Source organism: Bacillus sp. ILBB4, from assembly GCF_035064545.1.
Lineage (GTDB): Bacteria > Bacillota > Bacilli > Bacillales > Bacillaceae_H > Priestia.
In genome coordinates this window covers 364,896-1,130,838 of record NZ_JAIQVD010000002.1, presented here as the reverse complement: position 1 = coordinate 1,130,838, position 765,943 = coordinate 364,896, and the positions used below count along the sequence as shown (strand labels likewise).

At 38.1% G+C, this 765,943-nt stretch carries 724 protein-coding genes, 3 tRNA genes, 8 pseudogenes, 15 riboswitches and 1 other annotated feature (1 of these 751 running past the window's edge); of the genes and pseudogenes, 520 read left to right on the top strand and 215 right to left on the bottom strand.

Annotated features, from left to right (window positions below; genetic code table 11):
* The 4 genes from LAV82_RS11790 to aceA all read left to right on the top strand — a co-directional run bounded on the left by LAV82_RS11790 (window position 1) and on the right by aceA (window position 3,296).
* Window positions 1-75 (top strand) — tRNA-Asn (locus LAV82_RS11790).
* A gap of 4 nt (window positions 76-79) precedes the next feature.
* Window positions 80-151 (top strand) — tRNA-Glu (locus tag LAV82_RS11785).
* Between the two features lie 209 nt (window positions 152-360).
* Complete coding sequence (locus LAV82_RS11780; RefSeq protein ID WP_025749943.1) at window positions 361-1,620, top strand: M48 family metallopeptidase; 1,260 nt, start codon at window positions 361-363, stop codon at window positions 1,618-1,620.
* Window positions 1,621-2,012: 392 nt separating this feature from the next.
* Window positions 2,013-3,296 (top strand): isocitrate lyase, encoded by a 1,284-nt coding sequence (aceA, locus tag LAV82_RS11775; protein ID WP_016762997.1) that lies wholly within the window; start codon window positions 2,013-2,015, stop codon window positions 3,294-3,296.
* Between the two features lie 196 nt (window positions 3,297-3,492).
* Here the strand turns inward: aceA and LAV82_RS11770 are convergent, their stop codons facing one another.
* On the bottom strand, window positions 3,493-3,729 hold the full coding sequence (locus tag LAV82_RS11770; RefSeq protein WP_211078266.1) for an IDEAL domain-containing protein: 237 nt from the start codon (window positions 3,727-3,729) through the stop codon (window positions 3,493-3,495).
* 176 nt (window positions 3,730-3,905) lie between these two features.
* Between LAV82_RS11770 and LAV82_RS11765 the strand changes: the two genes are divergently transcribed.
* From LAV82_RS11765 to hlpB, 8 genes are all read left to right on the top strand, one after another.
* Entirely contained in the window at window positions 3,906-5,885 is a 1,980-nt protein-coding gene (locus LAV82_RS11765) for a S9 family peptidase (protein ID WP_211078267.1), read from the top strand.
* Between the two features lie 162 nt (window positions 5,886-6,047).
* Window positions 6,048-6,665: a TVP38/TMEM64 family protein gene (locus LAV82_RS11760; protein WP_013081701.1), complete on the top strand. Its 618-nt coding sequence runs from the start codon at window positions 6,048-6,050 to the stop codon at window positions 6,663-6,665.
* Window positions 6,666-7,245: 580 nt separating this feature from the next.
* The gene (gene fabG / locus LAV82_RS11755; RefSeq protein ID WP_013055347.1) at window positions 7,246-7,986 is read left to right on the top strand and encodes a 3-oxoacyl-ACP reductase FabG; all 741 of its coding nucleotides are present in this window, start codon (window positions 7,246-7,248) and stop codon (window positions 7,984-7,986) included.
* Window positions 7,987-8,247: 261 nt separating this feature from the next.
* Window positions 8,248-11,748: a helicase-exonuclease AddAB subunit AddB gene (gene addB, locus LAV82_RS11750; protein ID WP_499716126.1), complete on the top strand. Its 3,501-nt coding sequence runs from the start codon at window positions 8,248-8,250 to the stop codon at window positions 11,746-11,748.
* Window positions 11,741-15,478: a helicase-exonuclease AddAB subunit AddA gene (gene addA, locus LAV82_RS11745; RefSeq protein ID WP_499716124.1), complete on the top strand. Its 3,738-nt coding sequence runs from the start codon at window positions 11,741-11,743 to the stop codon at window positions 15,476-15,478. Before addB ends, addA begins: the two co-directional genes overlap by 8 nt.
* 53 nt (window positions 15,479-15,531) lie before the next feature.
* Entirely contained in the window at window positions 15,532-16,716 is a 1,185-nt protein-coding gene (locus LAV82_RS11740) for an exonuclease SbcCD subunit D (RefSeq protein WP_499716123.1), read from the top strand.
* Complete coding sequence (locus tag LAV82_RS11735; protein WP_499716121.1) at window positions 16,713-20,105, top strand: AAA family ATPase; 3,393 nt, start codon at window positions 16,713-16,715, stop codon at window positions 20,103-20,105. Before LAV82_RS11740 ends, LAV82_RS11735 begins: the two co-directional genes overlap by 4 nt.
* A gap of 14 nt (window positions 20,106-20,119) precedes the next feature.
* A complete protein-coding gene (hlpB, locus tag LAV82_RS11730; protein WP_013081707.1) occupies window positions 20,120-20,425 on the top strand; it encodes an HNH nuclease-like protein HlpB in 306 nt (101 codons plus the stop codon).
* 46 nt (window positions 20,426-20,471) lie between these two features.
* On the opposite strand, the gene LAV82_RS11725 is transcribed toward hlpB, so the two are convergent.
* From LAV82_RS11725 to LAV82_RS11700, 6 genes are all read right to left on the bottom strand, one after another.
* Complete coding sequence (locus tag LAV82_RS11725) at window positions 20,472-20,690, bottom strand: spore germination protein (RefSeq protein WP_013055353.1); 219 nt, start codon at window positions 20,688-20,690, stop codon at window positions 20,472-20,474.
* A 51-nt stretch (window positions 20,691-20,741) separates the two neighbouring features.
* The gene (locus LAV82_RS11720) at window positions 20,742-21,182 is read right to left on the bottom strand and encodes a spore germination protein GerPE (protein WP_258357009.1); all 441 of its coding nucleotides are present in this window, start codon (window positions 21,180-21,182) and stop codon (window positions 20,742-20,744) included.
* Window positions 21,183-21,194: 12 nt separating this feature from the next.
* On the bottom strand, window positions 21,195-21,371 hold the full coding sequence (locus tag LAV82_RS11715; RefSeq protein ID WP_013055355.1) for a spore germination protein GerPD: 177 nt from the start codon (window positions 21,369-21,371) through the stop codon (window positions 21,195-21,197).
* Window positions 21,368-22,084 carry a spore germination protein GerPC gene (gerPC, locus tag LAV82_RS11710; protein WP_013081710.1) on the bottom strand — a complete coding sequence of 239 codons (717 nt, stop codon included), beginning with the start codon at window positions 22,082-22,084 and terminating at the stop codon, window positions 21,368-21,370. Before gerPC ends, LAV82_RS11715 begins: the two co-directional genes overlap by 4 nt.
* An 89-nt stretch (window positions 22,085-22,173) precedes the next feature.
* On the bottom strand, window positions 22,174-22,449 hold the full coding sequence (locus LAV82_RS11705; protein WP_016763006.1) for a spore germination protein GerPB: 276 nt from the start codon (window positions 22,447-22,449) through the stop codon (window positions 22,174-22,176).
* Between the two features lie 30 nt (window positions 22,450-22,479).
* Window positions 22,480-22,701, bottom strand: coding sequence for a spore germination protein (locus LAV82_RS11700; RefSeq protein ID WP_013055358.1), 222 nt, complete (start codon window positions 22,699-22,701; stop codon window positions 22,480-22,482).
* A 198-nt stretch (window positions 22,702-22,899) separates the two neighbouring features.
* On the opposite strand from LAV82_RS11700, the gene LAV82_RS11695 reads away from it, so the two are divergent.
* The gene (locus tag LAV82_RS11695) at window positions 22,900-24,072 is read left to right on the top strand and encodes a DUF418 domain-containing protein (RefSeq protein WP_499716119.1); all 1,173 of its coding nucleotides are present in this window, start codon (window positions 22,900-22,902) and stop codon (window positions 24,070-24,072) included.
* Window positions 24,073-24,150: 78 nt separating this feature from the next.
* Window positions 24,151-24,498 (top strand): DUF1516 family protein, encoded by a 348-nt coding sequence (locus tag LAV82_RS11690; RefSeq protein ID WP_013055360.1) that lies wholly within the window; start codon window positions 24,151-24,153, stop codon window positions 24,496-24,498.
* A 41-nt stretch (window positions 24,499-24,539) separates the two neighbouring features.
* Here the strand turns inward: LAV82_RS11690 and LAV82_RS11685 are convergent, their stop codons facing one another.
* Entirely contained in the window at window positions 24,540-25,100 is a 561-nt protein-coding gene (locus tag LAV82_RS11685; RefSeq protein WP_013055361.1) for a DUF2777 domain-containing protein, read from the bottom strand.
* 171 nt (window positions 25,101-25,271) lie between these two features.
* On the opposite strand from LAV82_RS11685, the gene asnB reads away from it, so the two are divergent.
* The 10 genes from asnB to LAV82_RS11635 all read left to right on the top strand — a co-directional run bounded on the left by asnB (window position 25,272) and on the right by LAV82_RS11635 (window position 40,742).
* The gene (asnB, locus tag LAV82_RS11680) at window positions 25,272-27,119 is read left to right on the top strand and encodes an asparagine synthase (glutamine-hydrolyzing) (protein ID WP_025749930.1); all 1,848 of its coding nucleotides are present in this window, start codon (window positions 25,272-25,274) and stop codon (window positions 27,117-27,119) included.
* A gap of 315 nt (window positions 27,120-27,434) precedes the next feature.
* Window positions 27,435-28,967, top strand: coding sequence for a phytoene desaturase family protein (locus tag LAV82_RS11675; RefSeq protein WP_499716118.1), 1,533 nt, complete (start codon window positions 27,435-27,437; stop codon window positions 28,965-28,967).
* The gene (locus LAV82_RS11670; protein ID WP_499716117.1) at window positions 28,964-30,421 is read left to right on the top strand and encodes a phytoene desaturase family protein; all 1,458 of its coding nucleotides are present in this window, start codon (window positions 28,964-28,966) and stop codon (window positions 30,419-30,421) included. The genes LAV82_RS11675 and LAV82_RS11670 overlap by 4 nt, the downstream gene beginning before the upstream one ends.
* Before the next feature lie 58 nt (window positions 30,422-30,479).
* Entirely contained in the window at window positions 30,480-31,328 is an 849-nt protein-coding gene (locus LAV82_RS11665) for a phytoene/squalene synthase family protein (RefSeq protein ID WP_499716116.1), read from the top strand.
* Between the two features lie 427 nt (window positions 31,329-31,755).
* On the top strand, window positions 31,756-33,270 hold the full coding sequence (locus LAV82_RS11660) for an alpha-amylase family glycosyl hydrolase (RefSeq protein WP_499716115.1): 1,515 nt from the start codon (window positions 31,756-31,758) through the stop codon (window positions 33,268-33,270).
* A 57-nt stretch (window positions 33,271-33,327) separates the two neighbouring features.
* Window positions 33,328-34,362 carry a LacI family DNA-binding transcriptional regulator gene (locus LAV82_RS11655; RefSeq protein WP_013055369.1) on the top strand — a complete coding sequence of 345 codons (1,035 nt, stop codon included), beginning with the start codon at window positions 33,328-33,330 and terminating at the stop codon, window positions 34,360-34,362.
* Between the two features lie 378 nt (window positions 34,363-34,740).
* The gene (gene pruA, locus LAV82_RS11650; RefSeq protein ID WP_013055370.1) at window positions 34,741-36,288 is read left to right on the top strand and encodes an L-glutamate gamma-semialdehyde dehydrogenase; all 1,548 of its coding nucleotides are present in this window, start codon (window positions 34,741-34,743) and stop codon (window positions 36,286-36,288) included.
* Between the two features lie 23 nt (window positions 36,289-36,311).
* Window positions 36,312-37,517, top strand: a complete 1,206-nt coding sequence (locus LAV82_RS11645; protein ID WP_013055371.1) for an ornithine--oxo-acid transaminase — start codon at window positions 36,312-36,314, stop codon at window positions 37,515-37,517.
* A 103-nt stretch (window positions 37,518-37,620) separates the two neighbouring features.
* Window positions 37,621-39,300 (top strand): M20/M25/M40 family metallo-hydrolase, encoded by a 1,680-nt coding sequence (locus LAV82_RS11640; RefSeq protein ID WP_499716114.1) that lies wholly within the window; start codon window positions 37,621-37,623, stop codon window positions 39,298-39,300.
* 23 nt (window positions 39,301-39,323) lie between these two features.
* A complete protein-coding gene (locus LAV82_RS11635) occupies window positions 39,324-40,742 on the top strand; it encodes an amino acid permease (protein WP_013055373.1) in 1,419 nt (472 codons plus the stop codon).
* 27 nt (window positions 40,743-40,769) lie between these two features.
* On the opposite strand, the gene LAV82_RS11630 is transcribed toward LAV82_RS11635, so the two are convergent.
* The 3 genes from LAV82_RS11630 to LAV82_RS11620 form a co-directional block, all read right to left on the bottom strand.
* Window positions 40,770-42,182 carry a sigma-54 interaction domain-containing protein gene (locus LAV82_RS11630; RefSeq protein ID WP_013055374.1) on the bottom strand — a complete coding sequence of 471 codons (1,413 nt, stop codon included), beginning with the start codon at window positions 42,180-42,182 and terminating at the stop codon, window positions 40,770-40,772.
* Between the two features lie 104 nt (window positions 42,183-42,286).
* Window positions 42,287-43,150: an SDR family oxidoreductase gene (locus LAV82_RS11625; RefSeq protein ID WP_013055375.1), complete on the bottom strand. Its 864-nt coding sequence runs from the start codon at window positions 43,148-43,150 to the stop codon at window positions 42,287-42,289.
* Between the two features lie 140 nt (window positions 43,151-43,290).
* The gene (locus LAV82_RS11620; RefSeq protein ID WP_211078277.1) at window positions 43,291-43,782 is read right to left on the bottom strand and encodes a YajQ family cyclic di-GMP-binding protein; all 492 of its coding nucleotides are present in this window, start codon (window positions 43,780-43,782) and stop codon (window positions 43,291-43,293) included.
* A gap of 255 nt (window positions 43,783-44,037) precedes the next feature.
* Between LAV82_RS11620 and LAV82_RS11615 the strand changes: the two genes are divergently transcribed.
* Window positions 44,038-44,901 (top strand): CvfB family protein, encoded by an 864-nt coding sequence (locus LAV82_RS11615; protein ID WP_013055377.1) that lies wholly within the window; start codon window positions 44,038-44,040, stop codon window positions 44,899-44,901.
* A gap of 34 nt (window positions 44,902-44,935) precedes the next feature.
* Here LAV82_RS11615 and LAV82_RS11610 read toward each other — a convergent pair whose 3' ends face one another.
* Together LAV82_RS11610 and LAV82_RS11605 are read right to left on the bottom strand one after the other, a co-directional pair.
* Window positions 44,936-45,067: a DUF3941 domain-containing protein gene (locus tag LAV82_RS11610; protein WP_013055378.1), complete on the bottom strand. Its 132-nt coding sequence runs from the start codon at window positions 45,065-45,067 to the stop codon at window positions 44,936-44,938.
* A 52-nt stretch (window positions 45,068-45,119) separates the two neighbouring features.
* On the bottom strand, window positions 45,120-45,980 hold the full coding sequence (locus LAV82_RS11605) for a DegV family protein (protein WP_499716113.1): 861 nt from the start codon (window positions 45,978-45,980) through the stop codon (window positions 45,120-45,122).
* Between the two features lie 256 nt (window positions 45,981-46,236).
* On the opposite strand from LAV82_RS11605, the gene LAV82_RS11600 reads away from it, so the two are divergent.
* A complete protein-coding gene (locus LAV82_RS11600; RefSeq protein WP_211078531.1) occupies window positions 46,237-47,076 on the top strand; it encodes a YitT family protein in 840 nt (279 codons plus the stop codon).
* A gap of 37 nt (window positions 47,077-47,113) precedes the next feature.
* Here LAV82_RS11600 and LAV82_RS11595 read toward each other — a convergent pair whose 3' ends face one another.
* The 3 genes from LAV82_RS11595 to LAV82_RS11585 form a co-directional block, all read right to left on the bottom strand.
* Window positions 47,114-47,875 carry a DUF3813 family protein gene (locus LAV82_RS11595; protein WP_013055381.1) on the bottom strand — a complete coding sequence of 254 codons (762 nt, stop codon included), beginning with the start codon at window positions 47,873-47,875 and terminating at the stop codon, window positions 47,114-47,116.
* A gap of 3 nt (window positions 47,876-47,878) precedes the next feature.
* Window positions 47,879-48,028, bottom strand: coding sequence for a hypothetical protein (locus tag LAV82_RS11590; RefSeq protein WP_013081728.1), 150 nt, complete (start codon window positions 48,026-48,028; stop codon window positions 47,879-47,881).
* Window positions 48,029-48,149: 121 nt separating this feature from the next.
* Window positions 48,150-48,962: a Cof-type HAD-IIB family hydrolase gene (locus LAV82_RS11585; protein WP_499716112.1), complete on the bottom strand. Its 813-nt coding sequence runs from the start codon at window positions 48,960-48,962 to the stop codon at window positions 48,150-48,152.
* Window positions 48,963-49,197: 235 nt separating this feature from the next.
* On the opposite strand from LAV82_RS11585, the gene LAV82_RS11580 reads away from it, so the two are divergent.
* Window positions 49,198-49,506 (top strand): metal-sulfur cluster assembly factor, encoded by a 309-nt coding sequence (locus tag LAV82_RS11580; RefSeq protein WP_013055384.1) that lies wholly within the window; start codon window positions 49,198-49,200, stop codon window positions 49,504-49,506.
* 30 nt (window positions 49,507-49,536) lie between these two features.
* On the opposite strand, the gene LAV82_RS11575 is transcribed toward LAV82_RS11580, so the two are convergent.
* Window positions 49,537-50,235: a Crp/Fnr family transcriptional regulator gene (locus LAV82_RS11575; protein ID WP_211078281.1), complete on the bottom strand. Its 699-nt coding sequence runs from the start codon at window positions 50,233-50,235 to the stop codon at window positions 49,537-49,539.
* Between the two features lie 351 nt (window positions 50,236-50,586).
* Between LAV82_RS11575 and argC the strand changes: the two genes are divergently transcribed.
* From argC to LAV82_RS11520, 11 genes are all read left to right on the top strand, one after another.
* Window positions 50,587-51,630 carry an N-acetyl-gamma-glutamyl-phosphate reductase gene (gene argC / locus LAV82_RS11570; protein WP_211078282.1) on the top strand — a complete coding sequence of 348 codons (1,044 nt, stop codon included), beginning with the start codon at window positions 50,587-50,589 and terminating at the stop codon, window positions 51,628-51,630.
* Window positions 51,631-51,675: 45 nt separating this feature from the next.
* Complete coding sequence (gene argJ, locus LAV82_RS11565; RefSeq protein WP_499716110.1) at window positions 51,676-52,911, top strand: bifunctional ornithine acetyltransferase/N-acetylglutamate synthase; 1,236 nt, start codon at window positions 51,676-51,678, stop codon at window positions 52,909-52,911.
* 12 nt (window positions 52,912-52,923) lie between these two features.
* Window positions 52,924-53,748: an acetylglutamate kinase gene (gene argB, locus LAV82_RS11560; protein WP_013055388.1), complete on the top strand. Its 825-nt coding sequence runs from the start codon at window positions 52,924-52,926 to the stop codon at window positions 53,746-53,748.
* Window positions 53,714-54,868, top strand: coding sequence for an acetylornithine transaminase (gene argD, locus LAV82_RS11555; protein WP_057274286.1), 1,155 nt, complete (start codon window positions 53,714-53,716; stop codon window positions 54,866-54,868). The genes argB and argD overlap by 35 nt, the downstream gene beginning before the upstream one ends.
* A 70-nt stretch (window positions 54,869-54,938) precedes the next feature.
* Window positions 54,939-56,012, top strand: coding sequence for a carbamoyl phosphate synthase small subunit (locus tag LAV82_RS11550; RefSeq protein WP_013055390.1), 1,074 nt, complete (start codon window positions 54,939-54,941; stop codon window positions 56,010-56,012).
* Complete coding sequence (gene carB, locus LAV82_RS11545) at window positions 56,005-59,115, top strand: carbamoyl-phosphate synthase (glutamine-hydrolyzing) large subunit (RefSeq protein WP_211078284.1); 3,111 nt, start codon at window positions 56,005-56,007, stop codon at window positions 59,113-59,115. The genes LAV82_RS11550 and carB overlap by 8 nt, the downstream gene beginning before the upstream one ends.
* Window positions 59,112-60,062, top strand: coding sequence for an ornithine carbamoyltransferase (gene argF / locus LAV82_RS11540; RefSeq protein WP_013055392.1), 951 nt, complete (start codon window positions 59,112-59,114; stop codon window positions 60,060-60,062). The genes carB and argF overlap by 4 nt, the downstream gene beginning before the upstream one ends.
* Window positions 60,063-60,165: 103 nt before the next feature.
* Entirely contained in the window at window positions 60,166-60,810 is a 645-nt protein-coding gene (locus tag LAV82_RS11535) for an SDR family oxidoreductase (RefSeq protein WP_499716108.1), read from the top strand.
* 129 nt (window positions 60,811-60,939) lie between these two features.
* On the top strand, window positions 60,940-61,119 hold the full coding sequence (locus LAV82_RS11530; protein ID WP_013055394.1) for a YjzC family protein: 180 nt from the start codon (window positions 60,940-60,942) through the stop codon (window positions 61,117-61,119).
* 114 nt (window positions 61,120-61,233) lie between these two features.
* Window positions 61,234-63,837 (top strand): ATP-dependent chaperone ClpB, encoded by a 2,604-nt coding sequence (gene clpB / locus LAV82_RS11525; protein ID WP_499716107.1) that lies wholly within the window; start codon window positions 61,234-61,236, stop codon window positions 63,835-63,837.
* A 199-nt stretch (window positions 63,838-64,036) separates the two neighbouring features.
* On the top strand, window positions 64,037-64,288 hold the full coding sequence (locus tag LAV82_RS11520) for a hypothetical protein (protein WP_029324741.1): 252 nt from the start codon (window positions 64,037-64,039) through the stop codon (window positions 64,286-64,288).
* A 28-nt stretch (window positions 64,289-64,316) separates the two neighbouring features.
* On the opposite strand, the gene LAV82_RS11515 is transcribed toward LAV82_RS11520, so the two are convergent.
* Entirely contained in the window at window positions 64,317-65,210 is an 894-nt protein-coding gene (locus LAV82_RS11515) for a helix-turn-helix domain-containing protein (protein WP_013081740.1), read from the bottom strand.
* A gap of 338 nt (window positions 65,211-65,548) precedes the next feature.
* Here LAV82_RS11515 and LAV82_RS11510 point away from each other — a divergent pair, with 338 nt between their 5' ends.
* Both LAV82_RS11510 and galT read left to right on the top strand, forming a co-directional pair.
* Window positions 65,549-66,727 carry a galactokinase gene (locus tag LAV82_RS11510; RefSeq protein WP_057239519.1) on the top strand — a complete coding sequence of 393 codons (1,179 nt, stop codon included), beginning with the start codon at window positions 65,549-65,551 and terminating at the stop codon, window positions 66,725-66,727.
* Between the two features lie 30 nt (window positions 66,728-66,757).
* The gene (gene galT, locus LAV82_RS11505; RefSeq protein WP_211078287.1) at window positions 66,758-68,281 is read left to right on the top strand and encodes a UDP-glucose--hexose-1-phosphate uridylyltransferase; all 1,524 of its coding nucleotides are present in this window, start codon (window positions 66,758-66,760) and stop codon (window positions 68,279-68,281) included.
* Between the two features lie 42 nt (window positions 68,282-68,323).
* Here galT and LAV82_RS11500 read toward each other — a convergent pair whose 3' ends face one another.
* Window positions 68,324-69,208: an NAD(P)-dependent oxidoreductase gene (locus tag LAV82_RS11500; protein ID WP_013055399.1), complete on the bottom strand. Its 885-nt coding sequence runs from the start codon at window positions 69,206-69,208 to the stop codon at window positions 68,324-68,326.
* A gap of 203 nt (window positions 69,209-69,411) precedes the next feature.
* Window positions 69,412-69,600: a YjzD family protein gene (locus tag LAV82_RS11495; RefSeq protein ID WP_013055400.1), complete on the bottom strand. Its 189-nt coding sequence runs from the start codon at window positions 69,598-69,600 to the stop codon at window positions 69,412-69,414.
* Window positions 69,601-69,809: 209 nt separating this feature from the next.
* On the opposite strand from LAV82_RS11495, the gene LAV82_RS11490 reads away from it, so the two are divergent.
* The 3 genes from LAV82_RS11490 to LAV82_RS11480 all read left to right on the top strand — a co-directional run bounded on the left by LAV82_RS11490 (window position 69,810) and on the right by LAV82_RS11480 (window position 71,890).
* Window positions 69,810-70,550, top strand: a complete 741-nt coding sequence (locus LAV82_RS11490; RefSeq protein ID WP_155660582.1) for an alpha/beta hydrolase — start codon at window positions 69,810-69,812, stop codon at window positions 70,548-70,550.
* 182 nt (window positions 70,551-70,732) lie between these two features.
* On the top strand, window positions 70,733-71,617 hold the full coding sequence (locus tag LAV82_RS11485) for an NAD-dependent epimerase/dehydratase family protein (RefSeq protein WP_499716106.1): 885 nt from the start codon (window positions 70,733-70,735) through the stop codon (window positions 71,615-71,617).
* A gap of 78 nt (window positions 71,618-71,695) precedes the next feature.
* Window positions 71,696-71,890 (top strand): ComZ family protein, encoded by a 195-nt coding sequence (locus LAV82_RS11480; protein ID WP_029324748.1) that lies wholly within the window; start codon window positions 71,696-71,698, stop codon window positions 71,888-71,890.
* Between the two features lie 28 nt (window positions 71,891-71,918).
* Here the strand turns inward: LAV82_RS11480 and LAV82_RS11475 are convergent, their stop codons facing one another.
* Window positions 71,919-72,119 (bottom strand): hypothetical protein, encoded by a 201-nt coding sequence (locus LAV82_RS11475; RefSeq protein WP_211078289.1) that lies wholly within the window; start codon window positions 72,117-72,119, stop codon window positions 71,919-71,921.
* A gap of 256 nt (window positions 72,120-72,375) precedes the next feature.
* Between LAV82_RS11475 and LAV82_RS11470 the strand changes: the two genes are divergently transcribed.
* The 9 genes from LAV82_RS11470 (at window position 72,376) to LAV82_RS11430 (ending at window position 82,459) form a co-directional block, all read left to right on the top strand.
* Window positions 72,376-73,314, top strand: coding sequence for a beta-ketoacyl-ACP synthase III (locus LAV82_RS11470; RefSeq protein ID WP_013081747.1), 939 nt, complete (start codon window positions 72,376-72,378; stop codon window positions 73,312-73,314).
* 39 nt (window positions 73,315-73,353) lie between these two features.
* Window positions 73,354-74,595, top strand: coding sequence for a beta-ketoacyl-ACP synthase II (fabF, locus tag LAV82_RS11465; protein WP_013055405.1), 1,242 nt, complete (start codon window positions 73,354-73,356; stop codon window positions 74,593-74,595).
* A 105-nt stretch (window positions 74,596-74,700) separates the two neighbouring features.
* Window positions 74,701-75,474 (top strand): DUF2268 domain-containing putative Zn-dependent protease, encoded by a 774-nt coding sequence (locus tag LAV82_RS11460; RefSeq protein ID WP_211078290.1) that lies wholly within the window; start codon window positions 74,701-74,703, stop codon window positions 75,472-75,474.
* A 226-nt stretch (window positions 75,475-75,700) separates the two neighbouring features.
* Window positions 75,701-76,723, top strand: a complete 1,023-nt coding sequence (locus tag LAV82_RS11455) for an ABC transporter ATP-binding protein (protein WP_013055407.1) — start codon at window positions 75,701-75,703, stop codon at window positions 76,721-76,723.
* Window positions 76,723-77,706 carry an ABC transporter ATP-binding protein gene (locus LAV82_RS11450; RefSeq protein WP_211078291.1) on the top strand — a complete coding sequence of 328 codons (984 nt, stop codon included), beginning with the start codon at window positions 76,723-76,725 and terminating at the stop codon, window positions 77,704-77,706. Before LAV82_RS11455 ends, LAV82_RS11450 begins: the two co-directional genes overlap by 1 nt.
* A gap of 43 nt (window positions 77,707-77,749) precedes the next feature.
* Complete coding sequence (gene opp4A / locus LAV82_RS11445; RefSeq protein WP_499716105.1) at window positions 77,750-79,489, top strand: oligopeptide ABC transporter substrate-binding protein; 1,740 nt, start codon at window positions 77,750-77,752, stop codon at window positions 79,487-79,489.
* Between the two features lie 28 nt (window positions 79,490-79,517).
* The gene (gene opp4B / locus LAV82_RS11440; RefSeq protein ID WP_013055410.1) at window positions 79,518-80,483 is read left to right on the top strand and encodes an oligopeptide ABC transporter permease; all 966 of its coding nucleotides are present in this window, start codon (window positions 79,518-79,520) and stop codon (window positions 80,481-80,483) included.
* An 11-nt stretch (window positions 80,484-80,494) separates the two neighbouring features.
* On the top strand, window positions 80,495-81,409 hold the full coding sequence (gene opp4C / locus LAV82_RS11435) for an oligopeptide ABC transporter permease (protein WP_013055411.1): 915 nt from the start codon (window positions 80,495-80,497) through the stop codon (window positions 81,407-81,409).
* 300 nt (window positions 81,410-81,709) lie between these two features.
* Window positions 81,710-82,459 (top strand): YjbA family protein, encoded by a 750-nt coding sequence (locus tag LAV82_RS11430; protein WP_013055412.1) that lies wholly within the window; start codon window positions 81,710-81,712, stop codon window positions 82,457-82,459.
* A gap of 27 nt (window positions 82,460-82,486) precedes the next feature.
* Here LAV82_RS11430 and trpS read toward each other — a convergent pair whose 3' ends face one another.
* The gene (gene trpS / locus LAV82_RS11425; RefSeq protein ID WP_211078293.1) at window positions 82,487-83,476 is read right to left on the bottom strand and encodes a tryptophan--tRNA ligase; all 990 of its coding nucleotides are present in this window, start codon (window positions 83,474-83,476) and stop codon (window positions 82,487-82,489) included.
* 76 nt (window positions 83,477-83,552) lie between these two features.
* Window positions 83,553-83,757: a binding site (T-box leader), on the bottom strand.
* Window positions 83,758-84,423: 666 nt separating this feature from the next.
* Here trpS and LAV82_RS11420 point away from each other — a divergent pair.
* The 5 genes from LAV82_RS11420 to LAV82_RS11400 all read left to right on the top strand — a co-directional run bounded on the left by LAV82_RS11420 (window position 84,424) and on the right by LAV82_RS11400 (window position 90,036).
* On the top strand, window positions 84,424-86,070 hold the full coding sequence (locus LAV82_RS11420; RefSeq protein ID WP_013055414.1) for a peptide ABC transporter substrate-binding protein: 1,647 nt from the start codon (window positions 84,424-84,426) through the stop codon (window positions 86,068-86,070).
* A 97-nt stretch (window positions 86,071-86,167) separates the two neighbouring features.
* Window positions 86,168-87,103 (top strand): ABC transporter permease, encoded by a 936-nt coding sequence (locus LAV82_RS11415; protein WP_013055415.1) that lies wholly within the window; start codon window positions 86,168-86,170, stop codon window positions 87,101-87,103.
* Between the two features lie 2 nt (window positions 87,104-87,105).
* Window positions 87,106-88,032, top strand: a complete 927-nt coding sequence (locus LAV82_RS11410) for an ABC transporter permease (protein ID WP_013055416.1) — start codon at window positions 87,106-87,108, stop codon at window positions 88,030-88,032.
* A gap of 14 nt (window positions 88,033-88,046) precedes the next feature.
* Window positions 88,047-89,117, top strand: coding sequence for an ABC transporter ATP-binding protein (locus LAV82_RS11405; protein ID WP_013055417.1), 1,071 nt, complete (start codon window positions 88,047-88,049; stop codon window positions 89,115-89,117).
* 1 nt (window position 89,118) lies between these two features.
* Window positions 89,119-90,036 (top strand): ABC transporter ATP-binding protein, encoded by a 918-nt coding sequence (locus LAV82_RS11400; protein ID WP_029324759.1) that lies wholly within the window; start codon window positions 89,119-89,121, stop codon window positions 90,034-90,036.
* A gap of 282 nt (window positions 90,037-90,318) precedes the next feature.
* Here LAV82_RS11400 and LAV82_RS11395 read toward each other — a convergent pair whose 3' ends face one another.
* A complete protein-coding gene (locus LAV82_RS11395; RefSeq protein ID WP_499716104.1) occupies window positions 90,319-90,894 on the bottom strand; it encodes a GNAT family N-acetyltransferase in 576 nt (191 codons plus the stop codon).
* Between the two features lie 450 nt (window positions 90,895-91,344).
* Here LAV82_RS11395 and LAV82_RS11390 point away from each other — a divergent pair, with 450 nt between their 5' ends.
* From LAV82_RS11390 to madM, 7 genes are all read left to right on the top strand, one after another.
* Entirely contained in the window at window positions 91,345-92,709 is a 1,365-nt protein-coding gene (locus tag LAV82_RS11390; protein WP_057239488.1) for an amino acid permease, read from the top strand.
* A gap of 137 nt (window positions 92,710-92,846) precedes the next feature.
* On the top strand, window positions 92,847-92,972 hold the full coding sequence (locus tag LAV82_RS11385) for a hypothetical protein (RefSeq protein WP_255260804.1): 126 nt from the start codon (window positions 92,847-92,849) through the stop codon (window positions 92,970-92,972).
* Window positions 92,973-93,231: 259 nt separating this feature from the next.
* Entirely contained in the window at window positions 93,232-94,635 is a 1,404-nt protein-coding gene (locus LAV82_RS11380; RefSeq protein WP_057239483.1) for an amino acid permease, read from the top strand.
* Window positions 94,636-95,054: 419 nt separating this feature from the next.
* Window positions 95,055-95,453, top strand: a complete 399-nt coding sequence (gene spxA / locus LAV82_RS11375; protein ID WP_013055422.1) for a transcriptional regulator SpxA — start codon at window positions 95,055-95,057, stop codon at window positions 95,451-95,453.
* Between the two features lie 201 nt (window positions 95,454-95,654).
* Window positions 95,655-96,551 (top strand): LysR family transcriptional regulator, encoded by an 897-nt coding sequence (locus tag LAV82_RS11370; protein ID WP_057239482.1) that lies wholly within the window; start codon window positions 95,655-95,657, stop codon window positions 96,549-96,551.
* Between the two features lie 195 nt (window positions 96,552-96,746).
* Window positions 96,747-97,160 (top strand): malonate transporter subunit MadL, encoded by a 414-nt coding sequence (gene madL, locus LAV82_RS11365; RefSeq protein WP_013055424.1) that lies wholly within the window; start codon window positions 96,747-96,749, stop codon window positions 97,158-97,160.
* Entirely contained in the window at window positions 97,157-97,918 is a 762-nt protein-coding gene (gene madM / locus LAV82_RS11360) for a malonate transporter subunit MadM (RefSeq protein ID WP_029324768.1), read from the top strand. The genes madL and madM overlap by 4 nt, the downstream gene beginning before the upstream one ends.
* Before the next feature lie 96 nt (window positions 97,919-98,014).
* On the opposite strand, the gene LAV82_RS11355 is transcribed toward madM, so the two are convergent.
* Entirely contained in the window at window positions 98,015-98,680 is a 666-nt protein-coding gene (locus LAV82_RS11355; RefSeq protein WP_057239481.1) for a TerC family protein, read from the bottom strand.
* Between the two features lie 360 nt (window positions 98,681-99,040).
* On the opposite strand from LAV82_RS11355, the gene mecA reads away from it, so the two are divergent.
* The 4 genes from mecA to pepF all read left to right on the top strand — a co-directional run bounded on the left by mecA (window position 99,041) and on the right by pepF (window position 104,735).
* The gene (mecA, locus tag LAV82_RS11350) at window positions 99,041-99,721 is read left to right on the top strand and encodes an adaptor protein MecA (RefSeq protein WP_057239667.1); all 681 of its coding nucleotides are present in this window, start codon (window positions 99,041-99,043) and stop codon (window positions 99,719-99,721) included.
* Between the two features lie 214 nt (window positions 99,722-99,935).
* Entirely contained in the window at window positions 99,936-101,453 is a 1,518-nt protein-coding gene (gene cls, locus LAV82_RS11345) for a cardiolipin synthase (protein WP_211078296.1), read from the top strand.
* Window positions 101,454-101,572: 119 nt separating this feature from the next.
* A complete protein-coding gene (locus LAV82_RS11340) occupies window positions 101,573-102,754 on the top strand; it encodes a competence protein CoiA (protein ID WP_211078297.1) in 1,182 nt (393 codons plus the stop codon).
* Between the two features lie 163 nt (window positions 102,755-102,917).
* Window positions 102,918-104,735 carry an oligoendopeptidase F gene (gene pepF, locus LAV82_RS11335; RefSeq protein WP_211078298.1) on the top strand — a complete coding sequence of 606 codons (1,818 nt, stop codon included), beginning with the start codon at window positions 102,918-102,920 and terminating at the stop codon, window positions 104,733-104,735.
* A gap of 31 nt (window positions 104,736-104,766) precedes the next feature.
* On the opposite strand, the gene LAV82_RS11330 is transcribed toward pepF, so the two are convergent.
* The 5 genes from LAV82_RS11330 to LAV82_RS11310 all read right to left on the bottom strand — a co-directional run bounded on the left by LAV82_RS11330 (window position 104,767) and on the right by LAV82_RS11310 (window position 108,100).
* Window positions 104,767-104,946: a hypothetical protein gene (locus LAV82_RS11330; protein ID WP_013055431.1), complete on the bottom strand. Its 180-nt coding sequence runs from the start codon at window positions 104,944-104,946 to the stop codon at window positions 104,767-104,769.
* A gap of 294 nt (window positions 104,947-105,240) precedes the next feature.
* Window positions 105,241-106,092 (bottom strand): ClpXP adapter SpxH family protein, encoded by an 852-nt coding sequence (locus LAV82_RS11325; RefSeq protein WP_013055432.1) that lies wholly within the window; start codon window positions 106,090-106,092, stop codon window positions 105,241-105,243.
* A 26-nt stretch (window positions 106,093-106,118) separates the two neighbouring features.
* Window positions 106,119-106,529, bottom strand: coding sequence for a globin domain-containing protein (locus LAV82_RS11320; RefSeq protein ID WP_013055433.1), 411 nt, complete (start codon window positions 106,527-106,529; stop codon window positions 106,119-106,121).
* Between the two features lie 286 nt (window positions 106,530-106,815).
* Window positions 106,816-107,505: a lytic transglycosylase domain-containing protein gene (locus LAV82_RS11315; protein WP_499716103.1), complete on the bottom strand. Its 690-nt coding sequence runs from the start codon at window positions 107,503-107,505 to the stop codon at window positions 106,816-106,818.
* Between the two features lie 4 nt (window positions 107,506-107,509).
* A complete protein-coding gene (locus tag LAV82_RS11310) occupies window positions 107,510-108,100 on the bottom strand; it encodes a CYTH domain-containing protein (RefSeq protein WP_029324774.1) in 591 nt (196 codons plus the stop codon).
* Window positions 108,101-108,316: 216 nt separating this feature from the next.
* On the opposite strand from LAV82_RS11310, the gene LAV82_RS11305 reads away from it, so the two are divergent.
* The 4 genes from LAV82_RS11305 to LAV82_RS11290 all read left to right on the top strand — a co-directional run bounded on the left by LAV82_RS11305 (window position 108,317) and on the right by LAV82_RS11290 (window position 111,148).
* On the top strand, window positions 108,317-108,703 hold the full coding sequence (locus LAV82_RS11305; protein WP_013055436.1) for a UPF0738 family protein: 387 nt from the start codon (window positions 108,317-108,319) through the stop codon (window positions 108,701-108,703).
* Window positions 108,704-108,730: 27 nt separating this feature from the next.
* Window positions 108,731-109,366: a GTP diphosphokinase gene (gene yjbM / locus LAV82_RS11300; RefSeq protein WP_014461566.1), complete on the top strand. Its 636-nt coding sequence runs from the start codon at window positions 108,731-108,733 to the stop codon at window positions 109,364-109,366.
* Between the two features lie 61 nt (window positions 109,367-109,427).
* Window positions 109,428-110,225, top strand: coding sequence for an NAD kinase (locus tag LAV82_RS11295; RefSeq protein WP_025749877.1), 798 nt, complete (start codon window positions 109,428-109,430; stop codon window positions 110,223-110,225).
* Between the two features lie 14 nt (window positions 110,226-110,239).
* Entirely contained in the window at window positions 110,240-111,148 is a 909-nt protein-coding gene (locus tag LAV82_RS11290) for an RluA family pseudouridine synthase (protein WP_499716101.1), read from the top strand.
* 18 nt (window positions 111,149-111,166) lie between these two features.
* Here LAV82_RS11290 and prpE read toward each other — a convergent pair whose 3' ends face one another.
* On the bottom strand, window positions 111,167-111,907 hold the full coding sequence (gene prpE / locus LAV82_RS11285) for a bis(5'-nucleosyl)-tetraphosphatase PrpE (protein WP_025749875.1): 741 nt from the start codon (window positions 111,905-111,907) through the stop codon (window positions 111,167-111,169).
* Between the two features lie 177 nt (window positions 111,908-112,084).
* Between prpE and mgtE the strand changes: the two genes are divergently transcribed.
* From mgtE to LAV82_RS11265, 4 genes are all read left to right on the top strand, one after another.
* On the top strand, window positions 112,085-113,461 hold the full coding sequence (gene mgtE, locus LAV82_RS11280) for a magnesium transporter (protein ID WP_057274299.1): 1,377 nt from the start codon (window positions 112,085-112,087) through the stop codon (window positions 113,459-113,461).
* Window positions 113,462-113,619: 158 nt separating this feature from the next.
* A complete protein-coding gene (locus tag LAV82_RS11275) occupies window positions 113,620-115,479 on the top strand; it encodes a monovalent cation:proton antiporter family protein (protein ID WP_499716100.1) in 1,860 nt (619 codons plus the stop codon).
* Between the two features lie 354 nt (window positions 115,480-115,833).
* On the top strand, window positions 115,834-116,490 hold the full coding sequence (locus tag LAV82_RS11270) for a CotO family spore coat protein (RefSeq protein WP_499716099.1): 657 nt from the start codon (window positions 115,834-115,836) through the stop codon (window positions 116,488-116,490).
* A gap of 77 nt (window positions 116,491-116,567) precedes the next feature.
* A complete protein-coding gene (locus tag LAV82_RS11265) occupies window positions 116,568-116,903 on the top strand; it encodes a DUF1360 domain-containing protein (protein WP_207371893.1) in 336 nt (111 codons plus the stop codon).
* A gap of 47 nt (window positions 116,904-116,950) precedes the next feature.
* Here LAV82_RS11265 and LAV82_RS11260 read toward each other — a convergent pair whose 3' ends face one another.
* Both LAV82_RS11260 and LAV82_RS11255 read right to left on the bottom strand, forming a co-directional pair.
* On the bottom strand, window positions 116,951-117,784 hold the full coding sequence (locus LAV82_RS11260) for a hypothetical protein (RefSeq protein ID WP_211078304.1): 834 nt from the start codon (window positions 117,782-117,784) through the stop codon (window positions 116,951-116,953).
* A gap of 138 nt (window positions 117,785-117,922) precedes the next feature.
* On the bottom strand, window positions 117,923-118,654 hold the full coding sequence (locus tag LAV82_RS11255) for a BMQ_0737 family morphogenetic spore coat protein (RefSeq protein WP_098196977.1): 732 nt from the start codon (window positions 118,652-118,654) through the stop codon (window positions 117,923-117,925).
* Window positions 118,655-118,915: 261 nt separating this feature from the next.
* On the opposite strand from LAV82_RS11255, the gene LAV82_RS11250 reads away from it, so the two are divergent.
* The 5 genes from LAV82_RS11250 (at window position 118,916) to spoVIF (ending at window position 120,388) form a co-directional block, all read left to right on the top strand.
* A complete protein-coding gene (locus LAV82_RS11250) occupies window positions 118,916-119,302 on the top strand; it encodes a hypothetical protein (RefSeq protein ID WP_211078305.1) in 387 nt (128 codons plus the stop codon).
* Between the two features lie 67 nt (window positions 119,303-119,369).
* The gene (locus LAV82_RS11245; RefSeq protein ID WP_171843268.1) at window positions 119,370-119,546 is read left to right on the top strand and encodes a vWA domain-containing protein; all 177 of its coding nucleotides are present in this window, start codon (window positions 119,370-119,372) and stop codon (window positions 119,544-119,546) included.
* 61 nt (window positions 119,547-119,607) lie between these two features.
* Window positions 119,608-119,787: a hypothetical protein gene (locus tag LAV82_RS11240; RefSeq protein ID WP_499716098.1), complete on the top strand. Its 180-nt coding sequence runs from the start codon at window positions 119,608-119,610 to the stop codon at window positions 119,785-119,787.
* Window positions 119,788-119,874: 87 nt separating this feature from the next.
* Window positions 119,875-119,997 carry a YjcZ family sporulation protein gene (locus LAV82_RS11235; protein ID WP_013055448.1) on the top strand — a complete coding sequence of 41 codons (123 nt, stop codon included), beginning with the start codon at window positions 119,875-119,877 and terminating at the stop codon, window positions 119,995-119,997.
* 133 nt (window positions 119,998-120,130) lie between these two features.
* On the top strand, window positions 120,131-120,388 hold the full coding sequence (spoVIF, locus tag LAV82_RS11230; protein WP_013055449.1) for a sporulation-specific transcription regulator SpoVIF: 258 nt from the start codon (window positions 120,131-120,133) through the stop codon (window positions 120,386-120,388).
* Between the two features lie 47 nt (window positions 120,389-120,435).
* On the opposite strand, the gene LAV82_RS11225 is transcribed toward spoVIF, so the two are convergent.
* Together LAV82_RS11225 and LAV82_RS11220 are read right to left on the bottom strand one after the other, a co-directional pair.
* On the bottom strand, window positions 120,436-120,567 hold the full coding sequence (locus tag LAV82_RS11225) for a hypothetical protein (RefSeq protein WP_274609586.1): 132 nt from the start codon (window positions 120,565-120,567) through the stop codon (window positions 120,436-120,438).
* Between the two features lie 15 nt (window positions 120,568-120,582).
* Window positions 120,583-121,224, bottom strand: coding sequence for a M48 family metallopeptidase (locus LAV82_RS11220; RefSeq protein WP_499716097.1), 642 nt, complete (start codon window positions 121,222-121,224; stop codon window positions 120,583-120,585).
* 86 nt (window positions 121,225-121,310) lie between these two features.
* On the opposite strand from LAV82_RS11220, the gene LAV82_RS11215 reads away from it, so the two are divergent.
* Window positions 121,311-121,484: a hypothetical protein gene (locus LAV82_RS11215; protein ID WP_155660581.1), complete on the top strand. Its 174-nt coding sequence runs from the start codon at window positions 121,311-121,313 to the stop codon at window positions 121,482-121,484.
* Between the two features lie 117 nt (window positions 121,485-121,601).
* Here LAV82_RS11215 and LAV82_RS11210 read toward each other — a convergent pair whose 3' ends face one another.
* Entirely contained in the window at window positions 121,602-123,920 is a 2,319-nt protein-coding gene (locus LAV82_RS11210) for an ATP-dependent helicase (RefSeq protein WP_499716096.1), read from the bottom strand.
* Between the two features lie 378 nt (window positions 123,921-124,298).
* Here LAV82_RS11210 and LAV82_RS11205 point away from each other — a divergent pair, with 378 nt between their 5' ends.
* Window positions 124,299-124,550, top strand: a complete 252-nt coding sequence (locus LAV82_RS11205) for a hypothetical protein (protein ID WP_211078307.1) — start codon at window positions 124,299-124,301, stop codon at window positions 124,548-124,550.
* A gap of 76 nt (window positions 124,551-124,626) precedes the next feature.
* Here the strand turns inward: LAV82_RS11205 and LAV82_RS11200 are convergent, their stop codons facing one another.
* The 5 genes from LAV82_RS11200 to LAV82_RS11180 all read right to left on the bottom strand — a co-directional run bounded on the left by LAV82_RS11200 (window position 124,627) and on the right by LAV82_RS11180 (window position 127,703).
* Window positions 124,627-125,304 carry a DUF421 domain-containing protein gene (locus tag LAV82_RS11200; RefSeq protein WP_499716094.1) on the bottom strand — a complete coding sequence of 226 codons (678 nt, stop codon included), beginning with the start codon at window positions 125,302-125,304 and terminating at the stop codon, window positions 124,627-124,629.
* A gap of 89 nt (window positions 125,305-125,393) precedes the next feature.
* The gene (locus LAV82_RS11195; RefSeq protein WP_013055454.1) at window positions 125,394-125,828 is read right to left on the bottom strand and encodes a GNAT family N-acetyltransferase; all 435 of its coding nucleotides are present in this window, start codon (window positions 125,826-125,828) and stop codon (window positions 125,394-125,396) included.
* Window positions 125,829-125,833: 5 nt separating this feature from the next.
* Window positions 125,834-126,346, bottom strand: coding sequence for a YjcG family protein (locus LAV82_RS11190; RefSeq protein ID WP_013055455.1), 513 nt, complete (start codon window positions 126,344-126,346; stop codon window positions 125,834-125,836).
* An 82-nt stretch (window positions 126,347-126,428) separates the two neighbouring features.
* Complete coding sequence (locus tag LAV82_RS11185; RefSeq protein ID WP_211078309.1) at window positions 126,429-127,154, bottom strand: alpha/beta hydrolase; 726 nt, start codon at window positions 127,152-127,154, stop codon at window positions 126,429-126,431.
* Between the two features lie 162 nt (window positions 127,155-127,316).
* A complete protein-coding gene (locus LAV82_RS11180; RefSeq protein ID WP_029324785.1) occupies window positions 127,317-127,703 on the bottom strand; it encodes a hypothetical protein in 387 nt (128 codons plus the stop codon).
* 173 nt (window positions 127,704-127,876) lie between these two features.
* On the opposite strand from LAV82_RS11180, the gene LAV82_RS11175 reads away from it, so the two are divergent.
* Complete coding sequence (locus LAV82_RS11175; RefSeq protein WP_013055458.1) at window positions 127,877-128,413, top strand: phosphatidylglycerophosphatase A family protein; 537 nt, start codon at window positions 127,877-127,879, stop codon at window positions 128,411-128,413.
* A gap of 124 nt (window positions 128,414-128,537) precedes the next feature.
* Here LAV82_RS11175 and LAV82_RS11170 read toward each other — a convergent pair whose 3' ends face one another.
* Window positions 128,538-129,017: a GNAT family N-acetyltransferase gene (locus LAV82_RS11170; protein WP_025749861.1), complete on the bottom strand. Its 480-nt coding sequence runs from the start codon at window positions 129,015-129,017 to the stop codon at window positions 128,538-128,540.
* A 169-nt stretch (window positions 129,018-129,186) separates the two neighbouring features.
* Window positions 129,187-130,032, bottom strand: coding sequence for a MurR/RpiR family transcriptional regulator (locus LAV82_RS11165; protein WP_013055460.1), 846 nt, complete (start codon window positions 130,030-130,032; stop codon window positions 129,187-129,189).
* Window positions 130,033-130,182: 150 nt separating this feature from the next.
* Between LAV82_RS11165 and gnd (LAV82_RS11160) the strand changes: the two genes are divergently transcribed.
* From gnd (LAV82_RS11160) to LAV82_RS11140, 5 genes are all read left to right on the top strand, one after another.
* Window positions 130,183-131,082: a phosphogluconate dehydrogenase (NAD(+)-dependent, decarboxylating) gene (gene gnd, locus LAV82_RS11160; protein WP_211078311.1), complete on the top strand. Its 900-nt coding sequence runs from the start codon at window positions 130,183-130,185 to the stop codon at window positions 131,080-131,082.
* 25 nt (window positions 131,083-131,107) lie between these two features.
* Window positions 131,108-132,649 (top strand): gluconokinase, encoded by a 1,542-nt coding sequence (gene gntK, locus LAV82_RS11155; protein ID WP_499716091.1) that lies wholly within the window; start codon window positions 131,108-131,110, stop codon window positions 132,647-132,649.
* 278 nt (window positions 132,650-132,927) lie between these two features.
* Window positions 132,928-134,454, top strand: coding sequence for an NCS1 family nucleobase:cation symporter-1 (locus LAV82_RS11150; RefSeq protein WP_499716090.1), 1,527 nt, complete (start codon window positions 132,928-132,930; stop codon window positions 134,452-134,454).
* Window positions 134,455-134,724: 270 nt separating this feature from the next.
* Entirely contained in the window at window positions 134,725-136,053 is a 1,329-nt protein-coding gene (locus LAV82_RS11145) for a GntT/GntP/DsdX family permease (RefSeq protein ID WP_028407501.1), read from the top strand.
* Window positions 136,054-136,207: 154 nt separating this feature from the next.
* Window positions 136,208-136,819, top strand: a complete 612-nt coding sequence (locus LAV82_RS11140; protein WP_013055465.1) for a DUF1349 domain-containing protein — start codon at window positions 136,208-136,210, stop codon at window positions 136,817-136,819.
* 38 nt (window positions 136,820-136,857) lie between these two features.
* Here the strand turns inward: LAV82_RS11140 and LAV82_RS11135 are convergent, their stop codons facing one another.
* Window positions 136,858-137,478 carry a YitT family protein gene (locus LAV82_RS11135; protein ID WP_029324789.1) on the bottom strand — a complete coding sequence of 207 codons (621 nt, stop codon included), beginning with the start codon at window positions 137,476-137,478 and terminating at the stop codon, window positions 136,858-136,860.
* Between the two features lie 172 nt (window positions 137,479-137,650).
* Here LAV82_RS11135 and LAV82_RS11130 point away from each other — a divergent pair, with 172 nt between their 5' ends.
* The gene (locus tag LAV82_RS11130; protein ID WP_013055467.1) at window positions 137,651-138,100 is read left to right on the top strand and encodes an Lrp/AsnC family transcriptional regulator; all 450 of its coding nucleotides are present in this window, start codon (window positions 137,651-137,653) and stop codon (window positions 138,098-138,100) included.
* Window positions 138,101-138,127: 27 nt separating this feature from the next.
* On the opposite strand, the gene LAV82_RS11125 is transcribed toward LAV82_RS11130, so the two are convergent.
* Both LAV82_RS11125 and LAV82_RS11120 read right to left on the bottom strand, forming a co-directional pair.
* Window positions 138,128-138,883, bottom strand: a complete 756-nt coding sequence (locus LAV82_RS11125; protein ID WP_013055468.1) for an arylamine N-acetyltransferase family protein — start codon at window positions 138,881-138,883, stop codon at window positions 138,128-138,130.
* A gap of 20 nt (window positions 138,884-138,903) precedes the next feature.
* Complete coding sequence (locus tag LAV82_RS11120; protein WP_499716087.1) at window positions 138,904-139,515, bottom strand: DsbA family oxidoreductase; 612 nt, start codon at window positions 139,513-139,515, stop codon at window positions 138,904-138,906.
* Window positions 139,516-139,645: 130 nt separating this feature from the next.
* On the opposite strand from LAV82_RS11120, the gene LAV82_RS11115 reads away from it, so the two are divergent.
* The 3 genes from LAV82_RS11115 to LAV82_RS11105 all read left to right on the top strand — a co-directional run bounded on the left by LAV82_RS11115 (window position 139,646) and on the right by LAV82_RS11105 (window position 142,025).
* A tRNA-Val gene (locus tag LAV82_RS11115) sits at window positions 139,646-139,717 on the top strand.
* A gap of 168 nt (window positions 139,718-139,885) precedes the next feature.
* A complete protein-coding gene (locus tag LAV82_RS11110) occupies window positions 139,886-141,331 on the top strand; it encodes a DEAD/DEAH box helicase (RefSeq protein ID WP_029324792.1) in 1,446 nt (481 codons plus the stop codon).
* A gap of 64 nt (window positions 141,332-141,395) precedes the next feature.
* Complete coding sequence (locus tag LAV82_RS11105) at window positions 141,396-142,025, top strand: copper homeostasis protein CutC (protein WP_013055471.1); 630 nt, start codon at window positions 141,396-141,398, stop codon at window positions 142,023-142,025.
* A 288-nt stretch (window positions 142,026-142,313) separates the two neighbouring features.
* Here LAV82_RS11105 and LAV82_RS11100 read toward each other — a convergent pair whose 3' ends face one another.
* A complete protein-coding gene (locus tag LAV82_RS11100) occupies window positions 142,314-143,648 on the bottom strand; it encodes an amino acid permease (RefSeq protein WP_499716136.1) in 1,335 nt (444 codons plus the stop codon).
* A gap of 506 nt (window positions 143,649-144,154) precedes the next feature.
* Here LAV82_RS11100 and LAV82_RS11095 point away from each other — a divergent pair.
* From LAV82_RS11095 to lrgB, 12 genes are all read left to right on the top strand, one after another.
* On the top strand, window positions 144,155-144,493 hold the full coding sequence (locus LAV82_RS11095) for a YflT domain-containing protein (RefSeq protein WP_499716086.1): 339 nt from the start codon (window positions 144,155-144,157) through the stop codon (window positions 144,491-144,493).
* Window positions 144,494-144,626: 133 nt separating this feature from the next.
* Window positions 144,627-145,349: an MBL fold metallo-hydrolase gene (locus LAV82_RS11090; RefSeq protein WP_499716085.1), complete on the top strand. Its 723-nt coding sequence runs from the start codon at window positions 144,627-144,629 to the stop codon at window positions 145,347-145,349.
* 4 nt (window positions 145,350-145,353) lie between these two features.
* The gene (locus tag LAV82_RS11085) at window positions 145,354-145,932 is read left to right on the top strand and encodes a TetR/AcrR family transcriptional regulator (protein ID WP_211078341.1); all 579 of its coding nucleotides are present in this window, start codon (window positions 145,354-145,356) and stop codon (window positions 145,930-145,932) included.
* 260 nt (window positions 145,933-146,192) lie between these two features.
* Complete coding sequence (locus tag LAV82_RS11080) at window positions 146,193-148,142, top strand: BglG family transcription antiterminator (RefSeq protein ID WP_499716084.1); 1,950 nt, start codon at window positions 146,193-146,195, stop codon at window positions 148,140-148,142.
* A 162-nt stretch (window positions 148,143-148,304) separates the two neighbouring features.
* Window positions 148,305-148,610 (top strand): PTS sugar transporter subunit IIB, encoded by a 306-nt coding sequence (locus LAV82_RS11075; RefSeq protein WP_013055477.1) that lies wholly within the window; start codon window positions 148,305-148,307, stop codon window positions 148,608-148,610.
* A 13-nt stretch (window positions 148,611-148,623) separates the two neighbouring features.
* Window positions 148,624-149,982, top strand: a complete 1,359-nt coding sequence (gene celB, locus LAV82_RS11070) for a PTS cellobiose transporter subunit IIC (RefSeq protein WP_499716082.1) — start codon at window positions 148,624-148,626, stop codon at window positions 149,980-149,982.
* A gap of 13 nt (window positions 149,983-149,995) precedes the next feature.
* Window positions 149,996-150,325, top strand: coding sequence for a PTS lactose/cellobiose transporter subunit IIA (locus LAV82_RS11065; RefSeq protein ID WP_013081807.1), 330 nt, complete (start codon window positions 149,996-149,998; stop codon window positions 150,323-150,325).
* Window positions 150,322-151,650, top strand: a complete 1,329-nt coding sequence (locus tag LAV82_RS11060; protein WP_499716081.1) for a 6-phospho-beta-glucosidase — start codon at window positions 150,322-150,324, stop codon at window positions 151,648-151,650. The genes LAV82_RS11065 and LAV82_RS11060 overlap by 4 nt, the downstream gene beginning before the upstream one ends.
* Before the next feature lie 121 nt (window positions 151,651-151,771).
* A complete protein-coding gene (locus tag LAV82_RS11055) occupies window positions 151,772-153,523 on the top strand; it encodes a sensor histidine kinase (protein ID WP_057274330.1) in 1,752 nt (583 codons plus the stop codon).
* Window position 153,524: 1 nt separating this feature from the next.
* Window positions 153,525-154,265: a LytR/AlgR family response regulator transcription factor gene (locus tag LAV82_RS11050; RefSeq protein ID WP_499716080.1), complete on the top strand. Its 741-nt coding sequence runs from the start codon at window positions 153,525-153,527 to the stop codon at window positions 154,263-154,265.
* A 162-nt stretch (window positions 154,266-154,427) separates the two neighbouring features.
* Window positions 154,428-154,862 (top strand): antiholin-like murein hydrolase modulator LrgA, encoded by a 435-nt coding sequence (lrgA, locus tag LAV82_RS11045; protein WP_499716079.1) that lies wholly within the window; start codon window positions 154,428-154,430, stop codon window positions 154,860-154,862.
* Between the two features lie 33 nt (window positions 154,863-154,895).
* Window positions 154,896-155,576 (top strand): antiholin-like protein LrgB, encoded by a 681-nt coding sequence (lrgB, locus tag LAV82_RS11040; RefSeq protein ID WP_013055484.1) that lies wholly within the window; start codon window positions 154,896-154,898, stop codon window positions 155,574-155,576.
* Window positions 155,577-155,631: 55 nt separating this feature from the next.
* Here the strand turns inward: lrgB and LAV82_RS11035 are convergent, their stop codons facing one another.
* Complete coding sequence (locus LAV82_RS11035; protein ID WP_025749838.1) at window positions 155,632-156,066, bottom strand: hypothetical protein; 435 nt, start codon at window positions 156,064-156,066, stop codon at window positions 155,632-155,634.
* A gap of 337 nt (window positions 156,067-156,403) precedes the next feature.
* On the opposite strand from LAV82_RS11035, the gene nirB (LAV82_RS11030) reads away from it, so the two are divergent.
* Window positions 156,404-158,749 (top strand): nitrite reductase large subunit NirB, encoded by a 2,346-nt coding sequence (gene nirB, locus LAV82_RS11030; RefSeq protein WP_499716078.1) that lies wholly within the window; start codon window positions 156,404-156,406, stop codon window positions 158,747-158,749.
* A 19-nt stretch (window positions 158,750-158,768) separates the two neighbouring features.
* Window positions 158,769-160,919 carry an assimilatory nitrate reductase catalytic subunit NasC gene (nasC, locus tag LAV82_RS11025; RefSeq protein ID WP_098287295.1) on the top strand — a complete coding sequence of 717 codons (2,151 nt, stop codon included), beginning with the start codon at window positions 158,769-158,771 and terminating at the stop codon, window positions 160,917-160,919.
* 49 nt (window positions 160,920-160,968) lie between these two features.
* Here the strand turns inward: nasC and LAV82_RS11020 are convergent, their stop codons facing one another.
* Window positions 160,969-162,150, bottom strand: coding sequence for an MFS transporter (locus LAV82_RS11020; protein ID WP_098278240.1), 1,182 nt, complete (start codon window positions 162,148-162,150; stop codon window positions 160,969-160,971).
* Between the two features lie 417 nt (window positions 162,151-162,567).
* Here LAV82_RS11020 and speE point away from each other — a divergent pair, with 417 nt between their 5' ends.
* On the top strand, window positions 162,568-163,407 hold the full coding sequence (gene speE / locus LAV82_RS11015; protein WP_499716076.1) for a polyamine aminopropyltransferase: 840 nt from the start codon (window positions 162,568-162,570) through the stop codon (window positions 163,405-163,407).
* Window positions 163,408-163,410: 3 nt separating this feature from the next.
* Here speE and LAV82_RS11010 read toward each other — a convergent pair whose 3' ends face one another.
* Window positions 163,411-164,085, bottom strand: coding sequence for a hypothetical protein (locus LAV82_RS11010; RefSeq protein WP_211078354.1), 675 nt, complete (start codon window positions 164,083-164,085; stop codon window positions 163,411-163,413).
* A gap of 245 nt (window positions 164,086-164,330) precedes the next feature.
* On the opposite strand from LAV82_RS11010, the gene LAV82_RS11005 reads away from it, so the two are divergent.
* The 6 genes from LAV82_RS11005 to LAV82_RS10980 are packed head-to-tail and all read left to right on the top strand — an operon-like array spanning window position 164,331 to window position 173,276.
* The gene (locus LAV82_RS11005; protein WP_211078355.1) at window positions 164,331-166,952 is read left to right on the top strand and encodes a putative amidoligase domain-containing protein; all 2,622 of its coding nucleotides are present in this window, start codon (window positions 164,331-164,333) and stop codon (window positions 166,950-166,952) included.
* On the top strand, window positions 166,949-168,358 hold the full coding sequence (locus LAV82_RS11000; RefSeq protein ID WP_211078356.1) for a Mur ligase family protein: 1,410 nt from the start codon (window positions 166,949-166,951) through the stop codon (window positions 168,356-168,358). Before LAV82_RS11005 ends, LAV82_RS11000 begins: the two co-directional genes overlap by 4 nt.
* 13 nt (window positions 168,359-168,371) lie before the next feature.
* Window positions 168,372-169,889 (top strand): phosphoenolpyruvate mutase, encoded by a 1,518-nt coding sequence (gene aepX / locus LAV82_RS10995; protein ID WP_013055492.1) that lies wholly within the window; start codon window positions 168,372-168,374, stop codon window positions 169,887-169,889.
* A complete protein-coding gene (gene aepY, locus LAV82_RS10990; RefSeq protein WP_013055493.1) occupies window positions 169,882-171,012 on the top strand; it encodes a phosphonopyruvate decarboxylase in 1,131 nt (376 codons plus the stop codon). Before aepX ends, aepY begins: the two co-directional genes overlap by 8 nt.
* Window positions 171,005-172,846, top strand: a complete 1,842-nt coding sequence (locus LAV82_RS10985) for a 2-aminoethylphosphonate aminotransferase (RefSeq protein WP_499716075.1) — start codon at window positions 171,005-171,007, stop codon at window positions 172,844-172,846. Before aepY ends, LAV82_RS10985 begins: the two co-directional genes overlap by 8 nt.
* Window positions 172,847-172,853: 7 nt before the next feature.
* Window positions 172,854-173,276, top strand: coding sequence for an NUDIX hydrolase (locus tag LAV82_RS10980; RefSeq protein WP_013055495.1), 423 nt, complete (start codon window positions 172,854-172,856; stop codon window positions 173,274-173,276).
* A gap of 111 nt (window positions 173,277-173,387) precedes the next feature.
* Here the strand turns inward: LAV82_RS10980 and budA are convergent, their stop codons facing one another.
* The 6 genes from budA to LAV82_RS10950 form a co-directional block, all read right to left on the bottom strand.
* Window positions 173,388-174,101 carry an acetolactate decarboxylase gene (budA, locus tag LAV82_RS10975; protein ID WP_211078360.1) on the bottom strand — a complete coding sequence of 238 codons (714 nt, stop codon included), beginning with the start codon at window positions 174,099-174,101 and terminating at the stop codon, window positions 173,388-173,390.
* A gap of 16 nt (window positions 174,102-174,117) precedes the next feature.
* A complete protein-coding gene (gene alsS, locus LAV82_RS10970; RefSeq protein WP_499716074.1) occupies window positions 174,118-175,797 on the bottom strand; it encodes an acetolactate synthase AlsS in 1,680 nt (559 codons plus the stop codon).
* A 225-nt stretch (window positions 175,798-176,022) separates the two neighbouring features.
* Entirely contained in the window at window positions 176,023-176,187 is a 165-nt protein-coding gene (locus LAV82_RS10965) for an aspartyl-phosphate phosphatase Spo0E family protein (protein ID WP_078081481.1), read from the bottom strand.
* Window positions 176,188-177,056: 869 nt separating this feature from the next.
* Window positions 177,057-177,254 (bottom strand): YwbE family protein, encoded by a 198-nt coding sequence (locus tag LAV82_RS10960; RefSeq protein WP_013055498.1) that lies wholly within the window; start codon window positions 177,252-177,254, stop codon window positions 177,057-177,059.
* Window positions 177,254-177,433 (bottom strand): hypothetical protein, encoded by a 180-nt coding sequence (locus LAV82_RS10955; protein WP_013055499.1) that lies wholly within the window; start codon window positions 177,431-177,433, stop codon window positions 177,254-177,256. Before LAV82_RS10955 ends, LAV82_RS10960 begins: the two co-directional genes overlap by 1 nt.
* Before the next feature lie 84 nt (window positions 177,434-177,517).
* The gene (locus LAV82_RS10950; RefSeq protein ID WP_013055500.1) at window positions 177,518-177,886 is read right to left on the bottom strand and encodes a winged helix-turn-helix transcriptional regulator; all 369 of its coding nucleotides are present in this window, start codon (window positions 177,884-177,886) and stop codon (window positions 177,518-177,520) included.
* 329 nt (window positions 177,887-178,215) lie between these two features.
* On the opposite strand from LAV82_RS10950, the gene LAV82_RS10945 reads away from it, so the two are divergent.
* The 8 genes from LAV82_RS10945 (at window position 178,216) to LAV82_RS10910 (ending at window position 186,959) form a co-directional block, all read left to right on the top strand.
* Window positions 178,216-179,415, top strand: a complete 1,200-nt coding sequence (locus tag LAV82_RS10945; RefSeq protein ID WP_211078362.1) for an MFS transporter — start codon at window positions 178,216-178,218, stop codon at window positions 179,413-179,415.
* A gap of 57 nt (window positions 179,416-179,472) precedes the next feature.
* Window positions 179,473-180,429: an LLM class oxidoreductase gene (locus LAV82_RS10940; RefSeq protein ID WP_499716071.1), complete on the top strand. Its 957-nt coding sequence runs from the start codon at window positions 179,473-179,475 to the stop codon at window positions 180,427-180,429.
* A gap of 432 nt (window positions 180,430-180,861) precedes the next feature.
* Window positions 180,862-181,788 (top strand): malonate decarboxylase subunit epsilon, encoded by a 927-nt coding sequence (mdcH, locus tag LAV82_RS10935; protein WP_053486855.1) that lies wholly within the window; start codon window positions 180,862-180,864, stop codon window positions 181,786-181,788.
* A 37-nt stretch (window positions 181,789-181,825) separates the two neighbouring features.
* A complete protein-coding gene (gene mdcA, locus LAV82_RS10930) occupies window positions 181,826-183,478 on the top strand; it encodes a malonate decarboxylase subunit alpha (RefSeq protein WP_098448925.1) in 1,653 nt (550 codons plus the stop codon).
* A 5-nt stretch (window positions 183,479-183,483) separates the two neighbouring features.
* Entirely contained in the window at window positions 183,484-184,350 is an 867-nt protein-coding gene (locus tag LAV82_RS10925) for a triphosphoribosyl-dephospho-CoA synthase (protein WP_211078364.1), read from the top strand.
* 23 nt (window positions 184,351-184,373) lie between these two features.
* Window positions 184,374-184,676 (top strand): malonate decarboxylase subunit delta, encoded by a 303-nt coding sequence (locus LAV82_RS10920; protein WP_013055506.1) that lies wholly within the window; start codon window positions 184,374-184,376, stop codon window positions 184,674-184,676.
* On the top strand, window positions 184,663-186,363 hold the full coding sequence (gene mdcD, locus LAV82_RS10915; protein ID WP_211078365.1) for a biotin-independent malonate decarboxylase subunit beta: 1,701 nt from the start codon (window positions 184,663-184,665) through the stop codon (window positions 186,361-186,363). Before LAV82_RS10920 ends, mdcD begins: the two co-directional genes overlap by 14 nt.
* Window positions 186,351-186,959: a malonate decarboxylase holo-ACP synthase gene (locus LAV82_RS10910; RefSeq protein ID WP_013055508.1), complete on the top strand. Its 609-nt coding sequence runs from the start codon at window positions 186,351-186,353 to the stop codon at window positions 186,957-186,959. Before mdcD ends, LAV82_RS10910 begins: the two co-directional genes overlap by 13 nt.
* Before the next feature lie 39 nt (window positions 186,960-186,998).
* Here LAV82_RS10910 and LAV82_RS10905 read toward each other — a convergent pair whose 3' ends face one another.
* On the bottom strand, window positions 186,999-187,937 hold the full coding sequence (locus tag LAV82_RS10905) for a response regulator (RefSeq protein WP_013055509.1): 939 nt from the start codon (window positions 187,935-187,937) through the stop codon (window positions 186,999-187,001).
* A 4-nt stretch (window positions 187,938-187,941) separates the two neighbouring features.
* Complete coding sequence (locus LAV82_RS10900; RefSeq protein ID WP_499716135.1) at window positions 187,942-189,192, bottom strand: ATP-binding protein; 1,251 nt, start codon at window positions 189,190-189,192, stop codon at window positions 187,942-187,944.
* A gap of 266 nt (window positions 189,193-189,458) precedes the next feature.
* On the opposite strand from LAV82_RS10900, the gene LAV82_RS10895 reads away from it, so the two are divergent.
* Both LAV82_RS10895 and LAV82_RS10890 read left to right on the top strand, forming a co-directional pair.
* Window positions 189,459-190,448, top strand: a complete 990-nt coding sequence (locus LAV82_RS10895) for a glutaminase (RefSeq protein ID WP_035439364.1) — start codon at window positions 189,459-189,461, stop codon at window positions 190,446-190,448.
* A gap of 103 nt (window positions 190,449-190,551) precedes the next feature.
* Window positions 190,552-191,982 (top strand): annotated as a pseudogene (locus LAV82_RS10890) (alanine/glycine:cation symporter family protein).
* Between the two features lie 30 nt (window positions 191,983-192,012).
* Here LAV82_RS10890 and LAV82_RS10885 read toward each other — a convergent pair.
* The 3 genes from LAV82_RS10885 to LAV82_RS10875 all read right to left on the bottom strand — a co-directional run bounded on the left by LAV82_RS10885 (window position 192,013) and on the right by LAV82_RS10875 (window position 194,594).
* Window positions 192,013-193,512 carry a sodium:solute symporter family protein gene (locus tag LAV82_RS10885; protein ID WP_029324819.1) on the bottom strand — a complete coding sequence of 500 codons (1,500 nt, stop codon included), beginning with the start codon at window positions 193,510-193,512 and terminating at the stop codon, window positions 192,013-192,015.
* The gene (locus tag LAV82_RS10880) at window positions 193,512-193,715 is read right to left on the bottom strand and encodes a DUF3311 domain-containing protein (RefSeq protein WP_013055514.1); all 204 of its coding nucleotides are present in this window, start codon (window positions 193,713-193,715) and stop codon (window positions 193,512-193,514) included. Before LAV82_RS10880 ends, LAV82_RS10885 begins: the two co-directional genes overlap by 1 nt.
* 378 nt (window positions 193,716-194,093) lie before the next feature.
* Complete coding sequence (locus LAV82_RS10875) at window positions 194,094-194,594, bottom strand: cupin domain-containing protein (RefSeq protein WP_156622807.1); 501 nt, start codon at window positions 194,592-194,594, stop codon at window positions 194,094-194,096.
* Between the two features lie 485 nt (window positions 194,595-195,079).
* Window positions 195,080-195,158: riboswitch (ZMP/ZTP riboswitch) on the top strand.
* 56 nt (window positions 195,159-195,214) lie between these two features.
* Here LAV82_RS10875 and aimA point away from each other — a divergent pair.
* From aimA to LAV82_RS10840, 7 genes are all read left to right on the top strand, one after another.
* The gene (aimA, locus tag LAV82_RS10870; protein WP_499716070.1) at window positions 195,215-196,810 is read left to right on the top strand and encodes a glutamate/serine transporter AimA; all 1,596 of its coding nucleotides are present in this window, start codon (window positions 195,215-195,217) and stop codon (window positions 196,808-196,810) included.
* Window positions 196,811-196,993: 183 nt separating this feature from the next.
* On the top strand, window positions 196,994-198,040 hold the full coding sequence (locus LAV82_RS10865) for a DUF5105 domain-containing protein (RefSeq protein WP_499716134.1): 1,047 nt from the start codon (window positions 196,994-196,996) through the stop codon (window positions 198,038-198,040).
* Between the two features lie 151 nt (window positions 198,041-198,191).
* Window positions 198,192-198,701: an acyl-CoA thioesterase gene (locus LAV82_RS10860; RefSeq protein ID WP_013055518.1), complete on the top strand. Its 510-nt coding sequence runs from the start codon at window positions 198,192-198,194 to the stop codon at window positions 198,699-198,701.
* A gap of 149 nt (window positions 198,702-198,850) precedes the next feature.
* Window positions 198,851-198,985: a hypothetical protein gene (locus tag LAV82_RS10855; RefSeq protein WP_499716069.1), complete on the top strand. Its 135-nt coding sequence runs from the start codon at window positions 198,851-198,853 to the stop codon at window positions 198,983-198,985.
* Between the two features lie 179 nt (window positions 198,986-199,164).
* A complete protein-coding gene (ppc, locus tag LAV82_RS10850) occupies window positions 199,165-201,933 on the top strand; it encodes a phosphoenolpyruvate carboxylase (RefSeq protein WP_013055519.1) in 2,769 nt (922 codons plus the stop codon).
* A gap of 217 nt (window positions 201,934-202,150) precedes the next feature.
* Window positions 202,151-202,594: a hypothetical protein gene (locus LAV82_RS10845; protein ID WP_211078369.1), complete on the top strand. Its 444-nt coding sequence runs from the start codon at window positions 202,151-202,153 to the stop codon at window positions 202,592-202,594.
* A gap of 392 nt (window positions 202,595-202,986) precedes the next feature.
* Window positions 202,987-203,994, top strand: coding sequence for an aromatic ring-hydroxylating dioxygenase subunit alpha (locus tag LAV82_RS10840; protein ID WP_013055521.1), 1,008 nt, complete (start codon window positions 202,987-202,989; stop codon window positions 203,992-203,994).
* Between the two features lie 30 nt (window positions 203,995-204,024).
* Here LAV82_RS10840 and LAV82_RS10835 read toward each other — a convergent pair whose 3' ends face one another.
* The 3 genes from LAV82_RS10835 to LAV82_RS10825 all read right to left on the bottom strand — a co-directional run bounded on the left by LAV82_RS10835 (window position 204,025) and on the right by LAV82_RS10825 (window position 206,919).
* Window positions 204,025-204,780, bottom strand: coding sequence for an ABC transporter permease (locus LAV82_RS10835; RefSeq protein ID WP_013055522.1), 756 nt, complete (start codon window positions 204,778-204,780; stop codon window positions 204,025-204,027).
* Window positions 204,777-205,514, bottom strand: coding sequence for an ABC transporter ATP-binding protein (locus LAV82_RS10830; protein WP_029324823.1), 738 nt, complete (start codon window positions 205,512-205,514; stop codon window positions 204,777-204,779). The genes LAV82_RS10835 and LAV82_RS10830 overlap by 4 nt, the downstream gene beginning before the upstream one ends.
* A 97-nt stretch (window positions 205,515-205,611) precedes the next feature.
* Complete coding sequence (locus tag LAV82_RS10825) at window positions 205,612-206,919, bottom strand: homocysteine synthase (RefSeq protein WP_499716066.1); 1,308 nt, start codon at window positions 206,917-206,919, stop codon at window positions 205,612-205,614.
* 344 nt (window positions 206,920-207,263) lie between these two features.
* Here LAV82_RS10825 and yknW point away from each other — a divergent pair, with 344 nt between their 5' ends.
* The 4 genes from yknW to LAV82_RS10805 are packed head-to-tail and all read left to right on the top strand — an operon-like array spanning window position 207,264 to window position 210,960.
* On the top strand, window positions 207,264-207,950 hold the full coding sequence (gene yknW, locus LAV82_RS10820) for a YknW family membrane protein (protein WP_057274352.1): 687 nt from the start codon (window positions 207,264-207,266) through the stop codon (window positions 207,948-207,950).
* Complete coding sequence (locus LAV82_RS10815) at window positions 207,951-209,081, top strand: efflux RND transporter periplasmic adaptor subunit (RefSeq protein ID WP_013055526.1); 1,131 nt, start codon at window positions 207,951-207,953, stop codon at window positions 209,079-209,081.
* The gene (locus LAV82_RS10810; protein WP_013055527.1) at window positions 209,078-209,767 is read left to right on the top strand and encodes an ABC transporter ATP-binding protein; all 690 of its coding nucleotides are present in this window, start codon (window positions 209,078-209,080) and stop codon (window positions 209,765-209,767) included. Before LAV82_RS10815 ends, LAV82_RS10810 begins: the two co-directional genes overlap by 4 nt.
* A complete protein-coding gene (locus LAV82_RS10805; protein ID WP_211078372.1) occupies window positions 209,764-210,960 on the top strand; it encodes an ABC transporter permease in 1,197 nt (398 codons plus the stop codon). The genes LAV82_RS10810 and LAV82_RS10805 overlap by 4 nt, the downstream gene beginning before the upstream one ends.
* A gap of 69 nt (window positions 210,961-211,029) precedes the next feature.
* Here LAV82_RS10805 and LAV82_RS10800 read toward each other — a convergent pair whose 3' ends face one another.
* Window positions 211,030-212,016 carry a S8 family peptidase gene (locus tag LAV82_RS10800; protein ID WP_013055529.1) on the bottom strand — a complete coding sequence of 329 codons (987 nt, stop codon included), beginning with the start codon at window positions 212,014-212,016 and terminating at the stop codon, window positions 211,030-211,032.
* Window positions 212,017-212,369: 353 nt separating this feature from the next.
* Between LAV82_RS10800 and folP the strand changes: the two genes are divergently transcribed.
* The 3 genes and pseudogenes from folP to LAV82_RS10785 all read left to right on the top strand — a co-directional run bounded on the left by folP (window position 212,370) and on the right by LAV82_RS10785 (window position 214,363).
* Window positions 212,370-213,218 (top strand): dihydropteroate synthase, encoded by an 849-nt coding sequence (gene folP / locus LAV82_RS10795; RefSeq protein WP_013055530.1) that lies wholly within the window; start codon window positions 212,370-212,372, stop codon window positions 213,216-213,218.
* A 118-nt stretch (window positions 213,219-213,336) separates the two neighbouring features.
* Window positions 213,337-213,798 (top strand): annotated as a pseudogene (locus tag LAV82_RS10790) (alcohol dehydrogenase catalytic domain-containing protein); the annotation flags it as partial.
* Between the two features lie 370 nt (window positions 213,799-214,168).
* A complete protein-coding gene (locus LAV82_RS10785) occupies window positions 214,169-214,363 on the top strand; it encodes a hypothetical protein (RefSeq protein ID WP_013055532.1) in 195 nt (64 codons plus the stop codon).
* A 26-nt stretch (window positions 214,364-214,389) separates the two neighbouring features.
* On the opposite strand, the gene liaG is transcribed toward LAV82_RS10785, so the two are convergent.
* Complete coding sequence (gene liaG, locus LAV82_RS10780) at window positions 214,390-215,259, bottom strand: LiaG family protein (protein WP_211078374.1); 870 nt, start codon at window positions 215,257-215,259, stop codon at window positions 214,390-214,392.
* A gap of 387 nt (window positions 215,260-215,646) precedes the next feature.
* A riboswitch (purine riboswitch) is annotated at window positions 215,647-215,748 on the top strand.
* A 138-nt stretch (window positions 215,749-215,886) separates the two neighbouring features.
* On the opposite strand from liaG, the gene LAV82_RS10775 reads away from it, so the two are divergent.
* The 6 genes from LAV82_RS10775 to LAV82_RS10750 all read left to right on the top strand — a co-directional run bounded on the left by LAV82_RS10775 (window position 215,887) and on the right by LAV82_RS10750 (window position 221,899).
* The gene (locus tag LAV82_RS10775; RefSeq protein WP_013055534.1) at window positions 215,887-217,080 is read left to right on the top strand and encodes a NupC/NupG family nucleoside CNT transporter; all 1,194 of its coding nucleotides are present in this window, start codon (window positions 215,887-215,889) and stop codon (window positions 217,078-217,080) included.
* A 316-nt stretch (window positions 217,081-217,396) separates the two neighbouring features.
* Window positions 217,397-218,833: an amino acid permease gene (locus LAV82_RS10770; protein ID WP_211078375.1), complete on the top strand. Its 1,437-nt coding sequence runs from the start codon at window positions 217,397-217,399 to the stop codon at window positions 218,831-218,833.
* 137 nt (window positions 218,834-218,970) lie between these two features.
* Window positions 218,971-219,534: a biotin transporter BioY gene (locus LAV82_RS10765; protein ID WP_499716063.1), complete on the top strand. Its 564-nt coding sequence runs from the start codon at window positions 218,971-218,973 to the stop codon at window positions 219,532-219,534.
* Between the two features lie 32 nt (window positions 219,535-219,566).
* Entirely contained in the window at window positions 219,567-220,289 is a 723-nt protein-coding gene (bioD, locus tag LAV82_RS10760) for a dethiobiotin synthase (protein WP_211078376.1), read from the top strand.
* The gene (gene bioA, locus LAV82_RS10755) at window positions 220,270-221,643 is read left to right on the top strand and encodes an adenosylmethionine--8-amino-7-oxononanoate transaminase (RefSeq protein ID WP_211078377.1); all 1,374 of its coding nucleotides are present in this window, start codon (window positions 220,270-220,272) and stop codon (window positions 221,641-221,643) included. The genes bioD and bioA overlap by 20 nt, the downstream gene beginning before the upstream one ends.
* A gap of 121 nt (window positions 221,644-221,764) precedes the next feature.
* A complete protein-coding gene (locus LAV82_RS10750) occupies window positions 221,765-221,899 on the top strand; it encodes a hypothetical protein (RefSeq protein ID WP_255286047.1) in 135 nt (44 codons plus the stop codon).
* Between the two features lie 81 nt (window positions 221,900-221,980).
* Here LAV82_RS10750 and LAV82_RS10745 read toward each other — a convergent pair whose 3' ends face one another.
* Window positions 221,981-222,163 carry a YolD-like family protein gene (locus tag LAV82_RS10745; protein ID WP_013081858.1) on the bottom strand — a complete coding sequence of 61 codons (183 nt, stop codon included), beginning with the start codon at window positions 222,161-222,163 and terminating at the stop codon, window positions 221,981-221,983.
* Between the two features lie 376 nt (window positions 222,164-222,539).
* Here LAV82_RS10745 and LAV82_RS10740 point away from each other — a divergent pair, with 376 nt between their 5' ends.
* Window positions 222,540-223,205 carry a TerC family protein gene (locus tag LAV82_RS10740; RefSeq protein WP_016763134.1) on the top strand — a complete coding sequence of 222 codons (666 nt, stop codon included), beginning with the start codon at window positions 222,540-222,542 and terminating at the stop codon, window positions 223,203-223,205.
* 133 nt (window positions 223,206-223,338) lie between these two features.
* Complete coding sequence (locus LAV82_RS10735; RefSeq protein WP_165802478.1) at window positions 223,339-223,476, top strand: hypothetical protein; 138 nt, start codon at window positions 223,339-223,341, stop codon at window positions 223,474-223,476.
* A gap of 75 nt (window positions 223,477-223,551) precedes the next feature.
* Here LAV82_RS10735 and LAV82_RS10730 read toward each other — a convergent pair whose 3' ends face one another.
* A complete protein-coding gene (locus LAV82_RS10730; protein ID WP_013081860.1) occupies window positions 223,552-224,820 on the bottom strand; it encodes a dicarboxylate/amino acid:cation symporter in 1,269 nt (422 codons plus the stop codon).
* Window positions 224,821-224,965: 145 nt separating this feature from the next.
* Entirely contained in the window at window positions 224,966-226,024 is a 1,059-nt protein-coding gene (locus LAV82_RS10725; RefSeq protein WP_042451772.1) for a DctP family TRAP transporter solute-binding subunit, read from the bottom strand.
* Between the two features lie 108 nt (window positions 226,025-226,132).
* Here LAV82_RS10725 and LAV82_RS10720 point away from each other — a divergent pair, with 108 nt between their 5' ends.
* The 4 genes from LAV82_RS10720 to gdh (LAV82_RS10705) all read left to right on the top strand — a co-directional run bounded on the left by LAV82_RS10720 (window position 226,133) and on the right by gdh (LAV82_RS10705) (window position 230,283).
* Entirely contained in the window at window positions 226,133-227,701 is a 1,569-nt protein-coding gene (locus tag LAV82_RS10720) for an ATP-binding protein (RefSeq protein WP_211078379.1), read from the top strand.
* Window positions 227,702-227,713: 12 nt separating this feature from the next.
* On the top strand, window positions 227,714-228,400 hold the full coding sequence (locus LAV82_RS10715) for a response regulator (RefSeq protein ID WP_499716062.1): 687 nt from the start codon (window positions 227,714-227,716) through the stop codon (window positions 228,398-228,400).
* A 219-nt stretch (window positions 228,401-228,619) separates the two neighbouring features.
* Window positions 228,620-229,480, top strand: a complete 861-nt coding sequence (locus LAV82_RS10710; RefSeq protein WP_013081864.1) for a RhaT/GlcU family sugar-proton symporter — start codon at window positions 228,620-228,622, stop codon at window positions 229,478-229,480.
* A 17-nt stretch (window positions 229,481-229,497) separates the two neighbouring features.
* A complete protein-coding gene (gene gdh, locus LAV82_RS10705; protein ID WP_013055546.1) occupies window positions 229,498-230,283 on the top strand; it encodes a glucose 1-dehydrogenase in 786 nt (261 codons plus the stop codon).
* Between the two features lie 32 nt (window positions 230,284-230,315).
* On the opposite strand, the gene LAV82_RS10700 is transcribed toward gdh (LAV82_RS10705), so the two are convergent.
* The 6 genes from LAV82_RS10700 to LAV82_RS10675 form a co-directional block, all read right to left on the bottom strand.
* On the bottom strand, window positions 230,316-230,894 hold the full coding sequence (locus LAV82_RS10700) for a ferric reductase-like transmembrane domain-containing protein (RefSeq protein ID WP_211078381.1): 579 nt from the start codon (window positions 230,892-230,894) through the stop codon (window positions 230,316-230,318).
* On the bottom strand, window positions 230,869-231,792 hold the full coding sequence (locus LAV82_RS10695) for an FAD:protein FMN transferase (protein WP_499716060.1): 924 nt from the start codon (window positions 231,790-231,792) through the stop codon (window positions 230,869-230,871). The genes LAV82_RS10700 and LAV82_RS10695 overlap by 26 nt, the downstream gene beginning before the upstream one ends.
* Before the next feature lie 12 nt (window positions 231,793-231,804).
* Window positions 231,805-232,191 (bottom strand): hypothetical protein, encoded by a 387-nt coding sequence (locus LAV82_RS10690; RefSeq protein ID WP_499716059.1) that lies wholly within the window; start codon window positions 232,189-232,191, stop codon window positions 231,805-231,807.
* Window positions 232,192-232,405: 214 nt separating this feature from the next.
* Window positions 232,406-232,873 (bottom strand): DUF2178 domain-containing protein, encoded by a 468-nt coding sequence (locus LAV82_RS10685; RefSeq protein WP_244856603.1) that lies wholly within the window; start codon window positions 232,871-232,873, stop codon window positions 232,406-232,408.
* On the bottom strand, window positions 232,866-233,084 hold the full coding sequence (locus LAV82_RS10680) for a helix-turn-helix transcriptional regulator (protein ID WP_013055551.1): 219 nt from the start codon (window positions 233,082-233,084) through the stop codon (window positions 232,866-232,868). The genes LAV82_RS10685 and LAV82_RS10680 overlap by 8 nt, the downstream gene beginning before the upstream one ends.
* 148 nt (window positions 233,085-233,232) lie before the next feature.
* Window positions 233,233-233,415, bottom strand: coding sequence for a YolD-like family protein (locus tag LAV82_RS10675; RefSeq protein WP_013081871.1), 183 nt, complete (start codon window positions 233,413-233,415; stop codon window positions 233,233-233,235).
* 394 nt (window positions 233,416-233,809) lie between these two features.
* Here LAV82_RS10675 and ltaS point away from each other — a divergent pair, with 394 nt between their 5' ends.
* Complete coding sequence (ltaS, locus tag LAV82_RS10670; protein ID WP_211078382.1) at window positions 233,810-235,738, top strand: lipoteichoic acid synthase; 1,929 nt, start codon at window positions 233,810-233,812, stop codon at window positions 235,736-235,738.
* A 76-nt stretch (window positions 235,739-235,814) separates the two neighbouring features.
* Here the strand turns inward: ltaS and LAV82_RS10665 are convergent, their stop codons facing one another.
* Both LAV82_RS10665 and LAV82_RS10660 read right to left on the bottom strand, forming a co-directional pair.
* The gene (locus LAV82_RS10665) at window positions 235,815-236,015 is read right to left on the bottom strand and encodes a YolD-like family protein (RefSeq protein ID WP_074893948.1); all 201 of its coding nucleotides are present in this window, start codon (window positions 236,013-236,015) and stop codon (window positions 235,815-235,817) included.
* Between the two features lie 229 nt (window positions 236,016-236,244).
* A complete protein-coding gene (locus LAV82_RS10660) occupies window positions 236,245-236,715 on the bottom strand; it encodes a GNAT family N-acetyltransferase (RefSeq protein WP_029324837.1) in 471 nt (156 codons plus the stop codon).
* Window positions 236,716-236,826: 111 nt separating this feature from the next.
* On the opposite strand from LAV82_RS10660, the gene pdxR reads away from it, so the two are divergent.
* The 9 genes from pdxR (at window position 236,827) to LAV82_RS10615 (ending at window position 247,177) form a co-directional block, all read left to right on the top strand.
* Window positions 236,827-238,224 (top strand): MocR-like pyridoxine biosynthesis transcription factor PdxR, encoded by a 1,398-nt coding sequence (gene pdxR / locus LAV82_RS10655; protein WP_013055554.1) that lies wholly within the window; start codon window positions 236,827-236,829, stop codon window positions 238,222-238,224.
* A 134-nt stretch (window positions 238,225-238,358) separates the two neighbouring features.
* The gene (mmuM, locus tag LAV82_RS10650; RefSeq protein ID WP_211078384.1) at window positions 238,359-239,294 is read left to right on the top strand and encodes a homocysteine S-methyltransferase; all 936 of its coding nucleotides are present in this window, start codon (window positions 238,359-238,361) and stop codon (window positions 239,292-239,294) included.
* 330 nt (window positions 239,295-239,624) lie between these two features.
* On the top strand, window positions 239,625-240,257 hold the full coding sequence (locus LAV82_RS10645) for a fumarylacetoacetate hydrolase family protein (protein ID WP_035439371.1): 633 nt from the start codon (window positions 239,625-239,627) through the stop codon (window positions 240,255-240,257).
* A gap of 976 nt (window positions 240,258-241,233) precedes the next feature.
* Window positions 241,234-241,797 carry an ImmA/IrrE family metallo-endopeptidase gene (locus LAV82_RS10640; RefSeq protein WP_211078387.1) on the top strand — a complete coding sequence of 188 codons (564 nt, stop codon included), beginning with the start codon at window positions 241,234-241,236 and terminating at the stop codon, window positions 241,795-241,797.
* A gap of 328 nt (window positions 241,798-242,125) precedes the next feature.
* Window positions 242,126-243,430, top strand: a complete 1,305-nt coding sequence (locus LAV82_RS10635; RefSeq protein ID WP_013055558.1) for a CitMHS family transporter — start codon at window positions 242,126-242,128, stop codon at window positions 243,428-243,430.
* Between the two features lie 153 nt (window positions 243,431-243,583).
* Window positions 243,584-245,173: an ATP-binding protein gene (locus LAV82_RS10630; protein WP_211078388.1), complete on the top strand. Its 1,590-nt coding sequence runs from the start codon at window positions 243,584-243,586 to the stop codon at window positions 245,171-245,173.
* Between the two features lie 27 nt (window positions 245,174-245,200).
* Window positions 245,201-245,872, top strand: coding sequence for a response regulator (locus tag LAV82_RS10625; protein ID WP_499716058.1), 672 nt, complete (start codon window positions 245,201-245,203; stop codon window positions 245,870-245,872).
* Window positions 245,873-245,896: 24 nt separating this feature from the next.
* Window positions 245,897-246,865 (top strand): tripartite tricarboxylate transporter substrate binding protein, encoded by a 969-nt coding sequence (locus LAV82_RS10620; protein ID WP_499716057.1) that lies wholly within the window; start codon window positions 245,897-245,899, stop codon window positions 246,863-246,865.
* Between the two features lie 180 nt (window positions 246,866-247,045).
* Window positions 247,046-247,177: a hypothetical protein gene (locus tag LAV82_RS10615; RefSeq protein WP_499716137.1), complete on the top strand. Its 132-nt coding sequence runs from the start codon at window positions 247,046-247,048 to the stop codon at window positions 247,175-247,177.
* Between the two features lie 31 nt (window positions 247,178-247,208).
* Here LAV82_RS10615 and LAV82_RS10610 read toward each other — a convergent pair whose 3' ends face one another.
* On the bottom strand, window positions 247,209-248,081 hold the full coding sequence (locus tag LAV82_RS10610) for a LysR family transcriptional regulator (protein ID WP_013055563.1): 873 nt from the start codon (window positions 248,079-248,081) through the stop codon (window positions 247,209-247,211).
* 140 nt (window positions 248,082-248,221) lie between these two features.
* Here LAV82_RS10610 and LAV82_RS10605 point away from each other — a divergent pair, with 140 nt between their 5' ends.
* Together LAV82_RS10605 and LAV82_RS10600 are read left to right on the top strand one after the other, a co-directional pair.
* Complete coding sequence (locus LAV82_RS10605; RefSeq protein ID WP_013055564.1) at window positions 248,222-249,340, top strand: AbrB family transcriptional regulator; 1,119 nt, start codon at window positions 248,222-248,224, stop codon at window positions 249,338-249,340.
* Window positions 249,341-249,405: 65 nt separating this feature from the next.
* Complete coding sequence (locus LAV82_RS10600) at window positions 249,406-250,179, top strand: class I SAM-dependent methyltransferase (RefSeq protein ID WP_013055565.1); 774 nt, start codon at window positions 249,406-249,408, stop codon at window positions 250,177-250,179.
* A 37-nt stretch (window positions 250,180-250,216) separates the two neighbouring features.
* Here LAV82_RS10600 and LAV82_RS10595 read toward each other — a convergent pair whose 3' ends face one another.
* The 3 genes from LAV82_RS10595 to LAV82_RS10585 are packed head-to-tail and all read right to left on the bottom strand — an operon-like array spanning window position 250,217 to window position 253,159.
* Window positions 250,217-251,062 (bottom strand): ABC transporter permease, encoded by an 846-nt coding sequence (locus LAV82_RS10595; protein WP_499716055.1) that lies wholly within the window; start codon window positions 251,060-251,062, stop codon window positions 250,217-250,219.
* The gene (gene proV / locus LAV82_RS10590) at window positions 251,055-252,260 is read right to left on the bottom strand and encodes a glycine betaine/L-proline ABC transporter ATP-binding protein ProV (RefSeq protein ID WP_013055567.1); all 1,206 of its coding nucleotides are present in this window, start codon (window positions 252,258-252,260) and stop codon (window positions 251,055-251,057) included. The genes LAV82_RS10595 and proV overlap by 8 nt, the downstream gene beginning before the upstream one ends.
* Before the next feature lie 35 nt (window positions 252,261-252,295).
* Window positions 252,296-253,159: a glycine betaine ABC transporter substrate-binding protein gene (locus LAV82_RS10585; protein ID WP_251441921.1), complete on the bottom strand. Its 864-nt coding sequence runs from the start codon at window positions 253,157-253,159 to the stop codon at window positions 252,296-252,298.
* 596 nt (window positions 253,160-253,755) lie between these two features.
* Between LAV82_RS10585 and LAV82_RS10580 the strand changes: the two genes are divergently transcribed.
* The 6 genes from LAV82_RS10580 to LAV82_RS10555 all read left to right on the top strand — a co-directional run bounded on the left by LAV82_RS10580 (window position 253,756) and on the right by LAV82_RS10555 (window position 260,899).
* Entirely contained in the window at window positions 253,756-254,343 is a 588-nt protein-coding gene (locus LAV82_RS10580) for a TetR/AcrR family transcriptional regulator (protein WP_029324845.1), read from the top strand.
* Between the two features lie 135 nt (window positions 254,344-254,478).
* Window positions 254,479-255,966 carry an aldehyde dehydrogenase family protein gene (locus LAV82_RS10575; RefSeq protein WP_499716054.1) on the top strand — a complete coding sequence of 496 codons (1,488 nt, stop codon included), beginning with the start codon at window positions 254,479-254,481 and terminating at the stop codon, window positions 255,964-255,966.
* Window positions 255,967-255,991: 25 nt separating this feature from the next.
* Window positions 255,992-257,368, top strand: coding sequence for a putrescine aminotransferase (locus LAV82_RS10570; RefSeq protein ID WP_013055571.1), 1,377 nt, complete (start codon window positions 255,992-255,994; stop codon window positions 257,366-257,368).
* Between the two features lie 122 nt (window positions 257,369-257,490).
* Window positions 257,491-258,447, top strand: a complete 957-nt coding sequence (speB, locus tag LAV82_RS10565) for an agmatinase (protein ID WP_029324846.1) — start codon at window positions 257,491-257,493, stop codon at window positions 258,445-258,447.
* A gap of 299 nt (window positions 258,448-258,746) precedes the next feature.
* A complete protein-coding gene (locus LAV82_RS10560) occupies window positions 258,747-260,126 on the top strand; it encodes an APC family permease (protein WP_499716053.1) in 1,380 nt (459 codons plus the stop codon).
* 116 nt (window positions 260,127-260,242) lie between these two features.
* Complete coding sequence (locus LAV82_RS10555) at window positions 260,243-260,899, top strand: HAD family hydrolase (RefSeq protein ID WP_029324848.1); 657 nt, start codon at window positions 260,243-260,245, stop codon at window positions 260,897-260,899.
* Between the two features lie 44 nt (window positions 260,900-260,943).
* Here the strand turns inward: LAV82_RS10555 and LAV82_RS10550 are convergent, their stop codons facing one another.
* From LAV82_RS10550 to LAV82_RS10540, 3 genes are read right to left on the bottom strand one after another with little or no spacing between them, the layout of a single operon-like run.
* The gene (locus LAV82_RS10550; protein ID WP_499716052.1) at window positions 260,944-261,792 is read right to left on the bottom strand and encodes a MetQ/NlpA family ABC transporter substrate-binding protein; all 849 of its coding nucleotides are present in this window, start codon (window positions 261,790-261,792) and stop codon (window positions 260,944-260,946) included.
* A 33-nt stretch (window positions 261,793-261,825) separates the two neighbouring features.
* The gene (locus tag LAV82_RS10545; RefSeq protein WP_328247681.1) at window positions 261,826-262,476 is read right to left on the bottom strand and encodes a methionine ABC transporter permease; all 651 of its coding nucleotides are present in this window, start codon (window positions 262,474-262,476) and stop codon (window positions 261,826-261,828) included.
* 21 nt (window positions 262,477-262,497) lie between these two features.
* Window positions 262,498-263,547 (bottom strand): methionine ABC transporter ATP-binding protein, encoded by a 1,050-nt coding sequence (locus LAV82_RS10540; protein WP_353636454.1) that lies wholly within the window; start codon window positions 263,545-263,547, stop codon window positions 262,498-262,500.
* A 251-nt stretch (window positions 263,548-263,798) separates the two neighbouring features.
* Between LAV82_RS10540 and LAV82_RS10535 the strand changes: the two genes are divergently transcribed.
* The 7 genes from LAV82_RS10535 to LAV82_RS10505 all read left to right on the top strand — a co-directional run bounded on the left by LAV82_RS10535 (window position 263,799) and on the right by LAV82_RS10505 (window position 272,235).
* On the top strand, window positions 263,799-265,184 hold the full coding sequence (locus LAV82_RS10535) for an LLM class flavin-dependent oxidoreductase (RefSeq protein ID WP_499716051.1): 1,386 nt from the start codon (window positions 263,799-263,801) through the stop codon (window positions 265,182-265,184).
* Window positions 265,181-266,362 (top strand): acyl-CoA dehydrogenase family protein, encoded by a 1,182-nt coding sequence (locus LAV82_RS10530; RefSeq protein WP_499716050.1) that lies wholly within the window; start codon window positions 265,181-265,183, stop codon window positions 266,360-266,362. Before LAV82_RS10535 ends, LAV82_RS10530 begins: the two co-directional genes overlap by 4 nt.
* Before the next feature lie 107 nt (window positions 266,363-266,469).
* Complete coding sequence (gene ssuD / locus LAV82_RS10525) at window positions 266,470-267,603, top strand: FMNH2-dependent alkanesulfonate monooxygenase (protein WP_211078396.1); 1,134 nt, start codon at window positions 266,470-266,472, stop codon at window positions 267,601-267,603.
* 15 nt (window positions 267,604-267,618) lie between these two features.
* Window positions 267,619-268,809 (top strand): acyl-CoA dehydrogenase family protein, encoded by a 1,191-nt coding sequence (locus tag LAV82_RS10520; RefSeq protein ID WP_013055581.1) that lies wholly within the window; start codon window positions 267,619-267,621, stop codon window positions 268,807-268,809.
* A 345-nt stretch (window positions 268,810-269,154) separates the two neighbouring features.
* A complete protein-coding gene (locus LAV82_RS10515) occupies window positions 269,155-270,099 on the top strand; it encodes an ABC transporter substrate-binding protein (protein ID WP_499716049.1) in 945 nt (314 codons plus the stop codon).
* A 79-nt stretch (window positions 270,100-270,178) separates the two neighbouring features.
* Window positions 270,179-271,213 carry a FecCD family ABC transporter permease gene (locus LAV82_RS10510; RefSeq protein ID WP_211078397.1) on the top strand — a complete coding sequence of 345 codons (1,035 nt, stop codon included), beginning with the start codon at window positions 270,179-270,181 and terminating at the stop codon, window positions 271,211-271,213.
* Window positions 271,214-271,218: 5 nt separating this feature from the next.
* Window positions 271,219-272,235 carry a FecCD family ABC transporter permease gene (locus LAV82_RS10505; RefSeq protein ID WP_211078398.1) on the top strand — a complete coding sequence of 339 codons (1,017 nt, stop codon included), beginning with the start codon at window positions 271,219-271,221 and terminating at the stop codon, window positions 272,233-272,235.
* A gap of 180 nt (window positions 272,236-272,415) precedes the next feature.
* Here the strand turns inward: LAV82_RS10505 and LAV82_RS10500 are convergent, their stop codons facing one another.
* A complete protein-coding gene (locus LAV82_RS10500; protein WP_211078399.1) occupies window positions 272,416-273,417 on the bottom strand; it encodes a DUF3231 family protein in 1,002 nt (333 codons plus the stop codon).
* A 249-nt stretch (window positions 273,418-273,666) separates the two neighbouring features.
* Here LAV82_RS10500 and nei point away from each other — a divergent pair, with 249 nt between their 5' ends.
* From nei to LAV82_RS10440, 12 genes and pseudogenes are all read left to right on the top strand, one after another.
* A complete protein-coding gene (nei, locus tag LAV82_RS10495; protein WP_499716048.1) occupies window positions 273,667-274,485 on the top strand; it encodes an endonuclease VIII in 819 nt (272 codons plus the stop codon).
* A 104-nt stretch (window positions 274,486-274,589) separates the two neighbouring features.
* Complete coding sequence (locus LAV82_RS10490; protein ID WP_013055587.1) at window positions 274,590-274,967, top strand: FAS1-like dehydratase domain-containing protein; 378 nt, start codon at window positions 274,590-274,592, stop codon at window positions 274,965-274,967.
* A 278-nt stretch (window positions 274,968-275,245) separates the two neighbouring features.
* Window positions 275,246-275,647: pseudogene (locus LAV82_RS10485) on the top strand (N-acetylmuramic acid 6-phosphate etherase family protein); the annotation flags it as partial.
* A gap of 12 nt (window positions 275,648-275,659) precedes the next feature.
* Window positions 275,660-276,514, top strand: coding sequence for a MurR/RpiR family transcriptional regulator (locus LAV82_RS10480; protein ID WP_499716047.1), 855 nt, complete (start codon window positions 275,660-275,662; stop codon window positions 276,512-276,514).
* Between the two features lie 88 nt (window positions 276,515-276,602).
* Complete coding sequence (locus LAV82_RS10475; RefSeq protein WP_499716045.1) at window positions 276,603-277,964, top strand: PTS transporter subunit EIIC; 1,362 nt, start codon at window positions 276,603-276,605, stop codon at window positions 277,962-277,964.
* Window positions 277,961-278,971, top strand: coding sequence for a MupG family TIM beta-alpha barrel fold protein (locus LAV82_RS10470; RefSeq protein ID WP_211078403.1), 1,011 nt, complete (start codon window positions 277,961-277,963; stop codon window positions 278,969-278,971). Before LAV82_RS10475 ends, LAV82_RS10470 begins: the two co-directional genes overlap by 4 nt.
* A 219-nt stretch (window positions 278,972-279,190) precedes the next feature.
* Window positions 279,191-279,293, top strand: a riboswitch (TPP riboswitch).
* 114 nt (window positions 279,294-279,407) lie between these two features.
* Entirely contained in the window at window positions 279,408-280,685 is a 1,278-nt protein-coding gene (locus LAV82_RS10465) for an acetylornithine deacetylase (protein ID WP_499716044.1), read from the top strand.
* 5 nt (window positions 280,686-280,690) lie between these two features.
* On the top strand, window positions 280,691-281,362 hold the full coding sequence (gene tenA / locus LAV82_RS10460; protein WP_013055593.1) for a thiaminase II: 672 nt from the start codon (window positions 280,691-280,693) through the stop codon (window positions 281,360-281,362).
* Window positions 281,355-282,119 (top strand): ABC transporter ATP-binding protein, encoded by a 765-nt coding sequence (locus tag LAV82_RS10455; RefSeq protein ID WP_499716042.1) that lies wholly within the window; start codon window positions 281,355-281,357, stop codon window positions 282,117-282,119. The genes tenA and LAV82_RS10455 overlap by 8 nt, the downstream gene beginning before the upstream one ends.
* Window positions 282,116-282,859, top strand: coding sequence for an ABC transporter permease (locus LAV82_RS10450; RefSeq protein ID WP_013055595.1), 744 nt, complete (start codon window positions 282,116-282,118; stop codon window positions 282,857-282,859). Before LAV82_RS10455 ends, LAV82_RS10450 begins: the two co-directional genes overlap by 4 nt.
* Window positions 282,856-283,866, top strand: a complete 1,011-nt coding sequence (locus tag LAV82_RS10445) for an ABC transporter substrate-binding protein (protein ID WP_013055596.1) — start codon at window positions 282,856-282,858, stop codon at window positions 283,864-283,866. Before LAV82_RS10450 ends, LAV82_RS10445 begins: the two co-directional genes overlap by 4 nt.
* 86 nt (window positions 283,867-283,952) lie before the next feature.
* Window positions 283,953-284,198 (top strand): ferredoxin, encoded by a 246-nt coding sequence (locus tag LAV82_RS10440; RefSeq protein ID WP_013055597.1) that lies wholly within the window; start codon window positions 283,953-283,955, stop codon window positions 284,196-284,198.
* Between the two features lie 123 nt (window positions 284,199-284,321).
* On the opposite strand, the gene hxlB is transcribed toward LAV82_RS10440, so the two are convergent.
* The 3 genes from hxlB to hxlR all read right to left on the bottom strand — a co-directional run bounded on the left by hxlB (window position 284,322) and on the right by hxlR (window position 286,153).
* The gene (hxlB, locus tag LAV82_RS10435; RefSeq protein ID WP_499716040.1) at window positions 284,322-284,879 is read right to left on the bottom strand and encodes a 6-phospho-3-hexuloisomerase; all 558 of its coding nucleotides are present in this window, start codon (window positions 284,877-284,879) and stop codon (window positions 284,322-284,324) included.
* Between the two features lie 10 nt (window positions 284,880-284,889).
* Entirely contained in the window at window positions 284,890-285,519 is a 630-nt protein-coding gene (hxlA, locus tag LAV82_RS10430) for a 3-hexulose-6-phosphate synthase (RefSeq protein ID WP_211078406.1), read from the bottom strand.
* Window positions 285,520-285,787: 268 nt separating this feature from the next.
* Window positions 285,788-286,153, bottom strand: a complete 366-nt coding sequence (gene hxlR / locus LAV82_RS10425) for a transcriptional activator HxlR (RefSeq protein ID WP_013055600.1) — start codon at window positions 286,151-286,153, stop codon at window positions 285,788-285,790.
* A gap of 256 nt (window positions 286,154-286,409) precedes the next feature.
* Between hxlR and LAV82_RS10420 the strand changes: the two genes are divergently transcribed.
* Together LAV82_RS10420 and LAV82_RS10415 are read left to right on the top strand one after the other, a co-directional pair.
* Window positions 286,410-286,991, top strand: coding sequence for a hypothetical protein (locus tag LAV82_RS10420; protein WP_013055601.1), 582 nt, complete (start codon window positions 286,410-286,412; stop codon window positions 286,989-286,991).
* Between the two features lie 16 nt (window positions 286,992-287,007).
* The gene (locus tag LAV82_RS10415) at window positions 287,008-287,331 is read left to right on the top strand and encodes a DUF3243 domain-containing protein (RefSeq protein ID WP_211078407.1); all 324 of its coding nucleotides are present in this window, start codon (window positions 287,008-287,010) and stop codon (window positions 287,329-287,331) included.
* 43 nt (window positions 287,332-287,374) lie between these two features.
* Here LAV82_RS10415 and LAV82_RS10410 read toward each other — a convergent pair whose 3' ends face one another.
* The 3 genes from LAV82_RS10410 to LAV82_RS10400 are packed head-to-tail and all read right to left on the bottom strand — an operon-like array spanning window position 287,375 to window position 289,770.
* Window positions 287,375-287,560 carry a FeoB-associated Cys-rich membrane protein gene (locus tag LAV82_RS10410; RefSeq protein ID WP_013055603.1) on the bottom strand — a complete coding sequence of 62 codons (186 nt, stop codon included), beginning with the start codon at window positions 287,558-287,560 and terminating at the stop codon, window positions 287,375-287,377.
* A gap of 15 nt (window positions 287,561-287,575) precedes the next feature.
* Window positions 287,576-289,546 (bottom strand): ferrous iron transport protein B, encoded by a 1,971-nt coding sequence (gene feoB, locus LAV82_RS10405; RefSeq protein ID WP_499716039.1) that lies wholly within the window; start codon window positions 289,544-289,546, stop codon window positions 287,576-287,578.
* Window positions 289,543-289,770, bottom strand: a complete 228-nt coding sequence (locus tag LAV82_RS10400) for a FeoA family protein (RefSeq protein WP_025749730.1) — start codon at window positions 289,768-289,770, stop codon at window positions 289,543-289,545. Before LAV82_RS10400 ends, feoB begins: the two co-directional genes overlap by 4 nt.
* A gap of 178 nt (window positions 289,771-289,948) precedes the next feature.
* Here LAV82_RS10400 and LAV82_RS10395 point away from each other — a divergent pair, with 178 nt between their 5' ends.
* The 3 genes from LAV82_RS10395 (at window position 289,949) to LAV82_RS10385 (ending at window position 293,947) form a co-directional block, all read left to right on the top strand.
* Window positions 289,949-290,434 (top strand): GNAT family N-acetyltransferase, encoded by a 486-nt coding sequence (locus tag LAV82_RS10395; RefSeq protein WP_211078409.1) that lies wholly within the window; start codon window positions 289,949-289,951, stop codon window positions 290,432-290,434.
* A 187-nt stretch (window positions 290,435-290,621) separates the two neighbouring features.
* Entirely contained in the window at window positions 290,622-292,997 is a 2,376-nt protein-coding gene (locus LAV82_RS10390; RefSeq protein WP_211078410.1) for a YhgE/Pip domain-containing protein, read from the top strand.
* Window positions 292,998-293,095: 98 nt separating this feature from the next.
* Window positions 293,096-293,947 carry a class I SAM-dependent methyltransferase gene (locus LAV82_RS10385; protein ID WP_098287312.1) on the top strand — a complete coding sequence of 284 codons (852 nt, stop codon included), beginning with the start codon at window positions 293,096-293,098 and terminating at the stop codon, window positions 293,945-293,947.
* Window positions 293,948-294,004: 57 nt separating this feature from the next.
* Here LAV82_RS10385 and rpoN read toward each other — a convergent pair whose 3' ends face one another.
* Together rpoN and LAV82_RS10375 are read right to left on the bottom strand one after the other, a co-directional pair.
* On the bottom strand, window positions 294,005-295,339 hold the full coding sequence (gene rpoN / locus LAV82_RS10380) for an RNA polymerase factor sigma-54 (protein ID WP_211078411.1): 1,335 nt from the start codon (window positions 295,337-295,339) through the stop codon (window positions 294,005-294,007).
* Between the two features lie 215 nt (window positions 295,340-295,554).
* Complete coding sequence (locus tag LAV82_RS10375) at window positions 295,555-295,902, bottom strand: winged helix-turn-helix transcriptional regulator (protein ID WP_034668472.1); 348 nt, start codon at window positions 295,900-295,902, stop codon at window positions 295,555-295,557.
* 163 nt (window positions 295,903-296,065) lie between these two features.
* Between LAV82_RS10375 and LAV82_RS10370 the strand changes: the two genes are divergently transcribed.
* The gene (locus LAV82_RS10370) at window positions 296,066-297,049 is read left to right on the top strand and encodes a zinc-binding dehydrogenase (protein ID WP_499716038.1); all 984 of its coding nucleotides are present in this window, start codon (window positions 296,066-296,068) and stop codon (window positions 297,047-297,049) included.
* A gap of 87 nt (window positions 297,050-297,136) precedes the next feature.
* Here LAV82_RS10370 and LAV82_RS10365 read toward each other — a convergent pair whose 3' ends face one another.
* From LAV82_RS10365 to LAV82_RS10355, 3 genes are all read right to left on the bottom strand, one after another.
* Window positions 297,137-297,271, bottom strand: coding sequence for a hypothetical protein (locus LAV82_RS10365; RefSeq protein WP_013055612.1), 135 nt, complete (start codon window positions 297,269-297,271; stop codon window positions 297,137-297,139).
* A 113-nt stretch (window positions 297,272-297,384) separates the two neighbouring features.
* On the bottom strand, window positions 297,385-299,169 hold the full coding sequence (locus LAV82_RS10360; protein ID WP_035439422.1) for an ABC transporter ATP-binding protein: 1,785 nt from the start codon (window positions 299,167-299,169) through the stop codon (window positions 297,385-297,387).
* A gap of 16 nt (window positions 299,170-299,185) precedes the next feature.
* Entirely contained in the window at window positions 299,186-300,928 is a 1,743-nt protein-coding gene (locus LAV82_RS10355) for an ABC transporter ATP-binding protein (RefSeq protein ID WP_013055614.1), read from the bottom strand.
* Between the two features lie 126 nt (window positions 300,929-301,054).
* On the opposite strand from LAV82_RS10355, the gene LAV82_RS10350 reads away from it, so the two are divergent.
* Window positions 301,055-301,540: a DUF6985 domain-containing protein gene (locus LAV82_RS10350; protein WP_013055615.1), complete on the top strand. Its 486-nt coding sequence runs from the start codon at window positions 301,055-301,057 to the stop codon at window positions 301,538-301,540.
* Between the two features lie 40 nt (window positions 301,541-301,580).
* Here the strand turns inward: LAV82_RS10350 and LAV82_RS10345 are convergent, their stop codons facing one another.
* Both LAV82_RS10345 and LAV82_RS10340 read right to left on the bottom strand, forming a co-directional pair.
* A complete protein-coding gene (locus LAV82_RS10345) occupies window positions 301,581-303,131 on the bottom strand; it encodes a solute symporter family protein (RefSeq protein WP_013081928.1) in 1,551 nt (516 codons plus the stop codon).
* 16 nt (window positions 303,132-303,147) lie between these two features.
* Window positions 303,148-303,483 carry a DUF485 domain-containing protein gene (locus LAV82_RS10340; RefSeq protein WP_034275644.1) on the bottom strand — a complete coding sequence of 112 codons (336 nt, stop codon included), beginning with the start codon at window positions 303,481-303,483 and terminating at the stop codon, window positions 303,148-303,150.
* Between the two features lie 499 nt (window positions 303,484-303,982).
* Between LAV82_RS10340 and LAV82_RS10335 the strand changes: the two genes are divergently transcribed.
* The 4 genes from LAV82_RS10335 to LAV82_RS10320 all read left to right on the top strand — a co-directional run bounded on the left by LAV82_RS10335 (window position 303,983) and on the right by LAV82_RS10320 (window position 307,006).
* Window positions 303,983-304,291: a hypothetical protein gene (locus tag LAV82_RS10335; RefSeq protein ID WP_499716037.1), complete on the top strand. Its 309-nt coding sequence runs from the start codon at window positions 303,983-303,985 to the stop codon at window positions 304,289-304,291.
* 217 nt (window positions 304,292-304,508) lie between these two features.
* Window positions 304,509-305,264, top strand: a complete 756-nt coding sequence (locus tag LAV82_RS10330) for an IclR family transcriptional regulator (protein ID WP_013055619.1) — start codon at window positions 304,509-304,511, stop codon at window positions 305,262-305,264.
* A gap of 31 nt (window positions 305,265-305,295) precedes the next feature.
* Window positions 305,296-306,123, top strand: a complete 828-nt coding sequence (gene pgoN, locus LAV82_RS10325; RefSeq protein ID WP_013055620.1) for a glyoxal/methylglyoxal reductase — start codon at window positions 305,296-305,298, stop codon at window positions 306,121-306,123.
* 121 nt (window positions 306,124-306,244) lie between these two features.
* Complete coding sequence (locus LAV82_RS10320; protein ID WP_499716036.1) at window positions 306,245-307,006, top strand: SDR family oxidoreductase; 762 nt, start codon at window positions 306,245-306,247, stop codon at window positions 307,004-307,006.
* Between the two features lie 93 nt (window positions 307,007-307,099).
* Here the strand turns inward: LAV82_RS10320 and LAV82_RS10315 are convergent, their stop codons facing one another.
* Window positions 307,100-307,555 carry a MarR family winged helix-turn-helix transcriptional regulator gene (locus tag LAV82_RS10315; protein WP_013055623.1) on the bottom strand — a complete coding sequence of 152 codons (456 nt, stop codon included), beginning with the start codon at window positions 307,553-307,555 and terminating at the stop codon, window positions 307,100-307,102.
* Between the two features lie 352 nt (window positions 307,556-307,907).
* Here LAV82_RS10315 and LAV82_RS10310 point away from each other — a divergent pair, with 352 nt between their 5' ends.
* The 17 genes from LAV82_RS10310 (at window position 307,908) to LAV82_RS10230 (ending at window position 324,481) form a co-directional block, all read left to right on the top strand.
* Entirely contained in the window at window positions 307,908-308,546 is a 639-nt protein-coding gene (locus tag LAV82_RS10310; protein WP_013055624.1) for a biotin/lipoyl-containing protein, read from the top strand.
* Between the two features lie 42 nt (window positions 308,547-308,588).
* Complete coding sequence (locus LAV82_RS10305) at window positions 308,589-310,214, top strand: DHA2 family efflux MFS transporter permease subunit (RefSeq protein WP_098278263.1); 1,626 nt, start codon at window positions 308,589-308,591, stop codon at window positions 310,212-310,214.
* Between the two features lie 18 nt (window positions 310,215-310,232).
* Window positions 310,233-310,763 (top strand): NAD(P)H-dependent oxidoreductase, encoded by a 531-nt coding sequence (locus LAV82_RS10300; protein WP_211078418.1) that lies wholly within the window; start codon window positions 310,233-310,235, stop codon window positions 310,761-310,763.
* Between the two features lie 8 nt (window positions 310,764-310,771).
* Complete coding sequence (locus tag LAV82_RS10295; protein WP_211078419.1) at window positions 310,772-311,182, top strand: hypothetical protein; 411 nt, start codon at window positions 310,772-310,774, stop codon at window positions 311,180-311,182.
* Between the two features lie 162 nt (window positions 311,183-311,344).
* Window positions 311,345-311,770, top strand: a complete 426-nt coding sequence (locus tag LAV82_RS10290; RefSeq protein ID WP_013055628.1) for a MarR family winged helix-turn-helix transcriptional regulator — start codon at window positions 311,345-311,347, stop codon at window positions 311,768-311,770.
* 116 nt (window positions 311,771-311,886) lie between these two features.
* Window positions 311,887-312,876: a LacI family DNA-binding transcriptional regulator gene (locus tag LAV82_RS10285; protein WP_211078420.1), complete on the top strand. Its 990-nt coding sequence runs from the start codon at window positions 311,887-311,889 to the stop codon at window positions 312,874-312,876.
* Window positions 312,869-313,747: a ribokinase gene (gene rbsK / locus LAV82_RS10280; protein ID WP_050689237.1), complete on the top strand. Its 879-nt coding sequence runs from the start codon at window positions 312,869-312,871 to the stop codon at window positions 313,745-313,747. The genes LAV82_RS10285 and rbsK overlap by 8 nt, the downstream gene beginning before the upstream one ends.
* Window positions 313,748-314,137: a D-ribose pyranase gene (rbsD, locus tag LAV82_RS10275; RefSeq protein WP_193426467.1), complete on the top strand. Its 390-nt coding sequence runs from the start codon at window positions 313,748-313,750 to the stop codon at window positions 314,135-314,137.
* Between the two features lie 14 nt (window positions 314,138-314,151).
* Window positions 314,152-315,633 (top strand): sugar ABC transporter ATP-binding protein, encoded by a 1,482-nt coding sequence (locus tag LAV82_RS10270; protein WP_211078421.1) that lies wholly within the window; start codon window positions 314,152-314,154, stop codon window positions 315,631-315,633.
* 1 nt (window position 315,634) lies between these two features.
* Window positions 315,635-316,594, top strand: coding sequence for a ribose ABC transporter permease RbsC (gene rbsC / locus LAV82_RS10265; RefSeq protein ID WP_013055633.1), 960 nt, complete (start codon window positions 315,635-315,637; stop codon window positions 316,592-316,594).
* A gap of 11 nt (window positions 316,595-316,605) precedes the next feature.
* Window positions 316,606-317,526 (top strand): ribose ABC transporter substrate-binding protein RbsB, encoded by a 921-nt coding sequence (rbsB, locus tag LAV82_RS10260; RefSeq protein ID WP_013055634.1) that lies wholly within the window; start codon window positions 316,606-316,608, stop codon window positions 317,524-317,526.
* 439 nt (window positions 317,527-317,965) lie between these two features.
* Entirely contained in the window at window positions 317,966-319,234 is a 1,269-nt protein-coding gene (locus LAV82_RS10255) for a PcsB-like coiled-coil domain-containing protein (protein WP_499716035.1), read from the top strand.
* Between the two features lie 418 nt (window positions 319,235-319,652).
* Window positions 319,653-320,264, top strand: coding sequence for a flavin reductase family protein (locus LAV82_RS10250; RefSeq protein ID WP_025749707.1), 612 nt, complete (start codon window positions 319,653-319,655; stop codon window positions 320,262-320,264).
* A 351-nt stretch (window positions 320,265-320,615) separates the two neighbouring features.
* Window positions 320,616-321,893, top strand: coding sequence for an ABC transporter substrate-binding protein (locus LAV82_RS10245; RefSeq protein ID WP_499716034.1), 1,278 nt, complete (start codon window positions 320,616-320,618; stop codon window positions 321,891-321,893).
* Between the two features lie 72 nt (window positions 321,894-321,965).
* Window positions 321,966-322,820 carry a carbohydrate ABC transporter permease gene (locus LAV82_RS10240; RefSeq protein ID WP_013055639.1) on the top strand — a complete coding sequence of 285 codons (855 nt, stop codon included), beginning with the start codon at window positions 321,966-321,968 and terminating at the stop codon, window positions 322,818-322,820.
* A 68-nt stretch (window positions 322,821-322,888) separates the two neighbouring features.
* On the top strand, window positions 322,889-323,695 hold the full coding sequence (locus LAV82_RS10235) for a carbohydrate ABC transporter permease (protein ID WP_013055640.1): 807 nt from the start codon (window positions 322,889-322,891) through the stop codon (window positions 323,693-323,695).
* Between the two features lie 51 nt (window positions 323,696-323,746).
* On the top strand, window positions 323,747-324,481 hold the full coding sequence (locus LAV82_RS10230; RefSeq protein ID WP_211078425.1) for a sugar phosphate isomerase/epimerase family protein: 735 nt from the start codon (window positions 323,747-323,749) through the stop codon (window positions 324,479-324,481).
* Window positions 324,482-324,511: 30 nt separating this feature from the next.
* Here LAV82_RS10230 and LAV82_RS10225 read toward each other — a convergent pair whose 3' ends face one another.
* The gene (locus tag LAV82_RS10225; RefSeq protein WP_013055642.1) at window positions 324,512-325,027 is read right to left on the bottom strand and encodes a GNAT family protein; all 516 of its coding nucleotides are present in this window, start codon (window positions 325,025-325,027) and stop codon (window positions 324,512-324,514) included.
* Window positions 325,028-325,512: 485 nt separating this feature from the next.
* Here LAV82_RS10225 and LAV82_RS10220 point away from each other — a divergent pair, with 485 nt between their 5' ends.
* The 10 genes from LAV82_RS10220 to LAV82_RS10175 all read left to right on the top strand — a co-directional run bounded on the left by LAV82_RS10220 (window position 325,513) and on the right by LAV82_RS10175 (window position 340,005).
* Entirely contained in the window at window positions 325,513-327,120 is a 1,608-nt protein-coding gene (locus LAV82_RS10220; RefSeq protein WP_499716033.1) for a GGDEF domain-containing response regulator, read from the top strand.
* Window positions 327,121-328,170, top strand: a complete 1,050-nt coding sequence (locus LAV82_RS10215; RefSeq protein WP_499716032.1) for a HEAT repeat domain-containing protein — start codon at window positions 327,121-327,123, stop codon at window positions 328,168-328,170.
* Window positions 328,160-329,569: a glycosyltransferase family 2 protein gene (locus LAV82_RS10210; protein ID WP_013055645.1), complete on the top strand. Its 1,410-nt coding sequence runs from the start codon at window positions 328,160-328,162 to the stop codon at window positions 329,567-329,569. Before LAV82_RS10215 ends, LAV82_RS10210 begins: the two co-directional genes overlap by 11 nt.
* A complete protein-coding gene (locus tag LAV82_RS10205; protein WP_499716031.1) occupies window positions 329,566-332,814 on the top strand; it encodes a hypothetical protein in 3,249 nt (1,082 codons plus the stop codon). Before LAV82_RS10210 ends, LAV82_RS10205 begins: the two co-directional genes overlap by 4 nt.
* 2 nt (window positions 332,815-332,816) lie before the next feature.
* Window positions 332,817-333,185, top strand: coding sequence for a response regulator transcription factor (locus tag LAV82_RS10200; protein WP_013055647.1), 369 nt, complete (start codon window positions 332,817-332,819; stop codon window positions 333,183-333,185).
* Window positions 333,175-336,051, top strand: a complete 2,877-nt coding sequence (locus LAV82_RS10195) for an ATP-binding protein (RefSeq protein ID WP_499716030.1) — start codon at window positions 333,175-333,177, stop codon at window positions 336,049-336,051. The genes LAV82_RS10200 and LAV82_RS10195 overlap by 11 nt, the downstream gene beginning before the upstream one ends.
* 456 nt (window positions 336,052-336,507) lie before the next feature.
* Window positions 336,508-336,882 carry a DnaJ family domain-containing protein gene (locus LAV82_RS10190; protein ID WP_211078431.1) on the top strand — a complete coding sequence of 125 codons (375 nt, stop codon included), beginning with the start codon at window positions 336,508-336,510 and terminating at the stop codon, window positions 336,880-336,882.
* A 36-nt stretch (window positions 336,883-336,918) separates the two neighbouring features.
* The gene (locus LAV82_RS10185) at window positions 336,919-337,725 is read left to right on the top strand and encodes an alpha/beta fold hydrolase (protein WP_013081956.1); all 807 of its coding nucleotides are present in this window, start codon (window positions 336,919-336,921) and stop codon (window positions 337,723-337,725) included.
* 12 nt (window positions 337,726-337,737) lie between these two features.
* Window positions 337,738-338,325, top strand: coding sequence for a histidine phosphatase family protein (locus LAV82_RS10180; protein ID WP_028407650.1), 588 nt, complete (start codon window positions 337,738-337,740; stop codon window positions 338,323-338,325).
* Between the two features lie 360 nt (window positions 338,326-338,685).
* Window positions 338,686-340,005 (top strand): aspartate aminotransferase family protein, encoded by a 1,320-nt coding sequence (locus LAV82_RS10175; protein WP_499716029.1) that lies wholly within the window; start codon window positions 338,686-338,688, stop codon window positions 340,003-340,005.
* A 159-nt stretch (window positions 340,006-340,164) separates the two neighbouring features.
* A riboswitch (SAM riboswitch) is annotated at window positions 340,165-340,264 on the top strand.
* A gap of 243 nt (window positions 340,265-340,507) precedes the next feature.
* Here LAV82_RS10175 and LAV82_RS10170 read toward each other — a convergent pair.
* Complete coding sequence (locus LAV82_RS10170; RefSeq protein ID WP_499716028.1) at window positions 340,508-341,137, bottom strand: hypothetical protein; 630 nt, start codon at window positions 341,135-341,137, stop codon at window positions 340,508-340,510.
* A gap of 53 nt (window positions 341,138-341,190) precedes the next feature.
* Window positions 341,191-341,769 carry a YkoF family thiamine/hydroxymethylpyrimidine-binding protein gene (locus tag LAV82_RS10165; protein ID WP_223268958.1) on the bottom strand — a complete coding sequence of 193 codons (579 nt, stop codon included), beginning with the start codon at window positions 341,767-341,769 and terminating at the stop codon, window positions 341,191-341,193.
* A 513-nt stretch (window positions 341,770-342,282) separates the two neighbouring features.
* Between LAV82_RS10165 and LAV82_RS10160 the strand changes: the two genes are divergently transcribed.
* The 3 genes from LAV82_RS10160 to LAV82_RS10150 all read left to right on the top strand — a co-directional run bounded on the left by LAV82_RS10160 (window position 342,283) and on the right by LAV82_RS10150 (window position 346,680).
* Window positions 342,283-343,626 (top strand): 5'-deoxyadenosine deaminase, encoded by a 1,344-nt coding sequence (locus tag LAV82_RS10160; RefSeq protein ID WP_211078435.1) that lies wholly within the window; start codon window positions 342,283-342,285, stop codon window positions 343,624-343,626.
* Window positions 343,627-344,170: 544 nt separating this feature from the next.
* Window positions 344,171-345,496 carry an NCS2 family permease gene (locus LAV82_RS10155; RefSeq protein ID WP_013055656.1) on the top strand — a complete coding sequence of 442 codons (1,326 nt, stop codon included), beginning with the start codon at window positions 344,171-344,173 and terminating at the stop codon, window positions 345,494-345,496.
* A 149-nt stretch (window positions 345,497-345,645) separates the two neighbouring features.
* Complete coding sequence (locus LAV82_RS10150) at window positions 345,646-346,680, top strand: LacI family DNA-binding transcriptional regulator (RefSeq protein ID WP_013055658.1); 1,035 nt, start codon at window positions 345,646-345,648, stop codon at window positions 346,678-346,680.
* A gap of 21 nt (window positions 346,681-346,701) precedes the next feature.
* On the opposite strand, the gene LAV82_RS10145 is transcribed toward LAV82_RS10150, so the two are convergent.
* The gene (locus tag LAV82_RS10145) at window positions 346,702-347,259 is read right to left on the bottom strand and encodes a shikimate kinase (protein ID WP_013055659.1); all 558 of its coding nucleotides are present in this window, start codon (window positions 347,257-347,259) and stop codon (window positions 346,702-346,704) included.
* A gap of 547 nt (window positions 347,260-347,806) precedes the next feature.
* Between LAV82_RS10145 and LAV82_RS10140 the strand changes: the two genes are divergently transcribed.
* From LAV82_RS10140 to aroD, 3 genes are all read left to right on the top strand, one after another.
* Window positions 347,807-349,237, top strand: coding sequence for an aldehyde dehydrogenase family protein (locus LAV82_RS10140; RefSeq protein WP_211078436.1), 1,431 nt, complete (start codon window positions 347,807-347,809; stop codon window positions 349,235-349,237).
* 51 nt (window positions 349,238-349,288) lie between these two features.
* On the top strand, window positions 349,289-351,046 hold the full coding sequence (locus LAV82_RS10135; RefSeq protein ID WP_499716027.1) for a thiamine pyrophosphate-binding protein: 1,758 nt from the start codon (window positions 349,289-349,291) through the stop codon (window positions 351,044-351,046).
* A 66-nt stretch (window positions 351,047-351,112) separates the two neighbouring features.
* Entirely contained in the window at window positions 351,113-351,898 is a 786-nt protein-coding gene (gene aroD, locus LAV82_RS10130; RefSeq protein ID WP_029324895.1) for a type I 3-dehydroquinate dehydratase, read from the top strand.
* Window positions 351,899-351,936: 38 nt separating this feature from the next.
* Here aroD and LAV82_RS10125 read toward each other — a convergent pair whose 3' ends face one another.
* On the bottom strand, window positions 351,937-352,113 hold the full coding sequence (locus tag LAV82_RS10125) for a YvzF family protein (protein WP_211078438.1): 177 nt from the start codon (window positions 352,111-352,113) through the stop codon (window positions 351,937-351,939).
* A 199-nt stretch (window positions 352,114-352,312) separates the two neighbouring features.
* Between LAV82_RS10125 and treP the strand changes: the two genes are divergently transcribed.
* From treP to LAV82_RS10090, 7 genes are all read left to right on the top strand, one after another.
* Window positions 352,313-353,776 (top strand): PTS system trehalose-specific EIIBC component, encoded by a 1,464-nt coding sequence (treP, locus tag LAV82_RS10120; RefSeq protein ID WP_274156030.1) that lies wholly within the window; start codon window positions 352,313-352,315, stop codon window positions 353,774-353,776.
* Between the two features lie 15 nt (window positions 353,777-353,791).
* Window positions 353,792-355,477, top strand: coding sequence for an alpha,alpha-phosphotrehalase (treC, locus tag LAV82_RS10115; protein WP_274156029.1), 1,686 nt, complete (start codon window positions 353,792-353,794; stop codon window positions 355,475-355,477).
* Between the two features lie 88 nt (window positions 355,478-355,565).
* Window positions 355,566-356,282 carry a trehalose operon repressor gene (gene treR, locus LAV82_RS10110; RefSeq protein ID WP_274156027.1) on the top strand — a complete coding sequence of 239 codons (717 nt, stop codon included), beginning with the start codon at window positions 355,566-355,568 and terminating at the stop codon, window positions 356,280-356,282.
* A gap of 356 nt (window positions 356,283-356,638) precedes the next feature.
* Window positions 356,639-357,361, top strand: a complete 723-nt coding sequence (gene pxpB, locus LAV82_RS10105) for a 5-oxoprolinase subunit PxpB (protein WP_274156026.1) — start codon at window positions 356,639-356,641, stop codon at window positions 357,359-357,361.
* Window positions 357,351-358,349, top strand: a complete 999-nt coding sequence (locus LAV82_RS10100) for a 5-oxoprolinase subunit C family protein (RefSeq protein ID WP_274156025.1) — start codon at window positions 357,351-357,353, stop codon at window positions 358,347-358,349. The genes pxpB and LAV82_RS10100 overlap by 11 nt, the downstream gene beginning before the upstream one ends.
* Window positions 358,350-358,361: 12 nt before the next feature.
* A complete protein-coding gene (locus LAV82_RS10095) occupies window positions 358,362-359,117 on the top strand; it encodes a LamB/YcsF family protein (protein ID WP_274156023.1) in 756 nt (251 codons plus the stop codon).
* A 9-nt stretch (window positions 359,118-359,126) separates the two neighbouring features.
* A complete protein-coding gene (locus LAV82_RS10090; RefSeq protein WP_499716026.1) occupies window positions 359,127-360,314 on the top strand; it encodes an NRAMP family divalent metal transporter in 1,188 nt (395 codons plus the stop codon).
* A gap of 42 nt (window positions 360,315-360,356) precedes the next feature.
* Here the strand turns inward: LAV82_RS10090 and trhA are convergent, their stop codons facing one another.
* Window positions 360,357-361,007, bottom strand: coding sequence for a PAQR family membrane homeostasis protein TrhA (gene trhA / locus LAV82_RS10085; RefSeq protein ID WP_013055671.1), 651 nt, complete (start codon window positions 361,005-361,007; stop codon window positions 360,357-360,359).
* Between the two features lie 382 nt (window positions 361,008-361,389).
* Here trhA and LAV82_RS10080 point away from each other — a divergent pair, with 382 nt between their 5' ends.
* From LAV82_RS10080 to LAV82_RS10065, 4 genes are all read left to right on the top strand, one after another.
* Window positions 361,390-362,028 (top strand): DUF1643 domain-containing protein, encoded by a 639-nt coding sequence (locus LAV82_RS10080; protein ID WP_230183673.1) that lies wholly within the window; start codon window positions 361,390-361,392, stop codon window positions 362,026-362,028.
* Between the two features lie 101 nt (window positions 362,029-362,129).
* Window positions 362,130-362,549: a hypothetical protein gene (locus tag LAV82_RS10075; RefSeq protein ID WP_116515271.1), complete on the top strand. Its 420-nt coding sequence runs from the start codon at window positions 362,130-362,132 to the stop codon at window positions 362,547-362,549.
* Window positions 362,550-363,013: 464 nt separating this feature from the next.
* Entirely contained in the window at window positions 363,014-363,667 is a 654-nt protein-coding gene (gene bluB / locus LAV82_RS10070) for a 5,6-dimethylbenzimidazole synthase (RefSeq protein ID WP_499716025.1), read from the top strand.
* 168 nt (window positions 363,668-363,835) lie between these two features.
* On the top strand, window positions 363,836-364,867 hold the full coding sequence (locus tag LAV82_RS10065; protein WP_274156019.1) for an AI-2E family transporter: 1,032 nt from the start codon (window positions 363,836-363,838) through the stop codon (window positions 364,865-364,867).
* Here the strand turns inward: LAV82_RS10065 and LAV82_RS10060 are convergent.
* On the bottom strand, window positions 364,864-365,742 hold the full coding sequence (locus LAV82_RS10060; RefSeq protein ID WP_274156018.1) for a LysR family transcriptional regulator: 879 nt from the start codon (window positions 365,740-365,742) through the stop codon (window positions 364,864-364,866). The two genes, LAV82_RS10065 and LAV82_RS10060, sit on opposite strands and share 4 nt — an antisense overlap.
* 161 nt (window positions 365,743-365,903) lie before the next feature.
* On the opposite strand from LAV82_RS10060, the gene LAV82_RS10055 reads away from it, so the two are divergent.
* The 8 genes from LAV82_RS10055 to LAV82_RS10020 all read left to right on the top strand — a co-directional run bounded on the left by LAV82_RS10055 (window position 365,904) and on the right by LAV82_RS10020 (window position 375,885).
* Window positions 365,904-366,884: a zinc-binding dehydrogenase gene (locus tag LAV82_RS10055; RefSeq protein WP_499716024.1), complete on the top strand. Its 981-nt coding sequence runs from the start codon at window positions 365,904-365,906 to the stop codon at window positions 366,882-366,884.
* 235 nt (window positions 366,885-367,119) lie between these two features.
* The gene (locus tag LAV82_RS10050) at window positions 367,120-367,698 is read left to right on the top strand and encodes a DedA family protein (protein ID WP_016763242.1); all 579 of its coding nucleotides are present in this window, start codon (window positions 367,120-367,122) and stop codon (window positions 367,696-367,698) included.
* 515 nt (window positions 367,699-368,213) lie between these two features.
* Entirely contained in the window at window positions 368,214-369,110 is an 897-nt protein-coding gene (locus tag LAV82_RS10045; protein WP_499716023.1) for a shikimate dehydrogenase, read from the top strand.
* 639 nt (window positions 369,111-369,749) lie between these two features.
* A complete protein-coding gene (locus tag LAV82_RS10040) occupies window positions 369,750-371,054 on the top strand; it encodes an MFS transporter (protein ID WP_013081988.1) in 1,305 nt (434 codons plus the stop codon).
* Window positions 371,055-371,165: 111 nt separating this feature from the next.
* Window positions 371,166-372,374: a CaiB/BaiF CoA transferase family protein gene (locus LAV82_RS10035; RefSeq protein ID WP_499716022.1), complete on the top strand. Its 1,209-nt coding sequence runs from the start codon at window positions 371,166-371,168 to the stop codon at window positions 372,372-372,374.
* Window positions 372,374-373,330, top strand: coding sequence for a hydroxymethylglutaryl-CoA lyase (locus tag LAV82_RS10030; protein ID WP_034653992.1), 957 nt, complete (start codon window positions 372,374-372,376; stop codon window positions 373,328-373,330). The genes LAV82_RS10035 and LAV82_RS10030 overlap by 1 nt, the downstream gene beginning before the upstream one ends.
* A 151-nt stretch (window positions 373,331-373,481) precedes the next feature.
* A complete protein-coding gene (locus LAV82_RS10025; RefSeq protein ID WP_499716021.1) occupies window positions 373,482-374,930 on the top strand; it encodes an aldehyde dehydrogenase family protein in 1,449 nt (482 codons plus the stop codon).
* 91 nt (window positions 374,931-375,021) lie between these two features.
* Window positions 375,022-375,885, top strand: a complete 864-nt coding sequence (locus tag LAV82_RS10020; RefSeq protein WP_499716020.1) for a sugar phosphate isomerase/epimerase family protein — start codon at window positions 375,022-375,024, stop codon at window positions 375,883-375,885.
* A 252-nt stretch (window positions 375,886-376,137) separates the two neighbouring features.
* On the opposite strand, the gene atzF is transcribed toward LAV82_RS10020, so the two are convergent.
* The 5 genes from atzF to LAV82_RS09995 all read right to left on the bottom strand — a co-directional run bounded on the left by atzF (window position 376,138) and on the right by LAV82_RS09995 (window position 384,568).
* Entirely contained in the window at window positions 376,138-377,889 is a 1,752-nt protein-coding gene (gene atzF, locus LAV82_RS10015) for an allophanate hydrolase (protein ID WP_499716019.1), read from the bottom strand.
* Window positions 377,890-377,903: 14 nt separating this feature from the next.
* Window positions 377,904-381,515 (bottom strand): urea carboxylase, encoded by a 3,612-nt coding sequence (gene uca, locus LAV82_RS10010; protein ID WP_499716018.1) that lies wholly within the window; start codon window positions 381,513-381,515, stop codon window positions 377,904-377,906.
* A 16-nt stretch (window positions 381,516-381,531) separates the two neighbouring features.
* Entirely contained in the window at window positions 381,532-382,185 is a 654-nt protein-coding gene (locus LAV82_RS10005; protein WP_274156011.1) for an urea amidolyase associated protein UAAP2, read from the bottom strand.
* Between the two features lie 19 nt (window positions 382,186-382,204).
* On the bottom strand, window positions 382,205-382,942 hold the full coding sequence (locus LAV82_RS10000; protein WP_499716017.1) for an urea amidolyase associated protein UAAP1: 738 nt from the start codon (window positions 382,940-382,942) through the stop codon (window positions 382,205-382,207).
* Between the two features lie 47 nt (window positions 382,943-382,989).
* A riboswitch (guanidine-I (ykkC/yxkD leader) is annotated at window positions 382,990-383,094 on the bottom strand.
* A gap of 124 nt (window positions 383,095-383,218) precedes the next feature.
* The gene (locus tag LAV82_RS09995) at window positions 383,219-384,568 is read right to left on the bottom strand and encodes an APC family permease (RefSeq protein ID WP_499716016.1); all 1,350 of its coding nucleotides are present in this window, start codon (window positions 384,566-384,568) and stop codon (window positions 383,219-383,221) included.
* Window positions 384,569-384,631: 63 nt separating this feature from the next.
* A riboswitch (guanidine-I (ykkC/yxkD leader) is annotated at window positions 384,632-384,734 on the bottom strand.
* A gap of 212 nt (window positions 384,735-384,946) precedes the next feature.
* A riboswitch (purine riboswitch) is annotated at window positions 384,947-385,048 on the top strand.
* A 506-nt stretch (window positions 385,049-385,554) separates the two neighbouring features.
* On the opposite strand from LAV82_RS09995, the gene LAV82_RS09990 reads away from it, so the two are divergent.
* Entirely contained in the window at window positions 385,555-386,883 is a 1,329-nt protein-coding gene (locus LAV82_RS09990; RefSeq protein WP_016763252.1) for an amidohydrolase family protein, read from the top strand.
* Between the two features lie 47 nt (window positions 386,884-386,930).
* Here LAV82_RS09990 and cspD read toward each other — a convergent pair whose 3' ends face one another.
* Window positions 386,931-387,128, bottom strand: a complete 198-nt coding sequence (gene cspD / locus LAV82_RS09985; RefSeq protein WP_211078450.1) for a cold-shock protein — start codon at window positions 387,126-387,128, stop codon at window positions 386,931-386,933.
* A gap of 424 nt (window positions 387,129-387,552) precedes the next feature.
* On the opposite strand from cspD, the gene LAV82_RS09980 reads away from it, so the two are divergent.
* The 9 genes from LAV82_RS09980 to LAV82_RS09940 all read left to right on the top strand — a co-directional run bounded on the left by LAV82_RS09980 (window position 387,553) and on the right by LAV82_RS09940 (window position 394,409).
* Window positions 387,553-388,185 carry an NAD(P)-dependent oxidoreductase gene (locus LAV82_RS09980; RefSeq protein WP_499716015.1) on the top strand — a complete coding sequence of 211 codons (633 nt, stop codon included), beginning with the start codon at window positions 387,553-387,555 and terminating at the stop codon, window positions 388,183-388,185.
* A 172-nt stretch (window positions 388,186-388,357) separates the two neighbouring features.
* Entirely contained in the window at window positions 388,358-389,344 is a 987-nt protein-coding gene (locus LAV82_RS09975; protein ID WP_499716014.1) for a Gfo/Idh/MocA family protein, read from the top strand.
* 612 nt (window positions 389,345-389,956) lie between these two features.
* Complete coding sequence (locus LAV82_RS09970) at window positions 389,957-390,499, top strand: peroxiredoxin (RefSeq protein WP_013082001.1); 543 nt, start codon at window positions 389,957-389,959, stop codon at window positions 390,497-390,499.
* A 119-nt stretch (window positions 390,500-390,618) separates the two neighbouring features.
* Entirely contained in the window at window positions 390,619-391,062 is a 444-nt protein-coding gene (locus LAV82_RS09965; protein ID WP_013055693.1) for a TlpA family protein disulfide reductase, read from the top strand.
* A gap of 460 nt (window positions 391,063-391,522) precedes the next feature.
* Window positions 391,523-392,134, top strand: coding sequence for a sigma-70 family RNA polymerase sigma factor (locus LAV82_RS09960; protein ID WP_499716013.1), 612 nt, complete (start codon window positions 391,523-391,525; stop codon window positions 392,132-392,134).
* The gene (locus LAV82_RS09955; protein WP_013082003.1) at window positions 392,127-392,273 is read left to right on the top strand and encodes a YvrJ family protein; all 147 of its coding nucleotides are present in this window, start codon (window positions 392,127-392,129) and stop codon (window positions 392,271-392,273) included. Before LAV82_RS09960 ends, LAV82_RS09955 begins: the two co-directional genes overlap by 8 nt.
* A gap of 4 nt (window positions 392,274-392,277) precedes the next feature.
* Window positions 392,278-392,505: a helix-turn-helix domain-containing protein gene (locus tag LAV82_RS09950; protein ID WP_025749662.1), complete on the top strand. Its 228-nt coding sequence runs from the start codon at window positions 392,278-392,280 to the stop codon at window positions 392,503-392,505.
* Between the two features lie 372 nt (window positions 392,506-392,877).
* A complete protein-coding gene (locus LAV82_RS09945; protein ID WP_274156002.1) occupies window positions 392,878-394,056 on the top strand; it encodes a LytS/YhcK type 5TM receptor domain-containing protein in 1,179 nt (392 codons plus the stop codon).
* Entirely contained in the window at window positions 393,945-394,409 is a 465-nt protein-coding gene (locus tag LAV82_RS09940; protein ID WP_274156001.1) for a diguanylate cyclase, read from the top strand. The genes LAV82_RS09945 and LAV82_RS09940 overlap by 112 nt, the downstream gene beginning before the upstream one ends.
* 28 nt (window positions 394,410-394,437) lie before the next feature.
* Here LAV82_RS09940 and LAV82_RS09935 read toward each other — a convergent pair whose 3' ends face one another.
* The 6 genes from LAV82_RS09935 to LAV82_RS09910 all read right to left on the bottom strand — a co-directional run bounded on the left by LAV82_RS09935 (window position 394,438) and on the right by LAV82_RS09910 (window position 396,712).
* A complete protein-coding gene (locus tag LAV82_RS09935) occupies window positions 394,438-394,611 on the bottom strand; it encodes a twin-arginine translocase TatA/TatE family subunit (protein WP_013055701.1) in 174 nt (57 codons plus the stop codon).
* Window positions 394,612-394,684: 73 nt separating this feature from the next.
* Window positions 394,685-394,999, bottom strand: a complete 315-nt coding sequence (locus LAV82_RS09930) for a DMT family transporter (protein WP_274156000.1) — start codon at window positions 394,997-394,999, stop codon at window positions 394,685-394,687.
* Window position 395,000: 1 nt separating this feature from the next.
* Window positions 395,001-395,342, bottom strand: a complete 342-nt coding sequence (gene sugE / locus LAV82_RS09925; protein WP_098906988.1) for a quaternary ammonium compound efflux SMR transporter SugE — start codon at window positions 395,340-395,342, stop codon at window positions 395,001-395,003.
* 42 nt (window positions 395,343-395,384) lie between these two features.
* On the bottom strand, window positions 395,385-395,696 hold the full coding sequence (locus tag LAV82_RS09920; RefSeq protein WP_499716012.1) for a hypothetical protein: 312 nt from the start codon (window positions 395,694-395,696) through the stop codon (window positions 395,385-395,387).
* A gap of 30 nt (window positions 395,697-395,726) precedes the next feature.
* Complete coding sequence (locus LAV82_RS09915; RefSeq protein ID WP_499716011.1) at window positions 395,727-395,975, bottom strand: TetR/AcrR family transcriptional regulator; 249 nt, start codon at window positions 395,973-395,975, stop codon at window positions 395,727-395,729.
* 83 nt (window positions 395,976-396,058) lie between these two features.
* A complete protein-coding gene (locus tag LAV82_RS09910) occupies window positions 396,059-396,712 on the bottom strand; it encodes a hypothetical protein (RefSeq protein WP_499716010.1) in 654 nt (217 codons plus the stop codon).
* A gap of 908 nt (window positions 396,713-397,620) precedes the next feature.
* On the opposite strand from LAV82_RS09910, the gene pgsB reads away from it, so the two are divergent.
* From pgsB to LAV82_RS09880, 6 genes are all read left to right on the top strand, one after another.
* Window positions 397,621-398,802 carry a poly-gamma-glutamate synthase PgsB gene (gene pgsB / locus LAV82_RS09905; RefSeq protein ID WP_274155996.1) on the top strand — a complete coding sequence of 394 codons (1,182 nt, stop codon included), beginning with the start codon at window positions 397,621-397,623 and terminating at the stop codon, window positions 398,800-398,802.
* 16 nt (window positions 398,803-398,818) lie between these two features.
* The gene (pgsC, locus tag LAV82_RS09900; protein ID WP_013055707.1) at window positions 398,819-399,268 is read left to right on the top strand and encodes a poly-gamma-glutamate biosynthesis protein PgsC; all 450 of its coding nucleotides are present in this window, start codon (window positions 398,819-398,821) and stop codon (window positions 399,266-399,268) included.
* Between the two features lie 40 nt (window positions 399,269-399,308).
* Window positions 399,309-400,505: a CapA family protein gene (locus tag LAV82_RS09895; protein ID WP_013082012.1), complete on the top strand. Its 1,197-nt coding sequence runs from the start codon at window positions 399,309-399,311 to the stop codon at window positions 400,503-400,505.
* A gap of 29 nt (window positions 400,506-400,534) precedes the next feature.
* A complete protein-coding gene (locus tag LAV82_RS09890) occupies window positions 400,535-402,097 on the top strand; it encodes a gamma-glutamyltransferase family protein (protein ID WP_499716009.1) in 1,563 nt (520 codons plus the stop codon).
* 20 nt (window positions 402,098-402,117) lie between these two features.
* Window positions 402,118-402,321, top strand: a complete 204-nt coding sequence (locus tag LAV82_RS09885) for a CapE family protein (protein ID WP_013082014.1) — start codon at window positions 402,118-402,120, stop codon at window positions 402,319-402,321.
* A 124-nt stretch (window positions 402,322-402,445) separates the two neighbouring features.
* Complete coding sequence (locus LAV82_RS09880; RefSeq protein ID WP_499716008.1) at window positions 402,446-404,008, top strand: gamma-glutamyltransferase family protein; 1,563 nt, start codon at window positions 402,446-402,448, stop codon at window positions 404,006-404,008.
* A 26-nt stretch (window positions 404,009-404,034) separates the two neighbouring features.
* Here LAV82_RS09880 and LAV82_RS09875 read toward each other — a convergent pair whose 3' ends face one another.
* A complete protein-coding gene (locus LAV82_RS09875; protein WP_028407691.1) occupies window positions 404,035-404,484 on the bottom strand; it encodes a staygreen family protein in 450 nt (149 codons plus the stop codon).
* A 148-nt stretch (window positions 404,485-404,632) separates the two neighbouring features.
* Between LAV82_RS09875 and LAV82_RS09870 the strand changes: the two genes are divergently transcribed.
* From LAV82_RS09870 to LAV82_RS09860, 3 genes are all read left to right on the top strand, one after another.
* Window positions 404,633-404,800, top strand: a complete 168-nt coding sequence (locus LAV82_RS09870) for a hypothetical protein (RefSeq protein ID WP_013055713.1) — start codon at window positions 404,633-404,635, stop codon at window positions 404,798-404,800.
* A gap of 192 nt (window positions 404,801-404,992) precedes the next feature.
* On the top strand, window positions 404,993-405,466 hold the full coding sequence (locus LAV82_RS09865; protein ID WP_013082017.1) for a hypothetical protein: 474 nt from the start codon (window positions 404,993-404,995) through the stop codon (window positions 405,464-405,466).
* A gap of 129 nt (window positions 405,467-405,595) precedes the next feature.
* Window positions 405,596-406,255, top strand: a complete 660-nt coding sequence (locus LAV82_RS09860) for a haloacid dehalogenase type II (protein ID WP_274155993.1) — start codon at window positions 405,596-405,598, stop codon at window positions 406,253-406,255.
* A 30-nt stretch (window positions 406,256-406,285) separates the two neighbouring features.
* On the opposite strand, the gene LAV82_RS09855 is transcribed toward LAV82_RS09860, so the two are convergent.
* From LAV82_RS09855 to LAV82_RS09845, 3 genes are all read right to left on the bottom strand, one after another.
* Window positions 406,286-406,468, bottom strand: a complete 183-nt coding sequence (locus LAV82_RS09855) for a CsbD family protein (RefSeq protein WP_013082019.1) — start codon at window positions 406,466-406,468, stop codon at window positions 406,286-406,288.
* A 143-nt stretch (window positions 406,469-406,611) separates the two neighbouring features.
* On the bottom strand, window positions 406,612-407,106 hold the full coding sequence (locus LAV82_RS09850; RefSeq protein ID WP_013055717.1) for an NUDIX hydrolase: 495 nt from the start codon (window positions 407,104-407,106) through the stop codon (window positions 406,612-406,614).
* A gap of 90 nt (window positions 407,107-407,196) precedes the next feature.
* Window positions 407,197-408,747: a glycoside hydrolase family 10-like protein gene (locus tag LAV82_RS09845; protein ID WP_499716007.1), complete on the bottom strand. Its 1,551-nt coding sequence runs from the start codon at window positions 408,745-408,747 to the stop codon at window positions 407,197-407,199.
* 215 nt (window positions 408,748-408,962) lie between these two features.
* On the opposite strand from LAV82_RS09845, the gene LAV82_RS09840 reads away from it, so the two are divergent.
* From LAV82_RS09840 to rpiA, 16 genes are all read left to right on the top strand, one after another.
* Window positions 408,963-409,817, top strand: a complete 855-nt coding sequence (locus LAV82_RS09840; RefSeq protein ID WP_499716006.1) for a MurR/RpiR family transcriptional regulator — start codon at window positions 408,963-408,965, stop codon at window positions 409,815-409,817.
* Between the two features lie 14 nt (window positions 409,818-409,831).
* Entirely contained in the window at window positions 409,832-410,137 is a 306-nt protein-coding gene (locus tag LAV82_RS09835) for a PTS sugar transporter subunit IIB (RefSeq protein ID WP_028412249.1), read from the top strand.
* Between the two features lie 80 nt (window positions 410,138-410,217).
* The gene (locus tag LAV82_RS09830) at window positions 410,218-411,519 is read left to right on the top strand and encodes a PTS sugar transporter subunit IIC (RefSeq protein WP_013082024.1); all 1,302 of its coding nucleotides are present in this window, start codon (window positions 410,218-410,220) and stop codon (window positions 411,517-411,519) included.
* 54 nt (window positions 411,520-411,573) lie between these two features.
* On the top strand, window positions 411,574-411,840 hold the full coding sequence (locus LAV82_RS09825; protein WP_013082025.1) for a hypothetical protein: 267 nt from the start codon (window positions 411,574-411,576) through the stop codon (window positions 411,838-411,840).
* A gap of 16 nt (window positions 411,841-411,856) precedes the next feature.
* Window positions 411,857-413,173, top strand: coding sequence for a 6-phospho-beta-glucosidase (locus LAV82_RS09820; protein WP_499716005.1), 1,317 nt, complete (start codon window positions 411,857-411,859; stop codon window positions 413,171-413,173).
* A gap of 1 nt (window position 413,174) precedes the next feature.
* Window positions 413,175-414,320, top strand: coding sequence for an anhydro-N-acetylmuramic acid kinase AnmK (anmK, locus tag LAV82_RS09815; RefSeq protein ID WP_274155986.1), 1,146 nt, complete (start codon window positions 413,175-413,177; stop codon window positions 414,318-414,320).
* A gap of 17 nt (window positions 414,321-414,337) precedes the next feature.
* Complete coding sequence (locus LAV82_RS09810) at window positions 414,338-414,673, top strand: PTS lactose/cellobiose transporter subunit IIA (protein WP_013055725.1); 336 nt, start codon at window positions 414,338-414,340, stop codon at window positions 414,671-414,673.
* Complete coding sequence (locus tag LAV82_RS09805) at window positions 414,670-415,758, top strand: DUF871 domain-containing protein (protein ID WP_074894051.1); 1,089 nt, start codon at window positions 414,670-414,672, stop codon at window positions 415,756-415,758. Before LAV82_RS09810 ends, LAV82_RS09805 begins: the two co-directional genes overlap by 4 nt.
* Window positions 415,715-416,656, top strand: a complete 942-nt coding sequence (locus tag LAV82_RS09800) for a BadF/BadG/BcrA/BcrD ATPase family protein (protein ID WP_499716004.1) — start codon at window positions 415,715-415,717, stop codon at window positions 416,654-416,656. Before LAV82_RS09805 ends, LAV82_RS09800 begins: the two co-directional genes overlap by 44 nt.
* 35 nt (window positions 416,657-416,691) lie before the next feature.
* The gene (murQ, locus tag LAV82_RS09795) at window positions 416,692-417,606 is read left to right on the top strand and encodes an N-acetylmuramic acid 6-phosphate etherase (protein WP_499716003.1); all 915 of its coding nucleotides are present in this window, start codon (window positions 416,692-416,694) and stop codon (window positions 417,604-417,606) included.
* A 168-nt stretch (window positions 417,607-417,774) separates the two neighbouring features.
* The gene (locus LAV82_RS09790; protein ID WP_013055729.1) at window positions 417,775-419,793 is read left to right on the top strand and encodes a BglG family transcription antiterminator; all 2,019 of its coding nucleotides are present in this window, start codon (window positions 417,775-417,777) and stop codon (window positions 419,791-419,793) included.
* Window positions 419,794-419,808: 15 nt separating this feature from the next.
* On the top strand, window positions 419,809-420,084 hold the full coding sequence (locus LAV82_RS09785) for a PTS sugar transporter subunit IIB (RefSeq protein ID WP_013055730.1): 276 nt from the start codon (window positions 419,809-419,811) through the stop codon (window positions 420,082-420,084).
* Between the two features lie 3 nt (window positions 420,085-420,087).
* Window positions 420,088-421,350, top strand: a complete 1,263-nt coding sequence (gene ulaA, locus LAV82_RS09780) for a PTS ascorbate transporter subunit IIC (RefSeq protein WP_013055731.1) — start codon at window positions 420,088-420,090, stop codon at window positions 421,348-421,350.
* A gap of 67 nt (window positions 421,351-421,417) precedes the next feature.
* Window positions 421,418-422,176: a carbon-nitrogen hydrolase family protein gene (locus LAV82_RS09775; protein ID WP_499716002.1), complete on the top strand. Its 759-nt coding sequence runs from the start codon at window positions 421,418-421,420 to the stop codon at window positions 422,174-422,176.
* Window positions 422,177-422,308: 132 nt separating this feature from the next.
* Window positions 422,309-422,899: a YvcA-related protein gene (locus LAV82_RS09770; protein WP_499716001.1), complete on the top strand. Its 591-nt coding sequence runs from the start codon at window positions 422,309-422,311 to the stop codon at window positions 422,897-422,899.
* A gap of 82 nt (window positions 422,900-422,981) precedes the next feature.
* Window positions 422,982-423,650: a ribose-5-phosphate isomerase RpiA gene (gene rpiA, locus LAV82_RS09765; RefSeq protein ID WP_499716000.1), complete on the top strand. Its 669-nt coding sequence runs from the start codon at window positions 422,982-422,984 to the stop codon at window positions 423,648-423,650.
* A 32-nt stretch (window positions 423,651-423,682) separates the two neighbouring features.
* Here rpiA and LAV82_RS09760 read toward each other — a convergent pair whose 3' ends face one another.
* Entirely contained in the window at window positions 423,683-424,276 is a 594-nt protein-coding gene (locus LAV82_RS09760; RefSeq protein ID WP_013055735.1) for a YdbC family protein, read from the bottom strand.
* A 136-nt stretch (window positions 424,277-424,412) separates the two neighbouring features.
* Here LAV82_RS09760 and LAV82_RS09755 point away from each other — a divergent pair, with 136 nt between their 5' ends.
* Window positions 424,413-426,344 (top strand): hypothetical protein, encoded by a 1,932-nt coding sequence (locus tag LAV82_RS09755; protein ID WP_499715998.1) that lies wholly within the window; start codon window positions 424,413-424,415, stop codon window positions 426,342-426,344.
* A gap of 66 nt (window positions 426,345-426,410) precedes the next feature.
* On the opposite strand, the gene LAV82_RS09750 is transcribed toward LAV82_RS09755, so the two are convergent.
* Window positions 426,411-427,475, bottom strand: coding sequence for a L,D-transpeptidase family protein (locus LAV82_RS09750; protein WP_274155979.1), 1,065 nt, complete (start codon window positions 427,473-427,475; stop codon window positions 426,411-426,413).
* Between the two features lie 563 nt (window positions 427,476-428,038).
* A complete protein-coding gene (locus LAV82_RS09745) occupies window positions 428,039-428,713 on the bottom strand; it encodes a class I SAM-dependent methyltransferase (protein WP_499715997.1) in 675 nt (224 codons plus the stop codon).
* Window positions 428,714-428,844: 131 nt separating this feature from the next.
* Here LAV82_RS09745 and LAV82_RS09740 point away from each other — a divergent pair, with 131 nt between their 5' ends.
* Both LAV82_RS09740 and LAV82_RS09735 read left to right on the top strand, forming a co-directional pair.
* Window positions 428,845-429,714 carry a LysR family transcriptional regulator gene (locus LAV82_RS09740; protein WP_499715996.1) on the top strand — a complete coding sequence of 290 codons (870 nt, stop codon included), beginning with the start codon at window positions 428,845-428,847 and terminating at the stop codon, window positions 429,712-429,714.
* A 32-nt stretch (window positions 429,715-429,746) separates the two neighbouring features.
* Window positions 429,747-430,100 (top strand): DUF4181 domain-containing protein, encoded by a 354-nt coding sequence (locus LAV82_RS09735; protein ID WP_013055740.1) that lies wholly within the window; start codon window positions 429,747-429,749, stop codon window positions 430,098-430,100.
* Window positions 430,101-430,137: 37 nt separating this feature from the next.
* Here LAV82_RS09735 and LAV82_RS09730 read toward each other — a convergent pair whose 3' ends face one another.
* The 3 genes from LAV82_RS09730 to LAV82_RS09720 all read right to left on the bottom strand — a co-directional run bounded on the left by LAV82_RS09730 (window position 430,138) and on the right by LAV82_RS09720 (window position 432,828).
* Window positions 430,138-431,070: an aldo/keto reductase gene (locus LAV82_RS09730; protein ID WP_025749635.1), complete on the bottom strand. Its 933-nt coding sequence runs from the start codon at window positions 431,068-431,070 to the stop codon at window positions 430,138-430,140.
* Between the two features lie 185 nt (window positions 431,071-431,255).
* Window positions 431,256-431,978 carry a suppressor of fused domain protein gene (locus tag LAV82_RS09725; protein WP_235565481.1) on the bottom strand — a complete coding sequence of 241 codons (723 nt, stop codon included), beginning with the start codon at window positions 431,976-431,978 and terminating at the stop codon, window positions 431,256-431,258.
* Between the two features lie 139 nt (window positions 431,979-432,117).
* Complete coding sequence (locus tag LAV82_RS09720; RefSeq protein WP_053486909.1) at window positions 432,118-432,828, bottom strand: M50 family metallopeptidase; 711 nt, start codon at window positions 432,826-432,828, stop codon at window positions 432,118-432,120.
* A gap of 203 nt (window positions 432,829-433,031) precedes the next feature.
* Between LAV82_RS09720 and LAV82_RS09715 the strand changes: the two genes are divergently transcribed.
* The 13 genes and pseudogenes from LAV82_RS09715 to LAV82_RS09655 all read left to right on the top strand — a co-directional run bounded on the left by LAV82_RS09715 (window position 433,032) and on the right by LAV82_RS09655 (window position 444,639).
* Window positions 433,032-434,231 (top strand): amidase, encoded by a 1,200-nt coding sequence (locus tag LAV82_RS09715; protein ID WP_211078473.1) that lies wholly within the window; start codon window positions 433,032-433,034, stop codon window positions 434,229-434,231.
* Window positions 434,228-435,112 (top strand): fumarylacetoacetate hydrolase family protein, encoded by an 885-nt coding sequence (locus tag LAV82_RS09710; RefSeq protein ID WP_211078474.1) that lies wholly within the window; start codon window positions 434,228-434,230, stop codon window positions 435,110-435,112. The genes LAV82_RS09715 and LAV82_RS09710 overlap by 4 nt, the downstream gene beginning before the upstream one ends.
* 198 nt (window positions 435,113-435,310) lie before the next feature.
* The gene (gene galE / locus LAV82_RS09705) at window positions 435,311-436,291 is read left to right on the top strand and encodes a UDP-glucose 4-epimerase GalE (RefSeq protein WP_013055746.1); all 981 of its coding nucleotides are present in this window, start codon (window positions 435,311-435,313) and stop codon (window positions 436,289-436,291) included.
* Between the two features lie 229 nt (window positions 436,292-436,520).
* Window positions 436,521-436,703, top strand: a complete 183-nt coding sequence (locus tag LAV82_RS09700; RefSeq protein ID WP_013055747.1) for a DUF3973 domain-containing protein — start codon at window positions 436,521-436,523, stop codon at window positions 436,701-436,703.
* A gap of 205 nt (window positions 436,704-436,908) precedes the next feature.
* Complete coding sequence (locus LAV82_RS09695) at window positions 436,909-437,298, top strand: PepSY domain-containing protein (protein ID WP_211078475.1); 390 nt, start codon at window positions 436,909-436,911, stop codon at window positions 437,296-437,298.
* A gap of 258 nt (window positions 437,299-437,556) precedes the next feature.
* Window positions 437,557-438,246: a YvcA-related protein gene (locus LAV82_RS09690; RefSeq protein WP_211078476.1), complete on the top strand. Its 690-nt coding sequence runs from the start codon at window positions 437,557-437,559 to the stop codon at window positions 438,244-438,246.
* The gene (locus LAV82_RS09685; protein WP_244856605.1) at window positions 438,239-439,144 is read left to right on the top strand and encodes a DUF6792 domain-containing protein; all 906 of its coding nucleotides are present in this window, start codon (window positions 438,239-438,241) and stop codon (window positions 439,142-439,144) included. Before LAV82_RS09690 ends, LAV82_RS09685 begins: the two co-directional genes overlap by 8 nt.
* A gap of 72 nt (window positions 439,145-439,216) precedes the next feature.
* Window positions 439,217-439,840 carry a hypothetical protein gene (locus LAV82_RS09680; RefSeq protein ID WP_244856606.1) on the top strand — a complete coding sequence of 208 codons (624 nt, stop codon included), beginning with the start codon at window positions 439,217-439,219 and terminating at the stop codon, window positions 439,838-439,840.
* A complete protein-coding gene (locus LAV82_RS09675) occupies window positions 439,841-440,203 on the top strand; it encodes a hypothetical protein (RefSeq protein ID WP_499715995.1) in 363 nt (120 codons plus the stop codon). It begins immediately after the preceding gene.
* Between the two features lie 106 nt (window positions 440,204-440,309).
* Window positions 440,310-440,987 (top strand): annotated as a pseudogene (locus tag LAV82_RS09670) (YvcA-related protein).
* 239 nt (window positions 440,988-441,226) lie between these two features.
* On the top strand, window positions 441,227-441,454 hold the full coding sequence (locus LAV82_RS09665; RefSeq protein ID WP_211078478.1) for a hypothetical protein: 228 nt from the start codon (window positions 441,227-441,229) through the stop codon (window positions 441,452-441,454).
* Between the two features lie 214 nt (window positions 441,455-441,668).
* Entirely contained in the window at window positions 441,669-442,442 is a 774-nt protein-coding gene (locus tag LAV82_RS09660; protein WP_211078479.1) for an EAL domain-containing protein, read from the top strand.
* A 223-nt stretch (window positions 442,443-442,665) separates the two neighbouring features.
* A complete protein-coding gene (locus LAV82_RS09655; RefSeq protein ID WP_499715994.1) occupies window positions 442,666-444,639 on the top strand; it encodes a sensor domain-containing protein in 1,974 nt (657 codons plus the stop codon).
* A gap of 22 nt (window positions 444,640-444,661) precedes the next feature.
* Here LAV82_RS09655 and LAV82_RS09650 read toward each other — a convergent pair whose 3' ends face one another.
* Complete coding sequence (locus tag LAV82_RS09650) at window positions 444,662-444,976, bottom strand: winged helix-turn-helix transcriptional regulator (protein WP_013055757.1); 315 nt, start codon at window positions 444,974-444,976, stop codon at window positions 444,662-444,664.
* 289 nt (window positions 444,977-445,265) lie between these two features.
* Here LAV82_RS09650 and LAV82_RS09645 point away from each other — a divergent pair, with 289 nt between their 5' ends.
* Together LAV82_RS09645 and gdh (LAV82_RS09640) are read left to right on the top strand one after the other, a co-directional pair.
* A complete protein-coding gene (locus LAV82_RS09645; RefSeq protein WP_013055758.1) occupies window positions 445,266-446,117 on the top strand; it encodes a RhaT/GlcU family sugar-proton symporter in 852 nt (283 codons plus the stop codon).
* A 62-nt stretch (window positions 446,118-446,179) separates the two neighbouring features.
* Complete coding sequence (gene gdh / locus LAV82_RS09640; protein WP_013055759.1) at window positions 446,180-446,965, top strand: glucose 1-dehydrogenase; 786 nt, start codon at window positions 446,180-446,182, stop codon at window positions 446,963-446,965.
* 157 nt (window positions 446,966-447,122) lie between these two features.
* Here the strand turns inward: gdh (LAV82_RS09640) and LAV82_RS09635 are convergent, their stop codons facing one another.
* Window positions 447,123-448,085, bottom strand: a complete 963-nt coding sequence (locus tag LAV82_RS09635; protein ID WP_013055760.1) for a bile acid:sodium symporter family protein — start codon at window positions 448,083-448,085, stop codon at window positions 447,123-447,125.
* 201 nt (window positions 448,086-448,286) lie between these two features.
* On the opposite strand from LAV82_RS09635, the gene LAV82_RS09630 reads away from it, so the two are divergent.
* From LAV82_RS09630 to LAV82_RS09570, 13 genes and pseudogenes are all read left to right on the top strand, one after another.
* Window positions 448,287-448,487, top strand: coding sequence for a DUF3311 domain-containing protein (locus LAV82_RS09630; protein ID WP_013055761.1), 201 nt, complete (start codon window positions 448,287-448,289; stop codon window positions 448,485-448,487).
* Window positions 448,484-449,947, top strand: a complete 1,464-nt coding sequence (locus LAV82_RS09625) for a sodium:solute symporter family protein (protein ID WP_098966248.1) — start codon at window positions 448,484-448,486, stop codon at window positions 449,945-449,947. Before LAV82_RS09630 ends, LAV82_RS09625 begins: the two co-directional genes overlap by 4 nt.
* Before the next feature lie 85 nt (window positions 449,948-450,032).
* On the top strand, window positions 450,033-450,287 hold the full coding sequence (locus LAV82_RS09620; protein ID WP_328254995.1) for a hypothetical protein: 255 nt from the start codon (window positions 450,033-450,035) through the stop codon (window positions 450,285-450,287).
* Between the two features lie 486 nt (window positions 450,288-450,773).
* Window positions 450,774-452,081, top strand: coding sequence for a sensor histidine kinase (locus tag LAV82_RS09615; RefSeq protein WP_499715993.1), 1,308 nt, complete (start codon window positions 450,774-450,776; stop codon window positions 452,079-452,081).
* 1 nt (window position 452,082) lies between these two features.
* On the top strand, window positions 452,083-453,006 hold the full coding sequence (locus LAV82_RS09610; protein ID WP_034653912.1) for a response regulator: 924 nt from the start codon (window positions 452,083-452,085) through the stop codon (window positions 453,004-453,006).
* 217 nt (window positions 453,007-453,223) lie between these two features.
* A complete protein-coding gene (locus LAV82_RS09605) occupies window positions 453,224-454,495 on the top strand; it encodes a cation:dicarboxylate symporter family transporter (RefSeq protein ID WP_028407730.1) in 1,272 nt (423 codons plus the stop codon).
* Between the two features lie 337 nt (window positions 454,496-454,832).
* The gene (locus LAV82_RS09600) at window positions 454,833-455,012 is read left to right on the top strand and encodes a YfhD family protein (protein WP_013055768.1); all 180 of its coding nucleotides are present in this window, start codon (window positions 454,833-454,835) and stop codon (window positions 455,010-455,012) included.
* A 463-nt stretch (window positions 455,013-455,475) separates the two neighbouring features.
* Window positions 455,476-455,808: pseudogene (locus LAV82_RS09595) on the top strand (C40 family peptidase); the annotation flags it as partial.
* A gap of 196 nt (window positions 455,809-456,004) precedes the next feature.
* The gene (locus tag LAV82_RS09590; protein ID WP_499715991.1) at window positions 456,005-456,880 is read left to right on the top strand and encodes an N-acetylmuramoyl-L-alanine amidase family protein; all 876 of its coding nucleotides are present in this window, start codon (window positions 456,005-456,007) and stop codon (window positions 456,878-456,880) included.
* A 218-nt stretch (window positions 456,881-457,098) separates the two neighbouring features.
* Complete coding sequence (locus LAV82_RS09585) at window positions 457,099-460,413, top strand: Ig-like domain-containing protein (protein WP_499715990.1); 3,315 nt, start codon at window positions 457,099-457,101, stop codon at window positions 460,411-460,413.
* Window positions 460,414-460,598: 185 nt separating this feature from the next.
* Window positions 460,599-461,441 (top strand): aldo/keto reductase, encoded by an 843-nt coding sequence (locus LAV82_RS09580; RefSeq protein ID WP_029324962.1) that lies wholly within the window; start codon window positions 460,599-460,601, stop codon window positions 461,439-461,441.
* A 264-nt stretch (window positions 461,442-461,705) separates the two neighbouring features.
* Window positions 461,706-461,873 (top strand): Fur-regulated basic protein FbpA, encoded by a 168-nt coding sequence (locus LAV82_RS09575; RefSeq protein ID WP_013055774.1) that lies wholly within the window; start codon window positions 461,706-461,708, stop codon window positions 461,871-461,873.
* A gap of 49 nt (window positions 461,874-461,922) precedes the next feature.
* Complete coding sequence (locus LAV82_RS09570; protein ID WP_016766443.1) at window positions 461,923-462,126, top strand: IDEAL domain-containing protein; 204 nt, start codon at window positions 461,923-461,925, stop codon at window positions 462,124-462,126.
* 527 nt (window positions 462,127-462,653) lie between these two features.
* On the opposite strand, the gene LAV82_RS09565 is transcribed toward LAV82_RS09570, so the two are convergent.
* The 4 genes from LAV82_RS09565 to LAV82_RS09550 form a co-directional block, all read right to left on the bottom strand.
* Window positions 462,654-464,009: an arsenic transporter gene (locus LAV82_RS09565; protein WP_029324963.1), complete on the bottom strand. Its 1,356-nt coding sequence runs from the start codon at window positions 464,007-464,009 to the stop codon at window positions 462,654-462,656.
* Window positions 464,010-464,440: 431 nt separating this feature from the next.
* Window positions 464,441-465,550 carry an o-succinylbenzoate synthase gene (menC, locus tag LAV82_RS09560; protein WP_211078490.1) on the bottom strand — a complete coding sequence of 370 codons (1,110 nt, stop codon included), beginning with the start codon at window positions 465,548-465,550 and terminating at the stop codon, window positions 464,441-464,443.
* Complete coding sequence (locus LAV82_RS09555; RefSeq protein ID WP_499715989.1) at window positions 465,547-466,374, bottom strand: GNAT family N-acetyltransferase; 828 nt, start codon at window positions 466,372-466,374, stop codon at window positions 465,547-465,549. The genes menC and LAV82_RS09555 overlap by 4 nt, the downstream gene beginning before the upstream one ends.
* A gap of 22 nt (window positions 466,375-466,396) precedes the next feature.
* Entirely contained in the window at window positions 466,397-467,203 is an 807-nt protein-coding gene (locus tag LAV82_RS09550; RefSeq protein WP_499715988.1) for a MurR/RpiR family transcriptional regulator, read from the bottom strand.
* Window positions 467,204-467,392: 189 nt separating this feature from the next.
* Between LAV82_RS09550 and LAV82_RS09545 the strand changes: the two genes are divergently transcribed.
* From LAV82_RS09545 to LAV82_RS09505, 9 genes are all read left to right on the top strand, one after another.
* Window positions 467,393-468,763 carry a sigma-54 interaction domain-containing protein gene (locus tag LAV82_RS09545; protein WP_236658119.1) on the top strand — a complete coding sequence of 457 codons (1,371 nt, stop codon included), beginning with the start codon at window positions 467,393-467,395 and terminating at the stop codon, window positions 468,761-468,763.
* 73 nt (window positions 468,764-468,836) lie between these two features.
* Window positions 468,837-470,153, top strand: a complete 1,317-nt coding sequence (locus LAV82_RS09540; RefSeq protein WP_499715987.1) for an aspartate aminotransferase family protein — start codon at window positions 468,837-468,839, stop codon at window positions 470,151-470,153.
* 64 nt (window positions 470,154-470,217) lie between these two features.
* Window positions 470,218-471,627, top strand: coding sequence for a sodium:solute symporter family protein (locus LAV82_RS09535; protein WP_179880347.1), 1,410 nt, complete (start codon window positions 470,218-470,220; stop codon window positions 471,625-471,627).
* 110 nt (window positions 471,628-471,737) lie between these two features.
* Window positions 471,738-472,202 (top strand): CBO0543 family protein, encoded by a 465-nt coding sequence (locus LAV82_RS09530; RefSeq protein ID WP_029324970.1) that lies wholly within the window; start codon window positions 471,738-471,740, stop codon window positions 472,200-472,202.
* Between the two features lie 99 nt (window positions 472,203-472,301).
* Window positions 472,302-473,639 (top strand): MFS transporter, encoded by a 1,338-nt coding sequence (locus LAV82_RS09525; protein ID WP_499715986.1) that lies wholly within the window; start codon window positions 472,302-472,304, stop codon window positions 473,637-473,639.
* Between the two features lie 319 nt (window positions 473,640-473,958).
* Window positions 473,959-476,988 (top strand): efflux RND transporter permease subunit, encoded by a 3,030-nt coding sequence (locus LAV82_RS09520; protein ID WP_499715985.1) that lies wholly within the window; start codon window positions 473,959-473,961, stop codon window positions 476,986-476,988.
* A 263-nt stretch (window positions 476,989-477,251) separates the two neighbouring features.
* Entirely contained in the window at window positions 477,252-477,428 is a 177-nt protein-coding gene (locus tag LAV82_RS09515; RefSeq protein ID WP_372585237.1) for a Fe3+ hydroxamate ABC transporter substrate-binding protein, read from the top strand.
* 71 nt (window positions 477,429-477,499) lie between these two features.
* Window positions 477,500-477,763: an autorepressor SdpR family transcription factor gene (locus tag LAV82_RS09510; protein ID WP_013082079.1), complete on the top strand. Its 264-nt coding sequence runs from the start codon at window positions 477,500-477,502 to the stop codon at window positions 477,761-477,763.
* Window positions 477,764-478,402: an SdpI family protein gene (locus LAV82_RS09505; protein ID WP_499715983.1), complete on the top strand. Its 639-nt coding sequence runs from the start codon at window positions 477,764-477,766 to the stop codon at window positions 478,400-478,402.
* Between the two features lie 148 nt (window positions 478,403-478,550).
* Here LAV82_RS09505 and LAV82_RS09500 read toward each other — a convergent pair whose 3' ends face one another.
* Complete coding sequence (locus LAV82_RS09500) at window positions 478,551-479,543, bottom strand: DUF3231 family protein (protein ID WP_499715982.1); 993 nt, start codon at window positions 479,541-479,543, stop codon at window positions 478,551-478,553.
* A 309-nt stretch (window positions 479,544-479,852) separates the two neighbouring features.
* On the opposite strand from LAV82_RS09500, the gene LAV82_RS09495 reads away from it, so the two are divergent.
* The 5 genes from LAV82_RS09495 (at window position 479,853) to LAV82_RS09475 (ending at window position 484,821) form a co-directional block, all read left to right on the top strand.
* Window positions 479,853-480,071 carry a hypothetical protein gene (locus LAV82_RS09495; protein WP_211078496.1) on the top strand — a complete coding sequence of 73 codons (219 nt, stop codon included), beginning with the start codon at window positions 479,853-479,855 and terminating at the stop codon, window positions 480,069-480,071.
* Window positions 480,068-480,328, top strand: coding sequence for a hypothetical protein (locus tag LAV82_RS09490; protein WP_211078497.1), 261 nt, complete (start codon window positions 480,068-480,070; stop codon window positions 480,326-480,328). The genes LAV82_RS09495 and LAV82_RS09490 overlap by 4 nt, the downstream gene beginning before the upstream one ends.
* Window positions 480,329-480,609: 281 nt before the next feature.
* Entirely contained in the window at window positions 480,610-483,141 is a 2,532-nt protein-coding gene (locus LAV82_RS09485) for a putative bifunctional diguanylate cyclase/phosphodiesterase (protein WP_499715981.1), read from the top strand.
* A gap of 57 nt (window positions 483,142-483,198) precedes the next feature.
* On the top strand, window positions 483,199-483,843 hold the full coding sequence (gene folE, locus LAV82_RS09480) for a GTP cyclohydrolase I FolE (RefSeq protein ID WP_013055793.1): 645 nt from the start codon (window positions 483,199-483,201) through the stop codon (window positions 483,841-483,843).
* A gap of 48 nt (window positions 483,844-483,891) precedes the next feature.
* On the top strand, window positions 483,892-484,821 hold the full coding sequence (locus tag LAV82_RS09475; RefSeq protein WP_013055794.1) for an NAD(P)/FAD-dependent oxidoreductase: 930 nt from the start codon (window positions 483,892-483,894) through the stop codon (window positions 484,819-484,821).
* Between the two features lie 140 nt (window positions 484,822-484,961).
* Here the strand turns inward: LAV82_RS09475 and LAV82_RS09470 are convergent, their stop codons facing one another.
* Window positions 484,962-485,135 (bottom strand): hypothetical protein, encoded by a 174-nt coding sequence (locus tag LAV82_RS09470; protein ID WP_499715979.1) that lies wholly within the window; start codon window positions 485,133-485,135, stop codon window positions 484,962-484,964.
* A gap of 206 nt (window positions 485,136-485,341) precedes the next feature.
* Between LAV82_RS09470 and LAV82_RS09465 the strand changes: the two genes are divergently transcribed.
* The 4 genes from LAV82_RS09465 (at window position 485,342) to LAV82_RS09450 (ending at window position 491,758) form a co-directional block, all read left to right on the top strand.
* Complete coding sequence (locus LAV82_RS09465; protein ID WP_499715977.1) at window positions 485,342-487,786, top strand: sensor domain-containing protein; 2,445 nt, start codon at window positions 485,342-485,344, stop codon at window positions 487,784-487,786.
* 507 nt (window positions 487,787-488,293) lie between these two features.
* Window positions 488,294-489,673: an APC family permease gene (locus tag LAV82_RS09460; protein WP_499715976.1), complete on the top strand. Its 1,380-nt coding sequence runs from the start codon at window positions 488,294-488,296 to the stop codon at window positions 489,671-489,673.
* Window positions 489,674-489,725: 52 nt separating this feature from the next.
* On the top strand, window positions 489,726-490,598 hold the full coding sequence (locus tag LAV82_RS09455; protein WP_499715975.1) for a carbon-nitrogen hydrolase: 873 nt from the start codon (window positions 489,726-489,728) through the stop codon (window positions 490,596-490,598).
* A gap of 38 nt (window positions 490,599-490,636) precedes the next feature.
* Window positions 490,637-491,758: a class II histone deacetylase gene (locus tag LAV82_RS09450; protein ID WP_499715974.1), complete on the top strand. Its 1,122-nt coding sequence runs from the start codon at window positions 490,637-490,639 to the stop codon at window positions 491,756-491,758.
* Window positions 491,759-491,864: 106 nt separating this feature from the next.
* Here the strand turns inward: LAV82_RS09450 and LAV82_RS09445 are convergent, their stop codons facing one another.
* From LAV82_RS09445 to LAV82_RS09425, 5 genes are all read right to left on the bottom strand, one after another.
* Window positions 491,865-491,966: a flagellin gene (locus LAV82_RS09445; RefSeq protein WP_371388510.1), complete on the bottom strand. Its 102-nt coding sequence runs from the start codon at window positions 491,964-491,966 to the stop codon at window positions 491,865-491,867.
* A 358-nt stretch (window positions 491,967-492,324) separates the two neighbouring features.
* A complete protein-coding gene (locus tag LAV82_RS09440; protein WP_499715973.1) occupies window positions 492,325-493,053 on the bottom strand; it encodes a flagellin N-terminal helical domain-containing protein in 729 nt (242 codons plus the stop codon).
* 229 nt (window positions 493,054-493,282) lie between these two features.
* Window positions 493,283-493,924: a pyroglutamyl-peptidase I gene (gene pcp, locus LAV82_RS09435; RefSeq protein ID WP_029324991.1), complete on the bottom strand. Its 642-nt coding sequence runs from the start codon at window positions 493,922-493,924 to the stop codon at window positions 493,283-493,285.
* A gap of 14 nt (window positions 493,925-493,938) precedes the next feature.
* Window positions 493,939-494,904 carry a DUF979 domain-containing protein gene (locus LAV82_RS09430; protein WP_055989202.1) on the bottom strand — a complete coding sequence of 322 codons (966 nt, stop codon included), beginning with the start codon at window positions 494,902-494,904 and terminating at the stop codon, window positions 493,939-493,941.
* Window positions 494,905-495,609, bottom strand: a complete 705-nt coding sequence (locus LAV82_RS09425) for a DUF969 domain-containing protein (protein ID WP_013055804.1) — start codon at window positions 495,607-495,609, stop codon at window positions 494,905-494,907.
* A gap of 375 nt (window positions 495,610-495,984) precedes the next feature.
* Between LAV82_RS09425 and LAV82_RS09420 the strand changes: the two genes are divergently transcribed.
* Both LAV82_RS09420 and LAV82_RS09415 read left to right on the top strand, forming a co-directional pair.
* Window positions 495,985-496,896, top strand: a complete 912-nt coding sequence (locus LAV82_RS09420) for a zinc ribbon domain-containing protein (RefSeq protein ID WP_499715972.1) — start codon at window positions 495,985-495,987, stop codon at window positions 496,894-496,896.
* A gap of 64 nt (window positions 496,897-496,960) precedes the next feature.
* The gene (locus LAV82_RS09415) at window positions 496,961-498,418 is read left to right on the top strand and encodes a zinc ribbon domain-containing protein (protein ID WP_499715971.1); all 1,458 of its coding nucleotides are present in this window, start codon (window positions 496,961-496,963) and stop codon (window positions 498,416-498,418) included.
* Between the two features lie 98 nt (window positions 498,419-498,516).
* Here LAV82_RS09415 and LAV82_RS09410 read toward each other — a convergent pair whose 3' ends face one another.
* On the bottom strand, window positions 498,517-499,074 hold the full coding sequence (locus LAV82_RS09410; RefSeq protein ID WP_499715970.1) for an HPP family protein: 558 nt from the start codon (window positions 499,072-499,074) through the stop codon (window positions 498,517-498,519).
* Between the two features lie 231 nt (window positions 499,075-499,305).
* Here LAV82_RS09410 and LAV82_RS09405 point away from each other — a divergent pair, with 231 nt between their 5' ends.
* Window positions 499,306-500,100, top strand: a complete 795-nt coding sequence (locus LAV82_RS09405) for a histidinol-phosphatase HisJ family protein (RefSeq protein ID WP_211078507.1) — start codon at window positions 499,306-499,308, stop codon at window positions 500,098-500,100.
* Between the two features lie 74 nt (window positions 500,101-500,174).
* On the opposite strand, the gene LAV82_RS09400 is transcribed toward LAV82_RS09405, so the two are convergent.
* Window positions 500,175-500,297, bottom strand: a complete 123-nt coding sequence (locus LAV82_RS09400) for an anti-repressor SinI family protein (RefSeq protein WP_013055809.1) — start codon at window positions 500,295-500,297, stop codon at window positions 500,175-500,177.
* 20 nt (window positions 500,298-500,317) lie between these two features.
* Window positions 500,318-500,404, bottom strand: a riboswitch (cyclic di-GMP riboswitch).
* 112 nt (window positions 500,405-500,516) lie between these two features.
* The gene (locus LAV82_RS09395; protein ID WP_211078509.1) at window positions 500,517-500,852 is read right to left on the bottom strand and encodes a helix-turn-helix domain-containing protein; all 336 of its coding nucleotides are present in this window, start codon (window positions 500,850-500,852) and stop codon (window positions 500,517-500,519) included.
* A gap of 324 nt (window positions 500,853-501,176) precedes the next feature.
* Here LAV82_RS09395 and LAV82_RS09390 point away from each other — a divergent pair, with 324 nt between their 5' ends.
* The 12 genes from LAV82_RS09390 (at window position 501,177) to LAV82_RS09335 (ending at window position 513,728) form a co-directional block, all read left to right on the top strand.
* Window positions 501,177-502,349 carry an acyltransferase family protein gene (locus tag LAV82_RS09390; RefSeq protein WP_499715969.1) on the top strand — a complete coding sequence of 391 codons (1,173 nt, stop codon included), beginning with the start codon at window positions 501,177-501,179 and terminating at the stop codon, window positions 502,347-502,349.
* A 41-nt stretch (window positions 502,350-502,390) separates the two neighbouring features.
* Window positions 502,391-503,125, top strand: a complete 735-nt coding sequence (locus LAV82_RS09385; protein ID WP_499715968.1) for a YveK family protein — start codon at window positions 502,391-502,393, stop codon at window positions 503,123-503,125.
* Window positions 503,115-503,747, top strand: a complete 633-nt coding sequence (locus tag LAV82_RS09380; RefSeq protein WP_211078511.1) for a CpsD/CapB family tyrosine-protein kinase — start codon at window positions 503,115-503,117, stop codon at window positions 503,745-503,747. Before LAV82_RS09385 ends, LAV82_RS09380 begins: the two co-directional genes overlap by 11 nt.
* Window positions 503,748-503,778: 31 nt before the next feature.
* Entirely contained in the window at window positions 503,779-504,417 is a 639-nt protein-coding gene (locus LAV82_RS09375) for a sugar transferase (protein ID WP_013055814.1), read from the top strand.
* A 12-nt stretch (window positions 504,418-504,429) separates the two neighbouring features.
* On the top strand, window positions 504,430-505,380 hold the full coding sequence (locus LAV82_RS09370) for an NAD-dependent epimerase/dehydratase family protein (protein WP_499715966.1): 951 nt from the start codon (window positions 504,430-504,432) through the stop codon (window positions 505,378-505,380).
* Between the two features lie 9 nt (window positions 505,381-505,389).
* Window positions 505,390-506,835 carry an oligosaccharide flippase family protein gene (locus tag LAV82_RS09365; protein ID WP_207371931.1) on the top strand — a complete coding sequence of 482 codons (1,446 nt, stop codon included), beginning with the start codon at window positions 505,390-505,392 and terminating at the stop codon, window positions 506,833-506,835.
* Entirely contained in the window at window positions 506,828-508,030 is a 1,203-nt protein-coding gene (locus LAV82_RS09360; protein WP_013055817.1) for an O-antigen ligase family protein, read from the top strand. Before LAV82_RS09365 ends, LAV82_RS09360 begins: the two co-directional genes overlap by 8 nt.
* Window positions 508,027-508,812, top strand: a complete 786-nt coding sequence (locus tag LAV82_RS09355; RefSeq protein ID WP_499715965.1) for a glycosyltransferase family 2 protein — start codon at window positions 508,027-508,029, stop codon at window positions 508,810-508,812. The genes LAV82_RS09360 and LAV82_RS09355 overlap by 4 nt, the downstream gene beginning before the upstream one ends.
* Before the next feature lie 13 nt (window positions 508,813-508,825).
* On the top strand, window positions 508,826-509,893 hold the full coding sequence (locus tag LAV82_RS09350) for a glycosyltransferase family 4 protein (RefSeq protein WP_499715964.1): 1,068 nt from the start codon (window positions 508,826-508,828) through the stop codon (window positions 509,891-509,893).
* 100 nt (window positions 509,894-509,993) lie between these two features.
* The gene (locus tag LAV82_RS09345; protein ID WP_499715962.1) at window positions 509,994-511,526 is read left to right on the top strand and encodes a pectate lyase family protein; all 1,533 of its coding nucleotides are present in this window, start codon (window positions 509,994-509,996) and stop codon (window positions 511,524-511,526) included.
* Window positions 511,527-511,974: 448 nt separating this feature from the next.
* A complete protein-coding gene (gene rfbB / locus LAV82_RS09340; RefSeq protein WP_499715961.1) occupies window positions 511,975-512,970 on the top strand; it encodes a dTDP-glucose 4,6-dehydratase in 996 nt (331 codons plus the stop codon).
* Window positions 512,971-513,179: 209 nt separating this feature from the next.
* Window positions 513,180-513,728, top strand: coding sequence for an acyltransferase (locus tag LAV82_RS09335; RefSeq protein ID WP_034264091.1), 549 nt, complete (start codon window positions 513,180-513,182; stop codon window positions 513,726-513,728).
* Window positions 513,729-513,789: 61 nt separating this feature from the next.
* Here the strand turns inward: LAV82_RS09335 and LAV82_RS09330 are convergent, their stop codons facing one another.
* Entirely contained in the window at window positions 513,790-515,265 is a 1,476-nt protein-coding gene (locus LAV82_RS09330) for a glycosyl hydrolase (RefSeq protein WP_499715960.1), read from the bottom strand.
* Window positions 515,266-515,569: 304 nt separating this feature from the next.
* The gene (locus LAV82_RS09325) at window positions 515,570-516,034 is read right to left on the bottom strand and encodes a VanZ family protein (protein WP_499715959.1); all 465 of its coding nucleotides are present in this window, start codon (window positions 516,032-516,034) and stop codon (window positions 515,570-515,572) included.
* A gap of 1,127 nt (window positions 516,035-517,161) precedes the next feature.
* Here LAV82_RS09325 and LAV82_RS09320 point away from each other — a divergent pair.
* The 11 genes from LAV82_RS09320 to LAV82_RS09270 all read left to right on the top strand — a co-directional run bounded on the left by LAV82_RS09320 (window position 517,162) and on the right by LAV82_RS09270 (window position 529,485).
* Window positions 517,162-518,988 (top strand): polysaccharide biosynthesis protein, encoded by a 1,827-nt coding sequence (locus LAV82_RS09320; protein WP_499715958.1) that lies wholly within the window; start codon window positions 517,162-517,164, stop codon window positions 518,986-518,988.
* Between the two features lie 47 nt (window positions 518,989-519,035).
* Window positions 519,036-520,148 (top strand): DegT/DnrJ/EryC1/StrS family aminotransferase, encoded by a 1,113-nt coding sequence (locus LAV82_RS09315; RefSeq protein ID WP_499715957.1) that lies wholly within the window; start codon window positions 519,036-519,038, stop codon window positions 520,146-520,148.
* A gap of 3 nt (window positions 520,149-520,151) precedes the next feature.
* Window positions 520,152-520,763 carry a sugar transferase gene (locus tag LAV82_RS09310; RefSeq protein WP_499715956.1) on the top strand — a complete coding sequence of 204 codons (612 nt, stop codon included), beginning with the start codon at window positions 520,152-520,154 and terminating at the stop codon, window positions 520,761-520,763.
* Window positions 520,764-520,827: 64 nt separating this feature from the next.
* A complete protein-coding gene (locus LAV82_RS09305) occupies window positions 520,828-521,343 on the top strand; it encodes a GNAT family N-acetyltransferase (RefSeq protein WP_499715955.1) in 516 nt (171 codons plus the stop codon).
* Between the two features lie 66 nt (window positions 521,344-521,409).
* On the top strand, window positions 521,410-522,387 hold the full coding sequence (locus tag LAV82_RS09300) for an ATP-grasp domain-containing protein (protein WP_499715954.1): 978 nt from the start codon (window positions 521,410-521,412) through the stop codon (window positions 522,385-522,387).
* A gap of 219 nt (window positions 522,388-522,606) precedes the next feature.
* Entirely contained in the window at window positions 522,607-523,809 is a 1,203-nt protein-coding gene (locus LAV82_RS09295) for a glycosyltransferase family 4 protein (RefSeq protein ID WP_499715953.1), read from the top strand.
* A 16-nt stretch (window positions 523,810-523,825) separates the two neighbouring features.
* Complete coding sequence (locus tag LAV82_RS09290) at window positions 523,826-524,863, top strand: polysaccharide biosynthesis protein (RefSeq protein WP_499715952.1); 1,038 nt, start codon at window positions 523,826-523,828, stop codon at window positions 524,861-524,863.
* A 16-nt stretch (window positions 524,864-524,879) separates the two neighbouring features.
* Window positions 524,880-525,989, top strand: coding sequence for a capsular polysaccharide biosynthesis protein CapF (locus tag LAV82_RS09285; RefSeq protein ID WP_499715951.1), 1,110 nt, complete (start codon window positions 524,880-524,882; stop codon window positions 525,987-525,989).
* A gap of 5 nt (window positions 525,990-525,994) precedes the next feature.
* Entirely contained in the window at window positions 525,995-527,122 is a 1,128-nt protein-coding gene (wecB, locus tag LAV82_RS09280; RefSeq protein ID WP_499715950.1) for a non-hydrolyzing UDP-N-acetylglucosamine 2-epimerase, read from the top strand.
* Window positions 527,119-528,237 (top strand): glycosyltransferase, encoded by a 1,119-nt coding sequence (locus tag LAV82_RS09275; RefSeq protein ID WP_499715949.1) that lies wholly within the window; start codon window positions 527,119-527,121, stop codon window positions 528,235-528,237. Before wecB ends, LAV82_RS09275 begins: the two co-directional genes overlap by 4 nt.
* Window positions 528,238-528,246: 9 nt before the next feature.
* Window positions 528,247-529,485, top strand: coding sequence for an oligosaccharide flippase family protein (locus LAV82_RS09270; protein ID WP_499715948.1), 1,239 nt, complete (start codon window positions 528,247-528,249; stop codon window positions 529,483-529,485).
* A gap of 519 nt (window positions 529,486-530,004) precedes the next feature.
* Here LAV82_RS09270 and LAV82_RS09265 read toward each other — a convergent pair.
* A pseudogene (locus LAV82_RS09265) lies at window positions 530,005-530,175 on the bottom strand (DDE-type integrase/transposase/recombinase); the annotation flags it as partial.
* Between the two features lie 227 nt (window positions 530,176-530,402).
* Here LAV82_RS09265 and LAV82_RS09260 point away from each other — a divergent pair.
* The 18 genes from LAV82_RS09260 (at window position 530,403) to LAV82_RS09175 (ending at window position 553,020) form a co-directional block, all read left to right on the top strand.
* Entirely contained in the window at window positions 530,403-531,551 is a 1,149-nt protein-coding gene (locus tag LAV82_RS09260) for an O-antigen ligase family protein (RefSeq protein ID WP_499715947.1), read from the top strand.
* A 611-nt stretch (window positions 531,552-532,162) separates the two neighbouring features.
* Window positions 532,163-532,906 (top strand): YveK family protein, encoded by a 744-nt coding sequence (locus LAV82_RS09255; protein WP_499715946.1) that lies wholly within the window; start codon window positions 532,163-532,165, stop codon window positions 532,904-532,906.
* Window positions 532,907-532,943: 37 nt separating this feature from the next.
* On the top strand, window positions 532,944-533,612 hold the full coding sequence (locus LAV82_RS09250; RefSeq protein WP_499716133.1) for a CpsD/CapB family tyrosine-protein kinase: 669 nt from the start codon (window positions 532,944-532,946) through the stop codon (window positions 533,610-533,612).
* A gap of 1,072 nt (window positions 533,613-534,684) precedes the next feature.
* Window positions 534,685-535,110, top strand: coding sequence for a VanZ family protein (locus LAV82_RS09245; RefSeq protein WP_499715945.1), 426 nt, complete (start codon window positions 534,685-534,687; stop codon window positions 535,108-535,110).
* Between the two features lie 734 nt (window positions 535,111-535,844).
* Entirely contained in the window at window positions 535,845-537,710 is a 1,866-nt protein-coding gene (locus LAV82_RS09240; protein ID WP_499715944.1) for an SH3 domain-containing protein, read from the top strand.
* 602 nt (window positions 537,711-538,312) lie between these two features.
* Window positions 538,313-539,080 (top strand): tyrosine-protein phosphatase, encoded by a 768-nt coding sequence (locus LAV82_RS09235; RefSeq protein ID WP_377536098.1) that lies wholly within the window; start codon window positions 538,313-538,315, stop codon window positions 539,078-539,080.
* Window positions 539,081-539,383: 303 nt separating this feature from the next.
* Window positions 539,384-540,277, top strand: coding sequence for a UTP--glucose-1-phosphate uridylyltransferase GalU (galU, locus tag LAV82_RS09230; protein ID WP_034263780.1), 894 nt, complete (start codon window positions 539,384-539,386; stop codon window positions 540,275-540,277).
* Between the two features lie 38 nt (window positions 540,278-540,315).
* Entirely contained in the window at window positions 540,316-540,993 is a 678-nt protein-coding gene (locus LAV82_RS09225; protein WP_499716132.1) for a sugar transferase, read from the top strand.
* Between the two features lie 29 nt (window positions 540,994-541,022).
* A complete protein-coding gene (locus LAV82_RS09220; RefSeq protein ID WP_499715943.1) occupies window positions 541,023-542,540 on the top strand; it encodes an O-antigen ligase family protein in 1,518 nt (505 codons plus the stop codon).
* Window positions 542,537-543,565 (top strand): polysaccharide pyruvyl transferase family protein, encoded by a 1,029-nt coding sequence (locus LAV82_RS09215; RefSeq protein WP_499715942.1) that lies wholly within the window; start codon window positions 542,537-542,539, stop codon window positions 543,563-543,565. The genes LAV82_RS09220 and LAV82_RS09215 overlap by 4 nt, the downstream gene beginning before the upstream one ends.
* Before the next feature lie 14 nt (window positions 543,566-543,579).
* Window positions 543,580-545,082, top strand: coding sequence for a flippase (locus LAV82_RS09210; protein WP_499715941.1), 1,503 nt, complete (start codon window positions 543,580-543,582; stop codon window positions 545,080-545,082).
* Between the two features lie 54 nt (window positions 545,083-545,136).
* Window positions 545,137-546,348 carry a glycosyltransferase gene (locus LAV82_RS09205; protein ID WP_407819105.1) on the top strand — a complete coding sequence of 404 codons (1,212 nt, stop codon included), beginning with the start codon at window positions 545,137-545,139 and terminating at the stop codon, window positions 546,346-546,348.
* Between the two features lie 5 nt (window positions 546,349-546,353).
* The gene (locus LAV82_RS09200; protein ID WP_377536090.1) at window positions 546,354-547,130 is read left to right on the top strand and encodes a WecB/TagA/CpsF family glycosyltransferase; all 777 of its coding nucleotides are present in this window, start codon (window positions 546,354-546,356) and stop codon (window positions 547,128-547,130) included.
* Window positions 547,131-548,510, top strand: a complete 1,380-nt coding sequence (locus LAV82_RS09195) for a sugar phosphate nucleotidyltransferase (RefSeq protein ID WP_499715940.1) — start codon at window positions 547,131-547,133, stop codon at window positions 548,508-548,510.
* Window positions 548,511-548,673: 163 nt separating this feature from the next.
* Entirely contained in the window at window positions 548,674-549,681 is a 1,008-nt protein-coding gene (manA, locus tag LAV82_RS09190) for a mannose-6-phosphate isomerase, class I (RefSeq protein WP_377536103.1), read from the top strand.
* Window positions 549,641-551,389, top strand: coding sequence for a phospho-sugar mutase (locus LAV82_RS09185; RefSeq protein ID WP_499715939.1), 1,749 nt, complete (start codon window positions 549,641-549,643; stop codon window positions 551,387-551,389). Before manA ends, LAV82_RS09185 begins: the two co-directional genes overlap by 41 nt.
* Before the next feature lie 178 nt (window positions 551,390-551,567).
* The gene (locus LAV82_RS09180) at window positions 551,568-552,323 is read left to right on the top strand and encodes a YveK family protein (protein ID WP_439866563.1); all 756 of its coding nucleotides are present in this window, start codon (window positions 551,568-551,570) and stop codon (window positions 552,321-552,323) included.
* On the top strand, window positions 552,313-553,020 hold the full coding sequence (locus LAV82_RS09175; RefSeq protein ID WP_499715938.1) for a CpsD/CapB family tyrosine-protein kinase: 708 nt from the start codon (window positions 552,313-552,315) through the stop codon (window positions 553,018-553,020). Before LAV82_RS09180 ends, LAV82_RS09175 begins: the two co-directional genes overlap by 11 nt.
* A gap of 196 nt (window positions 553,021-553,216) precedes the next feature.
* Here LAV82_RS09175 and tagU read toward each other — a convergent pair whose 3' ends face one another.
* Window positions 553,217-554,173 carry a polyisoprenyl-teichoic acid--peptidoglycan teichoic acid transferase TagU gene (gene tagU / locus LAV82_RS09170; protein WP_499715937.1) on the bottom strand — a complete coding sequence of 319 codons (957 nt, stop codon included), beginning with the start codon at window positions 554,171-554,173 and terminating at the stop codon, window positions 553,217-553,219.
* A 179-nt stretch (window positions 554,174-554,352) separates the two neighbouring features.
* On the opposite strand from tagU, the gene LAV82_RS09165 reads away from it, so the two are divergent.
* The 6 genes from LAV82_RS09165 to LAV82_RS09140 all read left to right on the top strand — a co-directional run bounded on the left by LAV82_RS09165 (window position 554,353) and on the right by LAV82_RS09140 (window position 561,456).
* On the top strand, window positions 554,353-555,132 hold the full coding sequence (locus LAV82_RS09165) for an SGNH/GDSL hydrolase family protein (RefSeq protein WP_499715936.1): 780 nt from the start codon (window positions 554,353-554,355) through the stop codon (window positions 555,130-555,132).
* Between the two features lie 192 nt (window positions 555,133-555,324).
* On the top strand, window positions 555,325-556,086 hold the full coding sequence (locus LAV82_RS09160) for a tyrosine-protein phosphatase (protein ID WP_499715935.1): 762 nt from the start codon (window positions 555,325-555,327) through the stop codon (window positions 556,084-556,086).
* A 139-nt stretch (window positions 556,087-556,225) separates the two neighbouring features.
* Window positions 556,226-556,963, top strand: coding sequence for a CpsB/CapC family capsule biosynthesis tyrosine phosphatase (locus LAV82_RS09155; RefSeq protein WP_499715934.1), 738 nt, complete (start codon window positions 556,226-556,228; stop codon window positions 556,961-556,963).
* A gap of 279 nt (window positions 556,964-557,242) precedes the next feature.
* Entirely contained in the window at window positions 557,243-558,010 is a 768-nt protein-coding gene (locus LAV82_RS09150; RefSeq protein WP_499715933.1) for a tyrosine-protein phosphatase, read from the top strand.
* A 100-nt stretch (window positions 558,011-558,110) separates the two neighbouring features.
* A complete protein-coding gene (locus tag LAV82_RS09145) occupies window positions 558,111-559,832 on the top strand; it encodes a pyruvate oxidase (RefSeq protein ID WP_499715932.1) in 1,722 nt (573 codons plus the stop codon).
* 43 nt (window positions 559,833-559,875) lie between these two features.
* Window positions 559,876-561,456: an FMN-binding glutamate synthase family protein gene (locus LAV82_RS09140; protein ID WP_499715931.1), complete on the top strand. Its 1,581-nt coding sequence runs from the start codon at window positions 559,876-559,878 to the stop codon at window positions 561,454-561,456.
* A 23-nt stretch (window positions 561,457-561,479) separates the two neighbouring features.
* Here LAV82_RS09140 and LAV82_RS09135 read toward each other — a convergent pair whose 3' ends face one another.
* Entirely contained in the window at window positions 561,480-562,106 is a 627-nt protein-coding gene (locus tag LAV82_RS09135; protein ID WP_095379802.1) for a GntR family transcriptional regulator, read from the bottom strand.
* Window positions 562,107-562,399: 293 nt separating this feature from the next.
* Here LAV82_RS09135 and garR point away from each other — a divergent pair, with 293 nt between their 5' ends.
* The 4 genes from garR to LAV82_RS09115 all read left to right on the top strand — a co-directional run bounded on the left by garR (window position 562,400) and on the right by LAV82_RS09115 (window position 566,823).
* Entirely contained in the window at window positions 562,400-563,302 is a 903-nt protein-coding gene (gene garR, locus LAV82_RS09130) for a 2-hydroxy-3-oxopropionate reductase (protein WP_211078234.1), read from the top strand.
* Window positions 563,299-564,738: a four-carbon acid sugar kinase family protein gene (locus tag LAV82_RS09125; protein WP_499715930.1), complete on the top strand. Its 1,440-nt coding sequence runs from the start codon at window positions 563,299-563,301 to the stop codon at window positions 564,736-564,738. Before garR ends, LAV82_RS09125 begins: the two co-directional genes overlap by 4 nt.
* 106 nt (window positions 564,739-564,844) lie before the next feature.
* On the top strand, window positions 564,845-566,203 hold the full coding sequence (locus tag LAV82_RS09120) for a GntT/GntP/DsdX family permease (RefSeq protein WP_013055857.1): 1,359 nt from the start codon (window positions 564,845-564,847) through the stop codon (window positions 566,201-566,203).
* Window positions 566,204-566,343: 140 nt separating this feature from the next.
* Window positions 566,344-566,823 carry a competence protein ComK gene (locus LAV82_RS09115; RefSeq protein ID WP_499715929.1) on the top strand — a complete coding sequence of 160 codons (480 nt, stop codon included), beginning with the start codon at window positions 566,344-566,346 and terminating at the stop codon, window positions 566,821-566,823.
* 126 nt (window positions 566,824-566,949) lie between these two features.
* Here the strand turns inward: LAV82_RS09115 and LAV82_RS09110 are convergent, their stop codons facing one another.
* A complete protein-coding gene (locus LAV82_RS09110; protein WP_499715927.1) occupies window positions 566,950-567,441 on the bottom strand; it encodes a sigma-70 family RNA polymerase sigma factor in 492 nt (163 codons plus the stop codon).
* Between the two features lie 449 nt (window positions 567,442-567,890).
* On the opposite strand from LAV82_RS09110, the gene LAV82_RS09105 reads away from it, so the two are divergent.
* The 5 genes from LAV82_RS09105 to LAV82_RS09085 all read left to right on the top strand — a co-directional run bounded on the left by LAV82_RS09105 (window position 567,891) and on the right by LAV82_RS09085 (window position 573,708).
* A complete protein-coding gene (locus LAV82_RS09105) occupies window positions 567,891-568,637 on the top strand; it encodes an SGNH/GDSL hydrolase family protein (RefSeq protein WP_499715926.1) in 747 nt (248 codons plus the stop codon).
* 608 nt (window positions 568,638-569,245) lie between these two features.
* A complete protein-coding gene (nirB, locus tag LAV82_RS09100; RefSeq protein WP_499715925.1) occupies window positions 569,246-571,660 on the top strand; it encodes a nitrite reductase large subunit NirB in 2,415 nt (804 codons plus the stop codon).
* Between the two features lie 18 nt (window positions 571,661-571,678).
* On the top strand, window positions 571,679-572,005 hold the full coding sequence (gene nirD / locus LAV82_RS09095; RefSeq protein ID WP_013055862.1) for a nitrite reductase small subunit NirD: 327 nt from the start codon (window positions 571,679-571,681) through the stop codon (window positions 572,003-572,005).
* Window positions 572,006-572,076: 71 nt separating this feature from the next.
* Entirely contained in the window at window positions 572,077-572,847 is a 771-nt protein-coding gene (gene cobA, locus LAV82_RS09090; protein ID WP_328125785.1) for a uroporphyrinogen-III C-methyltransferase, read from the top strand.
* A gap of 24 nt (window positions 572,848-572,871) precedes the next feature.
* Window positions 572,872-573,708 (top strand): formate/nitrite transporter family protein, encoded by an 837-nt coding sequence (locus tag LAV82_RS09085; protein ID WP_499715924.1) that lies wholly within the window; start codon window positions 572,872-572,874, stop codon window positions 573,706-573,708.
* A 215-nt stretch (window positions 573,709-573,923) separates the two neighbouring features.
* On the opposite strand, the gene LAV82_RS09080 is transcribed toward LAV82_RS09085, so the two are convergent.
* Window positions 573,924-574,250: a cyclic-phosphate processing receiver domain-containing protein gene (locus LAV82_RS09080; RefSeq protein WP_025749520.1), complete on the bottom strand. Its 327-nt coding sequence runs from the start codon at window positions 574,248-574,250 to the stop codon at window positions 573,924-573,926.
* 461 nt (window positions 574,251-574,711) lie between these two features.
* Here LAV82_RS09080 and LAV82_RS09075 point away from each other — a divergent pair, with 461 nt between their 5' ends.
* From LAV82_RS09075 to LAV82_RS09045, 7 genes are all read left to right on the top strand, one after another.
* On the top strand, window positions 574,712-575,689 hold the full coding sequence (locus LAV82_RS09075; protein ID WP_029325030.1) for a carbohydrate kinase family protein: 978 nt from the start codon (window positions 574,712-574,714) through the stop codon (window positions 575,687-575,689).
* A gap of 408 nt (window positions 575,690-576,097) precedes the next feature.
* Window positions 576,098-576,961, top strand: a complete 864-nt coding sequence (locus tag LAV82_RS09070; protein WP_013055866.1) for a GRP family sugar transporter — start codon at window positions 576,098-576,100, stop codon at window positions 576,959-576,961.
* 263 nt (window positions 576,962-577,224) lie between these two features.
* Complete coding sequence (locus LAV82_RS09065; RefSeq protein WP_499715923.1) at window positions 577,225-577,671, top strand: VOC family protein; 447 nt, start codon at window positions 577,225-577,227, stop codon at window positions 577,669-577,671.
* A gap of 99 nt (window positions 577,672-577,770) precedes the next feature.
* The gene (locus tag LAV82_RS09060; RefSeq protein WP_170959564.1) at window positions 577,771-577,908 is read left to right on the top strand and encodes a hypothetical protein; all 138 of its coding nucleotides are present in this window, start codon (window positions 577,771-577,773) and stop codon (window positions 577,906-577,908) included.
* Between the two features lie 166 nt (window positions 577,909-578,074).
* Window positions 578,075-579,208: a DUF2087 domain-containing protein gene (locus tag LAV82_RS09055; protein ID WP_499715922.1), complete on the top strand. Its 1,134-nt coding sequence runs from the start codon at window positions 578,075-578,077 to the stop codon at window positions 579,206-579,208.
* 62 nt (window positions 579,209-579,270) lie between these two features.
* Entirely contained in the window at window positions 579,271-580,593 is a 1,323-nt protein-coding gene (locus LAV82_RS09050) for an MATE family efflux transporter (RefSeq protein WP_199866500.1), read from the top strand.
* A gap of 110 nt (window positions 580,594-580,703) precedes the next feature.
* On the top strand, window positions 580,704-581,339 hold the full coding sequence (locus LAV82_RS09045; RefSeq protein ID WP_055989084.1) for a cupin domain-containing protein: 636 nt from the start codon (window positions 580,704-580,706) through the stop codon (window positions 581,337-581,339).
* Window positions 581,340-581,390: 51 nt separating this feature from the next.
* On the opposite strand, the gene LAV82_RS09040 is transcribed toward LAV82_RS09045, so the two are convergent.
* Window positions 581,391-582,221: an LCP family glycopolymer transferase gene (locus LAV82_RS09040; protein ID WP_211078262.1), complete on the bottom strand. Its 831-nt coding sequence runs from the start codon at window positions 582,219-582,221 to the stop codon at window positions 581,391-581,393.
* Between the two features lie 76 nt (window positions 582,222-582,297).
* Window positions 582,298-582,669: a PilZ domain-containing protein gene (locus tag LAV82_RS09035; RefSeq protein WP_034270461.1), complete on the bottom strand. Its 372-nt coding sequence runs from the start codon at window positions 582,667-582,669 to the stop codon at window positions 582,298-582,300.
* Window positions 582,670-583,166: 497 nt separating this feature from the next.
* Here LAV82_RS09035 and corA point away from each other — a divergent pair, with 497 nt between their 5' ends.
* Complete coding sequence (corA, locus tag LAV82_RS09030) at window positions 583,167-584,138, top strand: magnesium/cobalt transporter CorA (protein WP_013055874.1); 972 nt, start codon at window positions 583,167-583,169, stop codon at window positions 584,136-584,138.
* 39 nt (window positions 584,139-584,177) lie between these two features.
* Here the strand turns inward: corA and LAV82_RS09025 are convergent, their stop codons facing one another.
* Complete coding sequence (locus LAV82_RS09025; RefSeq protein WP_499715921.1) at window positions 584,178-587,366, bottom strand: S8 family peptidase; 3,189 nt, start codon at window positions 587,364-587,366, stop codon at window positions 584,178-584,180.
* A gap of 454 nt (window positions 587,367-587,820) precedes the next feature.
* Between LAV82_RS09025 and LAV82_RS09020 the strand changes: the two genes are divergently transcribed.
* The 3 genes from LAV82_RS09020 (at window position 587,821) to LAV82_RS09010 (ending at window position 589,201) form a co-directional block, all read left to right on the top strand.
* Window positions 587,821-588,330, top strand: a complete 510-nt coding sequence (locus LAV82_RS09020) for an SUKH-4 family immunity protein (protein WP_231101795.1) — start codon at window positions 587,821-587,823, stop codon at window positions 588,328-588,330.
* Between the two features lie 132 nt (window positions 588,331-588,462).
* Window positions 588,463-588,741: a YesK family protein gene (locus LAV82_RS09015; protein ID WP_377535827.1), complete on the top strand. Its 279-nt coding sequence runs from the start codon at window positions 588,463-588,465 to the stop codon at window positions 588,739-588,741.
* Between the two features lies 1 nt (window position 588,742).
* Window positions 588,743-589,201, top strand: a complete 459-nt coding sequence (locus LAV82_RS09010) for a GNAT family N-acetyltransferase (protein WP_499715919.1) — start codon at window positions 588,743-588,745, stop codon at window positions 589,199-589,201.
* A gap of 748 nt (window positions 589,202-589,949) precedes the next feature.
* Here the strand turns inward: LAV82_RS09010 and LAV82_RS09005 are convergent.
* The 4 genes from LAV82_RS09005 to nagA form a co-directional block, all read right to left on the bottom strand.
* The gene (locus tag LAV82_RS09005; protein WP_211078218.1) at window positions 589,950-590,675 is read right to left on the bottom strand and encodes an SIS domain-containing protein; all 726 of its coding nucleotides are present in this window, start codon (window positions 590,673-590,675) and stop codon (window positions 589,950-589,952) included.
* Window positions 590,676-590,690: 15 nt separating this feature from the next.
* Window positions 590,691-591,416 carry a GntR family transcriptional regulator gene (locus LAV82_RS09000; RefSeq protein WP_211078217.1) on the bottom strand — a complete coding sequence of 242 codons (726 nt, stop codon included), beginning with the start codon at window positions 591,414-591,416 and terminating at the stop codon, window positions 590,691-590,693.
* Between the two features lie 144 nt (window positions 591,417-591,560).
* Window positions 591,561-592,292, bottom strand: a complete 732-nt coding sequence (gene nagB / locus LAV82_RS08995; protein WP_029325042.1) for a glucosamine-6-phosphate deaminase — start codon at window positions 592,290-592,292, stop codon at window positions 591,561-591,563.
* Window positions 592,293-592,294: 2 nt separating this feature from the next.
* Entirely contained in the window at window positions 592,295-593,479 is a 1,185-nt protein-coding gene (nagA, locus tag LAV82_RS08990) for an N-acetylglucosamine-6-phosphate deacetylase (protein WP_499715918.1), read from the bottom strand.
* Between the two features lie 328 nt (window positions 593,480-593,807).
* Here nagA and nagE point away from each other — a divergent pair, with 328 nt between their 5' ends.
* Window positions 593,808-595,685: an N-acetylglucosamine-specific PTS transporter subunit IIBC gene (gene nagE / locus LAV82_RS08985; RefSeq protein WP_211078215.1), complete on the top strand. Its 1,878-nt coding sequence runs from the start codon at window positions 593,808-593,810 to the stop codon at window positions 595,683-595,685.
* A 163-nt stretch (window positions 595,686-595,848) separates the two neighbouring features.
* On the top strand, window positions 595,849-596,568 hold the full coding sequence (locus LAV82_RS08980; protein ID WP_211078261.1) for a DUF554 domain-containing protein: 720 nt from the start codon (window positions 595,849-595,851) through the stop codon (window positions 596,566-596,568).
* A 52-nt stretch (window positions 596,569-596,620) separates the two neighbouring features.
* Here the strand turns inward: LAV82_RS08980 and LAV82_RS08975 are convergent, their stop codons facing one another.
* Window positions 596,621-598,291 carry an alpha-keto acid decarboxylase family protein gene (locus LAV82_RS08975; protein WP_499715917.1) on the bottom strand — a complete coding sequence of 557 codons (1,671 nt, stop codon included), beginning with the start codon at window positions 598,289-598,291 and terminating at the stop codon, window positions 596,621-596,623.
* 160 nt (window positions 598,292-598,451) lie between these two features.
* On the opposite strand from LAV82_RS08975, the gene LAV82_RS08970 reads away from it, so the two are divergent.
* On the top strand, window positions 598,452-598,922 hold the full coding sequence (locus LAV82_RS08970) for a MarR family winged helix-turn-helix transcriptional regulator (RefSeq protein WP_029325046.1): 471 nt from the start codon (window positions 598,452-598,454) through the stop codon (window positions 598,920-598,922).
* A gap of 15 nt (window positions 598,923-598,937) precedes the next feature.
* Entirely contained in the window at window positions 598,938-599,255 is a 318-nt protein-coding gene (locus LAV82_RS08965) for a hypothetical protein (protein WP_013055887.1), read from the top strand.
* A gap of 55 nt (window positions 599,256-599,310) precedes the next feature.
* Here LAV82_RS08965 and LAV82_RS08960 read toward each other — a convergent pair whose 3' ends face one another.
* Window positions 599,311-599,628, bottom strand: coding sequence for an iron-sulfur cluster biosynthesis family protein (locus tag LAV82_RS08960; RefSeq protein WP_028414219.1), 318 nt, complete (start codon window positions 599,626-599,628; stop codon window positions 599,311-599,313).
* Between the two features lie 516 nt (window positions 599,629-600,144).
* Between LAV82_RS08960 and LAV82_RS08955 the strand changes: the two genes are divergently transcribed.
* Genes LAV82_RS08955 through LAV82_RS08940 form a run of 4 tightly spaced genes read left to right on the top strand, consistent with a single transcriptional unit; the run spans window position 600,145 to window position 604,923 of the window.
* The gene (locus LAV82_RS08955) at window positions 600,145-601,839 is read left to right on the top strand and encodes a hypothetical protein (protein ID WP_499715916.1); all 1,695 of its coding nucleotides are present in this window, start codon (window positions 600,145-600,147) and stop codon (window positions 601,837-601,839) included.
* A gap of 14 nt (window positions 601,840-601,853) precedes the next feature.
* The gene (locus LAV82_RS08950) at window positions 601,854-603,077 is read left to right on the top strand and encodes an ABC transporter permease (protein ID WP_499715915.1); all 1,224 of its coding nucleotides are present in this window, start codon (window positions 601,854-601,856) and stop codon (window positions 603,075-603,077) included.
* On the top strand, window positions 603,074-604,216 hold the full coding sequence (locus LAV82_RS08945) for an ABC transporter permease (RefSeq protein WP_499715914.1): 1,143 nt from the start codon (window positions 603,074-603,076) through the stop codon (window positions 604,214-604,216). The genes LAV82_RS08950 and LAV82_RS08945 overlap by 4 nt, the downstream gene beginning before the upstream one ends.
* Window positions 604,213-604,923 carry an ABC transporter ATP-binding protein gene (locus LAV82_RS08940; protein WP_013055892.1) on the top strand — a complete coding sequence of 237 codons (711 nt, stop codon included), beginning with the start codon at window positions 604,213-604,215 and terminating at the stop codon, window positions 604,921-604,923. The genes LAV82_RS08945 and LAV82_RS08940 overlap by 4 nt, the downstream gene beginning before the upstream one ends.
* Before the next feature lie 50 nt (window positions 604,924-604,973).
* Here the strand turns inward: LAV82_RS08940 and LAV82_RS08935 are convergent, their stop codons facing one another.
* The 3 genes from LAV82_RS08935 to LAV82_RS08925 all read right to left on the bottom strand — a co-directional run bounded on the left by LAV82_RS08935 (window position 604,974) and on the right by LAV82_RS08925 (window position 607,181).
* On the bottom strand, window positions 604,974-606,329 hold the full coding sequence (locus LAV82_RS08935) for a hemolysin family protein (protein WP_013055893.1): 1,356 nt from the start codon (window positions 606,327-606,329) through the stop codon (window positions 604,974-604,976).
* Between the two features lie 59 nt (window positions 606,330-606,388).
* A complete protein-coding gene (locus LAV82_RS08930; RefSeq protein WP_499715913.1) occupies window positions 606,389-606,754 on the bottom strand; it encodes a MerR family transcriptional regulator in 366 nt (121 codons plus the stop codon).
* A 226-nt stretch (window positions 606,755-606,980) separates the two neighbouring features.
* Window positions 606,981-607,181: a hypothetical protein gene (locus LAV82_RS08925; RefSeq protein ID WP_013055895.1), complete on the bottom strand. Its 201-nt coding sequence runs from the start codon at window positions 607,179-607,181 to the stop codon at window positions 606,981-606,983.
* Window positions 607,182-607,328: 147 nt separating this feature from the next.
* Here LAV82_RS08925 and gloA2 point away from each other — a divergent pair, with 147 nt between their 5' ends.
* Both gloA2 and LAV82_RS08915 read left to right on the top strand, forming a co-directional pair.
* Window positions 607,329-607,727 (top strand): SMU1112c/YaeR family gloxylase I-like metalloprotein, encoded by a 399-nt coding sequence (gloA2, locus tag LAV82_RS08920; protein WP_211078209.1) that lies wholly within the window; start codon window positions 607,329-607,331, stop codon window positions 607,725-607,727.
* Window positions 607,728-607,732: 5 nt separating this feature from the next.
* Entirely contained in the window at window positions 607,733-608,599 is an 867-nt protein-coding gene (locus LAV82_RS08915; protein ID WP_211078208.1) for a gamma-glutamylcyclotransferase family protein, read from the top strand.
* Window positions 608,600-608,743: 144 nt separating this feature from the next.
* Here LAV82_RS08915 and LAV82_RS08910 read toward each other — a convergent pair whose 3' ends face one another.
* Complete coding sequence (locus LAV82_RS08910; protein ID WP_499715912.1) at window positions 608,744-609,619, bottom strand: aldose 1-epimerase family protein; 876 nt, start codon at window positions 609,617-609,619, stop codon at window positions 608,744-608,746.
* Between the two features lie 140 nt (window positions 609,620-609,759).
* Here LAV82_RS08910 and LAV82_RS08905 point away from each other — a divergent pair, with 140 nt between their 5' ends.
* Window positions 609,760-610,206, top strand: coding sequence for a YndM family protein (locus tag LAV82_RS08905; protein WP_016763336.1), 447 nt, complete (start codon window positions 609,760-609,762; stop codon window positions 610,204-610,206).
* A gap of 35 nt (window positions 610,207-610,241) precedes the next feature.
* Here the strand turns inward: LAV82_RS08905 and lepB are convergent, their stop codons facing one another.
* The 3 genes from lepB to LAV82_RS08890 all read right to left on the bottom strand — a co-directional run bounded on the left by lepB (window position 610,242) and on the right by LAV82_RS08890 (window position 612,052).
* Window positions 610,242-610,793: a signal peptidase I gene (gene lepB, locus LAV82_RS08900; protein WP_013055900.1), complete on the bottom strand. Its 552-nt coding sequence runs from the start codon at window positions 610,791-610,793 to the stop codon at window positions 610,242-610,244.
* A gap of 190 nt (window positions 610,794-610,983) precedes the next feature.
* Window positions 610,984-611,319, bottom strand: coding sequence for a LapA family protein (locus LAV82_RS08895; protein WP_013055901.1), 336 nt, complete (start codon window positions 611,317-611,319; stop codon window positions 610,984-610,986).
* Window positions 611,320-611,713: 394 nt separating this feature from the next.
* Window positions 611,714-612,052, bottom strand: coding sequence for a YmaF family protein (locus LAV82_RS08890; RefSeq protein ID WP_013055902.1), 339 nt, complete (start codon window positions 612,050-612,052; stop codon window positions 611,714-611,716).
* Window positions 612,053-612,305: 253 nt separating this feature from the next.
* On the opposite strand from LAV82_RS08890, the pseudogene LAV82_RS08885 reads away from it, so the two are divergent.
* Window positions 612,306-612,719, top strand: a pseudogene (locus LAV82_RS08885) (DUF1259 domain-containing protein).
* Between the two features lie 212 nt (window positions 612,720-612,931).
* Here the strand turns inward: LAV82_RS08885 and LAV82_RS08880 are convergent.
* The gene (locus LAV82_RS08880) at window positions 612,932-613,684 is read right to left on the bottom strand and encodes a M48 family metallopeptidase (RefSeq protein ID WP_211078206.1); all 753 of its coding nucleotides are present in this window, start codon (window positions 613,682-613,684) and stop codon (window positions 612,932-612,934) included.
* A 231-nt stretch (window positions 613,685-613,915) separates the two neighbouring features.
* Here LAV82_RS08880 and LAV82_RS08875 point away from each other — a divergent pair, with 231 nt between their 5' ends.
* The 5 genes from LAV82_RS08875 (at window position 613,916) to LAV82_RS08855 (ending at window position 619,989) form a co-directional block, all read left to right on the top strand.
* Window positions 613,916-615,190, top strand: a complete 1,275-nt coding sequence (locus tag LAV82_RS08875; protein ID WP_499715910.1) for a methyl-accepting chemotaxis protein — start codon at window positions 613,916-613,918, stop codon at window positions 615,188-615,190.
* Window positions 615,191-615,722: 532 nt separating this feature from the next.
* Window positions 615,723-616,229, top strand: a complete 507-nt coding sequence (locus LAV82_RS08870; RefSeq protein ID WP_499715909.1) for a GNAT family N-acetyltransferase — start codon at window positions 615,723-615,725, stop codon at window positions 616,227-616,229.
* A gap of 47 nt (window positions 616,230-616,276) precedes the next feature.
* Window positions 616,277-617,431 (top strand): M20 peptidase aminoacylase family protein, encoded by a 1,155-nt coding sequence (locus LAV82_RS08865; protein ID WP_499715908.1) that lies wholly within the window; start codon window positions 616,277-616,279, stop codon window positions 617,429-617,431.
* Between the two features lie 63 nt (window positions 617,432-617,494).
* A riboswitch (SAM riboswitch) is annotated at window positions 617,495-617,596 on the top strand.
* Between the two features lie 67 nt (window positions 617,597-617,663).
* Window positions 617,664-617,906 (top strand): hypothetical protein, encoded by a 243-nt coding sequence (locus LAV82_RS08860; RefSeq protein ID WP_028414204.1) that lies wholly within the window; start codon window positions 617,664-617,666, stop codon window positions 617,904-617,906.
* Window positions 617,907-618,375: 469 nt separating this feature from the next.
* On the top strand, window positions 618,376-619,989 hold the full coding sequence (locus LAV82_RS08855) for a M20/M25/M40 family metallo-hydrolase (RefSeq protein WP_499715907.1): 1,614 nt from the start codon (window positions 618,376-618,378) through the stop codon (window positions 619,987-619,989).
* Window positions 619,990-620,007: 18 nt separating this feature from the next.
* Here the strand turns inward: LAV82_RS08855 and LAV82_RS08850 are convergent, their stop codons facing one another.
* Complete coding sequence (locus LAV82_RS08850; RefSeq protein ID WP_211078201.1) at window positions 620,008-620,805, bottom strand: VOC family protein; 798 nt, start codon at window positions 620,803-620,805, stop codon at window positions 620,008-620,010.
* A 147-nt stretch (window positions 620,806-620,952) separates the two neighbouring features.
* Window positions 620,953-621,354: a CotG/ExsB N-terminal domain-containing protein gene (locus tag LAV82_RS08845; RefSeq protein ID WP_499715906.1), complete on the bottom strand. Its 402-nt coding sequence runs from the start codon at window positions 621,352-621,354 to the stop codon at window positions 620,953-620,955.
* A gap of 113 nt (window positions 621,355-621,467) precedes the next feature.
* On the opposite strand from LAV82_RS08845, the gene LAV82_RS08840 reads away from it, so the two are divergent.
* The gene (locus LAV82_RS08840; protein ID WP_053486997.1) at window positions 621,468-621,914 is read left to right on the top strand and encodes a GNAT family N-acetyltransferase; all 447 of its coding nucleotides are present in this window, start codon (window positions 621,468-621,470) and stop codon (window positions 621,912-621,914) included.
* Here LAV82_RS08840 and LAV82_RS08835 read toward each other — a convergent pair.
* Complete coding sequence (locus LAV82_RS08835; protein WP_499715904.1) at window positions 621,842-622,129, bottom strand: hypothetical protein; 288 nt, start codon at window positions 622,127-622,129, stop codon at window positions 621,842-621,844. The two genes, LAV82_RS08840 and LAV82_RS08835, sit on opposite strands and share 73 nt — an antisense overlap.
* A 59-nt stretch (window positions 622,130-622,188) precedes the next feature.
* Window positions 622,189-623,358: an MFS transporter gene (locus LAV82_RS08830; protein ID WP_013055914.1), complete on the bottom strand. Its 1,170-nt coding sequence runs from the start codon at window positions 623,356-623,358 to the stop codon at window positions 622,189-622,191.
* A 174-nt stretch (window positions 623,359-623,532) separates the two neighbouring features.
* On the opposite strand from LAV82_RS08830, the gene LAV82_RS08825 reads away from it, so the two are divergent.
* Window positions 623,533-623,727, top strand: a complete 195-nt coding sequence (locus LAV82_RS08825; RefSeq protein WP_013082184.1) for a hypothetical protein — start codon at window positions 623,533-623,535, stop codon at window positions 623,725-623,727.
* Between the two features lie 31 nt (window positions 623,728-623,758).
* Here LAV82_RS08825 and LAV82_RS08820 read toward each other — a convergent pair whose 3' ends face one another.
* The 3 genes from LAV82_RS08820 to LAV82_RS08810 form a co-directional block, all read right to left on the bottom strand.
* Window positions 623,759-625,060 (bottom strand): NCS2 family permease, encoded by a 1,302-nt coding sequence (locus LAV82_RS08820; protein ID WP_013055916.1) that lies wholly within the window; start codon window positions 625,058-625,060, stop codon window positions 623,759-623,761.
* 219 nt (window positions 625,061-625,279) lie between these two features.
* Window positions 625,280-626,230, bottom strand: coding sequence for a sensor histidine kinase (locus tag LAV82_RS08815; RefSeq protein WP_211078197.1), 951 nt, complete (start codon window positions 626,228-626,230; stop codon window positions 625,280-625,282).
* Between the two features lie 17 nt (window positions 626,231-626,247).
* On the bottom strand, window positions 626,248-626,946 hold the full coding sequence (locus tag LAV82_RS08810; protein WP_499715902.1) for a LytR/AlgR family response regulator transcription factor: 699 nt from the start codon (window positions 626,944-626,946) through the stop codon (window positions 626,248-626,250).
* Window positions 626,947-627,121: 175 nt separating this feature from the next.
* Here LAV82_RS08810 and LAV82_RS08805 point away from each other — a divergent pair, with 175 nt between their 5' ends.
* From LAV82_RS08805 to msrB, 7 genes and pseudogenes are all read left to right on the top strand, one after another.
* Window positions 627,122-627,859, top strand: a complete 738-nt coding sequence (locus LAV82_RS08805; RefSeq protein WP_013055919.1) for an ABC transporter ATP-binding protein — start codon at window positions 627,122-627,124, stop codon at window positions 627,857-627,859.
* Between the two features lies 1 nt (window position 627,860).
* Window positions 627,861-629,027: an ABC transporter permease gene (locus LAV82_RS08800; RefSeq protein ID WP_053487001.1), complete on the top strand. Its 1,167-nt coding sequence runs from the start codon at window positions 627,861-627,863 to the stop codon at window positions 629,025-629,027.
* Window positions 629,028-629,345: 318 nt separating this feature from the next.
* On the top strand, window positions 629,346-629,792 hold the full coding sequence (locus LAV82_RS08795) for an aminoglycoside phosphotransferase family protein (RefSeq protein WP_236658123.1): 447 nt from the start codon (window positions 629,346-629,348) through the stop codon (window positions 629,790-629,792).
* Window positions 629,793-629,929: 137 nt separating this feature from the next.
* The gene (locus LAV82_RS08790; RefSeq protein WP_013055922.1) at window positions 629,930-630,430 is read left to right on the top strand and encodes a MerR family transcriptional regulator; all 501 of its coding nucleotides are present in this window, start codon (window positions 629,930-629,932) and stop codon (window positions 630,428-630,430) included.
* 202 nt (window positions 630,431-630,632) lie between these two features.
* Complete coding sequence (locus LAV82_RS08785; RefSeq protein WP_013082191.1) at window positions 630,633-631,061, top strand: MarR family winged helix-turn-helix transcriptional regulator; 429 nt, start codon at window positions 630,633-630,635, stop codon at window positions 631,059-631,061.
* Between the two features lie 135 nt (window positions 631,062-631,196).
* A pseudogene (gene msrA, locus LAV82_RS08780) lies at window positions 631,197-631,736 on the top strand (peptide-methionine (S)-S-oxide reductase MsrA); the annotation flags it as partial.
* Window positions 631,722-632,177, top strand: coding sequence for a peptide-methionine (R)-S-oxide reductase MsrB (msrB, locus tag LAV82_RS08775; protein WP_499716131.1), 456 nt, complete (start codon window positions 631,722-631,724; stop codon window positions 632,175-632,177). The pseudogene msrA and the gene msrB, both read left to right, overlap by 15 nt.
* 25 nt (window positions 632,178-632,202) lie before the next feature.
* Here the strand turns inward: msrB and LAV82_RS08770 are convergent, their stop codons facing one another.
* From LAV82_RS08770 to LAV82_RS08760, 3 genes are read right to left on the bottom strand one after another with little or no spacing between them, the layout of a single operon-like run.
* Entirely contained in the window at window positions 632,203-633,327 is a 1,125-nt protein-coding gene (locus LAV82_RS08770) for a GerAB/ArcD/ProY family transporter (RefSeq protein ID WP_075420698.1), read from the bottom strand.
* 12 nt (window positions 633,328-633,339) lie between these two features.
* Window positions 633,340-634,425, bottom strand: a complete 1,086-nt coding sequence (locus LAV82_RS08765) for a Ger(x)C family spore germination protein (RefSeq protein WP_075420697.1) — start codon at window positions 634,423-634,425, stop codon at window positions 633,340-633,342.
* A 14-nt stretch (window positions 634,426-634,439) separates the two neighbouring features.
* On the bottom strand, window positions 634,440-635,960 hold the full coding sequence (locus LAV82_RS08760; RefSeq protein ID WP_075420696.1) for a spore germination protein: 1,521 nt from the start codon (window positions 635,958-635,960) through the stop codon (window positions 634,440-634,442).
* A gap of 202 nt (window positions 635,961-636,162) precedes the next feature.
* Between LAV82_RS08760 and LAV82_RS08755 the strand changes: the two genes are divergently transcribed.
* The 5 genes from LAV82_RS08755 to sigI all read left to right on the top strand — a co-directional run bounded on the left by LAV82_RS08755 (window position 636,163) and on the right by sigI (window position 644,660).
* Window positions 636,163-637,818, top strand: coding sequence for an alkaline phosphatase (locus LAV82_RS08755; protein WP_499715898.1), 1,656 nt, complete (start codon window positions 636,163-636,165; stop codon window positions 637,816-637,818).
* A 750-nt stretch (window positions 637,819-638,568) separates the two neighbouring features.
* Window positions 638,569-639,312, top strand: a complete 744-nt coding sequence (locus tag LAV82_RS08750) for a LytR/AlgR family response regulator transcription factor (RefSeq protein WP_013055929.1) — start codon at window positions 638,569-638,571, stop codon at window positions 639,310-639,312.
* Window positions 639,313-639,456: 144 nt separating this feature from the next.
* On the top strand, window positions 639,457-642,495 hold the full coding sequence (locus tag LAV82_RS08745; protein ID WP_499715896.1) for a PAS domain S-box protein: 3,039 nt from the start codon (window positions 639,457-639,459) through the stop codon (window positions 642,493-642,495).
* 76 nt (window positions 642,496-642,571) lie between these two features.
* Window positions 642,572-642,667, top strand: a riboswitch (yybP-ykoY riboswitch).
* A 96-nt stretch (window positions 642,668-642,763) separates the two neighbouring features.
* Complete coding sequence (locus tag LAV82_RS08740) at window positions 642,764-643,579, top strand: TerC family protein (protein ID WP_013055931.1); 816 nt, start codon at window positions 642,764-642,766, stop codon at window positions 643,577-643,579.
* Window positions 643,580-643,949: 370 nt separating this feature from the next.
* Window positions 643,950-644,660, top strand: a complete 711-nt coding sequence (sigI, locus tag LAV82_RS08735) for an RNA polymerase sigma factor SigI (protein ID WP_097813247.1) — start codon at window positions 643,950-643,952, stop codon at window positions 644,658-644,660.
* 50 nt (window positions 644,661-644,710) lie between these two features.
* On the opposite strand, the gene LAV82_RS08730 is transcribed toward sigI, so the two are convergent.
* The 3 genes from LAV82_RS08730 to phaQ all read right to left on the bottom strand — a co-directional run bounded on the left by LAV82_RS08730 (window position 644,711) and on the right by phaQ (window position 646,173).
* On the bottom strand, window positions 644,711-644,908 hold the full coding sequence (locus tag LAV82_RS08730) for an alpha/beta-type small acid-soluble spore protein (protein WP_013055933.1): 198 nt from the start codon (window positions 644,906-644,908) through the stop codon (window positions 644,711-644,713).
* Between the two features lie 143 nt (window positions 644,909-645,051).
* Window positions 645,052-645,564 (bottom strand): polyhydroxyalkanoic acid inclusion protein PhaP, encoded by a 513-nt coding sequence (phaP, locus tag LAV82_RS08725; RefSeq protein ID WP_013055934.1) that lies wholly within the window; start codon window positions 645,562-645,564, stop codon window positions 645,052-645,054.
* A 168-nt stretch (window positions 645,565-645,732) separates the two neighbouring features.
* Entirely contained in the window at window positions 645,733-646,173 is a 441-nt protein-coding gene (gene phaQ, locus LAV82_RS08720; RefSeq protein ID WP_013055935.1) for a poly-beta-hydroxybutyrate-responsive repressor, read from the bottom strand.
* A gap of 392 nt (window positions 646,174-646,565) precedes the next feature.
* Here phaQ and phaR point away from each other — a divergent pair, with 392 nt between their 5' ends.
* The 7 genes from phaR to ykzE all read left to right on the top strand — a co-directional run bounded on the left by phaR (window position 646,566) and on the right by ykzE (window position 651,683).
* A complete protein-coding gene (phaR, locus tag LAV82_RS08715) occupies window positions 646,566-647,165 on the top strand; it encodes a polyhydroxyalkanoic acid synthase subunit PhaR (protein WP_013055937.1) in 600 nt (199 codons plus the stop codon).
* 81 nt (window positions 647,166-647,246) lie between these two features.
* The gene (locus LAV82_RS08710) at window positions 647,247-647,990 is read left to right on the top strand and encodes an acetoacetyl-CoA reductase (protein WP_013055938.1); all 744 of its coding nucleotides are present in this window, start codon (window positions 647,247-647,249) and stop codon (window positions 647,988-647,990) included.
* A gap of 76 nt (window positions 647,991-648,066) precedes the next feature.
* A complete protein-coding gene (locus LAV82_RS08705) occupies window positions 648,067-649,155 on the top strand; it encodes a class III poly(R)-hydroxyalkanoic acid synthase subunit PhaC (protein ID WP_013055939.1) in 1,089 nt (362 codons plus the stop codon).
* 120 nt (window positions 649,156-649,275) lie between these two features.
* Entirely contained in the window at window positions 649,276-649,455 is a 180-nt protein-coding gene (locus LAV82_RS08700) for a hypothetical protein (RefSeq protein WP_499715892.1), read from the top strand.
* Between the two features lie 223 nt (window positions 649,456-649,678).
* Window positions 649,679-651,058 (top strand): TrkH family potassium uptake protein, encoded by a 1,380-nt coding sequence (locus tag LAV82_RS08695; RefSeq protein ID WP_255256020.1) that lies wholly within the window; start codon window positions 649,679-649,681, stop codon window positions 651,056-651,058.
* Window positions 651,059-651,345: 287 nt separating this feature from the next.
* Window positions 651,346-651,507 carry a protein YkzP gene (ykzP, locus tag LAV82_RS08690; RefSeq protein ID WP_013055942.1) on the top strand — a complete coding sequence of 54 codons (162 nt, stop codon included), beginning with the start codon at window positions 651,346-651,348 and terminating at the stop codon, window positions 651,505-651,507.
* A 2-nt stretch (window positions 651,508-651,509) separates the two neighbouring features.
* The gene (gene ykzE / locus LAV82_RS08685; protein ID WP_013055943.1) at window positions 651,510-651,683 is read left to right on the top strand and encodes a protein YkzE; all 174 of its coding nucleotides are present in this window, start codon (window positions 651,510-651,512) and stop codon (window positions 651,681-651,683) included.
* 27 nt (window positions 651,684-651,710) lie between these two features.
* On the opposite strand, the gene LAV82_RS08680 is transcribed toward ykzE, so the two are convergent.
* Window positions 651,711-653,480 carry a B12-binding domain-containing radical SAM protein gene (locus LAV82_RS08680; protein WP_499715891.1) on the bottom strand — a complete coding sequence of 590 codons (1,770 nt, stop codon included), beginning with the start codon at window positions 653,478-653,480 and terminating at the stop codon, window positions 651,711-651,713.
* 193 nt (window positions 653,481-653,673) lie between these two features.
* On the opposite strand from LAV82_RS08680, the gene LAV82_RS08675 reads away from it, so the two are divergent.
* The 8 genes from LAV82_RS08675 to LAV82_RS08640 all read left to right on the top strand — a co-directional run bounded on the left by LAV82_RS08675 (window position 653,674) and on the right by LAV82_RS08640 (window position 663,191).
* Window positions 653,674-654,393 carry a FadR/GntR family transcriptional regulator gene (locus tag LAV82_RS08675; protein WP_499715890.1) on the top strand — a complete coding sequence of 240 codons (720 nt, stop codon included), beginning with the start codon at window positions 653,674-653,676 and terminating at the stop codon, window positions 654,391-654,393.
* A 138-nt stretch (window positions 654,394-654,531) separates the two neighbouring features.
* The gene (locus tag LAV82_RS08670; protein WP_499715888.1) at window positions 654,532-656,052 is read left to right on the top strand and encodes a nicotinate phosphoribosyltransferase; all 1,521 of its coding nucleotides are present in this window, start codon (window positions 654,532-654,534) and stop codon (window positions 656,050-656,052) included.
* A 35-nt stretch (window positions 656,053-656,087) separates the two neighbouring features.
* Complete coding sequence (gene nadE / locus LAV82_RS08665) at window positions 656,088-656,918, top strand: NAD(+) synthase (RefSeq protein WP_013082209.1); 831 nt, start codon at window positions 656,088-656,090, stop codon at window positions 656,916-656,918.
* A gap of 283 nt (window positions 656,919-657,201) precedes the next feature.
* Window positions 657,202-657,921: a (Fe-S)-binding protein gene (locus LAV82_RS08660; protein WP_211078258.1), complete on the top strand. Its 720-nt coding sequence runs from the start codon at window positions 657,202-657,204 to the stop codon at window positions 657,919-657,921.
* Window positions 657,922-657,938: 17 nt separating this feature from the next.
* Complete coding sequence (locus LAV82_RS08655) at window positions 657,939-659,378, top strand: LutB/LldF family L-lactate oxidation iron-sulfur protein (RefSeq protein WP_013055949.1); 1,440 nt, start codon at window positions 657,939-657,941, stop codon at window positions 659,376-659,378.
* A complete protein-coding gene (locus LAV82_RS08650) occupies window positions 659,353-660,069 on the top strand; it encodes a LutC/YkgG family protein (RefSeq protein WP_041816513.1) in 717 nt (238 codons plus the stop codon). The genes LAV82_RS08655 and LAV82_RS08650 overlap by 26 nt, the downstream gene beginning before the upstream one ends.
* A gap of 419 nt (window positions 660,070-660,488) precedes the next feature.
* Window positions 660,489-662,669 (top strand): PAS domain-containing sensor histidine kinase, encoded by a 2,181-nt coding sequence (locus LAV82_RS08645; protein ID WP_029325074.1) that lies wholly within the window; start codon window positions 660,489-660,491, stop codon window positions 662,667-662,669.
* Window positions 662,670-662,687: 18 nt separating this feature from the next.
* Window positions 662,688-663,191, top strand: a complete 504-nt coding sequence (locus LAV82_RS08640; RefSeq protein ID WP_029325075.1) for a methylated-DNA--[protein]-cysteine S-methyltransferase — start codon at window positions 662,688-662,690, stop codon at window positions 663,189-663,191.
* On the opposite strand, the gene LAV82_RS08635 is transcribed toward LAV82_RS08640, so the two are convergent.
* The 4 genes from LAV82_RS08635 to LAV82_RS08620 form a co-directional block, all read right to left on the bottom strand.
* Entirely contained in the window at window positions 663,192-663,356 is a 165-nt protein-coding gene (locus LAV82_RS08635; RefSeq protein WP_013055953.1) for a hypothetical protein, read from the bottom strand.
* Between the two features lie 133 nt (window positions 663,357-663,489).
* Window positions 663,490-664,548, bottom strand: a complete 1,059-nt coding sequence (gene mtnA / locus LAV82_RS08630) for an S-methyl-5-thioribose-1-phosphate isomerase (protein ID WP_013055954.1) — start codon at window positions 664,546-664,548, stop codon at window positions 663,490-663,492.
* 35 nt (window positions 664,549-664,583) lie between these two features.
* Window positions 664,584-665,756 (bottom strand): S-methyl-5-thioribose kinase, encoded by a 1,173-nt coding sequence (gene mtnK, locus LAV82_RS08625; protein WP_211078188.1) that lies wholly within the window; start codon window positions 665,754-665,756, stop codon window positions 664,584-664,586.
* Between the two features lie 135 nt (window positions 665,757-665,891).
* Window positions 665,892-666,042: riboswitch (SAM riboswitch) on the bottom strand.
* Window positions 666,043-666,133: 91 nt separating this feature from the next.
* Entirely contained in the window at window positions 666,134-666,916 is a 783-nt protein-coding gene (locus LAV82_RS08620) for a carbon-nitrogen family hydrolase (protein WP_013055956.1), read from the bottom strand.
* A gap of 112 nt (window positions 666,917-667,028) precedes the next feature.
* Between LAV82_RS08620 and LAV82_RS08615 the strand changes: the two genes are divergently transcribed.
* From LAV82_RS08615 to LAV82_RS08570, 10 genes are all read left to right on the top strand, one after another.
* Complete coding sequence (locus LAV82_RS08615; protein ID WP_053487010.1) at window positions 667,029-668,201, top strand: pyridoxal phosphate-dependent aminotransferase; 1,173 nt, start codon at window positions 667,029-667,031, stop codon at window positions 668,199-668,201.
* A 130-nt stretch (window positions 668,202-668,331) separates the two neighbouring features.
* Window positions 668,332-668,438, top strand: a riboswitch (SAM riboswitch).
* 79 nt (window positions 668,439-668,517) lie between these two features.
* Entirely contained in the window at window positions 668,518-669,762 is a 1,245-nt protein-coding gene (gene mtnW, locus LAV82_RS08610; RefSeq protein ID WP_499715887.1) for a 2,3-diketo-5-methylthiopentyl-1-phosphate enolase, read from the top strand.
* On the top strand, window positions 669,759-670,424 hold the full coding sequence (locus LAV82_RS08605; protein ID WP_013055959.1) for a 2-hydroxy-3-keto-5-methylthiopentenyl-1-phosphate phosphatase: 666 nt from the start codon (window positions 669,759-669,761) through the stop codon (window positions 670,422-670,424). Before mtnW ends, LAV82_RS08605 begins: the two co-directional genes overlap by 4 nt.
* Window positions 670,421-671,059: a methylthioribulose 1-phosphate dehydratase gene (locus LAV82_RS08600; RefSeq protein WP_013055960.1), complete on the top strand. Its 639-nt coding sequence runs from the start codon at window positions 670,421-670,423 to the stop codon at window positions 671,057-671,059. Before LAV82_RS08605 ends, LAV82_RS08600 begins: the two co-directional genes overlap by 4 nt.
* A gap of 15 nt (window positions 671,060-671,074) precedes the next feature.
* Window positions 671,075-671,590 (top strand): 1,2-dihydroxy-3-keto-5-methylthiopentene dioxygenase, encoded by a 516-nt coding sequence (locus tag LAV82_RS08595; protein ID WP_499715885.1) that lies wholly within the window; start codon window positions 671,075-671,077, stop codon window positions 671,588-671,590.
* 122 nt (window positions 671,591-671,712) lie between these two features.
* Window positions 671,713-672,789, top strand: coding sequence for a sugar ABC transporter substrate-binding protein (locus LAV82_RS08590; protein ID WP_499715883.1), 1,077 nt, complete (start codon window positions 671,713-671,715; stop codon window positions 672,787-672,789).
* A 16-nt stretch (window positions 672,790-672,805) separates the two neighbouring features.
* On the top strand, window positions 672,806-674,311 hold the full coding sequence (locus LAV82_RS08585) for a sugar ABC transporter ATP-binding protein (protein WP_499715882.1): 1,506 nt from the start codon (window positions 672,806-672,808) through the stop codon (window positions 674,309-674,311).
* Entirely contained in the window at window positions 674,308-675,342 is a 1,035-nt protein-coding gene (locus LAV82_RS08580; protein ID WP_063670934.1) for an ABC transporter permease, read from the top strand. The genes LAV82_RS08585 and LAV82_RS08580 overlap by 4 nt, the downstream gene beginning before the upstream one ends.
* 86 nt (window positions 675,343-675,428) lie before the next feature.
* Window positions 675,429-676,769: a CoA-disulfide reductase gene (locus tag LAV82_RS08575; protein WP_499715881.1), complete on the top strand. Its 1,341-nt coding sequence runs from the start codon at window positions 675,429-675,431 to the stop codon at window positions 676,767-676,769.
* Between the two features lie 440 nt (window positions 676,770-677,209).
* Window positions 677,210-677,449 (top strand): aspartyl-phosphate phosphatase Spo0E family protein, encoded by a 240-nt coding sequence (locus LAV82_RS08570; RefSeq protein WP_013055966.1) that lies wholly within the window; start codon window positions 677,210-677,212, stop codon window positions 677,447-677,449.
* 64 nt (window positions 677,450-677,513) lie between these two features.
* On the opposite strand, the gene LAV82_RS08565 is transcribed toward LAV82_RS08570, so the two are convergent.
* Both LAV82_RS08565 and LAV82_RS08560 read right to left on the bottom strand, forming a co-directional pair.
* Complete coding sequence (locus LAV82_RS08565; RefSeq protein ID WP_029325085.1) at window positions 677,514-678,245, bottom strand: ZIP family metal transporter; 732 nt, start codon at window positions 678,243-678,245, stop codon at window positions 677,514-677,516.
* Between the two features lie 157 nt (window positions 678,246-678,402).
* Window positions 678,403-679,170, bottom strand: a complete 768-nt coding sequence (locus LAV82_RS08560) for a DUF4931 domain-containing protein (RefSeq protein WP_013055968.1) — start codon at window positions 679,168-679,170, stop codon at window positions 678,403-678,405.
* Window positions 679,171-679,369: 199 nt separating this feature from the next.
* On the opposite strand from LAV82_RS08560, the gene LAV82_RS08555 reads away from it, so the two are divergent.
* Both LAV82_RS08555 and LAV82_RS08550 read left to right on the top strand, forming a co-directional pair.
* Window positions 679,370-679,840, top strand: coding sequence for a MarR family winged helix-turn-helix transcriptional regulator (locus tag LAV82_RS08555; protein ID WP_013055969.1), 471 nt, complete (start codon window positions 679,370-679,372; stop codon window positions 679,838-679,840).
* 169 nt (window positions 679,841-680,009) lie between these two features.
* On the top strand, window positions 680,010-681,704 hold the full coding sequence (locus LAV82_RS08550; protein WP_211078182.1) for a M3 family oligoendopeptidase: 1,695 nt from the start codon (window positions 680,010-680,012) through the stop codon (window positions 681,702-681,704).
* A 24-nt stretch (window positions 681,705-681,728) separates the two neighbouring features.
* Here LAV82_RS08550 and LAV82_RS08545 read toward each other — a convergent pair whose 3' ends face one another.
* Window positions 681,729-683,312 carry a PAS domain S-box protein gene (locus tag LAV82_RS08545; RefSeq protein WP_499715880.1) on the bottom strand — a complete coding sequence of 528 codons (1,584 nt, stop codon included), beginning with the start codon at window positions 683,310-683,312 and terminating at the stop codon, window positions 681,729-681,731.
* A 340-nt stretch (window positions 683,313-683,652) separates the two neighbouring features.
* Between LAV82_RS08545 and LAV82_RS08540 the strand changes: the two genes are divergently transcribed.
* Window positions 683,653-683,919, top strand: a complete 267-nt coding sequence (locus tag LAV82_RS08540; RefSeq protein ID WP_013055972.1) for a hypothetical protein — start codon at window positions 683,653-683,655, stop codon at window positions 683,917-683,919.
* Window positions 683,920-683,970: 51 nt separating this feature from the next.
* On the opposite strand, the gene LAV82_RS08535 is transcribed toward LAV82_RS08540, so the two are convergent.
* Window positions 683,971-686,085, bottom strand: a complete 2,115-nt coding sequence (locus LAV82_RS08535; protein ID WP_013055973.1) for an ATP-dependent Clp protease ATP-binding subunit — start codon at window positions 686,083-686,085, stop codon at window positions 683,971-683,973.
* Window positions 686,086-686,506: 421 nt separating this feature from the next.
* Here LAV82_RS08535 and nhaC point away from each other — a divergent pair, with 421 nt between their 5' ends.
* From nhaC to LAV82_RS08520, 3 genes are all read left to right on the top strand, one after another.
* A complete protein-coding gene (gene nhaC / locus LAV82_RS08530; protein ID WP_499715879.1) occupies window positions 686,507-687,889 on the top strand; it encodes a Na+/H+ antiporter NhaC in 1,383 nt (460 codons plus the stop codon).
* A gap of 293 nt (window positions 687,890-688,182) precedes the next feature.
* Window positions 688,183-689,064: an alpha/beta hydrolase family protein gene (locus LAV82_RS08525; RefSeq protein WP_013055975.1), complete on the top strand. Its 882-nt coding sequence runs from the start codon at window positions 688,183-688,185 to the stop codon at window positions 689,062-689,064.
* Between the two features lie 87 nt (window positions 689,065-689,151).
* On the top strand, window positions 689,152-689,277 hold the full coding sequence (locus LAV82_RS08520) for a DUF6254 family protein (RefSeq protein WP_013055976.1): 126 nt from the start codon (window positions 689,152-689,154) through the stop codon (window positions 689,275-689,277).
* A gap of 65 nt (window positions 689,278-689,342) precedes the next feature.
* Here the strand turns inward: LAV82_RS08520 and LAV82_RS08515 are convergent, their stop codons facing one another.
* Window positions 689,343-690,062 carry a 3-ketoacyl-ACP reductase gene (locus LAV82_RS08515; RefSeq protein WP_098278371.1) on the bottom strand — a complete coding sequence of 240 codons (720 nt, stop codon included), beginning with the start codon at window positions 690,060-690,062 and terminating at the stop codon, window positions 689,343-689,345.
* A 207-nt stretch (window positions 690,063-690,269) separates the two neighbouring features.
* Here LAV82_RS08515 and LAV82_RS08510 point away from each other — a divergent pair, with 207 nt between their 5' ends.
* From LAV82_RS08510 to LAV82_RS08470, 9 genes are all read left to right on the top strand, one after another.
* The gene (locus LAV82_RS08510) at window positions 690,270-691,868 is read left to right on the top strand and encodes a spore germination protein (protein WP_499715876.1); all 1,599 of its coding nucleotides are present in this window, start codon (window positions 690,270-690,272) and stop codon (window positions 691,866-691,868) included.
* A 24-nt stretch (window positions 691,869-691,892) separates the two neighbouring features.
* Window positions 691,893-693,092 carry a Ger(x)C family spore germination protein gene (locus tag LAV82_RS08505; protein ID WP_499715875.1) on the top strand — a complete coding sequence of 400 codons (1,200 nt, stop codon included), beginning with the start codon at window positions 691,893-691,895 and terminating at the stop codon, window positions 693,090-693,092.
* An 11-nt stretch (window positions 693,093-693,103) separates the two neighbouring features.
* The gene (locus tag LAV82_RS08500; RefSeq protein ID WP_029325091.1) at window positions 693,104-693,340 is read left to right on the top strand and encodes a hypothetical protein; all 237 of its coding nucleotides are present in this window, start codon (window positions 693,104-693,106) and stop codon (window positions 693,338-693,340) included.
* A 26-nt stretch (window positions 693,341-693,366) separates the two neighbouring features.
* A complete protein-coding gene (locus tag LAV82_RS08495; RefSeq protein WP_029325092.1) occupies window positions 693,367-694,488 on the top strand; it encodes a GerAB/ArcD/ProY family transporter in 1,122 nt (373 codons plus the stop codon).
* A gap of 70 nt (window positions 694,489-694,558) precedes the next feature.
* A riboswitch (PreQ1 riboswitch) is annotated at window positions 694,559-694,602 on the top strand.
* A 233-nt stretch (window positions 694,603-694,835) separates the two neighbouring features.
* Window positions 694,836-695,498: a 7-cyano-7-deazaguanine synthase QueC gene (gene queC, locus LAV82_RS08490; protein ID WP_013055982.1), complete on the top strand. Its 663-nt coding sequence runs from the start codon at window positions 694,836-694,838 to the stop codon at window positions 695,496-695,498.
* On the top strand, window positions 695,498-695,938 hold the full coding sequence (gene queD, locus LAV82_RS08485; protein WP_013055983.1) for a 6-carboxytetrahydropterin synthase QueD: 441 nt from the start codon (window positions 695,498-695,500) through the stop codon (window positions 695,936-695,938). The genes queC and queD overlap by 1 nt, the downstream gene beginning before the upstream one ends.
* Entirely contained in the window at window positions 695,931-696,662 is a 732-nt protein-coding gene (queE, locus tag LAV82_RS08480; protein ID WP_025749424.1) for a 7-carboxy-7-deazaguanine synthase QueE, read from the top strand. Before queD ends, queE begins: the two co-directional genes overlap by 8 nt.
* Window positions 696,663-696,760: 98 nt before the next feature.
* Window positions 696,761-697,258, top strand: a complete 498-nt coding sequence (gene queF / locus LAV82_RS08475; RefSeq protein WP_013055985.1) for a preQ(1) synthase — start codon at window positions 696,761-696,763, stop codon at window positions 697,256-697,258.
* Between the two features lie 68 nt (window positions 697,259-697,326).
* The gene (locus LAV82_RS08470; protein ID WP_013055986.1) at window positions 697,327-698,028 is read left to right on the top strand and encodes an NAD(P)H-binding protein; all 702 of its coding nucleotides are present in this window, start codon (window positions 697,327-697,329) and stop codon (window positions 698,026-698,028) included.
* A 33-nt stretch (window positions 698,029-698,061) separates the two neighbouring features.
* Here LAV82_RS08470 and LAV82_RS08465 read toward each other — a convergent pair whose 3' ends face one another.
* Both LAV82_RS08465 and LAV82_RS08460 read right to left on the bottom strand, forming a co-directional pair.
* The gene (locus LAV82_RS08465; protein ID WP_499715873.1) at window positions 698,062-698,289 is read right to left on the bottom strand and encodes a hypothetical protein; all 228 of its coding nucleotides are present in this window, start codon (window positions 698,287-698,289) and stop codon (window positions 698,062-698,064) included.
* A gap of 316 nt (window positions 698,290-698,605) precedes the next feature.
* Window positions 698,606-698,791 carry a YkvS family protein gene (locus LAV82_RS08460; protein WP_013055988.1) on the bottom strand — a complete coding sequence of 62 codons (186 nt, stop codon included), beginning with the start codon at window positions 698,789-698,791 and terminating at the stop codon, window positions 698,606-698,608.
* A gap of 307 nt (window positions 698,792-699,098) precedes the next feature.
* On the opposite strand from LAV82_RS08460, the gene LAV82_RS08455 reads away from it, so the two are divergent.
* The 4 genes from LAV82_RS08455 to LAV82_RS08440 all read left to right on the top strand — a co-directional run bounded on the left by LAV82_RS08455 (window position 699,099) and on the right by LAV82_RS08440 (window position 701,644).
* On the top strand, window positions 699,099-699,944 hold the full coding sequence (locus LAV82_RS08455; protein WP_499715872.1) for a patatin-like phospholipase family protein: 846 nt from the start codon (window positions 699,099-699,101) through the stop codon (window positions 699,942-699,944).
* A gap of 17 nt (window positions 699,945-699,961) precedes the next feature.
* Entirely contained in the window at window positions 699,962-700,156 is a 195-nt protein-coding gene (gene ykzS / locus LAV82_RS08450; RefSeq protein ID WP_013055990.1) for a protein YkzS, read from the top strand.
* 147 nt (window positions 700,157-700,303) lie between these two features.
* On the top strand, window positions 700,304-700,630 hold the full coding sequence (locus tag LAV82_RS08445; RefSeq protein ID WP_013055991.1) for a hypothetical protein: 327 nt from the start codon (window positions 700,304-700,306) through the stop codon (window positions 700,628-700,630).
* Between the two features lie 312 nt (window positions 700,631-700,942).
* A complete protein-coding gene (locus tag LAV82_RS08440; protein WP_053487018.1) occupies window positions 700,943-701,644 on the top strand; it encodes a cell wall hydrolase in 702 nt (233 codons plus the stop codon).
* A 24-nt stretch (window positions 701,645-701,668) separates the two neighbouring features.
* Here LAV82_RS08440 and LAV82_RS08435 read toward each other — a convergent pair whose 3' ends face one another.
* Entirely contained in the window at window positions 701,669-702,028 is a 360-nt protein-coding gene (locus LAV82_RS08435) for a YueI family protein (RefSeq protein ID WP_014461047.1), read from the bottom strand.
* A 675-nt stretch (window positions 702,029-702,703) separates the two neighbouring features.
* Here LAV82_RS08435 and ymaG point away from each other — a divergent pair.
* From ymaG to LAV82_RS08410, 5 genes are all read left to right on the top strand, one after another.
* Window positions 702,704-703,021: an inner spore coat protein YmaG gene (gene ymaG / locus LAV82_RS08430; protein WP_499715871.1), complete on the top strand. Its 318-nt coding sequence runs from the start codon at window positions 702,704-702,706 to the stop codon at window positions 703,019-703,021.
* Window positions 703,022-703,251: 230 nt separating this feature from the next.
* Window positions 703,252-704,550, top strand: a complete 1,299-nt coding sequence (locus LAV82_RS08425; RefSeq protein ID WP_013055996.1) for an NCS2 family permease — start codon at window positions 703,252-703,254, stop codon at window positions 704,548-704,550.
* 174 nt (window positions 704,551-704,724) lie between these two features.
* The gene (locus tag LAV82_RS08420) at window positions 704,725-705,099 is read left to right on the top strand and encodes a cbb3-type cytochrome c oxidase subunit I (protein WP_029325096.1); all 375 of its coding nucleotides are present in this window, start codon (window positions 704,725-704,727) and stop codon (window positions 705,097-705,099) included.
* 204 nt (window positions 705,100-705,303) lie between these two features.
* Window positions 705,304-705,567: a hypothetical protein gene (locus tag LAV82_RS08415; protein ID WP_013055998.1), complete on the top strand. Its 264-nt coding sequence runs from the start codon at window positions 705,304-705,306 to the stop codon at window positions 705,565-705,567.
* 48 nt (window positions 705,568-705,615) lie between these two features.
* The gene (locus LAV82_RS08410; RefSeq protein ID WP_013055999.1) at window positions 705,616-705,822 is read left to right on the top strand and encodes a hypothetical protein; all 207 of its coding nucleotides are present in this window, start codon (window positions 705,616-705,618) and stop codon (window positions 705,820-705,822) included.
* A 57-nt stretch (window positions 705,823-705,879) separates the two neighbouring features.
* Here LAV82_RS08410 and LAV82_RS08405 read toward each other — a convergent pair whose 3' ends face one another.
* From LAV82_RS08405 to LAV82_RS08395, 3 genes are all read right to left on the bottom strand, one after another.
* The gene (locus tag LAV82_RS08405; protein ID WP_029325097.1) at window positions 705,880-706,677 is read right to left on the bottom strand and encodes a Cof-type HAD-IIB family hydrolase; all 798 of its coding nucleotides are present in this window, start codon (window positions 706,675-706,677) and stop codon (window positions 705,880-705,882) included.
* Window positions 706,678-707,056: 379 nt separating this feature from the next.
* Window positions 707,057-710,500, bottom strand: a complete 3,444-nt coding sequence (gene metH / locus LAV82_RS08400; RefSeq protein ID WP_097824007.1) for a methionine synthase — start codon at window positions 710,498-710,500, stop codon at window positions 707,057-707,059.
* On the bottom strand, window positions 710,501-712,339 hold the full coding sequence (locus tag LAV82_RS08395) for a bifunctional homocysteine S-methyltransferase/methylenetetrahydrofolate reductase (RefSeq protein ID WP_499715870.1): 1,839 nt from the start codon (window positions 712,337-712,339) through the stop codon (window positions 710,501-710,503).
* A 107-nt stretch (window positions 712,340-712,446) separates the two neighbouring features.
* Window positions 712,447-712,553, bottom strand: a riboswitch (SAM riboswitch).
* Between the two features lie 344 nt (window positions 712,554-712,897).
* On the opposite strand from LAV82_RS08395, the gene LAV82_RS08390 reads away from it, so the two are divergent.
* The 9 genes from LAV82_RS08390 to ptsP all read left to right on the top strand — a co-directional run bounded on the left by LAV82_RS08390 (window position 712,898) and on the right by ptsP (window position 723,521).
* Complete coding sequence (locus LAV82_RS08390) at window positions 712,898-713,932, top strand: YkvI family membrane protein (RefSeq protein ID WP_244856592.1); 1,035 nt, start codon at window positions 712,898-712,900, stop codon at window positions 713,930-713,932.
* A gap of 107 nt (window positions 713,933-714,039) precedes the next feature.
* Window positions 714,040-714,190: riboswitch (FMN riboswitch) on the top strand.
* Window positions 714,191-714,468: 278 nt separating this feature from the next.
* Entirely contained in the window at window positions 714,469-715,128 is a 660-nt protein-coding gene (ribE, locus tag LAV82_RS08385; RefSeq protein ID WP_013056005.1) for a riboflavin synthase, read from the top strand.
* 16 nt (window positions 715,129-715,144) lie between these two features.
* On the top strand, window positions 715,145-716,338 hold the full coding sequence (locus tag LAV82_RS08380) for a bifunctional 3,4-dihydroxy-2-butanone-4-phosphate synthase/GTP cyclohydrolase II (protein ID WP_211078257.1): 1,194 nt from the start codon (window positions 715,145-715,147) through the stop codon (window positions 716,336-716,338).
* A gap of 91 nt (window positions 716,339-716,429) precedes the next feature.
* Complete coding sequence (gene ribH / locus LAV82_RS08375; RefSeq protein WP_013056007.1) at window positions 716,430-716,900, top strand: 6,7-dimethyl-8-ribityllumazine synthase; 471 nt, start codon at window positions 716,430-716,432, stop codon at window positions 716,898-716,900.
* A gap of 436 nt (window positions 716,901-717,336) precedes the next feature.
* Window positions 717,337-718,209, top strand: coding sequence for a hypothetical protein (locus LAV82_RS08370; protein WP_013056008.1), 873 nt, complete (start codon window positions 717,337-717,339; stop codon window positions 718,207-718,209).
* A gap of 131 nt (window positions 718,210-718,340) precedes the next feature.
* Window positions 718,341-719,189, top strand: coding sequence for a glucose PTS transporter transcription antiterminator GlcT (gene glcT, locus LAV82_RS08365; RefSeq protein WP_013056009.1), 849 nt, complete (start codon window positions 718,341-718,343; stop codon window positions 719,187-719,189).
* A gap of 271 nt (window positions 719,190-719,460) precedes the next feature.
* Window positions 719,461-721,515, top strand: a complete 2,055-nt coding sequence (gene ptsG / locus LAV82_RS08360) for a glucose-specific PTS transporter subunit IIBC (RefSeq protein WP_013056010.1) — start codon at window positions 719,461-719,463, stop codon at window positions 721,513-721,515.
* 18 nt (window positions 721,516-721,533) lie between these two features.
* On the top strand, window positions 721,534-721,800 hold the full coding sequence (locus LAV82_RS08355; protein ID WP_013056011.1) for a phosphocarrier protein HPr: 267 nt from the start codon (window positions 721,534-721,536) through the stop codon (window positions 721,798-721,800).
* Window positions 721,800-723,521, top strand: a complete 1,722-nt coding sequence (ptsP, locus tag LAV82_RS08350) for a phosphoenolpyruvate--protein phosphotransferase (protein ID WP_013082261.1) — start codon at window positions 721,800-721,802, stop codon at window positions 723,519-723,521. The genes LAV82_RS08355 and ptsP overlap by 1 nt, the downstream gene beginning before the upstream one ends.
* 41 nt (window positions 723,522-723,562) lie before the next feature.
* Here the strand turns inward: ptsP and LAV82_RS08345 are convergent, their stop codons facing one another.
* Together LAV82_RS08345 and LAV82_RS08340 are read right to left on the bottom strand one after the other, a co-directional pair.
* The gene (locus LAV82_RS08345) at window positions 723,563-724,249 is read right to left on the bottom strand and encodes an LrgB family protein (RefSeq protein WP_013056013.1); all 687 of its coding nucleotides are present in this window, start codon (window positions 724,247-724,249) and stop codon (window positions 723,563-723,565) included.
* Window positions 724,246-724,614 carry a CidA/LrgA family holin-like protein gene (locus LAV82_RS08340; protein WP_013082263.1) on the bottom strand — a complete coding sequence of 123 codons (369 nt, stop codon included), beginning with the start codon at window positions 724,612-724,614 and terminating at the stop codon, window positions 724,246-724,248. Before LAV82_RS08340 ends, LAV82_RS08345 begins: the two co-directional genes overlap by 4 nt.
* A gap of 390 nt (window positions 724,615-725,004) precedes the next feature.
* Here LAV82_RS08340 and LAV82_RS08335 point away from each other — a divergent pair, with 390 nt between their 5' ends.
* On the top strand, window positions 725,005-725,199 hold the full coding sequence (locus tag LAV82_RS08335) for a hypothetical protein (RefSeq protein WP_499715868.1): 195 nt from the start codon (window positions 725,005-725,007) through the stop codon (window positions 725,197-725,199).
* Between the two features lie 50 nt (window positions 725,200-725,249).
* On the opposite strand, the gene LAV82_RS08330 is transcribed toward LAV82_RS08335, so the two are convergent.
* Entirely contained in the window at window positions 725,250-726,125 is an 876-nt protein-coding gene (locus LAV82_RS08330) for a LysR family transcriptional regulator (protein ID WP_013056015.1), read from the bottom strand.
* A 240-nt stretch (window positions 726,126-726,365) separates the two neighbouring features.
* Here LAV82_RS08330 and LAV82_RS08325 point away from each other — a divergent pair, with 240 nt between their 5' ends.
* Window positions 726,366-727,142, top strand: coding sequence for a hypothetical protein (locus tag LAV82_RS08325; protein ID WP_013056016.1), 777 nt, complete (start codon window positions 726,366-726,368; stop codon window positions 727,140-727,142).
* A gap of 297 nt (window positions 727,143-727,439) precedes the next feature.
* Here the strand turns inward: LAV82_RS08325 and LAV82_RS08320 are convergent, their stop codons facing one another.
* The gene (locus LAV82_RS08320) at window positions 727,440-728,135 is read right to left on the bottom strand and encodes a GNAT family N-acetyltransferase (protein ID WP_499715867.1); all 696 of its coding nucleotides are present in this window, start codon (window positions 728,133-728,135) and stop codon (window positions 727,440-727,442) included.
* A gap of 144 nt (window positions 728,136-728,279) precedes the next feature.
* Here LAV82_RS08320 and LAV82_RS08315 point away from each other — a divergent pair, with 144 nt between their 5' ends.
* Window positions 728,280-729,065 carry an SDR family oxidoreductase gene (locus LAV82_RS08315; RefSeq protein ID WP_029325103.1) on the top strand — a complete coding sequence of 262 codons (786 nt, stop codon included), beginning with the start codon at window positions 728,280-728,282 and terminating at the stop codon, window positions 729,063-729,065.
* A 36-nt stretch (window positions 729,066-729,101) separates the two neighbouring features.
* Here the strand turns inward: LAV82_RS08315 and LAV82_RS08310 are convergent, their stop codons facing one another.
* The 5 genes from LAV82_RS08310 to LAV82_RS08290 all read right to left on the bottom strand — a co-directional run bounded on the left by LAV82_RS08310 (window position 729,102) and on the right by LAV82_RS08290 (window position 732,459).
* Window positions 729,102-729,713 (bottom strand): nitroreductase family protein, encoded by a 612-nt coding sequence (locus tag LAV82_RS08310; RefSeq protein ID WP_013056019.1) that lies wholly within the window; start codon window positions 729,711-729,713, stop codon window positions 729,102-729,104.
* A 152-nt stretch (window positions 729,714-729,865) separates the two neighbouring features.
* Window positions 729,866-731,029 carry an aminotransferase A gene (locus LAV82_RS08305; RefSeq protein ID WP_057274560.1) on the bottom strand — a complete coding sequence of 388 codons (1,164 nt, stop codon included), beginning with the start codon at window positions 731,027-731,029 and terminating at the stop codon, window positions 729,866-729,868.
* A 96-nt stretch (window positions 731,030-731,125) separates the two neighbouring features.
* Complete coding sequence (locus LAV82_RS08300; protein WP_013056021.1) at window positions 731,126-731,347, bottom strand: IDEAL domain-containing protein; 222 nt, start codon at window positions 731,345-731,347, stop codon at window positions 731,126-731,128.
* A 204-nt stretch (window positions 731,348-731,551) separates the two neighbouring features.
* Window positions 731,552-731,746 (bottom strand): protein YkzT, encoded by a 195-nt coding sequence (locus LAV82_RS08295; protein WP_013056022.1) that lies wholly within the window; start codon window positions 731,744-731,746, stop codon window positions 731,552-731,554.
* Window positions 731,747-731,859: 113 nt separating this feature from the next.
* Entirely contained in the window at window positions 731,860-732,459 is a 600-nt protein-coding gene (locus LAV82_RS08290) for a TetR/AcrR family transcriptional regulator (RefSeq protein WP_499715866.1), read from the bottom strand.
* A gap of 296 nt (window positions 732,460-732,755) precedes the next feature.
* Here LAV82_RS08290 and LAV82_RS08285 point away from each other — a divergent pair, with 296 nt between their 5' ends.
* Window positions 732,756-733,661, top strand: a complete 906-nt coding sequence (locus LAV82_RS08285) for a chemotaxis protein (protein ID WP_013056024.1) — start codon at window positions 732,756-732,758, stop codon at window positions 733,659-733,661.
* Window positions 733,662-733,711: 50 nt separating this feature from the next.
* On the opposite strand, the gene LAV82_RS08280 is transcribed toward LAV82_RS08285, so the two are convergent.
* On the bottom strand, window positions 733,712-734,179 hold the full coding sequence (locus tag LAV82_RS08280) for a YkyB family protein (RefSeq protein ID WP_013056025.1): 468 nt from the start codon (window positions 734,177-734,179) through the stop codon (window positions 733,712-733,714).
* Between the two features lie 254 nt (window positions 734,180-734,433).
* On the bottom strand, window positions 734,434-734,946 hold the full coding sequence (locus LAV82_RS08275) for a L,D-transpeptidase family protein (RefSeq protein ID WP_211078166.1): 513 nt from the start codon (window positions 734,944-734,946) through the stop codon (window positions 734,434-734,436).
* A 109-nt stretch (window positions 734,947-735,055) separates the two neighbouring features.
* Here LAV82_RS08275 and LAV82_RS08270 point away from each other — a divergent pair, with 109 nt between their 5' ends.
* A complete protein-coding gene (locus LAV82_RS08270) occupies window positions 735,056-736,582 on the top strand; it encodes a Ppx/GppA family phosphatase (protein ID WP_211078165.1) in 1,527 nt (508 codons plus the stop codon).
* A 73-nt stretch (window positions 736,583-736,655) separates the two neighbouring features.
* Complete coding sequence (locus LAV82_RS08265; protein WP_211078164.1) at window positions 736,656-738,779, top strand: RNA degradosome polyphosphate kinase; 2,124 nt, start codon at window positions 736,656-736,658, stop codon at window positions 738,777-738,779.
* 39 nt (window positions 738,780-738,818) lie between these two features.
* Here the strand turns inward: LAV82_RS08265 and LAV82_RS08260 are convergent, their stop codons facing one another.
* Window positions 738,819-739,157: a hypothetical protein gene (locus tag LAV82_RS08260; RefSeq protein WP_029325109.1), complete on the bottom strand. Its 339-nt coding sequence runs from the start codon at window positions 739,155-739,157 to the stop codon at window positions 738,819-738,821.
* A gap of 145 nt (window positions 739,158-739,302) precedes the next feature.
* A complete protein-coding gene (locus LAV82_RS08255; RefSeq protein WP_013056030.1) occupies window positions 739,303-740,169 on the bottom strand; it encodes a metallophosphoesterase in 867 nt (288 codons plus the stop codon).
* A 171-nt stretch (window positions 740,170-740,340) separates the two neighbouring features.
* Here LAV82_RS08255 and fadH point away from each other — a divergent pair, with 171 nt between their 5' ends.
* The 3 genes from fadH to LAV82_RS08240 all read left to right on the top strand — a co-directional run bounded on the left by fadH (window position 740,341) and on the right by LAV82_RS08240 (window position 743,052).
* Window positions 740,341-741,105, top strand: a complete 765-nt coding sequence (gene fadH, locus LAV82_RS08250; RefSeq protein WP_013056031.1) for a 2,4-dienoyl-CoA reductase — start codon at window positions 740,341-740,343, stop codon at window positions 741,103-741,105.
* A gap of 105 nt (window positions 741,106-741,210) precedes the next feature.
* Window positions 741,211-742,422: an EAL domain-containing protein gene (locus LAV82_RS08245; protein ID WP_013056032.1), complete on the top strand. Its 1,212-nt coding sequence runs from the start codon at window positions 741,211-741,213 to the stop codon at window positions 742,420-742,422.
* A 156-nt stretch (window positions 742,423-742,578) separates the two neighbouring features.
* Window positions 742,579-743,052 (top strand): DUF3993 domain-containing protein, encoded by a 474-nt coding sequence (locus tag LAV82_RS08240; protein ID WP_057274565.1) that lies wholly within the window; start codon window positions 742,579-742,581, stop codon window positions 743,050-743,052.
* 41 nt (window positions 743,053-743,093) lie between these two features.
* Here LAV82_RS08240 and LAV82_RS08235 read toward each other — a convergent pair whose 3' ends face one another.
* Window positions 743,094-743,330 carry a glutaredoxin domain-containing protein gene (locus LAV82_RS08235; RefSeq protein WP_013056034.1) on the bottom strand — a complete coding sequence of 79 codons (237 nt, stop codon included), beginning with the start codon at window positions 743,328-743,330 and terminating at the stop codon, window positions 743,094-743,096.
* A gap of 280 nt (window positions 743,331-743,610) precedes the next feature.
* Here LAV82_RS08235 and LAV82_RS08230 point away from each other — a divergent pair, with 280 nt between their 5' ends.
* The 6 genes from LAV82_RS08230 (at window position 743,611) to LAV82_RS08205 (ending at window position 748,086) form a co-directional block, all read left to right on the top strand.
* The gene (locus LAV82_RS08230) at window positions 743,611-743,847 is read left to right on the top strand and encodes a YkuJ family protein (protein WP_013056035.1); all 237 of its coding nucleotides are present in this window, start codon (window positions 743,611-743,613) and stop codon (window positions 743,845-743,847) included.
* Between the two features lie 382 nt (window positions 743,848-744,229).
* Window positions 744,230-744,685: a cyclic-di-AMP-binding protein CbpB gene (gene cbpB / locus LAV82_RS08225; protein WP_013056036.1), complete on the top strand. Its 456-nt coding sequence runs from the start codon at window positions 744,230-744,232 to the stop codon at window positions 744,683-744,685.
* Window positions 744,686-744,784: 99 nt separating this feature from the next.
* On the top strand, window positions 744,785-745,663 hold the full coding sequence (gene ccpC / locus LAV82_RS08220; protein WP_013056037.1) for a transcriptional regulator CcpC: 879 nt from the start codon (window positions 744,785-744,787) through the stop codon (window positions 745,661-745,663).
* 129 nt (window positions 745,664-745,792) lie between these two features.
* Complete coding sequence (dapD, locus tag LAV82_RS08215) at window positions 745,793-746,512, top strand: 2,3,4,5-tetrahydropyridine-2,6-dicarboxylate N-acetyltransferase (protein WP_057238656.1); 720 nt, start codon at window positions 745,793-745,795, stop codon at window positions 746,510-746,512.
* Window positions 746,513-746,656: 144 nt separating this feature from the next.
* Window positions 746,657-747,784: an N-acetyldiaminopimelate deacetylase gene (locus tag LAV82_RS08210; protein ID WP_057238655.1), complete on the top strand. Its 1,128-nt coding sequence runs from the start codon at window positions 746,657-746,659 to the stop codon at window positions 747,782-747,784.
* Between the two features lie 56 nt (window positions 747,785-747,840).
* A complete protein-coding gene (locus LAV82_RS08205; protein WP_013056040.1) occupies window positions 747,841-748,086 on the top strand; it encodes a YkuS family protein in 246 nt (81 codons plus the stop codon).
* Window positions 748,087-748,121: 35 nt separating this feature from the next.
* Here LAV82_RS08205 and LAV82_RS08200 read toward each other — a convergent pair whose 3' ends face one another.
* On the bottom strand, window positions 748,122-748,985 hold the full coding sequence (locus tag LAV82_RS08200) for a mechanosensitive ion channel family protein (RefSeq protein ID WP_013082282.1): 864 nt from the start codon (window positions 748,983-748,985) through the stop codon (window positions 748,122-748,124).
* A 356-nt stretch (window positions 748,986-749,341) separates the two neighbouring features.
* Between LAV82_RS08200 and LAV82_RS08195 the strand changes: the two genes are divergently transcribed.
* The 6 genes from LAV82_RS08195 (at window position 749,342) to LAV82_RS08170 (ending at window position 756,279) form a co-directional block, all read left to right on the top strand.
* Complete coding sequence (locus tag LAV82_RS08195) at window positions 749,342-749,890, top strand: peroxiredoxin (RefSeq protein WP_013082283.1); 549 nt, start codon at window positions 749,342-749,344, stop codon at window positions 749,888-749,890.
* Between the two features lie 101 nt (window positions 749,891-749,991).
* Entirely contained in the window at window positions 749,992-750,438 is a 447-nt protein-coding gene (locus LAV82_RS08190; RefSeq protein WP_045292727.1) for a TlpA family protein disulfide reductase, read from the top strand.
* Between the two features lie 187 nt (window positions 750,439-750,625).
* A complete protein-coding gene (gnd, locus tag LAV82_RS08185) occupies window positions 750,626-751,522 on the top strand; it encodes a phosphogluconate dehydrogenase (NAD(+)-dependent, decarboxylating) (RefSeq protein ID WP_013056044.1) in 897 nt (298 codons plus the stop codon).
* A gap of 385 nt (window positions 751,523-751,907) precedes the next feature.
* Window positions 751,908-753,644 carry an ABC transporter ATP-binding protein gene (locus tag LAV82_RS08180; protein ID WP_211078162.1) on the top strand — a complete coding sequence of 579 codons (1,737 nt, stop codon included), beginning with the start codon at window positions 751,908-751,910 and terminating at the stop codon, window positions 753,642-753,644.
* A 15-nt stretch (window positions 753,645-753,659) separates the two neighbouring features.
* Window positions 753,660-755,465, top strand: a complete 1,806-nt coding sequence (locus LAV82_RS08175; RefSeq protein ID WP_499715865.1) for an ABC transporter ATP-binding protein — start codon at window positions 753,660-753,662, stop codon at window positions 755,463-755,465.
* Between the two features lie 151 nt (window positions 755,466-755,616).
* Window positions 755,617-756,279 carry a potassium channel family protein gene (locus LAV82_RS08170; RefSeq protein ID WP_029325114.1) on the top strand — a complete coding sequence of 221 codons (663 nt, stop codon included), beginning with the start codon at window positions 755,617-755,619 and terminating at the stop codon, window positions 756,277-756,279.
* 42 nt (window positions 756,280-756,321) lie between these two features.
* Here LAV82_RS08170 and rnjA read toward each other — a convergent pair whose 3' ends face one another.
* The gene (gene rnjA, locus LAV82_RS08165; RefSeq protein ID WP_013056048.1) at window positions 756,322-757,989 is read right to left on the bottom strand and encodes a ribonuclease J1; all 1,668 of its coding nucleotides are present in this window, start codon (window positions 757,987-757,989) and stop codon (window positions 756,322-756,324) included.
* A 5-nt stretch (window positions 757,990-757,994) separates the two neighbouring features.
* Window positions 757,995-758,204, bottom strand: coding sequence for a DNA-dependent RNA polymerase subunit epsilon (locus LAV82_RS08160; protein WP_013056049.1), 210 nt, complete (start codon window positions 758,202-758,204; stop codon window positions 757,995-757,997).
* A gap of 550 nt (window positions 758,205-758,754) precedes the next feature.
* On the opposite strand from LAV82_RS08160, the gene LAV82_RS08155 reads away from it, so the two are divergent.
* Window positions 758,755-759,537: a Cof-type HAD-IIB family hydrolase gene (locus tag LAV82_RS08155; RefSeq protein ID WP_499715863.1), complete on the top strand. Its 783-nt coding sequence runs from the start codon at window positions 758,755-758,757 to the stop codon at window positions 759,535-759,537.
* 28 nt (window positions 759,538-759,565) lie between these two features.
* On the opposite strand, the gene def is transcribed toward LAV82_RS08155, so the two are convergent.
* Both def and LAV82_RS08145 read right to left on the bottom strand, forming a co-directional pair.
* Window positions 759,566-760,120 (bottom strand): peptide deformylase, encoded by a 555-nt coding sequence (gene def, locus LAV82_RS08150; RefSeq protein ID WP_013056051.1) that lies wholly within the window; start codon window positions 760,118-760,120, stop codon window positions 759,566-759,568.
* Window positions 760,121-760,294: 174 nt separating this feature from the next.
* Window positions 760,295-760,405 (bottom strand): YjcZ family sporulation protein, encoded by a 111-nt coding sequence (locus LAV82_RS08145; RefSeq protein ID WP_078081608.1) that lies wholly within the window; start codon window positions 760,403-760,405, stop codon window positions 760,295-760,297.
* Between the two features lie 169 nt (window positions 760,406-760,574).
* Here LAV82_RS08145 and LAV82_RS08140 point away from each other — a divergent pair, with 169 nt between their 5' ends.
* The 5 genes from LAV82_RS08140 to lpdA all read left to right on the top strand — a co-directional run.
* Window positions 760,575-761,240 (top strand): YkyA family protein, encoded by a 666-nt coding sequence (locus tag LAV82_RS08140; RefSeq protein WP_499715861.1) that lies wholly within the window; start codon window positions 760,575-760,577, stop codon window positions 761,238-761,240.
* Window positions 761,241-761,820: 580 nt separating this feature from the next.
* On the top strand, window positions 761,821-762,936 hold the full coding sequence (gene pdhA, locus LAV82_RS08135; protein WP_013082293.1) for a pyruvate dehydrogenase (acetyl-transferring) E1 component subunit alpha: 1,116 nt from the start codon (window positions 761,821-761,823) through the stop codon (window positions 762,934-762,936).
* A 3-nt stretch (window positions 762,937-762,939) separates the two neighbouring features.
* Window positions 762,940-763,917 (top strand): alpha-ketoacid dehydrogenase subunit beta, encoded by a 978-nt coding sequence (locus LAV82_RS08130; RefSeq protein WP_013056055.1) that lies wholly within the window; start codon window positions 762,940-762,942, stop codon window positions 763,915-763,917.
* A 102-nt stretch (window positions 763,918-764,019) separates the two neighbouring features.
* On the top strand, window positions 764,020-765,321 hold the full coding sequence (locus LAV82_RS08125) for a dihydrolipoamide acetyltransferase family protein (protein WP_499715860.1): 1,302 nt from the start codon (window positions 764,020-764,022) through the stop codon (window positions 765,319-765,321).
* A gap of 3 nt (window positions 765,322-765,324) precedes the next feature.
* A protein-coding gene (lpdA, locus tag LAV82_RS08120; protein ID WP_013082295.1) for a dihydrolipoyl dehydrogenase crosses the window boundary here: on the top strand, window positions 765,325-765,943 show its beginning. The gene runs 794 nt beyond the window's last position; only the first 619 of its 1,413 coding nucleotides appear in the window; it begins with the start codon at window positions 765,325-765,327; the stop codon falls past the right edge of the window.

Genomic DNA, 765,943 nt, shown 5'->3' with positions numbered 1-765,943 from the left:
TCCACAGTAGCTCAGTGGTAGAGCTATCGGCTGTTAACCGATCGGTCGTAGGTTCGAGTCCTACCTGTGGAGCCATACTGGCCCGTTGGTCAAGCGGTTAAGACACCGCCCTTTCACGGCGGTAACACGGGTTCGAATCCCGTACGGGTCATCTTAAAAGCAGTTTGCATATGCAAACTGCTTTTTTTGTTTGGAAACAGAGTTTATTCTTTTGTCTAAACTCTATTTTTCGTTTTTCTATGATTTCCTCGCCCTAAATTGCATTTCTTATAGCACATCTATAAACGCTTGTTCTAAATTTCGAAAAAAAACCTACAATAGTAATAACGGCATACTGTTTGTACAAAAGGAGGGGAATGCGTGAAAAAAATTGTTTGGTGGTCCATCGGAGTTTTTCTTGTGTATGGAGCGTGTATTTGGGTGTATTTATTCTATATAAGCGATACCTCTATTCCACAATCATTAAAAGGCACCAGCGTAGACCCGGCTACGTTTATGAATGCACGAGAACTTATGTTAACCGAAAAATATTCAAAAATTAGAGATGCGCTCTTTTTTATCCGAATTCCATATGAGTGGCTAGGGTTTATTTTAATTTTAGTGTTAGGTGTGTCTAAGAAAGTTAATAAGTGGTCTAAAGACGTCAGCCGTTTCAGTCTTCTCCAAACTGCTATTTATGTATTTTGGTTATCTGTTCTGCTGCTGATCTATTCTTTTCCTATGGACTGGATTAGCTATAAGCTTTCAAAGGCTTATCATATTACGACGCAACCTTTCCAGGGATGGATGAAGGATCTTTTTACAGATTTTTGGGTGAACTATGCCACCATGTTTTTAGTGATTGCTGTGTTATATGCATTCATTCGTAAGTTTTCAAAAAGATGGTGGCTGTATGCGTGGCTAGTATCTATTCCATTTACGCTATTTTTGACATTTATTCAACCAGTGGTTATCGATCCGTTATATAACGATTTTTATCCATTAAAGAATAAAGAGCTGGAAACGAAAATTTTGCATTTAGCAGACGAAGCTCATATACCTGCTAAGCATGTATATGAAGTAAACATGTCTGAAAAAACGAATTCCCTTAATGCATATGTGACGGGAATAGGTTCTAATTCAAGAATTGTGTTATGGGATACTACTCTTAATAAATTAACGGAACGTGAAATTTTGTTTATCATGGCGCATGAAATGGGTCATTATGTAAAGAAACATATTTATGTGGGGATTGCTTCAGCATTAGTTTTATCGATCGTAGGCTTATGGCTAACGAAACATTTAGCCAGCTTTGTGATTAAGAGATGGGGGAAAGCATTAAAAATTACTTCTCTTAGTGATTTAAATTCTTTACCGCTTATTCTACTTATTTTTTCTATTCTTACATTTGCTGTGAGTCCGTTAACAAATATGCAGTCGCGTCATCATGAACTTCAATCTGACACGTACGCTATGGACCTAACAGGAGATAAGCAAGCTGCTATTAAAACGTTTCAGGACTTAACGAAATCAGGACTATCTCAGGTAAATCCGCCGTATTTAGTGAAGATTTTCCGATATGGTCACCCAACAATACTGGAAAGAATTTCATTTGTTGAGAAGTATGAAAGAAATGAATAAGTGATATAAGAAAAAGTAAAGGATATATGAAGCCTTTTATACGTAGGTATTAATAGAAAAGCCTCCTTGCGAGTAGGAAAAAAATTCTAAAAGGAGGTTTCATTTTCGAAAGTACTGTTATATAATAACGTATGTAAAATAAAAACTGTTTTATAACAATAGGGAAGAATAGTTATTTGTGATTGAAAAGATAGCAGTCAAAATTCTCAGCGTATATTCACCTCAGCTAAGTCTTACTACATGTCCTTCAACTACTTACTTATTTCATCTACGTTCTTGCTAGCATTATGGCAAGCTGCTAATTTACTTCATCATGAAACAGACATATTCTAACTGCTGCGTTTTATATTTTTATGAATATAGAATTTTAAATTCATTAGGGGGTATAAAGAATGAAAGACATTCGTGTAAAAAATCTTGAAGAGAACTGGAAAAGCGATGAGCGTTGGAAAGGAATTGAACGTCCATATTCTGCAGAAAAAGTCATTGGGCTAAGAGGGTCCATTGATATTGAACATACGCTTGCTAGAAGAGGAGCTGAAAAGTTCTGGAACTTATTAAAAACAGAGCCATACGTTCATGCCTTAGGAGCTTTAACAGGAAATCAAGCAGTACAACAGGTAAAAGCAGGGCTAAAAGCAATTTACTTAAGCGGATGGCAAGTAGCTGCAGATGCAAATCTTTCAGGAAACATGTATCCTGATCAAAGTTTATACCCGGCAAACAGCGTGCCGCATGTTGTGAAACGAATCAATCAAGCGCTGCAGCGTGCCGATCAAATTCAGCATTTAGAAGGAGAAGGGGATATCGATTACTTTGCTCCAATTGTAGCAGATGCAGAAGCAGGATTTGGAGGACAGTTAAACGTATTTGAACTCATGAAAGGAATGATTGAGTCGGGAGCATCTGCCGTACACTTTGAAGATCAATTATCCTCTGAGAAAAAGTGTGGTCATCTCGGCGGCAAGGTATTGCTTCCAACTCAAACCGCTGTGAAAAACTTGATTGCTGCTCGTTTAGCTGCTGATGTAATGGGTGTTCCAACACTTCTGATTGCTCGTACCGATGCTGATGCCGCTGATTTAATTACAAGTGATGTTGATCCTGTAGATCGCCAGTTTATTACAGGTGAACGCACCGCTGAAGGTTTTTATCGCACGAGAGCCGGAATCGATCAAGCTATTGCTCGCGGCTTAGCATATGCGCCATATGCGGATCTAGTATGGTGTGAGACGTCTGAACCAAACTTGGAACAAGCACAAAAATTTGCAGATGCTATTCATGAAAAATTCCCAGGTAAAATGCTTGCTTATAACTGTTCACCATCTTTCAACTGGAAGAAAAAATTAGATAAGAAAACGATTGAAAAATTCCAAAGAGAAATCGCAAAAATGGGCTACAAATTCCAATTCGTTACGCTTGCTGGCTTCCACGCTTTAAATCACAGCATGTTTGAGCTGGCACGAGGATATAAAACAAGAGGAATGGCAGCTTATTCAGAGTTACAAGAAAGAGAGTTTGCTAGTGAAGTAAATGGATATACAGCTACCAGACATCAGCGTGAAGTAGGAACGGGCTATTTTGATGAAGTGGCACAAGTAGTTTCTGGTGGGACTTCTTCTACAACAGCTTTAAAAGGTTCCACAGAAGAAGAGCAGTTTCAGACGCATAAATAACAAAAAAACCTATGAGTGGAATGGGCGGTTACGTCCACTCATAGGAAAGATTCTACTAAAAAAGATTCTTACAGGTGTAAGAATCTTTTTTTATGTAGTAAACACGATTTAACAGACAGCTGTTCTTCCTGAGAAGAAAGGATCTGCCTGTTAAACGTACATATAAATCGTTAATATGAATTAAGCTCCTGAAATATTAAGTAGATGTTTGAAGCAGGGATTGGTACTGTGCTGATAGCTCATAAAAAGCAGTTTCATCACGTTGATCTAATGCCGCGTTAATGTTTGTTTCTAACAGTTCTTTTTGACGCTTAAAAAGCGATTCATCAATTACCATTTCGATATAAACATCCAACATACTCACAGTATCAATTACTTTTTTCTTGCGAGCGAGGGACTTCATCATTTCCGTGTACGATTTTTCATTGTTCATACCTCATCACCTCTGCACCCTTTTTATTATTATATAGATTAAAAGGAGAAAAAACAACTAATTTTCTAAATTTTTAGATTTTTATTTTTAGAAATGATAAAGTAAAAGGGAAACGCTATTTTTGTTTTTATCAATTGACTATTTGGTTTAAAAATGAGTGCTTGGGGGCGAAGAAATTGAATGATTTAAAAAAGCGTACGGTAACGATAGAGGATTTGTATGAATTGAAGTCTGTTTATAATCCTCAGATTTCTCCAGATAGAAAAAGTGTAGTTTATACGGTTCGAGAAACGAAGAAAATAGAAAACGCGTATGAAACGCAGCTGTTTATGCTAGATCTTGAAACGAAAGAAACTAAGCAATTAACGTACTACAAAGGAAATAATCATTCTCCAGTATGGTCTCCTGATGGCAAGTGGATTGCTTTTTTATCCGATCGCAGTCAAGCCGTTCAGCTCCACCTATTAGCAGCGACAGGCGGGGAAGCAGAAGCACTCACAGATCTTGAAAAAGGCGTTAGTAATCCGGTGTGGTCTCCTTATAGTGACGAAATTATGTTTTCTACAAAAGTAGGAGAAAAAGCTGTAAGAGTTGAACAAAATCATGAACATCCCCAGCCGTATGAAGTGGAACGTTTACTTTACAAATCCGATGTTAGCGGTTATTTAAAAGGTGAATATGCTCAAGTTGCCGTCGTTAAACTTAAAAACAAAGAAGTGACGTTTTTAACGGATGGACCTTATCATCACTCTGTTGGGTGCTGGTCCCCTGATGCAAACTCAATTGTATTTTGCAGCAGCCGAGGAGAGAATCCGGATTTATCATTAACTATGGACGTGTTTATTTTGCATCGCGAGACTAAAAAAGTAACATCTATTACAGGAGAAACAGGATATTTTCATCAAGTTTCGTGGTCACCGGATGGGTCATACATAGCATACATTGGAAATGAACGTACATATGGATCAGCTTCAATGAATGACATATACATTTATCAGATCTCTAACCAAAAAACAGCTTGTATCACTGCTGGCATAGACTTAGAAGTAGGAGATATGGTAGCAGGAGATTTTCACTTTGGCAGAACCGCAGCGGGAATTATGTGGGGCAGTAATGAAGAATTTTATTTTGTCGTAAGTGAAAAGGGTTCTGTAGGCATATATAAAGGAAATGTGAATGGAAAGTTAGACTCTGTACTTATGGATAATGCTCACGTATATGCAGTATCTGTTCTTCCAAATTGTGAGGAAGCTATCATGGCAATCAGTACATTTACACATCCCGGAGATCTTTATTCTCTAAATTTAAAAACAGAGGAATTAGTGAAGCTGACAAACGTTAATGACTCATTTTTAAAGCATGTGCAGCTCACACAAGCAGAATCTTTTTACGCGACTTCTACGGACAGTATACATATCCACAGTTGGGTAGTAAAAGCTGCTGCTACCAATGATGTATCTCCAACCATTTTAGAAATCCATGGAGGTCCGCATCTTATGTATGGTCATACATTTATGTTTGAATTCCAAGTACTTGCATCAAAAGGGTTCAATATCCTCTTTTCTAATCCAAGAGGCGGCAGAGGATATGGTCAAGCATTTACAGATGCGGTTCGAGGAGATTATGGAGGCATGGATTATACGGACTTGATGGCAGTAACTGACGAAGCAGTTAAGCGCTACTCTTATATTAATGAAGATAAGCTTGGCGTAACAGGAGGAAGCTACGGAGGGTTTATGACAAACTGGATTGTAGGAAGTACAAATCGGTTTAAAGCAGCGGTAACGCAACGGTCTATTTCAAATTGGACAAGTTTTTACGGCGTTAGTGATATTGGCTATTATTTTACCGAATGGGAATTAAAAGCTGATATTTATGAAAATCCGGAAAAACTTTGGAACCACTCGCCGCTTCGTTTAGCGGAGAACGTTAAAACACCGCTGTTAATCTTGCATAGCGAACAGGATTATAGATGTCCAATTGAACAAGCTGAACAGCTTTATGTGGCATTGAAAAGAAAAAATAAGGAAGTAGAATTTATTCGTTTTCCCCAGTCTAATCATGAACTCTCTAGAAGCGGTAAGCCTAATTTACGAACGGCAAGACTAAAATATTTAACAAGCTGGTTTAAACGTTATTTAAAACAGTCTCAGTAAAAAGTGCATGGCTGTTCAACCAAATATGTGTGCGTAAATAAAGGCTGTATGACAAACGTAAAAGGACAGGAAAGGTAAAACGCTGTAAAACTTTTGTTTGGTAAAGGAAAGTAGTACAATAAGTGAAAAGTAGCACAGTTGTTTAAATAAGGAGAACATTCGATGGATTTTGAAACATTAAAGCATTATTTGACATTAGACGGCGTCCTCGAGTTATTAAAACAATATCAATCATTTGGAATCATTCCAGGGCTGCTGTTGCCTATTTTAGAAGCGTTCATCCCCATCTTGCCGCTTTTTGCGTTTGTAATGGCCAATGCTGCCGCTTTTGGCTTATGGTTAGGTTTTTTAATTTCATGGGTTGGCAGCTGCGTTGGATCACTGCTTGTCTTTTTGATTTTTAGAAAATATGGACAGGCGAGGTTTTTACATTTCATCAGCCGGCATGCACAAATTCGAAAGATTATGATTTGGGTAGAAAGACACGGGTTCGGACCGCTGTTTATTATGCTTTGTTTCCCTTTTACCCCGTCTTCGGCGATTAATGTAGTAGCAGGGCTATCACGTGTTAGTATGGCTCAGTTTATGCTTGCTGTATTAGCCGGTAAAATGGTGATGATATTTATGATGAGCTTTATTGGGGCCGATTTTGTTTCATTTGTGAAACAGCCTCTAAAAGCAGTACTTGTTTTAGTCATCATTTTTGTTCTATGGCTTGTTGGAAAACAAATTGAACGAAGATTAAATGAAAAATCTAAAGTGAAACAGTATGACAAATAGTTTGTTTATATATAACAAATAGTGATGAAAGACTGCTTTTTAATAGGCAGTCTTTTGTTATACATACAGCCAAAAGGGGTATTGTAAACTATAGAAAAGCCTTTTCTTATAGGGATACAACAGCATTTTTGAAAGGATCTTAAAATTTTTCTTAAAGAAGTTATTTGTCTGTTTATTCGGTTGGCAGAACAATGCACATACAGAGTATCTGTCCAGTAATGAACAAGTTTTTTGTTTATCAATTGTGAGAAATATGCTAAAATAAAAGAAAAAACTGGGAATAAATTAGACGTCTATTCCTAGTTGCACCTAAGTAATGAACCCTTTGTTTTCTAGAGATATACGTGTTTTTTCTCAACATGTATTATCACCTCATGTATTTCAAAACGTTTTCTTAAAAATTATATGAATGATTTTTGAGCTTGACTACTAAGATGTAAGTAGAGGGATCATTACTAGAAAAGCACCGAATGATCATTAAGACGTGCTTGGCGTCGTTTTGAGGAGGGGAATGCGCTACTAAGATTCAAGCGACTTGCTGATTAATCGTTGTTAGTAAGCATCTTATAGCGCGGGTGACATGAGATTAAAAGATAAAGTGGCAATTATTACGGGTGCAGCAAATGGATTAGGGTTCGAAGCTTCTCGAATATTCGCACAAGAGGGTGCAAAGGTCGCTATGGTTGACTACGATGCAAAAACGGGAGAAGAACGAGCAGCTCAGCTAAAAGAAGAAGGCGGAGATGTAGCATTTTTTCAAGTGAACGTAGCGGATCGAGACAGTGTAGATGCAATGGTAGAAGAAGTAGTGAAACGCTACTCTAAAATAGATATTTTAATTAACAATGCAGGTATCACCAGAGATGGAATGTTAACCAAATTATCAGTTGAAAATTTTCAAGCAGTAATCAACGTAAACCTTACAGGCGTTTTTCACTGTACACAAGCAGTGGTACCGCATATGATTGCTCAAGGTAAAGGGAAAATTATTAGCACATCTTCGGTATCTGGCGTATATGGAAATGTTGGTCAAACAAACTATGCGGCGACAAAGGCAGGCGTAGTAGGAATGACAAAAACATGGGCTAAAGAGCTGGGGCGAAAAGGAATTAATGTAAACGCTGTAGCTCCCGGGTTTATTGAGACGGATATGGTGAAGGCCATGCCAGACAAAATCATTGATCAAATGAAATCCACTATTCCTTTACAAAGATTAGGTCAGCCTTCTGACATTGGTTATGCGTATCTGTATTTAGCATCTGATGAGTCCAACTATATTAATGGTACAACACTTCATGTAGATGGTGGAATCATGATGTAAAAGTAGAAAATAATTCGCTTTTCTAAAACTTTTCAGTGGTCTTTTGACTACTGAAAAGTTTTTTTGTTGCATCCAGCATTTCACATATCGGCAAAGTGGAATTTTGTCTGCAAGTTCAGTAAAATAATAAGGAGAGAGATAGAGAGATTTAGATGATTATCACTATAAAATTTTGACGACTGCGTCACGTGTTTACGTGGCGTTTATCCATTTTGTACTTAAACAAATGAAAACATAGAGAAAAAATGAAGGGGTGAAAACGTGGGGCTACAGTTTTTATTAGGACGTTCAGGAAGCGGGAAAACGGAATATCTTTTAAATAGCATGCGCCAAGAGCTGTTAAATGCTCCGCTTGGGCATCCACTTATTTATATTGTACCTGAACAGATGACATTTCAGTCGGAGTATGCGCTTGTTCAAACACCTGGGTTAGAAGGCATGATGCGTGCTCAAGTTTATAGTTTTACACGTCTTGCATGGCGTATCCTGCAAGAAGTGGGAGGTATTAGCCGCTATCATGTGGATCAAACAGGTATTCATATGATGCTTAAAAAAATTATCGAACATCAAAAAGAAGAGCTTCGACTGTTTGCGAATTCTTCAGAACAAGCAGGGTTTATTGAAGAACTAGAAAAAATGGTTAAAGAATTTAAACAGTACACAGTAGATGCCCCGTCTCTCGAAGAGATGAAGAAAAAGCTTCAAGCAGAAGATGAGAAAGTCCTTGCTGATAAATTACATGATTTACATCTCATTTACGGAGAATTAGAAAAACAGCTGATGACGAAATATGTAGATGGAGAAGATTATTTGAAGCTGCTGAGTGAAAAAGTAGCGTCTTCTGCCTACCTTGCTCAAGCAACGATTTATGTAGATGGATTTCATCACTATACTCCTCAAGAATTAACCGTATTAGTAGAGCTGATGAAAGTTTGTAGAGAAGTAAAAATAGCGGTGACTTCTGATTATTCATATCAAGATTTTATTCCAAATGACTTGCACTTGTTTCGATTAACGAGCGAAACGTACCAAGAACTAATGGGCCTGGCGGCTGAAAACGGGATAGAGATTCAAGAGCCAATCGTATTTAACGAACAAAAAAGGCATCAAAACAGTCCAGAGCTTGCCTATTTAGAACGATATTATGATGAACGGCCAACGCCGGAATTTCAGTCAGAGCCCGAGAACATTCAGCTGCTGCCGGCTGTTAGCCGAAGAGCAGAAGTTGAAGGGATTGCAAGAGAAGTGCTTTCACTTGTACGCGATCGCGGCTATCGCTACCGTGATATCGCCTTGATTGTTAGAAATGCAGAAGACTACCATGACTTGCTTCAAACCATTTTTCGAGATTATGAAATTCCGTACTTTATTGACCAAAAGCGAGCGATGTTTCACCATCCACTCGTTGAATTTGTTCGCTCAGTCTTAGAGGTGGTAAGCGGGTCATGGCGATATGAAACCATCTTTCGAGCAGTGAAAACAGATCTTTTATTTCCTTTGTCATCTGATGTGCACCAGCTTCGCGAAGAGATGGATGAATTAGAAAATTATGTACTTGCTTACGGTATTCAAGGATCTAAGTGGACGAGCAAGGAACCATTTACCTACAGAAAATATCGTTCACTTGAAGACATGAACCTTGGGAAAACGGACGAAGAGCTTGCTTTTGAGCAAAAAATAAATGAATTAAAAAATATGATTGTTCCTCCTATTTATTCGCTTCAGCAAAAATTAAAACAAGGGAAAATAGGAAAAGAAAAAGCAGAAGCGCTCTATCGTTTTTTAACGAATTTAGATATTCCACAAAAGATAGAAGCGCTGCGCAATCGATGTGAAGAAGAAGGAAAGCTTCAAGAAGCAAGAGAGCACGAGCAGGTATGGAAAGCAATTCTTCACTTATTTGATCAGTTTGTTGAAATGATGGGAGAAGAGAAAGTATCGATTTCTTTGTTCGCAGATCTATTTGAGACAGGGCTTGACGGCATGCAGTTTGCACTTGTTCCGCCTGCGCTGGATCAAGTGGTTGTGGCAAGTTTTGAGCGTTCGCGTTTATCCGATATCAAAGCAAGCTTTGTGTTAGGTGTAAATGACGGTGTGATTCCAGCTAAACCAAAAAGCGATGGCCTGTTATCTGAGAAGGAGAGAGAGCAGCTGCTTGAATCAGGTTTATTACTTGCGCCAACCGGAAGACAAAAGCTGTTTGACGAACAATTTCTCATTTATTTAGCACTTTCCAGCTCTTCGGAAAAACTTTATGTTTCGTATCCTCTTGCCAATGAGGAAGGGAAGACCCTGCTGCCTTCACTCGTTATTAATCGAGTAAAAGAGCTATTTCCGCTCCTGCAGGAAAAGCTGTTAATGACGGAACCTACAGATTTAGAAGAAGAAAAGCAAGTTGATTATATAACAAATCCTTTAACGAGCATCGCGCATTTAGCCAGCCAGCTGCAAGGATGGAAACGCCATTATCCGATGAGTTCCGCTTGGTGGGATGTGTATAATTTTTATGTGAAAAATCCAGATTGGAACTCATACAGTGAGAAAGTACTAAGCAGCTTATTTTATCAAAATGAAGCAAAACGGTTAACAAAGAAAACTAGTCAGCGTCTGTATGGAAAGCATATTCAAGCAAGCGTATCCAGAATGGAAAAATTTGAAGCCTGTCCATATGCGCATTTTGCTTCTCATGGGCTCAAGCTTAAAGAACGAAAAGTTTTCAAATTGGCGGCTCCTGACATAGGCGAGTTATTTCACGCGGCGTTGAAAATGATTTCAGACGAACTTCGCGGCGGTCAAAAAGAATGGAAGAACTTAACGAGAAAAGACTGTCAGCAGCTTTCTACGGCTGCGGTGCATGAACTTGCTCCGCGCTTGCAAAATGAGATTTTATTGAGCTCGAATCGCCACCACTATTTAACACATAAGCTGCAGCAAATTATTGAACGTGCGTCGTTTGTGTTAAGTGAGCACGCTAAGATGAGCGGCTTTGTTCCTGTTGGATTGGAGCTTGGATTTGGACCTAGCGCAGAGCTGCCTTCTATGCAGTTCACACTGCCAAATGGCCATACGATGGAACTCGTTGGCCGAATTGACAGGGTAGATAAAGCGGAAAGCTCAAAAGGACTTTTACTGCGTATTGTCGACTATAAATCAAGCGATAAAGCATTAAACTTAGTGGAAGTGTACTACGGTTTATCTCTTCAAATTTTAGCTTATTTAGACATAGTCGTGACGTATGCTGAACAGCTTCTTCATGATAATAGAGGAGCATTGCCTGCTGGCGTTCTTTATTTCCACGTTCATAACCCAATGATCAACAGTACTAAAGCATTACAGCCTGATCAAATTGAAGCTGAAATCTTCAAGAAGTTTAAAATGAAAGGACTGCTTGTAGGAGACGAGGAAGCAGTAAGGTTAATGGACGAAACGTTAGAATCAGGGCACTCACAGGTTATATCAGCTGGCATTAAAAAGACAGGGGGCTTTTATTCCAATTCTTCGGTTGCGAGCGAAGAAGATTTTACACATCTCCGTCAGTATGTGCGAGGTAAATTTGTGGAGGCAGGTACAGAGATTACAAATGGGAAAATTGATATTTCGCCTTATAAACTAAAAGATAAAACACCATGTGCGTTTTGTGAATACCGCTCAATTTGTCAGTTCGATGAATCAATGGAAAACAACGAATATCGTCAGCTTAGTACAGAGAGTCAAAGTGTTATTTTAGATAAAATTCGAGAGGAGGCCAAACGAGATGAGTGAAGATATACACGTAAAACCGGCCGACTCCCAGTGGACGGATGATCAGTGGAACGCCATTGTTTCATCCGGTCAAGATATATTAGTAGCCGCGGCGGCTGGCTCAGGAAAAACAGCGGTTTTAGTTGAACGTATTATTAAAAAGATTACGATGGGTGATGAGCCAATCGATGTTGATAGATTACTCGTTGCTACGTTCACAAATGCTTCTGCAGCCGAAATGAGAAATCGAATTGGAGAAGCATTGGAAAAAGAGTTAAAAAAGAATCCATCTTCTTTGCACTTGCGCAGACAGCTTAATTTATTAAACCGTGCGTCGATTTCTACGCTCCATTCTTTTTGTTTAGAAGTCATTCGAACGTATTATTATTTGATCGATGTAGACCCTGGTTTTCGGATTGCAGATGATACGGAAGCGGATCTTCTGCGTGAAGAAGTATTAGAAGAATTGTTTGAAGAACAGTACAGTATTGAACAGAACGAGCGATTCTTTGATTTAATTGATCGTTATACAAGTGACAGAAATGACTTAGATATTCAGCTTATGGTAAGAAAGCTGTATGACTTTGCAAGAGCTAACCCTGACCCAAACGGCTGGCTTGAAATGATCGTGAGTCAATATGATGTGACAGAAGACTCTTCTATTGATTCACTTCCGTTTCTATCTTTTCTTCTACAAGAAGTAACAACGCAGCTGATGGGCATTGAGTCGATTTTAAAACAGGGCTTAGAGTTAACAAAGCTGCCAGGAGGGCCTGCTCCTCGCGCCGTTAATGCAGAGGAAGACCTGGCTCAAATTCATCGGCTGATCAGCGCTTCTAAGCATTCTTTTGCTGATTTGCATGAGGAAATGCAGAATTTGAATTTTACTCGTTTAAAGCCATGTAAAGGAGAAGCATACGACTCGCAGCTTTTAGATGATTTCGGAGAGCTTCGCAAAAAAGCTAAAACAAGTCTTGAAAAACTTCATGCTGATTTGTTTTCTAGGCCTTTGCACGGCTACATGGCTGATTTTGAGAAAATGAAGCCCGTTATTGAAACGCTAATCTTTTTAGTTCAGCGCTTCGGTGAACGATATGAATATATGAAAAAAGAGAAAGGGTTAGTGGACTTTTCTGATTTAGAACATTATTGCCTGCAAATCTTGAGTGTAAAAGAAGATGGAGTGCTTAAGCCTTCGTCCATTGCCCAAAAATATCGCACTCAGTTTGAAGAGGTGCTTGTTGACGAATATCAAGATACAAATATGGTTCAAGAAACACTGATTAAATTAGTGACGAGAGATAGCGAAGAACAAGGGAATTTATTTATGGTTGGAGATGTAAAACAATCCATTTACCGCTTTCGTTTAGCGGAGCCATTTTTGTTTTTAACAAAGTACAAGCGCTTTACACAAGATGGTCGCCAGTTCGGAAAACGTATCGATTTGAATAAAAACTTCCGCAGTCGTTCTCAAGTGCTTGATGCTACAAACTTTATTTTTAATCAGCTGATGGATGAAGAAGTAGGAGAAATTGCATATGACGATGATGCTTCTTTAAAATTAGGAGCATCGTATCCAAAAGTGGAAGGAATGGAAACGGAGCTTCTGCTCATTGCAAAAGAAAATGCAGAAGAAGGAGGGGAAGAAGAATCGGATTCTTCTCTCGTCGCTTTTTCAGAAGCAGAGCTTGAAACGGCTCAGTTAGAGGCAAGAGCAATGGCGCGTAAAATCAAAGAACTCGTTCAAAACCGCTTTCAAATATATGATCGCAAGCTCGATATCATGAGAAATGTGACGTATCGTGACTTTGTTATTTTGCTTCGTTCCATGCCTTGGGCTGCGCAGATTATGGATGAATTTAAGCAAGAAGGCGTGCCCATTTATGCCAATTTATCAACAGGTTATTTTGATGCTACTGAAGTGATGATTATGATGTCTTTATTAAAAGTAGTAGATAACCCGCATCAAGACATTCCGTTAGCTTCTGTTCTTCGCTCACCGGTAGTAGGGCTTTCAGATGAAGAGTTAGCTACACTGAGAGCAGAGCAAAAGAAAGGAACGTATTACGATGCGTTAAAAACGTACTTAGCGGTTTCAGATGATGAAGAACTTCGCGATAAAGTAAAGTATTTCTATGAGCAGTTAAAAGCATGGAGAACACAAGCTAGACAAAGCTCTTTGTCAGAACTGGTATGGCAAATTTACCGCGATACGGGTTTCTTTGAATTTGTTGGCGGACTTCCTGGCGGGAAACAGCGTCAAGCCAATTTACGTGCTCTTTACGATCGCGCTCGCCAGTACGAGGCAACTTCATTTAGAGGTCTGTTTCGATTTTTACGCTTTATTGAACGCATGCAGGACCGAGGCAACGATTTAGGAGCTGCTCGAGCACTGGGAGAACAAGAAGATGTGGTGCGTTTGATGACGATCCACAGCAGTAAAGGTCTTGAGTTTCCTGTTGTTTTTGTAGCTGGTCTTGCTCGCCAGTTTAACTTAATGGACTTGAATAAAGCATATTTACTCGATAAAGAACTAGGTTTTGGATCTAAATATATTGATCCAAAACTGCGTATTACGTACCCTACTCTTCTTCAGCAGACCATGAAGAAAAAAATGAAAAAAGAAAGCATGGCAGAGGAAATGCGGGTATTATACGTAGCTTTGACGCGTGCGAAAGAAAAACTTATTTTAGTTGGAACAGTAAAAGATGCACCAGAAAAGCTCAGACAATGGAGCTCCGTTATGGCACATGAAGATTGGACGCTTCCAGCTCACGTGAGAAGAGATGCAAAATGTTATTTAGACTGGATTGGACCTTCTTTAATTCGTCACCAAAATGTTAGTCATATGGTTGAAGGAGAGGTCCAGCCGGCTGAGATGATTCATCAGCATGCTTCAAGCTGGAAACTTTCAACGTTATTAGCAGGTGATTTAGCCGAACAGCCTCTTGAAGAGCAGCAGCATCATGAAGAGCTTTTAAACGCTCTTCAAAAGCATGAGCCAGTTTCAGAATCGAGCGATTATAAAGACGAAGTGTATAGACGCTTAAATTGGTCTTATGATTATCGTGTAGCTTCCGTTCATCGTTCGAAGCAATCTGTTTCTGAATTAAAAAGGCAGCAGCAGCTGACGGATGCAGGTGGAAGCGACGATCTCGTTCGGGGATCTAAAGCAGCTCTTGAAAATCGTCCGCTGTTTCTTCAAGAGAAATCTCTCACAGGAGCTGAAAGAGGAACAGCTACACATGCCGTTATGCAGCAGCTTCCATTAAATAAAGCTTATACCCTTGAAATGGTTCAAGACTTTATTCAATCAATGGTTACCAAAGAATTATTGACGCAAGAACAAGCGGATGCTGTTGATGCAAATGATGTAGCAGACTTTCTAGACAGTGACATTGCACAAGGTATTCGAACGGCTCGCACGGTTTATAGAGAGATGCCTTTTAGTTTAGGTGTCTCCGCTAAAGAAATCTATGATCACTGGGAGCAGGAAGACGAAACAATTTTAGTGCAAGGTATTATTGATTGTTTGTATGAAACGGAAGAAGGCCTCGTTTTACTTGATTTTAAAACGGATAATATTTCGGATCGTTTTCAAGGGGATTTTGAACGAGCAAAACCATTTCTAATTGACAGATACCGCATTCAGTTAGAGCTTTACGCAAAGGCCATTGAGCGGATTGTAAAACAACCTGTGCAGCATCGCTATCTGTACTTTTTAGATGGTGGACATGCTGTTGAAATATAAAAAAAGAAGAAGGCCCTAGTCTTCTTCTTTTTCAACAATAAGGAGAGAGTAACATGCGTTTATTACATACAGCGGATTGGCATTTAGGGCGAACGTTAGAAGGTCGAAGCCGTCTGGCTGAGCAAGCACAGTTTTTAGATGAACTGGCAGACATTGTGGAAGAAGAAAAGATAGATGCTATTCTCATGGCGGGAGATGCCTTTGATACGGTTAACCCTCCAGCAGCGGCAGAGCAGCTTTTTTACGAAAGTATGTCTAGGTTGAGCAACAATGGAAGACGTCCGATTATTGTTATTGCAGGTAATCATGATAACCCAGATCGGCTGTCGGCGGCTTCTCCATTAGCTGTTCATCAAAATATTACGCTTCTTGGTTTGCCTACTACCGATGTAGAAAGCATTCACATTCCTACATCAGATGAAATGTTAAAGGTTGCGGCTCTTCCTTACCCATCTGAATCAAGGTTAAAGGAACTGTTAGCAGAAGAAAATGATGAGCTGGCTCTTCGAAACTCATATGATGCCAGAGTAAAAGGTATTTTCGATAAAATGAGTGAACAGTTCACAACAGATAGCGTTAATATTGCCATGAGTCATATTTACGTAGCAGGCGGAAGTTCAACGGACTCAGAACGTCCAATTGAAGTAGGAGGAGCTTATACGGTGGCGGCAACTAGTTTACCTGCTAATGCTCAATATGTAGCTCTAGGACATTTGCATCGCCCGCAAATGATCAATCGCGCCAGCACCCTTGCAAGATATTCCGGTTCACCTCTTGCTTATAGTTTTTCAGAGTCAGGATATGCAAAGTCCGTTACCATTTTAGACGCTAAGCCAGGAAAAGAGATTGAGATGACTGAAATTCCATTATCTAGTGGAAAGCCTTTGGCACGTTGGAAAGCGAAAAACGGATTGGCAGAAGTATATACGTGGCTTGATGAGCAAAAAGATACGCAGGCATGGGTTGATTTAGAAGTTCACGTAGAAGATGCACTTTCACTAGAAGAAATCCATCGCCTTCGCAAGCTTCATCCAGGCTTTATTCATATTCGTCCGGTATTCAAAGCAGAAGAACTAGCACTTGAAACACGTTCACAGCGCGAAGTGCCGATCGAAGAACTGTTTACAAAGTTCTACAGCAGGCAAACCGGCGGAGGGGTACCAGATACTGAATTAGTCAAACTGTTTTTAACCTTGATTAACGATGAAGAAGTATCGGGAAAGGAGGATGAAAAATGAAACCTATTAACTTGACCGTTTCGGGGCTTCACAGTTTTAGAGAAAAACAAACTGTCGATTTTGAAGCGCTGTGTTCAGGCGGTGTGTTTGGAATATTTGGTCCTACAGGAAGCGGGAAATCTTCCATTTTGGATGCCATTACACTAGCTTTATACGGAAAAGTAGAGCGTGCAGCCAATAATACACAAGGAATTTTAAATCACGGGGAAAATGAACTGAAAGTATCGTTTACGTTCGAGCTGGAAAACGCTAATCATAAAAAACGCTATACTGTTGAACGAAGCTTTAAACGGACGGATGAGCTTCGTGTAAAATCAGCTTCAAGTCGATTGATTGAAATCGAAGATGAAACGTACGTATTAGCAGATAAAACAAATGATGTAAACCAGCAGGTACAGGAGCTTCTTGGTTTAACAATTGATGATTTTACAAGAGCTGTTGTATTACCGCAAGGAAAATTTGCGGAGTTTTTATCGTTAAAAGGAACGGAGCGTCGTCAAATGCTGCAGCGTCTTTTTAATCTCGAGCAGTACGGAGATCAGCTCAGTAAGAAAATACGCTATCAAGTTCAGCAGCTAAAGACAGACCTAGATAAAATCACGGCAGAACAAACGGGATTAGGTGAAGCTTCAACAGAGAAAGTAACGGAAGCGGAGCAGCTTGTAAGTGATAGCATTGTACTTTTGGAAAAACGAGAAAAAGCAGCGTCTGATTTGCAGGAAAGATACGATCAGCAGGCGTCTCTTTGGAAAGCGCAGCAGGAAAAAGCACTGATAGAAGAAAAACTAGTGCGTGCTTCTAAGAAGGAAGAGGAGATTAGACAAAAGCAAGATGTGGTGACGAAAGCTCAGCAGGCAGAACGTCTTTTTCCCTATTTAGAAACATTTGAACAAGCTGAAAAGCAGCAGAAGCTTTACGAAGATAAAGTAGAAAAACTAAAAGTACAAATTGTTCAAAAGAGTGAGGAATATAAGCGATCGAATAGTTTATATGAGCAGGCTCGCTTACAAAAAAATGAACAGCAGCCCAAATTAGTTGTTCAAAAAGAACAGCTTCAACAAGCTTCTGATCTTCAAAAACAAATTAAAGAAGGACAGCAAGAAATAAAAGAAGCGGAAGTTTCTCTTCAGCAAAAGCAGCAGGCACTTCAAGCGAAAAATGATGAATTAATGGAAGCAGATAAGCGGTATAAGCAAGGCTTGACTCTTCAAAAAGAGTTAAAAGAAGCATTAACAAAAGTGGAAATTCAACCTGATTATCGGCAGGCTGTTCAGCAAGCATTTTATCGTTATCAAGTATGGAATAACGATAAAAAAAATCTAGATGAAGGTCAAAAAACGTATAAAGAAAAAGCCGAACAGCTTAAGCATTTGCACACACAAAAACAAACACACCAAGAGAGATATCAGCAAATAATAGAACAAAGTAAAGGGTTATTTTCAGATATTCAAGGCTTGTATCACACTGTATGTGAGCGGGAAAAAGAGTTTCAGCAGCTTTTTCAACAAGCAGATCGTTTAATGAGCGATCTAAAAAGACGCAAAGAAAAAGAATGGTCGCGCCGTCTGGCTCATCAATTAGCTGAGCAGCTGACCCAAGGTGAGCCTTGTCCAGTTTGTGGCTCTGAGCATCACCCTAACCCCGTATTACACCAACAAGAAGATGACATCACAACTGAATCAGCGGATCAGTTCGAAGATCAAGTTAATCAATTGCGTGAACAGCGATTTAGCTATTCGTCGCTCAAAATGCAGCTTCAACAGCTAGCTAAACCTCTTGTTGAAAAAATACCTGAGTTAGCTGAGTTTATGAACGACGCTGGCGAAGTTCCTGCTTTAGGAGAAATGGATACAGATGCCTTTGGGCATTATGCTAAGAAAATAGAAGTTGAAATCAAATCTCTTGAGCAGGATTATTTGCAGGTAAGTGAAAAACAGCAAGCAATTCTCGGGCAGGTACAAAAGGTCCAGCAAAGTCTTGAAAAGATTGAATTAGAGCTTGCTCATTATCAAAAAGAACAAGCTGAATTAGAAGGAAAAGTAAATCAGCAAAAACAGGCGCTACAAGCAGGAAAAGAAGCTTTTCAACAAGACTATCCTTCCTTTGTATTTGAAGAGATGGAAAAAATTAATGAAAGGCTGACTGAAAGAGAAAAAGAAGAGCAGACAATAAAGGCTCGAATTGAAAAAAGCAGCGTATTTTTTGAAAATCAGCAAAAGAAAATCGAACGTCTAAAAGAAGAGAAATATGCGGGCGAAAAAGAATTTACAGAATTAAAAGCAATGCTGTCTCATAAACAATCTCTTGTTCACTCGCAAATTGAACGCTTGCGTACGCTTACAGATCAAGAAGATATTGAACAGGCGCTGCAAAAAACAGTTCTTTTACTTGCGGAGTTAGAGACGAATGAACAGCAGGCATATCAACATTGGCAGACTGTTCAAAAAGCGTATCAAACGCTGCAAATGGATGAAAAAGCAGCGAGCGAATCTCTAGAAACAGCTTATATGCAGTATAAAAAAGCAGCTGAAAAATGGGAAGAAGCTATAGGGAATTCTTTATTCAGCGAAGGAAAAGAAGTTCAGCAAGCTTTGTTATCACATGATGAGATGAAATTGTTGGATGAAACTGTTCAGGCTTATTGGGACAACATAAAACAGATGAAGTCATCAATTGAACAGTTAAATATCCAGCTGAATCACCAGTCCATAGAAGAGCAGCAATTTGAAGAAACTCAGCAGCTGCTTCATGATATAAAAGCGGCTGTGAAAGAAGCCGTTCAGCTCAAGGGAGCAGCTGAGCAAACGTTAAAAAGCGTTAAAGAACGACATGAGCGATTTTTAGTGCTTGAACAAGACCGTGAAGAAAAACAAGCGTTATTTGAACAGTATCAAAAGCTTCAAACAGTATTTAAAGGAAATGCTTTCGTGGAATATATTGCTGAAGAACAGCTGATGTCCGTTAGCCGAGATGCTTCAGAGCGTCTGGGTATATTAACACGTCAGCGCTATGCGATTGAAGTTGATTCCCAAGGCGGCTTTATTATGAGAGATGATGCAAATGGAGGCGTAAAACGTCCGGTTTCAACTTTATCTGGTGGAGAGACGTTTTTAACTTCGCTGGCTTTAGCCCTTTCATTATCTGCACAAATTCAGCTAAGAGGAGAATATCCACTGCAGTTTTTCTTTTTAGATGAAGGATTTGGAACACTTGATGGAGAGCTTCTTGATACGGTTGTTACAGCGCTTGAAAAGCTTCAATCAAATAATTTATCAATTGGAGTCATCAGTCACGTTCAAGAACTTCGCGCTCGTCTGCCAAAACGTTTAATTGTTGAGCCATCCGAGCCTTCTGGCAAAGGAACTAGTGTAAGAGTAGAAACTTTATAGGGAAGGAAATCTATATGAAGAAAAAAGACAGGCGGATAGGAACATGCGAATTATGCGGAAGGCAGGATGTCTTGACGACCGTACATCATTTAACGCCAAAGGAAATGGGCGGAGCGTTTGAACCAACGGCAAACTTATGTATTCCGTGTCATAAACAAATTCATGCATTATATACAAATGATGAATTAGCCATTCGTCTTAATACGATTTCTTTATTACAAGCTGATTCTAAAATTAGCTCTTTTATTAAATGGATTCGTAAACAGCCTTCTTCTAAATTACCTAAAACCAAGAAATCAAACAGCCGAAAATCCAAGTGAATAAAAAACCCCTTATCCGCTTTAGTAGCAAAGATAAGGGGTTTTTTTAAGCATTTGCCGCTATATTTTGATCGAATAAATCTGGATCTAACGTATTTGTTCCTGAAATGCCGTTATTGGTATTAACAAAGTTACCTGTATTTAAGGAACCAGAGCCTGAGGCTGTTTTAGCAGCGCTTTTTGGAGAGACGTAGAACGTATCTCCAAACGTTACGACACCGCCTCCGACGCTCGTGATACTAACGGGTCCGATTATTGCTGGCATGAGGTTCACACCCTTTTTTTCGTGATATCAGTTTAGTATATGAGCAGCTTGTTAAAAGGTTCGCTCACTGCCGCTAGCTTGTGAAGAAGCACTACTGGATGTTCCTGTTTCAGCTTCCTTTGAAGGTTCATCGTTGATCAGTTCGCGAATATGCTTAATGCGGGCTTCTGCATAAACATTGCACGTTGATCCAATATGAATAACTGATGAGAATGAGCACCCTTTTATATCAATTCTGTTAACACGGATCAAAGGTATTTCATTCCATGTTTGAACGGGAATAGGTTCGTAATCGCCATGAGGAATAGGCTCATTAAAGATAGCGTAATCATCAAAGTTTCCTTCTCGACCGTAGAAAAACGGATACTGTCTCCGATCAGCTAAAGCTTTATTAAGTAGATGAATTTCTGTTGAATCTCCAATTTGGCAAAAGGAGCTCGCCGACAAGGAATTAATTTCTATATAATTAACAGAAGATGTGCGTGAAAGCATAGGTAAGCTCCTTTATGATAACGATAGTGGAACATAAGGGCCGATAATCAAAGATTCAGCCGGCGTATCAAATGTTGAGGATAGAGAGATGTAATTGGCATCACCAATTAAAAAAAGAGAAGAAGAAGATACGCCTGTAATACTAACGTCTCCAACAAGCAATTCGCGGTTTACAACGTTAAAGTTCATGAAGGGGGTCCACCTTTCTTTAAAGATTCAGGTAAATACGTTAAAAATGCGTCAATTCCTTTTTTCATATCTTCATAAAGTTTACCGATAATTTGAGGTTTAATTTGTTCGAAATTTCGTTCCATTTCTTCCGGCTGAACTTGCTGTATATAAAAAGTGATCCGCTGCTGCAGCTGCTTTTTAATATCTTCTAAAATAAACTCGTAGTACGATTCATCAATCATCATCGAGCGCTCATCAAGCACATGTTGAACCATAGAAAATCCATATTGATTAAGTTCAGCTAAAATCGTTTCGTGGATATCAGAGACCCACTGTTTTTCTAGCTGGCGGTCCAATGGTTTTAAGCTAGGATTTTGCGGTCCAGGACCTCCGGGTTGTCCCGGCTGCTCACCTTGAGGCGGCTGCCCTTGTGGCTGAGCTCCTTGCGAAAACGTTACTTCTGGTTTCTCATTGATAATGATATCTTCTAAATTATCAGGCGTAAGAGGGTTTAATCCAATATTTAATGTTCCATCTAATGAATCAATTTTTAACTGTTCAAATTTATATTCAATTTTATCAATTTTAATAGGTGGCTGTTCACCTAACTCTTTTATTTTTTTCTGAAGTTCTTGTACGTTTTTTTCAAGCTGAGCAATGCGTCCTTCTTGCTGCTGAATATACGAAGACATTTGCTGAACATACTGATGTACCTGCTGAATATAGTCCATGTTATCCACCTTCAATCACCTCGATTCCCTTATCTTCTGATAAAGAAAATAGTTATATATATACATATGGCGATGAAGGTTGTAACATGTCAGTCGTTGTCTCGAACTGGGGGAGTTAACGACTGTGAGAAAGGAGCTGGGGCAGTGCCCGCGCCGGTTCCGGGAGTAAAGGTAGAAGGAGAAACAGACCCAAGAATGCCTTTTTTTGTTTCAGTAGGTGCAGCCCCTGTAAACCCTCCTGTATTAAAGAGATTTGAGTTTGGTTTAATGACACCGACGCTTCCAATTTGAAGTACCGAAGAGTTACTTACAGCACTGATTTTCATACTTTGAATACAGATACTTTGATTCACATAAAAGTTCATAAGCATCCTCCTGTATGAGCTTCATTTCTATTATAGATTTCCAGCGACATTTTGATCATTTACGTCATTGTCTGACGTATTGGTTGAGCTCTGCTGATTCACAACATATAATCCGTCACCTGTATTAAACGAACCTGCGCCAGCAAATGTTTTAGCAGTGGAAATAGGGGCTATTGTATAAACATCTCCAATATGAAAGACGCTGGCTGAACCAACACTGTTAAGATTAACAACACCAACAATGGCAGGCATAGGCAAACACCCTTTTAATTTAGTCTAGTAACAGCATATGAAGCCTAGACAAAAAGGTGATTAATGCTTTTTCTTTATCTATATGCCGAGAGTAAGCAAAACATTAAAGAGAGGAATGGAAATAGTAAACATTGAAGAAAAACTTTTGCGTTCGATATAATGTGAAAGCAATAATGAAATAATGTAAGGTGTGAAAGAATGAAACGTTTCAAAATGAACGCAGCTGATAAAGAACAGCGTATTGAGGCAGCGGATGTATTAAAAGGAATCGCGCTTATTGGTATTTTGCTCATGAACATGCCGGATTTTTATTCACCTGCTTCCTATTACGACCATAATTTGTTGGACGGTTCAAGAATGAATTATGTTGCTAATGGATTAGTTGATGTAGTTGTAGGGCAGACAGGCTACGCGCTGCTCGCTATTTTGTTTGGATTTGATTTTATGAAAATGTTCCAGCGTACATACGAAAGGCAAGTAAGCTTTACTCCTTTTTATGTACGAAGAATCACGGCTTTGCTTCTCATTGGGGCTATTCATGCTTTATTTATTTGGCACGGTGATATGATTGTGATGTACAGCTTCTTTGCTTTGATCATGCTGTTTTTTCAAGAAGCAAAGAAAGAAGTGTTATTAGCGTGGGGAACCGGAATATTTAGCATTTATGCTGTGATTATGATTGTTATTTTAACAGCAGCGGCTTTGGTTAATGAAGGAGATACAGCAGCGGGAATTCACCAGCCTATTATTGACCAAGCGCTTCAAGCATATGGACACGGAAGTTTTGCGTCAATCTTTCATCAGCGCTTGCTTGATTGGTACTACGCGTATAATTTAAATACGGTTCCTTTTCTGTTTTTATCGCTATTTCCACTGTTTTTATTAGGCGGTTTTATGGCAAAAAGCGAGTGGTTCAAAGAAATAGAAGAATATATAGTGGAGACAAAGTGGCTTTGTCTTATTTCATTCATCGTGTATGCAGCATCATCTGTATTGCCGTATGTTTTAGATCACAATGTAGCGACATCTTATATTCACGATACAATCGGAGGAACGGCAGGAGCAATTTTTATTGTAACGTTGGTCACATTAGCTATGCGAAGCGTATCTATTCAAAAAGTCATGCAGCCATTTGCCTTTTTGGGGAGAATGATTTTAACTAATTATATTGTCCAGTCCATTGTATGTACATTTCTTTTTTACTCATATGGGTTAGGATACTATGGACATATTTCGATTGTAGAAGGCTTGGCTATTGCGGGGATTATCATTTTTGTTCAACTGCTGGGAAGCTGGATATGGATGAGCCTATTTTCAGATGGACCCCTTGAAAAACTCATTCGGTATGCTACTTATGGAAGCAGCCGCTAAAAATCCTTTTCCTTCCTTATATCATTGGTGAAGGAAAGGTTTTCATGATATGATATTTTCAGAAAGGACGTGAGATAAATGGCTCCACTACATATTCATGTAACGCTTTGGACATTATTAATTATCTCGTTTGTGGTTTCGTTGATTTTACATCGAGCAGGTAAAGCTAAAGGTCAAAAAATCCTACATATGGTGGCGAGACTCCTATACTTATTAGTATTAGTATCAGGTCTGCATATGTTAGCAGCTTGGTACCATTTTCAAGGCGCAGCGCTCATTAAAGGGATTGCAGGCGTGTTAGTGCTTGTGGGAATGGAAATGGTACTTGTTCGTACTGAAAAAAGAAAGCGTACAGGCGTTGCTTGGGCAGTTCTTGTAATTGCGCTTATCTTAGTATTCTATTACGGATATGTCGTACTAGGATAAGAAAAAAGCTATCTTGGATAAGATAGCTTTTTTCTTTTGCTTTAATCTAAAAAAAGATTCATTGAACGTTCTCCATCATTAACGGTATATTCAAATCGATCTAGGTGATGCGTGCCTCGTTCGAATAAATGCTGAACGGCACAAATTTTTTCCTCATTGTCATAAATGATAAAATTAGCACCTTTTGTATCACCGTCTGTCGGTAAAAAACATAATGTGTTGTGACAGTAAATACAATCATAAAGAGAGAATTTTAATGAATTTAAGTGCTGAGTGAATGATAAAAAGGTCTCTTTCGGTAGTGATTGAAGAAGCTGTTCGTATGCATAAGGTAGCTTTTTAGTCAGTCTTAGCTTATCCCCATTTCGCAATAAATACGTTCCATCGTGAAGCTTTATTTGACGGTCATCAACCATAATGGCTTTTTCCCAGCGTGTATCAATAAGAAGTTCTAATGTATCATCCATTACTTCATGGAGCATGGAAGCTTCGTCACTTTCATCTTCAAAGAAAATCCACTGTGAATCAACACATTCAACCGTACCAATCACGAAGGAACGCGGCTGATTGTTCAGAGCTTGTTGTTTAGAATAATGATTCATAATCAAACCTCCGTGTGAAATTTATCCATATTTTTTTATTGCCTAAAAAAGCTCTCTTTATAACTCGAAAGTGAAAATAAAATATAAGGACAATTCAACTGTAACTATTGCGTGCATACAATGGCATTATTTCATTCATAAACAAGAGCGTGAAAGAAAGGATGATAAACGATGTGTGGTATAACGGGTTGGGTCGACTTAAAGCGATCGCTTTTAAATGAAACAGCAACAATAACAAAAATGGCTGACACTTTATCGAAAAGAGGTCCTGATGACACCAACGTATGGACACAGCAGCATGTTGCTTTTGGGCACAAACGCTTAGTTGTAGTAGATCCTCAAGGCGGAAGACAGCCGATGACAAGAGAAAAAAATGAACAGCTCTATACGCTTTGCTATAATGGAGAGCTTTACAACACGGAAGATATTCGGAAAGAATTACTAAAAAGAGGTTATCAATTTCAGGGACATTCAGATACGGAAGTACTTCTAACATCTTATATAGAATGGAAAGAATCATGCGTAGATCATTTTAACGGTATCTTTGCTTTTTCAATCTGGGACGAAGCCAATGAAAAGTTATTTATAGCACGCGACAGAATGGGAGTGAAGCCCTTATTCTATCGATCTTATGAAGGTGGAATTCAATTTGCATCGGAATTAAAAGCGATATTAGCTCATCCTGAGGTGAAAGCCGAAGTAGGATTAGATGGATTAGCAGAAGTGTTTGGCTTAGGACCTTCTCGTTCTCCCGGCCACGGCGTATTTAAAGAAATAAATGAATTGCGCCCGGCTCACGCCCTCACGCTTACGCGTAACGGGTTGAAGATTTGGCGATACTGGAACGTAAAAAGTGAGCAGCATACAGATGATTTAGGTGAAACTACAGAAAAAGTTAAATTTTTAGTGCAAGACGCGATTGTAAGACAGCTAGTGTCCGATGTCCCGGTTTGTACATTTTTATCAGGTGGAGTAGATTCAAGCGCCATTACAGCAATTGCTGCAAATGCGTTCAAAGAAAGCGGCAAGGGCTCTCTTCATACGTATTCTATCGATTATGAAGACAATGATAAATTTTTTAAAGCAAATGAGTTTCAGCCCAATTCTGATGGAACTTATATCAAGCTCATGTCGGATACGTTTCAAACAAATCATCACCGCTGCATTATTTCAACGGAGGACCTTGTGCAGCATTTAACAGAGGCTGTAGAGGTGAGAGACCTTCCTGGAATGGCTGATGTAGATTCATCGCTGCTTTGGTTTTGCCGTGAAATCAAACAAGATTTTGTTGTGAGCTTATCGGGAGAATGTGCGGATGAAATTTTTGGAGGATATCCGTGGTTTCACCGAAAACATGATTTGTCTTCGGATACCTTCCCATGGATGCGTTCATTAGATGCTCGAATTGATTTGCTGCAAAGTTCATGGAGAAAGAAATTACAGTTAGAAGATTATGTGCGTGCAAGATATGAAGAAACATTAAAGGAAGTGCCTGAATTAGAAGGTGAATCGTTAGAAGATGCGCAGCGAAGAAAGCTGTTTTATTTAAATCAGATTTGGTTTATGACAACTTTATTAGATCGTAAAGATCGTATGAGCATGGGCGCGAGCTTAGAAGTACGCGTACCTTTTGCAGATCATCGCCTTGTGGAATATGCATGGAATATTCCGTGGGAGATGAAAATGACGGGCAATAAAGAGAAGGGGATTTTACGAAAAGCGCTTGAAGGAATTTTGCCTCATGATGTTCTTTATCGCAAGAAAAGCCCTTATCCTAAAACGCATAACCCAGCTTATACAAAAGCTGTAACTGTATGGCTTCAATCTCTTTTACAAGATAAACAGTCACCTCTTCATGAATTTTTTGATAAGCAGCAGTTAAAGCATATTATTGATACAGGCGGAGAAGGATTTAAAGCACCTTGGTTTGGTCAATTAATGACAGGACCTCAGCTGCTAGCTCATCTAGCTCAAATTCACGTCTGGTTTACTCACAATAATATTCAAATTGTTGAATGACAGGACCCTCTCAGTACAGAGGGTTTTTTTTATGAAATAAGTCATCTGTTTCTCTTTTTTATACGTTTAACTAGAGAAGAAGACCGCAGTCTATTTTTGTATAACTTTACATAGATATAAAATAAAAGCTTGAAAGCACCGAATAAAGGGAAAGTGTACTGAAACCCTGGGAAAATGGTACAAACGTCATGTTTTAATGGTTTAGTTATTGGTAATTTTATGATTCGAATAAAGACAAGCAGTTTATCGTTGTGTTTAATAATAAAGATTTGTATAATGTTTGTATAACTATTGTATAGGGTTAGGAGTGTATGTATGCAAAAAAACGTAATCGTGATTGGAGCAGGTCCAGGAGGACTAGCGGCAGCGATGCTGTTAGCAAGTCATGGCTATAAAGTAGATGTATATGAAAAGCAAGGATACGTGGGCGGGCGAAATTCAGCGATTAAAATGTCAGGTTATACGTTTGATATGGGTCCTACATTTTTGAGCATGCCACAGATTTTTGAAGAATTATTTCAAGCTGCTAATCGCAATGCGCATGATTATATGGACTTAAAACGTCTAAATCTCATGTATGAGCTTATTTTCGATGATGCGCAGATTCAGATGACGGATAACCATAAAAAGATGAAAGAAGAAATCGAACGTTTATACCCAGGAAACGGAGAAGGCTATGAGCGCTTTATGAAAGACACCGAAGCAAAGATGGCGGCTTTGCTGCCTTTATTGCAGGGCGAGATGGATCGTTTTCATCACTATTTAAAGCCTGAAGCAATTCGAGCACTGCCGCATTTATCCTTAGGTAAAACGCTCTATGATGTACTTGGCAAGTATTTCACTGATGAGAAATTGAAATTAGCTTTTACTTTTCAATCTAAGTACTTGGGAATGTCCCCTTGGGAATGTCCAGGAGCCTTTTCTATTTTATCGTTTATGGAACACGCTTACGGTATCTTCCATCCAATAGGAGGAGTAAACCAACTATCTCAAGCAATGGCAAAAGTAGTGGAAGAACATCAAGGGCACATCCACTTAAACCAAGGTGTCCAAAAACTATGGATTGAAAATAAGAGAGTAAAAGGAATTATTCTAGAAAATGGAGAGCGAATAGGGGCAGACGACGTCATTATCAATGGAGATTTTGCTCATGCCATGACGAATTTAATAGATGAAGGTACCCTTAAAAAATATGCAGTTAAAAAACTTGAAAAGAAAAAATACTCTTGTTCTACTTTCATGATTTATCTAGGCATAGACAAACTGTACAAAGATCTGCCTCATCACACGATTGTGTTCGCTGAAGATTATAAAAAAAATGTAGAAGAGATCACAAAAACGCTAGCCCTTTCAGAGGACCCTTCTATCTACATCCAAAACCCAGGTGTAACAGACCCAACTTTAGCACCAGAAGGAAAGTCTGCTCTTTATATTTTAGCGCCGGTTCCAAATAATTTCAGCGGTGTAAACTGGGATGAAAAACAAAAAGATTTTCGGGATGCAGTATTAAAAATTGTAGAAAAGAAAACGGGTTTCAAAGATTTAGAGAGTCATATTGAAGTTGAAAAAATCATTTCACCAAAGCAGTGGGAAGAAGACGTGCTGGTCTATAAAGGAGCGACATTTAACCTTGGACATCAGCTCACTCAAATGATGGTGCTGCGTCCGCATAATAAATTTGAAGAATTAGAAAACTGCTGGCTAGTTGGAGGAGGAACTCATCCAGGAAGCGGTCTACCAACTATTCTCGAATCATCTCGCATTACGACAAAGCTCATCTTAAAAAGAGACGGACAATTACTGAATGAGCCGTTTAAAACCATGAAGGAAATGGAGAGTGCATTATGAGAACAGCAATTATTGGAGGCGGCATAGGCGGTTTAATTACCGCTTTGTTATTAAGCAAACGAGGATTTTCTGTTGATATTTTCGAAAAAGAAAACAAGCTTGGCGGCCGGTTGGCGTTTGTAGAAAAAGACGGTTATAAAATTGATGAAGGTCCCACGATTGTCTTACTGCCTTTAATGCTTGAACGTATTTTAGATGAAGCAGGCATTTCTGCTTCTCAATATGAACTAATACGCTGTGATCCACTTTATGATATTCATTTTCCAGACGGTACGACCTATACAAAAAAAGCGACTGAAAAAGATCAGTTAGAGGAGATTAGCCGTTTGTTTCCAGGCGAAGAGCAAAACTACCGGCGTTTTATGACTGAATTAAAAAAGCGATTTGAATTAGGAAGTAAGGCATTTTTGGAAAAAACATTTGTAAATAAACGAGATTTTTGGACATGGCAAAACATCAAGGCATTAAAAAAAATGAATGCAAATAAATCAATGAGAAAATTTGTTTCAACGTATTTCCATGATGAACGTCTAGTAGATGCCTATTCCCTGCAATCTCTCTATATTGGAGGAAATCCTTATTCGGCGCCAGCTATTTATTCCCTTGTTCCTTACAGTGAGCATGCTCATGGCATCTATTACGTAAAAGGCGGATACGCAAGTCTTGTGCCACTTCTTGAAAAGGCGCTGATAGAGCAAGGTGTAAACATTCATTTGAATAAGGCGGTTCAAGAGCTTTCTATATCAGGAGACAAGACGGAAGGGGTTATTGTTGACGAAAAACTTTATCCGTTTGATCAAGTTGTTTTAAATGGCGACTTTCCTAATATGGCGAAAATTGCTCGAAAAAAAGAAAAGAAGTATGTGCCTTCGTCCAGCTGTCTGCTGCTTTATCTTGGTTTGAAGAGAAAATATGATCATCACAATGTGCATCAATACTTTATGGGCAATGATTTAGCTAAACATATGGAAGCAGTGTTTAAGCATAAAACGATTCCTGAAGATCCCGCTATTTATACATTTAATCCCTCTGTTATTGATCCATCGTTAGCCCCTGAAGGGAAAAGTGTGCTATATGCACTTGTACCGGTTCCATCAGGTGGCCACATTGATTGGAGCAATCAGCAAGATTTTGTTGATGGAATCATTCGAACTTTAGAAGAAAAAGGGTTTGAAGAGCTTCGTAAAGAAATAGAGTGGGTAAAAGTACGCACGCCAAATGATGCTCAAGCATTTGGACTTTACGAAGGAGGAAGCTTTGGTATTGCTCCTGAGCTGTTTCAATCGGGCGTATTCAGACCCCAGTACCAGCCGTACGAATATAAAAATGTTTTTGCGGTCGGAGCATCTATTCATCCAGGCGGAGGCGTGCCAATTGTTATGCAAGGAGCAAAAATGTTAGCTGATCATCTTATTGAACAATCATCTGTTCAAACGGTTGCAAAGCTTTCTTAAGATCTTGTAAGCCATAAGGAAATGATGGTTTATCCTTTAATAGAGAAAGGGGTCCTATATGATGAACATTTCGTTAGACAAAGCGTACAATCAGCGTGAAGAAATTATTAAAGAAAACTCAAAAACGTTTTACAAAGCTTTTTCCATGCTGCCGTCAAAACAAAGAAAGGCAGTATGGGCAGTATATGCATTTTGCCGTCAAGTCGATGATATTGTAGATGAAGGATGCAACCCTGAAATAGAGCTGCAGCAATTCGAATCAGAATTTGCCCGATTTAAAAATGGAGAACTATTAAACGAAAGCGCCATGTGGGTAGCTCTGCGCAATGTATTTGAACAATATGAGATGAATGTTCAAGCGTTTGATGATATGATTACCGGCCAGAGAATGGATTTAGTAAAAAAAGAATACGATACGCTTGATGAAGTGAAAACATACTCTTATCACGTAGCGAGTACGGTAGGGTTAATGCTTTTACCGATTTTAGCTCCAACTACTCATAAAGAATTAGAAGAAGAAGTAGTTGCATTAGGCATTGCGATGCAGCTGACCAACATTTTAAGAGACGTTGGGGAAGACTTAGAGCGAGGGCGCATTTATTTACCGAAAGACCTTATGAATTCTTACGGATATACGCGCATGCTATTAGAGAACCGGTGGGTCACTTCTGAATTCATAGAGATGTGGGAGCACCTGGCCAAAGAAGCGGAAATGTATTATATAAAAGGACTTCAGTCGATTCATAAATATCCGGTGGCTTCTCGTTTGCCTCTTACAGGAGCGGCGCATTTATACCGAGCGATTCTTGATAAAATTCGAAAAGAAAATTATGACGTATTTACAGAAAAGCACTTTGTCACAAGTCAAGTGAAAAAGAAAATTATGACATCTATTTCTACGGGGTAACGCAAAGGAATTACTTTTTCTTTGCGTTACTTTTTTTTGAAAAGATATGAAAGCGTTAACTATTATGTAAATAAGAAAAAAGTCTCAGCCAAGAAGAAATTGCTGGTTTAGATTTTGCTGAACACGGTTCATCCGCATACGAATTTCGTGAAAGTTTCGTAGCGAAATGAGATGGTAACCTTCATCCTGAATTTGGTGTTGGATTGATTGATCGATTAAATAAAGTTGGTAAAGTATCGGATAAACCTCATATATCGAACGTAAATGAGACGGTATAGCAGTATATAGATGGAAAAAAGTGATTAAAAGTAAAAACTTTTAATCACTTTTTTTGTTTTTATCAACTTATTTAACAATAATGTAAGCGTTAACGTTATAATGGAAACAAAAGTGAGTTTGAAACAGTTCGTCTATAGGAGGGGAATAGATGAAATGGAAAAGGACAAGTATGCTACTTATACTATTATTGCTTTTTGGAAGCAGTGCCTCAGCGCAAGATCATAAAGATATACGTGATGAGGTAATATACTCATTGATGATCAACCGTTTTTATAACGGAAGTGAACAGAATGATCGAAATGTTAACTATGAACGCTCAGATGCCTATTATGGAGGCGATTTACAGGGAATAGCACAAAAGTTAGACTATATTCAAGAGATGGGATTTACCGCTGTTTTATTAACTCCTTTTATGGAAAATGATGAGACAGGCTATCATGGATATGCGGTGACCAACCATTATAAAATAGACGATCATTTTGGAACGTTAAAAGACTTACAAAATCTTGTGAAGAAAGCACATGAGCGCAATATAAAAATTATGGTCGAATTTCCTTTGACAATCAGTAACAATCATACCTGGGTAGCAGATAAAGGAAAACAAACATGGATAAGTAATGAATCCGGTACAGATAACGAAGTAATTAAAGTATTGCCTCACCTTAATTTAAAAGAAAGTGCTGTGCAGAAATACCTTATTAAAAATGCTGCTTGGTGGAGCAAACAAGCAGATATTGACGGATATTACGTTAAAGATATCGATCAAGCTCCTTCTGCATTTATTTCATCCTTTTCTAAGACGCTAAAAAGCATGGATCCTTCTTTTCTATTAATAGGAGAAATAAACGGGCAACCATTAAAAAAAAATGAGCAGGCTGATTCGTTAGGAGTAGATTTGCTTGTAGATAGAACGCTAGCCGAAGCCACTGCTGCTACGTTTAGCGGTACTAATCGTCCGCAGAAAATGTTGTATGACAAGTGGGGGAAAAGAAGTAATCAGCCTTTAGCCAATTTTTTAGATGATGTTCATAGCACACGTTTTACAGCACAAGCATTAAAGAGTGAAAATCATCCTGGAGCCCGAACAAAGCAAGGGCTTTCCTACCTTTATACTTCGCCGAGTGTACCAATCGTTTTTTATGGAACGGAAATTGCGCTGAATGGGGGAAAGGGAGCAGAAAATTATGGCATGATGAATTTTTTAGCTAATCCCGATATTATAGATCATTTAAAAAAACTGGCTGAACTTAGAGCAAAGTCGCCTTCTCTTCGAAAAGGAAGCTTTACCCTTGTGTCTGAGCAAAAAGGTGTGGCTGTATACAAGAGAAGGTATAAGGACGAAACGACGTTTGTTGTGATTAATAATACAAAGGAAACGTCGGTCATTAATGTCCCGCTTGAAAAAGTTGGAAAAGAAAATGAACTAAGAGGGTTAATAACGGAAGGAATTATACGACCTGTTGACGATGTGTACAACATTTCATCGGAGCCTGAGACCACAAATGTATATAAAGTAGTGAAAAAGTCAGGGTTTAATATTGGATATATCGCAGCGGTTGCTGCTGTTTATACGGGATTTGGCATCTTTTTGTACAAAGCATCTTCAAAAAGAAGAAAAGAAAAGAAAATTTCTCAATCTCGTAAAAAGGACAGCGCGTCGTAGTTGTCAAATTATATTGGATAAGTATTAATGAAGAAAACATAATTAAGAGGTGGAATTATGGGTGTAACAATAAAAGATGTGGCAAATTTAGCAAATGTAGCCCCTTCGACGGTATCTCGCGTCATTGCAGACAGCTCAAGAATTAGTGAAAAAACAAAACAGCGCGTGCGATCGGCTATGAAAGAACTTGGTTATCACCCAAATATTATTGCGCGAAGTCTAGCAAATCAAACGACAGAGGCAGTCGGCCTAGTGATGCCGAGCTCAGCAGACAAGGTGTTTCAAAATCCATTCTTTCCCGAAGTGCTAAGAGGAATCAGCACCGGAGCTCACGAAAACAAAAGAGCGATTTATATGTCCACTGGAGAAACGGAAGAAGAGATTTTTGCAGAAGTTGTTCAAATGGTACAGGGGAGACGAGTGGATGGATTAATTTTGCTGTACTCCAAAGTTGATGATCAAGTACTTTCTTATTTGCAAGAACAGAGCGTGCCGTTTGTAGTTATTGGAAAGCCGTTTAAACATAGTGAAAGCATCACGTTTGTTGATAATGATAATTTTAAAGCTGGAAAAGAAGCGACGGAATATTTAATTGAATCTGGGCATGAGCGTATTGCTTTTATTGGCGGAAGTCTTGAATTAGTCGTTACCATTGACCGTTTAACAGGCTATGATAAAGCGATTCAAAAAGCAAACATTCCTTACCGGGACGAGTATGTGATTCATGAAGAATTTCTACAGAAGGGAGGAAAAGAAGCTGTTTGCGAACTTTTATCTCTAAAAGAACGTCCAACGGCTTTGGTAGTAGCAGACGATCTAATGGCATTAGGCGTTTTAAATACATTGGATGAAATGGGGATTTCAGTTCCTGAAGACATTTCGATTGTCAGTTTTAATAATGTTCTGATCGCCGAAATGGCTAGACCTGCTCTCACATCTATTGATATTAATATTTTTGAACTTGGTTATCAGGCTGTACGCTGCTTGATTAAGCAGATTGAAACGCCATATGCTGTTGCAGAACAAGTGCGCGTTCCTCACAAAATGATTAAAAGACAGTCCTGTAAAACTATTCAAATGACGAAGAGATAACTTTATATACAAATAGAAAAGAGGCTGGAACAAAAGTATTGTAGTTGAAGGAAGATCCGAACGAGTTTGATTCTTGATGGAGAATCAAACTTGTTCGGATTTTTTCGTTGGGAGGGTAAACGTAGGTAGCTGCTTCTTAGATGTTGATTGGGTTGATTTAGGTATGTCTCAATATATTCTTTATGCCAAATATATTGGCATTTAAAGTGCAAAACAAATATACACATGCCAATTATTTTTTCCTTTATCAAAAAGAAAGAATGATATAAGTGGTGAAAACCTTGATGACAAATAGACTGTAAAGTTTTATTAAAAGTTGGCACGCTATTTGCATAACTATAAAGTAAACAAAGATTTGCATACTAGGAGGTATATATCATGGTAGTTTCTTATTCTCATGAACCATTTACAAATTTTAAGGAAGAAAACAATAAAAAGGCATTTCAAGAAGCATTAACATATGTAAATACACAGCTTGGCAAAACGTACCCACTTGTGATCGACGGTGAAAAAGTGGAAACTGAAGAGAAAATTACGTCTGTTAACCCAGCGAATATAAAAGAAGTGATTGGATATGTCTCTACAGTAAATAAAGATCTAGCAGAGCAAGCGATGCAGTCAGCTTTAAAAGCTTTTGAAACGTGGAAAAAATGGAAAGTAGAACATCGAGCAGATATTCTTTTCCGTGCAGCGGCCATCATCCGTCGCAGAAAGCATGAATTTTCTAGCTATCTTGTAAAAGAAGCAGGAAAGCCTTGGAACGAAGCAGATGCTGATACAGCAGAAGCAATTGATTTTTTAGAGTACTATGCACGTCAAGTCCTGACGTTAAAAGATGGTTCTCCAGTACAGAGTCGAGACGGTGAGTATAATCAGTACAATTATATTCCGCTTGGCGTAGGTATTATCATTTCACCATTTAACTTCCCGTTAGCTATCATGGCTGGAACAGCAGTAGCAGCTATCGTAACAGGCAACACGATTTTATTAAAGCCAGCTGATGCCACTCCTGTAGTAGCAGCGAAATTTGTAGAAGTAATGGAAGAAGCAGGTTTACCGAAAGGCGTATTAAACTTTATTCCTGGTGCTACACCTGAAATCGGTGACTACTTAGTTGAACATCCAAAAACACGCTTTGTTTCATTTACCGGCTCGCGCGCAGTAGGTTGCCGCATTTACGAAAGAGCAGCAAAAGTACAGCCGGGCCAAAAATGGCTAAAACGCGTTATTGCTGAAATGGGGGGAAAAGATACGGTGGTTGTAGACAAAGATGCGGATCTTGATTTAGCTGCTTCTTCAATCGTATACTCTGCATTTGGTTTTGCAGGGCAAAAGTGCTCCGCTGGTTCTCGTGCTGTTGTGCATCAAGATGTGTATGATGAAGTGCTTGAAAAAGCAGTTGCGCTAACAAAAACATTAACTGTTGGAACCCCGGAAGAAGTTTCAACTTATATGGGACCTGTTATTCATGAGGCGTCGTATAACAAAGTATTATCGTATATTGAAATTGGAAAAGAAGAAGGACGGCTTGTTGCGGGAGGAGAAGCAGACAATTCAACTGGATACTTTATTCAGCCAACTATTTTTGCGGATGTAGATGAAAAAGCTCGTCTCATGCAAGAAGAAATTTTTGGTCCGGTAGTAGCATTCTCTAAAGCGCGAGATTTTGATCATATGATGGAGATTGCAAACAATACAGAATATGCATTAACAGGCGCTTTATTATCAAACAACCGCGAGCATATTGAGCGCGCTCGTGAAGAGTTCCATGTTGGAAATCTGTATTTTAACAGAGGATGTACAGGAGCGATTGTTGGTTACCAGCCTTTTGGCGGATTTAATATGTCAGGAACGGATTCAAAAGCAGGCGGACCGGATTATCTTGTTCTTCACATGCAAGCAAAAACAACATCTGAAACATTCTAATTGGAAAATAAGGAGGAGTAAATATGACAACTGAAACACAAAAAACGGTGAAAATCATTGAGCAAACAGAAAAATTTGGGGCACACAACTATCATCCGCTGCCGATTGTAATTGAAAAGGCAGAAGGCGTATGGGTACATGATCCAGAAAATAATAAATATATGGATATGCTAAGTGCTTATTCCGCTGTTAACCAAGGACATCGTCATCCAAAAATTATTGAAGCATTAAAACGTCAAGCTGATAAAGTAACGTTAACGTCACGAGCGTTTCATAATGATCAGCTTGGTCCATGGTATGAAAAGATTTGTAAATTAACAAATAAAAATATGGCTCTTCCAATGAATACGGGAGCAGAAGCGGTGGAAACAGCCATTAAAGCTGCACGCCGCTGGGCTTACGATGTGAAAGGCGTTGCTGAAAATCAAGCACAAATCATCGCATGTGTGGGCAACTTCCACGGTCGTACAATGACAGCTGTTTCCTTATCGTCTGAAGCAGAATATCAACGTGGTTTTGGACCGATGCTTCCAGGGCTTCAAACCATTCCTTATGGTGATTTAGAAGCGTTAAAAGCTGCTATTACACCAAATACAGCCGCATTTTTAATTGAGCCAATTCAAGGTGAAGCAGGTATCGTTTTACCTCCAGAAGGCTTCTTAAAAGCTGCAGCTGATTTATGTAAAGAACATAATGTGCTATTTATTGCTGATGAAATCCAAGTTGGCTTAGCGCGTACAGGCAAAATGTTTGCTTGTGATTGGGAAGGCGTAGAACCAGATATGCTGATTTTAGGTAAAGCGCTTGGAGGAGGAGTTTTCCCTATTTCTTGCGTAGTGGCTAACGAAGACATTTTAAGTGTCTTTAACCCTGGCTCTCATGGTTCAACATTTGGAGGAAACCCGCTTGCTTGTGCCGTATCATTAGCTGCTTTGGAAGTAATTGAAGATGAAGAACTTCCAGCGCGTTCATTAGAATTAGGTTCTTATTTCAAGCAGAAGCTCCAAAGCTTAAGCAATCCAGTTATTAAAGAAGTGCGCGGCCGAGGTCTATTCATCGGGGTAGAATTACACGAAGAAGCTCGTCCTTATTGTGAAAAATTAAAAGATCAAGGTTTGCTTTGTAAAGAAACGCACAGTACGGTTATTCGTTTTGCTCCGCCGCTAACGATTTCAAAAGAAGAGTTAGACTGGGCAATTGAACGAATTGAAAAAGTATTTGCTGAGTAATCGGTTTAAAATAAATAAAAATAGTCCGATATATACATATCGGACTATTTTTATTCATATGCAGCTAAATGACGTTTTTATTTGATAGGCAGGAGGAATAGAAGTGTATATCCAACTCTCACAGCTAAGCATGGAAGAGCAAGTGGAATGTTTAACAAAAACGTTAGTGAAAATCAAAAGTATCAATGGGACAAGCGGCGAAGTAAAGATTGCTGATTTCATTAAAAACACGCTTCAAAGTTTTCCTTATTTCAAAGAAAATCCCCTTCACGTTTGGGAACAGAAAATTAATGGCGATACGCTAGGTAGAAAAAATGTATTTGCTTTTATTCAAGGTAGCAAAAAAAATGCTCAAACAATGATTTATCACGCTCACTTAGATACGGTTGGCATTGAAGATTTTGGTCCATTAAAAGACATAGCATTAGACCCAGAAGAACTTCAGCGCTATTTCTCTATGCATAACATTAATGAAGATGTACAGCGAGATGCTCGCTCAGGTGAATGGATGTTTGGAAGAGGAGCCGTTGATATGCAAAGTGGAATTGCTGTACATTTAGCCAATGTGCTGCATTTTACTAAGCATCCAAATAAATTAGAAGGAAACGTCCTTTTTATGGTCAACCCAGATGAGGAAAGTCAGCATGCTGGAATTATTTCTGCTGTTTCTGAACTGAACCGTTTGAAAAAAGAAAAAAATCTTTCATATGTAGCAGCGATTAATACCGACTTTATTACACCTCTTTACGATGGAGATTCCACGCGCTATATTTATACAGGAGCCGCTGGGAAACTGCTTCCATGTTTTTATATTTACGGAAGGGAGGTACACGTAGGAGATACGCTTGCTGGTATAGATCCTAATTTGATTGCATCTGAGATTACGGGAAGCATCCATAACAATATTAATCTAGCTGAAAATATTGAAGGAGAGCTGGTACTGCCACCTTCCTGTCTATATCAACGAGATAATAAAGAGGCTTATAATGTGCAAACTGCTGTAAGCAGTCATTTGTATTTTAACTATTTCATCTATGAACGAACGGCAAAAGAAGTGATGAGTCAATTAATTGGATTATCAATCGAAGCATGTGAAAAAGTGGAGAAAAAACTTTCTGATTATTACGAACTTTTTGTTCGGAGAACGAATTTACCAAAGCGAAACTTGTCTTGGAAAGTGGATGTTGTGAGTTTGGAAGATTACCTAGAAGAATTGGATCAAAAAGGGATAAATGCTCAGGCTTGTATTGAACGAGCTTTCGAACAGTATGCGCATTTAGAACTTAGAACAAGGTGCTTTAAAGTAATTGAAGAACTTCAAAAGTTAGATCCGCATCAAAGTCCGCGCGTAATTATCTTTTTTGCACCGCCTTACTTGCCTCATAATCACTTGAAGAAAGACGAAAGCAGAGATCAGCAGCTTCTTTATCCCTTGCAAGCAGCTGTGGAGAAGGTTGGAAAACAGACGGGAGAGACGTTTCAGTTTAAAAAATTTTTTCCCTACCTAGCAGATGGCAGCTTTTTATCTCTTCATGAGACAGATGAGGAAATCGATGCTTTTACACGTAACTTTCCGGGGTGGGGGATTGCAGGGGCGATTCCTTTCCGTGAAATTCGAGAGTTAAATATTCCGTCCATCAATATAGGAGTATATGGGAAAGACGGACATAAGTGGACAGAGCGAGTGTATAAGCCTTATTCGTTCGGAGTTCTTCCTAAGTTGATTCAAGAAACAACTGTTCAGATGCTAAAAAGTAGGCATGCTTGTACAAACCACATATAAGAAAATGAAGAACGGAGGTACCGATGAATAGACATACAGAACAAAACCAATTACAGAGAACAATGAAAAGCAGACATTTATTTATGATTGCGTTAGGAGGCGTGATTGGAACAGGCCTATTTTTAGGTTCGGGTTTTACTATTAGCCAGGCAGGGCCGGGAGGAGCCATTCTTGCATATATAATAGGCGGCTTCCTCATGTACTTAGTTATGCTTTGTTTAGGAGAGCTAGCGGTAGCAATGCCGGTTTCAGGTTCCTTTCAAGAATACGCTACAAGGTTTTTAGGGCCTTCTACAGGCTTTATGATTGGATGGCTGTACTGGTTCAGCTGGGCAAATACGACAGGGCTTGAATTTACGTCAGCAGGAATTTTAATGCAGAGATGGTTTCCTGATGTACCTGTATGGTCTTGGTGCTTGATTTTTGGCGTCATTACATTTTTAATTAACGCTCTTTCTGCTCGAAGCTATGCTGAAACTGAGTTTTGGTTTTCGAGTATTAAAGTTACGGCTATTATTCTATTTATTTTAATTGGAGGAGCTGCTGTCTTTGGTTTTATCGACTTCAAGGGAGGAGAACCCGCACCGTTTCTTTCGCATTTCACGCAAGGTGCAGGTCTTTTTCCAAATGGAATACTGGCAGTTCTATTGACTTTAGTAACGGTTAACTTTTCGTTTCAAGGAACGGAGCTTGTCGGCATTGCAGCAGGAGAAAGTGAAAGTCCTGAGAAAACGTTGCCGAGATCTATTCGAAACGTCATTTGGAGAACGCTGTTTTTCTTTGTGTTAGCTATGTTTGTTTTAGTCTCTATTCTGCCATACAAAACAGCAGGCGTCATTGAAAGTCCTTTTGTTGCCGTATTAGATCAAATTGGCATTCCATACGCAGCGGATATCATGAACTTTGTCATTTTAACAGCCGTTCTATCAGTGGCGAACTCCGGCGTTTATGCTGCTTCTCGTATGCTTTGGTCACTGTCAAACAGCAATATGGGGCCAAAATCTTTGAAGAAATTATCTTCAAAAGGTGTTCCAATTAACGCATTAATTGTGACAATGATTATTTCAGGGTGCTCGTTGATTACAAGCATCGTGGCTGCTGAAACCGTATATCTTTGGTTTATTTCGATTTCAGGAATGGTGACCATTATTGTTTGGATGTCCATTTGTGCCTCTCAATTTATGTTCCGCCGTCGTTTTTTAGCGGAAGGAGGAGACATAAAGGAACTGAAATTTAAAACGCCGCTTTATCCGTTCGTTCCTATTCTAGGTTTTTGTTTGTATGGACTTGTATTAATCAGCTTAATTTTTATTCCGGATCAACGAATTGGTCTTTACTGTGGTGTCCCTTTAATCATTGTACTCTACGTGTATTATCACGTAGGAATCAAGAAAAATATTGATCAAAAACAATCGGATTCACCGGTTTATAAAGCAAAATAAAAAAGAAGTGCACTGTGCACTTCTTTTTTATTTAGAGCGGATGTTTAATCGTTTCATACGATACTGCAAGCTTTGTCTGGTCAGCCCTAGTATCTTAGCACTTTTTGAGATGTTGTGTCTGTGTTGTTCAAGCGTTTGTTTAATACATTCTGCTTCGAACGCTAACAGCTGTTCCTTTAAAGGAAGAGAAGGGTGAAAAGCGCTTGGATAAGAAGTTGCGTCACTGCTTGCTTTATTTTCAAAATGTTCATGCTGCTTTAGCTGGAACTTCGTTCTGTATTGGAAAGGAAGGTGAGAATAGTGAATAACATCTTCGTCCATTACCAAGTTCATTGCACCTTCAATAATGTGTTCTAATTCCCGTACGTTCCCTGGCCAGTCATAAGAGAGAAAAGAAGACATGACTTGGTGATCTACGGTTTTTACATTCATCTGAAACAAATCATTGTATTTTTTGATGAAAAACTTTGTCAATTCAATAATATCTTCTTTTCGTTCACGAAGAGGAGGAATAAAAAGCGTCACGACGCCAAGTCGATAATATAAGTCTTTGCGTAATCGGTTTTCTGCAATTGCATCGATTGGATCTTCATTCATGTTCGCAATCACTCGAACGTTAACCGGTTTGTCCACTGTATCCCCAATTCTTCGTACGGTTTTTTCCTGCAGCACTCGAAGAAGCTTAGCCTGAAGGTTTGGGTTTAACGAGTTGATTTCATCTAGCAGTAATGTGCCTCCTTGCGCTTGTTCGAAAAGACCAGGATTATCCATTGCACCTGTAAAAGCTCCGCGTTTCGTACCGAACAAAAGGCTTTCAATTAAATTATCCGGTAGCGCAGCACAGTTTTGTGAAATAAAAGGAGCAGAAGAGCGGCTGCTGCCATTATGTATGCTCTGAGCAAACAGTTCTTTCCCTGTGCCTGTTTCTCCAATAATTAAGACATAAGAAGGAGTTCTAGTTGCACGCTTGGCATCTTCAATCACATCGTGAACCGCTTGACTGCTTCCGATGATGCTATCAAACGTAAAGCGTGTGTTTCCTTTTTGCCTAATGTTTTGCCGGATTAGACGCTCTAGTTTCGTCACGTCCTGAGCAATTTCAACCGCTCCTTGAATGACCCCGTCTTTTAAAATAGGGAAGGTATTATTAATCGTCGTGATTTCTTGTCCTTGATTGTTGAAATAAGTTTGCTTGACGTTAACCGTTTCTTTTCCTTTTTGCAGCGCCTGTACAAGCGTGCTTTGCTGATTTTCTTTGAACATAAACACATCTAACAAGTTTTTATGTAAAACGTCTTGTTCATCCATCAGCTCCATCTTTGTCATCTTTTCATTATAAATAATAGTTTTTCCTGTTTCATCGACCGCATGGATACCGGCATCGACTTTATTTAAAATGGTTTCGTATATATGTTTAAGAGTGCTTAATGTATCGGTCATTCAAATACTCTCCTTTAGCGGTGTTCATATCTCTATTTAAACAAAAATAGCTGAATTCTGATAGTGTTTCCACATAAAAATAAATGAATGACCGAAGAGAAATGTTATCCGTTTACAATGGATCCCCCATTAATGTGCAGAACTTGCCCGGACATATAAGAAGAATCAGAGCTTGCCAAGTATACATAGGCCGGTCCGAGCTCAGAAGGCTGTCCTGCCCGTTTCATAGGTGTATTAGACCCAAATGTCGCAACTTGCTGTTCGTCGAACGTAGACGGAATAAGAGGTGTCCAAATGGGTCCCGGAGCTACGCCGTTTACGCGAATGCCTTTTGTTGCGAGCGAAGCTGATAAAGAACGTGTAAAAGCAACGATAGCACCTTTGGTTGAAGAGTAATCAATCAGCTGATCATGCCCATGGTAAGCTGTCACAGACGTTGTATTAATAATAGCACTTCCTTGTTTTAAATGAGGCAATGCAGCTTTGGTCAGATGAAAAATTGAAAAAATATTCGTTTGAAACGTACGAGTAAGCTGTTCAGTCGTAATATCCGTAATACTTTTTTGAGGATGCTGTTCAGCTGCATTATTGACTAAGATGTCTATTTTTCCGAAAGTCTGAATCGCCTTTGAGACGACTTCTTGACAAAAATGCTCATCTCCTATATCGCCAGCAAGCAATAAACAAGAAGCTTCCATTCGTTCAACTTGTTTTTTGGTTTCATTTGCATCATCATGTTCATTAAGATAGGTTATGACAACATTTGCGCCTTCTTTAGCGTAATGATAAGCGACGGAACGTCCAATGCCGCTGTCTCCTCCGGTGATAATGGCTACTTTGTTCTGTAATTTTCCGCTTGCCTTATAGTCTGGAGCGATAGAGGTAGGGATTGGATGCATATCTTTCTCAATACCTGGCTGAGTTTGCTGATGCTGAGGAGGGAAGTTTTGTTTTTGATTTTGATTCATTGGTATACACTCCTTAATTAATATGAGTATGTAAGCGTATACTAGTATTTGTTAAGAAAGTGTATCTATGCATAGGAATAAGCCTGAACGAATAAAAAAAGGCTTTAAAAGAAAAAATGAATGCCGGGGCATCCATTTTTTTAGCGGTAATTAATAAATTGTACGTCAACAGGTAAATCAGCGCTGCGAATAGCTGAAATAATTTGCTGCAGGTCATCACGATTTTTACCGCTTACGCGAAGCTGATCATCTTGGATCTGGCTTTTTACTTTTAAACCAGTATTTTTAATAATTGTATTTAGCTTTTTAGCGTTGTCTTTGTCGATACCTTGAATTAGCTTGGCGCGTTGTCTAACCGTTCCTCCAGAGGCGTTCTCAATTTTTCCATATGAGATATTGCGTGTAGGTACGCCGCGTTTAATAAGCTTAGAGATCAGTACGTCTTTTAACTGTTCAAGCTTAAATTCATCATCAGAAATAAGAACAAGCTCTTCGTTTTCAAGCGAGATTTCGCTTTTACTGCCTTTAAAATCGTAGCGGGTTTTAATTTCTTTTGTTGCCATGGTAATGCCGTTTGTTACCTCCGATAAATCGACTTGTGACACAATGTCAAATGAACTATCTTTAGCCATAATAACCTCCATATGTAAAGAGTTTGTTCTTTTATTATAAATAAAACACAAACTGTATACAACTGATATTGAATAGAGAGCCGGTAATTGATACAATACAAGTTATGCTTTTTGTTGTAAGCTATAGAAGCAGCTTTTTTAAACAATGCATGCATTTAAGTTGATCTGAAATTTAAAATGCTGTTCGATGCAAAGTGAGAAGGTATGTGGTGACGGAATAGTCACTACTAATTTATATAAAGGATGGATAGAACGATGAATGTAGAAGCTGGGATGAAAGCGTATTTAACAGTAAACCGGGAAACGCCGATTGGTTATATGTTAGCAGAAGGTGAAGAAGAAATTTTGCTACATAAAAATGAAACAACAAGAGAACTTGCTGAAGGAGAAGAAGTAGAAGTTTTTCTATACCTTGATCAGCATGACCGTTTAACGGCAACGATGCACTTACCTCTTGTTGAAGAAGGTGTTTATGAGTGGGTCGAGGTCGTAGATGTTAATCCAGGTTTGGGCGTGTTTGTAAATATCGGCATGAACAAAGATATGTTAATTGGTTCAACAGACTTACCTGCGCTAGAAGATCTGTGGCCAGAAGTCGGAAACAAGGTTTACTGTACAATGAAGATTTCAAAGCGCGGTAAGATGTACGGAAAAATTGCTACAGACGATGTGATGAAAGCAATGGCATTAGATGCTCCGCCCGAACTTTTTAATCGTGAAGTGAGCGGATACATCTATCGCGTACTGCGCGTAGGTTCATTTATTATGACAGATGAAGGATATGTTGGATTTATTCATGAAAGCGAGAGACGCAAAGAACCAAAGCTTGGTACGTATGTAACAGGCCGCGTAATTAATGTAAAAGAAGACGGAACGCTAAACGTATCGCTTCTTCCGCGCAAGCAAGAAAGCATGGATGAAGATGCACAAGTACTATACGATTACATGGAAAGCCGCGGTGGCGTTATGCCATTTTGGGATAAAAGCTATCCGGAAGATATTCGCGAGCGCTTTAATATGAGTAAAGCTGCGTTCAAACGTGCGCTTGGTAAACTGATGAAAGAAGGAAAAGTTTATCAAGAAGAAGGATGGACATATTTTAAAAAAGAAGAAAACTAAAAGGAGAAGCCGCTGAAAATTCAGCGGCTTCTTTTTATAAGTGATCAGTTTTTTTAGAAAATGAATGTTTTCCAAGCTCACGGTTATGCTTAGCTTGCAGATTCTTTTCGTGAAGCTTTGCGTTATTATCTTTTGCTTTTTTATCGTTATCGCTCGTTTTTGGCATTGTGATACACCCCTTTTTGATCGTACCTTTAGAATGCCCTGACCTCTTTAAATTATTCGATGGTTTCGTTCAAAAAGAAGACTGCAATCGTCCCTGGGCCAGAGTGAGAACCTATGGCTGCACCAATAATATTAATAATAAAATGTTTGGTTCCAAAACGTTCTTGAATCATCTCTTTCAGCTGAAGAGCTGTTTCTAAATCATCTCCATGGCTAATTCCAATGATTTGAGAAGAGAGGTTTTTTCCTCGCTCTTCCATTACATCAAGCATGCGCTTAAATACTTTTTTACGGCCGCGGATTTTTTCGATTGGAATCAATTTTCCATCTTCCACATGAAGCAGCGGCTTAATATTAAGCAGACCTCCTACAAAAGCAGAAGCTTTGCTCACGCGTCCTCCTTGAGCAAGAAAATCTAAGTCATCGACCGTAAAAATATGTTCCATACGCAGCGCGTATTGTTTTATTTTTTCTGTCATCTCTACTAGTGAGAGGTTTTGTTGTAGTAATTGTGCTGCATAATAAGTAACTACTCCCTGGCCAAGAGATGCACATTTCGTATCGATTATCTCTAATTGGAAATCGGGATACTTTTCTAGGAGTTCTTCTCGAATCATCATTGCTGTTTGATATGTACCGGATAATTCTGAAGAAAAAGCTAAATAAACGCAAGAATCACCTGATTTAGCTATGTCCTCAAAGACTTCATACATAGTAGTTGGAGCCGCTTGAGATGTTTTTGGCATCTTGCCTTTACGGATGGCTTCGTAGACAGAAGCTGGCTCAATCGTTTGTAGATCTAAAAATTCTTGATTATCCAGGCTTACGCGAAGCGGTAAAAAGCCAACGTTATTTTCTTGAAAAAAGGATAAAGGCAAATCGCTTGCACTATCGGTTAAAAGTTTAATTGACATAAATGTCACCTTCCTAATTGCATTTATAAAATATTAAATGAATTTGATGTATAAACATTGAGAAGCGTTATATACGACATAGTATTAGTGTATAAGCACTTTGAGGAAAATACAATTTTTGAATAAGTTTTTTTAATTCTGCCAAATCGTACATACTATATGTACTAACTATTTTAAAGATGCTGACTTTATTCATTTTATAAATGGGTATAGGAGAGTAAGAAGTTTTAAAAAAGCGGAGGTCGGTCATTTGAATATGTGGCTTGAAACAAAAAAAGCGATAGTCGTCTTGGTAGGAGCATTATTGAATGCGCTTGCGCTCAACTTGTTTTTGATACCTGCTAATGTATATTCGAGCGGCTTTACAGGAGTAGCGCAGCTTGTATCGAGTATCGTGACAGATTACACCCCTTTTACTATTTCCACGGGAGTGCTGCTGTTGTTGTTAAATATTCCTGTAACTATTTTAGGGTGGAAAAAAGTTGGGAAGTCATTTACTGTTTACAGCTTTATCAGCGTTGCTGCAACAACTTTGTTTCTTGGAATTATTCCTATTCAAGCACTTTCTAAAGACATCATCCTTAACGCAGTTTTTGGAGGCGTTATTTTAGCGGTAGGGGTAGGAATTACGTTAAAATTTGGAGCTTCAACTGGTGGGCTCGATATTATTGCCCTGATTTTGTCTCGAGTAAAAGACCGACCAATTGGCACTTATATGTTCATATTAAACGCAATTATTATCGTGCTAGCAGGTCTTTTATATGGGGCTGAGAAGTCACTCTATACGCTTGTGACGCTTTATACAACTACTCGCGTCATTGATGTTATTCATACGCGTCATGTCAAACTCACAGCAATGATCGTAACGAAAAAAGGAGTGGAGCTAAGAAAGGCGATTCACGCCAAACTCGTGCGGGGGATTACGGCGGTACCGGCTAAAGGCGGCTTTACAAACGAAGATAAAGAAATGCTAATGATTGTTTTGACCAGATATGAATTATTTGACTTGGAACGAGTGATTAAAGAGGTAGATCCTAAAGCATTTACCAATATCGTTCAGACAATGGGAATCTTTGGTTTGTTTCGCAAGGATTAAAAAAGGGTCCAGGTATTAATTACCTGGACCCTTTGTATTAATGTGTACCTTTTAAGTCATTAGAAAGTTCTTGAAGCTGAGCTTGTTCTTCAGGAGAAGCATTTTGCTGCGCATGGGACAGCATATCAGCTGCAATGTTTTCATCAGAAGCTGCAGACGTATGAGCCTGAGACGTTTGATGATTTTGACCAGCAGCTCCCAATGTATTCTGAAGCTGCTGAAGCTGAGCTTGTTCTTCAGGAGAAGCGCTTTGCTGTGCATGAGACAGCATATCAGCTGCTACGTTTTCACTAGACGTGTGAGCTTCACCGTGAGCATGAGGCTGACCGCCTTCTAAAGTGCTTTGAAGCTGTTCAAGCTGGCTCTTTTCTTCAGGAGAAGCATTTTGCTGTGCATGAGATAATATATCAGCTGCCACGCTTTCACTGGACGTGTGAGCTTTACCGTGAGCGTGAGACTGACCGCCTTCTAAAGTGTTTTGAAGCTGTTCAAGCTGTGCCTTCTCTTCAGGAGAAGCATTCTGAACGATATGAGACAGCGTATCAGACGTAATGTCTGCGCTTTTCTCTTGTGAATGTGATTCTCCATCTGTATCATACGCTTGATGCAATGAGTTTTGGAATTGCTTCAGCTGCTCTTGCTCCTCAGGAGAAGCGTTAGAAGCAATACTATTTAATACGCCTTCTGAAATATCAAGCTCACCATTGCCGTGCTTTTGACGGTGAAGCTGATCTTCTGAATGGCCGGATACTGCATTTCGAATCGCATCTTTTACTTGACCAAAAAGTGAATTTTTCATAAGTTACTGTCCTCCATGAGGAGTTTGGCGCTGCTGAGCTTGAAATGCTTCTGCCTCTGCCATAGTCATATGATAAGGAATTCGTTCATCATGTTTTTGAACTGCATCTGCACCTTGTTTCACAAAACGTTTTGATCGATTGCCTCTGCCCATCATAAATTCCTCCTCGTAATATAAATAAAACCGACACCTTAAGAAGTGTCGGTTATAGTGTGTGCTAAATAAAAAAAATGATAGCGATAAAAATTTACCTTGCTTTTCAAAAAAAGCTAAGTTATAAATTTAACGTTTTTTCCAAATAATAAGCAATACCATCATTTTCATTCGATTTTGTTACTTCACGCGCTAGCTGTTTTAATTCGCTAATACCATTTTCCATGGCGATACCGTGTCCTGCAAATTTAATCATTTCAAAATCATTGTCTTCATCTCCAAACGCAATAATTCGTTCGCGTGGAATTTGATAATGATTAGCTACGCGCTCAAGACCTACAGCTTTATTAAGTCCTTTTTTTACAATTTCAACGACATGCCAAGGTGCTCCCCAGCGTCTATGTTCTAGTACTTCTGCATGAACATCTGAAAGGTGAGAGCGTATATCTTGTACCTGTTCTTCATCTGCGTGAATTAAAATAGACGTTGGATCGTGCTGCAGCGTATGACGCAAATCACCCGTTTGTAATTTAGGATCCCCTAGGCTAAGTACATCCATTAATTTTCGATCTTCAAAATGAAGATACACATCATCTTGTACTTCTGCCATGATATTGTTGATGCGATAGTCTTGCATAGCTGTCACAATGTCATGGACAGTGCGGCGGTTTAAAGGTTCGTGATGCGTGCCGAAATCAGGCTGAAGGGGGTGATGGACAAGCGCTCCGTTAAAGTTTACGATAGGTGTGGATAAATCTAATTCGCTGTAATACATAGCACTGGAACGATAAGGTCTACCAGTTGCAATCATTACAATATGTCCTTCTTGTTTGGCTTTTTCTAATACCCGTTTTGTTGTAGGTGAAATGGTTTTTTCATTCGTTAACAATGTTCCATCCAGATCTAAGGCGATTAAGTGTTGATCGTTTCTCATATAGGGCTCCTTTTAAATTGAAGTAGTTATACGATTATATTGAATTCTACTAATATTCATGCTTGTATTCCCATATTTTACACAACTTTTCCTTAGGAGCAAAGCAGAACGATTGACATGTAAAAGCTGTCTTGTTACGGTGTAAGACATAGTTATTGATTGCTTACGATAAATTGTTTAAGGGTATATTTAATACGTGAAGATAATTACGGAAGTAAAAGAAAGGAGAATGAATATGGATAAACAGTTAGAAGATAAAATCATGGAATCACTAGAAGAAGTAATTGATCCAGAGCTTGGCGTTGATATCGTAAATTTAGGCTTAGTGTATGGTGTAGAAATGGAAGAAAACAACACGGTTATCGTGACGATGACGTTAACTTCTATCGGCTGCCCGCTAGCTGGTGTGATTGGCGAACAAGTGAAAAAACAATTAATTTCGCTTGAAGAAGTAGAAAATGTAGAAGTGAATATCACATTTAATCCGCCATGGGATAAAGATCGCATGACGCGCTATGCTAAAATTGCATTAGGTGTTCAATAAGAAAAAAGCCATCAACGATGGCTTTTTTTCTTATTCAATTCTGCACAATTCCACAGGGCAGTCCTCACAGTCTATTTCTTTCTTTAAAAAAGAAAGCTTATGAATGATAATTTTTCCATCTGCCATTGAAATCACTTCGTTTTTTCGCAACTCAGCGAGCATGCGGTTGACCACTTCTCTAGATGTCCCGCATAGATTGGCGATTTCTTGATTTGTCAACGTTACGTTTAGTAAAATACCATTTGGCTTCATTACTCCAAAGCTATTAGACATGCGGATCAGAGTAGAATAGAGAGCACCTTTTTTTCCATTTAGAATTAAGTCTCTAAATTTTGTCTGCATTCGCTTAATTTGTAGTCCCATCCACTTCATATACTCCATAGAAAGAGCAGGGTATTGTGCTAGTTCGTTTTCTAACACCCCTTTTTGAATATTGATTGCCGTACAAGGTTCAATAGCTTTTGCTTGAAGCATATGGGGAGTAGATCCGCAAAATAGCATGACTTCCCCGACTAAGTCTCCTGAACTCGCCAGCTGAAGCGTCAGCTCGCGTCCTTCCGGTGTCACTTTACCTACTTGCACGGCCCCTGACGTAATAAAAAATAAATGAGTTGAAGTCGAACCTTCTTGAAAGAGAAAGTCACCTTTTTTAAACGAAATTTTATGATCAAAGTTCATAAAAAATTGCTGCAGCTCATTCGAAAAAGAATCCGTTGTGATGTTCATCATGTTATCACCTTTTAATTAAAATTTTTTCGACTGCTACTTATTAATCTATTAAGTTAGAACAGTCTGTATATGCTGTACGTCCACTAGCCGTATAAAAAATATCATACGGATGATTTTTATCGATATTCTTATTATACACAAAAACAACCAGTGTTTTCCAAAACTATCTGTGAACAATTTCTAAACAAAAATAGAAAGGTAGGTATAAAAATAAAAACTTATGAATAAATAAAAATGTTTAAAAATATAGAATAAAGTGTTGGATTTTTTAAATATTCATTTGATTTTATTTTTATACGGTATTATAATGATAAATAATTCAAATAGATACGTGGAAAAAGGAGTTTTAAAATGAAAGAATACAAGGTAGGAATTGTTGGAGCAACAGGGTATGGAGGAGTAGAACTGATTCGTTTGTTAGCGAATCACCCACATTTTCATGTTTATGCAGTTTATTCATCATCTCAGGATGGGACAGAACTAGCAGAAGTTTATCCTCACCTTTCTAATACTGTATATACACTGCAAGATATAAACCCTAAGAATATGGCTGAAGAATTAGATTTAGTGTTTACAGCAACTCCGTCCGGTGTTTCTAGCAAACTTGTACCTCAATTAATAGAAGAAGGAATAAAAGTGGTAGATCTATCTGGAGATTTTAGATTAAAAACAGAAGCGCTTTATGAAAAATGGTACAAAAAGCCTGCTGCAGCCGAAGCGTTTTTACAACAGTCTGTGTATGGATTATCAGAATGGTTTGCAGATGAAGTCGAAAGCAGTACATTCGTTGCGAACCCGGGTTGTTATCCAACAGCTACACTGCTTGGGCTAGCTCCCCTCGTTAGTAAACAAATGGTGAAATCAAACTCTATTATCATTGATGCAAAGTCCGGAATCTCAGGAGCAGGACGCGGTCTTTCGCAAATGGCTCATTATGCTGAAATCAATGAAAATATAAAAATATACAAAGTTAACCAACATCAGCATATCCCAGAAATCGAATCTATTTTAGAAAGGTGGGATGAGGAAATTGGCCACGTTACGTTCAGTACGCACTTAGTTCCAATGACGCGAGGGATTATGAGTACAATATACGCTGAACTTTCTGAAGAAAGCTCAGTACAAGAACTTCATCAGCTATATGTAGATACATATCAAAACTCCCCGTTCGTTCGCGTTCGAAAAGCTGGTGAATTTCCGTCTACTAAAGAAGTAAGTGCATCAAATTATTGCGATATCGGTGTTGCATTTGACGAACGAACAAAGCGTGTCACGATTGTTTCTGTCATTGATAACTTAGTTAAAGGGGCAGCCGGTCAGGCCATTCAAAATGCCAATATCATGATGGGATTTGAACAGCAAGCGGGTATCGGGCTACTGCCTGTCTTCCCATAAAGACACAGCATCACTAATCACGATAAAAGCAGGAGGGAACGTATAGTGATTACGGTTAAACAAACGAAAGAAAAGATAAAGAAAATAGAGAACGGTACAATTGTAACGCCGCTAGGTTTTTCAGCAGATGGCGTTCACGCTGGTTTACGTTATGCTAAAAAAGATTTAGGAGTTATTGTAAGCGACGTGCCAGCTAATTGCGCAGCTGTTTACACGCTTAATGCCTTTCAAGCAGCGCCTTTAGCTGTTACAAAAGAAAGTGTAGCGGTGGAGCAGAAGCTGCAAGCGATCGTTGTGAACAGCGCATGTGCAAATGCATGTACTGGAGAACAAGGATTAAAAGATGCATACCAAATGCGAAATACATGTGCAGAAAAGCTTAATATCCTACCTCATCATGTAGCGGTAGCTTCTACAGGCGTAATTGGAGAGCTTCTAGATATGGAAAAAGTTGTTAAAGGCATTGGGTTATTAAGTCCTTCGTCGAACAAAGAAAAAGCAGAAGAATTTCAAACGGCTATTTTAACAACAGATACAGTGATGAAGTCAGCTTGCTATGAAACAAAAATTGACGGCAAAGTAGTTACCATTGGCGGCACAGCGAAAGGATCAGGCATGATTCATCCAAATATGGCTACGATGCTTAGCTTTATCACAACGGATGCTAAGGTTGAAGCTTCAGTGCTACAAGATGCGCTAGGTTCTATTACAAATAAAAGCTTTAATCAAATTACAGTGGATGGTGATACGTCAACCAACGATATGGTTATTGTTTTAGCAAATGGAAAAGCTGGTCACCAGTCGCTTACACCAGATCATCCTGAATGGAATTCGTTTTATGAAGCACTGCGCTTGACGTGTGAAGATTTAGCCAAACAAATTGCACGCGACGGTGAAGGAGCAACAAAACTAATTGAAGTAAACGTATCTGGTGCTCATACAAACGAAGAAGCAAATGTGATTGCTAAACAAATTGTGGGCTCGAACCTAGTGAAAACGGCCATGTATGGAGCCGATGCTAATTGGGGACGAATTATTTGTTCAGTTGGGTACAGCGGAGTAGCGCTTAATCCAGAAACAGTGAATGTTTCGTTAGGCAATATCCAGATGTTAGAAAACAGTCAGCCTGTTTCATTTAGTGAAGAAGAAGCAAAGGCTTATCTAGAAAATGATACGGTCGAAGTCTATGTTGACTTGCAGCAGGGAAATGGAATTGGCAAGGCGTGGGGCTGCGATTTGACTTACGATTATGTCAAAATCAACGCCAGTTATCGAACGTAAGGAGAGAGTGAAATGAGCAGTGAAAAAATCGTCGTTGTAAAATGCGGAGGCAGCATTGTCAATCAGTTAACAAGCGCTTTTTTTGAAAGTATTCAGCAGTTAAAAGCGAGTGGATATCAAATCATTGTTGTGCACGGAGGCGGGCCTGATATTCAAGATACGCTTACCAAACTTCACATTGAAACGGAATTTGTAGATGGGCTTCGAAAAACGTCCAAAGAAGCATTAGAAGTTGTGACGATGGTATTAGCAGGCAAGGTTAATAAGCAGCTTGTAAAAGAACTACAAAAAGCGAACTTAAAAGCGGTAGGACTATCAGGAATTGATGGATTATTGCTTAAAGCAGAGGCTATCGATGTTGAACGTCTAGGTTACGTTGGAGAAGTAAAAGGCGTAAATGATACATTATTAAAACAACTAACTGACAGTCAGTATATTCCAGTTATTTCTTCCATTGGAGCCGATGAAGAAGGCAATAGCTATAATATTAATGCTGACGTGGCAGCCGGAGCCGTTGCACAAGCAGTAAATGCTGAAAAGCTGATGTTTGTAACGGATGTAAAAGGTGTGTTAAAGGATGGAGCATTGCTTCCTGAGCTTACAAAGTCAGAGATTGATGCACTTATTGAAGAAAAAGTAATTTACGGCGGAATGATTCCGAAAGTAACATCAGCGGTAAATGCGTTATCTCCTTTGCTTGAAGAAGTTCATATTATTAGCGGAACTGATGGATTTTTAGATAAGGAAGGAAAGCTGATTGGTACAGCAATTAAATATAGTGGAAAAGGTGGAGAAGATAGCGATGAGTTCATTGTTTCCAACATATCAACGGTTTGATATCCATGTGGAAGAGGCGCAAGGAACAAAATTAATAGATAACAAAGGAAATGAGTATTTAGATTTTATTTCAGGTATCGCTGTTTGTAACGTAGGTCATCGTCATCCTGATGTTCAAAAAGCGGTCGAAGAGCAGTTAAATAAAGTGTGGCACGTGTCAAATTTATTTCATCAATCGATTCAAGAAGACGTAGCAGGTAAGCTTGTGGAACACTCAAACGGTGATGCAGTATTTTTTTGTAACAGCGGTGCAGAAGCCAACGAAGCGGCGATTAAATTAGCGCGCAAGTACACGCAAAAACACAAAATTATTACGTTTACAAAATCATTTCATGGACGTACATTTGCTACAATGACAGCTACAGGGCAGGCAAAAATTCATGATGGCTTCGGTCCTCTTGTTAATGAGTTTGTTTACGTGCCATACAATGATGAAGAAGCATTAAAACAGGAAATGGACGATAGCGTAGCAGCAATTATGGTTGAAGTCATTCAAGGAGAAGGCGGAGTGGTTCCAGGAACCGAAGCATTTTTATTAACCATTCAAGAGCTGTGTAAAAAGCACGAAGCACTGTTTATAGTCGATGAAGTGCAAACTGGAATCGGCAGAACAGGAAAACCGTTCGCTTATCAGCATTTTAACGTGTCACCAGACATTATTACAGCAGCCAAAGGGTTAGGAAGCGGAATGCCGGTTGGTGCGATGATTGGAAAAGGCTATCTCAAAGATGCATTTGGACCTGGTACTCACGGAACAACCTTTGGAGGAAACCCAATTGCACTAGCTTCAGCCAAAGCAACCTTAAACATTATTTTTAATGAAGCATTTTTGGCAGAGGTTACAGAAAAAAGCCTTTATTTTACCAATGCTTTGAAAAATAGCATAGCAGATTATTCATTTGTAACCGATGTTCGTGGAAAAGGTTTTATGATTGGAATTGAATGCGGAGAACATCAGTCAGCATTGCTTGCAGCTATGCGTGAAAAAGGATTGCTAGCACTGGGAGCAGGACCGCACGTAGTACGATTGCTGCCGCCTTTAACTGTAACAAAAGAAGAGTTGGACCAAGCGATTCATATCATTGAAGAAGCGTTTAGCAAAACAAAAATTACTTCATAATACAAATTTTTTTGAATATGTTTGTATAAAAATTCTGTTTTATAAATAATTATTCGAAGAGGGATGCACAATGAACGGATATTTACACTTAGCAAACGGCGATTCGTTCGCCGGACACATTGAACATACAGCAACGCACCAGGCAGAAGGAGAAATTGTTTTCTTTACTGGAATGACTGGTTATCAAGAAGTTGTGACTGATCCATCTTACAAAGATCAAATTATCGTCTTTACGTACCCTTTGATTGGGAACTATGGTATCAATGAAAAAGATTATGAAAGCAAAAAGCCTCATGTAGCAGGCGTTGTCGTATACGAATGTTCAGATGAAGGGTTCCATTACGAAGCGATGTACAGCTTTAAACAATATTTAAAGAAATGGAACATTCCGCTTATTACACATGTGGATACGAGAGCGGTCGTAAAACGAATTCGAAAAGAAGGTACGATGCAATCTGCCTTTTCGACATCTGCTGAGCCGCCAGCATTTACTGCTGAATGCGATGGATATGTAGTAAAAGAAGTATCAACAAAAGAGCCTGTTACTTACGGAAACGGTGAAAAACACGTTGTATTAATGGACTTTGGTTATAAAAAATCAATTTTACAAGAGCTGTTAAATCGAGAGTGCAAAGTAACAGTTGTTCCCTATTCTACAAGTTCTTCAAAAGTAAAAGAACTGCAGCCGGATGGCATTGTCTTATCAAACGGACCTGGAGATCCAACTCAAGTGAGCAGTCAGCTGGATGAATTAAAAGAAATTATTTCATCTTATCCAACTTTGGGAATTTGCTTTGGACATCAGTTAATTGGGCTTGCTTTTGGGGCACAAACCAAAAAGCTGGCGTTCGGTCACCGAGGAGCTAATCAGCCTGTAATTGATTTAACGAATAACAAAGTGTGTATGACGTCTCAAAACCATAGCTATGTCGTAGACGAACAGACGATTACGTCTACGCCATTAAACGTTCGATTTAAAAATGTGAATGACGGATCGGTTGAAGGTTTAATGCATAAAGACCTTCCTGTTATGTCGGTTCAATACCATCCAGAAGCACATCCTGGACCAAGTGACAGCACGTATATCTTTGATGAATTTATGACGAAAGTACAGCAAGTAGGGAGCGGAAAAGTATATGCCTAAAGACCAAACGTTAAAAAAGATTTTAGTAATCGGATCAGGACCAATCGTAATCGGGCAAGCAGCAGAATTTGATTATTCAGGAACTCAGGCATGCTTGTCATTAAAAGAAGAAGGTTATGAAGTTATCTTAATCAATAATAATCCAGCTACAATTATGACGGACACTCACGTAGCAGATCGAATCTATTTTGAACCATTAACAGTAGACTGCGTGGAGAAAATTATTGCAAAAGAAAAGCCGGATGGTTTGTTAGCCACATTAGGCGGACAGACGGGTTTAAACTTAGCCCTTGAGCTTCATGAACAAAACATTTTGCCGAAATACGATGTGAAACTTTTAGGAACACCGATTGAATCAATCAAAAAAGGTGAAAGCCGTGAAGAGTTCCGTGCATTGATGAATGAACTGAATGAACCGGTGCCGGAAAGTGAAGTTGTCACAAAAGTAGAAGAAGCGTTAGCTTTTGCCGAGAAAATTGGTTTTCCTGTTATTGTACGTCCTGCTTATACGTTAGGCGGAACGGGCGGAGGAATTGCTCATTCTATGGAAGAGCTTGAAAAGCTTTCAGCGTCAGGTTTGCGTGAAAGTGCTATTACTCAATGCTTAATTGAAAAAAGCATCGCTGGATTTAAAGAGGTTGAGTACGAGGTTATGCGTGACGTGAACAATACGTGCATCACAATTTGTAATATGGAAAACATCGATCCCGTAGGCGTCCATACTGGAGATTCGGTAGTCGTTGCTCCTTCTCAAACGTTAACAGACGTGGAATATCAAATGCTTCGCTCTGCTTCAGTTAAAATTATTTCATCGCTTGGCATTATTGGGGGCTGCAACATCCAGTTTGCGCTTGATCCAAAAAGCAAGCAGTATTATCTAATTGAAGTAAATCCGCGTGTGAGCCGTTCGTCTGCTCTTGCATCAAAAGCAACGGGCTATCCGATTGCCAAAATTGCTGCAAAGCTATCGGTAGGCTACACGCTTCATGAGTTATTAAATCCTGTCACAGGAGACACGTATGCAAGTTTTGAACCTGCTCTTGACTACGTAGTAGTGAAATTTCCAAGATGGCCGTTTGACAAGTTTTTCTACGCTGAAAGAACGCTTGGTACGCAAATGAAAGCAACTGGAGAAGTAATGGCTATTGACCGTAACTTTACACGTAGCTTCCAAAAAGCATTGTCTTCTTTAGAAATTGACTTACAAGGATTAGAAGTAGAAGAACTGCAAGAACTTTCAACGGATGAATTAAAAAGCAAGCTTAGCGAACAAAGCGATGAACGTATTTTTATTATCTTAGAGCTTTTACGCCGTGGCACAACGCCTGAGTATATCCATGAAGTAACGCAAATTGATTATTTCTATTTAACACACTTTGCACAGCTGATTAAAATGGAAGCCTCTTTAAAGGAAGTGCGTTTTGATTCGATTACAGCTGAACACTTCAAGCAAGTGAAAGAGCATGGATTTACAGATGCGTATCTAGCAAACGTATGGAATGTGCCTGAGCTTGACGTAAGAGCGAAGCGTAAAGCACTACATATTACGCCGAGTTATAAAATGGTGGATACATGTGCAGCGGAGTTTGAATCTTCAACGGCTTATTTCTATTCCAGTTATTACGGAGAGAGCGAAATTGAACCATCAACGAATAAAAAAGTTGCGATTATCGGTTCCGGACCAATTCGTATCGGGCAAGGAGTAGAGTTCGACTACAGCTCTGTACATGGTGTGCTAGCTCTTGAAAAAGAAGGATACGAAACGATTTTAATTAACAATAATCCAGAAACGGTAAGTACGGATTTTGAAGTAGCAGATCGCTTATATTTTGAACCTGTAACAGTAGAAGACGTATTAAATGTTCTTGATGCTGAAAATGTGAAGGATGTAATTGTTCAATACGGAGGTCAAACAGCTATTTCGCTTGTTAAAGGGCTAGAAGAAGCTGGCGTCAATTTACTAGGGATTACAAATGATGTCATTGATGCACTTGAAGATCGTGACTTGTTTTACAAGCTTTTAGATGAGTGTGATATCCCTCATATCCCAGGTGAAATGGCGAAAGATGAGCAAGAGCTTGTCCAAAAAGCAAAAGATATGGGATTCCCATTACTTATTCGTCCTTCTTACGTAATTGGCGGAAAAGGGATGCTGACAATTCAAAACGAAACAGAGCTTCAGGCTTGTTTACCGGCTATTAAAGCGTCTCATTTCCCAATGCTTATTGATGCTTACTTCCCTGGGAAAGAAGCAGAAGTTGATGTGGTAGCAGATGGAAAAGATGTGTTGATTCCGACAATCGTTGAACATATTGAAAAAGCCGGCGTTCATTCAGGAGACAGCTATGCGCTTTTACCAGCAAAAACAATAGAAAAAGCACATAAAGAAAAAATGGTGAGCTACGCTCAAAAAATTGTAAACAAACTCCAATATAAAGGGATTATGAATATCCAATATGTTATTTACAACGATGAAGTCTACATGCTGGAAGTTAACCCGCGTGCCAGCCGTACAGTGCCTGTAGTAAGCAAAGTGTGCAACACGCCGCTTGTTTCGCTATCAACTCAAATATTGCTTGGGAAATCATTGTCGGAAATTAGTGAAAAGCTAGGTTTATTGCCGGATCCGGCTTACACAACTATCAAGTTTCCAGTGTTTTCGACAAGTAAATTATCAGGAGTTGATCCACTTGTTGGACCGGAAATGAAGTCAACTGGTGAAGGAATTGCAATTTCTTCAACGATTGAAGAAGCAGCAAAAAAAGTATTCCATCAGTATGTGTTAAGTAAAAACGGTGCTGCGGAAGTATATATCAACGGAGAAGCGCAAGGTCTTGAAGCACTTGTGCAAAGCGCGGGCTTAACTCTTGTTAAAGATAAAGAAGTTAGTGAATGGGTGAAAACGAAAGAAGCTTTATTATACGTAAGCTTACAGCCTGAAGATAAAGAAAGCCGTATGTCAGCATTAAAACACGGTTTGATGGTCATGACGGAGGCAGAAACGGCATCGCTATTTTTCCAATCGTTCCAAGTCGATGAATATCAGGTTTCATCACTACAAGAATGGTTTCAAAAAACTAAAAAGGAAGTGACAGTATCATGAGTACAGTATCGGTAAATACCAATTTAAAAGGAAAAGATTTGCTTACGCTTAAAGATTTATCATCAGACGATATTATGTCACTTTTGGAAAGCGCCATTGAGCTGAAACAAAAGCATAAAAATGGTGAAATCGTAACATCGTTAAAAGGAAAAACGCTGGGGCTCATTTTTGAAAAATCTTCAACAAGAACAAGAGTTTCATTTGAAGCGGGAATGATGCAGCTTGGAGGAAACGCCCTCTTTTTAAGCAGCCAAGATTTACAGATTGGACGCGGAGAAACGATTGCTGATACAGCACGCGTACTATCTGAATTCATCGATGCTATAATGATTCGTACATTTGAACATAGCAAGATCGAAGAGCTTGCAGATTACGCATCTATTCCCGTTATTAATGGTTTGACAGATGATTATCATCCTTGTCAGGCTCTAGCTGATTTATTAACGATTTACGAGCACAAGAAATCATTTGAAGGGCTAAAAGTAGCTTATGTTGGAGACGGAAATAATGTAGCGCATTCGTTAATGATTGCATGTGCAAAAATGGGGATAGATATTTCAATTGGATGCCCTGATGGTTATGAGCCAAAAGACTTTGTAACAGCTTATGTTAATGAAATAGCTGCTACAACAGGTGCGAAGGTTACGATTACAAAAGATCCTGTAGAGGCTGTGAAAAATGCCGATGCTATTTATGCAGACGTATGGACAAGTATGGGACAGGAAGAAGAAGCACAGCAGCGCTTGAAAATATTTGCTCCTTATCAAGTAAATGAAGAACTAGCTGCCTATGCTAAGTCAGACTATTTATTTCTGCACTGTTTGCCTGCGCATCGTGAAGAAGAAGTAACAGCAAGCATTATTGACGGACCAAATTCTGTTGTCTTTCAGCAGGCTGGAAATCGTATGCATGTACAAAAAGCTTTGCTGCAAGCCATTTTAGCTTAAGAGAAAAACCCTTTCTGAGAATATCAGAAGGGGTTTTTTGTTTAAAGGGAATTAATTGAGGGAACACCCATTGTATACTAAACAGAACGAAAGGTGATTTATGATGAAAGTATTAGTTGTTGGAGCAAACGGAACAACGGGAAAACAAGTGGTAGAAAAAGTTGCAAACAGCAAGCAGCACGAAGCTTATGCGATGGTTCGCGACGAAAAGCAAGCAGACGCGTTAAAGAAGCTAGGTGCCAATGTTGTGCTTGCTGACTTGGAGCAAGATGTTTCAGATGCTTTAAGAGGTATGGACGCTGTCATATTTGCAGCAGGTTCTGGAGGACATACCGGAGACAAAAAGACAATCGCTGTAGATCAAAACGGTGCTAAAAATATCATTGATGAAGCAAAAAATCAAGGTGTAAAGCGCTTTGTTATGTTAAGTTCAATGGGAACAGACGCACCTGAGCAAGGACCAGAAGGCTTACAGCTTTACCTGCGTGCTAAAGCGATAGCGGATGAATACCTAAAGCAGTCTAATCTACAGTATACAATTGTACGACCAGGAACTTTATCGAATGATCAAGCTACTGGGAAAATTGATATCAATAATGATATTGAAGATAAATCTCAGACGATTCCCCGAGCAGATGTAGCAACCGTGCTTGTAGAATGCCTAAACGAAGAAGCTACGATAGGAAAAACGTTTGAAATGCTAGCTGGAGAAACTGAAATCGAAAAAGCTATTAAATTTACTCATTAATATAAAAGAGCGGATCTAAAGGTCTGCTCTTTTTCTCTTCCTAATATGAAAACATCTCCATTATGAAACAGAAATCTTAAGGGAATAGTATAGGAGAACATTTCATTTCAGGAATGAGGAGGCAGGACAATGGGACAAAATCGTCATTTTACACCGGGTCAAAAAGCTCCTAATAACGGAGTGTATATTGAAATTGGTGAAACAGGAAGCAACGTAAATAATCCTCAAAAGGTTAAATTAAAAGCAGGAGAGCGTTTTCCAGAGACGGCCAACGATGATCGCCACTGGACGTACATGCGCAAGCCTTAAATAGTAAAAAATAAAGAAGCCATTCTAAATTGAATGGCTTTACTTGTTTTCCTATTGCTGGGTATAATGAAATAAAGGTCAATAAAGGTCAAATGTATCGAAGGAGGATGTTCAATGGATATAAATAAAATGACCCAAAAATTGCAAGAAGGCGTGATGGAAGCACAGTCCGAAGCTATTAAACGAAATCAGCAGGAAGTGGATATTGCTCATTTGCTTTATACGCTCATTCATCAGCAAGATGGTATTGCTCCTCGCATATTAGATCATTTACATATAGATCATCAATCTTTTCAGCAGCAGGTAAATCAATTGCTTGCGAAAAAACCAGCCGTTACAGGAAGTGGTGCTGAAGCAGGGAAGGTTTATATTACGAATAAACTTCAGCAGCTGTTTGTTAAAGCTCAAGAAGAAGCATCTCGTTTGCAAGATGATTATGTTTCAGTTGAGCACATCTTTTTAGCATTAGCACAGGAACCGTCTTCTAGTGAATATGGCAAGTTATTTTCAAGTCACGGTATAACAAAAAAAGCTCTGCAAGATGTGCTTACCAGCCTTCGAGGAAATCAGCGAATTACAAGTCAAAATCCCGAAGTCACATATGAAGCGTTAGCTAAATATGGAAGAGACTTAGTAGCAGAGGTACGAGCAGGGAACATTGATCCAGTCATTGGACGAGACGGAGAAATTCGCCGCGTTATCCGCATTTTATCGCGAAAAACAAAAAACAATCCAGTTTTGATCGGAGAACCTGGCGTTGGTAAAACAGCGATTGTTGAAGGTTTAGCACAGCGTATTGTTCGCCGAGATGTACCTGAAGGATTAAAAGATAAAACCATCTTTTCATTAGATATGGGAGCTTTAGTAGCAGGAGCGAAATTCAGGGGAGAATTTGAAGAGCGTTTAAAAGCTGTTCTTCAAGAAGTTAAGAAAAGCAACGGTCAAATTCTTTTATTCATTGACGAGCTTCATACAATCGTTGGAGCAGGCCGTACGGATGGAGCGATGGATGCAGGGAATATTTTAAAACCAATGCTTGCTAGAGGAGAACTTCACTGTATAGGAGCTACAACTCTTGATGAGTACCGTCAGTATATTGAAAAAGATCCAGCGCTTGAAAGACGCTTTCAACAGGTGCTGGTTGAAGAACCTTCAGTAGAAGATACAATCTCTATTTTGCGTGGTTTAAAAGAACGATTTGAAATTCATCACGGCGTGAATATTCACGACCGAGCGATTGTTTCAGCAGCGGTTATGTCTGATCGTTATATCTCAGACCGCTTTTTACCTGATAAAGCAATTGATTTAATTGATGAAGCATGCGCAACCATTCGAACAGAAATAGATTCGATGCCATCAGAATTAGATGAAGTAACACGACGTGTCATGCAGCTTGAAATTGAAGAAGCGGCATTAAGTAAAGAAACAGATCAAGCAAGCATCACAAGGTTAGAGGCAATTCGAAAAGAAGTCTCTGATTTAAAAGAACGTGCAGATACAATGAAGCTGCAGTGGGAAAAAGAAAAGCAGTCGATTCAAACGGTGCAAGATGTCCGGGAGCAGCTTGAGAAAGCGAAGCGAGACCTAGAAGAAGCTGAAGGGAAATATGATTTAAATAAAGCAGCTGAACTTCGCCACGGACGCATTCCAGCTCTTGAAAAAGAACTAAAACAGCTGGAAGAAACAGCTGCTGAAAAAGCACAAGAAAACCGTTTATTAAGAGAAGAAGTAACAGAAGAAGAAATTGCTGAAATTGTAGGAAGATGGACGGGAATTCCGGTATCAAAACTAGTTGAAGGGGAAAGAGAAAAGCTGTTGAAGCTTGAGTCAATTTTACAGCAGCGTGTGATTGGACAAGACGAAGCCGTATCCTTAGTGACGGATGCTGTGATTCGCGCACGGGCAGGCATTAAAGACCCGAACCGTCCGATTGGGTCATTTATTTTCCTAGGACCTACCGGAGTAGGAAAAACGGAGCTAGCCAAAACATTGGCACATTCTTTATTTGACAGTGAAGAACAAATGGTTCGTATTGATATGTCTGAGTACATGGAAAAGCATGCGGTCTCTAGGCTTATAGGAGCGCCTCCTGGCTATGTAGGATATGAAGAAGGCGGCCAGCTAACAGAAGCGGTGAGACGCAAGCCTTATTCAGTCGTTTTGTTGGATGAAATTGAAAAAGCCCATCCCGAAGTATTTAATGTGCTCCTTCAAATACTAGATGATGGAAGAGCAACAGATTCAAAAGGAAAAGTCATTGATTTTAAAAATACAGTCATTATTATGACGTCGAATATCGGTTCTCAATTTTTATTAGACGCTTTAACAAGTGAAGGCGAGATTACTGAAAAAGCCAGAGAGCAAGTGATGGCTCAATTAAGACAGCATTTTCGCCCAGAATTCTTAAATCGAGTAGACGACACGATTTTATTCAAACCGCTAACTGTTCATGAAGTAAAAGGGATTATTGATAAGCTATTGCTTCAGCTTGAAAAGCGTTTATCCGATCGTCATATTTCGTTAACGTTAACAGAAGAAGCAAAAAATTATATTGCAGCCTCCGGGTTTGATCCGGTATACGGAGCTCGCCCTTTAAAAAGGTTTATTCAAAAATATATTGAAACAAAAATTGCCAGAGAATTAATTGCAGGGCAAATTGAAGATTATAGTCAAGTGACAGTTGATGTAAAAGATGATGAGTTTGTTGTCAGCGTATAAGTTTTCTAAAAAGGCCATTCATGATAAATTGAATGGTCTTTTTTTGCTATTAAAAGCAGCTCTCTTTTTTAAAAAAATAAAAAGAAATGAAAGAAAATACGTGAGAGCTAAGCGTAAAAACTTATACAGTTTTAGGTTGTAGAATATATCTAATTCATTTATGATAATACAAAATGGGCAAAGGAGCATGAATGAGCACATGAAGGACCGTATAGAGCTTATATATGACGAAGCATACGATTTTATAGATCAGGCATTAGCTAAAATAAGAGCGCTGGATAAAAATGATCTTCAAGCTGAAAATGAAGAAGTGCAGGAAAAGGCAGAACGGACAGAGTTTGCACTTCAAGCTGCACGAGATATTTTAGAAAATATGATTATCCCGGGTAAAAAATTGACTTTTATTTACGAAAAAGGTTCTGTGGTAGTAGAAATTCCCGATAAAAAATAAAAACGACTTCCTTTTATGAAAGTCGTTTTTATTTTGGCAATGCAAAGTGCTCATCAATGGATGCATCACTTTTTCGATACTGTCCGGGTGTCATATTGGTTGTTTTGCGAAATACTTTTGTTAAATAATTGGCATTTGCATAGCCGACGTTTTCAGCAATTTCTTCGATTGAATACTTGGTTTGATGCAATAGCTCGGCCGCTTTTTGAATGCGAAGCTTCGTTAAATATTGAATCGGCGTAATTCCAGTTGTTTGTTTGAATAACCGGCTAAAATGATAGCGAGATAAATGAGCTGCATCTGCCATTTCATCCGGACCGATTTCTTCATGATAATGATTACGGGCAAATAAAATAGAGCTAATGATACTTTCAGGCCAATCTTCTGTAAAACTGTCCATGCTTTTAATATATTGGTACAGCTCCATTACAAAGCGGTAAGATAAGCTTGAGGCATGAAATGGATCTGCTATATGTTTTTCACTTGCCCGCTTATATATTTGAGCAAGCAGCTGAACAGGTGCTGATTCAGGATGAAACCTAATTACAGGGGAGTGGGTTGACTGAATATAATCCCAGCATTTTTGTACTTCATCTCCGTATAATGTAAGAAAAATAAACTCCCAGTTTTCACTTTCCTTTGGTAAGTAATAGCGATAATTTCCAGGTATATTGACGATGAATGCTTTACCAGCATCCACTTTATATTCTTGTCCATCTATTTCAATCATCCCGTACCCAGAAACCGTGTATTGAAAAATATATTTCCCTACGTCTTTTCGCTGATTTCCGCTCCAGTTATAAAGGGGAGAGAAAACTTCATCCCACCCAACCGACCATAGCTGCGCAACTTCGTTTGTGCGGGATTCTAAAAACCTGTATGCGTACGTTGAATATTCTTGAGCTTGGAAATGTGAGAGCAAATTTTCACCTTCTTTTTGAAATAAAGTAGTACTTAATTCTTACTTTAACGTAATCGCTTTCATTTTTCTATAATTTTTTGAAAATATCGTGATTATTTTTAGAGAATGTCTCTAAATCTATTATTTTCTTATCATTTGCAAGTCAAGGCTCACATAAAGATAACACCTTTTTGGCGTAAGAGTAGTTCATCGTCAATTCAAAAGAATCATTTTTAAGGTGATAAGCAAAAAAGTACCGATTATCGATAGTAATTTTACCATTGAGGCAAGGAAAATTGGACTTTACAATGTACATATGAATCCGTTTCCAAAAAACTACTTAAAATAGGTGATAATAAATGCTGGGAAAATTAATCGAAGAGTTCAAACAAATATTTCATTCGTCAGAAGCTATTCGCTGCTTTTTTGCGCCAGGGCGTGTCAATTTAATTGGAGAACATACTGATTATAATGGAGGGCATGTTTTTCCTTGTTCATTGAGTATAGGAACGTATGCGGTAGTACAAAAACGTCATGATCGAAAAATACGTATGTACTCTAAAAACTTCTCTGAAGCAGGCGTTATTGAATCCTCTTTAGAGCAATTAACGTACAAAACCGAAGATGATTGGGCTAATTATCCAAAAGGAGTAATGGACACCTTTAAAAAGCACGGATATGATCTTCCTTTTGGTTTTGATATCTTGTTTTTCGGCAACATTCCTAACGGAGCAGGGCTTTCATCGTCGGCATCAATTGAGTTAGTCACATGCGTACTTTTAAATAAAATTCTTGAATTGAATATTGATATGATGGACCTTGTAAAAATGGCGCAGCAAGCTGAAAATGAATTTATCGGCGTAAGCTGCGGGATTATGGATCAGTTTGCAATTGGAATGGGAAAGGAAAATCAAGCCGTATTGTTAAACTGTCAAACTCTTGAATACCAGTATAGCCCGCTGCAATTAACAGATGCTGTGCTCGTTATTTCTAATACAAATAAGCGAAGAGGGCTGGCAGACTCAAAATATAATGAACGCCGCATGGAGTGTGAAAGAGCGCTGTCAGACTTGCAAACTTCACTTTCCATTAATTCGCTTGGAGATTTAACCAAAGAGCAATTTGAAAAGCACAAATCTTTGATACAAAACGAAGTAGATTGTAAGCGCGCTAAACATGCGGTATATGAAAATGAACGCACAAAAGAAGCGGTTGCTAAATTGCAAAACGGTGATTTAAAAGGGTTTGGCCAATTGATGAATGAATCGCACTGCTCACTGCGAGATGACTATGAAGTAAGTGGGAAAGAACTAGATGCTCTTGTAGAAGCAGCTTGGCTGCAAGAAGGCGTGATTGGATCACGCATGACAGGTGCAGGTTTTGGCGGCTGTACAATTAGCATCGTACAAAAAGCACAGGTTGATAGGTTTGTTGAAAAAGTAAGGAATACCTATTATGAGAAAACGAGTTTAGAAGCTGAATTTTATGTGGTGACGGTTGGAGAAGGAGCGCGTGAACTCACATTAGAAGCAGTATAAGAGAAAACAGATAGAGAAAGGAACGAGTGTATGTCAGTCAACATTCATGAAGAAATCACCCGACTTATTCAATATGGTTTACAAAAGAATCTATTAACAAAATGGGATATAGATGTGGTGAGAAATAAACTGCTGGAAGTGTTAAGGCTCGACGAATGTATTATAGTAGAAGTCAATGAAGAACGTCTGGAACATCCAGCTGCTATTTTAGACAACATGCTTGATTGGGCTGCAGAAAACAATCGAATCGCCGAGAATTCTATCACGTATAGAGATTTATTCGATACCAAAATAATGGGATGCTTTGCAAGCATGCCTTCAGAGGTTAATCGGACATTTTATGACCACTATCAGCAAAGCCCTCAAAAAGCCACAAGCTATTATTATAAGCTGTCAAAAGACATTCACTATATTCGCAGAGATCGAATTGCTAAAAACGAAAGATGGGTAACAAACACTGACTTTGGAGAACTTGAAATTACCATCAACTTATCAAAGCCGGAAAAAGATCCAAAAGCTATTGCAGCAAGCAAATCATTGAAGGAAAGCAACTATCCGCTGTGCCTTCTCTGTAAAGAAAATGCTGGTTATGCAGGTCGCATTAACCACCCAGCTCGTCAAAATCACCGGATTATTCCTGTGGAATTGCAGGAAGAGCTGTGGTACATGCAGTTTTCACCTTATGTTTATTATAATGAACATGCCATTGTTTTTGCGAGTGAACATACACCCATGTATATTTCAAAGCAAACGTTTAAGCGGCTGCTTGCCTTCGTTGAACAATTTCCACATTATTTTTTAGGATCAAATGCAGATCTACCCATCGTAGGAGGATCTATTTTAACTCATGACCACTTTCAAGGCGGCTATCATGATTTTCCTATGGCTAAAGCAAAAATAAATAAATTGTTCTCTCTTAAAGCATATCCAGACGTGAAAGCTGGAATTGTTCATTGGCCGATGTCGGTCGTTCGTCTTCAAAGTTCGCGCCTTGTACCATTAGTGGAAGCAGCGGATTTCATTTTGAAGAAATGGAAATCATATAGTGATCAAAGTGCTGATATTTTAGCTTTTACAGATCAAACTCCTCACAACACGGTCACGCCTATTGCTCGAAAAAGAGGAGATTTGTATGAATTAGATTTAGTACTGCGAAACAATCGAACAAACGCCAAACACCCAGATGGCATTTATCATCCGCATGCAGAAGTTCATCATATCAAAAAAGAGAACATAGGTTTAATTGAAGTAATGGGGCTTGCGGTTTTACCCGGTCGTTTGAAAGACGAAATGAGTCTAGTGGCCAAAGGGTTAGTTCAGAATAACCTGAGCGAATTAGCCAGCAGACATGATCAAGTGAAAAAACACGTGAAGTGGGCCGAACAAATCAAGAAAAAATATCCACATATTGAAGCAGAAAATGTCCAAAGCATTCTCCAACAAGAGCTCGGTTTGGTCTTTGCAACTATTTTAGAACATGCAGGTGTATTTAAACAAACTGCTGAAGGGCAGCTCGCATTCAGTCGTTTTATGAATTCGTTAAATGAAGCGTAAATCATTAATAAAAACAGGCAGCTCGTAATGAGCTGCCTGTTTTTATACAGTTAGGGCATGCTGTTTTAAAAGGGTATACAGAGCCTGTGTTCCTTTATTATCATCGCCTTGTTTTTCGAGCTGTTCATAAAGCGATTTTGCTAATTTTAGCCCTGGTGTATACAGCTCCATTTCTTCAGCTGATTCAATGGCAATCTTCATATCTTTAAGGAAGTGTTTAATATAAAAACCTGGTTCGAAGTCTCCTTTAATCATGCGAGGAGCTAAATTACTTAACGACCAGCTTCCCGCTGCGCCTGTTTCAATACTTTTTAGAACAGTATTCGGATCTAATCCGGCTTTTTCAGCATAAAGTATAGCTTCGCATACACCCATCATATTAGAGGCAATAGCGATTTGATTGCACATTTTTGTATGTTGACCAGCACCAGCGCTTCCTTGAAGAACGATATTTGTCCCCATTTTTTCAAGTATAGGCGTAACGGCAGAGAATGCTTCAGAATCGCCTCCTACCATAATCGCTAATGTTGCTTTCTGAGCCCCAATATCGCCTCCTGAAACAGGAGCGTCAAGCGCATGAATGTGCTTCTCTTTTGCTGCTTGATAAATCTCACGAGCAAGTATAGGGCTCGATGTCGTCATATCAATTGTATAGCAGCCTTTCTTTGCATTATGTATAATGCCGTCTTTGCCTAAATAAATCTCTTTTACATCGTGAGGGTAGCCTACCATGGTGATAATAACATCAGATTGTTCGGCCACTTCTCGAACGGTTTCTTTCCATTTGGCCCCTTTTTCAAGTAATGCTTGAGCACGAGTTTTTGTTCGTGTATAAACAAGGACTTCATATCCTGCGTCAATTAAATGCCCGGCCATGCTTTGACCCATAACGCCTGTTCCGATAAAACCAATTTTTTCTTTAGTCACAGCAGTATTCACTCCTAAAGTTAATAGTTTGATTATTCTAAAATTATATAGTTAAAGTTTGGGATAATCAATGATTCCGACTATATACAAATCAAGAAAAGTACTCTCAGTCCTGTGTCTTGAATACGAGGTAAGGAAAGAAAGTACTGAGAAGAGCCTATGCCAAAAGATAAAAAAAGCGCTGGCTTTACAGCCAACACTTTTTAGTGGTGATTATTTGCTGGTTTATTCGGTACACCCAGTTCTCCAATCAAAATTACAACTAGCGTGAAAACTACTCCAAGGATGGAAGCGGTTGCGAAACTGTAAGTACCGCCCGTCATTGCAGAGATTACGTACACTGCCATATTCATTAGTAAAAAGCCCCAAACAAAAGCCATTACGACACGCATTCTATTCACCTCGTTTACAGTACAGTTTGATTTCATTTTAGCATATAGCAGTCAAATAAGAAATTGAATTTTTTATGAATAAATAAGGGGCGTGTTCCTATATAGAAACAAAAGAGCAATAAGTCAGAAATAGGCATTATTCTAGTGCGCTTTTTGATGGTTCTATCATACACTGTATGGAACAACTAGTAAGTTACGGAGGAAGAGCTATGATACATCGACGCTTTTTTAGCTTAGATACGCAATGGAATGTCGTACATGTCCCTGAACGACCGAATGGTTTCGGTGTGTTAGTATTGGGTGATAAAGATCATTTTGTTGAAAGTTCAACTAGCTTATGGATTCAGCACGGCGGAAGGTCACAGCTGTTGCAATGTTTACAAGATGAAGGATATACAGTATTTTATTCCAATTTATATGGCCGGCATTGGGGGTCTCCTGAAGCATATCACCTTGCAAAACAACTTTATCATTTAGTAATGAAACAAGAAATTTTAAATAAACGAATTCATATTTTAGCTGAAGGAATGGGGGCTCTGTTAGCGCTGCAGCTAATGGAAAATGACGGGAATACGTTCATTCGATCAGCCGGTTTACTAAATCCATGTATTGATCTTCATACGCATGCAGAACATGAAAAAACCAATAAATTCTTTTATAAACAATTCACGAAGGACTTGACTCAAGCTTATAAAGTGGAACGCAAGCAAGTATCAAAGCTAATTAAGGAGTACCCTTCTGTTACAGAATTAAAATCAACGCTGCCCGTGAAGATATGGACCGCGCCTAATGCCTCTACTCACTATCCAATTGCACATAGTAAAAAATATGAACTACATCGTGAAGAACTTCACTCTCCGATTATGCTTTCACTTTATTTGCCGGAAAAAAACTATTTGTTTGAACGGTCCCTTCTCCAATTTTATAAACAGCATGAAAAAGTGTTATAAGCAAAGCTTCTATGATTATACATATCATAGGGGCTTTTTGTATAAGAGATAAAAGGAAAAAAAGAGTTCGTGATGCTTTTACAGATGAACTTCTTTGAAATAAGGAATGAGTACTCTCTATAACTATAGGGCTTTAAGCTTTTTGTTGAATAAATGATGAATGAAGAATTGGAGGAAGCGATATGGGAAATGTAGTAGTAATAGGGGCAAACCGCTTTATTGGTTTTCATTTATGTATGGCTTTTTTAGACGAAGGTACAGAAGTAAAAGGATATATACATTCTGCTCATAAAGAAGAAGATGATTTGCAGGAAGAGATGAAATTTTTCTTAGGGCGAAACGCTAATTATGCATCGACTGAAGTAGGAGAGTCATTAGATATGATTACCTCAGAAACGGATATTGTCTACTTCACGTATTTCGATGGAGGAGATTTTTATCATCCTGATTTTTTAAGACAAGAAATGCAAAAAGCCCAGCAAGTGCTCATTCAAGCACTTAACAAATGCCGTCAATTCAACATTCGATTTGTGTTTGTTTCTACCATGCGCGTATTTGGAGACCAGCAGCGAAAGATTGAAGAAACAACGATTCCAGAACCGGACAGTAGTGAAGGAAGGCTATACGTTCATTTTGAACGAATAATAGAAAAATATAAAGATGATGGATGGCCCATTATAATTGTCAGAACGCCGACTCTTTACGGACCTTGGCAGCCTTTGTCAATGTGCTATTCTAAAAATATTGCCGGGTACGAAGAAGCTTTTAACATTATGGAAGGCACGGATTTTATTATTTATATTGAAGATGCCGTCAGTGCACTTAGACTCTGTAAAACTGCTGCATATTCATATGAAGTGGTTCATTTAGTTGAAGAAAAGTTACAGCCTTGGAGCGCAGGAGCAAACATTACTCATATGGAGGTGAAGGAAGAAGCGGCTCAAGAAAAATATGAAATCAGCAGGAAAGCGAAAGAACTGCTGCATTTTTCTTCAAGAGTAACGGCTAAAGAAGGCATTTATCTGCAAAAAAAACATATGAGAACATTCTTTTTACCTCTTCATTAAAAGGAGAAAGTTGTACTTATAGAATAGATTCGCTAATATAAGGAGGAATAAATGTTTTTTAATAAAGGAGATTTCACTATGGAAGAGCAAAATATGCAATTCATGCAAATTGCAATGAAGTACTTGCCAGAAGCAAAGCAGATCTTAGATGAAACAGGCGTTGAGTTATCAATGGAGCACGTGCAGCCGGTATTGACATTACTAACAAAAGTAATGAGCGACGCCTATGAGCTTGGCAAGCAAGATGCATTAGCTGAAAATGAAAACAACTAAAGAAAACAGCTCGGTAGAATCCGAGCTGTTATTTTTGTTTGGAAAATAAATCGACTAAAGGGGCAAACTGCTTAAGAAGAGGAGCTAGTTCTTCGACGGCGATTACAATTTCATCGATTTGTTTAAATAATCTTTCCCACTCCTCTCGCTCTCTTTCTTCTCTTGATTTTCTGCCCCTAGCTCCAAACATAAAATCAGAAAAAGCTTCATTTCTTTGTCTTCTTGCCATGATACTCATTCCTTTCACTATTTTAATGGTGGGTAAGTTCTTACCTAATGTCCCATACTAGAGTAAGAGGGTCCCGTATGATTACTATATGTAGCATGATAGATACCTGAGTAGGACGAACACCTATATAGACAAAAAATAAAAAATGAAGTAAAATTAGTACCAACTCATAATAATTGATTATATAATCGATAAATGAAATGACGGATATAGGTTTTATAGGAATATAAGCCTTTTATTTAAAGGAGAGGTTGATATGAACGCTGGTGTTCTAGGAATTGGACGTTATGTACCAGAGAAAGTTGTAACAAATTTAGATCTTGAAAAAGTAATGGATACATCAGATGAGTGGATTCGTACGCGCACAGGTATTCAAGAGCGCCGAATTGCAGCCGATAACGAGGACACATCTGATTTAGCTTATAAAGCAGCAGTTGAAGCTTTACATAAAGCTAACGTCGAGGCAGAAGATATTGACATGATCATTGTTGCTACGGTAACGCCAGATCAACCGTTTCCTACAGTATCATGTATGCTGCAAGAAAAATTGGGAGCAAAAAAAGCAGCTTCTTACGATGTGAGTGCCGCATGTGCAGGGTTTATGTACGGCATGATTACAGCTAAGCAATTTATTGAAACCAATGCTTACAAGCATATATTAGTGGTCGGTGTAGAAAAGCTTTCTAAGATTACAGATTGGGACGACCGTAACACGGCTGTTTTATTCGGAGACGGAGCAGGTGCAGTTGTAATGGGACCTGTATCAGAAGGACGAGGTATTTTATCCTTTGAACTAGGGTCCGACGGTACGGGAGGCAAGCACTTGTATCAAAACGAGCTTGATCATATTGTCATGAACGGACGTGAAGTATTTAAGTTTGCTGTTCGACAAATGGGGGAATCTGCTGTTAATGTAATTGAAAAAGCAGGTTTAACAAAAGAGGATGTTGATTTTCTTGTACCTCATCAAGCGAATATTCGTATTATGGAAGCTGCAAGACAGCGATTAGACTTGCCTGAAGAAAAAATGTCTAAAACAATCCAATACTACGGCAATACATCAGCAGCATCGATTCCAATTTCAATTGTTCATGAGCTTGAAGCAGGGAAAATTCAAGATGATGATTTAATTGTAATGGTTGGCTTCGGAGGCGGCTTAACATGGGGAGCTATTGCTATTAGATGGGGAAAATAACACTACATTTTTAAAGCAACTGAAGGAGATGAATGTACGATGAATAAAAAACGTGTAGTTGTAACAGGACTTGGTGGGCTTACACCAATTGGAAATGATGTAGAAACAGCTTGGAAAAACGCAGTAGCAGGCGTGTCTGGCGTTGGTCCTTTAACAAGACTAGATGCAGATGAATTCCCGGCTAAAGTAGCGGCTGAAGTAAAAGATTTTAACGTGGAAGATTTTATTGACCGCAAAGAGGCTCGTAAGATGGATCGCTTTACTCAATATGCAATGGTAGCTGCATTGGCGGCTGTTAAAGATGCGGATTTGACTATTACAGAAGAAATTGCTCCAAACGTTGGCGTTTGGATTGGTTCTGGAATTGGCGGTATGGAAACGTTTGAAAACCAATATTCAACGTTATTAGAAAAAGGTGCCCGCCGTGTAAGTCCATTCTTCATTCCGATGATGATTCCTGATATGGCAACAGGACAAGTTTCTATTGCTTTAGGGGCGAAAGGCGTGAACTCTTGTACGGTAACGGCATGTGCAACAGGTACAAACTCTATTGGTGATGCGTTTAAAGTAATTCAACGCGGAGATGCAGACGTGATGGTGACGGGCGGTACGGAAGCGCCAATCACGCGTTTATCTATTGCTGGTTTCTGTGCGAATAAAGCACTTTCTACAAATCCAGATCCTGCAACAGCATCTCGTCCGTTTGATAAAGACCGCGACGGCTTCGTTATGGGAGAAGGTGCGGGTGTTATTGTGCTTGAAGAGCTTGAACATGCACTAGCGCGCGGCGCACGTATTTATGCTGAAATTGTGGGCTATGGTTCGACAGGAGATGCTCACCATATCACAGCGCCAGCTCCAGGAGGAGAAGGCGGGGTTCGTGCAATGCGTCATGCGATTGAAGATGCAGGCCTACAGCCAAGTGATATTGATTACATCAATGCTCACGGTACAAGTACAGGATACAATGATAAATTTGAAACAATGGCTATTAAAGAAGTATTTGGTGACCACGCTCAAAAAGTAGCAATTAGTTCAACAAAGTCAATGACTGGCCACTTGTTAGGAGCTGCTGGTGGAGTAGAAGCTATTTTTAGTGTGAAAGCAATCCAAGACGGTATTCTTCCTCCAACAATTAACTATCAAACACCTGATGAAGAGTGCGATTTAGACTACATTCCAAACAAAGCGCGTAAGCAGGAAGTAAAAGCGGTGCTAAGCAACTCACTTGGATTTGGCGGTCACAATGCAACAATCATCTTTAAAAAATACGAAGCATAATGAAAAATTCTAGGCTGATGCCTAGAATTTTTTTATTTTTAATAACCAAAAGAGTAGCAGTGAACATATCATGAAACAAAAGGATGAAGAAAGTGAGGGGAAAACATGCCGATTGTTTCAACTTCTACTTGGACGGAGCCGAAAGAAATAAGCCGTTATCTTGCGCGCTATTTTAAGAAATTAAAAGAAAAAGAATATATGGAATTACTTTTTAACTATGGAATGTGTCCGCCTTCTTTAATGTTTATAAAAGAACTAGAAGAAATGAAGAAAAGACAGGTTTGGAAGAAAGTTAAAGCACATTACGAGAAGCTTAAAAAAGCATGGAATGGGCCCGATGTAGCGGTGTTAGTGCTTCCAAGCAATCCTAGAAATCGAAAAATGCAGCGTGAATTTAACGGAAGAGCAGGTGTCGCTTTTACCGATAAATTATTTGTGTTTATGACAAGTCATACATCCGATGAAGAAATGTTAGCGGTACTTACCCATGAATACCATCACGTTTGCAGGCTAAAAGCCATTAATAAATCTGATGAAACGATTACTTTGTTAGACGCTATGATGATGGAAGGGTTAGCTGAAAGAGCTGTAGAGGAGTATTGTGGTGAAAAATATTTAGCTCCTTGGACAAATTATTATACCATTGAAGAAGCTAAAAAAATGTGGGAAAAGCATGTTAAACCTTATTACAATCTGCACGCTGACGAAAAGAAATATGATCAACTGTTATTCGGTCAAAATTGGTATCCAGAAATGATGGGCTACAATATTGGTTATCATCTTGTTACTTCATGTATGAAGCCTCACACTTTAACTACTACCCAGCTGCTTCCTCTTAGCACCAATACTATCTTAAAAAAATCTGCGTTCCAACTGTAAAAAAACAAGTTCTATATACCTGAAGTTAAAAATAGTAAATTTTATCCTATTTTCAACAAAAAATTAGGAGGTTTATGCGTTAAAGTGCCGAAGAGATATTCAGAAATCATTATTTTAAAAATAAAAAATATAATTAATTTTCAAAATATATTGATTTTGTAATAAAATTGTAATAATATCTTATTCAAATATAACAATTTTTAGAAAAATGAGGTGTGCACTATAAATGGATAAAAAGCCCGTCGAATCAACACCTTTACTAGAAGTGAAAAATTTACAAACTGCTTTTTCCATTAATGATTCCTGGCATAATGCTGTGGACGACGTGTCGTTTCAAGTCGGACGAAAGCGAATTGTAGGAGTTGTAGGAGAATCTGGCTGTGGAAAAAGCGTATTGTCTTTATCCGTTATTGGGCTATTACCTAAAGTGAATAGTCAAATTAGAAGCGGAAGCGTTTTATTTAAAGGAAAGAATCTTACGCACTTATCAGAAGATGAGATGAATGATGTGCGGGGGAAAGATATCTCAATGATTTTCCAAGAACCGATGACATCCCTTAATCCTGTGTTAACCATTGGGTATCAGCTGCAGGAAGTATTGTTTAACCATATGAATATATCGAAAGCGGAAGCGCGTGAAAAAAGCATTGCGCTTTTAAAAAGCGTTGGTATTTCGAGATCTGAAAAGCTCGTCGATGAATATCCGCATCAGCTGTCAGGAGGAATGAGGCAGCGTGTCATGATTGCCATGGCGGTAGCTTGTCAGCCTAAACTTTTAATTGCTGATGAGCCGACAACAGCCCTAGATGTTACGGTTCAAGCTCAAATTTTAGAATTGCTAAAAGAGATTCAAGAAAGCAATGATATGTCTATTATTATGATTACACATGATTTAGGAGTAGTTGCTGAGATGTGTGATGAAGTGATTGTCATGTATGGAGGAAAAATTGTTGAGCATACAGATGTTGATACGTTATTTTATGCCCCAAAACATCCGTACACGAAAGCGCTTCTTCACTCAATTCCACGCATGGAAGATGATGTAGAAGTATTAAATACGATCAAAGGAATTGTGCCTTCTCTTGTAAACATGCCGCGGACAGGCTGTCGTTTCGTTAACCGATGTCCTCATGCAATGGAAGACTGCAGTTCCGTTACGCCTGTTCTTCGCCAGGATTCACAGGGGCATGATGTCGCATGTCTGCTGTATAAAAATAGCTATCCGTCAAAAGGAGTGAAGACAAGCTAATGACTAAAGCGGTGAAAGATGTATTGCTAGAAGTTCAGCATTTAAAAACCTACTATCCTATTCACGGCGGATTTTTTCGAAAGAAAATTGGTGATGTAAAAGCAGTTGACGGTATTTCTTTTGCTATTCGAAAAGGAGAAACGCTCGGTCTAGTAGGAGAATCTGGCTGTGGAAAATCCACGGCAGGAAGAACGATTCTAAGACTGTTGGAACCAACTAGCGGGAAAATTATTTTCGATGGTAAAGATATCACAGAAGTAAAAGGAACTTCTCTCCGTAAAATTAGACAAGATTTTCAAATGGTTTTTCAAGATCCCTATGCTTCCCTCAATCCAATGCAAATGGTTGGAGATGTTATTTCTGAACCAATTCGGAATTTTACAGGAAAATCAACCAATCAATTAAGATCAGAAGTTATGAATCTACTTACAAAAGTAGGGTTACCGGAAGATGCATACTATAAATATCCTCACGAATTTTCCGGTGGACAGCGTCAGCGGATTGGAATTGCACGTGCACTTGCACTTCGTCCAAAACTTATTATTGCTGATGAACCGGTATCGGCACTCGACGTTTCTGTCCAATCACAAGTTTTAAACCTTCTTAAAGAACTTCAACAAGAATTCGACCTAACCTTTTTATTTATTGCCCATGATTTGAGTGTTGTTAAACATATGAGTGACCGTATCGGTGTTATGTACCTAGGCGGTTTAGTGGAAATTGCTGATAAGAAAAGTCTATACGCAGAGCCATTGCACCCTTATACGCAAGCGCTTGTATCGGCTATACCTGAACCAGATCCGCGAAAGAAAAAACAGCGTATTATTTTACAGGGAGATGTCCCAAGTCCAATTGATCCGCCAAAAGGCTGTGCGTTTCATCCTCGCTGTATACATGCCATGGCAGAGTGCAGCCAAACGAAACCTGCCTTAAAGGAGGTGAGACCTGGCCATCAAGTAGCTTGCCATTTATATAACTCGTAAAAGCTACATACGAACAGATTATTAGTTAAATAGGGGGAACGTCATGATGAAAAAGAAATCGTTTTTATCACTTGTTTCCATTTTGCTTGTGCTATCGCTTTTTCTAGCAGCATGCAGCGGTGGAAGCAGTTCTTCATCTTCTAGTAATAAAGAAGGCGGAGAAACAAAAACTGAAGGTGCAAAAACAGACAAACCAAAAGATGGGGGAACGATTACGTATGGGATTGACGGAGCGCCGGAAGGGCTTTTTGAGTACGCATTGTATGGTAGTGCATATGATAGCCAAATCTTAGAATTTATCAATGAAGGTCTCTTTACTTATGATAAGAAATTAAAGATTAAATCTGACTTAGCTACTTGGGACGTGAGTGGTGATAAATTAACTTACACGTTTAAATTAAAGAAGGGCATTAAGTGGCATAACGGAGATCCATTAACTGCAGATGATTTTAAATATACGTATGAAACGATTGCCGATAAAGACTATACAGGTCCACGCTATGTAAACGTTGAGCATATTAAAGGCGCTCAAGAATATCACGACGGCAAAGCGGATTCTATTTCTGGAGTTGAAGTAGTAGATCCGCAAACATTTAAAGTAACGTTTAAAGAAGTTCGTGTAAATAACTTAGACAATCTGTGGCCGTATCCAATGCCGAAAAAGTACTATGAAGGAATTGCTGTAAAAGATCTTGCAGAGTCCAAACAAGTTCGTAAAGAGCCTATTGGTGTTGGACCGTTTAAAGTGAAAAAAGTGGTAGCAAGTGAATATGTCCAAATGGAACGTAATGATGATTATTGGAAAGGTAAACCTCACCTTGATGGTGTTGTTGTAAAAGTACTGGATCCATCTGTTTCCGCCGGAGCATTGAAAAAAGGCGATGTCGACATTATGGATGTTCGCCCAGCTGATCTAGGGCAAGTTGAAAAAACAGAAAACTTAGACTTTTTGGAAGGGAAATCAACTAGTTATTCGTATATTGGTCTACGATTTGGACATCGTGATCAAAAAGCTGGTAAAAACGTAGATGATTACGAAAAGTTCAAAGATCTAAAACTTCGTCAAGCATTGCTTTATGCAATAGATAGAAAAGCAATGGTAAAAGCATTTATGAACGACAAAGCGGTTGTTTCTAACACAGTTATTCCGTCTGTATTCTGGATTGCTGCTGACCAAAAAGATTTAACAAAGTACAAGTATAGTCCTGAAAAAGCTAAAAAATTATTAGCTGAAGCTGGTTATAAAGACAAGAATAATGACGGTTTTGTAGAAGATCCAAACGGAAAACCATTTACGATCTCATTCGGTCACTATGCTGGTCCAGCCAACTTCGAGGGTCGTGCGAAGGCTATTATGCAAGCATGGAATGATATTGGTATTAAAACAAAATTAGCAACGGGTTCACTTGTTGAATTTAACTTGTACAATGAAATGAAAGATAACGACGATAAGGCGTTAGAAGCGTTCTTTGGTTCTTGGGACACTGGTTCAGATCCAGATCCTACAGGATTATGGAGCTCTGAAGCTGAATGGAACTATGGCCGTTGGGTAAATAAGGAATCTGATGAAATGCTTAAGGACGGTTTGAGTGAAAAATCATTTGATGATAAATACCGTAAAGATGTATATGTAAAATGGCAAAAATTCTTTAATGAGCAGCTGCCAGCACTTCCTTTATGGGAAAATATCAATATTTATGCTGTGAATAAGCGTGTGAAAAACGTAACTCTAGATCCATCAACGGTAGTTGTAGATCCGGAGAAATGGTCTGTAACGGAATAAGTATTTTACATGTAAAGGAGAGTCAACGATGCTGCAATACTCACTAAGACGTATTTTAGGGATGATTCCAATGTTGATTCTGATCTCCTTTGTTGTGTTTTCCCTGGCAAAAATGATGCCAGGGGACCCTTTTGGGGGAGAAATCAACCCTAGTAATACAGATCCAAAATACATTGAGGAAATGCGTGATAAGCTAGGATATAACGATCCTATCTACGTTCAATATTGGAACTGGGTAAAGGGAGTGGCACAAGGAGATTTAGGAAAGTCAACAACTCATAAGTTACCGACATTAGATATTATTTTAGAGCGTATGCCTAATACTATCTTTTTAGCTTTGACTTCGCTTTTGATTACGTATGTGTTTGCATTTATTTTAGGTATGTATGCAGGAAGAAAACCGTATACCTTAGCAGATAACTTTATTGCAGGATATAATTACTTTGCATTAGCGGTTCCATCGTTTATCGCAGGAATCGTAGGCATTTATTTATTTTCCTTTCAGTTAGGTTGGTTTCCATTTAGCGGTTCTGTTGAAGTAGGATTGAAAGAGGGATCATGGGAATTTATTCAAAGTAGAATTCATCACGTTATATTACCCGCGCTGATTCTTGGCTTGATGTCGACCGCGCAGTATACCCAATTTTTGCGCAATGATATTATTGAAAACAGTCGCAAAGATTTTGTACGCACAGCTAGAGCAAAAGGGACAAAAGAATCTAAAATTTATAATGTTCATATCTTACGCAACTCAATGATTCCGCTTATTACGTTTTTAGGGTTTGATCTTGTAACAATCATTAGCGGTTCTATCATTACAGAAACGATCTTTACGTATCCAGGAATCGGAAAGTTGTTTGTTGACTCTGTAGCAACTCGTGACTACTCAGTTATGATGTCGCTTACAATGTTGTTTTCAATTTTAACACTGGTTGGGAATCTGGTTGCTGATTTGTTATACGGCGTAGCAGATCCGCGTATTCGTTTGGATTAGGAGGAGAAAGTATGGAAATTGTAACGAAAAAAGATGTACAGCCAGAAGTGAATATGAAAGCTCCTAAAAACCTTTCTCCATGGGCGATTGCGCGAAAGAAGTTTGTTAAAAATAAACTAGCCATGATAAGTTTAGCTTTTATGATTGTGATTACGCTTCTTGCCATTTTTGCACCGCTTCTTACAAAAGCAGATATTACACGTATCGACTATATGGCGATGAATGCAGCGCCTTCTAGTGAGCATTGGTTTGGAACGGATACTAATGGGCGAGACGTATTTGCACGTACATTGTATGGAGGAAGAACTTCGTTACTGATTGGAGTTGCTTGTACAACACTCGTTATTTTAATCGGAACTCTTATTGGTTCGATTGCGGGTTATTACGGAGGCAAAGTGGATCAATTCTTAATGCGTTTTACAGACTTTGTATTAAACTTTCCGCTAATTGTTTTCGTTGTAGTGCTAAATACAATCCTAATTGGAAAGATCTCAGGCGTTTGGACGCTTATCCTAGTTGTTAGTTTCCTAAGCTGGGGAAGTACGGCCCGGTTGGTTCGAAGCAAAATCTTGGCTGAAAAAGAAAATGAATATGTGCTTTCAGCTGTTTCCATTGGGTGCAGCCCGTTTAAAATCATCTTTAAACATTTGCTGCCAAATGTATTTTCAACGATTGTGGTTCAAGCCAGTTTGCAAATGGCGATCCTTATTGTGTTTGAGTCAGCGATTAGCTTTATCGGTTTTGGCGTGCCGGCTGATACGCCAAGCTGGGGGAATATGCTGACAGAAGCAAGGGAATCAGATGTGCTGCAGAATAAGCCTTGGATGTGGGTTCCGCCAGGTTTAGCTATTACATTTACGATCCTAGCTATCAACTTCATTGGTGAAGGATTAAAAGATGCTTTGAATCCCAAATCTCTTCGTTAAAAATCTATCACAAAAGTGTGATAGATTTTTTTAGGTTTGTCAGACCTCCTGACAAACCTATTACTATAGAAGAAACTCGGATTTTTTTCTGCTTATAGGGGTGGATATAGCTCATGAAGCCTTTAGTAATCATTAGCACTGGCGTTATATCTGAGCTTCGAAATAAGTGCATTTGAATAATAGCCAAAAACGAAGGCATTTTACAATTGATTTTTAGAAAAATAACATCATTTGGAATAAAAATTCCTTTCTCTGCCTATACTGATGGATAACAAACAGATAGTAAGTGAGGGGTAAATTATGCTATATCTTCATGATGTATGGGTTAATTGGTTTGAAGGCGAAGAAAACGGTTATAATGTGTGTCATTTCCATGAGTGGAGAAAAGACGATTGTGTAGAACTGCTCGATCAAGCACCATTATTAAAAGTAAATCCGCTTTTATTTCATTACATTGAAAATGATCTTTCCGAGCTACCTCAACAACTACTACAAGATGTCTATCAGAAAGCATACATTCGGAAAAATCATGAACGCACGCAGGTTGAATATTGTTTTATCGTTACAGATGGAACGAATATTTTAGCAATTGATACGATGGGATATCATATTCCGATTCGAAAAAGCCGCTTAATTCCAAGACAAGAACAGTTAGTCTATGAGATGATTGCGGATCAAGAAGAGCTAGAATATAAGTTCAGTGAAGACGAGCTGAATAAAAAAGAGCATCATATTCTTTCGCCGTCTCCTGAAACGATGAGAGGACTAACACGTAAAGAACGTCAGCTAAAACAGCTGTTATTTATGGCACTTGATCAGCTACATACAACAAAAAATACAGCTCAAATCCGCTACTGGTACACAGAGTGGAATCCAACGAAGTACGAAGACATTCAAGAGATGTCGTTTCAAGACGTATGGAATCAGCTATACGATGAAACGAAGTCAGGGTGGTCACCGAAGCATAAATTATTATGCGAGCGCTTAGTAAAAGGACAACCTTTCTTTGAAAAACTTTGGGAAATTGAACAAGAGCCAAAAGTTAATTAAAAAAACGACTGCATAGCAGTCGTTTTTTTAACGTTTACGGCCAATTCCCATTGCGTTTCGCATTTTGCGAAGCATTTTATTAGCCGTTGCATTTGCTTTATCGGCACCTTGATCTAAAATATTATCTAGCTCGCTAGAATCAACTAATTCATAATATCTTTCTTGAATTGGAGCGAGTGCTTCAGCTACTACTTTAGCTGTGTCAGCTTTAAAGTCACCATAACCTTTGCCTTCGTACATTGCTTCAATGTCTTCGATCGATTTATTGGCTAGGATTGAATAAATACTTAATAAGTTTGAAATACCTGGCTTATTTTCTTTATCATAGCGAACAATACCTTCTGAATCCGTTACGGCACTTTTGATTTTCTTTTCAATTGTTTTTGCGTCATCCAAGAGCGTAATGAAAGCTTTTTGGTTTGGATCGGACTTGCTCATTTTTTTCGTAGGATCTTGAAGAGACATGACGCGTGCGCCCACTTTTGGAATACGTACTTCAGGAATAGTGAAGATATCATTGTATTTTTTGTTGAAGCGTTCAGCTAAATCACGCGTTAATTCTAAATGCTGCTTTTGATCTTCACCAACTGGAACCAAATCGGTGTTGTATAAAAGAATATCAGCTGCCATTAATGGAGGATAAGTTAGTAATCCTGCTGATACTGCTTCTTTTCCAGCGGACTTATCTTTAAACTGAGTCATACGTTCAAGTTCACCGATATACGCTACGCACTGTAGCATCCATCCCGCTTCTGTGTGGGCGGGCACTTCTGATTGAATAAATAAAGTCGATTTTGCTGGATCAATTCCTACTGCTACATACAGAGCAGCAAGGCTGCGAATGTTTTTACGAAGTGCTAAACGATCTTGAGGCGTTGTAATCGCATGCTGATCTACAATACAAAAATGACAGTTATAGTCATGTTGAAGTTCAACAAATTGCTTCATCGCTCCAATGTAGTTACCTAAAGTGATTGTACCGCTTGGTTGAATACCTGAAAAAATTGTTTTCATCAAATCTTCCTTTCATCTGCACATATATGATGCTAATTTACGGATACAACATAAAAAGGCCCATCCGCTCCTAGCATAAGCTAGGGGCGAATGGACCGCGTTGCCACCCTAATTAGCACACATAATTGTGAACTATCTTTATTCATATAACGTTGAGGTCAACGTTCAAGCTTTGCACTTGAAAGCTCCAAAGTCCATTCTGCAGGTTTCAATGTTTGTTCTCACCAGCCACAAACTCTCTAAAAATGAAAATTCTGCATACTACTCTTTTTCACAGCTTTAATTATATAGTTATTCGTTATTATAACGCGAAAAAGCAGGAATTTAAACATCTTATCGCTAAAAAGTTTTATAAGACAATTTACTGGAATTTTTCAGCGGCAAAAAAAGACAAAAACCTTTTAATTAAAGCATTTCTTAATGAAAATTTGGTGGAGGATTTGGTAAAAATCTTTTATTTAGTATTTCTAATGGCTTTGTAATACTATTGTAATACCTATACTACAAAAAAGATTTTGGACGTCTGACAAGTAGGCACAATCCTTATAAGATAAGGTTTTTTCCCTCGTGACAAAAAAATACCATTAAATAATAGTATTGCAATAAATTTTTAAAATATTTATAATAGGCGTAACAAACATATTTTTTACAAAGGTATTACAATTTCTTAAGTTTTCAGAAAACACAAAATAGACAATGTTTTGTTTCAATTAGCGAATTTTGTAATGAATGAGTCTTCTACATATTAAGCGCATACATTGGATTTACAGCATGTAAACAATTGATGACAGTTTCATAGGGTAGAAGAATAATTTTGCAGTGAGGTCTTTAATGCTCTACTACGCAAAAAAATAACTGATTATTTTGTATTGAAAGAGGATTAAGAAATTAGTACATATCAAAAAAATATGGTTGCCACACAAACAAAATTTAATAGGGGGTAACACGCAATGAAGAAAAGGTTGTCGATTCTTTTCAGTTTGCTGCTTGTAATGAGCTTGTTTTTAGCTGCATGTGGATTTAACAAAGAATCTGGTGGCAGTGAAAATGCTAGCAGTGATGGCGGCGACAAGAAGAAAGAGCAAGAGCTTCGCGTAAACATTAAAACTGAGCCTTTTTCACTGAACCCAGGCTTAGCTAATGATTCAACGTCATCAAACGTATTATTACAAACATTTGAGGGTTTAACTCGTATCGGTAAAGATGGAAAACCTGAAAATGCAATGGCGAAAGATGTGAAGGTCAGCGATGATCAAACTAAATATACGTTTACTATTCGCGACGATGCAAAATGGTCAAATGGTGACCCTGTAACAGCAAAAGATTTCGAATATGCATGGAAATGGGCGTTAGATCCTAAAAACGAATCTCAATATGCATATCAATTATACTATGTTAAAAATGCACAAGCTGCCAATGAAGGAAAAGGTTCATTAGATGATGTTGCCGTTAAAGCAACAGATGATAAAACGCTTGAGGTAACATTAGAAAACCCAACGCCATATTTCTTAGAATTAACAGCTTTCTATACGTACTTCCCAGTGAATACGAAAATTGCTGAATCAAATGAAAAATGGTACACAAATGCAGGCGAAAACTATACGTCAAACGGTCCTTTCAAGCTTAAAACTTGGAAACATAATGACAAAATCGAGTTAGTTCCTAATGAAAACTATTGGGATAAAGATGCTGTAAAACTTAAAAAAGTTGAAATGTACATGATCAATGATAACAACACTGAACTTTCAATGTTCAAAAACGGTGAATTAGACTGGGCGGGTATGCCTACTGGTCAATTACCGGCTGATGCACTTCCTGAATTAAAGAAAGACGGTTCATTAAACATTCAAGAGATTGCAGGTACTTACTGGTACAAGTTTAATACAGAACAAAAACCTTTAGACAATGTGAACATTCGTAAAGCATTAGCTTATGCAATTGATCGTAAAGGTATTACAGAACAAATTACAAAAGACGGTTCAGTTCCAGCGATGGCGGCTGTACCACCAACAATGTTTGAAGATAACAAAAAAGGCTACTTCAAAGACAATGATGTGAAAAAAGCAAAAGAATATTTAGAAAAAGGCTTGAAAGAAATGGGCCTTAAAGATGCTTCAGAACTACCAGCAATTAAGGTTTCATACAACACGGATGAAAAACATGCAAAAATTGCACAAGCTGTTCAAGATATGTGGAAGAAAAACCTTGGCATTAAAGTACAGTTAGACAACTCTGAGTGGGCTGTTTACATTGAAAAGTTACACCAAGGAGATTATCAAGTTGGACGTATGGGCTGGTTAGGAGATTTTAACGATCCAATTAACTTCTTAGAATTGTTCCGTGATAAAAAAGGCGGAAACAATGATACAAACTGGGAAAACCCAGAATATAAAAAGTTATTAATTGACTCTCAAAAAGAAACAGATCCTAAAAAACGTCTGGAAATGTTGAAAAAAGCAGAAGGTATCTTCATGGATGAAATGCCAGTGGCACCAATCTACTTCTACACAAACGCTTGGGTACAAGACAAGCAGCTGAAAGATGTTGTGATGTCTGGACTTGGAGACATTCAGATTAAGTGGGCTCATTTTGAGTAAGTAACATCAATTGTGACAAAGGGTATATGGGGCCTGGTGCTCCATATACTTTTCTTTCTTGTGCGCGAATTTTGTAAAAATATGGAGGTGTGTCAGGGTGTTCAAATATATAGGAAAACGACTTATTTATATGTTTCTATCATTATGGCTGATCGTAACAGCGACCTTTTTCTTAATGCGTGCTGTTCCAGGAGGTCCATTCACATCAGAAAAGCAGCTTCCCCCTGAAATTCAAAAAAATCTAAATCAGTATTACGGTTTAGACCAGCCTTGGTACCATCAGTACTTTGATTATTTAACATCAATTTTAAAGTGGGATTTTGGTCCATCTTTCAAATATAAAGGCCAAACGGTAAATGATTTGATTAACGGCGGATTCCCTGTTTCATTCATGCTAGGGATGGAAGCTATTTTAATAGCAATTGCTATTGGTGTAGTACTTGGTGTTATTGCTGCTTTAAAACATAATAAGTGGCAAGATTACACGGCGATGGTTATTGCAGTTCTAGGAATCTCAGTTCCGAGTTTTATCATGGCAGCGGTATTACAATACGTTCTGGCTATGAAACTACAAATTTTTCCGGTTGCACGCTGGGAATCTTGGGCACACACGGTGTTACCAGCTCTCGCGCTTGCTTCAACCCCTATGGCATTTATCGCACGATTGACTCGTTCGAGTATGCTTGAAGTATTAAGCAATGATTATATTCGTACAGCGAAAGCAAAAGGTTTAAGCAGAGGCGTTATTACAGTTAAGCACGCCATGCGAAATGCGATGCTTCCAGTCGTATCCTATATGGGACCTTTAGTAGCAGGGATTTTAACGGGTAGCTTTGTTATTGAAAAAATATTTGGTATCCCGGGATTAGGTTCACACTTTGTACTCAGTATCTCAAACCGAGATTACACAACGATTATGGGCGTAACGGTGTTCTACAGTATTTTACTACTTTTTTGTATCTTGCTTGTAGATATTGCATACGGCTTCATTGACCCTCGAATTAAACTTACAGGTGCTAAGAAAGGAGAGTAACTATGCAGCAACTTCCGAAAATTCCTAAAGAAATGTTTGAAACAGCAGGGATTGACCGCGCTCAGGCAGAAAAGATTGAAAAACCGAGTCTTTCATTCTGGCAAGATGTTTTTATTCGTTTTCGCAAAAACAAGCTTGCTATGTTTGGTGTAGTACTAATGGTTCTCCTTGTTTTTATGGCTATATTTGGTCCATTGATGGTGAAATATGATTATGCAACCAATGATTTACTGAATGCTAATCAGGCTCCATCTTCTGAGCACTGGTTCGGTACAGATGAATTAGGGCGTGATGTTTTTGCTCGTACGTGGGAAGGCGCTCGTATTTCATTATTTATCGGGTTAGCAGCAGCTTTAATTGATTTATTCATCGGCGTAGTTTGGGGAAGCATCTCTGGATACCGCGGCGGCCGTACGGATGAAACAATGATGCGTGTTGCGGATATCTTATATGGTGTTCCTTACCTTTTACTGGTTATTATTTTAATGGTTATGCTTGGCCAAGGGTTAGGCACGATGATTTTAGCGATGACCATTACCGGCTGGATTAACATGGCCCGTATTGTGCGTGGACAGGTATTGCAGTTGAAAAACCAAGAGTACGTAATGGCTTCACAAACATTAGGAGCAACAACAAAACGTATTTTATTTAAACATCTTATTCCTAACGCAACAGGTCCAATTTTAGTAACAATGACACTAACGATTCCTTCAGCAATCTTTACAGAAGCATTTTTAAGCTACTTGGGACTAGGCGTTCCGGCACCGCTTGCAAGCTGGGGAACAATGGCTTCAGAAGGCTTACCTGCTTTGGAATACTATCCTTGGCGCTTATTTTTCCCAGGTTTGTTTATCTGTTTAACAATCTTAGCGTTCAACGTAATTGGTGATGGATTACGAGATGCGTTAGATCCAAAACTACGTAAGTAAGGAAGTGAACTCATATGTCACGTTTATTAGAAGTAAAAAATTTAGCTGTATCATTTAAAACATATGGCGGAGAAGTTCAAGCTGTTCGCGGCGTTAACTTCCACTTAAATAAAGGTGAAACTTTAGCAATTGTTGGTGAATCAGGATCTGGTAAAAGTGTAACTTCACAAACGATCATGCGCCTTATTCCGATGCCTCCTGGCCGAATCAAAAGCGGCGAAATGCTGTTTGACGGCATTGATTTAGCTAAGAAAACGGATAAAGAAATGGAAGCTATTCGCGGTAAAGATATCGGTATGATCTTCCAAGATCCGATGACTTCCTTAAATCCAACGATGAAAGTTGGGGCTCAAATTGGTGAAGTCGTAATCAAGCATTCCAAAGTGTCTAAAGCAGAAGCAAAAAAACGGGCAGTCGAGTTATTAACGCTTGTAGGAATTCCTTTTCCAGAACAGCGTGTGAATCAATATCCGCATGAATTCAGCGGCGGGATGAGACAGCGTGTTGTCATTGCGATGGCTCTTGCTTCTAATCCGAAGCTATTGATCGCTGATGAACCAACAACGGCGCTTGATGTAACAATTCAAGCTCAAATTTTAGAATTGATGAAAGACATTCAGAAAAAAACGGATACATCTATTATCTTTATTACCCATGATCTTGGTGTAGTAGCAAATGTAGCAGATCGAGTAGCCGTTATGTATGCTGGTCAAATTGTTGAAATGGGCACAGTGGATGAAGTGTTTTACGATCCAAAACATCCGTATACGTGGGGACTGCTAGCTTCTATGCCAAGCTTAGATAACGAGGCAGAAGAAGAGCTGGCTGCTATTCCTGGAACGCCGCCAGATTTAACGAATCCTCCAAAAGGAGATGCATTTGCAGCGCGAAATCCATACGCAATGAAAATCGATTTTGAGCAAGAACCTCCAATGTTCAAAATATCTGATACGCACTATGCGAAAACATGGCTGTTACATCCCGATGCACCAAAAGTAGAGCCGCCTGCTTCAGTTCAGCGCCGCATGCGTAAAGTTGATAATGTATACCGGACACCTGTACTCGTAGCGAAGGATGGTGAATAACATGACAGATAAATTATTAGAGATTAAAGGCTTAAAGCAACATTTTTTCACAAGTAAAGGAACAATTAAAGCAGTTGATGGTCTGACGTTTGACATCTTCCGCGGAGAAACATTAGGGCTTGTAGGTGAATCCGGTTGCGGAAAGTCAACGACAGGCAGAACGATTATTCGTTTATATGACGCTACTAGCGGTGAGGTGCTATTTAATGGCGAAAATGTACATGGTCGCAAATCTCGCTCAGAGCTTAAAAAATTCAATCGTAAAATGCAAATGATTTTCCAAGACCCATATGCGTCGCTTAACCCTCGTATGACCGTAGCAGATATCATAGCAGAAGGCATTGATATTCACGGTTTAGCTAAGACGAGAAAGGAGCGTATGGCAAAGGTTCACGAGCTTCTTGAAACAGTGGGGCTTAACAAAGAACATGCAAATCGCTATCCACATGAGTTTAGTGGCGGCCAGCGTCAGCGTATCGGTATCGCAAGAGCACTGGCAGTAGAACCTGATTTTATCATCGCAGATGAACCAATCTCAGCTTTGGACGTGTCTATACAAGCTCAAGTTGTTAACTTAATGAAGAAGTTACAGCGTGAACGTGGACTAACATATTTATTTATCGCCCATGATTTGTCAATGGTAAAATACATCAGTGACCGCATCGGCGTTATGTACAGAGGTAAGATTGTAGAGCTTGCACCAAGTGATGAACTTTATCGAAACCCTGTTCATCCATATACAAAAGCGTTGCTTTCAGCTATTCCGCTTCCCGATCCTGACAGTGAAAAAACGCGTCAGCGCAAAATTTATGATCCAAGTATCCATGACTATAACGGTGAAGAACCGGAACTTAGAGAAGTATCTCCAGGTCACTACGTGTCTTGTTCTCAAGCAGAGTTTGCCACATATACAACCTAACAAAAACGATCTCACAACGAGGTCGTTTTTTATTTAGTTATCAAAGAACACTAAGCTTCAAGTTGCAAAAAACATGTAAGAACAAGTAACATTAGCGCTTTACAGGTATTATACAGTAAAGGATTGAAAAATACTATTGAAAATTTTCAGAATTTTATATTTAAGACAAAATATCTATGTATAAATCTTATAACTAAAGGAATATAAGTGGTTAATAATGTTTTATTTTGAATAATAATTCAAAAAATATAAAAAGAAGGTAGACACATGTCTACCTTCTTTTTATAAGTCTGCTAAGATATCGCCGTCTTTACGATTTTTGTCAATTTTCAATACTTGATCTGCCGGCTGATAGGACGCACCATATATTTCTTTGTCTTTGTACGTATGAATTAACTCGTACGTTTTTTTCATTTTATTTAAAATGCTTTCCTCTGTTTCAGAGGTAGGAGACCAGTATAGAATTTTCATCTGGTTAATTTCATTTGTAGCTAATGACCGGCGGTTATAGCCAATTGTTTGAGCATGCTTAAAGTCTGCACGTTTATAAAAATGCAGTCGTTTTGCTGAGTCTGAATCTTTATAGTCTACAGGCTCTACTTCTAAGATAATGGGTTTGTTATGCTGTTTTAACTCATCAATTAATTTACCGCCAAGCCCTTGACCTCGAGCGTCTTTTGAAACAAAGAGGTAATCAATAAAGATAAATTGGTCTGTTTCCACATACATTAATACGTGATGAGGTCCTTCATTTTTATGATAAATATCGCTGCGTTCTTGTAAAAGCGTTTCGATATGCTTCTTTGATTTCATTTCTTCAATGGGAAAATATTGACTTAGTTTTTCATACCAATTCATAGCACCCTCCTACTGATCTTTTCATGATGATGTTCATAATAGTGTTTAAACAGTTATCTTATCTTTACCCTTTTTAGGGAAAAGTAAGCATCTATAATTGAAAATATAGAAGAATAATCGATTTATTATTCTTAATATTTAGATAATTATAGTGTAATAAGAACATATAATGTAAAAAATGGTTTTTATTATATTTCGATCATAAGTTTATTTGTGAAAATCACAAAAAACTATCGCATTTTTTGTGATTTTTGATAAAATGAACAAAGTGAAGTTTTTTTAATATTGTATTTTACAGATGTGATAGCGGTAAAAGTGCAGGTGTGAAACTTGCAATATCAGATTTTTAGTACATACACTGCTAGAATTATTTGGCTGAAAAATAAGTTAATACTATACACGTAGCCGCTATCGCTATTAAATGAAATGGATATGTTAGGAGAGAGAATTATGCAAGGGAACACGCAAGAAAAAGAATTAAGCCGTGGACTTGAGGAAAGACATATTAGCTTAATGTCTTTAGGTGCAGCTATCGGAGTTGGACTGTTTTTAGGTTCTGCATCCGCTATTCGGTTAGCGGGTCCTGGTATTCTTATCATGTATGGAATCAGTGGTCTTGTTATGTTTTTTATTATGAGAGCGCTAGGTGAAATGGCAGTACAAAATCCAGTAGCCGGTTCTTTTAGTAAGTATGCTAACGATTATTTAGGGCCACTTGCTGGTTATTTAACAGGCTGGAACTACTGGTTTATGTGGATTATTACATGTATGGCTGAAATTACAGCTGTTGGAGTATATATGGAGTTTTGGTTCCCGGGTGTACCTCAGTGGATATGGGCACTTGCAGCACTCGTTATCATGACAGGGGTTAACTTTTTAGCTGTAAAAGCATATGGCGAACTAGAGTTTTGGTTTTCTCTTATTAAAGTAGTAACGATTATCCTTATGATTGTGCTGGGACTGGGCATGATTATCTTTGGAATTGGAAATGGCGGTATTGCAACAGGAATCAGTAATTTATGGAGTCACGGGGGCTTTTTCCCGAATGGTATGAAAGGTGTTCTTTTATCACTTCAAATGGTTATGTTTGCTTACCTTGGTATTGAAATGATTGGGGTAACAGCAGGAGAGGTGAAAAATCCGGAAAAAACACTAACAAAAGCAATTGATAATGTACTGTGGAGAATTTTGATTTTTTACATCGGAGCTTTGTTTGTTATTATGTCTATTTATCCTTGGCCAGAGATTGGAACACAAGGAAGTCCATTTGTTTTAACATTTGATAAAGCTGGAATACCCGCTGCAGCAGGGATTATAAACTTTGTAGTGTTAACAGCGGCTTTATCTTCTTGTAACAGTGGAATTTTTAGTACGGGCCGTATGTTATTTAATTTAGCTCAGCACGGAGAAGCTCCAAAACGCTATGCCAACTTAACAAAAGGCGGCGTGCCTGGTGCAGCAGTTATTGCTTCAGCTGTTGTACTGCTAATCGGAGTTGGCTTAAACTATGTTGTTCCTGATAAGGTGTTCACGTGGGTGACGAGTATTGCCACTATTGGAGCAATTTGGACATGGGGAATTATTTTACTTTCTCAAATTCGCTTCCGCAAGGGATTAAGCGATCAGCAAGTAAGTGATTTAAAATATAAGCTTCCGTTCTTCCCGTATACGTCATATCTCTCTCTTGCTTTCTTAGCGGGAGTAGTAGTGGTGATGGGTTTTTCTTCTGATACAAGAATAGCCCTTATTGTAGGTCCGATATGGTTTATTTTATTGGTTGTTGTCTACTATTCAAAAGGTTTTCATAAAAGATAAAAAATGAGGCTCGGACAAAAGTAGTTTCGTTGAAGAAAGATCCGAACGAGTTGAATTCTTGATTAAGAATCCAACTCGTTCGGATTTTTTTATGGTGATGGTGAACGTAGGTTTACTGTATGTAGGGCTTCTAGCTGTTGATTGGAGGGCAAGGCGAAGACTCCTGCGGGAAAAGCGAGACCCCGCAGGAGCGGAAGCAACGAGAAGGCTCACCGCCCGCCCGCGGAAAGCGAAGTCTTGCACGGAAATCAGCAGCGGTGTAACAAGCGCGATCCATACGAACTCATATATCCCATTTGTTCACCTTTAGATTGATGTAGTTGTGTCCCACCCGCATTTTTTTCCAAAAGAAAATGAAGGATTTATTATTTCACTTTTCGCTTTAGTGTGCTAATATATTATATTGTTAAACAAATGAAGAGATGAATGAAGAAACAAATAATTTTTACGTGTTAATAGATTAGCATCGAGCTTTCTATCTCAAAAGTTTAAGCTTTTAGAAAGCAAAAGGAGACAGAGCAAATGAAAGATAAAAAATGGGGACTTTGGTTTTTAACAGCCTTTGTAGTTGGTAATATGGTAGGCGGCGGAGTATTTATGCTTCCTTCTAATTTAGCAAACGTATCAAGTCCAATCGGTTCAACACTTGCTTGGATTGCAACAGGTCTTGGCGTATTCATGATTGCTCTTGTATTCGGGAATTTAGTCATGAGAAAGCCCGAATTAAAAGGAGGGCCTCAAAGTTATGCAGCGAATCTTTTTTCATCGCCTAAAGCAGGTAAAGTAGCAGGGTATAGCATGGCTTGGGGCTATTGGGCAGCTAACTGGGCTGCAACAGCATCTGTCATCATATCATTTGCGGGATATTTAACAACGTTCTTTCCAGTAATGGAGAGTAAGGATATTTTATTTTCAGTCGGAAATTTTCAATTAGAAGCTGGAAAATTCATTACGTTTTTAGTATGTTCTATTGTCCTATGGGGAATTCAAGCTATTTTGCAGCGAGATATTAATAGCGCCGGTAATATTAACTTTATCACAACGGCAGCTAAAATTATTGGATTCGGTTTATTTATTGTTGTGGCGCTATCGCTATTTAGCGCATCCAACCTGGTCAGTACAGAATTTGTTAATTCAAAGGGTATAAATGTAGGATTGGGAAGTCAGGTCAATGGGGCAGCCATTGCTACGCTGTGGGCGTTTATCGGAATTGAATCGGCTGTACTGTTATCTAACCGTGCAAAATCACAAAAAGTAGTGAAGAAAGCAACGCTGCTTGGATTATTGATCTCGATGGTTATCTATGTGGGGATTACGCTTCTAGCTATGGGGATTCTTTCAACAGCTCAGCTTCAGCAGTCTCAAAAACCTTTGGTAGATACGTTAGAAATGGTGATTGGACATAAAGGTGCTTACGTAATGGCTATTTTAGCACTTATTTCTTTATTAGGTTCTACTGTTGGATGGATTGTTGTTAGTGCAGAAGTTCCTTATCAAGCAGCAAAATCAGGGTTGTTTCCACAGTGGTTTGCTAAAACGAATCAGAACAATAGTCCAGCCCGCTCACTAACATTAACAAATGGCTTAACACAGTTGTTTTTGTTCGCGACTATTTCAGGTACAGTTTCGCAAGCCTATAATTTCGCTATCGTTGTAGCTACTCTCGCTTATTTAGTTCCTTATTTCGTGACGACAGTTTATCAATTAAAGCTTATTGTGACGGGTGAGACGTACGGCACGATTAAAGGATCGCGAGTAAAAGACGGAATCATCGCCTCGTTAGCACTTATTTATTCGCTTTGGGTGATTAAGACAGGGACAGCTGATTTAAAAACATTTTTCTTAGGTATGGGCTTATTTGTAATCGGGCTGTTACTGTATCCTATCTTAATGAGACGAGGAAAAAGCACATCAGCTATTAAATAAATAAGAGGTTATCTCAAAAGCTTTGCAGAAAAGTCAGTTCTTCTGCAAGGCTTTTTTAGTGACTGAAAAATTTGAGGAATTTGTAAAAGAAAAAAATAATAAAAAAAATGAAACTAATCTACAGGTTTATTCGTAATAGTAGTGTGGTAAATAAATAATGAAGAAAATCGGCAATGAAAATAATGACAGTGAAGGAACGAACTAATGTACTAGTTCACTTTAAAAAGTATATCATTCCGATGAAGTTTATAGTATAATGCAAATAGATATTATTTTTTAAAAGTAATTATAAAGTAGTATCGATTTTCATTATCAGTCATTAAATATTTACACTCGTTGAAGTTTGTATAAAACAACATGATTTACAGTTCATGTTTTAAATGTTATGACCGATTATGATAGAAGGAGTGAAGGAGTAAATGGTTACATTATATACATCACCAAGTTGTACATCTTGTCGTAAAGCGAAAGCTTGGTTAGAGGAAAATGATATTGGATATACAGAGCGTAATATCTTTTCAGAGCCGTTATCAATCGACGAGATTAAAGAAATTTTACGTATGACAGAAGATGGAACAGATGAAATCATTTCAACACGTTCGAAAACTTTCCAAAAACTAGACGTTCAGGTAGACGCTATGCCTTTGCAAGATTTGTATGAATTAATTCAGCAAAATCCCGGCTTATTGCGCCGTCCGATTATCATTGATGAAAAACGTCTACAAGTTGGTTACAATGAAGACGAGATCCGTCGTTTCTTACCACGTAAAGTGCGTACTTTCCAACTTCGCGAAGCTCAAAGACTTGTGAATGGTTAATTTTTATATTTGTCTGTTTAAGATTTAAATAAGAAACCAACCAAGTAACGTTTGCTTGAAGTTGGTATATAAAAAATAAGCAGCAGGGAGCCAAATGGCCTCTGCTGCTTATTTTTTGTCGAAATAGCAGGGAAAATGAAGTATATATGTAATTAGTAAAGAAAGAGAGTATCTAAACATATAAAAGTGGTGGTGAACGGATTGGAGCTTTTACAGCTAAAATATTTCCAAGTAGTTGCTAGATTAGAACATATCAGTAAAGCAGCCGAAGAGCTATACGTATCTCAGCCTGCTCTCAGCAAAACGATTTCACAGTTAGAAAAAGAGCTAGGCATTCGTTTGTTTGATCGAAACGGTAAATACATTAAATTAAATCGGTATGGTAAAGCATTCTGTGCCAAAGTAGAACTTGCTTTAAAAACATTGGAAGACGCAAAGCACGAGCTAAAGGATATGTCGAACGATCCATGTGAAGAAATTCGCCTTGTTGTATTAGCTAGTTCACATTTACTTCCAGAGCTATTAAGCAGGTTTCGTGAGCAATATCCTCAGGTGCGTTTTCGACTGATGCAGCATTTGACTAATTCTAATTCACAGCCTGATTTTGATTTATGTATTTCAGCTTTTCCATTAACAACCCGTCAGATCGAACATACTCCTTTGCTTCGTGAATCGATTTTGCTTGCAGTGCCTCTTGATCATTCTTTAGCCAAGCAATCACGTGTAAAGTTAAATGAACTTAAAAATGAGAAATTTATTGTGCTAAAGAAAGGGAAAGAGCTAAGGAAAATAACGGATGTAATTTGTAAGGAACAGAATTTTGTACCTCAAATTACGTTTGAAAGCGATGATCCAGCAACAGTGAGAGGTTTGATTAGAGCGAAGCAAGGAATAGGTTTTATTCCTGAAGTAACTTGGGGAGGTTCTACAGGCAAAGATGTAAAACTGCTGAAAATTGAAGAGGAAACATTTGAACGTACTATCTTTTTAGCTTGGAACAATGGAGGCTACGTGACGGATTTACAACAAATCTTCAGGCAGTTTGTGATTGATTATTTTAAACATTTACGCTCCGGTATGCCTCATGAATACATATAAGAATCATGACTAAATGTCATGATTTTTATTTCTTTTTCGAATAAATCTAAAGTGAACAGTAGAGAAAAACTGCATTATGTCATTTTTGATATAAGTATATAACTAAAAATGCATAGGTTATTCAACTTTTTTCCTTTACACTATTTTTAAATCATAAAGTAAACGCTCTCAATTATGGAGTGGGGAGGAAGTAATATGATAATCTTCGGTGTAGCGCTGCTGTCTATTTGCATGTTGATAGGGGTAATTGTAGGGGACGCCTTAGGAGGGCTGATGGGAGTAGAAGCCAACGTTGGAGGAGTAGGGGTATCCATGCTTCTTCTTGTACTAGCGGTGGATTATTTAAAGAAGAAAAATAAGCTCCAAGTAAAATCCGAAGAAGGCATTGCTTTTTGGGGAGGTATTTATATTCCTATCGTGGTAGCAATGTCTGCACAGCAAAATGTTGTAGCTGCTCTTGATGGAGGAGGCATGGCGCTTCTTGCAGGGGTGGTAGTGGTCGTAGTAGGCTTTTTATCCATACCATTTATCAGCAGAATAGGAGAGAAAGCGAAGGTGAAAGAACAAGAAATAGAGCTTTCTATTTTACCTAAGGAGCAGATAAAATGATGAATATGATCAAAGAAGGATTAGAAAATAACGGGCTGATTACGGCATTTGCTATTATTGGGATTGTCATGTATATTGCTTATTTTTTATCAGATAAATTAACAAAAGGAAGAGTTCACGGATCTGCTATTGCTATTATGTTTGGATTAATCCTTGCTTATATCGGTGGAGTGAACACAGGAGGAGAGAAAGGAATTTCTGATATACAGTTATTTTCAGGAATTGGTTTAATGGGCGGAGGGATGCTGCGAGATTTTGCCATTATTGCTACTGCGTTCGGCGCCAATTTTAGCGAAGTCAAAAAAACGGGAATCAGCGGGATTACGGCCTTGTTTTTTGGGGTTTTCTATTCCTTTGTAATAGGTGTAATTATTGCTCTTTGTTTTGGATATAGAGATCCCGTTGCTTTGACCACAATCGGAGGAGGAGCCGTGACCTATATTGTGGGGCCGGTTTCTGGAACTGCGATTGGAGCCTCTTCTGATATTATCGCGTTAAGTATAGCTGTAGGATTAATTAAATCCATTTCAGTTATGATTTTGACACCGATATTTGCTAAGAAAATCAAATTAAACAACCCTCGTACAGCAATGATCTATGGAGGAGTTATGGGGACGACGAGCGGTGTAGCAGCTGGTTTAGCCGCGACAGATGTAAAACTTGTACCTTACGGAGCCATGACAGCTACATTTTATACAGGTCTTGGTTGCTTACTCGTACCATCTATTCTTTTTTTACTCACAGAGATTATTTTTTAACTGTACAAAGTGTTTTATGAATAAAAGACTGCTGTGCTCATTAAACTAAAGAAAAGGCCATACTAAATAAAAATGTTTAGTATGGCCTTTTCTTTATCATTTAGTTGAACGAAAGCTATTAACAACCATGCCGCTTATCAGCACAACAGCAATTGTTATAAACGGAATAAATGTTCCTAGAGATGTATGGTCTGCAAAGAATGAATGTAAGTTCTTTTCATGTCCAACCATATTTCCAGCAGTATAAGCTAAAATAGCTGCTCCCCCATAAACGAGCAGGGGAAATCGTTCCATCAAATACAAAATGAGCTTGCTTCCCCAAACAATAATGGGGACGGATACGAGTAATCCGGTGACAACCAAGATAATATTTCCATGAGCTGCGCCTGCTACAGCTATTACATTATCTAGTCCCATTACAATATCAGCAAATACAATCGTTCTTACAGCGGCGCCTAATGTCACACCTGCACGGATTGAAGATGTATCATCACCTTCTGATACAAGAAGCTTAAAGGCAATGATCACTAATAAAAAACCGCCGATGAGCTGCAAGTAAGGAATAGTTAGTAAATAAACAGCTAAAATAGTAAGTACAATGCGAACTATCACAGCTAAGCCAGTCCCTAAAAAAATAGCTTTATTTCGCTGATATTCAGGTAAGTTGCGGCTTGCTAAGGCAATAACAATAGCGTTGTCTCCACCTAATACAATATCGATACCGATAATAAGAAGAATGGAGGTTATTAATTCTAAATCCAATAGTCTTCCCTCCCAATATGTAAGGATAAGTAGCTCATATTGCTTTATCTGTGTTCATTTTTAACAAAAAGCGTTCATAGGGTAAAGAGATTATGTATATAACAAAGTAAGGTGTAAGGTGGCTATGAGTTGTCAGAGTATTTTTTATTTCCTTTCTTTCGCATTTTGTCATAAAATAGATATACAAGGTTCACTCAAATAGTGTATGCTTGTATATCCCAAGTTAGAATGCTTTACAAAGTGAGAAAGTACATGTAATATTGCTTTAACACGGGGGTAAAATAGTCCCTTCATCGTTTAAGGGTAATGTTCGAAATGGCCGGATTACCTTCACTGATTTTTCCGAAGGGAGAGATGATAATGGAAATCGAACGCATTAATGAAAACACAGTAAAATTCTTTGTCACTTACGTAGATATTGAAGAACGTGGATTTGATCGCAATGAAATTTGGTTTAGCCGAGAGCGCAGTGAAGAGCTATTCTGGGAGATGATGGACGAAATTCATCAAGAAGAAGAGTTTATAGCAGAAGGTCCTCTTTGGATTCAAGTACATGCGCTTGAGAAGGGGCTAGAGGTTATTGTAACAAGAGCACAAGTTTCAAAAGACGGTCAAAAGTTCGAAGTACCTGTTGGTGAAAATGATAAAATCGATATCCCTGTAGATGGAAAAATTGAAGCGTTGCTTGATCATCAAGCGAATCAAAATAAAAAAGCTGATTTTGAAGAAGAAATTATAGAAGACGAAGGGCTACAGTTCGTCGCACGCTTTCAAGACTTAGAACATTTAATTTCCTTAAGTCACCATTTAGAGTTAGATGATATTATCAACAGCATGTACGTGTTTGAAGGAAAATATTATTTATACGTTGAGTTTACAGATGATGAAGACTTTGTAGCTGAAATTGATAACATTTTAAGTATCATTTTAGAATATGCAAATGAATCAAATGTAACCGTTCATCGTTTAATGGAATATGGAAAAGAATTAATCAGTGAAAATGCACTTGAACAAGTAAAACAGTATTTTCCTTTACGATAATAGCAGCCGATTTCATGTATATGAAATCGGTCTTTGTTTTGCCCTCTTTTTTGGAAATGCTCTCCGCTCATATCGAACAATATAGGTGGAAAAAGCAGGCGGCTGCTTCCTACACGGGAAAGTGTAGTGTTAAAATAACAAGTTTGAGGATAATAACGGCATAGAGACCTGTTATTAATGATGAAAGATTGGTTTTAGGATAGGTGAAAACAAGTTGAAAAATAGATTACAGCTTTTAATTTTTGTTATTGGTATTATTGCTTTGCTTTATTTTACAAAAGGGTATTGGGACGGTAAATTTATTGGCGTGCTAAGTATCTTAATTACGATTAGTGTTGTTTTCATCGGTCTTGTTATTTCATTAGAAAACCGTCATCCAACTCAAACGCTAACGTGGCTCGTAGTATTAGGCGGTTTCCCGGTAATAGGGTTCTTTTTTTATTTGTTATTTGGACGCAATACGCGAAAACGGCGTTTATTTGCTAAAAAAGCAAAGCTGGATGAACAGGTGCTTTTAAAGATGGAAAGAGATTCCGGTATATTAGAAAATCCCTTTGAGCAGTTGGGCACCAGTAGAAAGCAAATGCTGAAGCTAGCCGTCAGGCTTAGCAAGAGTCCAATTTCTTTTTCATCAGATACGCGCGCATTGACGAATGGAAAAGAGACGTTTCACGAAATTATGGAATCATTAAAGCATGCAAGGCATCATATCCACTTAGAGTATTACATCGTACGACATGATCACTTAGGAGAACAAATTAAAGATATTTTAATTCAGAAGGTACAAGAAGGAGTTTATGTACGTTTCTTGTATGATGCCGTGGGCAGTTTTCAGCTTTCACCGCATTATATTCACGAGTTAAGAAACGCGGGCGTAGAAATGATTCCGTTCTTGCCGGTCAGACTTCCATTTCTCAATAATAAAATCAACTTCCGTAATCATCGTAAAATTGTAGTCATTGATGGAACAATTGGATTTGTAGGAGGTTTGAACATTGGTGATGAATATCTCGGGAAAAGTCGGCATTTTGGCTTTTGGAGAGATACCCATTTGATGGTGAAGGGTGAGGCAGTCCGTTCATTGCAGCTTATTTTCTTGCAAGACTGGTATTATATGACAGGTCAGACGATGCTTACTCAAACGTATCTATCGCCGGATTTAATTGACATTGATATGGAAAAGTGCGGCGGTGTTCAAATGATTGCTGGCGGACCAGACCGTGAGTGGGAAATTATCAAACACTTATTTTTTTCGATGATTACGTCTGCGAAAGAGTCCATTTGGATTGCTTCTCCTTACTTCATACCTGATGAAGATATTTTTACTTCCCTCAAAGTAGCTGCTCTAAGCGGTATAGATGTAAGGCTTCTTGTACCTCAGAAGCCCGATAAAAAAATTGTTTTTCATGCATCACGCTCTTATTTTCCGGAGCTGCTAGAAGCAGGTGTGAAAATTTACGAGTATAAAAAAGGATTTATGCACAGCAAGATTGTGATTGTTGATAGAGAAATTGCCTCTATTGGAACAGCTAACATGGACATGAGAAGCTTTCATTTGAATTTTGAAGTAAATGCTTTTTTATATCGCACAGCTAGTACTCAAAAGCTTGTATATGAATATATGCAAGATTTAGAAGAAACTAATGAGCTTCACTTTAAAGACTTTGAAAAGCGGCCATTTATACAGCGGCTATTTGAATCAACAGCCCGTTTGCTTTCACCGCTATTATAATCGCTGTAAACCACATTGCGTATGCTGTAATGTGGTTTTTTTCTGAAAGAAAAGGGTTTAGTAGAAAAGTGTCGAATACAAGGATATAGCTCGCTACTATAGGAAGGAGAAATGTACGATTGTTAGTTGCACAAACAGAAGAAGGCCTCATTTCACTAGCTCAGCGCTTTTCGCTTGAACAGCTTAAGCTGTGGAAAAAAGAAAAGCAGTTCTACTGTCCCTCTTGTCAATCCCCTGTACAGTTAAAGGCAGGTACAAAAAAAATCCCTCATTTTGCTCACCTGAAAAAAACATGCGTCGCTCAGCATGAAGGTGAAACAGATTATCATCTCGACGGAAAACGAAAGCTGTTTCACTGGTTTAGTTCTCATCTTGAAGTCGGGTTAGAAAGTTATCTTCCTGACATTATGCAGCGTCCAGATCTTCTTGTAGATACGCCCTCGCAAAAATATGCAATCGAATTTCAATGTGCTTCCTTATCTTCCTCAGCGCTAACCAAACGTTCTATTCATTATGAGAAAGGAAATTATATGCCCCTTTGGATTATGGGGGCAAAAAGAATGAAGCGCTTATCCACTTATATGTATCAACTTTCTTTTCAAGAGTGGCAGTTTCTTACTCTTTCCGATTATACGCCCACACTTCTTTATTTTTCACCTTCTACTAATCAACTGTTGAAACTTGAACATCTTATTCCTTTTTCATCTCAGATTTGTTATGCACAGCTTGTCGTGCTCTCTCCTCACGAGCATACCTTTCATGATCTTTTTTCTACACATACACAACCTCAATTTTTCTCTTCATGGATAAAGAAAAAGAAGGCATGGAGAACGCATTATATCCTCTATCCTAATCAGAAGCTTCAGCCTTTTTTACACGCTCTTTATGAAAATAATATTCCTCCCTCCCATATTCCAGCAGAAGCAGGCATGCCGCTGCCTTCTTTATACATGGTTGAAACGTCTGCTACTATATGGCAAACGTGGCTGCTTCTCGATTTAATGCAGCAGAAGCAAGTAGGGGATTTAGTTACAGAAAAAGAGTTAGGCCGGCTATGGCTCTACAGAATTCGTAAGAGGCATATTGTATTTCGGTCTTTGCCGATGGCCCCTGTTGCTGTGGAACAGCCCCTGTTTGAGTATATAGAGGTATTATGCCGGCTAGGGATGCTAACGTATATAACTTCTGGGGTATACAAAATCAGAAGGCCCTACACGATTCCAAAGCAAACGTCTGATGCTTTTTTAGAAGATGGACAAATGATGAAAAGGTGGTTAAATCAAGCAAAAGAAGTGACATAATCACTGAAAATCAGTACGCTTAAGAAAGAATCCTTTTTTCAAAAGCGTACTGACTTTTGATTAATTCTTTTAAAACAACATACAATAACGAAAGAAATAAAAAGGATTCGCCTTAGAAAAAGCGAACAGTTATAGACAGGTAGAAAAAGATGGAGGGATGACCATGAGTGAACAATCAAAAGTAAAAAAGTTACCAAATAGAAGCGAGATAAAAGTAGAAGATACGTGGAAACTAGAGGATATTTTTGCTTCAGATGACGCATGGGAAAAAGAATTTGAAGAAGTAAAAGCTCTTATTCCGCAAATGGAAAAATTCAAAGGGAAACTTGGAGAGTCCGCTCAAACTTTATACGACGCTCTTCAAGAGCAAGACGAGCTCACAATGCGCGTTAGTAAACTTTATACATATGCTCATATGCGCTACGATCAAGATACCACTAACTCTTTTTATCAAGGGTTAAATGATCGTATCAAAACACTTTATACCCAAATTGCAAGTGCACTATCGTATGTAACACCAGAAATTTTGTCTATTGAAGAATCAAAAATTAAACAATACATGGCGGAACATAAAGAGCTAAAGTTATATGCTCATGCATTAGATGAAATTACTCGCGAGCGTCCGCACATTTTATCAGAAAGCGAAGAAGCGCTTCTTGCTCAGGCTTCTGAAGTGCTAGGATCTTCAAGCAACACGTTTGGAATGTTAAACAACGCAGATTTAGAATTTCCTTCCATTAAAGATGAAAATGGAGAAGAAGTAGAAATTACGCACGGGCGCTATATTCGTTTCCTAGAAAGCAGCGATCGCCGCGTACGAAAAGAAGCGTTTAAAGCGGTGTACGAAACGTACGGTAAATTTAAAAATACGTTTGCAAGTACGTTAAGCGGCACGGTGAAGAAAGATAATTTTAGCGCCCGCGTTCGTCACTATAATTCAGCTCGTCACTCAGCTCTTAGCACAAATAACATTCCAGAAGAAGTATACGATAACTTAGTTAAAACAGTGAACGATAATTTGCATTTATTGCATCGATATATTGATTTACGTAAGAAAGTATTGGGAATTGAAGAGCTTCATATGTATGATCTCTATACGCCTTTAGTAAAAGACGTAAAAATGGAAGTAACCTATGAAGAAGCAAAAGATTATATTTTAAAAGGCCTGAAACCACTGGGTGAAGACTATCTTAACGTGTTAAAAGAAGGATTTGAAAACCGTTGGGTAGACGTTCATGAGAACAAAGGCAAGCGAAGCGGTGCTTATTCTTCAGGAACGTACGGCACCAATCCTTATATCTTAATGAACTGGCAGGATAATGTAAATAACTTGTTTACACTAGCCCATGAATTTGGCCATTCTGTACACAGTTATTACACAAGAAAAACGCAGCCATATCCTTACGGAGATTATTCAATCTTTGTGGCAGAAGTAGCTTCAACGTGTAATGAAGCGCTTCTAAACGATTATTTACTAAAAACGATTGATGATGAAAAGCAGCGCTTGTACTTGCTTAACCATTATCTAGAAGGATTCCGCGGTACGGTATTCCGTCAAACGATGTTTGCTGAATTTGAGCACGATGTGCACGTGCGTGCTCAAAACGGAGAGCCGCTTACACCTGAATTATTAACAAAATTATATTATGACTTAAATAAAAAGTATTTTGGAGACAACTTAGTAATTGACGAAGAGATTGGATTAGAATGGGCTCGTATTCCGCATTTCTACTACAATTACTACGTTTATCAATATGCTACAGGGTTCAGTGCAGCAGCGGCATTAAGCAAGCAAATCCTTGAAGAAGGAGATGCGGCTGTTGAGCGCTATGTAGGTTTCTTAAAGTCAGGAAGCTCTGATTATCCAATTGAAGTGTTGAAAAAAGCAGGAGTAGACATGACAACGTCTCAGCCTATTGAAGAAGCGCTAGCTGTATTTGAAGAGAAATTAACGGAAATGGAACGTTTATTAAATCAATAAAATTAAAATGAAGCAGGAGCTGTATCCTGCTTCATTTTTTAAATCCTCGAAATTTGTTGTGATTGTTAAGCAATGTAAAAATAATAAGAATAGCTAAAAATAAGAGAGGGCCTGCGATAATGAGAGGAACAAGCTGCATAAGAGATAAAATATAGAATAAAAAAGAAACCAAAAGAATAACAACCCCTAGAGTAATTCCAGCAATTTTCATAGTTAACACCTCTATTAAAAGCATAATTGGTTGTACTATATGAGTGAATCTGGCTGTTTATGAAGTTTTTTTATAAAAAAGTGAATAAAATTGAAAAAAGGGGTTGCCAAAAGTCGACATAATTTGCTATAGTATTAATCGTGAAGTTTATCACAAAACAAACATATACCCCTTTGTTTGACCGTGAAAAATTTCTCCCATCCCCTTGTTGTCTTAAGACAAACGAAAAGACTTGGCGAAAGCCAAGTCTTTTTTGTTTAGTTGATGCTTAGGATAAGCATCAACATTTAATGATTAACAGCTCTTTTCAGTACTTCTCCAAAAGGTGCCGTATTTGACAGGAACTCTCTCAACCACTTGCTGAAGCTGAAGTTTTTTCAATTCTTTTTCAGCCTCTTCTAATGATAAACCATACACAACCGCAACTTCTTTTGAAGCAACAAATTGAAAATAGCTTAAAAATGAACGAAGAGGCGGAAGACAAGCTGGATCTGGGTCAATTTCTAACATCTCTTTAATGATGTGTACATATGTTTCGTACGAATAGTATCCTGATATCTTAATGCCTTCTTCTTCAACTTTTTCGTTGAAGAACACAAGAGTTGGAATTTCATCGACATCCATTTCCGACGTGATTTTTAAATCACATTGAAAGGCCTTCGCAGCGTAATCTGAATGCAAATCTTTTACAAATTCATTAACATCTAGCCCCACATGTTTTGCACATTGTATTAAGACAGATTCTTCTGTAACATTTTGTTTTTCTAAAAATACTACTTCTTGAAGTCTTCTCAAAAAGCGAATGCCCTGTTTCTTTCCTTGCAGACCGGCCGCTTTAATCGCAATTGATGCAGCGTAAGGAGTATCGATTGGGTTTTCAAGCCACAGATTGCCGTCACATGACATACCGGAGCGGCTTCCAGTTTTCTCCCACGATTTTGCAATATGTTCAAATTTTTGCTGTGCTCCAATATTTAATTGCTGTAAGTTTCCGCCAAGCACATGCTTGAGGGATAACAGCTGACCATATTCTATTTGTAACTTCTTTAGAATAGGCTCGAGTGCCCAGCATTCCGGGCAAAGAGGGTCAACAAATACATAGATTTCAAGCGGTTTTTTATTTGAACCTTGACAAAGCTGATGCAAGGATGGGTATTGGCTATTTAGATTACTCAATGTGAAAATCCTTTCTCATCTGTCTGTTCCGGTGAATTAATCATGTGTTGGGCAGTTAAAATAAGACGATGATAAAGTTCATCTCTCTCAGGGCCTTCTAAATTAATTTCGTCCATTGCTTCATGCATACATGTCAGCCAGGCTTTGGCTCTTGACGGTGTAATTTCAAAAGGAAGATGCCTAGCTCTCAGCATAGGGTGACCATGCTCTTCAGTGTATAATGAAGGCCCTCCTAAATATTGTGTCAGAAATTGCTTTTGCTTTCGTGCTGTTTCTGTTAAATCATCAGGAAAAATTGGCGCGAGCTCAGGATGTTGTCCAACGCGTGTATAAAAAGCATCAACAAGTTTTGAAATCGTATGTTCACCGCCTAATAATTCGTAAGGGGAGTGGATTTTTTCTCTCATGTTGATAACTCCTTTGTTATAAGAAATATACGTCTTAACTCTTTGGTGTTTTTTACTTTCCTTAATTTTAGCAGTGTCATTTCGTTAACTCAAACTATCCGCTTACTTCTTCTACTGGAAAAGAGATAAAGTCGAATTTTACATAAGAAAAGTCTATGATGCTGTGGCGAATCACTAATTATGAGAAACAAAGGAATACTTTCACAAACGTTTCCTTCTATTTATATAGTGTAACCTCGACAAACTACAGCCATTCCATGTTCGAGTGGCGAATGCTTTGGCTCATTTACACAAGATAAGAAGACATAATTTTATTTACATATTTTTGCGTTTCCTGAAAAGGGGGTACTCCGCCGTATTTATCAACGTTACCTGGTCCAGCATTATAGGCCGCCAATGCTAATTTCACGTTTCCGTTGTATTTATCTAACATTTGTCGAAGATATTTGGCTCCTCCAAACACATTTTGCTTGGAGTCATACGGATCTTCTACACCAAGAGCTTTAGCGGTTTCTGGCATTAGCTGCATAAGCCCAGCCGCTCCTACAGAACTTTTGGCAGATGGATTAAAGTTTGATTCTTGTTTAATAACAGAACGAATAAGTTTAGGATCCAGCTGGTAGCGTGCAGCTGCTTCTGTAATTATCGTTTGTACATCCTGGGAACTGGCCTTTGCCGTTTCATTTTTTTGTGCAGGTAAGGCAGCATTTGAAGCCGCTGCCTTACTTGAGGAAGAAATAGATGGCTCGGACTGCATTTGAACCGCCGTAGATGGAAACATCTGCGCTGCCTTCAAGTAAAGATTGGTACTCATTTGAGGCTCTTGATTGACGTAGTCTTGAAAAAGCTGAGCAAATACAGAGAGTAAAGTTGTACCAAGCATCACGTTAGCTGTTGGCATCTGGTTGTTAACTGAAAATGGCTGAGTTCCAGGAAATTGAACGGAAGACATGTAATTGTTAATATTCATGCTCATGAATTTATTCTCCATCCATTAACGTATACTTTCGCTTGTAAAACCGTCGAATTTTGTTTTCCGTTGGTTTCTTTTTAATATCAAGCTCCGTAAGCAATTGCTCAAAATATTTTGCTCCTTCATTGGCATCGGTTACTTCGTATTCAAGTTCATAATCCTCAGCACCTAGATAAAAGCTATGATCGAGTACAAGTAACCCGTTTTTATATGGAATTTCTGCTCGACTTGTACGCAAAGTGCCAAAATAAGTTAGCGCATGGCTATCGACTTGTAAATCAGTAATAAGCTGTTGAATTGTTGACGGAATCTTGGCGCTGCCATCTCGCAATTCTTTAGCTTGTTCATTTGTTAATGCTTCATGTGTTTCTAAAAGACCCTCTTGATGAGGCTGTTTGAGCGTGAGAACGGACTTATCTTTTTTGCTTCTAATTCGCAGGGCAGCCCCGCAGTCTTTTAATGAGAAAGCAGGTGTATCAAAATAGTGGTTTTCTTGAGAAACAAACTGATCTTCAGTTAGTTGAAAGTGTGAGCGGAGACGATCAAACTCTTCTTTCGTTACTATATTTTTAAATTCAATTTCAATTTCTTGTTTCAATGAAATCATCCTTTTAATTTAGGTCTTTTGGTAAGGCACTTTCCATCTTAATTTATCACACTTTTTGAGACAGTAAAACTACATTTCCTAACAGGAATATCCATATGGGGAACTTGGAAAATGAAGAAATACGGATTGTTTAGGTTTTACCTTTATTAAACGTTCCTGGAATGTGTTAAAATAGTAACGAATTGTATAGTTGGAAGGAGTTTATTTATGCACAATCGAATTGACATCACTACCTGTGTGATGAAATCAAATGAATTACATTTAAAAGCAGACCCTATTGAGACGGAAATTGAACAATTGGAAGATACAAAACAAATGCTTGTTGACTCAGATAACATGTCATTTGTATATGTTGTAGATATTAATGATCAATTTATGTATGTTGGCCTTAGTGATAATATTTGGGCAAATTTAAAGCACGTCTTACATAAAGATATGAAAGTATTTTTAGAAATTAATAAGAAAGTAATTGAGCTATCAGCCGTTAAAGAAGAGCTATCTTATCTCATCAGTAACATCGAAGGAAATGTGAATTATGGAGACGAGATGGTAGCAAGAGTAGAGGAAGTTTTTTTAGATAAAGAAAATAAGTAATAGAGAGAAAAAAGGGGGGTGTTATTAATGATCAGGCATTGGGATTTATTTTTAGCACCGTATAAACAAGCCGTTGAAGAACTTAAGGTGAAATTAAAGGGAATTCGTTCACAGTATGATATGAAGTCTACACATTCACCTATTGAATTCGTGACGGGACGAGTAAAGCCTATCGCCAGTATTTTGGATAAAGCGACTCGAAAAGGAATTTCTCTCGATCGCTTAGAGGAAGAGATGCAGGACATTGCGGGACTCCGTATGATGTGTCAATTTACGGACGATATTAAAGCGGTCGTAGAGCTCCTTCGTCAGCGAACAGACTTTGAATTGATTGAAGAAAGAGATTATATTCTTCATAAAAAAGAAAGCGGCTATCGTTCATATCATGTGGTCGTATGTTATCCTGTTCAAACAATTAAAGGTGAAAAGAAAATTTTAGTGGAAATTCAAATTCGTACACTGGCTATGAATTTTTGGGCTACAATTGAGCATTCTTTAAATTATAAGTACAGCGGGAAATTTCCTGAGAATATCAAAAAACGACTTCAGCGTGCTTCTGAAGCGGCTACTCAGCTCGATGAAGAAATGTCTCAAATACGAGGTGAGATTCAAGAAGCTCAGGCTATTTTCTCACGAAAAAAAGAATCGGCGGAAGAATCTTAGGTATGACTCAGCAACAGCTTTGTACATTGGATGGATAGGGGGAGAGAATTAGGTGGAGAAAATAAAATTTGCTATTACATCAAAAGGCAACCAAATATCAAATACGCTTATGCAAAAAATGAAAACGTATTTATTAGATTTTCATTTAGAATATGATGAAAACCAGCCTGATATTGTAGTGTCAGTAGGAGGGGATGGAACGCTTCTCTACGCGTTTCACCGCTATCGAAACCGACTTGACAAGACGGCTTTTATTGGGGTTCATACCGGCCATTTAGGCTTTTACGCAGATTGGACACCTGATGAGATTGAGAAGCTGGTGATTGCTATTGCAAAGACACCCTATCAGACTGTAGAGTATCCACTGCTCGAAGTGATTATTCGCTACACAAACGGTGGACGTGAAGCTCGATACTTAGCTCTGAATGAATGTACGGTAAAAAGTGTAGAAGGTTCTTTAGTAATGGATGTGGAAATTAAAGGGCAGCGATTTGAGACATTCCGAGGAGACGGCCTTTGCGTATCCACTCCCTCGGGAAGTACAGCTTACAACAAATCCCTTGGAGGCGCGATTTTACATCCTTCGCTTCAAGCTATTCAAATTGCTGAAATGGCTTCTATTAACAATCGAGTGTTCCGTACGATAGGTTCTCCATTGGTTCTTCCTGGACATCATACAGCGCTGTTAAAGCCTGTCAACGACGCAGACTTTCAAATTACCATTGATCATTTAACTCTTTTACATAAAGATGTAAAGTCGATTCAATTTCGGGTAGCAAGCGAAAAAATTCGATTTGCTCGCTTTCGTGCGTTTCCTTTCTGGCAGCGTGTCAGAGATTCTTTTGTATGTGATGATTAAAGGCAGGGAAGAGAATGAAACAAGTTTTTACGTTGAGTTGGACCGTAGATAATTCTTTCGAGGGTGTAGCGGTTCGTGAATTTTTAAAAGAACATGATATTTCCAAAGCTTCTCTGACGGACATTAAGTTCAGAGGAGGAGCAATTGAAGTAAATGGAAAGCATGCAACGGTTCGATATATTCTGCAAAAAGGTGACGAAATCAAGGTGGCGTTTCCACCAGAAAAAGCAAGTGAAAGTCTTCTTCCTAGAGCTATACCTTTGGATATTGTATACGAAGATGAGTATATATTAGTTTTGAATAAGCAGCCAAACATGCCAAGTATACCTTCTCGAGAACATCTAACGTGGTCACTAAGTAATGCTGTGCTCTATTATTATGAGGAAAATAACATTAACTCGACTGTTCATCTTGTGAATAGGTTGGACAGAGACACATCTGGGCTGCTTATTGTCGCTAAGCATAGGCACGTTCATTACTTATTCTCTAAAGCACAAAAAGAACATGAAATTAAACGCGTGTACCGAGCTTTTGTTCATGGTAAGCTTGTTGGCAAAGAAACGATAGAGGCACCGATTGGCCGAAAAGAGTCAAGTATCATTGAACGGGAAGTAAGAGAAGATGGGCAGTTTGCTATTACACACTATACGGCGCTTCGTCAGTATTCTTCTTTTACAGAAGTTACTCTTTCGCTTGAGACCGGGAGAACTCACCAAATTCGTGTTCATATGGCTTATAAAGGATATCCACTGCTTGGAGATACCTTATATGGCGGAACGAATCATCTTATTTCTCGTCAAGCTCTTCACAGCTATGAGCTCACTTTTTTTCATCCTTTTTTACAAAAAACTTTGTCTTTTACAGCACCTTTGCCGCCAGATATGCAGAAACTTCAAATCGTAAAAGAAAGTCGCTTTTTTTAATGAAAAGCGACTTTCTTTTTACACGAAGTGATTAAATTTTTCCTCTACGTAAGGCATAGATGAAGGCACCGATATAATATTCCTTTCAGGATACTGAAACGCCGTTAAAGCCCCTCCAAAAACTGCGCCTGTATCAATATTAATGGTATTATGAATTTTTCTGGCTTTTACTACGGGTGTATGCCCATACACGATAAAAGGTTTTCCATTATAATGTTGGGCCCAATCCCGTCGGACAGGCATGCCGTTTAGATGTTTTTCACCCGTAATGTCTCCGTATAGCACAAAGGTTTTTACTTTTTTATCCGTTCTGCCGATGTATTCAGCTTTAAGACCGGCGTGAGCAATAATTAATTGGTTTTGATCAAGCTGCACATATAGAGGTGATTGCTCATAAAGCTCAATGAACTTTTTCTTAATGAATTTCTGTTCTCTTGAAGGTAAAGCTTCGTACTCAGCAACGGTCGTTTCTAACCCATGAGTAATTTGCACTTTGTTACCGCAAAAGAAGCGATATAGCTTATTGCAGTGATTGCCTGGACAGTAGTAAGCTTGCTGATGCTTTATTACAAGTGACCATACGAGCTCAATCACTTTTAGTGAATGAGGTCCTCGGTCTGTTAAATCACCTACAAATCCAAGGCGCCGTCCGTCAGAGTGGACAGGAATCCCGTCTTGCCACTCATACCCAAGTTTTTCTGTTAACGCTTTTAATTCATCATAGCATCCATGGATATCGCCTATTATATCTACTTTCATCTTTTATCCACATCCTTAAAAGGTTTTTCCTTTGACGATATAAAATTACCCTTATATGGAGCAAACTATGTGTAAAACTTATATATTATTGGGAAAAGAGTAAAGAGCTGTGAGTTGAAAAAAAACAAAATTCATCATAAAGTTAAATGAGTTTTGTGCGACAGGGAGGTTGAAGACATGACAGATTCAATTGAAAAAGAAGAAAAGGCATGGTTCGCCGAACATTTATTATCACTTTTAGAAAAAAATGAAATCGATGCATTTCGTGAAGAATTTTTACATATGCATACGTATGACCAAGCTCAATTTTTTGAAGAATTAGATGAGCGTTCTAGATTTGCGCTGTACGAGATGTTATCTCCGGAAGAAATGGCGGATATCTTTGAAAATGTAGAGATACGAGAAGAAGATTATCAAGAAATTCTCTCAGAGATGCATCCCAATTTTGCAGCAGACATGCTGTCGGAAATGTCGGCGGATGATGCCGTTGACGTATTAAATGAATTGGATAAAGAACAAGTGGCGAGCTATTTAACGATTATGGATGAAGAAGCAGCCGATGAAATTAAAGAGTTGCTTCATTACGAGGAATATACCGCTGGAAGTATTATGACGACTGAGTTTGTGTCCATTCGTGAAAATCAAACCGTACATTCAGCCATGCACATTCTACGCAGGGAAGCTCCAGAAGCGGAAACGATTTACTATGTATTTGTTATTGATGAACAAAAGCATCTAGCAGGTGTTATTTCTCTTCGTGATTTAATTATAGCAGATGAAGATACGATGATAAGCGAAGTTATGAATGAACGAGTCGTATCTGTGTCAGTAGCAGAAGACCAAGAAGAAGTTGCGCGTATTATGCGCGATTACAACTTTCTTGCGCTTCCAGTTGTTGATTTTCAGCAGCATCTTCTCGGGATCATTACGGTTGATGATGTGATGGACGTTCTTGATGAAGAGGCATCGGATGACTATTCTAAATTAGCGGGTATTAGTGATGTAGATGATACGATTGACCACAATCCTTTAGTAGCGGCCAAAAAGAGGCTGCCTTGGCTTATCATTTTGCTGTTTTTAGGAATGATGACAGCGAGTTTAATTGGACGTTTTGAAGATACGTTGAATCAAGTAGCTATTTTAGCTGTATTTATACCTTTGATTGGCGGTATGGCTGGTAATACAGGAACACAGGCACTAGCCGTTGCGGTTCGCGGACTGGCGACGGGAGAAATCGAAGAAGAAAGCAAATTTAAGCTGTTAATCCGAGAAGCAGCTACCGGAATGATTACGGGCGCATCATGCGGACTTTTAGTTGTATTAATTGTTTATATTTGGCAAGGAGATCTTATTTTAGGCGCTTTGGTAGGCGTCTCTGTATTTTCAACATTGATTGTGGCTACACTAGCAGGAGCGTTTATCCCGCTTCTCATGCACAGGTTCAAAATTGACCCTGCAGTCGCATCAGGACCATTTATTACAACGATCAATGATCTTATCAGTATTTTAATTTACTTCGGTCTAGCGACAACATTTATGAGTTATTTAAAATAATGAAAGGACTTTAGAATTCGACATGAGTAATCATGTCGGATTTTCATTATCAGTTCATATAGTTGACAGAGAACCTTCAAGCTTTTATGATTAACCTTTAATTTTGAATACTAACGTCTTCGTTTTATAAATAGCGAAGGTAAAAGGAGGGGAATCTAATGGAACAGCACGCGTCCTTTACATCACTTGTTATCGTCATTAGTTTGGCCTTTTTAACGCCTATACTGTTGCATCGGTTTAAACTCAACATTATACCTGTAGTCGTAGCTGAAATTATTATGGGATTAATTATAGGGAAAAGTGGTTTTGACCTTGTGGAGCAGGATATGTGGCTTGAAACACTTTCCACTCTAGGCTTTATCTTTTTGATGTTTTTAAGTGGTTTAGAAATTGATTTTTCTGCTTTTGCTGGAGGAAATTCAAAAGACAAAAAGGTATCAGGAGCGAAGGTGCCAAATGCTTTTTCCATTTCTATACTAGTGTTTGCAGCTATCTTTGCGGTTTCACTATTTTTGTCCTATGTTTTTGTATGGACAGGTTTTATTGATAACGCCTTTTTGATGACGCTTATTATTTCTACCATTTCACTAGGAGTAGTAGTGCCGACATTAAAAGATGCACAGATTATGAAAAAGCCGATTGGACAAACCATTTTATTGATTGCGGTTATTGCGGACTTAGTCACGATGATTTTACTAGCCGTATTTGCTTCCGTCTATGATAAATCAGGAAATAGCAATACATGGTTGATTTTAATCTTATTTGGAGTAGGAGTGATTTTATACTTCATAGGGAAGCAGTTTAAAAACCGATCGTTTCTTGAGACAATGTCTAAAGGTACAATTCAAATCGACACGCGCGCGGTATTTGCACTCATTATTATTCTGGTGGGTCTTTCGGAGTCAATTGGTGTTGAAAACATTTTAGGCGCTTTTTTAGCGGGATCACTCGTTTCTCTTCTTGCGCCTAACAAAAACTTAGTTCATAAATTAGATTCGTTTGGCTACGGATTTTTAATTCCTATCTTTTTCGTGATGGTAGGAGTGAAGCTTGACGTTTGGTCATTGTTCAGTGATAAAAAAGTGCTGATATTAATGCCTTTATTATTCATTGCACTGTTGATATCAAAGCTAGTCCCAGCGTTAATCTTAAGAAAATGGTATGATATGAAAACCGTTTTGGCATCGGGTTTTCTTTTAACATCGACTTTATCACTCGTTATTGCGGCAGCAACGGTTGGTGAAAATATTGGTGTTATTGATTCACAAATGTCCGGTGCGCTGATTTTGGTGGCGATTATTACATGTATTATTACACCTATTATCTTTAGAAAGCTGTTTCCAAAGCCAGAAATCAGTGACAGAAAGCTGAAGGTTAATATGCTCGGTGCAAATCAATTTACACTCCCGGTTATTCGAGAAATGGATCCTGATTTATATGATGTTACGATTTATCATCCTACTCAGGACAAAATTGAAAACCGTACGTCGGATTCCATTTTTAATATCGTCGACATCGATGGATATAGTAAGGAAACTTTAATACGTATGGGGATTTTAGATGCGGATGTATTAGTTGTAACAACAGGGGAAGAAGAAAGAAATAGCGACATTGCTCTATTTGCAAAAGAATATGGTACAGAACGGGTTATTGCCCGCGTAGAAAGTCCTGTATTAGATGAAAAGATGAAAGAAAATAACATTGAAGTTTTTTCTGTGCTGTTATCTACGACTGCATTGCTAAAAGCTTTAATCGAATCGCCAAATATTTTAAATATCTTAACGAATCAAGAAACAGCACTTTATCAAATTAATATGCGTAACCCTAAATACGAGGGGGTAGAGCTTCGTAAGTTCCCATTTACAGGAGATGTGATTTTTGTTCGAATCTTTAGAGGCAAAGATTCCATTGTACCTCATGGCGATACAGAGCTTGAATTTGATGATCGTTTGATTGTAACGGGGTCTCGTTCGTATGTGAATGAATTGCGTATGCTTCTTGAGTATAAAATTAGATAAAGGTATCTAGATAGATGTAGGTTTCTACCTTATTGAGTGAGGGGAAGAGGCTGGGACAAAAGTATTTTAGCTCAAGTAAAAAACGAACCACTGATCAAAATTTTTGATTAGTGGTTCGTTTTTTTGTTGCGGTGTGACAAGCCGTTCAGCTCATGTGTCCCATTTGTGCGTCTTTAGATTGAATTAATTTCGTTATGTCTCAACCTCTTTTATTGTGTTTTCTCAAATGCTGGAAATAAAAGTACAGCGCTGCTTTTGGTGTTAAAAAGGCTACCGCAAAAAAATAAACAAGTTTTTCCGTGTTCAAGCATACATTTTTAAAAGAACGATAACAAGCAATTGGAGGTATGCTTCATGACTAACTCAAAATCTAAGTCAGAAGAAAACGAGCCGCTAATGTACATTGTCCAGCCAAACGCTACGCAAAATCAGCGTTCTATGCAATATTATTTTAGTTCAAAAGAGCAAGACAATAAAGGAATAGAGAAAGAGCATGTATTAAAAGAAGAGCCCAGCTTTTCTTCTATTCAAGAAGTTAACGAGCCTGAGGTAGAAAAAGTGGAAGAAATTAAGCAGGAAGAAGATATAGAAATTAAGAAAGAAATTAAGCAGGAAAAAGATATAGGAATTAAGAAGGAAATTAAGCAGGAAAAAGATATAGAAATTAAGAAGGAAATTAAGCAGGAAAAAGATATAGGAATTAAAAAGGAAATTAAGCAGGAAAAAGGTGTAGAACATTCAATTGTTCCTGTGAATATACCGCAATCAGAGACTAAAAAGCCAAATAAGATGTTTCAGTCTATGACGATCAAAGAGAAAATTGAGTTTCTATGCAGTTTTCCAGCTCATATGTCTCAACCTATTTGTGAAATTGTGTGTCAAAATCAAAAATATATAGGAACAATTTTAGAACTCAAAGAAGGAAGTTTGTACGTAAGCATCCCTCCTAATAGAGAGAAGAAAGTGTTGACATTTAATGATATCCAGACCATATCTATCATTAAAATTTAAGTAAGCCTAAAAGCTAACAGTGAAAAAGCACGTTAGCTTTTATTTTCATAAGCTTGGGAATGCACGGAGGAATGAAGATGACATGGATTTATCTAACGTTATTTGTCTTTGCGACGTTTCGGCTCACTCGCCTAATCGTTTTTGATAAAATTACGGCTTTTATTCGTAAACCGTTTCACAAAATTGTAGAAGATCAAGATGAAGAAGGAAATAGGATAACATATTTAGAGATAAAAGGTAAAGGATTGCAGAGATGGATTGGAGAGCTGCTCAGCTGTTTTTGGTGTACGGGCATATGGTGTGCAGTAGGAATTTATTTTAGTTATGTAGCTGTTCCGCACATTGCTATTCCTGTCATTACGATCTTAGCTATTGCGGGATGTGCGGGAATTATAGAAACTTTTATGAAATAAATGGACGAGTTAAAAGACATATTGAACATCAATATGTCTTTTAATAATTAAGGGAAATTTAGCACGACTTTATTTAAAAAAGGAATGCCTTCTTGCCACTCTTCACTATAGAAAAAGCCTTCGAGAATAAATGAGGTCGTATCAGAGGATAGAGGAATAACTACTTGGAAAGAGTCAAATAGTAATTTGTCCTTTGGCTTTAATAATGTTTGCTTAATAGGTTTGATCCAATGCTCACCGTCATTTTGAATTTTTTCGTTCCATTTTGGATGAGCGTAGCGCCATTCTAAAGAAGAAGATGGAATACTAGAAGCCTCAATGCTTTTCTCATCAACAATCTTCCCGCTTAATGTGGACGAAGCGACGGGTTTCATCTTTAAGCAAAGCACGGGAGAGTGTAAAGTACTGCTCGTTTGATTTTGAATAATTACGTTGCCGAATATCATCAGCTCTCTTTCACTTTGTTCTGGCAGCAGTATAGAATGTTGAAAAAAACAGAGAATATCACTCTTTTCAAACCTTTCTACGGGCTTTTCTACAACTTTTTCGATTATTTTTTCCACGATCTTTTCTTCAATAACCGGCTGTTTTCTTGATGCCTTCTCTCGAAATGCTTCGGCAATAATTTTTTGTTCGGAAAGCTCGTTTCTCAGTAAATCCAGCTCTCTTTCTAACCCTTCAATTTCTACTTCTTTTTCAGATGTAGAAAGCGTCTCAGCGTGTTTTTTCTTCCAAAATGATGTATTTTCTTTTTCTCGCTCTAAAGCTCGTTCATAGCTTTTTAATTGGTTTTGTACGTGCCGAATTTCCGATTTATAGTGAATGAGCTTTTGTTTTAATTGAGTTAAATCATCTTTAGGAGAAGGGGAGTTACGACTCATCTACTAGTCTCCTTTCCTGCTGAGCTATGAACCAGCTTTGTAAAACAGAGCCGCTCACAGCAGTTTTATTTATATGTATGCACAAAGCTTGTAAACGATGAAAAAAGAGGAGAAATATTCTCCTCTGAGGTTATCCAGTTAATCAAAGTCACTTTCAAAATCACTTTCGAAGTCACTTTCATCAGAATCACGATAAGGTCTTCCAGGGAAGATAGCTTCACACTGAGGTGGATATTCAATCGGTGAGAAACCGCTTGTAGAAATAACTTCGGGGCGAGGATAACAGAAGCTTCCTTCTACTTCAATCTTAACATCTTTTTCAATTTGCACACTTAGACCTAACACAAGATCGAAGCTTAGCTGCTGTAAGTGAATGTCTGATAATCTAATAGAACCATCAGTTCCTTCAAAAGAATCAAGGTGTACAACAGGTTCTGTTCCTTCAGGTGCGCAAAGATAGAATGTTTGATGTATTTTCCAAGGAATAACGCTAGATTCGACATCGCTGTATTTATGATGTCCACCTAAATTAATTAACCTAATTTTATAAAAACCGCTAATTGATAATTTTACTTCATGAAGAATAACAATTTCTCCGTCTGGTAAAATGACCTTCTTAGGTTTGCGACCACCTTGTGGTACAAGCTCAATTACATGATCGAGCGCCTCTTCATCAGAAACGTCTACCGAGTGTCCTTTACTATCAGTTAAAATAACTTCTACTTCTACATCATGGCCTAAATCTTCAAGCGCCTCTTCATCAAATAGTGAAGCGTCATTAGTAAAGATTTGTGGCAAAACCACTTGACGTCTGACCCAATCGTACACTTTAGGTACGCGGATACACAATGCTTCAAAATGTTCTCCCATTTTTAAACCTCCTAATTGTAATTGTCCTTCCTTTACGCTGTTCGTTACTAGGTATCGGACTACTATAGTGTATGAATGACTTACTTTTATGTTCCTTAGTAAAAGCGGAATTTATAGCAATAATTTCTGGATGAAGCGAGCATAAAAAATGAAGGAAATAATAAACTCAATTACAGCATATTCATGTTAGTAAAAAGTGTTATTCATCTTTAATTGATTTTCAGAGGTTTGTGCATTGTTTATAATGAAGGAGTGAGCAGTATGAGTGAGGAAAAAGTGAAACAAAAGATCTCTTCATTAAAGTCAGAGCTGGCTTTTTATAAGGAAGAATATCAAAAGTTCAAGCACCAAGAATTTGAATATGAAGATATGAAAGAAGAGTTAGCTGAATTAAAGGAAAAGCATGAACAAGAAAAAAGAAAGCTGCAAGAAAAAATAGATTGGCTTAAGGCATGTGTCAATGAACAAAAATTAAAAAATGAACAGTCTATTGTGCAGTATGATGATCATGCACGAGAAACGATTCAGGAGCTAGAGAGTAGGCTGGGAGAAGTGACAGAGCAAGAAAGGGTGGAAGCACCAAGAGCAAGGAAACCAAAAAGCAGCACCGATTTATTTTTGTCCATGCAGCGTAAAATGGACAAATAAGAGAGAACGTCTTTCTTTAGTCCTGAATATAATGTTATAGATAGGATGCTGTAAAAAGGAGGGAAACATGATGTATTATAATTATAATCCTAATCCTAATCAATACCCTCAGCCCCTGCCTTATCATCCACAACCAATGACAAAACAATCAGTAAAGAAAGGGCAGTCTATTCCTAAGCCAGTCCAGTACCCTTCTCCAAAACAAGGTGGTTGCGGCTGTGGTTCAAAGTTACCAAAGCGATAAGCAATAGAAGCATTGTCACTCGGACAATGCTTTTTTACATAGAGTGGAGAGAGGTGTAGAGATGCCGGATTTTTTCGATGAATTTGAACGTTTTTTTGAACAGCATATGATGGGAGAACATCGAAAGAGAATGAATGAAGTAGAAAAAGCAGAAAAGCAGATGGAACAGCAAGAGAGGAAACTGCAGCAAAATGTAAAAAGAATTGATGAGCAAGATGCTGAAGATCCGTTAGGACAATGAAATTTAATGTACACAGTTGAAAAGCCCATACAAAATCATATGAGTGAACATACAGTATAGAGAGTAAAACAGAGGGGGTGTAATATTATGGGCTGCGGATTTGGCTACGGTGGTTGTGGTTACGGTGGTGGCTACGGCGGTGGTTTTGCGTTAATCGTTGTATTATTCATTCTATTAATTATTGTTGGTTGTGTTTGTTTTTACAATTAATCCCTTCTATGAATAAGGCACCGAAAAATGCGGGTGAAGCTTTACTCGCACTTTATTTTTTTATTAAATGTAAAGGGCACCATCTAGGCACATGGTGCATACGATGAAGTATAAATAAAGGAGGTCATGCAAAATGGATAATAATATGTTTAAAAATATAGAAAAGAAAACAGGCGTTAATATGAAGGATATTTTTGAACTTGCGAATTCTGTACAAAATGCTAATTTTAAAGATGAGCAAACGGTGCGTAATATTGTGAAGCGAGTAGCACAAATTGCGAATAAGCCAATTTCAAAACAAAAGGAAGAACAAATTGTTAAGGCGATTGCAAACAATAATCAATCCATTGATTTTGCGACCATCGCTAAAATGCTAAATGAGAAAAAATAATTTAATGTTTTTATATAAAGCCCTGACACGTCAGGGCTTTTTTCCATTTATGCAATTTCATTTGTTTGAAACGCGTTAGAATCAAGATCAAACAGTTCCGGATGCTGTGCTAAGTAATTAATTTCTTTAATACGATGAGCGATAGGGGGGTGAGTTGAAGTAGCTTGATTCAACCACATAAAAAAACCTTTTTCTTATGAGTGCGTATGAACAAATTCCTCCTGATTTACTTTTTTATTTAGACAATGACCAACCGCAAGTATAGTGAGTGCTTGAGTGGCAGCTTTTGCATCACCAATCGCAACGGTAGCTATGCGATCACACGTATATTCACAGGCCCTAGAGTAAGCTTTTCCTAAAAAAGGAACCCAAAGAGCAGGTAGAATAAGTGAGTGGTAGAGTGTATGCTTACGTTTGATATGAACTAATTCGTGGGCAATAATAAAAGAAAGTTCTTTTTCTTGATTATCTTCAATCATTTCAACAATGTCCGAGTATAAAACGACAAAGTGTCGTTCAAAAAAACGTGTAGCAAACGCGTTTAACAAGCCGCCTGATTGAACAATATAAATATCAGGCAGCTCCAAATCCAGCTCTGAAGATAACTGTTTTGCCTGATGATAAGTGTGCGGGAACTGCTTTTCTGTCAATCTAACCCCATTATTGCGAATTTGAGCAATAGAGAAGCCGTGGAGTATAAATGTAATTAAAAAACCAATTACAAGGTAGATAATACCAATGAGTGAAATGATTAAAAAGAAATAGGTTAATAAGCTGATAACCATACACAGAATGAAAAAAATCTTTTCATTTTCATGAATAAGCTTTGTGTTCAATAATGGAGCCCCCTAAAATATAGTAGTACAGTACATAACGTAGTGTAACGCATCTATTTATGAATATCTACCTCTTGGTGGAATATTTGGTTAATAATAGAAGTTTAGACGTAACGAAATCAATCCAATTTAAAGACGAGCCAATTGGATACATGAGCTTGTATGGATCATTTGTTACACCGCTGTTGATTTCCGTGCAAGGCTTTGCTTTCCGCTGGAGTCTTCGCCTCACCCTCCAATCAACAGCTAGAAGCAACTAAACATATTAAATCTACATTTATATGACAATAAAAAATACGAACCGTTAATCAATAATTCTGATTAACAGTTCGTACTTCAATTTAACTAAAATACTTTTGTCCCAGCCTCTTTTTCCTTTATACTTTTTTTATAAAAGACTTTAGGAACCTTGAAGGATAAGCGGTTTTACCTCTTCTAGTTTGCGGAACAGATAAATAAAGTGAATTCTGTGCACGCGTCATTGCTACATATAAAAGACGGCGTTCTTCTTGAAGCGGCACATCATCTCCGCCTCGATAAGCTTCGAGTGCATAATCATGAGGCAATCCTCCGTCTACGCTGCTCAGTACGTATACATGCTTATATTCAAGACCCTTTGCTCGGTGAATAGTGGTTAGCTGAATACTTTCATTGAATTGCTTGCTTAAAGCTTTCATCTCTGTGTTCATGGCAATCATATGATCCACATGCTCTAACAGTTCAGGTACGGTTTTGAATTTACGTGCTACAACTTTTAAATCCCGCACGTCATCCGAACCTTTTTCCATCATATTTCCTTCATTTCCGCGTTTTTTGACAAAATCATCGAATCCCATATCTTTAGAAATCGTCTCAAGTGCCAAAGAAGGAGACAGTGATTTTAGCGACTTGAATAAAGGAATTACTTTCTTGAGCTTTTTTTGCTGAAATGGTTTTAAATCTTGAAGATATTCAAGCGCATCAATAAATGTACCATCATGAAGAATACTTGCTGCTTTTAAGTCGTTGACTGCTGTTTTCTTTAAAAAGAGTGCGTTTACTAAATCTTGCAGCGAACTTGCGTCATTTGGATTCACGCTCAAACGTAGAAATGAAAGTAAACTTCGAACCATTCGTCTTTTATAAAACGAATCCGCATCTTGTTCGATTGAAAATGGCAGGTTTGACTGCGATAAACGTTCAAAGATGGCGCGTGAAGAAGCGTGAGTTCGGTACAAGACCGCGAAGTCAGTTGGAGAAGCTCCTTGCTTAATCTTTTCTTTCATATCCGTTACAATCATTGTTGCTTCTTCTTCCTCGTCATATGGAAAGAAGAAGGTAGGTCGCAACTCATTATCAAACTGGGCAGCCATTTCTTTTTGTCGGCGCGCTGTATTTCGTGCAATGACTTTATTAGCGGAAGAAACGATGGCGTGAGCTGAACGATAATTTTGGTTTAACGTAATAACAGTTGTATTAGCAAAATCTTTTTCGAAATTTAAAATGAACGAAGGGTCGCTTCCGCGGAAAGCGTAAATTGATTGATCATCATCTCCTACGACACATAAGTTTTTAGAGTCTTCACTTAGCATTTTCATAATTTTATATTGAACTTTATTGATATCTTGAAATTCGTCAATTAAAAAATAGCGAAACCTTTTTTGATAACGAGTTAGTAAATCGGGATTTTGTTTTAGCATTTCATAACATCCATACAGCATGTCATCAAAATCGAATAGCTGTTTTTGCTTTTTGACTTCTTCATAGCGACGATATAAAAAGTGCACATCTTGTTCCCACTTGTCTTTTGGGCGCACATCTTTCACGCCAACAAGCGTATTTTTCCAATAGCCGATTTGCTGAAGTGCCTGATCAAATGGAAAATCTTTTTCATCCACGTGGAGCTCTCTTGCTGCTTCTTTCACGATCTGTTCTTTTTGCCACTCCCATTTTAGCAGGCGGTCCATTTGCCACGCTTGAGGATTATGATGAACAATCATACGTAAGAAAATGCTGTGAAAAGTTCCAACTAGCATTTGACGAAGATGTAAGCCGGACATCTTTGGGTATGTAGCCAATCGTTCTTTCATTTCTTTAGCTGATTTAGCCGTGAAAGTCACCAGCATAATGGATTTTGGATCAATTTGTTTTTCCTGTATCATATATGCGGTGCGCGCTGTTAATACACGCGTTTTTCCGCTTCCTGCACCGGCTAGAATAAGGAGCGGTCCCTCTGAATGTGTAACAGCTTTCCATTGGTTCGAATCTAATTCAATACCGCTCTCTTTAAATTCATTTAAATAAGGAGAGTCAGAGTGTTTAGGAACAGCTGGTTTTAAGCGAAAAGCAGGAACGCTTGAAAAAGGTGCGGAAGACCTCCATGTCGCTTTCTCTTTTACAGTTGAACTTTTCTCACCAATAGCTCGTCCTTTAGGAATACGAAATCCATTAGTTTTTCTGTATTCAGCCGGATTTTCTTTTATTTGTTGTACAGCTGTTGTTTCTGATAGTGTGTCTGAACACTCTTCTCTTTCATGAGGAACTTGAGCATGATAAAAGTAAGGAGAATGCTCAATCCCCAGATATAATTTAACTGGTTCTCCGCAGTGAGCACACGTCATTTCTCCTCGGAGACTAGCTTCATATAAATATTGAAATCGGTCTCTAGCCGTTATAGCAAGATTAAGTATCTGATTTTGATAAAGTGCACGTTGCAAAAAACATGGCCTCCTTTTTAAAACATGAACAATCAATAGTAAATAAGAGGGAGTTAAAGCAAGAAGCCGCTCTCGTTCTACATCGATATAGATGTGTGTATACGCACAGTTTTTGTTTTATAGTCAAAGTCTATCATATCAAAATCACCTTTTTTTAAAAAGAGCACGGATATTTTTAGAGGGATAGGATGTAAAAAAGGGTATATATTGAATAAGACCTCGCATATGTTCAAAAAAGGCGGTATAGATACAAGGCGTCATCTGTTTTGAACAAGTCTAAAGTAGAGGGTTTAAGTGACCTGTTTCAATGTCGATACTTCTTGAGAAAAATACTGAGGTCTGGGAGTAGAATGTATCTTGAAAAAGAGGAGGGTTCATATGGGATATATACTGCCTGTCACGCCTTATCAATCTATTCAATATGCAAATCGCCTTCAAAAAAATAATGCTTCTTTTTCAAATCGTATTTGGCCTATTGAGAAAAAAAGCTTTGACGAAGAGTTTGAATCGCGTTCTCACTCACTGGAATTGACGCCAAGTTCATTACAAAAGCGGAGAAAGCTTCAAGCAGCAGAGCGTGTATACAGCAAGCTGACAAATAAGGGCCTAGTGATTAATACACGGGCATAATAGAAAAAATCGTGAACGCAGCAGAATAAATGCGCTCACGATTTTTTCACAAATTAATGAACAAGTAAAAAACACCTTAGTAAGATTCAATAAAAAGAGTACTGCCCTGCTGCCATTCAGCATAAAGCACCTGTTTATAATCGGTAAATCCCTGTTTTTTCAACTGTGTCTTTAGCCAGTCTTCATCAAAGCCTGACTGAATCAAGTTTTTCAAAAGCAAACGTCCATCACTGACGAAGGCGATAGATAAAACAGGTTCAGAAGGAGGGAGCTGCAGGTCGCTTCTTGTTGGCTTAGCATAATCAGATTTTGGCAATACGCTTAGTGATCCATCTGTTTCTAAAATCGCATATTCAACTTCACGAATGGAAAATATGTCTTTTGAACGAAGCATATGAAGAAGCTGATCGATATCTAATCGATTTTTGCTAAGTTCTTTGTACGAAATTTTCCCTTTTCGAATAATAATAGATGGCCGTCCTTCTAAAAACAAGCGCAGGCGAATATTTTTTTGAGTAACAACTTCGGTGATATAAATAAGCGCTCCCCAAAAGATAACAGCAAATAAAATTTTGCCTATTCCTACTTCTGAGTCATATAACGCATTTCCTACTAACTCTCCTAATACAAGAGCAGAGATAAAATCAAAAGTGGTAAGCTGAGTTATCGTCGCTCTGCCTAAAAATTTAGTTAAAATAAACAAGCAGATAAATCCGATAAAGAGTTCTAGTGCAATTCCGATAAGTTCATCCATATTTTCACCTAATTCACATGATTAGGTATTAGTATAAGCAAAGCGAAGGTTCTTATCCTTTAAAAAAGCAAAAACACCAGGTTCAATTCCTAGTGTTTTTTACTTAGTTTCTTTACCATCTCTACATGTGGAATTCCAGCATCCATAAACTCACCCGAAACCGTTACGTAGCCTAGCTTTTTATAAAATCCTTCCGCATGCGTTTGAGCATGCAGCTTAATCTTTTCAATCTCATGCTCTGCTGCGAGCTCTTCTAACTTATCCATCAAAAGCTTTCCTACACCGTCTTTTCGATAAGAAGAAAGAACGCAGATTCGTTCGGCTTTTCCATAGTCCTCTACCATACGGAAGCGTCCTGCACCAATTGGTGCAGTTCCTTTGTATACAACTAAATGCAGGGCTTCAGAATCGTATTCATCGATTTCTTGCTCTACATCAACCTGCTGTTCTTCTACAAATACTTTTTGACGTACGAAGTAAGCATCAGAATGATCTTGTTTGTTCGTTAGTACCTTGATGTTCACGTATCTTATCCCTTTCCAAGACGAAATGTTTCAAACACAGTCCATGTTTCATTTTCAAGCTGGTACATTAAATGAAAGCGATCCACTGTTTCTTCATGAGCGACATCCACAAGTTTCAACTGGCTATACACATCTAAGTGCTCATCATCTGAAAGGCGTTGACCAATTGTAATATGTGGAATAAATGAATATTCAGTTGGCTGTTCAAGATTGCCTTCATGAAGTTTATTGTAAAGTGACGTCAGTTCTGGCTTTTGTTCCACTTTTAAGTAAATAACGTTATTGGCTGGTGAAAATGAGCTTACTTTCGTTACATTTAATGTAAATGGATTTGTTTCTTCGGCAATTTTACGCAAGTTAGCCGCAATTTCATCAATTTGGTCTTCTGTAGCTTCAAAGACTTCTTTTAATGTAAGATGAGGCGGAATTAATGAATAGTGAGAATCATAGCGCTTTCGATAAGAATTCGCTACATCTTGCAATTTTTTAGATGGAAAAAGTACAACGCCAAATTTCATAAAAAATCCCTCCAAAGTAAGATCATAAAATATGTATAAAGCGAGCTTATTATAACAAATTTTCAAAAAATATGATATCTTTCTACTTCAACATATATTGAAGCGACCGCTTTACGTCTTTTTGCCAGTATTTCCACGTATGATTTCCATTAAATTCTTCGTAGAAAACAGAATATCCACGCTGCTTCATTTGTTCGTGCAACAGGCGGTTAGGCTCAATAAAATCCAATATACCATCTTGTGTTGTTTTGACAGCCGTTTCTTCAGTTCCAATAACATGATACAAATCCAGAAGTGAAGGAGAAGCAAATGAGTTGACCGTTTGTAATACAGCATCGTTCACGAAAGGAGAATGCATAATTACTTTCCCGAACGTGTGAGGATACGCAATGGCCGTCAGCAGTGAAACTGTAGCAGCAAGCGAATCACCAATTAGAACACGTGATTTTCCCATTTGATATGTAGGATATGTTTTATCCAAAAATGGCACAAGTTCATGTGCTAAAAAGCGAATGTAAGCATCTACTTGATTTCCTTCTGGATGATACTTATCACGTCTGTCTTCCACGCTTTTATATGGAATTCCAACAAAAATAGTACGATCGATTTCCGACTCGTTCATTAAATCATCAATTAAACGAGGTGTCCGTCCGTACATAACATAATCTTTTCCGTCTTGGGCAATAAGTAAGGAATACTTATAGAGCGTAGAATAGTTTGACGGCAAATAGACTAGTAACGTGACATCTTCTTGCAGTGCGTCACTATAAAAAGAAATTTCTTCTAACTTCCGCTTACTTTCTGACATGAATAATCGACTCCTATGCATTTGAATGAAAGCGTTACCTTTATTGTAACACATTTTCTAATAACCGTTCTTTATTTTATTGTAACGAATTTTTTAGCGAATGACGAGAAAGAGGCATGCGTCATTAAAAAAGCGCTTCAGAATCGACTGAAGCGCTTTTGGTTAATCTAATTTTTTCATTTTTTTAAACATAGCTTTTTCCGCTTGGCTGGCTTTTTCTAGCGGCTTCTTCGTATATTCTTCTTCTTTTTCATCAATCGAAACCAATTCTGTATCATTTTTTACATAACTTCGGATATTGCGAGCACCGAAATAGCCGTTTACATCTTCTAAAATAGGCTTGTTTTCTTTTTGATCATAAAGAGTATATGAATTCTCTTCCTTAACGATAGCGTAGTGATTCCCTGCTAGAAGAGCTACGGCTTCTTTTTCGCTTTTTCCAAAAGTAGACATGAGAAACAGAACGATTAAGACGATAAAGAAAAGGGCTGTTGCGCCAATGAAAAATAATAATAAGCCTCTGCTAAATTTACTTTGTTTTTCTTCCACAGTAGACAAACCTCCTGATTAGATAATTTTATTATAGCAAGTAAATGTAATGAGCGCCTAAAGAGATATGTGACGAGTTTATGAATTCAGGTGGATGAAACAAAAAAGGTTTTTAGCGCCTCTCATCGAATTTAATATAAAGAGAGACAACAACTTGAAAAGGAGAGAGAGACATGACAGCGAAAAAAATCCCAACGAGCAAAGAAGTAGCAAAGGCAACATTTGATTTGCTAGAAGAGCGTGGCGTAACAGTTTTAGATATTGCTGAAATTGTGTATGATTTACAGCTTCCTTATCATCCAGCTCTAACCATTCAGGAATGCGCTGAAAGCGTAGAAAGAGTACTGCAAAAGAGAGAAATTCAGCATGCGCTTCTAGTTGGAATCGAACTTGATAAGTTAGCTGAGCAAAATAAATTATCAGAACCTCTTCAAAGTATTGTAGAACAAGACGAAGGGTTGTTTGGTGTTGACGAAACGATTGCTTTAGGTGCCGTTTTAACCTATGGCAGTATCGCTGTTACGACCTTTGGCTATTTAGATAAAGTAAAAGTAGGCATTATTGAAAAGCTAGACTGTAAAAAAGAAAAAGGAGTTAATACCTTTTTAGATGATTTAGTAGCGAGTGTGGCTTCTAGTGCGGCAAGTCGTTTAGCTCACCGTCAGCGTGATGAACAAGAACAGCTGCAAGAAGGCAATCCGGCTACGTAATAAATTTCTTTTAGTATGTATATAAGCTGCGTAAATTAGCACGCCGAATGATTTAGTCTTTTATTTGAATAACGGAGACAAGGCACGTATCACCTGCGTGTCTAGTCTCCGTTAATGGAACGATTTATGGCTGTAGTGAAGTAGTCATAAGATAGCTTAAGTTTTTCAGCCCAAGACTTTCATAAAAAGCACGTGCTTTCTCGTTAAATGCCCATACGGTAAGCTGGAGGTCATTTGCTCCTTTTTGTACAGCCCACTGTTTCGTAGCAGAAAAAAGACTTTTTCCTACGCCATAATTTTGAAAGCCTTTCTTAACGCCAAAATATTGGATGTACGCTGTGTAGGAAAGAGGAGCTAATGTAGTGGGAGGGTTATATTTTAATTCAACAACAGACGCCCCAATAATTTGATTTCGATATTGAGCTACAAGAATATCAATGGTTGCATAATAAAGAGTAGCTTGATATTGTTCGGGAGATAAAACAGCCATCTGATTATCAAACATAGAAGGAAGCGCATTTGCGTGGAGTTCTAGTGATTCCCCTAATATTTTATTTACTTCTGTATAATCATCGAGTTTTGCAGTGCGATAGATAATCTCCATACACACTTCACCTACTTTTTAAAAGTTGTGCTTTATCATATGTAGCAACTTAAAAAATGTTAAATGAGAATTAAAACTTGAAAATTTTAAGGGAAGAACTGCACTAAACAGAGCATATATTCTATGCTCTGTTTGATGTTATAGGTGAAGAATATATAAGGGCGAAACGTTAAATTCTAGTTTCAGCAATGGCATCGCGTACTTTTTCAAGCGAATGTTTAGAGGCATCTTTATTCGCAATCATTACATTAACGTACAAAGCATCAATGAGGCTTAGCTGTCCAATTCTTGAGGCAAGAGCTTCAGATCGATATTCTGTTTCTTCTGAACTCGTATAAAGAGAAACATCGACATTTTGGCTTAATGGAGATTTTGGAAAACCCGTAATACCGATCGTTTTGGCACCGTTCGCTTTTGCTGTATTTAAAATGTTCATCGTGTCTTTATTTGTTCCAGAATGAGAAATCACTACCGCTACATCCTGTTTTGTTAATTGAGAAGCGGACATAAGCTGGAAGTGGGAATCAATAAATGCAAACGTTTTAATTCCTGTTCGAACAAATTTATGAAAAGCATCCATAGCCACTACGGAAGAACCGCCCGTGCCATAAAACTGAACTTTATCCGCCTTCATAAGAAGTTTGACGGCTTTTTCAATAGCGTTGCTTTCTAGTATTTGTAATGTATTTTCAAGCGTTCGCACATTGGAGCGAAAGATTTTTTCAGCAATCGTTTTTTCATTATCCGTTTCAGCAATTTCCTCGTGAATCTGCTGAATAGGCGTCATAATTTCAGCAGCCAGCGCTATTTTCATCGCTTGATAGCCCTTGAAGCCAATTCGTTTACAAAAGCGAAAGACTGTTGCATCAGCTACATTTAAATCGTCTGCCACTTCGTTAATGGTACTGTGAATAATTTGTTCCGGCTGTTCTAAAATATAATTTGCTATTTTTTTCTCTTTTTCACTGAATCTAGCATAGTGAGAACGAATTTTTCCTAAGCAATTTTGCGTCATAACTGATGTTCCTTTCCACGAATTTAGTAGTAAAAAGAGTATAGCACAAAAATATGAGTGAAAAAAATTTTCTTGTAAACGATTGCAAAATGAAAAATAATTCGTATAATGGAGGTAATGTGAAATTTTTTTTCAAAGGGAGTTTGTAAAATGAAAATTGGATTAATCGGTTTAGGAAAAATGGGATATAATTTATCATTAAATTTAATGGACAACCATCATGAAGTAGTAGCTTATGATGTAAATAAAGAAGCGGTAGAAAAACTTGCAAATGAAGGAGCAACTGGGGCCTTTACTGTTGAAGAGTTAGTTAATGAACTTCCTCTTTCACCTAAAGTTGTATGGATTATGGTTCCGGCTGGAGAAGTAACGGAAAATGTTATTACAGAACTAAAAGAACTTCTGTCAGAAGGAGATATTATAATAGATGGAGGAAACTCTAATTATAAAGAATCTGTTCGACGTGCTCAGGATCTTCAGGAAAAAGGTATTTACTTCTTTGATGTAGGGACAAGCGGCGGAATGGAAGGCGCAAGAAACGGAGCGTGTACAATGATCGGTGGAGATGCGGAAGTATTCCGTACAATTGAACCGGTTTTTAATGATATTTGCGTAGAAAATGGATTTATGTACGCAGGTAAAAGCGGAAGCGGTCACTTTTTAAAAATGGTTCACAATGGTGTAGAATATGGAATGATGCAATCCATTGCTGAAGGATTTGAAGTTCTGGAAAAAAGTCAGTTTGATTTCGACTATGAAGCCGTAGCACGCGTTTGGAATAACGGATCTGTTGTTCGTTCTTGGTTGATGGAACTAACGGAAAATGCGTTTTCAAAAGATCCTAAACTAGACAGTATTAAAGGAGTCATGCAGTCTTCCGGAGAAGGGAAATGGACCGTAGAGACTGCTCTTGATCTTCAAACGGCCACTCCTGTTATTGCTTTATCGCTAATGATGCGCTATCGTTCATTAGAGGAAGATACATTTACAGGAAAAGTTGTAGCAGCACTTCGAAACGAATTCGGCGGCCACGGTGTTGTAAATAAGTAAAGTAGTAAAGTAGGGGGACAGCAGCATGAGCAAAAAATATGCAATAGGTGTAGATATCGGAACAACGAGTACAAAGTCTGTATTGTTTTCAGTAGACGGTACAGTCATTGCAAATCATGGGATTGAGTATCCATTATACTCGCCGACGCCCGCGATGGCTGAGCAAGATCCTGAAGAAATTTTTCAAGCAGTTGTACGTACAATTCAAACGGTTGTAAAAACGAGCGATGTAAAACCTGATGATATTTTATGCGTTTCGTTCAGCTCAGCTATGCACAGTGTTATTGCCGTTGATCAGCAGGGAAAACCGCTGACAAAATGTATCACGTGGGCGGATAATAGAAGTGCAGAATGGACGGAAAAAATTAAAAATGAATACAATGGTCATGAAATTTATTTGCGTACGGGTACGCCTATTCATCCGATGTCGCCGCTTTCCAAGCTAACATGGCTTTCTAATGAACAGCCTGAATTAGTGAAGGGAACGCATAAGTTTATTTCGATTAAAGAATATGTATTCTTTAAGTTGTTTAACGAATATGTTATCGACTATTCGATTGCATCAGCAACGGGTTTGTTTAATCTGAAAAATCTTGCGTGGGATGAAGAAGCACTTAAAGTAGCAGGTGTTACAACCGATCAGTTATCTACTCCTGTTTCAACAATGCATCAGTTAAAAGGGTTAAACCCAGAGCTTGCAGTTGACATGCATTTACTTCCAAATACGCCCTTTATTGTAGGTGCAAGTGACGGTGTATTATCAAATTTAGGCGTAAATGCAATTGAACCAGGCGTTGTGGCTGTGACAATCGGGACAAGCGGAGCTATTCGAGCAGTGACTGACAAGCCAGTAGTCGATCCCAAAGGTCGTATTTTCTGTTATGCGTTGACAGAAGACCACTGGGTAATTGGCGGCCCTGTAAATAACGGCGGTATGATTTTCAGATGGGCTCGCGATCAGTTTGGAGCGTCGGAAGTAGAAACAGCTAAACGCCTTGGAAAAGATCCGTATGAAGTATTAACGGATATTGCAGCTTTAGTGAAACCGGGAGCGGACGGCTTATTGTTTCACCCATACCTTTCAGGAGAGCGTGCGCCGCTTTGGGATGCAAATGCTAAAGGTTCATTCTTTGGCCTAGGTTTGCATCATAAAAAAGAACATATGATTCGTGCTGTATTAGAAGGCGTTATTTTTAACTTGTATACGGTATTATTGGCACTTGAAGAGTTAATTGGAGAGCCTACAAAAATTCAGGCAACGGGCGGATTTGCACGTTCCGCACTTTGGCGTCAAATGATGGCAGATATTTTTAACCAAGAAGTATCCGTGCCGGAAAGTTTTGAAAGTTCATGTCTAGGAGCAGTTATCCTTGGCTTATATAGCCTTGGCGAAGTTGACTCATTAAACGTTGTTTCTGATATGGTTGGAGCGACTAATCATCATTATCCAATCAAAGAAAACAGTGAAGTATATAAAGAGTTAACGGCTATCTATATTCGTTTGGCTCGCTTATTTAAAGAAGAATACGAAAGCATTACGGCTTTTCAAAAAAAATATGTACATTAAGTTCAAAAATCATCGCTTGAAGTTTTCAAGCGATGATTTTTTGTGTGTTAGGTTATCTAACAACCAAAAGAGTTGACACTACACAATATATAAAAGTTCCCTCAAATAATGTTACAATTTGTCCAGTGTATCCCCGTTTCTCATTAAATATAATAAGGAATAACGTTAGTATTTATCACATACTAGAAGGAATCGTCACAAACGCCTTTATATTTCAGAAAATTCAAATAAAATTTGTTTTTTGAAATGAACTTATTTTATGAAAAGGGGTTTTATGGATGAAAACACAAATTGAGCAAGATGGAATTGTGACGCTCACAGATGAGACGCACAATCAGCTGAGCGGCAGTGACCTTTGGAATGAGGATTTACGTCCGACTACGATGAAAGAGCATTCTTGGAAAGGAGTTAACTTTGCCACGCTTTGGATTGGGATGTGTCTGTGTATTCCAGCTTACACAATGGCGAGTGGAATGATGACGCTTGGAATGAACTGGTGGCAAGCAATTGGTACAATCTTTTTAGGAAATGTTATTGTTCTTATTCCTATTTTGCTTAATTCTCACGCTGGAACCAAGTTTGGTATTCCTTATCCAGTATTTGCCCGCCTGTGGTTTGGAGATAAAGGAGCACATATCCCAGCACTGGCTAGGGCCATCGTGGCTGCTGGGTGGTTTGGAATTAATACATGGATTGGAACGGAAGCAATTGATACACTTCTAAGCGCTTCGTTTTCATCTTGGAACGGCTTAGCTGGTCATACAGCCATTGTATTTGCTCTTTTTTGGCTTTTAAATGTAGGAGTGGCATATAAAGGACCGCAAGCGATTAAAGTATTAGGAGCGATTGCTGCTCCGGTTATTGGTATTTCAGCTATTATTCTTTTTATATGGGCTTATACAAACTCGGGAGGGTGGGGGCCCATTTTATCTACGCCTTCTAAATTTACATCAACCAGAGAATTTCTAGCTGTATTTTTCCCTGCTTTAACCGGAGTCATTGCATTTTGGGCGACGCTCGCTTTGAACATTCCTGATTTTTGTCGATATGCTAGAAGTCAAAAATCTCAAATGGTTGCGCAAACCTTCTCTTTGCCATTGACGATGAGTATTTTTTCATTTATTGGAATTGCTGTTACCTCAGCAACAATCGTTATATTTGGAGAAACTATTTGGGATCCAGTGGCCTTGGTAGCTAAATTCCCTCCTTTTATCATTTTCTTAGGAACAATCGTTATCGTGCTTTCTTCTTTAACGATTAATGTGGGAGCAAATATCGTCGCACCAGCCCGTGCAATTGAGAATCTGAATCCAAAGAAAATCACGTTTGCGATGGGGGCGCTAGTGACCGGTATTTTTGCTATTTTACTTCAGCCATGGTACATCATGTCTAATTTCGGGAACTATATTTTCGGCTGGCTTGGAACATACGGAGCGCTGCTTGGCCCTATAGACGGCATCGCCATTGCTGACTACTGGCTTGTAAGAAGGAGACAGATGGCATTAAAGGATTTATATGAGGTAAACGGTCGCTACAGTTATTCAACAGGTTTTAATAAAAACGGTATTTATGCATTAGTAATTGGCGTGGCCATACCCGTTTTAGGCTTACTGATTCCTGGACTGCGCTTTTTATGGGATAATGCCTGGACATTTGGTCTATTCATTTCTATCATCGCTTACACGTATCTCATGAGAGGAGATAAAAGTGTATTAGCGCCGGGGGAATATGAAGAAATAACGTTAAAAACAAGCGAAAAAACGATTATCGACAGTCAAACGGCTGATCCAACCATCACCAAATAAACAAGACGAATCCAATCATTAACATGATTGGATTTTTTTATGTGTTAAAACTGTATGGAAGAAAATTGATAAAATTTTTTTGAGTTTTTTTGTTGATTTAAGAATTTTTTTTTCATATAATTTAAGTAATAAAAAAATGAAATCGTTTTCTAAAATAATTAATGTAAACGATTTCGATAATTGGAACTTATTTTTTAAAAAATTCACAGGATGTAGAGCTTTTTTGCTACATAGAGAAAGCGTTTACTTAAAGGGAAGGTGGAAAGCAAGATGGATGCATACTTATTAGCTATTACAGTTGCCGCAATTGTTATTGTTATTGTAGGTGTTTCAGTTTTTAAATGGCATGCGTTTATTAGTTTAACGGTTGCGAGTTTGTTTTTGGCAATTGCTTCTGGGTTATCAATGGATAAAATTGTTGGCGCTTACGAAACGGGAGTGGGCGGTGTTTTAGGCCATTTAGTAGGAATTTTAGCGCTGGGAACAATTTTAGGTAAGCTGATGGCCGATTCAGGTGCCGGCATGCAGGTAGCGGATTATTTCGTAAGAATATTCGGTGTGAAAAGACTGCCATGGGCGATGCTAGTAGCAGGTTTCATTATTGGTATTCCTGTTTTCTTCGAAGTAGGAATTTTAATTCTACTGCCTTTAGTTATTTCCATTCATAAAACAACAAAACAAAATATATTATTGATTGCTCTGCCGGTTATTGCGGGATTATCAATTGTTCACGGTCTCGTTCCTCCTCATCCAGGAGCGATGGCAGCTATTAGTATTTACGGAGCAAATACGGGGAAAGTGCTTTTATATGCATTAATCATTTCAATTCCAGCTGCAGTTATCGCTGGACCAGTTTTTGCAAAATGGGTTCACAAACGAGTGATTCCAGAAGGAGAACCTGATCTAATTCGTATTACGACAACATCAAAAGATCTTCCTGGTACAGGCGTTTCATTCTTTGTCATTTTACTGCCCGTTCTATTAATGATCTTAGCAGCTATAGCACCTGTTATTAACGGATTGCCAAGCGGCGTAGTGAAGTTTGTAGAATTAATAGGAAGTCCATTAATTGCACTTTTAATTGCTTGTTTTGCAGCGTTTTACCTGCTTGGAAAACGTCAAGGCATGACCAAAGATGTGATTAAAAAACTAACGGAAGAATGTTTGCTTCCTGTAGGATCCATTGTCTTAATTATTGGTGCAGGGGGTGGCTTCAAACAAGTATTAATCGATAGCGGAGTAGGTACAACGATTGGTCAAATGTCTGAACATCTATCTCTATCACCACTTGTGCTTGCATTTTTAATTGCTGGATTAATCCGTATTGCTACAGGTTCAGCAACAGTTGCATTAACAACAGCGGCTGGTATTGTCTCACCAATCATTGAGCACATGTCCGGTGTTAACTTAGAACTGCTTGTTATCGTTACGGGGGCGGGTTCACTAATGTTCTCTCACGTTAATGATGCTGGCTTCTGGATGGTGAAGGAGTATTTAGGATTAACAGTGAAAGAAACGTTCAAAACATGGACCGTTCTGGAAACGCTTCTATCCTTTATTGCTTTTGCAGGAGCACTTATTCTAAATGCATTAATTTAAAAATAAGACTCTTTTACTCTATGTAAAAGAGTCTTATTTTTTTATGAAAGAAAAGAATTTACAAGAAAAATAATCAAAATATTTTATTTATTCGTTAAATTATGGCAAAATAGAAATAGAAGAATAATAGCTTCTAAGAAGGGAATGACAGAGAGTGAGTAATCAACTAGTATTTTTCACAAACTTTTCAGAAGGAAAATTAGATTCAGACGTTTCTTGGTATTGTCCACCAGCTCAATTTCAAATTGACACAGAAACGAATCGATTAGTGATTAAAACAGACGCTAAAACGGATTTTTGGCAGCGTACTCATTATGGCTTTGAAGCGGACAATGGACACTTTCTTTACCGTGAAGTAGAAGGCGACTTTGAAATCATGACAAAGGTGCATACATATCCAGTTAATCGCTACGATCAAGCAGGTCTCATGATTCGTGTATCAAAAGATACGTGGATCAAAACGTCAGTTGAATACAATCCCGATGGTCCTAACCAATTAGGAGCAGTCGTAACCAACCAGGGTTTCTCAGATTGGTCCAGTCAAAATTTTACTCAAAACAAATCAGCGCTTTATTTTAAAATTCAGCGCAAAAACGATGATTACACCGTTTGTTATTCAAGTGATGGAGATTCTTGGACTCAGCTCCGACTCGCTCACTTATTGAACTCAGCCAAAGAACCTGTTCAAGTTGGTATTTATGCCTGTAGTCCTCAAGGAGCAGGGTATGAAGCCCAATTTGATTTTATAAAAGTAGAAAAAATGTAAATAAAAACCACGATTTAGCCACAGCTAAATCGTGGTTTTTATTTAGAAAGCGCATTATCTAAAGGCTGTGTGGCAGAAGCGGATGTCGGTTGATTGTGTAAAGCAATTTTTTGCTTGAAGTAGCTGATGACAAAACCTGTAATTGCAATGGATATAACAGAGAAAATTCCTTTTGAAAGTCCAATTGAATACATGCTCGACAGCACGACAAGGAAATCAAATGAAAAATTCACTTTTCCAGGATCCCAGCCGAATTTTCGCTGTGCGAATAACGCTAGAATATTAGCACCGCCGAGAGAAGCTCCGTTCATAAATAAAATGGATAAGCCAAGGCCGGCAATTAGTCCGCCCGTAACAGCACCCATCAGGCTGGGAAGTGTAAAAGAAGGAAGCAAGTGATCGAGTGAAGTGAGAAGCGATAGCAAAGACACTGATCCTATAGTTGTGGCGGTAAATTTCCATCCCATTTGAAAGAAGGAAAAGAGATAAAAAGGAATATTAATGAGAAAAAAGATCACCGCAAACGATAAGGGAAGGGCATATGACAAGCTAAGAGACAGACCAGCTGTTCCCCCCGTCACTACGTGAGAGTGCCGCAAGATAAGAACACCAATACTTGCAATCGTACATCCAAGAATAATCCATAAAACTTTTTTCATAAATAAACCCCTTTGTTTGTCTTTTCGGAATTTTCATTTTCAATCATCTACTTTAATGATAGGATATTAAATAAAGAAAACACATGTATAAATGAAGGAAATAATACTTGTTCTGTTATCAACTTGAATAAAGATTTTATTTATTATATTCATTTTGAAAGGAAAGGTTTGTATGGATCAAATCGATGCACAACTATTGTCTATTTTGCAAAGGGACGGACGTATGACGATTAGTGATTTATCAAAAAAGCTGGCTCTTAGCCGTCCAAGCGTATCAGAAAGACTTCAGCGTCTTCAGGAACGAGGAGTGATCCAGCGTTTTAGCGCTACGGTGTCTCCAAAAGCTTTAGGAAGAGATACACAGCTGTTTATTCAAGTAAGCGAATTAAAAAGAAAACCGGAGGAATTTGAAGACTTTATTGAGCAAAATGAAGACGTGCTTGAATGTCATCGCGTAACTGGACCGGTTTCTTACTTTATCAAAGCAGCCGTGTCTGGAATGGATGGACTTAGAATGCTAGTGGATGAACTGATTCCTTATGGAAATGTGAATACCTCAATTATTTTAAAGTCGCCTGTAGAAAACAGGATGATTACTCCTGTACAAAAACCGGCCCCATAAGAGGCCGGTTTTTCGTGTAAGGAGATATTAATAAAATCCTTTAATAATATAAAAATGATTTTGTAAAATATCAGGTATTTCTTCTTCTGAAACGTTCCTTTTCGTCTTTTTTTCTCCATCTGTTACAGTTAGCGTTTCACCAGAGAGGGTAATGCGCCCTATAGGGGTTGCGATCGTAACAAGACGTTTGTGTACAAACGGAGAATCGGCTGACGTTTGATTGAACTCACACATGGGAGTAAAGTCAGTCAGTTTCTTAGGAAGCGTAGACACACGGTACAGCGTTTTCCATACATCATCTTCCCATCGCTGCAAATCATACATATGCTCAGCAACGTTTGTCATACGATAAGAGCCGCTTACATCTCTTACTACTTCGCCATTTAGAGGCATTGGTTTGCGCACAGAATCTCCGAATCCAACGTCTACGATGTAAGATTGATTTTCAACCATCACAAGGTTTGTAGCGTGACTTCCTTCAATGGTCCACGTGCCGTCTGGTTTTTTGACGGTAGCTGAAACGTAAGAGACTTCATATCCGCTTTCTTTTAACAGCCAGCCAAATAGACCGTTTAATTCGTAGCAAAATCCTCCACGCAAATTTACAATTACTTTTTGAAAAATTCGTTCTAAATCAATTATAATAGGGGTTTGAGACAAAACATCTAAGTTCTCAAAAGGAACATGAAGCATGTGTTTGTTCTGTAAAGCAGCTAAGCTTTCATACGTTGGGCTATCCGGTTTCTTAGCTAAAAACCGACTAAAATAATAATTAATATTCATCAAATGCACCTCTTAGTAAATCATTTCTCTCTGTCTTTAGCAGAACGTTCATGGAACAGCGCTTTTTCGAGTGTCTCTTTGGAAGCGAATCCTTGAAATACACGGCTGCCAATTTTTAAAGTTGGGACTTTCGTTACATAAGTATCTTCATACGCATGAACTAAGCTATCTTTATGAACTTGTTCGAACGTCCGGTCTTTTAAGATACGTGTAAATATTTCTTGATCTAAATGCAAGGAATCAGCGATTTCTGCTAAGACTTCAATCTGGCTAATATCTTTTTCCTCTTCCCAATAAGCTTTAAAAACAGCATCTACATAGGCAATTTCTTGACCATGTTTTTTAGCAAAATGAAAGCCTTCATGTGCTAAATGAGTGCGCGGGACTGGAGGCATGTCCGGCATATTTATTTCTACGTGCAGCTGTTGTGCTAAGGGAGCTATCGATTGATTCCAAGGTCTCTCTAAAAAATCTTCTATTTGCTCCATCTGCTGGGCTGGCTCAGGACAAAGTTCAAAAGGCTTCCATTCAATCTCAGCTTTTTGTTCTTTAATGACTTCTCTTAAAGGCTTAGTGGCTAGAAAACATAGTGGACAGACAAAATCAAAATAAAATTCAATATGCGCTTTCATCCCGTCACGCTCCTTTATGGCATGTTTTTATTTTATCAAAAGTAAAGACGATCCTTCCAACTTGGGAACTGTGGAAAAATAGTTGACAAAATTGGATAACTCTTTCTATAATAAAGTCAATACATATCACGAGCGATTAGTTCAGTGGGAGAATACATCCTTGACAGGGATGGGGTCGGGGGTTCGAATCCCTCATCGCTCATACCAAAGCCGTTTTCTTATTAATAAGAGAGCGGCTTTTCTCTTTTGTTTGACAAATCAATGCTATATTAAATCTTGAGCGCGTATAGAAGAATTAAAGTATAATGAAACATAGTGCATCAGGTCATGATAAAGATAATCACTAATTTAAAATAAATGAGGGTACAAAATGAATCAAAGAAGTTTTAGTCAATATGGTCTTAGTGACAAGGTAGCTAAGGCGCTTTCTAGCCTGCAATACAATCATCCCACGGAAGTACAAAGCAAGGTGCTTCCCATCGCGCTAGAAGAAAGAGATGTGGTCGTGAAGTCTCAAACAGGAAGTGGAAAAACGGCTTCCTTTGGTATTCCACTGTGTGAATTAGTTAATTGGGAAGAAAATAAGCCCCAGGCCTTAGTGTTAACACCGACACGAGAGCTGGCTGCACAGGTAAAAGAAGATATTACTAATATCGGCCGTTTTAAGCGAATTAAAGCAGCAGCTGTCTACGGAAAATCACCATTTGCCAAGCAAAAAGTAGAGTTAAAGCAAAAAACACATATTGTTGTAGGTACGCCTGGACGAGTGCTTGATCATATAGAAAAAGAAACGCTTGCATTAGAGAAAATTCGTTATTTGGTTATTGATGAAGCAGATGAAATGCTAAATATGGGTTTTATTGACCAAGTAGAAGCAATTATTCAACATCTTCCTAGTGAGCGTGTAACGATGCTTTTCTCCGCTACGCTTCCTGAAGATATTGAAGAGCTTTCTCGCAAGTATATGAAAAAGCCGGTTGATGTTGAAATCAAAGCAAATGGATTAACGACAAGTACGATTGACCATTCTGTTATATCAGTAGAAAACGAATATAAATTTGAACTGCTAAAAGACGTAACCACAGTAGAAAACCCTGACAGCTGCATCATTTTTTGCCGCACGCAAGAGCAGGTAAATACGCTGTTAGATGATTTAGATGATTTTGGGTATCCTTGTGATAAAATTCACGGGGCAATGGTGCAAGAAGACCGTTTTGAGGTTATGAATGATTTCAAAAAAGGTAAATTCCGCTATTTAGTGGCGACAGATGTAGCTGCGAGAGGAATTGATATTGATAATATCACACACGTTATTAACTACGATCTTCCGTTAGAAAAAGAAAGCTACGTTCACCGTACAGGAAGAACGGGACGTGCCGGTAAAAAAGGGAAGGCTATCACATTTGTAACGCCTTATGAAAAGAGAATGCTATCGGAAATTGAGGAATATATCGGCTTTTCAATTCCAACATCTACTCCTCCTTCTAAAGAAGAAGTACAGCAGGCAGCATCCGCTTTTACTGAAAAAATTAATGAGCGTCCAGAAGTTAAAAAAGATAAAAGCGAGTCATTAAATAAAGACATTATGAAGCTGTATTTTAACGGAGGAAAGAAAAAGAAAATTCGAGCGGTCGATTTTGTAGGAACAATTGCGAAATTAGACGGAGTAACCGCGGACGATATTGGAATTATTACGATTCAAGAAAATGTCTCTTATGTGGAGATTCTGAATGGAAAAGGTACCAAAGTGTTACAAGCAATGAAGAACAAGACAATTAAAGGAAAGAAATTAAAAGTTCATAAAGCGATTAAATAGCAGAGGGAAGTCCATCTTTTTAAAGATGGGCTTTATTTATACAGCCAATAAAGGAGTTGAGAGTATGAAGTACATAAAAGAAGCGTGTGTAGAAGGGTATGAGCAGGCAAAAAAAGCAGAGAAGCTAGGAGCAGACCGCATTGAATTATGTGACAATCTCAGTCAAGGAGGCACTACGCCAAGTTACGGCACCATTCAATATGCAAGCGAACATCTTGATACAGATATCAACGTGATTATTCGCCCAAGAAGCGGTGATTTTATATATTCCGAAGCAGAATTTCAAATTATGAAAAAAGACGTTAAAGCATGTAAAGACCTTGGAGTAAACGGAGTAGTATTTGGCATTTTAACAGAAGAAGCTGAAATCGATTACGGACGCACTAAAGAGTTAATAGCAGAAGCTCATCCTTTAAGCGTTACGTTTCATATGGCATTTGATGAGATTAAAGATAAATACAAAGCCATTGATATACTTAGTGAATTGGGAGCAGACCGTATTTTGACCAAAGGAGGGAAAGGATCTGCTTTGCAAAATCTGCATATGATCCGAGAATTGATCACATATGCTAATGAACGTATTATTATTTTGCCCGGCGGAGGAATTCATGAAGGCAACGCAGAGCGGGTTATGAAAGAAACAAAAGCAGCTGAATTACACGGAACAAAAATTGTAGGAGATTTATCTCCTTAAATAAAAAGAGGCTGGGACAAAAGCATTTTAGTCCAAGTGAAAAACGAACCATTAATCAATATGTTTGATTCGTGGTTCGTTTTTTTTGATGGTGAATATAGTTTCATCTGTTTCGTTCCTTCTAGCAGGTGATTGGAGGGCAAGGCGAAGACTCCTGCGGGCTCAGCGGCCGCCCGCGGAAAGCGAAGCCTTGCACGGAAATCAATTGCGGTGTAATAAGCAGTCCAGCTCATCTATCTCATTTGTTCATCTTTAGGTTGGATTCATTTAGTTATGTCTCAACCTCTTTTATTTTGATGTATTTTCTTTTGTTGCTAAGCCGCTCGTCACTTTTGTACGCTGAAAGAAAAAAGAACCTACGACGAGTACAGCAATTAAAAGAGTTAAGAAGAACTGAGAACGTAATGAATCAATAAATGCCATGGCAATAAAAATACTAGTGATGGCAAGGATTGTAGCGTAAGTTAAGTAAGGAAATAACCACATTTTAATTTTTAATGCTTCAGGATTTTCTTTTTCATATTTTTTTCTCATTTTAATCTGTGAAAATGCAATAACAAGATATACAAGAAGCGCTACGCCGCCTGATGCATTCACTAAAAACAAAAAGATTTTGTCCGGTGAAATGTAGTTAAAGATAACGCTAATGTACGAGATAACTGTACATGCTAATATCGCACTAACTGGCACGCCTTTTTTATTTAATTTTGAAAAACTTTTTGGCGCATCGCCGTTTTGAGACATGGAAAACAGCATGCGAGAACTTGTATACAGACCAGAATTCAGACAGGAAAGAACGGCTGTTAAAATAATAAAGTTCATAATTTGAGCTGCGGCCGGTACATTTACTAATTCAAGAATAGATACAAATGGGCTTTTCATTAGGCTTGACGAATTCCACGGAAGAACCGTTACTAAAATAAAAATAGAGCCTAAATAGAAAAACAAAATGCGATAAATAACGGTATTGGTGGCGATGGTAATGGCTTTTTCAGGCTGAGACGATTCACCTGCTGCGGTTGCGACAATTTCTGTTCCCATAAAGGAGAACATGACAAGGGCAATTCCTAAAAATACAGAGCTAATTCCATTCGGTAAAAAGCCGCCTTTGTGCAAAAGGTTGGAAGTGCCGGGAGAATCAATTCCTGGAATGAATCCACAAATAATAGCTATACCTAAAAGTAAAAAAAGAACGATACTGACGACTTTAATGAGGGAAAACCAATATTCAAATTCTCCGAAAGATTTAACAGAGTACAGATTGGTCATCGTTAATAAAAAAGTAAGAGCCAGGCTTACTCCCCAAGACGGCAAAGACGGGAACCAGTATTGAATAATATTTGCACCTGCAATAGCTTCAACAGCAATAACGATAACCCAGAAAAACCAGTAGAGCCAGCCAATCGTGTAGCCTGCCCAAGGGCCTAATGCCTCTTTTGCATAAGTGGAAAAAGAACCGCTGGAAGGATTTGCAGTAGACATTTCTCCAAGCATCCGCATAACTAAAATAACGAGCAAGCCGGCAAATGCGTACGAAAAAATAGAGCCCGGTCCAGCGGTGTTAATAAGTGATCCGCTTCCGATAAACAATCCAGCCCCAATAATTCCTCCAAGAGAAATCATGGTGATGTGCCTGATCTTTAACTCTTTTTTTAACTGTGGCTGTGTATCGCTGTTCAATCGTAAAACCCCCTAATGTAATCTGAATTTTTAGTTGATATGGAGAATTATAGTATGTTGTCAGGCACAAGGACAGGATATTGTTAGAAGTTCTTTCATATAAAACACCGGATATGAATTGTTGCATTCATATCCGGCTTACTCTGACACAGACATTCATTATGCGTATAAAGTACCTGATTAGCGTCTTTTTTCTTTACTATGATAAGAAATCTAGATGAATGTCTTATGAATGTTAGCTGAAAATCAGCTGAATGATCGTTTTAGATATTTTAATCGAAAGAGGTATAAATCCAAGTAAAGGATACTGCAGAATAAGTTTCAAACTCTCTGCAAAGCGCTAAATGCGGGTTTCCCTTTCTGAAAACGGGTATATATAGTAGTAAGAAGTTTATTCTTTTGCTAAGTATAAAAGAAAGATGTGCTATAGAAACAGGAGGTTATAAATAATGAAACATGTTGAAGTAGTAGAAAACAGAGCGAATATTAACGAAGCAGTTAATCAATTTGCAGATAAAGGTTTTGAGAAAAATGAAGTATACGTGTTTACCTATGACAAGGAAAATTCTAAAAATTTAACAGAAGTAACGGACACAAATATTATTCGACTGTCTGAAGAAGGTCCTTTACATTCAGCAGCGAGTTTATTTTTAACAAGAGAAGATGAGCTTCGAACAAAAATGGCTTCACTAGGCTTATCAAAAGACGAAACAAAAAAATATGAAGAAGAGTTAAAGAAAGGCAGTGCGATTGTAGTGGCTGCTACAGGAGAAAGAAAAGACGTTTAATTTTGATAGATAGGTGCTGGTGCATCTATCTTTTTTGTTGTTTTTTCCAATATATGATTGATAAAACTAATAGCATTAGTTAAAATAAAAACTAATACCATTAGTTTTTATTTTGATAATAGGGGATGAGGAAATGAGAATAGTTCGTGAGAAAATGTTGTATCAACTAACGTTTTTGCCTCGCTTTTTTCCAGTGAATTGTTATTTAGTAGAAGAGAAAGACAGTCTTACATTAATTGATGCAGCTCTTCCTTACAGCGCGTCAGGTATTTTGAAAGCTGCAGATCAAATTGGAAAACCGATTACTCGAATTGTTTTTACACATACTCATGAAGATCACATCGGAGCGATTGATAATTTGAAGAAAAGTTTGCCGAATGCTTCTGTTTATATGTCGCAAAGAGATTATCGATTATTTTCAGGAGATTTCACACTCGATTCTGAAGAACCTCAAAACCCAATCCGTGGAGGAATACCAAAACTAGGAAAGATTTTAACTGAAATTGATCATTTCATCGAAGAAGAGTCTTATATAGGCTCACTTGCTCCTATTTTTACACCCGGACATACACCCGGGTCTATGTCTTTTTTGGACCAGAGAACGAACGCATTAATTGCCGGAGATTCTTTCCAAGTGCGAGGAGGAATTGCGGTATCAGGTCAGTTAAAACCGCTGTTTCCGTTTCCTGCCTTTGGAACGTGGAGCAAGGAGCTAGCCCTTAAAAGTGCAGAAAAGCTGCATGAACTAAACCCGTCACTTCTTGCTGTTGGACACGGAAGAATTCTTTCTCAGCCGCTAAAATTGATGGAAAAAGCAATACAACAAGCAAAAGTAAAAATAGAAAAAAGGAGATGAAGGGATGTCGCCACGACAAGGACTAGATTTCAAAAAGGTGATTCAAACAGGTGGAAATTTGGCCAATCGTGAAGGATTTTATGCTGTTACAATTGCTTCATTGGCCAAAGAACTAAATGTTCGTCCACCGTCTTTATATAACCATATAAAAGGATTAGAAGAGCTGCGAAAAGAACTGGCTTTAAGTGGCCTGCAGCAGCTATATCATCTTTTAAAAAGTGCTGTTGAGCACGCTTCTAGAGAGGAAGCTGTTTATCAGCTAAGTAAAGCATACGTTTCATTTGTAAGGGAATCTCCGGGACTATATGAAGCAACGGCAACGGTAGCACCAAGGATACAAGATGAAGAAGTACAAAAAGCATCTGATAACATTGTGCTTTTAGTGCTGGATGTGTTGAAACCGTATCATCTTCCAGAAGATGAAGCCCTTCATGCTGTTAGAAGTCTTCGCAGCATTTTACATGGATTTGCTTCTTTGGAGCAAAAAGGGGGATTTGGAATGCCTTTAAGCACTGATGAGACCCTGGACTTTTTAATTCGTACGTTTGTATTGGGGCTACATCGGTATGAAGAGACCACATAAATTCTATTAATGCTACTAAGCCTAACGCTTTAGTTAAAATTGAAAAAAAAGAGAAAGAATGATAGATTACAAATAAAGACATTTATTCCTATTGTTTTAGGGTTGTTACTGATGAAGCAGGCAAAACCTAAGCTGCAAGGACAGAAAAGGTAGTTTCTGTTTGTTGCTGTTTAGGTATTTTTTGTTTTTGTTTAAAATAACCGGCCCTTTTAATTTGTTTTATAAGGGGGGAAATCTTCTGAGAATGGAGAGAAGCAAACATGCTTAATTCAAGAATGATCGTCATATTAAGAGAACTAATGTCCGTACAGTCTACATTATCAACCGTTACGAGCGAATATTTGGCAACAGTAAATCAAGTATCTTCTCGAACTATTCGAACGGATATAAAACAGCTAGATGACATTTTGTCTCAGTACGGGGCTAAAATTAAATCAGCTCGAGGGACAGGATATGAACTTAGCGTTTTAGATGAAAAACAGTTTCATCAGCTATTAAAAGAACTTTCAGCTAATCAATTATTTGATACAGCGTCTATTCCAACCGTTCCTGATGACCGCGTGCATTATTTGATCAAAAGATTGCTGCTAGCAGACGGATATTTGAAGCTCGAAGATTTAGCAGACGAGTTGTATATTAGCAAGTCAACGGTTCAAAACGATTTAAGAGATGTTAAAAAACAGCTGTGTAAGTATGATATCCTTTTAGAAAAACGTCCTAACTATGGCTTGAAAGCTAAAGGGGACGAAATGAAAATGAGATTTTGTATGTCTGAGTACATATTCAACCGAAAAGATAAAGAAGTAGATATGGTACACAATGAAATATCTATCCTGCCCCAAGAATCAATCTTAACGATTAAAGCCCACATTTTAAATCAAATAAAAAGATACAATATTATGGTTTCAGACATTGGATTAAACAATTTAATCATTCATTTAGCTATAGCTTGTAAGCGAATACAAGAAGAAAATTTTATCTCTTTGTATTCAGAAGACCTGCTTGAGATTATGGAGCACAAAGAATATGAAGTAGCAGCTGAAATTGTACGAGAAATTGAAAAGGCATTCAAGGTTCGTTTTCCGAAGTCAGAAACAGCGTATATCGCCATTCATTTGTTAGGGACAAAAATGCTCAATAATGGCAATCATGAAGAAAAAGAAGTGAAGCAGTTTATTGATACAAATATTTATGAATTAACAGCGGCTATATTAGAAGCAATTGAAAAGGAGCTTCATTTAGAAATTAGTGAAGATTCAGAGCTGATCCTTGGTATGAGCTTGCATTTGAAACCGGCTATCAACCGCTATAAATATGGAATGAATCTACGAAACCCAATGCTTGAAGGGATTAAGAGCCATTACCCTCTGGCTTTTGAAGCTGGAATTATAGCTGGAAAGGTACTAAAAAATCGCCTTGAAATCGACATGCATGAAACAGAAATTGGCTATTTAGCTTTACATATTGGAGGTGCCATTGAACGTCGGAAAATTATCAATCAGCCTAAGCGCTGTTTGATTGTATGCGCATCGGGAGTAGGGAGTGCCAAGCTATTATCATATAAGCTGCAGGCTACGTTTGGATTAAATCTGACTATTTTAGGAACAACGCAGTATTATAAGCTTCACCAAATGTCACTGCATTCTTTAGATTTTATTGTTAGTACCATTCCAATTCCAGATCATCTTCCGGTTCCTGTAGTAGAAGTAAGTACCATTCTAGGAAACAGTGATTTTAAAAAAATTGAATGTTTAATGAAGAACAAACCGCAGCCTTCGTTAGAATACACGAAAAAAGAATTAGTATATTTACAGCAAGAATTTCAAACAAGAGAAGAAGTGCTTCATTTTTTAGGAGAGAAATTAACTCATCTAGGACTAGCTTCTTCTCAATTTATAGAATCCGTTTTTGAAAGAGAAGCAGCATCACCAACAAGTTTTGGAAATCTCGTTGCCATTCCTCATCCTATGGTTCCTCAAACGGATACGACGTTTTGGGCCATTTGCACGTTGAAAAAACCGATTATGTGGGAAGGAAATCTTGTACAATTTATTTGCCTTTTAAGTGTGAAAGCGAATAATCAAGGCGATTTGCAAAAAATGTACAGTTTATTAGTTCAAGTTGTAGATGATAAGCAGGTCGTGCAGCGTTTAGTAAAGTGTAAGGAATATGAGGAGTTTATAGAGGTATTTATGAAAAATATCAGATAAAAAAAGAAGTCCAAGAGAGGGACTTCTTTTTTTATCTGAATGTTCAAATATAATTTTTCCGTTAGTAGCGGAAAAAGGTTGTGTATAAATGTAAGCGCTTTTATTTTAAGATAAAACTATCAACAAAACAGATAGCAAAATAAAAAAGCGGGGGAATGACAGATGAATATTCTATTATGTTGTGCAGCTGGAATGTCTACAAGTTTACTAGTAACAAAAATGGAAAAAAGCGCTCAGGAGCAAAGCACGGAGTATAAAATTTGGGCGGTCCCTGGTGACTCTGTTCGCAACCATATTGATCAAGCGGATGTTCTTTTATTAGGACCTCAAGTGCGCTACTTGCTGCCGCAGCTTAAAAAGCTAGGTGAAGAAAAAGGAGTACCAGTTGACGTTATTAATCCTGTTCACTACGGGACGTGCAATGGAGAACAAGTGTTAAAATTTGCGGTTCAACTAGTTTCAAAATAGGAGCGTGAACTACATGAGCAAATTTAATAGTATGCTTGAAAACAAAGTAATGCCTATCGCCGGAAAAATGGCGGGTCAACGCCATTTACAAGCACTTCGAGACGGTATTGTTCTGACAATGCCGCTCATTATTATCGGTTCAGTATTTTTAATTTTATCCAATCTACCGATACCAGGTTACAACGACTTTATGGCAGGAATTTTCGGAAAAGAATGGGCAACAAAAATGGCCTATCCAGTTGGAGCTACATTCGATATTATGGCGCTGCTTGCTTGTTTCGGAATAGCTTATCGGTTAGCTGAAAAATATGGGGTGGATGCTTTGTCCGCAGGGGCAATTTCACTTGCTGCTTTTTTACTTGCTACTCCGTATAAAGTGTCCTTTCTTCCAAGTGGAGCCAAAGAAGCTATTTTAGTAGACGGCGGAATTCCAACTGCTTTAATGGGCAGTAAAGGGCTCTTTGTAGCCATGATTGTCGCGATTCTCTCTACAGAAATTTACAGATGGTTTATTCAAAAAGATATTGTCATCAAGATGCCTGATGGAGTTCCTCCTGCTGTTGGAAAATCGTTTGCTGCTCTTATTCCTGGCTTTACGGTAATAGCATTTATTTGGATTTTACGTTTGTTAGTAGAACAAACGCATTTTGGAAGTCTGCATAATATCGTTGGAGAATTGCTTGGAAAGCCTTTAGGTGTGCTAGGCGGCAGTTTAGGCGGTACGCTAGTTGCCGAACTTGTTATTATGCTCATGTGGTCTTGTGGACTTCATGGAGCGAATATTGTCGGTGGAATTATGGCCCCCATTTGGTATGGAGCTATGGATGAAAACCGAATTGCATTTGCTAATCATGAAGCATTACCCAATATTTTTACACAGCAGTTCTTTGATATTTGGATCAATATCGGAGGCAGCGGAGCAACGTTAGCTCTAGTTGTAGCTATGATTTTAAAAGCACGCAGTCAACAAATGAAGCAGCTTGGTAAGTTAGGAATAGGACCAGCTCTTTTTAATATCAATGAGCCGATCATCTTTGGACTTCCGATGGTGATGAACCCAATGATGCTTATTCCGTTTATTATTACCCCTCTTGTGACGGTAGTAGCAACCTATATTGCGATGTCGACAGGACTGGTAGCAAAACCAGCGGGTATTGCGGTTCCTTGGACCATGCCTCCGATTATTTCTGGCTATTTGGCAACAGGAGGAAAGTTATCGGGCGCAGTTATGCAAGCTATTAATATCGGAATCTCTGTTTGCATTTATTATCCTTTCTTTAGAATGTGGGATAAACAAAAATTCACTGAAGAAAATGGTATACAGCCTGCCGCTGAAGGGGTACAAAGTGATACAAAGAAAGATATTGTGTGAGGAGGGATAAAGGATGGAAAGCATTCAAGAATATATTTTTAAATTAATCTTACACGGTGGAAACGGCAGAAGTTCAGCCATGGAAGCGATAGCAGCTGCCAAAAGCGGAAATTTTTCAGAAGCACGTGAAAAGCTTACACAAGCTGCAGAAGAATTAAATGCTGCTCATCATATCCAAACGTCGTTAATTCAAGGTGAAATTAGAGGGGAAAGCACAGAAATATCTCTGCTCATGATTCATGCTCAAGATCATTTAATGAATGCGATGACGGTAAAAGAAATGGCTACTGAATTTGTAGATTTATATGAAGCAATCAAAATTTCTGGGGGGATTACACTATGACAAAAGGTATTAAGATTGTAACGATTGGCGGAGGTTCAAGCTATACGCCTGAACTAATAGAAGGATTTATTAAACGATACGATGAACTTCCAGTTCGAGAACTGTGGCTAGTAGACGTTGAAGAAGGAAAAGAAAAGCTAGAGATTGTTGGTAATTTAGCGAAACGAATGGTGAAAAAATCAGGTTTGCCAATTAATGTTCATTTAACGTTAGATCGAAGAGAAGCACTAAAAGATGCGGATTTCGTAACGACTCAATTTCGCGTTGGTTTGTTAGATGCACGAGCGAAAGATGAAAGAATACCGCTAAAATACGGGGTGCTTGGTCAAGAAACAAATGGACCGGGTGGATTATTTAAAGGACTTCGCACGATTCCCGTTATTTTAGATATCTGCCGTGACATTGAAGAGTTATGTCCAGAAGCTTGGCTGATTAACTTCACAAATCCTGCAGGCATGGTAACAGAAGCTGTGCTCCGCTATAGTAACATTAAAAAGATTGTAGGACTTTGTAATGTACCAATCGGAATGGAAATGGGGATTGCTAAGCTGCTTGATGTAGATCACTCTCGCATTCGAATTGATTTTGCTGGTTTAAATCACATGGTCTATGGATTAGATGTATATGTAGATGGTGTAAGCGTTAAAGATCAAGTTATTGATTTATTGAGTGATCCAACTAACAGCAGCTTTGTGAAAAATGTAGCGGGACTTGGATGGGAGCCAGAATTTACAAAAGCCCTAAATGCGTTAACGTGTCCATATCACATGTACTATTATAAAACGCGTGAAATGGTAGAAAAAGAGCTTGTTAATTATGAAAAAGGTGAAACGAGAGCAGAAGTCGTAAAACAGTTGGAAAAAGAGCTGTTCGAACTGTATAAAGATCCTAATCTAGACATTAAACCGCCTCAATTAGAACAGCGCGGCGGAGCCTATTATAGTGATGCAGCCGTTCGATTGATTACATCCATTTACACAGATAAAGGCGATATTCAGCCTGTAAATACTATCAATAATGGTGCCATAGCAAGCATTCCTGCTGATTCTGCCGTAGAAGTAAGCTGTATCATTACAAAAGATGGACCGAAGCCAATTTCAGTCGGCGACCTTCCTGTACCTGTGCGAGGTCTTGTTCAAACAATTAAGTCATTTGAGCGGATTGCAGCTGAAGCAGCAGTGACCGGAAATTATGATAAAGCTATTTTAGCATTAACCATTAATCCTCTTGTGGCTTCTGATAAGCTAGCTAAGCAAATTGTCGATGAGATGTTAGAAGCTCATAAAGATTACTTGCCTCAATTTTTTAAACCTGTTCAAGCTTAAAGTCAAGCTGTTCGAATACAGTACGTATTCGAACAGCTTTTTTTCTATTTGTAAAGCTAGATTTCTGCCACCATCAATGTAACAATATAAAATAGAAACGGACAGCAAAGGGTGGCTAGAAATGATTCATTTATTAATTATGATGGTAGAACGAGTCGGAGTTATTGTCATCTTAGGTTTTTTGCTGGCACATACAAAAGTTTTTCGGCAATTTCTCCGCAAACAGCAAGGGTATAAAGGAAAAGCTGTACTTATTTTTATTTTTTCTCTTTTTAGCATTATTAGTAACTACACGGGAATTGAAATTCAAGGAACAATTATTCGAAATGAAGACTTATTATTAAAAGTAGATCCATCAAGCTCGATTGCAAATACACGAATTATGGGTGTGGAAATGGGCGGTCTGCTTGGCGGTCCATTTGTTGGTTTAGGAGTAGGAATACTTGCTGGCGTTCATCGTTTTATGTTAGGAGGGAGTACGGCATTTAGCTGTGCAGTTTCATCCGTTTTGGCAGGTGTGTTAACTGGATATATCGGCTATGCCTACCGGAAAAAACATCGAACGATTACACCGCGCTTTGCTGCACTTGTAGGCATAGCGATGGAAACGCTTCAGATGCTGATTATTTTATTATTTGCTAAACCGTTTGATTCGGCATGGACGCTAGTGAGTATTATTGCTATTCCAATGATTATTGTAAATGGCACGGGAAGCTATATTTTCTTATCTATTATTCAGTCCATTTTACGGCAAGAGGAACAAATGAGAGCGCTTCAGACACACAAAGTATTATTAATCGCGGATCAAACTCTTCCACATTTTCGTCAGGGTCTTACTAGTGAATCATGTGAAAATGTTGCAAATATTATTCATCGCTTCACAGGTACGGATGCTGTTTCGCTAACTGATACGCACAAAATTTTAGCTCATGTAGGGGAAGGAATTGATCATCACGTTCCTTCGCATAGTTTAATTACCGGGCTGTCTCACGAAGTGCTGGAGACAGGAAAAATTATGAAAGCAAAATCGAGAGAACAAATTGATTGTCAGCATAAAGACTGCCCGCTTCATGCCGCTATTGTGATGCCGCTTACTTCTCACGGTACTACCATTGGAACACTAAAAATGTACTTTAAAGATGCGAGCGGGTTAAGCCGGGTGGAGGAAGAGCTGGCAGAAGGATTGGCTAAACTTTTTTCAACTCAGCTAGAGCTCGGCGAAGCAGAGCTTCGAAGTAAATTGCTAAAAGATGCGGAGATTAAAGCTTTACAGGCACAGGTGAATCCTCACTTTTTATTTAATGCCATTAATACGATATCGGCGCTGTGCAGACAGGACGTAGAAAAAGCCAGAAAGCTGCTTTTGCAGTTAAGCATTTATTTTCGTTCCAATTTGCAAGGTGCAAGGCAGCTGTTGATTCCGTTATCAAAAGAGCTTGATCATGTCCACGCGTACTTATCGCTTGAACAAGCCAGGTTCCCTAATAAATACGAAATTGACATGTATATTGAAGAAGGGCTAGATGATGTCTTGCTTCCGCCATTTATTCTTCAAGTACTTGTGGAAAATGCCATTCGGCACGCGTTTCCGCGTAAACAAAAGCACTGTCGCGTAGAAGTTTATATTGAGACAAAAGATAAATATGTATACGTAAAGGTAAAAGACAATGGACAAGGTATAGACACAAAACGATTGCAAATGCTTGGCAATCAGCCCGTTTTTTCAGAAAAAGGAACGGGGACGGCTCTTTACAATATTAAACAACGTTTGCATGGATTGTTTGGAAAAGAAACAACACTGGAGTTTGACGTAACAGAAGGAACAGCGGTTTCGTTTGTTATACCAATTGAATTAAAAAGCGAGGGTATGTAATATGCTGCGAGTACTAATAGTAGATGATGAAATGTTAGCGCGAGATGAATTAAAATATTTATTACATCGAACGAAAGAAGTAGACTTCATTGAAGAAGCTGAAAGTATCGAAGAGGCGTTGGATAAAATGATGGATGAAAAGCCGGATTTATTATTTTTAGATATACAATTGTCAGATGACAGCGGTTTTGATATTGCTAAAAGGCTTAAAAAAATGAAAAATCCGCCAGCTATTATATTTGCAACCGCGTACGATCAGTACGCTTTACAAGCCTTTGAAGTAGATGCAATTGATTACATTTTGAAGCCTTTTGATGAAGAAAGAGTGATGCAGGCTATTCATAAATATAAAAAAATGCGTGTTCCTCATCCCGGTGTGAAAGAAGAAGAATCGATAGGAGAGTCTTCTTCTCAAACTGGAAAGTTAGCGATTTCTGTAGATGATTCGATTGTGTTGGTGAATATAAAGGACATCTTGTTTGTAGGATTAATAGAAGGAGAAGTCACCATTCAGACCATAACAGAATCCTACCATACTGCTGATACGCTTGCTATGCTAGAAAAAAAGCTCCCTTCTCAGTCGTTTAGTCGTGTGCACAGGGGGTATATCGTCAACGTAAATCATATTTCCGAAGTACAGCCTTGGTTTAATTCTACGTATAATTTAGTAATGAAAAACGATGAGCGAGTTCCTGTCAGCCGTACATATGCTAAAGAATTGAAGAAACGTTTAGGAATTTAAGGAAAAAGCAGCTTGCGTATGCATTTTGGCAAGCTGTTTTTTGCATTTCAAGGCTCGATTTTTGTAAGTGAGCACAAATATTTGACTCTTTAATTTGAAAACGCTTTCTTATTGATTTTCATTTTATATAATGAAGTCAACAAACAGAGAGAGGTGAAAGAAATGAGTGCTAAAAAAGTGTATGGCTTTTTAACACAAGCATTTATTTTTTCCGTAATTATGTTGATTTCAGATTTTATTGCAGAGCATTTGCCTTTTCCAATGCCTGCTTCAGTCATTGGACTTGTGCTGTTATTTCTTGCACTCTGCTTGAAGATGATTAAACTAGAGCAAGTTGAATCACTGGGAACGGCTTTAACTTCTTTGATCGGATTTTTATTTGTACCAGCAGGTATTTCTGTTATGAATTCATTAGGTGTTATGCAGCAGTACGGCATTCAAATTTGTTTAGTTATCATCGTGGCAACGATTATTTTGTTAGGTGTTACAGGCTTATTTTCACAGCTTATACTTGGTATGACAAAAGATAATAAAGCAAAAGAAGAAATAAAAGATGCAGATATGAGTGAAAAAACGAAAAAACAAGGTATTGCTTAACATCAATTATAAAGAGACAAGGTGGTTGGAAAGATGAATCCGTATTTTGGAATCGTGGTTTCTTTAGCTGCGTACGGCATTGGAACGTATTTATTTAAAAAGTCAAAAGGTTTTTTCTTATTTACGCCTTTATTTGTGGCAATGGTACTCGGAATTGCTTTTTTGAAAATTGGTCATTTTTCTTATGAGGAATATAGCAGCGGCGGGAAGATTATCAGCTTCTTTTTAGAACCGGCAACAATTGCTTTTGCCATCCCTTTATATAAGCAAGCCGATAAATTAAAAAAGTACTGGTGGCAAATTCTTTCTTCTATTGCGGTAGGGTCAGTTTGTTCGGTAGCGATTATTTTTGCGATTGCTAAAGGTATTCATATGGATGAAGTTGTGATGAAATCAATGCTTCCACAAGCAGCTACAACAGCGATTGCGCTGCCATTGTCTCAAGATATTGGAGGGATTCCTGCTATTACTTCCTTTGCCGTTATTTTTAATGCAGTCATCGTATATGCGCTGGGCGCTTTATTTTTAAAAGTATTCAAGGTGAAAAATCCAATTTCAAAAGGATTAGCTCTTGGAACTTCTGGACATGCGTTAGGGGTAGCCGTAGGGATTGAAATGGGAGAAGTAGAGGCAGCCATGGCAAGTATTGCAGTTGTTATTGTAGGCGTCGTCACAGTTGCCGTTATTCCACTTTTTGTTCAGCTAGTCATGTAACAAAAGCCTGAAGGAGTCAGAGATTTTCTGACTCCTTCAGGCTTTTGTTTGTTAATTAATACACCACTCCAAAATGTCGTGATGCGCAGTTTTGACAGGTTGTATGGTCAAAAAGACTCTCAGGAATGATAAATTCAAAACAAAATTGACATTGTTTGAATTGACTTTGTCTATAAAACATTGTCTCTAAGAAAATAGCTGTAATATGTTCGGTTATGTGCTTATGGGAACGTCGTTCTAAAGTGGACCATGGAATAGACTGATGCTCTATGTAAATCGGACAGGAAGTATAGGGTGTATCCCATTGAATGGCTTGATATCCAAACGTAAGGCCATGATGAGCTGCTGATGTAAATATGATTAGGTTTTGATGGAATTCTGGCAGAGGTAATTCTAGTTTTTGATCTTTAAGCGATCTCGTTTTGGAATGAAGGTTATACAATTTAATTTGAAAATGAATCCACTGAGTGGCGTGAACGGTTATTGACATGTTTTAAACCTCCAATTCAGACTCTTTCTTTTATCATAATTGATTTCAAAATAAATAAATAGTAGGCAAAAAGAAGATAACAAAATTTTATATAGATTACTTATAAGGCGTAGGGAAAGGTGATATAAGCATAGCATCCTTTTTTCTACCCCTTTTTAAAGTATATTAATCTTCTATATAAAAGCTTGCTTTCAACGAATGGTATCGGCGTATTCCTACGCTTTAAACAGATTTTAATGTTAGAAGTTATAACAAGGTTCATTTCTTTTAGAGAAGTTTATGAAATAATAAAAACTGTATATTTTACGGTCTGAATCTATGTGTTGGAGGTTTTTATATGACAAAACAAAAGCTGATATTAATCGGAAATGGAATGGCAGGAATGCGCTGTATTGAAGAAATTCTTATTCATTCTCCAGATTGTTTTGATATTACTGTTTTTGGAAGTGAGCCTCACGTTAACTATAACCGAATTTTATTATCAACCGTTTTACAAGGCAGTACAAAGCTTGAAGATATCAATATTCATTCTTTGGCATGGTATAAGGAAAATAATATCACTTTATTTAAAGGAGAAAGCGTTACGCACATAGACACCAAGAGAAAAATAATAAAAACAGATAAAAACAGAGAGACGATGTACGACAAGCTTATTCTTGCTACTGGCTCGAGCCCGTATATGCTCCCCGTTAAAGGGTCTGACAAAGAAGGTGTCCTCGGTTTTCGTACCATCGAAGACTGTCAGGAAATGATTAAAATTTCTAAACAGTATAAAAAAGCAGCGGTTATTGGAGGGGGTCTGTTAGGGCTGGAAGCTGCTAGGGGACTATTAAATTTGGGAATGGATGTTCAAGTCATTCATCATTCGGGTTTCTTAATGGAGCGACAGTTAGACAGAGCAGCATCTGCTATGTTAAGAGAAGAGTTAGAAAAGCAAGGCATGAGTTTTCTATTAAACAAACATACGGATGAGATTATAGGGGAAAATCGAGCAGAAGGCGTCCGATTTACCGATAGCAGCAAAATTGCAGCTGATTTAGTTGTAATGGCTACAGGAGTGAGGCCAAATGTTAATCTAGCTAAAAAAAGCGGAATAGAAACAAATAGAGCAATCATCGTAAATGATTATTTAGAAACGAGCATCCCGGATATCTATGCAGTAGGTGAATGCGCGGAACATCGAGGGATGACATACGGCCTTGTTGCTCCTCTTTACGAACAAGGAAAAGTCTTAGCGCGACACCTTTGCCAAATAAAAAACGATGGTTATCGCGGGTCCGTTCTTTCCACTCAATTAAAAATATCAGGAATAGACGTTTACTCAGTCGGAGAGTTCAAGGGAAATCAAGGTGCAAAAGCCATTACGATTTCGAATATGTTAGATGGTATATACAAAAAAGTCGTTTTTCGCGAAGGGAAAATAGTGGGAGCTGTTCTTTTTGGAGATACCAGTGAGGCTATAAAGCTATCACAAATGATTAATGAAAAAAAGGATTTGTCGCAAGCGGAAAAAGTACAATTATTTCCTTCTCAACATGAAAAAGAAAATGCAGTAACTTCTATGTCACTTACGGGTATCATATGCAACTGTAACAGTGTAACAAAGGGAGCCATTATTGAAGCAGTACAGAAAAATGATTTAACGACAGTAGATGAAATAAGAAATTGCACGAAAGCTTCTGGTTCATGTGGAGGATGCAAACCCCTTGTAACAGATCTTTTAACATATATTCAAAGCGATGAGTTTGATGAAATCATTGAACAAAAAACCTTTTGTACATGTACACATTTATCAGAAGATGAGCTGGTAAGAGAAATGCAGCAATATCAATTTGAGACGGTTCAGCAAGTAAGAGAAATATTAAAGTTTAAAGACATGAAAGGCTGTTCGTTATGTGAAGGCGGTCTTCATTACTATTTAGATATGATGAATCCTCATTATGAAAACAATCGACATTCTTTATTTACTACGGAGAATGAACAGGCCGTTTTTCTTCACGATGGGACTTATGCAGTGGTACCGCAAATTCACGGTGGTCTGACAAATGTACAGGAATTAAGGAACATAGCAAATGTAGCTGAAAGGTACAACATCTCTAATATTCGTTTAACAAGTGATCAGCGCATTCAACTTATTGGAGTGAAAAAAGAATATCTTCCGTTGATAAGTGAGGAAATAGATAGAGGACTTCAGCAGCTATATGAACGTACAGTTAAAAATGTATCTGTTTATATAGGAAAAGGAACGTGTATTTGTCAGTATGAACCTGCTCTTGCTTTATCAAATGAATTAGATAAACAGCTTGAATATGTAAAGACCCCATGTGATATCAAAATCAGTATTGCTTCGTGCTCTCACATTGCAGAGAATGTAACAACAAGTGATATAGGATTAAGAAGAATAGACAGAGGATGGGAAATATATGCCGGCGGAAGCAGCGCAGAAGCCAGAAGCGGGGAGCTGTTTTATGTGGCCGAAACAAACGAAGAAGCAGTAGAAATCAGCTGTTCTTTGATTCAATATTACCGTGAAACGGGGAACTATTTAGAAACTGTCGGGAGCTGGATCGAGCGAGTAGGAATTGTTCATGTCAGAGAAGTTTTGTTTGAGGTAGACAATCGAGAGTATTTAATGAAGCGGCTCAGCTCAGAACGCTCTCGTGCAATCACATATTTATTATAGGAAAGAAGGGTGACCTACGATGACTGAGATGCTATTGAAATATTTTCGTGAGCAGCAAAAGCAAGTTGAAACCGAGCGTATCTATAATACTCAGTGTCCTTACTGCAGCATGCAGTGCAAAATGCAGTTAGTTGAACAAACACATGTAAAAAGGAAAACGTATAAAACAATTGGAACAGATAACCCTACTTCTCAAGGAAGGTTATGTATCAAAGGAATGAATGCGCATCAGCATCCTTTGCATAAAGATCGGATTCAATATCCTTTATTAAAAGTAAACGGAGAGTTTGTAAAGATTTCTTGGAAAGAAGCTCTTCACTATATTAAAGAAAACGTTACAGAGATTCAAGAGAAGAATGGAGCAGATGCGCTAGGTGTTTATGGAAGTGCCTCTATTACAAATGAAGAAGCTTATTTATTAGGGAAATTTGCTCGAGTTGCGTTAAAAACAAAGTATATTGATTACAATGGACGCTTATGTATGTCGGCTGCTGCTTCTGCTGCTAGTAAAACATTTGGCATGGACAGAGGATTTACGAATAGCTTGCAAGAGATTCCGTTTACTGAATGTATTATGTTAGCTGGAACAAATATTGCGGAATGTCAGCCAACGATTATGCCTTATTTTGAGAAAGCAAAAGAAAACGGAGCTTTTATTATTGCAATTGATCCAAGAGAAACAGCTACAACTAAAATAGCTGATTTACACTTGAAACTTAAGCCGGGGAGCGACGCGGCATTAGCCAATGGAATCTTGAAGGTCCTTATCGAAGAAAATTATCTAGATGAACGATTTCTACAAGAACGTGTCAATGGATTTGAAGAAGTAATTCAATATGTGGCTTCTCTGGAATTTAATATCATTGAAGAAATAACGGGAGTGCCACTTGAAGAGGTGTACCAAGCTGCCCGTATGTTTGGCCAAAGAAAAACGGGAATGATTTTTACTGCTAGAGGGGTAGAGCAGCAAACAGACGGAAGTGCTGCGGTGCAAAATTTTTTGAATATTCTACTTTCTGTTGGGAAAATTGGTAAACCTGGCTGCGGATATGGGGCCATTACTGGTCAAGGAAATGGGCAAGGAGCCCGAGAGCATGGTCAAAAAGCGGATCAGCTTCCAGGCTACCGTTCAATCGAAAACCACGAGCACCGGATGTATATAGCGGATGTGTGGAACATAGAGGAGAAAGATCTTCCTAGAAAAGGTGTTTCTGCATATGAGATGATTGAAAAAATTCATGATGGTGAAATTAAAGGGTTGTTTTTGATGTGTTCAAATCCAACAGTTTCAAATCCAAACGCTAATTTTGTTAAGAAGGCTTTTGAAAAGCTTGAATTTCTAGTAGTAGCAGATATGTTTGAATCAGAAACGGCAAAATTAGCAAACTTGATCTTACCAGCATCTTCCTACTTGGAAGATGAAGGAACCATGACAAATATAGAAGGAAGAGTTACATTACGCGAAGCTAGCTTTCCATGCCATGGCGAAATCAAACACGACTGGGAAATACTATGTGAAATTGCTAAAGTTTTAGGAAAAGAGGAACATTTTTCATTTGCATCAGCTGAAGAAATATTTAATGAACTGCGAATAGCAAGTAAAGGAGGGATCGCCGATTACTCCGGTATTACGTACGAACGATTACGAGAGGAAAAAGGAATTTTATGGCCATGCAGAAGCTTAACAGATAAAGGAACCGAGCGCCTGTTTGAGACGCGTTTTGCTCATAGTGATGGAAAAGCGATGATGGTCCCTGTCTCGAATCAAGCAATTGTTCCTAAAGCAAAAATAACCGAAAAATATCCTCTCTATTTAACAACGGGGAGAGTGATGTCGCACTATTTAACGGGTGTACAAACGCGAAAAAGCGCGTCTTTATCTGCTAGAAATTTCGAATCTTTTATGGAAATCCACCCTTCAACAGCGAAAAAATATGAAATTTCGAATCAAGAATTAGTACAAATTGAATCTTCATATGGAAGGATTGTGGTAAGAAGCAAATTTTCAGAGGGCATTCGGCCAGATACCGTATTTGTTCCTTTTCACTGGGCGGATTCTCAAAATGTTAATAACCTTGTCTCTGAGAAATTAGATCCTGCCTGTAAGATGCCAGGGTTTAAAGTAAGTGCTGTGAATATTAGCCCTTCTGTAAAAAGAAGCAGCTATTAAAAATGCTGATGCAAAAAGCCTCTTGAAAAAAGAGGCTTTTTACATGGAATCAGGCAAGGTGCTTTTGGTTAATACGTACATCTTGTTTTTTGAATCCAGAATAATTCAGTAAGAGACAGAATAGGGCAAAAAGCGCTAGTAAGGAAAAACCGACAACGTAATCTCCGCTTGTATCTTTTATAAAGCCTAGCACAATAGGGGGAAAGAAGCCGCCTACTCCTCCGAATGCGCCTACGATCCCGGTAACAGCTCCAATATTTCCTGTTGAAACAGATGGAACCATTTTAAAAACAGCTCCATTTCCGATACCAAGAGTAATGGCTGCAAGTAAACAACCTACGCTAAATAAGGAGAAGGCAGTGATGGTAAATGCAATAAATAACCCTATTAGTAGCATTCCGGTAAAGACGAAGGTGAGTACTTTTTTTGCTCCGAAGACATCCGATAAATAACCTCCAAGAGGTCGTACAAACGTTGCTAGTACGACAAATCCAGCTGTTTTTAGCCCACTGTCTACAGTTGAAGCATTAAATTGATCATGCAAAATGGTAGGGAGATAGATGCTGAACGTTACAAATCCACCAAATGTTAAAAAATAGAAAATGGATAAAAACCACGTTTCTTTAAATCTTAATACCGATAAAGATTCCTGCAGCGTTTTGGGGGAAGCAGCAGAAGGGTGGTCTGAAGTTCCTACCCATAATAAAAGAGCCATTAAGGCTACCGCAATTGCTAAACTCCAAAATACCCAAGGCAAGCCAAAAGAAGAAAAGATAAGTGGAATACTAAAGCTTGCTACCGCCGATCCTAAGTTGCCCATCCCGGCAATTCCTAAAATAAAACCTTGCTTTTGAGGTGAATACCATTTAGAGACATATGTAATGGAAATAGCAAATGTTGTTCCAGCCATGCCGATAAAAAATGCCCAAAAGAGCAGCATGGAATAAGAATGAGTAAAGCCTGCACAAATGGTAGGGAGTAAAAGAGCCAGCATAGTCAAAGAATAGACTTTTCTTCCCCCGAAGCGATCTGTTAAAATCCCCATCGGAATTCGCATGAGGGAACCTAATAAGACGGGAGTGGCAATTAAGATACTTTTTTCAGCATTGGTTAATGAATACATCACTTGAATATCTGCAGCGATAGGCGCGAAGACAGACCATACTGAAAAAGCAATAATCATAGATAAAGTCGAGATAAGAAGTACAGATAAGGGCCGTTTAGAAAACATTGCTTAAAAACCTCCTTTTTTATATGCAGCGTAAAGCTGTTGCAATATGGTAATTATGATACTACGCTTTCTTTCTTATGTATCATTCTGTGTTAGGTTTTCTTCCGTACTTTTGCTGGAGAACGGACGCAGATAAAAGTGGAGAGATAACTTAGACTTACACTCTATCTAAGTGCTGATGAAGAAACGGTTAAAAAGCTTTGAAAGAACAGTAAGTAGAAATATTGTCGAAAGAATGGAAGAAAAATTGAAATTAGAAGAGATTAATAGAGTAAGCATCTATAAATTTGTGCTATCGAATTATAGCGAAATAAAAAATAATTCATATTTTATATAGAACACAAATTTTTGAAATAGAAGGTGGAAAAAGTGACAGAAAAGCATCCTCTTTCAGGTTATAAAAAGGATGATAACGGAGTGCTCTGGATATGGAGTTACGTTGGACAGGCTAGAGTGAAAATGGGGTATAAAGTAAAAAGTCTGCTTCACTATGAGCAATCTTCCTATCAACAAATCAGTATTGTGGATACAAAATGGTATGGGAAAATGTTGGTGCTAGATGGTACTCCACAAATTTCAACAGGAGAAGGGTTTATTTATAATGAAATGATTAGCCATGTGCCGATTATAACGCATTCAAATCCCAAAAAAGTTGCGATGATTGGCGGTGGAGACTGCGGTCCTGCACGGGAGGCCATGAAGTATGACGGAATTCAACAAATTGATGTAGTCGAAATCGATCCAAAAGTTACAGAAATCTGCCGCACATGGCTAACTCCGGCTTCTTGTTATGATGGTGAAACCAGGCTCAATATAATACATCGCGATGGAATAGATTGGATTCAAGAACACAAGGGAGTTTATGATGTTCTCATAATTGATCGGCCTGACCCTGTTGGACCGGGAAAAAAACTATTTCAACCTGATTTTTATCAATATGTCTACAACAGCCTTAAGGATGATGGCGTGGTTGTTTTTCAATCAGGATCTCCTTACTACAATACTTCTACATTACAAGGCACAATTAAAAATCTAAAGGAGCTATTTCCAATTGTCCGCACATATTTAGTGACTATACCTCTTTTCCCTTGCGGCATTTGGAGTTTTACGATTGCTTCTAAAAAAATGGATCCTCTTCAGGCCGATTTGACGAAGCTAGAGCATACAGATACTCAATATATTGATCCTGAAATTTTCCGTGCATCATTTGTTTTACCTAAATATATAAAAGAAATAGTAGACGGAAAAGATTCCTAAAAACTAAGTAGCGACGAATGTTTGTTGAAAGTCATCAATAATCTCGGAAAATATATTTGTTATAGTAGTTCTGTGTTTGCTGCGCAGGGTCCGGGATAATTCAATTTGAAATGTATTAAAATTATGACTGTAACCTAGATAGCCGCTGTTGTCGCCTTGTCTGTGAAAGGCAATTGATTCGTTTCCAACAAATTTATTATCAAATATTACATGGATTTTCGGGAACGAATCTTCAGATTTTTTAGTCAGCGCCTGTTGAAACCAATCTTTAACTTCCTTTGAGCAAGATTGTCCATATAAAGTCCCCACTTCAATTGCATAAGGTCCGTAATGTGTATCCTTCATTCCATGAAAAGATAAATGCAAATAGGGCGTTAGAAGGCGATTATTACTATCTATTATTTTCAAATATTTAACAATTTCTTGGATTGTTCTTCTATATTCATGTATCCCCTCATAGTTTGTTTCATTTAGATTTCTATTTAAATCTGCTATGGTTCTGGAAACCGTACTAACGATTCCTGCACATCCTGTTTTCTTGACTAAATTTTCTACAACTTTATCCGTAAATAAATCAGCAGCAGGTGGTTCTGCATGAAGTGCATCCGCATGACAGCTTATAAAACCAGTTCCTTTGTTGTATTTTAAGTAGTTTCCATGAATGAATTTTAATGTCATTGACTATTTCTCCTTTTATATCGTTTGAAATCTATCCTTTCTATAATAAATGCAGTAAAAATAAAATCGGTGAATTATTACACGTGTTAAATACATACATAAAAAGTTTTTAGAGATGGTGGAGATAAATAGATAAATGTACAGGATTATTTTGGATAGTTACATACTATATGAGTAGCTGATTATTGTCATAGGGCATTAAAGTAGCAAAATACGATAGAAAGTTCTAATTAGGAGGCTTTAAAATGGATCCAATGAGAGAAGAGTTAGGGATATTATCTGATAAAGAAATGACGTTGCAAACTCTTAATCTGAATAATATACCGTCTGTTGAATTAGTTGACCCCAAAACCTGTTCATATCCAGTGATAGGGAGGAAGTATGGTCACCATAGCGGAAGAGATATTGTTATCGTAAATACAAAGGATCAAGCAATATATGAAGGATATGACTATTTTACGAAAATATATGCAATAGACAAAGAATATTGTCTAGAAGTAGAAGGACTGAGCGTAAAAACAGTACAAGTAGTGACCAGTGAACATGTTGTATTTAATGAAATACCCATTCGAACGCAAGCCTTCGGCTGGAAATTAGAACAGGTAAACGGCATGGATGTACCGGAAATGCTGATGAACGTAGCCATTCGAGCGCTCTACGTAACGGGAGCTAAAAGCGGCTTTGTCAAAATGGGGGTATTAGAAAATGGAGAGTGTATCGTCACAGATATTAACTCATCAGAAAGTGAATGGATAGAAAATCCATTAAAGCCTAGCGTTCCTTTTAGCATGGGTGCTGACGTTGAGTTTATGTTAAGTTGTGATGGAGAGCTTCTACCAGCTTCTACTTTTTTTTCTGTTGAAGGTCCGGTAGGCTGTGATGAAAGACAAATAGAGCAAGATAGCGGTGAGTATGCATTAGTAGAAGTTAGGCCTGAAAAAGCAAATTCATCAACAGAACTATTTGAGAATATCCAAAAGTTAATAGAAAAAGCATCTGCACAGGTACCATATGAAAATATTCATTTTCGGGCAGGCAGCATGCCGTTTTCAGGGTATCAATGTGGAGGACATATTCATTTTGGTATTCCGCTTTCTTTATCCTTATTAAGAGCTCTTGACCACTACCTTGCTATTCCAGTAGCGCTGATAGAAGAATCTAAGACCGCTAAACTCAGACGGAAAACGAACCATGGAGGTCTTGGACGCTATCGTGAGAAACCGTATGGATTTGAGTATTTAACTTTAAGCTCTTGGATTATCGACCCTAGAATTACTCTCTCCACTTTAGCTCTTGCTCAGCTAGTTGCTACCCATCATCATGAATTAAAAAGCGAATTTTTATTTCATCCACTTACGCAGCGTGCCTACTATCAAGGGAATAAAATCTTTCTTAAACGAATGTGGAAAGATATCAAAGCCAATCTTATGAAAACATCCAGCTATCCACACTATCAAAATGAACTATCTTTTCTATTTGAAATGATAGAAAAAGAAATTCCTTGTGATGAATCAAATGATATTCGCAGGAATTGGAATGTGAAGATTTCTAAAGAAATCTATGACCGAGGACATATTATCCAAATCCCCAAAAAACTCCGTTTAAAATACGGCCTCAAAGAGGGGCAGTCTACGATTGTTAGTGCAGGAAAGGCAATATCAACTGCAACTGTTCATTCTTATCCTTTTTCATTTCGCCATCCAAATATGGTTCAACTCTCTAAATCTCTCCGTGATAAACTATCTCTCCCGAAAGATTGGTGCCCCAAGCTATCAGCTTCAGAAGGCATCATAACTTTAGGTCCTATCATTGGCATTCTTGCTAACCGTCCTTTTGAAAGACAAACAACCTATTTCCATCATCTATGTCGCTTAGCAAATGAAAAGCGAATGCTTGTATATGTGTTTGAACCCGAAGATATTGATTGGGAGAAAAAATTGGTTAAAGGAACAACCATTAACGGTGAAGGGCTTTTTCCTTTTCCTGCTGTTATCTATGACCGTTATTTCATAGATAGTAGAAAAAATATTTTAATAGATGAAGTAAGGGCAAAACTTCAGGCGATTTATAAAATTCCTTTTGTTAATTCTTCAAATTTGTTTCAGCTCACGGGAGATAAGTGGGCAACATATGAACTTCTTATGAAAGAATATGAAGAATTTCTTCCAGAGTCACGTCTCGTACAAAAATCTGCTGACATTGCAGAAATGCTTGATAGCTACGGAGAAGTCTATTTAAAACCGCTTGGCGGGGCCTTAAGTAAAGGAGTCATGCGTATCGTTCGCCGACCAACAGGCATCTTTTGGTTTGATCTTAATAAAGAAGAGCTGCATCAATTCAGTAATATGGAAGAATTATTTACTTTGCTCTCTCCTTTGATGAAAAACAATCCTTATCTTGTTCAAGAAGGAATTCGCAGAAAACAGCATAAAGATAAAAATTTAGAAATACGGGTTTATATGCAAAAAAATGAAAAGCAAATTTGGCTTCGAACGGGTATGGTTGCGCGTCTCACCGGTGAAGATGTGCTAACGGAAGATTCTGAAACGAATATGCGCCTCAGTAAAATATTAAACAGTTTATATCCTGATCCAACAGACAGAAGGCTCATTATAAACCAATTAGCTAAAATATCTAAAAATATTGTTGCAACAGTAGAGGAGAAAGTGGGTCCTTTTGGGGAGCTGGCGGTAGATTTATGTATAGATCAGTACGGTTCCATAAAGTTACTTGAAATAAATGCAAAACCAGATAGTCTATTCTCACAAATTAGAGCCTATAAGCTGCGTACTTTGGCGGGGATTCGTCTGCTCAATTATGCGTCTTCACTGGCTGGCTACGAAGAAGAAAAGGAGGATTTAACATGAAGCACTTCACATTAAATAAAATCCTTAAACAAACGGGGGGAGACCTTTGTTATGGATCAGGAAATCCTGTTATTAAACATGCTATAAACTACGCTAAAAAGGATATAGAGGATCATACACTCATCTTTCATTTAGATAGAGAACCGATTAGAGGGAAGTATTGGAAAGAAAATCATTCAATTGTCGTTATAACAGATCACCCTGAGCTGTGCACGAACTTAGAGGGAAATATTATTCTTGTTAAAACAGCTCAATTAGAAGAGGCTTATTGGAAATTTATCGAATACTACCGAGGGCTTTTTGATCTTCCTGTTATTGGTGTTACAGGAACTTGTGGAAAAACGACCACGAAAGAGATGATCCGACAAATATTAATTGAAGATTATAAAGTGAAAGCTACGTGGATGAGTATGAATTCTATGTCTGTAAATCTACGTTATTTAACAGGTATTGATGATACGACAGAAGTAGCTGTTTTTGAAATGCCGGTCGCTTATCCGGGCTATTTAAAAGTTGCGTGTCGCTACTTTCAGCCACAAATACGAATTCTATTAAATATAGGCGTGCACCATCTCGCTGATTGTGAAACACCTGAAGAATATATGAAAGCAAAAGCCGAAATTGTAGAAGGCTTAGATCCAAATAGCGGCATTTTGATTTTAAACGCAGATGATGAAAATATTAAGAGAGTGCTTGATGTTAGTCATCTTCAAGGTGTTGTATATATAGGTAAAGGTGATGATTCCCAATTTCAAGCAAAAGATATTAAATATGCTAAGGGAGGAATGGCTTTCACTTTAAAGTACCAAAACAAAGAGTACGATGCCTTTATCCCTGGATATGGTGAACATAATGTGTATAATGCACTGGCTGCCATTGCTGCAGTATTTTATGTGGGCGTTGATATTTCCGTTGCCATACAAAGACTTAACTTATTTGAACAAGTAGAAGAACATTTGGAATTTAAAAGAGGACTGAATGAATGTACGGTAATTAACGACACATGGAACTCTTCACCTTTATCGATGGCTACAGCTCTTGGAGTTCTTAGTGATATGTCAAAAGAGAAACAGTCTATCGCTTTATTAGGCTACATGCCTCAACTAGGAGAAGGGCCATATGCAATTAAACAATATGAAGATATGGGAAAAAAAGCAGCGGAATCCAAAATTGACATTCTAGTTGTAGTAGGAGATGAAGCAAAAGCTATTGGAACAGGAGCTTTAAAATGTGGAATGGACCCTAATAAAGTCTATTTTTGCAAGACTGGTGATGAAGTATACAATGTGCTAGCTCCATATTTAAATGAAAATACAATAATTTTATTAAAAGTAACGCACCGTGTTATGACAAAACCTACTTTTAAAGAATTAAGAAATAAACTTATTCCAGACAACGAAGAGTAAAAGGAGGATAGACATGAAGAAGACTAAACAGCTAAGAGAGTTGATAGAAAGTAAACAGCTAGAGTTTATTATGGAGGCTCACAGTGCGCTATCTGCAAAGATTGTAGAAGAAGCAGGGTTCAAAGGGATATGGGCCAGCGGCCTGTCATTATCTGCAGCACTGGGTGTAAGAGATAATAACGAGGCTTCATGGACACAGGTGTTAGACATCTTAGAGTTTATGAGTGACGCAACGTCCGTTCCGATTCTTCTTGATGGTGATACAGGCTATGGGAACTTTAATAATGCAAGAAGATTAGTTAAGAAATTGGAGCAGCGAGACATTCCAGGCGTATGTATTGAAGATAAATTGTTTCCAAAAACAAACTCATTTATTAAAGGTGAAGCACAGCCGCTTGCAGATATTAATGAATTTTGCGGCAAAATTAAAGCAATGAAAGATAGCCAAAATGACGAAGATTTTGTAGTGGTATCGCGTGTAGAAGCTTTTATTGCAGGGTGGGGGCTGAAGGAAGCTTTAAAGCGTGCAGAAGCTTATCGCCAAGCAGGAACCGACGCCGTTTTGATTCATAGTAAAAGGTCAGATATGACAGAGATTGAAGCTTTTATGAAAGAGTGGGGAAACAGGCTTCCGGTTATTATTGTTCCAACCAAATATTATTCGGTTCCAACTGATAAATTTAGTGATTTAGGAATTAGCTTGAGCATTTGGGCCAACCATAACTTAAGATCTTCCATTACAGCTATGCAAAAAACGTCCGCTCAGATTTATTGCGATAAAAGTTTGATTAATGTAGAAAAAAATGTCTCTCCGCTTGAGGAAGTTTTCCGTCTTCAAAAAGCTGAAGAGCTCGATATGGCAGAGAAACTTTATTTAAGCTCTGCCAATCATAGCACGAACGCTATGATTCTGGTAAAAGAATCAGCAAATGAAGCTTTGATAACCGAGCAGATAAATCAGTTAAAAAAAGTCGGCGTGACAAATAGTATAAAAGCAGGTTCCAACAAAGCTATGGAAGATAAGGCGTTTCCTAATAAAGGAGAATTATATCATCTCTATGCTGCAAGAGATAAGCTAGGAACGGCTACTTTAATAAGCGATAGTAACATCGTATATAAAACACATGTTTTTGAGGAGTTAATTCATGAAAGTGGCGATATCACTATCGTAGCAGGAGCTGATTATGAGTTAAAAGGGAATCAAACATCTTATGTAACTGCTAAACTTCCCTATTCCAAGCAGCTGTATTCTAAAACAGTAGACTTGATTCAAATGTCGTGCAATCCAAATTCTAACAACATTCATGGTGAATTCATTGGTCTTTGGAAAGTTTCTGGAAAAGGCACTGAGGTTGTAAAAAAAGCTTTGGAAGAACTGGCACAAAGAAAAGATTTTGCTCAGCTCACGTTTTCTGATTTCTTTAATTATATTAATCTAATTCACCCAGTTGCTGTTAAATATACGATGGGGTCATGGATAGATACCGAAACGTATACAAAGATTCAAAAAGATGGTGGGAAAAATGATTAGTACGTCCGTATTTGGAACTCAATTAAAAAAACTAGGTTTTCAATTTTATAGCGGGGTTCCTTGTTCCTATCTTAAACATCTTATTAACTACGCTATCAACGAATGTGAATATGTTGCAGCAGCAAACGAAGGAGAAGCGGTAGCGATTGCTGCTGGGGCATCAATTGCTGGCAACAAAGCGGTTGTTTTAATGCAGAACTCCGGATTAGCAAATGCTGTTTCCCCTTTAACCTCTCTTATTCATCCGTTTAAAATTCCTGTCCTTGGATTTGTCAGTTTTCGCGGAGAACCTGGATGTCCAGATGAACCACAGCATGAATTAATGGGAGAAATTACTCCTGCCCTACTAAATACGATGAAAATAAAATGGGAATACTTATCTTTTGATTTTGCGGAAGTTAAAAAACAATTACAGCGGGCTAATCAAGCTGTTGAAAATAATGAAAGCTACTTCTTTATTGTAAAAAAAGGAACGTTTGAGCCAGTTAAGCTTTTAGAAAAATCAATAAAAAACGTTACTCCTAAAATGAAAAGTGAACAGATAACAACCGACGAGTTACCTTCAAGGTATGAGGCATTACAAGTAGTTAATTCATTAAAAGACAACGATACTATTCAATTGGCCGCTACAGGAAAAACAGGAAGAGAGCTTTACGAAATAGAAGACGCAAGAAATAATTTTTATATGGTTGGATCTATGGGGTGCGTTAGTTCCATTGGTTTAGGCTTAGCTTTGAGCAGAAATGAAAAGAACATCATTACAATTGATGGAGACGGAGCGTTGCTTATGCGCATGGGAAATCTAGCAACCAACGGATACTACTGTCCAGCAAATTTATTACACATTCTTTTAGACAATCAAACCCATGACTCTACAGGGGGACAACATACGGTCTCTCATAACATTAATTTTGTAGATATTGCTTCTTCCTGTGGGTATCAAAATTCCATTCATGTTCATAACTTATATGAGTTAGAGACGTATATCAAACAGTGGAAAAGTGATAAAAAATTAACGTTTTTATATCTTAAAATAGCGAAAGGATCTAAAAAGAACCTGGGGCGTCCTGAAATGAAGCCTTATGAAGTCAGAGAAAGACTGCAGGTGTTTTTAGATGATTAAAACAGCTGTTATTCTAGCTGCAGGGATGGGGAGCAGGATTCGTAAAAGAGCTGGAAACCGGCCTAAAGGTTTTTTGATGATTGATGAAAAATCGATTATTGAACATTCCATTTCCAAGTTAATAGAAGCAGGAGTCAAGACGATTTTTATTGGAACAGGTTATATGAAAGAAGAATATGAAAAGCTAATGGTTAGATATCCTCAAATAAAATGTGTTTATAATTCTAGATACGAAACAACGGGAAGTCTGTTTACGCTGTATCAATTTAAAAATTATATTAAAGAAGATTTTTTACTATTGGAATCGGATGTAATTTATGAAAAGAATGCGTTGGAAACATTAGTAAATCATTCGAGATCAGATGTCATACTAGCGAGTAAATTGAACGGTGCTGGCGATGAAGTTTATATTGAAGCTGATGAAGATAATAACCTTAAGAATATGTCAAAACAAAAAGAAGAGTTGAATAGTATCTATGCAGAACTAGTTGGTTTAACCAAACTCTCTTATGCTACATTTCAGAGACTTTGTGATGAAGCAAATACGCTGTTTCAGTTTAATCAAACGATCGATTATGAATATGGCCTCGTTAAAATTTCCGAAAAAGCAAATGTGTATGTTCATAAACTGGATAATTTGGCATGGTGTGAAGTGGATGATGAAGATCACTGGGCAAGAGCAACTACTATTGTTTATCCGATTATTAAAGCTCGAGAAGGTATTCCACATACAGTTAAGAGAAATATACTCCTAAACCCCGGACCGGCAACTACAACAGATACCGTCAAATATGCTCAAATAGTGGAGGACATTTGCCCGAGAGAAAAACAATTTGGAGAGACAATGGAATTTATCTCTGCTGAACTAACAAAATTTGTTGGGAATCCAGAGAAGTATACTACGGTATTATTCGGCGGATCTGGAACGGCGGCAGTGGAATCGATTTTAAGTTCAGTAATTGATAACGGTACGGTTGTTATTATCAATAATGGTCCATACGGTGAAAGAATGTGTAAAATCGCTGAAATTTATGGACTGAATTATTTAGAATATAAAAGCTCCGCCGAGCAGGCTATTGATATGAACGACTTAAAAATTTTTATAAAAAAGATTTCAACGAACGTTTCCTATCTGGCGCTTGTTCACTGTGAAACTTCCACGGGGCTTCTTAATGATATTGAACAAATTGGGGAATTTTGTGCAGTGGAAAATATCGAAATGATTGTGGATGCAATGAGTTCGTATGCAGCTGTTCCAATTGACATGCAAAAAATGAATATAAGCTATCTGGCCGCAAGTGCAAATAAGAACCTTCAAGGAATGGCAGGCGTGTCGTTTGTTATAGCAAATAAAGACCGGTTAGAAAAAACGGAGCAAATAAAGCCTCGTAACCTTTATCTTCATTTATATGATCAGTATCGATATTTCCAAATGAATAAACAAATGCGTTTTACTCCTCCTGTTCAGACTATGTACGCCTTAAAACAGGCAATTATAGAAACTCAGTGGGAAGGAATTGAGAAACGATATGAACGCTACTCAAAATCATGGACTACTTTAACGGATGGAATTACTCGGCTTGGGTTAACCTATTTGGTTCCTGAAACACATCATTCTAGAATTATTACCTCTATCATCGAGCCTTCCAATAGAAAGTATAATTTTGATATTATGCATGATTTTTTTTATAAACAAGGATTCACCATTTATCCTGGTAAAATTGATAAATTAGAAACGTTTCGAATAGCAAATATTGGTGATATCACATATAGAGATATAGAAAGATTTCTTCACCTTCTTGAACAATATCTTAAAGCTTTAAAAGGAGAGTGAGAAAAAGTTGAATCAAAAATTAGCTGTAGCAGTTATGGTGGTAAATCAAGATCATCACGTGCTTCTAGTCAAGAACCATAGACGGGGATGGGAATTTCCAGGCGGTTTTGTTGAAGCAGGTGAATCAATAAAAGATGCGGGGATACGAGAAGTTAAAGAAGAATCTGGAATTGTTATTGAAGTGACCAACTTTCTAGGAGTAGAACAAGATGTTAAACGATCTACTACTGTTATTTTATTAAAGGGAAAAGCGATTAGCGGAAAAATTTCTGTCTCCAATGAAACGCAGGATGTGGGATATTTTACGTTAGAAGAAGCAAAAAATATAATTAAATTAGATAACTTTAAGGATCGAATGGCTAGATGTCTAAAAGAGACTGAAATACCATTTTTCTATGTTTTAAAAGACACGGGCTCCTTTTACGTATAGGCGGAAGGTTTCTGTGTTGTGCTAGAAATGAAGCCTGAACGCGATTAAATAAAAAACGCTCATCGTCATGCGTGACGATGAGCGTTTTTTTATCAGTAAAAGAATGGTTGTTTATTCAGCCGTGGCAATTTCTTCTTCTACATCATGGTCTTCTAAATTAGCACTTAAAAATTCACTTGTTTCCGATAAATTGAGATCTAATTTCGTTTTTTTGCAGATTTGAATTGTAACATCCTGAACGGAGACATCTAAAACATGCCCCCCTTCTTTTTTATATTCATCAATAAAGTGCAGGTGGTAGCCGGGAACACCGATGCCTGAAGAATATTCTGGCGTGTAAAAACCTGCTAGTGTTCCATTTGCATCTGAAGATGTAAATGTAGGCTGATCAGCAGCCGCATCTACCATAGAAGGATAGGGCTTTTCTTGCTTTGCAACCGTGCGCGTTTTTACTTCTTTAAACTTGCCGTCAATGCGAACTGCATAGAATAAATTCGGGCTAGGAATAAGCTCGTTCATTAAGGTTTCTAGTTGTTCACGATTCATTTCCTTTTCTACACGATAAGAGATATCTTCATAAAAGGTTGTCATAATGGCAAAAGGTGTTTTTGCATCTTCACTAATAGGTGCGGCTTTACCATCAGCAATATGATAAAATTCTCCGTCAAAGGCAATCATTTCACCATCCAATTGATTAAACGTACCGATGCCGAAATCCCCTTTCTTAGCTAAATCCTTGTATGTGACAACACCGTCAAATACTCCGTCTAATAAAGCGATCATAGTGGAAGTTTGGTGAATCGTTAATTTTTCTTTATTGCTCATTCTTTACTCAGTCCTTTCAGTTAATTTGATCTGGCAGTAGCTGTGTATTTAATTTTTCATTATCTTTATAATCTACAGGAACATCGATGATAACGGGGCCCTGTTCACGAAAAGCGCTTGCTAGAGTGTCCGAAAATTCTTCTGGGGAGTTAACTCTAAATCCTTTGGCACCAAAACTTTCAGCAAGCGTAACAAAGTCTACACTGCCAAACTCTACTGCAGATTTTCGGCCATATTTAATCTGCTGTTGAAAGCCAACCATATCGTAGGTTTGATCGTTCCAGATAATGTGAACAATTGGTAAGTTTAACCGAACGGCTGTCTCGAGCTCCATAGCTGAAAATAAAAACCCGCCGTCTCCAGACATGGACAGAACTTTTTTATGGGGGCGAACGAGTGCAGCTGAAATAGCCCAAGGCAAAGCAACACCTAGTGTCTGCATGCCGTTGCTGAATAGTAAACGCTGAGGTTCATAGGAACGAAAATAACGAGCCATCCATATGTAATGCGAACCAACGTCACATGTGATGGTAGTATCATCTTCAACAAAGTTCTGCAGAGCTTCAATTAATTGTAGGGGATGAAGGTGAGTGTCATTAGAAAACTCGTACTGATCGTCAGGTTGTTCAAGTTTGCTTTTTAGCGTTTTTAAAAAAGAAGCACTTTCTTTTGAACGTATTAAATGTGGGAGTTTATCCGCTAATATGTCAATTGTGCTTGGAATATTCCCTACTAACTCAATTTCCGGCTGATAATGGTGGTCAGCTTGTGCTTGTAAATCATCTAAATGAATAATGCTTCTTTGACTTTCTGAGTTCCAAAGAGAAGGAGGGTATTCAACTGGGTCATATCCGATTGTTAAGACGACGTCAGCATGCTTCAATAACACGTCTCCAGGCTGATTGCGAAAAAGACCTACTCGCCCAAAAAAGTGAGTTTCAAGCTCTCGTGAAACAGCTCCCGCACCTTGGAACGTTTCCACCACAGGAAGGCCATGTTCTGCTATAAGCTGACGGATTGATTCCACTGCTTTAGATTTACTTGCTCTCATACCTAAAAGTAAAACAGGTAGTTTTGCTGTGCGAATAGTGTGTATAGCTTGGGCAACAGCGTCTAAATTAGCAGCGCCAATCGTAGGAGCTTTTAAAACGGATAGAGTGGAAGCTGATGTTTCGTTATCCATTACATCCTGCGGCAAGCTGACAAAAGATGCTCCTGAAGGAGAAGAAACAGCTTCGCGAAAGGCGTCTGTTATCACTTCTGGAACGTTTGCAGCGTCTTCTACCTCAACGCTGAATTTGGCGATAGATTTAAATAGTCCTTCATTATCCATTGATTGATGCGTCTTTTTTAATCGATCTGCTCTTGGAACGGCTCCTGCTAGGGCTACCACTGGATCACCTTCAGAAGTAGCAGTGACAAGGCCAGTGGCTAAGTTAGCGGCACCTGGACCTGATGTGACAAGGCAAACACCCGGCGTACCTGTCAGTCTTCCCATAGCAGCTGCCATAAACGCAGCATTTTGTTCATGGCGGCAAACAATTACTTCTGGTCCTCTTTCTTTCAAAACATCAAATACGCCATCAATTTTGGCTCCTGGAATGCCAAAAATATAAGGCATATTCTGACTTGCCAAACTTTCTACTAGTAAGTCGGCGCCTTTTTTTGTTTCGGTAGTATCAGCATTACTCATCATGCACTCTCTCCTTTATATTTCTTAGATAGGTTTTAAGGCCTACTGATTGGATACCCAATTTGTATGACAACTAACCTGAGGAAAGGAGAAGGTTTTAATTTTCTAAATAAAAAACTTCCCTATTAATTAGGGAAGCAGAGATATACCTATTGCGAATAAAACATATCTGTTTTATTTGTAGTTTATGGTACTTGAGGGATAGCAAGTGAAAGTCCTACGCGGCTCTTATTTGGTACGGTTAAAAAGCTTTTGGTAACTAACAATTTTTTGATCTAGCTTTTGACTTAATTTTAAAATCTCACCGTGAGAATAGCTGCTTGTTTTTTTAGCTAATTGGTAAATATCTGATTGTAAGGCTCGAATTTCTTTTTCTAACTGAGGTTGCTTCATTGAAATCCTCTCCAAGTCAGAATACTTCTATCTTCTATGTTGTATCTTTTATCTAATAGTATGAAATTCCTTCATATTTGTAAAATGTTTTTTGTTTTGAAAAATATGACATAGGTGAAGAGCTGCTGACAAGCTTTGTCGAACACTTTTTTTACCTGTTTTCAACAAGTATGATATACTGAGGCTAGGAAAAATGATAATCTGGAGCGCACGTTCAGTTATTCTTAACAAGTGAATGAATTCTTAGCTTTGACAAGTTTAGCTTGTAAGGTGAAGAAATTCATCACATAATCTTATTAGATCTGAACCTTGTTAGCCCGGATGAGGATTTGTCGAAAACGATTCACTAGAAAAAACCTTCGAGACCGCCAACTCGGAGGTTTTTTATTTTTGTGTATGGGAAGTGAAAAAAAGACATAGACTAATAAAGAAAAAGGTCCCGCACCCATAATCGGCCGTAGTTGATTACACCTTGTCCATTTCTGCAAGGAAGCTGTCTTTTTACTATAGGGAAGTGCCGCCAAACACCATTCCCTAAAGACAATCAGCACACGAGCCTTATGGATGAAGAACCTTTTAGACGATACTTATCGGTGATTACTTATTTTACTACTGGAAAAATAGCAAAATAAGAGCGACTATGGCTCCTAAAAGCTCTACGTAAGCCGTTAGGAGCTGAACATTCTCAGCATCCAGGAAAAATGACTTGAGGATTCGTCTCAGACTATCCACCACCTTTTTCTTCCTTGCGTGAATTCCCAAGGGAAAGAAAGGGGACGACAGTGCTTCTTTATTTTAACAAAAGTAGGAAATGATAAGTAGATTTATTTGAAGTGTAAATTAAAAAAGCATGTAGAATACATGCTTTTTTAATTTGGATAAATTTCTTTTATGCGTCCGACTTGTCCATCTGTTAAACGGACTTTGATGCCGTGTGGGTGAAAGCTTGAATTGGTCAGAATGTCTTTGACCGTTCCGTGTGTAAGTTTTCCAGAACGCTGATCTGCTTTTAAAACAATGTCGACTTCAATTCCAGGAGCTACGTCTTTTCTATTTTGTCCGTTCATTATACACCTGTTCTCTTTCGCTGATTATTCGTTTTTTTTGTTTGTTGACTCGTCAGCTTTTTGGTTGCTTGATTGGTGCTGCTATTTTGAGCTTTACTTGAAGATTGATTTTTCTTATTAGCAAGCTGCTGTTTGATAGCATCTTGAAGACTAATTTTCTTTTTAAGTTGTTCTGTCATATGGGTTCCTCCTGAATATATACATCATCTGAAAAAACAAAGAAAGTAAGGGAATGAAAAAGCTGACTAGATAGTCAGCTTTTTTTAATTAGAAACAGTGACTTCTTCTACAGGCTGCATAAGTACAGCTTCTTTATCAGGATACGTTTTTTCAATATGATGTTCTCCCCAAGAGCATAATGAATCAAGAATGCTTTTTAAAGACCATCCGTAATCTGTTAAAGAGTATTCTACTCGAGGCGGCATTTCATTGTACATTTTTCTAACAATGATGCCGTCTGCTTCAAGTTCGCGAAGCTGCTGCGTTAATACTTTTTGCGTAACGCGCGGCATAATTCTTTTTAATTCTCCAGGGCGCTTTGTCCCTTTAATTAAGTGGCAAAGAATAACGACTTTCCACTTGCCTCCAATGACTTCTAGTGCCGCTTCCACTGGAATATTATATTTTTTCACGTTAACAACTCTCCTTGTTCTAGAGATAACGGTCAAATGCATGTTTTCGCATTTTTTCTGATGTTTATCATATCACTATAGAGCAAAATTTTCTAGGTGTAAGCATTTTTTTAGAATACCCAATAGTTCATGACTTTAGTATTTACGCTTATTGTAACCTCCAGGTGCCTATATCACTTGAAAGTGCGTACTTTTTCTTTGGTTTTACATCGCTCATAATAACAATTGTTGATGGCGAGTTAGCGAATATATGAAAGGTACCTAAGCTAATCAGCCGTAAGAGAAGCTATTATGAAGAAGTTATCATAACGAACAGGAGGCGTTAAGAAGTGAACACACTTTCACAAACACAACAAAGTAAAAAAAGCGGTGCTTTGCCGCTATTAGCGCTAGCTATTAGCGCCTTTGGAATCGGGACTACAGAGTTTGTTCCAGTAGGTTTATTATCATCGCTTGCAGATGATTTAAATATTTCCATTACACTAGCAGGGTTATTAATTTCAGGATACGCAATGGGAGTTGCATTTGGAGCTCCCGTATTAACAGCTTTAACAAGTAAAATGAGCAGAAAATCACTGTTGATGCTATTGATGGTTATTTTTATCGTAGGAAACTCAGTAGCAGCTTTATCAACAAGCTTTGGGCTGCTGCTTATAGCACGAATTATTACTGCATTTTCACACGGAATTTTCTTTTCCATCGGTGCGACTATCGCTGCTGATTTGGTGCCGGAAGATAAGCGAGCAAGTGCCATTGCTTTAATGTTTACAGGTTTGACAGTTGCAACTGTTACAGGTGTTCCGCTTGGTACATTTATCGGACAAGCTTTCGGCTGGAGAGCAACATTTTGGGGAGTAGCGTTACTTGGGGTTATTGCCATTATTGCAAGTGCTCTTTTAGTGCCTAAAAACTTAAAGGAAGCGCCGCCAGCAAAGTTTAGTGATCAATTGGAAATTTTGAAAAACGGGCCGCTTTTACTATCGTTTGCTATTACCGCCTTAGGATATGGCGGAACGTTTGTAGCTTATACGTATTTAGCACCTATTCTTGAAAAACTAACAGGATACGCACCAAGTGCGGTTAGTATCTTGCTACTGGTATACGGTGTAGCAGTAGCCATCGGAAATACGACCGGAGGAAAAGCTGCGAATAAAAACCCGTTAAAAGCATTATTTTGGATGTTTTTAATTCAAGCAGTTATCTTATTTATTTTATCGTTTACTGCATCGTTTAAAGTAGCGGGAACAATTACGATTTTTGCCATGGGCTTATTGGCATTTATGAACGTACCTGGACTGCAAGTACTGGTTGTGAACTTAGCTGAAAAGTATGTCCCTTCAGCTGTGAACGTAGCCTCTGCGCTTAATATTGCTGCATTTAACGTTGGAATTGCTATTGGTTCTTTTGTAGGCGGCCTGATTGTTGATTCGATTGGTCTTGTTCATACTCCTTGGATTGGGGGAGTTATGGTTTTAGGAGCGGTCTTATTAACAGCATGGAGCCGCTCAATAGAAGCAAAAGCAAAATAAAACAAGAGATCATCGCCTTTTGCGATGATCTCTTAGCTATAAAAGGAGAGGAAGCAAATGACTACATTTCAACATCATAAGGCATATCGTCGTATGTACAAGAAGAATGAGTTAACGTTAGGTTTGCATATGCCACTTGAAAATTATCAATATGCCACGCCTACGATGGAGAAACAAGTAGAGCTCACGCAGCTTGCAGAACAATATGGATTTACAAGCTTATGGTTCCGCGATGTCCTTCTTCAAGATCCATCATTTGGCGATCCAGCCACGGGTCAAATTTATGATTTGCTTATTTATTTGACTTATCTGGCCAGTCAAACAAAAGAAATTGCTCTTAGTACAGCTGCTATTGTGCTGCCTTTGCGCCATCCGCTTCGCGTAGCTAAAGAAATGGCAACCATTGATCAGCTTTTTCCTGAGCGTTTGATTATGGGCGTATCTTCTGGAGACCGTCAAGCAGATTTTCGAGGGTTAGGTATTCCACATGAAGAAAGAGGAAAGCGATTTGCAGAAGCTTTTCATTATTTAGAAGAAGCGTTAAATAAAGAATTTCCATCTATCCAGTCTGCTTTGGGATCCATTCAAGGAGCAAATGTCGTTCCTAAGCCAACGAAACGTATTCCAACGATGATCACGGGATACAGTCAGCAAAATATGGAGTGGTTTGCACAGTATGGAGACGGCTGGATGTATTATCCTCGTCACCCCCATTTTCAAGCAGAAGCTATTACACAATGGAGGAAACTGGTTGACATCTATCATCCAGGCGTTTTTAAACCTTTTACACAACCTATCCATCTAGATTTGGCAGAAGATCCAAATGAAATGCCAACGCCGATTCGTTTAGGATTTCGAGCAGGGCGCAATGCATTAGTTGAGCTTCTTTCTATTTATAAAGAAATAGGAGTTAATCACCTGTTTTTTGCTCTTTTTGATAGTAAGCGTCCGGCTGAGGAAGTCATACATGAGCTTGGTGAAGAAGTGCTTCCGCATTTTCCGTCTCATATGTAGTAAAAAGAGGCTGGGACAAAAGTAGTTTAGTTAAAGGGAAATCCGAACGATGAATCGAGATTCTTAATGGAGAATCTAACTCGTTCGGATTTTTTTATTGGTAGGATGAACGTAGCATTTATGTATGTAGTTGCTTCTAGCGGCTGATTGGAAGACAAGACGAAGACTCTGGGGGGCTCGCGGGCCGCCCGCGGAAAGCGAAGTCTTGCACGGAAGTCAACCGTGATGGAACAAGCGACCCATATGAGCTCCTTTATCCAATTAGTTCGTCTTTAGATTCCATTGATTTCGTTATGTCTCAATCCCTTTTTATATAGATTTCAAGTTATAGGATATATAAGAAATATGTATTAGAGTTATTGATCCTATGTTCTTTATAATAAAATTATCCATTATCTCCTTGGATGATATAAAGTCGAAAGGAGAAACACGATGAGTGTTGCATTTCTATTTCCAGGACAAGGCGCACAATACGCTGGTATGCTTCATGATATAAAAAATAAATGGGGATTATCCCCTACGTTTGAAGAAGCAAGTGAGGTTTTAAATCAAGACGTATTATCATTAGATTCGTCAGAAAAATTAAAATGTAATAAAAATGTTCAGATATGTCTTTTTATTGCAGGAGTGGCTACGGTTAGGTCGTTTAAAAACAAAGGATACTCGCCAGACGTGGTAGGAGGGCATTCTATAGGGGCGTTTGGAGCAGCAGTTGCATCTGAAGTGTTATCTTTTAAAGAAGCTCTTCTTCTTGTGAAAAAAAGAGGGGAACTGATGGAAAATGCTTATCCTGATGGTTATGGTATGGGGGTTGTGATGGGACTGCGTGAACATCAGATTCTCTCTATTGTACATGAACTATCAACTGATGCAGCTCCTGTGTACGTAGCGAATCTAAATTCTCCTGATCAAATAACGATTTCTGGCACCCTAAAAGCAATTGAGAAAGTTCTTGAAAAAGCATCTAAAAAAGGGGCTAGAAAAACTAAAATGCTTCATGTAACGGTGCCTTCTCACTGTCCTCTTATGGAAGGAGTTTCGAGTGAATTACGAAAAACCATAACGGAAGTGAAAGGAAAGGACCCGGCCGTTCCTTTTATAGGTAATTGTAAAGCTCGGAAATTATGGAAAGCTGCTGATATTAAGGAAGATTTGGCAGCGAGTGTTGCCCTGCCCGTCCGTTGGCATGATACGACGGAAGTTATGTATGAAATGGGCACAAGATTATATATTGAAATGGCTCCAGGAAGAGTGCTAACGGATTTGGCTGCTAAGAGTTTCCCTGAAGCAAGGGCTATTTCGGCAGCCGAATCTACGATGAAAACTTTGCTGATTTTAATGGAAAAAGAAAAAATGTAAGCGTATTAATTTAGAAGTGTCAGAAAGGAGATAGAACATGAGTGGCATAAAAAAAACTTCCAAATCATGGACAACTCGCCGAGATCAAAAAGCAGTTCGCCTTGCGAAAATAGACCATCTTCTTAAAGGAAAGTTATTGGGTAATGAACAAATTATTGAAGCGTTAGAATTGCTTATATCACCCGGAGATAAAGTAGTGCTTGAAGGAGACAATCAAAAGCAAGCATCTTTTTTATCAAAGGCGCTGAATGAAGTAAGCGCTGATAAAATAAACGGCCTTCATATGATTATGTCTAGTATTTCACGTCCGGAACATCTCGACATATTTGAAAAAGGAATTGCTGAAAAAATTGATTTTTCGTACGCCGGTGCTCAAAGCCTTCGCGTGTCTCAAATGATTGAAGATGAGACGTTAAAAATGGGAGAAATTCATACATATCTAGAGCTTTACGGACGCCTTTTCATTGATTTAATTCCGAACATTGCCTTAGTGGCTGCTGACAAAGCGGATGAACAAGGTAATTTATATACAGGAGCAAATACGGAAGAAACACCAACCATTATCGAAGCAACCGCGTTTAAGGATGGAATTGTTATTGTGCAGGTAAATGAACTTGTTGAAGAACTTCCGCGAGTTGATATTCCGGCTTCTTGGATTGATTGTATCGTCGTGGCGGATCAGCCTTATCAATTGGAAGCTTTATTTACGCGAGATCCTCGTCATATTACAGAACTCCAAATTTTAATGGCTATGATGACGATTCGAGGTATCTATGAGCGCCACAGCGTACAATCATTAAATCATGGCATTGGCTTTAATACCGCTGCAATTGAGCTTTTGCTGCCTACTTATGGAGAAAAGTTAGGACTGAAAGGTAAAATATGCAAGCACTGGGCTCTGAATCCTCACCCCACGTTAATTCCGGCTATTGAAAGCGGATGGATTGAGAGCGTGCACTGCTTTGGCGGAGAAGTAGGAATGGAACAATACACAGCAGCGCGTCCAGATGTGTTTTTTACAGGACGCGACGGCAGCCTGCGCTCAAACCGTGCGATGTGTCAAGTGGCTGGTCAATATGCGGTAGATGCTTTTGTAGGATCAACTTTGCAAATAGATGGAGAAGGAAATTCTTCTACCGTCACATCTGGACGTTTGTCAGGGTTTGGCGGAGCGCCTAATATGGGGCATGACCCTAGAGGCCGCCGACATTCTACGCCTGCTTGGCTGGATATGATAAACGAGCAGCACGAACTAGCAAGAGGCAGAAAGCTAGTTGTTCAAATGGTTGAAACCTTTCAATCAGGAAATGAGCCTGTTTTTGTGGAGTCTTTGGATGCGATAAAGGTAGCGAAACAAGCAGGCTTAGCTACTGCTCCTGTCATGATTTACGGGGATGATGTGACGCATGTTGTGACGGAAGAAGGAATTGCTTATTTATATAAAGCACAAAGCTTGGACGAAAGAAAAGCAGCGCTTGAAGCAGTAGCAGGGGTAACACCTATAGGCCTGCGACATAACCAAAATAAAGTGGAAAAGATGCGCAGAGATGGCCTAGTGGCTTTTCCCGAAGATTTACAGATTCGCCGTACAGAAGCAAAGCGTTCATTATTGGCAGCAAGAAGTGTCGAAGATTTAGTAGAATGGTCGGATGGCTTGTATAATCCGCCTGCTAAATTTAGGAACTGGTAAGGAATATGCGTATTCAAAGTATTCAAAAAGAGCCAAGACCAGCTGTGTTTTACTCATGTCTAATAGCTAAAATGGCAGTTACCGCTCTGGTTGATGAAGCGGTGCTTACACCTAAGCCTGGGCTTGTGGATGCAGCAACAACTGGATCTCATCAAGATATGAATATTGAGACGCTGTTAACTTCTGCTTATGCTTTACAACCGACCTTTTTACAGATTGCATTATATAGTCAAGGAAAGCAGCCAAGTCAGATGCTAAGGGAAGAAATTGCTCGAATTGGACGCGAGGGCGAACAAATTATGTACGCGGCTACGGATGGTGTTAATACACACAAAGGAGCCATTTGGGCATTAGGCCTACTTGCGTCTGCAACAGCGGTTTTCGGCATTCAAGCATCACCTGCATCCATCACAGAAGCTGCAGGACAAATTGCTCGTTATGCAGATCGTTTTTGTCCTCTGCATTCATCTAATGGACTTCGTGTGAAAAAGCAGTATGGCGCAAAAGGGGCAACTGGAGAGGCGAAGCAAGGATTTCCTCACGTAATTCATATAGGCTTGCCTGCTTTACATAAAGCTCGCAAGCTAGGCATACATGAAACATCAGCAAGGATTGATACTTTAGTAACACTAATCGCCAACCTTGATGATACGTGTATTTTGCATCGTGCTGGTCTGGTTGTGTTAGAGGAGGTTAAAATGGCGGCATCCAATGTGTTAGAAGCTGGAGGGGTATCTACATCAATGGGAAAACAGCGGCTAGAAGCGTTAGATCATATACTTCTATCATCTAACGCTTCTCCAGGCGGAAGTGCAGATTTGCTGGCTGCTGTATTATTTTTAGATCGAATATCTCTTTTTAAAGAATCGTAAACGTCTGCAGGGAGGAGTAGCTAATGGAAACGTTAGTGTTTAAATATAAAGCCGATCGAAAGTTAACTCAGCGCGCACATGTAGGTGTTGTTGGTTCAGGGGATTTAGAAATTTTAATGGTTCCTTCTGATGAAGAACATGCTCACGTATCAGTACGAACAGGAAGTGAAGGGTTTAGCGAAACCTGGAAAGCCGTATTAGACCGGTTCTTTAGTGTTCATACCATTCAAGCGAAAATTGTAATTAATGATTTTGGTGCTACGCCTGGTGTAGTCGCCTTGCGTCTTGCACAAGCTTTGGAGGTGAGTGAAAATGGGAGTGAATAATCAAAGCTTTATTGAGTTAAATGGAAGAGAACGAGCGCAGGCAATCTTAGATCAAGGAACATTCTTTGAGCTGCTTGGGCCCTTTGACGGAATCGAATCGCCTCATTTACCTAAGCAAAATATTGTTCCTCAAAGCGATGATGGTGTCATTATAGCAGGTGGGCTGATAGCAGGAGAGCCAGCCGTTGTCATTTCAATAGAAGGAGGGTTTCAAGGGGGAGGCATTGGTGAAGTATCGGGAGCTAAAATTTCAGGAGCTTTAGAACTAGCCCTTAATAATCACAAAAAAGGTATTCCTGTTAGACCTGTTTTTCTATTCGATACAGGAGGGGTAAGGCTCCAAGAAGCGAATTATGGACTTTTGTCGATATCTGAAATTGGCTCAGCTGTGGTTGCTTTGCGTGAGCATACACCTGTTGTCGGAGTTATTTCAGGAAATGTAGGCTGCTTTGGAGGAATGTCCATCACTGCTTCACTCTTTAGTTATCTCATTATGACAAAAGAAGCAAGGTTTGGCCTTAACGGCCCTGAAGTGATCGAACAAGAAGCAGGGGTTGAAGAGTTTGATGCAAGAGACCGAAGCTTAATCTGGAAAACGATTGGCGGTATTCAACGCTATGAAACCGGGTTTGCAGATGCCTTAGCACAGGATGATGTCACTGCTATTCAACGAGCGGTTCAAGAAACGTTTCAGAAGAAAGAAAAAGTAACTAGTAAAACAGAACAAGTAGATTTTTACAGACATTTGCTTAGTAAGGTTGACCCTTCAGAAAAACTGGCTTCTGATCAGTTTCAAGAATTGTATAAAGCAACAAAAAATGAACCTATCCCTTCAACAGTCTCTTACTCGCTAAATGAAGTTCCAGGTAACATGCCCAACAGCCGCGGTCGCGTGTGGATCAACGCCTTAATAAATGATGAAGAAGCAGATTTTGAAATTCCTTCCGTTCTTTATAAAGACGCATTGCTAGGAAGAGAAAAGGTCCGATATATCTCCGTTGTACCTAATCCTTATAATCGTTTCTTACGTGCACGGAAAGGGGAAGTAGGACTAGATGAAGGCTGGGCAATTGCCAAGCACGTTCGTGAAGTAATAAAAGAAGATCGAAATCAATCTCCGCGCCCTATAATCGCCATTGTGGACGTACCGAGTCAAGCGTATGGCTATCATGAAGAACTTCTAGGTATTCACTATGCTTGCGGTGCTGCGGCTGATGCTTATGCAGCAGCGCGCTTAGCAGGTCATCCGGTTATTACGTTAATTGTCGGAAAAGCAATTTCAGGAGCATTTCTGGCTCATGGATACCAATCAAATCGAATTGTGGCTTTAAAAGACGAAGGAGTGAATGTTCACGCCATGTCCAAACAGTCAGCAGCGCGCATTACTAAAAGAAGTATAAAAGAACTTGAAGAAGCTTCAAAGAAAGTCCCGTCCATGGCTTATGATATTGAATCATTTGCCTCACTTGGCGCTTTATATGAGCTGGTTAGCGGTATTCAAGCAGAGCAGCCCACAGATCGCGACGTTCAAACGATTCAAGATATTTTGACTGGAGCGGTAGAAAATGTACGCCGTGAAGGTGTGTACGATTTAAGCAGCCGGCTATACAGTGAGCAAGCAAGGAAGGAAGGGCGTAAAGCTTCTTTAGTAGTAAGAGGTGAGTTGGAAAGACAATGGAATATATAGCTCATGATTTGCTTCAGTTAAAAGAGGAAGCAAAGCTTATCAGTTATACACCTATCCCCGAGTGGGTGGAGCATTCTTTAGCGAAGGCTCCGTTTGTAGTTGTAAGGCGGGCTGTTCACCGAGATAGCCTGATACCTGTTGGAGTAAGAGGAGAAAGAAGAAATCAGCGTTTTGGAGCATTTGTATCTGAGCAGGCCGTTAAACAAAGAATTAGGCCGGAAGATCTCGTTTCTATTTTTCAAAACGGGCACTTTAGAAACATGCCAGCCATAGGTGCTTTAAAAGAAGTCGCTATTATTTTAAAAGATTTTGCGTGGGGACCAACCGGCAGTGTGGGATTCGAATTTGCAAGTGGTGCCGAAGTTATTACAACAACTAGTGATTTGGATATACTTATTCGCCTTTCTTCTTATTTGTCGGTGGAACAAGCGCAACTGATAGTTAATCAGTTAAAAGAGTGTCCAGTTTCTGTAGATGTACAGGTAGAAACAGAAAAAGGAGCATTTTCTCTGGTGGAATATGCAAGGGGAGAAAAGACGCTGCTTCTGCGTACTGTATATGGACCTTCCTTAGTAAAACTGAATCAATTAGTATAAAAGACGGAAGAGGTATTTGCACCTTTTCCGTCTTTTCTGTCAATACCAGCTTTTTTCCTTGCTTAACAAGCGCTTTGCTTCAAAAAAGAATATTTGAATAAATTTTTTGGTGTTAATGCGAATCGGCAAAATTTTAGAATCTCCCTGTAATTCTTTCATTTTTTTACGAACAGCTGTAAAGTCAAAAAACTTAGAAGCATAATTTTCAAATTTCGGATTTGAAAAGTCTGTTAATCCAATAGAAGCAAAGTGATTTAGTGAGTGAGTAACTGCTCGTCTTATTCGCTGTTCACAGGCTTTGGTTTCGCGATTAATTTCAATGGAAGACGCGTGAGCTCCTAATTTTTTCTCAGCCACATTCACAAAAATATTTTTTAGAGAAGGGAAATGTTTTTCCACACTTTCTCTTTGGTCATAAGTGTACAGAAACTGTAAAATATCCAGTAAATCTTTTGCACCATTTTCTCCTACAATACCTAACTCGGCTAATAAGAATTTACCTACATCGTATAGATGGGCTTGTTTCGTTACCGGCTGACTTGAAGGGAGGGGGTGATGAGCTGTCGCTAAACTATTCAAGGAGGTTTTAATATCATCGATTGATTTCTCAAGGGAGATTCGTTCCATTACTTTTCGAATAACCGTTAAAATTTCAATTCGGTTAATTGGTTTTGTAATATAGTATTCAATTCCTAATGAGTAGGCCTCTCCTATCAATTCTTTGGACTCTACCTGTGAAATCATAATCATTTTTCCTTTAAATGAATCTTTTAAATGACGGATCGTTTCGATTCCGTCCCGTCCTGGCATAAGTAAATCGATAAATAAAATATCAATTTGTTTTAAATTTAACGTAGAGGCATCTAAAAAGCTTCCGTCGACGACTTCTTCTACAACTTCTCCTAAATCCTCATCTTCAATCAGCTGACTGAGCGTTGAACGAATAGCTGAATCGTCATCTGTAATACAAAATCGCATAAACTCATCCTTTCTGAATTAGATTACGAAGGGGGATTTGAATGATAAACGTCATTCCGCTGTCTTCTTGTGTAGCTTTAATCGTACCTTCAAGTTCTTGAACAATATCTTTTACATAAGAAAGACCAATGCCAGTAGAGGGGTTTCCAAATTGATCGTACTTTGAGGTGAAACCAGGCTCAAAGATAGCTTTTTCGTACTTTAAAGGTACTCCAGGACCGTTGTCTTGTACATGAAATTCTACATGTTCAGCTTGTCTATGTACCGATAAAACAATCCTTCCTTCATCTTTAATAGCTTCCACTGCGTTGGCTACCAAGTTATTAATGATCGATAAAATGGTGTAAACGTGGTAGCTGAAATGTTCCCCGTTTACAGAAGAAAAAAAGGTAATTTGTTTGTGAAGAGAATCGGCATATTTTTTGTTGATGCGTACGATCAGCTCGATTAATTCCTCTGCTTTCATATAATTTTGGAAACTTTCATTTGAAATTGTTTTAGATAAGCCCGCAAAAATACGCTGGTTGTCTTTTTTTACTTCGTGAATATCTCCGGCAATCCGAAGCGCTTTTTTACTGAGCGTTTGGTTTAGCACAGAATGATCTTTTTCCTGCTGATTTAATACACGGTATAAATCGTACGAAGCTTTTGTAATCGCTTCTGTATTATGAAGGGTCTTTTTTAAATGAACGGTTTCTTCATAAAGGCTTGTAATGAGCATTAGCATGTGCTCATTTTGTTTGCGAATTTGACGTTCTCGTGACTGTGATTCATAAATCGTCATCATATTAAAAAAGCTAAGTACAATGAAGCTGTGAGCAAAAGCAATAACCGCCATGTCAGATAATGAATCGACATGGATTGTTGTGTGCAAAACTATATACTGCGCAGTTAGTTCCACTATATCAGCAGCAATTTCAATGATGAGTCCAATCAATCCAATTACAATAGCACTATAGTTCATGCGGCTTACCTTAAAAACAAAAAATAAAAGTGCATACATAAAGTAGAAGAAAAACGTAGGGTAATGCGTATGTGCAGAAGCCGCAAATTGAAAATGATCGAGCATGATATAATCGAGCATGATGCGAAAGAGAACGACGCTTAAAGCGGTTAACAAGCCCCCGGCTAAAACTGTTTTCCGTTTTAAAAGCAACAGGAAAAAGAAAAATGTAGGAGCTCCAAATGTAATTCGAAATGTTTCATTTAACGGATAAAATTTTAACTCTCCCGCAAGGGGGACAGTAATGAGCATGAGCAATAAAATGTACGGATCTTTTCGAATGAAAGATTTAAAATTCAGATAATTACACCTCCTGAAGTGATTCGTGAATTAGTATACATTGTGACAGCGTCCAGCACAATGGAGAAGAGTGCCAAAGATAAAAATATAATTCCAAAAAGTTTTGTAGGTTTTTGTATGCTCTCGTAGGTTGCATTGTACATTAAAAACGAAAATGAAATCTCGCTTTATGAAAGCGTTTTAAAATAAAAAGTTAATTAAGTGATGAGGTGATTTTAATGAAAAGAGAAATTGAACAGGAAATGTCTTACTTACAGGTCACTGCAAAAGAGCAGTTACATGAGTGGGTAGAGCAAATAAAAGAATTTTCTTCAGAAGGAAAAACGGCTGATTACATTCCAGCTCTGAAAGATATGGACTCGTCTCAATTAGGTATTTGTTTGATTGGTGCTGACGGTACTGTTATCCAGTCTGGAGATTATGAATCGGTATTTACTCTTCAAAGTATCTCTAAAGTTATTAGCTTTATAGCAGCTTGCTTATGCTGCGGCATTCCTTATGTGCTAGAGAGAGTGGATGTAGAGCCAACTGGAGATGCATTTAATTCTATTATAAGACTGGAAATGCATAAACCAGGAAAGCCGTTCAATCCTATGATTAACGCCGGTGCTTTAACGGTTTCATCTCTTTTATCTGGGGAGACGGCAAAAGAAAAATTAAGCTATTTGTTTGATGTGATAACAATGCTTACCGGGAAAACACCACTCATTAATGAAACGGTCTTTGAATCAGAATGGCAAACGTCTCATCGAAATCGTGCGCTTGCCTACTATTTAAAAGAAACGAACTACTTACAAGGAGAAGTAGAAGAGGTTCTAGAGGTTTACTTAAAGCAGTGCTCAATTGAAGTAACGACTGAAGATATTGCACTGATTGGATTAATTCTGTCATTAGACGGATATCATCCAGTGTTTCACAAACAAGTAATTCCAAAAGAAGTAGCTAAATTAACAAAAGCGCTCATGCTTACATGCGGTATGTATAATGCTTCAGGAAAGTTTGCGGCATTTGTTGGTATGCCAGCTAAAAGCGGTGTATCGGGAGGAATCATGTCATTGGTGCCGCCTAATACGAAAAAGCAGTCTCCATTTCCAGACGGATGCGGTATCGGAATATACAGTCCAGCTATTGATGAGTACGGGAATAGCGTAAAAGGCGTTACGCTGCTAAAAAAAATCGCAAAAGAATGGGATTTGAGTATTTTTTAGTCTATTTACGTACTCTTCATTCGCTTCAATAATATAAACACCAAGAGAAAAAACTTTCATGTTTTGCATTTGTTCTACCAAATTTTTTAATGAGGTGATAGGCATGCAACAAGCAGTTGAAAGTGTGATTAGCGTCATCAATGATTTTTTTTGGTCGAATTTATTAATTATTTTACTTGTATCAATTGGTATTTATTTTACGATTCGCTCTCGTTTTTTGCAGTTTCGCATGTTGAAAGAAATGGTACTTGTTTTGAAAGAAGGACGAGCGGCTAAAGGTGGAGGAGTCTCCCCGTTTCAAGCTTTTTGCATAAGCATGGCAGCTCGAGTAGGAACGTGAAATATTACAGGGATAGCGATTGCTATTGCACTTGGTGGCCCGGGTGCTGTATTTTGGATGTGGATTATTGCCATTATCGGTTCAGTATCAAGTTTTGTAGAAAGTACACTCGCTCAAATTTATAAAGTAAAAGGATCAAACGGGTTTCGAGGAGGGCCCGCTTATTATATGGAAAAAGGGTTAAATAAAAGGTGGATGGGCGGGCTATTTGCTGTACTCATTACACTATCATTTGGCCTGGTGTTTAACGCTGTGCAGTCTAATACGATTACGCTAGCATTTGAGAACTCTTTTGGAACGAGCCGCTTGTTGATTGGGATTATTATGACAGTTATATTTGCGATAATTATTTTTGGCGGAATCAAACGCATCGCCAAGATATCGGAATACATCGTGGTCGTATTAGCCGTTTTATACATTGGAATGGCTCTGTTCCTTATCTTTAAAAATATTGATCAAATGCCTGCGGTTCTATCTCTAATTGTGAAAAATGCATTTGGGTTTGAACAGGCGCTTGGGGGATCAATTGGTGCAACGTTAATCAACGGAGTAAAGCGCGGACTGTTTTCCAATGAAGCAGGAATGGGAAGTGCTCCCAACGCCGCGGCAACTGCAGTGACGAGTCATCCAGTTAAACAAGGTCTTATCCAAGCATTTGGTGTCTTGACGGATACACTCGTGATTTGTACAAGCACAGCATTTATCGTTCTCTTATCCCCCGCCTATAAGCAGGGACTAAGCGGCATTGAATTAACGCAGGCTTCTCTTAGTACCCATATCGGCTCTTGGGCATCAGGGTTTTTAGCTATTATGGTATTTCTATTTGCTTTTAGTACGTTAATTGGGAATTATTATTATGGAGAAACGAATATTGAATTTTTAAATTCAAATAAGGTGTGGCTCTGGTCTTATCGTGTAGGTGTTTTAGCGATGGTTATTTTTGGATCGGTCGCTCAGCTTCAGCTTGTATGGAATTTGGCAGACTTATTTATGGGGATGATGGTAGTCGTGAACTTGATTGCTATTTTTCTATTATCGAAAGTGGCATTTTCTGCTTTGCATGACTATACTCAGCAGAAAAAGGAAGGGGAAAATCCAGTCTTTTATAGAGATACGCTAGAAAACAATCAAAATATTGAATGTTGGGAAAGAGAATCTACTCCATCCTCTTCTGAAAAAGAGAATATTATCTAAAAAAAGTTCAGCCAATTGGCTGAACTTTTTTTATGCGTTTTTCTTTAATTCAGATTGCACAGTGTCTTTAGAAAATAATGTTTCTTTCACACCGTTAGTTGCTGCTTTCGTTTTTACCGCAAAAATTGGATTTAAAATAACAACTACGAGTAAGTTAGATAACAATCCCCAAAACCCTTCATAAAGACCAAATGAATTTCCTGTGGCATGAACGGTAAACGTTACAACCAGCCCTACTACTAATCCAGCAATCGTACTTTCTTTCGATTGATTTCTCCAAAACAGGCTGATAACGATAGCCGGGAAGATTTGTACCATACCGGATACCCCTAGTAACTGTAGGGAAACAAGTGCTTGAGGGAATAATAAACCAAATAAAAGTGCCAGTCCAATAACAACGAAAACCATAGAACGAGTAACCATTGTTAATGTTTTACCCTGTACATTTGGATTAATTAAATCTCTAAATATATTATTTGCAAATAAGTTAGACGCTCCGATAGCCATGATAGAGCATGGAATTAATGAAGCAAGAGCAATCGTTGCATAAGCTAACCCTTGGCCAATGCCGCCATATGAATATTGAATTAAGGTTAATAATGCTAATCTAGGATCCGTCGTATCTTGAGGTAATACTTGATAAGCAATAAATCCTAAGAAGATGACTAGAATTAAAACGATATTGTAAAGCGGTAAGAAAATAGCATTTTTACGAAGCGAATCTGCACTTTTAGCAGTGAAAACACCTGTAGCAGCGTGGGCCCACATGAATAAAGCTAAAGCAGATACGAGTGATGCTGTAATAAACCATGGAATGCCTTTAGGTCCTTGTGTTGGGATCGTTAATAGCTGAGGTGCATCCTTTGCAACATTGTCGATCATGTTGCCCCAGCTTCCAAAATGCATAATTGGCAGAGAAACAACCATAAATAACATAATCGCCCATACTAAAATATCTTTAATAATTGCCGTATATGTGGGACCTTTAATTCCGCTGAAAAAGGTATAAAGAGCCACAAGAAAGAATGAAAGAATAACGACAGCTTTTACGTTAATGTAGCCAGTTCCTGCAACGCGAAGAGTATCTTGAATACCGCTAAGCTGAAGATCAATATATGGAATGAGCATCAATACACCTACTATGGCAATTAAAGAGGAGAGAAATTTACTGCTAAAACGTTCTCTGGCATAATCAGCAAGCGTAGTAAGTTTGTGCTTTTTAGCAACAGTCCAAAGCTTTGGAAGAAAAAAGTATGAAATTAAAAAGGCTAAAACAGAGTAAGGAATGGCAAAAAATGCGATGCTTCCTCCCTGATAAGCTGTACTCGTAAGACCTAGGAATGTATAAGCAGTATATAAATCTGCTCCTACTAAAAGCCAGACGAGCAGACTTCCAAAACGTCTTCCACCTACAGCCCACTCTTCAACTGAGCTTCTAGATGATTTGTCACGTCCCGCTATAAAGCCAATTGCGATAACGACAAGAACAATTGCTGATGTGATTAAAAGTGCGGTTAAATTTCCTTGCATTATTCAATGTCCCCCCAAGATTTTTGTAAACGATAAATAATAAATGTACACACAGGCGTTAAGAAGACCCATAAAAATAACCATAAATGCAAAAGAGGTAATCCAAAAATAATTGGATGAATGTTATTTACAAAAGGTAAAAAAGCGAATTGAGCAATAAATGGAATGATAAATAAAATAAAAATTATGAATTTTCTGTTCAATTTTACTCCTCCTACTAAAAATTTATCTAACAATGTTCACTATGATAGCAAGTCTGACATGGTAAAGCAATAAGTTTTTTGAAAATTTAGTTATAATCTATGAAAATTTTTTTAGGAAAACAAAAAAGAGCTTATGGTAGGAGTATATTTGAAATGATTATGCAAGAAAAAAAGGGGGATAATCTAAGCGAAGTTGCTCTTGAAGCAAAAAAGAGAACGGAAAAGAAGAAATTTAGTTTTGACCGGGAAGTTTTTGTTATTTCGCTGAGATAAAGTATATTGCTATTGCATCATAAGAAAAGAATTTGTATGTTCAAATAGAGATTCATGGAAAGAATAATACAAAGCAAATAAAAAAACTAGACAATAAGTGCTTGTCTAGTTCCACCACTCTGTCAATGGTCCTTTGTCGCCATAAACAGGATCTGTTGTAGGAATAGGTACTTGTGCAATTTCATCAAATACGTGAGGGCGATCAGTTTGTTTTCCTGTTCGTAAATTGTACTCCATGCCCTCTGGATAAGCTCCAACCACTTTAAAATCAGCAGTTGACTGCAGACGCATATGCCCTGTACCTGCAGGAAGTACGAGCACATCACCAGCATGCACCACGATATTTTCTCCCATATGTCCACCTAGTTTTAAACGTGCAGATCCGCTAATTACACCTAGTGCTTCATGAGAATTGCTGTGGTAATGGTGAAAATCATATATGCCGCCTACCCAGCTATTTTTCCAGTCGTGAGAATTAAAAATGCTTTCCACTTTCTCTTTCTTACTAATAAATACGTGTTCATACAACAAAACTGGAAGACGAGGGTGATTTGGAATGGTTCCGTCGTCATCAAAATAAAGAACTTTTACATTTGCATAATTCATAAGCATCCCTCTAACAATCTTTTTTTCGTAATTTTCCCTGTTTTTTGCTGGCGTAAACAGAGAAGTTTGCTCGAAGTACTTCATTTGTTGCGAAGTGCATGATATGTAGGTTTTAACGTTTTCCTAAAAGAAGTCTCCCACTTCAAGCGTAGCTATGTGGTGGGCAGTTCCCTTTAGTATCTTTTCTTCATATTGTATATAAGTAAAGGGTCTAGTGCAAGAATTCTATGGATATATAGCTGTTAATTCTTATTTTGCAAATGAATAATGTATATTAATATAATTTTTAGAAGGTGATCTGCTCGTGGGGTAAAAGAATCAAATAATAGAAAAAGTTAGGATTTTAGTTCTTTTTATAATTAAAAAGAGATTTTCAGAAGATTAATTCGGAATTTTACGAATAATTTATTATTTTTGGAAAAGTAATGTAAACATTTTTGTGTATTGAGTAATAGTAATGAATGTTATATACTGATAAAAAATATATTCCTATATGTGACTGGCGCAACATGGATGACCATGGGGGAGCATATAGCGTATAAGCCGCGCGCCTGGGCAAACACTTGAGAAAATTTCGCAAGTGTTTTTTTTATTTTCCTAGGGAAGAGGAGTAGATTTGGATGAGCAATATGCAAAGGAAGATGGGAACATTTGCTTTAACCATGACAGGCATAGGTTCGATTATCGGTTCAGGATGGCTGTTTGGAGCATGGAAAGCAGCTCAAATTGCGGGACCCGCGGCTATTTTTTCATGGGTTATTGGAATGGTGGTTATTTTGACCATTGCTCTATCATATGCTGAACTGGGCGCGATGTTTCCACAAGCAGGGGGGATGGTCAAATATCCTCAGTATTCACACGGATCATTTATTGGTTTTTTGGCTGCTTGGGCTAACTGGATTTCAATCGCTTCAACGATAACAGTGGAGGCTATTGCATCTGTGCAATATATGAGTACTTGGCCGTGGAAATGGGCTCGCTGGACTCATGAATTAGTAGACAATGGCATTTTAACGTCCAAGGGGTTGGCAGTTGCGTCTTTGTTATTATTCGTTTACTTTTTTGTGAACTATTGGACGGTAAATCTCTTTGCTAAAGCAAACTCATTTATTACGATTGTTAAATTAATTATTCCTGGTTTAACGGCAGGGGCTTTATTTTTTGCTGGTTTTCATAGTGGAAACTTTTCAAGTGAGCATGGGGTAGCACCTTACGGATGGGCCAGTGTTTTAACGGCAGTGGCAACATCAGGTATTGTGTTTGCATTTAATGGGTTTCAAAGTCCTATAAATATGGCAGGAGAAGCAAAATCACCTAATAAATCGATTCCGATAGCTGTAATTGGTTCAATTTTTATTGCAGGAATTGTATACATTATATTGCAAATTGTCTTTATCGGAGCAGTAAGTCCGTCATCAATTGCTGATGGATGGAATCATTTGAATTTTAACTCTCCTTTTGCTGATTTAGCGATTGCGCTTGGAATTAACTGGCTAACAATTGTGTTATACGCAGACGCATTTGTTTCTCCTTCCGGCACAGGTGCTACATATACGGCAACTACTTCTAGAATGTTATACGGGATGCAGCAAAATGGATACTTGCCAAAGATATTTGGTACTCTTCATCCACTTTACAATGTCCCGCGCCCAGCTATGTGGCTAAATTTAGCAGCTTGCTTCTTGTTTCTCTTTTTATTTAGAGGATGGGGTGTCTTAGCAGAAGTGATCTCAGTAGCGACGCTTATCTCTTATATTATGGGTCCTGTAGCGCTTATAACATTAAGAAAAACGGCTTCACACTTTTACCGTCCATTTTATTTAAAAGGGGCATCAGTTATTGCGCCATGCGGCTTCGTTTTTGCTTCCTTGACGCTTTACTGGGCAAGGTGGCCACTTACAGGTGAAGTGATCTTTATTATGGCAATTGGCCTGCCTGTTTATTTTTATTACCAAGTGAAAAATAAATGGGTGGGCTTTAAAAAAGAATTTTTAACCGGGGCTTGGATGCTTATCTATTTAGCGTGCATGATTTTTATTTCCTACATAGGAAGCGAAAAATTCGGAGGAAAAAATATTTTGCCTTTCGGATGGGATATGCTAGTGATTGCTTGCGTATCATTAGCTTTTTATTACTGGGGAATTAAAAGCGGCAAATCTAACCGATATATGAAAGAAGCTGAACAAATCAATCAAGAAAATTTTAAATCTAAATAAAAAAACACGAGCCCGTGCTCGTGTTTTTTTTATTTAGGTGAGTAGAGAATTTAGACTTATTTTTTATCAAAATATTGTAAAAAATATAGATTTTAAGATTTGAGTATTTATACAGAGGGATCCTTTATTTGGGATAAAGTTCTAAAAAAACAAAATAAAGGGGATTAGGCAGCTGTGAAAAAAATGAATGTTTTGGCTTTGGCTTTTGTACTTATGCTAGTATTAGCGGCTTGCAACAGTTCTAAGGAAACGGGAGGATCCACTTCGGCTAAAAATAAGGCGATTGAAGCATCCATTGACAGCGCATCTTATATTTTAGTAGATAGTGATGAAGGAGCTACAAGTGAAGAAAAAGGGCTGTTGAAAGTTGATTTAAAAGTGAAAAATGTATCCAAAAACAGTATATCTTTATCGGATTATGACGGTGTGTATTTATACGAAGGAGATGAACAGCTGTCTCCAAAAACGGGAGTGAACAGTCGTGAGCTTGGACTAGAAAGCAGTGCATCTGACAAGATTGGCGCTGGAAAGCAAAAAAATTTAACGTTTGTCTTTGAAGTCAAAAAAGATAAAAAGTACAAAATTGAGCTTCAGCCAAAATCATCTGATTATGATGAAGAAATTGACGAAGTGACATTAACACTGGATACGAAAAAGTACGCGAAAAGCTATAATAAGCTGCAAGACCCAGAAAAAGCTCTGCAAGCTTACACAGAAGTCCTTTACTTAAACAAAGAAAACGTAGACTATGATAAATATGTAACAGCAGATAAAACAGCTGTCATAGAAGAACAGAAAAAAGCGTTTAATGAGGAATTAAAAGGTGCGTTTTCTAACAGTTTAACCGACAAAGCAAAAAAAGATTTTTTTAACATTTATAAAGATGTTTTAAAAGAAAAAGCAAGTGTGAAAACAAATGTGATTGCGAATGCAAATAATAAAGCCGTAGTAGAAGTGGAGTACACTACTCTTGATTTATCAGACTTATATTCATACGTATCGCAGCTTAAGCGAGCATACACAGATGAAACGAAAGATTACGATACACAACACTCTGAAGAGTTTGCTGCTTCTAAATTCAAAGATATTGTAAATGAATTAGAAACGAAAGAAGGAAGTCGTCCCCTACGAATTTTTATGGTGAAAGAAGATGGGAAATGGACTGTAAAGTCAAGTGACCTATACAGTGATTCTTTAGATAAAACGTTTGGATCAAGCTATATTCGATAGACAAAAAAGAGAAGAATTTTTCTTCTCTTTTTTGTTTTCTGTAAATAAATCAACGAGTTTTTTGTAAAGCTAAATTTATCAAAATATGCTAGTATAGGTTCATTCATTCTTTTATTCTTATTATGATAGGCATCAATGGAGGTTCTTACTAATGAAAGCAAATTATTGTAAAGATACAAAGGCCGTTCGAACGAGCCGCATTTTTCCTAATGATATTAATAATCACAATACGTTATTTGGCGGAAAGTTAATGAGTGATATTGATATGATTGCGTCCATTTCAGCTTATCGTCACAGTCGTACAGAGTGTGTGACAGCTTCAGCAGACTCTATTCATTTTCTGCACCCTATTACGCCTCAGGATTCTGTATGTTTGGAGTCATACGTATCATGGACAGGTCGTTCATCCATGGAAGTGTTTGTGAAAGTGATTAAAGAAAATTTAAAAACCGGGGAGCGTCAAATTGCAGCTACATCATTTTTAACTTTTGTGGCAATGGATGATGATGGAAAGCCCCGCGCAGTACCGGAGCTTATTCCAGAAACAGAAGAAGAAAAATACCTGTTTCAAACGGGGGCAGATCGCGCTGCCACGCGTAAACAAGTGCGTAAAAAAAGCAATGAACTAGCCTCGGTATTGGATTTAGGACAACCTTGGTAGCATAAAAGAGAGGCCGAGACAAAAGTATTTTAGCTCAAATGAAAAACGAACTATTAATCAAAATGTTTGATTAGCGGTTCGTTTTTTTTGTTATGGTGAACGTAGGTTTCATCTGTTTCTTTTCTTCTAGCAGTTGATTGGAGGGCAAGATGAAGACTCCCGGGGGGAAAAGCGGAAGCGACGAGGAGGCTCAGCGACCACCTGCGGAAAGCAAAGTCTTGCACAGAAATCAACTGCGGCGTCACAAGCGGTTCGGCTTATGTATCCCATTTGTTCGTCTTTAGATTGGATTCATTTAGTTATGTCTTAACCTCTCTTTTATATTTGATGAATCTCCTCTCCTGAACGAGAGGAGGAAATAAAATTATATGAAATTTATTTTCGTTCATGGTAATATGAATTTAATATAATTTTCTAAAAAGTTTAAAAAGTACAATATTTATGAAGAAAGGTGTCGTGTCTAATGGTAACAGTAGAAGCAGCAGAAAGACAAAACAGCAGCACTGCCCTGCGCCGTGATGTAAAGTTTCTCGGTCAATTGTTAGGGAAAGTTCTGGTTCACCAAGGTGGAGAAGAACTGCTCAGCAAAGTAGAAAAAATACGCGAAGTAGCAAAATCACTTAGAGAAAACAAAGATGAAGTTATCTATAAAGAAATAAAAAATGAAATCGTTACTCTTGAACAGCCGATGCGCGAGCAGGTTATTCGGGCGTTTGCAGTTTATTTTCATTTAGTTAATATTGCAGAACAAAATCATCGAATTCGTCGCAGACGCGAATATCAGCAGCAAGAAGATTCTATTATGCAGCCGGGCTCATTGGAAAGTGCCGTTGTTTCGCTTAAAAATAATGGCGTGGCGCCAGACGTAATTGCTAACTTGCTTCAAACTCTATCTCTAGAGCTCATCATCACTGCTCATCCAACAGAAGCCACTAGACGAAGTGTCCTTGATATTCATAAACGAATGGCTGAGCTTCTGAAAAACTTAGATAATCCAACGTTAACAAAACGCGAACGTACGGAAATTGAAGAAAGACTGTTTAGCGAAGTATTAATTTTATGGCAAACAAATGAACTGCGAGATCGCAAGCCGACTGTGATGGATGAAGTATCCAATGGATTATATTATTTTGATGAAACGTTATTTGAAGTGCTTCCTCAACTTCATCAGGAGTTAGAAAATTCATTGCAGGAGAATTACCCTGAAGAAAATTGGAAGGTGCCTAATATTCTTCGATTTGGTTCATGGATTGGCGGAGACCGAGATGGAAATCCAAACGTAACTCCTAAAGTAACGTGGCAAACGCTTGTCAAACAAAGGAAGTTAGCTATTCGTAAATATAAAGAGTCGCTTACTCAATTGAGACAAAGGTTAAGTCAGTCTACAAAAAGAGTCGCAGTTTCAGATAATCTTCTTGATTCTATTAATCAAGAAATATCGCTGCTGCCTGAGAAAAAGCGATGGAGAATCAAACACGAAGTATATCGCTGCAAGCTTACGATTATGCTTCATAAATTAAATTTAGTTGGAGAATCGGAAGCAGGCTATCAAAGGTCGGAAGAACTTCTACATGATTTATTTCTAATCAAAGATAGCTTGCAAAAGCACCAGCCTCAGGATTATCAGTTAAAAAGCTTATGTAAATTAATTCGCCAAGTTGAGCTGTTTGGTTTTCATTTAGCAACGCTTGATATCCGTAATCACAGCGGGGAACATGAAGCGGCAATCAAAGAAATTTTCCATGCTGTTTCTTTAGCTGAAGATTATTCAGCGTTAACGGAAGAGAAAAAAGTTGAGCTGCTAGGGAAAGTTCTTCAAGACCCAAGACCTGTGATATCTTTTGTAGAGAATTACTCTAAAGAAACGCAGCAAGTAATTGAAGTATTTAATATGATACATCGAGCACATAAAGAATTTGGAGAAAGATCTATTGAAGTCTACTTAATCAGTATGACGCAGTCTGCAAGTGATTTATTAGAAGTCATGGTACTCGCCAAAGAAGCGGGTATTTATCGCCTTCATGCAGATGGCCGCATTGAAAGTAAGTTAAATATAGCTCCGCTGCTTGAAACGATTGATGATCTCACAGCAGGTCCTAAAATCATGGAACAGCTATTTCAATTAGATTTTTATCGAGAGCACTTAAGGAAACAGCAGGATTTGCAGGAAATTATGCTTGGCTACTCAGATGGAAGTAAAGACGGAGGAACGCTTACTGCTAATTGGAAGCTCTATAAAGCGCAGCAGGAAATTCACGATATGGCGAGGAAGTATCAAGTTCGTCTGAAGTTTTTCCATGGCCGAGGCGGCTCACTAGGCCGAGGAGGTGGGCCGTTAAACCGAAGCATTTTATCTCAGCCTGTTGAGACGCTAGGAGACGGCGTCAAAATTACAGAGCAAGGAGAAGTTCTTTCTTCTAGATACTCTTTATATGACATTGCTTACCGAAGCCTTGAACAAGCGGTTTCAGCTCTTCTTACAGCGGCAGCAAATGTTTCTCAAGAAGCTGAACAATGTGATATTCGCACACATGAATGGGAAGAAACAATGGACGAGATTTCAACTGCTTCTTTACGTAAGTATCAAGAGCTTGTTTTCAAAGATCCAGACTTTTTAACGTACTTTAAACAAGCTACACCTCTTCCTGAGCTGGGGGCTTTAAATATTGGGTCACGTCCAATGAGTCGAAAAGGAAGTGATCGCTTTGAAGACTTGCGAGCAATTCCGTGGGTATTTGCATGGACGCAAAGCAGACAGCTGCTTCCAGCCTGGTACGCTGCAGGTACAGGCTTACAGCATTTAGTAGAGAAATCCGGAGATATACAGCTTCTTCAGCAAATGTATAAAGAATGGCCATTCTTCCGCTCGACCGTCGATAATCTGCAAATGGCCTTAACAAAAGCAGATTTAATGGCAGCAAAAGAATACACGGAAATGGTACAAGATCCAGTTATTTCAGAGCGGATTTTTACCGCCATTAAAAAAGAGTATAATCTCACAAAAGAAATGATTCTTCAAATCACAGGTCAAAAAGAACTAATGGATCATCTTCCAACGATTAAAGAATCTATTAAATTACGAAATCCGTATGTGGACCCTCTAACGTTCTTACAAGTTAAAGTCATTTCCAAGCTGCGTGAAGATGAGGCTGGAACGTTAAATGAAGAACTTTTAAAAGAAGCGTTATTAACGATTAATGGCATTGCAGCAGGGTTGCGTAACACAGGCTGATGATACTAAAAGACACCTCAACAAAATAAAAGAGGTGTCTTTTGTTTATTCTTCTCACATAAAGAACTGCCTGCCAGTTCCCTCTCTTTTAAAGAGAACTTCCGCTTGCGAAATAGGCATTGAGAAAAATCAATGATAGAATAGAGAAGGAATGGAAATATTATACAAATAGGTGCGGGTGACGGGATAACTAGATTGAATATGGAGGACGAGGACAATGGTAAAAAATTCGCAAATCTTCATTGAAGCTGACTCCGAGAATTCTATATTTATTGGACTGGAATTTTGTAAGTATACACAAAAAATGAATCCTACTTGTTTGTCCAAACAGCATATAAATGTGTTTATTCATCCAGAAGAACTCACTTTGGAATTTAAGAAAACAAAAAGTGATAGAACTACCGACGATTTTCATCTGATGCATATCGTTCCGGTTCATTGCTTTAATTATTTATTATGTTCGATTTCGCAAGGTATTGTTACAGATGTTCAGCTGAAAGCGGTCGGTCATCAGGGAGAAACGTTGTTTGAAGAAAATCTTACATTGAAGTTTCATGAAAAAGCGACGGATTATGAAGAAACCCTCTCATTTTTCAAACATTTAAATCAAGAAATACAAAAGCAGACGAAAAAATATACAGCCAGTTATATGAGCTCATAATAAAGCAAGCTGCGGTTTTAAAAACCGCAGCTTTTATTCGTTTAACCGAAAAAATTATGTTAAAGATGCTTACAAAGCAAGAGATTTTTCCTTGGGAAATTGATAAAGTAAAACTAAGAGAAATCAGTGGACAGAAAAGCTTTTATCGGCTGGCCGCTCTTTATTCAATATATAAGGGTTAGATTTTAAGATTAAGAAAATAGCGATGAATACGTATTGTCATTGTAGATGAAGTGCTAAGGTCGCTCTATCTGCAATCATGTAGAATCTTCGCGCGCTTATAGTCTGTTTTACGGAACGAAAAAGCTGCGGAATTAGAAGCACTCCTTCTATTTCTGCGGTTTTTTTTATAAACAAGAAATAAATTTACTTATTGTACGGAGGCGATGCAGATGATTAAAGATTTAGTATTGGCTAAGGAATGGCTGCCTGCAGCTTATTCACATGATTTAACAGATCAGCCCTTGCAAGTAACGATTTTAGAAGAGCGAGTTGTGCTTTTTCGCACAACTAATGCCATTAAAGCATTTAAAGATTTGTGCATCCACCGCGGTGCAGCGTTATCTCTTGGAAAAGTGGTAGATGATTGCATTGTATGCCCTTATCACGGATGGAAATACGATGATGCCGGGGCTTGTGTGAAAATTCCTCAACAGCCGCCGGGAAGAGCTATTCCTTCAAAAGCAAAAGCACAGGTATATGCCTGCGTTGAAAAGTACGGGATTATATGGGTGAAGATGAACAGCGAGGCAGGTGATACTCCTCTTCCCTTTTATGATGAACATCTTAACTCCGGATTCAAAACGGTTTGCGCCAACCCTCATACTCTGCAGGCAGCAGCTCCTCGTGTCGTAGAAAACTTCCTAGATGTAAGCCATTTGGCTTTTGTTCACGAAGGAAGCCTTGGACACTCTGACTACGCTGAAATTCCTGATTATAAGGTGCATTGGAAAGATAACCGATACGTTTCTGATGAAATCGCTGTGTACGCAGATGCAGATGGTACGGGTAACTTTGCGACTATTTATTATACCTTTGAAATTCTTCGTCCTACCGTTGCAAGGTTGAAAAAAGTGAACTACGAAACGGGTGAAATCTTTTCAATGCTGTTTGCGGTTTTACCTGAAGAGGAAAGGAAGTCCACGGTGTTTGCGCTGGTTTCTAGAAACTATTCGTTTGATGCACCTGATCAATATTTCCGCGATTTTCAGCAGCTTATTATTGAGCAAGATACCAGTATTGTGGAAAGTCAAAAACCAGAAGAGCTGCCGCTTGACTTACAAGCAGAGCTTCATTTGAATCCGGACCGACTGAGTATTGCGTATAGAAGATGGCTCGGCGATTTAGGAGTAACCTTTGGAAGTGACATAGGATCAAGATTAAAAAAAGCTGCTCAATAAAAAAAGAAGAAAGGAGTTTCCTTTCTTTTTTTATGTATGCTCACGGATAAGCTGCTGATAGCTATTAAAAAGGGTAGGGTATGTTAATCGGCTTAAGATGACGCAGGAAAGCGTAGCAGACGCTAGAATAGTAAAAACGATAAGCAGCTGGAATTTGACAGCTTGTATCGGATCTGCCCCTCCAATAATCTGGCCTGTCATCATACCCGGAAGCTGAACGAGTCCAATTGTTTTTTGACTTTCTACAGTAGGAATCATGCTAGCTTTGATTGCGGCATTTAAAATACTATGAATAGCTTGTTGAGGAGTGCCGCCAAGCGCCAGAATCAATTGAATTTCGTCTCGTCTTCTATTTACTTCAGCATCTAACCGATTTAAAAATAAATTGGCCAAAATCATCGAATTTCCAATAATCATACCACTGACAGGAATGATATATCGCGGAGTAGCAGGGATAATATGTAGTCCGAGCATAACGCTTTGGGTCAGGATTTCTACAATAAAAAGAGTGACAAATACACGAAAGAAAGCCTTAAATCCTTGCTTTTTTTTCTTTACAACATTTTGGGAAGCGACCGTCAGCATAACGAATAAAATGAGAATCATAAAAGCAGGGTGATTCGCGTCAAGAATAAAAGATAAAACATATCCTATCACTAACAGCTGAACGGCTGCTCGAATACTGGCAATGATAATATCTTTTTCGAGTCCTATCCGAAAAGATTTTGATAAAAAAAGAGCAATAAAAACAAAAATGATTGTAAAAATCAGTGAAAGTGAACTCATAGAAAGGCTCCTTCAATAAATTGTTTTGTTTCAGCTTTTACAGGAGCATGAAAAAAGGTCTCCGTCTTCGCTTTTTCTACAATCACTCCGTTCATTAAAAGCCAGACTTCCTCTCCTAAACGTTTCGCTTGATCTAAATTATGGGTAACCCAAATAATCGTTTTATTCTGCTCTTTATGTAAATGAGAAATAAGCTGTTCAATTTCATGAGCAGAAGTGGCATCCAAAGCGGAAGTGATTTCGTCTAAAAGTAAAAGGTCAGATCCGTTCGACAGCGTGCGGGCTAATGATAACCTTTGTCTTTGACCACCGGATAAATCTCTTGCATCCTGCTCTAACAAGTCAGGGGAAAGACCGGTTAAGGCACAGAGTTCTTCAGGCATAATATCCTGCTTGCCATGCAGTTTTTGAACAAGCATCATATTATCACGCACTGTTCCATCAATAACAGGAGCTGATTGAAAAGCAATACCCACTTTTTTTCGTAAATCAGAAATATTCCATTTGCTAATGTCTTTTCCATATACTTCAATGCTTCCTTCATCAGGTGCGGAAAGTAAATTGCACATGGAAAGAAGGGTGCTTTTTCCGGATCCTGATGGTCCTACCATCATGACGAGCGAGCCTTGCATCACTGTACCCGATATGCCTTTTAAAACACTATGTTCTTTATCCTTAAATGTTTTATGAACGTCTGTAAATGTGATAGCAGGTATTGAATTGAACGTGTTCATAGTAACTCCTTTTTCATTCGTTTTGTTTATTGTAGCATAAGCGAAAGTATAAAAAGTTATTGGATGATATAAAAAAAGCTGTGAAAAATCACAGCTTTTAAACAGTTGTATTCACTTTTTGGCTGGCTTTTAAGGCATAATCTAAATCTTCAAGAAGGTCGTCGATTGCTTCTGTTCCAACCGATAAACGAATGAGTTCTGGCATCACACCCGAAGCTTTTTGTTCGTCTTTAGATAGCTGTTGATGAGTGGTGCTTGCCGGGTGAATAATGAGTGATTTAGAGTCGCCGATATTGGCTAAATGAGAAAATAACTGAACCGAATCAATTAACTTAGCCGCAGCGTTTTTTCCTCCCCTTACACCAAAGGTTAAAATTGCTCCTTGCCCTTTAGGCAAGTATTTTTGTGCCAAAGAATAGGAAGGGTGGGAAGGAAGCCCCGCATAATTTACCCATTCTACTAATTCATGCTGCTCTAAAAATTTCGCTACCTTTAATGCGTTTTCGCTGTGACGCTCTAATCGCAGATGGAGTGTTTCTACCCCTTGAAGGAGTAAAAAGGAATTAAAAGGTGATAAAGCAGCTCCAATATCTCGTAAAAGCTGAACGCGTGCTTTTGTAATATAAGCAGCTTCACCGGCAGCTTCTGTGTATACAAGGCCATGGTAACTTGGATCTGGAGTTGTTAAGTCTGGGAATTTCCCGCTCGCTTCCCAATCAAATTTTCCACTGTCTACGATAACACCCCCAATTGCTGTTCCATGCCCTCCAAGAAACTTAGTAGCAGAATGAACGACAATATCTGCTCCGAAATCGATGGGACGAAGAAGGTAAGGGCTTGGAACCGTATTATCAATAATAAGAGGAATTCCATGTTCATGGGCAATGTCTGCAACTGCTTCGATGTCTAGCACATTTCCCTGCGGGTTTCCAACGGATTCAGCATAAATTGCCTTTGTTTTGGAAGTGATTGCACTTCTAAAATTTTCTGGATTATCGGCGTTTACAAATTTGACGGTAATGCCCAGTTTAGGAAGCGTAGACGAAAAGAGGTTGTATGTTCCCCCATATAAACTGCTTGCTGATACAATTTCATCTCCTGCGGAAGCGATATTCAAAATGGAAAAGGTAGTAGCTGACTGACCCGAAGCTACTCCTAGAGCACCTACCCCGCCTTCTAACTCAGCAATTCGCTGTTCAAAAACGTCCGTAGTAGGGTTTACAATTCGAGTGTAGATGTAGCCTTGTTCACTTAAATTAAATAAAGATGCAGCGTGCTCCGTATCTTTAAAACCAAATGAGCTTGTTTGATAAATAGGTACCGCACGCGAAAAAGTAGCCGGGTCAAGCTGTTGGCCAGAATGGATGGCTTGTGTTTCAGGACGAAATGGTTTCTTAGCAGACATTGAAACTCCTCCTTAAATATAAAACTTACAAAAAACATAGGAATAATAAACTTTAATCATAATATACGAATTATATTGAACGATGTCAAATTATAATTAGAATATTTAGAAAATATAAATAAAATTAATACTGTAATTCAGCATTAAGACATCTCTTTAATTTCTAAAAATACCATAAAAAATATAAAATGTAAGAAAAATGTAAATTTATTTGTATAATTATGTTAGAATATTAGGTGTTTGAGAGTTTCTTAGAGAGAGCCGATTTTGCTAGAAGACTTTAAAAAATAGTAAAAGACGGGTCTTAAGAGCTAATAACGAAACGAAATAAAAGGAGTTTGATTATGAGCACAGAAGTCAATGTATCTTCGGAAGTCCAAGAGAAAGGAAAGCCTTCTATTTTTGGTTTTATTACGAGTCCGGTTGTACAGTTTGAGAAAATGAAAAGCAGCCCGGTCATCTGGGGACCTCTTTTTCTTATCCTCATCTTAACAGCTGCAACAACGATTCTAGCCGTCTATACCCCTCAGGGACAAGAAGCGCTGCAACAGCAAAAAGAAGCTGGCATTGAAGTTAATTCAACATTTAGTATGATTGGCGGAGCGATTGGAGGAGTTATTGCAGTAGTTGCTACACTGGCATTCACAAGTTTGATTCTGTTTTTAATTGCAAAGTTAGGGACTGGAAAAACAACTTACCGCCAAATGTTTAGTTTGAATTTGTTTGTTACGTTCATCACAGCAATCGGTCAGCTAATTAATACGGGAGTAGCTGCACTAGCCCATACTTCAGCTAATGTGACTTCGTTAAATGGAATGGTTGGTGCTAAAGGTGCTATGGGAGGAGTATTTACTTCCATTGAAATCTTTTCTATCTGGGGACTTATTCTGACAGCAGTAGGACTACAAAAAGTGGCAAATGTATCAAAAGCTGCTTCTATTATTACAGTGATTATTTTATTCATCTTAGGAGCCGCTATTTCAGGAGTTGGAGGAGCTGCTTCAGAAGCGCTTAAAGGAGCAGGGTTGTAAATGAAAAAAGGAATAATTATTACAGCTGTAGCAGTTGTTATTGTTGCGGTTATTGGGATTAACGTATATCGTGCACAAAGTGTAAGTGGGAAAGCAGTCAATGTTCACGTAGCAAATATAAAGGAAAAAAAGTTAAGAAATACAGTTATGGTTCCGGGTACGTTAAAGCTTGCTGATGAACAATATGTCTATTTTGATGCTGAAAAAGGCGAGGTTGAACGATTTCACGTAACAGAAGGCTCTCGTGTACAGCAGGGCACCTCTCTTGTAACATACGAGAGCGATGCGCTTGATTTAGAGCAAGAACAAAACAATCTAGAAAAAAAATCCAGTCAGCTGCAAATTGACTCAGTAAGTAAACAGCTTTCTAATTTAAATAAAAAACAAAAAGAATTGGAAAAAGAAATGAGTAAGCAAGAAGCGAGAGATCAAATCGATACAGAGCGTACGCAGCTCAATCTCGATTTAGAAACGGCTAAAATTGATTTAGAACGAAACAAACTAGAAGCCAAATCAATTGCTAAAAAAGAACGTAATTTAGACGTAGCGAGTGATATTAATGGGACGGTGCTAGAAGTAGATAAAGAAGCGGTTAATAACACAAGTGACGTTCAAAAACCGCTTATACATATTGGTAATACCGATGAATACTTAGCTACTGGCGTGCTGTCTGAGTATGATGCATTAAAAATTAAAACCGGTCAAGCTGTTAAAATTACATCAGATGTGCTGCCTGATAAAGAATGGGCAGGGAGCGTCAAACAAATTGACTATCTACCTCAGCAGCAGGCATCAGCAGAAGCGGGCAATGATGCGGCTAATCAATATCCAATTGAAGTAAAAGTAGATGACCAGGATATCACGATGATTAAGCCGGGATTTAAGCTGCTGCTTGAAATTGAAACAAGCAGTAAAAAAGCTTCATCTTTGCCGATAAAAGCAGTTGTAAATGAAGACGGAGAAAAATATGTATATGTAGTGAAAGATAAAAAGGCGGTTCGTAAGGAAGTAAAGATTGGAGAAACAACAAATAAATTTATTGAAATCAAAAGCGGCGTATCTTCTAAAGACAAAGTCATTACAAATCCTACAAAGAACTTAACTGACGGTGCGGAAGTGACTGTTCAATGATTGAGCTTGTGAATATTCATAAAAGTTATCATCTTGGCAAAGAGGAAGTGCTAATTTTAAAAGATATTAATTTGAAGATTTATGACGGTGAATTTGTTGCGATTATGGGACCTTCTGGCTCAGGTAAATCAACGCTAATGAACATTATCGGATGTTTAGACCGTGCGTCTTCAGGGTCCTATTTATTAAATGAACAAGAAATCTCTACTTATAGTGATGAGCAGCTTGCAAAAGTAAGGAATATTCATATCGGTTTTGTTTTTCAGCAATTTCAGCTGTTGCCGCGTTTAACAGCGGTAGAAAACGTAGAGCTTCCAATGGTATACGCCGGTGTAACGCGTAAGGAAAGACGAGCCAGAGCAGAAGCTGCGCTTGAAAAAGTAGGGCTGAGTGAGCGGATGAAACATTTACCGAGCGAGTTATCAGGAGGGCAAAAGCAGCGTGTTGCTATTGCTCGTTCTATTGTTAATAATCCGACGCTTATTTTAGCGGATGAACCAACAGGAGCTCTAGATACAAAAACAAGTGCTGATATTATGGAACAATTTTCTAAACTTAATGCAGATGGCACAACAGTGGTAGTCATTACCCATGAACCTGAAGTGGCAGAATACACATCGCGTACAGTTATCGTTCGTGACGGTAAAGTGCTAAGTCATAGCGATAAGGAGAACGATAGCTTATGAGTTTGATAGAAAATATTCGTATGGCTCTCTCTTCGGTTCTTGCTCATAAAATGCGCTCTATTTTGACGATGCTTGGTATTATCATTGGCGTAGCGGCTGTTATTATCGTTGTAGCCATTGGTCAAGGCGGAGAACAAATGATTAAGTCGGAAATAACAGGAGCAAGCAATACAGTTGATGTATACTATCAGCCTCCTGAAGACGAGATGCAAACTGATGACCTTTCAATGACGGGTGAGCCCATCTTTACAGAGGATGATATTAAAGCTCTTTCGACTATTCCCGGAGTGAAGAATGTGGTGGCTTCTAGCTCAATGGGGATGGGGATAAGATATAGAGACAAGGAATCTGATACGACTGTTAATGCTATTAACGAAGGATATATTGAAGTTAATCAGCTGGAAGTTTCAAAAGGAAGAATGTTAGACAGCTCTGACTTTTTATCAGGTAATCGAGTAGGTGTTATCACAAGCGATATGAAAAAAGAGCTATTTGATAAGAAAGAAGCTCTTGGGCAAGTAGTATGGGTTCAAGGACAGCCTATCAAAATTATTGGTGTCACAAAAAAGGCAACGGGCTTTTTAGCATTTGAAATACCGACCATTTATATTCCGAATAATACGTATAAATCAAGCTTCGGTAAGCTCGATTACACCAACCTTAGTGTTCAAGCAAAAAGCTCTGATCAACTAAAAAAAGTAGGCAATGACGCAACGGATTTGTTAAATAATTTGCATGATGCGGAAGATGCTTACCAAGTGCAGAACTTAGAAGAAATAGCAGATAGCATTGGAAATGTAACGCGAATTATGACAACGATTATTGGATCGATTGCAGGCATTTCACTGCTTGTTGGCGGGATTGGCGTTATGAACATTATGCTGGTTTCTGTAACGGAACGTACAAGAGAAATTGGTATTCGTAAAGCGTTGGGAGCATCTAAAAGACAAATTCTAACTCAGTTTTTGATTGAATCCATTACCCTCACGTTAATTGGTGGTTTGCTTGGAATTGGCCTCGGCGCGGGCGGGGCAGCTCTTGTTTCGTTATTTGCTGGCTGGCCGTCATTAATTTCGTGGCAAGTAGTACTTGGAGGAGTGTTGTTTTCCATGACGATTGGCATTGTATTCGGCATGCTTCCTGCAAACAAAGCGGCAAAGCTAGATCCAATCGAAGCATTAAGATATGAATAAAGACATGCGTTCGCATGTCTTTATTTCAATTTAACGAGAACCAAGAAGATTTCTCGTTTTTCTTATTTATTACTTACTAGGACTGATGCGGGCTACGTTAATAATATCATGTATTTTTTCTACCAAATCGAGCATGAGAAATCCGTTTCCTTCAGAGCTTTTTCGATATCCTAGAGGAAGCGTCCTTTTTACAAGTTGAGCATAGATTTCAGCTTCAATTAAAGACCGGCCAAATTCCTTCTCACATAAGTTAATCAATAGAGCTAAAGCTCCAGCCACGTGGGGAGTTGCCATTGAAGTTCCTGAAAGAGTAGCATATTTACCTTCTAAAAAAGTAGAGATGATGTTAACTCCGGGTGCGACTAAGTCTACTTCTTCATTGACATTGGTAAAAGGAGCTAAACTTAAGCTGCTGTCTACAGCTCCTACTTGAATGACTTCGTTATAACTTCCCGGATATGAATATTCAAAGGTTTCTTCACGGTCATCACCTTCATTTCCAGCTGCAACAACAACAGAAACGTCTTTATTCACAGCGTTTTGAACAGCTTCGTGAAGTTCTGGAACGTCCTGTGGTCCGCCGAGTGACATGGAAATAACTCGTGCTCGTTCATTGTTAGGGCCCCGCCATTCGACGGCGTAGTTAATAGCGTCAATAATCCATTCGTAATTTCCGGATCCTTCACTGGTAAGTACTTTTAAGCTGAGAATTTTTGCTTTGGGTGCCACTCCTACTACCCCTTCATTGTTGAGTGCAGCAGCAATGGTACCAGACACGTGAGTACCGTGCCCATTATTATCTTCAAATACAGAAGAATCCCCGTTATGATCCGAAGTGAAGTTTCTTCCTCCTATAATACAATCTTTTAAGTCAGGATGATTTGTGTCAACACCAGTGTCGATAACTGCAATTACAATGCCTTCTCCTTGATTGCTTTGTTCCCAAATAGCAGGTGCTTGAATTAAGCTTACTCCTTTAGGCGTTTCGTTTGTTGAGTCGATAATCGACTCAATTGTATAAGGAATTAATTTGACTTGTAACGGTTGTTGAGTCATAGTCATCCTCCTTAAAATGAATTCCATAAAAATGGAAGTTACTTAATTATAAATTCCCAACTATTGTTATAAATTAAACGCTTTTCATGCGAATCCTTTCTTTTTGAATAAAAAGACTCACAAAAGATGTGAGAAGAGGAAAAAAGACCCTAAAGACAAGCCCGATAGAGATTTTTAATGTTATCTGTGTATTCACTTTTAACGTTTATCTCACACTATAGAAGAAAGAAACTCCAAGAAAAATGACATAGGACTGGTGACTTTTGATATAATTACGAACGGTATGACATTCTCAAAATACATGATATTTATAAATATACATCAATTTGCAAATTACGAAGGGGCTGAGGATAGTGTCAACTTTAACGTCTCAATCCGTCATTAAATGCGGAAAGTATGAACTAAATTATGCAGACCGTACGCTTATTATGGGGATTTTAAACGTAAACCCGGATTCATTTTCAGATGGCGGAAAATACTACGATGTAGATAAAGCGGTTGCTCATGCTGAGGAAATGGTGAAGCAAGGAGCAGACATCATTGATATCGGGGGAGAATCAACTCGTCCTGGTTATACAAGAATTAGCGATGAAGAAGAGATTAAACGGATTGTGCCTGTTATTTCTGAAGTGGCTAAGCGCGTAGAGGTGCCCATTTCTGTAGATACATACAAGTCGGAAGTGGCCAAGCATGCGCTAAAAGCAGGAGCACATATTATTAACGATATATGGGGCGCAAAGGCTGATCCCAAAATGGCTCAAGTTGCAGCTGACTATAATGTTCCTATTATTTTAATGCATAACCGTCATGAGCCCAATTATACAAATCTGATTACAGATATGATAAGTGATTTGGAAGAAAGCATATCAATTGCAAAAGCTGCAGGAGTTCGAGATGATCAAATTATTTTAGATCCAGGCATTGGCTTTGGAAAAACGGCTGCGCATAATGTAGAAGCGATTCAGCATCTAGATCAGCTGACAAAGATGGGCTATCCTGTCCTGCTTGCTACTTCTCGTAAAGGATTTATTGGGCAAATAGTCGATGCTCCTCCTACGGAAAGAATGGAAGGAACTGCAGCTACTGTATATGCAGGGATTGCACAAGGCGTTCAAATGGTTCGAGTTCATGACGTATTAGAAATCAAGCGCTTTGTAAAGATGGCAGATGTACTGGTAGGAAAACATTTATTTCAGTTTTAATAATCATTTAAGCAGACGCGTAAGCGCTGCTTTTTTATTTTCCTTGATTTCTCCGGATAGAATACATGCCTTTAGATAAATTCAAGTAATATGAAGGTTGTAAAAATGGAGGGTGAAAATGAGAGCGGTAACGTATCAAGGGCCTAATCAGGTAAAAGTAGCAGAAGTAGAAGATGCGAAGTTAGAGAAGAAAGATGACATTGTCATTAAAATAACGTCAACGGCTATTTGTGGTTCTGATCTGCATTTATATCAAGGAAGCATGCCATTGCCTCACGGTTATATTATTGGTCATGAACCAATGGGGATTGTGGAAGAAGTAGGACCGGATGTTACAAAAGTAAAAAAAGGAGATCGCGTTATTATTCCGTTTAACGTAGCATGCGGACAGTGTGCATACTGTAAGGATGATTTAACGAGCCAATGTGATAATTCTAATCCACATTACGATTCTGGCGGCTATTTCGGTTATACTGAAAAGTTTGGAAATCATCCAGGAGGTCAAGCTGAATATTTAAAAGTGCCATTTGGAAATTTTACACCATTTGTCATTCCGGTTATGCCGAAATTGTATGATCAAATTGTAAAAGGAGAATTCGATCCAAAAGAAATTATTACTCATAAAGTCGCTTTAGAAGACGCAGCTGATGCCTACAAAATCTTTAATGATCATCAAGATAACTGCATTAAAGTCATTTTAAAACCTTAAAATGCCATTTCTATTAGGTGAAGATTCCTGAGCAGTGAAGCTCGAGAATTTTTTATGTATGTAAAGTGGTGGAGGAAAATAATGCACGATTGGATGGTTGATTTTACATAATTTAGCTTTATGATAGAAAGAGAAGATATAACGCTTTCATATTCTGATTAAATCGTGCTGCTTAAAATGAAATAAATAACATCATGGTATTCAGTCTTATTCAATCACCGAAATATGGAGGAGAGAATGAATGAAATTAGCATTGCTTCTTGTCATTATTATCGGCGTTGCTGCCCTTGCAGGTACGATCAGTGCTGCAAAGAAAGTAGATGAAGATTACGGAAAATCTAAAAAGAAAAGTATAGTGAATTTATCTATTATTTACGGAGTCGTATTCATAGGATCAATCGTAGGAGTAGCGTGGTATATTGCAGTGAGACCATAAATAAAACGAACACTTCCGTGTTCGTTTTATTTTGATTTTAACGTTAATTCTCCGCTTGAAACAGCTGCATCAATAGGATATTTTCCATTTCCATGCTTTCCTTTTAATACATCTTCTGTTACGGTTGCATTGCTTAACTTAAAGTCATTGTTTATATCACCGCTGCTTACTTTTCCATTCACTTTAAAACCAGCGCTTTTCGGAAGAACCAGCACGGCATCTCCAGATCCTACATCTACAGAAACGGCCTCTTCTAGCTTTTTAAAACCCATATAAAGATCACCAGATCCAATGCGCGCCTGAAGTTTTCCTTTATAGTTTGTTCCTTTAATTTCCCCAGAGCCTACAGCAAATTTAGCCGTTTGGCTTTCAACATCACTCAGCTGTAAATCTCCAGAATTGACATCCGTGCGAAGAGAGGTGCTAATCAAGTTTGAAATACTTGCATTTCCAGAACCTACTTTAATCGAAACATCTTTCAGCTGAAGCGCTTGCTCAGGCTGTGCAGCAACTTGAAGGCCCCCAGAACCTACCGTAAGCGCAAGGTTGTGGTGATAATCTCTAGGAATGTAGATTGTCACTTTTGTGTTTGAAAAAATAGAAAGCCATTGAAAAGGACTTTTTTGATAAGTGACGACTAGGGTGTCTCCATTTTGCTTTACATCTACTATTCCTTTCCCTTCTACTTTTGTTTTAATATCTTGACGATCTTGCGGCACGACAGTTGTACTAATGCTTGGAGAGTCAATTTGAATATGCTGAATATCACTTGATAACGCTGCTTCAGACTTGGACGTCTTGAATGAACTTAACGACCAAGAGGAAGGTGCAAACGCAGTAGAAAAGAGGACTGCCGTACCACCTATCACTAAAATAAAAGCCAATATTTTTTTCACGTTATAACCCGCTTTCTACCTAAATTAAATTTGTTTTCTTCTACCATAAAGTGTAAATTGAAAAGCGGTTAATTTCAACGAACAGCAGGATTATTTTTTTCTACGCCTCAAGTCGTAAAAACGAAACATTTTTTTGAGGAATTAAATGAAAAGCGAAGTAGATATTTAAACATACTCATCAAAGAATCAATTTCTTTGCTTCAAAAATAGGAAAATAATTGAGTTAAAAGAATGATTAAATTCACTTTTTTTGTGTGATTTTGGGATAAGTAGTTCAAAAGAAGTGATAAATAAATAGAATTTTCATACCAATTTTATTATTCCGAAAAACTTTTAAAGTGTTGATTATTAAAAAAATAAAGGGTAGAATTTGTTCATATCAATTGAATACAGCTAAGATTACGATCTTGTATATTATCAGTAATATGGTCTGATAGTCTCTACCTAGTAACCGTAAAAAACTAGACTACAAGAAAGTTTGGATATAAGCAGCAAAAAGAAGGGCGTATTATCATAGATACAGCCTTCTTTCAAAGCTCTTACTTTTCATACTTTCTGTTATTGTCAGAATTTATGAAAAGTAAGAGCTTTTTTTGGTTTTCAAATACACAACTGGGAGTGGCTTGCATGTACTTTTTATTAAATTTATTAGGCGTTTTTGTAGTAATGGGTGTCGTCTTCTTATGTTCTCCTAAAAAGAAAGAAATAAAGTGGCGTCCTATTGCTTCACTGTTGGTCGTTGAAGTGCTCATTACTTGGTTTATGTTAGGAACTTCAATCGGAACATGGATCATTAATAAAATTGCTTCGTTCTTTACTTGGCTAATTTCCTGTGCTAACGATGGAATTGCTTTTGCGTTCCCATCCGTAATGGGAAATGAAACGGTTGACTTTTTCTTCAGTGCATTACTGCCTATCATCTTTGTCGTGACATTTTTTGATATTTTATCTTACTTTGGTATTTTAACGTGGATTATCGATAAAGTAGGCTGGGTCATTTCGAAAGTTTCTCGTTTGCCTAAATTAGAAAGCTTTTTCGCTATTCAAATGATGTTTTTAGGAAACACGGAAGCATTGGCTGTTATTCGTAATCAACTTTCTGTGTTAAAAGACAACCGTTTGCTTACGTTTGGAATTATGAGTATGAGCAGTATTAGCGGATCTATTATCGGTGCTTATTTAACGATGGTTCCCGCTACGTACGTGTTTACAGCAATTCCACTGAACTGTTTAAACGCGCTTATTTTAGTGAGCTTATTGAATCCAGTTCATGTTACAAAAGAAGAAGATATGATTTACGTACCGCCAAAGTCGGAGAAAAAAGACTTTTTCTCTACCATTTCAAACAGTATGTTAGTCGGAATGAACATGGTTATTGTTATTTTAGCGATGGTTATTGGATATGTAGCTCTTACATCTGCGCTTAACGGTATTTTAGGCGTTATCGTAGACGGCTTGACTGTACAAAAGATTTTCTCTTATATCTTTAGTCCATTCGCATTCTTACTAGGGCTCACGGGGCATGATGCAATGTACGTAGCTCAGCTGATGGGTATCAAGCTAGCAACAAATGAATTCGTCGCGATGATGGATTTGAAGAAAAATCTAGATACACTTCCACCGCATACGATTGCAGTTGCTACAACATTCTTAACATCTTTTGCTAACTTCAGTACGGTGGGTATGATTTATGGAACGTATAATTCTACGTTATCAGAAGGTAAATCAACGATTATTGGAAAAAACGTATGGAAACTGCTTGTGAGCGGTATCGCTGTTTCATTATTAAGTGCTATGATTGTTGGATTGTTTGTTTGGTAAAAAGTGTGAAAAAGCTGTGCTTTCGTCTTCGAAAGCACAGCTTTTTTCTTGTTGCATCCTCTATTCATTTGAAGAAAAGCGGTTATGAATATCAACAGTAAAAGAAAATTACACTATTCAAGAAAAATTCATTTTACTTTTGCAGAAAAACATTTTAAATCTAGTGAGCATTATGTTAAGATTACAAAAGGCTGTTTCATTTAAATTGAGAACACCGTATAAATATGTAAGTAAATATGCATAGAAAACAAAGGTTTATTAATTTTTTTCTAGGTAATATCTCGTAATAAATAGGTTGAAAGGAAATGTCGTTAATATGATAGAAGGACAACAGCAAACAAATGAATTAAAAAAGACGATGAAAAGCAGACATTTGTTTATGATTTCGCTCGGCGGGGTTATCGGTACCGGTTTCTTTTTAGGAACAGGATACACGATTAGCCAAGCAGGAGCGATTGGAGCTATCCTTTCGTTTATCGTAGGTGGCTTCATTATGTACTTAACAATGCTTTGCTTGGGGGAACTTGCAGTAGCAATGCCAGTTTCCGGTTCGTTTCAGACATATACAACAAAATTTATTGGCCCTGGTGTTGGTTTCGCTTTTGGATGGTTATATTGGTTGGGCTGGGCTGTAACGGTTGCATTAGAATTTTTGTCAGCAGGTCAGCTCATGCAAAGATGGTTTCCTGATTCTCCTGTATGGATCTGGTGTGCTATATTTGCACTTTTATTATTCTCATTAAATGCACTGTCAGCTAAAGCGTTTGGTGAAGCGGAGTTTTGGTTTGCCAGCATTAAAGTGTTAGCTATTATTTTATTTATCGTGCTTGGTGGAGCTGCTATGTTTGGTTTTCTTCCATTAAGTAATGGAGACAGCGCACCGCTTTTCTCTAATTATACGGCTCACGGCGTGTTTCCTCACGGAATTAGTACCGTGTTGATTACCATGATTACAGTTAATTTTTCATTCCAAGGCACGGAGCTTATTGGTGTAGCGGCTGGGGAAAGTGAAAACCCAGACAAGACTGTACCAAGAGCAATTAAACAAACGGTATGGAGAACGCTTGTATTTTTTGTACTAGCTGTAGCTGTCTTAGCGGGTATGATTCCGCTTGAAAAAGCAGGCGTAGTTGAGAGTCCATTTGTTGTTGTATTTGACCAAATTGGTATTCCATATGCAGCAGATATTATGAACTTTGTTATCCTAACGGCACTGTTATCTGTAGCTAACTCAGGTCTTTATGCAGCAACGCGTATGCTGTATTCATTGTCAAAAGATAACATGGCAAGTTCAGCTTTCATGAAAGTAAATAAACGCGGTGTGCCGATGAATGCCCTGCTTTTAACATTAGGCATTGCGCTTTTATCTTTACTTTCAGGATTCTTTGCTCAAGAAACAGTATTTGTATGGCTCATTTCTGCAGCGGGTTTAGGTGCACAAATCGGCTGGATTACGATTGCTGCATCACTGCTTGCATTTAGAAAAAGATATATCAATCAAGGAGGGCAAATCGAGGATTTAAAATTTAAAGTCCCTCTTTACCCGGTATTACCTTTAATCGCATTAGTATTAAATACAATCGTATTGGGAAGCATGGCATTTGATGCAGAACAGCGAATGGCACTGTATGTTGGTATTCCACTAGCGCTGCTGTTTTATGCTTATTATCATGCCCGTGTAAAAAAGAAAGTTGATTTATCTATCAGCCGTCAAGAAGTGCAGCTTAAAGACAACAAAAAAGTAATTTTATAAAAATCAAAAAGACGCAAAAGCCCAGGTTTTTGCGTCTTTTTTTATTATTTATTTGTAAACTTAAAATAAAATTAAGTTGACAAATAAAAAGAAATTATTGCAAACTTAAAGCAACGAAAAGAGAAAGGAGGGTGAATATGAAACCGAAAACAATGGCGTATGTTTCCTTATTTGCAGCTTTAACGGCGATCGGTGCATTTATAAAAATTCCTATTCCCTACATACCGTTTACTCTTCAAATTGTTCCTGTTTATTTAGCCGGTGCGCTGCTAGGTCCGCGTTTAGGCTTGTATAGTCAGCTATGCTACATAGGTATTGGGTTAATCGGTGTTCCGGTTTTTGCAGAAGGAGGAGGTATAGGGTATATCTTCAAACCAACGTTTGGCTATTTAATTGGCTATGCTGCAGGTTCATTTATGAACGGCTATCTTATTCAAAAATATGACTTAAAGAAACCCTTTTCTATCTTTTCAGCTAATTTATCTACGTTAGCTATTGTGTACGCAGTCGGCTGCTTCTGGCTTTACGGAGCAATGAAATGGATAATTGAAAAGCCTCTTTCACTGAGTGATACACTTCTTTTTGGAGCTGTTTTGCCAATGCCTGGAGATCTTTTATTGTGTATTTTATGTTCAGTGCTGATTCACCGAATACAGCCTCAATTTAGTCGTTTGTCATCAAAGCGGGTTAAAGCAGGGTAACTAAGACATAGAAAAAAAGGAGAAAAAAGAAAATGGGCAAAGCGTATTTTATTACGGGAACTGGAACAGATATTGGAAAAACCCTGGTTACAAGTATTTTGTATAAAGTACTTGGTCGTCTAGGAATAAAAACGACAATTTGCAAACCATTTCAAACCGGCTACCAAGACGAAATTGGAGGTTATCCGGATATTCACTGGTTTGAAACAAGGCTCGGAGTAGCAGATACGGGTATTTATCAGTTAAAGCCGGAGACGTCTCCTCATTTGGCTATTGCACTGAGCAACAAGCAAGTAGAGCCTTCAATCGTCTTAAAACGCATTAATGAATTAAAAAAGAAATTTGATGTAGTGCTCGTGGAAGGAGCGGGGGGTCTTGCCGTACCTTTAATTGAGGAGGAAACAACATTCTATATGACAAAAGATTTGATCATAGATGCACAAATGCCGGTTATTGCTGTTGGAACAACGGGGTTAGGAGCCATTCACGACGCGCTTTCTACCTTTTCATATGCAAGTGAGCATCACCTTAAAATCAACGAACTCATTTTTAATCGTTTTAATCACAGCAGTATCATTCATAATGATAATGTTCGAACGATTGAAAAGCTGCTTCAAATATCATCTCTAATGACCGTTCCAGTATTCACACATATCGATGAAGAGTTAGATGCATATATTGAGAAAATGATGAGGCAAAAAAGTGTTATTCAACATATTCAGGAGGTGTTTGACTGTGCCGTATCAAAAAGCTGAGCTGGAGAAATGGGATAAAGAATATGTATGGCATCCGTTTACACAAATGAAAGCTTATCGTCAATCGAATCCTCTTATTATTGAAAGAGGAGAAGGAAGCTATTTATATGATGTAGAGGGAAACAAATATTTAGATGGATACGCTTCTCTATGGGTGAACGTGCATGGACATAATGATCCGGAATTAAATACAGCTTTACATATACAAGTGGAAAGATTAGCGCATTCTACGCTGCTTGGATCGGCAAACGTTCCATCCATTTTGTTAGCCAAAAAGCTAGCGGAAATTACTCCTGGCAGCTTATCGAAAGTCTTCTACTCTGATACAGGCTCCGCCGCTGTTGAAATTGCGTTGAAAATTGCCTATCAATATTGGCAAAATCTCGACTCTGTAAAGTACAAAAACAAAAGTAAATTTATCTCATTGAATGAGGCATATCACGGAGATACAATCGGGGCAGTCAGTGTAGGAGGCATGGATTTATTTCATCGCATCTTTAAGCCATTGCTGTTTGAACGAATTCCCGCACCTTCTCCTTATACTTACCGTATGGAAGGATTTGAAACGGAAGAGCAAGCTTCAGCTTACTGTATTCACCAGCTAGAGAAGCTCTTGCAGAACAAAGGGGAAGAAGTAGCCGGGTTGATTATTGAACCGCTTGTGCAAGGAGCAGCGGGTATTATTACACATCCTCCCGGTTTTTTAAAACAAGTAGAGCTGCTGTGCAAAGCGTACGGGGTATTGCTGATTTGTGACGAAGTAGCCGTTGGATTTGGACGAACAGGAACGCTGTTTGCATGTGAGCAAGAAGATGTTGTACCGGATATTATGTGTGTAGGAAAAGGGATAACAGGAGGGTATATGCCGCTTGCTGCTACGTTAACAACCGAACAGATATTTAATGCTTTTTTAGCTCATCCAGATGAAAATAAAACCTTCTTTCATGGACATACGTATACGGGAAATCAATTAGCCTGTGCAGTAGCGCTTAGAAATATTGAACTGATAGAAGAAAGAGAGTTAATCCGTAGTGTAAAAGAAAAGGCAAAAGTTTTTAAACGTTATCTATTAAAGCTTTATGAACTGCCTAACGTGGGAGACATTAGACAAAGAGGATTAATGGCAGGAATCGAAGTTGTGAAAGACCGCCAAACAAAATCTGTTTTTGAAGATAAAAAAGTGATGGGAGACATTATTTTAGCGGCTCGCCAAAAAGGTTTAATTATTAGAGAACTAGGTCCTGTGGTTACAATGATGCCTATTCTTTCAATGACGGACGAAGAATTAAAAAGAATGGTTGAAATTGTATATGAATCAATTAAAGAAGTAATCGCACGCTATAAAGTGAGCTAAATAAAAAGAGGGTAAGACAAAAGTATTTTATTTAATTGAAAGAAGATCCGAACGATTCATCGTTCGGATCTTTTTATGGTTATGATAACGTGAATTTACTCTATTTAGCTGCTTCTAGCGGTTGATTGGAAGGCAAGGCGAAGGCTCCTGCGGGAAAAGCGGAACAGGTGAGAACCCGCAGGAGCGTAAGCGGCGAGAAGGCTCAACGGCCGCCCGCGGAAAGCGAAGTCTTGCACGGAAATCAACAGCGGTGTAACAAGCAGTCCAGATCATTTGTCCAATTTGTACGTCTTTAGATGGAGTTGGTGTAGTTATGTCTAAATCTCTTCTTTTTTTATCAATAAATATTTTTAATACTTGATAGGCGAAGTGATCGTACATGCTGATTTTCATCTTTTAATAGAAGAGTTTGTTCAAGTAAGTTTAAGTTTTGAATATAACCTTTTACCGTTTGAACAAAACCATTGTTTTGATAGTTAATAGTTAATAATTTATTTGTTTTTAGCGCTTTTAAAATCATACCTATTTTCTCCCTTCTTATGTCGTAGCGGTCGAAAAACTACAAAATAACGAAGAAGCATTGGAGGCTTGTATTATTTATAAAAATTACTCTATTTTTTATAAATGCTCTCCTGCTACTAATAGTAGAGGGTGATGGTGAAAAATAGATGAAAGATAAAGGATAAGGTTTGATTTATTGTAATGAACTGACTTTTCCTTTACAAATACCTATTTCAAATTTCTTTTTAGTGATAAAATACTGTTAGTGAAATAACTACTTCTCTTCATTAAAGAGTAAGAACGGGTTATATTGATAGAGTTTTAGTTCTCTATTTCTAGTAATGAAATAAGAGATAGAGAAATAGACTAATAAAAATCAATCAAGGAGTTTTTTTATGGATCAGAGTTTTATTTTAAATCTTTTAGAAATTTTACTGATTAACATTGTACTGAGTGGCGATAACGCAGTCGTGATTGCTTTAGCTTGTCGGAATCTTCCGGACGAGCATCGAAACAAAGCGGTTGTTTTCGGTACATTAGGAGCGGTTGTATTACGTGTAGGGCTAACGTTTGTCGCTGTATATTTATTAACAATCCCATTTTTAAATTTCATCGGAGGGCTGCTTCTTCTATGGATTGCTATTAGTCTTTTAAAAGGTGAAGATGATGGAGATATTAAAGCGAATTCAACTCTAGCAGGTGCTATTAAAACAATTATTATAGCGGACCTTGTTATGAGTTTAGATAACGTAGTAGCGGTTGCGGGTGCGGCTAACGGCAATATTCTACTCATTATCCTTGGTCTTGTTATCAGCATTCCGTTAATCATTTGGGGAAGTCAGCTTTTAATGAAAATTATGGAAAAATTCCCAATTATCATCATTGCTGGAGCAGCGCTTCTTGGCTATACTGCTGGTGAAATGATCTTTAAAGACAAAGCGGTGGGACACGTATTAGAAGGGTTGAATCCGCATTTGCATACGATTATTCCTATTTTGTTAGCTATTTTAGTTGTTGTTGTTGGGAAACTTAGCGGACGTTCTAAAAAAGAAACGCATTAATCCTAAAAAAGAGGTTGGGACAAAAGTATTTAAGATGAAGTGAAAAACGAACCACTAATCAAACATTTTGATTAGTGATTCGTTTTTTTGTTGGGATGAACGTAGGCTTCATTTGTTTAGATCCATCTAGCAGTTGATTGGAGGACAAGGCGAAGACTCCTGCGGGAAAAGCGGAACAGATGAGACCCCGCAGGAGCGTACGCGACGAGGAGGCTCATCGGCCGCCCGCGGAAAGCGAAGTCTTGTACGGAAATCAACTGCGGTGTCATAAGCGGTTCAGCTCATGTATCCCATTTATTCGTCTTTAGATTGAATTCATCAGGCTATGTCTCAACCTCTTTTTTTATTACTTAGCTAATGGAGGTGCGGAATTAACGTCTTGTACTGTTTCTACAGGAGGATGAAATTCATTTTCCATTTTCGATACAACTACAGTTGCTACACCATTTCCAATTAAGTTTGTAATGGCACGAGCTTCCGACATAAAGCGGTCTACCCCAATTAACAGCGCGATTCCTTCAACTGGAATCATCGGGAATGCAGCAAGCGTAGCTGCTAGTGTAATAAATCCAGAGCCAGTAACTCCGGCAGCTCCTTTAGACGTTAGCATTAAAATACCAAGTAGCGTAATCTCTTGCATTAACGACAGGTCGACTCCATACGCTTGAGCGATAAAGATAGCAGCCATTGATAAGTAGATTGCTGTTCCATCTAGGTTAAATGAGTAACCAGTTGGAATGACAAGTCCTACTACAGATTTTGAACATCCGTACTTCTCCATTTTGTCCATCATTTTTGGCAATGCAGATTCCGAAGAAGACGTACCTAATACAAGTAGAATTTCTTCTTTAATAAAAGCAATGAATTTAAAAATATTAAATCCATAAATCTTAGCAATGGTTCCAAGTACAAATACAATAAATAAGAACATAGTAATGTAAACAGATCCCATTAAGAAACCGAGTTTTTGAAGAGAGCCTATTCCAAAGTTACCGATCGTATAAGCCATCGCTCCAAACGCCGCAATAGGTGAAAGTTTCATAATCATATTAACAATTCCAAAGAAAATATCTGTACAGCGTTCAAAGAATGTAATGACAGGAGCCGCTTTTTCGCCGAGTGTAGCTGTAGCCATTCCAAATAGTACGGCAAAGAATAAGATTGGCAATAATTCACCATTTGCCATTGCGCCAAATACGCTGTCTGGAATAATTCCCATGATAAACTCCATAAAGCCATGCTCCGCTTCAGCTGCTTGCTGCGTATATTGAGTAACATCAGCTCCGCTTGCGCCATTGATATTAAAGCCAGCCCCAGGTTTGATAAAGTTTACAACGATAATTCCAATTGCTAAGGCAAAAGTAGTGACAATCTCAAAGTATAAAAGAGCTTTACCTCCAATTCGTCCCACTTTCTTTAAATCTCCCATGCTTCCGATACCGATGACCACTGTTAAGAAAATAATTGGGGCAATCACCATCTTAATTAATTTAATGAAGATATCAGCCAATACTTTTAATTTAGCTCCAAATTCAGGAAACATGAAGCCGATTGCAATACCAAGAAGGATACCGATAACAACTTGAACAGTTAGATTTTTAAAACTTAATTTCATACGTAATGCTCCTTTCGAGAATGTTTTTGTTAACGCTTACATTATTCTTATCCTTATATTAACTGATAATTTTAACTATTTATATTTCTGGTGATAATGTTCTTTTTGGTCATTTTGGTCAAAAAAAGTGATGAACATATAGTCATCACTTTTTGCTTTCGATATTTTTTATTTGTTGAATGATATCAAGCGTTTGTTTTGTTGCATTGTTTTCAAACGATTGATAAAGAGAGTTAAACTGTTTTTTCCATTCAGCTTTTTGTAAATCATTTAAGTAATAAACGCGCATGCCAGATTTATTTTTTATTTGCTGCAGCTGTTCATCGTTCATCATTTTTGATTGAGTCCAAATCCAGTTAGTTGTTTCTACCATTGCATCACTTAATAGTTGTTTTACATCTTCAGGGAGGCTGTCCCAATACTTTTCATCCATTAAAACAGCGTAGCCCAAGTATCCATGGTTGCTGATGGTCATATATTTTTGCAGCTCGTACAAACGTTTTGAATAAATATTAGAAATGGTATTTTCCTGTCCATCAAATTCCTGTCGTTCAAGGGATTGATATACTTTATTAAACGAGACAGCCTGAGGCTTGGCGCCAAGAAGTTCGAATTGTTTTTTGATTACTTCACTTGGCATAATGCGAAACGTTTGACCTTGAAAATCTGCTGGATGGAGCAAAGGTTTCGTATTGCTAGTCATTTGTTTAAAGCCGTTGCTCCATAAAGCAAGCCCTTTAATGTTTTTCTCTTGCAGCGTACTCAACAAATCCTGTCCGATTTTACCGGTAAACACTTGTTTTGCCTCGCTGTAATCATCGAAAATGAAGGGAAGATCAAAAAGTTGCCACGTAGGGGAGAGGTCGCTTAGCTTTGAAATGGAAGGTGCAATCATTTGTACATCATTTCGGCGAAGGGCGGCAAGTTCTTCGTCGTCTGAATACAATACGCCGTTTGAATATACTTCAATTTTAACTTTACCATCCGATTTTTGATTAACGATTTCAGCAAATTTTTGAGCGGCTAAGCCTTTTGGAGTATTTTCAGCTACCACGTGGCTAAAATTAATCACAATTTGCTTATTTAATCCTTTTTGCTCATCGTCATGATACACATTATCCTGATTTATAACCGTATACTGCAAAAAAACATAGATCATCAAGAAAACGCTAACAATGATACTTGCCCCTATAAACATCTTCAAAATGTCCAACCCCACGATTCAATAATTTTTCTCTACAAATATTCTAACACGCAATTTCTCAACGTGGTAAAATTAAAATAAACTTCAATCAGCAGTAGGTGTTCCGCTATGATGCGCTTATCGATGCAAACGAAAATGACGGGGTTAATCTTTTTTATCGTGGCCTTTTCGTTGTTTTTAGCAAGTATCGTGGTGATTAATAATTTTGTACAGTCAAAAGAAAATGATTTAGAGCAAAGGGCTTTAATCACTTCGAGAACAGTTGCTGAAATGCCTGAAATTCGAGAAAAAATTGAAAAAGATAGTAAGAACATTAATCAAATTGTAGAGCCGATTCGCATTATTCACGGTGCTTATTATGTAGTGGTTATGAATATGAATCATGAACGTTTGTCTCACCCTTTGCAAAGCATGATTGGAAAAACCTCTAAAGGAGATGATGAGGGACAGGCGTTTGCAGAACATACCTATACCGATAAAGCAAAAGGAGAAGGCGGAATGGTCATTCGCTCTTTTGTGCCCGTTGTAAACGATCAGCATGAACAAGTAGGAGTGGTTGTCTCAGGCTATCTTCTTCCGAAATTTACAGAGGTCATTTTAAGTTTAAAAAAAGAAATCTTTCTTATCTCAGGTCTTGCTCTTTTCTTTGGAGGATGGGGAGCGTGGGCGCTTGCATCTCGTATCAAAAAAGAGATGTTTGAACTTGAACCTCATGAAATTGCTCGTTTATTCGTAGAACGAACGGAGACCTTTAATGCCATGAATGAAGGAGTCATTGCCATTGATAAAGAGGAGAACATCACTATTTTTAATCATAAAGCGAAAATTATGATGGATGTACCCGATGAGGTAATTGGAAAAAAGATCTATGATGTGATTCCAGATACAAGGCTTCCAGAAATTCTGCAGCTTAATCAGCCTGTTTATAATCGAGAGCTTCAAGTTCGAAATTTGAATATTTTAAGCAATCGTGTGCCGATTAAGGTTAATAATCACACAGTCGGTGCGGTCGCTGTTTTTCAAGACAGAACGGAAGTTAAAAAATTAGCTGAAGAGTTAACAGGAGTTAAATCATTTGTAAGCGCTCTTAGAGTTCAAAACCATGAATACATGAATAAACTTCATACGATTGCAGGGCTTATCCAACTTGGAAATAAAGACAAGGCTCTTCAGTATGTTTTTCAAGTGTCTGAACAGCAAGAAGAGCTCACCCAATTTCTTCATAAGCATATTAAAGATGAAAGTATATCGGGATTGCTGTTGAGCAAAGTCAGCCGTGCCAAAGAACTTGGAATTGAGTTAGCTATCGATCGCCACAGCGAGCTTCACTCATTTCCTCCTTACTTAGATCATCATGATTTTGTGATTATTATTGGTAACTTAATTGAGAACGCTTTTGATTCGTATCAACATATGGAGCGTCGTGAACGGAAGATCTATATAAGTATGGAACAAAATGACGGCATTCTTTCTATATTAGTTGAAGATAACGGGTGTGGCATGAATGAGGATCAGGTAGCGAGAATCTTTGATGAAGGTTTTTCAACCAAAGCAAAGGAAAATAGAGGAATTGGTTTGCATTTAGTAAAACAAATTGTTGAAAAAGGAAACGGTCAGATCGAAGTAGAGTCAGAATTAGATGTTGGAACGACTTTTATCATTACATTCTTTTTATAGGGGGAGTGGGGAATGAATAAAAAAGCATGGACCGTGCTTCTCATAGAAGACGATCCTATGGTACAAGAAGTGAACCGCCAATTTATTGAACAAGTTGAAGGGTTCACCGTTATCGCTGCAGCTTCGAATGGTTTAGAGGGGGTACAGCTCATTAAACAGCATCAGCCTGATTTAACGATTATTGATATGTATATGCCTAGTCAAGATGGCTTAACTACCTTACAGCAAATTCGAGCAAATGGCTATAAAACAGACGTGATAGCAGTTACGGCTGCAAGTGATATTGAAACCATACGGAAAGTTCTTCAATACGGCGCGGTAGATTATATTATGAAACCGTTCAAGTTTGAACGAATAAAGCAAGCGCTTGAGCAGTATCGTTCGTTTCAAGTTAAAATAAGTCAAAAAGAACATATTACTCAGTCTGAATTAGATTCTATGCTGTTTCAGCAATTCGAAGAAAAAGCCGATTTGCTTCCAAAAGGGCTAAATGCGGTTACGCTAAGGAGGATACAACAATATCTTTCCGAACAAAATCATCCAATTTCTGCTGAAGAAGTAGCGGACGGTGTAGGAATTGCGCGTGTGACAGCAAGAAGGTATTTAGAGTTTTTAGAACAGGAAAACGAGCTGAAATTATCAGTTGAATACGGCAGAGTGGGGAGACCTATTAATCGCTATATGTTAAAAATAAATTAAATGATACAGAACAGCTTTTATTTGGAAAAGCTGTTTTTTTACGTTAGAAAGTATATCTTTTTCTCTCCTAGAACAAATTAAGGTATACAGTTTTCGCTATCCAAAGAATATTTCGTGTGGTCATTAATTCATAAAATGTCCCTGAAAAAGGATTAATGGCGGAAAAATTGGGGAATATGCACTTTGACATTTAATTTTAGCACAGGAAGGTTTTGAAACATGGACATATTTTTAGCTGTCTTACCAGCCATATTTTGGGGAAGCATTGTGCTTTTCAATGTGAAACTAGGCGGAGGACCTTATAGTCAAACGCTTGGAACCACATTGGGAGCTTTGATTTTCTCCATCGGTATTTATATTTTTGTACATCCTACGTTTACACCTTTAATCTTTGGGGTTGGAGTTGTATCGGGGCTATTTTGGGCAGTTGGACAAAGTAATCAGCTGAAAAGTATTGATTTAATTGGAGTTTCTAAAACGATGCCTATTTCAACTGGGCTTCAGTTAGTTTCCACTTCATTGTTTGGAGTAATTGTGTTTCACGAGTGGTCTACAAAAACTTCAATCATTCTTGGTGTGCTCGCTCTTATCTTTATTATTGTAGGGATTGTTTTAGCATCACTTCAAAGCAAAGAAGAGAAAGAGGCTGAAGAAGGAAAAGGAAACTTCAAAAAAGGAATTGTTATTTTATTAATTTCAACCGTTGGTTATTTAGTTTATGTTGTAGTAGCCCGTCTATTTAATGTAGACGGATGGTCGGCTTTATTACCTCAAGCAATTGGTATGGTTATTGGAGGAGTATTGCTGACGTTTAAGCATAAGCCATTTAATAAATATGCAATTCGCAACATTATCCCAGGTCTTATTTGGGCCGCTGGTAATATGTTTTTATTCATCTCACAACCTAAAGTAGGCGTAGCGACAAGCTTTTCGCTTTCTCAAATGGGAATCGTCATTTCAACATTAGGCGGGATCATCATTTTGGGTGAGAAGAAAACGAAGCGTCAGCTAGTTGGGATTATTATCGGGATTATACTGATCATCATAGCAGGAGTCATGTTAGGGCTCGCCAAAAGCTAACTAGGAGGTTATTAACAATGTATAAAGATTTAGAAGGAAAAGTAGTTGTCATAACAGGTTCATCTACCGGTTTAGGAAAAGCAATGGCGATTCGTTTTGCGACAGAAAAAGCTAAAGTAGTTGTGAATTATCGTTCGAAAGAAGAAGAAGCTAACAGCGTTTTAGAAGAAATTAAAAAAGTCGGCGGAGAGGCAATTGCGGTTAAAGGTGACGTAACAGTTGAGTCTGACGTGATCAATTTAGTTCAATCTGCTATTAAAGAATTTGGAAAGTTAGACGTTATGATTAATAACGCAGGAATGGAAAATCCGGTTTCATCTCATGAAATGTCTTTAAGCGATTGGAATAAAGTAATTGATACGAACTTAACGGGAGCATTTTTAGGCAGCCGTGAAGCGATTAAATATTTTGTGGAAAATGATATTAAGGGAACAGTTATTAACATGTCGAGTGTTCACGAGAAAATTCCTTGGCCATTATTTGTTCATTACGCAGCAAGTAAAGGCGGAATGAAGCTCATGACCGAAACACTTGCATTAGAATACGCTCCAAAAGGTATTCGTGTAAATAACATTGGACCGGGAGCGATTAATACACCGATTAACGCTGAGAAATTTGCTGATCCTGAGCAGCGTGCAGATGTAGAAAGCATGATTCCAATGGGATACATTGGAGAGCCGGAAGAAATTGCAGCGGTTGCTGCATGGCTAGCTTCTTCAGAGGCAAGTTATGTAACAGGGATTACGCTCTTTGCTGACGGCGGTATGACACAGTACCCATCATTCCAAGCAGGACGAGGATAAGAAAAAACGCACTCTATAATAGAGTGCGTTTTTTAGTTTTCCTGAGCTTTTTTTTGGTTCTTAGGAGCTGACTGGTGTTGAATTCGTAAAAAAAGCAAAATCAAAACGATGCAGCCAGTGATGCTGTACATCCAAAGAATAAGCGGCTGCTGTGTATCTGTTCCAGAAGTAATGCCGTGATACAGTGCGAGCAAATAGCCTGGAAAAGCAAGAAAATGAATGGCTTTCCAAGTTTTTCTCCCCAGCTGTTTTATAAAATCGGATGTAATAATCAGTACGAATAAAATGTAGAGTGAAATAGTACCAAGACCTGTGCTAATTGGTTTGTAATCGGAAGTGAATGGAATTAAAATGTCAGAAAGTGGAAAGTGGATCGATTGATCAAATGATAAAACAAGTCCGTGAATCATGCCAAATAATAACCCGAACCACCCTGATGATTGATGAACCAGCAAGAACTGTTTTTTTCGTTTTGGTTTAAAAAACGAAAAGCTGTGAGAAATGCCAGCGGCAACCGATACAAACATTAGTAAATAAGAAGTTAAGCCGGCTGCCCGAATGGTATTCCAAACGGGAAAGTGGGCACTAAATTGCGCGAGGAGAGTAGCCATAGTGGTATACCTGACCTTTCACATTTTTTTCGATTAACACCTTGCCTTCTTTTGTAACCGCAATTACCTCTAAAGAAGGGTGATGCATTTTAGCTAATCTTAATCCGGCGTCCCATCCGAGAATAAGCATGCATTTTGCATAGACTTCAGAAACGGTCAAGTCTTCTGAAACAACCGTTGCTTGCAGAAGCTCTGATGAACTAGGCTTGCTGATTCTGCCGTCAATAATATGATGGTGAGTGTGTCCGTTTACTTTCCACAATCGCCTGCCCACACTGCTTGTGGCAATGCCACTGTTGCTCTTTACTTTAATGCTCATGAGATTTTTTGATAAATCAAATGGATGAGAGAGCGCGATAGACCAGTGCTTGCTAGCAGGCCCCCACGTTACAATATCACCGCCTCCATCGATTGCCCCAAGTGAAGTTCCTTTTTTCTTTAATTGATTCGCCATTTGCTGAATGCTCCAACCTTTTGCGATTCCGCCTAAATCCAGACCGACATTAGAAGCAAGCTGAATACTTCTCATTCCTTTATGAATCATAATAGGGTTAACAGCATCAAAAGCTGCTACTTCTTGAGGAAGCTGATTGTTAGGCAGTTGTTCAAAACTTTGGTCATATCCTAGAGTTTGAATAGAATGATACAGAAATGGGTTGAAAATTCCGTTTGTCTCATTGTAATAGTAGGAGGCTGTTTTTACAGCTTCATACAACATTTTTGACGGTAAAAATAATCTTCCGTTCAGCGAATTAAGCTGTGAAAGCTCGCTTGTTGGAAGAAAGCGGCTTAGCGTTTCTTCTACAAGATAACACCAGCTCTCCACTTTTTGGCTGACAGGTGTTTCAAGCTGGTATACGTTAAATGTAGTATTCATTGCTTTAAATGAGTAGCTCATTACATCACATCCTTAAGAAGGTCTTGACTGCATAGAAGAATCATCGTTATTGCCCCAATTATCCTGACTATTTCCGGAATCATCATTAGACCACTGATCTTGCTGGCTACTTGAATCATCGTCTGACCATTGACCACTTTGTTCACTAGAACTGTCATTTGACCATTGATCTTGCCCGTTAGTTCCATTGTCCGTATTGGAGTCGGATCCTGAATCTGGAAATAGCTCCGTCTCATCTTCCGTTTGAGTTTGAGATGAATTATCGGCTGATGTATCGTTATTTAGTGCTGCAGCTGTTGAATTTGTTTGATCATATTTTTGAGAAAGTCCTATAAAAGTGGTAAATGCAGCAACGCCCGATAATCCAACCATCCATTTTGTCCATTTATTAGCTGCCATTGATATGCTCCTTTTATCTTTCATATTTTGCAACTGAACACTGAAGAAAAACTGCAGTGGAAGGTAACATTGATCGTTCAATTGTTATAGTTCAATATAGACAGAAAAAATGAAAAAATAGTGAAATAGATGTAGGTTGGATTATTTTTGTAGGAAATTCAGTGAATTATTAGATTAAAAAAGGGTTGTTCTTTTTAGAACAACCCTTTTTTAATCAGCGATAAATCTTACTAATTGATACGTAATAAACCGTTAACTGCACAAGAGAAAGAAGCAAAAGAACGGCAATGGGATAGAAGCTAAAAGAATTAGGCAACAGCGGATAAAAAGCTATTAATACAGCACCTATAGGAATAGAAAATAGGAGAAAAACAAAGGCTTTTTTACAAGCTTCTGCTGTTATCATCTTTTCACGTTCATCTTCTTCTGCAAATTCAAAAGGAAATAATAAAGGCGAAACGTTCTTCGTCTTTTTACGCGCGCGGTAGTAAAAAAATGAGACAATTAAAAGGACAATTAAAGAAGCAAAAGAGCCTATAGACATAGTAATTTCCCACGGGGGTTCAGGGTCGGTCATAACTTCACTAAATTGAATATTTAGGCTTAAAAAATCATATAAAAACCACCCTACGCATAACAGAGACACTACATTCAATAAATAAGATTTAATAACATTACTCAATATTTTTCTCCTCCTTTTGAAGTCTAAAAACATCTTCCATTTTTAATTGAAAGACATCACAAATTGTTAAACCAAGTAGTAGGGAGGGAACGTAATTTCCCTTTTCAATAGCTGCAATGGTTTGGCGAGTGGCTCCAACTTTTTCAGCTAAATCTCCTTGCGTATATCCATGTTTAGCTCTAAGCTCTTTTACGTGATTAATAAGAGTCAATATGATCACCCGCTGCCTTTTTAATAAATTTGTTAAGTTGATTTAACATTATGTAAAGTTAATTTAACACCAATTGGATGATTTTTCAATAAGTAATGGATAAAAAATACAAAAAAGATCCTAGAAGAATTCTTCAGGATCTTTTTTGTTAATAAATTTCTTTAATGCCAGACAAACGAATGGAAAAAATGTTTTGTTTTTCATCTCGTAGGGAGAGGGTTTGGTCGGTTAGGTTTAAATTTTGGATTTTTCCTTTGAAGGTTTGAAGCAGGCCATTTTCGTAATAATTCACGGTTACATGTTTGTTTTTCTTTAGCGCTTTTAAAATCATTTATTCATCTCCTTTCATGTGTGCATCTGTTATGAAAAGAAAGCTGTGGCTTAAGCATAGGAATTTGGAGAATGCTCAAGGCAGAATTATTATTATACAGCAAGATGAGAATAGTTTGTAGATAAATTGTGAAAAAATGCACAAGTTTGCAGTACGGGTGTTGCAACAGAATACAGTATATGAGGGGAGAAGGGGTTTTATGATAAAAAAAGGTGATTTTAGTTTATTTATTTGTGGGTATTAGGTAAACTAGTAGATGAATTTAAAGAATCTATCTATAGTTGTGAAGGCTAGGATTTCATTTAATTTTCATTTTCTATGAGTATAATGATAAAGGTTTTCTATATGTTCTTTGTGAATCTACTCATAAACTAATCGAGAAAGGAAAATCAAAATGAAGCGAATCGTTTCTAAGCCGCTGCACTATTTCATATTAGCCGCTGTTTTAATGTGGATAAAGTCGTACGTGGCTTATAAAACTGAATTTAACTTAGGCGTAAGCGGCGTAATGCAGCAAATACTGCTGTTCATAAACCCTGTGAGTTCAGTGCTGATTTTTTTAGGAATCGGCTTATTTTTTAAAGGAAAGAAAGCAGGAGCTTGGATTCTTGCAGGCAGTTTCATTATGACGCTGCTGTTATACAGCAACATTCTCTATTATCGTTTTTTTAACGATTTTGTAACGCTTCCTACACTATTGCAGACAAGTAATGCGGGAAGTATGGGCGGAAGCATTATGGATTTATTAAAAGCACATGATGTTTTTTATTTTGTTGATTTTATTATTTATTTTTTCTTCTTTTTTAGTAAAAAAATTGACTGGCATAATGAAAAAGTATCGGTTAAGAATGCTGTAACTATTCTTTCTTTAGGATTCATGGTCTTTTCTGTCAACTTAACATTAGCAGAAATTGATCGCCCGCAGCTTCTATCTCGAACTTTTGACCGCAATTATTTAGTAAAGTATCTAGGCGCCTATAATTATACGATGTATGACGGTGTTCAAACTGCTCAAAACTCTAAACAGCGAGCTTTTGCAAGCAGCAATGATTTAACAAACGTCGTTAATTTTAAAAACAGTCATTATGCGGAACCTAATTCCGTTTATTTTGGAAAAGCTAAAGGGAAAAATATTATTAAAATTCATTTGGAATCATTTCAGTCTTTTTTAATTGATTACAAATTAAATGGCCAGGAAGTGACACCTTTCTTAAATTCGTTGGCCCATGGAAATGACTTTACGTATTTTGATAACTTCTTTCATCAAACAGGACAAGGAAAAACATCAGATGCTGAGCTGATGATGGACAACTCTCTATACGGCCTTCCTCAAGGTTCTGCCTTTGTACTGAAAGGAAGCAATACGTATCAGGCAGCACCAGCTATTTTAGATCAAAAAGCTGGCTATACGAGCGCTGTGCTGCACGGAGACTATAAGACGTTTTGGAACCGTAACGAAATTTACAAGCAGTTCGGTGTGGATAAGTTCTTTGATGCAAGTTATTACAATATGACGGGTGAAAATAAAATTAATTATGGCTTAAAAGACAAACCGTTCTTTAAAGAATCTGTTCCAATGCTGCAGTCTTTACCACAGCCGTTCTATGCGCATTTAATTACGTTAACAAATCATTTTCCATTTTTACTTGGAAACAATGAGGCAAGCATACAGCCGGCTAACACGGGCGATGCAACAGTTGACCGTTATTTCCAAACGGCTCGTTATTTAGACGAATCATTGCAATCTTTCTTCCAAGAACTGAAAGCTTCTGGGCTTTATGATAATTCTGTAATTATGATTTATGGAGATCACTACGGTATTTCTGAAAATCATAATGCGGCAATGGAAAAAGTAATGGGAAAAGAAATTACGCCTTATGAAAATGCTCAGCTGCAGCGTGTACCTCTATTCATTCACGTTCCTGAAGTGAAAGGCGGAGTTAATCATACGTACGGTGGAGAAATTGACGTTGTGCCAACTCTTCTTCATTTAGTAGGGATTGACAGCAAAGAGTTTATCCAATTTGGCACAGATTTATTTTCTAAGGATCATGATGATGTAGTGGCATTCCGCAATGGCAACTACGTATCTCCGAAATATACATTAGTGGATGGAACGTATTATGATTCTAAGACGGGCCAAGCGCTTAAAGAAAATAATCAAATGAAAGCTTATAAACAGAAGGTAGCGAAAGAACTGGAATTATCTGATCAAGTGCTTTATGGAGACTTACTTCGTTTCCACAAGCTGAAGGATTTCCAAACAGTCGACCCTTCGAAATATATGTACGGGAAAGAAGAAACAGAAACATCAGCTAAATAAAGCTAAAATCAAAAGAACATGATGACTTCTGCAAAGCAGAATGAACATCATGTTCTTTTTTACTGTAAACTATTCATCAATAAATTTCTTTAATTCCTGATAAGCGAATAGAGAAAGTATTTTGCTGTTCATCTTTTAATGAAAGCGTTTGGTCTGTTAAATCTAGGCGCTGTACTTTTCCTTTAAACGTTTGAAGCAAACCGTTTTTATAATAGTTAATTGTAACGGCCCCGTTTTTTCTTAATGCTTTTAAAATCATTTTCAAAACTCCTTCCATATTTAAAATGTGTATGATTAACGAGCTGTAACATTCATTTTCATTTGCATATTTTTATTATACACAAAAATAGAAAGCGTTTTCACTTAAAGTTTGAACACTTTGTGAAAACTTTAACAGAGAATGTGACAAATACATACAGAAACTGATTTATTTGTCGTATTCATCATAAAACACATTTATGAAAGGAGTGTTAAGAACGTGTTAAAACTTTATGGATGGAAGAATATTATAAAATATCGTTTGAAATGTCGTAGTGAATCCATTCATCGTTCGTTACATTTCCGCCCATTTTTCTGTAAAGCATTTGGGCTCTTGTATTATCATAAGCCGTTTCCCAAGACATAGCTGCATACTGATGTTCTTTTGTATACTGATGACTGGCCGAAAATAACTTTTCTCCAATTTTTTGTCCTCTTGCTTTTTCAGTAACGTACAAGTCATTTAAGATCGCTACAGGCTTTACACGCGTGGTGCTAAATGTAAAATAAAGCGTCGAAAACCCTACTGCCTCGTCATTTTGAGTCGCGATAAACTGAACGCCAGCATCCGGATGGTGAAACAAGTGATTAATTAAATTTCTCAGCTGCTTTTTGGTAGGCTGAGGGCGCTTGTAAAAATCAACAATGTATTCGTTCATTAATGAAATAAGTGCTTCCATGTCAGCGGCATTAGCTTGACGAATTGTAATAGTAGTCATTAAATCTTCTCCTTTTTAATCAGATGATCTACACTTATAGTAAAAGAAATGTATCCCCTCTAAAAGAGCCAGATTTGAAAAATAAAATAGGGACAGATGAAAGGAGCTAGCGTGAAGTTCACACCTTTATTAAACCGCAAAGATGATATGCCTTTGTATCACCAGCTATATGAATATATAAAAAAAGAAATTGTATCCAGCAGGGTTGAAGTAAATGACAAACTGCCGTCTATCCGGTCTCTTGCTGATTACTTGAATGTAAGTCGAAATACTGTAGATATGGCCTATCAGCAGCTTTTAGCTGAAGGATATGTAGAAAGCAGGCCCAAAAGTGGACTGTACGTAACGAATACACAGTTTGATTTACTGCAAACAGATAAAAAGCCGACTGTATTTTTACACCCTCACTCAGAAACAAAGTTGTGTACCTATGATTTTCGGTATGGAAAAGTTGATAGCCGTTTGTTTCCCTTGAATGAGTGGAAAAAACGATACAATGAAAGTCTTCAAACTTATAGAGAAGCGCTGTTCACGTACCAAGAAAGTCAAGGAGAAGAATCACTGCGAGAAGAAATTGCGACGTACCTTTATCAGTCAAGAGGAGTGGTTTGTTCAAAACATCAAATTATTATTGGAGCAGGTACGCAGCAATCACTCAGTTTATTAGCGCAGATGTTAAAGCAAAGCATCAGAGATATTGCCTTTGAAAATCCTTGTTATGACGGGGCTAGCTTTGTATTTAAGCAGCATGGATTTTCCTTAAAACCCGTGTCGCTTAATAACAAAGGTATAAACATCCAAGAGCTTTATGATAGCCTAGCACGAGCTGTTTATGTTACACCATCTCATCAGTTTCCATACGGAATGATCATGCCTGTTTCAAGAAGAATAGAGCTTCTTAAATGGGCGAATGACCGCAACGGGTTTATTATTGAAGATGATTATGACGGAGAATTTCGTTATAAAGGCTCCCCCATCCCTTCATTGCAAAGCTTAGACACTAAGGGGCGCGTCATTTATACGGGTACATTTTCAAAATCTTTTATGCCTTCTTTAAGAATCAGCTACCTTGTACTACCTGAAGTTCTTCTAAAAGAATATCATGAACGTTTCTCTTTATACGAGCAAGCTGTTCCAACTCTCCATCAACAGACGCTCGGGCTGATAATGAAAAATGGAGAGTGGAGTAAGCATTTAAGAAGAGTGAGAACTGCTTATCAACTGAAACACGGTACTCTTTTAGCAGCTTTACAGAAGGGGCTTAACAAAAACATCACGGTGTCAGGAGAATCTGCAGGTTTGCATATACTTGTACGCGTGCACAACGATATGAACGAACAGCAATTAATTAACGCAGCTCGAAAGCAAGATGTCTCCGTCTACGGTACCTCTCGTTATTGGCTTACGGAAGTACCTAAACAAAAGCCTCATATTTTGTTAGGCTTCGGAAGTTTAGGGAGAGAAGAAATAGAAGAAGGAATAAAACGATTAAAAAAAGCTTGGTTATAAATCCATGCTCGTTTTTTCGGTTTCTTGACAAAAGTTGCCTAGTCCTTTAGACTTTTTTGCATATATTTTAAATTATCTGAAAGGAGGATAGGGTAATCGAAGCTAACTGCTAGTGGACAACCCTAGATTAAACAATGAATCCTATCCAACAAATTTTACATACATTCCCTGTGATTGTACTAGATGGTGCAATGGCAACTGAACTTGAAAGATATGGCTGTGATTTAAACGACAGCTTATGGTCTGCAAAAGTGTTGATGGAGCAGCCGGAACTGATTAAGAGAGTCCACCAAGATTACTTTGCAGCGGGAGCTGACTGTGCAATTACAGCAAGTTATCAAAGTACATTTGAAGGTTTTGCTAAACGTGGTTTGAGTGAAGCAGAGGCTCGCGAGTTAATTCAAGCATCTGTAAAAATTGCGGCTGAAGCAAGAGATGAATTTTGGCAGCAAGAAGAGAATCGTCGTAATCGTCCAAAACCAATTGTCGCCGCTTCGGTAGGGCCTTACGGAGCATTTTTAGCAAACGGATCGGAATATACTGGACAGTATGACATAACAGAAGAAGAGTTAATGGAATTTCATCGTCCTCGTATGAAAGCATTAATTGAAGCAGGAGCGGACGTGTTAGCTTGTGAAACCATTCCTAATGTAATGGAAGCAAGAGCCATTGCGAGGCTGCTAGAAGAGTTTGAAGGAGCGTATGCATGGATTACGTTCAGCGCAAAAGATGATCTGCACATTAGCAGCGGAACATTAATCTCGGAGTGTGCACGCTACCTGGATTCCTATGAGCAAGTAGCGGCCCTTGGAGTTAACTGTACGCCGCCTCAATATATTTCTTCACTTATTAAAGAAATTAAATCTCAAACGGATAAGCCGGTCATTGTGTATCCAAATTCAGGGGAGCATTATGATGCTGAATCTAAAACATGGAACGGGACATCTGCGGGCGAAACGTATGGCTGCAGCGCTCACAGCTGGTATGAAGCAGGTGCTCAGTTAATCGGAGGGTGCTGTCGTACAACTCCAGATGATATCAAAGGCATTACAAAATGGGCTAGAAAATAACAGGTTGAAAGAAAGAGAATGTGAGAAAAGTGTTTCGCTAACGTTAAACACGAACGATCTATCAAAAATAGATAGTTCGTGTTTTTTATGGTCATGGTGAACGTAGGTTTCGTGTGCGCAGGTCCTTCTAGCTGTTGGTTGGAGGGCAAAGACTCCCGCGGAAAGCGGAGCCTTGCACGGAAATCAACAGCGGTGTCACAAGCAGTTCAGCTCATTTATTCCCATTTTCCGTCTGTAGATTGGATTCATTTTATTATGTCCCAACCTTTTTTTTCTGTAAAATAAAAGAATACAAGTTGAAAAATCTTTATTTGAACGAAAGAAGGGATGATGAAAGTGAAAGATATTAAAAATATTTATTGTGTAGGCCGGAACTACGCACTGCATGCAAAAGAATTACATAATGATATTCCAACATCACCTTTTTTATTTTCCAAACCTACTCACGCTCTCGTTGAAGCAGCTGGACAATCAATTACTCTTCCTAGCGACCAAGGAGAGGTGCACTTTGAAACTGAACTGATTCTTCATATTGGACAATCTTACAAAGAAGGCATAACAGTGGATGAACTTGTTGACGAGATGACGATTGGATTAGACTTGACGCTTCGAGACGTGCAGAGCGAATTAAAACAAAAAAAGCACCCTTGGCTGCTTGCAAAAGGATTCAAACATTCAGCGGTCGTGGGAAACTTTATTCCATTTGAAGGAGTAGAAGCATCTAAGAAGAAAGACTTTTCGCTAGTGAAAAACAATGAACGCGTGCAGCTGGGGAATATTAAAAATTTGATTTTTGACTTACAAACGATTATTGATTTTACAGGAAAACATTTTGGTCTTGATAAAGGAGATCTTATTTTTACAGGGACACCTGAGGGAGTAGGTCCGCTTTCTCATCATGATGAGCTTTCACTTAAATGGGGACAGCAAGAGCTTGGTTCCTGCATCATTTCCTTTCGTTAACAAAAAGAGGCTGGGACAAAAGTAGTTTAGTTGAAGGAAGATCCGAACGATGAATCGAGATTCTTGATAGAGAATCCAACTCGTTCGGATTTTTTATTGTGATGGTGAACGTAGATTATATATTTGCTTCTAGCTGTCGATTAGAGGGCAAAGCGAAGACTCCTGCGGGGGAAGTGGAATGGATGAGATCCTGCAGGAGCGTAAGCGACGAGGATGCTCAACGGCCGCCCTCGGAAAGCGAAGTCTTGCACGGAAATCAACAGCGGCGTACCACGCAGTCCAAATCATTTATCCCATTTGTTCGTATTTAGATTGTCTAGATTTCGTTATGCCTCAATCTCTTTTTTTGCGAAGTCTTAATTTTTTAGCCTTCAGAATGAATTTAATACCCAATGGGAAAGCTGTTTCTATCTCCTGTAGAAAACGAGGTCCTCAGCATGGTGCTCTTAATCCTTACAACGGTGATTTCTATTTTGAGCGTACTAGTTATGCCAAAACATATCAGCTGGATAGAAATGTACACAACTTCTTTGTTTGTCATGTTTTTAGGATCAGTAGCAGATGTATATCTTGATGTTAAATATAATCCTTATGGATTCTTTACAAAAGGAGTACCCAAACAGAAGTGTTTTATTATAACGAATGGAAGACGCTATACTCATTTTTTTGCTATCCTTTTCTTTATATAGCAATGGTTTTAAATTTAAAAATGATACGCAGGCTTTAGATTATCGATAAACAAAAATAGAAATAAAAAAAAGTAATGATAAATCATAAAAAAATGATATTTTATTAATGGCTACATATGTAATATAGTAAAAATAGAAAATAAACGAAGCAGCATATAAGCGGGGTTAGAAAACATCAAAACGGGAATCTTGACATTAACTTCATGTTTTTAACCATGTATTGTGAATGAATATACTTATTGCTAAATAATATGTTGTAGAAGGAATTTAGCAAAGGAGGCAAGAAGATGTTTAAGCGTAGTGAAAAAATCCAAATTCATGGCGCAACATTTCATGGAGTCATGAGTGCGAAGCAAAAAGCCGTCCTGCAGGAAATTGCTAATGTAACAGACGAAAAAGACTGGGATGGGCTAAAAGGTGTATATTGCTTAGGCAGTGTAAAGGTGCAAGGAAAAGATGTGCTAGGTGTGTACTATGGCCAATTTAATGATAACCTTCCAAAAGAGAAGCGCAAACTTCAGTTTGAAATTGACTATATTAAATATACAGTAACGGAATGTCCTATTGTCTTTATCGATACAACAAAAAATAAAAAGCCTCATCAATTTGCTTTTATCATTCTGCATGAATTAGGCCATCATGTAGATCGTATGACAAATGGAACGCTTTTAAAAGAAGGAAATAGAACGCAAGAAATGTTTGCTAATACTTATGCTTTAGAGAAATATTCAAAAATAGAAAAGTTCCAAACAAAGAAGTTGAAAAACATTCCATTTTTAGAGGAGTCTCTTACTCAATGGAATAAAACTCCTCATCCTGGAGCTTATTCTCTTAGAGTTCAAATTGAATAATTCACGAGAATAGTTCCTCTCTCTCCGTTTTTTATTTTCCTATCTTTTTTCCTCTTCCTTTCTTTTATCCTTCCAATGAACAAAAAGGATTTAATTACCCATAAAGTTTTAAAAGTTTTTATAGTACGAATTATTTACACTATACCCTCCTGTAAATTATGATTATTTTAAGAAAAAACAGAAAATTTTAAAGTTTTAAGGTACAACTTAATAGTGAACAAGCGATGTTGTAATCGTATAGACGAACTGGCATACATATGCGAGTCATACATACAAACGAATCGCTTCCACTGTTATGAAAGCGGATTCAAAAATAGGAGGGGTAATAATGTTAGCTATTCTTGGGTTTTTGATGGTTTGTACATTTATGTTTCTAATTATGACAAAACGATTAACGCCGCTTATTGCTTTAATGGTTATTCCAGTATTGTTTGCCATCATAGGGGGATTCACAAGTGATATTGGAGAAATGGCTTTAAATGGTGTAAAAGAATTAGCACCTACAGGCGTTATGTTAATGTTTGCTATTTTATATTTTGGAATTATGATTGATGCTGGTTTGTTTGATCCAGTTGTAGGAAGAATTTTAAAAATCGTAAAAGGTGATCCACTAAAAATCACAATTGGTACAGCTATTTTAGTTCTTATTATCTCATTAGATGGAGACGGAACAACAACATATATGATTACGCTTTCAGCGATGCTTCCGCTTTATAAAAAGCTAAACATGAAGCCGATGATTTTAGCCTGTATCGCTATTATGGGTAGTGGAGTTATGAACTTAACGCCTTGGGGCGGACCTACTGCTCGTGTGATGAGCGCATTGAAGTTAGATGCTTCACAGGTGTTTACACCACTTATTCCAGCCATGATTGGTGGAGCTGGTTGGTTATTATTCACGGCTTACTATTTCGGAAAAAAAGAGCGCCAGCGCTTAGGTGTTATTGATATTCAAGACGTCACAAATGCTCAAGTAGCTTTTGCGGAAGCAGCCGCTGCTGAAGGAATCGAGTACAAGCGTCCGAAGCTTTTATGGGTAAACTTTGCTTTAACAGCTCTATTATTAGTAGGACTTATCACAGCAGTTATGCCGCTTCAAATTCTATTTATGATTGGATTTGCAATCGCTATCATGATTAACTATCCAAATTTAGAAGTTCAAAAAGAGCGTATTACAGCACATGCTGGTAATGTACTTGCTGTTGTATCTCTTGTATTCGCAGCAGGCGTATTCACAGGCATTTTATCTGGTACAAAAATGGTAGATGCAATGGGTAATAGTTTAGTAGGATTAATTCCAGATGCGTTAGGGCCTTACATGTCTGTGATTACAGCCATCACAAGTATGCCATTTACGTTCTTTATGTCAAATGATGCTTACTACTATGGGATTTTACCAATTATTGCTCAAGCAGCTTCAGCATACGGTATTGATGCTGCAGAAATTGGCCGTGCTTCATTGATTGGTCAACCTGTTCACTTACTAAGTCCTTTAGTTGCTTCTACGTATCTATTGGTCGGTATGGCAAAAGTCGAGCTTGGTGAATTCCAGCGCTTTACTTTAAAGTGGACGATTGGAACAGCGATGGTAATGCTTTTAGTAGCTATTATTACAGGAGTTATTACGCTGTAAAGATCATGAACCTAAAAACTTATCAATTCCGCTTTTGGGATTGATAAGTTTTTTTGTCTAAAAAGCTTTTGGAATAAGGAGCGGATATACAAAAAATTTTGATAAAATAAAAGAGGAATAGAACTATAAGGTAAAGGCTAAAGGTGCGATGAAATGAAAAAATGGTTTCAAGTATCGCTGCAAACAAAAATCGTAGGTTTATCCGCAGCATTAATCATAACTGTTATTGTTCTTTTAGCGAGTATTTTCTCTTACATGCAGTTTGTAGAATCTAAAAGGCAAGCCGAGCAGCTTGCTCTACAAGCAGCTAAATCAATATCATTTATGCCCGAAGTCAAAGCTGCTTTTCAAAAAAAACAGCCGAGTCGCTATATTCAGCCGCTTGCCGAGCAAGTGAGGGAACAAATCGGAGCAGCAAGTATTGTGGTTCAAAACCGTGAGCAAATCATCTATTCTCATTCTAATCAAAAATGGATAGGAAAGAAAAACAAAGAGGCGGTTAACGATAGAGCACTATTATTCGGCGGATATTATACGCTTGACGGAGAGGGAACCACAGGTCCTGCTATTATGGGGAAAGCGCCTATTGTCATCAGTCACGGAAAGTATACGGAGGTCGTAGGAGTAGTGACGGTTGAGTTTTTAAAGTCTCATGTTCATGCTCAGCTTATTACGCGTATTCAGCAAATTATCATATTTTCACTAGCTGTTTTATTACTTGGTATGATCGGAGGTATTTTTTTAGCTAAAAGTATTAAAAAAGATACTCTCGGTCTTGAGCCCCATGAAATCGCTTCTTTATACCGTGAACGAAATGCGATTTTACTTTCGATAAAAGAAGGAATTATTGCTATTGATCATCAAGGCTTTATTACGATGATGAATACATCAGCTAAAAATATGCTAGGGCTACAGGCGGAATATTTACATCATCATATCATTGAAGTATTTCCTTATACGAATATGATTGAAGTGCTAGATACAGGAATAGCCCGAAGCGACCAAGAGATTTTTCTAAATGAAAAAACGTTTATCTTAAACTTAACACCTATTATTGAACATCAACGAATTGTAGGAGTGGTCGCTAGTTTTCGTGATAAGACAGAATTAAAAAGCTTAATCAATACGATTTCAGAAGTACGAAGGTATTCAGAGGATTTACGAGCTCAAACGCATGAGTTTACGAATAAGCTGTATGTTTTGTCGGGTTTGCTGCAGTTAGGGCAGTACAAAGATGCATTTGAGTTTATTCAAAAAGAATCAGCCGTACACCAAACACAAAATCGTATTCTATTTGATCAGATATTAGATTCTAAAGTCCAAGCAATATTGCTTGGGAAGATTGGAAAAGCATCTGAAAAGAAAATTCACTTTTCGGTTGATTCGGAGAGTACACTCGATACGCTCCCAGAACATATTGAAATTTCTCATCTCATTATCATTATTGGGAACTTAATTGATAATGCATTTGAAGCGGTGAGTCAGCAGTCTAAAAAAGAAGTGTCGTTTTTTATTACCGATATTGGTCATGATTTAATTATTGAAGTGATGGATAACGGACCAGGTATATCAGAAGAAGTACTAAATCAAATTTTCACAAAAGGTTTTTCAACCAAAGGTACAGATAGAGGATACGGACTGGCAAATATAAAGAAAATGGTAGATGAACTTGGAGGATCTATTGAAGTGTATAATCAGCCAGAAGGAGGAGCCATTTTTTCAGTTTACCTTCCAAAAAACTGAACCATGAGAAGTAAGGGGAGAGTCGAAATGTTACGAGTCGCAATTGCAGAAGACGATTTTCGAATTGCTCAAGTTCAAGAGCGATTTTTATTAGAAGTAGATGATGTAGAAGTTGTAGGTAAAGCGTTGAATGCAAAAGAGACGCTTGAAATGCTAAAGGAGAAGAAAGTTGATTTACTTCTTTTAGACATCTATATGCCAGATGAAATGGGAACGGATTTACTGCCAAAAATTAGAGCGCAGTTTCCACAAGTTGACGTTATCGTGGTAACGGCTGCAACAGAAAAAAACATTGTAGAAATCTGTTTGAGAAACGGCGTCGTTAATTATTTGATTAAGCCCGTTATGATGGAATCCTTCATTAATGCTATTAAACAGTATCAAGAGAAAAAGGAACTGTTTAGTACGCATGAAGAAGTTGATCAATCATTTATTGATGCGTACTTTGGACATGTCAGAACAAAGCCAAAAGCGGATAAATCTCTTCCTTCAGGTATTGATGGTATCACATTACAAAAGTCAAAAGACATTTTAAAAAGCATCAAAGGAATTACAATCGAAGAGATGGGGCAACAAATGGGAGTATCTAGAACGACAGCTAGACGATATTTAGAGTATCTAGTATCAACTGGTGAATGTCACGTTGAATATGATTATGGGATTATTGGACGGCCGGAGCGCAAGTACTATTTAGCGTAGCATTAGCCTTGAAGGATGGTATATATGATCAAAAAGCTCATGATAGTGTTTATAAGTGTATTGCTTGTTAGCTGTTCTTCTCCCTCTAAAAAAGAACGTATTGATATGAAAAAAATTGAAATTGTGGCAGCCGGTGCAAAAGGCGGAGGAGCAGATGTAACAGTAAGAGCCATTCAACAAGTGCTAACGGAAAAGAAGATTGTGAAGGTACCCGTTTCGGTTAGTAATAAAATAGGTGGGCAAGGTGAAGAAGGATGGAAATATATTAAACAGAGAAAAGAAGGGAATATTGTTTCCGGAAATTCCAGTTTGCTGATTACAAATAATTTGCTAGGGCAAAGTCAATTAACCTATAAAGACTTTACTCCGCTCGCTATTTTAACATCTGAATGGGAGGTCATCGTGGTCCCTGCTAACTCTCCTATATATAATTTAAAACAGCTCATACGCACGTTAAATCAAAGTGAATCCAGTATGAAAGTGGGAATATCACCTCGCTTAGGAAACGACGATCATTTATCGTTCATGCAGCTAAATAAAAAAGCAGGCGTAGACTCTTCCAAGCTTGAGTTCTTCGTTTACAACAGCAGTCATAAAGTGATCGATGCGCTCGTTCATCATCAGCTAGATGTAGCACCTATGTCATTATCAGAAGTAAAAAAGCAGTACGAACAAGGGCAGGTAAGAATACTCGCCGTTTCTTCTCCCAGCAGGCTAGAAGAGCTAAAAGAGATCCCCACGTGGAAAGAAGCGGGAATTGACGTAACATTTAGCCATTGGAGAGGTCTAATGGGACCGCCTAATATGACCAAAGAGCAGGTAGCATATTGGAATAAGACAGTGTATGAAATGGTTCATACAAAAGAATGGGAACAACTGCTTAAAGATAACGATTTAACCTCTTTTTATAAAAATAGCAGCGGTGCTAAGGTATTTCTTGAACAGCAAAGCAAGCTGTATTCTGACTTAATGGGTGGAACAAATGATGAATAAATACAATAGAAAGAGGTTGGGACAAAAGAATTTTAGACGAAGTGAAAAACGAACCATTGATCAAGATGTTTGATTCGTGGTTCGTTTTTTTGTTGTGGTAAGCATAGTTTCATCTGTTTCGTTCCTTCTAGCAGTTGATTGGAGGGCAAGACGAAGACTCCTGCGGAAAAAGCGGAACAGGTGAGACCACAGGAGCGTAAGCGACGAGGAGGCTCACCGGCCGCCCGCGGAAAGCGAAGTCTTGCACGGAAATCAACTGCGGTGTCAAAAGCAGTTCAGCTCATATATCCCATTTGTTCGTCTTTAGATTGAATTCATTTCGGTATGTCTCAACCTCTTTCTATCAGTGTACATCCTTTAAATCCAAGTTTTGAATGAACTCAATAAAAGCTTTTACGATGTTAATTTTTAATGAATCCTCATGATAAAACATCCATGTACTGCGTGTTAAAGGCTGCTGGTCTTTTGTTTTTAACGTGTATCTGTAAATCTCTGCTGCGTCATCAAGCAGCATACTCGGCAAAATCGCATAACCGAGTCCGTTTACAACCATCTTTTTGCATGTTTCTGCTTTATCCACTTCAATACTGACAAGGGGAGGCTGAGAGTAATTTTCAGCCCACCAGTTATCAACAGATGTTTTTAAAAAACGATCTTGGTGATAGTCAATTCGAGGTATATTGGGAAGGTTGTTTATGTCAACAGGCTGTGCAGACGCAATGCAAATCGTTTCTTTAAAAAGCAACTCTTTCTGATCCTGCCAGTTATAATCACCTTTTACAAACGCAATATGAACATCGTGCTTATAAAGTAAGTGGGCCATGTCACTGCTCCATCCGGTCGTGACTTTGAATTCAACGTCAGGAAATCGCTCTTTAAATAACCGTAATAGTCCAGGGAGCTTGTAGTCAGTGAAAAAGTTAGACACTCCTAGACGTAAAGTACCGGTTAATTGATCATCCATGTTTAACACATTTTCTTTTATTTTTTGAAGCGTGAGCAGCATTTCTTCTGCGCACTTCACTAAATATTCTCCCTGCGGTGTAAACTGAACTCCGCGGCGTCCTCTGTTCACAATCTGAACATGAAATTCCTTCTCCATCTGCTGCAGTCTATGCGTAAGCGCAGGCTGAGAGATAAACAGCTCCTTGGCCGCTTTTGTAATGTTTTTTTCTCGATACAACACTTGTAGAATAAGCCAATCTCGATCGTCCATACTACCCCTCCAGGAATAAAAAAAATGAATGGTTTATAATAAAATTTCGATATTTTAATTATCTCTAAAATTATACTATAGTTAAGAAGAGGAATGTTCGGTGTAAGAAAGAAAAGCCTTGTAGAAGGAAGGAAGTAGATATGAACGCAAGAATTATTTTTTTACAATCTATATTTTTTATTTTATTAACAAGCGTGGGAGGATTTCTTTTATCGTTAACAGGCTTATCCATTGGCTGGATGCTTGGGACCCTCATTTTAGCTGCTATTCTAGCTTTCCGAAAGCCGGGTTTTTTATCTCAAACAAGCAAAAAAGGTATTCCAAAATATTGGCTGTACGCAGGACAGTGTATTTTAGGAATTGAATTAGGTCAAAAGATTAACTTGTCTGTATTAACTACGTTTCAATCTCACTGGTCCACCATTACGATCATGCTTTTGCTGTCCGTTGTTTTTTCTCTTTTATCCGGTTATTTGCTATGGAAGTTCAGTTCCACAGACTTATTAACAAGCTTTTTCGGCACGACTCCTGGAGGAATGAGCGCAATGCCAGGCATGGCTGAAGAGGTAGGGGCCAATACGGCAGTTGTAAGCATCATTCAAACGATGCGCGTGTTTTTAGTTGTGCTTGCTGTTCCTTTATTTGTGGTCTATTGGGGAAGTAATACAGGTCGGCATGCAGTGTCAGCTACTCCAAGTATTTTTGGGTGGGAATCACTGCTATGGACAGGCGTTTTAATCGTTACAGCAGTAGTAGGCTATTATATAGGAAAAAAACTAAAATTTCCTGCTCCTTGGTTAGTAGGGGGAATGCTTACTGTTGCGATTGTTCAAACAGCTGCTTCATCGTACGCGGGCTATAATCTTCAAGCATACTGGCCTCATTCTGTGATGATTTTATCGCAAATTTTTATCGCGTCAAGCATTGGTTCTCGCTTCCATAAAGAAATGTTTATTGGCGTAAAAAAAATTATAGTTGTTGCGCTTATTAATACAATCGGCTTAATTGCTGCTATGTTTGTTTGTGCACTATTCGTCTCCAAAATAACTGGAATTGAGCTTATTACGTCTATTTTAGCTTTTGCTCCTGGAGGCATTGCAGAAATGGCGACTACATCCATTGTATTGCAAGCCGATTCGACGTTGGTAGTAGCGGTCCAAGTGCTTCGAATTTTAACCATTTGGCTGCTTCTTCCTCCGCTGTTTCGCATGTTTCATCAATGGGGAGAAAGAAAAAGAATACATTCACACGTTTCATAATAAATATGTGAATGCACTAGGCAAAGTAAGAGAGAGTTTTAAAGAGGGAAATGGGGGGAGAATAGATGAGCAATAAAGAAATGGTGGTCAGTCAGTTCGGGGGGAATGCTGGAAAGTACGTCAAAAGTAAAGGTCATGCGAAAGGCAAAGATTTAGCTGTTTTAGCGGAAATTGCTGAAGAAAATAGAGGAGGAAAGCTGCTTGATGTAGCAACAGGAGGAGGACACGTGGCAAATAAGCTAGCACCTGTCTTTCAAGAAGTAACGGCTTTTGACTTAACTCCTCAAATGTTGCAAAGTGCTGAAGGCTTCATTACAGGAAATGGTCATGAAAACGTATCTTTTGTTCAAGGAGATGCTGAAGATATGCCATTTCAAGATGACGAGTTTGATACTGTAACGTGCAGAATTGCACCGCACCATTTTCCAAACATTAAACAGTTCATCAAAGAGGTATATCGAGTGTTAAAGCCAGGCGGACAATTCTTGCTCATTGACAATGTAGCCCCGGAAGTGAATGCTTATGACGAGTTTTATAATCGAGTTGAAAAGACAAGAGATCCAAGCCATTATCGTGCTTATAAAAAAACAGAGTGGCTTTCTATGCTTGAAATGCAAGGATTCCGTATAGAAGTGCTGACAACTTTTCCAAAGCGCTTTTTATTTGATGACTGGTGTGGGATGATGAATGTTCCGGAAGAGACAAAGCGTGATCTTACTCAATATATGCTGAATATACCAAGCGGATTTAAGCAGTTTTTCGAAATCAAAACGAATCAACAAAGAATTGAATCGTTTCAAGGAGAAGCAATCTTTGTAGCTTGTTACAAGAATAAATAAAAAGAAGCCAACTCACCGGAGTTGGCTTCTTTTTTACTTATGCTCGTTGTTTTGAACGATTTCCAAAATATTGAGTAATACGGTCTAAAATAATCGCTAAAATAACGATTGAAATTCCGGCTTCAAAGCCCGTGCCAACTTCAAGTCGAGAAACTGCACGATATACTTCCGCACCAAGTCCCGGAGCACCTACAAGAGAGGCGATAACAACCATTGAGAGAGATAGCATGATGCTTTGGTTAATTCCTGCCATGATTGTTTTTGTAGCTAATGGAAGCTGTACTTTAAATAATTTTTGTTTTGTTGTTGAACCGTAGGCATTTGCTGCTTCTACTAAGTCAGCAGGTACTTCACGGATACCTAAGTTCGTTAAGCGAATCGTTGGAGGCATTGCAAAGATAACAGATGAGATAACACCTGGTACCACACCGATTCCAAAGAAGAAAAGTGCTGGAATCAAATAAACAAATGCGGGCATTGTTTGCATAAAGTCTAAGATTGGCGTAATAATTCGAGCCGTCTTTTCGCTTTGAGATGCCCAAATGCCTAGCGGGATTCCTAATATAATCGAAATCAATACGCTTGTTAAAACGAGGGCGAGTGTGTCCATTGTTTCTTGCCAGTAGCCAAGGTTAAGAATAAATAACAGGCCAATCATCGATAAAATAGTAAACGACCATTTTTTACTTGAAAACCAAGCAATGATTCCGACAATTAAGATTAAAATTAATGCTGGGGGAAAGGTTAGCACTAGTACAATAAAACTTACAATACCATCGACAATAGCTGAAATAACATCAAAGAATCCTTTGATATTGTCATTTAAAAACGTGACAAAATGGTCAATCCAATTGCCAACGGGAATTTTAGGGATACTATTCATTTACGTTCACCTCATTACTATCAGTACCGGCGAGTGCTTCAATCACTCGTTCTTTTTTTATGATGCCGCGCAGACGATGGTTTTCATCTACAACTGGTAGCGGAAAGCGACTGATAACCATTTTGTCGTACAAGTTTTCTAGTAGCGTATCTGTTGTAACAGTCGGAATATCCGTATCTAATACGTCTGCTGTCAGTTTATCTTGTTTAATGGCGCGGCTAATATCATCTGCGGTTACAACTCCTAGAAGAGTTTTTTTCTTGTCTACTACATAGATGCTTGAATAACCAGCTTCTTGCATAATTTTAAGCGCCACGCGCGGACCTCGGTCTACGGTAATGGATTCGGCACGATTCATCACGCTTTCAGCTGTGTATACTTTAGCTACATTAACGTCTTCGACAAAACGCTCGACATAATCATTAGCGGGATTTGTCATAATTTCTTCGGGTGTTCCTACTTGAACAACACTGCCGTCTTTCATTAATACGATTCGATCTCCGATTCGAAGGGCTTCATCAAGATCATGGGTAATAAAAATGATTGTTCGTTCCATTTTTTCTTGAAGCTCTAGTAAGAAATCTTGCATATCTTTACGAATAAGCGGATCTAATGCACTGAATGCTTCATCCATTAGTAAAATGTCAGGGTCATTGGCAAGCGCTCGAGCGAGTCCGACACGCTGCTGCATACCGCCGCTCAGTTCACCAGGATATTGATTTTCGTATCCTTTTAAACCTACTAGTTCAAGCGCTTCTTTTGCTTTTTTTTCACGTTCGGCCTTTGGTGTACCTTGAACTTCTAATCCGTATTCTGTGTTATCAAGAACTGTACGGTGAGGGAATAAGGCAAAGTTTTGAAAGACCATGCTCATTTTTTTTCGGCGCATGTCGCGAAGTTCCTCTTTGTTCATTTTTACTACATCGGCACCGTCTAAAATAAGGGATCCAGATGTTGGTTCAACAAGGCGATTAAACATACGAACTAAAGTGGATTTACCACTTCCAGACAGTCCCATAATAACGAAGATTTCACCGGATTTGATTTCGAAGTTTGCTTGATTAACTCCGATTGTCATTCCTGTTTCTTCTAGAATTTCTTTTTTTGTTTTTCCTTTTTGAAGTAAATCAATCGCTTTTGACGGATTCTTACCAAACACTTTGGTTATATTTTTTACTTTTAATTTTACGTGTTCCATATGTCCACCTCAATTGTTGTTTTCTTTTACGTTCATTAATCTTTTGTCCAACTGTCGACTAGCTTTTTATGCTTTTTTACCCATTCTTGCGCTGCTTCTTCAGGATTGGAAGATTTTTCGACTTGTGACAGAAGAGGACTGATTAATTTATCATTCATCTGTGCATTATTCATCCATTTTATGACTTGAGGATTTGTCTTTTTAAATTCCTTGCTTGTCATTGTGTAAATGTTGTCAGGATCTCCAAACGAATTTTTAGGATCTTTTAAGTATTTGATATCAAAGTCTGCAAAAGCCCAGTGCGGATTCCACATAGTAACAACAATTGGTTTTTTGGCATCATAAGCTTTGCGCAGTTCACTGAGCATAGCTGCTTCAGACGATTTTACAAGCGTATAGCTTTTTAGGTTATAATCTTTTAACGCTTGTTCGGCTAATCCGTTAATACTGGAGCCTGGGTCAATTCCAATGACTTTGTTATCGACATCGGAAGCAACTTTAGCAAGGTCTTCCGTTGTGTTCACGTCTTTCATGTAGGAGGGAACTGCGAATCCTAAGCGTGCGTTTTTAAGCCAAGGGTCTTCAATGTTCACTTGATCTTTATATTTTTTGTAAAAAGGCGCATCTGTTGTAGGGAGCCATGGTGCAAATGAAATATCAATGTCGTCATTAGCTGTTCCTACCCAAACACCAGCTTTCTCTAAGAAAACAGTTCTAACCTTGTAGCCTCGATCTTCTAAAATGTGTTTCCAGACGTACGTGTAGGCGATGTTTTCAGTATAGTTATTCATGCCGATGGTAATGGTTTTTTTATCTTTAAATGCTCCATTACCGTTACCGCAAGCTGAAGTAATAACTAGAAGAAAACAAGTCATGCTGATTAACAATAGTTTCTTCATGCAATGTAACTCCTTTATAAAGTTTTAAATCAAACTGATTAATATGTAAAACGGCTACTAAACACAACGAAATGTATACCCGCTTTTTCAAATGATAAACCTAGAAAATTTAAAATGTGAAATAAACATGGTGGATGATTTTAGATGATGTAAAGTTATTTTTAACTAAAAATGTACATCGTAGTTAAGAGAAATTATGGGAAATAAATGGATGGAATAAGTGACTGTTGAATCAGTTTTACATGTTACCACTCTTTTTTTTACTCCGTCAACTTCAAGTCAAGAGTAATTAGACGATCAAGCTGTATAAATAAACGCGAAAAAGTATCTTTCTAATATAGTTATTTTTTGGGAAGAATAGGTGCTTAAAGAGCGTTGTATCAGCTTTTGCCTTGAATTATAAAAGGAAGGGAAATAACAGTGAGATATATAAGAACCCTGAAGGGAAATTGATAAAATAAAAAATATTTTGGAAGCCGGCATATGACCAATTTTTTAATTAAATTTAAAGATTCAGAAAATTTTATCTTGCGTAATTCTGGTTGCTTATAGTAAAATGAATGAAAGTCATTCATTTTATAGGTGGAGGGAAAGAGTTGGTTACAAGCACAAGTGAAAAATACGATAAAATCTTACAGGCAGCGATTGAAGTTATATCTGAAAAGGGGCTTGATAAAACGTCAATTTCAGACATTGTAAAGCGTGCAGGCGTAGCTCAAGGAACTTTTTATCTTTATTTTAGATCCAAAAATGCCCTTGTTCCTGCTATTGCAGAAAACTTACTTTCTTTGTCGCTTGAAAAAATTAAAGAAAGAGCTAAAGCAGCAACAAATTTTTTAAGTACATTAGAGGTAATGATTGACGAAACGTATAAAACAACAGATGAATATAGAGATGTTCTTGTTTTATGCTATTCGGGGCTTGCTTTTGACTATTCATTAGAAACATGGGAAGCTATTTATTTACCTTATTACAACTGGTTTGAAGAGGTATTAAATGAGGCTGTAAAAAAAGAAGAAGTCATCAAGCAGCTTAACGTTAAATGGACAGCTAAAACGATGATCAATTTGATTGAAAATGCTGCTGAACTTTTTTATATCGGGCGAGAGCAAGATGTCACACTTGAGCAATCGAAGGAAGAACTTTTTCAATTCTTAAAGCGTTCTCTTGTGCCATCCGTGTAATATTAGCGCTGCTGGTATTACACCTATCAAAATGACTGACATTCATTCAAAATATATAATTAATTATCAGAATTATAAGTTTTTAAAAGTTTAAAATGACTGACAATCAGTCGTTATTTAATAAGGAGGTATCTTATGGATCGTACAGCCGTTAAAACGTTAACTTTGAATATGTACATAAACGGAGAGTGGAAAAAAGCAGAGAAGCAGCGTCCTACTGTTAATCCAGCTACAGGTGAAGTGATTGGATATGCTGCAGAAGGCAGCATAGAAGATATGAAAACAGCGATTGGAGCAGCACGAGAAGCCTTTGACAGCGGAATTTGGTCTGAGACTTCTGCATCTGAAAGAGCAGCTATCTTATTTAAAATTGCCGATAAGATTGAAGAAGCGAAAGAAGAATTAGCAGCGCTAGAAACAATGGATAACGGAAAGCCCTATCGCGAAGCTGAGGCTGATGTGGAAGATGCAGCTGCTTGTTTTAGGTATTACGCTGGATTAATTACAAAGCCAGACGGTCAAACGTACAGTGTTCCGGCACCTATGCAAGCAATGGTTATAAAAGAACCAATTGGGGTGTGCGGACTGATTGTACCTTGGAATTATCCGCTGTTGATGAGCGTGTGGAAAATTGCACCTGCTTTAGCTGCAGGAAATACGATTGTATTTAAACCTTCTGAAGTGACACCGGTTACTCCTACAAAACTTTTTGAGATTTTAGAAAGCGTAGGATTGCCAAAAGGAGTAGCAAACCTTGTTATGGGAGCCGGAGATACTGTGGGAAATACGCTTATTCAAGATAAGCGTGTTGATAAGATTTCCTTTACAGGAGGAACGGTAACTGGAAAACACATTATGCGTCAAGCAGCAGAGAATGTAACGAAAGTCTCTTTAGAACTTGGAGGAAAGTCACCGAACATTATATTTGCGGACGCTGATTTTGAAACAGCTGTAGATTATGCCTTATTTGGAATTTTTGCAGGGAGCGGCCAAATTTGCGCTGCAGGTTCTCGTATTTTAGTAGAAGAAAGCATCGCTGAGAGATTTATCGAACGTTTTGCAGAGCGTGCTCAAAAAATTAAAGTAGGAAATGGAATGGATCAAGAGATTGAAATGGGCCCTCTTGTAAGTGAAGAACATATGAAAAAAGTATTAAAGTACATCGAAATTGGAAAGCAAGAAGGCGCCCGCCTTGTATGCGGAGGCAATCGAATCACTAGCAGTGGATTGGAAAAAGGATTCTTTGTAGAACCTACGGTTTTTAGTAACGTTACGTCAAATATGAAAATTGTGCAAGATGAAATCTTTGGACCCGTTGTCGTTATTCAAACGTTTAATAACGAAAAAGAAGCTATTAAGCTTGCAAATGATACGGAATATGGTTTGGCAGGCAGTGTGTTTACAAACGACGGTGCAAAAGCTCTTCGGGTGATTAAAAAGCTGCGTGCGGGCATCACTTGGGTAAACACATATCATTTTACATTTAACGAAGCGCCTTGGGGCGGATATAAGCAGAGCGGAATTGGTCGAGGACTGGGCACGTTTGGATTGGAAGAATTTCAAGAAGTAAAACAAATTAATATTAATTTACAAGTAGAGCCAATCGGCTGGTTTAAAAATTAAAAAGTAGAGAAGGAGCGATATAAAAATGAATACAGTGACGAAAAATCAAGAGGTAAACAAAGCATATGGTGAAGTAAACGAATATATCAACAAAGTATTGGGGCTTATTGAAAAAAGCCAAGTGTCAGCTGAAGAAGCACAGTGGATTACGAAAGAAACAGTAGACGGATTTCGTGAGCATGTCAACCCAGGCTTTTTAGAATATCGCAAAACAGTAACGGTGGATACGCAGTTTGCAGCTGTTGAATGGTCAGATGAAGGCTCTTGTTTTACGGATGTAAACGGTAAAAAATACATTGATTGTTTGGGCGGATTTGGAATTTATAACGTGGGGCACCGCCATCCTAAAGTAGTCAAAGCTGTTCAAGATCAGCTTCAGCGTCAAGCGCTCCATAGCCAAGACTTATTAGATCCACTTCGTGCGATGCTTGCGAAAATTTTAGCAGATATTACACCGGGTGATTTGAAGTATTCCTTTTTCACAAACAGCGGAACAGAAAGTGTAGAAGCCGCTTTAAAATTAGCGAAAATGTATAGTGATCGAACAACGTTTATTTCCACAACACGTTCTTTTCACGGAAAAAGTCTAGGTTCTTTATCAGGTACGGCAAAAGGAATGTTCCGTAAACCATTTCTGCCGTTAATTCCAGGTTTCCGTCACGTGCCGTTTGGTGATATTGACATGATGCGTAAAACATTTGAAACGTGCGCGCTTGTAGGGGAAGATGTGGCAGCTGTTTTATTAGAACCGATTCAAGGAGAAGGTGGCATTATTCTTCCTCCTGAAAATTATTTAAAAGAAGTGCGTGCACTATGTGATGAGTACGACGCTATCTTAATTTTTGATGAAGTTCAAACAGGTATGGGACGTACCGGTGAAATGTTTGCATCAGAACTATATGATGTTGTACCCGATATTTTATGTCTTGCTAAAGCGTTTGGAGGAGGAGTTATGCCTGCTGGGGCAGTCGTAGCAAAAGAAAAAGTGTTTTCAAGCTTCTTTGATAATCCTTTTATGCACACGACAACGTTTGGAGGCAACCCGCTTGCCTGCGCAGCCGCTATTGCAACCATTAACGTGTTGATTGAAGAACAGCTGCCAAACCGTGCAAAAGAGCTGGGAGAATATTTCCTTGCTGGTTTAAAGAAAGCCGCTGAAAAACATGGAGATAAAGTACTTGAAATCAGAGGGCAAGGTTTAATGATTGGAATTGAGTTTCACCAAGATGAAATTGGCTACGCGCTTTCTAAAGGTATGTTTGATGAAGGGATTCTAGTAGCCGGGACGCTTGTAAACTCTAAAACAATTCGTATTGAGCCGCCGTTGACTATTTCAGCGGAAGAAGTAGATCAAGTCATTTCTACATTTGAAAAAGTATTAAATGAGCTGAACCACCAATAAATGTAACAAGGAGCAATGAATATGAGTCGGCAAACGTTTCTTATTCCCGTATTGCTTTCAATGATTTTAGTAGTGGAAATGCCTAGAGACTAACTGAAATCATTGAAACGGAGGAGTGAATTATGAAATATCCATTGTCCCCAGATGTCAAACCAGAATTTTGTACAACGGGCTCATTTATGAGGCTGCCAGCGGAAAGAGAAAATGCCAAAGTAGGGCTAGTAGGGATGCCGTTTGATACGGCAGCATCTTTTAGAGTAGGTGCGCGCTTTGCACCTCAGGCAATTCGGCAAGCTTCCATGACGCTGTTTCCTTATCACCCGGTACACGACGTATATCCATTCGATGATACAAATGCTATCGATATTGGTGATGTGCCCGTTATTCCGCATAATATTCACAGAAGCTATGAATTAATGGAGGAAGCAGTAGGCACTCTTATGGATAGAGGAATTGTTCCAATTGGAATTGGAGGAGATCATTCGATTACCTTAGCAAGCCTTCGTGCTGCTGCTAAAAGATATGGTCCAGTGGCTATGATTCATTTTGATTCTCATACAGACACGTGGGATACGTATTACGATGAAAAATATTGGCACGGATCTCCTTTTATACGCGCATATGAAGAAGGGCTAGTAGATCCAAAGAAGGTCTTTCAAATTGGTATCAGAGGAACATTAAATCATCCGGGAGATGTTCAAGAAAGCAAAGACCTTGGTTATCATGTAGTAACGGCAGGGGAGCTTGAACATCAAGGATTTTCAGTGATTTTAGAGCAAATGAAGACAGCGATTGGAGATACGCCGTGCTTTTTAACGTTTGATATTGATTTTGTTGATCCTTCTTGTGCACCAGGAACAGGAACGCTTGAAGTAGGCGGATTCAGCAGCAGAGAAACGCTAAAAATGATCCGTTCTCTGACGGAATTTAACTATGTTGGATTTGACCTGGTGGAAGTGCTGCCTTCTTATGATCCAACTCAGATAACCTCGTTGCTTGCAGCTACAATCATTCATGATTTTGCTAGTTTAGTTGCAGTGAAAACGAAAAGAGAGTCATTAGATACGATGATTGAATAACGGCTTGTAAGCAGAAATCCCTCTTATTCAGAGGGTATTTCTGCGTTGATATAGCAGGAGATTAGGAACATATAGCTATTTAAAATAAAGCGCTTTCATAATATGATAAAAGAAAAAGATAGTTTGTTAGCAACCCTTACCAACTTAAAGAAATAAATCATATATTTGTTATAGTAAATGTAACTACTCTTTATATAAAAATGAATGAAAGTCATTCATTTTTATATAAAGAAATTAAATACAGGCATTTATGGATTTAATTGTCAGAATGTTCTTAATAAATAGAAGGGGGAAGATAAATGAAACATGAAACAGTAACATTAAAAAGGTCGTTGAAATTATGGCAGATTGTATTAATGGGGATCGGATATATGACTCCGATGGTAGTGTTTGATACGTTTGGGATTGCGTCTGATATGACGAATGGACACGTTCCCACGTCTTATATAATAGCCCTTGTCGGGATGCTTCTCACGGCAGTAAGCTACAAAAAGATGATTCAAGTGTTTCCAAATGCAGGGTCAGCTTATACATATACGCAAAAGACAATCAATCCGCATTTAGGGTTCTTAGTTGGCTGGTCTGCACTAATGGATTATCTCTTTTTACCGATGGTTAACGCACTTATTTTTCAAATTTATTTATCATCTATTTTTCCTTCGGTACCATCGTGGATTTGGGTTGTCAGCTTCGTCATTATCGTTACGCTGCTAAATTTACGAAGCGTTAATTTCACCGCCAATTTCAATACGTTTCTTGTTATATTTCAAATGACGATTTTAGTATTGTTTGTTGCTGTTTCAATCAAATCCTTGCTAGGAGGAATGGGAGAAGGTACTCTTTTTTCTATGAAGCCTTTCTTTAATCAGAACATGACGTCATCAGGGCTAATAGCGGGAGCCACACTTATGTGTTTTTCCTATTTAGGATTTGATGCAGTGGCTATGTTATCAGAAGAAACGCCCAATCCTAAAAAAACGATTCCGCAAGCTATTTTTTTAGTTGCGTTAATCGGAGGAGTCATGTTTACCGTGACATCTTATTTTATTCAAGCGGTTTTTCCAACGTTAGAAGGATTTAAGCATCCAGACGCTGCGGCTCCTGAAATTGCTATGTATGTGAGCGGTACGCTGTTTCAAATTGTCTTTTTAGCTGGAGGAATTGCAGGAACATTATCATCAGGCATGTCATCGCATGCAAGCGTTTCGCGTTTATTATACGTAATGGGACGCGATCGAATTTTACCTCAGTCATTTTTTGGTTATGTTCATCCTAAGCTGCGCACTCCCTCTCGAAATATTGTATTAGTCGGATTTGTATCAGCAACTGCCATTTTCTTCAGTCTGGCAACGGCTACGTCATTTATTAATTTTGGAGCACTCATTGCGTTTTCTTTTGTTAATATTTCGGTTATTGCGCACTATGCTGTTCATCAAAAGCAGCACCGGTCGGCTAAGGGTTTTTGGTCATACATTATTATGCCACTATTAGGAGCAGCGGCGATTGGCGTTTTATGGCTTAACTTGGAGCGCAATTCATTTTTACTTGGTATTGGCTGGGCGATTGCTGGTTTAGTTTATTTAGCGTATGCAACGAAAGGTTTTAGAAGGCAGCTGTCTTCCATTGAGTTTAAGGAAACAGAAGAAATGTCACCTTTGATGAAAGTCGGAGAAAAGTAAGGATAGAAACTACCTGTTTAAGCCTATCTTATTAAGGAAGCCACATTTATGGATTACGTATTTTGAACGTGTTACTATGTAAGAACGATAAGATAGAAAAAGGTAGGTAAATTATGATTAAAGCAGTTGTGTTTGATTTTGATGGATTAATTATTGATACAGAATCAGTGTGGTATGAGGTATACCGCGAAATGTTAGAAGACAGGGGAGTAGATCTACCGATTGCAACGTTTGCTTCTTATGTAGGAACGGATGCTACAGCACTTTACGATTACTTGCTTCAGCAGTTTAACAATGAGTTCACAAAAGAGGAACTAGCTCAAGAATCGTTAAGACGTCATCAAGAAAAAATGAAATCATTAGTAGCCCGAGAAGGTGTAGCGGAGTACTTGGCAGAAGCAAAAGAACTTGGATTAAAAATTGGTTTAGCAAGCAGCTCATATCGAGACTGGGTAACAGCATTTTTAAAAGAGCTAGATTTGCTGCACTATTTTGAAGTCATTCAAACGCGCGATGATGTAGAAAAAGTGAAGCCAGATCCGGCTCTTTACCGAAATGCAATTGAAAAGCTAGGAGTAGAGCCCTCTGAAGCTTTAGCATTTGAAGATTCTTCTAATGGTGCGAAAGCTGCTATGGCAGCAGGCTTACGCTGTGTGATTGTACCAAATCCGTTAACTAAACATCTGTCATTCGAGAGATATCACTTACACATTGAATCGATGAAAGAGAAAACTTTAAAAGAAGTAATTCAGTATCTTTGTATTGAAGACTAACGCTAAAAGCGCCACATTTTTCAAAAGAAAATGTGGCGCTTTTTTTATTGTTTTACTGCTTCTTCAGTCAAATCAAAAGGATTATCTACAGGGTTATAGACGCCGTCGTAATGCTTTTTAATATATGCTCTCATTTCTTTTGAGCCATATAATTCAACTAGTTTTTTAATCTGTTTATTGCCTTTGTTTTTGGGAGTGACTGCCGCAAATGTTGCAAACTTATCACTGTCTTCTAGGAACAATGCGTCTTTTTTAGGATTATATCCATTTTGCAATGCATAGTTGCTAGGTATGATAGCAGCATCCAAGTTTTTTAAAGTAGGTGCTAACATTCCTGCTTCGAGTTCTTTAAACTTTAGGTTTTTAGGATTTTCTTCAATGTCTTTTATGGTTGCTTTGCTGTTTGTACCGGGTTTTAATGTAATAAGACCGGCGCTTTGATAGATAAGTAAGCCTCTCCAAAGATTAATTGGGTCATTTGGGATGCCTACTGTGGCGTTTTTTGGAATATCTTTAATATCATTGTATTTCTCAGAATAAATAGCTTGAGAGCTAGTATATGCTTTAGCGATTGCGGTGATATTTGTTTTGTGATCCTTGTTATATTGTTCTAAAAATTGACTTGTTTGATAAACATTTACGTCGATTTTACCTTGTACTAGAGCTTGATTAGGTAAAATATAATCATTAAACGTAGTGACTTTAACAGTAATACCCCTATTTTTTGCTACTTCTTTTAGTTTATTTGCAATTTTTTCAAAAGGACCAGATGTAACTCCAATATTAATGATTTGCGTTTTCTCAGAAGTCGCAACAGAATCCGGTTTGCTACATCCTGCAACTGCAAAAATGATTAAAATAACAATTAATAACCTTACTAGTTTGTTATTCACTTTGATTTTCCTCCTTATTGGTAATAATTAGCTTTATTTTCGCTGCAATTTTTTAGATAAATAATTACCGCTAGATTGAACGAGTTGAACAATTGCGATTAAGATAATAACAGTAATAAACATTATCTTTAAATCCCACTGTTGATATCCATATCTTAACGCCAAATCACCAAGTCCCCCGGCTCCAACCGCACCTGCCATAGCAGAAGCCCCAATTAAACCAATAGTTGCAATAGTAAGACATAAGATAATACCGGATCTAGATTCGCGTAACATGATTCGAAAAACAATTTGTACTTTAGAAGCTCCCATTCCTCTATAAGCTTCGATGACTCCCCAATCTACCTCTAATAAAGTAGTTTCCATCAAACGTGCAATATAGGGGGCAGTATATACAATTAGCGGTACAACAGCTCCTCTTATACCAATAGGAGTACCAACTATAAAAGTGGTAAATGGAATAATAGCTACGAGTAAAACGATAAAAGGTACCGATCTTAAAATATTTATAATCGTGTTGAGTATTGTGAAGATATATGTATTAGATAATAAGTGGTTTTGTCTAGTGATAACCAGAAGAATTCCTAAGGGTATTCCTATAAGAGTAGAAAGAATGAGTGAAATCAAAACCATAACAGTGGTATCAATGATACCTTGAGAAAATAATGAGTATAATTCTTGCATTAGATATTCTCCTTTAAATGATTATGAAGTAATAGACATTCCTTGGTTTTTTAGTTGAGGTTTTGAAATTATTTCTGTGTAAAAAACATGATTTTTTATATAGTTCTTAGCATTCGCTATATCTAGGTGTGGGCCGTTGATTCGAAGAAGTAAAATGCTTAATGGATTGCCTTTAACGGCAGTGATGGTACCAGATAAAATAAACGTAGATACATTAAACTGTTGTTTTAATTCTTCTAACAATGTAGCGGTATTATGTTCTTCTCTCATGATAATTTTTATTATTAGCGAATCTTTAAAGCTTTTATTAACAGTTGAAAAAGAAAGTTCCTCATTAAAAATGGTCTTTACAAAACTTTTCGTAATAGAGTGTTGAGGATTACTAAATACGTTAATGATGTTTCCTGATTCTACAATTTTTCCTTTATCCATAACAGCAACCTTGTCGCAAACTCTCTTTATTACTTCCATTTCATGCGTAATAAGTACTATGGTTAAGTTGAACTTTTTATTGATATCTACTAAAAGTTGTAGAATAGATTCTGTTGTTTGAGGATCTAATGCTGAAGTTGCTTCATCACACAAAAGTATCTCCGAATTAATAGCAAGCGCTCGTGCAATACCAACACGTTGTTTCTGTCCCCCAGAAAGATTTGCCGGATAGGCGTAAACCTTATCTTCTAAGCCAACAAGCTTGAGGAGTTCCATTACGCGTGAGTTGATTTCTTTTTTAGGGTAGTGATGAATTTTTAGCAGTTCTGCGATATTCCCGTAAACATTAAGTGAAGATAATAAGTTGAAGTTTTGAAAGATAATTCCTATTTTCTTTCTGGCCTTTAATAATTGCTTTTCAGTTAAGGTAGTTAAGTCAAGGTTATTAACAAAAACATGTCCATTATCCGGACGTTCTAGTAAATTTATTGTTCTTAACAAAGTACTTTTACCAGCTCCGCTTAACCCAATAATCCCGTAAATTTCTCCTTTATCCACCTTTAAATTAATCTCGTTTAAAGCTTGAACAGGTTTGTTTTTTATAAAAAAATCCTTATTTACATTTTTGAGTTCAATCATGTTATCAACTCCTTTAATTATTGTATAAACCAACTAAATTTATTGGTATAGTTAGTTAATTTACAGTTATTAGAATCATAAGTCAATAACCTTTGAAGAAATCCTAATTCAGCATTAGTAATGGCTTCATTTATTTTTCATTATAAAGAGAGAAGTTTCATTGACACTCTGGAAGAATATGTTTTAAGATTACTTCCAAACAGATTTAATTCTTAGTTAATTTATGTATTTAATTAGTTTTGGAGGTTTCTATGGGGAAACATATTTATTTAAATGCGTTTGATATGAATTGTGTTGTACATCAGACACCTGGTTTGTGGACGTACCCAAGTGATCAGGCGGCCGAATATAAAACGTTAGATTACTGGGTGAAGTTAGCTAAGCTATTGGAAAAAGGAAAGTTTGACGGTTTGTTTTTAGCCGATGTATTAGGTGTTTATGACGTTTACAGGAAAAGTAACGAAGGAGCTCTTAAGCAAGCTGCTCAGCTTCCAGTGAATGAACCAACTGCGCTTATTTCCGCTATGGCCTATGCCACAAAGCATTTAGGGTTTGGGGTAACGGTGTCTACTACTTATGAGAAGCCTTATGCGTTTGCGCGAAAATTTTCGACGTTGGACCATTTAACAAATGGACGTATTGCATGGAATATTGTGACTTCATATCTTGAAAGCGGGTCAATTAATCTAGGATTAGAAGAACATTTTACGCATGCAACCCGCTATGATATTGCCGATGAATTTTTAGAAGTTTGCTATAAATTATGGGAAGGAAGTTGGGAGGAAGGAGCTGTTGCAAAAGATAAAGAAAAAGGGATCTTTACACTTCCAGACCGGGTTCATCCGATTAATCATAAAGGGAAGTGGTTTAGTGTTCCTGGTGTACATTTATCAGAACCTTCCCCGCAGCGAACTCCAGTTTTATTTCAAGCAGGGGCTTCTGCCCCAGGAAGAGCATTTGCCGCCAAACATGCTGAGTGTATCTTTACAAGTTTTCCTACTAAAAAAGTAGCCGCAGATTATGTGAAAAAAATGCGCGCTCAAATCGCTGCAGAAGGCAGAGACCCACAGAGCGTATTAATTTTTAATTTATTTACACCAATTGTTGGACGAACTGAAAAAGAGGCTGAGGAGAAGCTTGCTCAGTTTGAGAGCTATGTCAATTTCGAAGGAGCAGCTACGCTGTTTAGCGGCTGGACGGGAATCGATGTTTCTGCCTATGAACCAGAACAGCCTATTGAATTTATTGCGACGAATTCAGTTCGTTCCGCTTTAGAGAAATTTACAATAAGTGATCCCGATAGAAAGTGGACGGTAGAAGAAGTAGTGAAATTTGTCAGTATCGGAGGAATGGGACCGGTTACTGTGGGAAGTCCGGAACAAGTAGCTGATTTTATGGAAGAGTGGATAGACGATACAGGCATGGATGGATTTAATATGGCTTATGTGACCACGCCGGGAACGTTTGCTGATTTTATTGATTTAGTGATTCCTGTTTTACAGGAAAGAGATTTATTCAAAACAGATTACAGTGAAGGAACTTATAGAGAAAAGCTATTTAAAAAATCACATTTCTTGCCTGATGAACACTATGGCGCTCAGTATCGAAAGACGAGCCAAAAGGAGAGTTTAACATGACTGCAACAACTGTAAAGGAAGAAATTTATCTTGATCAAGCAAAAAAGCTGTCCGTTTTTTTTGCAAAGGATGCAGCACAGAGAGATAAAGAAGGCGGAACACCTAAACAGCAAAAAGATGCTATTCGCCAAAGTGGGCTGTTAAATTTATTAATTCCTCAAAAATATGGCGGAGAAGGCGGGAGATGGTCAACGGCTTTAGCTATTGTTCGAGAGTTGGCGAAAGGCGATGCAGCATTGGGTCATCTATACGGCTATCACTCCTTGTTTGTCTCAGATATTCGAATCAAAGGCACAGAAGAACAGCAGGCCTATTTTTATCCTTTATCTGTTCAGCAGCAAGCTTTTTGGGGAAATGCCTCTAATCCTTTAGTAGAAAGCCTAAAAGGTGACAAGCAATTACAAGGTTATCTGTTAAATGGAACGAAAGCGTTCGGTTCTGGTTCACCTGATTCTCAGTACTTATGGCTATCATTTAATGACAGAGAAACAGGGCAATATTTAAACGGCGTCGTGCCTACTGATAGAACAGGCATTACCGTCAAAGATGATTGGAATGCGATGGGACAAAGACAGACGGGAAGCGGAAATGTAGATTTTAAAAATGTACGAATAGAAGAACATGAAGTGATTCGAGATTTTGTTGAAAATCCTACTCCTTTTTCAACTATTGGAGCCTCGCTGTCGCAAATTATTTTAACGAATGTCTTTATAGGAAGCGCTTTTGGAGCAATTGAAGAAGCACAAAACTACACGGCTTCTAAAACAAGGCCTTGGTTAACATCAGGAGTAGAAAAAGCTTCTGATGATCCAGGTATACTGCGAAAATACGGTGAATTCTGGATTCAAGCAAAAGCAGCCAGTGCACTTGCAGATGAAGCAGCTCTCATATTGGATGAAGCGTGGGAAAAAGGCAAAAAATTAACGGAAGAAGAACGTGGAAACTTAGCAGTTCACGTAGCGGCTGCCAATGTTTTTGCTGGTAATGCTGCACTGGATATCACAAGTAAGATATTTGAAGTTATGGGAGCGCGTTCGGTTCATGCTGAATACGGATACGACCGATTCTGGCGTAATGTAAGAACTCATACTCTTCATAATCCAGCTGAATACAAGCTTCGAACGGTTGGGAACTGGGTGTTGAATCAGCAGTACCCTATACCTAATCCATATGCTTGATTTAAAAATAGTAAAAAATGAAGCTATCAGACAACTGAGGCTCCTTATTGCAGTTTATTTGTAATAACGGAGTTTTTTTATGTAGCTTTAAAAAGGGGCGAATACAAGTGGAGTTATTTTGGTTTATTCCAACGTATGGAGATGGACGTTATTTAGGAAGCCATGAGGGAGCCAGGGCTGCAAGCTATTCTTATTGCAAACAAGTTGCACAAGCTGCGGATGAGCTAGGCTATAGCGGAGTTTTGCTTCCGACGGGAAAATCATGTGAAGATGCATGGATTGCTGCCTCTACTTTAGTGCCAGTTACTGAAAATCTGAAGTTTTTAGTAGCGGTACGCCCGGGTTTAATGTCGCCTACACAAGCCGCAAGAATGGCTGCAACGTTTGACCGCTTTTCTAAAGGAAGGCTCCTTATTAATGTCGTAGCAGGAGGAGATCCCGTTGAGTTAGAAGGAGACGGAGTGTTTTTAAACCATCACGATCGCTATGAGCTGACAGATGAATTTTTGACAATATGGAGAAGGGTATTAAATGAATCCGATGTTCACTTCGACGGAGACTACTTGAGTGTTAAAGGTGGCGACGTGCTTTATCCGCCGATCCAAAAACCTTATCCTCCCCTTTATTTTGGAGGTTCTTCTCCTGTAGCGATGGACGTTGCTTCAAGGCATATAGACGTCTATTTGACTTGGGGAGAGCCTCCTGCACAAGTCAAAGAAAAAATTGAACGAATGAAAGAAAAAGCAAAGCAGAAAGGAAGAGAAATTCGATTTGGCATCAGGCTTCATGTCATTGTTCGTGAAACTGAAGAAGAAGCCTGGAAAGCTGCAGATGAACTGATTCAACATGTAGATGAAGAAGCTGTTAAATCAGCCCAAAAAGTATTTTCTCGAATGGATTCAGAAGGTCAAAAACGTATGAGCGCCTTGCATCAAGGTGACCGTTCAAACTTAGAGGTAAGTCCTAACCTATGGGCTGGTGTAGGGTTAGTTCGAGGAGGAGCAGGGACTGCTTTAGTAGGAGATGCTGATACGGTGGCACAACGAATCAAAGAATATGCAGAGTTAGGTATCGAAACATTTATTTTATCTGGATATCCTCATTTAGAAGAAGCATATCGAACAGCAGAGCTTTTGTTTCCAAGGCTTCCAGTTAAGTGTAAGCACGATGAGAACGAGCGCACATTTATCAGTCCATTTGGTGAAGTGAAAGTGAATGATAAAGCACCCGCTAAAAGGTGAGAAAGGAGGGTAATCATGAACAACACCCAAACGATTGCAGCGTCTCAAGAGAAGATCCTTGAATTGGCTAACCAGTTGGCTAAAGAGTTTTCCAAAACTGCTGTAAAAAGAGATAGAGAAGGTGGAACGCCTCTACATGAGCGTAATCTGCTTAGAAAAAGCGGTCTTTTAGCCCTCCCAATTCCTAAGGAATACGGAGGTTATGGAGCCGGCTGGCCGATTGTTTTTAAAGTCGTGAATATCATTGCGAAAGCAGATAGTTCACTTGCACACTTGTTGGGGTATCATTATTTGACGGTTTGTTCAACGTTTCTGTTTGGAAGTACTAAGCAGTACAAAACTTTTTACAAAGAAACAGCCTCTCAGCAGCTATTTTGGGGCAATGCCTTTAATCCTAGAGATTCAGGACTAAAAGCAGTTCGAGAAAATGGACGATTAATGCTCAGCGGAAGCAAGAGTTTTTGTTCCGGGGCAACGGATTCAGACCGTTTGTTAGTGTCGGCTCAAGAAGAAGGAAGCGATGAGGTATTGCTATGTGTACTTCCTACTCATAGAGCCGGAATCGTTACTGAAGATAATTGGGACGGATTTGGACAGCGCCAAACGGATAGCGGAAGTGTAAAGTTTGAAGATGTTATCGTTTATGAAGAAGAAATATTGTATAAAGCAGCCGAAGAGCAAAAGGTTTTTCCTACGGTACGAACGCATTTGGCTCAGCTTATGCTCACTCACTTATTGTACGGTATTGCTCAAGGAGCTTTGGAGGAATCAAAAGCTTATGTGAAGGCTCATACAAAGCCGTGGATAAGTTCGGATGTTGAAGCAGCGGAGCAAGATCCTTACATTATTCAGCAATACGGTGAAATGAGTTTAAATCTTCATGCTTGTTCAGCACTTATAGAAAAAGCTGTTGCAGAATTTGATCATGCATGGAAAAAAGAAGATGCGCTAACGAAACAGCAGCGGGGCGAGTCCGGAGTTGCGATTGCGTTGGCCAAAACATTTACTGTCAAAACGGTCTTACATATTACCTCTACTATATTTGATGGGATGGGAGCGAGAGCCACGTCTGATCAGTATAAATTTGATCGATACTGGCGCAACGCCCGGACAATTAGCTTACACGATCCTATTGCTTATAAGCTGCGTGACATAGGTAAATGGTGTCTTAGCAGTGAACTGCCGCCTATTACACCATATTCATAGAAAGTCTGCTAAAAAGAGGCTGGGAGAAAAATAGTTTAGTTGAAGGAAGATCCGAACGATGAATCGTTCGGTTTTTTTCATGGGTAGGGTGAACATAGGTTTCATATATTGAGTTGCTTCCAGCGGTGTCTCAAGCAGTTCAGCTCATATATCCCATTTGTTCGTCTTTAGATTGGAATGATGTAGCTATGTCTCAATCTCTTTTTTTTGTAGAATAGATATAATTTTTTTAATTAAAAAATAACGAATCAGCTTGTTTAAATAGATAAAACTGATATAATGATAACGATTATCAGTTTCAAGAGTCGATTATCTACATAAAGATACAAGCAGGAGGAATGACATTTGAATAAGAAAAAAATAGGACTGCTGGCTTTTATTACAATGCTGGCAATCGGAATGCTTATCGGCTGCAGCAGCACGAATAAGGAAAATTCAGCTGATGAAAAAAGTGAAAAAACAAGAGTGGTCAAGCATGAGCTTGGAGAGACAAAGGTAAAAGAGAATCCAAAGCGAGTAGTCGTATTAGAGTTAGGCTTTATTGATGCATTGTTAGATGCTGGTATCAAACCTGTAGGAGTAGCTGATGATGATAAAGCAGAACAGCTTATTGATAAAGATGTACTAAAAGAAATCAAGGGATACAAATCAGTTGGCACGCGAGCGCAGCCAAGCTTGGAATCGATTAAACTGCTGAAGCCCGATTTGATTATCGCCGATTCAGAACGTCATAAAAATGTATACAAAGAATTATCGAAAATTGCGCCAACGATTGAGTTAAAAAACTTAAATGCTAATTACGATGATTTACTAAATACAGAGTTAAAAGTAGGAGAAGCGGTTGGCAAGAAAGCAAAAGTTGAAAAAGTGGTAGAAGAGCATAAGCAAAAAATGAAGGATTTAAAAGCAACAGCACCAAAAAATCCGGGCAATGTACTTGTTATCGCTGATGCAAATGGTAATATTAATGCTAGAACTTCAAATTTCTTTACAACGGGTGTTCTTGAGCAATTAGGCTTCAAAAATGCATTAACAGATCCTACAAAAGAGTACAGTGTAAAAATGACAATGGAACAGCTCGTAAAAGCAGATCCGGACAAACTCATTGTTATGCGAAATGAAAAAGGTCATACGCCTTTAGCAAAACAGCCATTATGGAAAGAGCTAAAAGCGGTTAAAAATAATCAAGTGTATGAAGTTGATGTATTTAAATGGTCTCTTCGCCGAAGTGTACAAGGTGCAAATGGTATTGCAGATGAAGCAGAAAAGTTATTATTTGAAGGCAAATAATAACGAAGAAAAGAACAATCCCGCGGGATTGTTCTTTTCTTTTTATTGAACTTTCAAATGAAAGGAGGCGCAGTCTACTATGAAAGCTGTTCACGGCTTATCCAAAAGAAACAAATCTCCGCTTCGTATAATAGCTATTTTTCTTGCGGTTATTATTCTTTTACTGATTTCAATGTTTTTATCTATTTCCATCGGTTCTATACATATTTCTTTTGGAACGATTAAGCAAGCTATACTAAATTTTGACGGATCAAAAGAACAGTCTATTATTCAAACTGTCCGTCTGCCTCGCTTACTGGTAACCACATTTGTTGGCGCTAATTTGGCTGTCGCTGGAGCGTTGATGCAAGCATTAACTAGAAATCCATTAGCTTCTCCTGGTATTTTTGGTATTAATGCTGGCGCATCAGCGGCAATGGTATTTTTAACGGTTTTAGTGCCTAGTGTAAGCATAATTGGCGGGGTATTCGGTGCATTTTTAGGAGGCGCATTTGCTGCTGTTATTGTTTATGTCATGAGTTCGTTGATTAAAGGAGGCGACAGTGATGTAAAGCTTGCTTTAACAGGTGTTGCTATACAAGGTATGCTTATGTCTCTCACGCAAACACTGCTGATTTTTAATGAAAGCAAAACAGAAGGCGTTATGTTCTGGCTCACCGGTTCAGTTATTGGGCGAGATTGGGGACATGTTCATGTATTGGTTCCTTTTAGCATCGCGGGCCTGCTTATTGCGTTTGGTCTGGGAAGAGCGTCTTCTTTATTGTCTTTAGGAGATGACGTAGCTAGAGGACTCGGGCAGCGAGTCTTTGCCATTAGAGCGTTCACTGCAGTTGTTGTGATTGTATTAGCAGGTGTTTCGGTGGCAATTGCGGGTCCCATTGGCTTTGTAGGGCTTGTTGTTCCTCATATGGTACGCTATTTAATAGGTGTAGATTACCGGGTCGTTTTGCCAATGAGCGCGCTGCTTGGTGCATCTTTATTGCTATTAGCAGACGTATTATCACGATTTATTACATACCCGTATGAGACTCCTGTAGGTGCAGTAACAGCATTGCTCGGAACGCCGTACTTTATTTACTTAGCGAGACGCAAAAAAACAGAAAGGAAGGCATGAGTTATATGCAGACTGTCAATAAAACAAAAAAGCAGCCATCTCGATTCAAGTCTGTCGGCCTGTTTATCATTCTTTCTGTCTTAATTATAGCGCTGAGTGTCATAAGCCTTAGCTTAGGAGACATTAACATACCTCCTCTAGACATTATTACGTCTTTTATTGGTATTGGCGATCCTGACTTGACGTCCATTTTAGTAGAATTTCGTCTACCTCGTATTTTGCTGGCTATTTTAACAGGAGTCGGCCTAGCTGTGTCCGGAGTCGTCGTACAGTCCATTATGAGAAATCCGCTCGCTAGTCCAGATACATTAGGTCTATCAAGCGGATCAGGATTAGCAGCTGTTGCAGTCACTATTTTACTGCCTTTAGCAAGCCCATCTGTTTTATCCGCCGCTGCGTTTGCAGGAGGATCGCTTGTCTTTGTCATCGTCTATTTGCTTGCTTATAAAAAAGGAGTAGAACCTATTCGATTTGCATTAATAGGTGTAGCAGTCAGCGCTTTTTGTTCATCCGGTATTCACTTGTTAATTTCAAAAGCAAATCCAAACGTAAATGCCGCACTGATTTGGCTGAGCGGCAGCTTATGGGGAAGGACATGGGATCAATTAATTGGTTTACTTCCCTGGGTCGTTATATTAGTACCGCTGATTTGGCTGTTAGCTGCCCGATTAGATTTAATTCATTTAGGTGATGAAGTGGCTCGAGGACTAGGGGCTAGAGTAGAGTTAATTCGTTTAGTATTGCTAGCAAGCGCGGTGGCAATGACGGCTGCGGTTGTATCGGTTGTTGGCACCATTGGCTTTGTAGGGCTTATTATTCCTCATGTGGCCAAACGGTTAGTGGGACCGAGACACAAAAAATTGATTCCTACAGCCGCTTTGCTTGGCGCTTTGTTTGTACTAGGAGCAGATTTAATTGGGAGAGGAATTGCTCCTCCGATTGAAATTCCGGCCGGATTAATCATTGGCATTATCGGCGCTCCGTATTTTCTTTATTTACTGTGGAGAGAATCTAAAAAATGAGGCTGTGACAAAAGTAGTGTAGTTAAAGTTAAACACGAACTATTCATCCATCAAAAATGGATGAATAGTTCGTGTTGTTTTGTAATCATGGTGAACGTAGGTTTTACAAGCAGTCCAACTCATATATCCCTATTGCTCGTTTTTAGATTGGGTTCATTTCGTTATGTCCCAATCTCATTTTTATTCCAAATGAATTTTTGGGAATGGAATATGCGGAGGCTCTTCTAGCCATCCTTGTTCAATACTTATTCTTGATACTTCTTTGGCGTATTCTAAAATTTTATTCGTGAAGTTTGTATAGTTTAAAGCGAGATCTAAACGCGGGCTCGTTGACATCGCAAGCCCGTATCCACGTACATTTTCAGTAATCATCGCGGCTAGGTGAAACATCATGAGTTTTTCTGAAAATGGAGGAACGGAAGACTTTTCTACTCCGTAATCCCACTTCATTGTGACCGGTATGTTTTCTACCATTAGCGGTTGTGACAGGGATTCAATGTGCTGCTGTACCTGCTTTCTACCTTTTAACAAAAAAGCTTGAATTTCCTGAGAAGGAGCTGTTTGAGCAAACCCTAAAATTAAATCCTTTGCAATTAAGTTCGTCTGTATGCTTGACACGATATGAGAAATTTCAATGACGGTTAACGGCCGCTTTTCATCAAAATAGCTTCCCAAGAAGAGTTCTTTATCGTTCATATCAGACGCATCTGCAATAGGAATAGGAGGAAGCTCTATAAAAATTTGTTTTTCTAACAGCAAATCTGTAATCGTTTGGTTAAGCTTTTCTGCTTTTAATAGCAAGCTGCGAAAAAAAGGTCGTACATCATTTCTTGCGGCAACATCGACACCCGTAGTTGCTGATAGCAGAAGGACATTTGAAATATGCTTCAAATAAAGCAAATAAAAAGAATCCGAAAATAATTTTGGAGCTTCAACATCAAGGTCTTCTTCGCCGAAACCGAGCGGGATTGGCATATTTTCTTTTAAAAAGATAGCAGTGAGCGCATCACTGTTTTTTGTTGTGATGTGCAGTGTACCTTGAATCGCTTTTTGAATATCTAAATCGTCTACATGACACAGAAAATGTTTAAGCATACAAGAAATTGCTTTATCGTTCATATATTGCTTCCAAATAACAGCCATCTCGGCGGCTGATAGTGGAGAAAATGATTGATTGTTCATAATAAACTCCTCATATATAGATAATTAACAAGTTTCTAAAAATTTATCAACTAGTATAAGTCAAAGGAAGTAAGATAAACACTATAGAAAGTAAAAAAAGGTATCAACATTTTACTATAAGAGTAACCGTCATGCATAATTTAAAGGTTCTTTTAGGAAAAAAAGTGTTCAACCGCTTCTTTCTTGCAAAGCAGAAATAAAACCGAAATAATAAATGAAGAAAGTCAGGCAAGAAAGGAGTTTCATTATATGCCAGAAGGTCCAGAAATTAGACGAGCAGCTGATGAAGTGGAAAAAGCGATTATCAGTCTTCCCGTTAGAGAGATATGGTTTGCTTTTCCATCTTTACAGCATTACGAAGAAGTATTAACGGGTGCTCGTATTAAAAGGGTAGATACAAAAGGGAAGGCTATGCTTATTCGTTTTGACAACGGCTATACCATTTATTCACATAATCAGCTTTATGGAAAATGGTATGTACGTTCGTCTTACAATTATCCATCTACAAACAGACAGCTGCGTCTTGCTATTCATAATGAAAAGAAATCAGCGCTGCTCTATAGCGCTTCTGATATTGAAGTATTACGTGATGAAGAAGTTTCTGCTCATCCTTTTGTATCAAGAGTAGGTCCGGATACTTTAAGTGAAGAAGTAACGGCAGATGAGCTTTTAGATCGCTTTTACTCTAAGCCATTTTACCGCAGAAAATGGGCGTCGCTGTTGCTAGACCAAAGCTTTATAGCGGGGATTGGAAATTATTTGCGCAGTGAAATCCTATTTGTAGCGGGAATTAATCCTGCTGCTCGTCCAGTAGACTGCACGGAAGAACAGCTTAAAAAGGCAGCTGAAGCAACCATTTCTCTTGTAAAACAGTCCTATGAAACAGGTGGCATTACAAATGATGTAAAGCTTGCTGAAACGTTAAAGAAGAAAGGCCAAAAGCGCTCTCAATACCGCCACTGGGTTTTTAACCGTGAAGGAGAAGCTTGCCGAATTGACGGCACGCCTATCTTAAAAGTGCAAGCTGCTTCTAGAAGGCTTTATTACTGTCCTATTTGTCAAAAATAGCAGGATATATTTATTCTGCTATTTTTTTGATGTGTAAATGAATGACTGTTCATTTTTGTGATATAGTTAAAAAGTAAAGTCATAATCTTAAGGGGAGGGATAAGATGGAATGTAAAGCAGGAGATACATTTACGTGGCAAAGAACGTTTCAAGAGGAAGAAATCATGCAGTTTGCGGAGATGACTGGAGACCGGGGCAAACATCATATAGAACGTGACGAAAAAGGGCGGCTAATGGTGCATGGACTTATGACTGCTAGTATTGGGACAAAAATAGGAGGAGACTTAAACTACATTGCAAGAGAAATGGTGAGTGAATTTCTTCGTCCAGTTTTTGCGGGAGATACAGTTACCTGTGAATGCATATTAACTGAAGTAGAAAAAGCAGATGGTTTTCAAAAAGTGAAAATCAAATCAGTGTATCGAAATCAACAAGGTAAAGAAGTACTGATAGGAACAAGTAATGGAATTATTAGAGATTAAAATGATAACGCTAACAAGAAATAAGTTATGAATGTTGTTAGAAAAGTCACGGGTTCGTGACTTTTTTATGTTGTTTTTTAAAACTAAATTTTAAAAAGAAAGAAAATTATCGAAATTATATTTTAAAGAGATTATAATAACCATAACTTTACTACAAGATTAAAAAGGAGCTAAAAAGATGAATGAATAGCTTACATTGTTAACCACAGAGTCTCAAAACGAGTAGGCAATGAAGGTAGATGCGGCTAGTAAAAAAGAAATTTTAAACGTAATGAATAAATGGTAATTCTCTTATTGGAAAAGAAGCGGACCATAGTATTGAGGTAGTAGTAGGTCCGGAAGTGCTAACAGGTTCCACAAGGTTAAAAGCAGCAAGCGCTCATAAAATGATTCTCAACATGATTTCTACAGCGGCTATGATTAAAGTAGGAAAAGCGTATGAAAACTTAATGATAGATGTTCATGTGAGTAATGAAAAGCTTAAAGAACGAGCGATAGGTATTATTTGTAAAATTACAGGTGTTTCTTATGAACAAGCAAATCAAAAGCTTGAAGAAGCAAATAATGAGGTGAAAACAGCAGTGGTTATGATCAAAACAGATGAAAATTACGACACCGCGAAGATGTTACTGAATGATGCGGGCGGTTATGTGAGAAAAGCGATTGAACATTACGTATAAGGGAGAGAAACGATGTCAACAGGCGGATTAACAATGATTAAAAACACGGTGGCAAAGCTTCCTGATTCGGAGAGGAAAATTGCTGAATATATTTTAAATAATCCGCATACTGTGGTAAACAGTACGGCTGGGGAATTAGGTAGACTAGCGAATGCGAGCAGTGCTGATGTTATTCGTTTGTGTAAATCTATCGGGGTTAGCGGGTTTCAAGAATTAAAGGTAAGAGTAGCCGGAGATTTAGCTAGAGATACGGAGCAAGGATACCGCGATATTGAAACAAATGAAACGATCCAATCTATTGTCAAAAAAACGGCAAGCAACAGCATTCAAAGTCTAAGTGATACGGCCGAGCTTGTGAATTATAAAGAAGCAGAGCGGGCTGTTTTGGCGCTGATTGAAGCCAAAAACATTCATTTTTTTGGAATCAGTGCTTCACATATTATTGCGATGGATGCGCAGCAAAAATTTCTTCGAATTAATAAAAATGCGACGGCTTTTGCAGATAGCCATCTAGCAGCTACACTCATCGCAAATGCAAGTAAAGACGATGTAGTTGTGGGCATCTCTTTTTCAGGGGAGACTCCTGAAGTAAGCCACGTCTTATCTTTAGCTAAAAATCGCGGAGTAAAGACGATTAGCTTAACCAAATACGGACAGTCTACCGTTTCGTCTTTAGCTGATATTTGTTTGTATACGTCTTATTCTCAAGAAGTGCCGTTTCGAAGCGCGGCTACATCGTCTCGTTTAGCCCAGCTTTATATGATTGATGTGTTGTTTTTAAGTATTGCAGCGCAGCAGTATGACCAGACGATTGAGTATATTGATAAAACAAGGGATGCCATTCAGTTTTTGAAAACTAAGAAATAAAAAAGAAAGCGATTACAAAAAGGGGATTTTGTGGTCTATTTCCTCAGTACCATATCCATCTAAGAGGAAAATACAAAGGGGGATTAACATGTCTTTAGATAATCATCAATTAGCAAAGGTTATTTTGGAGATGCTTGGGGGAGCATCGAATATTGAAGCGTATACGCATTGTATGACTCGGCTGCGGGTGACTGTAAAAGATGATTCAATTGTAAAAAAGGCAGATATACGAAAGCTTGAAGGCGTGCTCGGATTAGTTGAAGAAGAAACGCTGCAAATCATTATTGGTCCTGGAAAAGTAAACAAAGTAACAGAGGAATTTGGAAAGTTAATTGATGAATCCGGCGGTATTAATTTAGAAAATCGTGCGGCTCAGCGGAAATCGGAGCTGAAAGAAAAAAATGCAACTCCGTTTAAGCTCTTGCTTCGCCGAATTGCGAGTATTTTTATTCCGTTAATACCTGCTCTTGTAGCATCGGGACTTATCACTGGAGTGACAAAAGCAGCTGTTCAAGCGAAGTGGCTTCCGGCAGATTCACAGATTGCTATTCTTTTAACCGTTATCGGGAGCGGTTTATTTGCCTATCTTGGTATTTTAGTAGGTATTAATGCCGCAAAAGAATTTGGTGGTTCGCCGGCTCTAGGAGGCTTAGCAGGCATTTTAGTCATTAATCCTGCCGTAGCTGATATTAAACTTTTTGGTGAAGCTCTTTTGCCGGGGCGTGGCGGCTTAATAGGCGTGTTGCTTGCAGCAATCTTTATGGCCGTGGTAGAAAAACGAGTACGTAAATTTGTCCCTCAGTCACTGGATATTATTCTTACACCAACCGTTACGGTGTTAATTACAGGCATTATTACGTATGTAGTATTCATGCCAATCGGAGGCTTAATTTCAGATGGAATCACAAAAGGTCTTTTAGGAGTTCTAGAGGTTGGAGGAGTTGTAGCAGGCTTTGTTTTAGGAGCAACGTTTTTGCCGCTCGTTATTACAGGACTGCATCAAGGTCTTACTCCTGTTCATTTAGAGCTTATTAATTCAATTGGAGATGATCCGCTTCTTCCTATACTAGCAATGGGCGGAGCCGGTCAGGTAGGTGCAGCTTTTGCTATTTATATCAAAACAAAGAAAAAACGTTTAAAGCGAGCAATTGGAGGGGCACTTCCTTCAGGTCTGCTGGGAATCGGAGAGCCGCTTATTTTTGGAGTCACACTTCCTTTAGGGCGCCCATTTTTAACCGCTTGTCTTGGAGCCGGAATCGGAGGAGCGTTTCAGGCGCACTTCCATATTGCAACTGTAGCAGTGGGGGTATCCGGTTTGCCGCTTACGTTTTTAGTTCATGCGCATCAAATTCTTCTTTATTTACTTGGATTAGTTATTGCTTATGCAGCAGGGTTTATTTGTACCTATTTCTTTGGATTTAACGATGAAATGGCGAGGGAGTTTGAATGATCGGTATTTCGTTTTATTTAAATGATAGTGATGCCAAAAAAAGATTAATAGAAGCGAGTGAATGCGGAGTTACACGCGCATTCACTTCGCTTCACATTCCAGAAGAAAAAGGAGACTTGGCTGAACGGGCAAAAGAATTGCTTCATGTGGCTAGAGATTGTGGAATAAGCGTGTATGCAGACGTATCCAAGCATACGCCGGTTCATTTAGGTATTGAAAGCCTTATGACGCTATCTTCACTTGGCGTATCGGGTATTAGACTAGACGATGGCTTTAGTGTAAAAGAAACTCTTTCGCTTGCGAATGAATTTTATATTGCTGTTAATGCAAGTACGTTATCCAAACAAGAAATAGAATCGCTGTTATCTGCAGGCCTTCATCATCATCAGCTGCTTGCATGGCATAATTTTTATCCGCGGCCTGAAACAGGACTTGAAGAAACGTTTTTTCAACAGCAGACAGATTTATTTAATGAACTTCGTATCCCAGTCTGCGCTTATATTCCTGGAGAAGGCGAAAAAAGAGGCCCTGTTTATCAAGGTCTTCCTACTAGAGAAAAAGACCGTAATAGATGTCCTTTTACCTCTGCAGTAGATTTATACGGATGCGGAGTAACGGAGGTTTATATTGGAGATCCATACGCCGGTTCAAGTTTATTAAAGCGTTTAGTTCGATATCAAGAAAACCGCATTATTCCGCTGCGCATTCGTTCACTTCATATAGAGGGAACGTACAGCGTGCGTCCGGATGTATCAAGAGACGTTCTGCGGTTGGTTGATACTCGATCTGTAAAACCAGTGCCGCCATTTCGTACAGTAGAACGCAGAATCGGAGCAATTACAATGGACAATGATGGCTACGGACGCTACAGAGGAGAGATTCAAATAGCTAAAACGAATTTGCCTGCAAATGCTAATGTTAACGTGATTGGGTATGTGATAGAGGAAGATTATGAGCTACTTTCATTAGTGAGACCGGGGCGAAAACTTGAGCTTGTCACTGTCTAAATGGAAAAATCGTGTATTTTTAAAAAAGCCGATAGCTAACTAGTAAGCTTATAAAAGTAAAGAGCACACACTGCTTAAAAAAGGTGTGTGCTTTTTATTTTACTAAAAAGGAAACTATTTTCATTGCTGAATCATGAACCTTTCTATTGAATAAACCGCTTTACTATGATAAAACTATTAAAGGTAAACATATGATAATAGTTTAATTTCATAGAGATACAACACCACTAGGGGTGCTTTCGAAGCTGAGAGAGACGAGAAGTCTTAACCCTTATAACCTGAACTAGGTAATACTAGCGTAGGAAAGAGGTATTGTAATGGATGTTTTGTATGGGATTTCCTTACGAACTCGTTATAATAATTTTGTGTATATAAACAAAAACACTTCTTTCCTGCGAAAGAAGTGTTTTTTTATGCATAAAGGAAGGTGTCATACATGGAAGAAACAATTGATTTGCTTGTCAAACAGGTAGAGGAGCGCAAAGGGGAGCTAATCCAGTTATTAACAACGCTTGTTTCATATAAAACGCCGGCGCCTCCTGCACGAAATTCTCATGAAGCGCAGCTATACGTAGCGGATTTCCTTAAAAACTGTGGTTTTTCCATCGATATGTGGGACTTATATTCCAACGATCCCATCGTAGTAGGTACGTTAAAAGGACAAAAATCAGCTGACTATCAAAGCTTGATTATTAACGGGCATATGGATGTTGCTGAGGTACAAGAAAATGAAAAGTGGGAGACAAATCCGTTTGAAGCTGTGGTAAAAGACAATATGATAATCGGACGCGGAGTTGCTGATATGAAAGGCGGCTTGGCAGGAGCATTATTTGCAGTGCAGCTTTTAACGGAAGCAGGAATTGAACTGCCGGGAGACTTGATTTTTGAATCCGTTGTAGGAGAAGAAGTGGGAGAAGCAGGTACGCTGCAATGCTGTCAGAAAGGATATACAGCTGACTTTGCGCTTGTAGCCGATACGAGTGATTTACATATTCAAGGTCAAGGCGGAGTAATCACAGGATGGATTACGATAAAAAGCAGCAAAACCTATCATGACGGTACACGCCGAAGCATGATTCATGCTGGAGGAGGGCTGTTAGCTGCGAGCGCTATCGAAAAGATGGCAAAAGTGATCGGAGGGCTGCAAGAATTGGAGCGCCACTGGGCTGTTACAAAGAGCTATCCAGGATTTTTGTCAGGAACAAACACGATTAACCCAGCAGTAATCGAAGGCGGAAGGCATGCTGCGTTTATTGCAGATGAATGCAGGCTGTGGATCACCGTTCACTATTATCCTAATGAATCATACGACCAAGTATCAAAAGAAGTGGAAGAATACATTTTAGCTATTGCAAAAGCAGATCCATGGTTAAAAGATAATCTGCCAACCTTTGAATGGGGAGGCACATCAATGATTGAAGACAGAGGAGAAATCTTTCCGTCATTAGAAATTGATGAAGGTCATGCAGGAGTGCAGCTGCTTGCACATACTCACGAACAAATTGAAGGGGAAAAGCCTCCAATTGATGTGTCAACTAGCGTAACAGATGGCGGTTGGCTAGCTGATGCGGGTATTCCAGCAGCTATTTACGGTCCTGGGAATTTAGCAAATGCACATGCTGTGAACGAACAATTAGATATCAATCAGCTTATTCAATATACAAAAGTGATGGTGCAGTTCATTTATACGTGGCTGCATACGCATAAGGAGTGATCATCATGAAATTTAGTGAACGATTATATGAAAAGCTGCAGCCGATTTGGCGCCAAAATCATAATCATCCCTTTGTAGAGGGGATGGGAGACGGAACGCTTGAAAAGGAGAAGTTTCGCTTTTATATGATTCAAGATTATCTTTACCTAATTGATTATGCTAAATTATTTGCGATTGGAGCCATGAAAGCTACCGATGTTCAAACGATGGGGAAATTTGCTGCACTTTTAGATTCTACATTAAACGAAGAAATGAGCCTGCACCGTGAGTATGCCAAGAAATTTGAAATCAGCGAAAAAGAATTAGAAAAAGCGCAGCCATCTCCTACAACGCTTGCATACACACACTATATGCTGCACGTTGGTCAAAGCGGAACATTGGCTGAATTAGTGGCGGCTCTTTTGCCTTGTATGTGGAGCTACTGGGAAATAGGAAAAGAACTCAGTGAAAAGCCTGGAGCTAACAATGAGTTTTATCGTGAGTGGATTGAAATGTACAGCTCAGAAGAATTTGGAGAACTAGCGACGTGGTGTATCAACTTATTTGACTCACTTACTGAAGACAAATCAGAAGCGGAGTTAGAAAAGCTGGAAGAAATTTTCTTAAACACAACGCGTTTTGAGTATATGTTCTGGGATATGGCTTATAACGAAGCGATGTGGCCAATTTATGAATAAGTCTGTGTTATCTTTTCAAAACGTAAGTTTTACGTACAAAAACGGTGATCAAGCGATTTTAAAATCATTAAATTTAGACGTGAAAGAAGGCGAGTTTGTAAGTATCGTTGGAGCAAGCGGATCTGGAAAAAGTACGTTGTTTCGTCTCATTACAGGTCTTGAACAGCAGAGTGAAGGCGATATCATGATTAACGGACAGTCTTACGAAAAACGTCTTGGAAAAGTAGGCTACATGCCGCAGCAAGATTTGCTTCTTCCGTGGCGCACGATTCTAGACAATGCAGCACTGCCTCTTGAGCTTCACAATGTGTCAAAGGCAAGTGCTCATAGGCAAGTATCTCAGCTGCTCGAAGAGTTTGGGTTAAAAGGGTATGAAAACCGTTTTCCAAGTGATTTATCCGGAGGGATGAAGCAGCGTGTTTCTTTTCTGCGAACGGTATTAAGCGGTTCTAACGTGCTGCTTTTGGATGAGCCTTTCAGTGCGCTTGATGCCATTACCCGTCTATCGATGCAGGAATGGCTGCTTGAACAATGGCAAAAGCGTAAACACACCATCTTATTTATCACTCATGACGTAAACGAAGCGCTTTTTTTATCAGATCGTATTTTTATCTTTTCAGACAAGCCGGTAAGTTATCTTGAAGAGATTCAAGTGCCGCTTAGCAGACCTCGAACGCAAAAAGATTTGAATCAACAGCGTGTGCTTGACGTGAAAGATTATTTAATTGAACAGCTTAGATCGAAGGTGAACACATGAAAAAGTACGGAGCTTCAGTGATATTAGTAGTCATTTTACTGGCTGCTTGGGAAATTGGAGCACGCATTGTAAACTATCCGTTTATTTTACCAACGCCCACCGGTATTTTAACAAAGCTTTGGGATTTGCGAATGGATTTATTGTTTAAGCATTTGCCAGCTACGTTATCTATTGTCGTAATTGGGCTGCTTATATCCGTTGTGCTAGGGGTTCTGCTGGCCGTGTGGATGAATTGGAGTCCGCTTATTGAGCGTGCTTTCTATCCGCTTATTATTGCGTCGCAAATGATCCCGACCATTGCCATTGCTCCTGTATTTGTTCTCTGGTTTGGCTACTCCATTTGGAGCAAAGTGATTGTGACCGTATTAATTACTTTTTTTCCTATTACGGTTAGCACATTCGACGGGCTTCGTTCCACAAACAAAGAGTTAAAAGAACTCATGTTAACGATGGGAGCAACAAAAAAAGATATTTTCTTTAAGTTGAACATTCCTTCTGCACTGCCTCATTTTTATTCAGGGCTCAAAGTAGCGGTTACCTTTAGTATAATAGGTGCTGCCATTGGGGAATGGTTAGGTGCACAAGCAGGCTTAGGATATTTCAGTCGTCGCATGATGACACAGTTTGATGCAGCTGGTGTATTTGCACCAATTGTGATTTTATCCGCGCTTGGTATTTTATTCTTTATTATTGTAGTAGGTTTCGAAAAACGTTCATTAAAGTGGAGGAAAACAGAATGAAAAAATGGTTTGCGATTGGGTTAAGCCTGATGCTTGTTTTGATGCTCGCTGCTTGCGGCCAAGACAAGGAAAATAAAGCTGGTGACAGTAAAAAATTAAAAGACGTTACAATTATGCTTGATTGGTACCCAAATGCAGTGCACAGCTTCATTTACGCTGCACAAGAAAAAGGATATTTTAAAAAAGAAGGGCTGAATGTAAAAGTACAGTTTCCTGCTAATCCAACAGACTCGCTTAATTTAGCAGCTGCGGGGAAAGTTACGCTCGGCCTTTACTATCAGCCTGATGTAGCAATGGCACGAGCAAATGAAGATGTGCCGGTAAAGTCGGTAGGAGCGATTGTAAGGTCTCCGTTAAACCGAGTTGTGGCGCTGAAGGATAGCGGTATTACGCGTCCTAAAGATTTAGAAGGAAAAGTAGTAGGCTACAGCGGAACACCATTAAGCGAGTCTGTTCTAAAGAAAATGGTAAAAAGCGATGGAGGAGATCCTAATAAAGTAAAACTAGTAGACGTAGGATTTGAGTTGAATTCATCGCTGATTAGTAAAAAAGTAGATGCCGTAATAGGTGCGTATATTAACCACGAAGTACCATTGCTTCATAAAAAAGGATACAAAACGGTTGACATTGATCCTTCAGATTACGGTGTACCATCTTATTATGAGCTAGTGGCAGTTACTGGGGATCAAACGTGGGCAAAAGATTCTGATACGATTAAAGCGTTTTGGCGTGCTGCGACAAAAGGGTATGAGTACACAGAGAAGCATCCAAAAGACTCACTTCAAATTTTGTTAGATAACCAAGATAAGTCAAACTTTCCTCTTGAAAAAGACGTGGAAACAAAAAGTTTGAATATTTTACTTCCGAAAATGAAGTCTGAACATGGATTTGGCAGTCAAACGAAAGAATCATGGCAGTCAAATGTGGACTGGTTAAAAGAGTCGGGATTAATTAAGAAAAAGCCAAATGTAGATGAAATGTTTGAGAATATCGGAGAATCCAAGTAAATAATTTAAGACAAATTTAAAAAAACCTTCTTATACTGAACGTAACTTTCTGAACGAGAAAGTGAAAAGGTAAAGGAGGTTTTTTTATGGCTTTTACGATAGTAGATAAGGAAACATGTATTGCTTGCGGAGCATGTGGAGGAAGCGCACCAGATCTTTATGATTATGATTCAGAAGGTCTTGCTTATGCCGTGTTAGATAACAACGAAGGAACAAAAGAAGTTCCTGAACATCAGCAAGATGAGATGATGGAAGCGTACGAAGGATGCCCCACAGAATCGATTAAAGTTGCAGAGCAGCCCTTTTATGGAGATGCACAAAAATTCGAATAGGGCTTTTGAAAAAAGTAAATAATGATAAAGTACATTTAGTTTCTATGTGAGATAAGTTAACATTTCGGCATGTTCAGTATAAGGTTTCAAAACAAAAAGGTCTTGCCTAGGCAAGACCTTTTTTTATTCTAAATTTGCATGCTTTCCGTACATTGTATGGGTATCAAGTTCTTTCTTCTCCATGAAGCGAAGAATCAGCGCATCGTAAAAGAGAAGAAGCGTTTGTTCAAACAGTGACGCCATAGGCTGCACTGTTTGATAACTGCTTTGTTCTTGATCCTTCGGAGCACCGGGCAGCTTCACGATAAAGTCAGCCAGCTTGCCAAGCGTGGAGTCGGGAGAAATTGTGACTACTCCAACTTTTCCCCCAAGTTCTTTTGCTTTTTGAGCGATAGGAATCAAGCTCTTCGTCTCGCCAGAACCTGATCCGATGATTAATAAATCAGCCTGCGTGAAAGTGGACGTCACGGTTTCTCCAATGACATAAGCATCAATGCCCATATGCATCATACGCATAGCAAACGACTTGCCCATAAGGCCTGAACGGCCTGCTCCTGTGACAAACACTTTTTTAGATGAGATGATGCCATTTACAAGCTGTTCAGCTTCATCGTCAGCGATTAGAGCTGTTGTTTGTAAAAGCTCATTCATAACCGTTTTTAAATGTTCGCTCGTCTGCATACAAAGCTCCTTAATTTGTAATAAGCTCTTTCATTTGAGAAGCAACTGATTTTTTATCGTCTTGGCTCGTGATTCCTCCGCCAACGATAACAAGATCAGGCTGTGCTTTTATTACTTCAGGTAAAGATTCTAATTTAATGCCGCCAGCAACGGCTGTTTTTGCATTTTTTACAACGCTTTTGATTGTTACTAAATCTTCAAAAGAGTTTTGGCCAACTGCTTGAAGATCGTATCCTGTGTGTACACAGATATAGTCAACGCCAAATTCGTCTAGCTCTTTTGCGCGTCCTTTAATATCTTTTACACCAATCATATCGACTAGAATTTTTTTACCTTGTTTTTTGGCTTCTTCAACTGCACCTTTGATTGACATATCTTCAGCAACACCTAAGATGGTAATGATGTCTGCTCCAGCTTGAGAAGCTTGCTGTACTTCATAGCCAGCTGCATCCATAATTTTTAGGTCAGCTAATACTTTTAAATTAGGAAATGCTTCTTTAATTTCTTTAACGGCGCGAAGCCCTTCATTGATTACAACGGGCGTACCGATTTCCACGATATCAATATGTTCTTCAACTTCTTTTACTACCTCTTTTGCTTGAGAGATATTAACAAGATCTAATGCTAATTGTAATTCCATTCTACTCCACTCCTTACAGAAATCTATAAATACCTTTTGTGCTTTTTTACATAAAAAGCAGCTGGTGTAGTTATTGTACCCGCAGTTTGAGGTTCTTAAAAGTACGCACTTTTTCCACAAATAGTGTGGGAAATGATAGTATACAGAAGTATACTAATGGACATATCAGTCTTGTAACCGCTTAATTTTCATTAAAAATGCGGATGACATTGAGTAACATCATCCGCATAAAAAAATAAAAACTATGGAATATAAGGAGTAGTTTCCATCATTTAATTAACGTTTCCGCCTTTTGTTCTTGATTGATCAGCACTGTATCACGGTAATTTTTACCCCAATCATACATGGCTGTCAAAATGGGCATTAAACTTTCTCCTTCTTTTGTAAGTGAGTATTCGACTTTAGGTGGTACGACAGGATAAACTTTACGGTTAACAATTAGATCTTCTTCCAGTTCCCGCAGCTGGTTAACCAGCATGCGCGGCGTAATATCAGGAATAAGCGATTTTAGTTCCCCGAACCGTTTTGTTCCTTCACGTCCTAAGTGCCATAGTATCAGCATCTTCCATTTTCCACCGATAATAGCAAGCGTTAATTCTTTTTCACAGTTAAATTCCTTATTAAGCTGGCTCAATTGCTTCACCCCTATGACCAATAGTATAAAATTTAAAGTACTACTTATTATACCGGTGCTGACAATCCTTTTACAAAAATCCGGCTTGTATCTTCCCATTAAAAAGCTCAGCTTTTCTTACTATATAGTTATTCTTGCCTAGTGAGGTGTAAAAGGTGGCCTTTAGTCATGTTTTTTATTTTTAAGGAATTCAATTGTTTAAATATAAAAAAAGATGGGAAATCACTCAATAACAATGCTAAAGGAGGCAGTAAAAATGGAAAGAAGCCGATCTGAATTACAAAACCCTGCTTTAAGCAACAGCGCAGGCATTAATAACGACGTAGGAATCAATAACAATCCACAGACAGCTAATAGCACTACTGCTGTTAGCGCTGGAAAAAGCTGCAGCAGCAAGCTAGTAAAAGGTGTTGTTGTTGGGGCAGTTGTGGGTGGATGTATAACATTGCTTGATAATAAAACTCGCTCATCTGTTAAAAGAAGAGCCGTTACATTAAAGGACTCTTCTGCAAACATGATTAATCAAGTAAAAGAGAACCCTCAAGAAACAAAAGAAAAAATGGTGCAACAAATGAAAAACGCATCGAATCTTTTAAAAGATGCAATTAATGATGCTAAACATTTGTACGAGCGTGTAAATGAAGATTTCTTTAAGCAAGCAGAAGATGTGAAAAGCGTTACGCATGATGCAAAATCGACGGTAGAAGATGCTAAAAGTGATTTGCAGCAAATTGGTGAAAAAGTGAAAGATGCAACTTCTGAAATAAGTAAAGAAAAAATGACACCAGACGAAAAACCAGAAGCTGAGCGTGAAAGAACATACCAGTCTATTCACTAAAAAGGAGATGCTAACTGTGAGTCAAATGAATGAAGGAACTACAAAAGACATGAATAAAATTGAAGAAACGGCAGATAATTTAGGGACGGAGAAAAAAGAAGCAATTTTGCAGAACTTTGATACGTTTACTGATTATTTGATTCAAAAAGTTCATGTCGGTAAAAAGCTCGGGTTAAGCGAGGAACAATTAACGGCCGCTACAAAAAAAGTGGCTAGCTATTTAGCCAAAAATGAGGAGCCTCGAAACCGAGAAGAAAAAGTCCTTCATGAGTTATGGAAAGTCAGCAGTGAAGAGGAAAAGGAAGTCCTTTCTCATCTCATTTTAAAACTAGTTGCGTAACATTAAAAAAGCATCCCATCTATCAGGATGCTTTTTTAATGTATTAAGATGATTGATTTTGAGCCTCTTGAATCGTTTTATCCCAGTCAATACCGCAATCATCCGTTGTACAAGAAGATTGCTGTGCGCAGCTTGCACATTTTCCCTGAGTACTCTTGCGGAAGAATTTTGTCATATGATAAAGGGCATATCCAAATATCAAAACCCCAATTAAAATGTTAATAATCAATATTATTCACTCCTTTTAAGAAAAACCAAGTACTTTTCCAATAGTGTGTATAAGCAAAGCTACGAGATAAGCGACAACCAAAGGGTAGGCCACAGCAAATGCTGTCCATTTCAATGAGCCGGTTTCTCGTCGAATAACAGCGACGGTTGCTAGACACGGAACATAAAGAAGAACAAACACCATAAACGTATAGGCTGTTAGCGGTGTAAAGAATGTCTTCATTGTGTCGCCAAGCTGTCCTTCTTGTACTTTATAAATGATGCTCATAGTTGAAACAACCACTTCTTTTGCTAGGAAGCCTGTAATCAGTGATGCTACAGCTTGCCATGTCGCAAAACCTAAAGGGATAAATAGAGGAGCGATAGCACCTCCAATAATAGCCATAAAGCTATTTTCCATATCTACTCCAAAACCGCCAGGGCCAGCGTAAGATGATAGCCAGATAAATACAGAGCCAGCTAAAATAACCGTACCTGCTTTTCGGACGAAATTTCGGCCTTTTTCCCACGTGCTTCTCCAAAGAGTCTTGGCTTGAGGTACGCGGTAAGGAGGAAGTTCGACAATGAAAGTTGATTGTTCGTCTTTAAGAAGCGTTACTGATAAAATTTTCGTTACAACAAGTGCTAAAATAATGCCAAGCAAGTACATAGAAAACACCACAGCTGCTCCGTTTTGCACAAAAAACGCACCTACAAACAAAGCGTATACAGGAAGGCGTGCTGAGCAGCTCATAAATGGATTTACTAAAATGGTCATAAGGCGCTCTTTTCGCTGTTCAATTGTACGCGCGGCCATGATCCCCGGTACGTTACATCCAAAGCTAATAATCATCGGAATAAATGCTTTTCCGTTCAAACCGAAAAATTCCATGATACGATCCATTACTACAGCAATTCGAGCCATGTATCCTGAATCTTCAAGCAGTGAAATGAAAAAGAACAGGACAAAGATTTGTGGTACAAATACTAGTACGCCGCCTACGCCTGCGATGATGCCGTCCACAATTAAATCATGAATAAATGGAGCAGCACCAGCTGCATTTAGAAGAGAATCAGCGCCTTTACTAAGCGTTCCGCCAAAAAAACCGTCCAGTTTATCAGAAAGAGGAACGCCAATCCAAGTAAACGTAATATTAAAAATCAAATACATTAAGCCAAGAAAAATAGGGAGACCAAGCCACTTATGCGTCACAATTCGATCGATTCGATCTGTGAAGGTTAGAGGTGTTTCACTGCCCTTTACGATACACTCGCTGGAAATGCGCTCGATAAATGCTGTACGCACGTCGAAGAAATGCTCGCTAAGCGGCTTGGTTAATTTTTGTGCAGCTGCTTTTCGAAGCTCAAGCAGCTCTGAGTAACCCGTTTTTTCTTTTAATGTTGATTCAATTACGCTATTTTCAGCTAAAAATTGAATGGCAATCCATCTGCTGACATCCGCTTTTGTTTGAATCATATGAATTGCGTGTTCAGCGGTTTCCCCGTAATTTAGTTGAAATAACGGGGCTTTTAAATCTTGCTTCAAAGTGGAGAGAAGCTCATTAATTCCTTTTCCATTGCGGGCAATAATTGCAGAAACCGGAATATGTAATGATTTGCTAAGCTTCTCCAAATGAAAAGTCAATCCGCGTTTTTCCGCTACATCAATCATATTTAAGCCGATTACTAATGGCTTTCCATATTCCAATGCTTGAATAGTGAGATGCATGCTTCTTTCAAACTGAGAAGCGTCTACAATATTCAGCATACTGTTAAATTCTCCGGTTAACAAAAAGTTAGTTACCACTGCTTCATCTGAAGAAAGAGGAGTAAAATCATACACACCCGGCAAATCAACCAGCTGGCTGTTTTGCTTTTTAATAGACCCAACTTTCTTTTCAACGGTTACACCGCTCCAGTTTCCTACGTATTCATAGGAATCTGTTAATATATTGAATAAAGAAGTTTTTCCTGTGTTTGGATTTCCTAAAAGTGCAATTGTACTCATGCTGTCTCAACCTCAATTTTAGCCGCATCGCGTTTTCGGATGCTAATCATTTGACCTTGACATTCAATAATACAAGGTCCTCCTAAGATGGTTTTTTGCTTCATGCATAGTTCGCAGCCTTTTTTTACTCCAAAAGAAAGAAGGCGGCGTTCTAATGATCTATCTAAAAATTCAATGTTTTTAACTTTTACTTTGTCGCCAATACTCACGGTAGTTAAATTCATCATTCAGCACTCCTGTTAATGATAATCATTTTCAATTTGTATCTATCTCGATTATACATAAGGTTCTAAAATCAATCAATGCTTCTAGAGCGTTACAATTAAAAATATATATTTATAACTATATTTTTCAGGTGAAATTATGTACGATTTTAGCAGCAAATTGTCAGGAGGGATGTGAGTGGAGGTAATCATTCGCAAAATGAGAAAAGAAGATATTACGTCTGTTCAATACGTCGCAAAGATGAGCTGGTATGATACATATGAAGGAATTATTCCTAGAAGCGTTCAGAATCGGTTTCTTTCAGAAGCATACTCCGATAAAAGGCTGCTGTGGCGCCTGCGCAATTCGTTCATTTATGTAGCAACTATTGATGAGAAAATCGTAGGGTACGCTAACTTTTTTCGACTACAAAACAGAGGGGAAATAGAACTAGGATCTATCTATATACTGCCTGCTTATCAAGGAAAAGGAATCGGTTCGCAATTGTTAGAAAAAGGAATGAAGCGCTCGAAGGAATTAAAAATCGTTTACATTAACGTAGAAAGGGAAAACGGAATAGGCCGTGCTTTTTATCAATCAAAAGGTTTCCAGCTCGTGGGTGAATTTGATGATGAATTTGAAGGGCATTTGTTAAAAACGATGCGGATGAAGTTAATGATTTAAGCCTATAGCATGAACGTTATCTTAAAAAAGCTGATTTTAAACTTTCTGCTAAAATCAGCTTTTAATTACAGAATAACGATTGACCTTATTCTTGTGAATATGGTAACATTAATCAGAACTTAATGACCGAAAATGTTTTTCGGTCAAACAGTCAGACGGAAGTAAGGATTATTGGAGGCTAAAAAACATGAATATGATTAAAGGAGAATGGAAAAAAATCTTTTCCAAACCAATGACTATTGTTGTGATTTGCGGATTGTTATTTGTTCCATTACTTTATAATGTCATCTTTTTATCTGCTTACTGGGATCCATATGGAAAAACAGATCAAATTCCAGTTGCAGTGGTAAATGAAGATAAAGGTGCTACATTAGATGGAAAGAAATTGAATGTCGGTCGTGATTTTGTTGATGATTTAAAGAAAAACGATAAATTTGACTGGAAATTTACGAACAAAGAAAAAGCGTTAGAAGGTTTAAAAAATGAGGACTACTATTTAGTTTTAGAAATTCCAAAGAATTTCTCCAAAAATGCAACAACATTAATGGATAAAGATCCTAAAAAAATGAAATTTATCTATCATACAAATGCCGGAAAGAACTATTCAGGCGCTCAAATTAGCTCAAATGCAGTGGCTAAAATCAATGATCAGATTAAAGAAGCGGTCACAAAGCAGTATGCTGAAACGGTATTTGACAGCTTTAAGCAAGTAGCGGACGGTCTTCAAAAAGCAAGTGACGGTGCAGGAGAGCTCGAAAACGGCTCAAAAACGCTGCGAGATAACATGAAGAAATTAGCAGACAGCACGGTTACATTCGAAGACGGTACAGCTAAATTAGCAAACGGGTTAACGGATGCACGAAAAGGAGCAACAGATTTAAATGCTGGTGCAGCTAAGCTACTAAACGGTGCGGACACAATTAATGAAAACTTAGGCAGCCTAAACAGCGGTTTAGGAAAGTTAGAAAGTGGGAGCGGACAGCTTTATGCAGCTTCTAAAGAACTTGAAACAGGTGCAGGAAAGCTTAGCAATGGATTAGGACAACTACAAGACGGAACTGCAAAACTGCAAGGTGCGACACAACAGCTCAATGAAGGAACAAAGACACTTCAAGGGAAATTACCGCAGTTTACAAGCGGCTTAAATCAAGTGGACGCTGAAGTGAGCAGTGTTACGCAGCAAATTAATCAAGCGGAACAGGAAATTACGCAGATTAAACAGCAGGTCGATTCAAAAAAATCAGAGTTTGAACAGCAGCAGCAAGCCCTCATTGACAGCATTAACAGCAACGAGTCCATTCCTGATGAGCAAAAACAAACGCTGATTGCAGGAATTAAAAAACTCACGTCGCAGCAGTTTATGGATGAACAGCAGCAAAAAGCAGAGCAGTTAAAAGCAAAAGTAGATAAAGTGCAAGAGTTATCTGCGGCTCTTCAAAAGCTGTCTAAAGGCGGAGAAGATATTCAAAGCGCTATTAATAAAATTGCTGATGGACAAAGTCAGCTGTACAATGGCCAAACAAAATTATATAATGCCCAAACTCAATTATACAACGGTGCTGTTAAACTAGCAGACGGAGAAAAGCAGTTCAACAGCAAATTTGCAGAGCTAAACAGCGGTATTGCTGACGCTCATACAGGAGCTGGAAAGCTTGCTGACGGGCAGCAGCAAATTGTGGATGGGCTTAAGAAGTCTGAACAAGGAAGCGCAGCGCTAGCAAATGGTTTAACACAGCTAGAAAACGGGGCAACCAAGTTAGCAAATGGTTCTAAAGAGTTAACAAATGGTTCGTCCAAACTATATGATGGTTCATCTAAATTATCAGATGGAACGAGCGAGCTTCATGCATCTTTAGCAGATGGTGCAAAAGATGCAAAAGATGTTAAAGCGGATGATAAAACATATAGTATGTTTTCAAATCCAACGGATTTAAAATCAGATAAACAAAACAACGTAGATAAGTACGGTGTCGGATTAGCTCCATACATCTTATGTATTGGCTTGTTTGCGGGAACATTAATGTTTTCAGCGGTATATCCAATGAAAGAGCCATCAATTCGACCGACATCAGGCATTTCGTGGTTCTTAAGTAAGTTTAGTGTCATCACTATTGTAGGTATGCTGCAGGCAGCGATTGCTGTTACAGCTCTTCTATGGGGCTTGCATTTAAACGTAACAAGCATTTGGCACTTCTATATCTTTACCATGATTACAGGTGTGACGTTCTTTACACTTATCTTGTTCTTAACAACAGGGTTAGGAAAAGTGGGGCAGTATTTAGCCTTCATTATTCTGCTGCTTCAAATTGGCGGCAGTGCAGGTACATTCCCTAAAGCACTTGTGCCGGAATTCTTCCAGGCAATTAATCCGTACTTGCCTATGACCTATGCAATTCGCGGTTTCCGTGAAATCATTTCAATTGGTGATGATTTCGGCTATGTATGGCATCAGGCTGGCGTACTTGGAATCTTTGCAGCAATCTTCATCACTCTTTCATTGATAATGTTTTATATCAATGCCAGAAAAGAGAAGCATCACACAGAAGAAGAGGCAGCAGCATAATTTAACTAATATAAAAAGAGAGTTCCAGTTTAAAAAGGAACTCTCTTTTTCTTTATGATAGTATAGGTTTACGTATATAAAGAGGGGAACGTGAATGCATGCAGCTTACAAAATTTTCGGTATATGAAAGTGATCGTGTAAAAAAGTGGCAGGAAGGGCTGAAGGAATGGGACGGTTCAATATCGGAACGGATGATAAACGACCGAGCTGAAGATGAATTTTGGCAGCAGTATTTAGAGAAAATGTCTTTTAATTCAGTAAATGACCCTGTAGTAAAACAGCTTCAACAAGAACTTCTTGCTTTTTTGAATCCAAATGACTCTGTTATGGAAATTGGCCCTGGCTGGGGGAATTATACGTTTTCGATTGCTGATTATGTAAAAGAACTTACGTGTATGGATTGTTCGCCAAGCATTATTCGCTACTTACAAACGCAATCAGATGCCCGCTCTAATCTAAAGTTTATAGAAGGTAAATGGGAGTATGAGCGTCTAACAGATAGCTATGATGCCGTAGTAGGAATAAACTGTTTTTACCGTATGCATAATATTGTCGATGGTCTCTTAAATATGAATGATTCGGCTAATCGTTTGGCGGTTATCGGCATGTCAACGGGTCCAGAAAAGCCTCATTACGTAGAGTTACATAGAAAACTTGGGTACGAGATTAAATGGCGCCGTAAGGAATATATTGACTTACTAAATATTTTATATGAACTGGGTATTTACGCAGATTGTAAGCTGGTTCCTATAACCAAAACGGTAACCTATGAGACGTACGAAGATCTCATCAAGAAGAACTCGACAAAGGTGCTTTCTAAAGATATTGACAAGTTAGAAACTGAGAAGATTATTTTACAGCATGTAAAGAAAATAAATGGCAGATATGAATATACGTATCAATATCATATGGCTTTTATTTATTGGAAACCGATAAAAAGAACCCGTTGAGTAAAATCAACGGGTTCTTTTTAGTAGTGATAAAGCTGTAATTTAGAATAAGCAATATTAAAATCGTCGCCGCTTAGAAGAACTTTCAATTCCTGCTTCTTCACGGTATTTAGCTACTGTTCTTCTTGAAATTTGAATTCCTTCGCTGGAAAGAAGAGACATGAGCTTTTGATCTGAAAGAGGTTTTAATTTATTTTCTTCGGCAATTAATGTTTTAATTTTTTCTTTTATAAAGGCAGTAGAATTGCTTTGTTCGCCATCAGTTCGCTCTAAAGAATTGGTAAAAAAGTATTTTAACTCAAACAGCCCGCGTGGCGTTTGAATATACTTTCCGTTAGTCGCACGGCTTACCGTTGATTCGTGACAGTCTACTTTTTGAGCAATATCTTTTAAGGTAAGCGGCTTTAGCCCCGAAATACCCATTTCAAAAAAATCTTGCTGATGTTCCACAATGGCTTTGGACACGTTGTAAATCGTCGCATTACGCTGCTCAATACTATTGATTAGCCAAGTAGCTTCATGAATTTTTTCCTGTACGTATCGATCGGTTGTTACGCATGCAGAGCGATGAACCAGCTTTTGATAGGTACCGTTAATTTCGATGGGCGGAAGCAGCTCGCTATGAAGAATAACATGATAGCGGCCGTCAACTTTTTGTACCGTTACATCAGGCGAGATGTACTTCGTAAGCGGGATGTGGAAATCTCCTGCTGGACGAGGATTTAATGTCCGCAAGCAGTCAACAATTTCTTGTACTTCACGCATCGAAATAGAGTATTTTTTTGAAATGTTCCGATATTTTTTGTTAGCAATATCTTCAATATCGTGTTTTACCACGTCGTATAAAAGAGGAGGCTTTGACGTTTTGGCCTTAATTTGAATAAGCAGTGAATCGACAAAATTTTGAGCGCCCACGCCAATCGGATCAAAGCTTTGTAAAACGTGAATCATATCGTTGACTTCGTTAATTGAAACATTCAACAGTTCGGCTGCCAGTTTTGGCTCAATTGCTAAAAAGCCGTTTTTATTTAAGTTTCCAATTAGAAATTGAACGATGTGTTTTTGATGTGAGTGTAAATGATTTAGCATAGACAGCTGCTCTAATAAATGACTCTCTAATGTCACAGTTTGATCAGATATATAATTAAACGGATTATACTCGTCGTCGGTATAACCTTTTGAATATGAACGCTGTTCTCGAGTATCAAATGAATCTTTTTGCTGAGAGTCGCCAGCAGACAGTTTAATTACAGGATTTTCATTGACTTGCTGATGAAGATAATGAACTAAATCGGCCGTAGAATAATTTAAAATGTTGATAGACTGACGTAATTCAGGTGTCATGGCCAATTTTAATAGTTGTTTTTGGGATAAATCTAAACCTAATTGCATCATTGAATCACCTATCATTCTTGAGTTTTATTTCGACAATTCTGGCTGCATCGTTCGACATCATCATAGCTGAAAATGCGAAAGAATTCTATAGTGTTGTCAGATGTTCTTACACAGGGACGAATCGCAAGAAAGAGTAGGAGAATAGATAAAACAAAAACGAATAGCTCCTGGCAATAGCTATTCGCTTGTTTTAACAGAGCCGCTAGGAGAACTTAGCTGCAATTTGGGGTGTTTCCCATTCTTCTATCTCCCCATGCGCACATCATATTTAAAATTTCTCGTAAGGTTTCGCCCTCTTCACTGAGTGAGTACTCTACTTTAGGAGGAACTTCATTGTATACTTTTCTGTTAACCACACCGTCTTTTTCTAATTCTTTTAGCTGTTGGGACAGCATTTTTTTGGTAATAGCAGGCATAGCTCGCTGAAGTTCACTAAAACGTTTTTCGCCTTCTTTTAATAGGCATAAAATAACGACTTTCCATTTCCCGCCGATTACTTCAAGTGTTGCTTCAACAGGTACATTATAGTGGGGTGCTTTCACCGTTAATCCTCCATTCATAAACAGATATGAAATATGGATATAATAATTTAATATCCATAGACCTAGGTTACCGGGAAGGTACCTGGTTACATGAAAGTGCCGTCTTTTGTAAACAACATGTATTTATTATACTGAAAAAGAACTTTTAATTGAAGGAAGAAATGTAAAAGGGGAGATCTTGATGAAAGCTTTACTGCTAGAAGGCAAAGGGAAAGTAAGTGAGATGAAAGTCGGAAATATCCAAAAGCCGCATCCAGCTAAAGGTGAAATTTTAGTTAAAATTAAAGCTACTGCCCTGAACCCTGTAGATTATAAAACAGGAAACCGCGGCAATCCTAGTTGGACATATCCTCACGTATTAGGACTTGATTCAGCTGGCGTTGTCGAGGAAGTGGGAGAAGAAGTCACAACTGTCAAAGTCGGAGACCGCGTTGTATATCATAGCGATTTATCAAAAAAAGGCGGGTTTGCACAATACGGAGTGACAACAGCCCACACAGTTTCTCTTATTCCGCAAGGAGTTTCATTCGAAGACGCTGCGGCTATTCCATGTGCGGGATATACAGCATATCAAGCATTGTTTCACAAAATGAACGCTTCAAAAGGTCAAACGATTTTAATTCACGCAGGTGCTGGAGGGGTTGGAGGGTTTGCCATTCAGCTTGCCAAAAATGCAGGCCTTACAGTGCTCACAACCGCATCTTCTGCCAATCATGAGTTTGTAAAAAGTTTAGATGCTGATTATGTAATCGACTACCGTAAAGAAGACTTTGTGAAAAAAGTGCTGGAGCTTACCGATGGAATCGGTGTAGATTTAGTCTTGGATACCGTTGGACGAGACAATGCAGACGAGTCGGTAAAGGCTCTTGCTTTTAATGGTCAAATTGCATTCATCGCAGGACCGCCTAATGTAAACGATGCGATTTCGTTTGTGCACCCACTATCGTTTCATCAAGTTGCATTAGGAAGTGTACATCAGTCTAATAACGTAAAAGAACAGCGGAAGCTTGCTGAGATGGGAAATAGAATGCTTTTGCTTTTACAAGAAAATAGGCTAAATGCACTCGTGGAAAAAGTCATTTCACTAGAAGAAGTGCCAGCAGCATTAGATGAACTGGCGACTCGTCGAGTAAAAGGGAAAATTGTAGCTGTAATAGATAAATGATAGAACGAAAAAGAGATTGAGACATAACTACATCAATTCAATCTAAAGACAAACAAATGGAATAAAGGAACTCGTATCGACCATTTATTACACCGCTGTTGATTTCCGTGCAAGGCTTCGCTTTCCGCGGGCGGCCGATGAGCCTCCTCGTTGCTTGCGCTCCTGCGGGGTCTCATCTGTTCCGCTGTTCCCGCAGGAGTCTTCGCCTTGCTCTCCAATCAACAGCTAGAAGCAACTAATTGGATGAACCCTACGTTTACCAACACAATGAAAAGGTCCGAACAATTACTCGTTCGGACCTTCCTTAAACTAACATACTTTTTATTTTACCTCTTTTAAATCGTAAACTGCTGCGTATAGAGCTTGTGATAAAACCCTTGTTTTTCTAGCAGCTCGCGATGATTTCCTTCTTCAATAATTTGTCCGTCTTTTAAGACAAGGATTTGATCTGCATTTTCAATCGTTTTAAGGCGGTGGGCAATCACAAAGCTTGTTTTTCCTTTTAATAGATTACTCATTCCTCTTTGAATATCAATTTCTGTTTTTGTATCAATGTTGGAAGTAGCTTCGTCTAAAATTAAAATATCACAGTCAGAAAGCATGGCTCGAGCAATCGATAAAAGCTGCTTTTGACCTTCACTTAAATTTCCTCCGCCAGCTGAAATCACGGTATTGTATTGCTGCGGCAGATGCTTGATAAACGAATGAGCATTGGCCATCTTTGCGGCGCTTTTAACTTCTTCGTCGCTGGCGTCTAACCGGCCAAATCGAATATTATCCGCAATCGTACCGGAAAATAAATAGGTATCTTGAAGAACAATGCCGATTCGGTTTCGTAAATCATGGATGTTATAGTCACTGATGGAACGTCCGTCAATTTTAATGTCTCCGTTTGAGATGTCATAAAATCGTGTGAGCAAGTTAATGATTGTTGTTTTACCAGAACCTGTCGGACCGACCAAAGCAACCATTTCACCTTTTTTTGCTGTCAGTGTAACATCTTTTAAAATCATTTTTTCATCGTTATAGCCAAATGATACGTTCTCAAAAGCAACGTCTCCTGCAAATTTTGTAACAGAAAGAGCGTTTGGTTTGTTTGTGACGTCCGGCTGCTCATCCATAATCGCAAACACGCGCTCTGCGCCAGCAATAGCCGAAAGAATGGTGTTTACTAAGTTTGCCATTTGACTGATTGGGCGAGAGAACTGACGTGAGTAGTTAACAAATGAAGCGATCATCCCAACTGTAACGCTACCTTGAACAGCCATAAATGCTCCCGCTCCAATCACTAGTGCTAAGCCTAAGTTGTTAATAAAGTTTGTGACAGGACCTAAAAAGCCTGAAAATGTTTCCGCTTTTGTTGCTGAACTTCTCAGCTGTTCATTTCGTTCATTAAAAACAGTTAAAAAGTCTTTTTCCTTACTAAAAAGCGTAACAACTTCTCCTCCAGAGATTGCTTCTTCTACAAAGCCGTTTAGCTCACCTAAATCTTTTTGGCGTTTGACAAAATTTTCACTGCTTCGTTTTAATATTTGTCGAACGATTATAACCATCAATGGAATAACAATCAGCGTGATAATGGCAAGAATCCAGTTGAGCGAGAACATCGCAATGGTAATGCCCACTAAAGACAAAATAGAGGACAGAGCCTGAATAACGCTTTGACTCAGAGCGTTGTTTAGATTATCAATATCATTTGTGACTCTGCTCATTAACTCTCCGTGAGCTCGTTTGTCAAAAAAGCGAAGGGAGAGAGTCTGAAGCTTTGCAAATAAATCTTGGCGGAGCATTCCAATAGTCGTAAACGAAACGTTCACCATTAAATAGGTTTGCAGCCATGTTAATAAAGATGTCGTGATATAAATTCCTGCAAGAATAAGGGACATTCGTATCGTCCCGCTGATATCTTTAGGAATAATATGCTCATCAATAATAACCCCAATTAAATAAGGGCCTAATAAATTAAGCAGGGAAGTCACAATAACTAAGATTATCGCAGCCGCAAGCGGAGGTTTTCGTTTCCCCATATATGACCAGATTCTGTACAGTGTTTTTTTCGCATTCTTTGGCTTAACTACAGGGCCTTTCATCATTCCTCTAGGGCCGCGAATAGAGCTCATTTGATTTTTACCTTGATTATTCACTAGGCAACACCTCTTTTCCGCCTTGTGCAAGATAAATGTCGTAATAAAGAGAGCGATAACGAAGCAATTCTTCATGAGTCCCTTGTTCAGCAATTTTGCCTTCATCCATGACGATAATATGATCAGCGTGGAGAAGAGACGAAATTTTAGAAGCAATGATGATAACGGTCGCATCAGCAAACTCTTCTTTTAAATGTTTTAGTACCTGTGCTTCTGAGACAGCGTCTAATGCCGAAGTTGCATCATCGATGACCAGGATAGCGGGCTTTCTAACAAATGCACGCGCGATTGAAAGACGCTGCTTTTGCCCTCCTGATAAATTGGTCGCCCCTCGCGTTAAAGGATACTCATATCTTTCTGGGAGTTTTTCAATAAACTCCGTTGCGCATGCAAAATCCGCAGCATCTTCAATTTCTGAGGAAGAAGCATGATCTTTTCCCATTCGAATATTCATATCAATCGTACCGGTAAACAGCGTAGCTTTTTGAGGAATAAACCCAATGGATGAGCGAAGCTCTTTTACGTCATAGTCCGTAAGATTTTTTCCATCTACAAAAATTTCGCCGCCATCGGGATCATATAAGCGGGAAATAAGTTTTGCAAGCGTCGACTTTCCGCTTCCAGTAGAGCCAATAATGCCAATGGTTTCCCCGTGTCTAGCAGTAAACGAAATATCTTTTAATACGTTTTCGCCATTTTTACTATAGCTGTATGTAACGTTTTGAAACGATAGATCACCTTTAAGTCTGTTGATTTGAGCAGCAGAGTTTGCTGGAGGAATGTCTATTTTTGTTTTTAAAACAGAATCGATTCGTTCAGCTGAAGGGAATGCGCGTGTAATTTGCATCAGCACCATGCTGCTTGACATAAGTCCGTTTAAAATAATCGTTAAGTAATTAATAAAAGCTAAAATCACACCTGCTTCAATTTTTCCTGCTTCGACTTGAAGTCCTCCCAGCCATAGAGTAGCTACCATTCCGATATTTACTACAAATAAAATAACGGGCATTAAAAGCGAAATAAGCTGAACAGCACTCATATTAGCTCGCGTCAAGGAACTGTTTGCTTCTTTAAACTGATTGATTTCATACGATTCTCTTACATACGCTTTTACTACACGCATCCCTGATAAATTTTCTTGGACTTTTGTGTTTACACGATCAACGCTTTGCTGAACTTTTTTAAAAAGTTTTCCAGCTTTCGTGATCACAAACCAAATGCATAAAAATAAAATAGGGACGACCACGACGATAATAGGAAACAAAGAACGAGCGGTTAATAACACGATGACAATACTTCCTGCAAAAAGTAAAGGACCTCTAACTAATACTTTGAGCGTCATATTCAATGCGTTTTGAACACTCGTTACATCATTTGTGATGACGGTAATTAAGTGACCAGTCCCTAGTTTGTCTCTGTTGCTGTTTGAGAGGTTTTCAATCTTTTCAAAAAGGGATTTCCGAATATCGGTAGAAAAATTTACTGCCGCTTTTGTGCTAAGGATGGCGCAGACGATACCGGCAGCTAAACCAATGAGTGCTAACATGAGCATAAGGATACTTCGGGTGATAACATATGTTTGATTGTTGTTTGCAATGCCATAATCAATGATATGCTGCATAATAGTAGGCTGAAGAAGGTCAGCTAACACTTCAATTACCATCAATAGCGGGGCAAACAGCGCGAGCCATTTGTAAGGTTTTAAGTAAGGGTACAAAGATTTAATTGTATTCACACATTGTGGCACTCCTTTCTGTAAAAAATATGGTAACATAGAATAAGTTTAGAAGTTTGTTTCAAGCACCATTTATTATACGCCAATGCAAGCAGAAATCCACTTTTTGAGAGGGTCAGGTATGCAATGAATCAAACATTACGAGTACATCATCCGCTTTTTGGATCTTTGTTATATGACTCGGCCTGGGTTGGAGAAAAACAGGTCACTTTCTTTGGACAAAAACAACAGGTGTTGCTGACAATTGATGGAGATAAAGAGAAGCCATTTCAAAAACGACAAGAAGAGGCCTTTCAAGCATTTTGGCTTCAAGGTGAATTATTGTTAAAGAGGACGGAAAAAGCTCTTTTTGATTATTATCAACAGGTGCGAGATGAATACAGAACTCAAGTTGAAAAAGACGTGGTAGATTTATTAGTTCCGAATGTAAAAAAGCGAAAAGACATCGGGTTTTTAGTTGAGTGTATTCAAATCTTTGTTCCTGAAGCACCTCATGATACAAGAGAACTTGGTTTGTTTTTTGAATGTACGTGGGAAGAAGAGCATATGTTAGCTGTAAAGTTTAGAAATGAACAAATTTCCGCTATTGGTTTACAAGAAGATTTATTCTAGTAAAAAGCCTTGAAGCAACCTGCTTCAAGGCTTTTTGGCATTAATGTTTGACGGGCTCTTCGATTCCCATACCTGTATTTGCTTTTACTAAAATCTCATCAAATTTCTTTTCGTCTGCTTTTTTAGACGAAAGAAGTGTTCCTATAAAAGCAGCTAAGAAGCCTAGAGGAATAGAGATAATACCAGGGTTTGTTAATGTGATGAGCGGTTCACCTACAAAGATAGCAGCTCCAGGCTCAGGTGCCCACACGTTTGGACTAATGGCAACTAAAAACAGTGAGCTGAATAGTCCAACCAGCATGCCAGTGACTGCTCCTGCTGTATTAAAGCGTTTCCAAAAAATAGTAAGAAGAATAATTGGCAAGTTAGCGCTCGCTGCTACAGCAAAGGCAAGTGCAACTAAAAATGCTACGTTCATGTTTTGAGCAAATAATGCAAGAATAATAGATAGAATGGATACTCCAATAGAAGCCCATCGTGCAGCCACTACCTGTTCTTTTTCAGTTGCAGCTCCTTTACGGAGAATATGACTATAGAAGTCGTGCGCGAATGCTGAAGCTGCTGAGAGCACCAGCCCAGCTACAACAGCTAAAATCGTAGCAAAAGCTACAGCTGAGACAAACGCAAAGAGAAAGTCTCCGCCAAGAACTTGAGCGAGCAGGGGAGCTGCCATGTTTCCTGCTGCATTTGCTTTGATAATATCATCGTACCCTACAAATGCAGCAGCACCGAACCCTAAAAAGATTGTCATAATGTAAAAAACGCCAATGATCCACGTTGCATAAATAACAGACTTTCGTGCGGTGATGGCATCTTTTACTGTAAAGAAACGAATAAGGATATGAGGAAGGCCTGCTGTACCAAGAACAAGAGCTAAATTCAACGAAATCATGTCCAGCGGATTTTTGAATTTATTTCCTGGATTTAAAAAGCCGTCACCAAGAGGAGTTGCGGTTTTCATCTCAGAAAACATTTTAGCTAAGCTAAAATCAAATTTTGAAAATACAATAATGGAAATAATGAACGTACCAATCATCAGAAGCAAGGCTTTGACAATCTGCACCCAGCTGGTCGCCGTCATTCCTCCAAATACAACGTAAACCGTCATCAAGACGCCGACAATCAAGACAGAATACACGTAATCTAGACCAAGTAATAAATGAATTAATGCTCCTGCTCCAACAAGCTGTGCAATCATATAAAAAATGGAAATGGTGATCGTGTTTAACGCAGCAACTCCCCGCACTTTCTTTTCGTTAAAACGAGCTGCTATCATATCTGCCATCGTGTACTTTCCCAAGTTGCGAAGTGGTTCAGCTACAATGTATAACACGACGAGATAGGCAACTAAAAAGCCGATGCTGTAAAAAAAACCGTCAAATCCAGAAAGCGCTACCATTCCAGCTATGCCTAAAAATGACGCAGCAGACATATAATCTCCGGCAATCGCCATGCCGTTTTGCCAGCCGGTTAAACTTCCATCTGCTGTATAAAAGTCACTGGTCGTTTTTGTCCGCTTGGATGCCGCATACGTAATGATTAGCGTAAGACCTACAATGGCTAAAAAAAGTGAAAAAGCTAGTACGTTCATTCATTTAACCCCCTATTCAATTTGCAGCTTCTTTTTTTATCGTGTCAACAAGTTCATCAAATTTCGAGGCTCTTTTTGTGTATAGAATGCATAGGGTCCAGGTCATCACAAACTGTGCAAAAGCAAATACCCATGCCCAGGTCATAGAAGCAAAAGCTGGTTTGTTTAAGACGGTTGTGTAAGCCGTTAAGATAGGCAAGGTAAAATAAAAAGCAAGAAAAAACAGAGAGAGCGGTAAAATAAAATTGCGTTTTTGTTTCAAAAGCTTTTGAAATGAAGCAGACTGTACAATTTCTGTGTAATCAGGAGAGGAAGAAGCATTGTTTACCTTCTTTAAAGAATTTTCATTCATCGCCAAGCGGAATTCCCCCTTTGATAATAAATAGATGAAGCGAAAAGCTTCATATCACTTGAATTATATTATTTTCGGAATAAAAAGTAAATTCTGTCTTTTTGCGAGAATGGTAACTGTGTAAGTTTTTTAATATACTGAAGGTTCACAATAAATGCATACTGCCATAATAAAAAAAAGAACAACATTCAATACAAAGGAAAAATCATTCGCAAAAGAAATGTTGAAATTCATCCTTAGTTTCTTTTATATATAAGGCTTTTCTTTATTATTTAAACGTTATTTGGTTGTTTGATCTTTTGAAAAAGAAGAGAAGATGATGATAAAATCATAAGCACACAATAATGCTTAGAGAGGAAACAGGTTGAGAAAATAAGCTATTATTTAGAGATGGTTATAAATAGACAAGATATTATGAAAGATTTCTATATGAATGATAATTTTTCTTTATAGTAAACAAATAATGTGACTACTTATATAAAAGAGAAAAGGTGAAAGAATGGCATTTGGAATTAAACGCCCGGAATTAAACGCATGGAAAGCAGCTGTTAAGCGAGGAGAGATCGCATTTTTAACTCATTATTGGCTTGATGAGCGTTTTCCACATGCAACTACCGTAACAAAAGTAGGTTGCAGTGACTTAAATAAGCTGATTAAGTGGGGAAAAAAGTATGGTATTCCCGCTAAGTATATTGATAATCGATCCGGCTATCCTCATTTCGATTTACTAGGCGAGCGTCAGAAAGAAATTATGAAAAAGGAAAATCTGTTGGAGCAGCTGAAGCGATTTGAAGAAGTTAATGAGTGAGAAGCAAAACTCATTTAAAAAACTGTAAAAAAATTCTATTGTTAAGGCTTTTTTTTATGTTTAAATAGAAAAAACAGTGGAATAGATTAAGAAGAACAATTACGTCATGTATTCTCTCTTATAGGGAAAATAAATTAGAAAAGTTTCCCTATTTGATACAATAAAGAGCTTTGCTTTATAATAAAATTGTTGTTCGGATAAAAGGAGGAAGAAGGGCATGTCCGAGGTTGGAACTTTAAAAAAAGGATTAGATATCTTCTCTTTGCTTTTAAACCGTCCGAATATGACTATTCCAGAAATGATGGAAGCGCTCGGTTTTAATAAGAGTACGATGTATCGTCTTGTGAGCACGCTTGAACAAAATGGATTTATTGTAAGAAACCCGTCTAACCGCTATACGGTTTCACCACAACTGGTGCTGGCACTCGTGCAAAATACGATGCATACGAACTATGAAATGAATTGGCTGTCTGTTCCTGCTATGCAGAAGCTGAGTGAAGAGACCAATGAGACCATTTACGCGGGAATTCTCCATCATAAACAAATGGTTACAACTCAGGTGGTGAACGGGCAATATAGCACTCGTACGCATTCCGAAGTAGGAAATAAAAAGCCGCTTCATGCAAATGCTATTGGGAAGTGTATTCTTGCTTATCAAGAGGACAGCGTGCAAAAATCTATTCTTCACGAACTTTCGCTTGAAGCTTATACAGATCGAACGATCACCGAGCTGGACGAGCTTGAAGCTGATTTGGCTTTAAGTAAGGAAAGAGGATATGCTGTCGATGATGAAGAACGGGAGCCTGGCGTTCGCTGTATTGCAGCCCCTATTTTCAGAAAAGGAAAAATAATGGCGGCTATTGCTTTATCAGGTCCATCCGTTCGTATTTCACAAGAGAAAGACGAAAAGCATGCTGCACTTGTTAAACAGTGCGCAGAACAAATTTCACAAGCAATTACTCTTTACGAATAATTCAACAGTAAAAAAGGGGATGAACAGCAACATGGAAAACTTACAGTCAACGACGACCTTAGCAAACGGCGTTAAAATGCCTTGGTTAGGTTTAGGTGTTTATAAAGTAGAAGATGGTCAAGAAGTTGTAGATTCAGTTAAATATGCAATCAAAGCTGGATATAAAAGCATTGATACGGCTAAAATTTATGAAAATGAAGAAGGCGTGGGACAAGCGATCAAAGAATCAGGTGTTTCTCGCGAAGAACTATTTGTTACATCAAAAGTGTGGAATGCAGATCAAGGATATGACACAACTCTTCAAGCGTTTGAAACAAGCTTAAACAAGCTGGGTCTTGAATATTTAGATTTATACTTAATTCACTGGCCAGTTCAAGGTAAGTATAAAGATACGTGGAAAGCACTTGAAAAGCTTTATAAAGACGGGAAAATTCGTGCAATCGGCGTATCGAATTTCCAAGTTCATCATTTAGAAGACTTAATTGCAGATGCAGAAGTCAAGCCGATGGTAAACCAAATCGAATTTCATCCACTTTTAACACAAACAGAAGTGCGTGAATACTGCAAAAAACAAGGAATCCAAGTGGAAGCATGGTCACCGCTTGCACAAGGTGAGCTGCTTGATAACGAAGTGTTAACTCAAATTGCTGAAAAGCACGGAAAATCAACTGCTCAAGTTATCTTACGTTGGGACTTACAAAACGAAGTAGTAACTATTCCTAAGTCAACAAAAGAACATCGTATTATCCAAAATGCAGACGTATTTGATTTTGAATTAAATGCAGAAGAAGTTGAAAAAATTAACGCATTAAATCAAAATCATCGCGTAGGTCCAGATCCGGATAACTTTGACTTTTAATTTTAAAGCAAGACTAAAACGTCTTGTAAGATAAATAATAAACAAAGCGCTATTGTCATTCATGCAGTAGCGCTTTGTTTATTAAAAAGTAAATGTGACGGTTGAACGAGGAGGAAAAGTAATGAAAATGTCAGGAAACACTCTTTTAATTACGGGCGGAGCATCCGGAATTGGGTTGGCGCTTGCAGAACGTTTTTTAAATGAAGGAAATGAAGTCATTATTTGTGGAAGAAGGGAATCAAAGCTGCAAGAAGCAAAAGAAAGATTCCCTTCATTACATACAAAAGTGTGCGACGTATCAATGGAAGAAAGCAGAGTAGAGCTAGTAAAATGGGTGACTGAAAGGCTCCCAAAATTAAATGTTATTGTGAATAATGCAGGCATTCAGCAGCGCGTAAATCTTTTACATATGCACGAAGAGTGGCAGTATTACGAAAAAGAACTAATGAGTAATGTAAGTGCTCCTATTCATTTAACGGCGTTATTGATTCCTCATTTCGTTCAGCAAGAACGTGCTGCGGTTATTAACGTAACGTCCGGGCTGTCTTTAACACCTGGAGCATGGGTGCCGATCTACAGCGCAACAAAAGCAGCGTTAAGGTCGTTTACGATTAGTTTAAGACATCAATTAGAAGAAACAAATACCGAAGTGATAGAAATTCTTCCTCCAGCCGTGAACACGGATTTAGGAGGACCGGGACTTCATACATTTGGAGCACCGCTTGATGACTTTGCTGATTCGATATTTGAAGAATTGAAAAAAGGTAAAATCGAAATTGGCTATGGAGATAGCGCTAAGAGGCTTCAAGCTTCCAAAGAAGAAATTGAGAAAGCTACAGCACAGGCTTGGAATGGATTTTTGAAAAATAATCCTGAATTTTAAAGGCAGCAAATAAAAAGCTTCCTAAACTCGTCAAGAGTAGAGGGTCATAAAAAGCGTGTGTCCATAAAATAAATGAACACACGCTTTTTGGCATTAACGATCCACAGTTTGTCTAATTCGTTTTTCCATTTTTTCAAGCATGCGGAGGTACTCATCCTGTTCTTCAGGAGTTAGAGCAAAAAGCATGTCTTGCCAAAATAAATTTCGCTGCTCAATTACATAGTTCACTAATGTTTCGCCAGCCTCTGTTAAGGATATCCATACAATCCGGCGGTCTTTTTGATCACGTACGCGCTTAATGAGTGCATCATCTTCTAATTGATTTAATAAAATGGTAGTAGCCCCGGAGGTTAGCTTTAGATTTGAAGAAATTTCGGCTACCATACGTTTAGAGCTGGCTCCAATGAATTTTAGAATTAAAAATTTCGTAATGGTCAAATTATAGGGTTGCTCACTGATTTTATCTTCCAGGAGCTTTCGCTTGAGTTCAAATAATGAGGTTTTAACTTGGTCAAGTTTTTCTAGTTTATCTATTAACTGCTGATCCATTATAATCACCTTTTCTTTATTATTATAGGTGTTAAACAATTGCTGCTAGTTACCTATTGTGGTTTATGTATATAGGGAGTTTGTTCCGAAAAAAGGAGCTGTTTTTGTGTATAATCCTATGCTTATATATCTAACTTTAAAGTAAAGTAAAGTACTTGTAAAGAAACCAAAACTTTTAAGTTGTATTTCAGTTAAAGATGTAGTAAAGTATTCAGTCGGGAAAACTTTATGAAACATAAATGTTTAGTTTTGAAAATAAATTAAAATCAAAGTTATTTACAACTAAATATCTTTGTGATAAAGTTATCTAGCGTAATACTTAACTGAATGAAATATTAAGGAGGTAAAATAAATGTCAAGAGGGCGTTTAATTTTAATGAACTTTATCGGAATTATTGTAGTATTAGCTTTAATTATTGGTGGGGGATACTATTATATTCAAAAATCTAATTATGTATCCACAGACAATGCAAAAGTGTCCGGCGACCTTTATACAGTAGTAGCGCCAGCGGCAGGTAAAGTAGCAAGCTGGAACGTTGAAGAAGGTAAAGATGTTTCAAAAGATGATGAGGTAGCTAAAATCCAATCAGAAGATGGAGAAAAAACAGTTACAGTACCAGAAGACGGTAAAATCATCAAAACACAGGTAAAAGAAAATCAAATGGTTCAAGCTGGTCAACAAATTGCTAGCGAAGTAGATATGAATAACTTATTCATCATTGCAAACATTAAAGAAGACAAATTAAAAGATATTGAAGCTGGCGATGACGTTGATGTAACAGTTGACGGAGATACTAAAACAACAATCGATGGAAAAGTAGAAGAAATCGGTTATGCAACAAACTCAATTTTCTCATTAATGCCAAGTTCTAATTCAGACGGCAACTATACGAAAGTATCGCAAACAGTTCCTGTTAAAATCTCTATTTCTAACTACTCTGAAAACGTACTACCAGGTATGAACGCAGAAGTTAAAATCTCTAAAAACTAAGAACGTACATGATTAAGAAGAGAAGAAAGGAGGAAGGAACTGATGTCAGCAAACACGATACAACCAGAGGAAAGCTCAGTTAAAAAGCATATTCCGCTGCTAGTCGTACTTATGCTTGGATTGTTCTTAGCAATTTTAAACCAAACGCTGCTAAATGTTGCGATTCCGCATCTGATTACAGAGTTTGGCGTTACGGCTAATACGGCACAGTGGTTGCTTACAGGATATATGCTTGTAAATGGTGCGCTTATTCCATTATCAGCCTATTTAATTGAACGTTTTGGCGTTCGTCGCTTATTCTTATTTGCAATGGCCTGCTTTACAATAGGGGCACTTATCTGCGGAATTGCGCCGACTTTCTCGCTTATGCTAATCGGACGTCTGGTTCAAGCAGTCGGAGGCGGAGTGCTAGCACCTCTAGTTATGACCATTATCGTATTTATTTTCCCTCCTCATATGCGCGGAAAAGGAATGGGTATCTTTGGTTTAGCCATGATGTTCGCTCCGGCAATTGGACCGACGCTTTCAGGATGGGTTATTCAGAACTATGACTGGCACATTTTATTTACGGGAATGGTGCCACTAGGTGCGATCGTACTTATTATTGCAGCTTTTAAATTAAAAGATATTAAACCACCTCAAAATGTAAAAGTAGATCTAATTTCTGTGTTTACATCTCTTGCAGGTATGGCTTTACTTCTATACGGCTTCAGTGAAGCTGGAAACGATGGCTGGACGGATTCAGTTGTATTGTCAACGATGATTGGCGGTATTGTCTTATTAATCATCTTTGTCGTGCAGCAGCTTCGACTTAAGAGTCCATTACTTGATGTGAGAGTATTTAAATACAGTATTTTCTCATTATCTAATATCATTAGTATTGCCATCACAATTAGCATGTATGCTGGTATGTTCTTATTGCCAATTTACTTGCAAAATATTCGTGGCTATTCAGCGTTTGATTCAGGTTTATTAATCTTGCCTGGTGCACTTGTTATGTTAGTTATGTCACCAATTTCTGGTACACTGTTTGATAAATTAGGACCGCGTCCACTAGGGATTGTCGGGATGTTGATTACGGTTGTGACAACATTTGAATTTACAAAATTAACGCTTGAAACACCGTTTAGTCATATTGTTATTATTTATATGATCCGTGCATTCGGTATGTCATTATTGATGATGCCAATTATGACGGCTGGTTTAAATCAGCTGCCGGCAAAATTAAGCAGCCATGGTACATCAATGGCGAACACGCTTCGTCAGGTGAGTGGTTCAATCGGTATCAGTTTAATGACTACAATCTTTACAAATCGCACAACATATCATGTGAATGAAATGAGCAGTTCAATGACTACATCCGATCCATTCTTTATGAATAACTTCCAGGTATTTGTTCAAAAGATTGCTCAAACGCTTCACCTTTCTCAAACAGAGGCGCAAAAACAAGCTTTAACAACATTAGCTGGAAAAGTTCAAGCGCAAGCAACTGTACAAGGAATTAACGACGCGTTTTACTGGACAGTTATTATTGCCATTATTGGATTGATTTTAAGTTTCTTCCTACGTGATGTTCGTAAAGATGCAGTAGTAGAAGTAGAAGAGACAGAAAAAGAAACAACAGACGATATTCGTATGTTACCGGCACCAAAAGATATGAACTCATAAGCAACGGAGGGATAAAGGATGAAAATTTGTATCGTATATGATAGTGAAGGCGGACATACAGAGGCATTAGCAAAAGCGATTGCTTCTGGCGCCGAGCTGTCTGGAGAAGCAAACGTATATGTAAAGCATGTCGAAGATGCAGATGTACGTGAACTGCCTGAAATGGATGCTATTATTTGGGGCTGCCCAGGGCATTTTGGAACAATTAGTTCAGGGTTAAAAACGTGGATCGATAAATTAGGTTATCTATGGGCAGAAGGTAAATTAATTAATAAAGTAGGTGCGGTGTTCTGTACAACAGCTACAACGCATGGTGGCTTAGAAGCGACGCTTTTAAATTTAATTACACCGATGCTTCATCAAGGTATGATTATTGCTGGGTTACCAGGTAACATCCCAGAAAATGCGCTTTACGGTACTTATTACGGTGTTGGAATTACTTGTCCAATCGAAGGTGACGAATTATTAACAGAGAACGACCAAGCGCTAGGTAAAGCATTAGGAGAACGTGTTGTTCAAGTGACTAAACGAATGACACAAGGACAGTAGGTGACGGTATGTTAGGTATTTTACTGATCGTTGTAGCTGTGATTCTGGTTGTACTAATTATTACAATGAATGCCAAAGCATCATCTTCTAAGCGCCAGCGTACAGTTCCACCTAAAAAAGAAGCGGCTGCTTCAAATGCTCCTAAAGAGCCAAAAGTAGAAGAGAAAAAAGTAGAAGAAGAAAAACCTGCAGCACCAAAAGAAGAGCCAAAAGAGCCGCAGACGAAGACGGAAACAAGAACATCTAGACATAAGAAAGAAAAAGATGTCATGAACGATGATATGTATCGTCAAGTGCTGCAAAAGTTTAGAGAAGGCGAAAAAGACGACACGGTTTTTACAAAAGAGGAACGTGACGTTATGAATGATGACGCTTTTCGTAAGGCTTTAAGATCGTTTAAGAAAAACGATAGTGAATGAGTTTCTTCTATTATAATAGTACGGAATAAAATAGATAGAAAATAGATTATAAGCATTCCGCGAAACCAGCCGCTCTCCCCAGGCTAGGTTTCGCTTGGAGTGCAGCAGGGGGCTGACATGTTAACATCGACTCCCTGATTATAAGAAAGGGGACGTCAAAACATGGAACAGCTCACATTTATTGAAGAGGTCCAGAGAATTTCGATATCCCTTAACAAAAAGGTAATGACAGAGATAAAAGAAAGGTTACTTTCACAAGGGATTACACCTTTTCAATATCATATCTTATTAATTATCGGTAAGTGCAGTCACATTGGGGTAACCAAGCTGGCAGAAGAGATGCGCGTCAAGCCTAGTGCGATTACTCCTGTTATTAATCGTTTAATAGACTTAGAGTTAGTTTCACGCTATCACTCTAAAGAGGATCGCCGTAAAGTAAACATTGAGTTAACAGCTAAAGGTGAACAAGTGATTGAAGAAGCAAATGAAATTGTGCAAAAGATGATTGCTCATTTCTTTTCTTGCTATGAACCGAAAGATCAAGAGCAATTTTTGAAATTATTTAAGAAACTAGACGCTAATATCTAATGAAAGAAAAATCACTTCTTAATGAAGTGATTTTTTTTAATAAAAAGATTGTCATCTTCACTTTTCCATGTTATCATTTGTGTAAACGGTTACATATATGAAGGGAGGGAAATAAGGTGGTAACAATTCGCGATGTAGCAAAAGAAGCAGGCGTGTCCGTTGCGACCGTTTCGCGCGTTTTAAACAGTACAGGATATGTAAAAGAAGACACGCGTGTGCGAGTAATGAATACAATTCAAAAATTAAACTACAGCCCTAACGAGGTAGCCCGTTCGCTTTATACACGTGAATCGCGTTTGATTGGTCTATTGCTTCCAGACATTACAAACCCTTTTTTCCCTCAGCTTGCACGAGGAATAGAAGATGAAGTACATAGCCATGGATTTCGTTTAATTCTTGGCAATAGTGATGAGCAGTTAGAGAAAGAATTAACCTATCTCCAAACGTTTACGCAAAACCATGTAGTAGGGATGATCACGGCAACAACAAGTCTAGCTCAGAAACTATATGAAGGTCTTACATTTCCCGTTGTGTTTTTAGATAGAAGTTCTGATCAGTATCCATCCGTTTATGCTGATGGTTTTGAAGGTGGAAAACTTGCTGCAGAAGAAATAATTAAAAGAGGAAGTAAAAGAATTACACTTATCAAAGGTCCAGTAAATGTAAAGCCTGCCCAGGAACGTTTTCAAGGCTCTCTGTCTGTTTTGAGTCAGTCTGATGCAGACTTTTACGTATTAAATACAAATTCTCTAGCGTTTGACGATGCGCAGAAATGGGCAAAGGAAATCTTTCAAAAGTACCCGGAAACAGACGGGATTATTGCAAGTAATGACATTGTAGCCGCAGCCGTTTTACATGAGGCGTTTCGATTAGAAAAAAGCGTGCCTGATGATCTGCAAGTAATTGGTTTTGATGATATTCCGCAAAGCCGCTTTTCGTTTCCAGCGCTGTCTACAATTCGTCAGCCTGCTTATGAAATGGGCAAGCAAGCAGCATGTCTGTTAATGAAATGCATTAAGAAAGAACCTTTAATTCAAAAGGAAGTACAACTACCCGTTACGTTTATTGAACGAAATACGACACGAAAGGTTGAGGAACATGGCTAAAGTAACTGTGATTGGAAGTTCATCAATGGATTTAGTAGTAACATCAAATATTCGTCCTGGAGCTGGAGAAACAGTGTTAGGAGAATCATTCAAAACCGTTCCTGGAGGAAAAGGAGCGAACCAAGCTGTAGCCGCAGCCCGTCTTGGAGCTGATGTGAGTATGATTGGGTGTGTGGGCGAAGATCATTACGGAAAAGCAATTCTGGAGAATTTCAAATCAAACGGTGTATCTGTGAAAAATGTGAAACCGGTTACAGATTCAGATAGCGGAACAGCTCACATTATACTCGCTGAAGGAGATAACAGCATTGTAGTTGTCAAAGGAGCAAACGATTATATTACTCCAGACTACGTAGAAAAAGCAAAAGAAAAAATTAAAGAAGCTGATATCGTACTTATTCAGCAAGAGATTCCAGAAGAAACGGTTGAATATGTTGCTCAGCTTTGTCAGGAACTTAAAGTACCGCTTTTGTTAAATCCAGCGCCTGCAAGACCATTAAAAGCAGAAGTGATTGAACAAGTTTCTTACATCACTCCAAATGAACATGAAGCAGAGCTTTTATTTGAAGGAAAAGAAAAAGAAGAAGTATTAAAACAGTATCCAAATAAATTGTTTATTACAGAAGGAAAACAAGGTGTACGCTATTTTAACGGCGAGAAAGAAGTATTGGTTCCTTCTTATCAAGTAGAAACGATTGATACAACAGGAGCAGGAGATACATTTAACGCAGCGCTTGCTGTGGCACTTGCCGAAGGAATGGGTTTTGAAAAAGGAATTCAGTTTGCTAATCGCGCAGCTTCGCTATCCGTCACTAAATTTGGTGCGCAAGGCGGTATGCCGACTCGAAAAGAAGTGGAGGAGAGTCTGTAAATGAAACGTCACGGAATGATTAACAGTCATATTACGAAAATACTAACAGATCTAGGTCATACAGACACTATTGTCATTGCAGATGCAGGGTTACCTGTTCCGAGTGACGTGCCTAAAATTGATTTATCTTTAAAGCTAGGGGTGCCTAGCTTTGAAGATGTAGTAGTAGCTGTGTTAGAAGATATGGTTACAGAAAAAATAGTGATTGCTTCTGAAATGAAAGAAAGAAATCAAAAGGCTTACGAGCTGATGGAGAAGCAAAACATCTTAGTAGAAGAAGTATCGCATGAACAATTAAAAATGCTGACAAGCAAAGCGAAAGTTGTGATTCGTACAGGAGAAGCAACTCCTTATGCAAACTGCATTTTACAAGCGGGAGTTATTTTTTAAAAGAGGTGAACAGCATGCATATTGCAATGAGAGGGATTCATAAAGCCTTTGGAGCAAACCGTGTACTAAGGGGCGTGGATTTTGAATTACATGAAGGTGAAGTTCACGCACTAATGGGGGAAAATGGAGCGGGGAAATCTACGCTGATGAATATTTTAACTGGCCTTCATAAAAAAGATCAAGGGCAGATTCTGATTGATGGCAAAGAGACATATTTTCAAAATCCAAAAGAAGCAGAACAAAACGGAATTACCTTTATTCATCAAGAGCTGAACGTTTGGCCTGAAATGACGGTGCTTGAGAACTTATTTATCGGCAAAGAATTAAAAACGCCTTTAGGTTTTTTAAAAACAAAAGAAATGAAAGCGTTAGCAAAGAAGCAGTTTGAAAAATTAGCTGTGACCATTCCTCTTGACCAAGAAGCGGGACTTTGTTCTGTAGGACAGCAGCAAATGATTGAGATAGCCAAAGCGCTGATGACGAATGCAAAAGTCATTATTATGGATGAGCCAACCGCAGCGCTTACTGAAAGAGAAATTCAAAAGTTATTTGACGTAATTAATGCGCTGCGAAAACAAGGTGTATCGATTGTCTATATTTCACATCGTATGGAAGAGATTTTCGCTATTTGTGATTCCATTACGGTCATGCGTGACGGACAGACGGTAGACAAAAAGCCGATTCCAGAAACTAGCTTCGATGATGTTGTTCGCAAAATGGTAGGAAGAGAACTAACAGATCGATTTCCTGCTAGAACTTCTCCTAAAGGAGACGTTGTATTTGAAGCAAAAGGCTTAGAGAGAAAAGGTGTCTTTCAAGACGTTCATTTTTTAGTGCGATCAGGAGAAATTGTTGGCGTTGCGGGGCTAATGGGAGCTGGCAGGACCGAGATTATGCGCGCTATCTTTGGGCTTGATCCGTTAGAAAAAGGCGAAATTATCTTAAATGGAAAGCGTGTCAACATCACAAAGCCCGATCAAGCCATCAAATTGGGTCTCGGCTTTATTACAGAAGACCGTAAGACAGAAGGGCTCGTCCTGGATTTTTCTATTCGAGAAAATATTGCGCTTCCAAGTCTATTCAGCTTTTCGCCAAAAGGATTTATTGAACAAAAAAGCGAGCAGCAATTTGTAGATTTACTTATTAAACGTTTAACGATCAAAACCGAGTCGTCTGAGACGAGTGCGGGTAACTTATCGGGAGGAAATCAGCAAAAAGTAGTTATTGCCAAGTGGATTGGCATTGGACCAAAAGTGCTGATTTTAGATGAACCAACTCGAGGAGTTGACGTCGGGGCAAAACGTGAAATTTATCAGCTTATGAATGAACTGACAGACAGAGGCGTGGCCATTATTATGGTGTCTTCAGAGCTTCCCGAGGTACTCGGCATGAGCGATCGCATTCTTGTTGTGCATGAAGGAAAAATAACGGGTGAACTGACAAGTGAAGAAGCAACTCAAGAAAAAATTATGACATTTGCAACAGGGGGTCAGTAAAATGAAAGCAAACACAGCGATAAAAGAAAATCGCGTTGATAACGTGATGCAAAAGCTAGGTCCGTTACTAGGTCTATTTATTCTTATTGTCATTGTATCAATTTTAAATCCAAGCTTTTTAGAACCTTTAAATATTTTAAACTTGCTGCGTCAAGTAGCCATTAATGCTTTAATTGCATTCGGTATGACGTTTGTCATTTTAACGGGCGGAATTGATTTATCGGTTGGCTCTATACTTGCTCTGTCAAGTGCGTTAATGGCTGGTATGATAGTGTCAGGCGTAGATCCTATTTTAGCTATTTTAATAGGATGTGTGTTAGGAGCTGTAATGGGTATGATTAACGGCTTGCTTATTACAAAAGGAAAAATGGCGCCGTTTATTGCGACGCTAGCGACGATGACAATTTTTAGAGGGTTAACGCTTGTTTATACAGATGGAAATCCGATTACGGGCTTAGGCGAAAACTATTACTTCCAGTTATTTGGTCGCGGCTATTTTCTAGGTATTCCTGTTCCGGCGATTACGATGATACTAGCATTTGCTGTCCTATGGGTGATTTTGCATAAAACGCCGTTTGGCCGCAGAACATATGCAATCGGGGGAAATGAAAAAGCAGCATTTATTTCAGGAATTAAAGTACCAAAAGTTAAGGTTATGATCTACTCACTAGCAGGATTATTGGCAGCGTTATCAGGAGCGATTTTGACTTCTCGTTTGAACTCTGCTCAGCCAACGGCAGGTACGTCTTACGAGTTAGATGCTATCGCTGCAGTAGTACTGGGTGGAACAAGCCTTTCTGGAGGACGTGGACGCATTGTTGGAACGTTAATTGGTGCGCTGATTATCGGAACGTTAAACAACGGTTTGAACTTACTCGGCGTTTCGTCATTTTACCAAATGGTCGTAAAAGGAATTGTTATTTTAATCGCGGTATTAATTGATCGCAAAAAGTCAGCTTAGGAGGGAAAAACATGAAGAAAATTTGGCTCGTGCTATTATCATTTTCATTATTACTGTTAGGGGCTTGTTCACTTCAGCCTCCTGAGTGGGCGAAACCATCTGAAAGTAAAAATTTAAAAGATATTAAAATTGGTTTATCCGTTTCTACATTAAACAATCCGTTCTTTGTTTCGCTAAAAGAAGGGGTACAAAAAGAAGCAAAAAAACTGGGCATGGAAGTAGTTGTAGTAGATGCTCAAAATGATTCAGCTAAACAAATTAACGATGTAGAAGATTTAATGCAGCAAGGTGTTAACATTCTGCTTATTAACCCAACGGATTCAGCTGCTATTTCAACAGCTGTACAATCGGCTAATAATGTAGGCATTCCAGTTATTACGCTAGATCGTTCAGCAGAAAAAGGAAAAGTAGAGACACTGGTAGCTTCAGATAATGTAAAAGGTGGTCAAATGGCTGCTGATTACATTGTGAAAAAAGTAGGGGAAAAAGCTCAAGTAGCAGAACTTGAAGGCGTGCCGGGAGCTTCAGCAACTCGTGAACGAGGAAAAGGGTTCCACAACGTTGCAGATCAAAAGCTAGATATTACGGCTAAACAGTCGGCTGATTTTGACCGTACAAAAGGCTTAAACGTTATGGAGAATGTTCTTCAAGGAAATCCTGGTATCAAAGCCGTATTTGCTCATAATGATGAAATGGCATTAGGAGCTATTCAAGCGATTAACAGCTCAGGAAAAGATGTGCTAGTAGTAGGGTTTGATGGAAACGACGATGCAATTAAAGCGGTAAAAGAAGGGAAGCTAGGAGCAACTGTAGCCCAGCAGCCTGTTTTAATTGGTAAACTTGCTGTAAAGTCTGCTAAAAATGTTCTTCAAGGCAAAAAGGTAGATAAGCAAATTCCAGTGCCTTTAAAACTAGTAACCTCTGACAAATAATAGTTTTATACGTGTGTAGAAAAAAGACGCTCATTTGATTTATGGGCGTCTTTTTATGTATATAAAATGTAAAAAAGAAGTGAAAAAGTCACAACTTTATAAATAGTGTAGGAATTATGTAGGTGGAATTTATGTAATAAAAAGTAAAAAACACCGAAAAAAGACGGTAAAACACATAATTTTCTGTGAAAAATTTGTAATATACCTGTAATAATAAGCGTTTATTTCTATTTTCAAAGAGCAATTTTGCCCTGTTTATGACAAAAATATATCTTTTTTAATAAACAGTAAACCTCTCTATCAAGGGATTCTGGGGATGAATTCCCAGAAAGAGATTCTTGGTTATACAGATTATGGGAAACTTTTAACTGTATTGTAACATAAACAGATAGTTTTTTATGGTATAACTATGTCTATGAGGAAAGGGGACTATTACTTTATGAAAATTTTTAAGCGTATGACTCTTGCAGCAGTCACAGGAATTTTCTTCATGACCGGCATCACAGAGACTCACGCCCAATCGAATGAAGAAGCGCTCCAGAGTACTGAAAATAAAATTAAAGAAACAGAAAAGGCTGTTCAACAAAAAGAGAAAGAGAAACAGTCTATCAATTCAGATGTTCAAAACATTCAATCACAATTAAATTCATTACATACAGTAATCTCTAGCAATAAAAAAGAGTTAGCATCGACTGAAAAGCAGATTTCAGAAGCGAACAAAATGATTGAGAAAAAGAAAAAAGAAATCGTTTTGCTTCAGGAAAAAGTGTTAAGTCGTAAAGATATTATTGAAAATCGATTAGTTGCTTTACAGCAAGACGATAAAACAAGCGTTGTTATTGATACATTAATGAATGCTGATAACTTTGGAGATTTTGTTGCACGTATGGGTGCTGTCACAACTTTATTGTCAGCAGATAATGATATTTTAAAGCAGCATCAAAATGATTTAGATCAAATTGAAAAAGATAAAAAAGAAATTGATAAGCAAGAAAAAGTATTAGAAGCAGCAAAAGGTAGCTTAGCGGCTAAACAAGCTGAATTAGATAAAAACGTTGCCAAACAAACAGCAACGTTAACAACTATGCAAGAAAAATACAGCACGGTCGTAAATGAAATCGATGCAGCTTCTTCAGAAAAAGCAAACCTTCAGTCTGAATTAACAGGCATTCAAGATAAGATTGCAAAAGAAAAAGAAGCAGCTCAAAAGCAAGCTGAGCAAGTGGCAAAACAGCAGGCAGCTGAAAAGGCTGAGGCTGATGCAGAAGCAAAGCGTCAAGCTGAACTGGCAACAGCTAAAAAAGAAGTAAAAACAGAGCCAAAACAAGAAGTAAAAACAGCTGCGGCTACAGAGAAGAAAGCATCCGTTTCTTCAGAAGCAAAAGAAACGAAAAAAGAAGAAAGCACACAAAAGCATTCTGGAAAAGAAATGTATGTAGAAGCAACAGCTTATACAGCTAATTGTGCAGGCTGTAGCGGAGTAACAGCCACTGGACAAAATGTAAGTTCAGGCACTCATAAAATTATTGCGGTAGATCCATCCGTTATTCCATTAGGTTCGAAAGTATATGTAGAAGGATACGGAGTGGTAACAGCAGGTGATACGGGCGGTGCGATTAAAGGATATCGAATTGACGTATTAGTACCTTCCGAGTCAGCTGCAAAAGCATTTGGACGTCGTACAGTGAAAATTACGGTGTTAAATTAAAGAAATAGACTGGAACAAAAATATTTTAGTTGCAGGAAAATCCGAACGATGAATCGTTCGGATTTTTTCATTGTTGTAGTGAACGTAGGTTTCATCTAGTTAGTTGCTTCTAGCTGTTGATTGGAGAGGAAGGTGAAGACTCCTGAGGGAAAAGAGGAAGTGATGAGACCCCACAGGAGTGTACGCGACGAGGATGCTCATCGGTCGCCCGCGGAAAGCGAAGCCTTGCATGGAAATCAACAGTGGTGTCACAAGTGATCTATACCAGCTCATTACTTCCATTTGTTCGTCTTCGCATTAGGTGGATGGAGTTATGTCTCAATCACTTTTTTGCATGTTTGGTGAGCAAGTTGCTAGCTAATCTATACTCTTTTCGTTACCATACAATAAAGTAAATGGAAGAAAAGGAGTGGGTAAAATGAAGATAGTCGATCCAGCGGTACAAAGTGCAAAAGACAATTATCATTTGTTAACAGGTGTCGTCATTCCCCGGCCGATTGCGTTTGTTACAAGTCAAAACGATGACGGTGTAGTGAATGCCGCGCCGTTTAGTTTCTTTAATGTAGTTGCGGCAGAGCCTCCGCTGATTGCTGTTTCGGTTTCGAGAAGTGAAGGTCAAATGACGAAAGATACGGCCAAAAATATTAGTGCATCTAAAGAATTTGTAGTTCATCTTGTAGACGAAAACTTAGTGGAACAGGTGAATCAAGCGGCATCTTCTTATCCTTCTTCCGTCAGTGAAGTCGAAGAAACAGGATTAACACTAGCACCGAGCAAAAAAGTGCAGGTTCCTGGAATTCAAGAAGCCAGCATTCGGATGGAATGTAAGCTTCACCAAATTGTTCCATTAGGAACGGATGAGGCATACAGCTCAGATTTGTTTATCGGTGAAGTTGTGATGTTTCATATTAGTGAAAAAGTGATAGAAAACGATCGCGTTTCTGCAGAACGTGTGAAGCCAGTCAGCCGACTTGCGGGTTCTAACTATAGTAAATTGGGGCAATTATTTTCCTTAGAACGTCCCAAATAAGCAAGAAAGTGTTACTTATGTAGCAAAAAAATAGTATACATTGGATTTTTTTAAATAAGCGATTGTGTTCTGTTTCAACAACGACAGTACATTCGCTTTTTTTCATGAACGAAAAAGTTAATAGAAACCATAATAACAAAATCAATTTAGAAAAAGGCAAAAATGTAAGGTTTTTGCCTTTTATATTTACCATTGAGGAAAAGGGTATTCATTCATATAATTTAGATTAAGTAAATTGTATACGCTTTCAATATACAGAATTATTTTTCAATAATTCTCTCGAGAAAGAATCATGAGCGTTTACAAAAAAACTTGCCACGCTAGGAGACGAGATTATAGGAGGGGTATTCATTGAAACGTTGGTTTAGTTTAATCAGTTTTGCACTCATTTTAACCCTAGTACTTGCAGGATGCGGAGGAAAGTCCGCTAATGAAACAAGTGGTAGCGGTGGAAAAGAAGTTGTTGCATGGGCTTGGAATATTAACGTACCGGTATTAAAGAAAGCAGCAGCAGAATACCAAAAAGAGAATCCAGGGTTTAAATTAAAAGTAGTGGATATGGGACGTGAAGACGTTTATTCAAAATTAACAACAGGATTGCAAGCTGGCGGAAAAGGCCTTCCTGATATTGTATTAGTAGAAGACGATCGTTTCCAAGGATACTTGGATGCATTTCCAAAAGCATTTTTAAACCTATCTAAAAAAGGATTTGATAAGCAAGAAGATAAGTTTCCAGAGTTTAAGAAAGCTCTTTTATCAAAGGATGGGGACATGTACGGCTTCCCGTTTGATGCAGGTCCAACAGGCGTTTTCTACCGCACAGATTACTTTGAAAAAGCAGGCGTAGATCCAAACAGTATCAAAACATGGGATGATTACATTGCGGCTGGTAAGAAAATTAAAGAAAAAGTTGGCGTTGATTTACTAGGTTTAGATTTTAATAATGACGATGGCTTATTCCGAATGGCGCTGACGCAGCAAGGTACGTTCTATTTTAATAACAAAGGAAAGTTGAATTTAACTTCTAAAGAAGCGAAAAAAGCAATGGAGTTAAATAAGAAGTTAAAAGAAGCAGGCATTGTTAAAAATACAGTGGGCTGGGATGCTTCAATCAGTGCTTTAGCAGAAGGTAAAGTAGCAAGTTCACCATCTGGTGCTTGGCTATCCGGTTCTATTACGCAGCAGGCTCCGGATTTAAAAGGAAAATGGGGAGTGTTTTTATTACCTTCGTTTGAAGAAGGAGTCAACCGTGCTTCTAACTTAGGCGGAAGCAACTATGTGATTTCAGCAACTAGTCAAAAAGCAGATGAAGCGTACAAATTTATGGAGTATTTCTCAACAACGGATAAAGTTCAAGAAGAAGCGATGAAGGGCGGATTATTCCCGTCATTAAATACCGTATATTCTTCAAAATTATTCACTGCACAAGATGAGTACTTTAACAATCAAACGATTTGGAAAACATTCGCAGGTGAAATGAAAGATATTAAGCCGGTTAACTTTACGGGCAATTACTCAGTTGCAAACAGTGAAGCAGTCAAAGCTGTGTCAGAAGTAACAAATGGTAAGGGCGTTACAGACTCGCTTGAAGCAGCTCAAAAACGCTTAGAAAACCGAATTCAAAAATAATCAAGAAGCATAGAAGGTGATTTCTAGAAAATTGCCTTCTATCTCTTCTTCTTGCGGTACTAGGAGGTCATCATGAAGACAAATAAATCGTTGCCTTACTTATTTATTGCTCCAGCACTTTTGCTGTTCGCGCTGTTTACAATCTACCCTATTTTTTCATCGTTTGTTTTAAGCTTTCAGAGTATGGAAGGCGGAAAGTATGTATTTACCGGGTTATCAAACTATACACGTTTGCTCGGAGATGATATTTTCTGGAAAGCGCTTGGAAATACGGGTATTATTTTAATCGTTCAAGTACCCGTTATGATTTTATTAGCGCTTGTACTAGCTAACGCTTTAAACAGTCAGCTTTTAAGACTAAAAGGTTTTTTCCGAGTTTCTTTTTTCTTGCCGGCGGTAACGTCACTAGTTGCCTACTCTATTTTGTTTTCAATCATTCTTCAAGATGAAGGAATTATGAATACTATTTTAGGATTTTTCGGTATTGATGCCATTCAGTGGCTGGGAGATCCATTTTGGGCTAAAGTCTCAATCATCGTTGCGATGACTTGGAGATGGACAGGTTATAACATGGTTATTTTTCTAGCAGCTCTTCAAAGTTTATCTCATGAAGTTTACGAAGCAGCTGATTTAGATGGAGCAAATCGTATTCAAAAGTTTTTCCACGTAACGGTTCCACAATTAAAACCCGTTATCTTGTTCGCTACTATTTTATCGACAATTGGCACGCTTCAATTGTTTGACGAACCTTTTAATTTAACAAAAGGCGGCCCTGCTGATTCAACGATGACGCTAGGCTTATATATTTATCAAAATGGCTTTAAATACTTTGATTTTGGATATGCTTCAGCCATTGCGTACGTTGTTGTATTATTAGTTGGTATTTTAACGTTCTTCCAATTTAAATTTACGGGTGATAAATCATGAGTGTATTAGAGAGAGTAGAAGCAACCGCAGTAGCTACCGTGCCTAAGGTTAAAAAGAAAAGTAACATTATGCGCAAAATAGGATTATACAGCATGCTTGGGCTGTTCACGATTATTTCTATTTTTCCTTTTTACTGGATGATTATCGGCGCTACGAATGAATCAGGAAAAATGTTTACAAACCCTCCAACGCTGAAGCCTGGCGATCAATTTATGACAAATCTACAAAATTTAAATGCTTCAATTGATTTAGGGCGCGTCTTTTTTAACTCAGTATTTGTTTCAGTCGTGTATGTGATTGTAGCTTTAATGGTCTGCTCCACAGCTGCATATGCGCTATCTAAATTTGAATTCAAAGGCCGAAACGCAATTTTCACTACGCTTTTATTGTCTATGATGATTCCATATCAAGCAACGCTCATTCCGCTTTTTCAGCTGATGTCGAATTTTAATTTGCTTGATACGTATTTTGCACTTATTGTTCCGCAGCTGTGCTTTCCGTTTGCTATCTTTTTATTACGTCAGAACTTTTTAGCTTTTCCAACAGAACTTATTGAAGCAGCTCGTTTGGACGGAGCTGGAGAGATGAGAATCTTTTTAACTATTGTGCTTCCTTCTATGAAGCCTGCTATGGCTGCAGCAGCTATTTTCTTATTTATGACACAGTGGAATAACTTTATGTGGCCTCTAGTTGCGACTACATCTAACGAAATGGCTACATTGCCAGTTGCTCTTTCAAGCTTAATTGGCTTATCGATTATTGATTACGGTCAAGTAATGATGGGGGTAACGATTGCAACCATTCCAATCATTGTATTCTTCCTGGCACTTCAGCGTCATTTTATTTCAGGAATGCTTGGAAGTGCAGTAAAATAAAAGCAGAAGCTCCTACTATAGGAGCTTTCTCAATGAACAGGGGGAGAGAAGATGGGAGAAATACCTGTAGGAGTTCAGCTTTATACGCTGCGTGAAGAAACGAAAAAAGATTTTAAAGAAACTCTTCAAAAAGTAGCTGCATTAGGATATCGAGGAGTAGAATTTGCAGGGTATGAAGGACATACAGCGCAAGAAGTAAAAGCATGGTTAACGGATTTACAGCTGAAGCCAGCTTCTAGTCATGTGCCGCTTGAACAATTAGAATCTAATTTAGCGCAAGTGATTCACTTTGAACAGCAAGTTGGCAATTCACATATTGTTTGTCCTTATTTAATGCCTGAACGTCAAACGGAAAAAGGGTATTACGAACTTATTGATTCTTTAAATGATATTGATACGTATTGTAAAAAAGAAGGCATGTCGTTTAGCTATCATCATCATGATTTTGAGCTGAAGAAATTGTCAACTGGAAAGTCAGCTCTTCAAACAATCTTAGAAGAAACTGAGGTAAACGTAGAGCTGGACATTTATTGGCTGACTAAAGCAGGCGAAGATCCAGTGGAATGGATGAAGCATTATCAAAATCGGACGCCTTTCATCCATTTAAAAGATATGACAACAGACGGCGAGCAATTTTTTGCTCCTCTTGGTACCGGAGGAGTAGATGTGAAGGCTGTAATGCAAGAAGGATATAGAGCAGGCGTAAAATGGTGGATCGTTGAACAAGATCAATGCAAAGAAAGTCCTCTTAGCAGTATTAAAAAAAGCTTAGCATATATCAAATAAAAAACGAACAGACAGCGTCTGTTCGTTTTTTTATTGATAAGCTGGAGTCCACTCAATTTCTCCGCACTTATTCGTATAATCAATATTTACCTCAAAGTTATGTTTTTCATAAAAATGAATCAATCTTTCGAGATGATCCCAATCGCGCTCAGCGATATCGCCTTTAATGACATGAACATTTTGATCAACCGCTACTTCTTTTAAATAATTCATACATACAGAGCCATATCCCTTATTAGCGGGCCCTTTAATGTCACCAATAAAAATCGTGTGATTATCTTCATATACGCCATCGATGGCAAAATCCCAAGCCCCTCTATAGGCTTTTGTACATTCATTTAGCATAATTTTACATGCGTTTCCGTCATTTTGTGCCGATACAATAACTAACTGATTATCTTCAGGCTGATCGACACCAATAACTTCATACTTTTTAGCAATTTCTTTTAAATTATCCTGCATGCGAAATAGCTGAAACTCTAAATCATCAAGTGTTTCTTTTAGTTCTTCTGCATTCTGGTTTTTTTCTGTAAGCTGAGTAAACATTTTATACTCCTTTCCGTCTGTTTTCGGTCTAAGTGCGCCTATGACAAAGAGGACACGGTGTATAAAGCGAAACTTTATTTAGCAAAGTATCTACCTTAGTAAAAATATAAAAAGGAAAGAACCTGATTTGATTGATTATTCATCAAAACGGCTGCTTTCCTTAACATTCACTTTTAAATTTTTCACAACGTGTATAAGGGTAACAAAGACTCATTAATTTTGTCAATAAGGTTGTAAGTCTATTTATAAAGAAGATAACAGGACATTTTGCTTATTGGGAAGAAAAAATAATGAGTGAAAAAAGAATCATTTTAAAGTAAAATCATTGGAGGAAAAGTATGGTTAAAAAGGAATTGATTTTCATTTAAAAAAACATACTTAAAATAAAAGTAAGAAAATATTTCATTTACTTACAAAATATTATAGGAAAATGGATGGAGTAATATGGGGTAAGTGTTAACTATATCGAACAAAGGGTGTATAAGATGGATAAATATCAAATTGCATTATTAGCTAATGTGCGTAAGCAGCTGCAAGAGTGGACCGATCAAAATGAAGAAATACCTCATGAAGAAGTGTACCGCTTTTTGCATTCAATTTCTGGAACGTCTGCAACCATTGGACTGAATTATTTAGGAGATCGTTCCCGCGAGTTAATGGAAGCTGTTGAAAAAAATCAGAAAAAAACCTGGAATTACGCGGAGTTGAATACATTTTTATTAGATATTATTAAAATTTGTTATCAAGATGAAATTCAATCCGTAGAAGATATAAATAAACCGATAGAAATTAGTGAACAAACAGCTAATGTTTTACTTGTGGATGATGATCTTTCAATGCTGATGTATTTAAAAGAACAGTTTGAAAAACAAGGGTGGTACGTATTAGCAACTGCCTCTAAAGAAAAAGCCATTACGGCTTTTTACGAATTAAAGCCGGATTGTTTTGTTGTTGATGTACATATGAAAGACTGTACAGGCTTTGACATTCTTTCATTTTTACGTGATAAAACAAAGCAACTGTTCGTCCCTATTGTCATGATGAGCGTTGATAATCAAAGAGAGACGCGTTTGAAGGCTTTTAAATTAGGGGCCGATGATTTTTTTGTTAAACCTCTCGATATGGAAGAAAGTCTACTTCGAATTGGTCACCATATTGAACGAAAGCAGATGTTTAACTCCTATTTAATGTTTGATGAATTAACAGGAGCCTATAACCGAACGTATTTAAAAGAAATCTACAGTCAGCAGCTATCCAGCTACGACCGCTTAAAAGATCCTTTTTGTTTAGCGATTTTAGATTTAGATTTCTTTAAGAGAATAAACGATCAATATGGACATCTTATGGGAGACCGTGTGCTGCAAGCATTTGTAGAGTATATGAAGCATGAAATTCGTCCAACAGATCACATTTTTAGATATGGAGGCGAAGAATTTATTCTTTTACTGCCAAAAACCAATATAAAAGAGGCAGAAACAGTATTAAATAGACTGTTGGATTTGTTTGTGAAAAAAGTGTTCACACATCAAGGCAATTCGTTTTATTGCAGCTTTTCCGGCGGAGTTGTAGAAGTTCATAACACTGAATGGCCGTTAGAAAAAGCTCTTCATCAAGCTGATGAGGCATTATATATAGCGAAGGAATCAGGACGTCAAAAAATTGTAGCTTCTTCTCAAAGCAAGCTGGTCAAAAAGCGAACGCTTCGTATGGCTATTATTGATGATGATTCTATCATTCGAACGATGCTGAAAGAGCTTTTAAGTAAGATCGATGTAGGAGATCGCTATGAAGTGAAAATAGAAGTGTTTAAAGATGGCATCGAATTTTTTGAGTCCCAATGGATTCATTCTAGCGATCAGTACTTTGTTATTTTAGACGGAATGATGCCTAAGATGGATGGCTTAGAAGTGCTGCAAAAATTAAGACAGCATAAACGTCACGATCAGTACACGGTTATTATGCTTACATCAAGAAACAGCGAACAAGATATTCAAAGAGCATTAGAACTTGGGGCAGACGATTACATGACAAAGCCATTTAAGTTAATGGAGCTTGAAGCGCGCGTGCGTTATTTAATGAAGAAGGTGAAATAAATGGCGATGTCAATTCAAGTGGTATATGTCTTATTTGGCGGATTGCTATTACTTTTAGTCTGTTTTCTGAGTTATTTACTTATTCAAAAAGCGCGTTTAAACGCTTTTCGAGCAAAAGTAGAATCCTATAAAGATAGTATGAAAGAATCTCTTTTTATTTATTTATACAGAAAAGATGAAGAACATCGGGTAGAGCCTAAAAATAAAATAGAGCTGGCGGGCGTAGAGGAACTATTGAGCAGTTTTTCTGCAGCTGTGCAAGGCGATGAAATTCTAAATAACATCACGCTCTATGCGGAGAAGGTTTTTACACCCAAATATAAAAAAGAGCTGCATCATTCTAGATGGAGTGTCAGAATGAATGCCCTTTATGCTATCGAAGACTTTGGTCTAACTACGCTAACACACCAATTAGTAGAAATGTATGAGAAAAAAAATAGTACAGCGGCTGAACAAAATCAAATTTTAAAAATTTTAGTTAAGCTGAACCGCCCTGAGTTTGTTGTGTACATGACGAACGCTTCTAGACCGCTGTCTGAATTTATGTACCGCTCTTTGTTTGGAACTATGAACAGTGAGCAGTTTCAGCAATTTATTAATAAATTTGAACATCTACAAGAAGAAATTCAGCTGCCTCTTATCGATATGATAGGTATCAATCATAAGTTAGAGTATATAGATTTCTTAAAAATGCACATAAAAAGTTCATCAGAAGAACTGCGAATTCGTTCGTTGAAATCACTTAATGCTTTATCTTTTCCATTAAGAATAGAGGAGCTCACGAAACATCTTCAGTCAGGTATTTGGCAAGAAAGAATGATGGCTACAAAACTAATAGGCAAAACGAGAGATGAGAAGGGATTGTCACTTCTTGAGCAGTCGCTAAAAGATTCTCATTTTCTTGTGCGTTCGAATGCTGCTCAGTCAATGATGAAAATCCCAACAGGTAAAGAATATTTAGTTCATGTATACAAAACGACCGATGACAAGTTTTCGAAAGATATGGCAGCAGAATGGCTTGAAAAAGGAGGAGTTACGGTTGTGGAATAGTGTTTGGCATCTTTTATTGTCTATTTGCGGATGGGCTGTATTTGCTTATATGATTTTTGTGCTTTGTTTTTATTTTATGATGTTTATCATCTCTGCTTTTCAACTGCGAAAGCAATATCAATTAAATGATGAAGAACCTTATGAAGATTTGCTTGCGGTTAGCTATACAACACCATTATCTATATTAGTTCCCGCTTATAACGAATCTGTCGGGATTATTGGAAGCGTGCGTTCGCTGCTTGGAATTGAATATCCGGAATATGAAGTAATTGTAGTAAACGACGGATCTTCAGATGATACGTTAGAAAAGCTAATCGAGGAGTTTTCTCTTGTGAAAATGAATCGAGTTGTGAGAAAGCAAGTAGAGACGAAAGAAGTAAAAGCTGTATATCGTTCTAAATTATACGATTATTTATATGTAGTCGATAAACAAAATGGGGGAAAGTCAGATGCATTAAATGCAGGAATTAATTTATCCAACTATCCTTATTTTTGTTCGATCGATGGCGATTCAGTGTTAGAAAGAGATGCTTTTTTAAAAGTTATGAAGCCAATTATTGATTCAGACGGAGAAGTAATTGCTTCAGGGGGAAGTATTCGAATTGCAAACGGATGTAAAATCGAAAACGGTGCGGTCGTATCGATTGGACTTGATACGCAGCCGCTTGTTGTGATGCAGATTATTGAATATTTACGTGCCTTTCTTATGGGGCGCATTGGTCTCAGTCGCCATAATTTATTACTTATTGTGTCAGGAGCATTTGGCGTATTTTCTAAACGCTGGGTGATTGAGGCTGGGGGTTATTCTCATACAGTCGGCGAAGACATGGAACTTGTTGTTCGCCTGCACCGACTGATTAAACAGAAAAAAACCAACAATCAAATTGTTTATATTCCAGATCCCGTATGCTGGACAGAGGCACCCGATGAAATCAAATATTTGCGAAGACAGCGGAACCGCTGGCACCGCGGTTTATTTGATAGTCTTTGGAAGCATAAAGAGATGCTGTTTAATCCGAGATACGGAAGTATCGGAATGATTTCTATGCCTTATTTTGTGTTTATTGAACTAATCGGTCCGGTCATGGAAATGTTAGGCTATTTGTTTATTGTTATTTCTCTAGTTGTAGGCGGGATTTATGTAGAATTTGCTTATTTGCTTTTTCTCTTGATGGTTGTATATGGTTCTCTTTATTCGATGGCGGCCGTTTTGCTAGAAGAGTGGAGCCTTCGCAAATATCCAAGAGTATCCGATATTGCTAAGCTATTTGTCTTTTCCCTGACTGAATCCTTTTGGTATCGCCCTCTAACTGTTATATGGCGCTGTCATGGATTGTTGGATGTTATTCGCAATAAAAAAGGCTGGGGAGACATGCAGCGAAAAGGAGTTTCACAATGAAAAAATGGTTGTTAATTGGCGGCATTATTTTGGTTATGGCAGTAACGGCTTCTCCATTTCTTATTTGGCAGCTAAAGAAACCAACTGATTTGGATATGCTTGTCATTGATAAAACAGTACCGGATCAAACGTTTCGAGAGCATCAAGGTTTAATGTGGATGCTGAATCAAGCGAAAGTACGCAAAGACGGGAAGCCTTATAAAATCTCAAAAGATTATGCAGGGTTTTACCCAAAAGGAGATAAAACATACAGCATTAAATCTCTGCCAAAAACAAACTCTGCAGATATGATTTATATCACGGACACGTATGGCGTATACAAAGAAGATTTAGACGTAAAAGCTAAAAGAGGAGATCGCTCTCAATTGGTGTATGGTGGCATGACTTCTGAAGACGTGAGCTACGTTAAGAAAGCGCTGAATGGACGTACAAAAACGCTGATTGGAGAGTTTAATACATTTGGGAGCCCTACTTCTTTAGACGTTCGCAAAGAACTGTATGAATTGTACAATGTTACGTGGTCCGGCTGGATTGGACGCTATTTTGAGGAATTCGGCAGTGAAGAAGTTCCTGCTTGGGTGAAAAGTGCTTACAAAAAGCAGTACAACAAAGAGTGGAGCCTTACAGGAAAAGGCTTATTATTCGTTAATGAATCCAATAAGCTCGTTATTATAACGGAAAAAGAATTAAAAGAAAATCCAGTATGGTTTCAATACACAAAACAAGGAAAGAAAACATTGAATTTACAGGATGAATCTGCTTATCAATATTGGTTTGACGTAATTGCACCGCAGCAAAAAAGTGATGTGCGGGCTCAGTTTGTCTTTCACTTGGATTCTGAAGGGAAAAACAAGCTAAAGGAAAATGGTATTCCTTTGTCCATACCAGCAGTCGTTCATCATAATAAAGAGCGATATGATACCTATTACTTTGCAGGAGATTTTGCAGATCAAGGAGAAGTACCTTCCATTTATCAAACCTCTTTTTACCCGCTGTGGAAGAAATGGACAGAGAAAATCGGAAAAGAAGATGAGTCTTCTTTTTACTGGACTGTTTACCTGCCTCTTATGAATAAGATCATAGATCAACAGCAAAATGAATCGCAGCCTGCTTCTGTTACTTTTAATAAAAATATGGAAATCTATGAAGATGCTGACCTTAAAGTAGCAGGGAAAGTAGGAAAAGATTATTTGCAAATTTATCAAAACGGCAAGTGGCAAGATGTGCTGATTAAAGGAGTAAATATGGGCATTAGTAAGCCAGGCCATTTCCCTGGTGAGACTGCTATTTCGAAAGAAGAATATTTGCGCTGGTTTAAAGAAATTGGAAAGATGAATGCAAACTCAATCCGCGTATACACCATTCATCCTCCCGCCTTTTATGAAGCGCTTGCTGAGTATAACCAAAAAGCCAAAGAACCCATTTATCTTTTTCATGGGGTATGGGTGAATGAAGAAGTTTTCTATGATTCACAAGATGCTTTTGCAAAGGAAAATACAAAAGAATTTGAAGCTGAAATGAAAAGGATTGTAAACGTTATTCACGGAAATGCAACACTGCCAAAACGGACAGGACATGCAAGCGGAACGTATACAGCAGACGTGTCTCCTTATGTTTTAGGCTGGATTATAGGAGTTGAATGGGATCCCACGGTAGCCCTTTCGACAAATGAAAAACATAAAGGAATGAAAGATTTTAAAGGGCAGTACATCTATACCGAAAAAGGCAATCCCTTTGAAATATGGCTTGCTCAGCTTATGGAAAAAACAATTTCCTATGAGCAGGATAAATATGATTGGCAGCGGCCTATGAGCTTTACGAACTGGGTGACGACGGATTTGCTTACTCATCCATATGAGCCTTCTGAAGACGAAGATAAAGTGTCTGTTAATCCTAATTTAATTCACACAACTAAAAAATTTGAGCCGGGCTTATTTGCCTCTTATCATATTTATCCGTACTATCCTGATTTCTTAAACTATGAACCTCATTATCTCGCTTATCGAGATCATCGAGGAGAGAAAAATAACTACGCAGGCTATTTGCAAAATATGAAAGAAGTTCATCATATGCCCGTTCTTGTTGCTGAATTTGGCATTCCGGCTTCGCGAGGACTCACCCATAGAAACGTATACGGGTGGGATCAAGGCTTTCATACGGAACAAGAACAAGGAAAGATTCTGTCACGCTTATACGAAGACATTGTTGAAGAAAAAATGGCTGGCGGTATGGTCTTTACATGGCAAGATGAATGGTTTAAGCGAACGTGGAATACGATGGAGTACGACAATCCGAACCGCAGGCCATTTTGGACGAATTTGCAAACGGGAGAGCAGCATTTTGGATTGCTGAGTTTTGATCCAGGAACGAAGCTGAAAGTCAAAGTAGACGGTAAATCAGATGATTGGAAAAAGCTGAACAGCAAGTCGGTATATAAGCCGTCTAAGAAGTTAAAAGCATTGAACATTACAAGTGATGAAGGTTATCTATATCTACACGTGAGTGCAAAAGAACTGGAAAATCAAAAGCTTTATTTCTTGTTTAACACGATTAACAATCAGGGACAGTCAAAGATTCCTCAAATCCCTTCCATAAAAACAAAAGAAATTGATTTTGTAGCAGAATTAAACGGAAAAGAAGACAGTCATTTATGGATAGACAGCTATTACGATACGTATTATTTTTCATATGCTCATCAGCTCCAAATGATTCCCGCGGTAAAAGGAACCGATACAAAAGACAACGGCATGTTTAATCCAATCAGGCTCGCCCTTAACAAAGAGTTAGCGATTGGAGAGGGGAAAAACAAGAGAACCATTCCTTTTGACGCCTATGAAACAGGGAAGCTCCAAGAAGGAAACAGCGATCCTAACTCTTCTTCATTTGATTCGCTAGCAGATTTTAAAGTGAATGAATCAAATGGAATTGCTGAACTTCGCATTCCCTGGGCGCTTTTAAATGTAAAAGACCCGAGTCAAAAAGAAATAATGGGAGATATTTGGTCCAAAAAAGGATTAGAATCCAGCGAGAAAATAAAAGGAATTCAAGTAGGAGTCGTAGCTGTTAATAAGAAGAGCAATGACGTGGAAGATACGTTTCCGACTCAGAAAAAAGGAAAACTTTTATTAAAAGATTTTTACTTATACAAGTGGAAAAATTGGGAGTATCCAACTTTTCACGAACGAATAAAGCCGTCCTACTTCATATTGCAAAAAACGTATGGACGACTACAAGCGGAGGAATAACAATGGCAAAAATTTTATTAGCGGAAGATGAAGAAGTGCTTCGTATGTTAGTGGTAGATACGCTTGAAGATGAAGGACATGATGTGACGGAAGCAGAAAATGGCGAAGAAGCTTTGGAATTTATTAAAGAACGTGATTTTGACTTAATTATTTTGGATTATATGATGCCCGTGTTCACCGGGCTTGAAGTCATTCAGCAGCTGAAAGAAATGAAAGATAAGCGCCATACAAAAGTATTGATGCTTTCAGCTAAGAGTCAAGCTGCTGATCAAAGCCGAGTGTTAGAAGCAGGGGCTGCGTATTTTATGTCTAAGCCGTTTAGTCCCCTATTACTAGCTGAACGTGTCGAGGAAATTTTAGATGAACAATAAACTAAAACGAAAAAGTATCTCAACCCAGTTCATCCTCTTAGTAAGTATCCTTTTACTTGCTTTTGCGGCGGGTTCAACTGTACTTGTTGTACGGCAAAAAGAAATTACAGCTGATTATGCCCAGTACAGGGCACAAGTACGGGAAAAGGCACAGCTGCTATCTACAATTGATAAATCAATGAACAAGGCTTTTTTGCAGGCTCGTGGGTTTATTGCGTTTGATTCAGAGAATATGTATAACGAGGCTGCAAGTCAGCAAAAAATTATCGAAGAAAATCTTGACCGACTTTCAGGTCTAGCCGCAGATAGACGTGAGCGTACGTTTGTAAATGAAGCGACGGTGATGCTAAACACGTATTTTAATCAAACGCTTCCTTATTTTAAAGATATTTACGACAAAAAAGGTATTGAAGGAGTCCGCTCTAGTCCTGAGCGGAAGGCTGCTTCTAAATCAATAGAACAAATGCAAAAAGAACTTGATGACTACCAAAATGAATTAACTAAAGACTTAAATACACAGTACGATGATACGTCGAGTGACATGCAGAAAAGTCAAACATTCTTTATTTTATTTTTAGCGTTTACAGTGGTCATTTTATTGTTGCTTACACGGGTACTGCTAAATAAGTTTGTAAAGCCACTGAGTCAGCTAGCATATACGGCAAGCGAAATTGCTGCCGGAAAAGAAATGCCTATGACATTTGATGAACATAGAAGAGATGAAATTGGTATGCTATCGCAAGCCTTTTACAAAATGGTATCGACTTTGCAAAATAATGAACAGGAGTTAACGGCTCAAAATGAGGAGCTGATTGCACAGCAAGATGAATTGCACAGTCAGCAAGATGAACTTCAGCACGCATTAGAATTGACCAAGGAACGAGAAGGGGAGTTAGAATTGCGCAATTTATTTGTGCATGGACTAACAAATTCTCTTCACAAGCAAGAGGTTCTCACGAGTGCTGTCACAAACATGAGCCGGGTGATGAAAGCTGATCACGGGTTTATTATGCTAGCTGATGAAAAGACACATGCTTCATTTGGTCTATCTTCATCAAGTGTTCAACAGATGGTGGCAAATCTTCATAATAATTACGTTGATCATGTGCAAAAGACGAAAAAATGTATGGTAGTAAAAAGAGAGTGTATAGAACATGAGCGCCTATATCATCAGCAAACGTTTTATTTGTATGATGTTATCGTACCGGTGCTGTCTTCACAGGGAGATATGCTAGCCTATATGTTTTACAGCCGCTACGCGGATGAATACACAGAACATGAATTACAGACATTTGAAATACTGGCCAAACAAATTACGATTGCTCTTGAAAAAATTTATATTTACGAAGAGTCTGAGCATGACCGATTGTTATCTCAAGATATTTTAAATTCGATTCAAGAAGGCATGCAGCTTGTAGATACAAGCGGTACGATTCTACAAGTGAATACGAAGATTAGCGAATTGTTTCAATATGAGCATCAAAGCGGGCTTCTTCAGCTCTCTCGCGATCAATGGCTAGATGCTCTTTCTCAAAAAGTCGAAAATATACAGCAGCTGAGACAATACGTTGAAGCCATTTGTAAGGGAGAGCAAGTAGAAAAGTCTTTTGTTTATTACCTGCACACGGAAGGTAAGCGAACAGTTATAAAAGTTTATAGCGAATACGTATATCGAAACCGTCAGATGTTTGGCGTATTGTTCGTTCATCGTGATATTACAAAAGAATTTGAAGTTGATCAGATGAAGTCGGAATTTGTAAGCACTGTGAGTCACGAGCTGCGCACACCTTTAGCAAGTGTGTTAGGGTTCACTGAGCTTATGCTAAACAAGACATTAAAAGAAGAAAGACAGAAGAAGTATTTAACTACTATTTATCAGGAAGCACAGCGGTTAACGTCTTTAATCAACGATTTTCTGGACGTCCAAAGAATGGAAGCGGGAAAACAAACCTATGATAAAAAGTATCAAGACATTCTGCCGCTTATTAAGCAGGTGATTGAGGTCCAGAAAATACAAACAAGTAAGCATGAATTTGATATGATTTCCGATCAAGAGCATTTGACAGTAATGGGAGATAAAGATAAGCTTCTGCAATTGTTTAATAATGTAATTAGCAATGCAGTGAAATATTCGCCCGATGGAGGGAACGTTACAGTTAAAGTGTATCAACAGGAACACGCTGTTTATATTGATATTCAAGATGAAGGAATTGGTATACCAAGTGAAGCGCTAGGTCAATTGTTTACCAAATTCTACAGAGTAGATAACTCCGATATGCGCAAAATTGGCGGAACAGGTCTAGGGTTAGCAATTGTAAAAGAAATTGTAAAAGCTCATGGTGGAGACATTACTGTACAATCGGAATGGAAAAAAGGAACAACATTCACGGTTGTTCTCCCGCTTCTATATGAAGTTCAGTACGATGAAGAAATGATGATAAGTACGAATGATAACCGTAAAAGCGTAGTGATTGTAGAAGATGATAAAAGTTTAGCGACGCTTTTACAGGTAGAATTAAAAGAAAGCGGTTTTCACGTTCGGTATTTTAACAACGGAGAAGATGCATTAAACTCTATTCATCAGCAAAAGCCTGAAGTGGTTGTTCTAGATATTATGCTAGGAGAAAATAAGTTAGACGGCTGGGATGTTTTAAGACAGCTCAAAGAAAATACAGAGACAGAAAAAATTCCTATTTTAATCTCATCTGCTTTAGACGAAAGAAGCAAAGGGTTAGAGCTTGGAGTGTGTGAGTTTCTGATTAAACCCTATCAGCCTAGTAAATTATCCAAAACGATTCTCCAGCTGCTTTTGAAAAAACAAGAGCATGAAGGAGAAATTATGATTCCATCAGATAAAGAAGAGTAGAAATTTGGTGAGGCTTCGTTATATTTACGGAGTCTCATTAAACGAAAAGAAAATTAGTAAAGTAAGATAAAAAAATATTGAAAACGCTATCAAAATGTGGTTTTATAGAAAGTAGGCATAACATGATGACCTTAGAATTACCTTTTTCCACCTCCTTACATGCGTAAGGAGGCTTTTTTGTATAAATATAGTAAGATAAGGTAACAAAACCTGATGCAGAATCGTTTATTGAAGTTCAGCTAGTTAAGAAACTGCTCAAGAAAGTTTGATAGTGAAAGGCGTGAAGATCTGGAAATTATTTGCCGAAGGGAGGATAGTCTGTCCAAGAAGTGAAGGTAGTTCAATTTTTATAATCATAGTATAATAAAAAATACGGTTATAAAAGCTGTGTTTGTTATACATCTTTTATATAGAAGGTAAGATTGAATTTTATATTTGTTTAAAGGAGGTCTTTCCTTGGATATTGCGTATATAATTGCTGAAGAAAGAATCAGACAAGCAATAAAAGACGGTGACTTTGATAAGCTGCCTGGGGAAGGAAAACCATTAAAATTAGAAGATTTATCACATATACCTGAAGAACTGCGCCAAGCGTATAGGATATTAAAAAATGCAAACATGATAACGGATGAACAAGAGCTAAAACGAGATATGGCTACAATAGAAGAATTGATTTCTATATGCACGGATGCTAATGAAGAACAAAGGCTAACAGAGATGCTTACGGAAAAGCGTTTGCGCTTTGAGCAGCTCGTTGGCAAGAAAAAGATGACAAGTTCTGCAGCTTACAGGATGTATCAGAATAAAATTTACTCCAAATTTTTTTATTAATGAGTGTAATGAACGAGACGATCGGAGGGTGAGAACTTGCGGCTGTTAATTTTATTGATCAGTATCATACTATTTATTTCGCTTTGTTTTTATATTTTTGCCCCACAAATAAAACGAGGTGCCCAATCGAAAAATGTGCCGGTTTTATTTATTCATGGCTATTTAGGCAGTCAAAAAAGCTTAGGGAAAATGATTAAACGATTTGAACAAAACGGATGGGGAACTAAAGTAGGTTACTGCGTTGTTCAAAAAGATGGAGCTATTCAGTGGAAGCATATTATGAAAGCAAAAGAGGGAAAACTTCCGCTTATTCATATCGTTTTTAAAAAGCCAGATGCCAGTATTGCACAGCAGCAAAAATGGATTGAAGCTATTATGCAAGATGTACGTGATACATATAAAGCATCTTCTGTTGATTTAGTTGGACATAGTATGGGAGGAGTAACAGCAGCAGCTGTTAGTTTGTCTAACCCTCAGTATATTCAAAAGTTAGTTACGTTAGGATCGCCAATTCAAGGATTAGATTATCAGGAATTAATGGAGATGTATCCTCATGCACGCAATCATATTGAATCTATGGGTGCTCGTGATTTAGCTTTTCACTCTATAGCGTTAAACAAGCTGTATGAAAGTCGTCAAGATTTCTCAAAAGAAATCGACGTTTTTTCAGGAGCAGGAGATGTGGGAGATAAGACAGATGGAGTGGTAACAGTAGAAAGTGCGTACGGGCTGCAAGAGTTCACCGAACACATTCATCTCCAAACTTTTCATGAAGCACATTCAGATTTACATGAAAGCTCAGAGGTTGATAAAGCTGTCTATCAATTTTTAAAACGGGATTAAAGGGGGATTACGATGCTTTACTTAATTAGGCACGGCCAAACAGATTGGAATAAAAACAAACTTATTCAAGGGCATGCTGATATTCCGCTCAACGAAGCGGGAAAGCAACAAGCTAAACGCGTAGCGGAACGTTTTCGAGATATCCATATTGATGTAATCTATACAAGCGATTTGCTTCGTGCGCAGGAGACGGCTAGGGAAATTGCAGCAGCTGCTAAAGTAGAGAAAATCGAGGTTTGTGAGCAGCTGCGTGAGCGCTCTTTTGGAGAACTAGAATCAAAGAACGTAGAAGTTCTGCATGAGCTTGTGCCAAACTATGCGACAAATTGGGGAGAAGAACCTTTATATAATATCGAAACACTCGAAGCCGCTCAAGAACGGATGGTTCGGCGGTTAACGGAAATTATGAAGAAGTCTATCGGAAAGAAAGTAGCAGTTGTTAGTCACGGGGCGGCAATTAATACATTCATTCATCATGTAACAAGCGGAGAACAAGGAACAGGGACTACTATTTTACAAAATACATCGATTACAACTTTTGCTTATGAAAGTGGAAAATGGCGCCTTGAAACGATCAATGATGCCAAACATCTTGAATAAATATACTTAAAGAGGCTGTGACAGTAGTACTTTAGTTGAGGGAAGATCCGAACGATTAATCGTTCGGATTTTTTTATGGTGATGGTGAACCTAGGTTTCATATATGTAAGTACTTCTAGCAGTTGATTGGAGGGAAAGGCGAAGACTCCTGCGGGAAAAGAGGAAGGGATGAGACCCCGCATATTAATTTTATATATAAATATTTATACAATTGATTTTAATAAAAATGCATAGTAAAATAAGTTTTATTACTATTCTATTAAAGCGTTTAGTATAACTGAATTTCCTAATATTGTTTAATAAGTAACTATATTTCGGAATAAGATTAATTGATTTGTATAATTTCAAGGAGGATGTAGTATGTCAAAAGATTGGAGTCACTTATTTGAAAGAATGCCTGAATTGCTAGCACCGACGATGGCTAAAGACCATCCGAATTTGCCCGTTGTGAAGGAAGAAGGATGCTATTATTATGGATTGGATGGTAAAGAATATCTCGATTTTACTTCCGGAATCGCTACAACAAATGTAGGACACAGACATCCGAAAGTAGTAAAAGCAATCAAAAACGGAGCAGATCAATTATTGCACGGTCCTTCAGGTGTTATTATGTACGAATCGATATTAAAGTTAGCCGATGAGTTAGGAAAAGTAACGCCGGGCAATTTAGACTGCTTTTTCTTTGGAAATAGTGGCACCGAAGCAATTGAAGGAGCCTTGAAATTAGCGAGACATGTCACAAAGCGTCCGTATGTTATTTCTTTTTTAGGGTGTTTTCATGGCCGCTCGATGGGAGCTTTAAGTGTTACAACCTCGAAAAGCAAATATAGACAATTTCAGCAGCCTTCGGGACTGACGTATCAGATTCCATATGCCAATCCAAAAGAGTGCCCTGCGGAGCTAGACAGCGATGTGTACTTTACTGAAAAGCTTGAAAAAGATTTTGAAATACTCTTTAAGCACCAAGTCACGCCTGAAGAAGTGGCTGCCGTTATTTTGGAACCAGTATTAGGAGAAGGCGGCTATATTATTCCTCCGAAAAGTTGGATGAAGAAGTTAAGAGAGATTTGTGATCGTCACGGAATATTACTTATTTTCGATGAAGTGCAAACAGGGTTTGGCCGTACCGGCGAATGGTTTGCTGGACAAACGTTTGATGTCGTGCCAGATATTATGGCTATAGCAAAAGGAATTGCTTCTGGAATTCCGCTTAGTGCAACGGTAGCTTCTCAAGAATTAATGAAGCAGTGGCCCCTTGGCACACATAGTACAACATTTGGAGGAAATCCTATTGGATGTTCAGCAGCCCTTGCAACTCTTGAAGTGATGAAAGAAGAACAACTGCTGGATAACACGAAAAAAATGGGCGCTTATGCGTTAGAAAAGCTGCATCTTTTAAAGGAAAAACATTCAATTATTGGGGATATCCGTGGTTTAGGACTTATGATTGGAATTGAAATTGTTAATCCGGATACGGGAGAAGGCGATGGAGACGCCTTATTCGAGATTTTGGACTTAGCTTTAGAAAAAGGCGTGTTATTTTATTTTTGCGGAAATGCAAGTGAAGTTATTCGCATGGTACCTCCGCTTACTGTAACAAAAGAACAGATAGATGAAGGCATTCGCATGCTAGATGAGGCTATCACTTCTTTTGAGAAAAAGTCAGCTGTAAAAGCGTGATAAAAAAATTATATATTTGTAACCTAGTTGTCATAGTAATGGTAGCGATATCATAGTTTTAGAGGGAAAAGAATTTTCTGAAAAGTAGTTGACATCTGTTTGTGCAGCATGTAACATAATATTTATCTTATCAACAATTATCAACAAAATTCGACAAACTTCTTATCAAGAGAGGTGGAGGGATAGGCCCTTTGAAACCTCGGCAACGGACTTTATAGAACCGTGCCAACTCCCACAAGCAGTGCTTGAAAGATAAGAAGAGACCAGGCTTACTAACAATTGTGATCCCAACCTCTTCTTACAGGCACTTAGACACTGTAAGTGGAGGTTTTAATTTTATGACAAGAATATGACATTTAGATAAAAAACAGCAGGCGAAATTACCTGCTGTTTTTATATGCTGTAAAATGATAAATAACCTACCAGAATTCCTAGTAAAAGTACTCCAATCGTAATACCAACAATCCACCACATCATTTTTTTCATTATTTATTCCTCTTTATCAATTAACTGTAGCTGTTGATCCGCCTGAAGCGCCGGAAGCTGTACCGTAAGCAGTTTGTCTTTTGATTCCGGTATTTTTAGCTGCAATTTTCCACTGCCAGTCAATTCGCCCGTAGGCTCGATTATTTTGCACCCAAGATTTTGAGCTCTTTTTTGAAATAGACACAAGGGGGTTTACATTTTTCGTGACGACGCCTCGTACACTTTTGACTGAAGTCACCGATGAGTTTTTCGTGTAATAGTCTACATACACCGTTAGTTTTGTTGTTGTAAATCCAGCCGCTTTATAAGAAGCCGTATAAGCTGCTGTTTTGAATAAAGGTGAAGCCGTTCTTGCTCCGTATGCTGCTGTACTTGCAGCTTCGACTGTGCCGCTAGTCTCTTCAATATCCATTTTTAACAGAGATGGATCCTTTAGTGATTGTACAACTTTTTGTTTTTGTTGACGCGACAGTTTTGAAAATTCATACAGTGAACTTTTATCACTTTGCGCTTTCAAGAACTGCGTGTAAGAAGCAAGCGTTAAATGTGCAGGTTTTTCACTAGCCATAACAGAGTTTGGTACGACTAATAGACATAATAACGCACTTATCAGGAAAAAAGAAAAAAACGTTCTTTTTGTAGCCATATTTATATAAATCCTTTCTAGTATTCTATCTTTATAAATAGATAAGAAGTAATTTATCGTTTTGAAGAAGGACTGTGTGATGACATATTAACTGTCATCACGACACGAGCTTGCTGTACAGATTTCATAAAACATTCGTATAGAGAAGCGAATACTTTATCCACATCTCCTTCTAAAGCTGTTGCAAAAGGCACGGTTTCGGCAAATACTCCCTGTTGTTTAACTGCGCCAATTCCGCTTTTGATGATGTCTACATAATGCGGCGTATCTAATGGATACAAAGAAAATTGAGTGGATACAGGGAACGAAGCACAAAGCTGTTGGTTTGAAGACATGTTTTCTTTTGGTTTTATTTTTCTTTCTTCGAAATATTCTTCGTGCTGCCCTGTTGAAAACGTGGCATTCAGCACAATATGCTTTCCTGATTTTCCAGCACTTTTATAAACGGCTTGAACAACTTCAAATACGTCTTTGGCAGTTCCTTCAATAAACGTACTAACACGGTCTGTTTTTCGCTGAACTTTAGACATATCCACTTCGTTTAGTGCGCCTAAAATAATATCGATAAAGTTATCACTCATAACGGAAAGCGTAAAACGGCAGCCAACATTTATTTTTTCCAAGTTAATCACCCCTAAAATATAGATTTGTAGTTTTTTAATCATACAAATCATAAAATAACTTTTCTGTTTTGTATAGAAACAGAAGATAGATTCTTTATTTTTAGGAAATATTACATAGAAGAAACGAAAATAAATTGCATAACATGAAAAATAAGGGTGTTAAGAAAAGTCACATAATAAAAAAGAATAAAAAAACAATGTTAGAACTTCTGACAAAAAGCTGGTATATAGACTGAAAACACCATATTATAAATACAAGATCACATTATTCTCCTGCGATTTCGTATAACCTCTTGAAAAAGGGACTTGGGATTTTATCATAAATCCAACCTCCTAGCTGTATAATCAGCTAGGAATTTTTTTTACCCAAACTCTCTATCGCGCATGAGGTTACCTACACTTATTCAACTCAGAGCATACACCATATATATTTAAGACCAGTGTAAGAAAGATTGCTTGAAGATGTTAGTGTTCGGCTTGAGCTAGAAATAGATAGATGTTACGAAAGAGGGGAAAGAAGGTATGACGCACACATTAATTAAAAATGCAGAGATTATTACGATGAATGAGAAGAATGATATTATTTACGGTGACCTTTATATTGTTGGAAATCGTATTGCAGCGATCGGGAAAAACCTGCATCCAGAAAAGGTAGATAAAGTCATTGACGCAGCAAATAAAACAATTGTGCCGGGCTTTATACATACTCATATTCATTTATGTCAAACGCTTTTTAGAGGGCAAGCAGATGATTTAGAGCTGCTAGACTGGCTAAAGAAGAAAATATGGCCGCTTGAAGCTTCACATGATGAAGAATCTATCTATTATTCAGCACTGTTAGGGATCGGGGAACTCATTCAAAGCGGGACTACAACAATTGTAGATATGGAAACTGTTCATCATACGGACTCTGCTTTTCAAGCTATATCTCAAAGTGGAATCCGAGCTCTTGCAGGAAAAGTAATGATGGATAAAAAAGGCGATGATCTGCCAAAAGCTCTGCAGGAGACAACGGCTGACTCGATCAAAGAAAGTGTAGAGCTGCTTGAAAAATGGCATAATTCAAATAACGGTCGTATTCGATACGCATTCTCCCCAAGATTTGTGCTGTCGTGTACGGAAGATTTGCTGCGTGAAGTGAGCCATTTATCAGCTGCATATAACGTCCATGTACATACTCATGCTTCTGAGAATCAAGAAGAAATTCGCATCGTAGAAGCTGAAACGGGTATGAGAAATATCATGTATTTAGACCATTTAGGATTAGCCAATGAGCGCCTTATTTTAGCGCACTGTGTGTGGCTAAATGATCAAGAAAAGCAAATTATTAAGAATCAAGGAGTAAAAGTCAGTCATTGCCCAGGCTCAAACTTAAAACTTGCATCGGGAATCGCAGATGTGCCCGGTTTATTAGAGCAAGGTGTATTTTTAAGCCTTGGCGCTGACGGTGCTCCTTGTAATAATAATTTGGATATGTTCAACGAAATGAGGCTGGCCGCTACGATTCATAAACCCTCGCATGGACCAACGGCCATGAATGCAAAGCACGTGCTAGAAATGGCTACAATCGGCGGAGCGAAAGCAGTTGGGCTTGAAAAAGAAATTGGAAGTTTAGAGGTCGGGAAAAAAGCGGATCTTGCTATTTTAAATTTAAATCAGCTTCATACCTTTCCATCTTACGGCGTAGACCCTATTTCCAGAGTTGTGTATTCAGCAACGCGAGGAGATGTAGAACTAACGATGGTTGATGGAGAAATTGTGATGGAAAATCGCGTGTTAAAAACCATTGACCAAGGAATTGTGCTGAAAGAAGCAAATCATTCGATAGATCGTCTTTTAAAAAGAATTCCACTTGTGATTTCATAAGATGTAAAACAAAGAAGAGGCTGGAATAAAAGTATTTTAACAAAAGTAAAACTCGAATTATTAATCAATAACTCCGATTAATAATTCGAGTTTTTTGTTGTCAAGGTGAACGTAGGTTTCATCTGTTTAGTTGCTTCTAGTTTTTGATTGGAGGACAAGGCGTAGACTCCCGCGGAAAGCGAAGCCTTGTACGGAAATTAATAGCGGTGTAATAGCAGCCTAGATTGTTTATTCCATTTATTTGTCTTGAGAATGGATTGATTTAGTTATGTCTCAATTTCTTTTTTTGTATAAATGATTAAAAAGAGCACTCTTGCCACAGACTAAAGGGATAGAAGAAATAAATTTTCAAAATTCCAAACTAACGGAAGATAAAAATTTTTATAATGATAGCGTTTTCTACCTTTGCATATCTACAAATTAAGACTATAATAGGACAAAAGATTTTACTTTGTAACGTAAAATCCTCCTAAATCGTGTCCTTTTTAGGACATTTGAATAGGTAGGGTTTTTTATTTTTTTTAGAAGTAGGGAGGCGCGCGTGTTGGAGCGTAACGGAATATTAGAGCGCTTGTTTAAACTATCAGAGCGCAACACAACACCAAAACAAGAAATACTAGCAGGACTTACAACTTTTATGACGGTCAGTTATATGGTAATCGTCAACCCCATTATCATGTCTGACGCGGGTATCCCCCGTGAAGCGGCTCTTGCAGCTACCATTTACGCCATTGTATTTAGTACGTTACTGATGGCCCTGTGGGCAAACTTCCCGATTGTAACCGGTCCAGGGATGGGTTTAAATGCGTTTTTTACGTATTCAGTAGTATTAGGACAAGGATTGTCATGGCAAACGGCACTTGGAGCAGTTTTTATATCCGGGGTCTTATTTTTTGTTTTAACGGTAACAGGAATACGTGGAAAGATTATTGATGCCATTCCGAACGTATTAAAGTCTTCCATAGCAGTTGGAATTGGTCTTTTTGTTGCGTTTATCGGTTTGAAAAACGCTGGATTAGTTGTGGCAAACGAGTCTACTTTTGTAGGGCTTGGAAATGTCATGGATAAAGGCCCCTTACTGGCTATTTTTGGGCTGATATTAGCAGCTGTGCTGATGGCTAAAAATGTAAAAGGCGCTCTCATTATAAGTATTTTTGCTACGACAATATTAGCGATGATTGTAGGAGTACAAGCAGTTCCTCATTCGGTGAAAGACGTCTTTTCAGCTACGCCGCCAAGCGTCGGAGAAACATTCTTTCAAATGGATTTAAAAGGTGCAGTTGCCTACGGTATTTTTTCAGTTGTATTTTCTTTCACCATCGTAGAATTATTTGATACGCTAGCGACATTGATTGGACTATCTAAAAAAGCAAACTTAGTAGATAAAAACGGTAAAATTCCAGGATTAAACCGTGCGCTTGCAGCGGATTCAATCGGTACAATGGCGAGTGCTATTTTTGGAAGCACAGCGTTAAATACGTATATTGAAAATGCAACAGGTATTGCAGAAGGAGGACGTACCGGCTTAAAGGCATTAACGGTTGCCATCTTATTTATATTTACCTTGTTTTTTGCACCGCTCATTCAATTTATCCCAAGCGTTGCTACTGCTCCAGCACTTATTATTATTGGTTCGCTTATGCTAAGTGACATTCGAAACGTTAACTTCGACGATTTTACTGAGGTTGTTCCCGCTTTCTTAACAATTGTCATGATGCCGTTAACCTACAGCATTGCAGAAGGGTTAGCATTCGGCTTCATTTCATACACAGCGATTAAACTGTTTACAGGACGCCATCGCGAAATTCATTGGATGATGTATGTAATCACCATTGCCTTTTTTATCAATTTTTATATGAGTTCCCATTAGGAATGAAAAAAGACGTAGCATTAAGCTACGTCTTTTTTTGTTACTGAGTCCTTGTCAGGGAACATCGTGAAAGAATGAAGCTTTTCTTTTATTTTAGATAATTGTAAAATAATTATAAAAGGTGCGTTATAAAGGGTTGGTGGAATAAATTGAAACAAAGTAAACGCAAACGTGTAACCTTACAACAAGTGGCAGAACACGCGGGAGTATCTCGAGCTACCGCTTCGCTTATTGTGCGAAATAGTCCAAGTGTTTCTGAAAAAACAAGGAAAAAAGTTCTAGCTTCGATGAAAGAGTTAGGATACGTATATGACCGAATTGCAGCAAATTTAAGATCTCAAACTTCATCAACAATCGGAGTTATTATTACGGATATATCTAATACGTTTTTTACAGAATTGTTAATTGGAGTACATGAGGAGCTCGAGAAAGACGGGTATACGGTGTTTTTAGGTACGACGTTTGATTCGGATAATCGACAGGATCAGCTGCTTTCTACGATGCTAGAGCATCGGGTAGGAGGCATTATTTTATGTCCTGTTGCGGGTACATCGGAAGATACGATAAGAAAAATTCAGCATTTAGATGTTCCTTCAGTACTAGCAGTAAGGGAATTGCCTGAGGTGGAGTCAGATTATGTAGGGGTAGATTATAGCTTAGGCGTTCAAAAAGCGGTTCAACATCTACTTCAACAGGGACACAAAAGAATTGCATTTTTAGGAGGAACAACGGGTTCTACAACGTGGAAGGAACGAATGGAAGGTTACCGGTTGGCTCTGGAGAACGCAGGGATTTCTATTGATGAAGAGCTTGTTATTCCGAGCGGTCCGACAAGAAGCGGCGGTGTAGAAGCTGCTCATCAAGTATTGAACATTTCTGAACCTCCAACAGCAGTTTTTTGTTTTAGCGACTTAGTTGCATTTGGTGTTATGCAAGGTTTAAAAGAGAAAGGGATTGTTCCGGGAGAAGATATAGCGGTAGTGGGATTTGATAATGTCATGGAATCATCCGTATGTCACCCTACTCTAACAACCGTCTCTTCTTTTGCAAGACAAATAGGAAAAGATGCTGCACGGTGTCTTCATAACCAAATTGTTGATAAAAAAGAACATCATCATCGCATTATTTTAACGCCTCAGTTAGTTGTTCGAGAATCGTCATCAAAAAAAAGAAGCAGTTCATGAACTGCTTCTTTTCCGTGTGAATTATTTAGACGGTTCATAAATATCCCAAGCCATTTTCAAGGAATCAACAATATAATTTGCTACTTCTTCAATATCCAAATTGTCAGTTTCTACTTTGGAGTGGTGGTTGGAATAAATTGCTTGTCGTGTATAGAATAATTCTTCAATATCCTCTAGACTTCTTCCTTGTAAAACAGGGCGACTGTCAATAATAAGGCTGATGCGCTCTTTCCACGAATCCCATGAAAGGTCTAAAAAGAATACAATACAATTTGATAAGCATATTTTTTGAATTTCTTCTTGAAGAAATGCGCCTCCGCCAACGGATATAATTTTTAAACGCTGCTGAGATAACTGGCTAATTACTTCTTTTTCTTTATTTCGGAAAAACTCTTCACCAAACTCTTTAAAAATTTGTGATGTAGGCATTTGAAACATTTTTTCAATTTCTTGGTCTATATCGACAAAATCTCTGTATAATTTCTTAGCGACTAGTTCGCCGATTGTTGTTTTGCCTACGCCCATAAAGCCAATAAATACAATGCTTTTTTCTCTAAGAGACATCTCGCTGTAAGTCATTTTTCAAAGCCTCTTTCTGTTTTTAACAATAAAAAACTTATTATTTTGTATTTTAGTTATTAGAATTATAATACAAATTTTACTGTTTGTAAAAACAGTGAAAGGTATATTATGTCCTAAGAAGCAAGTATCAGCTCACGTTTATAAAATTTTTGTTAGTCAACAGATGGTGATACGCTGTAACGAAAACAAATAAGTAATAGTTAAGCTCGATCACAATCATAAATCTTTGTCATATTGACAGTGCTGCTATCTTACATACTCTTACAGTGTATGTAAGAAAAAAAAGGAAGTGAATGTGAGACTACGTAAGCGAGTATAGGCAAACTGAACTCAGGATCAATGAATATTTTTAGAAAATTCTTTAATTTTCTATTGCTAGATTAAAATTTCTGTTGTAGGATTATGATAACGTTTACAAAATGAGTTATTACTTTAAATCAATAGGATTTATAGAAAACTGCATTAAATTTTAGATCGATCTAAAAATAAAAATAGATCGATCTAAAAATAGCAGTCAGGTCAATTGTTAAAAGGAGAGATAACAATGAGCTTTAGACGAGCAAGGCCTTATGTAAATAAAGAATGGCTTGAAGGTAATCGATCAGCAGTAAGTATTAAAAGTCCGTATTCGCAGGAAGTAATTGGTGAGCAAATTATAGCAACGCCAGAAGATGTTGAACGAGCGCTATCAGCCGCCTATGAAGCTAAAAAAACAATTGCGAGTCTGTCTTCTTATGAAAGGGCCAAAATTTTAAAAGAAGCAGCACGGCTTTTGGAAAAGCAAAAAGAAAAGTTTGCTTCTCTCATTTCAAATGAGTTAGGAAAACCGTTGAAGAATACGTTGGATGAAGTATCTCGATCTGTAGAAACATTAGAACAATCTGCGGAAGAAGCAAAAAGGCTTATCGGTGAAACGATACCAGGAGATGCTTCCGAACGAGGGGGAAAAGCGATAGCTTCGACATTCCGTGTGCCTGTCGGGGTTGTTGCTGCTATTACTCCTTTTAACGCACCTTTGAATTTAGTATGCCACAAAATTGGACCAGCTTTTGCTGCTGGCAACAGTGTTATTTTAAAACCGGCTCCCCAAACAACTTTAGTTGCTTCAGAATTTATAGCTCTATTATTAGAAGCTGGAATGCCTGAATGCGCTATTAATATGGTTTTAGGGGGAGTAGAAACAGGACAGCAAATCGTAAAAGATGACCGTGTAAATATAATTTCTTTTACCGGTGGAACAGTGGCAAGCAGAAATATATGTGAACTGGCTGGAATGAAAAAAGTGCTTCTAGAATTAGGAGGAAATGCTTCAACAATTGTTCATGAAGATGCCGACATTAAGAAAGCTGCTGAAATGTGCGGGAGAACAGGGTTTAGCAACTCCGGTCAAAGCTGTATTTCAGTTCAGCGTATTTATGTACATGACTCAGTTGTTTCTGAATTTACAGAGCTTCTGAAGAATGAGGTAACGTCTTTAAAAGCTGGTGATCCTCTGCTGCCGCAGACGGATGTTGGATGTTTAGTAGATGAAAAAGCAGCAAACCGAGTTTTGGCTTGGATTGAAGAAGCAGTCGATCTAGGTGCAGAGCTGATATGCGGCGGCAAAAAGACAGGGGCTTCTATAGAACCTACTGTTCTATTAAATCCTCCTAAACAAAGCAAAGTAGTGTGTCAAGAAGTGTTTGGGCCTGTGGTAAGCATTATTCCTTATCAAGATATTGAAGAGGCTATTCGGGAAACAAATGATTCATCATTCGGTTTGCAAGCAGGGCTGTTTACAAATCAAATGGATTTAGCTTACCGTGTTGCTGAATCTTTAGAAGTAGGAGGAGTTGTGATTAATGGGACCTCTAATTTTCGACTCGACCATTGGCCGTACGGCGGGATAAAAGACAGCGGCGTTGGTAGAGAAGGACCTCGATTTGCGATTGAAGATATGACAGAAACAAAAATGATTGTCCTGCAGCTATCGTAGCTGAGTTTATTACCTGAAAAAATATATAGTGAATTTAAAGGAGGATATACAATGGAAAAATTAATATCACATCAATTAGTAAATTATCTTGAGGAACGAGGCATCGAGCATATTTTTGGTTTGTGTGGTCATACAAACATAGCGGTACTAACAGCCTTAGAAGAAAGCAAAATTAAATTTATCAACGTTCGACACGAACAAATTGCAGCGCATGCAGCTGATGGCTATGCACGTGTGACGAAAAAAGCAGCAGTAGTATTAAGTCACTTAGGTCCTGGCTTAACAAATGCTGCTACAGGTGTAGCCAATGCAGCGTTAGATTCAATTCCAATGGTTGTCATCGCTGGTGATGTTCCTACTCATTATTATGGAAAGCATCCGCATCAAGAGGTAAATTTACATGCTGATGCTTCGCAATATGAAATTTATCGTCCATTCGTTAAGCGTGCATGGAGAGTTGACCGTCCAGATTTATTTCCAGAAATATTAGAGAAAGCATTTTTACTAGCGGAAAGTGGAAATCCTGGCCCCGTATTAGTATCCGTACCTATGGATATCTTTTCAAAAAAGATCGATGTTTCTTTATTTGACCGATTGCATCGCCAAACGAAATCTTTGCAAAAACCTTCTATCGATGATGAAACGGCAAAGAGTATTGTACAAAAATTAATTAATGCTAAAAATCCAGTGTTATATGTAGGCGGAGGCATCCTATTAGCAGATGCAGCAAATGAATTAAAAGAGCTTGTGGACCACTTGAACATTCCGGTAGCCCACTCCTTAATGGGCAAAGGAGCACTTCCAGATGATCATGACTTGACTCTAGGGATGACTGGTTTTTGGGGCACGAAGTTTATTAATGAAAAGTGTCGGACTGCTGATTATATTTTAGCATTAGGAACACGATTTGCAGAAGCAGATTCTAGCTCCTGGGAGCCGGAATATACGTTTGATTTTTCACAAACAAAATTGCTTCATATTGATATTGATCCTAGCGAGATAGGGCGTAATTACCCTGCCGAAATCGGTGCAGTGGCTGATTTAAAACAAGCCCTTAAAGTCTTAAATCGCGTAGCTAAACAGCTTATTCCGGAAGGAGTAAAAAATGAAGCATTAATCAAAGAGATTGCTTCTTATCGTGAAGAGTTTAAAGCTAACAATGAAGAATATATTCACGACAATTCATTCCCAATGCAGCCGCAGCGAATTTTAAATGAAGTTCGCGAAGTCCTGCCGAAAGATGCCTATATTACTACTGATGTAGGCTGGAATAAGAATGGGGTAGGACAGCAGTTTCCAATCTATGAAGCTGGAAGTATATTAACTCCAGGAGGCTTTGCCACAATGGGATTTGGAGCGCCGGCAGCTTTAGGAGCAAAGGTAGCTCAGCCTGATAAAGTAGTTGTTTCTCTAGTAGGAGACGGGGGATTCGGCCAAAATCCAGCTGTGCTTGCTACGGCAGCCGAAGAGAATATTCCTGTGGTTTGGATCATTATGAACAACTTTGCGTTTGGTACGATCGCGGGACTGCAAAAAGCACATTTTGGAACCACTCTAGGCACGATATTTGAAAAAGATGGAGAGGTATATTCTCCTGACTTTGCAAGTATCGCTAAAGCTTATGGAGTAGAAGGCATAAAAATTCAATCAGCCGAAGAGTTTAAACCGGCACTTCAAAGAGCTGTTGCTTCTAATAAACCAGTTGTAATTGATGTAGCGATGTTAAACAATCCTGTACCAACGTCAGGACATTGGAACATCATGGATATTTACTCACCGGATAAGAAAGTACACCATGTATCTGTTTAACAAGTATGGAACAAATGCTGAAATGAAAACGGAAACATTTAACTTTGATAAAAAGGAGCTGTTCCTATGCTAGGACGAGGAGAAGGAACTCATTCTCCATCTATTTGTACGCCTTTAGTGGGCAAAGATCGCAAAGAGCTTTTAACAGAACTAGCGGAAATTCTATTAAAAAAACCGGATATAATTGAATGGCGCTTAGATTTTTACGAAGAAATTCAAGATATAAACAGCGTCCTTTCTGCAGCTAAAGATATATATGAAAATGGCGAGCGCACGCCTATTTTGCTTACTGTACGTTCTCAAAAAGAAGGGGGGCAGCCTATTTCCTTATCAGAAAAGGAAGTAGTAGCGATACTTGCAGAGGTATGTAAGCATCCATATGTAGCAATTATTGATTTTGAAGTATCAAATCAGCCAGAGCATATCCGCTATTTACGTGAAGTTTCCAAGGAAAACAATAAGAAACTTGTGCTTTCTTATCATAATTTTTCTTTTACTCCTCCTAAAGCAGAAATTTTTAAAAGCTTATTTCTAGCTGAATTTTACGGAGCAGATGCAGCGAAAGCAGCTGTCATGCCTCAGAACAATCAAGATGTTTTAACTTTATTAGAAGCTACAAGAGAGGCTGAAAAAGAGCTCAGCATTCCTCTCATTACCATGTCGATGGGAGGGTTAGGAGCTATTACCCGAATCGTCGGGTGGATGTATGGCTCTTCTGTTACTTTCGCTGTAGGGAAAAGCAGCTCAGCTCCTGGGCAAGTTCCAATTGATGAATTACGAAAAATAATTCAGTTAACAAAAAAAGTTACGGATCCTGAGAACTATCATTCCCATCAAATTGTTTCGATGTAAAATAAAAAGCACAAGAGCATGCTATGCTCTTGTGCTTTTTATTTATCCTTTAAATGCATGGAAAGATACACCCGAGTATCTTTTTTGCGCTCGTACTTTGGATTAGCGCTTCGCGTATATTCTCTTGACTGATGTTCTATATGGTAGTTCTGTGCAAACTGTTTGATCGCTTCATTAATTTCTTCTTGTTTTCCCATTAATCTTACTTGCAGCATTGTAACGTCTCCTTCCATATACTTTGTTTTTTGACTATATCATGAAATGAAAAAGAAGTAATTTTATTTTTGTTGACGATCTTGTATATACAGGTTAGAATAAAAACATAAAACTTGTATATACAGGTTTGCGGTGAGATTTATATGGGGGATAGGAAATACAGGAGTAAAATGAAAACGGAAACAAGGGGGAAAAGACATGAATCGAGAATCTGTTGAACGCATTGTAGAAGCCGTTGGCGGAAAAGAAAATATCTCTGCTGCAACGCATTGTGTAACGCGTCTTCGACTTGTTTTAAAAGATGAAGGTAAAGTCAATCAACGTATGCTAGATGAGCACGAATTAGTAAAAGGATCTTTTTCTACAAACGGCCAGTTTCAAGTTGTTATTGGTCAAGGCACGGTTGATAAAGTATATAAAGAAATGGTGACGCTTACAGGAATAGGTGAACTGTCAAAAGAGGAAGTGAAAAACGAAGCGGCTAAAAACTTAAATCCTCTGCAGCGCGCAATAAAAACATTAGCTGACATTTTTATTCCCATTTTACCGGCCATCGTAACCGCGGGTTTATTAATGGGAATCAATAATGTATTAACAGGAGCCGGAATTTTTTACGATGATAAATCAATCGTAGATGTTCATACACAGTGGAAAGACTTCGCGAGCATGATTAATTTAATTGCTAATACGGCTTTTGCCTTTTTGCCGGCTCTTATAGGATGGTCAGCTGTTACGCGTTTTGGAGGAAGTCCTTTATTTGGAATTGTCCTTGGGCTCATGCTGGTCCATCCTGATTTGCTAAATGCCTGGTCTTATGGAGAAGCATTAAAAAAAGGAAGCATCGATACGTGGAATTTATTCGGTCTGCACGTTGAGAAAGTTGGCTATCAGGGGCAGGTTTTACCTGTGCTAGCTGCTTCGTTTGTGTTAGCTAAAATCGAATTGTTTTTACGAAAACGAATACCGGATGGTTTTCAGCTTTTAATTGTAGCGCCTGTAGCTCTTTTAGTAACAGGGTTTCTCGCTTTTATTGTGATTGGTCCGATTACATTTGCAATAGGAAATGTGATTACAGGTGCAGTTGTATGGCTGTTTAAAACGGCTCCATTTATTGGAGGGCTTGTATACGGAGGCTTATATGCTCCCCTTGTTATTACAGGCATGCACCATACATTTTTGGCCGTAGATTTACAGCTGATTGGAAGCGTAGGAAGTACGTTCTTATGGCCGATGGTAGCATTATCTAATATTGCACAAGGCTCTGCGGCTTTCGCGATAATGGTTCTTTCAAAAGACGACGAGAAATTAAAAGGACTGTCTTTAACGTCAGGGATTTCAGCGTGGCTTGGCATTACGGAGCCTGCAATGTTTGGCGTGAATTTACGCTTTAGATTTGCTTTTATTTCTGCAGTGATTGGTTCAGCTATTGCAGGTGTCGTCATATCCGTGGCAGGAGTGAAAGCAGCATCGGTGGGAATTGGTGGTATCCCTGCTCCGTTATCAATTGTTCCACAGAGCTGGCCAGCTTTCATTATTGGAATGGTAATCGTAATTGTGGTGCCGTTTCTTTTAACGTTAACGCTTGGAAAGCTTCAGAAAAAATCAACCGTTACATCAACTGTCGCGGCTACAGAATCGTTTAAACATAATCCAAAGAATTAAATGGTGGTGTTAAAAATGCAAGAACCTTGGTGGAAAAAATCGGTTGTTTATCAAATTTATCCTAAAAGCTTTTACGATACGACTGGCAACGGCGTGGGTGATATAGCTGGTATTATTGAAAAGCTAGATTATTTGAAAAAGCTTGGTGTAGACGTTGTGTGGCTAACGCCAATTTACAAATCGCCGCAGCGGGATAATGGATATGATATAAGTGATTATTTTGTTATTCAAGAAGAATACGGAACAATGGAGGACTTCGATCGTTTAATAACAGAAGCGCATAAGCGGGATCTTAAAATCATCATGGATATTGTCGTTAATCATACGTCAACTGAACATGAATGGTTTCAAGAAGCTAAAAAATCGAAAGATAACCCGTACAGAGATTTTTATATTTGGAAAGATCAAAAAGAAGATGGAAGTGCTCCGACGAATTGGGTTTCAAAATTTGGAGGTTCGGCGTGGGAGCATGATAAGCTGACAGAACAATCCTATCTGCATTTGTTTGATGTCACGCAAGCGGATTTGAACTGGGAAAATGAGCGTGTGCGCCGCAGCGTGTACGATATGATGACGTTTTGGTTTGAAAAAGGAGTAGATGGATTTCGTCTGGACGTTATTAACTTAATTTCAAAAGATCAGCGCTTTTTAGATGATGATGGTTCTATCGCGCCAGGAGATGGACGGAAATTTTATACCGACGGTCCTCGCGTTCACGAATATATGCGAGAAATGAATCAAGAAGTTTTTTCAAAATACGATAGCATGACCGTTGGGGAAATGTCGTCGACAACTGTTGACCACTGTATTCAATATTCTCATCCGGACCGGGGCGAGCTTAGCATGACGTTTAATTTTCATCATTTGAAAGTCGATTACCCAAACGGAGAAAAGTGGGCGCTAGCAGATTTTGATTTTATTAAATTAAAAGAGATTCTATCAACTTGGCAAAGGGAGATGAATAAAGGAGGGGGATGGAATGCACTATTTTGGTGCAACCATGATCAGCCTCGCATTGTTTCCCGCTATGGAAACGATGAACTCTATCATAATAAATCTGCCAAAATGCTCGCTGCAACGATTCATCTGATGCAGGGAACACCTTATATTTATCAAGGGGAAGAAATAGGTATGACAAACCCGAAGTTTTCCTCTATTGATGAATATAGAGATGTGGAGTCATTAAATGTGTATGAGATAAAACGTGCACAAGGAATGGACGAAAATGAAATTTTGGAGATTTTAAAACATAAATCAAGAGATAATTCCCGTACACCGGTACAATGGAGCGATGAGCCAAATGCAGGTTTTACAAAAGGAAAGCCATGGATTAATCCAGCCGATAACTACCGTGAAATTAATGTAGAAAAAGCGTTAGATGATGAAGATTCAATTTTTTATTTTTATCAAAAGCTTATTGCACTGCGAAAGCAGTACGAGATTATCACCTATGGAAACTATGAATTGATTCTTGGAGAAGACGAGCAGATTTTCGCTTATATCCGAAATGGAGCAGATGAAAAGCTGCTCGTGATAAACAATTTCTACGGCAGTGAAACAATTTTTCAACTGCCAGAAAATCTAACTTTTGAAGGATATCATAGTGAAATATTGCTGTCTAACTACAAAGATTCATCAAAGGAATTCAAGCGAGGCTTCCTTCGGCCGTATGAATCAATCGTGTATCATTTAAAAAAATAGAGAAAAAAGTAAAAAGAACGATGGGTGACAATCTATCGTTCTTTTTATACAATTGGGTATATATAGAAAGTAAAATAGGTGATGGCAATTGAAAGAAAATAAATTTATCAGTATTTACGAACAGTTAGTCGATAAAATTAAACGTGGTGACTGGCGTCCTAATACGAAACTCCCTTCTGAAAATGAGCTTGTTGAACAGTATCAAACGTCTCGTGAAACGATACGGAAAGCGTTAAATTTACTTTCACAAAATGGGTACATTCAAAAAATGAAAGGAAAAGGCTCATTTGTATTGGACGTATCACGCTTTGATTTTCCAGTATCAGGACTTGTTAGCTTCAAAGAAATGGCGGAAAAGCTAGGACATACATCGACTACTATTGTAAAAGAATTTGAATTAGTTAAGGCCGATCAAGATTTGTGCACACAGCTTGGGGCGACGAAAAGAGATCTTATATGGAAAGTGGTTCGAGCGCGGGAAATCGATGGGGAGAAAATTATTTTAGATAAAGATTTTTTTCATAAAAAGTATGTTCCTCACCTCACAAAAGACATATGTAAAGGCTCTATTTATGAATACTTAGAAAAAGATCTTGGGCTGAAAATAAGCTTTGCCAAAAAAGAAATTTCCGTTGACGAGCTGACGGACGAAGATAAGTGTTACTTAGATTTAAAAGACTATGAACATATTGTGGTAGTAAGAAACTATGTGTATTTAGAAGATGCAAGCCTTTTTCAATATACGGAATCACGTCATCGTCTTGATAAGTTTCGTTTTGTAGATTTTGCCCGAAGAGGTATATAATGGTTCACTGCCCATAAGTTTTCCCTTTTTGTACATGTTTACAAAAAACTGCTTTGGTATAAAAAACAAAGCGGTTTTTTTATGGGGAAAATTGAAAAAACGTGATCCTTTTGACGATAAAATTTTAAAAAGGTTGAATTTTTCTTTGGAGTTTGTTTTAGTAGAACATAAGATTATTTTATATTTATATAATGTTATTCATACAGGATAGGGATTTATTGTTCTTTTTTTTATTAGATATATAAGAAATTGTTATTCGAAAACAACAATTCCATTAGTAATTCTAATGAATGTATCTAACTACAGCATTAAAGGGAGCTGCTCAAACAATACTAAGTAAAAAAGGAGGAGACGAAATGAGTCACGATTATCGACTTTATCCTCTTGGTGACAGCGGCATTGTCGTTTCATTTGGAGACGAAATTAATTTCGGCATACATAAACGTATTCAGCAATTTACTGAGGTGCTAGAGCAATCATTATGTAAGGGGATGATTGAATATGTGCCGGCTTTTACAACAGTTACAATCTATTATGATCCTTGGATAATGAGTGAAAAAGGAAGAAGAAATCCTTACACAGCAATATCTACATATATTGAAGAGCTGCTTTTCCGCCAGGAAGAAAAATCTGAAGCGGTCGCTAGACAAATTGAAATTCCGGTGTGTTACGGAGGAAAGTACGGACCGGACTTAGAGAGAGTAGCTGCTTTTCATTCATTAACGCCTGATGAAGTTATCTCCATTCATACAAATGGAGAATATTTGGTGTATATGTTAGGCTTTGCTCCTGGTTTTCCTTACTTGGGAGGGATGAGCGAAGAAATTGCGACTCCAAGAAAAGAATCACCGAGAAACAGCATCCCAAAAGGGTCAGTTGGCATCGCAGGAATGCAAACCGGCGTGTACCCAATTGAGACACCTGGAGGATGGCAGCTAATCGGGCGTACTCCTCTTACACTATTTAACCCAAAAAATGATTCGCCAAGCTTGCTTCAAGCAGGTGATCGTATCCGATTTGTTTCCATTTCTGAAACGGAATATGAAGCCCAAAAGGAGGTGGATGAAGATGAGTATTAAAGTGATACGTCCCGGTTTATTAACAACGATTCAAGATATCGGCAGACATGGATATCAAAAGGACGGCATGATTGTCAGCGGGGCAATGGACAAAGTTGCTTTAAGGATTGCCAACTTATTAGTAGGAAATCAAGAAAATCAGGCGGTTATTGAAATTACGTTAATGGGACCAAAAATTGAATTTCAGCAAGATGCTTTGATTGCCCTGACGGGAGGGGATTTATCGCCAACTGTTAATGATGAAGCCGTAAAGATGTGGCGGCCTTTATATGTGAAAAAAGGGAGCGTGCTACAGTTTGGTGTTCCGACTTTAGGGTGCCGTTCTTATTTATCGGTTTCCGGTGCTTTTAATGTTCCTGCAGTTATGGGAAGTACATCTACTTCACTTCGCGCTCGGATAGGCGGGCTGCACGGTAAAGCATTACAGTCAGGGGACGAAGTATTAAGCCATCCTCCTACAGAAACGGGGAAAGCAATTATAAAGAAACTGGTAAAAAAGCAAACGGACCGCTCTTTTCAGCAGGCTTTTTGGACGATTCATCCTAAACTTCTTCCTTCATACGAGACGCCTATTATCCGCACGATGAAAGGTGCGGAATTTGATTGGTTTACAAAAGAAAGTCAACAACATTTCTTTAATCAAGAATTTGACGTTACCCCTCAATCTGACCGCATGGGCTATAGGCTAAAAGGGAAGAAATTAGTCCTTGGTCAAGAAAAAGAGCTGCTCTCTAGCGCTGTGACGTTCGGTACGATTCAAGTACCAAAAGAAGGACAGCCCATTGTTTTATTAGCAGATCATCAAACGACAGGAGGATATCCTAGAATCGGACAGGTAGCAACTGCAGATTTTTCAGCGCTGGCGCAAATTTCTCCAGGGAAAAAGGTTTCTTTTCAAGTAATTTCACTTGATGAAGCACAGCATTTATATATGGAGCAGGAAAAGAAAATAAATCATATTAAAAGAGCACTTCGAATGAAAATATAAGGAGAGAATAAGATGGCTACCGTTGATTTGAACTGTGACTTAGGGGAGAGCTTTGGGAACTATAGATTAGGAAATGATAAAGAAATTTTACGCTATGTAACGTCAGCAAACATTGCTTGTGGCTTTCATGCCGGAGATCCTTCGGTTATGAGAGAAACAGTAAAGCTGGCTTTGGGTGAAAATGTGGCGATTGGCGCCCACCCCGGATTGCAAGATTTAGCTGGATTTGGACGTAGATATATGAAAATTACGCCTCGAGAAGCTTATGATTTAATGGTGTATCAAATGGGGGCTCTTTCAGCTTTTATACGTGCAGAAGGAGGGACCCTTCATCATGTGAAACCTCATGGCGCTTTATATAATATGGCTGCAGGGGATCGAGACATAGCTAAAGCTATTGCTGAAGCTGTTTATAATATTAGTGAGGAAGCTATTCTATATGGTTTGGCTGGAAGTGAATTGATTAAAGCCGGAAACGAAATGGGCTTGCGTACGTCTCAGGAAGTATTTGCAGATCGAACCTATCAACAGAACGGCATGCTGACGCCGAGAAACGTTGAAAACGCCGTGATTCAAGATGAAGGAGCGGCTATTTCTCAAGTAATTAAAATGGTCAAAGAAAAGAAAGTGTTTACTGTGCAAAATGAAGAGATTCCCATTCAAGCAGATACCGTTTGTATTCATGGAGACGGTGCACATGCTGTTGAATTTGCCAAAGCTATTTGTGACAAGCTAAAAGAAGAACAAATCATTATTCAACCACAATGAGGTGACATCATGAAAAAAGAACGCAACTGGAGCGTGCTGCTCGGAGCAGCATTTTTAATGGCTACTTCAGCAGTGGGTCCAGGTTTTTTAACTCAAACAACGGTCTTTACACAAGCACTCGCCGCAAGTTTTGGTTTTGTCATTTTACTGTCGATTTTATTAGACATTGGCGTTCAGCTAAACGTATGGCGTATTATTGCTGTTTCAGAAAAAAGAGCACAGGATATCGCTAACAATGTTTTGCCAGGTCTCGGCTTATTTATTGCTATTTTAATTGTAATCGGAGGCTTAGCATTTAATATTGGAAATGTAGGAGGAGCGGGTCTTGGCTTCAATGCGCTATTTGGTATTTCCCCTAAAGCGGGTGCAGTCATTACAGCCATCATTTCTATCGCAATTTTTTTAGTCAAAGAAGCCGGAAAATTAATGGATCGATTTGCTCAATTAATGGGCGGAATATTAATTATTTTAATGGTGTATGTGGCTATTTCGTCCGCTCCTCCAGTAGGAGAAGCAGTCTCTAAATCATTTTGGCCGGAGCACATTGACGTAATGGCGATTGTTACTCTTGTAGGAGGAACGGTAGGAGGATATATTACATTTGCAGGAGGTCACCGTTTATTAGATGCAGGAATTAAAGGAAAAGCCGCGATTCCTGAAGTAACAAGAGGAGCAGTATCTGGTATTACGATTGCTTCGATCATTCGAATTTTTCTATTTTTAGCGACATTAGGTGTGTTGAGTCAAGGGTTAAAACTGAATCCTGATAATCCACCAGCCTCTGTTTTTCAGTTAGCCGCAGGGGATATTGGCTATAAATTATTCGGTGTCGTCATGGCAGCAGCGGCTATCACTTCAGTTATTGGTTCAGCATATACATCGGTTTCCTTTATTAAATCCTTCAGCAAAAGGATTGAGAAATATGAAAATTGGATTATCATTGCATTTATTACGATTTCAACCCTAGTTTTCCTAACGATTGGCCAGCCGGTCACTCTGCTTATTTTAGCTGGAGCATTAAATGGGTTAATCTTACCTATTACACTCGGAACAATGCTTATAGCGGCGTATAAAAAGAAGATAATAGGCGATTACAAGCATCCGACTTGGCTTACCATTTTTGGCAGTTTTGTGGTCGTTATTATGGCTGTGCTAGGAGTCTATACGCTTGTGACTCAAATGGCAAAACTGTGGTAAGGAATTCTATAACCAATTAAAAAAGGGCCAGAGGGCCCTTTTTTAATTGGTTATAGGCAATACATATAAAATGATTGCTAAAAAGTGGAGTACGGTTCCGCCAAGAACAAACATATGCCAAATCATATGATGAAAACGAAATCCTCGCCATACGTAAAAAACGGCCCCGATTGTATACAACACGCCTCCAACTACGAGAAGGACAATTCCTTGATGGGCAATGTTTTGAGTTAAAGAATCCCAAGCAAACACAATCATCCATCCCATAAATACGTAAAGAATGGTGGAAATAAAAAGGAATTTCTTCACAAAAAAAGCTTTGAATACAATTCCTGCAAGAGCGATGCCCCATACAATTCCAAAAAGTGTCCAGCCGGTGGTTCCTTTTACTGCGATAAATAAAAATGGAGTGTACGTACCGGCAATAAACAAATAAATAGAAGAGTGGTCAAATATCTCAAAAAGATCTTTTACCTTACCTTCCGGAAAACTATGGACAAGCGTAGAGGAGACATAGAGAAGCAGCATGGTTACTCCGTAAATAGTAAAACTGATAACATGCCAAGGCGTTCCTTCTAACGAAGAAAGTACGATTAAAAGCGTTAACCCAACAATGCTGAGTACGGCTCCAACGCCGTGTGTAATCGCATTTGCAATTTCTTCTCCTCTTGTAAATGTGTGTGTAGTAGCCATTTACAAAATCCTTTCTTTACACAAATTTATCTTCTATTTTCTCAGAGGGTCAGGTTTGAACATACCTGCTGAGAAAAAATCCGTAACTGTCAAAAACATGAGTGAAAAAGTCATTGGTTATTTCTTTATTATAGACCATTCTTTTGATTTTATCTATTTTGACTGGAGGTCCGAAAAGAGGAAAGATGTATATGTGAATATTCACTAGATGTAAAAAGCATGTATAGAAGAAAAAATTGCTTTTTGAAAAAATGGAAGAAAAGTTGTCATGAAGGCATGATTTTGAAATACATATAAAATAAAACTTTTAACAGTCAAGGTTACGATTACTGCTTAGCTCATTTGCAATAGATAAGTAACAAGATTGTAAGAAGGCAGGGGGATGGAAGCAGTGAAAAAAGAAGTTATTTTTGATGAAACAGGCACATACAAATACTCTCTATTATGCAAATGGAGTGAAGTAAACGAACGTAAACTTACGTTTATCTTGTCATTTCCAGAAAATACGTATGAATACAGCGACGATACAGCTGTATCCAAATGCATAGAACTGGCGCAAAAGTGGGGATTTGGAGTTTTAGAAATCGTTTATTTATTCAGCTATCAAACCGATCATGTTTCGTTTTTACGTATGCTTTCAAAAGAAGAAGCTGTTGGAACAAGAGCAGGTGAGTATATTCAAAAAGCAGTGGAAGATGCTGAACTGGTTGTGGTAGCTTGGGGTGATCATGGAAGCATTTATAACCGGCAAGAAGAAGTAGAACGCTTTTTGAAACACAAGCCGGTATACTGTTTTGGAAAAACGAAGCAGCAATTTCCTCGCCATATTTTATCCGTCGTGCACCGCACAGAATTACAAAAATACGAAATGCCGGCTAATCGTGAAGAGTCGGAAGAAGTTTCTTCATTTATTGAAGACATAGATCAAAGTTTTGGTGGAGAGGATTATTCTCCAATTAAACAACTAACAGAAGAAGAACCGCTTATGTTTATTGAAGACATTGCCAGTATGTATCGGTAAAAAGAAGAAGCGAGGTTTATATTCCTCGCTTTTTCGTTAGTATAAAACATCAAGTTTTGTCATATGGTTGTATCAAGAAGCGTGTGTGAAGGGGGAACTTTATGAAGTTGAATGAAGTATTGCACCGCATCACAACTATTTATAATGAGTTAGAAGAAGAGTGCTTTCAATATATAGGGGCTGTGATCAACGAAAATGCAAAGCTGGATATTTCTCGTCTAGAAGAATTAAGTACGCTGTTAAACTTCGTATATGAATGCTCGGAGGATGTATTAGTAGGTTCTATTTTAACAAAATTGGATTATGGACAACCCATTTATCAATTTGCTATGTTAAAGCCTATTTCCCTTGAAGGAAATGAAGATAAGTTAGACATTTTATATGAAGAAAAGGTAAAAGTAGAAAGAGCTATTCTAGATGTGTATACAGCTCAGCGAAAGAAGTTATTGACTCAAGCAGCTGAAGACTTAAAAGAACTGCACTACGAGCTGCAGACCTATGTGTATGCTTGCAACATATAAATGAATCTGTTGAAATGGCAAGGCATATATACAAATAAAAGGGAACATGTTAGGATAAGTAAAAAGAACTCCTAATCAAAGAGTTCTTTTTATTGTAAAATATATGATTTTGAACTAGCAAAGCATAAAGACGGTGGTAATGGCAGTTACCCTTTTCTTTGTGCTTTTTTTATCCGATTGTGTTGATGATACTGCTTACTGCGTTAAAAAAGTTCATAAGTACTTCGTTTAGCATGTAATATGCCTCCTCTCTTACTAAATATGTACAATCAAATTATCCAATTGTGTTAATGATGCTGCTTACCGCATTAAATAAGTTCATTAAAACGTCGTTGAACATGTTTGCAACCTCCTTTATGATAGATTCATATAGTAATACGAGAAAACATAAAGTTTGGATCACATTTTTTTAATGTTTTTTTAGAAAAATAGTTAAAAAGAGAGTTTAATGGAGGTTGAAGAAGATGAATTCGTTTACAAACGACGAAAAGCAAGCGGTATACAAAGCGATTTACGGAAGAAGAGATGTACGAACATTTTTGTCTGATGAGATTCCGAATGAAACGGTTTATAACATTCTGCAGGCTGCTCACAGCGGACCTTCCGTCGGGTTTATGCAGCCTTGGAATTTTATATTAGTATCTGATACAGAAGTGAAAAATAAACTTGCCTGGGCAGCAGATAAAGAGAGAAGAGCACTGGCTATTCATTATGAAGGTGAAAAGAAAGAAAATTTTTTAGAGCTAAAGATTCAAGGATTAAAAGAAGCGGCGTTAACTATTTGCGTAACGTGTGATCCAACAAGAGGCGGCTCTCATGTTCTCGGAAGAAACTCAATTCCAGAAACCGATATGATGTCAACTGCGTGTGCAATTCAAAATATGTGGCTTGCTTCATATGCAGAAGGACTGGCAATGGGTTGGGTAAGTTTTTATAAGAAAAATGATGTACGTGACATTTTACATATTCCTCCTCATATTGATCCTGTAGCGCTCATGTCAATTGGCTATACAGATAAATACCCTGAGAAACCAATCTTAGAACAAGCTAACTGGGAAAAAAGAAGGGATTTAGACAAGCTAATTTATCATAATGTATGGGAAAATGAAAAAGAATAGCGGAGAGAAAATAAAGACATACTAAAAAGCGCCGAAATATAGTAAAATTTGAATATTAAATGATACACTATATATAGCGAAAGCGGATATGAGCGTCTAGCGTATCCGTTTTATTTATATGTATACAAATGACTTGGGAAAAAGAGAGATAGGAGAATTGAAGGTTTCATGAATATTGCAAGAAGTTGGCTTCACAACAAACTTACTGTTCGCATCATTACGCTTATTATCATTACAGTTTTACTTATCAGCATTAGAAGTATGCTTCAGCTGCTGTTATTTACGTTTATTTTTACCTTTTTAATTGGTCGTTTTCAACAAACGTTAAGAAGAAAGCTTCCGCTTAATTCAACGCTTATACTCATCGTCATCTATATCGCACTGATTGGGGCCCTCGGTATTGTAGGGTATGTATATATCCCGGTTATTATGACGCAAGTTACCGAGCTTGTACAGAAGCTGATGTATTTTTACAAGCACCCCCCTGATAATACATTCGTCACCTATATTATCGATAATCTAAAGAGATTCAAATCACCGGAGAATATTCAGCAGAATATTGATTTAGTATACAGCTATTTATCTAATATTGGAAAAGTAAGTGCACAAGTTTTCTTAGCACTCTTGTTAAGCCTATTCTTTTTACTTGAAAAGTCGCGGATTCACCGATTATTTGTCCAACTGGAACAATCTAGGCTGGGCTGGTTTTTCAAAGAAGCGGGCTATTTGGGGAGAAAATTTGTTAATTCCTTCGGCAAGGTAATAGAAGTTCAGTTTATTATCGCTTTTGTGAACAGCATTTTATCCGTTATTGCGCTGTGGGTGTTAGGGTTTCCTAATTTGCTTGCACTTGGCGTTATGGTCTTTCTACTAGGGCTAGTGCCGGTTCTTGGGGTATTTGTTTCACTCATTCCACTTTGTACAATCGCTTACAGTTTAGGAGGCGGTGTAAAAGTACTATCTGTGTTAATTATGGTGGTAGTACTTCACGCACTTGAAAGCTATGTATTAAATCCAAAGCTCATGTCATCTAAAACAAACTTGCCAACGTTCATTACGTTTATCATTTTAGTGTTTGGTGAACACTTCTTAGGCGTATGGGGGCTGATTCTTGGTATTCCTATCTTTATTTTCTTTTTAGATTTAGTAGGAGTAGATTCAGCACAGCAACTGTCAAAAAAAGAAACCTCCGCAGACTAGTCTGCAGAGGTTTCTTTTTTTAAGCAGCGTATCGTTTTTTGAATAGTAGGATGATCGCGATGCTTAAGTTTATAAGCAAGAAAGATCTGATTTTTTACTGCTAAATGTTCAAGTTCGATTTTTACTTTTTTTTCTCGAAGCGCTTCTTGAATTAAATAGCGGGGAAGCAGGCTGATTCCCATGTGATGCTGAATGGCTTTTAACACCGTTTGAAGATTTGGAATTACATGATGAGGCTGAATTTCAGGTCGTTTTTTAAAATGCTGCCGCCAAAATCTCCTGATAATAGGAAGCTCAAGACCATAGCTAATCCACCGCTGATTATATAAAAAATCTTCTACGTCTTTACTAGCTGTCATTTCAAAAGAAGGAGGGACGGTTAAGACAAACACTTCTTCTTCAATGACCGTATATTCAATTCCAGGTATTTGCAATCTTTGGGTTGTAATCGCAATATCAATTTCGTCGCTTTGTATCTTTTCAAGCAAAACAGAAGCAATACCAAACTGGCTGTAGCAGCGGATGCCTGCATCTTTTATTCTTTCTAAAGCTTGCTCGGTAAAATACTCTACGGGAGAACCAATTTTTACGACCGGCAGCGCGTCGGGAGATGAAGCGTTCATTTTTAATTCAATTGAAGCAGCTTCTAGACTTTCAATTAACGGGACAATACGCGTGTACAGTTCTTTACCTTTTTCTGTTGGAATCATCTTTCTCGGTGCACGGATAAATAAACCTTCGCCTATTTCAGCTTCTAAAGCAGCTAAGTGCTGACTCATGGCCGGCTGCGTTAAGATCCTCGCTCTGGCTGCTTCAGAAACGGATCGATATTTGTAAATGCTAATAAAGCTGCGATACCATTCAAAATCAATCATTTATGTCATCCTTTCTTATAAATTCATTTATGGATATCTATTTATTTTCTAATTTGTATTATAGACAAGCTCTCTTTAAAATAAAAATAGTAAGCAAATCATTTTTAGATAAAATAATAAAAGCAACGCTAGGCAAATGATTTAAAAAGGAGAGTTAGACTGTGAAAGCATTATTATTGCAAGATAAAAATAAATGGACAGAAATGAAAGTAGAAGAAATAGAAAAACCTCTTCCAAATAAAGGAGAAGTAGTAGTTGAAGTTCACGCAGTGGGACTTAATCCCGTAGATTATAAAACGGCTACTAACGGAAACCCTCATTGGACATATCCTCACATTTTAGGTTTAGATGTAGCTGGGACAATTGATGAAGTTGGAGAAGGAGTAGTTGACTGGAAAAAAGGAGACCGCGTTGTCTATCACGGGGACTTTATGAAAAAAGGCGGATATGCTGAATATGCGGTTACGACTGCTCATTCAATTTCGCGCATTCCTGATGCTGTTACATTTGAAGAAGCTGCTGCTTTGCCTACTGCAGGTTACACAGCTTATGAAGCACTATTTCGTAAACTTCCAATGAACCATATTCAAACCATCTTGATTCATGGAGGAGCTGGAGGCGTAGGAGGCTTTGGCGTACAGCTTGCTAAAAACGCTGGAAAAACCGTTTTCTCAACAGCTTCAGCACATAATCATGAGTATGTGAAGTCGTTAGGAGCTGATTATGTAATTGATTATCGCGAGGAAAACGTCGTGGAAAAAGTATTGGAGCTGACAAATGGCCGCGGCGTAGATGCTGTGCTTGACACGGTGAGCGCAAACAACGCAACGGATTCTTTAGATATGATTGCCTATAGAGGACATTTAGCACATATTGCTGGTGCACCTGATTATACAAAAGTAAAGCCTTTTACAAAGGTGATTTCTTATCATGAAGTAGCTTTAAATGCTGCACATCACATTGATGACATGATTGCGCAAGCGGATTTAGCAAAAATGGGTGATGAGCTTTTAGCATTAGTAGCAGAGAAGAAAGTAGCTCCGATGATTGAGCGCATCATCTCGTTAAAAGAAGTGCCAAGTGCATTAGAAGAGCTTTCAAAACGCCATGTGAAAGGGAAAATTATTGCTAAAGTTAAATAATAGCATGACAGAAAAGACTCTTTTATTACAACTAATAAAAGAGTTTTTTTCTGCTATTTTCTTTTTTTGCGTTACTTCAATTATGAACTGCATATGATAGAAGATAATCAAATATAGCAAACGGGTCCCTGTGAGCTTTTTTTACTAGTAAAATTGCTTTGAAATCGTGAAATTTTGAATAGTTTGAGTTATGATGAAAGAACGTGAAATTTGTATGATTGAAAGGAGAAAAAAGGTGCAAGGGTTTATTGATTTTGTACAAAATTTAGGCATAGTGGGCATCTTTATTGCTACAGCAATCGAAGCTGCGGCAATTCCTTTTCCGTGTACGTTATCGATTTTGCTTATTGGCTCGGTGCTGCAGCTCTCAATATGGAAAATCCTTATTGTTTCAGCTGTCAATACCGTTATTTATATCGCATTCAACTATATTCCGTTCGTTATGGGATACAGGTTTGAATCTATTACCAAGCGCTGGTTTGGTGAAAAAAATATAAAGCGTGCCCAAAAATGGTTTCATAAGTATGGAAAATGGAGTATTACGATTTCTCGTCCCATCAGTATCGCAAACTATATAACCTATTTGGCAGGTCTTAGTAAAATCAAATCTAGGGACTTTGTTTTATACAGCACCTTAGGCATCTTTCCATGGTTTGTTTTTTTGCTCTATGTAGGAGGACTTGGAGATATTGAAAAAATCCAAAAATATTTGCATGATGTTGATCGTTTAATATTTGTTATTCTTATAATCGGAGTGATAGTTGGTGCAGGCTGGTGGATGAAAAAGAGAAGAGAAAGCCACGCTCAAGAATAAAGCTATAATTATGGTTATAGCTTTATTTTAATATAAAGAAATTCTTTAAATAAAAAGATTTTTCTGAAAAGTAACAAAAAAACATTTTTCCTTTTGAAAAAATGTGATACTATGATACATAAGGTCGCTAAGAGTTGTCTTGGTTCACCGGGTTTTTACTGCATTCATTTAATAAAAGAAGCCAGGTATAGGTGAAAGCTTTGTTTCTAGTAATGTTGAGAAATGCTGCCTTGGGAAGGGAGGTAAAACGTACAGTACGTGTCAAACGTATGTTATTAAAGCTGTAAATTTGTAAGCGGTTTCTTGATTTTTACATGTGAGTAGAGCAGCTTTGGTTTTGAATGCAGGTTGTTACAGGTTGGTTGAATAGTGAGTATATCTTAAAATTAGATCGATCTAATTGCTTGTATTATATGAATATGAAATGTGTTTGATTGTAAATGAAAATAAGCTGAAAAAGTACAGGTTAGGTACCACAAGTATTTCTGAATTTTAATAAAACAGGAGGTAAAATCATGAAAAGCGTAGGGCGTATTAATGGCAAAACTCAGCTCATCGGCCTTTTAGCAACTCCAATTGGACATTCATTGTCACCATCTATGCATAATATGGCCTTTAAAAAACTGGGATTAAATTATGCTTATTTAGCTTTTGAGGTAGGAAATGACTCGTTAGAAGATGCAATTAAAGGGCTGAGAGCGTTAAATGTTAAAGGTTTTAATGTATCCATGCCCAATAAGACAAAAATTCTCCCGTTTCTTGATGAATTAGCAGACAGCGCCAAATTTTCAGGAGCTGTCAATACCGTCGTAAATGATAATGGCGTACTAGTTGGGCATAGCACAGACGGCATGGGTTACATTCGAAATTTAAAAGAGCACGGCGTGGATATCACAGGGAAAAAAATGACGTTGATCGGTTCGGGTGGAGCAGCGACGCCTATTGCTATTCAAGCAGCTTTAGAAGGTCTTGAAGAATTAACAATTTTTGCTCGTCACGATGAATTTTATTCAAAAGCTGTAGAAAACGTAAAAATTATTAATGAAGAGATGAAACATGTTTCATGTAAAGCGAAGCTGTATTCTCTTGAAGATACAGACAGGTTAAGAGAAGAAATTAAAACGAGCGATATTTTGACAAATGGAACAGGAGTGGGAATGAAACCGTTAGAAGAATTCAGCATTATTGAAGATATATCAATGCTGCGTCCGGATTTAATTGTAACCGATGTCGTGTATATGCCTATGAGATCAAAACTGTTAGAACAAGCTGAATCATTTGGATGTCACACCATTAATGGAATAGGAATGATGATCTGGCAAGGGGCCATGGCGTTTGAATTGTGGACAGGAAAAGAGATGCCTGTGAAGTATATTAAGGAACAAATGTTTGAACCAAGCTTACAGTATTAAGAACGCGTATCTTCAAACCTTACTAGAAAATTGTACGAATGAAGTGTCTGTATTTTTATTTTTTCAACGCAATAAGAGAAATATTTATAAAATTAATACAGTTATTTTTGGATTTATTATATTAAAAAAGTGTGTATTTTAATTTTCTAAAAATTAAAAAATATATATTGCGCAGGCAAATGTAATTCCGTATACTAAAGCTCAAGTTTGAATTGATTTTATATTAGGCTGTGTCAAAAGACGACGCTTCGCGAAAAAAGGCAGGTGTTACAATGAGAAATTAAAAAAGCAGATGTTGATCATCATGTTCGGATATTTGAGTAGATCATAAAATATACAGCATCATTCTGCAATATGTGAAAAGATTCCCGCTGGAATTAGATCGTTCTAATAAAAATTTATTAGATTGTTCTAATTAGAAATTTCTATTAATCTTTTTAATTTCACTAATAAAATGTTTTTATGAAAGGATAAAAGAATAAGTAAATAGCTAGAGGATTAGGTTTTCAGCATTGCCATCTTTCAACTTTAGTTCAGACAGAATTTAGGTAAGCAAGCAATTATAAATGGGATCTGAGCAAAGAAATATTTCGCAAAAATGAAAGCGCATACTTAAAATCTTATGAGTGAGGGAAAAGAATGAAAAAACATCGTTGGTCAATTGTATTCTTGATTGCGGTTGGTGTAGTTGTAAACTATTTTGATCGAATTAATATGTCCATTGCTATGCCATTGTTACAAAAAGAATTTAACTTGACAGCAGGTCAGATGGGGATTTTCCTATCAGCATTTGCATGGTCTTACGCTTTACTTCAACTTCCTATAGGGCCTTTGCTAGATAAAATAGGCGTAAAATGGGTAACGCGTGTAGCGACCGTGATATGGACAGTAGCTTGTCTTTTAACTGCAGTAGCAAATGGATGGGGGTTAATTATTTTATCTCGAGTGCTGTTAGGAGTTGGAGAAGCACCGTTCTTTCCATCTGCTGCTAAAGCAGTTAGCCATTGGGTTCCGCGTCAGGAACGCGGAAAAGCTATTGCAGCTTATGATTCTCAATCCAAACTTTCCAACGCCATCGGAGCGCCTATATTAGCACTAATTGTAACAGAGTGGGGCTGGCGAGGCGGTTTCTTAGCAACTGCTATTCTTAGTTTCATATATGCTATTGTTTATTGGATCTGGTATCGTGAACCTCATGAAGATGAGCGTTTGACGAAAGAAGAATATGACTACATTGTTCAAGGCGGTTCTCAAAGTTCAGAAGAAGTTAAAGGCAGTGCAATGGAGAACATTCGATATTTGCTAACTAAAAGAAAAGTCTGGGCAGTATTCATTGGATTTGCGGCATACGGCTATTCATGGTTTTTGTTCTTGACTTGGCTTCCTGGATATTTAGCAACAGAAATGAACATGTCTATTTTAAAATCAGGCTGGTACTCGGCCATACCGTGGATTGTAGGTACCATTACTGAAATAGTAATCGGGGGTTGGCTTGTTGATCGTCTTATTAACAAAGGGTATAACCGGACGCGTGTCAGCAAGTTTTTTCTAGTAATAGGTATGGTATTTGGTTTGTCAATTATTGGGGCAGCGTTTACTCACAGTGCGAACGTAGCTGTATTTTGGATTTCAACAGCACTTGGAGGTCTTGTTGTCACATCTGCTGTTGCCTACAGCATTCCTACATTTATTGCACCAAAAGGAACGGTAGGAACATTAACGGGACTTTTAACATTTGGGAATAACTCGATGGCTATTGTTGCACCTATTACGACTGGGTTTATTGTTCAAGCCACGGGTTCATTTATGTATGCTTTCCTTTTAGCAGCTGCTTTTTTAGTGATTGGAATTTTAAGCTATACGTTCTTATTAACAGATTTAGACCCGATTGAAAGCAAAGAGTCTATTCTATTAGAAGAAAAAGAGTTAACTTTAGAAAAATAAATAATCTTAATATTTCGACTGCTAGTATTCATTTTTAACATATCAAAGGAAATCTACTAATTAATTATCTTAATTAAGCATACAAACAGTTATTACCGGAGGGGATTCAACGTGTTAACCAAAAATTATGGACCTTTAACAGGAGTTCAAATACTAGATATTTCTACTATGATTGCTGCTCCCTTTGGAGCTACTTTACTAGCGGACTTGGGGGCGGAAGTAACCAAAATTGAGCTTCCGGGAAAAGGAGATACGCTTCGGACTGTAGGGCCTTGGAAAGGGACTGAACCTTTAAGGTGGCCCGGACTTGCTCGCAATAAAAAGTCTGTTACGCTGGACATTCGATCAGAAGAAGGAGCAGAAATTTTCAAAAAGCTAATTAGTGGAGTAGACATTTTAATTGAAAATTTTCGCCCGGGTACACTGGAAAAATGGAACTTAGGATATGAAGAGCTTAAAAAAGTTAACCCTAAGCTAGTAATGGTGCGCGTATCAGGTTATGGACAAACAGGTCCTTATCGAGAAAAAGCTGGATTTGGTACACCAGGGACAGCATTTAGCGGACATACTTATTTACAAGGATATTCAGATCGTCCGCCCGTCAGTCCTTCTTACTCTTTACTAGATTATGTAACGGGCATATATACTGCGTTCGCTTGTGTAAGCGCAATCTATCATAGAGATGTACACGAACAGCCCGATGGTCAAGTAGTAGAAATGGGATTATATGAATCTATTTTTCGAATGATGGAGTTTTTAATCGCTGAATATGATCAAAACGGAAAAGTAAGAGAGAGAAGCCCTGGACTTGCGGGTCACTCAAGCCCTGCAGGCACATATGAAACAAAAGACCGAAAGTTTGTTGTATTAGTATGCAGTACAGACTCTACCTTTGATCGTCTTGCAGAAGCAATGGAAAGAAAAGATATGTTAAAGGATCCGCGGTACTATACAAACGTAGAGCGTCTAAAGCATGATCATGAAGTTCAGGAAATTGTGTCAAATTGGATTAAGTCCTTCACTCAAGACGAGCTGCAGGCAAAGTTAGATTCATTTGGCGTGCCAGTTAGTCCTATCTACAGCATTGAAGATATATTTAATGATCCTCAGTATAGAGAACGAGAAAACATTGTAGAAGTAGAGCACCCCCGCCTAGGAAAAATTAAGGTTCCGGGAGTAGTGCCAAAGTTTTCACATACACCGGGAGCAATTCGTCATCGTGCCCCTGAATTGGGAGAACATAATGAAGAAATTCTAGGCGGAAAACTGGGGTTATCAAGTGAAGACTTAGCGGTGTTAAAAGAAAAGGGGGTTATTTAATGAATACTATTCAAAAAATAGAATTACCGGAAAAAGTCATAATCTGTGAAGTAGCCCCAAGGGATGGGTTTCAAGCTGAACATGAGTGGATTCCTACAAAAGAAAAAATATCTATTATCCGTCAGCTAGCCAAGACAGGCATTCAATCAATGGAAATTACATCTTTTGTACATCCGAGAGCGATTCCTCAGTTAAAGGATGCCGAGCAGGTCGTAGAAAGTGTTCAAGATTTAACAAATATCAAATTTCGCGCGTTAGTGCCGAATGTAAAAGGTGCACAGAGAGCCATTGACGCCGGAGTGAAAAAGTTAAAGCTTATGCTTTCAGCTACAGATTCTCACAGCTTATCTAACGCAAATTGTTCTGTAGAAGAAGCCCAAAAAGGTTTTTATCCTATTATCGAATTAGCGGAAAAGCATAACGTTAAAGTGGGAGGTTCAATTTCGGTAGCGTTTGGATGTCCTTATGAAGGAAAAGTTGCTATAGAACGCATTTCTTCTATTGTAGAACGATACAGAATGATGGGGGTGGAAGAAATTTCTTTAGCGGATACAACGGGGATGGCAAATCCTCAGCAAGTGTATCGTATGCTAGGGTTTCTTAAACAAAATTATCCCGGCATTATTTTCTCCATGCATTTGCACAATACGAGAGGAATGGCATTTTCTAATGTAGTGGCTGCTTTGCAGCAGGGTGTTATTCATTTTGATAGTTCTATTATCGGTTTAGGAGGGTGTCCTTACGCTCCAGGTGCCACTGGAAATATAGCTACAGAAGATCTGGTTCATGGATTAAGTGAAATGGGAATTCATACGGGCATTGATCTTAACAAGCTTATTGAAGCAGCAAAAGAGGTGAAGCAAGTAATTGGTCATGACGGTGGAAGCTATATGCTGCAAGCAGGTCCTTGTTCAGAACTTCATGCCAAGCCAAAGGTTCAAGAGAAATTAGTATAACTAAGCCGTGAACATGATAACCTTTTAGGAGGTAATGGGAGCGTTCAAATTAAAATAAATTAGATCGATCTATTTTCCTCTCATGTAAAAACGTTCAGGCCTTGTTTTATATAAAAGTTTGTTTAATAAAAATGAAAAGTTGGTGCTAAACATGATAGAAACTATTCAAAAGAAATCACAGCCTTATATTAACGGTGGATGGATTATTGAAGATCGAGAAGTTGCTTTAATAAAAAACCCCTATTCTGGAGAAGTCATAGGTGAGCAGCTATTAGCGAATGAAGAAGATGTTGAAAAAGCATTAGTATCAGCCTATGAAGCAAAAAAACATGTCGCCGCCCTTTCTTCTTACAAGCGTTCTAAAATTTTAAAGAAAGCGGCTCTATTACTAGAACAAGAGAAAGAAAAGTTTGCTCGACTTATTTCTTTAGAATTAGGAAAGCCTTTGAAAAATACGCTGGACGAAGTGGCCCGTTCAATCGAAACATTGGAACTGTCAGGGGAAGAAGCAAAAAGATTGATTGGTGAAACATTGCCTGGCGACGTTTCAGAACGTGGTGCACAAGCTATTGCATCTACTTTTCGAGTGCCCGTTGGTGTTGTAGCGGCTATCACACCGTTTAACGCTCCTTTAAATCTTGTATGCCATAAAATTGGGCCGGCTTTTGCTGCTGGGAATAGTGTGATTTTAAAGCCGTCTTCGCAAACAACTTTAATTGCAACAGAGCTCTTAAAGCTGCTGCTGCGGGCAGGATTTCCTAAAGATGCTGTAAATATGGTGCTTGGTCGAAGACAGGTTGCACAGCAAATTGTAAAAGATGATCGCGTGAACATTATTTCATTTACAGGTGGAACGGTAGCTAGTAAAAATATTTGTGAGCTAGCTGGAATGAAAAAAGTATTGCTAGAGCTAGGAGGAAATGCTGCAACGATCGTCCATAACGACGCAGATTTAAACCGTGCTGCGGCTATGTGTGCTAAAACCGGATTTAGCAATTCCGGTCAGAGCTGTATCTCTGTTCAGAGAATTTATGTACATCAATCTGTGGTCTCTGAGTTTACCAATCTTTTAAAAGAAGAGGTGCTAACACTTAAAATCGGAGATCCCTTATTGCCTGATACGGATGTAGGGTGTGTAGTAGATGTCCATGCAGCTGAGCGAGTGACGAGCTGGATTGATGAGGCCGTACAGTCGGGGGCACAAGTGATATGCGGAGGAAAGCGCCGCGGAGCTACGGTGGAACCTACCGTTCTACTAAACCCTTCTAAAGAAAGTAAAGTTATTTGTGAAGAAGTATTTGGCCCTATTATTAGTATTGTGCCGTACGATACGATTGAAGAAGCTATTGAAGAGACAAATGATTCTGCTTTTGGTCTTCAAGCAGGGATTTTTACGAACAAAATGGATTTGGCTTATAAAGTAGCTCATTCTCTTGAAATGGGCGGTGTAGTTATTAATGGAACATCTAACTTTAGATTAGATCATTGGCCATATGGCGGAGTGAAAAACAGCGGTATTGGCAGAGAAGGTCCACGTTACGCCGTTGAAGAAATGACTGAAACGAAGATGATTGTATTAAGACTGCCTACAGAGAATTAAAATCAAATCAATATGTAGGACGTTTATAAGCATATATCGTCATTTTGATTAGATCGATCTAATTCGTTTGGATAAAGGAGGAATTTATAAAATGCCTAATCAATTTTCCCTTGCGTATCTTACTGTTCTTGGATGTTCCCCGCCTGAAATGACGTATATGGCTGCGAAGGCAGGATATGATTTTGTTAGTTTAAGGCCTATTTACATGGGGTTGCCTGGAGAGCCTAACTATGCGTTAGCTGAAAATAAGCAGCTGATGCGAGAAACAAAATCTGCTATGTCAGAAACAGGAGTGAAGCTTCTTGATATAGAGTTAGCACGTATCTATGAGGGAGTTGATCCAAAACGTTACTTACCTGCAATGGAAGCAGCTGCTGAACTTGGAGGACGCCACGTCCTTAGCAGCATTTGGACGGACGATCGCAATTTTGGTATCGAATGCTTTGCTGAACTCTGTGATCTAGCTAAGCCTTTTGGATTAACCATTGAATTAGAATTTGTTCCTATTGCGAGCGTATACAACCTTAAAGGCGCAATGGATGTTCTTCATACGGCTAATCGTGAAAATGCAGGTCTTATGATTGATATCCACCATTTTCATCGATCAGGAGATAAGGTGGAAGATTTGGAAGACGTGCCTCGTGAGTGGTTTCGCTATCTTCATCTTTGCAATGCTTCTGCGGAAATTCCGAGTTCAAAGGAGGAGATGACTCGAGTTCTTAGAGAAGAACGATTGTATTTAAATGAAGAAGGCATTGATGTTGCAAGTATTATTAATCGTATCCCGCAGGTTCCTTATTCCATAGAGTTGCCAAATGTAAAACGTGCCAACGAACTAGGATATGAAGAGTTTGCGCGCCAATGTTTACAAACTGCTAAACAATACTTAGATAGGCATCCGCGCAAGAAGTATGTTTCTCATCAAGATCAGCTGCGTTTCCATTCTACACGATAGGTATTATGGAGAGCATTGTGCAGCTTACCTTTTAGGTGTATTTAATTGAAGTACCCCCACTTAGCAAGCTTAAAGTGGGGGTATTTTCTGTTAAAACGGTAAACGTAAGAATCAATAATAAATATAAAAGTGTGACATCATACATTCACTTCGTCATAATTAATGCTAAGTTCTTATTTTTATATACAGTGAAGGTTTGATGAAAAGGAGCTGTTGAGAATGTACTCAACAGCTTAGTAAATAATCGATTTATTAGTAAGTTGAGAGAGCCCGCCAGCTTCTATAAGACGTAATATCCTCCGCATCTTCTGTCGCATGAGCTTCACAAAGAAAACCCGCTACTTCACTGCCGTCTTCAAGAGTGATTTTGCCTAGTCCGAGAGGAGAAGGGATAGAATCGGCAAAAGAGCCGAGTAGTGATAAAGGCATTTCCCAAAGTTCAACTTCAATTTTTTCTCCTTGTTGATGTGTTCGCAACAGCCCCGGTTTTGCTGGAGAAGTAGGCAGTTTAAAAAGCTGGTAATAAGGAGCGGTTTGGTCTTTTCGTACGAATGAAGCTCCGTGTTCACGCATTTGAGATTCAAGTGGAAACCCGCGCATATGCAAACCGCAAACAGCTACTAATGTTGTATCTTTTTTTGAATCAACCGTTCCTTCCCCATTTAAAAACAACTCGCTGAGTCCGCAAATGAATTGTTCGCCGTCAAATGCAGAGAAAAATGAAATGCCAAACGGTAAATCAAGATCCGCATCTTGAGATGGAAGAGAGATGGCACACAAGTCGAGTAAGTTACAATGATTTGTAAAACGCCCCATGTCACTGTTTGTTTCAATTGGATTTTCTCTTACTTGTTCCCGCGTCCACGTTCCGCCTGCTGTCGGCATAACAAGAACAGCATTTTTAAGTTGATGATATGCTTTATGTTTAAAGGATTGAAGCTTATGTGAAGCTTGAAATAAAGCAGCAGCATCATATTCTGATTTAGCTCCTGAACGAAGCACTTGCTCGGTTACAGGAAAGGCTGTTTCTTCATGAGAAGTGATAAATTCTCCCAAGTCAGCCCAGCGCTCTGCTACGTAAGGGCCGTCATATAATAAAGCAGCTGCTTCACTTAAATACGAGCCGTCAATGTATTCGATGAGAATAGATAAATCTTCAATCTTTTTCACAGCTTGTTTCCACGCTTTTTCGTACTGCTCAGCAAACGGCCCGTAAAACGAAAGCGGTTCTTTTACCATATAAATTTTTTCAGGAAGCGCCGAAGAAGCCCGAACAACAGAGCGTGACCATGGGTCTCGATCGTCTACTCCTCTAATAATGGAATCTACGAGCAGTACGTCACTCCATTCATGAGCAAAAGCAGTGACGCAGTCTAAGCTTTTACATGCCGGAACTACACCTGCAGATGGCCAAGCTCCGAGGGAAGGTTTATAGCCGATTAGACGGTTTAAACCAGCTGGAACCCGCCCTGAACCTGCTGTATCGGTGCCTAAAGAAAAAGCAGCATGACCCCGAGCTACGGATACAGCTGACCCTGAGCTCGATCCGCCGCTAATGAGCTCTGGCTTTAACGCATTGTGCGTTTCGCCATATGGGCTTCGTGTCCCGACCAGTCCTGTAGCAAATTGGTCCAAGTTGGTCTTTCCAAGAGGAATAGCACCTGCATCGATAAGACGTTGAACAACAGTCGCATGTGCAGAAGGGATATACGTATATTCTTTACATCCGGCTGTCGTCGGTACATGTGCTACATCGATATTATCTTTAATGGCGAATGGAATTCCCCACAAAGGCAACGCTTCAGGGCTTAGCGTAGCTAAGCGATCCAGATAAGGTTTTAACTCATCGAGTGTAGGAGGGGTAATCCAAATATTCATGTCTTTGTCAGCTTCTACACGCGTAAGAATTTGATGTACTACATCTTCCGGAGTTAATTCTTTTTTGATATACATATCACGTAACCATTGAACCGAAAATGTTTTAGGCAAGCTCACTGTTTTCATTGTATCCACCGTCCTTAATGAGTAATTGGAGCAAAGGCTTTTATACCGGCAATCAGCTGTCCAGCTTGTACTTCATCGCCGGGTTTTACATGAATAGAACTGATATATCCATCCATAGGTGCTAGCTGCGGAAACTCCATTTTCATGCTTTCTTCGATAATTAACGTATCGCCTTTTTCAACTTTTTGTCCTTCTTCTACAAGAACTTTCCATACGCTTCCCGGCATTGTACAGCGCGCGGCTTCCGTACCTTCGGGCAGTTTTTGTTCCGTAATTTCAGCTGTTTCATGTTCAGAGACGTACTCAGCTAAACCAAGTGCTTTCCAATTTTCTCGTTCTGTTTGAAAAGCACCCTGCTGGGTATGACGAAAAGCAGCCGTGCTTTCTTCAATGGATGAAAGAAAATCTAAATATTCTCCAAGTTTAAACGTTGTCTCCGTAATATCTGCTTCAAATCTCCCACGAAGGAAATCTTCGCGCAGTTTTAAAAGCTCATCTGCTTCTACTGGGTAAAATTGAATTTGATCAAAGAAACGAAGAAGCCACGGTTTTCCTGCTTCAAAACTTTCCGTTTGACGAAGTCGGTTCCACATTTGAATCGTGCGTCCCACAAATTGATAGCCGCCAGGACCTTCCATTCCGTATACGCACATATACGCACCGCCAATACCAACTGCATTTTCAGGCGTCCATGTACGGGCAGGATTATATTTCGTTGTAACTAAACGGTGACGAGGGTCTAGAGGCGTAGCAACAGGTGCGCCTAAATATACATCTCCAAGCCCCATTACAAGATAATTAGCATCAAATACAACTCGTTTAACATCTTCAAGGTGGTTCAGACCGTTTACTCGGCGAATAAACTCTAGGTTGCTTGGACACCATGGTGCATCTGGACGAACGTTTTGCTGATAGCGTTCAATAGCTAATTGAGTTGCAGGATCATCCCATGAAAGTGGAAGTTTTACAATACGAGACGGAACTTCCATCTCTTCAAGAGGAGGAAGCGCACGGTCAATAGCTGAAATGTGCTGACAAAGTTCAAGAATAGACATCTTTGTTGCATCAATATGAATTTGAAGAGAACGGATACCAGGCGTTAAATCTAGAACCGGTAAATCCTCACGCTTTTGGATAGCTTCCATTAAAGCATGTACTTGGAAGCGAAGCAGCAGATCGAGCTCCATTTCTCCGTATTCCACAAGTATATTCGCATCGCCTGAGCAGCGGACGGAAAATGGGAAGCGTCTATTTTCTGTTTCGTTAATCAGCAGCGGATAATCGCTTTTGAGCGGCTGTGCTACTGGATTTGTAAGTACAGGAAGTGATGCAGATGTTCCGATATGCTGCAAAAAGTCTTCCTGAGTACATTTGATTTTTTCAGCTTGTTCAAGGTCAATTAATTTAAACGAAATTTTATCTCCGGGATGAAGCTGTCCTATTTTCCAAAACTCTGCTGAAGCGGTGGTAACAGGGCAAACAAAGCCGCCAAGACTCGGACCGTCTGGGCCAAGTAAAATAGGCATATCTCCCGTTAAGTCTAAGGTGCCGATGGCATATGCGTTATCATGAATATTTGATGGATGCAAACCGGCTTCTCCTCCATCTTCACGGGTCCAAAAAGGAGCGGGACCTATTAACCTCACGCCTGTTCTAGAACTGTTAAAATGAACTTCCCACTTTGTATCTGTTAGCTGCTGTAAATATTCTGGCTGTAAAAACTCTTCTGTACAATGAGGGCCGGGAATTACCCCGATTGACCATTCTTTAGACATGGCTGGCTGATAGGGAAGGGCAAGTTCATTTTCAACGTGAGAGTAGTCAGAGACACGCAGTACATCTCCCGTACGAAGCGCTCTACCGCCGTGTCCTCCGAAGCTTCCTAGTGTAAAAGTAGAAGAACTGCCTAATATTTTAGGCATATCAAGTCCGCCGCCAATCAGTAAATACGTACGCATTCCTTCGGTTGCTTCACTAAATGAAAGAATTTGTCCCGGCTTTGCTTTAATGGTCTTATACATAGGGATTTCTGCGCCGTCTAATGTAGCATGCATATTAGCACCCGTAATGCAAAAAGATAGATTGTCTCTAAATTTATAAGAGCCGCCTCGGAGAGTCATTTCAATCCCTGGTGCATCCGGGGAGTTTCCGAGAAGTTTATTTCCTATGCGAAAAGCAAAAGGATCCATTGGACCGCACGGAGGAACCCCTACGTTCCAGTGTCCGGTGCGTCCCGGGTAATCTTGAACAGTGGACTGAACGCCTCCGTCTAAGACTTCGAGTGCTTGTTCGCTCGGATTATATGAGTTAAGCATTTGAGTATACACGTCGCCTGTTTTGCACGCTTTTTCTTCTAGCAGTCCCTGCAAGTATTGAAGATTAGTAGTAACGCCGTATAATCTTGTTTCTTTTAAAACAGCGCTCAATTTTAGAAGGGCTTCTTCTCGTGTTTTTCCATGAACGATAATTTTAGCCAGCATAGGATCATAAAGTGATGTTACAGTAATCCCATCTCGTACCCAAGTTTCAACTCGAGCACTTTTAGAGAACATTACTTGGTCGATTTGCCCGCCGCTGGGACGAAAATCATTTAAGCAATCTTCTGCATAAATACGAGCTTGGATACTGTGACCTGAAGGCACAGGAAGCAAAGAAGGAAGGTTTACTAGCTCATCGCATGCTTCTTTAAGCATCCATTCTACTAAATCAACGTTTAACACTTCTTCTGTAACGCCGTGCTCTACTTGAAGGCGAGTATTTACTTCTAAAAAATAAAATTTCTCCGCTTCGGCGTCATAAAGAAACTCTACCGTTCCTGCGCTTCGATATCCGACTTCTTTAGCTAGTCGCGTAGCTGCTTGCAGCATATTTTCCCGTATATATGAAGGGAAGTTTGGAGCTGGACTTTCTTCAATTACTTTTTGATTTCTTCGCTGAATAGAGCAGTCGCGTTCTCCTAAAGCCACTACTTCTCCAAAAGAATTCCCGAAGATTTGAACTTCTACATGGCGAGCTTTTTGAATGTATTTCTCTAAAAAAACACCGCTGTTTTTAAAGTTTGTTTGTGCTAAATGGCAAACTGAGTCAAAAGCTGCTTGAAGCGCTTTTTCATCTTGGCAAACACGCATTCCAATTCCGCCGCCGCCAGCTGTACTTTTTAACATAACGGGATAGCCAATCTCTTCAGCAGCACATACAGCTTCTGATACATCTGTAATAAGAGGTGTACCGGGCAGCAAAGGCACATCGGCTTTTTGCGCAATTTCCCGAGCTGAATGTTTTAATCCGAATATTTCCATTTGTTGAGGTGTAGGACCAATAAATACAATTCCTTCAGCCTGACAGCGACGAGCAAATTCCGCGTTTTCGCTTAAAAAACCGTAGCCTGGATGAATAGCTTCCGCGCCTGTTTTCTTTGCAATATCTAGAATAAGGTCTTCGTTTAAATAACTTTCTTTGACCGGGCCGCTGCCAATTAAAATGGCTTCATCTGCTTCATCAACGTGCATGCTGTCTTGATCAGCTTCTGTATAAACAGCTACAGATTCCACTCCGAAATGTCGTAATGTTCGCTCAATTCTAACGGCAATTGCTCCTCGGTTCGCAATTAATACTTTTGTAAACATAGATGAACACTCCTTTTTATAATGAATCCCAAATAACTAAGCGAATAGGGGTAGGGTTATAATCGTTGCACGGGTTGTTAAGCTGAGGGCAGTTGCTGATCAATACAAGTGTAGGATTGATAGCTTCCATTTCTACATAGTATCCAGGGGCAGATACCCCGTCATTAAACGTTAATCCGCCGCTTGGCGTCACAGGTACATTCATAAAAAAGTTTACGTTTGGTGCCAAATCTCTTTTGGTGTAACGGCTATCATATTTTGATAGCTGAAGCATAAATGTATCTCGGCAGTTATGCATCGGAAGCGTGTCATGTGTATAACGTACGGTGTTGCTTTGTGCCGAACAAGCTCCGCCTAAGGTGTCGTGGCGTCCGCACGTGTCAGCAACAATTTTGACTAGTTCTTTGCCAGATTGAGAAAGCAGCACTGTGCCGGTGGATAAATAAATATTTCCTTGATTAGCAATCGTAGATACTGCACTGTAATGATCTTCTAGGTTTTCAGCATCAAAGAATAAAGTATCCGCTGCTTGATTGCCTTCTACATCTATTACTCTAAGCGTTTGGCCGGGTTTAAGCTCGTGCATCCAGCCGTCCCCAGCCAGTACCGTTTCATCATAAATTGCGTTCTCTATTTTTCTGTTGCTTTCCACTCGATTAAATATAGCCACTATAAAGCCTCCTTTATTTTTAAATTGTTGATAGTGTTTTATTTCCAAGCAATAGATCATAAGACCATGTGTTTTCAAACGCTCGTTTATTTTCAGGTCTGAAATTTAAACAGTAGTCGTCTGAGCTTACAGGAGCTGCTTCATCTACGGTTATTTCAATCGGAACAGAAGGGTACGTTCCGCTCGGGTCTAGAGGGTTAGGTGTATTAGACAGTAGAAAAAGTAAATCCATTTCTGTTCTAAGCGTAATAAAATCTCCTTTTTTGCAATGAGAAGAAACAAAATTCATATTGCCTTTTTCGTCGCAGTATACTTTTGAAAATAAGTTAAGGTTAGGGACTAGATCCCGTGTTGTTAAACCGTTGCGCAAAAGCTCCATTGAAAAATTTTCTTCGCCATTTCTTCGCCATTCGTTTCGAGATTCTTGATAAGTAGATGCGCCGTATTTTTGATGAGTTAAGCTGCGCGTAGTGTAGCCTGAAATGGTATCATGCCAGCCGGTGGTGTCAGCAGTGATGCTTGCAAATGCTCTGCCGTTGTCACTCATCAGAACGTGTCCTTTTGTTAAGTGAGCAGTGTGCTGAGCTTTTAAGGTATCGGGCATGTTGTATCGTTCTGTTAAATCATAAGCGTTGTATAATAGTAGGGACACATTTGCACCGGATTCTTGTGCGGTAAACTTCACCGATTTTCCTCTTCCAATTCGGCCTGACCATTTTCCACCAGCTGGAATTGTTTGCTTCCAGATAGAACTCATAAAATAACCTCCTTAGAATAAAAAAAGGATAAAAGCCTGAGAGAGTAGTCTCCCAGGCTTTTATCCTTCCGTGTTATACAGCGTAGCGCTATATCGCTCTCTCTCGGACCAGTCTTTAACATATGTTAAACGGAACCCTAGACAGCTTTTTTGTTCTTAACGGCTGTAAGAACCTTTATCCATTTGTGGCTTTCGATTAATCGTAGTATAGTATGAGTGAAAACGAGTTGACAAGCAGTTTGTTAGAATACCTGACACAAAAACTGATTTTTTAGTTTATTTTTCAGGGACCGTCACTTTTGAGTGATCTCTCTTTACAAAAGGAGCCGACAGTCGAGATTTTACAAATAAATAGAGAAATCCAACAGTAAGCCAGGCGACACCAATCAAAAGAGTGTCTTTGTTTAACAGTGTGAGCAGCCATCCGATAAATGCCGCTCCGATCAAAGGGAAGATTAAATAGAGTATTGTTTCAGTAAACGACCGTTTCTTTAACTTAATATAAAAATGGGCAATGACTGATACATTCACAAATGTAAAAGCGGTTAAGGCACCGAAACTGACAAAAGTGACGGCTGTGTTTAAATCAATGAACATTCCCAAAAACGAAAAAGCGGTAACAAGCAAGATATTCACCACGGGCGTTTTAAACGTTGGATGAATATATGAAAATACCTTTTGAGGCAGTACGGATTCACGGCCTAAAGCATATAAAAAGCGAGTAACGCTTGTGACTGAAGAAACTCCTTGGGTAAAGGTTGCAATAATTAATACCGTAATAAATAGACTGCTTAAAAGATTTCCGCCCACTAATCTTACAAGGGTGTAGGCTGCATTATCAGGGTTAGTAAACGTGAATCCCGGATAGGCAATCTGTGTAAAATACGAGATAGCGATGTACATAACAGCTGCGATACAAACAATAAGAAAAATGGCTTTTGGAATTGTCTTTTCCGGTTGAATCGTTTCTTCCGCCATTGTTGTAACTGCATCAAATCCTAAAAAGCAAAAGCAAATGAGCGCAGCTCCAGAAAAAATAGTCGTAAACGGTACATCTGAAGCCAAAAAAGGATGAAGTGAAAAAAGAGTAGAAGAACTAGCTTGACCTGTTGCAATATCTTTGACGATAAATAAACAAAAAAAACTTATAAAGAGAATCTGAACTACAACGGAGATGCCGCTTATACGAGCTACAGATTTAATACCAACAATATTGACTAAAGCTAAGATAATGTTCATGACGATGACCCATACGTATACAGGAATAGAAGGGAATTCCGTATGCATAAAAATACCAAATGTTAAAATAGCGATAATAGGGGAGAAAATATAGTCTAAAAGAAGTGCCCAGCCTACTAAAAAGCCAAGGCGAGGATGTATAGCTTTTTTCGTATACGTATAAGCAGATCCCGCTATCGGATATGCTTTTACCATTCGGCTGTAGCTATATGCGGTAAAAAAGATAGCTAAAAAAGCGATTAAATAAGCAAGGACCATTTGCCCTCCAGCCGCATCGTAGGCTACTCCGTAAACTGTAAAGAAAATCATCGGAGTCATCCAGGCAAGACCCAAAAACACAATTTGATACACCTTTAGCGATTTACTTAACGCTGGTTGGTTGTTCATATAAATCCCTTCTTTCCTCTATTTTATAGTAGTAAAAAAGAAAAGCCTGGGAGAATGATGTCATTCTCCCAGGCTTTTATCCCTCCGTGTATACGGAACCATTCCGTACGCTCTCTCTCGGACCAGCCTTTAACATGTGTTAAACGGAACCCTAGATCGCTTTTTTGTCTTCAACAGAGTGAAGACCTTTATAGGTAATGTAAGTAGTTCGAAGTATAAGCAGGATTATAGGAAGATGCAACTACTGTGTTAGATAGTTTAACAAACTTTTTAAAAAAGTAAACTTTTGTAAAAGGCGAACTATATATAATTTTATTAAAAAGATTATTCGTTTATAGTTGACTTACAGAAAGACCTATAGTATATTTGTAGACAAGAAAAAGCTAAATACGGTTCACTCATATATGTTTGAGAATATGGCTCAGACGTTTCTACCTTATCACCGTAAATGATAGGACTATGAGTAAAAAGTGAATCTAGGTTCCCATTTTTACGTTAGTAGAAAGTTTGGTCCAAGCGATTCACATATTCATTTTTGAAAAGAAGTGGATATGACACCGAAGGGATAAAAGCCCAGGCGGGTAGGTTTTTGCTCATTGTATTTGAGAGACCTGCCTTTGTTTGGGCTTTTTCTTATGTGTCTATTTACAGTATGAGCGAGTGATGGAAGTTTCTTGTTTGTATCTGCATTGCTTTCTGGGGAGAATAGCGATGCAAAGCATGAAATCACTCACTGAAGCTTTATCTGTAAGCCCTCATTTAACCATGGGAAATACATTCTATCTATTTTCTAGCATTTTTTCTTTGATGAGCAGCGTGGGGACGCTGCTCCTTTTTTTTGTTCTTGCTTTTTTCTCTGTAAATAAAGGTCTTTAAAGAGAAGGTGATTTGCGGAATTTGGCGAATTAATGCTTTAAACAATAAATGATAGAGAAGATAAAGCGGTCTATGAAAAATGAAGAAGTTGAAAAATTGAGGAGGGAATTATGTTGCTTCACTTAATTAATGTTCGTTTGCCAATTATGCACGACCACGCTCTTTTTGAAGTGAAAATTTCAAATGGAATGTATACTTCTATCGTTTTACAAAACGGTTATCTTGAAGGTGACGAGTTTTTTCCGCTGCACGCGGCCGTGTTAGGAAAAGAAACGTCACTTGATGCACAGGGTCGTGTGCTATTACCAGGATTTGTAGATATGCATATGCATTTAGACAAAGCTCATTCGCTTCCTCAAGTGCCCAATATATCTGGAACTCTTCAAGAAGCCATTAAAAATTACAGCAGCAGCCTGCCGGCATTTCCAGAAGAAGAAATTAAGCAGCGAATGTTAAAAACTGCTTTGCAGGCATTGGCTAACGGTACGACTACGATTCGAACGCATATTGATTTTGACTGCAGCATGGAAGAAGATAGTTTATTTCGAAGTTTACAAGCGGCTGTCGAAGTGAGAGATGAATTAAGCCCGTATATGGACGTGCAGGTTGTTCCGCTATTCTCTAACCTAGACATTGATGATATGCATAAGATGAATAAAATTGAACGAGCATTCGACCTTGAAATTGATGCGATTGGAGGCTGTCCTCATTTAGCTAGAAATCCAGAAAAAGAGATTGATGCTCTATTTTCGCTGGCTCAAGCCTATAATAAACCTCTTGACTTACATGTGGATGAAAGCGATGATCCGTCTGTTGATACAATAATTAATATTGCTCATAGAACAATTGAATTAAATATGGAAGGAAAAGTGGTAGTGGGGCATCTTTGCTCGCTTGCAGGAATGACTGATGCAAAAGTGAAAGAAATCTTAAACCTTTTAAAACAGGCGAAAATTGGAGTTGTCACATTACCTGCTTCTAATTTATATTTACAGGGAAGAGAAGATAAAGGAATTGTAAGACGAGGCGTAACGCGTATTCGCGACATACAAAAAGCAGCGATTCCTATTGCTACTGCATCTGATAACGTGAACGACCCCTTTCATCCGTTTGGAAAAGCAGACTTGCTGCAAGTAGGGTTACTAACTGCCTATGCTGCACATATGGGAAGTCCGGATGATCAGCGGCAGTTGCTCCGAATGATTACAAGTATACCAGCCCGGCTGATTGGAAAAGAAAAGTATGGAGTGGAAGAAGGAAACGAAGCAAACTTTGTTCTATTAAATGTCCAGTCTGTACAGGAAATATGGACTGAACTTCCCGAAACTCGCTTTGTTTTCAACAAGCATCGCTGGCTTAGCGTAAAGGAGACGCATCAGCGGCTCGCTGATACGAACTTAACTAACCTTTGGCAGGAAAATCAAATTTTAATTGGTTAAATAGACATAAAAAGAAGCTGTCACATTAGTGACAGCTTCTTAATCAATTACTTTTGAACGTTAGCAGCTTGTGGTCCACGAGCTCCATCTTCGATTTCAAATGTAACTTCTTGACCTTCTTCAAGTGATTTGAAACCGTCGCCTTGGATAGCTGAGAAGTGTACGAATACGTCGTCTTGTCCTTCTACTTCGATGAATCCAAAACCTTTTTCTGCATTAAACCATTTTACTTTACCTTGTACCATTGTAGTACCTCCTGTGTGGAAAATCCACGAATATATTACTATCTCTGCTCAATTTCAATAAGAATCACTTTAAAGAAAGTCTTTCTATTTGTTAACACCGAACAAGAAATAATATACCTAGTATAACACTTTTTTATAAAAAAGAAACCTTTTTTCATAAAAAAGTACTCTGAGATAAAAATAAGTTGAAAATATGGATATATTTTGAAATGGCAAATAAGCTATTGTTTTTTGGATCTTTAGCAATCACTAAAATCGTTTATCTCGTAAAAAAAATGAATAGCGAGGTTGACAAATTGAATAATATGTAACTATAATGGTTACAACGAGCTGAGAAGAATTAGCAGTGCTATAAAAAGCTCAAATTTTTTTGTGTTATATGTAACCGTTATGGTTACAACTAAAATAAAAGGAGAGAATAAAAATGAAAATTGGTGTTATTGGAGCAACAGGAAAAGCAGGTCAATTAATTATGGAAGAAGCAAAACAGAGAGGACATGAAGTAACAGCCGTTGTTCGAAATGCTTCTAAACTAAAAAATCAAACAAACGTAATGGAAAAAGATATTTTTGCCATTACTTCAAAAGATATTGAACAGTTCGATGCTGTGGTAGATGCATTTAATGCACCTCCTGGAAGCGAACAGCTCCACGTTGAGTCTATACAATCACTTATTAAGGTATTTCAAGGTGTTCAAACGCGACTCGCAGTAGTGGGCGGAGCGGGAAGTTTATTTGTAGATTCAGAAAAAACAACGCCTTTAATGAGCACAGAAGGTTTTCCAGCAGCTTATTATCCAACGGCTTCAAACATGGGGAAAGGTTTAAAAGAACTTGAAAAGTCGACTATAAATTGGACCTATTTAAGCCCAGCAGCCTTTTTTGATGCAGAAGGTGCTCGCACGGGAGCCTATCAATTAGGAAAAGATCATGTGATCACAAATAGTCAAAATGAAAGTTATATTAGCTATGCTGATTATGCGATTGCTTTAATAGATGAGTTAGAAAATAAAAACCATGTGAATGAACGTTTTGCTGTAGTGGGTGAGAAAGCATAAGCTTACGTTTGAGTCATATTGAAAAACAGCTTACATTTGTTGTGAGCTGTTTTTTATATAAAACAAAATAGATATAAAGCAATGGAAAATGGTATAGAATTTTTATTATTTCTTCGTTTTTCTTTTTAAAAACGATACAATACAACATAGATGATAAAAAGGAGATGAAAAGATGATTCGTTTTGGCATAATAGGAACAAACTGGATAACAGATCGACTGTTAGAATCAGCTCAGTATGTAGACGACTTTCAGCTTGCAGCTGTTTATTCTCGAACTATTGAAAAAGCAGAAGAATTTGCAGGTAAATATGATATTCCTCATATATTTACTGATTTAGAGGAAATGGCAGCGAGTGCTGAAATTGATGCAGTGTATATTGCTACTCCAAATGCTTATCATGCGGAACAAGCTATCTTATTTTTGAAAAATAACAAGCATGTACTGTGTGAAAAACCGCTCGCAGCCAATGCAGCAGAAGTAACCCGCATGATTCAAACAGCCAAAAATCACAAGGTGTTACTAATGGAAGCGATGAAATCAACCCTTCTTCCTAACTTCAAAGTGATTCAAGAGAACTTACATAAAATTGGGCCAATTCGGAAATACGTTGCATCTTACTGTCAGTATTCTTCTCGTTACGATAAATACAAAGAAGGTATCGTGCTTAATGCCTTTAAGCCAGAGCTTGCCAATGGTTCACTGATGGATTTAGGTGTATATTGTCTTTATCCTCTGATTACGTTGTTTGGAGGGCCTCATAAAATAAAGGCAACGGCGTTTATGCTAGAATCTGGAGTAGATGGAGAAGGGTCAGTTGCGTTAGAGTACGAAGATCGCGACGCGGTCATCATGTATTCTAAGATTACAAATTCGCATCTGCCAAGTGAAATTCAAGGAGAAAAAGGCAGTATGGTTATTGACAAAATACATACCGCTGAAAAGGTAGAAATTCGATACAATGACGGACGGGTAGAAGAGTTAACGGTCGATCAGCCTTATCCTGCTATGTACTATGAACTAAATGAATTCGTAGAGCTGTTAAAGCAAGGAAAGATGGAATCGGACACAAATTCTTATGAGAATTCATATTTAACAATGCACGTGATAGATAAAGTGCGAGAGCAAATCGGTCTTGTATATCCAAATGATGAGAAATAAATAACAGAGGCTGGACAAAAGTAGTTTAGTTGAAGAAAGATCCGAACGAGTTTGATTCTTGATGGAGAATCAAGCTCGTTCGGATTTTTTTATTGATAGGGTAAAAGTAGGTTTCATGTATGAAGTTGCTTCTAGCTGTTGCACGGAAATCAACAGCGGTGTAACCCGTCATCCATACTAGATCATTTTCTAATTTGTTCGTCTCTAAATTAGATTGAGATAGTTATGTCTCATTCTCTTTTATTGTGGTTATAAAGAGCATAATTGAGATTCGAAATCTTTCTGCAGCACATTTTAAAAGCAAATATGTTGAAACAAGGGAAGTTTTTTAGTATCTTCTATCTTTATTCATCCCTGCATACATAAGATTAATCAAAGGAAAGAATAAAAAGAGCGGAAAATATTCGATAATCAATCCTAGATTAAAATGATTATAAAAAAGTATTGACTATAATAATAGCTCGTGTATAATAAAGAATGTAATCAATAGTCATTACTAGTTTATAATGATACTAATAATCGTTATCAAATAGAGGGAGTCATTGATTGCATTAAAAATAATACATACAAGCATAAGCTTGTGAAATACATCGTATAAGGAGAGGTTTTGACATGGCAGAACGTATGGTAGGAAAACAAGCACCACGCTTCGAAATGGAAGCTGTACTTGCAAATAAGGAATTTGGAAAAGTAAGTTTAGAAGAAAATATGAAAAACGGTAAATGGACAGTATTGTTCTTCTATCCAATGGACTTTACATTCGTATGTCCAACAGAAATTACAGCTCTATCAGATCGCTACGAAGAGTTTGAAGATCTAGATGCTGAAGTTGTAGGTGTTTCTACAGATACAATTCATACTCACTTAGCTTGGATTAACACAGATCGTAAAGATAATGGACTTGGAGATTTGAATTATCCATTAGCTGCAGATCCAACTCACGCAGTAGCACGTGATTACGGCGTGTTAATTGAAGAAGAAGGCGTAGCGCTTCGCGGGTTGTTTATTATTAATCCAGAAGGTGAATTGCAATACGCAGTTGTAAACCATAACAACATCGGCCGCAGCGTAGAAGAAACATTACGTGTACTTCAAGCCCTTCAAACTGGCGGACTTTGCCCAGCTAACTGGAAACCAGGTCAAAAAACACTTTAATAAATAGCGGTGGAGTAGAGGAGAAATTCCTCTACTGCTGCCATTAAAATAGAAAAGATAGTTTTCTAACTATAAAAGACAGAATATTCAGTTTTATAAATGATGAGGAGGATTTTAAAATGAAATTACGTGAACAAATGCCTGAATTAACTGGAGCAACATCTTGGATTAACGACGAAGTAACAAAGGAAGACTTAGTAGGTGATAAAGCAACGCTTATCCACTTTTGGTCAGTAAGCTGCCATTTATGTAAAGAAGCAATGCCTGAAGTTAATGATCTTCGTGATGAGTATGATGATCAATTGAATGTTGTAGCAGTTCATATGCCTCGTTCGGAAGATGACTTAGATATGGGCGTTATTGAGGCAATGGCAATGGGACACGATATTACTCAGCCAATTTACGTAGACAGTGAGCATAAGTTAACAGATGCTTTTGAAAATAAATATGTACCAGCATATTATGTATTTGATAAAGAAGGTCAGCTTCGTCATTTCCAAGCGGGTGGAAATGGAATGCCGATGCTTCGCAAACGTATTAACCGCGTTTTAGGCGAAGAATAATCTCTACATGAAGAAGAAATAAAAAGGCCGGGATAAAAATATTTTAGCCGAAGTGAAAAACGAACCACTAATCAAAATATTTGATTAGTGGTTCGTTTTTTTTGTTGTGATGAACATAGATTTTATCTGTTTCGTTCCTTCTAGCAGTTGATTGGAGGGCAAGGCGAAGACTCCGCTTTTCCCCCAGGAGTCTTGCACGGAAATCAACGGCTGTGTCACAAGCGGATCAGCTCATGTATCTTATTTGTTCGTCTTTAAATTGGATTCATTTCGTTATGTCTCAATCTCTTTTTTATTTTTTACTGAGTCGTTTTGATTATTAATGAGCAATTCATCATATTGACATAAAAAACCTAATATAGTTAAATTTATATAAGAACAAACGTTCGTTTTGGTGTTGTTATTTTACTCTTTTCTCCCTTTTTAATAAGTATAAGAAAAAAAGGAGGAGATTTGCACAATGACTCAGCTCTATTCGCAGCAAGAAAAGCGGCACGACAAAGAATGTATCTTTCATACATTTCTTACAAACCACAGCGCAACTCTTCAGACTCATATAATGAATACATTTTTGACACCAGAACGCTATGAGCGATTACAAAAAGCGGTTGTTAAAAATGATACAAAAGAACAAAGACTTCTAAACAAAGAATTTCATCAGTTTTATAGCGAAGTTAGATTGCTTCATTATATTAACAAGCTTTGCAGACATTATTCCAGAGATGTTATGCGTGTCAAAGAAAAAGAGCGTTCTTATATTCCTCTTCGCCTGCAGCAGCCGGCTGCGCTAGATGGAAATCGAACAGTGGAAGATATGCTAGGAGTACAGGACGGGGCTGTATGGGAGCACGAATTTTTAGGAAATCAACTTGAAAATCGTATTCTTTATCATGCATTTCGCCAATTAACGGCCAAGCAGCAATGTATGTTGCACTTGATTATTGTCGAACGCTGGACTCATAAAGAAATCGCTGCTTATTTTTCTATTTCTCAGCAAGCGGTTTCTAATCATTATCAACGTGCGCTAAGCAAGTTGAAAAAAATTATGAAGGTGAGTGATAGATATGTTTGATCCTCAGTGGCTTCAACTTGTTGGAAACGTAGGATTTCCCGCTGTCCTTTCTTTTTATTTATTACTGCGTGTAGAAAACAATATAAAGCGACTTGAAGAAAAAGTGGAGAAATTAACAACTGACTTAAGAAAGAAGTGAAGAAATGGAAACTCTATATGAGCTTGTAAATAAAGTGAAAGCTGGAGATGAAGAGGCGTCAAGGCGTTTATTAAAAAAGCTGGAACCAAAACTAAATAAAGCTGTTCAAAGCTTTTCGCTGCATGAGAGAGAAGACGTAAAGCAAGATTTAAAGATTAAAATTCTTTCCGCTGTTAAGACGTTTGATTTTTCCAAAACGCCAGGACTTTGGGAATTTTTACGCCAAAAATAAAAAAGAGCGCTCGTTGTATCGACGCTCTTTTTTATTTTTGCTGAAGTTCGACTACTTACCTTACAGTGAAAAATACAAAAAATAGAAAATGGATAAATATTCAAAAAAAGGTAAAAGGTGATGTGTGCAAATAGAGTTTAGTAGTATACTAATAAGTAGAATTTCTTGTATAAAAGGAAGATGATCACTCTTTATAGAGAGAGGATTGTCGGCAACGAATAGAGGATAGAAGAGTTTTAGTTAATGAAGGAAAAAATCGTGCTGTTCGATAAATCAAACAGCACGATTTATAAAAAGCGGCAGTAAATAATATGTAAGCTAAGAAGCCTATTGTTTTTTGTTTTAGCTTTTTGGAAAGAGGTGAAGAATAAAGTGAGTCAACTTCTCTTTAATATCACGTTAATTATTTCTTTCATGTTTGCTGCGAGTATAGTTCGAGAGCAAATCATTTATAGAGTAGAAGGAATAAAACGGTACAAAGTGTATCGCTTAATTTATTACGGATGTTCTTACGGACTATTAGGCAGCATTTTAATGATATATACAATTAAAATAGATTCTACTATTATTCTTGACCTTCGCTTTTTAGCGGTGACAATTGTTTGTCTTTATGCAGGAATGGTACCCGCTATCATTGCGGCTTGTATTATAGGGGTAATGCGTCTGCTTTTGTTTGGAATTACGGCAAGCGGAATGTTAGGCGCTGCTACAATTATGGTAATGGCTTTACTGTCTGGGTGGACGGTTCGCTTACCTTATCGTCCATTTATTCGTTTTCAATTAATGAATTCTATTAGCTTGCTTTGCGTATTCTTCTCATTGTCCTTTCTTTTTAAAGATATCATGCACGCTGCTACAATTATCATCTATTTACTGCCTGCTTCTTTTATAGGTGGGTGTTTAGTGTATCTGGTAGGTAGATATATATATGCATCTCGAGTAACGACAAGTCAGCATAAAAAGCTGTCTAAAATGTTTTCGGTTATGGTTCAAAATGCAAAGACAGGTACCATGATTGAAACGCCAGAGCGCGAAGTAGCCGTTATTAATCATACTTTTTGTGACATGTTTGATATACCCGGACCTCCTAATCAATACGTTGGATTGAAAAGTAATCAGCTGTTTTTATCTCACGCTCTTATGTTGAAAGATCCTGGTAGGTTTTTAAAAACGGTAGAAAGCACCGTTTATTCAAAAGAGTCAATAGTAGATGAAGAAATTACGTTTATTAACGGTAAAATTTATGCGCGTGACTACATTCCAATCTATGAAGGCCATGTGTATATTGGCCACTATTGGGAATATCGAGATATTACGGAGAAAAAGAAGGCTGAGTGTGATCTTCGCAAAGCCAATAAAAAGCTTGAAATGCTGTCCATGAAAGATGGCTTAACAGGTCTGAAAAATCGCCGATCTCTTGATAAACAGCTGGAAATTGAGTGGGCATACGCACAGAAAAAAAAGAGCCGCTTTCTTTTCTCTTATTTGATATTGATTATTTTAAAGCGTATAACGATACCTATGACCATATTCAAGGAGACGAATGCTTAAAAGAAGTAGCGAATATTGCTAAAAGCGTTGTTTTTGACGAATCGGCTTTTGTGGCAAGATACGGAGGAGAAGAGTTTGGTATATTGCTTCCTCGAGCTAATCAATATGAAGCGATAAAAATGGCAGAAGCTATTAGACAGCAAGTGGAGCAGCGTGGAATTATCCATCAAGCTTCTGACGTGTTTAAGTGTGTCACAATCAGTGTTGGAATAATGACAGTCGTTCCATCCGAAAACATACAGCTGATTTCAATTTTCCATGGAGCAGATCAGGCTTTATATGAAGCAAAGCGTACGGGTCGAAATCGAATTTCAGTATATTCTCACCACAAAGAAGCTGACTCAAACGTTTGAGTCAGCTTTTAAAAGAGATATAAGCCTCTTATTTAGGAGGAGCTTTTTCTTTTTCATCTTCTTCCATAATTCCTTTTGTAGCGTTTTTAAACTCTTTTAATGTTTTTCCGGCAGCTTTCCCTAATTCCGGAAGTTTCTTTGGGCCAAAAAGCAATAGAGCGACAAATACAATTAAGGCAATTTCTCCAAACCCAAGGTTCATTGTCATCGTCTCCTATTTTTTGAAAGTGTTTACAAGTTTAGTATAGCATGAAAAGAAAGGAAGTAGTACATCATTATCCAGTGATTTTAAGGCCGATTACACCTGCTACAATACAAAAAATAAATAAAATTCGACGCATATCTTTTGCTTCATGAAAGAAAAACATGCCAAGAAGTACGCTTCCGGCAGCTCCTACTCCCGTCCATATGCCGTAAGCTGTTCCAATAGGTATCTCCTTTAATGCTAAGGAGAGAAGATAAAAACTTCCTGCACCGAAAAGGATAAATCCAATCGAAGGAAACAACCGCTTAAACCCATCTGAAAGCTTTAAAAAAATCACAAATCCCACTTCGCAAAAACCGGCAGCTATTAATGCAATCCAAGCCATGTTACGATTCCTCTCTTTCTGTTTCTTCAGTAGAAATCAACTTTAAACCAACGATTCCAAAGATCATTAATCCTAAAAATAAAATCTTTCCAATATTTGTTCCTTCGTCTAAAACGGTCATTCCAAGTATCGCTGTGCCAGCAGCCCCTATACCAGTGAATACTGCGTAAGCTGTTCCGACAGCAATTTTTTTTAAGGCATTTGAAAAGAAATAAAAGCTGATGACAATTGTGACGATCGTAATAATTGTTGGAGTTAATTCAGTGAATCCGTGTGAATATTTTAAGCCAATTGCCCATACAATCTCGAGTAAACCAGCGATAATAAGGTAAATCCAAGCCATTTTAATTCCTCCTTACATAATAATAAGCCCTTTTTACAGGGCCTATTTAGCACGTATGCCTTCCCAAAATATTGTCCAAGCATCGTGGATTTTTTGGTCATAATACTCTGGTTCATAATAAAAGCGCTGAATGAACAGTCCGTCGGTTAAACAATAAAAGCTATTGATATACAAATCAATCGGACGTTCAATTATTTCGCCTTCAGCCATTCCCTGTGTAAAAATAGCATGCAGAATTTGATCAGACAATCGTTCGCTTCTTAAGAAAATAGCTTTTACTTCCGACTTTAAATGTTCAGGTGGAAACAAAATAAGACGACGGTACATCTGGCCAAAAGAATCTTTTTCAATCATCGTGCAGAAATCTACAACAAAGCAGTGAAGCTATTCTTTAGCAGACTTTGTTTTATGCTGTTCGTATATAACAGATAACTTTGTTAGGAATAAATTCATTAAATCATGCACGGTTAGTAAAAATAAGTCGTCTTTGTTCTTAAAATGAGCGTACAGGGAAGGTTTTTTTATGCCTACTTTTGATGAGATATCAGCAAGCGATGTTTCTGTATAGCCTTTTTCTCCAAAGAGCTCCATTGCTGCAGCTCTAATTTTTTCTACAGTTGATAATTCACTCAAGAAAAGCTCCTCCTCAATCTAACTAACGGTCGTTAGGTAAAAGATATCAAATATAAAAAAAGAAGCAAGGGAATCGCTTCTTTTTAATGTATTTTCACTAAATGACGCTGAGTTAAAAATAAAGAGAAGATAAAAATAAGCTCAAATGTATTTGTTACAGCTGTGCTTGGTATAGGAATTGACACGGCACTTCCTACAATCATCACGGCTACTCCAATCATCATACTGCTCCATCGCGTCTTGCGAAATAAGGAAATTCCAACAAAAAGCAAAATAATCGCCACAATGAGAACCATAAGAGGGGGACCGGATGATCCTACTAATGTATAGCGAACAATGCCATATTCACGTACAACTTCCATACGCTGACTAATCGTCTCGATTATTTCATAGCTAATTAAGGCAAACGTAGTTAGTAAAAAAAGAATGCCGGCAACAGGTTTTTTAGCCCATGTAATCGTCGAATATTTCGCTACGCCATACGCAAAGAGCACCAAAGTAGGGGTAAATAAAGCGTGAAACCAAAAGCGAAGCATGCTGAGTGAACGTAAAATATCCCCTTCACCGATAAATGAACCAATCCCAATCATTATATTATCGTAAATTAGTCCAGCTATTACTAAAGGAAGAAAAAGCATGTAAAACGGCGAAGTGTTTTTTCGCACTACATATATGCTAAAGAAAAACAGAACAATATAGCAAAAAGAAAATAGAAAATAAAGGGTTGTATCAACCATTGTTTTCCTCCTTCTGATGAGACTTCTTCTTTTTATGATAACATCATATGCCAAAAAAGTGAGAAATCATGCATTTTTCTAGGCAATCTTAACGGACGAAAGACGCCTTTATCGGTAGAAAGATTCAGAAAATATTGAAATAAAAATAGGAAAAGAGGCCATAGTCAAGAGATTTAGGTTTACTGAATTGATTATTAAATAAAGGAAATCTATAAAATAACAACAAAAGAACTAGGAACACATAGAGTCTAAATGCTTATATAATTAGAAAAAAATATTTAATGTCCTTTCTATTTAAGCAAGTTAAATGTAAGCATAAAATGATAAATAAATGTATTTTTCTTACTTTTATATCTATCTATCATCCTTACAAGTACGGTTGTTAGACAAATCCAATTGGTATATCCATAAAAAGGAATTAATGGGATAAAATATTTTTTATCCCGCCTTTATATTACAAAACGTTTTCTAAAGTTAAGAAATTTTTAATTACGTAATATTTCCGTGAGTTAATTGTAAGAGTGATGTATAAAATATTCCTGTTGTTATGGTAAAAAAAGGTATCGATGGGATTTTTCTAGGTAAATAAACTTTAGACCTATTCTGTAAATTTTAAATAAAACGATGAGTTTTTAATTCTGTAAATAGACAATCGGAATTGTAAGAATATATAACATTTGAGCTATTGACCACTAATGAGCGCAGATGATAGTTTTAGAGCTGTTGAAATTGGTACTCGAGTCCATTTTTCAAAGCAGGTGTTTTAGCAGCATGCTAGCGCTGTTAATTGATTAGCTCCCATACATATATAAAGGGAGTGAAACTATGAAATCGTATATCTATCATTATGAATCAAAAGCATTCATAACGTATCCAACAGGAGAAGTTTGGAAGGAGAAGAATGAAACATGATCTTAATTATCCTATGCTGCCTATTTTTAGTAGGGTATGGCGTTTGGGAGTATCGCAGACATTTACGCAAGCTGCATTCAATTCCTGTACGAGTGAATGTTAATGGTATTCGCGGAAAATCCACCGTTACACGATTGATTACAGGTATTGTAAAAGAAGCAGGTTACAAAACAGTAGGAAAAACGACAGGAACACAAGCGCGTATGATCTACTGGCATACAAGTGAAGAAGAACCAATTATTCGTCGTAAAGAAGGTCCGAACATTGGAGAACAGCGACGAGTGGTAAATGAAGTTGCCGATATTGGAGCGGAAGCTCTTATTTGTGAATGTATGGCTGTACAGCCTGATTATCAAATCACATTCCAAAATCAGCTGATTCAAGCCAAGGTAGGCGTTATTGTAAACGTACTAGAAGATCACATGGATGTAATGGGTCCAACTCTAGATGAAGTTGCTCAAGCGTTCACTGCTACTATTCCTTACGATGGCCACCTTGTTACAATTGAAGGTCCATATTTGGAATACTATAAAAAAATAGCCGCAGAGCGCAACACAAAAGTTATTGTAGCTGACAATGATAAAGTATCTGAAGCGTATTTACGTGAATTTGATTATATGGTTTTCCCTGATAATGCTTCCATCGGTTTAGCAGTAGCAGAAGCACTTGGTATCGATGCTGAAACAGCGATGAGAGGAATGTTAAATGCTCAGCCTGACCCAGGAGCTATGAGAATTACAACGTTTGGCGATGAAAAAAATCCAGCCTTTTTAGTGAATGGATTTGCTGCCAACGACGCTTCTTCCACGCTTCGTATTTGGGAACGTGTAGATTCAATGAACTATAGTGAAAAGCTTCCTATTGTCATTATGAACTGCCGTCCGGACCGTGTAGATCGCACGGAGCAATTTGCTGAAGATGTAATGCCATACATTGAAGCGGACGTAATGATTGCAATTGGTCAGACGACCTCACCAATCGCTGCAGCATATCAAAGAGGCGAATTGCCAACAAAAGAATTCTGGAATATGGAAGGCGCTTCTACAGAAGAAATTTTAGAGCGCATGAAGCCTTATTTAAAAGATCGTATCGTATACGGTGTCGGAAATATCCACGGTTCAGCCGAGCCGCTTGTTGAAGCTATTATTGAAATGAAAAAGATGAGAAAAGCAGTTTAATCTAGGAGGCCATTTCATGTTCGGATCAGATTTATATATCGCCCTTGTGTTAGGGGTTACACTAAGCTTAATTTTTACAGAAAAAACGGGCGTATTGCCAGCGGGTCTTATCGTACCGGGGTATTTAGCTCTTGTATTTGATCAGCCAATTACCATTTTAATGATTTTCTTAATTAGTATTTTAACGTATGTTATCGTCGTATACGGAATCTCAAAAGTAGTTATTTTATATGGACGTCGCAAATTTACAGCGATGTTAATTACGGGTATTGTGATTAAAGTTGCATTTGATTATTTCTTCCCGATCTTGCCGTTTGAAGTGTTTGAATTACGCGGAATTGGTATCATTGTACCGGGCTTAATTGCAAATACAATGCAAAAGCAGGGTCTTCCTTTAACAGTTGGAACAACGGTTTTATTAAGTGGTGTAACATTTGGAATTATGCAAGTTTATTATTTATTTTAATACACAAACAAACCGCAGCTGGTAAAGGAAGGTGAAAGCGTTGAAAGAGAAAAAATTAAACTTTCAAGAAAAAGTATTGATGTTTATAAAGAAAACAAAGCCTACAACGGGCAAGCAAGCTCTTATCTTAACGCCAATTTTAATCGTAATTTTAGCTCTTTCAGGATGGATGGAGCGTTCGGATGCTCTTGAAAACCCTGAGACGGCTAATCCAGAGGCCAATAATGATTTAACGATGACTATGGTCGGAGACATTATGATGGGTCGCCATGTAAGAGAAGTAACTGAACGCTACGGAGAAGATTTTGTATTCCGCAACGTGGAGCCGTTCTTTAAAAATTCGGATTACGTAAGCGGGAACTACGAAACACCGATTTTAACAAATGACGTAGATTCATATAAAGCAATGGAAAAAGGTATTCATTTATATAGTAAGCCTGCTGATCTAGCGACTGTTAAAAATGCAGGTTTCGACGTATTAAACTTAGCGAACAACCATTCAATGGACTACAGTGCAAAAGGGTTAGAAGATACGATCTCTACTTTTGAAGCAAACAAATTAGATTTTGTTGGTGCTGGCCGTAACTCTGAAGAAGCAAAGCATATTTCGTATAAAGATGCTGACGGTATTCGCATTGCAACCGTAGGTTTTACGGATGTACATTCAGACGGAATGTCGGCTGGAAAAAACAACCCAGGTATTTTAAAAGCAGATCCGGATCTTATTTTCAGCACGATTCAGCAAGCGAAAGCAAATGCTGATTTAGTTGTAGTAAATGCCCACTGGGGTGAAGAATACGATGCACAGCCAAGTCCTCGTCAAGAAGGACTAGCAAAAGCGATGGTAGACGCTGGTGCGGACATTATCATTGGTCACCATCCGCACGTTTTACAGTCATATGACGTATATAAAGGTTCGGTTATTTTCTATAGCTTAGGAAACTTTATTTTTGACCAAGGGTGGTCAAGTACAAAAAATACAGCGATGGTTCAGTATCATTTAAACAAGCAGGGCCAAGCTAAAATTGATGTTATTCCAATGGTTATTAAAGCAGGTACACCAACTCCAACAGATAACCCTTGGCGCATGAAGCGTATTTATAACGATTTAAACAAGTTTTCTTCAAACCCTGAACTGTTAGAAAAAGAACGAAACAAGTTTGAATTAAACTTAGATCATTCTCGCATTATAAAACATGCAGAGGAGCGCAAAAAGAACGAAGCGCAAGCTAACTAATAGCCCGTCATACACAGAGGAGGTAAAAGATGATAAATAAACGTAATACGATTATTGTTTCCATTGTCATCTTTTCACTCATAGTAGGTGTATGTGTTTATCAATTTATGTTTCCAAAACAAGAATATGCAGTAAGTACTTCAGATCCTCGCGCCACAAAAGTAGGTATGGAAATTCTTAAACAAGGCGGTACAGCAGTTGATGCAGCTATTGCCATTTCCTACACGCTTGGCGTTGTGGAACCGTACGGATCAGGACTTGGGGGAGGCGGCGGAATGCTGATTGATCCAGCAGATGCCTCTCCAACATTTATTGACTACCGAGAAATTGCACCTAAGAATGATAAAGAAGATGAGATTGGCGTACCAGGGTTCGTTGCTGGTATGGATTATATTCAGCACCACTACGGATCTATGTCGATGAGCAAACTAATCGACCCAGCCATTAACTATGCTGAGAATGGGTATAAAGTGGACAAAGATTTGCACGATAGGCTGGTTTCATACAAAGGTAATGTGAATGAAGATGAAATTCCTAGCTTTTATCCAGATAAAGACGCCATTAACACAGGTGAAATTGTCAAACAGCATGAATTAGCGAACACGCTGCAAAAGATTAAGGAAGAAGGGCCAAATGCTTTTTATAGAGGAAAAATTGCAGACGATATTACAGAAGAAACAAAAGTAAGTCACAAAGACTTGCGAAAGTATGCGCCTGTTGAACGGAAACCTCTATCGACGAATTATAAAGGTCATCAAATTATTTCAGCACCTCCGCCTTTTGCTGGTGCTACGCTTATTCAAATGTTAAAAATGACGGATCAAGAAGATATTTGGAAGCTGAAGGAATCACATCCTAGTCTTTATTATCATTTTCTTGGTCAAATTTCAAAAGTAGCTTATCAAGACCGCTTGAAAAAAATTGCTGATCCGGCTTTTATAAAAGAAACGCCAAATGATTGGATCGACGATCATTACGTGCATTTACTTCGTAATAAATTAAATAATACTGAAACAGATCATACCAAAGTAAGCGACGTCGAAGAACATGAAAGTACCACTCATTTTGTTGTCATGGACGGTGAAGGAACCGTTGTATCAACAACGAATACGCTGAGTAATTTCTTCGGCAGCGGTGAATATGTAGATGGATTCTTTTTAAATAATACGCTCAATACGTTTGGGGAAGGAATTAATAAGCGTCAACCCGGTAAGCGTCCAAGAACATTTACAGCCCCTACCATTATTCGTGAAGGTGATGAATGGGTAATGTCCATTGGCACACCGGGAGGAAATCGCATTCCTCAAGTGTTAACGCAAGTAATTGGGAATTATTTTGAAGACAAAGATTCCATTAAAAACGCAGTAGAAAACAAGCGTGTCATTTTTGATTCTCATAAGTTTTATTCAGAAGCTAAGCTTAAACAGTCAACTAAAGATGGTTTAAAAACGTACGGCTATGACTTAAAAAACAATGATAACGCGATGTTTTACGGAGGCGTTCAAGCTCTTGTGAAAGACTTAAAGAAAAATAAGATTCAAGGTGACGCTGATCCGCGCCGCCACGGTTTATGGGAAAAAAGTACAGACTAACTTAATTGGAGGAATAGAAAATGATCGCAAAACGAATCGTAGGGATTGTAGGACCAATTGCTATTGTAGCAGGAGTAGTAGCAGGACTTGGAGCTTTAAAACATCCGGCTACTCTTTCAACAGATGAACAGCAAAAAATTGAAAATAACGTAAAAATGATTGAACAAACAAAATCAGCTGCTACAGATGCAGTAAATGATGCTGCGGCAGCTGCTGGAAAATAAATCTTGTGTAGTAACAAAAATGGCATCGTCCTAGACGATGTCTTTTTTGTGTGCAATGTAATGCATGGATAAAAATGAAAGCGCTTCACAAAATATACAGATGAGTAAAGATGGAGGGGAATATGTGAATAAAAAATTACTGTTGTTTAATATTATTGCTTTTTTATTATTAATTTGCGTTATAGCCGCTTTTTTTATGACTCAATCGAGTACAGATCTTAGTCCTGAAAAGCTGCTTAAAAAAAATAATGATCATTCTTACGGTGTGAGTTCTTCTAATTCTCTGGCAGCAAATGTAGGGATGGACGTATTAAAAGAAGGCGGGAATGCAGTAGATGCGGCCATTGCTATTTCGTATGCCCTTAATGTAGTCGAACCTTTTGGATCTGGAATTGGCGGAGGTGGAGGTATGCTGATTGCCAAAAAAGATCAGCCTGCTACTTTTATCGATTACCGGGAAACCGCTCCAACTTCTATGAGCGGTAAAAACGGCGTGCCGGGATTTGTCGCTGGTATGGAATATATTCAGCAGAAATATGGTACAAAATCAATGAGTGATTTGATTCAGCCGGCTGTTGAATACGCTGAAAAAGGGTTTGAAGTAGACTCTCTTTTATCGTCTCGATTGTATTACTCTAGAGGAAGGATGGATGTAGACGATCTATCCGCTTTTTATCCAAAGGGAGAAGCAATTGAAGAAGGGGAAACCCTGTCGCAGCCCGTGTTAGCTAAAACATTAATCAAAATTCAGCGAGAAGGTGCGTCTGCATTTTATAAAGGAGATGTGGCACAAGATCTTGCTGATGCAACGCCTATTTCTAAAAAAGACTTATCTTCCTATCAAGTGACAGAAATCAAGCCTGTCGTTTCAACTTACAATGGAACGGAAGTGATTTCAGCGCCTCCGCCTTTTTCCGGAATTACACTGATTCAAATGTTAAAAATGGCAGAGAAAGAAAATCTTGAAACAATGCCTGACAAAGAATATTACGAAACGATGAACAGAATTAAAAAGGCAGCTTACTCCGACCGGTTAAAACAAATGGGAGATCCAGACTTTCATAATCAAAACTCAAGTGAATTAGTCAGTGATGATTATATAACAAACTTGGTCAATCACCCGACACGTTCTTCAAGTGAAGGCGATGAAGAACACGAAAGTACAACTCATTTTGTGGTTATTGATTCAGAAGGAACCGTCGTATCTACAACTAATACGTTGAGTAACTTCTTTGGTACAGGCGAACAAGTTGACGGCTTTTTTCTTAATAACAATGCTGATACGTTTGGAAGCAAAGAACCGAATAATCGCGAGCCGGGAAAAAGAGCAAGAACTTTCACGGCTCCAACTATTATAAGAGAAAAAGGCGAGTGGGCGATGGGAATAGGTTCTCCGGGCGGAACGCGGATTCCTCAAATTTTAACTCAGGTACTTTCTAAAAACCTTGAAGGAAATGAATCTCTTCAAAAAGCTGTAAACGAACCGCGCTTTATTTTTGATGATTCGACTATTTATGTAGAGCCCGATTTAAATACCAAAAATATTCCTTCTGCGTTTCGAATAGAAACAAAGGAAAGCGACGTCTTTTATGGAGGTATTCAAGCGTTAACCATTAATTTTCAAGATAAACAAATGGAAGGAGCCGGAGACCCTAGAAGAAATGGGGTTTGGAAAACAGGAGATTAACGAAGTAAAGATCCCTTCTCATATGCTTAGGCATAGTGAGAAGGCGTTTGAAAATATCGAATGGAATGAAAATCTTTGTCGCTGGAATGAAAATGTACGTAAATGGGGGAACGATCTAAAGCAGGGTGAGCGTTGAAAAACGTGGCATCACCGTAGCGCAATGCTTTTAGCAAGTAAGGCATTTCCTGTTTGAAAATAGCGTACCGTATGGCTTGAACGGACTTTTCCGTTTGTTCATTGCCAATAAATACGTATACATACAGCGTATCAACACCGTCTTTGTGGAGCCATTCGGCAAAAAGCTCATTTCGCTGCTCATTTAATTGATCAACAGCAAACTTTTCGTCGATCCAAAGAAATAAATCGTCTGTTTGTTCAGAATGTGTGAGCGTATAGCGTCGCCCAATAAAAGGAAAGGTGGGCGTGCTTCCTTGCCGGTATGTGACGCTAAATTGCTGAGGATTAAAAGCAGACAAACGGCATCTTCCTTTCACGCTTTTAAGTAGTTTATGCATAAAAAAGAGAAATTTCACACATTCGTCAAGAATTTTAAGCTGTTTTTCTTACATGCATACTTATGAAAAAGTTGTTACACTGAAGAAAAGAAATAGTGGGTGATAAAAGATGGAGCCGCTGTATATTGTCTTATCAATTTTTTTAGCAGCGATGCTATCGTATGATATTGCTAAATTTGTTCGAGGGGACCGGCCAGATTGGAAAGAGGGTCTCGTGACGGGCCTTGTGTTCGTGGGCTTTTTAGCAGCCATGCAAATGGCTTTTCACATTGTATAGAGACGAAAGAGGCTGGGACAAACGTATTTTAGTTGAAGGAAGATCCGAACGATGAATCGTTCGGATCTTTTATGTTTATGTCTCAATCCCTTTTTTAAAGATATGCCGGATAAGTTTAGTCCGGCAATACTAAAAAGCTTGGATATCGAATAAGCTGTTGTATACTGCATTTTTGATAAAGGGGCTTTTTACTTGTATCGAAAAAAAACACTGCTTTTGAAGCGAAGTTTAGGAGTAGCTGTGTTTCTTTCTGTTATTGCGCTGGGAGTTTGGATGTTTCAATTTACATTCTTTTCTCCGAGTCATCAAGCCAAATCTGCCGTAAAAGAATTTTATACGCTAGAACAGGAAGGAAACTTTTCGGAATCATGGGACCTTTTTCATTCATCCATGAAAAAGAAATGGACAAAAGGTGCATACATACAAGATCGAGCACACGTATTTCTCAATCATTTCGGGGTAGACACCTTTACTTATTCCATTGAAGATGTTGAAAAAAGAAAGAGCTGGAAGATGGAAAATGATCGTAAAGCGTTTCCTGTTGTTTACGAAATGACTGTTATCCAAACGTATAAAGGGAAATATGGAAACTTTGATTTGGTGCAGAAAGTGTATGCTGTTCGTGAAAAAGGAGAATGGAAAGTCGTGTGGGATTATAAACAGTAGGAGAGCCTGCTGTTTTTTTATTTTCATAAGAAATGAGCATACATCAGCTGTTAATAGGCCTCTTTTTTAACAGAAAAAACGTTATGTTTTTTTGCGAGTGGGTAAAATGAAAGAAGGAGGCGAACACAGATGAAATTTAAAACGATTTTATTTGATGCATATGGAACACTGTTTGATGTACATACCGTTATTGAAACGTGTGATCAGCTGTATCCGGAGCGGGGAGAAAGCATTAGCCATTTATGGCGTTTGAAGCAAATTGAATACGCCATGCAATATCAGCTGATGGGACGATACGTTGACTTTTATACATTAACAAATCAATCCCTGAAATATGCAGCAGAAGCAAATGATATTGATTTAACGGAACACGAAGAAAAAATGCTGATGAGTGCCTACATGAAGCTGAATGTCTACGATGAGGTCAAAGAGGTGCTCGCCTATTTAAAAGAAAAAGGGTATCGCCTGGCTATTTTTACGAATGGTCCTAAGCACATGATTAATCCGCTTGTTTCTTATCATAATATGAATCATTTATTTGAGGACGTTATTTCCATAGACGAAATCAAACAGTACAAGCCTACGATGGCAAGCTATCACTATGCAAAAAACAAAATGAACGCCAAAAGAGAAGAAGTATTATTTTTGTCATCGAATACATGGGATATTGCCGGTGCTAAAAACTACGGGTTCGCAACGGCTTGGGTCAACCGAAAAGGAAATGTAGCTGAACATAAAGAATTGCAGCCAAACGTAATCATTAAAAGCTTAAATCAGCTTATTAAATAAAAAAAGACGAGCATTTAAGCTCGTCCTTTTTTATTTATTGCTAAATGTATCTTTTGTTTCGCCTACTGCTTTTTGAGCATTTCCTTTTGTTTTCTCAGCTTTTCCTTCGCGCTGAAGGTCGCGGTTATTCGTTGCATTTCCCACTTGATCTTTTACTTCACCTTTAGCTTTTGATACATTTCCTTTAACTTTATCTCCTAAACCTTTACTCATTTTAATCTTCCTTTCTATTAGTAATTAAGTAGTATTACTTGTCTGTTCCACCATTAGAAAGAAATTAAACATATTTTCTGATTTCAACTTAAATAGAAGCTAAGCGTACGATATTCATGAGTAATGTGTAGGAACTATCATTATTATTGTTCGGAGGTTTTAAGCTCCCAATCATCATAAATCTGAGATTCATAAGGCCATGATAATAAGCTTAAAGATTCCACTGCTTTTAGAACAAGAGGTGAAGCATTATTGATGTTGAGATCTTGCGGTGCAATCCACAATGCTTCCAAAGAATCCTGTCCTTCAAACTGTACGGGGTTGGAAAGAAGCTCACCGCCGGCAATGTCTACGTAATAAAATACGGCAATGTGATGCACGTGAGTAAATTCTTTCCACTTACAGGGATACTGAAAATCTGTTGTACCCGCTTGAGAAACAATGTTAATCTCAAAGCCTGTTTCTTCACTAAACTCTCTTTTCATCGCATTTGTTAAAGTTTCACCGTGTTCTAGCTGTCCGCCTGGCAAATCAAAACGATGAATATACGGACCTCTGTTTTTTCGAATAACAAGCATCTTGTTATCTCGCATACAAATTCCATATACGCCAAAGGCGCGATCATAGTTTGGTTCCATCTTTTTTTCACTACTTTCTATAACAGAATGGCTTGATAAAGCATAGTTTGATTTCTTTATCCTACCATACATTTTGCTATAGAACCTTTTTTAATGAGATGCTTTTACAGTAAGCGTGCGGGAAACGGCACTTTCGTTATGCAAACGGTCAACAGAGGTTACAACATATGTGTATGTTTGATTTTTGAGTGCATTTGGATCTACAAACAATTGTTTTTCTCCTGTTTTTCGAACGGTTGTCAGCAGGTTTTCTGCGTCGTTAATGTCGCCTTTTTTATTGCCTTGAAAGCGATAAATGGCATAATAAGCGGAATCATTCTGCTGGTGATCTCGAATTTCAAATGCTGCTTCTTTTGTATGAGGGCCCGCATTTTTTAATTTTGGTGCTTTTGGTGCCGTATTATCAAGCCAAGGCATTGCTGGAATAAGCGCAGGGTGTTTATAAATATCGTTTTGCAGCTTGTCTTTTATTCCTAGCGGGTTTCGGTTCAAATCTTTCAGGCTAAAATGCATGCTTCCCTGTACTTCTGGAAACTGGTGATTTAGAGCAATTTGCCTTGGATACTCATCGGGATCAGACCAAGCTTCCACCGCGTTGTTATTAATTTTGTAAGCAGCTTGTCCAATATAAAGGTGAACTGGCTTTCCGCGCACTTCATCTCTCCACCAGTTGAGCAGCGTATCGTAAGCAGCGGGTTCAAATCCGATATTCCAATAAATTTGCGGAGTAATGTAATCAATGTATCCATTTTGAATCCACGTACGCGTATCAGCATACAAATCATCGTAGTTTGTTTGTCCAGCAGTCGTCTCAGAGCCGGTTGGATCATTAGCAATGTTTCGCCATACGCCGAACGGACTGATGCCAAACTTCACGTATGATTTTGTTTTTTTAATAGATTTATTTAAATCTCGAACAAGCTGATTAACATTGTCACGCCGCCAGTCTTCAATATTGGAAAACGTTTGAGCACCGTAGGCTTCATATGTTTTTTGATCTGGGAACGTTTGACCTGAAATTTTATAAGGATAAAAATAGTCGTCCATATGAACAGCATCAATATCATAGTTTCTTACGACTTCGAGCACTTCTTCAATAATAAAGTTTTTTACTTCTGGAATACCTGGGTTGTAGTAGAGTTGTTTTCCGTAGGAGACGACCCAATCAGGATGTTGTTTGGCAGGATGATTATCGGCTAGTTTGTTTAAATCAGTATGATTCATTGTAATGCGGTAAGGGTTAAACCATGCGTGGAATTCTAAGTTGCGCTTGTGTGCTTCGTCTACCATAAAGGCCAGAGGATCATAGCCGGGATCTTTTCCTTGTGTACCGGTTAAATATTCTGACCACGGGCCATATTTTGACGGATAAAAGGAATCGGCGGTCGGTTTAATTTGAACAACAACAGCATTCATCCCCATCTTTTTTACTTCATCTAGCAAATAGGTAAACTCTTTTTTCTGCTGTTCAACCGGAAGACCAGGCTGAGAAGGCCAATCAATGTTGTATACGCTTGCAATCCAAGCGGCTCGAAGCTCCCGTTTTTGATACGTAGTAGGTACGTCTGCTTTAGCAGGCAATGTGCTCGAACAAAACAGCAGTAAAAACAATATGCCTCCAACCCATTTTTTAATATGCATGTTCGTTCCTCCTTCTTTTTTGGTTGAGATAAAATTTCTTTCATAATATAGCATGCGGTCGTTATATTCACAATAGATTTTAATGAAATATTCTGAAAAATAAAATAAAGTTTTAAAAATATAAGAAAAATATTGAAATTAAATTTCGGAAAAAATATAATAATGGTAATTTACAGAATATTTTAGAAATACGTTACTTAACGATGGAGGAATTCATGCGCCAATTTTCCGTACTTACTTTAATCGATGCACAAATGAATCATTACAGTCCTGCTGAAGGAAGAGTAGCTGATTACGTGCTAGAAAATCCCACGACCACGTTGAACTTAACGACCAAACAGCTAGCTAAGCAGTGTCAGTGCAGCGAAGCTACGATTATCCGCTTTTGTCAGCGTGTAGGCATTAATAGTTTTAAAGAATTAAAGATTGAATTAGCAAAAGATGCTCATAAGGTGCATACCGAACAGCTGCCGAATCTTCCAGTTAATTTTGAAGACGAGACAGATGCTGTGCTTGAAAAAGTCATAAGCAAAAGTATGAGCGCACTGATGAATACAAGCCGACTAGTGAGCACTTCTGCAATTGATGCAGCTGCGGAAGCTATTCATGGAGCGAAACGAGTGTTTTTATACGGAGCAGGAGGATCATCTGTAGTTGCGCTAGATGCTCAGTATAAACTGCTTCGAATTGATATTTCGGCTCTGTTTTCATTAGATAGTCATGTTCAAATGGTGATGGCTACGAATATGACAAAAGATGATGTGCTGTTTGTGGTATCGACTTCCGGTCAAACAAAAGAAGTGGTGGAGCTGATGCAAATAGCCAAAGACAAAGGAGCAGCCGTCATTTTGCTAACGCAGCACGGATCATCGCCAGCTTCTAGATTAGCTGATATTCTGCTGACTATTTCGGTAGAAGAACAGCATATTCGAATTGGAACGATGAGCGCTCGTATTGCTCAGCTAGCCGTTGTAGATGCGATGTTTATACGGTTATGTATTCAAAAAGGCAATCAAGTATTTGAACGCATAATCGATACACATAATGTAATTCAAAAAATAAAGAGGTAGGGGGAAATGAGAAAATGAAGGTATTGTTTGTATGTTCTGGAGGAATGTCAAGTGCGATTGTGGTAAAAGCGTTAAAAACGGAAGCACAAAAGCACGGAACGGATATGGAAGTGCTGGCAATTGGGACAAATGAAGTGGCAGAAGAAATTCAAAAGGGCTGGGATGTTGTAATGGTTGCACCGCAGATTCGCCACCGGTTTAACGCAGTGAAAGCGGAAGCGGATAAAGCTTCTGTTCCGTGCGGGCCGATTCCGCCGCAGGCTTATACGCCGCTTGGAGGCCCGACGCTTTATAAAACGGTTCAACAGCTCGTTAGCTGAGGAAAGCAGGTGTATTCCTGCTTTTTAAATAAATAAGGGGTTTATTACACAAGGGGAGAATATAGAGGGGGAAAGGGTATATGAGCAAATTTGTGTCGTTTTTAGAGAACAATTTATCAGGACCTATGGCCAGGCTATCAGAACAGCGGCATCTTCAAGCCATTCGCGATGGCGTTATTTCCGCTTTGCCGTTCATTATCATCGGAAGCTTTTTCTTAATTTTAGCATTTCCGCCTGTGCCGCAAGATAGCACAATTGCAAAATGGGCAGCTGATAACAGCGCCAATATTTTAATACCGTATCGCGTAACGATGTTTATTATGTCTTTATATATAGCCTTTGGGATAGGGTATAACTTGTCCAAAAGCTATAATCTCGATCCGCTGTCAGGAGCGCAAATTGCAGTAGCTGCACTACTTCTTACGGTCACTCCAAAGCTGATTGAAGAAGAAGGATTTATGCTTCCAATGACAAACCTTGGAGGTCACGGTTTGTTTGTAACGATGATTGTATCGATTTTATCGGTCGAAATTCTCAGGTTTTGTAAAGCAAAAAATGTCACCATAAAAATGCCGGAACAAGTGCCGCCTTCGGTATCGAGGTCTTTTGAAGCACTAATTCCGGTTGCGATTGTTGTTGTACTTATGACGATTATTACCATTGTTTTAGGTATCGATCTTCACCATTTAGTTGATAAACTAGTTGCTCCGCTTGTGGAAGCTGGAGATAGTTTAGCAGGAGTATTAATACCGGTTTTCTTAATTACGTTTTTCTGGTCATTTGGTATTCACGGCGTCTCTGTTGTTGGGACAGTGGCACGGCCTGTATGGGAAGTGTATTTAGCCAAAAATGCTGAAGCGGTAGCAGACGGAGCTTCCACACTTCCGTATATTGCACCTGAAACGTTCTTTCAGTGGTTTGTTTGGATCGGAGGATCTGGAGCGACGCTAGGTCTTGCCTTAGCGATGCTGTTTTTCTCAAAATCTAAATATTCGAAAGCGCTTTCTAGGACATCTTTTATTCCAGCGGTTTTTAATATTAACGAACCAATTATTTTCGGTTTGCCAATTGTCTTAAATCCTATTTTAATTATTCCATTTATCATTATCCCAATTATTACAACGATCATTTCATACGCAGCAACGGCGACAGGTCTTATTACGCCAACCTACGTAATGGTTCCTTGGACGCTCCCGGCGCCGATCGGAGCGTATCTATCAACCGGAGGAGACTGGCGGGCGGTTGTGCTAGTCGTTATCAATATTGCTATTTCTGTTGTCATTTATCTTCCGTTCTTTAAAATGTACGACCGAAAGATGGTCGAAATGGAAAAAAGCGATGAAGCAACGGTTGCACCATCCGATAGTTCAGTTCAAATGTAAAGAAAGAGAAGCCAACTTGTTTGGCTTCTATCTCTTTAGTAGGAGTGAGGGTCAATGTTTGTACGGTTTCGATATAAAACTGTGTTTTTATTTCTGCTAACCATGGTTCTTTGCAACGTTATTTTTACACCTCTGCTGCAGTATGCTGGTTTATCAGCGCAGCATAGTTTATTTGCCATTACAAGCCTATCAGCGGCGCTGCTTACAACATTTATTTCCATTCGGCTTTCAAACGCAGCTTTATCTAAAACCGCCGTTTGTATACGCTTTGTTTTGCTTGGAATAGGGTGCACAGCCGTTACATATTTAGCCGTTTTTTAACAAGGAGGGGCAAAAAATGAAAGTAGTGACAATTGGGGGAGGATCAAGCTACACACCGGAATTGGTCGAAGGGTTTATTAAACGATATGATGAGCTTCCAATTCGAGAGCTATGGCTTGTAGATGTTGAAGAAGGAAAAGAGAAACTTGCAATTGTAGGAGCACTTGCGAAAAGAATGGTCAAAAAAGCAGGTGTTGATATGAAAATTCATTTAACGCTTGATCGACAAAAAGCGTTGATAAATGCTGATTTTGTAACGACACAGCTTAGAGTAGGTCAGCTTGATGCGCGTATTCAAGATGAACGCATCCCTCTTAAGTACGGAATGATTGGTCAAGAGACAAACGGGGCGGGAGGATTATTTAAGGGCTTACGAACGATACCGGTTTTGTTGAAAATTGCCGAGGAAATACACGAAGTTTGTCCAAACGCCTGGCTTATTAATTTTACAAATCCTGCAGGTATGGTAACGGAGGCGCTGCTTCGCTACGGAAAGCATTCTAAAGTAGTAGGAGTTTGTAACCTGCCTGTACATATGACAAACTCCATCGCCAGCTTGCTTCAAATAGAAAAAGAAGATGTTCACATTGAATTTGCAGGGTTAAATCACTTGGTATATGGACTGCATGTGTATGCAAAAGGAAAGGAAGTAACGCAAGAAGTCATTCGGCGATTAAGTGATCCAAAGTCCCAAGTAACAATGAGAAACATAGCTCCTATTCCGTGGCAACCGGACTTTTTGGAAGCTCTTGGCGTGATTTTATGTCCTTATCACCGCTACTACTACAAAACAAACGAAATATTAGCAGAAGAGCTTCTGGCCTTTCAGTCAGGTACCACACGCGCTGAAGTGGTCAAAGCATTAGAAGCCGAGCTTTTTGAACTCTATAAAAATCCAAATCTAGAAAGTAAGCCTCCGCAGCTGGAAAAACGAGGAGGCGCTTATTACAGCGATGCCGCATGCAATTTAATTTCATCCATTCATAACGATAAAGGCGATATTCAAACATTAAATGTAAAAAACAATGGCGCTATTTCCTCACTCCCAAACGAATCTGCGGTTGAAGTAAACTGTGCAGTAACAAAGCAAGGGCCGGTACCACTCGCTGTCGGTGAACTTCCGGTAGAAGTGAATGGACTTGTGCAGCAAATTAAATCGTTTGAACGAGTAGGAGCAGAAGCTGCGGTTACAGGATCTTATGAAAAAGCACTGGTTGCGCTGAGCATTAATCCGCTTGTTCCAAGTGACGAGCTGGCTAAGTCGGTCTTAGATGAACTGCTTCAAGCTCATCGCAAGTATTTACCTGCTTTTTTTAAGGAAGTGAACGCGTAGTATGTATGCTGTTGGACTTATGTCAGGAACGTCACTCGACGGAATTGATGCAGCTCTTGTTCAAATTGAAGGAAGCGGCTATGAAAGTAAAGTTAAGCTTCTTCATTTTATTACCGTGCCGTTTTCACCTCAGTTAAAAAAGGAAATTGAGCAGGCGCTTTCTTTTGAACATTCAAATGTACAGCTGATCTGCAGCTTAAATTTTAAACTTGGCTATGCATTTGCGGATGCAGTGAAAAAAGTGTGTCAAGAAGCCCGCTTTTCTCTTGAACAAATAGATGTTGTTGGATCGCATGGTCAAACCATTTACCATCAGCCTTATGCTTCGGGAAGTACAGCGATGTCTACACTCCAAATTGGAGAGCCGGCTGTTATTGCCTATGAAACCAAAACGAAGGTAGTAGCAAACTTCAGAGTGATGGACATGGCAGCAGGCGGGCAAGGTGCTCCGTTAGTTCCTCACACGGAACGGATTTTGTACAGCCACGCTGAGCGTACAAGGCTGCTTCAAAACGTTGGAGGTATTGGAAATGTAACGTTGATTCCGCCAAAAAAATCTCCTATACCCGTAGTAGCTTTTGATACGGGGCCGGGAAATATGATGATAGACGAAGCGTGTCAGCAGCTTTTTAATGTTTCATTTGATGAAAATGGGCGTTTAGCAGCTGAAGGAAAGATTATTTCAGAGCTTTTAGAAGACTGTATGAATCATGATTACATGAAGCTTTCTCCTCCTAAATCGACGGGAAGAGAACTGTTCGGTACACAGTACACAAAGAGACTGCTAGAGAATTATAGTAAACATAAAAAGGAAGATCTGCTAGCTACGATTACTATGTTCACGGCATCATCCATTGTACATCACTATGAAACATTTATTTTTCCTGCCTATTCTATTGATGAAGTGATTATTGGAGGAGGCGGAAGTTATAATAATACGCTGATGAATATGATTAAAGCGCAGATCGGGAAACGCTGCAGCGTGTATACACAAGAAGAAATAGGAATGTCTTCAGAAGCAAAAGAAGCCGTAGCTTTTGCGGTGCTCGCAAATGAAACACTTTCAGGTTATCCAAGCAATGTACCAAGCGCAACCGGCGCCTTGTCTCCTGTAATATTAGGAAACATTACGCCTGTACCACTATAAAAAAGGGGATGGAAGAAATGACAGAAGCAGCAAATATGGAAAATGAAATTTTTGAACTTATTGCATACGGAGGAAATGCCAGGTCACTTGCATATGAAGCGTTAGAAGCAGCTGAAGACTATGATTTTAATAAAGCCGACGAACTTTTAAAGCAATCTCAAGAAGAGCTCAGTCATGCTCATAAAACGCAAACTGCGCTTATTCAACGTGAATTGAACGGAAAAACAATTGAAAAGTCCCTGCTTTTAATTCACGCACAAGATCATTTAATGACGGCTATTTCAGAGCAAAAATTAATTGAACATATGATTAAGCTTATTAAAAAATTTAAAAAAGAAGGCGAAAATCAATGAAAAAGCTAGGTATTGCGATTTACCCGGAACATTCGACTGTCGAAAAAGATAAAGCGTATATAGCACTTGCGCATCAATACGGATTTACCCGCATTTTTACATGCTTGCTTTCTGTTGAAGGCGATCAGAAAAAAGTAATGGCAAATTTTAAAGAAATCATTGAGTTTGCCAATGAGCTAGAGATGGAAGTAGTAGTGGACATCGCTCCTCGCGTATTTGGAGCGCTTGGCATTTCTTATGATGACTTATCTTTTTTTCACGAATTAGGGGCTTATGCTATTCGTCTTGATCTAGGGTATACGGGAAATGAAGAGTCCATTATGACCTTTAATCCATACGGCTTAAAAATTGAAATTAATATGAGTAATGCGACGAAGTATGTGGATAATATTTTAAGTTACAGACCGAATCGAAAGCAGCTGCTCGGGTCGCACAACTTCTATCCTCATCGATATGCGGGATTGTCGTATGATCACTTTTTGAAGTGTTCAGCATTGTTTAAAGAACATAACCTTGAAACAGCAGCCTTTATTAATTCACCAAGCGCTACTTTTGGACCGTGGCCTGTTACTGAAGGGCTTTGTACGCTTGAAATGCATCGCACGCTTCCGATCGACGTGCAGGCTAAGCATCTTTTTAAAACGGGATTAATTGATTGTGCAATCATTGCGAATGCGTATGCATCAGAAGAAGAGATGAAGGCGCTGCGTGATGTTGTTCAGCAAGAGCGCTTTACTTTTAACGTGACCCTGTATGATACGATTACCGAGCTTGAGAAAAAAATTGTGCTGGAAGAGTTTCATTTTTACCGCGGAGACGTATCTGATTATTTAATTCGCTCTACGCAAAGCCGAGTAAAATATAAAAAAGAAGAATTCAAGCCTACGCATACTCCTTCCATTCGAAGAGGCGATATTTTAATAGAAAATGAACTCTATGGACAATACAAAGGAGAGCTGCAAATTGCGCTGTTAGACATGGAGAACTCAGGTAAAACAAACGTAGTAGGACGCATTGCAGAAGAGGAAATTTTTTTACTAAATGAACTGCAGCCATGGGACAAATTTGCTTTTTGTGAGCGGTGATAAAATGGACTATATTATTGGTATCGACGGCGGGGGAACAAAAACAGAAGCCGTTGCTTACAGCTTAAATGGTCAAGAGCTCGCTGCTTCAAAAAGCGGCTATGGCAATTTGCTCATTAATTACAATACGGCTATTACTCATATTGATGAATGTATTACGGCGTGCAAAGCTGCGCTTGCTGATCATACATGTAAAGGCATTTCACTGGGGCTTGCTGGAAGTAAAGCATTATCTAAAGAAGAAATAAAAAGATATTTTTATGATCGTTATCAGGTAGAAGTAGGTTTATATGATGACGCCATGATTGCACATGAAGCACTACTACATGGAAAAGACGGGATTTTAACCATTGCAGGTACTGGAGCCGTCAGCATTGGGAAAAAAGACGGAGTGTACGAATACGGAGGAGGGTGGGGACACCTTCTTGGAGATGAAGGAAGCGGATATTGGATTGGTCTTCAAGCACTGATATTGCTGACGAAAGAGCATGATCAAAGCCGTCCTTACAGCAGCCTTAGTCAGACAATCTTGCAACATATAAAAGCAGATACCATACACGATATAAAAAAGTTTGTCTATTCATCTCCTAAATCAGAAGTTGCTTCACTCACTCCGCTTGTTGTAAATCAAGCGAGAAACCATAAACAAGAAGCAAGTGACATTCTTCAACAGGCTGGAAAGAACCTTGCAAACATGACTCTTCATTTATATAAGAAACAGCGGTTTGAAGGGAGCTGCTTGCTGTCATGCAAGGGCAGCATTTTAACGGAAGTTCCAGAAGTGTTTGATGTTTATAAAAAAGCATGTGAAAAAGAAATAAAGCATATCCAGTGGGCAACACAGCGAGTATCATCTGCTAAAGGAGCTTATCAGCTGTTCATGAACGAGTATAAATAGAGAAAAAATGATGGTGGAAAAGGCAGGGGATCACAGTGAACTTAAATCATATCTTAACTGAAAAACGCAATCCGCAAACCTTAAACATTGATGAATTATCAAGTCTGGAAATTGTAAGAAAAATTAATGAAGAAGATCATCAAGTGCCTCAGGCAATCAATAAGGTGCTGCCTGTTATTGCTCTGTTAGTAGATGAAATTGTCAGTGCTTTTAAACAAGGCGGACGTCTTATTTATATCGGAGCAGGTACAAGCGGGCGGCTAGGTGTGCTAGATGCATCTGAATGTGTACCAACATTCGGTACACCTGCCGAACAAGTAATTGGGATCATAGCCGGGGGAGACAAAGCGCTCCGTCATGCGTTAGAAGGAGCAGAAGATAATAAGAAACAAGCGATAGAAGATTTGAAAGCGATTAATTTATCAAATAAAGATATTCTTGTAGGTATAGCTGCAAGTGGAAGAACTCCTTATACACTCTCAGCGCTTGCGTATGCAAACAGCCTGGGGACAGTAACGGGCTGCGTTGTCAATTCTCCTCAATCACCTATGGAACAAGAAGCAAAATATGCAATAGTAGCAGAATCAGGGCCGGAAGTTGTAACAGGTTCAACAAGAATGAAAGCCGGAACTGCTCAAAAGCTTGTTCTTAATATGCTGACGACCGCTTCTATGATTCAAATCGGTAAAGTCTACAGCAATCTAATGGTAGACGTACAGCCGACTAACGATAAACTCGTACAGCGTGCTAAAAATATTATTGCGGAACTAACAGGCGTCTCACCAGAGGAGGCAGCGGAAAGTTTACAAACATACAAAACGCCAAAAGCCGCCATTCTTGCGCTTCTTACTTCTATAGAAGGTGACGAGGTGCATCGGCTGCTTGATAAACATGACGGACATTTAAAAAAAGCCATTGGAGAAGCAATGGAACAGCAGATTAAAGATTAACCCTTAAAAGAAGTGCATACAGCACTTCTTTTTTTGTTGAGCACATTTTTTGCACAATGTATGTGGGTGAATTCGGTCTAATCATTTTGCAAGACCCGTAGTATAGTAAAAGCATAAAACATAGTAAGTATTTCAATTTGTGCACGAATTGGACTGAAGGTGATTCATTTGTTAGACAAACGCAGTACGGCCGTATTGCAAGTTTTGCTTCAAGCCGCAACATTTATATCAGTACAAGAGTTAATGAAGCAGTTTCAAGTGTCAAGACGTACCATCTATTATGATATTGAGAAAATTAACGATTGGCTGTGTCAGCAAGAATTAGAGTTTGTTCAGTACACATATGGAAAAGGCTTTTTTCTAAACGATCAAGCAAAGGACCAAGTTGCTAAACAATTTTCTCATGTTATGCCATCTGCTTACTTATCAGTTGAGGACCGTCAAATATACGTTGCTTTGATGTGTATACTTCGAGGCGGAAAAATTGGAACTCAGCAGCTCATGGATGAAACAGAAGTTAGTCGCAACACTGTATTACAAGATATTAAAGACTTAAAAAACAAGTGGGCAAAGAAAGGCATATCTTTGACATACAGCTATAAAGATGGGTACGAAGTAAAAGGATCTGAAAGCGACATTCGAAATTTGCTTTATATACACATTACAGAATTATTAAGTCAACATCAAGAAGAGTTGTTGAAAAGGGTTATGAAAGCAGATTACGAATATTCACTGATTTATAACTGGCTTGTAGAGTGTGAAGATAAACTGGGAATGGCGTTTACAGACAAGATGCTGACGCAATTAGCCTATATGCTCACGTGCTGTATTCAGCGTATTGGAGGCAAGCGCTATGTAGACGCCTTGATTACTAGAAAAGAAGAATTAGAAAAAACCAGGCAGTACAAAGCGCTGCAAGAAATTGAAAGCGTTTTAGGATTTGATTTTCCACCTCATGAAAAACATTATCTGGCCACGGTTTTACTAAGTGCAAAAGTAAATGTAGTAAATCAAGCAGATAGTGATGATTGGATGAGAACCATTGTAAAAGAAATGGTATCACGGTTTCAAGCATATGCTTGTGTGGTATTTGAAGATCGAAATCGTCTTGAACAAAATTTATATATTCATTTGAAGACGGCTTATTACAGGCTTCTCTATAATATTCACCTCCCTAACCCTATGCTTTCGGCTATTCAAACAAAGTATCAGGATATAGTGGAACTGACAAAAAAAGCGTTGCTTCCTTTGGAAAACAGCCTTCAAACACGTATTAATGAAGACGAAATTTCTTATTTTGCTCTTCATTTCGGAGGGTGGATGAAAAAACAAGAGGGAAGGCAAAAACAAAAGCGTATTGTTATTGTTTGTGCCAATGGAATTGGAACGTCCCGTATGCTTCAGTATCAGCTTGAACAACTGTTAACAGATGCTGAATTGATAGGGCCAATGACGGTAAGAGATTATGAGCAGTTTAAAGAAACCTATGATTTAGTTATTACAACTACGCCATTAAAAAAGCGAATGAACGTGATGCTTGTGAATCCTATTTTAACGGATGATGAAAAGCAGCGGTTAATCGACTTAGTTGAACCAGCTTCTTCTCAGCTAACCACTCAAGCCATCATGGGTATTATTAAGCAGCATGCAAATATTCAGGATGAACCAGCTCTGTTAGCTAATTTAAAACTAGTGATACAGCAATCTAAAAAAATGGTAAGAGAGGATAAAAAGCCAATGTTGCATGAAGTATTGCAAGAGCCATTCTTGCAGCTTACAGATTCAGCAGATGATTGGAAATCAGCTGTTAGGCTGGCTGCCAAGCCTTTGTTGAACTATGAATATATTGAACCTTCTTATGTAGAAGCAATGATCAAAAGTGTAGAACAGTTAGGCCCTTATATTGTTATTGCGCCAAAAGTGGCGCTCCCTCACGCAAGGCCGGAACAAGGTGTAAATCGTGTGGGTATGAGCATGCTTCGTTTAAAGGAGCCGGTCTATTTTTCTACTGAAAAACAGCACGGAGCGCAGCTTATTATCGTACTTGCTGCTACTGATAATGAAACCCACTTAAAAGCACTGTCACAGCTTTCAATGATGCTATCTGAAAACGATAATATTGACAAGCTTATTGCTATGAATACAAAACAAGAAATGCTTGCATTAATTGAAGCTTACTCAAATTAAAAGGAGAGATAAAAAATGAAAAAGATTTTAGTTGTATGCGGAAACGGTTTAGGAAGCAGTTTTATTGTGGAAATGAATGTAAAGAAAATTTTAGTAGAGCTTGGTGTTGAAGCACAGGTATCTCATACGGATTTAACAACTAGTAAAACGGAGCAGGCAGATATCTATTTAGGATCTGCAGATATTGTAAATCAATTGGATGATGGCACTCGCACGGTCGTGGCACTGCAAAACATTTTAAATCAAGCGGAAATTAAAGGAGCACTGCAAAAATACTTCGTGGAGGCGTAAGCCATGTTTGATTTAATTATGAAAGATATATTAGGAACACCGGCTATTCTAGTAGGGTTGTTTGCGCTCATCGGTTTGTTGCTTCAAAAGAAAAAAAGTGCAGATATTGTATCAGGCACGTTAAAAACAATTATGGGTTTTCTTATATTAGGAGCAGGAGCTAACATATTAATTGCTTCACTTGAAGCATTTGGGAAAATGTTTAATAAAGCGTTTTCCGTTGAAGGGATCATTCCTAATAATGAAGCAATTGTAGCTGTAGCTCAACAAACGTTTGGTACAGAAACAGCGATGATTATGCTTTTAGGTATGATTGTAAATATCATTATCGCGCGCATCACGAAATTTAAGTATATCTTTTTAACTGGGCATCACACCATGTTTATGGCTTGTTTGATTGCAGCAATTTTATCTACCGGCGGGTTAACGGGAGCACCTTTGGTTTTGATCGGTGCACTATTATTAGGTATTTTAATGGTTTTATTTCCTGCACTGCTTCAGCCGTATGTGCGTGAAATTACAGGGTCAAACGATATTGCCGTTGGTCATTTTGGTTCCTTAGGCTATTTAGTAGCAGGATTTATCGGCAAGCGAGTAGGAAATCGCGAAAAAACAACAGAAGAAATTAAAGTTCCTCAATCCTTAGGATTTCTTCGGGATACATCTGTTTCTGTCTCACTGACCATGACCGTTTTATTTATTGTTGTTGCACTTTTTGCAGGTCCTGCATTTATCGAAACAAAATTAAGCGGGGGTCAAAACTTTATTGTGTACTCGCTAATTCAAGCAATCACCTTTGCAGCAGGAGTATATGTCGTGCTGGCGGGTGTTCGTATGCTTTTAGCAGAAATTGTACCAGCATTTAAAGGAATTGCTGACAAAGCGGTACCAAATGCCATTCCAGCTCTAGATTGTCCAACGGTGTTTCCGTTTGCTCCTAACGCAGTGGTCATTGGATTCTTTTCAAGCTTTATCGCAGGTCTCATTTCAATGTTCTTTTTGCCTCTATTTGGTCTAAGTATTATCGTGCCAGGCCTCGTTCCGCACTTTTTTACGGGAGCAGCTGCTGGAGTATTTGGAAATGCGACGGGGGGAAGAAGAGGAGCGGTGGTCGGGTCATTTGCCAATGGAATCTTAATTAGTTTTTTACCGGCTATTTTACTGCCTGTTCTCGCGTCGTTAGGTTTTAAAGGCACAACATTTGGAGATTCGGACTTTAGTGCGGTAGGTATTCTTCTTAGCATGCTAATTAAATTATTTACGTAAAGATAAAAAACTCATGTTACGCTAGTAGCATGAGTTTTTTATGATATTGGAAGTGGAGGAGCAATGAATGAAAATTGGGTTAGCGCAAGTGAGATTTCCAAAGTCAGCCGCAGAGGGTGTAGAAACGGTAGAAAATTGTATGAAACAAGCAGCAGAAGAAGGATGTAACCTTGTATGTTTTCCAGAATCAATTGTGCCGGGACTTAGAGGAGTTGGTTTTGAAGTTGAGACATACAATCACGAAATTCAACAAAATACGCTTTATAAAGTTAAGTTGTTTGCCAAACAGTTAAAGCTCAACGTAATTTTACCACTGGAGTGGCGCGACGAACTTGGTATGCATTTAACTGCTTTTGTAATTGATGAAAATGGAAAAGAATTAGGGTATCAAACTAAAAATCAAATTGATCCAGCAGAAGATCAATTTGGTTACAAGCCTGGAAATAGCCGCCAGTTGTTTGAAATAAACGGCGTGAAATTCGGTATTGTTATTTGCCATGAGGGATGGCGCTATCCTGAAACTGTCCGATGGGCTGCTGTAAGAGGAGCAAGCATTGTGTTTCATCCACAGTTTACTGGTGAAGTACCAGATCCGAAGTTTTATGATTATGCAATGATTGCAAGAAGTACGGAGAATGGTATTTACTTTGCAAGCGTGAATTATGCCTTAGAGAACCAAAAAAGCACGACTTCTCTTCTTTCTCCAAAGGGTGAATGTTTGATAAAAGCGAAAGCTGAAAAGCAAGAACTACTAACGTATACGATAGAGCCCGGTGAGGCTAACCGGCTGTTAGCTCAGCGTCTGTTATCAAATTTACTATTGTAAAAAAGTTTATTTTCTCTAGTTAAATTAGCATGTGCGCTCTTATAACCCTTTGGTTATTTCTCCTTATGACGATATAAACGTCAATATGGTATTATCAAAAGTTAAAGGGATATTAAAAGGTGTGTGGAAACAATGGATCGAAAAAAAGTCGCATCAGTAGCTGGAGCATTGGTTATTGCCGTAGGAATTTGGCTATTTCAAAGCGGGAAATTTAAAAGTGAAGCGCAGGCAGATAAGTTTACGAGTACATTTTTGGTCGATCATGAACAAACAGACAATGGATTTGAATTATTTACTTCGGATACCAATCAATATAGGATGTGGTTTCCGCTTCAGTATGTTATTCATAAATCTTCTTATAAAAGCAGTGAAGATGAAAGTGAAGTATGGACAGCATCAACGAAGGAAAATGATTCATACAATGCTGGGAAAATAACGGCTTTATTTTCTAAGAAAAAAAGCAAAGCAGCTCAAAATAAAATGGATGCGTTTCAGCCTGATTACATGTTAAAAGGTAAAAATGCAACGATTTATGTGAAAAAACAAACAAGAGATGGAAAGTATAGCATTTATCATGCTTATGTGAATGATGATTATTCAGATAAGTATATTTACTATACGTTTGAACTAAAAAGCAGCGAACAGACAAACAGTACAAAACAGCAGTATTGGGTAGAAAAAATTCTTCTAAATACACAGTTTCAAAAAAACTCAGCTCAATAGTCAGCTGAGTTTTTTCGTAAGGGTTCATAATACTTTTGCTTTTTTATGTAAACGGGTACAATATGAGTAAGGAGGCCTTTGTATGATTGAAAAACAAGCAGTTGGTGAAAAAGCAGCACAATTTGTGGAAGATGGAATGATTGTAGGGCTAGGGACAGGTTCAACAGCTTATTATACAATTGTAAAACTAGGTGAACGAGTAAAAAATGGATTAAACATCAAAGCGGTTCCTACTTCTCAAAAAACAGAAGAGCTGGCAAGGAAACTAGGTATTCCCATTGTTACCTTAGCGGATGTTGAATATATTGATATAGCAATTGACGGTGCGGATGAAGTGGATAGCGAACTTTCTTTAATTAAAGGAGGGGGAGGCGCGCTGCTTCGAGAAAAAATGATTGCGTACGCAGCGAAGCGGTTTATCGTGATTGCAGATTCTAAGAAAATAGTGAAGACGCTAGGAGCTTTTCCTCTTCCTGTTGAAGTTATACGTTTTGGCTGGGAAATGACTGCGAAGCACATTCGCAGTGCAGGTTGTGTACCGCAGCTTAGGCTTTTAGATGATCATACGCCGTTTATCACCGATAACGGAAATTACATTCTAGACTGCCATTTTTCAGAAATTGAAAATCCTGCTGAGTTGGAAAAGCAGCTGATAAGGATCCCAGGCGTAGTAGAAAGCGGTTTGTTTGTAGGAATGACGGAGGAAGTTATTACCGTACAAAACCAAGATGTTTATATCATAAAAAAATAGAAGCTTTGGCGTCGGGCCTAGGCTTCTATTTTTTAATTGGAAAGAACGTTCCAATTTTTCTCTAATTGATATATGTATTGAGACGCGTTCAGTACATTTGGATGAACAAAGGTATCAATTGTTTTTTGCGGACAAGCAGATCCGTATAATGAAAAAATGACAAGCTTGCTATGCTCGATTGGTGATACAACGTGAGATAAACAGCGATAAGAAGGATTTATCAAGCTTTTTACCATCTCATGGATATCTTCTTTGTCGTAAAAATCGACTTCAATTTCCGTCTTTACTAAATAACGGCTTTCAATGGCGCTGCTTCGATAATAATTGTAGCGTGCTCCTATGAAGTAGGACGGATCTGATGTTGAAACGTCCAAATTCGTATATGTTTGATCCTGCTTGCTTTTATAAAAAATAGAATCATGAGTATGCTTCATGAATTCTTGATAAGTTGTTCCATCTTCCCACAGAGCTAGAATACAAGCATCTGTTTCATCTTCCACGTTCCAACCCCCTAATTGGCCAATGAAACCATTCACGTGTGCAAGAGCAGCCCAATGCTGTTGCGTATATGAAAAAGATGCTTTTTTATCAGTCGGTATGCTGCATTTCACAATTTTTGTCAACATTCTCCCATCACCTCAATTAATTACTTCGATAAATGAAGGAAAAATCCTTCTAAAAAGAGGAAAATCATAGACATATCCCCCCTTTAAAAGCCATACATTTCAAATAGGACAATGTTAGGGAAAGAAGGGGAAATGAATGAAAGTTTTTCGTGCAAAAGCCTGTCAATCTCCTATGCGAAAAGGCTGGTCAATTATGTTTCAGCATCCGTTTAAAAAAGATGAAAGAGGAAGATCGCACCCGTTTGTTAAACGGTTTATGTATACAGAGCAACACGATGAAATTGACATTCTGGTTGAAGAGATGAATGAACTGCTGAGAGTGCAGGATTTTTGGACAAGTACTGCAAAAGGAAGAGCAAAAGCAAGATATGATGAACGAGTAGTGAATGCTTTTTATAACGATATTGAAAAAAGAACGAGCGAACAAATCGACAGCGAGTATGAGTACGTTCATGTAATCGGAGAACAAGGAAGCGGAAAAACAGCCTTAATCCGCCAGCTTCTTGGTATAAAAAAGGAATGTGGCTTTCTAGGAATAGGCAGTAAAGGCGCTTATTCTGTTACGTATAAGGTGAAGGATTCCCAACACTATGAAGCTGTCGTCTCTTTTTTTACGCGAAGTGAAGTGCAAAGGAAATTGGAGAATATCCTACTAAGAAGCGCTGAAGTGTATGCTGAAGGAGGCACGGATTATGACTTGGTCTTTGAGTTGTTACACGGAGATTCCTCTTTTAATCTGCGCGCTCTTTTGGGAGATATCCCATACAAAGCCCGTTATTTTAATGATGATGTTCCTTTAAGAATGAGCGACGAAAATAGTTCATTCAAACAATTTGTAGATGCAATTAAACGAGAAAGTGAAATAGTAAAAGACTCTGTTGATCAAGAAGGAAGAGATTTTGCAGAGGTATGGCACAAGCGGCTTGAATGTAGGAAAATCACCGAGCAAATGCTTCTTGCAATTGAATCCCGGTTGAAAGAATACAATGAAGGAACATGGGAAATAGGAGAAGACGACTGGCCAATATCCTGCCGTCACACAGCAAAAGAGCTGTCTTCCTTTAGTCCGTTAACAAATGAAGAAGAAGAAAATAACGGACGTCTTATTTATCCATTGTTTCGTAGAATTGAAGTTTGCGGCCCTTTTTCTTTTAAAAAAGGAGTAGCGATTTGCGAGCATGCGTGTTTTGAATATACGAGCACCATCCACGATTCTTTTAAAAAAGCAGCTTCTATTTTATACGTACATCATGGGCTTAAAGAATTAGATATTCAATTTCTTCAACAGCTCATCGTACATGGTCACGGTGCTAAGCTAAACGTTTGTGTTACACACGGAGATTTGCTTACCTCTCCAAGCTGCCGTACGGATTATGCTAAAAAACATGCCATGGCTAAAATGATAGATTATGCGCTTAAAAGCGTTTCACCTCTTATGAAAAAGCAGCTTCACTACTATTTAACAGTAGGGAATACGTCTATTTTAGAATGTGTACACGAGGAATTCAAAGAGAGTCACCTTCTGTATAAAGACTTAAAGGCAGCTTTAGTATCAGAAACGAGAAAAAAGCAGCAAGAGCTGCATCCTATTTATTTAAACTTGACTGTCTCTCAGGCTTTTTATGAAGCGATGGAGTCGCTGAACATTCCTTATATGGATAGAGAAACATGTTTGAACATTTCCTTAGGAGAGCATGAAGGGCCCGTGCCAGTCATTGCGTCCGCTTTTATTTCATCTGTCTACGAGCATTTTCTAAGCCAGCCGTCTGGGTGGTCAAGTACCTATCATTCGGTCACCGACCGACAGCAGGTTATTCAAGAATTGGCAGGTGAGTTCGCAACCGTCATTTATTCCTATTTCAACGAACAGTTGCTTGAAAATTTCCGTAATGACTGGCTCGCCCTTTATAAACAAAAAGAAGACGATCAAGCCTACAAATATAGCAGACTAATAGAAAATGTAATTCCTGCCAAAAATGATATCTATCAGCAGCAAATTCTTATGAGAACGGTTTATCAGCAGATTAAGTATGTCGTAGAAAAGAAAGACGGCGTACTGGTTCATTAAGGGGTCAAGGCACGATGTAAAAAAGAGGTTTATCAATAAAAAAACAGAGCCTGAAATCAGGCTCTATTAGCGTTTGGAAATAGCAGTTAAAGTATTAGGTCCGGCAATGCCGTCCACTGCTAGCTTATTGTCTTTTTGAAAATTACGTACAGCAGCTTCTGTATTGGCACCGAAGATACCGTCCGTACCTTTTGTATTATAGCCAATCGCTGTTAATTTCTTTTGAAGAGCTTGAACATTGCTGCCTTTGCTTCCTTTTTTCAGCGTTTGTTTTGTGTTAATTGTTGTATCTGCTGGTGGATTCGTTGGCTTTGGATTTGTTGGGTTTGTTGGTGTCGTCGGATTCGGTTTCGTTCCTGAACTTCCTAAAGCTTTATACGTTGATGGGCCAACAATGCCGTCAGCCGTTAAGCCGTGGTCTTTTTGGAACTTACGAACAGCTGAATCTGTATTGGCACCGAATACACCGTCCGTACCTTTTGTATTATAGCCAAGTGAAGTTAGTTTCTGCTGAAGCTCTTTAACTGCATTTCCTTTGCTGCCTTTCTTTAAAACAGTTCCTGTAGAAGGAGCTGGAGTAGAACCTGAGTTTCCAGAAACGTTGTATCCGTTTGCTGCTGCAATGTCGTTAAATGATTTAGAAGAAGTTGTAATCACAACCGGTGTACCGACGGTCACTTTACTAAATAACCATTCTACTTCTTCATCGTACATACGAACGCATCCGCTGCTTACATATTTGCCGATGGAAGCAGGATTATTATTTCCGTGAATAGCATACGTCGTGCCGTATGTACCTCTAGCATTTAGGCCTAGCCAGCGATTGCCAAGGGGATTTCTAGGATCTCCACCAGGAATGTTCCCTTTGTAATAAGGGCGATTGACGATTTTATTTACTACTTTGAAATGGCCTTCTGGTGTAAGAGACTGCGTGCGTCCTGTTGCTACTGAAAACGTTCGGACAAGTGAACCATTTTGATAATAAGCGAGTTTATTCGTCGCTTTGTTAATGATAATTAAATGAGATGGTGTTGAAGCAGCTTCTGTTTTTGGAACTCCTACAAACAAGCAGGCTAGAGCTAAAATAGCCGCTATGAGTACGATTGCTGTTCTTGATATTCTATTTGCCATGTGCTGCGCCTCCTTAGGCTGCATTAATGAAAAACGTATGATGCGGCAGTGCTATAAATTCTTCACTAATAAAATAAAAGACGAATAGCTGCATTTTCTATACCTGTATGTATGGGCTTAATAAGGAAATCATTAAGTAGAAAGACTTTACTAGCGGGAATTTATAATAATAAGAATAACTAAGTTTTTCTTGATTCTTTGTACAATTTTAGGAATATAAGTTTACTAATCTAGCGGATTCACATTTATATAAGCGTCACATCCTTTCCAATTCTTCATTTTTGTGTAAAAAATGAAAGCGTTATACAGATCGTTTTGTAATCATATTGTAACATAGTTGTATTTTTTGTACCATAAAAAGACATAAAATAGTATAAAAATACTTTATATGGGTTTTATGTACAAAAAATTCAAAAGTTCAGGAGAACAAAGCTATTATTAGATATACGAAACTGGAAAAGAAGTATGCGTAGTTTTATGGAAATAGATAAATATTCTTATTCGAATATAGGGAGGGAAAGAGTAAAAAACTACTTGCAAAGAGACAAGTAGTTTTTAAACCATTATTTTTGGGCATACATCACAACAAAATTAAAAAATTTATAGATGCAATCCACCGTGCTGAACCCGCTTGCTGTTAACCAATTTAACTGATCGTGCAAAGTTGCCATTTTATCTAACTTCGTACGTTCATGAGCAGCCTCAATTTGCTCATTAGTTAATCCGCTTGCGGCAATTCTTTCGTTCCAGTCTTTTTTATATAACTCTTCAATAATAGAAGAATGGCCTAATACTTGATCAGCATTAATAAATATTCCTCCTGTATGCAGCAAATCATAAATTTGTTCATACAGCTTGTGTTTTTGTTCGTCTTCTAAATGATGGATAGCAAGTGAAGAAATCACAATATCAAATGAGTGCTCAAATTTGTAGCTTGTTATATCTGATACGATAAATTCTATATGCTGTTCATTTTTAAAGCGCTCCTTTGCTTTTTCAAGCATTTGATCTGAGACGTCAATCAACGTGAAATGCGCATCTGGGTACTTTTCTTTAACAAAAGAAGAAAACAAGCCTGTACCTGCTCCAATATCAAGTATGCGAAGCGGCTTTTTTGAAAAGTGAAGAAGCGAAACGGGAATAGAATAAAAATCAAAAAAGCAAGGAATGAGTTTGCGGCGCTGCTCATCATACTGAGAAGCATGAGCATTAAATTTTTCTTTAACGTTATTTTTCATTTTTACAGCTCCTTTATTTGGTAATATTGAGATACATATATCGTATAGAAGTTTGATAGAAAAGAAAATAAACAAAAATAAGCAGTATTGATTCCAGTTTGTTATGAATAGAAAGAGAGGGAGAGAAGAAAATGGAGATCAAATGGTTAAAAACATTCATCATAGCGGCTTCTTATGAGAATTTCAGACAAGCGTCTGAAGATTTATTTTTAACGCAGCCTGCTGTATCAAAGCATATTCAGCGACTGCAGCAAGAATTAGGAGATGAGCTTTTTGAAAAAAAAGGTAAATACATCGCGCTGACTGAGGCAGGACGCTTTTTTTTGCCTCATGCTCAAAAAATGGTGAGGGCATATGAGGAAGGAGTAGGGAATTTTAAATTATGGAAGCAAGGATATAACCGAAAACTGACTATATCCGCTGCTCCTCAAATAGCAGCATCTGTTTTGCCTAGTTTAATCAAACAATTTGTAGAGAAATATCCCCATATTGAAGTCACGGTTAATATCACAAATTCGTTTCAAGTGGGAAAAGACATCAGCGACAGAAAATCAGATATTGGATTAACAAGAATGCTTCCGGGTCAGGCAGACGTTTCTTATGAGTTAATTCATAAAGAAAAAGCAGTCTTAGTTGCCCCGTTTTCTGCAGGAGCACGTACGGAACAGGAGCTGTTATCTTCCTACCGCCTCCTTACGAATAATCATCCTGTTTATTGGGAAGATTTACTCCTTCAAATCAAGGCTTGTTATCCTCACATTCAGCTGCTTCCTGTGACGCAAGTAGAAATTACAAAGCGCTTTATTGAAGAAGGCCTAGGCGTATCTTATTTGCCATTTTCTATGGTGAAAAAGGAAGTTGAAAATCAAACGTTAAGCGTAATTTCACAGCAAAAAATTATCCCGCCTTCTTCACACACGTATATCGTAACAAAAGGCGAAACAGAAGAAATAAAGCAGTTTAAGCACTTTGTAGCTGAGACCTTAACAGAAACGAGTTGAAATGATACCATAAAAAGGAAGGAGAGATGACGATGTATATATTGATCATGCTAGTAGCAGCAGCAGTCTTAGTAGATTTTATTTTAAGAAAAGTGCTTGATATACCTCGCAGCAAATTTTGGGGTAAATATGAGTATGAAAGTCTAGCTTTAGGACGATGGGATAAATATGTGACGATAGCTTTTGTTCTTTTTCTAGTACTCGATATGATCTTTATGTTTGTCGAGCCTTATATCGTGTCTTGCCTATTTTTAGTTGCGGCTATTTTGCTGAAAGGTATAGATGAATGGAAATATAAACAAGAAACCAAAGAGTACATAACAAGCTTTGTACAGATGGGATTCTTCCTTACGGCTTTTGTTCTATTAACCAGTGGAATTGTATAGAAAAAAGAGCTTTACCTATGGCAAAGCTCTTTTTATATTATTTAAAAATATGATCAATGTCTTTAATTTCGGAAGAAGTGAGCTGAACATCTAATGTTTTTAAGTTATCAAGTACTTGTTCAGCGCGTTTTGCCCCTGGAATTAATACATCAATTGAATCGCGCGTTAAGTACCAAGCCAGAACAAGATGAGCTACTTCTACACCTTTTGCGCTAGAGATTTGACGAAGACGCTCTACTTTTTCTAGATTTTGCTGAAATGCTTCCCCGATAAAATGAGGCATATCTTCGCGCAGGTCATTAAACTTTGTGTTTTTATCGTATTTCCCAGCAAGTAAACCAGCAGCTAGCGGGAAGTATGGAATAAATGAAATGCGGTTTGCAGCCGTATAAGGTAAAATATCGTTTTCTGCTTCTCGCTGAATTAAGTTATATTGGCCTTGTACCACGTCTACATAACCATCTTTATTTGCTTCTTTTAACTGATCTAATGAGAAGTTTGATACGCCAATAGAACGGATCTTACCTTCATCTTTTAGTTCTTTTAACGCACCAACCGCTTCGTCTTTTGGTGTGTTTTTGTCTGGGAAATGAATATAATACAAATCGATATAATCTGTTTGAAGGCGTTTTAAGCTATCTTCAACTGACTGTTTTAAAAACGCAGGAGAGTTGTCTAGCAGTACCTCATCTCCAACAATTTTATGTGCTCCTTTTGTGGCGATAACCGCTTCTTCACGATTTCCACGTTCTTTTAGCACTTCACCAATTAGTTCTTCAGAACGTTTTGGACCATAAATGAACGCTGTATCAAGGAGGTTTATGCCATTATCTAGCGCCTTATGAACAAGGTCTTTGCCGACTTCTTCGTTTAGGTTAGGATATAAGTTATGTCCTCCTACAGCGTTTGTTCCAAGTCCAATAGGATTAACATATAATTCGGATTTTCCAATCTGTACTTTTTCTGCCATGTCTAACGTCCATCTCCTTTTTTATATCTTCTTTTTTACTATAGCAAAATATACCATGAATCAAAAATAGTACGCTCATATCAAAAGCAGCCTTAAAAAAGTATTGGAACTAGAGCTTCATATAAATGACGCTTATATTCTATAGGGCTTTGTCTTCAGCGGCAAAAATAAAAAAAGAACCTCTTTTAAATAAGAGACTCTCTTTTGGTCAGGGTAATATGATAACTTTTTGACAGCTGAAATGTTTCAGCGAGCTGCCTGCGTCCTTGCGCTCCTTGTTCGCGTACATACTCTAATTCGTTTGGTGTAAGAAGCTTCATGCTAATCAGTTTAATAGATTCGTAAGGTAAAGAGAGGCTAGCTGAAACAGAAGGAGACTGAACACCTAGCAATACACCAATTTCTCCATTTTCATTTACAAAATGAGACGGTACGTCCAAATCAGTAAATTCAATTGAAAGAATATCGTGCTTCATGAATAGTTCTAGCATATTAGGATGAGCGGCAGCATTTTGACTCATTTGATAAAGAAGGTCAAATGCCCAGTGATCCTGGATATCAGATAAAGGTCCGCGCAGAGATTCATCATCGCATTCGATATAGAATTCTAATCCTTTTCCTTGCTTTCGGCTCTTTTCTTCGGGGGATTGAAACGGATCGGACAAGCCGTCGCTTGCGAGAATAACCGTCTCTGTTTTTTGAACACGAATAAATGTTTGACGTCCAGATGGCCAAGCAGGTCCGCCAAAAAACATGGGATTTAACAAATGAGTTAATACGTCTCCGTCTACATGTCCAATTGTGTTCCAGTAGTCTTTTCTTTTTGAGATTGATTCCTCAAGAACACGCTCTGCTTCTTTTTCTTGCTTCTTTTGCTTCCACTTTAAAAATAATGACAAGTATCCCACACCTCTTTACGACTTCATAGTACCCAATATATACCTCATTAAGGGAACTCGTAAACCATTATTTAGTGCATGAAAGTAAATTATTCCTTTAAATTATAAAATTCCCAAAGTTTTCTTGGGAGAGCATAGTATTTTGTCTTTAATAAATCAGGTGAAAAATCAAATAAGCCACATACACGGCCTGTGCGAAGAATAACAAACCCCAAAAGCGTGCTGAAAGATGGGTCAGCTGCTTTAAACTCGTAGCGTCACCTGCATCGTTTGGATATTTAATACTTAATACAAAGATAATAAATGCAGAAAATAGAGATTCTACAAGCAACAGCGCACCAACAAACATCATACTGTAGCGCATAAGCTGTGGATCTTGCAGATAATAGATGCCTCCGAGGATCAAACCGATAGAAAAAAGCCACACAATTCCGTATCCGTTACGTACCCAAAGCAGTAAATTAATAACAACAACACTTCCTAACCCGTAAAAAAGCCAATCGTAGTGATGGTGAACGAGCAGGTAGAAAAACAAATAAGCCATTGCTGAGCTGAACGGGTAGCCGGCTAAGGCAATAATGACGCGCGGCAGCCATCCACGGGATCCCGCGTAGGTGGCAGTCACAGCTACACCTTCATTATTGGTGTAAAGCTCAATGCGATTGACGCCTTTTCCGACAATAAGCCCCATCAACGCATGACCATCTTCATGAAACATCGTATTTAAATTTGAAAAATAACGTCCAATATGCCGAAGCAGCTGATTAATGCTAGGAGCAAATGAACCTATAAATGGAATACCTCTTGTTAGCACAAAAGCTAATAAAATAAATAAAAAAAGCGTAGTAGATTGTTCCATCGCGATAGTCCTTTTCGTAAAATGATATGTTTCTACTTTACTCGCAAACGTGCTAAAAGGGAAATAAAACGGCTAGTTTCTCTAGGGAAAGGGAAGCTGGGAGATCTACATAATATTAATGTTAACAGACCTGACACATTCATTGACCAACTTATTCCAAATTTTATATTCTAAACAGATATAAGAAATGAGGAGATGGTTGAATGAAAGATACGTGGAACGCATTTGTAGACAGTGATCTTTACGTACCTCCAACGGGAACGGGAATGTTAAATAACTTGAGTTTTGCGTTAAAAGACGTATTTGATGTACAAGGACATATATCAAGTGCAGGAAATCCGGATTGGCTCGCCACGCATCAGCCTGCAAGCGAACATGCAGACGTAGTAGCTGCTCTTTTAAAAGAAGGAGCTGTACTGAAGGGAGTTACGCACACCGACGAGCTTATGTACGGACTAAATGGTGAAAATGCACATTACGGAACACCTATAAATCCAAAAAGCGCAGATCGAATTCCGGGAGGATCTTCGAGCGGATCAGCGGTTGCTGTCGCAGCGGGAATAACTGATTTTGCGATTGGAACAGATACGGGAGGATCGGTTCGAATTCCTTCAAGCTACTGCGGTATTTTCGGGTATCGTCCTTCTCACGGACGCATTTCTACAAACGGTCTGATTCCACTGGCTCCAAGCTTTGATACAGTTGGTGTAATGGCTAGAGACGGCCACACTCTGCAAAAAGTTGGAGCGGTTTTATTGAATTCAACGTCGCGTGCTAGTGGATTTACACGGCTGTATGTACCAACAGATGTGATGGAACTTGTGGATGAACAAAGCATGCGAGCTCTTGCCCCGTCTATCAACCACGTAATGGAGTCTTTCTCTACTATAGAAGAGATAGCGATTGCTCCTCAGGGTTTTTCTACATATATGGAAACCTTCCGTCTGCTGCAAGGAAAAGAAATCTGGCAAACGCACGGAGAGTGGATTCAAAAAGAAAATCCAACGTTTGGAGAAGACATCGGAAGCCGCTTTCAATGGGCCAGCACTCTTACATTATTAAATATGAATTATATAGAAGAAAAGCGTCGTGAACTTCGCTATTTTATGTACTCACAGCTTGGGGAAGAAGGAATATTAGTACTTCCTACAGCTCCAGGACCAGCGCCTGTAAAAGATGCAAAAGGGCTGGAGTTAGAAAACAGAAGATTGCGAACACTTCAAATGACGTGTATTGCCGGCCTAAGCGGTCTTCCTCAAGTTACGATACCTGCAGGAGAACTAGACGGTTTGCCAATCGGTTTATCTTTTATTGCAGGATACAACCAAGATGAAAAATTATTAAATTGGGTAAAAGAAAACAGCGATCGTATCATTCAAGCATCGGTAAGGAGAGTATCATGAAGTTAGTAAATATAATAGAGCAAGGGAAAGAACAAGCAGCCATTTTAGACAATGACAGCATTCTGCTTATAGAAGATATCAATACTAAATATTTAACAAACTGGTCTACAACAATTTGGGATCTTATTCAATATAAAGAACTTCGCCACCTTGAAACATGGTATGCCCATAATAAATTTGGTATGAACAGCTCTTTTCCCTTACTGCACTTGCAGGGCAGAAAAACAGCTCCTATCATTAGTAATCCGTCGAAATTATTAGGCATTGGGTTTAATTATGCGGCTTCTGAAGAAAAACTAAAAGACTACGACCGTGCCATTGATCCAGTTAGTTTTTTAAAACCCGCGACCACCATTATTGGACCAGATGACAGCATTCGTATTCCAAAGCAGTCCTACAAAACAACGGCTGAAGCAGAACTAGCGGTGGTAATCGGCGAAACGTGTAAGGATATAGAGCCAGATGAAGCCATAAACGTAATTGCTGGTTATACGTCAGCAATTGACGTAACCGCAGCTGATATTCATGCGGCGAATCATCGCTACTTAATGCGAGCGAAAAGCTTTGATACATTTTGCAGTATAGGCTCAGAATTTATCACAAAAGAAAGTATATCAAACGTGAAATCACTTCAAGTGCGCACATTGCTAAACGCAAACGTACAGCATGAAAATACAGTATCTAATATGATTTACGACATCGCATACTGTGTTTCATTTTTCTCAAAAGTCATGACGCTGCATCCAGGTGATATCATCCTCACCGGAACGCCGGGACCGGCTGTTATTGAAGACGGGGACTGTATTGAATGTCAGATTGAAGGGATGCTTTCATTAAAAAATAAAGTAAAAGATATGAAGAAAGTGCCTCAGCAAATCTAAGAAGAAAACCCGTTGCTTACACGCGCGGGTTTTTAAGTAGAAACGAATATCTTCACACTCAGTTCACAATTAGTAGATATACTAATTAAAAGATAGCATTTGCGTTATCATATACTGAAAAATGAAATATTTACAAATGGAAAAGAAACGGGTACGATATCTGTAGCGACACTTAATAAAAAGGAGCTGACTGACAATATGATTTTAGTCATCGGAGGAGCAGGCTATATCGGAAGCCACCTAGTAAAAGAATTAGTGAAAACAAATGAAGTTGTGGTACTTGATAATCTATCAACGGGTCATCGCTGGGCAATCGATGAAAAAGCGGTATTCGTAGAAGGAAATCTAGGTAATGAGAAAGATTTAGAAAGCGTATTCACGAATCATAAAATTGATGCTGTCATGCATTTTGCTGCTAATAGTTTAGTAGGGGAGTCAGTAACAGATCCTCTTAAATATTATCAAAACAACGTAGCTGCGACGTTAACCCTTTTACAAACGATGATGAAGCACAATGTGAAAAAGTTTATTTTTTCATCTACTGCTGCTACATATGGGATTCCTTCTGTAGATATCATTACAGAAGATACGGCAACAAACCCAATTAATCCGTACGGACGTTCAAAGTTAATGATTGAACAGATTTTAGCTGACTTTGCAAGTGCTTACGATATGGAATATGTGGTGCTTCGTTACTTCAACGCAGCGGGTGCTTACGAAACAGCAGAAATTGGCGAGTGCCATGATCCTGAAACGCACTTAATTCCAATTATTCTTCAGCACCTGCTTGGTGAACGTGAAAACATCTCTGTATTCGGTTCAGACTACGATACTGAAGACGGAACGTGCATCCGTGACTACATTCACGTAACGGACCTAGCAAATGCTCATATCTCAGCGCTTCAAGCCCTGTTAGACGGCACGAAGAAAACAGCAACGTACAATCTTGGAAACGGCCTTGGCTACTCTGTAAAAGAAGTGATCGAAACGTGTGAAAAAGTAACGGGTAAAAAAGCGAATGTCGTTATGGCAGACCGTCGCGCTGGAGATCCGGCACGCCTAGTTGCATCTTCTGATAAAATTCACGCAGAATTAGGCTGGAAAGCGCAAATTTCATTAGAAAAAATCATCGCATCAGCTTGGAACTGGCATCAAAACAGCGCAAAAGTAACAAATTAACAAAAAGGCCTCTTTTTTCTTTGAAAGAGGTTTTTTTGTTACGATTAAACTGATTTATGTTCTAAATAATCATTTTGAAAAGCCAGCGGTTTAGCCCATGGACAAGCCTTCTCCTTTTCGGACATTTTCCCTAAACAAGCACGACTTTTGTTCTTTTCCATATGATGTAGGTAAATATACCATTCAAAACTACCCCCGTTTATAAAATAGTCCGCAAGGAGGTTATGATATGTATTACTGTGTAAGATGCTCCAAATTTCATGACGAACAGGAAAAAGAAAACATCTTTCAAAATGGTTTTTACATTGATCCCTATTTGCTTCAAAAAGTTCATCTGGGCATGTGCGTACACAAATCCCCATCAATCAAACAAATGAGAGCCGTAGAACGATTCGAAACGAAAAAGATGTAGAATTCACATTCACCAATAAGAAGCTAGATCTAATCAGGTCTAGTTTTTTCAGTGAATAACAGCTTTCTTCAGCTATCTTTCATGTAATATTAAGATAAATTTAAGACAAGCCCGCTATACTAGTTAGTAGACGTATACATAGGATATGGTACGTTAAGAAATTGAAACAGCAGTCCGTTTTATAAACTAGAAAGGATGGCGTCAAATGATTTCTGAAAAACGATCTCTTTTGTTGAAAGAACAAGCAAAGCTTCTCGCATTAAAAGAATATAAAGGCATTGTCAAATCCATATCGCTGAGTAAAATACTCACTCTTCCTATTTATATAGTAGACATCCTTACGTTAAACGGAGAAGAGCACAAAGTAAAAATTAACGCCCAAACCGGCAGTATTTTGAAAGAAAAAACGATTCCTTTAACTAAAAGCCGTGCAAAAGCATACGCCTTAAGACAGCATAAAGGCATTATCGAATCGGTTGTTCTTGTCAACAAGCAATACGAAATTGTGATTCTTGGACTTGACGGAAAAAACCACAGCGTAAAGATTGATGCTGAAATTGATGTGCTGGCACAAGAAGAGCGAAGCGTTCAGTAAACGTCCTATATTATGTAATCACCCTCACTTTGTTGAAAGTGGGGTTTTTTTTATTGAGAGAAATCATTCATAAAGGTAACAATAATAAAACAAGAAACGATTATTTATTTAAAAGAAAGGGTAAGTGAAAGTAAAAAATAACCACTTCCTAATTATGGTTCTTTGATTCGTTCTGCTTATGACTCTCCCATTATAAGTATGATAGTATCGAACATGTATAAAACATAGATTATAACATAACTAAAAGGGTGTGCGACAATGAAAAAACGTACGAAGACCATTATTGCAGTCATTGCAGGAGCTGCTATTTTAATAGGAGGAATATGGATGATAAACGAAAGCCGATACCCAAACGTCCCTGCTTTTGATGATCACTTTACGCGTGAATTCTTAAACAAAGATAAAAAAGTGGACGACGGGTTTTATGAGTTTAAGTCGAAGACCGGGCAGTATACGATGTGGTTTCCGGAGGAGTATCAGCTTATAAAGGAGAACGAGGAAGATTATGTAATAAATGATAATTCTTATGAAAGATGGATAGCGAAAGATGTTAATAACAAAGCTGGAGATACGGGGGAAGATTATATCGAAGTAACATTTTCAAATGCAAGAAAGGCTGAAAATGAATCATTTACTGTAGAAAATATGTTTAAAGAACAGCTAAATACCACTAAACCTAATAATTTTGAAACTTCTAGTACCAGGATCTACTATGATTCAGCTTATACATATTTTAAAGGAACACAAGAAGTAGTAAAGCATAACAGCAAAGAACATGCTCCAAACACATATATAGCATATATAGTTGATAAAAAATCCAATAATGCAATTGAATTATGGTTTGATAAAAGTAAAGGAAGCCAAAAGAATAATGAAGTAACAGAAAAAAAATGGTTGCTAACAATATTAAAAAATATCAGATTCCGTGAGGGCAATGAAAATGAGTAAAAAACCCGTGTTGGACAATAATTTAAGAAATAAGATTACCCAACTTGAGTATACGGGGTTAGCCGGTAAGGAAAAAGAAATTAAGGAAATATACAAGGAAACTACAGGGAAAGAACCTCCAAATTTTGAGATTTATAGTAGTAAAGAAATGGGTATTGGAGAAAATTCAGGGTTCGATGGTGCCGCTGTCCACTTTTATGACAAAAAAAATCACATTAACGAAGTATATTATATCTTTAGAGGAACGGAACCTTCTAAAGATTTTGGAGATGTCGTGTATGACGCATTAGGAATTGGAAGCGGAGAGAGAAATAATCAAGTTCAAGATGCAAAAGTTATGTATGAGGAAGTTGAGAAAAAAATTAAAAGCTCAAATTCAAAAATAAAAAGGTATGGGGATGGTCATTCTTTAGGGGGACATCTGATAGTGACCCTTGGACTTATAACTAAGAATTTTGTAAACATAAGAGGCTTAAATGATGCTCCAGTTAATGTCAAGCAGTTGCAAAGGTTAGATAGGAAATTTGCGAATTATGTAGAACAACAAACTGGTAAAAGAAATGGAGTGTCTTCAAAAAAATTAGTAGTTTTAGCCAACACCTACTATAAAAAGCAGAAAGCTACCATCAGTCATACCTGGGTAAAAGGTGAACCTATGCATGCGCAATCTTTCCCTGGCAGTTGGTATGTAGGTAATAAAGTAACCATGCTTGGAGATATGGATACAGAAGAAATGATTAATATTGGAGAATATCCTCTGAAAAGGTTAGCAAAATGGAACTTATTTTTAAAACTTGACGAAGTCAGATATAACTCTGGAGTATCCAATATAATTGGAGGATTATCTTTGGCAAACGCCCATGTAGACGACAGTGTGCTTCTCAATATTCCATCATAGGTTGATGACGTTAAGGAAAAGCCGCTTAAGCATCTTCCGGGGATTGTACTAGGAACAGAAGGCGCATTTTTCTTGACAAAACAGGCGATAAAAAGTCCTGGAGTTTTAGTGCAAGGGATTAAAGGAATATCTCAAAGAGACCAAGCAAAACTGCACGGAATTAATTACGTCGTCAAATACACAGAAGCTAATGCTATGAAGACATATTATCAGGTTTTTGATTCAGGATCTCAGGAAGAAATCTTGCTAGATTATGAACAAATGAAGAAGTTTGTTTATTACTGTGCTAATGCCATCAAAGACAAAGAAGCAAACTTAAATGCACTGAAGCAGTATTTACATAGTGAAATTGATGAAGTCTTCGAAGCTAAGAAGAAAAAGTTAAAAATGAAAATATCCAGAGAAGAAGCTTCTCCCCAGTCATTTATGGAAAAGGCAGATAAAGACGGAGCTACTCTCGCTTGGTTTGGACAAAAGCGTGTGGCTGAAAAAGTGACGTTTGACAAAACGTTTGATCCGCTAGACGATAGTGTATTTACCCCTGTTGAAGAGATTATTTCTTCTATTCAAGAGGAAGTTACATACTATCAAAAGTTTCTTGAAGCGTTCTTCCAAAATTTCGAGAAGATGATGGAAGCAGACGAATCGGTAGCTTCAGATATTAAAAGTATGAAAGAAGTAGTAGGGGGGATTTAATTGTTTGATTTCGATTTTACACACACAGGAACAACGAGCGGTAAATACACGTTTGAATTTGATGGTGATGACTTCAAAGACGAGCAGGCAAAAAGGATTAAAGAGTTAATTAAAAAGGATCAAGAAGTGAATGAAAAGCTTTGGCATGCTAAAAGCTATTTAGAAAACCAAACGGGTGAGTTTGCGGATGCGGTTAAAAGTAAATTAGAAGCAGCTGAGCGGGGATATACGCTAAGGGCTCAGCAGTATGATACTGGAGCATTTCAGCATATTATGAGTTTTATGCATTCTGTTAAAGATATGCATAAGAGAGAGTACGAAATTCGATATAAAGAATCAATGAATGAAAGTGAACTAACATAAGGAATACTGCTATTCCTCAGACAGTGGTCTGAGGGATTTTTATATGTTGAACAATTTACATTAAGTCCCATTTGTTTCAAAAGAATAATAAAGGGAGTGTATGACCATGAAAAAACGTATAAAGCCCCTCCCTGCAATCATTGTAGCAGCAGCTATTTTAATAGGAGGAATATGGCTGATAAACGAAAGCCGCTACCCCAACGTTCCAGCTTTTGATGATCACTTCACACGTAAATTCTTGAACAAAGATAAAAAAGTAGATGATGGGTTTTATGAGTTTAAATCAAAGACAGGGCAGTATACGATGTGGTTTCCAGAGGAGTATCAAGTTTTGCATAAAAAGAGAGAGGATTATGCTATCAATAATGATTCTTACGAGAGCTGGTGGGCTGTTTACAATGAAGAAGTTGAAGGTAAAACACAAGCGAATTATATAAAAACTGAGTTTTTAACCAGTAATCCTGCAGATGAGAGTATTCACGTTGAGGCTTTATTTAAGAGAAGATTTGGATTAAGTGTTCCTAATAAGATTGAAAACTCACAGACGAGGATTTACTACCAATCAGCTTATATTTATTTCAAAGGAACAGAAAAGCGTGTAATAGTAGATAAGAAGAAACATATTCCTAATACATACTTGGCATATGTAGCAGATAAGCGTTCTAATAAAATAGTATAGATTTCCTTCGATAGTAGTGATAAATATAAAAGCGGTGATGAAGAAAAAAAGCAAGAATGGTTTTTAAAAATGCTAAAAAATATTCATTTTAACGCGGGGAAATAGTAGGGGATTTATAGAGAAGAAGAGGTAACAAGTTAGATGAAGAAAGTTATAGGAGTTGCTTTAGCTGTTAGTATATTAGCTGTAGGTATAATGTTTTTTGTAATGTTTTATAGGGGCTATTATCGTTAATTTTCCAACTAGCATCTATTTATCAACATGAGCAATTTGTCTATGATTACAAACTAACGATAAGAGGTTATTGTGCTAAGTATCTGGTAAACGTAAATTTCACATATTAGATGCTTCTAGCGATTGATTGGAGGGCAGGCGAAGACTCCTGCGGGAAAAGCGGAACAGGTGAGACCCCGCAGGAGCGTAAGCGACGAGGAGGCTCAGCGGCCGCCCGCGGAAAGCGAAGCCATGCCCGGAAATCAACCGCGGTGTCACAAGCAATCTATGCTAGCTCCTTTATCCAATATATTCATCTTCAGAGGGGGGAGGTACTTATGTCTCAATCTCTTGTTTGAAACATCCTTTACAGCCTATCTATCAAAAGGATAAAAGTCTCTAAAACACTTCTTTGTTGCTATCATAAGCCTCCCGCAAGTCTCAAAATACCTAAATCGCCTAATGGAATATCTTACTTTTAATGGACAATTATCTGTTTTTAGGATATATTTTTATAAGTTTAGGTTATGGAAGAAATAGTATATTGAAAACGAAAGGTGATTAAACGAAAGAATGGATGCTCATGTTTTAAAGGAACTGACGTATGAAGACTTTCAGTTTGTATATCAGCCTATTTATGCGTTGAATTCGTGGGAGACGCTGGGTTTTGAGGCTTTGCTGCGCACAGCTTTCGCAAAAGGGCAAATTGAAGAGTTATTTTCACTGGCAAGACGCCATAATTATTTGTACAAGCTTGATACGATGGCAATTGAAGGGGCTATAAAGAACTTTCCGTTTGAGGTATTGAAATCAGAGGATGTATTTATCAATGTGTTTCCATCTACTCTTCTCCACCCGCATTTCCAACTGTTTTTAACATATCTGTTGAACACCTATAAGAATGCGAAACATCGTATTGTATGGGAGTTAAATGAAACGCTTCATGAAAAGATTTTATGGGAATCTTCAGCTCTTTTTGCCCGAGTAATGAGTTTGAAAGAGGCCGGATTCAAAATTGCGATTGATGATTTTGGAGCAGGGGCTGCAGCGATGAGACAAGTAAGCATGTACGAGCCTCACTATATGAAATTGGACCGAAGCTATGCTGAAGGGCTAGCCGACTGCAAGCAAAAGAAAGATCTGATTGATTTGCTTGTTAACTATTATCCGCATACGAATCTCATTTTAGAAGGCGTTGAACGAGATAAAGATTTAGCCGCAGCGATTTCGTTAAATCTACATGCTGCTCAGGGCTATTTGCTGGGCATGCCGCAGTCGATCTCTTCCTACTTAACTTATAATAAGTACCGCAGTTTATTCAGACAAGAAAGGCTGCTGAACTCTTAAACCATACACTTCACTAAATAGATAATTTATCGTAATATAAGAATAAGTAATTAGACCTATATGCAACGCAGATGTCTTGAATTTTTATAAAATTATGTGATTTTGTGCGATTGTTAAAATATTTATGTGATAAAGAAGACGTGTTGGTTTGGAGTAATGAGTGAATTGCATATCAAAACAAGACGTTTAGTGAAATTCCAAAGGCAGATGGAGGATATTTAGTATGTATAGTGAAGGGGTATTCCAATTTTATTTTATGAATATGCCGCAGCCTGTGATTTTAATCCAGCAAGAAAGACATCAGCTATATTATAAAGAATGTAACAAAGCAGCTCAGCAATTCTTTGACAAAATGGAAGACAAGATAATCAATAAAGAAGAAAATCTGCTTTTTTACACACTTTGTGAAAAAGCCATTGCCACGAAAGAACCAATTCAATATCAATACATACAGCTTTTCCAGCCCGACCGGCATGCATATGAAGTAACATTTACCCCTCTTTTTAATCAAGCGACAACCCCTTCACATGTCCTTGTCATGGCTCAAGAAATTCATTATAAAAAAACGCAGGAAGAGAGCACGCGTTTACTCGATGCGTTTCTAGAAAACACGGTAGATGCCATTCTAATTGCTGATTGTGATGAGAAGGTCTTAACAGTCAATGGAGCATTTGAAAAGCTATTTCAGTGGAGAAAAGAAGAAGTTATAGGAAAAAGCCGTCAAGAGATGAACATCGTGTCAAAGAAAGAGGAAAAAGAAAACCTTAAATTAATAGAAGAATTAAAAAGTGGTAAGACGCTGCCTCCTTATGAAACAGTCAGGTACACAAAAAGCGGCGAAAGCGTGTGTGTATCTGTCAGCTGTTCACCGATTTATGACTATCAAAATCAACTGGTCGCCTATTCGGTGATTTACCGAGATATCACAGCTATTAAAAAATTAGAATTGGAGCTCATAAAAAGCAAGCAGTGGTACAAATCGCTATTTACAAACCACCACCACGCGGTTTGTATGCTGAATTTGGAAGGCACGATTTTAAATGTCAACAGCGCATTCTTAGAAACGCTGCAGCTTTCTGCAAGCGATGTGCTCCATCAAAATTACCGAGATATTGCTAAAAGACTGGGAGCCTGTAATTACAAACGCTGGAATGTATATGAAGAAATCAGCTACAGCACAGAGCTAACATTTCGTAGAAGTCAACATTCCGCACAGCACGTGTATATTACAACGATTCCTGTTAAAGTAAATAATCAAACAGTTGGCGCCTATGCCATCTTACACGATATTACGCCTCAAAAAGAAGCAGAAGAACAGCTGGCTTATACGCTGAAAGAACTTGAAAATATAAAATATGCGCTCGATGAATCAGCTAGCGTTATGATTATAAATGCAAGTGGAACTATTACCTATGTAAATGATATGTATGTACAGTATTCAGGTTATGAAAAAGAAGATTTATTGGGGAAGTATTATCGAGATGCAGGGCTTCATCATAACCACGATGAGCTGCTTGAAACAATAAAAAGCGGAAAGGTATGGCGAGGGCAGCTTGAAATGGGGACGAAGCATCATCAGTCATACTGGGTATCGAAAACAATTGTGCCCCTAAAAGATATAGATGGAAATATTACTCATTATGTATCTATTCATAATGATATTACTGAACAAAAAGCGCTAGAAAATAAACTTCATTTTGAAGCCACTCACGATAGTTTAACAGGTCTTCCCAATCGGGCGATGCTGTTAAAAGAGTTAAACAAAGTAATTGAAAAAGGGCAGCGGAAAAGCGATGAGTTTTTTGCGCTTTTGTTTCTCGACTGTGATAATTTTAAACAGATTAACGATGAATATGGCCATCATATAGGCGACGAATTTCTAAAAGCATACACGAAGAGATTAAAAAGCTGTGTACGGAAAGGCGATCGCATTTATCGTTTGGGCGGAGACGAGTTTATCATTATTTTAAACGTAACAAATGGAAGGGAAATTGAACAAATTGCTAGGCGGATTCATGTATCTCTTCAGCAAAGCTGGAATGTACGGGGCTATTGTTTGCGCACAACAACTACCATCGGCGTATCTATTTATCCAGAGGACGGGGAATCGGCTGCTTTATTATTAAAAAATGCAGATGATGCGTTATATAAAGGGAAAAGAGAAGGGAAAAATAATTATATCCTCTATCAAACGTAAAAAAGCCTCACTGGAGGCTTTTTTATTTTATCCATGTTTTTGCCCACTTACTGACGGGCCCTAAGATCATACCAAGCTCTGATCCTTTTTTGGTTAAGATATATTCAATGCGAACGGGACGTTCAGGAATAACGTGCCGGATCACAATTCCTTCTTCTTCTAACTCTTTCATTCGTTCGGTTAACATTCGTTTACTTAAAGAGGGAATGCTGCTGTGAATTTCACTAAAGCGTTTAGGACCGCTCATCAGGACATAAATAATTAACCCGTTCCATCTTTTTCCTATTATATCAAACGTTTTCCACACTTTTGGACATAACTCATCAAATTCATTCATTGATGTCACCTACTTTATCGTATATAGGATATTAAAAGTAACTCTTATAATGTTATTATATACTAGCATTTGGATAATGAAAAGGCTATCTTTTTTTATTTTCAAAACTTTCAGTAGCTTGGAAACGCTGTATTGTAAAGTTTTTAAAAAAAGTCACAGAATCGACATATTATTATTGACGTATCAAGAAAAAAGGTCTAAGATTGGTTACATAAAGTTACCTAGTTAAATAAAAGGTACTTTAAATTTACAATTACATCAAGAGTTTGAGAAAGAAGGTTAGTATCAAATGGATATCCTTTTGGCTATTCTTCCTGCGATTTTCTGGGGAAGTATTGTCCTGTTCAACGTTAAATTGGGCGGAGGTCCTTACAGTCAAACGCTTGGGACTACAATTGGTGCGCTGATCTTTTCAGCCGTTATTTACTTCGTAGTTCATCCAGTGTTGACGCCGCTTATTTTTATTGTCGGAATCGTTTCAGGATTATTTTGGGCAGTTGGGCAAAGTAATCAGTTGAAAACGATTGATTATATTGGTGTTTCAAAAACCATGCCAATTTCAACTGGTATGCAGCTTGTGACGACATCATTGTTTGGTGTTATCGTATTTCACGAGTGGTCAACAACAACAACCGTTATTTTAGGCGTGTTAGCTCTTATCTTTATTGTTATTGGTATTGTGTTAACATCACTAGAAAGCGAAAAAAACCCAGAGCAATCTGGACAATTCAAAAAAGGGATTATTACCCTTGTTATTTCAACAATTGGATACTTAGTGTATGTAGTTGTCGCTCGTTTATTTAATGTAGACGGATGGTCGGCGCTATTCCCACAAGCTATTGGTATGTTAATTGGGGGACTTATACTTACTTATAAACACAAACCGTTTAATAAATACGCAATTCGCAACATTATTCCAGGGCTGATTTGGGCAGCTGGTAATATGTTCTTATTTATTTCTCAACCTAAAGTAGGGGTTGCAACAAGCTTCTCATTATCACAAATGGGAATTGTTATTTCAACGCTTGGCGGTATCTTCTTATTAGGAGAAAAGAAAACAAAGCGTCAGCTTATTTCGATTACGATTGGTATTGTGCTCATCATTTTAGGTGGCGTATTCCTCGGAATGGCTAAAAGTTAACGTTTACGTAAAAGTTAATGATAGTATGTATGAATAAATGAAAACACTAGGAGGATTTTATTATGTATACAGATTTAAAAGATAAAGTAGTTGTAATTACAGGTGGATCAACAGGTTTAGGACGCGCAATGGCTGTTCGTTTCGGTCAAGAAGAAGCAAAAGTTGTTATTAACTATTACAACAATGAAGAAGAAGCTTTAGATGCGAAAAAAGAAGTAGAAGAAGCAGGCGGACAAGCAATCATCGTTCAAGGCGACGTAACAAAAGAAGAAGACGTTGTAAATCTTGTTCAAACAGCTATTAAAGAATTTGGTACATTAGACGTTATGATTAATAATGCTGGTGTTGAAAACCCAGTTCCTTCTCATGAGCTATCTCTAGATAACTGGAACAAAGTTATTGATACAAACTTAACAGGTGCATTCTTAGGAAGCCGTGAAGCAATTAAATATTTCGTTGAAAACGACATTAAAGGAAACGTTATTAACATGTCTAGCGTTCACGAAATGATTCCTTGGCCATTATTTGTTCACTACGCAGCAAGTAAAGGCGGTATGAAACTAATGACGGAAACATTAGCTCTTGAATATGCGCCAAAAGGTATCCGCGTAAATAACATTGGACCAGGTGCGATGAACACACCAATTAACGCAGAGAAATTTGCAGATCCTGTACAACGTGCAGACGTAGAAAGCATGATTCCAATGGGTTACATCGGTAAACCAGAAGAAGTAGCAGCAGTTGCAGCATTCTTAGCATCATCTCAAGCAAGCTATGTAACAGGTATTACATTATTTGCGGATGGCGGTATGACAAAATATCCTTCTTTCCAAGCAGGAAGAGGCTAATAGTTTTTAATCGATGTAGAAAAAAGAGACATGGCAAAATTGCCATGCCTTTTTTCTATACCTAAGAGAATTTCACCCCCCCTTTCTGGGGTAGTGAAATTCTCCTAGGTTAAACCTTTTAAAAGCTTTTTGTGCTTCCCTTATAAGTTTTATTGTATTAGCCAGCCATTTTTTTGTTAGAAGAAGGCTGGTTTTTGTCTTTTAGTTTGCTAAAGATAAAGGCTAGCACTGAGCCTGAGATGTTGTGCCAGACGCTGAAGATGGCGCTTGGGACAGCGGCTAGCGGCGAAAAGTGAGTGGAAGCGATAGTGACGCCGAGCCCTGAGTTTTGCATGCCAACTTCCATTGCCACTGCTTTTTGTTTGGCTAGATCCATTCCGCATAAGCGGGCAAAGAAGAAGCCGATTGTGAAACCTAGAATGTTGTGAAGAACAACTACGGCAAAAATGATACCGCCTGTTTTAGCAAGCTGTGCTTGGCTTCCTGCCACAACGGCGGATACAATCAAGACAATCGCGACTACTGAAACAAGGGGAAGGGCTTTGGAACTTGCTTCTGCAGCTTTTCCAAAAAACTTTTTGATCGTAAATCCAAGAGCAAGCGGAATGATGACAACTTGTATAATGGAAATAATAAGAGACATGATATCAATATCGACCCACTTGCTTGCAAATAATAAAATAAGAAGCGGTGTAACAATCGGTGCTAAAATGGTTGAAACAGAAGCGATAGCAACTGCGAGCGCAACGTTTCCTCGAGCCAAAAAGACCATTACGTTTGATGATGTGCCGCTTGGACAGCAGCCTACTAAAATAACGCCCACTGCTATTTCTTTTGGTAAATCTAAGCCAATCGCCAAACCGAATGCAAGAAGCGGCATAATGATAAAATGTCCCACCACGCCTAGTGCTACTTCTTTCGGTCTTCGAAATACTTCACTGAAATCAGACGCTGACAGCGTTAATCCCATTCCAAACATGACAATTCCTAAGAGCGGAACGATGTACTTTCCAATCCATACAAAGTGCTCTGGGAATGAGTAGGCAATAACGGAAATTAAAATAACCCAAAGCGTAAACGTTTTTCCTGCAAATGTACTGATTTTCTCTATTGTTTTCATCTGTACGATACCTCCTGCGAACTATAAGAAGAAATTATACTATTTATTCAGAAAAATGAAAACAGTATTTTTGTAAAATAGTACAGAATATTTTATCTTTTGGAGATTATTTCAGTTTAAATGCAAGCATTCCTTCATTGAATACACAGAATATGTGGTAATATAAAGAAGTTAGTTTTAGAAAGTCGGAGGAGTTTAGTCATGAAATTTATCTATATTTTGTCTGTCCTTCCGTTCGTAGGCATATTAGGTTTTCTCCCTTTTGTTAATCGAGTGACTCCATTTGTTCTCGGTATGCCGTTCAATATGTTTTGGATGGTGATATGGGTAGTGCTTACGTCCATTATTTTAGGGGTTATGTACAAGCTTGATCCCAGAAATCGGGAAGGGGAAGAAGAATGAATAGTGCACTTATTATTATTTTATTATTTTTAGTGGCAGCTATTTTTCTTGGCATACGATCAACCAAAGGCAAGGATATGAACTTGGAGCAGTGGACGGTAGGAGGACGCGGTTTCGGGGCTGTTTTAGTGTTTGTGCTGATGGCCGGGGAAATCTATACAACGTTTTCGTTTCTAGGCGGAAGCGGATGGGCTTATGGAAAAGGAGCTCCTGCACTTTATGTCTTAATTTATATTAGCTTATCATATGTCTTATCATACTGGCTTCTTCCTGTTATTTGGAAGTATGCAAGAGATCATAAGCTCGTTTCGCAGCCTGATTTTTTTGTAAGCAAATATAAAAGCCCTTATCTTGGTGTGCTTGTAGCTGCTGTAGGAGTGATTGCTGTCATACCTGTTATTGTTGTGCAGTTAAAAGGATTGGGGATTATTGTATCACAGGCATCATACGGCGCCATTTCAATGCCGGCAGCCATTTGGATGGGAGCTATCAGTTTAACGCTGTATGTTATGATATCCGGTATCCATGGTTCTGCATGGACGGCCGTTATTAAAGACATTATGATGCTTGCTGTCATTGGATTTTTAGGCATTTATTTACCTTTTCATTATTACGGAGGATACGGTCCGATGTTTGAAGCGGTGAATACAGCGAAGCCAGGGTTTTTAAAGTTTCCTGAGCAAGGATTAAGCGTCTCGTGGTTTATTTCGACCGTTATTTTACTAGTACTTGGTTTTTATATGTGGCCGCAGGTGTTTAGTTCAAGCTATACAGCGAAAAATGCAAAGGTATTTCGTAAAAATGCAATCATTAGTCCTCTTTATACGCTGATGCTGCTCTTTGTATTTTTTGTTGGATTTGCAGCTATTTTAAAAGTTCCTGGTTTAAGCGGAGGAGACGTGGATCTTGCGCTATTACGGATCTCAATCCAAACCTTTGATCCTTGGTTTATTGGAATTATAGGAGGAGCGGGTTTGCTGACAGCGCTTGTGCCGGGGTCGATGCTGTTAATGAGTGCGTCAACGCTGCTGGCTAAAAACATATACAAACCGTTTGCGCCTCAAGCAAGCGAAGCTCGTATTGCTCGTTTAGCGAAAAGTTTTGTACCGGTTGTGGCTCTCATTTCCGTTTACTTTACGCTAAACGGAGGAACGACGCTGTCAACAATTATTTTAATGGGCTATAGTCTAATGACACAGCTGTTTCCATCTCTGCTTTTCAGCTTGAAGAAAAATAACTTTGTAACGAAACAAGGAGCAGCGTGGGGGATTGTTGCTGGAATTATTGTAGTAGCCTATATTACAATCAGCGGATCTACTATTGGTACGTTATTTCCATCACTGCCTCAGCAAATGAAAGATATCAACGTCGGATTTATTGCGCTGCTTATCAACTTTATCGTAATGTGGGCAGTCAGTATGCTCACAAAGCAAAACGAGGCTGGGACAAAAGTATGTTAGACGAAGTGAAAAACGAACCATTGATCAACACGTTTGATTAGTGGTTCGTTTTTTTGTTAGGGTCAACGTTAGACCCTTCTAGCAGTTGATTGGAGGGCAAGACGAAGACTCCTGCGGGAAAAGCGGAACAGGTGAGACCCCACAGGAGCGCAAGCGACGAGGAGGCTCAGCAGCCGCCCGCGGAAAGCGAAGTCTTGCATGGAAATCAACTGCGGTGTCACAAGCGGTTCAGCTCATGTCATTATGTCTCAGTCTCGTTTTTTCTAATCAAACAGTAAAGAGCCAAAGGAATAGGACCATCCTTTGGCTCTTTACGTGGCTTTTAACCGGTAATTTGTAAAATTTCCTACATCAACTGATTTACGCTAAAGCGGGAACTCGGTCGTTATAGTAAATAACTTCCGATAGGATCTTACACCCTTTAATCTCCTGAAATGTCTTTTTCGCCTCTACCTCTGATTCAAATTCAAACATAGTCGGACTTTGGTTTTTCGAGTAAACGGTAATGATCCACATTGTAAAATAAGCTCCCCCTATAAAATAATAGTTTTCCTTTTTAGTGTAGCTATCAGGTGATGTAATAATAATTGAATAGTTGTGATACAGCCTCACATTTTAAAAGGTACTTCTACTATACAACAAAAATTACAAAATAAAACAAGAAAATCTAAAAAACTACAGAGAATAATGAAAGAGAATAAATAACCGTTTATATATGGGCTATATTTATAAATGGAAGTAGGAATGTAAAAAATATAGGGAAGAGCGATTGTCTTTTAGATTGCTAAACTATATACTTATGTTCAAAAAGTGCAGGAAGTGAACGATGAAAGTTGATACGGTAGTAAAAAAAGATGTTTTACTCATTCTGGTGATGATAGTCGTTGTGCCGCTAGCAGGAGAGCTTAAATATTATCCTTTTCATGATACGTATAGAGTTAGCTTTGCTGTGCCCATTTTTTTCTTTTCACTGCTGCTTTTAAGAAGAGTTTCTCCTGTTATACCAGGTATTTTAGTTGCTGGTGCTATAGTGGGTTTTCGGATGTGGCTTGATTGGTATAGCTACGAATCATTTGATTTTATTCATTCGTTGCAGATCAGGTGTTCAGCAGGGGTCTATTATCTCGTTTATGCAATTGCTTTTTCTTGGTTTAAAATTAACGATTTTCATTCAAAGCCGTGGATTATTGGCATATGGAGCATCATCATCGAAACGGTTTCAGGCGGGATGGAATTGTTTTTTATGTATGTAATGGTTCATCATCATATTGTGCTTCCAGAGTTCATGCAGATTTTTATTGTAGGCGTCTTTCGAAGTTTCTTTGTTTTATGCCTGTTTAGCATGATCAAACTTTACGAAGGGCAGCTGAGAGAACGACAAATCTCTCAAAAAAATGATCAGCTGCTTGTTGTGCTTTCAAATTTATATGAGGAATCCATTCATTTGAAAAAAACGCTGCAGGACGCTGAGAGAATTACGAAAAAGTCGTATGATTTGTATGAAGAATTACACGAAGCGGATATCCACCAGCTTAATTCACTGCACGATTTTAGCCAAAAAGCATTACAAATTGCAGGAGAAGTACATGATATTAAAAAAGACAACCAGCGGATATCAGCAGGACTGTCCAAGGTCATTACAAAAGAAGAATTTTCTGAGTATATGGAAATCGAAAGTCTGCTTCAAATCGTGATGCGCAGCAACGAAAAATATGCGGCGATGTTAGCAAAAGATATTCATTTTTCATATTCGATTCTAGGAGAGCATCCTCGCTATCACGTGTACTTGTTTTTATCATTAATTAATAACCTAGTAACGAATGCGGTCGAAGCGATTGAAAAAGAAGGCGCGATTATTATCGATGTATGTCGAGAAGAAGACCGCATTTTATTGTATGTAAGAGACAGCGGTCCCGGAGTGAAAAAAAGGCATGAACGTCTCATTTTTAAAGCGGGATTTACATCCAAATATGCAAAGGACGGAACGCCTTCTACGGGTCTTGGGCTTGTCTACGTTAAGCAAATGACCGAGCAACTGGGAGGGAATATTCAATTTGTTAATCTGTCTCCAAGCCCCGGTGTTCAATTTGCTATAGATTTACCTATTTCTACGTTAATGGGGGATAAGGACTAATATGCGATTTTATATCATAGATGATGACGAAGTCTTTCGTTCAATGTTAGCCGAAATTATTGAAGATAATGATCTAGGGGAGGTTATAGGAGAAGGAGAAGACGGGATCGTGTTAAACGATCAAGTTTCTTTATTGCAGCAGATCGATATTTTATTTATTGATTTATTAATGCCGATTCAAGACGGAATCGAAACCGTGCGCAAAATAAAGGATAGTTTTAAAGGGAAAATTATTATGATGTCACAGGTAGAAACGAAAGATTTGATTGGAAAAGCCTACTCGCTTGGCATTGAATACTATATCACGAAGCCGCTTAATCGTATGGAAGTGCTCATGGTCATTCAAAAAGTAATTGAACGAATTCATGTTCAACAATCAATGGAGAAAATTCAAGAATCGTTAAATACCGTACTTAATGTAGGCAATCAGCAAAAAACGCCTTCTTTTGGTAAAAAAGAAAGCGATCCGGCAGAAGCGTGCAGGTTTCTTTTAAGAGAACTGGGTATTTTAGGAGAAAGCGGAAGTAAAGATTTGATTGAAATCATCAATTACTTGCATCAAACGGAAAAAAGCACGATGTATGAACAGCATTTTCCGTCTCTCAAAGAAATATTTGAGAAAATTACTGTGAGAAAGCTTGGTTCATCTTTTTCAGAAGACGTGCTGCAAAAAGAAATGAAAGCAGCCGAGCAGCGAGTAAGAAGAGCCATTTATCAGTCTTTAAATCATTTGACCTCTCTTGGTATGGTTGACTTCTTTAATCCTAAATTTGAAAATTATGCTTCTAAGTTTTTCGATTTTTCAATGGTGCATCAGCGCATGAGAGATATAGAAAAAGGGACGGGAAAAAGCAGTACTCCGAGTCGTATAAACGTAAAAAAATTTATCCAAATGCTCTATTATGAAGTCAAACAAACGCTGTAGTAAAAAAAATTACAGCGTTTTCATTTTGTAATTTTCTAAAAACTTTTTGTTAGTTTCAGTAGGTTTTTGTTAGATTTTGTGATGCCTGTGATAATGTAATCTTATGAATAAAAGAACTACTTAATAAACAGTTCTTAATGGAATTGTATCTGTTGAATACATTAAGTGCAAATAAACAGCTTCAAGCTGTTAGAAAAAAGAAGGAAGGTGCAAAGATATGTTCAAAAAGCTTGGATTAGCAGGACAAATTCTAATTGGTTTGATTGCAGGTATTATTGTAGGGGCTATTTTTTACGGAAATCCTAAAGCAGTTGAGGTGCTCCAGCCAATTGGAGACGTATTCATTCATTTAATTAAAATGATCGTGGTGCCGATTGTTATATCTAGTATCATTGTGGGCGTTGCGGGTGTTGGTGATATTAAGAAGCTTGGTAAATTAGGCGGAAAAACAATTCTTTACTTTGAAATCATTACAACGGTTGCGATTGTTGTAGGCTTATTAGCAGCTAACTTGCTTCACCCTGGTACTGGTGTGGACCGCAGCGGTCTTGAAAAATCAGATATCAGCAGCTACACATCAACGGCAGAAGCTACGGAGCAAAAAGGATTTGTAGAAACATTTGTTCACATCGTTCCAACGAATGTATTTGAGTCAATTGCTGCAGGCGATATGCTGCCAATTATTTTCTTCTCGGTCCTATTTGGACTTGGAATTGCATCAATCGGCGAAAAAGGCAAGCCGGTTTTAAGATTCTTTGAAGGCACGGCAGAAGCGATGTTTTGGGTAACGAATTTAGTTATGAAGTTTGCACCGTTTGGCGTATTTGCATTAATCGGTGTAACCGTATCAAAATTTGGACTAGCGTCTCTGATTCCGCTTAGTAAGCTTGTAATTGTTGCTTACGGCACAATGATTTTCTTTGTATTAGTTGTACTAGGACTTGTAGCTAAATGGGCAGGTGTTAACATCTTCCACTTATTAAAAGTGCTAAAAGATGAACTGCTGCTGGCATTTTCAACTGCAAGTTCAGAAACAGTATTGCCGCGTATTATTGCGAAAATGGAAAAGTTCGGATGTCCTAAAGCCATTACATCTTTTGTTATTCCGACGGGATATTCGTTTAACTTAGACGGATCTACTCTTTATCAAGCGCTTGCTGCGATTTTTATCGCGCAAATGTACGGTATTGATATGAGCATCACACAGCAAATTTCACTGATATTAATTTTAATGGTTACATCTAAAGGAATTGCAGGAGTTCCGGGCGTATCGTTTGTTGTACTGCTTGCAACGCTTGGATCTGTAGGACTTCCGGTAGAAGGGCTTGCTTTTATCGCTGGAATCGACCGTTTGTTAGATATGGGACGTACAGCGGTAAACGTAATTGGAAACTCACTTGGTGCGATTGTCATTTCTAAGTGGGAAGGTCAATTTAATGATAAAGACAAGGAAGCTTATATTAACGAAGTAACAAAAAAAGTATCGTAACAACAAAGAGTCTGGGACAAAAGCATTGTAGTTGAAGAAAGATCCGAACGATTATTCGTTCGGATTTTTTTCATGTTGATGTAGATTTTATCTGTGCAGTTGCTTCTAGTTGTTGATTGGAGAGTAAGGCAAAGACTCCTGCGGAAAGCGAAATCTTGTATGGAAATCAACGGCCGTGCAACAAGTGATCCATACCAGCTCATTTATCCAATTTATTCGGCTTTAGATGGAATTTATTTAGTTATGTCTCAATCTTTTTTCGTTTGAATTTGCTTTGAAAAATTGGGAATAGTAACTAAAGATAAAAAACAAATGATTGATACAAGGAGGTCTCAACATGGGAAGAGCAAATAATCACAAATCATCACATAATAACAAAGGGTCACTGCCTCAAACACCAAAAGAGTTAAAAATTGCTCCGGATCAAGCAAATGAAGAATTTTCACGTGAGTTAGCGCAGCATCACGATGCTAAAGCGAAACAGGACTTAATTTTGAAACAGCAAAAAGAAAAGTAAGAGAAAAAGAGGTTGGACAAAAGTGTTTTAATTGAAGGGAAATCCGAACGATGAATGGAGATTCTTGATGGAGAATCCAACTCGTTCGGATTTTTTTGTGATGATGGTAAACGTAGGCTTCGGGTATGTAGTTGCTTCTAGCGGTTGATTTCGGTATGCCTCAATTTTTTCTATATATACCAGAAGATAAAAATACCTTAGTAACCATTTTGTAACATTATTTAATCATAGCGTAATAGTTTTTGAGGCTTTTTTCATTATAATTAAATCGAACATATTGAAAAATAAGTTCATAGAAACGTAACGTTCGGTTACATAATGGAGGAAAAAAATGAAAAAAGCCATCATTGGGTCTATAACGGCAGCGGCAGTCTTATTTAGTGGAGCCAGTCCGTTTATTGCACCTGCTCAAACAGTAGAAGCAGCGTCATATTCATACAAGGACACGGCTATTGCTACTGGTAAAAAATTAATTGGTGTTCCTTATAAATGGGGAGGTACAACAACAAAAGGTTTTGACTGCTCAGGATTTATTCAATACATTTTCAAAAAGGCTGGAAAAACACTTCCGCGCACAACGGAACAAATGTATCGAGTAGGGACCAGCGTTTCAAAAGCAAAGCTTCAAAAAGGAGATTTGGTTTTCTTTCAAACGTATAAAAAAGGTCCTTCACATGTAGGCGTGTACTTAGGAAATAATCAGTTTCTTCAAGCTTCTACGTCTAAAGGCGTGATGATTACATCTCTTAGCAACAGTTACTGGAAAGCACGTTATATTGGTGCAAAACGGATTTAACCATCCGTCATTTTTTTGAAAAACAACACTACATTATGTAGTGTTGTTTTTGTTTGCATATACATAACATATTGCCGATATTATTTTTTAACGTTTTATACAAAAAAATCCATATTCTATGAGATAATAACGTTAACACATTTTGTACTTTAACATAAGGAATATCCCACTCTATTCGAAAGTTTGGTGAGCGAAGATGAAGCGCTTAGTATGGAGTTATGGAATAGGTATTGTTGCAATAGTAGCAGTACTCTTATTTTTCTTTATGATGAAAGGTCAAACAGAGAAAGCCGTCGTTAGCGGAATTGTACCAAAAGCTCATGCGGAGGGAGAAAGAGTGAAGCAGCCCATCTCACAGTTCCGAGGAGTACAGCCTCATGAAGCAGATAATGAATTGAAAAATGTAAAAAACAACATGCCTGAAAAAGCGGATCCTCCTCCTTTTTTAGTCTACATTGACCCTGGTCATCAATCCCAGGCTAATCTAGAAAAGGAGCCAATCGGACCGGGATCAGCAGAAACGAAAATAAAAGTTTCCGGAGGCACATCAGGCGTTGTGACCAAGAAGCCGGAATACAAGCTAACGTTGGAAGCTTCTATGATATTAAAACAGCTGCTCGAAGAAAAAGGCATCACCGTAAAGCTTACTCGTAGTTCTGATAATGTAGATATCAGCAACCGGGAACGAGCGGAGCTTGCGAACAATTCAAAAGCTGATCTGCACGTACGTATACATGCAGATGGTTCTGAAAATGCTTCTGTAAAAGGATTTTCTGTACTTACTCCTGCAGAAGATAATTCGTATACAAAGTCTATTTATCAAAGCAGTCTGCAGGCATCTCAGGCTATTCTGACAGAGGTGAAAAAAGATCAGTTTGTCGAAGCAGACGGCATTCGCTATCGCAGTGATCTTTCAGGATTTAACTGGTCGACTGTACCCGTAACGCTAGTTGAACTGGGGTATATGACGAATCCAGAAGAAGACCGGAACCTGTCTGATCAGTCTTACCTTACAAAGCTGATGAATCATATTGCAGATGGTATAGCGGCATATGAAGAAATGAAAAAATAAAAGGTGAAAAGACCTATAAAAGCGTGTGACTAAATCAATTGATTTATGTCACACGTTTTTTTTGTCGTTCATATGATATAAAAAAAGCATTTTTTCGACAAAAAAACGGACGAGCAGAAAAGAAAACTAGGTAAAATGCTTTAATTTTTATAGAACTGTGTCGATATAACGAGGGATATTAAAATGCGTTAGACAGTACATGAAAATGGGGGAACAAGATGAGAAAGTTAACGGCATTTGCTTTAGTACTAAGCGTACTGCTGTTTTATTTCACGCCGCTTGCTAGCGTGAAAGCTGAAACGGTAGAACCAGTTGTGTCTGTAAAATTAGTAAACTATTTAGGAGATCAGCATGCAATTACAATTAAGCCGTCTTATTTATACACTATTAAAAACTCGGATTTGGTCTTAAAGGCAAATACAGAGTATACGGTAACGGCAACAACTCAAGGTGTCACTCTAAAACAAGGAAGCACGGTCTTAGGTGATTTTACAAGCTTTGAAATTACACCGTCTCTTTATAAAAATCCCATATCTATTAATGGCAGACAGTACTTAGGAGACGTTGCGTTTACAAATGAAAAAGGAACGTACGTCAGACCTGTTAATACGCTGCCGATTGAAGACTATTTAAAAGGCGTTGTGCCAAATGAAGTCTATACATCTTGGCACCTGCAAGCCTTAAAAACTCAGGCAGTAGCAGCGAGAACATATGCAATGAGCTATGCAGGAAAAGTAATCAATGACACGGTAAGCTATCAAGTATACGGTGGCTATACGTGGTACGACAGCACAAACAAAGCAGTAGATGAGACATTTGGACAAGTAGTCACATACAACAATAAATTAATCAACGCCGTTTTCTCATCAAGCAACGGCGGGAGAACCGAATCAAACAGTAATGCTTGGGGAGGAACTCAGCTTTCTTATTTCCCGGTGAAAGAAGATCCATACGATAAGCAGACGCCGTGGACGTTGGCTATTCAAAAAACGCAAATTGATTTAACAGGAAAAGATTTAGCTAACTATAGCGCTTGGTGGAATACGGTTTCTGAAAAAGATAAAACCGTTACGGATAATTTGAAGTCATGGTTAGTAGCCAATAAGCATCCTGGTAAAACCATTAAAATTACGTCTATTCCAAAGGTGAGTTTTTATGCTCCTTCATCAGGAGGCCGTGTGACTAAAGGTGCGATTACAGTGGACTACCTCGTTAAAGGAGATGTAGACAGTTCGCAAAAACTAGTAGTTCATCATTTGGAATTAACAAATTTAACATCGACGAAGCTAAAATCGATGTTAAACAGCCGTGCGATGCTTAGTCTGCTTGTAACGGAAACAAATGAAACAAGCACATCAACAACTTTTAATGGTAAAGGAAATGGACACGGTGTTGGGATGAGTCAATACGGTGCTCAAAAAATGGCAAGCGTAGGAAAAGACTATCGTGAAATTTTAGATTTTTATTATCCAACAACAACTCTTTTAAGTTTTTATACAACTAAATATCCGCGAAAAGAGCAGGAGCAAGAAGCACCGAAAGATACGGTTGCGCCTGATGCACCTTCAGTTAATGCACTAGGAGATAACGAAACATCGCTTACGGGTGTAACAGAACCAAATGCTTCTGTTATTGCAAAAGTGGAAAATGAAGTAATTGGAACGGGTCTTGCTGATGAAGCTGGAAAATTTGCAATTACGATTGCCAAGCAGCCAGCAGATACAAAAGTATCGGTAACGTCTAAAGATGCAGCTGAAAATGAAAGCACGGCCACAGTAGTGACCGTAACGGATCAAACGCCGCCGTCTGTTCCAATTGTAAATGAAGTAAGTGACCAAGATACAACCGTAACAGGCGCAACAGAAGCAAACGCCGCCGTGACGGTAAAAGCGGGCGATGCAACGTTCTCTGCAGTAGCGGATGGTAACGGTACATTTACTGTTTCAATTCCAGTACAAATAGGTGGAACAACAATAGCGGTAAGTGCAAAAGATAAAGCAGGAAACGAAAGTCAAGCGCCTTCTTTTGCGGTTAAATCTACGTTAAAAGCACCGCTTGCACCAAAAGTAAATGCAGTAAGTGATCAAGACACAAAGCTTAAAGGAACGACTGAAGCAAATGCGACGGTCATCGTTAAAAACGGAAGTCTTCAGCTTGCAGCAGGCAATGCAGATGCTAAAGGAAATTACAGCATCTCAATTGCGAAACAAAAAGCAGGAAGCACGCTGTCTGTAACAGCTCAAAATGCAGGTGGAACAAGTTCAGCCACTGCGGTAACCGTACAGGATAAAACGGCACCAGCTGCGCCAAAAGTAAACGCAGTAAGTGATCAAGATACAAAAGTTACAGGTACAGCAGAAGCAAATGCGACGGTTACTGTAAAAGTGGGAACAACAACTGTGGGAACGGCTAAAGCAGGTGCAAACGGAGCGTTTTCTGTTGCCATTTCTCTGCAAAAAGCGAATACAAAGCTAAGCGTACAAGCAAAAGATGCAGCAGGAAATAACAGCTCTGCATCGACTGTAATCGTTACAGCAAAGCAAAAAGCTCCGGTAAAACCGACAGTTAATGAAGTGAGTGATCGAAGTACAGCTGTTACGGGTACAGCAGAAGCAAATGCGACGGTTATCATTAAAAACGGAAGTCTTCAGCTTGCAGCTGGTAAAGCGGATGCTAAAGGAACATACAGCATCTCGATTGCAAAACAAAAAGCAGGAAGCAAACTGTCTGTAACGGCTGGAAACACAGCGGGGGTAAGTCCAGCTGTAACCGTAACCGTGCAGGATAAAACAGCACCCGTTACACCAAAAGTAAACGCTGTAAGCAATCAAGATACAGTCGTAACGGGAAGCACAGAAGCCGGCGCAGAAGTGCATGTGAAAATTGACAAAAAAGTAATTGGCAAAGGAAATGCAAAATCGGATGGAACGTTCAGCATCACCATTCCAAAGCAGCCTGCTTCTACAAAATTAGCTGTTATTGCAAAAGATGCAGCTAATAACTACAGCTCCAATGCGTTTGTAACGGTCAGTGCCGTGCAGACAAAACCAGCGCTTCCAACCGTTAATACGCTTACTGAAAAAAGTACAGCCGTAACGGGAACAGGAGAAAAAAATGCGTCTATTTATATTAAAGCAGGCGGAAAGATTATTGCGAGCGGAAAAATTGATGGAAACGGCAAGTTCAGCGTAAAAATTCCTGCTCAAAAAGCAGGAACAGAAGTAACGGCCGTGCTGCAAAATAAAGTAGGATACAGCCCGTATAAAATTGTAAAAGTGCAAGATACAACCCCGCCGGCACCTCCGGCAGTGAAGGCCGTTACGTCTTTGTCCACCTTTATCTCTGGAAAAACAGAAGCAAATGCCGTGATTACGATTAAAAGCGGTACAAAGCTGATCGCATCGGGCAAAGCAGATGGCAAAGGACAGTTTAAAGTAACTATCCCAAAACAAAAATCAGGCGTAAAGCTGGCTGTGACGGCAAAAGATGCCGCTGGAAATACAAGTTCAGCAGTCAATATAAACGTTAAATAAAAACAAAAAAGAATTCTCTGCGGAGGATTCTTTTTTTTAAGTGATTTTTAAGTGAGATAGAAGGTTACTAAAAAGTTACCTTAGAACTTTGAAGTGCCTAACTTACTTTAAAGTGGGTTCTATCTTTTTCTTTTTTTCTGTTTCATAATAACAAATGTAAAGAAATTAGCAGGGGGTTTTTTATAATGAGTAATCATTTGCAAGATACAGTAACACTTCACAACGGAGTCAAAATGCCTTGGCTTGGACTAGGTGTATTTAAAGTAGAAGAAGGGCCTGAATTAGTGAACGCGGTGAAAACAGCTATCGTCAAAGGCTATCGCAGCATTGATACGGCAGCTATTTATGGAAATGAAGAAGGTGTAGGAGAAGGAATTCGCCAAGGTCTGAAAGAAGCAGGTCTTTCACGCGAAGACATTTTTGTTACATCAAAAGTTTGGAACGCAGATTTAGGCTATGAAGAGACGCTGGCTGCTTACGAAACAAGCTTACAAAAGCTTGGCTTAGAATATTTAGATCTATACTTAATTCACTGGCCGGTAGAAGGTAAGTATAAAGCAGCGTGGAAAGCATTAGAAATGCTTTATAAAGAAGAAAAAGTAAGAGCTGTGGGCGTAAGTAATTTTCAAATTCATCATTTAGAAGACTTAATGAAAGATGGAGATGTTAAGCCTGTTATTAACCAAGTGGAGTATCATCCTCGTTTGACACAAAAAGAGCTGCATGCTTTTTGTCAAAAGCATGATATTCAGCTAGAAGCATGGTCTCCGCTTATGCAAGGAGAATTGCTAGATAACGATGTGTTAAAAGGAATTGCTGAAAAGCACGGTAAATCAGTTGCTCAAATTATTCTGCGATGGGATCTGCAAAACGGAGTTGTAACGATTCCAAAATCGACAAAAGAACATCGTATTGTTGAAAATTCATCGTTATTTGATTTTGAATTGGATGCTGAAGACGTAAGTAAAATTAATGAATTAAACCAAAATCACCGAGTAGGTCCAGATCCGGACAACTTTGATTTTTAATAGAAGAACTAAGAGGCTGGGAAAAAAGTATTTTAGCCCAGGTGAAAAACGAACCATTGATCAACTAGTTTGATGAGTGGTTCGTTTTTTTTTTGTTATGGTGAATACAGCTTCATCTGTTTTGTCCCGGCCTCTTTTTATGCATTAATACATAAATTTAACATTTTCTTCACAGTAAGCTAAAGGACGGGCCGTATAATAAAGAAAGGTCGTGAAAGATAGAGAAATCATTTCATTTTTAAGTGTAAAATAGGCGGTGTAACGATGACAAAACAAGCTTACTCTCACATACAATGTAAAAAAACATCAATGATTGATTTATTGCTGGATGCAGGGGTTTATAAAAAAGGAAACAAGCAGCTATATGAGCTTACGCTTCAAGAGCTAGAAACAGAATACGAAGCTATTTCACAACAGCGCATATCCCGATGAAATTTTGATACATTGCTAGAATTTGTTATAATAGAGGAAAGGATAGGAGTTGATTTATATCGAAAAGCACCCGACAGACTCGCAGCCCATCCGTATGGATATCCTCGATTCTATATTTGCTAAAATGGTATTAAATAAGGCTATCCGAGATTTTAGAAGAGATCAAATTTTACGTGAAGTCGATCAAACATTAGAAGAAAGAAACAAAGAAAAATTTTTTCAATTAATTGAAGAATTAAAATCAATTTCGTAGAGGGCGTTCGCGCGATAGAATTTGATTTTATCATTTTAGCATATAAAAACAGGTAAGAAGCGGCATGCTTAGTTACCTGTTTTTTTGTTGTCTTATTGTAAACGAAGGTCTCACATAAGAAATGAACCTTATCACTGAACAGACAAAAAGAGCAAGTCTAATGTACTCACTCTTTTCAGAAAGGTATGGGTGTTACTGAGAAAATGAATGTCACTCTCTAAATGTTGCGTGTGGGGTTTAGAAAGTTCTATGCAACTGCATATTTTCTAATTCATTCGCTCTATGTATTGTTAAAGTAACAATATAACCATATCTTATCACATGAAGGAAATTCGATTCAATATATTTATTGATTTTCTTTTTAAATTGTTCTAAATAATTAGTGAATGTAAAAAAATGTTTTTATTGGGTGAATGTGTATCTATAAAAAACAATAGAAAAATATAGTGGGTTTTTATGAGAGACATTTGTTTGTTTCTGACGGACTGTAAGCTTCAAAAGAGTACAATCCGTCCTGTAAATCAGTATTAAGAAAAAATGAGCTGAACCCAGTAGAACAGAAGGAAAAGAGTAACGATGGTGGTAAGCGGGATAACGATAAGTGATACCTTTAAATAATCTTTCCATTTTACCTTGATATGATTTTCTTTTAAAATATGCATCCAAATAAGAGAAGCCAGTGTTCCAATCGGCAATAAAAGCGAGCCCATATCACTTCCAATAATATTAGCAAGGTAAATAGTTTTAAGAGTAATAGGATCGAGCCCCATTTCAGTCAAGGTAATGGTTCCGACCATTAAAGCAGGGTGATTGTTAAACAAGTTAGAGAGAATGGAAACAAGTCCTCCCATGATAAAGCTTGCTTCAAAAAGCCCTCGATTCACAATTGGTTCGCAAATTTTTACAAGTAGTTCCGTCAATCCTACGTTATGCAATCCGTAAATAATAACGTACATTGAAAATGCAAAAACGAAAATGTGCCACGGCGTTTTCTTTAAAATATCAATCGGGTTTGTACGTAAGTGATACCATCTCCAAATGAGTAAGATCAGTGAGCCCAGTACAGCAACCAATTCGATTGGTATGCCGAAATAAGAGGCGACAAATAGGAGACAGCGCATAACAAACACAAATAATAAAACTTTCAGCATAAATTGTGTGCGTTTACGTTTTGTTTCAACAGAAATGCTTCCTTTTAAGGGGTGAAACTGTTTCGTAAAGAAACTCTCTTCTATATCTTTTGAAGCATGCGGCAGTTTTTTTGGCAAATGGCGTTTTAAGACCGTATACATGAGCCAAGACATAAATAATAAACCAAGTGTCGCCGGTACAAACATCATCGCAGTGTGCATATAAAGCGACATATGAACAATTTTTAAGGCAATCAAATTGACAATATTACTTACACCTATAGGCGCGCTGGAAGCGGTAGCAATAAGCGCTCCACTTAAAAGGTAGGGGATCTGCTGGTGGGGTTTTAGCTGAAGGTTTTTCAAAAGTAGAATTAAAATTGGAGTGGTAATTAAAATACTGCCGTCATTATTAAATAGTAAAGTCATTAAAAAGCAAAGCAGTTGAATGTACCAATATAATCGGTACCCTGAGCCTTTGGATAAACTCACTAGCCGTGCAGCTGCCCAGTGGAAGAATCCGAAACTTTCTAATATGACGGCCATGACAATGGTGGCAATAATGGTGATAGAAGCGCCGCTTATCTTTCCGAAAATATCAACAATGTCTGATTTGGATACAATCCCTGTAAGCAGGATAATGGCTGCTCCTATGGATGCCGGCCATGCTTCGTTGATGCCGTTCGGCCTCCAAAAAATGACGAGCATTGTCATTGTAAACACGAAAATGGCAATTCCAATTTCAATATTCATCAGTATGCTCCTTTCTTCTAAAATTTGTAATGAATATACCCTTGCATGTCCCTTACACTCTATTTATATTCATTTATTACTAGAAGGATTGTGCATAAGACCATTTTTGCTAATATGTTTGTTTATCTTGCCAAGGTACGTGTCATCTCGGGAGAGGAGCCTATAAAAAAGAGGCTGGGACATAACTAAATCTATCCAATCTAAAGAAAAATCAATTGGATAAAGGAGCTAGTAGGCATTGCTTTTTATATTGTTGTTGATTTCCATGCCAGCCTTTTCTTTCTGCTTGTCCCGCAGGAGTCTTCGTCTTGCATAGATAAAAGCCACTATATACATGAAACCTACGCTCACCATATCAATAAAAAAATCCGAACCATTCATCGTTCGGATTTTCCTTCAGCTAACATACTTTTGTTCCAGTCTGTTTAAGATTAGCAAGTATAGACTTTTTCGTGTAAAGTTAGCGCTTTTATCTGATCGTGATCAGGTTCGTAGCCGATGCCTGGTGTATCAGGAACGGAAATAATACCGTTGTCGACCGTGATTTCCGGATGAACGATATCACGCGGCCAGTATTTAGATGATGCGGCCGTATCTCCGGGAAGCGTAAAATTAACAAGTGTGGTAATGGCAATATTATGTGCTCGTCCGATACCTGATTCCAGCATGCCACCGCACCATACGGGCACACCGTGAGTTTGACAAAGGTCATGAATTTTTTTGGCTTCTGTTAGTCCGCCTACTCGTCCAATTTTAATGTTAATAATTTGTGTGCTTCCAAGTTTAATAGCTTTTCGAACGTCTTCAGCTGAATGAATGCTTTCATCTAAGCAAATGGGCGTGCGCATGCGGGCCTGCAGTTCAGCGTGATCAATTAAATCATCATGAGCCAACGGCTGTTCGATCATCATTAAATCAAACTCATCAAGCTGAGCAAGGTGATCAGCATCTGCAAGCGTATAAGCAGAGTTCGCATCAACCATCAGGGGAATAGAAGGGAACTCGTTTCGAACTGCGCGCGTCAAGTTAAGATCCCAGCCCGGCTTAATTTTAATTTTGATCCGCTTATATCCTTCATTCAAGCCGGCTTCAATTTTTCGAAGCGTTTCGTCAATCGTAGGCTGAATGCCAACGCTAAGACCAACTTCAATTTGACTTTTACTGCCTCCTAGCGCCTTAGATAGAGAGAGGTTTTGCCTGCGCGCATACAAATCCCAAACAGCGCCTTCTAACGCCGCTTTTGCCATGTAATTGCCTCGAATATGAGCAAAGCGTTGAGATACTTCGTCAGGGTGCTGAATTTCTTTCTCTTGAAGCAATGGAATTAAAAAATCCTCCATAATGTGCCAGTTTGTTTTGAGCGTTTCTTCTTTATAAAAAGGATCCGCGCACGCTACGGATTCAGCCCAGCCGGATCGTCCGTCTTCGTCTTGAATTTCTACTAAAATAAAATCTCGATCCACTTCTTTTCCAAGACTTGTGGTAAACGGATGAAGTAAATCCATTTTTAAATGCCGTAAAATGACGTGTTTTATGTTCATTTTTGCACCTCTTTTTTCGTTAAAATATAAAAATGAACGGGTGCGCTGCTCTCTGGATGCTTCATGAAGTCTGTTACTTCAAATCCTTTTGCAAAACACGTTTGAAATACGCGTCTTGTTCGCATACGCCAGTCCAATGCCAGAGAAGGAGAAGCTTCTTTCATTTGCTGAAAAGCAGACGGAATAGCTACAGCTACAACGTCATCATTTAACAGTTTTTCGTCAATATCTCTAACAGAAGGAAACCTTTCATCCGTTAACGTCCATTGAATGAGCGATGCGTCCATTATTTGTTCTGGCGTATAAAGAGGCTGAGCTCGTTTTGTATCTTCTGCGGATGCCCATTCTACAACGAATCGATCAGAAGGCAAGTCAGCATTTAACGGATCATTCATATCTCCGTAGCAGTTTTCAATATACGTAGAACAAACGGCTCCAAGCTTTCCAATATTTAAATACCCATTGGCGCTTTCTAGAGGATCATACGTCCAGCTAATATATGAATAACCCTTTTTTTTACTTTCTTGCCGCTGCGCATGCTTAAGCTTGGCACCGATACCCATGCTGCGATAGGCAGGGTCAACTGCTAATATATGAGAACATAAGTAGACGCACGTTCCGTCAAACCCGGGAAAACTATATTGAAAGCCAACCAGCTTTTCATTTAGAAACGCACCGAGAACAAGACCTCCATTTTTAACAGCGGTCAAGGTTTGATGGACAGGCGTGGCTTCTTCTTCTCCCCAGACGCGGCTTTCTAATGCGCGTACCTCTTCTAGTTCAGTGGTTGTTGTAAGTGAACGAATCGTTAAGGCTTCAGTCATTTGTTTACTTCCTTTCTATTATCTATTCTAAAAAGATGCCTTGCTCGGCATAAAGTTTTTCCAAGTGTTCTTGTCGTTTTCCAGCCGTTTTTTCATCTCTTTTTTGCATGCTGCTAATTACAACTTGAGATAGGGCAAGAAGCGATAAAATATGTTCGGTTGTTCCGGCTAAAAGCGTGATATCAGCGATTTGGCCTACCGGAGACAAACGGCGGTCTGTAATGGCAATTACTTTCGCTCCTTGTTTTTTAGCCTGCTGAGCTACTTCGAGCGCTTCTTTTGTATAGCGCGGCAGTGAAAATACAACAACAGCAGATTCACTAGTAAGATTGCATAGCGTTTCAAGCAAAAATCCTGTTGGAAAGGATAAAAGAACATGATTGCGAAGCTGATTCATTTTATAATACAGCCAGTAAGCCGCCGTATGAGATTCACGGAAACCTGCAATATACACTTGATCACTTTTGATAAGCGCATCTACAGCTTGAGATAATTCTTTTTCGTCAACAGGGGAAAGCCATTCACTAAAAGGTTTCTTTTCTGCCGCTGCAGAATCAGCTGCAGGCTTGCTAGCTGATTCTTTTGATTCGGCAGAAGAAAGCCATTCTTTTCGCATTAGCTCCTGCAAATCGGAAAAACCATTTAACCCCAGTGCGTAAGCTAGACGAATAACGGTTGTTTCACTGACACCTGCTTCTTTGCCAATTTGCCCAGCCGTGTACAGTGAGCCTTTTTCCGTAAAATTAACGAGAAACTCAGCTACTTTTTTTTGACCGCGAGAAAGGTCAGGGAATTTATGTTTAATTAATTCTTGAAATGATTGCTTCATATAGCCTCCTAGAAAAGAAGTTATAACTTCATAAAAATATATTAATGCATTTTTAACTTCATTTCAATTGCTGTTTCAAAATAAAAAGAAGTCCTCGTGATATAATAAATTGATTATTCAAAAATAAATGCCGTTATTCAAAAACGAATTGTATTTTATTCAAAAATGAATAGAAAGCAGGGAGCATACATGAATTCAGAATGGAATGAAAATCAGTGGATCCTTCATTCATTAAAAGATGATTTGCTTGTGACGGATGAAAAAGGCATCATTGTCCGAATACATGAAGGAACGGGAAACATTTACGATGTAAAAGCTGAAAAACTGCTGGGAAAGTCTGTTTATGAACTTGAAAAACAAGGGCTTTTTACACCAATCGTCACGCCAATTGTGCTTGAAACAAAGAAGAAAATTACGCTTGTACAAACAACTAAACAAGGCAAGCAAGTGCTCGTTACAGGCATTCCAGTAAAAGATGAAAAAGGAGAGATTAAAAGAATCGTCAGCTATTCTCATGATGTGACGGAGCTTATGGAAATGAAAACATATCTTGATGCGATGGAAGGCGAAATGCAGCGTGTAAAGAGCGAGCTTATGCTGCTAAGAAACCAAAACCTATCAACTGAAGGAATTGTATGCAACAGCGAAAAGATGCAGCACGTTCTTCGTACGGCCGTTCACGTTTCGAACGTGGACGTAAATATTTTACTTTTAGGGCAATCAGGAGTAGGGAAAACGCATTTAGCCAAGCTGATACATAACAAAAGTACAAGAAGCAAAGGGCCGTTTATTGAAGTGAACTGCGGGGCGATTCCCGATCATTTATTTGAGGCTGAACTGTTTGGCTACGAAGCGGGTGCTTTTACCGGTGCATCTAAAAATGGAAAAGTGGGACTGGTCGAATTAGCAGATGGAGGTACGCTTTTTTTAGATGAAGTCGGAGAACTGTCACCGGCGCATCAAGTAAAAATCTTAAAGCTCATTCAAGAAAAACAGTTTTATTCCGTTGGAGGAAGAAAGCCTAAAACCGTGGACTTTCGCTTAATTGCAGCGACGAACAAAGATTTGGAAAAAGCCGTTGCTGAAAAAGAGTTTCGAGAGGATTTATACTTTCGTTTAAGCGTCGTACCGATTACCATTCCATCTTTGAACGAGCGCCCCGAAGATATTTTTCCGCTGCTCACACATTTTGCCGAGCAGTTTGAAAAGAAATACAACCGAAAAAGAACGTTTGATAACGCGGTTATTCACGCACTGCTTGCACATGAGTGGAAAGGAAACGTACGAGAGTTAATTAATGTGATTGAACACGCCGTGGTTGTGTCTTCACAAACGCTGATTACAATGGAGCATTTGCCGCATTCTCTGCATAGAAAAAAACGGATTCAGCACGTTGAAGAACATGGGGAAATGAAGCTTAATGACGCATTAAACGAGCTGGAAAAAGAGATATTAGTAAAAGCAAAAAAACAGTACAAAACGACAACAGAAATAGGGGAAGCACTTGGAATCAGTCAGCCTTCAGTTGTTAGAAAATTAAAAAAACATTCCGTTTTTTAACGTATTTGGCACGCTCTTTGCATGTAAAACAAGTACAAATACATTACTTGATAGATTGCGAGGAGGAAGTCATATGACGCAGGCATCACTTACACAGTTAATGAACAGTCTACCGGATTTACTAGCACCAAGCATGGCGAAAGATCACCCTGATTTACCCGTGGTAAAAGCAGAAGGCTGCTACTACTACGGAGCTGACGGAAAAACGTATTTAGATTTTACATCAGGTATTGCAACAGCTAATACAGGTCATCGTCACCCTAAAGTTGTACAAGCGATTAAAAATAGCGTTGATCATCTTATGCACGGTCCGTCGGGTGTGATTATGTATGAATCTATTTTACAGCTTGCTGAAGAATTAAAAACAGTATTGCCAAGAGGATTGGACTGCTTTTTCTTTGCCAACAGCGGAACTGAAGCAATTGAAGGAGCGTTAAAGCTGGCAAAGTACGTTACGCAAAGGCCTTATACGGTTTCGTTTATGGGCTGCTTTCACGGCCGTTCTCTCGGAGCGCTTAGTGTGACAACATCAAAAAGCAAATACCGAAAATTTCTTCAGCCATCAGGCTTAACGTATCAAGTGCCTTATGCAGATGTGACTCAGTGTCCAAAAGGAGAAGATCCGGAAATCTACTGCGTAGAAAAGCTGGAAAGAGATTTTGCCACTTTGTTTAAGCATCAAGTCACGCCGGAAGAAGTAGCGTGCATGATTGTAGAGCCGGTTCTTGGAGAAGGCGGCTACGTGATCCCTCCGAAAGCGTGGCTCCAAAAAATAAGAGAAGTGTGTGACAGACACGGCATTCTGCTTATTTTTGACGAAGTGCAAACAGGATTCGGACGCACCGGCGAGTGGTTTGCAGCTCAAACGTTTGACGTGACGCCTGATATTATGGCAATCGCAAAAGGCATAGCATCAGGACTTCCGTTAAGTGCTACCGTAGCTTCCAAACAGCTAATGGAAAAGTGGCCGATTGGTACACACGGAACCACTTTTGGAGGCAATCCCATTGCTTGTTCAGCAGCGCTTGCGACGTTGGACGTATTAAAAGAAGAAAAGCTGATTGAAAATTCAAAAGCAATGGGGAAATATGCAGCGGATCAGCTTCAGCATTTAAAAGCAAAGCATGAAGTTATCGGAAGCATTCGTTCAGTAGGACTAATGATTGGAATTGAAATTATTAATCCGAAAACAAAGCAAGGTGACGGAAGTCTTCTTCTTGAGATTTTAGACAAATGTTTGGAAAAAGGCGTGCTGTTTTACCTTTGCGGAAATAGCGGAGAAGTGATTCGAATGATTCCTCCTTTAACGATTACAAAAGAAGAAATTGACGCCGGGCTTCGCGTGCTAGACGAAGCACTGACAGAGATCACAAGTCTTCACGTGATCTAAAGCTTTTAGGAAGCTCTTTGTTTCACTGAAAGATAGATTGACCCATAATAAGGAGGAATCTGTTATGAACGGACTGGATATGACGGTTATGTTTGTCTATTTTGGCGTATTGGTTGTAGCTGGTATTATTGGCTCGTTAAAAGCAAAGTCATCAGAAGATTTTATTTTAGCCGGACGAAACTTAGGGATGTTCATGTATTTAGGGTGTTTGTCAGCCGTTATTTTAGGCGGAGCGTCGACGATTGGAACGGCTCAGCTTGGCTATGAGCACGGGCTGTCTGGCATTTGGTTTGTGACGATGATTGGACTTGGAATCATTACGCTTGGAACGATTTTTATTAAGCGGATTTCGTCGTTGAAAGTGACAACTATCAGCGAACTGCTAGGAAAAAGATATAACGCTCAAGCGCAAATTATCAGCGCCGTTGTTGCCGCTATTTATACACTCATGGTATCAGTCACTCAAGTGATTGGAATGGGAACGATCATTCATGCGCTGCTTGGATGGAACATGACGGCCTCGATGTTAATTGGCGGTTCGATTGTTCTGTTCTATACGATTCTAGGCGGAATGTGGAGCGTAACGGTTACTGATATTATTCAATTTGTTGTGATGACGGTGGCGATTTTTGGATTTATGCTTCCAATGAGTGTATCAGAAGCAGGCGGTCTCAAAGCACTTGCCGGAGATTTGCCATCATCTTATTTTGATTTTTCATCCATTGGATATGGTCAAATCTTTCAGTATTTCCTTCTATATACGCTTGGTATGGCAGTATCTCAAGATATTTGGCAGCGAGTATTCACGGCGCGAACAGAAAAAATCGCCCGAAACGGTTCCATTTTTGCAGGTGTGTACAGTATTGCCTACGCGATTGCCGGAAGTGTAATTGGAATGTGTGCGTATTTGCTGCTGCCAAACGCAGAAAGCAGTCAAAGCATATTTGCGACGCTTGCAGTTCAAATCCTGCCTCAAGGATTATTAGGTCTCGTACTGGCAGGCGTTTGTTCGGCGCTGATGTCAACTGCTTCAGGAACGCTGCTTGCATCTTCTACGCTGATCAGTAATGATATTATTAAAAAAGTGTGGCTTAAAAATATTTCGGAGAAAAATTATTTAATTTTAACGCGTGTTAATACACTTATTGTTGGAGTGCTTGCTATTATTTTTGCTCTTTGGATTCAAGACGTGCTTGTGGCTTTAGACGTTGCGTATGCCATTTTATCAGGAGCGATTTTTGTTCCGTTTGTTGTGTCCCTATTCTGGAAAGACATTCATCCAAAAGCAGGAGTTTCAGCGATTGTAGTCAGTACACTAGTAGTACTTGGAGGTCTATTGATTGAAGGACTTTCTTCTACTACGCCAATCCTATACGGAATTTCAAGCAGCATTATTATAATGGCTGGATTTGCGGTTATGGCTCGAAACAAAGAACTGTCTGACCAAGAGCCGGTAAGCGAAGATGTAAAATAAGAAAAGAAAGGCTTCTCCTTTACGGTGAGAAGCTTTTTATATTCCTGCTTATTATTTTAGCCAGTAATCGTACATACTAATGGATATTGACAAAGAAAAGAGTGTTGCAAATGGAACGAACACTGCTAAAAGGGCTAACTGTGTTGTGTGCAGTTCTTTTTCCTTTTGTTGTAAAAAAACCGAAATTTAAAGAAATGCTGATTGTCTTTTTTGCAAAAGGGATTTTAGCCACGCTTATTGATGCTTATGCTGTAAACACGAATCGAATCAAATATCCTGTTCGGCCGTACCCTCGCATTTTTTCAACTAATATTTTATATGATCTGCTGTTTTTTCCTTTGCTAAGTATGGTTTGGGTTAGACAATCTTATGAAGACAAGCTTCCTGCAATCTTATTAAAAAGCTTGATGTGGAGCGTTCCGATGAGTATCAGCCAGTGGTATTTAGAGAGAAATAGCAATCTGTTTAAATGGAAAAAGTGGACCATCTTTCATACATTTGCAAGTATTAGTTTTACATTGCTGACAATCAGGGGGTTAGCTGGCCTTGTCAAAAAAGCAGATAAAAAGCTATAGTGCAGCTTTTTATCTGCTTTTTTATGCACAAATCTAGACAACATCTATCAAGCAGGAGTAAACTAAATGCTCAGATTATACAGATAAGGAGATTGCCAAATGAAAAGCAGAACGTCCGTAATGGTTAGTATTGTGCTGGCAATGCTAGTGGCTTCGCTTGATTCAACGATTATGAATACGACGATGCCCGTTATTGCAAAAGAGCTTGGAAGATTTGATTTATACGCGTGGTCGTTTGCTTCGTACATGATTGCAAGTACGATTTTATCTCCGGTAGCGGGAAGATTATCGGATTTATTTGGCCGCAAAAAAGTATTTGGGTTTGGAATTATTGCTTTTTTAATTGGTTCGATGCTTTGCGGCGTGGCGAATACGATGATTCAGCTTGTTCTTTTCCGTGCGGTTCAAGGAATAGGAGCCGGGTTTATGGTGGCGTTTCCCGCTATTATTGCCGGAGATTTATTTCCCGTCGAGAAACGAGGGAAAATTCAGGCGCTGTTTACAACGATGTGGGGATTATCAGCTGTGTTAGCTCCGCTTTTAGGCGCTTTTTTTGTGGATTATTTAACGTGGAGATGGATTTTCTTTATTAATTTACCGGTATGTATCGTTTCATTTCTTACGTTAATGCCGTACCAAGAAAGCTATGAGCCGAAAAGAGCAAAAGTCGATTACATCGGTGCCATTTTGTTTGGAGCGGGCGTTACGTCGCTGCTGCTCGTTACGGTAGTGGAACAGAACCGAGTTGTGTATACAGTCGTGGGACTTATTTTATTAATGATTTTTTATCTCCATGAACGAAAACATGCTTCTCCGATTGTACCGTTGTCCATGTTCCAAAACAAAACGCTGTCATGGATTAATATCAATGCGTTTATTGGAACGGTGGCTTTATTCGGTACGTCAAGCTACATTCCGTTATTTTTACAGCGAGTAGCGCATCTGTCGCTGTTTATGAGCGGAGTTGCGCTGTTAGGGACGGCGGTCGGATGGATGTCTGTATCCGTGCCTGCAGGTAAATGGATTTTAAAACACGGCTACAGAAAGCTGTTGTTAATCGGGAATGTGCTGCTGGTTGGCTCGGGAACACTTCTGCTTATGCTAAATGAAAGTCACGGTTTCTTTTATGTGTTTTGCGTCATGATTGTGCAAGGACTATCGTTTGGTCTGCTTTCTACGGTTGGAGTCATTGGTGTACAGCAATTAGTAGGAGGACATGAAAGAGGTATTTCAACGTCGTTTTTTATGTTTTGCAGAAACATGGGAACAGCAATCGGTGTTACCATTATGGGTGCGTTGCTGACTTCAGGCGGAAGCTTTATGGCAGGCATTCATCACTTGTTTTTATTTGGCTTTGCAGGAAGCATCGTGGCTTTATTGACTTCCTTAAAAATTCAAAACGATACGGAATCAAAGCACAGCCGAGCTGCTAGCTGAGGGAATTTATGCTAAATATGTTTATTTCATAAAAAAACGGGAAGAAACCAAATAAGGTCATAGAATTGCCTGAGAAATCGTAGGCATATTCTTCTTCTTCTTTCACTTACTACATGTGGGACGCCGGGTATCGGCGTCTTTTTTTGTGCTGTAAAGGAGCTGCTTATATTATCCATAAATAATCTTGTTCAAATAATGGGACTTTTTACAAAAATAAGTCTTTAAATGGTAAGATAGATTAGGTATAATTTAGTAGTTATTTAGCATATTCTAGAAATGTTTGGCTAAGTTTGTACGAAAAAGTGAAAGGGGAAATTTTATGTCTTGGCTCACCAAATGGTCGTTTAAAAATAAAGCGGCTATCACCATTATGTCTATTTTAATTTTAGCTTTAGGAGTCATTAGTTATTTTACACTTCCGATGGAATTCCTGCCGACCGCTGATCAGCCTCAAGTGTCAGTAGTGGTTATGGGGCAAGGAACGGATGCGGACTCTATGGGAAAACAAGTTACGTCACCGATTGAAGAAGCGGTAGCCGGTGTTAAAGGAAAAAACAACGTGTATTCGACGACGGGAGACGGCTATTCCAAAATCGATATTTCATTTGAATCCAAAACGGATATGAAAGAAGCAAAAACAAACGTCCAAGAAGCGCTGTCTTCGGTGCAGCTTCCAGCCAGCGTATCAAAGCCTAATGTTATTCAATTAAATACCTCAATGATTCCCATCGCAGATATTTCACTCACATTTAAAGAAGGATTAACAAGAGACAATCTGGATCTTGCAGAGAAAAAACTGATCCCTAAATATAAAGACGTTAAAGGCATTGCGAGTGTTCAAACGTATGGAACAGCGGATTCCTACGTGTCTATTAAAGTTGATAATAAAAAATTGTCACAAAAGAACGTGACCATTGATAAAGTCATCAGCGTGTTAGAAGGAAAAAACACGTCGCTTGCAGTTGGAGAAAAAGTCATTAATAACAAGTCGAGCAACATCAACGTAACTGGTAAAATTGACAGCTTGGATAAAGTGAAAAAGCTGCCGGTTGCACCCAATGTAACGCTAGGGGACCTTGCAAAAGTAGAGATGAAAAAGCCTGAAGGCGTCGTGACGCATATTAACGGAAAAGATGCACTTTTACTTATTGTTACAAAAGACAGTCACTCAAACGCCGTTAGCATTACAAAAGAAGTAAAAAAACTGTCTCAGCAAATTAACAAAGACTATAACACTGTAAATGCTTCTGTATTTTTTGCAACAGGGGACAGCGTACAAAACTCTGTTCATTCCATGATGAAAGAAGTGTTGCTGGGCGCACTTTTTGCGACCGTTGTAATCATGCTGTTTTTACGCAGCGTTCGCTCTACGTTTATTACAATTGTATCCATTCCGCTATCGCTTTGCTTTACGCTTTTCCTATTATCCAAATCAGGCGTTACGCTCAATATTTTAACGCTTGGAGGGGTAGCGGTAGCGATTGGGAGATTGGTAGATGATAGTATCGTTGTTATTGAAAACATTTTCCGGAAAATGCAAAAAGAAGAATTTTCGCTTGGGTTAATTATTGATGCAACAAAAGAAGTAGGCTCTGCTATTACCGCTTCTACGTTAACGACAGTAGCCGTCTTTTTACCAATCGGCCTTGTAAACGGAGGGCTCCAGGACTTTATGCTTCCGTTCGCTCTAACGCTGACGTATTCGCTGCTGTCTTCATTAATTGTGGCGCTTACCGTTGTGCCGTTAATGAGTGCAGGATTATTAAAAAACGAAAAACTTCGTAAGCACAAGCAGCCGGTTCGTTTTACAAAGGTCATTACGTGGTCGCTGAATCATAAATGGGTTGTGCTGCTGCTTTCGCTGCTTTTATTTGTGGGATCTATTGGCGCGTACACGATGATGCCTAAAGGAGCGGTTGATAACTCTTCATCTGACTTTGTAGGCACAACGTTAAGCTATCCAAATAACACGCCAATTAAAACCGTAGAAGAAAAATCACTGCAGCTTGAACGCTATATTTTAGCTCAAAAAGAAGTAAAAGAGGTATACATGCAGCTTGGTAATACGGACGAAGGAGCCAAGTGGGGAGACGTTGGTTCGCCTACTGAAGCTACGTATACGATTACCGTAAAAGACAGTGGAAACACGGATTCGCTAATGAAACGAATCCAAAATCAAAAGAAACTCTATGACGGAGGGGATCTTAGCGTAAGTGCTGCTTCACTAATGGGAGCTTCCACTACTTCCATTACCGTTGATGTGATTGGAAACGACATGAACAAGTTAGAAAAAACGGCAAGCAGCATTAAGAAAGAAATCAGCGATATAAAAGGAGTAGACAAAGTTTCTACGAACCAAGACGAAAAGAAAACAATTTACTCTTTAGACGTAGATCCAACAAAAGCGAATACGCAGCAAGTAGCGCAGCAGCTTGGCGTTATGCTGAATAAAACGCCGATTGGAGCGATAGATTTAGAAGGCAAGCAAGCAAACGTACTTCTTGAATCTGTCTTAAATCCAACATCACCAAAAGAGTTAAAAGATATTTCTATTATGACAGAGACAGGACCGTCACCTGTTTCAAAAGTGGCTTCATTAACGCAAGCTGAAAAGCCGACAAATCAGTTTCATAAAAATGGAGACCCGTATATTCAAGTAACAGCGGATGTCAATCCAGAAAAGCTTTCAGAGATTAATAAAGACATTCAAACAACAATTTTTGGAGACGGTAAGAATAAAGGACTGTCCATTTCAAAAGATGTTGACGTTGTAATCGGCGGAGCAAGCACTCAGCAAGGAGAAGACTTCTCTGACTTGTTCATTACAATGCTTGTGTCGATTGGTATTGTGTTCTTAATTATGGTGATTACGTTTAAAACAATCCGCACGCCGTTTGCGATTTTATTTTCGCTTCCGCTTGCAGCGATTGGTGCTGTGTTAGGTTTATTAATCAGCCGCATTCCAGTAGACGTAACGGCTCTACTTGGAGCACTAATGCTGATTGGTATCGTTGTGACCAATGCAATTGTACTTCTAGACCGCGTGAAGCAAAATGAAAAGAAAATGATTATGCGCGATGCGATTGTCGAAGCAGCCGCTACGCGTATGCGTCCAATTGTCATGACGTCTGCCGCTACGATTTGTGCGATGCTGCCGCTGTTATTCAAACAAAGCGAAAGCGGAAGCCTTGTTTCTCAAAGTCTAGCAGTCGTTGTAATCGGAGGATTGGCCGTTGCGACTCTGCTTACACTTGTAGTCATTCCCGTTGTATATGAACTGCTTCATTTCAGAAAATCGAAAAAGCAAAGAATACAGCAAAAACAGCAGGAAGACGTAACGCCGCTATAATGTTTAAAAGAGGTTAGGACATAAGTATGTTAGGTGAAGGAAGATCCGAACGATGAATTGAGATTCTTGAGAAAGAATCCGACTCGTTCGGATTTTTTTATTGGTAGAGTGAACGTAGGTTTCAGATCTGTAGTTGCTTCTAGCTAGGGTTGAATTGGTTATGTCCCATCCTCTTTTTATGAAACCTTTTTACTAGTGAAACGTATAATTAGATAAGGAAATGGAGGGGATAATATGTTTGGAATAAAAGAGCAATGTTCCGTTTGTCAAAAGAAATTCAGCCGAATGAAGAAGTATGGATGCGAATGAAGTATCCAAGTAAAAGAGGCATGACTGAAATTAAAGCTTTTTTACATCAAGAGGCTCAATTTGTATGTATGGACTGCTTTGAAAAAACAAAAAATGAGTCAAATGCAGATGTTCTCTTTTCAAAATATTGACATAGTATATTCTATAGTTTAATATTTAGATAATTATCTAAATACTTAAATATGATGGAGATGAACTTCAATTGAATGAAACGTTTAAAGCCCTGGCGGATCCCACTCGCAGGAAGATTTTAGAGCTGTTAAAAGAACGGGATTTAACCGCAGGAGAAATTTCCGAGTATTTTAACATGACCAAACCAAGCATCTCAAATCATTTGAAAATCTTGAAGCAAGCGGACCTCGTTCAAGATGAAAAAAGAGGGCAGTTTGTGATTTATTCGCTAAATACAACCGTTTTTCAAGATTTAATCGGCTGGTTTTTCAGCTTTCAGAAAGGAGAGAGTTAAATGAAAAAGCATTTATTTCCTTTAGGTATTACCCTTTTAACACTGGTTGCATGGCTGATTGCACTGCCGCACCTTCCAGCTACGATGCCCATCCACTGGGGAGCAAATGGAGAAGCAGACGGATTTGCAACGAAGATAAATGCAATGATCTTAACAGTAGGAATCATGGTACTTATTTATTTTATCATCGCATTTGTTCCGCGAATTGACCCGCGTAAAGAAAACTATAAGTACTTTTCAAAAACGTATAACATCGTGTTAAACGCCGTACTGCTATTATTCTTTTTTGTAAATATGAGCACTATTCTACAGGGGCTGGGCTATAACGTGCGGATGTCGTACATTGCTCCAATTATGGCTGGACTCGTTTTTATCATTATCGGAAACTACTTGCAGCGCGTGCGCTCTAACTATTTTATGGGGATTCGTACACCGTGGACATTGAGCAATGAAACCGTATGGAAAAAGACGCATCGTTTATCTGGAAAGCTCTTTTTTATCGGTGGACTGCTGATTCTTATTAGCGCTTTTTTACCTGATGGATACAAGTCAGTTATCATGTGGGGGAGTATCGTTCTGTGCGTGGCGATTCCTTATCTGTATTCGTACCTGGCGTATAAAAAAGAAATGAATATGTAAGCATACCAAAAAATCCGGTGAATACACCGGATTTTTTTATGGATAACATATCAGCCGTAACGCCACCGTTCGTGTCACGCCAGCTGATGGGAATAAACAAAGCATAAAGTATGAAACGCGTTTCAGGTCAAGACTTACGATGAAAAACTTACACTTCTTTGCGGTCGCTTGCTTCAGGCGGCTTTTCAATCCACCCGTTTTTAATCATCACTTCGCTGCAGCGCCCGGCTACTTTTAAGTCTCGTAAAATACACGCTTCACAGTGCCCGACAATATCAAGCCTCATGCTGGTGGTCATCGCAGTTGCATAGTATGTAATGGCTACCTTGAACATTGCTCCTGCGTGAAACGTCATCAGCTTTTCTGAAAAAGGCGCGTGCGTAGATGTTGTGATTTCATTATCCAAAAGCGGAGGAGTATGAAGGTTTTCTTCGTGCATGATGGAAGAATAAAGTTCAATATGCTTGTGGGCTACATCAAGCCCCGTCTCCATGACTTTCCGCACGTCTTTTCGTTTACTTACTTGTTTAAACGCAATTAAAAGAGCTTTGGTTACCATGCTTTTACGTAAATTAAAATAAATATTTCCGGCTTCATTTGCGTTTAAAAGACGCTGCTTTCCGACAAAATCAAGAGCGTAAGACAAATCTGTGATCGACTCTTGTTTTTTCGGATTTAAAAAATAAGGAGCCGGCACATAAAGGTTTTTTGCTAAAAGCAAATCGAGCGACCGATTGTAGATTTCCATCCCATCTAAATTACATTGATGATAATAATCTCGAATATCTCGGCGAATCGACACGCTAAACGAAATGCCGTACCCTGACAAGCCATGAATCGTCATGTCGTGAAGATATTTCAGCCAAAACGAGTCTGTAAAAAGCGGAGGTGTGTGCAAGTCCACATCTTCATCTGTAAATCCGTTCGGCAGCGGAAAATGTTCGGCCCGAAAAATGGCAGTCAGCAGCTCAATATGCTTTTCAGATAACTTTAGCGAAAAGCCAAACAGCGACCGAATCTCGGCATCCGTCACCGTTGCAAGAACGTGTTTCGCGACACAAACCGCCAGCGTATCCTGATGGTACTGCGCGCATAGACTTGTTATTTCAGTTGAAGTCAAACGCTTGCTTTCTGCGTTCAATAGGCTTCCCTCCTATCTATAAAAATGGTACGTATCTATGAAAAAACAGATAAGTATAGTGTGGACAAGGATGTGTTGAATTATTCCATAGGTCAATTTGGAAAAAGAAAATAACGGCTAGGGTATACGTCTAGAGAAACATTGTTTTTTCGTTTTACTGTTATGAATAGGAACTACCAAAAGAATTTTTCTCAACTCTGTACTCTAACAATTTCCTCTATCTATTTTCCAAAACTACCCAATATGCTAACATAAAGATAGAACCCCTAAATGGACAAGTGATGGATAAGATGTAAAAGGAGAGTTTCGATGAAGTTTTTTAAGGATGCTTCTAAACGAGAGCATCAAAATTGGAATAAAGCTGTGTCGGCAGGTTTTTATATACTTTTATTGCTGCTGTTTGTGAACATAATAATGTATGCCTATAAAGGTGCCGAGTTAGTGTCGTCATCTTCTATGTTTTGGACAGGGATCGTTGGGACGTTTGGCTATCAGTTTATTTTAAATAGAAAAAGTGAGAAAAAATGAATAAACAGCCTTGGCACCGTTCAGAAAAATTTCTGCTGCTGCTGTGCTTTTTTGCACCGCCTATTGGTTATGTAGCGGTGGTGATGAATAAGAAAAATCTAAGCCGAGAACAGTGGCTGAGTAACTTAACGGTAGCTACTATTATAATGTCCATATGGCTGCTGAAGTTTTTACCTCATCAGTGGGGAACGATTATTTTATTAACGGGCGTGGGAATCTATTGGTATCATCGAATTTTAAAGAAGTTTAAGAAATAGGGGCAGGAATAAAGAAAGTTAAATTTTCCCCCTTTGATATTTTGAAAAAAGAAGTTAAAATATTATAGGAATACAAATTTGTTCTACCCATGTAAATAAAAGTATGTATTTAATATGTTTTATAATTAGTTAAGAATAGAGCCAACCAAAGCGGTTGGTTTTTTGTATGAGTTCATTCTTTTTTTGTGGAAATTGAAGAATAGTATCCGATGTAAAGCTAGAGCATATAGGCAGGTGTTAAAACTGTCGGATCCGTTCTTTAAACAGGAGGCAGCCAACTAGTGTCGATAAAGAAAAAGTTATCCGTATTCTTTACTTTGCTGGTATTGTGTATTCTACTAGCGAATAATACCTTGCACTACATTCGATCAAAAAATAGATTAATAGAATTTAACAAAAAAGAAATCACGCTGGTAACAGAGGAAATTGCGTACGAAGTCGAAAACTCAAAAAATAGTGCTTCCTATATGGAAAATCGAATGGCACAAGAATTAAGAACGGCTTCGATTGCGATTCAGGATTCTTTGCCTGCTGATTACCATGACGTCAGCAATGACCAGTTAAAGCGACTGGCTAAAAAACTGATGATATCTCACATTACATTATTAGCTCCTGCAGGAGATGATATTATAGGCGTAAAATCTTCTGATCCTAAGGAAATCAATATGTCTACAAAAGAGTGGGGCTATTGGTATACATCTTTTCGGCAGCTGCTTTCTCAGCAGACGATTACTACCAAAAAAGGAGTGAATCTACCTCACTTTTGGAGCGGCCCGATTGAAGTAGCCTCCAGCAACCCTAATCACATTGACAAGTGGGGCTATTATTACGACGGGTCTACTAATTATATTATTGATCCTTATTTCCGTGATCGGCACGTACTGGATTTTGAAAAAAGGTTCGGTCCTACGAACGTGATGAACCGCTTCACAGAAAATCTGGAAGGCGTTCTTGAACTAACCGTTTTTAACCCCAAAAATTTCGGGAAAAGAAATCAAAACGTATACTTAAACGGCAATAAATATATTAAAATAAAAGATCAGCCGATTTGGTACGGAACATACACGTACCGAAATACCGAACGGGATAAAAAATCCATACAAGAGGTCTTAAAAACGGGAAAATCACAAAGCTATCTTGCTGAAATTAACCATAAAAAAGTATTAAAGACATTGGTACCAATTAAAGAAAAAAACACTCCAGCTTATGTAATAGGCGTAGTGTATGACTACGGACTTATTGAAAAAGAACTGCAGCAAGAATTAATTAAACATTTATTATTGTCTCTTCCGTTTATCTTTATTGTTCTTATTATAAGCTTTATCTTCTCTACATCCATTACGCGGCCGATTAAACATATTATGGAGCACGTAAATCAAATCGCTAAAGGTAATTTTGGCAAGGTGCTGAATACAAGAAGAAAAGATGAGCTGGGAGGACTTGTAGCAAACATCAACCACCTTTCTCACTTTTTAAAAACATATGTAGATGATTTAAAGAAAAGTCAGGAAGAAAGTGAGTATCATGCGTACCACGATTTTTTGACAGGGTTGCCGAACAGAAGATATTTTAAAGAACAATTAAACAGGCGCTTAATTGAGTCGAAGGAAAAGTCCATTCGTCACGTAGCCGTGTTATTTATGGATATAGACCGGTTTAAAGATATTAATGATACGCTAGGGCATTCAAAAGGAGATCAGCTTATACAGCTGATAGCTAACCGAATTAAAGAATGTCTTCCTTCTGCTAACAGCTTTCTTACAAGGCAAGGAGGAGACGAGTTTGTCATTTTATTCAGTGATTTTACACCGGAAGAAGTTAAAGGTATCACCGAGAAGATCATGGCGTATGTTCAACAGCCCTGCTACATTGACAACGATGAAGTGTTCGTCAGTATAAGCAGCGGATTAAGCTTTTATCCCGAGCATTCTACGAATTTAGATACGCTTATTACGTATGCAGATGTTGCCATGTATGCTTCAAAAAGACAAGGCGGCAGTAAAGTAAGTATCTATCATGACTCGTTAAATAAAAAACAAGCTGAAAAAGTTCACATCGAAACGCGCTTGCGAAAAGCAATTCAAAAAGGGGACATTGACGTTTACTATCAGCCGAAAATAGAAGCAAAGTGCAATGTAATCACCGGCGTAGAAGCATTAGTTCGCTGGAATGACGCAGAGCTTGGATTTGTTTCTCCAGAAGCGTTTATCCCTATAGCAGAAGAAGCTGGTTTGATTCAATACTTATGGGAAGTTGTGATGAAGAAAGCTTGTTCTCAAGTCAGCGAATGGAATAAGGTCTCAGACGAAAAAATGACACTGGCGGTCAATTTTTCCCCGCGGCAATTTCAAGATCCGGTTGTTTTGGTTAATGAAATTAAACACTTTCTTTCGCTGCATAGATTTGATCCCGCTTGGTTTGAAATGGAAATTACAGAAAGTACACTGCTTATGAACGCGGAAGAAACGATTAAAGCTTTACATCTGTTAAAGAAATATGGTATATCAATTTCTATCGATGATTTTGGAACCGGATATTCTTCGTTGAGTTATTTAAAAAAATTACCAATCGATTGTTTGAAAATCGACCGGTCTTTTATCCAAGATATTCAAGAAGATTACAGCAACAGTGAAATTGCCCAGGCGATTATCAGCTTATCTCAAAGCTTAAAGCTGGAGGTAATCGCAGAAGGTGTAGAAGAAGAATATCAAAAAGCGTTTTTAATGAAAAATGGCTGTGATCACATGCAGGGATACTTGTTTAGCGAGCCTCTTGCTGCAGAAGATTTTGAAGAAGCGTTTTTAAATAGCTGAAGCAAAACCATCATTTAAAAATAAACTTACTAAGAAAAGGGAAGAGGACATAAAAAGATGGCACTAAGTACACAAAATTTAATTGCTCAAAAATTTTTAGAAACACTAGGCACGAATTCAACTGAAATAGATAAAAAAATAGGTCAAGCTGACACATTTATGAATGCGGTGAAAGAGCTGATTGATTTATGCGGAGACAATCCGGAAAGAGACGGCCTTGAAGAGACGCCGTACCGCGTGCTAAAGGCGTTTTTAGAATACACGGAAGGCTACCGAGAAGATCCGAAAGCTCATTTGGAAAAAACATTTGATGTGAATCACAACGAATTGGTACTAATACGAGACATTGAATTTCACTCAATGTGTGAACATCACTTTGCGCCATTCTTTGGCGTTGCCCACGTTGGGTATATACCGGATAAAAAAATCACTGGTCTGTCTAAAATCGCTCGTACGGTAGAAGGATATGCAAAAAGATTTCAAGTTCAAGAACGGTTAACAAATGAAATTGCAGATGCAATCGAAGAAGTGTTAGAGCCTAAAGGAGTGATGGTGATTATTGAAGCGAAGCATATGTGCATGTGCGGAAGAGGAATTAAAAAGTCTTCAGCTTCTACAGCCACTTCATCCGTTCGAGGAACATTTATGGAAAAACCAGAGGTTCGAGGAGAATTTTTATCTCTTTTACAGCGACAAATGTAAAGAAACAAAAAGCCATATAAGCTGAGAAGCAGAAGCGAGGTGAGCTGTATGCAACATGTTGACGTACTGATTATTGGCGGAGGACCCGCTGGTATCTCTGCTGCCGTGTGGTGTAAAAGGCTAGGCGTTGATTGCTTGCTTCTTGAAGAGCAGGCACAGTTAGGCGGACAGCTGTTTACTATTTATAATGAGATTATTGATTATCCCGGAATACAAGCGGAAAATGGAATTGAGATGCAGCGTAAAATGGTTCAGCATTTTATCGATATGGGCTGCTTATATGAAGTGAATACAAAAGTAATTTCCATTGATGAACGTTCTAAAACAGTAAAAGTAAAGCAGCAAGAAACAGAAAAGGAAATTAGCTATACGTATCTTATTTTAGCAACGGGCTCTAGTCAGCGAAAGCTCGGAGTGCCTGGTGAGCAGCAAATGATTGACCGAGGAGAAGTATATTCAGCTTCAGCAGACGGAGAACGGTTAAAAGGCAAAAGGGTTGCTCTCATTGGTGGAGGAGACCGGGCTTTTGAAGGAGCACATCTTTTAGCATCACAAGCAAAACAAGTATATTTGATTCATCGTTCTACGCATTTCAAAGCAAGAGAGCAATACGTTGAAAAAGTTCTTTCCGACCCCGGTGTTAAGGTAATGACAGATACCGAAGTGACGGCTATCCACGGAAAGCATCACGTCACATCGATCGATTTAAAAAGTAAAAACAGTGAATGTAAGAACCTATCGGTAGACGCAGTGCTGATTAGGCTAGGCATAGCACCCAATGTTGAACTTATTAAAGAAAAAGTCACCACTACACAAAGCGGGCTCATCGTCATCAATGAAGTGCATCAAAGCAGCGACCCAGCTATTTATGCAATTGGAGACGCGTGCACGACTCCTTTGTTTTCTAGTATCAGCTCTTCAGCCGGTCAAGGAGCGATTGTAGCCAAGTATGTATCGAGCCTTTTGAAAAAGTCATGAGATCAAAAGCATCTATCGAATCGATAGATGCTTTTTTTACGTAACGTAGTAGAAAAAACATAGCAGAAGTATATTCACAGGCAGACAAATCGTTTGGAAAAAAGCAATGTAGTTTTTAGGCACAGCGCTGATTCTTTTTACTAGATACATTCGGTAATGAAATTAAAAAGAATAATGATAGAAGCGACCGTTATATACGCCCAGACGTTCTGCTGAAACAAACGAGTAAAAAGAGGCGAGAAAAGAAGTAGAAAAGCAGCGGTTTGAAAGGAACCTCTAGAAAATAAGTCATATTTTTTAGGACTTTGAGTCACGCTATCCCTCCTTTATATGTTTTATTTTACCAAACTAAAAAGACTTTAAAAACGTTTTCAGCTATCTTTACCTGAGATGTTCCTCAATTGGGGAAAGTAAGGTAAAATATATGTCAAATATAGCTTATAATAATATAAAAGAAATAGATAAAAGGAGGCGCCATGAGATCTTGCCGGATAAAAACACGGAGAAGGAGCAGTCGATCATGATCATGAAACGTCTTGATCGTTTGAATACGCAGCTTTTAAAAGAATACAGTGAAGATATTTTTTTTATCAACTGTGAAGGCGATATCATGTTTAGCAACGAAGCAGCCTTCAAGCTAACGGGAAATGAACACAAAGAAAAAAGCCAGCAGCTGACAGCTCTTATACATACGTCGAAACAACAGCAGGCACAAGAACTTTTTCAACGTGCTTTAAAAGGGGAAAAAGTTCATTTTTCGACGACAATCAATCACAAAACAAAAAAAGAACTTCATTTATATATTACTCTCATTCCTATTATCGTAAATGAGCAAGTAGCGGGTGTTTACGCCATATGCAGAGATGATTCAAAAGAGAAGGAGCGCTCTAATCACATTTCTAAATTAGAAACGCATTTAAAAATGGAGCAAAAGCTTGCGAATGTAGGAAGCTGGTATTACGATGTGCGGGAAGATAAAAGCTATTGGTCGCCTCAGCTGTATAATATTTACGGATTAAATCCTAATCAGCACTTTACTCCTTCTTTAAAGAACGTTCTTCAATTCGTCAATCGCTGTGGCCAAAAAAGATTAGAAAAAGCCGTTATGGAGGCACTTTCGACGGGAGGAAGCTACACGATTGAATATACACTGCTGCGGCCGAGCGGTGAAGAACGTACGGTGTTTGAGCAAGCGGATGCACTAGTAGATGAGCAAGGAAACATCGTACAGCTGATTGGCGTTGTGCACGATATTACCGAATCAAAAGTAATTACGAATGAATTAAAGCAAAAAGAACAGCAGTTTCAAACGATTTACAACAATTTGGATGCTGGAATATGGTCCGTTGATGTGCAGAGCAATGAAATGATTGTCTGCTCCAGTGGTGTTAGCAACATTTACGGAGAAGATGCGGCTAAATTTTTAGGGAATAGAGATCTGTGGGAAAGCTGTATTCATCCAGAAGATAAAGCAGCTGTGGCAAAAGGGCAGCATCAATTACAAAAAGGAAAAATGATTCGTCATCAGTATCGGATTTACACACAAACGGGAGAAATGAAGTGGGTCAAAGATCAATGCATTCCAACACTTGATGAGAACGGCAAGCTGATGCGCATAGACGGCATTGTTGAAGATATTACCGCAGAAAAAAAGTACATGGATCATGTTGAATATCTTGCAACTCATGATCATGTGACAAACTTACCGAATCGAAGAAAGTTTGAAAAAAAATTAAAAAATTTCATTCGACAAATGAAAAAAGAAAGAGATTTATTAGCGGTTTTTTATCTAGGACTGAATCGCTTCAAACATATTAATGACACATTAGGCCATGACGTAGGCGATCGCCTGCTGCAGCGTATCGCCAATCGGTTAAAAAAGTGCGTTACGCTAGATGTGATGCTAGCTAGAGCAGGAGAAGACGAGCTTGCGATTTGTTTTTTATCTCTTGCACATATCCATGAATGTCAAAAGCTAGCTGCTGCTCTTTTACAAGAAATCGAAAAAGAAATTACCATTGACGACTTTTCTCTGTGCGTTACAGCCAGTATAGGAATCAGCATCTACCCGCATGACGGTGAAGATGCGAAGATGCTACTAACGAATGCCAACCTTGCTATGAGGCGTGCAAAAGAAGTCGGACGAAGCGACTGGCAGCTGTACTCTCCGTTAATGGACAGCGAGACGTATAAAAGCTATCACCTGGAAAAAGGATTGCGCAACGCACTTCTTCAAAATGAGTTTTTTATTGAATATCAGCCAAAGGTTCATACAAACAGCAGAGAGATTGATAGTATCGAAGCATTAATTCGCTGGAATCATCCGGAATGGGGACGCGTATCACCGGAAGACTTTATTCCATTAGCAGAAGAAACTCATTTAATTATTGAGCTCGGCGACTGGGTAATCCAGCATGTGTGCAAGCAGCTGCAGCAGTGGAAGAATCAAGGATTACAAATCGTGCCCGTTTCGATTAATGTCTCGTCTAAACATTTGCTGAAACGCGGATTTGTAGAGCACGTTCAACAAACGTTAGCTCATTACAACATCGATCCTTCATTCATTGAATTTGAAGTGACGGAAAGCTCCATTATTCAGTATGAAGAACACGTAAAAAAAGTCATGGATGAATTAAAGAAAATTGGCGTAACGTTTGCATTAGATGATTTTGGCACCGGTTTTTCTTCGTTATCACATTTAAAAGACTTCGAATTTAACACGCTCAAAATCGATAAAACATTTATTCAACACGCGACCGATAAAGGAAAGCAGCAGGCGATTACAAAAAGCATTTTATATTTAGCTCATGCTCTTAACATGAAAGTAATCGCAGAAGGCGTTGAAACAAAAGAGCAGCTCGCCTTTTTACAAAAGCATGAATGTTCCTTTATTCAAGGCTACATTGTTAGTCAGCCAGCTGCTCCTCAAAAAATCGCCGAATATTTAAAGAAACCATTTCTATAAAAAAAGTGATGTCTCGACGGAGACATCACTTTTTTTACGCTTGAATAGGTTTTCGAAGCGTCCAAATTTGGTAAAACATATAAAGAGACTGATAGATTGTCAAATACGTCAGCAAGATCCAGCCGTTCATTAAGTACGGATAAATGGCTTGCTATACGGAGTAGATTACTGATAAGGCATGTAAACTGGGAGGGGTCAAGAGAGGGAGGTTCAGAAATGATTGTTAAGCTAGCTGAAGAAGAAAATGAAGTAAGTTATAGCAGAATCTTATGGAAGTACTATAGGTAAATCGCTTTAAATATGTTAAAAATTCTGACAAAATCAAAGACAAAGAAAACGTTATCGATTATAATAGAAGAATAATGAATGATAGTCATTCATTATTCTTCTTGCTGTTTATAAATTTCCATCACATTAATCATAAATGAATGATAGTCATTCATTTATGCGCATCAAAATAGAAGGGGGTGTGTATGAGAATTATATTAGTTGAATGGAGGAAACAAGATGGAAGGTAAGCCAAGTGCTACATTTGTTCGTACGCTAACGCTTCGATCACTCGTCATTTTAGGTCTTGCATATATGGCTCCAATGACGGTTTTTACTACATATGGAGTTGTAGCTCAAACTACGCATGGCATGGTTTCTATGGCATATGTCCTTGCCCTTGCAGCGATGCTATTTACCGCATACAGCTACGGGCATATGGCTAAAGAATATCCTTTATCAGGCTCGGCCTATACGTATACGCAAAAATCTATAAGTCCTCACATAGGATTTCTTGTCGGCTGGTCTGTGCTTTTAGATTATCTTTTTTTACCAATGATTAATTTTTTGTTAGCGGGAACTTTTTTATCAGCTGCGTTTCCGTCTATTCCATCGTCTCTTTGGATTTTACTTTTTATTGTTATTATTACTTGTATAAACGTGTTTGGTATTCAAATGACAGCAAAAGTGAATGGAATACTTGTTCTTTTTCAATTTTTTGTAACAGCTCTATTTGTTATCTTATCGATTAAGAAAATGATAGAAGGAGAAAGTGATCTTTTGTTCTTTTCTTCTTTACAGCTCTTTGACTCAAAGGATTCTTTTTCTTTTGTTCTTTCAGGAGCTTCAATTCTTTGCTTATCTTTCCTTGGTTTTGATGCTGTGACTACGCTTTCTGAAGAAACAGTTGATCCAAAGAAAAATGTACCAAAGGCTATTTTTCTTGTAGCATTTATAGGAGGAATACTCTTTATACTCGTTTCGTACATTACCCAGCTTGTTTATCCAAACTATCATTCATTTAAAGTTGTAGATTCAGCTTCGTTTGAAATAGCAGCCTATATTGGAGGAACGCTCTTTTCATCCTTCTTTCTTGCCGGAATTATTACTTCAACGATTGCATCAGGAATTTCTTCACACGCCAGTGCTTCACGGCTGCTTTATGCAATGGGCAGAGAATCAATGCTGCCTAAAAGATTATTTGCCTATATACATCCCAAATATAAAACACCATCACGAAACGTTATTTTTATTGGGGTACTCTCATTAAGTGCACTCGGAATGGACGTCGTTACAGCCGCTTCCTTTATCAATTTTGGCGCGTTGATTGCATTCACATTTGTAAATATCTCTGTTATCTTTCACTATTATATCCGTGGAAAACAAAGAGATTTTAAAGGCACATGCCGTTATTTAATCAGCCCCATTATTGGAGCGGTCTTTACAGTTTGGCTATGGACAAGCTTAGATATAAAATCTATTTCGTTAGGGAGCATTTGGGTTGTTATAGGCTTTATTTATCTAGTATACAAGACGTCGTTTTTTACAAAAGCACCGCCGCAATTTGCCTTTGATGAAAAAACAGAGCCTAACCAGCTCAAAACCGAACATATATCTTGATAAAGTACATTATTAATTATCTGAAATTTCTAACATAAAAGGAGAGATTAAAATGAAAGAAACAGTGAAAGTTGGTCTTATTCAAGTTGAGTGTGAAGAAAGCGTTGAAGCTAATATTAACTATACGTTCACAAAAATTAAAGACGCCGCAGCGAATGGAGCTCAAATTATTTGTCTACAAGAACTATTTAATGCTCAATACTTCCCTCAAAGTGTTTCACCGGCAGGATATGAACTAGCTATACCAGCAGAGAGCTCCGTATTAAAAGAAATGGCAGAACTTGCAGAAGAGCTGAAAGTTGTATTAATTGTTCCTTTTTATGAAAAAGCAGCTAGAGGCGTTTATTTTAATAGTGCAGCCGTATTCGACGCAGACGGAACTTGCTTAGGAATTACAAGAAAGAACCACATTCCTGATGGTCCGAACTATCATGAAAAATATTATTTTGTTCCAGGAAATACGGGATATCCTGTATATGAAACGCAATATGGAACAATCGGAGTAGGAATTTGCTGGGATGAATGGTTCCCAGAAGTAGCACGAATATTATCACTGCAAGGAGCGGATATTCTATTCTATCCTTCTGCGATTGGTTCAGAGCCTGATCATCCTGAGCTTTCAACTCGTCCCGCATGGGAAAAAGCTATTTCAGCACATGGGATTTCAAACGGCGTTTTTGTAGCTGCGGTGAACCGGGTAGGAACTGAAAAAGAGATGACCTTTTACGGAGGAAGCTTTGTAAGCAATCCAATGGGAGGAATTCTACAATCTTTAACGGATGAAGAAGGAATTTTGATTCAAGAAGTTGATTTAAAAGAAATCGATTCGACGCGTAATTTGCTTCAGTTTATGCGTGACAGAAGACCAGATACGTACGAATTATTATTAAAAAAAGAAGCGTTCCGCACGCCTTCAAATGTATAAGCTTAATTTCTAGTATAAAAAGAAAGGAGCCAAACAGAATGGTACATAAAACAAGCTGGATTTGGGATGAACGATTTTTACGCCATGACACGGGCAAGATTCAGTATGTATTTGAAGGTGGAGGAACATTAGAGCCTTGTGACGAGTTTGAAAACAAGCATCGAATGAATGTGATCAAAGAAATGATTGAAAAAAGCGGCTTAGTACATTGCTTAGTTAGACAATCACCTTATGAAGCATCGGATGAAGATTTACTTCGGGTTCATACTAAAAACCATATCCGGCATGTTCAAAAAGCATGTGAAGCGGGAACAAGGGAGGTTGGACCTGAGGCCTATGCATCTGCTGAAACGGAAGGGATCGCGAGGCTATCTGCAGGTGCCGTTATGAAAGCAGTAGATACGGTGATGGAAAGTGAAACAATAAGTAAAGTCTATGCTCAAATACGTCCGCCAGGGCACCATGCGTCTTCAGACCAAGCAATGGGCTTTTGTTTTTATAACAATGTAGCTGTAGGCGCTGCCTATGCAATTGAACATTACGGGTTAAAAAGAATCGTCATCTTGGATTGGGATGTTCATCATGGAAATGGAACACAAGACATTTTTTATGAACGTGACGATGTACTTGTTATTTCGGTTCATGAAGAAGACTATTTTCCATTAGAATCCGGTCAGGTACATGAAGCCGGACAAGGAAAAGGTGAAGGATACAATATAAATATACCAGTACCTCCCCTGACTGGAGATGAAGGCTATCAATATGTATTTGAATCTATCATTGCACCAGTCATTAAACAATTTCAGCCTGAGCTTATCATAATATCAGCCGGACAAGATGCAAATGCATTGGATCCTATTTCTCGTTTAATGGTGACAAGAGAAGGGTTTAAATATATGGCAAACCAAATAAGAGAATTAGCAGAATCATATTGCGAAGGAAGGCTCATTGTAGCACAAGAAGGAGGGTATAACCTAGCATATCTTCCTATCGCCACCATGGGGGTTATTGAAGGACTTACCGGGGTAGATGTGAACTGGAAAGATCCGCACGTTTTGCCGCACAGAACAACACCGACTGCTCTATTCCAAGCAGTAGATAACGTTGTAAACTATCAGAAAAGGTTTTGGAAGTTTGCTGAGAAGGAAAGCTTTTGTTGAGGTAAGGTTATTAAAGCAATTAATAGAGTTGATATGTTAGAAACAAATAAATGAAATCACATGACAAAAAAGAGTCTCCGTAACGGAGACTCTTTTAAAATACCAATTAACGTAACAATTGAAGTACGTTTTGCGGCTGTTGGTTAGCTTGACTTAACATAGCTTGAGAAGCTTGAGATAGAATTGAATTCTTAGTTTGTTCCATCATCTCTTTCGCCATCGTGCGAACATTTGCTTTTACAAATGACTAGACTATATCTTCACCCTCTCAAAAAAAGTAGGGGTTGGGCACTTCGGATATAAATAAGCGGAACAGCAGATTTTTATCCTACAGATTTCATCGTCATAGCAGGCTGCCTTAGACGGTCTATCTTAGTCGTTGAACTTTCTCCAGAGTTTCCTCACAGGAGCTTAGCTGCTGATTGCCCAATCTTTTCTTTTTTTAAACCGTTGCGCCTGTTGTTTCCAACTACGCTGTGGTAAGAAAAGCTCTCAGGGGTTTCCAGCAATTCACCCAATTATACTCGCTAGCCGTTACCAGCTAGGACGACTGTGCTTGTTGCTGCTTAGGCAGCTAAAGCATAATCTACGTCACGGATACGTGATTCCGCAGCTGTTAGGTTTTCAGATGATGTGCTTAGGTTGTTAATCGTGTGTTCTAAACGATTTTGTTTAGCACCAAGTTGAGAACGCTCATCTGAAACATTTTTAATTGCTGCATCGATTGTATCGATTGCAGCAGTAGATGTAGCAGCATCTACACTTAAATCAATATCTTTAACTCCTAAACTAGTTGAGTCCATTTTAGCAAACGTTACATCAATTTTTTGATCTTTATTCGCCCCAATCTGAAAAGTGAACTTCCCAGCATTTCCACCTGTACCGTCTAATATCTTCTGAGTGTTAAATTCTGTGTCGGTAGCAATTCTATCTACTTCACTTATTAGGTCAGTCACTTCTTTTTGAATTTCAGCTCTATCATCTGTAGTATTTGTATCACTACTTGATTGAACAGCCAATTCACGAACACGTTGCAAAATAGAATGCGTTTCGTTTAATGCACCTTCCCCAGTTTGAATCATTGATACTCCATCTTGAGCATTACGAGAAGCTTGATCCAATCCGCGAATCTGCCCACGCATCTTCTCAGAAATTGCAAGACCTGCTGCATCATCAGCGGCATTGTTAATACGCTGGCCAGAAGATAATTTCTCCATGGATTTTGCTTGTGCATTGTTAGCTGTGTTGTACTGACGGTACGTGTTTAAAGCTGTAATATTGTGATTAATTCTCATTTTCCTTACCTCCGTATAATGGTTTTACTTCTTGGTTTACATCCTTGTATGCAAGAAGTGTCCCGCTTTGAGACGGGATAAAAGCAATCGAACATCTTTGGAAAATATGTTCATACTATATATCGACTGAGAGGTGAGGTTGTTTATACTTTCCATTAATTTATTAAATAAAAAATTTGTGCGTATATAAAAAGAAAAACCAGTTCTCTATATGAACTGGTCTTTAGCATTAATGAGTAGCTCCACCTGAAACTAAAATGTCATCTTCCGTTACGATAGTGGTTTTTACAATGGAAAGCAGTCCGTCCACAATTAAATCCAACGACATACTCGCTTTCCCTGGATGATTCACGGCTTGTTCAGGAAGGTAAGGGATATGAACAAATCCACCTTTAATACAACAGTTTTGAATCATGTTCATGAGTCCGTAAAACACGTGGTTACAGACAAAGGTTCCAGCAGTTTGAGAGACGCTGCTTGGAATGCCTGCTTGGCGCAGGTTTTCGACAGCTGCTTTAATTGGCAGTGTCGAAAAGTATGCGGCAGGGCCGTTTTCAATAATAGGGCGATCAATGGGCTGCTGGCCAATATTGTCAGGGATTCGAGCGTCGTCTACGTTAATAGCAACGCGTTCGACCGTAATTCCTTCTCTGCCGCCTGCTTGTCCAACGCAAATGACGATGGAGGGGCTTATTTCTTCTATATAAGTATGAAGCTTTGAGAGTGATTCACCAAAAACAGTAGGGAGAGGCTTAGCAATAATTCGGTAGTCTTCAACAGCAACACCGTCTAAAGTTTTTACAGCTTCTAACGATGGATTAATGCTTTCGCCTTCAAATGGTTCAAACCCGGTTAATAATACAGTTGTCATTCTATTAATCTCCTTTAAAAGTGATATACAAGGTAGTACATCAGCAACGTATTAATCACAAAAACTGAAAGAGCAATTGGTACTTGTGCTTTAATGACTGCGTTTTTGTCTTTCAATTCAAGCAGCATGGCAGGCACGACGTTAAAGTTCGCTGCCATCGGTGTTAAAAGCGTTCCGCAGTATCCCGCAAACATCCCTAACGCGGCCATAATAGCAGGGTTCCCTCCGTGCATATGTACAATCAGCGGAAGTCCAATGCCTCCAGTAATAACGGCAAACGCCGCAAATGCATTTCCCATTACAATCGTAAATAACAGCATCCCCAAGCAGTATGCAAGTACAGCAACAAATGCATAGTTAGTCGGCAGTACATCACTTACAATATCCGAGACTACTGTTCCAACGCCTGATTTTGAAAAGATACCGCCAAGTGCTGCCAGCATTTGCGGTAAAATAACTGCCCAGCCGACTGCTTGAAGCAAGCGGCTTCCTTCTTTAACAGGCACGTCCATTTTCGCTTTTGTGACGCCCATTGAAGCGATAAAAGCAATGACAGCAGCGATTGCCAGTGAAATTAACGTGACCTTTTCTGGATCAATTAACGCCCAGTTTCCAAATTTAATTTTGCCAAAAAGAAGGGTACCGATAATCGTAAAAATAGGAATAAATAAAGCTGGTAAAAAGATTTTATTCTTTAATCTTTGTGCGTGAGCCACTCGTTCTTCAGCAGGTGTTTCCGCTTCATTGGATTTAGTCACGCGGTTAAACGAAGCAAGCAGTACCATGATAATAACTAAGCACCCTACATAAAAAGGCGGAATCACGTTGCCAAATAAAAACGTAATGGAAAACAGCGCCCAGAATAGGGAAGATCCTAAACGGTTAGGATGGTTAGGGTCACGCGCAATTCGAATCGCGATAAAAGCGACAATAATACCGAGTAAGTAGTAAATCGTATCAAGTGTCAGGATGCTTTTCATTTAACTCGCCTCCGTCTTTGAAGATGATGTTGGTTTGTGCTTCGTCATTTTTTTGTGAATACGTCGGTCTAATTGACGGAAACGAATAGCGCTGATTACTAGAGCTGATATTGCAGTGGGAATACCCCAAAGCGCCATATCCCAGACGTCTACGTGAATGCCTACTGAGTCAAAGAAACCTTTCATTAAGAGAATTCCACCCGTTGCAATAAAGATATCTTCTCCGAAAAACCAGCCTGTATTTTCAGCTGCCGCTGCGTGGGCTCGGATATCTTCTTTTACTTTAGGAGGAAGCTCTCCGTATTTTGCACGAGCTGCCCCTTCAGACATAGGTGCAACTAACGGACGCACGGATTGAGCGTGTCCGCCGATATTTAAGCCGACTGCGGCTGAGATTTCACGGATGAAAAGGTATATAAGTAAAACATTTCCAGAAGAAGCGTTTTTGGCTTTTTTGATCAGCACTTCTGCTTGTTCTTTTAACCCGTATTTTTCTAACACGCCGAAGATAGGAAGAGTAAGTAAAATAGCCATCGACATATAGCGGTTATCTACAAAGAACTGTCCGAACATCGTAATTACTTCATGCAGCGACAAGCCTGATACAAGGCCTGTCACGATGCCTGCAACAGTCACCACAAGCAGTGTATTTAGACGAAATAAAAATCCCACTGCCACTAACAAAACCCCAATTAATTTCAACATAAAAAAATCCCCCCTGAGTATGTATAAATCGTGCTGTAAATTCACCTCCATTGCTTTTCTAAAAAAACAAAGATGTTTTGAGTATAAACAATTCTGAAAATTAAAACAAGATAGTTAAGACATAAAATAGTTATATTGGTGAACTAAAAGCATAAAAAAAGGTTTATACACAACATGCATGTAGAAATAAAAGAGAGAATTTTGCCAAGAAGTTTGGGCAGAAACTTTTTAAGCTGATCTGCTGAAAACACCTCTCCTGAAATACCAAAAATGGTGTATAATGCTAAAAGGTAAGAATATAGAATTATATAGATTACATATAGGTAAAACTATATAACTATGTTTTAAACAATTTATTGAAGGGGGAAGGAGCATTTGAATTGTTCAAATTGCGGCCATCTTAATGATGGAGGGAAGTTTTGCGTGAAATGCGGTCATAAATTACAAGAAGAGGCAGCTGCAAGCCAGACGGCAGCAGCATCCGAATATCAGTCTCAATCTCAGCCGCAAACAGCGTATGTGCCTCAACAACCTAATCAGCGTGTTCGTCAGGCGAAAAAAGTGTCAAAATCATTTTTTAGTTATTTTACAGAAGGAATTAAAAATCCAACAGCTACAGCGCACGCAGCAGGTGAAAGTCAATTCGTTAATGCTCTTATCACGGTCATTCTTTATGCTCTTAGTATACCTATTATGCTGTATGTAGGCTGGAAGCTATTATTGATTCAATTTGTTCGAAGCATGTTCAAACTTCCTATTATCAGTGAAGAGCTGGCTCCATCCGACATGGAGGATTTTAATACGGGCACTGATTTAATAAAAGCCACAGATATCAATAGCATTATTCATTTTAATTTTACCGATTTCGTCTTTAAACAAGGGATTTTCATTTTTATCGGACTCGCGGTTATTATTGGAGCAACATATGTTGCAGCAAAGTTTGGAAAAGTAGACGTTTCCTTTAAAGAATTTTTCTCACGCTTTGGCACGTTTATGATTATTCCAACAGCGCTTCTTCTAATTGGACTTGTACTTGCATTTCTTCATGTGGAATACTTCTCTTATTTTATGAATTTTGGTTTATTGAGTATTTTCCTTGTCGTTCCATTTACGATTGCTAGCTTTAAGCAAAACGGAACAAATGGGCTTGATCGTATCTATAGCACTCTTATTGTGTATGTAGTAATTACGATTGTGCTGACGTTTATTGCGAATGGTTTAGGAGAAGAAGCCAAAACCATTATTACGAGAATGGGAAACAGCAGTGAATTGAATGATCTATTTTAAGTCGACAGAAAGCATCGTATACAGCGGTGCTTTTTCATACCATTATAAAAAAGGAGTGTAGAAATTGGGATATTGCAGAGAGTGTGGCCATCAGTTAACAAATGAGCATGAATTTTGCCCGGAGTGTGGACATCCCGTCGAAAGGAAAGCGGCTTCTAGTGAAGGAGCAGCACCACAGCGTTACGCAGAACCTGCATCATCTTCAGTAGAGGAAGGAAGACAATCGGTAAAGCCTTCAAACAAAAAAACAAAGGTTATAACCATTTCAGTTATAGCAGCAGCTGCTATACTTGGCGGTGCTTATTACGGAATAGATAAAACAATGATGGCTCCTAAAGCCGTGTCAGAAAAATTTATTGCTTCAGTAAAGGGCAATGATGTTGACAAAGTAAAAAAATATGTAAATGATGGTCAAATTCAACTAGAAGCCAACGATGAACAAACAAAATCATTTATTACATATTTGCACGAAAATCCGGATGTAATGAAATCAATCTCTGAAGGACTAGCGGCAGATAGCAGAGCGCTTGAAGCAGGAGTTCCAAGCGAAGATCACTCTTCATACGCTAAGCTAGAACAAGACGGAAAGAAGTGGGGAATCTTTGATCATTACACGGTACAAATAAACCCTGTATATGCAAAAGCTCAGTCTACAGAAGATGCGACAGTAGTATATATTGACGGTCAAAAAGCTGGAACGGTAAGCAGTGACTCTTCTAAAAAGGTTGGTCCATTTTTACCTGGTACGCATATTGTAAAAGGTGAAGTGCAAAACGATTATGGAAAAGTTGAAAACGAACAAGAGATTGAAGCCACTAACGGAGAAGATGTGGACGTTGAGTTTGATTGGTCAGATCATGCGGTGTACATTTCTTCAGATTATGATGACGCGACGCTGTTCGTTAATGGCAAAGACACAAAAACAGAAATTGGCGATATTGATTATCTAGGTCCACTGCCAATGGATGGTTCAGTAAAAGTATATGCAAAACGTAAATTTGATTCTGGAGAAAAGAAAACGGAAGAAGTATCAATCAAAAAAGGAATAGACGATATTGCGCTTAATTTTGACGAAGAAAATACGGCAGAAGCATCAGCTCCTTCTAAGGAAGAACAGTCGGATGACCAAGATTCAAAAGCTGATTCTGGAGTATCTACTAGCGAAGTGTCTAGTTTTATTGAACAATATATGTACGCTACAATTTCATCAATTAATAGCGGAGACTTCTCTATTGCAGAGCCGTATATCGATTCTAATGGACCAAAATACAAGGAACAAAAAGAGTATACAGCTTACCTAATTAAAAAAGGAATAACAGAAGATTTATTAAGCTTTAACGTAAGTAGAGTAACAAAACTTGATGATTCGATGTATAAAGTATATACAACAGAACAGTATGATATTTCGTACGGAGACGGGTCTGTTAAATACAAAAAATTTAACAGTATTCATAAAGTAAAAGAGTTATCTGATGGAAGTCTAGGAGTTTATCAGCTTATTAGTTCAACTGAAGTAAAGTAAAAGCTACTAAATGAACCCTGAAACAGCAAAACACGTAGTGTAGTAAGCAAAAACACATAAAAAAGACGTCTTCTATGAGGAGACGTCTTTTTTATGTGTTAAACCCAATACTTGGGATACTGCCGATCTTGAAATAAATTATTATACACGGTAGAAATTAATACAACTACACACGCACAAATCATAATAATACCTAAGTATCCCCAGCCTGCCTGAGTGTTAATGGCTACAATTGCGCTCGCCGCCGCGGGAGGATGAACGGTTTTGGTAAGAATCATTAAAATAAGAACAAAAGCAAGCACAATCGCTATGGTGATTAGACTTCGATGAAATAAACTCCAAATAATAAGTGCTGAAACCGTTGCGAGCAAGTGCCCTCCAAGCACGTGACGCGGCTGTGATAAAGGACCTTTGTGAGCTCCGAAGACAAGTACGCAGCTTGCGCCAATCGGAGCAAGCGCCATTGGATAACCAAGCGCTAGCGCAATCGCGCTGCTGATGATAATCGCAATTAAGCCTCCGATAGAAGAAACAATCGCGTCTCTATAATTGATTTTCGGTTCTTCTTTTAGTTCTCCTTTCATCTTTTTAGCATAAGAGCTTAAGTAAGACAGAAAGGGGCTTTTTGTTTGAGAGAAACTTTTTTCAATCTGCATTTCTTCTTTCCTTTCTCTTTTGTAAGTAAAAGTTGTTTGTCAAGTTGTATGTCAGAACATCTGCTATATTAAGTTAGTTTATAAGAAAAGGAGGATTACTGGAAGAGGAAAAATGTCTTTTTTTATTGGAAATACTTTTTATGAACAAAAAAAGGCGGGATAAGGGGGAAAAGGGTCTCTATGTGCAGTAAGAGCAGGAGAAATGTATAATAGACTTAGAGGTGACTAATTATGTATCTAGTAGACTACCATCATCACACAAACAATTCATTTGACTCACAGGCAGTCATGAAAGAAGTGTGCGAACAAGCTGTGAAAAACGGTGTAAACGAAATTTGTTTTACCGAACACTTTTCATTAAATCCATTAGCGCCAACATACGGTCATATGGATTTTGATAGATATGAACGAGAACTAGGGGAATGCAGAGATCAGTTTCAAGGCCAGCTAGTGATTAAAAAAGGAATTGAAATTTGCGAGCCGCACTATTTAAAAGAGAAGTATCAAGAAACGATGAAGCAAGAGAACTTTGATTTTATTTTAGGATCGGTTCATAACATTAATAACATCAAGCTTCGTAAACATTTGGAGCTGAACGATAAAGAAGCAATTTACCGCGCTTATTTTAATGAAATGTATAAGCTAGTAAGCGAAGCCGACATTGACGTGTTGGCTCATTTAGATTTAATGAAGCGCTATGCGTTTGAACAGTACGGCATTTACGACTTTCATCAATTCAAAGATATTCTTGCGGATATTTTGAAAAAAGCAATTGATCGCAATATCGGAATTGAAATTAATACTTCAGGCATAAGAGGAAAGCTTGGCGAAGCGCTGCCTGCCCTTGAAGTTGTTGGATTGTACCGCGATTTAGGCGGAGAAATCTTAACGATTGGCTCTGATTCACACTTTGCTGAAACGGTAGGAGCGCATATGAAAGAAGCGGTTGAAATGGCGAGAGAGTGCGGGTTTACGGAGATTTATACATTTGATCAACGCAAGCCAAAAGGAATTCGTATTCAATAGGAGTGGGTTTCACTTTCTTCTAGAATAATAATAACTGTAAAAAGCACGCTCTAATTAGAGCGTGCTTTTTTAATTTAGTTCCGCTTAAGATCCGATAAAAATCTCCGGACTTCTTCGATAGTCAGCCCCAGCGTGCGAGCTGCTTCCATAAGACTTACCCACTCTTGATCGATTGACAGTACATTTTCTTTTTTCATTACGATTCATCCACCCTTTGCCAGGGAACCCAGCTGTCGTAGCCAAAAATGGCCTTAGACCTGAAGCTTTGCGTCACTATTTTTCAATAGTTTTGCCCTTATCTGGATAATTTGTAATAGTATTCTTAGTATACAGTTATTTTACAAAATAATATTTGTAAAAGATGTCGAAATAGGTCGATTATCACAAAAAAAATTAAACGTTAGTAAATGGATGTATCAGTTTGTTTTTCGGAACTTTAAATAATACTGAAATTCAATAAATTCTTCTTTGGTCATGCCGTCTTGAACGGCTTGTTCAATTAATTGAAGCCACTCTAGATTGAGGGCTGGCTTTGAAGTTAGAGCTGGACAGCTGATATCTCCCTCAATTAATTCATCGATCGTTGTGTGAAGAGAAGACGCGATTTTATCAAGCATTTGAAGAGAAGGATTATTATTTAACCCTTTTTCTAAATGAGACAAATACGATTTTGAAATATTGGCTTCTTCAGCCAAGCGTGTAATAGAATAGCCTTTTTTTAGTCGCAAATTCTTAATCTTTTCCCCTATCACATTCAGTTCATCCTCTTCTTATAGGTTTTTTTGTTCATTATAACGCATATTTGCGCATCGTGTGTACATAAAAATATAAAATAAATAATATTTTGTTCTTTATAAAGAATAAAATAGGTTAAAATACCTATTTTTGATGCAGGTATATTATGCTATACTTCACTTACAAATTGTTCTTTATTAAGAATATTTGTCGATTTATCATATTTTTTATTCATTATAATGAACGTTTTGCCGAGTGTACAGAAAGAGAATGAACGAGCCGAATTACGTGATCTAAAAGAATAATCGCGTTGTGCTACTACATTTTAGACAGGGGATTGTATGAAACAGCGTTACGTAGAACTTGACTCTGTAAGGGGATTGGCCGCTTTATTTGTTGTTATTAATCATTACCTCATGATTTTCCCAAGTTTCAGTGAATACAGCTATCAAATTCATTCTTCTTTCCTGATGTACGTGTTAAAAGAAAGTCCGCTACGGTTATTTTTTAGCAGCGGCAACGAGTCGGTTGTTTTGTTTTTTGTTTTAAGCGGTTTTGTATTAGCTCTTCCGTTTTATGAAAGCAGTTCTTTTCGTTACGGAGAATATGTAATTAGGCGAGTGTGCCGGATCTATCTTCCATATCTGTTTTCTGTTTGTCTTGCGATTGGGTGTAAATTACTTTTCGCTCAAGGAGGGATCAATGAATTAAGTCTATGGTTTAACAATTCTTGGAACATGAGAGAATCGCCAAGATTACTAATTGAACATTTCTTTTTAATCGGGACATACAATACTGATGCCTACAACAATGTGATTTGGTCACTTGTTCATGAAATGAGAATTTCTCTTTTGTTTCCTTTAATTTTGTTGGTATTAGTCAAGCTATCTGGTCAAAAAGTAATGAGGCTTTTCTTTTTCATTTTTGCAGTGTCATCTCTGTTGTTATTGGTAAATCAATCTTCATTAACACCTACGAGTTATTTACTTTCATTTCATTATTTGCTTCTTTTTATGGCTGGTGCCATAACAGCTAAGTACAGAGATACTTTCATTCATGTATACCGTGCAAGAAGCTGGATGCAAAAAATAGGGATTATCACTATTGGCTTTGCACTCTATCTTTCTGAAGGCGTACTAACAAACTATGATATTACAAATAACTTTTTATGCCGAAATGTATTAGCAATGGCAGGAAGCTGTATTCTAATCGTTCTCGCATTAGCATCACCAGCTGCTTCTAAAATGCTGAAAAAGAAAATATTTACTTTATTAGGTGAAATTTCATATAGCTTATATTTAGTCCATTTAATTGTCTTATTTTCGTTTATTTATCTTCTGCATGGACGGTTGCCGTATGAAATAATTTTATGTCTTTGTTTCTTTGCATCATTTTGTTTGGCTATTGGAGTTAACCGTTTTGTTGAGAAACCTTCATGCAAATTTGGAAAGATGTTAGTTAAAAATAAGAATATAGCTTTAAAAAATAATAGACGTACAATTAGCCGCTATTAAGGCATTTTGAGCCATAAATGATTAGTTGGAGGGACATTATTATGCAAGATAAGCTTCAGCTTAAGGACTTCTTTTACATCTTAAAAAAAAGGTGGCTGACTGTTTTAGCCACTATGCTGTTAGCCAGCACAAGTATTGCTGCGGTAAGTTTCTATGTGTTAAAGCCAACATATCAAGCGTCAGCTCAAGTGCTGGTAAATCAAGCAACTTCTAAAAATGTAGATGAAATCGCAAATATTACACAGCTGAACACACAATTGATTTCTTCTTACATCGATTTTATTAAAAATCCTATTGTATTAAAAGGAGTAAAAGATGAATTGAGCTTAAAAAGCTCAATAAAAGATTTAAGTGATGAAATCACCGTTCAGCACAATGAAAACTCTCAGTTTATTAATATTACAGTCAGAGATCACGATTCTAAACAAGTAAGTGAAATTGCAAACAGAGTCGCTTTTCTATCAAAAAATCAAGCTGAGAAGCTAATGAAAGGAAGCAATATTCAAGTGCTGACAGATCCTTCTGATAGTGAACAAATCTTTCCGAAACCGCTTCCTGTAGCAGCTATAGCAATTGTCGTAAGCTTCATGCTTGGAGTAGCGATTGCTGTTTTTCGTGAATACGCAGATGACTCACTTCGAAATGAAGATGAAATTGAGAAGCTTATCGGTCTCCCTGTCATTGGGCATATCGAACTCCAACCTCGAAAAATGAAGAGAAACCAAAAGCAAGGCAGTGATGAGGCAAAGACTAGGAGGGAGAACCTTGAGTTTTAAACGAAGAAAGTATCCATTTTCACTGTATCAAGATGCTAAAACCATCAACCAAACAAATATGATTCGAAAAAATGTTGAGGTTCTGCTGAATAGTGAAGCCAAATGCCTGACAATCACATCAGCGGAAGTGAACGATAAAAAGCCGCTTATGACGGCAAAGCTAGGGATTTCATTTGCTGAACAAGGAAAAAATGTTCTTCTTATTGACGGAAATGTCCATTGTCCTTCTCTTCATCAGCTTTTTCATCTCGGAAGTTCAGAAGGGTTAACGGATGTGTTAGTAAACAAGCAAAGCCGTCATTTACCGATTAAACAAACGTCGTACAAAGGACTGGACGTGCTTACGGCAGGATCTCACTTTCGAAACGCATCAACATTATTTGTTTCCACGTACTTTGATGAGCTTATAGAAAGATGGAAAGAAGAATACGATTTGATTCTTTTTGAAACGCCTCAGTTTTTAGAAGAGACAGATTCTCATATTCTTGCCGCAAAATGTGATGCGACAATGCTTGTTGTGGAAGAACGCAAAACAAAAGCAGATGCCGTTGTCAAAACAAAAAATATGCTGGAAAAAGCGCGGATTCATGTACTAGGCGTTATTTGGAGTCCGTCTCACTAGCTCCTCACTTTATATAGAAGGAAGTGAAACGATGAATCAAATTGTCTCGAAAACGATTAGTGATTCCGACGTGCTAAAAAAAGAATTTACACTTTTTTACTCACTGTGTAAACGCATGTTTGATATTGTGATTTCGTTTATAGCTCTTGTGGTTTTGCTGCCTGTTATTTTGTTGTTTGCGCTTATTGTGATGATTGAAACACCGGGTTCACCTTTCTTTCTTCAAGAGCGTCTGGGTCAAAGCGGCAGGCCATTTACCATCATGAAGCTGCGTTCGATGTACAGTGACGCGGAAAAAAACGGAGCGCAGTGGGCCGTTAAAAATGACAGCCGCGTTACCAGAGTAGGAAAGCTGATTCGCCAAACGCGAATTGATGAACTGCCTCAGCTGTGGAATGTATTAAAAGGCGATATGTCGATTGTCGGTCCAAGACCTGAAAGAGCAGTATTTATAGAAGAATTTCAAAAAACACTTCCTTCGTTTAGTCAGCGGCTTGCTGTTAAGCCTGGACTAACAGGCTGGGCGCAAATTAACGGAGGATATGAGTTAACGCCAGCAGAAAAGCTGGAGCTCGATCTTTACTACATTCAACATACGAATATACGGTTTGACGTGAAGATTATGATAAAAACGCTAAGAGTCATTGTAACAGGAGACGGATCAAGATAGGAGAGGGATAACATGAAAAGAGTATTAGTTACAGGCGGATGCGGTTTTATTGGGTCACATATGGCAGAGCTTCTTTATCAAAACGGATTTGAAGTAAAGGTAATCGACAATCTATCAACGGGAAAAATAGCAAACTTAGAAAATCGAGGCATTTCTTTTCACTACGGAGATATTGTGAGTGAAGAATTAGATAAAGTATTTGCCGAGTTTAAACCTCATTATGTTGTTCACCAAGCGGCTCAAGTGAGCGTGGCTCATTCCGTTACTAATTTTCATCATGACGCCAATGTTAATATTCAAGGAACGATCAACATTATTAATGCATGCAAAAAACACGGAGCTGAAAAAATCATTTTTGCTTCATCAGCTGCCGTGTACGGAAATACGAACGTTACTCCAATTACGCTTACTCATCCAACGAGTCCAGCTTCACCTTACGGACTGTCAAAGTTTACATCTGAAGAATATTTGAAGCTTGCCAAGCAGCTGTATGATATTGACTACGTGATTCTTCGCTACAGCAACGTATACGGTTCACGGCAAAATTCACAGGGTGAAGGCGGCGTAATTTCAATCTTTTTTGACCGGTTTGTCACGAACCAGCAGCCGATTATTTACGGAAGCGGCCGTCAAACAAGAGATTTTATTTACGTAGAAGACGTGAGCCAGGCGTGTTTACAAGCCATTCAGTATGAAGGATGCGGCACGTTTAATATTTCCAATAACAGCAGCATTAGCATCAACGAACTCTTTTTTACGATGAAAAGCATATCCGGCAGTCACTTAATACCTGCTTATCACAGCGTGCGAGAAGGAGATATTGCAGACAGCAGACTGTGCAATAAAGAAAGCATCAAAGTGCTGAAGTGGTCGCCTGCTTTTACGCTGGAAAAAGGATTAGCTAAAACGTACGACTATTATCATCAAACGTTAGCTCAGCAATTTGCTAAAACGATGGAGTAAGAGGGATGTATGAAGAAAAATTCCATTTGGAAAAACATTGTTCACTTATTTATTAGTACCGTTGTATCACGTTTGTTAAATGCAGCTGCGCTTATCGTACTGGCACAGTATTTAAGCGCAGCTAGTTACGGGAGATTCAGCGTAGCGCTAGCTTTTGCGATGATATTAGGCTACTTTACTGACGTTGGCTTAAGCAATACGGTTCTTCGCGAAGGCTCTAAAAAGCAGGCGGACGTGGATCATCTTTTGTCATCGTATGTGAAAATGAGAATTCTGCTTTTGCTTGCGACGTTTGCAGGAGCGTATATAGTGATTTCCTTGTTTTATCACGAAGCATCACTTGTAAAGATGATGTATTACTTGATTGTGCCGATGGTGACAGGACTTGCGATGCAAAGCATCGGGATTACGTATTTTCAGCTTACTGAACAAATGCATCACTTAGGAGCCATTCGGATCTATTCAGCTCTTTTGCTTGTTGTTTTACTCACAGCTGGGATGCTGATGCATGCAAGCGCGTTTTTTATTTCGTTTTTGTTTGGCTTTTCCTACTTTTTAGCAGGAGTGTACGGTCTGTGGATGGTTGGGAAAAGAGTATCGTTTAATTTTAAAAAGCGAATTCAACGGGGACTGCTGAAGAATATCGGGTCCTTTATTGTAAGCGGACTGCTGATTATGCTGCTGCCGCAGCTTGGTCCAATCGTATTAGAAAATACAATTCCGCTTGCAGCCGTTGGTGTGTTTGCCGTTGCGTACCGCATTCCATCGGCGCTGTATCAAGTTCCAGGAATTGTAGCAGGTGCGTTTTATCCAGTATTATTTCGCCATTATAATCATCAGAAGACAGACAAACATTTACAGTTAAATATTCTTCAAGTGAAGCTTATGAGCTTAGTAGGAATGATAACGGCGCTACCTTTTTATCATTTATCCGATCTTGCCGTGTCTTTATTGTTTGGAGAGAAATGGGCTGCGGCCGGAGATGCGTTAAAGTGGCTGTCGCTGATGCTGATTTTCCAAGGCCTAAGTGTAGCACTAGCAGACGGTTTAACAACAAAAGGACTTCAAGGAAGAAGAACGGGCGTTCAGCTCATTGCTGTTGTATCGGGAATTGCTTTTTACTATTTTTTAAGCTCTGCTTATTCTGTGATGGGAGCCGTGTATGCTGCGTTGCTGATTGAAGGAATCTTGTTTCTCGGCTGCTGGCTATGCAACCCTGAAAGAGTCATTATCATGCGTAAAACCTTTCCGATTTTTGTTTGCTTATTTGGAAGCACGCTTGCAATTACCACGCTGCTATTTTCACAGCACCCGTTTATTGCGCTGTGCGTAAACATACTGCTTGTGTTACTGCTGACGCTGCTAGATAAAGAGATTAGAAATCAAGCGCTAGGCTACCTGCAAAAAAACAAACCAGTAAACGTAGAGAACAGAAAGGAGGCACAAAATGGATAGTGTATATGTACAGAATCGAAAATCGACCGTTTTGTTTTGCCTTTTTGTTCTTGTCACGCTAAGCAAATATAACGTCAATATTGGTTTTGCATTAAAACCGTACATGATTTTTTTATTTGCACTTCTGCTGCTTAGCTTTGCTTCTTTTTACGTCTATAAGCTTCAAGCATATGAAGTGCTGCTGCTTTTATTTTATCTTTTTTACTGTATGACCGGAGCGTTTTCTCTGTACCCAGAAGCGAGTCTTCGTATTATGCTAGGCGTTTTGCTTATTCTCGTTTGCTATTTTTTGATGAAATATGTCATAGCAGAGTTTCATAGCGGCAGCATCAAACGTGCGTTAACCGGAGCGGGCATTCTTTTTAACGGCGTGAGTTTACTGCTTTATATGGCAGGTCTTCAAGCGGTTCATTTTCAATTTGCGTCCGATGTAGAAATTATCAAATGGGGCGTGATGATTGACCGCAGCTATCCGCGGTTGATTGGCGTACTGGATGATCCTAATATTTATGTATTTTATAATACGCTGTTTTTTACTTACTTTTTAACGAATAGCGGTAGTACTAAAAATAAAGTCGGACTTTTACTTAGCACATTAGCAAGCGTTTTAACGTTCTCGAGAGGCGGATTAATTGCTATGGTCGCTGTGTTGATTCTGTATTTGCTCATTACTCGTTCGCTTAACAGTCTCAAAACAGTTCTGTCGTTTGTATTTTTATTTGGTGCACTTGCTCTTATCGCCCATTTTATGACGAATTTTAACGTGTTTACCATTTTAACGGAACGGGCCGATGATTTTTTACATGACGGAGGAAGCGGAAGGTTTTCGTTGTGGAATCGGGCATTTGAGTTTTTTTCATCGCATCCGTTTGCCGGAATCGGCGCTTTTAACTTTTTAGAGTACAACTCGTTTTACTACGGTGAGGCGCTGTACGTTCATAACACGTTTTTAGAGATTTTATCAGAGACGGGTATGATTGGTTTTTGCTTATATTTCAGCTTTTTACTTCTTGTGTTGCTTCAGCTTTTGAAACAAAAAATTCATAAACAAGAACCTTACTTATTTTTAACGTTTGTTGGTTTTTTGCTTCAAATGATGTCACTTTCGTTAATTGTAAATGAGCTGTTCTTTTTATACTTAGCGCTGCTGTCAGGCTATTTACGAAATCATCAAAGTGAGGAGAGTGCGAGATGAATCTTTTAAACTTTCAACAAAATCAGCCCCTCGTTTCAATCGTTACACCTGCTTATAACTGCGCAGCCTTCATTTCATCCACCATCAAATCCGTGCAGCAGCAAACCTACCTCAACTGGGAGCTGCTGGTGATTGACGACTGTTCAACAGATGAAACGGCTGAAGTAGTAAAGAACTTCAGTAGAAAAGATCAACGTATTCAGCTGCTTCAGCTTACAAAAAATTCAGGAGCCGCAGCGGCACGCAATGAAGGTATAAATGCAGCAAACGGACGTTTTCTTGCCTTTTTAGACAGCGATGATGTATGGCACGCAGAAAAACTTACAAAACAAGTGGCATTTATGCTTGAGAAAAACTGCGCTTTTTCCTATACAGGCTACAGCATAATGGATGAAAAAGGTGAAAAAACAGGCGTTGAAGTGAACGTTCCTAAAAGCGTTGATTACAAGACGCTTGTGGGAAACACCATTATCGGCTGTTTGACGGTGATGCTTGATAAAAAACAAATTTCCGCAATTTCAATGCCAAGCATTCAGCCAGAAGACACGGCACTGTGGCTGTCGCTGCTGAGAAAAGGCTATACTGCGTACGGTCTTCAAGAGTCACTTGCTTATTACCGTCTTGTATCTCACTCGGTTTCTAGAAACAAGCTTAAAGCAGCGACGAGGTATTGGAACCTTCTTCGTAAGCAAGAGCGGCTGCCTCTATGGAAAAGCACGACTTATTTTGTGCAGTACAGCGTGAATGCGTATGCCAAAAGTAAAAACCTCTCAAAATCGTAAAGGATGTGAAGTCTTGAAAAACGTACTTTTAATTACGGATAAATTGATTACAGGCGGAGCAGAAACGTATTTTTGCAAGCTCGAAAATCAGTTAAATCATCCGGATATTACCGTATATACAGCAGCTGCAATGGGAGAACTGTACAACAAAATTCAATATAAAAAACGGTTTACGCCTTTAAGCAGAAAAAATCACCTTCACAACCTTTATGTACTTTGGAAAAAAGTGCGTGACTGTCAAATTGATATCATTCACGCCAACAGCCTGCGTATGGTGATGTATGCAGTATGCGTAAATCGAGTGCTGCGAAAAAAAGTAAAAATACTTTATACAAAGCATAATGTAACGGTGCTTGAACAAAAGGCAAAAAGCTTTTTTTGTAAACTCGTAAACTCTTATGTGCATCAAGTAATTACCGTCAGCCGCTTTGAACAAGAGCAGTTAATGAACCTTGGCGTAAATAGCGGTAAAGTGACAACAATTTATAACGGAGTGGATCTGAATCAATTTGTGTTTAAGGAAAAAGGTGCTTCACTCGACTGTCATATTGGCCTGTTAGCAAGAGCTTCAAAAGAAAAAAATCACGAGCTGTTTATCGAAATTGCCTCACTGCTGAAAGGTAACGAACACATGAAGTTTCATATCGGAGGAGGAGGGCCTGAGCTGCAGCGAATTCACGAGCTTATTCACCAGCAAGGCTTATCTGAAAAGATAAAGATATGGGGAGAAGTAGAAGACCCAGAAGCATTTATTACGAAAATGGATATGCTTCTGTTAACTTCTCACCGTGAAGTCTTTCCAATGGTTGTTTTAGAAGCAATGGCCGTCGGTACACCGATGATTTCAATTGATGTAGGCGGCGTGAAAGAAGCGATAGCAAACGGAGACACGGGCTATTTAATCCCGACTTATTCACCTGAAGCATTTGCTGAGAAAATCACTGAGCTGTATGCTGAGCAAGAACGACAACAGTATTTTGCCAAAGGAGCGAGAAAAAAAGTCGAACAGCACTTTACAGCGAGTCAAATGATTGCATCGACTGCTAATCAATACGTAAACGTAAGCGGAAAAAGCTTCTAACACGGAAGCTTTTTTTTCTATGAAAACAGTGAACCACAGGTAGTCAAAACGCATAAATTAATAGAAGCAGTACATGCTTTACACCTGCTGAGAAAGCGAGATGAGTTTAATGGAAAACTGCAGTGAAGAAAGAATAGTCGACGCCGCTTGTTTTGGCGTGAAAAGAGACGGCGTGACGGATGATGCCCCTGCGATACAGCAAGCAATTGATTACGCAGAGGCTAACAATTTATCACGAGTACTACTAACAGGAAACTATACGTATGCCATCGCATCACCTCTTGAGATTAAACCGTCTATTTCGTTTGAAATGGACAGCGGAACCAAACTTAAAGTAACGGGAAACTATCATGTATTTACGCTGCAAAAAGATGCGTCGATTTCAGGTGGAACAGTTGAAGTGACCGACCCATCATTTACCTCTTCGGTCATTTACCTTCACGGATCGCAGCAATTAGAAACAGGAAACAAAACGACGATAAGCAACATCAGTATGATTAATACGTCTGGTGCTTATAACGGAAAAGGCATTTATTTTTACTGCCAAAAGGCATGGGATTTTATTAGCTTTGTGAACGTATCATTTGTACACCTTCGCAACTTTGAAAGGGGTGTGCTGCTGCAAACTGAAAAAATCACCAATATTAATACACCTGCATGGATCAACGCAAATAACTTTAGCTATTTATCAATTGACGGCTGTCAGTATGGAGTTGACGTGGCTGGTATTAGTGACGTGCCGTATGAAACGTCAGGAAACAGCTTTAGTCATTTTCAAATGCAGTGCCGCAGCCAAACGAAACGAGCGATTAAATGTTCAGGTGCTTATAACATATTCGAAGGACATATTTGGGATACGTATTTAATGAACGGCGGAGAACCGCCCGTAGAATTTACGAGTATCGCGCATCGAAATCAGCTTGCCTCCAACCTTTTATCCACATCTATTTTAAACAACGGACAGTATAATGATATTATTTCTCCTTTTGAACAAACCCGAAATATATTTGCCCCAGGACTTCCAGGAAAACCTGATATCATCGGCAATCAAGACGATATTTTCGTACAAGCTGATAAAAAATATACCGTCAAACAAATTGCTGGAAAAGCCCCGTACGGAGGAAGCATCAGCAACTGCTTCAGCTTAGTTGATGAACAAAGCATGAACTACCTTGACGTGCCGGCTTCAGCTCCCGTTGTGATTGAAATGGACTTTACTGCAAATCCAATTAAAATGCTGAATATGGCCGGCGTTTCATTTGGATGGGGTGAGTCACCTAAAAATATTAAATTTGAATATCTAACAGCACTAGACGGTGCGTGGACAACGGCAAAAGATGTAAAAAACAACTTAGGAAACACGGTAACGGCAGAAGTGCGAGCCAATACGCTGTATAAAATGAGACTTACGCTAAGCGAATATACAAAAGATCACAAGCGCTTTCGAATTAACCGGATATTTGGCACGTCTTCCATGATGCCCGGTTCCTCTTGGGTGGCAACGTCCGGAAGCAAAATGTACGGAAACCTCGAGTTTCAGCAAGGAAACAGCCTGACCCTTAAATCGCCTGACGGACAAAGCTGGAAGCTAAGCGTTGATAACACAGGGAAAGTCTCGGGGATAAAAATCTAAGTAGAGAAATTACTTTTAAACCAGCTTCTTTTTATGAGAAGCTATTTTTTATGTCGATAAAAAGTCACGAGTGTACTATGGATAGAACAAACCCTATGACCGATGGATATCACAAAGTGAATCAAGTGCTCTACTCAGGGAGGCAAAGCATCGCCTCTTTAAAGTTTTTTTCTTAATATAGTAAAATCATCAACCCAGTATTATAATGAGTGGTTTTATTTGGTTTTTGTTCCTAGGTATAAAAACTTCTTGAAGGTTGAAAGCTTTACCCGTAGATATATTAAAGAGGATTAGTTTATATTTTTTAACAGGCAACTTCAATAATGGAGGAGGGTGAAACCCTATTTGAACAACGCCAAGAGAATTATCATTATAATTTAATTATATACAGACGTAGGTATATATGATTATAATATGGTTATTAATGTAATTTTAGAGGGGGATAATAATGAATTTGTTGGTCACAGGAGGGTTAGGGTTTATTGGAAGTAATTTTATTAAATTTATGCTTGCAAGTTACAAAAAATATAAGATTATTAATTTAGATAAAATTACTTATGCAGGAAATTTAGATAACTTAAAAAAGGTGAAAAGTAATAGTAGTTATAAGTTCGTTCAAGGGGATATATGTGACGCGAAGTTAGTAGAAACCGTGATTAAAGAGGAAAAAATAGATGTAATTGTTAATTTTGCCGCTGAATCTCACGTTGATAGGAGCTTTCTAACGCCTCATGTATTTGTTCAGACTAACATTATGGGAACACAAATATTATTAGATTTAGCCATGAAAAATGATATTAAGAAATATGTACAAATATCTACAGATGAGGTATACGGTGAATTGGGGAATGATGGTTATTTTAATGAAAAAACCCCTTTATCTCCCACGAACCCTTATTCAGCAAGTAAAGCAGGAGCAGATTTTATAGTTAAAGCTTACCATGATACCTATGGAATTGATGTGAGTTTTGTGCGTTTTGCCAATACTTATGGACCATTTCAATATCCTGAAAAATTGATTCCAATGACAATTACAAACGCTTTAGAAAATAACCATATTGCCGTACACGGTAATGGAGCAAGCATACGTGACTGGTTATTTGTAAAGGATAACATCCGTGCCATCGATTTGGTTATTCATAAAGGTAAACCAGGAAATGTATATAATATAGGAGCTCGAGAAGAGAGGAGCACTATAGAAGTGGTAGAGACAATTTTAGAAATATTGAATAAGCCAAAAAGTTTAATACATTTTGTAGATGACCGGCTATCCCAAGATTATCGATATGCTAATGATCCCACGAAAATTATGGAAGAGTTGGGGTGGGCCCCCACTTACGATTTTAGAGAAGGGATTCTTGAAACAATTAAATGGTATCAACATAACGACACTTGGTGGCAGCTCTTAAAAGGTAAAGAAAAAGAGCGTTTGTTATTACGTTAAATAAACATTTGTCTGATAATCTGTTTATTAATCAAGAAACTAATGAAGATTTAACCAGAAGATAAAAACGAATGTATAGACAATAAAATGCCCTTTTAAATATGGTTTCTTAGTGAAGATATACCTATTTATTCTAAAGTACTTCCTTTGTGACCAATAATGTAGTATTTTGAAGGTATTTGATAATAATGGAAAGGAAGTTATATTAGATGACGGTTGTAGATAAAGCATTTGCAGTAACTAAGGGGAGTTTGCTAAAGTTTAAGCTTTCGAAATCAGGTAAGTTGCCACGATTAAGAGGAGGATGTTCAGTAAAATCTCAAGGCCAGATTGTAGCAGGAGACAACTTGTCAATTACAGGGCGTCCCATAAAAGTAAGCTTGAATACCGAAAATAAAGAATCAAAAATAGTATTTGGAAATAATGTATTTATTAATTATGGTGTAGATATAGGCTGTGCTAGATCTGTTAGAATTGGGGATAATGTAAAGATAGGTCCATTGACAAATATAATTGACAGTAACTATCATCTTGTAGATTCTAATGATTCTCTAAAGAGTGAGCAAGTAGTAATTGAAAATAACGTCTGGATTGGACGAGGTTGTTCAATTTTGAGCGGCGTAACAATTGGTGAAAATTCCGTTGTGGCAGCTGGAAGTGTAGTAAATAAAGATGTACCCCCTAATGTGCTAGTAGCCGGTTCGCCAGCAAAAATAGTTAAAAATTTGGAAATAAAAGACGGATGGATCAGAGACTAGAAAATTATAGTGTTTACATAGAACATCCCCATCAATTATTGATGGGGATGTTCTCATATAGCTATTCATAAGTTTGAAGGTCAGGAAGTTCGTCAAGTGTAATGACATAAGGGCTGTTATACACCCTCAATAAATGCTCTCGGCTATTTATAATACCATCTTTCAAGTATTCATCTTTCCAAGTAAGAAACCAACTCCATGAGATATGGTAATCCTTCAAATCAGTTGGATCAGGAATAGGTCCATTTTCTGATAAGCTTACAAGTTTTTTGTTGCTTACAAGTGAATTCAATCGATCATATTGCAAACTTATCGCATTGTAGTTCCCGGCTTTAGGATAGGAATCATAGCTAACAATATCTACATATCTATCACCTGGATACCAATCTTCAGATACAGAATTCCATACCCAAATAATGTTGTTAATTTTATGATAGTAAGTTATTCGATCATACATCAGTTTGTATAGCTGCTTAGCTGGTTCAGGACCCTTTGCACCCCACCAAAACCATCCGCCTTCAGCTTCGTGCAATGGTCTAAATAGAATTGGAACTTTGGCATCTTGCAGTCTTTTTAGCTGCACGGCAATTGCGTCAATATCCCTTAAAAGCAAACGGTAATCTTCGGAGTCTTTATGGTCCATAGCATATTGAAGATTAAAGGTCGTTGCATTTTTATAGGAACCTTTGTACCACTCTTTTCCGGGCTGCTTAATAAGGTCTTTAGGAGCATTCCAATGCCATGAAAATGTAACGATTCCTCCTTGCTGATGCCATTTGATTGCTTCTTCTACTTGATTTGATTGACGTCCGTACGCAACTTTAGACGGAGAATAATCAGTAAAGTCAAACCCCGCAACAGCAGGCTTTTTGCCGATATTATCATTAAGCCATTGAACGCCAGACATATCCTGTTGGCCAGATAAAATTTTCTTTCCGTATTGATCTACAAGAAATTTCATTAAGGATTTAGTATCTTTCGTTGCATGTTGATTTACAAGTTCTTTATTAATCGCAGTTTTTTCATTTTTATATGTAAAAGTATTTGATTTAGAAGTAGGAGTAAGTTTAATATAATCTAAGTCATAAAAACCCCATCCAGATCGTATTTTTATAGTGTTTTTCCCTTTATGTAACAAAACCTTCCCTATATTCAACTCTTTGAAATTATCGGATTCTTTTAATATTATCTGTACAGAAGGTTCGCTATTTAAATTTACCGCAGCGTGTTTTTCTCCTCGTCCAGTTGAGACTCTATAACGTATAGCTAATTTATACAAACCTTCTCGAGGGGCATCGATAATAAAAATAGCAGAATCATCTTTTTTATGAAAATTAGTTACGTATCCATCTCCGGAATAACCCCTAACCTCTTTACTTATTTTGGTCCCGTTTAATATAGATTTTTCAGCTTCATAAATCTGACTGGTGTTAGTTTTTTGTATGATAGGGGGTTTATTGGGTCTATTCGTAACTATATAAATAATCCCAATTAATAAAAGAGTGAGCGGCAGATAAAGTGCAAGCTTCTTTTTCAAAGTTTCATCTCCTTACAATTGACTTATTAATTATAAAACAACGATAAATGTATGGATTTAGTATCTACTAAAATAGATACAGTAATATTATCATAAAATGGAAATAGATCATCAACTTTATAAAATTAATTTAGTGTGAAGTTTTAGTGCGGATAATCCATGATAATTGAGAAATCGTATTGGAAATGAACATTTATATTCATCTATAGCTGATTAGTTAGTAAGCAAGACCAAGACCAAGATAAAGTTAAATTAAAACCCCTTGAACACATCTTTCACTCAAGGGGTTTTAAGAGGAATAGCTTCAATTTAAATTGGAGACTTTGCTCGTTTTTTTATTTCTAAAGCTATACAAGAAAAATAAAAACAGGGCTCCTCCAAATGAATCAATCATTACATCAGCAATACGTCCATCACGGCCAATAATAAATGCTTGATGAATCTCATCTAAAAAAGCAAAAGCGGCTAGTAGAAGCCATGCTTTTAAAAAACGTCCCCGTCTTTCTTTTAAATTCCAATAAAACAATAGAGCTAGCACACCAAAAAATGAAATATGAGCTAGTTTACGCAAAATAAACTCTAAATCAAATCCATAAGAATAAGCATCATAAAAGTCACTACCAGGCTTTAAAATGCTCCATAAGGTTGCATCGTGATCCCATACAGAAGAATTTCTCCAGGTACTAGGATCTGTGATTAATAAATGAGGGGTATGGGAGAAATGAGCAATGCTTAACATCATCAATAAAATTATTATTTTTTTTATCATACAAAAAATTCCTTCTTCATTAGATTATTCACATATAGTAAGAGAAAAAAGCTTAAAATGCAAGTTTTTTCTAGTTCGTATTTCACAAAATAAATTTTTATATACTTTTCTCTTTAACACAAATAAAAACTTAAAAAAGTTTAAATATCTTTGTGTAGAGCTGATGCTCATTTAAGCAATACTAATTTGCTTTTTAGAATGTTTAATAGGCTAAAATAACTAAATTCCACAAATATCTTTTGAGGAGTTTTTTTAGTTGTTTTATGATTCTAAAAATATATATGACAACATTCGCTGAAAGATCTATATCCAACAAAATTCTATTAAAACATATTAAAAAGATCTTTATTTTTGTATAGGTCTTTTTTATTTGAAAATAGATAACGAGAAGAAAAAATGTTAAAAAGTATACAAAATGAAAAGGGTTTTTATGTTATTTATATCAATCTAAAGAATTATGAATAAACAATTAATGACAAGAAATCCACTTTTCAGGTATTGATTACGACATCTTATGCGTGAAGTGATTTTTTCGACAAAAAAATACAAAATACTTCATATCCAAGAATAAATTGTTATGATACTATTATTTTTGATTCAAGACTAAAGTAACATTGTTAATGAATATAACATTAATAGTGAAAATAAGCCTGGTAAATAAGATTTATTCTTTGGGCGTATTTTTATTGGGGGTTAGTTAAATAAAGAAATGGTGATGTCTCCTTATCATTAACAAAGGAGGTACTCGGCTACGCTGTGGGTGAAAAAAGTATCACCTTAGACACTAGAGTTGTCAATAGCGCGGTGTGAGGAAGGGTTTGATGCCCTATTTATTATACACATTTAATAGACAAGTATGGACAATACTTGTCTATTAAATGTGTATAAATTGTTTTTTGAAAGAAGTGATCAGGGAGCTATGAACGAATTTGATACTTTACCGAAAAGTGTAAAAAAGGCAGTTAGGTATATTAAACAGGATTCAACGCTTGAGCAGTTAATGTACATACAAAAAATACTCAATCAAACTATTAGAGCAAGAAAGGAGGACTTAGCGAATGACAGCAGGTTAAATCTTAAGAGATAACCGTCAATTTAAAAATATGAAGTAAGAAAGGTGATAGAACTTGAATTATAAAAAGAGAATGTCTCTTTTAATGCTCCTAGATTCCATTATTGTATTAGGATCTGTATACGTTAGTTATTTTATTTTACATCCTTATTTTCAAATTCTCACTACGAAAACACTGCTTGTTAGTTCTGTCAGCTTATTTATAGCACATCATGTTTTAGCCAATGTATTTCATCTTTATAAAAAGGCTTGGTCATATGCAAGTATTGGTGAACTGTGGGCTATTTTTAAATCTGTAACATTCTCCGTTGTAGTTACTGCTATTATACAACTAGCATTCTTCCAAGACATTTATTTTAGAACGTTGTTTATTGCATGGCTTCTACATATTTTATTAATAGGTGGCTCTCGCTATGTATGGATTATCTTCCGAAACACATATTTTAAAAAGCAAAACATAGCCGATTACAAACGCACACTTATTATAGGTGCAGGATCAGCAGGTACCATGATAGCAAGGCAGTTAAAAACCAATCATGAAAGTAAGCTTTACCCTGTAGCTTTTATAGATGATGATGTAAAAAAACACAAATTAGAGATTATGGGATTACCTGTTTTAGGTGGAAAAGAAGTCATACAAGATGCGGTTAAACGGTTTAACGTTCATTATGTTATTATTGCTATTCCATCTTTAAAGGCAAGTGAGTTAAAAGAAATATATAACGAATGCGCAAAAACTCAAGCTAAAACACAAATTATTCCTAAAATTGAAGATATTATGCTAGGAAAAGTATCTGTTAATCAATTTAAAGACGTAAAAGTTGAAGATTTACTGGGAAGAGAACCTGTGGAGCTTGATCATGCAGGCATTTTAGAAACAATTGGTGGTAAAACAGTTTTAGTAACGGGTGCTGGAGGTTCTATAGGGTCTGAGATTTGTCGTCAAATTTGTAAGTTTAATCCTAGAAAAATTATTTTATTAGGTCATGGAGAAAATAGTATTTACACCATCGATATGGAGTTGCGTCAGAAGTATCAAACCACTATTGAAATTTTACCTGTTATAGCCGATGTTCAGGATAGAGATCGTATCTTTGAAGTAATGGATACACATAAACCGGATGTCGTTTATCATGCTGCAGCTCATAAGCATGTTCCCCTAATGGAATATAACCCTAAGGAAGCTGTGAAAAATAATGTAATTGGTACAAAAAATGTAGCAGAGGCGGCCGATACATTTTCGGTCCGTAACTTTGTACTGATTTCATCTGATAAAGCTGTCAACCCTACAAATGTTATGGGTTCTACTAAACGAATTGCAGAAATGGTAATTCAAGAATTAAATAGGCATAGCCAGACAAAGTTCGTAGCTGTTCGTTTTGGAAACGTTTTAGGAAGTCGTGGTAGTGTAATTCCTTTGTTTAAAAAGCAAATTCAAACAGGTGGTCCTCTTACAGTTACTCATCCTGATATGACTAGATATTTTATGACTATTCCAGAGGCTTCTAGGCTGGTTATGCAAGCCGGAACGCTTGCTCGAGGTGGAGAAATTTTTGTATTAGATATGGGTGAACCTGTGAAAATTGTGGACCTAGCGAAAAATCTGATTGAACTTTCAGGGTATACGGAAGAAGAGATTGGAATCAAGTATGCAGGAATTCGACCTGGGGAGAAAATGTATGAAGAGCTTCTAGGAAAAGATGAAGTACACGATGAGGCAATTTTCCCTAAGATTTTTATTGGGAAATCTGTAAAAGTGGATTTTTCTAGGGTTACAACGTTGGTTAATAATTATGAGGTTTACGATACAGAGTATACGAGAGAGTATGTGTTAAGTTTGGCGAATGAACGTGAAGGTGTACTAGTAAGAAATGCGAACTAACATGCTAGAGAAATAAATATAGATTACTAGGAAGGAAGTTTAAAGCAATGGGAGATAGAATTTTTCTATCATCACCACATATGAGTGATGAGGGTTATGAAATGGAATATGTTCAGGAAGCTTTTGATACAAACTGGATTGCTCCTCTTGGAGAAAATGTGAACGAATTTGAAAGAGAGTTAGCAGAAAAGGTTGGGTCTAAAGCTGCTGCCGCTCTATCTTCTGGAACAGCTGCTATTCATTTAGCTTTGAAAGCGGCAGGAGTAGGTGAAAGGGACATTGTTTTTTGTCCTACACTTACTTTTTCTGCTACAGCTAACCCTATTATCTATCAAAATGCTACACCAGTTTTTATAGATAGTGACTATAAAACCTGGAATATGTGTCCGGAAGCACTAGAAGAAGCTTTTGCAAAATACCCTAATGTTAAAGCTGTTATTGTTGTACATCTATATGGATTATCATCGGATATGGATAAAATTACAGAGCTTTGTAAAAAACATAATGTTGCGTTAATTGAAGATGCAGCCGAAAGTTTAGGCACATACTATAAAGGACAACACACAGGAACTTTTGGTGAGTATGGTATTTTTTCTTTTAATGGAAATAAAATTATCACTACTTCTGGTGGGGGAATGCTTGTTTCTAACAATGAGGAAAAGATTACAAAGGCTCGATTTTGGGCTACTCAAAGTCGTGATCAAGCAAGACATTATCAACATAGTGAATTAGGCTTTAACTATCGTATGAGTAATGTTGTTGCGGGAATCGGTAGAGGGCAGCTTAAAGTTTTAGATAAGCGAGTAGAAAAGAAAAGATATATTTTTGAATTTTATAAGAGGGAGTTAGGAGAACTTGAAGGGGTTGAGTTCATGCCTAGCAATGAATGGAATGAACCTAATTATTGGTTAAGTTCAATGATACTAAGAGATAACGTAAGACCATTTGATATTATGGTAGCTTTAGAAGATGAGAATATTGAGTCAAGACCAATTTGGAAGCCAATGCATATCCAGCCGTTTTTTAAAAAGTATGATTTTGTCGGAACAGATGTATCGGAGAAACTATTTGAGAATGGTGTATGCCTTCCTTCTGACACTAAGATGACGGATAAGGATTTGGAGAGAGTTGTAGAGATTATAAAAGGGTTGTGGACATAAATAGTGAAAAATTCAAACTTATTTATAAAAAGATTGATTGATTTATTTGGAAGTTTAGTAGGTTTAATTATCATTTCACCAATTCTTATCGTTTTAGCAATCTCTATAAAATTGACATCAAAAGGTCCTATATTTTTCAATCAGGAAAGATTGGGTAGAAATGGGAAAGTTTTTAAAATTATCAAATTTAGAACAATGGTCGTTAATGCTGAAAGAATTGGAGATGGTTTAACTCTAAAAAGTGAAAATGATGATCGGATTACCAAAATAGGAAGGATTTTACGCGCGACAAGTTTCGATGAGTTACCGCAATTATTTAATGTTTTAGCAGGTCAAATGAGCCTTGTAGGTCCTCGTCCACCAGTTGTATATTTTCCTTATGACGGATTTGAAAACTATCCTAAATGGGCAAAAAAGCGTTTTAGAATGTCTCCTGGAATGACAGGATTAACACAAGTAACTGTCAGAAATTCAGTTAGTTGGGATGATCGTATTATTGTTGATAACGAATATATTGATGCATTCAATGTATGGCTTGATATTAGAATTTTGTTCAAAACAGTATATAAGCTCTTCAAGTCTGAAAATGTTTATATGAAGACAGAGAAAAAATAAATAATAAAAATATTTTAACTGGATTTGAAGCAACGGTTGAAAACAAATTCAAAGAGGTGAGAGTGTGATAAAAGGAGAAAAGATATATCTTCGACCTATTCTAAAGGAGGATATCACGTTTCTTAATGACTGGAAAAATGACGAAGAAACTTATCGATATCTTGGTGGGGGATTTATGCCTACATCCATAAATCAACAAGAAAAATGGGTTGACTCTATGATAGATACTTCAGGTAATGATAAGCGCTTTATAATTTGTGATAGTGCAAAAGTACCTGTTGGAATGGTTGGTTTATACGATATTAGTTGGATTCATCGCACCTGTGAAATAGGTATATTCATCGGCTGTAAAAGTGCCAAAGGAAAAGGGTACGGAAAAGAAGCATGCACATTAATAGAGAAATTTGCCAAGGAATACCTTAACTTGAGGAAGATAAAATTAAATGTTGTATCTGTTAATGAAGCTGCTGCTTCCATGTGGAAATCTCTGGGGTATAGGAAGATTGGAGAATACATAGATGAACGTTTTATTGAAGGAGAGTATAAGAGCCTAACTTTAATGGAGAAATTTATTAATTGAGAGATTATATTGTGCTTTTATATATAGCATTTTTAATAGGTGTTAAAGGCTTGGAGGAACTGATAAATGAGTAATGAAATGAACATTTTGATATTAAGTTGTGGTACTAGAAATAAAATTGTTGAATATTTCAAAAAAGAGTTAGCTGGAAAAGGACTTGTTCTAGCTACAGATTGTAGCAATTTAGCACCGGCCTTATATGAAGCAGATAAACATTTTATTGTCCCTAGAATGGATGAGGAAGGGTACTTCGATGTTATTCTCTCCCTTTGCAAAGAGAACAAAATAAAAGCTGTCTTGTCATTAATTGATCCAGAGCTTAGTCTTCTGGCTGAACACAAACAAGCTTTTTTGGAAATTGGTACGGTTCCTATTGTACCAGAAATTGATGTTGTTGAGATGTGCTTTGATAAGTACAGGATGTATGATTTCTTGGTTAAGGGCGGTTTTAAAACTATCAAAAGTTATATTGACGAAGGGGGATTTTACAGCGATGTGGAAGCCGGAGTTATAAATTATCCGGTCTTTATAAAACCTGTTAAAGGTAGCGCGAGTATTAATATAAGTAAGGTTACACAGAAGGAAGAAGTTGAATTGTTATTTAGTCGTTTCGATAATCTGATGATTCAAGAGTTTATGGATGGAACTGAATATGGTGTAGATGCTTATATTGATATGATCTCTGGTGAATTAGTTTCAATTTTTATAAAAGAAAAGATAAAGATGAGGGCGGGAGAGACAGATAAGTCAGTTTCTATTAAAGATGAAAAACTTTTCGAATTAATCAAGGATTTCGTAAAAAAGGCTGGGTTTAAAGGCATTATTGATATAGACGTTTTTAAAGTCAATGGTGAATATTACATTTCAGAAGTTAACCCTCGATTTGGAGGAGGATACCCTCATGCATATGAAAGTGGTGTTAACGTCCCAGAGATGATTATTAAAAATCTAAATGGAAATGTGAATGTAGATATAATTGGAAAATATGAAGAGGGTATTTATATGATGAAGTACAATGAGATAAAAATATTTTCGGAACAATAAGGGAACATTTGTATAAAAGGATGATTTTATGATTAAAAATACATTGTGCAAGTGTAGAAATATAACCTTTTGGGGTTTAGATTCTATCAATGGAAGAATTGTAAGAAGAGCTTATGAAAAAAAACTAATAGCTGTGCCTTGTAGTAGTAATTTGTCTCCGGAAGATTTATATAGATCAATATATTCCCTTAACGAATATAAACTCCAGCAGGTGATGAAGTGAACATACTTTTTTTGACATTATCTAATATGGAAGATATTAATCAAAGGGGAATCTATACTGATCTTGTGAGGGAGCTCGCTTATAAGGGAATAAATATGCATGTTGTTTCTCCTAGGGAAAAGAGAACCAGTTTACCTACGGAGTTGTCTATACATGACAATATAAAAGTCTTGAAGGTTAGAACAGGTAACATAACAAAGACAAATTTTATTGAAAAAGGTATATCAACTTTAAGTATAGAGAGACAATTTCTAAATGCTATATTTAAATATTTCTCAGATATTCACTTTGATATGGTATTGTATTCGACTCCCCCAATAACATTCGGAAAGGTAGTTAAGTACTTTAAAGAAAAGCATAATAGCAAAACATATTTGATACTTAAAGATATATTCCCACAAAATGCTGTTGATATAGATTTGATTAAAGAAGGAAGTCTTATTTGGAAATATTTTAGAAATAAAGAGAAAAGATTGTATGAATTGTCAGATATAATTGGTTGTATGTCTAAAGGAAATGTTGATTACATATTAAACCACAATTCATCTATTGATCGGAAGAAAATGGAGATTTTCCCCAACTCAATCATGCCCGTTGAAAAAAGAAATAGAACCATTAGGAATAAAGATTTTCTTAAGAAATATAACATTCGTAATGATTCAACGTTATTTATATATGGGGGGAATTTAGGAAAGCCTCAAGGGATAGATTTTTTATTGGAAGTAACTGATAATTTTCATAAGGTTGAAAACAGTCATTTATTAATCGTTGGTAATGGCACTGAATTTGAAAAGATTAGGAGTCATATAGATGCTCAGAATCCTAGCAATGTAAGTTTATACAATAGGCTTCCTAAAGATGAGTACGACCAACTGCTTGAAATAGCCGATGTAGGATTAATCTTTTTAGACAAAAGATTTACAATCCCTAATTTCCCTTCAAGGCTTACAGCTTATATGGAATATTCACTTCCAGTAATAGCAGCAACTGATATAAACACAGATTTAAAGGATGTATTAGTGGAAGCAAAGTGTGGACTGTGGTCAGAAAGTGGAGATATAAATTCTTTTATCGAGAATTCTAACCAACTTTCATTGGACAAGAAGTTAAGAGCTAAAATAGGTACAAATGGAAGAGAATACTTAGAAGATTACTATGATATAAGAGAGACAGTAGATATTATTACAAAGCATTTATAAATGGAGATGAGAACAAATGTTCAAGGACAAAACTTTGCTTATTACAGGCGGTACAGGCTCTTTCGGTAATGCAGTTATGAAGGGATTCTTAGATACTGATATAAAAGAAATTCGTATTTTTTCACGGGATGAAAAAAAACAAGATGATATGAGAAAACAGTATAAAAATGCTAAGCTTAAGTTTTATCTTGGAGATGTAAGAGATTTAGGAAGTGTCAAAAATGCTATGCATGGCGTTGATTATATCTTCCATGCTGCTGCATTGAAGCAAGTGCCTTCATGTGAATTTTTCCCAATTGAAGCTGTGAAGACTAATATTTTAGGTACAGATCATGTTTTAACAGCTGCTATAGAATATGGTGTTGAAAAAGTAATTTGCCTCTCAACCGATAAAGCAGCTTACCCTATCAATGCCATGGGCATATCCAAGGCAATGATGGAGAAAGTCTTCGTAGCAAAATCTAAAACCGTGTCTTCAGATAAAACTCTCATTTGTGGAACGCGATATGGTAATGTAATGGCTTCACGTGGATCGGTGATACCATTATTTATTGAGCAGATTAAGAATGGACAGCCTTTAACAGTAACTGACCCACATATGACAAGATTTCTAATGAGTTTAGAAGAGGCAGTCGAGTTAGTTATATTTGCTTTTCAAAATGCTGAGGCAGGAGATATTATGGTCCAAAAATCCCCAGCTAGTACTATTGGTGATCTTGCCCAAGCTATAAAGGAATTGTTTAACGTTGATAATGAAATTAAAGTTATTGGAACTCGACATGGGGAAAAACGCTATGAAACTCTTCTCACAAAAGAGGAATATGTAGGGGCAGAAGATCTAGGTGGTTTCTTTAGAGTTCCTGCAGATCAAAGAGATCTTAACTATGATAAGTACTTCGCCGAGGGAGATAAAAAACTTACCACTATAGGGGAATATAATTCTGATAATACACAAATTCTAGGCATCGAACAAATTAAAGAAAAGCTACTTGGATTAGAATATGTTCAAAATGAATTGACGAAATGGTCTAAAAACGTGCGCGTAATAAACTAAAGGATGGAATTAATTTATGAATATTCTTGTTACAGGTGCAAAAGGTTTTGTAGGGAAAAATCTTATCGCCGAGCTTAAAAATAGAGGATATAGTAATATATTTGAATTCACTAAGGAAAGTGACCTATCATCGCTTGAAGAATATACAAAAAAATGTGATTTTGTATTCCATTTAGCCGGTGTAAATAGACCAAAGAGTGAAAGTGAATTTATGGAAGGTAATTTTAGTTTCACTTCTCAATTAATAGAATTACTTAAAAACCATGAAAATAAAGCTCCTGTTCTTATTGCCTCATCTATTCAAGCAGAAATGGATAATCCTTATGGAAGAAGTAAGAAGGCTGGAGAAGATTTGCTAATTAATTATTATATGGAAACGGATGCGAAAGTCTATGTATATAGGCTACCAAACTTATTTGGTAAGTGGAGCAAACCTAACTACAATACAGTTGTAGCTACTTTTTGTCACAATGTAGCTAGGGGTATGGATATCCATGTAAATAATCCAGATACAGATCTTAACCTATGTTATATAGATGATTTGTTAGAAGAGTTTTTAAGAGCTCTAGAGGGAAATCCGACTATCCAAAATAATTACTGTATTGTACCCAAAACACATAATATTAAACTTGGAGAGTTAGCTGAGCTAATAAAAAGTTTTAAAGAAAGTAGAGAAACTTTAAGTATTCCAAATATGGAAGAGGAACTAATTAAGAAGCTTTATAGTACTTATTTAAGCTTTCTACCGGAAGATATGTTTTCATATGATCTCAAAATGAATATTGACCATAGAGGGTCTTTTACAGAATTTATTAGGACGCCTGAGAGAGGTCAGATTTCGGTAAACGTATCAAAACCTGGAATAACCAAAGGTAACCATTGGCATCATACTAAAAACGAAAAATTCCTGGTAGTAAGTGGGGAAGGTTTAATTAGGTTTAGAAAGCTACACTCGGATGAAATAATTGAATATAAAGTAAGTGGAGCAAAGTTGCAAGTTATAGATATTCCAATTGGATATACTCACTCAATTGTGAATGTGGGAGAAGCTGATCTTGTAACAATAATGTGGGTAAATGAATGCTTCGATTTAGATAAACCTGACACATATTACTTGGAGGTTTAAGAGGGATGAATAGAATGAAAATTATGACTATAGTAGGAACAAGACCTGAAATTATAAGATTATCTGAAGTTATAAAAGCTTGTGACAGGTACTTTGAGCATACTCTAGTTCATACAGGACAAAACTGGGATTATACCCTTAATGATATATTCTTCGAAGAGTTAGGCTTAAGACAACCGGATCATTTTCTAGGAGTTGTTGGTGAAGACCTTGGGGAAACTATGGGAAATATTATCTCTGCATCGTATAAAATTTTAAAACAAGAACAACCTGACGCCCTATTAATTTTGGGAGACACAAATAGTTGTTTAAGTGCCGTTTCAGCTAAACGTTTAAAGATACCTATTTTTCATATGGAGGCGGGAAATCGTTGTTTTGATCAAAATGTACCAGAGGAAATTAATCGAAAAATTGTTGATCACTTATCAGACGTTAACCTTCCGTATACAGAGCACAGTCGTCGCTATCTTTTATCAGAAGGCATTCGTAAAGAACATATTTTTGTGACTGGATCACCTATGACAGAAGTGCTCAATAAAAACATGGGTAGTATTAAACAAAGTAAAGTACTTGAGGAACTAAACCTTGAAAAAGGTAAATACATTCTTGTTTCTGCACATCGTGAAGAAAATATCGATAACGCAGAAAATTTTCTGTCACTCATGAACGCAATAAATAACATTGCTGAAAAATACCAATTACCAATTATTTATTCTACTCATCCACGTAGCTGGAAGAAAATTGAAGAAAGTGAATTCCAATTCCATCCACTTGTTCATCAATTAAAGCCATTCGGATTCTTTGACTATAATCAGCTACAATCAAATGCTTTTACTGTATTATCCGATAGTGGCACTCTTTCAGAGGAATCAGCAATTCTAGGATTTCCAGGTGTTCTAATCAGAACATCTACTGAACGACCGGAAGTACTTGATAAAGGAACAGTAATTATTGGTGGAATTACAGAGAAGGAGATTGTTCAAGCAGTTGAATTGAGTAGAGCGATGCAGGAAAATAAAGAAAAAACAGTTCTCGCAATGGATTATGCAGATGAAAATGTATCGGTCAAAGTAATAAAAATCATACAAAGTTATGGGAAAATAATTAATCAATTTATTTGGAGAAAAGCATGAAAATTTTAGTTTTAAATGTAGCTGCATCTTCTGGTGGCGCATTATCAATACTAAATGATTTTTATAATTATGTGAAAGAGAACGATCAAAACAATGATTGGGTATTTTTACTTAGTACACCGCAACTTAAAGAAAGAGAAAATATTAAAATAATAAATACATCTTGGATAAAAAAATCATGGATTCATAGACTGTATTGGGATTTAGTAGAAGTGAGGAAGATTATAAATAACATAAAACCTGATATTATTCTATCTCTACAAAATACTGGAGCTTTAGGTGTTGATATCCCACAAATTATATACTTGCATCAATTAATACCCTTTCAGGAAACTAAAAATTTTAGTTTCCTGAAAAAGGGTGAATTCATGTATGCTGTTTATCAAAAGATAATAGGAAGATTGATTAAGACATCTATTACATCCGCTAATTATACTATTGTTCAAACTGATTGGTTGAAAAATATTTTGATCAAAAAAACTAAATTAAACAATGATAATATCTTAGTAATCCCTCCTAGTTTAAATATTCCATTTTGCAGCGAGAAAGAAATGGAAAAGGTCAAAGAAAATATAAACAATAAAAAAACCTTTTTTTACCCTGCTAAGCCATTAATATATAAAAATCACATGGCAATAATTAATGGAACCAAGTTTTTAGTTAATAAGGGTTATAGTGATTTTTTAATTGAGTTAACTATAGATGCAAATGGAGACAAGTGTCCGAACACTATCTTGGAAGAAATGAGATTTGCTAAAAGACAATTTAATTTAACAGGATTTTTAGAGAGGGAAGAGGTTTTAAATAAATATAAAAACTCAATACTCATAATGCCATCATATATAGAATCCTTTTGTTTACCTTTAGAAGAGGCAAAGCGAATGGGAGGAATGATTCTCGCACCAGATTTACCCTACGCTAAAGAAGTATTAAAGAATTACCCAAATGTATTATTTTTTAATCCTTTCGACCCGAAATCATTAGCAGACCAAATGGAGCGAATTTTAAATAATGATTTTAATTATAGAACAATGAAGATGCCAGAACATAAAAATGTTAATAGTTGGGATAAGTTGTTGGATTTATTGAAAAAAATAGAGAAAACTTCAGGTTGAAATAAATAAATGAAGAAAAATATATTTGAAATAGTAAATTATAGTTTTGCGAAAGGTATTCCAGCTCTATTAGGATTGTTATTCACTCCTTTTCTAATTAAAAACTTATCAGTTGAATCCTATGGGAATTTTAATATTTTGAATCAACTTTTTTTGTTCTTAAATTCATTTACACTAATTACCACATTCACTCTTCAACGTGAATATTTAAAGGATCGTTTGATATTAAATAAAATAATTATAGTAACCCTTTATATATCTAACTTAATGTTTTTATTGTTTGTAATTTTTGTATATAGGTTAAGTCTTAGTAGCCTTCCTTTCTTAAGTTTAATTGTGTTTTATTTTATTTTTATTTTTATGGGAATTTATCAGAATCAAATGATAGCCCTTAACGCGGTAAATAATAGTAAAGCATATATGTTTAATCAAGTACTATTTTCTATACTTAAATTTGTTTTCAGTACTGTATTAGTAATTATTACTTCCAATTATCTAAGTGTATTTATTGGAATTGCTTTGGCATTAATCATTACTAGTTATAATATACTTGGAAAATTAGATCTTCATATTAAGAACTTTAATACGAAACTTGACAAAGAATTAATAATAAAAATAATCAAGTATGGTTTACCTTTATCTGTATTTAGTTCTCTAGATATATTACTAAACTATATGGATGTTTTTTTGATGAAGGTATTAAAAGGCAGTGAGTATAGTGGAATATATGGTGGGATCTACAATACAGTAAACTTTATAATTCTATTTCCATATTCTATAATGGCGATTATTATACTGCCAAAAATAGTTAGATATGAAAATGAAAATCAAAGAAAGTCAACTGTTAAAGTTGTTATGCGCTCCATCGTTACATATAGTCTAATGACTCTACCAGTATTAGCGTTATATTTTAACGATAATTTAAGAGAATTTTTAATTAATCTTTTACTTACGTCTGATTATTTACCATACTCAGATGTAGGATTTATATTATTAGTAGCCATGATTTTAATGGGTCTTAATAAAATTTTAATGATTTTTTTTCAAGTTGTTTTAAATAATATATGGAAATTAGTGATACCTCTTTTAGTGTGCTTATTGCTAAATTTTCTGCTTAATTTACTATTAATTCAAAAATACGATATATTAGGAGCGGCGATAGCGACAGCTGTTTCAAATATATTATTATTTATATGGTTAATAAAAATATATCTTAATATAAGGGTGAACGAAAATTACTCCAAATAATACAGTCTTGAGGTATTCAGGTATCAACCAAGACTGTATGTTATCCGACTCAGCAGGTAAAGGTTTTGAATTAGGAGCATGTTATTTCAGCAGTTGAATGGACTTACTAGTGGTTACCTGAGATTAGAACTAATAAATAAATAAAAAAACTATTATCAAGTCAATTATTACAAGAAAATTTAGGTTTACACAGTCACACTAGTAGCTATCCATCTTAAAAGCTGAGTGATTCTGCTGTGAAAATCACTTTTTATAAACGGAAAATGGGAATTTTCTTTAAATTAGTATCTCATGAAGCTCACTCACACGGTTGTTGGATGAATTCCTGTTGGTTCTAGAAAGACTTATGTATTGTTTCTATTTTAGAAATAATGGGCTTCGTTGGATAAAAAGACTTTAATGAAACAAAATCACTTTTAATAAGCCGATAATCTTTTCCTGCTATGTTATTCAGATATTGCATTTTTCTTATTTAACTGCTTATGGGCATCTTTTTTTCGTTTTTTAACTCTTAAAAAGCTATAGAATGAGTAGAATTCTTATCGGTGTTATAACATAGGGGGGAATATGAAAAGACCGCAAAGCTTTTTCAAAGGGTCGCTTCGCAGCCTTCTGATTTTTTGTTTTATTTAAATGAAAATCAGTGTTATTCCCTTCTGAATCTAAAGCCTTGTACAAATATATCCATTCATCTTCGAACTTTCATATACGTTTCATCAACTCTTCAGGAATTATTATTTATTCTTAAAGTGAAGTCATGCTTGTTCATTTAATTCAGCTCCACCTAATGGGGAAAACCTAGGTTGAGATTTTAATAAAGTTATATTAGGTCGGATAGCATTGCCATTTAAAAATGTTTGGTCTAGTTTGTGAAACGGTATATTATGAAAGAATAAAAATATCAGGGCGGTTGCGGTATGAAAAAAAATGCATTCATCTTATTTTATACCTATATTATTTTCGGGTTCCTCTCGTATATGAAAGTTCCGTATAATAATATTTTTTATCAAAGTAAATTTATCATTATTAGTATTTCTTTTGGATTATTATTTTTATCGACATATAAACGTTTTCTAACTAAAAAAAAGCTATCGATTAATAAAAGTCTTTTGTTCCTTCTGTACTTATGGCTTATTTTTATGATTAGTTCAATGTTTATTAATTTTACAGGATTTAATGGAGCATTTTTTGCATTATCCTTAGTATGTGTATTATTTTTTTCTTTAATTTTATTACCTGAAAATTACAATGTGGGCAATTTGGATACATTGCTTTCATCGTTTTTGAAAGTTTTATTATTTACTACATTATTTAGTATCATTTATTCGCTCGTAGGGTTCACCCCTAAAAGTTACATTGATCCCTCTACTTTTAGAAGTAGATATACATTTGGTTTCTCAAATGCTAATTACTTAGGAATGGTTTCGTTTTTAGGCATAACATTAAGTATTGTACTATTTTTTATTAGAAAAAAATTAGTATATTTAGTACCTTTATCAATTTTCGTTTATACAGTAATAGTATCTGATAGTAGAACGGCTTTATGGTCAGCATTACTTTGGGGATTCACTTTTATTACATTTAAACTAATAAATAAACCACAGATCCAAATTATCTTAGCGCCTGCTCTTGTGCTTGTTACTCTAATTCTCACGAGAACTAAATCATTAACTTATGAGAAAGTTGATCAACTTTCAAGTTACAGATTAACTAACTGGATGATATTAACAAAAGATATGAATTATATAGAATTAATTTTTGGAAAAGGCATAGGTATTTCCGCCTCGGATTTAGCAAATAATACTACTTTTGATAATTTTTTTGTTGGTATGTTTGTACAATCTGGAATCATAGGCTCACTTCTTTTAGTAACAATTCTCAGTTTAATTTTCATTAAGATTATAAGGCTAAAAGATACTTCGAAAAAAAGAATTGCTATTTCTTTTTATTTGAGTTGGATACTATATTCTGTATTCGAAAGTTCTTTTATTTCATTGAGCAATCCAATTAGTATAATAATATGGATAATAATTGGGATGACTATAGCGCAAAAATCTGCCCACTAATTATATATGTTCAGATCAATTAGTTTGTAGTTAAAGATCTTCCATATATTACATAAATCGTATTACCGCCGTGGGCACTCACACCTATATTTTCAATAACAATAAAATCCTCATGGGGTAAATCTTGCAAAGGGATATCTAAAAGCTCTCGCAAAGATTATGATTCTTAATAGAGTAGAAGCTTATAAGGTTGAAACAGGACCGGACTTAGTGCACTTGAAATGATAGGTGTTTTGGAAAAGGTATGCGCTAGAAAAGCTCACTATTGTATTATCTCACGCTGTCATAGTGAATAACGTTTGCAAGAAAATGAAAGTTTTATTTAAGCAAAATTATTAGCGATCCCGGTCACGGAGAGGTAAATTACAACAATGTTTAGTTAATAATTGTAATAGAAGAATTATTGAAGAGATAAAGTAATTGTTTAGATGTAGCATACAATACAATTCTAAGGCACTTATAACTTCCTATCTTTAAAAAGAACAAAAAGTCTTAATAAAAATCATTAAATATTTATTTACAAAATTATATAGAAAATGAATGTACTGTAAATTATAATAAATAATAGTTTACAAGATTTACATTACAACTAAGGTATTCGGAGGTTACTTATGGAAGAAGCCATTGATTTAAGACAGTTAATGGGGGCGCTTAAAAAGCGGTTCTGGTTAATTGCCTTAATTACGATCATAGCAGCAACAATCAGCGGTGTTGTCAGCTTTTTTGTCTTAACACCTGTATATGAAGCTAATACTCAGATTCTAGTTAATCAAGCAAAATCAAAAGAGCAGTTTTACAATTCATCTGAATTGCAAACAAATGTTCAATTAATTCAAACGTATAATGATATCATTAAAAGTCCAGCGATTTTAGGAGAAGTAACAAAGCAATTAGATTTAGATATGACTCCTAAACAGTTAAGCAATCAAATTCAAGTGACTAATTCACAAGACTCTCAGGTTGCTCATATTGTAGTACAAGATACAAATGCTAGACTAGCAGTGAAAATTGCAAACACAACAGCAGCTGTATTTAAAAAAGAAGTGCCTAAAATTATGAGTATTGATAATGTGAGTATTTTAGCAAAAGCGCAGCTTGATGAAGCGCTAAGTCCAGTTAAACCGCAGCCGTTTTTGAATATTGCAATAGCGGTAGTTGTGGGGTTAATGGTTGGCGTAGGCTTAGCCTTCTTACTAGAGTACCTAGATAATACAATCAAAAATGAACAGGATGTTGAACGTATTTTACAATTACCTGTTATTGGCGTGATTTCTGTTATTAAAGAAGAAGAGCTTAGGAATCTTTCTTCCGCTAGTTATGTATCAGCAGTAAGGGGGGAGTCACGCGGTGCTTAAAATATTCAAGAAATCAAAGTCTGTTTCAAAAAAATTAATGCATATGCGCAGTCTAATTTCGCATCAAAAACCTAAATCTCCTATCACGGAGCAGTATCGTACAGTACGTACCAACATTCAGTTTTCGAATGTGGATCATGATATAAAGTCCATTATGGTTACGTCTTCATTTCAAGAGGAAGGTAAGTCAACAACCGCGGCAAACATAGCAGTTGTTTTTGCTCAGCAAAAGAAAAAAGTGTTGCTGGTGGATGCAGATTTACGTAAGCCTAGCGTACAGTATACGTTTCAATTGCAAAATCATTTGGGTTTAACTAATGTATTAACGAGGCAGATGGTGTTTCATTCTGCAGTTCAAGCTACAGGAATAGATTCCCTGGACGTGTTAACTAGTGGGCCTATTCCTCCAAATCCAGCAGAATTGCTTGGGTCACAGGCGATGAAAGATTTTATGGAAGAGATATATGAGCAATACGATATTGTAATTTTTGACACGCCACCTGTATTGCCAGTGGCCGATGCTCATATTTTGGCCAATCAATGTCATGGTCTTGTATTGGTTATAAAAAGTGGACATGTAGAAAAAGATTCTGCACTCAAAGCGAAAGATATATTAGAAAACGCAAAAGGAAAACTTCTTGGAGTTATACTTAACCAAAAACAGCAATCAGATGATGAGCAATATTATTATTATGGTACAAAGTAGTAAAAAAGATTCTTAGGAGGGGGATTAACTTCTGTTAAGTAAACAATGATAAAAAAACTACATAGCCAGTATGTTTCGGTATTCGCCGGAGCATACTGGCTTATTTTGTTTGAAATTAGTAAAGTTAGGTATATAATACCTCGGCTGCTTAAAACAATTTATTTTCTATCTTATGTAATGAAGAGAGGAAGTCCTCTTTATTAAGCTGAGAAAAACAATCCTAAATAAACGATGCCTTAATATAGAAAAAGATAAAAATCAGAGACCGCTCATGAGTTCACTAAGATTTTGTAAAACTTTTTTAATTTTATAATATATATGAACTTACACCATAATCGCTTTCTCTATGCGATATTAGTAGAACTTTCGCTAAAATTCAGATATTCTTTCTTCAAAAAGTAAAATTCCCGCTATTTTATTCTTTGGTCACCTGAACCTATCCTTCATTTTGTCTATCCTTATGTTTTTATAACAATTGAGTTACTTCCTCCTTTATAATAGTTAAACGAATATAGTAGTTATTTATCTTACTTAAGTAGAAGCAAATAATAATCCTTTGTGTTACTTTTACAGGTGTAATTATATTTGTAACATTCATGGTTTTTCAAAACCGATATCTTTTCACTTGGAATAGATGACAGGAATTAATTGCAGTAGAAATTACAAACAGTAAGTAATTAAGGGAGGTTTAAAATTATTCTTTTTTCGTCTTGAAATAAAAAATGACTTCTAAGTGCCGATAATATTAAAGTATTTTACCTTTCATTTAATTTTCACTAAAAAGACATAGGGTATATACATAAAGGGCAAGAGTTAAAATACAATTTATAGGGGAAATAATGTGTTTTTTATATCTAAAATACTTTATCACTGGCATCTTATTAGATTAGCATTTTTAGAACTATTAATAGAAGGCTGCGTGGAACAGAAAATAAAAAATAAATTAAAGAACAAAATTAACTATCATAAGCAGAAAATGAAAAAATATCAAAAGACTAACTTTAATCCTCTCGAAAGAGGGAAATAGTACAAAGAAATACTACATAAAAAAAACTATAGGAGATTGCAAGGAATGTTAAAGCGTAATATAATTAATGCTTTATTTTTAGGTTCAATTCTATTTATTATTGGTTTAACGATGTTTCCAGAAGCTTCCTTGGGTATCGGTGTAGACCAAGGGGGCATTAATCTTGTGCCCTTTTATACAATTCGAGATTTATTACTTCATCGCTCTTTTGGCGATTTTATAATAAATAATATAGGGAATATTATTTTGTTTGTACCTTTTGGTATCTTGTTACCCTTTAAATTCAATAGTATAAGTAGTTTTTCAAAAGCTTGCTTAATCGGAATGATATTTTCATTGCTAATTGAAATTGTTCAATTGTCTATGCCTAATAGATGGACTGATATAGATGACGTTATTTTAAATACTTTAGGAACGGGAATCGGTTACGGCTTATCTAAATTATTAAAAAATATTTCGAAAACAGCATAGAAATACACAAGTAAGAGAGTGTTTACCCGTTCTATCTTTATTAAGAAAAAGGCGCGGTTTCTAGAAAGAGAACTTTGCGAATTTAAACAAGATATAGAAATAGAAGAGCGCTAATCCCTGCGCTCTTTTAGTTGCGAAAATAAATAATTTAAAATATATCTTTTGTTCCTTAATTGAAATAGGATTATTCCTTAGATATGTTCTATTAATTTAGCAAACCTAACTTTATTTGTAAGTTTCAGTGTATTTTTAGTATATTTTCATGTTTTTTTCATTTTTTATCGTTATAATAACTCACGTGAAAATTCCTATACAAAAATCAAAAGGTTAGATGGAAAGCTAACAGTCTAAGTCAAATGACTATGACAGCTGAAATGTCTGTTTAAAGGGGAACTTAAAGTGATAGAATTTTTAAAAAAGATTATAAAGTGTAAGATTAAGGCACAACATAAAGTAGAAATTTCTTCCGGTAGATGTATTCGATGTGGAAAAGAAATCGTTAAGTAATGTTTGATTGAGAGAAAAGTCTTTTCAAAATTGGAGGGGCTTTTTTTCATGTATACCCCATTATTAAAAGTAAAAAGTGTCAGGCATCCATAGTTACAGTGTAAGATTAAGAGAAATACCTAGTTATTCTGCTGAATTATTTTAATTTTAAAAAATCTTCGATTATATTAAAATAAAATCCTTTTATGGTAAAATATATTTCATTAGCTAGATTGGAGAATCAATTAATGAAAGCACTTTTAATGAGGGCAGGTTTAATAACCTGCCTAGGACTAGGCTTGTTTCATGGAGAAGCATTAGCAGAATATGAACAACCCTCTCAATGTGTCTCATATGGTGAAATTAAGCAAAATCAAAATCCTTCTTTGCAGCATGTTAACTGCCTATTAACAACCGCAGCCTTACAAGCAAATATCCCTCCAGAAGTCGTAAAAGCAGTAGCTACAAAAGAAAGCGGAGCAACAGAAGAGAGTCGTATTTGGAGTCAATTTGACAACGAAGGTAAACCTAGAATTTCTCAAGATGGTGGAATTGGGCTTATGCAAATTACCAATCATTCAACCTATGATCAAGAAAGATTAAAATATGATATTTATTACAATATTCAGGCAGGTGTTCAAATACTCAGTAATATGTATAGCCGAACTGATCTTCCTAAAATAAAAGAAGCGGGAAGAGAAACTATTGAAAATTGGTATTTCCCAGTAATGGCTTACAATGGGATTAAGCCAGTAAATAGCCCTCTTTATCAATTCACTGGTGAAAGAAATACGGAAGCGTATCAAGAAAAAGTTTTTGCTTTGATAGAATACTATAGTTTTGTAGATGACCCTAAACTTAAGCTAGGAAAATTTCCTTTTGCTACAGAAGATTTTTCCTACGATGTATCTCAAGATGAAAATATTAAATTCCTAAAAAAAGAGTATACTTTAACTGATGAGCTGCATTCATCAGCTTACAATTTTGTATTAGGTAATAAAGTAACGGTAACAGGGGATGTCGCTAATTTAAGGTCACAACCAGGTACTTCATCAACTATTAGTGAATTAGTTAAAGGTACAACGTTGATCGTTGATGGAAATTTTAAATATGATCAAGATTCAAGCAGTGAAAGGCAATTTGTATGGTATCCAGTTAGTACATTAGACCAGCAATCAACGGGATATATTTCATCAGCCTACCTTATGAAAAGTTATATTCCAGGGAAAGTTACGAAAGTGAATATGAGTACGGATAAGGCAAGCCCTCAAACAGAAGGAACACCTATAACCGTGACAGCAACATCTGAAGGAAGCAGCGACCCGGAATACCGATTTTATGTAAGAGATGAGAAAGGAACACTTACCATGTTACAGGAGTACGGATCAAGTAATAAAGTAACATGGACCCCACAAAATAAAGGAACCTACACCTTAATTGTGCATGCAAAAGATAAGAGTAGGTCAGGTGCAAATAGTTACTATGAAGCACGCGCAGAGAAGACTTACCAGGTAGAAGCAGGAAAAGTTACGAAGGTGAGTATGAGTACGGATAAGGCAAGCCCTCAAACAGAAGGAACACCTATAACCGTGACAGCAACATCTGAAGGAAGCAGTGAACCGGAATACCGTTTTTATGTAAGAGATGAAAAAGGAACACTTACGATGCTACAGGAGTATGGAGCAAGTAATAAAGTAACGTGGACTCCACAAAATAAAGGAACCTACACCTTAATTGTGCATGCAAAAGATAAGAGTAAGTCAGGTGCAAATAGTAACTATGAAGCACGCGCAGAGAAGACTTACCAAGTAGAAGCAGGAAAAGTTACGAAGGTGAGTATGAGTACAGATAAGGCAAGCTCTCAAACAGAAGGAACACCTATAACCGTGACAGCAACATCTGAAGGAAGCAGCGACCCGGAATACCGATTTTATGTAAGAGATGAGAAAGGAACACTCACCATGTTACAGGGGTATGCATCAAATAATAAAGTAACGTGGACTCCTCAGAGTAAAGGAACCTATACATTAATTGTGCATGCAAAAGATAAAAGTAAGTCAGGCGCAAATAGTTATTATGAAGCTAGAATAGATACTACTTATACTATAAATTGACTGGCATGTAACTCTATCATTAAAAAATGATAGAGTTTTTTATTGATCAAAGAATTCAAACTCGTTTGTTATCCAATAAAGTTATTCATGTCAGGTTTTAAACAATTAACGACATATAATTTTAAAGAACGTTAATACATTATAGGTCTTTAGGATTATATTTACATAGATACAATAACCTATTTTCGTTATTTCTTACAAAGTTTAGAGATACTAATAACTTTATATTAGCAACGATGGAAACGGTATCAAATATTCTTTTAGCAAGTTCGGAAAAATTAAAATTTTTTCATATAAACAAGTCCGTTGGCTCAAGAAAATATAAGATATTATTGGTAAAATTTTAAATAGATAATTTTGGTCAATACCCTATACATTTACATTTATTTTATGACGTTAATATTACATTGTTATAATTTTGAAATATATTCACTATAATTTTAATGGGTAATATGACCTGTTTGAATGATAAAAAGGACATTAAAGACACATAAAACTGGTATTCGGGTTATTTCGACAAAAACAGACATTGAACCTATAAAAAAGCTATGCTAGTATTGATAATGTTTTTATAGGACTTTTGAAGGACGGTGAAGTTGAGCGTGATAGATTTACATTGTCATATATTACCTGGTGTTGATGATGGTGCAAAAGATATAGCATCGAGCATTGAAATGGCTAAACAAGCAATCTCACAAGGGATTCATACTATTGTCGCTACACCTCATCATCAGAATGGAAAATACATAAATGAAAAAGCAAGCATTGAGCAGCAGGTAGGCTTATTAAATCAAGTGTTGGAAGAACGGGAGTTGCCTCTAACCATTTTACCCGGTCAAGAGTCGCGTATCTTTGGAGAAATGGTGGAGGAATATCGTGCTAGCCGAGTTCTTACGCTAAACAATACAGGTAAATATATATTCGTAGAGTTTCCATCTAGTCAAGTGCCACGATATACAGAACAACTTTTATTTAATCTTCAGTCAGAAGGGCTTACACCCATTATTGTACATCCAGAGCGAAACAGCCGTTTAATTGAAGAACCTGATCTTCTATATAATTTTGTTAGTCGAGGGGCATTAACCCAATTAACCGCTTCTAGTCTAGCGGGTGATTTCGGTAAGAAAATTAAAAAGTTTTCTCATCAATTGATTGAAGCTCAATTAACTCATTTTATTGCTTCAGATGCTCATAATGTAACTGGAAGGTCTTTCAGGATACAAGAAGCGTTAAGCATAGTAGAAAGAGAGTACGGCATCGACTTAGTTTATCAATTTAACGAAAATGCAGTATGCGTGGTAGAAGGGAAAACTTGTTTTATAGAGCCGCCAGAACGAATTCAGCGCAAGAAATTTTTAGGGATATTTTAGTCAAGGTATGTTAAAGCTTCTTACAAGTTTGTTAATTGTTTAGATTATATCGTTTATTATTCAATATTAGAAATGAAATAGTAAGGTAATGTCTCCTAACCTTTATCAATGGAGATACTCGATTGTACTGTGGGTGATAGACACCTTAGACGCTTGTCGTCAAAAGTACGGTGTGAGGGTGGGTTAGATGCCCAATTTTATTAAATAAATACTTACGATAAAGTTACTAACAGTAACTTTATCGTAAGTATTTATTCTACTATTACATAATTAAATAATAAAGAAGAAAGAGGTATAGAAAGTATGAAGAAAATACGTAAAGCTATAATACCAGCAGCCGGTTTAGGAACCCGCTTCTTACCAGCCACAAAGGCAATGCCAAAGGAAATGCTGCCAATCGTTGATCAACCTACTATTCAGTACATAGTGGAAGAAGCAATTGAGTCTGGTATTGAAGATATTATTATTGTAACGGGCAAAGGAAAACGAGCGATTGAAGATCATTTTGATTATGCACCAGAGTTAGAAAATAATTTAGTAGAAAAAGAGAAGTTTGAATTATTAGAAAAAGTTCGTCAATCTTCAAACGTAGAAATTCATTATATTCGACAAAAAGAACCAAAAGGGTTGGGCCATGCTGTATGGTGTGCTCGTAAATTTATTGGAAATGAACCATTTGCTGTGTTATTAGGCGATGACATTGTCCAAGCTGAAACGCCTTGTTTAAGACAGTTAATGGATGAATATGAAAACACATTATCTTCTGTAATTGGCGTTCAAACTGTAGCTGATGAACAAACGCACCGTTATGGAATTGTAGACCCAATTTCAAAAGAAGGAAGACGCTATCAAGTAAATACATTTGTTGAAAAGCCAGCAGCAGGTACTGCACCTTCTAATTTAGCAATTATGGGGCGTTATGTATTTACACCGGAAATTTTCATGTTCTTAGAACAGCAAGAGGTAGGTGCAGGCGGCGAAATTCAATTAACGGATGCGATTCAAAAGTTGAATGAAATTCAGCGTGTTTTTGCTTATGATTTTAAAGGTACGCGTTACGATGTTGGAGAGAAATTGGGTTTCATTCAAACCACGTTAGAATTTGCACTGCAACATGAAGAAATGAGAGATGAATTACTGGAAGTGATGACTTCTATTATTGAACGAGAAAGTAAGAAAAAAGTGAATATTAATTAATCATACTACGATGGAAAGGGGATTAAACATTGTCAGAAATGGTAGGAAATAAAGCTGTTTCAGATACATCTGTTGCTAGACAATATCCAAATGTAATAGTAAATAATAGTATGTCGTTTCAATTTGCCAAAAGAACCCTAGATATAGTGCTTACTATTGTGGGGTTAATACTTCTTTCAATAGTTTTCTTAATAATTTCCATAGCGATAAAGATTGAAGATCCTAAGGGGCCTGTTTTGTTTTCACAAAAAAGGATCGGCAAAGACGGTAAAGAATTTAATATGTATAAGTTTCGCTCAATGGTTACAGATGCTGAAGCGAAGCTCCAGGAACTATTGAAACATAACGAAACAAGCGGCGCTATGTTTAAAATGAAAAATGATCCTCGTGTAACTAAAGTAGGAAGATTTATAAGAAAGACCAGTATTGACGAATTGCCTCAGTTGTTTAATGTGTTGAAAGGCGATATGAGCTTAGTTGGTCCTAGACCACCTTTACCTAGGGAAGTTGCAGAATACAATGAATATCACAAACAGCGTTTACTTGTAACTCCGGGCTGCACAGGTATGTGGCAAGTGGGAGGCAGAAGTAATATTGGATTTGAAGAAATGGTTGAATTAGATTTGTATTACATAGCAAATCAAAGCAATCTGTTAGATTGTAAAATAATATTAAAAACATTTAAAGTACTTTTTGGCTCCACTGATGCTTTTTAAATGTTAATGAGTATATAAGGTGAAAATAAATGAATTCTTTAACTATGTTTATAAAAGAACGTAATAAAACAGTACTTATTCTATTTAGTGTTTTGATAAGCATCTTTCTTGTTGCTTTTTTATCATTTGTTGCTTATAAAAATTTTTTAATCGGAGTAGGTATGTTTGCTGTTATTTTGTTAGGCTCAATCATGCTCCTTTTACTCAATTTCTCAGGTATTAAAAAGACATTAATTATTTTATTCTTTTTTACTCTAGCTTTTAATATCGAATTTCCTTTGTATCCATTTAATGGAGGATTTTCTGCAAGTCACCCGGGTGGATTAAGAGGAGCTTTAGTTATCAATCAGTTTTTTCTAATACTTCTTGCTTTATTTCCAGTCTTTTTAAGAGAAGTTACAGATAAGCATTTAGCTTCACACAGACAATTAAGCTCTCTAGAAATTGTATTGTTTGTATCATTTACATTGGTTTCAATTATCTCATTTTTCTTTGCAGATAATAAACCAGCAGCATCTTATACTGTTGTAAGGTTAATATTTATGACGCTTTTTGTATTTATGATGCTTAAATTAAATTTTTCTTCTATATGGGACTTCTTTTTAAAAGGGGTTATTTTACTTTTGCCAGTACAATTTGGAATTGGAATTACTCAATATATTACTGGTCAATATGCGGGCTTCCGTATACTTGGAGAAAGTAAAAACCCATTTCGGGCAGAAACTGTATTTGGTGCAGCTGAAAAAGGTTTAAGTGGTACGCTTGGGCACCCTGGTATATTAGGTGCTTTTTTAACGCTTATAATGCCTTTTCTTCTTTTATATTATTTGAATTCAGAAAAGAAAACAAAGATCAGAAGTAGTTTAGTGTTTTTCTCAATTTTGCTTTGTGCATCGTTAATCATATTAACAAATGCAAGAACGTCAATTGTAATTATGTTAGCAACTTTCTTTCTGGGATTTGTAGGAACATCCATTATTCGGTATAGAACGGATGAGCCTGCAAATAAGCTCCTGTGGTATCTATCTATTTTTACGTTGGCTATTTTAACATTCGTCTTTGTATTTTCAGATGCTTTGATAGAGAGATTTGGAGACTCAGATTTATTATATCAAGCGAGCTATAGAGGCAATTTAAGTGTTATCAGCTGGAGTATTATAACTGATAATTTTAAGAACTTCTTTTTAGGAGTAGGCCCTAATAATTATACAGATACAGTAGCGACAATGGGAAGCGGGTTTGCGTATACTCAACCCGTTCACAATATGTATTTATTATTATTTGCTGAAGGCGGTATCTTTTTTGCTTTGTGTTATGTGAGTCTATTGGGGACTGTGTTATTTAAAATGACAACAGTAATTGTTCAAAAAGGTAAACATTCATACTATGCATTAGCAGTAGCCATAAGTATAATTAACATCTTTCTTTATAACTTTACTGGCTGGGCAAATAATAACAATCAAACTTTTATTTTATTTGTGATAATTTGTATATTCTCTATAAAAATTTATGAAGAACATAAACAAACAAGGTTGGGACAGTTATGACTTTAGGAACTAATTTTTTAAGTGTTGTTGACATAGGTAGTGAAATTACTCTTGTAGGTTATTATGGTATGGATAATTTTGGCGATGACCTTATGTTAAAGAGTTTGTTAGATGAATTCGAAAAGCATGATTTGAAAGTCAATATTTTAGCTTATCGAGAGGTGAGCTGGTTATCAACAGAAGCCTACCCTAATGTGAAGGTCTGGATTTGGCCTGATTCCAAGCTCGGTAAATTTCAGCTTTTTAAAAAAGCTTCCCAAAACAGCAAAGCAGTTTTTTGGGGCGGGGGCACCTGCTTTACGGATGAAGATGGGGACGGATATTTTAAGTATATGCTTTATGCAAAGCTATTAGGCAAAAAAGTTGGTTATTTAGGGGTAGGGATCGGTAATCTTAGCAAGACTTCAAGATTATTTAAGACTAAAAAGCTTATTAACATTTCAAGCATTTTAACGTTTAGAGATAAAACATCGTTAAAGAAAGCTTCAAATTGGAAAAAGAAATCATCAAAAGCATCAATTGAGCTAGTAGAGGATCCTGCAAATCAAACATTAGAGATATTGGCGAGTTCTTTGCCAGTGAAAACAAATAATAATAGTCTTGTATTAGCATGGCGCGACTTAAGCGACTACTCAAGTACTACAATAGGTTCTGAATTATTGCCTGTATCAGAAATGGCTATTAAATTATGTGAAGATCACGAAGTGAATAGAATCGTAATTATGGATACTGATTCCGTGAGAGATAAAGAGCTGAGTATCTCTTTAAAAGGAAGCATTGAAAAGCTTAATAGTAATATATCTGTTGAGTACAATGACTGTACAAACTACGAAGAGAAACTTGCATTAATAAATGAAAGTAAAGTAGTTTTTACTTCTAGGTTGCACGTAGCTGTAGCAGCTAAGTATTTAAATAAAGAATGTTTTGTATATAATTATTCTCCTAAGATTAGTTATTTTGTTCAAGAGGAAGGCAATAATAAAATTCAGCTGATTGATAAAGACTTAACTATCAAATCGGCTTAATTGGAGTTTTTTAGATGTCATTAAAGAAAAAGTTAGCTAGTAGCAAAAATAAAAATCTCCTAGATATCTCTGTTCTATGGATATCCCAATTTGGAGCTGTGGGCATAGCCTTTTTCACCCAATTATTATTAGCACGCATATTAAAAGTAGAAGATTACGGTTCGTTTACTTCAGCTATTAATATTGTAACTATTCTAGGAGGGGCAGCTGCCTTTGGAGCTGGATCGAATTGGTTACGCGCCTTTGGAGTTGAGGGATGGAAGGCACATAGATGGGTAAGGCCTACAATTAAAATTAATCTAATAATTGCAAGTATCGTTATTATCGGGCTACTAGTTTCTACGTACTATATGTCTGTATCGGATTCAACGAAAATCCTTACAATTATATTTATTTCAATTTTATTATCTTTAACTTTTTCAACTGCCGCTGAGGCTGTATATCAATTGGAAGAAAAATATCAAAAACTTTCTTTGCTAAAGTTTTCTGTACAGGGTTTGAGATTTTTAGTAGTACTCGCTGCTTCATTTATTGGTGCAAACCTGTTGTTCATTGGGGTAGGTTATGCATTAGGTGCTTTTATATTAATTTATGTTTACTTTAGAATAATAAGAAGATTATATAAACGAAAAGTAGAATTGAAAGGACATGCACGCTATGAAAATCGGGCCATAGATGATAAAACTAGTACGAAAACAGCATTTAAGTATTTATTACCTTATGGTTCAACAATTGTCTTTTATTCTATTTACTTTCAAAGCAATATATTTATTATAGGTCTAATGAGCGGAGAAGAAAGTGTTGCACTATATAATGTAGCCTTTACCATATTGAATGTCATTTATCTGTTTCCTACCACTTTTTATCAAAGTTATCTAATTCCTAAAGTTCATAGATGGGGAGAAAACAATGAAGAGAAAATGTCTCTGTTATTCAAGCAGGGAAGTAAAATTGTTGTAACAATTGGGATTATTATTATGCTTGCAGTTGCAGGCTGTTCTTCATTTGTCGTTCCATTGTTATTTGGAGAGCGTTATGCAGAAGCAAGTTTAATATTGATGCTTTTATCGATAACGATTCCATTTAGGTTACTTTGTAATAACCTTGGCAGTATTTTAGTGACAGAAAAACATGTGGTAAAAAAAGCATATTATCAAATGACAGGTGCAATAGTAAGTATTGTTTTAAATATTGTTTTCATTAACCTTTGGGGGGTTTATGGAGCAGCTTTTGCAACAATTATTACAGAATTCATTGTTATGGTTTTATTTATAGTAGGTGTAAATTCCTATGTGCCAGCAATTAAAAATCATAAATGGAAGAATACTAAGAAATTCACCAACCTACTGCTAGTTACAACATTATTAGTTATCTATTATTTTTATGTTTTGTCTAAGGATGTAACTGCCTTTGAGTTTTTTATACCAATTGTAGTAATTGGTATGTTTTTAATCTATTCATTAGTTAAATTAATAAAAAATGATTTAATTGTTTCAGTTAAAAAACTTCTACTTTAAATTTAAAGTAGAAGTTTTATTGTCAACGAAAAGATTTAGGGAGAAGTGAGACTTATGAAAAAGATTCTTTTCATCACAAACCTCATTCCTTACCCGTTAGATAATGGTGGGAAGATAAAAAGCTATAATACAATCGTAGCTTTATCAAAGATTTACAATATTGATTTACTTTGCTTTGCTAACTCACAGGATGAGTTAAAACATGTAGATGCTTTAAATGATATTACTGATAACGTAAATGTAGTTGTTAAAACTTTAGTTAGAAGCTCCTCTAAATCAGCTTTTATAAAAGATTATGCAAGCAGTCTTTTTAGTGCGTGGCCTTATAGTATTAATAAATTTTATGATAATCGCTTTAAAGAGTATTTGTTAACTTACATAAAGAAGAATACTTACGATTTTATTTACGTTGATCATTTGCCGATGATGGTATATAACAAACATTTTAATGATATTCCCATATTATTAGATCAGCACAATGTAGAAAGCTTAATCTTTAAGCGTTTTATTGAAACAGAAAGCAGCCCTGTAAAAAAGATACTAGGGTCTTATGAATACTCAAAATTAAAAAAATTCGAAATTCAATCTATGCACGAATCCTCTCAAATTATCTGCTTAAGTAAAAACGATCAGCAGGAGTTTCATGAATTTGGAGTTTCAAAAGAAAAATTATCAGTTTTGCCCATTCATATAAAATTAAATAAAAGATATGAACCTAAAAAGCATGAAGGCGGAAAATTCAAACTATTATTTTTAGGGTCCATGTCATGGTATCCCAATCAAAATGGCTTGAAATGGTTTATGGAGAATGTATGGCCAAAGTTAGAACAGTCGGAATACGAGCTTTACATTGTAGGAAGTAAACCACCTACTTTTATTCAGTCGTATCACAATGGAGAAAATGTCTTTGTAACTGGCTATGTAGATGATGTAGATGAATATATAGAGTTATGTGATATCAGTATTGTACCTCTTTTTGTAGGAAGCGGACAGCGTGTAAAAATTATTGAATCTTTCGCAAAAGGTATACCTGTAATCTCTACGTCAATTGGTGCGGAGGGACTTCTCTGGGAAAATGGAAAAGAAATATTAATAGCAGATGATAGCGATGAGTTTATAAACAAATTAAATACTATAAAGTCTAATCCAAATATGTTAAAAGATTTATCAGTGAATGCGATGAATACATTTGAAACACATTATTCATCTGATAAGTTACCGAGAAAAATAGAAAAAATCATACAAAGAATGGATATAAAAGGATGAGTGTATTGACAACTAATCAAGTTAAATTATTTGATATTAATTTTGATAATTTAACCATGCTAGAGGCTATTAATAAAATTGAAGACACAGTTGAAAACAATAAAAAAAATAACCAATATAGTTACGTTGTTACTCCAAATGTTGACCATATTGTAAATACTTATAAGGATGAAAAATTCAAACAGGTGTACGATAATGCAAACTTAATTTTAGTAGATGGGATGCCTATCGTGCAAGCATCTAAAGTATTAAAGTCTGAATTGAAAGAAAAAGTATCTGGTTCAGATCTAACTCCAGAGCTATTTAAATTAGCTCAAAAAAAGCAGTTTAAAGTTTTTATTTTTGGTTCTAGAGAAGGTGTAGCAGACTTAGCAATAGAAAAAATACAAAAAGATTTTAATTATGATTTTCCAATTAAGGGTTTTTCACCTCCTTTTGGATTTGAAAAAGATCCTACTGTGCTGCAAGAATGTATACAGAAAATCGTAGATTACCAACCTGATATGTTACTAGTGTCTTTAGGTTCTCCAAAAGGAGAATTTTTCATTTATAATCATTTATCAGAACTAAAAGTACCTGTTTCTTTACAGATAGGTGCATCAATTGATTTTATCGCTGGTACTGTAAAAAGAGCACCTGTATGGATGCAAAAGTCCAGTCTAGAATGGTTTTATCGTTTTATCAAAGAACCTAAACGCATGTTTAGAAGATACTTTATAAATGATAGTTTATTTTTTAAGATTTTTATTCAAGAATATGTTGCGAAGAAAAGAGGTAATTAAATGAAAACGATACTTTTATCAGGTGGTTCAGGAAAAAGACTATGGCCTTTATCAAATGATGCTAGATCTAAACAATTTTTAAAAGTGTTAGAAGATGATAATCAAGAATTACAATCTATGGTACAACGGGTTTGGAAACAATTAGAAAATGTGGGGTTAGCTGATTCGGCAGTATTAGCTACTAGTAAGTCACAGGTAGACATGATTCATAGTCAATTAGATAACAAAGCGGATTTAATTGTAGAACCTTGTCGTCGAGATACTTTTCCAGCTATCGCTTTAGCTGCTACATATTTATATAGTGTACAAGCCACAGGGCTAGATGAAGTGGTAGCAGTGTTACCTGTAGATCCTTATGTGGAGAATCGCTTTTTTAACCGTGTAAAAGACTTAGAAAACGCTGTACATGGTAGTGATGCTCAGCTTGCATTAATAGGAGTAAAACCGACTTATCCTTCAGCTAAATATGGCTATATTGTACCGGCAAATAGTGAAAATACAAACGATTATTTGCCAGTAAATCGTTTTACAGAAAAACCATCTGAAGATAAAGCAGCAACTCTAATCGACGAAGGTGCGTTGTGGAATTGCGGAGTATTTGCCTTTAAATTAGGCTATGTCATTTCAATTTTAGAAGAGAAAGGGTTGCCAACTCAATACGATGAGTTGTTAAAACAGTATGAAGGGCTTCCTAAAATCAGTTTTGACTATGAGGTAGTAGAAAAAGCAGAAGAGATTGTTGTTCTTCCATATGATGGATACTGGAAAGATTTGGGTACTTGGAATACATTAACAGAAGAAATGGCAACAAGTCAAATTGGTAAGGGTGTTATTAGTGAGGACAGTAAAAACATTCATTTAATTAATGAACTTGATATTCCAGTTACCGTGTTAGGGGCTTCTAATTTAGTTGTCGCATCTAGCCCAGATGGTATCTTGGTTTCTGATAAAGAAGCTAGTCCAAGAATTAAAGAACTAGTGGGAGAATTCGATAATCGTCCTATGTACGAGGAGCGTCGTTGGGGTTGGTATCGAGTATTAGATTATACGAAGTTTGAACAAGGAAAAGAAGTCCTAACAAAACGAATTGGTGTAGATGCTGGTAAAAACTTAAGTTATCAATTACATGATTATCGTGACGAAGTATGGACTATTATTAAAGGTGAAGGGGAGTTCATCTTAAATGATAAGCTTATTACAGTGAAACCTGGTGATGTTCTTCAAATTAAATCAGGGGACAAGCATGCCATAAAAGCTAGTACTGATTTAGAAATCATTGAAGTTCAAACAGGCTCACAATTAATTGAAGAGGACATTGTCCGCTTATTCATGACTTGGGAAGAAATAACTGAACATATACTGAGTTTAAAGAAGGCTTAATTATACTCAATAAAGAGTAGGTATTCTTGAACCTACTCTTTATTTGTTTTTACCTTTTAACTCCAGCATGTTTTATAACTTATAAGCTTAAAAACCTAGTTATAAATTTAAATAAGACAATACATATATTTTAGTAAACAGTATCAGAGGAGATGTGTAAGTGTTGAAACAACCATTATTTTTAAAGCCCTTATTTCAACAAAGAATTTGGGGGGGAACGAAGTTGAATGAGCTTTACGGCTACGATATTCCTTCGAATCAAACAGGCGAATGTTGGGCTATTTCAGCTCACCCGAATGGTCAAAATGTTGTTGAAAATGGTGAATTACAGGGGAAAACATTAGGACAGTTATGGGAAGAAAAACCAGAAGTTTTCGGTTGTTTTGAGAGTGACCGCTTTCCACTATTAATTAAAATCTTAGATGCAAATGATGATCTATCAGTACAAGTTCATCCAGATGATGAATATGCAGGTGAGTATGAAAATGGTGAGCTAGGTAAAACAGAATGTTGGTATATTATTGATTGTGAAGAAGATGCAGAGATGATTTTTGGCCATCATGCAAAGTCACAGGATGAACTAGTCAAATTAATTGAGGAAGGAAACTGGAATCATCTTTTACAAAGGGTAAAGATTAAACCGGGAGATTTCTTCTATGTTCCAAGTGGTACAATACATGCTTTGTGTAAAGGAACATTAGTATTAGAAACACAACAAAATTCCGATACCACATATCGCGTATATGACTATAATCGTCTTGGTCAAGATGGACAATTACGTGAGCTTCATTTAAATAAAGCAATTGAAGTGACCACGGTTCCACACGTAGCAGAGAAAGTAGAACCTGCAATTGCAAAGGTAAATGGAGACACAATTACAACATTTGTAGAGGAAGATTATTTTACTGTTTATAAGTGGGACGTTCAATCCTCCTTGGAATTAACCCACGGTGTGCACTTTATATTAGCAAGTGTTATTAAGGGGGATGGAATACTTGTTATAGAAGGAGACGAGTTTTCTTTGAAGAAAGGTGATCACTTTATCTTGCCGAACGGAATAGATAACTTTTCTATTAAAGGAAATTTAGAATTAATTGCTTCACATCCTAACAATAAAGGAGGACGTAACTATGACATGGCAAACACAGCTAGAGAAATGGCTAACATTTGATCATTTAGAAAGTGAATTAAAAGAAGAGCTTTTATTAATGCAACGAAACCAGAAAGAAGTAGAAGATGCATTTTATAAAAACCTTGAATTTGGAACAGGCGGTATGAGAGGAGAACTAGGTCCAGGTACGAACCGTTTAAACTTATATATGATCCGTAAAGCAACAGAAGGATTAGCGAATTATATTGAAGAGAATGGTGAAAAAGCAAAAAAAAGAGGTGTAGTTGTTGCCTATGATTCGCGTCATAAGTCACCTGAATTTGCTCTAGAGGTTGCAAAAGTACTAGGGAAGCATAACATTAGAACATATATATTTGAGGAATTGACACCTACGCCTGAATTATCCTTTGCAGTTCGTTACTTAGATGCATTTGCAGGTATTGTTATTACAGCAAGTCACAATCCACCGGAATATAACGGTTATAAAGTCTATGGAGAAGATGGAGGGCAAATTCCTCCAGAAGTTGCAGATACAATTATCACTTATGTTAACGCAGTAAAAAATGAATTAACAATTCCAGTAATGGGCGAAACTCAACTGCTCGAAGAAAAATTGTTAACGTACATTGGTCAAGAAATAGATTCTGCGTATATTGAACAGTTAAAAACTATACAACTTAACCGAAAAATTGTTGAAAAATTAGGAAAAGACTTAAAGATTGTATTTACGCCATTGCATGGCACAGCTAATAGACTAGTTCGTGCAGGATTGGAAGCTTTCGGCTTTAGCAATGTTACAGTTGTCAAAGAGCAAGAACTACCTGATCCAAATTTTTCAACAGTCAAATCACCTAATCCCGAAGAGCATGCAGCATTTGAATTAGCAATTAAATATGGTAAGGAAATTGAAGCTGATATTTTGATGGGAACAGATCCAGATGCAGATCGTTTAGGTATTGCTGTAAAAGACACTAATGATAATTATGTCGTGCTAACAGGAAACCAAATGGGTGCACTTATGCTTCACTATTTACTTTCTCAAAAGAAAGAAAAAGGGATTCTACCTAAAAATGGCGTCGTGGTTAAAACTATAGTAACCTCTGAAATTGGACGTGCAATTGCCAAGAGTTTTGGGCTGAATACAATTGATACTCTGACTGGTTTCAAATTTATAGGTGAAAAAATTAATGAATTTGAACAAACGAAAGAATATACATTTGAATTTGGGTATGAAGAGAGCTATGGATATTTAATAGGAGAATTTGTTCGTGATAAAGATGCAGTTCAGTCAGCAATTTTTGCTGCGGAGGTAGCTGCTTTCTATAAAATGCAAGGAAAGTCTTTGTATGAAGGACTACTAGAAATTTTTGAGCAGTATGGCTTTTATAAAGAATCACTTCAATCATTGACTTTAAAAGGAAAAGATGGGGCAGAACAGATAGGTAATATCTTAGCCTCATTCCGAAAAACACCGCCTACAGAAGTTGCTGGTGTTAAAGTAGTAGCAATTGAGGATTATCAAATTAGTCAAAAAACAATTTTAGAGACTAATAGCACTGAAAACATTTATTTACCAAAATCAAACGTGTTAAAGTTCTATCTAGAAAATGGTTCTTGGTTTACAATTCGTCCATCAGGAACAGAGCCTAAAGCTAAATTTTATTTTGCAGTTAAGGGAACTTCTCTACAGGATAGTGATAAAGCAATTGAGCTGTTGGAGTCTAATGTCATGGGGAAAGTTGATGAGATAGTAGGTTTAAAGAACTAAAAAAAGCAGTATTTTTTTGTTTTTAATATTTTTTTAGTGTAAAAAGATTCAATTTAATTTGAATATCTTGACGTTTTTTTCTATTTTTATCTAAAATTTATAAAAAAATATAGATGTTGTATACAAACTCTATTATAATAGAGGTTATGTGAATTTAACTTTTTTATTGGAGGTCATCATGGAAGAAACACTTACTTTAAAGGAGTTGTTTCAGGCTTTAAAGAAGCGTCTTTGGCTTATCGGGCTTATTACAGTTATTACTGCAATAGTCAGTGCAGTACTTACCTTTTTCGTTTTAACGCCAATGTACGACGTGAAAACACAGTTACTTGTAAATCAAACTAAGTCTGAGCAACAAATCTATAATACTACTGAATTGCAGGCAAATGTTCAATTAATTAATACTTATAACGTGATCATTAAAAGTCCTACTGTTCTGGATAAAGTCCGTAAAAACCTAAACCTAGAAAAAAGTACGGACGAGCTCAATAAACAAATTTCAGTAACGAGTGCTGAAGAATCTCAGATTGTTGAAATAGTAGTAGAGGACAAATCACCAGAGATGGCTGCGAAAATTGCGAATGAAACAGCTAAAGTTTTTAAGGCAGAAGTATCTAAGGTTATGAACGTAGATAATGTAAATATATTGTCTAAAGCTGTAGTTAAAGAAAATATTAAACCTGTTAAACCAATACCAGCTTTAAATATTTTAATTGGTATCGTAATAGGGTTAATTATAAGCATTGCAACTGCATTTGTGTTGGAATTCTCTGATAAATCAATTAAAACGGAAGTAGATATTGAGAAGTATTTAGACCTCCCAGTTATGGGTATTGTAGCAAATATTGAGGAAATTCCGGCCTCTCCTTCTAGATCATCTCGAGTTTCTAATCAAGCTAGTAGTAGAGTAAGGGGGGAATCAATTGGCTCGTAAAAAGAATCAAATCAACGATAAAGCATTAACAGTAAAGCGTCGATTAGTTGCTCATACTAATCCTAAGTTACCAGTAGCTGAACAATATCGCACAATACGTTCCAATATTCAGTTTTCTAGTATAGATGAAGACATTCGTTCTTTGGTAATGACGTCTTCTGGTCCGGGTGAAGGGAAATCAACAACTGCTGCTAACTTAGCTATTGTATATGCACAGCAAGGTAAGAAGGTCTTATTGGTTGATGCCGATCTTCGTAAGCCTACAGTACACTTCTCGTTTAGATTAGAGAACCACATTGGATTTACAAATGTCTTAACTAAAAAAACGAAATTGTTAGAGGCTGTTTACCAAACTGATATTCCTAACCTATCAATTTTAACAAGTGGTCCAATTCCTCCAAACCCTTCGGAGCTTTTGGCTTCTAAAAATATGGATGAGTTGTTGGAAATAATGTATGAAAACTTTGATTTTATCTTGTTTGATACCCCACCTACTTTGGCTGTAACAGATGCTCAAATTTTGTCTAACAAGGCTGAAGCCACACTTTTAGTTGTCAGTAGCGGTACAACAGATAGAAATGCTGCTCAAAAAGCTAAAGAATTATTAACTAATGCTAAAGCTAGGCTATTAGGTGTTATTTTGAATAACCGCAAAATTGAGTCGAAAGATTATTACTACTATTACGGTAGTAATTAAATGTAAAAATAGCGTGGACCTTTACCGAATTGGTAGAGGTCCACGCTATTTTTTAGTTTGGTTAAAATTCATAATTGTCAAAGGAGTGTTATAAAAGAAATTATAATACAACTATTAATACGTGCTAATAATATGCGCATGTGTTTAAAAAAGCTTTTTATATAATATATCATATAAAAAGCTTTTTTAAATTAATTTATTTTAAATTTAAATTTTCTTTTAAAGTATGTGAAATCTTTGTACGTTCTGCATCTGGTACTTTATAGTAGTAAATACCATCGATTTTTTCACCTGTACCATTAATCTGGATGTGCTCCACATTATTACGGGCTTCTTTATAGTTTGATTGAATTTCTTTCATATCATCAAACGTAAGATTGGTTTTAACATTATTTCCAATCGCATCTAGAATTGTACCGTAATTCGTCAAAGATTTGATACTTGCGCCTTCGTCAATGACGGCTTGAATGATTTGTTGCTGGCGAGATTGACGACCAAAGTCACCGCGTGGATCGTCATAACGCATACGAGAGTATTTTAGAGCATTTGTCCCGTTTAATTCGAGCGTTCCTTTTTCGAAGTGATGACCTTCATATGTGAAATCTAGTGTGTTGTTTACCGTTACGCCTCCAACTGCATCTACAATATCTTTAAAGCTTTCCATGTTTACTTGTATGTAATAATCAATTGGTACATCTAAGAAGTTTTCTACTGTTTTAATCGACATATCAACCCCGCCAAATGCGTAGGCATGATTGATTTTGTCTTCTTTTCCTTTGCCGATAATTTCAGTACGCGTATCACGAGGAATACTAACCATTTTAACTGCTTTTTTGTCAGGATTTACCGTTAACAGCATCAGTGAATCTGAACGTCCACGGTCTGCTCCGCGCTGATCGACTCCCAGCAGCAAAATTGAAATAGGCTCATGTTTTGCTAGACTTACTTTTTCAGAGCGTTTTTCAGATTTTTCTCGGCTTAGAGGCTCATGCGTCTTATCAAAGGTATTTGCTACTGAACTGTACACGGAATATCCATAGATTCCCACTCCAAGAATAAGAAGAATAATGATAGCTAATGCAATTTTAAATCCTTTTTTCTTTTTCGATTTTCGTTTTTTACGCTTGCGCTGTAGGTCTTGTTCTGTTTCCATTTTTCTCGTCCTTTACAATTTTATTGGGTATATAGCTTGCGTCCTACATTATGTGACAAAGTACACAACTATTCTTACATTCTATCAAAAAAATTGTCATTTTTACTTATTTTTTATAAAAAATAAGTAAAAAATATATTATAATGGAAAGACAAGTAAAAAAATAAGGGAGTTAGTTTATGAAAGTAATGGTAAATATTATAGCAATTGTTGTGCTTATCGGGACTATAGTTGGAGGTAAGTTGTATTGGAATAAGCAAACAGCTGCAGAAACATCAAATTTTGTAGGAAATACAGCTATATCAAACGAGGTATCAAGTAAAACAAAGAATAGAAGTAGGGAAGAATATACTAAAAACCTTCCCAAATCTATAATAGCTAAGCTTGAAAAAGCAAAAAAATCAGGAAAACCGATGAATTTATTAATTGTGGGTTCACAGGCAACATCGATAGATTCAACAGGCTGGCCCGCTATGTTCAAAGAAACATTAAAAAATACATATGGTTCACTTATTAATGTGAAAGTGTTAGAGTATAAAAACACTACCACATTAGATTTTGTTCGAAATAGAGAATATGAGGATATTATAAAAGAGAAGCCAGATGTATTATTATTTGAGCCATTTTTATTGAATGACAATGGTACAGTAGGTATTACAAATACGCTAGATAACTTAAATGTTATTATGTCTCATGTGACAAATTCTAATTCAAATCTTGTGACGATTCTGCAGCCTTCACAGCCTGTATATAACGCCACTAATTATCCGAAAGAAGCAGAAGCCTTAAAAGATTTTGCTGAAGAGAAGGGATACGAATACTTAAACCATTGGAGTGCTTGGCCTGATTATAGATCAGAGAAAATATTAGATTATCTAGTACAAAAACAGCATGTTCCAACTAAAAAAGGTAATAAAGCATGGGCAACCTACTTAAAAGAATATTTTACGAACTCTTAAACCTGTCATTCGGCAGGTTTTTTAATTCCATAGAAGAAAAAGGTAAAGTGAATAACTAATATATAATTTTCAAACGCCTGGCGTGTAAAAGTTATGTAAGAATAATTTGAATTTATTGAAAAATTTTCAAGAAAGTATTAAGATAATACATATTAATTTATAATAAGCATAGTCATTAAAGGAGGAATCGCTGTGATAGATTTGTATACTAATATCTTGCCTAATTTAGAAGATGGTCCATGTGATGTTGATACTTTCTTAACAATGGCAAAATCGTTGGTTAATCAAGGTATAAAGAGTGTGGTTGTTGCGCCCACTTATAATGGACAAGAATTAGAGAAACAAAGTATTATGATGTATGTAGACACGGCAAATAAACAATTACAGCACGCTTTTATTCCTCTTATTATTCTTCCGGGGCAGAAGATAATGATACATGACCGTCTTATTCAAACATTTGAAAAGAATGTACACCTTCCAATTAATCATTCTACGAAATACATGTTTTTACAGCTTCCAAACGAGCACACGAATATCTTGAATGAACAGATTCTCTATGAGCTGCAGTTAAAAGGGATTATCCCTATTATTAATGAACCAGAACGTCATGCAATATTTCTCGAGAACCCTGATCAGCTTTATGAAATTGTAAAAAGAGGGGCTGTTGTTCAGTTATCATCAGATAGTATAATTGGTAAAAATGGTCGGAAAGAAAAAAAAGCTGCTTTAACTTTTATCGATAAAGGTCTAGCACATCTAATTGCTTCAGGTGTATGTGCGGATACTTATGAGAGTTATACTTTACCTAAAGCTTACGATAAGGTATCTAGACACTTTGGAACACAGGCACTTTATAAGTTCATCGAGAATGCAGATTATATAGTCGAGGGTAAGGCTATCTTTAAAGAACAACCAGAGCGGGTAAAGAAAGGGAAATTTCTAGGTATATTTTAATTCAAAAAAGCCTATTTGTTATAAATAGGCTTTTTGTTATGGTCCTAAAGGTTATTATTCAGATAAGACAAGTGTGCTAAAATAATGAATATAATGTTAGAATTTCCAGATAATTGTCTAAAAATAAGGAGAAGATTTTGTGATAGATATTTATACCCACATGTTACCAGGATTAGAAGGCAGCAAGCAGCAGTTTTTAGATGCTGCTAAATATTTAGTTAATCAAGGCGTGAAGGCAGTAGCGACCACTTTAGATAAAAAAACGAACCCTTCTCTTTCTCTCTATGTAAAAGAAGTGAATCAAATGTTAAAAGATAATAATATCCCTCTTAAAATCGTTGAAGGAACGGAAGTGATTGCAGACCGTGCATTCGCCGCATCGTACCACGGCCGTGAAGCTATGCTTGCTTCCAATGAACGATACATTCTCCTAACTGTTCCTGAGCAGGAAGAACCTGATTACCTTGAACAGTTGTTATATGAAATTCAGTTAAAAGAAATTGTTCCTATCATTAGCCAACCGGAATTCCATCCATACTTTTTAGAACATAAAAATGGATTATATAAATTCGTAAAAAAAGGTGCTATTGTACAATTATCATCAGATAGTATTATTGGCAAAAATGGCAAGCCTGCTAAAAAAGCTGCGATGCAGTTTCTTGAACATAATCTTGCTCATGTGATTGCCTCTGGTACAAGCTTGGATAACTACAAGCAGCATTCATTGCGTCAAGCTTACGATGTGATTGTAAAAGAAAAAGGAGCTGAGACAGCTCAGCTATTGATGCAAAACGCTGAATCTATATTTAATGGTCAAGGCGTTCAAACCCTACCGCCTGAACGCATCAAAAAAACAAAATTCCTAGGGATCTTTTAATATTTCCCTTTGTACCCTGATTAACATTCGTTTAATCGGGGTATTTGCATACAAAGACCTATTTCAGTCCCTTCTTTTCTCATTATTATTTGGAGTTATTTTACAAATTATGTTTGCGTTTTCACATAGAGTGATAGTAAAATATTGTTAGTTAAGTAGGTAACAGGAAAGTACGCGGTTTTCCGGGGTTCGTGGTGGTAAATGTCGAGAAGAATACATAGTTTCACAGTAGAAATCGTCGTAGAATAGAGCTATACAAAACGCAGGGAGGGAAATAAAGTGATTGATATTCATACGTACATATTGCCTAATATCGATAGCGGACCTGAGGAAGTAGACGGCTTTTTGAAGATGGCACGTTCGTTAGCAGATCAAGGCGTTCAATCCGTGGTCGCCACTCCGCTTTATGATAGCGATCAAGAGTTTATGAAACACCATTTATTTCTCTACGTAAATGCAGCCAATGAATTGCTTACGAATTCATATATTCCTCTTCAAGTATTACCAGGTCAGCTTGTCCCTTTATCGCCTCAGCTTCTGCGAAACTATGAGCGAAATCAGCTTCTTACACTTAATCACACCGATAAATATTTATTTCTTTCACTGCCTGACTATGATGTCTCACCTTATTTTGAAAAGATACTGTCTGATCTTCTAACAAAAGGCATTGTGCCTATTCTTCGTTCACCAGAATGTCACCCAATTTTCCGAGATTACCCTGAGCGTTTGTATGAGCTTGTTAAAAAAGGCGTACTCGTTCAGCTAAGCGCCGCTAGTATTCTCGGTTTAAACGGAAAAAAAGAAAGAAAAGCGGCATTTACGTTTATTAAATACCGCTTAGCCCATGTGATTGCCTCTGGCGTTCATGCTCGCAATTACCACGACTATTCACTTTCAAAAGCGTATGATTACATTTCCGATATGTACGGTGCTTCAGAACTTTATTTTTTTATTGAAAATGCAGAAGCGATTATCGACGGCCGTCCGGTTCATCAATTGGAGCCTGAGCCGATGAAAAAATTTAGTTTATTTAAATTATTCAGCTGAAAACAAGGGACTTTTCCATAAAAACGGGAAAGTCCCTTGTTTTGTCTTTCTTTCATTGTGGTATGGAATAGAAACAACGTTAAAGAAAGGAAGGCTGAATATGATAAAAACTACGGCTGGAAAAGCAGCCATGTCTGTATTAAAAGAATGGAATATTGATCACATTTTCGGTATGCCGGGAGATTCAATCAATCATTTTATGGATAACTTGCGCAGTGAAAAAGACGAAATTGAATTTATTCAAGTCCGCCACGAGGAAGTAGGTGCACTTGCGGCATCTTCTTACGCAAAAATCACGGGCAAAATCGGTGTGTGTCTGTCGATTGGAGGACCGGGTGCGATTCATTTGCTAAACGGCTTATATGATGCGAAAGCAGACGGAGCACCGGTGTTAGTATTAGCCGGACAGGTGCCACGTGCGAAGCTTGGCAACGAGTCGTTTCAAGAAGTGAACTTAGAACGTGTTTTTGATGATGTGTCGGTGTTTAATCACCGAGTAGACTCGCCTGAATCGTTTCCGCATTTGCTGCAGCAAGCGATTCGAACAGCTTATGCTAAAAAAGGTGTCGCTGTCTTAGTTATTCCAGATGATATTCCGTCTTCAACAATTAAAATTGATTCAAAAACGCCAATTGCTAATGTATCAAAATCGATTTCTCAAAGTGACCCAGAAGATATAGCTAAAGCGCTTTTAGCGATTAAATATGCAAAAAAACCGGTTATTTTAGCAGGAACAGGTGCAAAGCACGCGAAGCTTGAATTGGCGCAGTTTGCGGAAAAAATTGCGGCTCCGGTTATTTTTACGCTTCCCGCTAAAGGAATACTGCCTGACCGTCACCCTTATAATCTAGGACAGCTCGGCCAGCTCGGGACGAAGCCTGCGTATGAAGCGATGGAAGAAACCGATTTGCTAATTATGGTTGGGACTTCGTATCCATACCGTGAGTTTTTACCAGATGGAGCCGAAGCAATCCAGCTGGACTCAGATGCCACACAAATTGGCAGACGCTATCCTGTATCAATCGGATTAGTCGGTGACTCTAAAACGACGCTGTCACAGCTTACGCATAATTTAGATTATCAAGAAAACCGCCGGTTCCTAGAAGAATGTCAAGTTAATATGGAAAACTGGTGGAAACACGTAGAAAAAGAAGAAAATGAAGTGAGTACGCCAATCAAGCCGCAGCAAGTCATTCCTAAGCTTCAAAAAATCGTTGATGATGATGCGATTGTATCTGTTGATGTTGGGAACGTGACGGTATGGATGGCAAGACATTTCCGCATGACAAATCAAAAATTTGTGGTTTCCAGCTGGCTGGCAACGATGGGCTGCGGACTTCCGGCAGCCATTGCAGGAAAGCTTGCTCATCCTGAAAAACAATCAGTAGCCGTATGCGGTGACGGAGGCTTTACGATGGTCATGCAAGACTTTGTAACGGCTGTGAAGTACAAGCTGCCGATTGTTGTCGTCGTCCTTAATAACAGTGAAATCGGGATGATTAAATATGAACAAGCGCTTCAAGGTCACTTGGATTATCAAACGCAGCTTGGTGAAATGAACTTTGCGAAGTTCGCTGAGTCGTGCGGAGGGATTGGCTATCGCGTTGAAAAACACGAGGAGCTCGAAACAGCATTTGAAAAAGCAGCGCTTGCGAATGTCCCTGTTGTCATCGATGTGGTTGTCGCGGATGAACCGCCGCTTCCAGGCAAAATTTCATTCGGACAAGCAGCCAATTATTCAAAACATATCATGAAAAAATTCTTTAAAGAACATGAGCTCGAAATGCCGCCGCTTCGTAAAGGACTAAGCAGAATGCTTTAATCAGTGACTCTCCGCATAGGAGAGTCTTTTTAGGAGGGATATCATGGGAGCGTTTGAAATCATTTTACTTATTTTTGGCGCGGTAATGATGCTTGTGATTGTAGTGCCGGTTATTATCGCTATTATTCTTTGGATGAAAGATGAAAAACAAGAAGAGCATTCGGTTTTGAGAAACTATCCGCTGCTCGGGAAGATGCGCTATATTTTTGAGAAAATGGGGCCTGAACTGCGTCAGTATTTATTTTTAAATAATAACGAAGGCAAGCCGTTTTCTAGAAATCAATATGAACAAACCGTTAAATCAGGTAAATATTTGAATCGAATGATGGGGTTTGGCTCAGAGCGTGATTTTAATGAACCGGGATATTATATTCGAAACGCGGTGTTTCCAAAGCAGCGCGACGAAATGAAAGCGGATAATACGCAAAAAATCAAAACAAAAGTATATAAAATGGACGCGGATAACTTATTCAGCCGAAGAGAGCACCGAGAAGAAAAAGAAGCGGATCCATTTTATTTGCGAGATGAAGATGCGATCGTTATAGGGCCTTCATGCAAAAAGCCGTTTGTTGTAAAAGGATTAATCGGTCAATCAGCCATGAGCTTTGGAGCGCTTGGTGACCACGCGATTACCGCTTTATCACTAGGATTAGGACGAGCAGGCGGCACGTGGATGAACACGGGAGAAGGCGGACTGTCACCGTATCATTTAAAAGGAAACGTTGATATCATTTTTCAGATTGGTCCAGGGCTTTTTGGCGTTCGGACAAAAGAAGGCGAATTTTCATGGGAAGAGTTTAAAAAGAAAAGTGAAATGAAGCAAATCAAAGCGTTTGAAATCAAGCTTGCCCAAGGAGCTAAAACGCGAGGCGGTCACGTGGATGGTTCAAAAGTAACGGAAGAAATCGCAAAAATCCGCAACTTGAAGCCAGGAGAATCGGTAGACAGTCCAAACCGTTTCAAAGAGTTCGCATCGTATCCTGAAATGTTTCAGTTTATTGAAAAGCTTCGAGATGTGGGCGGCAAGCCAGTAGGCATTAAAATGGTTGTCGGAAACACAAATGATCTTGAAGAAATGGCGGCGTATATGAAAGAGACGGGAAGCGGTCCTGATTTTATTACGATCGACGGAGCAGAAGGAGGAACAGGCGCATCGTTTCAAGAATTAGCAGACGGAGCGGGCGTACCTCTGTTTTCAGGACTTCCTTTTGTGGATGAACTGCTTAAAAAGTATGGCGTTCGTGATGAAGTGAAGCTTTTTGCATCGGGCAAGCTGTTAACAGCTGATAAAGTTGCAACGGCTTTATCGCTGGGTGCCGACTGCGTTAATATTGCCAGAGGCTTTATGTTTTCTGTTGGCTGTATTCAAGCGCAGGTTTGTCACAATAACCGTTGTCCAGTAGGCGTAGCCACAACAGATCCAAAGCTGCAAAAAGCGCTTATTATTGAAGAAAAATCATACCGCGTGTGCAACTACGTGCTGTCATTACGTGAAGGGTTGTTTAATTTAGCCGCAGCAGCCGGTATTGATTCGCCAACGAAGTTTTCAAAAAAACACGTGGTGTTCAACAACAGCAGCGGACAGTTAGCTGATATTTCTGTAAAAGAAAAGATGTACGTATAAAAAGCTGCCAATCGGCAGCTTTTTTATTGTCTTCGCTGAAGCAAGTGCAGGCAAAACTCTAAGTCTTTTTGAAGGTGCTCTTGCATTAATGCTTCCGCTTTTTCAGCATTGCGTTCTTTAATAGCGTTATAAATGTCTTCGTGTTCGTCGATTAAAAACGGGCGGTTGTAAAATACCACGGTATGACGGAATAAGTAAATGATCGACTGCATGCGGTCGATGATATTAATCATGACGTCATTGTTGCTTGCGTTCACAATAATAGCGTGGAAACGTTCATTTGCGCTCATAATGTCTTCAAACGAGCCGTTTCTTCCGATGTCTACGCATTCCTTTAACTCTTCTAATTCGTTATCAGATAAAAAAGTTGCAGCAGCTTTAGAAGCTGAGCCTTCTAGCAGCATTCGCACTTCAAACAAGTTGCGTAGATCTTTTTCTGTCGGCGACACCACTTTTTTTCGAACAATCAGTCCTTCATATTCTAAGCGTCTAATGGAATCACGAATCGGCGTTCGGCTGAATCCAAGCTCGCTCGCTAATTTTTCTTCGACGATTTTTGTACCGCCTTCAAGCTCACCATTTAAAATTTTATCTCGAATCATCTCATAAGAAGGGTGATGAGACGAACGAGAACCTTGATTTCTTAACATACTCTGCTTCACCTCTAGCATTCGACACGAGGAAATCTCGTCTCTTTCTCTCTTTAGTTTTTATCATTTTGTACGCGTATACCCAAATCATACTATAACTTGCGAAAAGGTGGGACGGAAAGTTTCGCTTTTGGAAATAAATTTCATTTAAAAAAAGGCTAGACAAATAAATAGAATGCGAATATGATGAGTGTATACAAAATTATCAGAAATGTATACAAAAAATATTTTAACGTATACATTCTTTTTTAAAACGTATTTGAAAACGTATACAACAAGGGGAGGAAACGAAAATGACAAAACGCGTTGGATTTATTGGACTTGGAATTATGGGAAAACCGATGACGCTCAATTTATTAAAAGCAGGCTTTGAGGTAACGGTTTACGATATTAATAAAGCAGCAGTAGAAGAAGTAAAAGCAGCAGGAGGATTTGGAGCAGAAAGCCTTGCTGAAGTTGCAGTGAACAGCGACGTGATGATCACGATGCTTCCGGCTTCACATCATGTAAAAAGCGTGGTTCTTGGAGAAGAAGGGTTAATTCATAGCGCCAAAGAAGGAAGCGTTATCATCGATATGAGTTCCATTTCACCGGTAGCATCAAAAGAAATTGCGGCTGAACTTGCACAAAAAGGAATTCACATGCTAGACGCTCCGGTTAGCGGAGGAGAGCCAAAAGCAATTGACGGCACGCTTGCAATTATGGTCGGAGGAAATGAGCACATCTTTGAAAGCGTTTCACCTATTCTTCATGCGATGGGAGCAGAAATAACGCTTGTTGGAGAAAACGGAAGCGGCGTAACGGCGAAGCTTGCGAACCAAGTAATTGTAAACTTAAACATTGCAGCGATGTCTGAAGCGCTTGTACTAGCAGCCAAAGCAGGCATTGACGTGGAAAAAATGTATCAAGCAATTCGCGGCGGGTTAGCAGGAAGCGCTGTATTAGATGCAAAAGTGCCGCTTATTTTAGACCGTAACTTTGTAGCAGGCGGACGTATTGATATTAACTTAAAAGATATGACAAACGTGATGGAAACGGCTCATGATATTGGCGTACCGCTTCCGCTTTCAAGTCAGCTTGTGGAAATTTTCCACGCGTTAAAAGTAGACGGAAAAGCAAGTGATGATCACGGCGGAATTGTACAGTACTATGAAAAATTAGCAAACGTTGAAGTGAAAAAGAAGGTGGAAGCATGATTAAACAAGATGAGAAACGTCTTGTAAGCGACGTGTTTAAAAACATTCCAGCAGTCGATGAAGCACTTGTACAAAAAATGCTCGACGAAGAGCTGCTGACGTTTAACCAAAAAATCATTGTGCTAGATGATGATCCAACTGGTGTTCAAACGGTTAACGGCATTTCCGTGTATACAGACTGGAGCAAAGACAGCATCAAGCAAGGGTTTTTAGAAGAAAATTCCATGTTTTTTATTCTAACAAATTCACGTGGATTTACCGCTTCTGAAACGGAAAAAGCCCACGCGGACATTGCCGCTGTTATTACAGAGGTAGCGGCTGAAGTAAATAAAGAGTTTTTAATTATCAGCAGAGGTGATTCCACTCTTCGCGGTCACTACCCGTTAGAAACAGAAGTGTTAAAGAAAACGGTTGAACAGCACTCCAATCAAGTGCTCGACGGCGAAGTGATTTTTCCTTTCTTTAAAGAAGGCGGACGATTTACGATTGATAACATTCACTACGTGCAGGATGAAGACTACTTAGTGCCGGCAGGAGAAACGGAGTTTGCAAAAGACCGTACGTTTGGCTACAGTAAATCTCATTTAGGCGAATGGGTAGAAGAAAAGTCAGAAGGGAAATTCAAAGCAAGTCATACGACATATATTTCGCTCGGGAGCATTCGTGCACTTGATTTAGTGACGATCACAAATCAGTTAATAGAAGTGAAAGACTTTAACAAAGTAATCGTGAATGCAGTGGATTATGTAGACGTGAAAGTTGTGACGATTGCGTTTCTTCGCGCGATGAAGCTTGGGAAGCACTTTATGTATCGAAGCGCTGCGGCTCTAACAAAAGTGATGGGCGGCGTGAGCGACAAAGACCTGTTAACAAAAGAAGAGCTCATTAAAGAAAAGTCGTCAAACGGCGGATTAATTATGGTTGGTTCGCATGTTAAAAAAACAACAGAGCAGTTAGAAGAATTAAAGAAATGCAGCTTCATTGAATTTATTGAATTTGATTGTCATCTTGTCTTAGAACCTGAAAAGTTTGAAGCAGAAGTGAATCGTATTATCAATGAAGCAGAGAAGCTTATTTCTAAAGGTCAAACGGTAGCTGTGTATACAAGACGCGAGCGCTTAGATCTTGGCGAAGGCAAAAAAGAAGAAGAGCTTAAATTATCGGTAAAAATTTCAGATGCGGTTACAAGCATTGTTCGCCGCTTAAACGTTCGTCCAAACTTTATCGTCGCAAAAGGCGGCATTACGTCAAGTGATATTGGCGTAAACGGCTTATCCGTAAAGCGTGCGACGGTTGCTGGACAAATCAAGCCGGGCATTCCGGTATGGGTAACGGGAGAGGAAAGCAAGTTTCCGGGCATTGCGTACATCATTTTCCCTGGAAATGTCGGAGCCAAAACAACGCTTCGTGAAACGGTTGAGTTATTAAGTAAATAAGCAGAAGTGAACGTACGAGGTGCGTTCACTTTAGAAATTATTTGAAAGCGTATACATTATTTGGATGTACGTACATGAAAAATGGTCACACTAAGGGGATGAACATATGAATTCAGTATTCGGATTAAGTCATGAAGCAAGTCTTTTGCTGTATGCGATTGTATCGATTGTTGGACTTATCTTTTTAATTGCCAAATTTAAAACAAATCCGTTCGTAGCGCTAATTGTTGCGGCTTTGTTTATGGGTCTTATTTCAGGAATGAAGCTGCCTGATATCGTAACGGCTTTCCAAGAAGGAGTAGCGAGCGTCTTAGGATTTATCGCGATTGTTCTTGGTCTTGGAACGATGTTAGGTAAAATGATGGCAGAGTCAGGCGGAGCCGAGCGTATTGCCCGCACGTTAATTAAAGTATTCGGTGAAAAGAACGTACACTGGGCAATGATGGTTGTAGCCGTTATTTGCGGTATCCCGGTCTTTTTCCAAGTTGGTGTTGTGTTATTAATTCCGCTTGTGTTTGTAATTGCTAAGCATACGGGTACGTCACTTATTAAAATTGGTTTATCATTAATTGCAGGTTTAGCAGTTGTTCACAGTTTAGTGCCTCCGCATCCGGCAGCGATGCTAGCGGTGGATATCTTTAAAGCAGATTTAGGTAAAACGATTTTGTATTCATTAGTTGTGGCATTTCCAGCTGCAGCCGTGGCAGGTCCCATTTACGGATCGTTCATTTCACGCCGTGTTCACGTCGAGCCAACGGGTGAAATTATGGAGCAGTTCACAGAGTCGAAGCATAAAGATCTTCCTGGCTTCGGCATTACGTTATTTACAATTTTACTACCGGTACTATTAATGCTTTTAGCAACGATCACTGGGTTTGTTTATCCAGAAACAAGTACGATTCGCTACGTAACAAACTTTATCGGAAGTCCAATTGTTGCGCTGTTAATTTCGCTAGTGTTTGCTTTTTATTCTTTCGGCTTTGCAAGAGGGTACAACAAAGATGATTTATTAAAATTCACAAACGAATGTCTTGGACCCGTTGCTTCGATCATTTTAATCATCGGTGCAGGCGGCGGTTTTAATAAAATTTTAACAGCAAGCGGTGTAGGTGACGCGATTGCAGGATTTGCTCAAGATGCACATCTTTCTCCTATCGTGCTAGCGTTTGTGATTGCAGGGTTAATTCGTGCAGCAGTTGGTTCAGCGACAGTAGCAATGACAACAGCAGCAGGTATTGTAGCACCGATTGCAGCAACCATGCCAAACGTAAGCCCAGAGCTGCTAGTACTAGCAACAGGCGCAGGTTCTGTGATGCTATCACACGTAAATGATTCTGGCTTCTGGTTAATCAAAGAATTCTTCAATATGTCAGTGGCTCAAACGTTAAAAACGTGGACAGTGATGGAAACGATTCTATCGTTTGCGGCGTTTGCAATGGTTCTTATTTTAGACATTTTTATTTAAAAGAAAAGCGCTGATTTCAGCGCTTTTTTCTTTGGATACGAAATATATTCAAAATATTTCAAATAATGAGAAAAAAAGACTAGATTTTCCCCTTTTCGATAGTATAGAATAGTTATAAAGTAGCAAAAGGGGGTAGATGTATGAAAAATGTTGAAAATTATCAAATTGGTTTGACGACAAAAGCATTAATTCCAGTGAATGATCCTATTCACCGCACAAAGGTGCTGGATGCAGCAGGAGAATACATGCTAAGCAAGACGTGTAAGCAATTATTAGAAGAAGCGTGTATTCGAGAATTAAGTACGTTTAAGGGATCGATTGCCGCCGTTCGAAAAATGTTTCCGTACAAACAGCTTACGCCGCTTGTTATTAATCGTTCACAAGCCATCATTGCGTTTCCGACATCTTCGCCAAATGACTATGGCTGCGCCTGGATTTTTGCCTCTCATGTTCATACTTCACACACGCTTGCTACAGTTGATCCAACCTCCATGCTAATTCACTTCAAAGACGGAACGTTCATTCCAGTGAAGCTTTCTTATTATAGTTTAGAAAAAAAGCTGGCCAGAGCGGCTGTTATTCGCAATTATTGTTTAGAAAGTCCGGTTGTCTTGGCATAATGCGTTCGATTTATTGAACAAACTTGTCCTACATATGAACAATCGTTTGGACTACACATATGAACAATCGTTTGGACTACCCATATGAACGAAAGGAGGAAGCTTATCATAAGCTTCCTCCTTTTCTTACTCCCTAAGAAGTGAGGGCTTTAGCTTTTTACGAGCTGCTTTTCCCCAGTTTTTAACGGCTCCCGTGGAGACTCCGTATTTACAGGCAATATCTTTATACGAGTAGCCTTCTAGCAGATGTTCGATTACATAGATTTTTTCTCTTCCCGTTAAGTGTTCGATATGCTGCTTGATGATTTCACTTTCTAGAGGAACGGGTAGAGCGGAATCTTCGTTTAGTGAAAGCAGGTTCTGCTCAGCCGGTGTTTCACGTTCTTCATATAAAATGGTGCCTTTTAAATGAGAAAGAATCGTACCGCGCACGGTTGTGTAAGCATAAGCAGAAAAAGATCCTTTGCTTTCGTCAAATTTTTGATATGCTCTCCATAAACCAATCAACGCAATTTGATAATATTCGTCGTAGTCTTTGTAAATATGAAGTTTTTTAATCATCGACACAATTAATGGATGAAAAGATGAAGCGATTTGATCAAACGAGCTTTTTTGCATGCAGCATTCCTTTTTCAAAAACGCGTTTTTGCTGTATTCCGCCGGTATCTCTACTGTACAAGGGGAAGATCACATGTGCGAATGAACGTACATTATGTTTTCTTTTTAAGAAACGTGACGTAATTTCCCCGGAAACTTCACGTTTCGCTAGGAAATATGCGAAGTATACGTGTATTTGTAGAGATTTTACGTACGAAAGGTCACCCATTCCAAATTCTACTAATCTATACTATTTATATATCTATTATCGATGTAGCAGCTCTACCATCAGGGAAGAGCGGTGATGGTAGAGTTGCTAGACCTATCCGGATGAGACCCTCCTTGCGGGCTGGTCTCATCCGGATAGGTGAACCTTTGAGGGTATATTCGCAGGAGCGACTAATTTTGAGTTCTTCTTTACGAAAGCAAGTTGCTGAGATTGTAAGAAGAACTTGTAAAGGGGAGATTGTATGAAGGCGATGGTTGGGGTAAATGTGGCGGCGGCTGTTTTGTGCGGGGCTGTGATGTATGCAGGGACGCAGCACTGGCAAGAGCAAACGGAAGCGCAGGCAAGTGAAGTAAGAACTGCTGTTGTACATAAAGAAAAAAAGTTTTCTGATGTATCTGCTTATACAAAAAATCTTCCAGACTTTATTACAAAGCAAATCCAGTCATCTATCGCAAACAAAAAACCTCTGACTCTTGTAATTGCCACGTCTGCGAAGGAAGCAGGGTGGCCTCAGCAATTAAAAAAAGAGCTAGCAGCTACATATGGAAGTGATGTATTTACAGTTAAAACACTTTCATACGGCAGCCAGACAACGGATGAGCTTTTATCCTCACATATTGCAGATCAAATTGATCAACTTCAACCAAACATTATTCTGTTTGAAGCACCTCTTAAAAATGACTATCAGCACCTTACGCTAGATGAGACGCTTGAAAATACAGACAAGCTGATTCATCAGCTCAAAGACTTGAAAAAAACGCTTATGATTCAGCCGTCACAGCCATATATTTCACAAACGGAGTCCTATGAAGAAGGAGTAGAAGCGATTAGGGGAGTTTCTGAAGCAAACTGGGTGTATTATATGAACCACTCACTCGTTTGGCCGTTTCATTTAGGAGAGTATATAAATAAAGACAGCGGCAATTTAACGAAAAAAGGAAATGAAGTGTGGGGAGAGTACGTTGTGAATTGGTTTACAGGAAAATAAAAAGACAAGCCCTATTTCAAAAGGAATAGGGCTTGTTTTCTATAATTTTATTAGATTATGATTTTTCCTCGTTTTATAGTAGTAGCTTTTTGTATCTCTACACTTATAAAGCTTAAAGCCAAAGATCTCTAAAGGAGTCCAAAGTTTTTTAATGTTTACGAGTGGCATTCTAATTCTCCGTTCTGTTCTTTATAAAGGTCTATATATTCATTATAAAGAATATAGGAGTAATAGTAAATACTATAAAGAACGGTTTGTTTTAAAAATTCTTTATAAAGAACTTTCGAGATTTTTATTTTTGGCTTATCAACATTTAGTAGTGATTTTTATCATAGCTCAGGTTATTTATTCTTGCTAAATTAATGTTGTGAAAAATATCACAAAATAAAATGCAAAGGATGATCCAAATTAAAACGTAATTAGACCACTTATTTTTTTTGCTTGCTGTTAAAGCAATGGAATCGCATACATACCATAACTGTGTTAGATAATCTAACACATAAGTTGAACGATTCAGAAAATTCATATATCTTAAGTATATCTTTAAAGATGTATAGAAAATATATCTTTGAAACAAGCAGGTATAGACGCCAGGGGAGGAATGGAAGATGCAAAAAAAGAAACTCGTATTGATTGGAAATGGGATGGCTGGAGTTCGAGCGATTGAAGAAGTATTGATGGTTTCAAGCGAAGCGTTTGAAATTACGATTTTCGGAAGCGAGCCGCATCCGAACTATAATCGTATTTTACTATCAAAAGTGCTGCAAGGAGATACGAATGTTGAAGACATTACGCTAAACGATTGGAACTGGTATCAAGAAAACAATATTACATTATATACGGGCGAAACGGTTACTAGTATCGATTCCATAAAAAAAGAAGTAGCGACAAACAGCGGCAGAGTAGAATCGTATGATGAATTAATTTTAGCAACGGGCTCTCTTCCTTTTATTCTTCCAATTCCGGGATCAGATAAAAAAGGAGTTACGGCTTTTCGAGATATAAAAGACACGGATGAAATGGTGCAGGCATCTCAGCAGTATAAAAAAGCAGCGGTTATTGGAGGCGGGCTGCTTGGATTAGAAGCAGCGCGCGGACTGTTAAATCTAGGGATGGACGTATCTGTGATTCATTTAGCTCCGTATTTAATGGAACGTCAGCTCGATCCAACAGCCGGCAAATTGCTTCAAAACGAATTAGAAAAACAAGGCATGAAGTTTTTGCTTGAAAAACAAACGGCGGAAATCGTCGGCGATGAACGAGTTGAAGGGCTATCTTTCAAAGACGGTACGTTTTTAGAAGCTGATTTAGTAGTGATGGCGGTCGGAATTAAACCAAATGTTCAGCTTGCAAAAGAAGCGGGACTTAACGTAAACCGAGGAATTGTCGTGAATGACTATATGCAAACGGATATTCCAAACATCTACGCGGTTGGAGAATGTGCAGAGCATAGAGGAATGGTATACGGACTGGTGGCACCTCTGTATGAACAAGGAAAAGCATTAGCAAAAGCGATTTGCGGGGCAGAAAAAGTACCTTATGAAGGATCGGTTTTATCCACCCAGCTAAAAGTATCAGGTGTTGAAGTGTTCTCAGCAGGAGACTTCACGGAAGATGAAGAGAAAAAAGCGATCAAAGTGTTCGATGAACAAGACGGCATTTATAAAAAGCTTGTTCTGCGAGGCAATCAAATCGTCGGAGCCGTTCTTTTTGGAGACAGCAGCGACGGAAATCGACTGTTTTCAATGATACAAAAGCAAGAAGATGTATCCGATGTCGCAAAAGTGTCGATTTTACAGCCGTCTGGCGGTAACGCGGGTGAAAGCTTAGTAGCAAGCATGAGCGCGGATGATATTATTTGCGGCTGTAACGGCGTAACAAAAGGTACGATTGTGGAAGCTATTCAAAAGCAAGGATGCTTATCGGTTGATGAAATTAAAGCTTGTACAAGTGCCTCTCGCTCCTGCGGAGGATGTAAGCCGCTTGTAGCGGAAGTGCTTCAGCATACTCTTGGCGCTGATTTTGACGCGGCGGTTCAAAAAGAAGCGATTTGCGGCTGTACGACGCTGTCACGAGATGAAGTTGTCGAAGAAATCAAAGCAAAAGGACTTTCGCATACGCGTGAAGTTATGAATGTACTTGGGTGGAATAATGAAGAAGGCTGTTCGAAATGCCGTCCGGCGCTGAACTATTATTTAGGCATGGTGAATCCGACCGGATACCTTGATGAACGCGAATCACGATTTGTGAATGAACGCATGCACGCAAATATTCAAAAAGACGGCACGTATTCTGTTGTTCCTCGCATGTACGGAGGCGTCACAAATGCAGAAGATTTACGGAAAATTGCAGATGTTGTTGATAAATATGAAATTCCGCTCGTAAAAGTGACGGGTGGTCAGCGTCTTGATTTGTTTGGTGTAAAAAAAGAAGATTTGCCTAGCGTATGGGAAGAGTTAGATATGCCTTCTGGCTATGCGTACGGCAAGTCGCTGCGGACGGTGAAAACATGCGTGGGCGAACAGTTTTGCCGTTTTGGCACGCAGGATTCAATGGGCGTTGGCATTGCGCTTGAGAAAAAATTTGAAGGATTATGGACGCCTCATAAAGTAAAAATGGCTGTATCCGCTTGTCCGAGAAGCTGTGCTGAGTCAAGTATTAAAGATATTGGCTTTATTGGAATTGACGGCGGCTGGGAAATTTACGTGGGCGGAAATGGAGGTACGCATCTACGCGGCGGAGATTTGTTGTATAAAGTAAAAACAGATGAAGAATTGATGGACATTACAGGAGCTTATTTGCAGTATTACCGAGAAACGGCTAATTATTTAGAGCGTACGTCTGCATGGATTGAGCGCATGGGACTTTCGCACATCCAGTCCGTGCTTGATGACGCTGAAACGAGAAGAGAGCTGAATATGCGTATGGACGAAGCGTTATCTACGTACCGTGATCCTTGGAAAGAAATCGTCGAAAGTAAAAAGACAAAAAAAGAGCTGTTTGAAACAGTTGTCACATCATAAAGCTGGGGGGAAATAAAGATGGTGAATAAAAACATTACAAAAGTATGCGTAGGGTCGATTCATGATTTTCCGGTAAGCCTAGGTAAAACAGTGAAAGTAAACGGAAAAGAAATTGCAGTGTTTAAGCTATCAAGCGGAAAAATACGGGCAATTGAAAATCGCTGTCCGCATAAAGGCGGGGTGCTCAGTGAAGGAATCGTGAGCGGCGACTCGGTGTTCTGTCCGATGCACGACTGGAAAATTTGCTTGCATGATGGCAACGTGCAAGAGCCTGACAGCGGATGTGTAGACACGTACGAAGCGTCTGTTGAAGGAGATTTACTGTATCTTTTAATTGAAGAATAAGTACCATGGCGCGTTGATTTTCAACGCGCCATAAAAATTCAAGGGGACACATTAAAAGGAGCGAAGCAAAAATGAGAACAGGAAAAGTGTACATTGTAGGAGCCGGACCAGGAGATCCAGATTTACTAACGATAAAAGCAGCCAAATGTTTAGAAAAAGCAGATGTTATTTTATATGACCGATTAGTGAACCCTGTTCTTCTTCAGTATGCAAAAGAAGGAGCCGAACTCGTCTACTGCGGGAAAAAGCCTGGTGATCACTGCGTTTCTCAAGAAGATATTCATGATTTGCTTGTATTCCACGCAAGAAAAGGAAATACCGTCGTCCGGTTAAAAGGCGGAGATCCGTTTATTTTCGGAAGAGGCGGTGAAGAAGCAGAAGTCCTTGTTCAGCATAGAATTCCATTTGAAATCGTTCCGGGTATTACAGCGGGAATTGCGGCGCCGGCGTATGCTGGAATTCCTGTCACGCATCGTGAGCTGAGCCGTTCGTTTGCCGTTGTGACGGGACACTGTCTGAGCGGCAAGCCGGAAAGTATTCGCTGGGAGCATTTAGCAAAAGGAGTTGATACGCTTGCGATTTATATGGGCGTTAAAAATTTACCGTATATTTGCCGTCAGCTTTTAGATGCTGGAAAAAGCGCGGATACGCCGGTCGCTCTTATTGAACAAGGCACATCGGTTTATCAGCGCACGGTTACAGGTACGCTTGGCGCTATCGTAGAAACGGCTGCTGAGCAGCAAGTCAGCAATCCCGCGATGATTGTGATTGGTAAAGTGGTTAAGCAAGCTTCTGCTCTTTCTTGGTTTTTGGAAAAAACAGAAGAAAAAGTATGCGTCTAAGATGAATAAAAGGAGGAAACACTTTTGTTTAAGAATTCACTGCAGTCAATGAATGAGTTAGCCCGTGAAAAGACGAAGCTTGTGAATGATCATTTGCCGAGTTACTTGCTGTTAGCGGTGCTAGCAGGTGCTTACGTAGGACTTGGAGTTATATTAGCTCTATCGGTAGGAGCGCCTTTAGCCTCTGCTTCTTTACCGGTTGTTTCTCTTGTGATGGGGTTATCTTTTGCTGTTGCTTTACTGCTTGTCGTATTTGCAGGAGCCGAACTGTTTACCGGAAATCACATGGTGTATACGGTGAGTACGCTATCGGGAGTCACTACATGGAAAGATACGTTCAAAAACTGGACGTGGTGCCTAATTGGAAATGCGATAGGAGCGTTTGGGCTTTGTTTGTTAATTACCGGAACCGGTTTGTTTAAAGGAATTGAACCGGATCATTTACTTATGACGCTGGCAGCTAAAAAAATGCATTTGCCGGTCAGTGAATTATTTTTTCGCGGCATCCTTTGCAACTGGCTTGTTTGCCTGGCAATTTGGACGGCTGCGCGCACTAAAAGCGATGCCGCAAAGATCATGCTTATTTTTTGGATGCTGTTTGCATTTGTTACTTCAGGATACGAGCACAGCGTGGCAAATATGACGTTTCTTGGTCTAGCTTTATTGCTTCCGCATTCTGATGCGATTTCGGCTGCTGGACTATTTCATAATTTAATTCCTGTTACGCTCGGAAACATCGCAGGGGGAGGACTGTTTGTAGGAAGCCTCTACTGGTTCGTGAACGCTAGGCAGCTAAAAGAAGCTAAAAAACAGCCGGCTGCTCTCTCAGCTGACTTGGATTCTGCTAAACTGTCTAAATAGCAAAAAACCGCTCTTTGTACCATATAGTCTGCTTTTTAAAGCTATCATCACGGTATTTTAGAGCGGTTTCTTCTATATAATATAAACTGCTTAAAGCGTATTCACATCTATACGTATCGAACAAGCAGTATCGTTCTTCATTTTATAGAAACAGGATGTCTGTGAGAATTGAATCGGACAGATTCTGTTGAAATGAATGTGTGAGGGTGCAGGTATCATCGAAGAGGCAGAGGGCATCTTAGAATTTTAATGTTGTTTGGCATTTTATGCTCTTTTTGAGCGTCCTTAAAGCAGTTGTACATTGCTTTGCTGCCTGAATGATTAGCGGAGTGAATCGTAATTCGATCGGCATATAAATGATGCTTTACCATAAAATGCACGAGCATTAATCCATTCCGTGTCTTACTCAGTAAATCGTGATCGAGTGATAAATGTTCAACATCGAATGATCTTAGCAGATCAATACATTCATCAATCGTTTCGGCTAAAACATGACCGTCAGGGCATTTGCGATAGTCGTCTAGAAAAACATTGATTTTCATGACTGATTCTCCCTTCCTTGCCTTGTATTTAGTGTAACATACATAATGTCATATACCTACCTAAGTCTATTCGACACATTTTACTGCACTCCTTCTTAAATAGGGGTAAAAACACGAATCTTTATCATTATTTGCATATTCGCGGCGAATAAAGAGGGAATAAGGAAAGAGATGTCGAACGAAAAAAGAATAAATAAACAGTTAAAACTGGACATTGCTTTTTTTATCCCTCTATCTTTATGTAAGAAGGCCATTTTAACCCTAGATTTTACAAGGGATGGAAGGGGATTAACCAATAAAAGATTGTCAGAAAAAACTATCATTTGCGATTTTTTTAAAATAAATTGGAAATTTCTCTTTACGAAAAAGATGGTTGGGACGTATAATTTGATTTAAGGATTTTTTGGAACATAGTATGACAGTATGACAATATGACAAAAAAGAAAAGTAAGGTGAATAGAATGGGTAAGTTATTTAGTATCGGTGAAGTATTAATTGATATGATTCCAGCTCAAAAAGGTCTTCAATTGAAAGAAGTGGAATCGTTTACGCGTGTGCCAGGGGGAGCGCCGGCAAACGTTGCGGCAGTTGTTGCTACATACGGTAATGAGTCAGCGCTTATTACAAAAGTTGGAGAAGATGCGTTTGGAGACTTTCTAGTAGATACGCTTCGTGAAGTAGGAGTAGGTACTGATATGGTCTATCGTACAGAAGAAGCAAACACAGCTTTAGCTTTTGTTTCCCTGCGTGAAGACGGAGAAAGAGATTTCAGCTTCTATCGTAATCCTTCAGCAGATTTATTACTAACAGAAGACGAAATTAACCCTGATTGGTTTGCAAGCAACGATGTTCTTCACTTCTGTTCGGTTGATTTAGTTGAAAGTCCTATGAAATACGCTCATATGAAAGCGATTAAAAGCATGAAAGAAAAAGGCGGCGTTATCAGCTTTGATCCAAATGTACGTCTTCCACTGTGGAAAGATCATGAGCTATGCCGTCAAACGATTTTAGAATTTATTCCTCAAGCGCACATTGTCAAAATTTCAGACGACGAGCTGTCGTTTATCACCGGCATTGAAGATGAACAGAAAGCGATTCAGTCTCTGTTTACAGGTGACGTTCAAGTAGTTGTGTTCACAAAAGGAGCAGAAGGCGCGACGCTTTATACAAAACAAGCTGTCTATGAATCAAACGGTTACAAAGTAGCGGTTGTTGATACAACAGGTGCAGGAGATGCGTTTATTGGCGGATTCCTTTATCAGCTATTAAGCCGCGATGTGTCACAAGAAAACTTAACGGCCATCCTTGACCGCGACCACGATGCTATTTTGCGTTTTGCAAATGCAAGCGGTGCCTTAACGACAACTGGAAAAGGTGCGATCAGTTCAATTCCAGCCAAAGAAGTAGTAGAGCAATTTTGTAAGCCTGTAGCTAACTAAAATGAAAAGGCTTTATCTCTTCTTATTTTCAATCAGCAGAGGCGCTAGTTTCTGCTGATTGCAGATCACATAAGAGGGAGAAGCGAGCTGGGGAGCAAGAAGAAAAAAATTTTTTCTGTTTTTAAAAAATAATCAAAAAAATTTCTAGCTAAATAATAAATGTTCGTGTTAGTATAATACGAGCAGCGAGAAATAACAGTTTTACCACTATTTATGAAAACGTTATATATTTATCGATGTAGAAAATTTAATAGGATCAAAGAGCAATCCTATTAAATTTTCTAGACCTTTTGGGGAATATTCAAGGGAGTATAAGTGCTTGGCCCTTAGCCCTTGATAAAAGAAAAGCAGCAGGTTATTACGTATCACGTACATAGATTAGAAATAGGAAAGTAGGTTAAGAGAAAGATGGATATTTTGCTAGGTGTTCTTCCTTCCGTTGCGTGGGGAAGCATGATTTTAGTTAGTATGAAGATGGGCGGTGGACCTTACAGTCAAACGCTGGGAACAATTATTGGAGCTTTGATTCTTTCATTTGTTCAGTTTATGATTGTGCAGCCGGTGTTAACGCCAACGCTCGTTATTGTCGGAATTGTTTCAGGTTTGTTCTGGTCAGTAGGTCAAAGCAATCAGTTTAAAAGTGTTCCATACCTTGGCGTTTCAAAGTCAATGCCGATTTCAACGGGTATGCAATTAGTATCAACAGCTCTTTTTGGTGTTATTGTATTTAAAGAATGGTCAACGCTTCAAACGATTGTACTTGGGTCTATTGCGATTCTTTTAATACTAGCAGGCGTTGTGCTTTCTTCATTAGACGGTAAAAAAGAAGGGGCACAAGGGGCTCCGGGACAAACAAAAAAAGGAGTTATCACTCTTATCATTTCAAGTCTTGGATTCTTAGTTTACGTAGTTATCGCACGTATCTTCAACGTAGACGCATGGGCAGCTCTATTCCCGCAAGCAATCGGTATGTTAATTGGGGGCTTAATCATTACATACAAACATAAGCCATTTAACAAATATACGATTCGCAATATCTTACCAGGGCTAATCTGGGCATCTGGAAACATGTTCTTATTCTTATCTCAATCAAGACTAGGCGTAGCAACAAGCTTTTCATTATCGCAAATGGGTATCGTTATTTCAATTTTTGGCGGTATTGTCTTCTTGGGAGAAAAGAAAACAAAGCGTCAATTATTTTATGTATCTCTTGCGAGTGTACTGATTATTTCAGGCGGTATCTGTATCGGTCTCGCAAAAGCACACGCATAACTTATCGATGTAGAAAAACCCCCATGGCTAGAGTGCAGCCATGGGGGTTTTTCTAGACCTAAGGGTTTGAGGCACCCCTTGCGGGGTAGCCTCAAACCCATAGTCAAAGTCAAGATCAAAACCTTAGTGCTCTTCTGAATTTCAAAGCTGTATGTTCCTGTTGAGTGTTTCTCGTTCTTAAGACTGATGATTTTTCATTCTTTGTTAGGAAGCTGTTTGGTGTGAGATGGCTTATAGTAGGAGAAAAGGATGGAGGGAAGGCTATGATTAAGAGTATTTATGAGACGCATGTGCAGGTTCGGAATTTGGAGGATTCGATTGAATTTTATAGACGTCTTGGGCTGACGTTTGTTCATAAAATTGAAGAGAGGCGCTGTGCTTTTTTCTTTGTTGGGGAACAAAAGCAGATGCTCGGGCTTTGGGAAACAGATGAAAAAGAGTTGAAAAGGAGTCATTTTGCTTTTGGAATTGAAGCAGCAGATATTCATGAAGCGTTAACGTGGCTGCGTTCAAAAGGCATTGAACCGGAAGAGACGTCGTTTGGAAAGCCTCAAACAGAGCCGATTGTTCATACGTGGATGCCGGCAGCGTGCGTTTATTTTAATGACCCTGACGGTAACCGCTTGGAGTTAATTACGCTTATAGATGTATCTAAGGATTTTCCATATTTAAGTGAATGGAACAAAGAGAACCGGAGGGGATTATTTTAGCCGAAGTGAAAACGAACCATTGATCAAAGTGTTTGATTAGTGGTTCGTTTTTTTTGTTATGGTTAACGTAGGTTTCATGTATGTAGGTCTTTCTAGCAGTTGATTGGAGGGCAAGGCGAAGACTCCTGCGGGAAAAGCGGAACAGGTGAGACCCCGCAGGAGCGCAAGCGACGAGGAGGCTCACCGGCCGCCCGCGGAAAGCGAAGCCTTGCACGGAAATCAACTGCGGTGTCATAAGCGATCTATATGAGCTCATGTATCCTATTTGTTCGAATTTAGGTTGGGTTCATTTCGTTATGTTTCAACCTTTTTTGTGTATCATAAACGTAAGTTTGACATAATAATAAACATATAATATATTTGTTTATAAATTAATAAACAAAATAGAAAGGTGTCTATTTAAATGGTAAATGACTTGTTTTGGGAATCATCTTTTGAAGATATGAAGAAAGGGTACGGGGAAAGCGAAGAGCACTATCACTGCTTACTGTGCGGTGAAAGTATTGAAAAAGGCATTATTTATCCAGTGGAAGGTGTTTTTTATGAAGCAAAACGTTATATGAAGCTTCATGTTGAACAGCAGCACGGGTCTGTGTTTCATCATTTAATAGAGCTAGATAAAGATGTAACCGGTCTTTCTGATCATCAAAAAAATTTAGTGAAGTTTTTTAAAGAAGGAAAAAGTGATAGTGATATTCAAAAAGAAATGGGAATCGGCAGTTCATCGACCATTCGGAATCACCGCTTTACGTTAAAGAAAAAAGAGCGTCAGGCAAAAGTGTTTTTAACGCTGATGGAACTGTTAAACGACGGGGAAGAAGAGAAGGCGGTACCCGTAACAAATACTGCGCCTAGAAGAAGTCAGCGCTACAGCGTCAGTGATGAAGAACGTGAAAAGATTTTAGCGAAGAATTTTCCGCAAGGTTTAAACGGACCTCTTCGTACTTTTCATTTGCAAGAAAAACACCGTCTTGTTGTTCTTGAAGAATTAAGCGGGCATTTTGATTTCGGTAGCACGTATACCGAAAAAGAAGTAAATGATAGGTTAGCACCTTTTTATGACGACTATGCGGTGCTGCGACGTTATTTAATTGAGTACGGTTTTTTAGAGCGCAGTGCAGATGGAAGCAGCTACTGGAGAAAAGGAGAGACAGAGATGAATACCGATTCAAAAGACTATAAAAAACAAATGAAGCAGCTAGCGAAAGAAGTAAAAACAGAAGGCGGCGTGTATCAAATTAAAAACCTTCACAACGATAAGATTTACATTGGCTCTACGCCTAATATCAAAACGTTAAACGGCGTAAAGTTCACGTTAAAGATGAACACTCATCAAAATAAAAAGCTTCAAAACGAGTGGAATACCTACGGAGCAGATGCTTTTTCAATTGAGATGCTGGAAACGATTAAAAGAGAAGAAGAAAAAGCACTTTCAAAAAAGGATTTGCTGAAACTGGAAGCGAAATGGTTAGAGAAGCTGCAGCCTTACGGCGAAAAAGGCTATCATTCGCCGAAAGCTGATACAAAGGAGAAATAGGTGTGAAGAATCAAGGTGTGAAAAGTGAAGTAGTGGAGTCAGAAAAATCCGTCAGTAAGCTGATGCTTGTGTTTTTGATTCCGCTCATGTTAAGTAACGCCATGCAGTCCGTTGGGCAGCTGGCGGGAAGTATTATTGTCGGAAGAGCGCTTGGAGTTGATGCGTTAGCCGCTATTTCCGCGTTTTTTCCTCTGTTTTTTCTGCTTGTGTCGTTTTCAATTGGAATTGGGTCAGGAAGTTCCATTTTAATCGGGCAAGCGTACGGGGCGCAAAATGAAAAACGAGTCAAAGAAATTATCGGTACCACGCTCACGTTTACATTTTTAGTGGGAATTGTGCTTGCTGTTTTGGGAAGCATATTTGCTCCGGATATTCTTCGGATTATGGGAACGCCGGTTAATATTATTGATGTAACGGTTCACTATGCGCGCATTTTGTTTGTGGCAATTCCTGTTTTGTTTTTATACTTTGTTTATACGACGTTTATGCGCGGAACCGGAGACTCTAAAACGCCTTTTTACTTTTTAGTTGTGAGTACGGTCTTAAACATCATTTTCCTTCCAATTTTAATTTTTGGATGGATCGGAGTGCCGAAGCTTGGAGTGTACGGCGCTGCGTACGCAACGGTGTTTTCAACTGTATTAACGTTCATTATTATGATCGTTTATTTACGCAAGAAAAATCATCCGTTAAAGTTTGACTCATCTATTTCATTAAAAATGGACGGAACGCTTTTAAAGCTGCTTATGCGTTTAGGGATTCCAGCTAGTATCAACATGATTTTAGTTTCTCTTTCTGAAATCGCGGTCATTACGTTTGTAAATGGATTTGGCTCAGACGCTACAGCAGCGTACGGAGCGGTGAACCAAGTGGCAAGCTATGTACAAATGCCGGCAATCAGCTTAGGAATTGCGGTTTCTATTTTTGCGGCGCAGTCGATCGGTGCTAATAAATTTGAGCGTTTAAAAGAAGTTATTCGCTCTGGAATTATGCTGAATTACGTTATTGGCAGCGTATTGATTTTACTTATTTATCTCTTTTCTAATCAAATTTTAGCTTTGTTTTTAACAAGTCAGCACACGCTCCATATTGCCGAAGAGCTTTTAGTGATAACACTTTGGAGCTATTTGATTTTCGGTCATGCGCAAATTATTACCGCTACGATGCGAGCAAGCGGTACGGTGCTTTGGCCTACGGTATTTAGTATTATGGCTATTTGGTGTGTAGAAGTACCCGTAGCCTACGTGTTATCGCAGTTTACACCTCTTGAAATCAAAGGGATTTGGATTGGATATCCAGCGGCGTTTGTTGTCAGCTTAATCCTGCAGTACAGCTATTATCAATTTGTATGGAAGAAAAAGAAAATTGAACGTCTTGTCGGATAAAAAACGAGTGGAAACGCTCGTTTTTTATTTTTCCTAATTAAAACACCCTTAGCTAAGAGTTTTAATAGGATAGTGCATATAACTTTTTGATGAAAAGAGGGTATGACACTATGAGTAAATCTGGATTTGTGCCGGATAATTCAAATATTAAAAAAAGCTCAGGAACGCCTAATCTGTCAGTGAACTATAAGCAAAACGTCCTGTTCAAACGAAATGATCAAAATATAGCGTATCAACTAACCTCAACTCAGCTGCCTGCTATGCTTGGAGGTGCTTTTGTTGATTTATATATGACGAAAGGGCATATGAGAGAACCCCACTGGCATCCAAACGCGTGGGAATTAGATGTCGTCGTTTCAGGTGAAGTGCAGGTGTCTGTCTTGGATCCTGATACAAGCAGCATGCACAATTACCGGATAAAACAAGGGGAAGTTGTGTTTATACCGATGGGCTGGTGGCATTGGATTGAGCCCTTATCGGAAGAAGCGCATCTTCATCTCTTTTTTAACAATGATCAATTCGAATCTACAGAAGGATCCGACGTGCTGCGCTTAACACCTCCGATCGTGTTTCAAAAAGCATACGGAGTAAGCGCAGGCGAAGTAGCAGAAGCCGTAGCGCCAATTACGGATACGGTTGTGATTGGGCCGCCTAATGATCATTCTTCTTATAAGAAGGGCTATGAACGTGATGAAAAAGTTGTTATTAAAATAAATGAAAAAGTAGTGCGTGCTGAAGATAAGTAGCATAAAAAACCATTGAGCCTATGGTCAATGGTTTTTTTCGTTAGGCGTTTTTTATAAAAACAGCTCGTTACGTTCTAAGTGCTTGTACAGCCGCGTTGTGACTTGTTTTTGGTTCCATTCGTTTTGCGGAAACTGCTGCTTGTCTACGTGAGAAACGGCCGGTTTGTAGGTTTTTTGAATCCGTTTGATATCATTAAAGGTTGCGTTGGTTTCAATGTGGTCAGCGAGCGTAAATACAAGAGAGTGCAGCTTTGCAACATTGGGAACCGTAGCTGCTTGGCTGAAAATGGCTTTCGCGACGGACAGCTGTCTTTCATGCGCAGTAAAGATGTCTTGCTCATTACGCTCCTTTAAAAAAACAAGCGCTTCTTCTCCGTTAAGGCGAATCGATCCTTTTGGAAAAACAATGTTGCTATGTTCAAAAGCACGTTTGTTTGTGACGATAATGCCGCCTAATTTATTTACAGCATCGACGACTGACTGCTGATCCATTTTGACATAATAATCAACAGGAAGCTTTGCGTACGTTTCGACGTTCTTTACGACAGCATTCATATTTTCTCGGTGATAAATGGTTCGCAGTGTTTCATTGCCAAGCTGAGTTGACCCTGGCAAGTGGGTCATTTTTATTGATTCATGCTGTTTATTAACAGTCATATACACAAATGACGTATTTTGATGGTTTTCTTGAACTAAAAGCAGGGAAAACGGTTGCCCTTTTTTTAAATTGACGTGTGTTTTGTTACCATGCTCAAGCGGTACATATGTTTGATCAACGGCAGCTTTCACCGTATGATAGCCTGCAAATGTGATGCTGACAAAACTGACGAGTAAAAATAGTACGAGACCGCCAATCCACTCTTTTTTTGCTTTGCTGCTCATCGTCTCACCTTTTTCTATCGAAGTCGTTCGTAGTATTGCCATCTTAAAAGGGGAGTAAAACAAATGAGCGCTATTTTTATTGCGTATCTTGCTTTTTCTTGGCGTAGGTTTTGAGCTCTGTAATTAAAATCGCTTGTTCTTCCACATCGTTAAACGCTTCGATGCCATAAAGGTATTCGGTGTGCCGTTTTTCTTTCCACACGCAAAGTCCGGTAATATGGATGGGTTTTTCATTTAAATAAAAGCTGATTTTCAGCTGGATTTGATGGTTAAAAATAGGTAAATCAAGCGGCGTAATTATTTTGATTCCTTTCGGTGAAAGGTCGATAACAGACAAAGGACCTGGCTTAGAATCGATTTCTTTGTTGTCGTATTTAGCAATGGAAAACGTTCCAACAATGGGAGTCTCAAATAAAAAGCGAAACGGTTCTTCACGTTTAAAATGCATGTATTATCAGTCCTTTTCGTAATCTAAGTTTGTTAAGTAAGTATTCGATGAAAGTCTAAAAATTCCTACACGTTTTTCCACATCACCCATATAATGTTTATCGGTGTAGAAAATCTCATATGACCAAAGATCGGCCATGGCAGATATTGTAGACCTTTGTGGAAAGATTCAAGCGGTCTTAGTTATCGATTGCCGATTATAACTGCTTTTATAGTATCGGAAGTTTTGTTTGAAACTTTAAATAGAGAGGGAAAGGTTTTGAAAAAAGCGCTACGCTAGAGTTAGATTGTATGTTAAAATTAAACTTTGTGAAGTAGCTGTATTACAAGTCAGCGTTCCTTCAACTAATTAGGAGGTGAGATGAATGGGCACTGATGACCCCATTTCGATGAAGGTTACTGCAAAACAAGATAGGGGCAACAAAGGTGTATATGTTCCTCTCATTTCAACGAAGGAAAATACTCCTTAATGCCTCAATGATGTGAGGTGAAAAATCAATGATTAAAACATACTTATATGATGATGAAACAAAAGAAATGGTAACGAATCTTGATTTAGGAGACGTGCATGAAAAATTGCGCAATCCTGACAATTTGCTGTGGATTGATTTATATGATGTCCACGGACAAGAGCTTGCTCAAATTGCTAAATTATTCGATTTTCACCCATTGGCAATTGAAGACTGCTTACACGACAGTCCTCGCGCTAAAATGGATGATTACGAAGACTATAAATTTTTCGTTTTTCACGCGCTTCGCTATAACGAAGAAAGTGATGACGAGATTACGACGCTTGAGTTAAATGCCTTTGTCGGATCCAACTACGTAGTGACGATTCATAAACATAAAATGGGCTGGCTTCGCAAAATGGATGCTGTGTGCTCACGCTATCCAAAGTTTATGAACCGCGGCGCCGACTTTTTACTGTATGCTTTGATTGATGGCATCACGGACGAATACTTTCCGATTTTAGACCGAATTGACATGCGTATTGATGAATTAGAAGATGAAATCTACAACAAAGAGGTCCGCGGAGTGACGGAAGAGTTCTTGGCCTTAAAAAGAACGATTATCTTAATCCGTCGCGTTATTCTGCCTCAGCGCCGAATTTTCTTAACGGTGAATGGAAAGTGGAAATTCGACATACGAGAAGAAAATGTTCCTTTCTACATTGACTTGCTTGACCACTTAGAGCGTATTGTAGACTCTGCTGAAACATTTAGAGACCTCGTAAACAGTGCACTTGATACGTATTATTCTATTACCAATGCAACTTCATCTGAAAAGCTGAACGTCTTAACGCTGATTTCAACGATTATGCTTCCGCTGACGTTCGTAACCGGATTTTTTGGGATGAACGTACCGATTCCATATCAAAATTCCCACTGGGCTACTGCTGTTATTATCGTTATGTTAATTGTGTTAACGTGGGGAATGTGGAAATATTTTAAAAACAAACAGCTTTTATAACCAAAAGGCACTTGGCCATAAGCCAAGCGCCTTTTTTCTTTATTTTGTCACCGTTTTTGTTGTTGCTTTACTCGTATTGTTCGCTTTGTCTTTTGCGGTTACGCTTAAGACTGTTTTTTCTTTTTGCTTTTTAATTTTTACTGAGTATTGCCCTTTGCTGTTAGCAGCAGCAGAGCCAATGCTTTTTTTGTTTACTGTTACCGTTACGGTAGCATTTGCTTCTGCTTTACCTGTTACAGCCGTGCTTTTTGTTGTGACAGCATTTACGCTTGGTGCGGCAGGGGGAGTTTTATCGCTCACTTTTACAGTCGTAGCTTTACTTGTGTTGTTGGCAGCGTCTGCTGCTGTTACGCTGATTGCTGTACCTGCTTTTTGTTTTTTAATTGTTATGCTGTACTGACCTTTTGCATTGGCTTTTGCTTTGCCGATTTCTTTGTTGTTCACTTTCGCTACAACAGATGCATTTGCTTCAGCTGTTCCTTTAATAGTTGTATCCGCGTCGCTGACTGGATTTACTTTAGGGGCATTTGGAGCAATAACGTCACGCACCGTTACTTTTACTTCTTCACTTTCTTGTTTTTGGCTGTTTGTAGCCGTGATGTACAAGACTGTGTTTTCTTTTTGTTTTGGAATTTTCACTTTGAACGCGCCTTTTGCATCAGCTTTTGCTGAAGCAATCACTTTCTTAGCGCTGTTTTTAACATTTATCGTAAAATTCGCTTTAGACGTTCCTGTTACGTACTCATCTTTATTCGTTACGGCTTTTACCGCTGGTTTGGCAGGTGCTTTTTGAACAACTGCACGAATGCTCGTACTTGCTTTTCCATTTGTGACAACCACTTGTAAAACGGTATCAGCTTTTTGAGCTGGAATGTTCACAGAGAACGTATTTTTTGCATCAGCTTTAACTGTGCCAAGTGTTTTTGAGCCGTTCATTACTTTAACAGTTGAACCGCTTTGAGCTTTACCTGTAATAAATTTTTGCGTGCTGACAAATGTATTTACCTGCGCTTGCAGCTGCTGTGCACTTACCGCGCTGTACGCATTTAAACGTCCCCATCCTGATACGTAATCGTAGCCTGGAGCAGGGGGCTCTAACGGACTTTCTTCATCATCGTATACAGGAGCATCTTTTTCATCGAATTTAATATCTTTAGCTGTATCCGTTAGGCGTTTTTCAACGTCTGTTGGCTTTAAGCCTGGGTTTTGTGATAGCAATAATCCCGCAACGGCTGCCACGTGAGGTGTTGCCATTGATGTTCCGCTTAAATAAGTGACGTTCCCGTCTGGAACAAGACTTGGAATATCAGAGCCAGGAGCTGTAATATCTAATCCTTTTCCATAGTTTGAGTAGTCAGATACGATATCTAAACGGTTTGATGCGCCTACTGAAATCGCATAGGCAGATGAAGCAGGGTAAGAGAGCTCTTCCATACCGTCGTTTCCACTTGCAGCTACAACCGTTACGTTATGATCGTATGCGTATTTTAACGAATATTCAAGCACGCGGCTGTAAGATCCGCCAAGGCTTAAGTTAATGACTTTTGCACCGTGATCAACCGCGTATTTAATACCGTACGCAATTTGTTCTGTATCTCCGCTTCCAGATGCGTCTAGAATTTTAACCGGTAAAATTTTAGCGTGAGAATTAATGCCGGCCATTGAATAGTTATTGTTTGCAGAGGCTGCGATAATACCTGCTACGTGAGTTCCGTGTCCGTTGTCGTCAGTTGCATTCGACGAACGATCCACGTAGTTATAGCCTGTTTTTGTATCTACCACGCCTTTTAAATCAGCTAGTGATGAATCGACGCCCGTATCCGCAACGGCAATAACCGTATCTTTTAATTTTTGACCGTTTAGTAATTTTTCAAGCGATTCGTATTGAATATCGGCATGTTGCGTACCGTCATTTTTACCCGTATTGTTTAATGACCATTGATACGGATATTGTGAATCCATCGAAAGAGCGTGATACTCTTGAACCGGCTCGATAAATTCAGTTTCAGGAAGTGCCTGAATTTGTTTTGCCGTCATTTTACCTTGAGCAGATGACGTGCTGAAGCTTTTTGCATTGCTGTCATCTAATTGAATAACAAACATATTATCAAAAGAAGCAGCTGATTGTTTTAATGGATTAATAGATTCAATGCTTGCTGATTTTGACTGTGCTTTTGTTTTGAATGATTTAGCATTTGCACCATCTTTTAATTTAACAATATAGCGAGTTTCAGCTTTTGTTGAAACGCTGTTTGCGCTCACTAACTTAGCTCTTACTAATACAGACGATACGTTTAAGTCCGTTACGTCTTTTAATTTTGTCTGTGCTGCTACTTTTTCTAAGTCTTTCTTTAAAGCAGTCGGAACGGATTTATAAGCGATGCTGTATAAATCATTGATTGCTTTTTGATCAGCACTTGTAATCATATATGTGCTTGATGCGCCGTTTTTCGCCACATCTGTAAATAGACCCTTTAGCTGAACTAAATCTTTGTATACTTGTTCACGCATCGATTTATCGATAATCATTTTAGAGCTGATAAACGGAGCGGCTTTGTAGTAAAGAGAAGAAAGGTCTTTTCCGCCTGCTGTTTTTGAAAGCACAGCGTCGCGAATCGTACGCAAATCTTTTAAAATACCTTTTCCGTTTTCTTTTTGGCTTGTACTTAATTCAGCCGGGCATTCTTCTTCCATCATTTGAGAAGGAGGAAGTGAAGCGCCTCCATAGCTGATTGTATATGGAACTTCTGTTTTTTCTTCCGGCTGTGGTTCTGGAGAAGTTGAACCATCTTCCGCATCTTCTTCAATCATGCCGTCTTCGCTTCCATAATACTCAACTTTCACGTAATAAGGGCCAGTCCAAGCGATTGGAAAATCAAGCTGAGCAGGCTCATCTTTGTAGGAGTATCCCATATAACGGTCAAATGCCACGTTGTTTTTGGCATTTTCAAGACTAGAGTAAACCGTGATGTTTACTTCATCATCACTTTGAAGCTTAATTCGGTAGTGTGAAAACTTTGCTACATCTTGCTTAGAAGAATTAATTTTGTACCAATGTGTTTGTTCTGGTTCTGTAAATGTTCCTTTTGCTGCTTTACCAATGCTTAATGTTTTTTCGTTAGCAGGAGGATTGCCTGCCGCTTGTGTTTTCAGTAAGCCTAATTGGCTAAAACACAAGGTGAACATTAAAGCAAAAGCAATAAAACGATAAATTGACCCTTTTTTCATGTTAAACCTCCAAAAAAATATAGTAAAAAACAGGAATTACATACCTATTAAACCATAAAATTTAAAAAATTGTAAATAATTACTGTTACTTATTTTATTATTTTGTCAAGTTATTAATCTCGCATAAGAAATGGTGAGATAAGTCCTAGTTGTAAAAAGTAGAAAAAATTGGAATAATAAAGATTGAGCCTGTTTATAAGAGGCGAGAGTACGCTGAAAAGGGAAGAAGGGAATGAGAATTATTTTTCAAAGCAGAATTCACTGGAGAAAATCTGATCGGTTTCTTTTTACCTGTGTTTATAAAGAGAAAATCGGGCTATATAAATAAAGATTGGAAAAATTTTCAGTCTAATTAAGTTCATTTGTAGCATATAATACGAGCTGGATTTCTTTTATAATAAACAAAAGCAAAGAAAGAGCAAATGGTGAAAAGGAGTGAAAGAAGTTGTCAAATGTGATGCAACGACAGGAAAAACGAATGAAGTTTGATGCCGAACAGCTTGCACCCCTTGATATTGATAAAGAGACAAAGAAGTTGCTAACAGAAAAAGGATTGCCCAAAGAAGCTTCACCATTTCTAGAGTTCGTTTCATCCAAAGGAAAGCTAACAACGCTATGCGAAACATTTGAGTTATCATCTCGCTACCAGCACTATTGGTTTTTAGGAACAACAGGCGCTGGAGATCCAATTTGTCTTCATCAAAAAAACGGTTCGGTTGTGCTGCTCGATACGTCCAACGATGACTGTGAGCGTTTTATTAATACAACTTTTCCGCAGTTTTTAGCATGCTTAGATGTGTTTGAAGAGCTAGTAGAAGAAACGATTCAAGCTAACGGAGAATCTGCATACTTAGAGAGACACATTCCTGCTGAGGTGCTGCAGCGATGCAAAAAACGTATGAATGAAATTGATGAAGCTTGCTTAGCCCCTTATTCTTTTTGGTTCAAAGAACTTTCTTTTTAATATAGTAGAAAAATAGACATGACCGTTTTGGTCATGTCTATTTAGTTGTGGCTGCAGGGCTAGATAGAATAAATAAAAATGATAGTATATAATGGATATAAATTCCTTTTTTGAAGAGGGAGGAAGGTGTAAATGATTTCTTTATTTGTATTAATGGGTGCTTTCTTTGTGCTGCTTGCTGGTGCGTCGTATTTCTTCTATAGAAGGAACTCGCTCATGCAGTACGGAATTTCACTTAGCAGCATGCTAATAAGCATATTTCTATTTCTATATAGCATATTTGGAGTTGGCGGCTTTGAAGGAATGGGTCTGGGTGCTTTAGCGGCTGCTTTGTTCTTGGCATCGGTTCTGAGCTTGTTCGTCAGTGTTCTTTTTAACATCATAAATAGACACGGGAAAGGTGCTGTGTGAAATGGGAGAACTAACCTTTAGAGAAGCAGTGCGGGAAGATTTAGATCAAATTGTTGGAATGCTCGCTGATGATATGCTCGGAAGCAAACGAGAGCGCTACGAATTACCGCTTCCAGACTGTTATGTTCAAGCATTTCAGGCAATTGATGCGGATCCAAACAATGAACTGATTGTCGCATGTAAAGATAGTGAAGTAATAGGTGTTCAACAAATAACCTTTACGCCCCACATTGCACGACAAGGCGGGTGGAGAGCAACGATTGAAGGAGTTCGAACCGCTTCGTCACAGCGCGGAAAAGGGGTTGGATATCAGCTGATTACATGGGCGATTGAACGAGCGAAAGAACGTAACTGTCAGTTAGTACAATTAACAACTGACAAGGAACGGTCAGAGGCTTTGCGTTTTTATCAAAAGCTTGGATTCACAGCTTCTCACGAAGGATTAAAGCTTCATTTGTAATTCGCTGTTAATGGTTGTATCCCTGTGGTAAGAATTTTTTGATTAAAATGAATTTTTTAGTTTAGTTCAATTGAAACGTGGTATACAAATAGTACAGAGCCAATAGAAATTTTTCTAAGGCTACTGTGAAAGGTAAATACTTAGCTTCATGAAGGGACTGGTTTCGTTTTGGAATACTTAACAGCAACTTCAGCAAACGTATTACCTCACATGAAAAGCAGATATTCTGATCTGACAATTGGCACTCTCGTTATGAACCGATATACGTAGCGAAAGGGCCTCACAAGGGCAAATGAACATGAAATAATTAGCATGATATGAAGGGAAGAACCTGCATCAGTTTTGATGCAGGTTCTTTTTTGTGAGATGCGGCAGGAAATCTTATACAAAATTTTGGAAGGAATTTATATGTAAAATCTATAAGTTAAGTATGGTAAGTTATTTTACCATCACGGATGAAATCATACATACAACAATTATGAAAGAAGCTAAAAGTCAGCTGGAGCATTACCGTAAGAAAATCCTCAAATGAAGGCATTACAAAATTTCTTATAACTTATTTGACACCTAAGGTATAAAAGAGTATATTTATGTTAAACATAGTAATTATGTCGGATAAGTAGGTTATGGTGCTGTGAACAAGACTTCTACTGATAAAGAGGAGATCTAGTCCAAATCTTACAGTCCGGTTTTGATGAGGTGCTTTCAAGCATCTTTTTTTTGTGCAAAAAAACAGCCGCAGGGGCTGTTATAGGGCAGTAATTCTTCCTTTGTAAGCATCAATCAACCGCTGGTTATGTTCATCTGAACCTTCCATGTTTCCGCTTAAAAAGACAGGAGGCGTAATGCCGCGGCTGAGCAGTTTTTGAATAGTTCTAGATAGGATATCGTTTAAGATAGCGCCTCCAATTACAGTGGAACCAGAAGCAAAAGAAATGTCTTGCTGATGAAGAAGAACGTCTCCTTTTGGAATGTGATTGTTAATAACAAGATCCACGGCATCATGAAGATATTTTCCGCTTTTATGTCGCGAAGCCCGGCTCGTGGCATAAGAAGGCGAGGTAAGCCCGATAACAAAGGCGCCTTTTTCTTTTGCAATTAAGGCCACATCAACCGGAACGGGATTTACGCCCGACGTAGAAATTACAATCATGATATCGCCTGGTACGATATCTTCTTTTTCCATAAAGGTAGAGGCATAGTCGTTTTTACGCTCTAGCTGCGAAGAGCGCGAAGCTCCTTTATGAAGCATCAGTTCTTCTACAAAAATAGGGTGAATCGGCGCAAGCCCTCCGGACCGGTAAAACACTTCTTCCGTTAAAATATGAGAATGACCGCACCCAAATAAATGAATGAGGTGATGAGAAGCTAATTGCTGTGAAATTTTCTCGGCTGCGGATTCTATTGCCTGCTGTTCATGCGCCTCCACTTTGGCAAGCAGTTTTGTTAGTTCCTGTAGATATAAACTAGACATAAAAAAACTCCTTAGTTAAGATCGTGTCATGTTAATCGTAAACTTATAGCGGTCTGCTCGGTACGAAGACTTCACCACTTCAAGCGGCGTGCCGTCTTGCAAATACGTATTTCTTTGAATCAATAGAACGGGTGAATATGAGCTGATTCCAAGATGCTTCACTTCGGTTTCAGAAGCTAAAATGGATTCTAACGTTTGATTGGCTTCGCCAATTTTCAGCCTGAGCTCTTCTTCAATATAGCGATAGAGCGAGTCATTAACAATGGATTCTGTTAAGCCTTTGACTAAGTTAGCGGATACATACACGCTTTCAAGCGCCATTGGCACGTCGTCAGCTAAACGAATACGCTTGATTTCATAAACAGGTGCATGAAGAGAAATTTGCAGCTGCTCGGCAATTTTTTCTGAAGCCGCAATAATTTCAAAGCTCAGCAGCTTACTGCTTGGCACCATTCCGCGCGCTTTCATATCTTCTGTAAAACTCGTTAATCCAACGAGCTGCTGCTCCAGTTTTTTTTCAGACACAAAGGTGCCCCGGCCTTTTTGACGGTATAAATAACCGTCGTTTACTAAATTGTTAATCGCTTGGCGAACGGTCATTCTGCTGATTTCAAATCGTTCTGCAAACTCTCGTTCAGAAGGAAGCGAATCATTTGGTTTTAACTCTCCGTTTTCAATTTGTTTTTTCAACTGTTCTTCAATTTGATAATAAATCGGAAGAGGTGAGCTTTTATCAATCACTTAAGTTCTCTCCTTTATGTAAACCTCCTCATCTAAAAAAGACGAGGAGGTATGTTATCTATATATACTCTAACTAATAGCCAGACACCTTTCTTTCATAAAGACGGATTGATTATAGTCGGGACAGCCTACTTGACTATTCTTTCAAAGGCTCACTTTAGCTAAAGCTTCTTGGTCCGCAATAATTGTAACACAGTGATGCTTCTTTAAAATAGAAGCAGGAAAGTCTTCTGTGATTTCTCCGTTAAGCAGCTGATACATCGCTTCTGCTTTGGCTTCCCCGGAGATAAGCAGTAAAATTTCTTTACTTTTCATAATCGATTCAATTCCCATTGTAATAGCCTGAGTAGGCACTTCGTCAAGAGAATTAAAGTAGCGCGCATTCGCTTTTCGCGTTGACTCTTCTAACGTCACAATATGAGTAGGAGAGTTGAATGACGTACCAGGTTCGTTAAAGCCAATATGTCCGTTTTGGCCGATTCCAAGAATCTGAAGGTCAATGCCTCCATGATTTTGAATCATTTCATCATAGCGGCGGCATTCTTCTTCAGGCGTATCAGCTAGGCCGTTAGGAACGTGCGTGTTGCTTACGTCAATATCAATATGATTAAATAACGCATCTGCCATATAGTAGTGATAGCTGTTTGGATCTTGCGGCTTCATTCCGACATATTCATCTAAGTTAAATGAAGTAACGTGTTTGTAAGACGTGCCGTGCTCCTTATGATCTTGAATTAAACGATCATATAATCCTTTCGGCGTGCCTCCCGTTGCAAGTCCTAGATTCATATTTGGTTTTTCATGAAGTTTGCTAATCAGCATATCAGCTGCTTTTGCGCTCATTTCACTGTAATTTTTCACTTGGATGATATTCATTGTTAGTCCTCCTTTTTAAAGCTCAATGTGCCTCGGCAAAATGTCATTTCAACATCTAAGTTTTTATTTAACACCACGATATCCGCATCTTTTCCAATTTTGATGCTTCCTTTTGTATCGAACAGATTAAGCTGTTTTGCTGGGTTTTCAGCAGTCATTTTTACGATGTCTTCTAATGAACAGTTCGTAAAGCTCATCGTGTTTTTAATCGCATCGTTCATCTTTAAGATGCTTCCTGCTAATGTTCCATCTGCAAGTGTAGCGGTTGTGTCGTTTACGTGAACAGGCTGCCCTCCTAAATCATACGTACCGTTTTTTAGCCATTTGGCACGAAGAGAATCCGTGATAAGAATCATGCGTTCACTTGTAATTTGATCGTACGCAAGCTTGACCATTTCAGGTCGGCAGTGGATGCCGTCTGTAATCAGCTCTACAAATAATTCATCTCTCAAATACGCGGCCCCTAATACGCCCGGCTCTCTATGGTGAAGACCGCGCATGCCGTTATATAAGTGCGTAATATGAGACGCTCCTGCTTCGATGGCTTCACCAACTTGATCGTATGTGCTGTCGGAATGGCCAATAGAAGCGACGACGTTTGTTTCTTTTAAATAAGAAGTAAGCGCTAAGCCGTTTGGCTGCTCCGGAGCTAATGTAACAAGTTTAATATGTCCTCCGGCTGCTTTTTGCCACTCTTGAAACAGTGTCACATTCGGATCTTGAATGTGAGTAGGCGGCTGTGCGCCCGCACGTTTTGGTGAAATAAACGGACCTTCTAAGTGAATACCAACTACTTCAGCATCCGCATCTGTTTGCTCTTCGATATAAGTGCCGGCATTGCGAAGCGCTTTTTCAACCGCTTCATTCGACTGCGTCATAGTGGTTGCTAAAAAGCTTGTTGTACCTTCTTTTGGGAGCGTGCGCGCCATTGTTTTTAATGCTTCTGCTGTACCGTCCATCGCATCGGCATTGTTAACGCCATGAATATGCACATCAATGGCACCCGGAATAACTTTATAGGAAGGAGAAAGTTCAATTACATGGTCTTTTGGCTGACGTACGTATTGATGTATCTCTCCGATTTCAGTGATTTTTTTGTTCGTTAGTTTAATATACCCGTTTTTTAATGTCTGATTTTCACTATAAACGGTTACATTATAAATAATGATGGATGAATGTGTATCCATACATACACTCCTTTGCTCGTTGTATTGATTTAAGTGTAACGCTTTTTGGAATAGTTGTCTAGACCAGTTGATTTTTTTTTTGTGAACTAGAAAGTTTTGTAAGGGCTTTTAACATTGATATAGAAAGGTTTTTAAAAAGAAAATTGGTATAGACAACTATATATTTTATGTGCTAGTATGAGTCCATGCAGTAAAACCGCCGTTATGTCAGCTGATGATGTAATCATAGGCCGGGATGAATGCGGTAACTTGTCATCCGATAAATATTGTTACGAAAATCCTTGCTCGTAACATCGGGTTAAATACGTTATACAAAGGGGAGAGAAACATGCTGAATTTTTTACAACGTATTGGTAAATCGCTTATGCTGCCAATCGCAGTATTACCTGCTGCGGCATTGCTTCTTCGTTTGGGTCAAAAGGACTTATTGGATATTCCGTTTATGGCTCAAGCCGGAGATGCGATTTTTGCGAATTTAGCACTACTGTTTGCACTCGGTATTGCTGTAGGGCTTTCAAAAGATGGAAGCGGGGCAGCAGCACTTGCCGGAGTGGTCGGTTATTTTGTGTTAACAAAAGGGACTGTAGCTATTGATAAAGATATTAACATGGGTGTACTCGGCGGGATTGTCTCGGGGGTAACGGCTGGTTTACTATACAATCGTTTCTCAGCCATTAAGCTGCCAGAGTGGCTCGGCTTCTTTGCAGGAAAGCGGTTTGTACCGATTATTACCTCAGTTGTTATGCTTGCGCTTGCAGGAATCTTTGGGGTTATCTGGCCGCCGATTCAAGATCAAATTAACAACTTAGGAACGTGGATTACAGGAGCAGGAGCGCTTGGTGCAGGTATATACGGATTTTTAAACCGTCTGTTGATTCCAATTGGACTGCATCACGTGTTAAACAGCTTAGTATGGTTTGTATTCGGAGACTATCACGGCGTAACGGGAGATTTGAACCGCTTCTTTAAAGGCGATCCAACGGCAGGAACATTTATGTCTGGATTCTTCCCGGTTATGATGTTTGGTTTACCGGCAGCTGCGCTTGCGATGGTTGCAGCAGCTAAAAAAGAAAAACGCAAACAAGTCAGCGGTATGTTAATCGGACTTGCTGTTACTTCTTTTTTAACGGGAATTACGGAACCAATTGAATTTCTATTTATGTTCGTAGCACCGCTATTATACGTTATTCATGCCGTTTTAACGGGAATTTCGATGGCTTTAGCCGTTGCACTTGGTATTCACGCTGGATTTGGATTTTCAGCAGGGGCCATTGATTTCTTCTTAAACTACGGAATTTCACAAAAACCGCTGCTGTTAGCAGGAATTGGAATTGTGTATGCAGTCATTTACTTTGTCATTTTCTACACGCTGATCAAAGCATTAAATTTAAAAACACCGGGACGTGAAGATGATGAAGAAGTAGACACATCAAACGAAACGGTTGTGGCAACAGGCGATAAATATGTGGATATGGCGTCTTATTTTATTGAAGATTTAGGCGGAAAAGAAAACTTAACCGTAATTGATAACTGTGCGACTCGTCTTCGTTTACAAGTAACTGATGCCGGCAACATTAACGAAGCTGCCTTAAAGCGTCACGGAGCGAGAGGAATCATGAAGCTCAGCAAAACAAATGTTCAAGTCATTGTCGGAACAGAAGTAGAGTTTGTTGCAGACGCAATGAATCAATTAGTTAAATACGGCACAGCGTCAACCGCTGCACCTGTTGAACAACAGGCTGTCCAAGCAGACGCACACACAGAGTTTGTGTTACCGTTTGAAGGCGTTGTAAAGCCGCTTAGTGAAGTAGAAGATCAAGTGTTTTCACAAAAAATGATGGGTGACGGCTTTGCGATTGAACCGATTGAAGGAACGCTCGTATCACCGATTAACGGTGAAGTAATGACCGTATTCCCAACAAAACATGCAATTGGCTTAAAAACAGCAGAAGGAATTGAAATCCTCATTCACGTTGGGTTAGATACCGTGAATTTAAAAGGAGAAGGATTTGAAGCGCTTGTTCAAGAGGGTGACAGCGTTCAACAAGGAACGCCTCTTTTAAAAGTGGATTTAGAGTATGTTAAAAAGCATGCGCCGTCGATTGTGACACCAGTTGTATTTACCAATTTGCCTGCAGATAAAGAAGTGAAGCTGTTAAAAACAGGCTATCAAAAGCAAGGCACAAAAGACGTTATTACATTTTAATAAAAAAGCATAAGCTCGTCTGAGCTTATGCTTTTTTTCTTTTTTTAATAATTGAAAGAATTTTGTGTTAAAATTTAGTGTGTTTGATACAGCTAGTGCGGAGCAGAGAGGAAGTAGAGCAAATGAAAAAAGAAGCGGTATTATTTGCAGTAAAGGTGACAACATGTTTATTATAGGAGCATTAGTGAATGGATTAGCGATTGTTGTAGGAACATTAATGGGCAAGCTTGCTCACCGCATTCCTGAAAAAGTAAGCGTGACGGTGATGCAAGTGATGGGTTTATCCGTTATCACGCTCGGTTTGCAAATGGGCTTTAAAAGTCATCAGTTTTTAATTGTGATTTTGAGCTTAGCCATTGGAGCGGTTATTGGTGAATTCATTGATTTAGATGAAAAGCTAAACCTTTTAGGCAATATGATTGAACGAAAATTTCAATCTCAGCAAAACGACAAGCAAACATTCAGTATTTCACAGGGCTTTGTGACAGGAACTTTAATTTTTGTTATTGGAGCGATGGCGATTGTAGGAGCATTAGACAGCGGAATACGAGGCGATCACAGCGTATTGTTTACGAAAGCGGTGATGGATGGATTTATCTCATTATTATTAACCACTACGCTTGGAATAGGCGTTATTTTCTCAGCGGTGCCCGTGTTTCTGTACGAAGGCATCATTTCGTTATTTGCTACGCAAATTAATGCGGTCGTGCCGCAAGATTTAATGAATAGTATCATTGCCGAAATAACAGGAGTAGGCGGCGTGTTAATTTTAGCAATAGGGATTAATTTATTAGAAATTATTAAAATCAAAGTTGCTAATTTATTGCCTTCGATTTTAATTGCGGTTGTGATTGTAGTTGTGCAGCATACATATTTTTTATGAGGAAAAAGCTTGTGAGCATGACTCACAAGCTTTTTGTGTTACAGTTATTAGCTTATACGTTTTGATTTGCAAATCTTTTTGAAAGTTCGGCAAGCAGAGCAGGTTTATCGTCTCGGTGCATCATAACTTCAATAAATAAGAGATGTTGATCATTCTGTTCGGCCAATAGTAAAGCTTCCTCCAGCTCTATTTCTGTACGAACTTTAAAAGTTATACTCCGGTCTTTAGGGCCTAACACAGCGGGAAGCTCTTGATAATTCCACATTTGAATGTCATTATATACTTGATTTTCGCCGTGAATGGCACGTTCTACCGTATAGCCGTCATTATTAATTAGAAAAATTACCGGTTTAATATGTTGACGCAGCATAGTTGACAGCTCTTGTGCTGTCAATTGAAATGAACCGTCGCCGATAAGCAATACGTTGCGTCGGTTTTTGTCGGCAAGCTGTGATCCTAAAAGAGCAGGGAGTGTGTAGCCGATAGATCCCCAAAGCGGCTGGCCGATAAATGTTGTGTCTTTTGGCAGCTGCATGGTTGCTGCTCCGAAAAAAGATGTTCCTTGTTCCGCCAACAGTACATCATCTTCATGAAGGAAAGCAGCAATTCGTTCAAAGAACCTTTCTTGCGTTATCTCGGTTTCAGCTGCAGTATATGATTTAGCAGCCATCTGTGAAGTGAGAGAAAGAATATCCAAATCTTCCGCTTTTCTTTTTGTAATTGCACTGCTTAATGCGTGTAAAGAATCAATCATTGTAGCAGGTGCATATTTTGTGCTGTTAAACTGAACGGAAAATGGGTGAATATGAATAACATTGTCCTTTGAAAATTGGTGAGAAAATCCGCCTGTTATTGAATCCGTTAATTTTACTCCAACGCTGATGATGCAATCTGATTGATCTATACGTTTTTGTACATAAAAAGAACTTAAATCTCCGTTGTAAACACCGATAAACTGAGGGTGTGCTTCATTAAAAGCACTCTTTCCCATACTTAATGTTGCAACAGGAAAGCCGGTTTTCTCAGCGAATTGCAGCAAAGCTTTCTGTGCTCCGTATCGAGTTACTTCAAAGTCTGCCAGTATAACGGGCCTTTTGGCTGAATTGATTCTTTCGGGAACGTCTACTATCATTTGTTTCAATGTTTCTTCGTTACTTAAAATGGCACTGTCTAATAATGAGTTGTAGGGTTTGCTAATAGGCTTATCATATACGTCGGTTGGCAAATTAATGTGAACAGGCCTTTTGTCAGTCCAGCATGTAAGAAGTACGCGGTCAATTTCTTGAGCTGCATTTTCCTGTGTAAGGAACGTTTGAGCTACAGTTACTTCTTTATACATAGTTGAAAAATGATCGAACTTTCCGTTTCCAAGCGTATGGTGAACGTACAAACCATTATCCATTACATTTGTTGTAGGAGTTCCCGTAATTTTAACGACGGGTACACGTTCAGCGTAAGATCCTGCAATACCGTTAACAGCACTTAATTCACCGACACCAAATGTTGTAATGAGCGCGGCCATTCCATTAACTCTTGCATAGCCATCAGCAGCATAAGCTGCATTTAACTCATTACAATTTCCGATCCATTCTATTTCTTTATGTTCAATGACTTCATCTAAAAAAGATAAATTATAATCGCCAGGTACACCAAACATATGGTGAACACCTAATTCGGCTAAACGATCTAATAAATAATGTCCGATCGTATAGTTGCTACTCATACTTCATCACCTCAAAATAATATGTCAATATAGTTGACTTAAATACAGTGTAGAAAAATAGTTGTTTTTAGTCAAGTATATTGACCTTTAGTGCTATAAGTTCAGAATATAGTATACTGATAAGAAGATACTCAGAGCGTAGAGAAAGCAGGTGACATAAATGGACGAAAATAAGAAGCAGCAAATGAATGATGTGCTGGCTTTATTTTATTTTGCCTATAAAACGTTTACGGAGGAGCCGGATCAAATTATTCAAAAGTATGGAATTCAGCGCGTTCATCATCGTATTTTATTTTTCATTGCGAGGTTTCCGGGACTTAGTGTGAACGAGCTGTTGGCATTGCTAGAAGTCACAAAACAAGCGCTGCACGGTCCAATGAAAAAATTGGTTGAAAAAGAATTAATGATTAGTGAAGAAGCAGCGCATGATCGTCGAGTAAAGCAGCTGTTTTTGACGGATGAGGGACGGGAATTAGAAAAAGAATTAAGTAATCGACAGCGTGAGCAGTTATCGGCTATTTTTTCTGAAGCTGGTGAAGGTCATGAACAAGCGTGGTTCGATATTATGGAAAAACTATCAAAAACTCGTTCCGGCTATGAAGCATGGAATATAAAAAAAGAAAATAAGTAAGGAGAAACTAGAGATATGAAAGACAATCAACAGATTACAGCTCTTATTGCTGCACAAGTGGAGAAGTTAGCACGCCAATTTGGCTATGACTTTTTATCTGAAAAACAAGGGAATCAAACGCTTTGTCAAATTCTTCAGCGAGATGAAGACGGATCTATTTTGGCAACGCCGCTTAGTTTTCATTTACATATGAATGAAGACAAAGGGACCGGAGATATTGTTTACTACCATGAACAAGGAGAATTTAAGCGTCAGCAGGTGAATGTATATGAAGAAAATAGCCTTGTGAACGTGTTGTTATTTATCCAAGAGCGGTTAAAGGTCAATCGATAGAAGCGAGTTTACTAACATATGCAAGGAAAAAAGCAGGGAGTTCCCTGCTTTTTTTCTATGAATTGATATAGCGCAATCCTACGCGGTTATTAAAAATTTGGTTGTGATTTTTGAAGATAAAAGCACCTGCTGCGTGATCAATCACCAGCTCATTGTCGTATACTTCTTCCATGTCATCATCAACAATAAATTCTAAGTCTTCAACCGTTACAACTTTTTCATAGGGTTGAAGGCTGCGCTTTGAGATGATCTTCATTTCATAAATTGTATTAACAATATCGCAGCTTCCTCGATCAAAAGAAAGCTGAATCATTTGATTTTGTTCTACGTTCTGCAACGCTTCTTTTGCAGAAGGAGTGACGCGTATATTCATAATGATATCCTCCTTTTTCTATCCTCAAATTAAATTGCGTAAAATATATTTAACAATACTTTATTCGATTTTTATATCACCGGCAAGAAAAAAGCTTTCTTATATTTATTATTTCCCTTTCGAACTAGAACAAAACGCTGCTTTTTTATCATCTTTTCATAAAGACGTACATAGATATCACCTGTATGTGATTAAAGGAAAAAGAGATCGACTATAGAAAAACGCCGATTCGTAGTTCTTAGGTGTAAATGCTTAAAAATAGGAATATATTGTAAAAAAATAAGAAGTTAAGTCATTTACCTATTTTAATAGTTATTGAGATAGTTTTGAATAATTGGTTTTATTTTCAATATATTGGGTACTTAAGTAGAGTACTTTGCACACGATATTGCACCGAAAGACATCGGTTTATCGGACTAATTATTGTCTTATTTTGTCGAAGTAGTAGAATTTATGGAAACCATTCCTTATCATGTACAAAGTGACTAACAAAATACATAGGAGGTTCTGGTGTAGATGAGTGAGAAAGATCAAAACAGAACAACAGACGAAACAGCGGCTTCGCTAGAAACGGCGCCCGCTCCCAAAAAAGCGCCGGCTAAATGGATTATCATTTTAGCAGCTTTAATTGTTATTATTGGAGGAGCAATTACATTTGCTACGGTATTTAAAAAATCTCCTAAGCAATTATACTTAATTTCTGAAGTAAATACGTATCAAAAAGCAGCTGATGAATTAGAAACAAAGTACAGTGAAACGATGGCTTATCAGGAAAAAGCGATGAAGCAGCCTTCTACTACAAATGCTACTATCAAAGGCGGCTTTAACATGGATTCACTTTCGTATGATCCAAGCTTTAAAATGATTCAAGATCTTATCAGTAAAGCTGAAATTAAAATTAAAGCGGAACAAGATCCGAAAAAAAGTGAAGGATACGGTTCACTGGCTCTTAATATCGGCGGTTCAAAAGCGCTTGACCTAGAAGGTTTTCAAACGAAAGAAAGAATAGGCTTTAAAGCCCCGATTCTAGCAAATGAATATTTCTATTTAAACTTAGACGAATATGGACAGGTAGCGCGTAAGTTCGATCCTTCTTATTCTGGTCCTGAAACGCTTGATATTAACACAAGCAACGTGAGTTTAGAAGACTTAAAGTTAACGGAAAAAGAAAAGACCTACATTGCAAAAGAGTACGGAACGTTCATTTATGATGAGTTAGACAGCGATTATTTTACAAAAGAAAAAAATGTGGATTATAAAACAAATGGCAAAACGCTTCAGTTAACAAGCGTGACGCTTAACATGTCTGATAAAGAAACAAAACAATTTATGGATAAGCTTATTGCGAAAGTAGCAAAAGATGACAAGCTTCATACCATCTATGCAAATCACGTATCTAAGCTGTTTAAATCTTCGGCAGCAACGAATCCAGAATTAAAAGATATGGCAGATCCAAAAGAATTGAAAAAATCAGTAAAAGAAAGTCTTCAAGACTTCCAAAAAGAAGCAAAAGATACGACTTACCCTAACGGTGTGAAATCAACTGTGTACGTTCAAGATGATGTTGTGGTAGCTCGCGATATGAACATGGGCGTAAAAAATGCTTCTAACGATAAAGGCAAACTTAACGTGGTGACTAAAAATATTCCGTATGAAGATAACAAAACGGCTAAGCAGTTTAAAGCAGTTCTAGCGGATAGCACTACCGATGATGCGTTTACGTTTGATATGAAAAAAGACGTAACAACGGAAAGTGAAAAACGAAAAGAAAACATGTCTATTCATTTGTTAACAAAAGATTCAAAAGATGAAGACACGAATATGACGTTTAAAATGAATTCGGTAATCAATGGTAAAACCGATGCGAAACAAACGGCTGACCGTACTTTCTCTTTAGACTTAGGTGATCAAGAAGATCTAGTAGTAAACGGGGAAGTAAAGCAGAATCAAGCAATAAGTGCTTCAAAAGGAAAAGCAGATTATTCGTTTGATATTCGTACAAAGATAGGACCAAAAGCAGATCCGGCAAACGTTACGTTAAAAATTGACTCTGCTTCTCAATTAAAAAAATCAGCAACTATTCCAGAGCTTGACGCATCTAATGCAACAAACGTAAAAGATGTAACGCCTGAAGATATGCTGTCGATTCAAGAAAATTTCGCTAAAAATGTTCAAGGTCTCATGATGAATATGGGAACCGCTGGTTACTAAAAGGTGCAAAGCAGATGAAGATATATTTTTCTTTGACTCTTTTTACATGTAAAGCTCTATTGAAAAATATAAAATCTCTCATACTGCTAATAATGATCCCTGCTCTGTTTTTACTTGGAGCAGGGATCATTATTAGTCAGACCATGCAAGGTGAGGAGAGAGTAAATCGGTTCCCCGTGGCAATTGTGGATAAAGATGATACTGCACAAACGAAGTACGTCATCGAACAGCTGACTGAAGGTAAGCTTCGCAAGATTATGAAGCCTCTTTACACGAATGAACAGAAAGCTAAACAGCTGCTGCAGCAAAATAAAGTGGCAGCCATTGTGACGCTGCCAAAAGGTTTTAGTCACGATATTGCTCATGGAAAAAATCAGCCTTTACACGTCATTGGAAATAGCAATAAGCCGCTTCAGTCACAGCTGTTTCGCTACGTGATGGAAAGTGCAGCTGACTACACGTCAGCTGCTCAAAGCGGTATTAATACGGTTGATGCCTTTTTAGAAAAAGAAAATGTTTCCGATAAAAATAGACGCGCAGAATTTAAGAAGAGCTTGGTGACGTTTGGGCTTCACGTACTAGATAGAGGAAGTTTATTTGATGAACAAATAGAAACGAGTTTCTTTCAGCAGGATATGAAGCAATATTATGTCCTGTCTTTTGCTGCTTTGCTGCTTATGATTTGGAGCTACGGCGGATGGCTGCTTGCTAGTGAAACGCAGACTTCTCCGGTGCTGGCTCGAATGAAAACAAGAGGTGTATCGTTTGTTCACATTTATTTAGCACAGCTGACGGCTCTGTATGTTCTTTTGCTACCGTTCTCTGTCGTTTTGTTTGAAAGTCTCATTAAAGAACTGAAACTGCCTGTAACCGGTACGTACGCAGAGCTTTTTTTAGGGGTAAGCGGAAGTTTGTTTGCTTTTTTATGTTTGTTTTTACTGCTTCGGGTTCTTTTTTTATCACAAAAAGCTTATCAAATAACCGGTTTGCTGTTTATTTTGCTGAGTGCGATTTTAAGTGGACATGTTGTGCCGGTCGTCTATTTACCGGACTGGGCGAGTGGTTTTCAGAAATGGTCACTCAACACCAGAGTCTTGGAATTGTTATTTTATGAATTTGATGGATATAACACAAACGAAGCTTTTCTTTACCTTAAGCCTATTCTCATTACGGCAACAGGAAGTTTTGTTCTTGCTGTTGGCTACGTGATGACTTTGCAAAGGCGGTGGAGAAAATGATTAGTGAAAAAATAAAGCAGCTGCTGAAGCGCCCTATGCTTGTTATCATGCTTTTCTTTTTACCTTTAATAGGAACGATTATTAGCAGCTCATTTTTAGCAAAAGTACAAAGTGATTCAAAAATACCCGTTGCTCTTGTCGATCAAGATCACAGCAACATGTCTAAACAAGTGATGGATCGACTACAGAAAACAACAGAAATTCAGTTTCTTTCTCTGAACGAAGAACAAGCGAGAAAGGAGCTGGCTAAAAATAAAATTGACAGCATTTTTATGTTTCCTAACGGATTTCAACAAGAAGTAGAAGAGGGGAATTATCAAGGAGTCATTGATTTGCTCACGCTGCCTTCTTCAGTTGCCACAGAAGCGGTTCGAGAAGTCGTGGCGAGTGAAGTGACAAGGTTAACGACAAATGTTAAAGCGGCAAATGAAGTGCGTTTTTTATATAAAGTTTATAACATTCATGCGGGACCGGATTTATGGAAAGAAGCGTATCGTTATACCGATAACCAGTGGAAGCCAAAGCCGCTGATGACAATTGATTACGAGGCGCAAGGAACGAAGCATACGAAGCAAGGGAACGTTCAAATGACCGGATACGTGCCGCTATGGGGATTCTTTACGCTTTTACTTTGCTGCATTACATCAGATTGGATGATTAAAGAGCGGAGGCACCTTTTCAAACGAATGAAAACGATGCAAAAAGGACTTTACGGTTATATTCGAAGCGTCAGCGCTGCTTATGCTGTGCTATACGTGCTTCAAGCTCTCATAAGCTTTGCTCTATTTAAATGGCTGTATGGAGTAGAGTCTTACGGTGTGCTGCTGTATATGTGTATCTATGTGATTGTGTGCGTTGCTTTTAGCACATGGCTTGCAAGTGAAAGTCAGCGAGTTGGATCTTATTATATGATCAGCGTTGTCATGGTCACAGGACTCAGTATAATAGGAGGGAGCTTTTTCCCGGTAGGAGAGCTTTCTGCAACGATTGAAAAAATAAGTCAGTGGCTTCCGCAGCATCTGCTTCTGTATCAGCATGCACTGCCGCTTACGTTCATTTGGAAAGAGATAGCTGTTTCCATTGCATGTATATGTTTGTGCGCATTTAAAATAGTGTGGAATGTGAGGAGCATCAAATGATTGAAATTAACAATGTTAGCAAAACATACGGAAAAAAACGTTCGTTAGCAAATGTTACGCTGACCGTAGAAAGTGGAGAAGTCATTGGTCTTTTAGGACCAAACGGCGCTGGTAAGTCGACGCTTCTGTCTATTTTGTCTACCATTACGGCTCCTTCAAGCGGGAATGTCACGATTGGAGGCTTATCGCTTAAGAAAAATCAAAAAGCGATTCGAGAAGTCATTGGCTACGTTCCACAAGACATAGCGCTGTGGGAAGAGCTTAGCGTAAAAGAAAACATGAAAATGTGGAGCAAAATGACTTCACGCTCTCTGTCGAATGAACAGCTTCAGTCTCTTTGCTCAGCTGTACAGCTCGAAGGAAGATGGAAGGAAAAAGTAAAAAATTTATCAGGAGGCATGAAGCGAAAGCTAAACATAGCCGTTTCACTTATTCATGAACCGTCCGTTTTGTTAATGGACGAGCCGACAGTCGGAATTGATTTGCAGTCCAAGCTTGAGATCATTCGTTATATTAAACAGCTGGCGGCAAAAGGAAAGACGATTATCTATATTACCCACGATTTGAATGAAATCTTAGACGTGTGTCATCGGTTTGCGGTCTTAAAGGAGGGAAAGCTGGAATTTGTCGGCACCATGGACCAGGCGAAGGAAAAGACTGGGGAAGAGGCAGAAGAGAACGTTGTGTATAAGCTGCTGCATGATTAAGATAAAGCAATAATAGAAAGAGCCGGTTCATAAAGAAGCGGCTCTTTCTATTATGCTTGTGTAACTTCTTGTTCTGGTGAATGACTTTCAGGCTGCACGCGTTCTTCTTCAGGAAGGGCACGTACTTCTACTTCTTTCATTTGGTGACCGTCCATTTCTTTTGCAATAAACTCGTATCCAAAAAGTTTGAACGATTCGCTTTCCTGGATATCGATATTTTGCATTAGCATCCAGCCGCCGATTGTATCGATATCGTCGTTTTCAATTTCGATATGAAGCACTTCGTTAACTTCTTCAAGCAGTACTTTTGAGTTAAAGACAAAATGCTGATCGCTGATTTTTTGAACAAGCGGCTTTTCATCTGTATCAAACTCATCTCGAATTTCTCCAACGATTTCTTCTAAAATATCTTCAACGGTAACGATACCAGCCGTACCGCCGTACTCGTCAATCAACACAGCCATATGCGTACGTTTCTTTTGCATCGAGCGCAATAGGTCTTGAATCGCTACAGTTTCAATTACTTGAATAATAGGATTCATATAAAGCTTCACGCTTTGCTTTTTTAACGCATCGTTAATTACGACATCGTTTAGAATCTCTTTGACGTTGACTAATCCAATAATGTTATCTTTGTCTCCGTCAACGGTAACAGGGTAACGGGTGTAGCGATCTTCTACAGCAAGCTTTAAGAAATCTTCAATGCTGTCGTCTTCAGAAACAGCTGAAATTTCTGTTCTTGGTACCATGATTTCGCGAGCAACACGGTTATCGAATTCGAAAATGTTGTTCACGTACTTATATTCAGACTGGTTAATTTCCCCGCCTTTAAAACTTTCTGATAAAATGATGCGCAGCTCTTCTTCACTGTGCGCAAGTTCATGCTCTGAAGCTGGCTTTAATCCAAACATTCCAGTTAATAAACGGGCAGAACCATTTAGTAACCAAATGAAGGGGAACATAATTTTATAGAATAAAATTAACGGACGAGCAAACAATAACGTAACTGTTTCAGCTTTTTGAATCGCAAATGTTTTTGGCGCTAATTCACCAACTACTACGTGAACAAACGTTACAAGCGCAAATGCGATAATGAATGAAAGAATATGTGTTAAAGATGCAGCAACACCCATTTTGTCAAACAGGGGTTCTAAAATCTTCGCAACAGTCGGTTCTCCTAACCAACCGAGTCCTAAAGCAGTAATCGTAATACCAAGCTGACACGCAGATAAATACTCATCTAAGTGTGTCGTCACGGTTTTAACCGCATTCGCTCCTTTTTTTCCTTCAGCAACAAGTTGATCTACCCGTGAACTACGAAGCTTCACAATTGCAAACTCTGAAGCAACGAAAAAAGCAGTGAGTACAATTAAAATCGCAAAAATAATTAAGTTAATGGTTATCAATGAATATACTTACTTTATAGTGCTATAAAGTAAGTAAACACCTCCTGTAAATAATAAATTTACGACAGCAGCAGCAGTAAAGAGTGCAAAAGAGTGACGCTTTCTGGTGAGAGCCGATTCATCATTACTTTTCGATCTTGTTCATTAAGCTTTTCCATAAGCGGTGCAACTTCTTTTAAACTGTCGTTTAGTACGTAAAATTTGGATGCTAATTCGTCTTTGGAGTGGCTATTCTCGGATTGCTCTATAGAAAATAGAGAAGAAATCTCTTCAAGAGAACGGCCTTCGCTTTTTAATTTTTCAATTAAGTAAAGACGTTTCAGCGCTTCTTCGTTATAAAAGCGATAGTTAGAAGCAGAGCGTTCTGCTTTTAACAACCCAATGTTGGTATAATAGTCAACCGTGCGTTTCGTTACATGTGCCATCTCTGCAAGTTCGCCAATTTTGTATGTCGCAACCCCATCAGAATACCACCTCCTTTAACTATGTCAACCATCACGTGATGGTTTTCAGCTACGTAACTATTTATCTTTTATCCTATCGTAATTAAGTATACGCGCGTAAGATCAAAAAGTTTCATTTTTTTATTAGCATTCAGTATATCTTAAAATAAGGTAGTTTGACAAAGATTTTATAAAAAACTCGCTTATATTAAGCGAGTTTTTTAGTAGGATGACGTACGATAATGTGCATGCGTTCATACACATATTGAATACGTTCAGTATATTCTATGAACTCAGGGCTCATTGGAGATAGCTGATCAGCAATACGGTGCATAATAGCAGCTTCTTCTTTTAACGAATCTAAATTTTGAGTTCGGTCAACTCTTGCTTTAAATGTTAACGAAATCATGTTATTCACCTCGTTGTTATGTTACTTGTTATGAGGCGCTATGTCCGTGACTTTTATCACTCTAGTCAAAGGTGATAACGTAATTATTTGATGTTTGCCGGCATTTTGTGTAGGATGATTAGAAAAGGGTTTTTATGGGAGAATGAAATGAATTTAAAACGAATGCACCACGTAGCCATTATAGGAAGTAATTATGAACGTTCAAAAACTTTTTATGTAAATGTGTTAGGATGCAAGATTATAGAAGAAACATATAGAAAAGAAAGAGATTCATATAAGCTAGATTTAGAAGTAGCTCCTGGCTATCAAATTGAGTTGTTCTCGTTTCCAAATCCGCCACAACGTCCTTCAAGACCTGAAGCGTGCGGCTTACGCCATTTAGCTTTTGCGGTTGAAAGCGTAGCGGATTCCAAGCGTGAACTAGAGCAGCAAGGGATTGATGTGGAACCTATTAGGGTAGATGAACTAACGGGAAAAAAATTCACTTTTTTTGCTGATCCGGACGGGTTACCGCTAGAGCTTTATGAAGAGAAAGAGGGGGAATAAGGAGTATGTGCAATTATTTATTTGTATACGGAACGCTTCTTGAAGGAGAAGGTAATCACGGATTGCTGCATCATGCGCGCCCTATTGCCAAGCAGGCAAAAACGAAAGGGAAATTATATGACACAAAGCAAGGCTATCCTATGCTTGATATCGACAGTGAACATATTGTGTACGGAGAAGTATATGAAGTGACCGATCAGCTTATGTGGAAGGCTCTTGATGAATTAGAAGGATACATTCATGAAGGTCATAAAGACAATGAATATGATAAAGTTGTGCAAACGGTTGAAACGGACCAAGGTGAATTTGAAGCCGTTGTTTATGTGGCAAGCGATCGTTCGCTGCTGCACGAATTTATCCCGAGCGGAAACTGGCGCGTGTGGAAAGAAGATTTATTAGAAGGTATGCTGTATTTTGCTTACGGTTCATGTATGGATAACGATCGTTTTATTAAGCACGGGGTGGATCAGCATTTCCAAGACTGTCTCGGCAGAGCTGTTTTTAAAGGCTATACGCTTCGATATAACCACGTTATTCATGACGGAGGACGTGCAGACATGGTTGAAGAAGGCGGAGTCGTTGAAGGCAAACTATACCGCGTGCCGCCTGAAGCCATTGCGTACCTGTATGGCAGAGAAGGCGTAGATAATAACGGTTATCGTCCTGCTATTATTTCTGTCGAGCATGAAGGTAAGATGGTGGATCATGTTCTTACTTTTTTTGTGTTAAATAAAGAAAAAGAAGTCGCACCTCCGGATCACTATTCGACTGAAATTATTCGAGGAGCAACAGGTGTACTCAGCGAAGAATACGTTCAGAAGCTAATAGAGCAAGTCCATGCGCTAAAAAATAGTGATGTTGTAAATAACTAATATAAAAAGAAGCAGAGAAAAAAGTAGTTTAGTTTAAGAAAGCTCCGCACGAGTAATCGTTTGGAGCTTTTCATTATTATGGTGAACGAAGATCTATTTAACTGCTTCTAGCTGTTGATTGGATTGATTTTGTTATGTGTTGCATTAGCTAAAGGAAACAGAGAACTCTGTTTGAAATACACCGTCTTTTGATAAACGGTTGATGCCTAATTTTTCTTTGAAATTTCCGTTGTGATCATACGTATCTGCAATTCCAAACCAAGGTTCGATGCAAAGAAAAGGAGCGATTGTATGATTTTCTGCATCATACTTTGACCAAATACCGACATACGGGAAATCATTGAACTGAACGTTAATTTGATTTTCATTAACCGTCGATTTAATCGTAATTCCGTCAATATCACTAAAAATTAACGCATCATTTGCAAATAAATCTGCGCTTAGCGGCAGCTGGTGCAAATTTTCTGCAGCCCCTTTTTCATGAATAAGAGCGTCTTTTAATACAAATTCCTTTGGCGTAGTTTCAGAAGGCTCTATTTCTAAAAAGTAATCAGAAATCTGCTCGTTTTCACGTAACGGAATACGAAAAGCAGGGTGGGCTCCAATTGAAAAATACATATCGCCTTTATCTTCATTTACTACTTTCCACTGAAACGTTAATCGGTTGTTTTCCAGACGATAGCTGATTTCAACTGAACATTCAAACGGATATACGTCTTTAAAGCGGCCATTTGTAGCAAATTGCAGCCGTGCTGTTTCGTTTGTTTGTTCGATCACGCTGAAAGTAGAATCACGTAAAAAACCGTGCTGAGGCAAAGAGTATACGCGCTGATCAACGGTATACTGATCATTTTTTAATCGGCCTACAATCGGAAACAATAAGGGCGATACTCGTCCCCAATAAGCGGGGTCGCCGCTCCACATAAACTGCAGGTCTTTTTCTTTATGAAATACTTCTACAACTTCCGCCCCTTTTTCTTGAATGTTGACTTTCATTTCGTTGTTTTCTAGTACAATCATTACAACATCTCCTAAATTATTCTTGTACGCTAGAGCAGTCTCAAACGTACTGGCTTTGCTTATATTATACCCTTCTTGGCAAAAAAGGTATTAATTTCCCTATTTTTGTTCAAATTAAATAGAAAAAGGAGGGTTCAAATATGAATCATGCAACATTATTGCTCATTAAATTTGCAGCGGCACTTATTGCGTTTGGTATAGGCCTTGATTTGTTTTTTGATGCAACCATCGGAGACATTATTTCCTTTAGCTTGCTAACGACAGTTGTGACATATTTAGTAGTGGATCGAATTGTACTGCCTCGAGTGGGCAACCGTGATGCCATTATTGTTGAATTTGTTCTAACCTATATGAGCGTATGGATTTTTGGCACATTGTTATTAGACAGCTACGTTCAAATTGCTTGGGGAAGTATTATTTCTGCAGCTATTATTACATTCGCTGAGGTTTTTGTTCACCGCTACTTATTCAACCATATTGAAACGAAACATACAGCAAGAACGCGTCCCGCTTTTAAGCGAAAACTAGCATATGACACAGAATTTGCTGAAGAACAGCATGTAGAAAACAAGGAAAATCCAAAATAAAAAGAAAGCTCACTTTCGAGCTTTCTTTTTTTGTGTTAATGCATAAAAGTCATTTCCTTTAAAGGCCAGTATTTCATATTGACTTCTCCCATGATCGAAGAAATCGGAGTGAGGCCGAAATGCCTGCCATCTCGGCTAATGCGTCTGTTGTCACCTAGCACTAATACGTATCCATCCGGTATCGTGCCGTCTGGAGACAGTTCGTAAGTTGAAAAGTTTTCAGTAAATCGCTCGTAAGCGGGTACTTTGGATAAATATTTATGAAGATGCGGCTCTTTTTTGACTTTGTTATTTATATACAGAACATCATCTTTGTATTCCACCGTTTCTCCTGGTAAGCCCACAATACGCTTTACTAGAAAATCACTGCTATAGGGAGCTTGTAAAACGACAATGTCAAAGCGCTCCAGCTTGCTGTGTTTGTTAATAATAATTCGATTGCCTTCGTGTAAAATAGGCTTCATCGAATCGCCTTTTACAGTGTAGGGCTGAAACCAATAGTGCTGAACAACAACAGAAAGCAAAACGGTGCCGAGGATGACGCTTGTGTATGTAAGAATTTCACGCTTTATTTTTTTATTGACCATAATGGATGAACACCTTCTTAACGGTAAGACTGTCAATTTAAGTTTTTCATAGAGATATAACAGTGTTGATTGTACCACTCAGAACTAAAGTTTTCCATATCTATCTGTTTATGCGTGTATGCCAAAAATATGCGTGAGGGAACAAAAAATGAAAAAAGCCGTTATTCTAGAGAATAACGGCTCTTCTTTATTATAACTGAGCGCGCTCAGTTCGAGTAGCTGGTTGATTTGGTTCTTCTTCCACAACAGGCTCAACAGGCTTATGCTGCTTGATGTCTTCTTCAAGTTCAGCAATTCGCTTGTTTTTCTGCTTCACTTGTCCTCTTAGTTGAACAATTTTTACAAAGCTCAATGAAGCAGCAACAACTCCTCCAAACACGGCCGTTGTTAAGATAATTAAAATAAGAGGCCATTTTTGTGAACCAAATACATAGTTAAATTGTACCGGATCGTTGTTAATTACCGCTAAAACAGCAATGATAAGAGCAAATATAAGTCCTAAAATAAAAAAGCTCTGTCCTTTCATAAGCTGCACTTCCTTTCTTTACATGGTCATTACAACTTTTATAGCGTGACCACTCATCTTAAGTGTTTGCTATCTTGCTTATAGGTATACGTATCCACATTTAAACAAAATCAAACATTTTCTTGATTATATATATCTTTCTTTTAAAACACAATATATCGATTGGTGTAGAAACTTTGACATGTGCAAAGACCTGGTATGTCGAATTTTTGGAATAAAGAGCTCGCGTATCCTTTTTTGCTTAAGCAGAGGGAGAGACTTGCATTTAACTCATATATGTACAAAGAGACCTTTATCTATTAAAGGTCTCACTTTTAATAAAGGGGTATATAAACACAAGATATAAATCAGTACAGAAGCTGAGACTTTGTCTTAAGTGCATTAAATTATTTCATTATCTATCGCCCGGAGCAGGGTGGTCTACACCTTTGACATGATGTCGATGCTGGTTGTCTTCGCTGGTATAAAAGTCATAATAGTGAACGTGCATACCGTTGCCAATGGGAATAGCGGGACCAGAGTAGGCTTTGTAATGATGTGTATGTCCGTCTTCAAAAACAACATAGCCTTCTGTATAGTGAATGTGGCTTCCATCCTCGCTTTGAATTGGAGGAGACGTTACATCGAGGCACTGATGGACATGTCCTGACGCAACAGAAGTGTAGTCCACTGAGCCATGATTATGATGAGGAACAAACCCTGAAATAAAATCATCTTTGCCTATTTTTTTCATTTTACTTCCCCCTACAAATTCAATTTAAAAAAACTGTTTAAGTAAATTCTTTAAATGAGCATCTGAATTTCTCTTTTTAGTTAAATTCAAAAATACATGCTATTGATATGAACAAAGAAAAATAAATATGACTTTTGATAATCAGGATTTATAAAATGGGTAGTTTTCCTATGTGTTTGCCGTTTCTACTTGATAACTTTCACATATATTTATTAAGGAAGGACAAGTTATTATAAGAGAGGAAGTCAGCATAATGAGTTGGGAAAATAAAAAGAGTCTATGTCAGGATCAGGAGTTTGCGAGAATTCTAGGTGGATAAGGCAGTTTAGATGAAAATAGCGTTTGTTTGGTACAAAAGTTTCGGACGATTCGTTTTAAAATTTTAGGGCGTCCAACACGCTCTCCATTAGTTACTCCTCAATTTTTCACTTTTGAAGATTTAGATAGCAAAGGAAGAGCGCTAAATCTAGGTGAAACCGTGCTTTTGCAAGAAGAGGTAAATCCATTATTAACGGAGCTTAGAAAAAGAGATATTAAGGTTACGGCCGTTCACAACCATTGGCTATTTGAAGAGCCGAGAGCAATGTATATGCATTTTGAATCCGTAGAGCCACCGTTAGATTTTGCACGAAAAGTAAGAGAAGCGTTTAGAGTATTAAAAGGATAGAAAGCAGTTTTTTATAGAATCAGTTTAGTCTTACTTACTGCTTTTAAAATTAGATTAATAAAACTTTAAACATGTATATTATATATTTGTTTATAAACTGCTCTTGAATGAACCTATCAGGTTAACTAATTTTTGAGCAGTGAGATTATTCGAGTACTTCTATCCAAATAAAAAAAGCACGCGTTCGCCGCGTGCTTTTTTTATGTATAAACTTAAAATGCGTTTAGGGTGTTATCGCTTAACCACTGTTTGCGTTCAGCTGCATCTTCGAATAACTCATCTGCATTTGTAAATTGAGAAGCAATGACATATTCAATTGTTGCAAGAGGAGCTTTTAGCAAACGCCAGTTTAATACGATTGTATTATCTTGAGTCGTAGCGTATTCTTCACCTAACTCGTCCCACTTAACAGATTCAGGAGCATTGTCTGCTGCTTTTTTAACAGATTTCAAAGCTTCTTGGAATTTTTCACCTGCGCGGCCTTGGTACCATTCTGTTAATAGTTGTTCAATACCTTCATTTGTTTGCTGCTCGTTCCAGCTTTGAGGTACTGTAGCAATGAATTTTGCACGGAATGTCATTTCAGCCTTTGCTACATCTCCACGAACGATGTTTAAGCGGTATTGACGTCCTAGGTAAGGGAATTTGTCTCCCTCTTCAAAAGAACCAGTTTTAGCTGCAGAAGCTGCTGCTTTAGGAGCCTCTTTTTTAGCTGTTTCTTTTTTTACTGCTTCTTTCTTTGGAGCAGCTGGCTTTTCCTCAGCTGGCTGTGAACCGTTTAGTTGTTTTAAAATCCATGTTGCTTTGCGTGCGATGATTGAACGCACATTGTTTTCATTAAGACCTCTTGGGATAATAACTTTTACCCCTTCTTTGTCACAAATTTGCACCGTGATATCGGTTCTATTTGGAACGACTTCAATTTTGTAGTCAATTGTTTGATTGCCTGTTTGATACGTATACATAAAATTTTTCGTACTCCTTTCTACAAATCTTCATTTTATAAGCAAAGGTAGAGTTTGGTCAAATGAAAGAATAATCAGACAGTTATCAACTGCTGTTGCAGCGCCTTGCAGAATGATATGTATTCCAATATTTAGTGGAAAAGCGCTAATAATAATTGTTTCAATTCTTCTTTAGTTTTTACAAAAAAATATAAAAATATGCCGATACTACTAATATAGATTAGACATTCTATGTCTTTAGATTGTATAGGGGATGAAAAAATGAAAAAAGCTTTTCAAAGTTTACGCATGAAAATGCTATGTATGATTGCAGCCATGGTGGCCATAACATCTACTGTAATTGAAGTAACAAATTATTATCTTATTGTGAAACAAGAGCAAGCAGCTTCGATTACGCTAGTGATTACATTTCTGTTTGTTTCTTTTACAACTACCGTGTTCTATTTTATCATACGTCGCTACATAATTGCGGTTGAAAATTTATCAAAAACAATGAAAGGGATTTCAAACGGTGATTTATCTGTAGATGTTGTTCCTTTGAAAGGGAAAAATGAGATTAGTACACTCATATCTTCATTTAATGAAATGATGACTCACATGAGAATGCTGCGTCAGAAAATAAGTAAAACAAAGAGCACGGTCAGTCATTCCTCAGAGCAATTGCTTATAAGCATGGAGGAAACAAAAACAGCTGTGACAGAAGTTACGATGTCTATTCAAGAAATTGCAGCGGGTTCTGATAAGCAGTTGCTAAATGTGGTTGAAACCGAGCAAGCTATGGGGGATATGGCCAAGCTGCTTCAGAAAATGACTGATCATTCTTCAAAGGTACAACAATCGATGAACAGAGCCTCTGAACATGCTTCCACTGGAAATGTTTCGGTGAAAGAGGTGACGAACCAAATGAATAAAATCTATGAATCAGTTAAGATATCCACCAGTGAAGTAAAGGGACTCGAAGATCGTTCTACAGAGATTGGACGAATTATTGACACGATTACAAGAATTGCTGAACAAACAAATCTTCTTGCACTTAATGCTGCTATTGAAGCTGCAAGAGCTGGGGAACATGGAAAAGGTTTTGCTGTAGTAGCAGGGGAAGTACGTAAGCTAGCGGAAGAATCTAAAACGTCCGCTATACAAATCAGTCATCTGTTAAAAGAAATTGAAGCCCAGGCAAAGCAGGCTTATCAAAACATGGAAGTCAATACAGAAGAAGTCACACTTGGTATTGCCACTGTCGAAGATGTAACTGAACAATTTTCCACAATCATGGAGGATGTCTTTGCTGCTCAAGAACAAATGAACAAAATGACAAAGGCAACAGGAGAGATTGATGGGTATTCTTTCAAGGTAATGGAGTCTGTCATGGGCCTTTCAGAGGTTGCTAAACAAGCAGCTGCTTATGCTGAAGAAGTAGCTGCGGCTTCACAGGAGGAGTTAGCATCTATAGAAGAACTTGTGGTGCTGGCAGCTACTTTAAAAGCTACGGTAAGTGAGTCCTGAAGTCGATCTTGTTATATACGTAATGAGGCTGTGAAAAAAGTATTTTCGTTGAAGGAAGGTCCGAACGATGAATCGAGCTTCTTGATTGAGAATCCAACTTCGTTCAGATCTTTTCATGGTTATCTATCTTGGGCATAGGTTTCATGTATGTAGGTGCTTCTAACTGTTGGTTGGAGGGCAAGATGAAGACTCCTGCGGGAATGCGGAAGAGGTGGGACCCCACAGGAGCATAAATGACGAGGAGGCTCAGCCGCCGCCCGCGGAAAGCGAAGTCTTGCACTGAAATCAACAGCGGTGTAACAAGCAGTCCAGCTCATGTATCCCATTTGTTCGTCTTCAGCTTGGAGTGATTTAGTTATGTATCAATCTCTTTTGTTTTATTTATACCCTTTATAGAAAACGATAAATAGAATTGACACGTTATAAAAGCAGTTGTATAGTGAGTACGCAAGGCGGCAGTCTGTCTTTTTTAATTCTTAGTAAACTTATAAGTTAAATAAAATATTTAAACACTACATAAGGAGGCGAAGAGATGAAAAATGAATTCCGTTTGGCAACAACTGACGACGCAGATAACTTATTGAACTTAACTCTACAAGCATATAAGCCTATTCGAGAGCGAGGCATTCCTTTCTTAGCAGCTACTGCTGATCTTACCCTTGTTAAGAAAAATATTTCTCAAAACCTTTGCTATGTATATGAAGAAGATAAAAGAATCGCTGCAACTGTATCTATACGAATGCCTTGGGGAGAACATCCAGGTCCGTTTGCTGTTCCGCATCTTTGGTGGTTTGCAGTGGACCCGTCGTTTGCCAGGAAAGGCGTTGGTTCTAAGCTGCTGCATCTAGTAGAGGAAGAGGTAATAAAAAATACGTTTAAATCACCAGGTGTGTCTTTAGGAACAGCAAAAGAACATCCTTGGTTAGTTGAGATGTATGAACGAAAAGGATATGTTCAAGCTAAAGAAAAGCACCTTGCAGAAGGTTATACGACCGTATTTCTTTATAAAAAATTCAATGAGGTACACTATTTGTCGTAAAAGATAGAGAAGTGATCCAAATTAAGAAATGTGAAAGAGTGATAAATATGACCGATCAATTACTACTAAACGAGCTAATAGACATACGCCGTGAGCTGCACCGGTTTCCAGAACTTTCAATGAAAGAATATGAAACAACTAAACGTATTAAAAAGTGGTTAAAACACTATGATATTTCTATAGTGGATGAATTCCAATTAGACGTAGGAGCAGTAGCAGAAATTGTGGGAGGAAAGCCGGGACCTATTATCGCTATTCGAGCTGATATTGATGCGCTGCCAATTGAAGAAAAAACCAATCTGCCATTTGCTTCTGAAGTGAACGGTGTTATGCACGCATGCGGCCATGATTTTCATACGGCTTCTATAATCGGAGCAGCTATCCTTCTTAAAGAGCGTCAGCAGGAGCTTTGCGGTACGGTTCGATTTATCTTTCAGCCAGCCGAAGAAACGGCTTCTGGGGCAAAAATGCTAGTTGAAAAAGGTGTGCTCGAAGGAGTGGAAGCGATATTTGGGATGCATAACAAACCGGATCTTCCTGTAGGAACCATTGGTATCAAACCGGGACCTTTAATGGCAAGTGTTGATCGTTTTGAAATTGACGTCAAAGGAGTAGGAGGTCACGCGGGTATTCCTGAAAAAACAATAGATCCGATTGCTGCTGCTGGTCAAATTGTTACTAGTTTACAAACCATTGTCAGCCGTAATCTCAGCCCCTTTCAAAATGTTGTTGTCAGCATAACTCAAATCCATGGAGGGAGCTCGTGGAACGTCATTCCTGACAAAGTAACGCTTGAAGGAACTGTGCGTACCTTTCAAGAAGAAGCGAGAGAAAAAATACCGGCTCTTATGAAACGAACTGTTGAAGGGATTGGCGCAGCTTTCGGGGCTTCAGTAGACGTTAAATGGTATCCATATCTTCCTGTAGTAAACAATGATGATACGCTGGAAAAACTAGTTACTAAAGCGGCAGAGGATCTTAGTTATCAAGTCGTAGAAGCTGAACAATCGCCTGGAGGAGAAGATTTTGCCGTATATCAGCAGCATGTACCAGGATTTTTTGTATGGATGGGTACAGCTGGAGAATATGAATGGCACCATCCTTCTTTTTCATTAAAGGAAGAGGCATTACTTGTAGCAGCTTCTTATTTTGCTAATCTAAGCTTTCATTTTTTGAATTCATTCCATTGCCGAAAAAATTAAAATATTTTTATTTTTCTATTTACGGGGATGGAATTGTTTGATAAAATAAATTTTAAATTAAAAAAGTTATCACGAGTGGACGAGAGATCTGGCTCTTTGACTCCACAGCAACCTACGAATGTAAGGTGCTCCTACCAGCAAAGCATGTGCTTTGGGTGATAAAACGGGTGAAAAACTCATTTTGCATCAAAGCAAAATGAGTTTTTTTATTTTTCTAAAAGGAGAGGGTTTTATGAGTCATACAGCAGTTGCAGCACATACAGGAGAGAAAGCATTAAAGGAAGCAGTGAAATTATTAGGAAAGCATTATCAAGTAGCTTATCGGGAATTAGAAACATTTTATGAAATTGTGGTCGAAAACCATGTTCGTACATATGCTGTAGGCATAGATATTAAAGATGTACAAAAAGCAAATGAACTAGAAATTTATTCATCATGCTGTTCCAAGCTTGAGCGAGTAGGCTGTCTTTTATAGAAGAAGTCTGCTCGCGCCTCTATTTTTTAAGTATTTTTAAATAGAAAGCATGGTTTTTGACAAGCAAAGAATCTGGTGGGTATAATCAATACTCAATAGGTTTTAAAATTAATCATAAATTGTCGAAATTTTTACACAAATTAAAGGTTACATTCGAAATGAATTGTGGTATGTTATAAAACAAGAATATTTTATGAAAGGAGCATTGAAATGGAAATGTCTCTTGAACATGGAAACGATGCAGGAAGCGAACAGCTTATTGATCGTATCCTAGATTTTTTAGAAGATGACGAAAAGTAAAAAAAGAGTGTGCGGTGCTATCCCTAGCCGCGCACTCTTTTTTTATCATGTGCGTAAAGGCAGCGCCATACTATGATACATAGGGATAGAATGAAAGAGTCTCTGTCAAAGGGATTGACGAATGGTTTTGTTTGATAGAAAATTTAGAAAAAGGAAAGAGATGAAGGGTATGTCGAACAAAACATCTTTGTATCAAACAAAAGAACAGTTAAAAAAACTTGTAAGCGAATTGGTTTCTATACCTAGCGTGACAGGAACGATGGCAGAAGTGGAAATGGCTGAAGCGATAGCATCTTATTTATTGAAGCTGCCTTACTTTCAAAAAAACGAGCAAGTCGAGCTTCATTCAACAGGAGACGGGCGATCGATTGTTACAGCTTTTGTTCAAGGGAAAAATACGAATAAAACAGTTGTACTAGTAAGTCATTACGATGTAGTGGATGTACAAGATTATGGACAGTGGAAAAAGGATGCTTTTCACGCTGATACATTAACGAGTACTTTTTATAGCCATATGGAACAAGTTCCGGCGCACGTACAAAAGGATATGATAAAAGGAGACTGGCTTTTTGGCAGAGGAACGATGGACATGAAAGCAGGCATTGCCCTGCATATCAGTATGGTTGAACGAGCATGCAACGGAGAGTTTGACGGAAACATCCTGCTGCTGTCGGTGCCGGATGAAGAAGTAAATTCGCTTGGGATGAGAAAAGCAGTGCCTGTTCTTTTAGAACTTGCCCGCAAACATCAGCTGGATTTTTCTCTCATGCTAAATGCAGAACCAGTGTTCAGCCGCTACCCTGGAGATCAAACGAACTATGTGTACTCAGGGTCGATTGGGAAGATCATGCCAAGCTTTTTGTGTTATGGAAAAGAAACTCATGTAGGGGAACCGCTAGCTGGTTTAAATGCTAATTTAATAGCTTCTTATTTAACAAAAGAAATAGAATTAAACGTTGATTTTTGCGAAAAAGTAAGAGAAGAAACGAGTCCGCCTCCTACGGTGCTGATACAAAAAGATTTAAAAGAAGAGTATTCAGTTCAAGTTCCGCACTCTGCGGTTGTATTATTTAATTTATTTATGTTAAACCGCTCTCTTAAAGAAGTAACAGATCTGCTGTTGAAATCGGCTGACAAAGCGGCTTTGAATGTGAAAAAACACTATAATAAAGCCGCTAGGCAGTACGCTGCGGGAATGGAGGGTTCATCTCTTGACGTGAACGTATGGACGTATGAAGAACTTTATACTCTTGCAGTCAAACAGCACGGTGAAAAATATGTGCAAGAAATGGAAGCAGCACTTTTGGCACAAGAGGATGATGACAGAAATAAAACCATTAAATTAGTAAACTCTTTAGCTGGTTTATGTAAAGAAGCAGCTCCGGCGATGGTCTTATTTTTTACGCCGCCTTTTTATCCGGCCGTTTGTTCACATGATGATCCGTTTGTACAAGAGATTTTGTCAAACGTACAGGCAATTGCCAAAGAGCAATTCCAAGTGGAGCTAGTTGAACAAAGTTATTTTGGCGGAATTTCGGATTTAAGCTATGCCAGCCTGCAGCATCCGCTCCATACATTTAACACGTTGGTAGCAAATATGCCGCTATGGAATAAAGGGTATCATATCCCGCTAGAAGAGCTAGAGGAGCTGAAGATGCCGGTGCTGAACATTGGACCGCTGGGAAGAGATGCGCATCAATGGACCGAAAGATTAGACGTTCAGTATTCCTTTGAAATTTTGCCTCATTTCATTTATCAAGCTATAAAGGAAGCACACAAATAAACATCCGTCCGCGGATGTTTATTTGTTGAATTTAAAAGAAGCTCCTTGTACGGTAATTTGTTGCGGTGTTAGAGCGTGATCTAATTCAACCAAAAATGGACGCTCTCCAACTTTTTTTAATGTATCATGGACAACACCTTGTGTTCCGCTGCAAAAAATAAGGTTTCCTCCATTGACATATAGTTTTTGACAACGTGCATCAAGTAAAGAGTCTTTGTAGCTTTCAGCAGACTGAATGTCCAGCAGTTTCGTCCACTTGCTGATGGATTCTTCGAGGTTATGTACAGCACAGTAAATATTTTTCAGCTGCAGCTGACCAGCTTGGTGAGAAGAAAGAGCCGCTAGCTTTGGCTTGCGTTTTTCTTCTGGTTCACCCCATTCAATAAAAAAAGGAAGAGGCAGGGAATCGTGGTCAGCTTCAATAAAACACATTTTCCATTGAAGTCTTTCTCCATCATTGGTTTGACGAGAACCCGCTACAGGACCTTTTACAGTGACATTCTTGCTTTCTAGCTCTTTTATTAGCAAATCCATATCATCTGTACGGAATGCAAATCGACCAAAATGACCAACCGGTGTATGTTCGTTAACAAGTTGCTGAATAAGGTCATTATCTGTAACAGTTTGAGCTAACGCGATATCTCTAAGCCCAATCCATTCAATATAGCTGAGGTTAAAATAAGCCAACGTGTTAAAAGTGCCCCATTTTTCATGGATGCCGCCTTTAACGACATTTATTCCGTATTCGTTTAGTTCTTTCTGAGCTTTAATAGGATCAGGTGAAAAATGAACAAGATGATCAAAAGATAAGTGCATGGATAGGCCTCCTTTTAAGAGAGATTCTTTCCCATTATTATACGTTGTTTTCTTTTTTTAGAAGAGTAAAACGAATGATTATATAAAATAAAAATCTTAAAAAAAGCAAGCCGCGTATGTTTTAAACTCGACTTGCTATAGATTTATTTAGCGACGACAGCTATGCCCTTTAAAGCAGCAGCCAAATGATTTATTAAACCATGGATATGAGCAGCAAGGTGAACCGCAGCGACAGCGGCGACGGCTAGAACGACGAGTAGAACGGCGAGTAGAACGACGGGTAGAACGGCGAGTAGAACGACGGGTAGAACGGCGAGTAGAACGACGGGTAGAACGGCGAGTAGAACGACGAGTAGAACGGCGGGTAGAACGGCGAGTAGTGCGAGTAGTGCGGCGAGTAGAACGAGTAGAACGGCGAGTAGTGCGGCGAGTAGAACGACGACGAGAGCATCTGTGACGAGCAGTTGGCTCTTGGTACATAAATGTTTCAAGCTCAGTAGAAGCAATCGCTTCTGTTGCTTCTCTAATTCTTTCAGCATTGATATGCATATAAACACCTCCTGGCTAATTCAGTACATAATACAATATGTACAAGGAAGGCGTTTGGATATAGTGAAAACATGGAATTTGTCTAAATTTGTGAAAGAAATGGAGTGGTTTTCATGCTTCAAATCCTCGAACATCAAAGAGTGGATATCGCTCTTCAAATAGTAGCTGTGCAAGTAGAAGCTTATCAAGAAGAAGCAAGGCTCATTGGTTTTTCAGATATTCCTCAGCTTACAGAAAGCAAAGAAGATATTATGAAAAGCAAGGAAGTGTTTATCGGAGAAATGATTGAAGGTAAGCTAGCAGGAGTGCTGTCGTTTGAAAAAGAAAATGAGCGATTAACGATTTGCCGCCTCGTTGTGCGTCCTCGGGACTTTCGAAAGGGAATCGGAAGCCGTCTTTTAACACATGTACTTCAAAGATATTCTGAATGTGAATGTATCGTGTCTACAGCCGAAAAAAATACACCTGCGATTAAGCTATACGAAGCTCATCGGTTTTCAATTATAAAACGTACTGCAGCTGCTGATAATCTTGTGTTAGTAACGATGAAAAGAGGTTGAGACATCGCTAAATTAATCCAAAGACCAACAAATGAGCTACATGCGCTAGTAGGAATCGGCTGCTGATTTTCGTGCAAGACTTCGCTTTCCGCGGGCGGCCGCTGAGCCTCCTCGTCGATTCCGCTTATCCCGCAGGAGTCTCCGCCTTGCTCTCCAATCAACACAGCTAGTATACTCATAACAATAAAAAAATCCGAACGTATTGGATTCTCCATCCAGAATCTCGATTCATCGTTCGGATCTTCTTTCAACTAAAATAATGTTGTCCCAGCCTCTACGATGAGAGTGTTTGCTCAGAATAATCTAGAGCTGTATGGCGCTGAATCAGCAGTAAAGCAGCTAAAGTGACAACTGCTCCGATAATAAAAGGCAGCGTCATATTGAGTTTAAAGGCAAATGCACCAAGCAGAGGGCCAAAAATACGCCCTAAGCTATCCATTGAGGCGGTTAGCCCCGAAGCAGAGCCATATCCTACTTTGGTTCTCATCGTAATTAATGAGAGGACACAAGGACGAATAAGGGCATTTCCTGCTGTAAATATGCACAAAAATAAGGTAGCATTAACGGCACTAGAAGATAACAAAATAGACGTAAATCCTATTGCTGAAACCAATAAGCCAATGGCCATCAGCTTTTTTTCATTTCCTTTTTTAAATCGCTGCAGCACACCGCCTTGAATCAGCGCTTGAGTTAAACCGCTCGCCATAAACATCCATCCGATTGTCGTAGGAGTAGCATTAATTTTCGCTATTTGAAAAAATTGAAAAGTAGCTTCTAAACCAGCGAGCGTAAAAGTCGCTAAAAATGAAAGAACATATAAATACTTCATAGCTCCTTGAAAATCTGACGTGAAGTCATGCCATCTCGATGTCTGTACTTTGGCAGCAGATTCTTTTCGTAAAGATTCTTTTAACGTAAAGAATGAGAACGCTGTCATAATCAGTGACAAGATACCAGAGATAACGAAGGGAACAAACAAGCCGAAAGATGAAAGGACGCCGCCTAATGCCGGTCCAAAAATAAAGCCTAAGCCAATCGACATTCCTAACAGTCCCATTGCTTTCGTGCGGTTTTCTTCATCTGTACTATCAGAAGCATATGCAAAAGCACAAGGAATAACAGCTCCTGCGAACAAACCTCCGATGATGCGCGACGTATACATTAAAGTCAGAGAGTTTTCTGCCACCGAAAAAAGAAAAAAGCTTGCGCTGAAGCCGAGTAAGCCCCAAAGTAATATGGGACGCCGGCCTTTTATATCGGAAAGCTTCCCCCAAAAAGGTGCAGTAATAAAAGATGCGATCGAATAGCTAGCCATTAGTATTCCTAAATTGACCGTGCTTGCACCCGTGGCACGAATAACTTCAGGTACGATGGGGATGATCACTCCAAAGCCGACAAATACCATAAAAATAACAAACATTAACGTTCCAAGCTGTTTGTTCATATGCAATTAAGCCCCTTTCTCTGTAGAACATGCCGTGAGTTTAGTATACCAAATACAAAGAAGTTTTTTACGTATATTTGGTAAAAAGCGTTTTATTTACAAATGGATAACTATGTTAATATTTACCTGTTGTGCTGAGGATGATACAATTAAAAGAAAAAGGACGTGAAGCGATTGCCAATATGGATTGTATTTGCTGGGATCATAGGCGGTCTTTTAGGGTTTGGGGCGCTAGTGGATTATATAGCTAAAAAGAGAAGTATTGAGTTAGATCCAGAAGAAGGAATAAAGAATGCTTCTGATGCAGAACAAATCTATGTGGAAAATTATCTTTATCAAACAAAAGAAAATAACAATCACTTTCAATAAAAAAAGCTTGGAGACGAATCTCCAAGCTTTTTTAATGCGGTAAAAAGATGAGCTGATAGAGAAATAAAACAGCAAAGACATACACAAGCGGATGGACTTGTTTGCCTTTTCCTTTTACCAGCTTCATTAACGGATAAGAAATGAAGCCAAGCGCAATTCCTGTTGCAATACTTGATGTAAGAGGCATCGCTAGAACAACTAAAAAGGCAGGGAACGCTTCATCAAAGTCATTCCAATTAATTTTAGCTACAGCGCCCATCATCAAGCTTCCGACAATAATTAATGCAGGTGAAGTAATAGCTGCTACGCCAGAAACCGAGCTTACAACCGGACTAAAGAACGCTGCAACAATAAATAAAATGGCTACCGTCACACCCGTTAGACCTGTACGTCCGCCTGCTGCTACACCAGATGAAGATTCAACGTAAGCCGTTGTTGGGCTTGTACCAAATAAAGCTCCAATCGTTGTACCAAATGAGTCAGCAAGCAATGCTTGACGTACGCGAGGCATCTTATTACCTTTCATAAGGCCGGCCTGTTGAGCTACTCCTACCATTGTACCTGTTGTATCAAAAATTGTAACAAGTAAGAAAGAAAAAACAACTGTGTACAAATCATGATGAATAACATCTCCAAAAGCAGCAAAAGGATTTGAAATCATTAAGCCGTCTGGAAGGTGAGGAGAAGCAAACAAACCTTTATCAAATGAAAGCTGTCCTCTAAAGAAAGCAATTAATCCCGTAATAATCATACCGAAGAATAAAGCGCCGTTTACATTTAGCGTATATAAAATGATTGTAATCGCAAGTCCAATCAGTGTTAAAACTACTTTTTCAGACTGCAAATCACCAAGTCCAATTAAATTTGATTTATTTGCAACAATAATACCGGCTGAACGAAGCCCGATAAAAGCAATAAATAAACCGATACCAGCACTAATCGCGTGCTTTAAATTGTTTGGAATAGCTTCAATTAATTTTTCACGAAACGATGTTAACGATAGGATGATAAAGATAATACCCGCTACGAATACAGCTGAAAAAGCAGTAGCATAGTCGATGCTTCCATTTGAACCAACAACTAAAGCAGCAAAGTATGCATTCATTCCCATACCGGGAGCAATAGCGATTGGATAGTTAGCTGCAAGAGCCATCCATAGCGTAGCTACGACTGCTGAAATAATAGTAGCTGTAAATACTTGATCAAAAGGAACGCCGGCGCTGGACAAAATAACTGGGTTCACAATGACGATATAAATCATGGTTAAAAACGTTGTAATACCAGCTAAAATCTCCGTTTTAGCATCCGTGTTATATTCTTTTAACTTAAACATAAGTAACCTCCAAAAATAACGAACATTAAAAGCAACATGATATATAATATTCGTTTTTTACTTGAAATGCAATAGATTTGCATATAAAAAATCAAAAACTAAAAAAGTGACGATAAAAGAGCTAAAACAAGTGTGAAATATTTCTTATTTTCGGTGCTTTTTATAGTGTGTGCGTATCGAAGAGGCTCATACGAAAAAAAGCCGCTTGGGCTACAGCGGCTATGTTGCTTGTTTTGAGGCAACGACTATCGGAAATTTTATTTTAATGGAAAGAGTTAAATCGTGATACGTATATTCCAAGCGTCCGTGGTAGTTGGAAACAAGTTCAGAAATGATCCACGTGCCAAGGCCTTCGTGGCGTTCTTTCTTTTCTGTAACATGAAAAGAAGTAAACAAGTGATCTTGACGCTCTCGTGATAAAGGAGCGGTAGAATTGCTGACTTCTACAATGTAAATGCCACTTCGAATCATACTCGAAACAGTTATCTCTTTTTTCTCAGAAGAATGAGCGGCTTCTAAAGCATTATGCAGTAAATTCATGATGAGATTCATTTGGTCAAGGTGCTTTAAAGGCAGCTGTGATAACGGTGAATCTAATTGAACATTCATATGTATTCCCCACGTATGTGCTTGATTCTTGCATTGATGTACAACAGAAGCGACGTGCGAATGTTCACCTTGAATATATGAATGGGTATCATTCAAAGCTTCAACGTAATCTTGAATGTACTCTTGTGCCTGTTGTCTTTGATTTGTTTCTAGAAGATAGGATACGGCACTGACATGTTTGATAAAATCATGTCTTTCAGCCCTTAACGCTTGAAAAAGCTCATTGTTCTTTTGAATTTCACGCGAAGCACTGCTTTCCCGGTTGGTTACAAATATGTATTGTTGATAAGAAGAAAACATGTCGGTCATGTAACCAATCATTGCGATAACGGTTAGGCCAATACTAAAAGGTGAAGATAGGCTAAATAAAAGCAGGAAAAAAGACGTGATTACGATTGCTTTTTTTATATTTATTAAAGGAGCCGTTTGATATTTCTTTCTCCATATAAAAAATGAACCAATTATAAAAGAACTAAGTAGGAGATGTAAACTAACAGGCAGGTCTTTAAAAAAGAGGAGCACGAAAACAGTTAGTAAAACTAGTGTGTAAAATAGTTTCATTTTAGATAGTTCCTCCTTTAAAAGTATTCTTTTTGCAAGATGTCTAAATTTGTTTTCGTGATTAAAGCTGTTTTTTCGGTGCTTTGAAACATCACTGAGTAGGAGTGCTTAGTATACAGGGAGAAATTTTGAATATAGGAAATGTTGACGATAAAAGCTCGATGAGACCTTAGAAAATGACTCGCTGTTAATTCTTTTTCAATTTCGTTTAATGATTGATAGGTACTAAACTCTCCATTTGTCGTTATGATTGTGGTAGAGCGACCCGTTCGTTCTGCAAATATAATATCTTGTTTGTTCAGCACCTGCATTTCGGTTTTTTGTTTTAAAATAAGCTTATCTCTTGTGTCAGTTAATTGTTTTTTTTGATGAAAACGCTGAATGCCTTTTAACAGACGCTCTTTAGAATAAGGCTTCATAATGTAGTCTAAAACGTTGAGTTCAAATGCATGAACGGCAAAGCCGCTGTGCCCAGTGACAAAGATGACTTGAATATCAAGTGCGTAAGCATTGATAAAGTCTGCAAGCTCATAACCTGATAGCTTTGGCATTTCAATATCTGTAATTAATAAATCAATTTCATTTTTTTTAATTTTGTTATAAGCTTCCTCTGCGCTGCTAGTCGAAAAAAGTATGTCTATATCATCTTCTCTTTCTAAAGAAATCCTCAATTTCTCTAAATCATATGAATGATCGTCCACTAATCCTACCTTCATAAATAAAAACCCTCTTTGTTTCATTCTATTGGATATTACCACACTATTTTACCATGATTTGCAAGATAGAAAGGACGTTTCGCGACATAAAAAACCCTCTTTATGACAAGATGGAAGATGCTGTATGAAAAATAAGCTAAGATATAGTCAATCACAGTAAAAGGGGAGAGCGGATATGATTGAAATCAAAGGTGTTACGAAATATTTTAAAGAGAAAAAGCAAACAATTGCAGCTGTTCAAGATATTCATGTAACCATCGCACAAGGAGAAATTGTAGGGCTATTAGGTGAAAATGGAGCGGGGAAAACAACTCTTTTACGTATGCTGTCGACTGTACTTGAACCATCGGAAGGTAATATGTTCATTCACGGAATTAACATTCATAAACAGCCCGATAAAATAAAACAAAGAATTGGCGTGCTTTTTGGCGGTGAAACAGGCTTATACGACCGTTTGACCGCTCGTGAAAACTTAGCTTATTTTGCCAAGTTTTATGGCATGAGCAAACATGAAACAAAGATAAGGGTTGAGGAACTGGCCAAACGTTTTGGAATGAAAGACTACTTGGATCGCCGCGTCGGAGGCTTTTCAAAAGGAATGCGTCAAAAAGTAGCCATTGCACGCACTATTCTCCATAACCCGGACGTTATCCTATTTGATGAGCCGACTACAGGATTAGATATTACATCGGCAAACATGTTTCGTGAGCTTATTAAAAGTCTGCAAAGGGAAGGAAAAACGATTATTTTTTCCAGTCACATTATGGAAGAAGTGGAGATGCTGTGTCAGTCTATCATCATGATTCATAAAGGGAAAATGATTTATCAAGGAACAAATGAACAGCTTTATAAAGAAGAGGAAAGCACAGATTTAAACTACATCTTTATGTCGCGTATCGTGAGGGGGGCTTAATATGATTTGGCATATTTATAAAAAAGAGTTAATTGATTGTTTGCGAGATCGTAAAACGATTATCTTTAGCGTGTTGATTCCAATTTTATTAAATGTAGGGATTATCTTTTTTGCCGACAAAATGATGGCTAGGGATCAAACAGATTCCATGTCTGTAGCTGTTACAAAGAATTCTGATGCCAGTGTGATCGACTGGTTAAAAAACGATGACAACATTAAAGTAATTGAAAGTAAAAATCCACTCAGCGCTGTAGAACAAGGGAAAGCGTTAGCGGCGTTAAAGATACCAGGTGATTTTTCTTCAGAAATGCGTAACATGAAATCGCCAGAAGTTACTGTTTATATTGATTCATCCAGTATGAACTCAGGCGCTACGGCGGATTATATACAAAATATATTGAATAAACATCGAGAAGCTATAGTTAATGAACGTTTAGGTCAATTAAATGTCAATAGTCAAACGATTGCTCCGTTTAATGTGGTTGAAAAAGGAGTGTCTAAGGAAGATGATGGCTCTTTAACTATGATTGCGATGTTTGCTCCAATGATTATCATTATGGGCGTTTTAGGTGGTATTCTTCCTTCTGCAAATGATATCTTTGCAGGTGAAAAAGAACGAAAGACGATGGAAGCTTTATTGATGTCTCCTGTCAAAAGAACTCAATTATTGGTTGGGAAATGGCTGACTATCTCTACATTCGGTATCATAAGCGGCCTTTTGTCGACATTGGCCTTTGTTTTGTCTGTGCGTTATTTAACAACGGTATTAAATAATGCACTGCAGCTTAAGGGGCATTTTACAACCTTTATTTTCTCATTTTTAGTTAGTCTTACTTTACTAGCGCTTCTAGGAGCTATGGTATTATGTATTCTTAGCCTTTTAGCAAGTTCGGTCAAAGAAGCGCAAAGCTACACATCCCAGATTATGATGGTAGCGATACTTCCATACTTTTTACTGATGGGAAAGTCCGTACACGAACTGCAGCCAAGCGGATTCTTAATTCCTATTTATAACGTATTTGCACTTATGAAACAGCTTCTCTACGGTGTCTATGACATGCAGAGTCTTGCCTATACAATAGGAAGCTTGTCGGTTTGTACAGTTGTTTTATTTACGATTGGTTATACGATGTTTACCAAAAGCCGCTGGGTGCTTGGTAAAGGGTAAGAGGCTGGGACAAAAGTAGTTTAGTTGAAGGAAGATCCGAACGATGAGTCGAGGTTCTTGATAAAGAATCCAACTCGTTCGGATTTTTTCATTGTTATGATTATCATGTATGTAGATGCTTCTAGCTGTTGATTGGAGGGAAAGACGGAGGCTCACCGGCCGCCCGCGGAAAGCGAAGTCTTGCCCAGAAATCAACAGCGGCGTAACAAGCGATTCATAATATCCCATTTATCGGTCTCTAGATTGAATTGATTTAATTATGTCTCAGCCTTTTTGTAGGGAAATAGAGCTTAAAAGAGAATGTAGAAAGAAAGGAGAGTGAAACAGTTGTATCCTATTATAGTAGAAGAAATTCCTCATTCGATAAAGAAGTATGTAAAGCAAATCGAAAAAGTAACGTTTCCAAAGCAAGGGTGTACATCGGATGTTGGGATCCTTCATACCCCTAAAGGGAGATATGTTTTAAAGCGGGCAAAAAGGGAAAAGTACAGAAAATGGTTATATAAGGAATATTATGTATTAAAAAATATACAGGCACTGGCGGACTTTCAAAGCCCGAGTGCTTACAAATTCGTTCAAACAGCTGTTATTGACTGGAGCGGAGGAACTTGCGGAGATGCTCGTTATGATATGGCGCTTGCTGTGCGCTTTGAAGACGGAATCTTTACAGGTAAAGAACGCGCGGCTTTTTTTAATGGATACGGCAAGGGGATTTCACAGGGCGAATTTTGTTATTTTGCAGAAGGTTTATACGAGTTTTTCTAAGGAATAATGACATCATTTTCTTCATTTGTTGAACGTCCACTTTCTTTGACGAATTCATACTAGTTTTGTCACGTATGAAGGGATTTAAAGATTTCTCTCGAAATGGCTAGTAAATGAAAAAAATGGAGGGATGGAACATGACGATGAAAACGGTAGATGTGGCAAAGTCGCTGGGAATACATCCAAGTACGGTATTAAAATGGGTCAAAATGGCGGATATCGAGCTAGAGAGAAATGAATCAGGACACTGTGAGTTTACAGAAGAAAATGTTGAAGCACTTAGAAACTTCCAAAAAAACCGCAATCGTCAAGCCGTCGTCAAAGTGGTAGAAAAAGTAGTAGAAAAAGAGGAAGTCGTTATATCTGATGAACGTACGCAAGACATGCAAAAGCAGCTGGATCAGCTTTTTTTAAGGCTGATTGAAAATGAAAAGCGTACAGAAGAAAAAGCGGGAGAAGTAGTTACCTTTCAAATTTTAGAGCATCGTTCAGAAATCGATCGATTAAATAAAGTTATTACGAAATTAGAAAATCGAGTAGTGGAACTTGAAAGTCAGTTGAAAAGTGAAGATAGCTTAAAAGGTAAAAAGCCTGTTCCAAGATGGAGAAGCTTTTTAACCGGTATTTTTAGCTATTAGCAGCGATTTATCATAACGGTAAATCGCTTTTTTTATGGAATTTTATGAAAAATACATCAATTCGTACAGATTTGTGGAAAAAAATCTCAATAATAGTTGACGAAACGCTTAGTAATTTGATAAAACTAATTAAGTTAAGAAAGTGAAATACTTTCGTAAATACATATTCGTTATCATCCGATAGCGTTAAGGAGAGTGACAAGTGAAAAAAAGAGAAGAGCTCGTTCAAGAAATGGAGACGCTGTTTCGCTTTGTGTTCAGACAGCTTCGCCAAGAAATTAATGAAGTATACAATTCAGAGCTATCAACAAATGAATTTATGGTGCTTCGTATGCTGGTTGATTCCGGCAGGCAGCGATCAACTGATTTATCAAAGTATCTTCAGGTTTCAGCAAGCCACATTACGGCGGTAACCGACTTGCTTTTATCAAAAGGCTACATTGCACGCAAACGGTCTGAAAACGATCGGCGTATTATTGATATTGAACTGACCAAGGAAGGACAGGATATTTTTAATGCTATTCAAGAGAAGAAACGAGCCTATTTCCTTGAACGTTTTGAGCACTTTACAGATAAAGAAATTGAAACGGTGAATAAACTGTTTCACAAAATTAAAGGCGATCAAAAATAAAGCGCTTTAAATACGGAAGGATAATCAGTGAGTATGAGCTTCACTGATTATTTTTTTGTTTTAAAACGCAAAGAGTATAAAAGGCAAGTTAGTTGGTGAGAACATAAAATCAGCGTATAATAATAGAAAGAACACATGAAGGAGGTCATCTTTTTGACAGAACAATATGAAGTAGCAACTTTTGCCGGAGGCTGTTTTTGGTGTATGGTGAAGCCATTTGACGAACAGCCAGGCATTATAAAAGTTGTATCTGGCTATACAGGCGGTCACAAAGAGAACCCGACGTACAAAGAAGTATGCTCAGAAACAACGGGCCACTATGAAGCGGTCCAAATTACATTTGACCCAGAAGTTTTTCCATATGAAAAGCTTTTGGAACTATACTGGCCTCAAATTGATCCAACGGATGCAGGCGGACAATTTGCCGATCGAGGCGACTCGTATCGAACAGCTATCTTTTACCACAATGAACATCAAAAAGAACTAGCTGAAGAATCGAAGCAACAATTAGAAGCAAGCGGCCGTTTTTCTGAGCCGATTGCTACACAAATTCTACCGGCAAAACCGTTTTATGAAGCGGAAGAATACCATCAAGGTTACTATAAGAAAAATAAATTCCGCTATGCTATGTATCGACGCGGGTCTGGACGTGATCGTTTTATTAAAGAAAACTGGAAAGACTTTGGACACGATGAGCAGCTGAAAACGACATTAACGCCTATTCAGTATGAAGTTACTCAAAATGACGCAACGGAACCTCCGTTTCGCAATGAATTTTGGGATCATACAGAAGATGGTATTTATGTAGATATCGTATCAGGAGAGCCGTTGTTTAGTTCAACTGATAAATATGATGCCGGATGCGGATGGCCTTCTTTTACAAAAGCGATTAATAAAGATGAAGTAAAAGAAAACATGGACGTTAGTCATAATATGGTTCGTACAGAAGTACGAAGCAAAACGGCTAACTCTCATTTAGGTCATTTATTTGATGATGGTCCGCAAGATGCAGGCGGCTTGCGTTACTGCATCAACTCAGCAGCTCTTCGCTTTGTTCCGAAGGAAGATTTAGAAAAAGAAGGATACGGGGAATACGCTGTTTTATTTAACAAATAAAATAATATGAGAAAAAGAGCGTGATTCAACTTAAAGTTGGCTCACGCTCTTCTTTTTGTGCTTTCTTTTGTTTTATTTTGGCTCGAATGAGGCTATAGAGAAAAAGGAAAGGGATGTAGCCATAAATAAAATAAAAGCCGGTCATGGATAAACGTGTATTAAGCTGATCGATGGTTTCCCGATCATCAAAGAAAATAGAAAAACCAAGAAGGGCAATAAGAACTAATATAAGAAAAATTGTAGGCGGCTTATTAAATGTTTTACTAAATCCACGAATTGTACACCATACGCTGACAGCAATAGTAGGTAGAACAACTAAAAGCCACAGAGCAATTAAAATATATTCAAAACGCTGTAAAAATGGAATTTCAATAATTTTGGCCATTGTTAAAGTCGGCCAGATCGTATGCATTAACTGTCCCTGGCTAAAGTAGGCAAAGGATACTAATGCTGTGCACAAATATAAAAAAGTGCTAAACAAAACGCCAAGCTGCCCCCATTTTTGGCTAGTAGCGCCATTCTTTATAAAAGGATAGAAAAAAAGCACGGATTCAAACCCCAAATTCTCAAAGGTCATCACTTTAGCCGAAATTAAAAATTCCCATATCGTGTGATCAAACAAGGGAAATAAATTGTTAATTTGTCCATACTTTAACGGGTAAATCAAGGCAAGTACGAGCGGCAGGGGAAGCATAACCCCAAAAAAAGCAATTCCAGTAATTACACGAAATCCACCGGAAACTGTATAGTATATAATAGGTAAGTAAACAAGTGATACAACCCATGTTTCCAGCTGTGGAAACATCCATATTTGTAAAATTTCTACGTACGTTCGGTAAATTGTTAACGCAAAGATAAAATAATAAATGGAAGCAGCAAGAGTTAAAGCTCCTCCAAGATATTTACCAAAATACAGCCGGTGAATATCGATAATATCGCTGTTTTCACGAGTTAATATATTAAAAACCATCGCTAATAAAATACAGATGCTAATTGCAGCAAGGATGATGGATATCCAAGCTTCATAACCAGCTCCTTTAATAATAAGACGCTGAAATCCTAGTATCCCAACGCCAATTTGCGTAGAATGCACTAGAAAAAAAAGAAAAGAAGGGGAAACTTGATTTTCTTCTTTAATTGTATTATGCATCTTTTCTTCCTCCTAGTTGCTAATCCCGGTTTGAATAAGATGAACACGAGCTTTTACTTCAATATTCATATCCGGATATTGCGCTTTGAATTCTTCACTGTTAAACCCGCGTGTTTTACTTCGAACATAATCTGTAAAACAAATAGGATCAACTTTATGCTTTTGAAGTTTCTTAATAAATGCATCCCCATCTTTTTCAATGTCTTTTTGGAGCGTTTTTTCCACCATTTTAATACTAGAGGAATCTGTTAAATCCACCCATCCAGGAAACTCTCTTACAAGGCCATCGATAGTTAAGTGCGCGACGATACTTGGATTTTGATGATTTCCTTTAATCTCATACTTTGTTTTAGTGCGCAAGTTTTGAAGAATAATTTCGCTTTCACGGTCATTTTCTTTAATTTTTACAGAGTAGCGGCCGTGCTTTGTTCCGCTTGTTAGCAGCTTAAATAAAAACGTTTCTTTCATTCCAATCGTTGTCACGACTTTTTGTTTTTTAAACAGCGCCAGGCCCTTTAGTTTGATGGCATCTTTTTGCTGCGTTAAAACAGGCAGATACGGGTCGCGGTCGTCACTAAAAAAACTGAATAAAAAAATTTGTAAATTGGTGTTAGGCAAATTTTCTGTTCGGATATTTTGTTCAATCAAATTAGAGATAAACTGATAGTCTTTAATTTTCTTTTTTGTAACGGAGCTCAATAATTCATGTGCGTTGCCATCTACAATACTTAATTTAATATTACGTCCAAGATCTGGATTTCTAGCAATTGTATTCACTAATTCATCCACGCCATGTGTTGCAAATGCTTTTCCCATGACGATGCTCCTTAGCTGCCCAAAAGCGACAGGGAGAGATGATTTATTGTTTAAAAGAAGTGGAATATCAAATGATGAATTAGCAGTAGCCGCAATAATACTTGGTTCTTCCGTTGGGCCGTATTTATAAATAGGGTATAAAATGGTTCCTTTGACTTTATTGCTTTGAGGAATATAATCATATCCTATGGAGTTGACTACTTGAATTTCGTCAATTGTTTCACGGTCTGCACAGCTCGCTAAGAAAGTAAGGCAAGTGCATAAAATAAGCATTCTCTTCATGACGTTTCCCCGCTTTACTCATTATCTAAATTACTTTTTCTTTTAGCCTTATTTGCTTTATTAGGGTTATAGCGGAAGCGCTCTAAAGGACGCAAGTAGCTTGGGCGCTTAGCTGTGTGACTATACGGCAATCTCAAAAAAGTATCACGGTATTCTCTCGGGCGAAATGGAAAGATAGGAACAAGATAAGGCATGCCCAAAGATTTTAAACGAAGCAGGTGAACCAGCAAGAAACAAAAGCCAAACGTGATGCCGACTAAACCGAACGCAGTGGCAAACAAAATAAACGGAAAACGTAGCAGTCGGATCGTGTTAGACATTTTAAAAATGGGCGTTGTAAAAGAAGCTAAAGCTGTCAGTGAAACAATAATAAGCAAAATATTGCTTGTTAGCGCAGCTTCTACTGTTGCTTGCCCAATAACAATCCCGCCTACGATTCCTAGTGTTTGCCCTACTTTTGTTGGGAGTCTGGCTCCGGCTTCTCGAAGCAGTTCAATAGTAACTTCTAAAAAAAGTACTTCGATAACAGGTGGAAAAGGAACGTTTGTCCTTGAAAAGATAATAGGCCCAAGCAGATCTTTTGGAAGCATCTCATAATGATAAGTAACAATAGCTACATAAAGAGGCGTAGCAAAAATAGAGAAAAAGACGCCCAAAATACGAATAACTCGAAAAAATGAACCTAAAACCCACGGTAAATAGTAGTCTTCAGGTGAAACAAAGAAGTCAAGCAAAGTTGACGGTCCCGTAACTGCGTAAGGAGAACCGCTCGAAAAGAAGGCAGCTTGCCCGTTTAACAGGCTAAACAAGACACGATCAATGCGTTCTGTTGTTAAAAAGAGCGGAAACGCCGTAGAAGAATTATCAGAAATTAATTGATCAAGCATCGTACTATCGAAAATGACGTCAAAATCTATATCTTCAAGGCGCTGCGTCATAGTGTCTACGTGCTGAGGATTCGTTACGCCTTCTAAGTAAACAAGCACCACGCGCGTTTTCGATTTATTTCCTACGGTAAGTTCTTTAAAAATAAGGTTTTCGGAAATAACTGTTTTTCTCATTAAGTAGAGGTTGACATCTAAATCCTCTACAAAACCAATTTTAGGACCGACGACGCTGAACTCGTTTTCCGTTTCATTTTCTTTCCGAAATCCTGTATCAAAGCTTTGAACTTTAATAAGAGCTACTAGCTTATCGTCTTTATGCAATTGAAACATCACGTAGCCGCGCAGCATCTTTTCTAAAATTTCTTTTGTATCTCTTGTAATTGAAATATCTTCAATAGGCAGAACATTTTCGACGTCATGTACACTGCTTAACGTGAAGTCTAGTTTTTGAAAAGGCTCGAGTATTTTATCTTCAACACTTTGCATGTTTACGAGCTGCTTAAAATAAGTAATGATGTATTTCCGATGCTGTGAGCCAATGGCTAATGTCATAAAGTCACTTGATTTCTTAAACTGTTTAATCAGTTCATCGAGTGATTTTTTGGGCTGATCATCTGCATTTTTTCTTTTAAATAAATGTTTAAACATAACCGTGCCCCTCACTTGACTTTCTATTACTGGTAGTTTGTTCATGTACTTCCTTTTTATTCGACTATTTTTTCTTAAGAAGAAAGGAAGAATATAAAGACAAACTTTACACTCTTTTACAGCAGATAAACAGTGGGTTTACGTTTGAATGGTAACTTTAGACATGTCGAAGACAATTAAATAAAGGAGCGGGTATATTTATATGAAGAAAAAATTAGCAGGTATTATACTGGCAGGAGCAGTAGCATTGGCCTCGTTTGGTGTAGGAAACTCACTTATTCAAACGGAAGCAAAAGTGGAACATAAGTCAGCTAAGAAACCTCAAAATGTCATTATGATGGTAATGGACGGGACGAGTTCAAATGCTACTACACTCGCAAGATGGTACAAGGGAAAACCGTTACATATGGATCAGCTGATGGCCGGGGGAGTACGTGCGTATTCGGCAGAATCTGCTATTACAGATTCCGCTCCGGCAGCTACTGCTTTAGCAACAGGAAATAAATCAAATTCAGGTTATGTAGGTGTGCTGCCTTCGGTAGTGAACACGCCTGGGATTAAACCAGTAGAAAAAGAAGATCAATTTCGTCCGGTAGCAAACGTTCTAGAAGGAGCAAAGCTTTCGGGGCGCGCGACAGGAATTGTGGCTACTTCTGAAATCCAGCATGCCACACCAGCTGGTTTTTCAGCTCACAACTATACTCGTGATGATTTTCAAACGCTAGCTGAGCAGCAAGTGTATCAAAACATTGATGTAGTGCTTGGAGGAGGTAAGCAATCTCTTCTTTCGGGAAAAGAAGAAAAAAGCCGAAAAGACGGTGAAAATTTAGTCAATGTATTGAATCAAAGAGGATATGACTTTGTAGAAAATAAAAAGGAATTAGAGCAGTCACGCGCCAAAAAAATCTGGGGGAGCTTTGCCGATCGAGACTTAGCGTATGATATGGACCGGCCGCAGACAAAAGCAGAACAGCCAAAGTTGTCCCAGATGACAAATAAAGCAATAACAACACTATCTAAAGATAAAGACGGTTTTTTCTTATTTGTTGAAGGAAGCAAAACGGATTGGGCAGCTCATGCGAATGATCCAGTAGGAATGATTAGCGATGTATTAGCGTTTGATGAAGCAGTGGGCAAAGCAGTAGAATTCGCTAAAAAAGATGGAAATACGATGGTTATTGCGATTGCAGATCACGGAAACAGCGGTCTTTCAATCGGTAATGCAAATACAACAAAAGGATACGATACCACACCTGTTTCTGCTTATATTGATCCATTAAAAAAAGCAAAAATGACGTTAGAAGGTGCTACGTCTAAATTAAAAGAAGATTTATCAAATAAAGAAGAAGTAGCTGCTTTGTATGGTTTATCAAATCTAACTTCAGAGGAAAAAGCGCAGCTGACTAAAGCAAGAGATAAAAAAGAAATCAGTGCTACACTATCGAAGTTATTAGCCAACCGAGCAAACCTTGGATTCACAACGGGCGGTCATACGGGTGAGGATGTATTTCTGTATTCCTACGGCGTAAATCGACCAACGGGGCACTTTGATAATACGGATATTGCCAAACATATGGCTAAATCAATGAATATTAACTTAAATGAGTTAACAAATGAATTATTTATTGAAGCAAATAAAGCTTTTAAAGGCTCAAAGGTAGTGGTTAACTCAAAAGACAAAAACAACCCTGTGCTGGTTGTTACAAACAATAAGCGAACGGTGAGTTTCCCAGTAAATAAAAATATTGCTATTGTAAATGGAAGAGAAATTCAAATGGACAGCGTAGTGGTACAGGATAAAAAGAATCGCTTCTTTGTATCGAAACAAGCACAGCAAATTGTAAAAAATGAAAAATAAGAAATGAATGCAAAACAGGCCGGGTTATAACTTTAGGCCTGTTTTTTTACAAATAATAGCTGGTTAATTAGGTTATGTAGCCGTTATAGAGGAATGAAGCTATTTATTTTACAAATAAATAGCTTTGAACACTTAAAGAAATGGAAAGTCTTCACGTTTAACCATATGTGATTTATACTATGAAATGGTATAATAATCATAGTTTTAAAGGGAACTAGTTCGGAATACATATGTAAGTTCGTAACTTTGTATGCTAAAATTTTTATAATAAAATGAATAAAAAATACATAAATTCTTTTGGATGAAATCACAAAGTCAAGGTTATTAAGGACAATATGTAAGTAATTACCTTGAAAAAAAGTAAAAAATTAATAAAATTATGGGTAAAAGAGCGTAGAACATGTTTTAATAGTAAGAGAAAACAAAATGATTGAAAAGAGCGTGCCGCCTTTATCGAAAATGTTAAATAAAGATTTTGGCATGCTGATTTACAGATTATAAAAAGGGTATTAAATCATTGTTAGGAAAATAAATGATAATAGATAAACGGTTTTTAAGTCTTCTTCTAGAAAACCTACAATTATTGCAATATTCCCCATGAACAATCGTTTTGCGTTCCATTAACGATTAGCGTCCGTGTAGATCATTCATCTCAACATAAAAACACTATAACTATGTGTAGACATGCATAAACCAGAATGGGCAATAGTTCGTACTATACTTGAACATTGTATCCTAGGGGGAGTCAGGATGAACAAAATTAACTTAATTATTGCCGATGATAACGAAGATTCGGTTGAAATTTTAGATTATTTTATAGAACAGCTTCCGGAATTTGAAGTGATTAGCATCTGCAAAGACGGAGAGCAGCTTGTACAGGAAGTGATGGCTAAGAGCCCAGACCTTTTGCTCGTCGACATTAATATGCCTACGATTAACGGTGTAGATGCAATAAAAAAGTGCCTGCGCATTAAGCCGAATTTAAACTTCATTTTTATCACTGGTTATGATGAATTTGCGGTGAAGGCATTTGAGTTGTCAGCATTGGATTATATTGTAAAACCGATTGAAAAAACAAGGCTTTATATGGCGTTAGAGCGGGCAAAAAACTCCATTGGAATTGATAGAAATCAGTCAAAAAAGCCAGGTGAGCAATTAAAAAGACTGCCTGTAAAATTTAATGGATCTACTTACTACATTCCAATTGATCAAATTATTTTTATCGAAAAATCCGGAAAAAAATGCTTAATCTATACTCAATCACGTGTCTATGAGACATATGAAAATATTAGTGATATCTATACGTATTTGAACCCTTCTGTATTTAGTCAAACACACCGGTCTTATATCGTGAATTTACAGAAAGTTTCGCACATCACACCAAAAAACGAAACATATCTTGTTTATTTCTTAGAAATTGATGAATATGCTCATATCTCAAAATTAAAAATACAAGACGTTCAAAAACAGCTGCATCAGTTAATGATGAATTAAGAGATGCTGCTGCTTCTAAAATAGCTATGCTGATGAAAGGACGAAGCTTATGTAAGTTTCGTCTATTTCATGTGTCTGCTTTCGGAATAAATGATCGTAATATAGTTCTTATGAGGAGAGTTAGATAGAAGAAGTAACGTTGAAGTGAAAGGAAAGAAAATGATTTCAATTACTGGTCACTATAATGAATTTACCGTATTTCTTGCTGTCATTGTAGGAATTCTCGCCTCTTATACAGCACTTGATATTATGAGTAAAATGATGAAAAAACAGCGGAACAATTATTTGTGGCTTACCCTGTCAGCGGCTTCAATGGGGATTGGAGTGGGGGCGATGCACTATATTGCGATGCTTGCTTATTATGTGCCTGTTAGCTTTCATTTTAATGCTGTACTTTCTGTCATTGCTTTAATAATAGCGATTAGCGGATCACTAGGTGCGTTTTGGACATTTTGGAAATGGGGCACGTCGGTATGGTCAGGGCTCATTTTGGGAAGCAGTATTCTGGGTACACATTATATTGCCATGGCAGCAATTGAAACAGAAGCACACATCCATTATGCCGTGCTATCTGTTTTGCTTTCCATCATCATCGCCCTGGTCGTTGCATTTTATGCGATGCACTTGTTTTTTCGTTCGAAAAGCGTGAAAGCTAATCCGTTTCTCAAACTTGTTAGCTCTATTTTGCTGGGCATTGGAATTTCAGCTATGCATTTCATCAGTATGTATGGAATGAAGCTGCATATTGAACACTCAGTTGTCAGAAGATGGGGCCAGTGGCTGCCTTATCAAGCGCCATTTTCCAATATGATTGCAAGTATCACGATTACGCTACTCATTGTCTTTCTGCTCGTTGCTGCTTTTAAGCGCCAGGAAGAAGTGAGGGATAGTCAACTAAAAGAAGAGTATTATCAATCTCTTTTTAACTACAATCCCAATATTGTGTGTGCGGTTGATTTGTACGGCAATATTCAAACGATTAATCCAAAAGGAATAGAACTAACAGGATACACGTTGCATCAAATGGAGAAAATTCCGTTTCCCTATATGTTTAGAGAAGCTCAAAAAGCTGAAGAATATATGTGGAAATCCCTGAGCGGAGACTCTGTTTATTATGAGGCAACGCTCATTCGCAAAGATAATCAGCCTGTATATGTTGAAGTAACGCAAATGCCTATTATTGTTCATGGTCAAATTAAAGGCAGTTACGTCATTGCCAAAGATGTGACAGACCGAAAAAAGGCGCAACAGCAGCTTCTGGATTTACAAGAAGATTTAAAACGCACGCTTTCACAGCAAGATGGCGCTATTTTTAAATTTGTGAAAAACGATGAAGGATATATTCATACCATGTGCGAAGGCAAAATGATTCGTGAAATAGGATATGAGGAAATAGATGTTGTCGGTAAAACACTTGAAGAATTTTTACCTGAATCCTACGCAAAAGAAAATAAGGAGTACTATGAGAAAGCTTGGGCGGGAGAGAAAGTATCGTATGAAGTACTTTTGAACGATTCTGCTTACTATACGAAGTTAATACCTCATATTTACAAAGGAGAAGTAAAAGAAGTTATTGGTTCTATAGTAGATGTTACCGATCTTCACGAAGCAAGAGAAAAGCTGGCTAAAAGTGAAAGCATGTATCGCTCCGTTCTTTCTACGATGTCAGAAGGGGTTGTGTTTCATGATCTTGAAGGAAACTTAGTTGCTGCTAATGCGTACGCTGCTAAAATCTTACAAGTGCCCTATGATGAGATGTTATTAGTTAACCCCTTTGGTTTAGACTGGGAAATCATTCATCCTGACGGCACACCTTTTGCACTGGAAGACATTCCATCTGTTCGATGTCTTCGTACAAAAGAGCCTGTGCGAAATACAGTTATGGGCATTTATTTAAATGAGAAAAAGTTGACTTGGCTTTCGGTGAATGCTGAACCTCTTCAAGAAAGCAAATATTATAAAGGCGTAGTTGTCACGTTTTATGATATTACAAAACAGCAGGAACAAGAACAAGATTTGCTTCATTCTAATCAGCAAATGATTATAGCAAAAGAAGAAGCCGAAAAAGCAAATCAAGCCAAGTCTGAATTTTTATCAAAAGTAAGCCATGAGCTTCGTACGCCTTTAAACAGTATTTTAGGTTATGCACAGATATTGGAAGAGCAAGGGGAAAAAGATTTAACAGAAAAACAATTGAATCGTGTACGAAAAATTTTAAAAGCAGGTAATCATCTTCTTTATTTGATAAATGAAACGCTTGATTTATCGAAAATTGAATCAGGTCACTTAGCGATTAACCTTGAACCGGTGTCGGTAAAAGAGGCGATTGAAGACGCGCTTAAAATTATGAAACCATTAGCAAAAGATAAGCATAGTATACTTTATACTCGCTTTCATGCATACCAAGAAGTCTTTGTTGAAATAGATGAACTTCGGTTTCAGCAGATCTTATTAAATCTGCTTACAAACGCCATTAAATATTCGCCCGCTTATCGCGATATCACTATCTATACCGAGATCACTCAGCATCACGTAACCATATTGATTGAAGATAGGGGCTTTGGAATTCCAGCTTCAGAATTGAATCGGATTTTTGAGCCTTTCTACCGTGTAAATAGACTAGAAAAAGACGGAACAGGGATTGGATTGGCGCTTGTAAAGCAGCTTGTTGTATTAATGAATGGTACGTGCGGAGTGCGAAGTGAAGAGGGAAAGGGCAGTACATTTTGGGTGCGTTTTCCCTTAGTACATCCACCTGTTCCTAAACGATTATCCAGTGAAGGAGAAGCCGAGCCGTTTTTAGGTTTTTCCATGCCGACATCAATTGTATATATTGAGGATAACGATACAAATATTGAGCTTATGCAATCGATTCTTTTTCCATATAAAAACGTTAAGCTTTTAGTTGCCAAAACAGGAGAAAACGGCATCGGGCTAATCAGGTCCATTTCACCGGATATGATCTTAATTGATATTGATCTGCCTGATATGAATGGTTTTGAGGTATGCACACAGCTGCAGCTAGAAAAAGAATTGAAGCATATTCCGCGAGTCGCCCTGAGTGCAAGCGCGATGCAAAGCGATATTGATCAAGCTTTTTTAGTCGGCTTTAGTGAATACGTAACAAAGCCTATTCATATTTCAACGTTTTTGAATGTATTAAAACGCTTAACAAAAGCTTAACAAAAGTTTAGAGGGCTTTTAATTGACTTATTAGTGAACCTTTTATAAAATAAAAACAACTTAATACATTTACTTCTTACGGAGTAAAGGGGAGTAGCGTCAGGGAAACCTGAAACAAAGTCGTCATTACATGGAGTATTCCATCGGCTTTGTTGGCATAATGATTATGCTTAGCAAGACCTTTGCCATATTTGGCAAAGGTCTTTTTGTGTTTTATTCCGGTAATGAGGATAAATAAACTTATATAAAGAAACGAGAGGGGATTTTTATGGATGCATCGCTTTTGTTAGAGTATGGATGGGTATTGCTAGTTCTGGTTGCATTAGAAGGGATTTTGGCGGCGGATAATGCTCTTGTGATGGCCATTATGGTCAAACATTTACCGGAAGAAAAACGCAAGAAGGCATTATTTTACGGACTAGCCGGTGCCTTTATTTTTAGATTTGGTTCATTGTTCTTGATTTCATTTTTAGTCGACGTATGGCAGCTTCAAGCTATAGGAGCCATTTACTTGTTGTTCATTTCCATTAATCATATTGTGAAGCGATATGTGAAAAAAGACGATCATGAAAAAGTGAAAGAAGCAGACGAGAAAAAGGGCTCAAGTTTCTGGATGACGGTTTTAAAAGTAGAAATAGCAGACATTGCTTTTGCCGTTGATTCAATTTTGGCCGCTGTGGCTCTCGCCGTTACATTGCCAACAACAGATCTTCCTCAAATTGGCGGACTCGATGGGGGACAATTCTTGGTGATTTTCGCCGGAGGAATTATGGGATTAATTATTATGCGTTTTGCTGCAACTTGGTTCGTCAAGCTATTAAATACGCGCCCAGGCCTAGAAACGGCGGCTTTTGCTATTGTAGGGTGGGTAGGGGTTAAGTTAGCGGTTTATACCCTTGCTCATCCGGAGTTAGGTATTATTAATGAACATTTCCCTGAATCAAAAGTGTGGAAAATTACGTTTTGGATTGTGTTACTTGCCATAGCAGCTTCAGGCTGGTTTCTATCTAAAAATAAAGAACAAACTGATCTTGAAGGCTCAGAGAAAGAAAAAGAATCGTTAAAAAAAATTGAAAATCAATAATAAAAAACGCACCTTCAATGCTAATTGAAGGTGCGTTTTTTATTATTGAGACAAAATACCTAGTTTAGATTGTTTAGATAAAGGGTAAAAGAACTAACTACTGTTTAATTACTTTATATCCGAATGTTTTGCTTTTTCGTTCATATTCTGTAGAGAACAGAAGCAGCCGTGAGTAATTCAGTTCAATGAAGTTTATTTCAGTTTATAAACATATATTTCAAATGTATGTTAATTGGTAAAATTGAGCTATTATGGGTTATAATAAAGGGAAATTAAGAGGAGCAGAGCGCTTCTAAACCCTGTTCGTCATCAAAAGAATGGATATTAACATGGTATAAAGTAATTGAGTATAGTAAAAGAGGTGAAGCCAATGCTTACAAAAGTTCAAACGCCTCCATCGCTTGAAACGATTGTACTGACGATTCAGCAAGGGGATAAACAATTACATAACGAAATGATTCAACAATATAAACCGTTTATTGCTAAAGTTGTTTCAGCTGTATGTAAACGTTATATAAGTGAAGCTGACGATGAATTTAGCATTGGTCTGATTGCATTTAATGAAGCCATTGAAAATTACACAATCCAAAAAGGCAGATCCCTTCTTGCATTTGCGGAACTTATTATTAAAAGAAGAGTAATTGACTATATTCGAAAAGAAAAGAGAAATCAAACGCTGCTCTATAACCGAATTGAAAATGAAGGTTTTATTCAAGGTAAGGTAGAAAGGGATATATCGCTTTCTAACTATAAAAGGCAAAGTGAAACTTCATATATTCAAGAGGAAATGACTTATTTTTGTCAGACGCTAAAATTGTTTAAATTAACTCTTGAAGACATTATTAACACGTCTCCTAAACATAAGGATGCAAGGGGAAATGCAGTGGAAGTTGCATCCTTTATCGTCAAGGAAAAAGAATTAAAAGATAAGCTGTTTTTAAAGCGGCAGCTTCCTATTCGCTTGATTGAAAAACATGTGAAAGTGAGCCGGAAAACAATTGAAAGAAACCGTAAATATATTATCGCGATGGTTATTATATTAGCGGGGGACTACGTGTATTTAAAAGACTATATTATGTAAGAAAAAGGCACACGCAGGTGCCTTTTTTAGCCATGTTATGAAATTATGTTTTATTTTTGTGTGCTGCCGCTTAAGTGAGCTTGAGCTTGTTGCACCAAGCGTTTTGTGATTTCTCCGCCTACTGAACCGTTGCTGCGTGCAGCAGTGTCAGAACCTAGAGTTACCCCAAATTCTTGAGCGATTTCATACTTATATTGATCTAAAAATTGTTCTACACCTGGTGTTAATAGTTTATTTGTTCTAGCCATGATTAGTCATCTCCTTTTTTAGTGGTACAGCAGTTTACTACTGTACCTGTATTATTTGTTGTTTCCTATTTTGCATACTGGTAATGGTTTGCAAGAAAGTATAAAAAAGCCCAGCTTTCAAAGAAGCTGGGCTTTTTTATATATTATTTTACAACTGCATATTGCTCAAGAGACTGAGCAAATGACTTTTGAAGAGATTTTACTTGTTCTACGTATGCATCAGATACGTGTTGGAATTCTTGGCGCGTTTTCTTTTGCTCTTCTACTAATTGTGTTACTACTTGATGATATTGTTCTTGAGCTTGCTTTACTAAAGAATAGCTTGATTTGCTTTGGTTAAGAGAAAGCTCTTGTAATTTATTTAATGCTTCATGCGTGCGGTTTGTCCATTCTTCATAAGAATCGGCAACAGCGTTTCCAGCTGTTTTACGTAAGTTTTCAACTGTTTTTTGTTGAAGATCTTCTAATTCAGCTTTCCATTGTTTGTCTGTTGCTTGAAGTTGTTCAACTGCTTTTGTTACAAATTCTTGCTGTTGCTCAAGTGCTTTTAACGTCCATTGCTCAATTTGTTTGTTTCCTTCTGCAATGTTTTGTAACCCCTTTGTCCATTGTTCCCACATTGCATCAATTACTGTATCATACTTTACTGTTGACATAATCAAATTCCTCCTTGAATAATTTGGTCTGGCGAACAGTTATCGTAATGAACAAAACGTTAAAGAAGAAATTCGTAGTTGTGTGATAAACCTAACATTCCGCGCTCGCTGGTTGACCGTGAAATTTAACATTATATTAGGAAACGCAGATGTACTGCGTGAATCCCTTTAATCGTTTTCTTCCTCTTTTGATTCTTTTGACTTTTTAGAAGAAGAAGAGCTAAAAGGGAACAACATGTCGGTATACATGTGAAAAAATGAATCTAACATGTTTTGATACTGTTCAAGTGAATTAGCCCACATGCTTAAATATTGTTCGCCGGCATCTGTTAATGAATAAATCCGGCGTGCAGGTCCTTCAGCTGACGTATCCCATTGCGATGTAATCAAGTTGTCTTTTTCAAGCTGTCTCAGCGTGCGGTAGACATTTCCCTGATCAACTGATGTGAATCCAAAGCTCATTAGTTGCTGAATGAGCTTGTAACCATGTAGATTCCAACCTCTTAAACTTAAAAGAAGAAAAGGAACCATCAAGTTTTTTGGTGCACCGCTAATCGATTTTTCTAAGTTGTTTGAATTAGAGGTGTTATCTTTTTCACTTGATCCCAAGGTAATCACCCCTTCGAAAAAAGAGAATTTGTTTTCTATATGTGTAATTTACACCTAGATGAAAAAATTGTCAACACTTTAAAACAGGTCTTTCAAATACAGGAAAAAAGAACGATTTTTTGGATTTCGACAAAAAGCGTCAAAAAAATTCAAAAATAAATAAAGATTTAGAATTGTTTATTTTGGAAAACGAATTTATAATAGTACATGTAGGTAATTTTTATAACATTTATAATTTGTTGGTAAGTGAATTGTGAAAAGATTTACATTATCCAATAAATAAACGCAAAATTGGTTGCGTTTACTTAGAGCTTCTAATATGTCGCTTGTCACATTAAGTGTCCATATTGAAAGCCATCACTTTTAACGTACACAAGAAAGGAGATGGAGTTTTGGAACAGCAAAAAGTATTTGATCCGTTTCAAGCATGGAAAGACGTATATGACAAAACCGAATCTTACTGGGGTAAAGTTATTGGGGACAATATGAATCGTGAAGAATTTTCCCAGCTCATGGGAAATGTGCTAAATATGAACCTTCAATATCAACAAGCAGTAAATGAAGTAACGGGGCGCTATCTGCACCAAGTAAATGTACCAACAAAAGAAGATGTAGCAAACGTTGCGTCATTAGTCATCAATGTGGAAGAAAAAGTAGAATTATTAGAAGAGCAATTTGACGATCGTTTTGACGAATTGGAAGCACAGCAAGAAAGTGCATCTGCTTTGAAAAAAGATGTCACTAAGCTGAAATCTGATGTCAAATCGTTAGACAAAAAACTCGACAAAGTTTTATCTCTTCTTGAAGGGCAGCAAAAAACACAAGACGAGTTAAAAGAAACTATTCAAAAACAAATTAAAACTCAAGGTGAGCAGCTTCAGGCTCAGCTGTTAGAAAAACAAGAAAAATTAGCTGAAAAGCCAAAGGCAGAAGCTAAATCTGAAGCAAAACCATCAAATGCTCAAAAAACTGAGCAGCCGGCTCGCAAGTAAGGTATAGGGGATTTTATAACAACATTAACTGCTGTATTTACAGTAAAAATCATCGCTGAAGAAGCAAGGGGGAAATTTTTCATGACAACATTACAAGGTAAAGTAGCAATCGTAACAGGCGGATCTAAAGGTATCGGGGCAGCAATTACACGTGAGCTTGCTTCTAATGGAGTAAAAGTAGCAGTAAACTATAACAGCAGTAAAGAATCTGCAGAAGCAATCGTAAAAGAAATTAAAGACAACGGCGGAGAAGCTATTGCGGTTCAAGCTGACGTGTCTTATGTAGATCAAGCAAAACACCTAATCGAAGAAACAAAAGCTGCGTTTGGTCAATTAGACATTCTAGTAAACAATGCTGGAATTACGCGCGACCGTTCATTCAAGAAGTTAGGTGAAGAAGATTGGAAAAAAGTAATTGATGTAAACTTACATAGCGTATACAACACAACATCAGCTGCGCTAACGCACCTTTTAGAATCTGAAGGTGGTCGTGTTATCAATATTTCATCAATTATTGGTCAAGCGGGCGGATTTGGTCAAACAAACTACTCAGCTGCTAAAGCAGGTATGCTAGGATTTACTAAATCATTAGCTCTTGAACTAGCTAAGACAGGCGTAACAGTTAATGCAATTTGCCCAGGATTTATTGAAACGGAAATGGTGATGGCAATTCCTGAGGATGTTCGTGCAAAAATTGTTGCGAAAATTCCAACTCGTCGCTTAGGCCACGCTGAAGAAATTGCACGTGGAGTTGTTTACTTAGCAAAAGACGGCGCGTACATTACAGGACAACAGTTAAACATTAACGGCGGCTTATACATGTAATAAATGCTGGCCCTGACTTTTGTCGGGGCTGTGCTTGTTAACTAACTACTAATGGAATGAAAGGGTGTGTATATTCGTGGCAATTCCTTACGTGCAAGAGTGGGAAAAATTAATCAAATCAATGCCAAGTGAATATAAAAGTTCTGCAAGACGTTTTAAGCGTGCATATGAAATTATGACAACAGAAGCGGAACCGGAAGTTGGATTAACACCAAAAGAGGTTATTTGGAAAAAGAACAAAGCGAAATTATATCGCTATACGCCAGTAAAAGATAACCTGCATAAAACACCAATCTTACTCGTATATGCATTGATCAATAAACCGTATATTTTGGATTTAACACCTGGAAACAGCCTTGTTGAATACTTATTAAACCGCGGTTTTGACGTGTATTTGCTTGATTGGGGAACTCCTGGGCTTGAAGACAGCAATATGAAGCTAGATGATTATATTGTAGATTATATTCCAAAAGCGGCGAAAAAGGTGCTGCGCACTTCTAAATCGCCTGATTTGTCTGTTCTTGGTTACTGTATGGGCGGAACTATGACATCTATTTTTGCTGCATTAAATGAAGACTTGCCGATTAAAAACTTAATTTTTATGACAAGTCCATTTGATTTTTCCGATACAGGTTTATACGGAGCATTCCTAGACGATCGCTACTTTAACTTAGATAAAGCAGTAGATACATTCGGAAACATCCCTCCAGAGATGATTGACTTTGGAAACAAGATGTTAAAGCCAATCACGAATTTCTACGGCCCGTATGTAACGTTGGTGGACCGTTCCGAAAATCAGCGGTTTGTTGAAAGCTGGAAGCTAATGCAAAAGTGGGTTGCTGACGGAATCCCATTTGCTGGTGAAGCTTATCGTCAGTGGATTCGTGACTTCTATCAACAAAATAAATTAATCAATGGTGAACTTGAAGTTCGCGGACGCAAAGTAGATTTGAAAAATATTAAAGCTAATATTTTAAACATTGCTGCTAGCCGTGATCATATTGCGATGCCGCATCAGGTGGCAGCTTTAATGGACGCTGTTTCAAGTGAAGATAAAGAGTATAAATTGTTGCAAACAGGTCACGTATCTGTTGTATTTGGTCCAAAAGCAGTGAAGGAAACATATCCTTCAATCGGCGATTGGCTAGAAAAACGCTCTAAATAAAATAAAGACGCGGCTGGTACAAAAGTATTTTAGCCGAAGTGAAAAACGAACCACTGATATCAGTGGTTCGTTTTTTGTTATGGTGAACGTAGGTTTCAAGTATGTCGTTGCTTCTAGCAGTTGATTGGAGGGCAAGGCGAAGACTCCTGCGAGAAAAGCGGAACAGGTGAGACCTGGCAGGAGCGTCAGCGACGAGGAGGCTCACGGGCCGCCCGCGGAAAGCGAAGTCTTCCACGGAAATCAACAGCGGTGTCACTAGCGGTTCAGCTCATGTATCCCATTTGTTCGTCTTTAGATTGATTCATTTAATTATGTCGCAACCTCGTTTTTTTGTGTAAACCGATAATATTGAGTGACGTTCCTTTATGCGGGCTGCTGGGATTTATGATATCTAATGACAAGTGAGGTGACTTCTTTTATACTAATGTAGTCACCTTCTTGAACATGGGATTTTTTACATGGATATTGCAATCCGTGTAACAATGAGTATGCTTTGGGAAGAAAGAAGAAAACTATTAGTATTATAACAAAAAAGGAATGTCAGATTATGCCGCAACCATGGAAACGACGAGTAAGGCAGATGTCTTCAGCTCAAATTATTGTTACATTTTACATAGTGGCTGTTACGCTTGGATTTCTATTACTTAGTATCCCAGAAGCTTTAAAGCCGGGAGTGAAGTTAGCATTTATTGATCGCTTATTTATTGCCGTCAGTGCGGTAAGTGTAACAGGGCTGACACCTGTCTCTACTCCGGATACATTTAGTACGACGGGCTATTTTTTGCTCGCTTTTATTTTTCAAATCGGTGGTATTGGTGTAATGACACTCAGTACATTTATTTGGATGATTTTGGGTAAAAAAATCGGTTTAAAGGAACGTCAGCTCATTATGACAGACCATAACCAATCCCGTTTATCAGGATTAGTTGACTTGATGAGAAATATTTTATTTATTATTTTTGCTATTGAACTAGTTGGCGCCATTATTTTAGGATTACATTTTCTCCGTTATTACTCAAGCTGGACAGATGCTTTTCTGCATGGGTTCTTTGCTTCTGTCAGCGCTACAACAAATGCTGGCTTCGATATTACAGGATCTTCGTTTATTCCGTATGCCCATGATTATTTTGTACAAGTGGTAACCGTTATTTTAATTACGCTTGGAGCGATTGGATTCCCTGTATTAATTGAAATTAAGCACTATTTTTTAACATTTAAAGATAAGCGTAAATTTCAATTTTCGCTATTTACGAAGCTAACGACCATCATGTTTTTTCTGCTGTTAGCAGGGGGAACAATCTTGATTCTTGTGCTAGAGCATTCAGGATTTCTAGCAGATAAGTCTTGGGATGAATCGTTTTTTTATGCGTTTTTCCAATCTGCTGCCACAAGGAGCGGAGGAGTGGCGACCATGAATATTAATGAGTTTTCGCTTCCTACGTTAATTATGATGAGTGCGATGATGTTTATCGGTGCTTCACCGAGCTCAGTAGGGGGAGGAATTCGTACGACGACGTTTGCATTAAATATTCTTTTCCTGTTTTATTACGTAAGAGGAAATAAGACGATTAAAATCTTTCGCCGCGAAATTCATGAAGATGACATTATTAAATCAGTAGCTGTATCGATGTTAGCCGTAATCATTTGCTCGATTTCGCTTCTTATTTTAAGTATTACAGAACATTTTTCTCTCATTGAGCTTATTTTTGAAGTGTGTTCAGCTTTTGGGACAACAGGTTTATCAATGGGAATTACAGGAGGGCTTTCTGATATCGGTAAATGCGTTATTATGATTTTAATGTTCATTGGCCGAATCGGCATGTTTTCATTTATTTTAATGCTTCGCCGTCCAACGTCTGGACCGGATTATCACTATCCGAAAGAACGTATTATTATTGGATAAAAGAGGCTGGGACACAAATATTTTAGTTGAAGGAAGATCCGAACGAGTTTGTTTCTTGATTAAGAATCAAACTCGTTCGGATTTTTTTATTATGATGGTGAACGCAGGTTTCATGTAGCTGGGTCACAAGAGGGGCAACCCATTTATCTCATTTGTTCGTATTTAGAGTAAAATGATTTCGTTATGTTTCAACCGCTTTTTTACAGCTTTTTCTGCTTATATTACGCATCAGAAAGTGTATTCTAAGAAAAGGAAGTTCAATGGACTTCCAAGCATAGGAGGGATATATGATGGCAAAGCGTAAAGTAGGGTACAAATCAGCATTGACTAACAATAATACACCAAAAGAGAGCCTTTCAGATGCAGAATTTGCTGCTGAATATGCTGGCGGCGAGGAGCCGGCTAAAGGCGCGAATCGCAATTCAAAAAAAGGAAAGCAAGGTAAGTAACGATGAGCAAACATAAACAAAATAATAAGCATATCGCAAGCACTGAAGCAAAGCAAAAACAGTTACTGCAAGAAGAGTTCGGAGCGGAAATGGGCGATCCCAACGCAGCTAAAATATATGAATCCTTAGGAAAGACAAAGTCTGATAAAGAGCAAAAAAAGAAAAAAGAATGTTAAAGAAAAAAACCTCGGGTATCCGAGGTTTTAGCTTACAACTGGAAGGCCAAATGCCTCTACAGGTGCTGAATAAAGTTTTGTATCATTTGCTTTTTGATCATAATAAGCAAGAAGAACAGATGGTTGTTCATTTATTTTTCCCGTTTGTTTATAATACATATAATCAAATGGAAGAATTTCTAAAACGGTGTGCTTGTATAATTCTTTTTCAGCAAGCTGTTCAGCTTCAAAAGCCTGTCCCATAATAGAAGGATTAGCAAGCATTTGCTGATAGTAATGAGAGCGGACTTGTTTTTCTACTTTATCGTCCCACCAAGGTTTACGAGGCTTATGCTTTTGGTTTTGTAAATAATCAATTTTCATAAACCCTTCAATCATTTCTTCATTTGAAAAATTCTCCGTTTCAATATACTGTCTAAGACGTCTGAATAAATCTTCAAGCTGATGGCCGATTCGAACCCAGCCCATTTCATCCCAATACGTCCCGAAGTTTTGGAAGAAATCAAAAGGTGTATCGTAGCAGTGCTCTACTAAAAACTCTATTGTTTCATCCATTCGATGGTCATTCCAAAACTTTTCTAAAATATCTTCTACATGTTTGATACGTACGACATCTGAAAATGGCAAGACATTATTGCTTAAAATTTCATAAGGCGATTGATCCATGTATTGATAATTATAGCGAGATGCACTTAAGCGTAAGCCGGTGCCGCGAAGCATTTTTAAAAAGCCCAGCTGAAGCTCTTCAGGACGAAGTGCAAATACATCATTAAACGTATTTTTAAATGAGTTATAATCTTCATCTGGAAGTCCCGCAATCAAATCTAAATGCTGGTCGATCTTTCCGCCTTCTTTTACCATCGTTACGGTACGGGTTAATTTTTTGAAGTTTTGTTTGCGTTTAACTAATTCATTAACGGCATCATTTGTAGACTGCACGCCAATTTCAAAGCGGAATAATCCTTTTGGCGCATTGTCGTTTAAGAACTGAATGACTTCAGGGCGCATAATATCGGCCGTAATTTCAAACTGAAATACCGTACCTTCACGGTGTTCATCAATTAAAAATTGGAACATTTCCATGGCGTAGCTGCGGCTGATGTTGAACGTGCGGTCTACGAACTTAATGGTGCGCGCTCCGTTATCCATCAAATAGCGAATATCCTCTTTTACTTTTTCTCTATCGAAATAACGAACGCCTACTTCAATAGAAGAGAGACAGAACTGACAGCTAAACGGACAGCCGCGGCTTGTTTCAATATACACAACGCGTTTTGAAAGTTCTTGGCGGTCTTCTTCAAAACGGAAAGGAGAAGGCATTTCGCGCAGGTCAATTTTATTGCGCTGCGGGTTTACAACTGGTTTGCCTTCTTTTCGGAAAGCCACGCCGCTTACGTTTTCAAACTGGCGCTCTCCGTGAAGTTCGTCCAACAGCTGCTTGAATGTTTCTTCTCCTTCACCAATAGCGATAAAGTCAGCTTCAGGAATGCGCTCTAGCCAGTGAGTTACATCATAGGTTACTTCTGGTCCACCGAATATAATGATGAGCTCGGGATTGATCTTTTTTAGCATTTGTGCGACTTTAATCGTTTCTTCAATATTCCAAATGTAACAGCTGAAACCAATAATATCTGGGTTGCGTTTATATAAATCCGTGACAATGTTCATAGCAGGATCTTTAATCGTATATTCGGCCATATCCACTTTATAGTCAGGCTCGGCATAGGCTTTTAAACATCGAAGGGCTAAAGAAGTATGGATATACTTCGCATTCAATGTACTGACAACAATGTTCATTCAAAAAGCTCCTTTTAACTCGTAATATGAAATCAATTTACTATTTTAGCACATTTGAGAAATAAAGTATAAATACCTTGCCACTTTTGTTGTGGAGGGGAAAGGATTTCGGTAAAATGTAACAGAAACGTAAAAGAAGAAAAAGTCTCGGTTAATGTAAACCTTGGTGAACGAAAAAAATGAGGTGGAAAACGTGGAATATAAGCGAATTAAGCCAAAAAAAATATACGAAGAAGTAGCCGAAACGCTTCTTGAGAATATAAAAGAAGGCAGTTTAAAGCCTGGTGACCGTTTGGATTCAGTGCAGCAGCTGGCGGAAAACTTTCAGGTAGGGCGCTCAGCTATTCGTGAAGCTCTTAGTGCTTTGCGGGCGATGGGGCTGCTCGAGATGAAGCAGGGGGAAGGCACATTTGTACGAGAGTTTAACTCCGATATGCTGTCTCTGCCTGTAACTAGCGCTGTATTAATGAATAAAAATGATATTGAACATTTGCTTGAAGTGAGAAAGGTATTAGAAATTGGGGCTGTTCGTGCTGCAGCTCAAAAGAGAACAGATGCGGACCTCAAGCAGCTGTCCGATAGTCTGGAACAAATGAAAGGAGCGTTTGGCAATGAAGAGCTGGGAGAGAAAGCAGATTTTGCTTTTCATTTAGCCATTGCCAAAGCCTCGCAAAACCCTCTTTTAGTGAAGCTTATGAATAACGTATCAGAAATGATGATTGAAACGATGAAAGAGACAAGACGCATCTGGCTTTATGCAAAAGAGAAAACGGCTGAACGGATTTATAAAGAGCATCAGCAAATTTATGAAGCTATTCTTTCTCAGCATGCAGAAGACGCTCAGCATTTTATGATGAGTCATCTTGATAATGTTGAACATGTGTTAATGAAATACATACCCGAAGAGAAATAATGCCATTTCAGGTAGAAAAGTGTGCACCAAATAACAGAAAAACTAAAATTCAAGCACCTTCTGATAATTTATGCTTGCTCTATTGTGAAAAGATTTACATAATAGAAACTAGGATTGTCAAATGGAGGGTTACAAAGTATGAAAAAGCAATATAGAGATGATAGTTTAGCTTTGCATACAGATTTATATGAACTGAATATGGCACATACGTATTTTAAAGACCATATTCATAAACGCCGTTCTGTATTCGAAGCTTACTTTCGTCGGATGCCGTTTGAAAGCGGTTATGCTGTGTTTGCCGGGCTAGAAAGAGTAATTGATTTTATTGCTAATTTCAGGTTTAGCGAAACGGACTTAGATTATTTATATGAAGAATTGCATTATGAAGCGGAGTTTATCGACTATTTAAAGCAAGTTCGCTTTAGCGGTAATGTTCGTTCGGTTGTAGAAGGCGAAATGATTTTTGCTAACGAACCAATTCTGCAGATTGACGCTCCTTTAGCGGAAGCGCAGCTTATTGAAACGCCGCTTTTAAATATTTTAAATTTCCACCCGCTGATTGCGACAAAAGCATCGCGTATTCGCCTAGCCGCGGGAGAAGATAATTTATATGAGCATACGGGTACGAATCAGCTTATGGAATTTGGTTCAAGAAGAGCACACGAGATGGATGCTGCATTTTACGGGGCAAGAGCTGCTTATATTGGAGGCTTTGATGCAACCAGTAATGTAAGAGCGGGGAAAGTATTTGGAATTCCTGTGTCCGGCACTCATGCTCACGCGCTTGTTCAAGTCTATCGTGATGAGTACAGCGCGTTTAAAAAGTATGCGGAATCACACCGTAACTGTATCTTTTTAGTAGATACATATAATACGTTAAAATCAGGTATTCCCAATGCTATTAAAGTAGCAAAAGAAATGGGAGATCGCATTAATTTTATCGGTATTCGATTAGATAGCGGAAGACTTCCATATCTTTCTCAAGAGGCAAGAAAAATGCTTGATGAAGCCGGCTATCATGATGTGAAAATTTTTGCTTCGAATGATCTCGATGAGTACAGCATTCTAGATTTGAAAGCGCAAGGTGCCAAAATTGATGGATGGGGAGTTGGAACAAAACTCATGACATCTTTTGATCAGCCTGCGCTAGGAGCGGTGTACAAGCTGGTTTCGATTGAAGATGATCATGGAAACATGGTGGATACGATTAAACTGTCAGAGAATCCGGAGAAAATTTCAACTCCCGGCCTAAAAGAAGTATATCGAATTGTAAATCAAGTGAACCACAAATGGGAAGGCGATTATATTACGATGCAGGACGAAGTGCCGAACGAAGAGCAGCATTTAAAAATGTTTCATCCGATTCATACGCACGTCAGCAAGTTTGTCACGAACTTTAACGCACGTAAAATTCACCAGCCAATCTTTACAGACGGCAAGCTTGTGTACGAGCAGCCTACCATTGAAGAAATGAGAGCCTACTGCTTACAGAACTTAAAGCATCTATGGGATGACTACAAAGTCATTACAAAATCGAACGAAGATGTATTCCGTCCTACAGAGTATCCGGTAGACTTGAGTACAAACTGCTGGGATAACAAAATGCAAAATATTGAAGAGACTAGAAGCAAGTTACTATCTGATACCGTACTTGTGTAGATTCCGTCAGCTAGTAATGAGAGGAGAGTTTTTTTATGAAAGAGCTACAAAAGCAAATTATTGAAGAAATGCACGTCCAAAAAGAAATTAATCCCGTGGAAGAAATTCGCCGCAGCGTTGATTTTCTGAAATCCTACATGAACAAATATCCTTTTTTACGTTCGTTTGTACTAGGTATTTCCGGCGGCCAAGATTCTACGTTAACTGGAAAGCTGGCGCAGCTAGCGGTTAATGAGTTGAATGAAGAGGCCGGAGAAGAGCGCTATCAGTTTATTGCTGTTCGTCTTCCATACGGTGTGCAGGCAGATGAAGCAGACTGTCAAGATGCACTTGCTTTTATTCAACCAACAAAATCTATTTCTATTAACGTAAAACCAGCAGTAGATGCTATGCTTTCTGCTGTTGAAGAAGCGGCAGATGATAAAGTTTCCGACTTCAACAAAGGAAATGTAAAAGCACGTGAACGAATGATTGCGCAATATACGGTAGCGGGCATGTACAGTGGAGTCGTACTCGGAACGGATCACTCTGCTGAAGCTGTTACAGGATTTTATACAAAATTCGGTGACGGAGGAGCTGACTTAGTCCCTATCTTCCGTCTGAACAAGCGACAAGGAAAACAAATGCTAAAAGAATTAGGCTGTCCCGAGCATCTATATATGAAAAAACCAACGGCTGATTTGGAAGAAGATCGTCCACAGCTTCCGGATGAAGAAGCGCTTGGCGTAACGTATGAGCAAATCGACGATTATTTAGAAGGCAAAGATGTAGGTGAACATGCAAGTAACGTCATTGAAGGTCACTTCTTAAAAACGCAGCATAAACGCCAATTGCCAATCACAGTATTTGATGATTTTTGGAAATAAATAAGTAAGAAGCTAAGACAAAAGTAGTTTAGTTGAAGGAAGATCCGAACGGTGAAGATTCTTGATAGAGAATCTTCACCGTTCGGATTTTTTTAATGTTATGGCAAACGTAGGTTTCACGTATCCCAATTTCTTATTTTTATGAAAAAAAGATAGCAAACAAAGAAAGGTATTTTCGAAAAACTAGTGAAATTAGAAAAACATAGGAGTATAATAGCATTAAGTCATCTGATGACCTGTTAACTAAAAAGAAGTAAAATGATCAGCTTGGAGGGAGCAAATGATGAAAGTATCTTTATTTGCCACATGTTTGATTGATATGTTTCAAACAAATGTAGGAAAAGCGACGGTAGAATTATTAGAACGATTAGGCTGCGAAGTGGATTTTCCAAAGAGTCAAGTTTGCTGCGGGCAGCCTGCGTATAACAGCGGTTATGTAAAAGAATCAAAAGAAGCGATGAAAAACATGATAAAAGCGTTTGAACATGCAGAGTACGTTATATCTCCATCTGGCTCGTGCGTGACAATGTTCAAAGAGTATCCCCATCTTTTTAAAGGTGATGTTGCATGGTATGAACCTGCCGTGAAGCTTGCTGATAAAACGTATGAGCTAACAGATTTTATTGTAAACGTTTTAAAAGTGGAAGATGTAGGAGCCAGCTTAAATGGGAAAGCCACTTATCATTCTTCCTGTCATATGACGCGTTTGCTAAACGTAAAAAAAGAACCTTTTACACTATTAAACAATGTAAAGGGTCTTGAAATGGAGAACCTTGAAAACAGTCATAACTGCTGCGGATTCGGCGGGACGTTTTCGGTTAAAATGGGGCAAATCTCTGAACAAATGGTCGATGAAAAAGTAGGCTGTATAGCTAAGACAAACGCAGAGTACTTAATTGGAGCTGACTGCGGCTGTCTTATGAATATTGGAGGAAGAATTGAACGAAAAGGACAGCCTGTAAAAGTGATGCATATCGCTGAAGTATTAAATAGCAGAATGTAAAGAAAGGAGAATACCGAATGTCTATGAAAATAGGAAATGATCAGTTTAAAAAACGCGTCGATGATGGAGTCAATAATGCGTTTATGCGCTTTGCAGTTTCAAGTGCTCAAGAGCGCTTAAGAAGCCGTAGATTAGATGCGGCAGAAGAGCTAGGAAACTGGGAAGAATGGAGAGCGCTTGGCGAAGAAATTCGTCAGCATACGCTTGAAAATTTAGATTACTATTTAGAGCAGCTCACTGATAATGTAGCTAAACGCGGAGGCCACGTTTTTTTCGCTCAAACAGCTGAAGAAGCGAATGAGTACATAAAAAATGTAGCGAGGAAAAAACAGGCAAAGAAAGTGGTTAAATCCAAGTCAATGGTTACAGAAGAAATTCATATGAACGCTGCTTTAGAAGAACTAGGCTGTGAAGTTATTGAAACGGACTTAGGAGAATATATCCTGCAAGTAGATGATCACGATCCGCCTTCTCATATCGTAGCTCCTGCGCTTCATAAAAATAAAGAACAAATTAGAGATGTATTTCAGGAAAAGCTTTCTTATAAAAAGACAGAAAAACCTGAAGAACTAGCTCTTCATGCCCGGGAAATGCTGAGAAAAGAATTTTTATCAGCAGATATTGGCATTACAGGATGTAATTTTGCGATTGCAGAATCTGGATCTATTTCACTTGTTACCAATGAAGGAAATGCAAGGCTAACGACCGCCCTTCCTAAAACGCAAATTACGGTTATGGGAATGGAACGAATTGTGCCAACATTTGAAGAGTTTGAAGTGTTGGTAAGTCTGTTAACTAGAAGTGCAGTAGGTCAGCGGCTTACAAGCTACGTAACGGCACTTACGGGACCTAGACTTCCAGGGGAAGTAGACGGACCGGAAGAATTTCACCTAGTGATTGTAGATAACGGACGATCTGCGATTTTAGGAACTGAGTTTCAATCTGTTTTACAGTGTATTCGCTGTGCGGCATGTGTGAATGTATGTCCCGTGTATCGCCATATTGGAGGACATTCATATGGATCTATTTATTCAGGGCCGATTGGAGCTGTATTATCTCCTTTACTTGGAGGCTATGAAGACTACAAAGAGCTTCCATATGCCTCAACGCTATGCGCAGCCTGTACAGATGCCTGTCCGGTCAAAATTCCGCTGCATGAGCTATTGCACAAGCATCGTCAGCGAATTGTTGAAAAAGAAGGAAAAGCACCTATTTCGGAAAAGCTGGCGATGAAAGCATTTGGCTTGGGAGCAGCTTCTTCTTCTCTATATACAGTGGGCGCTAAAGTAGCACCGGCAGCTCTTACTCCTTTTATGTCAGGAAGTAGTATTTCCAAAGGGCCTGGTCCATTAAAAGCGTGGACGGAAAGCAGAGAGTTTCCAGCGCCTACAAAAGAGCGCTTACGAGATTGGTTTGATAAAAGGAGTGATGATGATGAACGGAAGCATTCAAAATAGAGACAGTTTTTTAGACAATGTTGCTGCTAATCTTAAGCGAAGCAGGCGAACAGGCGGTGTAGTAAAGCCACAATGGAAGCATGCTCCTCAGCATGAGGTCTACCGCAACTATTCGCCGGATCAATTAAAGAAAGAGCTTGAAAACCATTGCGAACGTATTCATACTCGCTATGTAGAAACCTCATCACAACACTTACCAGATGCCCTTGAGGAAGCCGTAGCGAACTATGGAAATGGTCTTGTCTGCACGTGGAATGATCCCAGGTTTTCCGAATATGGATTGAATCCGCTGATGGAGAAATGGGAAACAAACCGTAACCTTCACGTATGGAATTCAGTAAAAGGCGATGAGAATGTTAAACTAGCTGAACAAGCAAACGTCGGCATCACGTTCAGTGATTTGACGCTAGCGGAATCTGGAACAGTTGTTTTGTTCAGCAGCGCTGCAAAGGGACGAGCGGTAAGCTTGCTGCCCGCCACTTATATTGCAATCATACCTCAAAGCTCAATTGTTCCTCGCATGACACAAGCCGCTGAAATGATTCATGAAAAAGTAGAGCGAGGAGAAACGATTGCTTCTTGCATTAACTTTATTACGGGACCGAGTAATTCAGCTGATATTGAAATGAATTTAGTAGTTGGTGTGCATGGGCCTATTCAAGCAACTTATATTGTAGTGAATGATCGATGAGGCCGGGACAAAAGTATTTTAGCCCAAGTGAAAAACGAACCATTAATCAACGTGTTTGATTAATGGTTCGTTTTCTTTGTTATGTTGAGCGTAGGTTTTATCTGTTTCGTTCCTTCTAACAGTTGATTGGAGGGCAAGCGACGAGGAGGCTCAGCCGCCGCCCGCGGAAAGAGAAGCCTTGCACAGAAATCAACGGCGGTGTAACAATTGATCTATACTAGGGCGCTTATCCAATTTGTTCGTTTTTAAATTAGATTGGTGTAGTTATGTCCCAGCCTCTTTTATTCATACTTTCTTTCTAAATAGCGGGATAATGTGAAGAAATGTCGCATTTTGAATAAACGTGCCTAATTTTAAAAAGGTAAAAAGCAAATCTTGTAGAATACTAAGTCTATAGATAAAAGGTGGGGAAATGGGAAGTGCAAAAGAAAGGAGCAATGAGCATGTCACCACATAGAGAATTAACATCTGAAGCTGCGCAAAAGCAGCAAGGTGAATTACAGCAGCTACGAGCTATTTTTAATGACGTATTAGATGCCATTGTCGTATTTGATGAGTATTTTCAAGTTATAAATGCAAATGAATCAGCCTGCGGGCTGTTTGAAAAAACAAAGGATGAGCTATTAACGCATCAAATGAAAGATTTTCTGATGTATTTTCCGTATGACATGATTGAAGCGTATTATCCTGCACTCTTAGAAGAAAGCTATTTTAAATATGAAGGCGCGATGACGCTTCGAAGCGGCATGATGAAACATGTTGAATTTACTTCACACAAACATAGTCACATGTCGGGCATTATTGTGTGTACATTTCGAGATATTACGCAGCACAAAATGATGGAAAATGAACGGTTTATTAGTCATCATATGTTTATGGATGTATTTAATGAAGCGGTAGACGGAATTGTCATTTTTGATCGAACCGGTCAGCTTATCGACGCGAACCCTTCATTTTGCGAACGATTAAATTATACAAGAGCACAGCTTCTAACCAAAACATTAGAAGAGCTTGTAGAACCTACTTATCATTATAAGGTGAAAAAATTATGGAGAACTCTGCATCAAGAAGGAAAGACAAGCGGTGAGCTACCGATCAGGCTCGAAAATGGAGACGTTACTTTTTTTGAATTTACCACAACGGCTAATATATACAGTCAATACTATATGTCCATTATGAGAGACGTGACGGAAAAACGGCTGATGGAGCAGCAGCTGTTGAGAAGCGAAAAAAATTTCAGGGCTATTTTTGAAAATGCGATTGAAGCGATCTTGATTTGGAGAGACGATGGTGAAATCTTGAACGCTAATCTTGCTTCTTCGCGTACATTTGAGCTGCCGTTAAACAAATTAATTGGAAGCAATTTGTATACGTTTATCGATACAAAAAGCTTTAGTGCGTTAAAGGTGCTCCAAACGTTTCAAACAAAAGGAGAAATTCGCAATCAGCTTCCTTTTTACATGCCAAATGGAGAAATCAAACAGTTGGAATTCACAGGGAAAAAAGGCATTATAGAAGGAGACCATTTAACGATTTTTCGAAACATCAGTGAACGTACAAAAATCGAACAGGAGCTTCGGAATAACGAAGAGAAATTCAGACAGATTTTTAATGGTTCGATCGATGGGTTAGTTTTATGGGACGGCAAGCGAAATATTATTGATGTAAATTCTTCTCTTTGTGATATTCTAGAACTCAGCAAAGAGGAGATTTGTGCCCACTCCATGGAGGATTTTATTTCTTCAGCGAATTTAGATGTGGTCATTGAGCATAAAGAAACGATTGAGCAAAAAGGGGAAGCTGAAGGAGAGATTACGTACGTTACGGGGAACGAAAAAGTTAAAAATATCGAATTTTCTACGAAAAAAGATATCTTGCCAGGTCTATATATGACGCTTTTAAGAGACGTAACGGAACGAAATCAAATGCAAGAGCAGATTCGGAAATCGGATACGCTTCAAGTAGTCGGACAGTTAGCAGCTGGGATTGCGCATGAAATCCGCAACCCGATGACGGCTTTAAAAGGGTTTGTTCAGCTGTTAGAAAGCAGCATTCAAGAAGATCACTCTCTTTATTTTGATATTATTAAATCTGAATTAAAAAGAATTGAAACCATTATTACAGAGTTTCTAGTACTCGCTAAGCCACAGGCCGTAAAGTTTGAAAAGAAAAATCTAGCTGCGGTTGTTAAAGAAACGATTGATTTATTAAATGCTCAAGCGCTTTTAGAAAATATTCAGTTTGAACTAAGTGTGTCTCCTCAGCTGCCAATGGTGTACTGCGAGCCGAACCAGATTAAGCAAGTACTAATAAATGTAATTAAAAATGCAATTGAAGTCACGTCAAACGGAGGAAGAATTATTGTTGAAGTTTACTCTACAGAGCCGCACTACGTGACGGTCTCCATTCGAGATCAAGGAGACGGAATGCCCGAAGAGCGCATCAAGCGCTTAGGAGAACCATTTTATACGACAAAAGAAAAAGGAACGGGACTCGGTTTGATGGTCTCATATAAAATTATCGAAGAACATAAAGGGCGAATTGAAGTGGAAAGCAAAATAGGAGAAGGCACAGCTTTTCATGTTATTCTTCCAGCTTAATTAGAAAGGATAAAAAATATGTACTACGGAGAAATGAATTTATTTTCTGATTTAAAAATTTATATTGTAGCCTCGGAAAAAGGGGTTCAACATATTTGGTTTGATAGCGATGATCATAACGAGCAGCTTAAAAAACTTGTCCATGATGAGGATTATCACCATGTGAAAGAAGCAAAGAGACAGCTGCAGGATTATGCTACAGGGCGCACGCTAACATTTGATTTGCCTTTGGATGTAAAAGGAACAGACTTCCAAAAAGAAGTGTGGTTAACGCTTAAAGGTATACCTTATGGACAAACGTGGTCTTACAGTGAGGTAGCGGAGTCTGTTAATCGCTCTAAAGCCGTAAGGGCTGTGGGACAAGCGAATCGTCGAAATCCACTGCCTATTATTTTACCTTGTCACCGTGTGATTGGAAAAAATGGAGCATTAACAGGTTATGCAGGCTCCCAAACTCATATAAAAGAGAAACTATTAATGCTTGAAAGAAATGTAGCAAAAGGCGCTCTGGAGTTGAAATAACTATTCACCGTCTAATTTCCAGCCTTCTCCTTGCACAAAAACACCGTCAATTTGTTGAGGAGAAGGGAGGGAATTTAGTTCTTCATCTTTGGATAAATCGAATAGCTGATATTGCTGCTTACGATTCAGCGCTTTGTTTTTATCCGTTTTTTGCTCTGAACTCATATTTACTCCCCCTTATTCAAAAAGAATCCCCTATAATATATGTAGAAAAAGAAGAGAGTACTGTTACAATTGTGTTACAAATGCAGTTGAAAACCAGTGCTCAACAAAAAAAGCCGCATAGCAGCGGCTTTTTTTATTGAGCAGATTGCAGCAAAACTTTTTGAATGGATTCAAAAGACGGAGAATGGATAATTCCATGCTCTGTAATAATGGCCGTAATCAGTTCGCTTGGCGTCACATCAAAAGCTGGGTTGTACACAGAGATTCCGTCTGGAGCAATTTGTGTATCTCCAATGTGCGTTACTTCTTTAGGTGAACGTTCTTCAATAGGGATGCTGCTGCCGTCTTGAATAGATAAATCAAATGTGGACTGCGGCGCTGCTACGTAAAATGGAATACCGAATGCTTTCGCTAAAAGAGCAAGTCCATATGTTCCAATTTTGTTAGCCGTATCGCCATTTGCTGCAATGCGGTCAGCACCTACAATAATCCCATTAATTCCTTTTGTTTTAATTGTATGAGCGGCCATATTATCCGTAATCAGCGTCACGTCCACTCCCGACTGCTGAAGTTCCCATGCTGTTAAGCGAGAACCTTGAAGAACGGGTCTTGTTTCACAGGCAAATACTTCAAGCGGAATATCGCGCTGCTTAGACAAGTGAAAAGGTGCTAATGCTGTTCCATAATAAGCTGTAGCAATTGAACCAGCATTACATATTGTCATGATTTTATCTTTCTTTTTAAATAAAGAAAGAGCATGATCTCCAATTCGGTAGCACGTTTCTTCATCTTCTACTTGAATTTGAATAGCTTCATGAACAACTTTTGTTTTAGCTTCATTAACGGACGAAGCGGATTCAGCGCTTTTCGCTACGCGCTCCAATGCCCAAAATAAATTGACGGCAGTAGGGCGTGAACTAGCTAAATACTGTTGATCAAGAGCTAGCTTTTTGTTAAATTCCTTGACTGAATCTGTGTCATAGCTAAGCGCAGAAAGAGCAAGACCAAAAGCCGCCGTAATGCCAATTGCAGGGGCTCCGCGTACTTTCAAGGTAGTGATAGCATCCCATACGTCTTTAATGGTTTGCAGCTTAATATATTCAACTTTGCCAGGAAGCTGCTGCTGATCTAATAAAGTAATATATGATTCATTCCATTCCACTGAGCGGGGAAGTGATAGTGTATTTGTCATGCTGATACCGATCCTTTCATTGTGTACATTATTCGTTATCGAAGTAAATGTTCAAATTCATTTGGTGAAACGTCTTGTTGGTGCAGAAGCAAATAACGTCCAATTTTTAACGCAGTACGCTTGGCGTTAATTTTTCTTTCCTCTGAAGAAATTTCGTCTAAGTCCGCCACGTGAGCTAAGCCAATCGTACGTCGAATGATTTCACATCCTGCATATCCAACAGCATCTTGCCACGTTTGCGTTAAAATTTCATGTAATAAGCGCTCATCTTTAGCGAAAGGTTCAGTGTTTTCAGAATGCCAAAGCGCAGTAAAGGTATCTTTGAATACGTTCCATGTGTTCGTAATGTGTGCAAATAACGGTTCGCGATTTGTTTCTCGAGAAAGAGCATTTAAAAATAAATTCGCAACAAATTGCCCTAAATCGAATCCAAACGGACCGTAAAAAGCAAACTCTGGATCAATCACTTTCGTTTCTTGACTGCTAGCAAAGATGCTGCCTGTATGTAAATCACCGTGGATTAGGGTTTGCGCATTTGTTAAAAATTTATATTTTAATTTTGCTGCTTGTAGCTTTACATCACCATCATTCCACAATTCTTCTACATCAGGACGCAGCGCTTTTTCAAATTCATTTGTATCAATATCAAAAAAAGGATCTGTAAACACTAAATCTTCCGTAATATTGCATAAGTCCGGGTTGCTGTACTTAACAACTTCTTCTTTTTTATCCTGAGGCTTTAAGGCGAAATCAGACGTTTTGAACGCAATATGTCCTAAAAAAGAACCGATATGCTGTGAGAGCAGAGGATAACTTTCACCTTGAATAAGTCCGGCGCGAGAAATCGTTAAATGAGACAGATCTTCCATGACCGTAACAGCAAGCGTTTCATCGTGGTAATAAACAGCGGGCACAAGTTCTGGCGTAAATGTACCAAATTGCTTGAGCGCATTGCTTTCAATTGTGGCACGGTTCAATGATAGAGGCCAGCTTTCGCCTACAACTTTTGCATAGGGAAGTGCTTGTTTGACGATAATGGATTTATTCGTTTGATCATTTATGATGTGAAAGACGAGATTTAAGTTGCCGTCACCAATTTCACGGGCAGTCAGCGCTTCTGTGGCATCAAAAAGACCTAGCTTTTTCACAAGTTTGATTGCTGAAATTTCTGTTAAAGGCTGATACTTCTCTGTTTTTGTTGTTGACATCGGAATCCCTCCATAGTTTATTAAACTGATTTGTTTACTAAGTTAATAGGTTTAAGAATATATGGAGGCTTTTATAATTTTAGAAAATATAAAAGCCTCTTTCGTTGGAAAGAGGCTTGATTGTAGTGTTCAAACCTCTTATCTGCCAGAAAGAATTACTTTCTGTTGGAATTAGCACCGTGCCTTTGTAAAACATGTTTTACGGGTGTGATCCATCTTAGGATGGAATGACGGTCGGTTGCTGGGCTTCACAGGGCCAAATCCCTCAGCCAACTCTTGATAAGAGTACGATTACTTATTCAATTTTGATTTGTTTGAATATTTTATGATATCTGGTGAGAATCGTATCATGCAAAAAAACGGCTGTCAATACATAATTAATAAAATTCTGTGCGGCGATCTGTAAAGACAGGAATTTGTTTACGAATTTCTTTTACAAGTTCCAGGTTAACGTCAGCACTTAAAAGTTCTTCGCTATCGCCAGCTTCAGCGATTATTTCTCCCCACGGATCGATGACTAAGGAATGTCCGGCAAATGTGTTATTAGGATCTTGGCCTACACGATTACACGCGATTACATAGCATTGATTTTCGATTGCACGGCTAATGAGCAGGGCTTTCCAGTGGGCAAGTCTTGGAGCCGGCCACTGAGCGACAACAAACAAGACTTCTGCTCCGCTGCTAGTATGAACCCGAATCCACTCTGGAAAACGAATATCGTAACAAATAACTCCTGCGCACAGTGACTGTTCAAGTGTAAAAAGATTTTTTGCTGTTCCTGCTTCGAGATAGAGGTGTTCATCCATTAATTTAAATAAGTGCAGTTTACTGTATTGTGATACTTCACGACCTTTTCGGTCAAAAATATACATCGTATTCGTGACGCCTTGCTCTGTTTTTTTTGCAATCGAACCTGCCACAATATTTACTTCGTTTGTTTTAGCAAACTGAGAGATTAATTGCTTGGCTTGCTGCCCTTCATCATCTGCAATTTCGTCTAGCCGGGTCAAATCATAAGCTGTATCCCATAGCTCCGGAAGCACAAGGATATCAGGGTTTTCTTTCAGGGCTTCCGTCATTTTTTGTTCGATATATTTTCGGTTTTTAGTTGGATTTCCAAACGCAATATCAAGCTGCAAACACGTAATTTTTACACTCACTTTATCATCCGTCCTTTTTTTAGTAGTTGAAAAAAATAACTTTACAAGTTGAGTATTACAATATATTATTTGTGACTAGAATTTCAAGAATTTTTTGAGAAGGTGTGCGATGATGAAACAATTTGAGCAATCGGAACTATTAAAAAGTTTACCAAAACAATTTTTTGCATCACTTGTAGGCAAGGTAGGAAAAGTAATGGCCCAAGGGCACGACGTTATTAACTTAGGGCAGGGAAATCCTGATCAGCCTACTCCTTCACATATTGTAGAAACACTGCAAAAAGCAAGTGCTAATCCTATGCATCATAAATATTCTCCATTTCGGGGGCACCAGTTTTTAAAAGAGGCCGTGGCGACTTTTTATAAGCGAGAATATGGCGTTGATGTGGATCCTGAAAAAGAAGTAGCTATTTTATTTGGCGGAAAGGGTGGACTTGTTGAAATCCCGCAGTGCTTGTTAAACCCTGGAGATACGGTGCTGGTTCCGGATCCTGGATATCCTGATTACTGGTCTGGAGTAGAGCTTGCAAAGGCAAAGATGGAAGTGATGCCGCTCACGGCTGAAAATCATTTTCTACCCGTATACGAAGAGATAAGTGAAAGTGCTAAAGAACAGGCAAAACTCATGTTTTTAAACTATCCGAATAATCCTACTGGTGCAGTGGCAACGGCAGAATTTTTTGAAGACACCGTGGCATTTGCTGCCAAGCACGATATTTGTGTGGTACACGACTTTGCCTACGGAGCAATTGGATTTGATGGTAAAAAGCCAATCAGCTTTTTACAGACTTCCGGTGCAAAAGAGACGGGAATTGAAATTTATACTCTTTCTAAAACGTATAACATGGCGGGATGGCGAGTTGGATTTGCTGTAGGAAATGAAAGTGTAGTAGAAGCTATTAATCTTCTTCAAGATCATATGTATGTCAGTCTCTTTGGGGCGGTTCAAGAGGCAGCAGCCGCAGCTCTGTTGGAATCTCAACAATGTGTGAATGATTTAGTTAAGCGCTATGAATCTAGACGCAATACCTTTATTCAAGGGCTTCGAGAAATTGGTTGGGATGTTACATCTCCAGCAGGCTCCTTTTTTGCATGGCTAAAAGTTCCTAAAGGATATACTTCCGAACAGTTTTCAGATTTACTTCTTGAAAAAGCGCACGTTGTAGTTGCGCCTGGTGTAGGCTTTGGAACATATGGTGAAGGCTATGTGCGCGTAGGACTGCTGACGGATGAAGAGCGCATGAGAGAAGCTGTATCTCGAATAAAAAAATTAAATTTATTTTAAAAACGCATTGACAACTCTTTTTGAGTTGGCTTAATATGTAAGAAGTTAACGAGATTAATAACCTATAAATCCTAGCGGTATTTTTTATTTAGTATATAATCTACGAATTCAATTTAAATAAATAGCAACTTTCTTATTAAGAGTAGGTGGAGGGACTAGCCCGATGAAGCCCGGCAACCGACTTAACGCATGTTAAGCACGGTGCTAATTCTTGCAGCAGCAGCTGAGAGATAAGAAGAGCAACGAAAGCCTCTTCTTAATCACAGAAGAGGCTTTTTTATTAACGATATTAAACAGCAAGGGAGTTTTTAGCATAATGAGCGAAATCGTTGCAAGCTACTTACTACATGATAATAAAGGGAATTTTCATAAAAAAGCGGAAGGAATCGCTTTAGGACTAACCGTCGGCTCATGGACAGATCTGCCGCTTTTAGATCAACAGCAGCTTCAAAAGCATAAAGGGCGCGTCGTGTCAGTAACTGAGCTTCAAGAGTGCGAACGTGTAAACGGATATTTAGGCGGAGAAATTAAGCAGGCTATTGTCAAAATTGCTTATCCAACTGCCAACTTTTCAAAAGATTTACCGGCTATTTTAGTTACGGTTTTCGGAAAACTATCACTTGATGGAAAAGTGAAATTATTAGACTTGGATTTTCCTGATGAATTATTAGCTGAATTCCCAGGACCGCGCTTTGGAATAGAAGGTATCCGAGAGAAATTAGGCGTTTATGACCGTCCGCTTGTGATGAGTATTTTTAAAGGCGTGATTGGAAGAGATATGACGTACTTAACAACTCAGCTGCGTGAGCAAGCGCTTGGCGGAGTGGATTTGGTTAAAGACGACGAGATTTTGTTTGATAGTGAACGAACACCTTTTGAAGCTCGTGTTACAGAAGGGAAAAAAGTACTGAATGAAGTATACGAAAAAACGGGACACCGCACGCTGTATGCTGTTAATTTAACGGGACGAACGTTTGAATTAAAAGAAAAAGCGAGAAAAGCAGCTGAGCTAGGAGCCGATGCTCTTTTATTCAACGCATTTGCTTACGGGTTAGACGTACTGCAGGAACTTCGAGAAGATGATGAAATTAACTTGCCGATTATGGCACACCCAGCTGTTAGCGGAGCGCTTACGCCATCAGAATTTTACGGTTTTTCAAATTCATTACTGCTTGGAAAGCTATTGCGCTTAGCCGGAGCAGATTTTTCACTGTTTCCATCACCATACGGAAGCGTAGCGCTTTCTCTTGAAGATACGACAGGCATTGCCTACGAATTAACGCGTCCTGTATACAAATATAAGCAGTCTTTCCCGGTTCCTTCAGCAGGAATTCATCCTGGAATGGTACCGCAGCTTATGAAGGACTTTGGAATCGACAGCATTATTAATGCAGGAGGCGGAGTTCACGGTCATCCAGACGGAGCTATCGGAGGAGGAAAGGCATTCCGTGCGGCGATAGATGCAGTACTCTCTCATCAAACACTAGCCGAAAAGGCGGAAGAATCAAAAGAGTTGCAAAAAGCCTTAGAACTATGGGGAATAGTAGAGGTGAAAGCATGACATCGTTAAAAATCTTTTGTGACTTTGATGGAACAATCACAAATAGCGATAACATTATTGCTATTATGAAGCAATTTGCTCCCCCGGAGTGGGAAAGTATTAAAGACGACGTGTTGGCACAGCGCGTCTCCATTCAAGAAGGAGTAGGGCAAATGTTTGCCTTGCTCCCCGTGGAATTAAAGGAAGATATTATTTCTTATATTTTAGAGACGTCTGCTATTCGAGATGGATTTGATGATTTTATTGCCTATACAAAAGAGCACCATATTCCGCTTTATATTGTAAGCGGAGGAATTGACTTTTTTGTAAAACCACTTTTGGGAAATCGAGTTGCAGAGGAAATGCTCTACTGCAACGGATCTGATTTTTCCGGTGAGCGCATTTCCATTACGTGGCCTCATACATGTGATAAACAGTGTACAAATAACTGCGGCTGCTGTAAGCCAACGATTATTCGCCATCTTGCAGATGAAAGAGATCATACGGTTGTTATTGGCGATTCCATTACGGATTTGCAGGCTGCCAAATTAGCTGATACGGTCATTGCACGTGACTTTTTAATCAAAAAATGTGAAGAGCTATCTCTACCGTATCGTCCTTTTTCTACTTTTTATGATGTGATTCATCATTTACAAGAATTAACAGAAGAGGTGAAAGCATGAGTATCATGGCTCAGCAAAGATTGCATGAGCTTGCGGATATAAAAGATGAGCTGGCAGAGCGCGATTGGTTCTTCGGTACAAGCGGAAACTTAGCAATTAAAGTGGATCAAAATCCGACAACTTTCTTTGTATCAGCAAGTGGAAAAGACAAAAGAAAACGTACAAATGAAGATTTTTTATTAGTTGATCAATACGGAAAGCCTGCAGAAGACACGCATTTAAAGCCTTCTGCTGAAACGCTTTTGCACGTTAAGATTTACGATTTAACGAATGCTGGGTGCAGTCTTCATGTACATACAATCGACAACAACGTGATCTCTGAACTGTACGGAGATGAAGGCGTTATTTCATTCAAAGGTCAAGAAATTATTAAGGCGCTAGGCATTTGGGAAGAAGATGCGGAAATTACTGTTCCGATTATTCCGAATTACGCAGATATTCCGACACTAGCAGAAGAGTTTTCTCACCATATAAAAGGCGACCAAGGCGCGATTTTGATTCGTAACCACGGAATTACAGTATGGGGGAAAAATGCATTTGAAACAAAAAAAGCGCTAGAAGCCTATGAATTTTTATTTAGCTACCATATTAAACTACTGTCACTTAAAGGCCTTAAGCCAAAAGTGCATTTATAAAAGGAGGAAGCAACAATGGCGCGAATTCGCTTACATGTAAACAATAAAAGAATTGAAACTCAAGAAGAAGTATCAGCTTTTCTGGCAAATAATGAAGTTATTTATGAAAACTGGGATATTACAAAACTTCCAGAAAATCTTCGTGAAAAATATGATTTAACTAATGAAGAAAAAACAGAAATTTTAAACGCTTTTGGTGAGGATATTAAAGATATTTCTGAACGCCGCGGCTATAAAGCTCAAGATGTTATCTCGCTATCGGAATCTACACCAAATATTGATGAATTGTTAAAAAACTTTCAGCGCAAGCATATTCATACAGATGACGAAGTTCGCTTTATTGTAAGTGGTCATGGAATTTTTGTTATTCAAGGAAAAGACGGCGAATTTTTTGATGTTGAATTAGAGCCGGGCGATTTAATTTCAGTACCAGAAAACATTCTTCATTACTTTACACTAATGGAAGATCGTAAAGTAGTCGCTGTCCGAATTTTCGTGACAACTGAAGGATGGGTACCTATTTACGCATAACAATTACTTGTAAAGCATAGGTCATCATCACCCCGCTTTTACATCTAAAAGCGGGGTATTCTTTGGATTATTATAAAACTAACTATTTTTATGTGAATAATAAGTTTAATGGGAGGAACACCATGAAAAAGAGTAAAAAAATGCTGTGGCCACTTACTTTGCTCGTGCTTCTAGTCTTTGCGCTGGCTGCCTGCACGAAAGAACAGCCAAGTCTAAACGAGAAAGCACAGGCAGCTCCAGCGCAGCAAGCGGCTTCTGCTAAGCCTGTACAGCAAGAAGGAAAAAAGGTTACGAAAGATACAAAAATTGCGCTTATTTCTGAATTTACGTCAGGCACTCATGCTGCTCAATATATAACAGGTGTGACAAAAGCGGCTAAAAAAGTGGGAGTACAGCTATCCGTTTCTGATTCAAACAATGATCAATCCAAAATGGCTGCTTATTTAGACACGGCTATTAACCAAAATGTTGACGGTATTATGATTGACCACGGCCGGGCTGAAACTCTTGAACCTGGTGTGAAGCGCGCGATTGCAAAAGGAATTCCCGTTATTGCAACAGACGTAGAATTAAAAGTAGAAGGCGTTACAACCATCGATCAAGACGACTATATGCTTGCGCTCCAGGGGTTGAAACAAATGATGCAGGACATTAACGGAAAAGGAAACATTGTATATGCGTTTGTTGGAGGCTTTGCGCCGATGGAAAAGCGCGACAGCATTTATAAAATTATGATGAATCGCTATCCAGATGTAAAACAAATTGCCACGTTCGGAAGCGCAACGGACAATACCTCATTAGACACACAAAATAAAATGGCAGCTGTGTTGAAGCAGTATCCAAATAAAGGAGACATTGCGGCCGTTTGGGCACCTTGGGACGAATTTGCCAAAGGAGTCACAAGAGCGATTAAAGAAGCAGGACGAGATGAGATTAAAGTATACGGAGTGGACTTATCTGATGAAGATCTGCAAATGATGCAGGCAAAAAACAGCCCGTGGAAAGCGTCAGCTGCTGTAAATCCAGCTTCAGTAGGAGAAAAGCAAGTTGATTTGCTTCTTAAAAAGATTTCCGGTCAAGACATCCCTCGCTATTATTCCTTTGATCCGGTTTTAGTCAAACAAACAGACTTGCCTAATCAAACGATTAATATGGATCAGCTTAGTCAGTACGTAGAAGAATGGGGTAAAAAAGAATAGAAGTGGAGGGATAGAGATGACGAACGAGCTTTCAATGAAGAACATTATAAAAAACTTTGGTTCTTTTCAAGCCCTGAACAAAGTTGATTTTACTGTTCAAAAAGAGGAAATTCATGCTTTATTGGGAGCCAATGGTGCCGGTAAAAGTACGTTGATGAAAATATTGTGCGGAGCTTACGACGAATACGAAGGAAAGATCTACAAAGACGGAGGTGAAATCTCCATTTCTTCTCCTAAAGAAGCTAAGCGCCACGGCATTGGCATTGTGCATCAAGAAGTCGATGTAGCGCTGATTCCTTCGCTATCAGTAGCTGAAAACATCGTGCTAGATGTGCAGGCTTCTGAGAAAAGTAAGACATTTGTAAACTGGAAATCTATCTATAAAAAAGCGGAAGAAGCTCTTGCTTTACTTGGTTCTTCTCTATCCGTTAGAAAAAATGTTGTTGATTTAACTCTATCAGAGAAGCAGCAGGTGCTTATTGCACGTGCAATTGTACAGAACGTTGACTATTTAATTTTGGATGAACCAACCGCACCTCTTAGTGTGGAAGAGACGAAACAATTGTTTTCTGTGATGAGAGAGCTGAAGAAAAATGGAGTAGGTATTATTTACATTTCACATCGCCTTCAAGAAGTGGTAGATATTTGTGACCGCTTAACGGTTTTAAAAGACGGACGCTATGTAGCCACAAAAGAAACTTCACATACCTCGATCGAAGACGTGATTACACTTATGTTAGGAACGGCTTCTGTAAAGCAGTGGGTCAAAAAATCAGTAGAAGTTGGAAACCAACTTTTACACGTAGAAGCATTATCTCTTCCAGGGCGGCTTTCTAATATCTCTTTTCATGTAAAAGAAGGAGAAGTAGTCGGTATTGCAGGGCTTGTAGGAGCGGGGAAAACCGAGCTTTGCCGAAGTCTATTTGGATTGGAGCAACATGTCAGCGGCAGTGTTGAGTTAAAAGGCAAGAAATTAAAGTTGAATAAGCAGCCGTATTATTATATTGCACAAGGTCTTTCTCTTGTTCCTGAAGAACGAAGAAAAGAAGGGATTTTTGTTCATGAATCGATTGCGGATAACTTAGTTTTGCCAAGTCTGTCCCGCTTTACAAATTATTCGTTTCTAAAGCGAGGAAAGATCAAAGAAAAAGCGCAGAAAACGACTGGGCAAGTTGGAGTAAAGTCTCATTCTATCGAGCAGTCAGTTGGAACGTTAAGCGGTGGAAATCAGCAGAAAGTAGCAATCGGAAAATGGCTTGTTACGGACTCTGATGTACTGTTGTTCGATGAGCCAACTAAAGGGGTCGATGTAGGCTCCAAGCGAGAGATATTTGATTTAATTACAAATCTTGTGTCACAGCAAAAAGGAGTTGTTTATGCAACCTGTGAATTCGAGGAGCTGCTAGGGGTAGCGGATCGAATTTATGTTATGTACAACGGAAAAATCGTGAAAGAATTATCCAAAGAAGAAGCAACTAGTGAAAAATTATTTTATTATACAGCAGGAGGAGTAAAAGGATGAGTGCGGAGTACATAACAGAACCTGTAGCGAAACCAAAGAGAAAAATAAGCGTTTTCGACTTTTTTTATAAATATGGGACAGTCTTAATGATTTTTGTTATTATGATTATTTTTTCCATTGCCACACCTAACTTTTTAACAGGAGAAAACATTAGTGATATCCTGCGCTCTATTTCCATTGTTACCTTAATCGCGCTTGGTGTAACGATATCGTTAACCGTCAACGGACTCGATTTATCTGTAGGGTCTACGGCTGGATTAGCCACTATTTTATCAGCCTCTATGCTTGTTTTACACAGACAAGAAATTGCAGTCGCTATCATTGTTCCGATTATTGCATCGCTTCTTATCGGGTTAGTAAATGCTTTTTTAGTAGTGAAAGTAAAGATTCCTGATATTTTAGCTACTCTTTCAATGATGTTCATCGTACAGGGGATTTTATTAACGTATACAAAAGGCTCAGCTATTTATACCAATATGCCTTTACCAAGCGGAGACAGAGCTCCGGGAATTTTTATTCCATCTTTCCTTGCACTAGGGCAAGGTCACTTTCTAGGTATTCCTGTTCCTGTTATCATTATGCTGCTGACGGTGCTGCTTGTTCATATCGTTTTTTCCTATACGAAGTTTGGGCGTTTTTTCTACGTAACAGGAGGGAACATAGAAGCTGCAAGACTTTCGGGTGTACCGGTTAACCGTTACCGTATGTATGCCTATATGTTTTCAGGTTTGCTTGCTGGAATTGGAGGAGTCGTTTTAGCTGCCCGTATTGGAGTAGGAGAAGTGAACGCCGGCTCCCCATTTTTAATGGATGCCGTAGCTGCTACATACATTGGCTTTTCCGTATTTGGAGCAGGGAAACCAAATGTATTCGGGACGCTGATTGGCTCTATTTTAATTGGTGTGCTGTTAAATGGGTTAACGATGCTAAATGTTCCGTATTATATGCAAGACATTATTAAAGGAGCTGTATTAGCAGGAGCCTTGGCTTTGACGTATTACCGCTCGAAACAAACATCTACGGCTGTGTGAACAGCCGTTTTTTTTCGTTTGAAATCGGGAAGAATAAGGAAAAACAATAGTATAGCCTATTATTTATGTAGAAAGAGGGAGTATAGATGAAACGTGTCGTCATTATAGGAGGAGTAGCCGCCGGAATGAGCGCAGCTTCACAGCTTCGCCGGATGAAAGAAAAAGAAGAAGTGGAAATCCTTGTGTTTGAAAAAGGTGGAGATATCTCTTACAGCGCATGCGGCATGCCTTACTATCTGTCAGGTGTTGTAAAAGAAAAAGACGATTTGATTGCTCGGACGAAACAAGAATTTGAAGAGCGAAACATCTCCGTCCATCTTTTTCACGAAGTTAAAGAAGTAAATCATACAAAAAAATACATAGTAGTGCAAAATGTAAAGACGCAAACGGAAAAAGAGATAACATATGATGAACTTATCATTGCAACTGGAACAACGGCTGTTAAACCCAATTTTATGAGTGATAACATGCCGAATGTATGCACATTAAAGTCATTAGAAGACAGCGAAAGAATCTATGCATATCTACAGGCTCACTCCGTAGAGAAAGTCACCATTATCGGCGGAGGATATGTCGGAATGGAAGTAGCTGAAGCAATGAAGGCTTTGGGAAAAGAAGTACGGGTTATTGAACAGGGAAAGCAGATTCTATCTATTTTAGATCAAGAAATGGCAGAACATTTACAAAAGCAGTTAGATGACGATATTTTATTTCATTTCGAAGAAGAAGTGGAAGCATTGCTGCATTCAGATGGTTCCGTCACTCACGTTCAAACAAACCGTCAAACGTATCAAACAGATTTAGTGATTGTAAATGTAGGAGTTCGTCCGAATACGCAATTCTTAGAAAGAAACGGACTAAGGATGCTTGAAAATGGAGCTATTTTAGTAAACGAGAAGTTGGAAACCAACGTGCCTCATATCTACGCAGCAGGAGATTGTGCAACGAGCTATCACCGCGTATTAAAAAAAGATGTTCATATTGCTCTTGGAACCATTGCCAATAAGCAGGGAAGGGTTCTTGGTTACCGATTAGGGGGAGAAAATAGAGAATTTTCGGGTGTTGTAGGTACAAGTATTGTCAAAGTGATGGACTATGAAATTGGGAAAACCGGCATTTCAGAAAGAGAAGCAAGAGAAAATTCTCTTTTATACAAAGCCATCACGGCCGAAGCTCCGAGTCATGCGTCTTACTATCCAGGAGCTGAAAAGATTGTAATAAAACTTGTTTATCATCCTGAAACAAAAGAGATTTTGGGGGTTCAAATGATTGGTAAAGAAGGAGTAGCAAAACGAATCGATGTATTTGCGACAGCTATTACTTGCCGCCTCACAACAGATGAAATAACCATGCTAGATCTTTCGTATGCTCCTCCTTTTGCTACGGTATGGGATGCTGTACAAATTGCTGCTCAGAAAGCTGAATAGAAAAAGATGCAGGGACAAAAGTATGAAGATCCGAACAAATTGATTCTTGATTAAGAATCAACTTCGTTCGGATTTTTTTGTGGTGATGGTGAACGCAGGCTTCATATATTTAGCTGCTTTTAGCTGTTGATTGGAGGGCAAGGCGAAAACTCCTGCGAGACAAACGGTTCAGCTCATGTATCCCATTTGTTCGTTTTTAGATTGTATTGATTTCGTTATGTCTCAATCTTTTTTCTATTCGACAAGCAGCATCTTTTGTCGAAAAACAAGTTGTAAAAAAAAGATAAATGGTATTCCTATAATAATGTAAGCGTTTTTAAAATCCGACAAAATAATTTTTTTGCAAAAAAAATGTCTATTATTGCGACTCTATTTACATATTTAGTAGAATTTGTAATAATGCGTTATAAGCTAATTTTTTTGTCATAGGAGAGGATTTTGTGTTTGGAGTGAGAAATAGAACGAAATCAGAGAGATTATTAGTAGAAATCGTCCAAAAAAGACAAAAGATGGTGCAGATCGGAGAAGAAAAAGGTTTGACTAATGAAGAAACCGTTACCTGTAGTCAAGAGCTTGATCAGCTCTTACTCGTTTATCAAAAGCAGCGTTTAAAAGAAGAGGAAGAAAAGACATCGTTTGCCACACTGATTAGCCGCTTTTTATCTTTTTCAAAGCTGTAATGCAGGACAAGCATTCGGGATCGGGCAGTAAAACAATTATGCTGCCCGTGGCCTCTCTTCACCTTTAAAAAATGTTAATTAAAAAGATCATAAACAAAATACCAAAAATAAACGAATAAGTAGCAAATCTTTCGTTTCCATCGCCGTGACTTTCTGGAATCAACTCTTTATAAATAATAAAAAGCATGGCTCCAGCAGCAAAAGCTAATCCATATGAAACGAGAGAATCAACAAAATTAGTTAAATAAAACCCGAGTAAAGACGTTACAATCTCAACGGAGCCTGTAAGAGTAGCAATTAAAAATGCTTTTATTTTATTGATATTTTGCTGAGCTAAAAATAGCGCGACCAACAGTCCTTCAGGTGCATTTTGAAGACCGATTGCAAGGGCGATTAAGTTCCCTGTATTTTCAACATTTGAAGCGTAGCTAACACCAACAGACAGTCCTTCAGGAAGGTTATGCAAAGTAATAGCGGAAACAATTAAAAGTGCTTTTTCGTCAAACTGAATGCCGGTTTTAGAATGCTCAAGGTCAATGTGAGGAATATTCTGCTCCAAGAGTGTTAATGTTACAACTCCAAGCAGTAAGCCAATGGCTAAGGGAAAAAATCCGCCGCTTTGAAGAGATTCAGGAATCAAGCTCATAGTAGAAGCAGCTGTCATAATACCTGCAGTGAGCGCAAGAAGTATATCTTTCCACCGATGAGTGAGTTCTTGGTTCAAAAACAGAATAGGCAAAGCGCCTACTCCAGTCGATAGTGCAGAAAGAATGCTTCCAATTAGTACCTCAGTCATAAACCGTCTCCTTTTACGTATTCTTCTTTTTATCCTCAATTCACATCGTTCTTTTAGTGTATGTTTTTTTGTTTTCTATGAGCATGACTATTTTAAAAATGAATAGCTTTATGCAATAACCTTACAAAAAAAGTTGAACCAGTGAAGGTTCAACTTTTTAGGTAAAGTACAGCTCCTGAACTTGGTTAGCAATGTGCTCAAGCTTATTGGAAACTTGAGGAATGCCATATCCTACATACAAAGGAGATGTGGCAAAGCGAGGAATGATTTTCGCCGCAATTTTGCCGTTTTTAAGATTATAAAAAAATAAGTTGTAGCTCGTGCAGCTACGATGAAAATGATTTAATAAATAGTGAGCAGCCGTTTGAAGATAATCTGCAAATGCGTGCAGCTCTTTGTCAAGCTTATCCGTTATCACGTTAAATTCAAAAAAGCCCATTCTAGGTTTTACAGATAAATTAAATGTGACGTGTTCATTTTTGGCAATTGTGACTCCTTCAAACTGCTCTAGCTTCACATTTTCATTTACATCCATCTCATTTAAACCAATAATTTGCATATGAGGATGCCGTAACGATCCTCCGGACATAGGTCCATGGTTTTTGAAGAAAAGAACAGAAGCATATTCACCGCTATTCATCATAGATATCCATCGTTCAGTAGCGAAGCTCAGCAAGGTGTACAGATGTTCTTTTGGATAAACAGATAGTTCCGAGGAACATTCATCGGTCTCAATAATAACCGTCTGATAAGCATCTTGCAGAACAGGAAATTTATTCTTTAGCCAAATGATAGGTCCTTGTTTTTCAATGATGCCTGTGAGAGATTCAACGTCACAAAATGGACAGGGATTTTGCCGGTTAACGATTGTTTCAGGCTTTTGTGAACCAATCGCGGAATTAAATAATAAATGGGTTGGTTTCATAATCATTCACCTTTTTATGTAATGGTCATATGTTTATTGTATTAAAAGCATATGTATAAATCCACTTATATACATTTTTTATCAAAAAAATTGTACAAGCGGAGAGAATAACCGATGAAATAAGCCTGCTTTGATTGACTTTGAAGGGAAATTTTAGTATTATCTTGATATCAAGATAATATTAAAGGAACTGATTAAAATGACGAATGATGTAACTAGAGAAGAGTTAGACCAATCTCTTAAATTATTTATTGTACTATCTCGTGCCAATCGTTCAATTAATGATCATGTGCATAAATTTATTCAACAGCATGGAATGAATCCAACCGAATTTGCTGTCCTAGAGTTATTGTATCACAAAGGTCAACAGCCTCTGCAGCAAATTGGCGGAAAAATTCTACTCGCAAGCGGCAGTATTACTTATGTAGTAGACAAACTTGAGAAAAAAGGCTTCTTAGAGCGCGTTGCTTGTCCGAACGATCGCCGCGTAACCTACGCAGCGATCACTCCGCAAGGCAAGGAAATGATTGAAAGTATGTTTCCGAGTCATGAAAAAAGAATTCATGATATTCTATCCGTTTTATCTAGCGAAGAAAAGGAAGTTGCTATTTCGATGCTTAAGAAACTGGGGCACTATGCAGATGAATTTTTACCGGAATCGACTAATTAACTAAGGAAAGCTCGTTTGTTTCTGTTGAACAAACGAGTTTTTTCTATGACTTCTTTCATAACCAATCGACATAAAAAATAAAAGTTACAAAAAATTGAAATTAACAGGAATACAGCTGGATAAAAACGAATTAGGTTACATACAGACAATAGAGGAAGGGGAACAAATGATGAAATTTGAGAATTATACATATACGCGACCTGATATGAATGAAATTGAAAAGCAGTTTGAAGAGGCCATTACACATTTTACGGAAGCAGCGTCAGTCAGTCAGCAAAACGAGGCAATTCGTCTAGCAAACGATGCGTATTCTCAGTACAGCACAATGGGGAACATCTGCTATATTCGTCATTCTATCGACACAGCGAATGAATTTTATAAAGAAGAACAAGACTATTTTGATGAAACACAGCCGCTTTTAGAAGGATATGTAGAGAAATTTTACAAAGCGTTAATCTCTTCGCCTTTTAAAGAGAAACTAGAAGAAAAGTGGGGCAAGCAGCTGTTTTCTCTTGCTGAAATGCAGTTAAAAACGTTCTCTCCTGAAATAGTAAAAGAGCTGCAGGAAGAAAATAAGCTATCGTCTCAATATACGAAACTAGTGGCGTCAGCCAAAATTTTATTTGAAGGAGAAGAAAGAACGTTAGCTCAGCTCGATCCGTTTATGGAGTCAACTGATCGAGAAATGAGAAAAAAAGCAGCAGAAGCGAAGTTTCAATTTTTCACCGATCACCAAGAGGAATTTGATGATATTTACGACAAGCTTGTAAAAGTGCGGACCAAGCTTGCTGAAAAATTAGGCTATAAAAATTTCGTAGAAGTGGGCTATGCTCGTATGTCTAGAATAGGCTACGATGCTGAAATGGTTGCCGCTTTTCGCAAACAAGTAAAAGAGTATATTGTTCCCCTTACTGAAAAACTAAAAAAGCGTCAGCAGGAAAGAATTCAAGTAGAGAGCTTAACTTATTATGATGAACCGTTTCAGTTTGAAACAGGAAACGCAGTGCCAAAAGGTGATGAAAAGTGGATTATTGAAAATGGACGGGTAATGTATAAGGAGCTTTCTAAAGAGACGGACGAATTTTTTTCATTTATGCTTGAAAATAATTTGATGGATTTAGTCGCTAAAAAAGGCAAAGCAGGCGGAGGCTACTGTACGTTTATTGAAGAATACAAAGCGCCGTTTATTTTTTCAAATTTTAATGGAACATCAGGCGATATTGATGTGTTAACGCATGAAGCAGGGCATGCTTTTCAAGTGTATTCCAGCCGAGATATGGAAACCAATGAGTATCACTGGCCTACGCATGAAGGAGCTGAAATTCATTCGATGAGCATGGAGTATTTTACATGGCCTTGGATGGAGTTGTTCTTTAAAGAAGACAAAGATAAATACCAGTTTTCTCATTTAAGCTCAGGCTTAACTTTCTTGCCTTACGGGGTAGCGGTAGATGAATTTCAGCATGCTGTATACGAACGCCCTGAGATGACGCCTTCGGAACGAAAACAAACGTGGCGAGAAATCGAAAAGAAATATATGCCTTCTAAAAACTATGACGGCCATCACTATCTAGAAAGCGGGGGCTTCTGGCAGCGCCAGCTTCATATTTACACGTCTCCGTTTTATTATATTGATTACACGCTCGCTCAAATTTGTGCATTTCAATTTTGGAAAAAAGATCGAGAAAATCACGAACAAGCATGGCAAGATTACGTTCATTTGTGTAAGCTTGGCGGAAGTAAGCCGTTTTTAGAATTAGTAGAGGAAGCGAATTTGATCTCTCCATTCGAAGAGGGCTGCGTGCAGTCTGTAGTAGATGAAATTGAAAACTATTTAAATAGTATTGATGATAAAAAGCTATAAAAAAAGCCGCGTTTGCGGCTTTTTTTATTGACATGTTCCTTCTTTCCATAGAGGAATCGTAAGGGTAACGCTGGTTCCTTTGCCAACAGTGCTTTTAATCTCAAATGTTCCTTTATGCTGATACAAAATGTTTTTAATCACAACAAGTCCAAGACCGGTACCTGAGGGCTTCGTGGTAAAAAAAGGCTTTTGAATGTGCGTAAGCAAATGTGAAGGAATGCCGACTCCTGTATCTTTAATGAAAATAGTAAGATCTTTAGTATGCTGAGTAACGTTTAAATGGATTTCTCCTCCGCTAGGCATAGCTTCGAGCGCATTTTTTAATAAATTAATGAGTACTTGCTTAATTTGATTTGCATCACAGCAGATGTATGTATGCGGGGCTTCCACCTGCGTTTTAACTACGACATTTTTTAATATACATTCTGATTCATACAGAAGAATAACGTCATTTAAAATAGTAGAGAATGCCTGCTTTTTCATAACCGTATCATGAGGTTTAGCGAGCAATAAAAATTCTCCAACGATTGAGTTAATACGATTCAGTTCGCTCAGCATGATGGTTGTATAAGAATGATAGCGGCTGCTGTCTTCATGAATAAGCTGAATAAATCCATTCAGAGAAGTAAGCGGGTTTCGAATTTCATGAGCGATTCCCGCTGCCATTTCGCCGGCTAAAGATAACTTATCCGTGTGGCGAAGAAATTTTTCTGTTTCCTTTTCTTCGGTAAGGTCCCGTGAAATACCAAAAAGCGCAACGACCTGTTTATCACGATTAAAAATAGGTGAAACAGTGATTTCTACATCAATTATTTTTCCGTCTTTTCGCTTATCTTGGGTTTCAAAGGCTACCAGCTTTTCTCCTGTTTTAACCCTTTCCAATCGGCTTTCAGCGCCGCCTTTTGAGCCAGCAGGAATAAATGGAATGGCTTTTCCGACAATTTCTTCTGCTTTCCATCCGTATATTTGCTCAAAAGCATCGTTTACTTTAATCACTTTGCCATCTAGGCTGAACACGGCAATGGCGTCGCGATTGTATGTAAAAAAAGATTGTAAATACTCTTGAGCTGAGTACAGTTCATCTTCGGTTTTGTTCATTTTGATCGTGGTAATAGCAATCAGCTTTTTAGAGAAATGAGCACAGTACAACAAAATAATCATTGTGATCAGCGTAAACAAAATAAAATAAACAATATCTAATTTTACGAAGGTCACAGATGTAAAAAGAGTGTTGCTTACATAAAAGTACAAAACAATCACAATAGACATCAATGTGGAAATTACAATAGCGATATAGCTATAATAAATAAAGCTAACAATAATTCCAAGAAACAAAAATAAATAATTAATAACAGCAGGTTCAATAGATGTCATGTACGCAATATAGGCATAATAGCATATGAAAAAAGAATACATAATGATGGTAGGATGAAAACGAAAGTAATACATAGCCGTCACTACCAATAATAAACTTCCTCCGCTTATAAAAACAATCAAATGAGGATCAGCTGCAATGAAGTGGTATAACACAATGTGGACAAAATATAGCAGCCAAAAAATAAGTAAAAGAATAAAATTCCGTTTTTTTATGAGGTTGTGTGATTCCATAAAAAATCCCTTTCTTAAATGGTGAATAATTTTATAGGAGAATAACTTTATAGTCAGCTAGTTGCACGATATAGTAATATATCACTCATATTAGCATAGTTACAACTGTGTGAATAGCCGAATTGAGCACTTAGACCAAGGAAGATAGATCTAGAATGTAGCTGGTCATAAACTATTAAGGAAATATGAGGGGAATATGGACGAAATGAAGGGGATGTAAAGCTTTTGTGATAACCTTGTAAAAGTGAACTTTTTTCTAATTGGATAGGCTATACTGCCAGTAGAGCCATATGAATGGTAACTACATAGAGGCTCAGATGATTCGAAAGGAGACGGTAAAATGAACAAAAGTTTATTAGTCAAGTTATTTGGATCACTTCTAGCAATTATGTTAATCACAGCATGCAACTCACAAACGGATGAAAAAGATGCCACAGAACAGCAAACAGAACAGTCGGATGATACTCAAGCGGAGGATACAACTACAGATGATTCACAGGAAACAATGAAGCAAGACGAAGCAGATGATTCATCTGGGGATGAAGCAGCTGATGATCAAGAAGAATCAACGGATAGTGCTGACGAAAAAACAGATGAAAGTAAATAAACGTAAGTATTTCTATAAAAAAAAGCGACTCAAGTAGAGTCGCTTTTTCTATTAGTTTTGCACGGTGATTTCGCTTGCTTCATTTAACGTTACGTTCACTGTAGATACGTCTGCGTCATCTAACAGTAAGTCTGTAATTCGATCTTCAAGCTGTTCTTGAATTGCTCGGCGGAGCGGTCTAGCACCGAATGCAGGGTGATAGCCAAGTTCAGCCAGTTTTTCTTTTACCTCAGCTGCTACGCTCAGCGTGATGTTTTGTTCTTGTAATGTTTCTTTTAATTCAGCAAGCATAAGGTCAACGATTTTAATCAAGTTATCTTTTTCAAGGTGATTAAATTCAATGATTGTATCAAATCGATTTAAAAACTCTGGTTTGAAATAAGATGAAAGTGAATCTAAAACGGATGCCTGTTTAAGTGCGTCATTTTTTGCGTCAAATCCAACCGTAATTTTCTTTTCACCTACACCAGCGTTACTTGTCATAATGATAACTGTGTCTTTAAAGCTTACTGTGCGACCTTGACTATCTGTTAGACGTCCGTCTTCTAGAATTTGCAGAAACATATGCTGAACGTCTGGATGAGCTTTTTCAATTTCATCTAGTAAGATGATGGAATAAGGATTACGACGTACTTTCTCTGTTAATTGTCCTGCCTCTTCGTGACCTACGTAGCCAGGAGGTGAACCAATTAATTTAGACACCGCGTGTTTTTCCATGTATTCACTCATATCTAGACGAACCATAGCATCTTTTGAGCCAAATAGTTCTTCAGCTAATGTTTTGGTTAACTCTGTTTTACCGACACCTGTTGGACCGACAAATAAGAATGAACCAATTGGGCGATGCTTCGCTTTTAATCCAGCGCGAGAACGTCGAATCGCTTTTGCTACTTTTTCTACAGCTTCCTGCTGTCCGATTACTTTTTGAGCTAAGTGCTCTGCTAAATGCTTCATTTTTGCTGATTCATTTTCTTGAAGTTTACCAACAGGGATACCCGTTTTCTTTTCAATAATTGCTTGAATGTCAGCAATATCCACATTCATTTTTTGCTGTTCTTCGTTCAATTGTTTTTCAAGAGCAGCTTCTTCATCGCGCAGTTTTGCCGCTACTTCATATTTTTCATTCTTTAACGCCTGCTCTTTTTCTTTTGTAATTTCTTTTAAGCGAGCGGCCGCGTCGTCTTTATTTGTAATGCCTGCCTGTAAATTCATTTTTGAGCCTGCTTCATCTAGCAAGTCAATTGCTTTATCAGGCAAGAAGCGATCTTGAATGTAGCGGTGTGATAAATTTACACAAGCGCGGATCGCTTCATCTGTATAGCTAACGCCGTGATAATCTTCATATTTACTTTGAATTCCTTTTAGAATTTCAACGGCTTCTTCTACAGACGGTTCGTGAACCATAACCGGCTGGAAGCGTCGTTCAAGAGCCGCATCTTTTTCAATGGAACGGTACTCTTTTAAAGTTGTAGCTCCGACTACTTGAAGTTCGCCTCGTGCAAGAGCTGGTTTTAAAATATTGCTTGCGTCCATTGAACCTTCCGCTGAACCAGCTCCTACAAGAAGGTGAATTTCATCGATAAATAAAATCACGTTTTTTCGCTGTTGAAGCTCAGAAATTAACTGCTTCATGCGCTCTTCAAATTGACCGCGCACGCCCGTATTAGCTACGAGAGATGCTACATCTAATAGATATACATCTTTATTTAACAGCTTGGCAGGAACTTTTCCTTCCGCGATTTTTAAAGCTAACCCTTCGACTACAGCCGTTTTACCAACACCGGGTTCTCCGATTAGTACAGGGTTGTTTTTGTTTCGTCTATTTAAAATTTCAATGACGCGCTCTACTTCTTCTTCGCGGCCAATAACAGGGTCAATCAATCCCGTTTTCGCAATTTGAGTTAAGTTTCGACCGAACTGGTCTAAAAATCCGCTGCCGCCATTTCCTTGCTGCGGCTGTTCCGGTGCAGCTTGTTCTTGTGACATTTGCTTGAATAAATCATCGATGTTCATAAAGCCGCCACCTCCAAAACCTGATGGGATTTTATGTTCGTTCATTAGTGCTTGATAACATGTATGACATAAACGATATTGAGATTTTTGATTATTTGTTTGTACATTTAATTGAATAGATGCTTCACGTTTATTACAGTTTTGACAAATCATTTAATTAGCCTCCCTAAATGATTTTAATCGAAGATCAGCAGGCATTTGACCTTTATTGACCTTTCGTATTCTCATTATACTTTGACCTTTTTTGACTTTCAAGTCTTTTGCTTAAAAAAATTTTTGAGGGAAGTTCCTCTCTTATGTACAAAAGGTAGTACATTAAAAAAACGTGTGTTTTGTGTGTACCCGTTTTATATATGTAAAAACATTAGAAGCATTTTGTACAATAATTTGCTTAGATAGAGAACAAATATTAATAAGAAGAAAAGTGGACAAAATGAGTGCAGAGCTTACCGTTGGATAAAATAAGTTATTGACAGCAAGAAGGATAAAAATTATACTCAAGAAGGTTTGCACTTAACTGCGTAAAAGCATAAAAGCGTTTAAGTGGAAAAGAAAGATAGAAAGGGAATACCTCATGAAAAAAGAAATTTCATTTATACAATCAATAGCGGTGGTTTTGGTGCTATTAGCTATTATTTTTGTTTCATTATTTACGTTAAAGCTGCCGCCTCATATTCCGCTGATATTTGGTGTAGCATTTATTAGTGTGATTGGCTTTTTGTTGAAATATAAGTGGACAGAAATGGAGAAAGGGATTTTAGACGGTGTTAGACTGGGCATTAAGCCTATCCTTATTTTAATGCTGATCGGGATGCTTATTGCGATTTGGATGGTAGGAGGAACGATACCGACGATTTTATCCTACGGCTTCCACTGGATTTCACCGCAGTACTTTTTAATTAGTGCTTTGGTTATTACCGTATTAGTTTCAACATTCACGGGAAGTTCATTAACAACCGTCAGTACGGTAGGGGTCGCTTTATTTGGTGTAGGAACTGCTATTGGTGTACACCCAGGGCTAGCAGCGGGGATGATTGTTTCAGGAGCTGTGTTTGGAGATAAGATGTCTCCCTTGTCTGATACAACAAATTTTGCTTCTGGTATCGTTGAAGTGCCGCTTCCTAAACATATTCAGCACATTACGTGGACGACGGTTCCAAGTATTGTTATTACCGCAATTATTGCATTGGTCATTGGGATGAACGGAAATCATGAAAGCGTCAATTACGGGGAAATCCAAGGAATTCAAGACGCATTAAAGCATACGTTTAATTTACACGTGTTAACGTTGCTTTCTCCACTTTTAGTTCTTATTTTTTCCATGAGAAGAGTCGATGTATTGCCAACGTTAGTTTTAGGGATTGTCACGGCCATTATTACAGGAATGATTACACAGCATGAATTTACGCTGAGTCAATTGCTAGGCGTTCTTCAAAGCGGGCCGGCAGTAGGGTCAGGAAATAAAGTAGTCGATGCGATTGTAAACAAAGGCGGATTACAGTCCATGATGTTTTCTATTTCTCTTATCATGATTGCCTTGTCGCTAGGTGGCTTGATGAGAGCGGTTGGAATTATTGATGCTTTATTAGAAGGATTAGCAAAACAAATCCGCCGCAGCGGAGACGTTATTTTTGCTACGCTTCTATCTTCAATTGGAGTGAACGTTATTACAGGCGAACAGTATTTATCGATTCTTCTGCCTGGGCAGACGTTTAAGCCACTGTATGAAAAGTGGAACTTAGACCCGAAAAACTTATCACGAACGCTTGAAGACGGTGGAACGGTTATTAATGCTATTATTCCGTGGGGTGTCAGCGGCGCTTTTATTTCAACTGCATTAAATATTCCCGCGGCTGACTATATTCCATTTACATTCTTTAGCATTCTCTGTCCGATCTTTTCAGTTATTTTAGCATATACAGGCATTGGTATTGCCAAGAAAAAAGCTCAGTCTTAACTGGGCTTTTTTCTTTTTGAAAAAGGACAGGTAAAAAACGACAAAAAAAGTATCATTCCACTTTTCAAATCTATAATTTAATAATACAATTTACTATACGTCTTTCTTGTTAATTTATTTGTATGAATTCTTATTTCTTTACAGATGAAGAAATTTGGGTTTTGCGGTATGATAAATAAGCTGTATTGGCGATGGGATGAATGCCCTTTTTAGCAAACATTTAAGAAGGGTAAAGCAAAATGAAAACACTCATTATAAAAGAGAAAAGATATTTATTGAGGAGAGGGTTTCTGTTGAAAAAATGGGGCATCATTGCATTAATCACTGTAGCTGTGCTCGGTGTGACAGCGGTTTTCAACCGAGCTGAAAGTGATGATGTAAATAAAGAAAAATTGAATTTATTATCGCCTTATTCAAATAAAGTAGATGTATATAGCATTACGTATCCTAGTGATAATTTAAAGATAAAAGGTTTTTTAGTACAGCCTAAAGACATTGCAGACAAACATTATCCGCTTTTAGTATATAATCGCGGAGGAAATCGCGAACATGGCATGATTCGCGCAAAAACACTTCAGTATTTGTCATACTGGGCAAGTAAAGGCTACGTCGTTGTTGCGACTCAATACAGGGGAAATGGCGGAAGTGAAGGAACAGAGACGTACGGCGGTAAAGATATTGACGACGTATTAAATCTTATTAAATGGGGAGAACAGCTTCCTTATGTAAATCACCAGCAAAAGGTAGCGCTAGGATATTCACGCGGCGGCATGATGACGTATTTAACGATGAAAAACGGCGTTAAATTTGATGCAGTTGTCGTACAATCAGGTATTACCGACATGTTTCAATTCTATGATCAAAGAGGGCCTGAAATGAAACAAGTGCTGCGGACAATTGTAGGAGATCCGGCGCAGTATCCAGAGAGGTATAAAAGTCGTTCTGTTGTCTATTGGAGCGATAAAGTAAATTCACCTCTTTTAATTTTACAGGGTGATCATGATCGTAAAGTTCACCACACTCAGGCTGAAAAGCTTGTGAAACAACTAGATGAGCAGGGAAAAGAATACAAATACGTACTGTACAAAAACGGAGACCATCCGCTAACTGCTTATTATGATCAATATAACGCGGAAATTGATAAATGGTTTAAAGTACATTTAGCTAAGCAGTAAAGAAATTGGAAGCAGTTTTGATGAATGGAAAAGAGCACCTTGTTTTATCCTACTACATGTAAGCATATAAAAAGGGGATGAAGCAAAATGACTCAGTCTAAAAGTCAAAAAGAGCGTCAGTGGAATGTACGAAAACAATCACAAAACCCATCGCATGGAAAAGTAAAATCTTTTGAAGAACTATCACAAGAAATCACGCCTAAACGTAAATAAGGTAACCATCATATAAAGGAAGACACAAAAAAGGAGAGCTGAAGCTCTCCTTTTTCTATGTTTGTTTATGGATTTGTGGACCACATGCCCGCAGATTTGATAAAAATACGCGGATGCAGTTTTAATTGTGCTACCATAATTTCTGCTAGGTCTTCAGGCTGCATCACTTTATCAGGATTGCCATCCGTTAAGTTTTCTTTATATGCTAATTCCGTTGCTACTGTACTTGGTGTTAGCGCTGTTACACGAATATTGTGTTTGCGCACTTCTAGCGCTAGAGATTCAGTTAAGCCGAGCACGCCAAATTTTGAAGCGCTGTAAGCACTTGTAACGGGAGCGCCTTTTTGACCAGCAGTGGATGAAATATTGATGATGTCTCCACCATTTTTTTCGATTAATTGAGGTAGAACGGCGCGCGTTACGTAGTAAACGCCCATTAAATTCACATCAATGATTTGTTTCCACTCATCTGGGTCTAGCTCTAAAAAGCTTCCGAATTTACCGATTCCTGCATTGTTGATTAAGATATCCGTTGCCCCTAATTTTGTATGTAGATGCTCAACTGCTGCGTTTACTTCTTCCATAGAAGAAACATCTGCTGTTGCATAAGCAACTTGTACATCAAATGCTTCTAGTTCAGAAGCAACAGCCTTTAAATCTGACTCTGTACGAGCAATTAAACCGATATTTACGCCTTCTTTTGCTAATTCAATCGCAGTTGAACGACCGATACCTTTTCCTGCTCCTGTAATAAGAGCTACTTTGCCTTTAAGTGATTGTGCCATGTATAGACTCCTTTCAATGTTCCGCATAAACATTCTTCATAATAACAAAGAATTATCCATTACTATCCTATAGAAATGCACAAATGATGTCAAAAATAAAGATTATTAAAATGGCTTCAAGTATAAATTTCCTTTTCATACAAAAACTATAGAGACTAAAAAGAAGAAATTCGGTTTCTTTTCGTTCAATGTAGTGGAGGATGAACAATGCGTATAAAAAAACTATCTGAGTTAACGAATAAATCCAAGCAGCGGAAAGAAAAAGCTGATGAATCGAAGGACTCTAAGGAAACTAGTGCTTCTTCTACACAGGAAGAGCAGAAATTATCGGAGAGGGTGGGAGATAATTTATCCCGCATGAAAAAAGCACTGGGACAGAGCACGGATTTAGTTGTGCGAGAGTTTCGAATTTCGATTGAAGAAAAATTCACTTTAGGTGTTGCTTACATCGACGGATTAGTAAATAAAGACGAAGTTGAACACTATGCGCTGGACTCCATTATGCACTATCACGATGAACATTTAACACATGATGATGGCATCGTTAATATGTACGAATTGATTAAAAGCTATAGTTTGGCAGCGGGTGAAATCATGGAAGCAAAGACATTGGATGATGCTCTTCTTCATATTTTATCAGGAGATACCGTACTGTGTTTAGAAGGGTATCAAACGTGTATTGTGGCAAGTACAAGAGGGTGGAGAGACAGGGCTGTTTCTGAACCACAATCTCAGACCGTTGTAAGAGGGCCTCGAGACAGTTTTACAGAAACACTGCGAACGAATACCGCATTGATTCGGCGCCGAATAAAATCTCCAAAACTTTGGATTGAATCTCAGCAAATAGGAGAGTTTACAAAAACGGATATTGCGCTCGTTTATATAGACGGCATTGCGGATGAACAGGTCATTCAAGAGGTAAAGGAGCGTCTTTCTAAAATTGATATAGACGGTATTTTGGAGAGCGGATATATCGAAGAGTTGATTCAAGATGAAGATTATACACCTTTTCCTACTATGCATAACACGGAGCGTCCAGACTCTGTGGCAGCAGGTCTTTTAGAGGGACGAATAGCCATTTTAGTAGACGGTACACCTTTTGTATTAATGGTTCCTGCCCTATTTATTCAATTTTTTCAAGCGGCCGAAGATTATTACCAGCGCGCAGATATTAGTACATTGATTCGCTTAATGCGCTACATGGCATTTTTCTTAGCCCTTTTAACACCTTCTGCTTATATTGCTTTAACTACTTTTCATCAAGAGATGCTTCCTTTTGCTTTGTTAATTAGTATTGCAGCTCAAAGGGAAGGTGTTCCTTTTCCTGCTATTATTGAAGCGTTTATTATGGAAATCACGTTTGAAATTTTGCGAGAAGCGGGAGTCCGATTGCCTCGAGCAGTAGGTTCAGCTATTTCGATTGTGGGAGCACTCGTTTTAGGAGAAGCCGCCGTACAAGCGGGATTAGTTTCACCTGCAATGGTTATCGTTGTATCCATCACCGCTATTAGTAACTTTGTGTCACCTGTGTATGATATGGCTATTGCAGTAAGGATGCTGCGCTTTATTTTAATGGTTTTAGCAGCTACTTTTGGCTTGTTCGGTATTATCCTGGGGTTAATTTTAATGATTTTACATTTATGCAGCTTAAGGTCATTTGGAGTCCCTTATATGACACCTATGGCTCCATTTGTGAAGCGTGATCAAAAGGATGTTCTGATTAGACGTTCGATCAAAAAAATGAAAACAAGGCCAAAGCTGATTAACGAGAAGAATATTTCACGTCAAAAGACGCAAAAAAACTAAACTGTGTAAAGGTGGCCGTTTACTATGAAAGCATTTCTAATGTTATGTATCTGTTCATTGCTATTAAGCGGCTGCTGGAGCAGTCGAGAGTTGAATGAGCTAGCCATTACGGTTGCTGTCGGAATTGATAAAGCAGAAGATGGCATCATTGTTACAGTTCAGCTGATTAACCCTGGTGATATTCAGGCCAAAACCCCTACAAACGGGCCTTCTGTTACCACATTTTCTATTAAGGCTTCGTCTGTAATGGAAGGGCTAAGAAAAATAACGACGAAATCCCCGCGGAAAATTTATCTTTCTCATTTACGAATGCTAGTCATTAGCGAAAGCATGGCGGAAGAGGGTATTGCTGAAGTGCTTGATTTCTTTGCTCGGGATCATGAAGTGCGTACCGATTATTTTGTTGTTGTTGCTAAAAATACGAAAGCATCGAGCGTTCTGAACGTATTAACAACAATCGAAAAAATACCAGCTAACCATATGTTTGCTTCATTAGACGTGTCACAGCGTATTTGGGCACCTACTAGAGGAGTAAAGTTAAATGAACTGATCAGCAACTTAACCAGCGAGGGAAAGCAGGCGGTATTATCAGGGGTATTGGTGAAAGGCAATGTAAAAAATGCAGGAGATATGTCGAGCATTTCTCGCACCAATCTTTCCACACTGCTCAATTTCAAAGGATTAGGTGTCTTTCAAAATGATAAGCTTATCGGCTGGTTCAATGAAGACGAAAGTAAAGGATATAACTATATTACAGGAAATGTAAAAAGTACGTTGATTGTTATTCCATGCGAAAAAAAAGAAAAAAAGCATGATATTATCGGAGTAGAAATGCTTCGAACGAATGTCAAGGTGACAGCTACTATGAAAAATCATAAACCTCATATTCACGTTGATTTAAAAGGAGAAGCTAACGTAGCTGATGTAGAGTGTCAAGTAAATTTACAGGACCCAGCTGTAATCAATATGCTCGAACGAAAAACAGCAGCCGACGTAAAAGAAAAAATGAATGATGCAGTAGAAAAAGCTCAAAAAACCTATAAAAGCGATATCTTTGGTTTTGGCGAAGTGTTTTACAGACAAGATGTAAAGAGATGGTACAAAATGAAAAGAGACTGGAACAGAATTTACGCAGAGGATTTAACCGTCGATTTAGATGCAAAAGTTCAAATCCGTCGCTTAGGCACGTTAAATAACTCATATATGAAGCAAATGAAGCATTAAGGAGAAAGAAAATGGAGGGATTTATCGCCTTACTTGTACTGCTTGCTTATTTGACTAAAAAAATAATGATCAACTTCCGAAAGGAAAATTATTATCGTGAAATAGTCGTCTACCTTTGTCTCATAGGTTTGGGTCTATTCTTTTGGGGAGCGATTACACTCCGTAAAGAAGTTCCTACGCCTCTGTACTTTTTAGAGGCACTAATTAAGCCTCTTACTAGAACCGTTCATCATCTGTTATTCACGTGAGCAAGCATGTAGGAGAGAAGGTGTGTATGATGCAAATAAAAGAATTTATTAGTCCGAAACAATTTCTTTTTCTAATTTATGTTTTTTGTATCGGAAGCGCCATCTTGGCAGTTCCGGCTACATTATTAGAGACGAATAGACAAAATGCGTGGTTTTGCGGTGTGCTTGCTATTGGCTTTGCACTTTTAATCGTTGCGGTGCTTTTATGGCTGATTCAGCGTTACCCTCAGCAAACATTCATTCAAATAGCTAAAAAGGCGCTAGGTCGTTATGCCGGAACGTGTATTTCTCTTATTTACATTTTCTTTATGTTCATTCAATCTACGTTTTCGCTTCGAGACATCAGTACATTTATGACGACTCAAATTGTCCCTGAAACGCTGCCTACGTGGATTCATGCGCTTGTTCTTTTAGCTGTTATATACGGAGGGTATCTAGGTATTGAAGTGGTAGGGAGAACCGCGGAAATCTTTTTGCCGTGGATTGTGGTCCCCTTTTTATTGTTAATTGTTTTAAATATTCCTCAAATGAAAATTGATCGTCTTTATCCTTTTTTTGAATTCAGCATGGGTGATTTAGTATTAGGGACCACTTATTTTTTAGGAAACCCGTTTATGGAATTGGTTTTTATTCTAATGATTACGCCTCATGTAAAAGGTGGAAAAAAGGTAAAAAGAATGTTTGTTATCGGCACTGTCGCATCGGGCTTGACGATTACGATTGCAGTTGCGGCTTGTATATTAGCTCTTGGCGCTAATATTGCATCGATGCACAGCTACCCAGTTTATTTATTAGGAAAAATGATTTCGTTAGGTGCAACGATTCAGCATGTTGAAGTATTAGTAGCTATTATTTGGATGTTATCTATCTTTTTTAAAGTTGTCATTGTGTTCTATGCTATTCAGTTAAGTATCGTCCAACTGTGTAATTTACGGGTGCGCAATTTTTTAAGCTTTCCTTTAGGTCTAATTATTACAGGCGTGGCGTATTACATTATTCCCAATACAGCGTACTTCAATTATTTTGAAAAATATTACTGGCCGTTTTATTTATTTGTACTAAGCGTCTGTTTTCCGTTGTTATTTATTGCGCTTTCTTATATAAAGAAAAATAAGGCAGCTAAAGGCGATAGAAGCCAACAAACATAGCATTATTTATACGCATGTGGTATAATACGAGGACAATTCAAGAAGAAACTCCGTGCACGTTTGTATATGTACGGGAGAGGTTCGAAAACTCCCTCTATAAAAAACTAAGATCATCGTTGATGACAAAAGACACGGTTTTAGCGTGTCTTCTTTCACGTGCTTTTCTATCAACGCGTCTTTTTGACGTGTATGCTGGCGAGGACGTGTATCTTAGTTGCTTTTTAGGGAGATTGCTGGAAAAGAGCAGTCTCTTTTTTGTGTTATAAAATTAGTCACAAAGGGAACGAACGGTTCAATAAAGTTTCTTCTTCTTTTGATTTCAATCAAAAAGGAGACGAACAATAATGATGAAAAATGAAAAAGCTATTGTTGTATTTAGCGGAGGTCAAGATAGTACAACATGTCTATTTTGGGCTTTGAAAAACTTTAAAGAAGTAGAAACGGTTACTTTTCAATACGGTCAGCGTCATAGTCAAGAGATAGAGGTAGCAAAAGCTATCGCAGCTGATTTAGGTGTGAAGCATACCGTACTAGATATGTCACTTTTAAATCAATTAGCACCAAATGCCTTAACGCGAGATGATATTGAGATCGAGCAAAAAGAAGGAGAGTTGCCTACAACATTTGTGGACGGCCGCAATCTGTTATTTTTATCATTTGCAGCCGTACTGGCTAAAAACAGCGGAGGCCGTCATATCGTAACAGGCGTTTGTGAAACTGATTTTTCGGGATATCCAGACTGTCGAGATGTATTTGTAAAATCGTTAAACGTCACGCTTAATTTATCAATGGACTTTGAATTTGTGATTCATACGCCGCTTATGTGGATTGATAAAGCAGAAACGTGGGCGTTAGCGGATGAGCTAGGGGCGCTTGAGTATGTGCGTGAAAAAACATTAACATGCTACAACGGTATTGTTGCTGATGGATGCGGCGAATGTCCCGCATGTCAATTGCGAAAACGCGGGTTAGATCAATACATGCAAACAAAAGAAGGAGGAGAGGAATAATGCTGCAACAAATGTATCCTCAAGTATTTCATGACTATGAATATGAACTGAACAAAGATATGCAGTTTGCTGCGGCACACTTTGTTCCTCACACAGAAGCAGGAAAATGCCGTCAAGTTCATGGACATACGTATTTTGTAAACTTAACTGTTGCCGGAGATACATTAGACGAAGCGGGCTTTTTAGTAAACTTTGCGCTATTGAAAAAAATTGTTTCTGGTCAATTTGATCATACATTATTGAACGATCATTCTATCTTTAACGAAGAAAATCCAAATGATTTTCCTACAACTGAAGTTGTTGCTCGTAAAATTTATGAGTTGGTTCAAGAATATCTAGACACACTACCAAATAAGCCTTCTTGCGTACAAGTATTCGTGCGGGAAACGCCGACAAGTTACGTAGTTTACCGCCCAAAGAAGGTGAAAAAACGTGGCTAATACAATTCCAGTACTTGAAATATTCGGACCAACGATTCAAGGGGAAGGAATGGTTGTAGGACGTAAGACGATGTTTGTTCGTACCGCGGGCTGTGATTATTCCTGCAGCTGGTGTGATTCAGCTTTTACATGGGATGGATCTGCTAAAAACGATATTCGTCAGCTAACAGCAGAACAAATTTGGACGGAGCTAAAAGAAATTGGAGGAGAGTGCTTTGATCACGTCACCATTTCTGGAGGAAACCCTGCGCTTATCAAGGCGATTGGTTCACTTGTAGAGCTTTTGCACAGTCATGGGGTAAAAGCAGCTCTTGAAACACAGGGAAGCCGTTATCAGGATTGGTTCCTAAAAATCGATGATTTAACGATTTCTCCTAAGCCTCCAAGTTCATTAATGAAAACAAATTTCTCCGTATTAGACGATATTATAGAGACATTAATAAAGGAAAAACGCATGGCGCATATAAGCATAAAAGTCGTTGTATTTAATGATGAGGACTTTGAGTATGCAGCCTCTGTTCATGAACGTTATCCTGAGGTTCCATTTTTTGTTCAGGTAGGCAACGAGGACTTAACGACAATCGATAATGCGTCGTTAACACAAGAATTGCTTAAAAAGTATGAGTGGTTAATCGATAAGGCAGTGGCAGCTAAAAACATGAACGATGTAAGAGTTCTGCCGCAGGTTCACGCCCTTGTTTGGGGAAATAAACGAGGCGTGTAAGCGCATAGCAAAAAATTTACAAAGAAAAATAAAAACAGATATATACAAAATAAAAAAACGCTGTTAGAATGACAATCGTAGAAAGAGAGGAAATGCAAATGAGCGGTCGAAAAGATGAAGAATTAGAAGGTGTATCACTCCTTGGAAATCAAGGAACAAACTATTTGTTTGAATATTCACCAGAGATTCTAGAAGCATTTGATAACAAACATCCAAATCGTGATTATTTTGTGAAATTCAACTGTCCAGAATTTACGAGCTTATGTCCAAAAACAGGTCAGCCGGATTTCGCAACCATTTATATTAGTTACATTCCAGATGAAAAAATGGTGGAAAGCAAGTCGTTAAAGCTTTATTTGTTCAGCTTCCGTAACCATGGAGATTTCCATGAAGACTGTATGAACATTATTATGAATGACTTAATTAAACTGATGAATCCAAGATATATTGAAGTATGGGGAAAATTCACACCACGCGGCGGAATTTCAATTGATCCATATACAAACTATGGCCGTCCCGGTACGAAGTATGAAGAAATGGCTAATTATCGCCTGATGAATCATGATTTATACCCAGAAACAATTGATAATCGTTAATTCGAACAAACAGGTTGTGTATGCAACCTGTTTTCCATTGCAAAAACAACAGGTGAGAAGGTGAAAGAATGTCACAGAGATCAGCATTAGTATTAGGTGCAAGCGGACTTGTTGGTCAAGAACTTTTAAAAATGTTATTAAGCAACAGCTTATATAACCATGTGACAGTGTTTGTTCGAAAAAAGCTACCAATCGAACACACAAAGCTACGTCAGCTTGAAATTGATTTTTCAGAGCTTGATAAGCACGAAGAATGCTTTGCAGTTGATGATGTATATTGCTGTTTAGGCACGACAATGAAAAAAGCAAAAACAAAAGCGAAATTCATTAAAGTGGACTACGAATTTCCTTTAAAAGCGGCTAAATGTGCAGAAAAATATCGCTGCAAAAACTTTTTAACGATTACAGCAATTGGTGCTGATCTTCGTTCGCCATTCTTTTACAGTAAAGTAAAGGGGCAAGTAGAAGAAGATATCGCAAGCTTGTATATCCGTTCTACTCACTTTTTCCGCCCATCGTTATTATTAGGAAAGCGCCAAGAGTTTCGCCTATTTGAAAAGATTGGGGGATACACGTTAAAGTCGTGTTCATTTTGCCTTGTAGGAAAGTGGAGAAAGTATCGTCCAATTAAAGCGTATAACGTAGCCAAATCGATGATGAAAGCTGCCCTTGAAGATAAATGTGGCGTTCATGTACATGAAAGCCAAGACATTTATACAGGTGAATGCTATTATTCGTTTACCAACGGTAAGCGAGTATTATCAAAATAAAGAAAAGCCTCTTCATAAGAAGGGGCTTTTTTTCTATCTTCCGTCACCATCCACATCTCCACCGCTATCTCCATCGCCATCATGATCGTGGTTAGAAGCAGATTCACTCCAGCTTGTGTAGGAGTTAGAATCTTCTTCGGCATAATTCATGGGTTCAACGGATGTTTTTTTATTTGAAGTTTGTTTGCGTTTAAAAACGAACTGCACGATGAAAAAAAGAATGACAATAAGAGCAACGATAAACAATACAGTATCAAACATGCTAGTAATTCCTTTCGGTAAGAAGATAGTAGTAGCTTGTTCTTATTGTCACACGAAAATAAGCCCCTTTCAAGAAAAAATGGGGCCTGTTTTTGTTTCTTTAAGGAAACTTTTTTTATCTTAACCATATATTATTGTATAAAGAAACATTTTAGAAAAGAGGGAGTACAGTGAAAAAAAGTTCGAAGGATGTTAAGGTGCAACAGTATATTTACCTTATGTATAAGCTGGGGATTATTACAGAAGAACAAAAGAATCAATTCTTTCAAAATCAATAAAAAAGCAACCGCTTTTGCTTTCCGGCTGCTTTTTTCCTTTACATAGCTGGATTAATGATGGTGTAGTTTTTGTGGTTGACAACAGTTCGCTGTTCTAAGTCTAAATCGCGGTAGTTTGTCATGTAAGTCAAATCTACAATCACGGAGTTTTCATTTACTTTTTCGACAATGCCCTGTAAGCCATTTTTAAATTCTATCAAGTTTCCTACCTCTGCTATTTTCATGATTCATCGCTCCTTTGTTTTAAATTAGTTCATTATAAATTTTTTAAATAATTTTAATTTTAAAAATAGTAAAACTAGTTAGCGTTTTCTTTTTTACAATTTTGCCTTAAAACTGGGAATTAGTAAAGGGTTTTTTGAAAAAATATAAAATAAAATTGAAAAAATAAGTAAAATGTGCTGAGAAATAAAAGGAATTGGTAGCTTTAACGAAAGAGAGAAGCAGGACAGTTCCATCTTTGTTCATCTTTCGTTATAATAAACGAAGTATAATCTTGTCATAAATTATAAGAATTAGAAGGTGTAGAAATTGAAAGATACTGGACTCGTGCTCGAAGGAGGCGGTATGAGAGGCCTTTATACAACTGGAGTTTTAGATTACTTTATGGAAAGAAATCTGTATCTTCCGTATGTAATTGGCGTTTCAGCCGGCGCTTGTCATGCCACTTCTTATTTATCTAGACAAATAGGAAGAAGTCGCAAAGCTAATTTAGATTTTTTAGAGGATCCTCGCTACTTGTCGTGGAAAAATTATTTTAAAACAAAAGAGATATTTGGAATGGATTTCGTTTTTGATGAAATTCCTAATCAGCTTCTTCCATTTGACTTTGAGGCATTTGCTGAGCGTACAGAGAAGCTTGTAGTAGGAGCAACGGACTGCGTGACGGGAGAACCCGTTTATTTTGATGAGTATGACCGGGACATTTTGACAGCGGTTCGCGCTTCTAGTTCCCTTCCATTTTTAGCACCTGTCGTTACATATAAAGGAAAAGAGCTGTTAGACGGAGGAATCAGTGATCCGATTCCAATCAAAAAAGCAGTGCAGGATGGATATAGAAAAAATATTGTTGTGCTAACGCGAAACGAAGGATATCGAAAAAAGAAATCAAATATGCTTTGGTTATTGAAGCGCAAATACCGTAATTATGATGGGCTGACTCGTGCGCTTGAGAACCGCTATAAATTGTATAATGAAACATTGTCATATATTGAAGAACAGGAAAGACAGGGGAATATCTTTGTGATTCGTCCGCAAACCCCTCTTGTAGTAGGGCGAATTGAGAAGAATCGTGAGCGTCTCGACGCTCTTTACAACCAAGGATATAAAGAAGCAGAAGCTCAATTTGCATCTCTGCAAAATTGGCTGAACAGTTAAAAGCGAGGTGAAACTGAATGGATGAACAAACAGCAATAAACATGTTGAATGAGTTAAGTGAAGGAAAAGTAACCGAAATTAAAGTTAAAAAAGAAGACTTTCTTGCTTTTCGCCCTTTTTTAGTAAATCGCCCTGATTTCAAACATTTTCGTGGAATAGCTGGACGCGGTGGAGATTTCACCTATACGTATCTAGAAATTCCTAGGAGCTAAACGAAATGATGGCATTATTTGATTATGCCTTATATAATGGATGTATGAGCCTGTACAGTAGAGAATATACTGTTACAAGTGCTTGTGCGTTTATTTAGTAACGTACGGTAAGAGCGAATAAACGTGTTTAGTTATAGGAGGGATATTATGGATGAGTTTCGAAAAAGTACAGCACCTTTTTATTTTGCAGATCATATATGGAAAGATAAAAATGGAATGACGACTTATGGGATGCTGTTAACGAACCGGCCCGAAGATGACGGGGACTATGACCTCCATTCGTTATTAGAAGAAGCATATGTAGATCATAAAAAAATTCTAATTACTACTGTTTACGACAACAGTGAACAGCAGTTGAGCGGATACGTGATACATTTATCAGATGATCAAGACGTCTTTACGTTTATGGATGATACGGGTGCTAAGCTAGTGATTGATTTCTATGATGTTGTAGAAATTGAGATCGAAGATTAAAAAGAGCTGAATGTTGATTACAACATTCAGCTTTTTTGTGTAAAAGTAGATGAATTTAAATGTTTATCATAAGAATTATAAGGGAAAAACAAATGAAGAAATTTCTGATTAAACTGAAATAAAGCGGGAAAATATACCTGCATTTTAGAAAAATTACCGTGATTATGACAAAAAACAAGGTACAATGTCATAATTGTGTTTCGAACGTAATTTTGTTCATCAAACTTAAAGAAATGTAACTGAATCGTTCTGTGAAACCCCTATATAGCTATGATAGAGTAATACCATACGAAATTTCAGGAGGTATTACCTATGAAACATAGTTATATGAAATCAATGGTAGTAGCTTGTTTAGCTACTCTTTCATTTATAGGTTTTAATGCAACAGCTACGGCTGCAACTAATTATAAAGTAGTCAAAGGCGATAGTCTTTGGAAGTTAGGTAAAAGATATAGTGTAACAATTGACGATATTAAAAAAATAAACAATCGTCAAGGAGATATGATTTATATTGGTGAAACATTAGCGATTCCGAGTGAGACAAAAGTGCTGGCTGCTGAAACAACGGAACCTTCAACGGCAGCACCGGCTAATACGGTTAAGCCAGAAGCAAAACCCGCAGAGCAGGAAACACCTGCAGTTTCGATCTCTGCAAGTGAAAAAGATTTATTAGCTCGCTTAGTAGAAGCTGAAGCAAAAGGCGAATCATATGAAGGAAAAGTAGGGGTAGCAACAGTGGTGTTAAACCGTGTAGATTCTCCGAAGTTTCCAGATACGGTAACAGGAGTTATTAAACAAGTTGTCGGAAAAGCATACGCTTTTTCACCGGTCCAAAACGGATCAATTAACAAACCTGCTTCAGAAGATTCGAAAAAAGCAGTAGAGCAAGCATTGACTAGAAAAGATCGTTTAGACGATTCCATTTACTTTTATAATCCAAAAACAGCTACCGATAACTGGATTCGTTCACGTGCTGTAATTAAAACAATTGATCATCATGTATTTGCCAAATAAAAAAGAGCCGTTCTGGCTCTTTTTTTAGTCTAAAAAGATATCTCGTTCCAAACTGCCTTCAGAACCTGTTAAAACCAGACCAATATCGGTATCAGCTTCTAAGTTCTGAACGATAGTAAAAGGCACTTTATGTTGGTTAGCCGCTTGAATATAGGGGGAGAGGTATGAATAAGACAAGGAGCCATTTAAAAACAAATGACCGTCTTTCACTTTTTTTAAAAGAGGCTTTATTTTTGCTGCATCCTTTTTCATGACTTGCCCTTTTTTTAGCGCAATTTCAATATTTTCACGTAGAGCAGTTAGGAAATATCTTCTTTCGTCTCTTTTTGTTTCCTTTGCTCCGTACATTCCTCGTTCTAAGTATTCTTCTAGTTGATCAGACATTGCGTCACTTCCTTTCGTTATAAACTATAAACGATTATGGCTATAAGTAAAAGGCTTAGGAAAAAAGGAAAATCACTGTGCTATATCACCTGTTTTTTTGCTGAGTACAAAGAAAAACAAAAAATGTGTTGAAATTTAGCCTGAAATATTGTTTAATGTAAATAGATAGAAAATCACATCGGTTTTTTATTAAAGGTTTGTAAGCGATTACAGATATACATACATAGCAGCGTTTGGGGAGACGCTCCTATGATTTTATGTTCAAAGCGCATTGTATAAAAAGGGGATTATATAGCTTTAGGGCATATACGGTCAAGCAAAGGGTCAGATAAATTAATAAAAAATCGCTATGTATTTTCATAAGAAGAACGGTCAACATTTTTGTTGAGCGTTCTTTTTATGCGTTCATATTATGTTTATTCCTCATTGCAGCAGGTGCTGAAAATTGTAAAGGTGCATTTCTCGTTTCATCTCTCTTATTTTACATAAGTTACATGTAGTATGTTTCAAAGCCTTAAAAAATATATGTTTGTACGCTTGTTTAATCCTAATGAGGTGGTAGAAAAGGAATATTTTTTAAGAAATCACAAAAAAAGAGGCGATTGCCTATGCAAGAAGTAGGTGAATAACATATGTAATAAAGAGAATGAAATATAATTTGAGGAGGCATGTATCATGCAAGAATTTGATATTAATGACATAAGAAGACCATTCGGTGGTTTTGGAGGATTTGGAGGCTTTGGTCGCCCAGGTTTTGGTTTCGGTCGCCCAGGTTTTGGTTTCGGTCGCCCAGGTTTTGGTTTCGGTCGTCCTGGTTTTGGCTTCGGCCGTCCGGGGTTCGGCTTTGGCTTTGGTCGCCCTTGGGGTTGGGGCTTTGGAGCTCCATTTCTTGGAGGATTAGTTCTTGGAAGTGCACTAGGAGGTCCAGGTTATTACGGTTATCCACCACCATATTATCCGCCGTACCCACCATATTATCCTTATTATTATTAAAACAGTGAGCGCTGATAAAGCGCTCTTTTATTATGTCCAGTCCAAGGTATATATAGAATGAATGCAAGACGTTACGTTTAGAAAATGATAACAGTTTTAAATAAGGAATGAACGCTTAAGCTAAAGGAGACAAGTTTTCCTTGCAACAATTGTTGATTTTGCTATAATAACTTCGGTGGCATTTTTGGTCACTGGGTGGGCGAGGGATAGATGAAAAGAAGGAAATTAGATTGAACGCATTATTTGAAAAGTTGTTTCGTTTAAACGACCACCAAACAACTGTCGGAAAAGAAAGCTTAGCTGGGGTCATTTCATTTCTTTCCATCGTGTATATTATTGCTGTTAATTCAACCATTTTGTCTGATGCCGGTATTCCGCTTGAAGCAGGAATATTCGCAACAGTAGCTTCGGCTTTTGTAGGCTGTGTTATTATGGCTTTTTGGGCAAATGCGCCTCTCATCCTGGTGCCAGGTATGGGGATTAATGCATTGTTTACGTATACGATGGTTCAATCAATGGGGTTATCTTGGCAAGAAGGGTTATTAGCAGTAGTGATATCCGGCTTTCTTTTTATAGCATTAGCTTTTTCACGACTGTCTGCCAAAATTGTCTCTTCGATTCCGCATTCGCTAAAAGAAGCGATAACAGTCGGTGTTGGCTTATTTTTAACATTTATCGGTTTGCAAAAAGGGAAGCTTGTAGTTCCAAGCGAAAACACTTTTGTAGCACTTGGAGACTTGTCAGATCCGTTTGTGATCAGTACGCTGTTGACGTTAATTATCACAATCGTACTGTTTATCCGAAATGTGAAAGGTAACTTTTTGTTAAGCATGATTGCTGGATCAGTCCTTGCCTTCTTACTTGGTGTAAGAAGCGGTGCAGAAAAAGGACAGTCGGCTGGGAGCGTGAACGACTTCTTTAGCAGCTTTGGCACATTGTCTTTTGGAGCTATTGGAGACGTTGCGTTTTGGGCAGCTGTCTTTTCATTAACAATGGTATTGATTTTTGAAAATATCGGTTTGCTGCATGGTCAGCTAGGTATGATGAATCAAGATAGCAAATTTCCGCGGGCCTTTCAAGCAACAGCCGCCTCAGCTTTGCTAAGCGGCGTGTTTGGAACAAGTCCAACGGTGTCTTCTGTAGAAGGAGCATCTGGTATTGCAGCTGGAGGGCGAACGGGTTTAACATCGCTGATTACAGGAGTTTTATTTTTAAGTTCACTTCTGTTTATTCCATTTATCAAGCTGGTTCCAGATAGTGCTATTGCACCTATTCTTATTGTTATTGGAGCATTGATGATTCAAAATATCAAAAACATCAATTTACAGGACTTAACAGAAGGTTTCCCTGCATTTTTAATTATTGCGCTTATTCCTCTCACGTACAGCATTGCTGATGGAATTGCATTTGGGTTCATTGCGTATCCACTGCTTAAATTATTCCTTGGTAAAATGCGTGAAGTATCGATGTTTATGTATGTAAGCGCGCTGTTGTTTTTCTTGAATTTTGTGCTGCATTATATTGCTTAAAATAGACAGCTGAGTACTTTTGCTCAGCTGTTTTTTGTGTTTGCGGTAAAGAATCCTCTTTTTAGATATCATACTCCGTATTTCGTGTCCTTTGGCTAATCTGCCGCTTCTAAAATGACGTTTCCTGCGTAAAGTAGTACAGAAGTCGGAGGGGGATATAAGGGGGAGAAAACGATGGGAATTAAATTAATTAAAATATCAGCCGTTTATTTTGGAATTGGCATCATATTGGGGTATTATATGTCAATTGTTCACAGCTACGCTTTGACACCTGTTCACGTGCATATCAATTTATTAGGATGGACATCGCTTACGTTAGCGGGAATTATTTATTATTTGTTTCCTGCGTTTAGCGAAAGTAAATTAGCCAAACTGCACGTATGGTTGCATAATATAGGATTACCGGTCATGATGATTGGTTTATTTTTCATGATCGTACTAGAAAACCAAGCTTTTACACCCGTAGTGGCAGCAGGAGCAACACTTACGGCTATTGGCGTTTTAATTTTCGTATATCACATCCTTAAAAATTTGAAATCTGAACGATAAACGAAGAAGGTCGTTGACGATGGCTGCTAATTTCAAAAGGAAAAAGAACCAGCTATAGCGAATATACATGTAAACAAGGTGAAAGTGTGATTTACATAAAGATGTGCTAGGCATCTTTATAAGGAGGGGTAAGCTGCAGGGATTTCTAGCTCTTATAAAAGCCAATAAAAGGGCTGATTATAAGTTTCTTGCGGCGGAGATACTATGGGAGAACATCAACAATTAGTGCGTGTTAGGGAGCTAGCAAATGAAATTATTCGACTTCGTCTTCAAGACCGTACGACTTATGACGAATTAGAGTTGCAAAATAATGTAGAGTTGTTGTCTCGTTCTGTGGTTGACTTAGTAAACATTATGTTAGCCGAAGATGTGGATTCGTCTACGTCTTTAAAAGCTACAGCTTCTAAAATGAAAATGGTGTATAATAACATGCATCAAGCTGAGAAAAAAGATTATTTGCATTTCTAATTGCTAGGCTCCTTTTCGCCACAAACGAAATGGAGGTGTACGAGGCAGATGCTATCGTCACTAACGACTTCTGAAGCTATTGTAGCATCCGTTCTTGCACTGGTTGTCATTGCCGTTTCCATTATCTTTTTTGCCACTCTTATTATGGTTGTTGTTCGACGAGAAAGAATCAGCAGCTTGGTTAATCACGGAGAGCATGCAGATGGGAAGCAAAAAAGCTTAGGTGAATTTTTTCGTTCTTTACGAAAAAAATAACTACCGTTTTCTTATTAAATAGATAAAAGCGGTCAATTTAAACGTTGACCGCTTTTTTTAGGTTGTTTGCTTATTTTTTTCTAAAACAATACGCGCTGCTTCACTAACTGATGACACAATAGCAGAGGCGTGGCGCTGAACAGCTTCAGGAGCTGTAGCCATAGCGAAACTGTTCGGCGTTAATTGGAACATAGGAATATCATTAAATGAATCCCCTACACATGCAATTTCCTCTGGTTTTAGCTGAAGATGATTTAATAAAATTTCAATGGCATTTCCTTTGCTGATATGTTTAGGCATAATATCCAAACACTGCTTGGCAGAAATATATGTATCAATATAATCACCAAACTCTTCGTTCACTTCTTTTTGCAGAGCTACCATTTCATCATGATCTCCAAGAACCGTGATTTTAGATGGAGAAAGAGCGTGACCAAATGAATCTGTCATTTCAATTTGTTCTTCGATAGGGAAAAACATGTGAGTTTCAATTGCTTCAATAATTTCATTTCGCTGCTCTACATAATTGGTGTCGTTTGAACAGACAAGCGTAATACGGTTAGGATCTATCGTTTTTTTATAAAGTTGAACCGCTAAATCATCTTCAAACACTTTTCCATGAAGTTCTTGATTTTCTTTGGTCCACACAAATCCTCCGTTTTGGCTTATGCGATGAAATGTATTGTTAATATCAGTAGAAATTTTTAAAATTTCCGTATCCATTCGTCCAGAAGCAAGACAAACCTCTACTCCTTGGCGCTGAAGTTCACTAAGTGCGTCTGCATTATGCTGTTCTACGTATTTTTCTTCGTGTAAAAGAGTGCCATCTAAGTCGCTTACAAATAATTTGATCATTTCTTGAAAATTCCTTTCTCTGAAAAATTTGCTGTGATAAGAGTGTTACAAATTTATTACGTTCCTTATTCTATCAGTGTTTCCCAAGAAACTCATAAAAAAAGCTCAAACCGGGGGTGAATTCAAAGAGATTGAGACATAACTACATCAATTTTTCCCGCAGGAGTCTTCGCCTTGCCCTTCAATCAACAGCTAGAAACAGCTACATGAAATCTAGTTCACCATCATAATGAAAAAATCCGAATGGAGTTGATTCTCAGTCAAGAATCTGAATTCACCGTTCGGATCTTTCTTCAGCTAAAATACATTTGTCGCAGCTTTTTTTCAGATTTGTTCACTGTAAAAAAACAGCCGCGGTCTAAAAGACCGCGGCCATATTTTATAATACGTTAAAATATTTCGCTTCAGGATGTGCAAAAACAAGGGCTGTAACAGAAGCTTCTGGTTCCATCATGAAACCGTCTGTTAACTGAATGCCGATGTCTTCAGGTTTAAGTAATTTAAACAGTTTTGCTTGGTCCTCAAGGTCTGGACATGCAGGATATCCGAATGAAAAACGCTGACCTTGGTATTTGGCTGAAAAACGCTCCGCCATTGTAAAGTCAGGCGAATCGGGGAATCCCCAGCGGTCACGAATTTGCTGATGAACACGTTCCGCTAATCCTTCAGCTAGTTCAAGCGCAAGAGCTTGGAACACGTGACTCTTTAAAAACTCGCCGTTTTCTTTGAATTTCGCGGCGCGTTCGCGAATGCCTGTTCCTGCTGTTACAGAGAAGAAACATACATAGTCCATCTCTTTTTCTTTAGGCTTTGCAAAATCAGATAGGCACAGGAACTGTCCTTTTGCTTGTCGAGGGAAGGTAAAGCGTTCAATTTCTGTTTTTTCATCAGCAGGATCATAAATAATTAAATCATTTCCGTCTGCTTGAGCAGGGAAGAACTGATAAATAACCGCTGGCTTAATTAAGTTTTCTTTTAGTGCCAGTTCGAGCAGGTCATCAACGGTTTCTTTTAATTGAACAGCACGCTCGTCTTTTTCAGCAAGCAGCTTATTCACTTTTCCTTTTAGTCCTAAGTGATGGCCTAAAAGCATCTGCCAGTTAATATACGGAAGAACCTGTGCCAAATCGTAGTGTTTGACAACGTGCCGCTTTAAATCAGCCGGTACAAAAACAGGAGCGTCCGTTGAAATGGCTGATCTTTCTAAAACAGCCGTAGCTGCTTGAGCGGTTTGAGGCTGGCGTTCTCGAACCGTTACTTTCTTTTCTTGCCGCGTTTTTAAATCTGCTAAAAGCTGAATAACTTCTTCTTTGTTCTGCAGCTTATTTGCTAACGCTAATCCGTCCATCGCATCTTTGGCGTAGAGGACCGCACCTTCATATTCCGGAGCAATTTTAAAGTCAGTAAATTTACGGGAAAGGGCAGCGCCTCCTACCATAATTGGAACATCAATGCTTGATTGTGTTAAATCTTGGGCAGTCAAAACCATTTGCTGAGCTGACTTTACTAGAAGACCTGACAGGCCAATGATGTCTGGCTTTTCTTCTTTTACTGCTTCAATCAGCTGCTGCGGCGTTACTTTAATCCCTAAATCAATTACTTTAAAACCATTGTTGCTTAAAATGATGTCTACTAAGTTTTTACCGATATCATGCACGTCGCCTTTAACCGTTGCAAGAATAACTTTGCCTTTTCCAGAATCATTTTCAGTTGCTTCCATATGAGGTTCTAAAAAGGCAACGGATGCTTTCATCACTTCCGCACTTTGAAGCACTTCTGCTACAATCAGCTGGTTGTCATTAAACAAACGTCCAACTTCCGCCATCCCCTTCATAAGCGGTCCGTTAATAATATCTAACGGATCATCATATTGAGCTAAAGCCTGTTCTAAATCAGGAAGCAATCCTTCTTTTGTACCTTCGACAATATACATTGCCAATCGTTCCTCGAGTGTTAACGTAGAAATTTCTACTTTTGCTTCTTTCTTTTTATCACGATAAAAGTCGGTAAACGTGCTTAGCGTTTCATCAGTTGTGTTAAATAATAACGCATTAGCAAGCTCAATTTCAGCTTCTGGAATAGAAGCATAGCGCTCTAACTTTTCGGTATTAACAATGGCATAATCGAGTCCAGCCTGCGTACAGTGATAAAGGTAAACGGCATTTAGTACTTCACGTCCGACTGGAGGAAGACCGAATGACACGTTACTTACGCCAAGAATGGTCAGGCAATCAGGCAGGGCTTCTTTAATCATTTTAATTCCCTTAACTGTTTCCTCAGCAGAACCAATATATTGTTCATCACCAGTCCCTACAGGAAACACAAGAGGGTCAAAAATAATATCTTTTGGATTAAAGCCATGTTTTTCAACAAGCAAATCATGTGAGCGTTTAGCAATCTCTACTTTTCGTTCTGCAGTAACGGCCATGCCTGTTTCATCGATTGTACCGACAACCAGAGCTGCACCGAATTTTTTTACTAGCGGTAAGATTGCATCAAAACGCTCTTCACCATCTTCTAAGTTAATGGAGTTAATAATGACCTTACCTTGTGAGTACGTTAAAGCTTTTTCAATAACTTTCTCGTCCGTTGAATCGATTACAAGAGGAACCTTCACTTTTTTTACAACTTCTTGAATAAATTCCTCCATGTCTTCCATTTCTTCACGGTCTGGATCTGCTAAGCAAATATCAATAACGTGAGCACCATTTTTAACTTGAGCACGCGCAATTTCAGATGCTTCTTCAATTTTTCCTTCCGCAATCAGACGCTTGAACTTGCGAGAACCGATTACATTCGTACGTTCTCCCACAAAAAGAGGGCGCATAGAATCGTCATATACAAGTGGTTCAATACCGGTTACAGCATGGTTATGCTCGGAGCGATCAAGCGAACGAGGCGCAACCTCTTTTACCGCTTCAGCCAGTGCTTTAATATGAGCAGGCGTTGTACCACAGCATCCGCCTACAAAGTTCAGCCAGCCTTTATCAGCAAACCCTTTAATTTTTTGAGCAAGCAGCTCAGGGGATTCATGATAATTGCCTTCTTCATCCGGAAGTCCAGCGTTTGGATAACAGCTAACTGCTGAAGTGGCTAGGTCTGAAAGAGAGCGAATATGATCCGTCATAAATTCAGGGCCTGTCGCGCAGTTAAGTCCGACTGAAAGAGGCTTCATGTGTTCCAGTGATAAGTAAAAAGATTCGATATCTTGACCAGCGAGAGTTGTTCCCATAGGCTCAATTGTTCCTGAAATCATAATAGGAACTTCGGTTTTTAGTTTTTTAAACGCCGCTGTAATCCCTAGAAACGCGGCTTTTACGTTCAGCATGTCTTGACAGGTTTCGACTAAAAGTAAGTCAACGCCCCCGTCTAACAAACCCCGAGCTTGCTCTTCGTACGATTCTACTAACTCAGGGAATGTAATGCCTCCGGTAACAGAGAGAGTTTTAGTGGTAGGACCGATAGCTCCAGCTACGAACCTAGGCCATTCGGGAGTTGAATATTTATCGCGGGCTGCACAAGCAAGCTTCACAGCTTCGATATTCAATTCATACGCCAAGTGACCTAAATCGTATTCATCAAGTACGGTAGATGTTGAGCCAAACGTATTGGTTTCAATGATATCAGCACCTGCTGCAAAGTACTCTTCATGAATGCGCTGAATCACATGAGGCGCTGTTCGAGTCAAATATTCGTTACAGCCTTCATATTCTTCGCCGCCAAAATCTTCAGCGGTTAAATCAGCATCTTGAATCATCGTTCCCATTGCTCCATCGATGACGAGTATTCGCTTCTTTAGTTGTTGTTCGATAAGTGAGCTCATTTATATCTTCCTTTCTGATGTAACAAGTTGCTTGTCATGAATATAGCGTGTTAGAATTTCGGTCATTTCATAGCGCATAAACGGCGTAATTAAGTAAATACCGTCAAATAACTCATATGCTGTATCAATTAAGTTTTTTGCAATTGCAAGACCTTCGACTTCACCGCGAATCCGGTCATTTCCCGTTGCATCCATGCGTTCTAGAATATCTTCTGATAATTTAATTCCAGGTACTTCATGGTGAATAAATCGAGCATTTCTTGCGCTTGTTAACGGCATGATACCGATGTATACCGGTGTTGTTAAATGTTTGGTTGCTTCATATACCTCTTCAATTTGCTTAGTTGAATAGAGAGGCTGAGTAATGAAATAGTGAGCCCCGCAGTCGATTTTCTTTTCCAAACGCTGAACGGCTCGGTCTAAGTGACGCACGTTTGGGTTAAAGGCAGCTGCGATGGAAAAATTGGTTTTTTGACCAAGCGGTTTGCCGGAATAAGATAGTCCTTCATTAAACTGAGCGATTAAACTAATCAAGTCAAATGAAGATAAATCGTAGACCGAAGTGGCACCAGGGAAATCGCCAACTTTTGACGGATCACCGGTAATCGCAAGCACTTGATTCATTCCTAACGTATGAAGTCCCATTAAATGGGATTGAAGTCCAATTAAATTTCGGTCGCGACAGGTAATATGAATAAGCGGTCGTGCTTTTGTTTCTTGCTGCATCAGTGTTGCCATTGCCAAGTTGCTGATGCGAGGTGAGGCAAGAGAATTATCAGCTAATGTAATAGCATCTACGCCGACTTTATCAAGTGCTTTTGCGCCTTCTAAAAATTTCGTCGGACCAAGCTGTTTAGGCGGATCTAGCTCGACGATAACCGAGCGGCGCTTCTTCACAATCTCATGCATATGAGGTTTATCCTGCTGCTCACGCTCTTGAACCTTAACGGCTGGTCTCATTTTAACGACTTTGCTTGTAATCGGAGGCAGGTCTTTTAAGGCAGATGACATTGCGCGTACGTGAGCTGGTGTTGTACCGCAGCATCCTCCAATTAAGCGAACCCCTTGTTCGCGGAATAAACGCGCGCTTTCTACAAAGTAGTCTTCATTCGTTTCATATTCCAACTTTCCTTCCACATACGCCGGAAGGCTGGCATTAGGGTAAGCAGATAAGAAAGCACGATCAGGAAGCGGTACTTCTTCAAGAGACTGAATCATATGATAAGGACCTAAGCGGCAGTTTAGCCCGACAACATCTGCTCCCAACGCTTCTAATTCTTTTAATGCATCTGATAAAGGACGGCCATCTTGCAGCACGCCAATATCATGCAGGGAAACGTGGGTAATAATAGGCTTATCCGTTTCTTTTCTTGCCAGTGTAAGAACGGTCTTTAATTCTTCGAAATCATAGTATGTTTCAAATAAAAGGCCATCCACGCCTTCATTTAAAAGCCAAAACATTTGTTCACGAATGCTTCGCTTAACCTCTTCTAAACTAATAGCGTTTTTTTGGAAAGAACGAATTCCGCCGAGTGTACCAACCACGTAAGCCTGATCTTTTGCAGCTTGTTTCGCTAATTTTACACCAGCAACATTGATGTCTTTGACTGAATCTTCTAATCCATAACGGGCAAGTTTTTGATAATTAGCAGCGTAGGTATTTGTTTGAATAACGTTTGCACCAGCTTCTACATAGGCTCTGTGAATACGAGTGACCTCTTCTGGTTTGGTGATGTTTAGTTCTTCAAAACAGCTGTCAATACCGTGTGAGTAAAGGAGGGTACCAGTGGCACCATCCCCAATTAAAATTTTAGACTTTAAATCTTCAAGTAACCCCATGTCAAAACCTCCTTAAATTGTTCCGCTTCTATTTCACGAGTGATTCGTTTTATGCAATATGCCGATAAAATAGAAAAAGTCTTCTTAAGAAGAAGACTTTTTTCGCCTTCTTATCTTCCAAGCAATAAATTGCTTGCTGGATTTAGCACCATGTCTCTAACGACTGGTTGCTGAGGTTTCAAAGGGCCAGTCCCTCCACCTCTCATGATAAGAATCAATTGTATATAATTGAAACATATTTTTTTAAATAGAAAGAATACTTATTTAATAATTTATCTGATTTTTAGAAATTATACAACAGTAAATTGTGAATTTCCAGCAAATATTGAGGGAAATTTAAAAGCTAAAGGGAAAATATCCGTATATTTTGTTTGAAAATGACTGTTATGTTAAGGGTTAAGGAGTTTTTTGTGAGAAATACAAAAAGAAAATGAAAAATAAAAAACAAACGAAAAGGTACAAGCGCTGGGAGATGCGTAGATTTACACGTAAAAAGGCTCGTCTTTTTTTAAAAGTTCCTACATATAGTGAACTATGAAGGGTAGAAGGGTGATGGGCATGAAAAGGTGGAAACTCACGCTGCAGGTTGCTGCTACGTATGTAGGCACCGTTGTAGGAGCCGGTTTTGCAACAGGCAAGGAAATCGTTCAATTTTTTACACAGTACGGGGAACTTGGAATGGTTGGGATTTTGGTCAGCGGCTTGTTTTTTATTTGGCTAGGTTCGAAAATGATGCTGCTTTCGCACGCAATTGGGGCTTCTTCTTATCAGCAGCTTAATACATATTTATTTGGTGATGTGCTTGGAAAAGCGGTAAACGGTGTAATGATTGTCATTTTATTTGGAGTAACTTCAGTCATGCTAGCGAGTACGGGGGCAATAGGAAAAGAACAGTTCGGGCTGTGGCCTCCTGTTGGGATGATTTTTACAATTGTTTTAACTTATATATTTATCGCAAAAGGAATTAACGGTATTTTAATGGTTAATTCTCTTGTTGTGCCGATGATGCTTTCATTTGCTTTTATCATCTTTGTGCCAAATATCAGCTATTTCTCACTGATTCAAACGAAGCCGGATTTAACGCTCGTCACACAGTGGAAGTGGGCGGTTAGTCCCTTTTTATATATTTCCCTAAATCTAGCTTTGGCGCAAGCCGTTTTGGTTCCATTAGGAAGCTCGGTGAAAGATAGGAGCGTGATTAAAAAAGGGGCCGTAATAGGAGGATGTGTACTTACGTTTATGCTTGTTTCTACTCATCTTGCCCTTTCCAATTTGCCTTATTCATTTCAACTTGATATTCCGATGAGTGCCGTTGTTAAAAATATCTCAGCGTGGGTGAATGTTTTATTTACGGTAGTTGTGTTAGGCGAGATTTTTACTACATTGATTGGAAATGTATTTGGAGTCGCTAAGCAGCTTCAGTCATTTCTTCCCCTGAATGACAAACAAGCTTTTGCGTTTATTATCTTGGCTTGCTTTATTATTGGGCAATTCGGATATGCCCAGCTTCTTGAGTTTTTGTATCCGATATTTGGCTATATTGGACTAGCTTTTGTATGGATGCTATGTATTAAAAAAGAAAAAATAAGCTAAAAGCTGGATTTTAAAGAATAGATGTGAAAAAACGAAGTTAAATGATGTGACAAGTCGATTTTACTTTGCTATAATGTAAAACAAATAAGACTATAGCAGTCGAATATATTATCCTTCGGGGTCGGGTGTAAGTCCCAACCGGCGGTGATAAAGCGTATGCTTTTAAGCCCGTGACCCGTTTTCATACGATGTATGTTAGCGGTGGATCTAGTTAAAATCTAGAGCCGACAGTAAAAGTCTGGATGGGAGAAGGATCAGGAAGCACAGTTGTTTTTTTGTGTTGAATTAATAAGGGACACGCTTGCCTTTTTTAAAGCTACCCTTGTTTTTGTACACAAAATATAACTGTTTATTTCGTATACAATTAGCGGAATTTTGCATAGATAAAACTGATTCAGCTCAGCCGACCCCTTGGACATTTGTTCAAGGGGCTTTTTTATTTTCAGTGGTTGGGGGAAAGATAAATATGAAAAAAAAGCAGCTGCTATTTCAAAACGGTATAAGAAGTTGGAATAGCGCCAAAGCAGGTGAAGAAAATGTTCACAGGTATCATTGAAGAAATTGGAAAAATAAAACGTATTCAAAAGGCCACAGAAGCAATTGTTCTTACGATTGATGCGAAGACCGTGTTAGAAGATGTGAACTTAGGGGACAGTATTTCAGTTAACGGCGTTTGCTTAACCGTAACGGCTTACTCTCAAAATGAATTTACGGTCGATGTCATGCCGGAGACGATTAAAGCAAGTACCCTTCAGCTTCTAACCGTTGGATCACGTGTTAACTTAGAGCGGGCGATGGCTGCAAATGGCCGGTTTGGAGGGCATTTCGTTAGCGGACACGTTGATGGAATTGGAACCATTGTAAGCAAAACACGTAAAGGAAATGCCTTTTATTATGAAATTCAAGTCGATCCTGAACTTCGTGAATTTATGATGTTAAAAGGATCTGTTTCCGTAGACGGAACGAGTCTTACTATTTTTGATGTCAGCAACCAATCATTTACTATTTCTCTTATTCCTCATACGGTGCTTCACACAGTCGTTGGAGACAAACAGCGAGGAGACAAGGTGAATATTGAATGCGATATGTTAGCTAAGTATATGCATCAGATGATGACAAATAAGTCAACTCCTGGCGCCTCGAATCGTTCAGGTAACATGAAGGATTTATTACAGCAGCATGGTTTTACAAATTAACAGTGAGGTGAAAGAGATGTTTCATAAAGTAGAAGAAGCCATTGAAGAGTTAAAAAAGGGAAAAGTGGTTATTGTATGCGATGATGAAGATCGAGAAAACGAAGGAGATTTTATTGCATTAGCCGAAAAGACGACGCCTGAGGTTATTAACTTTATGGCTACTCATGGAAGAGGATTAATTTGTACACCTGTTAATGAAGAAATTGCGCATAAATTGAATCTTCACCCGATGGTAGCGAACAATACGGATGTACATGGAACAGCATTTACAGTAAGTATTGATCATATTTCAAGTACAACAGGTATCAGTGCATACGAACGCTCTGCTACGGTTATGGCTCTTGTAAATGAAGCGACGGTAGCAAGTGATTTTCAACGCCCAGGACATATTTTCCCATTGATTGCAAAAGACGGGGGCGTTCTGCAGCGTGCAGGTCATACAGAGGCTGCTGTTGATTTAGCAGTATTAGCAGGAGGAAAGCCTGCGGGTGTTATTTGTGAAATTATGAATGAAGATGGAACAATGGCACGTGTACCGGATTTAACAAAAATTGCAGAGCAATTTGATTTAAAAATGATTACAATAAAAGATTTGATTGCCTACCGCCGCAAACATGACCAGCTTATTAGCCGTGAAGTAGAAGTGAGCTTACCTACGGCATTTGGTGAGTTTAAAGCTGTAGGATATACAAATAAACTTGATAATAAAGAACATGTGGCTCTTATCAAAGGTGATATTGATCATAATAGCCCCGTTCTCGTTCGCGTTCACTCTGAGTGTTTGACTGGAGATGTGTTTGGTTCTGAACGCTGCGACTGCGGTCCTCAGCTTCACGCAGCTCTTACGCAAATTGAAGAAGAAGGACGCGGCATTCTGCTGTATATGCGTCAAGAGGGAAGAGGTATTGGCTTACTAAATAAGCTAAGAGCATATAAGCTGCAGGAAGAAGGATACGATACCGTAGAAGCGAATGAAAAACTCGGGTTTCCTGCAGATTTACGAGAGTATGGAATCGGTGCTCAAATCTTAAAAGACCTTGGAGTCAAACAAATGAAGCTTTTAACGAATAACCCTCGTAAAATTACTGGGCTAAAAGGCTACGACCTTGAAGTGATCGAGCGAGTGCCTCTTCAAATGCCGGCAGTGGATGCCAATAAAAAATACTTAGATACAAAAGCTAAAAAATTAGGTCATTTATTACATTTATAATTTTACACTTTTTTTCGTTATAACAAATGAAGCTAATTCATGAAAAGAAATGTAAATAACTATATATTAATACTAGCAGGAGGAACAAAAGATGAATCATTTATATGAAGGAAATTTAGTAGGCACAGGATTAAAAATCGGAATCGTGGTAGGGCGTTTTAATGAATTTATTACAGGCCGTTTACTTAGTGGAGCAGAAGATGCGCTCAAACGTCACGGCGTAGCTGATGAAGACGTAGACGTGGCTTGGGTACCGGGCGCTTATGAAATCCCATTAATCGCCAAAAAATTAGCTGAATCTAAAAAATATGATGCAGTGATTACGCTAGGAACCGTTATTCGAGGAGCTACTCCACACTTTGATTTTGTATGTAATGAAGTAGCAAAAGGCGTTGCATCTCAAAGCTTACAAACAGGCGTGCCAATTATCTTTGGTGTATTAACAACTGAAACAATTGAGCAAGCAATTGAACGTGCAGGAACAAAAGCAGGAAATAAAGGATGGGAAGCTGCAGCATCAGCTATCGAAATGGCTAACCTTTCAAAAATGATTGAAGGATAATAGATACCATTCCAGTTTTTATAAGCTGAAGAGTTAAAAGAGGCTGAAACAAAAGTATGTTAGTTGAAAGAAGATCCGAACGATGAATCGTTCGGATTTTTTTCATTGGCATGGTGAACGTAGGGTTCAGGTATGTAGTGGCATCTAATTAAAGGGTAAGGCAAAGACTTCTGCGGGAAAAGCGGAAGAAGTGTGACCCCGCAGAAGCGGAAGCGACGAGGGGGCTCAGCGGCCGCCCGCGGAAAGCGAAGCCTTGCACGGAAATCAACTACAGTGTAGAAAGCGATCCAAACTATCTCATGTATCCCGTTTGTTCGCCTTTAGATTGGATTAATGTAGTTATGTCTCAAGCTCTTTTGAATAGAAGCTAGCTATGTATAATTTGGCTAAAACGTCTTACTCTAAGTAATAATTAGGTCGTAAAAGGGAGACGTCTATGCCTCATTATACTGCTTTTTTTGCATTGATTATTATCAGCACAGCCGTTTTGCTTACAGTATTCATACGTAAAAAAGATAAAAAGCTAGTCGTTTTGCTTTTTTTTATCATTGGAATGGCTTATGTACTAGAGTATGTTGTATTTGTGTTGTTTGAAAGTTACGATTACGATCCTGATTTTATGACCAATGAATATTTTGATAATTTGTTTGGTTCCTTAACTTCTCAAGCGTTTGCTTTTCCAATCATGGCTATGGTGGTAGCTGCTTATCAATTAAAATTCCGCTATATTTTATTCATTTCAGCTATATTTATGGGGATTGAAGAATTATTTTTACACTGGGATATTTATACACATCACTGGTGGAAAACAATTTATACAGGCGTTTTAATGACCATAGGCTTTAGCATTTCAAAGATTTGGTATGTATGGCTAACAGAACGGTATATGACATTTGTGCATTACGCTACATTTTTTCTCGGGATGCTCGCCATTACTTCTACTATTATGTTTATGCTGTTAGCATATTTTCATAATAATTGGTTTTATACGGGATGGTTTGCGTCGGCTACTCATGATTCCGTAAATGCCACGATGATTTACGTTTGTATTGTTACGATTCTCCTCGTTTGGAGTGTAGCCAAAGAATTTTTTGTTGGAGCTGGAATGATTATAGCGGGGCTGCGTATAGTAGATATTTTGCTGATTCACTATGGGGTTTTGCTGGTATCTATTACCACTTCACTTGTTCTTTTTACACTTTTACAAGCGGGTGCATTCATTCTGAGCGTTATGCTTCAAAACTTTATTATGAAAAATTGTTATGGGACGAGCAAAAAAGACGTTGCGTTTCCAGCGAAGAACTACTAAGATAATACGTAACTCAAATAGTTTAGTTCAATAATATTTGAAACAAAGAAAAATGAATTGACGGTTATGCGTATTATTTGTAAGATAGGAAAGCAAATAATAGAAAGCCGAAACAGGGGAGTGAAGGATTCGTGAAAGAGTCCTTTTTTGTAGAAAAGGTACTTAATAATAATGTATTAATTGCTAAACACCTTACCTATGATGAAGTTGTGCTAATTGGGAAAGGAATAGGGTTCAATAAGAAAAAAGGCGATGAAATCGATGCAAAAGCCGTCGAGAAAATGTTTTTGTTAAAGAGTGAAGAAGAGCAAGAACAGTACAAGCAGCTTTTAGCTCAGGTAGATGAAGACGTGATTGAAATGATGAATGATATTGTAACGCACATTCAAAAGCGTGTTAACATTCCTTTGAATGAACATATACACATTTCATTGACGGATCATATCGCGTTTGCGATAAAACGTTTTCAGCAGGGAATGGGGCTTAAAAATCCATTTTTACTTGAAACAAAAGCTTTATATCCAGAGGAATATACGATCGCATCTGAAGTGGTAGAAATTATTAGTCGCAAAATAGGCGTGCAGCTTCCGGTAGGAGAGATTGGTTTTATTGCGCTTCATATCCATAGTGCGCTGACGGAAAAAAACCTGCTGGAAGTGAATCAAGACTCGCAGCTTATTCAAACGATTATTAATGTGATTGAAGAATCGCTTCATCTGCAGGTAGACAAAGAATCTGTGCACTATATGAGATTGATTCGTCATTTGCATTTTGCTATTGATCGAGTAAAAACAGGAGAAAAAATAGAAGAGCCAAAAAAAATTGCTTTGCTATTGAAAGAAGAATATCCCCTGTGTTACAATGTGTCTTGGAAAGTGATAAAAGTAATGCAGCAAGCGTTACATTTACCTGTATATGAAGCAGAAGCAGTTTACTTAACGATGCATCTGCAGCGACTTATAACAAAAACGGATTTATAAAATCATTTCAATACGTGTTACTGATACGATCAGGCATGAGTGAGAAATGAAGCGATGTGTAATTGGATGAGTGTATCCATTTATCGTTTCTTTTTCCTCATGCCTTTTTTTGTTATAAGAAAGCGCAATCATTTAAAGCTTAGGCTTCAGGACACCAGGAGATGTAATGAGTTTTCTAGTTAAAGAAAGCGTTTTATGAAAGCGCGTTAATGATTCACGTATCAAATAAATAGCTTGTTGCACACTAAATATATAAAAGGAGGTAAGCGCCATGTTTAAAAAACTTTTTGGAGTATTACAAAAAGTCGGAAAAGCGCTTATGTTGCCGGTTGCGATTTTACCGGCAGCAGGGATTTTACTTGGAGTAGGGACAGCGCTTCAAAACCCTACATTGTTGGATGCAGTACCGGCACTTGGTGCAGACTGGGTTCAATTGGTTTCAAATGTTTTGTCGCAAGCGGGTCAAATTGTATTTGACAACTTATCGCTATTGTTTGCCGTTGGTGTTGCCGTTGGTTTAGCTGGTGGTGACGGTGTAGCAGGTATTGCTGCAATTGTAGGCTACTTAATTATGAACAAAACGATGAGCACAATCTTAGTTGCTACAGGACAACTAGATCCTGACAAAATGGGTGCCAATCCAGCTTACACTAGCATCTTAGGAATTCCTACGTTAGCTACAGGTGTATTCGGGGGTATCATAGTAGGTATTTTAGCTTCATCCATGTATAATCGTTATTTCAATATTGAATTACCATCTTATTTAGGGTTCTTTGCAGGAAAACGATTTGTACCAATCATTACTGGGGTATTTTCAATTGTTTTAGGTGTTATTATGATTTTCATTTGGCCGCCAATTCAAAGCGGATTAAATGCTTTTTCTACTAACATGATTGATGCAAACCCAACTTTATCAGCTTTTGTATTTGGATTGATTGAACGTTCATTAATTCCATTTGGACTTCATCACATATTCTACTCTCCATTCTGGTTTGAGTTTGGTGATTACGTTAATAAAGCAGGTCAACATATTCACGGTGACCAAAAGATTTTCTTTGCTCAATTAGCAGATGGCGTGCCTTTAACAGCAGGAACATTCCAAGTTGGTAAATTCCCGTTCATGATGTTCGGATTGCCAGCAGCAGCTCTTGCGATTTATCACGAAGCTCGTCCTGAAAACAAAAAATATGTAGCTGGTATCATGGGTTCAGCTGCTTTAACATCTTTCTTAACGGGTATTACAGAGCCGCTTGAGTTCTCGTTCTTATTCGTAGCACCAGTACTATTTGCAATTCACGCAGTATTTGCTGGTTTATCATTTATGGTTATGCAATTATTAAATGTTAAAATCGGTATGACGTTCTCAGGTGGGGTTATCGATTACGTTCTATTTGGAGTTATGCAAAACCGTACAGCATGGTGGCTAGTTATTCCAGTAGGTTTAGTTCTAGCAGTTATTTACTACTTCGGTTTCCGCTTTGCAATCCGTAAATTTAACTTAAAAACACCGGGTCGTGAAGATAAAGAAGAAGGAGAAGAAGATGTAAAAGTAGAAGCAGCAGAGCTTCCAACAAATGTTTTAGCTGCACTTGGCGGTAAAGAAAACATTACACATTTAGATGCTTGTATTACGCGTTTGCGTGTATCAGTAGATGATGTAGGTAATGTTGATAAAAACCGCTTGAAAAAACTTGGAGCAGCTGGTGTTCTTGAAGTTGGTAACAATATTCAAGCTATTTTCGGTCCGAAATCTGACACGTTAAAAGGTCAAATTCAAGACATTATGAATGGCAAAACACCGGTTGTCACAAAAGAAGAGACAAAAACAATTGAAAAACCTGTTGCAACATCTGAAGTAGGAAGCGATAATGGTAATGATATTGTTTCACCGATTGAGGGAGAATTGGTACCTTTATCGGAAGTACCAGATCAGGTATTTTCACAAAAATTAATGGGTGACGGTTTTGCGATTATTCCGAAAACAGGCACAGTAGTTGCACCAGTGGACGGAAAAATAGTAAACTTATTCCCGACGAAACATGCTTTAGGTATTGAATCAACGACTGGACGTGAAATTTTAATTCACGTTGGTATTGATACAGTTAATTTAAAAGGCGAAGGTTTTGAAGCTTTAGTTGCCCAAGGCGATGAAGTGAAAAAAGGACAGCCTCTATTGAAAATTGATTTAGACTTTGTAAAAGAAAATGCGCCATCGACGATTACGCCGATCATTTTCACGAATTTACAAGCTGATGAAAAAATTGATATCTTAAAGCAGGGCCAAGTTTCTCAACAAGAAGCAAATATTATTAACATTTCAAAGTAAAAAGGAGATTGATTTAACATGGCACAAAAAACATTTACAGTAACAGCAGACTCAGGAATTCACGCACGTCCAGCAACAACTTTAGTACAAGCAGCAAGCAAATTTGATTCTGATATCAACTTAGAATTCAACGGTAAAACTGTAAACTTAAAATCAATCATGGGCGTTATGTCTTTAGGTATTCAAAAAGGCGCTACAATCACTATCTCTGCAGAAGGTTCTGACGAAGCAGATGCACTTGCTGCTCTTGAAGATACAATGAGCAAAGAAGGATTAGGCGAATAATGACAAAGGAAATTCAAGGCATTGCCGCTTCTAGCGGCATTGCTATTGCTAAAGCATTTCGTCTAGAAAATCCAGAATTAACCGTTGAAAAAAAATCAGTAACTGAAGTTGAAGCAGAAGTAGCACGTCTAGAAGCTGCGCTAGAAAAGTCAAAATCAGAACTTGAAATTATTAGAGAGCACGCTCGTAAAGAACTTGGTGATGACAAAGCAGAAATCTTTGAAGCTCACTTATTAGTTCTAAGCGATCCTGAACTTATTAATCCAATTAAAGATAAAATTACAAATGAAAATGTAAACGCTGAACATGCACTTGATGAAGTAGCGGCAATGTTTATTAATATGTTTGAGTCAATGGACAATGAATATATGAAAGAACGTGCTGCTGATATCCGTGACGTAACAAAACGTGTATTAGCTCATCTTTTAGGTGTAAACGTTTCAAATCCAAGCTTAATCTCAGAAGAAGTTGTCATTATCGCAGAAGATTTAACGCCGTCTGATACAGCACAGTTAAATCGTAAGTTCGTAAAAGGATTTACAACAGATATTGGCGGACGTACTTCTCACTCAGCAATTATGGCGCGTTCAATGGAGATCCCAGCTGTTGTAGGTACAAAAACAGTTATGGAAGACATTCAAAACGGTGTATTAGTAATTGTTGATGGTTTAGATGGCGAAGTTATCGTTGATCCAAGCGAAGAAACAGTAAAAGCTTACGAGAAAAAAGCCGCTGAGTATGCAGAACAAAAAGCTGAGTGGGCGAAGCTTGTGAATGAAAAAACGGTTTCAGCTGATGATCATCACGTTGAACTTGCAGCTAACATTGGTACACCAGAAGATGTAAAAGGCGTATTAGAAAACGGCGGCGAAGGCGTTGGCCTTTATCGTACAGAATTCTTATATATGGGCCGCGAAGATCTTCCGACGGAAGAAGAGCAGTTTACTTCTTATAAAACAGTTCTTGAACGTATGGAAGGCAAACCAGTGGTTGTTCGTACTCTTGACATTGGTGGAGACAAAGAGCTTCCTTATTTAAATCTACCAAAAGAAATGAACCCATTCTTAGGATTCCGTGCCATTCGCTTATGTCTAGAGATGCAAGACATGTTCCGTACACAGCTTCGTGCGCTTCTACGTGCAAGCGTATACGGTAATCTGAAAATTATGTTTCCTATGATTGCTACTGTTGATGAGTTCCGTCAAGCAAAAGCGATTCTTTTAGAAGAAAAAGCTAAACTTCAACAAGAAGGCGTACAAGTTTCGGAAGACATCGAAGTAGGGATGATGGTAGAGATTCCTTCCTCAGCGGTAATCGCAGATTTATTTGCTAAAGAAGTAGATTTCTTCTCTATCGGAACAAACGATTTAATTCAATACACGCTTGCTGCTGACCGCATGAATGAGCGCGTGTCTTATTTATACCAACCGTATAACCCAGCGATTCTTCGCTTGGTGAATATGGTAATCAAAGCGGCTCACAAAGAAGGTAAGTGGGTAGGCATGTGCGGAGAGATGGCAGGAGATGAGATTGCAATTCCAATTCTTTTAGGTTTAGGCTTAGATGAATTCTCAATGAGTGCAACATCTATTCTGAAAGCTCGTTCTCAAATCCGTCAATTATCAAAAGCTGATATCGAACCTCATTTAGATACAATTCTATCAATGTCTTCTACGGAAGAAGTTATTGAGTTCGTAAAATCAACTTTTCATATTGGATAATAAAAAGGTGTGATCATATATGATCACACCTTTTTTATCTTTTAAGCGAAAATAGTAGGCAGAAGCATATTCGCAAACAACATTGTAAGAAGTGCTGCTACGATCATGCCAAGGCTAGAAAAAGTACCTTCAATTTTTCCAAATTCAAAAGCTCTTGCTGTACCTGTCCCATGAGAAGCTACTCCTAAAAGAAGACCTCTTGCTAGAGAAGAGTGCAGTGCGAGGAGCTTAATCAGTTTTGGAGCGACCATACATCCTACTACACCGGTTATAATCACAAACATAATGGTGATATTTGGATCTCCTCCTAGCGTCTGAGATACATTAACAGCAATAGGAATCGTAACCGATCTTGGAATCAAGCTATGAACCAGCGTTGATTGTAAATGAAACACTAATGCTAACAGCATGGAAGATATCATGGCAGCAAACGTGCCGAGCCCTACGCTTAAGCTGATTTCAACACGATGTTTTTTGAGTAAATCAAAATACTTAAACATAGGAACAGCAAAAGCAACGGTTGCTGGTCCAAGCATAAAGCTAATAGCACTGGCACCTTGCTTATAATGATCATAAGAGCCATTCGTTACTAATAAGATACCAATTAAAAGAATGGGGGCTAGTAAAATAGGGGAAACTAGCATAGACTTATATTTTTTATAGAGCACTTTTGTGCCGACATAAACGAGCAGTGTAAGCGGAAGAGCAATCCATGTGAGTAATGTCATTTTAGCGAACCTTCCTTTCTTCTTGAAATATGTTCTGCAATGATTCCCGTTATAGACATTACAATAATCGTACTGATTGTGATAATAATCACAATCTGGATTCCAAAATGCATCAATACATCTCCATAATTGATGAGTCCAACGACGGCTGGTATGAAAAATAGTAATAGTTCTCCCACTAACAGTGTTCCACCTTGTTCAACCCAGCTTAATTTAATTACTTTAAAGTACAGTAAGAAAAACAGTAAGAAAAATCCGATGATACTACCTGGCACTGGGAGGTCAAACCACTGTGAAATACTTTCTCCTATTAAAAACAGAGCCGTTAGTAATAAAATCTGTAAAATCACCATAATCAGTTTCATGATTAGCCTCCTTTATTTATGTTTTTATTCATTCCTAGTTTGTTGAGACAATAATGGAGTCGTCTATGCTGAAAAGACGACTCCATCATGGGAAAAGAGAAACTATTTGGATTTTGCAAATGGGGATACAACTTAAGTAAATGAATGCTACACACTTATCTTACAAAAAAACGACTATAATATGAAATATATAATAACTATGATAACTATTCTTTTTAGTTATAGTTGAAAGAAATCTCTTTACAAATGCGTTGGTAACCTTTTCAAAAAAAGAGTTTGTGAAATATAAGGTCTAATTATTTAATAAAAGGTAATTAAAAAAAGAGATGGAGACATGCTTAAATCAATTCAATCTAAAGACGAACCAATGGGAAAAGTGATTTAGTATGAATGACTTATTACACCGTTGTTGATTTCCGTGCAAGGCTTCGTTTTCCGCGGGCGGCCCCTGAGCCTCCTCGTCGCTTCCGCTTTTCCCGCAGGAGTCTTCGCCTTGCTCTCCAAACAACAGCTAAAAGCCGCTACATATATGGAACCTACGTTCACCACCATAAAAAAATCCGAATGAGTTTGATTTTCTATTAAGAATCAAACTCATTTGGATTTTTAATTAAACTACTTTTGTCTCAGCTTTGTTAAACTGTACTTTTAATATAATCAATAAAAGCCTGTGTAGCATAAGAGATATAGCGATCTTTTTTAACGATTAAAGCAATTTCCCATGGAATAGCATTCTCGAGATTAATTACTTTCACATGCTCCAAATCAAGCTTTTCACATAATGAATAAGGGAAAAGAGCAATGCCAAGATTAGCAGCTACCAACTCTCCAATGAAGTCCCACTGAGAGCTTTTAAAAGCAATATTAGGTGTAAATCCATTTTTTAAACATTCGTTATAGACCATTTCATGCATGGTGAAGTCTTCATGAAAGGAAATAAGCGTTTCGTCTTTTAACTCTTTTAATGAAATCGTAGAATGCTGAGCTAACGGATGAGATTTATGAACAACAAGCTGCAGTGTTTCTCGGGCTAAAGGAGTCGTAAAAAACATGTTTTCATCAACTGGAAGTAAAACTACGCCCACATCCACTTCTCCTTGTTCCACAAATTTTTGCATTCTTTTAGCGCCATATTCCACTAATTGAATATGAATCTCAGGGTATTGCTCTCGAAATGCTTTAATAATAGTAGGAAAAAACAATGTACCAATAATAGGGGGAATGCCTATTTTGATGGTTCCTCTTTTTAAATGCATTAAATCATAGAGGGAATCCGATAAATCCCGGAGAGAAGATAAAATGCTTTCTGCTTGCTCGTACACAATTATTCCTGCATCGGTAAGCTGAACTTGTTTGCCAGCGCGATCAAACAAAGGTGTGCCGAGCTCTTCTTCTAATGATTTAACCATTTTACTGAGAGAAGGTTGCGAAATATGCAGCGCTTCAGAAGCTCTTGTGAAATTTTTATGTTTAGCCACTTCTGTTAAGTAATGCAAATGGCGAACATCCATTTTGTATACCTCCGTGTTCATACATGCTAATTAATAAGATACACACATTCTACCACATTCACAATCAGCTCTATACCTTTCTTTCCTATCAAATAAAATGACCAGTAGAAGAGGAGTGAATACGAAAGAAATTGCCAACAATATATATTTACACATTGTTTATTTTAGAAGTATAATATATAAATCAGTAGAACGGTTACATATCGATCACAGAATCAATCAATAAGGTGGTTAGAACGGTTGAGTAAAGCAGATGAAATAAGAGATATCGTTTATATTAATGGCCATGTAAATAAAAAATGCTTTATTACATATGGAATTGAATTTAAAGAGTTTTATCATTCCCTTCCTACGCCGCTTGCAAATATATTATTGTTAAAGCACGGTTTTGAAGACAGTGATTACCATTACCAAACCCATATGGACTACGTAGAAGAAGAACAAATTCATCTTTTAGCAGAAGATGATGTTTATAATTATGGTGATTTTTGTTGGATTGATTTTGAGGATGTATCTTCGTTGGATTTGTTAGAACCTCAAGATATTGCAGCGCTGCTGTATTTAGGTCATTTAAAAAAACCGCTCAACTCGCCATTTAATAATAAACTCGGTAATCAATTTGTTTATTTAGCTCATGATGATGGATTTTACAACAAAATCTATTTTCGAGACGTGTATGATATGAAGCATATTTTAAGCCGAATCATTCCGTTGAAAATGTCAGAAATTAAGCAAAAAAGATTTGTATTTAGAAGGAAAAAGTTGGAATATCCAATATTGCCTCTCGTGTTAGCAAATACGCTTCTTACTTTAACGAATGACGGTTTGTTTATTGATTTTGAACACATGGTCCAATCCCGTAGAGATATTAAAATTCCTTTGTATACAATCGGTGACTTTGACGACATGAATGAAATGTATAATGATCGGTTTGAGCACAAAGAGATGAGTAAATTGCAGGCGCATCTTGTTCTCACTCATAAAGAGCTAGAGTGGAGCATTGAAGAAGTTCAATAATCTAAAAAGAGGTTGAGACATAACTAAATGAATCCAACCTAAAGACGAACACATGAGATACATGAGCTGGACTGCTTATTACACCGCAGTGGATTTCCATGCAAGGCGTCGCTTTCCGCGGGCGGGCGCTGAGCCTCGTCGCTTCCGCCCCTATAGGGTCTCACTTCCCGCAGGAGTCTTCGCCTTGCTCTCTAATCAACTGCTAGAAGGAACGAAACAGATAAAACTATATTCACAATCACAAAAAAACGAGCCGTTAATCAAACCTGTTGATTAACGGTTCGTTTTTCACTTGGGCTAAAATACCTTTGCTCCAGCCTCTTTTTGAATAGCCGTATAAAATGGATTTTTCCATTCCATTAGTACGGCGTAGTTGTGTGAATCTTCATCTTCAATATAGTTTGCTGCGAGACCAATAGGCGTTCTGCCACAGCGCATTAAAAAGGTCATAACCGGGTCGTAGAGAGTTCCGGCTGATACAAGGTTCATGTATTCAACGGGCGTGTACAAGGAAGACGCTGATGCGTATCCAGGGATGCGGCACCCGCCGAGCAGCCTTTCTAACTTGTAATGAATCACGACTTCATATAAAGACTGCAAAAGCAGCTTCCCAAGCCCCATCGATCGATGCGAAGGAATGACGCATACGTCCACTACATAAAGCGTATTACCAGAAGGGTCGTGCGTATGAATATATCCGCTTCCTGTTACTTCATCCCATGTGTGAGCCTCATTTCCTTCCACTGAAACAATCGCGCTTGTGATAGATCCGCATATTGTCCCGTCTATCTCCACGCATAGCGCTCCATCCGGAAATAGGGAAACATGGTTATTTAACTGAGCTTTGCTCCATAATAATTCAGAAGGGAAAGGAGGGGGGAAACTTTCTTCTTGAATCCGAATCAGCTCATCGAAGTCATTTGATGTATATGATCGTACCGTACATGTTACAGGCTTATTTTGATGAAAGACAAAGCATTGCTTTTTATACACTGCTTTTTTGCCTCCTTTAAGAAATAATTTTCAGATAATTAAGTATACCATATGGAAAAAAGAAATTATTTCATATTTATTGAAGAATTTGACGAGAACGTGATAAAGTTAAAAAGATTCAAACTATTAGACGAGGTGAAAGAAATGGATGTTGAATTAAAAGGAAAAACAGCGCTTGTATTTGCGGCCAGCCAAGGGCTCGGCAAAGCGATTGCTGCCAGGCTCGCAGAAGAAGGCGCAAACGTTATGATTGCAAGTCGTTCAGAAGAGAAACTAATCCAAGTAGCGGAAGAGATTTCATATCTTGGAAGCGGACAAGTGTTACATAAAACGGCAGATGTCACGAAAACTCAAGACATTCAAGATGTTATTCAATATACAGTAGATACGTTTGGAACCATTGATATTTTAATTAATAATACAGGAGGTCCTAAAGCTGGGAACTTCCTTTCGTTAACAGATGATGATTGGAAGCATGCATTTGAGTTAAATCTCCTCAGCTATATTCGTATTATTCGTGAAGTAGTGCCCGTTATGAAAAAGAGCGGAGGACGTATCGTCAATATTGCTTCTTCTTCCATTAAAGAGCCAATTGCTGGACTTATTCTGTCAAATACCTTCCGTACAGGAATCGTGGGACTTACCAAAACACTTGCTTCAGAACTAGCAGAGGACGGTATCTTAATTAACACGGTTGCGCCAGGAAGAATTGCAACAGACCGAGTGAAAGAGCTAGATACCATTCGTGCTGAAAAACTGGGAGTAGACGTTTCAGAAATTGAAGAAGAGATGAGAAACCAAATTCCTCTTAAACGCTACGGTCAGCCTGAAGAGTTTGCTAAAGCCGTTGCTTTCTTTGTTTCGGGAGCGAATTCATATATGACAGGCCAGTCGTTTCTAATCGACGGAGGCATGGTGAAATCCATTTAGTTACATAGAAAAACCCTGCAGTTGCAGGGTTTTTTGTTAAATCCAAGTTGTAACTTGATCTAATGGTAAACGATCGCTAGCGTGAGCTTCTTTAGCCGCTTTTCCCACTGAGATAAGCATAACCGGAATGTATCGATCCTCAATTTTGAATTCTTCTACAAATTTTTGAGCGTTAAATCCGCCCATTGAGCAAGTGTCTAATCCTTTTGCTTTTGCTGCAAGCATGAATGTCATAGATGCAAGAGAAGCATTCGTAAACGCTGCATCCCGGGCAAAAGCACCGTTTTTATAAGCGCCGTTAATTTGTCCTGACAAAATATTTTTTACGTCTTCTGTCATGTGACCTGCTTCGACTAGTGGATTGTACACCTCATCTACATTTTTATTGGCTTCTAAATCACCTAAGACAGCTACTACAGCGCCTGCTTCTGTAATTTGTTTTTGGTTGTAAGCAATTGGAAGTAGACGTTCTTTCGCATCTTGGTCTGTAATAACAACGAAATGCCAGTGCTGTAAGTTCCAAGCTGATGGTGACTTCACTGTTGCTTCTAAAAGTTCCGTTAATTCTTCTTTGCTTAATTTAGCTGAAGAGTCATATTCTCGAATCGATGTACGTTCATTTACCACATCAAAAAAATCTTTTGTCATAATAAAAACCTCCGTTAAAAGTATGTATTTCTTTAGTGAATCGATGCACATTTTATAATGATACACTATTGAAGTCAATTTATATGCTTCTAGTATACCCGCTCTTATGTGCTATCACTCACAAAAAAATGCATACGCTTCTTACCATCGGCTTAACGTGATTGACGAGAGGTAAGATAAGCTTCAATTCGATCACAGGCTGCACGCAGCGTGTTCATGGAATACGCATACGACAGGCGTACATATCCTTCTCCGTGGGAAGAAAAAGCGCTGCCGGGTACTAGTGCAACACCCGCTTCTTTTACTAACTCCAGGGCAAAATCAAATGAATTACTGTGGAAGTTCTGAATAGAAGGGAAGATATAAAAAGCACCCGTCGGCTTTTCTACGTCAAATCCCATGTTTACTAGCCGGTCATAAACATAATTCAGTCTTTGTTCGTATTCTTTTTTCATATCTACCGCATCATTTTTGCCTGCTGTCAGTGCCTCGAGTGCAGCTGCTTGAGAGACAGAAGAAGCACAGCTCACGTTGTATTGATGAACTTTTAAAATATGTTTGGCTAAATAAGAAGGAGCGAATAAAAGGCCAATTCGCCAGCCTGTCATGGAATGAGACTTTGATACTCCGTTAATAACAATTGTTTTCTCTCTCATAGATGAAATGGAGGCAATGGACTGATGTTTTTTATCAAAAACGAGCTCGCTGTATATTTCATCAGATAGTACAAAAATATTTTTATCGCTTAAAAGAGCAGCAATTTCTTCTAATTCTTGCTGTGACAACGTCACGCCTGTAGGATTAGACGGATAAGGTAAGATGACGCATCTTGTTTTAGACGTCAAATGTTGTTGGATTAAATCCGCTGTTAGTCGAAATCCTGTTTCGGTTGTATCAATATGTACAGGTTTAGCGCCGTTTAACCGGATAAGCGGTTCGTATCCTGGGTAAACAGGTCCAGGTAAAATAACTTCGGAGTCTTCTTCTAAAATGGTGCGAAGAGCAATATCAATTGCTTGACTAGCTCCAATGGTCACAATCACTTCATCAGCTGGGTTATAGTGCAAGTCATATTTTTCTTTGACAAATTGAGCTGCTGCCTCGCGCAGTTCTATCGTTCCAGCATTGTGGGTATAAGAAGTTTGGTTATCATCAATTGCAGATTTTGCCGCTTCTTTTACATGCTGTGGTGTTAAGAAGTCAGGTTGTCCAATTGTGAGGGATAAAACATCTTGATATTGTGAGACCATATTATAAAATGTACGTATTCCTGATAATTCAATTTCTTTGACACGTTTATTGATTAAGTGCTCCATAGTTTCAAATCCTTCCGCGTATTTTCAACTCATTTTATCACAATGAAAATAGGTAAAAAACCACTATTTGCGCATTTTGCAAATAGTGGTTTTAAGTTAGGTATTATACAGCTTATTATAAGCTGTTGTTAGTTCATAAAATTGTTCTTCATCTCTGTTATCTAACGCATCGTCGATAAGAGATTTCAAATGCTGTTTATTAAAGTTTGTACTCATAGTCGTTAAAATACGATCAGCTTCTTTCGCGTAATAGTGTTGGTAAGGTGTGTACTGAGATGAGTGAGGATAGTGATTCATATTTTTTCGATAAGAACTCATAACATAAACCTCCTTTTTTAAAATAAAACGCAGCTTCTATTACTTGAAATGTACCCTTTCTATATAGTTGTTAACCCTGTTTTTTAGCTGCGAATGTGCTAAGGTATGTGTTAGGAAATCAGAGGTTCCTCGCTTCACGTTCAATTCTAGATTCAAAATAATAAGCGCATAAAAAGACCTGCATATATATGCAGGTCTTGTATATTAGTCAGTGTGTATTTGGCCTTCACGCCAATAAACGGGGGAAACGTAGCCAAAATCAACTTCATGATCGTCCAATGTTACAACGCAGTGATCAGAGCCTTCTTGTTCTTTAATATCTTGATATACAGCTTCTTCTACGTTTTCAATAATGGTCATTTCATTATCGTCATTAAAAAGAATGACGGAGCCTTTCATATTACGAACACCTTCTTTTAAGATTATTCATTCACTTTGTGTAGTATAAACCGTTTTGGCTGTAGAGTCCACAGCTATCTTCGATTTCTTGTTAAAAATTTGTGAACAGGCTTTTAGGAATGAATAAGAAACCCTCTAAATAGAAGAGTAACCGACTTGTCTATTCTTTCTTGAAGGGTAGTAGAGTCGGGGTGGTTGGTACACCAGTAGAGAAGTGTGCCAAAAAAATTAAGTATAGCAATGGAAGCCATTTCTTCGGCAGGAATATCGACTATAAGTTCACCTCGGTCTTGTCCTGTTTGAAAAACTTTTGTAAAATGAGCGCGCATTTTTTCAATTTGAAGAATTTCAGATTGTTGAAAGGAACTGTTGGTAATAGCAATATGAAACCAAGAACGGATTAGGTGAGGGTTCGCTTCTTCGTTTGATTGCGCTAGTAATAAAAACAGTTGTTTAACAATAGAAGCAGTTGATTCTTCTGTTTGAAGGAGCTGTTCTAATTTATAGGAGATACGGTTTGTAAAATTAATTCCAAGGTAGTGAAGAACGTCTTCTTTTGTTTTGAAGTAATTAAAAAATGTACCCTTTGCTACACCCGCTTCATGAGTAATTTGAGACACAGTCGTTTTTTGATATCCCTGCTGTTGGAATAAAGAAATAGCGGCCTTTTGGATGCGTTTTTTTGTTTCTTCTTTTTGTAATCCTCTGTTCATAAATTACACCTCGTTTTAATAGGAGTAGTCGTTTGACTCAAGTTCATAAGCTAGTATAGAGAAGTAAAGTAGAGCAAGTAAAAAACTGAGCAGAGGATGAGACGAAAGGGATCAACGCTCATGTTTTTATATAGTATATAATATTCTGTCAATTCCTAAAACAATATTTTATGTATATGTTTTAGGAGAAAAGGATACCAAAATAAGAAAATTTTTCTTTACGGATATAAGAGGCGGTCACTATAATAGGAAATATGGACTATTAGATAAGCAGGTGAGATGAGAGGAGTAAGTATATGAATCGAGATAAAGGAATTTTGTTGGAAAGTGGCACAAACGAACTGGAAATTGTCGAATTTGAGATAGGAAATGTTTGGTTTGGCATCAATGTAGTAAAAGTTAGAGAGATTATTAATCCCGTATCTATTACACCTGTTCCAAATGCGCATTCTTACATAGAAGGTATTACAGAGCTAAGAGGGGAAGTACTTCCTGTGGTTGACATAGCAAAAGCGTTAAAAATGGAACCTTCAAATACGCCGGAAAAAGATAAGTTAATTGTTACAGAGTTCAATCAGCAAAAAATTGTCTTTCATACCCATGCAGTGACGCAAATTCACCGTATTTCTTGGAAAGAAATTGAGAAGCCTTCAGATTTGTATCAAGGTTTGGAAACACAGATTACTGGAGTGGTGAAATTAAACGGTCAAATGATTCTGCTGTTAGACTTTGAAAAGTTGATTTCTGACGTGAACCCTGATGCGGGTATTAATCAGTCGAAAATAAAAAAGCTAGGGGCTAGGGAACGCTCTAATAAAAAGATTGTCGTGGCTGAAGACTCGCCGCTGCTGCGCCGAATGATTGAAGATACTCTTGCACAAGCAGGTTATGAGAACACGGAATTTTTTGAGAACGGTGAGGAAGCATGGAACTATCTAAGCTCGGTGATCGATGAAGGAGTGGAAATCAGTGATCAAGTCCAGCTGCTTATTACAGATATAGAAATGCCGCAAATGGATGGGCATCATTTAACTAAAAAAGTAAAAGAAAATCCTCAGCTTTCTGTACTTCCAGTCATTATCTTCTCTTCTCTTATCACAGAAGATTTACGTCACAAGGGAAAGATGGTAGGAGCGGAAGGACAAGTAAGTAAGCCAGAAATCGGAGAACTTGTTGAGTTGATCGATCTTTATATTTTGTAGAATCACAAAAAAGTGCCTGAAAGCAGATCGCTCCACTTCAGGCACTTTTTTTAAAAATAACTTTTACCCAGCGGTTTAAACACAGGTGCTTGCCGTTTTCTTGGAGTCGAAACAGGGCTTTTAGCCGGCTGTACGAGATGACCCGTATATTTAGATAATAAGCGCTTCGCATAAGATAATGACATAGTCGTTTTGGGATTTCGATACTGATGGTTTAAATGGCCGAGGTGTGATAACTCTTTGAAGTCTTCTTTCTTTGGAGGCATATGGAAAAAGTAGTCTCCAACTGATACAAGTACATCTGATTTTTGTTGACTTTTACCAGGGTTTGGCGAAAAGTGAAGTCCTTCTTTTTTGGCTTTTCCTTCTAAAATTAGTTGATCTAATGCAATTTTCTTTAACGTATATAACTGCTTAGGATCAGGAGCAGCTTTTGCGTGACGATTTACAGTGAAAATAGCTTGTGCAATCTCAGATACAGACGGGGTCAAAGAGCCTTGTCCATTTGCTTGAGACATACGTTCACTCCCTTTCTATCATATCAGCTGTTCAACCTATAAGTGAAAGCTGATACGTTCATTATAGCGTGTCTTGTCCCATTTGAAAATAATTACACGAAGAAGTATTTTGGTAATTAATGAAATTTCCTATGTATAGGGTTTGTTTTGTTACGCTTCCTTATACAAGTAAAGTGGAACAGCAAGCCATACTTTCTATTTTAAAAAAAATGCTGCTCCCACAGTTAAACAATTATTGATTAGTAAATCCCGAACTATTGAGCCATTCGTCGAGAAGGTCGAATATAAACACCAGTCCCATTTGGCACAATTTTAGCTAGCTCATTTACTTGGGCATTATACATGCGAATGCATCCTTTGGATACGGCTTTTCCAATAGAACTTGGATCATTTGTTCCGTGAATGCCATATGACTTTTTAGACAAGCTTAGCCACATTGTGCCAAAAGGCCCCCCGGGGTTTGGCTCCCGGTTAACGATAATAAAGTCTCCAGTAGGGGTTGCGCTCAGCATTTTTCCTGCTGCAATGGGATAGACTTTTTGTATGATATTATTTCTTCGTAATTCAAGCTGCTTTTCAGCAATAAACACGTAGATCGTGTAAGGAATGAGCTCTTTATCAGGGAGGTTTGGAATGATGATTACTTGCCCAGGCTTCAGCGTACTATGGCTTACAAAAGGATTAGCCATCCACAGGTCTTCAACCGGAATCCGGTAGTCACCTGAAACGCTTTGCCAGGTTTCACCGCGCTTTACTATATATCTCATTAACTTCGCTCCTTTGATATATGACTATGTTGTAACAGTATACGATTGAAAAAAGTAAAAGTGACTTTTGTGAGCATAAAGTTATTTTGAAAAAGGTGTTGAAATTACATTGACTTATAAACATGGACTGATTGATATAGGTTCAAATACGATACGCCTTGTTATTTATGAATACAAAAAAGGCAGAGGGTTTAAGCAAATTGAAAACGTGAAAGTAGCTGCACGGCTTCGAAATTATTTAAGTAAAGAAGGAGTGTTAACGGCTAAAGGAATATGTACCTTGCTTGATACGCTTGAAACGTTTGGAGTTATTACCAAGCATCAGCAGCTGGCGCACGTTACCTGTGTGGCCACAGCTACCATCCGTCAAGCGGCTAATGCAAAAGAAGTTCTAGCGCTTGTAAAAAAAGAAACGGGCTTTTCTATTCAACTATTGTCTGAATATGAAGAAGCGTATTACGGCTTTGTTGCCGTTATTCATTCCACTTCGATCGAAGAAGCCATTACAATTGACATTGGTGGGGGAAGTACGGAAGTTACGTATTTTCGCAATCGAGAGTTAGTGCAGTACCACAGCTTTTCGTTCGGTGCCTTATCTCTGCGTCTGCAGTTCGTCAAAGGCAATATTCCCACTGCAGAAGAAAAAGTAAAAATCCGCGATTTCGTGATCCGGCATTTCCATACTGTCCCGTGGCTTTTAAATCGCCAAGTTCCGATTGTAGCAATTGGAGGAAGTGCAAGAAGTATGGTGCAAGTGCATCAAGGTTTTATCCACTATCCTCTCGCCGGGCTGCATCAATATGAAATGAATTTAGCTGATATATTGCATGTGAAATCTGCTATAGGCTCATTGTCTTATCACAATCTTCAAAAGCTAGACCGCTTGTCAAAAGATCGTGCGGATACAATTTTGCCAGCGATTGAAGTATTTCAATCCTTATATGAAACAGTCAACGCGACTCGTTTCATCTTAAGCCGCAAAGGCTTAAGAGAAGGGGTGTTATTTAAGGAGGCTTCTGATGCTAATATCCAGCCAATGTACCCCGATGTCATACAGCAAAGTTTTCAAGAAATAATGGAAGAGTTTGAAGTAAATAAAGATTATGTCAAACAGCTTACGCGCACAGCTATTATGATGTTTCAGCATCTTAGGGAGCAGGGACCGGTTGATTTAAAAGAGGATGACTTAGCGCTTCTTATAAAAGCTGCGCAAGTGTATGATATAGGAAAGTATATTGATGCGGAATCAAGCAGCCAGCATACGTTTTATGTGCTTGCTAATCGTACAATCGATGGAATTTCACATAGAGAACGTTTAAAGCTGGCACTTGTTTCTTCATATAAAGGGAAGTCTTCTTTTAGGCAATATGTTGCTCCTTTTAAAAAGTGGTTAACAAAAGAAGAACAAAAAAAAGTCCAGCTGCTCGGTGCGGTTTTAAAAATAGCTGACGGTTTACATGCAACAAAGCGAAATGTTGTTCAACATATTGACATGAAAAGCGATGAAAACACAGTTACGATTAAACTATTATGTACAAAAACCTTTCGTTCTGAACAATATCAGGCTGAAAAACAGAAAAAGCATCTAGAAAAAGTAGTGAAAAAAAATATTGTTCTTGAATTTACTAAGCTTTAGAATAACGCTGGATCGGTTAGAATATTCAGTATAGCTAACTAGATTAAATCCATTATCCTGGAAGGTGAGGCTAATGTTAGAAAGTAATCGCACTTATAAGCAAACCATACAAGTGGCTGATTCAGCTTATTACAATAATCGTGAATTGAGCTGGCTGGCTTTTAACAAGCGGGTGCTGGAAGAAGCAGTAGATACGAAAAACCTTTTACTTGAGCGGTTTAAATTTCTAGGAATTTTCAGTTCAAATCTGGATGAGTTTTTTATGATTCGGGTAGCCGGATTAAAAGATCAAGTGAAAGCTGGATTTAGCAAACCTGAAAACAAAGCAGGCTTAACTCCTAAACAGCAGCTATTTTCTATCTCCAAACAAAACCACGATCTAGTCAAGCAGCAGGATGATACGTATATTCATACACTTCTTCCCGAATTACAGAAATACGGCGTGGAAATCATTACGGTTGAAAAGCTGGAGGAATCAAATCTAGATAAGCTTGAACAGTATTTTGACGAGCAAATCTTTCCCGTATTAACTCCTATGGCTATTGATACCTACCGGCCGTTTCCTATGTTGATGAATAAAAGCTTGAACTTAGTAGTCGTCCTTTCAGAAAATTTAAATGATGAGCAGCAAATTGCCGAGATAAAAGAAAGACTAGCTATCGTTCAAGTACCTTCGGTGCTAACGCGCTACATTGAAATAGCCACGTCAGATTCTACCCGTCTATTTGTATTGCTAGAGGATGTAATTGCCTATTTTATTAAAAAGTTGTTTAAGGGATACCGCGTTTCATCCGTTTCTCAATTTCGAATTACCCGCAACGCAGATATGACTATTCACGAAGAAGACGCTCAAGATTTACTAAAAGAAATTGAAGAAGAGTTACAGAAGCGAAAATGGGGAGCGGCTGTTCGGCTTGAGATTAAGAGTCCATATGATCAGGGTGTACTAGCGTATTTAAAGTCAGTACTTGAAATTGACGATGAAGATGTGTATGAGATCGAAGGACAGCTGGATTTAACCAGTTTATTTTCGTTTTATAGATTACTTAAATCTACGCATGAAGAGTTGGCTGACAAAGCCTTTATTCCTAAGCTTACAACAGAGTTACATCCGGATCAAAATGTTTTCGACCAAATGATTCAAAGAGATATTTTGCTTCACCATCCTTATGAATCGTTTAAGCCGGTACTTGATTTTGTTAACGGTGCAGCAGACGATGAAAATGTGCTCGCTATTAAGCAAACGTTATACAGGGTAAGCGGAGATTCTCCCGTTATTAAAGCATTAAAACGAGCGGCTGCAAAAGGTAAACAAGTGACGGTACTAGTTGAACTAAAAGCGAGGTTTGATGAAGAGAATAATGTGCAATGGGCTAAAGAGCTAGAGCGGGCAGGGTGCCACGTGATATATGGAATGACTCATTTAAAAACGCATGGTAAAATTACGCTCGTGGTGAGAAGAGAAGGAGAGCATATTAAACGGTTTGTTCATCTTGGTACTGGGAATTACAACGATGCGACGGCAAAGATCTATACGGATATAAGTCTTTTTACTGTCAACCGAAACATCGGGATAGATGCGGCCAATTTTTTTAATTACTTAAGTGGCTATACGCAAAAACCAGTATATCATCATTTATCCGTTGCACCATTTGATATAAGAAATGATTTTTTGCATCTTATTGATCAGGAAATCCATTATCACAGACGGTATGGCAATGGAAGAATCATTGGGAAAATGAACTCATTGACGGATAAAATTTTAATTATGAAGCTATATGAAGCTTCTATAGCTGGTGTGACAATCGAACTCATTGTTAGAGGAACGTGCTGCTTGCGCCCTCAAATTCAAGGCGTTAGCGAGAATATAAGAGTAAGAAGCATTGTCGGACGATTTTTAGAGCATAGCCGAATCTATTATTTTCATCATAATAAACAGGAAAAATTTTTCTTCTCATCTGCAGATATGATGACAAGAAATATGGTGAAACGAGTAGAAATTTTATTTCCTATCTTGGATACACATTTGAAAAAAAAAGTGTGGAAGTGGCTTGAAGTTATGCTTGCTGATAATGTAAAAGCACGAGAACAAGACCAAGAAGGGAATTATCATTATGTCATAAAAAAAGAACATGAGCTCTCTATTAACAGTCAAGAGATCTTTTGTCAATATACTCTTTGCGACGATCAAGAATAACATAAAAAAAGCCGACTGCTCGGCTTTTTAGTCATGTTATTATCTAGGAATGGGACCACCAGGACCGTATCCAGGTCCGTAGTATGTGTTATAAACAGGAGCACCGCCTCCATAACCGGCACCAGGGTAGCCTCCTCCAGAAAATCCAACGCCTCCATAGCCGGCACCAGGGTAGCCTCCTCCAGGAAATCCACCGCCGTAAAACGGAACTGGATAAGGATAAGGTGGTGGACAGCACCCAGGTCTGCCTCCAAAACCGCCAACAGCTAGTCCGCCAAGCAGCCCACCAGCTAAGCCAGCAACAAAAGGAAATCCAAAAAAGCGCTCGTCACCATTTGGAATATTACGATATCCTGTATAGGGATATTGATAGTACATAATTTAACCTCCTTGTCAGTTGTCTTTGTAGTGTATGGCTGAACGGAAGCTTTTGAGCCTGGTTTATTTCTTTAAGACTAGAATTAGGCGGTCATGATCAGCTAAAAAAAGACAAAAAACATAAAAACGCCCAGTAAGGGCGTTTTTATGTTTTTTGCAAGGTGAAAAGCGTAATTTCAGGCGTAGCTAAAAAACGAAAAGGAATGCGAGTGGTTCCTAAGCCTCTGTTCACATAAAGCTTCATTTTAGAATCTCCAACTTCGTACATTCCTTCAGGGTAAACCGTCCCAAAGGGCGGTGTAATCAAAGGACCGTAAAAAGGAATTTGAATTTGGCCTCCATGACTATGGCCGGAGAGCTGAAGATCTACTGGAAAAGGAGCTGCTTTGACAGCAACATCAGGTTCATGAATCATAGCAATAGAAAAGATATTCGGCTGTAATTGCCCTAGCGTTCCCTCATATTGTGGATTCCCAAGCATAATATCATCGAGTCCACAAATATGAATGTAGCTTTTATCAGGCATGGAAACCGTATCAACTTCATTTACTAGAAGTCTAAATCCTGCGTCTTCAATGGCTTGTTTGTAGATATTTGTTCCATACCCTCCATGATCATGGTTTCCATATATTGCGTATTTTCCAAGAGGAGCCTGAAGCCTCTGTAAAATTGGGGGGATTCTTTCTGGATGCGGGTATTCATTAGGTACATCCATTAAATCTCCGGTAAATAATATAATATTAGGCTTCAAATTATTTATGGTCACCATAAGCTGTTCTAGTTGTAATAAATCGTAAGAGAGTCCAAGGTGAATATCACTAAATTGTAAAATTTTTATTCCGTTAAAGCTTTTCGGAATGTTTTTAGAAGTAATTGTATGACGAACAATTTGCAGACGTCTAGGCTCAATATATTTGGCATATGTATACCCAAAAGACGTGGTGAGCAAAGACCCTAACGAAATAGACGCTAGTCCTTTCAAAAAAGATCGTCTTGTATACGTCTTTTTCATGCAAAATCAACCTATTCCTTATAGTTTTCAAGTTTTCATTATAGCATTGTTTTTTTTATCATCACAACGAGAAGTCTGCTTTTAAGTTAAATAGATAAAAGTTTCACTTTATTCAGAAAAAATAGTAAAATGATAGTTGTAAAACACTTATATTTTGGGGAGGAAGATAAATTGAAGAACAAGGTCGTAATTGTTACTGGCGGTTCAAGTGGAATGGGAAAACATATGGCGAAGCGATTTGCAGAACAAGGTGCTCATGTGGTAATCACAGGTAGATCAGCCGATCGATTACAAGAGACAGAAAATGAAATTAAAACGTTTGATGGACAGGTACTTTCAGTGGTAATGGATGTACGCAATCCAGAAGATGTGGAACGTATGGTTCAAGAAACAGACAAGGCATTTGGACAAATTGATTTTTTAGTTAATAATGCTGCAGGCAATTTTATATGTGCAGCTGAAGACTTATCCATTAACGGATGGAACAGCGTAATTAATATCGTATTAAATGGTACATTTTATTGCAGTTCCGCAGTAGGGAAATATTGGATCGATAAAGGTACAAAAGGGGTCATTACAAACATTGTGGCTACATACGCCTGGAACGCAGGAGCAGGCGTTATTCATTCAGCTTGTGCCAAGTCAGGAGTTTTAACCATGACGCGCACGCTTGCAGTAGAGTGGGGGAAGAAATATGGTATACGGGTGAATGCGATTGCGCCAGGACCGATCGAGCGAACAGGAGGAGCTGATAAATTATTTGAGTCAGAAAAAATGAAAGCGCGTACATTAGATTCTGTACCATTAGGACGCCTTGGAACTCCTGAGGAAATAGCAGGATTAGCCAGTTTCTTATTCTCCGATGAAGCGTCTTATATCAATGGGGAATGCATTACAATGGACGGGGGACAGTGGCTAAATCAGCATCCTTTTTAAAGGTGGGTACGCACTAAAAAGTACAAAGCAAACTGAGAAGGACTAGCAAAATTATGCTATTCGTATTATACTAACGTAAAGTGAACAAGGAGAGGGGAGAGTTGAGTGGACCCGTTAGATGTATTAACAAACATAGAGAAAACTCTTCCGTATTATCAAGCAATTTTTAGTGCAGATGGACATAGAGTAATTGGCTATGAAGTGTTGGCCAGGTTTCAAAATGAAGGGGAAATTGAAAGTCTCGGCCCATTCTTTCATGATGATGCGATTCCGGATGAATATCGCATAGAAGTTGATTATGCTGTTTTAACACAAGCGCTCGAGCATATGTTGACCCAGGAAGAACAATTTTTAATTTTTATTAATCAGAACCCTAATTTATTAATGAACGATCATGGAGAATCCTTGCTAGAATTATTGCAACTTTTCGAAAATAAAGGATTATCTCTTGATCGAATTGTTCTCGAAATTACAGAACACAATTTTAGTGGAGATTTGGAATCACTTCAACACTTACTAAAGTATTATCAAACATATGGTATTAAGATTGCAATTGATAATATAGGAAAAGAAAGTAGTAATCTAGACAGGATTGGGTTGCTTTCACCAGATATCTTAAAAGTAGATTTACATATTCTGAGACAAACGGACATGGCGCAGTCGTATCAAGACGTATTGTATTCTTTATCTCTGTTAGCAAGAAAAATGGGTGCTACGCTTCTATACGAAGATATAGAAGCCTCCTATCAGCTGCAATATGCATGGAGAAACGGAGGCAGATATTTTCAAGGTTATTATTTACATAAGCCGGCTGCTGAACTTGTCGATCCGAACATCTTAAAGGATAAACTAAAGGAACGTTTTGAAATGTATATCGCTCACGAAAAGAAAAAGCTGCTTGCTGTTTACCAGCTGACAGAACGCTTTCAAGATAAAATGCAGCAGGTAATGACAAAGTGCAGAAAGCTAGAAACGTATGACGATATGCTGCCTGTTATTGCAGAAGAACTATCCAACGTGTGTTTTCGCCTTTACATCTGCGATGAAAATGGATTTCAAAAGTCTTCTAACTATGTAAAGAAAAACGAGGATTGGATTCTTGAACCTGAATATGTAAAGAAAAATTGGAGCTGGCGCCCATATTTTCTTGAGAATATTATTCGAATGAGCTATGAAAAAAAAGGCATATTATCAGATTTGTATAATGATATTGAAACAGGTGAGAATATCCGAACTTTTTCGTATCCGATTGATAATATGCACTATATATTCCTTGATATTTCATATTCTTTTTTATACGAAAGAGACGTTTTGTAGAGAATAAATAAGTTGAAGTTAAACCGGCAACCCGCAAAAGTGGTTGCCGGTTTTTTATGTTTTTTTAGAGGAGAACGACAGTCGGTTATAGAGATATGCATAGGCAGAGAAAATTTCGGAATTCTAATAAAAAAGAAGTTAAGGAGCTGATTTAATTTGAAGAAAATATGCTTACTTGTCTTTTTGCTGATTGTCTTGTACTCAGGAAAATCTGTTCATGCAGAAGTATCAGGAGAGATTAGGCATGAAATCTTTATAAATTTGCAGGACGCTTATCAGGCTCAGCTAAGAGCTGCGTCTGCCCATACTAATCAAGACGCTGTTGTTCGTGAGCTGAAATTGTTTTTAGATGATGAGTATGCATCTGTGTTTTTTAATGAGGCTCTCTTACAAAAAGCTCAAGGGTATGTTGGAGAGGGACCTGAATATTTAACACACTACATCCCTTTCTTTTCTTTTGATGAACAGACGAAGGTAGCTCTTCATTCCGACCAAAACAAAGCTTATGTCTATCAATTTTTTCCGGCTGTGCATAATGAACGGGTAAAATACCAAGATCATTACGAAATGATCACGTTAGTAAAAAAACAGGGGAAATGGAAAGTGCAAAAGTTTATATATAGTAAGTAACACTCAAAATAGCCGAGGAAAGCTTATTTTGAGTGTTTCTGTTACCCGATGTTAAGAAGCTTCTCAAGCGCTTGAAGGTCAAATCCTCTGATAATTTCCTGGTCAACACGAATGGTCGGAGTGGAATAAGACTCTAACTCAGTAGTCATTCGTTTTCGAGCAGAAGCATCTTTAGATACGTCAAATTCTTTATAGGAAACGTGATGATGCTGTAAAAACTGTTTAACAATTTCGCAAGGTGGGCAAGCTGGTTGTGTGTACAACTCTATAGATCTCAATGAAAGCACCTCCCTATATTAAAATGAATGGTGTTAAAGTAGAATGAAGTTTTGTATGATACATAGTATATCGCTATGTTATTATAATAAAAAACGACATATATCGCTATAATAAGGCATTTTCTTATGAAAAATCACGTAAAGTACTTGTGTTTTTTTAGTATGTGGCATATAGTGAAATGGTGTCTTTTAAGTATTAGTTTAGATAAAGTATTTATTTGAATTGATATTGTAGAAAAGTCGAATGCGTAATGATGTAATAGGTGAAAGGAGAGATTATATGTCACAATTACAAGGTATTTTAACTCGTCTTGTGAATCTCCGTGAGCAAGCAAGTGGAAGTGAAGCGCCACAACGCTTCTTCGAAGTAGAGGGAAAAAGAATTTGCAGCGTGAAATATCATGCAAAAACTGAAACATACGAACTTGAAGTATATCAAGATGGTGAAAAGCCAGCCGTTTATCAATTTGATAACGTTGATATGATTGCAATTGAAATTTTTGAACTTATTCATTAAGGGATAAAGCAAAACGAATGCCGCAAAGGATTTTATACTTTGCGGCATTTTTTTGTTACTGCGTATTGAGTTTTTGCGGTGGCTTCTGCCCTATTTTCCCGAGAAATATCGACAAAGTGATAGCGGATTTTCTGATAAATGGAAGGAACGGGTCAAATGCTGTAAAAAAACCAAAATAAAAAATTCAGATAATTTCGAACTTTCGTTGACACTTGTTTTAAAAAAATCTAGACTTAACATATAAGGGAGAACGTCGAGTGTGTCTGCTTCTATTCCCTCTTAAGGGTTCGCATTTACGTAAGCAAGCTATTTTCATTTTGTAGCTTGTTCTTTTTCTCTTTACACACGTGGAAGTTATGAGAAATGGAAGGAGAATGTATAAATGATTGATATTGATCACAATCAGTTAAATCAAATTGAACTTCGAGATTTGCTTGTCACTTCTGATAAAGTTGCTCATGTTCAAGTGGGAAATAATTTAGAACATGCTTTGCTTGTGTTAACAAAGACTGGCTATACGTCCATTCCCGTATTAAATCCAAGGTTTCAGCTGCAGGGGTTCGTGAGCATGACGCTTATTTTAGATTCGATTTTAGGGTTAAAGCGCATTGAATTTGAACGATTAGAAACCATGAAAGTAGAAGAAGTTATGAATCAAAATGTTCCTCGTGTCTCCATGAAAAAATCCGTATTAAAAGTTATAAATGCCATGATTAACCATCCTTTTTTGTGCGTAGAGAATGAAGATGGCATTTTTGAAGGGATTTTAACACGAAGAAATTTGTTAAAGTCATTAAGAAGGCAGTCCATCATTCTCCCGAAAGAGTCATTTCAATAATTTTTTTAAGAAATCATGTTTCAGCCTATCTTTCTCCGTTTTTTTCTTATATGATAAAGGTAAAATGAAAGTAAAAAGAGGCTTGAAAGGAATAACTGAATGCAATTAATAGAATGTCGAATGCTCGTTGTATTAGCTCAAGAATTAAATATGAGAAAAGCTGCAGAGAGATTATTTGTATCGCAACCAGCTTTATCACAGAGGCTGCAAACCATTGAAAAAGCATGGGATACACAAATCTTCATTCGTTCGCAAAAAGGACTGTCATTAACGCCTGCTGGAGAAAAGATTGTTCAATTTGCAAAAGAAGTGGTAGAAAAAGAAGATCGGGTTCGTGAGGACTTGCATCATTTAGATAATGAAGTATATGGTACACTCAAATTAGCGGTGGCTTCGATTATTGGACAGCACTGGCTGCCGGCGGTGTTAAAACGCTATATGGATCGTTACCCACATGCTAAAATCTCTCTTGTAACCGGCTGGAGCAGTGAAATGCTTCGCTATCTGTACGAAGATGAGGTACATATTGGAATCATACGCGGAAATCCGGATTGGAAAGGTGTCAAAGAACATTTGTTTACAGACCCTCTTTACCTAGTTGATTCAGAAATTGAAAGGGCAGCGGAAGTAGTAAATACTCATCGACCATTTATTCAATTTAAAAGTGACTCAACGTATTATCAAGAAATTTTAGAATGGTGGCATCGAGAGTTTCATACTACACCGAAGCGTACGATTGTAGTGGATCAGATTGAGACGTGTAAGCAAATGGCCTTAAATGGTCTTGGCTTCGCTATTTTACCATCGATTGCTATTAAAGAAGCTGGAAGCCATATTCACCGGACGCCGCTTCTGAAAGCAAATGGAGAGCCAATTACTCGAGACACTTCTTTAGTTGGATATGAATCAGCGTTTAAACTGAAGCAAGTTCGAGCATTTGTTGATATTGTACGTGAATATGTAAGAGAAACGGTCTAAAGCGAGCCTAGATGCTCGCTTTTTTTATTTGCAATCGTTATCTTTTTATTAAAACGATAATGATGCTTGTCATTGTGAAAGCATTTTGTTACATTAAATGAGACATTGCTTACTTAGGAGGAATACATAATGAAAATGATGGATGCTAATGAGATTATCTCATTTATTCAAAACAGCACAAAATCAACACCGGTAAAAGTTTACGTAAAAGGTGACGTAGAAGGAATTGACTTTGGTTCATCTTCTAAAACATTCGTAACGGGCAACACAGGTGTAGTATTTGGTGAATGGAAAGAAATCAAAGCTGCTATTGAAGCAAACGAAGGAAAAATTGAAGACTACGTAATTGAAAACGATCGCCGCAACTCTGCGATTCCTTTATTAGATATGAAAGGAATTAAAGCTCGTATTGAGCCAGGCGCTATTATTCGCGATCAAGTTGAAATCGGCGACAACGCTGTTATTATGATGGGTGCATCTATTAACATCGGCTCTGTGATCGGTGAAGGAACAATGATCGACATGAACGTAGTACTTGGTGGTCGTGCAACAGTAGGTAAAAACTGTCACATCGGCGCAGGTTCTGTATTAGCTGGTGTTATTGAGCCACCTTCTGCAAAACCAGTTGTAGTAGAAGATGATGTAGTAATCGGTGCTAATGCTGTTGTTCTTGAAGGTGTAACAGTAGGTAAAGGTGCCGTAGTTGCTGCAGGTGCAATTGTGGTAGAAGATGTAGCTCCTTACACAGTAGTAGCAGGTACGCCGGCTCGCGTTATTAAAGAAATTGACGAAAAAACAAAGTCTAAAACAGAAATCAAGCAAGAATTGCGTCAATTAAACGAAGAATAAGAAAAACGATCAGTTTGCGCTTTTTCTTTGCTGAATTAATAGGTTTTAGCGATTGGGATACTGAATCCTTAAACGTATCATATGAACAAGTTGGAAGCGTGGGCAACCACGCTTTCTTCTTTATTTCGTGAGGAGGACATACACATGCCTGAAAATGAATTTGTGAAAATAAGAAGAGAGCTACATAAAATTCCTGAATTAGGGTTTCAAGAGATGAAAACACAGCGTTTTTTGCTTGATTATATTAACACTCTTCCGCAAGAGCGCTTAGAAGTAAAGACGTGGAAAACAGGACTCTTTGTTAAAGTACATGGTACAAATCCAACTAAAACAATAGGCTACCGAGCAGATATTGACGGTCTTCCTATCACGGAAGAAACGAATTATTCTTTTCAATCACAGCATGAAGGCCTCATGCATGCCTGCGGACATGATATGCATATGGCCATTGGGCTAGGCGTACTGACTTACTTTGCTCAGCATGAAATCAAAGATAATGTACTGTTCATCTTTCAACCTGCAGAAGAAGGTCCAGGAGGAGCACAGCCAATGCTCCAAAGCGACATCATGAAAGAATGGCTTCCAGATTTCATCTTCGCCCTTCACGTAGCACCTGAATATCCGGTTGGGTCAATTGCGCTGAAGGAAGGGTTACTATTTGCTAACACGTCTGAGCTATTTATTGATTTAAAAGGAAAAGGCGGCCATGCTGCTTATCCACATACAACAAATGATATGGTAGTTGCTGCATGTCAGCTCGTTTCACAGCTTCAAACTATTGTTGCTCGCAACGTTGATCCGCTAGACAGCGCTGTAATTACAGTAGGGAAAATTCAAGGCGGGACGGTTCAAAATATTATTGCGGAGAGAGCTCGCATAGAAGGAACCATTCGCACGCTATCTCCTGAATCAATGACGCGTGTTAAAGAACGAATTGAAGCGATTGTTAAAGGAGTAGAAGTAGGGTATCAGTGTGAAACAGCCATTGATTATGGTTGTATGTATCATCAAGTATATAATCACCATGAAGTCACGCGAGAGTTCATGGAATTTGCCAAAGCGCAAACGGACGTGGATGTCATTGAGTGCAAAGAAGCAATGACAGGAGAAGATTTTGGCTATATGCTAAAAGATATTCCTGGATTTATGTTTTGGCTTGGCGTTCAGTCTGAATATGGGCTTCATCATGCAAAGCTGCAGCCTCATGAAGGCGCAATAGATATTGCGATTTCACTTATTACAAAATATTTTGAACATAAAGGCAATCAATAAATCGTATAATCATTTTTCCTTATGGCTAAATTAATACCATGAGGAGGTGGGCAACGATGGCACGAATTGGTGTAGAATACGGTTTAACAGATGTACAGGCTGCACTTCAGCAGCTCGGGCATGAAGTGGTACAATTACGCAACGAAAGTGATGCACAAGGGTGCGATTGCTGTGTTGTAACAGGACAGGATTCAAACGTAATGGGGATTTCTGATGCAGTAACGCAAGGCTCAGTTATTACAGCTAGCGGATTAACGGCAGAAGAAATTTGTCAGCAAGTAGGCAACAAGGTACAAGGATAAAAGAAAGCCGAAGGAATAAATCCTTCGGCTATTTTTTATGCATGCTGAGGCTGCTTGGCATCTTCAGGCTGCTTTTTATCAATATTTACTTGATGAGGGAACGGAATATCAATACCGTTTGCGTCAAACGCTTCTTTAAACTCTTTGCGAAGCTGACGTTCAATCCCCCACTGTTCACCGTTTTTAGCTTTGCCAACTACACGAAGCACAACGTCCGATGCGCCTAGACCCTGAACTCCTATCACGTTTGGTCCTTCTACAATGTTTTCATTTGTTGCAGCAACGCGCTCGCATACTTTTTCTAGTACAGAAATAGCTTTGTCAATATCATCATCATACGAAATGCCAATATCAATTAACGCGCGCATATTGCCTCGGGAATGATTGCTTAAGCTTGTAATTTCACGGTTAGGCACATAGTGCAGAGTTCCATCAAATCCGCGAATTTGAGTAGTACGAAGACCTACTGATTCGACAATTCCTGAAAAACTTCCGGTTGTTACATAGTCGTCAACATCAAGCTGTTTTTCAAGAAGTAAAAAGAAACCTGTTACAACGTCGCTAACCAGTCCTTGAGCACCGAACCCGATTGCTAGACCCACAACTCCGGCACCAGCTAATAGAGCTGTGGCATGGATATTTACTGCTTCAAGCAGCATAACGACAAAAATAAAAATAAGTACATATGAAAACACATTAACGGTTAAACTTTTGAGTGTGAGCATACGTCCGCGCGTAGCATTTTCGCGCTCACTCATTTTTTCAAAGGAACGTTCAATAACTTTTTTACCAATTGCTCGTACAAGTAAAAATACAATGGTAATGGCAATGAGTTTTAACACAATAACTCCAGCGTTGGTAAGAAGCTGTTCCCAGTTGATGTCTTGCATCTTAAACATTAGTTGTTCATCCTTCCTATGTTCTGTTTCAATATTAATAAGTGGGGATTTATTCTGCGGAAAAGATTTTGTAAGAGTATGAGCACATTTGTTTATTCCCGATATTAGACATGCTAAACTGAGAAGGTAAATAAATGCAACCCTTTTATAGCATTTTTTTGCTGAAGTCAGGGTTTAATTTGCCCTAAAGGCGGGCATAACAACTATGTCACCATTATAAGATGTTGTTTAAATTCATTCTTAATTAATATTGACTAAAAAAACAATATCCATTATAATGAAAACCGTTATAACAGTACATAAGTGAGAATGTTTTATACATTTTCTCATTTAATAATTATTTGGAGGGATCATGTATGCCAGAACGTATGGTAGGTAAACAAGCTCCACGCTTTGAAATGGAAGCTGTATTATCAAACAAAGAATTCGGTAAAGTTAGCTTAGAAGAAAATATTAAAAATGACAAATGGACAGTATTATTCTTCTATCCAATGGACTTTACATTTGTATGTCCAACAGAAATCACTGCACTTTCTGACCGTTATGATGAGTTTGAAGATCTTGACGCAGAAGTAATCGGTGTTTCTACAGACACAATCCATACACACTTAGCTTGGATCAACACTGATCGTAAAGATAATGGTTTAGGTGATCTTAAATATCCATTAGCAGCTGATACAAATCACGTTGTTTCTCGTGAGTACGGCGTTTTAATTGAAGAAGAAGGTGTAGCACTTCGCGGTTTATACATCATCAGCCCAGAAGGCGAATTACAATATTCAGTTGTAAACCACAACAATATTGGCCGTGACGTTGATGAAACTTTACGTGTTCTTCAAGCGTTACAAACTGGCGGACTTTGCCCAGCTAACTGGAAACCAGGTCAAGCTACTTTAAACGCGTAAGCAGAACGTTTAAAAGGTCTAACGCCACGTTAGGCCTTTTTTTCATCGGATAATAGAGAACATATAGTCAATAATAGTAAAAATAAGGGAGGCTTTTATTCATGAAATTACGTCAGCCAATGCCTGAGTTAACGGGCGCTACAGAATGGTTAAACGGAGAGGTAACAAAAGAGCAGCTAATCGGCGAAAAGCCAACGCTTATTCATTTTTGGTCAGTAAGCTGTCATTTATGTAAAGAAGCAATGCCTCAAGTAAATGAATTTCGCGACCAATACAAAGATCAATTAAACGTAGTAGCAGTTCATATGCCGCGCTCTGAAGATGATTTAGACTTAACAAAAATTAAAGAAGTAGCAGCAGAACATGACATTACGCAGCCAATCTTTGTAGACAGTGAACATAAATTAACGGATGCATTTGAAAATCAATATGTACCGGCATATTACGTATTTGATAAAACAGGTCAGCTACGCCACTTCCAAGCTGGCGGAAGCGGTATGAAAATGCTTGAAAAGCGCGTGAATCGTGTATTAGGCGAGAACGAATAAATACAGGCAGTTGTAACAGGTGAAAAGCATTCGATGCTTAGTAGAACTTGCATCGAATGTTTTTCTTTTTTGTGTGTAGGAAGTAACTGATAAAGGAAATATAAAAATGTGGATTTTTTCTTGTGAGTTTACACCATACTAACACTAACAACATGATACGAAACTTACTATTGGAGGTAATTTACATATGAAATTAGGTATGATTGGCTTAGGGAAAATGGGAGCAAATTTAGTATTAAATTTACTAGATCATAACCATTCTGTGGTAGCATTCGATGTGAACAACGAAGCCGTACAGAAAGTAGCAGAAAAGGGAGCAGAAGGCGCTTCTTCCATTAAAGAATTAGTGAGCAAATTAGAAAAACCACGCATTGCTTGGGTAATGGTTCCGGCTGGGGAGCTCACAGAAAAAGTAATTTCTGAGCTCCAAGAACTACTTGAAGAAGGAGATATGATTATTGAAGGCGGTAATTCCAAGTATAAAGATTCTGTACGACGTGCTGCAGCTTCTGCTGAAAAAGGAATTCACTACTTTGATGTTGGAACAAGCGGCGGAATGGAAGGTGCCCGAAACGGCGCTTGTATGATGATTGGGGGAGATAAAGAAGCATTTGCTACAATCGAACCTATTTTCCGCGACATCAACGTAGAAAACGGCTATCTCTATTCAGGTGCAGCAGGAAGCGGCCACTTCTTGAAAATGGTTCATAACGGAATTGAGTACGGTATGATGCAAGCAATTGCTGAAGGTTTTGATGTGTTAGAGAAAAGTGAATTTGACTATGACTATGAAGCTGTAGCCCGCGTATGGAATAATGGCTCTGTTATTCGCTCATGGTTAATCGAATTAATGGAACGTGCATTTTCAAAAGATGCAAAACTTGACAGTATTAAAGGAGTTATGCATTCTTCCGGTGAAGGAAAATGGACGGTTGAATCAGCTTTAGATTTACAAGTGCCAACGCCAGTTATTGCTCTATCGTTAATGATGCGCTATCGCTCACTTGAAGACGATACGTTTACAGGTAAAGTAGTTGCCGCTCTTCGCAATGAGTTCGGCGGACATGCAGTAGAAAAACAATAAAAAAAGAGGCTGGGACAAACGTATTTTAGACGAATTGAAAAACGAACCATGGATCAACATGTTTGATTAGTGGTTCGTTTTTTTGTTATGGTGAATAGTTTCGTCTGTTTAGATCTTTCTAGCAGTTGATGGGAGGGCAAGACGAAGGCTCCTGGGGGGAAAGCGAAGTCTTGCACGAAAATCAACTGTGGTATTACAAGCAGTTCAACTAATGTATTCCATTTGTTCGTCTTTAGATTGAATTCATTTAGTTATATCCCAACCTCTTTTTTTATGACTATTTACCTTTTTTTGAAAAATTATCTAAAAATTATGGTAATTTATTTCGGGAACCGATATATTTAAATATGTGTGCCACATTTTAGCCAAAGGAAGGACGGGGTATATGGAAACGTTTAAAAAACTAAAAGATTTTTATTTGCCGTACCGAATGTACTTTTTTTATTCTGTTATTTGCTTGTTGTTTGTAACCTCCATCACTGTGATTTACCCTATTGTGCTGCAATATACGATTGATCATATTGTGTTAGGGAAACAATATCAGCTAGTCGATAATGTAGCATTTATTTTTATTGGGCTGATGATTGTCAAAGGAATCTTTACATATATTCAGCAATATTACGGCGACTTATTTGGAATTAAGTCCGTGTATACTCTTCGCAATAAACTTTACCGCAAACTTCAGTATTTACCGTTTTCTTACTATGACAATGCTAAAACAGGGGATTTGATGTCCAGGTTGACAGCTGATGTAGAAGGATTTCGCTTTTTTCTATCTTTTGGCTTCTCAGAATTAATTCGCTTCGTTATTTTACTTACTGCCAGCTTTTCCGTTATGTTCTATTACTCTATTTCACTCACTTTTGTAACAATCTTCCTGCTGCCTTTTTTGGGTGTAGCTGTTTATCGTTTTGATAAACGCGTTCATCCAGCGTTTCGCTTAATTCGCCAATCGTTTGGGGAACTTAATACAAATGTTCAAGAAAATATAAGCGGCATACAAACGGTCAAGTCATTATCAAGAGAAAAATTTCAAACTTCTAAATTTAACGACTCCAACGGAGTTTATAAAAATCGAAACATTGAAACCGCGAATGTGTGGGCAACTTATTTCCCGTTAATGGAGTTTATAGGAAACTTATCTATTGTTGGTCTCCTTGCGTACGGAGGAGCACTTGTTATGAACGGAAGTGTACGTCCGGGAGAGCTTGTTGCTTTCTTTAGCTTAACCTCTTATTTAATGTGGCCTATTATGAATCTAGGGTTTGTTATCAATATGTTTTCACAGTCTAAAGCTTCAGGTGAAAGGCTGCTAGAAATTTTAGAAGAAGAAGAAAAAGTCCATGAGCATGCCGGAAGTTTCTCTATTAATGGAACGGTCGAGTTTCAACATGTTAGCTTATCCTATCCAAACGAAGAAAAAAAGTCGCTTGAGAACATATCATTTTCTGCTTCTAAAGGAAAAGTAGTAGGTTTAATCGGAGCAACTGGAGCCGGCAAAACAAGCTTAACACAGCTGCTCACGAGGTTTTACGAACCAACTTCAGGAAAAATCTTAGTTAACCATCGTCCGATTAAAGAGTATCCGCTCCCTGTTCTTCGGAAAGAAATTGGCTTTGTACTTCAAGAAACGTTTTTGTTCTCAAGCAGTATAGGAACCAACATCTCCTATGGCGTGCCGGGTATTTCTAGAGAAGACATTATTGATGCTGCAAAACGAGCGCAGGCGCATGACTTTATTATGGAGCTTCCAGATGGGTATGACACGATGCTGGGAGAGAGAGGCCTGGGGTTATCAGGCGGACAAAAGCAGCGCATTGCGATTGCACGAGCGCTTATCTTAAACCCTAGCATCTTAGTATTAGATGATGCCACGAGTGCTGTTGATATGAAAACAGAAAGAGAAATTCAATTGGCTTTAAAAGAAGTGATGAAAAATCGTACTACGTTTATTATCGCACACCGCCTTTCTTCTTTGCGACATGCCGATGAAATCTTAGTCTTGCATGAAGGTCAAATAAAAGAGAGAGGAAGCCATGAAACGCTCATTCAAAAGCAAGGGATTTATAAAAATATTTATGACATTCAATATGAAAGCAATACGTCAGTGATGAACGTATAACAAGGGAGGAATAGAATGGAAGCCGAAAAAAATAAAGTTGTGCGAGAGCGCTTTTATTATCAAACAGATCAAATCATTGATAAGATGTTTAACTGGAAGCAAATGGCCCGCTTGTTTCGTTATCTTCATCCATATCGAAAAAACTTGCTTCCTTTCTCGTTTCTTATGGTCATTATCACGACGGTCATTAGACTCGCTATTCCTATTTTGATAGGTGTATATACGCTTGATCATGCTGTAAAAGATAAGAATAGCACGCTGCTCATGCAGTTAGTTTTCATAATCTTTAGCTTGTATGTACTATCTTATATTTCGAATATCTTTCGAATTAAATGGATGAACCAACTCGGGCAGCACGTTATATATGATTTAAGAAAACATTTATTTACGCATATTCAAGGGCTGTCGCACCGGTTTTTTGATACGCGTTCAGGAGGCTCTATTCTTGTAAGGATCATGAATGATATTAACTCTCTTCAAGATTTATTTACTAACGGGGTAGTTAACCTGTTTATGGACCTCTTATTGTTAGTTGGGATTGTAGTTATATTATTTTCTCTCAGTCCTGCTTTGACATGTGCTGTTTTAATCATTTTACCGATTATGTTCTTGATTTCCACAAAGCTGAGAAGAAGAATTCGTCGGTCGTGGCAAGTTGTTCGTATGAAGCAGTCAGTATTAAATTCACATTTAAATGAGAGTATTCAAGGCATTCGCGTCACTCAATCATTTGCTCAAGAACAAGAAAATATGCTGTTTTTTGAGCGCATAAACAGTGAAAATTACGAGAGCTGGAGGCAAGCTACTCGAAAAAATGCCATGTTTCGACCGTTTGTAGAACTCACAAATGCTGTCGGAACGGCTATTTTAATTTGGTTCGGTGCTGTACTTATTCAAGATGAACGGCTAACAATTGGTATTTTTGTATCATTTGCTTTTTATCTTGGAATGTTTTGGGAACCGATTTCTCGTTTAGGGCAAGTGTATAATCAATTATTAATGGGAATGGCTTCATCCGAGCGTATTTTTGAATTTCTAGATGAAAAACCTCTCGTCGCAGATTTGGAAACCGCTACGTCTTTAGAGGATATGAAAGGAAAAGTTCAGTTCAAGCACGTCTCATTTTCTTATGATGGGAAGCGGAAAGCTCTAAACAACGTATCAATTGACATAAAAGAAGGCCAGACGGTTGCTTTAGTGGGGCATACTGGATCTGGAAAAACATCCATTGCTAATTTAATCACACGTTTTTATGATGTAAACGAAGGGCAGATTTTAATTGATAATATGCCTATTCAAGATATTACGTTAGCGAGTTTACGAGCGCAAATTAGTATTGTACTGCAAGAAACCTTTATTTTTTCAGGAACCATTATGGAAAACATTCGGTTTGGAAAACCGGATGCTACTGATGATGAAGTGATTAAGGCCGCAGAAGCGGTAGGGGCTGCAGATTTTATAAAGCGTCTGAAAAAAGGTTATGATACGGAAGTAGAGGAGCGAGGAAACGTCTTATCCGTGGGAGAGCGTCAATTGATTTCATTTGCTCGAACGCTGTTGGCTGATCCTCGTATTATCATTTTAGATGAAGCGACAGCAAGCATCGATACAGAAACAGAAGTGAAGATTCAACAGGCGCTTAAAACGCTGTTAAAAAACAGAACTGCCATCATGATTGCTCATCGGTTATCTACTATACGAGAAGCAGATAACATCATTGTATTAGATCACGGAAGCATTATTGAAACAGGGAATCACGGGGAACTAATGCAGCAAAAAGGCGTATATTATTACCTTGTTCAAACCCATGCTACAGCTTAAAAACAGAGGGAGCTGATCCTTCTGTTTTTCTATGAGTGTGAGAAATAGTAAAGAGATATAAGTGTTAACGGGAAAATGAGGTTGATACAAAAGAATTGTGGTAAAATAACGGTAGTTCAGATTTTTTCCTGTACATAATGGAGGAATTCAAATGAAAAAAGAATTTGCAGTCATCGGATTAGGTAGATTTGGAGGAAGTATTTGTAAAACATTAAGCGATCAAGGAATGGAAGTTCTGGCGATTGATATTGATGAAGAAAAGGTAAATGAGTATGCTAACGTTGCTTCCCATGCAGTAGTAGGCGATTCAATGGATGAAGGGGTTCTAAAAAGTTTAGGAATTCGTAATTTTGATCATGTTATCGTAGCTATTGGTGACAATATTCAGGCAAGTATTTTGACGACCCTTATTTTAAAAGAGCTGGGTGTTGAAAAAATAACGGTAAAAGCGCAAAATGATTATCACGCCAAAGTATTATCAAAAATTGGCGCTAATTTTATCGTGCATCCCGAACGAGATATGGGACGAAGAATTGCTAATAACATGATTTCAAACAGCGTTCTAGATTATTTAGAGCTATCTGAAGAACACAGCATTGTCGAATTAATAGCGAGCAAAAGAATGGCTGGCAATACGCTGATTGAGTTAGACATTCGTGCAAAATATGGCATTAACATTGTAGCCATTAAGCGTGATCGAGATATCATCGTTTCTCCTCAGGCGTCCGAAACGATTCAAGAAGGGGACGTGTTGATTGTTATTGGAGCAGATGCAGATATTAACCGCTTCGAAAATAAATTTGCCAGTGCTTAATAAAAAAGAGCAGATGCAATTGCATCCGCTCTTTTTCTTTTATTAAACCTCCATAATGATTGGTAAAATCATTGGACGGCGCTTTGTTTTTTCGTAAAGGAATGGAGCCAATGTGTCTGTGATTTCATTTTTAATCTCAGACCATTGTGACGTACGACGTTCCATCACTTTGTTCAAGTGTTTTGTAATGAGGGACTGTGCATCATTAATTAAGTCGCCAGATTCGCGCATATAAACAAAACCACGAGAGATAATGTCTGGACCAGCAGCGATCTTGAAGTCTTTCATATTGATGCTTACAACCACAATAACAAGACCTTCTTCAGATAAAATGCGGCGGTCACGAAGTACGATATTTCCAATGTCACCAATTCCGCTTCCGTCAATATATACAGAGCCTGAAGGGATTTTGCCGGCTACTGAAGCTTCGCTGTCGCTTAAAGCTAGCACCTCTCCATTATCCATAATGAAGCAGTTTTCTTCAGGAACTCCACAGTCTGTTGCAAGTTTGATGTGCATCTTCTGCATGCGATACTCACCGTGAATTGGCATAAAGTATTTTGGTTTCATCAAACGAAGCATTAATTTTTGCTCTTCCTGTCCGCCGTGTCCAGAAGTATGGATATCGTTTAGAGCACCGTGAATAACCTCTGCTCCTGCACGGAATAGCATATCAATTGTTTTGCTAACACTTACTGTATTTCCTGGAATAGGTGAAGATGAGAATACAACCGTATCTCCAGGGATAATTTGAATTTGGCGGTGAGTACCGTTTGCAATTCTAGATAGCGCTGCCATCGGTTCACCTTGGCTGCCTGTACATAAAATAGTCACGCGGTTAGCTGGAATTCGGTTAATTTGAGAAGGCTCAATGAACGTATCTTTTGGACATGAAATATATCCAAGCTGTTGGCCAATCTCAATAGCTGCTTCCATACTGCGTCCGAATACAGCAACTTTACGGTTATGCAATACGGCTGCTTCCACTACTTGCTGTAAGCGGTGAATATTTGAAGCAAACGTTGCAAAAATAATACGGCCGTCTACTTTACGGAAAATGTCATGAATGCTGTCACCTACGCGGCGCTCAGACATCGTAAAGTTAGGAATTTCACTGTTTGTACTGTCTGAAAGCAAGCATAGAACGCCTTCTTTACCGATTTCAGCCATTTTTGTTAAGTTAGCCGGTTCGCCCACTGGTGTAAAATCAAACTTGAAATCTCCTGTATGTACGATTTGTCCGTTTGGTGTTTTTACCACAATTCCGTAAGAATCAGGAATACTGTGAGTTGTGCGGAAGAACGTTACCGATGTTTTACGGAATTTAATTACGTCATCTTCAGTAATTTCATGAAGTTGAGCTGTACGAAGCAACCCATGCTCGTCTAATTTGTTGCGAAGAAGCCCAAGGGCTAATTTCCCTGCATAAATAGGAATGTTTAATTCTCTTAATAAGTAAGGAATTCCGCCGATGTGATCTTCATGACCATGTGTAACGAAAAGGCCACGGATTTTATCTGCATTTTTTACTAAATAACTGTAGTCAGGAATAACGTAGTCAATTCCTAAAAGCTCATCTTCAGGGAATTTAATTCCTGCATCAATAAGAATAATTTCATCTTGAAACTGTACGGCATACGTATTTTTACCGATTTCGCCTAGTCCACCCAGGGCGAAAACTGCCGTTTGATTATTTTTTACAAATTTCATTTTCATCATATCTCCAATACTTTAAAATCTTCATGCTGTTGTTCATATTCTAGATAGTCTCCAGTCACTGCTTGAACAAACTCAATATTAATTGAACGCGCTTTTAACTTTTTACGAACGTCACGCTCAGAATCTGCGTTCACATACACAGTTTTTGTATTTTCACGTACAGCTACTTCACTCATTTTTTCTTGAAAATAAACTTTAAAAATCATAACAAAAATCTCTCCTTAATTCCGAAATTCAAATAACTTATTTTATTATATTATAAAATGTGTATGTATTTCATGTATTTTCTAAAGAAACTTGCTTTCACTACATTTTAGTCATCTAAATATAACAAGTCAATTAATTATAGAATAATATTAATAGGAAACGGATACAAGACTATATTTTCCGGGCGTATAAAAAATAAGGGCTATTCCATTGTACGATGCAGACACACACTCTGCAAATTTTACAACAGAAAGCCCTAAAAAAATCGATTATGCCATCGTTTTTTTACGCAATAATTCATTCCAGCGTTTTAGCAGCCTTTTTCGAAAATCTTTTAACATGATTTTTCAGCTCCTTTGTTTTTTTTGCGATACCTGCCTGTCTCTCTCTGTACTTTTATTATATGATGAAAAGGGAGAGGTTTCTCGTGGTTAAATATGGAAAAAATGTAAATTAGACCGTCCATTTATAGAGAAACCAGCGCTTGTTTGATATAATTGGAAAGGCTTAACAAAGAGATAAAAAATTATAAAAAATAAGGTGATAAACGTGGAACGAAAGATTATTTTTTTTGATATTGATGGAACGTTATTGGATCATGATAAAAAACTGCCTGCTTCTACAAAAAAAGCTGTCCGGCTGTTAAAAGAGCAGGGGCATGAAGTGGCAATTGCAACTGGAAGGGCTCCTTTTATGTTTAAAGATCTGCGTGAAGAGTTGGATATTAAAACATATATTAGCTTTAATGGTCAGTACATTGTTTTAAATGGAGAAGTTCTTTACAAAAACCCGTTAAATAAAGAAGAGCTTCAAGATTTAACAGCTTTTGCTGTTGAGCATGATCACCCTGTCGTATACATGGATCATGAAGATATGAAATCAAACATTGAATTTCATGACTATATCGAATCCAGCATCAGCACGCTGAAAATTGGATTTACCCACCCTCACCACGATCCTACTTATTTCAAAGGGCGTGAAATTTATCAATCCCTCTTATTCTGTACAGCGGGAGAAGAAGCTCCTTATGAAGAAAAATTTAAGAAATTTGACTTTATTCGCTGGCATGAATTTTCAACTGATGTTCTGCCAAAAGGTGGATCAAAAGCGCGAGGAATTGAAACCATGATTGAAAAGCTTGGCTTTGACAAAAAAGATGTATATGCATTCGGAGACGGCTTAAACGATATCGAAATGCTGGAATTTGTCGGAAATGGCGTAGCGATGGGAAATGCGGAAGAAGTCGTGAAAGAAGTTGCTAATCTTGTTACAAAAGATGTAGCAGAAGATGGTATTCTCCACGGATTAGAGCTAGTAGGATTATTAAAGTAAGAAAAACGCGAGCTCTAGCTCGCGTTTTTTAGCGTTCATATGGAAAAGCATTTTCAGGTTCTTGAAATGGATTTTCTTTATTAATGTAATCATAAAACATAATGCCGTCTAAATGATCAATTTCGTGCTGAAATACAACAGCAGGAAGACCTTTCAAACGAATTTTCACTTCTTCGCCTTCCAGCGTTGTGCCTTTTACTGTGATACGTGCATATCGAGGAACAAATCCTGGGATATCTTGATCGACAGATAAGCAGCCTTCACCGCCTGTAAGGTATGTCTTTTCAACTGAGTGGCTAATGATCTTAGGGTTAAATAATGCATAGCTGTATAGCTTGCCTTTTTCATCCGTAACGTGTACCCCAATCATTCGTTTTGATACATTAATTTGAGGAGCGGCAAGCCCGATACCAGATCGAAGTCCATATTTAGCAGCAATTTCAGGATCTTGGCTGTTTTTTACATATTCTAATAAGCTATGTAAAATCTTTTTGTCTTCTTCAGAAGCAGGTAACGGTACTTCTTTTGCTACTTCTCGCAGCGTTGGGTGTCCGTCTTGAATAATATCGTTCATTGTAATCAACTTTCACATCTCCCTAGGCTATTTTATAGGTATAAAGTGTACCAAATCCGTATAAAAAAGTCATTACCTCGACCTTGAACACATAAATGTTTCTACTAATTATATGTATCACGCATATGGAAAAACATGTATAAGAAAAAATAAAAGCGACCGTTAGCCGCTTTTATTGTATAATTACCAGCCGCCACAGCTGCAGCCAATAATAACTAATAAAATGAACAGTACGATTAATAAAACAAACCCTTTATTAGAACCGCCGTAGCCATATCCACCGTAACCCAACATAATATAACCTCCCGTAGTTATCAATCCCAAGGTAAAAAGTCATAAACTCCCTTTTTTTCACGATTGGGTTAGTATAATATATTAAAAGGTGGAAAAAGGGTGTAGAGAAATTGCTAATTTCCTACAAAAATTGTATAATGACCCATGAATAAGGGAGGATTTACCAGATATGAAGTGCGTCGGAAGATATATAATTATCGGCATTGCTGCTATGTCACTAGCAGGCTGCGCAGAAGGCTCATCGCCTGAACTTGAGGTATATAATGGATTAGAAAAAGTGGTAGCACAAGAAAAACAATTTGCTGATCAGCAAAAACCGTTAGCTTATTTAGAACAGCAAGAAAATGCGATATACGACCAAATTATTGAGCTAGGGATTAAAGATAAAAAGAAAATAAAAAATAAAGCACAAAAAGCGCAGCAGTTATTAGATGAGCGTGAAAGTAAATTACAAAAAGAAGAAAAAAGCATCAGCGCTTCGCAAAAACAATTTGAAGCGACAGAGCCGAAGATCCAAAAACTAGAGGATGGCAAAGCAAAAGAAGAGGCGCTTGAACTATCTTCGTTAATGAAGAAGCGTTATAATGCCTACCAGTCCTTACATGATGCCTATCTTCATTCCATTGAATTAGATCGTCAGCTATATACGCTCTTTGAAAAAGACAATGTGAAATTAGAGAATCTTGAAACACAAATCGCTTCGATCAATGCTACTTATAAAGAAGTTGAAAAGAAAAAAGAAACGTTTAACACATTAACAGCTGACTATAACAAAGCCAAAGAGGATTTTTATAACAAAACGAAGTTAAAGGTGAAAAATAGCGAGGATAAATAAGAAGGCCTGTGAAGTTTACAGGTCTTTTTTTTGCCTGAAAAGGAAGGTTTTCTGAAATAAAGAAAGAGTTTCGACATGATTCAAGTAAAAATTACAAAAGGTTATTGTTTTAAAAAATCGTTTATTTGTGGCAAGATAGGAGATGTGCAGACGTAAAAAAAGAGAAGGTTATTATAAAACATATAATACAGTTTGTATCTGTGTAATAGTACAGCATGTCTTTTTTATGTGTTTTATTTCACAAACTAAAAAAGCGTAATTTCTTGATGTAAATGCATTGACGAACTGTTTTAGTGTATTGTAAACTAGGTAGCGTAGTAAGTGTTGTATTAATCATTTTTGCAAAATAATTAATACAGTTTAACGAAACGCTCGTTTCGCTTAAACTTTCCTTTTACGTAAATGTTTGCACAGAATTCGCTGGGGAATACATAGAAATGTTAAGGATTAGCGAATTCAAAAAGCTACTCGACAAAATATGACTTTTACTTGTCCATTTGGGACATTCTAAAAGCGTGTATGTTTGTTTGATTAGTAAAATGAATTTATACGGCTTAAATGAAAGGAAGAGGTGACTTAGATGGCTGCTAAAACTAAAAAGGCTATTATTGATGTATCAAAGCAACTTGATAAAATCGCTGAGCAGTACCAAACGTTCCAAATTCTTAATGAAGAGGGCGAAGTAGTAAATAAATCAGCGTTGCCAGATTTATCTGACGAAAAATTAAAAGAGTTAATGACTCGCATGGTATACACTCGTATTCTTGATCAACGTTCAATTTCATTGAACCGTCAAGGTCGTTTAGGTTTCTATGCACCAACTGCTGGGCAAGAAGCTTCTCAAATCGCTTCACATTTCGCATTAGAAAAAGAAGACTTCATTTTACCTGGGTACCGTGATGTGCCTCAGTTAATTTGGCATGGTCTTCCACTATATCAAGCGTTCTTATTCTCTCGTGGTCATTTCCACGGTAACCAAGCGCCAGAAGGTGTAGATATACTTTCTCCACAAATCATCATCGGTGCACAAATCGTGCAAACTGCTGGTGTGGCACTAGGTCTTAAAAAGCGCGGTAAAAAAGCAGTAGCGATCACTTATACAGGTGACGGCGGAGCTTCACAAGGTGACTTCTACGAAGGTATGAACTTCGCAGGTGCATTCAAAGCTCCAGCAATCTTTGTTGTACAAAACAACCGCTTTGCAATTTCAACACCAGTTGAAAAGCAATCTGCAGCACGTACAATCGCTCAAAAAGCAGCGGCTGTTGGTATCCCAGGCGTTCAAGTAGACGGTATGGATGCACTAGCAGTATACGTTGCAGTAAGCGAAGCTCGTGAGCGTGCAGTAAACGGTGAAGGTCCAACTTTAATTGAAACATTAACTTACCGTTATGGTCCACATACAATGGCTGGTGACGATCCAACTCGTTATCGTACAGCTGAGCTTGACACTGAGTGGGAAAAGAAAGATCCACTTGTTCGCTTCCGTAAATTCTTAGAAGCTAAAGGCATCTGGAATGAAGAAGAAGAAAACAAAGTAATCGAGCAAGCTAAAGAAGATATCAAACAAGCTATTAAGAAGGCTGACGATTATCCAAAACAAAAAGTTACAGATTTAATGGAAATCATGTACGAAACTATGCCTTCAAACTTACAAGAGCAATATGAAATCTACAAAGAGAAGGAGTCGAAGTAAGCCATGGCGCAAATGACAATGATTCAAGCGATTACTGATGCGTTACGCACAGAAATGAAAAACGACGAAAACGTATTAGTTTTTGGTGAAGACGTTGGCGTAAACGGTGGAGTATTCCGTGCGACTGAAGGTCTTCAACAAGAATTCGGCGAAGATCGCGTATTCGATACGCCATTAGCTGAATCTGGTATCGGTGGTCTTGCTGTAGGTCTATCGACTCAAGGTTTCCGTCCGGTTCCTGAAATTCAATTCTTTGGTTTCGTATATGAAGTACTTGATTCTGTATCAGGTCAAGCTGCACGTATGCGCTACCGTTCTGGCGGTCGCTGGAATGCACCAATCACATTCCGTTCACCATTTGGTGGAGGCGTTCATACACCAGAACTTCACGCTGATAGCTTAGAAGGTATCGTAGCATCTCAACCTGGTTTAAAAGTTGTAATTCCTTCAACTCCATATGATGCAAAAGGTCTTTTAATTTCATCAATTCGTGATAACGATCCGGTTGTATACTTAGAGCACATGAAGCTTTACCGTTCATTCCGTCAAGAAGTACCTGAAGAATCATACACAATTGATTTAGGTACAGCTGATGTGAAACGTGAAGGTACAGACGTAACGCTTATCGCTTACGGTGCAATGGTACACTCATCATTAAAAGCAGCTGAAGAACTAGAAAAAGAAGGTATCTCTGCTGAAGTAGTGGACTTACGTACAGTTCAACCTTTAGATATCGATACAATTCTTGCATCAGTTGAAAAAACTGGTCGCGTAGTAGTAGTTCAAGAAGCTCAAAAACAAGCTGGTATCGCAGCTAACGTTGTAGCTGAAATTAACGATCGTGCAATCTTAAGCTTAGAAGCACCAGTATTACGTGTAACAGCACCGGATACTGTGTTCCCATTCTCTCAAGCTGAGGGCGTATGGTTACCAGACCACAAAGATATCGTTGAAACAGCTAAGAAAGTACTTGAATTTTAATTAGCATTTTACTGTGACAGAAATCAGCTTTGTGCTGATTTCTGTCTTAGATAAAATAAACACTAACAAATTGAACGCAACTAACTAGGAGGGTGAAGACACGTGGCATTTGAATTTAAACTGCCGGATATCGGTGAAGGTATCCACGAAGGTGAAATTGTAAAATGGTTCGTAAAAGCTGGAGATGAAATTGATGAGGATGATGTACTAGCAGAAGTACAAAATGACAAAGCTGTTGTTGAAATCCCATCTCCTGTAAAAGGTAAAGTATTAGAAGTAAAAGTTGACGAAGGTACAGTAGCTACTGTAGGACAAGTTATCGTTACTTTTGATGCTCCTGGATACGAAGACTTAAAATTCAAAGGTGACGATCATGATGATGCACCAGCAGAACAAGCTAAAGAAGAAGCTTCAACTGAAGAAGTGACTGAAGAAGCAACAGCTCCTGCAGCACAAGCTGATGTTGATCCTAACCGTAAAGTAATTGCTATGCCTTCAGTGCGCAAATATGCTCGTGAAAAAGGTGTAGACATTAAAGCTGTTCCTGGTTCAGGTAAAAACGGACGTATTGTTAAAGATGACATCGATAGCTTCCTATCTGGTGGTTCTACAGCTACAGCAACTGCTGAAGCTCCAGCTAAAGAGGAAACTGCTTCAGCTGAACCAAAAGCAGCAGCAGCACAAGCTATTCCTGAAGGCGACCTACCAGAAACTCGCGAGAAAATGAGCGGTATCCGTCGTGCAATCGCAAAAGCTATGGTTAACTCTAAGCACACTGCTCCACACGTAACATTAATGGATGAAATCGATGTAACAGCTCTTGTTGCTCATCGTAAAAAATTCAAAACAGTTGCAGCAGATCAAGGTATTAAATTAACATTCTTACCTTACGTGGTAAAAGCGTTAACTTCAGCACTTAAGAAGTTCCCAGCTCTTAACACTTCAATCGATGACTCTACTGATGAAGTAATTCAAAAACATTACTACAACATCGGTATCGCTGCTGACACTGAAAAAGGTCTTTTAGTACCAGTTGTGAAAAATGCTGATCGTAAATCTGTGTTCGAAATTTCTGATCAAATTAACGACCTTGCTGGAAAAGCACGTGATGGTAAATTAGCTCCTGCTGAAATGAAAGGCGCTTCTTGTACAATCACAAATATCGGTTCTGCTGGTGGACAATGGTTTACTCCTGTTATCAACCACCCAGAAGTTGCAATTCTAGGTATCGGACGTATCGCTGAAAAACCAGTTGTACGCGACGGTGAAATTGTAATTGCTCCAGTATTAGCATTATCACTAAGCTTTGACCACCGTATTATCGATGGCGCAACAGCTCAAAACGCTCTTAACCAAATCAAGCGTTTATTAAATGATCCAGAATTATTATTAATGGAGGCGTAATAAATGGTAGTAGGAGATTTCCCAATCGAAACTGATACTCTTGTCATTGGTGCTGGCCCTGGTGGCTACGTTGCAGCAATTCGTGCAGCTCAATTAGGTCAAAAAGTTACAATCGTAGAAAAAGGTAACCTTGGAGGCGTATGCTTAAACGTTGGCTGTATTCCTTCAAAAGCATTAATCGCTGCAGGTCACCGTTTTGAACACGCTAAACATTCTGAAGACATGGGGATTATCGCTGAGAATGTAACAGTTGATTTCTCTAAAGTTCAAGAATTCAAAAACGGCGTTGTAAACAAACTTACTGGCGGTGTTGAAGGCCTTCTTAAAGGTAACAAAGTTGACATCGTAAAAGGTGAAGCTTACTTCGTTGACAGCGAAACTGTACGTGTAATGGATGAAAATTCTGCACAAACGTACAAATTCAAAAATGCTATCCTTGCAACTGGTTCTCGTCCAATCGAGATCCCTGGATTTAAATTCTCTGAGCGCGTAATCAACTCTACAGGTGCATTAGCGCTTAAAGAAGTTCCTAAAAAATTAGTTGTAATCGGTGGAGGTTACATCGGTACTGAGCTTGGTACTGCTTTTGCTAACTTCGGTACAGAAGTTACATTTGTAGAAG

Bases quoted from the DNA above. Each gene is read 5' to 3' on its own strand.
- aceA (WP_016762997.1), top strand. From the start codon at position 2,013: ATGAAAGACATTCGTGTAAAAAATCTTGAAGAGAACTGGAAAAGCGAT.
- LAV82_RS11770 (WP_211078266.1), bottom strand. From the start codon at position 3,729: ATGAACAATGAAAAATCGTACACGGAAATGATGAAGTCCCTCGCTCGC.
- LAV82_RS11760 (WP_013081701.1), top strand. From the start codon at position 6,048: ATGGATTTTGAAACATTAAAGCATTATTTGACATTAGACGGCGTCCTC.
- fabG (WP_013055347.1), top strand. From the start codon at position 7,246: ATGAGATTAAAAGATAAAGTGGCAATTATTACGGGTGCAGCAAATGGA.
- addA (WP_499716124.1), top strand. From the start codon at position 11,741: ATGAGTGAAGATATACACGTAAAACCGGCCGACTCCCAGTGGACGGAT.
- LAV82_RS11740 (WP_499716123.1), top strand. From the start codon at position 15,532: ATGCGTTTATTACATACAGCGGATTGGCATTTAGGGCGAACGTTAGAA.
- LAV82_RS11735 (WP_499716121.1), top strand. From the start codon at position 16,713: ATGAAACCTATTAACTTGACCGTTTCGGGGCTTCACAGTTTTAGAGAA.
- hlpB (WP_013081707.1), top strand. From the start codon at position 20,120: ATGAAGAAAAAAGACAGGCGGATAGGAACATGCGAATTATGCGGAAGG.
- LAV82_RS11725 (WP_013055353.1), bottom strand. From the start codon at position 20,690: ATGCCAGCAATAATCGGACCCGTTAGTATCACGAGCGTCGGAGGCGGT.
- LAV82_RS11720 (WP_258357009.1), bottom strand. From the start codon at position 21,182: ATGCTTTCACGCACATCTTCTGTTAATTATATAGAAATTAATTCCTTG.
- LAV82_RS11715 (WP_013055355.1), bottom strand. From the start codon at position 21,371: ATGAACTTTAACGTTGTAAACCGCGAATTGCTTGTTGGAGACGTTAGT.
- gerPC (WP_013081710.1), bottom strand. From the start codon at position 22,084: ATGGACTATATTCAGCAGGTACATCAGTATGTTCAGCAAATGTCTTCG.
- LAV82_RS11705 (WP_016763006.1), bottom strand. From the start codon at position 22,449: ATGAACTTTTATGTGAATCAAAGTATCTGTATTCAAAGTATGAAAATC.
- LAV82_RS11700 (WP_013055358.1), bottom strand. From the start codon at position 22,701: ATGCCTGCCATTGTTGGTGTTGTTAATCTTAACAGTGTTGGTTCAGCC.
- LAV82_RS11695 (WP_499716119.1), top strand. From the start codon at position 22,900: ATGAAACGTTTCAAAATGAACGCAGCTGATAAAGAACAGCGTATTGAG.
- LAV82_RS11690 (WP_013055360.1), top strand. From the start codon at position 24,151: ATGGCTCCACTACATATTCATGTAACGCTTTGGACATTATTAATTATC.
- LAV82_RS11685 (WP_013055361.1), bottom strand. From the start codon at position 25,100: ATGAATCATTATTCTAAACAACAAGCTCTGAACAATCAGCCGCGTTCC.
- asnB (WP_025749930.1), top strand. From the start codon at position 25,272: ATGTGTGGTATAACGGGTTGGGTCGACTTAAAGCGATCGCTTTTAAAT.
- LAV82_RS11675 (WP_499716118.1), top strand. From the start codon at position 27,435: ATGCAAAAAAACGTAATCGTGATTGGAGCAGGTCCAGGAGGACTAGCG.
- LAV82_RS11670 (WP_499716117.1), top strand. From the start codon at position 28,964: ATGAGAACAGCAATTATTGGAGGCGGCATAGGCGGTTTAATTACCGCT.
- LAV82_RS11665 (WP_499716116.1), top strand. From the start codon at position 30,480: ATGATGAACATTTCGTTAGACAAAGCGTACAATCAGCGTGAAGAAATT.
- LAV82_RS11660 (WP_499716115.1), top strand. From the start codon at position 31,756: ATGAAATGGAAAAGGACAAGTATGCTACTTATACTATTATTGCTTTTT.
- LAV82_RS11655 (WP_013055369.1), top strand. From the start codon at position 33,328: ATGGGTGTAACAATAAAAGATGTGGCAAATTTAGCAAATGTAGCCCCT.
- pruA (WP_013055370.1), top strand. From the start codon at position 34,741: ATGGTAGTTTCTTATTCTCATGAACCATTTACAAATTTTAAGGAAGAA.
- LAV82_RS11645 (WP_013055371.1), top strand. From the start codon at position 36,312: ATGACAACTGAAACACAAAAAACGGTGAAAATCATTGAGCAAACAGAA.
- LAV82_RS11635 (WP_013055373.1), top strand. From the start codon at position 39,324: ATGAATAGACATACAGAACAAAACCAATTACAGAGAACAATGAAAAGC.
- LAV82_RS11630 (WP_013055374.1), bottom strand. From the start codon at position 42,182: ATGACCGATACATTAAGCACTCTTAAACATATATACGAAACCATTTTA.
- LAV82_RS11625 (WP_013055375.1), bottom strand. From the start codon at position 43,150: ATGAATCAAAATCAAAAACAAAACTTCCCTCCTCAGCATCAGCAAACT.
- LAV82_RS11620 (WP_211078277.1), bottom strand. From the start codon at position 43,782: ATGGCTAAAGATAGTTCATTTGACATTGTGTCACAAGTCGATTTATCG.
- LAV82_RS11615 (WP_013055377.1), top strand. From the start codon at position 44,038: ATGAATGTAGAAGCTGGGATGAAAGCGTATTTAACAGTAAACCGGGAA.
- LAV82_RS11610 (WP_013055378.1), bottom strand. From the start codon at position 45,067: ATGCCAAAAACGAGCGATAACGATAAAAAAGCAAAAGATAATAACGCA.
- LAV82_RS11605 (WP_499716113.1), bottom strand. From the start codon at position 45,980: ATGTCAATTAAACTTTTAACCGATAGTGCAAGCGATTTGCCTTTATCC.
- LAV82_RS11600 (WP_211078531.1), top strand. From the start codon at position 46,237: ATGTGGCTTGAAACAAAAAAAGCGATAGTCGTCTTGGTAGGAGCATTA.
- LAV82_RS11595 (WP_013055381.1), bottom strand. From the start codon at position 47,875: ATGAAAAATTCACTTTTTGGTCAAGTAAAAGATGCGATTCGAAATGCA.
- LAV82_RS11590 (WP_013081728.1), bottom strand. From the start codon at position 48,028: ATGGGCAGAGGCAATCGATCAAAACGTTTTGTGAAACAAGGTGCAGAT.
- LAV82_RS11585 (WP_499716112.1), bottom strand. From the start codon at position 48,962: ATGAGAAACGATCAACACTTAATCGCCTTAGATCTGGATGGAACATTG.
- LAV82_RS11580 (WP_013055384.1), top strand. From the start codon at position 49,198: ATGGATAAACAGTTAGAAGATAAAATCATGGAATCACTAGAAGAAGTA.
- LAV82_RS11575 (WP_211078281.1), bottom strand. From the start codon at position 50,235: ATGATGAACATCACAACGGATTCTTTTTCGAATGAGCTGCAGCAATTT.
- argC (WP_211078282.1), top strand. From the start codon at position 50,587: ATGAAAGAATACAAGGTAGGAATTGTTGGAGCAACAGGGTATGGAGGA.
- argB (WP_013055388.1), top strand. From the start codon at position 52,924: ATGAGCAGTGAAAAAATCGTCGTTGTAAAATGCGGAGGCAGCATTGTC.
- argD (WP_057274286.1), top strand. From the start codon at position 53,714: ATGAGTTCATTGTTTCCAACATATCAACGGTTTGATATCCATGTGGAA.
- LAV82_RS11550 (WP_013055390.1), top strand. From the start codon at position 54,939: ATGAACGGATATTTACACTTAGCAAACGGCGATTCGTTCGCCGGACAC.
- carB (WP_211078284.1), top strand. From the start codon at position 56,005: ATGCCTAAAGACCAAACGTTAAAAAAGATTTTAGTAATCGGATCAGGA.
- argF (WP_013055392.1), top strand. From the start codon at position 59,112: ATGAGTACAGTATCGGTAAATACCAATTTAAAAGGAAAAGATTTGCTT.
- LAV82_RS11535 (WP_499716108.1), top strand. From the start codon at position 60,166: ATGAAAGTATTAGTTGTTGGAGCAAACGGAACAACGGGAAAACAAGTG.
- LAV82_RS11530 (WP_013055394.1), top strand. From the start codon at position 60,940: ATGGGACAAAATCGTCATTTTACACCGGGTCAAAAAGCTCCTAATAAC.
- clpB (WP_499716107.1), top strand. From the start codon at position 61,234: ATGGATATAAATAAAATGACCCAAAAATTGCAAGAAGGCGTGATGGAA.
- LAV82_RS11520 (WP_029324741.1), top strand. From the start codon at position 64,037: ATGAAGGACCGTATAGAGCTTATATATGACGAAGCATACGATTTTATA.
- LAV82_RS11510 (WP_057239519.1), top strand. From the start codon at position 65,549: ATGCTGGGAAAATTAATCGAAGAGTTCAAACAAATATTTCATTCGTCA.
- galT (WP_211078287.1), top strand. From the start codon at position 66,758: ATGTCAGTCAACATTCATGAAGAAATCACCCGACTTATTCAATATGGT.
- LAV82_RS11495 (WP_013055400.1), bottom strand. From the start codon at position 69,600: ATGCGTGTCGTAATGGCTTTTGTTTGGGGCTTTTTACTAATGAATATG.
- LAV82_RS11490 (WP_155660582.1), top strand. From the start codon at position 69,810: ATGATACATCGACGCTTTTTTAGCTTAGATACGCAATGGAATGTCGTA.
- LAV82_RS11485 (WP_499716106.1), top strand. From the start codon at position 70,733: ATGGGAAATGTAGTAGTAATAGGGGCAAACCGCTTTATTGGTTTTCAT.
- LAV82_RS11480 (WP_029324748.1), top strand. From the start codon at position 71,696: ATGGAAGAGCAAAATATGCAATTCATGCAAATTGCAATGAAGTACTTG.
- LAV82_RS11475 (WP_211078289.1), bottom strand. From the start codon at position 72,119: ATGGCAAGAAGACAAAGAAATGAAGCTTTTTCTGATTTTATGTTTGGA.
- LAV82_RS11470 (WP_013081747.1), top strand. From the start codon at position 72,376: ATGAACGCTGGTGTTCTAGGAATTGGACGTTATGTACCAGAGAAAGTT.
- fabF (WP_013055405.1), top strand. From the start codon at position 73,354: ATGAATAAAAAACGTGTAGTTGTAACAGGACTTGGTGGGCTTACACCA.
- LAV82_RS11460 (WP_211078290.1), top strand. From the start codon at position 74,701: ATGCCGATTGTTTCAACTTCTACTTGGACGGAGCCGAAAGAAATAAGC.
- LAV82_RS11455 (WP_013055407.1), top strand. From the start codon at position 75,701: ATGGATAAAAAGCCCGTCGAATCAACACCTTTACTAGAAGTGAAAAAT.
- LAV82_RS11450 (WP_211078291.1), top strand. From the start codon at position 76,723: ATGACTAAAGCGGTGAAAGATGTATTGCTAGAAGTTCAGCATTTAAAA.
- opp4A (WP_499716105.1), top strand. From the start codon at position 77,750: ATGATGAAAAAGAAATCGTTTTTATCACTTGTTTCCATTTTGCTTGTG.
- opp4B (WP_013055410.1), top strand. From the start codon at position 79,518: ATGCTGCAATACTCACTAAGACGTATTTTAGGGATGATTCCAATGTTG.
- opp4C (WP_013055411.1), top strand. From the start codon at position 80,495: ATGGAAATTGTAACGAAAAAAGATGTACAGCCAGAAGTGAATATGAAA.
- LAV82_RS11430 (WP_013055412.1), top strand. From the start codon at position 81,710: ATGCTATATCTTCATGATGTATGGGTTAATTGGTTTGAAGGCGAAGAA.
- LAV82_RS11420 (WP_013055414.1), top strand. From the start codon at position 84,424: ATGAAGAAAAGGTTGTCGATTCTTTTCAGTTTGCTGCTTGTAATGAGC.
- LAV82_RS11410 (WP_013055416.1), top strand. From the start codon at position 87,106: ATGCAGCAACTTCCGAAAATTCCTAAAGAAATGTTTGAAACAGCAGGG.
- LAV82_RS11405 (WP_013055417.1), top strand. From the start codon at position 88,047: ATGTCACGTTTATTAGAAGTAAAAAATTTAGCTGTATCATTTAAAACA.
- LAV82_RS11400 (WP_029324759.1), top strand. From the start codon at position 89,119: ATGACAGATAAATTATTAGAGATTAAAGGCTTAAAGCAACATTTTTTC.
- LAV82_RS11395 (WP_499716104.1), bottom strand. From the start codon at position 90,894: ATGAATTGGTATGAAAAACTAAGTCAATATTTTCCCATTGAAGAAATG.
- LAV82_RS11390 (WP_057239488.1), top strand. From the start codon at position 91,345: ATGCAAGGGAACACGCAAGAAAAAGAATTAAGCCGTGGACTTGAGGAA.
- LAV82_RS11380 (WP_057239483.1), top strand. From the start codon at position 93,232: ATGAAAGATAAAAAATGGGGACTTTGGTTTTTAACAGCCTTTGTAGTT.
- spxA (WP_013055422.1), top strand. From the start codon at position 95,055: ATGGTTACATTATATACATCACCAAGTTGTACATCTTGTCGTAAAGCG.
- madL (WP_013055424.1), top strand. From the start codon at position 96,747: ATGATAATCTTCGGTGTAGCGCTGCTGTCTATTTGCATGTTGATAGGG.
- madM (WP_029324768.1), top strand. From the start codon at position 97,157: ATGATGAATATGATCAAAGAAGGATTAGAAAATAACGGGCTGATTACG.
- mecA (WP_057239667.1), top strand. From the start codon at position 99,041: ATGGAAATCGAACGCATTAATGAAAACACAGTAAAATTCTTTGTCACT.
- pepF (WP_211078298.1), top strand. From the start codon at position 102,918: ATGAGTGAACAATCAAAAGTAAAAAAGTTACCAAATAGAAGCGAGATA.
- LAV82_RS11330 (WP_013055431.1), bottom strand. From the start codon at position 104,946: ATGAAAATTGCTGGAATTACTCTAGGGGTTGTTATTCTTTTGGTTTCT.
- LAV82_RS11320 (WP_013055433.1), bottom strand. From the start codon at position 106,529: ATGAGAGAAAAAATCCACTCCCCTTACGAATTATTAGGCGGTGAACAT.
- LAV82_RS11315 (WP_499716103.1), bottom strand. From the start codon at position 107,505: ATGAGCATGAATATTAACAATTACATGTCTTCCGTTCAATTTCCTGGA.
- LAV82_RS11305 (WP_013055436.1), top strand. From the start codon at position 108,317: ATGCACAATCGAATTGACATCACTACCTGTGTGATGAAATCAAATGAA.
- yjbM (WP_014461566.1), top strand. From the start codon at position 108,731: ATGATCAGGCATTGGGATTTATTTTTAGCACCGTATAAACAAGCCGTT.
- LAV82_RS11290 (WP_499716101.1), top strand. From the start codon at position 110,240: ATGAAACAAGTTTTTACGTTGAGTTGGACCGTAGATAATTCTTTCGAG.
- prpE (WP_025749875.1), bottom strand. From the start codon at position 111,907: ATGAAAGTAGATATAATAGGCGATATCCATGGATGCTATGATGAATTA.
- mgtE (WP_057274299.1), top strand. From the start codon at position 112,085: ATGACAGATTCAATTGAAAAAGAAGAAAAGGCATGGTTCGCCGAACAT.
- LAV82_RS11275 (WP_499716100.1), top strand. From the start codon at position 113,620: ATGGAACAGCACGCGTCCTTTACATCACTTGTTATCGTCATTAGTTTG.
- LAV82_RS11270 (WP_499716099.1), top strand. From the start codon at position 115,834: ATGACTAACTCAAAATCTAAGTCAGAAGAAAACGAGCCGCTAATGTAC.
- LAV82_RS11265 (WP_207371893.1), top strand. From the start codon at position 116,568: ATGACATGGATTTATCTAACGTTATTTGTCTTTGCGACGTTTCGGCTC.
- LAV82_RS11260 (WP_211078304.1), bottom strand. From the start codon at position 117,784: ATGAGTCGTAACTCCCCTTCTCCTAAAGATGATTTAACTCAATTAAAA.
- LAV82_RS11255 (WP_098196977.1), bottom strand. From the start codon at position 118,654: ATGGGAGAACATTTTGAAGCATTGTGTATCCGCGTACCTAAAGTGTAC.
- LAV82_RS11250 (WP_211078305.1), top strand. From the start codon at position 118,916: ATGAGTGAGGAAAAAGTGAAACAAAAGATCTCTTCATTAAAGTCAGAG.
- LAV82_RS11245 (WP_171843268.1), top strand. From the start codon at position 119,370: ATGATGTATTATAATTATAATCCTAATCCTAATCAATACCCTCAGCCC.
- LAV82_RS11240 (WP_499716098.1), top strand. From the start codon at position 119,608: ATGCCGGATTTTTTCGATGAATTTGAACGTTTTTTTGAACAGCATATG.
- LAV82_RS11235 (WP_013055448.1), top strand. From the start codon at position 119,875: ATGGGCTGCGGATTTGGCTACGGTGGTTGTGGTTACGGTGGTGGCTAC.
- spoVIF (WP_013055449.1), top strand. From the start codon at position 120,131: ATGGATAATAATATGTTTAAAAATATAGAAAAGAAAACAGGCGTTAAT.
- LAV82_RS11225 (WP_274609586.1), bottom strand. From the start codon at position 120,567: ATGTGGTTGAATCAAGCTACTTCAACTCACCCCCCTATCGCTCATCGT.
- LAV82_RS11205 (WP_211078307.1), top strand. From the start codon at position 124,299: ATGGGATATATACTGCCTGTCACGCCTTATCAATCTATTCAATATGCA.
- LAV82_RS11200 (WP_499716094.1), bottom strand. From the start codon at position 125,304: ATGGATGAACTTATCGGAATTGCACTAGAACTCTTTATCGGATTTATC.
- LAV82_RS11190 (WP_013055455.1), bottom strand. From the start codon at position 126,346: ATGAAATTTGGCGTTGTACTTTTTCCATCTAAAAAATTGCAAGATGTA.
- LAV82_RS11185 (WP_211078309.1), bottom strand. From the start codon at position 127,154: ATGTCAGAAAGTAAGCGGAAGTTAGAAGAAATTTCTTTTTATAGTGAC.
- LAV82_RS11175 (WP_013055458.1), top strand. From the start codon at position 127,877: ATGACAGCGAAAAAAATCCCAACGAGCAAAGAAGTAGCAAAGGCAACA.
- LAV82_RS11170 (WP_025749861.1), bottom strand. From the start codon at position 129,017: ATGGAGATTATCTATCGCACTGCAAAACTCGATGATTATACAGAAGTA.
- LAV82_RS11165 (WP_013055460.1), bottom strand. From the start codon at position 130,032: ATGACGCAAAATTGCTTAGGAAAAATTCGTTCTCACTATGCTAGATTC.
- gnd (WP_211078311.1), top strand. From the start codon at position 130,183: ATGAAAATTGGATTAATCGGTTTAGGAAAAATGGGATATAATTTATCA.
- gntK (WP_499716091.1), top strand. From the start codon at position 131,108: ATGAGCAAAAAATATGCAATAGGTGTAGATATCGGAACAACGAGTACA.
- LAV82_RS11150 (WP_499716090.1), top strand. From the start codon at position 132,928: ATGAAAACACAAATTGAGCAAGATGGAATTGTGACGCTCACAGATGAG.
- LAV82_RS11145 (WP_028407501.1), top strand. From the start codon at position 134,725: ATGGATGCATACTTATTAGCTATTACAGTTGCCGCAATTGTTATTGTT.
- LAV82_RS11135 (WP_029324789.1), bottom strand. From the start codon at position 137,478: ATGAAAAAAGTTTTATGGATTATTCTTGGATGTACGATTGCAAGTATT.
- LAV82_RS11130 (WP_013055467.1), top strand. From the start codon at position 137,651: ATGGATCAAATCGATGCACAACTATTGTCTATTTTGCAAAGGGACGGA.
- LAV82_RS11125 (WP_013055468.1), bottom strand. From the start codon at position 138,883: ATGAATATTAATTATTATTTTAGTCGGTTTTTAGCTAAGAAACCGGAT.
- LAV82_RS11120 (WP_499716087.1), bottom strand. From the start codon at position 139,515: ATGAAAGCGCATATTGAATTTTATTTTGATTTTGTCTGTCCACTATGT.
- LAV82_RS11110 (WP_029324792.1), top strand. From the start codon at position 139,886: ATGAATCAAAGAAGTTTTAGTCAATATGGTCTTAGTGACAAGGTAGCT.
- LAV82_RS11105 (WP_013055471.1), top strand. From the start codon at position 141,396: ATGAAGTACATAAAAGAAGCGTGTGTAGAAGGGTATGAGCAGGCAAAA.
- LAV82_RS11100 (WP_499716136.1), bottom strand. From the start codon at position 143,648: ATGATTTCTCTTGGAGGAATTATTGGGGCTGGATTGTTTATCGGAAGC.
- LAV82_RS11095 (WP_499716086.1), top strand. From the start codon at position 144,155: ATGAAACATGTTGAAGTAGTAGAAAACAGAGCGAATATTAACGAAGCA.
- LAV82_RS11090 (WP_499716085.1), top strand. From the start codon at position 144,627: ATGAGAATAGTTCGTGAGAAAATGTTGTATCAACTAACGTTTTTGCCT.
- LAV82_RS11085 (WP_211078341.1), top strand. From the start codon at position 145,354: ATGTCGCCACGACAAGGACTAGATTTCAAAAAGGTGATTCAAACAGGT.
- LAV82_RS11080 (WP_499716084.1), top strand. From the start codon at position 146,193: ATGCTTAATTCAAGAATGATCGTCATATTAAGAGAACTAATGTCCGTA.
- LAV82_RS11075 (WP_013055477.1), top strand. From the start codon at position 148,305: ATGAATATTCTATTATGTTGTGCAGCTGGAATGTCTACAAGTTTACTA.
- celB (WP_499716082.1), top strand. From the start codon at position 148,624: ATGAGCAAATTTAATAGTATGCTTGAAAACAAAGTAATGCCTATCGCC.
- LAV82_RS11065 (WP_013081807.1), top strand. From the start codon at position 149,996: ATGGAAAGCATTCAAGAATATATTTTTAAATTAATCTTACACGGTGGA.
- LAV82_RS11060 (WP_499716081.1), top strand. From the start codon at position 150,322: ATGACAAAAGGTATTAAGATTGTAACGATTGGCGGAGGTTCAAGCTAT.
- LAV82_RS11055 (WP_057274330.1), top strand. From the start codon at position 151,772: ATGATTCATTTATTAATTATGATGGTAGAACGAGTCGGAGTTATTGTC.
- LAV82_RS11050 (WP_499716080.1), top strand. From the start codon at position 153,525: ATGCTGCGAGTACTAATAGTAGATGATGAAATGTTAGCGCGAGATGAA.
- lrgA (WP_499716079.1), top strand. From the start codon at position 154,428: ATGAGTGCTAAAAAAGTGTATGGCTTTTTAACACAAGCATTTATTTTT.
- lrgB (WP_013055484.1), top strand. From the start codon at position 154,896: ATGAATCCGTATTTTGGAATCGTGGTTTCTTTAGCTGCGTACGGCATT.
- LAV82_RS11035 (WP_025749838.1), bottom strand. From the start codon at position 156,066: ATGTCAATAACCGTTCACGCCACTCAGTGGATTCATTTTCAAATTAAA.
- nirB (WP_499716078.1), top strand. From the start codon at position 156,404: ATGACAAAACAAAAGCTGATATTAATCGGAAATGGAATGGCAGGAATG.
- nasC (WP_098287295.1), top strand. From the start codon at position 158,769: ATGACTGAGATGCTATTGAAATATTTTCGTGAGCAGCAAAAGCAAGTT.
- LAV82_RS11020 (WP_098278240.1), bottom strand. From the start codon at position 162,150: ATGTTTTCTAAACGGCCCTTATCTGTACTTCTTATCTCGACTTTATCT.
- LAV82_RS11010 (WP_211078354.1), bottom strand. From the start codon at position 164,085: ATGACATTAAAATTCATTCATGGAAACTACTTAAAATACAACAAAGGA.
- LAV82_RS11005 (WP_211078355.1), top strand. From the start codon at position 164,331: ATGGATCCAATGAGAGAAGAGTTAGGGATATTATCTGATAAAGAAATG.
- LAV82_RS11000 (WP_211078356.1), top strand. From the start codon at position 166,949: ATGAAGCACTTCACATTAAATAAAATCCTTAAACAAACGGGGGGAGAC.
- aepX (WP_013055492.1), top strand. From the start codon at position 168,372: ATGAAGAAGACTAAACAGCTAAGAGAGTTGATAGAAAGTAAACAGCTA.
- aepY (WP_013055493.1), top strand. From the start codon at position 169,882: ATGATTAGTACGTCCGTATTTGGAACTCAATTAAAAAAACTAGGTTTT.
- LAV82_RS10985 (WP_499716075.1), top strand. From the start codon at position 171,005: ATGATTAAAACAGCTGTTATTCTAGCTGCAGGGATGGGGAGCAGGATT.
- budA (WP_211078360.1), bottom strand. From the start codon at position 174,101: ATGAGCAATAAAGAAAAATTAACGATTCACCAAACTTCCACTATGATC.
- alsS (WP_499716074.1), bottom strand. From the start codon at position 175,797: ATGATGAGTAATGCTGATACTACCGAAACAAAAAAAGGCGCCGACTTA.
- LAV82_RS10965 (WP_078081481.1), bottom strand. From the start codon at position 176,187: ATGAAGCAACCTCAGTTAGAAAAAGAAATTCGAGCCTTACAATCAGAT.
- LAV82_RS10960 (WP_013055498.1), bottom strand. From the start codon at position 177,254: ATGAACGGACAAAATAGAAAAGACGTAGCTCCTGGAATTGAAGTCGAC.
- LAV82_RS10955 (WP_013055499.1), bottom strand. From the start codon at position 177,433: ATGACAGAACAACTTAAAAAGAAAATTAGTCTTCAAGATGCTATCAAA.
- LAV82_RS10940 (WP_499716071.1), top strand. From the start codon at position 179,473: ATGACTACATTTCAACATCATAAGGCATATCGTCGTATGTACAAGAAG.
- mdcH (WP_053486855.1), top strand. From the start codon at position 180,862: ATGAGTGTTGCATTTCTATTTCCAGGACAAGGCGCACAATACGCTGGT.
- mdcA (WP_098448925.1), top strand. From the start codon at position 181,826: ATGAGTGGCATAAAAAAAACTTCCAAATCATGGACAACTCGCCGAGAT.
- LAV82_RS10925 (WP_211078364.1), top strand. From the start codon at position 183,484: ATGCGTATTCAAAGTATTCAAAAAGAGCCAAGACCAGCTGTGTTTTAC.
- LAV82_RS10920 (WP_013055506.1), top strand. From the start codon at position 184,374: ATGGAAACGTTAGTGTTTAAATATAAAGCCGATCGAAAGTTAACTCAG.
- mdcD (WP_211078365.1), top strand. From the start codon at position 184,663: ATGGGAGTGAATAATCAAAGCTTTATTGAGTTAAATGGAAGAGAACGA.
- LAV82_RS10910 (WP_013055508.1), top strand. From the start codon at position 186,351: ATGGAATATATAGCTCATGATTTGCTTCAGTTAAAAGAGGAAGCAAAG.
- LAV82_RS10905 (WP_013055509.1), bottom strand. From the start codon at position 187,937: ATGCGATTTTGTATTACAGATGACGATTCAGCTATTCGTTCAACGCTC.
- LAV82_RS10900 (WP_499716135.1), bottom strand. From the start codon at position 189,192: ATGCTCATTACTGTCCCCCTTGCGGGAGAGTTAAAATTTTATCCGTTA.
- LAV82_RS10895 (WP_035439364.1), top strand. From the start codon at position 189,459: ATGAAAAGAGAAATTGAACAGGAAATGTCTTACTTACAGGTCACTGCA.
- LAV82_RS10885 (WP_029324819.1), bottom strand. From the start codon at position 193,512: ATGCAAGGAAATTTAACCGCACTTTTAATCACATCAGCAATTGTTCTT.
- LAV82_RS10875 (WP_156622807.1), bottom strand. From the start codon at position 194,594: ATGAATTATGCAAATGTAAAAGTTCTTTATTTTGATGACGACGGAACC.
- aimA (WP_499716070.1), top strand. From the start codon at position 195,215: ATGAGCAATATGCAAAGGAAGATGGGAACATTTGCTTTAACCATGACA.
- LAV82_RS10865 (WP_499716134.1), top strand. From the start codon at position 196,994: ATGAATGTTTTGGCTTTGGCTTTTGTACTTATGCTAGTATTAGCGGCT.
- LAV82_RS10860 (WP_013055518.1), top strand. From the start codon at position 198,192: ATGAAAGCAAATTATTGTAAAGATACAAAGGCCGTTCGAACGAGCCGC.
- LAV82_RS10855 (WP_499716069.1), top strand. From the start codon at position 198,851: ATGAAGACTCCCGGGGGGAAAAGCGGAAGCGACGAGGAGGCTCAGCGA.
- ppc (WP_013055519.1), top strand. From the start codon at position 199,165: ATGGTAACAGTAGAAGCAGCAGAAAGACAAAACAGCAGCACTGCCCTG.
- LAV82_RS10845 (WP_211078369.1), top strand. From the start codon at position 202,151: ATGGTAAAAAATTCGCAAATCTTCATTGAAGCTGACTCCGAGAATTCT.
- LAV82_RS10840 (WP_013055521.1), top strand. From the start codon at position 202,987: ATGATTAAAGATTTAGTATTGGCTAAGGAATGGCTGCCTGCAGCTTAT.
- LAV82_RS10835 (WP_013055522.1), bottom strand. From the start codon at position 204,780: ATGAGTTCACTTTCACTGATTTTTACAATCATTTTTGTTTTTATTGCT.
- LAV82_RS10830 (WP_029324823.1), bottom strand. From the start codon at position 205,514: ATGAACACGTTCAATTCAATACCTGCTATCACATTTACAGACGTTCAT.
- LAV82_RS10825 (WP_499716066.1), bottom strand. From the start codon at position 206,919: ATGTCTGCTAAGAAACCATTTCGTCCTGAAACACAAGCCATCCATTCT.
- yknW (WP_057274352.1), top strand. From the start codon at position 207,264: ATGAGCACAGAAGTCAATGTATCTTCGGAAGTCCAAGAGAAAGGAAAG.
- LAV82_RS10815 (WP_013055526.1), top strand. From the start codon at position 207,951: ATGAAAAAAGGAATAATTATTACAGCTGTAGCAGTTGTTATTGTTGCG.
- LAV82_RS10810 (WP_013055527.1), top strand. From the start codon at position 209,078: ATGATTGAGCTTGTGAATATTCATAAAAGTTATCATCTTGGCAAAGAG.
- LAV82_RS10805 (WP_211078372.1), top strand. From the start codon at position 209,764: ATGAGTTTGATAGAAAATATTCGTATGGCTCTCTCTTCGGTTCTTGCT.
- LAV82_RS10800 (WP_013055529.1), bottom strand. From the start codon at position 212,016: ATGACTCAACAACCGTTACAAGTCAAATTAATTCCTTATACAATTGAG.
- LAV82_RS10785 (WP_013055532.1), top strand. From the start codon at position 214,169: ATGAAATTAGCATTGCTTCTTGTCATTATTATCGGCGTTGCTGCCCTT.
- LAV82_RS10775 (WP_013055534.1), top strand. From the start codon at position 215,887: ATGTACTTTTTATTAAATTTATTAGGCGTTTTTGTAGTAATGGGTGTC.
- LAV82_RS10770 (WP_211078375.1), top strand. From the start codon at position 217,397: ATGATAGAAGGACAACAGCAAACAAATGAATTAAAAAAGACGATGAAA.
- LAV82_RS10765 (WP_499716063.1), top strand. From the start codon at position 218,971: ATGAAACCGAAAACAATGGCGTATGTTTCCTTATTTGCAGCTTTAACG.
- bioD (WP_211078376.1), top strand. From the start codon at position 219,567: ATGGGCAAAGCGTATTTTATTACGGGAACTGGAACAGATATTGGAAAA.
- LAV82_RS10745 (WP_013081858.1), bottom strand. From the start codon at position 222,163: ATGATTTTAAAAGCGCTAAAAACAAATAAATTATTAACTATTAACTAT.
- LAV82_RS10740 (WP_016763134.1), top strand. From the start codon at position 222,540: ATGGATCAGAGTTTTATTTTAAATCTTTTAGAAATTTTACTGATTAAC.
- LAV82_RS10730 (WP_013081860.1), bottom strand. From the start codon at position 224,820: ATGAAATTAAGTTTTAAAAATCTAACTGTTCAAGTTGTTATCGGTATC.
- LAV82_RS10720 (WP_211078379.1), top strand. From the start codon at position 226,133: ATGATGCGCTTATCGATGCAAACGAAAATGACGGGGTTAATCTTTTTT.
- LAV82_RS10715 (WP_499716062.1), top strand. From the start codon at position 227,714: ATGAATAAAAAAGCATGGACCGTGCTTCTCATAGAAGACGATCCTATG.
- LAV82_RS10710 (WP_013081864.1), top strand. From the start codon at position 228,620: ATGGACATATTTTTAGCTGTCTTACCAGCCATATTTTGGGGAAGCATT.
- gdh (WP_013055546.1), top strand. From the start codon at position 229,498: ATGTATAAAGATTTAGAAGGAAAAGTAGTTGTCATAACAGGTTCATCT.
- LAV82_RS10700 (WP_211078381.1), bottom strand. From the start codon at position 230,894: ATGGCTACTCTCCTCGCGCAATTTAGTGCCCACTTTCCCGTTTGGAAT.
- LAV82_RS10695 (WP_499716060.1), bottom strand. From the start codon at position 231,792: ATGAGCTACTCATTTAAAGCAATGAATACTACATTTAACGTATACCAG.
- LAV82_RS10690 (WP_499716059.1), bottom strand. From the start codon at position 232,191: ATGGCAGCTAATAAATGGACAAAATGGATGGTTGGATTATCGGGCGTT.
- LAV82_RS10675 (WP_013081871.1), bottom strand. From the start codon at position 233,415: ATGATTTTAAAAGCGCTAAAGAAAAACAAACATGTAACCGTGAATTAT.
- ltaS (WP_211078382.1), top strand. From the start codon at position 233,810: ATGAAGCGAATCGTTTCTAAGCCGCTGCACTATTTCATATTAGCCGCT.
- LAV82_RS10665 (WP_074893948.1), bottom strand. From the start codon at position 236,015: ATGGAAGGAGTTTTGAAAATGATTTTAAAAGCATTAAGAAAAAACGGG.
- LAV82_RS10660 (WP_029324837.1), bottom strand. From the start codon at position 236,715: ATGACTACTATTACAATTCGTCAAGCTAATGCCGCTGACATGGAAGCA.
- mmuM (WP_211078384.1), top strand. From the start codon at position 238,359: ATGAATCCTATCCAACAAATTTTACATACATTCCCTGTGATTGTACTA.
- LAV82_RS10645 (WP_035439371.1), top strand. From the start codon at position 239,625: ATGAAAGTGAAAGATATTAAAAATATTTATTGTGTAGGCCGGAACTAC.
- LAV82_RS10640 (WP_211078387.1), top strand. From the start codon at position 241,234: ATGTTTAAGCGTAGTGAAAAAATCCAAATTCATGGCGCAACATTTCAT.
- LAV82_RS10635 (WP_013055558.1), top strand. From the start codon at position 242,126: ATGTTAGCTATTCTTGGGTTTTTGATGGTTTGTACATTTATGTTTCTA.
- LAV82_RS10630 (WP_211078388.1), top strand. From the start codon at position 243,584: ATGAAAAAATGGTTTCAAGTATCGCTGCAAACAAAAATCGTAGGTTTA.
- LAV82_RS10625 (WP_499716058.1), top strand. From the start codon at position 245,201: ATGTTACGAGTCGCAATTGCAGAAGACGATTTTCGAATTGCTCAAGTT.
- LAV82_RS10620 (WP_499716057.1), top strand. From the start codon at position 245,897: ATGATCAAAAAGCTCATGATAGTGTTTATAAGTGTATTGCTTGTTAGC.
- LAV82_RS10610 (WP_013055563.1), bottom strand. From the start codon at position 248,081: ATGGACGATCGAGATTGGCTTATTCTACAAGTGTTGTATCGAGAAAAA.
- LAV82_RS10605 (WP_013055564.1), top strand. From the start codon at position 248,222: ATGAACGCAAGAATTATTTTTTTACAATCTATATTTTTTATTTTATTA.
- LAV82_RS10600 (WP_013055565.1), top strand. From the start codon at position 249,406: ATGAGCAATAAAGAAATGGTGGTCAGTCAGTTCGGGGGGAATGCTGGA.
- LAV82_RS10595 (WP_499716055.1), bottom strand. From the start codon at position 251,062: ATGAATAGTATCCCTAAAATTCCCGTTGGCAATTGGATTGACCATTTT.
- proV (WP_013055567.1), bottom strand. From the start codon at position 252,260: ATGGAACACGTAAAATTAAAAGTAAAAAATATAACCAAAGTGTTTGGT.
- LAV82_RS10585 (WP_251441921.1), bottom strand. From the start codon at position 253,159: ATGAAGAAACTATTGTTAATCAGCATGACTTGTTTTCTTCTAGTTATT.
- LAV82_RS10575 (WP_499716054.1), top strand. From the start codon at position 254,479: ATGGATCGTACAGCCGTTAAAACGTTAACTTTGAATATGTACATAAAC.
- LAV82_RS10570 (WP_013055571.1), top strand. From the start codon at position 255,992: ATGAATACAGTGACGAAAAATCAAGAGGTAAACAAAGCATATGGTGAA.
- speB (WP_029324846.1), top strand. From the start codon at position 257,491: ATGAAATATCCATTGTCCCCAGATGTCAAACCAGAATTTTGTACAACG.
- LAV82_RS10560 (WP_499716053.1), top strand. From the start codon at position 258,747: ATGAAACATGAAACAGTAACATTAAAAAGGTCGTTGAAATTATGGCAG.
- LAV82_RS10545 (WP_328247681.1), bottom strand. From the start codon at position 262,476: ATGCAAGAATTATACTCATTATTTTCTCAAGGTATCATTGATACCACT.
- LAV82_RS10540 (WP_353636454.1), bottom strand. From the start codon at position 263,547: ATGATTGAACTCAAAAATGTAAATAAGGATTTTTTTATAAAAAACAAA.
- LAV82_RS10535 (WP_499716051.1), top strand. From the start codon at position 263,799: ATGGGGAAACATATTTATTTAAATGCGTTTGATATGAATTGTGTTGTA.
- LAV82_RS10530 (WP_499716050.1), top strand. From the start codon at position 265,181: ATGACTGCAACAACTGTAAAGGAAGAAATTTATCTTGATCAAGCAAAA.
- LAV82_RS10520 (WP_013055581.1), top strand. From the start codon at position 267,619: ATGAACAACACCCAAACGATTGCAGCGTCTCAAGAGAAGATCCTTGAA.
- LAV82_RS10510 (WP_211078397.1), top strand. From the start codon at position 270,179: ATGAAAGCTGTTCACGGCTTATCCAAAAGAAACAAATCTCCGCTTCGT.
- LAV82_RS10505 (WP_211078398.1), top strand. From the start codon at position 271,219: ATGCAGACTGTCAATAAAACAAAAAAGCAGCCATCTCGATTCAAGTCT.
- LAV82_RS10500 (WP_211078399.1), bottom strand. From the start codon at position 273,417: ATGAACAATCAATCATTTTCTCCACTATCAGCCGCCGAGATGGCTGTT.
- nei (WP_499716048.1), top strand. From the start codon at position 273,667: ATGCCAGAAGGTCCAGAAATTAGACGAGCAGCTGATGAAGTGGAAAAA.
- LAV82_RS10490 (WP_013055587.1), top strand. From the start codon at position 274,590: ATGGAATGTAAAGCAGGAGATACATTTACGTGGCAAAGAACGTTTCAA.
- LAV82_RS10480 (WP_499716047.1), top strand. From the start codon at position 275,660: ATGTCAACAGGCGGATTAACAATGATTAAAAACACGGTGGCAAAGCTT.
- LAV82_RS10475 (WP_499716045.1), top strand. From the start codon at position 276,603: ATGTCTTTAGATAATCATCAATTAGCAAAGGTTATTTTGGAGATGCTT.
- LAV82_RS10470 (WP_211078403.1), top strand. From the start codon at position 277,961: ATGATCGGTATTTCGTTTTATTTAAATGATAGTGATGCCAAAAAAAGA.
- LAV82_RS10465 (WP_499716044.1), top strand. From the start codon at position 279,408: ATGGAAGAAACAATTGATTTGCTTGTCAAACAGGTAGAGGAGCGCAAA.
- tenA (WP_013055593.1), top strand. From the start codon at position 280,691: ATGAAATTTAGTGAACGATTATATGAAAAGCTGCAGCCGATTTGGCGC.
- LAV82_RS10455 (WP_499716042.1), top strand. From the start codon at position 281,355: ATGAATAAGTCTGTGTTATCTTTTCAAAACGTAAGTTTTACGTACAAA.
- LAV82_RS10450 (WP_013055595.1), top strand. From the start codon at position 282,116: ATGAAAAAGTACGGAGCTTCAGTGATATTAGTAGTCATTTTACTGGCT.
- LAV82_RS10445 (WP_013055596.1), top strand. From the start codon at position 282,856: ATGAAAAAATGGTTTGCGATTGGGTTAAGCCTGATGCTTGTTTTGATG.
- LAV82_RS10440 (WP_013055597.1), top strand. From the start codon at position 283,953: ATGGCTTTTACGATAGTAGATAAGGAAACATGTATTGCTTGCGGAGCA.
- hxlB (WP_499716040.1), bottom strand. From the start codon at position 284,879: ATGCAGACGAGCGAACATTTAAAAACGGTTATGAATGAGCTTTTACAA.
- hxlA (WP_211078406.1), bottom strand. From the start codon at position 285,519: ATGGAATTACAATTAGCATTAGATCTTGTTAATATCTCTCAAGCAAAA.
- LAV82_RS10420 (WP_013055601.1), top strand. From the start codon at position 286,410: ATGGAAAGAAGCCGATCTGAATTACAAAACCCTGCTTTAAGCAACAGC.
- feoB (WP_499716039.1), bottom strand. From the start codon at position 289,546: ATGAGTACAATTGCACTTTTAGGAAATCCAAACACAGGAAAAACTTCT.
- LAV82_RS10400 (WP_025749730.1), bottom strand. From the start codon at position 289,770: ATGAATTTAACTACCGTGAGTATTGGCGACAAAGTAAAAGTTAAAAAC.
- LAV82_RS10390 (WP_211078410.1), top strand. From the start codon at position 290,622: ATGAATATGATTAAAGGAGAATGGAAAAAAATCTTTTCCAAACCAATG.
- LAV82_RS10385 (WP_098287312.1), top strand. From the start codon at position 293,096: ATGCAGCTTACAAAATTTTCGGTATATGAAAGTGATCGTGTAAAAAAG.
- rpoN (WP_211078411.1), bottom strand. From the start codon at position 295,339: ATGCAATTAGGTTTAGATTTATCCCAAAAACAACTATTAAAATTGGCC.
- LAV82_RS10375 (WP_034668472.1), bottom strand. From the start codon at position 295,902: ATGAATGGAGGATTAACGGTGAAAGCACCCCACTATAATGTACCTGTT.
- LAV82_RS10370 (WP_499716038.1), top strand. From the start codon at position 296,066: ATGAAAGCTTTACTGCTAGAAGGCAAAGGGAAAGTAAGTGAGATGAAA.
- LAV82_RS10360 (WP_035439422.1), bottom strand. From the start codon at position 299,169: ATGAGCTCTATTCGCGGCCCTAGAGGAATGATGAAAGGCCCTGTAGTT.
- LAV82_RS10350 (WP_013055615.1), top strand. From the start codon at position 301,055: ATGAATCAAACATTACGAGTACATCATCCGCTTTTTGGATCTTTGTTA.
- LAV82_RS10345 (WP_013081928.1), bottom strand. From the start codon at position 303,131: ATGAACGTACTAGCTTTTTCACTTTTTTTAGCCATTGTAGGTCTTACG.
- LAV82_RS10340 (WP_034275644.1), bottom strand. From the start codon at position 303,483: ATGAATGAAAATTCTTTAAAGAAGGTAAACAATGCTTCTTCCTCTCCT.
- LAV82_RS10335 (WP_499716037.1), top strand. From the start codon at position 303,983: ATGGCATTTGGAATTAAACGCCCGGAATTAAACGCATGGAAAGCAGCT.
- LAV82_RS10330 (WP_013055619.1), top strand. From the start codon at position 304,509: ATGTCCGAGGTTGGAACTTTAAAAAAAGGATTAGATATCTTCTCTTTG.
- pgoN (WP_013055620.1), top strand. From the start codon at position 305,296: ATGGAAAACTTACAGTCAACGACGACCTTAGCAAACGGCGTTAAAATG.
- LAV82_RS10320 (WP_499716036.1), top strand. From the start codon at position 306,245: ATGAAAATGTCAGGAAACACTCTTTTAATTACGGGCGGAGCATCCGGA.
- LAV82_RS10315 (WP_013055623.1), bottom strand. From the start codon at position 307,555: ATGGATCAGCAGTTAATAGATAAACTAGAAAAACTTGACCAAGTTAAA.
- LAV82_RS10310 (WP_013055624.1), top strand. From the start codon at position 307,908: ATGTCAAGAGGGCGTTTAATTTTAATGAACTTTATCGGAATTATTGTA.
- LAV82_RS10305 (WP_098278263.1), top strand. From the start codon at position 308,589: ATGTCAGCAAACACGATACAACCAGAGGAAAGCTCAGTTAAAAAGCAT.
- LAV82_RS10300 (WP_211078418.1), top strand. From the start codon at position 310,233: ATGAAAATTTGTATCGTATATGATAGTGAAGGCGGACATACAGAGGCA.
- LAV82_RS10295 (WP_211078419.1), top strand. From the start codon at position 310,772: ATGTTAGGTATTTTACTGATCGTTGTAGCTGTGATTCTGGTTGTACTA.
- LAV82_RS10290 (WP_013055628.1), top strand. From the start codon at position 311,345: ATGGAACAGCTCACATTTATTGAAGAGGTCCAGAGAATTTCGATATCC.
- rbsK (WP_050689237.1), top strand. From the start codon at position 312,869: ATGGCTAAAGTAACTGTGATTGGAAGTTCATCAATGGATTTAGTAGTA.
- rbsD (WP_193426467.1), top strand. From the start codon at position 313,748: ATGAAACGTCACGGAATGATTAACAGTCATATTACGAAAATACTAACA.
- LAV82_RS10270 (WP_211078421.1), top strand. From the start codon at position 314,152: ATGCATATTGCAATGAGAGGGATTCATAAAGCCTTTGGAGCAAACCGT.
- rbsC (WP_013055633.1), top strand. From the start codon at position 315,635: ATGAAAGCAAACACAGCGATAAAAGAAAATCGCGTTGATAACGTGATG.
- rbsB (WP_013055634.1), top strand. From the start codon at position 316,606: ATGAAGAAAATTTGGCTCGTGCTATTATCATTTTCATTATTACTGTTA.
- LAV82_RS10255 (WP_499716035.1), top strand. From the start codon at position 317,966: ATGAAAATTTTTAAGCGTATGACTCTTGCAGCAGTCACAGGAATTTTC.
- LAV82_RS10250 (WP_025749707.1), top strand. From the start codon at position 319,653: ATGAAGATAGTCGATCCAGCGGTACAAAGTGCAAAAGACAATTATCAT.
- LAV82_RS10240 (WP_013055639.1), top strand. From the start codon at position 321,966: ATGAAGACAAATAAATCGTTGCCTTACTTATTTATTGCTCCAGCACTT.
- LAV82_RS10235 (WP_013055640.1), top strand. From the start codon at position 322,889: ATGCGCAAAATAGGATTATACAGCATGCTTGGGCTGTTCACGATTATT.
- LAV82_RS10230 (WP_211078425.1), top strand. From the start codon at position 323,747: ATGGGAGAAATACCTGTAGGAGTTCAGCTTTATACGCTGCGTGAAGAA.
- LAV82_RS10225 (WP_013055642.1), bottom strand. From the start codon at position 325,027: ATGTTTACTCAGCTTACAGAAAAAAACCAGAATGCAGAAGAACTAAAA.
- LAV82_RS10220 (WP_499716033.1), top strand. From the start codon at position 325,513: ATGGATAAATATCAAATTGCATTATTAGCTAATGTGCGTAAGCAGCTG.
- LAV82_RS10215 (WP_499716032.1), top strand. From the start codon at position 327,121: ATGGCGATGTCAATTCAAGTGGTATATGTCTTATTTGGCGGATTGCTA.
- LAV82_RS10205 (WP_499716031.1), top strand. From the start codon at position 329,566: ATGAAAAAATGGTTGTTAATTGGCGGCATTATTTTGGTTATGGCAGTA.
- LAV82_RS10200 (WP_013055647.1), top strand. From the start codon at position 332,817: ATGGCAAAAATTTTATTAGCGGAAGATGAAGAAGTGCTTCGTATGTTA.
- LAV82_RS10195 (WP_499716030.1), top strand. From the start codon at position 333,175: ATGAACAATAAACTAAAACGAAAAAGTATCTCAACCCAGTTCATCCTC.
- LAV82_RS10180 (WP_028407650.1), top strand. From the start codon at position 337,738: ATGCTTTACTTAATTAGGCACGGCCAAACAGATTGGAATAAAAACAAA.
- LAV82_RS10175 (WP_499716029.1), top strand. From the start codon at position 338,686: ATGTCAAAAGATTGGAGTCACTTATTTGAAAGAATGCCTGAATTGCTA.
- LAV82_RS10170 (WP_499716028.1), bottom strand. From the start codon at position 341,137: ATGGCTACAAAAAGAACGTTTTTTTCTTTTTTCCTGATAAGTGCGTTA.
- LAV82_RS10160 (WP_211078435.1), top strand. From the start codon at position 342,283: ATGACGCACACATTAATTAAAAATGCAGAGATTATTACGATGAATGAG.
- LAV82_RS10145 (WP_013055659.1), bottom strand. From the start codon at position 347,259: ATGACTTACAGCGAGATGTCTCTTAGAGAAAAAAGCATTGTATTTATT.
- LAV82_RS10140 (WP_211078436.1), top strand. From the start codon at position 347,807: ATGAGCTTTAGACGAGCAAGGCCTTATGTAAATAAAGAATGGCTTGAA.
- LAV82_RS10135 (WP_499716027.1), top strand. From the start codon at position 349,289: ATGGAAAAATTAATATCACATCAATTAGTAAATTATCTTGAGGAACGA.
- aroD (WP_029324895.1), top strand. From the start codon at position 351,113: ATGCTAGGACGAGGAGAAGGAACTCATTCTCCATCTATTTGTACGCCT.
- LAV82_RS10125 (WP_211078438.1), bottom strand. From the start codon at position 352,113: ATGCTGCAAGTAAGATTAATGGGAAAACAAGAAGAAATTAATGAAGCG.
- treP (WP_274156030.1), top strand. From the start codon at position 352,313: ATGAATCGAGAATCTGTTGAACGCATTGTAGAAGCCGTTGGCGGAAAA.
- treC (WP_274156029.1), top strand. From the start codon at position 353,792: ATGCAAGAACCTTGGTGGAAAAAATCGGTTGTTTATCAAATTTATCCT.
- pxpB (WP_274156026.1), top strand. From the start codon at position 356,639: ATGAGTCACGATTATCGACTTTATCCTCTTGGTGACAGCGGCATTGTC.
- LAV82_RS10100 (WP_274156025.1), top strand. From the start codon at position 357,351: ATGAGTATTAAAGTGATACGTCCCGGTTTATTAACAACGATTCAAGAT.
- LAV82_RS10095 (WP_274156023.1), top strand. From the start codon at position 358,362: ATGGCTACCGTTGATTTGAACTGTGACTTAGGGGAGAGCTTTGGGAAC.
- LAV82_RS10090 (WP_499716026.1), top strand. From the start codon at position 359,127: ATGAAAAAAGAACGCAACTGGAGCGTGCTGCTCGGAGCAGCATTTTTA.
- trhA (WP_013055671.1), bottom strand. From the start codon at position 361,007: ATGGCTACTACACACACATTTACAAGAGGAGAAGAAATTGCAAATGCG.
- LAV82_RS10080 (WP_230183673.1), top strand. From the start codon at position 361,390: ATGGAAGCAGTGAAAAAAGAAGTTATTTTTGATGAAACAGGCACATAC.
- LAV82_RS10075 (WP_116515271.1), top strand. From the start codon at position 362,130: ATGAAGTTGAATGAAGTATTGCACCGCATCACAACTATTTATAATGAG.
- bluB (WP_499716025.1), top strand. From the start codon at position 363,014: ATGAATTCGTTTACAAACGACGAAAAGCAAGCGGTATACAAAGCGATT.
- LAV82_RS10065 (WP_274156019.1), top strand. From the start codon at position 363,836: ATGAATATTGCAAGAAGTTGGCTTCACAACAAACTTACTGTTCGCATC.
- LAV82_RS10060 (WP_274156018.1), bottom strand. From the start codon at position 365,742: ATGATTGATTTTGAATGGTATCGCAGCTTTATTAGCATTTACAAATAT.
- LAV82_RS10045 (WP_499716023.1), top strand. From the start codon at position 368,214: ATGAAAAGCGTAGGGCGTATTAATGGCAAAACTCAGCTCATCGGCCTT.
- LAV82_RS10040 (WP_013081988.1), top strand. From the start codon at position 369,750: ATGAAAAAACATCGTTGGTCAATTGTATTCTTGATTGCGGTTGGTGTA.
- LAV82_RS10030 (WP_034653992.1), top strand. From the start codon at position 372,374: ATGAATACTATTCAAAAAATAGAATTACCGGAAAAAGTCATAATCTGT.
- LAV82_RS10025 (WP_499716021.1), top strand. From the start codon at position 373,482: ATGATAGAAACTATTCAAAAGAAATCACAGCCTTATATTAACGGTGGA.
- LAV82_RS10020 (WP_499716020.1), top strand. From the start codon at position 375,022: ATGCCTAATCAATTTTCCCTTGCGTATCTTACTGTTCTTGGATGTTCC.
- atzF (WP_499716019.1), bottom strand. From the start codon at position 377,889: ATGAAAACAGTGAGCTTGCCTAAAACATTTTCGGTTCAATGGTTACGT.
- uca (WP_499716018.1), bottom strand. From the start codon at position 381,515: ATGTTTACAAAAGTATTAATTGCGAACCGAGGAGCAATTGCCGTTAGA.
- LAV82_RS10000 (WP_499716017.1), bottom strand. From the start codon at position 382,942: ATGAGTTCTATCTGGAAGCAAACAATTCCAGCTGGTGGAAAATGGTCA.
- LAV82_RS09995 (WP_499716016.1), bottom strand. From the start codon at position 384,568: ATGAACAACCAACCAGCGTTAAGTAAATCGCTAAAGGTGTATCAAATT.
- LAV82_RS09990 (WP_016763252.1), top strand. From the start codon at position 385,555: ATGTTGCTTCACTTAATTAATGTTCGTTTGCCAATTATGCACGACCAC.
- cspD (WP_211078450.1), bottom strand. From the start codon at position 387,128: ATGGTACAAGGTAAAGTAAAATGGTTTAATGCAGAAAAAGGTTTTGGA.
- LAV82_RS09980 (WP_499716015.1), top strand. From the start codon at position 387,553: ATGAAAATTGGTGTTATTGGAGCAACAGGAAAAGCAGGTCAATTAATT.
- LAV82_RS09975 (WP_499716014.1), top strand. From the start codon at position 388,358: ATGATTCGTTTTGGCATAATAGGAACAAACTGGATAACAGATCGACTG.
- LAV82_RS09970 (WP_013082001.1), top strand. From the start codon at position 389,957: ATGGCAGAACGTATGGTAGGAAAACAAGCACCACGCTTCGAAATGGAA.
- LAV82_RS09965 (WP_013055693.1), top strand. From the start codon at position 390,619: ATGAAATTACGTGAACAAATGCCTGAATTAACTGGAGCAACATCTTGG.
- LAV82_RS09960 (WP_499716013.1), top strand. From the start codon at position 391,523: ATGACTCAGCTCTATTCGCAGCAAGAAAAGCGGCACGACAAAGAATGT.
- LAV82_RS09955 (WP_013082003.1), top strand. From the start codon at position 392,127: ATGTTTGATCCTCAGTGGCTTCAACTTGTTGGAAACGTAGGATTTCCC.
- LAV82_RS09950 (WP_025749662.1), top strand. From the start codon at position 392,278: ATGGAAACTCTATATGAGCTTGTAAATAAAGTGAAAGCTGGAGATGAA.
- LAV82_RS09935 (WP_013055701.1), bottom strand. From the start codon at position 394,611: ATGAACCTTGGGTTTGGAGAAATTGCCTTAATTGTATTTGTCGCTCTA.
- LAV82_RS09930 (WP_274156000.1), bottom strand. From the start codon at position 394,999: ATGGCTTGGATTGCATTAATAGCTGCCGGTTTTTGCGAAGTGGGATTT.
- sugE (WP_098906988.1), bottom strand. From the start codon at position 395,342: ATGGCTTGGATTTACCTTATTATCGCTGGTTTACTCGAGATTGTATGG.
- LAV82_RS09920 (WP_499716012.1), bottom strand. From the start codon at position 395,696: ATGATTGAAAAAGATTCTTTTGGCCAGATGTACCGTCGTCTTATTTTG.
- LAV82_RS09910 (WP_499716010.1), bottom strand. From the start codon at position 396,712: ATGGTTGATACAACCCTTTATTTTCTATTTTCTTTTTGCTATATTGTT.
- pgsB (WP_274155996.1), top strand. From the start codon at position 397,621: ATGATCTTAATTATCCTATGCTGCCTATTTTTAGTAGGGTATGGCGTT.
- pgsC (WP_013055707.1), top strand. From the start codon at position 398,819: ATGTTCGGATCAGATTTATATATCGCCCTTGTGTTAGGGGTTACACTA.
- LAV82_RS09890 (WP_499716009.1), top strand. From the start codon at position 400,535: ATGATAAATAAACGTAATACGATTATTGTTTCCATTGTCATCTTTTCA.
- LAV82_RS09885 (WP_013082014.1), top strand. From the start codon at position 402,118: ATGATCGCAAAACGAATCGTAGGGATTGTAGGACCAATTGCTATTGTA.
- LAV82_RS09870 (WP_013055713.1), top strand. From the start codon at position 404,633: ATGGAGCCGCTGTATATTGTCTTATCAATTTTTTTAGCAGCGATGCTA.
- LAV82_RS09860 (WP_274155993.1), top strand. From the start codon at position 405,596: ATGAAATTTAAAACGATTTTATTTGATGCATATGGAACACTGTTTGAT.
- LAV82_RS09855 (WP_013082019.1), bottom strand. From the start codon at position 406,468: ATGAGTAAAGGTTTAGGAGATAAAGTTAAAGGAAATGTATCAAAAGCT.
- LAV82_RS09850 (WP_013055717.1), bottom strand. From the start codon at position 407,106: ATGGAACCAAACTATGATCGCGCCTTTGGCGTATATGGAATTTGTATG.
- LAV82_RS09845 (WP_499716007.1), bottom strand. From the start codon at position 408,747: ATGCATATTAAAAAATGGGTTGGAGGCATATTGTTTTTACTGCTGTTT.
- LAV82_RS09840 (WP_499716006.1), top strand. From the start codon at position 408,963: ATGCGCCAATTTTCCGTACTTACTTTAATCGATGCACAAATGAATCAT.
- LAV82_RS09835 (WP_028412249.1), top strand. From the start codon at position 409,832: ATGAAGGTATTGTTTGTATGTTCTGGAGGAATGTCAAGTGCGATTGTG.
- LAV82_RS09830 (WP_013082024.1), top strand. From the start codon at position 410,218: ATGAGCAAATTTGTGTCGTTTTTAGAGAACAATTTATCAGGACCTATG.
- LAV82_RS09825 (WP_013082025.1), top strand. From the start codon at position 411,574: ATGTTTGTACGGTTTCGATATAAAACTGTGTTTTTATTTCTGCTAACC.
- LAV82_RS09820 (WP_499716005.1), top strand. From the start codon at position 411,857: ATGAAAGTAGTGACAATTGGGGGAGGATCAAGCTACACACCGGAATTG.
- anmK (WP_274155986.1), top strand. From the start codon at position 413,175: ATGTATGCTGTTGGACTTATGTCAGGAACGTCACTCGACGGAATTGAT.
- LAV82_RS09810 (WP_013055725.1), top strand. From the start codon at position 414,338: ATGACAGAAGCAGCAAATATGGAAAATGAAATTTTTGAACTTATTGCA.
- LAV82_RS09805 (WP_074894051.1), top strand. From the start codon at position 414,670: ATGAAAAAGCTAGGTATTGCGATTTACCCGGAACATTCGACTGTCGAA.
- LAV82_RS09800 (WP_499716004.1), top strand. From the start codon at position 415,715: ATGAACTGCAGCCATGGGACAAATTTGCTTTTTGTGAGCGGTGATAAA.
- LAV82_RS09785 (WP_013055730.1), top strand. From the start codon at position 419,809: ATGAAAAAGATTTTAGTTGTATGCGGAAACGGTTTAGGAAGCAGTTTT.
- ulaA (WP_013055731.1), top strand. From the start codon at position 420,088: ATGTTTGATTTAATTATGAAAGATATATTAGGAACACCGGCTATTCTA.
- LAV82_RS09775 (WP_499716002.1), top strand. From the start codon at position 421,418: ATGAAAATTGGGTTAGCGCAAGTGAGATTTCCAAAGTCAGCCGCAGAG.
- LAV82_RS09770 (WP_499716001.1), top strand. From the start codon at position 422,309: ATGGATCGAAAAAAAGTCGCATCAGTAGCTGGAGCATTGGTTATTGCC.
- rpiA (WP_499716000.1), top strand. From the start codon at position 422,982: ATGATTGAAAAACAAGCAGTTGGTGAAAAAGCAGCACAATTTGTGGAA.
- LAV82_RS09760 (WP_013055735.1), bottom strand. From the start codon at position 424,276: ATGTTGACAAAAATTGTGAAATGCAGCATACCGACTGATAAAAAAGCA.
- LAV82_RS09755 (WP_499715998.1), top strand. From the start codon at position 424,413: ATGAAAGTTTTTCGTGCAAAAGCCTGTCAATCTCCTATGCGAAAAGGC.
- LAV82_RS09750 (WP_274155979.1), bottom strand. From the start codon at position 427,475: ATGGCAAATAGAATATCAAGAACAGCAATCGTACTCATAGCGGCTATT.
- LAV82_RS09745 (WP_499715997.1), bottom strand. From the start codon at position 428,713: ATGAAAAATAACGTTAAAGAAAAATTTAATGCTCATGCTTCTCAGTAT.
- LAV82_RS09740 (WP_499715996.1), top strand. From the start codon at position 428,845: ATGGAGATCAAATGGTTAAAAACATTCATCATAGCGGCTTCTTATGAG.
- LAV82_RS09735 (WP_013055740.1), top strand. From the start codon at position 429,747: ATGTATATATTGATCATGCTAGTAGCAGCAGCAGTCTTAGTAGATTTT.
- LAV82_RS09730 (WP_025749635.1), bottom strand. From the start codon at position 431,070: ATGGCAGAAAAAGTACAGATTGGAAAATCCGAATTATATGTTAATCCT.
- LAV82_RS09720 (WP_053486909.1), bottom strand. From the start codon at position 432,828: ATGGAACAATCTACTACGCTTTTTTTATTTATTTTATTAGCTTTTGTG.
- LAV82_RS09715 (WP_211078473.1), top strand. From the start codon at position 433,032: ATGAAAGATACGTGGAACGCATTTGTAGACAGTGATCTTTACGTACCT.
- LAV82_RS09710 (WP_211078474.1), top strand. From the start codon at position 434,228: ATGAAGTTAGTAAATATAATAGAGCAAGGGAAAGAACAAGCAGCCATT.
- galE (WP_013055746.1), top strand. From the start codon at position 435,311: ATGATTTTAGTCATCGGAGGAGCAGGCTATATCGGAAGCCACCTAGTA.
- LAV82_RS09700 (WP_013055747.1), top strand. From the start codon at position 436,521: ATGTATTACTGTGTAAGATGCTCCAAATTTCATGACGAACAGGAAAAA.
- LAV82_RS09695 (WP_211078475.1), top strand. From the start codon at position 436,909: ATGATTTCTGAAAAACGATCTCTTTTGTTGAAAGAACAAGCAAAGCTT.
- LAV82_RS09690 (WP_211078476.1), top strand. From the start codon at position 437,557: ATGAAAAAACGTACGAAGACCATTATTGCAGTCATTGCAGGAGCTGCT.
- LAV82_RS09685 (WP_244856605.1), top strand. From the start codon at position 438,239: ATGAGTAAAAAACCCGTGTTGGACAATAATTTAAGAAATAAGATTACC.
- LAV82_RS09665 (WP_211078478.1), top strand. From the start codon at position 441,227: ATGCTTCTAGCGATTGATTGGAGGGCAGGCGAAGACTCCTGCGGGAAA.
- LAV82_RS09660 (WP_211078479.1), top strand. From the start codon at position 441,669: ATGGATGCTCATGTTTTAAAGGAACTGACGTATGAAGACTTTCAGTTT.
- LAV82_RS09655 (WP_499715994.1), top strand. From the start codon at position 442,666: ATGTATAGTGAAGGGGTATTCCAATTTTATTTTATGAATATGCCGCAG.
- LAV82_RS09650 (WP_013055757.1), bottom strand. From the start codon at position 444,976: ATGAATGAATTTGATGAGTTATGTCCAAAAGTGTGGAAAACGTTTGAT.
- LAV82_RS09645 (WP_013055758.1), top strand. From the start codon at position 445,266: ATGGATATCCTTTTGGCTATTCTTCCTGCGATTTTCTGGGGAAGTATT.
- gdh (WP_013055759.1), top strand. From the start codon at position 446,180: ATGTATACAGATTTAAAAGATAAAGTAGTTGTAATTACAGGTGGATCA.
- LAV82_RS09635 (WP_013055760.1), bottom strand. From the start codon at position 448,085: ATGAAAACAATAGAGAAAATCAGTACATTTGCAGGAAAAACGTTTACG.
- LAV82_RS09630 (WP_013055761.1), top strand. From the start codon at position 448,287: ATGAAATTTATCTATATTTTGTCTGTCCTTCCGTTCGTAGGCATATTA.
- LAV82_RS09625 (WP_098966248.1), top strand. From the start codon at position 448,484: ATGAATAGTGCACTTATTATTATTTTATTATTTTTAGTGGCAGCTATT.
- LAV82_RS09615 (WP_499715993.1), top strand. From the start codon at position 450,774: ATGAAAGTTGATACGGTAGTAAAAAAAGATGTTTTACTCATTCTGGTG.
- LAV82_RS09610 (WP_034653912.1), top strand. From the start codon at position 452,083: ATGCGATTTTATATCATAGATGATGACGAAGTCTTTCGTTCAATGTTA.
- LAV82_RS09605 (WP_028407730.1), top strand. From the start codon at position 453,224: ATGTTCAAAAAGCTTGGATTAGCAGGACAAATTCTAATTGGTTTGATT.
- LAV82_RS09600 (WP_013055768.1), top strand. From the start codon at position 454,833: ATGGGAAGAGCAAATAATCACAAATCATCACATAATAACAAAGGGTCA.
- LAV82_RS09590 (WP_499715991.1), top strand. From the start codon at position 456,005: ATGAAGCGCTTAGTATGGAGTTATGGAATAGGTATTGTTGCAATAGTA.
- LAV82_RS09585 (WP_499715990.1), top strand. From the start codon at position 457,099: ATGAGAAAGTTAACGGCATTTGCTTTAGTACTAAGCGTACTGCTGTTT.
- LAV82_RS09580 (WP_029324962.1), top strand. From the start codon at position 460,599: ATGAGTAATCATTTGCAAGATACAGTAACACTTCACAACGGAGTCAAA.
- LAV82_RS09575 (WP_013055774.1), top strand. From the start codon at position 461,706: ATGACAAAACAAGCTTACTCTCACATACAATGTAAAAAAACATCAATG.
- LAV82_RS09565 (WP_029324963.1), bottom strand. From the start codon at position 464,009: ATGAATATTGAAATTGGAATTGCCATTTTCGTGTTTACAATGACAATG.
- menC (WP_211078490.1), bottom strand. From the start codon at position 465,550: ATGAACATAAAACACGTCATTTTACGGCATTTAAAAATGGATTTACTT.
- LAV82_RS09555 (WP_499715989.1), bottom strand. From the start codon at position 466,374: ATGACTGAAGCCTTAACGATTCGTTCACTTACAACAACCACTGAACTA.
- LAV82_RS09550 (WP_499715988.1), bottom strand. From the start codon at position 467,203: ATGAAGCAATCATTTCAAGAATTAATTAAACATAAATTCCCTGACCTT.
- LAV82_RS09545 (WP_236658119.1), top strand. From the start codon at position 467,393: ATGAATTCAGAATGGAATGAAAATCAGTGGATCCTTCATTCATTAAAA.
- LAV82_RS09540 (WP_499715987.1), top strand. From the start codon at position 468,837: ATGACGCAGGCATCACTTACACAGTTAATGAACAGTCTACCGGATTTA.
- LAV82_RS09535 (WP_179880347.1), top strand. From the start codon at position 470,218: ATGAACGGACTGGATATGACGGTTATGTTTGTCTATTTTGGCGTATTG.
- LAV82_RS09530 (WP_029324970.1), top strand. From the start codon at position 471,738: ATGGAACGAACACTGCTAAAAGGGCTAACTGTGTTGTGTGCAGTTCTT.
- LAV82_RS09525 (WP_499715986.1), top strand. From the start codon at position 472,302: ATGAAAAGCAGAACGTCCGTAATGGTTAGTATTGTGCTGGCAATGCTA.
- LAV82_RS09520 (WP_499715985.1), top strand. From the start codon at position 473,959: ATGTCTTGGCTCACCAAATGGTCGTTTAAAAATAAAGCGGCTATCACC.
- LAV82_RS09505 (WP_499715983.1), top strand. From the start codon at position 477,764: ATGAAAAAGCATTTATTTCCTTTAGGTATTACCCTTTTAACACTGGTT.
- LAV82_RS09495 (WP_211078496.1), top strand. From the start codon at position 479,853: ATGAAGTTTTTTAAGGATGCTTCTAAACGAGAGCATCAAAATTGGAAT.
- LAV82_RS09490 (WP_211078497.1), top strand. From the start codon at position 480,068: ATGAATAAACAGCCTTGGCACCGTTCAGAAAAATTTCTGCTGCTGCTG.
- folE (WP_013055793.1), top strand. From the start codon at position 483,199: ATGGCACTAAGTACACAAAATTTAATTGCTCAAAAATTTTTAGAAACA.
- LAV82_RS09475 (WP_013055794.1), top strand. From the start codon at position 483,892: ATGCAACATGTTGACGTACTGATTATTGGCGGAGGACCCGCTGGTATC.
- LAV82_RS09465 (WP_499715977.1), top strand. From the start codon at position 485,342: ATGATCATGAAACGTCTTGATCGTTTGAATACGCAGCTTTTAAAAGAA.
- LAV82_RS09460 (WP_499715976.1), top strand. From the start codon at position 488,294: ATGGAAGGTAAGCCAAGTGCTACATTTGTTCGTACGCTAACGCTTCGA.
- LAV82_RS09455 (WP_499715975.1), top strand. From the start codon at position 489,726: ATGAAAGAAACAGTGAAAGTTGGTCTTATTCAAGTTGAGTGTGAAGAA.
- LAV82_RS09450 (WP_499715974.1), top strand. From the start codon at position 490,637: ATGGTACATAAAACAAGCTGGATTTGGGATGAACGATTTTTACGCCAT.
- LAV82_RS09445 (WP_371388510.1), bottom strand. From the start codon at position 491,966: ATGATGGAACAAACTAAGAATTCAATTCTATCTCAAGCTTCTCAAGCT.
- LAV82_RS09440 (WP_499715973.1), bottom strand. From the start codon at position 493,053: ATGAGAATTAATCACAATATTACAGCTTTAAACACGTACCGTCAGTAC.
- pcp (WP_029324991.1), bottom strand. From the start codon at position 493,924: ATGACAACTGTATTATTAACCGGGTTTGAACCATTTGAAGGCGAAAGC.
- LAV82_RS09430 (WP_055989202.1), bottom strand. From the start codon at position 494,904: ATGAAAAGCATCCTGACACTTGATACGATTTACTACTTACTCGGTATT.
- LAV82_RS09425 (WP_013055804.1), bottom strand. From the start codon at position 495,609: ATGTTGAAATTAATTGGGGTTTTGTTAGTGGCAGTGGGATTTTTATTT.
- LAV82_RS09410 (WP_499715970.1), bottom strand. From the start codon at position 499,074: ATGCAGATTGAAAAAAGTTTCTCTCAAACAAAAAGCCCCTTTCTGTCT.
- LAV82_RS09405 (WP_211078507.1), top strand. From the start codon at position 499,306: ATGTATCTAGTAGACTACCATCATCACACAAACAATTCATTTGACTCA.
- LAV82_RS09400 (WP_013055809.1), bottom strand. From the start codon at position 500,297: ATGAAAAAAGAAAATGTACTGTCAATCGATCAAGAGTGGGTAAGTCTT.
- LAV82_RS09390 (WP_499715969.1), top strand. From the start codon at position 501,177: ATGAAACAGCGTTACGTAGAACTTGACTCTGTAAGGGGATTGGCCGCT.
- LAV82_RS09385 (WP_499715968.1), top strand. From the start codon at position 502,391: ATGCAAGATAAGCTTCAGCTTAAGGACTTCTTTTACATCTTAAAAAAA.
- LAV82_RS09375 (WP_013055814.1), top strand. From the start codon at position 503,779: ATGAATCAAATTGTCTCGAAAACGATTAGTGATTCCGACGTGCTAAAA.
- LAV82_RS09370 (WP_499715966.1), top strand. From the start codon at position 504,430: ATGAAAAGAGTATTAGTTACAGGCGGATGCGGTTTTATTGGGTCACAT.
- LAV82_RS09365 (WP_207371931.1), top strand. From the start codon at position 505,390: ATGAAGAAAAATTCCATTTGGAAAAACATTGTTCACTTATTTATTAGT.
- LAV82_RS09360 (WP_013055817.1), top strand. From the start codon at position 506,828: ATGGATAGTGTATATGTACAGAATCGAAAATCGACCGTTTTGTTTTGC.
- LAV82_RS09355 (WP_499715965.1), top strand. From the start codon at position 508,027: ATGAATCTTTTAAACTTTCAACAAAATCAGCCCCTCGTTTCAATCGTT.
- LAV82_RS09345 (WP_499715962.1), top strand. From the start codon at position 509,994: ATGAGTTTAATGGAAAACTGCAGTGAAGAAAGAATAGTCGACGCCGCT.
- rfbB (WP_499715961.1), top strand. From the start codon at position 511,975: ATGAATTTGTTGGTCACAGGAGGGTTAGGGTTTATTGGAAGTAATTTT.
- LAV82_RS09335 (WP_034264091.1), top strand. From the start codon at position 513,180: ATGACGGTTGTAGATAAAGCATTTGCAGTAACTAAGGGGAGTTTGCTA.
- LAV82_RS09325 (WP_499715959.1), bottom strand. From the start codon at position 516,034: ATGATAAAAAAAATAATAATTTTATTGATGATGTTAAGCATTGCTCAT.
- LAV82_RS09315 (WP_499715957.1), top strand. From the start codon at position 519,036: ATGGGAGATAGAATTTTTCTATCATCACCACATATGAGTGATGAGGGT.
- LAV82_RS09300 (WP_499715954.1), top strand. From the start codon at position 521,410: ATGAGTAATGAAATGAACATTTTGATATTAAGTTGTGGTACTAGAAAT.
- LAV82_RS09290 (WP_499715952.1), top strand. From the start codon at position 523,826: ATGTTCAAGGACAAAACTTTGCTTATTACAGGCGGTACAGGCTCTTTC.
- LAV82_RS09285 (WP_499715951.1), top strand. From the start codon at position 524,880: ATGAATATTCTTGTTACAGGTGCAAAAGGTTTTGTAGGGAAAAATCTT.
- wecB (WP_499715950.1), top strand. From the start codon at position 525,995: ATGAATAGAATGAAAATTATGACTATAGTAGGAACAAGACCTGAAATT.
- LAV82_RS09275 (WP_499715949.1), top strand. From the start codon at position 527,119: ATGAAAATTTTAGTTTTAAATGTAGCTGCATCTTCTGGTGGCGCATTA.
- LAV82_RS09270 (WP_499715948.1), top strand. From the start codon at position 528,247: ATGAAGAAAAATATATTTGAAATAGTAAATTATAGTTTTGCGAAAGGT.
- LAV82_RS09260 (WP_499715947.1), top strand. From the start codon at position 530,403: ATGAAAAAAAATGCATTCATCTTATTTTATACCTATATTATTTTCGGG.
- LAV82_RS09255 (WP_499715946.1), top strand. From the start codon at position 532,163: ATGGAAGAAGCCATTGATTTAAGACAGTTAATGGGGGCGCTTAAAAAG.
- LAV82_RS09250 (WP_499716133.1), top strand. From the start codon at position 532,944: ATGCATATGCGCAGTCTAATTTCGCATCAAAAACCTAAATCTCCTATC.
- LAV82_RS09245 (WP_499715945.1), top strand. From the start codon at position 534,685: ATGTTAAAGCGTAATATAATTAATGCTTTATTTTTAGGTTCAATTCTA.
- LAV82_RS09240 (WP_499715944.1), top strand. From the start codon at position 535,845: ATGAAAGCACTTTTAATGAGGGCAGGTTTAATAACCTGCCTAGGACTA.
- galU (WP_034263780.1), top strand. From the start codon at position 539,384: ATGAAGAAAATACGTAAAGCTATAATACCAGCAGCCGGTTTAGGAACC.
- LAV82_RS09225 (WP_499716132.1), top strand. From the start codon at position 540,316: ATGGTAGGAAATAAAGCTGTTTCAGATACATCTGTTGCTAGACAATAT.
- LAV82_RS09220 (WP_499715943.1), top strand. From the start codon at position 541,023: ATGAATTCTTTAACTATGTTTATAAAAGAACGTAATAAAACAGTACTT.
- LAV82_RS09215 (WP_499715942.1), top strand. From the start codon at position 542,537: ATGACTTTAGGAACTAATTTTTTAAGTGTTGTTGACATAGGTAGTGAA.
- LAV82_RS09210 (WP_499715941.1), top strand. From the start codon at position 543,580: ATGTCATTAAAGAAAAAGTTAGCTAGTAGCAAAAATAAAAATCTCCTA.
- LAV82_RS09205 (WP_407819105.1), top strand. From the start codon at position 545,137: ATGAAAAAGATTCTTTTCATCACAAACCTCATTCCTTACCCGTTAGAT.
- LAV82_RS09195 (WP_499715940.1), top strand. From the start codon at position 547,131: ATGAAAACGATACTTTTATCAGGTGGTTCAGGAAAAAGACTATGGCCT.
- LAV82_RS09185 (WP_499715939.1), top strand. From the start codon at position 549,641: ATGACATGGCAAACACAGCTAGAGAAATGGCTAACATTTGATCATTTA.
- LAV82_RS09180 (WP_439866563.1), top strand. From the start codon at position 551,568: ATGGAAGAAACACTTACTTTAAAGGAGTTGTTTCAGGCTTTAAAGAAG.
- tagU (WP_499715937.1), bottom strand. From the start codon at position 554,173: ATGGAAACAGAACAAGACCTACAGCGCAAGCGTAAAAAACGAAAATCG.
- LAV82_RS09165 (WP_499715936.1), top strand. From the start codon at position 554,353: ATGAAAGTAATGGTAAATATTATAGCAATTGTTGTGCTTATCGGGACT.
- LAV82_RS09145 (WP_499715932.1), top strand. From the start codon at position 558,111: ATGATAAAAACTACGGCTGGAAAAGCAGCCATGTCTGTATTAAAAGAA.
- LAV82_RS09140 (WP_499715931.1), top strand. From the start codon at position 559,876: ATGGGAGCGTTTGAAATCATTTTACTTATTTTTGGCGCGGTAATGATG.
- LAV82_RS09135 (WP_095379802.1), bottom strand. From the start codon at position 562,106: ATGTTAAGAAATCAAGGTTCTCGTTCGTCTCATCACCCTTCTTATGAG.
- garR (WP_211078234.1), top strand. From the start codon at position 562,400: ATGACAAAACGCGTTGGATTTATTGGACTTGGAATTATGGGAAAACCG.
- LAV82_RS09125 (WP_499715930.1), top strand. From the start codon at position 563,299: ATGATTAAACAAGATGAGAAACGTCTTGTAAGCGACGTGTTTAAAAAC.
- LAV82_RS09120 (WP_013055857.1), top strand. From the start codon at position 564,845: ATGAATTCAGTATTCGGATTAAGTCATGAAGCAAGTCTTTTGCTGTAT.
- LAV82_RS09115 (WP_499715929.1), top strand. From the start codon at position 566,344: ATGAAAAATGTTGAAAATTATCAAATTGGTTTGACGACAAAAGCATTA.
- LAV82_RS09110 (WP_499715927.1), bottom strand. From the start codon at position 567,441: ATGCAAAAAAGCTCGTTTGATCAAATCGCTTCATCTTTTCATCCATTA.
- LAV82_RS09105 (WP_499715926.1), top strand. From the start codon at position 567,891: ATGAAGGCGATGGTTGGGGTAAATGTGGCGGCGGCTGTTTTGTGCGGG.
- nirB (WP_499715925.1), top strand. From the start codon at position 569,246: ATGCAAAAAAAGAAACTCGTATTGATTGGAAATGGGATGGCTGGAGTT.
- nirD (WP_013055862.1), top strand. From the start codon at position 571,679: ATGGTGAATAAAAACATTACAAAAGTATGCGTAGGGTCGATTCATGAT.
- cobA (WP_328125785.1), top strand. From the start codon at position 572,077: ATGAGAACAGGAAAAGTGTACATTGTAGGAGCCGGACCAGGAGATCCA.
- LAV82_RS09080 (WP_025749520.1), bottom strand. From the start codon at position 574,250: ATGAAAATCAATGTTTTTCTAGACGACTATCGCAAATGCCCTGACGGT.
- LAV82_RS09075 (WP_029325030.1), top strand. From the start codon at position 574,712: ATGGGTAAGTTATTTAGTATCGGTGAAGTATTAATTGATATGATTCCA.
- LAV82_RS09070 (WP_013055866.1), top strand. From the start codon at position 576,098: ATGGATATTTTGCTAGGTGTTCTTCCTTCCGTTGCGTGGGGAAGCATG.
- LAV82_RS09065 (WP_499715923.1), top strand. From the start codon at position 577,225: ATGATTAAGAGTATTTATGAGACGCATGTGCAGGTTCGGAATTTGGAG.
- LAV82_RS09055 (WP_499715922.1), top strand. From the start codon at position 578,075: ATGGTAAATGACTTGTTTTGGGAATCATCTTTTGAAGATATGAAGAAA.
- LAV82_RS09050 (WP_199866500.1), top strand. From the start codon at position 579,271: ATGCTTGTGTTTTTGATTCCGCTCATGTTAAGTAACGCCATGCAGTCC.
- LAV82_RS09045 (WP_055989084.1), top strand. From the start codon at position 580,704: ATGAGTAAATCTGGATTTGTGCCGGATAATTCAAATATTAAAAAAAGC.
- LAV82_RS09040 (WP_211078262.1), bottom strand. From the start codon at position 582,221: ATGAGCAGCAAAGCAAAAAAAGAGTGGATTGGCGGTCTCGTACTATTT.
- LAV82_RS09035 (WP_034270461.1), bottom strand. From the start codon at position 582,669: ATGCATTTTAAACGTGAAGAACCGTTTCGCTTTTTATTTGAGACTCCC.
- corA (WP_013055874.1), top strand. From the start codon at position 583,167: ATGATTAAAACATACTTATATGATGATGAAACAAAAGAAATGGTAACG.
- LAV82_RS09025 (WP_499715921.1), bottom strand. From the start codon at position 587,366: ATGAAAAAAGGGTCAATTTATCGTTTTATTGCTTTTGCTTTAATGTTC.
- LAV82_RS09015 (WP_377535827.1), top strand. From the start codon at position 588,463: ATGATTTCTTTATTTGTATTAATGGGTGCTTTCTTTGTGCTGCTTGCT.
- LAV82_RS09010 (WP_499715919.1), top strand. From the start codon at position 588,743: ATGGGAGAACTAACCTTTAGAGAAGCAGTGCGGGAAGATTTAGATCAA.
- LAV82_RS09005 (WP_211078218.1), bottom strand. From the start codon at position 590,675: ATGTCTAGTTTATATCTACAGGAACTAACAAAACTGCTTGCCAAAGTG.
- nagB (WP_029325042.1), bottom strand. From the start codon at position 592,292: ATGAATATCATCCAAGTGAAAAATTACAGTGAAATGAGCGCAAAAGCA.
- nagA (WP_499715918.1), bottom strand. From the start codon at position 593,479: ATGGATACACATTCATCCATCATTATTTATAATGTAACCGTTTATAGT.
- nagE (WP_211078215.1), top strand. From the start codon at position 593,808: ATGCTGAATTTTTTACAACGTATTGGTAAATCGCTTATGCTGCCAATC.
- LAV82_RS08980 (WP_211078261.1), top strand. From the start codon at position 595,849: ATGTTTATTATAGGAGCATTAGTGAATGGATTAGCGATTGTTGTAGGA.
- LAV82_RS08975 (WP_499715917.1), bottom strand. From the start codon at position 598,291: ATGAGTAGCAACTATACGATCGGACATTATTTATTAGATCGTTTAGCC.
- LAV82_RS08970 (WP_029325046.1), top strand. From the start codon at position 598,452: ATGGACGAAAATAAGAAGCAGCAAATGAATGATGTGCTGGCTTTATTT.
- LAV82_RS08965 (WP_013055887.1), top strand. From the start codon at position 598,938: ATGAAAGACAATCAACAGATTACAGCTCTTATTGCTGCACAAGTGGAG.
- LAV82_RS08960 (WP_028414219.1), bottom strand. From the start codon at position 599,628: ATGAATATACGCGTCACTCCTTCTGCAAAAGAAGCGTTGCAGAACGTA.
- LAV82_RS08955 (WP_499715916.1), top strand. From the start codon at position 600,145: ATGAGTGAGAAAGATCAAAACAGAACAACAGACGAAACAGCGGCTTCG.
- LAV82_RS08950 (WP_499715915.1), top strand. From the start codon at position 601,854: ATGAAGATATATTTTTCTTTGACTCTTTTTACATGTAAAGCTCTATTG.
- LAV82_RS08945 (WP_499715914.1), top strand. From the start codon at position 603,074: ATGATTAGTGAAAAAATAAAGCAGCTGCTGAAGCGCCCTATGCTTGTT.
- LAV82_RS08940 (WP_013055892.1), top strand. From the start codon at position 604,213: ATGATTGAAATTAACAATGTTAGCAAAACATACGGAAAAAAACGTTCG.
- LAV82_RS08930 (WP_499715913.1), bottom strand. From the start codon at position 606,754: ATGGCACATGTAACGAAACGCACGGTTGACTATTATACCAACATTGGG.
- LAV82_RS08925 (WP_013055895.1), bottom strand. From the start codon at position 607,181: ATGATTTCGTTAACATTTAAAGCAAGAGTTGACCGAACTCAAAATTTA.
- gloA2 (WP_211078209.1), top strand. From the start codon at position 607,329: ATGAATTTAAAACGAATGCACCACGTAGCCATTATAGGAAGTAATTAT.
- LAV82_RS08915 (WP_211078208.1), top strand. From the start codon at position 607,733: ATGTGCAATTATTTATTTGTATACGGAACGCTTCTTGAAGGAGAAGGT.
- LAV82_RS08910 (WP_499715912.1), bottom strand. From the start codon at position 609,619: ATGATTGTACTAGAAAACAACGAAATGAAAGTCAACATTCAAGAAAAA.
- LAV82_RS08905 (WP_016763336.1), top strand. From the start codon at position 609,760: ATGAATCATGCAACATTATTGCTCATTAAATTTGCAGCGGCACTTATT.
- lepB (WP_013055900.1), bottom strand. From the start codon at position 610,793: ATGGTCAATAAAAAAATAAAGCGTGAAATTCTTACATACACAAGCGTC.
- LAV82_RS08895 (WP_013055901.1), bottom strand. From the start codon at position 611,319: ATGAAAGGACAGAGCTTTTTTATTTTAGGACTTATATTTGCTCTTATC.
- LAV82_RS08890 (WP_013055902.1), bottom strand. From the start codon at position 612,052: ATGAAAAAAATAGGCAAAGATGATTTTATTTCAGGGTTTGTTCCTCAT.
- LAV82_RS08880 (WP_211078206.1), bottom strand. From the start codon at position 613,684: ATGTATACGTATCAAACAGGCAATCAAACAATTGACTACAAAATTGAA.
- LAV82_RS08875 (WP_499715910.1), top strand. From the start codon at position 613,916: ATGTCTTTAGATTGTATAGGGGATGAAAAAATGAAAAAAGCTTTTCAA.
- LAV82_RS08870 (WP_499715909.1), top strand. From the start codon at position 615,723: ATGAAAAATGAATTCCGTTTGGCAACAACTGACGACGCAGATAACTTA.
- LAV82_RS08865 (WP_499715908.1), top strand. From the start codon at position 616,277: ATGACCGATCAATTACTACTAAACGAGCTAATAGACATACGCCGTGAG.
- LAV82_RS08860 (WP_028414204.1), top strand. From the start codon at position 617,664: ATGAGTCATACAGCAGTTGCAGCACATACAGGAGAGAAAGCATTAAAG.
- LAV82_RS08855 (WP_499715907.1), top strand. From the start codon at position 618,376: ATGTCGAACAAAACATCTTTGTATCAAACAAAAGAACAGTTAAAAAAA.
- LAV82_RS08850 (WP_211078201.1), bottom strand. From the start codon at position 620,805: ATGCACTTATCTTTTGATCATCTTGTTCATTTTTCACCTGATCCTATT.
- LAV82_RS08845 (WP_499715906.1), bottom strand. From the start codon at position 621,354: ATGCATATCAATGCTGAAAGAATTAGAGAAGCAACAGAAGCGATTGCT.
- LAV82_RS08840 (WP_053486997.1), top strand. From the start codon at position 621,468: ATGCTTCAAATCCTCGAACATCAAAGAGTGGATATCGCTCTTCAAATA.
- LAV82_RS08835 (WP_499715904.1), bottom strand. From the start codon at position 622,129: ATGGAGAATCCAATACGTTCGGATTTTTTTATTGTTATGAGTATACTA.
- LAV82_RS08830 (WP_013055914.1), bottom strand. From the start codon at position 623,358: ATGAACAAACAGCTTGGAACGTTAATGTTTGTTATTTTTATGGTATTT.
- LAV82_RS08820 (WP_013055916.1), bottom strand. From the start codon at position 625,060: ATGTTTAAGTTAAAAGAATATAACACGGATGCTAAAACGGAGATTTTA.
- LAV82_RS08815 (WP_211078197.1), bottom strand. From the start codon at position 626,230: ATGAAACTATTTTACACACTAGTTTTACTAACTGTTTTCGTGCTCCTC.
- LAV82_RS08810 (WP_499715902.1), bottom strand. From the start codon at position 626,946: ATGAAGGTAGGATTAGTGGACGATCATTCATATGATTTAGAGAAATTG.
- LAV82_RS08805 (WP_013055919.1), top strand. From the start codon at position 627,122: ATGATTGAAATCAAAGGTGTTACGAAATATTTTAAAGAGAAAAAGCAA.
- LAV82_RS08800 (WP_053487001.1), top strand. From the start codon at position 627,861: ATGATTTGGCATATTTATAAAAAAGAGTTAATTGATTGTTTGCGAGAT.
- LAV82_RS08790 (WP_013055922.1), top strand. From the start codon at position 629,930: ATGACGATGAAAACGGTAGATGTGGCAAAGTCGCTGGGAATACATCCA.
- LAV82_RS08770 (WP_075420698.1), bottom strand. From the start codon at position 633,327: ATGCATAATACAATTAAAGAAGAAAATCAAGTTTCCCCTTCTTTTCTT.
- LAV82_RS08765 (WP_075420697.1), bottom strand. From the start codon at position 634,425: ATGAAGAGAATGCTTATTTTATGCACTTGCCTTACTTTCTTAGCGAGC.
- LAV82_RS08760 (WP_075420696.1), bottom strand. From the start codon at position 635,960: ATGTTTAAACATTTATTTAAAAGAAAAAATGCAGATGATCAGCCCAAA.
- LAV82_RS08755 (WP_499715898.1), top strand. From the start codon at position 636,163: ATGAAGAAAAAATTAGCAGGTATTATACTGGCAGGAGCAGTAGCATTG.
- LAV82_RS08750 (WP_013055929.1), top strand. From the start codon at position 638,569: ATGAACAAAATTAACTTAATTATTGCCGATGATAACGAAGATTCGGTT.
- LAV82_RS08740 (WP_013055931.1), top strand. From the start codon at position 642,764: ATGGATGCATCGCTTTTGTTAGAGTATGGATGGGTATTGCTAGTTCTG.
- sigI (WP_097813247.1), top strand. From the start codon at position 643,950: ATGCTTACAAAAGTTCAAACGCCTCCATCGCTTGAAACGATTGTACTG.
- LAV82_RS08730 (WP_013055933.1), bottom strand. From the start codon at position 644,908: ATGGCTAGAACAAATAAACTATTAACACCAGGTGTAGAACAATTTTTA.
- phaP (WP_013055934.1), bottom strand. From the start codon at position 645,564: ATGTCAACAGTAAAGTATGATACAGTAATTGATGCAATGTGGGAACAA.
- LAV82_RS08710 (WP_013055938.1), top strand. From the start codon at position 647,247: ATGACAACATTACAAGGTAAAGTAGCAATCGTAACAGGCGGATCTAAA.
- ykzP (WP_013055942.1), top strand. From the start codon at position 651,346: ATGATGGCAAAGCGTAAAGTAGGGTACAAATCAGCATTGACTAACAAT.
- ykzE (WP_013055943.1), top strand. From the start codon at position 651,510: ATGAGCAAACATAAACAAAATAATAAGCATATCGCAAGCACTGAAGCA.
- LAV82_RS08680 (WP_499715891.1), bottom strand. From the start codon at position 653,480: ATGAACATTGTTGTCAGTACATTGAATGCGAAGTATATCCATACTTCT.
- LAV82_RS08670 (WP_499715888.1), top strand. From the start codon at position 654,532: ATGAAAAAGCAATATAGAGATGATAGTTTAGCTTTGCATACAGATTTA.
- nadE (WP_013082209.1), top strand. From the start codon at position 656,088: ATGAAAGAGCTACAAAAGCAAATTATTGAAGAAATGCACGTCCAAAAA.
- LAV82_RS08660 (WP_211078258.1), top strand. From the start codon at position 657,202: ATGAAAGTATCTTTATTTGCCACATGTTTGATTGATATGTTTCAAACA.
- LAV82_RS08655 (WP_013055949.1), top strand. From the start codon at position 657,939: ATGTCTATGAAAATAGGAAATGATCAGTTTAAAAAACGCGTCGATGAT.
- LAV82_RS08650 (WP_041816513.1), top strand. From the start codon at position 659,353: ATGATGAACGGAAGCATTCAAAATAGAGACAGTTTTTTAGACAATGTT.
- LAV82_RS08640 (WP_029325075.1), top strand. From the start codon at position 662,688: ATGTACTACGGAGAAATGAATTTATTTTCTGATTTAAAAATTTATATT.
- LAV82_RS08635 (WP_013055953.1), bottom strand. From the start codon at position 663,356: ATGAGTTCAGAGCAAAAAACGGATAAAAACAAAGCGCTGAATCGTAAG.
- mtnA (WP_013055954.1), bottom strand. From the start codon at position 664,548: ATGACAAATACACTATCACTTCCCCGCTCAGTGGAATGGAATGAATCA.
- mtnK (WP_211078188.1), bottom strand. From the start codon at position 665,756: ATGTCAACAACAAAAACAGAGAAGTATCAGCCTTTAACAGAAATTTCA.
- LAV82_RS08615 (WP_053487010.1), top strand. From the start codon at position 667,029: ATGAAACAATTTGAGCAATCGGAACTATTAAAAAGTTTACCAAAACAA.
- mtnW (WP_499715887.1), top strand. From the start codon at position 668,518: ATGAGCGAAATCGTTGCAAGCTACTTACTACATGATAATAAAGGGAAT.
- LAV82_RS08605 (WP_013055959.1), top strand. From the start codon at position 669,759: ATGACATCGTTAAAAATCTTTTGTGACTTTGATGGAACAATCACAAAT.
- LAV82_RS08600 (WP_013055960.1), top strand. From the start codon at position 670,421: ATGAGTATCATGGCTCAGCAAAGATTGCATGAGCTTGCGGATATAAAA.
- LAV82_RS08595 (WP_499715885.1), top strand. From the start codon at position 671,075: ATGGCGCGAATTCGCTTACATGTAAACAATAAAAGAATTGAAACTCAA.
- LAV82_RS08590 (WP_499715883.1), top strand. From the start codon at position 671,713: ATGAAAAAGAGTAAAAAAATGCTGTGGCCACTTACTTTGCTCGTGCTT.
- LAV82_RS08585 (WP_499715882.1), top strand. From the start codon at position 672,806: ATGACGAACGAGCTTTCAATGAAGAACATTATAAAAAACTTTGGTTCT.
- LAV82_RS08580 (WP_063670934.1), top strand. From the start codon at position 674,308: ATGAGTGCGGAGTACATAACAGAACCTGTAGCGAAACCAAAGAGAAAA.
- LAV82_RS08575 (WP_499715881.1), top strand. From the start codon at position 675,429: ATGAAACGTGTCGTCATTATAGGAGGAGTAGCCGCCGGAATGAGCGCA.
- LAV82_RS08565 (WP_029325085.1), bottom strand. From the start codon at position 678,245: ATGACTGAGGTACTAATTGGAAGCATTCTTTCTGCACTATCGACTGGA.
- LAV82_RS08560 (WP_013055968.1), bottom strand. From the start codon at position 679,170: ATGAAACCAACCCATTTATTATTTAATTCCGCGATTGGTTCACAAAAG.
- LAV82_RS08555 (WP_013055969.1), top strand. From the start codon at position 679,370: ATGACGAATGATGTAACTAGAGAAGAGTTAGACCAATCTCTTAAATTA.
- LAV82_RS08550 (WP_211078182.1), top strand. From the start codon at position 680,010: ATGAAATTTGAGAATTATACATATACGCGACCTGATATGAATGAAATT.
- LAV82_RS08545 (WP_499715880.1), bottom strand. From the start codon at position 683,312: ATGGAATCACACAACCTCATAAAAAAACGGAATTTTATTCTTTTACTT.
- LAV82_RS08540 (WP_013055972.1), top strand. From the start codon at position 683,653: ATGAACAAAAGTTTATTAGTCAAGTTATTTGGATCACTTCTAGCAATT.
- LAV82_RS08535 (WP_013055973.1), bottom strand. From the start codon at position 686,085: ATGATTTGTCAAAACTGTAATAAACGTGAAGCATCTATTCAATTAAAT.
- nhaC (WP_499715879.1), top strand. From the start codon at position 686,507: ATGAAAAAAGAAATTTCATTTATACAATCAATAGCGGTGGTTTTGGTG.
- LAV82_RS08520 (WP_013055976.1), top strand. From the start codon at position 689,152: ATGACTCAGTCTAAAAGTCAAAAAGAGCGTCAGTGGAATGTACGAAAA.
- LAV82_RS08515 (WP_098278371.1), bottom strand. From the start codon at position 690,062: ATGGCACAATCACTTAAAGGCAAAGTAGCTCTTATTACAGGAGCAGGA.
- LAV82_RS08510 (WP_499715876.1), top strand. From the start codon at position 690,270: ATGCGTATAAAAAAACTATCTGAGTTAACGAATAAATCCAAGCAGCGG.
- LAV82_RS08505 (WP_499715875.1), top strand. From the start codon at position 691,893: ATGAAAGCATTTCTAATGTTATGTATCTGTTCATTGCTATTAAGCGGC.
- LAV82_RS08500 (WP_029325091.1), top strand. From the start codon at position 693,104: ATGGAGGGATTTATCGCCTTACTTGTACTGCTTGCTTATTTGACTAAA.
- LAV82_RS08495 (WP_029325092.1), top strand. From the start codon at position 693,367: ATGATGCAAATAAAAGAATTTATTAGTCCGAAACAATTTCTTTTTCTA.
- queC (WP_013055982.1), top strand. From the start codon at position 694,836: ATGAAAAATGAAAAAGCTATTGTTGTATTTAGCGGAGGTCAAGATAGT.
- queD (WP_013055983.1), top strand. From the start codon at position 695,498: ATGCTGCAACAAATGTATCCTCAAGTATTTCATGACTATGAATATGAA.
- queF (WP_013055985.1), top strand. From the start codon at position 696,761: ATGAGCGGTCGAAAAGATGAAGAATTAGAAGGTGTATCACTCCTTGGA.
- LAV82_RS08470 (WP_013055986.1), top strand. From the start codon at position 697,327: ATGTCACAGAGATCAGCATTAGTATTAGGTGCAAGCGGACTTGTTGGT.
- LAV82_RS08465 (WP_499715873.1), bottom strand. From the start codon at position 698,289: ATGTTTGATACTGTATTGTTTATCGTTGCTCTTATTGTCATTCTTTTT.
- LAV82_RS08460 (WP_013055988.1), bottom strand. From the start codon at position 698,791: ATGAAAATAGCAGAGGTAGGAAACTTGATAGAATTTAAAAATGGCTTA.
- ykzS (WP_013055990.1), top strand. From the start codon at position 699,962: ATGGATGAACAAACAGCAATAAACATGTTGAATGAGTTAAGTGAAGGA.
- LAV82_RS08445 (WP_013055991.1), top strand. From the start codon at position 700,304: ATGGATGAGTTTCGAAAAAGTACAGCACCTTTTTATTTTGCAGATCAT.
- LAV82_RS08440 (WP_053487018.1), top strand. From the start codon at position 700,943: ATGAAACATAGTTATATGAAATCAATGGTAGTAGCTTGTTTAGCTACT.
- LAV82_RS08435 (WP_014461047.1), bottom strand. From the start codon at position 702,028: ATGTCTGATCAACTAGAAGAATACTTAGAACGAGGAATGTACGGAGCA.
- ymaG (WP_499715871.1), top strand. From the start codon at position 702,704: ATGCAAGAATTTGATATTAATGACATAAGAAGACCATTCGGTGGTTTT.
- LAV82_RS08420 (WP_029325096.1), top strand. From the start codon at position 704,725: ATGGGAATTAAATTAATTAAAATATCAGCCGTTTATTTTGGAATTGGC.
- LAV82_RS08415 (WP_013055998.1), top strand. From the start codon at position 705,304: ATGGGAGAACATCAACAATTAGTGCGTGTTAGGGAGCTAGCAAATGAA.
- LAV82_RS08410 (WP_013055999.1), top strand. From the start codon at position 705,616: ATGCTATCGTCACTAACGACTTCTGAAGCTATTGTAGCATCCGTTCTT.
- LAV82_RS08405 (WP_029325097.1), bottom strand. From the start codon at position 706,677: ATGATCAAATTATTTGTAAGCGACTTAGATGGCACTCTTTTACACGAA.
- metH (WP_097824007.1), bottom strand. From the start codon at position 710,500: ATGAGCTCACTTATCGAACAACAACTAAAGAAGCGAATACTCGTCATC.
- LAV82_RS08395 (WP_499715870.1), bottom strand. From the start codon at position 712,339: ATGGGGTTACTTGAAGATTTAAAGTCTAAAATTTTAATTGGGGATGGT.
- LAV82_RS08390 (WP_244856592.1), top strand. From the start codon at position 712,898: ATGAAAAGGTGGAAACTCACGCTGCAGGTTGCTGCTACGTATGTAGGC.
- ribE (WP_013056005.1), top strand. From the start codon at position 714,469: ATGTTCACAGGTATCATTGAAGAAATTGGAAAAATAAAACGTATTCAA.
- LAV82_RS08380 (WP_211078257.1), top strand. From the start codon at position 715,145: ATGTTTCATAAAGTAGAAGAAGCCATTGAAGAGTTAAAAAAGGGAAAA.
- ribH (WP_013056007.1), top strand. From the start codon at position 716,430: ATGAATCATTTATATGAAGGAAATTTAGTAGGCACAGGATTAAAAATC.
- LAV82_RS08370 (WP_013056008.1), top strand. From the start codon at position 717,337: ATGCCTCATTATACTGCTTTTTTTGCATTGATTATTATCAGCACAGCC.
- ptsG (WP_013056010.1), top strand. From the start codon at position 719,461: ATGTTTAAAAAACTTTTTGGAGTATTACAAAAAGTCGGAAAAGCGCTT.
- LAV82_RS08355 (WP_013056011.1), top strand. From the start codon at position 721,534: ATGGCACAAAAAACATTTACAGTAACAGCAGACTCAGGAATTCACGCA.
- ptsP (WP_013082261.1), top strand. From the start codon at position 721,800: ATGACAAAGGAAATTCAAGGCATTGCCGCTTCTAGCGGCATTGCTATT.
- LAV82_RS08345 (WP_013056013.1), bottom strand. From the start codon at position 724,249: ATGACATTACTCACATGGATTGCTCTTCCGCTTACACTGCTCGTTTAT.
- LAV82_RS08340 (WP_013082263.1), bottom strand. From the start codon at position 724,614: ATGAAACTGATTATGGTGATTTTACAGATTTTATTACTAACGGCTCTG.
- LAV82_RS08335 (WP_499715868.1), top strand. From the start codon at position 725,005: ATGACTTATTACACCGTTGTTGATTTCCGTGCAAGGCTTCGTTTTCCG.
- LAV82_RS08330 (WP_013056015.1), bottom strand. From the start codon at position 726,125: ATGGATGTTCGCCATTTGCATTACTTAACAGAAGTGGCTAAACATAAA.
- LAV82_RS08315 (WP_029325103.1), top strand. From the start codon at position 728,280: ATGGATGTTGAATTAAAAGGAAAAACAGCGCTTGTATTTGCGGCCAGC.
- LAV82_RS08310 (WP_013056019.1), bottom strand. From the start codon at position 729,713: ATGACAAAAGATTTTTTTGATGTGGTAAATGAACGTACATCGATTCGA.
- LAV82_RS08305 (WP_057274560.1), bottom strand. From the start codon at position 731,029: ATGGAGCACTTAATCAATAAACGTGTCAAAGAAATTGAATTATCAGGA.
- LAV82_RS08300 (WP_013056021.1), bottom strand. From the start codon at position 731,347: ATGAGTTCTTATCGAAAAAATATGAATCACTATCCTCACTCATCTCAG.
- LAV82_RS08295 (WP_013056022.1), bottom strand. From the start codon at position 731,746: ATGAAAGGCTCCGTCATTCTTTTTAATGACGATAATGAAATGACCATT.
- LAV82_RS08290 (WP_499715866.1), bottom strand. From the start codon at position 732,459: ATGAACAGAGGATTACAAAAAGAAGAAACAAAAAAACGCATCCAAAAG.
- LAV82_RS08285 (WP_013056024.1), top strand. From the start codon at position 732,756: ATGAATCGAGATAAAGGAATTTTGTTGGAAAGTGGCACAAACGAACTG.
- LAV82_RS08280 (WP_013056025.1), bottom strand. From the start codon at position 734,179: ATGTCTCAAGCAAATGGACAAGGCTCTTTGACCCCGTCTGTATCTGAG.
- LAV82_RS08275 (WP_211078166.1), bottom strand. From the start codon at position 734,946: ATGAGATATATAGTAAAGCGCGGTGAAACCTGGCAAAGCGTTTCAGGT.
- LAV82_RS08265 (WP_211078164.1), top strand. From the start codon at position 736,656: ATGTTAGAAAGTAATCGCACTTATAAGCAAACCATACAAGTGGCTGAT.
- LAV82_RS08260 (WP_029325109.1), bottom strand. From the start codon at position 739,157: ATGTACTATCAATATCCCTATACAGGATATCGTAATATTCCAAATGGT.
- LAV82_RS08255 (WP_013056030.1), bottom strand. From the start codon at position 740,169: ATGAAAAAGACGTATACAAGACGATCTTTTTTGAAAGGACTAGCGTCT.
- LAV82_RS08230 (WP_013056035.1), top strand. From the start codon at position 743,611: ATGTCACAATTACAAGGTATTTTAACTCGTCTTGTGAATCTCCGTGAG.
- cbpB (WP_013056036.1), top strand. From the start codon at position 744,230: ATGATTGATATTGATCACAATCAGTTAAATCAAATTGAACTTCGAGAT.
- ccpC (WP_013056037.1), top strand. From the start codon at position 744,785: ATGCAATTAATAGAATGTCGAATGCTCGTTGTATTAGCTCAAGAATTA.
- dapD (WP_057238656.1), top strand. From the start codon at position 745,793: ATGAAAATGATGGATGCTAATGAGATTATCTCATTTATTCAAAACAGC.
- LAV82_RS08210 (WP_057238655.1), top strand. From the start codon at position 746,657: ATGCCTGAAAATGAATTTGTGAAAATAAGAAGAGAGCTACATAAAATT.
- LAV82_RS08205 (WP_013056040.1), top strand. From the start codon at position 747,841: ATGGCACGAATTGGTGTAGAATACGGTTTAACAGATGTACAGGCTGCA.
- LAV82_RS08200 (WP_013082282.1), bottom strand. From the start codon at position 748,985: ATGTTTAAGATGCAAGACATCAACTGGGAACAGCTTCTTACCAACGCT.
- LAV82_RS08195 (WP_013082283.1), top strand. From the start codon at position 749,342: ATGCCAGAACGTATGGTAGGTAAACAAGCTCCACGCTTTGAAATGGAA.
- LAV82_RS08190 (WP_045292727.1), top strand. From the start codon at position 749,992: ATGAAATTACGTCAGCCAATGCCTGAGTTAACGGGCGCTACAGAATGG.
- gnd (WP_013056044.1), top strand. From the start codon at position 750,626: ATGAAATTAGGTATGATTGGCTTAGGGAAAATGGGAGCAAATTTAGTA.
- LAV82_RS08180 (WP_211078162.1), top strand. From the start codon at position 751,908: ATGGAAACGTTTAAAAAACTAAAAGATTTTTATTTGCCGTACCGAATG.
- LAV82_RS08175 (WP_499715865.1), top strand. From the start codon at position 753,660: ATGGAAGCCGAAAAAAATAAAGTTGTGCGAGAGCGCTTTTATTATCAA.
- LAV82_RS08170 (WP_029325114.1), top strand. From the start codon at position 755,617: ATGAAAAAAGAATTTGCAGTCATCGGATTAGGTAGATTTGGAGGAAGT.
- rnjA (WP_013056048.1), bottom strand. From the start codon at position 757,989: ATGAAATTTGTAAAAAATAATCAAACGGCAGTTTTCGCCCTGGGTGGA.
- LAV82_RS08160 (WP_013056049.1), bottom strand. From the start codon at position 758,204: ATGATTTTTAAAGTTTATTTTCAAGAAAAAATGAGTGAAGTAGCTGTA.
- LAV82_RS08145 (WP_078081608.1), bottom strand. From the start codon at position 760,405: ATGTTGGGTTACGGTGGATATGGCTACGGCGGTTCTAATAAAGGGTTT.
- LAV82_RS08140 (WP_499715861.1), top strand. From the start codon at position 760,575: ATGAAGTGCGTCGGAAGATATATAATTATCGGCATTGCTGCTATGTCA.
- pdhA (WP_013082293.1), top strand. From the start codon at position 761,821: ATGGCTGCTAAAACTAAAAAGGCTATTATTGATGTATCAAAGCAACTT.
- LAV82_RS08130 (WP_013056055.1), top strand. From the start codon at position 762,940: ATGGCGCAAATGACAATGATTCAAGCGATTACTGATGCGTTACGCACA.